The sequence below is a fragment of the Nonomuraea sp. CA-218870 genome, assembly GCF_050936535.1.
GTDB classification, from domain to species: Bacteria; Actinomycetota; Actinomycetes; order Streptosporangiales; family Streptosporangiaceae; genus Nonomuraea; species Nonomuraea corallina.
Map to the genome: position 1 here is coordinate 3,130,540 of NZ_JBNJMN010000001.1, position 896,715 is coordinate 4,027,254.

The 896,715-nt window shown below is 72.3% G+C and carries 854 protein-coding genes, 3 tRNA genes, 3 pseudogenes and 4 riboswitches (1 of these 864 only partly in view); of the genes and pseudogenes, 470 read left to right on the plus strand and 390 right to left on the minus strand.

The annotated features are described in order from the left end of the window. From ACQEUU_RS15175 to ACQEUU_RS15195, 5 genes are all read left to right on the plus strand, one after another. A protein-coding gene (locus ACQEUU_RS15175; protein WP_433065954.1) for an ABC transporter permease crosses the window boundary here: on the plus strand, nt 1-271 show its final stretch. It extends 809 nt beyond the left edge of the window; only the last 271 of its 1,080 coding nucleotides appear in the window; its start codon lies off the left edge, out of view; the stop codon is at nt 269-271. Further along, nucleotides 268-1,107: an alpha/beta fold hydrolase gene (locus ACQEUU_RS15180; RefSeq protein ID WP_433065963.1), complete on the plus strand. Its 840-nt coding sequence runs from the start codon at nt 268-270 to the stop codon at nt 1,105-1,107. The genes ACQEUU_RS15175 and ACQEUU_RS15180 overlap by 4 nt, the downstream gene beginning before the upstream one ends. 39 nt (nt 1,108-1,146) lie before the next feature. Continuing rightward, the gene (locus tag ACQEUU_RS15185; RefSeq protein ID WP_433065966.1) at nt 1,147-2,052 is read left to right on the plus strand and encodes an NAD(P)-dependent oxidoreductase; all 906 of its coding nucleotides are present in this window, start codon (nt 1,147-1,149) and stop codon (nt 2,050-2,052) included. Then, nucleotides 2,049-3,590 (plus strand): aldehyde dehydrogenase family protein, encoded by a 1,542-nt coding sequence (locus tag ACQEUU_RS15190; RefSeq protein ID WP_433065969.1) that lies wholly within the window; start codon nt 2,049-2,051, stop codon nt 3,588-3,590. The genes ACQEUU_RS15185 and ACQEUU_RS15190 overlap by 4 nt, the downstream gene beginning before the upstream one ends. 482 nt (nt 3,591-4,072) lie before the next feature. Further along, complete coding sequence (locus ACQEUU_RS15195) at nt 4,073-5,908, plus strand: fibronectin type III domain-containing protein (protein WP_433065972.1); 1,836 nt, start codon at nt 4,073-4,075, stop codon at nt 5,906-5,908. 168 nt (nt 5,909-6,076) lie between these two features. Here the strand turns inward: ACQEUU_RS15195 and ACQEUU_RS15200 are convergent, their stop codons facing one another. From ACQEUU_RS15200 to ACQEUU_RS15210, 3 genes are all read right to left on the minus strand, one after another. Then, complete coding sequence (locus ACQEUU_RS15200) at nt 6,077-6,562, minus strand: hypothetical protein (protein WP_433065974.1); 486 nt, start codon at nt 6,560-6,562, stop codon at nt 6,077-6,079. A 484-nt stretch (nt 6,563-7,046) separates the two neighbouring features. Continuing rightward, a complete protein-coding gene (locus ACQEUU_RS15205; RefSeq protein WP_433065977.1) occupies nt 7,047-7,619 on the minus strand; it encodes a dihydrofolate reductase family protein in 573 nt (190 codons plus the stop codon). Between the two features lie 359 nt (nt 7,620-7,978). Then, nucleotides 7,979-8,890, minus strand: coding sequence for a LysR family transcriptional regulator (locus ACQEUU_RS15210; RefSeq protein ID WP_433065980.1), 912 nt, complete (start codon nt 8,888-8,890; stop codon nt 7,979-7,981). 110 nt (nt 8,891-9,000) lie between these two features. On the opposite strand from ACQEUU_RS15210, the gene ACQEUU_RS15215 reads away from it, so the two are divergent. Further along, nucleotides 9,001-9,723, plus strand: a complete 723-nt coding sequence (locus ACQEUU_RS15215) for an aspartate/glutamate racemase family protein (RefSeq protein ID WP_433065983.1) — start codon at nt 9,001-9,003, stop codon at nt 9,721-9,723. A gap of 543 nt (nt 9,724-10,266) precedes the next feature. On the opposite strand, the gene ACQEUU_RS15220 is transcribed toward ACQEUU_RS15215, so the two are convergent. Beyond that, complete coding sequence (locus ACQEUU_RS15220) at nt 10,267-11,676, minus strand: alpha/beta hydrolase domain-containing protein (protein ID WP_433065986.1); 1,410 nt, start codon at nt 11,674-11,676, stop codon at nt 10,267-10,269. 92 nt (nt 11,677-11,768) lie between these two features. Between ACQEUU_RS15220 and ACQEUU_RS15225 the strand changes: the two are divergent. Then, nucleotides 11,769-11,882 (plus strand): annotated as a pseudogene (locus tag ACQEUU_RS15225) (IS3 family transposase); the annotation flags it as partial. Nucleotides 11,883-12,222: 340 nt separating this feature from the next. Here the strand turns inward: ACQEUU_RS15225 and ACQEUU_RS15230 are convergent. Beyond that, on the minus strand, nt 12,223-12,789 hold the full coding sequence (locus tag ACQEUU_RS15230) for an alpha/beta fold hydrolase (RefSeq protein WP_433065989.1): 567 nt from the start codon (nt 12,787-12,789) through the stop codon (nt 12,223-12,225). Between the two features lie 584 nt (nt 12,790-13,373). Between ACQEUU_RS15230 and ACQEUU_RS15235 the strand changes: the two genes are divergently transcribed. Then, nucleotides 13,374-14,483, plus strand: coding sequence for an IS630 family transposase (locus ACQEUU_RS15235; protein ID WP_433065992.1), 1,110 nt, complete (start codon nt 13,374-13,376; stop codon nt 14,481-14,483). Here the strand turns inward: ACQEUU_RS15235 and ACQEUU_RS15240 are convergent. The 4 genes from ACQEUU_RS15240 to ACQEUU_RS15255 all read right to left on the minus strand — a co-directional run bounded on the left by ACQEUU_RS15240 (nt 14,462) and on the right by ACQEUU_RS15255 (nt 24,351). Next, entirely contained in the window at nt 14,462-15,010 is a 549-nt protein-coding gene (locus tag ACQEUU_RS15240) for a hypothetical protein (protein WP_433065994.1), read from the minus strand. The genes ACQEUU_RS15235 and ACQEUU_RS15240 overlap by 22 nt on opposite strands. A 179-nt stretch (nt 15,011-15,189) precedes the next feature. Then, a complete protein-coding gene (locus tag ACQEUU_RS15245) occupies nt 15,190-16,635 on the minus strand; it encodes a hypothetical protein (protein WP_270155164.1) in 1,446 nt (481 codons plus the stop codon). 279 nt (nt 16,636-16,914) lie between these two features. After that, nucleotides 16,915-20,289: a helicase-related protein gene (locus ACQEUU_RS15250; protein ID WP_270156806.1), complete on the minus strand. Its 3,375-nt coding sequence runs from the start codon at nt 20,287-20,289 to the stop codon at nt 16,915-16,917. Between the two features lie 72 nt (nt 20,290-20,361). Next, on the minus strand, nt 20,362-24,351 hold the full coding sequence (locus ACQEUU_RS15255; RefSeq protein ID WP_433065999.1) for an Eco57I restriction-modification methylase domain-containing protein: 3,990 nt from the start codon (nt 24,349-24,351) through the stop codon (nt 20,362-20,364). 376 nt (nt 24,352-24,727) lie between these two features. On the opposite strand from ACQEUU_RS15255, the gene ACQEUU_RS15260 reads away from it, so the two are divergent. Further along, the gene (locus ACQEUU_RS15260) at nt 24,728-25,288 is read left to right on the plus strand and encodes an NUDIX hydrolase (protein WP_270156808.1); all 561 of its coding nucleotides are present in this window, start codon (nt 24,728-24,730) and stop codon (nt 25,286-25,288) included. Here the strand turns inward: ACQEUU_RS15260 and ACQEUU_RS15265 are convergent. After that, nucleotides 25,269-26,486 carry an XRE family transcriptional regulator gene (locus tag ACQEUU_RS15265; protein WP_270156809.1) on the minus strand — a complete coding sequence of 406 codons (1,218 nt, stop codon included), beginning with the start codon at nt 26,484-26,486 and terminating at the stop codon, nt 25,269-25,271. The two genes, ACQEUU_RS15260 and ACQEUU_RS15265, sit on opposite strands and share 20 nt — an antisense overlap. Before the next feature lie 121 nt (nt 26,487-26,607). Between ACQEUU_RS15265 and ACQEUU_RS15270 the strand changes: the two genes are divergently transcribed. The 12 genes from ACQEUU_RS15270 (at nt 26,608) to ACQEUU_RS15325 (ending at nt 35,454) form a co-directional block, all read left to right on the plus strand. Continuing rightward, nucleotides 26,608-27,018, plus strand: a complete 411-nt coding sequence (locus ACQEUU_RS15270) for a hypothetical protein (RefSeq protein WP_270156810.1) — start codon at nt 26,608-26,610, stop codon at nt 27,016-27,018. A gap of 56 nt (nt 27,019-27,074) precedes the next feature. Then, entirely contained in the window at nt 27,075-27,317 is a 243-nt protein-coding gene (locus ACQEUU_RS15275) for a hypothetical protein (RefSeq protein ID WP_270156811.1), read from the plus strand. A 91-nt stretch (nt 27,318-27,408) separates the two neighbouring features. After that, entirely contained in the window at nt 27,409-28,125 is a 717-nt protein-coding gene (locus tag ACQEUU_RS15280; protein WP_270156812.1) for a GntR family transcriptional regulator, read from the plus strand. Between the two features lie 123 nt (nt 28,126-28,248). Further along, on the plus strand, nt 28,249-28,674 hold the full coding sequence (locus ACQEUU_RS15285) for a plasmid replication, integration and excision activator (RefSeq protein ID WP_270156813.1): 426 nt from the start codon (nt 28,249-28,251) through the stop codon (nt 28,672-28,674). After that, nucleotides 28,674-29,003, plus strand: coding sequence for a hypothetical protein (locus ACQEUU_RS15290; protein ID WP_270156814.1), 330 nt, complete (start codon nt 28,674-28,676; stop codon nt 29,001-29,003). The genes ACQEUU_RS15285 and ACQEUU_RS15290 overlap by 1 nt, the downstream gene beginning before the upstream one ends. Nucleotides 29,004-29,090: 87 nt before the next feature. Further along, nucleotides 29,091-30,530, plus strand: coding sequence for an FtsK/SpoIIIE domain-containing protein (locus tag ACQEUU_RS15295; RefSeq protein WP_270156815.1), 1,440 nt, complete (start codon nt 29,091-29,093; stop codon nt 30,528-30,530). Next, complete coding sequence (locus tag ACQEUU_RS15300; protein ID WP_270156816.1) at nt 30,517-30,678, plus strand: hypothetical protein; 162 nt, start codon at nt 30,517-30,519, stop codon at nt 30,676-30,678. Before ACQEUU_RS15295 ends, ACQEUU_RS15300 begins: the two co-directional genes overlap by 14 nt. After that, complete coding sequence (locus ACQEUU_RS15305) at nt 30,675-32,291, plus strand: replication initiator (protein WP_433066006.1); 1,617 nt, start codon at nt 30,675-30,677, stop codon at nt 32,289-32,291. The genes ACQEUU_RS15300 and ACQEUU_RS15305 overlap by 4 nt, the downstream gene beginning before the upstream one ends. Further along, on the plus strand, nt 32,288-32,476 hold the full coding sequence (locus tag ACQEUU_RS15310; protein ID WP_270156818.1) for a helix-turn-helix transcriptional regulator: 189 nt from the start codon (nt 32,288-32,290) through the stop codon (nt 32,474-32,476). The genes ACQEUU_RS15305 and ACQEUU_RS15310 overlap by 4 nt, the downstream gene beginning before the upstream one ends. Beyond that, nucleotides 32,473-33,855: a tyrosine-type recombinase/integrase gene (locus ACQEUU_RS15315; RefSeq protein ID WP_270156819.1), complete on the plus strand. Its 1,383-nt coding sequence runs from the start codon at nt 32,473-32,475 to the stop codon at nt 33,853-33,855. The genes ACQEUU_RS15310 and ACQEUU_RS15315 overlap by 4 nt, the downstream gene beginning before the upstream one ends. Before the next feature lie 167 nt (nt 33,856-34,022). After that, on the plus strand, nt 34,023-34,907 hold the full coding sequence (locus ACQEUU_RS15320) for an SMODS domain-containing nucleotidyltransferase (RefSeq protein WP_270156820.1): 885 nt from the start codon (nt 34,023-34,025) through the stop codon (nt 34,905-34,907). Beyond that, on the plus strand, nt 34,891-35,454 hold the full coding sequence (locus tag ACQEUU_RS15325) for an SLATT domain-containing protein (RefSeq protein ID WP_270156821.1): 564 nt from the start codon (nt 34,891-34,893) through the stop codon (nt 35,452-35,454). Before ACQEUU_RS15320 ends, ACQEUU_RS15325 begins: the two co-directional genes overlap by 17 nt. A 320-nt stretch (nt 35,455-35,774) precedes the next feature. Here the strand turns inward: ACQEUU_RS15325 and ACQEUU_RS15330 are convergent. From ACQEUU_RS15330 to ACQEUU_RS15340, 3 genes are all read right to left on the minus strand, one after another. After that, nucleotides 35,775-35,851 (minus strand) — tRNA-Ile (locus ACQEUU_RS15330). 256 nt (nt 35,852-36,107) lie between these two features. After that, a complete protein-coding gene (locus ACQEUU_RS15335; RefSeq protein WP_433066010.1) occupies nt 36,108-37,592 on the minus strand; it encodes a S1 family peptidase in 1,485 nt (494 codons plus the stop codon). 89 nt (nt 37,593-37,681) lie between these two features. Beyond that, entirely contained in the window at nt 37,682-38,614 is a 933-nt protein-coding gene (locus ACQEUU_RS15340; RefSeq protein ID WP_433066013.1) for a LysR family transcriptional regulator, read from the minus strand. A gap of 97 nt (nt 38,615-38,711) precedes the next feature. Here ACQEUU_RS15340 and ACQEUU_RS15345 point away from each other — a divergent pair, with 97 nt between their 5' ends. The 3 genes from ACQEUU_RS15345 to ACQEUU_RS15355 are packed head-to-tail and all read left to right on the plus strand — an operon-like array spanning nt 38,712 to nt 39,996. Continuing rightward, nucleotides 38,712-38,936, plus strand: coding sequence for a DUF6158 family protein (locus ACQEUU_RS15345; RefSeq protein WP_433066016.1), 225 nt, complete (start codon nt 38,712-38,714; stop codon nt 38,934-38,936). Then, nucleotides 38,936-39,172: a hypothetical protein gene (locus ACQEUU_RS15350; protein WP_433066019.1), complete on the plus strand. Its 237-nt coding sequence runs from the start codon at nt 38,936-38,938 to the stop codon at nt 39,170-39,172. The genes ACQEUU_RS15345 and ACQEUU_RS15350 overlap by 1 nt, the downstream gene beginning before the upstream one ends. Nucleotides 39,173-39,216: 44 nt before the next feature. Continuing rightward, on the plus strand, nt 39,217-39,996 hold the full coding sequence (locus tag ACQEUU_RS15355; protein WP_433066022.1) for a putative hydro-lyase: 780 nt from the start codon (nt 39,217-39,219) through the stop codon (nt 39,994-39,996). On the opposite strand, the gene ACQEUU_RS15360 is transcribed toward ACQEUU_RS15355, so the two are convergent. Then, on the minus strand, nt 39,959-42,172 hold the full coding sequence (locus tag ACQEUU_RS15360) for an ATP-binding cassette domain-containing protein (RefSeq protein WP_433066024.1): 2,214 nt from the start codon (nt 42,170-42,172) through the stop codon (nt 39,959-39,961). The two genes, ACQEUU_RS15355 and ACQEUU_RS15360, sit on opposite strands and share 38 nt — an antisense overlap. 49 nt (nt 42,173-42,221) lie before the next feature. On the opposite strand from ACQEUU_RS15360, the gene ACQEUU_RS15365 reads away from it, so the two are divergent. After that, entirely contained in the window at nt 42,222-42,842 is a 621-nt protein-coding gene (locus ACQEUU_RS15365; protein ID WP_433066027.1) for a TetR/AcrR family transcriptional regulator, read from the plus strand. On the opposite strand, the gene ACQEUU_RS15370 is transcribed toward ACQEUU_RS15365, so the two are convergent. Both ACQEUU_RS15370 and ACQEUU_RS15375 read right to left on the minus strand, forming a co-directional pair. Beyond that, nucleotides 42,784-43,374 (minus strand): AAA family ATPase, encoded by a 591-nt coding sequence (locus ACQEUU_RS15370; RefSeq protein WP_433066030.1) that lies wholly within the window; start codon nt 43,372-43,374, stop codon nt 42,784-42,786. The two genes, ACQEUU_RS15365 and ACQEUU_RS15370, sit on opposite strands and share 59 nt — an antisense overlap. Before the next feature lie 26 nt (nt 43,375-43,400). Beyond that, nucleotides 43,401-44,324 (minus strand): aryldialkylphosphatase, encoded by a 924-nt coding sequence (locus ACQEUU_RS15375; protein ID WP_433066033.1) that lies wholly within the window; start codon nt 44,322-44,324, stop codon nt 43,401-43,403. Nucleotides 44,325-44,482: 158 nt separating this feature from the next. Between ACQEUU_RS15375 and ACQEUU_RS15380 the strand changes: the two genes are divergently transcribed. Further along, the gene (locus ACQEUU_RS15380; RefSeq protein WP_433066036.1) at nt 44,483-44,959 is read left to right on the plus strand and encodes a TIGR02611 family protein; all 477 of its coding nucleotides are present in this window, start codon (nt 44,483-44,485) and stop codon (nt 44,957-44,959) included. A gap of 24 nt (nt 44,960-44,983) precedes the next feature. Here ACQEUU_RS15380 and ACQEUU_RS15385 read toward each other — a convergent pair whose 3' ends face one another. Further along, entirely contained in the window at nt 44,984-45,304 is a 321-nt protein-coding gene (locus ACQEUU_RS15385) for a GroES family chaperonin (RefSeq protein WP_148032935.1), read from the minus strand. A gap of 79 nt (nt 45,305-45,383) precedes the next feature. Continuing rightward, the gene (locus ACQEUU_RS15390; protein ID WP_433066040.1) at nt 45,384-46,325 is read right to left on the minus strand and encodes an endonuclease/exonuclease/phosphatase family protein; all 942 of its coding nucleotides are present in this window, start codon (nt 46,323-46,325) and stop codon (nt 45,384-45,386) included. Between the two features lie 88 nt (nt 46,326-46,413). On the opposite strand from ACQEUU_RS15390, the gene ACQEUU_RS15395 reads away from it, so the two are divergent. Next, entirely contained in the window at nt 46,414-47,664 is a 1,251-nt protein-coding gene (locus ACQEUU_RS15395; RefSeq protein ID WP_433066043.1) for an ArgE/DapE family deacylase, read from the plus strand. 73 nt (nt 47,665-47,737) lie between these two features. On the opposite strand, the gene ACQEUU_RS15400 is transcribed toward ACQEUU_RS15395, so the two are convergent. Genes ACQEUU_RS15400 through ACQEUU_RS15410 form a run of 3 tightly spaced genes read right to left on the minus strand, consistent with a single transcriptional unit; the run spans nt 47,738 to nt 50,639 of the window. Beyond that, nucleotides 47,738-48,541, minus strand: coding sequence for an ABC transporter ATP-binding protein (locus tag ACQEUU_RS15400; protein ID WP_433066046.1), 804 nt, complete (start codon nt 48,539-48,541; stop codon nt 47,738-47,740). Then, on the minus strand, nt 48,541-49,548 hold the full coding sequence (locus ACQEUU_RS15405; protein ID WP_433066048.1) for a FecCD family ABC transporter permease: 1,008 nt from the start codon (nt 49,546-49,548) through the stop codon (nt 48,541-48,543). Before ACQEUU_RS15405 ends, ACQEUU_RS15400 begins: the two co-directional genes overlap by 1 nt. After that, complete coding sequence (locus tag ACQEUU_RS15410; RefSeq protein ID WP_433066051.1) at nt 49,545-50,639, minus strand: FecCD family ABC transporter permease; 1,095 nt, start codon at nt 50,637-50,639, stop codon at nt 49,545-49,547. The genes ACQEUU_RS15405 and ACQEUU_RS15410 overlap by 4 nt, the downstream gene beginning before the upstream one ends. Before the next feature lie 85 nt (nt 50,640-50,724). Between ACQEUU_RS15410 and ACQEUU_RS15415 the strand changes: the two genes are divergently transcribed. Beyond that, entirely contained in the window at nt 50,725-51,747 is a 1,023-nt protein-coding gene (locus tag ACQEUU_RS15415; protein ID WP_433066053.1) for an ABC transporter substrate-binding protein, read from the plus strand. On the opposite strand, the gene ACQEUU_RS15420 is transcribed toward ACQEUU_RS15415, so the two are convergent. Continuing rightward, nucleotides 51,731-54,136: a helicase-associated domain-containing protein gene (locus ACQEUU_RS15420; RefSeq protein ID WP_433066056.1), complete on the minus strand. Its 2,406-nt coding sequence runs from the start codon at nt 54,134-54,136 to the stop codon at nt 51,731-51,733. The genes ACQEUU_RS15415 and ACQEUU_RS15420 overlap by 17 nt on opposite strands. Before the next feature lie 78 nt (nt 54,137-54,214). After that, nucleotides 54,215-54,718 (minus strand): ATP-binding protein, encoded by a 504-nt coding sequence (locus ACQEUU_RS15425; RefSeq protein WP_433066059.1) that lies wholly within the window; start codon nt 54,716-54,718, stop codon nt 54,215-54,217. Between the two features lie 223 nt (nt 54,719-54,941). Here ACQEUU_RS15425 and ACQEUU_RS15430 point away from each other — a divergent pair, with 223 nt between their 5' ends. The 3 genes from ACQEUU_RS15430 (at nt 54,942) to ACQEUU_RS15440 (ending at nt 56,345) form a co-directional block, all read left to right on the plus strand. Then, nucleotides 54,942-55,763, plus strand: coding sequence for a helix-turn-helix domain-containing protein (locus ACQEUU_RS15430; RefSeq protein ID WP_433071845.1), 822 nt, complete (start codon nt 54,942-54,944; stop codon nt 55,761-55,763). After that, nucleotides 55,764-56,000 (plus strand): DUF397 domain-containing protein, encoded by a 237-nt coding sequence (locus ACQEUU_RS15435; RefSeq protein ID WP_270158331.1) that lies wholly within the window; start codon nt 55,764-55,766, stop codon nt 55,998-56,000. A gap of 87 nt (nt 56,001-56,087) precedes the next feature. Next, nucleotides 56,088-56,345, plus strand: coding sequence for a hypothetical protein (locus tag ACQEUU_RS15440; RefSeq protein WP_270158332.1), 258 nt, complete (start codon nt 56,088-56,090; stop codon nt 56,343-56,345). A 24-nt stretch (nt 56,346-56,369) separates the two neighbouring features. Here ACQEUU_RS15440 and ACQEUU_RS15445 read toward each other — a convergent pair whose 3' ends face one another. Beyond that, nucleotides 56,370-56,954, minus strand: a complete 585-nt coding sequence (locus ACQEUU_RS15445; RefSeq protein WP_433066062.1) for a histidine phosphatase family protein — start codon at nt 56,952-56,954, stop codon at nt 56,370-56,372. A gap of 114 nt (nt 56,955-57,068) precedes the next feature. Between ACQEUU_RS15445 and ACQEUU_RS15450 the strand changes: the two genes are divergently transcribed. The 12 genes from ACQEUU_RS15450 to ACQEUU_RS15505 all read left to right on the plus strand — a co-directional run bounded on the left by ACQEUU_RS15450 (nt 57,069) and on the right by ACQEUU_RS15505 (nt 70,284). Next, the gene (locus ACQEUU_RS15450; RefSeq protein ID WP_433066064.1) at nt 57,069-57,926 is read left to right on the plus strand and encodes a Gfo/Idh/MocA family protein; all 858 of its coding nucleotides are present in this window, start codon (nt 57,069-57,071) and stop codon (nt 57,924-57,926) included. A gap of 197 nt (nt 57,927-58,123) precedes the next feature. Then, on the plus strand, nt 58,124-59,086 hold the full coding sequence (locus ACQEUU_RS15455; RefSeq protein WP_433066067.1) for an ABC transporter substrate-binding protein: 963 nt from the start codon (nt 58,124-58,126) through the stop codon (nt 59,084-59,086). Between the two features lie 77 nt (nt 59,087-59,163). Beyond that, nucleotides 59,164-60,162, plus strand: coding sequence for a FecCD family ABC transporter permease (locus tag ACQEUU_RS15460; protein WP_433071847.1), 999 nt, complete (start codon nt 59,164-59,166; stop codon nt 60,160-60,162). After that, the gene (locus tag ACQEUU_RS15465) at nt 60,159-60,932 is read left to right on the plus strand and encodes an ABC transporter ATP-binding protein (protein ID WP_433066070.1); all 774 of its coding nucleotides are present in this window, start codon (nt 60,159-60,161) and stop codon (nt 60,930-60,932) included. Before ACQEUU_RS15460 ends, ACQEUU_RS15465 begins: the two co-directional genes overlap by 4 nt. After that, on the plus strand, nt 60,929-61,582 hold the full coding sequence (locus ACQEUU_RS15470; protein WP_433066072.1) for an adenosylcobinamide amidohydrolase: 654 nt from the start codon (nt 60,929-60,931) through the stop codon (nt 61,580-61,582). The genes ACQEUU_RS15465 and ACQEUU_RS15470 overlap by 4 nt, the downstream gene beginning before the upstream one ends. A 265-nt stretch (nt 61,583-61,847) precedes the next feature. Next, nucleotides 61,848-62,204, plus strand: coding sequence for a Uma2 family endonuclease (locus tag ACQEUU_RS15475; RefSeq protein WP_433071849.1), 357 nt, complete (start codon nt 61,848-61,850; stop codon nt 62,202-62,204). A 157-nt stretch (nt 62,205-62,361) separates the two neighbouring features. After that, nucleotides 62,362-63,840: a tetratricopeptide repeat protein gene (locus ACQEUU_RS15480; protein WP_433066075.1), complete on the plus strand. Its 1,479-nt coding sequence runs from the start codon at nt 62,362-62,364 to the stop codon at nt 63,838-63,840. Further along, nucleotides 63,840-65,714 (plus strand): serine/threonine-protein kinase, encoded by a 1,875-nt coding sequence (locus ACQEUU_RS15485; RefSeq protein ID WP_433066078.1) that lies wholly within the window; start codon nt 63,840-63,842, stop codon nt 65,712-65,714. The genes ACQEUU_RS15480 and ACQEUU_RS15485 overlap by 1 nt, the downstream gene beginning before the upstream one ends. Nucleotides 65,715-65,824: 110 nt before the next feature. After that, nucleotides 65,825-66,463, plus strand: a complete 639-nt coding sequence (locus tag ACQEUU_RS15490) for a response regulator (RefSeq protein WP_433066080.1) — start codon at nt 65,825-65,827, stop codon at nt 66,461-66,463. Nucleotides 66,464-66,548: 85 nt separating this feature from the next. After that, nucleotides 66,549-68,609, plus strand: coding sequence for a DUF6421 family protein (locus ACQEUU_RS15495; protein WP_433066083.1), 2,061 nt, complete (start codon nt 66,549-66,551; stop codon nt 68,607-68,609). Next, nucleotides 68,606-69,235: an SDR family NAD(P)-dependent oxidoreductase gene (locus ACQEUU_RS15500; protein ID WP_433066085.1), complete on the plus strand. Its 630-nt coding sequence runs from the start codon at nt 68,606-68,608 to the stop codon at nt 69,233-69,235. Before ACQEUU_RS15495 ends, ACQEUU_RS15500 begins: the two co-directional genes overlap by 4 nt. After that, nucleotides 69,232-70,284 carry a threonine aldolase family protein gene (locus ACQEUU_RS15505; protein WP_433066087.1) on the plus strand — a complete coding sequence of 351 codons (1,053 nt, stop codon included), beginning with the start codon at nt 69,232-69,234 and terminating at the stop codon, nt 70,282-70,284. The genes ACQEUU_RS15500 and ACQEUU_RS15505 overlap by 4 nt, the downstream gene beginning before the upstream one ends. A 38-nt stretch (nt 70,285-70,322) precedes the next feature. On the opposite strand, the gene ACQEUU_RS15510 is transcribed toward ACQEUU_RS15505, so the two are convergent. Both ACQEUU_RS15510 and ACQEUU_RS15515 read right to left on the minus strand, forming a co-directional pair. Further along, on the minus strand, nt 70,323-71,729 hold the full coding sequence (locus ACQEUU_RS15510) for a phytoene desaturase family protein (protein WP_433066090.1): 1,407 nt from the start codon (nt 71,727-71,729) through the stop codon (nt 70,323-70,325). Nucleotides 71,730-71,842: 113 nt separating this feature from the next. Continuing rightward, nucleotides 71,843-72,484: a DUF305 domain-containing protein gene (locus tag ACQEUU_RS15515; protein ID WP_433066093.1), complete on the minus strand. Its 642-nt coding sequence runs from the start codon at nt 72,482-72,484 to the stop codon at nt 71,843-71,845. Nucleotides 72,485-72,594: 110 nt separating this feature from the next. On the opposite strand from ACQEUU_RS15515, the gene ACQEUU_RS15520 reads away from it, so the two are divergent. Beyond that, nucleotides 72,595-73,302: a DUF3105 domain-containing protein gene (locus ACQEUU_RS15520; protein ID WP_433066095.1), complete on the plus strand. Its 708-nt coding sequence runs from the start codon at nt 72,595-72,597 to the stop codon at nt 73,300-73,302. Nucleotides 73,303-73,554: 252 nt separating this feature from the next. Here the strand turns inward: ACQEUU_RS15520 and ald are convergent, their stop codons facing one another. After that, the gene (gene ald / locus ACQEUU_RS15525; protein ID WP_433066097.1) at nt 73,555-74,670 is read right to left on the minus strand and encodes an alanine dehydrogenase; all 1,116 of its coding nucleotides are present in this window, start codon (nt 74,668-74,670) and stop codon (nt 73,555-73,557) included. Between the two features lie 156 nt (nt 74,671-74,826). Here ald and ACQEUU_RS15530 point away from each other — a divergent pair, with 156 nt between their 5' ends. After that, a complete protein-coding gene (locus tag ACQEUU_RS15530) occupies nt 74,827-75,669 on the plus strand; it encodes an excalibur calcium-binding domain-containing protein (protein WP_433066100.1) in 843 nt (280 codons plus the stop codon). Here the strand turns inward: ACQEUU_RS15530 and ACQEUU_RS15535 are convergent. From ACQEUU_RS15535 to ACQEUU_RS15545, 3 genes are read right to left on the minus strand one after another with little or no spacing between them, the layout of a single operon-like run. After that, nucleotides 75,666-77,051, minus strand: coding sequence for an NCS2 family permease (locus tag ACQEUU_RS15535; protein ID WP_433066103.1), 1,386 nt, complete (start codon nt 77,049-77,051; stop codon nt 75,666-75,668). The genes ACQEUU_RS15530 and ACQEUU_RS15535 overlap by 4 nt on opposite strands. Before the next feature lie 53 nt (nt 77,052-77,104). After that, nucleotides 77,105-77,338, minus strand: coding sequence for an EF-hand domain-containing protein (locus ACQEUU_RS15540; RefSeq protein WP_433066106.1), 234 nt, complete (start codon nt 77,336-77,338; stop codon nt 77,105-77,107). A 21-nt stretch (nt 77,339-77,359) separates the two neighbouring features. Beyond that, complete coding sequence (locus ACQEUU_RS15545; protein ID WP_433066109.1) at nt 77,360-79,546, minus strand: xanthine dehydrogenase family protein molybdopterin-binding subunit; 2,187 nt, start codon at nt 79,544-79,546, stop codon at nt 77,360-77,362. A 94-nt stretch (nt 79,547-79,640) separates the two neighbouring features. Here ACQEUU_RS15545 and ACQEUU_RS15550 point away from each other — a divergent pair, with 94 nt between their 5' ends. From ACQEUU_RS15550 to ACQEUU_RS15570, 5 genes are all read left to right on the plus strand, one after another. Beyond that, a complete protein-coding gene (locus tag ACQEUU_RS15550) occupies nt 79,641-81,122 on the plus strand; it encodes a PucR family transcriptional regulator (RefSeq protein WP_433066111.1) in 1,482 nt (493 codons plus the stop codon). 332 nt (nt 81,123-81,454) lie between these two features. Then, nucleotides 81,455-82,798 (plus strand): helix-turn-helix domain-containing protein, encoded by a 1,344-nt coding sequence (locus ACQEUU_RS15555; protein ID WP_433071851.1) that lies wholly within the window; start codon nt 81,455-81,457, stop codon nt 82,796-82,798. Nucleotides 82,799-82,842: 44 nt separating this feature from the next. Next, complete coding sequence (locus ACQEUU_RS15560; protein WP_433066114.1) at nt 82,843-83,448, plus strand: copper resistance CopC family protein; 606 nt, start codon at nt 82,843-82,845, stop codon at nt 83,446-83,448. Continuing rightward, a complete protein-coding gene (locus ACQEUU_RS15565; RefSeq protein WP_433066117.1) occupies nt 83,445-85,415 on the plus strand; it encodes a cytochrome c oxidase assembly protein in 1,971 nt (656 codons plus the stop codon). Before ACQEUU_RS15560 ends, ACQEUU_RS15565 begins: the two co-directional genes overlap by 4 nt. A 178-nt stretch (nt 85,416-85,593) precedes the next feature. Continuing rightward, a complete protein-coding gene (locus ACQEUU_RS15570; RefSeq protein ID WP_433066120.1) occupies nt 85,594-85,983 on the plus strand; it encodes a sensor histidine kinase in 390 nt (129 codons plus the stop codon). Here the strand turns inward: ACQEUU_RS15570 and map are convergent. After that, entirely contained in the window at nt 85,970-86,818 is an 849-nt protein-coding gene (gene map, locus ACQEUU_RS15575) for a type I methionyl aminopeptidase (protein ID WP_433066123.1), read from the minus strand. The two genes, ACQEUU_RS15570 and map, sit on opposite strands and share 14 nt — an antisense overlap. A 32-nt stretch (nt 86,819-86,850) precedes the next feature. Between map and ACQEUU_RS15580 the strand changes: the two genes are divergently transcribed. Beyond that, nucleotides 86,851-87,027 carry a hypothetical protein gene (locus ACQEUU_RS15580; protein ID WP_433066125.1) on the plus strand — a complete coding sequence of 59 codons (177 nt, stop codon included), beginning with the start codon at nt 86,851-86,853 and terminating at the stop codon, nt 87,025-87,027. A 53-nt stretch (nt 87,028-87,080) separates the two neighbouring features. Here ACQEUU_RS15580 and ACQEUU_RS15585 read toward each other — a convergent pair whose 3' ends face one another. Beyond that, nucleotides 87,081-87,350: a CBU_0592 family membrane protein gene (locus ACQEUU_RS15585; protein ID WP_433066127.1), complete on the minus strand. Its 270-nt coding sequence runs from the start codon at nt 87,348-87,350 to the stop codon at nt 87,081-87,083. Between the two features lie 72 nt (nt 87,351-87,422). Between ACQEUU_RS15585 and ACQEUU_RS15590 the strand changes: the two genes are divergently transcribed. Next, nucleotides 87,423-88,394: a LysR family transcriptional regulator gene (locus ACQEUU_RS15590; RefSeq protein ID WP_433066130.1), complete on the plus strand. Its 972-nt coding sequence runs from the start codon at nt 87,423-87,425 to the stop codon at nt 88,392-88,394. A gap of 17 nt (nt 88,395-88,411) precedes the next feature. On the opposite strand, the gene ACQEUU_RS15595 is transcribed toward ACQEUU_RS15590, so the two are convergent. After that, complete coding sequence (locus tag ACQEUU_RS15595; RefSeq protein ID WP_433066133.1) at nt 88,412-88,990, minus strand: hypothetical protein; 579 nt, start codon at nt 88,988-88,990, stop codon at nt 88,412-88,414. A gap of 165 nt (nt 88,991-89,155) precedes the next feature. Between ACQEUU_RS15595 and npdG the strand changes: the two genes are divergently transcribed. Both npdG and ACQEUU_RS15605 read left to right on the plus strand, forming a co-directional pair. Further along, nucleotides 89,156-89,809: an NADPH-dependent F420 reductase gene (npdG, locus tag ACQEUU_RS15600; protein WP_433066136.1), complete on the plus strand. Its 654-nt coding sequence runs from the start codon at nt 89,156-89,158 to the stop codon at nt 89,807-89,809. Nucleotides 89,810-89,853: 44 nt separating this feature from the next. Continuing rightward, complete coding sequence (locus tag ACQEUU_RS15605; protein ID WP_433066138.1) at nt 89,854-90,561, plus strand: MerR family transcriptional regulator; 708 nt, start codon at nt 89,854-89,856, stop codon at nt 90,559-90,561. 187 nt (nt 90,562-90,748) lie between these two features. Here the strand turns inward: ACQEUU_RS15605 and ACQEUU_RS15610 are convergent, their stop codons facing one another. Together ACQEUU_RS15610 and ACQEUU_RS15615 are read right to left on the minus strand one after the other, a co-directional pair. Continuing rightward, nucleotides 90,749-91,435 (minus strand): alpha/beta hydrolase, encoded by a 687-nt coding sequence (locus ACQEUU_RS15610; RefSeq protein ID WP_433066141.1) that lies wholly within the window; start codon nt 91,433-91,435, stop codon nt 90,749-90,751. Between the two features lie 141 nt (nt 91,436-91,576). Then, on the minus strand, nt 91,577-93,172 hold the full coding sequence (locus ACQEUU_RS15615) for a PLP-dependent aminotransferase family protein (protein ID WP_433066144.1): 1,596 nt from the start codon (nt 93,170-93,172) through the stop codon (nt 91,577-91,579). 59 nt (nt 93,173-93,231) lie between these two features. On the opposite strand from ACQEUU_RS15615, the gene ACQEUU_RS15620 reads away from it, so the two are divergent. From ACQEUU_RS15620 to ACQEUU_RS15630, 3 genes are read left to right on the plus strand one after another with little or no spacing between them, the layout of a single operon-like run. Continuing rightward, entirely contained in the window at nt 93,232-94,410 is a 1,179-nt protein-coding gene (locus ACQEUU_RS15620; RefSeq protein ID WP_433066147.1) for a trans-sulfuration enzyme family protein, read from the plus strand. Next, the gene (locus tag ACQEUU_RS15625) at nt 94,407-94,553 is read left to right on the plus strand and encodes an ArsR/SmtB family transcription factor (RefSeq protein WP_433066150.1); all 147 of its coding nucleotides are present in this window, start codon (nt 94,407-94,409) and stop codon (nt 94,551-94,553) included. Before ACQEUU_RS15620 ends, ACQEUU_RS15625 begins: the two co-directional genes overlap by 4 nt. Then, a complete protein-coding gene (locus ACQEUU_RS15630) occupies nt 94,550-95,599 on the plus strand; it encodes a pyridoxal-phosphate dependent enzyme (RefSeq protein WP_433066153.1) in 1,050 nt (349 codons plus the stop codon). The genes ACQEUU_RS15625 and ACQEUU_RS15630 overlap by 4 nt, the downstream gene beginning before the upstream one ends. 50 nt (nt 95,600-95,649) lie before the next feature. Here ACQEUU_RS15630 and panB read toward each other — a convergent pair whose 3' ends face one another. Beyond that, a complete protein-coding gene (gene panB, locus ACQEUU_RS15635; RefSeq protein WP_433066156.1) occupies nt 95,650-96,477 on the minus strand; it encodes a 3-methyl-2-oxobutanoate hydroxymethyltransferase in 828 nt (275 codons plus the stop codon). Between the two features lie 190 nt (nt 96,478-96,667). On the opposite strand from panB, the gene ACQEUU_RS15640 reads away from it, so the two are divergent. The 7 genes from ACQEUU_RS15640 (at nt 96,668) to ACQEUU_RS15670 (ending at nt 104,195) form a co-directional block, all read left to right on the plus strand. Further along, nucleotides 96,668-97,846, plus strand: a complete 1,179-nt coding sequence (locus ACQEUU_RS15640; protein WP_433066159.1) for an MFS transporter — start codon at nt 96,668-96,670, stop codon at nt 97,844-97,846. A gap of 84 nt (nt 97,847-97,930) precedes the next feature. Further along, on the plus strand, nt 97,931-99,493 hold the full coding sequence (locus tag ACQEUU_RS15645) for an MFS transporter (RefSeq protein WP_433066161.1): 1,563 nt from the start codon (nt 97,931-97,933) through the stop codon (nt 99,491-99,493). Beyond that, a complete protein-coding gene (locus ACQEUU_RS15650; protein ID WP_433066164.1) occupies nt 99,490-100,089 on the plus strand; it encodes a TetR/AcrR family transcriptional regulator in 600 nt (199 codons plus the stop codon). The genes ACQEUU_RS15645 and ACQEUU_RS15650 overlap by 4 nt, the downstream gene beginning before the upstream one ends. A gap of 71 nt (nt 100,090-100,160) precedes the next feature. Continuing rightward, nucleotides 100,161-102,257 carry a right-handed parallel beta-helix repeat-containing protein gene (locus tag ACQEUU_RS15655; protein ID WP_433066166.1) on the plus strand — a complete coding sequence of 699 codons (2,097 nt, stop codon included), beginning with the start codon at nt 100,161-100,163 and terminating at the stop codon, nt 102,255-102,257. Next, nucleotides 102,254-102,706: a hypothetical protein gene (locus tag ACQEUU_RS15660; protein WP_433066168.1), complete on the plus strand. Its 453-nt coding sequence runs from the start codon at nt 102,254-102,256 to the stop codon at nt 102,704-102,706. The genes ACQEUU_RS15655 and ACQEUU_RS15660 overlap by 4 nt, the downstream gene beginning before the upstream one ends. A gap of 2 nt (nt 102,707-102,708) precedes the next feature. After that, entirely contained in the window at nt 102,709-103,992 is a 1,284-nt protein-coding gene (locus ACQEUU_RS15665) for a hypothetical protein (RefSeq protein ID WP_433071853.1), read from the plus strand. A gap of 20 nt (nt 103,993-104,012) precedes the next feature. After that, nucleotides 104,013-104,195: a hypothetical protein gene (locus tag ACQEUU_RS15670; RefSeq protein ID WP_433066171.1), complete on the plus strand. Its 183-nt coding sequence runs from the start codon at nt 104,013-104,015 to the stop codon at nt 104,193-104,195. Nucleotides 104,196-104,231: 36 nt separating this feature from the next. Here ACQEUU_RS15670 and ACQEUU_RS15675 read toward each other — a convergent pair whose 3' ends face one another. The 4 genes from ACQEUU_RS15675 to ACQEUU_RS15690 all read right to left on the minus strand — a co-directional run bounded on the left by ACQEUU_RS15675 (nt 104,232) and on the right by ACQEUU_RS15690 (nt 110,754). After that, nucleotides 104,232-106,001: an NAD+ synthase gene (locus ACQEUU_RS15675; protein ID WP_433066174.1), complete on the minus strand. Its 1,770-nt coding sequence runs from the start codon at nt 105,999-106,001 to the stop codon at nt 104,232-104,234. 53 nt (nt 106,002-106,054) lie between these two features. Next, nucleotides 106,055-107,563: a BTAD domain-containing putative transcriptional regulator gene (locus ACQEUU_RS15680; protein WP_433066177.1), complete on the minus strand. Its 1,509-nt coding sequence runs from the start codon at nt 107,561-107,563 to the stop codon at nt 106,055-106,057. Nucleotides 107,564-107,610: 47 nt separating this feature from the next. Beyond that, a complete protein-coding gene (locus ACQEUU_RS15685) occupies nt 107,611-109,485 on the minus strand; it encodes a histidine kinase (protein WP_433066180.1) in 1,875 nt (624 codons plus the stop codon). Between the two features lie 72 nt (nt 109,486-109,557). Next, entirely contained in the window at nt 109,558-110,754 is a 1,197-nt protein-coding gene (locus ACQEUU_RS15690) for an MDR family MFS transporter (protein WP_433066183.1), read from the minus strand. Between the two features lie 59 nt (nt 110,755-110,813). Here ACQEUU_RS15690 and ACQEUU_RS15695 point away from each other — a divergent pair, with 59 nt between their 5' ends. Beyond that, nucleotides 110,814-111,785, plus strand: a complete 972-nt coding sequence (locus ACQEUU_RS15695; RefSeq protein WP_433066185.1) for a DUF5937 family protein — start codon at nt 110,814-110,816, stop codon at nt 111,783-111,785. On the opposite strand, the gene ACQEUU_RS15700 is transcribed toward ACQEUU_RS15695, so the two are convergent. Both ACQEUU_RS15700 and ACQEUU_RS15705 read right to left on the minus strand, forming a co-directional pair. Then, nucleotides 111,776-112,756: a terpene synthase family protein gene (locus tag ACQEUU_RS15700; RefSeq protein ID WP_433066188.1), complete on the minus strand. Its 981-nt coding sequence runs from the start codon at nt 112,754-112,756 to the stop codon at nt 111,776-111,778. The genes ACQEUU_RS15695 and ACQEUU_RS15700 overlap by 10 nt on opposite strands. Before the next feature lie 8 nt (nt 112,757-112,764). Further along, a complete protein-coding gene (locus tag ACQEUU_RS15705; RefSeq protein WP_433066191.1) occupies nt 112,765-113,310 on the minus strand; it encodes an EF-hand domain-containing protein in 546 nt (181 codons plus the stop codon). Nucleotides 113,311-113,461: 151 nt separating this feature from the next. Between ACQEUU_RS15705 and ACQEUU_RS15710 the strand changes: the two genes are divergently transcribed. Together ACQEUU_RS15710 and ACQEUU_RS15715 are read left to right on the plus strand one after the other, a co-directional pair. Further along, nucleotides 113,462-114,823: a glutamine synthetase family protein gene (locus ACQEUU_RS15710; protein WP_433066194.1), complete on the plus strand. Its 1,362-nt coding sequence runs from the start codon at nt 113,462-113,464 to the stop codon at nt 114,821-114,823. A 300-nt stretch (nt 114,824-115,123) separates the two neighbouring features. Further along, entirely contained in the window at nt 115,124-115,840 is a 717-nt protein-coding gene (locus ACQEUU_RS15715) for a PaaI family thioesterase (RefSeq protein ID WP_433066196.1), read from the plus strand. Between the two features lie 130 nt (nt 115,841-115,970). Here the strand turns inward: ACQEUU_RS15715 and ACQEUU_RS15720 are convergent, their stop codons facing one another. Further along, entirely contained in the window at nt 115,971-116,822 is an 852-nt protein-coding gene (locus tag ACQEUU_RS15720; protein WP_433066199.1) for an alpha/beta hydrolase, read from the minus strand. 41 nt (nt 116,823-116,863) lie between these two features. Here ACQEUU_RS15720 and ACQEUU_RS15725 point away from each other — a divergent pair, with 41 nt between their 5' ends. The 7 genes from ACQEUU_RS15725 to ACQEUU_RS15755 all read left to right on the plus strand — a co-directional run bounded on the left by ACQEUU_RS15725 (nt 116,864) and on the right by ACQEUU_RS15755 (nt 124,703). Next, on the plus strand, nt 116,864-117,553 hold the full coding sequence (locus ACQEUU_RS15725) for a type 1 glutamine amidotransferase (protein ID WP_433066202.1): 690 nt from the start codon (nt 116,864-116,866) through the stop codon (nt 117,551-117,553). Between the two features lie 69 nt (nt 117,554-117,622). Beyond that, nucleotides 117,623-120,562: a bifunctional [glutamine synthetase] adenylyltransferase/[glutamine synthetase]-adenylyl-L-tyrosine phosphorylase gene (locus tag ACQEUU_RS15730; RefSeq protein ID WP_433066205.1), complete on the plus strand. Its 2,940-nt coding sequence runs from the start codon at nt 117,623-117,625 to the stop codon at nt 120,560-120,562. A gap of 48 nt (nt 120,563-120,610) precedes the next feature. Continuing rightward, on the plus strand, nt 120,611-121,660 hold the full coding sequence (locus ACQEUU_RS15735) for a hypothetical protein (protein WP_433066208.1): 1,050 nt from the start codon (nt 120,611-120,613) through the stop codon (nt 121,658-121,660). A gap of 10 nt (nt 121,661-121,670) precedes the next feature. After that, nucleotides 121,671-122,228: a GNAT family N-acetyltransferase gene (locus tag ACQEUU_RS15740; protein WP_433066211.1), complete on the plus strand. Its 558-nt coding sequence runs from the start codon at nt 121,671-121,673 to the stop codon at nt 122,226-122,228. A gap of 312 nt (nt 122,229-122,540) precedes the next feature. Then, nucleotides 122,541-123,329: an SDR family NAD(P)-dependent oxidoreductase gene (locus tag ACQEUU_RS15745; RefSeq protein WP_433066214.1), complete on the plus strand. Its 789-nt coding sequence runs from the start codon at nt 122,541-122,543 to the stop codon at nt 123,327-123,329. 153 nt (nt 123,330-123,482) lie between these two features. Next, nucleotides 123,483-124,277: an SDR family NAD(P)-dependent oxidoreductase gene (locus ACQEUU_RS15750; protein ID WP_433066216.1), complete on the plus strand. Its 795-nt coding sequence runs from the start codon at nt 123,483-123,485 to the stop codon at nt 124,275-124,277. 138 nt (nt 124,278-124,415) lie between these two features. Beyond that, complete coding sequence (locus ACQEUU_RS15755; RefSeq protein WP_433066219.1) at nt 124,416-124,703, plus strand: hypothetical protein; 288 nt, start codon at nt 124,416-124,418, stop codon at nt 124,701-124,703. 120 nt (nt 124,704-124,823) lie between these two features. Here ACQEUU_RS15755 and ACQEUU_RS15760 read toward each other — a convergent pair whose 3' ends face one another. From ACQEUU_RS15760 to ACQEUU_RS15770, 3 genes are all read right to left on the minus strand, one after another. Next, nucleotides 124,824-125,216 carry a hypothetical protein gene (locus tag ACQEUU_RS15760; RefSeq protein ID WP_433066221.1) on the minus strand — a complete coding sequence of 131 codons (393 nt, stop codon included), beginning with the start codon at nt 125,214-125,216 and terminating at the stop codon, nt 124,824-124,826. A 233-nt stretch (nt 125,217-125,449) separates the two neighbouring features. After that, entirely contained in the window at nt 125,450-126,874 is a 1,425-nt protein-coding gene (gene glnA / locus ACQEUU_RS15765; RefSeq protein ID WP_270153860.1) for a type I glutamate--ammonia ligase, read from the minus strand. 85 nt (nt 126,875-126,959) lie between these two features. Next, nucleotides 126,960-127,259: a hypothetical protein gene (locus tag ACQEUU_RS15770; RefSeq protein ID WP_433066223.1), complete on the minus strand. Its 300-nt coding sequence runs from the start codon at nt 127,257-127,259 to the stop codon at nt 126,960-126,962. A gap of 89 nt (nt 127,260-127,348) precedes the next feature. Here ACQEUU_RS15770 and ACQEUU_RS15775 point away from each other — a divergent pair, with 89 nt between their 5' ends. The 3 genes from ACQEUU_RS15775 to ACQEUU_RS15785 are packed head-to-tail and all read left to right on the plus strand — an operon-like array spanning nt 127,349 to nt 129,402. After that, complete coding sequence (locus ACQEUU_RS15775; protein WP_433066225.1) at nt 127,349-127,810, plus strand: RDD family protein; 462 nt, start codon at nt 127,349-127,351, stop codon at nt 127,808-127,810. Between the two features lie 48 nt (nt 127,811-127,858). Beyond that, nucleotides 127,859-128,464: a TetR/AcrR family transcriptional regulator gene (locus ACQEUU_RS15780; protein WP_433066228.1), complete on the plus strand. Its 606-nt coding sequence runs from the start codon at nt 127,859-127,861 to the stop codon at nt 128,462-128,464. Then, nucleotides 128,461-129,402, plus strand: a complete 942-nt coding sequence (locus ACQEUU_RS15785; protein ID WP_433066230.1) for a hypothetical protein — start codon at nt 128,461-128,463, stop codon at nt 129,400-129,402. The genes ACQEUU_RS15780 and ACQEUU_RS15785 overlap by 4 nt, the downstream gene beginning before the upstream one ends. Here the strand turns inward: ACQEUU_RS15785 and ACQEUU_RS15790 are convergent. From ACQEUU_RS15790 to ACQEUU_RS15840, 11 genes are all read right to left on the minus strand, one after another. After that, a complete protein-coding gene (locus ACQEUU_RS15790; RefSeq protein WP_433066233.1) occupies nt 129,383-130,147 on the minus strand; it encodes a class I SAM-dependent methyltransferase in 765 nt (254 codons plus the stop codon). The two genes, ACQEUU_RS15785 and ACQEUU_RS15790, sit on opposite strands and share 20 nt — an antisense overlap. Then, on the minus strand, nt 130,147-130,827 hold the full coding sequence (locus tag ACQEUU_RS15795; RefSeq protein ID WP_433066236.1) for a DUF4191 domain-containing protein: 681 nt from the start codon (nt 130,825-130,827) through the stop codon (nt 130,147-130,149). Before ACQEUU_RS15795 ends, ACQEUU_RS15790 begins: the two co-directional genes overlap by 1 nt. Before the next feature lie 93 nt (nt 130,828-130,920). Further along, nucleotides 130,921-133,293 carry a beta-glucosidase H gene (locus ACQEUU_RS15800; protein ID WP_433066239.1) on the minus strand — a complete coding sequence of 791 codons (2,373 nt, stop codon included), beginning with the start codon at nt 133,291-133,293 and terminating at the stop codon, nt 130,921-130,923. A gap of 136 nt (nt 133,294-133,429) precedes the next feature. Then, on the minus strand, nt 133,430-134,359 hold the full coding sequence (gene lipA, locus ACQEUU_RS15805) for a lipoyl synthase (RefSeq protein ID WP_433066242.1): 930 nt from the start codon (nt 134,357-134,359) through the stop codon (nt 133,430-133,432). A gap of 48 nt (nt 134,360-134,407) precedes the next feature. Further along, on the minus strand, nt 134,408-135,367 hold the full coding sequence (locus ACQEUU_RS15810) for a hypothetical protein (RefSeq protein WP_433066245.1): 960 nt from the start codon (nt 135,365-135,367) through the stop codon (nt 134,408-134,410). Nucleotides 135,368-135,425: 58 nt separating this feature from the next. Next, entirely contained in the window at nt 135,426-136,118 is a 693-nt protein-coding gene (gene lipB / locus ACQEUU_RS15815) for a lipoyl(octanoyl) transferase LipB (protein WP_433066248.1), read from the minus strand. Nucleotides 136,119-136,156: 38 nt separating this feature from the next. Then, nucleotides 136,157-136,894, minus strand: coding sequence for a Type 1 glutamine amidotransferase-like domain-containing protein (locus ACQEUU_RS15820; RefSeq protein WP_433066251.1), 738 nt, complete (start codon nt 136,892-136,894; stop codon nt 136,157-136,159). 31 nt (nt 136,895-136,925) lie between these two features. Continuing rightward, the gene (locus ACQEUU_RS15825; RefSeq protein WP_433066254.1) at nt 136,926-137,819 is read right to left on the minus strand and encodes a TIGR01777 family oxidoreductase; all 894 of its coding nucleotides are present in this window, start codon (nt 137,817-137,819) and stop codon (nt 136,926-136,928) included. Between the two features lie 278 nt (nt 137,820-138,097). Then, on the minus strand, nt 138,098-139,609 hold the full coding sequence (sucB, locus tag ACQEUU_RS15830) for a 2-oxoglutarate dehydrogenase, E2 component, dihydrolipoamide succinyltransferase (RefSeq protein ID WP_433066257.1): 1,512 nt from the start codon (nt 139,607-139,609) through the stop codon (nt 138,098-138,100). 37 nt (nt 139,610-139,646) lie between these two features. Then, nucleotides 139,647-141,011, minus strand: a complete 1,365-nt coding sequence (gene lpdA / locus ACQEUU_RS15835; RefSeq protein WP_433066260.1) for a dihydrolipoyl dehydrogenase — start codon at nt 141,009-141,011, stop codon at nt 139,647-139,649. 42 nt (nt 141,012-141,053) lie between these two features. After that, nucleotides 141,054-142,532: a leucyl aminopeptidase gene (locus ACQEUU_RS15840; RefSeq protein ID WP_433066263.1), complete on the minus strand. Its 1,479-nt coding sequence runs from the start codon at nt 142,530-142,532 to the stop codon at nt 141,054-141,056. 104 nt (nt 142,533-142,636) lie between these two features. Between ACQEUU_RS15840 and ACQEUU_RS15845 the strand changes: the two genes are divergently transcribed. From ACQEUU_RS15845 to ACQEUU_RS15855, 3 genes are read left to right on the plus strand one after another with little or no spacing between them, the layout of a single operon-like run. Then, nucleotides 142,637-142,984, plus strand: a complete 348-nt coding sequence (locus ACQEUU_RS15845) for a GntR family transcriptional regulator (RefSeq protein WP_433066266.1) — start codon at nt 142,637-142,639, stop codon at nt 142,982-142,984. Beyond that, entirely contained in the window at nt 142,981-143,943 is a 963-nt protein-coding gene (locus ACQEUU_RS15850) for a hypothetical protein (protein ID WP_433066269.1), read from the plus strand. Before ACQEUU_RS15845 ends, ACQEUU_RS15850 begins: the two co-directional genes overlap by 4 nt. Continuing rightward, a complete protein-coding gene (locus ACQEUU_RS15855) occupies nt 143,940-144,848 on the plus strand; it encodes a lysostaphin resistance A-like protein (RefSeq protein WP_433066271.1) in 909 nt (302 codons plus the stop codon). Before ACQEUU_RS15850 ends, ACQEUU_RS15855 begins: the two co-directional genes overlap by 4 nt. Here the strand turns inward: ACQEUU_RS15855 and ACQEUU_RS15860 are convergent. Both ACQEUU_RS15860 and ACQEUU_RS15865 read right to left on the minus strand, forming a co-directional pair. Further along, complete coding sequence (locus ACQEUU_RS15860; protein WP_433066274.1) at nt 144,830-145,576, minus strand: adenosylcobinamide-GDP ribazoletransferase; 747 nt, start codon at nt 145,574-145,576, stop codon at nt 144,830-144,832. The genes ACQEUU_RS15855 and ACQEUU_RS15860 overlap by 19 nt on opposite strands. Continuing rightward, a complete protein-coding gene (locus tag ACQEUU_RS15865) occupies nt 145,573-146,298 on the minus strand; it encodes an aminoglycoside 3'-phosphotransferase (RefSeq protein WP_433066276.1) in 726 nt (241 codons plus the stop codon). Before ACQEUU_RS15865 ends, ACQEUU_RS15860 begins: the two co-directional genes overlap by 4 nt. Before the next feature lie 94 nt (nt 146,299-146,392). Here ACQEUU_RS15865 and ACQEUU_RS15870 point away from each other — a divergent pair, with 94 nt between their 5' ends. Then, complete coding sequence (locus tag ACQEUU_RS15870) at nt 146,393-147,190, plus strand: ABC transporter ATP-binding protein (RefSeq protein WP_433066278.1); 798 nt, start codon at nt 146,393-146,395, stop codon at nt 147,188-147,190. Nucleotides 147,191-147,303: 113 nt separating this feature from the next. On the opposite strand, the gene ACQEUU_RS15875 is transcribed toward ACQEUU_RS15870, so the two are convergent. After that, a complete protein-coding gene (locus tag ACQEUU_RS15875) occupies nt 147,304-148,365 on the minus strand; it encodes a bifunctional adenosylcobinamide kinase/adenosylcobinamide-phosphate guanylyltransferase (protein WP_433066280.1) in 1,062 nt (353 codons plus the stop codon). 145 nt (nt 148,366-148,510) lie between these two features. Here ACQEUU_RS15875 and ACQEUU_RS15880 point away from each other — a divergent pair, with 145 nt between their 5' ends. Further along, entirely contained in the window at nt 148,511-148,717 is a 207-nt protein-coding gene (locus ACQEUU_RS15880; protein WP_433066283.1) for a hypothetical protein, read from the plus strand. A gap of 54 nt (nt 148,718-148,771) precedes the next feature. Here the strand turns inward: ACQEUU_RS15880 and ACQEUU_RS15885 are convergent, their stop codons facing one another. After that, nucleotides 148,772-149,773 (minus strand): aldo/keto reductase family protein, encoded by a 1,002-nt coding sequence (locus ACQEUU_RS15885; protein ID WP_433066286.1) that lies wholly within the window; start codon nt 149,771-149,773, stop codon nt 148,772-148,774. Nucleotides 149,774-149,844: 71 nt separating this feature from the next. On the opposite strand from ACQEUU_RS15885, the gene ACQEUU_RS15890 reads away from it, so the two are divergent. Then, nucleotides 149,845-150,774, plus strand: a complete 930-nt coding sequence (locus ACQEUU_RS15890; RefSeq protein ID WP_433066288.1) for an SMI1/KNR4 family protein — start codon at nt 149,845-149,847, stop codon at nt 150,772-150,774. Between the two features lie 3 nt (nt 150,775-150,777). Here ACQEUU_RS15890 and ACQEUU_RS15895 read toward each other — a convergent pair whose 3' ends face one another. Further along, nucleotides 150,778-151,389 (minus strand): DUF3043 domain-containing protein, encoded by a 612-nt coding sequence (locus ACQEUU_RS15895; RefSeq protein ID WP_433066291.1) that lies wholly within the window; start codon nt 151,387-151,389, stop codon nt 150,778-150,780. A gap of 125 nt (nt 151,390-151,514) precedes the next feature. On the opposite strand from ACQEUU_RS15895, the gene ACQEUU_RS15900 reads away from it, so the two are divergent. The 7 genes from ACQEUU_RS15900 to ACQEUU_RS15930 all read left to right on the plus strand — a co-directional run bounded on the left by ACQEUU_RS15900 (nt 151,515) and on the right by ACQEUU_RS15930 (nt 158,548). Then, entirely contained in the window at nt 151,515-152,342 is an 828-nt protein-coding gene (locus ACQEUU_RS15900; RefSeq protein ID WP_433066294.1) for a PspA/IM30 family protein, read from the plus strand. After that, a complete protein-coding gene (gene pspAA, locus ACQEUU_RS15905; RefSeq protein WP_393405303.1) occupies nt 152,339-152,617 on the plus strand; it encodes a PspA-associated protein PspAA in 279 nt (92 codons plus the stop codon). The genes ACQEUU_RS15900 and pspAA overlap by 4 nt, the downstream gene beginning before the upstream one ends. Nucleotides 152,618-152,620: 3 nt before the next feature. After that, nucleotides 152,621-153,520, plus strand: a complete 900-nt coding sequence (gene htpX, locus ACQEUU_RS15910; protein ID WP_433066297.1) for a zinc metalloprotease HtpX — start codon at nt 152,621-152,623, stop codon at nt 153,518-153,520. 5 nt (nt 153,521-153,525) lie between these two features. Continuing rightward, on the plus strand, nt 153,526-154,083 hold the full coding sequence (pspAB, locus tag ACQEUU_RS15915; protein ID WP_433071855.1) for a PspA-associated protein PspAB: 558 nt from the start codon (nt 153,526-153,528) through the stop codon (nt 154,081-154,083). A 42-nt stretch (nt 154,084-154,125) separates the two neighbouring features. Beyond that, entirely contained in the window at nt 154,126-155,502 is a 1,377-nt protein-coding gene (locus tag ACQEUU_RS15920; RefSeq protein WP_433066300.1) for a DUF998 domain-containing protein, read from the plus strand. 81 nt (nt 155,503-155,583) lie between these two features. Beyond that, on the plus strand, nt 155,584-157,932 hold the full coding sequence (locus tag ACQEUU_RS15925) for a protein kinase domain-containing protein (RefSeq protein ID WP_433066303.1): 2,349 nt from the start codon (nt 155,584-155,586) through the stop codon (nt 157,930-157,932). Nucleotides 157,933-157,948: 16 nt separating this feature from the next. Beyond that, nucleotides 157,949-158,548, plus strand: a complete 600-nt coding sequence (locus ACQEUU_RS15930; protein ID WP_433066306.1) for an SIMPL domain-containing protein — start codon at nt 157,949-157,951, stop codon at nt 158,546-158,548. 33 nt (nt 158,549-158,581) lie between these two features. On the opposite strand, the gene nadA is transcribed toward ACQEUU_RS15930, so the two are convergent. Continuing rightward, nucleotides 158,582-159,733, minus strand: a complete 1,152-nt coding sequence (gene nadA / locus ACQEUU_RS15935; RefSeq protein ID WP_433066309.1) for a quinolinate synthase NadA — start codon at nt 159,731-159,733, stop codon at nt 158,582-158,584. Nucleotides 159,734-159,890: 157 nt separating this feature from the next. Between nadA and erpA the strand changes: the two genes are divergently transcribed. Together erpA and ACQEUU_RS15945 are read left to right on the plus strand one after the other, a co-directional pair. Continuing rightward, on the plus strand, nt 159,891-160,244 hold the full coding sequence (gene erpA, locus ACQEUU_RS15940) for an iron-sulfur cluster insertion protein ErpA (protein ID WP_270156251.1): 354 nt from the start codon (nt 159,891-159,893) through the stop codon (nt 160,242-160,244). Between the two features lie 114 nt (nt 160,245-160,358). After that, entirely contained in the window at nt 160,359-161,345 is a 987-nt protein-coding gene (locus ACQEUU_RS15945) for a carbohydrate kinase family protein (protein WP_433066313.1), read from the plus strand. 79 nt (nt 161,346-161,424) lie between these two features. Here ACQEUU_RS15945 and ACQEUU_RS15950 read toward each other — a convergent pair whose 3' ends face one another. Genes ACQEUU_RS15950 through ACQEUU_RS15960 form a run of 3 tightly spaced genes read right to left on the minus strand, consistent with a single transcriptional unit; the run spans nt 161,425 to nt 163,281 of the window. Then, nucleotides 161,425-161,847 (minus strand): CBS domain-containing protein, encoded by a 423-nt coding sequence (locus ACQEUU_RS15950; RefSeq protein WP_270156253.1) that lies wholly within the window; start codon nt 161,845-161,847, stop codon nt 161,425-161,427. A 58-nt stretch (nt 161,848-161,905) separates the two neighbouring features. Beyond that, nucleotides 161,906-162,151, minus strand: a complete 246-nt coding sequence (locus tag ACQEUU_RS15955; RefSeq protein ID WP_270156254.1) for a sulfurtransferase TusA family protein — start codon at nt 162,149-162,151, stop codon at nt 161,906-161,908. Beyond that, nucleotides 162,148-163,281, minus strand: a complete 1,134-nt coding sequence (locus ACQEUU_RS15960) for a cysteine desulfurase family protein (protein ID WP_270156255.1) — start codon at nt 163,279-163,281, stop codon at nt 162,148-162,150. The genes ACQEUU_RS15955 and ACQEUU_RS15960 overlap by 4 nt, the downstream gene beginning before the upstream one ends. 198 nt (nt 163,282-163,479) lie before the next feature. On the opposite strand from ACQEUU_RS15960, the gene ctaC reads away from it, so the two are divergent. From ctaC to ACQEUU_RS15985, 5 genes are all read left to right on the plus strand, one after another. Next, a complete protein-coding gene (gene ctaC / locus ACQEUU_RS15965) occupies nt 163,480-164,262 on the plus strand; it encodes an aa3-type cytochrome oxidase subunit II (protein ID WP_433071857.1) in 783 nt (260 codons plus the stop codon). Beyond that, nucleotides 164,259-165,935 carry an aa3-type cytochrome oxidase subunit I gene (gene ctaD / locus ACQEUU_RS15970; protein ID WP_433066318.1) on the plus strand — a complete coding sequence of 559 codons (1,677 nt, stop codon included), beginning with the start codon at nt 164,259-164,261 and terminating at the stop codon, nt 165,933-165,935. The genes ctaC and ctaD overlap by 4 nt, the downstream gene beginning before the upstream one ends. After that, nucleotides 165,932-166,345 (plus strand): cytochrome c oxidase subunit 4, encoded by a 414-nt coding sequence (locus ACQEUU_RS15975; protein WP_270156258.1) that lies wholly within the window; start codon nt 165,932-165,934, stop codon nt 166,343-166,345. Before ctaD ends, ACQEUU_RS15975 begins: the two co-directional genes overlap by 4 nt. Nucleotides 166,346-166,596: 251 nt before the next feature. Continuing rightward, nucleotides 166,597-167,787 (plus strand): L,D-transpeptidase, encoded by a 1,191-nt coding sequence (locus tag ACQEUU_RS15980; RefSeq protein ID WP_433066321.1) that lies wholly within the window; start codon nt 166,597-166,599, stop codon nt 167,785-167,787. Next, on the plus strand, nt 167,745-168,143 hold the full coding sequence (locus ACQEUU_RS15985; protein WP_433066324.1) for a hypothetical protein: 399 nt from the start codon (nt 167,745-167,747) through the stop codon (nt 168,141-168,143). The genes ACQEUU_RS15980 and ACQEUU_RS15985 overlap by 43 nt, the downstream gene beginning before the upstream one ends. Here the strand turns inward: ACQEUU_RS15985 and trpD are convergent. Then, a complete protein-coding gene (trpD, locus tag ACQEUU_RS15990; protein ID WP_433071858.1) occupies nt 168,053-169,096 on the minus strand; it encodes an anthranilate phosphoribosyltransferase in 1,044 nt (347 codons plus the stop codon). The two genes, ACQEUU_RS15985 and trpD, sit on opposite strands and share 91 nt — an antisense overlap. A gap of 9 nt (nt 169,097-169,105) precedes the next feature. Then, nucleotides 169,106-169,504 (minus strand): hypothetical protein, encoded by a 399-nt coding sequence (locus tag ACQEUU_RS15995; RefSeq protein WP_270156279.1) that lies wholly within the window; start codon nt 169,502-169,504, stop codon nt 169,106-169,108. A 204-nt stretch (nt 169,505-169,708) separates the two neighbouring features. Here ACQEUU_RS15995 and ctaE point away from each other — a divergent pair, with 204 nt between their 5' ends. The 4 genes from ctaE to qcrB are packed head-to-tail and all read left to right on the plus strand — an operon-like array spanning nt 169,709 to nt 173,941. Then, complete coding sequence (gene ctaE, locus ACQEUU_RS16000) at nt 169,709-170,353, plus strand: aa3-type cytochrome oxidase subunit III (protein ID WP_433066327.1); 645 nt, start codon at nt 169,709-169,711, stop codon at nt 170,351-170,353. Between the two features lie 14 nt (nt 170,354-170,367). Further along, nucleotides 170,368-171,177: a cytochrome bc1 complex diheme cytochrome c subunit gene (gene qcrC, locus ACQEUU_RS16005; RefSeq protein WP_270156262.1), complete on the plus strand. Its 810-nt coding sequence runs from the start codon at nt 170,368-170,370 to the stop codon at nt 171,175-171,177. Beyond that, nucleotides 171,174-172,295 (plus strand): cytochrome bc1 complex Rieske iron-sulfur subunit, encoded by a 1,122-nt coding sequence (qcrA, locus tag ACQEUU_RS16010; protein WP_433066331.1) that lies wholly within the window; start codon nt 171,174-171,176, stop codon nt 172,293-172,295. The genes qcrC and qcrA overlap by 4 nt, the downstream gene beginning before the upstream one ends. Then, nucleotides 172,292-173,941 carry a cytochrome bc1 complex cytochrome b subunit gene (qcrB, locus tag ACQEUU_RS16015; protein WP_433066333.1) on the plus strand — a complete coding sequence of 550 codons (1,650 nt, stop codon included), beginning with the start codon at nt 172,292-172,294 and terminating at the stop codon, nt 173,939-173,941. The genes qcrA and qcrB overlap by 4 nt, the downstream gene beginning before the upstream one ends. A 183-nt stretch (nt 173,942-174,124) precedes the next feature. On the opposite strand, the gene ACQEUU_RS16020 is transcribed toward qcrB, so the two are convergent. Continuing rightward, entirely contained in the window at nt 174,125-174,412 is a 288-nt protein-coding gene (locus ACQEUU_RS16020) for an Lrp/AsnC family transcriptional regulator (RefSeq protein WP_270156265.1), read from the minus strand. A gap of 18 nt (nt 174,413-174,430) precedes the next feature. After that, complete coding sequence (locus ACQEUU_RS16025; protein ID WP_433066335.1) at nt 174,431-176,155, minus strand: DEDD exonuclease domain-containing protein; 1,725 nt, start codon at nt 176,153-176,155, stop codon at nt 174,431-174,433. Between the two features lie 84 nt (nt 176,156-176,239). Between ACQEUU_RS16025 and ACQEUU_RS16030 the strand changes: the two genes are divergently transcribed. From ACQEUU_RS16030 to ACQEUU_RS16040, 3 genes are all read left to right on the plus strand, one after another. Continuing rightward, nucleotides 176,240-177,766: a serine/threonine-protein kinase gene (locus ACQEUU_RS16030; protein ID WP_433066338.1), complete on the plus strand. Its 1,527-nt coding sequence runs from the start codon at nt 176,240-176,242 to the stop codon at nt 177,764-177,766. Further along, on the plus strand, nt 177,756-179,195 hold the full coding sequence (locus ACQEUU_RS16035; RefSeq protein ID WP_433066341.1) for a serine/threonine-protein kinase: 1,440 nt from the start codon (nt 177,756-177,758) through the stop codon (nt 179,193-179,195). Before ACQEUU_RS16030 ends, ACQEUU_RS16035 begins: the two co-directional genes overlap by 11 nt. Before the next feature lie 344 nt (nt 179,196-179,539). Further along, nucleotides 179,540-181,024, plus strand: coding sequence for a hypothetical protein (locus ACQEUU_RS16040; protein ID WP_433066343.1), 1,485 nt, complete (start codon nt 179,540-179,542; stop codon nt 181,022-181,024). On the opposite strand, the gene ACQEUU_RS16045 is transcribed toward ACQEUU_RS16040, so the two are convergent. Genes ACQEUU_RS16045 through ACQEUU_RS16055 form a run of 3 tightly spaced genes read right to left on the minus strand, consistent with a single transcriptional unit; the run spans nt 181,021 to nt 185,515 of the window. Continuing rightward, nucleotides 181,021-184,011, minus strand: a complete 2,991-nt coding sequence (locus tag ACQEUU_RS16045; RefSeq protein WP_433066346.1) for an FtsX-like permease family protein — start codon at nt 184,009-184,011, stop codon at nt 181,021-181,023. The two genes, ACQEUU_RS16040 and ACQEUU_RS16045, sit on opposite strands and share 4 nt — an antisense overlap. After that, nucleotides 184,008-184,874 carry an ABC transporter ATP-binding protein gene (locus ACQEUU_RS16050; protein ID WP_433066349.1) on the minus strand — a complete coding sequence of 289 codons (867 nt, stop codon included), beginning with the start codon at nt 184,872-184,874 and terminating at the stop codon, nt 184,008-184,010. The genes ACQEUU_RS16045 and ACQEUU_RS16050 overlap by 4 nt, the downstream gene beginning before the upstream one ends. Continuing rightward, nucleotides 184,871-185,515, minus strand: coding sequence for an ATP-binding cassette domain-containing protein (locus ACQEUU_RS16055; RefSeq protein ID WP_433066352.1), 645 nt, complete (start codon nt 185,513-185,515; stop codon nt 184,871-184,873). Before ACQEUU_RS16055 ends, ACQEUU_RS16050 begins: the two co-directional genes overlap by 4 nt. A gap of 268 nt (nt 185,516-185,783) precedes the next feature. Here ACQEUU_RS16055 and ACQEUU_RS16060 point away from each other — a divergent pair, with 268 nt between their 5' ends. From ACQEUU_RS16060 to ACQEUU_RS16095, 8 genes are all read left to right on the plus strand, one after another. After that, a complete protein-coding gene (locus ACQEUU_RS16060; RefSeq protein ID WP_433066355.1) occupies nt 185,784-186,992 on the plus strand; it encodes a sensor histidine kinase in 1,209 nt (402 codons plus the stop codon). Between the two features lie 70 nt (nt 186,993-187,062). Beyond that, a complete protein-coding gene (locus ACQEUU_RS16065) occupies nt 187,063-187,731 on the plus strand; it encodes a response regulator (RefSeq protein ID WP_433066358.1) in 669 nt (222 codons plus the stop codon). Between the two features lie 342 nt (nt 187,732-188,073). After that, a complete protein-coding gene (locus ACQEUU_RS16070; RefSeq protein WP_433066361.1) occupies nt 188,074-189,396 on the plus strand; it encodes an NYN domain-containing protein in 1,323 nt (440 codons plus the stop codon). Nucleotides 189,397-189,500: 104 nt separating this feature from the next. After that, entirely contained in the window at nt 189,501-190,454 is a 954-nt protein-coding gene (locus ACQEUU_RS16075; RefSeq protein ID WP_433066364.1) for an NlpC/P60 family protein, read from the plus strand. A 312-nt stretch (nt 190,455-190,766) separates the two neighbouring features. Beyond that, nucleotides 190,767-190,931, plus strand: a riboswitch (cyclic di-AMP (ydaO/yuaA leader). 73 nt (nt 190,932-191,004) lie between these two features. Beyond that, nucleotides 191,005-191,565, plus strand: coding sequence for a C40 family peptidase (locus ACQEUU_RS16080; RefSeq protein WP_433066367.1), 561 nt, complete (start codon nt 191,005-191,007; stop codon nt 191,563-191,565). 87 nt (nt 191,566-191,652) lie between these two features. Further along, nucleotides 191,653-192,462 carry a hypothetical protein gene (locus ACQEUU_RS16085; protein WP_433066370.1) on the plus strand — a complete coding sequence of 270 codons (810 nt, stop codon included), beginning with the start codon at nt 191,653-191,655 and terminating at the stop codon, nt 192,460-192,462. A gap of 11 nt (nt 192,463-192,473) precedes the next feature. Next, the gene (locus ACQEUU_RS16090; RefSeq protein ID WP_433066372.1) at nt 192,474-193,838 is read left to right on the plus strand and encodes a M48 family metallopeptidase; all 1,365 of its coding nucleotides are present in this window, start codon (nt 192,474-192,476) and stop codon (nt 193,836-193,838) included. Beyond that, the gene (locus ACQEUU_RS16095; RefSeq protein WP_433066375.1) at nt 193,835-194,920 is read left to right on the plus strand and encodes a glycosyltransferase family 4 protein; all 1,086 of its coding nucleotides are present in this window, start codon (nt 193,835-193,837) and stop codon (nt 194,918-194,920) included. The genes ACQEUU_RS16090 and ACQEUU_RS16095 overlap by 4 nt, the downstream gene beginning before the upstream one ends. A gap of 12 nt (nt 194,921-194,932) precedes the next feature. Here the strand turns inward: ACQEUU_RS16095 and ACQEUU_RS16100 are convergent, their stop codons facing one another. From ACQEUU_RS16100 to ACQEUU_RS16120, 5 genes are all read right to left on the minus strand, one after another. Continuing rightward, nucleotides 194,933-195,850: a carbohydrate ABC transporter permease gene (locus ACQEUU_RS16100; RefSeq protein ID WP_433066377.1), complete on the minus strand. Its 918-nt coding sequence runs from the start codon at nt 195,848-195,850 to the stop codon at nt 194,933-194,935. After that, the gene (locus tag ACQEUU_RS16105) at nt 195,847-196,719 is read right to left on the minus strand and encodes a carbohydrate ABC transporter permease (RefSeq protein ID WP_433066379.1); all 873 of its coding nucleotides are present in this window, start codon (nt 196,717-196,719) and stop codon (nt 195,847-195,849) included. The genes ACQEUU_RS16100 and ACQEUU_RS16105 overlap by 4 nt, the downstream gene beginning before the upstream one ends. Beyond that, a complete protein-coding gene (locus ACQEUU_RS16110) occupies nt 196,719-198,005 on the minus strand; it encodes an ABC transporter substrate-binding protein (RefSeq protein WP_433066382.1) in 1,287 nt (428 codons plus the stop codon). The genes ACQEUU_RS16105 and ACQEUU_RS16110 overlap by 1 nt, the downstream gene beginning before the upstream one ends. Nucleotides 198,006-198,141: 136 nt before the next feature. After that, nucleotides 198,142-198,495 carry a hypothetical protein gene (locus ACQEUU_RS16115; protein ID WP_433066384.1) on the minus strand — a complete coding sequence of 118 codons (354 nt, stop codon included), beginning with the start codon at nt 198,493-198,495 and terminating at the stop codon, nt 198,142-198,144. A gap of 130 nt (nt 198,496-198,625) precedes the next feature. Beyond that, entirely contained in the window at nt 198,626-200,392 is a 1,767-nt protein-coding gene (locus ACQEUU_RS16120; RefSeq protein WP_433066386.1) for an AMP-dependent synthetase/ligase, read from the minus strand. A 137-nt stretch (nt 200,393-200,529) separates the two neighbouring features. Here ACQEUU_RS16120 and ACQEUU_RS16125 point away from each other — a divergent pair, with 137 nt between their 5' ends. The 7 genes from ACQEUU_RS16125 to ACQEUU_RS16155 are packed head-to-tail and all read left to right on the plus strand — an operon-like array spanning nt 200,530 to nt 206,223. Then, nucleotides 200,530-201,297: a metallophosphoesterase gene (locus tag ACQEUU_RS16125; RefSeq protein ID WP_433066389.1), complete on the plus strand. Its 768-nt coding sequence runs from the start codon at nt 200,530-200,532 to the stop codon at nt 201,295-201,297. Between the two features lie 48 nt (nt 201,298-201,345). Continuing rightward, complete coding sequence (locus ACQEUU_RS16130; RefSeq protein ID WP_433066392.1) at nt 201,346-201,783, plus strand: SRPBCC family protein; 438 nt, start codon at nt 201,346-201,348, stop codon at nt 201,781-201,783. A 1-nt stretch (nt 201,784) separates the two neighbouring features. Further along, nucleotides 201,785-202,966 carry an ArsA family ATPase gene (locus ACQEUU_RS16135; protein WP_433066394.1) on the plus strand — a complete coding sequence of 394 codons (1,182 nt, stop codon included), beginning with the start codon at nt 201,785-201,787 and terminating at the stop codon, nt 202,964-202,966. A gap of 38 nt (nt 202,967-203,004) precedes the next feature. Further along, nucleotides 203,005-203,427 (plus strand): DUF5304 family protein, encoded by a 423-nt coding sequence (locus ACQEUU_RS16140; RefSeq protein WP_433066397.1) that lies wholly within the window; start codon nt 203,005-203,007, stop codon nt 203,425-203,427. Nucleotides 203,428-203,442: 15 nt separating this feature from the next. Beyond that, nucleotides 203,443-204,375, plus strand: coding sequence for an ROK family glucokinase (locus tag ACQEUU_RS16145; RefSeq protein WP_433066400.1), 933 nt, complete (start codon nt 203,443-203,445; stop codon nt 204,373-204,375). A 4-nt stretch (nt 204,376-204,379) separates the two neighbouring features. Beyond that, nucleotides 204,380-205,078, plus strand: coding sequence for an endonuclease/exonuclease/phosphatase family protein (locus ACQEUU_RS16150; protein WP_433066403.1), 699 nt, complete (start codon nt 204,380-204,382; stop codon nt 205,076-205,078). 38 nt (nt 205,079-205,116) lie between these two features. Beyond that, nucleotides 205,117-206,223 (plus strand): hypothetical protein, encoded by a 1,107-nt coding sequence (locus ACQEUU_RS16155; RefSeq protein WP_433066406.1) that lies wholly within the window; start codon nt 205,117-205,119, stop codon nt 206,221-206,223. Nucleotides 206,224-206,270: 47 nt separating this feature from the next. Here the strand turns inward: ACQEUU_RS16155 and ACQEUU_RS16160 are convergent, their stop codons facing one another. Further along, entirely contained in the window at nt 206,271-206,819 is a 549-nt protein-coding gene (locus tag ACQEUU_RS16160; RefSeq protein WP_433066408.1) for a hypothetical protein, read from the minus strand. A 46-nt stretch (nt 206,820-206,865) separates the two neighbouring features. Continuing rightward, a complete protein-coding gene (locus tag ACQEUU_RS16165) occupies nt 206,866-207,624 on the minus strand; it encodes an alpha/beta hydrolase (protein ID WP_433066411.1) in 759 nt (252 codons plus the stop codon). A gap of 148 nt (nt 207,625-207,772) precedes the next feature. Between ACQEUU_RS16165 and ACQEUU_RS16170 the strand changes: the two genes are divergently transcribed. After that, nucleotides 207,773-208,480, plus strand: coding sequence for a lysophospholipid acyltransferase family protein (locus ACQEUU_RS16170; protein WP_433066414.1), 708 nt, complete (start codon nt 207,773-207,775; stop codon nt 208,478-208,480). Between the two features lie 33 nt (nt 208,481-208,513). On the opposite strand, the gene mmuM is transcribed toward ACQEUU_RS16170, so the two are convergent. Together mmuM and ACQEUU_RS16180 are read right to left on the minus strand one after the other, a co-directional pair. Then, nucleotides 208,514-209,371, minus strand: a complete 858-nt coding sequence (gene mmuM, locus ACQEUU_RS16175; protein WP_433071860.1) for a homocysteine S-methyltransferase — start codon at nt 209,369-209,371, stop codon at nt 208,514-208,516. A gap of 91 nt (nt 209,372-209,462) precedes the next feature. Next, nucleotides 209,463-210,113 (minus strand): Crp/Fnr family transcriptional regulator, encoded by a 651-nt coding sequence (locus ACQEUU_RS16180; protein WP_433066417.1) that lies wholly within the window; start codon nt 210,111-210,113, stop codon nt 209,463-209,465. Nucleotides 210,114-210,186: 73 nt separating this feature from the next. Here ACQEUU_RS16180 and ACQEUU_RS16185 point away from each other — a divergent pair, with 73 nt between their 5' ends. Beyond that, nucleotides 210,187-210,462: a YciI family protein gene (locus ACQEUU_RS16185; protein ID WP_433066419.1), complete on the plus strand. Its 276-nt coding sequence runs from the start codon at nt 210,187-210,189 to the stop codon at nt 210,460-210,462. Between the two features lie 3 nt (nt 210,463-210,465). Here the strand turns inward: ACQEUU_RS16185 and ACQEUU_RS16190 are convergent, their stop codons facing one another. Together ACQEUU_RS16190 and ACQEUU_RS16195 are read right to left on the minus strand one after the other, a co-directional pair. Further along, complete coding sequence (locus ACQEUU_RS16190; RefSeq protein ID WP_433066422.1) at nt 210,466-212,781, minus strand: VIT domain-containing protein; 2,316 nt, start codon at nt 212,779-212,781, stop codon at nt 210,466-210,468. Continuing rightward, nucleotides 212,778-213,701 (minus strand): MerR family transcriptional regulator, encoded by a 924-nt coding sequence (locus ACQEUU_RS16195; protein ID WP_433066424.1) that lies wholly within the window; start codon nt 213,699-213,701, stop codon nt 212,778-212,780. The genes ACQEUU_RS16190 and ACQEUU_RS16195 overlap by 4 nt, the downstream gene beginning before the upstream one ends. 88 nt (nt 213,702-213,789) lie before the next feature. Between ACQEUU_RS16195 and ACQEUU_RS16200 the strand changes: the two genes are divergently transcribed. Then, nucleotides 213,790-214,257 (plus strand): Dps family protein, encoded by a 468-nt coding sequence (locus ACQEUU_RS16200; RefSeq protein WP_433066427.1) that lies wholly within the window; start codon nt 213,790-213,792, stop codon nt 214,255-214,257. Nucleotides 214,258-214,408: 151 nt separating this feature from the next. After that, nucleotides 214,409-215,437 (plus strand): alkaline phosphatase PhoX, encoded by a 1,029-nt coding sequence (locus ACQEUU_RS16205; RefSeq protein WP_433066429.1) that lies wholly within the window; start codon nt 214,409-214,411, stop codon nt 215,435-215,437. Nucleotides 215,438-215,481: 44 nt separating this feature from the next. On the opposite strand, the gene ACQEUU_RS16210 is transcribed toward ACQEUU_RS16205, so the two are convergent. Beyond that, a complete protein-coding gene (locus ACQEUU_RS16210; protein WP_433066431.1) occupies nt 215,482-216,360 on the minus strand; it encodes a bifunctional helix-turn-helix transcriptional regulator/GNAT family N-acetyltransferase in 879 nt (292 codons plus the stop codon). A gap of 64 nt (nt 216,361-216,424) precedes the next feature. Between ACQEUU_RS16210 and ACQEUU_RS16215 the strand changes: the two genes are divergently transcribed. Then, entirely contained in the window at nt 216,425-217,336 is a 912-nt protein-coding gene (locus tag ACQEUU_RS16215) for a lactonase family protein (protein WP_433066434.1), read from the plus strand. 55 nt (nt 217,337-217,391) lie between these two features. On the opposite strand, the gene ACQEUU_RS16220 is transcribed toward ACQEUU_RS16215, so the two are convergent. After that, nucleotides 217,392-218,861: an FGGY family carbohydrate kinase gene (locus ACQEUU_RS16220; protein ID WP_433066437.1), complete on the minus strand. Its 1,470-nt coding sequence runs from the start codon at nt 218,859-218,861 to the stop codon at nt 217,392-217,394. A gap of 115 nt (nt 218,862-218,976) precedes the next feature. Here ACQEUU_RS16220 and ACQEUU_RS16225 point away from each other — a divergent pair, with 115 nt between their 5' ends. Together ACQEUU_RS16225 and thiI are read left to right on the plus strand one after the other, a co-directional pair. Further along, nucleotides 218,977-220,002, plus strand: a complete 1,026-nt coding sequence (locus tag ACQEUU_RS16225) for a 6-phosphofructokinase (protein WP_433066440.1) — start codon at nt 218,977-218,979, stop codon at nt 220,000-220,002. Between the two features lie 337 nt (nt 220,003-220,339). Further along, the gene (thiI, locus tag ACQEUU_RS16230) at nt 220,340-221,536 is read left to right on the plus strand and encodes a tRNA uracil 4-sulfurtransferase ThiI (protein WP_433066442.1); all 1,197 of its coding nucleotides are present in this window, start codon (nt 220,340-220,342) and stop codon (nt 221,534-221,536) included. A gap of 34 nt (nt 221,537-221,570) precedes the next feature. Here the strand turns inward: thiI and aroF are convergent, their stop codons facing one another. After that, the gene (aroF, locus tag ACQEUU_RS16235) at nt 221,571-222,602 is read right to left on the minus strand and encodes a 3-deoxy-7-phosphoheptulonate synthase (RefSeq protein ID WP_433066445.1); all 1,032 of its coding nucleotides are present in this window, start codon (nt 222,600-222,602) and stop codon (nt 221,571-221,573) included. Nucleotides 222,603-222,846: 244 nt separating this feature from the next. On the opposite strand from aroF, the gene ACQEUU_RS16240 reads away from it, so the two are divergent. The 3 genes from ACQEUU_RS16240 (at nt 222,847) to ACQEUU_RS16250 (ending at nt 225,441) form a co-directional block, all read left to right on the plus strand. Continuing rightward, nucleotides 222,847-223,443, plus strand: coding sequence for a molybdopterin-dependent oxidoreductase (locus ACQEUU_RS16240; protein WP_433066448.1), 597 nt, complete (start codon nt 222,847-222,849; stop codon nt 223,441-223,443). Nucleotides 223,444-223,498: 55 nt separating this feature from the next. After that, a complete protein-coding gene (locus ACQEUU_RS16245) occupies nt 223,499-224,623 on the plus strand; it encodes a sensor histidine kinase (RefSeq protein ID WP_433066451.1) in 1,125 nt (374 codons plus the stop codon). 77 nt (nt 224,624-224,700) lie between these two features. After that, nucleotides 224,701-225,441 (plus strand): LytR/AlgR family response regulator transcription factor, encoded by a 741-nt coding sequence (locus tag ACQEUU_RS16250; protein WP_433066454.1) that lies wholly within the window; start codon nt 224,701-224,703, stop codon nt 225,439-225,441. Nucleotides 225,442-225,994: 553 nt separating this feature from the next. Here the strand turns inward: ACQEUU_RS16250 and ACQEUU_RS16255 are convergent. Beyond that, nucleotides 225,995-226,837, minus strand: coding sequence for a deoxyribonuclease IV (locus ACQEUU_RS16255; RefSeq protein WP_433066458.1), 843 nt, complete (start codon nt 226,835-226,837; stop codon nt 225,995-225,997). Between the two features lie 170 nt (nt 226,838-227,007). On the opposite strand from ACQEUU_RS16255, the gene uraD reads away from it, so the two are divergent. The 9 genes from uraD to alc all read left to right on the plus strand — a co-directional run bounded on the left by uraD (nt 227,008) and on the right by alc (nt 234,921). Continuing rightward, nucleotides 227,008-227,517, plus strand: coding sequence for a 2-oxo-4-hydroxy-4-carboxy-5-ureidoimidazoline decarboxylase (gene uraD, locus ACQEUU_RS16260; protein WP_433066461.1), 510 nt, complete (start codon nt 227,008-227,010; stop codon nt 227,515-227,517). Next, nucleotides 227,514-227,813 (plus strand): hydroxyisourate hydrolase, encoded by a 300-nt coding sequence (gene uraH, locus ACQEUU_RS16265; RefSeq protein WP_433066464.1) that lies wholly within the window; start codon nt 227,514-227,516, stop codon nt 227,811-227,813. Before uraD ends, uraH begins: the two co-directional genes overlap by 4 nt. After that, nucleotides 227,814-228,677: a factor-independent urate hydroxylase gene (gene pucL / locus ACQEUU_RS16270; protein WP_433066466.1), complete on the plus strand. Its 864-nt coding sequence runs from the start codon at nt 227,814-227,816 to the stop codon at nt 228,675-228,677. It begins immediately after the preceding gene. Nucleotides 228,678-228,680: 3 nt separating this feature from the next. Then, nucleotides 228,681-229,541 carry an FAD binding domain-containing protein gene (locus tag ACQEUU_RS16275; RefSeq protein ID WP_433066469.1) on the plus strand — a complete coding sequence of 287 codons (861 nt, stop codon included), beginning with the start codon at nt 228,681-228,683 and terminating at the stop codon, nt 229,539-229,541. Beyond that, on the plus strand, nt 229,541-230,011 hold the full coding sequence (locus ACQEUU_RS16280; RefSeq protein WP_433066471.1) for a (2Fe-2S)-binding protein: 471 nt from the start codon (nt 229,541-229,543) through the stop codon (nt 230,009-230,011). Before ACQEUU_RS16275 ends, ACQEUU_RS16280 begins: the two co-directional genes overlap by 1 nt. Continuing rightward, on the plus strand, nt 230,008-231,387 hold the full coding sequence (locus tag ACQEUU_RS16285; protein ID WP_433066474.1) for an 8-oxoguanine deaminase: 1,380 nt from the start codon (nt 230,008-230,010) through the stop codon (nt 231,385-231,387). Before ACQEUU_RS16280 ends, ACQEUU_RS16285 begins: the two co-directional genes overlap by 4 nt. A 62-nt stretch (nt 231,388-231,449) precedes the next feature. Next, the gene (locus ACQEUU_RS16290; RefSeq protein WP_433066477.1) at nt 231,450-232,592 is read left to right on the plus strand and encodes a glycerate kinase; all 1,143 of its coding nucleotides are present in this window, start codon (nt 231,450-231,452) and stop codon (nt 232,590-232,592) included. Between the two features lie 82 nt (nt 232,593-232,674). Continuing rightward, the gene (allB, locus tag ACQEUU_RS16295) at nt 232,675-233,976 is read left to right on the plus strand and encodes an allantoinase AllB (RefSeq protein WP_433066480.1); all 1,302 of its coding nucleotides are present in this window, start codon (nt 232,675-232,677) and stop codon (nt 233,974-233,976) included. Next, complete coding sequence (gene alc / locus ACQEUU_RS16300) at nt 233,977-234,921, plus strand: allantoicase (protein ID WP_433066483.1); 945 nt, start codon at nt 233,977-233,979, stop codon at nt 234,919-234,921. It begins immediately after the preceding gene. A 36-nt stretch (nt 234,922-234,957) separates the two neighbouring features. Here alc and pknB read toward each other — a convergent pair whose 3' ends face one another. From pknB to ACQEUU_RS16320, 4 genes are all read right to left on the minus strand, one after another. After that, a complete protein-coding gene (gene pknB / locus ACQEUU_RS16305; RefSeq protein ID WP_433066486.1) occupies nt 234,958-236,847 on the minus strand; it encodes a Stk1 family PASTA domain-containing Ser/Thr kinase in 1,890 nt (629 codons plus the stop codon). Nucleotides 236,848-237,128: 281 nt separating this feature from the next. Further along, nucleotides 237,129-237,884, minus strand: a complete 756-nt coding sequence (locus ACQEUU_RS16310; protein ID WP_433066489.1) for a thiazole synthase — start codon at nt 237,882-237,884, stop codon at nt 237,129-237,131. After that, nucleotides 237,877-238,077 carry a sulfur carrier protein ThiS gene (gene thiS, locus ACQEUU_RS16315; RefSeq protein WP_270158674.1) on the minus strand — a complete coding sequence of 67 codons (201 nt, stop codon included), beginning with the start codon at nt 238,075-238,077 and terminating at the stop codon, nt 237,877-237,879. Before thiS ends, ACQEUU_RS16310 begins: the two co-directional genes overlap by 8 nt. Further along, entirely contained in the window at nt 238,074-239,282 is a 1,209-nt protein-coding gene (locus tag ACQEUU_RS16320) for an FAD-dependent oxidoreductase (protein ID WP_433066492.1), read from the minus strand. Before ACQEUU_RS16320 ends, thiS begins: the two co-directional genes overlap by 4 nt. Next, nucleotides 239,272-239,388: riboswitch (TPP riboswitch) on the minus strand. Its footprint overlaps the gene before it by 11 nt. 190 nt (nt 239,389-239,578) lie before the next feature. On the opposite strand from ACQEUU_RS16320, the gene ACQEUU_RS16325 reads away from it, so the two are divergent. The 3 genes from ACQEUU_RS16325 to thiE are packed head-to-tail and all read left to right on the plus strand — an operon-like array spanning nt 239,579 to nt 241,769. After that, nucleotides 239,579-240,742, plus strand: a complete 1,164-nt coding sequence (locus ACQEUU_RS16325) for an NAD(P)/FAD-dependent oxidoreductase (protein WP_433066495.1) — start codon at nt 239,579-239,581, stop codon at nt 240,740-240,742. Nucleotides 240,743-240,772: 30 nt separating this feature from the next. Continuing rightward, nucleotides 240,773-241,147, plus strand: coding sequence for an Rv2175c family DNA-binding protein (locus tag ACQEUU_RS16330; protein WP_270158671.1), 375 nt, complete (start codon nt 240,773-240,775; stop codon nt 241,145-241,147). Next, entirely contained in the window at nt 241,125-241,769 is a 645-nt protein-coding gene (gene thiE / locus ACQEUU_RS16335) for a thiamine phosphate synthase (RefSeq protein WP_433066497.1), read from the plus strand. Before ACQEUU_RS16330 ends, thiE begins: the two co-directional genes overlap by 23 nt. A gap of 76 nt (nt 241,770-241,845) precedes the next feature. Here the strand turns inward: thiE and ACQEUU_RS16340 are convergent, their stop codons facing one another. After that, nucleotides 241,846-242,913 carry a polyprenyl synthetase family protein gene (locus tag ACQEUU_RS16340; RefSeq protein ID WP_433066500.1) on the minus strand — a complete coding sequence of 356 codons (1,068 nt, stop codon included), beginning with the start codon at nt 242,911-242,913 and terminating at the stop codon, nt 241,846-241,848. An 87-nt stretch (nt 242,914-243,000) separates the two neighbouring features. Between ACQEUU_RS16340 and metF the strand changes: the two genes are divergently transcribed. Next, on the plus strand, nt 243,001-243,924 hold the full coding sequence (metF, locus tag ACQEUU_RS16345) for a methylenetetrahydrofolate reductase [NAD(P)H] (RefSeq protein WP_433066502.1): 924 nt from the start codon (nt 243,001-243,003) through the stop codon (nt 243,922-243,924). Between the two features lie 47 nt (nt 243,925-243,971). Further along, the gene (locus ACQEUU_RS16350; RefSeq protein ID WP_433066504.1) at nt 243,972-244,574 is read left to right on the plus strand and encodes a mycothiol-dependent nitroreductase Rv2466c family protein; all 603 of its coding nucleotides are present in this window, start codon (nt 243,972-243,974) and stop codon (nt 244,572-244,574) included. A gap of 137 nt (nt 244,575-244,711) precedes the next feature. Here ACQEUU_RS16350 and ACQEUU_RS16355 read toward each other — a convergent pair whose 3' ends face one another. Next, nucleotides 244,712-245,275, minus strand: a complete 564-nt coding sequence (locus ACQEUU_RS16355; protein WP_433066507.1) for a GNAT family N-acetyltransferase — start codon at nt 245,273-245,275, stop codon at nt 244,712-244,714. 19 nt (nt 245,276-245,294) lie between these two features. Further along, nucleotides 245,295-245,771, minus strand: coding sequence for a YbaK/EbsC family protein (locus tag ACQEUU_RS16360; RefSeq protein WP_433066510.1), 477 nt, complete (start codon nt 245,769-245,771; stop codon nt 245,295-245,297). A 96-nt stretch (nt 245,772-245,867) separates the two neighbouring features. On the opposite strand from ACQEUU_RS16360, the gene ACQEUU_RS16365 reads away from it, so the two are divergent. Then, entirely contained in the window at nt 245,868-246,668 is an 801-nt protein-coding gene (locus tag ACQEUU_RS16365; RefSeq protein ID WP_433066512.1) for a L,D-transpeptidase family protein, read from the plus strand. 99 nt (nt 246,669-246,767) lie between these two features. Then, nucleotides 246,768-248,435 carry a hypothetical protein gene (locus tag ACQEUU_RS16370; RefSeq protein WP_433066515.1) on the plus strand — a complete coding sequence of 556 codons (1,668 nt, stop codon included), beginning with the start codon at nt 246,768-246,770 and terminating at the stop codon, nt 248,433-248,435. Nucleotides 248,436-248,476: 41 nt separating this feature from the next. On the opposite strand, the gene ACQEUU_RS16375 is transcribed toward ACQEUU_RS16370, so the two are convergent. Beyond that, the gene (locus tag ACQEUU_RS16375) at nt 248,477-249,112 is read right to left on the minus strand and encodes a TetR/AcrR family transcriptional regulator (RefSeq protein ID WP_433066518.1); all 636 of its coding nucleotides are present in this window, start codon (nt 249,110-249,112) and stop codon (nt 248,477-248,479) included. Nucleotides 249,113-249,198: 86 nt separating this feature from the next. On the opposite strand from ACQEUU_RS16375, the gene ACQEUU_RS16380 reads away from it, so the two are divergent. Both ACQEUU_RS16380 and ACQEUU_RS16385 read left to right on the plus strand, forming a co-directional pair. Continuing rightward, nucleotides 249,199-250,398 carry a cytochrome P450 gene (locus ACQEUU_RS16380; protein ID WP_433066521.1) on the plus strand — a complete coding sequence of 400 codons (1,200 nt, stop codon included), beginning with the start codon at nt 249,199-249,201 and terminating at the stop codon, nt 250,396-250,398. Nucleotides 250,399-250,408: 10 nt separating this feature from the next. Further along, nucleotides 250,409-250,600: a ferredoxin gene (locus ACQEUU_RS16385; RefSeq protein ID WP_270154909.1), complete on the plus strand. Its 192-nt coding sequence runs from the start codon at nt 250,409-250,411 to the stop codon at nt 250,598-250,600. Here the strand turns inward: ACQEUU_RS16385 and ACQEUU_RS16390 are convergent. Together ACQEUU_RS16390 and ACQEUU_RS16395 are read right to left on the minus strand one after the other, a co-directional pair. Next, complete coding sequence (locus tag ACQEUU_RS16390) at nt 250,593-251,309, minus strand: class I SAM-dependent methyltransferase (protein ID WP_433066524.1); 717 nt, start codon at nt 251,307-251,309, stop codon at nt 250,593-250,595. The two genes, ACQEUU_RS16385 and ACQEUU_RS16390, sit on opposite strands and share 8 nt — an antisense overlap. A gap of 170 nt (nt 251,310-251,479) precedes the next feature. Next, a complete protein-coding gene (locus tag ACQEUU_RS16395; RefSeq protein WP_433066527.1) occupies nt 251,480-251,908 on the minus strand; it encodes an SdpI family protein in 429 nt (142 codons plus the stop codon). Nucleotides 251,909-252,339: 431 nt separating this feature from the next. Between ACQEUU_RS16395 and ACQEUU_RS16400 the strand changes: the two genes are divergently transcribed. Beyond that, on the plus strand, nt 252,340-252,786 hold the full coding sequence (locus ACQEUU_RS16400; RefSeq protein WP_433066530.1) for an SAV_6107 family HEPN domain-containing protein: 447 nt from the start codon (nt 252,340-252,342) through the stop codon (nt 252,784-252,786). Nucleotides 252,787-253,245: 459 nt separating this feature from the next. Here the strand turns inward: ACQEUU_RS16400 and bldD are convergent, their stop codons facing one another. The 4 genes from bldD to ACQEUU_RS16420 all read right to left on the minus strand — a co-directional run bounded on the left by bldD (nt 253,246) and on the right by ACQEUU_RS16420 (nt 257,292). After that, nucleotides 253,246-253,740 carry a transcriptional regulator BldD gene (gene bldD, locus ACQEUU_RS16405; RefSeq protein WP_270154914.1) on the minus strand — a complete coding sequence of 165 codons (495 nt, stop codon included), beginning with the start codon at nt 253,738-253,740 and terminating at the stop codon, nt 253,246-253,248. 317 nt (nt 253,741-254,057) lie between these two features. Further along, on the minus strand, nt 254,058-254,924 hold the full coding sequence (locus tag ACQEUU_RS16410; protein WP_433066534.1) for a universal stress protein: 867 nt from the start codon (nt 254,922-254,924) through the stop codon (nt 254,058-254,060). Next, entirely contained in the window at nt 254,925-256,346 is a 1,422-nt protein-coding gene (locus ACQEUU_RS16415) for an amino acid permease (RefSeq protein ID WP_433066536.1), read from the minus strand. 10 nt (nt 256,347-256,356) lie between these two features. Further along, nucleotides 256,357-257,292, minus strand: coding sequence for a carbamate kinase (locus ACQEUU_RS16420; protein ID WP_433066539.1), 936 nt, complete (start codon nt 257,290-257,292; stop codon nt 256,357-256,359). Between the two features lie 278 nt (nt 257,293-257,570). Between ACQEUU_RS16420 and pyrR the strand changes: the two genes are divergently transcribed. The 21 genes from pyrR (at nt 257,571) to rpe (ending at nt 281,562) form a co-directional block, all read left to right on the plus strand. Continuing rightward, entirely contained in the window at nt 257,571-258,116 is a 546-nt protein-coding gene (gene pyrR, locus ACQEUU_RS16425) for a bifunctional pyr operon transcriptional regulator/uracil phosphoribosyltransferase PyrR (RefSeq protein ID WP_433066541.1), read from the plus strand. Beyond that, nucleotides 258,113-259,030, plus strand: a complete 918-nt coding sequence (locus ACQEUU_RS16430) for an aspartate carbamoyltransferase catalytic subunit (RefSeq protein WP_433066544.1) — start codon at nt 258,113-258,115, stop codon at nt 259,028-259,030. Before pyrR ends, ACQEUU_RS16430 begins: the two co-directional genes overlap by 4 nt. A 67-nt stretch (nt 259,031-259,097) precedes the next feature. Next, nucleotides 259,098-260,387 carry a dihydroorotase gene (locus ACQEUU_RS16435; RefSeq protein WP_433066546.1) on the plus strand — a complete coding sequence of 430 codons (1,290 nt, stop codon included), beginning with the start codon at nt 259,098-259,100 and terminating at the stop codon, nt 260,385-260,387. 92 nt (nt 260,388-260,479) lie between these two features. Further along, the gene (gene carA / locus ACQEUU_RS16440) at nt 260,480-261,574 is read left to right on the plus strand and encodes a glutamine-hydrolyzing carbamoyl-phosphate synthase small subunit (RefSeq protein ID WP_433066549.1); all 1,095 of its coding nucleotides are present in this window, start codon (nt 260,480-260,482) and stop codon (nt 261,572-261,574) included. Continuing rightward, a complete protein-coding gene (carB, locus tag ACQEUU_RS16445; RefSeq protein ID WP_433066551.1) occupies nt 261,561-264,848 on the plus strand; it encodes a carbamoyl-phosphate synthase large subunit in 3,288 nt (1,095 codons plus the stop codon). The genes carA and carB overlap by 14 nt, the downstream gene beginning before the upstream one ends. Nucleotides 264,849-264,870: 22 nt before the next feature. Beyond that, nucleotides 264,871-265,737 (plus strand): dihydroorotate dehydrogenase electron transfer subunit, encoded by an 867-nt coding sequence (locus ACQEUU_RS16450; protein WP_433071862.1) that lies wholly within the window; start codon nt 264,871-264,873, stop codon nt 265,735-265,737. A gap of 12 nt (nt 265,738-265,749) precedes the next feature. Next, complete coding sequence (locus tag ACQEUU_RS16455) at nt 265,750-266,727, plus strand: dihydroorotate dehydrogenase (RefSeq protein ID WP_433066553.1); 978 nt, start codon at nt 265,750-265,752, stop codon at nt 266,725-266,727. Beyond that, nucleotides 266,724-267,422 (plus strand): orotidine-5'-phosphate decarboxylase, encoded by a 699-nt coding sequence (gene pyrF / locus ACQEUU_RS16460; protein WP_433066556.1) that lies wholly within the window; start codon nt 266,724-266,726, stop codon nt 267,420-267,422. The genes ACQEUU_RS16455 and pyrF overlap by 4 nt, the downstream gene beginning before the upstream one ends. Before the next feature lie 478 nt (nt 267,423-267,900). Then, the gene (mihF, locus tag ACQEUU_RS16465) at nt 267,901-268,224 is read left to right on the plus strand and encodes an integration host factor, actinobacterial type (RefSeq protein ID WP_270154926.1); all 324 of its coding nucleotides are present in this window, start codon (nt 267,901-267,903) and stop codon (nt 268,222-268,224) included. A gap of 137 nt (nt 268,225-268,361) precedes the next feature. Next, nucleotides 268,362-268,934 (plus strand): guanylate kinase, encoded by a 573-nt coding sequence (gmk, locus tag ACQEUU_RS16470; RefSeq protein WP_433071864.1) that lies wholly within the window; start codon nt 268,362-268,364, stop codon nt 268,932-268,934. Nucleotides 268,935-268,939: 5 nt separating this feature from the next. After that, entirely contained in the window at nt 268,940-269,209 is a 270-nt protein-coding gene (rpoZ, locus tag ACQEUU_RS16475) for a DNA-directed RNA polymerase subunit omega (RefSeq protein WP_433066559.1), read from the plus strand. 7 nt (nt 269,210-269,216) lie between these two features. Beyond that, nucleotides 269,217-270,413 (plus strand): bifunctional phosphopantothenoylcysteine decarboxylase/phosphopantothenate--cysteine ligase CoaBC, encoded by a 1,197-nt coding sequence (gene coaBC, locus ACQEUU_RS16480; RefSeq protein WP_433066561.1) that lies wholly within the window; start codon nt 269,217-269,219, stop codon nt 270,411-270,413. Between the two features lie 250 nt (nt 270,414-270,663). Next, entirely contained in the window at nt 270,664-270,951 is a 288-nt protein-coding gene (locus tag ACQEUU_RS16485) for a hypothetical protein (RefSeq protein ID WP_433066563.1), read from the plus strand. Nucleotides 270,952-271,164: 213 nt separating this feature from the next. Beyond that, nucleotides 271,165-272,352: a methionine adenosyltransferase gene (gene metK / locus ACQEUU_RS16490; protein ID WP_270154930.1), complete on the plus strand. Its 1,188-nt coding sequence runs from the start codon at nt 271,165-271,167 to the stop codon at nt 272,350-272,352. Between the two features lie 335 nt (nt 272,353-272,687). After that, nucleotides 272,688-274,925 (plus strand): primosomal protein N', encoded by a 2,238-nt coding sequence (locus ACQEUU_RS16495; RefSeq protein WP_433066566.1) that lies wholly within the window; start codon nt 272,688-272,690, stop codon nt 274,923-274,925. A 49-nt stretch (nt 274,926-274,974) separates the two neighbouring features. Next, on the plus strand, nt 274,975-276,480 hold the full coding sequence (locus tag ACQEUU_RS16500) for a hypothetical protein (protein WP_433066569.1): 1,506 nt from the start codon (nt 274,975-274,977) through the stop codon (nt 276,478-276,480). A gap of 37 nt (nt 276,481-276,517) precedes the next feature. After that, the gene (locus ACQEUU_RS16505) at nt 276,518-277,840 is read left to right on the plus strand and encodes a hypothetical protein (protein ID WP_433066571.1); all 1,323 of its coding nucleotides are present in this window, start codon (nt 276,518-276,520) and stop codon (nt 277,838-277,840) included. A gap of 34 nt (nt 277,841-277,874) precedes the next feature. After that, a complete protein-coding gene (gene def / locus ACQEUU_RS16510) occupies nt 277,875-278,423 on the plus strand; it encodes a peptide deformylase (protein ID WP_433066574.1) in 549 nt (182 codons plus the stop codon). Between the two features lie 2 nt (nt 278,424-278,425). Further along, entirely contained in the window at nt 278,426-279,355 is a 930-nt protein-coding gene (fmt, locus tag ACQEUU_RS16515) for a methionyl-tRNA formyltransferase (RefSeq protein ID WP_433066577.1), read from the plus strand. Continuing rightward, entirely contained in the window at nt 279,310-280,809 is a 1,500-nt protein-coding gene (locus ACQEUU_RS16520) for an RsmB/NOP family class I SAM-dependent RNA methyltransferase (RefSeq protein ID WP_433066579.1), read from the plus strand. Before fmt ends, ACQEUU_RS16520 begins: the two co-directional genes overlap by 46 nt. A gap of 93 nt (nt 280,810-280,902) precedes the next feature. After that, on the plus strand, nt 280,903-281,562 hold the full coding sequence (gene rpe / locus ACQEUU_RS16525) for a ribulose-phosphate 3-epimerase (RefSeq protein WP_433066582.1): 660 nt from the start codon (nt 280,903-280,905) through the stop codon (nt 281,560-281,562). An 84-nt stretch (nt 281,563-281,646) separates the two neighbouring features. Here rpe and ACQEUU_RS16530 read toward each other — a convergent pair whose 3' ends face one another. From ACQEUU_RS16530 to ACQEUU_RS16550, 5 genes are read right to left on the minus strand one after another with little or no spacing between them, the layout of a single operon-like run. After that, nucleotides 281,647-282,681: an ABC transporter ATP-binding protein gene (locus ACQEUU_RS16530; protein ID WP_433066584.1), complete on the minus strand. Its 1,035-nt coding sequence runs from the start codon at nt 282,679-282,681 to the stop codon at nt 281,647-281,649. After that, nucleotides 282,678-283,694, minus strand: a complete 1,017-nt coding sequence (locus ACQEUU_RS16535; protein WP_433066587.1) for an ABC transporter ATP-binding protein — start codon at nt 283,692-283,694, stop codon at nt 282,678-282,680. Before ACQEUU_RS16535 ends, ACQEUU_RS16530 begins: the two co-directional genes overlap by 4 nt. Then, on the minus strand, nt 283,694-284,674 hold the full coding sequence (locus ACQEUU_RS16540; protein WP_433066590.1) for an ABC transporter permease: 981 nt from the start codon (nt 284,672-284,674) through the stop codon (nt 283,694-283,696). The genes ACQEUU_RS16535 and ACQEUU_RS16540 overlap by 1 nt, the downstream gene beginning before the upstream one ends. 55 nt (nt 284,675-284,729) lie before the next feature. Continuing rightward, complete coding sequence (locus ACQEUU_RS16545; RefSeq protein ID WP_433066593.1) at nt 284,730-286,511, minus strand: ABC transporter substrate-binding protein; 1,782 nt, start codon at nt 286,509-286,511, stop codon at nt 284,730-284,732. A 9-nt stretch (nt 286,512-286,520) separates the two neighbouring features. Next, nucleotides 286,521-287,519 carry an ABC transporter permease gene (locus ACQEUU_RS16550; RefSeq protein ID WP_433066596.1) on the minus strand — a complete coding sequence of 333 codons (999 nt, stop codon included), beginning with the start codon at nt 287,517-287,519 and terminating at the stop codon, nt 286,521-286,523. 271 nt (nt 287,520-287,790) lie between these two features. On the opposite strand from ACQEUU_RS16550, the gene ACQEUU_RS16555 reads away from it, so the two are divergent. The 11 genes from ACQEUU_RS16555 to ACQEUU_RS16605 all read left to right on the plus strand — a co-directional run bounded on the left by ACQEUU_RS16555 (nt 287,791) and on the right by ACQEUU_RS16605 (nt 297,159). Next, nucleotides 287,791-288,600: an oxygenase MpaB family protein gene (locus ACQEUU_RS16555; protein WP_433066599.1), complete on the plus strand. Its 810-nt coding sequence runs from the start codon at nt 287,791-287,793 to the stop codon at nt 288,598-288,600. 66 nt (nt 288,601-288,666) lie between these two features. After that, a riboswitch (FMN riboswitch) is annotated at nt 288,667-288,797 on the plus strand. Nucleotides 288,798-288,899: 102 nt separating this feature from the next. After that, nucleotides 288,900-289,994: a bifunctional diaminohydroxyphosphoribosylaminopyrimidine deaminase/5-amino-6-(5-phosphoribosylamino)uracil reductase RibD gene (gene ribD, locus ACQEUU_RS16560; RefSeq protein ID WP_433066602.1), complete on the plus strand. Its 1,095-nt coding sequence runs from the start codon at nt 288,900-288,902 to the stop codon at nt 289,992-289,994. Continuing rightward, nucleotides 289,995-290,585: a riboflavin synthase gene (locus tag ACQEUU_RS16565; RefSeq protein WP_433066604.1), complete on the plus strand. Its 591-nt coding sequence runs from the start codon at nt 289,995-289,997 to the stop codon at nt 290,583-290,585. After that, nucleotides 290,582-291,226, plus strand: a complete 645-nt coding sequence (gene pnuC, locus ACQEUU_RS16570; protein WP_433066607.1) for a nicotinamide riboside transporter PnuC — start codon at nt 290,582-290,584, stop codon at nt 291,224-291,226. Before ACQEUU_RS16565 ends, pnuC begins: the two co-directional genes overlap by 4 nt. Beyond that, nucleotides 291,223-292,461 carry a bifunctional 3,4-dihydroxy-2-butanone-4-phosphate synthase/GTP cyclohydrolase II gene (locus ACQEUU_RS16575; protein ID WP_433066610.1) on the plus strand — a complete coding sequence of 413 codons (1,239 nt, stop codon included), beginning with the start codon at nt 291,223-291,225 and terminating at the stop codon, nt 292,459-292,461. The genes pnuC and ACQEUU_RS16575 overlap by 4 nt, the downstream gene beginning before the upstream one ends. Further along, nucleotides 292,458-292,928, plus strand: a complete 471-nt coding sequence (ribH, locus tag ACQEUU_RS16580) for a 6,7-dimethyl-8-ribityllumazine synthase (RefSeq protein ID WP_433066613.1) — start codon at nt 292,458-292,460, stop codon at nt 292,926-292,928. The genes ACQEUU_RS16575 and ribH overlap by 4 nt, the downstream gene beginning before the upstream one ends. A gap of 19 nt (nt 292,929-292,947) precedes the next feature. After that, nucleotides 292,948-293,400, plus strand: coding sequence for a PH domain-containing protein (locus ACQEUU_RS16585; protein ID WP_433066616.1), 453 nt, complete (start codon nt 292,948-292,950; stop codon nt 293,398-293,400). 60 nt (nt 293,401-293,460) lie between these two features. After that, on the plus strand, nt 293,461-294,327 hold the full coding sequence (locus ACQEUU_RS16590; protein ID WP_433066619.1) for an AAA family ATPase: 867 nt from the start codon (nt 293,461-293,463) through the stop codon (nt 294,325-294,327). Then, the gene (locus ACQEUU_RS16595; protein WP_433066621.1) at nt 294,320-295,423 is read left to right on the plus strand and encodes a vWA domain-containing protein; all 1,104 of its coding nucleotides are present in this window, start codon (nt 294,320-294,322) and stop codon (nt 295,421-295,423) included. Before ACQEUU_RS16590 ends, ACQEUU_RS16595 begins: the two co-directional genes overlap by 8 nt. Next, nucleotides 295,416-296,513, plus strand: a complete 1,098-nt coding sequence (locus ACQEUU_RS16600; protein WP_433066624.1) for an XdhC family protein — start codon at nt 295,416-295,418, stop codon at nt 296,511-296,513. Before ACQEUU_RS16595 ends, ACQEUU_RS16600 begins: the two co-directional genes overlap by 8 nt. A 37-nt stretch (nt 296,514-296,550) precedes the next feature. Beyond that, entirely contained in the window at nt 296,551-297,159 is a 609-nt protein-coding gene (locus tag ACQEUU_RS16605) for a nucleotidyltransferase family protein (RefSeq protein ID WP_433066627.1), read from the plus strand. A 19-nt stretch (nt 297,160-297,178) separates the two neighbouring features. Here the strand turns inward: ACQEUU_RS16605 and ACQEUU_RS16610 are convergent, their stop codons facing one another. Next, entirely contained in the window at nt 297,179-298,066 is an 888-nt protein-coding gene (locus tag ACQEUU_RS16610; protein WP_433066630.1) for an endonuclease/exonuclease/phosphatase family protein, read from the minus strand. A gap of 89 nt (nt 298,067-298,155) precedes the next feature. Between ACQEUU_RS16610 and ACQEUU_RS16615 the strand changes: the two genes are divergently transcribed. The 10 genes from ACQEUU_RS16615 (at nt 298,156) to ACQEUU_RS16660 (ending at nt 307,318) form a co-directional block, all read left to right on the plus strand. After that, complete coding sequence (locus tag ACQEUU_RS16615; RefSeq protein WP_433066633.1) at nt 298,156-299,196, plus strand: LLM class F420-dependent oxidoreductase; 1,041 nt, start codon at nt 298,156-298,158, stop codon at nt 299,194-299,196. A gap of 204 nt (nt 299,197-299,400) precedes the next feature. Next, nucleotides 299,401-300,801, plus strand: coding sequence for a serine/threonine-protein kinase (locus ACQEUU_RS16620; protein ID WP_433066636.1), 1,401 nt, complete (start codon nt 299,401-299,403; stop codon nt 300,799-300,801). Between the two features lie 40 nt (nt 300,802-300,841). Continuing rightward, nucleotides 300,842-301,879 carry a M24 family metallopeptidase gene (locus ACQEUU_RS16625; RefSeq protein ID WP_433066639.1) on the plus strand — a complete coding sequence of 346 codons (1,038 nt, stop codon included), beginning with the start codon at nt 300,842-300,844 and terminating at the stop codon, nt 301,877-301,879. Nucleotides 301,880-301,904: 25 nt separating this feature from the next. Next, nucleotides 301,905-302,465, plus strand: a complete 561-nt coding sequence (gene efp / locus ACQEUU_RS16630) for an elongation factor P (RefSeq protein ID WP_433066642.1) — start codon at nt 301,905-301,907, stop codon at nt 302,463-302,465. Between the two features lies 1 nt (nt 302,466). Continuing rightward, a complete protein-coding gene (gene nusB / locus ACQEUU_RS16635; protein WP_433066645.1) occupies nt 302,467-302,877 on the plus strand; it encodes a transcription antitermination factor NusB in 411 nt (136 codons plus the stop codon). 133 nt (nt 302,878-303,010) lie between these two features. Then, a complete protein-coding gene (locus ACQEUU_RS16640; RefSeq protein WP_433066647.1) occupies nt 303,011-304,207 on the plus strand; it encodes an MFS transporter in 1,197 nt (398 codons plus the stop codon). Between the two features lie 40 nt (nt 304,208-304,247). Then, nucleotides 304,248-304,586, plus strand: a complete 339-nt coding sequence (locus tag ACQEUU_RS16645; RefSeq protein WP_433066650.1) for an MmcQ/YjbR family DNA-binding protein — start codon at nt 304,248-304,250, stop codon at nt 304,584-304,586. Nucleotides 304,587-304,725: 139 nt separating this feature from the next. After that, nucleotides 304,726-305,451 carry a methyltransferase domain-containing protein gene (locus tag ACQEUU_RS16650; RefSeq protein ID WP_433066653.1) on the plus strand — a complete coding sequence of 242 codons (726 nt, stop codon included), beginning with the start codon at nt 304,726-304,728 and terminating at the stop codon, nt 305,449-305,451. A 27-nt stretch (nt 305,452-305,478) separates the two neighbouring features. Further along, a complete protein-coding gene (gene dinB, locus ACQEUU_RS16655) occupies nt 305,479-306,720 on the plus strand; it encodes a DNA polymerase IV (protein WP_433066656.1) in 1,242 nt (413 codons plus the stop codon). A 202-nt stretch (nt 306,721-306,922) separates the two neighbouring features. After that, nucleotides 306,923-307,318, plus strand: coding sequence for a DUF3040 domain-containing protein (locus tag ACQEUU_RS16660; protein ID WP_148032686.1), 396 nt, complete (start codon nt 306,923-306,925; stop codon nt 307,316-307,318). 90 nt (nt 307,319-307,408) lie between these two features. Here the strand turns inward: ACQEUU_RS16660 and ACQEUU_RS16665 are convergent, their stop codons facing one another. The 3 genes from ACQEUU_RS16665 to ACQEUU_RS16675 are packed head-to-tail and all read right to left on the minus strand — an operon-like array spanning nt 307,409 to nt 312,110. Next, nucleotides 307,409-309,832, minus strand: a complete 2,424-nt coding sequence (locus ACQEUU_RS16665; protein ID WP_433066660.1) for a transglutaminase TgpA family protein — start codon at nt 309,830-309,832, stop codon at nt 307,409-307,411. Then, nucleotides 309,832-311,088 (minus strand): DUF58 domain-containing protein, encoded by a 1,257-nt coding sequence (locus ACQEUU_RS16670; protein ID WP_433066663.1) that lies wholly within the window; start codon nt 311,086-311,088, stop codon nt 309,832-309,834. The genes ACQEUU_RS16665 and ACQEUU_RS16670 overlap by 1 nt, the downstream gene beginning before the upstream one ends. Further along, nucleotides 311,085-312,110 (minus strand): AAA family ATPase, encoded by a 1,026-nt coding sequence (locus ACQEUU_RS16675; protein ID WP_433066666.1) that lies wholly within the window; start codon nt 312,108-312,110, stop codon nt 311,085-311,087. The genes ACQEUU_RS16670 and ACQEUU_RS16675 overlap by 4 nt, the downstream gene beginning before the upstream one ends. A gap of 424 nt (nt 312,111-312,534) precedes the next feature. Between ACQEUU_RS16675 and mraZ the strand changes: the two genes are divergently transcribed. From mraZ to ACQEUU_RS16770, 19 genes are all read left to right on the plus strand, one after another. Next, nucleotides 312,535-312,966, plus strand: a complete 432-nt coding sequence (gene mraZ, locus ACQEUU_RS16680; protein ID WP_270159046.1) for a division/cell wall cluster transcriptional repressor MraZ — start codon at nt 312,535-312,537, stop codon at nt 312,964-312,966. 218 nt (nt 312,967-313,184) lie between these two features. Beyond that, the gene (rsmH, locus tag ACQEUU_RS16685; protein ID WP_433066669.1) at nt 313,185-314,168 is read left to right on the plus strand and encodes a 16S rRNA (cytosine(1402)-N(4))-methyltransferase RsmH; all 984 of its coding nucleotides are present in this window, start codon (nt 313,185-313,187) and stop codon (nt 314,166-314,168) included. Continuing rightward, nucleotides 314,152-314,886 (plus strand): hypothetical protein, encoded by a 735-nt coding sequence (locus ACQEUU_RS16690; protein WP_433066672.1) that lies wholly within the window; start codon nt 314,152-314,154, stop codon nt 314,884-314,886. Before rsmH ends, ACQEUU_RS16690 begins: the two co-directional genes overlap by 17 nt. Then, a complete protein-coding gene (locus ACQEUU_RS16695) occupies nt 314,883-317,354 on the plus strand; it encodes a penicillin-binding transpeptidase domain-containing protein (protein WP_433066675.1) in 2,472 nt (823 codons plus the stop codon). The genes ACQEUU_RS16690 and ACQEUU_RS16695 overlap by 4 nt, the downstream gene beginning before the upstream one ends. 40 nt (nt 317,355-317,394) lie before the next feature. Further along, entirely contained in the window at nt 317,395-318,927 is a 1,533-nt protein-coding gene (locus tag ACQEUU_RS16700) for a UDP-N-acetylmuramoyl-L-alanyl-D-glutamate--2,6-diaminopimelate ligase (protein WP_433066678.1), read from the plus strand. After that, nucleotides 318,924-320,342, plus strand: coding sequence for a UDP-N-acetylmuramoyl-tripeptide--D-alanyl-D-alanine ligase (locus tag ACQEUU_RS16705; protein WP_433066681.1), 1,419 nt, complete (start codon nt 318,924-318,926; stop codon nt 320,340-320,342). The genes ACQEUU_RS16700 and ACQEUU_RS16705 overlap by 4 nt, the downstream gene beginning before the upstream one ends. After that, nucleotides 320,339-321,394 (plus strand): phospho-N-acetylmuramoyl-pentapeptide-transferase, encoded by a 1,056-nt coding sequence (gene mraY / locus ACQEUU_RS16710; RefSeq protein ID WP_433066683.1) that lies wholly within the window; start codon nt 320,339-320,341, stop codon nt 321,392-321,394. Before ACQEUU_RS16705 ends, mraY begins: the two co-directional genes overlap by 4 nt. Beyond that, nucleotides 321,391-322,758, plus strand: coding sequence for a UDP-N-acetylmuramoyl-L-alanine--D-glutamate ligase (gene murD, locus ACQEUU_RS16715; protein ID WP_433066686.1), 1,368 nt, complete (start codon nt 321,391-321,393; stop codon nt 322,756-322,758). The genes mraY and murD overlap by 4 nt, the downstream gene beginning before the upstream one ends. Beyond that, nucleotides 322,755-324,047 (plus strand): putative lipid II flippase FtsW, encoded by a 1,293-nt coding sequence (gene ftsW, locus ACQEUU_RS16720; protein ID WP_433066688.1) that lies wholly within the window; start codon nt 322,755-322,757, stop codon nt 324,045-324,047. Before murD ends, ftsW begins: the two co-directional genes overlap by 4 nt. A gap of 12 nt (nt 324,048-324,059) precedes the next feature. Next, a complete protein-coding gene (gene murG / locus ACQEUU_RS16725) occupies nt 324,060-325,136 on the plus strand; it encodes an undecaprenyldiphospho-muramoylpentapeptide beta-N-acetylglucosaminyltransferase (protein WP_433066691.1) in 1,077 nt (358 codons plus the stop codon). Further along, nucleotides 325,133-326,542, plus strand: coding sequence for a UDP-N-acetylmuramate--L-alanine ligase (murC, locus tag ACQEUU_RS16730; RefSeq protein WP_433066694.1), 1,410 nt, complete (start codon nt 325,133-325,135; stop codon nt 326,540-326,542). The genes murG and murC overlap by 4 nt, the downstream gene beginning before the upstream one ends. A gap of 12 nt (nt 326,543-326,554) precedes the next feature. After that, complete coding sequence (locus tag ACQEUU_RS16735; RefSeq protein ID WP_433066697.1) at nt 326,555-327,217, plus strand: cell division protein FtsQ/DivIB; 663 nt, start codon at nt 326,555-326,557, stop codon at nt 327,215-327,217. A 367-nt stretch (nt 327,218-327,584) separates the two neighbouring features. After that, nucleotides 327,585-329,054 carry a cell division protein FtsZ gene (gene ftsZ, locus ACQEUU_RS16740; protein ID WP_433066700.1) on the plus strand — a complete coding sequence of 490 codons (1,470 nt, stop codon included), beginning with the start codon at nt 327,585-327,587 and terminating at the stop codon, nt 329,052-329,054. Between the two features lie 379 nt (nt 329,055-329,433). Continuing rightward, the gene (locus tag ACQEUU_RS16745; RefSeq protein WP_433066703.1) at nt 329,434-330,126 is read left to right on the plus strand and encodes a YggS family pyridoxal phosphate-dependent enzyme; all 693 of its coding nucleotides are present in this window, start codon (nt 329,434-329,436) and stop codon (nt 330,124-330,126) included. Between the two features lie 137 nt (nt 330,127-330,263). Next, the gene (locus ACQEUU_RS16750) at nt 330,264-330,764 is read left to right on the plus strand and encodes a cell division protein SepF (RefSeq protein ID WP_433066706.1); all 501 of its coding nucleotides are present in this window, start codon (nt 330,264-330,266) and stop codon (nt 330,762-330,764) included. A gap of 80 nt (nt 330,765-330,844) precedes the next feature. Then, a complete protein-coding gene (locus ACQEUU_RS16755; protein WP_270156017.1) occupies nt 330,845-331,135 on the plus strand; it encodes a YggT family protein in 291 nt (96 codons plus the stop codon). A 103-nt stretch (nt 331,136-331,238) separates the two neighbouring features. Next, complete coding sequence (locus ACQEUU_RS16760; protein ID WP_433066710.1) at nt 331,239-332,102, plus strand: DivIVA domain-containing protein; 864 nt, start codon at nt 331,239-331,241, stop codon at nt 332,100-332,102. Between the two features lie 60 nt (nt 332,103-332,162). Beyond that, nucleotides 332,163-334,139, plus strand: coding sequence for a hypothetical protein (locus ACQEUU_RS16765; protein WP_433066713.1), 1,977 nt, complete (start codon nt 332,163-332,165; stop codon nt 334,137-334,139). A gap of 99 nt (nt 334,140-334,238) precedes the next feature. Then, nucleotides 334,239-334,739 (plus strand): MBL fold metallo-hydrolase, encoded by a 501-nt coding sequence (locus tag ACQEUU_RS16770; RefSeq protein WP_433066716.1) that lies wholly within the window; start codon nt 334,239-334,241, stop codon nt 334,737-334,739. Between the two features lie 265 nt (nt 334,740-335,004). On the opposite strand, the gene ileS is transcribed toward ACQEUU_RS16770, so the two are convergent. Next, a complete protein-coding gene (ileS, locus tag ACQEUU_RS16775; protein WP_433066718.1) occupies nt 335,005-338,154 on the minus strand; it encodes an isoleucine--tRNA ligase in 3,150 nt (1,049 codons plus the stop codon). A gap of 483 nt (nt 338,155-338,637) precedes the next feature. Between ileS and ACQEUU_RS16780 the strand changes: the two genes are divergently transcribed. Genes ACQEUU_RS16780 through ACQEUU_RS16790 form a run of 3 tightly spaced genes read left to right on the plus strand, consistent with a single transcriptional unit; the run spans nt 338,638 to nt 340,497 of the window. Then, on the plus strand, nt 338,638-339,027 hold the full coding sequence (locus tag ACQEUU_RS16780; protein ID WP_433066721.1) for a TraR/DksA family transcriptional regulator: 390 nt from the start codon (nt 338,638-338,640) through the stop codon (nt 339,025-339,027). Next, entirely contained in the window at nt 339,000-339,584 is a 585-nt protein-coding gene (locus ACQEUU_RS16785) for a signal peptidase II (protein ID WP_433066724.1), read from the plus strand. The genes ACQEUU_RS16780 and ACQEUU_RS16785 overlap by 28 nt, the downstream gene beginning before the upstream one ends. Further along, entirely contained in the window at nt 339,568-340,497 is a 930-nt protein-coding gene (locus ACQEUU_RS16790) for an RluA family pseudouridine synthase (protein ID WP_433066727.1), read from the plus strand. The genes ACQEUU_RS16785 and ACQEUU_RS16790 overlap by 17 nt, the downstream gene beginning before the upstream one ends. 45 nt (nt 340,498-340,542) lie before the next feature. Here the strand turns inward: ACQEUU_RS16790 and ACQEUU_RS16795 are convergent, their stop codons facing one another. Genes ACQEUU_RS16795 through ACQEUU_RS16820 form a run of 6 tightly spaced genes read right to left on the minus strand, consistent with a single transcriptional unit; the run spans nt 340,543 to nt 347,635 of the window. Next, nucleotides 340,543-341,952 (minus strand): protein kinase domain-containing protein, encoded by a 1,410-nt coding sequence (locus ACQEUU_RS16795; RefSeq protein ID WP_433066730.1) that lies wholly within the window; start codon nt 341,950-341,952, stop codon nt 340,543-340,545. 10 nt (nt 341,953-341,962) lie between these two features. After that, the gene (locus ACQEUU_RS16800; RefSeq protein ID WP_433066733.1) at nt 341,963-342,277 is read right to left on the minus strand and encodes an AzlD domain-containing protein; all 315 of its coding nucleotides are present in this window, start codon (nt 342,275-342,277) and stop codon (nt 341,963-341,965) included. After that, complete coding sequence (locus ACQEUU_RS16805; protein ID WP_433066736.1) at nt 342,274-342,936, minus strand: AzlC family ABC transporter permease; 663 nt, start codon at nt 342,934-342,936, stop codon at nt 342,274-342,276. Before ACQEUU_RS16805 ends, ACQEUU_RS16800 begins: the two co-directional genes overlap by 4 nt. Before the next feature lie 22 nt (nt 342,937-342,958). After that, on the minus strand, nt 342,959-343,801 hold the full coding sequence (locus ACQEUU_RS16810) for an AraC family ligand binding domain-containing protein (protein ID WP_433066738.1): 843 nt from the start codon (nt 343,799-343,801) through the stop codon (nt 342,959-342,961). After that, entirely contained in the window at nt 343,798-345,750 is a 1,953-nt protein-coding gene (locus ACQEUU_RS16815; protein ID WP_433066740.1) for a protein kinase domain-containing protein, read from the minus strand. The genes ACQEUU_RS16810 and ACQEUU_RS16815 overlap by 4 nt, the downstream gene beginning before the upstream one ends. A 10-nt stretch (nt 345,751-345,760) precedes the next feature. Then, nucleotides 345,761-347,635 (minus strand): protein kinase domain-containing protein, encoded by a 1,875-nt coding sequence (locus ACQEUU_RS16820; protein ID WP_433066742.1) that lies wholly within the window; start codon nt 347,633-347,635, stop codon nt 345,761-345,763. Between the two features lie 290 nt (nt 347,636-347,925). Between ACQEUU_RS16820 and ACQEUU_RS16825 the strand changes: the two genes are divergently transcribed. Further along, on the plus strand, nt 347,926-348,744 hold the full coding sequence (locus tag ACQEUU_RS16825) for a chorismate mutase (RefSeq protein ID WP_433066745.1): 819 nt from the start codon (nt 347,926-347,928) through the stop codon (nt 348,742-348,744). A 55-nt stretch (nt 348,745-348,799) separates the two neighbouring features. Here the strand turns inward: ACQEUU_RS16825 and ACQEUU_RS16830 are convergent, their stop codons facing one another. Further along, nucleotides 348,800-349,015 carry a hypothetical protein gene (locus ACQEUU_RS16830; protein ID WP_433066748.1) on the minus strand — a complete coding sequence of 72 codons (216 nt, stop codon included), beginning with the start codon at nt 349,013-349,015 and terminating at the stop codon, nt 348,800-348,802. Between the two features lie 56 nt (nt 349,016-349,071). Here ACQEUU_RS16830 and ACQEUU_RS16835 point away from each other — a divergent pair, with 56 nt between their 5' ends. Continuing rightward, the gene (locus ACQEUU_RS16835; protein ID WP_433066751.1) at nt 349,072-349,974 is read left to right on the plus strand and encodes an oxidoreductase; all 903 of its coding nucleotides are present in this window, start codon (nt 349,072-349,074) and stop codon (nt 349,972-349,974) included. Here ACQEUU_RS16835 and ACQEUU_RS16840 read toward each other — a convergent pair. After that, complete coding sequence (locus ACQEUU_RS16840; protein ID WP_433071866.1) at nt 349,958-351,343, minus strand: amino acid permease; 1,386 nt, start codon at nt 351,341-351,343, stop codon at nt 349,958-349,960. The genes ACQEUU_RS16835 and ACQEUU_RS16840 overlap by 17 nt on opposite strands. Before the next feature lie 163 nt (nt 351,344-351,506). Here ACQEUU_RS16840 and dnaE point away from each other — a divergent pair, with 163 nt between their 5' ends. Together dnaE and ACQEUU_RS16850 are read left to right on the plus strand one after the other, a co-directional pair. Then, the gene (gene dnaE / locus ACQEUU_RS16845) at nt 351,507-355,034 is read left to right on the plus strand and encodes a DNA polymerase III subunit alpha (RefSeq protein WP_433066753.1); all 3,528 of its coding nucleotides are present in this window, start codon (nt 351,507-351,509) and stop codon (nt 355,032-355,034) included. Nucleotides 355,035-355,128: 94 nt separating this feature from the next. Beyond that, nucleotides 355,129-356,499 (plus strand): amidase, encoded by a 1,371-nt coding sequence (locus tag ACQEUU_RS16850; protein ID WP_433071868.1) that lies wholly within the window; start codon nt 355,129-355,131, stop codon nt 356,497-356,499. A 24-nt stretch (nt 356,500-356,523) separates the two neighbouring features. On the opposite strand, the gene ACQEUU_RS16855 is transcribed toward ACQEUU_RS16850, so the two are convergent. Then, complete coding sequence (locus ACQEUU_RS16855) at nt 356,524-357,072, minus strand: hypothetical protein (RefSeq protein WP_433066755.1); 549 nt, start codon at nt 357,070-357,072, stop codon at nt 356,524-356,526. Between the two features lie 62 nt (nt 357,073-357,134). Here ACQEUU_RS16855 and murA point away from each other — a divergent pair, with 62 nt between their 5' ends. Both murA and ACQEUU_RS16865 read left to right on the plus strand, forming a co-directional pair. After that, a complete protein-coding gene (gene murA / locus ACQEUU_RS16860) occupies nt 357,135-358,445 on the plus strand; it encodes a UDP-N-acetylglucosamine 1-carboxyvinyltransferase (RefSeq protein WP_433066758.1) in 1,311 nt (436 codons plus the stop codon). A 52-nt stretch (nt 358,446-358,497) separates the two neighbouring features. Continuing rightward, complete coding sequence (locus ACQEUU_RS16865; protein ID WP_433066761.1) at nt 358,498-360,708, plus strand: transglycosylase domain-containing protein; 2,211 nt, start codon at nt 358,498-358,500, stop codon at nt 360,706-360,708. Nucleotides 360,709-360,712: 4 nt separating this feature from the next. On the opposite strand, the gene ybaK is transcribed toward ACQEUU_RS16865, so the two are convergent. From ybaK to ACQEUU_RS16880, 3 genes are all read right to left on the minus strand, one after another. Further along, on the minus strand, nt 360,713-361,207 hold the full coding sequence (gene ybaK, locus ACQEUU_RS16870) for a Cys-tRNA(Pro) deacylase (protein WP_433066764.1): 495 nt from the start codon (nt 361,205-361,207) through the stop codon (nt 360,713-360,715). A 46-nt stretch (nt 361,208-361,253) separates the two neighbouring features. After that, on the minus strand, nt 361,254-362,258 hold the full coding sequence (gene ligD, locus ACQEUU_RS16875; protein ID WP_433066766.1) for a non-homologous end-joining DNA ligase: 1,005 nt from the start codon (nt 362,256-362,258) through the stop codon (nt 361,254-361,256). A 62-nt stretch (nt 362,259-362,320) separates the two neighbouring features. Beyond that, nucleotides 362,321-362,512, minus strand: coding sequence for a hypothetical protein (locus tag ACQEUU_RS16880; RefSeq protein ID WP_270156038.1), 192 nt, complete (start codon nt 362,510-362,512; stop codon nt 362,321-362,323). A gap of 337 nt (nt 362,513-362,849) precedes the next feature. On the opposite strand from ACQEUU_RS16880, the gene hisD reads away from it, so the two are divergent. The 9 genes from hisD to hisF are packed head-to-tail and all read left to right on the plus strand — an operon-like array spanning nt 362,850 to nt 368,842. Continuing rightward, nucleotides 362,850-364,157: a histidinol dehydrogenase gene (gene hisD, locus ACQEUU_RS16885; RefSeq protein WP_433066768.1), complete on the plus strand. Its 1,308-nt coding sequence runs from the start codon at nt 362,850-362,852 to the stop codon at nt 364,155-364,157. Next, nucleotides 364,154-365,239, plus strand: a complete 1,086-nt coding sequence (locus ACQEUU_RS16890) for a histidinol-phosphate transaminase (protein ID WP_433066771.1) — start codon at nt 364,154-364,156, stop codon at nt 365,237-365,239. Before hisD ends, ACQEUU_RS16890 begins: the two co-directional genes overlap by 4 nt. Then, nucleotides 365,236-365,829: an imidazoleglycerol-phosphate dehydratase HisB gene (gene hisB, locus ACQEUU_RS16895; protein ID WP_433066773.1), complete on the plus strand. Its 594-nt coding sequence runs from the start codon at nt 365,236-365,238 to the stop codon at nt 365,827-365,829. The genes ACQEUU_RS16890 and hisB overlap by 4 nt, the downstream gene beginning before the upstream one ends. Continuing rightward, nucleotides 365,826-365,981, plus strand: a complete 156-nt coding sequence (locus tag ACQEUU_RS16900; protein WP_270156042.1) for a hypothetical protein — start codon at nt 365,826-365,828, stop codon at nt 365,979-365,981. The genes hisB and ACQEUU_RS16900 overlap by 4 nt, the downstream gene beginning before the upstream one ends. Next, complete coding sequence (gene hisH, locus ACQEUU_RS16905; protein ID WP_433066776.1) at nt 365,978-366,613, plus strand: imidazole glycerol phosphate synthase subunit HisH; 636 nt, start codon at nt 365,978-365,980, stop codon at nt 366,611-366,613. The genes ACQEUU_RS16900 and hisH overlap by 4 nt, the downstream gene beginning before the upstream one ends. Further along, nucleotides 366,606-366,935, plus strand: a complete 330-nt coding sequence (locus tag ACQEUU_RS16910) for a hypothetical protein (protein ID WP_433066779.1) — start codon at nt 366,606-366,608, stop codon at nt 366,933-366,935. The genes hisH and ACQEUU_RS16910 overlap by 8 nt, the downstream gene beginning before the upstream one ends. Further along, nucleotides 366,935-367,657, plus strand: a complete 723-nt coding sequence (gene priA / locus ACQEUU_RS16915) for a bifunctional 1-(5-phosphoribosyl)-5-((5-phosphoribosylamino)methylideneamino)imidazole-4-carboxamide isomerase/phosphoribosylanthranilate isomerase PriA (protein WP_433066781.1) — start codon at nt 366,935-366,937, stop codon at nt 367,655-367,657. Before ACQEUU_RS16910 ends, priA begins: the two co-directional genes overlap by 1 nt. Nucleotides 367,658-367,688: 31 nt before the next feature. Further along, on the plus strand, nt 367,689-368,084 hold the full coding sequence (locus ACQEUU_RS16920) for a Rid family hydrolase (protein WP_433066784.1): 396 nt from the start codon (nt 367,689-367,691) through the stop codon (nt 368,082-368,084). After that, on the plus strand, nt 368,081-368,842 hold the full coding sequence (gene hisF, locus ACQEUU_RS16925; protein WP_433066786.1) for an imidazole glycerol phosphate synthase subunit HisF: 762 nt from the start codon (nt 368,081-368,083) through the stop codon (nt 368,840-368,842). Before ACQEUU_RS16920 ends, hisF begins: the two co-directional genes overlap by 4 nt. On the opposite strand, the gene ACQEUU_RS16930 is transcribed toward hisF, so the two are convergent. From ACQEUU_RS16930 to ACQEUU_RS16940, 3 genes are all read right to left on the minus strand, one after another. Next, nucleotides 368,839-370,197 carry a glutamine synthetase family protein gene (locus ACQEUU_RS16930; RefSeq protein ID WP_433066789.1) on the minus strand — a complete coding sequence of 453 codons (1,359 nt, stop codon included), beginning with the start codon at nt 370,195-370,197 and terminating at the stop codon, nt 368,839-368,841. The genes hisF and ACQEUU_RS16930 overlap by 4 nt on opposite strands. Nucleotides 370,198-370,257: 60 nt before the next feature. Beyond that, on the minus strand, nt 370,258-370,419 hold the full coding sequence (locus ACQEUU_RS16935; RefSeq protein WP_270157156.1) for a hypothetical protein: 162 nt from the start codon (nt 370,417-370,419) through the stop codon (nt 370,258-370,260). Between the two features lie 215 nt (nt 370,420-370,634). Beyond that, a complete protein-coding gene (locus tag ACQEUU_RS16940) occupies nt 370,635-371,270 on the minus strand; it encodes a TIGR03085 family metal-binding protein (protein ID WP_433066792.1) in 636 nt (211 codons plus the stop codon). A 116-nt stretch (nt 371,271-371,386) separates the two neighbouring features. On the opposite strand from ACQEUU_RS16940, the gene ACQEUU_RS16945 reads away from it, so the two are divergent. Continuing rightward, nucleotides 371,387-373,213 (plus strand): ABC transporter ATP-binding protein, encoded by a 1,827-nt coding sequence (locus ACQEUU_RS16945; protein WP_433071870.1) that lies wholly within the window; start codon nt 371,387-371,389, stop codon nt 373,211-373,213. Then, the gene (locus ACQEUU_RS16950; RefSeq protein WP_433066795.1) at nt 373,210-374,997 is read left to right on the plus strand and encodes an ABC transporter ATP-binding protein; all 1,788 of its coding nucleotides are present in this window, start codon (nt 373,210-373,212) and stop codon (nt 374,995-374,997) included. The genes ACQEUU_RS16945 and ACQEUU_RS16950 overlap by 4 nt, the downstream gene beginning before the upstream one ends. Before the next feature lie 100 nt (nt 374,998-375,097). On the opposite strand, the gene ACQEUU_RS16955 is transcribed toward ACQEUU_RS16950, so the two are convergent. Further along, complete coding sequence (locus ACQEUU_RS16955; RefSeq protein WP_433066798.1) at nt 375,098-375,493, minus strand: ATP-binding protein; 396 nt, start codon at nt 375,491-375,493, stop codon at nt 375,098-375,100. 448 nt (nt 375,494-375,941) lie between these two features. Here ACQEUU_RS16955 and ACQEUU_RS16960 point away from each other — a divergent pair, with 448 nt between their 5' ends. The 19 genes from ACQEUU_RS16960 to pyk all read left to right on the plus strand — a co-directional run bounded on the left by ACQEUU_RS16960 (nt 375,942) and on the right by pyk (nt 396,586). Beyond that, complete coding sequence (locus ACQEUU_RS16960; protein ID WP_433066801.1) at nt 375,942-376,283, plus strand: STAS domain-containing protein; 342 nt, start codon at nt 375,942-375,944, stop codon at nt 376,281-376,283. Between the two features lie 106 nt (nt 376,284-376,389). After that, complete coding sequence (gene hisI, locus ACQEUU_RS16965) at nt 376,390-376,761, plus strand: phosphoribosyl-AMP cyclohydrolase (protein WP_433066804.1); 372 nt, start codon at nt 376,390-376,392, stop codon at nt 376,759-376,761. Then, nucleotides 376,762-377,340 (plus strand): Trp biosynthesis-associated membrane protein, encoded by a 579-nt coding sequence (locus tag ACQEUU_RS16970; RefSeq protein WP_433066806.1) that lies wholly within the window; start codon nt 376,762-376,764, stop codon nt 377,338-377,340. A 153-nt stretch (nt 377,341-377,493) separates the two neighbouring features. Beyond that, entirely contained in the window at nt 377,494-378,141 is a 648-nt protein-coding gene (locus ACQEUU_RS16975; protein WP_433066809.1) for a DUF4190 domain-containing protein, read from the plus strand. 120 nt (nt 378,142-378,261) lie between these two features. Continuing rightward, entirely contained in the window at nt 378,262-378,771 is a 510-nt protein-coding gene (locus ACQEUU_RS16980) for a CD225/dispanin family protein (RefSeq protein WP_433066811.1), read from the plus strand. Nucleotides 378,772-378,780: 9 nt separating this feature from the next. Then, nucleotides 378,781-379,212: a DUF2752 domain-containing protein gene (locus tag ACQEUU_RS16985; RefSeq protein WP_433066814.1), complete on the plus strand. Its 432-nt coding sequence runs from the start codon at nt 378,781-378,783 to the stop codon at nt 379,210-379,212. A gap of 124 nt (nt 379,213-379,336) precedes the next feature. Then, nucleotides 379,337-380,176: an indole-3-glycerol phosphate synthase TrpC gene (trpC, locus tag ACQEUU_RS16990; protein ID WP_433066817.1), complete on the plus strand. Its 840-nt coding sequence runs from the start codon at nt 379,337-379,339 to the stop codon at nt 380,174-380,176. A gap of 23 nt (nt 380,177-380,199) precedes the next feature. Continuing rightward, nucleotides 380,200-381,420, plus strand: a complete 1,221-nt coding sequence (trpB, locus tag ACQEUU_RS16995) for a tryptophan synthase subunit beta (protein WP_433071871.1) — start codon at nt 380,200-380,202, stop codon at nt 381,418-381,420. A 15-nt stretch (nt 381,421-381,435) separates the two neighbouring features. After that, the gene (trpA, locus tag ACQEUU_RS17000; protein WP_433066819.1) at nt 381,436-382,236 is read left to right on the plus strand and encodes a tryptophan synthase subunit alpha; all 801 of its coding nucleotides are present in this window, start codon (nt 381,436-381,438) and stop codon (nt 382,234-382,236) included. 155 nt (nt 382,237-382,391) lie between these two features. Next, nucleotides 382,392-382,952, plus strand: a complete 561-nt coding sequence (locus ACQEUU_RS17005) for a DoxX family protein (protein ID WP_433066822.1) — start codon at nt 382,392-382,394, stop codon at nt 382,950-382,952. Continuing rightward, complete coding sequence (locus ACQEUU_RS17010; RefSeq protein WP_433066825.1) at nt 382,918-383,670, plus strand: thioredoxin domain-containing protein; 753 nt, start codon at nt 382,918-382,920, stop codon at nt 383,668-383,670. The genes ACQEUU_RS17005 and ACQEUU_RS17010 overlap by 35 nt, the downstream gene beginning before the upstream one ends. Nucleotides 383,671-383,695: 25 nt before the next feature. After that, on the plus strand, nt 383,696-384,823 hold the full coding sequence (gene lgt, locus ACQEUU_RS17015; protein WP_433066828.1) for a prolipoprotein diacylglyceryl transferase: 1,128 nt from the start codon (nt 383,696-383,698) through the stop codon (nt 384,821-384,823). After that, nucleotides 384,820-385,524: a VIT1/CCC1 transporter family protein gene (locus ACQEUU_RS17020; protein ID WP_433066831.1), complete on the plus strand. Its 705-nt coding sequence runs from the start codon at nt 384,820-384,822 to the stop codon at nt 385,522-385,524. The genes lgt and ACQEUU_RS17020 overlap by 4 nt, the downstream gene beginning before the upstream one ends. Then, nucleotides 385,521-386,336 carry a hypothetical protein gene (locus tag ACQEUU_RS17025; RefSeq protein WP_433066834.1) on the plus strand — a complete coding sequence of 272 codons (816 nt, stop codon included), beginning with the start codon at nt 385,521-385,523 and terminating at the stop codon, nt 386,334-386,336. Before ACQEUU_RS17020 ends, ACQEUU_RS17025 begins: the two co-directional genes overlap by 4 nt. Before the next feature lie 32 nt (nt 386,337-386,368). After that, nucleotides 386,369-386,998 carry a hypothetical protein gene (locus ACQEUU_RS17030; RefSeq protein ID WP_433066837.1) on the plus strand — a complete coding sequence of 210 codons (630 nt, stop codon included), beginning with the start codon at nt 386,369-386,371 and terminating at the stop codon, nt 386,996-386,998. Nucleotides 386,999-387,280: 282 nt separating this feature from the next. Next, on the plus strand, nt 387,281-391,786 hold the full coding sequence (gene gltB / locus ACQEUU_RS17035; RefSeq protein WP_433066840.1) for a glutamate synthase large subunit: 4,506 nt from the start codon (nt 387,281-387,283) through the stop codon (nt 391,784-391,786). A 13-nt stretch (nt 391,787-391,799) separates the two neighbouring features. Next, nucleotides 391,800-393,278, plus strand: coding sequence for a glutamate synthase subunit beta (locus ACQEUU_RS17040; RefSeq protein WP_433066842.1), 1,479 nt, complete (start codon nt 391,800-391,802; stop codon nt 393,276-393,278). Nucleotides 393,279-393,418: 140 nt separating this feature from the next. After that, the gene (locus tag ACQEUU_RS17045) at nt 393,419-395,086 is read left to right on the plus strand and encodes a S8 family peptidase (RefSeq protein ID WP_433066845.1); all 1,668 of its coding nucleotides are present in this window, start codon (nt 393,419-393,421) and stop codon (nt 395,084-395,086) included. 69 nt (nt 395,087-395,155) lie between these two features. Continuing rightward, on the plus strand, nt 395,156-396,586 hold the full coding sequence (gene pyk, locus ACQEUU_RS17050; RefSeq protein WP_433066848.1) for a pyruvate kinase: 1,431 nt from the start codon (nt 395,156-395,158) through the stop codon (nt 396,584-396,586). A gap of 46 nt (nt 396,587-396,632) precedes the next feature. On the opposite strand, the gene dapD is transcribed toward pyk, so the two are convergent. The 3 genes from dapD to ACQEUU_RS17065 form a co-directional block, all read right to left on the minus strand. After that, a complete protein-coding gene (dapD, locus tag ACQEUU_RS17055) occupies nt 396,633-397,595 on the minus strand; it encodes a 2,3,4,5-tetrahydropyridine-2,6-dicarboxylate N-succinyltransferase (protein WP_433066851.1) in 963 nt (320 codons plus the stop codon). A gap of 28 nt (nt 397,596-397,623) precedes the next feature. Beyond that, entirely contained in the window at nt 397,624-398,043 is a 420-nt protein-coding gene (locus ACQEUU_RS17060; RefSeq protein ID WP_433066854.1) for a pyridoxamine 5'-phosphate oxidase family protein, read from the minus strand. Between the two features lie 151 nt (nt 398,044-398,194). Then, nucleotides 398,195-398,268 (minus strand) — tRNA-Leu (locus ACQEUU_RS17065). A 95-nt stretch (nt 398,269-398,363) separates the two neighbouring features. Here ACQEUU_RS17065 and ACQEUU_RS17070 point away from each other — a divergent pair. Beyond that, nucleotides 398,364-398,948, plus strand: coding sequence for an ANTAR domain-containing response regulator (locus tag ACQEUU_RS17070; RefSeq protein ID WP_433066857.1), 585 nt, complete (start codon nt 398,364-398,366; stop codon nt 398,946-398,948). A gap of 22 nt (nt 398,949-398,970) precedes the next feature. Here the strand turns inward: ACQEUU_RS17070 and ACQEUU_RS17075 are convergent, their stop codons facing one another. Then, entirely contained in the window at nt 398,971-399,582 is a 612-nt protein-coding gene (locus ACQEUU_RS17075; protein ID WP_433066860.1) for a hypothetical protein, read from the minus strand. Nucleotides 399,583-400,007: 425 nt separating this feature from the next. On the opposite strand from ACQEUU_RS17075, the gene ACQEUU_RS17080 reads away from it, so the two are divergent. Beyond that, a complete protein-coding gene (locus ACQEUU_RS17080) occupies nt 400,008-401,303 on the plus strand; it encodes an ABC transporter substrate-binding protein (RefSeq protein WP_433066862.1) in 1,296 nt (431 codons plus the stop codon). A gap of 68 nt (nt 401,304-401,371) precedes the next feature. On the opposite strand, the gene ACQEUU_RS17085 is transcribed toward ACQEUU_RS17080, so the two are convergent. The 6 genes from ACQEUU_RS17085 to ACQEUU_RS17110 all read right to left on the minus strand — a co-directional run bounded on the left by ACQEUU_RS17085 (nt 401,372) and on the right by ACQEUU_RS17110 (nt 406,567). Continuing rightward, a complete protein-coding gene (locus ACQEUU_RS17085; protein WP_433066865.1) occupies nt 401,372-401,773 on the minus strand; it encodes a hypothetical protein in 402 nt (133 codons plus the stop codon). Between the two features lie 62 nt (nt 401,774-401,835). Then, nucleotides 401,836-402,621, minus strand: a complete 786-nt coding sequence (locus ACQEUU_RS17090; protein ID WP_433066868.1) for an ABC transporter ATP-binding protein — start codon at nt 402,619-402,621, stop codon at nt 401,836-401,838. Next, nucleotides 402,618-403,493 (minus strand): ABC transporter ATP-binding protein, encoded by an 876-nt coding sequence (locus tag ACQEUU_RS17095; protein WP_433071873.1) that lies wholly within the window; start codon nt 403,491-403,493, stop codon nt 402,618-402,620. The genes ACQEUU_RS17090 and ACQEUU_RS17095 overlap by 4 nt, the downstream gene beginning before the upstream one ends. 46 nt (nt 403,494-403,539) lie before the next feature. Further along, nucleotides 403,540-404,526 carry a branched-chain amino acid ABC transporter permease gene (locus ACQEUU_RS17100; RefSeq protein ID WP_433066871.1) on the minus strand — a complete coding sequence of 329 codons (987 nt, stop codon included), beginning with the start codon at nt 404,524-404,526 and terminating at the stop codon, nt 403,540-403,542. Nucleotides 404,527-404,537: 11 nt separating this feature from the next. Continuing rightward, entirely contained in the window at nt 404,538-405,827 is a 1,290-nt protein-coding gene (locus ACQEUU_RS17105; RefSeq protein ID WP_433066874.1) for a branched-chain amino acid ABC transporter permease, read from the minus strand. Nucleotides 405,828-406,222: 395 nt separating this feature from the next. Continuing rightward, nucleotides 406,223-406,567: a PaaI family thioesterase gene (locus tag ACQEUU_RS17110; protein ID WP_433071875.1), complete on the minus strand. Its 345-nt coding sequence runs from the start codon at nt 406,565-406,567 to the stop codon at nt 406,223-406,225. Between the two features lie 155 nt (nt 406,568-406,722). Here ACQEUU_RS17110 and polA point away from each other — a divergent pair, with 155 nt between their 5' ends. From polA to coaE, 5 genes are all read left to right on the plus strand, one after another. Beyond that, nucleotides 406,723-409,413 carry a DNA polymerase I gene (gene polA / locus ACQEUU_RS17115; RefSeq protein WP_433066877.1) on the plus strand — a complete coding sequence of 897 codons (2,691 nt, stop codon included), beginning with the start codon at nt 406,723-406,725 and terminating at the stop codon, nt 409,411-409,413. Nucleotides 409,414-409,536: 123 nt separating this feature from the next. Beyond that, nucleotides 409,537-410,625, plus strand: a complete 1,089-nt coding sequence (locus ACQEUU_RS17120) for a polysaccharide deacetylase family protein (RefSeq protein WP_433066880.1) — start codon at nt 409,537-409,539, stop codon at nt 410,623-410,625. A 213-nt stretch (nt 410,626-410,838) separates the two neighbouring features. Further along, nucleotides 410,839-412,326, plus strand: coding sequence for a 30S ribosomal protein S1 (rpsA, locus tag ACQEUU_RS17125; RefSeq protein ID WP_433066883.1), 1,488 nt, complete (start codon nt 410,839-410,841; stop codon nt 412,324-412,326). A 225-nt stretch (nt 412,327-412,551) separates the two neighbouring features. Continuing rightward, nucleotides 412,552-412,998 carry a GNAT family N-acetyltransferase gene (locus tag ACQEUU_RS17130; protein ID WP_433066886.1) on the plus strand — a complete coding sequence of 149 codons (447 nt, stop codon included), beginning with the start codon at nt 412,552-412,554 and terminating at the stop codon, nt 412,996-412,998. Between the two features lie 20 nt (nt 412,999-413,018). Further along, nucleotides 413,019-413,621, plus strand: coding sequence for a dephospho-CoA kinase (gene coaE / locus ACQEUU_RS17135; protein WP_433066889.1), 603 nt, complete (start codon nt 413,019-413,021; stop codon nt 413,619-413,621). On the opposite strand, the gene ACQEUU_RS17140 is transcribed toward coaE, so the two are convergent. Next, entirely contained in the window at nt 413,618-419,209 is a 5,592-nt protein-coding gene (locus ACQEUU_RS17140; protein ID WP_433066892.1) for a TIR domain-containing protein, read from the minus strand. The genes coaE and ACQEUU_RS17140 overlap by 4 nt on opposite strands. 58 nt (nt 419,210-419,267) lie before the next feature. On the opposite strand from ACQEUU_RS17140, the gene ACQEUU_RS17145 reads away from it, so the two are divergent. Together ACQEUU_RS17145 and ACQEUU_RS17150 are read left to right on the plus strand one after the other, a co-directional pair. Then, the gene (locus ACQEUU_RS17145; protein ID WP_433066895.1) at nt 419,268-420,440 is read left to right on the plus strand and encodes an SLC13 family permease; all 1,173 of its coding nucleotides are present in this window, start codon (nt 419,268-419,270) and stop codon (nt 420,438-420,440) included. Between the two features lie 39 nt (nt 420,441-420,479). Next, entirely contained in the window at nt 420,480-420,917 is a 438-nt protein-coding gene (locus ACQEUU_RS17150) for a hypothetical protein (RefSeq protein WP_433066898.1), read from the plus strand. 3 nt (nt 420,918-420,920) lie between these two features. Here the strand turns inward: ACQEUU_RS17150 and ACQEUU_RS17155 are convergent, their stop codons facing one another. The 8 genes from ACQEUU_RS17155 to ACQEUU_RS17190 form a co-directional block, all read right to left on the minus strand. Next, entirely contained in the window at nt 420,921-421,070 is a 150-nt protein-coding gene (locus ACQEUU_RS17155; protein WP_433066901.1) for a hypothetical protein, read from the minus strand. After that, a complete protein-coding gene (locus ACQEUU_RS17160) occupies nt 421,067-421,189 on the minus strand; it encodes a hypothetical protein (protein WP_433066904.1) in 123 nt (40 codons plus the stop codon). The genes ACQEUU_RS17155 and ACQEUU_RS17160 overlap by 4 nt, the downstream gene beginning before the upstream one ends. Nucleotides 421,190-421,302: 113 nt before the next feature. Next, nucleotides 421,303-422,103, minus strand: coding sequence for an inositol monophosphatase family protein (locus ACQEUU_RS17165; protein ID WP_433066907.1), 801 nt, complete (start codon nt 422,101-422,103; stop codon nt 421,303-421,305). A gap of 11 nt (nt 422,104-422,114) precedes the next feature. Further along, on the minus strand, nt 422,115-422,732 hold the full coding sequence (locus tag ACQEUU_RS17170; RefSeq protein WP_433066910.1) for a hypothetical protein: 618 nt from the start codon (nt 422,730-422,732) through the stop codon (nt 422,115-422,117). Continuing rightward, complete coding sequence (locus tag ACQEUU_RS17175) at nt 422,729-423,790, minus strand: hypothetical protein (RefSeq protein WP_433066913.1); 1,062 nt, start codon at nt 423,788-423,790, stop codon at nt 422,729-422,731. The genes ACQEUU_RS17170 and ACQEUU_RS17175 overlap by 4 nt, the downstream gene beginning before the upstream one ends. 127 nt (nt 423,791-423,917) lie before the next feature. Next, a complete protein-coding gene (locus ACQEUU_RS17180) occupies nt 423,918-424,691 on the minus strand; it encodes a sporulation protein (protein ID WP_433066916.1) in 774 nt (257 codons plus the stop codon). A 12-nt stretch (nt 424,692-424,703) separates the two neighbouring features. After that, entirely contained in the window at nt 424,704-425,942 is a 1,239-nt protein-coding gene (locus ACQEUU_RS17185; RefSeq protein WP_433066919.1) for an SPFH domain-containing protein, read from the minus strand. Beyond that, nucleotides 425,939-427,513, minus strand: coding sequence for an SPFH domain-containing protein (locus ACQEUU_RS17190; RefSeq protein ID WP_433066921.1), 1,575 nt, complete (start codon nt 427,511-427,513; stop codon nt 425,939-425,941). The genes ACQEUU_RS17185 and ACQEUU_RS17190 overlap by 4 nt, the downstream gene beginning before the upstream one ends. Before the next feature lie 302 nt (nt 427,514-427,815). Between ACQEUU_RS17190 and ACQEUU_RS17195 the strand changes: the two genes are divergently transcribed. The 3 genes from ACQEUU_RS17195 (at nt 427,816) to ACQEUU_RS17205 (ending at nt 431,221) form a co-directional block, all read left to right on the plus strand. Continuing rightward, nucleotides 427,816-428,049: a helix-turn-helix transcriptional regulator gene (locus ACQEUU_RS17195; protein WP_270158732.1), complete on the plus strand. Its 234-nt coding sequence runs from the start codon at nt 427,816-427,818 to the stop codon at nt 428,047-428,049. A 35-nt stretch (nt 428,050-428,084) separates the two neighbouring features. Next, entirely contained in the window at nt 428,085-430,193 is a 2,109-nt protein-coding gene (gene uvrB / locus ACQEUU_RS17200) for an excinuclease ABC subunit UvrB (protein ID WP_433066924.1), read from the plus strand. 719 nt (nt 430,194-430,912) lie between these two features. Beyond that, nucleotides 430,913-431,221, plus strand: a complete 309-nt coding sequence (locus ACQEUU_RS17205) for a hypothetical protein (protein ID WP_433066926.1) — start codon at nt 430,913-430,915, stop codon at nt 431,219-431,221. Here the strand turns inward: ACQEUU_RS17205 and ACQEUU_RS17210 are convergent. The 4 genes from ACQEUU_RS17210 to ACQEUU_RS17225 all read right to left on the minus strand — a co-directional run bounded on the left by ACQEUU_RS17210 (nt 431,218) and on the right by ACQEUU_RS17225 (nt 434,200). Further along, nucleotides 431,218-431,802: a Uma2 family endonuclease gene (locus tag ACQEUU_RS17210; protein ID WP_433066929.1), complete on the minus strand. Its 585-nt coding sequence runs from the start codon at nt 431,800-431,802 to the stop codon at nt 431,218-431,220. The genes ACQEUU_RS17205 and ACQEUU_RS17210 overlap by 4 nt on opposite strands. A gap of 57 nt (nt 431,803-431,859) precedes the next feature. Beyond that, nucleotides 431,860-432,468 carry a hypothetical protein gene (locus ACQEUU_RS17215; RefSeq protein ID WP_433066932.1) on the minus strand — a complete coding sequence of 203 codons (609 nt, stop codon included), beginning with the start codon at nt 432,466-432,468 and terminating at the stop codon, nt 431,860-431,862. A 228-nt stretch (nt 432,469-432,696) separates the two neighbouring features. Beyond that, complete coding sequence (locus ACQEUU_RS17220; protein WP_433066934.1) at nt 432,697-433,293, minus strand: DUF4126 domain-containing protein; 597 nt, start codon at nt 433,291-433,293, stop codon at nt 432,697-432,699. A gap of 4 nt (nt 433,294-433,297) precedes the next feature. Further along, nucleotides 433,298-434,200 carry a phosphotransferase gene (locus tag ACQEUU_RS17225; RefSeq protein WP_433066936.1) on the minus strand — a complete coding sequence of 301 codons (903 nt, stop codon included), beginning with the start codon at nt 434,198-434,200 and terminating at the stop codon, nt 433,298-433,300. Between the two features lie 69 nt (nt 434,201-434,269). Here ACQEUU_RS17225 and ACQEUU_RS17230 point away from each other — a divergent pair, with 69 nt between their 5' ends. After that, nucleotides 434,270-436,648 carry a GcvT family protein gene (locus ACQEUU_RS17230; protein ID WP_433066939.1) on the plus strand — a complete coding sequence of 793 codons (2,379 nt, stop codon included), beginning with the start codon at nt 434,270-434,272 and terminating at the stop codon, nt 436,646-436,648. On the opposite strand, the gene ACQEUU_RS17235 is transcribed toward ACQEUU_RS17230, so the two are convergent. Genes ACQEUU_RS17235 through ACQEUU_RS17245 form a run of 3 tightly spaced genes read right to left on the minus strand, consistent with a single transcriptional unit; the run spans nt 436,605 to nt 439,212 of the window. Continuing rightward, complete coding sequence (locus ACQEUU_RS17235; RefSeq protein WP_433066942.1) at nt 436,605-437,384, minus strand: GntR family transcriptional regulator; 780 nt, start codon at nt 437,382-437,384, stop codon at nt 436,605-436,607. The two genes, ACQEUU_RS17230 and ACQEUU_RS17235, sit on opposite strands and share 44 nt — an antisense overlap. A gap of 14 nt (nt 437,385-437,398) precedes the next feature. Further along, entirely contained in the window at nt 437,399-438,523 is a 1,125-nt protein-coding gene (locus ACQEUU_RS17240; protein ID WP_433066945.1) for a nitronate monooxygenase, read from the minus strand. Nucleotides 438,524-438,564: 41 nt separating this feature from the next. Further along, entirely contained in the window at nt 438,565-439,212 is a 648-nt protein-coding gene (locus tag ACQEUU_RS17245; protein WP_433066948.1) for an acyltransferase, read from the minus strand. A gap of 121 nt (nt 439,213-439,333) precedes the next feature. Here ACQEUU_RS17245 and ACQEUU_RS17250 point away from each other — a divergent pair, with 121 nt between their 5' ends. From ACQEUU_RS17250 to ACQEUU_RS17290, 9 genes are all read left to right on the plus strand, one after another. Beyond that, nucleotides 439,334-440,995, plus strand: a complete 1,662-nt coding sequence (locus ACQEUU_RS17250) for a CTP synthase (protein WP_433066950.1) — start codon at nt 439,334-439,336, stop codon at nt 440,993-440,995. Then, nucleotides 440,992-441,636, plus strand: a complete 645-nt coding sequence (locus ACQEUU_RS17255) for an NUDIX domain-containing protein (RefSeq protein ID WP_433066953.1) — start codon at nt 440,992-440,994, stop codon at nt 441,634-441,636. The genes ACQEUU_RS17250 and ACQEUU_RS17255 overlap by 4 nt, the downstream gene beginning before the upstream one ends. Nucleotides 441,637-441,653: 17 nt before the next feature. Continuing rightward, nucleotides 441,654-442,559, plus strand: a complete 906-nt coding sequence (locus tag ACQEUU_RS17260) for a site-specific tyrosine recombinase XerD (protein ID WP_433066956.1) — start codon at nt 441,654-441,656, stop codon at nt 442,557-442,559. A 116-nt stretch (nt 442,560-442,675) separates the two neighbouring features. Then, complete coding sequence (locus ACQEUU_RS17265; RefSeq protein WP_270159108.1) at nt 442,676-443,617, plus strand: ParA family protein; 942 nt, start codon at nt 442,676-442,678, stop codon at nt 443,615-443,617. Continuing rightward, nucleotides 443,614-444,432: a segregation and condensation protein A gene (locus ACQEUU_RS17270; protein ID WP_433066960.1), complete on the plus strand. Its 819-nt coding sequence runs from the start codon at nt 443,614-443,616 to the stop codon at nt 444,430-444,432. The genes ACQEUU_RS17265 and ACQEUU_RS17270 overlap by 4 nt, the downstream gene beginning before the upstream one ends. A 415-nt stretch (nt 444,433-444,847) precedes the next feature. Further along, complete coding sequence (scpB, locus tag ACQEUU_RS17275) at nt 444,848-445,540, plus strand: SMC-Scp complex subunit ScpB (RefSeq protein WP_433071877.1); 693 nt, start codon at nt 444,848-444,850, stop codon at nt 445,538-445,540. Then, entirely contained in the window at nt 445,537-447,495 is a 1,959-nt protein-coding gene (locus ACQEUU_RS17280; RefSeq protein WP_433066963.1) for a pseudouridine synthase, read from the plus strand. Before scpB ends, ACQEUU_RS17280 begins: the two co-directional genes overlap by 4 nt. Nucleotides 447,496-447,564: 69 nt before the next feature. Further along, complete coding sequence (gene aroH / locus ACQEUU_RS17285) at nt 447,565-447,924, plus strand: chorismate mutase (protein ID WP_270159111.1); 360 nt, start codon at nt 447,565-447,567, stop codon at nt 447,922-447,924. Nucleotides 447,925-447,969: 45 nt separating this feature from the next. Further along, nucleotides 447,970-449,052 carry a prephenate dehydrogenase gene (locus ACQEUU_RS17290; RefSeq protein ID WP_433066966.1) on the plus strand — a complete coding sequence of 361 codons (1,083 nt, stop codon included), beginning with the start codon at nt 447,970-447,972 and terminating at the stop codon, nt 449,050-449,052. Between the two features lie 85 nt (nt 449,053-449,137). Here the strand turns inward: ACQEUU_RS17290 and ACQEUU_RS17295 are convergent, their stop codons facing one another. Next, a complete protein-coding gene (locus ACQEUU_RS17295) occupies nt 449,138-449,332 on the minus strand; it encodes a DUF2795 domain-containing protein (RefSeq protein ID WP_433066968.1) in 195 nt (64 codons plus the stop codon). Between the two features lie 20 nt (nt 449,333-449,352). Then, nucleotides 449,353-450,201 (minus strand): glycosyltransferase family 2 protein, encoded by an 849-nt coding sequence (locus ACQEUU_RS17300; protein ID WP_433066970.1) that lies wholly within the window; start codon nt 450,199-450,201, stop codon nt 449,353-449,355. Nucleotides 450,202-450,309: 108 nt separating this feature from the next. On the opposite strand from ACQEUU_RS17300, the gene ACQEUU_RS17305 reads away from it, so the two are divergent. From ACQEUU_RS17305 to aspS, 5 genes are all read left to right on the plus strand, one after another. Then, nucleotides 450,310-450,933 carry a TetR/AcrR family transcriptional regulator gene (locus tag ACQEUU_RS17305; RefSeq protein ID WP_433066973.1) on the plus strand — a complete coding sequence of 208 codons (624 nt, stop codon included), beginning with the start codon at nt 450,310-450,312 and terminating at the stop codon, nt 450,931-450,933. Further along, on the plus strand, nt 450,933-452,291 hold the full coding sequence (locus ACQEUU_RS17310) for a carotenoid oxygenase family protein (protein WP_433066976.1): 1,359 nt from the start codon (nt 450,933-450,935) through the stop codon (nt 452,289-452,291). The genes ACQEUU_RS17305 and ACQEUU_RS17310 overlap by 1 nt, the downstream gene beginning before the upstream one ends. A 93-nt stretch (nt 452,292-452,384) precedes the next feature. Continuing rightward, entirely contained in the window at nt 452,385-453,041 is a 657-nt protein-coding gene (cmk, locus tag ACQEUU_RS17315) for a (d)CMP kinase (RefSeq protein WP_433066978.1), read from the plus strand. Between the two features lie 30 nt (nt 453,042-453,071). Next, nucleotides 453,072-454,466 carry a ribosome biogenesis GTPase Der gene (gene der, locus ACQEUU_RS17320; protein WP_433066980.1) on the plus strand — a complete coding sequence of 465 codons (1,395 nt, stop codon included), beginning with the start codon at nt 453,072-453,074 and terminating at the stop codon, nt 454,464-454,466. 262 nt (nt 454,467-454,728) lie between these two features. Then, nucleotides 454,729-455,991 (plus strand): aspartate--tRNA(Asn) ligase, encoded by a 1,263-nt coding sequence (gene aspS, locus ACQEUU_RS17325; protein WP_433066983.1) that lies wholly within the window; start codon nt 454,729-454,731, stop codon nt 455,989-455,991. 40 nt (nt 455,992-456,031) lie between these two features. Here the strand turns inward: aspS and ACQEUU_RS17330 are convergent, their stop codons facing one another. The 7 genes from ACQEUU_RS17330 to ACQEUU_RS17360 all read right to left on the minus strand — a co-directional run bounded on the left by ACQEUU_RS17330 (nt 456,032) and on the right by ACQEUU_RS17360 (nt 463,250). Continuing rightward, complete coding sequence (locus tag ACQEUU_RS17330) at nt 456,032-457,357, minus strand: lipopolysaccharide biosynthesis protein (RefSeq protein WP_433066986.1); 1,326 nt, start codon at nt 457,355-457,357, stop codon at nt 456,032-456,034. After that, nucleotides 457,347-458,510, minus strand: coding sequence for a DegT/DnrJ/EryC1/StrS family aminotransferase (locus ACQEUU_RS17335; RefSeq protein WP_433066989.1), 1,164 nt, complete (start codon nt 458,508-458,510; stop codon nt 457,347-457,349). The genes ACQEUU_RS17330 and ACQEUU_RS17335 overlap by 11 nt, the downstream gene beginning before the upstream one ends. Beyond that, nucleotides 458,510-459,589: a GNAT family N-acetyltransferase gene (locus ACQEUU_RS17340; RefSeq protein ID WP_433066991.1), complete on the minus strand. Its 1,080-nt coding sequence runs from the start codon at nt 459,587-459,589 to the stop codon at nt 458,510-458,512. The genes ACQEUU_RS17335 and ACQEUU_RS17340 overlap by 1 nt, the downstream gene beginning before the upstream one ends. A gap of 67 nt (nt 459,590-459,656) precedes the next feature. Next, nucleotides 459,657-461,432 carry an MFS transporter gene (locus tag ACQEUU_RS17345; RefSeq protein ID WP_433066994.1) on the minus strand — a complete coding sequence of 592 codons (1,776 nt, stop codon included), beginning with the start codon at nt 461,430-461,432 and terminating at the stop codon, nt 459,657-459,659. Continuing rightward, nucleotides 461,429-462,079 carry an LppX_LprAFG lipoprotein gene (locus ACQEUU_RS17350; protein WP_433066997.1) on the minus strand — a complete coding sequence of 217 codons (651 nt, stop codon included), beginning with the start codon at nt 462,077-462,079 and terminating at the stop codon, nt 461,429-461,431. Before ACQEUU_RS17350 ends, ACQEUU_RS17345 begins: the two co-directional genes overlap by 4 nt. Nucleotides 462,080-462,139: 60 nt before the next feature. Next, nucleotides 462,140-462,598: a MarR family winged helix-turn-helix transcriptional regulator gene (locus ACQEUU_RS17355; RefSeq protein WP_270157884.1), complete on the minus strand. Its 459-nt coding sequence runs from the start codon at nt 462,596-462,598 to the stop codon at nt 462,140-462,142. A gap of 52 nt (nt 462,599-462,650) precedes the next feature. After that, a complete protein-coding gene (locus ACQEUU_RS17360; protein WP_433067000.1) occupies nt 462,651-463,250 on the minus strand; it encodes a 4'-phosphopantetheinyl transferase family protein in 600 nt (199 codons plus the stop codon). Nucleotides 463,251-463,361: 111 nt separating this feature from the next. Here ACQEUU_RS17360 and ACQEUU_RS17365 point away from each other — a divergent pair, with 111 nt between their 5' ends. Next, nucleotides 463,362-464,762, plus strand: coding sequence for an FAD-binding oxidoreductase (locus ACQEUU_RS17365; RefSeq protein ID WP_433067002.1), 1,401 nt, complete (start codon nt 463,362-463,364; stop codon nt 464,760-464,762). Nucleotides 464,763-464,766: 4 nt separating this feature from the next. Here the strand turns inward: ACQEUU_RS17365 and ACQEUU_RS17370 are convergent, their stop codons facing one another. Both ACQEUU_RS17370 and ACQEUU_RS17375 read right to left on the minus strand, forming a co-directional pair. After that, a complete protein-coding gene (locus ACQEUU_RS17370; protein WP_433067005.1) occupies nt 464,767-466,317 on the minus strand; it encodes an alpha/beta hydrolase in 1,551 nt (516 codons plus the stop codon). 92 nt (nt 466,318-466,409) lie between these two features. Then, nucleotides 466,410-467,804: an aminopeptidase P family protein gene (locus tag ACQEUU_RS17375; RefSeq protein WP_433067008.1), complete on the minus strand. Its 1,395-nt coding sequence runs from the start codon at nt 467,802-467,804 to the stop codon at nt 466,410-466,412. 123 nt (nt 467,805-467,927) lie between these two features. Here ACQEUU_RS17375 and ACQEUU_RS17380 point away from each other — a divergent pair, with 123 nt between their 5' ends. From ACQEUU_RS17380 to ACQEUU_RS17395, 4 genes are all read left to right on the plus strand, one after another. Then, entirely contained in the window at nt 467,928-468,356 is a 429-nt protein-coding gene (locus ACQEUU_RS17380) for a CBS domain-containing protein (protein WP_433067011.1), read from the plus strand. 21 nt (nt 468,357-468,377) lie between these two features. Next, nucleotides 468,378-468,971, plus strand: coding sequence for a hypothetical protein (locus ACQEUU_RS17385; RefSeq protein WP_433067013.1), 594 nt, complete (start codon nt 468,378-468,380; stop codon nt 468,969-468,971). 83 nt (nt 468,972-469,054) lie between these two features. Next, complete coding sequence (locus ACQEUU_RS17390; protein WP_433067015.1) at nt 469,055-469,828, plus strand: cyclase family protein; 774 nt, start codon at nt 469,055-469,057, stop codon at nt 469,826-469,828. After that, nucleotides 469,825-471,576, plus strand: a complete 1,752-nt coding sequence (locus tag ACQEUU_RS17395; RefSeq protein WP_433067017.1) for a thiamine pyrophosphate-binding protein — start codon at nt 469,825-469,827, stop codon at nt 471,574-471,576. The genes ACQEUU_RS17390 and ACQEUU_RS17395 overlap by 4 nt, the downstream gene beginning before the upstream one ends. Here ACQEUU_RS17395 and ACQEUU_RS17400 read toward each other — a convergent pair whose 3' ends face one another. From ACQEUU_RS17400 to dhaK, 3 genes are read right to left on the minus strand one after another with little or no spacing between them, the layout of a single operon-like run. After that, entirely contained in the window at nt 471,577-471,951 is a 375-nt protein-coding gene (locus tag ACQEUU_RS17400; protein ID WP_433067019.1) for a PTS-dependent dihydroxyacetone kinase phosphotransferase subunit DhaM, read from the minus strand. Further along, the gene (gene dhaL / locus ACQEUU_RS17405) at nt 471,951-472,580 is read right to left on the minus strand and encodes a dihydroxyacetone kinase subunit DhaL (protein WP_433067022.1); all 630 of its coding nucleotides are present in this window, start codon (nt 472,578-472,580) and stop codon (nt 471,951-471,953) included. The genes ACQEUU_RS17400 and dhaL overlap by 1 nt, the downstream gene beginning before the upstream one ends. Continuing rightward, nucleotides 472,580-473,560: a dihydroxyacetone kinase subunit DhaK gene (gene dhaK / locus ACQEUU_RS17410; protein WP_433067024.1), complete on the minus strand. Its 981-nt coding sequence runs from the start codon at nt 473,558-473,560 to the stop codon at nt 472,580-472,582. Before dhaK ends, dhaL begins: the two co-directional genes overlap by 1 nt. 87 nt (nt 473,561-473,647) lie before the next feature. Between dhaK and ACQEUU_RS17415 the strand changes: the two genes are divergently transcribed. Further along, complete coding sequence (locus tag ACQEUU_RS17415) at nt 473,648-474,427, plus strand: lysophospholipid acyltransferase family protein (protein WP_433067027.1); 780 nt, start codon at nt 473,648-473,650, stop codon at nt 474,425-474,427. 16 nt (nt 474,428-474,443) lie between these two features. Here the strand turns inward: ACQEUU_RS17415 and ACQEUU_RS17420 are convergent, their stop codons facing one another. Then, the gene (locus tag ACQEUU_RS17420) at nt 474,444-475,253 is read right to left on the minus strand and encodes a serine/threonine-protein kinase (protein WP_270158470.1); all 810 of its coding nucleotides are present in this window, start codon (nt 475,251-475,253) and stop codon (nt 474,444-474,446) included. Nucleotides 475,254-475,309: 56 nt separating this feature from the next. Continuing rightward, nucleotides 475,310-476,554: an MFS transporter gene (locus ACQEUU_RS17425; protein ID WP_433067031.1), complete on the minus strand. Its 1,245-nt coding sequence runs from the start codon at nt 476,552-476,554 to the stop codon at nt 475,310-475,312. A gap of 67 nt (nt 476,555-476,621) precedes the next feature. Here ACQEUU_RS17425 and ACQEUU_RS17430 point away from each other — a divergent pair, with 67 nt between their 5' ends. From ACQEUU_RS17430 to ACQEUU_RS17440, 3 genes are all read left to right on the plus strand, one after another. After that, the gene (locus ACQEUU_RS17430; RefSeq protein WP_433067034.1) at nt 476,622-477,239 is read left to right on the plus strand and encodes a helix-turn-helix domain-containing protein; all 618 of its coding nucleotides are present in this window, start codon (nt 476,622-476,624) and stop codon (nt 477,237-477,239) included. Nucleotides 477,240-477,343: 104 nt separating this feature from the next. Continuing rightward, nucleotides 477,344-478,045, plus strand: coding sequence for a DUF4142 domain-containing protein (locus tag ACQEUU_RS17435; protein ID WP_433067036.1), 702 nt, complete (start codon nt 477,344-477,346; stop codon nt 478,043-478,045). A gap of 77 nt (nt 478,046-478,122) precedes the next feature. Beyond that, nucleotides 478,123-479,013 carry a siderophore-interacting protein gene (locus tag ACQEUU_RS17440; RefSeq protein WP_433067039.1) on the plus strand — a complete coding sequence of 297 codons (891 nt, stop codon included), beginning with the start codon at nt 478,123-478,125 and terminating at the stop codon, nt 479,011-479,013. 39 nt (nt 479,014-479,052) lie between these two features. Here ACQEUU_RS17440 and ACQEUU_RS17445 read toward each other — a convergent pair whose 3' ends face one another. Continuing rightward, the gene (locus tag ACQEUU_RS17445) at nt 479,053-480,534 is read right to left on the minus strand and encodes a hypothetical protein (protein ID WP_433067041.1); all 1,482 of its coding nucleotides are present in this window, start codon (nt 480,532-480,534) and stop codon (nt 479,053-479,055) included. A 109-nt stretch (nt 480,535-480,643) separates the two neighbouring features. On the opposite strand from ACQEUU_RS17445, the gene ACQEUU_RS17450 reads away from it, so the two are divergent. Together ACQEUU_RS17450 and ACQEUU_RS17455 are read left to right on the plus strand one after the other, a co-directional pair. Continuing rightward, nucleotides 480,644-483,067 (plus strand): glycoside hydrolase family 65 protein, encoded by a 2,424-nt coding sequence (locus tag ACQEUU_RS17450; RefSeq protein WP_433067044.1) that lies wholly within the window; start codon nt 480,644-480,646, stop codon nt 483,065-483,067. Between the two features lie 30 nt (nt 483,068-483,097). Further along, a complete protein-coding gene (locus ACQEUU_RS17455; protein ID WP_433067047.1) occupies nt 483,098-483,883 on the plus strand; it encodes an HAD family hydrolase in 786 nt (261 codons plus the stop codon). 72 nt (nt 483,884-483,955) lie between these two features. Here the strand turns inward: ACQEUU_RS17455 and pruA are convergent, their stop codons facing one another. Both pruA and ACQEUU_RS17465 read right to left on the minus strand, forming a co-directional pair. Continuing rightward, complete coding sequence (gene pruA / locus ACQEUU_RS17460; RefSeq protein WP_433067049.1) at nt 483,956-485,581, minus strand: L-glutamate gamma-semialdehyde dehydrogenase; 1,626 nt, start codon at nt 485,579-485,581, stop codon at nt 483,956-483,958. A 2-nt stretch (nt 485,582-485,583) separates the two neighbouring features. Next, nucleotides 485,584-486,501, minus strand: a complete 918-nt coding sequence (locus ACQEUU_RS17465) for a proline dehydrogenase family protein (protein WP_433067052.1) — start codon at nt 486,499-486,501, stop codon at nt 485,584-485,586. Between the two features lie 76 nt (nt 486,502-486,577). Here ACQEUU_RS17465 and ACQEUU_RS17470 point away from each other — a divergent pair, with 76 nt between their 5' ends. Next, nucleotides 486,578-487,630, plus strand: a complete 1,053-nt coding sequence (locus ACQEUU_RS17470; protein WP_433067055.1) for a PucR family transcriptional regulator — start codon at nt 486,578-486,580, stop codon at nt 487,628-487,630. Between the two features lie 94 nt (nt 487,631-487,724). Here the strand turns inward: ACQEUU_RS17470 and ACQEUU_RS17475 are convergent, their stop codons facing one another. Next, the gene (locus ACQEUU_RS17475) at nt 487,725-488,828 is read right to left on the minus strand and encodes a glycosyltransferase (protein ID WP_433067057.1); all 1,104 of its coding nucleotides are present in this window, start codon (nt 488,826-488,828) and stop codon (nt 487,725-487,727) included. A 108-nt stretch (nt 488,829-488,936) separates the two neighbouring features. Continuing rightward, nucleotides 488,937-490,763, minus strand: coding sequence for a SpoIIE family protein phosphatase (locus tag ACQEUU_RS17480; protein WP_433071879.1), 1,827 nt, complete (start codon nt 490,761-490,763; stop codon nt 488,937-488,939). Nucleotides 490,764-490,827: 64 nt separating this feature from the next. On the opposite strand from ACQEUU_RS17480, the gene ACQEUU_RS17485 reads away from it, so the two are divergent. After that, a complete protein-coding gene (locus tag ACQEUU_RS17485) occupies nt 490,828-491,547 on the plus strand; it encodes an ANTAR domain-containing protein (protein WP_433067059.1) in 720 nt (239 codons plus the stop codon). Here ACQEUU_RS17485 and ACQEUU_RS17490 read toward each other — a convergent pair. Further along, on the minus strand, nt 491,544-491,906 hold the full coding sequence (locus tag ACQEUU_RS17490; RefSeq protein ID WP_433067061.1) for an STAS domain-containing protein: 363 nt from the start codon (nt 491,904-491,906) through the stop codon (nt 491,544-491,546). The genes ACQEUU_RS17485 and ACQEUU_RS17490 overlap by 4 nt on opposite strands. A gap of 170 nt (nt 491,907-492,076) precedes the next feature. Here ACQEUU_RS17490 and ACQEUU_RS17495 point away from each other — a divergent pair, with 170 nt between their 5' ends. From ACQEUU_RS17495 to ACQEUU_RS17505, 3 genes are all read left to right on the plus strand, one after another. Further along, entirely contained in the window at nt 492,077-492,850 is a 774-nt protein-coding gene (locus tag ACQEUU_RS17495) for a SigB/SigF/SigG family RNA polymerase sigma factor (protein ID WP_270157241.1), read from the plus strand. Nucleotides 492,851-492,923: 73 nt separating this feature from the next. Continuing rightward, nucleotides 492,924-493,286, plus strand: a complete 363-nt coding sequence (locus ACQEUU_RS17500) for an ATP-binding protein (RefSeq protein WP_433067064.1) — start codon at nt 492,924-492,926, stop codon at nt 493,284-493,286. Further along, the gene (locus ACQEUU_RS17505; RefSeq protein ID WP_433067067.1) at nt 493,283-494,587 is read left to right on the plus strand and encodes an NAD(P)/FAD-dependent oxidoreductase; all 1,305 of its coding nucleotides are present in this window, start codon (nt 493,283-493,285) and stop codon (nt 494,585-494,587) included. Before ACQEUU_RS17500 ends, ACQEUU_RS17505 begins: the two co-directional genes overlap by 4 nt. A gap of 4 nt (nt 494,588-494,591) precedes the next feature. Here ACQEUU_RS17505 and ACQEUU_RS17510 read toward each other — a convergent pair whose 3' ends face one another. The 5 genes from ACQEUU_RS17510 to ACQEUU_RS17530 all read right to left on the minus strand — a co-directional run bounded on the left by ACQEUU_RS17510 (nt 494,592) and on the right by ACQEUU_RS17530 (nt 497,035). After that, nucleotides 494,592-494,792 carry a hypothetical protein gene (locus ACQEUU_RS17510; RefSeq protein ID WP_433067069.1) on the minus strand — a complete coding sequence of 67 codons (201 nt, stop codon included), beginning with the start codon at nt 494,790-494,792 and terminating at the stop codon, nt 494,592-494,594. Nucleotides 494,793-494,801: 9 nt separating this feature from the next. Further along, the gene (locus ACQEUU_RS17515; protein WP_433067072.1) at nt 494,802-495,860 is read right to left on the minus strand and encodes a hypothetical protein; all 1,059 of its coding nucleotides are present in this window, start codon (nt 495,858-495,860) and stop codon (nt 494,802-494,804) included. 4 nt (nt 495,861-495,864) lie between these two features. Beyond that, a complete protein-coding gene (locus ACQEUU_RS17520; protein WP_433067074.1) occupies nt 495,865-496,410 on the minus strand; it encodes a hypothetical protein in 546 nt (181 codons plus the stop codon). Nucleotides 496,411-496,478: 68 nt separating this feature from the next. Beyond that, nucleotides 496,479-496,904, minus strand: a complete 426-nt coding sequence (locus ACQEUU_RS17525; RefSeq protein WP_433067077.1) for a hypothetical protein — start codon at nt 496,902-496,904, stop codon at nt 496,479-496,481. Nucleotides 496,905-496,961: 57 nt separating this feature from the next. Further along, nucleotides 496,962-497,035: transfer RNA gene (locus ACQEUU_RS17530), tRNA-Pro, on the minus strand. 147 nt (nt 497,036-497,182) lie between these two features. Between ACQEUU_RS17530 and ACQEUU_RS17535 the strand changes: the two genes are divergently transcribed. Further along, a complete protein-coding gene (locus ACQEUU_RS17535; RefSeq protein ID WP_433067079.1) occupies nt 497,183-498,043 on the plus strand; it encodes an NAD(+)/NADH kinase in 861 nt (286 codons plus the stop codon). A 156-nt stretch (nt 498,044-498,199) separates the two neighbouring features. Here ACQEUU_RS17535 and ACQEUU_RS17540 read toward each other — a convergent pair whose 3' ends face one another. After that, a complete protein-coding gene (locus ACQEUU_RS17540) occupies nt 498,200-499,570 on the minus strand; it encodes a YibE/F family protein (protein WP_433067082.1) in 1,371 nt (456 codons plus the stop codon). 194 nt (nt 499,571-499,764) lie between these two features. Here ACQEUU_RS17540 and ACQEUU_RS17545 point away from each other — a divergent pair, with 194 nt between their 5' ends. Together ACQEUU_RS17545 and ACQEUU_RS17550 are read left to right on the plus strand one after the other, a co-directional pair. After that, complete coding sequence (locus ACQEUU_RS17545) at nt 499,765-500,478, plus strand: DUF72 domain-containing protein (protein WP_433067084.1); 714 nt, start codon at nt 499,765-499,767, stop codon at nt 500,476-500,478. Then, nucleotides 500,479-501,447: a magnesium transporter CorA family protein gene (locus ACQEUU_RS17550; protein ID WP_433067087.1), complete on the plus strand. Its 969-nt coding sequence runs from the start codon at nt 500,479-500,481 to the stop codon at nt 501,445-501,447. Between the two features lie 460 nt (nt 501,448-501,907). On the opposite strand, the gene ACQEUU_RS17555 is transcribed toward ACQEUU_RS17550, so the two are convergent. The 3 genes from ACQEUU_RS17555 to thrS form a co-directional block, all read right to left on the minus strand. Continuing rightward, nucleotides 501,908-502,852 (minus strand): TAXI family TRAP transporter solute-binding subunit, encoded by a 945-nt coding sequence (locus ACQEUU_RS17555; RefSeq protein ID WP_433067090.1) that lies wholly within the window; start codon nt 502,850-502,852, stop codon nt 501,908-501,910. Continuing rightward, nucleotides 502,849-505,185: a TRAP transporter permease gene (locus tag ACQEUU_RS17560; RefSeq protein ID WP_433067092.1), complete on the minus strand. Its 2,337-nt coding sequence runs from the start codon at nt 505,183-505,185 to the stop codon at nt 502,849-502,851. The genes ACQEUU_RS17555 and ACQEUU_RS17560 overlap by 4 nt, the downstream gene beginning before the upstream one ends. Before the next feature lie 119 nt (nt 505,186-505,304). Next, on the minus strand, nt 505,305-506,774 hold the full coding sequence (gene thrS / locus ACQEUU_RS17565; protein WP_433067095.1) for a threonine--tRNA ligase: 1,470 nt from the start codon (nt 506,772-506,774) through the stop codon (nt 505,305-505,307). On the opposite strand from thrS, the gene ACQEUU_RS17570 reads away from it, so the two are divergent. After that, complete coding sequence (locus ACQEUU_RS17570; protein ID WP_433067097.1) at nt 506,664-507,662, plus strand: response regulator transcription factor; 999 nt, start codon at nt 506,664-506,666, stop codon at nt 507,660-507,662. The two genes, thrS and ACQEUU_RS17570, sit on opposite strands and share 111 nt — an antisense overlap. 106 nt (nt 507,663-507,768) lie before the next feature. Here the strand turns inward: ACQEUU_RS17570 and ACQEUU_RS17575 are convergent, their stop codons facing one another. Together ACQEUU_RS17575 and ACQEUU_RS17580 are read right to left on the minus strand one after the other, a co-directional pair. Beyond that, the gene (locus ACQEUU_RS17575; RefSeq protein WP_433067100.1) at nt 507,769-508,353 is read right to left on the minus strand and encodes a hypothetical protein; all 585 of its coding nucleotides are present in this window, start codon (nt 508,351-508,353) and stop codon (nt 507,769-507,771) included. Then, entirely contained in the window at nt 508,328-508,897 is a 570-nt protein-coding gene (locus ACQEUU_RS17580; protein WP_433067103.1) for an ATP-binding protein, read from the minus strand. The genes ACQEUU_RS17575 and ACQEUU_RS17580 overlap by 26 nt, the downstream gene beginning before the upstream one ends. Nucleotides 508,898-509,054: 157 nt before the next feature. On the opposite strand from ACQEUU_RS17580, the gene ACQEUU_RS17585 reads away from it, so the two are divergent. The 6 genes from ACQEUU_RS17585 to ACQEUU_RS17610 are packed head-to-tail and all read left to right on the plus strand — an operon-like array spanning nt 509,055 to nt 513,166. Next, nucleotides 509,055-509,522 (plus strand): adenylyltransferase/cytidyltransferase family protein, encoded by a 468-nt coding sequence (locus ACQEUU_RS17585; RefSeq protein WP_270157257.1) that lies wholly within the window; start codon nt 509,055-509,057, stop codon nt 509,520-509,522. 41 nt (nt 509,523-509,563) lie between these two features. Continuing rightward, complete coding sequence (locus ACQEUU_RS17590; RefSeq protein WP_433067106.1) at nt 509,564-510,151, plus strand: hypothetical protein; 588 nt, start codon at nt 509,564-509,566, stop codon at nt 510,149-510,151. A gap of 39 nt (nt 510,152-510,190) precedes the next feature. After that, nucleotides 510,191-510,931 carry a DUF427 domain-containing protein gene (locus ACQEUU_RS17595; RefSeq protein ID WP_433067109.1) on the plus strand — a complete coding sequence of 247 codons (741 nt, stop codon included), beginning with the start codon at nt 510,191-510,193 and terminating at the stop codon, nt 510,929-510,931. Between the two features lie 53 nt (nt 510,932-510,984). Further along, entirely contained in the window at nt 510,985-511,377 is a 393-nt protein-coding gene (locus tag ACQEUU_RS17600; RefSeq protein ID WP_433067112.1) for a GntR family transcriptional regulator, read from the plus strand. Continuing rightward, nucleotides 511,374-512,219, plus strand: a complete 846-nt coding sequence (locus ACQEUU_RS17605; RefSeq protein WP_433067114.1) for an ATP-binding cassette domain-containing protein — start codon at nt 511,374-511,376, stop codon at nt 512,217-512,219. The genes ACQEUU_RS17600 and ACQEUU_RS17605 overlap by 4 nt, the downstream gene beginning before the upstream one ends. Continuing rightward, nucleotides 512,216-513,166 (plus strand): hypothetical protein, encoded by a 951-nt coding sequence (locus tag ACQEUU_RS17610; RefSeq protein ID WP_433067117.1) that lies wholly within the window; start codon nt 512,216-512,218, stop codon nt 513,164-513,166. The genes ACQEUU_RS17605 and ACQEUU_RS17610 overlap by 4 nt, the downstream gene beginning before the upstream one ends. Nucleotides 513,167-513,172: 6 nt before the next feature. Here the strand turns inward: ACQEUU_RS17610 and ACQEUU_RS17615 are convergent, their stop codons facing one another. The 3 genes from ACQEUU_RS17615 to ACQEUU_RS17625 are packed head-to-tail and all read right to left on the minus strand — an operon-like array spanning nt 513,173 to nt 517,332. Continuing rightward, a complete protein-coding gene (locus tag ACQEUU_RS17615; protein WP_433067119.1) occupies nt 513,173-514,435 on the minus strand; it encodes a M20/M25/M40 family metallo-hydrolase in 1,263 nt (420 codons plus the stop codon). Further along, a complete protein-coding gene (locus tag ACQEUU_RS17620) occupies nt 514,432-516,285 on the minus strand; it encodes a S9 family peptidase (RefSeq protein ID WP_433067122.1) in 1,854 nt (617 codons plus the stop codon). Before ACQEUU_RS17620 ends, ACQEUU_RS17615 begins: the two co-directional genes overlap by 4 nt. A gap of 3 nt (nt 516,286-516,288) precedes the next feature. Then, nucleotides 516,289-517,332, minus strand: a complete 1,044-nt coding sequence (locus ACQEUU_RS17625) for a peptidase C39 family protein (protein ID WP_433071881.1) — start codon at nt 517,330-517,332, stop codon at nt 516,289-516,291. Between the two features lie 80 nt (nt 517,333-517,412). On the opposite strand from ACQEUU_RS17625, the gene ACQEUU_RS17630 reads away from it, so the two are divergent. Continuing rightward, complete coding sequence (locus ACQEUU_RS17630; protein WP_433067125.1) at nt 517,413-518,741, plus strand: SWIM zinc finger family protein; 1,329 nt, start codon at nt 517,413-517,415, stop codon at nt 518,739-518,741. A gap of 3 nt (nt 518,742-518,744) precedes the next feature. On the opposite strand, the gene ACQEUU_RS17635 is transcribed toward ACQEUU_RS17630, so the two are convergent. Continuing rightward, nucleotides 518,745-519,857 (minus strand): DUF5925 domain-containing protein, encoded by a 1,113-nt coding sequence (locus tag ACQEUU_RS17635; RefSeq protein WP_433067128.1) that lies wholly within the window; start codon nt 519,855-519,857, stop codon nt 518,745-518,747. A 58-nt stretch (nt 519,858-519,915) separates the two neighbouring features. Then, nucleotides 519,916-520,809, minus strand: a complete 894-nt coding sequence (locus ACQEUU_RS17640) for a glycoside hydrolase family 16 protein (RefSeq protein WP_433067130.1) — start codon at nt 520,807-520,809, stop codon at nt 519,916-519,918. Nucleotides 520,810-520,880: 71 nt separating this feature from the next. Between ACQEUU_RS17640 and mtnA the strand changes: the two genes are divergently transcribed. The 5 genes from mtnA to meaB all read left to right on the plus strand — a co-directional run bounded on the left by mtnA (nt 520,881) and on the right by meaB (nt 527,692). Further along, entirely contained in the window at nt 520,881-521,819 is a 939-nt protein-coding gene (gene mtnA / locus ACQEUU_RS17645; RefSeq protein ID WP_433067133.1) for an S-methyl-5-thioribose-1-phosphate isomerase, read from the plus strand. A gap of 84 nt (nt 521,820-521,903) precedes the next feature. Then, nucleotides 521,904-522,683 (plus strand): peptidoglycan recognition protein family protein, encoded by a 780-nt coding sequence (locus ACQEUU_RS17650; protein WP_433067136.1) that lies wholly within the window; start codon nt 521,904-521,906, stop codon nt 522,681-522,683. Between the two features lie 53 nt (nt 522,684-522,736). Continuing rightward, entirely contained in the window at nt 522,737-524,470 is a 1,734-nt protein-coding gene (locus tag ACQEUU_RS17655; protein ID WP_433067138.1) for a methylmalonyl-CoA mutase family protein, read from the plus strand. Next, nucleotides 524,467-526,611, plus strand: a complete 2,145-nt coding sequence (gene scpA / locus ACQEUU_RS17660) for a methylmalonyl-CoA mutase (protein ID WP_433067141.1) — start codon at nt 524,467-524,469, stop codon at nt 526,609-526,611. Before ACQEUU_RS17655 ends, scpA begins: the two co-directional genes overlap by 4 nt. A gap of 121 nt (nt 526,612-526,732) precedes the next feature. Next, the gene (gene meaB / locus ACQEUU_RS17665) at nt 526,733-527,692 is read left to right on the plus strand and encodes a methylmalonyl Co-A mutase-associated GTPase MeaB (RefSeq protein WP_433067143.1); all 960 of its coding nucleotides are present in this window, start codon (nt 526,733-526,735) and stop codon (nt 527,690-527,692) included. Nucleotides 527,693-527,724: 32 nt separating this feature from the next. On the opposite strand, the gene ACQEUU_RS17670 is transcribed toward meaB, so the two are convergent. Both ACQEUU_RS17670 and ACQEUU_RS17675 read right to left on the minus strand, forming a co-directional pair. Beyond that, the gene (locus tag ACQEUU_RS17670; protein WP_433067146.1) at nt 527,725-529,491 is read right to left on the minus strand and encodes an AMP-dependent synthetase/ligase; all 1,767 of its coding nucleotides are present in this window, start codon (nt 529,489-529,491) and stop codon (nt 527,725-527,727) included. A 32-nt stretch (nt 529,492-529,523) separates the two neighbouring features. Further along, entirely contained in the window at nt 529,524-529,709 is a 186-nt protein-coding gene (locus ACQEUU_RS17675; RefSeq protein WP_433067149.1) for a hypothetical protein, read from the minus strand. A 25-nt stretch (nt 529,710-529,734) separates the two neighbouring features. Between ACQEUU_RS17675 and ACQEUU_RS17680 the strand changes: the two genes are divergently transcribed. Both ACQEUU_RS17680 and ACQEUU_RS17685 read left to right on the plus strand, forming a co-directional pair. After that, nucleotides 529,735-530,265, plus strand: coding sequence for a CGNR zinc finger domain-containing protein (locus ACQEUU_RS17680; protein WP_433067151.1), 531 nt, complete (start codon nt 529,735-529,737; stop codon nt 530,263-530,265). 38 nt (nt 530,266-530,303) lie between these two features. Then, nucleotides 530,304-531,281, plus strand: coding sequence for a hypothetical protein (locus tag ACQEUU_RS17685; protein ID WP_433067154.1), 978 nt, complete (start codon nt 530,304-530,306; stop codon nt 531,279-531,281). Between the two features lie 37 nt (nt 531,282-531,318). Here the strand turns inward: ACQEUU_RS17685 and ACQEUU_RS17690 are convergent, their stop codons facing one another. Next, nucleotides 531,319-531,576: a zf-TFIIB domain-containing protein gene (locus ACQEUU_RS17690; protein WP_433067157.1), complete on the minus strand. Its 258-nt coding sequence runs from the start codon at nt 531,574-531,576 to the stop codon at nt 531,319-531,321. Nucleotides 531,577-531,632: 56 nt separating this feature from the next. Next, complete coding sequence (locus tag ACQEUU_RS17695; RefSeq protein ID WP_433067160.1) at nt 531,633-532,484, minus strand: phosphotransferase family protein; 852 nt, start codon at nt 532,482-532,484, stop codon at nt 531,633-531,635. Between the two features lie 168 nt (nt 532,485-532,652). Here ACQEUU_RS17695 and ACQEUU_RS17700 point away from each other — a divergent pair, with 168 nt between their 5' ends. Next, entirely contained in the window at nt 532,653-533,531 is an 879-nt protein-coding gene (locus tag ACQEUU_RS17700; RefSeq protein WP_433067162.1) for a TIGR03619 family F420-dependent LLM class oxidoreductase, read from the plus strand. A 39-nt stretch (nt 533,532-533,570) separates the two neighbouring features. On the opposite strand, the gene ACQEUU_RS17705 is transcribed toward ACQEUU_RS17700, so the two are convergent. Together ACQEUU_RS17705 and murQ are read right to left on the minus strand one after the other, a co-directional pair. Further along, nucleotides 533,571-534,695, minus strand: a complete 1,125-nt coding sequence (locus tag ACQEUU_RS17705; RefSeq protein ID WP_433067165.1) for a serine hydrolase domain-containing protein — start codon at nt 534,693-534,695, stop codon at nt 533,571-533,573. Between the two features lie 142 nt (nt 534,696-534,837). Continuing rightward, nucleotides 534,838-535,737 (minus strand): N-acetylmuramic acid 6-phosphate etherase, encoded by a 900-nt coding sequence (murQ, locus tag ACQEUU_RS17710; RefSeq protein WP_433067168.1) that lies wholly within the window; start codon nt 535,735-535,737, stop codon nt 534,838-534,840. A 58-nt stretch (nt 535,738-535,795) separates the two neighbouring features. Between murQ and ACQEUU_RS17715 the strand changes: the two genes are divergently transcribed. Continuing rightward, nucleotides 535,796-536,908: an exo-beta-N-acetylmuramidase NamZ family protein gene (locus ACQEUU_RS17715; protein WP_433067170.1), complete on the plus strand. Its 1,113-nt coding sequence runs from the start codon at nt 535,796-535,798 to the stop codon at nt 536,906-536,908. Between the two features lie 2 nt (nt 536,909-536,910). Here the strand turns inward: ACQEUU_RS17715 and ACQEUU_RS17720 are convergent, their stop codons facing one another. The 8 genes from ACQEUU_RS17720 to ACQEUU_RS17755 all read right to left on the minus strand — a co-directional run bounded on the left by ACQEUU_RS17720 (nt 536,911) and on the right by ACQEUU_RS17755 (nt 545,928). Then, entirely contained in the window at nt 536,911-537,870 is a 960-nt protein-coding gene (locus tag ACQEUU_RS17720) for a GNAT family N-acetyltransferase (protein ID WP_433067172.1), read from the minus strand. Between the two features lies 1 nt (nt 537,871). Further along, nucleotides 537,872-538,879, minus strand: coding sequence for an ABC transporter ATP-binding protein (locus tag ACQEUU_RS17725; protein ID WP_433067174.1), 1,008 nt, complete (start codon nt 538,877-538,879; stop codon nt 537,872-537,874). Continuing rightward, on the minus strand, nt 538,876-539,862 hold the full coding sequence (locus tag ACQEUU_RS17730) for an ABC transporter ATP-binding protein (RefSeq protein ID WP_433067175.1): 987 nt from the start codon (nt 539,860-539,862) through the stop codon (nt 538,876-538,878). Before ACQEUU_RS17730 ends, ACQEUU_RS17725 begins: the two co-directional genes overlap by 4 nt. Before the next feature lie 2 nt (nt 539,863-539,864). Continuing rightward, on the minus strand, nt 539,865-540,767 hold the full coding sequence (locus ACQEUU_RS17735; RefSeq protein WP_433067177.1) for an ABC transporter permease: 903 nt from the start codon (nt 540,765-540,767) through the stop codon (nt 539,865-539,867). Next, on the minus strand, nt 540,764-541,774 hold the full coding sequence (locus ACQEUU_RS17740; RefSeq protein ID WP_433067179.1) for an ABC transporter permease: 1,011 nt from the start codon (nt 541,772-541,774) through the stop codon (nt 540,764-540,766). The genes ACQEUU_RS17735 and ACQEUU_RS17740 overlap by 4 nt, the downstream gene beginning before the upstream one ends. Before the next feature lie 2 nt (nt 541,775-541,776). Continuing rightward, nucleotides 541,777-543,597, minus strand: coding sequence for an ABC transporter substrate-binding protein (locus ACQEUU_RS17745; protein ID WP_433067181.1), 1,821 nt, complete (start codon nt 543,595-543,597; stop codon nt 541,777-541,779). Nucleotides 543,598-543,758: 161 nt separating this feature from the next. Then, nucleotides 543,759-544,703 carry a zinc-dependent alcohol dehydrogenase family protein gene (locus tag ACQEUU_RS17750; RefSeq protein ID WP_433067183.1) on the minus strand — a complete coding sequence of 315 codons (945 nt, stop codon included), beginning with the start codon at nt 544,701-544,703 and terminating at the stop codon, nt 543,759-543,761. Nucleotides 544,704-544,716: 13 nt separating this feature from the next. Then, nucleotides 544,717-545,928: a M20 metallopeptidase family protein gene (locus ACQEUU_RS17755; RefSeq protein WP_433067185.1), complete on the minus strand. Its 1,212-nt coding sequence runs from the start codon at nt 545,926-545,928 to the stop codon at nt 544,717-544,719. Nucleotides 545,929-545,989: 61 nt separating this feature from the next. Here ACQEUU_RS17755 and ACQEUU_RS17760 point away from each other — a divergent pair, with 61 nt between their 5' ends. Together ACQEUU_RS17760 and ACQEUU_RS17765 are read left to right on the plus strand one after the other, a co-directional pair. Next, nucleotides 545,990-546,784, plus strand: a complete 795-nt coding sequence (locus ACQEUU_RS17760; RefSeq protein WP_433067187.1) for an HAD-IIA family hydrolase — start codon at nt 545,990-545,992, stop codon at nt 546,782-546,784. Between the two features lie 26 nt (nt 546,785-546,810). Further along, on the plus strand, nt 546,811-547,434 hold the full coding sequence (locus tag ACQEUU_RS17765; protein WP_433067189.1) for a hypothetical protein: 624 nt from the start codon (nt 546,811-546,813) through the stop codon (nt 547,432-547,434). Here ACQEUU_RS17765 and ACQEUU_RS17770 read toward each other — a convergent pair. Next, nucleotides 547,397-547,864 carry an NUDIX domain-containing protein gene (locus ACQEUU_RS17770; RefSeq protein WP_433067190.1) on the minus strand — a complete coding sequence of 156 codons (468 nt, stop codon included), beginning with the start codon at nt 547,862-547,864 and terminating at the stop codon, nt 547,397-547,399. The genes ACQEUU_RS17765 and ACQEUU_RS17770 overlap by 38 nt on opposite strands. A gap of 79 nt (nt 547,865-547,943) precedes the next feature. On the opposite strand from ACQEUU_RS17770, the gene ACQEUU_RS17775 reads away from it, so the two are divergent. From ACQEUU_RS17775 to ACQEUU_RS17785, 3 genes are all read left to right on the plus strand, one after another. Then, on the plus strand, nt 547,944-548,867 hold the full coding sequence (locus ACQEUU_RS17775; protein WP_433067191.1) for an acyl-ACP desaturase: 924 nt from the start codon (nt 547,944-547,946) through the stop codon (nt 548,865-548,867). Between the two features lie 96 nt (nt 548,868-548,963). Continuing rightward, the gene (locus ACQEUU_RS17780; protein WP_433067193.1) at nt 548,964-550,943 is read left to right on the plus strand and encodes an ABC1 kinase family protein; all 1,980 of its coding nucleotides are present in this window, start codon (nt 548,964-548,966) and stop codon (nt 550,941-550,943) included. 83 nt (nt 550,944-551,026) lie between these two features. Next, nucleotides 551,027-551,560 carry an NADPH-dependent FMN reductase gene (locus tag ACQEUU_RS17785; RefSeq protein WP_433067195.1) on the plus strand — a complete coding sequence of 178 codons (534 nt, stop codon included), beginning with the start codon at nt 551,027-551,029 and terminating at the stop codon, nt 551,558-551,560. Nucleotides 551,561-551,584: 24 nt separating this feature from the next. Here ACQEUU_RS17785 and arfB read toward each other — a convergent pair whose 3' ends face one another. After that, nucleotides 551,585-551,992 (minus strand): alternative ribosome rescue aminoacyl-tRNA hydrolase ArfB, encoded by a 408-nt coding sequence (gene arfB / locus ACQEUU_RS17790; protein WP_433067196.1) that lies wholly within the window; start codon nt 551,990-551,992, stop codon nt 551,585-551,587. Between the two features lie 178 nt (nt 551,993-552,170). Between arfB and ACQEUU_RS17795 the strand changes: the two genes are divergently transcribed. The 3 genes from ACQEUU_RS17795 (at nt 552,171) to ACQEUU_RS17805 (ending at nt 554,911) form a co-directional block, all read left to right on the plus strand. Next, nucleotides 552,171-552,983 (plus strand): hypothetical protein, encoded by an 813-nt coding sequence (locus ACQEUU_RS17795; protein WP_433067198.1) that lies wholly within the window; start codon nt 552,171-552,173, stop codon nt 552,981-552,983. After that, nucleotides 552,980-553,570: an HAD family hydrolase gene (locus tag ACQEUU_RS17800; protein ID WP_433067199.1), complete on the plus strand. Its 591-nt coding sequence runs from the start codon at nt 552,980-552,982 to the stop codon at nt 553,568-553,570. Before ACQEUU_RS17795 ends, ACQEUU_RS17800 begins: the two co-directional genes overlap by 4 nt. Before the next feature lie 111 nt (nt 553,571-553,681). Further along, entirely contained in the window at nt 553,682-554,911 is a 1,230-nt protein-coding gene (locus ACQEUU_RS17805) for a cytochrome P450 (RefSeq protein ID WP_433067200.1), read from the plus strand. Here the strand turns inward: ACQEUU_RS17805 and ACQEUU_RS17810 are convergent. Next, nucleotides 554,893-556,290 carry an MFS transporter gene (locus tag ACQEUU_RS17810; protein ID WP_433067202.1) on the minus strand — a complete coding sequence of 466 codons (1,398 nt, stop codon included), beginning with the start codon at nt 556,288-556,290 and terminating at the stop codon, nt 554,893-554,895. The two genes, ACQEUU_RS17805 and ACQEUU_RS17810, sit on opposite strands and share 19 nt — an antisense overlap. Nucleotides 556,291-556,379: 89 nt before the next feature. Next, on the minus strand, nt 556,380-557,072 hold the full coding sequence (locus ACQEUU_RS17815) for an MBL fold metallo-hydrolase (RefSeq protein WP_433067204.1): 693 nt from the start codon (nt 557,070-557,072) through the stop codon (nt 556,380-556,382). Between the two features lie 99 nt (nt 557,073-557,171). Between ACQEUU_RS17815 and ACQEUU_RS17820 the strand changes: the two genes are divergently transcribed. The 4 genes from ACQEUU_RS17820 to ACQEUU_RS17835 all read left to right on the plus strand — a co-directional run bounded on the left by ACQEUU_RS17820 (nt 557,172) and on the right by ACQEUU_RS17835 (nt 558,794). Beyond that, nucleotides 557,172-557,573: a helix-turn-helix domain-containing protein gene (locus tag ACQEUU_RS17820; RefSeq protein WP_433067205.1), complete on the plus strand. Its 402-nt coding sequence runs from the start codon at nt 557,172-557,174 to the stop codon at nt 557,571-557,573. 102 nt (nt 557,574-557,675) lie between these two features. Next, a complete protein-coding gene (locus ACQEUU_RS17825) occupies nt 557,676-558,092 on the plus strand; it encodes a DUF4180 domain-containing protein (RefSeq protein ID WP_433067207.1) in 417 nt (138 codons plus the stop codon). Between the two features lie 166 nt (nt 558,093-558,258). Next, nucleotides 558,259-558,474 (plus strand): SDR family NAD(P)-dependent oxidoreductase, encoded by a 216-nt coding sequence (locus tag ACQEUU_RS17830; RefSeq protein WP_433067209.1) that lies wholly within the window; start codon nt 558,259-558,261, stop codon nt 558,472-558,474. Next, on the plus strand, nt 558,471-558,794 hold the full coding sequence (locus ACQEUU_RS17835; RefSeq protein ID WP_433067211.1) for an SDR family NAD(P)-dependent oxidoreductase: 324 nt from the start codon (nt 558,471-558,473) through the stop codon (nt 558,792-558,794). The genes ACQEUU_RS17830 and ACQEUU_RS17835 overlap by 4 nt, the downstream gene beginning before the upstream one ends. Nucleotides 558,795-559,036: 242 nt before the next feature. Here ACQEUU_RS17835 and ACQEUU_RS17840 read toward each other — a convergent pair whose 3' ends face one another. From ACQEUU_RS17840 to ACQEUU_RS17885, 10 genes and pseudogenes are all read right to left on the minus strand, one after another. Then, nucleotides 559,037-559,621 (minus strand): hypothetical protein, encoded by a 585-nt coding sequence (locus ACQEUU_RS17840; protein WP_433067213.1) that lies wholly within the window; start codon nt 559,619-559,621, stop codon nt 559,037-559,039. Then, nucleotides 559,618-560,541 carry an ATP-grasp domain-containing protein gene (locus tag ACQEUU_RS17845; protein WP_433067214.1) on the minus strand — a complete coding sequence of 308 codons (924 nt, stop codon included), beginning with the start codon at nt 560,539-560,541 and terminating at the stop codon, nt 559,618-559,620. Before ACQEUU_RS17845 ends, ACQEUU_RS17840 begins: the two co-directional genes overlap by 4 nt. Before the next feature lie 17 nt (nt 560,542-560,558). Beyond that, the gene (locus ACQEUU_RS17850; RefSeq protein WP_433067215.1) at nt 560,559-560,750 is read right to left on the minus strand and encodes a hypothetical protein; all 192 of its coding nucleotides are present in this window, start codon (nt 560,748-560,750) and stop codon (nt 560,559-560,561) included. Between the two features lie 24 nt (nt 560,751-560,774). Further along, on the minus strand, nt 560,775-560,954 hold the full coding sequence (locus ACQEUU_RS17855; RefSeq protein WP_433067217.1) for a hypothetical protein: 180 nt from the start codon (nt 560,952-560,954) through the stop codon (nt 560,775-560,777). 141 nt (nt 560,955-561,095) lie between these two features. Beyond that, nucleotides 561,096-561,248 (minus strand): annotated as a pseudogene (locus ACQEUU_RS17860) (transposase); the annotation flags it as partial. A 653-nt stretch (nt 561,249-561,901) separates the two neighbouring features. Further along, on the minus strand, nt 561,902-562,915 hold the full coding sequence (locus ACQEUU_RS17865; RefSeq protein ID WP_433067219.1) for a hypothetical protein: 1,014 nt from the start codon (nt 562,913-562,915) through the stop codon (nt 561,902-561,904). A gap of 1,039 nt (nt 562,916-563,954) precedes the next feature. Beyond that, entirely contained in the window at nt 563,955-564,707 is a 753-nt protein-coding gene (locus tag ACQEUU_RS17870; RefSeq protein ID WP_433067220.1) for an alpha/beta hydrolase, read from the minus strand. A gap of 288 nt (nt 564,708-564,995) precedes the next feature. After that, nucleotides 564,996-566,354: a phenylacetate--CoA ligase family protein gene (locus tag ACQEUU_RS17875; RefSeq protein WP_433067222.1), complete on the minus strand. Its 1,359-nt coding sequence runs from the start codon at nt 566,352-566,354 to the stop codon at nt 564,996-564,998. Nucleotides 566,355-566,396: 42 nt separating this feature from the next. Beyond that, entirely contained in the window at nt 566,397-567,053 is a 657-nt protein-coding gene (locus ACQEUU_RS17880) for a response regulator (RefSeq protein WP_433067224.1), read from the minus strand. Next, on the minus strand, nt 567,050-568,300 hold the full coding sequence (locus tag ACQEUU_RS17885) for a sensor histidine kinase (RefSeq protein ID WP_433067226.1): 1,251 nt from the start codon (nt 568,298-568,300) through the stop codon (nt 567,050-567,052). Before ACQEUU_RS17885 ends, ACQEUU_RS17880 begins: the two co-directional genes overlap by 4 nt. 174 nt (nt 568,301-568,474) lie before the next feature. Here ACQEUU_RS17885 and lon point away from each other — a divergent pair, with 174 nt between their 5' ends. After that, a complete protein-coding gene (gene lon, locus ACQEUU_RS17890; RefSeq protein WP_433067228.1) occupies nt 568,475-570,835 on the plus strand; it encodes an endopeptidase La in 2,361 nt (786 codons plus the stop codon). 101 nt (nt 570,836-570,936) lie between these two features. On the opposite strand, the gene ACQEUU_RS17895 is transcribed toward lon, so the two are convergent. Further along, nucleotides 570,937-571,818 (minus strand): alpha/beta fold hydrolase, encoded by an 882-nt coding sequence (locus ACQEUU_RS17895; RefSeq protein WP_433067230.1) that lies wholly within the window; start codon nt 571,816-571,818, stop codon nt 570,937-570,939. 53 nt (nt 571,819-571,871) lie between these two features. On the opposite strand from ACQEUU_RS17895, the gene ACQEUU_RS17900 reads away from it, so the two are divergent. The 8 genes from ACQEUU_RS17900 (at nt 571,872) to ACQEUU_RS17935 (ending at nt 579,807) form a co-directional block, all read left to right on the plus strand. Further along, nucleotides 571,872-572,462 carry a TetR/AcrR family transcriptional regulator gene (locus ACQEUU_RS17900; protein ID WP_433067232.1) on the plus strand — a complete coding sequence of 197 codons (591 nt, stop codon included), beginning with the start codon at nt 571,872-571,874 and terminating at the stop codon, nt 572,460-572,462. A gap of 358 nt (nt 572,463-572,820) precedes the next feature. After that, nucleotides 572,821-573,426, plus strand: a complete 606-nt coding sequence (locus ACQEUU_RS17905) for a Fic family protein (RefSeq protein WP_433067234.1) — start codon at nt 572,821-572,823, stop codon at nt 573,424-573,426. 289 nt (nt 573,427-573,715) lie between these two features. Further along, entirely contained in the window at nt 573,716-574,666 is a 951-nt protein-coding gene (locus ACQEUU_RS17910) for a methionine ABC transporter ATP-binding protein (protein WP_433067236.1), read from the plus strand. Then, on the plus strand, nt 574,663-575,319 hold the full coding sequence (locus ACQEUU_RS17915) for a methionine ABC transporter permease (RefSeq protein ID WP_433067239.1): 657 nt from the start codon (nt 574,663-574,665) through the stop codon (nt 575,317-575,319). Before ACQEUU_RS17910 ends, ACQEUU_RS17915 begins: the two co-directional genes overlap by 4 nt. A 9-nt stretch (nt 575,320-575,328) precedes the next feature. Beyond that, on the plus strand, nt 575,329-576,141 hold the full coding sequence (locus tag ACQEUU_RS17920; protein WP_433067242.1) for a MetQ/NlpA family ABC transporter substrate-binding protein: 813 nt from the start codon (nt 575,329-575,331) through the stop codon (nt 576,139-576,141). Nucleotides 576,142-576,244: 103 nt separating this feature from the next. After that, a complete protein-coding gene (locus ACQEUU_RS17925; RefSeq protein WP_433067245.1) occupies nt 576,245-576,823 on the plus strand; it encodes a hypothetical protein in 579 nt (192 codons plus the stop codon). Nucleotides 576,824-576,916: 93 nt separating this feature from the next. After that, nucleotides 576,917-578,443, plus strand: coding sequence for an AMP-binding protein (locus ACQEUU_RS17930; protein WP_433067247.1), 1,527 nt, complete (start codon nt 576,917-576,919; stop codon nt 578,441-578,443). Nucleotides 578,444-578,583: 140 nt separating this feature from the next. Then, nucleotides 578,584-579,807 carry a S1C family serine protease gene (locus ACQEUU_RS17935; RefSeq protein ID WP_433067250.1) on the plus strand — a complete coding sequence of 408 codons (1,224 nt, stop codon included), beginning with the start codon at nt 578,584-578,586 and terminating at the stop codon, nt 579,805-579,807. A gap of 77 nt (nt 579,808-579,884) precedes the next feature. On the opposite strand, the gene ACQEUU_RS17940 is transcribed toward ACQEUU_RS17935, so the two are convergent. The 8 genes from ACQEUU_RS17940 to ACQEUU_RS17975 all read right to left on the minus strand — a co-directional run bounded on the left by ACQEUU_RS17940 (nt 579,885) and on the right by ACQEUU_RS17975 (nt 587,886). Next, nucleotides 579,885-580,625 (minus strand): ABC transporter permease, encoded by a 741-nt coding sequence (locus ACQEUU_RS17940; RefSeq protein ID WP_433067253.1) that lies wholly within the window; start codon nt 580,623-580,625, stop codon nt 579,885-579,887. Beyond that, the gene (locus tag ACQEUU_RS17945; RefSeq protein WP_433067256.1) at nt 580,618-581,502 is read right to left on the minus strand and encodes an ABC transporter ATP-binding protein; all 885 of its coding nucleotides are present in this window, start codon (nt 581,500-581,502) and stop codon (nt 580,618-580,620) included. Before ACQEUU_RS17945 ends, ACQEUU_RS17940 begins: the two co-directional genes overlap by 8 nt. Further along, on the minus strand, nt 581,499-581,822 hold the full coding sequence (locus ACQEUU_RS17950) for a transcriptional regulator (protein WP_433067259.1): 324 nt from the start codon (nt 581,820-581,822) through the stop codon (nt 581,499-581,501). Before ACQEUU_RS17950 ends, ACQEUU_RS17945 begins: the two co-directional genes overlap by 4 nt. Then, entirely contained in the window at nt 581,819-582,442 is a 624-nt protein-coding gene (locus tag ACQEUU_RS17955; protein ID WP_433067262.1) for a hypothetical protein, read from the minus strand. The genes ACQEUU_RS17950 and ACQEUU_RS17955 overlap by 4 nt, the downstream gene beginning before the upstream one ends. An 85-nt stretch (nt 582,443-582,527) precedes the next feature. Continuing rightward, on the minus strand, nt 582,528-584,195 hold the full coding sequence (gene cydC / locus ACQEUU_RS17960; protein ID WP_433067265.1) for a thiol reductant ABC exporter subunit CydC: 1,668 nt from the start codon (nt 584,193-584,195) through the stop codon (nt 582,528-582,530). An 8-nt stretch (nt 584,196-584,203) separates the two neighbouring features. After that, entirely contained in the window at nt 584,204-585,937 is a 1,734-nt protein-coding gene (cydD, locus tag ACQEUU_RS17965; RefSeq protein WP_433067268.1) for a thiol reductant ABC exporter subunit CydD, read from the minus strand. A 7-nt stretch (nt 585,938-585,944) separates the two neighbouring features. Further along, entirely contained in the window at nt 585,945-586,709 is a 765-nt protein-coding gene (locus ACQEUU_RS17970; protein ID WP_433067271.1) for a cytochrome d ubiquinol oxidase subunit II, read from the minus strand. 10 nt (nt 586,710-586,719) lie between these two features. Beyond that, nucleotides 586,720-587,886 (minus strand): cytochrome ubiquinol oxidase subunit I, encoded by a 1,167-nt coding sequence (locus ACQEUU_RS17975; RefSeq protein WP_433067273.1) that lies wholly within the window; start codon nt 587,884-587,886, stop codon nt 586,720-586,722. 91 nt (nt 587,887-587,977) lie between these two features. Between ACQEUU_RS17975 and ACQEUU_RS17980 the strand changes: the two genes are divergently transcribed. Continuing rightward, nucleotides 587,978-588,319 carry a PadR family transcriptional regulator gene (locus ACQEUU_RS17980; protein WP_433067277.1) on the plus strand — a complete coding sequence of 114 codons (342 nt, stop codon included), beginning with the start codon at nt 587,978-587,980 and terminating at the stop codon, nt 588,317-588,319. Here ACQEUU_RS17980 and ACQEUU_RS17985 read toward each other — a convergent pair. Next, nucleotides 588,270-588,956, minus strand: a complete 687-nt coding sequence (locus tag ACQEUU_RS17985; protein ID WP_433067279.1) for a permease prefix domain 1-containing protein — start codon at nt 588,954-588,956, stop codon at nt 588,270-588,272. The two genes, ACQEUU_RS17980 and ACQEUU_RS17985, sit on opposite strands and share 50 nt — an antisense overlap. A 99-nt stretch (nt 588,957-589,055) precedes the next feature. On the opposite strand from ACQEUU_RS17985, the gene ACQEUU_RS17990 reads away from it, so the two are divergent. The 3 genes from ACQEUU_RS17990 to ACQEUU_RS18000 are packed head-to-tail and all read left to right on the plus strand — an operon-like array spanning nt 589,056 to nt 590,153. After that, nucleotides 589,056-589,409: a VOC family protein gene (locus ACQEUU_RS17990; RefSeq protein WP_433067282.1), complete on the plus strand. Its 354-nt coding sequence runs from the start codon at nt 589,056-589,058 to the stop codon at nt 589,407-589,409. Continuing rightward, nucleotides 589,406-589,732, plus strand: a complete 327-nt coding sequence (locus ACQEUU_RS17995; RefSeq protein WP_433067284.1) for an ArsR/SmtB family transcription factor — start codon at nt 589,406-589,408, stop codon at nt 589,730-589,732. The genes ACQEUU_RS17990 and ACQEUU_RS17995 overlap by 4 nt, the downstream gene beginning before the upstream one ends. Next, nucleotides 589,725-590,153 (plus strand): SRPBCC family protein, encoded by a 429-nt coding sequence (locus tag ACQEUU_RS18000; RefSeq protein ID WP_433067287.1) that lies wholly within the window; start codon nt 589,725-589,727, stop codon nt 590,151-590,153. Before ACQEUU_RS17995 ends, ACQEUU_RS18000 begins: the two co-directional genes overlap by 8 nt. On the opposite strand, the gene ACQEUU_RS18005 is transcribed toward ACQEUU_RS18000, so the two are convergent. Further along, a complete protein-coding gene (locus ACQEUU_RS18005) occupies nt 590,150-591,244 on the minus strand; it encodes a pentapeptide repeat-containing protein (protein ID WP_433067290.1) in 1,095 nt (364 codons plus the stop codon). The two genes, ACQEUU_RS18000 and ACQEUU_RS18005, sit on opposite strands and share 4 nt — an antisense overlap. A 211-nt stretch (nt 591,245-591,455) precedes the next feature. Here ACQEUU_RS18005 and ACQEUU_RS18010 point away from each other — a divergent pair, with 211 nt between their 5' ends. Then, a complete protein-coding gene (locus ACQEUU_RS18010) occupies nt 591,456-593,066 on the plus strand; it encodes an ExeM/NucH family extracellular endonuclease (protein WP_433067293.1) in 1,611 nt (536 codons plus the stop codon). Between the two features lie 121 nt (nt 593,067-593,187). Then, a complete protein-coding gene (gene trxA / locus ACQEUU_RS18015; protein WP_433067295.1) occupies nt 593,188-593,562 on the plus strand; it encodes a thioredoxin in 375 nt (124 codons plus the stop codon). Between the two features lie 60 nt (nt 593,563-593,622). On the opposite strand, the gene ACQEUU_RS18020 is transcribed toward trxA, so the two are convergent. Together ACQEUU_RS18020 and ACQEUU_RS18025 are read right to left on the minus strand one after the other, a co-directional pair. After that, nucleotides 593,623-594,393, minus strand: a complete 771-nt coding sequence (locus tag ACQEUU_RS18020) for an SAM-dependent methyltransferase (protein WP_433067298.1) — start codon at nt 594,391-594,393, stop codon at nt 593,623-593,625. A gap of 91 nt (nt 594,394-594,484) precedes the next feature. Continuing rightward, nucleotides 594,485-595,828, minus strand: a complete 1,344-nt coding sequence (locus ACQEUU_RS18025; RefSeq protein ID WP_433067301.1) for a class II 3-deoxy-7-phosphoheptulonate synthase — start codon at nt 595,826-595,828, stop codon at nt 594,485-594,487. A 183-nt stretch (nt 595,829-596,011) separates the two neighbouring features. Between ACQEUU_RS18025 and ACQEUU_RS18030 the strand changes: the two genes are divergently transcribed. Beyond that, on the plus strand, nt 596,012-598,261 hold the full coding sequence (locus tag ACQEUU_RS18030) for a M64 family metallopeptidase (protein WP_433067303.1): 2,250 nt from the start codon (nt 596,012-596,014) through the stop codon (nt 598,259-598,261). On the opposite strand, the gene ACQEUU_RS18035 is transcribed toward ACQEUU_RS18030, so the two are convergent. The 12 genes from ACQEUU_RS18035 to ACQEUU_RS18090 all read right to left on the minus strand — a co-directional run bounded on the left by ACQEUU_RS18035 (nt 598,205) and on the right by ACQEUU_RS18090 (nt 611,287). After that, nucleotides 598,205-599,278 (minus strand): phosphotransferase family protein, encoded by a 1,074-nt coding sequence (locus ACQEUU_RS18035; RefSeq protein ID WP_433067305.1) that lies wholly within the window; start codon nt 599,276-599,278, stop codon nt 598,205-598,207. The two genes, ACQEUU_RS18030 and ACQEUU_RS18035, sit on opposite strands and share 57 nt — an antisense overlap. Nucleotides 599,279-599,318: 40 nt before the next feature. Continuing rightward, on the minus strand, nt 599,319-600,317 hold the full coding sequence (locus tag ACQEUU_RS18040) for a LacI family DNA-binding transcriptional regulator (RefSeq protein WP_433067308.1): 999 nt from the start codon (nt 600,315-600,317) through the stop codon (nt 599,319-599,321). Continuing rightward, nucleotides 600,298-601,707 (minus strand): GH1 family beta-glucosidase, encoded by a 1,410-nt coding sequence (locus tag ACQEUU_RS18045; protein WP_433067311.1) that lies wholly within the window; start codon nt 601,705-601,707, stop codon nt 600,298-600,300. Before ACQEUU_RS18045 ends, ACQEUU_RS18040 begins: the two co-directional genes overlap by 20 nt. Next, entirely contained in the window at nt 601,704-602,552 is an 849-nt protein-coding gene (locus ACQEUU_RS18050) for a carbohydrate ABC transporter permease (RefSeq protein ID WP_433067313.1), read from the minus strand. The genes ACQEUU_RS18045 and ACQEUU_RS18050 overlap by 4 nt, the downstream gene beginning before the upstream one ends. Further along, on the minus strand, nt 602,549-603,505 hold the full coding sequence (locus ACQEUU_RS18055) for a carbohydrate ABC transporter permease (protein ID WP_433067316.1): 957 nt from the start codon (nt 603,503-603,505) through the stop codon (nt 602,549-602,551). The genes ACQEUU_RS18050 and ACQEUU_RS18055 overlap by 4 nt, the downstream gene beginning before the upstream one ends. 69 nt (nt 603,506-603,574) lie before the next feature. Next, entirely contained in the window at nt 603,575-604,903 is a 1,329-nt protein-coding gene (locus tag ACQEUU_RS18060) for an ABC transporter substrate-binding protein (RefSeq protein ID WP_433067319.1), read from the minus strand. A gap of 283 nt (nt 604,904-605,186) precedes the next feature. Continuing rightward, the gene (locus ACQEUU_RS18065; RefSeq protein WP_433067322.1) at nt 605,187-606,425 is read right to left on the minus strand and encodes an RNA polymerase sigma factor; all 1,239 of its coding nucleotides are present in this window, start codon (nt 606,423-606,425) and stop codon (nt 605,187-605,189) included. Nucleotides 606,426-606,498: 73 nt separating this feature from the next. Then, complete coding sequence (locus ACQEUU_RS18070) at nt 606,499-606,939, minus strand: YciI family protein (RefSeq protein WP_433067325.1); 441 nt, start codon at nt 606,937-606,939, stop codon at nt 606,499-606,501. A 90-nt stretch (nt 606,940-607,029) separates the two neighbouring features. After that, the gene (locus ACQEUU_RS18075; protein ID WP_433067328.1) at nt 607,030-607,758 is read right to left on the minus strand and encodes a CHAP domain-containing protein; all 729 of its coding nucleotides are present in this window, start codon (nt 607,756-607,758) and stop codon (nt 607,030-607,032) included. A gap of 14 nt (nt 607,759-607,772) precedes the next feature. Continuing rightward, nucleotides 607,773-607,910, minus strand: a riboswitch (cyclic di-AMP (ydaO/yuaA leader). A 116-nt stretch (nt 607,911-608,026) separates the two neighbouring features. Next, nucleotides 608,027-608,983 carry a Gfo/Idh/MocA family protein gene (locus ACQEUU_RS18080; RefSeq protein ID WP_433067331.1) on the minus strand — a complete coding sequence of 319 codons (957 nt, stop codon included), beginning with the start codon at nt 608,981-608,983 and terminating at the stop codon, nt 608,027-608,029. Between the two features lie 46 nt (nt 608,984-609,029). Beyond that, a complete protein-coding gene (locus tag ACQEUU_RS18085) occupies nt 609,030-609,845 on the minus strand; it encodes an aldo/keto reductase (RefSeq protein WP_433067334.1) in 816 nt (271 codons plus the stop codon). 95 nt (nt 609,846-609,940) lie between these two features. Beyond that, a complete protein-coding gene (locus ACQEUU_RS18090; RefSeq protein WP_433067337.1) occupies nt 609,941-611,287 on the minus strand; it encodes a HAMP domain-containing sensor histidine kinase in 1,347 nt (448 codons plus the stop codon). 326 nt (nt 611,288-611,613) lie between these two features. On the opposite strand from ACQEUU_RS18090, the gene ACQEUU_RS18095 reads away from it, so the two are divergent. Genes ACQEUU_RS18095 through ACQEUU_RS18115 form a run of 5 tightly spaced genes read left to right on the plus strand, consistent with a single transcriptional unit; the run spans nt 611,614 to nt 618,381 of the window. Beyond that, nucleotides 611,614-612,873 carry a sugar ABC transporter substrate-binding protein gene (locus ACQEUU_RS18095; RefSeq protein ID WP_433067339.1) on the plus strand — a complete coding sequence of 420 codons (1,260 nt, stop codon included), beginning with the start codon at nt 611,614-611,616 and terminating at the stop codon, nt 612,871-612,873. Nucleotides 612,874-612,876: 3 nt separating this feature from the next. Then, on the plus strand, nt 612,877-614,445 hold the full coding sequence (locus ACQEUU_RS18100) for an ABC transporter permease subunit (protein WP_433067342.1): 1,569 nt from the start codon (nt 612,877-612,879) through the stop codon (nt 614,443-614,445). Continuing rightward, nucleotides 614,442-615,281, plus strand: coding sequence for a sugar ABC transporter permease (locus tag ACQEUU_RS18105; protein WP_433067345.1), 840 nt, complete (start codon nt 614,442-614,444; stop codon nt 615,279-615,281). Before ACQEUU_RS18100 ends, ACQEUU_RS18105 begins: the two co-directional genes overlap by 4 nt. A 4-nt stretch (nt 615,282-615,285) precedes the next feature. Beyond that, entirely contained in the window at nt 615,286-617,067 is a 1,782-nt protein-coding gene (locus tag ACQEUU_RS18110) for a glycoside hydrolase family 13 protein (RefSeq protein ID WP_433067348.1), read from the plus strand. Nucleotides 617,068-617,124: 57 nt separating this feature from the next. After that, nucleotides 617,125-618,381 carry a right-handed parallel beta-helix repeat-containing protein gene (locus ACQEUU_RS18115; protein ID WP_433067351.1) on the plus strand — a complete coding sequence of 419 codons (1,257 nt, stop codon included), beginning with the start codon at nt 617,125-617,127 and terminating at the stop codon, nt 618,379-618,381. Nucleotides 618,382-618,384: 3 nt separating this feature from the next. Here ACQEUU_RS18115 and ACQEUU_RS18120 read toward each other — a convergent pair whose 3' ends face one another. Next, nucleotides 618,385-618,942: a hypothetical protein gene (locus ACQEUU_RS18120; protein WP_433067354.1), complete on the minus strand. Its 558-nt coding sequence runs from the start codon at nt 618,940-618,942 to the stop codon at nt 618,385-618,387. Between the two features lie 392 nt (nt 618,943-619,334). On the opposite strand from ACQEUU_RS18120, the gene ACQEUU_RS18125 reads away from it, so the two are divergent. Both ACQEUU_RS18125 and ACQEUU_RS18130 read left to right on the plus strand, forming a co-directional pair. Further along, the gene (locus ACQEUU_RS18125; RefSeq protein WP_433067356.1) at nt 619,335-619,937 is read left to right on the plus strand and encodes an ACT domain-containing protein; all 603 of its coding nucleotides are present in this window, start codon (nt 619,335-619,337) and stop codon (nt 619,935-619,937) included. Nucleotides 619,938-620,046: 109 nt separating this feature from the next. Further along, entirely contained in the window at nt 620,047-621,267 is a 1,221-nt protein-coding gene (locus ACQEUU_RS18130) for an acyltransferase family protein (RefSeq protein WP_433067359.1), read from the plus strand. On the opposite strand, the gene ACQEUU_RS18135 is transcribed toward ACQEUU_RS18130, so the two are convergent. Next, nucleotides 621,170-621,649, minus strand: coding sequence for a hypothetical protein (locus ACQEUU_RS18135; RefSeq protein ID WP_433067361.1), 480 nt, complete (start codon nt 621,647-621,649; stop codon nt 621,170-621,172). The genes ACQEUU_RS18130 and ACQEUU_RS18135 overlap by 98 nt on opposite strands. A 105-nt stretch (nt 621,650-621,754) precedes the next feature. Here ACQEUU_RS18135 and ACQEUU_RS18140 point away from each other — a divergent pair, with 105 nt between their 5' ends. Next, nucleotides 621,755-622,960, plus strand: a complete 1,206-nt coding sequence (locus ACQEUU_RS18140) for a hypothetical protein (protein ID WP_433067364.1) — start codon at nt 621,755-621,757, stop codon at nt 622,958-622,960. Nucleotides 622,961-623,029: 69 nt separating this feature from the next. Here ACQEUU_RS18140 and ACQEUU_RS18145 read toward each other — a convergent pair whose 3' ends face one another. Next, nucleotides 623,030-624,310 (minus strand): ABC transporter ATP-binding protein, encoded by a 1,281-nt coding sequence (locus ACQEUU_RS18145; RefSeq protein ID WP_433067367.1) that lies wholly within the window; start codon nt 624,308-624,310, stop codon nt 623,030-623,032. Between the two features lie 231 nt (nt 624,311-624,541). On the opposite strand from ACQEUU_RS18145, the gene ACQEUU_RS18150 reads away from it, so the two are divergent. Beyond that, nucleotides 624,542-626,008 carry a glycoside hydrolase family 13 protein gene (locus ACQEUU_RS18150; RefSeq protein ID WP_433067370.1) on the plus strand — a complete coding sequence of 489 codons (1,467 nt, stop codon included), beginning with the start codon at nt 624,542-624,544 and terminating at the stop codon, nt 626,006-626,008. Further along, the gene (locus ACQEUU_RS18155; protein WP_433067373.1) at nt 626,005-627,030 is read left to right on the plus strand and encodes a LacI family DNA-binding transcriptional regulator; all 1,026 of its coding nucleotides are present in this window, start codon (nt 626,005-626,007) and stop codon (nt 627,028-627,030) included. The genes ACQEUU_RS18150 and ACQEUU_RS18155 overlap by 4 nt, the downstream gene beginning before the upstream one ends. Nucleotides 627,031-627,144: 114 nt before the next feature. Here the strand turns inward: ACQEUU_RS18155 and ACQEUU_RS18160 are convergent, their stop codons facing one another. From ACQEUU_RS18160 to ACQEUU_RS18180, 5 genes are all read right to left on the minus strand, one after another. Beyond that, nucleotides 627,145-628,968 carry a protein kinase domain-containing protein gene (locus ACQEUU_RS18160; protein ID WP_433067375.1) on the minus strand — a complete coding sequence of 608 codons (1,824 nt, stop codon included), beginning with the start codon at nt 628,966-628,968 and terminating at the stop codon, nt 627,145-627,147. Between the two features lie 181 nt (nt 628,969-629,149). Then, entirely contained in the window at nt 629,150-629,926 is a 777-nt protein-coding gene (locus ACQEUU_RS18165; protein WP_433067378.1) for an XdhC family protein, read from the minus strand. Beyond that, entirely contained in the window at nt 629,923-632,271 is a 2,349-nt protein-coding gene (locus ACQEUU_RS18170) for an aerobic carbon-monoxide dehydrogenase large subunit (protein ID WP_433067381.1), read from the minus strand. Before ACQEUU_RS18170 ends, ACQEUU_RS18165 begins: the two co-directional genes overlap by 4 nt. After that, the gene (locus tag ACQEUU_RS18175) at nt 632,268-632,735 is read right to left on the minus strand and encodes a (2Fe-2S)-binding protein (protein ID WP_433067384.1); all 468 of its coding nucleotides are present in this window, start codon (nt 632,733-632,735) and stop codon (nt 632,268-632,270) included. The genes ACQEUU_RS18170 and ACQEUU_RS18175 overlap by 4 nt, the downstream gene beginning before the upstream one ends. 1 nt (nt 632,736) lies before the next feature. Further along, nucleotides 632,737-633,597: an FAD binding domain-containing protein gene (locus ACQEUU_RS18180; RefSeq protein WP_433067387.1), complete on the minus strand. Its 861-nt coding sequence runs from the start codon at nt 633,595-633,597 to the stop codon at nt 632,737-632,739. 85 nt (nt 633,598-633,682) lie between these two features. Between ACQEUU_RS18180 and ACQEUU_RS18185 the strand changes: the two genes are divergently transcribed. The 3 genes from ACQEUU_RS18185 to ACQEUU_RS18195 all read left to right on the plus strand — a co-directional run bounded on the left by ACQEUU_RS18185 (nt 633,683) and on the right by ACQEUU_RS18195 (nt 636,272). Beyond that, the gene (locus tag ACQEUU_RS18185; RefSeq protein WP_433067390.1) at nt 633,683-634,591 is read left to right on the plus strand and encodes a LysR family transcriptional regulator; all 909 of its coding nucleotides are present in this window, start codon (nt 633,683-633,685) and stop codon (nt 634,589-634,591) included. A gap of 77 nt (nt 634,592-634,668) precedes the next feature. Then, the gene (locus tag ACQEUU_RS18190; RefSeq protein ID WP_433067393.1) at nt 634,669-635,202 is read left to right on the plus strand and encodes a SigE family RNA polymerase sigma factor; all 534 of its coding nucleotides are present in this window, start codon (nt 634,669-634,671) and stop codon (nt 635,200-635,202) included. Next, nucleotides 635,199-636,272 (plus strand): ABC transporter substrate-binding protein, encoded by a 1,074-nt coding sequence (locus ACQEUU_RS18195; protein ID WP_433067396.1) that lies wholly within the window; start codon nt 635,199-635,201, stop codon nt 636,270-636,272. The genes ACQEUU_RS18190 and ACQEUU_RS18195 overlap by 4 nt, the downstream gene beginning before the upstream one ends. Here the strand turns inward: ACQEUU_RS18195 and ACQEUU_RS18200 are convergent. From ACQEUU_RS18200 to ACQEUU_RS18225, 6 genes are all read right to left on the minus strand, one after another. After that, complete coding sequence (locus ACQEUU_RS18200; RefSeq protein ID WP_433067398.1) at nt 636,164-636,727, minus strand: RidA family protein; 564 nt, start codon at nt 636,725-636,727, stop codon at nt 636,164-636,166. The two genes, ACQEUU_RS18195 and ACQEUU_RS18200, sit on opposite strands and share 109 nt — an antisense overlap. A gap of 63 nt (nt 636,728-636,790) precedes the next feature. Next, entirely contained in the window at nt 636,791-637,717 is a 927-nt protein-coding gene (locus ACQEUU_RS18205; RefSeq protein ID WP_433067401.1) for a LysR family transcriptional regulator, read from the minus strand. Nucleotides 637,718-637,728: 11 nt separating this feature from the next. After that, on the minus strand, nt 637,729-638,865 hold the full coding sequence (locus tag ACQEUU_RS18210; RefSeq protein ID WP_433067405.1) for an NAD(P)/FAD-dependent oxidoreductase: 1,137 nt from the start codon (nt 638,863-638,865) through the stop codon (nt 637,729-637,731). Continuing rightward, nucleotides 638,862-639,050: a ferredoxin gene (locus ACQEUU_RS18215; RefSeq protein WP_433067408.1), complete on the minus strand. Its 189-nt coding sequence runs from the start codon at nt 639,048-639,050 to the stop codon at nt 638,862-638,864. The genes ACQEUU_RS18210 and ACQEUU_RS18215 overlap by 4 nt, the downstream gene beginning before the upstream one ends. Next, entirely contained in the window at nt 639,047-640,225 is a 1,179-nt protein-coding gene (locus ACQEUU_RS18220) for a cytochrome P450 (protein ID WP_433067410.1), read from the minus strand. The genes ACQEUU_RS18215 and ACQEUU_RS18220 overlap by 4 nt, the downstream gene beginning before the upstream one ends. 53 nt (nt 640,226-640,278) lie before the next feature. Beyond that, a complete protein-coding gene (locus ACQEUU_RS18225; protein WP_433067413.1) occupies nt 640,279-640,671 on the minus strand; it encodes a hypothetical protein in 393 nt (130 codons plus the stop codon). Nucleotides 640,672-640,769: 98 nt separating this feature from the next. Between ACQEUU_RS18225 and ACQEUU_RS18230 the strand changes: the two genes are divergently transcribed. Beyond that, complete coding sequence (locus ACQEUU_RS18230) at nt 640,770-641,402, plus strand: hypothetical protein (protein WP_433067416.1); 633 nt, start codon at nt 640,770-640,772, stop codon at nt 641,400-641,402. A gap of 23 nt (nt 641,403-641,425) precedes the next feature. Here the strand turns inward: ACQEUU_RS18230 and ACQEUU_RS18235 are convergent, their stop codons facing one another. Next, a complete protein-coding gene (locus tag ACQEUU_RS18235) occupies nt 641,426-641,644 on the minus strand; it encodes a hypothetical protein (RefSeq protein ID WP_433067418.1) in 219 nt (72 codons plus the stop codon). Between the two features lie 221 nt (nt 641,645-641,865). On the opposite strand from ACQEUU_RS18235, the gene ACQEUU_RS18240 reads away from it, so the two are divergent. Then, complete coding sequence (locus ACQEUU_RS18240) at nt 641,866-642,081, plus strand: DUF5708 family protein (protein WP_433067421.1); 216 nt, start codon at nt 641,866-641,868, stop codon at nt 642,079-642,081. Between the two features lie 11 nt (nt 642,082-642,092). On the opposite strand, the gene ACQEUU_RS18245 is transcribed toward ACQEUU_RS18240, so the two are convergent. From ACQEUU_RS18245 to zwf, 5 genes are all read right to left on the minus strand, one after another. Next, entirely contained in the window at nt 642,093-643,088 is a 996-nt protein-coding gene (locus ACQEUU_RS18245; RefSeq protein ID WP_433067424.1) for an alpha/beta hydrolase, read from the minus strand. Nucleotides 643,089-643,173: 85 nt separating this feature from the next. Beyond that, complete coding sequence (gene eda / locus ACQEUU_RS18250) at nt 643,174-643,785, minus strand: bifunctional 4-hydroxy-2-oxoglutarate aldolase/2-dehydro-3-deoxy-phosphogluconate aldolase (protein WP_433067426.1); 612 nt, start codon at nt 643,783-643,785, stop codon at nt 643,174-643,176. Between the two features lie 91 nt (nt 643,786-643,876). Then, nucleotides 643,877-644,854, minus strand: a complete 978-nt coding sequence (gene glk, locus ACQEUU_RS18255; RefSeq protein WP_433071883.1) for a glucokinase — start codon at nt 644,852-644,854, stop codon at nt 643,877-643,879. Nucleotides 644,855-644,904: 50 nt separating this feature from the next. Continuing rightward, nucleotides 644,905-646,845, minus strand: coding sequence for a phosphogluconate dehydratase (gene edd / locus ACQEUU_RS18260; protein WP_433071885.1), 1,941 nt, complete (start codon nt 646,843-646,845; stop codon nt 644,905-644,907). 2 nt (nt 646,846-646,847) lie between these two features. Further along, complete coding sequence (zwf, locus tag ACQEUU_RS18265; RefSeq protein ID WP_433071887.1) at nt 646,848-648,242, minus strand: glucose-6-phosphate dehydrogenase; 1,395 nt, start codon at nt 648,240-648,242, stop codon at nt 646,848-646,850. A gap of 217 nt (nt 648,243-648,459) precedes the next feature. Between zwf and ACQEUU_RS18270 the strand changes: the two genes are divergently transcribed. Continuing rightward, nucleotides 648,460-649,644: an ROK family protein gene (locus ACQEUU_RS18270; RefSeq protein ID WP_433067429.1), complete on the plus strand. Its 1,185-nt coding sequence runs from the start codon at nt 648,460-648,462 to the stop codon at nt 649,642-649,644. 92 nt (nt 649,645-649,736) lie between these two features. Here the strand turns inward: ACQEUU_RS18270 and ACQEUU_RS18275 are convergent, their stop codons facing one another. Further along, nucleotides 649,737-650,402 carry a hypothetical protein gene (locus ACQEUU_RS18275; protein WP_433067432.1) on the minus strand — a complete coding sequence of 222 codons (666 nt, stop codon included), beginning with the start codon at nt 650,400-650,402 and terminating at the stop codon, nt 649,737-649,739. 72 nt (nt 650,403-650,474) lie between these two features. Continuing rightward, a complete protein-coding gene (locus ACQEUU_RS18280) occupies nt 650,475-651,203 on the minus strand; it encodes a DUF2470 domain-containing protein (protein WP_433067435.1) in 729 nt (242 codons plus the stop codon). A gap of 67 nt (nt 651,204-651,270) precedes the next feature. Between ACQEUU_RS18280 and rpsD the strand changes: the two genes are divergently transcribed. After that, complete coding sequence (gene rpsD, locus ACQEUU_RS18285) at nt 651,271-651,885, plus strand: 30S ribosomal protein S4 (RefSeq protein ID WP_433071889.1); 615 nt, start codon at nt 651,271-651,273, stop codon at nt 651,883-651,885. Between the two features lie 82 nt (nt 651,886-651,967). Here rpsD and ACQEUU_RS18290 read toward each other — a convergent pair whose 3' ends face one another. Together ACQEUU_RS18290 and ACQEUU_RS18295 are read right to left on the minus strand one after the other, a co-directional pair. Continuing rightward, nucleotides 651,968-652,786 carry an ion transporter gene (locus ACQEUU_RS18290; protein ID WP_433067437.1) on the minus strand — a complete coding sequence of 273 codons (819 nt, stop codon included), beginning with the start codon at nt 652,784-652,786 and terminating at the stop codon, nt 651,968-651,970. Between the two features lie 57 nt (nt 652,787-652,843). Continuing rightward, nucleotides 652,844-653,302, minus strand: a complete 459-nt coding sequence (locus ACQEUU_RS18295) for a nitroreductase family deazaflavin-dependent oxidoreductase (protein WP_433067440.1) — start codon at nt 653,300-653,302, stop codon at nt 652,844-652,846. A gap of 87 nt (nt 653,303-653,389) precedes the next feature. On the opposite strand from ACQEUU_RS18295, the gene ACQEUU_RS18300 reads away from it, so the two are divergent. Then, complete coding sequence (locus ACQEUU_RS18300) at nt 653,390-653,698, plus strand: DUF4190 domain-containing protein (protein ID WP_433067443.1); 309 nt, start codon at nt 653,390-653,392, stop codon at nt 653,696-653,698. A gap of 48 nt (nt 653,699-653,746) precedes the next feature. On the opposite strand, the gene ACQEUU_RS18305 is transcribed toward ACQEUU_RS18300, so the two are convergent. Further along, nucleotides 653,747-655,102, minus strand: a complete 1,356-nt coding sequence (locus ACQEUU_RS18305) for a S8 family peptidase (RefSeq protein WP_433067446.1) — start codon at nt 655,100-655,102, stop codon at nt 653,747-653,749. A gap of 184 nt (nt 655,103-655,286) precedes the next feature. Between ACQEUU_RS18305 and ACQEUU_RS18310 the strand changes: the two genes are divergently transcribed. Both ACQEUU_RS18310 and ACQEUU_RS18315 read left to right on the plus strand, forming a co-directional pair. Then, nucleotides 655,287-657,323 carry a spermidine synthase gene (locus ACQEUU_RS18310; protein ID WP_433067448.1) on the plus strand — a complete coding sequence of 679 codons (2,037 nt, stop codon included), beginning with the start codon at nt 655,287-655,289 and terminating at the stop codon, nt 657,321-657,323. 212 nt (nt 657,324-657,535) lie between these two features. Beyond that, nucleotides 657,536-658,216, plus strand: coding sequence for a glycoside hydrolase family 25 protein (locus ACQEUU_RS18315; RefSeq protein WP_433067451.1), 681 nt, complete (start codon nt 657,536-657,538; stop codon nt 658,214-658,216). Nucleotides 658,217-658,273: 57 nt separating this feature from the next. Here ACQEUU_RS18315 and ACQEUU_RS18320 read toward each other — a convergent pair whose 3' ends face one another. Continuing rightward, on the minus strand, nt 658,274-660,214 hold the full coding sequence (locus ACQEUU_RS18320) for an LCP family protein (protein ID WP_433067453.1): 1,941 nt from the start codon (nt 660,212-660,214) through the stop codon (nt 658,274-658,276). 135 nt (nt 660,215-660,349) lie between these two features. Continuing rightward, on the minus strand, nt 660,350-661,357 hold the full coding sequence (locus ACQEUU_RS18325; protein ID WP_433067456.1) for a neutral zinc metallopeptidase: 1,008 nt from the start codon (nt 661,355-661,357) through the stop codon (nt 660,350-660,352). 783 nt (nt 661,358-662,140) lie between these two features. Here ACQEUU_RS18325 and ACQEUU_RS18330 point away from each other — a divergent pair. Then, nucleotides 662,141-663,010 (plus strand): LysR family transcriptional regulator, encoded by an 870-nt coding sequence (locus tag ACQEUU_RS18330; protein ID WP_433067458.1) that lies wholly within the window; start codon nt 662,141-662,143, stop codon nt 663,008-663,010. Nucleotides 663,011-663,174: 164 nt separating this feature from the next. Here ACQEUU_RS18330 and ACQEUU_RS18335 read toward each other — a convergent pair whose 3' ends face one another. Both ACQEUU_RS18335 and ACQEUU_RS18340 read right to left on the minus strand, forming a co-directional pair. Beyond that, the gene (locus ACQEUU_RS18335; RefSeq protein ID WP_433067460.1) at nt 663,175-664,533 is read right to left on the minus strand and encodes a sensor histidine kinase; all 1,359 of its coding nucleotides are present in this window, start codon (nt 664,531-664,533) and stop codon (nt 663,175-663,177) included. Continuing rightward, nucleotides 664,526-665,200: a response regulator transcription factor gene (locus ACQEUU_RS18340; RefSeq protein WP_433067463.1), complete on the minus strand. Its 675-nt coding sequence runs from the start codon at nt 665,198-665,200 to the stop codon at nt 664,526-664,528. The genes ACQEUU_RS18335 and ACQEUU_RS18340 overlap by 8 nt, the downstream gene beginning before the upstream one ends. Before the next feature lie 127 nt (nt 665,201-665,327). On the opposite strand from ACQEUU_RS18340, the gene ACQEUU_RS18345 reads away from it, so the two are divergent. From ACQEUU_RS18345 to ACQEUU_RS18355, 3 genes are read left to right on the plus strand one after another with little or no spacing between them, the layout of a single operon-like run. Beyond that, nucleotides 665,328-666,473, plus strand: coding sequence for a LolA family protein (locus ACQEUU_RS18345; RefSeq protein WP_433067466.1), 1,146 nt, complete (start codon nt 665,328-665,330; stop codon nt 666,471-666,473). After that, a complete protein-coding gene (locus tag ACQEUU_RS18350; RefSeq protein WP_433067469.1) occupies nt 666,470-667,459 on the plus strand; it encodes an ATP-binding cassette domain-containing protein in 990 nt (329 codons plus the stop codon). Before ACQEUU_RS18345 ends, ACQEUU_RS18350 begins: the two co-directional genes overlap by 4 nt. Continuing rightward, nucleotides 667,446-668,399, plus strand: a complete 954-nt coding sequence (locus tag ACQEUU_RS18355) for an ABC transporter permease (RefSeq protein WP_433067471.1) — start codon at nt 667,446-667,448, stop codon at nt 668,397-668,399. Before ACQEUU_RS18350 ends, ACQEUU_RS18355 begins: the two co-directional genes overlap by 14 nt. Before the next feature lie 79 nt (nt 668,400-668,478). Here ACQEUU_RS18355 and ACQEUU_RS18360 read toward each other — a convergent pair whose 3' ends face one another. Continuing rightward, nucleotides 668,479-669,177 (minus strand): YcnI family copper-binding membrane protein, encoded by a 699-nt coding sequence (locus ACQEUU_RS18360; protein WP_433067474.1) that lies wholly within the window; start codon nt 669,175-669,177, stop codon nt 668,479-668,481. A gap of 45 nt (nt 669,178-669,222) precedes the next feature. Next, entirely contained in the window at nt 669,223-669,759 is a 537-nt protein-coding gene (locus ACQEUU_RS18365) for an MFS transporter (RefSeq protein ID WP_433067477.1), read from the minus strand. Between the two features lie 129 nt (nt 669,760-669,888). Between ACQEUU_RS18365 and ACQEUU_RS18370 the strand changes: the two genes are divergently transcribed. From ACQEUU_RS18370 to ACQEUU_RS18380, 3 genes are all read left to right on the plus strand, one after another. Further along, the gene (locus ACQEUU_RS18370; protein ID WP_433067479.1) at nt 669,889-670,365 is read left to right on the plus strand and encodes a hypothetical protein; all 477 of its coding nucleotides are present in this window, start codon (nt 669,889-669,891) and stop codon (nt 670,363-670,365) included. A gap of 217 nt (nt 670,366-670,582) precedes the next feature. Beyond that, the gene (locus ACQEUU_RS18375) at nt 670,583-671,566 is read left to right on the plus strand and encodes an alpha/beta hydrolase (RefSeq protein WP_433067482.1); all 984 of its coding nucleotides are present in this window, start codon (nt 670,583-670,585) and stop codon (nt 671,564-671,566) included. A gap of 127 nt (nt 671,567-671,693) precedes the next feature. Then, on the plus strand, nt 671,694-672,527 hold the full coding sequence (locus ACQEUU_RS18380; protein ID WP_433067485.1) for a siderophore-interacting protein: 834 nt from the start codon (nt 671,694-671,696) through the stop codon (nt 672,525-672,527). Nucleotides 672,528-672,801: 274 nt separating this feature from the next. Here ACQEUU_RS18380 and ACQEUU_RS18385 read toward each other — a convergent pair whose 3' ends face one another. Both ACQEUU_RS18385 and aceA read right to left on the minus strand, forming a co-directional pair. Beyond that, nucleotides 672,802-672,978 (minus strand): hypothetical protein, encoded by a 177-nt coding sequence (locus tag ACQEUU_RS18385; protein WP_433067488.1) that lies wholly within the window; start codon nt 672,976-672,978, stop codon nt 672,802-672,804. 104 nt (nt 672,979-673,082) lie between these two features. Next, complete coding sequence (gene aceA, locus ACQEUU_RS18390; protein WP_433067491.1) at nt 673,083-674,369, minus strand: isocitrate lyase; 1,287 nt, start codon at nt 674,367-674,369, stop codon at nt 673,083-673,085. 260 nt (nt 674,370-674,629) lie between these two features. Between aceA and ACQEUU_RS18395 the strand changes: the two genes are divergently transcribed. Next, a complete protein-coding gene (locus tag ACQEUU_RS18395) occupies nt 674,630-676,102 on the plus strand; it encodes a helix-turn-helix domain-containing protein (protein WP_433067493.1) in 1,473 nt (490 codons plus the stop codon). 42 nt (nt 676,103-676,144) lie between these two features. Continuing rightward, nucleotides 676,145-677,095 (plus strand): glucosyl-3-phosphoglycerate synthase, encoded by a 951-nt coding sequence (locus tag ACQEUU_RS18400; RefSeq protein WP_433067496.1) that lies wholly within the window; start codon nt 676,145-676,147, stop codon nt 677,093-677,095. On the opposite strand, the gene ACQEUU_RS18405 is transcribed toward ACQEUU_RS18400, so the two are convergent. Beyond that, on the minus strand, nt 677,077-677,724 hold the full coding sequence (locus tag ACQEUU_RS18405) for a M15 family metallopeptidase (protein WP_433067499.1): 648 nt from the start codon (nt 677,722-677,724) through the stop codon (nt 677,077-677,079). The two genes, ACQEUU_RS18400 and ACQEUU_RS18405, sit on opposite strands and share 19 nt — an antisense overlap. Nucleotides 677,725-677,937: 213 nt before the next feature. Between ACQEUU_RS18405 and ACQEUU_RS18410 the strand changes: the two genes are divergently transcribed. After that, nucleotides 677,938-678,306 carry a VOC family protein gene (locus tag ACQEUU_RS18410; RefSeq protein WP_433067502.1) on the plus strand — a complete coding sequence of 123 codons (369 nt, stop codon included), beginning with the start codon at nt 677,938-677,940 and terminating at the stop codon, nt 678,304-678,306. Nucleotides 678,307-678,402: 96 nt separating this feature from the next. Further along, entirely contained in the window at nt 678,403-679,611 is a 1,209-nt protein-coding gene (locus tag ACQEUU_RS18415; RefSeq protein ID WP_433067505.1) for an acyl-CoA dehydrogenase family protein, read from the plus strand. A 210-nt stretch (nt 679,612-679,821) separates the two neighbouring features. Here ACQEUU_RS18415 and ACQEUU_RS18420 read toward each other — a convergent pair whose 3' ends face one another. Together ACQEUU_RS18420 and ACQEUU_RS18425 are read right to left on the minus strand one after the other, a co-directional pair. Next, entirely contained in the window at nt 679,822-682,236 is a 2,415-nt protein-coding gene (locus ACQEUU_RS18420; RefSeq protein WP_433067507.1) for an ABC transporter permease, read from the minus strand. Beyond that, nucleotides 682,236-682,967, minus strand: coding sequence for an ABC transporter ATP-binding protein (locus ACQEUU_RS18425; protein WP_433067510.1), 732 nt, complete (start codon nt 682,965-682,967; stop codon nt 682,236-682,238). Before ACQEUU_RS18425 ends, ACQEUU_RS18420 begins: the two co-directional genes overlap by 1 nt. A gap of 116 nt (nt 682,968-683,083) precedes the next feature. On the opposite strand from ACQEUU_RS18425, the gene ACQEUU_RS18430 reads away from it, so the two are divergent. Further along, nucleotides 683,084-683,758 (plus strand): response regulator transcription factor, encoded by a 675-nt coding sequence (locus tag ACQEUU_RS18430; RefSeq protein ID WP_433067513.1) that lies wholly within the window; start codon nt 683,084-683,086, stop codon nt 683,756-683,758. A 10-nt stretch (nt 683,759-683,768) separates the two neighbouring features. Then, nucleotides 683,769-684,824, plus strand: coding sequence for a sensor histidine kinase (locus tag ACQEUU_RS18435; protein ID WP_433067516.1), 1,056 nt, complete (start codon nt 683,769-683,771; stop codon nt 684,822-684,824). A gap of 24 nt (nt 684,825-684,848) precedes the next feature. Here ACQEUU_RS18435 and ACQEUU_RS18440 read toward each other — a convergent pair whose 3' ends face one another. Beyond that, entirely contained in the window at nt 684,849-685,649 is an 801-nt protein-coding gene (locus ACQEUU_RS18440) for a thioesterase family protein (RefSeq protein ID WP_433067518.1), read from the minus strand. Nucleotides 685,650-685,796: 147 nt separating this feature from the next. Here ACQEUU_RS18440 and ACQEUU_RS18445 point away from each other — a divergent pair, with 147 nt between their 5' ends. The 8 genes from ACQEUU_RS18445 (at nt 685,797) to ACQEUU_RS18480 (ending at nt 693,375) form a co-directional block, all read left to right on the plus strand. Continuing rightward, nucleotides 685,797-686,309 carry a PadR family transcriptional regulator gene (locus ACQEUU_RS18445; protein WP_433067520.1) on the plus strand — a complete coding sequence of 171 codons (513 nt, stop codon included), beginning with the start codon at nt 685,797-685,799 and terminating at the stop codon, nt 686,307-686,309. After that, nucleotides 686,306-687,124 (plus strand): alpha/beta fold hydrolase, encoded by an 819-nt coding sequence (locus tag ACQEUU_RS18450; RefSeq protein WP_433067522.1) that lies wholly within the window; start codon nt 686,306-686,308, stop codon nt 687,122-687,124. Before ACQEUU_RS18445 ends, ACQEUU_RS18450 begins: the two co-directional genes overlap by 4 nt. A 324-nt stretch (nt 687,125-687,448) precedes the next feature. After that, nucleotides 687,449-688,123: a hypothetical protein gene (locus tag ACQEUU_RS18455; protein WP_433067525.1), complete on the plus strand. Its 675-nt coding sequence runs from the start codon at nt 687,449-687,451 to the stop codon at nt 688,121-688,123. A gap of 13 nt (nt 688,124-688,136) precedes the next feature. Next, the gene (locus ACQEUU_RS18460; protein ID WP_433067527.1) at nt 688,137-689,306 is read left to right on the plus strand and encodes a TOMM precursor leader peptide-binding protein; all 1,170 of its coding nucleotides are present in this window, start codon (nt 688,137-688,139) and stop codon (nt 689,304-689,306) included. After that, entirely contained in the window at nt 689,303-690,604 is a 1,302-nt protein-coding gene (locus ACQEUU_RS18465) for a YcaO-like family protein (RefSeq protein ID WP_433067529.1), read from the plus strand. The genes ACQEUU_RS18460 and ACQEUU_RS18465 overlap by 4 nt, the downstream gene beginning before the upstream one ends. A gap of 7 nt (nt 690,605-690,611) precedes the next feature. Next, nucleotides 690,612-691,520 (plus strand): SagB/ThcOx family dehydrogenase, encoded by a 909-nt coding sequence (locus ACQEUU_RS18470; RefSeq protein ID WP_433067532.1) that lies wholly within the window; start codon nt 690,612-690,614, stop codon nt 691,518-691,520. Nucleotides 691,521-691,574: 54 nt separating this feature from the next. Further along, entirely contained in the window at nt 691,575-692,939 is a 1,365-nt protein-coding gene (locus ACQEUU_RS18475) for a N,N-dimethylformamidase beta subunit family domain-containing protein (RefSeq protein ID WP_433067534.1), read from the plus strand. A 40-nt stretch (nt 692,940-692,979) separates the two neighbouring features. Then, nucleotides 692,980-693,375, plus strand: coding sequence for an SgcJ/EcaC family oxidoreductase (locus ACQEUU_RS18480; protein WP_433067537.1), 396 nt, complete (start codon nt 692,980-692,982; stop codon nt 693,373-693,375). A 99-nt stretch (nt 693,376-693,474) separates the two neighbouring features. On the opposite strand, the gene ACQEUU_RS18485 is transcribed toward ACQEUU_RS18480, so the two are convergent. Beyond that, the gene (locus ACQEUU_RS18485; protein ID WP_433067540.1) at nt 693,475-693,789 is read right to left on the minus strand and encodes a hypothetical protein; all 315 of its coding nucleotides are present in this window, start codon (nt 693,787-693,789) and stop codon (nt 693,475-693,477) included. 439 nt (nt 693,790-694,228) lie between these two features. Here ACQEUU_RS18485 and ACQEUU_RS18490 point away from each other — a divergent pair, with 439 nt between their 5' ends. Continuing rightward, nucleotides 694,229-695,020 (plus strand): hypothetical protein, encoded by a 792-nt coding sequence (locus ACQEUU_RS18490; RefSeq protein WP_433067543.1) that lies wholly within the window; start codon nt 694,229-694,231, stop codon nt 695,018-695,020. Nucleotides 695,021-695,049: 29 nt separating this feature from the next. On the opposite strand, the gene ACQEUU_RS18495 is transcribed toward ACQEUU_RS18490, so the two are convergent. The 3 genes from ACQEUU_RS18495 to ACQEUU_RS18505 all read right to left on the minus strand — a co-directional run bounded on the left by ACQEUU_RS18495 (nt 695,050) and on the right by ACQEUU_RS18505 (nt 700,792). Beyond that, nucleotides 695,050-695,241, minus strand: coding sequence for a hypothetical protein (locus tag ACQEUU_RS18495; protein WP_433067546.1), 192 nt, complete (start codon nt 695,239-695,241; stop codon nt 695,050-695,052). A gap of 212 nt (nt 695,242-695,453) precedes the next feature. Then, nucleotides 695,454-697,976, minus strand: a complete 2,523-nt coding sequence (locus tag ACQEUU_RS18500; RefSeq protein ID WP_433067549.1) for a cation-translocating P-type ATPase — start codon at nt 697,974-697,976, stop codon at nt 695,454-695,456. A 113-nt stretch (nt 697,977-698,089) separates the two neighbouring features. Further along, nucleotides 698,090-700,792 carry a cation-translocating P-type ATPase gene (locus ACQEUU_RS18505; RefSeq protein ID WP_433067552.1) on the minus strand — a complete coding sequence of 901 codons (2,703 nt, stop codon included), beginning with the start codon at nt 700,790-700,792 and terminating at the stop codon, nt 698,090-698,092. A gap of 303 nt (nt 700,793-701,095) precedes the next feature. Here ACQEUU_RS18505 and ACQEUU_RS18510 point away from each other — a divergent pair, with 303 nt between their 5' ends. Both ACQEUU_RS18510 and ACQEUU_RS18515 read left to right on the plus strand, forming a co-directional pair. Beyond that, entirely contained in the window at nt 701,096-702,583 is a 1,488-nt protein-coding gene (locus ACQEUU_RS18510; RefSeq protein WP_433067554.1) for an AAA family ATPase, read from the plus strand. A 132-nt stretch (nt 702,584-702,715) separates the two neighbouring features. Then, complete coding sequence (locus ACQEUU_RS18515) at nt 702,716-703,564, plus strand: universal stress protein (RefSeq protein WP_433067557.1); 849 nt, start codon at nt 702,716-702,718, stop codon at nt 703,562-703,564. 19 nt (nt 703,565-703,583) lie between these two features. On the opposite strand, the gene ACQEUU_RS18520 is transcribed toward ACQEUU_RS18515, so the two are convergent. Further along, nucleotides 703,584-703,799, minus strand: coding sequence for a DUF1918 domain-containing protein (locus ACQEUU_RS18520; RefSeq protein WP_433067560.1), 216 nt, complete (start codon nt 703,797-703,799; stop codon nt 703,584-703,586). Nucleotides 703,800-704,070: 271 nt separating this feature from the next. Between ACQEUU_RS18520 and ACQEUU_RS18525 the strand changes: the two genes are divergently transcribed. The 5 genes from ACQEUU_RS18525 (at nt 704,071) to ACQEUU_RS18545 (ending at nt 708,277) form a co-directional block, all read left to right on the plus strand. Continuing rightward, on the plus strand, nt 704,071-704,340 hold the full coding sequence (locus ACQEUU_RS18525; RefSeq protein WP_270152847.1) for a metal-sensitive transcriptional regulator: 270 nt from the start codon (nt 704,071-704,073) through the stop codon (nt 704,338-704,340). Nucleotides 704,341-704,416: 76 nt separating this feature from the next. After that, the gene (locus ACQEUU_RS18530; protein WP_433067564.1) at nt 704,417-705,751 is read left to right on the plus strand and encodes an MBL fold metallo-hydrolase; all 1,335 of its coding nucleotides are present in this window, start codon (nt 704,417-704,419) and stop codon (nt 705,749-705,751) included. 75 nt (nt 705,752-705,826) lie between these two features. Continuing rightward, on the plus strand, nt 705,827-706,405 hold the full coding sequence (locus ACQEUU_RS18535; RefSeq protein ID WP_433067567.1) for a rhodanese-like domain-containing protein: 579 nt from the start codon (nt 705,827-705,829) through the stop codon (nt 706,403-706,405). Nucleotides 706,406-706,448: 43 nt separating this feature from the next. Then, a complete protein-coding gene (locus ACQEUU_RS18540) occupies nt 706,449-707,294 on the plus strand; it encodes a sulfite exporter TauE/SafE family protein (RefSeq protein ID WP_433067570.1) in 846 nt (281 codons plus the stop codon). 107 nt (nt 707,295-707,401) lie between these two features. Further along, nucleotides 707,402-708,277 (plus strand): universal stress protein, encoded by an 876-nt coding sequence (locus ACQEUU_RS18545; protein WP_433067573.1) that lies wholly within the window; start codon nt 707,402-707,404, stop codon nt 708,275-708,277. 39 nt (nt 708,278-708,316) lie between these two features. Here the strand turns inward: ACQEUU_RS18545 and ACQEUU_RS18550 are convergent, their stop codons facing one another. After that, a complete protein-coding gene (locus tag ACQEUU_RS18550; RefSeq protein ID WP_433067575.1) occupies nt 708,317-708,481 on the minus strand; it encodes a hypothetical protein in 165 nt (54 codons plus the stop codon). A gap of 198 nt (nt 708,482-708,679) precedes the next feature. Between ACQEUU_RS18550 and gap the strand changes: the two genes are divergently transcribed. Together gap and ACQEUU_RS18560 are read left to right on the plus strand one after the other, a co-directional pair. Continuing rightward, nucleotides 708,680-709,663, plus strand: a complete 984-nt coding sequence (gene gap / locus ACQEUU_RS18555) for a type I glyceraldehyde-3-phosphate dehydrogenase (RefSeq protein WP_433067577.1) — start codon at nt 708,680-708,682, stop codon at nt 709,661-709,663. 5 nt (nt 709,664-709,668) lie between these two features. Then, on the plus strand, nt 709,669-710,211 hold the full coding sequence (locus ACQEUU_RS18560) for an ATP-binding protein (protein ID WP_433067578.1): 543 nt from the start codon (nt 709,669-709,671) through the stop codon (nt 710,209-710,211). Here the strand turns inward: ACQEUU_RS18560 and ACQEUU_RS18565 are convergent. Then, nucleotides 710,110-710,718 carry a pyridoxamine 5'-phosphate oxidase family protein gene (locus ACQEUU_RS18565; protein ID WP_433067579.1) on the minus strand — a complete coding sequence of 203 codons (609 nt, stop codon included), beginning with the start codon at nt 710,716-710,718 and terminating at the stop codon, nt 710,110-710,112. The two genes, ACQEUU_RS18560 and ACQEUU_RS18565, sit on opposite strands and share 102 nt — an antisense overlap. A gap of 253 nt (nt 710,719-710,971) precedes the next feature. On the opposite strand from ACQEUU_RS18565, the gene ACQEUU_RS18570 reads away from it, so the two are divergent. Both ACQEUU_RS18570 and ACQEUU_RS18575 read left to right on the plus strand, forming a co-directional pair. Next, nucleotides 710,972-711,994, plus strand: a complete 1,023-nt coding sequence (locus tag ACQEUU_RS18570) for a TerC/Alx family metal homeostasis membrane protein (RefSeq protein ID WP_433067581.1) — start codon at nt 710,972-710,974, stop codon at nt 711,992-711,994. 63 nt (nt 711,995-712,057) lie between these two features. Then, nucleotides 712,058-713,113 carry a glycosyltransferase family 9 protein gene (locus tag ACQEUU_RS18575; RefSeq protein ID WP_433067583.1) on the plus strand — a complete coding sequence of 352 codons (1,056 nt, stop codon included), beginning with the start codon at nt 712,058-712,060 and terminating at the stop codon, nt 713,111-713,113. 9 nt (nt 713,114-713,122) lie between these two features. Here the strand turns inward: ACQEUU_RS18575 and ACQEUU_RS18580 are convergent, their stop codons facing one another. Genes ACQEUU_RS18580 through ACQEUU_RS18590 form a run of 3 tightly spaced genes read right to left on the minus strand, consistent with a single transcriptional unit; the run spans nt 713,123 to nt 715,585 of the window. After that, complete coding sequence (locus ACQEUU_RS18580; RefSeq protein WP_433067585.1) at nt 713,123-713,920, minus strand: cytochrome c oxidase assembly protein; 798 nt, start codon at nt 713,918-713,920, stop codon at nt 713,123-713,125. 34 nt (nt 713,921-713,954) lie between these two features. After that, entirely contained in the window at nt 713,955-714,437 is a 483-nt protein-coding gene (locus ACQEUU_RS18585) for a DUF2243 domain-containing protein (protein WP_433067586.1), read from the minus strand. Between the two features lie 5 nt (nt 714,438-714,442). Then, nucleotides 714,443-715,585, minus strand: coding sequence for a carboxylate-amine ligase (locus ACQEUU_RS18590; RefSeq protein ID WP_433067588.1), 1,143 nt, complete (start codon nt 715,583-715,585; stop codon nt 714,443-714,445). Between the two features lie 292 nt (nt 715,586-715,877). Here ACQEUU_RS18590 and ACQEUU_RS18595 point away from each other — a divergent pair, with 292 nt between their 5' ends. The 5 genes from ACQEUU_RS18595 to ACQEUU_RS18615 all read left to right on the plus strand — a co-directional run bounded on the left by ACQEUU_RS18595 (nt 715,878) and on the right by ACQEUU_RS18615 (nt 722,979). Further along, complete coding sequence (locus ACQEUU_RS18595; RefSeq protein ID WP_433067589.1) at nt 715,878-716,222, plus strand: hypothetical protein; 345 nt, start codon at nt 715,878-715,880, stop codon at nt 716,220-716,222. After that, nucleotides 716,219-717,412 carry a zinc-dependent alcohol dehydrogenase gene (locus ACQEUU_RS18600; protein ID WP_433067591.1) on the plus strand — a complete coding sequence of 398 codons (1,194 nt, stop codon included), beginning with the start codon at nt 716,219-716,221 and terminating at the stop codon, nt 717,410-717,412. Before ACQEUU_RS18595 ends, ACQEUU_RS18600 begins: the two co-directional genes overlap by 4 nt. A gap of 82 nt (nt 717,413-717,494) precedes the next feature. Further along, on the plus strand, nt 717,495-719,930 hold the full coding sequence (locus tag ACQEUU_RS18605) for a PEP/pyruvate-binding domain-containing protein (RefSeq protein WP_433067593.1): 2,436 nt from the start codon (nt 717,495-717,497) through the stop codon (nt 719,928-719,930). Between the two features lie 87 nt (nt 719,931-720,017). Then, a complete protein-coding gene (locus tag ACQEUU_RS18610; RefSeq protein WP_433067595.1) occupies nt 720,018-722,237 on the plus strand; it encodes a hypothetical protein in 2,220 nt (739 codons plus the stop codon). A gap of 181 nt (nt 722,238-722,418) precedes the next feature. After that, a complete protein-coding gene (locus ACQEUU_RS18615) occupies nt 722,419-722,979 on the plus strand; it encodes a fasciclin domain-containing protein (protein ID WP_433067597.1) in 561 nt (186 codons plus the stop codon). A 48-nt stretch (nt 722,980-723,027) separates the two neighbouring features. On the opposite strand, the gene ACQEUU_RS18620 is transcribed toward ACQEUU_RS18615, so the two are convergent. Beyond that, nucleotides 723,028-724,365, minus strand: coding sequence for a PLP-dependent aminotransferase family protein (locus ACQEUU_RS18620; RefSeq protein ID WP_433067599.1), 1,338 nt, complete (start codon nt 724,363-724,365; stop codon nt 723,028-723,030). 123 nt (nt 724,366-724,488) lie between these two features. Here ACQEUU_RS18620 and ACQEUU_RS18625 point away from each other — a divergent pair, with 123 nt between their 5' ends. Then, nucleotides 724,489-725,133: a LysE family translocator gene (locus tag ACQEUU_RS18625; RefSeq protein WP_433067601.1), complete on the plus strand. Its 645-nt coding sequence runs from the start codon at nt 724,489-724,491 to the stop codon at nt 725,131-725,133. 7 nt (nt 725,134-725,140) lie between these two features. On the opposite strand, the gene ACQEUU_RS18630 is transcribed toward ACQEUU_RS18625, so the two are convergent. The 6 genes from ACQEUU_RS18630 to ACQEUU_RS18655 all read right to left on the minus strand — a co-directional run bounded on the left by ACQEUU_RS18630 (nt 725,141) and on the right by ACQEUU_RS18655 (nt 731,948). Beyond that, on the minus strand, nt 725,141-726,223 hold the full coding sequence (locus ACQEUU_RS18630; RefSeq protein ID WP_433067603.1) for an ABC transporter substrate-binding protein: 1,083 nt from the start codon (nt 726,221-726,223) through the stop codon (nt 725,141-725,143). A 136-nt stretch (nt 726,224-726,359) separates the two neighbouring features. After that, the gene (locus tag ACQEUU_RS18635) at nt 726,360-726,662 is read right to left on the minus strand and encodes a hypothetical protein (RefSeq protein WP_433067604.1); all 303 of its coding nucleotides are present in this window, start codon (nt 726,660-726,662) and stop codon (nt 726,360-726,362) included. A 51-nt stretch (nt 726,663-726,713) separates the two neighbouring features. After that, on the minus strand, nt 726,714-728,516 hold the full coding sequence (locus tag ACQEUU_RS18640; RefSeq protein ID WP_433067606.1) for an IucA/IucC family protein: 1,803 nt from the start codon (nt 728,514-728,516) through the stop codon (nt 726,714-726,716). Then, nucleotides 728,513-729,094 (minus strand): GNAT family N-acetyltransferase, encoded by a 582-nt coding sequence (locus ACQEUU_RS18645; RefSeq protein ID WP_433067608.1) that lies wholly within the window; start codon nt 729,092-729,094, stop codon nt 728,513-728,515. The genes ACQEUU_RS18640 and ACQEUU_RS18645 overlap by 4 nt, the downstream gene beginning before the upstream one ends. Next, entirely contained in the window at nt 729,091-730,389 is a 1,299-nt protein-coding gene (locus ACQEUU_RS18650) for a lysine N(6)-hydroxylase/L-ornithine N(5)-oxygenase family protein (protein WP_433067610.1), read from the minus strand. The genes ACQEUU_RS18645 and ACQEUU_RS18650 overlap by 4 nt, the downstream gene beginning before the upstream one ends. Before the next feature lie 20 nt (nt 730,390-730,409). Further along, complete coding sequence (locus ACQEUU_RS18655) at nt 730,410-731,948, minus strand: pyridoxal phosphate-dependent decarboxylase family protein (protein WP_433067611.1); 1,539 nt, start codon at nt 731,946-731,948, stop codon at nt 730,410-730,412. 208 nt (nt 731,949-732,156) lie between these two features. Here ACQEUU_RS18655 and ACQEUU_RS18660 point away from each other — a divergent pair, with 208 nt between their 5' ends. The 5 genes from ACQEUU_RS18660 (at nt 732,157) to ACQEUU_RS18680 (ending at nt 738,564) form a co-directional block, all read left to right on the plus strand. Continuing rightward, a complete protein-coding gene (locus ACQEUU_RS18660) occupies nt 732,157-734,247 on the plus strand; it encodes a penicillin acylase family protein (RefSeq protein WP_433067613.1) in 2,091 nt (696 codons plus the stop codon). Further along, the gene (locus tag ACQEUU_RS18665) at nt 734,237-734,830 is read left to right on the plus strand and encodes a GNAT family N-acetyltransferase (protein ID WP_433067615.1); all 594 of its coding nucleotides are present in this window, start codon (nt 734,237-734,239) and stop codon (nt 734,828-734,830) included. The genes ACQEUU_RS18660 and ACQEUU_RS18665 overlap by 11 nt, the downstream gene beginning before the upstream one ends. Nucleotides 734,831-734,981: 151 nt before the next feature. Further along, complete coding sequence (locus tag ACQEUU_RS18670; RefSeq protein ID WP_433071891.1) at nt 734,982-736,676, plus strand: SpoIIE family protein phosphatase; 1,695 nt, start codon at nt 734,982-734,984, stop codon at nt 736,674-736,676. Between the two features lie 206 nt (nt 736,677-736,882). Then, nucleotides 736,883-738,145 carry a P1 family peptidase gene (locus tag ACQEUU_RS18675; RefSeq protein WP_433067617.1) on the plus strand — a complete coding sequence of 421 codons (1,263 nt, stop codon included), beginning with the start codon at nt 736,883-736,885 and terminating at the stop codon, nt 738,143-738,145. Nucleotides 738,146-738,291: 146 nt separating this feature from the next. Continuing rightward, nucleotides 738,292-738,564: a hypothetical protein gene (locus tag ACQEUU_RS18680; RefSeq protein ID WP_433067619.1), complete on the plus strand. Its 273-nt coding sequence runs from the start codon at nt 738,292-738,294 to the stop codon at nt 738,562-738,564. Between the two features lie 54 nt (nt 738,565-738,618). Here the strand turns inward: ACQEUU_RS18680 and ACQEUU_RS18685 are convergent, their stop codons facing one another. The 3 genes from ACQEUU_RS18685 to ACQEUU_RS18695 all read right to left on the minus strand — a co-directional run bounded on the left by ACQEUU_RS18685 (nt 738,619) and on the right by ACQEUU_RS18695 (nt 741,317). Next, on the minus strand, nt 738,619-739,371 hold the full coding sequence (locus ACQEUU_RS18685) for an NUDIX hydrolase (protein WP_433067621.1): 753 nt from the start codon (nt 739,369-739,371) through the stop codon (nt 738,619-738,621). A gap of 142 nt (nt 739,372-739,513) precedes the next feature. Further along, nucleotides 739,514-740,257: an SDR family NAD(P)-dependent oxidoreductase gene (locus ACQEUU_RS18690; protein WP_433067623.1), complete on the minus strand. Its 744-nt coding sequence runs from the start codon at nt 740,255-740,257 to the stop codon at nt 739,514-739,516. 82 nt (nt 740,258-740,339) lie between these two features. Further along, a complete protein-coding gene (locus ACQEUU_RS18695) occupies nt 740,340-741,317 on the minus strand; it encodes an aldo/keto reductase (protein WP_433067624.1) in 978 nt (325 codons plus the stop codon). A 96-nt stretch (nt 741,318-741,413) separates the two neighbouring features. Between ACQEUU_RS18695 and ACQEUU_RS18700 the strand changes: the two genes are divergently transcribed. Beyond that, nucleotides 741,414-743,945 (plus strand): DUF6493 family protein, encoded by a 2,532-nt coding sequence (locus tag ACQEUU_RS18700; protein WP_433067626.1) that lies wholly within the window; start codon nt 741,414-741,416, stop codon nt 743,943-743,945. Here ACQEUU_RS18700 and ACQEUU_RS18705 read toward each other — a convergent pair. The 4 genes from ACQEUU_RS18705 to ACQEUU_RS18720 are packed head-to-tail and all read right to left on the minus strand — an operon-like array spanning nt 743,937 to nt 747,980. Then, complete coding sequence (locus ACQEUU_RS18705) at nt 743,937-744,932, minus strand: LacI family DNA-binding transcriptional regulator (RefSeq protein ID WP_433067628.1); 996 nt, start codon at nt 744,930-744,932, stop codon at nt 743,937-743,939. The genes ACQEUU_RS18700 and ACQEUU_RS18705 overlap by 9 nt on opposite strands. Beyond that, entirely contained in the window at nt 744,929-745,774 is an 846-nt protein-coding gene (locus tag ACQEUU_RS18710; protein ID WP_433067630.1) for a carbohydrate ABC transporter permease, read from the minus strand. The genes ACQEUU_RS18705 and ACQEUU_RS18710 overlap by 4 nt, the downstream gene beginning before the upstream one ends. Beyond that, nucleotides 745,774-746,670 (minus strand): carbohydrate ABC transporter permease, encoded by an 897-nt coding sequence (locus ACQEUU_RS18715; protein ID WP_433067631.1) that lies wholly within the window; start codon nt 746,668-746,670, stop codon nt 745,774-745,776. The genes ACQEUU_RS18710 and ACQEUU_RS18715 overlap by 1 nt, the downstream gene beginning before the upstream one ends. Further along, a complete protein-coding gene (locus tag ACQEUU_RS18720; protein ID WP_433067633.1) occupies nt 746,667-747,980 on the minus strand; it encodes an ABC transporter substrate-binding protein in 1,314 nt (437 codons plus the stop codon). Before ACQEUU_RS18720 ends, ACQEUU_RS18715 begins: the two co-directional genes overlap by 4 nt. A gap of 159 nt (nt 747,981-748,139) precedes the next feature. On the opposite strand from ACQEUU_RS18720, the gene ACQEUU_RS18725 reads away from it, so the two are divergent. Together ACQEUU_RS18725 and ACQEUU_RS18730 are read left to right on the plus strand one after the other, a co-directional pair. Beyond that, the gene (locus tag ACQEUU_RS18725) at nt 748,140-750,143 is read left to right on the plus strand and encodes a beta-galactosidase (protein WP_433067635.1); all 2,004 of its coding nucleotides are present in this window, start codon (nt 748,140-748,142) and stop codon (nt 750,141-750,143) included. Next, nucleotides 750,140-751,240 carry a glycoside hydrolase family 53 protein gene (locus tag ACQEUU_RS18730; protein WP_433067637.1) on the plus strand — a complete coding sequence of 367 codons (1,101 nt, stop codon included), beginning with the start codon at nt 750,140-750,142 and terminating at the stop codon, nt 751,238-751,240. Before ACQEUU_RS18725 ends, ACQEUU_RS18730 begins: the two co-directional genes overlap by 4 nt. Here ACQEUU_RS18730 and ACQEUU_RS18735 read toward each other — a convergent pair. Further along, nucleotides 751,237-752,370, minus strand: a complete 1,134-nt coding sequence (locus ACQEUU_RS18735; RefSeq protein ID WP_433067639.1) for an acetate kinase — start codon at nt 752,368-752,370, stop codon at nt 751,237-751,239. The two genes, ACQEUU_RS18730 and ACQEUU_RS18735, sit on opposite strands and share 4 nt — an antisense overlap. A gap of 72 nt (nt 752,371-752,442) precedes the next feature. Between ACQEUU_RS18735 and ACQEUU_RS18740 the strand changes: the two genes are divergently transcribed. Further along, on the plus strand, nt 752,443-753,255 hold the full coding sequence (locus ACQEUU_RS18740) for an alpha/beta fold hydrolase (protein WP_433067640.1): 813 nt from the start codon (nt 752,443-752,445) through the stop codon (nt 753,253-753,255). Between the two features lie 49 nt (nt 753,256-753,304). Beyond that, on the plus strand, nt 753,305-753,841 hold the full coding sequence (locus ACQEUU_RS18745; RefSeq protein WP_433067642.1) for a DUF6328 family protein: 537 nt from the start codon (nt 753,305-753,307) through the stop codon (nt 753,839-753,841). On the opposite strand, the gene ACQEUU_RS18750 is transcribed toward ACQEUU_RS18745, so the two are convergent. From ACQEUU_RS18750 to ACQEUU_RS18780, 7 genes are read right to left on the minus strand one after another with little or no spacing between them, the layout of a single operon-like run. After that, nucleotides 753,815-754,117, minus strand: coding sequence for a monovalent cation/H(+) antiporter subunit G (locus ACQEUU_RS18750; protein ID WP_433067644.1), 303 nt, complete (start codon nt 754,115-754,117; stop codon nt 753,815-753,817). The genes ACQEUU_RS18745 and ACQEUU_RS18750 overlap by 27 nt on opposite strands. Continuing rightward, the gene (locus ACQEUU_RS18755) at nt 754,114-754,374 is read right to left on the minus strand and encodes a monovalent cation/H+ antiporter complex subunit F (RefSeq protein WP_433067646.1); all 261 of its coding nucleotides are present in this window, start codon (nt 754,372-754,374) and stop codon (nt 754,114-754,116) included. The genes ACQEUU_RS18750 and ACQEUU_RS18755 overlap by 4 nt, the downstream gene beginning before the upstream one ends. After that, complete coding sequence (locus ACQEUU_RS18760) at nt 754,371-754,949, minus strand: Na+/H+ antiporter subunit E (RefSeq protein WP_433067648.1); 579 nt, start codon at nt 754,947-754,949, stop codon at nt 754,371-754,373. Before ACQEUU_RS18760 ends, ACQEUU_RS18755 begins: the two co-directional genes overlap by 4 nt. After that, on the minus strand, nt 754,946-756,478 hold the full coding sequence (locus tag ACQEUU_RS18765; RefSeq protein ID WP_433067649.1) for a Na+/H+ antiporter subunit D: 1,533 nt from the start codon (nt 756,476-756,478) through the stop codon (nt 754,946-754,948). Before ACQEUU_RS18765 ends, ACQEUU_RS18760 begins: the two co-directional genes overlap by 4 nt. Further along, nucleotides 756,478-757,077, minus strand: coding sequence for a Na(+)/H(+) antiporter subunit C (locus ACQEUU_RS18770; protein ID WP_433067651.1), 600 nt, complete (start codon nt 757,075-757,077; stop codon nt 756,478-756,480). Before ACQEUU_RS18770 ends, ACQEUU_RS18765 begins: the two co-directional genes overlap by 1 nt. Continuing rightward, the gene (locus tag ACQEUU_RS18775; protein ID WP_433067653.1) at nt 757,074-759,809 is read right to left on the minus strand and encodes a Na+/H+ antiporter subunit A; all 2,736 of its coding nucleotides are present in this window, start codon (nt 759,807-759,809) and stop codon (nt 757,074-757,076) included. Before ACQEUU_RS18775 ends, ACQEUU_RS18770 begins: the two co-directional genes overlap by 4 nt. Nucleotides 759,810-759,812: 3 nt before the next feature. Then, entirely contained in the window at nt 759,813-760,241 is a 429-nt protein-coding gene (locus tag ACQEUU_RS18780; protein WP_433067655.1) for an SRPBCC family protein, read from the minus strand. Between the two features lie 107 nt (nt 760,242-760,348). On the opposite strand from ACQEUU_RS18780, the gene ACQEUU_RS18785 reads away from it, so the two are divergent. Further along, the gene (locus tag ACQEUU_RS18785) at nt 760,349-760,915 is read left to right on the plus strand and encodes an NADAR family protein (protein WP_433067657.1); all 567 of its coding nucleotides are present in this window, start codon (nt 760,349-760,351) and stop codon (nt 760,913-760,915) included. Nucleotides 760,916-761,017: 102 nt separating this feature from the next. Here ACQEUU_RS18785 and ACQEUU_RS18790 read toward each other — a convergent pair whose 3' ends face one another. Both ACQEUU_RS18790 and ACQEUU_RS18795 read right to left on the minus strand, forming a co-directional pair. Beyond that, nucleotides 761,018-761,935: a carbohydrate kinase family protein gene (locus ACQEUU_RS18790; RefSeq protein ID WP_433067658.1), complete on the minus strand. Its 918-nt coding sequence runs from the start codon at nt 761,933-761,935 to the stop codon at nt 761,018-761,020. A gap of 279 nt (nt 761,936-762,214) precedes the next feature. Continuing rightward, entirely contained in the window at nt 762,215-763,111 is an 897-nt protein-coding gene (locus tag ACQEUU_RS18795) for an EamA family transporter (protein ID WP_433067659.1), read from the minus strand. 88 nt (nt 763,112-763,199) lie between these two features. Here ACQEUU_RS18795 and ACQEUU_RS18800 point away from each other — a divergent pair, with 88 nt between their 5' ends. The 3 genes and pseudogenes from ACQEUU_RS18800 to ACQEUU_RS18810 all read left to right on the plus strand — a co-directional run bounded on the left by ACQEUU_RS18800 (nt 763,200) and on the right by ACQEUU_RS18810 (nt 765,167). After that, entirely contained in the window at nt 763,200-763,628 is a 429-nt protein-coding gene (locus ACQEUU_RS18800; RefSeq protein ID WP_433071893.1) for an Lrp/AsnC family transcriptional regulator, read from the plus strand. A 66-nt stretch (nt 763,629-763,694) separates the two neighbouring features. After that, nucleotides 763,695-763,853 (plus strand): annotated as a pseudogene (locus ACQEUU_RS18805) (transposase); the annotation flags it as partial. A 786-nt stretch (nt 763,854-764,639) separates the two neighbouring features. Continuing rightward, nucleotides 764,640-765,167 carry an HARBI1 family protein gene (locus ACQEUU_RS18810; RefSeq protein WP_433067661.1) on the plus strand — a complete coding sequence of 176 codons (528 nt, stop codon included), beginning with the start codon at nt 764,640-764,642 and terminating at the stop codon, nt 765,165-765,167. Nucleotides 765,168-765,763: 596 nt separating this feature from the next. On the opposite strand, the gene ACQEUU_RS18815 is transcribed toward ACQEUU_RS18810, so the two are convergent. The 4 genes from ACQEUU_RS18815 to ACQEUU_RS18830 all read right to left on the minus strand — a co-directional run bounded on the left by ACQEUU_RS18815 (nt 765,764) and on the right by ACQEUU_RS18830 (nt 769,687). After that, on the minus strand, nt 765,764-767,767 hold the full coding sequence (locus tag ACQEUU_RS18815) for a hypothetical protein (protein WP_433067662.1): 2,004 nt from the start codon (nt 767,765-767,767) through the stop codon (nt 765,764-765,766). A gap of 38 nt (nt 767,768-767,805) precedes the next feature. Continuing rightward, nucleotides 767,806-768,096: a hypothetical protein gene (locus ACQEUU_RS18820; protein WP_433067664.1), complete on the minus strand. Its 291-nt coding sequence runs from the start codon at nt 768,094-768,096 to the stop codon at nt 767,806-767,808. A gap of 253 nt (nt 768,097-768,349) precedes the next feature. Beyond that, the gene (locus tag ACQEUU_RS18825; RefSeq protein WP_433067665.1) at nt 768,350-768,766 is read right to left on the minus strand and encodes a CBS domain-containing protein; all 417 of its coding nucleotides are present in this window, start codon (nt 768,764-768,766) and stop codon (nt 768,350-768,352) included. A gap of 120 nt (nt 768,767-768,886) precedes the next feature. Then, the gene (locus ACQEUU_RS18830; protein WP_433067667.1) at nt 768,887-769,687 is read right to left on the minus strand and encodes a class I SAM-dependent methyltransferase; all 801 of its coding nucleotides are present in this window, start codon (nt 769,685-769,687) and stop codon (nt 768,887-768,889) included. Between the two features lie 50 nt (nt 769,688-769,737). Here ACQEUU_RS18830 and ACQEUU_RS18835 point away from each other — a divergent pair, with 50 nt between their 5' ends. After that, nucleotides 769,738-770,400, plus strand: a complete 663-nt coding sequence (locus ACQEUU_RS18835) for a TetR/AcrR family transcriptional regulator (RefSeq protein ID WP_433067668.1) — start codon at nt 769,738-769,740, stop codon at nt 770,398-770,400. A gap of 18 nt (nt 770,401-770,418) precedes the next feature. Here ACQEUU_RS18835 and ACQEUU_RS18840 read toward each other — a convergent pair whose 3' ends face one another. Genes ACQEUU_RS18840 through ACQEUU_RS18850 form a run of 3 tightly spaced genes read right to left on the minus strand, consistent with a single transcriptional unit; the run spans nt 770,419 to nt 773,803 of the window. Further along, nucleotides 770,419-771,237 (minus strand): PIG-L family deacetylase, encoded by an 819-nt coding sequence (locus ACQEUU_RS18840; RefSeq protein ID WP_433067669.1) that lies wholly within the window; start codon nt 771,235-771,237, stop codon nt 770,419-770,421. Nucleotides 771,238-771,247: 10 nt separating this feature from the next. Continuing rightward, nucleotides 771,248-772,672, minus strand: coding sequence for a tetratricopeptide repeat protein (locus tag ACQEUU_RS18845; protein WP_433067671.1), 1,425 nt, complete (start codon nt 772,670-772,672; stop codon nt 771,248-771,250). A 30-nt stretch (nt 772,673-772,702) separates the two neighbouring features. After that, complete coding sequence (locus ACQEUU_RS18850; protein WP_433067672.1) at nt 772,703-773,803, minus strand: glycerophosphodiester phosphodiesterase family protein; 1,101 nt, start codon at nt 773,801-773,803, stop codon at nt 772,703-772,705. An 83-nt stretch (nt 773,804-773,886) separates the two neighbouring features. Between ACQEUU_RS18850 and ACQEUU_RS18855 the strand changes: the two genes are divergently transcribed. The 3 genes from ACQEUU_RS18855 to ACQEUU_RS18865 all read left to right on the plus strand — a co-directional run bounded on the left by ACQEUU_RS18855 (nt 773,887) and on the right by ACQEUU_RS18865 (nt 775,846). Next, nucleotides 773,887-774,489 carry a TetR/AcrR family transcriptional regulator gene (locus tag ACQEUU_RS18855; RefSeq protein WP_433067673.1) on the plus strand — a complete coding sequence of 201 codons (603 nt, stop codon included), beginning with the start codon at nt 773,887-773,889 and terminating at the stop codon, nt 774,487-774,489. After that, complete coding sequence (locus ACQEUU_RS18860) at nt 774,486-775,142, plus strand: VC0807 family protein (protein ID WP_433067675.1); 657 nt, start codon at nt 774,486-774,488, stop codon at nt 775,140-775,142. Before ACQEUU_RS18855 ends, ACQEUU_RS18860 begins: the two co-directional genes overlap by 4 nt. 221 nt (nt 775,143-775,363) lie before the next feature. Then, a complete protein-coding gene (locus ACQEUU_RS18865; protein WP_433067676.1) occupies nt 775,364-775,846 on the plus strand; it encodes a hypothetical protein in 483 nt (160 codons plus the stop codon). Nucleotides 775,847-776,048: 202 nt separating this feature from the next. Here ACQEUU_RS18865 and ACQEUU_RS18870 read toward each other — a convergent pair whose 3' ends face one another. From ACQEUU_RS18870 to ACQEUU_RS18880, 3 genes are all read right to left on the minus strand, one after another. After that, complete coding sequence (locus ACQEUU_RS18870; RefSeq protein ID WP_433067678.1) at nt 776,049-776,543, minus strand: GNAT family N-acetyltransferase; 495 nt, start codon at nt 776,541-776,543, stop codon at nt 776,049-776,051. 82 nt (nt 776,544-776,625) lie between these two features. After that, complete coding sequence (locus ACQEUU_RS18875; protein WP_433067679.1) at nt 776,626-777,795, minus strand: hypothetical protein; 1,170 nt, start codon at nt 777,793-777,795, stop codon at nt 776,626-776,628. 83 nt (nt 777,796-777,878) lie between these two features. After that, nucleotides 777,879-778,910, minus strand: coding sequence for a hypothetical protein (locus ACQEUU_RS18880; RefSeq protein WP_433067680.1), 1,032 nt, complete (start codon nt 778,908-778,910; stop codon nt 777,879-777,881). A 347-nt stretch (nt 778,911-779,257) separates the two neighbouring features. Here ACQEUU_RS18880 and ACQEUU_RS18885 point away from each other — a divergent pair, with 347 nt between their 5' ends. Continuing rightward, complete coding sequence (locus tag ACQEUU_RS18885; RefSeq protein ID WP_433067682.1) at nt 779,258-779,491, plus strand: hypothetical protein; 234 nt, start codon at nt 779,258-779,260, stop codon at nt 779,489-779,491. A gap of 39 nt (nt 779,492-779,530) precedes the next feature. On the opposite strand, the gene ACQEUU_RS18890 is transcribed toward ACQEUU_RS18885, so the two are convergent. The 4 genes from ACQEUU_RS18890 to ACQEUU_RS18905 form a co-directional block, all read right to left on the minus strand. Then, nucleotides 779,531-780,502, minus strand: coding sequence for an MsnO8 family LLM class oxidoreductase (locus tag ACQEUU_RS18890; protein ID WP_433067683.1), 972 nt, complete (start codon nt 780,500-780,502; stop codon nt 779,531-779,533). Nucleotides 780,503-780,536: 34 nt separating this feature from the next. Then, entirely contained in the window at nt 780,537-781,031 is a 495-nt protein-coding gene (locus ACQEUU_RS18895) for a hypothetical protein (RefSeq protein WP_433067685.1), read from the minus strand. 254 nt (nt 781,032-781,285) lie between these two features. Beyond that, a complete protein-coding gene (locus ACQEUU_RS18900) occupies nt 781,286-782,236 on the minus strand; it encodes an adenylate/guanylate cyclase domain-containing protein (RefSeq protein ID WP_433067687.1) in 951 nt (316 codons plus the stop codon). Between the two features lie 61 nt (nt 782,237-782,297). Continuing rightward, a complete protein-coding gene (locus tag ACQEUU_RS18905; protein WP_433067689.1) occupies nt 782,298-783,053 on the minus strand; it encodes a FadR/GntR family transcriptional regulator in 756 nt (251 codons plus the stop codon). A gap of 87 nt (nt 783,054-783,140) precedes the next feature. Here ACQEUU_RS18905 and ACQEUU_RS18910 point away from each other — a divergent pair, with 87 nt between their 5' ends. The 8 genes from ACQEUU_RS18910 to ACQEUU_RS18945 are packed head-to-tail and all read left to right on the plus strand — an operon-like array spanning nt 783,141 to nt 791,815. Further along, nucleotides 783,141-784,646, plus strand: coding sequence for an ABC transporter substrate-binding protein (locus tag ACQEUU_RS18910; RefSeq protein WP_433067690.1), 1,506 nt, complete (start codon nt 783,141-783,143; stop codon nt 784,644-784,646). Continuing rightward, entirely contained in the window at nt 784,643-785,590 is a 948-nt protein-coding gene (locus tag ACQEUU_RS18915) for an ABC transporter permease (RefSeq protein ID WP_433067691.1), read from the plus strand. The genes ACQEUU_RS18910 and ACQEUU_RS18915 overlap by 4 nt, the downstream gene beginning before the upstream one ends. Next, nucleotides 785,587-786,420 (plus strand): ABC transporter permease, encoded by an 834-nt coding sequence (locus tag ACQEUU_RS18920; protein WP_433067692.1) that lies wholly within the window; start codon nt 785,587-785,589, stop codon nt 786,418-786,420. The genes ACQEUU_RS18915 and ACQEUU_RS18920 overlap by 4 nt, the downstream gene beginning before the upstream one ends. After that, nucleotides 786,407-787,327, plus strand: coding sequence for an ABC transporter ATP-binding protein (locus ACQEUU_RS18925; RefSeq protein WP_433067693.1), 921 nt, complete (start codon nt 786,407-786,409; stop codon nt 787,325-787,327). Before ACQEUU_RS18920 ends, ACQEUU_RS18925 begins: the two co-directional genes overlap by 14 nt. Then, nucleotides 787,290-788,090 (plus strand): ATP-binding cassette domain-containing protein, encoded by an 801-nt coding sequence (locus tag ACQEUU_RS18930; protein ID WP_433067695.1) that lies wholly within the window; start codon nt 787,290-787,292, stop codon nt 788,088-788,090. The genes ACQEUU_RS18925 and ACQEUU_RS18930 overlap by 38 nt, the downstream gene beginning before the upstream one ends. Further along, nucleotides 788,087-789,268 (plus strand): M20 family metallopeptidase, encoded by a 1,182-nt coding sequence (locus tag ACQEUU_RS18935; RefSeq protein WP_433067697.1) that lies wholly within the window; start codon nt 788,087-788,089, stop codon nt 789,266-789,268. Before ACQEUU_RS18930 ends, ACQEUU_RS18935 begins: the two co-directional genes overlap by 4 nt. Next, on the plus strand, nt 789,265-790,368 hold the full coding sequence (locus ACQEUU_RS18940; protein WP_433067699.1) for a P1 family peptidase: 1,104 nt from the start codon (nt 789,265-789,267) through the stop codon (nt 790,366-790,368). The genes ACQEUU_RS18935 and ACQEUU_RS18940 overlap by 4 nt, the downstream gene beginning before the upstream one ends. A 19-nt stretch (nt 790,369-790,387) precedes the next feature. Further along, nucleotides 790,388-791,815, plus strand: coding sequence for an aldehyde dehydrogenase family protein (locus tag ACQEUU_RS18945; protein WP_433067701.1), 1,428 nt, complete (start codon nt 790,388-790,390; stop codon nt 791,813-791,815). Nucleotides 791,816-791,949: 134 nt separating this feature from the next. On the opposite strand, the gene ACQEUU_RS18950 is transcribed toward ACQEUU_RS18945, so the two are convergent. From ACQEUU_RS18950 to ACQEUU_RS18960, 3 genes are all read right to left on the minus strand, one after another. After that, a complete protein-coding gene (locus ACQEUU_RS18950) occupies nt 791,950-792,714 on the minus strand; it encodes an SDR family NAD(P)-dependent oxidoreductase (protein ID WP_433067702.1) in 765 nt (254 codons plus the stop codon). 20 nt (nt 792,715-792,734) lie between these two features. Then, entirely contained in the window at nt 792,735-793,286 is a 552-nt protein-coding gene (locus tag ACQEUU_RS18955; RefSeq protein WP_433067703.1) for a GNAT family N-acetyltransferase, read from the minus strand. Nucleotides 793,287-793,351: 65 nt separating this feature from the next. Next, nucleotides 793,352-794,053, minus strand: coding sequence for a L,D-transpeptidase family protein (locus ACQEUU_RS18960; RefSeq protein ID WP_433067705.1), 702 nt, complete (start codon nt 794,051-794,053; stop codon nt 793,352-793,354). 251 nt (nt 794,054-794,304) lie between these two features. On the opposite strand from ACQEUU_RS18960, the gene ACQEUU_RS18965 reads away from it, so the two are divergent. Continuing rightward, nucleotides 794,305-794,871, plus strand: coding sequence for a hypothetical protein (locus tag ACQEUU_RS18965; protein WP_433067706.1), 567 nt, complete (start codon nt 794,305-794,307; stop codon nt 794,869-794,871). Nucleotides 794,872-795,021: 150 nt separating this feature from the next. On the opposite strand, the gene ACQEUU_RS18970 is transcribed toward ACQEUU_RS18965, so the two are convergent. After that, on the minus strand, nt 795,022-795,294 hold the full coding sequence (locus ACQEUU_RS18970; RefSeq protein WP_433067708.1) for a hypothetical protein: 273 nt from the start codon (nt 795,292-795,294) through the stop codon (nt 795,022-795,024). 100 nt (nt 795,295-795,394) lie between these two features. Here ACQEUU_RS18970 and ACQEUU_RS18975 point away from each other — a divergent pair, with 100 nt between their 5' ends. After that, nucleotides 795,395-796,369, plus strand: coding sequence for an acetylxylan esterase (locus ACQEUU_RS18975; protein ID WP_433067710.1), 975 nt, complete (start codon nt 795,395-795,397; stop codon nt 796,367-796,369). Nucleotides 796,370-796,445: 76 nt separating this feature from the next. Here ACQEUU_RS18975 and ACQEUU_RS18980 read toward each other — a convergent pair whose 3' ends face one another. Then, nucleotides 796,446-796,733 (minus strand): Fe-S cluster assembly protein HesB, encoded by a 288-nt coding sequence (locus tag ACQEUU_RS18980; protein WP_433067712.1) that lies wholly within the window; start codon nt 796,731-796,733, stop codon nt 796,446-796,448. A 180-nt stretch (nt 796,734-796,913) separates the two neighbouring features. Here ACQEUU_RS18980 and ACQEUU_RS18985 point away from each other — a divergent pair, with 180 nt between their 5' ends. The 6 genes from ACQEUU_RS18985 (at nt 796,914) to ACQEUU_RS19010 (ending at nt 803,887) form a co-directional block, all read left to right on the plus strand. Then, the gene (locus ACQEUU_RS18985) at nt 796,914-797,540 is read left to right on the plus strand and encodes a DUF4142 domain-containing protein (protein ID WP_433067714.1); all 627 of its coding nucleotides are present in this window, start codon (nt 796,914-796,916) and stop codon (nt 797,538-797,540) included. Nucleotides 797,541-797,679: 139 nt separating this feature from the next. Further along, nucleotides 797,680-798,771 (plus strand): DUF2382 domain-containing protein, encoded by a 1,092-nt coding sequence (locus ACQEUU_RS18990; protein ID WP_433067715.1) that lies wholly within the window; start codon nt 797,680-797,682, stop codon nt 798,769-798,771. A 552-nt stretch (nt 798,772-799,323) separates the two neighbouring features. Then, nucleotides 799,324-799,533, plus strand: coding sequence for a hypothetical protein (locus tag ACQEUU_RS18995; RefSeq protein WP_433067717.1), 210 nt, complete (start codon nt 799,324-799,326; stop codon nt 799,531-799,533). Nucleotides 799,534-799,670: 137 nt separating this feature from the next. Next, nucleotides 799,671-801,011 (plus strand): FAD-binding oxidoreductase, encoded by a 1,341-nt coding sequence (locus ACQEUU_RS19000; protein ID WP_433067718.1) that lies wholly within the window; start codon nt 799,671-799,673, stop codon nt 801,009-801,011. A 90-nt stretch (nt 801,012-801,101) separates the two neighbouring features. Then, nucleotides 801,102-802,766 (plus strand): MFS transporter, encoded by a 1,665-nt coding sequence (locus tag ACQEUU_RS19005; RefSeq protein ID WP_433067719.1) that lies wholly within the window; start codon nt 801,102-801,104, stop codon nt 802,764-802,766. Next, on the plus strand, nt 802,757-803,887 hold the full coding sequence (locus tag ACQEUU_RS19010) for an FAD-dependent monooxygenase (RefSeq protein WP_433067721.1): 1,131 nt from the start codon (nt 802,757-802,759) through the stop codon (nt 803,885-803,887). The genes ACQEUU_RS19005 and ACQEUU_RS19010 overlap by 10 nt, the downstream gene beginning before the upstream one ends. Here ACQEUU_RS19010 and ACQEUU_RS19015 read toward each other — a convergent pair. After that, nucleotides 803,871-804,971, minus strand: coding sequence for a serine hydrolase domain-containing protein (locus tag ACQEUU_RS19015; protein WP_433067722.1), 1,101 nt, complete (start codon nt 804,969-804,971; stop codon nt 803,871-803,873). The genes ACQEUU_RS19010 and ACQEUU_RS19015 overlap by 17 nt on opposite strands. A gap of 352 nt (nt 804,972-805,323) precedes the next feature. Then, nucleotides 805,324-805,662, minus strand: a complete 339-nt coding sequence (locus ACQEUU_RS19020; protein WP_433067724.1) for a hypothetical protein — start codon at nt 805,660-805,662, stop codon at nt 805,324-805,326. Between the two features lie 70 nt (nt 805,663-805,732). Between ACQEUU_RS19020 and ACQEUU_RS19025 the strand changes: the two genes are divergently transcribed. Together ACQEUU_RS19025 and ACQEUU_RS19030 are read left to right on the plus strand one after the other, a co-directional pair. Then, the gene (locus ACQEUU_RS19025; RefSeq protein WP_433067725.1) at nt 805,733-806,206 is read left to right on the plus strand and encodes a hypothetical protein; all 474 of its coding nucleotides are present in this window, start codon (nt 805,733-805,735) and stop codon (nt 806,204-806,206) included. Beyond that, the gene (locus ACQEUU_RS19030; protein ID WP_433067727.1) at nt 806,203-806,628 is read left to right on the plus strand and encodes a hypothetical protein; all 426 of its coding nucleotides are present in this window, start codon (nt 806,203-806,205) and stop codon (nt 806,626-806,628) included. The genes ACQEUU_RS19025 and ACQEUU_RS19030 overlap by 4 nt, the downstream gene beginning before the upstream one ends. Nucleotides 806,629-806,712: 84 nt before the next feature. Here ACQEUU_RS19030 and ACQEUU_RS19035 read toward each other — a convergent pair whose 3' ends face one another. Beyond that, entirely contained in the window at nt 806,713-807,570 is an 858-nt protein-coding gene (locus tag ACQEUU_RS19035; protein ID WP_433067728.1) for a helix-turn-helix domain-containing protein, read from the minus strand. A gap of 133 nt (nt 807,571-807,703) precedes the next feature. Between ACQEUU_RS19035 and ACQEUU_RS19040 the strand changes: the two genes are divergently transcribed. Next, the gene (locus ACQEUU_RS19040) at nt 807,704-808,696 is read left to right on the plus strand and encodes an aldo/keto reductase (protein ID WP_433067730.1); all 993 of its coding nucleotides are present in this window, start codon (nt 807,704-807,706) and stop codon (nt 808,694-808,696) included. 16 nt (nt 808,697-808,712) lie between these two features. Here the strand turns inward: ACQEUU_RS19040 and ACQEUU_RS19045 are convergent, their stop codons facing one another. From ACQEUU_RS19045 to ACQEUU_RS19055, 3 genes are all read right to left on the minus strand, one after another. After that, complete coding sequence (locus tag ACQEUU_RS19045; RefSeq protein WP_433067732.1) at nt 808,713-809,312, minus strand: pentapeptide repeat-containing protein; 600 nt, start codon at nt 809,310-809,312, stop codon at nt 808,713-808,715. 160 nt (nt 809,313-809,472) lie between these two features. Next, complete coding sequence (locus ACQEUU_RS19050) at nt 809,473-810,576, minus strand: cation:proton antiporter (RefSeq protein WP_433067734.1); 1,104 nt, start codon at nt 810,574-810,576, stop codon at nt 809,473-809,475. Nucleotides 810,577-810,638: 62 nt separating this feature from the next. Next, a complete protein-coding gene (locus tag ACQEUU_RS19055; RefSeq protein WP_433067736.1) occupies nt 810,639-811,049 on the minus strand; it encodes a cation:proton antiporter regulatory subunit in 411 nt (136 codons plus the stop codon). A gap of 210 nt (nt 811,050-811,259) precedes the next feature. Between ACQEUU_RS19055 and ACQEUU_RS19060 the strand changes: the two genes are divergently transcribed. The 4 genes from ACQEUU_RS19060 (at nt 811,260) to ACQEUU_RS19075 (ending at nt 813,900) form a co-directional block, all read left to right on the plus strand. After that, nucleotides 811,260-811,922: a response regulator transcription factor gene (locus ACQEUU_RS19060; protein WP_433067738.1), complete on the plus strand. Its 663-nt coding sequence runs from the start codon at nt 811,260-811,262 to the stop codon at nt 811,920-811,922. Nucleotides 811,923-812,016: 94 nt separating this feature from the next. Beyond that, nucleotides 812,017-812,424 (plus strand): ATP-binding protein, encoded by a 408-nt coding sequence (locus ACQEUU_RS19065; RefSeq protein ID WP_433067740.1) that lies wholly within the window; start codon nt 812,017-812,019, stop codon nt 812,422-812,424. 46 nt (nt 812,425-812,470) lie between these two features. Then, the gene (locus ACQEUU_RS19070) at nt 812,471-813,517 is read left to right on the plus strand and encodes a PAS domain-containing sensor histidine kinase (protein ID WP_433067741.1); all 1,047 of its coding nucleotides are present in this window, start codon (nt 812,471-812,473) and stop codon (nt 813,515-813,517) included. After that, nucleotides 813,514-813,900, plus strand: a complete 387-nt coding sequence (locus tag ACQEUU_RS19075; RefSeq protein ID WP_433067743.1) for a response regulator — start codon at nt 813,514-813,516, stop codon at nt 813,898-813,900. The genes ACQEUU_RS19070 and ACQEUU_RS19075 overlap by 4 nt, the downstream gene beginning before the upstream one ends. 4 nt (nt 813,901-813,904) lie before the next feature. On the opposite strand, the gene ACQEUU_RS19080 is transcribed toward ACQEUU_RS19075, so the two are convergent. Continuing rightward, complete coding sequence (locus ACQEUU_RS19080) at nt 813,905-815,086, minus strand: acetate/propionate family kinase (protein WP_433067745.1); 1,182 nt, start codon at nt 815,084-815,086, stop codon at nt 813,905-813,907. Further along, nucleotides 815,062-817,365: a phosphoketolase family protein gene (locus tag ACQEUU_RS19085; RefSeq protein ID WP_433067747.1), complete on the minus strand. Its 2,304-nt coding sequence runs from the start codon at nt 817,363-817,365 to the stop codon at nt 815,062-815,064. The genes ACQEUU_RS19080 and ACQEUU_RS19085 overlap by 25 nt, the downstream gene beginning before the upstream one ends. Nucleotides 817,366-817,462: 97 nt before the next feature. Between ACQEUU_RS19085 and ACQEUU_RS19090 the strand changes: the two genes are divergently transcribed. The 4 genes from ACQEUU_RS19090 (at nt 817,463) to ACQEUU_RS19105 (ending at nt 822,012) form a co-directional block, all read left to right on the plus strand. Next, on the plus strand, nt 817,463-819,169 hold the full coding sequence (locus ACQEUU_RS19090) for an IlvD/Edd family dehydratase (protein ID WP_433067749.1): 1,707 nt from the start codon (nt 817,463-817,465) through the stop codon (nt 819,167-819,169). Between the two features lie 151 nt (nt 819,170-819,320). Further along, nucleotides 819,321-820,952, plus strand: a complete 1,632-nt coding sequence (pgi, locus tag ACQEUU_RS19095) for a glucose-6-phosphate isomerase (protein ID WP_433067750.1) — start codon at nt 819,321-819,323, stop codon at nt 820,950-820,952. A gap of 14 nt (nt 820,953-820,966) precedes the next feature. After that, nucleotides 820,967-821,368 carry a spore germination protein GerW family protein gene (locus ACQEUU_RS19100; RefSeq protein ID WP_433067752.1) on the plus strand — a complete coding sequence of 134 codons (402 nt, stop codon included), beginning with the start codon at nt 820,967-820,969 and terminating at the stop codon, nt 821,366-821,368. A 17-nt stretch (nt 821,369-821,385) separates the two neighbouring features. Further along, on the plus strand, nt 821,386-822,012 hold the full coding sequence (locus ACQEUU_RS19105) for a LysE family translocator (RefSeq protein WP_433067754.1): 627 nt from the start codon (nt 821,386-821,388) through the stop codon (nt 822,010-822,012). A 54-nt stretch (nt 822,013-822,066) separates the two neighbouring features. On the opposite strand, the gene ACQEUU_RS19110 is transcribed toward ACQEUU_RS19105, so the two are convergent. Together ACQEUU_RS19110 and ACQEUU_RS19115 are read right to left on the minus strand one after the other, a co-directional pair. Then, nucleotides 822,067-822,789 carry a VIT1/CCC1 transporter family protein gene (locus ACQEUU_RS19110; protein WP_433067756.1) on the minus strand — a complete coding sequence of 241 codons (723 nt, stop codon included), beginning with the start codon at nt 822,787-822,789 and terminating at the stop codon, nt 822,067-822,069. 165 nt (nt 822,790-822,954) lie between these two features. After that, on the minus strand, nt 822,955-823,551 hold the full coding sequence (locus ACQEUU_RS19115) for a hypothetical protein (protein WP_433067758.1): 597 nt from the start codon (nt 823,549-823,551) through the stop codon (nt 822,955-822,957). 219 nt (nt 823,552-823,770) lie between these two features. On the opposite strand from ACQEUU_RS19115, the gene ACQEUU_RS19120 reads away from it, so the two are divergent. The 7 genes from ACQEUU_RS19120 to ACQEUU_RS19150 all read left to right on the plus strand — a co-directional run bounded on the left by ACQEUU_RS19120 (nt 823,771) and on the right by ACQEUU_RS19150 (nt 836,550). Then, nucleotides 823,771-824,700, plus strand: a complete 930-nt coding sequence (locus tag ACQEUU_RS19120; RefSeq protein WP_433067760.1) for a Clp protease N-terminal domain-containing protein — start codon at nt 823,771-823,773, stop codon at nt 824,698-824,700. A gap of 269 nt (nt 824,701-824,969) precedes the next feature. Then, nucleotides 824,970-827,048 carry a hypothetical protein gene (locus tag ACQEUU_RS19125; protein WP_433067762.1) on the plus strand — a complete coding sequence of 693 codons (2,079 nt, stop codon included), beginning with the start codon at nt 824,970-824,972 and terminating at the stop codon, nt 827,046-827,048. 62 nt (nt 827,049-827,110) lie between these two features. Beyond that, nucleotides 827,111-830,497 carry a phosphodiester glycosidase family protein gene (locus tag ACQEUU_RS19130; RefSeq protein WP_433067763.1) on the plus strand — a complete coding sequence of 1,129 codons (3,387 nt, stop codon included), beginning with the start codon at nt 827,111-827,113 and terminating at the stop codon, nt 830,495-830,497. A gap of 155 nt (nt 830,498-830,652) precedes the next feature. Then, entirely contained in the window at nt 830,653-831,798 is a 1,146-nt protein-coding gene (locus ACQEUU_RS19135; RefSeq protein WP_433067765.1) for an amidohydrolase family protein, read from the plus strand. Beyond that, nucleotides 831,795-833,132: a M20 metallopeptidase family protein gene (locus ACQEUU_RS19140; RefSeq protein ID WP_433067767.1), complete on the plus strand. Its 1,338-nt coding sequence runs from the start codon at nt 831,795-831,797 to the stop codon at nt 833,130-833,132. Before ACQEUU_RS19135 ends, ACQEUU_RS19140 begins: the two co-directional genes overlap by 4 nt. Before the next feature lie 218 nt (nt 833,133-833,350). Next, on the plus strand, nt 833,351-836,191 hold the full coding sequence (locus tag ACQEUU_RS19145; protein WP_433067769.1) for a glycoside hydrolase family 2 TIM barrel-domain containing protein: 2,841 nt from the start codon (nt 833,351-833,353) through the stop codon (nt 836,189-836,191). After that, nucleotides 836,188-836,550: a hypothetical protein gene (locus ACQEUU_RS19150; protein WP_433067770.1), complete on the plus strand. Its 363-nt coding sequence runs from the start codon at nt 836,188-836,190 to the stop codon at nt 836,548-836,550. The genes ACQEUU_RS19145 and ACQEUU_RS19150 overlap by 4 nt, the downstream gene beginning before the upstream one ends. 90 nt (nt 836,551-836,640) lie before the next feature. Here the strand turns inward: ACQEUU_RS19150 and ACQEUU_RS19155 are convergent, their stop codons facing one another. Beyond that, complete coding sequence (locus ACQEUU_RS19155; protein WP_433067772.1) at nt 836,641-837,093, minus strand: hypothetical protein; 453 nt, start codon at nt 837,091-837,093, stop codon at nt 836,641-836,643. Between the two features lie 189 nt (nt 837,094-837,282). Here ACQEUU_RS19155 and ACQEUU_RS19160 point away from each other — a divergent pair, with 189 nt between their 5' ends. Further along, complete coding sequence (locus ACQEUU_RS19160) at nt 837,283-838,284, plus strand: helix-turn-helix domain-containing protein (protein WP_433071895.1); 1,002 nt, start codon at nt 837,283-837,285, stop codon at nt 838,282-838,284. A gap of 52 nt (nt 838,285-838,336) precedes the next feature. Here ACQEUU_RS19160 and tuf read toward each other — a convergent pair whose 3' ends face one another. Next, nucleotides 838,337-839,503 carry an elongation factor Tu gene (gene tuf, locus ACQEUU_RS19165; protein WP_433067774.1) on the minus strand — a complete coding sequence of 389 codons (1,167 nt, stop codon included), beginning with the start codon at nt 839,501-839,503 and terminating at the stop codon, nt 838,337-838,339. Nucleotides 839,504-839,827: 324 nt separating this feature from the next. Here tuf and ACQEUU_RS19170 point away from each other — a divergent pair, with 324 nt between their 5' ends. Continuing rightward, the gene (locus tag ACQEUU_RS19170) at nt 839,828-841,141 is read left to right on the plus strand and encodes a serine hydrolase domain-containing protein (protein WP_433067776.1); all 1,314 of its coding nucleotides are present in this window, start codon (nt 839,828-839,830) and stop codon (nt 841,139-841,141) included. A 10-nt stretch (nt 841,142-841,151) separates the two neighbouring features. Here ACQEUU_RS19170 and menC read toward each other — a convergent pair whose 3' ends face one another. Together menC and ACQEUU_RS19180 are read right to left on the minus strand one after the other, a co-directional pair. After that, nucleotides 841,152-842,252, minus strand: a complete 1,101-nt coding sequence (gene menC / locus ACQEUU_RS19175) for an o-succinylbenzoate synthase (protein WP_433067778.1) — start codon at nt 842,250-842,252, stop codon at nt 841,152-841,154. Nucleotides 842,253-842,318: 66 nt separating this feature from the next. Further along, on the minus strand, nt 842,319-842,765 hold the full coding sequence (locus ACQEUU_RS19180) for a MarR family winged helix-turn-helix transcriptional regulator (protein WP_433067780.1): 447 nt from the start codon (nt 842,763-842,765) through the stop codon (nt 842,319-842,321). 244 nt (nt 842,766-843,009) lie between these two features. Between ACQEUU_RS19180 and ACQEUU_RS19185 the strand changes: the two genes are divergently transcribed. Further along, nucleotides 843,010-844,863: an extracellular catalytic domain type 1 short-chain-length polyhydroxyalkanoate depolymerase gene (locus ACQEUU_RS19185; protein ID WP_433067781.1), complete on the plus strand. Its 1,854-nt coding sequence runs from the start codon at nt 843,010-843,012 to the stop codon at nt 844,861-844,863. Between the two features lie 72 nt (nt 844,864-844,935). Here the strand turns inward: ACQEUU_RS19185 and ACQEUU_RS19190 are convergent, their stop codons facing one another. From ACQEUU_RS19190 to ACQEUU_RS19215, 6 genes are read right to left on the minus strand one after another with little or no spacing between them, the layout of a single operon-like run. Further along, entirely contained in the window at nt 844,936-845,958 is a 1,023-nt protein-coding gene (locus tag ACQEUU_RS19190; protein WP_433067783.1) for a M24 family metallopeptidase, read from the minus strand. Beyond that, a complete protein-coding gene (locus ACQEUU_RS19195) occupies nt 845,955-846,866 on the minus strand; it encodes an ABC transporter ATP-binding protein (RefSeq protein WP_433067785.1) in 912 nt (303 codons plus the stop codon). Before ACQEUU_RS19195 ends, ACQEUU_RS19190 begins: the two co-directional genes overlap by 4 nt. After that, nucleotides 846,863-847,636, minus strand: a complete 774-nt coding sequence (locus ACQEUU_RS19200; protein ID WP_433067786.1) for an ABC transporter ATP-binding protein — start codon at nt 847,634-847,636, stop codon at nt 846,863-846,865. The genes ACQEUU_RS19195 and ACQEUU_RS19200 overlap by 4 nt, the downstream gene beginning before the upstream one ends. Further along, nucleotides 847,633-848,508 carry an ABC transporter permease gene (locus ACQEUU_RS19205; protein ID WP_433067788.1) on the minus strand — a complete coding sequence of 292 codons (876 nt, stop codon included), beginning with the start codon at nt 848,506-848,508 and terminating at the stop codon, nt 847,633-847,635. Before ACQEUU_RS19205 ends, ACQEUU_RS19200 begins: the two co-directional genes overlap by 4 nt. Beyond that, nucleotides 848,505-849,590: an ABC transporter permease gene (locus tag ACQEUU_RS19210; protein ID WP_433067790.1), complete on the minus strand. Its 1,086-nt coding sequence runs from the start codon at nt 849,588-849,590 to the stop codon at nt 848,505-848,507. Before ACQEUU_RS19210 ends, ACQEUU_RS19205 begins: the two co-directional genes overlap by 4 nt. A gap of 2 nt (nt 849,591-849,592) precedes the next feature. Then, a complete protein-coding gene (locus ACQEUU_RS19215; RefSeq protein WP_433067791.1) occupies nt 849,593-851,167 on the minus strand; it encodes an ABC transporter substrate-binding protein in 1,575 nt (524 codons plus the stop codon). 109 nt (nt 851,168-851,276) lie between these two features. Between ACQEUU_RS19215 and ACQEUU_RS19220 the strand changes: the two genes are divergently transcribed. Continuing rightward, nucleotides 851,277-851,912, plus strand: a complete 636-nt coding sequence (locus ACQEUU_RS19220; RefSeq protein ID WP_433067793.1) for an Lrp/AsnC family transcriptional regulator — start codon at nt 851,277-851,279, stop codon at nt 851,910-851,912. A gap of 4 nt (nt 851,913-851,916) precedes the next feature. Here the strand turns inward: ACQEUU_RS19220 and ACQEUU_RS19225 are convergent, their stop codons facing one another. Next, nucleotides 851,917-852,255 (minus strand): hypothetical protein, encoded by a 339-nt coding sequence (locus tag ACQEUU_RS19225; RefSeq protein WP_433067795.1) that lies wholly within the window; start codon nt 852,253-852,255, stop codon nt 851,917-851,919. 172 nt (nt 852,256-852,427) lie between these two features. Between ACQEUU_RS19225 and ACQEUU_RS19230 the strand changes: the two genes are divergently transcribed. Then, nucleotides 852,428-853,195 (plus strand): hypothetical protein, encoded by a 768-nt coding sequence (locus ACQEUU_RS19230; RefSeq protein ID WP_433067796.1) that lies wholly within the window; start codon nt 852,428-852,430, stop codon nt 853,193-853,195. 1 nt (nt 853,196) lies between these two features. Further along, the gene (locus tag ACQEUU_RS19235; RefSeq protein ID WP_433067798.1) at nt 853,197-854,093 is read left to right on the plus strand and encodes a hypothetical protein; all 897 of its coding nucleotides are present in this window, start codon (nt 853,197-853,199) and stop codon (nt 854,091-854,093) included. A 24-nt stretch (nt 854,094-854,117) separates the two neighbouring features. On the opposite strand, the gene ACQEUU_RS19240 is transcribed toward ACQEUU_RS19235, so the two are convergent. The 4 genes from ACQEUU_RS19240 to ACQEUU_RS19255 all read right to left on the minus strand — a co-directional run bounded on the left by ACQEUU_RS19240 (nt 854,118) and on the right by ACQEUU_RS19255 (nt 856,826). Further along, nucleotides 854,118-854,936: an MBL fold metallo-hydrolase gene (locus ACQEUU_RS19240; protein ID WP_433067800.1), complete on the minus strand. Its 819-nt coding sequence runs from the start codon at nt 854,934-854,936 to the stop codon at nt 854,118-854,120. A gap of 32 nt (nt 854,937-854,968) precedes the next feature. Beyond that, nucleotides 854,969-855,157 carry a hypothetical protein gene (locus ACQEUU_RS19245; protein ID WP_270155330.1) on the minus strand — a complete coding sequence of 63 codons (189 nt, stop codon included), beginning with the start codon at nt 855,155-855,157 and terminating at the stop codon, nt 854,969-854,971. A gap of 71 nt (nt 855,158-855,228) precedes the next feature. Continuing rightward, nucleotides 855,229-856,008, minus strand: coding sequence for a TetR/AcrR family transcriptional regulator (locus tag ACQEUU_RS19250; protein WP_433067802.1), 780 nt, complete (start codon nt 856,006-856,008; stop codon nt 855,229-855,231). Continuing rightward, nucleotides 856,005-856,826, minus strand: a complete 822-nt coding sequence (locus tag ACQEUU_RS19255) for a class I SAM-dependent methyltransferase (protein ID WP_433067803.1) — start codon at nt 856,824-856,826, stop codon at nt 856,005-856,007. Before ACQEUU_RS19255 ends, ACQEUU_RS19250 begins: the two co-directional genes overlap by 4 nt. A 235-nt stretch (nt 856,827-857,061) precedes the next feature. On the opposite strand from ACQEUU_RS19255, the gene ACQEUU_RS19260 reads away from it, so the two are divergent. Beyond that, nucleotides 857,062-858,072, plus strand: a complete 1,011-nt coding sequence (locus tag ACQEUU_RS19260; RefSeq protein ID WP_433067805.1) for a coiled-coil domain-containing protein — start codon at nt 857,062-857,064, stop codon at nt 858,070-858,072. Between the two features lie 120 nt (nt 858,073-858,192). Here the strand turns inward: ACQEUU_RS19260 and ACQEUU_RS19265 are convergent, their stop codons facing one another. From ACQEUU_RS19265 to ACQEUU_RS19285, 5 genes are all read right to left on the minus strand, one after another. Beyond that, nucleotides 858,193-859,146 carry a pirin family protein gene (locus ACQEUU_RS19265; protein ID WP_433067807.1) on the minus strand — a complete coding sequence of 318 codons (954 nt, stop codon included), beginning with the start codon at nt 859,144-859,146 and terminating at the stop codon, nt 858,193-858,195. Continuing rightward, entirely contained in the window at nt 859,143-860,285 is a 1,143-nt protein-coding gene (locus tag ACQEUU_RS19270) for an MBL fold metallo-hydrolase (protein ID WP_433067808.1), read from the minus strand. Before ACQEUU_RS19270 ends, ACQEUU_RS19265 begins: the two co-directional genes overlap by 4 nt. An 83-nt stretch (nt 860,286-860,368) precedes the next feature. Beyond that, nucleotides 860,369-861,802, minus strand: a complete 1,434-nt coding sequence (locus ACQEUU_RS19275; protein ID WP_433067810.1) for a carboxylesterase/lipase family protein — start codon at nt 861,800-861,802, stop codon at nt 860,369-860,371. A gap of 10 nt (nt 861,803-861,812) precedes the next feature. Then, nucleotides 861,813-862,568: a DUF3152 domain-containing protein gene (locus ACQEUU_RS19280; RefSeq protein ID WP_433067812.1), complete on the minus strand. Its 756-nt coding sequence runs from the start codon at nt 862,566-862,568 to the stop codon at nt 861,813-861,815. A gap of 94 nt (nt 862,569-862,662) precedes the next feature. Next, the gene (locus ACQEUU_RS19285; protein WP_433067813.1) at nt 862,663-863,937 is read right to left on the minus strand and encodes an NAD(P)/FAD-dependent oxidoreductase; all 1,275 of its coding nucleotides are present in this window, start codon (nt 863,935-863,937) and stop codon (nt 862,663-862,665) included. A gap of 36 nt (nt 863,938-863,973) precedes the next feature. Here ACQEUU_RS19285 and ACQEUU_RS19290 point away from each other — a divergent pair, with 36 nt between their 5' ends. From ACQEUU_RS19290 to ACQEUU_RS19300, 3 genes are read left to right on the plus strand one after another with little or no spacing between them, the layout of a single operon-like run. Further along, nucleotides 863,974-865,182, plus strand: coding sequence for a Tm-1-like ATP-binding domain-containing protein (locus ACQEUU_RS19290; protein ID WP_433067814.1), 1,209 nt, complete (start codon nt 863,974-863,976; stop codon nt 865,180-865,182). Continuing rightward, on the plus strand, nt 865,179-866,000 hold the full coding sequence (locus ACQEUU_RS19295) for a phosphoenolpyruvate hydrolase family protein (RefSeq protein WP_433067816.1): 822 nt from the start codon (nt 865,179-865,181) through the stop codon (nt 865,998-866,000). Before ACQEUU_RS19290 ends, ACQEUU_RS19295 begins: the two co-directional genes overlap by 4 nt. After that, on the plus strand, nt 866,000-866,407 hold the full coding sequence (locus tag ACQEUU_RS19300) for a cupin domain-containing protein (RefSeq protein ID WP_433067818.1): 408 nt from the start codon (nt 866,000-866,002) through the stop codon (nt 866,405-866,407). Before ACQEUU_RS19295 ends, ACQEUU_RS19300 begins: the two co-directional genes overlap by 1 nt. A 6-nt stretch (nt 866,408-866,413) precedes the next feature. On the opposite strand, the gene ACQEUU_RS19305 is transcribed toward ACQEUU_RS19300, so the two are convergent. Further along, nucleotides 866,414-866,842, minus strand: coding sequence for a type II toxin-antitoxin system PemK/MazF family toxin (locus tag ACQEUU_RS19305; RefSeq protein WP_433067820.1), 429 nt, complete (start codon nt 866,840-866,842; stop codon nt 866,414-866,416). Between the two features lie 93 nt (nt 866,843-866,935). Here ACQEUU_RS19305 and ACQEUU_RS19310 point away from each other — a divergent pair, with 93 nt between their 5' ends. Then, on the plus strand, nt 866,936-867,688 hold the full coding sequence (locus tag ACQEUU_RS19310) for a thioesterase family protein (RefSeq protein WP_433067822.1): 753 nt from the start codon (nt 866,936-866,938) through the stop codon (nt 867,686-867,688). Here ACQEUU_RS19310 and gndA read toward each other — a convergent pair whose 3' ends face one another. Then, a complete protein-coding gene (gndA, locus tag ACQEUU_RS19315) occupies nt 867,689-869,113 on the minus strand; it encodes an NADP-dependent phosphogluconate dehydrogenase (protein ID WP_433067824.1) in 1,425 nt (474 codons plus the stop codon). A 62-nt stretch (nt 869,114-869,175) separates the two neighbouring features. Then, complete coding sequence (locus tag ACQEUU_RS19320) at nt 869,176-869,868, minus strand: HAD family hydrolase (RefSeq protein WP_433067825.1); 693 nt, start codon at nt 869,866-869,868, stop codon at nt 869,176-869,178. Nucleotides 869,869-869,892: 24 nt separating this feature from the next. Here ACQEUU_RS19320 and ACQEUU_RS19325 point away from each other — a divergent pair, with 24 nt between their 5' ends. Further along, a complete protein-coding gene (locus ACQEUU_RS19325; protein ID WP_433067827.1) occupies nt 869,893-870,534 on the plus strand; it encodes an SDR family oxidoreductase in 642 nt (213 codons plus the stop codon). 33 nt (nt 870,535-870,567) lie between these two features. Here the strand turns inward: ACQEUU_RS19325 and ptsP are convergent, their stop codons facing one another. From ptsP to ACQEUU_RS19365, 8 genes are read right to left on the minus strand one after another with little or no spacing between them, the layout of a single operon-like run. Further along, nucleotides 870,568-872,184 carry a phosphoenolpyruvate--protein phosphotransferase gene (gene ptsP, locus ACQEUU_RS19330; RefSeq protein ID WP_433067828.1) on the minus strand — a complete coding sequence of 539 codons (1,617 nt, stop codon included), beginning with the start codon at nt 872,182-872,184 and terminating at the stop codon, nt 870,568-870,570. Beyond that, the gene (locus tag ACQEUU_RS19335) at nt 872,177-872,458 is read right to left on the minus strand and encodes an HPr family phosphocarrier protein (RefSeq protein ID WP_433067830.1); all 282 of its coding nucleotides are present in this window, start codon (nt 872,456-872,458) and stop codon (nt 872,177-872,179) included. Before ACQEUU_RS19335 ends, ptsP begins: the two co-directional genes overlap by 8 nt. Nucleotides 872,459-872,468: 10 nt before the next feature. Then, complete coding sequence (locus ACQEUU_RS19340) at nt 872,469-873,473, minus strand: zinc-binding dehydrogenase (RefSeq protein ID WP_433067831.1); 1,005 nt, start codon at nt 873,471-873,473, stop codon at nt 872,469-872,471. Continuing rightward, nucleotides 873,470-873,898, minus strand: a complete 429-nt coding sequence (locus tag ACQEUU_RS19345) for a PTS sugar transporter subunit IIA (RefSeq protein ID WP_433067833.1) — start codon at nt 873,896-873,898, stop codon at nt 873,470-873,472. Before ACQEUU_RS19345 ends, ACQEUU_RS19340 begins: the two co-directional genes overlap by 4 nt. Continuing rightward, the gene (locus ACQEUU_RS19350; RefSeq protein WP_433067835.1) at nt 873,891-874,199 is read right to left on the minus strand and encodes a PTS lactose transporter subunit IIB; all 309 of its coding nucleotides are present in this window, start codon (nt 874,197-874,199) and stop codon (nt 873,891-873,893) included. Before ACQEUU_RS19350 ends, ACQEUU_RS19345 begins: the two co-directional genes overlap by 8 nt. A 3-nt stretch (nt 874,200-874,202) precedes the next feature. Next, the gene (gene mtlA, locus ACQEUU_RS19355; RefSeq protein WP_433067837.1) at nt 874,203-875,393 is read right to left on the minus strand and encodes a mannitol-specific PTS transporter subunit IIC; all 1,191 of its coding nucleotides are present in this window, start codon (nt 875,391-875,393) and stop codon (nt 874,203-874,205) included. A 52-nt stretch (nt 875,394-875,445) separates the two neighbouring features. Continuing rightward, nucleotides 875,446-876,549, minus strand: a complete 1,104-nt coding sequence (pfkB, locus tag ACQEUU_RS19360) for a 1-phosphofructokinase (RefSeq protein ID WP_433067839.1) — start codon at nt 876,547-876,549, stop codon at nt 875,446-875,448. Beyond that, a complete protein-coding gene (locus ACQEUU_RS19365; protein WP_433067840.1) occupies nt 876,546-877,307 on the minus strand; it encodes a DeoR/GlpR family DNA-binding transcription regulator in 762 nt (253 codons plus the stop codon). The genes pfkB and ACQEUU_RS19365 overlap by 4 nt, the downstream gene beginning before the upstream one ends. A gap of 87 nt (nt 877,308-877,394) precedes the next feature. On the opposite strand from ACQEUU_RS19365, the gene ACQEUU_RS19370 reads away from it, so the two are divergent. After that, complete coding sequence (locus ACQEUU_RS19370; protein ID WP_433067842.1) at nt 877,395-878,342, plus strand: hypothetical protein; 948 nt, start codon at nt 877,395-877,397, stop codon at nt 878,340-878,342. Between the two features lie 67 nt (nt 878,343-878,409). Here the strand turns inward: ACQEUU_RS19370 and ACQEUU_RS19375 are convergent, their stop codons facing one another. From ACQEUU_RS19375 to def (ACQEUU_RS19385), 3 genes are all read right to left on the minus strand, one after another. Further along, entirely contained in the window at nt 878,410-878,748 is a 339-nt protein-coding gene (locus tag ACQEUU_RS19375) for an MmcQ/YjbR family DNA-binding protein (RefSeq protein WP_433067843.1), read from the minus strand. Between the two features lie 10 nt (nt 878,749-878,758). Beyond that, nucleotides 878,759-879,175: a CBS domain-containing protein gene (locus tag ACQEUU_RS19380; RefSeq protein WP_433067845.1), complete on the minus strand. Its 417-nt coding sequence runs from the start codon at nt 879,173-879,175 to the stop codon at nt 878,759-878,761. 91 nt (nt 879,176-879,266) lie between these two features. Then, a complete protein-coding gene (gene def, locus ACQEUU_RS19385; protein ID WP_433067846.1) occupies nt 879,267-879,788 on the minus strand; it encodes a peptide deformylase in 522 nt (173 codons plus the stop codon). Between the two features lie 133 nt (nt 879,789-879,921). On the opposite strand from def (ACQEUU_RS19385), the gene ACQEUU_RS19390 reads away from it, so the two are divergent. Beyond that, on the plus strand, nt 879,922-880,716 hold the full coding sequence (locus ACQEUU_RS19390) for a class I SAM-dependent methyltransferase (RefSeq protein ID WP_433067848.1): 795 nt from the start codon (nt 879,922-879,924) through the stop codon (nt 880,714-880,716). A 22-nt stretch (nt 880,717-880,738) separates the two neighbouring features. Here ACQEUU_RS19390 and ACQEUU_RS19395 read toward each other — a convergent pair whose 3' ends face one another. Both ACQEUU_RS19395 and ACQEUU_RS19400 read right to left on the minus strand, forming a co-directional pair. After that, a complete protein-coding gene (locus tag ACQEUU_RS19395; protein WP_433067850.1) occupies nt 880,739-881,260 on the minus strand; it encodes a hypothetical protein in 522 nt (173 codons plus the stop codon). A 25-nt stretch (nt 881,261-881,285) separates the two neighbouring features. Beyond that, nucleotides 881,286-882,200, minus strand: a complete 915-nt coding sequence (locus ACQEUU_RS19400; RefSeq protein ID WP_433067851.1) for a hypothetical protein — start codon at nt 882,198-882,200, stop codon at nt 881,286-881,288. Nucleotides 882,201-882,337: 137 nt separating this feature from the next. Here ACQEUU_RS19400 and ACQEUU_RS19405 point away from each other — a divergent pair, with 137 nt between their 5' ends. Together ACQEUU_RS19405 and ACQEUU_RS19410 are read left to right on the plus strand one after the other, a co-directional pair. Further along, a complete protein-coding gene (locus tag ACQEUU_RS19405; protein ID WP_433067853.1) occupies nt 882,338-883,270 on the plus strand; it encodes a GNAT family N-acetyltransferase in 933 nt (310 codons plus the stop codon). A 151-nt stretch (nt 883,271-883,421) separates the two neighbouring features. After that, nucleotides 883,422-883,637 carry an arylamine N-acetyltransferase gene (locus ACQEUU_RS19410; RefSeq protein ID WP_433067854.1) on the plus strand — a complete coding sequence of 72 codons (216 nt, stop codon included), beginning with the start codon at nt 883,422-883,424 and terminating at the stop codon, nt 883,635-883,637. Between the two features lie 52 nt (nt 883,638-883,689). Here the strand turns inward: ACQEUU_RS19410 and ACQEUU_RS19415 are convergent, their stop codons facing one another. Further along, on the minus strand, nt 883,690-884,421 hold the full coding sequence (locus tag ACQEUU_RS19415) for a nucleotidyltransferase domain-containing protein (RefSeq protein WP_433067855.1): 732 nt from the start codon (nt 884,419-884,421) through the stop codon (nt 883,690-883,692). Continuing rightward, on the minus strand, nt 884,418-885,056 hold the full coding sequence (locus ACQEUU_RS19420) for a nucleotidyltransferase domain-containing protein (protein WP_433067857.1): 639 nt from the start codon (nt 885,054-885,056) through the stop codon (nt 884,418-884,420). Before ACQEUU_RS19420 ends, ACQEUU_RS19415 begins: the two co-directional genes overlap by 4 nt. Before the next feature lie 64 nt (nt 885,057-885,120). Here ACQEUU_RS19420 and ACQEUU_RS19425 point away from each other — a divergent pair, with 64 nt between their 5' ends. After that, nucleotides 885,121-885,513, plus strand: coding sequence for a hypothetical protein (locus ACQEUU_RS19425; RefSeq protein ID WP_433067859.1), 393 nt, complete (start codon nt 885,121-885,123; stop codon nt 885,511-885,513). Nucleotides 885,514-885,654: 141 nt separating this feature from the next. On the opposite strand, the gene ACQEUU_RS19430 is transcribed toward ACQEUU_RS19425, so the two are convergent. The 5 genes from ACQEUU_RS19430 to ACQEUU_RS19450 form a co-directional block, all read right to left on the minus strand. Further along, a complete protein-coding gene (locus ACQEUU_RS19430) occupies nt 885,655-885,831 on the minus strand; it encodes a hypothetical protein (RefSeq protein ID WP_433067860.1) in 177 nt (58 codons plus the stop codon). 26 nt (nt 885,832-885,857) lie between these two features. Beyond that, nucleotides 885,858-886,607, minus strand: a complete 750-nt coding sequence (locus ACQEUU_RS19435; RefSeq protein WP_433067861.1) for a hypothetical protein — start codon at nt 886,605-886,607, stop codon at nt 885,858-885,860. After that, nucleotides 886,604-887,941 carry a vWA domain-containing protein gene (locus tag ACQEUU_RS19440; protein WP_433067863.1) on the minus strand — a complete coding sequence of 446 codons (1,338 nt, stop codon included), beginning with the start codon at nt 887,939-887,941 and terminating at the stop codon, nt 886,604-886,606. The genes ACQEUU_RS19435 and ACQEUU_RS19440 overlap by 4 nt, the downstream gene beginning before the upstream one ends. Next, a complete protein-coding gene (locus tag ACQEUU_RS19445) occupies nt 887,938-889,029 on the minus strand; it encodes an AAA family ATPase (RefSeq protein WP_433067864.1) in 1,092 nt (363 codons plus the stop codon). The genes ACQEUU_RS19440 and ACQEUU_RS19445 overlap by 4 nt, the downstream gene beginning before the upstream one ends. Before the next feature lie 92 nt (nt 889,030-889,121). Next, complete coding sequence (locus ACQEUU_RS19450; RefSeq protein ID WP_433067865.1) at nt 889,122-889,358, minus strand: hypothetical protein; 237 nt, start codon at nt 889,356-889,358, stop codon at nt 889,122-889,124. Between the two features lie 371 nt (nt 889,359-889,729). On the opposite strand from ACQEUU_RS19450, the gene ACQEUU_RS19455 reads away from it, so the two are divergent. Together ACQEUU_RS19455 and ACQEUU_RS19460 are read left to right on the plus strand one after the other, a co-directional pair. Continuing rightward, nucleotides 889,730-891,592 carry a propionyl-CoA synthetase gene (locus tag ACQEUU_RS19455; RefSeq protein ID WP_433067867.1) on the plus strand — a complete coding sequence of 621 codons (1,863 nt, stop codon included), beginning with the start codon at nt 889,730-889,732 and terminating at the stop codon, nt 891,590-891,592. 76 nt (nt 891,593-891,668) lie between these two features. Then, nucleotides 891,669-894,905, plus strand: coding sequence for an AAA family ATPase (locus ACQEUU_RS19460; protein WP_433067868.1), 3,237 nt, complete (start codon nt 891,669-891,671; stop codon nt 894,903-894,905). Here ACQEUU_RS19460 and ACQEUU_RS19465 read toward each other — a convergent pair. Together ACQEUU_RS19465 and ACQEUU_RS19470 are read right to left on the minus strand one after the other, a co-directional pair. Next, a complete protein-coding gene (locus ACQEUU_RS19465; protein WP_433067870.1) occupies nt 894,902-896,053 on the minus strand; it encodes a sensor histidine kinase in 1,152 nt (383 codons plus the stop codon). The two genes, ACQEUU_RS19460 and ACQEUU_RS19465, sit on opposite strands and share 4 nt — an antisense overlap. Further along, nucleotides 896,050-896,706: a response regulator transcription factor gene (locus ACQEUU_RS19470; RefSeq protein WP_433067872.1), complete on the minus strand. Its 657-nt coding sequence runs from the start codon at nt 896,704-896,706 to the stop codon at nt 896,050-896,052. The genes ACQEUU_RS19465 and ACQEUU_RS19470 overlap by 4 nt, the downstream gene beginning before the upstream one ends. Nucleotides 896,707-896,715: the final 9 nt, after the last annotated feature.

Sequence of the window (896,715 nt, forward strand, 5' to 3'; positions counted from 1 at the left end):
GGTGCTGCTGGGCGGGGTCGCCTTCACCGGCGGAAGGGGACGGCTGTTCGGGGTGCTGCTGGCCGTACTGTTCCTCAACATCCTTCAGGCCGGCCTCACGATGATGAACGTCGCGAACGCCTGGCAGCAGATCTCGCAGGGCGTCGCGCTGATCGCGTCCGTCGGGCTCGACCTGCTCAACCATCGCCGCGGCCGCCGCGCGCTGCTGCCATGGGCCCGGCTACGCCTGGCAAGAAACACCACGTCCGGTGATCAGGAGGTATCACGATGAGCACCACCATTCCGACCTCGGTCGGTGAGACGTACGTGGCCGAGACCGGATCCGGCCGGCCGATCCTCGTGCTGCACGGCGGCCTGGGACTCGACCACGGCTACCTGCGTCCGGCCTTCGACACGCTGGCCGACCGCCACCGGGTGGTCTACCTCGACTTCGTCGGCAACGGCCGGTCCGACCGCACACTGGACTACGCGGCCATCCACGACAACACCATCTGGGTCCGGCAGGTGGACGAGGTCATCGAGGCGCTGGGCCTCGACGACCCGGTCATCGTCGGCCACTCCTACGGCGGTTACGTGGCGCTGGAGTACGCGCTGACCCCGTCGGGCGCCGGCCGGCCGATGATCCTCGTCTCGACCGCGCCCAAGCTCGACCACAGCGACGTGATCGACGAGAACGCGGCGCGGCGCGGCACCCCGGAGCAGGTGGACGCGGTGCGGGTGCGGCTGGCCCGGCCGCAGGCCGACGACGAGGAGTGGGCCGACCTGTGGCGCACCCTGCTGCCGCTGTACTTCCACGCGCCCACCCCCGAACTGGTCGCCCGCGCGTCGGAGGGCACCCACTTCAGCGCGCAGGCGTTCAACACGGCACACCTGCGGGCGCTGAGCGCCTACGACGTCAGCGGACGGCTCGGCGAGATCACCGGCGACACGCTCGTCGTCTCCGGCGACGACGACTGGATCCTGCCGCTGGAACTCTGCTCGCAGCGGCTCGCCGCCGGCATCCCGGGCGCAGCGCTCGCGGTCCTGCCCGAGTGCGGCCACTTCCCCTTCATCGAGCGCTCCGAACCGTTTCTCGCCGTCGTACGCGACTGGCTCGAACGGCACTGAGCCGGTCCGTAACGAACCGATTCCCCGGAAAGGACAGGAATGAGCGAGACCACACCAGAGTCGGTGGCCGTGATCGGCCTGGGCGCGATGGGAGGTGCGATGGCGGCGATGCTCGTCCGGCGCGGCTGGTCGGTGCTGGGCCACGACCCGTCGGAGGAGTCTCTGGCCCGGGCGCGCGACGCCGGCGTCACCACGGTCACCGCCATCGCGGACCTGGCCGGAACGGAACAGGTCCTGCTCTCCCTCCCCGGCGCCGAGCAGGTGAGCGCCGTCGTCCCCGAACTCATGGAACTGGACTCGGTACGACTGATCGTCGACACGTCCACCTCCGACCCGCGGACCAGCGTCGGCCTGGCGGCGGACGCCGCGGCACACGACGTCGTGTTCGTGGACGCGCCGGTGTCCGGAGGTCCGTCTGGCGCCGCCGCGGGAACCCTCGCCGCGTTCGTCGGTGCCGCGCCGCAGACCGTCTCCACGGCGGCTCCACTGCTGGACGCGATCACCGCCGGCGGATGGCGGCACATGGGAGGCCCCGGCTCGGGCAACGTCACCAAACTGCTCAACAACGCGTTGTGCGCCGGGGCCATCGCGCTGTGCGCGGAGGCCGTCGACATCGCCGCCGCCTACGACATGGACGCCGACAAGGTCGTCGCCGCGCTGAACAGCGGCTCGGGACGCAACGCGGCGACCGACGTCAACTTCCCGCGCTGGGTGCTGCCGGGCACCTACGACTCCGGCTTCCCGGTCCGCCTCATGGCCAGGGACGTCAACCTGGCGGTCGACCTGGCCGCGAGCACCGGCACCGCCATGACCGTCATCGACGCCACCCGCCGCGCCTGGCAGGAGGCCGCGCGGCAGTTGTCGCCGGACGCCGACTTCAACCGCGTGGCCCAGGTGATCGCCGCCTCGTCCGGAGTGCTGACTCAGACCGGGAGGAACCAGTGACCGGCTCGCCACCGCCCGGACTCAGCGCGACCGCCGCCACCGCCGCCTCCGTCCTGAGCGAAGCCCTGCCCGAGGGACTGGGCGGGTACGCCGCCGGTCAGCACCTCGCCGGGCGCGGCGCGGCCGTCGAAGCACGCTACCCGGCCACCGGGGAACTGCTGACCACCTGGCGGGACATCGGCGCCGAGGGCACGGCCGCCGCGGTCGATGCCGCCGCCGCGGCGCTGCGGCCCTGGCAGGTAGCAGGCCCGTTCGGCCGCGCGGAGGCGCTGCGCCGTCTGGCCGCGCTGATCCGGGAGTCGGCCGGCCAACTGGCGAGGCTGGAATCGGCGACGGCGGGCAAGCCGTTGCGCGACAGCCGCGTGGAGGCCCTGCGGGCCGCCGACTTCTTCGACTACTACGCCGGATGGGCCGACAAGATCACCGGCCAGACGCTGCCCGTCCCCGGACCGTGGCTGACCTACACCCGCCGCGTCCCGTACGGCGTGGTCGGGCTGCTGACCCCGTGGAACGCCCCGCTGTTCACCGCGGCGTGGAACTCCGCGGCGGCCCTGGCCTGCGGCAACACCGTGGTGCTGAAGCCGAGCGAGTTCACCCCGGCCACCACGATCGTGCTGGCCAGGCTGGCTGAGCAGGCCGGCCTGCCGCCGGGGGCGCTGAGCGTCGCGAGCGGGCTGGGGGAGACGGTCGGGCAGGCGCTGGTAGCCGATCCCCGGGTGCGCAAGGTGGCGTTCATCGGCTCGGTGGCCACCGGCCGTACGGTCGCCACGACAGCCGCCTCCAGAGGCGTCCCGGCGCTGCTGGAACTGGGCGGCAAGAGCGCGAACATCGTCTTCGCCGACGCCGACGTCGACGCCGCGTCCGACGGCGTGCTCGCGGCCATCTTCGCCGGCGCCGGCCAGTCCTGCGTGGCGGGCTCCCGGCTGCTGGTGCACGCCGGCCTGCACGAGGAACTCGTCGCCGAAGTCGTTCGCAAGGCCGCCCTGCTGAAGGTCGGCGACCCCCTGGACCCCGATGTCGAGATCGGCCCCGTCGGGAACGCCCGGCAGTACGAGCGCGTGTGCGGACTGGTCGAGCAGGCAGTGGGAGAGGGCGCCACGCGGGTCAGCAGGCACGGCGAACGGTACGGGCTGAGTGACGGAGGCTACTGGGTCGAGCCGACCGTGCTCGACCACGTGACCACCGAGCACACCGTGGCCCGGACCGAGGTCTTCGGCCCGGTGCTGACGGTGAGTACGTTCGCTGATGAGGCCGACGCGGTCGGGCAGGCCAACGACACCGCGTTCGGATTGGCGGGAGCGGTCTGGACGCGGTCGGTCGAGAGGGCACACCGCATCGCCGACGAGGTCCGGGCCGGCACGTTCTGGATCAACTCCTACAAGACGATCCACGTGGCGGCGCCGTTCGGTGGGTTCGGGGATTCGGGCTGGGGGCGGTCGTCCGGCCCTGATGTGCTGGGCGAGTACACCCAGGCGAAGGCGGTCTGGGTGCCGACCGCTCCGTACCCCGCACCTTTTCCGTCCTTGCGGGATTCCTGACGGCTACCGGACCGCCGGTTGACGGCTGCTGCCACGGCGAAGCGTCTGTTCACCGGCGCTGTCGGGGCACGCAGCCGTCACGCGTCGCCGAAGGCCGACGAGCCGAGCCCGCATTCAAGGCTACGGAAGGGTGGAATTCGGCCTCGTGGTTTCCTGGAAGCCTTGCCGTGAAATTTTCAATATGTTTCCGGACTGAACGACGCGATACGTGCCAGCAAAACGGCATGAGAGCGCGCCCGTCACCTCAAAGGAGCGAATCGCGCCTTGACGGGACCCGCGTGCCTCGTATTTGCTCCGTCGCACCACCACCCATCGGCAGGAACGGGCGCGGCAAAGCGATGTGAACGATGACACCGTTCTTCCGCCATGCCCTTCAATCACGCCAGTTCCGCACGGATGAGAGGACTGATTCCACTCATGTTAACGCTAACTGACGCCCTGGCACCGGCCCTCGCGGCGGTGCCACAGGCAGGTGAGTGATGATGCGGCGTAAATCCGTCCTCGTCGCTGTCATCGCGGCGGTGCTTCTCGCGGTGGCCACCGGTGGTACGGCGCTGGGCAGCAGCGAAACCACGTCCCGCGCGGCGAGCGCCGCCGCCCCGACGGCAGGATGCGGCAAGACCCCGACACTCAGAAGTGGCACGCATTCGATCCAGAGCAGCGGCCGGACTCGCTCCTTCATCCTGAGAATTCCCGACAACTACAACAACACCAACCCCTACCGGTTGATCTTCGGGTTCCACTGGCTCAACGGCACCGCCAACGACGTCGACTCGGGCGGGAGCAGCGGATTCACCTGGTCCTACTACGGGCTCAGGCAACTGGCGAACAACACTGCGATCTTCGTCGCCCCCCAGGGGCTGAACAACGGCTGGGCGAATTCCGGCGGGCAGGACCTGACCTTCGTCGACGACATGATCAGGCTGATCGAAGCGGACCTGTGCGTCGACACCACGCAGCGGTTCGCCGGAGGCTTCAGCTACGGCGGCGGCATGAGTTACGCCCTGGCCTGCGCCCGGGCGACGGTCTTCCGCGCGGTCGCGGTCTACGCCGGCGCACAGCTCAGCGGATGCAGCGGAGGCACCCAGCCCATCGCCTACATCGGGCTCCACGGCCTCAGGGACAACGTACTCAACATCTCGCAGGGCCGGTCGCTGCGCGACACGTTCGTCAGGAACAACGGGTGCACTGCCCAGAATCCGCCCGAACCGGCACAGGGCAGCCTGACGTACGTCGTCACCGCCTACTCGGGATGCCGATCCGGATACCCGGTCGTGTGGGCGGCGTTCGACGGGGGGCACACCCCTGCTCCAGTGGACGGGTCCACCGCCGACGACGGCGCACGTACGTGGACCAAGGCGGTGGTGTGGAACTTCTTCAACCAGTTCCAGAGCACGAACGACACCACTCCGCCGACCTCTCCGGGCACTCCCGCCGTCTCCAACGTGACCGCCACCAGCGCCACCCTGACCTGGACGGCATCCACCGACTCCGGCGGCTCCGGCCTGGCCGGCTACAACGTCTACCGGGAGCAGGGCGCCACGGACCCGCAGCTCGGCCAGTCCACCACCAACTCCATCACCCTGACCGGGCTGACCGCCGGCACCCAGTACCAGGTGTACGTACGAGCACGCGACGGCGCCGGCAACCTGTCGGCCGACTCCGCGTCGGCCACGTTCACCACGACCTCCACCGGCGGCGACACCACGCCACCCACCGCCCCGGGCGAGCTGGCGGCCTCCGGCACCACCGCTAACGGCACCAATCTGTCCTGGGCCGCGTCCACCGACGACGTGGGGGTCGCCGGCTATGACATCCTGCGCGCACCCGGGGCCACCGGCGGCGCCTTCGCCCAGGTCGGCACCTCGGCCACGACCTCGTACAGCGACACGGGCCTGAGCCCGAACACCACCTACCGTTACCAGGTCCGCGCGCGGGACGCCGCCGGCAACCTCTCGCCGGTGTCCGGCACCGTCCAGGTCACCACCAGCGGCACCACCACCGGAACCTGCTCGGCGACGCCGACCGTGCAGTCCCAGTGGGGCGGCGGATACGTGATCCAGCCGCTGACCATCACCAACACCAGCACCTCGACGATCACCAATTGGACGGTCACGTTCACGCTCCCGGCCGGCCACACGCTGACCGGCTCGTGGAACGCCACCGTCACCACCAGCGGGCAGACCGTCACGGCCAGGAGCGTCAGCCACAACGGCACGCTCGCCCCGGGAGCCGGCACCACCAGCTTCGGCTTCCAGGCCAGCCGCCCCAACAGCGACACGGCCCTGCCATCCGGATACACCTGCACCGGCGCGTGACCTCGCGACCGGATATCGGCCCAGCCCTCGGCGAACGCCTCTCTTGAGGGCTGGGCCGCACCCGTCGCGACGTTCAGCGAACAGCGCGCCGACCTCGGCGCGGTATCCGCGCCGCACGCCAGAAGGCCGCCCGCGGTGAAAGCGGACGGCCTTCTGGAGGCAGGAGCCTCAGCTGTAGGAGTAGGACTGCGCGCTGCAGCCGGTGATGTAGGGCCCGGGGTAGACCTGCTGGGTGGAGCAGCCCCAGGTGGCGGTCAGGGTCGTGGCCGAGGAGGGAATGCTGATCGCCGGTCCGTTGGTCCAGCCGACCTGGTCATATTGGTGACCGCCACTGCAGATGGCCGACACGCTCACCGAGGTGCTGCCGCCGGGCAGACTGATCGTGAACGACCACGTGTGGTTCACCGGGTTCGCGACCATCGAGCTGAGGGGCATCGCCACGCCGTACGAAGGAGGCGCGGAGCCGACCGAGACGTACGAGGCGTACCAGTCGCGGGTGTCGCCGGAGTAGTTGACGTTGAGGCAGTCCACCGTGGCGTTGAGCGTCAGAGTTGAGGCGGCGGCGGGCTGCTGCATGGTCACGACCGTCGCGGCGGTGGTGGCCAGCATCGCGCCGACCGCCAGTGCCCGGCGGATCAGGTTGCCAGCGATCATGGGGTCCCTTTCATCGCGCCATTGACTGTGGAGATTTCGCCGGCCTCGCACCCTGATCGGGGTGAGGCTGACGCGCACGTCGGTGAGGCCGGCCGGGTGTCGGGGGCAGGTACGGGTGGGCCGCCGGTCGCAATCAAAAGCGCGCGGGCCGCGCGCCCGAGACACCGCGGGATATGCCTTCTCGAGGGGAGGATCACACAATGGGCACCGACTGGACAGCCCCACACAAAGGACCGCTCGCCGAAACAAGCGGTGAATCGCGGTTTCCGTACGGCCCGTAAAGGGCGACGATCTCGCCCCACGGATCAACAGGCTGGTCGCAGACCATGTGACGCCCTGCGATGTGGCGGTCGTACCCGCGTCATCACAGTCACCCGCGCGGCGGTGTTCGTGAAACTTTCCACACGGGGACGCCTGGCGGCGAGCTGCCGAAGCTCGACCCGCCTGGCCCGCCCTGGATTATGAATTGGCTGCGGAACGCGGGTCAGAGGCGGACGCGGTAGCGCAGGTGTGTGACGCCACCCTCGCCTTCGAGAACTCTGATCCGCTCCAGCTCGCGCTGTTCTGCGCCGAGGTGCTCGAACAACCGCCGGCCCTCGCCGAGTATGACCGGGATGAGGTGGATCTCGAGCTCGTCGAGGAGCCCGGCGGTGAGCGCGCGCTGCGCGGTGCTCGCTCCATGGACCAGCACGTTCTTGTCCCCGGCCGCGCGCTTGGCATTTCGCATAGCACCCTCAAGGTCATTGCCGTAGTGCACGGCCGGCCAATTCGCTGTCCAGGTGGGTGCCGGGTGGCGGCTGAGGATGTAGATGGGTACGCCGTCATGGTGGTCGCCGCCCCAACCGCCTGCGGGTTCAAAGCTCCCGCTTCCGGCGACAATTGCCCCGGTGGACATGAACTCGTCGTAGACCTGGCGGTTCATGCCGCCTTCGGTACCTGGAAAGGGCCACTCGTGCAGCCGCTCCCCTCCGTCGCCGAGCGGGTTGTCCGGCGTTTCGTTGGGCCCGGCGATGAACCCGTCGAGGGACATGGACATGTACAGCACGGTCGAAGACATGACAGGTGTTCTCCTTGTTCGCTTTGTTGATGTGGGCCGGCTGGAGCGCTGTGGCCCTTGCCTGCGTTCCGCCTCGCGTGTCCAGTAGCACGAGTCTGATATCGCTTCACCGCCGGGCCCGGGCCCGGCCCTTCGGAAAAGCCACACGCGCCGAGATCATTCCAGTTGAGGCGAGGCCACGTGGTCAATTCACAACGAGTGGATCATGACGGAACTCCCAGGCCATTGACACGGGACGACGCAGGATCGCAACACCAGCCCGCCAGGACGACGGTCGTCTCGCCGTCCCACGGCCGCGCCGCTCAGGCCCCAGGTCGCGTTCGGACAGGCGCTCGCTTCCGGCGTTGAGAGACCCCGCGTCAGCGCAGCGGGTCCTTGGTGGCACGGTGCCGGACGCTGACGGCGTTCAGCGCGGTCATGAAACGTGTGAGCAGCGGGCTCGTGTCGCCGGCCCGCCAGACCAGGTGCAAGGTGGTGGCGGTCCCGGCGAGCCGCCGGGGTGTCACCCCCTCCCGGTGCAGCACCCGATAGGAGTCGGCCATCACGGCCGCCCCGAAACCGGCGGCGACCAGCGCGAGGATCGTCTGGACGGTACGGCCGCGCGCACCGATGCGCGGCACGATCCCAGCGTGGTGGCACAGCGAGGTGATCTCGTCGTGCGCGTGGGACGCGGCTTCGCGTGGCCACAGCACCAGGGGGATCTCGCCGAGTACGGAGACAGGCGCAGGCTCATGGGTCGCGGCGAGCGGGTGCCCGGCCGGCAGGAAGAGGGTCAGCGGTTCGCGCGCCCAGACGCGTGTGGCGAGACGGGCGTCGCGTACCGGGAGCCGCTGCACCGCCACGTCGAGGATCCCCTCCAGGATGCCGGCCGACATCTCGGCGTCGTCGAACAGCTCCACCAGGGACAGGTCGACGTCGGGGAGCTCGGCGCGCACCCGCGCCAGGGCCTCTCCCAGCGCGCCGTTGATGCCCGATCCGGCGAACCCGACCGTCACCCGGCCGGTCTTGTCCTCGGCAGCCAGCCGTACGTCGTTCAGAGCGGCCTCGGCATCGGCCAGCATCTGCACGGCCCGCCGGAGCAGCGCCTCGCCGGCCGCGGTCGGAAGCAGGCCGCGGCCGGCACGGGTGAACAATTCGACCCCCAGGCGTCGTTCCAGTTCACGCAGCTGCCGGCTCAGGGTCGGCTGGGTCAGCTGCAGGCGACGGGCGGCTCCGCTGATGGACCCCTCTTCGGCGATCGCGACCATGTAACTGAGGAACCGCAGATCCATCCATGCCTCCACGGCATGGATGCTATATCGATCGATGCCTGGAAGTATGTGGTCGGAGTCCTCCGGTGAAGAATGGAGTCGTCCCGATTTCCTGGCATGCCGGAGCCGTCGTGAAACACCTTGGAGTTCTCGCTCACAGCACAGGGGGAGCCGCCCTTTGCTTCCTCACCTTCTGCGAGGAGGGATTCCACCGGACCGGTCGCAACGAGCATCCCGACGTCACCCTGGACTACATCGCCTTCGGCCGCAGCATGCCCGCCTGGGACAGCGGAGATCACGCGACCGTCCGTGCCACCCTCGCCATCAGCGCGGAGCGGCTGGCCCGGGCCGGAGCCGACTTCTTCGCCTGCCCGGACAACACCGCCCACATGGCCCTGGAGGCTCCAGGACCGGACCTCCCGCTGCCGGGACTCCACATCGCCGAGGTCGTCGCCGACCAGGCCGCGGCCGAGGGGCGCACCCGCGTCGGCGTACTGGGCACCAAATACACGATGGATGGCCCGCTGTACCCACGGGCGCTGGCCGCCCGCGGGATCGCCGCCGAGCTGCCGGACGCCGCCGACCGCGACCTCGTCAACGAGATCATCTTCAAGGAACTGGTGAACGGCGTCATCAGCGAGACCTCGCGCCAGGAGTATCTCCGCGTCATCGAACGGCTGGCCGACCGCGGCTGTGACGCGGTCGCGCTCGTGTGCACGGAGATCCCGCTGCTGATCACGCCCGAGATCTCCTGCCTGCCGACGCTGGACTCCACCCGCCTGCTGGCCCGCGCGGCCTATGACGTCGCCGTGGGCGAGCGTGCCATGCCCGAGTGGCGCGGCGGCCCCCGATGAGCCCGGAACGCCGGGGAACGACACATCCTGAGCGGCGCCTCCGGAAGCTCGCTTGCAGAGCAGATCCGTTCCGATGTTGCCTGAACCGACGATCGCCGCCGGGCTCGCAGAGCAGACGCCGATCGGAACTCATCGAGCCGCGTTTCTAGATCGGAGTCGACCCCGGCAGCGAGGGCCTGCGGCGGGCCAAGGACCTCGGCCTCGACGATCACCTGCGGGCGCCGAACCTCAACATGGTCAGCTGCGCCGGACGTCGTACCCGTCGTGTTCGGATCCGGCAAGCGCTACATCGGGTGCGCCGTTGACCGATCCGAGCGGGTACGCGAAGAAGTCCGCCGCGCCGTCACCGTCGCCATCGACAGAGCCGGGGTGCTCCGGTCGCCACGCGAACCCCGCCCTCTGAAAACAGATCGAGCGGCACGATGTTGCACTACATCCACTGCCGCGGCCGCTACGTCAAGCGGCTGCGGCAGGCGTCCTGATCCGGCCGACGACGGCCAGGGAGGCGACGGCCACGGGCCTGCGCGGGCCGGATCAGAGCTGTCAGGGGATCGGGGTGGCGCTGGCCCGCGCGACGGCCTCGGCGTGGTCGGCGGGCAGGAGGTGGCCGGCGGCGAGGGCCCGGTCGGCGGCCCGGGTGAAGGCGGTCACGTAGTCCTGCCGCGTGGGATAGAGCTGGAGCAACCGGGCGCTGCTCAACGGGGCGGTGGAGCCGAGCAGCAGGCACGCGCCCGTGATCTCGCCGCCGCTGTTGGTCGGCCCGTAGGCGGCCAGCGGCGCGTCCAGGTCCGGCAGTCGCACGCCGCCGAGCGCGTTGCCGTCGCCGTCGCGCCGGATGGTGCCGAGCAGCAGGTTGATCTGCGGCCCCGCGGGTGGCGCGCCCAGCCCGCGCACCCACCGGTCGAGGTGGTGGTAGGCGGCGTTGGACGCGTACCGCCAGGTCATGGCGTTGACCGGCCGGTCACAGGAGATGGGGCGCCCGTCGTTGATGGCGCGGTCGCGCGCGTTCTGGGCGTTGTACTGGGCCAGTCCGTACGCGTCGGCGTGCGCGGTGCCGGCGACCTCCCATGTCCGGACGAGGGCGCCGTCGGGCTGCCGGGCGTCGGCGAACGTCCTGACGTCGGTCTCGGACTCGACCTGGAAGACGGGGACGGCGGTGTCGGCGCGGATCCGGGCGGTGAGGGGCAGGGCGATGACCCCGTCCCCGATGGGCGCGGCGCCGGCTCCCCGTCCATGGATGAGGAACCCGTCATAGGCGGGGGTGATCGGCTGGATCGCGTTGGCGAAGGTGGCCAGGCGTCCGGCGGACTGCGAGTGGCCCGCGGCCAGGACCTTCGCGGGCGCGCCCGTCCCCAGCAGCGCCGGCGCGTGCGCCCGCACCGCCTCGGCGGCCTGCGCGAAGATCGAGTACGACAACGCGTCCGAGGCCAGCGAAACCTGCGCGTAGCGGGCGGGGTCGAGGCTCCTGAGCTTGTCGGCGCCGACCTTCTGAGTGGTGACGCCGACGTAGGCGTAACCGGCGCGGGTGTACAGCTCGTGCGACTGCGACCACTCCACGCCGATGTCCACCCCGAAGCTGACGTTCAGCCACTCCACGACGACGGTGCCGTTGAACCTGGCCGGATCGGCGGGCCGCTCGACGAGCAGCCGGGTGGTGTACGCCTGGACGGTGCCGCTGCGGCGGGCACCCCATTGGCCGTTGGCGTACCAGATGCCGGTCTTCTGGAAGGTGTCGGCGTTTCCGCTCATCAGGAACTCGCGCTCCTCGTACCCGCGGGCGGCGAGGTCGGTCACGGTGGCCCCGACGATTCTGCCCTGGCCCGCGCCGGCCGGGATCTCAGCGACGCTGACCGCCGCCGCGTCCGCCCGTGTGGGGGCGGCGGGCAGCAGGAGGACCGCCGCCCCCACGATGGCCACGGCCCGCGAGAGGCCGTGGCGAAGTCGCTCGAACATGCTGGATCTCCTCCTTGGAGGGGAGCGGCGGGGAACAGACGCCAGTCTCCACCGGGGGCCGCCCCCAGGCATCGGGGAAATCACCAGTGCCGGTGTACGGGGTGCGCAAGATGTGGAAGGCGCTCAACCGCCAGGGCGTGGCCGTGGCGCGCTGCACGGTTGCCCGGCTGATGCGCCGGCTCGGGCTGTCCGGCGCGGTCCGCGGCGATCATCCGGTGGGCCGCCATCGCCGGTATGGCCCGCCGTCTCACTCGCAGCGGGCCCGCTCGGCGACAGGCCAGAATCGTCTGCGGCTGACCAAGATCACCGATCTCGCAGCAGGGCGAAGGCCTGCTCGGCGACCCAGCGTTGTTTGCCCAGGCCGGAGCCGTGTTCAGTGCCGCGGAGCCGGGTGACATCGTTGCGGTTGGCTCCGGTCAGGATGACCGCGAGCGGGGGTGTTCACGAGTGGGTGTGACCTGCGGTCGAGACAGAGCTTCAAGATCGCTTCCCGGGATGGCTGTGATCGTTTCCCAGCCGAGCCCTCGAGGGTTCAGCATGCGTTGATCAGCTGTCCGTCAGGAAGGCCAAGGCGTCCGGAGCGAACCGTTTGTCGGTGAACGTGCCGCTGTGGCTTCGGCCCGGGTAGACGACGAGCTGGGCGTCCGGGATGCCTTCCACCGTCTGCCGGGCCAGTGCCAGCGGACAGACCAGGTCCCGGTCACCCTGGATCAGCAGCGTGACCGCCTTGATGTCGTGCACCGGTTCGATGTAGGCACGCTGGGCTCGCCTGCCGGTGGGGCCGAGGGTGCAGGCCGTACCGGCCAGGACGAGGCGGTCGACCAGGCCGGGATGGTCGGCGGCGAGTTGGAGAGCGATGGATCCGCCGGTGGAGATGGCCAGCATGTTCACCGGGCCCTCAGAGATTCCTCTGATCGCCTGCGCGTAGACGGCGGCGAGGTCGGCCATCGTCGTGCCCGATGGCAGCCCGGGCCGGTGATTGACGACGTGGACGGTGAAATGTGCGTCGCGGCCACCGTCGGCCAAGCAGTGAAAGAGGGGCTCGCCTGGTCTCCCCTCGGTCTCCCGAGCGGCTCCTGCCCGCCCCGAGGCTTCGCGCGAATTACGCGCCACTATGGATGAGCTGGGATTTCAGGAGTAGGGCGGGTGGGACTTGAACCCACGACCCACGGATTATGAGTGGACTTGATCTTAACAGGGGAGCGATGTTCTGAGCTGCGCCTCGGCAGGATTTCGATCATGCTGCCTCGACGGCGTTCCGCGTATGTGCCGGATCTTGAGATGCGCGCCCGCGCACGACTCGCCCGGCTGAGCGCCCCGTATGCCTCGACCCACCGCGAAGCGGCAGCGGGCCGGCGACGGAGGGGCAAGCCCGTCTTCGTGTGTACCCTAGCCGGTCGCCGTTCCTCGGTCATCGGATGCCAACGGTCACAGACGGGCTTGAGCCGTAGGAGATGGTCTGCTGGGCTCTGCCTGGGTCGTGGCAGGCGGGACGATCAGGCTTCCACCTCAGCCAACTACGGGACTGCGGTTCACGCTTGGGAGACACCCCGGAGCCGAGGCCCCGCCGGAGGCCTGACAGTACAAGTTGAGTCCATCGCCGTGCCACTTGCGAAAGAGCTAGTGGCCCGTCACCGATCGTTGGACGGGTAATTGATCTCGGGCGGTGAATCCGTCAGGCTGGCTGCTTTCACAACATGGAGGTGGTCGTGGCGCGCCGACCGGAAGTGTTCGTCCGGCCGCTGACGATGGAGGAAGGCCGCAAGCTGAAGCGGATCACGCGTAATGCGAAGGATCCGATCAAGCTGCGGCGGGCGATCGTGGTGATGATGTCCGGCCAAGGCCAAAGCGTTCCGGACATCACCTCGTTGATGCAGGTCAGCGACGACTACGTGCGTGATGTCATCCACGCCTTCAACGAGCGGGGGTTCGACGCGCTGGACCCAAAATGGAGCGGGGGTCGTCCACCGGCGATCAGTGAGCGGGTGCGTGAGCACATCTGCCTGATCGCCACGACGGCCCCCACCGAGTGGGGCATCGAAGGGATGTCGACCTGGAGCCTGCGCACCCTGGCCGAGCACCTCATCGCGCGGGGTGTCGTGGCGGCGATCAGCCGTGAGCATCTGCGGCGGATCCTGCGCAAGGGCGGGGTGAGCTGGCAGACCACCACGACGTGGAAGTCCTCCACCGACCCGCACTTCATCGCCAAGATGCAGCGCGTGCTGGAGTTATACGATCACCCGCCGGCCGACGGGCGGGTGATCTGCGTCGATGAGTTCGGCCCGTTGAACCTGATGCCACGCAAGGGCAAGCGCTGGCGGCCGGCCCGCTCGCCGGCCCGGCTGCGGGCCACCTACCACCGCTACCACGGCGTGATGCAGATGATCGCCGCACTCGACCTGGCCACCGGCAAGCTCTACTACCGCATCCGCACCCGCAAGCGCTGGCGGGAGTACTTGTCCTTCCTCAAGACGCTCCGCGCCCGATGGCCCGGCGAGAAGCTGTATGTGATCGCCGACAACTACTCCCCGCACAAGCATCCTCAGGTCCGCTCCTGGGCCGGGGCCAACGATGTCGAGCTGGTGTTCCTGCCGACCTATGGCTCGTGGCTGAACTGGATCGAGTCCGAGTTCGCCGCGCTGCGCTACTACGCCCTCAACGGCACCGATCACCGCAGCCACGACGAGCAGAACGCGGCGATCGGCGCGTACGTGCGCTGGCGCAACGCCCGAGCCCAGCCCAAGACGAACTTCGCCGCCAGCTCACCCATCAGAAGCTGGACCAGTTACCCGTCCAAGGTTGCGTGAGTGGCCTGGAAATACTGAGTGCGCTGCTGCAGCAACCAACGCTCGACATCCTCATCCGTGGCATCGACATACGGCTCTTCGGCCAGACGCTCTAGGAGTTCGTCCCGCTCCGGATGATCACTTGTCGCTACCATCGACCGCACCGCGACCACACCGCCAGCGAGAACAGCCCACAGATCCAGACCCATCTCCGTGTCGAAGTTAGCGATCTTCGCGCTCCACTGCAGCCAGGCATCATCCACGCAGCGATGCTCGGCCAGCAACAACATGCCGAGTCTCAGCCCGTCGGACACACCCCAGAACTCTTCAGCTTCCCGAATATCCTGCTGCAGCAGGAACTTCAGCAAAGCCCGATCAGCGGGCTGCGGATCGAACAGAATCGCAGCCAACACCGCCGCACGACGTTCGGCGTTGGCGTCCCAGGTGTCGTCATCCTCGGCGGGGGCGAAGCCCAGACCGGACCAAGACTCCGGGTCAGCCCGCAGGACCTCCAGCAACTGCCGACTCTCCGCATCAGGCTCATTCATCGCGCGTCATCCTAGGCCCCGGAAGCCAACGGGCAAGGATGCCAGCCCGCTCTGAGATCTAAGAGTCTGTCCAGCTTACGCTTACGGCTGCGCCTCCCCAGAAGGGCTAAGCCCTGGGAGCCGACCGACGGGTCCACCACCCGAGATCGATTACCCGACCAACGTTCGGTGACGAGCCACTAGCGCCAGTAATAAGGATCATTCTCATCTATCGGCCATTCGATTCCAGATTCTCGCTTCCATAGCTCCACGACAACTCGTTGCGATTCAATCTCCATAGAAGCGAGGAGGTTCTGCAGCTGACGGCGCGCCTCATCCGTTGAGATCTTATTTATGATATCCTTAATTTCTGTTCTGGCTGACTCGCTAGTCCGGCCCTCGACTATAGAGACTCTCCGGCGCGTGAGGAACTTCCTAGCCTCCGCCGATATAGACCCAAGACTGAACACTACGCCTGCGCCGGGGCCATATCGCTCGACTCGATTCACAAAACGGTCGGCATCTCCTAGACCGAAATCTCGATCTTTCAACTCGAAAAAGGCTCTATAGCCTTGAAAGTCGACGATGAGGTCTATTTCGTCTTCGTCGAAAGTCGTATTCCAGACGATGTTATTTAAGGCCACTTTGCTGTCGACTAGCAAACTGGTTGCCCATATGGTCATCCAATGGCTCTTTTCCATCAGTTGTCGTGCTAGGGGTGTTGCGGCAATAATGTTCCGAATGTTTTCATCCGCGAAGGTGCGGTTGCATGTGCTACATCTATAATTCTCTCCGAGGTTGCCCTCTAGCTCTTCGCGAGTGGCTACCGTGCATATGGGACGAGAAGTTTGTCGGCACACAACTAAGTATTCCTCGCGCACAAGCTGCCGATCTAGTAACTCCCGGACGGCAGGCTGTTCGCTTGCAGGCCCCGCATCGTCGCGTGCTGGCTTCCCTTGGATCACTCGCTTGAGAGCCTCTCTGTAATCCGGTGTTGCTAGAGTAATCGCAGCCTCCAGGTCTTGTTGGCTATACGACGCGGGCTGACTGTTGATGTGATTTGTCTTAACTTTATAATTGACAGACGAGAGGCTATATAGCAGGCGCATCTTGGGTGTAGGGAGCCAGGTGAAGGGGTTCCCTAGCATGTCTTTCGCTGATGCGGCATCCGCTGCATGCCAAAATGTAGAGGATATCTCCTCTACATGTGAAGTGGCGGTATGGTCGCGCGCCTCAACGATAATCACTACCTCTCTTGAATACCTGATGATGATAAGCGAGCCGTCGCGGATCATTATTTCGAGGAGTTCCCTGGTCTGGTATTCTTCTCCAGGTGGAGGGCTCCATCGATTCCTATTGAAGCTGGCGCTGACTGTGTCTATTGTCTGCCAATAGAGGGTTCGATGCCTGGCGATACTCCGCGTGCCCGTAGCAGTTAGAATCGCCTTGGCGGCAGCACGAATAAGGGGCTTGTATCCTTTAGATTGCAGGTCTGATAGGAAACGTTCAAAGGCCTTTCTGCTGAATGTGGCCGGGGATGACTCTTTTCCTTCTATTATGAACATCAGGTTTTCCTTGTGAAGATCAGCAGGGTCGGCCTGTACCTGACATAGATACGTAAGAATGAGGAACAGGGGAGTGCCCATGCGCCAGCCATGACGCACCGCGTATGGCGACGATGCGCCGTTCTGTCCCGCTCAGGTGTTAGCGATTCTCTTCCTCTCTCCGATCATCGGCGGGGGAAGCTCTACAGCCGTCTTCAATCGCGCGGCCCGAGCCGCCGCCGGCCGGGACCGGCCCCCAGGCCGCACGCCCGGACGGCGGGCGGCGGTAGGCCGCTGTGGCGGCGGGCAGCGCCGCCGCCTTGATTGCTACGAGCGTAATTCGGCAGATCAGGCTGTAGGACCGTTGTCCATTTCACCGGTTCAGGCGATGGCGATCCAGCAGACCAGGTGGACGTCGTCTTCGGTTATCGGTGGCAGGGGATCGGGGGCAGGTTGGCGGACCAGGCCAAGCCGGTCGGCGAGGTCTGCCACATGATCCACCCGTTGCCTGGGTGTGCCGGGATGCGCCAAACCTTCTCGTACGTCGCGCAGAATTCGGGGGCTGTAGGGTGCCTGGAGACGGTCGACCAGTTCGTCTTGGCGTTCTCCAAGATGGGCGCCGTGCTGACGCACCAGATCGGCGGCATCGCGCATCACCTTTGGGATAGACGGCTGCAGGTGGGCCGGATCCGTGTTGTAGGTCCAGGCCTCGTGGATGTGCCGCTTTGCGTGCGCCCAGGCCATAAACGCCGCCTGATACAGAGCATCTCTAAGGTCTGCGGGTGTGGCGGGATCGCCTGGGTCGGCTGCGGCTAGGCAAGCGAGCGTGTCGTCGACGACGACGGTACGGCCCTGCTCGTCGTGAGTGACGTTCAAGTCCTCCGTTAGTGGGACGTAGCGGAACCAAGGCCGGGGGTGGTCGCCGATGCGGGCGCAGAAGACCAGCCCGGGTTGAGCCCGTCCGACCCGTGTGAATCCCGTGCCGCTTCCCCAGGGCAGGCGCAGTATGGCATTGCGCACCTGTGGGTTGTTGAGTTGGGCCTGTAGTCGGCGCCGGTACTCCTCACCTGACAGGGCCGAGGCACCACCGGTCTCGAAGAGGGTTGCCTCCTCGCGGCGGAGCCGTTCGATCTCCTCGCGGGCTTCCGTGAGGTTGACGTCTCGGCCGGCGAACCCGGGCAGGACCTCCCCCACACCGGTAGCGGCGGAAGCCTGCTTGAGCTTGCGCTGTAGGCGCTCTTCCAAGCGTAGGAACCGTTCAAGCTGCTGGTCAGGGAAGAAGCAGCGCAGGAACACTTCTCGGTGGTCGGAGCCGATACGGTCGATGCGACCATGCCGTTGAACCAGCCGCATCGGGTTCCACGGCAGGTCGTAGTTGACGATGTGGCGGGCCTGCTGCAGGTTGACACCCTCGGCCAGCACGTCGGTTGCGATGATCAGGTCGTACAGATCCTCCTCACCTCCGCCGCCTGCCGTACGAGGAGCGAACCCGGCGATGACCTGCGAGCGGTCGTTGCGGTCAGGACCGGCGGCGGTGGCCACTCGGCCTCGGTAGACGGTTAGGCGGTGGTCGGATTCGATCGCAGTGAGCAGCCGGGCGTGCAGGTGCTCGACGGTGTCGGCGTAGTAGGAGAAGACAAGTACCTTGCGCTTGTCGCGCGTCTGCTGGTCGGTGATGCCTTCGGCGGCCGCTTCGGCGGCGATCTGGGCAAGCTCCTCGACGAGAGCGTCAACCTTGGGGTCTGGCCCGGCCTGCTGGTCCTCGACCTCCTTGTGGAAGGACTGCAGCAGCGCCAGGTCTGCCTCGACGGCGTCGCGCAACGCGGCTACGTCGAATTCGGCGGCGTTCTTCACCGATTCCGCATTACCGCCGGCTGCGTGTTGGTCGTAAGAGGCGACGAAGTTGTCGATATCGTCGCTGTCGGAAGCCGCCCACTCGCGCAGCGCATCCCCGGTTAGCACCACTCCTTGATCGAGGGCGGACAGGAATGCCTCATGACCGGCGACCATCTTCTGCAGAGTGCGCTGGAAGGCATAGGCGGACGACTCGAACCGCTTGAGCAGCGCCGAGCGCAGCAGGCCGGCGTTCTGCTGCTCGTACTGCTCCTCGCGACCGCCGCGCCGAAACCGGGACGGCACATAGCGCGCCAAGGTGAGCACCTCGCCGGGGGCGTCGAGGATGACCGCATCCGCCGAGTCGTCGAGGTGGTCGACATGGGCGCCGAGCGCGGTGGCCAACCGATCGAACAGCCCCGGCAGGGCCTCGTCCAGGTTGTAGTCCACCCGCCGGACCCGCGGTGTTGGGAAGGTGATCTCCCGCTCCACACCGTTTATAACCACACGGTCGCCAACATAGTGATTGCGAACGAACCGGCGGGTGCGGCGCACCGCCACCTTGTCTAGCACGTCGAACAGGTGCTCCGGCGACAGGTCGTCAGGGTTCATCGCCATCGCCCGGTCGAAGTACTTCTTCAGCGAGGGCACCCCTGATCCGGCGAAGGCCGCATCATTGGTGACAAAGTAGGAGATCAGGTTGTACAGGTCGTAAAGGCTGTTGTTGACCGGGGTCGCGGTCAGCAGCACCAGCCGTTTGGGGGTGCTGCCGGTCAGAAGCGTGCGCAACGCATCAGCCCGTTTGGTGGAGGCGTTGCGCAGTGCGTGCGCCTCGTCCACCACAACTAAGGCGTACTCGTCAGGGTTTTGCAGGGCCGCGCCTAGTTGCCCGGCATTGGGCAAGCCGTTAGCGAGCTCCTCGTAGGAGACCCGGTCGGCATGCAAGTTTTTTTCACGTAGGAACGGCGTCCAAGTGGAGTCGCGCAACGTCGCAGGTGCGACGATGAGCGCCTTCTGCCGGTTTGTGATGACTGCCTCGTAAAGAATCTCTCCCGCGATGAACGTTTTGCCCAGGCCGACCTCGTCGGCAATGATAACGCCGTTGAGTCGGTCAATGATCCGCTGTGCCCTCCACACGCCGTCGGACTGGAACGCCGTTAGGTTCAGACGGGAACGGCCCCGGGCCGCCTGCTCCTGTTCAACTTCGGAGCCGTACAGCTCGTGCAGCATCCGCAGAAAGATCTCCCATGGCAGGTGCGGTTGCCAGCGCGATTCATAGAGCGTGGCCAGGTCGAACGGTTTGGCGGCCTGCCACATCTCCTCGAACCAACTGCGTACAGCGCCCACCGTCTCCGGCTGGTACTGGCCGAGATTGAGCTCCTTGTTCCGGGCCAGCCCCGCATAAGTGAAGTTGCTAGACCCGGCGATCACACCAGGGATCCCGCCGTCTACGATGAACGCCTTGCCGTGGAGGAACCCGGCCTCATAGCGCCGCACCTCGACCTGGCCCGAACGCAGCCAGCCGACCAGACGGCGGGCTGCGGCGTCGGCCTCGAACGTGAACCCCAGCAGGTCGCGGTCTTCCTCCAGACGGCGCAGGTGACCCTCCAGCGCCCGCCGGACCTGCTCACGCTCACCGCGTCGGCCTAGCCCGGTGTCCAGCGGTCGAACTCTGGGCCGGTTCTCGTCCGGATTGGCGCCCAGCAGCAGCCGCACTGGCCCGGTTTTCTCCAGCTCATCAGCCAACAGCACGAACCCGCCGGGGTTGAAGTAAGCGGAGGCAATCGCGACTGACGGTGCCTCCGACAGTTTGGTCCGCATCCCTTCCAACAGCATGTTGATCTCATTGGCGACCGTCCGCCCATGTTCGGCATGGTTGGTGGCGAACGTGGGCCGGAAGTCACCGGAGGGAGTGACGGACACCGAACCTTCTCCTGTCTTGGCCATTACGCGGACGCGGCCACCTGTTCGCGGAATGGGGAATGGGACTACCGATCAGCGCTTGGTTTTGGCTGGCACATGAGCGACATCCAGCTCTCTCCGAAGGTCCATGGGGAGTCCGGTCTCGTTAAAGTCCGCTGCGATCAGCTCAAGGTCTTGCTGATCGAGTCCGTAACCGTCTAGCGCTAGATGTTCTAACCGTGCGCGGAGCTTGATTTCCGGATCGGTTTTGGTGTTGCCGACGGTAATGCCGCCAGCTAAACGGGTATATCCATGACGAGCGAGTAGGCAACTCGTGATCTCGGCAGCCTCGGCGATTTGTTCCTGAGACCAGTCTGGAAGAGGAATTTGGTTGATCACTGGAGCTGTTACATGCCGGTCGACGAAACGGCGCGCCCACCAGTCAACACATAAAGTGTTTAACAGGCCGAGGAGGGCGAGCCTTTGAGTGCTGTTTGATTCCGCATCATGCATGGCGGCGGATATGTAGCCTTTATTGTGTAGTAGCCCTGCCTCGGGAAGGGCTGTCGCGATCATGGTGCGAGAATTGTCTACGGTGCTCGGGCGGCGAAATATGATCATTGGATGCCGCTCCGTTAGAACCGTTTCCCCTTTTTTCCTACCGATGCCGCGATTCTTGAGGCAAAGGGCGTCCAGATCTCTGACGAACTGCTTGAATTTTACGCTGATGTCAAAGTGAAACTGATCGACATGTGCTGTCATCAGTATCTTCCAAGAATGTGCTTCTTTCTCGCGCACTGCGAGAGAACGGTCGGGGCCACTGCCCGTGAAGTCCCATCGAGCATCATGTGAAGCCATGATCCAACCTTCTCCTGAAGCCAATCGAGGCTTGTGTCGCATAGTCTCAAAGAGTTGTCGGTCGTTAGGAGTGGCGAACCATGGGATGACGTGGCTGTCGGAGAATGACGCTACCTCCCCCTGTGTTAGGACGATAGCGTTCTCATCTGTAGCGGCAGTGACGTCGCTTGGACTGTTGGCAATCCAAATACGTGTTACGGGTGCTTGGGTTGGCGAAGCGCTTAGGAATACCACTGCGATGCGAGACTCGACGTCCTCGAAGATCCACTCAGAGTGATTCCTGCCTTGTATGATACGGAGATCATATTTTGCAGTGAGTTCCCTGCGTAGTCTTTTCCATCCGGCCAGAACCATACTTTGTCGGGGTAGAACTAACCCTAGGTAGCCGGATATTCTTTTCAGCTTCAGTGCGCGTTCTAGCATCAGCTGTGCGAACTCTAGATGCGTATCACCCCGGAGCGCGTATGATGCTTTGAAAAGCTGCTGGAGAACTTCCCGATGGGCCATCTCCTCCTGCTCTCGAATGGCCTCCATCGGATGCATCTTACGGAGTTCTGTGATCTTCGCTTTCCGCGCTTCGTCTTTCAGCGCGACTACTCCAGGGAAAATCCCAGCCCAGAATGGAGCCGCTTCCCACCGCACCTTGTCCCACGGTGGATTGCCTAGAATTACATCAAACCCGGGGGTGGATCGTACGAAGACCTCGGGGAACCGGTAGGGGAGGTGGGTCACTCCGAACCTTTCCAGCTCCTGGCGGATCGTTTTGGCTCGATCGTCGTCACCTGCAACCGAAGTGATGGCGTCATCGGCGTCGACGGGAAGCGGCAGGAGTCCCAGCCGCACAGCCACGGCCGCGTCGAGAATATGTTTCGCATCGGCAGCGTCGACTAGCGCTAGGCGGTAGGCGTCTGCGGCGTCCTGCACCTCCGCCTTCTTGGCCTCGTCCGTTCGTGCCACTCGTTTGAGTCGTTCACTGGCGACCTGAAGCGCCTCCTCAATCTTGTCGGCGTACAGTGACATCTGCCCAATCGACGACTTCGGCTCTAAGACTTCAAGAGCTTCTGAGAGAGTGCCGATGCCCGTGAGGCTGTTGCCGACGATCAGCCCGTGATCGAGGGAGGACATCGGTAGGCCTGGCACAAAAGTGTGGATCCAGATGGCCAGGCGGGCCAGCTCAACCGCCATGAGGTTGAGGTCCAGGCCATAAATGCAGCGACGTGCGATCTGGCGGCGCAGCAGTGAGGAGGTCTCGATTTCCACCTCGGTGGCCCGTGGGCCGAGGGCCTCTTGGGCGGCCTGTGACAGTCGGATGAGCTCGTCACCGACAGCAGCGATAGGGTGTTCACCGAGAAACGCGGTGAACCGGGCCTCGATTCGGTCGATCGCTGCGACCAGGAAATGAGCCGAGCCCATCGCCAGGTCCGCGACGCGGAAATCGAAAAACAGTTCGGCTGCCGCGGCTTCGTCCCCAGCCTCCAGCAGAGCCCGGACCCGGTCCAGGTGCTCGTCGAGCGCCGGCTCCAGCGCAGTGGTCAACAGGTGCTCGACCGCGAAGGACTTGGTGAAGTACGACCCGGTGGACTTGCGCTTGCCGGACCGGTTGTGGAAGTAGATCGCCCCGGCCGGTACCTCGATCAGGTCGCTGTCCTTGGCCGGGACGAAATTCCCGTCCTTGTCCACGGTGAGCGGGGTAGGCGCGATCGACAGCGACGATTCCAGCAGACCTTCATACAGGGTGCCGAACTCGCGGACGCTCAGCGACCGGAAGTCCACCGGACCCTGCGTGCCGTCGGGGCCGGTGTCGACCAGGAGGGCGTGCAGCGCGGGCCCGAACTCCGCGTCGGTCAGCCGCATGCCCGCCAACGCGGCACCTGACGGGCTGGTCTGCGGATCATGAGAGAACAGGCCGCCGTTGTAAGGCGGAATGTCCCAGCCGGCATTGCCGCCGTCGATGGCATTCCATACCGCCTGCATGCCGTCCCATAGGGAGGTGGCGAAATCGTCGAACGCTTGGCCCGGGTCGTCGGCGAAGTCCTTGGCCAGCGTCTTGATCGCGTGCCGGTCGTAGCGCGGGTTGCGTCCGTACGGCAACAGCGCTCGGTCCTCGGCGTAGGCCACGAACAGCAGCCGGAACAGGATGATGAGCGTGCGGTGGTAGGCCTCCTGGAGGTTGGCCTCGGTGGTGGCCCTCATCTGCCGGGCCACCGCCACGGCCAGATTGGGGACCACGTCGCGGTAGACCCGCTCGCGGAGTCGGCCGCCCAGCTCGGCGGCGAAGCGCGTCGAGTCGATAAGGATCCGGCTGACGGTGCCTTCGGGAGCGAGCGCCTGGGGTGAGAACAGCAGGTGTAGGTAGGCGGCGTTGTCGTCCGAGAGCAGCGCCAGGTCCAGCTCGGTGAACGTCTCCCCCTGGCTCTTACGCCCGACGCCGATTGTGGGCTGGACTGGGTGCAAGCGGATCTGGCTGCCACGCAGCACGATCACCCATGGCAGGTTCTCCCGAGCGGCCACAGAGATTGCGTGCGAGACCGGGGAGACCGCGCCGAACCGGGAGGACGGCCTGTCGAAGGCCTCCCCGTCCTCCAGCAGCACCGCGATGGATCGGGAGGTCCCCTGGTGAGTGAGGAGCATCGCCACCGAACCGCGAGAGGCCGTGCCGTACCCGAGCGCCTGGATCAGTGCGAGCCCGCGCAGCCTGAGCAGTGGTCTGGCAGCCGCGCCCGCCGCGGCCCAGTCGGGTCGGAGTGGGACGCCGTTGCGGAGTTCGTGGGTTGCGAACAACCCCTTGTTCAGCAGGCCGGGGGCGGATTCCTCCTTACGCAGGGCGGTGAGCAGACGCGCGAGGGTGCGCTGAGCCACGTGCTGGTTCGGCTCAGCCAGAGCGGAGATGCAGATCCGGCCGACCTGGTCGGTGTCCAGGTCCACGATCGGGTCGTCGAGGATCCCGCAGGTCGCTGCCTTCACCGCTCCGGTCGTGCTGTACAAGACGACGAGCAGGACCGGGGAGGGGCGGTTGTTGTGCCGCAGCTTCCACAGACGGCGCAGTTCATCGGTCTTGGGAGCACCGGACTCGCTGTAGGCGATAGCCACCTCTACGGGCGCGTCGCCGTTGCCGAGTAGAACCCGATCAGTGATCAGTGCGGCCGGAGCATCGGCTGGAGCGGTCCACGGCAGGTCCCGGGCCTCGACGTCCTCCAGAAACCGCTCCGCCACATCTGCGATCACGTCCGCGACCCTTCGCCCAAGGATTTGCCGTCGGCTTATTCCTGCTAGGGGCGCATTTTACGGACAGTCGCTCCTTTCCTTGCAAGTGTTACATGTCGGTACGTGCATGATTGTTTCGCTCATTTCCTATTAGAAGGAAATAATGAAGACAAACATCTATATTTGGGATTAATCGGACGACGTTCCAATGATGTGGAGGGACTTTTCTAGGTGGGATGCTCCCGAAGTGCGCATACATGTGTACTTCGGGACCAGATGTGTCAGCGCTTCCGTGATGCTGTGGGGAGCAACGCCCGTAAGCGTGAGCCGGTCAGGTTGTTGCGATGGCGTCTAAGTTCCCGTGTACCTCGGCGATGTCGGGCGGTAGCTTCGCTGTGTGGCTACCAATGAAGAGCGGTCGCGGTGGGTCGTGCATGGTGAGCGGCTGATTTATGACAATCGGTGGATCCGCCTCGGCCTGGTGGACGTCGAGATCCCGGATGGGGAGCGCTTCGAGCATCACGCGGTGCATCTGGACCGGGCCGCTATCGCCGTGGTGGTCGACGAGCAACAGCGGGTGCTGATGATGTGGCGGCATCGCTTCCTGTTCGACCGGTGGGGCTGGGAGCTGCCGGGCGGCCTGGTCGACGCTGGCGAGGACCCGATGGAGACGGCGGCCCGGGAGGTGGAGGAGGAGACCGGGTACCGGGTCAAGGAGATCGAGCACCTGGTGACCTATCAGCCGATGGCCGGCATGGTCGACTCCGAGCACAACCTGTACCTCGCCCGCGGTGCCGAGCTGGTGAAGGAACCCAGCGGGGAGATCGAGGCGGACCTGATCGAGTGGGTCCCGATGAAGGAGATCCCGGACATGATCGCCCGGGGGGACATCTGGACCTCGGGAACGCTGGTGGGTCTGTATGCGGCTCGGGATCGGCTCAACGGAGAGCGCGGGTAAGGCGCCGGCTGAGTTCGTCGATGCGCTTGCGCTGCCGGCGTGAGCCGGTCATGGTCGCCAGGTGCTTCGCGCGCTGGATGTGGGGTTGGGCGGCCTCCGGGTCGCCCAAGGCGAGCAGCGCATGTCCCAGGTCGCAGCGAAGGGCGGCCTCGGCGCGGTTGTAGGTGCCGTCCATGCCGGCCAGCGCTGACCGTAGGTCCTCGATGGTGCCGGGGTCGCCGAAGCGGACGAGGCAGTTGCCGCGCCACCGGGCGAGGTGGTGAATGTCGAGCGACAGGTAGGGCGTGTCCGGGTCGCTGTGTCCGCTCGGGAGGAGAGCGGCGGCCTGGTCGAGCGCGGCCCGGCAGGTCGCCTCGTCGCCCAGGATCGCGGCGGCTTCGGCCTCGGCCGCCGCCAGCCACGAACGCAGCCGAGCGGGGATGCGGTCGCGATAGACGGCCTGCACGTACTGGAGGACCTCGGTTGCCTGGGCGGGCTGTCCCAGGTCCATGAGGACGTATGCCTGTTCGGCGGAGACGTGGGCAATGACGGCCGGGTCATCGGCTTCGCGGGCGGCGGCTTTGGCGTTCTCGTAGTGGTTCCAGGCGTCGTTGAGGGCGCCGGTGTTGATGGCCTGCCATCCGGCGAGTGATTCGGTCTGGGCGAGGACGTGGGCGAGTTGTGCGCGTATGCCGGGCCGTACGGCATGACGCTGTGCGCGTTCTATTTGGGTGATTTGCGCGCGCATTTTGTCGGCGATGGCGGCGCTGCCGAGTCGGCGGTCCAGTAGGCGCAGATTGTTGGTGTCGGTGTTGAGGATCATCACCATCGTGGGGTCGATGGCGGCGGCGGCCTCGATGCGGGTGGCGAGTTCCTCGGTTTGCTCCTGGTGCTCGTCGCCGTGGTCGCCAGTGGGCGAGGCGATGTCGAGCGGGGCCAGGCCGAGCAGCATGCGGGCGTGGTCGGGCAGCGCTAGGCCGGCGGCGATGCGCTCGTAGACTTCAAGGTCGCTGACCTGGCGCTGGCCGCGCATGTGCTGGCTGATGCGGCCCTGGGCGATGCCGGTGGCGGCGCTGAGGCGGACCTGGCTAGCCCCGGCGTACTTGACAGCGAGGTTGAACAACCCCGCCATGTCGCGCTTCTTCAGGATTTCGCGGCTTTCATCGCGCTCCCACACCCATGCGGGCATCTGGATCGGCTCGAAAGCGTTCCCGTGCATTCCGGCCTCCGGTCGTTTCCCCAGGCTGGTGGTGCATGGCTCCTGCTGAGAACTCTATATCTCACAGTGATATATCCAGAGGGAATAGGACTGATTTTCTCTGCGGTCCATTCTTTCCGGCATGACCACACCAGTTAAGTGCACCGCGTGCGACGGGCGCGGCTGGAAGATCGTCACTCGACGCGGGCAGGTTGCCGCCGTGGCGCTCGGCATGGAGACCTCGTCGCGGGAGGACTGCCTGTACTGCGACGGCGGCCAGGTGCTCGTGGAGATGTTCGAGTGGGAAGTCTTCGTCACCGCTGACGGGACCGACGAACTCGGGCCGTGCGGCACCAGCGCCGGACAGGCCACCTCCATGGACGAACTGCGGAAGGCGCTGCGCCGGATGGACCCGGCCCGGCGGCCGTGGGGGAGGATCACGCACCGGGTCTACGACTTCGGCACCGTGCCGGACGACTGGTCCCGCCGGATCATCTTCCGCGCGACGCTCGATGCGGCCGGGCAGGTCCGCTTCGAACGGACCGACCGGTGAGCAACAGGACCCCGGCATGGGGTGGGCCGTGCCCATCTCCGCATCTCCCGCCCCTGATGGAGGGCGCCAAGCCGCTCGACTGGCACGAGCCGGGGCGGTTCGCCTGGTCGCGGGTGCTGGCCTGGACCTGCCACGAGCACCGCAACACCTGGTACGAGCTGTGCGCGGCGGGCGGGCTGGCCTACATCCGCCGGTTCAAGGGGGACGAGGTGAAGCCGAAGGTCGCGCACACCCATGCCTGGCGGGAGGCCGAGGCGCGGGCGGTGTGGCTGGCGCTGCTGTCCGGGCGGGCTCAATAGCCTTCCCGCTGGTGGCTGAGGTCCTGACAGGCATTCGCTTAGCCGCTACTGTGCTTATGCAGACAAGTGGAAAAGTGATTGGGCGCTTAACATGAGCATGGACTTCGCCCCGCCGAAGTACGCCCAGGTGATGACGGCGATTCAGCAGCGTATCCGGGACGGGGAGTACGCGCCCGGCGACATGCTGCCCTCGGAGACGCAACTCGTCCGGGAGTTCGGCGTCGGCCGCACCACGGTTGTGCGGGCGCTTCAGACCCTTGCCATGCAAGGCTGGATCGAACGGGAGCACGGCCGGGGCTCGTTCGTGAAGGGCCGCCCGGAAAGCCCGACCGAGCGGGTACGGCCCGGCCTGTCGACGGCCGAGCATCCCGAGAGGGCCGAGAACATCGTCAGCGTGAGCAGGGTGCCGGCCCCCCGGCACGTCGCCAAGCTGATGGGCGTCGACGAGCGAACCCCCGTGATCGCCCGTCAGCGCGTCATGCGGCAGGGCGACCGGGTGTCGGCGGCGGAAACGCTGTGGTTCCCCTTGGAGATCGCTCTCGGCACCGACCTGGACAAGCCCGATCCGCTGCGGCATGGGGTCCGTCAACATCTTCAAGCGGTCAAGCATCTGCGGATCGACCACGTCACTGAACGCCTGACCGCACGGAAGCCGACCAAGGAGGAAGCCGAACTCCTCGGCTCCTCGTCGCCGGTGCTGGGCGTGCTGGCGACCGTGCATGACCCGGCGGGGAGCGTGCTCCTGGTGCTGAGTGTGGCCCTGCCTGGTGACCTGCATGAGCTTGAGGATGTCTATCAGGTGAGCTAAGTCTTACCCCGCTCGTCTGGCTCGGTTACTTGTGCGGACGAGTGGGCAAGACTTACAGTAGAACTCAATCGGACAAGTGGACGAGCGCATGAGCTGCTCGTCCTGAGCGAAGGAATCACGCACATGGCCATCCAAGGACCCATCCCGATCGCCTTCGAGCACGTCTTCCCGCACGGCTGCTACCTCGTGGGGGAGGTGGAACAGGTCAAGGACTTCACCGCCTCGACCGGCGGACGCACCGTGTTCGCCAAGGACAAGACCACCGGGGAACTGGTCTGGCAGGTCGCCGTCATGGACGCTGACCCGGCTGCCAAGCTCGCCCAGAAGACGGTCGCGGTGAAGATCATCGCTCCGGTGCAGCCGGTCCCGCCGACGCCTGCGCCCGGCCTGCCCATCACGCCGGTCGAGTTCGAGCAGATGACGGTCACGCCGTACGTTCACCAGACCACCGGACGCCTGGCCTACTCCCTGCGAGCGAGGGCGATGCGGGCTCCCCGCTCCGTCGCCCAGGGCAAGCAGACGGGTGCTGGTAAGGAGGTGGCGGCCTGATGCTCCGCGACCCCTACACCTACGTCACGCTCTCGCTCAGCCCCGGCAACCCGGCCAACGTCGGCATCTCGTTCTACTCGCCCGAGCTGCGGGCCGGGGCCTCGGTGCTGGACTCCGGGCGGCCCTACTTCGCCATCACCAGCCCGAGCGTGGACGTGACCGTCTCGACCACCGCGGCCGGGCCGGTCACCCCCAGGGATGTCGAGATCGCCCGACAGATCGTCCAGGCCGCCTCGCGCTACCTCGCCGACTGCGAGCGCTTGGTCGACCAGCAGCCGGCCGACTCCGATCAGCTCGCCCTACCGAGGGTCGACGGCTCGGCGGCCTGACATGCAAGCGGGGCCGCTGGAAGCGGGAACTTCCGGCGGCCCCTCGGATCTCCCACGCACGCCAATGCTTGAGAGGACTCCAGCCTAATGCTGAGAAGACTGCCCGGAGACGAGGCACGTAACCTCGTCTCCACCACTCCGGACACGGCCGTCGTCTTCCGCCCGGCCGTCATGCAAACCCCCGCCATCGTCACCATCGTGATCTGGCTGGCCCGCCTGCTGCGCGGGCTGATCCGGATGCTCTGGCGGCACCCGATCGCCTGCACCGCCGCCGTGGCCCCCGCCGTCGTCACGCTGACCTACGGCTGGCGCGTCGCCCTGGTCATGACCGGCTTCCTTCCCTCGGTGGGCCTGTCGTGGGTGCTGCTGGAGCGGGACTCGTTCCTGCGCGTGGTCGGCTGGCCGCTGCTGGCCTGGTGGCGCCTGGTCTGGGTCTACCGGCGGCACTGGCAACCCGTGATGATCGTCTCCGGTCTCGGCCGTCACCTGCGCGGCCGGGACTACCTGCCCCGCCTGGTCAAGGTGCGGTGTACCTCGTGGGCCGACCTGGTGACCGTGAAGATGCTGGGCGGGCAGGCGGTCAAGGACTGGACCGACCGGGCCGACCACCTCGCCCACGGCTTCGGCGCTCGAAGTTGCCGGGTGGCGATCGCGCGAGCTGGTCTGCTCGTGCTGACCCTGCCCCGGCATGACCCCCTCGCCGAGTCGTTGCCGGCCGTCCCCATCCCCGAGGAGCCTTCGGTGGGGCCGGTCGAGATCGGCCGGTGCGAGGACGGCACGCCGTACCGGCTCAAGGTCCACGGCACGCATGTGCTGATCGCGGGCGCCACCGGGGCCGGTAAAGGCTCCTACCTGTGGAGCGCCATCCGCGGCCTGCTTCCCGCGATGCGGGCGGGCCTGGTGCAGGTGTGGGCGCTCGACCCCAAGCGGATGGAGCTGTCCTTCGGCCGGGCACTGTTCGGCCTCCGCTACGCCGCCACCCCCGCCGAATGCGCCGACCTGCTGGAGGCCGCCGTCTCGGTCATGCAGGAGCGGGCCGACCGATTCGGCGGCAACCAGCGCTCCCACACCCCCACCATGGCGGACCCCTTCGTCCTGGTCGTCGTCGACGAGGTCGCCTTCCTGACCGCCTACCAGTCCGACAAGCACCTACGCGAGCGGACCAAAGCGGCCCTCGCCACGCTCACCACCCAGGGCCGCGCGGTCGGGGTCGGCGTCATGGCCGCACTGCAGGACCCCCGCAAGGAGGTTATGAACATCCGCAACCTGTTCCCCGACAAGATCGCGCTCCGGCTCGACGAGAGCGAACAGGTGGACATGGTCCTCGGCGACGGCGCACGCGACCGTGGAGCCCTCGCCGACCACATCTCACCGGTTCCCGAACTCGGCGCGGGCATCGGCTACGTCCGGCTCGAAACCTCACCCGACCCGATCCGCGTGCGCGCGGCCTACGTCTCCGACGAGGACATCCGCGCCATGGTCGCCACCTTCTCGACCAGTAGGGCGGGGGCGCATGCCCGTGGTTGAAATCTCCCACCTTCTCGACGAGCTCACCTGCGCGGCCTGCGGCACCCGCAACGCGCTGTGGCTCTACCCCATCCGGGGCGTCATCGAGTGCCGCGAGTGCGGCGAGAAGGCAACCGTGATCGCCGAGCCCTCCGGCGGTGACCAATGACAGCCACCAACGACAGGGCCACACCTCGCGCCGTGCGGATGGCGATGCCACTCGCCCGGGACGTCGTCGAGGAGATCGCCAAGCAGTACGGCGTGTGCATCCGGCCGGTGCCGCTGCGGCGGCAGGACATCCTCACCGGCCAAACCGACGTGATCGATGTGCCGTGCGGGGCGACCCTGGAGAGCAAGTGCCCGCCGTGCGCCAAGCGCAACCGGCAGCTCCGGCGGGCGCAGTGCCGGGAAGGCTGGCACCTCGACCACGAGCCGGTCAACCTGCCCGACAACGCCGACGACTACCAGCGCCACCTCGTCGAGCTGCGGGCCGACGCCCAAGCCTGGCGGGACGAGGTGGAAAAGGCCGGCGGCGACACCACCGACCTGGACGCCGCGATCGTGGAGCTGGACGAGGAGATCAACGCTGCGGGCATGCGCGGCAACGTCCTCGGCCGCACCTCCGGCAAGCGCACGAGGTCAACGAAGCGGCGGCAGGACGCCCCGGACCTGCCCAAGCGGCAGATGACCAAGACCACGCTCGGGCGGACCTTCACCGGCTCGGACGGCAAGACCTACCGGCCCTCGATGTTCGTCACGCTCACCCTGCCCTCCTACGGGCGGGTGTTCGAGGGTGCGCCCCTCGACCCGGACCGGTACGACTACACGCGGGCGGCCCGCGACGCCCTGCACTTCTCCAAGCTCGTGGACCGCTTCGTGCAGAACCTCCGTCGTGTGGCGGGCTATGACGTGCAGTACTTCGCCACCGTCGAGCCTCAGAAGCGGCTCGCTCCGCATCTGCACATGGCGATCCGCGGCACCCTGCCCCGTGCTGAGCTGCGGCAGATCATCGCGGCCACGTATCACCAGGTGTGGTGGCCATCGTCGGATGTCGTGCGTTTCGAGGGTGAGCACCTGCCGGTCTGGGAGGACGGGGCCGGCTACCTCGACCCGACCACGGGGGAAGTGCTGCCGACCTGGGAGCAGGCTCTAGACCGGCTCGATGCCGACGAGGACGCCGAACCCCTGCACGTGCTCCGGTTCGGCGATCAGCTCGACATTCAGAGCGTGCTCGCCGGGACCCCGGACGCCGACCAGCTCATCCAGTACCTGTCGAAGTACCTGACCAAGTCCCTCGGGGACGCCCTCGGCACCGACGACCCTCGTCGGAAGGCTCATGCCGAACGGCTGCTGGAGGCGTTGCGGTTTGAGCCGTGCTCGCCGGCCTGCCCGAACTGGCTGCGGTACGGCATCCAGCCGAAGGGCGCCAAGCCCGGCATGGCCCCGGGCCGGTGCAGAGGCAAGGCGCACAAGCCCGATCACCTCGGCTACGCGGGGCGGCGCGTCCTGGTTTCAAGGAAGTGGTCTAACAAGACCCTGACCGAGCACAAGCAGGACCGCCGCACCTGGGTCCTGGAAGCCCTCGGCCTGCCAGACGAGCCGGTCGACCCCCACCGCTACATCTGGCGGCCGGTCAAACCCGGTGATCCCGACCTGGCCCCGATCGGTGTGCGGCTCCTGCGCTCGGTGCACGAGCGCCAGCGCTGGCGCAACCACCTCGACCGGCTCCAAGCCGAGGCAGACGGCCAAGATTCTTCGGCAACTGAAGGGAGGGCGGCGTGAAGAAGGACGACAAGCTGATGACGGTCCCCGAGATCCTCGACGAACTCGGCGTGTCCGCCCGGACCTTCTATCGCTGGCGGGAGGTCGGTAAGGCCCCCGAGGGCTTCAAGCTCCCGAACGGTGAGATCCGCATCTACCGGAGCGAGTTCGCCACCTGGCTTGAGTCGCTGCGGGAGGTGGCGTGACCTCCTCGTACAAGGTCAAGTTCTGGGAGATTCGCACCAACACCCGCGCCCAGGGGGAGGGCAAGAAGCGCCGCATTGTCTCCCACACTGTGCGTTGGACCGTCGGCCCGAGCGAGAAGTCTGTGACTTTCAAGACCAAGGGCCTCGCCGAGAGCTTCCTCTCGGACCTACGGCAGGCGGCTAAGAAGGGGGAGTCCTTCGACCTGGAGAGCGGCCTCCCGGCCTCGATGATGAAGGCGAAGGATGTGCGCACCTGGTACGCCTTCGCGGTCGACTACGTCCACGCCTGGTGGCCGCACGCGGCGGCCAAATCCCGCGAGGGCATGACGGACGCGCTGACGAGCGTCACGCTCGTGCTCACCAAGGAGCATCCCGGCCGTCCTGACGACGAGGTCCTTCGCCGAGCCCTGCGGCACTTCGCGTTCCTGCCGGTGGAGCGTCGCCCGGCTCCCACGCAGGAGGTCACGGCGGCCATGCGTTGGTTGGAAGCGGCCTCGCTTCCCCTGACCGCCTTAGAGGACGCGAAGCACGCACGAGCGGCCCTGGAAGCCCTGGCGCTGCTCCTCGACGGTAAGGCGGCGGCCACCTCGACGTACCGGCGCAAGCGGGCCGTGTTCCATCACGCCTTGGAGTACGCGGTTGAGCGGGAAGAGCTTTCGGCAAATCCGCTCCATCGGGTGAAGCTGCGCAGGGCCAAGCCGGGCGGGGAGGTCGATCGGCGCTCGGTCGTCAACCCTCGTCAGGCGCGGCAACTGCTGACGGCCGTTACCTACGTCGGCCGGACGCGCGGGCCGATGATGATGGCGATGTTCGCGGCCATGTACTTCGGCGGCCTGCGTCCAGGTGAGGCCGCCGGCCTCCGGGAGAAGGACTGCCACCTGCCCGAAAAGGGCTGGGGACTGCTCACCCTGGCCAAGACCCGGCCGGAGAGCAGCAAGCGCTACACTGACTCGGGGGAGACCCACGACGAGCGCGGCCTGAAGCATCGGGAGAAGAAAGAGACGCGGCCGGTTCCCATCCCGCCGGAGCTGGTGGCGATCCTGCGCGATCACATCAAGACGCACGGCGTCGCCGAGGACGGGCGCCTGTTTCGGACCGCGAGCGGCAAGGCGTTCTCCGGCTCGACAGTCTCGAAGGTCTGGAAGGAGGCGAGGGGCTACGCGTTCCCTCCGGAGGTGGTCGCCTCGCCCCTGGCGGCTCGGCCGTACGACCTGCGGCATGCGGCCGTGTCGTTGTGGCTCAACGCGGGGGTCCACGCACCGGAAGCCGCGGAGCGGGCCGGGCACGGCGTCGACGTGATGCTCAGGGTCTACGCCAAGTGCATCGAGGGGCAACGCGAGATGGCCAACCGCAGGATCTTGGAAGCGCTCGCCGTGTGAGGTGCCCAAAGCAAATGGCAGGACCCCGGGAGATGCCTCGGGGTCCTTCTAGCGTGCGGGCACGGTACCGCTCAGCTGAGCATGTCCTCCGCAAGCTGGGCCAAGTTGTCCAGGCTGAGTTTGTCGGAGCCACCAAGTACTCTCGACTTCAACCAAGGGGAGGGGCTATGAGTACGGCGAGTAGGTTCGACAAATTCCTGCAGAACATCAAGGCGACACCACTCCAGCAGACCGCCGCGATAACGAGCGCGAATGCCATCGCCAGGAAGCTGCAGGGGTACTACTTCGGCACCCCGTACTCCGATGCCTCAAGAATGATCATAGGCTCGTACGGCAAGGGGACCGCCGTGCGCCCGCCCCGGGACATTGACGTGCTCTTCTTCATGCCGCCTGCTGTCTACCACCGCTTCAACGCTTACAGTTTCAACGGACAGTCGGCCCTCTTGCAGGAGGTCAAGGGTCTGTTCCGGCAGCGCTTCCCCAACACCAGGGAAATTGGGGGCGACGGGCAGGTGGTCGTCATTGATTTCTCTACAGGTCACAAGGTCGAGGTCCTGCCTGCCTGGCGGGCGGAGGGCGGAGGACTTCTGGTACCCGACACCCACGATGGCGGTACTTGGCGGCAGGTGGACCATGACGCGGAGATCAAGTTCGTGGAGGATTCTGACGCTCGGAGTCGGGGCAACACACGTAACCTCATCATGATGATGAAGGTTTGGCAGACGCAGTGCTCGGTACCCATCAAGTCCTTGGTTCTAGAGTTCCGAAGCGTGAATTTCCTGTCCAGGTGGAAGTACGCCAAGGAGTCCAGCCACTACTACGACTGGATGGTCCGGGACTTCTTCGGCGAGTTGATCGGCAAGGCGAACGCCTGGCACACCATCCCTGGGACCAACGAGAAGAAGCACTACGGTGACGCCTGGTTGAGCAAGGCTCAGAGCGCCTATGCAAGGGCCGCCAAGGCGTGTGAGTACGAGCGGGATGGCAAAGATGCTGATGCCGCCGTCGAATGGCGCAAGATCTTCGGGAACCAGTATGAGTTCCAGCACTGAATTCTCCCAGGCGGCGAACATCCAGGCGATCCGGGAGAGCTTTGGCCGGGTCGTCTACTCCCATAAGACTCATGAGAAGGCCCGCGAGATCGAGTCCGCCAGAGCTGAGCGGGCGAAATGGATCAATATCGTCCTGGTCACGTTGACGTCGGGAACACTGTTGACGTCGGTAATCACGGATCAGCGAACCCTCCTTTACGTCAGCAGTGTCGTTTCCGCGGCGGCGTTCGCTTTTACGATCTTTCAGCTGAGCTTCAACCCTGAGAAGACCGCCGAACAGCATCGTGCTGTGGCCAAGGAGCTTTGGTACGTCCGTGAGAAGTACATCCACCTGCTTACGGATATACAGACCGACCCGCGGTCGGTAGATATCCCGCGCCGCAGGGACGAATTGCTTGAGGAGCTTAAGTACATCTACCGCCTCGCTCCCGACACCTCCAGTAAGGCGTACCGGGCTGCTCAGAGGGCCCTGCAGATCAATGAGGACATGACCTTCAGCAATGAGGAGCTCAACCGGTTCCTTCCTGATGCGCTACGGCTTGATTGAGCCTGCATGAGGATCGGTGTCGATGGGATCGACGAGCGGCTTATCGTCCTGAGGCTGGGCCGGGGATCCTGATGATCGCGTCGTCGCGGAGCGCCTGGGAGCCGAGCTGGCTGGCGGCATGCCGGCCTCGGACGGAGTCAGGGTTGCGGTAGCGCGCTCCGAAACCGCTGGCCCCACCTGGGGAAACGAGGCCGTGAGCATTCCGCGTATGTTCCGCGAGCAGTGGCATATGGCTGCTTCCGGCGGCTGTCGGCTGCATGTCCGGACAAGCGTGATCGACCATGAAACCGCAGGTGAGACCGCGGATGGCTGGTCGTACGTGGTAGGGCGGGTGGGACTTGAACCCACGACCCACGGATTATGAGTCCGATGCTCTGACCGGCTGAGCTACCGCCCCTGGGATTCAGTTGTGCGTATCGACAAGGCTAAGGCATGGTGAGCGCCCCCGCCCCAGTCTGATGCCTCGCACATCATTCCACGTCGGGACCCGTTCGTGGAGATGGGGACGATCATTCTTCCCAGAGCGGACGTGGATCGGGCATGCCGGTCCTGCCTGATCCACGAGGCGACGGTCGACGACCGCCGGAGAGGCCGGCGGGACGCCGCTGGTGGAGCTGCTCAGAGCCCCGTTCCAGCGACGTCCCGGGTGTGACTCAGGGCCGGTTGAAGCCCAGCGTGTACGAGCCGGAACCGCTGTAGGCGTGCACGCGGTAGCGGTAGTAGCCGGCGCTGCCGTTGTAGCTGAGGGTCTCGTCGGGGCCGGGCGTGATGCCCTGGGCGACGGTGCTCCAGGAGAGGCCGTTCCACCGCTGGAGGTAGAGGTCGAAGTCGGTGCCGTCAGGCGCGTCCAGGCAGGCGGCGTGGGTGCCCGAGGTCGTGGTCTGGTAGTAGGAGCCGTTCGGCTGGTAGGCGCTCTGGCCGGAGGACAGCGAGCCGGTGTGGGTGGACTGGTAGTTCTGGCAGCCGGTGGGCGGGTCGGGGTCGCCGCCGCCGTCGCTGGTCACCAGGGTCAGGCCGCCCACGGAGATGATCTCGCCGATGGGCTGGAAGTACGTGGTGCCGCCGATGCTGCAGTTGCCGGAGCCGCCGGAGGTCATGCCCTGGGCCTGGTCGCCGGAGATGAAGGAGCCGCCGGAGTCGCCGGGCTCGGCGCAGGCCGAGGTGCGGGTGAGGCCGGAGACGGTGCCCTCCGGGTAGTTCACGGTGCTGTTGAGCGCCTGGACGGTGCCGCAGCGCCACTGGGTGGTGGAGCCGGAGCGGCACACGGCGCCGCCGGGCTGGGTGACGGTCGCGCCGCGCACCGGGAGGATGCCGGCCGAGTAGCCGTTGACGACGCCGGCGGCGGTCCAGTCGGCGTTCGTGGCGACCCAGGCGTAGTCGTTGCCCGGGAACGAGGAGATCTGGAAGGTGCCCTGCGCCGCGCGGTTGTAGCCGGTGGTGGAGGCGCCGGTTGAGCCGCAGTGGCCGGCGGTGGTGAAGCCGAGCTGGGTGCCGCGCCGCGCGGCGAACCCGACGGAGCATCGCGAGGACGAGATGTAGTAGGCGTCGCCGCCGCGGATCTCGTAGAAGGGCTTCGGCCGGTCGGCCGAGGCGGCGACCTTGACGGCTCCGGTGTCCACGCCGGCGCTCTTCGCCCAGGACAGGGCGGCGTCCTGGTCGGCGGCCTGGACGACGACCGCGTTGTCGGCGGGGGAGACCGACCAGCTGTGCACGGTGTCCGGCGGCGCCGTCTTGTCCAGGCCCTCCTTCACGGCGGTGAGCTGGGCGAGGGTACGGGACACGATGCGGGGTTCTGCGCCCGCCTTCTTGATCGCGGCGGTGTCGGCCTGGTTCACGCTGGCGGCGACCAGCTTGCTCTCCGCGCCTTCGAACCAGGTTCCGGCGTAGCGGTCGCCGAGCTGCTTGGCCAGGCCGGGCGCGGCCTGGTTGCCGCGGGCCTCGTTGGCCATCCGGTTGACGGCCTGCTTCTCGCTGATGCCGAGGTCGCGTTCGAGGGCGTCGATCACGCCCTTCGGGGGTTCCGCCGTGGCTGCCTGGATGGCTTCGGCGGTCGGGGTGGTGGCGGTGGCGACGGCCGGGGTGGCCGTCATGACTAACGCGCCGATCGCGATGGCGATCGTGGCCGGAGTCCGGAGCATGGGTTGTCTCCTCGCTGTGGCTGGGGGGTGCCGTCACCGTATGTGGATGGCCCGAAGCCGAGGAGTACCGGTTCGGCCCTACCACGGTGTTATGGCGCGGTGCCGAACCCGGGGTTGCGTGCCAGCCAGTCGTGGTAGATGGGGCTGCGCCGTACCGCCTCCCGGTGCGCCTGTTTGGCCTGGAGCAGCACCCACGCGGCGTCGGGCGCGGCGGTGTGGCGGCCGAGGAGCTGGCGCCAGCGCAGCGGCGCGTTCTTCAGCGGCACCACCACCATGCCGGCCGCGGGCTGGTGGGTGGCCTGGCAGAGCACCACCGCGCGGCCCACGGCGGCCAGGTGCACGCAGGTGGCCACGTCGGTCTCGTAGATGGTGCCGGGCGTGAAGCCGGCCCGCGCGCACGCCATGGCGAAGCAGTCGGTGAAGCAGCCGTCGCCTGGGGTGACCGCCCACTGCGCGGCGGCCAGGTCGGCCAGCTCCACCTCCTTCTCCACGGCGAGCGGGTGGTGCTCGGAGAGCAGGGTGAAGACCGGGTCGACGCTGATCGTCTCCCAGGTCAGCGTGCCGGCGGGGGTGCCGTTGTCGCCGCAGGCGCCGGTCAGTACGTAGTCGAGACGGCCCAGTTCGACCATGGTGGTCAGCTCGTGCGCCGACCAGCTGGTGTAGGTGGTGACCTGGCGTTCGGCGGCCAGGCGGTGCACGAGGCCGCCGAGTATCGGGCCGTTGGTGGCGCCGATGCGGTAACCGGGGGAGGGGGCGTGCGCGAACCGTACCGCCTCCTCCTGCAGTTCCTTGGCGGCGGGCAGGAGCACCCGGGCGCGGGCGAGCACCAGCTCGCCCAGCCGGGTGGGACGGGCTCCGTGCCGGTCGCGCTCGAAGAGCGCGCCGCCGAGCATCCGCTCGATGCGCTTGAGCTGGGCGGTGAGGGCGGGCTGGGCCAACCCGAGCATGGAAGCGGCCTTGCTGACACTTCCGGCGTCCGCGACAGCGCGGACGATCTTGAGGTGCCTGAGCTCGAGGTCCATAACGGGACGGTAAGGCGGTCTAATCTCCCAAACAATGCCTATGTGTCAGGAATTATGACAGATATTGTTGAGCGCCTTCTGGGGTAGGGGCAAGCCCATGACGACGATGGGAATCGATCCGGCCCAGCTGAGCGACGAAGACCTGCTGCGTGAGCTGCGGCAACTGCACACCACCCGAACCGACGCCTTCCTGCACGGCTCCGACGACGCGCTGGCCCGCCACACCTCGCGGACCAACGAGCTGGAGTCCGAATACCTGCGCCGCTATCCGCAGCGCGAGGTGGATCCGAACCGGCTGCGCGAGGGGGCGAGGGCACGCTGATGGAACCGGAACACGACGTGCAGGCACTGTCCGACGTCGACGTCCACGTGTACGAGGCCGTCGCCGGCGGGGCCGGCGAGCACGGCTCGATCGGCCTGGACGCCCTGGTGCACAGCACCGGGCTGCCCGCCGAGGAGGTGAGGGAGAGCCTCGAACGCCTGGTCGGCCAGAGGTACGTGCGGCCGGCCGGTCAGGGGTACGGGCTCGGTCAGCACACCTTCGGCGTCTGGCGCTGATCCTCCGGCGGGACGGTCCGGCTCCGGACGCGTACTGTCGAGGGGTGGACGTCGCAGACCTGACCCCCGCGCAGGCGCGTGCGCGCTTTCGCGGCGGGGAGCGCGTGCCGACGGCGGGCTGGTGCGGGGGCTGGACGCAGGCGAACCTGATCGCCGTCCCCGAGGAGCTCGCCTACGACCTGCTGCTGTTCGCGCACCGCAACGCGCGGGCGTGCCCGCTGCTCGACGTGGGTGAGCCGGGTGCGGTGAGCACCCGGCTCTTCCCCGGTGACCTGCGCACCGACCTGCCCGGCTACCGGATCTACCGGGACGGCCTGGCCGTCGCCGACGCCGGCGACGTGGTGGCCGAGTGGCGGGCGGACCTGGTGCCGTTCCTGCTCGGCTGCAGCTTCACCTTCGAGCGGGCGCTGCTGGCGGCGGGCGTGCCGATCCGGCACCTGGAGCAGGGCGTGAACGTGCCGATGTACCGGACGGACGTGCCGTGCGAGCCGTCGGGGCCGCTGTCGGGGCCGCTCGTGGTGTCGATGCGGCCGGTGCCGGAGGCGCTGGTGGCGACCGCGGTCGAGGTGAGCGGGCGCTATCCGATGGTGCACGGCGCGCCCGTGCACGCCGGAGACCCGGCCGGGCTCGGCATCGCCGACCTGGGCCGGCCCGACTTCGGCGACCCGGTGGAGGTGCGGGCGGGGGAGGTGCCGCTGTTCTGGGCGTGCGGGGTGACGCCGCAGGCGGCGGTGATGGCGAGCGGGGTGGAGTTCGCGATCGGGCACCTGCCGGGGCACATGGCGATCATCGACGCGCGGGACGAGGACTATCGAGCGACTTAGCGAGATATTTCGCGGTATGGGTGGAGGCTTCGGCCAGTGCCGCCGGGGTGCCCTCGAACACCACCCGCCCTCCGTGCCGCCCCGCCTCGGGGCCGAGGTCGATCACCCAGTCGGCGTGCTTGACCACGTCGAGGTCGTGCTCGGCCACGATCACCGTGTTGCCCCCGTCGACGAGCCGGTCGAGCAGCGCCAGCAGCCGGTCGACGTCGGCGGGGTGCAGGCCCGTGGTCGGCTCGTCGAACACGTACACGTGACCGGTCTCGTGCAGCCGGTGCGCCAGCTTGAGCCGCTGCCGCTCGCCGCCCGACAGCGTGGTGAGCGAACGCCCCAGCGTCAGGTGGCCCAGCCCCAGCTCGTCCAGCCGGTCGAGGCCGGGCAGGTCGTAGTCGCGCGCGGCCTCGACCGCGGTCAGGGCCAGCACGTCGGCGATGGTCCGCCCGGCCAGGCGGTACGAGAGCGCCTCGGGGTTGTAGCGGGCGCCGCCGCAGGCGTCGCAGGTCCGGGTCACCGGGTCCATGAACGCCAGGTCGGTCTTGATCTCGCCGCGCCCCCGGCACCGCGGGCAGGCGCCCGCCGAGTTGGCGCTGAACAGCTTGACCGGCACCCCGCGCGCGGCCGCGAACAGCCTGCGCAGGCGGTCCATCGCCCCGAGGTAGGTGGCGAGCGTCGAGCGGGGCGAGGCGTGCAGGGCCGACTGGTCGATCAGCACCACGCCCGGGTGGCGGGCGGGCAGCTCGCGGGTCGTCAGCGTGCTCTTGCCCGAGCCGGCCACCCCGGTCACCGCCGTCAGCACGCCCAGCGGCACCCGGACCGTCACCTCCCGCAGGTTGTGGGCGCGGGCGCCGTCGACCGTCAGCCATCCGGCGGGTGCGCGCACCCGCTCCTTGACCCCGCGCGCCCGCCGCAGCGCGCGGCCGGTCACCGTGTCGCCGAGCCCGGCCACCGGGCCCTGGTAGACCACCCGCCCGCCGTCGGCGCCCGCACCGGGACCGAGGTCCACCACCTGGTCGGCGAGCGCGATCACGTCGCGGTCGTGCTCCACCACGATCACCGTGTTGCCCTTGTCGCGCAGCTCCAGCAGCAGGTCGCCGAGCAGGTGCACGTCGCGCGGGTGCAGGCCGACGCTGGGCTCGTCGAAGATGTACGTCAGACCGGTGAGGCTGCTGCCCAGGTGGCGCACGGTCTTCAGACGCTGGGCCTCGCCGCCGGACAGCGTCGGCGTCTCCCGGTCCAGGCTGAGGTAGCCGAGCCCGATCGCCTCGATGCGGCGCAGCGCCTCCACCGCCGCGTCCGCGACCGGGTCGGACAGCTCCACCAGCACCCCGATCAGGTCGGCGATCTCCATCGCGCACAGGTCGGCCAGGTTGCGTCCGCGGATGCGCGAGGCCAGCGCCGCCGCGTTGAGCCGCCGGCCGCCGCACGCCGGGCAGGCGCGCTCGCGCACCACCTCCCGGGCGGCCGGGTCGAGCGACTCGACGTCGCGGTGGAGGTGGACGCGGCCGAACCGGGTGATCACGCCCTCGTAGTCGTGGGTGCGGCCGTCGCGCCTGACCTTGCGTCCGGTCCCGTACAGCAGCAGGTCGAGCTCCCGCCCGGTGTAGTCGCGCAGCGGCTTGTCCGGGTCGAACAGCCCCGAGCCGGCGTAGAGCCCCCACACGTAGCCGCCGACCGCGTACGGTCGCAGCGCGCCCTCCGCCAGCGACAGGTCGGGGTCGATCAGCCGGTCGACGTCGACCTCCACCTTCCGCCCCAGGCCGTCGCACTCCGGGCACATGCCCGCCGGGTCGTTGAACGAGTAGGCCGTCGCCGGGCCCGCCGAGGGCTCGCCGCGCCGTGAGAACAGCACCCGCAGCATCGGGTGGATCTCGGTCATCGTGCCGACCGTGGAGCGCGCGTTGCCGCCCACCGGACGCTGGTCGACGACCACCGCCGGGGTCAGCCCGGCCAGGCGCTCGGCGCGCGGGCGCTCGTGCTTGGGCAGCCGGTTCCTGATGAACGCGCTGTAGGTCTCGTTGAGCTGTCGCTGGGACTCGGCGGCGATGGTCTCGAACACCACCGACGACTTGCCGGAGCCGGACACCCCGGTGAACACGATCAGCCTGCCCTTGGGCAGCCGAAGGGAGACGTCGCGCAGGTTGTTCTGCCGGAGGCCGGTGAGCACGATCTCGTCAGACATGGCACTCCTCCATAGCTTTGGCTACTACCTATAGCCTAAGCTACACATCATGGCTGACAGTTCCGATCGAAGGGCCCGGCGGCGGGCGCAGACGCTGGAGGAGATCCTGGACATCGCCCTCGATCTGATGGCCGAGGAGGGCGTGGCCGGGCTGAGCCTGTCGGCCGTGGCCAGGCGGCTCGGCATCCGGCCGCCGTCGCTCTACAAGTACTTCCCGTCCCGGCACGCCGTCTACGACGCGCTGTTCGAGCGCGGCCAGCGGGCCTACCTGGAGGCGGTGCGGCGCGGCGCGGCGGGCCGGGAGCCCGGCCTGGCCGCGATGGCCGCGTCTCTGGAGGCCGGCGCGCGGTGGGTGATGGCCAACCAGGCGCTGGCCCAGTTGATGTTCTGGCGGCCGGTGCCCGGCTTCGAGCCCTCCGCGCGGGCGTACGCGCCGGCCCTGGCGGTCCACGACCACTTCACCGCGCTGACTGCGGCCGCGATCGAGCGCGGCCAGCTGCACCCGGACGCCGCGAGCGAGGAGGGCCAGGCCCTGGGCTCCAGCCTGATCGCCGGTCTGCTGTCGCAGCAGCTCTCCAACGAGCCGGACGCCGCGTTCGAGGAAGGGCGGTTCACCCGCTGGGTGGCCCGCCTGCCCGGGGTGCTCGCGGCGCTATACCCGCCGCGGTGAGCTGCGCCCCCAGCGGGGGCGCCCCGCGCCGGTTGTCGATCTCCAGGTGCGGGACCGCGGGCGGTTCGTCCACCTTGATCCGGTCCAGGTACGCCTCGAACGCCGCCAGCTTGCCCGCGTCCCTGGGCAGCCCCCTGGCCGTCAGCCGCTCGCGCAGCGTCGCGGCGTCGGAGCGCACCCACACCAGCCGCACCGGCGGCCCGCCCAGCTCCGCCACCCAGCGCTCCCAGCGCGCCGCGTCGTGCACCTGGCCGGTGAACGGGCCGTCGAGCATGACGGGACAGCCGTGCTCGCGGATCTGACGGGCCGTCGCGGTCATGCCGGCGTACTCATGGCGTTTGACGTGCTCGTCGTACCACGCGCCCTCGCGCTCGCCGTGCTCCCTGCCGTGGCCGGCCAGCACCTCGGCGACCAGCCCGCCGTACAGCGTGTCCTTGTCGAGCAGGGCGGGCACCGGCGACAGGCGGGCGAGCAGCGCGGCGGCGACCGTGGACTTGCCCGCGCCCGGCGGGCCGCTGACGACCCAGATCATGGGCACCAGTCTGTCAGGGCGGGGGGTCAGCCCATGCCGTCGGTCAGCCAGCGCAGCGGGTTGTCGTGGGTGATCGCGCGGATCGTCTCGGCGGCGACCCCGGCCGCGCGCAGCCTGGGCAGGACCTCGGCCGGCAGGTGCCCGTACCCCGCGCCGCCGTACGCGCGCAGCTGCGCGACCCGGCTGACGCCGCTGCTGAGCAGCAGGCGCGCCGCGTGGCCCTCGCCGATGAGGTCCAGCGCGACGCCCGCCGCCCGCTCGGCGCCCATGCCGGTCGTGCCCAGGCTCACGTACGCGCCGGACTCGGCGATCTTGCGGGCCACGGCCGGGTCGGCGCCGGCGTAGCCGACGGAGACGCGGGAGGGCGGCAGGCCCTCGATCATCAGCAGTTCCAGCATGGCCAGGGCGTCCTGGCCGCAGGTGGCCACCGACAGGCGGGAGCTCAGCGCGGCGCGGGCGGCGGCCATCAGGGCGCGCTCCTCGGCCGGGGTGGGACGCGGGCCCCAGCAGCCGACCTCGCCGATCACGCCGGGGAACACGCCGGTGTCGTCCATGCCGTTGAGGATGTCGGCCATGAGCAGGCCGGTGAGGGTGTCGACGTCGGCGTCGCGGACGTCGGGGAGGTGCCCGGAGAACGGCTCGGCGGACAGGCCCGTGGCGGCGATCACCGGGACGCGGCTGCCGGCGGCGATCCTGGCCAGCGCGCCGGCGTCGCGGCCTGCCCCCAGCGAGGTCAGCTCCACCACCAGGCCGAGCGGGTCGTCGCCGTCGCGGAGCTCGCGGAGCTCCGCGATGACGGACCGCTCCTCGTCCAGCCAGCGGTACGGGTCGGAATCGACGCCCACCGCCCAGCGCGTGTCGGTGCGGAGGTGTTCGTGGGGGAGTACGGCACCGGTGATCGCGGCCACGCGAACGGGGCCGGAGATGGTGCGAAGCATGACCTCGGGCATGCTCTACAGTATTCGAAAATAGCCCGAAATTTCCTGCTTTGTCATAGATTTTTACGTTTGTCGGGTTTGGTGATCTTCCGAGCGTAGTCCACATTTGACCGCTCACGTCGGTGGGTCGACCCGTATCCTGGTGACCATACCGACTGTCCGGGGGGACCGTGCCGACGCAGAGATCCGAGCCGGGGGACGCCGACCTCATGAAGGAAGAGGCCGCGCGCCACTCCAGCATCCCGCGCCGTCGTGGCCTCAAGGGCCGGCTCGACGGCATCCGCGCGACGCGCACCGGCGCGCTCACGCTCAAGATCGTGATCGGCGTGATCGGCGGCCTGTTGGTGGTCGGCGGCCTGATCATGGTGCCGTTTCCCGGCCCCGGCTGGCTCGTCGTGTTCGGCGGGCTGGCGGTGCTGGCCACCGAGTTCCACTGGGCGCACAAGCTGCTGCAGTTCGGCCGGCGCACCCTGCACGCCTGGACCGAGTGGTACAAGCGGCAGGGCTGGACGGTGCGGATCATCGTCCTGATCGTGACCCTGTGCGCCATGGGCGCGATCATCTACGTCGGCCTGCGCACCGTCGGGGTGGACGTCATCGGACTGGCCGAGCAGTTCCTCCTCTACTGGAACGCGGCCGGCTCCTGAGGCGGGCCCCGGAGACACCCGGCCTCAGAGATAGAGGCCGGTGCCGTGGTCGGTCTCCTGTGTGGCCACCGCGTGCAGGTCGCGCTCGCGCATCACGAGGTAGGTCTGCGCGTGCAGCTCCACCTCGAACTGGTCCTCGGGGTTGAGCAGCACCTTGTCGCCGACCCGGACCGAGCGGACGTTCGCGCCGACACCGCAGACCTCGCCCCAGGCGAGGCGGTTGGCCATCTTCACCGTCGCCGGGATGACGATGCCCGAGCCGCTGCGGCGCTCCTCGGTGTCGCGCTCCAGCCGGATCATCACCCGATCGTGCAGCATCTGAATCTCGAACTTCGGCTCTTCCACGCGCCAAGTTTACGTTCTGCCGGGTAAGGATCACTCCCACGCCGGGAACGGGCGGGCGGCGCGCCGGCCAAGAGGAGGGTCAGGGGAGGGTCAGGACGGCGGAAACCGGGTGGTGGTCGGTGCCCTTGAGGCCGTGCACGGCGAAGGAGCGGACGCCGAGGCGGCTGTCCGCCAGTACGTGGTCGATGGCGACGCCGGGGACCGGTCCCCAGCCGCCCTGAGGCCAGGTGGTGCGCAGGCCCTGGCCGGTGACCTCGGCGGCGTCCCGGTAGCCGCTGTCCAGCAGCTCGCGCATGAGCAGGTGGTCGAGCGTGGCGTTGAAGTCGCCGGCCAGGACCCGCGGCGGCCCGCCGGCCCGCGGCAGCGCCTCCAGGCCGCTCCGCCAGCAGGGCTGCGGCCCGTACCGCTTGGGCGGGCACGGGTGCACGGACACCACTTCCACCCGCGCCCCGCCCGGATGCGCCAGGCCCGCGCGGACCTGTCCGAACCGCCCGTGCTCGATCGCCTCGCCGGGGGTCAGAGGGTGCCGCGCGTACAGCGCCGAGCCGCCGGCTCCCGGCCTGGGCCGGGTGACGGCGTGCGGCAGCGTCTCCCGCAGCCCCGCACTCTCCAGCCGCTCCACGGCGGCGGGGGTCACCTCCTGCAGCGCCAGCACGTCGGGCCGGACCCGCGACACCAGGGCCATCAGTTCGCCGGTGTCGGCCAGTCCGACCATCAGGTTGGCCGCCAGCACCCGCAGTGGCGTCCCGCCCGCCCCCGGCCCGCCGTCGGCCAGCGCCCTCGGCGCCACGGCGCAGCTCAGGCCGACGGTGGCGGCCAGCGCCAGCGCGCCCGCGGCCCGGTTCCTCAGCACCGCCGCGAGCACCAGCCCGGCCGCCGCCACGGCCGTCGCGTGCGGCGTCATCGCCACCGCCGGCACCCACGGCCACTCCGGCTCCCATCCCGACAGCCGAAGCGCCGCCCACACCGCCGACAGCCCCGCCACGCCCCACGCCATCACGTTCGCCATCACGTTCGTCACCGCTCTCACACCCTGTATCGGCCGGAGCCGTGGAAAGAGTTCACGGCTGGGCGGGTCGCGACATTTCCGGACATGAGAAAGTGTGCGCATGCGCGACGTGGAAACCAGGGTTCTGGACGCCATCGACGAGTCCGACGCCGTGAACCTGCTGGCCGAGACCGTACGGGTGCCCAGCATCACCGGCACCGACGCCGAGTCGGAGCTGCAGCACCATTTCGCCGGCCTGCTCACCGAGGCCGGCATGGACGTGGACGTGTGGAAGCTCGACCTCGACGACCTGCGCGGGCGCGACGGGTTCCCGGGCACGGAGGCGCCGAGGGCCGAGGGGTACGGGGTCGTCGGGGTGACCGGCGGCGACGGCGTCCCGGCCCTGGCCCTGCAGGGCCACGTGGACGTGGTGCCGGTCGGCGACCTGGCCAAGTGGGAGGGGAGCGACCCGTTCGCCGCCCGCATCAGCGGCGACGTCCTGCACGGCAGGGGCGCCTGCGACATGAAGGCGGGCCTGGTCGCCAACGTGGCCGTGGCGAGGGCCGTCCGGCGGGCCGGGATCAGGCTCACCCGGCCGCTGGCCGTGCACTGCGTGGTCAGCGAGGAGGACGGCGGGCTCGGCGCGTTCGGCACCCTGGCCAGAGGGCACACCGCCGAGGCGGCCGTGATCACCGAGCCGACCGGCGGCAAGGTGATCACCGCCAACGCGGGCGCGCTCACCTTCCGGCTGGAGGTCGCCGGCCGGGCCGCGCACGGCGGCGCCCGCCTGGAGGGGGTCAACGCCATCGAGGTGTTCTGGCCGGTGTTCGAGGCGATCAGGCGGCTGGAGGCCGAGCGGAACCGGGACGTCCCGGCCGTGTTCGCCGGCAACCCGCTGCCGTACCCGATCGAGGTCGGCACCGTCCGGGCCGGGGACTGGGCGAGCACGGTGCCGGACCTGCTGGTCGCCGAGGGCCGGCTGGGCGTCCTGCTGGACGAGGACCCGGCGGCGGCGCGGGCGGCGTTCGAGGAGGCGGTGCGCTCGGCCGCGCACCCGTGGCTGCGGGAGAACCCGCCGGTGGTCACCTGGCCCGGCGGCCAGTTCGCCAGCGGCAGGCTGCCCGCCGGCCACCCGCTGCTCGCCGAGGTCAGGCGGGCGGTCGCCGACACCGGCGGGGCCGCGCTCCAGGAGGCCGCGGCCCCGTACGGGAGCGACCTGCGGCTGTACGCGGGCGGCGGGATCCCGACGCTGCACTACGGCCCCGGCGACGTGCGCTTCGCGCACGCGCCCCGCGAGCAGGTGGCGCTGAAGGAGTTCCTGGACACGATCCGCGCCCTGGCCGTGCTGACCGTGCGCCGCTGCGCGCCCTGAAAGGCCCCGCGGGTCACACGGGGCCGGTCAGGGCGCGGCGGCAGGTCCGGTGACGCGGCCCGCCGGGGCGCGGTCACGCGGGAGAGGCGACCCGGCGGCCCCGGCACTCGGGGACGATCAGCGGGGTGCCCGAGAGCGGGTCCTGGATGATCTCGCAGCGCAGCTCGAAGACCCGCTCGACCAGTTCGGCGGTGACGATCTCGGCCGGCCTGCCCTCGGCCAGGACGCTGCCGTCGCGCATGACGATCAGGTGGGTGGCGTAGCGGCAGGCCTGGTTCAGGTCGTGCAGCACGGCCACCATCGTCCGGCCCGCCTCGTGCAGGTCGGCGCAGAGGTCCAGCACCTCGATCTGGTGGGAGATGTCGAGGAACGTGGTCGGCTCGTCCAGCAGCAGGATGGGGGTCTCCTGGGCCAGCGCCATGGCCAGCCACACCCGTTGCCGCTGGCCGCCCGACAGCTCGTCCACGATCCGGTCGGCCAGGTCGGTCACGTCCGTGGCGCGCATCGCCTCGGTGACGGCCGCCTCGTCGGCCTTCGACCACTGCCGCATCAGCCGCTGGTGCGGGTAGCGGCCGCGCGCCACCAGGTCGGTCACCGTGATGCCGTCGGGCACGATCGAGCTCTGCGGCAGCAGGCCGAGCCGCCGCGCCACCTCCTTCGACGGCAGCGCGGTGATGACGCCGCCGTCGAGGTGCACCGCGCCCTTCTTCGGCTTGAGCATCCTGGCCAGGGCCCGCAGCAGGGTGGACTTGCCGCACGCGTTCGGGCCGATGATCACGGTGAAGGACCGGTCGGGGATGGACACGGACAGCTCACTGGCCACGATCCGCTGGTCGTAGGCGAGGGTGAGGTCGGTTCCTGACAGGCGGGCGGTCATCAGTAGCGGTCCTTTCGCAGCAGGAAGGCCAGGTACGCGCCGCCGACGGCGGCCGTGACCACGCCCACGGGCAGCTGGACGGGCGCCAGCAGGCGCTGGGCGACGAGGTCGGAGGCGGTCAGCAGCACGGCGCCCATGAGCGCCGAGGAGGCGAGGGTGACGCCGGGGGAGCGGGTCAGCCGGCGGGCGAGCTGGGGCGAGGCCAGCGCGACGAACACGACCGGCCCGGCGGCGGCGGTCGCCACCCCGCACAGCAGCACGCCCGCCACGATCGCGGCGGCGCGCACCGCCTCGACCCTGATGCCCATGGACTTGGCGGCGTCGTCGCCCATCTCGATCATGCGCAGCGGCCTTGCCACGGCCGCGCACAGCGGCAGCAGCAGCGCCAGCGCCAGGGCGACCGGGACGGCGTGGTCCCAGCCGCGCCCGCTCAGGCTGCCGGTCAGCCAGGCGGCGGCGGTGGCCGCGTCGTAGATGTTGGCCCGGGTCAGCAGATAGCCGATGGCGGACAGCAGCAGGGCGTTGGCCCCGATGCCGACCAGGACGAGCCGGTAGCCCTGCACCCCCCGCCGGAACGACAGCGCGTAGACCAGCACGGCGGTGATCACGCACCCGGCCAGCGCGCCTCCGGCGATGGCCGCGGCCGAGCCGCCGGCGATCACGGTCAGGATGCCGCCGGTCGAGGCGCCGGCGGTGAAGCCGATGAAGTCAGGGCTGCCGAGCGGGTTCCTGGTGAGGCTCTGGAAGATCGCGCCGCTGAGCCCGAACGCCGCTCCCACCAGGAGGCCGGTGACGACCCGGGGGGCGCGCAGCTCGTTCACGATCAGCTCGGCGACGGGTGTGCCGTCGCCGGTCAGCGCGGCCAGGATGTCCGGCACCGGCACGGTGAACTCGCCTGTCGAGATCGCCGCCACGGCCACCGCGCACGCGATCAGCAGCAGCAGGAGGGTGACGGCGAGCGAGCGCGGCGCCAGCCGGATCGACCAGGGGCCCAGGCGGACGTTCACAGGGCGGCCAGCCTTCTGCGCCTGGCCATCAGGATGAAGATCGGCGCGCCGATGGCCGCGCACATGATGCCGACCTGGACCTCACCCGGCCGGGCGATGAGGCGGCCCACGATGTCCGCGCCGAGCAGCAGCACCGGCGCCACCAGCGCCGAGTACGGCAGCACCCAGCGCATGTCGTGGCCCACGACCGCGCGCACCGCGTGCGGCACCGCCAGCCCGATGAACCACAGCGGCCCGGCCGCCGCCGTCGCCGCCCCGCACAGCAGCGTCACCGCCACCGCCGTCTGCGCCCGGGTCCGGCCGACGGCCACGCCCAGCGCGCGCCCGGCGTCGTCGCCCAGCGAGAGCATGTTGAGCGGTCTGCCCAGGAACAGGCCGAGCACCAGCCCGGCCACCAGGAACGGGGCCAGCCGCAGCACGGTGTCGGCCGTCGGCCCGGCCAGGGAGCCGGTCAGCCAGAACCGCATCCGGTCATAGACCTGGGAGTCGATGCGCAGGATGGCCGACGAGACGGCGGTGAACACCATGCCCACCGCGATGCCTGCCAGCGCGAGCCGTACCGGGCCTCCTCCCGTGCGTCCCGACGCGCCGAGCGCGTACACCACCACCGAGGCCCCCGCCGCGCCGGCGAACGCGAACCACACGTAGACGGCCGGGTCGGTGAGCCCGAACAGCCCGAGTGCGAGGGTGACGCCCAGCGCGGCGCCCTCGTTGATGCCGAGGATGCCGGGGTCGGCCAGCGGGTTGCGGGTCAGGCTCTGCATGAGCGCGCCGGCCAGGCCGAGCGCCGCGCCGACGCCGATGCCGAGCAGGGTGCGCGGCACCCGGAGCTCTCTGATCACGGTGTGGTCGCTGGAGCCGTCGGGGGCGAGGAACGCGTCCAGGGCCGCCGTCAGCGGCATCGCCCGTGCGCCGAGCGCCACGCTGGCCAGCCCCACGAGCAGCAGCAGCCCGAGCGCGACCAGCAGGCCCGCGGCGAGCGCGGCCTGCCTGCCGCGCCGGTGCGGTCCGCTCGTCCCGCGTGCGGGCGCCGTGTGCGGGTCCCCGGCGGCCGGCCCGGCAGCGGGCCCCGTGTGCTCAGCCGGGCGCACCCGACCCCCTCTCCTTACAGTTTGGCTTAGGCAAGGCTAATCTAAAGCCTTGCTACATAGGCAAGCCTAACCTTAGGGAGTGATCATGTCGGGACCGGTCATGCTTCGGCGGGGGTTCCTCGCCGCGACGGCGGGCCTGGCCGCCGCCGTCACGCTCGCCGCCTGCGGCGGCGGGGGCGGCGAGGGCGGCACGGCCTCCTCCGCCGAACCCGCCGGATCGCCGGCGACGGCCGCCCAGACCTGGTCGTTCACCGACGACCGCGGCAAGAAGATCGAGCTCGACAAGACCCCCACCAGGATCGTCGCCCAGGTCGGCGCCGCCGCCGCGCTGTGGGACTTCGGCGTGCGCCCGATCGGCGTCTTCGGCCCGCACAAGCTCAAGGACGGCAGCAAGGACCCGCAGGTCGGCAACGTCGACATCACCAAGGTCACCGGCCTGGGCAACGTGTGGGACGAGTTCAACGTCGAGCAGTACATCAGCCTGCAGCCCGAGCTGCTCGTCAGCAGCATGTACGAGAACGGCACCCTCTGGTACGTGCCGGAGAAGTCCAAGGACACCATCGAGCAGGTCGCCCCCACGGCCGGCGTCATGCTCACCGGCAAGACCGCCACGGAGGTGATCGGCAAGTACGAGGAGCTGGCCACCTCGCTCGGCGCCGACCTGGCGGGCGTGCCCGAGGCCAAGGCCCGCATGGAGGCCGCCACCAAGGAGCTGGCCGCGTTCAAGGACCTCAAGATCCTCATGATGTCCGGCGGCGCCGACCAGATGTGGGTGGTCAACCCGCCCGAGTACGCCGACCTGCGCCACCTCGTCGACAACGGCCTCGACATCGTCGTGCCGGAGAAGGTGGACGAGGGCGGCTTCTTCCAGACCCTCAGCTGGGAGAACGCCGACACCTACGACGCCGACGTGATCCTGTACGACACCCGCACGCAGGCGCTCAAGCCCGAGGAGATGATGAAGAAGCCGACCTTCGCCGAACTCCCCGCGGTCAAGGCCGGCCAGCTCTACCCGTGGCGGGCCGAGGCGCCCTTCAGCTACCAGGGCTACGCCGACTTCCTGGAGGAGCTCGTGGCCAACCTGAAGAAGGCTAGTAAGCTCCCCTGACCTCGACGATCTCGGCGAGGGGGAACTCCAGGTAGTCGCCCGCCTCCTCGCACCACGCGTCGAGCGCGCCGCCGCGCAGCTCGCCGTGGCTGATGGTGGCGGTCAGGCCGCCCGTCAGCGTGATGCCCGCGCGTACGCCCCGGTCGACCACGAAGCCCAGCAGCGACTGCTGGGCGGTCGGCAGGCGGGTGGCCATCCGGCCGATCACCGCCCAGGTGCGGCCGTTGCGCTCGCCCGCCTGGCGGCTCTCGGCGATCAGGCGCCGCGCGTGCTCGTGCGGGTCGGGCGCCGGCTCGGCGATCAGCGGCCCTTCGGGCGGCTGGACGTCGGACAGCTCGGCCACCTGCCCGCCCGGCAGCAGGATCAGCCTGCCGTGGCGGGGCTCCTCGGCGCGGGTGCGGCGGATGGCGATCTCGCCGGTGTCGGCGACCGGCACGGGCGCGTACCCCGCCTCGCGCAGCACGGCGAGCGTGCGCTCGGCGTCGGCGGAGGCGATCAGCACGGTCGGCGCGAGCAGCCGCAGCCCGAGCCGCGACAGCCGCCGGTGGGCGGCGATCTCGGCCAGCAGCGCGGGGTCGGAGGCCTGCACGACGCAGCCGACCGTGGTCACCGTCACCTCGCCGTGCCGGCGGGCCACGTCGCGCACGAGGTACTCCAGCGGCTGCGGCACCGCGCCCACCCCGGCCAGCTCCTCCAGCAGCTCGTCGGCGTCGTAGCCGCGGTCGAGCGCGCGGCGCACGCTCTCGGTGGTGAACCGCCACACCGAGGCCGCGCCCCGCGACTCGCGCTCGGCTACCCGGTCGAGCAGCTCGGCCAGCTCCGCCGAGGGCGGCCCGGTCACCACCGCGGTCAGGTCGGGCCCGAACAGTGCGCTCCTGCGCACGCTGGCGAGCGCCCGGATGGACGCCTCCACCAACGCGGGATCGCGCTCGACCAGCGGGGCCGCGTCGTCGCTCTCGCCGCCCGCCTTGGCCGCCAGCGCGGCCAGCGCCCGGCCCAGGTCGGTGAGCGCGTCGTTGACCACCAGGCCGAGCAGCCGCGACTCGTCGATCACCGCGGACGCGCACCGGTCGAGCAGGTCGCGGTCGAGCAGCGGCGCGTGCCAGTGGACGTTGTCCACCAGGCTGTCGAGGCCGGCGAAGGCCGTGGCGGACGGCAGCCGCAGCAGCGCGGGCAGCACCGCGTGGCGGATGCGGGCCATCGCCGCGCCGCTCTGGTCGTCGCCCAGGACCGTGCCGTAGCGTCCGTCGATCTTGCGCAGGGACGAGCGCTCCATGCGCCACCACGCCGACAGCAGCACCCGCAGCCGCGCGGCGCCCTCGTCCAGCCGCCAGCGGTCGAACCGCTCGGTGGGCACCAGGCCGCCGGACTCCTCGTCCCAGGCCAGCAGCCGCGCCACCGCGCAGATCTCCAGCAGCAGCCGGGTCTCGTCCTCGTCGCAGCCGGTCTCCTTGGCGATCCTGCGCACCTCGCGCACGCCCACGCCGCCGGTCTTGAGCAGCGGCAGCGGCGTTTTGGACGTGTTGTCGAGCAGGGCCGCGCAGCGCTCCACCACGTGCGGCGCGGCCAGCGTCATCAGGTGGTCGACCTCTTCGGGGTCGACCGGGATCGTGGCGACCTCGGGGGCGCGCGGCGTGAACGGCGGGTGGTAGCCGGGGCCGCGCCGGGACAGCGCCACCTCGCGCGGCATCTCGGCGACGTTCCAGCTGGGCCGGTAGAGCAGGCCGTGGTCGGCCGCCCACCGCTCGGGCGTGCCGGGGGTGACGAACCGGCCGCCGTCGACCTCGCGTACGGGGCCGTCCCAGGCGAACGCGTCGAGCAGCTCGGTGGTGCCGTCCGGGGCGTGGCGCAGCAGCGCCGCCAGGTGGTCGCCGTCGGACAGCGCCTCGCCGACCCGCAGGATCATGCGGCGCTTGCTGGCGTGGGGCGGCAGGCCCAGGCTGCGGGCCAGGGCGCGCAGCGTGTCGCCGCTGGTCGTCCAGGAGTTGAGGTAGTGGTCGAGCGGCTCGCCCAGGCCGAGTGGCGCGCTCCAGTAGCGGGCCACGGCCTCGGCCAGGTGGATCTCACCGTCGGCCGTGGGGCAGGCCAGCGCGTGGTCGTAGAGGTGGTCGAGCCACCGGTCGACCTCGGCGCGCGGCGCGGCGAGGAAGCCGGTCAGCCGCCCGGCGGTCGGCCGGTTCAGGACGAGGCAGGCTTCGGCGAGCTGCAGACAGGGGAGCGGGAGGGCGCGCAGCGCCGCCATCACCGCGAAGCCGTTGCTCAGCCGCTGGGCCAGCGTGTCGAGCCGCCGCGGCCAGGGGGCGGCGAGGGCGTCAGGCCGGTGCGTCAGGACGCGGGCGAGCCTGTCTTCGTCGAGGGTCCGTAGCCAGCCGAGCAGGTGATCGTCCATCGGTCAGCACTCTCATGGGGTCGTGCGTGGAACTCACCGTGAGCCATGACCATCCACGGTAGTGCAGATCACTCTCGGTCAGGAGAGGACCGCCCACACGATCTTCCCGTGGGGCGAGAGCGCGGACCAGCCCCAGCGAAGGCTCAGTGAGTCGACGATGTGGAGACCCAGGCCGCCGGTATCCAGAGGGCCAGAGTATCTCAGGGCGGGCACCGAGGCCCCGGGATCGGCGAACGCGCTGGTGACGAGGTTGCCGCGGCGGACGAGTGACATGTGCACGGGACCGCCCCGGCACGGGTCGTCGGCGCGCACGCCGTGCCGCAGGGCGTTGGTGGCCAGCTCGGAGACCACCAGTTCCATGTTCTCCGCCAGCTCGGCCAGGCCCCACGCGGCCAGCACGCCGGTGGCGTAGCTGCGCGCGCAGTGGATGGACGAGGCGGTGGCGGGGAGCACGAACGTGGCGCTCGCGGAGGGGCCGGGCTCGAGGAGATCGCGCGCCGCCTCCGGCCACCAGCCGACGGGGGGCCACCAGTCGAACGTGGTCCACTGGCCGACTGCGGTGGGGGATTGCACGGTGATCATTGTGCGGCAAACTCTCGTGCACTTGCAAGAGCGAATGCACGTGCAGACACCTTGTGCAAGCGCTACGGTTTGCCTTCAAAGGGTCAATCAGTCGGAAAGGGGATCTTGTCCGCGGCCCATGATCTTTCGGCCGTGAAGTGACAGACTGTGTGACAAGGAAACGACCAAGGAGCACCACGTGTCCATTGATCCGCCCGGTTCAGCTTCGACCGTTCGGCGCATCATGCTCGGTGCGAGCCTGCGGCGCCTGCGCGAGAAGTGCGGGCTCACGCGCGACCAGGCCGGATTCCACATCCGGGCCTCCGAGTCCAAGATCAGCAGAATGGAACTCGGGCGCGTCGGCTTCAAGACACGTGATGTGGAGGACCTGCTCACGCTGTACGGCGTCGTCGACAACGCCGAACGCCGTGCCCTTCTGGAGATGGTCCGAGAGGCCAACACCCCCGGCTGGTGGCAGAACTACTCGCAGGAGCTGCCGGGCTGGTTCACCACCTATGTGGGGCTGGAGGAGGCCGCGAGCATGATCCGCACCTATGAGGTGCAGTTCGTGCCGGGCCTGCTGCAGACGGCCGCATACGCGCGATCGGTGATCCAGCTCGGCAACCCCGACATGTCCGCCGGACGGATAGAACGCCGCGTGCATCTGCGCATGCAGCGTCAGGAGCGCTTCACCAAGAACGACGGCCCGCGGCTGTGGGCGGTCATCGACGAGGCGACGCTCAAGCGGACCATCGGCGGGCGCAAGGTCATGGCCGAGCAGCTCCGGCATCTGCTGGAAGTCGCCGCCCTGCCGAACATCACCCTTCAGGTGATGCCCTTCAGATACGGCATGCACGCTGCCGAAGGGGGCGCGTTCAGCATCCTGCGGTTTCCCGAGTCCGACCTGTCGGACGTCGTCTACGTCGAACAGCTCTGGGGTGCCCTGTACCTGGACAAACGCGAGGACATCGACCCGTACCTCACGGCCATGGAGCAGCTGTGCGTGGAGAGCACCACGCCGGGGGGCACCGTCGAGCTCATCGGCGGCCTTCTCAGAAAGATGTAGATGAATCAGACCTATAACGGCATGCCTGCCGGCGACCTGTCCGGTGTGGCGTGGCGCAAGAGCCGCTACAGCAACTCGCAGGGCAACTGCGTGGAACTCGCGAAGCTCCCCGACGGCGGGGTGGCGGTGCGCAATTCCCGCTTCCCCGACGGCCCCGCGCTGATCTACACCCGTGACGAGATCCGGGCGCTGGTGCTCGGGGTGAAGGACGGGGAATTCGACGGCCTGCTCGTGTAACACGCTGTTAACCTCCGGCGGCCCCGCTTAACCGGGGCGCGCCGGAGGCGTAACGGGCGAGCCGACTCCCCGGGGGACGATCGGATCATGCTCGACCAGATGACGCTGTACCCGATCGCCGATGACGTGCTGTTCGCACCCGGCGGCAAGGTCGTGGTCCGCACCTACGGTGTGGCGCCCGCGACCTCCACAGGCTCGGTGTCGTACCGGACCTGGGTGACGGGACTGAGGGACCAGCCGCGCTACTGGCACTGGGGGCACTTCGAGGACGCCGCCCAGGGCCACCGCAGCGTGCTGGAGTGGCTGACCGGCCGCGGGCCGCAGCCCGCGCAGGCTCTCTCCTGAGCGGGCCGCCGAGGTGTCACCCTCTCAGGAGCCGGTGACGGGGGCGTTCCACGTCCTGATCACCGGTTCGCCGTGCTCGAACGCCAGTCGCGAGTAGGTGCCCGTGTCGAGCCCGAACAGCCGCCCGTCCGCCGGCGGCAGGCGCAGCCAGCGGGCGGTGAGCACGCGCAGCAGGTGACCGTGCGCGACCAGCGCCACCCGTCCTTCCGCCCGCACGCACCGCTCGATCACCCGATCGGCGCGGGCGCCCACCTCCGCCGCGCTCTCCCCGGGCGTGCCGCCCGGGATCACGCCGTCGCGCCACAGGTACCAGCCCGGCCGGTCCTTCCTGATGTCGGGAGTGGTCACGCCCTCATAGCCGCCGTAGTCCCACTCCCACAGATCGGGGTCCACCTCGTACGAGGCCAGCCCGGCCAGGTCGGCGGTGCGGGTGGCGCGCAGCGCCGGCGAGACCAGGACGAGGGCGAACGGGCTCCGCCCGAGCACCGGGGCGAGGGCCCTGGCCTGCTCCTCGCCGCGCGGGGTCAGCCGCAGGTCGGTCCGGCCGGTGTGCCTGCCCGTCCGGCTCCACTCTGTCTCACCGTGGCGGAGCAACACCATCTCGTCCATGCGTCCATCATCCGGCACGCCCCGGCGGCTCAGCCACGGGGCCGCGGATGATCGCGCCCGGTCCCCGTTTGAGTAGGGTCTCGAACCGAAAGGACCGGGCGGAAGGGGATCGCGATGGAGCCGGTGGCCGTCGGGCTGGTCGGGGCGGGGCCGTGGGCGGAGATGGCGCACGCGCCGATGCTGGCCGCGGGCCCGCACACCAGGCTCGCGGGCGTCTGGGCGCGCCGGCCCGAGGCCGCCGCCCGGCTCGGCGCGCCCGTGTACGAGCGGCTGGAGGAGCTGTTCGACGCCTGCGAGGCGGTCGCGTTCTGCGTGCCGCCCGCGGTCCAGGCCGAGCTGGCCGTGCGGGCCGCGCGGGCGGGCAAGGCGCTGCTGCTGGAGAAGCCGCTCGGCGACTCCCTGGACAGCGCGCGCCGGCTAGCGGACGCGGTCGCCGATTCGGGCGTGCCCAGCCAGCTGGTGCTCACCCTGCGGTACGCGCCCGGCACCCGGGCCTTCCTGGAGCGGTGCCGCGAGATCGAGCCGTTCGGCGGGCACGCCGCCAACATCTCCGGCGCCCTCCTCGGCGACCACCCGTTCGCCACCCCCTGGCGGCTGGAGCGCGGCGCGCTGCTCGACGCCGGGCCGCACATGGTGGACCTGATGGACGCCGCGCTCGGCCGGATCACCGGCGTGCGGGCGCACGGCGACCCGCTGCGCTGGGCCGGGCTGCTGCTGGAGCACGAGGGCGGCGCGGTCAGCGAGGTGTCGCTGAGCCAGGCCGCCGCCGGCGACCCGCCGCCCGCGAGCGCGGCCGTGTACGGCAGGAAGGGCTCCGCGGTGCTGGACCCGGGCGGCGACGCGCTGCCCCGGGTGGCCGAGGAGTTCGCCCGCACGGTGCGGCGAGGCGGCGGCCATCCGCTCGACGCGGCGCACGGCCTGCGCCTCCAGCGGGTGATCGAGGAGGCCGAGTCACAGCTGCGCACCCCTTGACGCGGACGCCTCCAGGAGGATTGATAGCGTTTGTCCGACGCGCAGTGCGCAGCGAAGTCCGGTGAGAGTCCGGCGCTGTCCCGCAACTGTCATAGCCAGGTCGCCTGCCTCTGCGTGACGTCATCAACCCTCGTGGAAAAGGGTGATCCGTCGCTCATCGCGGGTCTCTCGGTTCCGACAGTGTGAAAGGACTACCTGTGAGGCCCGTACGCACGGCACTCGCGGGCGCGCTGCTAGGAACGCTCGTCCTGGCCGCCTGCGGCCAGACCGGCACGACAGCCACCCCCGCCCCCACCAGTCAGAGCACCGGCCAGAGCACCTCAACCCAGGCCGGCGCCGCCTTCCCCGTGACGGTGCAGGCCGCCAACGGCGCGGTCACCATCGACCGGAAGCCCGAACGCGTCGTCTCCCTGTCGGCGGTCCACACCGAAACGCTGTTCGCCATCGGCGCCGGCCCTCAGGTCATCGCGGTCGACGACCAGTCGAACCACCCGCCCGAGGCGCCCAGGACCGATCTGTCCGGCTACAAGCCGAACGTCGAGGCCATCGTCGCCCGCAAGCCCGACCTGGTCGTGGTCTCCGACGACATGGACCAGATCGTCGCCGAACTGACCAAGCTGAACGTCCCCGTCCTCTTCGAGCCCTCCGCCAAGACCTTCGACGAGGCGTACGACGAGATCACCGACCTCGGCGCGGCCACCGGCAACCTGGAGAAGGCGCGGGAGGTGGTCTCCACCATGCGGGCCACCCTGGACAAGCTGGCCGCCGAGGCCCCTAAGGACAAGAAGCTGACGTACTACCACGAACTCGACCAGACCCCGTACGCGGCCACGTCCACCACCTTCATCGGCCAGGTCTACAACCTCTTCGGCCTGACCAACATCGCCGACCAGGCGCCGGACGCGGCGGGCGGCTACCCCAAGCTGTCCACCGAGTTCGTCGCCCAGGCGGACCCCGACCTGATCTTCCTCGCGGACGTGAAGTGCTGCGGGCAGAACAAGGACGCACTCGCCCGGCGCCCCGGCTGGAAGAACCTGTCCGCCATCAAGAACGACCAGGTGATCGAGCTCGACGACGACATCGCCTCCCGCTGGGGGCCGCGCGTCGTCGACCTGGCGCGGACGGTCGGGGACGCGGTGACGAAGGCGGCTTCCCGATAGTGCTCGCCGAGCAGGCCGCCGGGGCGCACGCGGAGCCCGTCCCGGCGGCGCAGGTCAGGCCCGCCCGCGCCCGGCCGCTGTGGCTGGCGGGGGCGCTGCTGCTGCTGGCCGCCGTCGTGATCGCCGGCCTGCTGGGCGGCGCCGCCGACATCTCGCCCTGGCAGGTCGTCCTCCAGGTGGCCGACTGGCTGCCGTTCGTGTCGGTCGACGCCGGGCTGGCGCCGGTGGAGCAGGGGCTGCTGTACGAGCTGCGGCTGCCCCGGGTGCTGCTGGCGGCCGTGGTCGGCGGGCTGCTGGCCATGGCCGGGGCCGGCTACCAGGGGGTCTTCCGCAACCCGCTGGCCGACCCGTACCTGCTGGGCGCCGCCGCCGGGGCCGGGCTGATGACGACCGTGGCGGTCGTGCTGCTGCCCGGCTCCGCGCTCAGCACCCCGGTCGCGGCGTTCGCCGGCGCGGTCGGCGGCGTGTTCCTCGCCTACGCGCTGGGCAACGCCGCCGGACGGACCGGCGGCACCGCCACGCTGGTGCTCGCCGGGGTGGCCGTCACCTCGTTCCTCACCGCGATCCAGACGTTCGTGCAGCAGCTCGGGGTGGAGGAGCTGCGGCGCGTCTACTCCTGGATCCTGGGCGACGTCGGCGGCGGCTGGGACCAGCTCCTGCTGGTGCTGCCGTACGCGGCCGTCTCCGTGGTGGTGCTGATGGCGCACGGGCGGATGCTGGACGTGCTGGCGGTCGGCGACGAGGAGGCCGGCTCGCTCGGCGTGCGGGCGGCCCGGGTGCGGCTCGTGGTGCTGCTGGCCGCCTCCCTGGCCACGGCGTCGGCGGTGGCGGTGAGCGGGCTCATCGGGTTCGTCGGCATCGTCGTGCCGCACGTGGTCCGGCTGCTGGCGGGCGGCTCGTACCGCAGCGTGCTGCCGCTGTCGCTGATCGGCGGCGCCGCCTTCCTGGTGCTCGCCGACCTGCTCGCGCGGACCGTCATCGCCCCCGCAGAACTGCCGATCGGGGTCGTCACCATGTTCGTGGGAGCGCCGTTCTTCGTCGCCGTGCTGCGCATGAAGCGAGGGGTCGCGACATGATCCGCGTCAAGGACCTGTCGGTACGGCTCGGCGGGCGTGACGTGCTCGACCGGGTGGACCTCGACGTGCCGCGCGGCGAGTGGCTCGCGGTCATCGGGCCCAACGGCGCGGGCAAGTCCACCCTGCTCAAGGCCGTCATGGGCGTGCTCGACCACCGGGGCCAGGTGGTCGTCGACGACCGGCCGGGCGGCGCGCTCAAGCCGCGGGAGCGGGCCAGGCTGGTGGCCTACGCGCCGCAGACGCCCGCGCTGCCGCCCGACATGACGGTCTTCGACTACGCGCTGCTCGGCCGTACCCCCTACATCCCGTACCTCGGGCGGGAGAGCCGCCGCGACCGGGAGATCACCGCGGGCGTGCTGGCGCGGCTGGGACTGACCGCGTTCGCCGCCCGCAGGGTCGGCGAGCTGTCCGGCGGCGAACGGCAGCGGGTGGTGCTCGCCCGCGCCCTCGCCCAGCAGGCCCCGGTGCTGCTGCTCGACGAGCCCACCACCGCGCTCGACCTCGGGCACCAGCAGCAGGTGCTGGAGCTGGTGGACCGGCTGAGGACCGCCGACGGCCTGACCGTGATCACCACGCTGCACGACCTGACGCTCGCCGGCCAGTACGCCGACACGCTCCTGCTGCTGGCCGGCGGCCGGTCCGTCGCCCGGGGCGCGCCCGCCGAGGTGCTCACCGGCGCCCTCGTCGGCGAGCACTTCGAGGCGCGTGTCATGATCGAGCCCGGACCCGGCGGCCGGCCCGTGGTCCACCTGGTCAGGGGGCGGACGTGAAGCTCGGTTACCGCGTCGAGGACGGCGACCGGCTCGGGTCGCTGCTGTGGGAGTTCGGGCCCGGGTGGCGGATGATCTCATCGGCGATGCTCGGCGGCGGCATCGGACCACGCGCGTGGGTGCTGAACGCGCAGGTCGTCGCCGGGTACGCGCGCATGGACCCGGTGGCGCACCTGACCGCGCTGGGGCCGGGAGGCGACGGCGTCGGCATGATGACGGCCGCCTCCGTCGACCGCTACGCCCGCGCCGAGGACGGCGGGGCCGAGGCCGTGGCCACGGTCGGGTTACGCGTCCCGACCTGGGCGGCGGCGCCCGAGGGCGCGGCCGACCCGGAGCTGGCCCCGATGGCCGGCACCGTCAACATCGTCGCCACGCTGCCGGTCGCGATGACGGACGCCGCCCTGGTCAACGCCGTCATGACGATGACCGAGGCGAAGACGCAGGCGCTGCTGGAGGCGGGCTACCCGTGCACCGGCACCGCCTCCGACGCGGTCTGCCTGGCCGTCAGGGACGCAGGTCCCGAGGAGGTGTTCTGCGGGCCGCGCTCGGAGTGGGGCGCCCGGCTGGCCCGCGCCGTCCACGCCGCCGTCAGGCAGGGCGCCGAAGCGTGGCGGCCCGGTTACCGAAAGTCAGGAACTCTGGGTAAGTAGCATGTGGGCGAGGGCCGGATTCCTGATACTCGGCGGGTGACCATCATGGCGCGACCGAACCGACGACCGAACCGACGACCGCCCGCACGGTTCTTCCGGGCAGGCCGCCGTTCACCGTCGACGACCTGCTCAAGTTCCCCGACGACGGGAACCGCTATGAGCTCTTCGACGGGAGCCTACTGGTGAGCCCCGCCCTCACCCCCCTGCACCAGCGTGTCATCTTCCGCCTGCAGCGGACGACGCGTCCCCTCCGGAGATCGAGCCGCTGTCGACGGGCAACCTCCGCGTCGGCGACAAGGGGTTCTACATCCCGGATCTGGTCGTGGTGCCGATGGAGTCCACCGAGCGGACGGAGTTGATGTTCTCGCCGCAGGACGTGCTGCTCGCGGTGGAGATCGTCAGTCCGACCACGAAGATGCGCGACAGGGCCTTCAAGACGGAGGCGTACGCCGCGGTCGGCATCCCGTCCTACTGGCGGGTGGAGCTCGACGAGGGGCCCGTCCTCTACGTGTACGACCTGGACGGCGACGTCTACGGGCCGCCCGCCGTCCACAAGGCCGGGACGGTCGCCGACCTCGCCGAGCCGTTCCCCGTCAGCTTCGACCCGGCCGAGCTGAGCTGAGGCGTCGCGGGATGTAACGCCCGCCGGCTTCCGGACGATAGGGCGTCAAGGGGCTTCACGTCGGGGGAAGTACTGCAACCGCTTCGTCATACGCGGATCTATTGACTTACGCCGGGTGATTGGGACCCTTGTTCTGACCCTTCGTGCGGGAGCGGTGATGGCACGTACCACAGTGCTGACAGGCGGAGTCGCGGCGGCGATCGTCCTGCTCGCCCTGCCCGCGGTCGCTCACGAGCACCCCAGCGGCATCACCGACCTGGTGACCCCGGCCGTGGTGCGCGTGGAGGCCGTCTCCCACGTCGAGATCACACTCCTCGACCACGTCAGCCAGCTGCGGCACGTGGAGCGCTCCTACGACTTCCCCATCGGCCAGGGCACCGGCATCGTCGTCAACCCCGACGGCGCGATCGTCACCCTCACCCGCGTGGTCAAGACCGACGACGAGGACGTCGCCGTCAGGGCGGCCAACAAGGTGTTCGCCGAGCACCACGACGTGAAGGTGCCGCAGGACGCCGAGCGCCACTCGGTGAAGGACGCGATCCTGAACCGCCACCTCAAGGACTGCTACCCGCCGAAGAGGTCCACCGCGACCTGCATCATCGACGTCACCACCGACATCACCGTCTTCCCGAACGTCTCGCCCGCCGACACCGACGGCTTCAAGGCCGAGCTGGTGCGCGCCGGCTCCGGCCCCGACAGCCCCGCCGTGCTCATGCCCGTCGCCCGCGCGGTCGGCAGCGTCGGCATGCCCACCGCCCCGCTCGCCGACAAGGTGCCCGACCAGCCGGGCGCCCCCACCAGCGTGGCCGGCTTACTCGGCCGTCCCGGCCCGAGCGTGCGCACCACCGTGGAGATCGCCCACCTCGGCAAGGGCGGCTCCGGCGAGAACGGCAGGCCGTTCGCCGACCCGGAGAAGAAGGTCGACGAGCCCGTCAAGCTGGGCGGCCTGGCCGACCGCGGCCTGGCCGGCGCCCCCGTCATCGGCGACAAGGACGGCCACGTCGTCGGGATGCTCGTCGGCGGCGGCAAGGAAGCCAGGATGATCGGGGTACGGGAGATCACCTCGACCCTGTCGAAGGCCGGCGTCGCGCCGCGCCGGGGGGCGATCGACTCCGCCTTCGAGGCGGCGCTGACCCGCTACCACACCAAGTACTACACCGAGGCCGCGCCCGGCTTCCAGCGCGTGCTGGAGCTCTATCCCGGCAACGTGGTGGCCGCCGACCTGCTCAAGGTCGCGCTCGCCAAGCGGGGCGGCCCCGAGGACGCGGGCACCAAACGAGCTGCCGCCCCGGCTTCCTCCGGCCTGCCGCTGTGGCCGTTCATCGTCGCGGCGGGCGTGCTGTTCGTGGCCGCGGCAGTGGGCGCGTTCCTGCTGTGGCGCCGGCGCGGGGCCGGCGACGGGCCGGACGACGACCCGCCGCCGCCGCCGCTCGTCCCGCAGCAGCCGGCGTACGACGAGGGCGCCGACCAGACGATCATGGTGCGCCGGTCGCAGCAGTTCCCGGTGGTCCCGCAGCAGGGGCAGGTGCTGACCACGCAGCAGCCCGCCATCACGTTCTGCACGGCCTGCGGCATGCGGCTCGGCCAGGCGCACCGGTTCTGCGGCTATTGCGGCCAGCCCATCGAGACGTCGTGATGCACGTGAACGACAGGGCGCTCATCGGGCAGGAGGTGGCGGGCTACTACATCGAGAACATCATCGGCAAGGGCGGCATGGCCGTCGTCTACCTGGCGCTGGACCCGAGGCTGAGCCGGCGCGTCGCCCTGAAGATCCTCAACCCGGTCCTGAGTGTCGACGACCGCTTCCGCCAGCGGTTCATCCTGGAGTCCCGCACGGTCGCCAGCATCGAGCACCCCAACATCATCCCGATCTACGAGGCCAACGCCGACGCCGACGGGGTGCTCTACATCGCCATGCGCTACGTCGACGGGCTCGACCTGCGCCGGTTCATCTACGACCGCGGTCCGCTGCCGTTCGACCAGGGCCTGCGGATCTTCGCCCAGGTGGCGGCCGCGCTCGACGCCGCGCACGCGCACGACCTGATCCACCGCGACGTGAAGCCGGCCAACATCCTGCTGGCGGGCGACCACGTCTACCTGACCGACTTCGGCATCACCAAGCACCGCACGTCGATCTCCGGGCTGACCCAGACCGACCAGTTCATCGGCACGCCCCGCTACATGTCGCCCGAGCAGATCAACAAGGAGCACATCGACGGCCGGGCCGACCAGTACGCCCTGGGCTGTGTGGTGTACGAAGGGCTGTCCGGGCGGCTGCCGTTCCAGCGCGACAACGACATCGCCCTGCTCTGGGCCCACCTGGCCGAGCAGCCGGCACCGCTGTCGCAGCTGCGGCCGGAGCTGCCGCCGGAGGTCGACGAGGTGGTGATGCGCGCCCTGGCCAAGACGCCCGAGCAGCGCTTCCCGTCGTGCGCGGCGTTCGTCGAGGCGCTGCGCGAGGCGATCACCGGTTCGCCGGCGTCCGACACGGGCGCGCGCACCGGCCCCCGCACCGGCACCGGCACCGGCAGCGGCCCGCGCACCGGCACCGGCAGCGGTTCTGGGCCCGGTCCCGGGCCGGGTTCCGGCCCGCACTACGGCCCTGATCCAGGGTCAGGTCCGCACTACGGCACGGGTCCGGGGTCAGGCCCTCAGCACGGTCCTGGCCCGGGTTCCGGCCCGCACTACGGTCCCGGTCCGGGGTCACGGCCTCATCCCGGGCCTGGCCCGGGTTCCGGTCCGCGCTACGGCACCGGCCCCGGTTCCGGGCCGCACTCCGGTCCCGGCACGGGCCCCGGCTCCGGGCCGCACTCCGGTCCGCGTCTCGGCTCCCCGTACGGCGGCGGTCCCGTCACCGGCCCCGGCAGCGGGCCGCCGACCGGTCCGTCGGCGCGCCCCGTACGCCGGCCCGGCAGGCTGCCCATCGTGGCGGCCACCATCACCGCGGCCGTCGCCGCACTCGCCCTGGTCGTGATGATCGTCGTCATGCAGCGCGGCGAGTCGTGGGTCCGATTCGAGAACACCGCCGCCGCCCCGGTCACGTTCGAGCACCCTTCGGGATGGACCGCCCGCACGCACGCCGACCTGTTCGCGCTGGCCTCGCCACGGGCCGCCGAGTTCGAGAAGATGTTCGTCTCCGGCGCCAGCGCCGACTGGTCGCAGGTCAACCCGGTCATCAGCGGCGACCCGGAGAACGCGGTGGGCGTGTACGTCCAGGTGTCCGACACGCTCGACCCGGGGGCCTCCCGCGAGGAGATGAAGGCCAAGATGGAGGGCCTGCTGCCGGGCGAGGTGGAGGTGACGGCGCCGGTGCCCGACAGGGCCGGCAACAGCGACGCGACCCGCTACGACGGCACTCTCCGCGACCGCAACAGCGGCAATCAGCTGGGCTTCGTCGGCTACGTCATCGCCCACAGGCCCAAGCCGATCCTGGTCATGTACTTCTGCGCGCAGCACCGCTGCGACGGCGAGACCCTGGTGCGGGTCCGCCAGAGCGTCCAGGTCATCTGATCATCGGCTTGCACCTGACTTGCGTACGGCTTGCCCGGCCCCTTCCGCGCCTGTTCAGGGGCTCCTCGGCCCTTTACCCTTCGGAAGCTGTGGGCATAAAAATCGTGATCGTGGACGACCAGGCGATGGTCAGGGCCGGGCTGCGCATGGTCGTCGAGAGCGACCCCGGCATGGAGGTGGTCGGCGAGGCCGCCGACGGCCGCGACGCCATCGCCGTGGCCCGGCGGGTCAGGCCGGACATCGTGCTGATGGACATCTCGATGCCGCGCCTCGACGGGCTGAGCGCGACCAGGGAACTGCTCGGCGCGCCGTCGCCGCCGAAGGTCATCACGCTGACGACGTTCGACACCGACGAGAACCTGTGGGCGGCGCTGCGCGCGGGCACCAGCGGGTTCCTGCTCAAGGTGTCGCCGCCGGAGCAGCTGATCGAGGCCATCCGGATCGTGCACGCCGGCGACGCGCTGCTCGACCCGGCGGTGACCAGCCGGGTGATCGCCTCGTTCGCGGGCCGGTCGGAGCCGACGCCGTCGCCCAGGCTGCGGGATCTGACGCCGCGCGAGCTGGAGGTGCTGCGCCTGCTCGCCCGCGGGCTCACCAACGCGGAGATCGCGGACGAGCTGTACGTGGGCGAGGCGACGGTGAAGACGCACGTGGCGCGGGTGCTGATGAAGCTGGGCCTGCGCGACCGCGCGCAGGCCGTCGTCTTCGCATACGAGTCGGGAGTGGTACGACCGGGCACCCGAGCCTGATCTCACCATACGGAAGGCTTTGGGGGGCATTGCGTCGGTATGTGTATATTTTCCGTCATAAGGCGGTAGTGACAGGAGATATTGCATGCACGCGTTCCCCAGAGTGCTGTTCGACGAGGCCCACAGCGAGTCGTGGACCATCCGGCGCGAGGTCGCCGAGGCCGTGAACCCCGGCCACCCCGACGACTCCAGCTACGCCCGCGCCGCCGGGGTGCTGCGTCACCTCGGCCACACGGTGACGGCCCACGTCGAGGGCCCGCTCGACCCGGGAACGCTCCAGGACCACGACGTGCTGGTCATCGCCCACCCGGCGGGCGAGCGCTGGGAGCGCACCATCGGCGAGGGCGGCCCCGTCCTGTCCGCCGAGGAGCTGGACGCCGTGCGCGACTTCGTCGCCCAGGGCGGCGGGCTGGTCGTGCTGGCCGAGGAGGAGCAGGACAAGTACGGCAACAACCTGGCCGAGCTCCTGGCCCGGTTCGGCGTGACCATCGAGCACACCACCGTGCGCGACCCGCGCCACGCCCACCGCGGCGTCGCCACGTGGGTCGTCGCCCCGCCCGCCACCGGCGACGGGCTGCTCGCCGGCGTCAAGGCCGCCTGCTTCTACCGCTCCGGCGCGCTGGCGGCGGAGAACGCCACCGTCCTGTTCGCCACCTCCCCGGAGGCGACCCCGGCGGGCGCGCCGCTGGCCGTCGCGCTGCCGTACGGGCGGGGCAGGGTCGTGGTGTTCGCCGACTCCGACCTGTTCGGCGACGACTCCATCGACGACTACGACCACGCCAGGCTGTGGGGCAACGTCGTCACCTGGGCCGCGCGGGTGCCGGCCGACGCGCCCGCCGCCGTCGCCGGGTCCGGCCCCAAGGCCGCGCTGTTCGGCGAGCTGAAGGCGCTGGTGGAGGAGCTGCGGCCGCTCCAGGTCAAGGACGGCTCGGTGCCGGAGGAGAAGGGCCGGGGCAAGGAGCTGGTCGCCGCCGTCGCCGCCAAGGTGGGCGAGCTGGCGCCGCACTTCCCGCACGACGCCGCGTACCTGGCGGCCGTCCGGGACGACCTCGCCCGCTGGGCCGATCAGGACCTCGGCGTGCCCGACTTCCTGGACTCGCTCGACCTCTTCCACCCCGACACCCAGCGCGTCGACGGCCTCGAACACCTCGTCGTGTTCCCCATGTACACCCAGAACGGCAACCCGGACCGCAACCTGGAGGCGGTCTGGATCCGCACCATCTGGCCCGGCTGGCTGGCCGAGCTGGAGGCCGGCGGCTACGACAACCCGATGTTCGTGCCGATCGCGTTCGAGGACTTCACCTCCGGCTACGACACCCACTCGGCCGTGCTCTTCCCCGAGACGGTCGCGGTCCGGCAGACGCCCGCCCGCTTCACCTGGGGCGGCATCTTCGCCGACCGCGAGTCGGCGCGCTTCCGCAAGGTGGCCGGCGCCGCCGTCGAGACGCTCAAGCTCGACCTGCCGCCGGACGCCGCCCGCCTGCTCGCCTCGCAGCGGCTCGCCCAGGACACGTTCGTGCTGTGGGACCTCGTGCACGACCGCACCCACAGCCACGGCGACCTGCCGTTCGACCCGTTCATGATCAAGCAGCGGATGCCGTACTGGCTGTACGCGCTGGAGGAGCTGCGCTGCGACCTGACCGCGTTCGGCGAGGCCGTCAAGCTGGAGCGGCAGGGCGTGCCGCACGCGCGGTACGTCCAGTACGCGGTGCTGTTCGACCGGCTGTTCCGGTTCCCGATCACCGGCCCCCGGGTGCGCAACTACGACGGGCTCGGCGGCCAGCTGCTCTTCGCCTACCTGCACCGCAACGACATCGTCCGGTGGACCGACAACCGCCTGTCCGTCGACTGGGACCGGGTCGCCGGCGGCGTCGCCGACCTGCGCGCCGAGGTGGACAAGCTCTACCGCGACAGCATCGACCGCTCCAAGGTGGCCCACTGGCTGGCCGCGCACCAGCTGGTCGCCGCCTACGTCGCCCCCGACCCGGCCTCCGTCTGGGCCAGGGGGATCGACGCGCTGCCCGCGGAGCAGAAGGCCAAGGTGGACGCGGTGCTCCCCGACGAGTTCCCCCTGAGCATGTTCTACGAGGCGCTGCGCCGTAAGCTGGCCGACGTGGTGGAGTCGACGAAGGGGATCCGGGCATGATCATTCTGGTGACGGGCGCCGCGGGGCCCACCGGCGCCGCGGTGTCCGAGCTCTTCGCCAAGCAGGGCCACACCGTGATCGGCGTCGACAAGGACGAGGTCGACCTGCTCGACCGCGCCGCCGTCGAGGCCCTCGCCGGCCGGATCGAGGCCGAGCACGGCCACGTCGACGGCGTCGTCCACCTCGTCGGCGGCTGGCGCGGCGCGCCCGGCTTCGCCGAGACCGACCTCGCCGACTGGGACGCGCTGCACGACCTGCTCATCCGCACCCTGCAGCACGTCTCACTGGCCTTCGAGCCGCTGCTGCGCAGGAGCGAGAACGGCCGCTTCGTGATCGTCTCCGCCAAGGCGGCCCAGCGCCCCACCGCGGGCGGCGCCGCCTACGCCGCGGCCAAGGCCGCCGCCGAGGCGTGGACCCTCTCGCTGGCCGACGCGCTGCGCGACACCTCGTCCGCGGCCGTCATCCTCGTCGTCAAGGCCCTGGTCAACGACGCGATGCGGGCCGCCAAGCCGCAGGCGGCGTTCACCGGCTTCACCGACGTGCGCGACCTCGCCGAGGCGATCGGCCGCCTCTACGAGCAGCCCGCCGCCCAGCTCAACGGCACCAGATTGGATCTCACCACGTGACCGTCCGGCACGACCCCCTGCTCAAGGGCTTCGCCAGCGACAACTACGCCGGGGTGCACCCGGAGGTCCTCCAGGCCATCGCCGACGCCAACGGCGGCCACCAGATCGCCTACGGCGACGACGTCTACACCGAGGCGCTGCAGGAGACGTTCCGGCGCCACTTCGGCGAGCGGGCGCGGGCCTGGCCGGTCTTCAACGGCACCGCCGCCAATGTCGTCTCGCTGCGCGCCATGACCGCTCACTGGGAGGCGGTGATCTGCGCCGAGACCGCCCACATCAACACCGACGAGGGCGGCGCGCCCGAGGTCGCCGGCGGCATCAAGCTGCTCACCGTGCCCACGCCCGACGGCAAGCTCACCCCCGAGCTGATCGACCGTCAGGCGTGGGGGTTCGGCGACGTGCACCGCGCCCAGCCCAAGGTGGTGTCCATCTCCAACACCACCGAGCTCGGCACCGTCTACACCCCGGACGAGATCGCCGCGATCTGCGCCCACGCGCACGACCTCGGCCTGCTCGTCCACCTCGACGGCTCTCGCCTCACCAACGCCGCCGCCGCCCTGGACGTGCCCCTGCGGGCGCTCACCGCCGACGCCGGCGTGGACGTGCTCTCGTTCGGCGGCACGAAGATCGGACTGCTGTACGGGGAAGCGGTCGTGGTCCTCAACCCCGAGGCGGCCACAGGCGTCGACTACATCCGCAAGACCTTCATGCAGCTGTCGTCCAAGATGCGGTTCGTGTCGGCGCAGTTCGAGGCGCTGCTCGCGGGCGACCTGTGGCTGCGCAACGCGCGCCGGGCCAACGCCATGGGCCGGCGGCTCGCCGAGGCGGTCAGGGAGCTGCCCGGCGTGGAGGTGCCGCGCCCGGTCGAGGCCAACGCCGTCTTCGCGATCCTGCCCAAGGACGTCACCGCCCGGCTGCAGAAGCGCTTCCGCTTCTACACCTGGAACGAGGCCACCGGCGAGGTGCGCTGGATGTGCGCCTGGGACACCACCGAGGACGACGTCGACGCCTTCGCCGCCGCTCTCGCCGAGGAGCTCGCCGCCCTCTGAGCCCCGGCCCGCCGGGGGTCACGCGTTTTCCGGGGGTGTCAGCGCCGCAGGGCCAGGCGTGCGGCCTGCCACCCGCCGACGCCGTGCACCCCCGGCCCCGGCGGCGTCGAGGCCGAGCAGAGGAACACTCCCGGCAGCGGCGTGCGCCACGGCGCCGGCGACCACACCGGCCGCTTCAGGAACTGGCCGAGGCTCGCCAGCCCGCCGCCGACGTCGCCGCCGACGAGGTTCGGGTTGAGCGCCTCCAGCTCGGCCGGGCCCATCGTGTGCCGGGCCAGCACCCGCTCGCGGAAACCCGGCGCGTACCGTTCGATCTGCGCCTCGATCGCGCCGGTCATGTCGGCGGACGAGCCGTTGGGCACGTGGCAGTAGGCCCACAGCGGGTACCCGCCGCGCGTCGGGTCGGCCGCGTACGGCTGCACCAGCAGCACGTACGGCCTGGGGGAGTGGCGGCCGGCGGTCGTCTCCGCCTCGCTCAGCGCGATCTCCTCCAGCGTGCCGCCCAGGTGGACGGTGCCGGCCCCGGCCACCGCCGGGTCCCGCCACGGCACCGGCCCGTCCAGCGCCCAGTCCACCTTGAACACGCCGGGCCCGTGCCGGAACCGGGCCAGCCGGTCGCGGTAGGCCGGCGGCAGCTCGGCCATCCGCAGGAACTGGCCGGGCGTCACGTCGAGCACCACCGTCTCGGCGTCCAGCTCGGCCAGCCGCCGCACCCGGTGGCCGGTCACCGCCTCCCCGCCCAGCTCCCGCAGCCGCGCGACCAGGGCGTCGGCCAGCCGCTGGGACCCGCCCCGCACCACCGGCCAGCCCACCAGGTGCGCCAGGGTCGCGAGCGTGAGCCCGTACCCGCTGGTGAGCGGCGCCCGCAGGTCCAGCAGGGAGTGCGCGGCCATGCCCGCCAGCAGCGCCCGGCCCGCGACGGTGCGGAACGCCAGCCGCCCCAGCGCCGTCGCCGGCATCGCCGACGCCGCCCCGAACCCGGCCGCCGCCGCCAGCGCGCCCCACCGCGCCTTCGGCGGCGACCACGGGCCCAAGGGCTTCAGCAGCAGGTCCACCAGGGGGAACCCGGCTCGCGCCGCCGCTCCGGCCGTCGCCCGCCACACCGTCGCGTCCCGTCCCAGCCCTTCAGCGGTACGGTCCGCGTCACGGTGGACCAGCACGGCGGGGCGGTCGTCCAGGGGGTGGGCGGCGGGCAGCGGCGGGTGGGCGTACTCGACGCCCTTCAGGTCCAGGTCGCGCAGGGCGGGCGAGGCCAGCGCCATCGCCATCACGGTCGCGCCGAGGTCGTGGACCACGCCCGGCAGCGTCAGCTCCGCCGACCGCAGCCCGCCGCCGAACGACTCCGCGGCCTCCAGCAGCGCCACCCGCCGCCCGGCCTCGGCCAGCGTGACGGCCGCGACCAGGCCGTTCGGCCCCGACCCCACCACGATCGCGTCAACGCTCACCCGGCGACCCTCCGTTCCCCGCGTCCATGACGGACCTCTGCCCACGCACAGGCTTCCGGAGCGGAGGCGAAGGGGCAAGATCCGTCACGCCGCGCCTCATGCGCGGGAGCGGGTCACTGGAGGATCGACGGGAGCGGCTTGGCGTCGCGGTGACCCAGCATGTCGGTCATCAGCTTGATCTCGCCCTGCTGCCCACTGACGATCTTGCGAGCCATGCGGGTCACCTCCTCGCGGTCGGACAGCCGCAGCGCGCCCTCGGCCATCTCCACCCCGCCCTCGTGATGGCGGATCATCAGCTGCAGGAACAGCACCTCGGCCTCGGTGCCCTGCGCCGCGCGGAGCCTGGTCAGCTCCTCGGTGGAGGCCAGGCCGGGCATCCGGCCATCGGACGAGGCGGCGCCGGCGTGGCCGTGGCCGCTCATCCACGCCATCGGCCGCATGTCGGTCGCCTGCGTCAGGCCCCACTGCTCCAGCCAGCCCAGGAACATGCCGCGCTGGTTGGCCTGGGTGTTGATGATGTCGAACGCCAGGTTCCTGATCTCCGGCGACTCGGTCTTGTCCCTGATGGTGAAGGACATGTCGACGGCCTGCGCGTGATGCGTGGCCATGTCGCGGGCGAACCCGGCCTCGGGGGAGGCGTCGCCGGGCGCGCCCCGGCCGCCGAGGACGAACAGGAGCGCCGCCGCGGCGAGCGCGATCACGGCGACGACGGCGAACAGTGGCGTACGAGCGGGTTTCTCCATGACGCTGTCCACATTACCCACCTCTGCCGGCGGGTCGTGATCGTACGCTTATACCGCGCTTATTCTCCGCATACGCCCGGAACCAATAAGGTGACCTCTGTTGGTTCGCCGATGGAGGAACGATGACGAAGGAGAAAGCGCAGGCCCGGCGCGAGCATCTGCAGAAGATGCGAGCCGAGCAGAAGCGCAAGGAACGCCGCACCGCGCTGCTGATGTGGGGCACGGGCGGTCTGGTCATCGTCCTGCTCGTCGGCCTGGTGGGCTTCTATCTGGTCAGGCAGGCTCGTGAGACGTCGCTCGACGCCGTGGTGAGCGTCAAGTACGACGGCGGCGATCACGTCTGGGACAAGGTCGCGTACAAGGAGACCCCGCCCGTCGGCGGGCAGCACAGCAACTACTGGCAGCAGTGCGACATCTACGACAAGCCCATCCACAGCGAGCACGCCGTCCACTCGCTGGAGCACGGCGCGGTGTGGATCACCTACCGCCCCGACCTGCCCGCCGACCAGATCACCAAGCTGAAGGAAGTCGCCTCCAGCACCGGCCAGCAGGAGTACATGCTGGTCAGCCCGTTCGAAGGGCTGCCGGCGCCGATCGTGGTCAGCAGCTGGAACCACCAGCTCAAGCTGGACAACCCGGCGGACCCGAAGCTGGGCGCGTTCATCAAGCGCTACCAGAACGGCGGCGACACCCCTGAGCCGGGCGCCAGCTGCGGCGGCCCGGACGCCATCACCACCACCGCCGACCAGGCCCCGCTCCCGCCGGACCCGTCGGCCCAGACCCAGACGCCGATGGACACCGCGAGCCCGCAGCCTTCGCAGTCGCAGTAGCCACCGGCTCTCCGAAAGGCCCGGCCCGCAACGGCCGGGCCTTTCCGCGTCATCGGGGGAGAATGGGCGGATGGTGCGGTTCGAGGTGGTGACCCTGATCCGGGTGGCCCCCCGCAAGGTGTTCGACGAGTCGTTGTCGGTGGAGGCTCACCTGGCCTCCATGGCGGGCTCGGGAGGGTGGCTGAGGAGGCCGCTACCTGACGGCCCTGATCACCCGGCGCAACCTGCACCTGAAGGCGGCGCTGGAGGCGGCTAGGGGAGGAGCTCCTGCGCGGGCGTCCACTCCAGGTCGTGCGCCTGGGCGACCGGGCGGCTGGTCAGGTGGCCCTCGTGGGTGTTCAGGCCGAGCGCCAGCGCCGGGTCCTCGCGCAGCGCGCGGGCCCAGCCCAGGTTGGCGATGGCGAGCGCGTACGGGAGTGTCACGTTCGTCAGCGCGAACGTCGAGGTGTGCGGGACCGCGCCCGGCATGTTGGCCACGCAGTAGAAGATCGAGTCGTGCACCCGGTAGGTCGGCTCGGCGTGGGTGGTGGGGCGTGAGCTCTCGAAGCAGCCGCCCTGGTCGATGGAGATGTCCACCAGCACCGAGCCGGGCTTCATGCGCGCGACCAGCGTGTCCGGCACCAGCTTGGGCGCCTTGGCCCCGGGCACCAGCACGGCGCCGATGACCAGGTCGGCCTCCAGCACCGCGCGTTCGAGCTCCAGCGTGTTGGACGCCAGCGTCTGGCAGTGGCCCTGGTAGATGAGGTCGGCCTGGCGCAGCTTGTCGATGTTCCTGTCCAGCAGCAGCACCTCGGCCTGCATGCCGAGCGCGATGGCGGCCGCGTTCATGCCGGACACCCCGGCGCCGATGACGACCACGTTGGCGGCCCGCACCCCGGACACGCCGCCCATCAGCACGCCCCTGCCGCCCTGCGAGCGCATCAGGTGGTACGCGCCGACCTGCGGGGCGAGCCTGCCCGCGACCTCCGACATGGGGGCCAGCAGCGGCAGCCGGCCGTCGGGCGTCTGCACGGTCTCGTACGCGACGCCGGTGACGCCCGCGTCGAGCATCGCCCTGGTGCACGCGTGCGAGGCCGCGAGGTGCAGGTACGTGAAGAGCACCTGGCCCTTGCGCATCCGGTGGTATTCCTCCGCGACCGGCTCCTTGACCTTGAGGATCAGGTCGCAGCCCGCCCACACCTCGTCGGCGTCCGGCAGGATGGCCGCGCCGGCCGCCTCGAAGTCCTCGTCGGGGAGCGACGAGCCGGCGCCCGCGCCCTGTTCGACGAAAACCTGGTGGCCGTGGCGTACGAGCTCGTGCGCGCCGGCCGGCGTGAGGGCCACGCGGTACTCGCTGTTCTTGATCTCGCGGGGGACACCGATCCTCATGGCCACTCCGTCCTGGGCAAGCATGACGTTGCCGGAATTCCTTCTCTATTGTCTGCTTCTGCACGTAAAAAAGAGAAATATGCGGCTGATTACCCGGCATCCACCGGTCCTCGATAAGCTCACCCGCAGCCCGTAGTCAGGATGGGGACATCGACGATGGACAAGCCGCAAGAGCCGCAGGCGGCAGCGGATCCGGGACCGCCGAAAGCCAGCAGGGTCACCACCGTCATCCTGATCGTCTCGCTCGTCCTGATCGTGCTCATCGCGGGCGTGCTCGGCACCGTCGCCGTCCTGATGACCAAGGCCCCCGACGCCCCGCTCATCGGCGGCGCCCCGCCGCAGCGGCTGTCCACGCCGATCCACTTCGCCCCCGTGCGTGAGACCAAGGCCGCGCCCTGCCCCGGCGAGCAGGCGGCGCTCGACGAGGCCCAGACCACCTGCTACCTGCTGGAGGACGGCGTCACGGTCAACGCCGTGCAGACCGTGGAGGCGGTCCGCGAGCGCGACGGCACCTACTCGGTGCGCGTCGCGGTCGCCCCCGCGTACAAGCAGAAGCTCGTCGACCTGCTCGACGAACAGGTCACCGACCAGCGGCAGATCGCCGTCGTGCTGGTGCCGCGCACGGTCGTGGCCGCGCCCATCGTGACGCAGAGCATGGACGGCGACAGCCTGCGCATCGCCGGGATGACCCAGCAGGAGGCCGAGACGCTGGCCACCCGCCTGCTCGGCGACGCGGCCCCGCCTCCCTCGACGCCCGCCACCGGCGACCCCGCACCCACCCCTCCCGCGACGGACCTCACGGTCGGGACCGGCGACCCCACCGGGACGGCCGGTCCGACCGGGACCGGGGGCCGGACCCCGGACCAGCGGTTCGCGAGCTGCCAGGAGGCCACGGCCGCCGGCTTCGGCCCCTACACCCGCGGCACCCACGAGGAGTACGCGTGGTACGTCGACGTCGACGGCAACGGCGTCGCCTGCAACTCCGGAGACCTGCGCTAACCGAAGAACCCGCCCACCCAGTCGATCGCGAAGTAGGCCAGGAACACCGCCGACACCACCCACAGCAGCCACGGGATCTCGCTGAACTTGCCGCGCGCCGCCTTGATCAGCGTGTAGACGATCACCCCGGCGCCAACCCCGTTGGTGATCGAGTACGTGAACGGCATCAGCGCGATGGTCAGGAACGCGGGTATCGCCAGCTCCGCGTCGTCCCACGGCACGTTCTTGCTCTGCATCATCATCAGCGCGCCGACCAGCACCAGCGCGGGCGCCGCCGCGGCCGCGGGCACCACCGCCGCCAGCGGCGTGAACAGCAGCGCCAGCCCCATCAGCGCCCCGGTCACCAGGCTCGCCAGGCCGGTCCGCGCGCCCTCGCCGACGCCCGCGGCCGACTCCACGAACACCGTGTTCGCCGAGGCGCTGGCCACTCCGCCCACCATGCCGGCCACGCCGTCCACGGTGAGGATGCGGCCCAGCCGCGGCACCCGCCCCCGCTCGTCCACGAGCCCGGCCTCGTCGCTGACGCCGATGATCGTGCCCATCGCGTCGAAGAACCCCGACAGCACCAGGGTGAAGAGCACCACGGTCGCGGTCAGCACGCCCGCCGTGACGAAGCCGCCGAACACGTCGACCTGCCCGACGAGCCCGAAGTCCGGCGCCGACACCAGCGACTCGGGCACCTGCGGCGCCACCACTCCCCAGTCGGCCTGGTCGATCGTGGCCACCGAGTTCACCACGATCGCCACGATCGCCGTCACCACGATGCTGAGGAGGATGGCCGCCGGCGTGCGCCGCGCGTACAGGGCGATCATCAGCAGCAGCCCCAGGCAGAACACCGCCACCGGCCAGCCCGTCAGATGGCCGGTCGCGCCGAGCTGCACAGGCGTGCCCTGACCTCGCGTGACGAACCCGGAGTCGACCAGCCCGATCAGCGCGATGAACAGCCCGATCCCGACGCTGATGGCGTGCTTGAGCGCCAGCGGGATCGCGTTCATGATCAGCGTGCGCAGGCCGGAGACGGCCAGCACGATGATGACCGCGCCCTCCAGCACGACCAGTCCCATGGCCTGCGCCCAGGTCATGTGCGGAGCGGCCTGGTAGGCGACCACGGCGTTGAGCCCCAGCCCCGCCGCCAGCGCGAGCGGCGCGTTGCCGACCAGCCCCATGAGCAGCGTGGAGATCGCCGCCGCCAGCGCGGTCGACGTGGTGAGCTGCCCGATCGTCAGCTTCGCGCCGGTGACGTCCTGGGCGCCGGCGAGGATGATCGGGTTGAGCAGGATGATGTACGCCATCGCCATGAACGTGGTGAGACCACCACGCACCTCACGGCCGACGGTCGTGCCCCGCCCGGACAGCTCGAAGAACCTGTCGAGCACCGGCATCCCCCTTCAGCGATACGGGGGATGCCGGATGCCCTACCCGGCGGGGAAGCCGATCACGCCTTCTCGTGCCTGCCGCCGCCGACCAGCGCGGCGAACTCCTCCAGCCCGATGCGGCCGTCGCCGTCGCGGTCGGCGGACGCGATGAACGCCTCGACCTCCGCCTGCGAGGCGCCGTGGCCGCCGAGGGCGTCGTTGGCCCTCCTGATCTCGTCGGCCGTCAGCAGGCCGTCGCCGTCGGCGTCGAACCGCTCGAACTCCGCCTTGGCGGCCTCGCGTGCGTCAGCCATAGGGTCCTCCCCGTTCGTCGCTCAGTCCACGGTGTGGGCCAAGGCGATATCTTCCGGTCTTATCGGAACGCGCGTCAAACGCAGGCCGGTCGCCGCGCGCACCGCCGCCGCGATCGCGGGGGTGGAGGAGAGAGTCGGGGGCTCACCGGCGCCGCGCAACCCATACGGAGCGTACGGGTCCGGATTTTCCAGGATCTTCAGCTTCATGGGCGGCATGTCGAGGATGGTGGGGATCAAGTAGTCGGTGAAGGACGGGTTCAGCACCTTGCCGTCCCTGACCTGGATCTCCTCCATCAAGGCCAGCCCCAGCCCCTGCGCCGACCCGCCGTGGATCTGGCCCTCCAGCGCCTGCGGGTTCAGGATCCGGCCCACGTCCTGCACCGCCACCAGCTCCACCACCTTGACCAGGCCCAGCTCCACGTCCACGTCCACCACCGCCCGGTGCACGCAGAGGGCGAGCTGCGTGTGGGAGTCGCCCTGCCCGGTGACCGGGTCGAGCGGGAACGTGGGCCGGTGCCGGAACTCGCGGGTCTCCTCGATCGGTCCTGTCCTCGCCAGCGCCTCCCGCGCCGGCAGCCCGCCGAACCGCTCGCGCACCGCCTCACAGGCCGCCTTGACCGCGCCGCCCGTCACGTACGACTGGCGCGAGGCCGACGACGACCCGGCCGACCCGACCGAGGTGTCGGCCGTCGCCACCGTCACCTGGTCCACGCCCAGCTCGGTGCGGGCGATCTGGGCCTGGACCGTGACCACCCCCTGGCCCACCTCGGCGGCCGCGGTGTGCACGGTGACGTGCGGCTCGCCGTTGACCAGCTCGGCACGCACCCGGGCCGTGGAGTAGTCGTCGAAGCCCTCGGAGAAACAGATGTTCTTGATCCCGACGCCGTACCCGACGCCCCGCCGCACCGACTCGCCGTGCGTGGTCTGCGAGACGCCGCCCGGCAGCGCGCGCAGGTCGTCGCCGGAGGGCGGCGGCAGCGGGAACGACTCCAGCTCGCGCAGCATGTCCGCGAGCGGCGCGGGCGAGTCGATCACCTGGCCGGTGATCAGGGCCGAGCCCTGCGAGACGGCGTTGCGCACCCGTACCTCCACCGGGGACAGCCCGCACGCCTCGGCCAGGCGGTCCATCTGCGACTCGTACGCGTAGCACGCCTGCACCGCGCCGAACCCGCGCATCGCCCCGCACGGCGGGTTGTTGGTGTAGACACCGGTGGCCTCCACCAGCACGTTCGGCACCTCGTACGGGCCGACGCCGAGCGAGGCGGCGTTGCCCACGACGGCGGGGGAGGAGGAGCAGTAGGCGCCGCCGTCCAGCAGGATGTCCGCCTTGACGTAGACGAGCCGGCCGTCGCGGGTGGCGCCGTGCTCGTACCGCAGCCGCGCCGGATGGCGGTGCACGTGGCCGAAGAACGACTCCTCACGCCCGTACACGATCTTGACGGGACGGTTCAGCCGCAGCGCCAGCATGCACGCGTGCACCTGCATCGACAGGTCCTCGCGCGCGCCGAACGCGCCCCCGACCCCGGACAGCGTCAGCCGCACCTTCTCCGGCGGCAGCCCCAGGCAGGGGGCGAGCTGGTCCCGGTCGACGTGCAGCCACTGCGTGGCGATGTAGAGGTCGACGCCGCCGTCCTCGGCGGGCACCGCCAGCCCCGACTCCGGGCCGAGGAACGCCTGGTCCTGCATGCCGACCTCGTACTCGCCGGTCACCACCACCTCGGCCTCGAAGACCTCGCCGGTGCGCACCGGCTGGTGGCGCACCACCTCGGTGGCCAGCCGGGGGTCCGTCACGGCCTCGCGCACCTCGTAGCCGACCACGATCGCGTCGGCCGCGCGCCGCGCCGTCTCCGGATGGTCGGCGGCCACCAGCGCCACCGGCTCGCCCTGATAGCGGACCTGGTCGACGGCGAGCACCGGCTGGTCCTTGTGCTCCAGGCCGTAGAACTTCTCGCCCGGCACGTCCTCGTGCGTCAGGACCGCGCGCACGCCGGGCATCGCCAGTGCCGGCCCCACGTCGATCGACCGGATCCACGCTGACGGGTGCGGGCTGCGCAGCGTCGCCCCCCACACCATGCCCTCCAGCCACAGGTCGGAGGCGTAGGCGAACTCGCCCGTCACCTTCAGCACCGCGTCCGGGCGCCGCGCGCTCCGGCCGATGCCCTGCTCCAGCGAACTCGCCGTCTCCGTCCATCCTTCGAGCTCGGTCATCCTCCGAGTAGAGCACCGCCCGCGCGGCCCCGGTATGCGCGGCAGGTGAAATCGGGGTAAGCCACGCGGCCGGCCGGCTTGTATATTCCTCCAAGTGCGGATACGTGACCTGCTGGAGATCGGTGAGCCGCGCCTCCGGCTGCTCGCCGGCGACCCGGACCGCGAGTTCACCACGGTCCACATCACCGACCTGCCGGAGCCCGGACGCTACCTGTCAGGCGGCGAGCTGGTGCTGACCGGCCTGATGTGGCGAACCGGGCCGGAGGACTCGGCCCGGTTCGTGACGGCCCTGGTCGAGGCCGGGGTGGCGGGGCTCGGCGCCGGGCAGGCCTGGCTCGGCCACGTCCCCGCCGACCTGGTGACGGCGTGCGAGCGGGCCGGGCTGCCGCTCCTGGAGGTCCCCACCGAGGTGTCCTTCCGCACCCTCGCCGAGCAGGTCGCGCCCCGCCTGACCGGCGACGTCCGCGCGGCGCTCGGCCGCCACCGCAGGCTCGTCGCCGCCGTCGCCGAGGGCGCCGGCCTGCCCGAGCTGTTCGCGCTGACCGCCGGCGAGCTCGGCGTCACCGGCGCTGTCGTCTCCGCCGCCGGCGAGGTGATCGTCGGCGCGCCCGGCGACCCGGCGGGGCTGGCACGCGCCTACCTGGCCGCGCCCCGGCTGCCGTGCCCGGCCGGCGGCCACACCCTGTTCGCCGTCGGGCGGGGCCACCGGGCCGCCGGCTGGCTCCTGGCCTGCGACGGCGACCTGCTCGACCGGGCCGACCTGGGGTACGAGCTGGCGGCCTGCGTCGCGCTGGAACGCAGCAGGATGGAGGAGGGGCGGCGGGTGGAGCGCCGGCTGGCCGGCGAACTGCTGTCCGCCGCGCTCGCCGGGGCCGACGCGGCGGAGCTGAACGCCCGCTTCCGCACCTGCGGCCTGGACGTCGCCGAGCCGTACGCGGTCGTGAGCGCGTCGGTCCCCCGGCCCGGTGCGACCCGCGGCCCCGACCCGGCCACGCTCGGCGGGCAGGTGCTGGAGGAGCTTCTCGGCCGCGAGATCGTCGCCCCGCCCGGCGCCGACGGGGCGCTGGCCGTGGTGCCGCTGCGCGGCCACGACGTCGCCGCGCTGGCCGCCCGGCTCCGCGCCGGGGCCGAGATCCTGTCCGCGCTGCCGGAGGTCCGCGTCCGCCTCGGCCTGAGCGCCGCGCTGACCGGCGCGTCCGCCCTGCGCGGCGGCATCGAGGAGGCCGGTCACGCCCGGCGGCTCGCCCACGCCCGCGGCGGCGGGGTGGTCACCTCCGACGAGATCTACACGCACGCGCTGCTGCTGGCCACCGTCCCCGGCGACGTGCGCCGCTCGTTCGCCCGCCGGCTGCTCGCCCCGCTGCTCGACTACGACGCCGGGCACCAGTCGGAGCTGGTGCGCACACTGGACACGTTCCTCGACTGCGCGGGCTCCTGGAACGCCTGCGCGGAACGGATGCACGTGCACGTCAACACCGTGCGCTACCGGATCAAGCGGGTGGAGGAGCTGACCGGCAGGAATCTGTCCACGATGGCCGACAGGGTCGACCTCTTCCTGGCCCTGCGGGCCGGATGACGGACGTGCGGGCCGGGCGACCGGCCCGCACGCCGAGGCCGTCTAGGGCGGGGTCACCGTGAGGGCCCGCGGGCTGACGTCGGGGGGCGTGGTCCGGACAGGCCGGGTCTTCTCTCGCGAACGCATGACGGGCCCGACGGCGTCGTCCTCGTGCGGGAGGCGACGCCGGTCGGTCACCGCGTCCGATCGGTGATCATCATCAGCAGCAGGACGGGACCTCGAGTTGCATAAGCAGGGCAGACGTTTCGGCCGTCGCGGCCGTAGCATGGGTGCCAACGGCCACAAAGGCCGCGATCAAGGCTACGACTGCGGTCTTGGCGATGCGGGTGCGCATGGGGGTTCTCCTCGCCGATTCGTATTGCGGGACGCGATTATTTCAGGGAGCGGCGGCGGTGACCACATCTGACCTGGTCGGACTCCGTATCAAGACCATGAGGCGACAGCGTGGCCTGTCTCAGGCCCAGCTCGCGCACCCAGAGTTGTCGGACAGCTACGTCTCTCTGATCGAGAGTGGGAAGCGTACCCCCACGCCTGCGGTCCTGGAGCTGCTGGCACAGAAACTGGACTGTTCGCTCTCGTACCTCCTCAATGGCGTCACCGCCGAGCAAATGGAAGATATCGAACTCGCCCTCGGCTACGCGAGACTGGCTCTGGAGAACGGTGAAGTCCACGAGGCCCGCACCCGTTACGCCGAACTACTCGCTGACAGCAACCTGACAGGGCTGGCGGCGATCCGTCAAGACACCGAGTTCGGGCTCGCGCTCGCCGCGGAGGCGTGCGGTGACCTGGACGAAGCCGCCGGCATACTCAAGCGCCTCCAGGGCGAGGAGCTGGCACCCGACCGTCAGGTCGACGTCGCCGTCGCGCTGTGCCGCGTCTACCGCCACAGCGACATGCTCAGCGAGGCCATCGCGATCGGCGAGGAGTTCCTCGCCAGGTCCGACCGGCCGGCCTGGTCCGACGGGCTCGTCGAGCTCGGCGCCACCCTGCTGCAGGCCTACCTCTACAGCGGCGACCTGATGCGCGCGCGCCAGTTCTCGGCCGAGGTGCTCAACGCGGCCGACATGCTCGGCACGCTGCGCGCCACCGTGGCCGCCAACTGGAACGCCGCCGTGGTCGCCGAGAGCACGGGGCACGGCGAGGAGTCCCTGAGCTTCGCCGAGCGCGCGCTGGCCATCCAGTCGGAGAACGGCCCGTCGCGCAACAGCGCCAGGATCCGGGTCGCGGTGGCCGCCATGATGCTGCGCGTGCGGCCCGGCGCGGTCGAGGAGGCCCGCCAGATGCTGGTCCGCGCCCGCCAGGAGCTGGCGCAGACGTCCGCGGGCGCTCTGGACCGCGCCAACACCGAGGTGGAGCTGGCCCGCGCGGAGATCATCTCCGGCAACTACCACGAGGCGATCCGCCACGGGGAGGCCGGACAGGCGCTGATGCCGTCCAACGCGCGATCCCTCGAGGCCGAGGCGCATCTGCTGGTCAGCAGGGCCCACGGCGCGCTGGGGGACACCGAGCGCGCCGAGGGTTCGCTGCGCGCCGTGCGCGACTGGCTCGACCCGCTGCCCGACTCCCGCCGGGTGGCCAGCACGTGGTACGCCGCCGCCGAGACCGCCGAGTTCCTCGGCGACACGGAGGGCAGCGTCGACGCCTACCAGCGCGCGCTGGCCTGCGCGGGTCTCTGATCGGGGTACGGACCGGGCAGGGCGCTCGGTAGCCTTGAGGTGCCATGAAGAGTTCCCCGCTCGCGGCCGTCACCGCGATCCTCGCCGCGCTGCTGGTCGTCGTCACCGCCGGGCCCGCCCTGGCGCACGACGCGCTCAAGAGCAGCAACCCCGCCAAGGACGCCACGGTCAAGTCCGTGGACGAGGTCAAGCTGGAGTTCACCGGCAAGATCCGCATGCCCTTCGTGAGCGTGCGCGGTCCGGGTGACACCCAGCACCAGACCGGCGACCCGGAGGTCGACGGCGTGGTGGTCACGCAGCGGCTGAAGGGCGAGCTGCCCGACGGCGACTACACCATCGCCTTCAGGGTCGTCTCCTCCGACGGCCACCCGATCGAGGGCGAGGTGCCGTTCACCGTCAAGGGCGCGAGCCCGTCACCGAGCCCGTCACCGAGCGCGACGCCGACGCAGAGCGCGGCCCCGGCCGGGAGCGCGACGGCCCAGCCGACCGACCAGCCGGCCGCTCCCGAGCCGGCAGGGTCGCAGCCCGCGCAGGAGGTGTCGGCGGAGAGCGACTCCGCCGCCTTCCCCGTCTGGCTGCTGATCGTGGTCGGCGCGCTCGTCGGCATCGGCATCGGGTTCCTGCTGAGCGCCCGGAAGAAGAAGCCGTGACCAGGGCCGCGCGTCTCGCGCTCGCGGCGGTGGGGGCGGCGGTCGCCGCCCTCGTGATCGCCATGATCGTCGGCGGCGCGGCGTTCCCCAGGATCATCCTCGGCGTGCCGTCGTCCGGAGTCGTGACCCGATGGGGGTTGCCGATCTCCAAGCTGGCCATGGACGTCGCCGGCGTCGCCACGGTCGGCCTGCTGCTGGCCGCCGCCCTGCTGCTGCCCAGCGACAAGGGCGTGCTCGGCAGGACCGCGCAGGGCTACGTGCGCGCCGCCTCATGGGCGGGGCTCGCCTGGGCCGCGGCGGCCTTCCTCACCATGGTCTTCAGCGTCTCCGACGTGTGGGCGCGGCCGGTGCCGCAGATCCTCAACCGCAGCTTCCTGGTCGGCTACGCCACGCAGGAGAGCCCCGGCATCGCGCTCACGCTCGTGGTGCTGTTCGGGCTGTCGATCGCGCTGTTCTCGCGCGGCGTGATCACCGTCGGGGCGACGGCGGGGCTGCTGCTGCTCGCGCTGGTCACGCTGACGCCGCCGGCGCTCACCGGCCACTCCGCCTCCTCGCCCAACCACGGCCTGGCCGTCACCTCGGTCACGCTCCACCTGCTGACGCTGGCCCTGTGGGTGGGCGGGCTGGCGGTGCTCGCCCTGCACGCCGCGCTCAAGCAGCCGCAGCTCGACGTGGCCGCCGGCCGCTTCTCCCGGATGGCGGTGTGGATCTACGCCGGGGTGGGGCTGTCCGGAGTGTTCAGCGTGCTGGCGCGGCTGACGGCGCTGTCCGACCTGTGGACCTCCAGCTACGGCGTCCTCGTCGTGGCCAAGATCGTGGCGTTCGTGCTGCTCGGCTACATCGGCTGGTGGCACCGCCAGCGCACGCTCGCCGACCTCGACGCGGGCCGCCCGCGCGCGTTCACCCGGCTCGCGGGCGGCGAGCTGCTGCTCATGCTGGCGACGATCGGGCTGGCGGTGGCGCTGGCGCGCACCCCGCCCCCGCCGGTCAGCCTGCCCGCCGACCGGGCCTTCGACCTGCTCGGCTACCCGGTCCCGCCGCCGATCTCGCTGTCGAACATCCTCACGCTGTGGTGGTTCGACCTGTTCTTCGCGCTCCTGGCCGCCGTCCTGGCCGGGCTGTACGGCGCGGGCGTCGTACGCCTGCTGCGGCGGGGCGACACCTGGCCGTGGGGCCGCACCGCGTCGTGGTACGCCGGCGTGGCCATCCTGACCTTCGCCACCCAGAGCGGCGTGGCCCGCTACGCCAAGGTCATGTTCGACGTCCACATGATCGAGCACATGACGCTGGCCATGATCGTGCCGATCTTCCTGGTGCTCGGCGCCCCCATCACGCTCGCGCTGCGCGCGCTCAAGCCCGCCGCCCGGCGCGGCGACCGCGGGCCGCGCGAGTGGCTGACCGCGATCCTCCACAGCGGGTACGTGCGCGTCATCTCGCATCCGGGCATCGCCACCGCGATCTTCATCGCGTCCACCTACGCGCTCTACTTCACGCCGCTGTTCGAGGCCGCCATGGAGGAGCACCTCGGCCACCTCTTCATGATCGTCCACTTCCTCGTGAGCGGCTGCCTGTTCTTCTGGGTGGTCATCGGGGTCGACCCCGGCCCGCACCGGCTCCCGTACGTGGGCAGGCTGCTGCTGCTCTTCGTCACCATGCCGTTCCACGCGTTCTTCGGCATCGCGCTGATGATGACCGGCACGCTCATCGCGCCGGGCTGGTACGAGCAGCTCGGCCGGTCGTGGGGCGGGCCGCTGCTGCAGGAGCAGCAGAACGGCGGCGCCATCGCGTGGGGGTTCGGCGAGATCCCGACCCTCATCGTGCTGCTGGCCATCGCGGTGCAGTGGTACCGCAGCGAGGACCGCAAGGCCCGGCGCGACGACCGCTCCGCCGCCCGCTCCGGCGACCCTGAGCTCAGCTCGTACAACGACTATCTCGCCAGGCTCAACCAGCTCGACAAGCGCGAGTAGCCGATCCGGTAGGCCCTGCTATCCGCCACCGGCGCGTCGTGCGAACGCCGGGTAGCCTTTCCCGACAGGGGGGCGGCGCGAGCCTGCCGTGGGGCAGCGTTCCGCGTCTTCGACGCCGGCGGTCAGGCCGGCGTGCTCGGCCTCAGGAAGGCGTGGACCGGTGACGGAAGAGACGCGTATGCGCGGGGAGGAAAGCCTGGCCGAAGCGCTCGAAGGCCACCTGGCCGAATGGTCGCGGCGCACGGGGATCACGGTCGAGGTCTGGGCGCTGCCGGACGCCGACGTGCGGCCACCCGTCGCGAAGGGGGTGCTGGCGGTGCTCGCCGACGCGCTCGACAACGTCGAACGGCACAGCGAGGCCACGACAGTGTCCGTCGCCGTCACGGCGGGGCCCAGCGGTCTGCGGATGACGGTGAGCGACCACGGCAAGGGGGCCCGGCCGCCGCTCACCGGCCGCGGCATCGCCCGCATGCGGGCGGCGTTCGCCGGCCTCGGCGGCTCCCTGTCGGTCAGCAGCGTGCCCGGCGAGGGCACCACCGTGTCGGGGGTCGTGCCTAGGGCGAGGTGAGGATCTCGCTGCCGGTGTCGGTGACCAGGATGGTGTGCTCGAACTGCGCGGTGCGCTTGCGGTCCTTGGTCACCGCGGTCCACTTGTCGGGCCAGATCTCGTAGTCGATCGTGCCCAGCGTCAGCATCGGCTCGATCGTGAACGTCATGCCCGCCACCAGCTCCACCCGGAGCGACGGGTCGTCGTAGTGGGGCACCATCAGGCCGGAGTGGAAGGTGGTGCCGATGCCGTGACCGGTGAAGTCGCGCACCACGCCGTAGCCGAACCGCTTGGCGTACGCCTCGATCACCCGGCCGACCACGTTGAGCTGGCGGCCCGGCGCGACGGCCCTGATGGCCCGCATCATCGCCTCGCGGGTGCGCTCGACCAGCAGCCGCGACTCCTCGTCGACCTCGCCGACCAGGAAGGTGGCGTCGGTGTCGCCGTGGACGCCGCCGATGTAGGCGGTGATGTCGACGTTGACGATGTCGCCGTCGCGCAGCACGGTGTCGTCGGGGATGCCGTGGCAGATCACCTCGTTGATCGAGGTGCACAACGACTTGGGGTAGCCCTTGTAGCCGAGCGTGCTCGGGTAGGCGCCGTGGTCGAGGAGGAACTCGTGGCCGATCCGGTCGAGCTCGTCGGTGGTGACGCCGGGCCGCACGTGCCGGCCGACCTCTTCGAGCGCCTGGGCGGCCAGGCGGCCGGCGACCCGCATGCGCTCGATGATCTCCGGAGTCTTCACGTCGGGCTCGCCGGTCTTGGGGCGCTTCTTGCCGACGTACTCCGGCCGCTCGATGTGGGCGGGAACCTTTCGCATGGGCGAAATTCGGCCGGGCTGGAGCAGTGTCGTCATGAAACACGAGTCTACGGGGCAGAATCGACCTCATGACCGATGGCCAGTGGTGGTTCTGCCTCAAGCACATGCGGGTCGAGCCCGACGCGGGCTGCCCCAACAAGGACCGGATGGGCCCGTACGCGACAGAGCAGGAGGCCGCGGGCGCGCTGCAGCGCGCGGCCGATCGCAACAAGGCGTGGGACGAGGCCGACGAGCGGGACGACTAGCGGCGTGACCGCGCCGGTGCCCGCTCCGAGGCGGGCGGTCACCGGCGCGGCGCTCAGGTCGGCGACCATCGCCGGCGGGTGCGCGCGAGGCGGGCGAGCTTGACCAGGGCGACCACCCCGATGGCGGCCCAGACCAGGTTGAGGCCGGCGGACGGCCAGGCGTCGTTGTACGCGCTGTTGATCATGAGAGAGATCGAGCCGACCAGGTTGATGAGCTGATACCGGAGCCCGTCGCCGTTCAGCCGGGCAGAGGAGACCAGGGCGTAGCCGGCCAGGAGCAGGGCGGCGCCGAGCCAGCCGACGGCCTCAAGAAGCAGATCCATGCCGTCATTGTCCGGATCCGCTGGACCGGACGGTAATCGGGGCCTCCTGGGTGCCCGCGTAAGCTCGGCTCTGTGGACATCGACCCCCGGCGGTTACGCGTGCTGCGCGAGGTCCATCTGCGCGGCGGCGTCATGCGAGCGGCCGAGGCGCTGCACCTGACCCCTTCGGCGGTCTCCCAGCAGCTCGCGCACCTGGAGCGGGAGGTCGGGCTGCCGCTCCTCGACCGCTCGCAGCGCCGCATCTCGCTCACCCCCGCGGGCCGGGTGCTCGCCGGCTACGCCGAGCGCGTCGAGGAGGAGCTGGCCGAGGCCAGGCGGGAGCTGACCCGCTTCACCGAACGGCTGGCCGGGCCGGTCCGCATCGCCGCGTTCCCGACGGTGATCCAGCACGTCCTGGTGCCGGCCCTGCGCGATCTCGCCGTCCGGCACCCCAAGCTGGAGCCCGCCATCCATGAGGTGTTCGGGCCTCCGGCGCTGCAGGAGCTCCGGCTGGGGGCCGTGGACGTGCTCATCACCGAGCAGGACATGAGCCGGCCCGTGCTCGCCCAGCCGTCCCTGGTCACGCGGCCGCTGTTCGTGGACGAGTATCGCGTCGTGGTGCCGCCTGACTGGCCCGAGCCGCCCCGGCACGTCTCCGAGCTGGCGGACGTGCCCTGGGTGGCGAGCGAGCCGCACCTGGCGTGCGGGCAGGCGCTGGACCGGCTGGCCGGGCTGCACGGGTTCGAGCCGCGCAAGCTGCACGTCATCACCGACTTCGCGCCGACGCTGGCGCTGGTCGCCGCCGGGGTGGGGGTGGCGGTCGTGCCCACGCTGGCCCTGCTGGACGTACGGGAGGGCGAGGTGCTGGTCAGCGACATCCGCGACGTGGGCGCCCGCCGGATCGACGCCGTCACCCGGGTGAGCCGGACCCGGTCGGGTGAGCCGGACCCGGTGCAGGCGGTGGTCATCGCCGCCATCGAGCACGCCACGGCCGAGCTGGAGTCCTCGCTCAGCGCCCGCCTCGGCCCGCCACGGGACAAGGTCGCAGGACCCGCGCCCAGGTGACGGCGACGGCCGTCGCGCTAGTCGGTCAGGCGCGGGCCGCTCACCTTGTCGAGCAGGCGGGCCAGCCGCTCGCGCAGCCCCGGCTGCTGCGCGATCTCGCCGGCCGCGGCGCTCACCAGGTGCTGGGCGCCGTCGAAGCTGATCGGCGCGTGCTCGGGGACGGCGATCGCGTCGTGCGCCAGCCCGGCCAGCTCCGGGTCACCGCTCTCCAGGGCCAGGACGGTGGCGCCGGTGCGGCGGGCGTCGTCGACCCGCTCCAGCAGCGGGACCGGGGCCTGCTGCCCGGCCACCACGAACAGCGTCTCGCCGCGCGCCGCCCGCTCGATCCGCTCCAGCCCCACCCTCAGGTGAGCGGGGGCGCCCGGGGGCGGCGACCAGCGGACCAGGGTGGGCGCGAGCTGCGGCAGCCCCGACAGGCGGGCCTCGTCGGCGAGATGCGCGGTGAGGTGCCAGGGCTCGTCGTCGGGCGTGCCCACGAGCAACAGGCCGCCGGGAGAACGGGTGGTGCGCAGCGCCCGGCCCAGCTCGCGGGTGCGCTCCACCCACCCGGTCGCGGCGAGGACCTCACGAAGGTGCGCGACCGACCCTGCATCCATGACTCCCATCGTGCCGGACGGTCGCGTCCGCGGTGGGGGTTTCCGCCCTGGCCTGACGGTGCGGGTGTGGTGACCCTCCCGGCCGGCGCGCCTGAACGCGGTGTCCCGCCCGGTCCGGCCGGGGGCGTGTCGGGGAGCCGTACGCCTGCTGGCATGATGCGTCGTATGACTGACGTGAGCGGGCTGAGCATCGGCATTCTGGGCGGTACGGGAGACCAAGGCAAAGGGCTGGCACGGCGGTTCGCGCTGGCCGGGCTCAAGGTGCTGATCGGTTCGCGCAGCGCCGGGCGGGCGCAGGAGGCCGCCGACTCCCTCGGGGCGGGGGTCGCCGGAGCGGAGAACGCCGTGGTGGCCGCCGAGGCCGACCTGGTGATCGTGGCGGTGCCCTACGACGGGCACAAGGCGCTGCTGGAGTCGCTCGCCCCGCAGCTCGCCGGGAAGATCGTCGTCGACTGCGTCAACCCGCTCGGCTTCGACAAGAAGGGCGCCTACGCGCTGGCCGTCGAGGAGGGCAGTGCCGCCCAGCAGGCGGCGGCGGTGCTCCCCGAGAGCCGGGTGGTGGCGGCGTTCCACCACGTGTCGGCCGTCGTGCTGCTCGACCCCGCCGTGGAGAAGGTGGACCTCGACGTGCTGGTGCTGGGCGAGGACCGGGAGGCGACCGACACCGTGCAGGCGCTGGCCGGCCTGATCCCCGGGGTGCGGGGCGTCTACGGGGGCCGGTTGCGCAACGCCTTCCAGGTGGAGGCGCTGACCGCGAACATCATCTCGGTCAACCGCCGCTACAAGGCCCACGCCGGCATCCGCATCACCGACGTCTAACGGCTGCTCCCGCCGGTGCGCGGACTTTCGGAGCGGAGGCGGAGTTGACGCGCGCCGACCGGCTCCGGCCCGGCGACCTCGCCCGCGAACACGGCCTGTCCGCGCAGGCCGTGCGCAACTACGAGGACGACGGGATCCTGCCCCCGGCACCCCGCGGCGACCACGGCTATCGCCACTACACGCCGGTCCACGCCCAGGCCCTGCGCGCCTTCCTCACCCTCCGGCCGGGGTTCGGCCACCAGGGCGCCGCCGCGATCCTGCGCGCCGCCAACGCCGGAGACGAGGAGGCCGTCCTCCGCCTCGTCGAGCGGGGCCACGCCGAGATGCTCCGGGATCGGGGCACGCTGGACGAGGCGGCCGCCGCCCTGGCCGCGCTCGCCCCGCAGGACGACCGGCCGACGCGCGGGGCGCCGTCCGTCGGCGCCCTCGCTCACCAGCTCGGCATCCACCCGGCGACGCTGCGCAAGTGGGAGCGGGCCGGGATCCTGCACGCCGAACGCGACTCGGTGACCGGCTACCGCCGTTACCCGCCCGCCGCGGTCCGCGACGCGCACCTGGCCCGCCAGCTCCGTCGCGGCGGCTACCCACTGAGCCAGATCGCCGCGGCGGTCGCCAGGGTGCGGGAGGCCGGCGGGGTGGGCCCGCTGGAGGAAGCGCTGGGCGCCTGGCGGTCGAGGCTCCGCCTGCGCGGCCGGGCCATGCTCGACGGCACGGCCGAACTGTCCGCCTACCTCCGCCTGCGCGGCCTGTGACCCCGGCCGTCCCGGGGTCGCGTTGTCAGAGCCGGCCGGCGTCCTGCGTGATAAGGACGGCGTCGAGCTTGTCGCGGGCGCCCGTTCCGGCGATCACGCCGCTCAGGTGGTCGCGCACGGCCGTGGCGTTCGCGCAACCGGTGCCCCCGGCTCTTCCTGGCGCGGGCACGCGGCGGCGGTGAAGGATTCACGATCTGCGGGAGAGTTTCAGGATCGCGTCGGTGACCGCCTCGGGGTCGGTGAGGTGGTGCAGGTGGCGGCCGGGGACGCGAAGCACCGGCCAGCCGCGCTGCCGCGCCTGCTCCGCCACCGTGTCGTACGGCGGGCCGAACCACAGGCACGAGCAGCGCACCGCGTCCCACCCGGCGGGCACCGGCACCGGGTCGGTGTAGAAGCCGAGCGGCAGCCGCGGCTGCTCCGCCACCACCCGGTCACGGAGGGCCGGGTCGGGCGGGAGCATGGGCGCCACGTCCTCCTCGCTCCACCAGTCGGTCCAGCGGGGCAGCACGCCGCTCTCCCCGGCCAGCTCGCGCAGGAACGGCAGGAAGCCGTCCTGTCCGGGCTTGACCAGCCCGCGCTCCGGCGGCAGGTGGGCGTCGGCGAACACGCACGCGACCACCCGGTCGCCCAGCCCTTCCTTGACCACCGGCACGAACAGCCCGGCGTTGCTGTGGGCGGCCAGCACGATCGGCCCCTGCGCGGGCGTCGCGGCCCGCACCGCCTCCACGACGCGCGGCCAGTGGGGCGGGCCGCCCTCGGCGACTCCGGTCAGGTCGGGCACCACCGCCGGATGGCCCCGGCGCTCCAGCGCCGCGGCCACCGGCGCCCACGTGGACGGCCCCAGGCTGGGGCTGTGTACGAGCACGAACGTCATGCTCCACACCTTGCCGTACGCGGACGCCCGCCCGCCGTGATGTCAGCTCCTGGCGGATCCGCCGGGACGACGGCGGGAAGCGCTCGTCGACATCGTCAGAACCGTCACCGTCAGAAACCGTCACCCTCAGAACCGTCACCGTCAGACGACGAGGGTCGGGCGTGAGGGCGGTCGCTCGACGCCGTCGTAGGCCCGCCAGGCCGCCGCCAGCGCCCGCACCGCCGCCGACAGCTCAGTCCGGGGGAACAGGAAGTGCAGCCGCATCCGGTCCGCCAGCCCGCCGAGCGGGTCGAACGACCGGCCGGGCGGCACCGCCACGCCGTGCCGGAGCGCGACCTGGGCGTAGGAGTCGGCGTCGCCGCGCGGCAGCCGGACCCAGATCGTCTGACCGCCCCTGGCCGGCTCGAACGACCAGGACGGCAGCCGGGCGCGCAGTTCGGCGCACAGGTGGTCGTGGCGGGCGCGCAGGACCCGCAGCCGGGCGTGCTTGATCTCGTCGAGGCGGCGCAGCAGCGCGGTGGCGGCGAGCTGGCTGACCACGTCGCCGCCTAAGTCGTGCACGGCGCGGAGCCGGGCGAGCCGGGCGACCAGCGGGGCCGGCGCCCTGATCCAGCCGATGCGCAGGCCGCCCCAGACCACCTTGCTGAGCGACGCGACGGTGATCACCTGCTTGCCGGGGGTGTAGGCGGCGAGCGGGGCCGGGGTGTCGCCGTCGAAGCAGAGCTCCGCGCACACCTCGTCGTCGATCACCGGCAGGTCGTGCTCGGCGGTCAGCGCGGCCACCCTGCGGCGGGTGCGGACGTCCATGATCGTCCCAGTGGGGTTGCTCGCGGTCGGCACGGTGTAGAGCAGCGCGGCGCGTTCCCTCGCGGCCTGTACGAGATCGATCGCGGCGAGGCGGCGGCCTGAGGCGACGGGGGCGGGCGCCGCGGGCAAGAGGCTCCCGGCGTCGAAGGGCTCGCCGAGGGAGGGCTCGCCGAGGGAGGATTCGCCGAGGGAGGATTCGCCAGGGTAGGACTCGTCGGGAGATTCCTCGGGGCGGGCCAGGGGGTCCAGCACGACCGGGCGGACCGAGGCCGCGGCCTGCCGGAAGACCTCCAGCGCGCCCGGGTACGTGGGTGACTCGGTCAGCACCCGGTCGCCGGGCGACACCAGCAGCGCGGCCAGCAGGGTGAGGGCCTGCTGCGCCCCGGTCGTCACGATGATCTCCTGCGCGGTGGTCGGCAGGCCGCGCCTGCGGTAGTAGGCCGCCACCGCCTCGCACAGGTCCGGCTGGCCGGCGGGCTGGTAGCCCAGGTCGCGCATGCCTGCCAGGCGCCCGGCCGCCTCCTCGTACGCCTCCGCCAGCTCCGGCGGTGGCTCGTCGGGGGCGGCGCAGGTCAGCAGCATGGCCCCGTCGGGCGGGTGCAGGATGTGCAGCAGCAACGGGTTCGTCGTCATGCCGTCGGCGGTGCGGGGGCCGGGCAGGTCCAGCTCGGCGACCCGGGTGCCGCTGCCCTGCCGCCGCAGCACCCGCCCTTCCCGCTGGAGCAGCTCGTACGCGGCCACCACGGTCCCGCGGCCGACCGCCAGCCGTCCGGCCAGCACCCGGTCCGGTGGCAGCGGTTCGCCGGGATGCAGCACGCCGTCGTCGATGAGCGCCCGCAGCCGGGCCGCGAGCAGCAGGTAGAGCGGCCCGCGACCGGACGCCCAGCGGCCGAGCAGGTCGACGAGGTGGTCGGTATTGGCCCCATTCATGGACCAATATTGTGGGATTGGCCCTGATCTCGCACCACTTTCCCGGAGATTCTGCATACATGACCGACTATCGCCCTGAAACCCGCACGGTTCACGTTCCCCACCCCGTGATCGAAGGCAGCCGCCCGATCACCGTGCCCATCTACCAGACCTCAGGGTTCTCCTTCGACGACCCCGAGACCATGGCCGACGGCATGAGCAGGCCCGACGGCCCGTTCTCCTACGGCCGCTACGGCAACCCCACGGTCCGCTCCCTGGAGCAGGCCGTCTCCGGCCTGGAGGGCGGCGTCGCGGGCGTCGCCACCGGCTCCGGCATGGGCGCCATCAACACCGTGCTGCTCGCCCTGCTCAAGCCGGGTGACCACCTGATCGCCCAGCGGGCGCTGTACGGCGGCACCGCCGGCATGATCAACAAGCTGGTCTCCCGGTACGGAGTGGAGGTCAGCTACGTCCCCGAGCACGACCCCGCGGCGCTGCGGGCCGCCGTCCGGCCCGAGACGAAGCTCGTCTACCTGGAGACCATCGCCAATCCGATGGGCCAGGTCGCCGACCTGCCCGCGATGTGCGGGGTGGCCCGCGAACTCGGCGTGATCAGCGTGGTCGACAACACCTTCGCCACGCCCCTGCTGTGCCGCCCGATCGAGCACGGCGCGGACATCGTGGTCCACTCCACCACGAAGTACCTGTCCGGGCACACGGACGTGGTCGGCGGCATGGCGGTCTTCGCCGACGACGCGCTCCACCGCGAGGTCTGGCGCTTCTCGAACGAGCTGGGGCCCACCCCCGACCCGTTCGCCGCCTGGCTCAGCCTGCGCGGGATGCAGACGCTGGCGCTGCGCATGGAACGCCACTGCGCCAACACCCGGCTGCTCGCCACCCGCCTGGCGGAGCATCCGTCGGTGACCGCCGTGCACTGGCCGGGGCTGCCCTCGCACCCGTCGTACGAGGTGGCGGGCAAGCTGCTGCCCGACTTCGGCGGCGTCTTCGCCTTCGACCTGGCGGGCGGGCGCGCGGCGGGGGAGAGCTTCATGCGGTCGGTACGGCTCGCGCTGGTCGCGCCCTCGCTGGGCGGCGTCGAGACGCTCATCCTGCACCCGGCCACCACCTCGCACCGCTCGCTCGGCGCCGACGAGCTGGCCAGGCACGGCATCGGCGAGGGTACGGTACGGGTGGCCGTGGGCATCGAGCACGCCGAGGATCTCTGGGCGGACTTCGAGCAGGCGTTGAGTCAGGGGTGACGCAGCCCAGCGCCACCAGCCATCTCAAGATCCTGGAGCGCGCCGGCCTGATCCGGAGCAAGCGGATCAGGCAGTGGGTGTTCTACCGGCGCGACGAGGATCGGATAGCACGGCTCAAACGGATGATCGAGGGGGAGCTGTGACGGTGACGTACGCGGACGTGGTGGCGGCGGCCGGCCGGATCGGGGCGTACGTGCTGCGCACCCCGGTCCTGGAGGTCGCGCCGGGGCTCGTGCTCAAGCTGGAGCTGCTGCAGCACTCCGGGTCGTTCAAGGTGCGCGGGGCGTTCAACCGGATGCTGGCGGCGGACGCGATCCCGGCCCCCGGGGTGATCGCGGCCAGTGGCGGCAACCACGGGCTGGCGGTCGCGTACGCGGCGCGGGCACTGGGGGCGCGGGCGGAGATCTTCGTGCCCGAGGTGACCAGCCCGGTCAAGGTGGCCGGGCTACGGGCGCTCGGCGCCCGGATCAACCAGGGGGGCGCCATCTACGCCGAGGCGGCGGAGGCGGCGGCCAAGCGCGCCGCCGAGACGGGCGCCCTGACGGTGCACGCCTACGACCAGGCCGAGGTGGTGGCCGGGCAGGGCACCACCGGGCTGGAGCTGATGGCGCAGACGGGCGGGGTCGACACGATCCTGGTCGCCGTCGGCGGCGGCGGCTTCGCCGCGGGCGTAGCCCTCGGCGCCGGCTCCGTCCCGCCGCCGTCCGGTTCCGGTGCTGAGGCTGCCCGGCGAGCCGAGTCTTCGTCCGGTTCCGGTGCCGAGGCTGCCGGGGGAGCCGCGTCGCGTTCCGGGGCCGGTGCGGTGTCCGAGCGCGGGGGCGGGGGGCCGCGGATCGTCGCCGTGGAGCCGGAGCGGATCCCGACCTTCCATGAGGCGCGCAAGGCGGGCGGGCCGGTGGCCGTGGAGGTGGGCGGGGTGGCGGCCGACTCCCTGGGCGCCACCGCCCTCGGCGAGCTCGCCTACGGGATCCTCTCGGCGGCCGGTGCGGACAGCGTGCTGGTCACCGAGGAGGCGATCGTGGCCGCCAGGCGGACCCTCTGGGACAGGCACCGCCTGGTCGCGGAGCACGGCGGCGCGACCGCGTACGCCGCGCTGCTGTCGGGCGCCTACACCCCCGCGCCCGGCGAGCGGGTCGCGGTGCTGGTGTGCGGCTCCAACACCGACCCGGCCACCCTCGCCCCCGAATGACCGCCCGGAGAACCGTCCGGATGGCTGAATGGGCGGGGGCGGGGGTCCGGTCAGGTGTAGGCGTGCTCGGGGCCGGGGAAGGAGCCGCTGACCACGTCGTCGGCGAAGGCGCGCGCGGCCCGGTCGAGGTCGGCGCCCAGGTCCGCGTAGCGCTTGACGAAGCGGGCCGGGCGGGGCGTCAGCCCCATCATGTCCTGCCAGACGAGGACCTGGGCGTCGGTGGCCGGGCCCGCGCCGATGCCGATGGTGGGGATGTCCAGCGAGGCCGTGACCCGTTCGGCCAGGTCGGCGGGGACGCATTCGAGCACGACCGAGAACGCGCCGGCCCGCTGCAGGTCCTTGGCGTCGGCCATCAGCTCGTCGCCCGCCGCCCCGCGCCCCTGGACGCGGTAGCCGCCGAACACGTTGACCGACTGCGGGGTCAGTCCGAGGTGCGCCATGACCGGCACGCCCGCCGAGACGAGCGCCTCGACCTGGGGCGCGATCCGGCGCCCGCCCTCCAGCTTGACCGCGTGCGCGCCGGCCTCCTTCATGAACCGGGCGGCCGACTCCAGCGCCTGCCCGGGTGAGGTCTGGTACGAGCCGAACGGCAGGTCGGCGACCACGAGCGCGCGCGACGAGCCGCGCACCACGGCCGCGGTCAGCGGCAGCAGGTCGTCGACGGTGACCGGCAGCGTGGAGTCGTAGCCGTACACGACCATGGCGGCGGAGTCGCCCACCAGCAGGACGGGGATGCCCGCCGCGTCGAACACCCGGGCCGTCATCGCGTCGTAGGCGGTGACCATGGGCCACCGCTCCCCGCGCTGTTTGGCCGCGGCGAGGTCGCGCACGGTGACGCGGCGGCCGGACGCGCCGCCGTACAGGGTGGTTGAAGACATGAGGTCGACCTCCGAAAGCGTCTCGAGGCGCCCCGGTGGCGTCCCCGGACTCACTCCCGATGATGCCAGGCGGTGGCCGTGCGGCGAAAACCTGTCGCGGAACTGTCGGTGCGGGCTGGAACAATGGTCCAGGAGGTCAGCAATAAAGATGGTTATCGATCCTTACCGGCGTCTGTTCCGGTTGCCTGGCGTGGGTGTGCTCCTGACCGTGGGCCTGGCCGCGCGGGTGCCCATGACGGCCATGGGCATGTCCCTCACGTTGCACGTCGTGGAGACACTCGAGCTGGGCTATACCGCGGCCGGGGCGGTGACGGCGGCGAGCACCATCGGCATGGCGGCGGGCTCTCCGCTGGCCGGCCGGTTCGTCGACCGTTACGGTCTGCGCCCGGTCCTGTTGGTCACGACGGTCGCGCAGGCGGCGTTCTGGTCGTGCGCCTGGGCGCTGCCCTATCCGGTGCTGATCGTCGCGGCGGCGGTGGCCGGGCTGCTCGCGCTGCCCGTGTTCGGGGTGATCCGCCAGTGCCTGGCCGCCATGGTGCCGCTGGAGCAGCGCCGCACGGCGTTCTCGTTCGACTCGATGTTCGTCGAGGTGTCCTACATGACCGGGCCCGCCCTGGCGGTCTTCGGCATCACCGCGTTCGGCAGCGGGGCGACGATGGCCGCCATCGCGATCGGCACCACCGGCGCCGGGGTCGGGCTCCTGCTGCTCAACCCGCCGACCCGGTCGGCGGCCGAGCTGGAGGAGCGGGAGGTCAAGGTCCCCAGGCGGGTCTGGGTCACGCCCCGGCTGGTGGCGCTGCTCGGCACCGCCGCGGCCGCCACGTTCGTGCTCACCGCGACCGAGCTGGCCGTGGTCGGCACGATGGACGACAGCGGCCACACCGGGTGGATCGGCCTGGCCGTCGGCATCTGGTGCCTCTACTCGCTGATGGGCGGGTTCCTCTACGGGATGCTCTCGCGCGGGTTCTCGCCGCTCGTGCTCATCGGCCTCATGGGGCTGCTCACCGTGCCGGTGGCGCTGGTCTCCGGCGGCTGGTGGTGGCTGGTGCTGGCGCTGCTGCCCGCCGGGCTGCTCTGCGCGCCCGCGCTGACGTCCACCGTCGAGACGCTCACCCGCTGGGTGCCCGCGGGCGCGCGGGGCGAGGCGATGGGCCTGCACGGCACCGCGCTGATGATCGGCGGCGCGGCGTCGGCGCCCGTCGCGGGCAAGGTCATCGACCTCTACGGCGCGCCGTGGGCGTTCGCGGTCGCCGGGCTGATGGGTGTGGCGATGGTGCTGGTGGCGCTGCCGTTCTGGCGCCGCGGCACGAAGCCCGCGCCCGGCGTCGCCGACGTCGTGAAGGTTCCGGAGGAGTCCGCCGCCATCTGATACGAAACGATACCGTTGCGTATCGGAATCTTGTGGGGTACCGTCGCGATGCGCAACGTAGCCGTGTCGAAATCAGGTGTGCTCATGGACGAGAACGCAGGGCATCCACGCCGGTGGGCGATCCTCGGCGTGCTGGTGTTCAGCCTGCTGGCGGTCGTGCTCGACAACACGATCCTGAACGTGGCGATGAAGACCATCGCCGACCCGGTGGCCGGGCTCGGCGCCACCCAGAGCGAGCTGGAATGGGCGATCAACTCCTACACGCTCGTCTTCGCCGGCCTGCTGTTCACCTTCGGCGTGATCGGCGACCGCACCGGCCGCAAGCGCATGCTGTTCGTCGGCATGGTGCTGTTCGGCCTGTCGTCGCTGGTCAGCGCCTATGCCCAGGACCCGACGCAGCTGATCCTGGCGCGGGCGGCGATGGGCATCGGCGGTGCGGCGATCATGCCGGCCACACTGGCGATCATCTCCAACGTCTTCCCGCCACGGGAGCGCGGGAAGGCGATCGGTGTGTGGGCGGCCGGGGTCGGGCTGGCCGTCGCCATCGGGCCCATCACCGGCGGGCTGCTCCTGGAGCGCTTCTGGTGGGGCTCGGTCTTCCTGATCAACGTGCCGATCGTGCTCATCAGCATGGCGCTGATCGGCCCGATCGTGCCCGAGTCGCGTGACCCCAAGCCGTCGCGGCTCGACCCGGTGGGCGTGCTGCTCTCGATCGTCGGCCTGGTCGCCGTCGTCTACGGCATCATCCGCGGCGGCGAGCTGGCCACCGTGGCCACGGCCGAGGTGCTCGTGCCGGTGCTGGCCGGCGTCGCGGTGCTGGGGGCGTTCGTCTGGTGGGAGCGGCGCATCGACCACCCGGCCTTCGACGTCCGCCACTTCCGCGACGTCCGGTTCAGCTCGGCCATCGCCACGATCGGCATCGTCTTCTTCGCGATGATGGGCGGGATGTTCTTCCTCACCTTCTACCTGCAGGTGGCGCTGGGGTTCAGCCCGGTGCAGGCGGGGGCGCTCATGCTGCCGTTCGCGGTGGCTCAGCTCATCTTCGCGCCGCTCAGCCAGCGGGTGAACGAGAAGGTCGGGGCCAAGGTGTCGGCCACCGTGAGCCTTCTGGTGCTGACGGCGATCCTGATCTGCTACACGTTCTTCGACCTGCACACCCCGGTCCCGGTGCTGCTGGCCGTGTTCTTCGTGCAGGGCGTCGCGATGGCCAACATCATGCCGCCCGCCACGACGGCCATCATGGAGGCGCTGCCGCGCGAGAAGGCCGGGGTCGGCTCGGCCATGAGCAACACCGTCCGCCAGGTCGCCGGCGCGCTCGGCGTGGCCGTGCTGGGCTCGGTGCTGTCGTCCAGCTACCGAGGCGAGATCGCGCCCGCCCTGGAGGGCCTGCCCGCGGACGTGCGGCACGCGGGCGGCGAGTCCATCATGGCGACGGCCGAGGTGGCGAGCCGGCTCGGCGAGCGCGGCGCGTCCCTGATGGCCCAGGCCGGCGAGGCGTTCGTGCACGGCATGCACGTCACCTCCCTGGCCTCGGCGGTGATCGCCCTGATCGGGGCCGCGGTGGTGGCCCGCTGGATGCCGGGCAAGCCGCGCCCCGTCCGGCAGGCCGATCAGCACGAACCGGCCGGTAGCCTTGGGCCGACATGACGACCGAGCACCAGTCCCGGGCGGGCCGCCCGCGCAGCGAGAGAGCCGAGAAGGCGATCATCACGGCCACCCTCGACCTGATCGCCGACGGCATGGGGGTCGCCGAGCTGTCCATGGAGGCGATCGCGGCCCGCGCGGGCGTGGGCAAGACCACGATCTACCGGCGCTGGGCCAACAAGGAGGACCTGGTCGTCGACGCGCTGGCGACCATCCGCCATCCGCTCCCGGCGCTGGCGGGCGAGTCGGTGCGCGACGACCTGGTCGCCCTGCTCGACCTCGCGCGCCGGGAGGCCGGTCACCGCCGGGCCCGCTGCGTGATGAACGTGGCGCTGAGCGAGACCGACCGCTCCAAGCGCGTCAGCGAGCGCTTCTACAAGCTGGCGCTGGAGCCGCGGCGGGTGGCCATGAGGGAGGTGCTCAGCCGCGGCGTCGCCAACGGCGAGCTCCGCCCCGATCTGGACATCGAACTGGGCATGGCGCTGCTGACGGGCGCCATGATCTTCTTCAGCAAGTGGGGCCCGGAGGGCGACCTCCCGGAAGACCTGGCCGAACGCGTCGTCGACCACGCCCTGGCGGGTTTCACCCCGCGCGCCTGAGCCCGCCCGCGACCGCCGCGGCTCTAGGGCAGCCCTAGGCAGAAGGTGAGCGTTGCTCTAGTCTCGCGATCATGCGTCCCTTACGCCGGATCGCCGTGCTCGTGCTGCTCGCCCTGGCCCTGCTGGCGCCCGCCGGCGCGGCGCTGGCACACGAGGAACGGCCGGTCACGTTCCCCGACGGATCCGGCAGCGTCCCCACGCTGCGCACCGACGAGCCCGACCTGCTGGTGTGCAAGACCGACAGGGCCGACTTCGAACGGCGCGTCTCCGGCTTCCCCGCCGAGCTGAGGGAACGCAACCTTCGCCTCTTCGCCGCCTGCCAGAAGGACGGGTTCAGGCACCTCCAGGAGGCGGTCGACCGGGTCGACAAGCCCGGCATGACGATCGCGATGCTGCCCGGCCTCTACCGCGAGGAACCGAGCCTGGCCCCGCCCACCGCCGCCTGCGACCGGCTCCCCGCCCGCTGGTCCGACTGGGGCTACCAGATCCTCAGCTTCGAGCAGCAGGTCCAGTGCCCGCACAACCAGAACCTCGTCGCCATCCTCGGCAAGAAGGACCTGCAGATCGAGGGCACCGGCGCCGGACCGCTCGACGTGATCGTCGACGCCGAGTACCGCAAGCTGAACGCCATCAGGGCCGACCGCGCCGACGGCGTCTACTTCGTCAACCTCACCGCCCAGCGCACCACCTTCAACTCCCTGTACGTGCTCGAGACCGACGGATTCGTCATCGACCGCGTACTCACCCGCTGGAACGACGAGTACGGCTTCCTCACCTTCGCCAGCGACCACGGCCTCTACACCGACTGCGAGTCGTACGGCAACGGCGACGGCGGCCTCTACCCCGGCAGCGCCTCCGACATCAACACCGGCCGCGGCCACGACGTGCCCCGCTACTCCATCGAGATCCGCCGCTGCAAGAGCCACGACAACGCTCTGGGCTACTCCGGCACCGCGGGCGACTCCGTGTGGGCGCACGACAACGAGTTCTACGACAACATGGTCGGCGCCACGATGGACAGCCTCTGGCCCGACCACCCCGGCCTGCCGCAGAACCACGCCCTGTTCGAGAACAACAAGATCTACGACAACAACCGCGACTACTACCGGTACACCCGCGACGGCACCTGCTCCCGGCCGCCCGCGGAACGCGGCTACGAGCAGGGCGTCGTCTGCCCCCAGGTCGGCGTCCCGCCCGGCACCGGCGTCATCGTGGCCGGCGGCAACCACAACGTGTTCAGGGACAACCACCTGTGGAACCACCGCCACGCCGCCTTCCAGCTCTTCGGCGTGCCCGCCTTCATCCGGGGCGAAGGCGAGCTGGCCAAGCAGGCCGACACCTCCAACGACAACCGCTTCGAGGGCAACGTGCTCGGCGTCAGCCCCACCGGCGAGCACCGGCCCAACGGCATGGACGTCTGGTGGGACGGGCAGGGCGCCGGCAACTGCTGGCAGAGCGACGTCGCCGCGACCTCGCCCGCGGCGCTGCCCCGCTGCGGCGCCCGCGCGCCTGAGCTGTCGGGCGGCTCCAGCCGCCTGCTGGCCGAACCCGTCAAGGTCGCCAAGCTGTTCCTGTGCTCCGACTTCAACGCCGCCCAGGCCCGCCTGCCGGCGGGCTGCGACTGGTTCGGCGCCTCCGGCATCGGCCGGGTGGAGGCCCAGCTCGCCCTGGGCGGCTCGCTCGTCCTGGGGCTGGTCGCGGTCCTGTTCTGGGTACGGGCCCAGCGCTCGGCCCGGCGACGGCGCGGCGGCCCGGCGGGGAACGGGGTGCCCCAGGCCGCGCGCGAGCCGGGGGAGCGGCGGCTGCGCCTGATCGCCGCCGGGTCGGTCGTGGGGCTGGCCGGGCTGGCGCTGGACGTGGCGGCGGCCGCCATGGACGAGCCGTACCTGACCGGGGTGGCGCTGCTGCTCATGGCCGGCTGGTGGCTCTGCCTGGGCGCGGCGCTGCGGCCGGGGGCGTTCGCCTGGTTCACGATCGTGCTCGGCGCGCTGGCCGTGGCGGACGCCTACGACCGCATGATCGGGCTCATCCCGCTCATCCCGCTCGGTCCCGGCTGGATACGAGGGCTGCTGACGGGCGTGTGGGTGCTCTGGGCCGTGGTCCGCCTCGCCCCGCGCCGCACCCGTACGCCGGAGAAGGCCGCCGACGAGGCGGAGGTCCCCGCGTGACCGGACGCGGCGGCACGGTGCCGGCCGCGGTGCCGGCCGCGGTGCCGGCCGCGGTGCCGGCCGCGGTGCCGGCTCTCGTGCCGGCTCTTCTGGCGGCTCTTGTGGTGACGGGGTGCGGCACGTTGTCGGACACCCACCACCGGCCGGGCAACAGCCACCAGGTCGCCACGGCGGCCCCCGTGCCGGGGGAGGCCCACGCGGACATCGCCATCGAGGCGGGCCGGGTCCGGCCGCCGTCCGGGTGGCTGGAGGTCGCCCGCGGCCGGACCGTCAGCATCACCGTAACCAGCGACGTCGCCGACGAACTGCACGTCCACGGCTACGACGTCACGGCGGCCCTGCGGCCCGGCGAACCGGCCACGGTGCGGTTCGTGGCGGACACGACCGGGGTGTTCGAGGTGGAGACGCACGAGAGCGGCCTGGTCCTCGTCCAGGTGGCGGTCCGGTGACCATGCTCCGCCCCGCACACGTGACGGCGGCGTCCGACGCGACCGCGCCCTGGACGGCGGTGCGGGAGGTCGGGGCGCTGTTCGCGCACGGCATCGGCGACCGGGCCGACCTGCCGATCCCGCTCTTCTACGCCTACGCCGGGGCGCTCGCCGCCCTCGTCGTCTCCTTCCTGGCGCTCGGCCTGCTCTGGGCCGACTCCCGATTCCGCGGCGACCACGCCGGCCTGCCCCTGTCCCTGCGCCTGCCCGCCCGCCCGCTGCGCGTGCTGACGCTGCTCGCCGCCGCCTACACCGTCGGCTGGCTGCTGTTCGGCCCCGAATCCCCGAACGCCGGCGCGTACCTGATCTACGTGCTCTTCTGGGTCGGCCTGATCCCCGCGTCGCTGCTGTTCGGCCCGGTGTGGCGGCTGCTGAACCCGTTCCGCCTGCTGCCCGACCGGCCCCGCCGCCCGCTGCCGCCGCGCCTGGGCTACTGGCCCGCAGCGTTCGGGCTGCTCGCCTTCACCTGGATGGAGCTCGTCGCCCCCGAGCCCGCCGCGCCGGCCACCCTCCTCTCCTTCCTCGCCCTGTACGCGGCCGCGCAGACGGCGGGAACCCTGACGTACGGTCACGCCTGGCTGGAACGCGGCGACCCGTTCGAGGTGTACTCGACCCTGGCCGGCCAGCTCGCCCCTCTCGGCCGCCGCGCCGACGGCACCCTCGTGCTCCGCGGCCCGTTCGACGGCCTGGACGCCATCCGGCCGGCCCCTGGCCTGGTCGCCACCGTGTGCGTGCTGCTCGGCAGCACCGGCTACGACGGCTTCTCCACCAGCCCCGCCTGGGTGGACGCCCTCCAGTCGGGCCCGCTCGGCCGCACCGGCCTCGGCACCGCCGGCCTGCTCGCCGCCGTCGCCGCCGTCGCCCTCCTGTACGGGAGCTGCCTGTGGCTGGCCGGCCGGATCGGCGGCGCCCGCGGCCTGGCCCCGCGCTTCGCCCACTCCCTGGTGCCGATCGCCATCGGCTACCTGATCGCGCACTACTTCTCGCTGCTGGTCATCGAGGGCCAGCGCGCGATCATCCTCTCTCTCGGGCTCGACGCGGAGGTCGACAGGGAACTGGTGTCGGCCCCGGTGATCGCGACCGTGCAGGTGCTGGCGATCGTCGCCGGTCACGTGGCGGGCGTGGTGGCGGCGCACGACCGCTCGGTCCGGCTGCTCCCGCCGGCCAGGGCGGTCGCGGGCCAGATCCCGCTGTTCGTCCTCATGCTCTGCTACACCCTCGGCGGCCTCACCCTCCTGCTGGCCTGACGGCGTGCACGGTGACGCGGATGCGCAAGGGCCAGGTGCTCTACTTCCACTGCTGGAGGAAGAACTCCTACGGCAACCTCTGGGTCTACGGGCGGGTCAAGGGGACCAGGATCCACGGATGGATGTCCGTCGCCAACTTCCGCTCCGTCCACGGCTCCCTCTACCCGGTCTGCGACCGGAACAAGGACAAGGAACGCGCGTAGCCCGGCGACGGCCGCGACCGCCGCCGGGCGAGGGGCCTACGTGGTCTCGCGCCAGCGGTTGGTGATGGGCAGGCGGCGGTCGCGGCCGAAGTTCTTCGGGGTGATCTTGGGCCCCGGCGGATACTGGCGGCGCTTGTACTCGGCCACGTCCACCAGCCGGATGACCCGGGCGACCAGCGCGGGGTCGTGGCCGGCGGCGATGAGCTCCGCCGAGCCCATGTCCTTCTCCACGTAGTCGTCCAGCAGCCGGTCCAGGATCTCGTACGGCGGCAGGGAGTCGGTGTCGCGCTGGTCGGGGCGGAGCTCGGCGCTGGGCTCCTTGGTGATGGAGTTCGGCGGGATCGGCTCTTCGGCGTGGAGCCGGAACGACGGGTCGGTGTGGGCGTTGCGCCACTTGGACAGCTCCCACACCATGAGCTTCGGCACGTCCTTGATCGGCGCGAAGCCGCCCGCCGAGTCGCCGTAGAGGGTGGAGTAGCCCGTGGCCAGCTCGCTCTTGTTGCCGGTGGTGAGCACCAGGTGGCCGTGCTCGTTGGACAGGCCCATGAGGATCATGCCGCGGACCCGGGCCTGGAGGTTCTCGGCGGCCAGGCCGGACAGCTCGACCTCCTTCTCGAAGGCGTTCACGATCTCGGCGATGGGCACCACCCGCGCCCGCAGGCCCTGCCGCCGGACCAGTTCCTGGGCGTCGGCCAGGGAGTGCTCGGAGGAATAGCGGGAGGGCATGAGCGCCACGTGCACCCGTGACGGACCGATGGCGTCGGCGGCGATGGTGGCGGTGAGCGCCGAGTCGATGCCGCCCGACAGCCCCAGGATCACGGACTCGAACCCGTTCTTGGCCACGTAGTCGCGCACCGACAGCACCAGCGCCGCGTACACCTGGGCGAGCGTGTCCAGCGGCTCGGCGACGCCCGGGGTTTCCGGCTCGTACGGGGCGACCGGCTCGTCGGACAGCACCAGCCGGTCCACGGTGATGGTGGTGCCGTCGCCGGCGTCGTACGGGAAGGAGCCCGGCTCGGCGGACGAGACCGGCAGGTCGAGGTCGCAGACCAGCAGCTCCTCACGGAACTGGGCGGCCCGCGCCACCAGCTCGCCGTCCGCGCCCACGACCAGCGAGTCGCCGTCGAAGACCAGCTCGTCCTGACCGCCGACCTGGTTGGCGTAGGCGAGCACGCACCCGGCCTCGCGCGCCCGGCGCGCGCACAGCTCCAGGCGGACGTCGTCCTTCTCCTTCTCGTACGGGGACGCGTTCGGCACCACGAGCAGGCCCGCGCCGGCCCGGCCGACGACGGCCACCGGGCCGCCCTCCTGCCAGAGGTCCTCGCAGACCGCGACGGCCACGTCGACCCCGTGCAGCCGGAAGATCGGCAGCCGGTCGCCGCGGACGAAGTAGCGGTACTCGTCGAACACCCCGTAGTTCGGCAGGTGGTGCTTGGCGGTGCGGGCCACCACGCGCCCCCGGTGGAGCAGGGCGGCGGCGTCGAGCGGGGCGCCCTTGGGCTGGCCGACCCGGGGCGCCAGGCCGGCCCGGTCGACGTAGCCGACCACCACCGGCAGGTCGCCGAGTCCTTCCCGGTCGAGGCGGAGCGCCGCCTCCTCGGTCGCGGCGATGGCGGCGTCCACGAAGGAGGTCCGCAGCACGAGGTCCTCGACGGGGTAGCCGGTGAGGAACATCTCGGTGAACACGGCCAGGTGGGCGCCGCGGTCGGCGGCCTGCCGGGCCCACGCCACGAGCTTGTCGGCGTTGCCGGCCAGGTCGCCTACGGTCGGGTTCGTCTGGGCCAGGGCGATGCGCAGTTGTGCCACGGCCCCAGCCTAGTACGGGGTGATTTTTTGGATCGAAGGGATGATATGTCCGGCTATTTTGCCGGGGTGCCGCCCGGCGTCACCAGGCCGGACTCGTAGGCGGCCACCACGAGCTGCGCCCGGTCGAACAGCCCCAGATGGTCCAGCAGCCCCCGTACCGTCGCCTGCACCTCCGGCTCCGGCATGGCCAGGGTCTGGCCGATCTGCCGGTTCGTGAGCCCGCGCGCCACGAGCTTGACGACGTCGAGCTGGGCGTCGGCGAGCCCGGCCAGCCCCGGCGGCGAGTCCGGGTCGACGCGGCCGGCGAAGGCGGAGATGATCCGGGTGGTGACCGCCGGGTCGATGAGCGCGTCGCCGGCGGCGGCGGCCCGGATGGCGGCCACGAGCTGCTCGGGCGGCGAGGTCTTGAGCATGAACCCGCTGACGCCCGCGCGCAGCGCCGCGTAGAGGTTCTCGTCGCTGCCGAAGGTGGTCATCATGATCACTTTGGGCGGGTTCTCCGCCGCCAGGATGCGGCGGGCGGCGGCCAGGCCGTCCAGGTTCGGCATCTGGATGTCGAGCAGCACGACGTCGGGGCGCAGGACCCGGGCGGCGGTGATGGCCTCCTCGCCGTCGGTGGCCTCCCCGGCCGCCTCCAGCCCGTCCTCCGCCGCCAGCACGACCTGGAGCCCGGCGCGTACCAGGGCCTGGTCGTCGGCGACGAGCACCCGCAGCGGCGGGCGGCCCGCCGCGGACGAGGGCTCCGCGGCGCCGGCGTCCGGCGAGGGGGGCGGTGCGGGCTGGTGCCGGTCCTCCGGGAGGGCTGGCAGGCCGGGCAGGTCGGGCACGCTCTGCGCGAGCATGTCGCCCTCCAGGCGCTGCAGCCCGGCCGTCAGGTCCAGCCCCAGCTCGTCGCGCCAGACCGCGCGGGCTCGGCGCAGCGCGGCGAGCGCGTCGCCCTGACGGCCGGTGTGGTAGAGCGCCAGGGCCAGCAGCCGCCAGGCCTCCTCGCGCAGGGGATGGGCGGCGGCGTGCGCCTCCAGGTCCGCCACCAGCGCCGTCGCCCGGCCGAGCGTCAGGCCGGCCGCGCCCCGCCGTTCGACGGCGACCAGCCGCAGCTCCTCCAGCCTGGCCGCCTCGGTGGCGGCCCACGTCAGGTCCGCGAACTCCGCCAGCGCGGGCCCGCGCCACAGCGCCAGCGCCTCGTCCATGGCCGCCCAGATGTCCGCGGGGGAGCCGTCGGACTTGGCCAGGCTCTCGAACCGCCACGCGTCCACCTGGTCGGGCCTGGCCCGCAGCGCGTAGCCCGGCGGGGCGGACACCAGGACCGAGGCCTCCTCGCGGGGGGCCCGGCGGGGTTCGAGGACGCGGCGCAGCCGGGAGACGTATCCCTGGATGGTCGACAGGGCCTGCGCGGGCGGCTCGCCCGGCCAGAGCTCGTCGATGAGGGTGTTCACGGGCACGGCCCGGCCGCCGGCCACGATCAGGCGGGCGAGCACCGCCCGCTGGCGCTGGCCGCCGAGGTCGAGGGGGGTGCCGTCCGCCCAGGCCTGGAACGGTCCGAGCGCGGTGAAAGTCAACATTGTGGGCATAAGACTAGGGCCATCCAGACGTGCAGGTAAATGGGAGCTTATTGCGCCGGAAGGACCGCGCCGACCACGGTCCCGCCGCCTTCACGGGCCCGGACCGTGCACGTCCCTCCCAGCTCGGCTGCGCGCTCGCGCATGGACCCCAGCCCGACGCCCGCGCGGACGCCCGGCGGGAGGCCGGTCCCGTCGTCGGTCACGGTGACCCGCAGCGTCCTGTCGTCACGTACCAGCCGGACCGTCACGGCGGACGCGGCGGCGTGCTTGCGCGCGTTCGTCAGCGCCTCCTGGACGATCCGGTACGCGGCCACCTCGACCGCCGCGGGCAGGCCGGTCAGGTCGCCGGCGGTCTCCACCGCGGTCGCCGGCTCCTCGGGCGTGCGGGCCAGCTCCTCGATCGCGCCGGTCAGGCCCAGCTCGTCGATCGCCGGCGGGCGCAGCCCGTACACGAGCTGCCTGATGTCGGCGCTGATCGCGTCCATGCCGGTGCGCAGGTCGCTCAGCAGCCGCTCGGCCTGCTCGGGGGAGCGGCGCAGGGACAGCCGGGCCGCGTTGATCATCATCGCCATCCCGGTGAGCGACTGGCCCAGCCCGTCGTGCAGGTCCCGGCGCAGGCGGCGGCGCTCCTCCTCACGCGCCGCCAGGATCCGCTGCCGCGACCGCTGCACGGCCGCGGTCATGCGCACCGCGTGCGCGGCGTCGGCGATGTACGGGGAGAGCGTCGCGAGCACCCGCTCGTCGTGCGCGGCCGGGAAGCGGCGCCGGGCCGTCCCGCCGACGAGCAGCAGCCCGACCGGCTCGCCGTGCCAGACCAGCGGGACTCTCCTGGCCACCGGCTCGGGCGAGCCCGTCACCATGGTCGCGCCGTCAACCTCCACCGCCACCCCCGTCACCGACAGCCCTTCACGCAGCACCTCCAGCGTCGCCAGCAGCCCGTGCCCAGGATCGACCCGCTGCAGGCGGTGCTTGAGCCGCTCGGCCAGCTCGGCGGGCACCCCGGTGCCGCCGTAGAGCAGGCGGTCCACGCCGTGCTGCAGCGCCTGCCGCATCGGATGGAAGAACACCCCGGCGAACAGCGCCGCCGCCAGCCCCGCGATCGAGTGCACCTCGGCCAGGAACAGGCTGGAGGCGGCGCCCACCGCCAGGTAGACGGCGGTGACGACCAGGGCGAGCCCGGTGCCGACCACGGCCCTGCTGATCAGGGTGTCGATGCCGAACAGCCGGTAGCGCAGCACCGCCACCGCGATCCCCGCCGGGATCAGCGGGATGCCGAACGAGGCCGCCCACCAGGCCGCCCCGCCGAGCATCCACGGGATCAGCAGCCCCGGCAGGGTGACCAGCAGCCACAGGATCTGCCGCCGCTCGATCGCGTCGCCCCGGGCGAACCGCACGGCCAGCGAGGTGAACGCCAGCGCCATGCCGGCGGTGACCAGGACATGGGAGGCGTCCCTGAGCTCCCGGTCCACGGTCACGAGCGCGACCCAGTCGAGCAGGTGACCCGTCACCGCCGGCACGACCGCCCACCGCCAGCGCCGCGACGGCATCCGGCCCGCCGGGTAGAGCAGGGGCAGCAGCACGCCGAGCGAGAGCTGGCACGCCTGCCAGGTGGACTCGACCACGATCCAGGCCCACCCCGGGTCCCCGTACAGGGCGATGAGGTTGGCGGACAGGATGTTCGCGGCGGCGCTCACGCCGCCCGCGCAGAGCAGCCACCCGATGACCAGCCGCGGCCTGCGGTGGACCAGGATCGCGCCGAACACCGGGAACGTGGTGCCGGCCACGTCCTCCGGCGCGAACGGGAGCGGCGTGTACGGCGCGGACGGCAACCGGGCGGTCACCCAGACGTTGGCGAGCTCCAACGCGATGGCGAGGGTGGCGAGCCCGATCGCCACACCGCGCGCCGCCCGTGCGTGGCGCATGAAATCCGTCCTCCCAGCCTGCAGGCTGGGAGGAAATTATCGGGGCCGGACCAACGAAGAATCAAAATCTGTTCAACGGCGCCGGATCGCGGGGCCGATCGCGAGCATCCCCGCCGCGGCGGCCAGGCCGATCCCGCCCACCGTGAACCAGAGCGCCGGCTGCCCGCCGGCCGCCAGCAGGACGCTGCCCAGCAGCGGGGCCAGCAACCCGGCCGCCGACCAGGCGAACCCGAACAACCCCGCGTACCGGCCGCGCAGATGGGCCGGGGCCAGCCTGGTCAGGATCGTCCCGGCGATGCCCGCGGTGATGATCTCACCCGTCGTCCACACGGCGATGGTCACCGCCAGCATGGCCGTGCTGGTGACGAAGGACGTCAGCGCGAAGCCCACGCCCATGACGGCCATCCCCGCCGCCAGCGTCCTGGGGGCGTCCCTGCGGCCCAGCCAGCCGGACACGAGCGGCTGCACCACCACGATGAGCACTCCGTTCAGCGCCATCGCGGTGCCGAACTGCCCGGTCGTCAGCCCGGCCAGCTCGACCATCGCCACCGGCAGCATGGTGAACGTCTGCGAGTACACCAGCGCGTCCCCCAGGATCACCAGCGTGAACGCCAGCATCAGCCGGTCGCGCAGCACCACGCCGAACCCGCCCGCCTCCGTACCGCCCTGAGGCCGGGTCTCCGGCACCGCCCGCCACACCAGCGCCGCGAAGACCAGACAGCTCACCGCGTCGATCCAGAACAGCAGGAGGAAGCCCTGCTGCGCCAGCCATCCGCCGGCCGTCATGCCGATCGAGTAACCCAGGTTGACCGCCCAGAAGAGCAGCCCGAACGCCCGAGGCCGGGACTGCGGCGGGACCAGGTCGGCGACCAGCGCGTTCGAGGCCGGCCGGTAGGCGTCCACCACCAGGCCGAGCACCAGCATCGAGGCCAGGATCGCGGGCAGCGTCGTGCTGTACCCGAGGGCGAGCAGCGCCGCCGCGGTGGCCACCATGCCCCCGGCCAGCGTGGCCCGGCGGCCGATCCGGTCGGCCAGCACCCCGGCCAGCAGCTGCGACAGCAGCGACCCGGCGCCGTAGACGGCCATCACCACGCCGGCGGCGGCCACGGACAGGCCGCGGGCCTGGGTGAGGAACACGCCGGTGAACGGCAGCGCCATGGTGCCCAGCCGGTTGACCAGCGTGCCGCCCCACAGGGCCCAGAAGGGCCGGGGCAGCCCGCCGAACGCGGCGCGCAGGAAGGACGGCTTCACGGGGGCGGTGGTGGTCACCCGGACAGGTTCCGGCTCCCGGCACGCCCGGTCGAACGATTTAGGGAATACTAAAAAGCATGGCGGTGACCTGGGTGCTCAAGCCGGAGGACGTGGCCCGGATCCGGTTCGCGTTCTCGCCGCTGTGGGAGCTGGTGGCGAGCCTGCGCACGCTGCAGGACCCGGCCAGGCAGGCCCTGCACCTGCCCTGGCTCACCTGCGTGCGGCCCCGGCTGGCCGGGCTCGACCTGGACGAGCTGCTCGCGCTGGTGCCCCCGACCGGCTATCTCGCCGACTTCCTCACGCCGCCGCCGGACACGCCCATGCCGGACTTCGCCGCCGAGCTCGAACGCGTCCGGCGCACCCCGGCGGAGCGGGCGCTGCACGAGGCAGGGCGAGTGCGGCCCGCCGATCCGGCCGCGCTCCGCCGGTTCACCGCCGATCCCGCGGCCGGGGTCCAGCGGGTGGCCGCCGCGCTGGAGGCGTACTGGGAGACCTGCTTCGCCGAGTTCTGGCCGCGCGTCCACGCGCTGCTCGAACGCGACGTGCTGCGCCGTTCGCGGGAGCTCGCCGGCGGCGGCGCCCGCGAGCTGTTCGCCTCGCTCGACCCGGCGGTGACCTGGTCCGCGGGCAAGCTCGTCGTCGACCTGCCGTGGTGCAACGACGACGACTCGCTCCACGGCGACGGCCTGGTGCTGGTGCCGAGCGCGTTCTTCTGGCCGTCGGTGGCCGTCATGTCCGCCCCCTACCAGTCGATGCTCGTCTATCCGGTGCTCGGCGTCGGCACGCTGTGGGAGCAGGGCCCGCCGCCCGCGCCCGGCGCGCTCGCCGCGCTCATCGGCCGCAGCCGCGCCCGGATCCTGCTCGCGCTGGCCGAGCCGAGCACCACCACGGCGCTGGCCGGGCGCATGGCGCTGACGCCCGGCGCGGTCAGCCAGCACCTGACCGTGCTCAGCGGCAGCGGCCTGGCCGTCGGCATGCGGGTCGGCAAGCAGGTCGTCTACCGGCGCACCGCCACAGGTGATGCCCTCGCCCTCGCGCCTCAGGCGTAGCGGGACGACTCCAGCAACCAGTCGAGGTGGGCCCGCGGCGCCGCGAGATAGGCACAGGCCACCTTGCTGACGTCCCTGGCCGTGCCCGGCGCCAGGTCGTCCAGCGGCAGCCGCCGCGCCGCCCGGCTCATGTCGCGGCACCGTTCGGCGATCCGGTCGAGCACCCAGCCGACCGCGTCGCGCTCACCCAGGCCCAGCTCGCGCATCGCGATCACGACGAGGTTGTGGCCGTCGCCGCGCTCCTTCGGCCGGGAGGCCACGTCGTTGCACCAGGCGGTGATGTCGCTGCACGAGTTCACCAGCTCCTGCCACGGCTCCGAGCGGTGCACCCAGGCCGGCACCTCCACCCGCAGGCACGGCTCCACCAGGTCGTACAGGTAGGGGCCGACCGTGCCCCTGCGCAGCATCGGGTAGTCGGCCAGCGTCGGCGCCCTGCCCGCCGCCCGGTTGTCGGCCTCGGTGCGGCAGGCGTAGTGCTGGCGCTGCAGGTTGACCGCGAACCGGCGGCGCCACTGGTCGCTCATCCGCGCGCTCGTCACCCGCCACAGGTCGGCGAAGGCCGCCTCCAGAGGATGCCCGGCCGAACCCTCCAGCATCCCCTGGAACACCTCCAGCGGGCACGGGCCCTCGTCCAGCTCGTCGTCCAGGTGGAACAGCCACGTCAGCCACTGCGCGAACAGCGCCGCCGCGGCCGCGTCGAACTCGGCGAACGCCCGCCCCGCCATCCGGTGGAAGCCGACCTCCGGATCTGCGCGCAGCCCCGTCCGGCGCGCCCAGTCGATCACCGCCGCCTCGATCGCGTACACGGCCGGGTGCATCCGGCACGGCGCCGCCATCGCCGGCACCCGCTCGACCAGCGGCAGCAGCGCGGCGGCGGCCCTGCTGCCCCGGCGGGGCAGCGGCAGCAGCGGCTTCCAGTGCAGGACGGATCGGAGCGCGGACCGTACGGAAGCCATCACGGTCGTGCTCACCGCGGTGTTCACAGGGGCCCGAAGAGCCAGTTGCCGGGCGCTCCGGGCTCCTCGCCCGCGTAGAAGTCGCGGGCCGCCGCCACCAGCTCGTCCACCGTCAGCACGCCCCTGCCCGTCGTGTCGAGTTTGTCGAAGGCGTCGTCGGCGTCGTCGTGGCCGGTGCCGAACGCGGCCAGCAGCGTACGGAACTCCTGCGGCCCCACGTAGCCGTCCCCGCCGCGGTCGCACAGGGCGGCCGTCGCCACCACCGCCGGGTGGAAGACCGGTTCGTACCGGTCGCCCTTGACGAACGCGGCCGTCATGCCGAGCCGGAAGTCCTCACGGGACAGGTCGGCGTCCTCGTCGCGGCCGAGCGCGGCCGTCAGCTCCGCCCAGATGCGGTCGAAGCCCTCGACGAGGGCGCTGCCGGTCACCGAGGTGGGGGACTCCCCGAACCCGACCAGGATCCGGGCGCCCAGCCCCAGCAGGTCCTCGCGGTCCACGACGCCCCGGCCGGCCGCGTCGATGTGCTCGAAGGCCCGATCGAGCTTGTGATTGAGCAGGTCGATAGCCACCAATGCCTCCCCCGAGACTGACTGCGTGATCACATTAAGTCCGGCCGCGCCCTTTGTCAGTGAGGCTCGCACCGGCACCCCTCGTAACGTGTGCGAAACACGGACACGGCATCCTGATAGGAGACCTGTACTGTCTTCATGAGGGGACGCCGTGGACCGCCAGCAGGAGTTCGTGCTCCGCACGCTCGAGGAACGCGACATCCGGTTCATCCGGCTCTGGTTCACCGACGTGCTCGGCTTCCTCAAGTCCGTCGCCATCGCGCCGGCCGAGCTGGAAGGCGCGTTCGCCGAAGGCATCGGCTTCGACGGCTCCGCGATCGAGGGGTTCGCCCGGGTCTACGAGTCCGACATGCTCGCCAAGCCCGACCCGTCGACGTTCCAGATCCTGCCGTGGCGCAGCGAGACGCCCGGCGCCGGGCGCATCTTCTGCGACATTCTCATGCCCGACGGCTCCCCGTCGCACGCCGACCCGCGCTGGGTGCTCAAGCGCACGCTCGCCAGGTGCGCCGACATGGGCTTCACCTTCTACACCCACCCGGAGATCGAGTTCTTCCTGCTGAAGCACCGGCCCGAGGAGGGCCGGCGGCCCGAGCCGATCGACTCGGGCAGCTACTTCGACCACACTCCGCACAGCTCCGGCCACGACTTCCGGCGCCAGGCGATCATGATGCTGGAGTCGATGGGCATCTCGGTGGAGTTCAGCCACCACGAGGGCGCCCCCGGCCAGCAGGAGATCGACCTGCGTTACGCCGACGCGCTCACCACCGCCGACAACATCATGACCTTCCGCCTGGTCATGAAGGAGGTCGCGCTGGAGCAGGGCATCTGGGCCTCGTTCATGCCCAAGCCGTTCACCGAGCACCCCGGCTCCGGCATGCACACCCACATGTCGCTGTTCGAGGGCGACCGCAACGCCTTCCACGAGCCCGGCGCCGACTACCAGCTGTCCAAGGTGGGCCGCTCGTTCATCGCCGGCCTGCTCAGGCACGCCGCCGAGATCACCGCCATCACCAACCAGTGGGTCAACTCCTACAAGCGGCTGTGGGGCGGCGCCGAGGCCATCGCCGGGCAGGGCGGCGAGGCCCCCTCCTACGTCTGCTGGGGCCACAACAACCGCTCGGCCCTGGTCCGGGTGCCCATGTACAAGCCGCACAAGGGCGGCTCGACCCGCATCGAGTTCCGGTCGCTCGACTCGGCCTGCAACCCGTACCTCGCCTTCGCCCTGATCCTGGCCGCCGGCCTCAAGGGCATCGAGGAGAGCTACGAGCTGCCGCCGGCCGCCGAGGACAACGTGTGGACCCTCACCAGCGCCGAGCGGCGCGCCCTCGGCATCCAGCCGCTGCCGCAGTCGCTCGACGAGGCGATCAGCGTCATGGAGCGGAGCGAGCTGGCCGCCGAGACGCTCGGCGAGCACGTGTTCGACTTCTTCCTGCGCAACAAGCGCGCGGAGTGGCGCGACTACCGCCGCACGGTCACCGAGTTCGAGCTGGGCCGTTACCTGCCGGTCCTCTAGCATCCCGCGCCGCCGCGCCGCCGCCGATCGGGCGGCGGCGTGAGCAACATCACTCGCACACGGAAGTCACCTGGACGCAACGTCCGGACCGTATCTTTTACTGATCCCGGGGGTTTGCCTCCGGGGTGTGCGGGCACCCGTACGGCTTCGTCACGGATGGGAAGTTTTGGTGGGTTTCGTGGCGTTATGCCTGGGCGTGGGACCCGGGGCCTGACTGATCAGCAGGTCCAGTACTATCGGCCCATCCCGAACGATGTTTTAGGACTGCGCCCGATTTTGGGTGATATAGGAGGGTGTTGCATGACGACGGCTGCCCTGCAGACCGTACTGACCGTTCCCGAACGCTTCCGGGGGCCCGCCCATTGCGCCAACGGCGGCTGGCTGGCCGGCACCCTGACAGACACGCTGAACGGCGGACGATCGGCGGTCGAGGTCACGCTGCGCGCCCCGACACCCCTCGGCACCGAGCTGAAGCTGGAACACCTGGCCAACTCCGTCTCCCTCTACGACGGCGACAAGCCGCTCGTCGAGGCCATCCCGGTGGCCGAGGACGTCAAGGCGCCGCCGTTCGTGCGCTTCACCGAGGCCGCCCGGGCCGAAGCCGGGTTCCCCGGCCGCCGCGCCCACGCCTTCCCCGAGTGCTTCGCGTGCGGGTTCCGCGAGCCGGGCGACGGGCTGCGCATCTTCCCGGGACCGGTCCAGGGCGCCGAGGGCCTCGTCGCGGCCGGATGGCGGGTGCCCTTCACGGTGGCCGACGAGGACGGCGTGCCCCCCTCGGTCGTCGGCGCGGCGCTCGACTGCGTCACCGGCTGGGCCCACCTCCAGCCGGGCGAGTCGGCGCTGCTGGGACGGCTGGCGGTGCAGTTCCACCGCAAGGTGATCCCGGGCGGCGTCTACTCCGTGGTTGCCCGCACGACCGGCCGCGAGGGCCGCAAGCGGTTCGGCGAGAGCGCCGTCTACGAGGTGGACGGCACCCTGGTGGCCGCCGCCAACGCCACCTGGATCGCCCCTCGATGACCCCCGACCCGAACGGCCCCCCACCGCGGGGGCCGTTCGGCGTTCAATCACCGGCCTTTCCTGCGGGAAGCGCTGGCCACGGTGCCCGGTCTGCTTTCCTCCTGAGCCGATCGGCTCACCGTCGGCCCTTTCAGAGCCCCGAGACGAGGCGGTCGGCGATGGTCGTCACGCAGCGCTCGTCGAACAGGATCGTGTAGTGGTTGCAGTCCGGCACCACCTCGTCCTCCAGCTCAGGCAGCCGGGCCAGCCAGGGGGCGGTGAGGTCGTCGGGGAGCATGCCGGTGTCCTGGTTCAGCAGGCCGCGCGGCGCTCGCAACAGGCGCAGCGGCGCCCGCACGGCGTGCAGCGCCTCACCGATCCTGGCCGCTTCCAGCAGCAGCCACCGGCCGTCCTCCGTCACCGCCTCCGGCACCACCCGTGAGCGCAGCGCGCCCTGCGGCCCGGTCAGGTCGTAGCACACGTACCGCGCCACGTCGTCGCTCCAGAACCCGGCGAAGGCCGGGTGGGCGCGGAAGAAGTCCAGGTACGCCTCCTCCGAGGGGAACGTGAGGCGCAGCCGGGCCAGCGCCGGGCCGAGCGTCGCGGCCATGGCCTGGTCCGGGTCCATGCCCGCAGGCAGCGGCAGCGGCAGGCCGCCGTCGATCAGCACCACCCGGGCGAACCGCCGCCGCGCTCCCGCCAGCGCGGCCACGTACCCGCCCATCGAATGGCCGGTCAGCACCGCGTCGGGGCCGGCGCCCACGTGCTCGGCCACCCGGAGCACGTCCTCGGCGTGCCGGTCCAGTCCGTACGGGCCGGGCAGGTCCGCGCTGTGACCGCGGCCGCGCAGGTCCATGGCCACCAGCGACCACTCCCGCGGCAGTCGCCGGCCGACCGCCTGCCAGGCCATCAGCGAGGCGGTGATCCCGTGCACCGCCACGATCAGCCGGGGCCCGGCGCCGAACGTGGCGATCCGCAGGCCGTCGACATCCTCGATCCTCATGCCGGGATTGTAGGGATATTGGGGGCCTTACATTGGGTGCCATGCGCATCACGGTGATCGAGCACGAGGCCGCCGCCCCGCTCGGCTACCTGGCCGGCTGGCTGGGGCTGCCCTGCGACGTCGTCCGGCCGTACCTGGGGGAGGAGATCCCCGGCCGGGCGGCGGACGGGCTGATCGTTCTCGGCGGCGAGGCCGCCGCGTGGGAGGACGAGCGCTTCCCCTGGCTGCCCGCCACCAGGGACCTGCTGCGGCGGGCCGTCGAGGACGGCACCCCGACGCTGGCCGTCTGCCTCGGCGCCCAGCTCCTGACCATGGCCTGCGGCGGCGTCGTGGAGCGGGGCGCCGACGGGCTGGAGGTCGGGGCGTGCGAGGTCGTCGCGCTGCCCGCGGCGTCGGCCGACCCGCTGCTGGCGGGCGTCGGGCGGGCGACCGCCGTCCAGTACCACCGGGACGCGATGACCCGCCTGCCCGAGGGCGCGGTGCCGCTGATGACCGGTGACCGGTACCCGAACCAGGCCTACCGGCTGGGCGAGGCCGCCTGGGCGGTCCAGTTCCATCCCGAGGCCACGCCCGGCATCTTCGCCTCCTGGACCTCGGGGACCGGCCTGGAGCACCTCGACGAGCAGGTGCGGGCCGCGGCGCCCGCCCTGGAGTCCACCTGGCGCCCGGTCGCGCGCGCCTTCGCGTCCGTCGTCCGCGCCACCGCCCTCACCTCCGCCCCCGGAACCTGAGCCGCTCTCCGGCGCCCCCGCCCGCGATGTGAGAGGGCCGGTGTCGCCCATGGCTGTCAAACTGGAGGGGTGCCAAGGATCGAGTCCACCGCAGCCCGTCTCGCCAAACTCGGATTCGCCGACGCCGCCACCGCCGCCCGCCTGGTAGAGACGGCCGGGGTGGAGCTGGGCGATCTGCTCGAAGCCCTCGTCGGCGTCGCCGACCCCGATCTGGCGCTGGCCTCCCTGACCAGGCTCGCCGAGCGCGAGCCCGCCGCCCTCGACCGGCTGCGCGCCGACGCCACGCTCAGGGAACGGACGCTCGCCCTGTTCGGTGTGAGCGCCGCCCTGGGCGACCACCTGGTACGCCACCCCGCCCAGCTGGACCGGCTGGCCCTGCCCGGCCTCGGCGAGGCGAGGGCGGAGCTGCTGCGCGCCGTCGGCGCCGACCCGGAGGACGCCGAGCCGCGCGCCACCGGCTCCGCCGCGCTCGCCGGCCTGCGGGTCGCCTACCGGGGCCGGCTCGCCCACGTGGCCGCCCGCGACCTCACCGGCCTGGCCACGCTCCAGGAGGTCACCGCCGAGCTGTCCGACCTGGCCGGCGCCGCCCTGGAGGCCGCCCTGGCGATCGCCCGTACCGAGGTCGACGCCGACGACGCCCGGCTGGCCGTGATCGGCATGGGCAAGTGCGGCGCCAGGGAGCTCAACTACATCAGCGACGTCGACGTCATCTTCGTCGCCGAGCCGCGCGAGGGCGCCGACGAGACCAAGGCGCTGCGCACCGCGACCCGGCTGGCCCAGGCGATGATGCGCGCCTGCTCGGCCGCCACCGCCGAGGGGTCGCTGTGGGAGGTGGACGCCGGGCTGCGCCCCGAGGGCCGCTCCGGGCCGCTGGTCCGCACCCTGGCCAGCCACCTGGCCTACTACCGGCGCTGGGCCAAGACGTGGGAGTTCCAGGCGCTGCTCAAGGCCCGCCCGGTCGCCGGCGACCAGGAGCTGGGCGAGGAGTACGTCGGCGCGGTCAACGAACTGGTCTGGTCCGCCGCCACCCGCGACAACTTCGTCGAGGACGTGCAGGCCATGCGCCGCCGCGTGGAGGCGCACGTGCGGGCGGAGGGGGAGCGGGAGATCAAGCTGGGCCCAGGCGGGCTGCGCGACATCGAGTTCGCGGTGCAGCTGCTGCAGCTCGTGCACGGCCGGCTCGACCCGCTGCTGCGCCGCCGCGCCACGCTGTCCGCGCTGGCCGCCCTGTCACGCGGCGGGTACGTCGGGCGCGACGACTCGCGCGGCCTGGCCGAGGCCTACACGTTCCTGCGCCGGGTGGAGCACCTGCTCCAGCTGCACCGGCTGCGCCGCACCCACGTGCTGCCGGAGGACCCGGCCGACCTGCGCAGGCTCGGCCGCGCGCTGGGCATGCAGATCGACCCGGTCGGCGAGTTCACCACCCGGTGGAAGCGGCACGCCGGCCAGGCGCGGCGGCTGCACGAGAAGCTGTTCTACCGGCCGCTGCTGCAGGCCGTGGCCCGCCTGCCGGAGACCGAGACGCGGCTGTCGGCCTCCGCCGCCGAGGCCCGCCTGGGCGCGCTCGGCTACGTCGACCCGCAGGGCGCGCTGCGCCACATCGCCGCGCTCGCCAGCGGCGTGTCCCGGCGCGCGGCCATCCAGCGGACGCTGCTGCCGGTCATGCTCGGCTGGTTCGCCGACACGCCCGACCCGGACGCCGCGCTGCTCGGCTTCCGCCAGGTGAGCGAGAAACTCGGCGCCACCCCCTGGTACCTGCGGCTGCTGCGCGACGAGACCGCCGTGGCCCAGCGCATGGCCCACGTCCTGGGCACCAGCCGGTACGCCACCCAGCTGCTCATGCACGCCCCCGAGGCCGTGGCGATGCTCGGCGACGACGACGACCTGGCCGTCCGCCCGGCGGAGGCGCTGCTCGGCGAGGCGTCGGCCGCCGTGTCGCGCTACACCGACGAGGCCGAGACGGCGGTGGCCGCCGTCCGCGCGCTGCGCCGCCGCGAGCTGTTCCGCACCGCCGTGGCCGACCTCTCCGGCCTGATCGACATCGAACGGGTCGGGGTGGCGCTGTCCACCCTGAACGACGTCACCCTCCAGGCCGCGCTCGACGCCGCCGTCGCCAAGGTGTCGGCCGAGCGGCGCGGCGAGCTGCCCACCCGGTTCGCGATCATCGCCATGGGCCGGCTCGGCGGCATGGAGTCCTCCTACGCCAGCGACGCCGACGTGATGTTCGTGCACGACCCGCTGGAAGGCGCCGCCGAGCGGGACGCCACCGACGCCGCCTTCGCCGTGGCCAACGAGGTGCGCCGGCTGCTCGCCCTGCCCGCGCCGGACCCGCCGCTGCTCATCGACCCCGACCTGCGGCCCGAGGGCAGGCAGGGGCCGCTGGTCCGCACCCTCGCCTCCTACCGCGCCTACTACGCCAGGTGGTCGGCGCCGTGGGAGGCGCAGGCGCTGCTGCGGGCCAGGTTCTCCGCCGGTGACGCCGGGCTGGGCGCCGCGTTCGCCGCCATGGTGGACGAGCTGCGCTACCCGGCGGGCGGCATCTCCGACGACGCCGTACGGCAGATCAGGCGGCTCAAGGCCCGCATGGAGGCCGAGCGGCTGCCGCGCGGCGCCGACCCCGCCCTGCACACCAAGCTGGGCCGCGGCGGCCTGTCGGACGTGGAGTGGGTGGCGCAGCTGCTGCAGCTGCGCCACGCCGGCGAGCGGCCCGCCCTGCGCACCACCCGCACCCTGGAGGCGCTGCGCGCCGCCGTCGCGGAAGGGCTGCTCGACCCCGCCGACGAGGCCGTGCTGGCCGAGGCGTGGCGGTGCGCCTCCGGCGTCAGGGACGCGATCATGCTGGTCAAGGGGCGGCCCGGCGACAGCGTCCCCACCGGCGCCCGCGAGCGCCGCCATCTCGCCCTCGCCCTCGGCTACCCGCCCGACGGCTCGGAGGACTTCCTCGACGACTACCGCCGTGTCACCCGCCGCGCCCGCCGCGTCGTCGACCGCGTCTTCTACGACGACTGAGCCGATCCCGTTGCGGGCGGCGCGGCGCAGGGTGTATCAAAGCGCGGGGTGATCGGCTTGTTATCCGCTTACATCGACCTGGCGCTCGGCCTCGTGCTGGCCTTCCTGCTGCTGTCGCTGCTCGTCAGCGGGCTGAACGAGGCCGTCGTGCGGCTGCTGGCCATCCGCAGCAAGTTCCTGTGGGCCTACCTGCGCGACACGCTCGACGGCGACGCGCCGAAGGGCGGCTCGTGGCTCCCCTCGGGCATCCGCGACGTGTTCGCCGCGCTGCCGTTCGCCCGCGACCCGCGCCCCGCGCACGAGAACCGGCCCGCCCCCGCGGTCCCCGCCCCGCTGCCCGCCTCATCCGACGAGACGCCCGCCGAGGCGGCTACGGACGGTCTCACGCACCTGCTGTACGAGCGCGTACGGGAGATCGACCACCCCACCCGGGGCCGCACCAGCATCGCCAACCTGCCGCCGGGACGGTTCGCGGTGGCGCTGATGGAGCTGGCCGCGACCGAGCCCGGCGGCGTCGAAGGGCTGCTGGAGAAGCTCAAGGCCACCGGCAGCCCGCTCCACGGCCACCTGAAGGGCGTGTGGGAGTCCGCCCAGCGCGACCTCGACCGGTTCCGGCAGGGCGTGGAGCAGTGGTTCGACAGCGAGATGCAGCGGCTGTCGATGCTCTACAAGCGGTACGTGAAGTGGGTGCTGGCCCTGCTCGCGCTGATGGTGACGCTGCTGTTCACCGTCGACGGCCTGGAGTACGGCAAGACGCTGCTGCGCGACAACGCCTACCGCGCCGCCGTCGCGGCCGTCACCGACGGGGGCGTCGATGCGGTCAGGGAGGTGGCGGAGCAGTGCGATCCGGTGTCATGCATCACCGACGTGCTCAGCCAGCCGGCGCTGGTCAAGGTCCTGGACAACGCGGTCGTCAGCATGGCCGTCCCGGCCGAGGGCGAGCCGTCCTTCCACTGGAACGGCGCCGCCTGGTGGGAGCGTCTCACCACGCCCAGCCACTGGCCCGGTTTCCTGCTGACGTACGTGGCGCTGATGTTCGGGGCGCCGTTCTGGTGGGACGTGCTGCGCCGGATCACCGGCATGCGCTCCCGTGGCTAGGGTGCGGGGCATGGAGACCGAGCGACTGATCATGCGCCGGTGGCGGGAGAGCGACCGGGAGCCGTTCGCCGCGCTCAACGCCGACCCCCGGGTGATGGAGCACTTCCCCGCCCCGCTGACCCGGGCCGAGAGCGACGCCTTCGTCGACCGGATCGAGCAGCGGTTCGACGAGCTCGGATACGGCCTGTGGGCGCTGGAGGTACGGGAGACGGGGCGGTTCATCGGGTTCGCCGGGCTGGCCCTGCAGACGTTCGAGGCGCCGTTCACGCCCGCCGTCGAGGTCGGCTGGCGGCTGGCCCGCGAGGCCTGGGGACACGGCTACGCCACCGAGGCCGGCCGCCGGGCCCTCGCGTACGGCTTCGGCGAGGCCGGCCTGGAGGAGATCGTGTCGATGACGGCCGTGCTGAACGTGCGCTCCCAGGCGGTGATGCGGCGCCTCGGCATGACCCGCGACCCGGCCGACGACTTCCTCCACAGCATGCTCCCGGCGGGTCACCCGCTCCGCCCGCACGTCCTCTACCGGATCACCGCGGACCAGCTGTCACGAGGGTCGCGGGAGCGCTCCTGACGCCGGTTCGCGCCCCGGGGCAAGACGGCCTCCGCTGAGGGCGGGCGCCCTCTCGCTCAGGGGCGGCACCCGTCGAAGATGATCCGCAGGGTGCGACGGCTCCGCCAGCCGCTGGAGCGGTCGGCCGGTCCGGGTGTCCACGCCGCCGTCCGCCAGCAGCTCAGCCACCGTACCGTGACGGCGGCCTTCCCCGGATCCTGTCCCTGGCGGCCGGCGACGGCTGACCACGGGGGCGCCCGTCCGATCGGGCTATCCGGGGGCGGGGGCGGGGCGTAAGATCAGCGGCGGTTCCCCGCCCTCCAGGGAGTGGCCATGCGCAAGGCGGTCGTCACCGGCAGCACCAAAGGACTCGGCTTCGCCCTCGCGCGCGAGCTGCTCAGGCGCGGGCACTCCGTCGTCGTGTCGGCCCGCGGCCAGGCGGCGGTGGACGAGGCCGTGGAGCGCCTGCGCCCCGAGGGCCCGGAGGTGTACGGCCGCGCCGTGGACGTGAGCGACGCCGAGCAGGTCCAGCAGCTGTGGGACTTCGCGGTGGACGCGCTCGGCGGGGTCGACCTGTGGATCAACAACGCCGGCGTCGCCAACACCACCCGCCCCATCACCGAGACCACGGCCGACGACGTCCGCGTCATGGTCACGACCAACATGCTGGGCACCGTCTACGGCTCCCAGGTCGCCGTGCGCGGCATGCTCGCCGGGAGCGGCGGGCAGGTGTTCAACATCCTCGGCGGCGGCAGCGACGGCCGGATCCGGCCCGGCATGGGCGTCTACTCGGCGACCAAGCGGGGCCTCGACTCCTTCACCCGGGCGCTGGCCAGGGAGGTCGCCGGCACCGGCGTGCGGGTCGGGCAGGTCAGCCCCGGCATGCTCATCACCGAGGGCTGGCTGCGGGAGGCCGCCGTTGCCCCCGAGCAGGTGGCCAGGCAGCGCAAGATCCTCAACATCCTGTGCGACCACGTCGAGGAGGTCGCGCCGTACCTGGTCGCCAGGATGCTGGCCAGCACCGGGAACGGCGAGGTCATCGCCTGGCTCACCACCGGCCGGATGGTCCGCAAGTTCCTCACCGGCCGGGGCCGGGACGTGCTCGGCCGCTACGACCTCTGAGCCGCGCCCGTCGGGGGCCCGTCACCGGGTCCCCACGTCGTCACGCGAGGTCCGAAGCCCGCCGGAAACACCGGTCCGAACGCCGCGAGCCCGTGCCGGGCGCCCGCGCCTAGCGTGTTCCGCGACGTCATCCCCTACGGCGAAGGAACACGAATGGATCTGCGGCTTTCCGGTCGCGTCGCGATCGTCACCGGCGCGTCCAAGGGCATCGGCCTGGCCGTGACCCGCACCCTGCTCGACGAGGGGGCCAAGGTCGTGGCCGTCTCCCGCAAGCCGGGGCCCGGCCTGGACGGCGACCTGCTCCACGTGCCGGCCGACCTGATGGACCCCGAAGCGCCCGGCCGGGTGGTGGCGCGGGCCGTGGAGGAGTTCGGCGGGCTCGACATCCTGGTCAACAACGCCGGCGGCCGGCCGCCCGGGGTGGCGCTGCCGCGCTTCTCGTTCATGGCCCCGGCCGACGAGGACTGGCGGGTCATGTTCGAGTTCAACCTGTTCGCGGTGGTGCGTTTCGTCCGGGCGGCCATCCCGCCGATGATGGCACGCGGCGGCGGCTCCATCGTCAACGTCTCGTCGGGCTCCGCCAGGCTCCCCGCCCCGATGAACGTGGACTACAGCGCCGCCAAGGCGGCGCTGAACAACCTGACCATGGCGCTGTCGCAGGAGTACGCCCCGCAGGGCATCCGCGTCAACACGGTCTCCCCGGGGCCGGTGCGTACGGCGTGGTGGACCGAGGAGGGCGGCGCGGCCGACATCCTCTCCGCGCAGACGGGCGCCGACCGCGACACCGTGCTGGAGCGGGTGGCGCCGGAGCTGATGAACCTGTCGATCCCGCGACTGGTCGACCCGCAGGAGGTCGCCGACGCGATCGCCCTGCTGGCCTCGCCCCGCTCGGCCGCCACGACCGGCGCCGACCTCGCCGTGGACGCGGGCTTCCTCAAGGAGGTCTGACCGTCACCAAGGCGCGGGCCCCGGCGTCGTTCATCGACCCATGCTCAATCACACAGGACAGGTTTCCCCGGCGTGAGAACACGGGATGTATTCGGATGCACACGATCAGTAGCCATCAACTGTCTGACAGGAGATACCGTGCGCATCAAAACTGCGAGTCTTGCAGGCGGTCTGCTCGCCACCGCTGCGCTGCTCTTCACCCTCGCGCCCGCCGCATCGGCGACGACGACGACCCACGACCCGCGCGACGACCGTAACTGGGGCCACTCCTGGCACCACAACGTCCACCCCTCCTGGAACAACTACGGCTTCAGGAACCACCGTCACGGCTACCGGCACAGGCACCATGACTTCTGGCGCAACCGCCACGGCTACCGCTACCACGACCGTTACCGTCACCCCTGGAACCACCATCGGGGTTGGTAAGACACTCTGAGCGCTGTCGGCGGCCTGGCGGGGAGCACCACCCCCCAGGCCGCCGACGCGTGTCACAGCCCGCCGTCCGCGTAGGCAGAGATCGGAACTGAGGGCATGCCGACGCGCCGATCAATCCCCGTAGCAGTGCAACATCAGATCGGGCTCTGACCGCCAGCACATAAGCAGCTTCCGCATGGCCGCCACCAACTCGCGCTGTGCGTCATTGTCGACAGCAGCGTCCAGACGATCGACATCGGCTTCAAGCTGGAGCAGGTCGCGGCGATCGAGAACCGAGTCCGACCATGGGTCGAGCTGCCCGAGAAGGGGCAGCCTGCTGCCCCCGGCACTGTTCACGAGCGGCAACAGTTCTTCCACCTCCACGTCCAGCACCCAGCCTCGTTGCCGCGCCGTCATCCACTCCTCGGCGTTGGCGCGGTGGTGCTCACGCCGCTGCGCGCGGGTAGCGCGACGAAGGCTCTTCGGACGAGGCTGCGGCGGACGCAGTACCAACAGCAGGCCCATGCCAGGGACGGTACCGGAGCTGGGCGACGACCATGCCCGTCCATCCCGTTCGCCGTCAACCCGCCGCGGAGCGGCAGCGGGCCGGCCCGTGGAAGCTTGAGCGTGCCATGCGGAAAGCCCGTAGCAAGGTGCAGGACCTCCCCACGGGCTTCCGATTCCACGACCTGCGTCAACTACCTCGCGTCACTCCTCATCGCCTCAGGAGCCGACGTCAAGGTGGTCCAGGCCCGCGGTCACACGTCGTAGTAGAGCTCGAACTCGTGCGGGTGCGGGCGCAGCCGGATCGGGTCGACCTCGTTCTCGCGCTTGTAGGAGATCCACGTCTCGATCAGGTCGGGCGTGAAGACGCCGCCTTCGAGCAGGTAGTCGTGGTCCGCCTCCAGGGCGTTGAGCACCTCGGGGAGCGAGCCCGGCACCTGCGGGACCTGGCGGGCCTCCTCCGGCGGCAGCTCGTACAGGTCCTTGTCGACGGGCTCCGGCGGCTCGATCTTGTTGCGGATGCCGTCGATGCCGGCCATCAGCATGGCCGAGAAGGCGAAGTACGGGTTGCAGGACGGGTCGGGGACCCGGAACTCGATGCGCTTGGCCTTCGGGTTGGAGCCCGTGATCGGGATGCGGACGCAGGCCGATCGGTTGCGCTGCGAGTAGACCAGGTTGACCGGGGCTTCGTAGCCCGGGACCAGGCGGTGGTAGGAGTTGACCGTCGGGTTGGTGAAGGCCAGCAGCGACGGGGCGTGCTTGAGCAGGCCGCCGATGTAGTAGCGGGCGGTGTCGGACAGGCCCGCGTAGCCGACCTCGTCGTAGAAGAGCGGCGAGCCGTCCTTCCACAGCGACTGGTGGCAGTGCATGCCGGAGCCGTTGTCCCCGAAGATCGGCTTGGGCATGAAGGTGACGGTGTGGCCGTACTCCATGGCCGTGCTCTTGATGATGTACTTGTAGAGCATCAGCTGGTCGGCCGTCTTGAGCAGCGTGCCGAACTTGAAGTCGATCTCGGCCTGGCCGGCCGTGCCCACCTCGTGGTGCTGCATCTCGACCTCGATGCCGCACTCGATGAGGTTGCGGACCATCTCCGAACGCAGGTCGGTGAAATGGTCCATCGGCGGCACCGGGAAGTAGCCGCCCTTGTAGCGCGGCTTGTAGCCGAGGTTGCCGCCCTCGGTGGCCTTGCCGGTGTTCCAGGCGCCCTCGATGGAGTCGATGTAGTAGTAGCCGGCGTTCTGCTTCGTCTCGAAACGGACGTCGTCGAAGATGTAGAACTCGGCCTCGGGCCCGAAGTAGACCGTGTCGGCGATGCCGGTGCCCTTGAGGTACTCCTCGGCCTTGCGGGCGACGTTGCGCGGGTCGCGGCTGTAGGCCTCGCCGGTCAGCGGGTCGTGCACGAAGAAGTTGATGTTGAGCGTCTTGTGCTGGCGGAACGGGTCGACCACGGCGGACGACGGGTCCGGCAGGAGCAGCATGTCGGATTCGTGGATCGCCTGGAAACCGCGAATCGACGAGCCGTCGAACATGAGGCCGTCAGAGAAGACGCTCGCGCCGAAGTTCTCCACAGGGAAGGTGAAGTGGTGCGTCGTCCCCGGCAGGTCGGTGAACCTGACATCGACGAACTGCACCCCTTCGTCCCTGATGAACTTCAGGACGTCGTCGGCGGAGTTGAACACTCTCGAACCTCCCTGGGGACGGGCTATCACCCGTGAACGTACGGCGCGGCCGTTTCCGTACGGTGTCTCGATTGTTTCGCACGTGTTACGCAGTGTTCGCGTCTCCGGACGCGCCGGAGGCGAGGGCGCGCAGGACCGGGGAGGAAGGCTCGGCGGGCGGTTCGTGGGCGGGGGAGACCATGCCGGGGCGGAAGACGACGATCAGCAGGGCGGCCACGACCACCGCCAGCACGGCGGCGACCGCGTAGCGGACCCGCCAGGCGCGCCGCCGCCGCCGCGGGCGCGCGCCCTTGCTCGCCGCGGCGCTCAGCCTGCGCCGCTCCTCCTCGCTGAACTGCGCCACCAGTTCTTGGAAGCGCGCGTCCAAGTCGTCCCCGTACGGCATGACCTCCATCATGGATCGCCGCACCCGCGTCGCGGAAGCGCGGCCGGGTCACGATCCCGACCGCCCGTACCGGCGGATACCTTTGAGGCATGAGCAGGAACGAGCCGCGGTGGACGCAGACCTGGCTGGGCGGGCTCCGGTCCGCCGGGGTCGATCTCGGTTACCCGGGGGAGCGCCTCGGGCTGCCCGAGGAGGGCAGCGGAGCCGTCTCCGGCTGGGGGCGCAGGATCGCCGCCCTGGTCATCGACTGGCTGATCTGCACGTGGGCCATCACGCAGCTGCTGCTCAGGATGAACCCGGCGGAGCAGCCGTGGGTGCCCGCGCTGGTGTTCGCGGTGCAGTACGTGGTGCTGGTCGGCGTCATGGGGCAGACGTTCGGCCATCGGCTGGCCGGCATCCGGGTGGCGGCGATGGACGGCGGCGACCCGCGCTGGTTCCCCGTGCTGGTCCGCACGGTCCTGCTCGTGCTGGCGCTGCCGGCGCTCCTCTTCGACCGCGACAACCGGGGGCTGCACGACCGGGTGTCGAACACCGTGGTCGTCCGCATGTGAAAACCATACCGGGTTTATTTTTGTACTGAGTACGGTTAAACTGCCGTCATGATGATGGCGGGTTTGCGCGAGCGCAAGAAAGAGGAGACCCGGCGGCGCATCGCCGGCGTGGCGCTGGAGCTGTTCGCGCGGCGCGGGTACGACGCGGTGACGGTCGGCGAGATCGCCGAGGCGGCCGGGGTCGCCAAGGTCACCCTGTTCAACTACTTCCCCACGAAGGACTGCCTGGTCCTCGACGGGATCCATGACGACATCGCGTCGATCGTGACCCGGCGGCGGCCCCGCCAGACGCCGCTGGACGCCCTGCGCGAGCACTACCTCGCGACGGCCGCGCACGGCCCCGGCGACGTCGGCCGGATGCTGGCCCAGGTCCGGATCATCGCGGCCACGCCGGTGCTCATGGCCGGGCTGCACCAGTCGAGCATGGGGCAGCGCCACGAACTGGCCGCCGCGCTGCGGGACCCGGCGGGCGGCGAGACGGCGGCGCGGCTCATGGCCGCCCAGATCACCGCCGCCATCACCACGATCCAGGAGGCGTTCTTCCAGCGGCTGGCGTCCGGGACCCCGCTGGAGGAGGCGAGCCGGCTGTTCGCCGGCGACGTGGAGCTCGCCTTCGACCAACTACGCGACGGCATTGGCGGTAATGAATCATGAAAAAAGGCATCAACTACGACACCGGCTTCCTGCCTGGATCCCAGCTCACCCGCCCGGCCTTCGACCGCGACACCGCGCGCCGCGAGCTCCGGGTGATCGCCGGTGAGTTGCACTGCCAGGCCGTGCGCGTCTCCGGCGGTGACCCCGCCCGGCTCGCCGTCGCCGCCGAGGAGGCCGCCGCGGCCGGCCTGGAGGTCTGGTACGCGCCGTTCCCCGTCGACGTCACGCCCGAGGAGACCCTGCCGATGCTGGCCGAGTGCGCCCGGCACGCCGACGGCCTGCGCGCGGGCGGCGCCGAGGTGGTGTTAGTGGCGGGCTGCGAGGCCAGCGCCTTCCTGCCCGGCTTCATGCCGGGAGGGACGTACGGCGAGCGCCTGGGCGTCCTGACCACCGCCCCGCCGGAGTGGTGGCGGTCCGAGATCCCGCCGATCATGAAGAGGCTGGACGCCTATCTGACCGAGGTGGCCGAGACGGTCCGGCCGCTGTTCAGCGGCAGGCTCACCTACGCCGCCGCGCCCTGGGAGTTCATCGACTGGACGCCGTTCGACCTCGTCGGCGTGGACGCCTACCGCGCCGCCTACAACGCCGAGACCTTCCGCGACGAGCTGCGCGCCCACTTCCGGCACGGCAAGCCGGTGGCCGTCACCGAGTTCGGCACCTGCGCCTACCGGGGCGCCGGCGAGCAGGGCGGCTCGGCCTACCTGGTGCCCGACGGCGCGGTCCCCGACGAGGACGAGCAGGTCCGCTACCTGAACGAGCTGCTCGACGTCTTCGAGGAGGAGGGCGTCGAGACCGCGCTGTGGTTCACCTTCGCCGGTTACACCCGGACAGGCGCGGCGGACCTGGGCTCGTACGGGGTGGTCCGGATGCTCGACGGCACCCGCTGGGAGCCGAAGGCGGCCTTCCACGCCATGGCGGCTAGATACGCGAGCAGGTGAAGATGGCGGTGCCGGGCAGCTGACGGCCCCGCAGCGGGCTCCAGCCGCCCCACACCCGCTCGTGCTCCTGCGGCCACTCCGGCTCCACCAGCCCGGTGACGGCGAGGCCGGAGGCGGCCAGCAGGCTCACCCAGTCGCCCATGGTGCGGTGGTGCTCGACGTAGGAGAGCTCGCCGTGCTCGTCGCGCTCCTCGTACGGCGTGCGGTCGAAGTAGGAGCGGTCGGAGGTCAGCCCGCGCGGGCCCGGGTCGTCGGGGAACGCCCACCGGATCGGATGGCTGACCGAGAACACGAACCGGCCGCCCGGCCGCAGCACCCGGCGCACCTCGCGGAAGACCGCCGCCGCGTCGGCCACGAACGGCAGCGCCCCGAAGGCCGAGCAGGCCACGTCGAAGCTCTCCGACGCGAACGGCAGCGCCTCGGCGTCGGCCTGGACCACCGGCACCCGCACGCCGGTCTCCTCGTTGATGCGGCGCGCGTGCAGCAACTGGCCGCGCGACAGGTCGAACGCGGCCACCCGGGCGCCCTCGGTCACCAGCCAGCGGGCGCACTGCGCCGCCCCGCAGCCGATCTCCAGCACGTCGCGCCCGCGCACCTCGCCGAGCAGCCGGGCCTCGGCCTCGTCGAGGCCCTCGGGGCACCAGACGAAGCCGGTGTCGCGCAGGAACGGGCCGTGCTCGGCCTGGTAGTCGTCGGCGTTGCCGTCCCACCAGCCGCGGTTGGCCCGCGACGACCGCGACGGCACTAGCGCATCTTGGGGCCGCGCGGCATGCGGGCGCCCTTGGGCATCGGGCCCTTGGGCAGCGGCATGTTCTTCGGCAGGGAGCGCAGGCGGTCCTTGACCTCGTTGACCGCGGGCTTCTTCAGGTTGCGCGGCAGCTTCATGATGTGGCGCTGCAGCTTGGCCAGCGGCACCTGGCCCTCGCCGTCACCGCACTGCACGTCGTAGATCTCCACGCCCAGCACCGCGCGGGCCAGGCGCTTCTTCTCGGCCGCGAGCATGCGGGCCGTGCGGTTGCCTGGCCCCTCGGAGACCAGGATCACGCCGGGGTAGCCGACGACCATGTGGACCAGGTCCTGGTCGCGGTTGACCGCGATGGCCGGGGTGACCTGCCAGTTGCCGCGCATGCCCTGCAGCACGGCGGCGGCGGCGCCGACCTGGCCGTGCAGCAGGGAGTATTGAGCCCTCTGGGCGAGCTGCCCGAACACCACCAGGCCGACGGTGAACGCCAGCAGGATGCCCAGGAAGACCGAATACCACAGATAGTCGGTGACGAGCCCGATCACGACCACGACAGCCAGCGTGCCGACCGCCGAGAGGAAGACGATCGGCATCCCCTTGGGGTTGGACTGCTTGATGATCTGCGCGATCATGCGGAGCTGCTTGATGCGCCCCGGCTTCTCTTGACCCTCGGACTTCGCCATGGAAGGAAGGATACAAACGAACCGGACAGGAACGAGAACGCGGCGGCCCCGGATGCCCGCCGCGTCCGCGTTCGCCCCGCCGAATGGCGGTTCTCAGCGCTCGACCGTCACCGACAGCCTCCGGTCGCCGTAGTGGCGGGCGGCCTCCAGCAGATACTCCCCGGGCGCGACCCGCCACCCGTCGCCGTCCCAGATCTCGTACGCGCGAGCGGGCACGCCGACCTCGGCGTCCACGCTCTGACCGGGATCGGCCTCCACCACCGCGAACCCGGCCAGCCACCGGGCCGGACGCTCCGGGTCGGGCGTGACCGGGGCGGCGTAGACCTGCACGACCTCCCGGCCGCGCCGCCCGCCGGTGTTGGTGACGCGCACGGTCACCGACCCGTCCCCCACGCTGATCGCGTCGTAGGACCAGGTCGTGTAGCCGAGCCCGTACCCGAACCAGAAGGCCGGCGCGCGCCCGCTCCGCTCCCACGCCCGGTAGCCGATGAACGGCCCTTCGTCGTAGACCAGCACGCCGCCGGCCGGGGTCACGTCCACCACGGGCGCGTCGGCCAGCCGGGCCGGCCACGTCGTCGGCAGCCGCCCGCCGGGCTCCTCGTCGCCGAACAGCACCGCGGCCAGCGCCGAGCCCGCCTCCTGGCCGGGGAACCAGGTGAGCAGGACCGCCGCCACCGCGTCCAGCCACGGCATCTCCACCGGCGAACCGGCGTTCACCACCACCACCGTGCGCGGGTTGGCGGCGGCCACCGCGGCGATCAGCTCGTCCTGCCGTCCCGGCAGCCTGAGGTCCTTCCGGTCGAAGCCCTCGCTCTCCACCTCCGGCGTGGTCGCGGCCACCACCACGGCCACGTCGCTGTCCGCCGCCACACGCACCGCCTCGGCGAACAGCTCGTCCTCACCGGGCGACGGCTCGGCGTGGCCGAGCGCGCACACGATGAACGCCATCCCCTGGAACCCGCTCGTCGGGTGCCGGACCTCCAGCTCGTACGTGACGCCCGCCGCCAGGTCGACGGCCACCCGCCGCTCCGGCGGCGACAGCAGCGCGGCCGGGTCGCCGCCGTCCGGCGCGAGCGTCGCGTCGAGGACGACCCGGCCGTCCACCGACAGCGTGTACGCGCCGCCGCCCGCCACCGACAGCTCGTGCCGCCCGCCGGTCCGAGGCGTGTACGCGGCCCGCAGCAGGAACGCCGCCAGCCGGTCGGGGTCCACGCCGGGCGGCGTCTCGCCGATCCAGCGACCCTCGGCCGCGGGCAGCGGCTGCTCGGCCAGGACCTCGCCCCCGGCGTCCAGGAAGACGGCCGTGGCCGGCACCGCCAGCGGCGCCAGGCGGACGCGCGGGTCGGTGCCGAGCGCGTACCGGACCTCGACGCCGGCGCGCCCGCGCAGGCCGTCCAGCGGGGAGACGACGTGGCCGGGGAACACCTGGGCGCTGCCGCCGCCCATCACCCTGGCCTCCCTGGCCGCCGCCCCGACCAGCGCGACGGACCGGACGCCGGACAGCGGAAGCAGCGGCCCGTCGTTCTTCAGCAGCGTGAAGCCCCGTACGGCCACCTCGCGCGCCAGCGCCACCCCGTCCACCTCGGCGTGCCCGCCGGACGCGGAGGAGGCCGTCGGATGCAACGCGCCGGTCCGTTCCGCCAGGCGCAGGATGCGGCGCACCCGGTCGTCGATCAGCGACTCCGGCACCCGCCCCGCGCGCACCGCCGCCTCCAGCTTGTCGCCCCAGGGCCCGTGCGGGCCCGGCATGGCCACGTCGGTGCCGCCCAGCGCGGCGGCCTCCGCGGAGCGCACCGCCGTCCAGTCGGACACCACCAGCCCGTCGAACCCCCACTCGCCTTTGAGCACCCCGTGCACCAGCTCCGCGTGCTCGCTCATGGTGGCGCCGCCGACGGCGTTGTAGGCCGTCATGACGCCCCACGCGCCCGCCTGGACGACCCGCTCGAACGGCCGCAGGTACAGCTCGCGCAGCGTCCGCCCGGCCACCTCCACGCTGACCGTGAACCGGTCGGTCTCGGAGTCGTTGGCCACGAAGTGCTTGGGCGTGGTCGCCACCCCGCCCTCCTGCACGCCCACCACGTAGGCGGCCGCCACCTCGCCCGTCAGGTGCGGATCCTCCGAGAAGCACTCGAAGTGCCGCCCGCCCAGCGGCGAGCGGTGCAGGTTGACCGTCGGCGCGAGCAGCACGTGCACGCCCTTGCGCCGGGCCTCCTGGGCGAGCAGCCCGCCCACCCGGCGCACCAGCTCCACGTCCCAGGTGGCGGCCATCGCGGTGGGGCTGGGCAGCGCGATCGACGGGCTGACGGCGCTCCACCGCTCGCCGCGCACGCCGATCGGCCCGTCGCTCATCACCAGCCGGTCCAGGCCGATCTCCGGAACCGGGTGCAGCGCCCACATGGAGGCGCCGGTCACCATCCTGACTTTCGTCCGCAGGTCGAGCCCGCTGATCACGTCGTCGTAGTTCACGATCACAGTGTCGGGGACCCTCGTCCCCGTGGTCACCCCGCCGTGAAGAACTCCGGCACGGCGCCCGCGCGGTCAGCGCGGCGGCGGGGGAACGCGTGAGCCCCGAGGCGATGCCCCGGGGCTCACGGCGAGGACGTCAGGCCGTCTGGCGGGCGGCGATCGCCTGCTGGTAGAGCTTGCCCGCCCGGTAGGACGAGCGGACCAGCGGGCCGGACAGCACGCCGGCGAAGCCGATCGCCTCGGCCTCCGCCTGCAGCTCCACGAACTCCTCCGGCTTGACCCAGCGCTCGACCGGGTGGTGGCGGGGCGTCGGCCGCAGGTACTGGGTGATGGTGAGCAGGTCGGTGCCGGCGGAGTGGAGGTCGCGCATCGCCTCCAGCACCTCCTCGCGGGTCTCGCCCAGCCCGAGGATGAGGTTGGACTTGGTCACCAGCCCCGCCTCGCGCGCCGTCGTGATCACCTTCAGCGAGCGCTCGTAGCGGAACGCGGGCCGGATCCGCTTGAAGATGCGCGGCACGGTCTCGACGTTGTGGGCGAACACCTCGGGCTTGCTGGAGAAGACCTCCTCCAGCTGGCCGCGGTCACCGTTGAAGTCGGGCACGAGCAGCTCGACGCCGCAGCCGGGCACCATCGCGTGGATCTGCCGGGCGGTCTCGGCGTAGAGCCAGGCGCCGCCGTCGGGCAGGTCGTCGCGGGCCACGCCGGTCACGGTCGCGTAGCGCAGGCCCATCTGCTGGACGGACTCGGCCACCCGGCGCGGCTCGTCGCGGTCGTACTCCTTGGGCTTGCCGGTGTCGATCTGGCAGAAGTCGCAGCGGCGGGTGCACTGGTCGCCGCCGATGAGGAACGTCGCCTCACGGTCCTCCCAGCACTCGTAGATGTTGGGGCAGCCCGCCTCTTCACAGACCGTGTGCAGGCCCTCGCGGCGCACGAGCGATTTCAGCTCGGTGTATTCGGGGCCCGTCTTCAGCTTGGTCTTGATCCACGGGGGCTTGCGCTCGATAGGGGTCTCGGCGTTGCGCACCTCCAGGCGGAGGAGCTTTCGGCCTTCAGGAGCAACGGTCACCCTGCCAGCTTACGTCTCCCGGCCCGGTGGCCCTCGCCAGGGGACGGATCAGGAGATCAGCCCGAATCCCCGCACCGCGCGGGTGTAGTGGCCGAGCAGCTCGTCGTCGATGCGCCCGGACTCCGCCTCACCCAGCAGCGGGGTCGCCGACCCCGGCCGGGTGGCGCGGGACAGCGCCCCGCGCCTGATGACGGGCACGCTCTCGCCGCGCAGCGCGGCCGCCTGCATCGGCGCCAGGTAGCGGCCTCCGGAGAGCAGTTCCTCCAGCTCCGCCACCTCCCCGGGGGCGACCGCCTTCGCCGCCGCCGCCAGCCTGCGCTCGCGCGCCCGCTCGTCGCCCGAACGGGCCAGCCGGGTCAGCGCGAAATCCACCAGCAGCACCGGCGCCCCCAGCACGCGGCCGATCAACCGGCCGACCGTCCCCGCCAGCTCGTAGGTGGTGTCGGGGGTGTCGAACGCGCCCAGCGTGCCGGTGATCTTGGTACGGGCCTCGTCGCGCGCCCGCAGCGGCGCCGAGCCCAGCAGCGCCTGCCGCCACTCGCCCAGCGTCGACAGCGCGCCCTCCACGAGCAGGTCGTGACCGGTCGCCTCGCTCGCGTACGTCGCCGCCAGCAGGGTCACGCGCTGCCTCGGCGTCAGCGCCAGCCACGCCGGCAGACCCAGCACCAGCACCCTTGTGCGCCTGAAACCGACCTTCTGGTACGTGGACCGGGTCGCCAGATCCCTGATCGCCACCAGCTCCGGCGGCCTGATCCCCATCCGGACCGCGACCCGCTCGGCCGTCCCGTACAGCTCGGCGGCCTCGGCGCGGTCGAGCACCTCGGCGTCGGCGGGCAGGCGCTCCGGCCGCGGCCGCAGCAGCCACCCGATGCCGATCAGCACGCCGCCGATCAGCCAGCCGAAGACGAACTCGGCGTTGACCACGATCGTCCACGCGCCCAGCACGATGAAGCCGAGCGTCAGGGCGTGGACCACAAGGGCGAGGAGCAGGGCCGCCGCGCGCTTCATGATCCGGAGCATAGACGCGTCCGCCCCGCGCGGGCAGTGGCCCCGGGGCCAGAGCCGGTCAGCGGCGCAGCAGATCCTCCTCGTGGAGGTCGAACGGCTCACGGCCGAGCGCCTCCGCCAGGCGCTTCTCCGCGATCGGCATGACCTCCTCGGCCACGATGCGCCGGCCCGTCTCCGCCGACAGCGTCGAGACCCCCACGTCCGGCAGCCCGCACGGCACGATCCGGTTGAACCACCGGGGGTCGTTCGCGCAGTTGAGGGCGAACCCGTGCATCGACACCCCGCGCGAGACCCGGATGCCCACCGCGCCGAGCTGCCGGTCCGGCAGGCCCAGGCTGGCGTCACCGGCGGCCCACACCCCGGCCCGCCCACGGACCCGCCTCGCGGTGACGCCGAAGTCGGCGCACACCTGGATCATCGTCTCCTCGAGCCGGCACACGTAGTCGACGACGTCGCCGACCGCGACGATCGGGTAGGCGACGAGCTGGCCGGGACCGTGCCAGGTGACCCGCCCGCCCCGGTCGACGTCGATGACCGGGGTGCCGTCGGCCGGGCGCTCGTGGGCGGCCGCCCGCTTGCCGGCCGTGTAGACCGGCGCGTGCTCCAGGATCAGCAGCGTGTCGCCGATCTCGCCGGCGGCCCGCTTGCCGTGCACCCAGCGCTGGAGTGACCACGCCTGCTCATAGGGAACGTCGACGCCCAGGCGGACGACGGCAAGAGTGTGGGGATCGACCCCGCTGATGGGGCGCATGGGTCTATTGTGCCGTTCCCTCACCCTTGTAGGGTAATTCAGGAAGCCAGCAATCGAGGTTCGATCCTGAACTCCTTGACGCCCTTGTCGCCGTCGTGGTCCAGACGGTAGGCGTAGCCCTCGGGCCGGCAGCTGACCGCCTGGATGAACTCGGTGCCGACGTAGTGGAGCGCCACGCCCTCGTCGGCCGCGTAGCCGCCGGGCAACTCGCCGCTCGCCACCGACGCGTGCAGCAGCGGCCGCCGCTGCGGCTCGGCGTCGTAGTGCACGCCGCACGAGTAGGGCAGCAGGCCCAGCCCGTCGGCCCACACCCGCAGCTCGGGGCCGAAGGAGTCGGTGTTGCCGCCGACGTGCCAGCACAGCGCGCCCGCGCTCTGGCCCGACAGCACCACCCCGGCCCGCCACGCCTGCGCGAACGCCTCGTCGAGGCCGTGCAGCCGCCACAGCGCCATCAGGTTGGCCACGCTGCCGCCGCTGACGTAGATCATGTCCTGGTCGAGCATCCAGGCCAGGGGATCCTCGACGTTCGGCATCGGGAACACCGTCAGGTGGCTGACCTCGACGTCCCAGCCGGTGAACGCGCCGTACATCTTCAGCAGCCAGTCGGCGCTGTCGCCGGTCGCGGTGGCGAGCAGGCCCAGCTTCGGACGGTCCTGACCGGTCAGGTCCAGGCCGTAGCGCAGCAGCGGGCTCGCCTCGACGAAGCCATAGCGGCCGCTGGGACGGAAGGAGCCGCCCCCGATCGCGAGGATGTGGGACTGGCCCGACCTGGTCATGCGATCTCCCGAGCGAAGTAAGAACGGCTCACTACAGTACGGCGCGGAGCGCGCCCGCGAGGTCGCCATGGGCGAACTCGTAGCCGGTGCCCAGCAGCGTCCCCGGCCGCAGGCGGTGGCTGGGCAGCAGCCCGGCGCCGGCGAGCTCGCCGAGCCCGAGCGACAGCGCGAGCCGCGGCACCGGCATCGGCACCGTCGGCCGGCCCAGGACCTGGCCGAGCGTCCGGGTGAAGACGGCGTTGGTGACCGGCTCGGGTGAGGCCATGTTGACCGGCCCCGCCACCCCGGGCGTGCCCAGGATGTGCCGCACGGCGCCCACCCAGTCGGGCTCGCTGATCCACGACCAGTACTGCCTGCCCGAGCCGAGCGGCGCGCCGAGGCCGGCCTTGAAGATCGGGAGCATCCGCCCGAGCGCGCCGCCGCGCCCGCTCAGCGCCATCGAGGTGCGCAGCAGCGCCACCCGCGCCCCGAACTCCTCGGCGGCCGCCGCCTCCGCCTCCCACCGCACGCACAGCTCCGCCAGGAACCCGCGGCCCGCGCCCGCGCTCTCGTCGACGACCCGGTCGCCGGTGTCGCCGTAGAAGTCCATCCCCGAGGCCGACACCAGCACGCCCGGCGGCGTCCTCGCCTCCCGCATCGCCCGCACCAGCAGTCTCGTGCTGTCGACGCGGCTGCGGACCAGCTCCTGCTTGTACGCGGCGGTCCAGCGCCGGCCGGCGACCGGCGCCCCGGCCAGGTGCACCACCGCGCTCGCGCCGTCCAGCACGGCCGGGTCCAGCACCCCCTCGGCGGGCCGCCAGAGGGCCTCGTCGCCGCCGCGGGGCTCGCGCCGTACCAGAGTGACCACCTGCTCACCCGCACCCCGCAGCGCGGCGACCAGCGCCCCGCCGAGCAGACCGGACGCCCCGGTCACGATGATCGCCATACGGCCACCCTACGCCGCCACCCCGCCCCCGCCCGCAACCCACCCCTCTGCCCACCCCTCTGCCCACCACCGCCGTGCGGTTCCGTGGTCCGCCGCCCGGAGACGCCGGCGGATCCGCCCACGGGCGGCGCCCGCTCTCCGCGATCCGGGCGGTCCCGCCGCCGGTCCGGTCAAGGACCACGTGGTGGAGATCCCCGGTCGCGGAGTGGATCCGTACGGGAACGTGAGAGGGGCCGGGCGCGGCCATGCGCGCCCGGCCCCTCTCAGGGTGATGCTCGTTACGCGAGGCCGAGCTGGGCCTCGAAGCGGCCCTCCTCCAGGCGACGCTTGATCGTCGTCAGGAAGCGGGCGGCGTCGGCGCCGTCGACCAGGCGGTGGTCGTAGGTCAGCGCCAGGTAGACCATCGACCGGACCGCGATGACCTCGCCCTCGGGCGTGTCGACCACGACGGGCCGCTTGACCACGGCGCCGGTGCCGAGCATGCCGACCTGCGGCTGGTTCAGGATCGGCGTGTCGAACAGGGCGCCGCGGCTGCCGGTGTTGGTCAGCGTGAACGTGCCGCCGGTGATCTCGTCAGGGGTCACCTTGTTGGCGCGGGTCCGCTCGGCCAGGTCGGCCGTCTTGCGGGCCAGCCCGGCGAGGTTGAGGTCGCCGGCGTTCTTGATGACCGCCGCGATCAGGCCGCGCTCGGTGTCGACCGCGATGGCCAGGTGCTCGACGTCGAAGTACGTGACCTCCATGGTCTCGTTGTTGATCGTCGCGTTGAGCTTCGGGTGCTGCTTGAGCGCCTCGATCGCGGCCATCTCGAAGAACGGCATGAAGGACAGCTTGACGCCCTCGCGGCGGAAGAACTCGTCCTTGGCCCGCGCCCGCAGCCGCGCCACCTTGGTCACGTCGACCTCGACGACGGTGGTGAGCTGGGCCGCGGTCTGCAGCGACTCGACCAGGCGCTTGGACATCGTCTGGCGCAGCCGCGTCATCTTCTCCGTGCGGCCGCGCAGCGTGGTGTCGACCTCGACCTGGTCAGGCGCGCCGGAGGGGGCGGCGGCCTGGGGGGCCGGGGCGGCCGGGGCCGCGGCCTGCGGGGCGGGAGCCGGGGCGGCGGCCTGCGGGGCCGCCGCGGGAGCCTGCTCGCGCTGCTGCTTGGCGGCCTCCAGCACGTCCTGCTTGCGGATCCGGCCGCCGACCCCGGTGCCGGTGATGGCGTCGAGGTCCACACCGTGCTCGTTGGCCAGCTTGCGCACCAGCGGCGTCACGTACGGGCTCTCACCCGAGGTGGGCAGCGGCGCCTGCGCCTGCGCAGCGGGCTGCTGCGGGGCCTGCTGCTGGGGCGCGGGCTGCTGGGGCGCGGGCTGCTGGGGCGCGGGCTGCTGGGGCGCGGGCTGCTGGGCCGGCTCGGCGGGAGCGGGCTGCGGGATAGACGAGGCGGGGGCCTGCTGCGGCTCGGGCTGAGGCTCCGGCTCCGGCTCGGGCTCCGGCTGGGGCTCCGGCTCGGGCTCGGGCTGCGCGGCGGGCGCCTCCTCCTCGGCCGGGGCGGCGGCGCCGGCCTGGCCGCTCTCGTCGATGACGGCCAGCTCGGCGCCGACCTCGACCGTCTCGTCCTCCGCCACGACGATCTTCTGAATCACGCCGGCGGCGGGCGACGGGATCTCGGTGTCGACCTTGTCCGTCGACACTTCGAGGAGCGGCTCGTCGGCCTCGACGCGCTCGCCCTCCTTCTTGAGCCAACGGGTGACGGTGCCCTCGGTGACACTCTCGCCGAGCTGGGGCATCTGTACGGAGACCGGCATCGTTATCTTCTCTCGCGTTCTGATCTCGAGGGCTGGACTAGTTGTGGACGTGCAGCGGCTTGCCGGCCAGGGCCAGCATGGCCTCCCCGATCGCCTCGGACTGCGTCGGGTGTGCGTGGATGAGCTGGGCGACCTCCGCGGGCAGCGCCTCCCAGTTGTAGACGAGCTGGGCCTCGGTGACGAGCTCGCCGATGCGGCGGCCCACCATGTGGACGCCGACGACCGGCCCGTCCTTGCGGGCGAGGACCTTGACCGCGCCCGCCGTGCCGAGGATCTGGCTCTTGGGGTTGCCCGCCAGGTCGTAGACCTGCTCGACGATCTCCATGCCGCGCTCGGCGGCCTGCGCGGACGTGAGGCCGACCGAGGCGACCTCGGGGTCGGAGTAGGTGATCCGCGGCACGCCCGCGTAGTCGATGGGAGCGGGGGTGAGCCCGGCGATGTGCTCGGCGACCATGATGCCCTCGGCGAACCCGGCGTGGGCCAGCTGAGGGGTGGCGATCAGGTCGCCGACGGCGTAGACGCCGGGGGCGGAGGTGCGGCAGTGCTCGTCGACGGTGACGGTGCCGCGCTCGACCGCCACGCCCGCCTCCTCCAGGCCCAGGCCCGCGGTGACCGCGCCGCGGCCCACCGCCACGAGCAGGATCTCGGCGTCGAGGGTCTTGCCGTTGGCCAGCGTGACCAGCACGCCGGTCTCGGTGGTCTTGACGCCGTCGAAGCGCACCCCGAGCTCATACTTGATGCCGCGCCGCCGGAAGGCCCGCTCCAGCAGCTTGGAGCTGGACTCCTCCTCCGCCGGGAGCAGGTGGGGCAGGGCCTCGACGATGGTCACCTCGGCGCCGAACGAGCGGTAGACGCTGGCCAGCTCGACGCCGATGACGCCGCCGCCCAGCACGATCACCGAGGACGGCACCCGGTCCATCGTCAGGGCGTGGTCGCTGGTGATCACCCGCTCGCCGTCGATGTCGAGGCCGGGCAGTGACCTGGGCGCCGACCCGGTCGCCAGCACGAGGTGGCGGCCTTCGTACACCTCGGAGCCGACCTGGACGCGGCGCTCGCCCGCGAGCCGGCCCTCGCCCTCGACCAGGGTGACGCCGGCGGTCTTGAGCAGCCCCTGCACGCCCTTCCAGGCGCGAGTGACGATCCTGTCCTTGAACGCGTGGACGCCGGGGACGTCGATGCCGTCGAAGCGCGCGCGCACGCCGAACGACCCGCTCTCCCTGGTCTCGTCGGCCACCTCGGCGACGTGCAGGAGAGCCTTGGTGGGGATGCACCCCCGGTGGAGGCAGGTGCCGCCGATCTTGTCCTTCTCGATCAGGGCGACGGACATGCCCAGCTCGGCCGCCCGCAGCGCGCAGGCGTATCCGCCGCTACCGCCACCTAGGACGACGATGTCGTAGGCCACAGCGAGGCTCCTTGTCGGGGTCGTCTTGACGCCTTCATCTTTTCACTGGTTCGACGCGCTCGCGTGCCGCTCCGCCAGTCCGATGAGCGTGCGGGTGACCGCGCCGGTGCCGCCCTTGGGAACGTATCCGTACGGCTCGCCCTTGTTGAAGGCGGGACCGGCCATGTCGATGTGGGCCCAGCGCACGCCGTCGGGCACGAACTCCTTCAGGAAGATCCCGGCGGCGAGCATGCTGCCCCAGCGCTCCGGCTGGAGGTTGGCGATGTCGGCGATCGGGGAGTCGAGGCCCTTGCGCAGTTCCTCGGGCAGCGGCATGCCCCAGGCGCCCTCGCCCGCGGCGCCGGCCGCCTCGACGACCAGCTCGCGCAGCTCGTCGTCGTTGGCCATGACGCCGGCGGTGCGCCAGCCGAGCGCGACGATCTGGGCGCCGGTCAGGGTCGCCACGTCGATGATCGCGTGGGGGTGGTCCTCGGCGGCCCGGGCGATGCCGTCCATGAGGACCAGGCGGCCCTCGGCGTCGGTGTCGAGCACTTCGACGGTCTTGCCGCTGTAGCTGTGGATGACGTCGGAGGGGCGCTGCGCGGTGCCGCTGGGGAGGTTCTCCGCCAGGCAGAGGTAGCCGATGGCGTTGACCCGCAGGCCGAGCCTGGCGATGCCGACGAGCGCGCCGAACACCGCGCCCGCGCCTCCCATGTCGGACTTCATCCAGTCCATGGACGCGGACGGCTTGAGCGACAGGCCGCCGGAGTCGAACGTGATGCCCTTGCCGACGAACGCCAGGGTCTTGGCGGCCTCGGGGTGGGTGTAGGAGAGGCGGACCAGGCGCGGCGGGTTGGCCGAGCCCTGGCCGACGCCGATGAGGCCGCCGTAGCCGCCGTCCCTGAGCTGCTTGTCGTCCAGCACCTCGACGGACAGGCCGGCCTCGGCCCCGGTCCGCTCGGCGATCTCGGCGAACTTGGCCGGCCACAGGTCGGACGGCGGGGTGTTGACCAGGTCGCGCACCAGCGCCACCGACTCGGCCAGCACGGAGGCGCGCTCCGCCGTCTCGCCGGGCGCGCCGGACAGCACGGTCAGGTCGGCGACCGGCGCCTTCTGGTCGCCGCCGGTACGGTAGCGGGAGAACGCGTAGGCGCCCAGCAGCCCGCCCAGCGCCACGGCCTCGGCCTCCTCGGCCGACTCCGCGGGCAGGAGCAGCGCGGCGCGCGAGGTGCCGGCCAGCGAGCGCACGGCGGCGCCGGCGGCGCGGCGCAGGCCCTCCAGGTCGGCCGTCTCGCCGAGGCCGACCGCGACCAGCAGCGGCGCGCTGACGGAGCCGAACGTCGGCAGCTTGGCGATCTCGCCGGGCTTGCCGGCGAACCCCAGCGAGGACAGCGAGGCGGCCAGCTTGCCGCCGAAGGCCGCGTCGAGGGGCTCGGCGCCCGTGGCGGGGCGCGGACCTTCGGGGCCGGACCTGAATCCGACGATCAGCGCGTCGGTGTCGAACGAGACGGGATCTGCTGAGTTCAGCCGCACAGTGGTCACGTAAACCGACTCTATCGAGGGTTTCTGCGTACTAACAAACACGGGTTCATCCGATGAATCGCCGGTCGCGGCTTTGGTGACATGGTGCTATTCTCATTAGCACCATGTTGCTGACATTGGACCTCAACGACGCCCGCCCCCTGCACGAGCAGGTCGCCGCGGCCGTCCGGCGCGCCATCGGCGAGGGTCACTACGCGCCGGGTGACCGGCTGCCTCCGGCTCGTGACCTCGCGACGGCGCTGGGCATCAACCCCAACACCGTGCTGCGCGCCCTGCGCGAGTTGCGCGACGAGGGGCTGCTGGAGTTCAGGCGCGGGCGCGGCGTCAGCGTCGCCACCCGCGCCGACGCGCGCGCCCTGCTCCGCGAGCGGACGCGCGAACTGCTGGAAGAGGCCAGGAGACACGGATACCGCCGGGAGGACCTGATCGCCATTTTGGAGGAGCTCGCATGACCTCGCGCACCATCGCCCTGCTCGCGGGAACGGCCGTCGCCGCCGCCGTGTCGGCCGCGCCGCTCGCCCTGCGCGAGCGGCTGCCCGACCCGCTGGCCGTCCACTGGGGCCCGGGGATGATTCCTGACAACGCCGTGTCCTTCCCCGTCTACCTGGCCGTACAGGCGGCGCTGTGGGGGGTCGTCCTGCTGGGCCTGCTCGCCTCGGCGCGAAGGGCCGGAGGCGGAAGGTCCGCGCGGGTGTCGTGGTGGGCGCTGTTCTCCGGCGGCGTGCTGTTCGCGTCGCTGATCTCCGGCATGACCGTGGCGGCCAACCTCGACGCGGCCACCTGGACCGACGCCCGGCTCAGCCCGCTCGCCGTGGCGGTCGTGATCGCCGTGCCGCTCGCCGCCGCGGCGCTCTCCGGCTATCTGGGCCGGGGCGCGGCCGACCCGGCGCACGCGGACCAGGAGCCGCCCGTGCTGAACCTGCGCCGCGGCCAGCGGGCCGTCTGGGTGAGCCGGGTGAGCAACCCGTGGCCGCTGCTCATCACCGCCGCCGGCGCGGCCGCGCTGTTCGCCCTCGCGATGCTGGACCTGACCGGGGTCGTCCGTGTGGCGTCCTACGGGGCCGTGCTGCCGGCGCTGGTGGCCGTGCTGGCGGTCGGGCTATTCGCCTCCTCGCTCACCGCCAGGGTCACCGGCGACGGGGTGGTGCTCGCGTTCGGGCCGTTCGGCTGGCCGGTGCGGCGCATCCGCCTGGACAAGATCGACCATGCCTTCGCGGAGGAGCGCCACCCCAGCCAGGTCGGCGGCTGGGGGGTGCGCGGCCTGCCCGGCGGCGCCACCATCATGCTGCGCGGCGGCGAGTGCCTGGTCCTGCGCTACCGCTCCGGCGGCCAGCTGGGCATCAGCATCGACGACGCCGAGCGCGGCGCCTCCCTGATCAACGCCCTCATCGCCGAGAGGAGCGCCGTATGAGGCCGCTGACGGTCTTCCTGGCCGTCGCCTTCGTCCTGTCCTGGCTGGCCGCCCTGCCCCTGTGGCTGGGCGGCGGGCTGAGCACGCCGCTGATGCCGGTGCTGGGCTCGCTGATGATGCTGACGCCCACGCTGGGCGTGCTGGCGGCGTGGCGGGTGTCGCGGACGCCGTTTCGCGTGTGGGTGCGCGAGACCGGGCTCACGCTCGGCGAGCGCGGGGGCCGTACCCTGCTGCTCGTGCTCGCCGCGTGGCTCGGCGTGCCGGCGCTGGTGGCCGCCGCGGTGGCGATCAGCGCCGCTCTCGGGCTGCTCAGCGTCGACCTGGCCGGGCTGAGCCTCTACCGGGCGCAGCTGGAGGCCCTGGGCGCCCCCGCGCCCGACGCCCCGCAGACGGCGGTCGTCCTCCAGCTGCTCCTCGGCGTGCTGGCCGGGCCGCTGCTGAACGCCATCCCCTCGCTGGGCGAGGAGTGGGGCTGGCGCGGCTATCTGGTGCCCAGGCTCACCGGGACCCGCGGCGTCGTGGCGGGGCTCGTGCTCTCGGGCGTGATCTGGGGGGCGTGGCACGCGCCGCTGACCCTGCTCGGGTACAACTATCCCAACCTGGGGGCCGGGGCCGCCGTCTACTTCATCGGGTTCTGCGTGGTGGCCGGGGTGATCCTCGGCTGGCTGCGGCTGCGCTCGGGCAGCGTGTGGCCGGCCGTCGTGGCGCACGGCTCGCTCAACGCGACCGTCGGCGTCGTCCTGCTCATCGGCGACGCCGCCGCGCCGCCCAACCCGGCGATCGCCGGGCTGACCGGCATCGTGGGCTGGGTCCTGCTCGCCATCTGCGGCGCCGTCCTGCTCAGGTTCTTCCCGGTACGGGCTCCGGCCGCCGGCCCGGTCACAAATCAGCCGACCAGCGCGTAGACCACCAGGGCCGCCGCGGCGGCGGTCTCCACCAGGGCGCCCAGCACGTCCCCGGTGATGCCGCCGAGCCTGCGCCTGGCCCTGACGAGCAGGAACGAGGCCGCGGCCAGGCCGGCGAGCAGCGCCACCGGGGGCGCGACCAGTTCCCGGACCGGGACGCCGGGCCGCAGCGGCAGGGCCGCCGTGACGACCAGGGCGGCCACGGTCACCAGGAGGGCGGTGCGGGTCCGTACCGTGCCCGCGACCGTCGCGCCGAGCCCGTCGGGGCGGGCGGCGGGCACGGCGGGGCGGCAGGCCCAGGCGAGCGTCAGGCGGCCCGCCACGCACGCCGTCACCAGGCCGATCGCCCCCGTCTCGGTCAGGGCCGCCGCCTGGACGAGGACCGTGAAGAGGATGGCCGTCACCCCGAACGGCCCGATGTCCGACTTTTTCATGATGTCGAGCGCCTGGGCGGCCGGCTTCCCGCTGCCCAGGCCGTCCGCCAGGTCCGCGAGCCCGTCCAGGTGCAGGCCCCGCGTCAGCACCGCAAGCAGCCCGAGCGCCAGGGCGGCGCCCAGCAGCGGCGGACCGGGCAGCAGCAGCGGCAGCGCGGCCACCGCGCCGAGCGCCAGCCCCACCGCCGGGGCCAGCGCCATCGCCCGCCCCGCCACCACGCGGTCCACCCGCGTCACCCGTACCGGGAACACGCTGAGCGTGCCGAGCGCGAACCGCAGCCCGTCCAGGCTCACGACACCTCGGCCAGCAGCCGGTAGTAGGCCAGCTTGGCCGCGTCGGCCTCGGCGAGCCCGTACGCGGCCAGGAAGTCGGCCGCCGCTCGCCCCTCCAGCGCGCGCAGCGCGACGGCCAGGTCCACGTAGCGGTCGGCCACGCCCAGCGCGGGCACGTCGATCAGGACCGCCTCGCCGGAAGGGGAGGCGAGCACGTTGGCGGGGGTGAAGTCGCCGTGGGTGACCACCAGGTCCTCATCGGCCGGCCGCTCGGCCAGCAGCCTGGACAGGACCCGCCCGGGGGCGAGGCCGGCGTGCTCGTCGCCGAGGTCCGCCGGATCCACCAGCCCGGCCCGCACCCGCTCGGCGGCCCTGGCCAGCTTGACGTCGAGCCGCTCGTCGAACGGGCACTCCGCCACCGGGATCGCGTGCAGCGCGCGCAGCGTCTCGCCCATGATCGTGCCGGCGTCCGGCGGCCGCGACCTGCGCTCCAGGTCCCGCCAGCCCACCTCGGCCAGCACCAGCACGTCACCCTCGAACGCCACGACGTCCGGCACGCTCGCCCACCGCTTGAGCCACAGCAGCCGTTCGTGCTCGGCCGCGGCCGCCGGGCTCCGCTTGATGAAGAACTCACCCCGGGGACCCGTCACCCGAAGCGTCTCGCCGCTCAGGCCGGCGTGGTCGTCCGACCAGATCGCGTCCTCGCCGCCGACCAGATCGAAGACGTTCTCAGGAAACCGCATGACGACCGATCCTACGGGGGCGCCGGCGGGCCGGACGCAGGCGCGATGAGGACAGGACGCCGACCCGTCCGCCGGCGTCCCCTAGGCTTGCCGGATGCACGTGGTTGAACTCGAAGGCGTAGGCGTCCGGGTCGTCGGCAAGACCTTGCTGGACGCGGTCGACTGGCAGGTGGCCTACGGCGACCACTGGGTCGTGCTGGGTCCCAACGGCGCGGGCAAGACGACGCTGCTGTCGCTCGCCGCGGCCGTGCGCCACCCCACCGTGGGCGCCGTGACCGTGCTCGGCCACCGGCTCGGCCGCGTCGACCTGCGCGAGCTGCGCCGCCACATCGGCCTGGTCTCCTCCGACCAGGTCCTCGTCGACGAGGACCTGATGGAGGAGGAGGGCGCCACCGCCCACACCGTGGTGCTCACCGGCCACACCGGGACCAGCGCCCCGCTGTGGGACCGCTACGGCGAGGCCGAGCGCGAGCGCGCGCTGCGACTGCTCGCCGACCTCGGCTGCAAGGACCTCGCCGACCGGCGGTTCGCCGTGTGCTCGCAAGGGGAGCGGGCCAGGATCCGGGTGGCCAGGGCGCTCATGGGCGACCCCGCCGTGCTGCTCCTCGACGAGCCGTTCGCCGGGCTCGACCTGCCGGCCCGCGAGGACCTCGTCACCGCCGTCGAGAACCTCGCCGAGACCCGGCCGGTGCTGACCACGGTCACGGTCACGCACCACCTGGAGGAGGTGCCGTCGACGACCACGCACGCGCTGCTGCTGCGCGAGGGCCGGGTGCTGGCGGCGGGCCCCGTAACGGACGTGCTCATCCCCGCCCACCTGTCCGAGTGCTTCGGCCTCCCGCTCCACGTCGACCGCCTGCACGGCCGCTGGTACGCCCGCTCCGTCCGCTGACACCGGTCCCGGTCCTCTGACCGCGTACGCCCGCCGGACGCGCCCACAGGGCGTCCAGGGGCTCTGTCAGAGGGAAGGACGGGCGCGGCGGCCTCCAGGGTCGGCGAGGCCGGTCACAGGGAGAGCGGCCGGCCCGCCACGACCAGGGTGACCTCCTCCGACTCGGCCGCCAGCCGCTCGTTCAGCCGGCCGAGCGCGTCACGGAAGGCCCGGCCGCTCGCCGTCGCCGGGACGACCCCCATGCCGGCCTCGTCCGACACCGCCACGATGCGCCCGCGCGCCCGCCGCCAGGCGTCCACCAGCTCCTCGCACCGCTCCAGCACCGGCCCGTGGTCGCCGTCCCAGGCGGCGTGCTCGTCGAAGACGGCCGCCAGCCAGGTGCCCAGGCCGTCGATCAACAGCGGGGCGGCGGCCGCGCGGATCACCCCGGCCAGGTCGGTGGTCTCCACGGTGTCCCAGTGCGCGGGCCGCCGCACCCGGTGCGCGCGCACCCGGGCCGCCCACTCAGGGTCGCCGTCCCCGGCCGGGCCGGTGGCGACGTAGGTCACGTACGGTTCCGCGGCCAGCCGCAGCTCGGCCTCGGCCGACTTGCCCGACCGGGACCCGCCCAGGACGAGCGCCCGCCTCGGCTGCCCGGGGACGACGCCGTCCGGGCGGACGGGACTGTCCGCCCTCGCGGTCGGATCCGGGACTGGACCGTCTGACTCGGCGGGCGCGGTGTGCAGGACGGTTCCGTCGGGGACGGAGACGGCGCCCCACAGGCGCAGCCGTCTGTCGAGTTCGCGCGGGGAGCGGACGCGGTGGTCCAGGCCGACGGCGACGACCCGGGTCCCGGCGCTCACCGCGCCGGCCCGCCTCAGCGCGCCGAGCCGCTCCGGCCGGGCCGGCAGGTCGATCAGGACCACGTCGTACGGCGCGTTCGCGTCGAGCGGGACGTCCCGATCCGCGGGCGCGTACAGCAGCCGGCTCCCGTCCGGCCCGGCGAGCCCCAGCCCGCCCGCCAGAACCTCGTAGCCGGGAGGCGCCCCGGCCCACGGGTACGCCACCACGTCGTCGACCAGCACCCCGAACGGCCGGCGGGCGGGCAGGCCGGCCGTCCCGGCGCAGGACGCGCACGGACACCCCGGCTCGGGCCAGCCCGCGGCACCGGCGGTCCCGGTGAGAAGAAGCTTCATCGCGCCGAGCGTACAAACCCGGACCGGCCGGGGGCCGCGCCGGGCGGGGCGGCGGGCGGGATGGATCGATCAGCTGCCGGGGCCGGAGTAGGGTTCCAGTGCCGCCGGGGGGTGCGCCGGCGGGCCGGCGGAGAAGGAGTATGGCATGACATGGCGTTGGCGTTATGAGGACGCGCACGGCGGTGAGGTGACGGATCGCCCCTTGCCGCGCGAGGTGTTTCCCAGCCAGGCCGACGCCGAGTCGTGGCTCGGCGAGAACTGGCGTGAGCTGCTCGAGGCGGGCGTCGAACAGGTGTCGCTCCTGGAGGAGGACCGGGTCGAGTATCGGGGGCTGTCGCTGCGCCAGGAGTGACCACGGCGAACCCGAGAACCCCTTGAGCCCCGGGGCTCAAGGGGTTCTCGGCGGTCAGGGGCGCCTGGGCGGGCTCACCGTCTTGGCGGGGTCGCGCTCCGCCATCGAGCCGAGCACGTCGTCGATGCGCTTCAGCACCTCGGCCTCGAGCTTGACGCCCGCGGCCTTGACGTTGTCGTGCACCTGCTCGGGACGGGAGGCGCCGACGATGGCGCTGGAGACGTTCGGGTTCTGCAGCACCCACGCCACGGCCAGCTGCGCCATGGACAGCCCCAGGTCGGCCGCGATCGGCTTGAGCTCCTGGACCTTCGCCAGCACGTCGTCGTTCATGAAACGGGCGATCATGCCGGAGCCGCCGGCCTGGTCGGTCGCCCTGGAGCCCTCGGGCGGAGCCTGGCCGGGCAGGTACTTGCCGGTCAGCACGCCCTGCGCGATCGGCGACCAGACGATCTGGCCGACGCCCTCACGCTCGCACAGCGGCACGATCTCGCTCTCGATGACCCGCCACAGCATCGAGTACTGGGGCTGGTTGGACACGATCCGGTCGAAGCCCATCTGGTCGGCGACCTCCAGCGCCCGGGCGATCTGGGGCGCCGACCACTCGCTCACGCCCACGTACAGGACCTTGCCCTGCCGCACGAGGTCGTCGAAGGTCTTGAGCGTCTCCTCGATCGGGGTCTCGCTGTCGAAGCGGTGTGCCTGGTACAGGTCCACGTAGTCGGTCTGCAGTCGGCGCAGCGAGGCGTGGATGGACTCGGTGATGTGCTTGCGCGACAGGCCGCGGTCGTTGGGGCCCTTGCCGGTGGGCCAGTAGACCTTGGTGAAGATCTCCAGCGACTCCCTGCGGACGCCCTTCAGCGCCCTGCCGAGCACCTCTTCGGCCTTGGTGCCCGCATAGACGTCGGCGGTGTCGAAGGTGGTGATGCCCTCGTCGAGCGCCGCCTGTACGCAGAGTTTGGCGGTGTCCTCCTCGACCTGGGAGCCGTGGGTGAGCCAGTTGCCGTAGCTGATCTCGCTGACCATGAGACCGCTGCGGCCGAGGTGACGGAATTCCATGTGTCCGACTTTATGGCTTGTTCCGAGATGATCGTCATGGAGGGTCGATCACCGGGCGGTAGGGTCGGCGGGTGCTGAAGCTGCTCCGCGTGGCGCTGACCGCCGCCGTCCTGGCCGCGATCGTCGTACGGGTGCGCCGCCGGGCCGCCGCACCCGCGGTCCCCGAGCTCCCGCCCGCCGCGCCGCGCCGCGGCCTGGGGACGGCGGGCGTGCTCGTCGCCGTCCTGGCCGCGGTCCTGGGCGGGCTGGCCTTCCTCGGCGCGTACCAGCGGTCGGCGCCGGGCCCGGCAGAGCCGGGACTGCCGGCCGACCGGCAGTCGCCGGTGCCGGACACCCCCGGCGACGGGACGCTGATCGAGACGGGCGCCACCCCCGTGCCGCGCCCGTCCGGCGGGGCGGTCGACGCAACCGGTCCGGGGCAGGGCACGGCCGTCGCGAAGGCGCCCGGCTGCGACCCGGTGCCGCGCCCCGTCACGGTCCGCCCGCTCGACCCGGACGCCGGCCGGGCCGTGGACCGCCAGTGGCGGCGCGTCGAGCGCTGGCTCAGAACCAACGCCCCCAGGACGTACGAGAAGCTGAAGGGGCCGGGCCGGGCCCGTACGATCGCCGTCGCCGAGTCCCAGATGGGCCTGGACTTCCCCGACGACCTGCGGGCCTCCCTGCTGCGTCACGACGGCGCGCCCTGGCCCGGGCCGACGGGCGGGGTGAGCCTGAGCGTCCGCCAGATCAGGGACGCCTGGCGCCACCTCTGCGCGGACGAGGGCCACCCGTGGTGGACCGGCCGGATGATCCCGTTCAGCGTCCACCAGGGCCACGCGGGCATGGAGTACGCGGCGATCGACCCCGCGAGCGGCGCCGTCACCTTGGACGGCGCGCTCACGGCGCAGGACTACCGCGCCCGGCTGCGGGAGATCGCCGACGCCCTGGAACAGGGGCGTCAGATCGACGGCCGGGCGCCGGAGGTCAGGCGGGGCGTGCTGCGGTGGGTCCGGGCCGGGTGACGCCTACTTCTTGGGCGGCACCGGCTTGCCGCCCGGCAGCAGGGTGGGCGGCGGGAAGCGCAGCTTGCGGATCTGCAGGGCGCGCATCGCGGCGTAGAAGCCCACGCCGCGCACCGGCTCGTTCGGCAGCTTCGCCGCCACCTCGCGCTTGACCTTCCACGAGACGTAGACGGAGGTGAAGACCACGCCCACCATCATCACCGGCCAGCCCACCGCCATGACCGCGGTGAGCACCTGGGCGCGGATGGCGGGAGGCCACGGCACCCAGGTCGTCAGCAGGATCAGCAGCGAGAACGGCAGGAAGTACTGGCTCGGCAGGCGCCGCGAGTCGACCCAGTCGCGCGCGAACTTGCGCGCCGGGCCCTTGTCGCGCGCGGGCAGGTAGCGCTCGTCGCCGGCGAGCATGCCCCGGCGGGCACGATCACGCTCGGCGGCCTGCTTGGCCCGCATCTGCCGATAAGCCTCCTTGCGGTCCTTCGGCGCGCTGACCGGCTGGCGCCGCCTGCTCTCGGCGTCCCGGCGCTTGGGAGTGGGGCGACCCTTGCCCTGGGGCTTAGGATCGTCTACATGGACGGGGGTGTCGTCCACAGATGATGGGGAACGGCGTCGCAACACGTCCTCAACCCTACCTGGACTGCAACTTAGTGACGCCCTCGTGCGTTATGCGTAGGGTAATCCCAAGGCGGCTGCGCTGCACTGGGTGATCACAGCACGACCGAAGAAGGGGACGGCCGACGCGCATGAGCGTGATGAAGAGACTTTCGATGATCTTCAAGTCCAAGGCCAACAAGGCCTTGGACAAGATGGAAGATCCACGCGAGACCCTCGACTACTCCTATCAGCGGCAGCTGGAGTTGCTGCAGAAGGTGCGTCGCGGGGTGGCGGACGTCGCCACTTCTCGCAAGCGTGTGGAGCTGCAGATCAACGGCCTGGAGCAGCAGAGCAAGCGGCTTGAGGAGCAGGGCCGCAAGGCGCTGTCCGTCGGGCGTGAGGACCTGGCCAGGGAGGCGCTGCAGCGCCGCTCCAACCTGCAGGCCCAGATCGGCGACCTCCGGGTCCAGCACGACAACCTGCAGGCCGAGGAGGAGAAGCTGACGACGGCCTCGCAGCGGCTGCAGGCCAAGGTCGACTCCTTCCGCACCAAGAAGGAGACCATCAAGGCGACCTACACCGCCGCCGAGGCGCAGACGCGCATCAACGAGGCCTTCTCCGGCATCTCCGAGGAGATGGGCGACGTCGGCCTGGCGATCCAGCGCGCCGAGGACAAGACGGCCCAGATGCAGGCGCGGGCCGGCGCCATCGACGAGCTGCTCGCCAGCGGCGCGCTCGACGACTACAGCGGCAGCCGCGGCGACGACATCCAGGCCGAGCTCGACCGCATGGGCGGCGGCATGGACGTCGAGCTGGAGCTGGCCAGGATGAAGGCCGAGCTCGGCCAGGGCTCCGCGCCGCAGTCCGCCATCGAGCAGGGCCAGCAGCAGCCTCAGCAGCAACCTCAGCAGGCCCAGCAGCAGCAGCCTCCGCAGCAGCAGACGCAGCAGCTGCGTCAGCCGGGGGAGGGCGCATGATCGTCAGAATCATGGGCGAGGGTCAGATCGAGATCTCGCCGGAGGACATCGCGGTGCTCAACGAGCTCGACAGCGAGCTCGAGGCCGCCATCGACGCGGGCGACGAGAAGGCGTTCCGGGTCAAGCTGCACGCGCTGCTCGACAAGGTACGCCACGTCGGCAAGACCCTTCCGGACGACTCCCTGGAGCCTTCCGAGCTGATCCTTCCCCCCGCGGACGCCTCGATCGAGGAGGTCCGGGAGATGCTGGGAGACCAGGGACTGATCCCGGGCTGAGCCGTGAAGACCAGGTTCGCTCCCGACAGCGGTCTCACCCGCCGCATGGTGGCGACGATGTTCCTGCTCGGCCTGCTCTACGTGGTCTTCGTCGGGGTCCTGATCTCGCTCGGGGCGCAGGCGGTGACCGTGCTGGTGATCGCGGGGGCCCTGCTGTTCGCGCAGTACTTCCTGTCCGACCGCATCGCGCTGTTCGCGATGCACGGCCGGGAGGTGTCGCCGCAGGAGGCCCCCGAGCTCCACGGCATGATCGACCGGCTGTGCGCGATGGCCGACATGCCGAAGCCCAAGGTGGCGATCGCGCAGTCCGACGTCCCCAACGCGTTCGCCACCGGGCGCAACCGCAAGAAGGCCGTCGTCTGCGTGACGACCGGCATCCTGCGCCGGCTGGAGCCGCGCGAGCTCGAAGGGGTGCTGGCCCACGAGCTGTCGCACGTCGCGCACCGCGACGTGGCGGTGATGACGATCGCGTCCTTCCTGGGCATCGTGGCCGGGCTGATGACCCGGTTCGCCCTCTACACCGGGCTCGGCAACCGGCGCGGCAACGGCCAGGGGGGCCTGCCCATCGGGCTGATCATCATGCTCGTCTCGGTCGTGGTGTACGCGATCAGCTTCCTGCTGACCCGGGCCCTGTCGCGCTACCGCGAACTGTCGGCCGACCGGGCCGGCGCGCTTCTCACCCAGCAGCCCTCGGCCCTGTCGAGCGCGCTGGTCAAGATCTCCGGGGACATGGCCAGGATCCCCACCCGCGACCTGCGCGAGGCCGAACCGTTCAACGCGTTCTACTTCGCGCCCGCTCTGGCCAAGGGGGAGACGCTGGCCAACCTGTTCTCCACGCACCCGCCGCTGGAGCGACGGCTGGAACAGCTCGCGAAGATCTCCAACCAACTCGGAAGGGGCTGAGCGTGATGGGTTGGCTCGACGCCATCCTGGGCCGGTCGAAGCCGGTCGAACCCAATCTCGATGCGCTGTTCGCGCTGCCGTCGGCGGCCGTGACGCTGCAGGCGGCGACCGGGCTCACGCCGAACGGCACCGGCTCGGTGTCGTTCCGCGCGGCCGAGGGAGGCGCGTTCGCCACCCTGGAACGCGACGTCAAGGAGCTGCTCGGCGGCCGGGTCGAGGAGTTCACGGACAGCTACGGCTACACCTGGCTGCTGGTGCGCCGCACGCCGGACGAGGTCGGCGACCTGGTCACCGAACTGCACGCGGTCAACTCCTCGCTGGAGGGCGCCGGGTTCGGCCCGTCGCTGCTGTGCTCGCTGGTGTCGTTCTCCGACTCCGACGGCCGCCGGCTGGCCGTGGTCTACCTCTACAAGCGCGGTACGTTCTACCCCTTCGCCCCGCTGTCGGGCCAGCGCCGCGACAACGCTCTGGAGCTGCAGGCGCGCGGCGCGCTGGAGGGCGAGCTGCCGCTGGAGGCGGACCTCTCCCGCTGGTTCCCGGTCTGGGGGGCTCCCGGGCTCTGACCCGCTTTATGCCGGTTTCACCCACGGTGATGTAATAATCACGTGGAGCGAAGGTTGTGCGTGCTGGCCGCGTCCGCGTTCATCGGGGCCGCCGTGCTGTCCAGCGCGTGGGTCACCGGCCAGCTGGCCACGCCGAGAGTCGACAGGGCTCACGGCTACCTCGGTGAGCTGGCGGCCCGTGACCAGCCGTGGACCCGCCTGTTCCGGGCCGGCGACGTGCTGGCGGGGCTGGCCTGCCTGGCCGGGGTGGCCCTGGCCCCCCGGGTGCGCGAGGAGTGGCCGGGCTGGCTCGCTCTGGGCGCGGCCGGTCTGCTCACCGTGCTGGCCGGCCTGTTCCCGATGGACTGCGCCATGATCAGCGATCTGACCTGCGCTCCCGTCTCGCTCGCGCACCGGGCGCACGTCGCCGCCGCCGCGCTGGCCGCGCTCGCCGTGCCGGTCGCCATGGTGGTGCTGAGCGCCCGCTGGCGGGCTCCGATGGCCTGGCTGCTCACCGCGCTGACCGCCGTCGCCGGCGCGCTCACCGTGGCCGCGTCCGTCACGGGACGGTTCGCCGGGCTCACGCAGCGAGGGCTGGCCGCGCTGGTCGCGCTCTGGCTCGTGTACGTGGCCGTCCGGCTGCTCGTGTCGGAGGTGACCGTCCCGCTGCCCGGCCCCCTGCACGTCGTCCGTCAGGGCTCGGGCCCGGCCGTGCTGATCGCCTGCGGCCCCGGCGGCGCGTGGTGCCACTGGGACGCGGTCGCCACAGAGCTGGCGCGTGACCGCCTCGTCATCCGGTTCGACCGCCCGGGGCTCGGGCTGAGTCCCGCGTCCCCCGTACCGCCGACCCTGCGCGGCGAGGCGGCGCGGCTGGCCGCGCTCGCGCCCGCGCACCCCGAGCAGGTGACGGTGGTCGCGCACGCGGAGGCGGCCTGGCACGCCGAGGCGTTCGCCCGGTTGCACCCGCTGCGGGTGGCCGGGCTCGTGCTCGTGGATCCGCCCTGCCTGCCGCCGCCCGGACGCGGGGCCCCGGCGTTCGGACGGGTGCTGGGCGGGTGGCTGCCCGCTCTGGGCGGCACGTGGGGGGCGGCCGCGCTGGCCCGCCTGGCCGGGCCGCTCACGCACCGCCTTATCGCCGGCGGCGCCGACAGGCACCGGCTCTACCGGCGCGGCCGGGTGGTGGCGGCGATCACGGGGGAGTGGCTGGCCCGTCCCGCGATGGGGGCCGAGCTGCGCGAGATCAGGGCCGAGCACGCGATGCCCGTCGTGCCCGTCACGGTGGTGCGCACGCGCTGGATCCGCGCGCGGAGCGAGGCGGGCTGCCCGGAGCGGACGGCCTCCGAGCTGGACGCCCGCCTTGTCCACCTGCCCGCGCAAGGCTCCGGACCCGGGCCCCGGCTGCCGCCGCACGCGCTGCGCGTCATCGCCGACACGGTCTGAGGACGCGAAAGGGTGACGCGGACGCCCGTGAGCCACGAGAATGTCGAGAAGTCATGACGTAAGCCACAAGTGGGGAAAATCGTGCCCGACCTCGCGCCACTGCGCCCAGGTGACCCGGCCTCGGTGGGGGCGTACACGCTGGCCGGGCGGATCGGCGAAGGCGGGCAGGGCCTCGTCTACCTCGCCACCGCCCCCGACGGAGCCAGGGTGGCGGTCAAATTACTCCGCACCGACCTGGCCGGGGACGAGGAGGCGTCGGTACGGTTCGTCCGCGAGGTCGAGCTGGCCCGGCGGGTGGCGCCCTTCTGCACCGCCCAGATGATCGAGACGGGACTGGTCAACGGGCGGCCGTACATCGTCAGCGAGTACATCGACGGCCCCACGCTGTCCGACGTGGTGCGCGTCGAAGGGCCGCGGACCGGCACCACGCTGCACCGGCTGGCGATCGGCACCGTCACCGCGCTGGTCGCCATCCACCAGGCGGGCATCGTGCACCGGGACTTCAAGCCGTCCAACGTGCTGCTGGCCTCCGACGGACCACGGGTGATCGACTTCGGCATCGCCAAGGCGCTCGACCTCACCTCCACGCTCACGGCCAGCGCGATCGGGACGCCGTCGTTCATGGCCCCCGAGCAGCTCAGCGCCGGCAGTCCGGGCCCGGCGACGGACATGTTCGCCTGGGCGTGCACGCTGCTGTTCGCGGCGTCGGGGCAGGCGCCGTTCGGGCAGGACAGCGTTCCCGCCGTGGTCAACCGGATCATGAACACCGAGGCGGACGTCGGCGTCGTCGCCGATCCGGCGCTGCGCGCACTGGTCGCGGACTGCCTCGCCAAGGACCCGGCCCGCCGGCCCACCGCCCAGCAGGCGCTGATGCGCCTCCTGGGGCAGGCCCAGGGCCCCGCCCCGCACCCGATGGGTCCCTACGGCAACGGCGGCGGTCCGGGCGGTTCACCGGGCTTCCCTCCAGGTCAGGGCGTTCCCCCGGGTCCCGGCGCCCCGGGTTTCTCCGCTCCGGACCCGGGGCGCGGCGTCCCACCCCAGGGATTCCCTGGCCCGGGCGCCGGTGGCCCCGGGCCTGGCGCGCCGTCCCCGGGTGCCGGCGGTCCTGGGTCCGGCGCGCCGTCGCCGGGAGGTTCGGGGTTCCCCGGCCCGGGTGCCGGCGGTCCTGGGCCCGGCGTGCCGTCTCCGGGCGGTCCGGGGTTCTCCGGGCCCGGGGGGTTCTCCGGGCCCGCCGGGAGCGCCGCCGCGGGCGGGCCCGACGCGGCGCGGCTGCTGTGGCAGGGGAGCGCCGCCGCGGCCGGTCCCGGGTACGCGCCGTACCCGCCGCCTCCCACGCGGGCGAGCGGCGGGCGCGGGACCGGATGGATCGTGGCGGGAGCCGCCGTGGCCACGGTCGTGCTGCTCGCCGCCGGCGCCTTCGTGGTGAACCGGGTCGCCTCCCTGCCCGGCCCGAGCCCCACCGCCACCCAGGCCGTCACCTCCGGCACGCCGTCCCCGAGCCCGTCCCCGAGCCCGACGCCGACCCCGGTGGAAACTCTCACGGCCACGCCGCCGGCCACGACGGTCCGGCTCCCCGGGACCTCCGTCGAGATCGAGGAGCGGCCCACCGACCCCGTCAAGCTGGCCTCGTACACCGTCGAGAGCGGCAAGAGGCTCTACATCAGGCAGCCCGGCACCGCCCGCTTCGCCCGCGATTCGCGCTACTTCGAGTACGCGCTCGACCACGACGGCACCCGGGCGCTCGGCACCGACGTCGACTACAACGACGACCGCAAGGCGCTGCTGTCGGTCATCGACCACCGCACCGGGAACAGGCGCGCCATCGAGGTCAGCGCCGCCCCGATCTTCCCCACCACGCCCCGCTGGTCGCCCGACGGCAGGCTGGCCCTGGTCACCCTGTACCGGGCCACCGCCTCTGCCAGCGTCGAGTACGGGTACGGCATCGTCGACGTGGACGCCGGCACCGCGCGCACGTACCGGGTCAAGGAGAAGGGCGCGGGGGAGTGGCGGTTCTTCTGGAACTCCAGGGGCGACGAGGTCGGCACCTGGGTGAACGGCGTGATGACCTTCTACGACCTGGAGGGCGGGAAACTGCGCACCGTGCGGGGGGCCGGCGAGCCGGTCTGGGTGGAAGGCGATGACGTCTCACCCGGCGGTGACAGGTTCCTCGCCCACTGCGCGTCCTCGGCCTCGACCATCTGCGCGCATCCCACCGGCGGCGACGGCGAGGCCGAGCGGGTGCCGTTCACCAGCCAGAGGCTGATCGGCTGGTGGGACGACGAGCACCTGGCCGTCTGGCGGGCCAAGGGCGCCGGTTACGAAGCGGTGGTGATCGACCTGTCAGGGAAGGTGCACAGGGTGCTCGCGACCGCCCAGAAGCGGGCGGAGTTCGACAAGATGGCATTCCGATTCAGCAGGGGCACACCCTAGAGGCCGGAGGGTCCTCGTGGACATCACCGTGATCGGAGAGGGCTCGGCCGACGCCGCGCCGGACGTCATGCGCCTGCACGCGGGCGTCGAGGTGCGCGGGCGGTCGGCGGCCGAGGCGTTCGCGGGGGCGCGGGCCGCCGCGGCGCGGCTGGCCGAGGCGCTGCGCGGGGCGGGCGTCGCCGCGCACGACCTGCGCACCACCGAGCTGTCGCTCGGCCCCGAGTACCAGGCGTACCCGAAGGTGTCGGCCTACCGGGCGGCGCAGGGCGTGGAGGCGGTGGTCCGCGACCTGGCGCGGGCCGACCACGTGATCGACACCGTCGCCGGGGTGGGGGAGGAGGCCAGGCTGAACGGGATCGTGTTCGAGGTGTCCGACCCGGACGCCGTCCTGGCGACGGCGAGGCAGGAGGCGTTCCGGCAGGCCGCGGTCAAGGCCGCGCAGTACGCCGGGCTGGCCGGGCGGCCGCTCGGCCGGGTGGTGTCGATCACGGAGGAGCGGCACGGGCCGCCGGTCCCGATGGCGCGGACCATGGCGGCCGAGGCGCACGACACGGTGAGCCCCGGCCGGCAGGCGATCGGCGTCACCGTCCAGGTGGGTTACGCCTTCGGCGACTGAACGGCGCGGGCCGGGCGGCCCGCGCCGGCCGCGTCAGGCCAGGGCCAGCATCCGGTCCAGGGCGACCCGCGCCCAGTGGGCGGTGTCCGCGTCGACCGTGATCCGGTTGACCACCTCGCCGCTCGCGAGCGACTCCAGCGCCCACACCAGGTGCGGAAGGTCGATCCGGTTCATGGTCGAGCAGTAGCAGACCGTGCGGTCCAGGAACGACACGCTCTTGTCGGGGAACATCTGGGCCAGCCGCTTGACCAGGTTGAGCTCGGTGCCGACGGCCCAGGCGGACCCGGCGGGCGCCTCGCGCAGCGTCTTGATGATGTGCTCGGTGGAGCCCACGTGGTCGGCCTTCAGCACGACCTCGTGCCGGCACTCCGGGTGCACCAGCACGTTCACACCCGGGACGCGCCCGCGCACGTCGTCCACCGACTCGGCGGTGAAGCGGCCGTGCACCGAGCAGTGGCCGCGCCACAGGATCATGCGCGCCCGCTCCAGCTGCTCGGCGGTCAGCCCGCCGTTGGGGCGGTGCGGGTTCCAGACCACGCAGTCGTCGAGCGACATGCCCATCTCCAGCACGGCCGTGTTGCGGCCCAGGTGCTGGTCCGGCAGGAAGAGCACCTTCTCACCCTGCTCGAACGCCCAGTCCAGGGCGCGGCGCGCGTTGGACGAGGTGCACACCACGCCGCCGTTGCGCCCGCAGAAGGCCTTGATGTCCGCGCTGGAGTTCATGTACGTGACCGGGACGACGCGGTCGGCCAGCCCGGCGTCCTCCAGCGCCTCCCAGGCCTCCTCGACCTGGTCGAAGGTGGCCATGTCGGCCATCGAGCACCCGGCGGCGAGGTCCGGCAGGATGACCTGCTGCGCGTCGGTGGTCAGGATGTCGGCCGACTCGGCCATGAAGTGCACCCCGCAGAACACGATGTACTCGGCCTGCGGGCGGGCGGCGGCCTGCTGCGCCAGCTTGAACGAGTCGCCGGTCACGTCGGCGAACTGGATCACCTCGTCGCGCTGGTAGTGGTGGCCCAGCACGAACAGGCGGTCGCCGAGCGCCGCCTTCGCCCGGCGGGCGCGTTCGACCAGCCGGGGGTCGGAGGCCGGCGGCAGCTCGCCGGGGCAGTCCACCCCTGTCTCGCTGTGCGGATCGGAGCCCCGGCCGAGCACGAAGAGCGGAAGTCCCGTCTGGGTGGTCATCGCCCTACCCCCTTATCGTCGAACTGACGATTCATCATGACATACCCAGAAGACCGATTTGTCCCCCGGGGGGCGGGCGGGAATGTGTGGCATCCCCCCGATGTTGGTAGCGTCAATAGCAGGACGTCGGAAACAGACCCGGTTAGGGAGTCAGCAGATGACGGTTGAGAGCAGCGAGACCACGGCACAGGGCCTGAACCTGACCGACGCGGCCGCGGCCAAGGTCAAGGGCCTGCTCGAGCAGCAGGGCGAAGAAGGTCTGCAGTTGCGCGTGGCCGTGCAGCCGGGCGGTTGCTCGGGGCTGCGCTACCAGCTCTTCTTCGATGACCGCTCCATGGACGGCGACGTCGTGTCGGACTTCGGCGGCGTGAGCGTGGTGACCGACCGGATGAGCGCTCCCTACCTGATGGGCGCCACCATCGACTTCGTCGACACCATCGAGAAGCAGGGCTTCACCATCGACAACCCGAACGCCACCGGCAGCTGCGCCTGCGGCGACTCGTTCAACTAGTCGATCGCCCGCTGGTTCGGTGCCGCCGGCCCCGTTCCGCCTTTGTGCGGGCGGGGCCTTCGCGTATTCTCGTGGGGCTCAACTGGCTTGCTGACAACGAGGAAGAAGAATCCCGTGCGCATCGCCGTCACCGGCTCCATCGCGACTGACCACCTGATGACCTTTCCCGGCAGTTTCGGCGATCAGCTCATCGCCGAGCAACTCGACCGGGTGTCGCTGTCGTTCCTGGTCGACGACCTGCAGATCCGGCGGGGCGGCTGCGCGGCCAACATCGCCTTCGGCATGGCCTGCCTGGGTTTGAAGCCGCTCCTGGTCGGGGCGGTCGGCAACGACTTCGCCGACTACCGCTCCTGGCTGGAGCGCCACGGCGTCGACTGCGACTCGGTGCACATCTCCGAGACGCAGCACACCGCGCGGTTCCTGTGCACCACCGACGACAACCACAACCAGATCGCCTCCTTCTACACCGGCGCGATGGCCGAGGCCCGGCTGATCGAGCTGAAGCCCGTCGCCGACCGGGTGGGCGGCCTGGACCTGGTGCTCATCGGCCCCAACGACCCCGACGGCATGCTCCGCCACACCGACGAGTGCCGCCACCGCGGCATCCCGTTCGCCGCCGACATCTCCCAGCAGCTCGCCCGCATGGCCGACGAGCAGATCCGCCAGCTGGTCGACGGCGCCGCCTACCTCTTCTCCAACGACTACGAGAAGGGCCTGATCGAGCAGAAGACGGGCTGGTCCGACGAGGAGGTGCTGAGCCGCGTCGGCGTCCGCGTCACCACGCTCGGCCCCAAGGGCGCGGTCATCGACCGCCGGGGCGAGCCGTCGATCCACGTCGCCCCCGCCCCGGAGCGCGGCAAGGCCGACCCGACGGGCGTCGGCGACGCCTTCCGCGCCGGGTTCCTGGCCGGCCTCGCCTGGGGGCTGTCGCTGGAGCGCTGCGGCCAGGTCGGCAACCTCACCGCCACCCACGTGCTGGAGCGCGTCGGCGGCCAGGAGTACGAGCTGGGCCAGAAGGAGTTCCTGGAGCGGTTCACGGCGGCCTACGGCGCCGACGCCGCCGCGGAGATCACCCCGCACCTGCGCTGCTACCACCCGTGACATGACCGCTGACGCCGCGCCCCCGCCGGAGAGGCGGGGGCGCGGTGTCGTTCTCGGGTGTCGTTCTCGGGTGTCGTCCTCAGGGCCGGCTGCCGGCGTAGACCCGGTGCACGAACTCGGCCAGCTTGTCGTCGGGCAGGTGACGGGCCAGGTCGGCTTCGGTGATCATGCCGACCATGCGGTTGTCGCGCATCACCGGCAGCCGCTTGATCTGGTGTTCCTCCATCCGGGCCAGGGCCTCCTCGACCGTGGCGTCGGCCGGCACCCACACCAGCCCCGTCGCCAGGTCGCCGGCCCGCACGCGGGCCGGGTCGTGGCCCAGGGCCACGCACTCCACCACGATGTCGCGGTCGGTGATGATGCCGGTCACCCGGTCGTCCAGGCACACCGGCAGTGCGCCCACCCCGTGCTCCCGCATGAGCTGCGCGGCCCGGTCGAGCGTCTCGTGCGACTGGACGCACTCCACGCCCGGGCTCATCAGATCGCCGGCGGTGTTGGTCATCTCGTCCCCCCTCGAAGAACTGTCTCTTCTCCAGGGGGACTACCCCGTGACGTGCGGCTCAGTAGTTGCGCCGCACGTGGATCGCCCAGCCCCCCTCGGGCAGTTCGTACGAGCCGACGTGGCGGTGGGACTTGAGCCGGCACCAGGCGGGCACGTCGGTGTAGGCCGCGGGATCGTCGGCCAGCACGGCCACCACGGCGTTCAGCGGAACATTGTTGATCTTCTCGGCGAGCATGATGATCGGGATGGGGCACTTCTTCCCCAGCGCGTCGATCGTCAGCACCGGATGAGTGGTCTCGGTCATGCGACTCCTGCGTCCTGGCGGATCCGGGCCACGAGCTCGGGCAGCACGGCGAGAAACCTGTCGACCTCCGCCGCCGAGGCGCCCCTGGGCAGTGACACCCGGACATTCCCATGCGTGAGCACGCCCATCGCTTCCAGAACGTGCGATGGACGAAGCGTACTAGCCGTGCAGGAACTCCCCGACGAGACCGCGAATCCCGCCTTGTCGAGCTCGGTCAGCAGCGCCTCGCCGTCCACGTACAGACAGGAGAACGTGACGATGTGCGGCGCCCGGCCGTCGGGGTCGCCGATCACCTCCACGTCCGGCACCACCTTCGGCACCGTCTCCCTGATCCTGGCGACCAGCGCGGACAGCCTGGAGCGTTCCCGGACGGCGTCGGCCGTCATCGCGCGCAGCGCGGCCGCCGCCGCCACGATGGCCGGCACGTTCTCGAACCCCGGCACCCGCCTGTGCTCGCGCTCGTCCTCCGGCAGGAACGAGCGGAACCGGGTGCCCTTCCTGACCGCCAGCACGCCGACGCCGGGCGGGCCGCCCCACTTGTGCGCGCTGGCCGTCAGCACCGACCAGCCCTCGGGCACCGGCATCCGGCCGGCCGTCTGGGCCGCGTCGACCAGCAGCGGCACCCCGTGGCGGCGGCACGCGGCCGCGGCCTCGGCCACCGGCTGGAGTGTGCCGACCTCGTGGTTGGCCGTCTGCAGGCAGGCCAGGGCGGTGCCGGGACGGGACACCGCCTCGGAGAACGCCGCCAGATCGACCCGTCCCAGCCGGTCGACGCCGACGATCTCGGCGCTGCCGCCGTCGCGTTCGTGCAGGCGGGCGGTGTGCAGCACGCTGGAGTGCTCGACGGCCGAGGTCACCAGGTGACGTCCGGCCCGCCGTCTGCCCTGTAGGGTGCCGAGCAGACCGAGATGCACGGCCTGTGTGCCGGACGAGGTGAACGTCACCTCGTCGGGCCGCGCGCCCAGCGCCTCGGCCACTTCCGTACGGGCCTGCTCCAGCAGCAGGTGGGCACGGCGGGCCTGGTTGTAGAGCCTCGCGGGATCGGCCCAGCCGACGTCGATGGCCGCCAGCAGCGCTTCACGCGCCTGGGGGTGCAGCGGCTCGGTGGAGGCCGCGTCGAAGTACGCCACGGTTCTATGATCCCACTCGCGGCACGCCATGGAGGGGCCGCGCGGAAGGGCGGGGCACTTGCACGCTAATGTGTCTGCAATCAGCTGTGCATCAGGAAATACGAGCGCCCGGGAGAGACTCCCGGGCTTCATCTGTGGGGTAGGCGATCCGTGAGTCCGACCCGCCGTTCGACGCGGCGTCCGTTGGCCCGGCGTAGAGTGCCGCGCGCCGTCGCTTTGGCGTTGCTTGTGTCCTCCGCTGCGGCGTGTGCTGGAGACGTTCCCGAGGCAGAGTGGTCCAACGGGCTGCTGCCGGGCGCGATCACCGAGCAGGGTGAGACCGTCACCGCTCTGTGGAACGGAGCGTGGATCGCCGCGCTCGCCACCGGTGCGGTGGTCATCGGCCTGATCGTGTGGGCCTGCCTCTTCCACACCAGGCGCAGGGCCAAGGCCGAGCTGCCGCCGCAGGTTCGCTACAACCTGCCGATCGAGATGCTCTACACCCTGGTGCCTCTCGTCATGGTGTCGGTGTTCTTCTTCTTCACCGCGCGCGACTCCGAGGAGCTGACCTACGTCTCGGGCGACGCCCCGGTGAAGGTCAAGGTCGAGGCGTTCCAGTGGAGCTGGCGTTTCACCACGACGGTCAACGGCCAGACCACCGAGCCGGTGACCGGCATGCCGGTCAGCGACTACCAGCAGGGTCCGCAGCTCGTGCTGCCGGTCAAGCAGCGGGTGGAGTTCGACCTTGAGACCGACAACGTGATCCACTCCTTCTGGGTGCCCGAGTTCCTGTTCAAGCGGGACGTCATCCCCGGCATCCCCGAGGACAACCCGGGACGCAAGTTCGAGATCACCACCCTTGACGAGCCCGGCGTCTACGCCGGCCGCTGCGCCGAGCTGTGCGGCGTCGACCACAGCCGCATGCTCTTCTCGGTGAAGCTCGTGTCACAGCAGGAGTTCGACCAGTACGTCGCGTCCAACCAGGCGGGGAGTGCCCAGTGACCGCCATCCAAGAGCCCGTCTCCACACCGGTCCGGCCGGTGCGGCGGCCCACCTCCAAGGGCCGCATCATCGCCAAGTGGCTGTCCTCCACGGACCACAAGGTGATCGGCAACCTCTACCTGATCACCGCGTTCATCTTCTTCCTGGTCGGCGGGCTGATGGCCCTGGTCATGCGGGCCGAGCTGGCCCAGCCGGGGCTGCAGTTCACCAGCAACGAGCAGTTCAACCAGCTGTTCACCATGCACGGCACGATCATGCTGCTGATGTTCGCGACGCCGTTGTTCGCGGCCTTCGCGAACGCGATCATGCCGCTGCAGATCGGCGCCCCCGACGTGGCGTTCCCCCGCCTCAACATGGTGAGCTACTGGCTCTTCCTGTTCGGCAGCCTCATCGCGGTCTCGGGCTTCCTCACCCCTGAGGGCGCCGCGGCCTTCGGCTGGTTCGGCTACGCGCCGCTGTCCAACGCGGTCTACTCGCCCGGTATCGGCGGCGACCTGTGGATCATGGGTCTGGCGATGTCGGGTCTGGGCACGATCCTGGGCGCGGTCAACTTCATCACCACGATCATCTGCATGCGGGCGCCGGGCATGACCATGTTCCGGATGCCGATCTTCACCTGGAACATCCTGCTGACCAGCATGCTCGTGCTGATGGCCTTCCCGGTGCTGGCCGCCGCGCTGCTCGCGCTGGAGTCCGACCGCAAGTTCGGCACCCAGATCTTCGCCACCGAGGTCGGCGGGCCGATGCTGTGGCAGCACCTGTTCTGGTTCTTCGGCCATCCCGAGGTCTACATCATCGCGCTGCCGTTCTTCGGCATCATCACGGAGATCCTGCCGGTCTTCAGCCGTAAGCCGATCTTCGGTTACATCGGCCTGGTCGGCGCGACGATCTCCATCGCCGGCCTGTCGATGACCGTGTGGGCGCACCACATGTTCCCGACGGGGCAGGTCCTGCTGCCGTTCTTCTCGTTCATGACGTTCCTCATCGCGGTGCCGACGGGCGTGAAGTTCTTCAACTGGATCGGCACGATGTGGCGCGGCCACCTGTCGTTCGAGTCGCCGATGCTCTACTCGATCGGCTTCCTGGTGACGTTCCTGCTCGGCGGCCTGACCGGTGTCATCCTGGCCTCGCCGCCGCTCGACTTCCACATCAGCGACACCTACTTCGTCGTCGCCCACTTCCACTACGTGGTCTTCGGCACGGTCGTGTTCGCGATGTTCGCCGGGTTCTTCTTCTGGTGGCCCAAGCTCACCGGCAGGATGCTCGACGACCGGCTCGGCAAGCTGCAGTTCTGGCTGCTGTTCATCGGCTTCCACGCCACGTTCCTGGTGCAGCACTGGCTGGGCATGCTCGGCTTCCCGCGCCGCTACGCCGACTACGGGGCCGCTGACGGCTTCACCGACCTCAACATGATCTCGTCGGTGGGCGCGTTCGTGCTCGGGGCCTCGACGCTGCCGTTCTTCTACAACGTCTGGAAGACCTGGCGCACGGCGCCCAAGGTCACCGTCGACGACCCGTGGGGTTACGGCGGCTCGCTCGAGTGGGCGACCTCCTGCCCGCCGCCGCGCCACAACTTCACCAAGCTGCCTCCCATCCGGTCCGAGCGTCCCGCGTTCGACCTCAAGTACCCGCACCTGTCCGCCAAGCCCGCGCCGGAGGTGGAGGCCCGATGAAGGTCCAAGGTTGGCTGTTCCTGCTGTGCGGTCTGTTCTTCGCCGGCGTCACCGTCGCCTACTGGTTCTGGACCAAGGCGGCCACCGGCGTGGGCGAGCCGGTCGGCACCACCGCGATGGCGATCTCGGTCGGCTTCGCGTTCATGATCGGCTACTACCTGATGTTCACCGCGCGGCGCATCGGCGACCAGCCGGAGGACAACAAGCAGGCCGACATCAGCGACGGCGCCGGTGAGATCGGCTTCTTCAGCCCCAGCAGCTGGTGGCCGCTGTTCGTCTGCCTGGCGGCGGCCTTCACCTTCGCCGGGTTCGTCATCGGCCTGTGGATGTTCTTCATCGGGGTGTTCCTGGTGATCATGGCGCTGATCGGCTTCGTGTTCCAGTACTACCGGGGCCACTTCTCGCACTGAGCCTCGTCCAGGAGCGGGCGTCCTTCTTCGAGAGGGGACGCCCGCTTTTTGGTGTTCTTTACTGAAACGCGGATATGGCCAATCGATCACTCAGGGTAATAAGAGAGGTGAATCTGCTCGACTCGGACGGGGGAGTGCGTGTGGCGTATCGATCGTTGGGCCAGGCTCGACGCACGGCCTGGAGCGCGCGCCTGCGCGGGGGCCTGAGCGACGGTCTGAGCAGGGGCCTGAGCAGGGGCCTGAGCAGGGGCTTGCGCAGGGGACTCGGTCTGAGCCTGAGCCTGGGCCTGGCCGTGACGCCGGCGGCGTGCTCGGCTAGCAGCGCCGCGAACGAGGACCGGCAGGCGGCCCCCGACGCCACCGTCGCGATCCAGCCGGCCGACCGGGCGGCCAACGTGCCGACAGACCAGGGAGTCGTCGTGGCGGTCCTCGGCGGCACGCTCAGGAGCGTCACGGTGCGCAGCGAGGACGGGACCCTCGCGGGCGTGCTGAGCACCGACAAGACCCGCTGGCGCAGCACCGCCACCGCCCGCCCGGGAGCCAGGTACACGGTCAGCTCGATCGCCGTCAACGCCGACGGCAAGCAGACCGAGAAGACGAGCACGTTCTCCACCGTGAAGGCGGCCAAGGCCTTCGACGTCCAGAGCATCACGCCCAGCAAGGGCACCACCGGCCTGACGGTCGGCGTCGGCATGCCCATCATGATCGCCTTCGACCAGCCGATCACCGATCGCGTCTCGGTCGAGCGCAACCTGCTCGTCCGTACCTCCAGGCCCGTCGAGGGGGCCTGGCACTGGTTCGACGACCAGCACGTCGACTTCCGGCCGCGTCAGTACTGGCCCGCGCACACCGACGTGCGCGTGGAGGCCAACCTGGCGGGCGTGCATGGCGGCAAGGGCATGTACGGCAAGCGCGACCTGGCGCTGGACTTCCGGGTCGGCCGCTCCCAGATCACCAAGGGCAGCGTCAACGAGCACGTCCTGGTCGTGCGGCGCAACGGCAAGAAGATCCGTGAGATGCCGATGAGCGCCGGCCAGGGCGGCGTCATGAAATATCACACCACTTCGGGCATCCATCTGGCGATGTCCCGCGAGCCCGTCACCGTCATGACCTCGCCCGGAATCGGCCCCGGCCAGGCCGGCTACTACCAGATGACCGTCTACAACACGGTGCGGATCTCCAACAGCGGCGAGTACGTGCACAGCGCGCCCTGGTCGGTGGGCTCACAGGGCAACTCCAACGTCAGCCACGGCTGCGTGAACATCAGCCCCGCCAACGCGGCCTGGTTCATCGAGAACACGCTGATCGGCGACCCCATCGTCATCACGGGCTCACCGCGCCCGCTGGAGCCGACGAACGGCTGGGGTCACTGGCAGGAGAACTGGAAGCAGTGGCTCAAGTGGAGCTCCATCAAGGACGGGCCGACCCTGCCGTTCTCCTGACCCTCGGCCACGGCCGGGCCGCCGCCGCCGGACACCCGCAGACGCCGCCGTCGGGCGCCTTCCACGGGATGGTGGTGCGCGCCCTGCTCGGAGACGGGCCGACCGGCCTCACCCTGGAGCATCCGCTGACACCACATCAGGTGATCATCACGGGAGAGCGAGCGGGTGACGCGTCCGAGCACGAGTACCTCGCGCAGACCGGCCTGCGCAGGTACGGCGTCGACGACCTGGAGCGCGGTTCCGGGCCGGCGGCGTTGCCCGAGGGTCAGGAGGCGATGGAGCCGCTGGTCTTGATCCAGCCTTCGAGGGTGGCCGAGGCCCGGCCGGAGTCGACCGCCTGGGTGGCCCGCGCGTAGGCGTCGATCATGGCTGAGTCGAGGTCGTCGCCGGGGCCGTCGAGCGCGACCAGTGCCGCGGCCGCGTTGAGCAGCACGGCGTCGCGCACCGGCCCGGACTTGCCGCCGAGTGTGTCGTGCACCGCTCGGGCGTTGAAGGCCACGTCGCCGCCGCGCAGGGCGTCCGCCTCGGCCCGGGGGATGCCGAGCACCGCGGGGTCGAACGTGGTCCGGTCGGCGCCGCCGTCGTGGACCACCCACACCGTGGAGGTGGTGGCGATGGTCAGCTCGTCCAGCCCGTCGTCGCCGCGGAAGACCAGGGCGGACACGCCGCGCTCGGCGAAGACCCCGGCCAGCACCGGCAGCATGCGCGGGTCGTACACGCCGATGGCCTGAGCGGTCGGCCGGGCCGGGTTGGTGAGCGGGCCGAGGAAGTTGAAGACGGTGGGGACGCCGATCTCCTTGCGGGTCGGCCCGGCGAAGCGCAGCGCCGGGTGGTAGACCGGGGCGAAGCAGAAGGCGATGCCGGCCTCGGTGGCCACCCGGGCGGTCTGCTCCGGGGTCAGGTCGAGACGGATGCCGAGGTGCTCCAGCACGTCGGCGGCGCCGCACGAGGAGGAGGCGGCGCGGTTGCCGTGCTTGACGACGCGGGCGCCGGCGGCCGCGGTCACGATGGCGGCCATGGTGGAGACGTTCACGGTGTGGGCGCGGTCGCCGCCGGTGCCGACCACGTCGACGATCGGGCCCTCGACGTGCAGGGGAGTCGCGAGGTCGAGCATCGTGCGGGCCAGGCCGGTCACCTCGGCCACCGTCTCGCCCTTGGCGCGCAGGGCGACGACGAAGGCGGAGATCTGGGCGGGCGTGGCGGAGCCGGACATGATCTCCCGCATCGCCCAGGCCGTCTCGTCGGCCGTGAGGTGCTCCCCGGACAGGAGCGCGGAGAGGATCGCCGGCCAGGTCGTCCGCGAATCCACGTCAGGCACCTACTTAGCGTTGAGTCGGCTGGAGGAGCGGCGGCGCATCAGGTCGGCGACGGTCTCGGCCAGCACGAGGGGCTCCAGGGGCTGGGACACCACGGCGTCGGCCTTGGACCAGTCGGCCAGCCACCGGTCGTCGCGCCGGGCGATGATGAGGCAGATCGGCGGGCAGTCGTAGACCTCGTCCTTGGCCTGGCGGCTGATGCCCATGCCGCCGGCGGGCTGGGTCTCGCCGTCGAGCACGGCGACGTCGATCTCGCCGGAGCCGAGCCACTGGTGGACCTTGGGCTCGGTGGCGCACTCCACGATCTCGACGAAGGGCACGTCCGCGGCCGGTCGCCGGCCGATGGCCAGCTTCACCTCCTGCCGGGTGGCGGCGTCGTCGCTGTAGACGAGGACCTTCATCGTGTCGTCGGTGCTCACGGTCGCACTCACTATCGGTCGAAGCGGTAGGGTCACCTGGGATCGTACCGTTGGCGTGGCGTGCGAACCCAGGCCAGCACCCCTGGTGGGTGTTATGTCCTGATTATCTCAGGTGGGATGCCTGCTTGTACCCGCTAACGGGGGGTCGTGCGCCGGACCGACCACAGGAGCCGCAATAATGGCGCCGTGGCGACAGCATCCGCAATTACTTCGACGACGACAGGTCAGGCGTACCGCAGACCAAACCTGGTCAGTGTGGGTACGATCGTCTGGCTGTCCTCTGAGCTCATGTTCTTCGCGGCGCTGTTCGCGATGTACTTCACCATCCGGTCGGTGAGCGTGGGCCAAGGCATCGATTGGGGGCCCGCCTACACCCAGGCGGGCGCCTCGACCGAGGGTCTGGCTCACCTGAACATCCCGTTCGCGACGGTCAACACGATCATCCTGGTACTGTCCAGCGTGACGTGCCAGCTCGGCGTGTGGGCCGCGGAAAAGGGGCAAGTCAGCAAGCTCAGGTTCTGGTACTTCGTCAGCTTCCTCATGGGCTCGGTCTTCATCGCCGGCCAGCTGTACGAGTACATGGAGCTGGCAAACGAGGGCGCGACCTTGTCCGCCAACCCCTACACGTCGGTGTTCTACCTCACGACGGGCTTCCACGGCCTGCACGTGACCGGTGGACTGATCGCGTTCCTGTTCATGCTGGGACGTACGTACGCCGCGAAGCGCTTCACGCATGAGCAGGCCACCAGCGCCATCGTCGTGTCCTACTACTGGCACTTCGTCGACGTCGTCTGGATCGGTCTTTTCGCGACCATCTACATCATTCGGTAAGGAACGGGATCTCTGTGGTTAGGATCACCGCTTGGCGGCGGCATCCCCTCGCGAGATACGCCGTCCTGATTTTGGCGTTGGCGCTGGTCGGGACGGCATATGCCACCTTCGTGCAGGTGAGCAGGCCCGCTGACGCGGCGCTCGCGTCGGGTAAGGCTGACGACGTGGCCAGAGGCAAGAGCCTCTTCCAGGCCCACTGCGCCAGCTGCCACGGGCTCAACGCCCAGGGCACCTCTACGGGGCCCACGCTCATCGGCGTCGGCGCCGCGGCCGTCGACTTCCAGATGAGCACCGGCCGGATGCCCGCGGCCGATCCGGGAGCCCAGGTGCCGCGCAAGCCGCTGCCCTCGTGGGTCGACAGCAACAGCATCAGCGACATCGCGGCCTACGTGCAGTCGCTCGGCGGCGGTCCCACCGTGCCGTCCGGCGAGCAGGTCGACCCCGCGCTGGGCGACGCCGCCAAGGGCGGTGAGCTGTTCCGCGCCAACTGCATCCAGTGTCACAACTGGGCGGGCGCCGGCGGCGCTCTGACGCGCGGCAAGTACGCCCCCAACTTGAACGAGTCTTCTCCCACCCAGATCTACGAGGCGATGGTCACGGGCCCGCAGGCGATGCCCGTCTTCAACGACACGACGATCACGCCCGAAGAGAAGCGCAACATGATCGCCTACATCGTCCAGGTGCGCGAGCAGAGGGACCCCGGAGGCTTCGGCCTCGGGCGCATCGGCCCGGTCACCGAAGGACTCGTAGCATGGATCGTAGGCATCCTGGCCCTGGTCCTCGCCGCCATCTGGATCACCGCGAAGAAGCGACAGAAGTCATGACTGACAACGAGCACGAGATCGAGCAGCCGGACGATCGCGTCCCCAAGCGCGTGATCGGCACCCCCCCACCGGGCACCTCGATGCTCGGCGAGGCGGAGGCGCGCGACGCCGGCGTCACCGGGGGCGAGACCCCCGGCATCACGCTGCAGGACGAGCAGAAGGCGCGCCGGGCCGAGAAGCTCGTGGCCCTCTGCTTCCTGATCACGTTCCTGGCGGGGATCGCCTTCCTCGTCTCCTACGTGGTCTTCCAGGTGGGCGACCCCGACGCGACCGGCACGTCCAACCTGGCCCTCGGCAGCTCCCTCACCGTGGCGGTGCTGGCCATGGCCGTCGGCATCGTCGTCTGGGTCCGCCAGATCATGCCGAAGTACGCCCTGGTCCAGGAGCGCCACGAGATGGTCTCCGGCGGGGACGCCCGCGAGGTCGTGGCCGACACCTTCGTCGAGGGCGCCAACGAGAGCGGCTTCGTCAAGGGCAAGATGATGCGCCGCACGCTCCTGCTGGCGGCGGCGCCGCTCGGCCTGATCCCGCTGATCATGCTGCGCGACCTCGACAACACCAAGATGAAGGCCACCAACTTCAACAAGTTGCTGCGCCACACCGTCTGGGGCGAGAAGACCGAGGACGGCAGGCCGCTGCGCCTGGTCGTCGAGGGCACCGGCCAGCCGATCAGGGCGGCCGACTTCAACTCTCCCGGCGGCATCATGTCGATCGTGCCCGAAGGCTACGAGCACGACATGAACGTGCTCGCCAAGGCCACACTGATCCTGATCAAGTTCCGGCCCGAGGAGCTGAAGTCGGGCGTCAACAAGAACTGGACGCACGACGGCATCGTGGCCTACTCGAAGATCTGCACGCACGTCGGCTGCCCCGCGGCCCTGTACGAGCAGACGACCCACCACATCCTGTGCCCGTGCCACCAGTCGACGTTCGACGCCGCCGACGGCGCCAAGGTCATCTTCGGCCCGGCGGCCCGGCCGCTGCCGCAGCTGCCGATCACCGTCGACAACGAGGGCTACCTCGTCGCGGCCGGCGACTTCCCGGTCCCGGTCGGTCCCAGCTACTGGGAGCGCGGTGACGCCGAGGCCGAGGCCAGGGCCAAGGGAGGCCAGGCATGAGCGAGCTGACAACCGTTCCCAAGGCGATCGGCGGGCCGTCCAACTGGCTCGACGAGCGGCTGGGCGGGGCCAACTTCCTCAAGCGCAACTTGCGCAAGATCTTCCCCGACCACTGGTCGTTCCTGCTCGGGGAGATCGCCCTCTACTCGTTCATCATCCTGCTGCTGACCGGCACGTTCCTGACGTTCTGGTTCCAGCCCAGCATGGAGCACGTGATCTACAACGGCTCCTACGCGCCGCTGCAGGGCGTGGGGATGTCCGCGGCCTACGCGTCGTCGCTGGAGATCAGCTTCGACGTCCGCGGAGGTCTGCTCATCCGGCAGATGCACCACTGGGCGGCCCTGCTGTTCGTCGCGGGCATGATGGCCCACATGCTGCGGGTGTTCTTCACCGGCGCCTACCGCAAGCCGCGTGAGATCAACTGGATCATCGGCATCCTGCTGCTGACCCTGGCCCTGGCCGAGGGCCTCACCGGTTACTCGCTGCCGGACGACCTGCTCTCCGGCGCGGGTCTGCGGATCACCGAGGGCGTGGCCATCTCGCTGCCGCTGGTGGGCACGTACATCACGTTCTTCCTGTTCGGCGGGGAGTACCCGGGCACGGACATCATCGCCCGGTTCTACTCGCTGCACATCCTGCTCATCCCCGGCATCCTGCTGGCGCTGATCTCCGCCCACATGGTGCTCATGTGGGTGCAGAAGCACACCCAGATGGCGGGCAAGGGACGGACCAACCAGAACGTGGTGGGCGCGCCGTTCTACCCGGCGTTCATGGCCAAGGCGGGCGCCTACTTCCTGTTCACGCTCGGCGTGATCGCCGGTCTGGCGACGTTCGCCCAGATCAACCCGATCTGGATCTACGGTCCCTACACCCCGGCCGACATCTCCGCGGGATCACAGCCCGACTGGTACATGGGCTTCCTGGAAGGCTCGCTGCGCATCATGCCGGCCTGGGAGATCAACATGTTCGGCACGGCCCACGCGGGCACGCTGCCGCTCAGTGTGATCATTCCGGCGCTGGTGCCGCTGGGCATCGTCATGACCGGGCTGGCGCTCTATCCGTTCCTGGAACGCTGGATCACCGGCGACAACCGCGAGCACCACATCGCGGAGCGCCCGCGCAACAACCCGCACCGCACCTCGATCGGCATGGCGGGCATCTCGTTCTACGGCGTGCTCTGGCTGCTGGGGGCGAACGACGAGATCTCGGCGTTCTTCCACATCAACCTCAACTGGACCACGTACGCCGGTCGCGTGCTGGTGTTCGCCGCCCCGGTGCTGGCGTACATCATCACCTACCGGATCTGCCTGGGCCTGCAGCGCTCGGACGCCGAGGTGCTCAGCCACGGCGTGGAGTCGGGTGTCATCAAGCGGCTGCCGCACGGTGAGTTCATCGAGGTCCACACGCCTCCGGCGGACGACATCGAGGCCCACGTGCGGGGCAAGCAGGCGGTGCCGATGCTGCCGGTGGCCGAGGACCCGTCCGGCATCCCGCCGAAGGGCATGCGCGGCCCGATCGGCAAGCTGCGCGCCCGCATGTCCAAGGCGTACGGCGGCGAGAAGATCCCCCTCGAGTCCGGCCACGGCCACGAGGAGGACGAGCACGCCGCGATCGGTCCCGGCGAGGACCACACGGTGTCGCGCTAGCAAGCGGTTTCGAAGGGCCCGGACGCCTCGTCCGGGCCCTTCGGCCTTTCCGGCCGTGCGTCGGATGAGAGGACCGCCGTGGCAAAGGGCGGATGCCGGGTGCCCGGCGCGGCAGCAGGACGCGCCGCCGGTCAGCCGGGTGCGGTGCCTCGGGCGAACGCCGGTGAGGCGCTCATCCCTCCGTCAGTCGGCGTACGGGAAGCCGATGGAGAAGGCCGCGTCCAGGTCGTGCTTGGAGTAGGCGCGGAAGGCGATGTGGGTCTCGGTGTTGAGCACGCCGGGCACCTTGTTGATGCGTCCGGGGATGACCTCGGCGATCTGCTCGTACTCGGCCACGCGCACCATGGCCAGCAGGTCGTAGTCGCCGGTGATGGAGTAGACCTCGCTGACGCCGTCGATCTCGGCGATCGTCTCGGCGACCTCCGGGATGCGGTCGACCTCGGCGTTGATGTGAACGATAGCCGTGACCATGACGCCCACTGTAGCGAATCAGCGCAGAGGCCGCCCTTCGCGGTGGCGGACGCGGTCGAATCCCTGGTAGGCCAGGTCGATGCGGGCCTTGTGGCGGGCGGCGCCGTGGGCGGGCAGGCTCCACTCGCCGTCGACCTCGACCAGCCGCACCCCGGGAGACTCCAGCCAGCGCAGGATGCACTCGGTCTCCTCGGCGCTGGCGGCGTGGACCGGGCCGGGGCCGGGGATGACGGCCTCGGCCGCGGTGGACAGCGATTCGACGAACGGGGTGGGGTGGGCGCCGCGCGGCATGACCCCGGCCGCGGCGAGACGGCCGTAGCGGATCACGTGGATGTCCCAGCCGCCGTCGAAGGCGGGGCTGGCCGCCACCAGGTGGGGGATGCGGGTGACGGAGGACAGCCGCTGCATGCGGGCGGCGGTGCGGACGAACGCCGCCAGCCGGTCGCGGTCGACGGACGCCTCCTCGTAGCGCTGCTCGACCGACAGCCGCTCCATCCGGGCCGAGACCGCGGAGAAGACGGGGGAGGCGTCGAGCGTCATCGCCCGCCGCGCCGCCTCGGCATGGGTGAGGTAGTCGGCCTGGCTCTGCTTGCCCTCGCAGGGGGCGCCGCAGCGGCCCATCTCGTGCAGGACGCACGCGGCGCGGCGGGTGCGCAGGCTGATCGGCTGGGTGCACTGGCGCAGCGGCACCGCCTCGTGCAGGGCGTTGCGGGCGTCGTCGGCCAGGCGGGTGCTGGAGAAGGGGCCGAGGTAGGCGGCGCCGTCGTCCTTCACCTCGCGCACGATCGACAGGCGCGGGAACGGCTCCTGGGTCAGCTTGAGCCAGACGACCTTCTCGGGGAACCGGGACCTGCGGTTGTAGCGGGGCTTGGCGCCGCCGATCAGGCGCAGCTCGCGCACCTCCGCCTCCAGGGCGGTCGCGCACACGATGTGGCGGACCCGCTCGGCGATGCCGATCATCTCGCGGATGCGCGGCCGGGTCTCGCCGGCGGTGAAGTAGGAGCGTACGCGGTTGCGCAGGTTGGTGCTCTTGCCGATGTAGAGGATCTCGCCGCGCTCGTCCTCGAAGAAGTAGACGCCCGGGGCGTGCGGCACCGACTCGGCGAGGTGGCGCTTGCGCTGCTGCTCGGGCGTGGGGGCGCGGACGAACGACTTGAGCTCCTCCAGCGTGTGGACCTGGAAGGAACCGGCCCGCTCGATGAGCCCGTGGAGCACGTCGACGGTGGCCCTGGCGTCCTGGAGCGCGCGGTGGCACGGCTCGGTGGCGGCGCGGAAGAACCGGGCCAGCGTGGACAGCTTGCTGTTGGGCGTCTCGTCGCGGGTGAGCACCCGCCGGGCCAGGTCGACGGTGTCGACCACCGGGTTGGCCGGCGGGGGATAGCCGTGGGAGGCGCAGGCGGCCTTGAGGAAGCGCGTGTCGAAGCCCGCGTTGTGGGCGACGAGCGTGGCCCCCCTGATGAACTCCAGGAAGCTCGGCAGCACGGCCTCGACGCGCGGGGCCGCCATGACCATCGCGTCGGTGATGCCCGTCAGCACCGAGATGAACGGCGGGATCGGCCCACCGGGGTCGACCAGGGTGGAGAACTCGCCCAGCACCTCGCCCGCCCGCACCTTCACCGCGCCGATCTCGGTGATCTTGTCGTCGGCCGGTGATCCGCCGGTGGTCTCGAGGTCGAACACCACGAACGTGACCTCGCTCAGCGGGGTGCCGAGCTCGTCGAGAGTGCCTTGTACGGGATCCACGATCCAAGACCATAGAGAGGGCGACCGACAGTTGCGTCACCGACCGAATAACTATTCGGCTTGATCCTTCGTTACCCTTCCTTTGTGTCCGGGGAACGACTGGCCAACCGCTACCTTCTGCTGCGACCGCTCGGCAGCGGCGGCATGGGGCGGGTCTGGCTGGCCAGGGACGAGATGCTCGACCGCGAGGTGGCGGTCAAGGAGCTGACGCTGCCCGAAGGGCTGCCGCCCCACGACCGCGCCGAGCTCATCGCCAGGGCCGCGCGCGAGGCGCAGGCGACCGCCCAGCTCCGCCACCCGGGCATCGTGGCCCTGCACGACGTGGTCGTCGAGCACGACCGGCCGTGGCTGGTGATGGAGCTGCTGCGCGGCCGTACCCTCGGCGACGCGGTCCGCGAGCACGGGCCGATGCCGCAGGAGTACGCGGCCAGGATCGGCGCGGAGATGCTCGACGCGCTGGCCGCGGCGCACGCCCGAGGCCTGCAGCACCGCGACGTCAAGCCGGGCAACGTCTTCCTGACCGACAGCGGCAGGGCGGTGCTCACCGACTTCGGCATCGCCCGCCAGGAGGGCCAGTCGACGCTGACCGAGCAGGGCTTGATGATCGGCTCGCCCGGCTTCATCGCGCCCGAGCGGCTGGAGGGCGGCCCCGGCGGTCCGGCCAGCGACGTGTGGTCGCTCGGCGCGACCCTGTTCGTCGCGGTGACCGGCGGTCCCGCCTACGACGGCACGGCGGCCCAGCGCATCCGCGCGACGCTCACGCAGCCGGTGCCGCACGCGCCGGGCCCGCTCGGCCCGGTGATCGCCGCGATGATGGCGCCCGACCCCGCCGCCCGGCCGCCCGCGCCGCACCTGGCCCAGGCGCTGCGCCAGGCCGCGTCCGGGCAGCAGCCGCACCTGGTCACCCACCACGACGTGACGGCCACCGGCCAGGCCGGCCAGACAGGCCAGGCGGGCAAGCGCGGCAGGCCGCTGGTGCTGGTGGCCGTGGCCGCGGTCGCCGCCCTGGTGGTCGCAGCCGCCACGACGGCCGTCCTGATGATGCGCGATCGCGTCGCGGGCGGCGTCCCGGAGGCGTTCACGGCGCCGATGGACGTCTGCTCGCTGCTGGACGACGAGGAGGTCGGCCTCTACCTGCGCACGCAGCGGCTGCCCAAGCCGGCTCCCGGCTCCGACGAGGTCGGCCCGCGCTGCCAGTGGCCGATCCAGAGCACGGGGGTCGAGGTCCAGCTGCAGAAGGACTCCGACACCCGCGACCCGTGGACGATGACCCCCGAGGCGGCCCGTGCGCTGTTCGCCAACCAGCAGCGCTGGTGGAGCCGGCACGACAAGCTCGACTGGACGTGGCCGGAGATCGGCGCCGACGGCAGCCTCCCGGTGACCCGCACCGCCGTACGGAAGATCGACGGCGTCGGCGAGGAGGCGTTCGCGTTCGAGCTGAAGGGCAGGACCGGCCGACTCCACACCGCCCTGGTCTACTACCGGCTGTCCAACCTGGTGGTCTTCGTCGGCTACACGGCGCTGTCGGAGCGGCTCGGCGACGAGGACATCAAGCAGACGGCGCTGAAGGCCGCCAAGGCCACCGAGCAGGCGTTGCGCCGTGCGGGGTGACGCCTACCTGCTGGCCCGCCGCTACCACCTGCTGGAGCGGCTCGGCGAGGGCGGCGCCGGCACGGTGTGGCGGGCCCGCGACACGGTGCTCAACCGCGAGGTCGCGGTCAAGCAGGTGCGGGTGCCGCCCCAGCTCACGCCGGGCCAGCGGGCCCGGTTCGCCGACCGGGCGATCCACGAGGCGCGGACCGCCGGCCGGCTGCGCGACCCGGCCATCGTCATGATCCACGACGTGGTGCTCGAAGGCGACCAGCCGTGGATCATCATGGACCTGGTCACCGGCCGCTCCCTGGAGCAGGCGATCAGGGAGTACGGCCCGCTGCCGCCCGAGAGCGTGGCCCGCATCGGCCTGAGCGTGCTGTCCGCCCTGCGGGTGGCCCACTCGCACGGCATGGTCCACCAGGACGTCAAACCGGGCAACATCCTCCTCGACGCCGACGGCTCGGCCATGCTCACCGACTTCGGCATCGCGGTCACCATGGGGGTGAGGGGCGACCACTACGGCAGCGCCGGCTCGCCCGGCTACATGGCGCCGGAGCGGCTCAACGACGAGCCGTCCGGACCGGCCTCCGACCTGTGGTCGCTCGGCGCCAGCCTCTACACGGCGGTGGAGGGCAGGCCGCCCTTCGAACGTCCCAACCCGGCCGCGCTGGCCGCCGCCGTGCTGCTGCACGACCCCACGCCCCCCGCCAGGGCGGGGCGCGAGCTCGGCGGGCTGCTGACGGCCATGCTCGCCAAGGACCCTGCCGCGCGTCCCACCGCCGGTCAGGTCCACCAGGCGCTGGAACGCGTCGCCTCGGGTCACGTCAGGGCGGCGTCAGGGCGACGCGCGTGGTGGCCGGCGCTGCTGGTCGCCGCGGCCGTGCTGCTGGGCGCGGGCGGCTGGTACGGGTGGACGGCGCTCAACCGGGGCGAGCCGGGCCGCTACGCGACAGCCCCCGACCCGTGCCGCCTGCTCACCGACGCCCAGGCGGAAGAAGTGCTGGGAGGGGCCACCAGGCCGGAGCGCAGCCGCGAGGGGGAGTGCCAGTGGCTCCTGCGGCTGGGCTCGCAGATGAGAAGCAAGCTCACCGTACGCGTCTGGACCGAACGGCCCGACGGCTCGCGCGGGGGCCCGGAAGTGGCGGCCCGCCGGTTCGACCTGGAGCGCACCGGCCGGCAGGCCGCCGCGGGCTCGGTCTTCCGCGAGCAGGTCGGCGAGGTGCGCGACGTCCCGGGCGTGGGGGAGGCCGCGTTCGTGCAGACCCGCTTCGAGTACTACATCACCTCGCGCTCGTCCGGCCGCGCGGACACCAGGGTGCTGCTGCGTGACAGCAACCTGATAGCTGAGGTGGTCTGGCACCGGGCGGACGTCACCGCCGCCCTGGCCGCCGACGAGAAGAACGCCGTCACCGCCACCGCGATGGTCTCGGGAGCGTTGCGAGGGTGAGGCATTCAAGCGGCCTGCAACCGGGATAACTACCATGTTTTCCCGCAAGTCACGGCCAATCCCAGGAGTCATCGGTGCATTTCGGTAGCGAGAACGAGCCGCCGGCGTTCCCTCCCTCCGCACCCGGTGGACCCCACCCGCCTCAGCCCTCCCCGACGCGACGGATGCAACCGCCGTTCCCTGCACACCCGGGCCCGGGCGGCCCGGCAGGCCCGCATGGTCCGGCAGGGCCATATGGTCCGGTGAGTTCGCACGGTCCGGGGGGTCCCGGTCATTACGGCGGTCCCGGTGGTCCCGGTGGTCCCGGTCCTGGTGGTTCCGGTCCCCTGGGGCCGGGTGGTCCGATGGGGCCGCAGGGGCAGAGTGGTGCGAACGGGCCGTCCGGCGGTCCTCCAGGACCGTCGCGTCCGCCCAGGCGGCGCGGGTGGCTGCTGCCGGCGCTCGCCGCCGGCGCCGTCGTGCTGGTGGGCGGCGGCGCGGGCGGCTATCTGGTGTACGGGCAGCTCGCGGGCGACCCCGGCCCCGCGGTCCCGGCGCAGCGGCAGACCGGCCCCGCCGCCTCCGACGCCGGGGCCGATCCGGCGCCCGGCCCTGACGCCTGCGCGATGCTGCCTCCCGAGGAGGCCGACAGGCTGGTGCCCGGGGCGACCGTGGTCAAGGGCTCGCAGGAGCGCGAGACGGCCGTCATGTTCACGTGCAACCTGGTGAACCAGCGCATCTCGTACGGGGAGTTCTGGCGCAACCGCGAGATCGACATCAAGATCAACCAGCACTTGGGCGACGGCGCGAAGACCGGCAGGACCATGGCCCAGACCTCCTACGAGTTCGAGTACGGCAGCGCCAAGTACCGCGAGACCGCCAAGCCCACCCCCCGCAAGGGCGAGAAGGAGTACGTCTCCCCGGTCAAGGACGTCCCCGGCGTCGGTGACGGGGCCTACGCCCAGTACACCTGGCGCCGGTCCGGCGAGATGCTGTGGTACTCGTACGGCCAGGCCTTCGCCCGCGTCCACGACATGACGATCGAGGTCAAGTACCAGGCCGGCCAGCAGCGCAAGGACGCCGAGGTCCTGAGCAGCAAGACCACCCAGTCGATCACCGAGGAGAACGCGATCCGCGAGGTGACCGGCCTGGTCGAGCACGTCGCCAAGGGCGTGGCCGACTGGAAGGCCAGGCATCCGAACGTGGTCGCCCAGCCGTACCCGACGACCACGAGCGCCCCTGAAGCCACCCCGACCCCGTCGCCCACGCAGCTGCGGATCTTCCCCGCGGCGTGCGAGTCGATCACCCCGGACGCCACCGAGCTGGTGCCGCGGCCGGTGACCCGGGCCCGTGGCGTCGAGGTGGGCAACGACACCCAGACGGAGTGCCGCTGGCTCAACCTGGACGTGCCGGGCGTAGCGGGCAAGACCCGGGTCCGCAGCGTCCTCATCACCGTGCACGGCTTCACCAACCGGGCGGGCGTGGCCGACAAGACCGCGGCCGGCTCCTTCTACGCGACCCGGCGCGGCCAGAGCAACGGCACCGAGCACTCGACGATCGGCGGGATCGTGTTCGGCGCCGTCCGCGACATCAAGGGGCTCGGCGAGGCCGCCTACGGCAGCTACGTCCAGACGCGGCAGGGGGACGTGCACGCCGGCAGCGCCAGCGTGATGGTGCGGCAGGGTTCGCTGGTGGTGGTCGTCGACTACGCGGGCGCCGAGCGGCCCAAGGGCAAGCCCGCCGACGCGCCGGAGGTGGAGATGCTCCCCGAGAAGGAGGCCCGCGAGGGCGCGCTGAAGATGGCCAGGGCGTTCCTGGCCGCGCTGGCGGAGAAGCCGATCGGCAGCTAGGCCGGGGTGTCGCGCAGGCGCTCCACCCGGATGCCGCGCAGCAGCAGCTCGGAGACGAGCAGCGCGCACAGCAGCGTGGCCGCCAGCGCGCCGCCGGTGACGAGCGCCACAGGCAGCGCCGCGACCTCGTGCGGCAGCGGCGGCGTGACCACCGGCTCGGCGAACTGCGGGATGCGGCCCAGCGCCGCCTCGGCGGCCAGCAGCCCGGCAAGCAGCCCGGCGAGCGTGCCGGCCAGCACCGTGATCGCCTGCTCCAGCAGCAGCGCCACCCGCAGCGCCGGCACCTTCGCGCCCGCGGCCTCCAGCGCGGCCAGCTCGTAGCCGCGCCGCCGCGCCGCCGTGTGCAGGGCCAGCACGGTCCTGCCGAGCGCGAGCACGGCCGCGGCCAGTGCCGACACCAGCAGCAGCATGAGCGCGAGCCCCGGCCCCTCGGCGGCGTACCCGGCCGCGAGGTCCTCCTGGCGCACCGTGGACACCACTCTCAGCCCTTCCCTGGTCAGCGCCGCCTCCAGCGCCGCGGTGCCGGCCTGCCGGGTCCACACCTGGAACTCGGCCTTCTCGTGCACGCCGTACGCGATGCTGTCGGCCTGTTCGAGGTCCATCAGGACGCCCGTGCCGGTGATGCCCGGCGCGGCGGCCGCGACGACCGCCGGCCGGACACGGTGGGTGAAGGCGCTGTCCAGCCCCGGCATCGCCCGGGCACCCACCTCGCCGACCACGATCGCCGCGGGCTCCTGATCGTAGGTGGCCGGGCGCAGCGCGTGGACGCCCGTGTCGGACACGCCGAAGCTGCCGTCCGTGCGGCGCGGGTCCTGGTCCACCCGCCAGGCGGGCATCGGCACCTGCCGCCAGGCGCCGTCCCTCAGCACCTCCATGCCCTCCACCCGCGCCTCGACGAAGGCGCCACCCTCCACGCTGCCCAGGGCGGTCAGTTCGGCGTGGATCCTGCGCAGCTCGCAGGGCACCTGGCGGCAGGGCAGGGGCAGGTTCCACTCGTACGCGCCGCCGGTGCCGTGCAGCTTGCCCATGGTGATCGGGATCGGGCCCACCCTGCCGGTGACCCGGAAGGCGACCTTGATCTGCGCCTCCCAGCCTTCGGCCGGCTGGCTGTGAGTCAGCCGCAGCCGGAGCCGTTCGCCGCGCAGCCACACCCGGGCGGCGTCGGGGCCCGGCAGCGCGGCCATCGCCTCGGCCAGGTCCTTGCCGCCCGCCAGCGCCGGATCCCAGTGCGCCACCCGCGCCAGCCGTTCGGGGTCGGAGACCACGAGCTGCGGCGTGCCGGACACCTTGATCACCGGTGCGGCGAGGCCGCCGCCGGGGTCGGCTGCCCGGACCGCGGCGGTCAGCTTGTCCGGTTCGACCGGCTCGACGGTGATGGCGGCGGGGGCGCCGTTGTGGAAGGCCGCCACCCGCGCGTAGTCGTCGCTCGTCGCCGTCCACGCCGCCACGGCGAACGTGGCCAGCCCGAAGGCGGTGCCCAGGACGATCACGCTGCCCGCCGTCACGGGACCCCTGGCCACCTGGCGCAGCGCCAGGAAAGGCCCCAGCCCGCCGCGCCGCCGGGTGAGGCCGAACAGCCATCCGCTCACCACCGGCAGGGCACGGCTGGCCAGCAGCGCCACGCCGAGCGCCATCAGCCCGGGCACGGCCAGCGCGCTGACGCTCTCGCCGGAGGCGTCGGCGATGACCCCGGCCGCCAGCAGCTCCGTCAGGCCCAGCGCCGTCACGGCCAGCACCACCGCGTCCAGCACCCAGCCGCGTGCGCTCCTGCGCGGCGTGCGGCGCCACTCCTCGGTGATCGGCCGGGTGGCGATGCGCCAGGCCGACGCCGTCGCGGCCAGCACGCCGCCGAGCGTGGCGGCCAGCCCGGCCGCCACCGCCATCGGCGGGAACGTCGTGGGGATGCCCGCGGGCAGCAGCGCGCCGATCATCAGGCTCGCCGCGCCGAACCCCGCCGCCAGGCCGAGCGGGACGGCGAGCAGGAGCAGCAGCATCGGCTCCGCCAGCGCGAACCGCCACACCCGCACCCTGCCGTGGCCGCGCAGCCGGGCCAGCGCGATCTCCGGGCCGCGCGCCCGCACCAGGTCGCCGACCGTCTGGAACAGCAGCAGCCAGCCCAGCCCGACGAGCTGCGCGGCCACCAGCAGCGCGGGCACGCTCAGCGTCTCGGCGTTGGCGTTGATCGTCCCCAGCGTCTCGGCCACCCGGGAGAACACGATCGCGTCGGTGTCGCGGCCCACGGCCACGGCCAGCGCCTGCATCTCCGCCAGCAGCGGCAGGTCCGTCCCGGCCAACCGGTCAGGGACGAGATGGAGGATCGCGTAGTCGGTCCAGGAACCCTCCGTGGGACTCGCGCTGATGTAGTAGGTGGCCGTACGGGTCTCGCGGGCCGTGAACAGCGCGTCCACCTTGTTCTGGCTGGGCTGCCCGTGCGGGTCGAACAGCGTCCTGCCGAACCAGAACGGGTCCCCGGGCGGGCCGGGCCGGTAGACGCCGACCACCTGGAGCTCCGCCGGGTCCAGGGCGGTCGCGCCGGGCCGCGCGGCCCTCAGGGACCTCAGCCGGACGACGTCGCCGATCTTCAGCTCGGACGCCTCGCTGGCCATCACCTCCAGGGCGGCGGACGGGCAGCGCCCCCGCACGACCTCCAGGTGCTCGCACTGGCCGTCCTGCCACACCAGCGAGTACGCGCGAGGGTCGCCCTGGTCGGCGGCGCCGCTGGACACCTCCATGCCGAACACCGGTGGCTCGACGAAGCCGGCCCCCGCGGTGAACGCGGCCACCTTCGGCTCGATGCCGCCGTCGGTCGTGGTGTAGCGCCAGCCGCGCCCGTCCACCGGCGCCTCGCGCACCGCGTCGCGGACGATCGTGGTCAGCGCGGCCGCGGTGTAGATCGGGGCCACGGCGGCCGAGGCGATCGGCACCACCGCGATCAGCAGCACCACCAGGGCGAGGGTGCGGCGCTCCCACAGGCCGCGCAGGATCACGACTCGGCCCTCCGCAGCACGACCCCGTCCTCCAGCGGCTCGATCCTCGCCATGGAGCCGGGAGGCAGCAGATGATGGTACTCAGGCGGCACCTGCACCGCGCCCTCCCTGCCGACCACCACGAAGTCCTCGCCGCGCCGGCCCTCGGAGCCGACCCGGCCGTCCCGGATCGTCACCGTGCGGCCCAGCGCCTCGCTGACCGCCACGTCGTGCGTCACCACCACCGCCGTGGTGCCCTCGGCCTCGGCCGACTCCTTGATCAGGTCGATCACCCGCCGCCCGGACCCGGGGTCGAGCTGGCTGGTGGGCTCGTCGGCCAGCAGCAGCCGGGGGGAGTTCGCCAGCGCCACGGCCAGGGCCAGCCGCTGCTGCTCGCCCCCCGACATGCGGCCCGCGGGCCGGTCGCCGGCGTCGTCCAGCCCGACCCGGCTCAGCAGGTCGCGGACCCGCCGCCGGTCCCGTTTCACCGCCCGCTGGGCGAAGGCGACGTTCTGGGCGGCCGGCAGGTAGCCGATCAGGTTGCGCGACGGGTTCTGCAGCACGACGCCGATCTTCGACGCCCGCAGCCGGTCGAGCGCGCGCTGGTCGAGCCGGCCCACCTCGACCCCGTCCAGCCACAGCCGGCCCGCGCTCGGCCTCGACAACCCCGCCAGCAGCCACAGCAGCGTCGACTTGCCCGCTCCGGACGGGCCCAGCAGCGCCACCGTCTCGCCCGGGTCGATCACCAGGTCCACGTCGCGCAGCGCCACCACCTCGACGTCCTGCGCCCGGTAGATCTGCACGACCCCGTCGCAGCGCACCATGCTCACCGGGCTCACCGGGCTCACCGGGCTCACCGGGCTCACCGGGGTCACCGGGGTCACCGGCGCACCGCCGTACGCACCTCGACGATCCGGTCGCAGCGCTCCGCGACCTCCGGGTCGTGGGTCGCGATCACCAGCGTGGTGCCCTCGGCGCCGGACGCGAGCAGCTCGTCCAGCACCACCGCGCGGTGGACCGCGTCCTGCTCCGCCGTCGGCTCGTCGGCCAGCAGCACCCGGGGCCGCAGCGCCAGCGCCCTGGCCACGGCCACCCGCTGCTGCTGGCCGCCGGACAGCTCCTCCACCAGGTGGCCGGCGAACCTGGCCACCCGCAGCCGCTCCAGTGCCGCCGCCGCCAGGCCCATCGCCTCGCGCGGCGGGCGGCCCGCCGCACGCAGCGCCACCTCGACGTTCTCCGCCGCCGTCAGCAGGCTCAGCAGGCCGTACGACTGGAAGACGAGCGCGAGCCCGGCCCTCAGCTCCGGCCGCTCGTCCAGCGGCACGCCTCCCACCAGGACGCGGCCCTCGGCGGGAGGCGCCAGGCCGGCCAGCGTCGTCAGCAGCGTCGTCTTGCCCGACCCGGACGGGCCCATGAGCGCGACCCGTTCGCCTTCGCCCACGTCGAGGGTGAGGTCGTCGATGAGTTTCCGGCCCGCGACCACGCAGGACAGGGAACGGCAGGAGATCGCGGGGGCGGTTGACACTCGTGGAGCATCCACTGCGGGGCTGCTTTACGTCAACGGTTAACGACCTTGCAAGTCGGCTGCAAGCCCGGCCCCTACGGTGGAGTCCGCAGGCGACGTGGGAGCCGCGTGAGCGGGGCCCCGCCCAGCACAGGGGCCTGGGCGGGCGCGAGTGGGGAGCCGCGCGGCTCCGGCGTCCGCCGTCGCCACCGGACGTGCCTCCCGGTTGCTGCGGAATCGACTTTGGTCGCTGTTCCGGCGTCACCGTCAGGGCATAGGTTCGGGAGACGTGACCCGAGTGAACGAGCCGCGCCAGGAGTACCTCTGGCTGCTGCCGTCCGTGCTGCTCGGCGACGGGCGCTCGGCCGGGCCGGTGCGGCGCTCCACCCGCGACTGGTTCGTCGACATCGTGATGTTCCTGCTGGCCTGCGCGCTGACCCTGCTGACCGCGCTGGAGCTGGACGGGCCGCCCCCGTTGGTGGCCGCCGAGCAGGTGATCGGAGTGATCTTCTGCCTGTCGGTGTGGCTGCGCCGCCGCTGGCCGGTCGGCCTCGCGGTGGTGACCTCCGTGCTCTCGGCGTACTTCGAGATGGCGGGCGGGGCCTGCGTGGTGGCGCTGTTCACGGTGGCGGTGCACCGGCCGTTCAAGGTGTCAGGGACGATCGCGGGGTTCGGGCTGCTCATGATCGTGCCGTTCGTCCTCCTCCGGCCGGAGGTGGAGCCGGAGGGGGCGGTGTACGTGATCGGCTCCGCCGCGATCGCGCTGACCATCTTCGCCTGGGGCATCGTCGTCCGGGCCCGGCGGCAGCTCATCTGGTCGCTGCGGCAGCGCGCCGACACCGCCGCCGAGGAGGCCAAGCGGCTGGAGCGGGAGCGGATCGCCAGGGAGATGCACGACGTGCTGGCGCACCGGCTGTCCATGCTCAGCCTGCACGCCGGGGCGCTGGAGTTCCGGCCCGACGCGCCCGCCGGGGAGATCGCCCGAGCCGCCGGGGCGATCAGGAGCGGCGCCCACCTCGCGCTGCAGGACCTGCGGGAGGTGATCGGCGTGCTGCGCCACCACGCCGTTACCGCCGAGGTGCCCGACCGGCCCCAGCCCACGCTCGCCGACCTGCCGCCCCTGGTGGCCGAGTGCGAGCAGGCGGGCATGGCCGTACGCCTGACCATGGAGACCGGCGACGTGCCGGAGAAGCCGGGCCGCGACCTCTACCGCATCGTCCAGGAGGCGCTCACCAACGCGCGCAAGCACGCGGCGGGCGCCCCCGTCACCGTCACCGTGACCGGCGCGCCGGGCGAAGGGCTGGCGGCCGAGGTGCGCAACCGGCTGCCCGCGCGCCACGGTCCCCGCATCCCCGGCGTGCGGATCCCCGGCGCCGGAGCCGGGCTCATCGGCCTGACGGAGCGCGCCGAGCTGGCAGGCGGGCGGCTGGAGCACGGCCCGGCCCCCGAGGGCGAGTACGTGGTCCGCGCCTGGCTACCGTGGCCGGGGCGGACATGACGGCGCCCCGGCCGGCCGCCGGAGGGGCGAAGGGCGGACAGGCGCGGGTGAAGGGCTGGTGCGAAGCGGGATGACGACGCCGGAGGCGCGGCCGATCCGGGTGCTGATCGTCGATGACGACGCGCTCGTCCGGGCCGGGCTGTCGATGATCCTGGGCGGCGCCGGCGACGTCGAGATCGTGGGGGAGGCGGCCGACGGGGCCGAGGTGCCGCCGATCGTCGCCGAGCGCCGGCCCGACGTGGTGCTGATGGACATCCGGATGCCCGGCGTCGACGGGCTGACCGCGACCGAGAGGCTGCGGGCCGCCGGCGCGCCGCCCGAGGTCGTCGTGCTGACCACCTTCCACGCCGACGCGCAGGTGCTGCGGGCGCTGCGCGCGGGCGCGGCCGGGTTCCTGCTCAAGGACACCCCGCCCGCCGAGCTGGTCGCCGCCATCAGGAAGGTGGCTGCGGGGGAGCCGATCCTGTCGCCCGCCGTGACCCGCCAGCTGATCTCCCATCTCTCCGCCGCCGGCGCCGACGGCCGCGCCGACCGGGCCCGCGCCCTGCTCGGCCGGCTCAGCGAACGCGAGCGGGAGGTGGCGCTGGCCGTCGGGCGGGGCAGGTCCAACGCGGAGATCGGGCGGGAGCTGTTCATGAGCGTGCCGACCGTCAAGGCGCACGTCTCGCGCATCCTGACGAAGCTGCAGCTGAACAACCGGGTCCAGGTGGCCCTGCTCGTCTACGACGCCAGCCTCTGAGGGTGTGCCCCCGTGCGGGGTGGGCAGAAGGGGGCGTGGCGGCACCGGGCTGGGGATTCCAGGTTTTCGCCGACGTCGCCGGATGGCCGCCCGTGCCGTACGGGGAGACGACTCCGCGCAGGTACGGGCCACGTACGCACCGTTGGGGCGCCGTCGCCCCGTCCGGGAGGCGCGCGGGACCCGGCGGGGTCGTGGGAGAGGGCTTCGCGCAGGTCGGTCCGGGGATCCGCGGCTGCGGAGGCGGTCCGGACAAGCGCTTGCCCGGATAAGGGTGCCCGTTACGGACAGGTACCCGGCAGCCGTACCCTTGTCTGAAAGAGCATGTCATGAAGGGACAGTGGGATGAGCGCAGCGGGTGAAGGCCTGTCTCGCCCGCTTCCCGAGCAGGTGCGGCTCAACGTCGTCGACCTGGCGGCCCAGGTCCTCGGCTCGATGCCCGCCGCCGCCGTCCCGCCGCCGCTGCGCGGCATCGCCAGGTTCGACCCGCGCAAACGCGCCCGCCTGGGCGGCGCCCCCATCGCGGCCCAGCTGGAGAACGACAAGGACTTCCGCGAGGCCGTCGCCGAGCACGTCGCCGCGGGCTGGCCGGAGCTGGTCTCCGCCCTGGCCGAGGGCCACCTGCCGCCCGCCGCCGATCCCGTGCTCGTCGCCGCCGCCGCCTACCTGACCCGCCCTCCGGGGTGGGAGGAGATGATCGAGACCGCGCGGGCGGACCTGGAGCAGAGCGCCGCCGCGGCCGAGGGCTCGGAGCGCGAGGAGGTCGTGTCCCGGCTGCGCGAGCAGCTCGCCGCGCAGAAGTCGGCGGCCAAGGAGGAGACCGACCGGCTGCGCGAGCAGCTCAAGACCGCCCGCAGCGAGAACAGCGACCTGCGCCGCAAGCTCCACGACGCCCGCGAGCGGGCCAAGGCCGCCGTGCGCCGGGCCGAGGAGATGGAGCACGCCGCCCAGGATGCCAGGGCCGCGGCGGTCGCGGCCGGGAGCGCGGGCGAGACCGAGCTGCGCCGGCTGCGCGAGCGCCTGGCCGACACGGAGAAGCAGCTCGAAGCCTCGCGCCGGGCCGCACGCGAGGGCCGCAGCATCGAGGACGCCCGCATCAGGGTGCTGCTCGACGCGCTGCAGGACGCCTCCGCCGGGCTGCGCAGGGAGCTGGCGCTGCCCACCACCATCTCCCGCCCGGCCGACTCGGTGGCCGCCGTCTCCGGGGAGACGCCCGGGGTGCGGGGGGTGCCCGCCCGCGCGCTCGCCGACGACGACCCGCAGCTGCTCGACCAGCTCCTCGCCCTGCCGCAGATCCACCTGATCATCGACGGCTACAACGTGACCAAGACCGGCTACGGCACCCTCACCCTGGCCGACCAGCGCAACCGGCTGATGACCGGGCTCGGCGGGCTGGTGGCGCAGACCAGGGTCGAGGTGACCGTGGTCTTCGACGGCGCCGAGCTGAACGCGCCGGTGCAGGTCGTCGCGCCGCGCGGGGTGCGGGTGCTGTTCAGCGCACCCGGAGAGATCGCCGACGACCTGATCCGTCAGCTGGTCCGGGCGGAGCCGCCGGGCCGGGCCATGGCCGTGGTCTCCTCCGACCGGGAGGTCGCCGAGTCCGTGCGCCGGATGGGCGCCAGACCCGTTCCGTCTGCTTTGCTGCTGCGCAGGCTCGGCCGCGCTTAGATGACAAATGAGTGTTTAGGTGAGACCCCACCTTGCGCTTCTGTACTATTTCGCCCCAGATCTATTCCCCCTGGAGGCGAGCTGTGAGGGTGGGCCGGGCGCCGTTGGCCGCAGGTCTTGTGATCGGGCTGATCATCGTTCCGGCGGGAGGGGTCCTCGCTGATCCACAACCGACGATCAGTCAGGCCAAGGCCAAGCTTGAGAAGCTCAACGACAAGGCCGACAAGGTCGTCGACCGCTACAACACGGCCACCGAGAGCTACAAGGACGCCAAGAAGCGTTACGACAAGCTCGACGACGGCTACAAGCGCAAGCTGTCCACGGTCACCGAGCTGCGTCAGCAGGTGGTCGCGATGGCCGTCAACGGCTACCAGGTCGGCCGCGACCTGACCGCGCTGCCGAGCCTGGTGACCAGCGACCGGCCCGACGACCTCCTCTACCAGATGGCGCTGACCGGCCGGCTGTCCCAGGAGCGCGCCGGCATGCTGGCCGCCTTCGACCGGGAGAACCGCGGGCTCAAGGCCGAGCGGGACAAGGCCCAGGCCGCCCTCGGCGAGGCCGACGAGAAGCGCGACGAGATCAGGCGGGAGCGCGCTGAGGTCGAGAAGCTGATCGCCCAGCAGAAGAAGCTGCTCAACCGCCTGGGCGCCTATCGGGCCGGCGATCCGAACAGCACCGGCATCAAGTACACCGGCCCCGCCTCCGGCAGCGCCGTGGCCGTGCTGAACTTCGCCTATGCGCAGGTCGGCAAGCCCTACCAGTTCGGCGGCACCGGCCCCGGCGGCTGGGACTGCTCCGGCCTGACCCAGGCCTCCTGGCGCGCCGCCGGGGTGTCGCTGCCGCGGACGACCTGGCAGCAGTGGGCGTGGGGCGCCAACCGGCGGGTCTCGCTCGACGCGCTGCAGCCGGGCGACCTGATCTTCAGCGAGGGCCTCGGACACGTGAGCATCTACGCCGGGAACGGCAAGATCGTGCACGCTCCGCAGACCGGCGACGTGGTGAAGGTCGTCCCACTTTCCTCGTACGGACGACGCCTCGTCGGCGCGGTGCGCCCGTGAGCCTCTGAGGCTTTTGTGACTGTTGTGACACATGTGACTTGACTTGCCGTCAGAGTCCGAAGTGTGAGTATGGTCACATTCGCATAACGAGGCTCCAGGTCCAGCAGGGATCCCTGTTCTTACAGCGGGCTTGTCCGGCCTTTACTCGTTGACCGGGCCTTTGCCAGAACGTGACGTTCCGGCGTAGGTTCTGGCGTCGCGGCGGTCACGCCATGCCCGCCGCCGGCCGTCATCTCGGGTGCCGCAGGCGCCGCGATGCGGTCGCACATCCGCCGGCCACCGCCGCATCCCCGCGCACCTCTCTGGGCGCGGGGCGGTGGCCTGCCGAATCCGTGCAGCCAGGAGCACGGAGCCGGGGAACCACAGATTCCGTCATTTCAGAGCGGGATCAGGGGTGAATCGGCGCGTCACGCGCCGTAGGGCGACTTCCAGGCCCGAATCCGACAGCTAACCCGGTAGGCGTTCGTGGAAGACTCAAGGAGCAATCCTGTCTACCTCTTCGCATAACCCCCGTCTGTCCCGTCTTGCCCTGCGTGGCGTAGCGCTCACGATGACCGTGACGGCCGGAGGCGTCGGTCTCCACGCCTCCGCGGCGCAGGCGGAGCCGGTGGCCCCCGCGGGGGCCACCGTCACCAAGGCGGCGGAGTCCGCAGGGACGGCCACGGCTGTCAAGGCAGCCAAGGCCGGCAAGACCGCCAGTACAGCCAAGACCGGCAAGACCGCCAAGCGGAGCAAGTCGGCCCGGCAGCAGGTGAAGGCCCACAAGGCCGTCGCGGTGGCCAAGAAGCAGATCGGTGACCCGTACCGTTACGGGGCCACCGGGCCGCACGCGTTCGACTGCTCGGGGCTCGTCCAGTTCGCCTGGAAGAAGGCCGGAGTGTCCATCCCGCGCGTGACGAACAGCCAGTTCGCGCGCATCAAGAAGAAGGTCTCCTACAAGAACCTGCGACCGGGTGACCTGATGTTCTTCCGCGGGCTCGGCCACGTGGGCATGTACGTCGGCAAGGGAAAGATGGTCCATTCACCGAGCACGGGCAAGACCGTGCGTATCGAGAAGCTGAGCGGATGGCGCAAGTCGTCGTTCGCCGGTGCGGTGCGCCCCGGTCTGTGACCGACGGCGAAGGCCCCGTCCCCGCAGGTGGGGGGCGGGGCCTTCGGCGTCCCCGAACGGCTAGCATCGGGCAGCGTGTCCGGGAACGTGAGCCGTCGAGCGGCGCTGACGGGGCTGGCGGGGCTGGTCCTCGCCGTCGCCTCGGCCGACGGGGCGGGACCGGTGGCCGCCGTCGCGGACGAACTGGCCGAGGTGCGCGCGCTCTGGCGGGGGCAGCTGAGCGTCGCCCGCCACGGGCGGGCGCTGGTCGCGGGCCGTCGCGCGGGCCCCGTGCCGCTGGCCGAGCTGGCGCGGCGGGCCGACGCGGCGGGGCGGCGGGTGTCGGCGGTGCTGGGCGGCGCGGTGCGCCCGCTGGTGCTGGCGCCCGCCTCCGGAGCCGAGGCCGCGCGGCTGGCCCGCACCGGGTCACTCGACGGGCTGGCGGCCGTGGCGGACGGCAGTCGGGTGATCGTGGTGCCCGAGGGGTTCGCCCGGCTCAACCCGACCGGCAGGGACGTGGTGCTCGCCCACGAGCTCACGCACGTGGCCGCGGGCACCGACGGCCTCCCGATCTGGCTGTACGAGGGGTTCGCCGACTACGTGGCCTACCGGGACGCCGGGCTGCCGGTCACCGTGGCCGCGGCCGAGCTGGCGGCCGAGGTGCGGGCGGGACGGACTCCCGGCGGGCTGCCCGGTCCCGCCGGCTTCCGCGCCCCGGGCGACGGGCAGGCGCGGGCGTACCAGGAGGCGTGGCTGGCGTGTCGGTTCCTGGCGGCGACCCTGGGTGAGGGGACCCTGGTGAGGCTCTACCGTGAAGCGCGGAGTGTCGGCGCCGACCGGGCGCTCGCCGCGCACGGGCTCACGCCCGGCGACCTGGCCCGGGGGTGGCGCGACTACGTGCGGGACCAGCTGGGGTGAGAGGACGGGACGTGGACGACGGCCACGACAGGAACGGCACCATGGGCGAGCCTCCGGCCGGGGCGTCCGCGTACCCGGAGGAATCCCTCGGACGCCCGGAACGGCGGGAGCGGCCGGGCGCGGAGCCTGATCGCGGGAGGTGGCGGCAGGCCGGGGTGGCCGGGATGGCGCTGGGGGCGGCGATCCTCGCGGTGATAGGGCTGACGACGCCCTGGCAGGCGCTGCAGGGGGCCTCGGAGGTGCCCGCCGATCCCGCCGCGGACTTCACCGCCGGGGAACTCGCCCGCGCGCGGGCGTTCGACGCCGCCACCGCGGTGCCGGGCTACCTGTCGCTCGGGCTGACGCTCGTCTTCGCCGGCCTGCTGGTGGCCACCCCGCTGGGCGCGAAGGTCCTCGGGGCCATGCGGGGGCCGTGGTGGGTGCGGGTCCTGCTGGGGGTGTTCGCGCTCACCGTCGTGGAGGAGGCGCTGCGCTGGCCGCTCGGCGTCTGGTTCGAGACCGTGCTGCGCGACTACGGCCTGTCCACGCAGGACTGGGTGTCGTGGACGGGCGACCGGCTCAAGAGCATCGCCATCAACACCGCGCTGCTGGCCGTGATGATCCTGGCGGTGGTGGCGCTGGCCCGCCGGTTCAGGCGCTGGTGGATCCCGGCGGCGGCCGGGGCGTTCACGCTCACCGTGGCCGCCTCCTTCGTCTACCCGGTGGTGTTCGAGCCGGTGTTCAACGACTTCCACTCGATGCCCGGCGGCCGGCTGCGGACGAACCTGCTGGCCATGGCCGAGCGCGACGGGGTGCCGGTGGAGGACGTGCTGGTGGCCGACGCCTCGCGCCGCACCACCGCGCTGAACGCCTACGTCTCCGGGTTCGGCGCCACCCGGCGCATCGTGGTCTACGACACCCTGCTCAAGGCCCCGGAGCGGGAGGTGGAGCTGGTGGTGGCGCACGAGCTGGGGCACGCCAAGGAGAACGACGTGCTGCACGGCACGCTCGTGGGCGCGCTGGGCGCCGCGTTCGGCGCGATCCTGCTCTACCTGGTCTTCGGCCGGGTGCGCGGGCGGGCCGGGGTGGCGTCGATCGCCGACTGGCGCGCGGCGGGCGCGATCATGGGGTTGATGACGCTGGCGACGTTCCTGTCCGGGCCCGCGCAGAACCTCGTCAGCCGTCAGATCGAGGCCAGGGCCGACGCCCACGCCCTGGACCTGACCCGGGACCCGGTCACGTTCGCGGCCATGCAGAAACGCCTGGCAACAGCCAACATTTCTGATTTGTCGCCAGATGCGGTCGAATATGTGCTCTATGCCTCCCACCCGACGGCGCCGCAGCGGATCGCGACGGCCCGCTCCTGGGCGAAGCTGAACGGCGTCCCCGGCCCGTGACCCGCGTCGTCTTCGTCACCAACGACTTCCCGCCCCGCCCCGGCGGCATCCAGTCGTTCGTGCACGGCCTGGCCCAGCGCACCCCAGGTGCCGCCGTCTACGCCCCCGCCTGGCCCGGGTGCGCCGAGTTCGACCGCCGCCAGCCGTACCCGGTCGTGCGGCATCCCGGACGCCTCATGCTGCCCGTGCCGTCCGTGGCCCGTAGGGCCGCCGCGCTGGTGGCCGAGCACGGCGCGGACACCGTCGTCTTCGGCGCGGCGGCCCCGCTCGGGCTGCTCGCGCCGCGGCTGCGCGCCGCCGGCGCGCGGCGGGTGGTGATGCTCACCCACGGCCACGAGGCGTCCTGGGCGAGCGCGCCCGGCTTCCGCGCGGTGCTGCGCCGCATCGGCGCGCACGCCGACGCGGTGACCTACCTGGGCGAGTACACGCGCGCCCGGCTCGCCACGGCCATTCCGGACGGCAAGCTGGTACGGCTCGCGCCCGGCGTCGACACCGGCCTGTACCATCCGCGCACGGCCAAGGCCGAGCTGGGGCTGGCGGGCCGGCCGGTGGTGGCGTGCGTGTCCAGGCTGGTGCCGCGCAAGGGCCAGGACCAGCTCATCAGGGCCTGGCCCGAGGTGCTCGGCGCGGTCCCCGACGCCGTGCTGCTCCTGGTCGGCGGCGGGCCGCACCGGCGCGCGCTGGAAAGGCTGGCGGGCGGCCACCCGTCGATCGTCCTCACCGGCACCGTCCCGGCCGCCGACCTGCCCGGCTACTACGCCGCGGCCGACGTCTTCGCCATGCCGTGCCGTACCCGATGGCGGGGGATCGACGTGGAAGGGCTCGGGATCGTGTTCCTGGAGGCGGCCGCGACCGGACTGCCGGTCGTGGCGGGCCGCTCGGGCGGGGCGCCCGAGGCCGTGCGGGACGGCGAGACCGGCCTGGTCGTCGACGGCCGCGACCCGGCGCCGGTGGCCGAGGCCCTGATCGAGCTGCTCACCCACCCCGAGCAGGCGCGGAAGATGGGCGAGACGGGCCGCGACTGGGTCGTGCGCGAATGGTCCTGGGACCGGGTCGCCGACCGCTTCCTCGCCCTGCTCTGAGCCTCCTCGACGTCACCCCTTCGTCGAGCCGAGCGTCAGCCCGGCCACGAACTGCTTGTGCAGCAACTGGAAGACGATCAGCGTCGGCAGCGCCACCAGCACCGAACCGGCCGCCAGCAGGTTGTAGTCGGTGAAGAACTGGCCGCGCAGGTTGTTCAGCGCCGAGGTGACCGGCAGCTTGTCGCCCGACACCATGAGCACCAGCGCCCACAGGAAGTCGTTGTACATCCAGGTGAACTGCAGCGTGGCCAGCGCCGCCAGCACCGGCCGGCACAGCGGCAGCGTCAGCGTCCAGTAGCGCCGCCACAGGCTCGCCCCGTCGACCAGCGCCGCCTCGGTGATCTCCTCGGGGATCGTCCGCATGAAGTTCGCCATGACGAACACGCAGAACCCGAACTGGAACGCCACGTGGATGAGGATCAGCCCCAGGTACGAGTCGTACAGCGACTGCGAGTCCGACAGCCAGGCCGGCAGCGGGATCAGCGTGTAGAGCGAGTACAGCGGCGTGATGAGGACCTGCGGCGGCAGCAGGTTGCCCGCGGTGAACACGATGAGCAGCGTCCTGCGCCCGGGGATGCGCGCCCGCGCGATGGCGAACGCCGCGAACGAGGCCAGGAACAGCGTCAGCGCCAGCGCCGGGATCACGATGATCAGCGTGTTGAGGTAGTAGCGGGGCAGCTCCGCCTGGCTCCACGCCTGCCCGTAGTAGTCCAGCGTGAGCTGCTCGGGCAGCGAGAAGTAGCCCAGCCGGGCGGTCTCCTCGTACGGGCGCAGCGACGCGTACAGGGCCAGCAGGAGGGGCAGCAGCCAGCCCAGCGCCACCAGCGCCAGGAAGGCGTGCAGCAGCCAGCGCAGCGGACGCGGCCCGCGCCGGGGCGGCGTCGCGGCCCGGGGGGCCGGGCTCGTCCCGACGGGCGCGGTGAGCGTCATCGTTCCTCCCGGAACAGCTGCGACAGGTAGGTGACGATGAACCCGAGCGAGATCACCAGCAGGATCACCGCGATGGCCGAGCCGAACCCGATCCGGCTGGCCTCGCCCACGATGTTCTCGGTGACCAGCACCGACAGCAGTTCGAGCCCGTTCCTGCCCTTGTTGATGGCGTAGACGATGTCGAACGCGCGCAGCGCCTCGATCACCGTGATCACCAGCACGATCACGTTGACCGGCCGCAGCGTCGGGAACACCACCCGGAAGAACGCCTGCCTCTCGTTGGCCCCGTCGATGGCGGCGGCCTCCTTGAGCGCCGGGTCGACCGCCTTCAGCCCCGCGAGATAAATGATCATGACGTAGCCGACGTGCCGCCACGCGGCCGCCACCATCACCACCCAGATGTTGACCGACCGGTCGCCGAGCCAGTCGACCGACAGCCCGGTGACGGCGTTCAGCACGCCGTAGTCGTGCGAGTAGACCAGCTGGGCGATGAACCCGACCACGGCCAGCGACAGCACCACCGGCATGTACAGGGCGCTCTGGTAGACCCGGGAGCCGCGCAGCCGCCGGTCCAGCAGCACCGCGCAGAACAGCCCGAACGGGGTCGCGACCAGCCCCAGGAAGACCAGCCAGAGGACGTTGTTGCGGACGGCCGACCAGAACGGCGGATACTCGCCGGCCAGGTCGGCGTAGTTGCGCCCGCCGATCCACTCGAACGGTCCGAAGCCGTTCCAGTCGGTGGCGGACAGGGCGACGGAGGCCAGCGTGGGCCCCCAGATGAGGCCCACGTTGACGATGACGGCCACCCCCAGCCCGATGACCAGCACGGTCACGTCCCGGGCGGAGTAGCGACGGGTCCTGACGGCCATCAGCGGAAGATGTTGGCCTTCTGCTGCTCGATGCTCGCCAGTAAGGAGTCGACCTCACCGGGCTTGTCGATGAACGACTGCAGTGACGGGATCATCACCGTGGACGCGAAGTCGGGCCGGGTGTCCCGGTCGAGGAACTGGGCGATGTGCGAGGCCTGCGAGACCAGCTCCGCGCCGCGCTTCTGCAGCGCGCTGTAGCCGCTGGTGTCGGCCTTCGAGCTGGCCGCGAGCGTGCCGGGGTCCAGCTCGGTGGCGACGTTCTGCGACGACGCCTGGGCCAGGTGCTTGACCAGGGCCTTGGCCCCGTCGACGTTCTTGGCCTTGGCGGAGACCATGTAGCCGTCGATGGGGGCGTCGATCGAGTCGGTGCCGTGGGCGGGATCGATCTCGGGGAAGGTGAAGAAGTCCAGGTCGGCCAGGTCCTCCTCGGGGAACTGCTGGGCCACGAACATGCCGAGCAGGTACATGCCGCTCTTCTTCTGCGCCAGCGACTGCGCCGCCTCCTGCCAGGTGCGGCCCAGCGACGCCGGCTGGTGGTACTCCAGCAGCCCGCGCCAGGTGTCGAACACCTGCTTGACCCGCGGGTCGGTCCACGACTCCTTGCCCGCCATGAGGGAGATGTGGAAGTCGTAGCCGTTCGTCCGCATGTTGATGATGTCGAACGTGCCCATCGCGGGCCAGCCGTCCTTGTCCGCGAACGCGATCGGCACCAGGTCGTCGCCCCGCATCTTCTTGGCCAGCGCGGTCAGCTCGTCGAGCGTCCTGGGAGGCTCGTACCCCTTCTCCTCCCAGACGCTCTTGCGGTAGAAGACCGCCCACGGGTAGTACGTGAACGGGATGAAGTACTGCTTGCCGTCGATGCCGGTGGAGGCGTCCTTGAACGCCTGCGTGTAGTCGCCGCCGATCTCCTGCCACACGTCGGAGATGTCCGTGGCCAGGCCCTGCTCGGCGAAGAACTGCATCCGGTAGCCGGCGAACCAGGTGAACACGTCGTCGGGCGTGCCCCGCAGGTAGCGGTTGATGTTCTCCTGGAACGTGTTGTGGTCGACGGTGTTGATCCGCACGCCGGCCTGGGTGAAGTCGCCGACCACGGTGGCCAGTGACTTCTTCGGCACCTCGTCGGAGGCGTTGGAGCCCAGGGTGACGGTGCCCAGGTCGCCGGTGGCGGCGCCCCCGGGGCTCGGCTGCTCGGAGCCGCCGCAGCCGGCGAGCGCGGCGGGCACGCCGAAGGCCGCGGCCGTGCCGAGGAGCAGATTGCGGCGGGAGATCGGCGGACGTTGGTCCATGGGTGGTTCCTCCTTGCCGGACCCTCATATTCCCCCGAGTTCAATCACCTCTCATCGAAAAGCCAACTTTTCAAACTGTCAACGGACCAACGCCAAGAGGCCGCCGGGGAGTCGCCGGCGGCCTCGTGGACGATCGTCAGTTGCAGGACGGACAGTTGCTGATCTTGCGCTGGATGTCGATGAGGATCCTCATCATCTCGGTCTGCGTCGCCTGCATGGCGTCGAACTTGCGGTCCATCGCGTCGAACCGCTGGTCGACGGCTTCGAACCGCTTGTCCACGGACTCGGCCAGGTCGCCGACCTTCGTGTCGAGCTTGTCGACCTTCTCGTCCAGGGCGCCGACCCTCTTGTCGAGGGTCTTGACCCGGTCGGCCACGCCGTTGACGCGCTCGGTGAGCTGCTGGCCCAGCTCGATGTGGTCGGCCTTGATCTGGATCAGCTCGTTCTGGATGGCGGCGCCGAATCGAACGGCTGTGTCATTGAGGCTCACGGGTGGTCTCCCCTACCGTCGGAGGCAGGGACCGGGGATGTTAGGGATCTCCGGTCCCGGCTGTCCTCCGAAGGCTACCGTCCGTGACCGCTTGGCTCCACACCGCCTCTTTAACCGGCCGGGACTCCGGTCAGCCCTCGGCCCCGTAGAGAGCCGCGATCTCGTCCGCGAAGTCGCGGGCCACGATCTGCCGCTTCACCTTGAGCGTCGGGGTCAGATGGCCGCTCTCCTCGGTGAGGTCCGAGGCCAGCACGGTGAACTTCTTGATCTGCTCCGCCTTGGAGACCGTGCTGTTGGCCCGGTCGACCGCGCCCTGCACCTCGTCCAGGACGCGCGGGTCGGTGCGCAGCTCGGCGGCCGTGGCCGGGGCGTACGGCTCCAGCGCCTCCGGGTCCAGGGTGATCAGCGCGCCGACGAACGGCCGCCCGTCGCCGACGACCATCGCCTGGGAGACGAGCGGGTGCGCGCGCAGCGCGTCCTCCAGCGGGCCGGGGGCGACGTTCTTGCCCGCGGCCGTCACCAGGATCTCCTTCTTGCGCCCGGTGATGCTCAGGTAGCCGTCGTCGTCCAGGTCGCCCACGTCGCCGGTGTGGAACCAGCCGTCGGCGTCGACGACCTCGCCGGTGGCCTGCTCGTCGTTCCAGTAGCCGACGAACACGTTGCGGCCCTTGGCCAGGATCTCGCCGTCGTCGGCGATGCGGATCGTGACGCCGGGCAGCGGCCGGCCCACGGTGCCGATCTTGTTGGCGCCCGGCAGGTTGACCGAGCAGGGGGCGGACGTCTCGGTCAGCCCGTAGCCCTCGAACACCTCGATGCCGACGCCGCGGAAGAAGTGGCCCAGCCGGTCGCCCAGCGCGGACCCGCCCGACACCGCGGCCGACAGCCGCCCGCCCGTGGCCTCGCGGAGCTTGGCGTACACGAGCTTGTCGAACAGCGCGTGGCGCAGCCGCAGCCCGAGCCCGGCCCCGCCGGTGGTCCGCGCCCTGCTCCAGGCCACCGCCACGTCGGCGGCGCTCGCGAAGATCCTGCCCTTGCCGCCCGCGATGGCCTTCTGCTCGGCGGCGTTGTAGACCTTCTCGAAGACGCGGGGCACGCCCAGCAGGAACGTCGGCTTGAAGTCCTGCAGGTCGGGCGCGACGTTCTTCATGTTGGGGGTGTGCGCCATGACCGCGCCCGCCTCCACGAGCACGACCTGGATCATGCGCGCGAAGATGTGCGCCAGCGGCAGGAACAGCAGCGCCCGGGGGTCGCCGGTGAACAGCGGCCGCAGCGGCCCGTGCAGCACGTTGAGCGCGGTGAACAGCAGGTTGTCGTGGGTGATGAGACAGCCCTTGGGGCGGCCGGTGGTGCCGGAGGTGTAGACGATGGTCGCCAGGTCGGACCCGCTCACCCGGGACCGGAGCTCCTGCAGGGCGGCGTCGTCCACGCCGCCGGAGTCGAGCGAGCCGTCGAGCGCGGCCTCGACCCGCCAGACGTCCTTGAGTCCGGGGGCCGCGTCGCGGACCGTCCGCTCGTGCGCGTCCAGTTCGACGAAGGCGGCCTTGGCGCCGCTGTCGGCGAGGATCCAGCCGACCTGGTCGGCCGAGGACGTCTCGTAGATCGGCACGGTGACCGCGCCGATCGCCCAGACCGCGTAGTCGATGAGCGTCCACTCGTAACGCGTGCGCGACATCAGCGCCACCCGGTCGCCGTGTCCGACGCCGGCCGCCATCAGCCCTTTGGCCACCCCGGCCACCTGGTCGCGGAACTCGCCCGCGGTGACCGCGGGCCAGCCGTCGCCGGCCTTGCGGCGCAGGATCACCCGGCCGGGTTCCCGCTCACCCCGCTGGAACACGGTGTCGGCCAGCGAGGCCGAGCCGGGGACATCCACCACGACGGGGACGCTGTATTCGCGCACGGGTTCACTCCTCCGGGTGCACGTTTGGGATCGACCCGGACGTTACCGCGTTAAGTTACCAATAGGTAGCTTTCGTCATCCAGGTGTTATGAGCAGCCGTTCCTCACGCTAGCAGGCGTTACTCGTAGGATTCCCGCATGAGGGTCCATGTGATCAGCGACGTGCACGGCAGGGCCGACGCGCTCGCCCGGGCGGGCGACGGCGCCGACGCGCTGATCTGTCTCGGCGATCTCATCCTGTTCATCGACTACGACGACCACGCCCAGGGCATCTTCGCCGACCTGTTCGGCGCCGGCCGGGCCGCGGAGTTCATCGCGCTGCGCACCGCCAAACGCTTCGACGAGGCCAGGGCCATGTCGGCGGAGCTGTGGGGCAGCCTCGGCGGCGACCCGCGCGAGCACATCGAGCGGCATGTGCGCGCCCAGTACGCCGAGCTGTTCGCCGCCATGCCCGCCCCGGCCTACCTGACCTACGGCAACGTCGACGTGCCCCGCCTGTGGAGCGACTACCTCGGCCCCGGGCACCGGGTGCTCGACGGCGAGACGGTGGAGATCGGCGGGCTGCGCTTCGGGTTCGTCGGCGGCGGGCTCAAGACCCCCTACCGGACCCCCAACGAGATCGGCGAGGCGGAGTTCGCCGCCAAGGTCGAGGCCATCGGCGAGGTGGACGTGCTGTGCTGCCACATCCCGCCCGCCGTGCCCGAGCTGCTCTACGACGTGGTGGCCCGGCGCTTCGAGCGGGGGAGCGAGGCCACGCTGGAGCTGATCCGGCGCACCCAGCCGCGCTACGCCCTGTTCGGCCACGTCCACCAGCCGCTTCGCCGGCGCACCCGCATCGGCCGCACCGAGTGCGTGAACGTCGGCCACTTCCGCGGCCGGGGCGTCCCGTACGTCCTGGAGTGGTGACCAGGCCCGCTCCGCCGCCGGGAGCCGTTTCTGCACTACTTTGGTGCCATGGCTGATCGCACCAGTTCGAGTATCACCGTCGACGCCGACCGCGCCCGCGTGATGGCGGTCATCGCGGACCTCCCCTCCTATCCGGAGTGGGCCGGCCAGGTCAAGAGCGCCGAGGTGCTCACCAGCACCCCCGACGGCAGGCCCGCGACCGTGCGGTTCGTGCTCGACGCCGGTGTGATCAGCGACACCTACACCCTCGCCTACACCTGGCACGACGACCAGAGCGTCACCTGGCGGGTGATCGAGCCCGGCAAGATGGTCGCCGAGCTCGACGGGAGTTACCTGCTGGCGGAGACGGGCAGGGGAGTCGAGGTGACGTACGAGCTCGCGGTGGACCTCGCCGTCCCCATGATCGGCATGATCAAGCGGAAGGCGGAGAAAGTGATCGTCGACACGGCGCTCAAGGGACTCAAGAAGCGCGTGGAAGGCCGCTGAAGTGCACCCTCGCGTCCTGCTCTTCACCGGCAAGGGCGGCGTCGGCAAGACGACCGCCGCGGCGGCCACCGCCACCCTGGCCGCGCGGCGCGGCCTCAAGACGCTCATCGTCTCCACCGACACGGCCCACTCCCTGGCCGACGCGCTGGGCGCCGAGCCCGGTGAGATCGCCCCCGGCCTCCACCTGCACCAGGTCGACACCCAGCGCACGCTCGAACGCCACTGGGGCGAGCTGCGCGAGTACGCCCGAGGCGTGTTCGTCGAGCTGGGCCTGGACGAGATCACCTCCGAGGAGATCACCGTCCTGCCCGGCGCCGAAGAGGTCATCGCCCTGCTGGAGCTGCGCGAGCACGCCCGTTCCGGCCGCTGGGACGTCATCGTCGTCGACTGCGCGCCCACCGCCGAGACGCTGCGCCTGCTGGCGCTGCCCGAGGCGCTCGACTGGCACGTCAACCGGCTCATGCCGGTCGGCCGCAGGCTCATGCGGCTGGCCGCGCCGCTGGTGCGCGGCGTGGCCAGGGTCAGCGCGCCGGGCGAGGACGTGATGAACGCCGGCGAGCGCTTCCACCGCGGGCTGCTGGAGGTGCGCGAGCTGCTCACCGGAGACCACGCCTCGGTGCGCCTCGTGCTCACGCCGGAGGCGGTGGTGCTCGCCGAGGCCAGGCGCACGCTCACCTCGCTCAACCTGTACGGGTACCGCGTCGACGCGGTCATCGCCAACCGGGTCTTCCCCGGCGAGGACGCCGACGAGTGGCGCGCCCGCTGGGTCGAGGCCCAGTCCAGGCTGCTGACCGAGGCCGAGGAGTCGTTCGCGCCGCTGCCCGTGCACACCGTGCCCTACCTGCCCGCCGAGCCCGTCGGCAGGCAGGCGCTGGCCGACGTCGGCGCGGCCCTCTACGGCGAGAGCGACCCGTTCGCGCCGCCCGCGGTGGAGCCGCCGCTGCTGCTGTCCGCCGACGAGCTCACCCTGGCCCTGCCCGGCGCGGAGCGGGGCGAGGTGGACCTGGCGCGCAAGGGCGACGAACTGATCATCACCGCGGGGCCGTACCGCCGGATCCTGGCCCTGCCCGTGGCGCTGGCGCGCAGGAAGATCAGCGGCGCGGTGCTCCGCGACGGCCGGCTCCGGGTACGGTTCACCTCGGAGGCGGAAACCGACGAAGCGAGCGGCCGGGACGGCGCGTGAGCGAAGAGGGCGGACGCCGTACCGACCGGGAGGGCCAGATGACCGAGAATGACCGCACCACAGCCAACGACAGAGACCCCATCGGCACCGTCGCCGAGGAGGCGCGCAAGCTCTTCGACAGCCTGCAGGGCCGCGCCACCCGGCACGTCGGCAAGTCCGTGTTCAGCTCGTTCACCGGCGGCGGACGGTCCGAGAGGGATGTGTGGAGCGAGGCCGTCGCCGAGCCGCACGACGAGTACGTCTGCCGCGCCTGCCCGCTCTGCCGGGCCATCGCGGCGCAGCGCGAGTCGGGCGGCGACCGCACCGCCGACGTGGCCACCCACCTCGTGGCGGCCGGAGGCGAGCTGTTCGCCGCCTTCCGCGACGCGCTCGACGTGCTCAGCAGCCGCCCCGCGACACGCGAGCGGGATGATCGAGGGCGTGACGACCGCGACAATGTCGAACACATAGACCTGGACTAGCAGAGGGATTGGGTCATGCTCACGATCGGTGTGGACATCGGCGGCACCAAAGTCGCCGCGGGCGTGGTGGACGAGGACGGCACGATCCTGGAGCAGACCCTCAGACCGACCGACGCAGAGCACCCCGACCTGGTCGCCGAGACCGTCGCCGCCTGCGTCCGCGAGCTCGCCGAGGGCCGGGAGATCGAGGCGGTCGGCATCGGCGCGGCGGGGTTCGTCGACGAGTCCCGCTCGGTGGTGCGGTTCGCGCCCAACCTGGCCTGGCGTGAGGAGCCGCTGCAGAAGCGGATCAACGGACTGGTCGGGCTGCCCGTCGTGGTGGAGAACGACGCCAACGCCATGGCCTGGGGGGAGTTCAGGTTCGGCGCCGGGCGCGGCCAGTCCCACATCGTCTGCCTGACCATCGGCACCGGCATCGGCGGCGGCATCGTGCTCGACGGCGCACTCTACCGAGGCCGCTGGGGGATGGGCGCCGAGCTGGGCCACATGGAGATGGTGCCCGAGGGCAGGCTGTGCGGCTGCGGCCTGCACGGCTGCTGGGAGCAGTACGCGAGCGGCAACGCGCTGGTCATCGAGGCCAGGGAGCTCGCCGCCGCGCACCCCGAACGGGCCGCGATCCTGACCGGGCTGGCCGGCGGCAGGATCGAGGGCGAGGAGGTGACCGAGGCGGCGCACAAGGGCGACGAGGCCTCACTGGCCGCCTTCGACAGCCTCGCCGACTGGCTCGGCCAGGGCATGGCCGACCTGGCCGCCGTGCTCGACCCCGGCTGTTTCATCCTCGGCGGCGGCGTGTCCAGGGCGGCCGACCTGTTCCTCGACCGGGCCAGGAGGACCTTCGAGGAGCGGCTGACCGGCAGGGGCCACCGCCCGGTGGCGGAGGTGCGGCTGGCCGAGCTCGGCGCCTCGGCCGGGCTGGTGGGCGCGGCCGACCTTGCCAGGCGGCGCTGACCGGGTGACCGAGCTCAGGGTCGGCACGTACAACCTGCGAGGTCTCAGGGACGACGTGCCCGCGCTCGTGCGGGTGCTGACCGCGATGCGCGCCGACCTGATCTGCCTGCAGGAGGCCCCCCGGCTGGTCGGCTGGCGGGCCCGCTGCGAACGGCTGGCGGCCCGCTGCGGGCTGCGCCTCGTGGCGGGCCAGGGCCTGGCCGGGGTGGCGGTGCTGGCCGCGCCCCGGGTGCGGCCGCTGCACGCCGAGAGCGGCCTGCTGCGGGTCTTCCTCGGCCTGGAGCCGCGAGGGCTCGCCGTGGCCGTCGTGGAGGTGGACGGGGCGCCGCTGGCCGTCGCCTCGGTCCACCTCGACCTCGACGGCCGGGCCAGGCTGCACCACGCCGCCGAGGCGATGGCGCGGGTGCGCCGGGCCGCGGCCCCGTACGGCGCGCCCGTCGTGCTGGGCGGCGACCTGAACGAGAACCCGCACCAGCCGGCCTGGCGCTATCTCGCCGGGCAGCTCACCGACTGCTACGCCGCCGCCCCCCGCGGCGACGGGTTCACCTTCACCGCCAGACGGCCTGGACACCGTATCGACGGGGTGTTCGCCGCGCCCGGGATCCAGGTCCTGTCCTGCGGCGGAGTGGACGCCCCCGGGGCCGATCTGGCCGCCGCGACCGACCATCTGCCGGTCGTCGCCCACCTGAGACTCGGCGGGTGAAGCATGATCGGTCCCCGGGAACCCGTAGCATCTCCTTCATGACCCGTCGCACTCCGCGGCGTGCGCTCACCATGATCCTGGCGGCCGGCCTGGCCGTTCCCGGCCTCCCGACCGTCGCGCATGCCGACCCGCGCCCCGCCGCCATCGACGCCTGGCAGCGGAGCACCAGCGTGCGGCTGCCCGTCGACGGCTCGCTCTCCGACGTGCTCGCCCTGCCGTCCGGCACCGTGTGGGCCGTGGGCCAGCAGCAGATCTGGGACGTGTGGAAGAACCGCGGCACCATCCGCCACTGGAACGGCGAGCGGTGGAGCGAGGTCGGCATCCGCGACACCACCGGCGCCGGCAACCTGCGGTCGGTCTCGGCCGCGGGGGAGGGCGACGTGTGGACGGTCGGCGACGGCCTCGACGGCCTGCCCTACCTCGCCCACGGCGACGTCGCCGGCTTCGACCGGGTCCGGCCGCAGGGGCTGCGCAGCGGCGACTGGCTGGGCGGGGTCGAGGCGGGCGGGGAGCGCGTCGTCGGCGTCGGCAGCCGCGGCAAGCACGCCCTCATCGTCACCCGCGAGGACGGCGACTGGCTGGTCCGGGAGACCGGCGAGAAGGGCGCCCTGTACGCCGTCGACGGCGACCTCGCCGTCGGCGACACCGGCACCGGGCCGCTGATCATGAAGCGTTCCGGCGGCTCCTGGAAACGGGTCAAGACGCCGGCCATCGCCGGCGGCTACCTGCGCGACGTGCACGCCGACAGCGCCAAACGGGCGGTGGCGGTGGGCGGCGTCTACCGCGGCCCCGGCGCGGTCGAGCCGCTCGCGCTGGCGTGGAACGGCAAGCAGTGGCAGCGCCTGCCCGTCCCGGCCGGCGGGGCCCGCCTCTACGGGGTGACCGGCGACGGCAACGGCCACTACTGGATCTCCGGCCACGACCCCGCCCGCGCCGCCGAGGCCTACCTGCTGCGCTGCGACAAGCGTTCCTGCGACGTGATGCGGGGCGTGGCCGCCGACGGCAGGACCAGCGTCCGCCTGCAGGCCGTCACCTACCTGGAGGGCAGGCAGGCGGTGTGGGCGGTCGGCCACGCGGTCGACGGCCGGGAGCGCTACACCGACGTGGTGGAGTCCTTCGGGCCGCGCGAGCCCGAGAAGTCCTAGAGCCTGAGAAGCCCTGGAGCCCGAGAAGCGCCAGGGCCTGCGAAGTCCTAGAGACGGGCGCCGTCGTCCCAGCCCGAGTCGCCGGGCGGGCCGTCGCCCATGCGCACCACCAGGGCCACGAACCCGCCGATGAACGCCGCCACCGCGCCGAACAGAGCCCAGCCCTCCATGTGCCAGCCGGCCATCGCGGCGATCAGGAGATAGCCGGGGCCGCCGAACAGCGCCACCCAGGCGAGCTTGGCCGGCAGGTCGAGCTTCGGCAGCGGCGGTGGAGGCGGCGGCTCGTAGTGCCCCTCGTCGTCGCTCTCCCGCCGGCCGGAGCCGTCCTCAGCGCCCTCGCCGTCCTTGCCGCGCGCGTCGGCCGGGTCGTCGGGGTCGTCGGGGTCGTCGAGGTCGCCCGGGTCGTCCAGGTCGTCCGCGCCGGCCCGGCGGTCGGCGGCGAACTCCTCCGGCGGTCTGACCACCCGCCGCGTCGGCTCGACAGGGAGGTTCTCGCTGTCCGGCCAGGGCTGATCGGCCGAGTCTCGCTCGGCGGTCTCGTTGAAGGACGCGACGATCTGACGCCAGACCTCGTCCTCGTCACTCTGGGGCGTCACTCAGATGGGCCTCTCCACAGCGATCGCGACTTCCCCCTGGGTGCGATCAGTCCCTCTGCAAGGGTACCGAGGCATGGGTCCGGATGAAGTCGAGGCTCCCGGCAAAGATCCTGTCGGCATCGTTGTCCAGCGTCGCAACATGGTAGCTATCGGTAAGTTCCTCGATCGTGGCCTGCGGGACCCTCTCACGGATGAGGGCCACGCTGGCGGGTTTCACCACGTGGTCGTCGGTGCTGTGGTAGACCAGCAGCGGCTGCCTCACCTTGCTCAGGTCGGCCTGCACCAGCGACCACAGCTCGGGCAGCGACGCGGCCGCCTTCACCGGGGTGCGGCTGTAGGCCAGCTCGGTGACCCCGGCCTTCTTCACGTCGTTGCCCACCCCCGGAATCGAGGGGATGAACCACTTCAGCAGCGGCGCCAGCTTCAGCAGCCACACGTCGTTGGTGATGGACGGGTTGACCACCACCACGCCGCGCACCCCCTCGCCGTGCATCTCGGCCAGCCGCAGCGCCAGGCACCCGCCGAGCGACAGCCCCGCGGTGAACACCTCGGCACAGCGGCCCTGGAGGTCCGCGAACGCCTTCTCCACCTCGGCGTACCAGTCCTCCCAGCGGGTACGGTTCATCTCCTGCCAGGTGGTGCCGTGCCCCGGCTGGCGCGGCAGCGACACCGTCAGCCCGTGCGAGGCCAGATACTCGGCCCAGGGCCGCAGCGACTGCGGAGTGCCGGTGAAGCCGTGGCACAGCAGCACGCCGACCGGTCCTGCGCGGTGGTGGTAGGGCTCGGCGCCTGGCATGAGCGGCATAACAGCTCCTCCATGCTTTTTCATCCCGGAACTGCCCGATCGTCGCACGATCCAGGGCGATTGTGCGAGAGGTGGTGTAGGAGCATCCACCGTGGGATGGGAAGATGACTACCTGTTGGCGACCGTCGCGTGAGGAAGAGGTGGCCGGGTGTTCTACTGGGTGGTCAAGGCCATCTTGGGGCCGATCCTCCACATCGTCTTCCGGCCGGTCACCGAAGGCGTCGAGAACGTGCCCAAGGAGGGGCCGGCCATCCTCGCCGGCAACCACCTGTCCTTCGCCGACCACTTCTTCGGCCCGCTCCACCTCCGGCGCAAGGTCATCAGCCTGGGCAAGTCGGACTACTTCACCGGGCGCGGCGTCAAGGGCTTCTTCACCCGCATGTTCTTCAGCGGCGTCGGCACCGTCCCGATCGACCGCTCCGGCGGCAAGGCCAGTGAGGCCGCGCTCCGCACCGGCCTGCGGGTGCTGCGCGAGGGCCACCTGCTCGGCATCTACCCCGAGGGCACCCGCTCGCCCGACGGCCGCCTCTACAAGGGCAAGACCGGCGTGGCCAGGCTCGCGCTGGAGTCGCGGGCCCCGGTCATCCCGTGGGCCATGGTCAACACCTTCGAGATGATGCCGCCGGGCAGGCCGCTGCCCAAGCTCGGCATCCGTCCCGAGGTGCGGTTCGGCAAGCCGCTCGACTTCTCCCGCTACTACGGCATGGAGGACGACCGGCTGGTGCTGCGCGCGGTGACCGACGAGATCATGTACGCCCTGATGGAGCTGTCGGAGCAGGAGTACGTCGACAAGTACGCCGCCAGCGCCAAGGTGGAGATGGAACGGGCGGCCAGGGCCGCGAACAAGGGCGAGTGACACCCCGACCGGCCTTCAAGGCCGGGCGGGCGTTCAGGCCAGGTGGGCGCGGAGCTCCCGGATGTGGTCGGGCGTGGTGCGGCAGCAGCCGCCGATCAGCGCGGCCCCCGCGGCCTGCCACTCCTTGGCCGCCTGACCGTACCCGATCGGGTCGGCCGTGCCGCGCCAGCGGCGCTCGGCGGCGTCCCAGGTCTCGCCCGAGTTCGGGTAGACCACGACGGGCAGGCCGCCGCGCAGGGCGGCGATGAGCCCGGGGATGTGCCGCGGGGCGGTGCAGTTGGCGCCGACGGCCACCACCTGCGGGTTGCCGGTGAACAGCGCGGCCGCCTCGGCGATCGGGGTGCCGTCGCTGATGTGGGCCGCGTCGCGGCAGGAGAAGCTCACCCAGACCTTGACCGACGGCGTCTCGGCCAGCAGCCTGGCCAGCGCCCGCGCCTCGGCGAACGACGGGATGGTCTCGCAGGCCAGCAGGTCGGCCTCGGAGGAGGCGAGGATCTCCCAGCGGGGGCGGTGCCAGGCCAGCAGCGCGTCCTCGTCGACGCCGTAGTCGCCGGTGTATTCGGCCCCGTTGGCCAGGCAGGCGCCGTAGGGGCCGACCGAGGCCGCCACGAGCCCGCGGCCGGCCTCGTCGCGGGCCTGCGCGGCCACCTCCACCGACAGGCGGATCAGGCGCTCGGCCTGCTCCCGGTCGATCCCCCTGCGCAGGAAGCCGGGGATGGACGCCTGGTAGCTGGCGGTCGTGGCCACGTCGGCGCCGGCCGCGAAGTACGCGGCGTGCGCCTGCCGGATCAGGCCGGCGTCGTCGAGCAGCAGCCGAGCCGACCAGAGCGCGTCGCCGAGGTCGGCGCCGAGCCGTTCGAGCTGGGTGGCGAGCCCGCCGTCGAGCACCATCGTGGTCACCCGTCCAGGATACGGCCGCCCGAGGTGCCGGGGTTTCCGGTGATTCCTCCGGCCCGGAGGACGGGGACGGTCGAGGCCGGGATCAGGGCGTGCCGCCGATGCGGGCGAGCGCGTCCCGGTCGAGCACGGTCACCTCCGACCTGCCGAGCCGGACCAGGCCGCGCCGCTCGAAGGCCCGCAGGGCCCGGTTCACGCTCACCCGGGTGGCGCCGATCTCCGCCGCCAGCCCGGCCTGGCCGCCGTCCAGCCGCACCGGGCCGCGCCGCCGTACCAGCCACTTGGCCAACCGGGCGGGCACGTCGAGCAGCACCGCGTCGGCGAGCCGCTCGTCGAGGGCGCGCACGGTCTCGGCGAGCGTCAGCAGCACGCGCGCCGCCACCGCCGGCTCGGTCGCGACGAGCTCGCGCACCGCGCGCCCCGGCAGGTACGCGACCCGCACCGCCGTGACGGCGGTCAGCGTGGCCCGGTGCGGGCCGCCCGCCAGGAGCGCGGTCTTGTCGAACGCGACCGGGGCGGACGGCGCCGCCAGCACCGCCTCCCGGCCGTCCGTGCCCGCCCGGCTCGCCCGGACCCGGCCCTCCAGCAGCACGATCAGCTCACCCGCGGGATCGCCCTCGGTGCACAGCACCTGCCCGGCCGGGTAGCGGCGGTGCCGGGCCAGCCCTTCCAGCTCCCGGACCCGCGCGGCGTCCAGCCCGCTCAGCATCGGCAGATCGGCCAGCGCGTACGTCATGTATCCGGTGATACACCACCGGCGTGTCCCTGGGCGCGGCGCCGGCGGCCCCCGCGGCCCTAGCGTGCCGGGCATGACGAGATTCGTGGTCCAACTGGCCTTCGACGGCGACCAGGAACGGCAGCGGGAGCGGCTGCGGGTGCGGCCCGCTCATCGCGAGCACCTGCGCGCGCTGAAGGACAGGGGCCTGCTGGTGACGGCCGGCCCCTGGGCGGACGACAGCGGAGCCCTGCACGTGTACGAGGTCGCCGGCGAGGCGGAGCTGCGCGCCATCCTGCGCGACGACCCGTACACCGTGGCGGACGCCTGTGAGCTGGTGCTGCTCAAGGAGTGGACGCCGCTGCCATGACCGTCAGGCCCGCTTCCAGAACGGGCGCTCCCCGTCACCGCCACCGCGCCCGTCACGAGGACCGGAGCCGCCGGTCAGTGCGGTGAGCACCTCGATGGCGTGCCGCCGGAGCGCCTCCGGGTCGGTCCCCGGCCGCTCGGCAGCCTCCAGCTCGCGGGCCAGCGCGGCCAGCTCGGCGTGCCCGCCCAGGTACGCCGACAGCGCGGCCAGCCGGGAGCCGAGATCGGCCAGGTAGAGGGCGCCAGGGGCGTGCAGCGCCTTCAGCCGGTCCAGCTCGGCCGCCAGCTGGGGGCGCACGGTGTCCAGGCTCCGCGTCGCGCGCGGCGCCGGCCGCGCGGACATCGGCCCGCGCGCCATCCGGGGCGCGGGCCCCGCCCCCGGCCTGAACGCGTCGTCGCCGCCCAGCATGGCCGCGAAGCCGCCCGCGGGCGCGATCCCGGGCCCGGCGGACGCGGGGGGCGGCGCGGGCGCGGGCCCCGCCATCGCGGTGAGGCCGAACGCCATCGGCGACACCGGCGACACCGGCGACTCCCAGCCGCTCGGCAGCTCCACCGGCTGGATCACCTGGTGCTCCGGCCCGCCCTCGGCCACCTGCCGGGTGTCGGCCGCGACGTAGGCGGTGAACCTGCACAGCACGCCGTGCTCCAGCGACACCCGGACGATCTCCCGTTCCAGCTCCCGCTCGCCCATGGCGTACCGGTCCTCCAGCTCGCGCAGGTGGGCGCGCGCCCAGACGGCGCTCAGGGCCGGGCTGTCGACGACCGTGCCCGGCACGCGCTCCTCCCACGGCGCGCCCGACGCCAGCCCGCGCACCGTCACGGCCGAGCCGCCCCGGCATCGCCCGTACACGCGCAGCGGCACGCCGGGGAAGAGGGAACCCAGGCGCGTGACCGTGCCCGGCTCCACGTCCAGGTCCTTCAGTGACAGGTCCGTCACCAGCGGCGCGCCGATCCGGCGGTGGATCTGCTCCATCGCCGCGTCCAGCCGGTCCTCCGACTCCACCAGCTCGCTCCGGCCCGCGCCCAGGCCGGCCAGCCGGCCCAGGAAGCCGGCGTTCACCGCGCGGTCGATGCCGACCGTGTGCACCCGCATGGCCGACAGCGCGCCGCCGGTCAGCTCGAGGATCTGGTCCTCGTTGCCGACCTGGCCGTCGGTGACCAGGACCAGGACGCGTTCCCTGCCCTGCTCGCCGCCGAGCAGGGCGATGGCCCGGCGCAGCGGCTCCAGCAGCTCGGTGCCGCCGCGCGCGTCCACCCTGGCCAGGTGCTCGACGGCGCGGTAGCGGTTGCGGTCGGACCCCTCGGCCAGGCCCTCGAACGCCTCCTCCACCACCGAGTCGAACGCCAGGACCGCGAACCGGTCGCCCGGCGTGAGCGTGTCGACGATCCGGGCCGCGGCCCGGCGCGCCGCGACCATCTTCCAGCCCGCCATGCTGCCCGACCGGTCCAGCAGCAGCACGAGGTCGCGCGGCCGCCGGTCCGTCTCCAGCTCGGGCGGGACCACGAACAGCGCGAACGTGCCCGCGCCGTCGAACTGCAGGGACGTGGACGCGGCGAACGACAGCCGCAGGATGAAGTCACGGTCCAGCCGCTCACCCGGGCGCAGCCGTACGGTGTCGCCCTCCTCCTCGACCACGTGCAGGCTGGAGGCCAGCTCGCGCAGGTCCAGCCCGGCCGCGTCGACGGTGGCCGACAGGGACAGGCGGACCGGGTCCGGGAAGCCCGGCAGCAGCACCGGGGGAGTGACCCGGGAGGCGTCGGGGACCGCGTCGGTGTCCGGCGCCGTGCCCGACCCGGCCGGCGGGCCGTCGAGCGCCGCGCCCGGGATGTAGCGGGGCGCCACCACCAGCGGGAAGCGGAACGTCGCCGCGCCGTCCTCGTACGGCAGCGGCTGGCTCAGCGTCAGCCGGACCGTCACCCGCTCACCGGGCAGGATGTTGCCCACCCGGATGGTGAACACGTCAGGCCGGTCCTCCTCGGCGATCGCCGCCCGCCTGCCCTCGCGCAGCGCCCTGTCGTAGTCGGCGCGCGCCTGGCCGCGCTCCTTGAGCACGCCCTCGACGACCCGGTCGTCCGCCTCCATCCGGAACGCGGTGACGGCGGCCCTGTCGGGCAGCGGGAAGACGTACGTGGCCTCCAGCGTCACGTCGAACGGGTTGCGGAATCCCTGGGCCACCTCCACCCCGGCGACCAGGCCCGCGATCGCGGCGTGCACGTCGACGCTCTCCAGCGGCAGGTTGCCGCGCTCGGTCCGCAGCGCGCCGATCCCGGCGTCGGGCTCCGGCACGCATCGGGCGGGCTCAAGCGAAGTGATCTTCATAGGAGTCCTCTCTCTTCGAGCACCGCCAGCAGCGGCCCCGCCGCCGCGAGCAGCGCCCGCACGTCGTCGTCCCCGGGCGCCCGCCGCGCCTCGTCGAGCACCAGCGTCACCCCTCCCGCCAGCCGCACCCCGTGCACGGCCCCCGGCGCCCCGCCGCGCCGCTCCGGCCGTCCGTCGTCCGATGCGCCGGGGTGCCCCTCATGGAACCCTCGGCGCGGCTTTCGCACGCCCCGGTCCGGTCCCTGCACGCTCCGGTCCGGTTCCTGTGCGGGCCGGTCCGCCCAGAACCTGGACCGGGCCGGCGGTCTCCCGTCCTCCAGGTGCGCGCCCGCCTCCGGGCCCGGCGGCCCCTGGCCGTCCGGCGAGCCGGGCGGCGGGACCACTCCGGGCGAGGGCACGCCCCGCCGCGCGTCCGCCCCCGCATCCTGGGGAGCGCGGAGATCCCCGGCCTGCTCGGACATCCCGGCTCGTTCGGGATCCTTGACCCGCGCGGGCTCTCCGATCCGTCCGGGCCTGCCGAATCCCGAAGCGCCGGGGTCGGTGACGCGCGGGGTGGCCGTTCCCGTGATCCTGGCCGTGTCGGGCGCCGGGTGATCCGGGTACGGGGAACCAGGAAGGCGGGCCGTGGCTTCGAGCGTGGCGTCCGGGGCGCCCGCGAGCGCCGCCTGGATGTCGGCGATCGACATGCCCTCCGCCTGCAGTCGTTTGACCGCGACCAGCTGCAGCAGGTGACGCCGCCCGTAGCGGGCGATCCGGCCGCGCCGGGTCAGCGGCGGGTCGACCAGCCCGATCGTGGTGTACCACCTGATGAGCCGCTCGCCCGGCACCTCGCGGACCCGGCCGTTGAACGGCTGCGCGTGGGCGCGCAGCGCGCCGGCCGCGCGCTCCGCCAGCTCGCCGATGGTCCAGGTGTCGCTCATACCCTCACAGTGACACTGTCACTATTACAGTGTCAAGGAAATCAGAAATCCGGGCATAAAAGGCATATCCTCGGGGAGGGGGTACGACATGGCTACGATTAACAGCCCGCTTTCGGGCGACGCCAAGACCACGACCGGCACGTGCCTGCAGGGCGCCCTCGTCGACCTGATCGACCTCTCCCTGGTCGCCAAGCAGATGCACTGGAATGTCATCGGCCCCAACTTCCGTTCGGTCCACCTGCAGCTCGACGAGGTCGTCACGCTGGCCCGCCGGCACACCGACATCCTCGCCGAGCGCATGTCCGCCCTGGGCATGAACGCCGACGGCAGGTCCGCCACGGTGTCCAAGTCCAGCCAGCTGGCCCAGCCGGAGTCCGGATGGCTCGAGTCCGGCAAGGTGGTGTCGGCGATGACGGACGTCCTCGGCGGCATCGGCCGGCGGATGCGCGAGCGCATCGACCTGACCGAGGAGTCGGACCCGTCGACCCAGGACCTTCTCATCGCCGTCAACCAGGACATCGAGAAGCAGCACTGGATGTTCCAGGCCATGAGCTGATGGGTGCGGGACACGAGCCCGGGAGCCGGCCGGCCCCGGGCTTCCGCATGCCGGGAGGCCCTTTCTCGTTCGCGTGCCGTTCGATCGCGGTGTCCTCCCCCTTCACGTCCGTGCGGTCGACTAGCGTGGCATCCAGAGGGAGGCCCAACCGATGTCCCACAAGACTCTTCTCCGTACGGGCCCGCTCTCCCAGGGCGGTGTGAGCCCGTACGGACCGGTCCAGGAGCCCGGCGCCGAAGGGCTGCTGTCCCTGCCCGCGGGGTTCGGCGGCAGGGTGGTGGCCCGTACCGGGAGCAAGGTGGCCGGGCTGACCTGGCACGCCGCGCCCGACGACGGAGCGTGCTTCCCCGACGGCGACGGCTGGATCTACGTGTCCAACTCCGAGCTGTCCCTGCTCGGCGGCGCGGCGGCGATCCGCTTCCGGCCCGACGGCTCCGTCGGCGACGCCTACCGCATCCTGTCCGGCACCGAGCTCAACCGCGCGGGCGGCGCCACCCCCTGGAACACGTGGCTGTCCGGCGAGCTCGGCCACCGGGGCCGCGTGTTCGAGTGCGACCCGTACGGTGTCCGCGCGGCGCGCCCCCGGCTGGCGATGGGCCGGTTCCGGCACGAGGCGGCCGCCTGCGACCCCGACCGGCAGGTCGTCTACCTGACCGAGGGCGAGCGCGACGGCTGCTTCTACCGGTTCCGCCCGTACGACTGGGGCGACCTGACCGAGGGCGCGCTGGAGGTGCTGTGCGGTTCCGGCCGGTGGGAGCCGGTACCGTGGCCGGCCGCGCCGCTCAAGGGCACCCGCCACCAGGTGCGCGAGGCGCGCAGGTTCGACGGCGGCGACGCCTGTCACTACGCCGGTGGCGTGTGCTTCTTCACCACCAGGGGCGATGGCACGCTGTGGGCGTACGACGCGCAGACCTCGGCGGTGGGGCGGGTGTGCGACGGCGTGCGCGCCGTCACCGCGGCCCCCTCGGGCGACCTGTACGTGTCCAGGGACGCCGCCAGGATCGACGTGATCACGCCGGACCGGGAGATCGCCCCGTTCCTGCGGTTCGCCGGCCCTCCGGGTGCCGAGCTGACCGGGCTGGCGTTCGCGCCGGGCGGTGACCGGCTCTACTTCTCGGCCAGGCGGGAGGCCGCCTCGGGTCACACGTTCGAGGTCACGGGCCCGTTCCGCGCCCCGTGACCCGCCGCTGCGGGCCGGGCGGGCGGATCAGCCGCGCCCGGCCCTCACAGGTCGACGGACCACATCTGCTCGGTGACCTCGATCCCGTTCTCCGTGCCCTTCTCCTGGGAGTCGAGCCGGAACCCGGCGGCCTCGTAGACGCGCCGCGCGCTGGTCAGGCAGTCGCGCGTCCACAGCACGACCCGCTCGCGCCCGTCGGCCCTGGCGTGCCGCAGGCACTCCTCGACCAGCCGCCGTCCCAGGCCGAGCCCGCGCGCTGACGGCTCCACCAGCAGCAGCCTGAGCTGCCCCGTCGTGCCTTCTTTGCGCACGTAGAAGACGCAGCCTGCGGGCCGGCCGTCGACCTCGGCGATCCAGAGCGCGTCGCACGCCGGGTCGAAGTCGGCGACGACGCGTGCCACCAGCTGCTCGAAATCCCTGCCCCAGCCGTACTCCCTGGCGTAGAGGACGCCGTGCCGGTGGACCACCCAGCTCAGGTCGCCGTCGCGCGGCGGCCTGATCAGGGTGGCCCGCGGCCCGGCGGGCGGGTCGAGCACGTCCCTGATCGTGCGCATGGCGTCGAGCAGCCGCTCCCTGCCGTCCTCCGGCAGTCCGGCGAGGAGCCGCGTGATGTCCTCGGTCGAGGCCCGGTCGAGCGCCTCGAACGCCTCGCGGCCGGCCGGGGTGAGCCGTACCAGGTGCTTGCGCGCGTCGGCGGCCGAGCGCTCCCTGACGATCAGCCCGTCGCCGTCGAACCGGGTCAGGATCCGGCTCAGGTAGCCCGCGTCCAGGTCGAGCCGCGACCGCAGCTCGCCGGTCTCCAGCGAGCCCGCGTGCGCGACCTCGTACAGCACTCTGCCCTCGGTCAGCGAGTAGGGCAGGTCGTGCATGCCGGCCTGCAGCACTCCGATGACCCTGGTGTAGAAGCGGTTGAAGGCTCGCATCTCGGAGACTCTTGACTCAGTCAACGAATTCATTGCTTCAGTCAACCATGAGAGGATGGGGAATGTGAAGAGGCACCCCTACATAGGCGGCTACGGGCCCGGCATCGTCACCCCCGGCGGCGAGCTGGCCCGGCTCGCGGCCCCGTCCTTCCTGGCGCGCCATCCGTCGCTCCCCGTGATCTACGCGGTGGGAGAGCTGGCCCAGGGCTGGATCACCGCCTTCAGCGCCCGCGAGGGACGGCTGTCGCCCTGGGACGAGCGCTCCAGCGGGGGCGACAGCCCCTGCCACGTCGCCGTCCACCCGTCCGGAGGGCTGCTCGCGATCGCCAACTACGGCGACGGCACGGCCGGCCTCCACCGGCTCGACGCGCGCGGGGTCTTCGACGGCGACCCGATCGTGCTGCGCGGCCACGGCTCAGGACCCGACCCCGAGCGCCAGCAGGGCCCCCACGCCCATCAGGCGGTCTTCCACGAGGACCTGCTGTACGTCTCCGACCTCGGCGCCGACGTGATCCGCCGCTACACGCTGGACGGCGAGGCGCTGGAGCCCCTCACGCTGCCGCCGGGCACCGGCCCGCGCCACTTCGCCTTCACCGGTCCGACCCTCTACGTGACGGGCGAGCTCGACGGCACGGTCACCCGGCTCGCCCCCGGTGACGACGGCCTGCGCGTGCGCGCCTCCACCGCCGTGACGGAGAACCTCCCCTCCCACCTGGAGCTCGCGGGCGACCTCGTCTACGTCGCCAACCGCGGCCCCGACACGATCTCCGTGCTGCGGGCCGACGACCTGTCCCAGGTGGCGGAGGTGCCGTCAGGCGGCGCCTGGCCGCGCCACTTCGCGATCGACGGCGACCGCATGTACGTGGCCAACCAGCGTTCGGGCACCGTGGCGGAGTTCGCGCTCGTCGACGGCATCCCCGAGCCGACTGGCGAGGTGACGGAGGTCGAGAGCCCTTCCTGCGTGCTGCCGGCCTAGCCGCCCTCCGCCCGGATCTCCGCGAGCACCCGCTCCTCGGCCGGGCCGGGCACCGTCACGCCCGGCCCGACGAGGTCATCGCCAGCGCCACCGCCTCGCGCCAGCGGGTGTAGGCGGCGTCGTCGCGCTCACCCGGCTCGAAGCGCCGATCGAGCTGCCAGGTCTTGCGCAGTTCCTCCGCCGAGCCCCACACGCCCGCGCCCAGCCCGGCCAGGAACGCCGCGCCGAGCGCCGTCGTCTCCTGGATCACCGGCCGTTCCACGGGCGTGCCCAGCTGGTCGGCCTGGAACTGCATGAGCAGGTCGTTGCCGCTGGCCCCGCCGTCGGCCTTCAGCGCCGGCGGCCGGCCCTCGGCCGACGCCTCCACCACGTCGCGCACCTCGAACGCGATCGCCTCCAGCGTGGCCCGCACCAGATGCGCGCGGGTGGTGCCGCGGGTGATGCCGGTGATCAGGCCCCGTGCCTCCGGGTCCCAGTGCGGGGCGCCCAGACCGGTCAGCGCGGGCACGAACACCACGCCGCCGCTGTCGGGCACCGTGCGTGCGAGCGCCTCGGACTCCGCCGCGGTCCCGATCAGCCCCAGCCCGTCGCGCAGCCACTGCACCGCCGCGCCGGTCACGAACACCGACCCCTCCAGCGCGTACGTGCGCTCACCCGACGGGGACTGCCAGGCCACCGTGGTCAGCAGCCCCGACTCCGAGCGGACGATCTCCGTCCCGGTGTTGGTCAGGATGAACGAGCCCGTCCCGTAAGTGCACTTGACCTCGCCCACCCCGTAACAGGTCTGGCCGAACAGCGCCGCCTGCTGGTCGCCCGCCACCCCGCTGATCGGCAGCTCCAGCCCGAGGAACGCGCCCGGATCCGTACGTCCCAGCTCGCCGTAGTTGGGCACCACCTCCGGCAGCGCGGACTCGGGCACCCCGAACAGCTCGCACAGCTCCGGCTCCCACGCGCCGGACTCCAGCCCGTACAGCAGCGTGCGGGAGGCGTTGGACGGGTCGGTCACGTGCCGCGCGCCCGCCGTGAGCCGGGCGATCAGGTAGGCGTCCACGGTGCCCACCACGACCCGGCCCGAGGTGACGCCCTCCCAGGCGGCCGGGTCGTGCTCGGCCAGCCAGGTGAGCTTGGAACCGGTGAAGTACGGGTCGAGGCGCAGGCCCGTCAGCTCGGTCACCCGGGGCTCGTGCCCGGCCGAGCGCAGCCGCTCGCAGATGCCGGCCGTGCGGCGGTCCTGCCACACGACGGCCCGGCGCGGCGCGGCCAGCGACCGCCGGTCCCACAGCACGGCGGTCTCCCGCTGGTTGGTGAGTCCGACGCAGACCGGCGTCCTGGAGGCCCCGCCCAGGGCGGTGGCGCAGGCGCTCAGCGTGGCCTGCCAGATGTCCTCGGGGTTGTGCTCGACCCAGCCCGGCCGCGGGAAGTGCTGGGCGAACTCCTCGTACCCCCTCGACTCGATCCGGCCGTCCTCGGTCACGACGAGCGCCGTGACACCCGTCGTGCCCGCGTCGATGGCCAACACACTCACGAAATCGCCTCCTGAACCGGTTTCGGCCGCTACGCTCGCGTTTGGTCTAGACCAATGCCCGTGAGGACGGGCACAATGCGATTCTGGTCGTGAAACACATCGGGAGGAACCCGCCATGCGTATAGGAGTGCTCACCGGAGGCGGCGATTGCCCCGGTCTGAACGCCGTGATCAGAGGTGTCGTCCGTAAGGGGGTGAGCGTCTACGGACACGAGTTCGTCGGTTTCCGTGACGGCTGGCGCGGCCCCTTGGAGGGCGAGACGATGCCGCTGGACATCCAGGCCGTCCGGGGCATCCTGCCGCGCGGCGGCACGATCCTCGGCTCCTCCAGGACGAACCCGCTCAAGATCGACGGCGGGGTCGACCGGATCAAGGAGAACCTCGCGGCCACCGGCGTCGACGCGCTCATCGCGATCGGCGGTGAGGACACACTCGGCGTCGCCAAGCAGCTGTTCGACCGCGACGTCAAGGTCGTCGGCGTGCCCAAGACGATCGACAACGACCTGTCCGGCACCGACTACACCTTCGGCTTCGACACCGCGGTCAACATCGCCACCGAGGCCATCGACCGGCTCCACACCACCGCCGAGTCCCACCACCGGGCGCTCATCTGCGAGGTCATGGGGCGCCACGCCGGATGGATCGCGCTGCACGCCGGCATGGCCGGCGGCGCCAACGTGATCCTCATCCCGGAGAAGCCGTTCGACATCGACCGCGTCTGCGAGTACGTCGAGTCCCGCTTCCGCACCCGCTACTCGCCGATCGTCGTGGTCGCCGAGGGCGCCCACCCCATCGAGGGGCAGATGCAGCTGCAGGCCGGCGAGCTCGACGCGTTCGGCCACGTCCGGCTGGGCGGCATCGGCGAGACCCTGGCCAAGGAGATCGAGAAGCGGACCGGCAAGGAGGCCCGCACGACCGTGCTCGGCCACATCCAGCGCGGCGGCACGCCCACCGCGTTCGACCGGGTGCTGGCCACCCGGTTCGGCCTGCAGGCGATCGACGCGGCCCACGACGGCGACTTCGGCAAGATGGTGGCGCTGCGCGGCACCGACATCGTCCGCGTCGGGCTCGACGAGGCCACGGCCGAGCTGAAGACGGTGCCGGTCGAGCGTTACGCCGAGGCCGAGGTCTTCTTCGGCTGAGGCTGAGTGTTTCCGGGCTGCAAGCGGCTTGCAAGCGGCGGGCCGTACCTTCTGGAGCAGCGGGGTTACCGCTACAACCCCCTCGAGGGTACGGTTCGCGCCGCGGCGAGTAGGCGGCCCACCACGCGTCGCGAGCCGTACCCATGAAATAGCTCAACCGCAAGGGCGTGCCGAGGGGATCCCCGACCGGCGCGCCCTCGTCGTCCTCCCGGGAAGCCCGCCCGGCACGTCTGCCGGGCAGGGCGGAGGCGTCCGGGAGCTCCGGGGCCCGGACTAAACTCGATGACGCGCAGCGTTGTCCCTGGCGCTGATCCCCTGTCTCCCCGGAGGTTCCACCATGACGATGTCGGCCCTGGGCGAGCCGTGCGTTCTGCTCAAGCTGGGCGAGATCGTCCTCAAGGGCAAGAACCGCGAGCTGTTCGAACGCCGCCTGATCGGCAACATCCGGCAGGCGCTCAAGGAGTTCGACCTCAAGGTCGACGTGCGCCGCCGCCACGGCGTCATCGCGATCTTCCTGCCCGACGGCACCGCCCCCGAGCAGGCCCAGGCCGTGGCCGAGCGGGTCGCCGACGTGCCCGGCCTGGTGTGGATCCACCCCGCCTGGCGGGTCGCCAAGGACCCCGAGGCCGTGCTCAAGGCCGGGCTGGCGCTGTTCGCCGAGCGCGAGGAGGTCCGGCGCAAGGCCAGCTTCGCGGTCCGCTCGCGCCGCCGCGACAAGCGCTTCCCGCTGCGCTCCAACGAGCTCGACCGGCTCGTCGGCGGCGCCATCAACGACGAGTACGGCCTGCCCGTCGACCTGAGGAACCCCGAGCTGACCCTCTTCATCGAGGTCGACAGGGACGAGGTGTTCGTCTTCACCGGCGGGCTGCCCGGCCAGGGCGGGCTCCCGGTCGGCAGCAGCGGCCGGGCGCTGGTGCTCATGTCGGGCGGCATCGACTCGCCCGTGGCCGCCTACCGCATGATGCGGCGCGGGCTGCACGTCGACTTCCTCCACTTCTCCGGCATCCCGTTCACCACCTCTGAGTCGATCTACAAGGCCTACGCGCTGGTCAGGAAGCTCGACCGGTTCCAGGGCGGGTCGCGGCTGTGGGTGGTGCCGTTCGGCAAGGCCCAGCAGTCGATCCGCAACTCCGGCCAGGACCGGCTCGCCGTGATCGCCCAGCGGCGGCTCATGCTCAAGACGGCCGAGGAGGTCGCCCACCGCATCCGCGCCGGCGCGCTGATCACCGGCGACGCGCTCGGCCAGGTGTCCTCCCAGACGCTGGCCAACATCACCGCCCAGGACCACGCGGTCGACCTGCCGATCCTGCGCCCCCTGGTCGGCTGGGACAAGACCGAGATCATGGCCGAGGCCCGGCGCATCGGCACCCTGGAGATCTCCGAGCTGCCCGACGAGGACTGCTGCTCGCTCCTGGCCCCGCGCCGCGCCGAGACCCGCGCCAAGATCGAGGACCTCAAGCAGATCGAGAAGCGCCTCGACGCCGAGGAGCTGGCGGTCCAGCTCGCCGACTCCATCCAGGAGTACACGCTCTGACGGGGCGGGGGCCCGGCCCCCGCCCCGCCAGGGCTCAGACGGCCAGCGCCGCCGCGGCCGTCTTGCCCAGCAGCGGCGGGAAGTCGCGCATGACCTGGGCCAGCTCGCTCAGGTCGGTGTCGACCAGCGCCTGCGGCCCGTCGCAGAGCGCCTGCTCCGGCCGCGGGTGCACGTCGATGATGATCCCGTCGGCGCCGGCCGCGATGGCCGCCCGGCTCAGCGGCAGCACCAGGTCACGACGGCCGCCCGAGTGCGACGGGTCCACGATCACGGGCAGGTGCGACAGCCGCTGCGCCACCGGCACCGCCGACACGTCCAGGGTGTTGCGGGTGGCGGTCTCGAACGTCCTGATGCCCCGCTCGCACAGCACCACGTCCAGGTTGCCGCGCTGCGCGATGTACTCGGCCGCCATCAGCCACTCCTCCATGGTCGCGCTCATGCCGCGCTTGAGCAGCACCGGCTTCCCGGCCGCGCCCACCGCCTGCAGCAGCCCGAAGTTCTGCGCGTTGCGGGTGCCGACCTGCAGCATGTCCGCGTACGAGGCCACCAGCGGCACGTCGTGCGCCTCCACCACCTCGGTCACGATCGGCAGCCCGGTCTCCTCACGCACGTCGGCCAGGATGCGCAGCCCCTGCTCGCCCAGCCCTTGGAACGCGTAGGGCGAGGTGCGCGGCTTGTAGGCGCCGCCGCGCAGCAGCGTCGCCCCGGCCGCCTGCGCCATCCTGGCCGCCTCCAGCGTCTGCTCCCGCGTCTCCACCGCGCACGGCCCCGCGATGAGCGTCACCGTGCCGGGCCCGATGGGCACCCCGCCCACGTGCACCGTCGAGCGCTCGGGATGGTTCTCCCGGCTGACCAGCTTGTACGGACTGGAGATCCGCATCACGTCCCGTACCCCCGCCATGCCGCGCAGGCCGGCGGCGTCGAGCTGGGTCACGTCGCCCACCAGGCCGACGATCGTGCGCTGCACCCCCTTGCTCACGAACGCGTCGACCCCCGCCGACCGCACGACGCCGACGATGGACGCCACGTCCTCGGAGGTGGCCTCCGGCCCCATCACGATGACCATGTGTACTCCCTCGGAAACGCAGAAGGCCCCGGGTCCTTTCGGACCCGGGGCCTTCTTGCTCGCCTATGTCTGCTAGCGCAGCGCTAGGTGGCGAACGGTCCGACTGGGTCCGTCGCCATACCAAAACAGGAACGCGGTGCGCATAGTGCGGCAATAGTACCCCACCGCGCCCCGCTGCCCCGCCGCCCGCCCACCGGTGGCAGGATGGCTCAAGACCGAGCGACCGGCGAGGGGAGCAGTAATCGTGGAGGAGACGCGCCTGCCGCCAGGCCAGTACGTCCCCCGCGGCCTACCCGTGATCCACTACGGCCGGGTGCCTCCGTTCAGGCCCGAGTCGTGGGACCTGAAGGTGTTCGGCGCCACCGCCTCGGGTGAGGAGCACGCCTTCGGCTGGGAGGAGTTCACCGGCCTGCCCACGACGGTCCGGGTGGCCGACTTCCACTGCGTCACCAAGTTCTCCGTGCCCGGCCTGGAGTGGGCCGGCGTGCCGCCGTCCGCCCTGGTCGCCGCCGCCCCGCCCGACCCGGGCGTGCGCCACGTGATGATCTGGGCCGAGTACGGCTACAGCGCCAACCTGCGCTGGTCCGACTTCACCGCCCCCACCACCCTGTTCGCCACCGAGCTGGGGGACAAGCCGCTCACCGCCGAGCACGGCGCCCCCGTCCGCCTGGTCGTGCCCCACCTGTACGGGTGGAAGAGCGTCAAATGGGTGCGCGCCATCGAGTACCTCCTGGAGGACCGGCGGGGCTTCTGGGAGGACCGCGGCTACCACAACCTCGCCGACCCGTGGCGCGAGCAGCGCTACTCCTATCAGGAGGAGCCGGGCGACGGCCCGCCATGACATGACCTGCGGGTTTCCGCCCCCACCTGGGCGGTTGTTGGCTACGGTTGCCCGCATGCTGACCACCGCGTGCGTGGTGCTCCCCTGTCTGACCTTCGTCCTCGGCTACACCCTTGCCCGGCGCCGTGCCGCGCGGGAGCGCCAGGACCGCGAGGCCACCTTCACCACGCTGCACCTCGCCGCCATGGCGGCCCCCGCCCTGCGCGCCGGGCTCAACCGCGACTCCGCCCGCAAGGCCGTGCGCCACCTGCACGCCCTGCTCGGCACGTACGCGGTCGCCATCACCTCCACCGAGGCCGCGCTGGCCTGGGACGGCCCCTGCTCCGACGAGGTCCTCACCTACGCCAGGTCCGCGTTCGCCTCCGGCCGGGCCCAGCTGTTCGCAGGCGAGCCGTACGGCGCGGTCGTCGTGCCGCTCACCGTGGACGGCCGGATCGTCGGGGCGCTGGCCGCCTTCGACGACGAGCTCAGCGCCGGCCTGGTGCGTTCCGTCACCGAGGTCGGCCGGTGGATGTCCGGCCAGCTGGAGCTGGCCGAGCTGGACTCCTCGCGGCGGCGCGCGCTGGAGGCCGACATGCGGGCGCTGCGCGCGCAGATCTCGCCGCACTTCGTGCACAACGCGCTCACCACCATCGCCTCGTTCGTCCGCACCGACCCCGGGCGCGCCCGGGAGCTGCTGCTCGACTTCGCGGACTTCGCCAGGTACGCGCTGCGCCGGGCGCACGACTTCACCACCCTCGCCGACGAGCTCACCTGCGTCGACCGCTACCTGCTGCTGGAACGTGCCAGGTTCGGCGACAAGCTGCGGTTCAGCCTCCAGGTGGCGCCCGAGGTGCTGCCCGTGCCCGTCCCGTTCCTGTGCCTGCAGCCGCTGGTCGAGAACGCCATCAAGCACGGCATGCGCGGCCGCGCCGGCGAGGTGCGGATCGTGGCCCGCGACGCCGGCCCCGAGGCGCACATCACCGTCGAGGACGACGGCGTGGGCATGGACCCCGAGCGCGCCCGCAGCGTGCTGGACGAGGACCCGGCCCGCGAGGGCGCCGGGATCGGCCTGGCCAACGTCGACCTGCGGCTGCGCCAGATCTACGGCGACGGGTACGGGCTGAAGGTCGAGACGGCGCTGGGCGCCGGCACGAAGGTGCGGCTGCGGGTGCCCAAGGCGCAGTTGACCTCTCTGTGATTCCGTCTGTGATCCGGGTGTGACGCAACGTGCTGCCGGGCCTTGTGAGCTCGGCGTTTCTGGTGCAGCGTAGTGACATGCTTCGTGTGCTGGTGGTCGACGACGAGGTGCCCGCGCTGGAGGAGCTGGCCTTCCTGCTGCGCAGGGACAGCCGCGTCGAGCACGTGCTGACCGCCTCCGACGGGGTGGCCGCGCTGCAGGACCTGGTCCAGATGGTCGCCGGCGGCGAGCGGCTGGACGCGGTCTTCCTCGACATCCGCATGCCGGGCCTCGACGGGCTCGACCTGGCCCGGCTGGTCGGCGGCTTCCCCAGCCCGCCGAAGGTGGTCTTCGTCACCGCCCACGACGAGTGCGCCGTCCAGGCGTTCGAGATGGAGGCCGTCGACTATCTCCTCAAGCCGGTCAGGGCGGAGCGGCTGGCCGAGGCGGTGCGCCGGCTGGAGGTCTCCTCCTCGCCGCCCGCCGACCCCGGCCAGGACGACGTGATCCCGGTCGAGCTCGGCGGCCGCACCCGGTTCGTGCCGCAGCAGGCGGTCCGCTTCGCCGAGGCCCAAGGCGACTACGTGCGGCTGCACACGGTGGACGGCAGCTACCTCGTGCGCATGTCGCTGGCGGCGCTGGAGCGCCGCTGGGCCGACGCCGGGTTCATCCGGGTCCACCGCAGCACGCTGGTCTCCGCCCGGCACGTGAGCGAGCTGCGGTTCGAGGGCGGCCGGGTCACCCTCACCGTCGGCACCGAGACCCTCCAGGTCAGCCGCAGGCACAGCAGGCAGGTACGCGAACTCCTGGTCCGCCAGCACCGGGGCGTCATGTCCTGACCCTCGGCCGCCGGACGGGTGTGAACCGTGAGGCGGGCCGCACGCCCGCCCGCCGGGAGTCCCTGTCCGGTGCCGGTCGCGATTGCGCAGGTCACACGGCCTCACCCGAGCCGGGCTCGGCCGGGCCGGAATCCCGGGGGAGACCCGCGAGGCCGGCGGATCGACCGCTCGTCGCTCCCAGGTGACCGCTCGTCGCCGGAACACATTCCGCACATCGCTGGCTACACGCCGTTCGACGAGCCCTCTGCCAATCGGGTGACCCGGGGTAGATCACGACCGTAGTGTTTCGGCATCGGAGCCACCCGGCGCATCGGGGGGACGAACCAGAAGGTTCGCCGTATGCGCCGGATCCGGGTGACCTCACAGGTCACCGCGGCTGTCGGGCCCTTGACCGGGGGGTGGGGCCCGCCGGCCGGACACGTGCAGAGGCGCCCGCGGGGGTCGCGGACAGACCGCGATCCGGCCACACGGGGGCGGCCGGATCCCACCGGCGGGCGCCTCGGGCACGTCCTCACCGGCCCCCGTCAGCTCGGAGAGGGCCGGGGCACGTGGGTCACCCCTCGTCGCGCAGGCGCTTCAGGGTCTCGATGTCCTCGCGGTGCTTGTCGGCCTTGCCGGGCGTCTCGATGCAGAGAGGCACGCCCGCCGCCGCCGGGTGACGCATCAGCTCGGCGAAGGGGCGGGTGCCGATGTGGCCCGCGCCGATGTTCTCGTGACGGTCCTTCTTGGCGCCGCACACGTCCTTGGAGTCGTTGGCGTGGATCAGCTTGAGGCGGCCCGGCGCGATCTTGTGCAGCAGGTCGAGCATCTCGTCCGTACCGCCCTCGGCGGCCAGGTCGTGACCGGCGGCGAAGGCGTGGCAGGTGTCGAGGCAGACGCCGGCCCTGGGGTGCCAGTCGAGCGCCGCCAGGTAGGGCTCCAGGTCGCCGACCGTGGCGCAGAGCATCGCCCCCTGCCCCGCCATCGGCTCGAGCAGCAGGTCGGGCCCGCCGTCGGGGATCTCGTCGAGCAGCGGCAGCAGGTGCTCGCGCAGCTGGCGCATCGCGTCGTCGCGCGGCTGCGACACCGCCGACCCGGTGTGGACCACGACCCCCCTGGCCCCGATCTCGGCGCCGCGCCGCAGCGTGTGGCGGACGACCGCCTCCGAGTTGGCGAGCGTGTCGGCGCTGGGCGAGCCGAAGTTGACCAGGTAGGGCACGTGGACGAAGGTCTCGACGCCGGACTCCGCGAGCAGCGCGTCCTGGTCGGGTCTGCCGGGGTTGAGCGCCCAGCCGCGCGGGTTGGTGACGAACACCTGGATCATCTCGGCGCCGATCTCGGCCATGTAGGCGAGACCGCCCTTGGCCAGGCCGCCGGTGACGGTCACGTGGCCGCCGATGAGGGAGCGTGGGGTCATGATGACCCCCAGTCTACGGCCCCGCGGCGAACCCGCTGGTCACGCGGCCGGGCGAGGCACGCCCGCCGCGCGGGGTTGGAGCATGACACGAAAAGTCTTGGCCAACCCGGGGGCCGGTTCGGAGTTCTGGCGGGTGGACCGGGCACGACCGGCCTGTGTGTACTCGTCTCATGCCGAACCCGCCCGCCGGCCTGGCCGCGCTCAACGCCCTCGACCCGGAGGACGCGGAGAAGGAGCTGCTCGCCTGCTGCGCCTCCCGCGCCTTCGCCCGGGAGGTCGCCGCGCGCCGCCCGTACCCGGACCGCGACCGGCTGGCCGACGCGGCCGGGCGCGCGGTGCTGACGCTCGACTGGCCCGACGTGCTGGAGGCGCTCGGCGCGCACCCCCGCATCGGCGAGCGCCCGGCCGGCGACTCGCGCGAGGCCGCCTGGTCCCGCCGCGAGCAGGCCGGGGTCGAGGACGGTCTGCGCGCCGCGCTCGCCGAGGGCAACCGCGCCTACGAGGAACGCTTCGGGCACGTCTACCTCGTCTGCGCCACCGGCCTGACCGGCGCCGAGATGCTCCGGCTGCTGCGTGAGCGGCTCGGCCACGACGAGGAGACCGAGCGCCGCACCGTACGGGAGGAACTCGCCAAGATCACCCGGTTGCGGGCCGGAAAGCTGGCGGAGGGGGACCGGTGAGCTTCTCGACGCACGTGCTGGACGCGACCACCGGCAGGCCCGCCGCCGGGATGCGGGTGCGGCTGGAACGCGAGGGCGCCGTCGTGGCCGAGGGCGTCACCGACGCCGACGGCCGGATCAGGGGCTGGGAGCCGGGCGCGGGCGCGCACCGGGTGGTGTTCGACACGGGCGCCCACCTGGCCGAGACCTTCTACCCGGAGGTCGTCATCACGTTCACCGTGACCGACCCCGCCGACCACTACCACGTGCCGCTGCTGCTCAGCCCGTACGCGTACTCGACCTACCGAGGGAGCTAGATGGCGATCGTTCTCGGACCCAACCGCTACGGCAAGGCGGAGACCAGGCTGGTACGGGTCGTCAGGGACGGCGGCGTCCACCACGTCAAGGACGTCAACGTCAGCACCTCGCTGTCCGGGGCGATGCGGGAGGCGCACCTCACCGGCGACAACGCGGCGGTGCTGCCGACGGACACGCAGAAGAACACCGCGTACGCGTTCGCCCGCGAGCACGGCGTCGGCCAGATCGAGGACTTCGCCCTCCTGCTGGCCCGCCACTTCACCCGCCACGACACCATCCACCACGCCAGGGTCGCCATCGAGGAGTACGGCTGGAACCGGATCGGCGACACCGGCCACTCCTTCGCCCGCGACGGCGGTGAGACGCGCACCTGCGTGGCCCACCACGACCGGGACGGCCGCGCGAGCATGATCTCCGGGCTGACGGGCCTGGTGCTGATGAACACGACCGGCTCGGAGTTCCACGGCTTCCTCACCGACCCGTACACGACGCTGCGGCCTGCCACCGACCGCATCCTCGCCACCGCCGTGGACGCCCGCTGGCGGCACACGGGCGTCGAGGCCGACTTCGCCGCCTCGTACGCGCTCGTGCGCCGCTGCCTGCTGGAGGCGTTCGCCGGCACGCACAGCCTGTCGTTGCAGCAGACCCTGTACGCGATGGGGGAGCGGGTGCTGGCCACCTGCCCGGAGATCTGCGAGGTCAGGCTCGCCCTGCCGAACAAGCACCACTTCACGGTCGACCTCACCCCGTTCGGGCTGGACAACGAGAACGAGGTGTTCCACGCGGCCGACCGGCCCTACGGCCTGATCGAGGGCACGGTGCTGCGCGACGACGCGCCCGACGCCGGATTCGCCTGGGAGTGATCGATGGAGTTCCTGCGCCCCACCACGTGGGCCGAGGCGCTGGCGGCCAAGGCCGACCAGCCGGACGCGGTGCCCCTCCAGGGCGGCACCGACGTCATGGTGGAGATCAACTTCTCCGTGCGCCGGCCACCGGCGCTGCTCGACCTGACCGCCGTGCCCGAGCTGGCCACCTGGTCCGGGGACGGCGACCGGTATCGGATCGGCGCAGCGGTCCCGTACAGCACGATCATCGCCGAGCTCGGCGGCGCGCTGCCGGGGCTGGCCCAGGCGGCGCGGACGGTCGGCTCGCCGCAGATCCGCAACCGCGGATCGGTCGGCGGGAACCTCGGCGCGGCCTCGCCCGCCGGCGACAGCCACCCGCCACTGCTGGCCGCCGGCGCCGCCGTCGAGGTGGAGTCGCGCGAGCGCGGCGTCAGGACGATCCCCGCCGAGGAGTTCTACCTGGGCGTCAAACGCTCCGCGCTGCTCCCGGACGAGCTGATCAAGGCCGTGCACGTGCAGCCCGCGGCCGGGCCGCAGTACTTCGCCAAGGTCGGCACCCGCAACGCCATGGTGATCGCCGTCTGCTCGTTCGCGGTCGCGCTGCACCCCGCCGAGCGGCGCGTCGGCACCGGGCTGGGCTCGGCCGCGCCCACGCCGCGCCGGGCGCTGGAGGCGGAGGAGTTCCTGGCCGCCGAGCTCGACTGGTCGGCGCCGCTGGAACCGGCGTTGCTGGCGCGGTTCGCCGAGCTGTGCGCGTCGGCCGCCGCGCCGATCGACGACGTGCGCGGCACCGCGGACTACCGCCGGCACGCCATCGCGGTGCTGGCCCGCCGCACGCTCACCTGGGCGTGGCAGGACCACCTGGAGAGGAGAGCGGCCTGATGAGGGTGACGTTCACGGTCAACGGCCGCGAGGAGACGGCCGAGGACGTGTGGGAGGGCGAGAGCCTGCTGTACGTGCTGCGCGAGCGGCTCGGCCTGCCCGGGTCCAAGAACGCCTGCGAGCAGGGCGAGTGCGGCTCCTGCACCGTCTACCTCGACGACGCGCCGGTGTGCGCCTGCCTGGTCGCCGCCGGGCAGGCGCAGGGCCGCCGGGTGCGCACCGTCGAAGGGCTCGCCGAGCAGGGGCTGGACCCGGTGCAGGAGGCGTTCGTGGAGTCCGGCGCGGTGCAGTGCGGCTTCTGCACGCCCGGCCTCGTCGTGCAGGCCCACGACCTGCTCGAACGCGTCGAGCGGCCCTCGGACGCGGAGATCCGCGAGGCGCTGGCCGGGAACCTGTGCCGGTGCACCGGGTACGAGAAGATCCTCGACGCCGTCCGGCTGGCGGCCGAGCGCAAGGCGGCGGCCCGGTGAGCGTCCTCATCGAGAACGCGTACGTCGCCCCCGTCGCCGGCCCCGAGATCGAGCGCGGCTGGATCCTCGTCGACGGCGACCGGATCACCGCGCTCGGCCCCATGGACCGGGTCCCCGACGCCGGCGACGCCACCCGGATCGACGCCACCGGCTGCCTGGCCACCCCCGGCCTGGTCAACACCCACCACCACCTCTACCAGTGGGCCACCCAGGGGCTCGCCCAGGACGCGACCCTGTTCGAGTGGCTGGTGGCGCTCTACCAGGTGTGGGCCGCCATGGACGCCGAGGTCGTCAGGGGAGCCGCCACGGCCGGGCTCGGCTATCTCGCGCTGTCCGGCTGCACCACCTCCAGCGACCACCACTACATCTTCCCCAAGGGCCGCGGCGACCTGCTCGCCGCCGAGATCGAGGCCGCCCGCGAGCTGGGCCTGCGCTTCCACCCGGCACGGGGCTCGATGGACCGCGGCCGGTCCGCGGGCGGGCTGCCGCCGGACGTGGTGGTGGAGGAACTGGACGAGATCCTGGCCGCCACCGCCGACGCCGTGGACGCCTACCACGACCCGTCGCCGTCCTCCATGCTGCGGATCGCGGTCGCGCCCTGCTCGCCGTTCTCCGTCAGCGCCGAGCTGATGACCGAGGCCGCCCGGCTCGCCCGCGACAAGGGCGTGCGGCTGCACACCCACCTGGCCGAGACGCTCGACGAGGAGGAGCACTGCCAGGCCCAGTTCGGCCTGCGCCCGGTCGACTACATGGACAAGCTCGGCTGGCTCGGCCCCGACGTGTGGGTCGCGCACGCCGTGCACCTCAGCGACGCCGACATCGGCAAGCTCGCCGTCACCGGCACCGGCTCCGCCCACTGCCCGTCGTCCAACGGCCGCCTCGGCGCCGGCATCGCCCGCGTGTCGGAGATGCTGCGGCGCGGCGCCAACGTCGGGCTGGGCGTCGACGGCAGCGCCTCCTCCGAGCTGACCGGGCTGGCCGGGGAGATGCGGCAGGCGCTGCTGTTCCAGCGCGCCCGTCACGGCCCCGCCGCGCTCACCGCCCGGCAGGCGCTGGAGATCGCCACCCTCGGCGGCGCCCGCAACCTCGGCCGCCAGGACGAGCTCGGCACCCTGGAGCCGGGCAAGCTCGCCGACCTGGCGCTGTGGCGGGTCGACGGGCCGTTCACCGCCGCCGTGGCCGACCCGGTCTGCGCGCTGGTGTTCGGCCCCCAGCCGCCGCTGGCCCGGCTGCTGGTCGGCGGGCGCACCGTGGTCGAGGACGGCGAGGTGCGCACCGTGCCGCACGACGCCGCGGGGAGGGCCGGCGCCGACGCCCGCCGCCGCCTGACGCGGATGGCGCGGGAGCAGGGGTTCACCGCCTCCGGTGAACTCTGAGAGGCGCGGATGTGATGATGGTGGATCTCGCGCCATGCCGTCCATGACCCAGGAGTCCCGCAGTGGTCCAGCACGTCCTCGTCGCCCCTGACAAGTTCAAGGGATCGCTGACCGCGGCCGAGGTGGCCGCGACCGTCGCCGCCGCCCTCGGCGCCCCCGCGGTCGAGCTGCCCGTCGCCGACGGCGGCGACGGCACCGTCGAGGCCGCCGTGGCCGCCGGGTTCGAACGCGTCACCGTACGGGTGACCGGGCCCACCGGTGAGCCCGTCGACGCCTCGTACGCCAGGCGCGGCGGCGCCGCCGTCATCGAGCTCGCCGAGGCGTCCGGCCTGCGCCGCCTGCCCGCGGGGCCGGAGCCGCTCACCGCCACCAGCCACGGCACCGGCGAGCTGATCGCCGACGCCGTCAAGCAGGGCGCCACCCGGGTGGTGCTCGGCCTCGGCGGCAGCGCCTGCACCGACGGCGGAGCGGGCCTGGTCCAGGCGCTCGGCGCCCGCCTCCTCGACGCCGAGGGCCGGGACCTGCCGCGCGGCGGCGCCGCCCTGCGCGACCTCGACCGCATCGACCTGTCCGGCTTCCCCGACGTCTCCGGCGTCACGTTCGTGGTGGCAAGCGACGTCGACAACCCGCTGCTCGGCCCGCACGGCGCCGCCGCCGTCTACGGGCCGCAGAAGGGCGCCACCCCCGAGCAGGTCGCGCTGCTCGACGCCGCGCTCGGCCGGCTCGCCGCCGTCGCCACCCGCACCCACGGCCTGGCGGGGGCCGTCGAGCACGACGGCACGCCGCGCGCCATGGGGGTCGCGGGAGCGCCGGGCGCGGGCGCGGCCGGCGGCGTCGGCTTCGCCGCGCTCGCCTTCCTGCACGCCGACCTGCGGCCCGGCATCGACTACCTGCTCGACCTGCTCGGCTTCCCCGAGCACGTGCGGGGCGCCCGGCTGGTGATCACCGGGGAGGGGTCGCTCGACGAGCAGACGCTGCGCGGCAAGGCCCCCGCCGGCGTCGCCCGCGCCGCCCGCGCGGCCGGCGTCCCCGTCGTGGCCGTCTGCGGCCGCCGCACCCTCACCGACGAGCAGCTGCGCGAGGCGGGCTTCGAGGCCGCGTACGCGCTCGCCGACCTGGAGCCCGACCCCGTCCGCAGCATGGCCGACGCCCGCCCGATCCTCGCCCGCCTCACGGCCCGCCTGGCCGCCGAACGGCTCACCTGAGCCGAGCCCGGAAGCCCGCGGCGTACGGAGGAGCACGAGAGAGCTTGGGAAGGCACCGAACGAGCGCTGAAGGAGCACGCCCTTGTACGACCTCGTGATCCGATCACGCAGGACCGTCACGCCCGGCGGCGAGCGGCCGGCCGCCGTCGCCGTGCGCGACGGGCGGATCGCGTCGCTGCACGAGCACGCCGCCCCGCTGGAGTCGGCCGAGGACGTCGACCTGCGTGACCTCGTCCTGCTGCCCGGCCTGGTCGACTCCCACGTGCACGTCAACGAGCCCGGCCGCACCCACTGGGAGGGGTTCGCCACCGCCACCAGGGCCGCCGCGGCCGGCGGCGTCACCACCATCGTCGACATGCCGCTCAACGCGCTGCCGCCCACCGTCAGCGTGGCCGCCCTGGAGGAGAAGCTGCGCGCCGCCGCAGGGCAGTGTCACGTCGACGTCGCCTTCTGGGGCGGCGCCGTCCCCGGCAACCTCGCCGACCTCAGGCCGCTGCACGACCGGGGCGTGCGCGGGTTCAAGTGCTTCATGTCGCCGTCAGGGGTGGACGAGTTCCCGCAGCTGACCCCGGGGGAGATCCGCGAGGCCATGGCGGCGCTGGCCGGGTTCGGCGGGCTGCTGGTCGTGCACGCGGAGGACCCCGCCCTGCTGGCCGAGTGCGCCGGCCCCGGCTACGCCGCGTTCCTCGAGTCCCGCCCCGCCGCGGCCGAACGCAGCGCCGTCGAGCAGGTCGTCCGGCTCGCCCGCGAGACCGGCGCCCGCGCGCACGTCCTGCACGTCTCCAGCGCCGACTGCCTCGGCGTGCTGGAGGCCGCCCAGGCCGACGGCCTACCCGTCACCGCCGAGACCTGCCCCCACTACCTGACGCTGACCGACGGCGACGTGCCGGACGGCGACACCGCCTACAAGTGCTGCCCGCCCATCCGCTCCGCCGCCAACCGCGACCGGCTCTGGGACGGGCTCGCCCGCGGCGTGCTCAGCTGCGTCGTCACCGACCACTCACCGTCCACCGCCGACCTCAAGGTGCCGGACTTCGCCGCCGCCTGGGGCGGCGTCTCCTCGCTCCAGCTGGGGCTGCGCGCCGTCTGGACGGAGGCGTCCCGGCGCGGGCACGGGCTCGCCGACGTCGCGCGCTGGATGTCGGCCGCCCCGGCCCGGCTGGCCGGCCTGCGCCGCAAGGGGAGCATCGAGCCGGGCAAGGACGCCGACCTGGTCGCCTTCGACCCGGACGCCGCCGAACCCGTCGAGGCCCGGCGGCTGCACCACAAGAACCCCGTCACCCCGTATCAGGGCCGCCGGCTCAAGGGGGCCGTGCTCACCACCTGGCTGCGGGGCCGGCCCGTCGACGGCGTCCCGTACGGGACCTTCCTGCTGGAGGCGTAGATGTGTGACTTCACCCGCCTGCCCGACCTCGCGCTGCGCCGCCACGGCGGATCGGTCGTCGCCGCGAGCGACGAGTCCTTCGCCGGCAAGGAGAACCTCATCCGGCCCGGCAAGCCCGGCTTCCAGGCCGCGACCTTCGACGGCAGGGGCCAGGTCTACGACGGCTGGGAGACCCGCCGCCGCCGCGAACCGGGGCACGACTGGGCGATCGTCCGCCTCGGCCTGCCCGGCGTGATCCGCGGTGTGGTCGTCGACACCGCCTGGTTCACCGGCAACTACCCGCCGCACGCCGCCGTCGAGGCGGCCGACGTCGCCGGCCATCCGACGGCGGCCGAGCTGGAACGCGCCCCGTGGGTCACGATCGTGCCCAGGAGTCCGCTCAAGGGGGACAGCGAGCACCTGTTCGAGGTGTCGGGCGAGCGCCGCCACACGCATGTGCGGCTGACCATGTATCCGGACGGCGGCATCGCGCGGCTACGCGTGCACGGCGAGCCCCGCCCCGACCTGTCGGTGTGGGACGGGCTCGGCCTCGACCTCGCCGCCCTGGAGAACGGCGGGCTGGTCACCGCCTGCTCCGACGCGTTCTACTCCTCGCCCCACAACGTCATCGCCCCTGGCCTGGCGCGCAACCAGGCGGAGGGCTGGGAGACCGCGCGCCGCCGCGACGGCGGGAACGACTGGCTCGTCGTCCGTCTGGCCGGGCGCGGGCGCGTCAGCCTGGCCGAGATCGACACCACCAACCTGATCTTCAACGCGCCCGCCGCCGTGACCCTCACCGGCCTCGACGGCGACCGCGAGGTCCCGCTGCTGCCCAGGACCCCGCTCCGGCCCGACACGCCGCACCGCTTCCGGCTCGGCCCGCACGACCCCGTCGATCACGTACGCGTGGACATCCACCCCGACGGCGGCCTGGCGCGCGTGCGCCTGTGGGGGCACCTGGGCTGATCCGCCCCGCCGCTCCGGGCGGCGGGGGCGGTCACCCTAGTGCCAGAGGTGGACCTCCGAGCCCGGCGGGCGCTCGGAGTTGGGCGTCGGGCGCTGGAAGCGCACCACGCCGCTGTTGGACAGGTTGTGCACCCGCACCCGGAAGCCCTGCGCCTGCAGCTCGTTCTTCGCGTCGTTGATGCCCTTGCCCATCACGGCCGGCATGATCCGGAACTCCTGGTCGTCGCGGGCCTCCTGGTCGCCCCGGAACCAGTGCCAGAAGTCGGTCTGGCAGCGCGCGACCGTGATCATCGCCCCGGCGCCGCGGTCGACCTCGGACTTCGCCTTCGGCGACTGGGCGATCACGGTGCAGGGCTCGGCGTCGTCGTCGACCTCGTTGACCTGCACCTGGAAGCCCTGCTCCGTCAGGAACGCCGCCGCCTGGTCCTTCGGCATGCCCCCGACGTCCGGCATGACCAGGCCCGCGCTGACGTAGATGTCGACCTTGGCGCCTTCCTTGACCTTGTCGCCCACCTGCGGCGAGGTGCGGATCACGTGGTTGCGCTCCACCTCGAGGTTCTTGACGCGGCGCATCCTGCCCACGGTCAGCCCCGCCTCGGCGATCGCCGCCCTGGCGTCGTCCTGCGTCATGCCGGCGGTCTTCGGCACCAGCACCCGCTTCGGGCCCAGCGACGGCACCAGTGTGATCGTCGCGCCGGCCTCCACCTGGGTGCCGTGGGCCGGATCCATGGCCAGGACCGAACCCTCGGTGACCTTCTCGTCGTGGCGCCCCTCGACCTTGACGATCTTGAAGCCCTGCGCCTTCGCGCTCTGCTCGGCCACCGCGAGGTTCTTGCCCACGAGGTTGGGCACGATCTTGTAGCTCTTCTGCGAGAAGTAGAGCCCGGTCGCCGCGACCGCGACCACCATGACCGCGGCCAGCACCACCAGGAACCAGCCCGGCTTGAACCGGCCGCCCTTCGACCGCGGCGGAGCCGGCGGCGGCACCTCCTCGCGCGGCTGGATCAGCGTGTGGAGCGGAGCCGCGGGCGGAGCGGTGAACGCGCCGGACGGCCGGGCGTGCTGCGCGCCCGACAGCCTCGGCAGCGCCCGGTGCGCCTCCACCGCCTGCACCAGCATCGCCGTGGCGTCCGCCGGGCGGTCCTGCGGCTCGCGCGCCGTCGCCCTGGCCACCAGCGTGTCGATCAGCGCGGGCACCTCGCCCACCAGCGACGACGGCGGCGGCACCGTGTCGTGCACGTGGCGGTAGGCGACCGACATCGGCGTCTCGCCGTCGTACGGCTGCCGGCCCGTCACCAGCTCGAACAGCATGATGCCGCACGCGTACACGTCACTGCGCACGTCGGCGCCGCCGGTCATCACCTGCTCCGGCGACATGTAGCCGATCGTGCCGATCATCACGCCGGTGCGCGTCTGGTTGGTCGCCTCGATGGCGCGGGCCAGGCCGAAGTCGACCACCTTGATCCGGCCGTCGTCGGCCAGCAGCACGTTCTCCGGCTTGACGTCCCGGTGGACCATGCCCGCCTGGTGGGCCGCGCCGAGCGCCGCGAGCACCGGGATCATGATCTCCAGCGCCTCACGGGCGGGCAGCCTGCCGCGCTCGCGCAGCACGTCACGCAGGGTCTTGCCGGGCACGTACTCCATCGACAGGTAGACGACGTCGCCGTCGGTGCCCTGGTCGAAGACGTGCACCACGTTGGGGTGCGAGAGACTGGCCACCGACTTCGCCTCGCCGATGAACCTGCGCACGAACGCCGGGTCGTCGGCGAGCGAGCGGTGCATCACCTTCAGCGCGACGGTCCGGTCCAGCCGGATGTCCAGCGCCAGGTAGACAGTCGCCATGCCGCCCCGGGCGATCCGGGACTCGACGCGGTAACGCCCGTCGAGCAGCCGACCGACCAGAGGGTCCGCAGTCGTCGTGTCCACCCGGCTGAGTTTACGGGCGTTTCGCCCCCGGGAAGGCCTGACCACCCGAAACCGATGCCGAGCCGTGCCGTTCCGTGACGCGAGCCTACTCCTGAGCCGTGACGAGACCGGCATCCCGTGGCTCGTCACGGTGCCGAAGGCCGCGAAACGGGTCCCGGAGGGTCGCCGCACCGGGAGAACATACTCCCGAAGAAAGTTCTCCTTTTCCGGGCGACCCCTATCCGCGGCGTGGCGTTTCCGAAAAGCCGGGAACCGCCGGATCGGTCACGGCCCGCCCGGCGTCAGGGGGACATCGGGGAGGACGCCTCGGCGTACCGGCGGCGGGGGATCCGGCCCGCCAGCCGGGCGGCCCGGCCGGCCTGGACGGCCGAACGCATCGCCGAGGCCATCAACTCGGGCCGCTGCGCCCGGGTGACCGCCGTCGCCAGCAGCACCGCGTCGCACCCCAGCTCCATCGCCAGCGCCGCGTCGCTGGCGGTGCCGACGCCCGCGTCCAGGATCACCGGCACCCCGGCCGCCTCCACGATCAGCTCGATGCTGTGCGGGTTCCTGATCCCCAGGCCGGAGCCGATCGGCGCGCCCAGCGGCATGACCGCCGCGCACCCCGCCAGCTCCAGCCGCCGGGCCAGCGCCGGGTCGTCGCCGATGTACGGCAGCACCACGAACCCGTCGGCCACCAGCCGCTCCGCCGCGTCGAACGTCTCGATCGGGTCGGGCAGCAGCGTCCGCTCGTCGGCGATGACCTCAAGCTTGACCCAGTTCGTCCCCAGCGCCTCGCGCGCCAGCCGCGCCGTCAGCACCGCGTCGCCCGCGGTGAAGCAGCCCGCCGTGTTGGGCAGCACCTTGATGCCGCGCCGGCGCAGCACGTCCAGCACCGACCCGCGGGCCCGCGGGTCCAGCCGCCGCATCGCCACCGTGGTCAGCTCGGTCCCGGACGCCTCCAGCGCCTGGTCCAGCACCTCCAGCGAGGGCGCGCCGCCGGTGCCCATGATGAGCCGGGAGGAGAACTTCTCGCCGGCGATGATCAGATCATCCACCTTGCACCGCCGTCAGCACCTCCACGCGGTCGCTGTCGCGCAGCGCCGTCGTCTCCCACGCGCCGCGCGTGACCACCTCGTCGTTCACGGCCACCGCCACGCCGGTGGCGGAGGCGGTCAGGGTCCGCACGGCCTGCCCCACGGTCATGTCCTCGGCCACCTCGTGGGCGACCCCGTTGATCATCACCTTCATGACACATCCCGAAATCTCGCCGGTGAGCACAGTGTCGCGAGGCCGGTCTCCTCGCCTTCCAAGATCGCAGTGGTGAGCGGCGCGAGCAGCACCCCGCCGCGATGGTGGCCGGTCGCCAGCACCAGGCCAGGGGTGCCGCCCGGCCCGATGACCGGCAGGTTGTCCGGCGTGCCCGGACGCAGCCCCGCCACCACGTCGGCCACCTCCAGCTCCGTCACGCCGGGCACCAGCTCCCTGGCGTCGCGGAGCAGCTCGTACACCCCGCCCGCGGTCACCCGGGTGTCGAACCCCAGCTCCTCCTGCGTGGCGCCGACCACCAGCTCCCCGTCGCCGCGGGGCACCAGGTAGACCGGGTTGCCGTGCACGCTCCCGCGCACGCACCGGCCCAGCAGCGGCCGCGGCGACCGCAGGCGCAGGATCTGGCCCTTCACCGGCCGTACCGGCACCTCGGCCAGCTCCCCGCTCCACGCCCCCGCCGCCACCACCACCCGCTCGGCGGCCAGCGTCCCGCTCCCCGCCGCCGGCGGGGCCAGCCGTACGCCCACCACCCGGTCACCGTCGCGCGCCAGCTCCGTCACCCGGGCGCGCACCACCGGGACGCCGAGCCGGTCCAGTGCGGCCAGCAGCGCCGCGGTCACGCGGCGCGGGTCCACCCAGGCGTCGGTACGGGCCAGCAGCCCGCCGCGGACGGACGGCGCCAGCATGGGCTCCAGCCGCCGGCACTCGCGCCCCGTCAGCCGCTCGACCGGCAGCCCCAGCTTCTCCATGAACCGGGCCTGCTCGTCGAGCATCGCCAGGTCGTCGGGCCCGAACGCGACGTCCAGCGTCCCGTCGTCCCGCAGGTCCAGCCCGGCCCGCGCGGCCGCCAGCCACTGGGCCGCCTCTCCCGAGCCCTCAAGCCCCGCGAACGCCGCCCCGGCCCGCTCGTCCGCGCGGGGCACGGTCGCTGGGGCGGACGGGGTGAGCCCCGCGTCGGCGGCGAGGGCGGCGGCGAAGGCGGGCCAGCGGCGCAGGGACGCGGCGCCCAGGCGGAGCAGGGGTTCCTCGGTGTAGGTGACCTCGCTGATCGGGGCCAGCATGCCCGCCGCCGCGTAGGAGGCGCCGGTGGCGGGGGACGGGTCCACCACCACGACCTCGCGCCCCCGCCTGGCCAGCCGCCAGGCGATGGACAGGCCGACGATGCCGCCTCCGACGATCACATCCATGTCCGCTCCCTTCGCCGGCATGATCCGGATCAGGTGTCTTGCGGTCGAAGGCCCGGTCAAGCCTTCCTCTCAGCCCGGTGACGGCCGGACTCCCGCGCGTCGTGCACCACCACCCTACGACCTCCGGCAGCGGGACGACACGCCGGAGTCCCCCGTACGCCCGCGCACCGTTCCGGGGACCGCGCGAAGGCGAACAGCCGCCGCACCGCGACCAGGCGGCGAGGTGGAGCGCCAGGTGGGGGTGGAACCGGGGCTCGGCGCGACGGCGCCGGGCGGCCCCCGTTATGGTCGCTTACGTGAATCATGTCGTGGTGGTGGGAGCCGGACTGGCCGGCGTGCGGAGCGTCGAGGCGCTGCGCGCACGCGGGTTCGGCGGCAGGGTCACGCTGATCGGCCAGGAGCGGCACCGGCCCTACGACCGGCCGCCCCTGTCGAAGGCCGTGCTGGCGGGCGACGCCGACTCCAGCTTCGTCGACTCCGACCTGGCGGCGCTCGAAGCCGACTTCTGGCCGGGCGTCACCGCCAAGAGGCTGCGCGAGGGCGTCGTGGAGACGACCGAGGGCGAGCTGGGTTACGACGGGCTGGTCATCGCCACCGGCGCCGAGCCCGTCAGGCTGCCCGGCGACGGACCCCAGCACGTGCTGCGCACCCTCGACGACGCGCTGGAACTGCGGGCCCTGCTGGTGCCCGGCGCCCGGGTGGCGGTCATCGGCGCGGGCTGGATCGGCGCCGAGGTGGCCACCGCCGCCCGCCGGGCCGGCTGCGCGGTCACCGTGATCGAGGCGGGCCCGGCGCCGCTCACGCACGCCGTCGGCGCCGAGGTCGGCGCCCGCACCCGATCCTGGTACGACGGCATCGACCTGCGCCTGGACACGATGGTCGCCTCCGTCGAGGAGGGCGGCGTGGCGCTGGTCGACGGCGGGTTCGTGGAGGCGCACGTGGTGGTGACCGGCATCGGCGTCCGCCCGGCCGTCGAGTGGCTCGCCGACGCCGACCTCGACCTGCACAACGGCGTCGTCACCGACGAGCACCTGCGCACGTCGCTGCCGAACGTGGTCGCCGTCGGCGACTGCGCCGCCTGGTGGTCGCGCCGGTTCGGCAGGCGGCTGCGGGTCGAGCACTGGGACACCGCGCTGGGCGCGCCCGAGGTGGCCGCCGCGACCCTGCTGGGCGAGGAGGCGGTGTACGACCCGGTCCCGTACTTCTGGTCGGAGCAGTTCGGCCACATGGTGCAGTACGCGGGCCACCACCCCGCCGGAGAGCGGCTGGTCCACCGGGGAGAGGTGACGGGCAAGTGGTCGGCCTGCTGGCTCACCGCCGACGACACCCTCGCGGCGGTGCTGGCCGCCGACCGGCCGCGCGATCTGGTCCAGGGCCGCCGGATCATCGAAGCGGGTCACCGTCTGGACACGGAACGCCTGGTAGATCCGGACGTGCCCCTACGGGATTGTGTTGTTTGAGCAAGCACGGCGTGTGGTAATTGTGGTTTCGTGACGCTTTCTGTTGCACAGATCGACCGGGAGACCGACGCCCTCGTCGACGAGTGGCTCACTCTCCCCGAAGTGGCCGACCGCATGGGTCTCACCCTGGGCCGGGCCAAGCAGCTCCTCAAGGATCACAAGCTCCTCGGCGTGCGCCGGGGCAGCGGCGGGCCACAGGTGCCCGCGGTGTTCCTCGACGGGCGTGAGGTGATGAAGGGATTGCCGGGCACACTCACCGTCCTCCAGGACGCGGGCTACGACGACGTCGAAGCGCTGCGCTGGCTGTTCACCCCGGACGACTCGCTGCCGGGCTCGCCCGTCCAGGCGATCAGGGCCGGCCGTCACACCGAGGTCAAGCGGCGTGCCCAGGCCCTCGCTTTCTGACGCCCGCCTCTACCTCTGCACCGACGGCCGGCGCGACCGCGGCGACCTCGCCGAGTTCCTCGACGCGGTGCTCGCCGGCGGCGTGGACATCGTCCAGCTCCGCGAGAAGGGGCTGGAGGCCCGCGAGGAGCTGGAGCTCCTCGAGGTGTTCCGCGACGCCTGCGATCGCCACGGCCGGCTGCTGGCGGTCAACGACCGGGCCGACATCGCCTACGCCGCCCGGCCCGACGTGCTCCACCTGGGGCAGGACGACCTTCCCGTGACGGTCGCGCGAGAGATCCTCGGCGACGACATCGTCATCGGCAGGTCCACCCACTCCCTCGCCGAGGCGTCCGCCGCGGCGGTGGAGGAGGGCGTCGACTACTTCTGCTGCGGCCCCGTCTGGCCCACGCCGACCAAGCCCGGCCGGCCCGCGCCCGGCCCGCCGCTGCTCCGGCACGCGGCGTCGCTCGGCACCGACCGGCCGTGGTTCGGCATCGGCGGCATCGACCTGGCCAACCTGGACGAGGTCATGGCGTACGGGGTCAGCCGGGTCGTCGTGGTCCGGGCGATCACCGACGCCGACGACCCGGGCGCGGCGGCGGCGGAGTTCGCCAAGCGCCTGGCCGCCGGCCACGGCTGACCCGGGGACGCCCCGCCCCCGGCCTCGCGGCCGGGGCGAGGGCGTGTCACAGCGGGTCCGCCGGCTGCCGCGCGGGTCAGCTCGCGCGGGAGGTCGCGGCGACGGCCAGTTCGGCCAGCGCCGCGCGGGCCTCGGTCGTGATCGGCGCCTGCTCCAGCGAGGCCAGGGCCTCGCCGAGATAGTCGGCGATCATGTCTTCGCACGCCCGCAGCGCCCCCGTACCCTCGATGATCTCCCGCAGGGCGGTGACGCCGGCCCCGTCGAGCCCGGGGTCGCCGAGCAGGCGGCGCACGGTCGCCGCGTCGGCAGGGGACGCGGCGGCGAGCGTGCGCGCCACGAGCATCGTCCGCTTGCCCTCGCGCAGGTCGTCGCCGGCGGGCTTGCCGGTGGCCGCCGGGTCGCCGAACACGCCCAGGATGTCGTCGCGCAGCTGGAACGCGATGCCCACCCGGGTGCCGTAGGCGGTGCACAGCTCGTCCACCCACGGTTCGCGCCCGCCCGCCGCCAGCACCAGGCCGAGCCTGAGCGGCTGCTCGACGGAGTACTTGCCGCTCTTGTAGAGCGCGACCCGCAGCGCCGAGTCGAAGGTGTTCTCGCCGTTGGCCTGCTCCAGCAGGTCGAGGTACTGGCCGCACATCAGCTCGGTGCGCATGTGGTCGTGCACCGGCTGGGCCGCCGCCAGCGCCGGCGCGGGCAGCCCGCTGGTGCGCCACATCTCGCCCGACCAGATCAGCAGCAGGTTGCCCAGCAGGATCGCCGCGCCCTCGCCGAACTGCTCGGCCGACCCGTGCCAGGCCGCCTTCTCGTGCAGCGCCTCGAAGCGGCGGTGGGCGGCCGGCATGCCGCGCCGCAGGTCGCTCTTGTCCATCACGTCGTCGTGGACCAGGGCGCTGGCCTGCAAAAGCTCCAGCGAGGCCGCGGCGGTGAACACGCCGGGGTCGTCGCCGCCGCCCGCGGCCCGCCAGCCCCAGTAGCAGAAGGCCGGGCGCAGCCGCTTGCCCCCGGTCAGCAGGTCCTCCGCCGCCGCCCGGAGCGGCAGGAAGTCGGGCTCGCCGTCGGCCGGGAGGCGCCGTTCGACGAACTCCCTGAGGCGGCGATCCACCTGGGTGCGCAGGTCGTCCATCATCGCGGCGTCAGTGGTCATGCCTTGAGACTAGTGGCCCGGCCTGGAAAGGCCGTCGAGCAGGTCGTGGTGCCGTCGCCGGGACAGGGCTGCGGGTACGCTTGGGCCATGACGCTTGGTCAGCCCTCCATCCTGCCCGGCCGTGTCCCCACCGTCCGCGAGCTGCTCGCCTCCGGTGGCCGGTCGTTCTCCTTCGAGTTCCTCCCGCCGAAGACCGACGAGGGCGAGCGGCAGCTGTGGAAGGCGATCAGGGAGCTGGAGTCGCTGCGGCCGACGTTCGTCTCGGTGACCTACGGCGCCGGCGGCTCCAGCCGCGACCGCACGATCGACATCGTCGAGCGGCTGGCGCACGGCACGACGCTGACTCCGGTCGCGCACTTCACCGCGGTCAACCACTCGACGCGCGAGCTGCGCCACCTGATCGGCCGCTTCGCCGACGCGGGGGTGCGCAACATTCTCGCCGTGCGCGGCGACCCGCCCGGCGACCCCACCGGCGAGTGGATCCCCCACCCCGAGGGCGTCCTGTACGCGGAGGACCTGGTCAGGCTGATCCGCCAGTCGGGCGACTTCTGCGTGGGCGTGGCCGCCTTCCCCTACAAGCACCCGCGCTCCCCGTCGATCGAGTCCGACACCGAGTACTTCGTGCGCAAGTGCCGGGCCGGGGCCGACTACGCGATCACGCAGATGTTCTTCCGCGCCGACGACTACCTGCGGCTGCGCGACCGGGTCGCGGCCCAGGGCTGCGACACCCCGATCATCCCGTGCGTCATGCCCGTCACGCAGATGAGCACGATCGCGCGGTCGGAGCAGCTGTCGGGGGCGCCGTTCCCGCCGGAGGTGGCCGCCCGGTTCGAGAAGGTCGCCGGCGACCCGGCGGCGGTGCGCGAGCTGGGCATCGAGCACGGCGCCGAGCTGTGCCGGCGGCTGCTCGACGAGGGGGCGCCGGGCATCCACTTCATCACCTTCAACCGGTCGAGCGCCTCGCGTGAGGTGTTCCAGCGGCTGCAGCCGGTGCCCGCCGCCTCCGGCTGAGAGGCGGTTCCCGGCGCGGAGGGCGTGCGGGGTGTTGACTATGAGGCATGATCGCTGACTTCTGGTTCGATCCGTCCTGCCCGTACACCTGGCTCACCTCGCGCTGGCTGGTGGAGGTCACCAGGGTCCGCCCGGTCGAGGCGCGCTGGCACGTGTTCAGCCTCGCGGTGCTCAACGAGGACCGCGACGACGACCCCGAGGGCGACCCGGAGGGCTACCTGTGGGTGCCGGCGCGGGTCGCCGCCGTGGTGGCCGACCGCTACGGCCAGGAGACGCTCGGCCGCTTCTACACCGCGCTGTGGACCACCGGCGGCGAGGACCAGGACTGGATCGGCGACCTGCGCGCCGCGCTGACCGCCACGGGCCTGCCCACCGACCTGGCCGAGGCCGGGCTCACCGACGAGCACGACCACCTGGTGCGGGCCTCCCACGCCGAGGGCATGGCGCTCATCGGCGGCGACGTCGGCACCCCGGTGGTCGCGGTCAGCGGCGCCGGCGCCGGCCGGGTGGTGTTCTTCGGCCCGGTCCTGTCGCGGGTGCCGGAGGGGGAGCAGGCCGGCCGGCTGTGGGACGGCACGCTCCTGGTCGCCGGCACCCCGCACTTCCACGAGCTGAAGGGCATGCCCCGCGAGGAACCCCGCCTGCCGTGACCGCCGTCCGCCAGAGGGGTGCCACCCGCTCGCAGGGGGACCGAGCGGGTGGCAGGGGGACGGGGTGTGCGGAAAGTAACGATCCGATCACCAGGTGCGAAGATGATGCCCGCCGTAATGACCGGCAAAACCTCAGGTCATGGAGCGGTCAGGGGGAGTCTTCTGCCGACGATCGCGTACTCCTCGTACCCGCCGGGGAAGACGAACCGGGTCAGCAGGTCCATGAACCCCATGGCGGCGTACAGGTGGCGGGCGGTGGTCGGCTGGTCGTGCGTGGAGAGCACGGCCGTGCGCTCCCGCCGCCCCGCGCACAGGGTCGTGATCATGGCGCGGCCGATCCCCTTGTGCTGGTAGCCGGGGTGCACGTGGATCTCGGCCAGCTCGAACGCGTGGCCCAGCCACGCGTCGGCGGCGTCGAGACCGGCCCGTTCGGCCAGCGACCGGTGGACGACGTCGTGCCACCACTGGCCCGGCGCGCCGCGGAAGCCGTACGCGAAGCCGACGACCTTCACTCCCTCCGGAGCGTCCCGCCGTTCGGCGAAATAGCACTGGAAGAACGGATAGGTGGCGTGGTTGCGCATGATGGCGCGCCGGCCCGCGACCAGGTCCGCGGGCGGGCGCATGGCCGCCGTGTACACGTCCATCACCGTGTCCAGCCGTTCGGTGAACTCCTCGGGCCCGGCGCCGCGAAACTCGATCACCGTCGCACCCTAGTGCATGTCATTCCACGTCCGCGGGCGTGCCGCCGGTGATGCGGACGAGCTCCTCGAACGTGGTCGGGAACACCGTGAGCGGATGGCCGCCGGCGGCCCACACCACCTCGTGCTTCTCCAGCCAGGTGTCCACCAGCGTGCGGATCGGGGCCGGATGCCCCACCGGGGCGACGCCGCCGATCGGCTGACCGGTCGCCTCCCTGACGAACTCCGGCGTGGCCCGCCGCACCTTCGACACCCCCGCGGTGCGGGCGACGAGCTCCACGTCCACCCGGTGCGCGCCGCTGGTCAGCACCAGCAGCGGCGCCCCGTCGGCGTCGAAGATCAGGCTGTTGGCGATGGCGCCGACCTCGCAACCGAGCTGCGCGGCCGCGGTCGCCGCTGTGGGCGCCTTCTCCGGCAACACCACGATCTCACCGGTCGCGTCCAGGCTCCTGAGCGCGTTCTCCACTCGTACCGCGTTGGCGGGCAACTTCTCGGGCATGCGGACACTCTAAACAGATTGACTCCTGCATTACCTGATCGGACCGTGGTGTAGGGTCCTTTGATTCGCTTTTTACCTGCTTGCGAGGTGGTACCGGTGAAGGCTCGACGGCTTCCGGGAGTGCTCGCTCTCCTGACCGCCGGGGCGGTCGCGCTGACCGGTTGCGGAGCGGCACCCGCCGGGGCGGCGTACCAGGCCATCCCCGCCGCGGCGGGCGCGCTCGCCGAGCCGCCGCCCGCGGCCGTGACCGTGACCGCGCCGGGCAAGAAGCTGAAGCTGGGCGCCAAGGGCAAGGCGGTCGTCTGGATGCAGAAACGGCTGCGCGAGCTCGGCTACCGGCCGGGCAGGATCGACGGGCGCTACGGCGGCACCACGCTCGCCGCCGTGTGGGCGTTCCAGAAGGTCAACGGCATCACGCCCACCAGCACCATCGGCGCCGTCACCTGGCGTGCGCTGGAGCGGCCCCGGCTGCCCAAGGTGCTGGCCGCGAACGGCAGGAAGACCCGCGCCGAGGTCAACCTGACCAGCCAGATCATGACCCTGTACGTGGACGGCGAGCTGAAGCTGATCAGCCACATGTCGTCCGGCAGCGGCGTCCCCTACTGCGAGACCACCGTCTGGCAGGGCAAGGAGCAGCGCTTCTGCGGCTCGGCCACGACGCCGACGGGCACGTTCAAGACCACCTGGCGGCGCGACGGCTGGCACAAGTCCTACCTCGGCGAGCTCTACAACCCGATCTTCTTCAACGGCGGCATCGCCTTCCACGGCGCGCTCTCGGTGCCGCTCCACCCGGCCTCGCACGGCTGCGTGCGGCTGCCGATGAACGTCGCGGAGGAGCTGCCGGGCCTGCTCGGCACCGGGGTCCCGGTCCACGTGCGCGGCAAGTTCCGGCGATAACGCCCGCATAACCGATCTTGGTGACAGGGGCGTTAGCGGCGACCTGGTGAACTCCCCCCACCGCTTCCGGGACGGTCCCGGAGCGGCCGGGGGAGTTTCATGCTGTACACACCCGCCGCGCTCACCGGCGCGCCCGAGTCCCGCCCGCCGGGGAACCGCGTCCGTCTGCTGCTGGCCGCCGGGTTCGCGATCCAGGTGGCGCTGAGGTCATGGCTGTTCCGCCACCACACCAGGCCGGTGGCGAACCCGGACGAGACCGGCTACCTGATCGCGGCCCGGTGGCTGACCGGCGGGCCTGGGATCGACCTCAGCGGCTCCACCTTCTACCAGGGCGGGTACGCGCTGCTGCTGACGCCCGTTCACGGGCTGACCGACGACCCGGCGACCGTGTACCGGCTGGTGGTCGTGGTGGGGTCTCTGGCCGCCGCCGGGGTGTTCCCGCTGGCGTACCTGCTGCTGCGGCGGCTGGCCGTCGGCGGGCGGGCGGCGCTGCCGCTGGCGTTCGCGGCGGGGGCGGCGCCGTCGCTGCTGCTGTTCTCGGGGCTGGCCCTGGCCGACGCGGTGCTGCCCACGCTGCTGCTCGGCTGGCTGCTCGCGGTGCACGAACTGGCCCGGCGCGGCTCGGTGCGTGCCGGGCTGGCCGCGGGGGTTCTGGGCGCGTACGCGGCGGCGGTGCACATGCGCGGCATCGTGGTGCTGGCCGTGACGGTGACCGTGGTGGTGGGGATGCTGGCCGGGCGGCGGCTGCCGCGCCGGGCCGGGACGGCGGCGCTCGCCGCCGCCAGCGCCGTGCTGGCCGCAGGGCAGGCGCTCAACGGGGCGCTGGCCGCCGCGCTCTACCCGCGCGGGCACCGTGACCTCAGCGGGCTGGCCGTCGAGCGGTTCACCACCCTGGACGGGCAGGCGTGGGCGCTGGCGGGCGCGGCCGGGCAGCTCTGGTACCTGATCGTCGGCACGTGGGGGCTGGCCGGCATCGGCCTGGCCGCCGCCGCGGTGGTCGCCGCGCGCCGGGGCGGGCCGTTCGCGCTGCGGGTGACGGCGGCCACGCTGCTGGCCACCACGCTCGGCATCGCGTACGCGTCCTCGGCGGCGCTGCCGGACGAGCACCGGGTCGGCAACCACGCCTACGGGCGCTACCTGGCGTGCGTGGCCGTCGTGTGGCTGCTGGCGGGGCTGGTCGCGCTGGTGCGCGCCCGCCGCGCCGCCGTCCTGCGGTACGCGGCCGCGTCGGCGGGGCTGGCCGCGGTGACGGGCGGTGCCGCCGCCTGGTACGCGGGGGACCGGCTGCGCAGCGACGTCTTCATCGCCTTCGACTTCCCGGAGACGTCGTTCCTCAGCGGGGTACGCGACGCCCTCGACATGCCGGGGGCCTCGGCCGTCGCCGCGGCGTTCCTGGCCTGTCTGACCGCCGCCGCCTGCCTGCCGCGCGGCAGGGCCGCGGGGGTGGCGGCCGTGCTGGCGGCGATCCACCTGGCCTTCGTCGCCTACCTGGCGCCGGCGACCCCCTCGGGAGGTGACGGGCTGCCCGCGCCGCAGGCCGGCGGGCGGGTGGCCGTGGACCTGCGGGTCGCGTGGCCCATCGCGCTGCCGGTCGCCCACAAGGTCTGGTGGACCGAGCTGGAGCGCTACGACGGCGCCCTCCAGGGGCCGCCGCCCGGCGCCTGCACGGCGGTCGTGCCCGACACCGCGGGTATGCCTCCGGCCGGCTGGTCCGTCACCGGCGAGGGCCGCGGCTGGACCACCTGGCGCGCCGCCTCCTGCGGGTGAGGGTCACGGCTCCCGCCCGCGCCGGCCCCCGGCGGTGAGGGTCACGGCTCCGCCGGTGCCCGGTCCGCTCCGGTGAACCGGGCGGGCAGCCCGTGCAGCGCGATCTCGGCCGCCGTCCTGACGGCCTCCCGCATCCGCTCCCGCGGGTCGCCCCGGGTGAGGCTGACCATGGCGGCGAGCTTGATCGCGCCGATCAGCGACCCCACCACCGCGGCCGCCTCCACCGTGTCGAGCTCGCCCGGGTAGGCCCGCTCCAGCGCCTCGGCGAGCTGGAGCTGCTGTTCGAACAGCAGGTGCAGGCCCCGGGCCTGCAGGGCGGGCACGGTCAGCATCAGCTCCAGGCGGGCCGTGGCCTCCTCCAGGTCGAACTCCTCGGGGCCGGCGGCCGCCTCCAGGCTCGCCCGCGTCACCCGCAGCAGCAGGTCGGCCACCGGCTCGCCGGGCCGCCGCCCGGCGACCAGCTCGCGGGCCCGCCGCATGCGCTCCGGCCCGTCGTGGAAGATCACGTCCTCCTTGCTGGCGAAGTAGCTGAAGAAGGTGCGCGCCGAGACGTCGGCCTCGGCGGCGATCTCCGCGATCGTCGTCTCCTCGTACCCCTTCTCCTTGAACGACCGGAGCGCGGCGTTCACCAGCGCCCGGCGCGTGCGCTGCTTCTTGCGCTCCCGTAGCCCGGTCATAGGCGAAGAGTACTCGGGGATTCACTCATTGCAAAATTGCATAGGATGAGGTTTTGTGGGGCACCGCCACGGAGAGGGAGACGAGCATGACCGGTCTGACGATGAGCACCGAGCGGGAACGCCCGTTCGACCCGCCCGACACCTACGCGCGGCTCCGGGAGCGCGGCACCGTGCACCGCATGCGGTTCGCCGACGGCCACGAGGGCTGGCTCGTCACCGGCCACGCGGCCGCCCGCGCGGTACTGGCCGACCCGCGTTTCAGCAACCGTCCCGAGCTGGCCCACCCGCCCCTCGCGGCCCGCGCCGGCCTCACCGAGGAGATCCGCAGCCAGGAGTTCAAGCTGCCGCCGGGCTTCTTCCTGCGCACCGACGCGCCCGAGCACACCCGCTACCGCAGGCTGCTCACCGGGCAGTTCACCGTGCGCCGGATGAAAGGGCTGGAGGCCAGGATCCTGGAGATCACCGAGGCCCGGCTGGACGCGATGGAGGCCGCGGAGCGGCCGGTCGACCTGGTCGACGCCTTCGCGCTGCCCATCCCGTCACTGGTCATCTGCGAGCTGCTCGGCGTCCCGTACGAGGAGAGGGCGGCCTTCCAGGACGACACCAAGGTGATGCTGTCCCTGGAGGCGAAGGCCGACGAGGCGCTCGCGGCGATCGGCCACGTCTTCGCCTACCTGAACGGGCTCATCCCGCGCAAGCGCGAGCACCCGGGTGACGACCTGCTCAGCGGCCTCATCGAGGGCGGCGAGCTGTCCGACGACGAGCTGGCCGGCGTCGCGTTCCTGCTGCTGGTCGCCGGGCACGAGACCACCGCCAACATGCTCGGCCTCGGCACCTACGCGCTGCTCGCCGACCCCGTCCAGCTCGCCGCGCTGCGCGACGACCCGTCGCTGATCGACAACGCCGTCGAGGAGCTGCTCCGCTACCTGTCCATCGTGCACGTCGGCCCGGTCAGGGCGGCCCTGGAGGACGTCGAGGTCGACGGTCACCTGATCAGGAAGGGCGAGTCCGTCGCCCTGCACCTGCCGGTGATCAACCGCGACCCGGCGAAGTTCCCCGGCGGCGACGCGCTCGACCTCACCCGGTCCGCGACCGGCCACCTCGCCTTCGGCCACGGCATCCACCAGTGCCTGGGCCAGCAGCTCGCCCGCTCGGAGATGCGGATCGCGTTCGCCGCGCTGCTGCGCCGCTTCCCCGGCCTGCGGCTGGCGGTGCCGGCCGACGAGGTGCCGCTGCGGACCGACATGGGCGTCTACGGCGTGCACCGGCTGCCGGTCACCTGGTAAGCAGGGTGCCATGAGGATCGAGGCCGACACGACGGTGTGCATCGGCGCGGGGATGTGCGCCCTGACCCTGCCCGAGGTGTTCGATCAGAGCGAGGACGACGGCACCGTCCTGCTCCTGATGCCCGTCCCGCCCGCCGGACTGGAGGAGAAGGCCCGCCGGGCCGTCACGCTGTGCCCCTCGGGCGCGCTCACGGTCACGTGAGGACGTAGACGCGGGTCGTGCCGAACACGTCGTCACCCGACCGGCGCCGCACCGTGCGCACGTGACGGAAACGCCCGGTGCCGAGCAGGTACGCCTCCTCGACAGGATTGAAGTAGACCACGGTGACCGGGCGCGGGCTGCGGTCGGCCGAGGCGATCAGCCGGTCCACGGCGGCGGCGAAGACGCTCCCGCGGAACGGGTTGTTGAGGAACACCACGCTGACGTCGTCCGGGATCTCGTAGTCCAGCACGTCCGAGCAGACGAACTCGACGCCGCCGGCGCGCAGCCGCAGCCGGGTGGCGGCCAGGTTGGCGCGCGCGATCTCCGTCAGCTCGGGCGACAGCTCCACGCCGATCACCCGCCCGAACGGGTAGCGGGCGGCCGCCTCCAGCGCCATCCGGCCCTTGCCCGCGCCCAGATCGACGAACACGTCGTGCGCGCCCACCTCGCTCACGGGCAGCGCGCGGCGCAGCGTGCCCCAGTGGGCGGGGGAGTAGTAGACCCGTTCCGGGTGGTCGAGGCCGAAGTCGCTCAGGTCGGCGAAATCCGCCGTGTCGACCCCGTACCGGCGGTCGTAGACCAGTCGCGCCAGGCGCCGGCGCAGCCCCCGCAGGGTGAGCGGCCCGCCCACGTGCAGGAGGTCCTCACCGAGCGGCAGCGCCGCCTCCCAGGTGAGCCCGACGGCGGCCGCCCCGACGAGCAACGGCACCGGCCTGGCCAGCCACCCGAACGACCCGTGCCTCCTCCGTGCCGGTGAGCCTCCCCGGAACCGTCCCGGGCCGCCGGCGCCCCAGGCGGCCGGCGCCCGTCTCCAGGGGAGCGACGGACGCGTCGGATCCCGCCCGCGTAAGGGCGCCGGGGCCGCGTCCGCCCGGCCGTTCATCCGGGCCGGCCGGAGAGTTCGCGCTCGACCCGGGCGGCCACCCGGTCGGCCCGCCGCCCGATCAGCGTCAGCCCGCCCATGAGAAGCCCGCCCACGAGAAGCCCGCCCACGAGAAGCCCGCCCACGAGAAGCCCGGCCTGCGCCGCGACCACCGCCGGTTGGGCGCCTTCCGGCAGCCCCAGGGCGAGCGCCGCGCCCGCGCAGACCACGAGCACCCCGCCGATGGCGCCGGCCGGTCTCCGCATCGGCGCCCTGGCCCAGGCGTGCGCCGCGTCCCAGGCCTCGCGCGAGGCGAGCGTCTCGCGTGTGCGCGTCCCGGCCAGGCCGTTGCGGCCGTCGACGGCGCCGGACTCGTCGTGGAAGGGGATGAGGAGGAGCGGCAGCACCGGGGCGGTGAGGATCGCGCTCATCAGGATCGGCCCCATGCCCGCCATCGTAGCCACGGCCGCCGATCATGGGAACGCCGCGCGACACGCCGGTGCGGGACCCGCCGGAGCCGCGAAGGCCCAGCCTGGCGCGTCCGCGTCATGGTCATCGAACCTGTGTTCGTGGAACAGGTTGACACCGAACGTGATCGAAATTATGTTCGACCATGTGACGTGAGGCTCGCGGCTCACGTCGAAGGACCTGGTCGCGGGCCACGCGCTTCCCCCAAGCGCCGACCCGCGGTCAGGCTCCGAGGGCGAAGGACGCGTCCTCGTCGTCGGCGGAGACGAGCGGGCGCGTCCTGGCCGGACGGGGAGAGGGGAAGCTCCTCGTCCGGCCTGCCCGGCGGAAATGTCGGTGGGGTCTGCGATCGTTGGCCCTACTGGTGGAAACGCCGGGAGTCGCCCACGACTCTCAGGAGGTGAGCAAGATGGCACCACGGCCCAGAGAAACGCCCGGGCCCCGGCTGTCGCCTGCGGCTCGGGCACACCTGACGGATTCACGTTCCTGCCTGGCGGAGGCCGCGACGGCTCGCAGTCCGGCGTCGCGCTACGTGTCGGCCCACCTGGCCGCCCTGCGCGCCGCGGCGGCGATCCTGGCCGTCCGTCCGCAGCCCACGCAGGGTCGCAGGCGCCGCCTGCGCAGCGCATGGGAGCTGCTGCCCGAGGCCGAGCCCTCACTCGCCGAGTGGGCGGCCTACTTCGCGGCCAGTGCGGCCAAGCGCGCCGCCGCCGAGGCCGGTATGGTCCGCGGCGTCACCGCCGCGGACGCCGACGAGCTCATGGCGGAGGCCGAGACCTTCGTCTGCACGATCGAGAGCATGCTGGGCGTCCCTTCCCAGCCCCAGCTGCCCGTGGACGTGCCCCTGGCGGGATGACATCCCATCCATCCCCCACGAGCGCCCCGGTCTCCCCCGCGCCCCCGATCTCACAGGAGGAGACGTAAGGGGCCAGGCGCCGGCCGCCGCGGCGGTCACCGCGCCGATGGGATGCCCGCCGCTCTTCACGTCAGGCGGATGAGCCTCTCTCACCGCCGATCGCCGGTCCCGCACGGCCTCACACCGGTCCGGCCGCACCCGATCCGACGCCGATCGCCTGTCTCGCCGGTCCTCGCAGCGCGAGCCTTCCTTGGGTTGACGGTGTCGCTCGCGAGTCAGGGGTGAGTGAGGGGTTGCTTGAATTATCAAAGACCGGTTTTCCGGTATAAGTCCCCGCGCGGCTTTTGGGCCCTCAGGTGAAATGTCTGATGTGGGGGAGTTTCGGGGTTCTGTCAGAAGCAAGCGAGGGGCGCGCCCCCATGGGCGCGCCCCTCGTCGGTGCGGTGCGGGGAACCGAGGTCAGAAGGTCTCGACGGCCCGGCGGGCCTCGGCGTCGAGGACGCCCCAGCTGATCAGCTCCTCGGTGAGCTCACTCGGCGACTTGTCGTAGATCACGGCCAGGGAGCGGAGGTCCTCCTGGCGGATCGACAGCACCTTGCCGTTGTAGTCGCCCCGCTGGCTCTGGATCGTGGCGGCGTAACGGGCCAGCGCACCCGCCTTCTCCTTCGGCAGCGCGGCCAGCCGCTCCAGGTCGATCACAAGCTTGGGCGTCGGCCCGAGCGGGCTCGGCGCGGCGCCGCCGGGCAGCAGCTCGGAGACGGGCACCCCGTAGAAGTCGGCAAGTTCGGCAAGCTTCTGCACCGTGACCGCACGGTCGCCACGCTCGTACGAGCCCACGACCACGGCCTTCCACCTGCCGCGCGACTTCTCCTCGACTCCATGCAGGGACAGGCCCTGCTGGGTGCGGATCGCGCGGAGTCGTGCACCCAGCGACTTTGCGTACTCAGACGGCATCGTGTGGCCCCCCGGCTCCTCGTATCTATAGCTCTCAGTAGATTGTGCTCCCTTGCGGCGAATGCCCGCGCCACCGGGGGTCCGATGCCGGTGAGGCACCAATCGGTGGCGATGGCCCTGGGATTACCCAGAACGCCGCGCGGTGCTGGTTACGCACAGTGACGGTAAAGGGGTCGAAGGCTAAGGTCAAGCTGATTGGAAAAAAGATGCCGAATCCGGTCCGGTATGGAACGCCTCAAAAGCCCCTCTTGTCCCTGTAGTAACTGTACTTCGTCAGAGATCGCCGAGTAACCATCGTGGTTTCGCCAGCGGTGACGTCATGGTTCGCGCGTCAGGATCATCACCGGGCAGGTCGCCGCTCGTACGATCTTGATGCTCGTGTCGCCGAGGAACACCCGCCGCAGCGGCGCGGTGTTGCTGGAGGCGCAGATGATCAGATCGCCCGGCTCCCAGGAGCCCGCCGCCATGGCCGTGGCGACGTTCCTGCCCTCGATCACCTCCACGTCCACCTGGAGGCGGCGCCGGTGCCCCCGGGCGGCGGCGGCCAGGTCGGCCATGGCCTGCCGGCGCATCCCCGCCACCATCTCCTGGCCCAGCGGGTGGCGGCGGTGGCTCGCCACCACCAGGGTGACCAGCCGCAGCGGCAGGTCCAGCGCCGCCGCGATCCTGGCGGCCCCCGTGACCGCCGCGTCGGCGCCGCGACCGCGGCGGTAGGCGACGGTCAGGCGGGTCAGCGCGGCGGGCGCGTCCTCGGCGTACCCGCGCGGGGCCAGCAGCACGGGCACCGGGGAGGAGTGCAGGAGCTGGTCGGCGGTGCTGCCCACCGAGATGCGCCCGCGCCGGCCGCGCGGCGCCGAGCCGATCACGACCACGTCCGCGCCGCGCTTGCGCGCCAGCTCCACCAGCCCGCGCCCGCTGCCCCGGTGGGAGTAGCTCAGCACCTCGGCGTCATCGCCTGCCTGCTCGCGCGCCTGCGCGAGCGTGGACCCGGCCTGCTCCTCCAGATAGGCCGCCCACGCGCCCGCCTCCGCCCGGGCGGGCCCCGGGGTGTCCCACGCGGGCGGCTTCACGAACGCCACCTCCAGCCGGGCGCCGGTCTGCCGGGCCAGCAGCACGGCCAGCGTCAGCCCGTCGCGGCCGCGCGGCTCCGGGACGAACCCGCTCAGCACAGACTCGATCTTCATCTAGGGCACCTCGGCGTTCAGCCGCGAGTGGCGGTAGCCGTACAGGAAATAGAAGAGCAGCCCGGCCAGCATCCACAGCCCGAACGCCGCCCACGTGACGCCCGCCAGCCCGGCCATCACCAGGAAGCAGAACACCACGCCCAGCACCGGCGTGGCAGGGAAGAAGGGGGTGCGGAAGCTGCGCGGCAGGTCGGGCCGCCGGTAGCGGAGCACCAGCACGCCCGCGTTCACGATCGCGAACGCGAACAGCGTGCCGATGCTGGTCGCCTCCGCGAGGTGGCCGAGCGGGACGAGCCCCGCGAGCACGCAGACGAACGCGGTGACGATGAGCGTGTTGGCCGCGGGCACCTGCCGTCGGGGACTCACCCGTTCGAAGACGCGCGGCACGAGCCCGTCGCGGGACATGGCGAACAGGATGCGCGTCTGCCCGTACATGACGGTGAGCACCACGCTCGCGATGGCGATGACCGCGCCGAACGAGATGATCAGCCCGGCCCAGGTGGAGCCGGTGGCCAGGTCGGCGATGAGCGACAGGCTCGCCTCGGTGCCCTCGGGGTCGAAGTCGGTCCACGGCATCGCGCCGATCGCGGCCACGGCCACCAGCACGTAGATGGTCGTCACGATGACGAGCGACAGCACGATCGCCCACGGCAGGTCGCGCCGGGGGTTCTTGGCCTCCTCGCCGGCCGTGGAGGCCGCGTCGAAGCCGATGTAGGAGAAGAACACCTGCGAGGCCGCCGCGGTGATGCCCGCCACGCCCATCGGCGCGAACGGCGAGAAGTTGCCGGCGGTGAAGCCGGTGAACGCCACCGCGCAGAAGAACAGCAGCACCGCCACCTTGATGACCACGAACACCACGTTGGCCGAGGCGCTCTCGGAGGCCCCGCGCAGCAGCACCCAGGTGGCCAGCAGCACGATGAGGATGGCGGTGAGGTTGACCACGCCGCCGTCCTGGCCGGGCGAGCGGGTGATCGCGTCCGGCAGCCCCCAGCCGGCCAGGCTCTCCAGGAACGCGTTGACGTACTCGCCCCAGCCGACCGCCACGGCCGCCACCGAGACGGCGTACTCCAGCATCAGGCACCACCCGCACACCCAGGCGACCAGCTCGCCCAGGGTCGCGTACGCGTAGGAGTAGGACGACCCGGCCACCGGGATGGTCCCGGCGAGCTCCGCGTACGAGAGCGCGGAGAACAGCGCCGTGATCGCGGCCAGCACGAACGCCAGCACCACCGCCGGGCCCGCCTTGGGCACCGCCTGGCCCGGGATGACGAAGATGCCCGTGCCGAGGGTGGCGCCGACGCTGAAGAGCGTCAGCTGCCACAGCCCCATCGTGCGGCGCAGCTCGCCGCCCTCGCCGTGACCGCCCTCGGCGACGATCCGCTCGGTGGGCTTGGTCCTGAACAGACGTGGTGCGCCGGCCATGACAGATCTCCTAGAGCGTGCTGGTCAGCGGCCAGCGCGCGCTGGGCGTCACGATGGTGCCGGCCTCGCCGGCGAGGATCCGCTCGGCCTGGTCGAGCCGGCCGATCGCGGCCATGTCGCCGGTGTGCTCGACGAACCGGCAGGCCGCCTCCACCTTGGGCCCCATCGACCCGGCGGGCAGGTCCAGGGTGCGCAGCTCGTACGGGGTGGTGTGCGCGATCTCGGACTCGCGCGGCGTGCCGCGCTCGCGCAGCACGCGGGGCACGTCGGTGAGGCTCAGGAACGCGTCGCACTCCAGCGCCTCGGCCAGGACCGACGCGGTCAGGTCCTTGTCGACGACCGCCTCGACACCGGTGAGCCGGCCGTTCTGGTCGCGGATGACGGGGACGCCGCCGCCGCCCGCGCAGATCACCACCATGCCCTCGCGGACCATCTTGTGGATCAGCCGGGTCTCCACGACCCGCTGCGGGACGGGGGAGGGGACGACCCGCCGCCACCGCTCGCCGTCGGGCTTGACCGTCCAGCCGTGCTCGGCGGCCAGCTTCTCCGCCTCCGCCTGCTCGTACACCTGCCCGACGAACTTCGTCGGGTCCTCGAAGGCCGGGTCGACGGCCGACACCAGGGTCTGCGTGACCATGGCCATGACCTGACGGCCGGGCAGCGCGTTCTGCAGCGCCTGCAGGAGCCAGTAGCCGATCATGCCCTGGGTCTGCGCGACGAGGGTGTCGAACGGGTAGGGCCCGCTCAGGCCGGAGTCCGCGGCGCTCTGCAGGGCCAGCATGCCGACCTGCGGGCCGTTCCCGTGGGTGATGATCAGTTCGTGCTCGGCCGCCAGCCCGGCCAGCGTCCTGATCGAGGCGTTCACGTTGGCGATCTGCGCGGCCGCGTCGGGCCGCTGCCCCCGCCGCAGGACCGCGTTGCCGCCCAGCGCGACGATGACCCGCATCAGATCCCCTCTCGTTCGGGCGTGCGACTCACGCGGCGCGCGCCGGGCCGGCGCACCGGCACCCGCCGGAGCACGCCTACGCCGGGGTCCGCACGGAGTGTCACCATGTCTCTATCCCCCGGTCCGCCCCCCGGATCACCCCGATCGCCCCGGATCACCTGGGATCACCCCGGGCCGGGGTGCGTCCTGTTCTGGCTGGTAGCGCCTGGTACTGTGTGTCCCGACCAACACCCTTTAAGACCCGTCCCGTGAGGCGGGAAAGGTGGTGAGACTCCGGCATGTCCGCATCCAGGGCCGTCCTCGAAGGCCCGGACATCCATCGGGCGCTGACCCGCATCGCCCATGAGATCCTCGAGCGCACCAAAGGCGCCGACGAAGTCGTCCTCATCGGCGTCCCCACCCGCGGCGTGACCCTCGCGCACCGGCTCGGTGAGCGCATCGAGCAGTTCGAAGGGGTCAAGATCCCCGTGGGGTCGATCGACATCACGATGTACCGCGACGACCTGCGCCGCGGTCCCGCCCGGCCGCTCGGCCGCACCGAACTCCCCGCCGACGGCGTCGACGGCAAGATCGTGGTGCTGGTCGACGACGTCCTCTACTCCGGCCGCACCGTACGCGCCGCGCTCGACGCGCTGAGCGAGTTCGGCCGCCCGGCCGCCGTCCAGCTCGCCATCCTGGTCGACCGCGGCCACCGCGAGCTGCCCATCCGCGCCGACTACGTCGGAAAGAACCTCCCCACCGCCAAGAGCGAGAAGGTGAAGGTGTTCCTGCGCGAGACGGACGGGCGCGACGCCGTCACCCTCATGAAGGAGGGCGCCCGGTGAAGCGCCACCTCATCTCCGCCGCCGACCTCTCCAGGGAGGAGGCGCTGCTCATCCTCGACACCGCCGAGGAGCTGGCGAGAGTCTCGGAACGTTCCATCAAGAAGCTGCCCACGCTGCGCGGCCGCACGGTCGTCAACCTGTTCTTCGAGGACTCGACCCGCACCCGCATCTCCTTCGAGGCGGCCGCCAAGCGGCTGTCGGCCGACGTGATCAACTTCTCGGCCAAGGGGTCCAGCGTCTCCAAGGGCGAGTCGCTCAAGGACACCGCGCTCACCCTGGAGGCGATGGGCGCCGACGCCGTCGTCATCCGCCACAGCGCCTCCGGCGCCCCGCACCGGCTGGCCACCTGGGTCCACGGCAGCGTGGTCAACGCCGGCGACGGCACCCACGAGCACCCCACCCAGGCGCTGCTCGACGCCTTCTCGATGCGCCGCCGCCTCGGAGCACTCGACGGGCGGAAGATCACCATCGTCGGCGACGTGCTCCACAGCAGGGTCGCCCGCTCCAACGTGCTGCTGCTGCACACCCTCGGCGCCGAGGTCACGCTGGTGGCCCCGCCGACCCTGCTTCCCGTCTCGGTCGACACCTGGCCGTGCGCGGTCTCGTACGACCTCGACGCGGTGCTGCCGAAGTCCGACGCGGTCATGATGCTGCGGGTGCAGAAGGAGCGGATGAACGCCGCCTACTTCCCGAGCGAGCGCGAATACTCCCGCCGCTACGGGCTCGACCGCGACCGGTTCGCCAAAATGCCGGACGACGCCATCGTGATGCACCCCGGTCCGATGAACCGGGGCATGGAGATCGCCGCCGAGGTGGCCGACTCCCCGCGCTCGACCATCGTCGAGCAGGTCGCCAACGGGGTGACCATCCGCATGGCCGTCCTCTATCTGCTGCTCGGGGGAGACACGGCGTGACTCAGCGAAGCGAACGAATCTGCGGGCACGGCATCGCCATGACCATCGTGCCGGCGAAGGGGGAACGATGATCATCCGTGACGTACGGGTCCTCGGCGGGGAGCCGGTCGACCTCCGCATCCACGACGGCGTCATCGCCGAGGCCGGACCCGGGCTGAAGGCCGCCGGCGAGGAGATCGACGGCGGCGGCGCGATCGCCCTGCCCGGCCTCGTCGACCTGCACACCCACCTGCGCGAGCCCGGCCGCGAGGACGCCGAGACCGTCGAGACCGGCACCCAGTCGGCCGCCCGCGGCGGCTACACCGCCGTGCACGCCATGGCCAACACCTCCCCGGTCGCCGACACCGCCGGCGTCGTCGAGCAGGTCTGGCGGCTCGGCCGCGAGTTCGGTCACTGCGACGTGCAGCCCGTCGGCGCCGTCACCGTCGGCCTGGAGGGCCGCCAGCTCGCCGAGCTGGGCGCCATGGCCGACTCCGCCGCCCGCGTCCGGGTCTTCTCCGACGACGGCAAGTGCGTCTCCGACGCGGTGCTCATGCGCCGCGCCCTGGAGTACGTCAAGGCGTTCGACGGCGTCGTCGCCCAGCACGCCCAGGAGCCCAGGCTCACCGAGGGCGCGCAGATGAACGAGGGCGTCGTCTCCGGCAGGCTCGGCCTCACCGGCTGGCCCGCGGTCGCCGAGGAGGCGATCATCGCCCGCGACTGCCTGCTCGCCGCCCACGTCGGCTCCCGGCTGCACGTCTGCCACGTCTCCACCGCCGGGTCGGTCGAGATCCTGCGCTGGGCCAAGTCCAAGGGCTGGAACGTCACCGCCGAGGTGACCCCCCACCACCTGCTGCTCACCGACGACCTGGTCGAGGAGTCCCCGGTCGGCGCCTACAACCCCATCTACAAGGTCAACCCGCCGCTGCGCACCCGCGCAGACGTCGAGGCGCTGCGCGCCGCACTCGCCGACGGCACCATCGACGTCGTCGCCACCGACCACGCCCCCCACCCGGTGGAGGACAAGGAGAGCGAGTGGTCGGCCGCCGCCATGGGCATGATCGGCCTGGAGACGGCGCTCGGCGTCGTGCAGGAGGCCATGGTCGACACCGGCCTGCTCGACTGGGCCGGCGTCGCCGAGCGCATGTCGTACGCTCCCGCCCGCATCGGCCGCCTGGCCGGCCACGGCAACCCGATCGAGGCCGGCGCCCCCGCCAACCTCACCCTCTACGATCCCTCCCACCGCGCCCCGGTGGACCCGTCCTCCTTCGCCTCCAGGAGCCGCAACACCCCCTACCGGGGGATGACCCTGCCCGGACGGGTAGTGGCCACGTTCCTGCGCGGCAAGCCCACCGTCCTCGAAGGGAAGCTGGTGTGAACGACAGCTCCGCCGGCATCGCCGGAACCACGCCACAAAGCCCCCCCTCGCCTTTCGGGGGGTCCTCGGGGGGCGAAGCCCCCCGGAGAGCGATGCTCGTCCTCGAAGACGGCCGGGTCTTCCACGGAACCCCGTACGGCGCCGAAGGCGAGACGTTCGGCGAGATGGTGTTCAACACCGGGATGACCGGCTATCAGGAGACGCTCACCGACCCGTCCTACCACCGCCAGATCGTCGCCATGACCGCCCCGCACATCGGCAACACCGGTGTCAACGACGAGGACCCGGAGTCGGGCCGCGTCTGGGTCGCCGGCTACGTCGTGCGCGAGCCGTCCCGGGTGGTGTCCAACTGGCGCGCCACCCGCTCGCTCGACGACTATCTCAAGGAGCAGGGCGTCGTCGGCATCGCCATCCCCGGCACCCGCGCGCTCACCCGTCACCTGCGGGAGCGCGGCGCCATGCGGGCCGGCATCTTCTCCGGCCCGGCGGAGCCGGTCGAGGAGCTGGTCGAGCGGGTGCGGCTGACGCCCGCCATGGCCGGCGCCGACCTGGCCGCCGAGGTGGCGACCGCCGAGCCGTACGTGGTGCCGGCGGTCGGCGCCAAGCGCTTCACCGTGGCGGCGGTCGACCTGGGCATCAAGGGCATGACCCCGCGCCGGCTGGCCGAGCGCGGCTGTGAGGTGCACGTGCTGCCCGCCACGGCGACGTTCGACGACATCAAGGCCGTCGGCCCGGACGGGGTGTTCTTCTCCAACGGCCCCGGCGACCCGTCCACGGCCGATGTCACCACGCTGCGGCGGGTGCTGGAGGAGAGGATCCCGTTCTTCGGCATCTGCTTCGGCAACCAGCTCTTCGGCCGCGCGCTCGGCCTGTCCACCTACAAGCTGCGCTACGGCCACCGCGGGGTCAATCAGCCGGTCCAGGACGTCCGCACCGGCAAGGTGGAGATCTCCGCGCACAACCACGGGTTCGCGGTCGAGGCGCCGCTCGACGGCCCGTTCGAGACCCCGTACGGGCTCGCCGAGGTCAGCCACGTGAACCTCAACGACCGCTGCGTGGAGGGCCTGCGCCTGCTCGACGGGCGCGCCTTCAGCGTCCAGTACCATCCCGAGGCCGCAGCCGGGCCCCACGACGCCGCTTACCTGTTCGACGAGTTCTGCGAGGTTATGAGCCGTGCCGAAGCGTGAGGACATCACGTCCGTGCTGGTGATCGGCTCGGGGCCGATCGTGATCGGGCAGGCGTGCGAGTTCGACTACTCCGGCACCCAGGCCTGCCGGGTGCTGCGGGCCGAGGGCTTCCGGGTGATCCTGGTCAACAGCAACCCGGCCACCATCATGACGGACCCCGAGTTCGCCGACGCCACCTACGTCGAGCCGATCACCCCCGAGTTCGTCGAGAAGATCATCGCCAAGGAGCGGCCCGACGCGCTGCTGCCCACCCTCGGCGGCCAGACCGCGCTCAACACCGCGGTCGCGCTGCACGAGGCGGGGGTGCTGGAGACGTACGGGGTCGAGCTGATCGGCGCCGACTTCGACGCCATCCAGGCGGGCGAGAACCGCGAGCGGTTCAAGGAGATCGTCGCCAAGGTCGCCGCCGAGCACGGGCTCAACGCCGAGTCGGCCCGTTCGGTCATCTGCCACACCATGGACGACGTGCTGGCCGGGGCCGCCGAGCTGGGTTACCCGCTGGTCGTGCGGCCCTCGTTCACCATGGGCGGGGCCGGCTCCGGGTTCGCCTACGACGAGAGCGGCCTGCGGCGCATCGCCGGGGCCGGGCTCGACGCCTCCCCGACCACCGAGGTGCTCCTGGAGGAGTCCATCCTCGGCTGGAAGGAGTACGAGCTGGAGGTGATGCGCGACAAGAACGACAACGTCGTCATCGTGTGCTCCATCGAGAACATCGACCCGATGGGCGTCCACACCGGCGACAGCATCACCGTCGCGCCCGCGCTCACCCTCACCGACCGCGAGTACCAGAACATGCGCGACGTGGCCATCGCGGTGATCCGCGAGGTCGGCGTCGACACCGGCGGCTGCAACATCCAGTTCGCGGTGGACCCGCGCACCGGCCGGATGATCGTGATCGAGATGAACCCGCGGGTGTCGCGCTCCTCCGCGCTGGCCTCCAAGGCCACCGGCTTCCCGATCGCGAAGATCGCCGCGAAGCTGGCCATCGGCTACACGCTCGACGAGATCCCCAACGACATCACCAAGGAGACCCCGGCCTCCTTCGAGCCCACTCTCGACTACATCGTGGTCAAGGTGCCGCGGTTCGCGTTCGAGAAGTTCCGCGGCGCCGACCGCACCCTCACCACCCACATGAAGTCGGTGGGCGAGGCCATGGCGATCGGCCGGTCGTTCCCCGAGGCGCTGCAGAAGGCGCTGCGGTCGCTGGAGAAGAAGGGGTCGTCGTTCTCCTGGGCGGGGGAGGTGCGGCCCAAGGACGAACTGCTGGAGGCGTGCCGCACCCCGCACGACGGCCGGCTGCGCGCCATGCAGCAGGCCATCCGGGCGGGCGCCACCGCCGAGGAGCTGTACGCGGCCACCAGCGTCGACCCGTGGTTCCTCGACCAGCTCTTCCTCCTCGACGAGGAGGCGCGCGAGCTGGCCGCGGCCGAGGAGCTGACCGCCGGCGTGCTGGCCAGGGCCAAGCGCCACGGTTTCAGCGACGTCCAGATCGGCGAGATCCGCGGCATCGACGAGGCCCGGGTCCGCGACCTGCGGCACGCCCTCGGCCTGCGTCCCGTCTACAACACCGTCGACACCTGCGCCGCCGAGTTCGCCGCGAAGACGCCCTACCTCTACTCCACCTACGACGAGGAGACCGAGGTCCCGACCGGCACCCGGCAGAAGGTGATCATCCTCGGTTCCGGGCCGAACCGCATCGGCCAGGGCATCGAGTTCGACTACGCGTGCGTGCACGCCTCCTTCGAACTGGCCAGGGCCGGCTTCGAGACCGTCATGGTCAACTGCAACCCCGAGACCGTCTCCACCGACTACGACACCTCCGACCGGCTCTACTTCGAGCCGCTCACCCTGGAGGACGTCCTGGAGGTGGTGCACGCCGAGCAGCAGACCGGCCCCGTCGCGGGGGTCATCGTGCAGCTCGGCGGGCAGACGCCGCTCGGCCTGGCGCAGGCGCTCAAGGACGCCGGTGTGCCCGTCGTCGGAACCTCGCCCGAGTCCATCCACCTGGCGGAGGAACGCGGCGCGTTCGGGCGGGTGCTGGCCGAGGCCGGGCTGCCCGCGCCCCGGCACGGCACCGCGACCACCGTCGCCGAGGCCCTCGACGTCGCGGGCGAGATCGGCTACCCGGTGCTCGTGCGCCCCTCGTACGTGCTCGGCGGCGCCGGCATGGCCATCGTGTACGACGACGACACGCTCACCCGCTACATGTCCGCCCAGGAGGGCGGGCACCCGGTGCTCGTCGACAAGTTCCTGGACGAGGCCGTCGAGATCGACGTCGACGCCCTCTACGACGGCGAGGAGCTCTACCTGGGCGGCGTCATGGAGCACATCGAGGAGGCCGGCATCCACTCCGGCGACTCGGCGTGCGCCCTGCCGCCCATCACCCTCGGCGGCGCCGACATCAAGCGCATCCGCGCGGCGACCGAGGCCATCGCCCGCGGCGTCGGCGTGCGGGGCCTGCTCAACGTCCAGTACGCGATCTCCGCCGGGGTGCTGTACGTGCTGGAGGCCAACCCGCGCGCCAGCCGCACCGTCCCGTTCGTGTCGAAGGCGACGGCGGTGCCGCTGGCCAAGGCCGCCGCCCGCGTCATGCTCGGCGCCACGCTGCGCGAACTGCGCGCCGAGGGCATGCTCCCGGCCGACGGCGACGGCGGCACCCTCCCGCTGGACGCCTCGATCGCGGTCAAGGAGGCGGTGCTGCCGTTCAACCGGTTCCGCGGCGTCGACATCGTGCTCGGGCCCGAGATGCGCTCCACCGGCGAGGTCATGGGCATCGACGCGTTCTTCGGCATCGCCTTCGCCAAGTCCCAGGCCGCCGCCTACGGCGAACTTCCCACCAAGGGACGCGCGTTCGTATCCGTGGCCAACAGGGACAAGCGTGCCATGATCTTCCCTGTGAAGGCGCTGGCCGACCTGGGCTTCGAGATCCTCGCCACCGAGGGCACCGCCGAGGTGCTGCGGCGCAACGGCGTCCATGCCAAGATCGTGCGCAAGCACAGCGAGGGGAGCGGTCCAGGAGGTGAGCCCACCAGCGTGCAGGCCATCCTCGACGGGGAGATCGACCTGATCGTCAACACCCCGTTCGACAGCCCCGGCCAGGCGGGGTCGCGCCTCGACGGCTACGAGATCCGCACCGCCGCCGTGCTGCGCGGCATCCCGTGCATCACCACGGTCGCCGGGCTCGCCGCCGCCGCGGCCGGCATCCAGGCCATCGTGCGCGGCGATGTGGGCGTACGGTCCCTCCAGGAGCACGCTCAGGCACTACGGGGCTGACCCCTCGGGGAGGTGAAGGAGACTGGCCGGCACTCCGGTGCAGGTGACGGGCACGGTGCTGACGACGCGCCGGGTCGACGCCTACCATGCGCTGACCGTGGTGGCGCCCGGCATCGCCGAGCGCCACCGTCCCGGCCACTTCGTCTCCGTAGCGGTCGGAGGCGCGCACACGTCCATGGTGACGCGGCGCGCCCTGACCGTCCACGACGTCAAGGCCGACTACGGCGGCACGGTCGAGCTGGTCTTCACCGTGCGCGGCTCCGGCACCGCCTGGCTGGCCGAGCGCCGCGCCCGCGACACGCTGGACCTGGTCGGGCCGCTCGGGCGGCCCTTCCCGCTGCCGCGCGACCCGGTCCACTGCGTGCTGGTCGGCTCCGAGTACGGCTCCGCCGTGCTGTTCCCGCTGGCCGACATGCTGCTCGAACGCGGCTGCCGGGTCGACTTCGTGCTCGGCGCGGCCAGCGCCGACCGGGTGTTCGGCGCCATGCGGGCCCGGCGCATGGCCGAGACCACCACGCTCACCACCGAGGACGGCTCGCTGGGGCTGCGCGGCCGGGTCACCGACGCGCTCCCGTCGGTGATCGCCGACACCCGCGCCGACGCCGTCTACGCCTGCGGGCCGATGGAGTCGCTGCGCGCCGTCACCGCCGTGGCGATGGAGTTCGACATCCCCGTCCAGGTGGCGGTCGAGGAGTCGATGGCGTGCGGCATCGGCGTCTGCATGACGTGCGTGCTGCCGGTGATCGGCGACGACGGCGCCACCAGGATGGTCCGCGCCTGCGCCGAGGGGCCGGTGTTCCGCGGCGAGCGGGTGCGCTTCGAGGACGTCGGAACGATCCCGTTCGACGCGCTCGGCGCCCCGGGAGGCGGTGCCCGCCATGCCGGATAGCGGGTGAGCGCGATGCCCGTCGACATGCGCACCTTCCTCGCCCACGTGGAGCTGGCCAACCCGGTCTGCACGGCGGCCGGCTGCGCCTCCTCGGGGCGCGAGCTGGCCCAGTTCTTCGACCTGCACCGGCTGGGCGCCCTCACCACGCGCTCGGTCACCATGGCGCCGCGCGCCGGCCGGCCCACGCCCCGCATGGCCGAGACGCCCTCCGGCATGCTCAACGCAGTCGGCCTGCAAGGGCCGGGCATCGACGCCTTCCTGGAGCGTGAGCTGCCCTGGCTGGCCCAGCGCGGCATCAAGACCATCGTGTCCATCGGCGGCGGCTCCGTCGCCGAATACTCCGAGCTGGCCCGCAGGCTCGCCGACGCGCCCGGGGTGACGGCGCTGGAGGTCAACCTGTCCTGCCCGAACATGGAGGACCGCGGCCGCCTCTTCGCCCGCGAGGGCGGCAGCGCCGCCGAGGTGATCGCCTCGGTCCGGTCCATCATGCGCTACGACGTCCCCGTCGTCGCCAAGCTGGCCCCGGACGTGGCCGACATCGTGGCCGTCGCCCGCGCCTGCGTCGACGCGGGCGCCGACGCCCTGAGCATGATCAACAACCCGCTCGGGATGGCCATCGACACCGAGACGCTCCGGCCGTCGCTGGCCGCCGTCACCGGCGGGCTGTCCGGCCCCGCCATCCTGCCGCTCGCCGTCCGCTGCGTCTGGCAGGTCCACGCCGCGCTGCCCGGGGTGCCGCTCGTCGGCGTCGGCGGCGTCATGACCGGCAGGGACGCCTTCCAGCTCATCCTGGCCGGCGCCTGCGCGGTCGGGGTCGGCACGGCGCTGTTCCACGACCCGTACGCGTGCCTGCGCATCGAGCGCGAACTCGAAGAACTGCTGCAGGCGCGCGGTTTCCAACGGCTGGCCGACGCGGTCGGCCTGGCCCACCGCCCGCCGGGCAGCGCCGCCCGGCACCTGCTCGTCGACACCGAGGAGAGCACGTCTTGACTCCCGCACCGATCGCCGTCGCCCTGGACGCCCCCGACCTGGACACCGCCGCCCGGTGGGCCGGCCTGGTGACCCCGCACGTCAGCACGGTGAAGGTGGGCCTGGAGCTCTACCTGCGCTACGGGCCCGACGTGATCGCCTCCGTGCGCGGGGCCAGCGGCGTCAAGGTCTTCCTCGACCTCAAGCTGCACGACATCCCCAACACCGTCTTCGGCGCCGCCAAGGCCGTCGCCCGGCTGCGGCCGTCCATCCTGACCGTGCACGCCGCGGGCGGCCCCGCCATGATCAGGGCGGCGGTGGAGGCGGCCCCGCACACCCAGATCGCCGCCGTCACCGTGCTCACCTCGCTCGCCGAGGACGACCTGGGCCGGATCGGCCTGATCGGGCCCGCGCCGGACGCGGTCCGGCGGCTGGCCGCGCTCTCCGTGGCGGCGGGCGCCACCGCGCTGGTGTGCTCGCCGCACGAGGTGGGCACGGTCCGCGCCGAGGTGGGGGACGGCATCACGCTCATCACGCCCGGCGTCCGCCCCGCCGGCGCCGCCCTCCAGGACCAGGCCCGGGTGGCCACCCCCGAGCAGGCTCTCGCCGACGGGGCCGACCTGCTGGTGATCGGCCGGCCCATCACCGGTTCACCGGACCCGGGCGCCACCGCCGCCGCCATCGCCGCCTCCCTCCGCCGCACCAGCCACGCCTGACCCGGACCCGGCCCCGGGGCGCGCGTACTCCGGGAGGTTCGCGGCGGGTGGCGGCGGGGTGGTGCGGTGTCTTGACACGCGACTCCACAGCAGGGCGCCGCGACGGCGGGTGAGGGGCGTGGGAGGGCGTGGCGTGGCGGCGCCGCGCCCCTTGATCGTCCACGCCGTGGAGAGCCGCGCCCGTCGCCGTCCGGGCACGGCGCCGCCCGGGTTTCGGACACAGGTCAGCCCCCGCTTTCGGACACGCCCCGCATGCCCGTACGTGATCATCGTAGCGCCCTTCGCCGCCGCCGCGGGCGCGGTTGGAAACAGGGAAGTGAGGGCGATTTGATCAGCCCTGGGTAATTTTACCATCACCCAAAGTGATGAAGTGGATTTTGTGGCGAGAGAAACCGCTCTTTGCGTTGCTTAGGGGGCGATGACCAGCTAGTTTCCTCTCCCGTCCGAGTACATCGACAGAAATTCGAGGTGACCCGGCGTGGCTCTTCCTCCCCTGACCCCCGAGCAGCGCGCCGCAGCCCTGGAGAAGGCTGCAAAGGCCCGTAAAGAGCGTGCCGAGGTCAAGAACCGGCTCAAGCGTGGCGCGGTTTCTCTGGCTGAGGTGCTCAAGGATGGGCAGACCGACGACGTCATCGGCAAGATGAAGGTGTCGGCATTGTTGGAATCGCTTCCCGGCGTGGGCAAGGTCCGCGCCAAGCAGCTGATGGAGCGGCTCGCCATCGCCGAGTCCCGCCGCGTGCGGGGCCTCGGCGCGAACCAGAGGGCCTCCCTCGAGCGCGAGTTCGGTGGCAACGAGAGCTAATCTCGTTCCATACGACGCGCAGGTTCGACGGGGGGTAGGAAGTGACCGACAGGTCCTGGTCCGGCGGTGTGACGGCTCACGAGAAGGCCGGCACGGGCGGCGGAGTCGGCGACTTCCTCCCCTCGAACGAGAGGCGCCTGACGGTCCTGTCCGGGCCGTCGGGCGTCGGCAAGTCGACGGTCGTCGCCGAGCTCCGGCGGGCACACCCCGAGGTGTGGCTGTCGGTCTCGGTGACCACCAGGCGGCCCCGGCCCGGCGAGGCGCACGGGGTCCACTACTACTTCGTCGACGGCGAGGAGTTCGACCGGCTCGTGGAGCGGGGCGAGCTGCTGGAGTGGGCGGAGTTCGCGGGCAACCGCTACGGCACGCCGCGGCGGGCCGTGCTCGACAAGCTGGCGGCCGGCGTGCCGACCCTGCTGGAGATCGACCTCGAAGGCGCCAGGCAGGTGCGGCGCAGCATGCCGGAGGCGCTGCTGGTCTTCCTGGCCCCGCCCAGCTGGGCGGAGCTGGAGAAGCGGTTGCGCGGCCGGGGCACTGAACCCGAGGACGTGATCACCCGCCGGCTGGAGGCGGGCCGGATCGAGATGGCGGCCGAGAAGGAGTTCGACCTCACCCTGGTGAACACGGATGTCAAACACGTGTGCCACCGGCTGATAGCCTTGATGACTGACCCTCAGGGGGTCACCGCAACCACCAACCGAGAGGTCTGACAATCGTGGCAGGAATTGCCCCGGTCGCTGAGGGCATCACCAACCCGCCGATCGACGCGCTGCTCGACATCGTCGACAGCAAGTACTCCCTGGTGATCATGGGCGCCAAGCGGGCCCGTCAGATCAACGCCTACTACTCGCAGCTCGGCGAGGGCCTGCTCGAATACGTCGGGCCGCTGGTCGAGACCCACGCGCAGGAGAAGCCGCTGTCCATCGCGCTGCGTGAGGTCTCCGAGGGCCTGCTCAGCTCCGAGCCCATCGAAGGCGTGGCCTGACCCTTCGATGAAGGTCGTCCTGGGCGTCAGCGGCGGCATCGCCGCCTACAAGGCATGCGAGCTGCTGCGCCTGTTCACCGAGTCCGGCCACGAGGTGCGGGTCGTCCCCACCCGTGACGCGCTGCGCTTCGTCGGCGAGCCCACCTGGGCCGCGCTGTCGGGCAACCCGGTGACCACCGACGTGTGGGAGTCGGTCCACGAGGTGCCCCACGTGCGCATCGGTCAGGCGGCCGACCTCGTCGTGGTCGCCCCGGCCACCGCCGACGTGCTGGCCAAGGCGGCTCACGGGCTGGCCGGAGACCTGCTCACCAACACCCTGCTGACCGCGCGCTGCCCGGTGGTGTTCGCGCCCGCGATGCACACCGAGATGTGGCAGCACCCGGCCACCCGCGCCAACGTCGCCACCCTGCGCGAGCGCGGTTCCGTCGTGATCGACCCCGCCGTGGGCCGGCTCACCGGCGCCGACACCGGCCCCGGCCGCCTGCCCGACCCGGCCGAGATCTTCCAGGTGTGCCTGCGCGTGCTGCGCGGCCGCCCGCGCGACCTGGCCGGCCGCCGCGTCGTCGTGTCCGCGGGCGGCACCCGCGAGGCCATCGACCCGGTCCGTTACATCGGCAACCGCTCCTCCGGCCTGCAGGGTTACGCGCTCGCGCGCACCGCTGCCGCTCGGGGCGCCGAGGTGACGCTGGTGGCCGCCAACGTAGCGCTGCCCGACCCGGCGGGCGCCGCGCTCGTGCGCGTCGAGTCCGCCGCCGAGCTCCGGGAGGCGATGTTCGCGGCGGAGGGCGGCGCGGACGCGGTGGTGATGGCCGCCGCGGTCGCCGACTTCCGGCCCGCCGAGCGCCACGAAGCCAAGATCAAGAAGACTGACGGCGAGCCCGCGGCCATCCACCTGGCCAAGAACCCGGACATCCTGGCCGAGCTCGGCGTGCGCCGCAAGGAGCGGGGCGACGGCACGCCCGGGATGCTCGTCGGGTTCGCCGCCGAGACCCACGACGTGCTGGCCAACGGCCAGGCCAAGCTCGCCCGCAAGGGGTGCGACCTGCTCGTCGTCAACCAGGTGGGCGAGAACCTCGCCTTCGGCACCGCCGACAACGCGGCCACCATCCTGGTCGCCGGCGGTGATCCGATCGAGGTCCCGCGCGGCCCCAAGGACGACGTCGCCGACGCGGTCTGGGACGCCGTCGCTCCCCGCCTGCTCTGAGGGGTTCATCCGGTTTTTCGCCATTCGGCGCTTTTCGTGGCCTATGTCCCTATAGGAGATGCTCGTTCGCGTTTTCGGGGCGTACGAGAAGAAAAGGCTAGATTGATTACCGGATGACCTGTTGCAGCTTTCCGGAATGCCTGCTGATACTGGGGCGAAGGGGGGCGGCATGCCGGTGAATTCTGCTGTCAGAGACCGCTGCAGGACGGTTCTGGGACACAAGGGCGCGATCCGCTATGTGTTTCCCGCCTTGTCCGTCGGGCCGGGCGGCTCGGCCAACTTCCTGATCGTGGTGACCGACCTGGCCGTGGCGGTGCTGTCCACGCGGATGTTCCGCGGCGACCGTCCGATCTCGGTGTACGCGATGTTCCCGCGCGACACGCGGCTCGGACCGATCACGCTGGCCCCCGGTCCGGTCATCGAACTGGGGGACCTGACTTTCGAGTTCGACGACGAGTACGCCGCCGTGGTCGCCGCCGCCGACGCCGAGGTGTTCGCGCCCGAGACGCTCCCGCCGGATCCACTGCCTCACCTGTGAGTCCTCGCCACGGCGCGGTGACCGCCGGATCGGGCCGGTCCGCGCGATCGGCGCCCGGCGGGCGATTCCGGGAGCGACACGACGACGCGTACGGATCGTGGACGGGTTTCGCGGCTGGGCGCCGGGTAGGGCTAGACTTCGGCGAGGCTCTGGCGTGCCAACTCGCCGGGAGCCCTACATCCGTCAGCAGCCGCTGCATGAGGAGCCACTGAGTTGTCACGTCGCCTGTTCACCTCCGAGTCGGTCACCGAGGGCCATCCGGACAAGATCGCCGACCAGATCAGTGACGCGATCCTGGACGCCATGCTCAAGGACGACCCCAAGAGCCGGGTCGCCGTCGAGACGATGATCACCACCGGCCAGGTCCACGTCGCGGGCGAGGTGACGACCGAGACCTACGTCGACATCCCGGGCGTCATCCGGGAGAAGATCCTGGAGATCGGTTACGACGCCTCCTACAAGGGCTTCGACGGCGCCTCCTGCGGCGTGTCGGTGTCCATCGGGGCGCAGTCGCCCGACATCGCCCAGGGCGTCGACGACGCCTACGAGCACCGCGTCGAGGGCGACGTCGACGAGCTCGACCGCCAGGGCGCGGGCGACCAGGGCCTGATGTTCGGCTACGCCTGCCGGGAGACCCCCGAGCTGATGCCGCTGCCCATCACACTCGCCCACCGTCTGGCCCAGCGGCTGTCCGAGGTCCGCAAGTCCGGCGTCGTGCCCTACCTCCGCCCCGACGGCAAGACCCAGGTCACGATCGAGTACGACGGCGACCGGCCCGTCCGGCTCGACACCGTGGTGGTCTCCACGCAGCACGCCGCCGAGATCGACCTCAAGGAGATGCTGACCCCCGACATCAAGGAGCACGTCGTCGACGTCGTGCTCAAGGGGGTCGAGATCGACACCGACGGCTACCGCCTGCTGGTCAACCCGACCGGCCGCTTCGAGATCGGCGGCCCGATGGGCGACGCCGGCCTCACCGGCCGCAAAATCATCATCGACACCTACGGCGGCATGGCCCGCCACGGCGGCGGCGCGTTCTCCGGCAAGGACCCGTCCAAGGTCGACCGCTCGGCCGCCTACGCCATGCGCTGGGTCGCCAAGAACGTCGTGGCCGCCGGGCTCGCCGACCGCTGCGAGGTCCAGGTCGCGTACGCGATCGGCAAGGCCCAGCCGGTCGGCCTGTTCGTCGAGTGCTTCGGCACCGAGAAGCTGCCGGTGGAGAAGATCCAGGCGGCCGTGCTCAACGAGTTCGACCTGCGTCCGGCGGCGATCATCCGCGATCTCGACCTGCTGCGGCCGATCTACTCCGAGACCGCCGCCTACGGTCACTTCGGCCGCGAGGGCTTCTCCTGGGAGTCCACCGACCGCGCCGAGTCCCTCCGCACGGCCGCGGGCCTCTGACCCCGGGACGGCCCCGCGAAGAGCCGCGATCTTCGCGGGGCCGTTCCGCACGCGTCGCGTCCTGAAGGGCCGTGGATCGGGCTGCTCCCGGAGTGCCCGCCGTCTGCCCGAGCGGGCCTGGCCCGGCTCTCGGCGCGAGTGGGCGTCGTGAGTGTGCGCCTCCGGGTGTGACGGATCGGCGTCGCGTGCCCATGTGACGACCGGTCCCTCTCTCGTACCCCGAGGCCGGGCGTACGAGGCGGACGGCGGCCGCGGTGATCGGCGGGCGCTCTGTGACCTGGGGCCGGCTTGCCGGTGCAGGCGTCGCCGGCCGGTGCGTCTGGTAGACGTAGTGCGTGACCGACTCCGACGACGCGCTCCTGCCGCTCGACGCCGTGCGGCCCGCCGCGTCGTCGAAGGACACCACGGGAGCCGTCGTCCCCGCGGCCGAGCTGCCCGTCGCGCGGGTGGCCGTGGACAACCCGCTGCCTCACCTCGACCGGCCGTTCGACTATCTGGTGCCCGCGGCGCTGCACGAGACGGCCCGGCCGGGAGTGCGGGTTCGGGTGCGGTTCGCCGGCAAACTGGTGGACGGGTTCCTGCTGGAGCGGGCCGGTGAGAGCGACCACACGGGCAAGCTGACCCCGCTGGAGCGCGTCGTCTCGCCCGAGCAGGTGCTGACGCCCGAGATCGCGGGGCTGGCCAGGGCGGTGGCCGACCGCTACGCGGGGACGCTGGCCGACGTCCTGCGCCTGGCAGTCCCGCCCCGGCACGCGAGGACCGAGGCCGCCCGCCCGCCCGGCGACGGGGAGCGCCCGCCCTCGGAGCCTGACGAGCGGGGGCCGGAGGACGTCGACGCGTCGGTGACGTGGGCGGACTATCCGATGGGACCGTCGTTCATCGACGCGCTGCGCCACGGGAGGACGCCGCGCGCGGTGTGGACCGCGCTGCCGGGCGCCGGCGGATGGGCGACGGGGGTCGCCGAGGCCGTACGGGCGACGCTGGAGGGCGGCAGGGGCGCGCTGGCGGTGGTGCCCGACGGCAAGGACGTGGCGCTGCTCGACGCGGAGCTGAGCAGGCTGCTCGGGCCCGGGCGGCACGTGGCGCTCACCTCGGACCTGGGCCCCGCCGAACGCTACCGGCGATGGCTGGGCGTGCTGCGCGGGCAGGTGCGCGCGGTGGTGGGCACGCGGGCGGCGATGTTCGCGCCCGTCCACGGGCTAGGGCTGGTGGCCATCTGGGACGACGGCGACGACCTGCACGCCGAGCGGCTGGCCCCGTACCCGCACGCCCGCGAGGTCCTCGGGCTGCGCGCCCACCGCACCGGCGCGGCCATGCTGATCGGCGGGTACGCGCGCACGGCCGAGGCGACGCAGCTCGTCGCCACCCGCTGGGCGCGCCCGATCGTGGCCGCCCGGCAGGAGATCAGGCGCAGGGCGCCGCGCGTGCGGGCCGCCGGCGAGGACGCCGAGCTCGCCAGGGACCAGGCGGCGCGGGCGGCCAGGCTGCCCAGCGTGGCGTGGCGGGTGCTGCGCCAAGGGCTGGCGGACGGGCCTGTCCTGGTGCAGGTGCCCAGGCGGGGGTACCTGCCCGCGCTGGCGTGCGCGCAGTGCCGCGCTCCCGCCAGGTGCGCCCACCCGCCGACCCGGACGAGCGTCCAGGAGTGGGCGCGGAGCGACGGGCCGTCCGGTGAGGGGCGGCTCCCGTACGAGGAACCCGGCGAGGACGCGCTCGGCGGCGCGGACCCGGGAGGGCGGCACGCGCCGGGCGGCGTGGGACGGGAGAGCGGCTCTGGGGAGGCGGAGCGGGGTCCGCGGTCGGAGGAGTTCTGTCACGGGCCGCTGGCCCTGCGCACCGGGCACGCGGCGCCCTACTGCCGCTGGTGCGGCCGGGTGGACGCCGCCTGGAAGTGCCCCGGCTGCGGCGGTCACCGGCTGCGTGCCGTCGTCGTCGGAGCCAGGCGCACGGCCGAGGAGCTGGGCCGGGCGTTCCCGTCCGTGCCGGTGCGGACGTCCGGGCGTGACGGCGTGCTGGCCCGGCTGCCCGCCGGCCCCGCGCTGGTCGTGGCGACGCCGGGGGCGGAGCCGGTCGCGGAGGGCGGGTACGCGGCCGCCGTGCTGCTCGACGGATGGGCGCTGCTCGGCCGGGCCGACCTGCGGGCGGGGGAGGAGGCGGTGCGCCGGTGGCTGAACGCCGCCGCGCTGCTCCGCCCCGGCGCCGGGCTCGTGGTGCTGGCCGACGCCGCGCTGCCCGCCGTGCAGGCGCTGGTGCGCTGGGACCCGGTCACCCACGCCGAGCGGGAGCTGGCCGACCGGGCCGAGCTGGGGTTCCCGCCCGCGGTGCGGATGGCCACGCTCACCGGCGCCGCCGCGGCCGTGCGGCAGATGCTGGAGGAGTCGCGCCTGCCCCACGGCGCCCAGGTCCTCGGTCCGGTGCCGGTGGACGACGCGGGCCGGGAACGCGCCATGGTACGGGTCCCGCGCACCGGCGGGGCGGCCCTGGCCACCGCGCTCAAAGGGGCCGGCGGGGTGCGCGCCGCCAGAAAGGCACCAGACGTGGTGAAGGTGTGTGTGGACCCCCTCGACCTGATTTAGGCCGTTTCCCCGATTCGCTCATCCGTAAGTGAGCCGTTAGCGTGCCTGTGTGTCGATCGAATGGGTGAACTCGGCCGTCGACGACCTGCGCGCCTGGGGGCGTGCCCGGGACGTCGAGGTGGACGCGGACGAGGTCCGCTTGCTCTGCGACTACGCCAGCGACTACCTGAACGTCAACAAGCTCGCCGACTTCACGCCCGAAACCTTCGACGAGCTGCTGCTGTCCATCTATCCGCGCAAGGTCATCGCGCCGCCGGAGAGCGCCGGGGAGACCGTCGCCGCGGCGCGCACCTTCGTCCGCTACCTGCAGGAGTCGGGCGAGGTCGAGGGCGGGGCCGCCGGCGCCATGCGCGAGCGGCTCGACGACATCGAGACCCTCATGCCCGACGCCCTGGCCGACCCGGCCAACTTCGGCATGGCCAAGAGCCTGTTCAGCTCCATCGGGCCCGAGGCGCTGGAGCAGTCGGTCGCCATCCCGTCCGGAGAGGTGCCCGACCTGGGGGAGGCGCCCTGCGAATGCCCCGGCTGCGCGCCGCGGCCCGCCGTCCGGCTGGCGGCGCCGGAGGCGCTGGAGGCCGAGCTGCGCGACATCCCGCTCCTGGCCGAGCTCGACCGGGGCGCGGTCGCGTACCTGGAAGGGCTGAGCGTCCCCGCCGACCCGCGAGGCCGGTGGGCGGCCGTCGTGGCCCACCTGGTCGAGGGTGACACCGGCGGCGGGGTCACCGGCTCGGCGGGTGTGGACGAGGAGCTGTACGACCTGTTCGACATGCTCTACCGGGTGCAGGCGCCGGTGCCCGCCGAGGTGATCGGCGAATACCTGGAGGAGCTCGTCGACGACGAGGTGGACGTGCCCGCGGTGCTCGGCCGCCTGGCCTGGTGCGGTCTCGTGCGCGTCACGGGCGACGGCTCGCGCGCGGCGGCGGGGCTCACCCCTGCGGCCGTGTGGGCGCTGCGCGAGCACTACCTCGCGCTCGGCCTCGACGCGCCGCAGGCGCCCGACCTGGCCGAGGCCGACGCGCGCGGGCTCATCGAGGGGCTGCTCGACGGCGTGCCGACCGAGCTGGCCGAGTCCGACATCGATCGGTGGCTGGCCGCCAGGAGCCCCGGCGAGGCCGCCGCCCAGCTGCTCGCCGCCGCCTCGGGGGCGCCCGCCGTGGCCCGCGGGATCGCCGTCACCATCGTCGACCGGCTCGGCGCCGAGGCCGAGGACGCGGTCCGCGCCGGACTCGACGAGGCGGAGCTGCGGCCGCACGCCATCCACTGGCTCACCGCCCGCGGCCTGCCCGCGCCGCAGCTCACCCATGACGAGCTGCTGTGGGTCAGCGTCGACATGCTGGCGCTCGCGATGCCCGCCGCCGAGGAGGCCCCGGAGATCTTCGGCGAGAACATGGCCGCCTCCGGCCCGCCCGCCCATCTGATCGAGGAGATGTGGCGCGTCGACCATCCCGACGTGGCCGAGGTCCTGGAGCTGCTCGGGCGCTCGCTGCCCGACACCACCACGGCCAAGGCGGCGCGCAAGGCCGCGTTCAAGGCACGCTCGCGGCGCATCAGATGAGTACGCTTGTGTGACGGGCGTGCAGTAAGTTTCGTGGGTGGCAAACAACGTCTTCGACCTCGCCGAGCTGCGCAAGCTGATCGATGAGCAGGCCGCCGTGCCGCCACGGCCGCCGGAGGAGACGCCCGTGGACCGGGAGGCGCTCACCTTCCCGCCCGTGACCCTCGCAGGCGACGCGGAGCTGGCCCGGGCGGTCCCCCAGGTGCCGCTCGTCGCCGACGCGATCCGCCTGGCCGGCTGGACCGGCACCCGCCCGGTCACCGCCGAGGGGACGCTCACCCCGGCCGACGCCGGAGCCGCGGCCGCCGAGCTCGGCCTCGACCCGGCCCGCCTGCGTCTCGTCTGGATCGTCGCCGTCAACACCGGCCTGCTCCAGATCCTCGGCGGCCGGGCCTCCCGCGGGCCGCTGCCGCAGCGGCTCACCGTGGAGGCGACCCTCGAGTTCTGGGACGGCGTGGTCATGGACGTGCTCGACCGCGCCGACGAGGGCCTGACCGGCTCCGCCGTGATCGACGATCACCTGGCCGAGATGCTCGCCACGATCTACTCCGTACGGTCCGGGGTGGCGATCGCCAACCTGGCCCGCGGCATCCTGCAGTCCCACGAGGTCGCCTGCGGCCCCGGCCGGCCCGGCACCCGCCGCCTGGCCGCGGACCTGCCCGGCGAGCTGCTGGAGGCGCTGTCGCTGCTCGCCTACTGCGGCGTGGTCGAGCAGACCGCCGCCGGCCGGGCCGCGCTCACCCCGCTCGGCGTCTGGGCCATCAGGCGCGATCTGCTGCGCGAGGGCCACGACGCGCCCACCACCGCCGAGGTGGAGGTGTTCGCCGACCTGACCGCCGCAGAGCTGGTCGACGCCCTGGTCAGCGGGTCGGCCACGCAGAGCGCCGTGGCCGGCTGGCTGGAGCGGCGCCCGCCGGAGGAGGCCGCCCGCGAGCTGATCGCCATCGCCGCCGAGAGCGGCGCCGGCCGCCGCGGCGCCGTCGGAGCCGTCCTGGAGGAGCTCGGCCCCGAGGCCGAGGCGGCCCTGCGCGAGGCGCTCGACCTGCCGCTCATGCGCCGCTACGCCGCCTCCTGGCTGCACATCCGCGACCTCGACGCGCCCCCGCTCAGCCCCGAGGACCACACCTGGATCGCCGTCGACTCGCTCGCCGCTCTCATGCGCCTGTCCGGTCACGCGGCCGAGCGGCTCGACACGCCCGAACCCGCCGAGGACCTCGTCCGCCTGATCGCCGAGATGCCGTCCGTAGGCCACCCCGACACCGTCGCCGTGCTCGACATGCTCGCCCGGGCCCACGCCGACGGGACCGTCGTCAAGGCCGCGCGCAAAGCGGCGATGAAGGCTCGCTCGTTCGCCCACTAAACTGAGCAGATCCCTCGAAGGAACGGAGTGACCCTTGGCGATCCAGGCGATCCGGCTGTTCGGCGATCCGGTGCTGCGCAGCCCGGCGGCTCCGGTGGTCGACTTCGACAAGGAGCTCCGCAAGCTCGTCAAAGACCTCACCGACACGATGATGGACGCGCCGGGCGCCGGGCTGGCCGCCCCCCAGATCGGCGTCGGGCTGCGCGTGTTCACCTACTACGTCGACGACCAGCTCGGCCACCTCGTCAACCCCGACCTCGACCTGTCCAGCGAGATCGACGAGGAGGGCGAGGAGGGCTGCCTGTCCTTCCCCGGCCTGTCCTTCCCGACGCCGCGCGCGGTCCGGGCGGTCGCCAAGGGCTTCACCATGCACGGCGAGCCGATCGTGCTGGAGGGCACCGACCTGATGGCGCGCTGCTTCCAGCACGAGACCGACCACCTCGACGGCATCCTGTTCATCGACCGGATGGACCCCAAGCAGCGCAAGCTGGCCATGAAGGCCGTGCGCGAGGCCGAGTGGAGCGGGCTGCAGGCGCCCCAGGTCAAGTTCTCGCCCCACCCGACCGGCGGAAAGGCCCTCTGACGATGCGCCTGGTCTTCGCCGGCACCCCGGACACGGCGCTGCCGTCGCTGCGGGTCCTGATCGACTCGCCGCGCCACGAGGTCGTCGCGGTCGTCACCCGGCCCGACGCCCAGTCCGGACGCGGGCGCAAGGTCCACCCCTCCCCGGTGGCCGAGCTGGCGGAGGAGTCCGGCATCGAGGTGCTGCGCCCGGCCAAGGCCGGAGACCCGGACTTCCTCGACCGGCTGCGCGTCCTGGAGCCCGACTGCTGCCCCGTCGTCGCGTACGGCGCGCTGCTGCCGCAGGCGGCGCTCGACGTCCCCCGCCACGGCTGGGTCAACCTCCACTTCTCGATCCTGCCCGCCTGGCGCGGCGCCGCCCCCGTGCAGCACGCCGTGCTCCACGGCGACGAGATCACCGGCGCGACCACGTTCCGCATCGTCAAGGAGCTCGACGCGGGCCCCGTCTTCGGGGTGGTGACCGAGGAGGTCAAGCCCGGCGACACCAGCGGCGTCCTGCTGGAGCGGCTGTCGGTCTCCGGCGCCGGCCTGCTCGCCGCCACCCTCGACGGCATCGAGGACGGCACGCTCGAGGCCCGCCCGCAGCCGTCCGACGGGGTGAGCCTCGCCCCCAAGATCACCGTCGCCGACGCCCGCGTCGACTGGGCCGCGCCCGCCATGCGCGTCGACCGGCTCATCCGCGCCTGCATCCCCAGCCCGGGGCCGTGGGCCGAGTTCCGCGGTCAGCGGATCAAGCTCGGCCCGGTGCGGGCCGCCGCCGGCGAGGAGCGCCTGGCCCCCGGCGAGCTGTCCGTCGGCAAGCATCGCGTGCTGGCCGGCACCGCTACCGACCCCGTCGAGCTGAGCGACGTCCAGCCCCAGGGCAAGCGCCTGATGAGCGCGGTCGAATGGGCCCGCGGCGTGCGCCCGGAGCACGGGGAGAGGCTCTCGTGAGGCCACGGGGGGCCGCGGGCGGGGGCGGCGCGAGGAGGCCGCGCAGGCCGGTGCGCGACCAGGCGCGCAACGCCGCCTTCGACGTCATGCGCGCCGTGGAGGAGCGCGACGCGTACGCCAACCTGCTGCTTCCGCGGCTCCTGCGCGAGCGCGGCATCCAGGGACGCGACGCGGCGCTCGCCACCGAGCTGACCTACGGCACGCTGCGCGGGCTCGGCACCTACGACGCGATCATCGAGGCGTGCAGCGACCGCGCGCCCGACCCGGCGGTGCGCGACGCGCTGCGGCTGGGCGCCCACCAGCTGCTGCAGATGCGCATCCCGCCGCACGCCGCCGTCGGCACCAGCGTCGACCTGGTACGGCTGCGCATCGGGCAGGGCGCGGCCAAGTTCGTCAACGCGGTGCTGCGCAAGATCGCCGGCCGGTCGCTGGAGGAGTGGGTGCCGATCGTCGCGCCCGACCCGGACCGCGACCCGGCGGGTCACCTGGCCGTGGCCCACAGCCATCCGCGCTGGGTGGTGACCGCCTTCCGCGACGCGCTGGGCAAGGACGCGGGGGAGACCGCCGACGTGCTGGCGGCCGACAACGACCGGCCCCAGGTGACGCTGGTGGCCCGGCCCGGCCGCTCCTCGGTGAAGGAGCTGCGCGACGCGGGCGCGGAGCCCGCCCGCTACTCCCCGTACGGGGCCTGCCTGCCGGAAGGCGACCCGGGCCGGATCGCGGCCGTGGCCGAGACCCGGGCCGCCGTGCAGGACGAGGCCAGCCAGCTCGTGGCGCTGGCGCTCACCCGCGTCCCGCTCGACGGCCGTGACGAGCGCTGGCTCGACCTGTGCGCGGGCCCCGGCGGCAAGGCCGGGCTCCTGGACGCCATCGCGGCCCACGGCGACCTGGAAGGGGCGACCCCGTCCGTCCGGGAGGCCGGCGCCGGGCCGGGGGGCGGGGCCGTACGGGTGTTCGGCGGCGGGGCGCGGCTGGTGGCCGCCGACGTGCAGCACCATCGGGCGCGGCTGGTGCGGCAGACCACCTCCGAGGCCGCGGTGATCACCGCTGACGGGACCGAGCCGGCGTGGCGGCCGGAGGCGTTCGACCGGGTCATGCTCGACGCGCCCTGCACCGGGCTGGGGGCGCTGCGGCGCCGGCCGGAGGCGCGCTGGCGGCGCGACCCTTCGAGCATCGCCGAGCTGAGCGGGCTGCAGCGGCGGTTGCTCGCCACCGCCCTGGACGCGGTCCGGCCCGGCGGGGTCGTCGCGTACGTCACCTGCTCGCCGCACCTGGCCGAGACCCGGGTGGTCGTGGGCGACGTGCTGGCCCGCAGGGACGACGTGGAGCAGCTCGACGCCCGCGACTACCTGCCGGAGGTCGACGGGCTGGGCGAGGGGCCGCACGCCCAGTTCTGGCCGCACCGGCACGGCACCGACGCGATGTTCCTGGCCCTGCTCCGCAAGCGCCCCTGACCGGCGCTCCCCGGGCGGGGCGTGGGCCGGACCAGGAGCCGGGGACGCCCGCGCGCGGGGCGGGGGAGGGCCACCCCATAGACTCGGGGCATCATGGCCGTACAGATCTCTCCCAGCATCCTCTCCGCCGACTTCGCGCGCCTCGCCGACGAGGCCGCCGCGGTGCCCAACGCCGACTGGCTGCACGTGGATGTCATGGACTACCACTTCGTGCCCAACCTGACCCTGGGCCTGCCCGTGGTCGAGGCGCTGCGCAAGGCGACCTCGCTGCCGCTCGACTGCCACCTCATGATCGCCGACCCGGACCGGTGGGCGCCGTCGTACGCGGAGGCGGGGGCGGGGAGCGTGACCATCCACGCCGAGGCGTCCTCGGCGCCCGTGCGCACCCTGCGGGAGATCCGGTCCCAGGGGGCCAGGGCCGGGCTCGCGCTCAACCCGGCGACGGCCGTGGAGCCGTACGAGGACCTCATCGGCGAGCTGGACATGCTGCTGCTGATGACGGTGGAGCCGGGGTTCGGCGGGCAGCCGTTCCTGGACGTGGTGCTGCCGAAGATCCGGCGGGCCCGGGCGCTCATCGAGCGGCACGGCGGCCAGGTGTGGCTCCAGGTCGACGGCGGCGTCTCGGCCGACACCATCGAGCGGTGCGCGCAGGCCGGGGCGGACGTGTTCGTGGCGGGCAGCGCCGTCTACGGCGCCGACGACCGGGTGGCGGCCGTCGACTCCCTGCGGGCGCTCGCCGAAGGGGTCTCCTGACGCACTCCCGGGCTCGGCCCGGTCGAGGGGTTCCGGCGGGCGCGGCGGCCCCGGCGGGCTCGTGGCCTGCCGGAGCGGCCCCGCTCAGTCCTGGAGCGCGGGGTCCAGGACGACGTCCTCGCCCTGGGTCGTCGGCTCCTCGGGGAAGTGGCAGGCGGTGAGGTGACCTTCGCGGTTGCCGTCCAGGCGCAGCAGCGGCGGTTCCTCGGCGGCGCACTTGTCCTGCGCCTTCCAGCAGCGGGTGCGGAAGCGGCAGCCCGACGGCGGGTCGATCGGCGAGGGCACGTCGCCCGCCAGGCGGATGCGCTCCCGGGTGCCGCCGTCCACGTCGGCGTCGGGAACGGCCGACAGCAGGGCGTGCGTGTACGGGTGACGGGGTCGTTCGTAGAGCGACTCCCTGTCGCCGATCTCGACCACCTTGCCGAGGTACATCACCGCGACCCGCTGCGAGAAGTGCCGCACGATGGCCAGGTCGTGCGCGATGAACAGGAACGCGATGCCCAGCTCCCGCTGCAGCCGCTGCAGCAGGTTGATCACCTGGGCCTGGATCGACACGTCCAGGGCCGACACCGGCTCGTCGGCGATGATCAGTTTGGGGTTCACCGAGAGCGCCCTGGCCACGCCGATGCGCTGGCGCTGGCCGCCGGAGAACTCGTGCGGGAAGCGGTTGTAGTGCTCCGGGTTGAGCCCGACGATCTCCAGCAGCTCCCGGACCCTGGCCTCCCGGCCGCCGGGCGGGTCGATGTCGTTGATCTCCATCGGCGCCCTGACGATCGAGCCGACCGTCTGCCGGGGGTTGAGCGACGAGTACGGGTCCTGGAAGATCATCTGGATCTCGGAGCGGATCGGCTTCAGCTCCCGGCGGGAGGCGTGGCTGATGTCGCGGCCCCGGTAGCTGATCGTGCCCCCGGTCGGCTCCAGCAGCCGGGCGGCCAGCCGGCCGGTGGTGGACTTGCCGCATCCGGACTCGCCGACCAGGCCGAGCGTCTCGCCCTCGTGCACGACCAGGTCGATGCCGTCCACCGCGTGGACCGCGCCGATCTGGCGCTTGATGAACGCGCCGCCTCTGACGGGGAAGTGTTTCTCCAGGCCGGACAGCTCCAGCAGCTTCTCCGTCACGTCGTCTCCTTGCCCGCGGCTCGTTCGCGGATCTCCGTCTTCTGCTTCAGCGACAGGTAGCAGGCGTCGCCGTGGCCGCGGTGCGGTGACAGCTCCGGCCGGTCCCCGGTGCACACCTCGGCCCCCAGCAGGTCCATGTAGTCGCAGCGGGGGTGGAACGGGCAGCCCGGCGGGACGTTGATCAGGCTGGGCGGGGTGCCCCGCACCGGACGCAGCGGCACGTCCACCGGGTGACGCAGGCTCGGCATCGACCCGAGCAGCCCCCACGTGTACGGATGGCGGGGCTCGCGCAGCACCTCGCGCGTCGTGCCGCGTTCCACGGCCCGTCCGGCGTACATGACCAGCACGTCGTGCGCGGTGCTGGCGACCACGCCCAGGTCGTGCGTGACCAGGATGATCGCGGTCCCGGACTGCTCCTGGAGCTCGCGCAGCAGGTCGAGGATCTGGGCCTGGACGGTGACGTCCAGCGCGGTCGTCGGCTCGTCGGCGATGAGCAGGCCGGGGTCGCAGACCAGGGCCATCGCGATCATGACGCGCTGCCGCATGCCGCCGGAGAACTGGTGCGGGTAGTGGTCGACGCGGACCTTGGGCTGTGGGATGCCGACCCGGTCGAGCATCTCGATCGCCCGGTCGCGGGCCGCGGACCTGGACCCGCCCTTGTGCTTGCGGTACACCTCGGCGATCTGGGCGCCGACGGTGTGGAACGGGGACAGCGAGGTCAGCGGATCCTGGAAGATCATCGCGATCTTGTTGCCCCGGAGCCGTTCCATCGTGGACCGCGACGCCTCCAGCAGCTGCTGCCCGTCGAGCATGATGCTGCCGGAGATCTTCGCGGTCTCCGGGTTGTGCAGGCCGAGCACGGCCAGGTTGGTCACCGACTTGCCGGAGCCGGACTCGCCGACGATGCCCAGCGTGGTGCCCTGTTCGACCTCGAAGGAGAGCCCGTCCACGGCGTGCACCACGCCGTCCTCGGTGTGGAAGTCGACGGTGAGGTCGTTGACTTCGAGATACATCAGCTCAGCCTCACGCGGGGGTCGATGACGGCGTACAGGGAGTCGACGATCACGTTCATCACCACGATCGCGCCGGCCGCGAGCACCACCGTGGCCATCAGCGTCGGCAGGTCGGAGTAGTCGACCGCGCGCACCGCCAGCCGGCCGATGCCCTGCAGGCCGAACGTGGTCTCGGTGATGATCGCGCCGCCGATCAGCGTGCCCAGGTCGACACCGAAGATCGTGATGATCGGGGTCAGCGTCCCGCGCAGCGCGAACCGCAGCACCACGCTCCGCCCCGACATGCCCTTGGCCCTGGCCGTCCGGACGTAGTCCTCGTTGAGGTTCTCCACCATGGTGGAGCGGGTGATGCGGGTGTAGTTGGCGGTGAAGATGAGCGCCAGCACCAGCCAGGGCAGCAGCAGCCCGTTGAACCAGCCGAGCGGATCCTCGGTGATCGGCACGTACTTGGGCTGGGAGAAGACCTGTGTCTGGTAGACGAAGAAGTACATGGCCAGGGTGCCGACGAAGTAGATCTGCACCGACGCGCCGATCAGCGACGCCACGCTGGCGATCTTGTCGAGCGGCTTGCCCTGGCGCAGCGCGGCGACGATGCCGGTGGCCACGCCGAAGATCAGGAAGATCACCGCGGCGCCGAGGGTGAGCGCGATCGTGACCGGCATCCGGTCCACGATCGTCTCGAACACCGGGGCGCGGTTGACGAACGAGAAGCCGAGACAGGGCGCCGGGCATTCGCCGAGCCCTTCATAGTCACGGCCGACGAAGATCCCGGCCAGCCATGACACGAACTGCACCATGAGCGGCTGGTCGATGCCCAGGTTCCGGCGGGCCTGCTCGAGCGTCTCGGGCGGGCACACCTTGCCGCAGGCCAGCCGGGCCGGGTCCGCGGGGATCGCGTAGAACAGGAAGAAGGTCACCGCCGAGATGACCAGCAGGATGACCAGGGCTCCCAGCGTGCGGCGGATGAGGAATCGAAGCACGGAATCTCCAAAGGGGCGCCCCGGACGCCCGGGCGGGCGTCCGGGGCAGGGTGCGCTACTGCTTCACGAAGATGGTGTTCGGGGAGACGACCCACATCTGCGGGTCGATCTCCGCACCGCCCACCTTGGAGCCGTGCAGCGTGGTGGCGATCCGGTTCTCACCCACGACCAGCGGGGTGTACTTCTCCTGGATCTCCTTGTCCAGCTCCATCCAGGCGGCGTTGGCCGCGTCGATGTCCGGGTTCTCGGAGATCTCCTTCATCTTCGCGTCGAGCTCGGCCTCGCGCAGGTGCGACATGTTCTGGCCGCCGTCGCTGACCGGGCCGAAGATGATCGGCATCACCGTCGAGCCGGACGGCCAGTCGGAGCCCCAGCCGCCCCAGTACAGGTCGAACTCGTTCTTGGTCTGGCTGATCGAGTCGTAGTACGTCTTGCGGTCCAGCGGCTTGGTCACGACCTTGATGCCGGCCTTCTCCAGGGCGTTCTTGATCACGACGGTGACCTGCTCCTGGGTGGGCGTCTGGTTGTAGGCGTAGACGATGGTCGGGTTGGGGTCGGACGACTCGGCCAGCAGCTGCTTGGCCTTCTCGATGTCGCCCTCGGGCTTGGCCGTCTTGCCGAACAGGTCGTACGGCTTGTAGCCGACCGTGGTGTTCTCGTTCAGGATCGTCGTCGGCAGCGCCGCGGCCTGCGGGCCGCCCAGCGTCTGCTGGATCTGCTTCGACGGCCACGCGTGGTTGATCGCCTGGCGGACCTTGATGTCCTTCACCCGGTCGAGGTTGAAGTAGTAGTAGTTGCCGTACGGGGACGGGCTGACCATGCGCCGGTCGGCCAGGCTCTGGTCGTTGAGCACCTGCTGCAGCCGCTCCGGCGGGACCGACGCGTAGAAGGTGAACGCCTGCTGGTCAGGGCCGTTGTCCGCGACGAGGCGGTCGGTGATCTGCAGGTTCTCCTGGCCGAACTCCAGCTTCCACACGTCCGGGTAGGCGCCGCGGATCGGGTCGGTGGCGGCGTCCCAGTGCGGGTTGCGCTCCAGCTCCATCGACTTGTCGACGGTGTGCGACTTGATCACGTACGGGCCGGAGGAGAAGGGCTCCTTGTCGTACTTCTCCTTGGTGTCCTTGGCCTTGGGCACGACCGCGTAGCCGCCCATGGCGAAGGCGTAGTTGGCGTCGGCGTGCGGCTCGTTGAACTTGAAGACGATCGTCTTGTCGTCCGGCGTCTCGATGTTGTCGAGCCGCTTGCCGTCGTACGGGCCCTGGTACGCCTTCTTGTAGTCCGTCTCGGTCAGCCACTGCTGGATGTAGGAGGGGCCGAAGGTGATGTGCGGGGCGAACAGCCGCTCGATCGTCCACTTCACGTCCTCGGACGTGATCGGCGAGCCGTCCTGCCACTTCACCCCGTCCTTGAGGGTGAAGGTCCAGGTCTTGCCGCCGTCGGACACCTGGCCGGCGTCCGTGGCGAGGTCGCCGACGAGCTTGAACTCGCCCTTGGCGACCCGCTTGTAGCCGGTCAGGCCGCGGTGGATGAGCAGCCCGAAGTTGGACTCGGTGTTGACGTAGATCTGCCCGGGGTCCAGGTGGGAGAAGTCGTCACGGTCCAGCATGGTGACGGTGCCGCCCTTCACCGCGCCCTCCGGCGCGATGGCGGGACCCTTGGAGTCCTCGGCGGTGCCGAGGGTGATCACCGCGGGCTTGTACTCCGTCTGGGCCGGCGCCGACGCGCCGGAGCTGGGGGCGGCCGACGGCGCGCCCTGGTTTCCCGGCGCGCACGCGCCGACCAGGGTCAGCGACGCCGCGGCCAGCACCGCGAACACCGACCTCGTACGGTGGTTCATCTTTCTCCTCTAGCGTTTGATCTTGGGGTCGAAGGCGTCGCGAACCGAGTCGCCCAGCAGGTTGAAGGCGATCACGAAGATCAGCAGGGCGACGCCGGGGAAGATGAGGTAGGTGATGTCGTTCTGGTAGACCTGTGTCGCCCGCAGGAACATGCGCCCCCAGTCGGGGACCAGCTCGCCCATCCCGACGCCGAGGAAGGACAGTCCCGCCTCGGCCGTCACCATGGCCGGCAGCAGCAGCGTCGACTGGATGAGGATGGGCGTCCACAGGTTGGGCAGCAGCTCCTTGAACACGATCCGGGCCGGGGACGCGCCGGTGACCCGGGCGGCCTCCACGAACTCGCGCTCACGCATCGACAGGACGTAACCGCGCAGCAGCCGGGCCAGTCCCGCCCAGCCGAAGGCGCTGAGCATGATCGTGAGGGATACGGCGCGCAGCCAGACAGGGGTCTCCTCGTCCGGAGGCACCAGCAGGCTCTCCACCACCGGGGTGAACGCGATGATGAAGAGCGTCGAGGGGAAGGACAGCGTCAGGTCGATGACCCGGCCGATGAGGTAGTCGGTCCTGCCGCCGGCGTAGCCGGCCACGATGCCGACGACGATGCCGAGCGTGGTGATGATCAGGGTCGCGGCCACGGCGATGCCGAGCGACGTCCTTATGCCGTACACCAGCTGCATGAACACGTCCCGGCCCAGGCTCGGCTCCAGGCCGAACCAGTACTCGGAGCTGATGCCGCCGTTGGGCGCGATCGGGTAGCCGTAGTCGTTGAGCAGCCCTGGGATGTCCTGGCCGTACAGCGTGTACGGGTCCTTCCCGTAGAGCCACGAGATCACGGGCGCCAGGATCGCCACCAGGAAGAAGAAGATGACGATCACGGCGGAGGCGACGCCGACGCGGTCGCGGCGGAAGCGCAGCCACATCAGTTGGCCGGGTGAGCGGCCGGCCGTTTCCTGGGTATCGGTCACGGACGTCGCGTCGGTGATCGCGGTGGACGTCGGTGTCGTCATGTGGTGGGGGTCCCTCGGGCACGTACGAGATCCGGAAATTCCGGACCATAGGGGACATTCTCAGGCCAGATTGTGCGATGACAATGGCTTCAGCTCATTTCGTAAGTTTGTTGTAAAAAGTAGACTCCCTCGTGCCCGCACAGGCATTGACGCGCTTTGAGCGCCGCCGCCAGAATAAGGAGTGCCCGGACCTTTGGCGATCACGGAATCGCGGCACAACCACGACAGTCCTGTGACATGGGCACATGCTCCAGCGGGTAGGTCCTTCCCCATGGAAGACCACGGGCTGTTCGGGCCGGAGTCCGTGACGTGGCGGGTGATGGGGGAGCCGATCCTGCTGGTCGGCGGATTCCGCGCGCTTCTCATGCAGAGCCTCCACCCCCGCGCGATGCGCGGCGTCATGCAGAACTCCGCCCTCATGGATCCCGACGAGGCCTGGTCGCGTTTCGTGCGCACCACCGAGTTCGTCCGCGTGCGCACGTACGGAACGCGCGCCGAGGTCGAGCGGGCCGGTCGCCGCGTCCGCAGGATCCACGCCACCCTGACCGCGTGCGACCCCGACACCGGCGAGACCTACCACCTCGACGAGCCCGAGTCGCTGCGCTGGGTGCACGTCGGCGAGGTCGACTCCTACCTGACCGTGGCCCGCCGGGCGGGCGTGCGGCTGAGCGACGCCGACGCCGACGCGTTCGTGGCCGAGTGGCGGCGCGCCGCCGAGGTCGTCGGCCTCGACCCGGGCGGCGTGCCGGGCTCGGTCGCCGAGCTGCGCGCCTACATCGAGCAGGCCCGCCCGGGGCTGCGCCTGGTCCCCGAGGCGGCCCACCCCCTCCGCGCGTCCCTGCGCACTCCGCTGCCGGGCCTGTTCGACACGCTGCGGCCGGTGGTGCCCGCCCTGACCGTGCTCGCCTTCGCCACGCTGCCGCGCTGGGCCAGGCGGCTGTACGGCCTGCCCGCCACGCCGGTCGGCGACCTGTGGGCCACCGCCACGCTGCGCGCTCTGCAGACCGGCATCGGCCTGGTGCCGGCGAACGTCCGCTACAGCCCCGACGCGCGCCGCGCCCGCAAGCTCATGGCCGCGTGACCGCCCGTCACGGCAGCCCCGGTCGCGTGCACGATTTCGGACATGGCACACTGAGATGAACAGAGCTAGCGTGCTCCGGGGTCGGTGAAAGTCCGAACCGGCGGTGACAGTCCGCGACCCGGCCGATGCCATCGGCCGGTTGACCCGGTGAAATTCCGGGACCGACGGTTAAAGTCCGGATGGGAGGAAGCACGCGGGTGTCCGGCGTTCCAGCCGGACGCCACCACGGCGCGTTCGCGCACCGTGTTCCCCCCGGGGCCCGCCATGGCTTGGAGCTACTGGCGAGTAGGAGGCCCCCGGTGGCGGGTTCCCCGCAGGACGTCGTCCACATGACGCGCGCCGTCGAGCTGGCCGCGCGCGGTCACGGTCATACCAGCCCCAACCCCGTCGTCGGCTGCGTGCTGCTCGACGCCGCGGGCGCCGTGGCGGGGGAGGGGTTCCACCCGTACGCGGGAGGCCCGCACGCCGAGGCGGCGGCGCTGCGCGAGGCGGGCGAGCGGGCCCGCGGCGGCACCGCCTACGTCACCCTCGAACCCTGCGACCACACCGGCAGGACCGGGCCGTGCAGCCGCGCCCTGCTGCGGGCGGGCGTGGCCCGCGTCGTCTACGCGGTGGCCGACCCCAACCCGAAGGCCTCAGGAGGCGCCGGGCGGCTGCGCGCGGCCGGCGTCGAGGTGACGGGGGGCGTGCTGGCCGAGGAGGCGGAGCGGGTCAACGCCGAGTGGCTGACCTGCGCCAGGCTCGGCCGCCCGCACGTGACCTGGAAGCTCGCCGCCACCCTCGACGGCCGCTCGGCCGCCGCCGACGGCACCAGCCAGTGGATCACCTCGCCAGAGGCCAGGGCCGACGTCCACCGGCTGCGCGCCCGCAGCGACGCGATCGTGGCCGGCATCGGCACCGTGCTGGCCGACGACCCCAGGCTCACCGCCAGGCCCGCCCTGACCGAGGGCCGCCCGCTGCGCGTGGTGGTCGACCCGGACGCCAGGACCCCGGCCACCGCGCGGGTGCTCGACGGCGCCGCCCCCACGCTCGTCGCCGTCGCCGACGGCACCGTCACGTCCCTGCGCGCCGACCTGCTGCGGGTGCCCCGCGCGCGACGCGGCCTGGACCTGCGCGCCCTGCTCAAGGAGCTCGCCGCCCGCGAGGTGGTCAGCGTGTTCCTGGAGGGCGGTCCCACGCTGGCCGGGGCGTTCCTGGCCGAAGGGCTGGTCGACCGGGTCGTCGCCTACGTGGCGCCCGCCTTCCTCGGCGCCGGCCCCGCCGCGCTGGGCGAGGCGGGGGTGCGCACCATCAGCGAGGCGCACCGCCTGATCTTCGACGAGGTTTCCCCCATCGGGCCGGACGTGCGGCTCGTCGCACGCCCCGCGCCCCCGCAACCCTCCAGGGAGAGATGAATGTTCACCGGAATCATCGAGGAGAAGGGCGAGGTCGTCGCGGTCGAGCCGGCCGGCGGCGGGGCCACGCTGTCGGTGCGCGGCCCGGTGGTCACCTCCGACGCCCGGCACGGCGACTCGATCGCGGTCAACGGCGTCTGCCTGACCGTCGTCGACGTGCTCGGCGACGTCTTCACCGTGGACGTCATGAAGGAGTCGCTCGACCGCAGCTCGCTGGGCGCCCTGTCGCGGGGCGCGGAGGTCAACCTCGAACGCGCGGTCCGGGCCGACCAGCGGCTCGGCGGCCACATCGTGCAGGGCCACGTCGACGGCACCGCCGAGCTGCTGTCCAGGCGGCCCGGCGACACGTGGGACGACCTGCGCTTCACCCTGCCGGCGTCGCTGAGCAGGTACGTCGCCGAGAAGGGTTCGATCGCCGTCGACGGAATCAGCCTGACCGTGACGACTGTTGACCAAGGAAGCTTCGGCGTGAGCCTCATCCCGACCACGCTCAAGCTCACCACCCTGGGCGACCGCAGGGTGGGCGACCTGGTGAACCTCGAGGTGGACGTGATCGCGAAGTACGTGGAGAGGCTGGTGGGCGCCCGATGAGCTGGGCGGACGCATCGATCGAGATCTTCGGCCTGCCGGTGAGGTGGACCGACCTGATCGGCAACATCTGCGCGCTGGCGACCGTGGTGCTCGCCATGCGCAAGTCCATCTGGACGTGGCCGGTGCAGTTCACCGGCGCCGTCCTGCTCTTCGCCGCCTCGATCAGCGCGCACGTCACCGGCAACGCGCTCAAGCAGGCCCTGTTCGGCCTCCTGGCGATCTACGGCTGGTGGAAGTGGCGCCAGGGCACCCAGCGGCACGAGCTGGTCGTCCGGCCCGCGACCGGGCGCGAGCGGCTGACCCTGATCGCCGCGGCGGTGGTCGGCACGATCGTGGTGACGGCCCTGTTCAAGACGTTCGACCTGTCGTGGTACCCGGACGCGCCGCTGGCCGTGGTGGCCGCCGACGCCTACATCTTCGTCGGCGGCGCGGTCGCCACCTGGGCGCAGGGGCGGGCGCTCGTCGACTTCTGGATCGTCTGGGTGGCCGTCGACCTGGTGGGCGTTCCGGTCGCCTTCAGCTCAGGGCTGTACGTCTCCGGCGCGGTGTACGCGATCTTCTTCGTGATGGTGCTGGTCGGGTTCGTCAAGTGGCTGCGCGAGTACCGCGCCGCCACCGCAAGTCTGGCGGTGGCGTCATGACCGGGGGCATCTTCGACCCGGTCGAGCGGGCCGTCGAGGACATCGCCGCCGGCCGGCCCGTCGTGGTCGTCGACGACGAGAACCGCGAGAACGAGGGCGACATCATCTTCGCCGCCGCCCGGGCCACGCCCGAGCTGCTCACGTTCACCATCCGGCACACCAGCGGCGTGATCTGCGTGCCGATGGAGGGCCGCGAGCTCGACCGGCTCGGCCTGCCGCTCATGGTCCACCACAACAGGGAACGGCTGCGCACCGCGTACACGATCAGCGTGGACGCCCGCGACGGCGTCACCACCGGCATCTCGGCGGCCGACCGGGCCAGAACCATCCGGGCGCTCGCCGACTCCGCGACCGAGCCGTACGAGCTGGTGCGGCCCGGCCACGTCTTCCCGCTGCGCTACCACGAGGGCGGCGTGCTGGCCCGGCGCGGCCACACCGAGGCCGCCGTCGACCTGGCCAGGCTCGCCGGGCTCAGCCCCGCCGGGGTGCTGGCCGAGGTGGTCAACGACGACGGCACCATGGCCCGGCTGCCCGAGCTGCGCGCCTTCGCCGACGAGCACGGCCTGGCGCTCATCTCCATCGAGCAGCTCGCCGACTACCGGCGGCGCACCGAGAGCATGGTCACCCGGGTCGCCGAGACCAACCTGCCCAACGTTCACGGAAAGTGGCGGGCGTACGGCTACTCCAGCGCGCTCGACGGCGGCGAGCACGTCGCGCTCGTGCTCGGCGACCTCGCCGACGGCGAGAACGTGCTGGTCCGCGCCCACTCCGAGTGCCTGACCGGCGACGTGTTCGGCTCGCTGCGCTGCGACTGCGGGGTGCAGCTCGACCACGCCATGGCGGCCGTCGCCGCCGAGGGCCGCGGCGTGATCGTCTACCTGCGCGGTCACGAGGGGCGCGGCATCGGGCTGCTGGCCAAGCTGCGCGCCTACAGCCTCCAGGACGCCGGCGTCGACACCGTCGACGCCAACCTGGAGCTGGGGCTGCCGGTCGACGCCCGCGAGTTCTCCAACGCCGCCCAGATCCTCGCCGACCTGGGCGTCAAGAGCGTGCGGCTGCTCACCAACAACCCGGTCAAGCTCACCGGCATGGACGGCTACGGCATCAAGGTGCTCGGCCGCGAGCCGATGCCGGTCGCGGTGAACCCGTACAACGCCCGCTACCTCCAGGCCAAGCGCGACCGGCTGGGCCATGAGATCGAGGGCGCCATCGGCGACATCCAGGAGGCGTCATGAGCGGCGACGGACGTCCCGCGATCACCGCGGTGCCCGACGCGTCCGGGCTGACCGTCGGCGTGGTGGCCGCGAGCTGGCACGCCGACATCACCGACCGGCTGGTGGACCGCGCGGTGCGCGCCTGCGAGGACGCGGGCGCCACCGCCACCGTGGTCCGGGTGCCCGGCTCGCTGGAGCTCCCGGTGGTCGCCCAGGCGCTGGCCCGCCGCTGCGACGCGGTGGTGGCGCTGGGCGCGGTCATCCGCGGTGAGACGGCCCACTTCGACTACGTGTGCGACTCGGTCACCGCCGGGCTGACCCGGGTCTCGCTCGACGAGCGCACCCCCGTCGGCAACGGCGTGCTCACCTGCGAGACCCTCGACCAGGCGCTGGACCGCTCGGGCCGGCCGGACAGCAAGGAGGACAAGGGGTACGAGTCCGCGATGGCCGCGCTGGAGACCGCACTCCTGCTGCGGACCCTCGCCTGACCTGCGATAGATTCGCCTCGTGCCCGAGCCCGTGACTCCTCCCCCGTTGCCCGTGACCTGGCGTCCGCGCCGGGGGAGGATCGTCGCCTACACCTTCGCCGCACTGATCGTGATCGGCGCCGTGGTGATGGCGATCCTCATCGCCCCGCCGTTCCAGCTGCCCGACCGCATCGCGATCGTGGCCTTCGGCGGCGCGGTGGCGTACGTGCTCCACCTGCTCGGCCGGGTCAGGGTGGAGGCCGACGAGGAGGGCGTCACCCTGGTCAACGCCGCCCGCACCCACCGCTACACCTGGCCCGAGGTCATCGACGTCACCTTCACGCAGGGCGACCCGTGGCCCCGGATCGACTTCTCCGACGGGCGGACCATCGGCGCCATGGGCATCCAGGGCTCCGAGAAGCCCGCCGCGCGCCGCGCCATCGCCGAGCTCACCGCCCTCATCCACGAGCGCGGCGAGGCCCGCGAAGACTGAATATCAGGAAAGCGCGCTGACCCGTAGCCGGAAAGCCCGACACGGCGGACAATGAGGGCGATGGACATCGAGTCGCCGGAAAAGCTCATCGAGCTCCTCGACCGGCATGCGTATCTGGCCGACGACGGACTGGCCACGGCCGTGTTCCTGGCGCTGCGGATGCGGCGCCCGCTCTTCCTGGAAGGCGAGGCAGGCGTCGGGAAGACCGAGCTGGCCAAGACCCTGGCCGGGCTGCTCGGGGCGCCCCTGATCCGGCTGCAGTGCTACGAGGGGCTCGACGCCGCGCAGGCCCTGTACGACTGGGACTTCGCCCGGCAGCTCCTCCACCTCAAGGCGGCAGAGGCCGCGGGGGTGACCGACCCCCGGCGGCTCGAAGGGGAGATCTACGAGCGGCGCTTCCTCCTCGCCCGCCCGCTGCTGAAGGCGCTGGAGACGCAGCCCAGCGTGCTGCTGGTGGACGAGATCGACCGGGCCGACGACGAGTTCGAGGCGTTCCTGCTGGAGGTGCTCTCCGACTTCACCATCTCCATCCCGGAGCTCGGCACGATCAGGGCCGAGACGCCGCCGGTCGTCGTGGTCACCTCCAACCGGACCCGCGAGGTGCACGACGCGCTCAAGCGGCGCTGCCTCTACCACTGGCTGGAGCACCCGAGCTTCGACCGGGAGGTGGCCATCCTGCTGCGCCGCCAGCCCGCCTGCACCGAGACGCTGGCGCGGCAGGTCGCCGAGGCCGCCGACCGGCTGCGCCGGGCCGACCTGGTCAAGCCGCCGGGCATCGCCGAGACGCTCGACTGGACCGAGGCGCTGCTCACGCTCGGCGCCCAGGAGCTCGACCCGGACCGGGCGGCCGCCACGCTCGGCGCCGCCCTGAAGTACCGCGAGGACGTCGAACACGTCCTGGGCAACGGACTGCTCCGCCGTGACTGAGCCCGCTCCGGACAAGCCCGGCGTGTCCCCGCCGGTCGCCACCATGACCGGGTTCGTCCGTACCCTGCGGGCGGCCGGGGTCGCGGCCGACCACGAGCGCGCGCAGGGCTTCCTGCGCGCGCTCGAACACCTCGACGCCGGCGTCCCCGGCGACGTCTACTGGGCGGGCCGCCTCACCCTCTGCGCCGGCCCCGACGACCTGCCCCGCTACGACCGCTGCTTCCACGCCTACTTCGGCGGGGCCAAGGCCGTCGCCGGCCCGGCCGCCACCGCCTCCGTCCACCGCTACACCGCCACGGTCGCCGACAGCGCCGAGGGCGAGCGCGACGGCGAGGCGGCGCCCGCCACCGCCAGCCGCACCGAGGTCCTGCGCCACCGCGACGTCGCCCGGCTCACCGAGGCCGAGCGCGCCGAGGTGCACCGGATGCTCGCCATGCTGCGGGCCGGGCGGGCGCGACGCCGCTCCCGCCGGTACGAGAGCGCCCACCGCGGCGCGCTCGACCGGCGCCGCACCGTCCGTGACGCGCTCAAGAAGGGCGAGGTGGCCATGCTGCGGCGCCGGCGGCACACCACCAGGCCACGCCGCGTCGTGCTCTTCGTCGACGTCAGCGGCTCCATGTCGCCCTACGCCGAGACCCTGCTGCGCTTCGCCCACGCCCTGGTGCGCAGCGAGCCGCGCGCCACCCGGGTCTTCTCGGTCGGCACCCGGCTCACCGCCCTGACCGCCGGGCTGCGCCACCGCGACCCCGGCACCGCGCTGGACGAGGTGTCGCGCGCCATCCCCGACTGGAGCGGCGGCACCCGGCTGGGGGAGGAGCTGAAGGAGTTCCTGTCCCGCCACAGCGCGCGCGGCGCGATCGCGGTCATCGCCTCCGACGGCTGGGAACGCGGCGACCCGGAGCTGCTGCGCGCCCAGATGGCCCGGCTGGCCCGGCAGGCGCACCGGGTGCTCTGGGTCAACCCGCACAAGGGCTACGAGGACTACCAGCCGCTCACCGGCGGCATGCGGGCCGCGCTGCCGTACCTCGACGCCCTGGTGGCCGGGCACAGCCTGGCCGCCTACGAGGAACTCACCGAAAGGCTCGCCCATGCGTGACGTGCTCCCCGAGATCATGCGCTGGTGGACGTCGGGCGCCCGGTTCGGGCTCGCGACAGTGGTCGGCACCTTCAGCAGCGCCCCCCGGCCGCCCGGCGCCGCCATGGCCGTGCGCGGCGAGGAGGTGGTGGGCAGCGTGTCGGGCGGGTGCGTCGAGGGCGCGGTGTTCGAGCTCGCCACCGAGGCCGCCGGGACCGGCCGTGCCGTCCTGCAGCGGTACGGGGTCAGCGACGACGACGCGTTCGCCGTCGGGCTCACGTGCGGCGGCATCATCGACGTCTTCGTCGAGCCGGTCTCCCGGGAGACGTTCCCTGAACTGGGAGACGTGGCCGCCTCGATCGAGGCGCGTGAGCCGGTGGCCGTGGCCACGATCGTCTCCGGCCCCGGCCGGCTGGGCGCGCGCCGGATCGTCTGGCCAGACCGCTCCACCGGCTCGCTCGGCCCGCGCCGCCTCGACGACGCCGTCGACGACGACGCGCGCGGCATGCTCGCCCAAGGGCTGACGGGCATCCGCCACTACGGCGGCGAGGGCGAGCGGCGGCTGGACGACCTGGGGGTGTTCGTCCACTCGTTCGCGCCGCCGCCGCGCATGCTGGTGTTCGGCGCGATCGACTTCGCCGCGGCCGTCGCCCGGGTGGGCAAGTTCCTCGGCTACCACGTCACCGTGTGCGACGCCCGGCCGGTCTTCGCCACCGCCAAGCGCTTCCCGGACGCCGACGAGGTCGTGGTCAAGTGGCCGCACGACTATCTGGCGTCCGTCCCGGTGGACGAGCGCACGGTGATCTGCGTGCTCACCCACGATCCCAAGTTCGACGTGCCGCTGCTGGAGGTGGCGCTGCGCACGTCCGCCGGCTACGTGGGGGCCATGGGCTCGCGCCGCACCCACGAGGACCGGCTGGACCGGCTGCGCGAGGCCGGGCTGACCGACGCGGAGCTGGCCCGGCTGCGCTCGCCCATCGGGCTGGACCTGGGGGCGCGCACCCCGGAGGAGACGGCCGTGTCCATCGCCGCCGAGCTGATCCAGCTCCGCTGGGGCGGGTCCGGCCGGCCGCTGTCGACCACCCGGGGCCGCATCCACCACGACGGATAGGCAACACGACGGAGAGAAGACGGGTAGGAGACCGGTCATGAAGGGGAGCGGGGTGGCCGGGCTGCTGCTCGCCGCGGGCGAGGGCGCCCGGCTGGGCAGGCCCAAGGCGCTGCTGGAGCTGGCGGGGGAGCGGCTGGTCGACCGGGGGGTGCGGCTGCTGGAGGAGGGCGGCTGCCACCCGGTCGTGGTGGTGCTGGGTGCCGCGACCGTCCAGGTGCGTCGGGCGGTGACCGTGCGCAACCCCGACTGGCGCTCCGGCATGGGGTCCTCGCTGCGGGTGGGGCTGGAGGCGCTGCCCGCCGGGACGCGGGCCGTGGTGATCGCGCTCGTGGACCAGCCACTGGTGCGGCCCGAGGCGGTGCGCGCCCTGATCGATTCCGGCGCCTCCGTGGCGGTCGCCACCTACGACGGCCGGCGCAGGAACCCGGTGCTGATCGGCCGCCGCCACTTCGCCGAGGTCGCCGCCCTGGCCCGCGGCGACGTCGGGGCCCGGCCGTTCCTGGCCGCCCACCCCGAACTGGTGACCGAGGTGCCGTGCGCCGGCGACCCCGCCGACATCGACACCCCCGCCGACCTGGCCCGCATGGAGGCCCGCATGGAGGCCCGCATGGAGGCCCTGCTGGAGGCCCGCTCGGACGCCGAGTGAGGCGGCGGAGGAGGACCGGTCAGAGACGGAACGCGGCGGTGGCGGCCCGGTGGTCGCTGCCGGTCGCCGGGGCCACCCCGGCCCGGGTGGCCAGCATCCCGCGGAACAGGATGTGGTCCGGCCGCGTCACCGGGAAGCCGGCCGGCCAGGTGAACCCGAACCCGCTGCCCGCCACGGCCTGCGCGTCGGCCAGCGGCGGCGTCAGCCCGCGCATGCCCCGGTCGGTCGTGGCGGTGTTGAGGTCGCCCAGCAGCAGGATCCGCTTGCTGTCGTCGCGGTCGATCAGCTTGCGCGCCTGCGCCAGCGAGGCGTCCCTGGAGGTGGTCTCGCCGGGCCGCGCCGAGGCCAGGTGCATCACGTACACGGTGACGTCCCCCTTCGGGGTGGACACCTCCGCGCGCAGCGCCCGCACCCAGCCCATGCCGACGTCCAGCGGGCGCCTCTTGGTGATCGGGTAGCGGCTCCACAGGCCGACGGTGCTCACCGCGTAACGGTGCTCGAACATCCGGTTGAGCTGCCGGGCCGCCGGGCCGCCGGGGGTCAGCTCCTGCGCCGCCAGCAGGTCGAGGTCCTCGGCCACGGCGCGCACGGCCTCGCCGGAGGCGTCGTTGCGCACGCCCACGTTGACCGTGCCGACCGCGAGGTCGCTCGGCCCGCCGGGCGCCGGGCGCAGCAGCGCCGGCCCGAACATGACCCCCCACACCAGGGCGGGCGCCAGCACGGCCCCGGCGGCGGTGGGGGAGCGGGCCAGCACCGCGCACACCAGCAGGACCGGCACGGCCAGGCCCAGCCACGGCAGCAGGCTCTCCACGACCGTCGTGAACCCGCCCAGGGCGGGCACGTACCGGTGTCCGGCCAGCACCACGGCGACGACGGCGGACAAGGCGACGACGACGCGCTTCAGCACTCTGGACAAGGTAGCCCCTCGCTGCCCCTGAGGAGGACGCGCTAACCTGGGGCATCGGAACGGAACATCATTCTGTGGTGGGAGTGGGCATGCGTATCGGAATGACACTGGGCTACTCCGGAGGCTTCAAGGAAACGGTGACCGAGCTGGCCGACTACGAGAAGGCCGGGCTCGACATCGTCTTCATCGCCGAGGCCTACAGCTTCGACGCGGTCAGCCAGATGGGCTACATCGCGGCCGTCACCGAGCGGCTGCAGATCGCCTCCGGGATCCTGCCGATCTACTCGCGCACGCCCGCGCTGCTGGCCATGACGGCCGCCGGCCTGGACTACGTCTCCGACGGCCGCTTCACCCTGGGCCTGGGCAGCTCCGGCCCGCAGGTCATCGAGGGCTTCCACGGGGTGCCCTACACCGCGCCGATCGGCCGTACCCGGGAGGTCATCGAGATCTGCCGCCAGGTGTGGCGGCGCGAGCGCCTGCAGTACGACGGCCGCTACTACACGCTGCCGCTCCCGCCCGACCAGGGCACCGGCCTGGGCAAGCCGCTCAAGATCATCAACCACCCGGTACGGTCCCGCATCCCGATCGTGCTGGCCGCCATCGGCCCCAAGAACGTCGAGCTGGCCGCCGAGATCGCCGAGGGCTGGGAGCCGATCTTCTACGTGCCGGAGAAGGCCGCCGACGTGTGGGGCGCCGCGCTGGCCGCGGGCAAGGCCAGGCGCGACCCCGAGCTGGGCGAGCTGGACGTGGTCGCGCAGGCGTCGCTGTACATCGGCGACGACGCCGAGGGCCTGCTGGACCTCGGCCGGCCGATGGCCGCCCTCTACATCGGCGGCATGGGCGCCAAGGGCAAGAACTTCTACAACAACCTGGCGCGGCGCTACGGCTACGAGAAGGAGGCCGAGCAGATCCAGGAGCTCTACCTCGACGGCAAGAAGGACGAGGCGGCCGCGCTGGTGCCGCGCGAGCTGCTGGAGCTGATGTCGCTGGTCGGCGACGAGGGCTTCGTGCGCGACCGGATGCAGGCCATGAAGGAGTCCGGCGTCACCACGCTGAACGTCACCCCGCTCGGCCGCACCCACGAGGAGCGGGTCCGCCTGATTGAGACCATCAAGGAGATCGCCTCCTGACGCCCTTCCGCTGACGGCCGCTCACGGCCCGGTCAACGCCCCCGGGCCCGGTCCGGCGTGCCCGCCGCCGTGGCGGGACACCGTACGGCCGGAGCCGCGTGCCTGTCGCCGGGACGCCCGCCTTCCCACGCCGGAGGAGGCGGGCGTTTCCACGGGGGCCTATGGTTGATCGGGAACTGAGGCTTGCTGAGTATTGGCGGAGATATGTCCGACGCGACGCCGTCCCTGGTCGCCGGGCGGTACCGGCTTGATGAACGCATCGGCGGCGGTCCTGCGGATGAGGTGTGGCGGGGGTACGACACCCGCGCCGACTGGACCGTGGCCGTGAAGACGCTGGGCGCCGAGGCGGTGGGGGCCGACGCCAGGGAGGCGCTGCGCCGCCACGCGCAGGCCGTGGCCCGGGTGATCCATCCCAACGTGGCCATGGTGCTGGACGTCGGCGAGCACGAAGGCGCGCCGTTCCTGGTGACGGAGTTCCTCACCGGGCCCAGCCTCGGCGAGGAACTGGCCGCGCACGGGCCGCTCACCGTGGTCGAGGTGTGCGACCTCATCGGTCAGGCCGCGGCCGGCCTGGACGCCGCCCACCGCGCCGGACTCGTCCACGGCAGGGTCGAGCCCGACAGCTTCCGCATGGCCGGCAGCGGCGTGCTCAAGGTCGTCGGCTTCGGCCTGCCGGGCCAGGCGGCCGCCGACCCCCGCTACCAGGCGCCCGAGCGGCTCGCCGGCGGCGACGGGCAGCCGCCTGCCGACCTGTACGGGCTCGGCGCCGTCTGCTACGAGCTGCTCACCGGCCGGACGCCCGACAGGGACGGGCCGATCGCGCCGCCCGGAGCCCTGCGCCAGGGCGTCCCGGCCGAGCTCGACCGGTTGGTGCTCGCCATGCTCGACCCCGCGCCGGCCGCCCGCCCCGCCGGCGGCGAGGCGGTGCGCCGCGCCCTGGCCGCCATCGCCAGGCCCCGCGCCGCCGTGACCCCGGCGCCGCCCGCGCCCGGAGCGCCGCCGGCCAGGGCCGGCGACACCGCGATCTACGAGGCGGCCGAGCTCGCCCCGCCCCCGCCAGGCCGGGAGAACCGGCGCCTGCTCATCCAGGCCGGCGCGGCGCTCGCGGCCATCGTCGCGGTCACCGTCGGCATGATCGTGTGGGCGGGCGGCGACGCCCGGGAGCCCGCCGCCGCCCCGACCACGCGGATCACCGGCCAGACGCCGCCCTCGCCCGCCCCGACCCCGACGCCCACCCCGACGCCCACCCTCACGTCCGAACCCGAGCCGGAAGAGGAACCCACCGAGCTCCGCCCGACCGCGGACGTGCCCATCCCCAAGGGCACCGTCGGCCGGTCCGTCCCGCCCGGCGGCTGGGAGACGTGGGTGCGCCGGTTCGACGAGGCGATCGGCAGCCAGATGGCCATGGGCGGCATGGACCCGCGCGTGGGCGGAAAGGCCCAGGACAAGCTCAGGAAGGCCGCGCGCAAGCTCGCCGAGGGCAAGGAGCGGCCCGGCCTGTCCCAGGTCGCCGACGTCGTCCGCGACCTGCGCAGGGCGCGGGCCGAGGGCGGCATCGCCTCGACGGGCCCGCTGCCCGACTGGCTCGACGACTGGCAGATCTAGCCGATGGAGGATCAACCGGAGATCCACGTACATTAAGCGCGTGACCATCTCCTACGCACACCGGCGGGCCCGGCTCGCGGCCCTGCTGCCCGCCCACGAGGTCGACGCCCTGCTGGTCACCTCGACCGTCAACGTCCGCTACCTCACTGGGCTCACCAGCTCCAACGCGGCCGTCCTGGTCAGGGCCGACGGCTCGGCCCGGCTGGTGACGGACAACCGCTACATCGAGAAGACGCGCGGCCTCGACGTCGAGGCCGCCGAGGCCTCCGACGTGGCCGCCGCGCTCGCCGCCCCCGGCGTCGGCATCGAGGCGGCGCACATGAGCGTGGCCACCTACCAGCGCCTCGGGTCCGGGCTCGTCCCGCTCGGGCCGCTCGTCGAAGGGCTGCGCGCGGTCAAGGACGACGACGAGCTGGAGCTCCTCCGTACCGCCTGCGCCATCACCGACCAGGCCTTCGCGGACGTGCTGCACACCATCAGGCCGGGCGTCACCGAGCGGGACGTGGCCCGCCTCCTGGAAGCCCGCATGATCGAGCTCGGCGCCGCCAAGCCCGCCTTCGACACCATCGTCGCCGCCGGCGAGAACGGCGCGATCCCGCACCACGCGCCCACCGACCGCGAGCTGCGCTCCGGCGAGCTGGTCACCATCGACTTCGGCGCCGCCTACCAGGGCTACCACGCCGACATGACCCGCACCGTCTGCCTCGGCCCGCCCGCCGGCTGGCAGCGCGACCTCTACGACCTCGTCGCCGCCGCCCAGCGGGCCGGCCGGCACGCCGTCACCGCCGGCGCCACGGCCCAGGAGGTGGACGCCGCCGCCCGCTCCCTCATCGCCGAGGCCGGCCACGCCGACCACTTCCGTCACGGCCTCGGCCACGGCGTCGGGCTCCAGATCCACGAGGAGCCGTTCCTGGGCCCCGCACGGACCGGTAGACTTGAGGATCGAGTTCCGATCACCGTGGAGCCGGGGATCTACCTCCCGGGCCGGGGCGGTGTTCGCATCGAGGACACCCTCGTGACCCGGCAGGGCGAGCCGGAACTTTTCACCAAGACGACCAAGGAGCTGCTCGTCCTTTAGAGCGGCCGCACGCGGGAGAGAACGAGTGGCGACGACCAACGACCTCAAGAACGGCATGGTGCTGAAGCTCGACGGTGGGGAGCTGTGGGCCGTTGTCGAGTTCCAGCACGTCAAGCCGGGCAAGGGCGGCGCGTTCGTGCGCACCAAGCTCAAGAACGTGCTCTCCGGCAAGGTGGTCGACAAGACCTTCAACGCCGGCGTCAAGGTCGAGGTGGCCAACGTCGACAAGCGCGAGATGCAGTACTCCTACCGCGACGGCGACGACTTCGTGTTCATGGACACCGAGACCTACGACATGGTCAACGTGCCCGCCAAGACCGTCGGCGACGCCGCCAACTACATGCTGGAGAACACCCTGGCCACCGTGGCCTTCCACGAGGGCTCCGCGCTCTACGTCGACCTGCCCGCCGCGGCCGAGCTCACCATCGCCAGCACCGAGCCCGGCCTGCAGGGCGACCGCTCCACCGGCGGCACCAAGCCCGCCACCCTGGAGACCGGCGCCGAGATCAAGGTGCCGCTCTTCATCACCACCGGCGAGCGGGTCAAGGTCGACACCCGCAGCGGCGAGTACCTCGGCCGGGCCTGAGGTGTCGGCACGAGGCAAGGCACGCAGACGCGCGCTCGACATCCTCTTCGAAGCCGAACTCCGCGGTGAGGACCCGCTGAAGATCCTGGCCGAGCGGGTGGAGCGGCAGGACCCCCCGGTGAACGAGTACACCTCGGCCATCGTCGAAGGCGTCACCCGCCACCTTCCCCGCATCGACGAGCTGATCACCACCTACTCCGAGGGCTGGACCCTGGAGCGCATGCCCGCCGTCGACCGCAACCTCCTGCGCGGCGGCACCTACGAGCTGCTGTGGATGCCCGACGTCCCCGAAGGCGTGGTCATCAGCGAGTGGGTCCACCTGGCCGGAGAGCTGTCCACCGACGAGTCCCCCCAGTTCGTCAACGGGCTGCTGGCCCGCTTCAAGCAGCTCAAGCCCAGCCTGACGCTCTAGCCCCCGTACGGGCCGGTCACGGCGTCCCGCTGACCGGCTCCTCCGCACGGCGAGTCCGCCGCCTCGTCCACGTTTCACACTGGGCGTAACACGCCCCCCGGTGTCCACGCCGTGCGAGAGCCAGGCTGATCGGGTGTCCCGCCTCGCCGCGTTCGGCAACCCCCGGTTCCGCCTGCTGCTGCCCGCCCAGGTGGCCGCGGTCGCGGGCGAGCAGATGTTCGCCGTCGCGATCACCGTCTCCGTCCTCCAGGCGGGTGGAGACGCGGTCGCGCTCGGCCTGGTCCTCGCCGCGCGCGGGGTCACGCTCGTGCTGTTCCTGCCGGTGGGCGGCGTGTGGGCCGACCGGTTGCCGCGGCAGCGGGTCCTGATGGCCGCCTACGGACTTCAGGCTCTCCTGGCGGCGGCTCTCGCCGTGACCGGCACGTTCCCGATCTGGGCGGCGGCCGGGGCCGTGCTGCTGTCAGGGCTGGCCGAGGCGTTCGTACGGCCCGCCTTCAACGCTCTGCTGCAGGGCGTGCTCGGCGACCACGAGCGCCTCTCCGGCAGGTCGCTGGTCAGCGTCGCGATCCGTACCGGCGTCATGGCCGGGCCCGCCGCGGGCGCCGGGCTGATCACCCTGTCCGGCACCGGTGCCGCGTACGGGATCACCGCGATGATCTTCGCCGTCGCGGTCCTGACCCTCTGGCGGGCCGGGGAACCCCTGCGGGCGCCCGCCCGCAGCGCCTCGTTCGTCCAGGACGTCCGCGCCGGCGTCGCCGAGGCGCGGCGGCTCCCGTGGGTGCGCGCCATCCTCGTCTTCTCCGCGGTCAACCTCATGTTCGTCATCGCGCCGACGCAGGTCCTGCTGCCGGTCGTGACCACCGCCGCGTTCGGCTCGCCCGCCGTGTACGGGCTGGCGCTCACCTGCTACGGAGCCGGCGGCCTGGCAGGCGGTCTGATCACGATGGCGTGGCGGCCGCGCGCCCCCGGGGTCGCGGCGCTGACCGCGATCGTCCTCTACGCCGCGGCGCCCCTCTCGCTGGTCCTCTCTCCCTCGCCAGCAACGATCTTCCTGGCGTTCGCGATCGCCGGGGCGGGGGTGGAGACGTACGCGATCCACTGGGAGGTCGCCTTACAGCGCGAGATCCCCGAGCAGCTGATCGGGCGGATCAGCTCGTTCGCCTGGCTGTGCGGCTTCGGGCTGATGCCGTTCGGGCAGGCGCTGACCGGGCCGCTGGCCGCCCTCGCCGGACCGGCGGCGGTGCTCGCGTCGGCGGCGGCCGTCATCCTCCTCGTGCCGCCGGCGCTGCTCCTGGTCAGGGGCATGCCGCGATTCCGGGACCCGCCGTGACCGGTTGCCCCGGCGGGGCGGGAGGGGTGAGGATCGGGACATGGCCACCGAAGACGACGTCCGCAGGCTGGCGCTCACGCTGCCCGAGACCGGCGAGAAGAGCATGTACGGCACGCCCGCGTTCTACGTCCGCGGCAAGTGGTTCGCCAGGATGCGGGAGGAACGGGGCGTGCTCGCGGTGCCGGTGCCCAGCGAGGAGGAGAAGCTGGAGCTCGTCGCCGCGCGGCCCGGGGCGTTCTTCACCACGCCGCACTTCGACGGCTACGCCGTCGTGCTGGTCCGGTTGCCCGAGGTGGACGAGGAGGAGCTGGGCGAGCTGCTCACCGACGCGTGGCGGCTGCGCGCCCCCAAGCGGCTGGTGGCCGCCTTCGACGCCTGACGATCCCGTATGGCCCGTACGGAAGGCGCTGGTCGCCGGGGAGCGGGCGATCGCGCGTACGGCGTAGGCTGGAGCGCAGCCACGAGGAGAGGGAGGCGAGCCCACGTTGCGAGCTGAAGGCGTCACGAGGACCCCGGCGGTGCGCACCGCCGTCGTCTGGGACGCGCTGCGCGCGGTGCTGGCGGAGCTGGCCGGCGCGACCGGGCGCGAGGCGCTCGACATCGTCGACGCCGGCGGCGGCACGGGAGGGTTCGCGGTGCCGCTGGCCGCGCTGGGCCACACCGTGACCGTGGTCGACCCGAGCCCCGACTCGCTGGCCGCGCTGGAGCGCCGGGCCAAGGAGCGCGGCGTGGTGGTGCGCGGCCTGCAGGGCGACGCCGTCGACCTGGGTGAGCTGCTCAGCCCCGGCCACGCCGACCTGGTGCTCTGTCACAGTGTGCTGGAGTACGTGGAGGATCCCGTCGGCGCCCTGGCCGCGATGGCCGGGCTGCTGCGTCCCGGCGGGGCGGTGAGCGTGCTCGCCGCCAACCCGGTGGCGGCCGCCATCCACCGCGCGCTGGCCGGGCAGTTCGACGAGGCCAGGGCCGCGCTGTCCGACCCGCTCGGCAGCTGGGGCGACCGCGACCCGACGCCGCGACGCTTCACCGGCGAGACCCTCACCGGCCTGCTGGGCGCGGCGGGGCTGGTGGCCGGGCCGGTGCACGGCGTGCGGGTCTTCGCCGACCTGGTGCCCAGCCGGCTCGTCGACGGCGAGCCGGGCGCGGCGGAGGCGCTGGTGGCGCTGGAGGAGGCCGCCTCGGCCCATCCGGTGCTGCGCGACATCGCCACCCAGCTGCACGTCGTCGGCCGCAGGCCATCGGCTTAGAACGCCTGTTCGGATAGAATCGGCGGCGTGGCACGCAAGCAGATCACGGGCATCGGCCCCGCTCCGCGGACCGGGGCCGACGACAGCGACTGCCCGATCCTCCATGTCGACATGGACGCCTTCTTCGCCAGCGTCGAGCTGCTCGACCGGCCGGAGCTGCGCGGCCGTCCGGTGATCGTGGGCTCGCCCGCGGGGCGCGGGGTGGTGCTCAGCGCCACCTACGAGGCCAGGGCGTTCGGCGTCCACTCGGCCATGCCGATGAGCCGGGCCCGCCGGCTCTGCCCTCGGGCGACGATCATCTCGCCCAGCCACGGAAAGTACTCCGAGGTCTCCAAGGGCGTCATGGAGATCTTCCACTCGATCACCCCGTTGGTCGAGCCCATCGCCTCCGACGAGGCGTTCCTCGACGTCGGCGGCGCCCGGCGCCGGCTGGGCCCGCCCGCCGCGATCGCCGCCCGGATCCGGGCCGAGGTGCTCGACCGCTACGGCATCACGTGCTCGGTGGGCGTGGCCGGCAGCAAGTTCATCGCCAAGCTGGCCTCCAAGCAGTGCAAGCCCGACGGTCTGCTGGTGGTGCCGCCCGGCGAGGTGGTGGCGTTCCTCCACCCGCTGCCCGTCTCCGCCCTGTGGGGCGTGGGCGAGCGCACCGAGCAGGCCCTTGTGCGCCTCGGCATCCGCACCGTCGGCGACCTCGCCCGGGTGCCCGTCGCCACCCTCCAGCGCGAGCTCGGCCCGGCCGCCGGCGGCCACCTGGCGGCGCTGGCGTGGGGCCGCGACGAGCGGCAGGTGAGCCCGCACGTCCCCGACAAGAGCATCGGCAACGAGGAGACCTTCGCCGCCGACATCGACGATCCCGAGATCATCAGACGCGAGCTGCTCCGCCTGTCCGAGCGAGTGGCCGCGAGGATGCGTAAGGGCGGCCATGTGGGCAGGACTGTGAGTGTGAAGCTGCGCCGCGCGGATTTCTCCACGATCAGCCGGTCCCGGACACTTCCCGAACCCACCGATGTCGCCCAGGAGATTTACGCCACAGCCTGTGACCTCTACCATGCCGCAGGGCTGGAGCGGGTGCGGCTGCGCCTGGTGGGCGTCAGGATGGAGGGCCTCATGCCGGCGGAGACGGCCTCCCGTCAGCTCACTCTCGGTGAGCGCGAGAGTGGCTGGCGTGAGGCCGAGCAGGCGATGGATCAGGCGATCCGGAGATTCGGTCCCGATGCCGTGCTTCCGGCGTCGCTAGTTCGGGGCAAACTTGATGAAATGGAGGCGTGAGGCGATGTCACGACTTCGGGGGAGGAGTGCAAGATGGCCCAGAATGAACCCATGACGTCACCTCCGGTTTGGTCTGCCTTGGACGTTTGCTTTCGCCTACGTCTACAGCCTCGTATTCTGGGGATAACCGACCGCGAGGTTCGGACACCCCGTGTCGTCCGTTGCCGTCTTCCCCGTCCTGGGGCCGTCCTTGGGAGGCGCCGTGCCGCTCTCTGAGCACGAGCAGCGCTTGCTCGACCAGATCGAGCAGGCCCTCTACGCCGAGGACCCGAAGTGGGCCAACACCGTAAGGATCAGTGACCCGCGCAGCCATTACAAGCGACGCCTGGTCAAAGCCACCATCGGCTTTGTCCTCGGCGTCGTCCTGCTGATGGTCGGCGTAGTGATCAACCTGATCCCGCTCGGCGTCGGCGGTTTCGTGGTCATGCTCGCCGCGTGTCTGTGGGGCCTGTCCAGTTGGAAACGTATGAATGGGTTCGGTGGTGACTCCTCGGCGCAGGGGGCCCCACCACAGGGCAAGCAGGTTCGCCGGGGCAACCGGGGCACCTTCATGGAGCGGATGGAGGAGCGCTGGCGCCGTCGTCACGACGAGCGCTGATCCTCCCCCGGACGACGTCCCTCGAAACGGAGGTGCGGCCGTCTCCTCACCCGGAGACGACCGCACCCTTCGTTTGACCCTCAGGTCGCTTCACGCGCCCTTCTGCGCTGCCGTCCTCCGCAGCCTGATGTTCTCCAGACGGTCGAAACCGTCCAGCACCCCTTCGCCCAGCCGTCGCAGCCGCCGCATCGTCGACGGCGGCAGCAGCACCGCCCGCACCCGCCGGGCCCGTGACACGGTCGCCGCCAGCGCCCTGCGCACCGTGCGCAGCTCTCCGCCCATCGGCGGGATCTCGCCGGGCTCCCTGGCGTAGAGCACCCGCTCCACCGCCGAGGCGATCGTGGTGACGGCAACCGCCGCCTCCGCCGGGAACTCGTACTGCTCGGTCAGCCGCCGCGCCAGCCGGCGCGGCGTCTCGCTGGGCTCGCGCGCCATCCCGTAGTCGTGCAGCGCGTCGTCCAGCTCCGCCCAGGCCGCGGCCACCGCCGTGTGGCGGCCCGCCACGACCTTGGCCGTCACCTCGTCCGCCGGACGCGACACCTTCCAGCCCAGCGTACGGATCCGCCGGCTCCTGGTGACCAGCCGGATCGCCGCCGGGATCAGCAGCACCAGCAGCACCGCCGCGGCGCCGATGCCGATCTGGGCGGCCAGCGGCGTCGACTCCTCCGGCGGCAGCCCGCCGTCGGCCAGCAGCGCCTCCCGGTCCAGCTCGCGCAGGTTCTGCCGGTTCTGCGGGCCCGCCTCCTCCTCCGAGTCGCCGCCGGTCGTCTCGTCCGGCGTCGGCGAGCTCGGGTCGGCCGTGGCCTCGGGCTGCGGCTGGGTGTACTCGGGCACCCGGGCGCTGCCCTGGCCGAGCGTGCCCGCCGGCGTCGGCTCGAACGGCAGCCAGCCCACGCCCTCGAAGTACAGCTCCGGCCAGGCGTGGGAGTCGTTCGTGCCGACCGTCCACCGGCCGCCGATCTGCGTGCCGCCGGTGTAGCCGATCGCCACCCGAGACGGGATGCCGACGGCCCGGGCCAGGACCGCCATCGAGGCGGCGAACTGCTCGCAGTAGCCGGCCCGGCTGCGCACCAGGAAGTCCACCAGCGCCGAGCTGCTGTGACCCTGGGTGCGCAGGCTGTAGGCGAAGCCGCCGGTGTCGGTGAAGAACCGCTGCAGCCGCACCGCCGCCTGGTAGGGCGTCCGGGCGCCGCGCGTCTCGTCCAGCGCCAGATCCGTGATCTCCTGCGGCAGGTCGTCCGGCAGCGCCAGATAGCGCTCGTCGATGCCCTGCCGGGTGGTCGGCGACGAGTCGAGCACCCGCGCCGTGGGCGCCGGCTCACTCGTCGCCACCTCGTACTCCAGGCCGGCGGCCTCGTCGCGGGTGGAGAAGACCATCAGCGTGCTGACGTCGGCCCGCCAGTCCCCGTCGACGCGGATCTGCCGCGGCGGGTACGGCAGCGGCAGGAACGACAGCTTGGTGATCTGGTCACTGATGGTGATCGACGTCCGGACGTTGTTCAGCTGCACCCCGCCGCCCAGGCCGGGCGGTGGCGGCAGCGGGCCGTTGTCGGTCCTGTTCTCCGGGGCGCCCTCCGGCTGCGTCATGCCGAACTGGTCGCCGTCGAACGTGTCGAGCGAGTAGATGCGCAGGTAACGAGGCGTGTTGTCGCTGTTGGCGTACGTCAGGACCACCCGCGGCTCGGGCAGCTCCAGCCGGCCCTTCAGGTTGGCGATCGGGTCCGGGATGCTGATCGAGTTGCCCCGGCCGGCGCCGCTGCCCCCCACGCCGAAGGTGAAGAACGAGACCGGCTCCATGGCGGGCATCAGCGCCGGCACCGTCACCGCCACCGCGATCGCGGCGAACCCGATGCGCTTGCCCGACAGGCGCAGCCCCCTGGTGTCGGCGGTCGCGCCCGGCCGCAGGTCCGCCGAGGTGGTCCGGGTGCGGCGCACCAGCACCGCCCGGCCCCACTGGCCGACCCGCTCGCGGCCGTCCGCGAGGAGCAGGCCGGTGAACCCGAGGGCCGCGATGACGAACGCCGGCCAGCTGAGCGGCTCGGTCAGGATCGTGGCCGGCACCGTGACCAGCGCCAGCAGCGGCAGCCCGGCCAGCGCCGCCTGGCGCAGCCGGGTCGCGAACAGGTCCACGACGATCGCGATCAGGCCCACGCCGCCCGTGGTCAGCAGCGTGATGGCCTCGTTCGCGGGGACCGGCGCCGCGTACCGCTGGATGTCGGCCCAGCCGGTGGCCAGCAGCCGCGCCACCTCCAGCACCGAGTCCGTGGTCGGCACGAACAGCGCCCAGGCCTCCTCGGCCGCGAACGACACGTTCAGGTAGAGCCCCAGCGCCAGCGCGCTCACCGGCAGCGCGGCCCACGACGGCAGCGACAGCCGGCCGCTGACCAGGCTCGCCAGCAGGACCGCCACGACGGCGCCGAGCGAGCCCCAGAACCAGCCCCCGCCCTCGAACAGCGGGTGGAGCAGGATCGCCGAGGAGAAGGTCGCCACCGCGGCGGCGATCGAGAGCCTCATCAAGTCGAACCTCCACTCAGCGCGTACCGCCCGCTGCCGGCCGCGTCCTGCCACACGGACGCGATCGACACTCCGGCGGGCAGCCGGACGATCCGCCACCCGTACCCGGCCAGCACGGTCTGCACCGCCCGGTAGTCGTCGCCGGACTCGGGGTCGCGCCCGCTCCACGTGTCCACGTCCAGCAGCACCGCCACGCCGGTGATGCCGCTGTGCCTCAGCCTGGCCAGGTCCCTGGCCTCGTCGGCGTCGAGCGCGCCGAGCACGGCGACGATGAGGCCGTCGCCGCCGCCCGCCCGCAGCGCGGACACGCCCATCTCCAGCGAGCGGGCCGACGAGCCGCGCACCGTCGCGAGCCGGTCCAGCAGCGACCAGCTCAGCCCGGTGTCGGTCAGGTGCTCGGGGCCCTGGTCGGTCACCAGCCGCAGGCCCAGGCCCTCCCTGGCGAGGTGCACGCCGATCGAGGCCGCGGCCGAGACGGCCACCTCGAACGACGAGCGCGGGCCCTCGCCGCGATGGGCGTACTTGCGGGTGTCGAGCAGCAGCGCGCCGCGGCTCTGCCACTGCTGCTCCTCGCGCCGCACCATCAGCTCGCCGTGCCGAGCCGTGGAGCGCCAGTGCACCCGGCGCAGGTCGTCGCCCTGCCGGTACTCGCGGGGCGCCACGTCGTCGTCGCCGGCCGCCGCCACGCTCCGGGTGCGGCTGTCGCCGCCGCCCGTCCACTCGCCCGACAACCGCACGTGCGGCAGCGCCACCACCTGCGGCGTCACCACGAGCGTGTCGGTGATCGTGAACGCGCGGGTCAGCTCCACCAGCCCGAACGGGTCCGCGATGCGCACCGACAGCGGCCCGATGGGGTAACGGCCGCGCAGGTCGGAGCGCACCCTGTAGTCGATCTCCCTGACCCCGCGCGCCTCCACCCGGTCCAGCACGAACCTCGGCCGCACGCCCAGCGTGTACGGGACCGTGTCCCCGATCAGCAGCAGGCCGGTGGGCAGCCTGGTCACGTTCTCCAGGCGCAGCGTCACCGTCGCCTCGCCGCCGGCCTCGGCCCTCGCCGGGTCCAGCCGTCTGGCGCAGCTCAGCCGGTAGCGCGTGCGCGCCACCACCATCGCTGCCAGCAGCGGCAGCGCCGCCACCAGCAGGCCGATCCTGAACAGGTCGTTCTCGCCGAGCAGGAACGCCATCACCAGCGCCGCGACGCCCGCGGCCAGGAACGACCGTCCCCTGGAGGTGAGCGCTCGCAGACCCGCCCTCACGACGCCCGGGTCTCCGGCACCGGGACGCGCCTGAGGAGCTCGGCCACCACCTGCTCGGGCAGCCGCCGCTGGCCCTGGGCCTCCACGCTGGGCAGCAGCCGGTGCGCGAGCACCGGGACGGCCAGCTCCTGAAGGTCGTCCGGGATGACGTAGTCGCGGCCCGACAGCGCCGCGTGCGCCCGCGCCGCCCGCACCAGCTGCAGCGTGGACCGGGGCGAGGCGCCCAGACGCAGGTCGGGGGAGTGCCGGGTGGCCACCACCAGGTCGATGGCGTACTTCTTGACCGGCTGGGACACGTACACCCCGCGCACCGCCTCGATGAGCGCGCGCACCTCCGACGTGGTGGCCACCGGCTTCAGCCTGTCCAGCGGCGAGGTGCCGCCGTGCACGTCGAGCATCTCCAGCTCGGCCGTCGGCTCCGGGTAGCCCATCGCGACCCGGGCGGTGAACCGGTCGCGCTGCGCCTCGGGCAGCGGGTAGGTGCCTTCCATCTCGATCGGGTTCTGGGTCGCGATCACCATGAACGGGGCGTCCAGCTGATAGGTGCGCCCGTCGACGGTGACCTGACGTTCTTCCATGCACTCCAGCAACGCCGACTGCGTCTTGGGCGAGGCACGGTTGATCTCGTCGCCCACCACGATGTTGGCGAACACCGGCCCCGGCTTGAACTCGAACTCGCGCGTCTGCTGGTTGTACGCGCTCACGCCGGTGATGTCGCTGGGCAACAGGTCGGGGGTGAACTGCACGCGCCGCACCGGGCAGTCGATCGACCGCGCCAGCGCCTTGGCCAGCATCGTCTTGCCCACACCCGGGACGTCCTCGATCAGCAAGTGGCCTTCGGCGAGCAGGACGGTCAGCGTGAGACGGACGGCGTCACCCTTTCCCTCGATCACCGATTCGATGGCCTCGCGGATGCGGTGAGCGGTGGTGACCAGCTCCCCGAGCTGGTCAGGGACGTCATGGGTTACTGCCACCGGGCCTCCATGCGACGTGTGGCCGGCCACCTCGCGCGGGGGTGCCATTGCGGGAGGCATGCCATTGTTTTCCATTATCTGTACGACCCTACGACTCTGTGGGTTCCTGGGCGACTTTTGCGGATATTCCAGGGAAACCTGGTGGTGTTCGTGTTCTTGTCGCATAGAGGTGCGAATGCCGTAACACATCGGACGGGGTGGCGCACCACTTTCCCCCACCTCCGGCCCGCCCGCCGCGGCTTCCCTTGCCCTGCCGGGGCTTCCTCGCTCCGACACGCCCAGGGGCGCGCCGGGGGCCGTTCCGCGCCCCCACTCCCGCTCCACCGTGCTGACCTGCGGTAACGCGCCAGACTCGAGCGGTCCAGAAGGTTCGAATCAGTTGACGGTGGGGAGAAGTGGAGTATGGTGGTGCGCAGTGGAGGGCACGGTGCACCAGCGCCGGGCGCTTCACGAGGCACGGGAGGTGGCGCCGATGTTCCTCGGCACCCATCACCCGCGTCTGGACGACAAGGGACGGCTGTTCCTGCCGGCTAAGTACCGTGAGGAGCTGGCGGAGGGTCTTGTGATCACCAAAGGCCAGGAGCGATGCCTCTACGTCTTTCCCGTGGAGGAGTTCCAGCGCATTACCGAGGCTCTCAGCACCGCCCCGGTCACCGCCAAGGCGGTACGCGACTACAGCCGCGTCTTCTTCGCCAGCGCGTCCGACGAGAAGCCAGACAAACAGGGCCGCGTCACCATTCCGCAGGGCCTGCGGCAGTACGCCGGCCTGGAGCGTGACTGCGTCGTCATCGGGGCCAACACCCGGCTGGAGATCTGGGACGCGCAGGCCTGGGACACCTACCTCGACGCGCAGGAACAGGCGTTCGCCGACCTCTCCGAGGAGGTGTTGCCAGGGATCTTGTGAACTAACGGTCGAGCCGTCGGAGATGTCGTTCGGCGAGGTCTCCACCCGCAACCACTGCCGGCCAGCTGATGCACCTTCCCCGGTGTCAGATGGCGGGCTTCCACGAAGAGGGTGCGGATGGGGACCTGGCCGGGCGGCGCCGGGGTGGGGACCCACGGACAACCGACACATCGACCGGCCGCGTCACCCGCGAGCCAGGACGCGAAAGGGGGGTGGAGATGCACGACGACGCCGATACGAGCGGTCACGTTCCGGTCATGCTCGGACGCGTTCTGGAGCTGCTGGAGCCGGCGATCGCCGCGTCCGCGTCGGGCCCCGCTCCCGTCGTCGTCGACGCCAACCTGGGGCTCGGCGGCCACACCGAGGCGCTGCTCGCCGCACACCCCTCGCTGCACGTGATCGGCATCGACCGCGACCCTTTCGCGATCGAGTACGCCACGCGCAGGCTCGCGCCGTACGCCGGGCGCACCACGCTGGTGCACGCCTCGTCCGACGAGCTGAGCGCCGTGCTGGCCGCGGCCGGTCGCCCCACCGTCGACGGGGCGCTGTTCGACCTGGGCGTCTCCTCGCCGCAGCTGGACGAGGCGGCGCGCGGGTTCGCCTACTCCTATGACGCGCCGCTCGACATGCGGATGGACACCGAGCAGGAGCTCACCGCCGAGGCGGTGGTCAACACCTACTCCGCGGGTGAGCTGGCCCGGATCCTGCGCGACTACGGCGAGGAGCGGTTCGCGGGGCGGGTCGCCAACCTCATCGTCAAGGAGCGGGCCAAGGAGCCCATCACGTCGACGAAGCGGCTGGCGGACCTGGTCAGGGACGCGATCCCGGCCGCGACCCGGCGCACCGGCGGAAACCCCGCCAAGAGGACTTTCCAGGCACTGCGCATCGAGGTGAACGCGGAGCTCGCCGCCCTGGAGGTGGCGCTGCCCGCCGCGCTCGACGCGCTGGCGCTGGGCGGGAGAGTCGTCGTGCTCTCCTACCACTCGCTGGAGGACCGGCTCACCAAGCAGGTCCTCACCGCGCGGACCAGGGACACCAGCCCGCCCGGGCTGCCCGTCCCGTTGCCGGCCCACCAGCCGAGGTTCCGCACCCTGACGAGGGGAGCCGAGCTCCCGAGCGAAGAAGAGCTGGCCCGCAACCCGCGGGCGGCTTCGGCCCGGCTCAGGGCCGCAGAGAGGATCCGTGTTGACGACCAGGACTGAGCAGGAGACCAGGCGGGGCGCGCCCGTCCGCGGCGCTGTGCCCACGACTGGGGCCAAGACCGGCCAGCGCAGGCCCGAGCCGCCGCATCCGGCCAAGCCCGTCCCGCAGCCGCGCCCCGACGCGGCCCGGCGCCGTCCCCGCGCCGACGCCGAGCAGCCGCCCCGCGCGGCCCGCCCGGCGTCCGCGCGGCCGCAGACGGGCGCGCGCGGCGAGAGCGGCGTGCCCGGCGGCCGCGGCGCGGCCGGCGTCCGTGACCGCGCCGCGCGCCCGGAGACCGGCGCCCGCACGGCCGAGACCGGCGTGCGCGGGTCGCGGACCGTCACCGAGCCGCGGCGGACCAGGCCCGGCGTGCGCGTGCCTCGGCCCGGGACCGCACGGCCGGAGCAGGCGCGCCCGAGGCGGGCCGCCACCGGCCGGCCCACGCGGCGCCAGCGCACCCCGTTCGTGCTGCTCGTCGTCGGGCTGCTCTGCGGCGGCCTGGTCACCCTGCTGCTCCTCAACACGGTGCTCGCGCAGGACTCGATGACCGCCTCCACCCTGGTCGACGAGATCTCCGACGCCCGGCAGCAGAACGAGGACCTCCAAAGGCTGATCGAGGAGGAGAAGCTGCCCAGCAGGGTCGCCGAGCGGGCCGAGGACCTCGGCATGCGCCCCGACTGGGACCGGATCGACACCTACGACGGCGCCGCCTCGAGTCAGGTGGGCTCAGCACGGTGAGGGACTCCGGCGGCAGGGGACAGGGCCCCGGTCGCGGCGGAAGCGGCGCCGGCTCTCAAGGAGGGCCCGGCGCCGCTCGTCGTACGCCCGGCGGCCCCGGACGGACGGGGCGGACGGGCGGTCCGGCCCGCTCCGACGGCACGGGCCGTCCCGCGTCCCCCGACGACCCCTTCCACCTGCCCTTCGGCGACACTCCCCGCACGCGCGGCGGCTCCTCCGCCGACGACGACGCCCACGGGAAAGGACGCCGCGACGACTCCGGCGACCGTCCCTCCCAGCGCGGGAGGTCCCGCGGGGACGACGACCCCCCCGCACGCGGACGGGCCCAGCGGGACCCCGGCGAGCGGCAGGACGACACGTTCCGCCGCCGCCCCGCCGACGCCGCGCGGCCACCCTTGCGCGACCGGCCACGGGGCGACCGGCCACACGGCGACCGGCCACACGGCGACACGGACGCGCGCGGGCGCGACGACCGGGCGGCCCGGCGTACCCAGGCCGGCGACCCTCCCGGCCGGCGCGCCCGCGACGACGAGGGATCACGGGGCGACGCCCGCGCGGGCGGGCGGGCCGGAGCCGACGCGGGCGGCCGTGGGGGCGCCCGCGTCCGTGACGGCGCGCCCGGCCGCCCGGGAGAGGGCGCCCGGCGCGGGCCGCAGGAACGGCCGCGCGCCGGCGGCGGTGGCCGCAAGCCACCGCCGCCGCCGAAACCGCCGCTCGTGCTCCGCCTCGGCAACCCCCGCAGGCGCATCAGCATCGGCCTCATCGGCATGACCTTCGTCCTGTCGATCTTCGCCGGCCGGCTGATCCAGATGCAGGGCCTCGACTCCAAGGTGTACGAGGCCGCGGCCACCAAGCAGCGCCTGCACGTCGAGGAGATCCCCGCCAAGCGCGGCTCCATCACCGACGTCAACGGGCACGAACTGGCCCACACCGTCGAGGCGCGCGACATCTCCGTCGACCCCACCAAGATCAAGCCGGCGGACAGGCAGGCCGTCGCCGCGCTGGTCGCCCACCACCTCGGCAGGCCCGTGGAGGACATCGCCGCGAAGCTCGCCAGGACCGACACCCGCTACCAGCTGCTGGCCAGGGGCATCGCCCCGGCCGTGGCCGACCGGCTGCTCAAGGAGCCGGTGCCGTCTCTCAAGAAGCCGGTGCCCTCGCTCAACGCGACCAGCACCTTCCGCCGCGTCTACCCCGGCGGCGACCTGGCGGGCAGCCTGATCGGCTTCATCGGCGACGACAAGGACGGCCTGACCGGCATCGAGCAGGTGAAGAACGCCGTGCTGGCCGGCCGCGACGGCAAGCTGCAGATCGAGACGGGCCGCGACCGGCAGCGCATCCCCATGACCGGCAGCCAGCGCACGCCCCCGGTCGACGGCAGCGACGTGCGCCTGACGATCGACCGCGACATCCAGTGGGCGGCCCAGCGGGCGATCGCCGACCAGGTCCGGTCCGTCAGCGCCGACAGCGGCACCGTCATCGTCATGGACGTGCGCACCGCCGACGTCATCGCCATGGCCAACGCCCCCGAGCTCGACCTGACCAAATGGCGCGAGGCCCCGGCGGCCCACTACCTGAACCGGGCCGCGGCCGACGTGTTCGAACCCGGCAGCACCAACAAGGTCATCACCGCGGCGGCGGCGATCGAGGGCGGCGTGGTCGAGCCCGAGACGGTCTTCCACGTCAAGGACCACGTCCAGTGCTACGACCGGGTGCTGCGCGACGCCCACGCCCACCCGCCGCAGGACATGACCTTCGCCGAGGCCATGGCCCAGTCCAGCAACGTCGCCACGGTCATGGCGGCGCGCAAGGTCGGCAGCAAGGGCCTGTACGACATGCTCAAGGCGTTCGGGTTCGGCTCCAAACCGGGCAGGGACATGCCGGGCGCCGAGGCGGGCCTGCTGCCGGAGCACACCAAGTGGTCGGGCAGCCAGAGCTGCACGATCGCGTACGGGCAGGGCGTGTCGGTGACGGCGCTCCAGATGGCCAGCGTCTATCAGACGATCGCCAACGGCGGCGTCAAGATCGAGCCGAGGATCGTGGCGGGCAGCACCGCCCCCGACGGCACGTTCACGCCCGCCGGCCCCGCCAAGAAGACCAGGGTCATCAGCACGGCCACCGCCAAGGAGATCAGCGCCATGCTGGAGGACGCGGTCGGCGAGCAGGGCACCGGCGAGCTGGCGGCCATCCCGGGCTACCGGGTGGCGGGCAAGACCGGCACCGCGAACCGCTACGATGCCGAACTCGGCCGCTACGACGGCTACACGGCCTCGTTCGTGGGGTTCACCCCCGCCGACGCGCCCCGCCTGGTGGTTCTGTCGGTGCTGCAGAACCCGAAGAAGGGCCACTACGGCGGGCAGCTCGCGGCCCCGGTGTTCAAGGATGTGATGACGTTCGCTCTCAAGAGCAGGAAGATTCCGCCTACAGGCTCTGCCGCGTCCCCCGCGCGGACGCGCGCGGAGCAGTGAGCGGGAACGGTACGCTGCCGCAGTGCGTCCCCCGTCGTCCATGCGTCCGACGAACAGTCCGCCGCGCCCGCTGACCGCGCTGGCGACCATGCTCGATGCCGAGCCTGGCACCGCGCGGTCGCCGCATGCCGCGCTGACCGGCGTCACCCACGACTCCCGCCAGGTGCGGCGCGGAGATCTCTACGTCGCGCTCCGCGGTGAGCGGGCGCACGGCGCCGACTTTTCCGCCCAGGCCATGGCGGCCGGCGCCGTGGCGATCCTGACCGACGCGGCCGGCCGCGAGGCCGCCGTCGCCACCGGCCTGCCGGTGCTCGTCGTGCCCGACCCGCGCGCGCTGCTCGGCCAGGTCGCCGCCTGGGTCTACGGCCGCCCGGCCCAGGACATCACCGTGCTCGGCGTCACCGGCACCAGCGGCAAGTCCACGACCACGTTCCTGCTGGAGGCCGGGCTGCGCGCGGCCGGTCACACCACCGGCCTGGTGGGCGGCGTCGAGATCCACGCCGGCGACCTGAGCTTCGAGGCCAGGCTGACCACCCCGGAGGCGTCGGAGCTGCACGGCCTGTTCGCGCTCATGCGCGAGCGGGGCGTCACCGCCGCGGCGATGGAGGTCTCCAGCCACGCCCTCGCGCTCAACCGCGTCGACGGGATCTTCTACGACGTGGCGCTGTTCACCAACCTGTCGCAGGACCACCTCGACTTCCACCGCGGCCTCGACGACTACTTCGCCACCAAGGCCAGGCTCTTCCAGCCGGAGCTGAGCCGGGTCGGCGTGACCAACGTCGACGACCCGCACGGGCGCGAGCTGCTGCGCCTGGCCAAGGTGCCGATGACCACGTTCTCCGCCCAGGGCGACCCGGACGCCGAGTGGCGGGCGCTGGACGCGCGGCTGGGCGCCGACGGCAGCGCCTTCCGGATCGTCGGCCCCGGCGGCGTCGAGGCCGACGCGCAGATCGCGCTGCCCGGCCCGTTCAACGTCGCCAACGCGCTCGGCGCCGTCGTCACCCTGGTCGAGGCGGGGGTGCCGCTGCAGGCCGCGGTCCACGGCATCGGCACCTGCGTGGGCGTGCCCGGCCGGATGGAGCGCGTGACCGGCGCCGGCGACGACTTCCAGGCCATCGTCGACTACTCGCACAAACCCGGCGCGGTGGAGTCGGTGCTGCTGTCTCTGCGCGAGGTGACCGCGGGCCGGCTCACCGTCGTGCTCGGCTGCGGCGGCGACCGCGACACGGGCAAACGGCCGCTCATGGGCGAGGCCGCCGCGCGGCTGGCCGATGTGGCGGTTCTCACCAGCGACAACCCCCGCTCGGAGGACCCGCTGGCCATCCTGGCCGCGATGATGGAGGGAGCGCTGCGCGTGCCGCGCGAGGAGCGCGCTCATGTGATCATTGAGCCCGACCGCGCGTCCGCCATCGGCCTCGCGGTGAACCGCGCCTCGCGCGGTGACGTCATAGTCGTGGCAGGCAAGGGCCACGAGCAGGGCCAGTACGTTTCAGGCGAGGTGATCCCCTTCGACGACAGGGAGGTGGTCGCCGCAGCGATCGACGCACGTAAGGAAAGCAGGAAGCACGAATGATCCCGTTGCCTCTGGCCAGGATCGCCGAGATAACCTCGGGCGCGCTGTCGGGCACGGCCGACCCCCGGGCCGTGGTGCGCGGTCCCGTCGTGATCGACTCGCGGGCCGTGGAGCCCGGATCCCTCTTCGTCGCCTTCCGCGGCGCCCGCGTCGACGGCCATGACTACGCGGCCCAGGCCGTGCGGGCCGGCGCCGTCGCGGTGCTGGCCGGCCGCCCCGTGGACGCGCCCTCCGTCGTCGTGACCGACCCCGTGGTCGCCCTGGCCGAGCTGGCGACCGCGCAGGCCGCCGCGCTGCCGGGGGCGACGGTGATCGGCGTCACCGGTTCCGCGGGCAAGACCACCACCAAGGACCTCCTCGCGCGGCTGACCGCCAGGATCGGCCCGACGATCGCCCCGGCCGGCAACCACAACAACGAGATCGGCCACCCGCTCACCGTGCTCAAGGCCGACCTCGACACCCGCTACCTGGTGCTGGAGCTGAGCGCCCGCCACATCGGCAACATCGCCGACCTGGCGCGCATCGCCCCGCCGACGATCGGCGTGGTGCTCAACGTCGGGACCGCCCACATCGGCGAGTTCGGCGGCAAGGAGGCCATCGCGAAGGCCAAGGGCGAGCTGGTCGAGGCGCTGCCGGCCACCGGGGTCGCGGTGCTCAACGCCGACGACCCGCTGGTCCTGGCCATGGCGGCGCGCACCGACGCGCGCGTCACCACGTTCGGGCGCGGCGAGCAGGCGGCCATCCGCGCCGAGGACGTCACCGCCGACGAGCGCGGGCGGGCCTCGTTCACGCTCCGCACCCCCTCCGGCGCGGCCCCCGTCACGCTGAGGCTGTACGGGGACCACGCGGTCGACAACGCCCTGGCCGCCGCCGCGGCGGGCTACGAGCTGGGCCTGCCCGTCGCCGCCATCGCCGAGGAGCTGTCGGCGGCCGAGCCGCGCAGCCGGTGGCGGATGGAGGTAACCGACCGCCCCGACGGCGTGACGATCGTCAACGACGCCTACAACGCCAACCCCGACTCGATGCGCGCCGCGCTGCGGACCCTCGGCGTGCTGGGCCGGGGCCGGCGGCGCTTCGCGGTCATCGCCGCCCTGCGCGAGCTGGGCGAGGACAGCGAGGCGATGAACACCGAGGTCGGCCGGCTGGCGGGCGCGGGCGGCCTGGCCGGGCTCGTCGTGGCCGGGCCGGACGCCGGTCCGATGCTCGAAGGCGCCCACGCCGGCGCCCAGGAGGCCCAGCGGGGCGGACCCCCCGGCGCGCCGCTGCCGCGCATCGTGCACGTGCCCGACGCCGAGGCGGCCGCCGCCGAGCTCGGCCCGTGGCTGCGGCCCGGCGACGTGGTGCTCGTCAAGGGCCCGCGCGCCATGGGGCTGGAGCGCACCGCCGAGCTGCTGCTGGGAGGCACGAGCCGGTGACCAACATCATCATCGCCGGCGCCATCGGGCTCGTCCTGTCGATGCTCGGCACCCCCCTGGCCATCCGGCTGTTCTCCAGGCGCGGCTACGGTCAGGAGATCCGCGAGGAGGGCCCGTCCGGCCACCACGGCAAGCGCGGCACCCCCACCATGGGCGGCACCGTCATCGTGCTCGCCTCGCTGCTCGCCTACGGCGCCTCCCACCTGGCCATGCTGGAGCCGGTCACCGCCTCCGGCCTGCTCGTGCTGTTCCTGATGACCGGCCTGGGCGCGGTCGGCTTCCTCGACGACTTCATCAAGATCTACAAGCAGCGCAGCCTGGGCCTGCGCAGCGGCGCCAAGGCGCTCGGCCAGCTCATCGTGGGCGCGATCTTCGCCGTGCTGGTCACCCAGCAGCCGAACATCTACCAGATCACCCCGGCCGACACCCGGCTGTCCTTCCTGCGCGACTTCGGCCCGTCGATCGGCATCGTGGGGTTCACCGTCTGGGTCCTCATCATGATCGTCGGCTTCTCCAACGCGGTGAACCTCACCGACGGCCTCGACGGCCTGGCCAGCGGCGCGACCGGCGTGGTGCTCGCCGCCTACGTGCTCATCGGCAACTGGCAGCTCCGCAACAACTGCATCGACCAGCTCGGTCCCAACTGCTACTGGGTGCGCGACCCGCTCGACCTGGCCGTGGTGGCCGCCGCCGTGCTCGGCGCGCTCGTCGGCTTCCTGTGGTGGAACGCCCCGCCCGCCAAGATCTTCATGGGCGACACCGGCTCGCTGGCCCTCGGCGGCGTGCTGGCCGGTCTGGCCATCGCCACCCGGACCCAGCTCCTGCTCATCCTCCTGGCCGGGCTGTGCGTGGTCATCACGCTGTCGGTGATCATCCAGGTGGGCTTCTTCAAGATGACCGGCAAACGCGTGTTCAGGATGGCGCCGCTGCAGCACCACTTCGAGCTCAAGGGCTGGGCCGAGACCACGATCGTGGTCCGCTTCTGGCTGATCGCCGCCCTGTGCGCGGCGCTCGGCCTCGGCCTGTTCTACGTCGAGTGGATGCCCAAGTGACGAGCCTGACCTGCGTGGCCGGACTCGGGGTGTCCGGCACCGCCGTGGCCAGGGCGCTGGCCGCGCGGGGCGAGCGCGTCGTGGTCGTGGAGTCCGGCGAGGGCGAACGCCGGCTGGCCGCGGCCGCGGAGCTGTCCGGCCGCGGCGTGGAGGTCCGGCTCGGCCCCCTGTCGCTGCCGCAGGGCACCACCCGGCTGGTCACCACCGGCTGGGCGCCGCACCATCCGCTGATCGCCGCCGCGCTCGCGGCCGGTGTCGAGGTGGTCGGCGAGGTGGAGCTCGCCTGGCGGCTGCGGCCCGCCGAGCCCGCCCCGTGGCTGGCGCTCACCGGCACCAACGGCAAGACCACGGCGGTGCGCATGCTCACCTCGATGCTGACCGCCGCCGGCCACAAGGCCGCCGCCGTCGGCAACGTGGGCGTGCCCGTCGTCGAGGCCGTGCGCGAGCCGTACGACGTGCTCGCGGTCGAGCTGTCCAGCTTCCAGCTGCACTGGTCGGCCACGCTCGCCCCGCACGCCGCCGCCGTGCTCAACGTCGCGCCCGACCATCTCGACTGGCACGGCTCGATGGAGGCGTACGCCCAGGCCAAGGGGCGCGTCTTCGAGCGGGCCGGCACCGTCGTGCACAACGCCGACGACCCCGAGTCCACCCGGCTGGCCCGGCCCTATCCGGGCGCGGTGGGCTTCACCCTGCGCGCCCCCGGGCCCGGCCAGGTCGGCCTGGTCGAGGACCTGCTCGTCGACCGGGCCTTCGTCCCCGACCCCGTGACGGCGGCCGAGGAGCTCGCCACGCTCGCCGACGTGCGCCCGCTCGCGCCGCACAACGTCGCCAACGCGCTGGCCGCCGCCGCGCTGGCCCGCGCGTTCGGCGTGCCGCCCGAGGCGGTACGGCAGGGGTTGCGCGACTTCACCCCCGACCCGCACCGGCTGGCGCACGTCGCCGAGGTCGCCGGGGTCGCCTACGTGGACGACTCCAAGGCCACCAACCCGCACGCCGCCGCGGCGGCGCTGGCGTCCTACCCGTCGATCGTGTGGGTGGCCGGCGGCCAGCTCAAGGGCGCCGACGTCACCGAACTGGTGGAACGGGCCGCGCCGCGGCTGCGCGGGGCGGTGCTGCTGGGCGCCGACCGGGCCAGGATCGCCGAAGCTCTCGCGCGACACGCGCCGAATGTCCCCGTCGTGGACATCGAAGGTCAGGACACTGGTGTGATGGACCGTGTCGTCACCGAAGCCTCCCGGCTCGCCTCTCCCGGGGACACCGTGCTGCTCTCCCCGGCGGGCGCGTCGCTGGACATGTTCCCCAACTACCCGGCCCGAGGGGAGGCCTTCGCGCGAGCCGTACGCGCCCTGGAGGCGGACACGTGAGCACCGCCACCGACGAGCGCGGCGAGCACGCCGGGCCGGTCGCGACGCAGCACCCTTCCGGCTGGGCCCGCGAGCGGTTCACGGCGCTCAAGGAGCTCCTGGACAAGCCGCTGGCCACCTACTACCTGATCCTCGGGTGCAGTCTGCTGCTGCTCGCGCTCGGGCTGATGATGGTGCTGTCCGCCTCCAGCATCGAGGCGATGCAGGTGACCGGCAGCCCGTTCTCGTGGTTCATCAAGCAGTCGTTCTCGGCGGCGCTCGGGCTGCCGATCATGTGGATCTTCACCCAGCTGCCGTACCGGTTCTTCCGCTGGATGGGCTATCCGCTGATGGCGTTGTCGATCATCGCGCTGGTCCTGGTGCTGTTCATCGGCTCGTCCGAGCTGGGCGCGCAGCGGTGGATCTACTTCGGCCCGTTCACCGTCCAGCCGTCCGAGCCCGCCAAACTCGGGCTCGCGGTGTGGGGGGCCGACCTGCTGGCGCGGCGGGCGCGCAAGGGCCGCATCGAGTGGCGGCAGCTGCTGATCCCGCTGCTGCCGGGCGTCGCGATCCTGGCCATCCTGGTCATGCTCGGCAGCGACCTGGGCACCACGCTCGTGCTGTTCCTGATCTTCCTGGCGCTGCTGTGGGTGGTGGGGGCGCCGATCAAGCTGTTCGGCGGCATCCTGTCGCTCGCCGTGCTGGCCGCCGTCATCATGATCACTGTCGAGCCCTACCGGATGGCCCGCGTCGGCGCCTTCCTCGATCCGTGGGCCGACGCGCAGGGTGACGGCTACCAGGCCGTGCAGGGGCAGATCGCGATGGGCTCCGGCGGCTGGTTCGGGATCGGGCTCGGCAACAGCAGGCAGAAGTGGGACTGGCTGCCGCACGGCGAGAGCGACTTCATCTTCGCGATCCTCGGCGAGGAGCTGGGGCTGATGGGCACGCTGCTGGTGGTCGCGCTGTTCGGCCTGCTCGGCTACGCGGGGCTGCGGGTGGCGTCCCGGGTCGACGACGCGTTCGTCCGGCTGGTCTCCGCCGCGGTCGTCGCCTGGATCGTCGGCCAGGCCATCGTCAACATGGGCGCCGTGCTCGGCGTCCTGCCGATCACCGGCATCCCGCTGCCGCTGGTCTCCTACGGCGGCTCCGCGCTGCTGCCCACGCTCGCCGCGCTGGGCATGCTGCTGTCGTTCGCCAAGCGGGAACCCGGGGCGCGGGAGGCTCTGGCCGCGCGTGGCCCCGGACCGGCCGCCCGGGCCCTAAGCTGGCTTGGCCTGGGGGGTATGACCAAAGGCCGAGGAAGACGTTAGGGAGTGACCGACATGAGGGTGGTCCTCGCCGGTGGTGGCACGGCCGGACACATCGAGCCGGCGCTCGCCCTTGCCGACGCGCTGCGCCGCCTCGACGCCGGCGTCGGCGTCACCTTCGTGGGCACCGAACGCGGGCTGGAGACCCGGCTGGTCCCGGCCCGGGGCTACGAGCTGGACCTGGTGCCCGCCGTGCCGCTGCCCAGGGCCCTGACCCCGCAGCTGCTGACCGTCCCCGGCCGCCTCGCCGGAGCGGTCAACGCGGTCGCCGCCGTACTCGACCGGGTGCGGGCCGACGTCCTGGTCGGCTTCGGCGGCTACGTCGCCACCCCCGCCTACCTCGCCGCCAAGCGGCGCGGCGTGCCCATCGTGGTGCACGAGGCCAACCCCAGGCCGGGCCTGGCCAACCGGCTCGGCGCCAAGCTCACCGACCACGTCTTCACCGGCTTCCCCGACGCCGCGATCCCCAGGGCCGAGTTCATCGGCACCCCGCTGCGCCGCGAGATCGTCGAGCTGGACCGGCTCTCCATGGGCGACAAGGCCCGCTCCTGGTTCGGGCTGCAGACCGACCGGCCGACGCTGCTGGTGTTCGGCGGTTCCCAGGGCGCCCGGTCGATCAACGAGGCCGCGCTGGCCGCCGCGCCCGCCCTGCGCGCCGTGGGGGTGCAGGTGCTGCACGTGGTCGGCGCCAAGAACACCGTCGAGCACGAGCCGCCCCCCGGCGACCCGCAGTACGTCCTGCTGCCGTACCTCGACCGGATGGACGTCGCCTACGCCGCCGCCGACGTGGCGCTGTGCCGCGGCGGCGCGCTCACCTGCGCCGAGCTGACCGCCGTCGGCCTGCCCGCCGCGTATGTGCCGCTCCCGCACGGGAACGGCGAGCAGCGCATGAACGCCGAGCGCGTCACGGCCGGCGGGGGCGGCATTCTGGTGGACGACGCCGAGCTGTCATCTGATTGGATCATTGATCACGTTCTGCCCCTCCTCCACGACCCCGAACGGGTGGCCGTCATGTCTGAGGCCGCCTCGGCGCTGGGGACGAAGGACGCGGACATCACGCTAGCCAGGAAAGTGTTGGAGATAGTCCGATGAGTCTCGTCAAGCTGGTCGATCCCGTCGCCGCCGAACATCTGGGCAGGGTCCACTTCATCGGCATCGGCGGGTCGGGCATGTCCGGCATCGCGCGCATCCTTCTCAAGCGCGGGGTGAGGGTGTCCGGGAGCGACGCCCGCAGCAGCGACCTGGTCACCGAACTGCGCGAGCTGGGCGCCACCGTCCACATCGGCCATGCCGCCTCCCACATCAAGGAGGTCGACACCGTGGTCGTCTCCACCGCCATCCGCGACTCCAACCCGGAGCTGGGCGAGGCGCTCAAGCAGCGGCTGCGGGTCATCCCGCGGGCCGCGGCGCTCGCGTCCGTGATGTCCGGCCGCACCGGCGTGGCCATCGCGGGCACCCACGGCAAGACCACCACGACCTCGATGCTCACCGTCGCCCTGCAGAAGTGCGGCGCCGACCCTTCCTACTGCGTGGGCGGCCAGCTCGTCACCACCGGGCTGGGCGCCGACGAGGGCTCCGGGCGGGTGTTCGTGGCCGAGGCCGACGAGAGCGACGGCTCCTTCCTCATGCTGGCCCCGGAGATCGCCGTGGTCACCAACGTGGAGGCCGACCACCTCGACAACTACGGCGACCCGCGGGCCGTGCACGACAGCTTCGCCCGGTTCGTCGACCGGGTCGGCGAGCTTCTCATCACCTGCGCCGACGACCCGGGCGCGGCCGAGGTGGCCGAGGTGGCGCGCGCCCGCGGCAGGCGGGTGGTCACGTACGGCGCCGAGGGCGACTACCGGGTCACCGGGGTCAGGCCCGACGGGTTCGGCACCGTCTTCACGGTCGAAGGGCCCGGCGCGAGCAAGGGAGAGGTCCGGCTGGCCGTTCCCGGGGCCCACAACGCGCTCAACGCCACCGCGGTGATCGCCGTGGCCGACGAGCTGGGGCTGCCGTTCGAGGACATCAGGGACGGGCTGGCGGCCTTCACCGGGGCCAAGCGGCGCTTCGAGGCCAAGGGGGAGGCCGGCGGGGTCGTGGTGTTCGACAGCTACGCCCACCATCCGACCGAGCTGGCCGCCGACCTGCGCGCGGCGCGCGACGTGGTCGCCTCCTACTCCGGCGACGGCCGGGTCATCGCGATCTTCCAGCCGCACCTCTACTCGCGCACCCGGTTCTTCGCCGACGAGTTCGGCGCGGCGCTCGGGCTGGCCGACGAGGCGATCGTGCTGGACGTGTACGGGGCCCGCGAGGACCCCGAGCCCGGCGTGTCCGGGGCCATGGTGGCGGGCCGGGTGCCGCTGCCCGCCGAGCGCGTGGCGTACGTCCCCGACCGCGCGACGGTGCCCGATCTCGTCGCGGGCCGGGCCAGACCGGGCGACCTGGTGCTCACCATGGGCGCGGGCGACGTGACCGATCTGGGGCCGCGGATCGTCGCCGCGCTGTCACGCTGAGCCGGGGGTGCGGTGACCGCTCGCAAGATCTTCCTGGTGCTGCTCACCGCCGGCGTCGTGGGCACGGCGGCATGGCTGGTGTTCTCGTCGCCGGTACTCGGTGTCCGAAATGTGGAGATCGTGGGAAATGTCACACTGACCCCCGACGCGATCAGGAAGGTCGCGGCCGTGCCGGAGCTGCACCCCCTGGCCACCGTCGACCTGGCCCAGGTCGAGGGCCGGGTGCGCGGCATCCGCCAGGTCGCCTCCGCCAAGGTCGACCGCGTCTGGCCCGCCACGCTCCGGATCGAGGTCGTCGAGCGGGAGCCGGTCGCGCAGATCCAGGCCGGCGGCAAGGTCGCCGTGATCGACGGCACCGGGGCGGTCATCGAGGTGCGCGACGTGGCGCCGCCCATGCTGCCGGTGCTGCAGGTGGCCAGACCGGCCGCCGGCGACCCGGCCACCATGGCGGCGCTCGGCGTGGTCCGCGACCTGCCCTCCAGCCTGGCCGGCCGGGTCCGCAGAGTCAGCGCCACGACGGGGGAGGACGTCACGCTGGGCCTGTCCGACGGCCGCACGGTCATCTGGGGGGGCCTCGACCGTCCCGAGGCCAAGGCGCGCATCCTGCAGAGCCTCCTGAAGCGCGAGGCCGAGGTGTACGACGTGAGCTCTCCGGACGTGGTGACCCTCAAGTGATCCATTTCCGGATAAGACCCCGCGAAGTATCGCGCGTACCCGGGAAAGAGGGCGACTTCCCGTCCGGCGCGTCGCCGAGCCTGTGCCGGGCAGGCCGCCCGACGTGAGAGCCTGTAGATCGGATAGTGCGGCAAGGAGCGCTCCACCAGGCAAGACGGCGGAGCGAATCGGACAGCCCGCGACACGCCGGACGCGCTTGCGGCGCGGTTAGTTGACCCGCCCGGAGCGTAACTCCTACTGTCCGTATCAATCCTCAGGTTGACATAAATCTAAATCTCAACTTGAGGTTGAGAGTTACCCGAACTGACAAGACGCGGAGACAATCCGCACCGAAATGGCAAGTCAACGAGCGGAAAGGCCCCTCGTCGTGGCAGCACCGCAGAACTACCTCGCGGTCATCAAGGTCGTCGGCATCGGCGGCGGCGGAGTCAACGCCGTCAACCGGATGATCGAGGAGGGACTCAAGGGCGTCGAGTTCATCGCGATAAACACCGACGCCCAGGCGCTGCTGATGAGTGACGCCGACGTCAAACTGGACGTGGGCCGCGAGCTCACGCGCGGACTCGGCGCGGGGGCCAACCCCGACGTCGGCCGCAAGGCCGCCGAAGACCACCGTGAGGAGATCGAGGAGGTCCTCAAGGGGGCCGACATGGTCTTCGTCACGGCCGGGGAAGGCGGCGGCACCGGCACGGGCGGCGCGCCCGTCGTGGCCAACATCGCCCGCTCCCTGGGCGCCCTGACCATAGGCGTGGTCACCCGGCCTTTCAGCTTCGAGGGCCGCCGCCGGGCCATGCAGGCCGAGGCCGGCATCGAGACGCTGCGCGACGAGGTCGACACCCTCATCGTGATCCCCAACGACCGGCTGCTGTCGATCTCCGACCGGCAGGTCAGCGTGCTCGACGCCTTCAAGGCCGCCGACCAGGTGCTGCTCTCCGGTGTGCAGGGCATCACCGACCTGATCACCACGCCCGGTCTGATCAACCTCGACTTCGCCGACGTGAAGTCCGTCATGTCCGGCGCCGGCTCGGCGCTCATGGGCATCGGCCACGCGCGCGGCGACGACCGCTCGGTGGCGGCCGCCGAGATGGCGGTTTCCAGCCCGCTGCTGGAGGCCAGCATCGACGGCGCCCACGGCGTGCTGCTGTCGATCGCGGGCGGCTCCGACCTCGGCCTGTTCGAGATCAACGAGGCGGCGCAGCTCGTGTCCATGGCGGCCGCGCCCGACGCCAACATCATCTTCGGTACGGTCATCGACGACGCGCTGGGCGACGAGGTGCGGGTCACCGTGATCGCCGCCGGCTTCGACGACGTGCCGCAGAACGACAAGCAGCCGCCGCGCCCGCAGGCGCGGCCCGCCGCCTCCAGCGTGCCGCCGTCGGGACTGCGCTCCAGCGCGCCGACTCCGCCCAGGCCGGAGCCCGCGCGCCCGGAGCCGCGCGCCGACTTCCGCCAGGAGGCCCGTACGGACTTCCGCCAGGAGCCGCGCGCCGACTTCCGCCAGGAGGCCCGTCCCGAGCCGCGCACCGACTTCCGGCCCGAGCCCCGTACGGAGCCGCGCCCGGAGGCGTCGCGCCCCGAGCCGAACCCGGAGCCCCGGCCCGAGCCGGTCCGCCCCGCGGAGCCCGCCCAGGAGCCCGCGCCGGCCGCCACCGTCTCCTCCGCCGACGGGACGCCCGCCGACGGGCCCACCGGCCCGGTGTCCATCCCGCGCCCCACTCCGGAGCCCGCTAACCCGCCCACGCCCATCACCTCCCGCATGTCGGAGCCCGGCAAACGTCGTCCGGTGGTCTTCGAGGAGCAGGAGGAGGAACTGGACGTCCCGGACTTCCTCAAGTAGGTCCCACCCGGCCGGCAGGTCCCCCCGGTAGGCAGGTCCCCCCGGCAAGCAGGCCACACCCGACCGCCGCTCCCTCCGTCCACGCGCCTCCGGCGCGGTGCGGGGAGCGGCGCCGCCATGCCGGGCCCTGTCCGGAGCCTGCTTCCAGGCCCTCCGGCAACGTGCGCGGCCGTTCCACACCAGCACGCCCACTCCGGGAGCGGCACGTACGGGGTGAGGCGGCCGGTCCGTGGACCGGCCCTACGCGCCGGAAGATCGACAGGGGCGCGTCGTGGTGCCCTGCCGTGGAGGAAGGGCGTGTCCCACGATGAAGGAAAGGGCGCGTCCACGGCTCCGGCGCCGGGCGCGGGAGGAGAATGAGTTGACGGGAGGGAGAGGCGTGCGGAAGGACGAGATCGCCTCGCGCCTGGCCGAGGTCGACGCGCGGATCGCCGAGGCGTGCCGGGCGGCGGGGCGCGGCCGGGACGAGGTGAGCCTGATCGCGGTGACCAAGACGTACCCGGCCGACGACGTGCGGATCCTGGCCGGACTAGGCGTGCGCGACGTGGGGGAGAACCGCGACCAGGAGGCCGCGCCGAAGGCCCGCGAGTGCGCCGGCCTGCCACTGACCTGGCACTTCGTCGGCCAGTTGCAGACCAACAAGGTCCGCTCGGTCACAGGGTACGCCGACGTGATCCACTCGGTGGACCGGTCCCGGCTGGCCGAGGCCGTCAGCAAGGAGGCCGTCAAGCAGGGCAGGGAGATCGTCTGCCTGGTGCAGGTGGCGCTGGACGACGACCCGGGGCGGGGCGGCGCCGTCCTGGCCGACGTGCCGGCGCTCGCCGACCTGATCGCCGGGGCCCCCGGCCTGCGGCTCGGCGGGGTCATGGCGGTCGCGCCGCTCGGCGAGGACCCGGCCAAGGCGTTCGCGAGGCTGCGGGATGTCGCGGTGGCCGTACAGGAGAGGCACCCGCGTGCCACGATGATTTCGGCGGGGATGAGCGACGATCTGGCCGAGGCCATCGCGCACGGCGCGACACACGTGCGGGTCGGTACGGCGTTGCTCGGTCGTCGGAAGCTCTTCGTCAGGTAATGTCCCCTCAAGTGGGTCTTCAGGACCATGACTGGTAGAGGTCGATCAGCGGTGAGTTCCAGGGGGGTGCGGCTACCGCCTCGGACCCGGCGACAGGCCCGAGCGAGTGCGACCATGAGCGGGAGGACGACGTAGCGATGGCCGGCGCGATGCGCAAGATGGCGGTCTACCTCGGTCTCGTGGAGGACGACCGCTACGAGAGGTACGAGACCTACCCTGACGACTACCCGTACGAGGACGAGGTGCAGCGCGCCGGCGACGACCGGCCCGTACCTGTCCAGGACCGGGACGAGGACGCCGATCCGTCCGTCCCCGCGCCGCGGCCCGCCACCACCGTCTTGGAACGTCGCACCACCGACCTGGCCCGGATCACGACTCTGCACCCCCGCACGTACAATGAGGCCCGAACCATCGGCGAGCACTTCCGTGACGGCACCCCCGTCATCATGAATCTGACCGAGATGGTCGACAGCGACGCAAAACGGCTCGTCGATTTCGCGGCAGGTCTGGTCTTTGGCCTACATGGCAGCATTGAACGTGTTACCAACAAGGTGTTCCTGTTGTCCCCTGCCAATGTCGAGGTGACCGCCGAGGACAAGGCTCGAATCGCGGAACGCGGGTTCTTCAACCAGAGTTAGAGTCTCTGTATGTCAGTCGGACTCAACCAGGTCTCACCGAGACCCGGGGAGCACAGCAGGAGTGGAGGCGCGGCCGGACCGTGGGGATAGTCAGCCAGATCTTGGTCGTAGTCCTGTCTCTCTACATGTTGCTTCTCATCCTCAGGATGATCTTCGAGATGGTTCAGGCGTTCGCCCGCTCGTGGCGGCCCGCGGGGGTCGTGCTCGTGCTGGCGGAGGCCACGTACACCGCCACAGACCCGCCTCTGAAGTTCCTCCGCCGTTTCATTCCCCCGCTCCGGTTGGGTACGGTGGCCTTTGACCTGAGCTTCACAGTCCTCTTCATCATCGTGGTGATCTTGCTCAACATCGCGAGATCGCTCGGTCCGTGACGAGGTCTGCGGGGCACCGGTCATGATCCAACTCGTGTCCGCGCTGAAGTGATTCGGGTCACTGTCCCTCCGGCCAGACGCCAAGCGCGCCAAGGAGACCAAAATGCCGCTTACGCCCGCTGATGTGCGGAACAAGCAGTTCAGTACCACCCGGCTCCGACCGGGCTACGACGAGGAAGAGGTCGACGCCTTCCTTGACGAGGTCGAGGCTGAGCTTGACCGCTTGATCCAAGAGAACGAAGAGCTGCGTGCCAAGCTTTCCGAGTGCATGCGTGGCAAGGTGCCCGGTGGCATGAACATGCCCATGGCCTCCGCGCCCGTGCAGGAGCAGCCGAAGCCCGAGATGATGGCGCCGCAGCCGGAGCCCATGCGGGCGCCCGAGCCGCCGCAGCACCCGCAGCCCGTCCCCGTGGGCATGAACATGCCGCCCGCCGAAGACAACATGGACACCGCGGCCCGCGTGCTCGCCCTGGCCCAGCAGACGGCCGACCAGGCCATCGCGGACGCCCGCCGGGAGGCGGACGAGACCGTGACCCGGGCCCGCCGCGAGGCCGACGAGATCCTGACCAAGGCTCGCCGCCAGGCCGAGCAGGTCATCGGCGACGCCCGCGCCCGCGCCGAGACGCTCGAGCGCGACGCCCAGGAGCGGCACCGCCAGGCGATGGGCTCCCTCGTCCAGACCCGTGACGAGCTCGAGCGCAAGGTCGAGGAGCTGCGCAGCTTCGAGCGCGAGTACCGCAGCCGGCTCAAGCTCTACCTGGAGAACCAGCTCGCCGAGCTCAACGTCTCGGCGGAGGGCAGCGGCGGGTTCCCGGTCATGTCGGGCGGCCCCGGCGGCGCGCCGGCCATGCACGGCGTGCCCCAGGGTGGTCAGCAGCCTCTGCCCGGCGGCCCCAACCCGTTCGGCGGCGAGGCTCCGCAGGGCGTCTTCCCCGGCGGTGACGGACCCCACAACGAGCGCCGGTAAGGTAACGGGCCAAGGACCCGTCACTCGAAAGAGCCCCTAGTGATCCTTATCAGTGCTGGTTTGGTGCTCGCGGCAGTGATCCTGCTGATCGCGGGCTTCGTACTGGCGAAGCCGTTCCTGATCATGTGGTCCATCGTGGTCAGCGTGCTGTCCGCGCTGTTCCTCGTGATCGGAGCGCTGCTGCGGCGTCACGAGCTGTTCCCCGGCGGCGGGCAGGCCGCCGTGCCGGTGACCCCTCCTCCGGCAGGGCTCGTGCCTCCCGGCGTGCCGCCGTACCCCCGGACCGGTCCCATGGGGGCGCAGCCGTCGCCCCGTCCGCATCCCTACCAGCGGACGGCGACCATGCCGTCGCCCGCGCCCGGCGTCCGCATGCCGCACCGGCCCGCCGCCGGAGGTGTCTCCCCCGACGCGATCGTGCTGGTGATCCCCGGGCGCAAGCGGTACCACGTCCAGGGCTGCCGCCAACTGGCCGGGCGGGATCACGAGGAACTCACCCACGAAGAGGCACGCGAGGAAGGCTTCACGGCCTGCACCGCCTGCCTGCCCGACGCCGCGCTCGGCGGGCGGCAACTGCCTCCCGTCGACGACGCAGAGCCCGCCGTCCCCGCCGAGAACCTGGCTGAGCCCTCCGAGCCGACCCGTGACCTCCGGCCGCCGGTCGTCCAGCCGAAGCCCGCCGCCGGGGCTTCCACCCCCGGTCCGGAGCCTGCCGCCTCGCCCGCCGCCTCGCCTGCCGAAGCAGGCTGGTTCGGCCGCACCGCCGAGTCGGCGCCCGGCCGGGGCGAAGGCGCTTCGCCGCCCTCGGCCCAGGGCGAGCCGCCCACGCCGGATCAGGACGCGCCCGACCCCAGGACTTCCCGCCCCGCCCAGGACCGAGGCCGCCCGTCCGGGACCCGTCCGTCTGAGAGCCGCTTGTCTGAAGGGCGTCCGTCCGAGGGGCGTCCGTCCGAAGGCCGCTCGCCCGAGGGGCGCTCCCAGGAGCAGGGCAGGCGCCCGTACGCCTCGTCGACGGACGAGCCGGACCTCGACTCCGGCCCCGACACCCGCCCGCAGCCGCGCGTGACCGCCGACGGCACGCCGGTGCCGCAGCGCCCCGCCTCGCCGGAGCGCGACGGCGATCCTGGGGCGAGCGACCGCCCGGCTCCCCGGGCAGGCTCCGCCGCTGGTGAGCGAGCCGCTGAGGGAGAACGTCCCGGTACGGAGTCCTCCGGCGCGGGCGGTGCCTCACCCGCGAAGGGCGGCCGGACCACGCCCCGTGGAGACGATCCCGCGCCCGGAGCGCCCCCTGCGGCGGGCTCTTCGAGCGGAGACCAGGCAACAGCCCATGACCGCAAGGCCGGCGGTGCTTCCCCCGCGGCGGACACCGGGGAAGACCGGAGCGCGTCGCGCGAAGGCAAGCCAGGAGGCGGTTCCACACCCGCGTCGGCCCCCGGCACAGGCGGCACGTCGCGTGACGTCAAGTCCGGTGGCGGTTCCCCGTCCACGACGGCCTCTGGCCAAGGTGACGCCAAGACGGAGGATGACCCGTCCTCTGCGCCGGCTTCCGGCAAGGGTGACGCCCAGGCCGGCGGCGGGTCTTCACCAACGGCGGCTTCCTCTTCGGAGGAGCCTGAGGCGGAGACGACCGTCAGGACGCGTTCCCTCTTCGAGCCCGCCTCACCCGCCGGGGCGCGGCGGCCACCGTCGTCCGCCGAGGCGCGAGGACCGCTGCCGCAGGGCGCCGCTCCGCGAGACCCCCGTCCTTCCGGGAGCGGCAAGACCGGTCGTACGAGCGAGGCTGGTGACGGCTCGGACACCGACGCGGGAGACCGCGAGCCCGGCGAGACACCTGCCCGGACGAACGGCGGCACCACGGAGGCGCGACGGTCGGCCACGGTCAAGGTCATCGTCGGCACCCGCCGCTACCACAGCACCGCCTGCCCCCTGATCAAGGGCGCTGGAGACGCGGGTGTGGAGACCATGACCCGCCACCAGGCGGAGGCCGCGGGCCTGACCGCCTGCTCCGTCTGCCAGCACGACCGCGAGACCGTCAGCTGATCACCCGCAGGATCGCCCATGCCGGGTCTCCGGGTGTGAGTGCTTCGCCCTGCGCGATCGGGCTGTGGGCCGGTGGGGCGGAGGCGGCAGGATGGGGCGATGAGGATCACCAAGTACGGTCACTTCGACGCCGACCGGCTGCGGGGACGTCCGGACCTGCCTGTCTACACCTGCCCGGGGGTGGCGCGGCGGCTAGAGGACCTGGGGGACCGGGTGCGGGTGGTCGAGAACGGGGACGTGCTGGACGTGGCCGGGTTCCGGGTGACGGTCGTGGGGGAGAAGCACCATGTCAGTCACCCCGACGTGCCGCCGGTCGACAACGTGGGTTTCCTGGTCGACGGTGAGGTGTTCCATCCGGGCGACGCGCTGACGGTGGTGGAGGTGGCGACGCTGCTGGCGCCGGGGCAGGCGCCGTGGATGACGGTGCCCGATCTGATCCGCTACCTGCGGGCGGTGCGGCCGCGCCGCGCGTACGCGATCCATGACGGGCTGCTCAACCAGTGGGGGCTCAAGGTCCTCGACGGCGTGCTGGACAGCGAGGGGGAGCGGCTCGGCGCCGAGTTCCGGCGCCTGCCGGTGGGCGGCTCGGCCGAGGTGTGACCGGCTCGGCGGCAGGCCGGCGCCGTCCGGGAAAGTCCCAGCAGAACGTCCATACCGCCCGCCTGGGAAAGGTCCCCAGCGGGACGTCCAGGTCGCCCGCCCGGAAAGCCCAGCGGACGTCCAGGTCGCCCGCCCGGAAAGCCGGCGGACGTCCAGGGCGCGCGTTCGGGGGGATTCCAGCCGGCTGTCCGGAGCTGATCCGGGACGGGGCACGACCGGGTGCCCCGTCCCGGGTGATCCGGAACGGGGCACGACCGGGGCGGGGTCAGGCGCGGCGGAGCTGGAAGGTGAGGCCGAGGTCGGCGTCGGCGTGCTCGGGCAGGCCGGGCTCCTCGCCTTCCGTGACCGACGTCGCCAGCACCTCGTCGGCGACCGTCCGGCCGCCCGCGCGCAGCGCCTCGGCCAGGTCGGCGTTGGACGAGCGCCACCACAGGCCGATCCGGTCGGTGATCGACAGGCCGGTGGCCTTGCGGGCCTCCTGCACCAGGCGGATCACCTCGCGCAGCAGCCCGGCGCGGCGCAGCTCGTCGTCGAGCTCCAGGTCGAGCGCCACCGTCTCGCCGGTGCCGGTGTCGAAGGCGCCGGTCTCCACCGCCCAGCCGGAGCGCGGCTGCTCGGTGACGATGACCTCGTCCGGGCCGAGCGACACCTCGCCCAGCTCGCCCGCGGGCAGGGTCACGGCCGCGCCCGACCGGAGCGTGCGCGCCACCGACGCGGGGTCGGCCGCGCCGACCGCCGCCGCCACGAGCTTCGTCTGGGAGCCGAACCGCTTGCCCAGCGCCCGGAAGTTCGGCTTGACCGTGTACGAGACGAGATCGGCGCTGAAGCCCGACATGTCCTCCAGGGTCTGGACGTTCAGCTCGTCCGCGATCAGGTCGCGCAGCTCGCCCGGCAGCGCCGGCCACCCGTGCGCCCCCACCAGCGCGCGGCGCAGCGGCTGACGGGTCTTCACGCCGGAGGAGGCGCGGGCCGAGCGGCCCAGCTCCACCAGCCGCCGCACCAGCGCCATCCGCTCCGACAGCGCCGGGTCGAGCAGGTCCTCGCGCACCTGCGGCCAGGCGGTCAGGTGGACCGAGGACGGCTGCCCGTCGGCGCGCAGGACGTCCCACAGGTAGTCGGTGACGAACGGGGTGATCGGCGACATCAGCCGGGTCACCGTCTCCAGGCACTCGTACAGGGTGGCGAACGCCTCCCGCGACCCCTGCCAGAACCGGCGGCGCGAGCGGCGCACGTACCAGTTGGACAGGTCGTCGAGGAAGTCGGCCAGCCTGCGCCCGGCCCGCTGCGTGTCGTAGACGTCCAGCGCGGCCGTCACCTCGGCGACCGTGCGGTGCAGCTCGGCCAGCGCCCACCGGTCCAGCAGCGGCCGCTCGGCCGCGGGCGGCGCCGACGCGAGATCGGCCGCCGACCACCCCTCGGCGTTGGCGTACAGGGTGAAGAAGGAAGCGGTGTTCCAGTAGGTCAGCAGGACCTTGCGGACGATCTCCTCCAGCGCGCCGTGGCCCACCCGGCGGGCCGACCAGGGCGAGCCCGCGCAGGCCATGAACCAGCGCAGCGCGTCGGCGCCGTGCTGGTCCATCAGCGGCATCGGCTCCAGCACGTTGCCCAGGTGCTTGCTCATCTTGCGGCCGTCCTCGGCCAGGATCAGCCCGAGGCAGAGCACGTTCTCGTACGAGGACTGCCCGAACACGAGCGTGCCCACGGCCATCAGCGAGTAGAACCAGCCGCGCGTCTGGTCGGTCGCCTCACAGATGAACTGCGCCGGGTAGACGCCCTCGGGCTTGCCCGCCTCGCCCCACTGGGCGAACGGCATCGAGCCCGAGTCGTACCAGGCGTCGATCACGTCGGGCACCCGGCGCGCCTCGGCCGAGCACGTCGGGCACGGGAAGGCCACGTCGTCGACGAACGGCCGGTGCGGGTCGAGCGAGGACAGCTCCTGACCGGCCAGCCGGCCGAGCTCCGCCAGCGAGCCCACGCAGGTCACGTGGGACTCGTCGGCCGAGCAGACCCAGAGCGGCAGCGGCGTCCCCCAGTAGCGGGAGCGCGACAGCGACCAGTCGACGTTGTTGCGCAGCCACTCGCCGTAGCGGCCCCACTTGATCGTGTCGGGGAACCAGTTGGTCCTGGCGTTCTCCTCCAGCATCTGGTCCTTGACCGCGGTGGTGCGGATGTACCACGACGGCAGCGCGTAGTAGAGCAGCGGCGTGTGGCAGCGCCAGCAGTGGGGGTAGCTGTGGTCGAAGTGGCCGCCGCGGAACAGCAGCCCGCGCTCGCGCAGGTCGTCGGTGAGCCGCTCGTCGGCGTCCTTGAAGAACACCCCGCCCACCATCGGCACGTCGTCCAGGAAGCGCCCGTCGGGGCCGATCGGGTTGACCACCGGCATCGCGTACTTCTTGATCACGGCCATGTCGTCGGCGCCGAACGCGGGCGCCTGGTGGACCAGGCCGGTGCCGTCCTCGACGGTCACGTAGTCGCCGAGCACCACGTAGTGGGCGCCGGGGATGTCGACCAGCTCGAACGGGCGCTCGTAGGCGGTGTGCTCCAGCTCGCGGCCGGTCAGGCGGGCGACCTCGGTGACGTCGTCGCCGAGCACGGTGGTCAGCAGCGGCTCGGCCACCACCAGCACCTCGCCGCCCGCGGTGCGCGCGGCGACGTACGTCACGTCCGGGTGGACCGCCACGGCGGTGTTGGACACCAGCGTCCACGGCGTGGTCGTCCAGATGAGCAGCTTGGCGCCGAGCTCGGCCAGCGGCCCGGAGGTCACCGGCATGCGGACGAACACCGACGGGCTGGACACGGTCTCGTAGCCGCCCGGCTGGCCCAGCTCGTGGTCGGACAGGCCGGTGCCGCAGCGCGGGCAGTAGGGGGTGATCCGGAAGTCGCGGAACAGCAGCCCCTTGTCGAAGATGACCTTCAGCGACCACCAGACGGCCTCGATGTAGGCCGGGTCCATCGTCCGGTAGGCGGTCGACAGGTCGATCCAGTAGCCCATCCGCTCGGTGAGCTGCTCGAACGCGTCGACGTGCCGCAGCACGGACTCACGGCAGCGGGCGTTGAACTCGGCGATGCCGTAGGACTCGATGTCGCGCTTGCCGGAAAGACCCAGCTCCTTCTCCACGCCGACCTCGACGGGCAGGCCGTGGCAGTCCCAGCCGGCCTTGCGCGGCACGCTGTAGCCGCGCATCGACTTGTAGCGGGGGAAGATGTCCTTGAAGACGCGGGCCTCGACGTGATGGACCCCGGGCAGGCCGTTGGCGGTGGGCGGACCCTCGTAGAACACCCACGGCGGGTTGCCCTCGTTCTGCTGGACGGAACGCTCGAAGATCTTCCCGTCGCGCCAGCGGTCCAGGACCTCACGCTCAAGCGCGGGCAGGTCGACCTGCGCGGGAAGGGAGCGGAACGATGGCGAAGACATGTCGGGCGGGACCTCCACGCGTCCATTGAGACAGACAGGTTGCGTGAAGGGACGAAGCCGAGACCGGCCCCGCGGTACCACCCTTCTTGGCCTCGCGGCTGGCGAGACCCTCTTCGTTTCGATCTGCTGCCGGGTCTAGTGAGCTCGGTCGAGCCGTTCTTCCGGCGGCTCCGGGGTGATGCCCCTCACCAGGAGGGCCCCATCTACGCCTTGCAGGTTCACACCATAACGCAGAGCGGGCACTGAAGCTTCCATGTTTTACGGCGCCTGCCTCGGCAAGGGGGAGAAGCTCTGCAAGCGTCAAATTTGTGGGAATGGAGTCGCCTGCGCAGGAGTTGGAAGCGCGTGGCGGGATAGTACGGGAGGGGTAATCCATCCGGCGGGTCGTTCGCCGTTCCGTCATCCGGAACCTAAGCTGCCCGCACCATCCCACGGCCCTGATCAGCCCGAGATCGGCCTTGCCCAAGGAGCATGGAGGCAGCCATGGCGGCAGTCACGCAGACCGCGACCCCGTCGATGTGGTCGGAAGAAGAGCTGGCCGAGGTACGCGGCAATCTGAAGACCGAGATCGACGAGCTCAACGCCGACATCCTGCGCCACGAGAGCGAGATCGCCTCGGGTGACGTCACCCAGGGCGCCGGCGACGATACCGCGGACGCGGGCGCCAAGACGTATGAGCGGGAACGCGAGATCGCCCTTACCCTGAATGCACGCGACCTGGTCGCGCAGAACGAACGAGCGATCGCCAGGATCGACGCAGGGACCTATGGAGTGTGCGAATCGTGCCACAAGCCGATCGGCAAGGAACGCCTTCAGGCGTTCCCTCGGGCGACGCTGTGCGTGACGTGCAAGCAGAGGGAGGAGCGCCGGTAGCGGCGGGAGGGCGGCGGGGCCGCGTCCTCGCCGTCCTCGCCTCCCTCGCGGCCTTCATCTACGTGGCCGACCTCGTCACCAAGACCGTGGCGCTGGAGGCGCTGGAGGGTGAGCCGCCGCTGGTGGTGATCCCCGGCGTCCTCCAGTTCAGGTTGATCTTCAATTCCGGCGCCGCCTTCAGCATCGGCACCGGGATGACGTTCATCTTCACCCTGATCGCCGCCGGCGTGGTGGCCGCCATCATCAGGACGGCCCGCAACCTGGCCAGCATGCCGTGGGCGATCACACTGGGGCTGCTGCTGGGCGGCGCGCTGGGCAACCTCACCGACCGGCTGCTGCGCTACCCGTCCGGATTCGGCCGGCCGACCCAGCTGCAGGGGCACGTGGTCGACTTCGTCGAGGTGCTGCCGGGCAACTTCCCGGTCATCGACTATTTCCCGGTGTTCAACGTGGCCGACTCGGCCATCGTATGCGGCGGGGTGCTGGCGGTGATCCTGGCCTGGCGCGGTTACCAGATCGACGGAACGAGGGAGGGCAAGAGTGGCCGAGCAGCGTAGCCTGCCCGTGCCCGACGGGCTGGAGGGCGAGCGGCTGGACGCCGCGCTCTCCCGGCTGTTCGGATTCTCGCGCACCCGCGCGGCCGAGCTGATCGCCGCCGGCGAGGTGCTGCTCGACGGCGGCCGGCCGGCCAAGTCCGACCGGGTGCGGGCCGGGGCGTGGCTGGACGTGACGCTCCCGCCGCCGGTCACCACGCCGATGCCGGTCGCCGAGCCGGTGCCCGGCATGCGGGTGATCTACGAGGACGACGACATCCTCGTGGTCGACAAGCCGATCGGGGTGGCCGCCCACCCGACCGTCGGCTGGACCGGCCCCACCGTGATCGGCGGGCTGCTCGGCGCCGGCCACACGGTCGCCACCAGCGGCGCCGCCGAACGGCAGGGCATCGTGCACCGCCTCGACGCCAACACCACGGGCGCGATGGTCGTCGCCAAGAGCGAGCACGCCTACTCCCACCTCAAGCGCGCCTTCAAGGAACGCACCGTGGACAAGCGCTACCACGCGCTCGTGCAGGGCCATCCCGACCCGTTCAGGGGTACGGTCGACGCCCCCATCGACCGCCACCCGGCGGGCGACGGCAAGTTCGCGGTGGTCGCGGGCGGCAAGCCGTCCATCACCCACTACGACACGATCGAGGCGTTCCGGGCGGCGTCGCTGCTCGACATCAAGCTGGAGACCGGCCGCACCCACCAGATCCGGGTCCACATGTCCGCGCTGCGCCATCCGTGCGTGGGAGACCTGCTGTACGGCGCCGACCCGACGCTCGCCGCCCGGCTGGGCGTCACCCGGCAGTGGCTGCACGCCGTCTCGCTCGGCTTCGAGCACCCGGCGACGGGGGAGTGGGTGTCGTTCAGCACCGACTATCCCGAGGACCTGCAGAAGGCGCTCGACCTCGTACGCGCCGAGTCCTGACCGGGCCGTACCCGAGGCCTCGCGGCGGCCCTGAGGCGGCCGCCGTCACCTCCGGGCGGGCCCGCGCCGGTGGGCCTGGGCTCCGCCACCGCCGCCGTTGTTCGACGGCTCCACCTGGCCGGGCGCGTCCCGACTCGGCCGCCCGGTCGGCTTCCTGCCGGCCGGGCGCGTGGGTTCGGCCGAGGGGGTGTCCTTCTTCCTGGGCGTGCCGCGGTCGTCCCGTTCGGCGGGACGGCGGCCCTGAGGCGTCTCCCGGCCTCGCTGGACGGACTTGTACGTGGCGGGCGGCGTGCTGTCGCGGCGGACGCCGGACCGGGCGGGCGGATCGGCGGGATCGCCGCCCCGGCGCTCGGACCCCTTCTTGGCAGGCGGGTCCGACACCTTCGCGGTCTTCTCCGGGGTGTGCACCACGGCCGGAGGGCGGGCCGGCGGGCTCGTCGACTCGACGGGCCGGTGCGACCACCAGGCCGCGCCACCCGTCACCACGGCCGTGACCAGCGCGCCGACGCCCAGGGCGAGCAGCGGCTGCCTGCGCCTGGCGGAGGCGACCCGCACCGCCGCCGGGGCGACCACCGCCTCCGTCCCGCCGGAGCCGGTCACCTCCGGGAGCGGCACCGGCCCGGTCGGCTCAGGCCCGATGCCCCTGATGATCGCGGCCAGGCGCTGACCGGTCTCCTCCGCCGTCATCCGCTGGGCCGGGTTCTTCCTCAGCAGCCCCAGCAGCACCGGCGCCAGCACCCCCGCCCGGCTGAGCGGGGCGGGCTCGGCGTGCATGACCGCGCCGAGAGTGGCCAGCGCGTTCGCCCGGTGGAAGGGCGAATGCCCCTCGACCGCCACGTACAGGGTCACGCCCAGCGACCACAGGTCCGAGGCGGCCTCGGCGGCGCCGCCCGCCGCCCGTTCCGGCGCCATGAAGGCCGGGGTGCCGATCAGTATCCCGGTCCTGGTGACCGGGGCCTCGTCCTCGGTGGTGGCGATCCCGAAGTCGGTCAGCACCGCCCTGCCGTCCTCTGTCAGCAGCACGTTGTCCGGCTTGACGTCCCGGTGCAGCACCCCGGCCGCGTGCGCCGCGCGCAGCGCCTCCAGCAGCTGCAGCCCTATCCTCGCGGCCTCGACCGGCCGCATCGGCCCGTCGTCGCGGACCAGCTCGCCCAGCGTCCGTGACCGGACGAGCTGCATCACGATCCACGGGTGCCCGTGCTCCTCCACCACGTCGTACACGGTGGCCACGCCCGGGTGCGCGACCCGGCCGGCCGCGCGCGCCTCGCGGAAGGTCCGCACGGTGAACACGTCGCGTTCAGGTCCGGAGAGATCCGAGGGCGGCAGGACCTCCTTGACGGCCACGTCCCTGCCCAGGACCTCGTCATGCGCCTGCCAGACCGTGCCCATGCCGCCACGGCCGATCGTCCGCACCAGCCGGTAACGGCCCCCAACAATCCCCGCAGAATCGGACATGTGGGGCCGCCTACCCCAGAAAGGCGCGAGCAACCGCTGTCACGGCGGCGGCTGCCGCCAGGACGACCAGAAACGGGGCACGCAGCAGCAACGCGACGACGGCGGCGCCCAGACCGGCGGCGCGGGCCAGGTCGAACGCGAGCGCGCCGTCGTGCGTGAACATCTGCACCCCGATGAGCGCGGCCAGCAGAGCCACCGGCACGAGCTCGGCGAAACGGCTCACCACCGGGTGGTCGAGCACCCGGCGCGGCGCGGCCAGCCCGGACAGCTTGAGCGCGTAGCAGCCCAGGCACACCGCGGCGATCGCCCACCACAGCCCGGTCACCGCAGCATCACCACCAGCACCGCCACGGCCGCCAGCAGCACCGGCACGCCCGGCGGGAAGAACGGGGTGGCCGCCAGGGCGATCGCCATGCCGCCCGCCGCGAGCCAGCGCAGCTCGGCGCTGGCCTTCAGCCGCGGCCACAGGATCGCCAGGAACGTGGCCGGCCCCACCACGTCCAGGCCCAGCATCCCCGGGTCGCCCAGCGCGCTCGTGCCGATCGCCCCCAGCAGCGTGGTCAGGTTCCAGCCCACGTAGACCGCGGCGAACGTGGTGTAGAAGCCCGCCCTGGCCGCCGCGGGGTTCGGCTGGGCCAGGGCGACGGCGGTCGTCTCGTCGATCACCCCTTGGGCCGTGGCCAGCTTGCGCACGCCGCGCACCTGGAGCACGTCGGCCATGCGCAGCCCGTACAGCGTGTTCCTGGCGCCGAGCAGCAGCGCGCCCGAGGCGGCCGCGAGCAGGTCGCCGCCCGCGCCGACCGTGCCGGCGAACGCGAACTGCGAGGCCCCCGTGAACGCCAGCAGGCTCAGCACGCACGCCTGCGGCACGGTGAGCCCGGCCGTGACCGCCGCGGCGCCGAAGGCGACCCCGGACAGCCCGACGGCCAGACCCACACCCAGACCGTCCCGGATGGCGGCGGAACGGAGTGTCGTCTGTTCCATGAGATATGAGGATATGTGCAGGTCAGGGGAGTTTCTTGTACGTTCCTGCGGCCCGTCGGTAGGCGGCGGGCGGAACCCCGACCACCCTTTTGAAGTGCCGGTTCAGATGAGCCTGGTCGGTGAAGCCCACCTGGGCGGCCACGTCCGCGGGCCGCACGCCCGCGCGCAGCAGCCGCCGCGCCTGCCGCACCCGCACCGAGTTCAGGTAGGCGTGCGGCGGCAGCCCCGTCGCCGCCTTGAACGCCCGCAGCAGCGGGAACGGCCGGGCGTCCACCAGCCGCGCCAGGTCGTCCAGCGACGGCGGGTCCGTGAGCCGCTCGTGCAGCACCTCCATCGCCCGCCGCACCGCCCGCCGCCCCTCGGACGACAGCGCCGCCGCCGGGCGCGGCGCCGCGTACCGGGTCAGCAGCCGCGCGAACAGCGTGCGCATCAGCGTCGAGGCCGCCAGGTCGTCGCCGCGCTCCGTCGCCCGGTGCGCGCGCACCACCAGCGCCTCCACCTCCGGCTCCCGCACCACCGGCTCAGGAAAGTGCGGAGTGCCGTACGCCAGGCCCAGCTCGGCCGCCACCTCCCCGACCGCCGCCACCGACGGGTACAGCATCCGGTACGCCCACCCGTCCGCCAGGCCGGCCTGACCCGTGTGCACCGAGTCCGGGTTGACCAGCACCACCTCGCCGGCGCCCGCCCGGCGCAGCTCGCCGCGGTACTCGAACTCCTCGACGCCGTCCAGGACGACCCCGATCGCGTACCCCTCGTGCACGTGGCGGGAGAAGCGGTGGGTGACGTAGCGGGCCTTGAGCAGATCGACATCCGGCACGGCCGGATGCCGCCAGAAGCGGGCCCGCTCCTGCGGCCGACCGCTCACCGCGTCACCCGGAACGTCCGCGCGAACGTCTCGAAGAAGCGCCTGTCACGCTCCCAGCGGGCGCCCCTCGTCTCCCAGTACAGCGCGAACGGGCGGCCCCCGGCGGCGGTGAACCCGCGGTTGATCACATGGATCCGCCCGCCGTCGCGGGTGCGGGTGAACTCCCAGTCGGCTGCCGGGCGGCCCTGGTAGACGAGCGAGCGGATGGCGATCCGCTCGTAGCCGGGGAACTCGCCCCTGGCCAGGATCTCCCGCTCAAGCGCGCGCCAGTGGGCGGCCGGGGTCGGGTGGTCGCCCTCGGGGACGGTCCATTCGATGATCATCATGCCGGGGGTGCCGGGGCCGCTGAAGGTGACGCTGTCGCGCCGCGGGCTCTTCACGGCGCGCCAGCCGCGCGGCATGGCGACGGAGAACCGGCCGGCCGCGTTCCGGTGAACCCGCCAGCCGGCCGGCGTCACGGCCCGGTCCCCCTGTCCTGGGGTGGCGTCCCCGGAGCTTTCCGGCCCTGGGGTCCCATTCCCGGAGGTGCTTTCCGGGGTCACGTCCCCGGGTGTGCCTTCCGGCCTTGGGGTCCCGTCCCCCACGGTGCCTTCGGGGCCGGAGGACGGGTCTCCGGACGTGCCTCCCGGGTCCGGGGACCGGCTGCCCGGCGGCTCGCCGGTCGCGTTCCCGTCCGGCCCTTCGGCGGTCGCCGCGGGGCTCTCCGCCTGAGGCGTCCGCACTCCGGCCCCGAGGGCCGGCCCGTCACCCAGCCGGGGGACGATCAGAACGCCCCCGGCGCCGAGCAGCGCCACCGCGGCCACGGCCGCCACCACGACCCACCGCTTTCCCGCGGGCCGCCCGCCGGGAACCGTCCCGTACCGCCCGGACGCCTCGCCGCCGACCGCCCCTGGAGGGCCGTACGACGGAGAACCCCCACGCGGACCGGCATGGGATCCCGAACCTGCGTACGGACCGGATACAGCCGCGTGCGGTGCCGGGCCGGATGGTACGGCTGTGTGGGGTGCCGGGCCCGCGTGCGGGCTGGACGGTACCGCTCCGTGGGGTGCCGGGCCCGCGTGCGGACCGGATACGGCTGTGTGGGGTGCCGGGCCGGCGGGGCCGTACGGGGGGATCTCCCGGGAGCCTGGGTCGTGCGGGGTGGGGCCGGAGGCGGCGATGTGGAGGAGGCGGGCGGCCTGGCCGGCGGCAAGACGGTCCCCGGGGTCGCGCTGGAGCCAGCCCATGATGACCGGCGTCAGCGCCCCGGCCCGGCGGGGCGGCTCGACCGCGTCGCGGAGCACCGCCGCCACGGTCGCCGCCCACGAGTCGCGCCGGAACGGCGGCGAGCCTTCCACCGCCGCGTACAGGGTCGCCCCCAGCGACCACAGGTCGGACTCGGGCCTGGCCGGCTCGCCGTTCAGCCGTTCGGGCGGCATGTACGCGGGCGTGCCGACGAGGCTCCCCGTCGCCGTCAGCCCCGCCTCGGACTCCATCGTCGCGATGCCGAAGTCCGTCAGCACCACCCGCCCGTCGTCGGCGAGCAGCACGTTCTCCGGTTTGACGTCCCGGTGCAGCACCCCGGTGGCGTGCGCGGCGCGGAGCGCGTCGAGCATCCGCGCGCCGATCTCCGCCGCCCGCCGCACCGGGAGCGGCCCGTCCGCGCGGATGACCTCGGCCAGCGAACGCGAGCGGACGAGCTGCATGACGATCCACGGCCGCCCGTCCTCCTCGACCACGTCGTGGATGACCACCACCGACGGGTGGTCCAGGCGGCCGGCGGCCCTGGCCTCACGGATGGTCCGGCGGTTCAGCTCGGCCCGCTGCCGCTCGCCGACCCCGCTGTAGCGGACCTCCTTGATCGCGACCGTACGGTCGAGCAGCTCGTCGTAGGCGCGCCACACCACGCCCATGCCGCCCTCACCGAGCGGTTCGACGAGGCGGTAGCGGTCGCCGACCTGCCTGTCCACGCGGCGCCGCCTACTGGTCGGGTTCGAAGGTCGCGCAGAACGTCTCGAAGAAGTGGTAGTCCTTCTTCCAGCGGCTCGCCAGGTTGTGCCAGTAGATGGCGTAGCCGCGGCCGTTCTCGGTGATGAATCCCCGGTTGCGCACCCTGGTCTTTCCGGTGTTGGTGTTCCAGGTGAAGTCCCAGTCGGCGGCGGACTTCTGGTAGTCGACCGCCTTGATGTCGATCAGCTGGTAGCCGCCGAAGTTGTACCTGGCCGACTTCTCCTGCTGCTCCCAGTCCTTGACCGGGTCGTCGCCCGGCTTCCTGGCCCGGTCGACCGAGACGAACGCGTTGGAGCCCGCGCCGGGGCCGCGGAAGAAGACCTGTGAGCCCTCGCGCTTGTAGACGTCCCAGCCCTTGGGGAGCCCCATGGTGAAGTCGAGCTCCTTGTCCTTGTACAGCTTCCAGCCCTTGGGCAGGGCGTCGGACTCCTTCGTGGGCGTGGGGGAGGGCGAATCGGACGGGGACTCGCTGGCCGAGGGCGACGGGCTCGGCGACGTCTCGGCGCCGCCGGAGGTCGGCTCGGCCGTCGGCTCCGTGCTCTGCTCGGCGCTCGGCTGGGTGGTCGGCTCGCTCGTGGCGGTGCTGGCCGCGGTGCGGTCGTCGGTGGGCGAGCCGTCGGGCAGGGAGCGCAGCCCGAGGTAGCCGCCCACGCCGGCGACGAGGAGCACGGCGGTCACGGCCGCGATCACGGGCAGCGCCTGGCGCTTGTCGTCGGAGCTCGCATCCCTGGTGGACTCGCCGTCGGGCGATTCCGTAGGGGGGCGGGCGGTCGCGGGGGTGAACAGCGCGCCCGTCTCCGGCGGCGTGGACCTCCCGGACGGACCGGACGGACCGGACGACCCGAAAGACCCGGACGACCCCGACGGGGCGGGCGGCGTCTCGGGACGCGGCGCGGGCTCGGGCGCGGGCCGCGGGGCCTGACGCGGCGGGGGCACCTGCCTCAGGTCGGGGTCGGTGGGCATGTCGTCCTCGACCGGCGCGACCCGGGGCATCTTCGCGGTGCGCACGGCCGGCGTCTCGCTCGCCTCGGCGATCACCTGCCGCAGCAGCCGCTCCGCCTCCTCGTACGTCAGCCGCTGCACCGGCTCCTTCGCCAGCAGCCCGTCGATCACCGGCGCCAGCGGCCCGGCGTGCGCGGCGGGGTCGGGTTCGTCGGTGAGGACGGCGTGCATGGTGGCCAGCGCGTTGCCGCGGTCGTGCGGAGAGCGGCCCTCCACGGCCGTGTAGAGGGTCGCGCCTAGCGACCACAGATCGGACTCGCGCCGCGCGGGCAGCCCCTTGAGCCGCTCGGGCGCGATGAACGCGGGCGTGCCGGCCAGGCCGGTCACCGTCAGCTGCGTCTCGGTCTCCAGCGTGGCGATCCCGAAGTCGGTCAGCACCACACGGCCGTCGTCGGCCAGCAGCACGTTCTCCGGTTTGACGTCGCGGTGCAGCACGCCCGACTCGTGGGCGCGGTACAGCGCGTCGAGCACCGCCAGGCCGATCTCCGCCACCCGCTTCGGCGGCAGCGGCCCGTCCTTCTTGATCACTGCACCCAGGGAGCGTGAGGGGACGAGTTGCATGACGATCCAGGGCCGGCCGTCCTCTTCGATCACGTCGTGCACGACGATCACGTTCGGATGCTCGAACCTGGCCGCAGCCCTCGCCTCACGCATCGTCCGCCGGTTCAGCAACTGCACCTCGTCGCCCAGAGCGGCCGCGTATCTGACTTCCTTGACCGCGACGGTGCGGTCGAGGAGTTCGTCATGGGCTCGCCAGACGATGCCCATGCCACCCTTGCCGATGGGCTCCTGCAGCTGGTACCGACCGGCGATGCGGCGTCCGTCCCGCTTGCGATCCGACATCAACGGCCTCAAACCCTCCCTCTAGGCCAAGAAATACTCCCATAGCGACGGATCAACGGCGACTCGCCGCAAGGACAGTCCGCTATTCGAGAAGCTCGTCCCACTGGTTGGAGTGAAACGATGTAAAGTGTGAGCATGACGTGTCGCTACGCGTTTATCCAGCCGGCTCCGGGCGAGCCGGTCGTCAGCTAGCGACCACCTGGAGCCGGCCACCAAGGCAGAGACGCCTCGTCTCTGCCTTTCGTGTTTTCCTGCCGGCTCCCGGTGAGCCGGCCGAGTGGGGAGCCGAGATGTCATCGACCTTGGAACGCCATGTGGTCCCGCTGGGCGGTCACCTCCTGGGCGAAGGGCCCGCCGTGGTGATCAGTGACCGGGTCAGCCTGCGCGAGCCCGGCGCGGTCCTGCCCGCCGCCGTCACGCTCGCCGAGCCCGCGAGCGCCGACGACCTGCCCGCCATCGCCGCCCGTGCCCGGGGGGTGATCGTCGGCGGCGCGTGGACCAGGGACATCCCGCTGGTGCGCGCGGTGGCGGGGCTGGGACTGCCGGTGGTGGTGGAGCGCCGCCGCTCGGCCACCCTGGAGGAGTGGCTGGGCGTGGCCGACTACTGCGCGGCCGAGTCGGGCGCCCCGGTGATCCTCTGTGAGCACGCCGACCTGGGGCTGCTGCGGGAGGCGCGGGCGGTGTCCGGCCGCCCGGCGCTGGCCGACGTGAGCGCCGATCCCGGCCTGTCCGCGGCCGCCGTCGCCGCCGGCGCGGACGGCCTGATCGTGGCTCCGGCCGGCCGCGACCAGGCGGAGGAGGCCGTCACCCTCGTCGGCGCGCTGCTGCGCCCCGAGGCCCCGGCCACGCTGGCCGAGTGCCGCGAGGCCATCGACCGCGTGGACGCCGCCCTGGCCACCCTCCTGGAGCGCCGCGCGGCCCTGGCGGGCCGGGTCCAGCGGCTCAAGCCGGTCGGCGGCTTCGCGGGCCGCGACCCGGCCCGCGAGCGCGCCCTGGTGGCCCGCATGGCCGAACGCGCCCCCGTCCTGGGCGAGGCCGGGCTGGCGCCGGTGATGAACGCGGTCATCGAGGCGGGCCTGCGGCTGGCCGAGGAGAACGCCACGGGCTGAGCCCGGCCGGAGCGTCGCGTCCCAGGAGCGCACGGGTGCGGCCGGGCGTCGAGGATCAGCCCGCCACCAGCGGCACGTACGAGCCGCCGAGCGTGATCTCGGCGGCCTTCCCCGCCTCGATCAGCGCGATCCCTTCCCCGAGACTCCGCCGCCTTCGAGGGTGGATCACCGCCCGGCGGGCCGCCGCGACGGGGAACCGGCGAGCGTGATCGGCGATCGCCGGGGTTGATAGGATGCCGGGGAACGCCTGGCCTTCCCGGCGCGGAGTCATGTCCGCCGGGGAGGCTTTTTCATGCCCGGGAAACCTTTGAGAACGTGAGGCCCGCCATGACCACGCAGACGCACGCCGGCACCTGGCGGCTCGGCGACCTGACCGTCAACCGCATCGGACTCGGCGCGATGCGCCTGACCGGCAGCGCCCCCTTCGGCCGCGGCACGCCCGCCGACCGGGACCGGTCGATCGCCGTGCTGCGCCGCGCGGCCGACCTCGGCGTCAACCACATCGACACCGCCGCGTTCTACTTCTCGCCGACCCTGTCGGCCAACGAGCTGATCAACCGCGCCCTGTCCCCCTACCCGGACGACCTGGTCATCGCCACCAAGGTCTGGGCGGGCAGGGACCCGTCGGGCGAGTGGACGTGGGCCACGCCCCCGCAGCTGCGCGGCCAGGTCGAGGAGAACCTGCGCCAGCTGGGCCGCGACCACCTGGACGTGGTGAACCTGCGCATCCCCCGGAGCGCCGGGACGGCTTCCATCGCCGAGCACTTCGGGGCGCTGGCCGATCTGCGCGAGGCCGGGCTGGTCCGTCACCTGGGGCTGTCCAACGCCACGCCGGCGCACCTGGCCGAGGCGCGGGCCATCGCGCCGGTGGTCTGCGTGCAGAACCCCTACTCCGTCGGGGCGTCCTCCGGCGAGCAGGAGTTCCTGCGGGCCTGCGGCGAGCAGGGCATCGCGTACGTGCCGTTCTTCGCGATCGCCGGCGCCGGGCGCGAACGCGGCGCGGTCGCCGCCGAGGAGGAGTCCGTGCTGGCCGTGGCGCGCGCCCACGGCGCCACGCCCGCGCAGGTCCGGCTGGCCTGGACGCTCCGGCAGGGGCCGCACGTGCTGGCCATCCCCGGCACCGGCGACCCGGACCACCTGGCCGAGAACGTGGCCGCGGGGCGGCTGAGGCTCTCCGAGGCGGACCTGGCCCGGCTGGGCGGCGGCGCGGACGTCACTCCGCGGGATTGACCGCCGGGGAGCCCGCCTGGTCGGCCAGGGCCGCCAGGCGCCTCCTGCGCACGCCGAGCAGGAACCAGCCCGCGGCGATGGCGGCGACGACGATCGGCAGCAGGTAGAAGGCGACCCGCTGGTCCTCGTCGGCGAACGGCATCAGGCCCACCACCAGGGCGAGGAAGGCCAGGGTGAGCCAGTTGGTGTAGGGCGTGCCGGGCATCGGGAAGGCGGAGCGGTGCCCGGTGCGGCGCAGGCGGAGCTGGCAGTAGACCAGCGTGCCCCAGGTGGTGACCACGCCCAGGGAGGCGCACGCGGTGGCGATGTTGAACGCGCGTTCGGGGAGGAAGTAGAACAGGGCGACGCCGGCCAGGAACATCGACGCCGTGAAGAGGACGCCGCCGACCGGGATGCGGCGGCGGCTGAGCGCGGCGGTGAAGCCGGGGGCCTCGCCCTTGAGTCCCATCGACCGGACGATGCGGCCGGTGGCGTACAGGCCGGAGTTGCACGACGAGAGCGCCGCGGTGATCACGATGAGGTTCATGGCGTCGGCCGCCCACGGCACGCCCAGACCGGCGAACACGGTGACGAACGGGGACGTGCCGGCCTCGTACGAGGTCCACGGCAGAACCATCGCCAGCAGCAGCACCGAGCCCACGTAGAAGAGCGCGATCCGCCACACCACGCCGTTGACCGCCTTCGGCATCACCTTGTCCGGCCGGGCCGTCTCGCCCGCGGCGATGCCGACCAGCTCGATGGAGGCGTACGCGAACACCACCGACTGCAGGCTCATCAGCACCATCGGGAACCCGGTCGGGAAGAACCCGCCGTGGGAGACGAGGTTCGCCGGCGCGGCCTGCCCGACGGAGAACACCACCAGCGCCAGTCCGACCACCAGGAACGTGACGATGGCCAGCACCTTCAGCAGCGCGAACCAGAACTCCAGCTCGCCGAAGAGCTTCACCGACAGCATGTTCACCACCAGCACGAAGACCAGCGCGAGCAGCGCCGTCGCCCACTGCGGGAACCCCGGGGCCCAGTAGTGGACGTAGGCGGCGATCGCCGTCAGCTCGGCGATGCCGGTGAACGCCCAGTTGAGCCAGTACATCCAGCCGCTGGCGAAGGCGGCCCACGGCCCGATGAACTCGCCCGCGTACACCACGAAGGAGCCCGACGCCGGCCGGTAGAGCGCCAGCTCGCCCAGCGCCCGCATGACGAAGAACGCCGCCACGCCCGCCGCCGCGAACGACAGCACCAGCGCGGGACCCGCGGCGGCCAGCCGCCCACCGGCGCCGAGGAACAGGCCCACGCCGATCGCGCCGCCGATGGCGATCATCTGCACCTGGCGGTTCCCCAGCGCGGGCCGGTACCCCTCGTCCGACTCCATGTGCACGGTGTGTCTCCTTCGTGACGTTCCGTCACTGAGAAGATAACCGCGCCGGGCGCCGAAGAGACTCCGGCACGCCGCTGCCGTGCGACGCCCGGAGTGTCGGCGCGGACCACTAGAGTCGAACCGCACACCACACGTTCAGACCGGGAGGCGCCGCTCCATGTCGTCCAGCGACTCGTTCGTCCATCTGCACGTGCACACCGAATACTCCATGCTCGACGGCGCCGCGCGGCTGAAGCAGATGTTCAAGCAGGTCGGCGAGCTGGGCATGCCGGCGATCGCGATCACCGACCACGGCAACATGCACGGCGCCTACGACTTCTACCGGCAGGCGACCGGAGCGGGCGTCAAGCCGATCATCGGCATCGAGGCGTACGTCGCGCCCGCCTCCCGCTTCAACAAGAAGCCCGTGCTGTGGGGGGAGCCCCACCAGAAGAAGGACGACGTCTCCGCGGGCGGCTACTACACCCACATGACGATCTGGGCGCGCAACAAGACCGGCCTGCACAACCTGATGCGGCTGTCCTCGCGCGCCTACACCGAGGGTTTCGTGCGCAAGTGGGCGCGGATGGACGCCGACATCCTCGCCGAGCACTCCGACGGGCTGATGGCCACCACCGGCTGCCCCTCCGGCGAGGTGCAGACCAGGCTCAGGCTCGGCCAGTACGACGAGGCGCTCAAGGCCGCGGCCCGCTACCAGGAGATCTTCGGCAAGGACCACTTCTTCCTGGAGATCATGGACCACGGCCTCGACATCGAGCGCCGCGTCCGTGACGGGCTGACCCGCATCAGCAAGGAGCTGGGCATCCCGCCGCTGGTCACCAACGACTCCCACTACACCTACGAGTCCGACGCCGCCTCCCACGACGCCCTGCTGTGCATCCAGACCGGCAAGCAGCTGTCCGACCCCGACCGGTTCCGGTTCGACGGCAGCGGCTACTACATCAAGACCGCCGACGAGATGCGCGCCGTCGACTCCTCCGACCTGTGGGCCGAGGGCTGCCGCAACACGCTGCTGGTGGCCGAGAAGGTCGACCCGGCCGGGTTCTTCGAGCACAAGAACCTCATGCCGACCTTCCCCGTCCCCGACGGCCTGACCGAGGAGGAGTTCTTCCGCCAGGAGGTCTGGAAGGGCCTCGAGCGCCGCTTCCCCGAGGGCGTCGACGAGGAGCACCGCGCCTGGGCGGAGAACGAGCTGCGGGTCATCATCCAGATGGGCTTCCCGAGCTACTTCCTCGTGGTCGCCGACTTCATCATGTGGGCGAAGAACAACGGCATCCGCGTCGGCCCCGGCCGAGGCTCGGCGGCCGGCTCGCTGGTGGCGTACGCGCTGGGCATCACCGACCTCGACCCGATCCCGCACGGCCTGATCTTCGAGCGGTTCCTCAATCCCGAGCGCGTGTCCATGCCCGACGTCGACATCGACTTCGACGAGCGCAGGCGCGGCGACGTGATCCGCTACGTCACCGAGAAGTGGGGCGCCGACAAGGTCGCGATGATCGCCACGTTCGGCACCATCAAGGCCAAGGCCGCCATCAAGGACGCCGGCCGCGTCCTGGGCTACCCGTACGCGCTCGGCGACAAGGTCTCCAAGGCGTTCCCGCCCGCCGTGATGGGCAAGGACATCCCGCTGGCGGGCATCTTCGACGCCGACCACCCCCGCTACGCCGAGGCGGGCGAGCTGCGCCGGCTCTACGAGGAGGACGTCGACGTCAAGGCGACGATCGACCTCGGCAAGGGCCTGGAGGGCCTGATCCGGCAGACGGGTGTGCACGCCGCCGGTGTGATCATGTCCGCCGAGGTGCTGACCGACCACATCCCGATCATGCGCCGCGACTCCGACGGCGCGATCATCACGCAGTTCGACTACCCGACCTGCGAGACGCTCGGCCTGCTGAAGATGGACTTCCTGGGCCTGCGCAACCTCACGATCATCGACGACTGCCTGAAGATGATCGAGGCGACCACCGGCGAGCAGATCGACCTGCTGGAGCTGCCGCTCGACAACCGCAGAGCCTACGACCTGCTGGCCCGCGGCGACACGCTGGGCATCTTCCAGCTCGACGGCGGCGGTATGCGTTCGCTGCTGCGGCTCATGCGCCCCGACAACTTCGAGGACATCTCCGCCGCCCTCGCCCTCTACCGCCCCGGCCCGATGGGCGCCAACTCCCACACCAACTACGCGCTGCGCAAGAACGGCCAGCAGGAGATCACCCCGATCCATCCGGAGCTGGAGGAGCCGCTCAAGGAGATCCTGTCCACGACCCACGGCCTGATCGTCTATCAGGAGCAGGTCATGGCCATCGCCCAGAAGGTCGCCAACTACTCGCTGGGCGGCGCCGACCTGCTGCGGCGGGCGATGGGCAAGAAGAAGAAGTCCGAGCTCGACAAGCAGTTCGTGACGTTCGAGCAGGGCATGAAGGACAACGGGTTCTCCGCCGCGGCCATCAAGGCGCTGTGGGACATCCTGCTGCCGTTCTCCGACTACGCCTTCAACAAGGCCCACACGGCCGGCTACGGCCTGGTGTCCTACTGGACGGCCTACCTCAAGGCCAACTATCCGGCCGCCTACATGGCCGCGCTGCTGTCCTCGGTCAAGGACGACAAGGACAAGTCGGCCCTCTACCTCAACGAGTGCCGCCGGATGGGCATCAAGGTGTTCCCCCCGGACGTCAACGACTCCGACTTCGACTTCACCCCGCGCGGCACCGACATCCGCTTCGGCCTGTCGGCCATCCGCAACGTGGGCGCCAACGTCGTCGACGGCATCATCAACGCGCGCAAGGAGAAGGGCCGCTTCGCCGACTTCAAGGACTTCCTGCGCAAGGTGCCCGCGCTCGTCTGCAACAAGCGCGTCATCGAGTCGCTGATCAAGGCGGGCGCGTTCGACTCGCTCGGCCACGTCCGCAAGGGCCTGGTCATGGTGCACGAGCAGGCCGTCGACGCGATCATCGACATCAAGAAGAACGAGGCCATCGGCCAGGACTCGCTGTTCGGCGCGATCGAGGGCGGCGAGGACCAGACCTTCGACGTGCAGATCCCGGTGGGCGAGTGGGACAAGACCACCCTGCTGCAGTTCGAGCGGGAGATGCTCGGTCTGTACGTGTCCGACCATCCGCTGTTCGGCGTCGAGCACATCCTCGCCGCCGGGGCCGACTGCTCGATCGCGGCGCTGCAGGACGACAGCCGCCCCGACGGCCAGGTGGTCACCGTCGGCGGCATCCTGTCGGGCGTCCAGCGCAAGGTCACCAAGAAGGGCGACACCTGGGTGCTCACCCAGCTGGAGGACCTGGAGGGCGCCATCGAGGTGATGATCTTCCCGTCGGCCTACCAGCTCTGCTCGACCATCCTGGCCGAGGACGCGATCGTGTTCGTCAAGGGCCGCATCGACAAGCGCGAGGACGTCGGCAAGATCATCGCGATGGAGGTGACGGCGCCCGACCTGACCCAGGAGGCGGGCGGGCCGCTGCTGGTGAGCCTGCCGCTCAACCGCTGCACCGCCCCCGTGGTGAGCAGGCTCAAGGAGATCCTGACCACCCATCCCGGCACCTCCGAGGTCCACCTCCAGGTCCACAACGGCCCCAAGACGACCGTCCTGCGGGTCGACGACCGGCTGCGGGTGTCGCCGTCGCCGGCGCTCATGGGCGACCTGAAGCAGCTGCTCGGCCCGGCCTGCCTGGGCGCCTGACCCGTCCCCGGTGGCGGAGTTCGACCAGGCCGGGGCCGCTGCCTGGGCAGACCTCGCCATCGTGGGCCGCACCCGGGTGGGGGAGGATCACGGGGTGAGCGAACTGCACTACCTGAGCGCCACCGAGCTCAGCCGTCTGATCCGCACCCGCCAGGTGAGCGCGGTCGAGGTGCTCCAAGCCCACCTCGACCGCATCGAGCAGGTCAACCCCCGGGTGAACGCCGTCGTCACCCTCGTCGCCGAACAGGCCATGGACGCCGCCAAGGCCGCCGACGCCGTCGAGCCGGTCGGCCCGCTGCACGGCGTCCCGGTCGCGCACAAGGACCTCACCGACACCGCCGGGATCCGGACCACGTACGGGTCGCCGCTGTTCGCCGGCCACGTGCCGGAGCGGGACGACCTGGTCGTGCGGCGGCTGAAGGCGGCGGGCGCGATCACCGTCGGCAAGACGAACACGCCCGAGTTCGGCACCGGTTCCCACACCGTCAACGAGGTCTTCGGCGTCACCCGCAACCCCTACGACCTGACCAGGTCCGCCGGGGGCAGCAGCGGCGGCGCGGCGGCCGCGCTGGCCACCGGGATGGTGCCGCTGGCCGACGGCTCCGACATGGGCGGATCGCTGCGCAACCCGGCGTCGTTCTGCAACGTGGCCGGGCTGCGGCCGACGCCGGGCCGGGTGCCGGGCGTCTCGGAGACCGCGGCCTGGTACACGCTGTCCGTGCAGGGCCCGATGGCCAGGACCGTGGACGACCTGAGCCTGATGCTCTCGGTCATCTCCGGGTTCGACCCGCGCTCACCGTACGCGATCACGGAGGAGTACGCGCCGGAGCCGGAGGAGGGGGTGGCGGGGCTGCGCGTGGCGTGGAGCCCCGACCTCGGCGGCCTGCCGGTCGACGCCGAGACGGCGGCGGTCACCGCGACGGCGCCCGCGGTGTTCGAGCGGCTCGGCGCCCGGGTGGAGCAGGTGGAGCTGGACCTTTCTGACGCCGAGCCGGCCTTCCGCACCTACCGGGCGTGGTACTACGCGCTGGCCTACGGCGACCTGCACGGCCTCGGGGCCAACACGGCCTGGAACGTCGAGCAGGGACGCCGGGTCACCGGCGCCGACCTGGCCCGCGCCGAGCGCGCCCGCAGCGGCCTCTACCAGCGGATGGCCGCCTTCTTCGACACCTACGACGTGCTCATCGCGCCGGTCAGCCAGGTGCCGCCGTTCCCTGCGCACGAGCCGTACGTGCGCGCGATCAACGGGGTCGAGCTGCCCGACTACCTGGCGTGGATGCGGTCCGCGTACTGGATCAGCGTCCTGCACGCTCCCGCCGCGTCGGTGCCGGCCGGGTTCACGCCGTCGGGGCTGCCGGTGGGGGTGCAGATCGTCGGCAGGCCCTTCGCCGACGCCCGCGTCCTGCGGGTGGCCCGCGCGTTCGAGCAGGCCACCGGGCACGCCGCCCGCCGTCCCCCGCTCTGACGGCCGCGGGGTGAGCGAGGCGCCTCAGCCGGGAGGCGTCGGGCCGGGCGGGGGAGCGGTGGTCCCGGCGGGCGGGTGGGGCTTGCGCAGCGGGGACTCGCGGTAGCCGTGCATGCCCTCCAGGAAACCGAACACCCCGGTGGCGAGGAGGGGCCACGACACCAGGACGCCCTTGGCCGTCAGGGACAGCGGCCCGGGCAGGAAGGCGACGCCCGGGGCGGCCGCGGCCTCGACGGCGACCACGCCCACGGTGAAGGTCGTCCCGGCCCAGAAGGCGGCGAAGGCGCCCGCGGTCCCGCCCAGGGCGAGGCCGAGCAGGACCGGGATCTGGACGCGGCGGCTGAGGAACCAGGCCGCCGTCCCGCAGGCGAGCCCCAGCGCGCCCGTGATCGTGGCGAACCAGCCGTCCGCCGCGATGAGCGCCTGCGTCGACGGGTCGGCCAGCGTCGGCGTCCGCTCGATGACCTGGTACGGCGGCCGGGGCGACAGAGCGGACCACAGGAGACCGGCGGGAAGTCCGAGGACCGCGAGTGCGAGGACAGTGATCGCGAACGCGCGTACTTCCCTCGCCACGCCACGCCCCTTCAATCGCCGGCAGGACCAGATCGATGGTATCTCCCGGTTAGGCTCGCTTCGTGAATGAAGAGAAGGTCTGGTCGATTGAACCCTCTGGCCCGCTTCGTGGTGATGTGGTGGTCCGCGGTTCCAAGAACGGGGTCTCCAAGCACATGGTCGCCGCCATGCTCGGCAGCGGCGAGAGCACCATCCACAACGCCCCCGAGGTGGGCGAGGTCGGCATCACCGCGGACATGCTGGAGGCGCTCGGCATCCATGTCGGGATCAGCGGGACGGAGATCCGCATCGAGCGGGGTTCGGAGATCAGGCCGCGGGTGCCCGACGCGTTCACCGGGCTGAACCGGATCCCGATCCTCATGCTGGGCCCGCTGCTGCACCTGGCGGGGGAGGCGTTCGTCCCGCTGGTGGGCGGCGACCCGATCGGGCGGCGGCCGATCAACTTCCACGTGGAGGCGCTGCGCGCGATGGGCGCCGAGGTGGAGGTCGGCGACGGCGGCGTCCACGCCAAGGCCAAACGGCTCAACGGCACCCGCCTGGAGCTGCCGTACCCGAGCGTCGGCGCCACCGAGACCATCCTCATGTCCGCGGTCCTGGCCGAGGGCAAGACCGTGCTGAAGAACGCGGCCACCGAGCCCGAGGTGGTCGAGCTGGCGCTGTTCCTGCAGCGGATGGGCGCCAGGATCGAGCTGTCGCCGGACCGCCGGATCGTCATCGAGGGCGTGGAGCGGCTGCGCGGCGCCTCGACCTGGCTGGCCGGCGACCGCATCGAGGCGTTCTCGTACCTCGCGGCGGGCCTGATCACCGACGGCGAGGTGCGCGTGCACGGCTGCCCGCAGGACCGCCTGGTCACCGCGATCACCACGCTGGCCAGGATGGGCGCCAGGTTCGACATCAACGACGAGTACCTGTGCGCCACCGCGCCGCCGGAGGGGCTGCGGGCGGCGGCCGTGCAGACCGACACCCACCCCGGGTTCATGACGGACTGGCAGACGCCGCTCATGGTGCTGTTCACGCAGAGCCAGGGCATGTCGGTGCTGCACGAGACGGTCTTCGAGAACCGCCTGGTGTACGTGCCGGCGCTGACGAGCATGGGCTGCGAGATCGAGGTGTTCGACCAGTGCCTCGGCGGCCCGGCCTGCCGCTACCACGACACCAACGCCCGCCACTCGGCCGTGGTGCGCGGGGTGTCCCGGCTCAGGGGCGCCGACGTGACGCTGCCCGACATCCGGGCCGGGTTCTCCGCGGTGCTGGCCGCCGCCGTGGCCGACGGGCGCTCGACGCTGCGCGGCGTGCACCACATCGAGCGCGGCTACCACCGGCCGTTCGAGCAGTTCCAGTCACTCGGTCTGAACATCAGCAGAGGATCGTAAAGAGTCAGGAACCGGGCGTTTGCCGGGGATCGGACGGTCGTACATCAACGACGTGACTGACCGCACATCGATCGCCACGCTGGGTCTGGTGGGCGCTCTCGGCGGGGTGCTGGTGGCGGCGTTGGCCGCGCCCGTGGTCGCCGGGGCGGGCCTGGCCGCCAAGGGCGCCGCCGACACCTTCACCCATCTGCCGCCGCCCCCGCGCGAGGAGCCGCTGAGCGAGGTGACGCGGCTGGTGGACACGAGCGGGCGCACCTTCGCCCAGTTCTACCAGGCCAACCGGACCGCGGTGCGGCTGTCGCAGGTGGCGCCGGTGATGCGGCGCGCGATCGTGGCCATCGAGGACGCCCGCTTCTACGAGCACGGCGGCATGGACGTCATCGGCACGCTGCGCGCGCTCATCGCCAACACCCGGGCCGGCGCGATCCGCCAGGGCGGCTCCTCGCTCACCCAGCAGCTGGTGAAGAACATCCTGGTGGAGAACGCCGAGACCGACCGGGAACGGGACCGGGCCCGCGCCCCCAGCATCTCCCGCAAGGTGCACGAGCTGCGGCTGGCGCTGGCGCTGGAACGCAAGTACCGCAAGGACGAGATCCTGGAGAAGTACCTGAACATCGCCTACTTCGGCGCCGGCGCGCACGGCGTCGAGGCCGCGGCCAGGCGGTTCTTCTCCACCACGGCCGCCGAGCTGACCCTGAGCGAGGCGGCCACGCTGGCCGGCGCCGTGCGCACCCCGTACTCGACCGACCCGTCGATCGGCCGCTCGCACCGCGCGCGGCTCAAGGAGCGCCGCGACCTGGTGCTCGACCGGATGGCGGGACTGAAGCTGATCTCCAAGGAGCGGGCGTCGGCCGCCAAGGCCGGCCCGCTCGGGCTGCGGCTGCGGCCCGAGCCCGGCGGCTGCTCGCAGAGCGCCCATCCGTACTTCTGCCTGTACGTGCAGCGCGAGCTGCTGACGAACGAGGCCTTCGGCAGCACGGCGGCGGTGCGCCGGGCCCGCATGGAGCGGGGCGGCCTGGTGATCAGGACCAGCCTCAGCCCGAGGGCGCAGAAAGCCGCCGAGCGGGCCATCCGCGAACGCGTGGACCCGGCCGACACCGAGGTGACCGCCGAGGCGATGGTGGAGCCGGGCAGCGGCTGGATCCGGGCCATGGCCGCCAGCAAGAAGGTCGGCCCGGGCAAGAAGGGCGGCCCGCGCACCACCTACAATCTCGTCGCCGACGCCCGTCACGGCGGCGGGCAGGGGCTGCAGGCCGGTTCCACGTTCAAGGTGTTCACCCTGGCCACCGCGCTCAAGGAGGGCTGGCGGTTCGGCGACGGGTTCGACACGCCGGGAAGGCTGGTGCCGTCGTCGGGCTACCGGGACTGCGCGGGCCGGCCGGTCAACGACCCGTCGACGGAGGTGTACAACGCCAGCGGCGAGGGCAGCGACGGCGGCCCGCACAGCCTGGAGACCGGCACCTGGAAGTCGGTCAACATCTTCTACATGATGCTGGAGCGCAAGGTCGGCCTCTGCGACGTGGTCAAGACCGCCAGGAGGCTCGGCGTCGCCAGGGCCGACGGCCGGCCGCTGCGCGAGGTGCCGACGTTCACGCTGGGCGTCAACGAGATGGACCCGCTCACCGTCGCCGCCTCGTTCGCCGCGCTCGCGGCCCGCGGCCGGTACTGCCGCCCGCTGGCCATCGTGGAGATCGTCGACAGGAACGACCACCGCACCCGGGTGCGGCCGAACTGCCGCCGGGCGATGGCGCCGGAGGTCGCCGACGCGGTCAGCCACGTGCTGACCGGCGTGTTCGACAAGGGGACGATGCGCGGCCAGGACCCCGGCCGGCCCGCCGCCGGCAAGACCGGCACCAACAACGGCTACACCTCGGCCTGGTTCGCCGGCTACACGCCGCAGCTCGCGGCCGCGGTCAGCGTCGGCGACATCCGTGGCTCGTACCGTTACCCGCTCAGGGGCGTGCGGATCGGCGACCAGTACTACGGCTCCGTGCAGGGCGCCTCGCTGCCGGGGCCGATCTGGGTGGAGTCGATGCGGCAGGCGCTGCGGGACGAGGAGCCCCGGCGCTTCCACCGTCCGGACATGTCGCGTTTCGGCGGCGGCCACACGCCGGGCCTGGAGGAGGAGCGGGAGGAGGAGAACGGGACGCGGGCCGGTGGGCGGCGCGACCGCCCCGGCAGGCACCACCCGATCTCCAGGCGTCACCGCCAGCTCATGGAGTGGCTGCTCGGCGAGCGCCGGCGGCCGCCGCGCGGCTGGTGAGGCGTCAGGCCGGTCTGCCGATGGGCGCGGTCACGGCCCCGGTCAGCTCGATCAGGGCGGCCGGGGCGGTCTCGATCTGCAGCCCGCGCCTGCCGGCCGAGAAGTAGACCGTCTCGAACTCCAGCGCCGAGGCGTCGACGACGGTCGGCAGCCGCTTGCGCTGCCCGAGCGGGCTGATGCCGCCCACCACGTAACCCGTCACCCGCTCGACCTTGGCGGCGTCGGCCATGGCCGCCCGCTTGCCGCCGAGCGCGGAGGCGAGCGCCTTCAGGTCGAGCTTGCCCGCCACCGGCACCACCGCCACGGCCAGGCCGCCCTCGGTCTCGGCCACGAGGGTCTTGAAGATCCGCTCGTACGGGACGCCGAGCGCGTCGGCGGCCTCCTCGCCGTAGGCCTGGGCGGCGGGGTCGTGGTCGTAGGGGTGGAGCGTGAACCGCGCTCCGGCCTTCTCCAGCGCGACGGTGGCGGGGGTGCCGCCCCTGGTCTTCGACTTGCCCACCTGTCGAGTGTAGCGAATCTACACTGTAAAGGCGCGGGGCGGGTGGTCAGCTGACGGCCGAGGCGCCGCCCGGCGAGCCCGGCCTGCCATGACGGACCTCGCCCGGGTCGCGGTCGGGGCGCAGGCCGCGCCAGGACGGATGGCGCAACCGGTGGTCGCCGGTCACCTCGGCGTACTGGACCTCGCCGACGATGACCGGCCGCACCCAGTGGGCGCCGCGGGCGTGCTCACGGGGCACCGGCTCGGCGAAGGGCGGGTCGGGCCGCTCCAGCGGGGCCAGGCGCTGGTGCAGGTCGCGCAGCATGGCCTCGGTGAAGCCGGTGCCGACGTGCCCGACGAACAGCAACCGGCCGGCGTCGTCGTACGAGCCGAGCAGCAGGGAGCCGATGCCGCCGGAGCGTCGTCCCGCGCCGGGCTTCCAGCCGCCGATGACGACCTCGACGGCGCTGACGTTCTTCACCTTGGTCCACTCGCCGGTGCGCCTGCCGGGGCGGTAGGGGGAGGTGAGCCGTTTGCAGACGACGCCTTCGAGGCCGAGCCGGCGGGAGGAGGCGAAGGCGTCCTCGGCGTGGTCGTGGAAGCGGACGGGCACCTGCCAGCGGTAGCCGGGGGTGAAGACGTCCTCCAGCAGCTCACGCCGTGCGGTGTAGGGCAGCTGGACGAGCGGGTCGTCGCCGAGGTGGAGGAGGTCGAAGGCCATGAACGTCACGGGCACGGCGCGGGCGAGTTCGGCGACGCTGACCGGGTTGCGCTGGTGCATGCGCGGCTGGAGCGCGCCGAAGCTGGGCCGGCCGGCCTCGTCGAAGGCGATGATCTCGCCGTCGACGACGGCCTGGCGGCGCCCGGCGGCGCCGGCCATGAGCCGGAGCTCGGGGTAGGCGGCGGTGATGTCCCTGGCGTTGCGCGACAGCAGCCGCACGGTGCCGTCGGCGATGTAGGCGATCGCGCGGACGCCGTCCCATTTCATCTCCACGGCCCATTCGTCCTGGTGTGTGGTGGGCAGGGAGCCGGGCTGGGCCAGCATCGGCGCGTAGGTGGGCAGCGGCGCCATGACGGATGGCATACCCCGGCCGGGTCGTGGAGGTAACCCGACCGGCGCCGCCGGTTTCGGGGTCAGGCCGTCCGGCGGTCGTCCTCGACGAGCTGGGCCAGGTCGACGCCGTGGGCGGCCAGCTCGCTCACGCCGGCGCAGTAGCCCTGGAGGTAGAGACGGCCGCCGATGTCCTGGGAGATGCGCAGGAGCGGCCGGTCGTCTAGCACGATGGCCTCCACCACGATGCCGTCGGGGGCACGCCAGATCGCCATGCCGCGATCGTACAAACACCGAGGTAAAGGGCACGTAATGACAAAGTACGCATAAAGCTCGGAGAGGCGAGGGAAAGCCCGTCCCAAGAGGCGGCGTTAGTTCCTCCCCGTCCGGGGAAGCATCAGCGCCGGAGCTCTCCTGAGCCGTGGCCTCCACCGCCGCGGCGCCTCGCCCTGGCGCTCGGCCCGGGCCAGGGCGAGCGGCCGTGAGGCTGGCTGTTCCCCCTGACAGCCTCACGGCCCCGCCGCGGGCTCCACGCCGCGCCGAGGCACGCCCGGAGGTGTCCGCATGGTGGACGGAAGCGGATTCAGGGGTCGGACTCCGTAGACTGGGAGGGTGATTTCCCGTATCGACATGCGCGGGTCCCTTCCGCCGGACCTGCGCGACGTGCTGCCCCGCGCCGAGCTCGACGTCGAGGCCGCCCTGGAGAAGGTGCGGCCCATCTGCGAGGACGTGCGCCATCGCGGGGCGGCAGCCGTACGGGAGCTGACCGCCAGGTTCGACGGTGTCGAGATCTCCACCACGAGGGTGCCCGCCGAGGCGATCGCCGCGGCCCTCGACCAGCTGGACCCGAAGGTCAGGGCCGCGCTGGAGGAGTCCATCCGCCGCGCCAGGCTGGTCCACCGCGACCAGCGCCGCGCCGACGTCACCACCCAGGTCGTGCCCGGCGGCACCGTCACCGAGCGGTGGGTGCCGGTCGACCGCGTGGGCCTCTACGTGCCCGGCGGCCGGGCCGTCTACCCGTCGTCGGTCGTGATGAACGTCGTCCCCGCCCAGGAGGCAGGGGTGCCGTCGCTGGCGGTCACCAGCCCCGCCCAGCGGGAGTTCGGCGGCCTGCCGCACCCGTCGATCCTGGCCGCGTGCGCGCTGCTCGGCGTCGAGGAGGTCTACTCCGTGGGCGGCGCCCAGGCCGTGGCCATGTTCGCCTACGGCACCGAGGAGTGCCCGCCCGCCACCATGGTCACCGGCCCCGGCAACATCTGGGTGGCCGCGGCCAAGCGGCTGCTCAAGGGCCGCATCGGCATCGACAGCGAGGCCGGCCCGACCGAGATCGCGATCCTGGCCGACGCCACCGCCGACCCCGTGCACGTCGCCGCCGACCTGATCAGCCAGGCCGAGCACGACGTCATCGCCGCCGCCGTCCTGGTCACCGACAGCGAGGAGCTGGCCGAGGGCGTCGAGAAGGAGCTGCCCGCCCAGGTGGCCGCCACCCGCCACAGCGAGCGCATCGCCGAGGCGCTGGCCGGCCGCCAGTCCGCGATCGTGCTGGTCGACGACCTGGAGGCCGGGCTGAAGGTGGTCGACGCCTACGCCGCCGAGCACCTGGAGATCCAGACCGCCGACGCCGCCGCGCTGGCCGCCCGGGTGCGCAACGCCGGCGCCGTCTTCGTCGGCCCGTACGCGCCGGTCTCGCTCGGCGACTATCTCGCCGGCTCCAACCACGTGCTGCCCACCGGCGGCTGCGCCTGCCACTCCGGCGGGCTGTCGGTGCAGACGTTCCTGCGCGGCGTCCACATCGTCGACTACAGCCGTGAGGCCCTGGCCGAGGCGGCCGCGCACGTGACGGTGCTGGCCGACGCCGAGGACCTGCCCGCCCACGGCGCCGCGATCCGCGCCCGATTCGACTGGCAGGTGCCGTCATGAACCCCGGCGAGGTCACGCTCGACGACCTGCCCATCCGCGACGACCTGCGCGGCAAGAGCCCTTACGGGGCCCCGCAGATCGACGTCCCGGTCCGGCTCAACACCAACGAGAACCCGCACCCGCCGTCCCCGGCGCTGGTCGCCGACCTGGCCGAGGCGGTCGGCAGGGTCGCCGGCGAGCTCAACCGCTACCCCGACAGGGACGCCGTCGAGCTGCGCGCCGCGCTGGCCGCCTACCTGGGCCACGGCCTGACGACCGAGCGGGTGTGGGCGGCCAACGGCTCCAACGAGATCATCCAGCAGATCCTCCAGGCGTTCGGCGGCCACGGCCGCAGCGCGCTCGGGTTCGAGCCCTCGTACTCGATGCATCCGATCATCACGACCGGCACCAGCACCGAGTGGATCCACGCCGCCCGCGAGGAGGACTTCTCGCTCGACCCCGGCAAGGTCGTGGCGGCGATCGAGGAACACCGGCCCGACCTGGTGTTCGTGGCCTCGCCCAACAACCCGACCGGCACCGCCCAGCCGCTGGGGACGATCGAGGAGATCCTGGCGGCGGCGCCCGGCATGGTGGTGGTCGACGAGGCCTACGCCGAGTTCGCCCGCGAGGGCACGCCGTCGGCGCTCACCCTGCTGCCGCGCCACCCGCGGCTGATCGTGACCCGCACCATGTCGAAGGCGTTCGCCATGGCCGGCACCCGGCTGGGCTACCTGGCCGCGCATCCGGCCGTGGTGGAGGCGCTGCTGCTGGTGCGGCTGCCGTACCATCTGTCGACGCTCACCCAGACGGCGGCGCTGGTGGCGCTGCGGCACCGCGCCGAGCTGCTGGGCACCGTCGACGAGCTCCGGCGCGAGCGTGACGCCACGGTCGGCTGGCTGCGGTCCAAGGGGCTGACGGTCGCCGACTCCGACGCCAACTTCGTGCTGTTCGGGCGCTTCCCCGACCGGCGCGCGGTGTGGGAGGGGCTGCTGGCGAGGGGCGTGCTCATCCGCGAGGTGGGCCCGCCGGAGTGGTTGCGGGTGTCGATCGGCACCGGCGAGGAGATGGCGGCGTTCCGCGCCGCGTTGGAGGGAGTTCTGTGAGTCGCGTAGGCCGCGTCGAGCGCACCACCAAGGAGACGTCCGTCCTGGTCGAGGTCGGCCTCGACGGCACGGGCGCGCTGGAGGTCTCCACCGGGGTCGGCTTCTTCGACCACATGCTGGCACAGCTCGGCAAGCACGGGCTGTTCGACCTGACCGTCAAGACCGAGGGCGACCTGCACATCGACTCCCACCACACGATCGAGGACACCGCGCTCGCGCTGGGCGCCGCGTTCCGCGAGGCGCTGGGCGACAAGTCGGGCATCCGGCGGTTCGGTAGCGCGTCGTGCCCGCTGGACGAGGCGCTCGCCGAGGTCACCGTCGACCTGTCCGGCCGGCCCTACCTGGTCCACTCGGAGCCGGAGGGCATGGCCCCCATGATCGGCCCCGACTACGACACCACGATGACGCGCCACATCCTGGAGTCGATCGTCGCCCAGGCGGCCATCTGCCTGCACGTCCGCGTCCCGTACGGCCGCAACGCCCACCACATCGTGGAGGCGCAGTTCAAGGCCCTGGCCAGGGCGCTGCGCGCGGCGTCGGAGCTCGACCCGCGGGCGAGCGGGGTGCCGAGCACCAAGGGCGTGCTATGACCGAGAACGTGATCGCCGTCGTCATGGTCTTCCTCGGCCTGTTCCTCATCGGCGGCGTGGTCTCGCTGATCAAGCAGGGCATGAGGATCGGCGCCGCCTTCTGCGGCCTGGGCGCGGCGATGGCGCTGTTCGCAGGGGTGATGTGGTGGTGAGCAGGAACGTCGTGGTGCTCGACTACGGTTCGGGCAACCTGCGCTCCGCCGAGCGGGCGCTGACGCGGGTGGGCGCCGACGTGACCGTCACCTCCGACTTCGAGGCCGCGCTGGAGTGCGACGGCCTGGTGGTGCCGGGAGTCGGCGCGTTCGCCGCGTGCATGGCCGGGCTCAAGGGCGTGCGCGGCGACCAGATCGTCGGCAGGCGGCTGGCCGGCGGCCGGCCGGTGCTGGGCATCTGCGTCGGCATGCAGATCCTCTTCGCCCGCGGCGTCGAGCACGGCGTGGAGACCGCCGGCTGCGGCGAGTGGCCCGGCACGGTCGAGCGGCTCGACGCGCCGGTGCTGCCGCACATGGGCTGGAACACCGTCAAGACCTCGGCGGACAGCGTCCTGTTCGCCGGGATGGACGCCGCCACCCGCTTCTACTTCGTCCACTCCTACGGGGTGCGCGAGTGGGAGCTGCGCACCGGCGACGGCTTCGCCGAGCCGGTGGTCACCTGGGCCGAGCACGGCGTGCCGTTCGTGGCCGCGGTCGAGAACGGCCCGCTCATGGCCACCCAGTTCCATCCGGAGAAGTCCGCCGACGCCGGCGCCGCGCTGCTGAGCAACTGGCTCGGCACCCTTGAGTAAGGAGCGGGCGCGCCGCCGCGCCGAGCGCGAGGCCGAGCGGGCGCGGGCCATCCGTCTCAACGAGGAGCGCCAGGCCCGCGGCGCCCGCCGCAGGGCGGCGCTGGCCCGCCTGGTGCCGCGCCCGGTCCGGGTCGCGCGGCAGGGCGGGCTGCTGGCCCGCCGCCACCGCGCCCAGAACGCCGTCGTCGCGCTCGGTTTCCTGCTCCTGCAGGCACTGGCCTGGCTACTGTGGGGCTCGCCGCTGATCAGCTTCGGCGTCCTGGTCTTCTCCCTGCTCCTGCTGCCCGTTCTCGTCACCCTCGCTTTCGACCGGAGGACCTGATGTCGCTCGTTTTGCTCCCCGCCGTGGACGTCGCGTACGGCCAGGCCGTACGGCTCGTCCAGGGCGAGGCCGGGACCGAGACCGGCTACGGCGAGCCGCTGGCCGCCGCGCTGGCCTGGCAGGAGGCGGGCGCGGAGTGGATCCATCTGGTCGACCTGGACGCGGCGTTCGGCCGCGGCTCCAACCGCGAGCTGATCACCGACCTGATCGGCCGGCTGGACGTGAACGTGGAGCTGTCCGGCGGCATCCGCGACGACGAGTCGCTGGCCGCGGCGCTGGCCACCGGCTGCCGCCGGGTCAACATCGGCACGGCAGCGCTGGAGAAGCCCGACTGGTGCCGCAAGATCATCGCCGAGCACGGTGACAAGATCGCGGTCGGCCTGGACGTGCGCGGCACCACCCTCGCCGCCCGCGGCTGGACCGAGGACGCCGGCGACCTGTGGGAGGTGCTCGACCGGCTGGAGGCCGACGGCTGCCCCCGCTACGTGGTCACCGACGTGACCAAGGACGGCACCCTCAAGGGCCCCAACCTCGACCTGCTGAAGCAGGTCTGCGCCCGCACCGACAGGCCCGTCGTCGCCAGCGGCGGCATCTCGTCGCTCGACGACCTGTCCGCCCTCGCCTCGCTCGTCCCGGACGGCGTGGAAGGGGCCATCGTGGGCAGAGCTCTGTACGCCCAGGCGTTCACTCTGGAGAGCGCGCTGGCCACCGTCCGCAGTTAGATCGCCATCGGGAGGGGGCGTGATGGGCGCCATGAGCATGGAAAGCACCGGCATGCGGGTGTATTCGGGTGGCATCTGGGAGGAGAAGTACGGATACGCTCGAGCAGTCATCGCCGGAGGCCGGGTCATCGTCTCGGGCTGCACCTCGACCGTCGACGGTGAGGTCCGCCACGTGGGCGACGCCCACCTGCAGGCGCTCACCGCGATGGAGATCGCCCTCGAAGCCGTGGTCAAGGGCGGGCTGTCGCGCGAGGACGTCGTGATGGTGCGCTACTACGTGGTGGAGCAGCGCCACTTCGACCCGGTCGGCGCCGCCATCGCGGAGGTGTTCGGCACGGTCCGTCCCGCCTGCACCGGCGTGCGGGTGGCCGGTCTGGTGGACCCGCGGATGCTGGTAGAGATCGAGATAGAGGCACACAGAGCATGACCGTAGCCGTCAGAGTGATCCCCTGCCTGGACGTCGACGCCGGGCGGGTGGTCAAGGGCGTCAACTTCGAGAACCTGCGTGACGCGGGCGACCCCGTGGAGCTGGCCAGGCGCTATGACGAGGAGGGCGCCGACGAGTTGACCTTCCTCGACATCACCGCCTCCTCAGGCGAGCGCGAGACCATGCTGGACGTGGTGCGCCGGACCGCGGAGCAGGTGTTCATCCCGCTGACCGTGGGCGGCGGCGTCCGGTCGGCCGACGACGTCGACCGGCTGCTGCGCGCCGGGGCCGACAAGGTGTCGCTCAACACCGCCGCGATCGCCCGGCCGGAGCTGCTCACCGAGGCGTCGCGCCGGTTCGGCGCGCAGTGCGTGGTGCTGTCGGTGGACGCCAGGCGGGCCCCGGGCACGCCGAGCGGCTTCGAGGTCACCACCCACGGCGGCCGGCGCGGCACCGGCATCGACGCGGTGGAGTGGGCGGCCCGGGGCGAGGAACTGGGCGCCGGTGAGATCCTGCTCAACTCGATGGACGGCGACGGCACCCTCGACGGCTACGACCTGGAGATGCTGCGGTCGGTCAGGGCCGTGGTGCGGGTGCCGGTGATCGCCAGCGGCGGCGCGGGCCGCCTGGAGGACTTCCCTCCGGCCGTGGCGGCGGGCGCGGACGCGGTGCTGGCCGCCAGCGTGTTCCACTTCGGCACGCTGAAGATCTCCGAGGTGAAGGAGACCCTGCGGCAGGCCGGGCACCCCGTCCGCTAGAACACCCGCAGGTGCTGGAAGCACTCGTAGGCGGCGTCCCGTCCGGCGAACGCGGCCGCCTCCGAGCGCTTGACCGCGAGGTAGGCGTCGCGCCGCAGCGGGCCCAGCGCCTCCATCAGCGTCTCGTCCGCCTCCAGCGCGTCCAGCGCCTCGTCCAGGGAGGTGGGCAGCCGGGGGTAGCGGCCGGGGACCGTGCCGGGGTCGACGCCCACCGGCTCGCCCGGGTCGAGCCGGCGGCGGATGCCGTCCAGCCCGGCGTGGATGACCGCGCCCAGCGACAGGTAGGGGTTGGCGGAGGAGTCGGACGGCTTCAGCTCCAGGTTGGGCTCGCCGAGCTCGCCCACCGGTGAGCAGACCCGGACCGCCGCCTCCCTGTTGTCGTGGCCGTGGACGGCGTACGCGCCCGCCCACACGCGGGGCGTCAGACGGCGGAAGCTGTTGACGCTGCCGCAGGTGAGCGCGGTCAGCGCGGGCAGGTGGGCGAGCAGCCCGCCGATGAACCAGCCCCGCACGCCGTCGTCGCCGAAGACGTTGACGCCGTCCCGCCACAGTGACAGGTGGAGGTGGGCGCCGTTGCCCGCCTGTTCGGGCAGCGGCTTGGGGGCGAGCGAGGCCCACATCGCCATCCGCATCGCGACCCCGCGCACGGTCTCGCGGTAGAGGACGTGGTTGTCGGCGGCGCGCAGCGCGGTCGCGTGGTGCACCGACAGCTCCTGCTGGCCGGGGCCGAGCTCGGGATGGCAGTGCTCGACCCGCAGGCCCTGGGTCTCCAGGGCGCGGATCAGCTTGATCGTGTAGTCGTGGGCGGTGTCGAAGCCGGTGCCGGCGTAACAGAGCGAGTCGTCGAGCGGCACCAGCCGGTCGGGCCCGCCGGTCGGGTCGGGGAGCCGGCGGCCGAGCGTGAACTCCGGCTCGAACGCCGCCCGCAGCAGGTAGCCCTCGGCCCCGAGCGCGGCCACCGCGTCCTTGAGGAAGGTACGCGGGCAGGCCGCCCACGGGGAGCCGTCGGGCAGGCGCAGATCGGACAGCATCGTCGCCGCGCCGGGGGCGTGGGGGAGAGCGACATAGGTGGAAGGGTCGGGAACGATGCGCACCTCGCCCACCGGACCCAGATGCTCGACGTCCTGCAACTGGTCGAGCATGTTCATCGCCATCATCGCCACCGTGTGCCCGATGCCGGAGGTGATCCGCTCCCCGAGGCGCGACCGTGAGGTGGCCTTGCCGCGGATGACGCCGCCGTGGTCGGCGTACAGAAAGCGGATCAGCTCCGCGCCTTCGAGCTCCGCTCGCTCAAGGACGCGCCTGACCCTGGGGTCGGGCTGATGGAGCGTGGTGGCGCCTGGACGATCTGTCATCCTGCCTGCGTAACACGACTTGACGGCGCGTGAAAGCATTCGCGCAGACAGGACCGACTATCAGGTCAAGACGTTGGTAAAGAAGACGGCCAGCTGATTGGCTCCGTTGATGATTCCGTCGAACACTCCGTTGACCGCGGCGGCGGCGTCGGCCGGCCGGGTGAACAGGTAGAAGACTACGAACGCCACCAACACGTACGTGAGCACCTTCTTGACCTGCATGGGGGGCCTCCTGCAGTCCGTTCCCAGCCGTATATACCCGGATCTGGGCGATCACCTTGCATCTTCTGTGAAGATGTTCATGATCCTAACCGGGGGGCTTGTTCGTAGCCCATGCTACGGCCTGCCGGCGTCGCGGGAGCGGCTTATGCGCAGGGGTTTTCGCGCAGCCCAGGTGAGCGTGCACCGTGACAATGGTCACCATGGCGCGGCGCCGGTCAGACGCCCAGCCGGGCGCTCCTGAGCCGCTCGACCGCCTCGGCGTCGCCGGTCATCTCGGCCCTGGAATGCGCCTGCCGGCCGAAGCAGAACAGCAGCAGCTCGCTCGCCGGGCCGCTCACCTCGACCTTGGGGCCCTGCTGGCCGCCGCCCAGGACGACGGACCTGGCGCCGCCGCCCCGGCGATGGAGCACCACGCCGACGGGGGAGCGGCGCAGCATCATCTTCGCCATCCCCGACAGCCGCTTCCAGATCAGGTCCTCGAGGTCGGCGGGCAGCTCGCGCGGCGCCCAGTCCGGCTGGGCGCGGCGCACGTCCTCGTGGTGGACGAAGTACTCGATCGTGTTGACGGCGGTGTCGAGGAACGGCAGCCGGTACACCCCGCCCGGCTTGCGGACCAGGCCGACCAGCTCGGGGAACGGGTGCTTGGCCTTCAGCGCGCGCTGCACGGAGGCGGTGCGGCCGGCCAGCGCGGGCAGCGCGATGCCCGGCATCGCGTCCGGGCGGCGCTCCCGCAGCACCAGGTGGGCGGCCAGGTCATAGGTGTCCCAGCCCGCGCAGAGCGTCGGCTCTCCCGGGCCGAGCCGGTCGAGCAGGTCGCAGAGGGCGGCGCGTTCGCTACGGGCGTGAGTCACATCGTCAACCTTACCTGTGGGAATAACGGGGCGATCAGACGTGATAGTGACTTACGTAGAAAAGTCAGGCGCTGAAAGGAATTTCCCGAGTGGCGAACAAGGTCACCTCGGCCGTCATGCGTCAAGGACTGCGCGTCCTTGGGGTGGCCATCCGCACCGAGAAGGTGGTGTTCACCTTCGCCGTGCTGGCGAGCGCCGTCTACGGAGGGATGACCGTCGCCTCCGCCTGGGCGCTCGGGTGGGCGACCGAGAACGTCGTGCTCCCCGCGTTCGACCGGGGACAGGTCGCGTCCGGGACGCTCTGGACCGGGGTGCTGCTCATCATGGGCACGGCCCTGCTCAAGGCGCTGGGGGTGGCCGGGCGGCGCATCCTGGCCGGCCTCATGCAGTACCGCATGCAGGCCCGCTCCCGCCGCGACGTCACCAAGCAGTACCTGCGGCTGCCGCTCGCCTGGCACCACCGCCACCCCACCGGCCAGCTGCTGTCGAACGCCAGCTCCGACGCCGAGGCCGCCTGGGGGCCGCTCGCCCCGCTGCCGATGGCCGTCGGCGTGGTCGTCATGCTGTTCACCGCGGCGATCGGCATCCTGCTCACCGACCTCATGCTCGCCCTGGTCGGCTTTCTGATCTTCCCGGCCATCGCGCTGCTGAACCTCGTCTACCAGCGCCGGCTCAGCCCCCTGGCGACCCGCGCCCAGCAGCTCAGGGCCGAGGTGAGCGAGATCGCCCACGAGAGCTTCGACGGCGCGCTCGTCGTCAAGACCCTCGGCAGGGAGGAACTGGAGACCGACCGGTTCCGCCGCCGCGCCCACGAGCTGCGCGACGCCAACATCGCCGTCGGCAGGGTGCGCGGCCTGTTCGACCCGATGCTGGAGGCGCTGCCGACGCTCGGCGTGCTCGCCGTCCTCGCCGTCGGCGCGCTGCGGATGTCCACCGGCTCGATCGACTCCGGGCAGCTCGTCCAGATCGCCTACCTGTTCACGCTGCTGTCGTTCCCGATCCGGGCCCTCGGCTGGGTGCTGGCCGAACTGCCGCGCAGCGTCGTCGGCTGGAGCCGGGTGCAGGCCGTGCTGGAGGCCGAGGGCTCCATGACCTACGGCGAGGCCGCGCCGCGGGCCGACGGCGCCGCCTCGCTGGAGGTCAAGGACGTCTCCTACGCCTACGGCGACGCCGAGGTGCTGCACGACGTCACCTTCGACGTGCCCGCCGGGCGCACCGTCGCCCTGGTCGGGCCGACCGGCTCCGGCAAGTCGACGCTCGTGCAGCTGCTGGCCCGCCTGGTCGACCCCGACTCCGGCCAGATCCGGCTCGACGGCGTGGACCTGCGCGACCTGCCCTACGGCGCGGTCGCCCGGTCCGTGGCGCTGGTGCCCCAGCAGACGTTCCTGTTCGACGACACCGTACGCGGCAACATCGCGCTGGACCTGCCCGTCACGGACGAGCGGGTGTGGGAGGCGCTGCGCGTGGCGCAGGCCGACGGCTTCGTCGCCTGGCTCGGCGACGGCCTCGGCACCCGCGTCGGCGAACGCGGCGCCACCCTGTCCGGCGGGCAGCGCCAGCGCCTGGCGCTGGCCCGCGCCGTCGTCCGCGAGCCCCGCCTGCTCCTGCTCGACGACGCCACCTCCAGCGTCGACCCCCAGGTCGAGGCCAGGATCCTGTACGGGCTGCGGGACCGGGCCGAGGCGTCGACCGTCGTGGTCGTCGCCTACCGGATGGCCACGATCGCGCTCGCCGACGAGGTCGTCTTCCTCGACCGCGGCCGGATCACCGACCGCGGCACCCACGAGGAACTGCTGGACCGCTGCCCCGGCTACCGCGACCTGGTCACCGCCTACGAGCGCGAGGAGCTGGAACGCTCCGCCCTCGACGCGGACGCCGGCCCGGACCCAGGCCCCGGCAAGGACAGGCCCGCCGGCCTCGAAGAGGAAGAAGTCAGCGCATGACCGTCGCGAGCGGGCGCATCGGCGCCGGGGCCGAGAGGTCCGCCTGGGCGGTGGTCCGGCACGGCCTGTCGCTGACCCCCGAGTTCCGCAAGGGCCTGGGCCTCACGCTCCTGCTGGCCACGATCGCCACCAGCGGCAAGATCATCGTGCCGCTGGCCGTGCAGCAGACCATCGACACCGGGATCACCGCAGGCGCCCCCGACCTGCCATACATCACCCGCATGGTCGCGGTGTGCGCCGCCGCGGTGCTGCTGACCGCGCTGGCCGCGTACCTGATGAACGTCCGGCTCTACAAGGCCACCGAGTCGTCGCTGGCCACGCTGCGGGTGCGCGGCTTCCGGCACGTGCACGACCTGTCGGTGCTCACCCAGAACACCGAGCGGCGCGGCGCCCTGGTCTCCCGGGTCACCAACGACATCGACCAGATCAGCACGTTCATGCAGTGGGGCGGACTGATGATCATCATGGCGTTCGGGCAGCTGCTCATCGCCACGGTGCTCATGTTCGTCTACTCCTGGCAGCTCACGCTCCTGGTCTGGGTCTGCTTCGTGCCGCTGTTGATCGCGCTGCCGCGCTTCCAGCGCTGGCTGTCGGCCGCCTACACCCGGGTACGCGAGCGCACCGGCGACATGCTCGCCGCCGTCAGCGAGTCCGTCGTCGGCGCCGCCGTCATCCGCGCCTACGCCACCGAGCGGCGCACCGCCGAGCGCATCGACAAGGCCGTGGACGCCAACAAGGCCGCCCAGGTCAGGGCGCAGACCATCGTCGGGTTCGTGTTCCCGCTGACCGAGATCGTGGCGGCCCTGGCCATAACCGGCGTCGTCGTGCTGGGCGTGCGGCTCGGCCTGGGGGGCGACATCACGGCCGGGAAGCTGGTCGCGTTCCTGTTCCTCATCACGCTGTTCGTGGCGCCCATGCAGACCGCCACCGAAGTGCTCAACGAGGCGCAGAACGCCATCGCCGGCTGGCGGCGCGTGCTCGGCGTCATCGACACCCCCGCCGACGTGGCCGACCCCGGCGACCACGGCGTCGAACTGCCGCGCGGCCCGATCTCCGTCTCCTTCGAGGGCGTCGGGTTCGCCTACCCCGGCGGCCCGCCCGTGCTGCGCGACGTCACCGTGGCCATCCCGCCGCGCTCCCGGGTCGCCGTCGTCGGCGAGACCGGCTCCGGCAAGACCACGTTCGCCAAGCTGCTCACCCGCCTCATGGACCCCGTCTCCGGCCAGGTCCTCGTCGACGGCCACGACCTGCGCGACATCCGCTTCTCCTCGCTGCGCGAGCGCATCGTCATGGTTCCGCAGGACGGCTTCCTGTTCGACGGCACGCTGGAGGAGAACATCCGGTACGGCAGGCCGCCGGCCACCCGCGACCAGATCACCCTCGCCCTCACCGAACTCGGCCTCGCCGACTGGCTCGACGGGCTGCCCGCCGGCCTCGACACCCCGGTGGGCCAGCGCGGCGAGTCGCTGTCGGCGGGCGAGCGGCAACTGGTCGCGCTGGCCCGCGCCTACCTGGCCGACCCAGACCTGCTGCTGCTCGACGAGGCCACCTCGGCCGTGGACCCGGCCACCGAGGTGCGCCTGGCCCGCGCCCTCGAGGGCGTCACCCGCGGCCGCACCGCCGTCACCATCGCGCACCGCCTGTCGACGGCGGAGAACGCCGACGAGATCCTCGTGTTCGACGGCGGCCGGCTCGTCCAGCGCGGCCCGCACGCCGAACTGGTGCGGGAGCCTGGCGTGTACGCGGAGCTGCACGCCTCCTGGATCTCCGCCGCCCGGGCCTGACCTCCGTACACCGGCTTGCGGCTCCAGAGACCTCGCGTCCGTACCCGTTTGTGCCCGTTTCCGGGTTGTGGCCGTTCGGGGCAGGCTCGGTGCGGTCTGGCTAAGGGCTGCCGGGCCGGGCCGTGAAGGTCACCGTCGTGCCCGCGGGGCCCGACACGATCATGAGCTGGTCGCACAACCGCCGCGCCAGCCACAGGCCGCGCCCGCCCGCCTCGAACCCCGCGGGCGGCGGCGTCGCGGTGGTCCAGCCGGGCGGCAGGCCCGGCCCGTCGTCGGCGACCTCGCACCACAGCCGCCCGTGCCGCCGCCACAGACGCAGCCGCCCACCGCCTCCACCGTGCCGGACGGCGTTGGTGGCGACCTCGTTGACCACCACCACGAAGTCCTCCAGGCCCCGCCCCGCCCACCCCTCCTCGGCGACACGGGCCATGACGGCCCTGCGCAGCAGCGTGATCCCACCGCTCGCGAACCTCGCCGAGAACACCTGCCTACGCATTCCCCACCGAGCACGCGCCCGCCCCCGGCGACTCCGCCGCCGACACCCCCGCGCCCACGTCCGCACCGGCGATCGCATCGACGACCGCAACCGAGTCGGGAGCCCGGCCCGCACCGAGACCGCCCACACCGCCTCCCAGAGCCTCGCCGTCACCGCCGCCGCAGCTCGCACCCGACGCGAACACCCACCCCCGGCCCACACCGACAGCCCAGCCCGTGCGGCGGTTCGTTGAGCTCACGTCGCGCTGCGAGGTCCGGTCGCGTCATTCGGGGCCCCTCTGGGCTGGGCCGGTGAGGGGGATCATGACGCACTCCTCCCGCGGAATGCCGTCGAAACTACCGCCCCAAGTGATCTCACGCACCGCGTTCTCCGTAAAACAGTCAGTGACGAACCGGGAGAAGGTGTAGCTTCGGTCGGGGGTCGCCTTGTCACACGAGGCGTGAGGAGCATGGCGTTGGAAGTGCTGCGGATGACGCGTTGCCGGCATGGGGAGCGGACCGTGGTCAGCCTGGCCGGAGAGGTCGACGCGGACAACGTGTCGGAGGTGCGGGCATGCCTCGCCGAGGCGGTGCGGACACACGGGCCGCGCCTGGTCGTCGACCTCAGCGGGCTTACCTTCATCGACACGACGGGCCTGGGCGTGCTGGTGCGCCAGCTGGCCGTCCTGCGCGAGCGCGACGGCACGATGGCGCTGGTGGCGCCCGACGGACAGGTCCTGCGCCGGCTCCGGCGCACCAACCTGGCCCCGCTCTTCCCGATCTACGACACCCTCGCCCAGGCCCTCGACTGACCCGCGCGGGCACACCGTCGCCGGTTCATGTCCGTACCGGGGGCGCGGTGGCACGCCCGGGTGGGGGAGTGCGAGGGGCATGCCGCGGGGCTGGTTGAATGGCGGCATGCCGCTTGATGCCGAGATCGCCGCGAGACTGAAGCGCGACGACGACGGGCTGGTGCCCGCGATCGTCCAGCAGCATGACACCGGAGAGGTGCTCATGCTCGCCTGGATGGACGACGAGGCGCTGCATCGCACGCTCACCACGGGCAGGGCTACGTACTGGTCCCGCAGCCGCCAGGAATATTGGGTCAAGGGCGACACGTCAGGACACGTCCAGTACGTCCGAGAGGTCGCTCTCGACTGCGACGGCGACACGCTGCTCGTCCGGGTCGAGCAGGTGGGCGCGGCCTGCCACACCGGTGACCGCACGTGCTTCGACGCCGACCGGCTCCGGGTCGTCCAGGGCGCCGCACCCGAGCCCGCGGAGCGGTAGGTGGGCCCCGGGAAGAGCTCCCCGGCGCGCGAGCCGTGGCTGTGGGCGGCGCTGACCGCCGCGGGCTGCCTGCTCGTGCTGCTCGCCGCCGGCCGCGACTGGATCGGCGCCGTACGGGGGAGCGGCGAGATGACGGTCCCCACCGGCGGCGACCTGAGCCCCGTGCTGACCCCGCTCGCGCTGGCCGGGCTGGCCGGAGTGGTGGCCGTGCTGGTCACCAAGGGGGCCGGGCGGCGGGTCGTCGGGTCACTGCTGGCGCTGTGCGGGCTCGGCGCCCTGGCCGCCGTGTGGGGGGCCACCGCCGAGCCGGGGATCGAGACCTGGCTGCGCCGGCACAACGTGCTCGGCGCGGCGGGCCCGCTGGAATGGGATCTCGCGGTCGGCTGGCCCGTGGCCGCAGGGCTCGGCGCGCTGCTGGTGTTCGCCGGCGGGGTCCTCGCCGTGGTGCGTGGCGGCAGGTGGGCGGGCATGTCCGACCGGTACGAGCGAGCCGCCGACCGGCCCCGGGCGCAGACCGACGGGGACAGGGCCCTGTGGGATGCGCTCGACAGGGGAGACGACCCCACCGAATCGCGCTAAGTTCGTCTGCGGACGGGGAATCCGCTCGGGGACCGCCCTCACCGGCATGGCCGGGGGCGAGGCTGTGGTTCTTCCGTACGCACAGTTGACTTTGCGGATGGGAACTCGTGCGGTCGCCGGCCGGCCGCCCGACGGTGACGAGGAGCCGAGCTCATGAGCTATGGAGACGACGGCGGGTACGGCGCTCAGCCGCCCGGAGGCGGCCATGGTCAGCAGCCGCCCAGCGGGGGCGGTTACGGCCAGCAGCCTCAGAGCGGCGGCGGCTATGGTGAGCAGCCCTCCAGCGGTGGCGGGTACGGCCAGCAGCCTCAGAGCGGCGGCGGCTATGGTGAGCAGCCCTCCAGCGGTGGCGGGTACGGCCAGCAGCCGCCCAGCGGCGGCGGCTATGGCCAGCAGCCGTTCAGCGGGGGCGGGTACGGCCAGCAGCCTTCCAGCGGGTCCTACGCCTACGGTCAGCAGCCGCCCAGCGGCGGGTACGGTCAGCAGCCCTACAGCCAGCCCTACAACGCCTACGGTCCGCCGGTCCAGCCCAGGACCACCAACGGGCTGGCCGTGACCTCGCTGGTGCTCGGCATCGTCGGTCTGGTCCTGTGCGGCCTCACCAGCATCCCCGGCGCCATCTGCGGCCATATCGCGATGGCCCGGATCAAGCGGACCGGTGAGGAGGGCCAGGGCATGGCCATGGCGGGGCTCGTCACCTCGTACATCACGATCGTGCTGTGGCTGCTGCTCTGGCTGCTCTTCGGAGGCGCCTGGCTGGCGTTGCTGGGTCTCGCGGGCGCGGCTTCCACTGGCTACTGAGGTTTTGCAGGCCGATTACAAGTTGTCCGCAAGGTGAAAGTTGTTACATGTCGCCCAATGTTTGTCGCTAGGCTGCGCGCGCACCTCGCTGCGAACTGACGACATGAGGAGTTAAGCGACATGAGTTACGGAAACCAGGGCGACGGCGGTTATGGCGCCCAGCCTCCCGGTGGCGGTTACGGCCAGCAGCCTCCCAGCGGTGGTGGTTACGGCCAGCAGCCTCCCAGCGGTGGCGGTTACGGCCAGCAGCCCCCGAGCGGTGGCGGTTATGGCGGCTACGGTGAGCAGCCCCCGAGTGGCGGCGGTCACGGCGGCTACGGGGGCCAGCCCCCCGGCTATGGCCAGCAGCCCGGCGGCTACGGCACCCCGCCGGACAACCACCTGGTCGCCGCCATCCTGACGACCCTGTTCTGCTGCCTTCCCGCGGGCATCGTCTCGATCGTCAAGTCGACACAGGTCAACCAGAAGTGGCAGATCGGTGACATGCAGGGCGCGATGGCCGCGTCGGAGGAGGCCAAGACCTGGTGGAAGCGCTCACTGATCGCGGGCATCGCACTGTGGATCCTCGTCATCGTGGGCTACATCGTCTTCGGGTTCATCCTCGCGGCCAGCTTCACCGTCTACGGCTGACATGCGCCCATGACCGACGCGAACCTCGATCGGCGCGGCGCTGACCGGCTCAAGGCAGTGCTCGCGCCGCTCGGCGTCGCCGCGGCGGCCGGCGCCGTCCTGGCGGTCGTCGGCACGATCGACCCCAACCAGCCGGGCAACTACCCGACCTGCCCCTTCCTGTGGGCGACCGGTCTCTACTGCCCGGGCTGCGGCACGCTGCGCACCATCCACGCCCTGGCCCATCTCGACCCGGTGGCGGCGCTCGGGCTGAACCCGCTCGCCCTGGCGATGGTCCCCTTCCTGCTGTTCTGGTGGGGCCGGTGGATGGTGAACGCGTGGCGGGGCAGGCCCCGGCGGACCACGCTCGCGCATCCCGCCTACCTCTGGGCCTTCCTGGCGATCGTGATGGTCTATTGGGTCGTCCGCAATCTCCCGTTCGGGGCGTTTCTCGCTCCCTAGTCGGCCCCCCTGTGGCGAGCCGACCTCACCGGGGCCGATACCATCGCAGAGACGGGGCCGGGAGCGGACGCCTTGCGAACTGCCGGTCTCCACCCCCACTGCCGACCGGAGGGACCCCAAGCGCGTGAGTGAGCGGACCGAAGGGCCCAGCGTCCTCGACGACATCCTCGACGGGGTGCGTGCCGACCTCGCCACACGTCAGCAGGCCGTGTCGCTTGACGAGCTCAAGCAGCGGGCCGGGCGGGCCCCCGCGCCGCGCGACGCGCTCGCCGCGCTCGGCGGCGACCGGGTCTCGGTGATCGCAGAGGTCAAGCGCTCCAGCCCGTCCAAGGGCGCGCTGGCCGCGATCGCCGACCCCGCGGCGCTGGCCGCCGACTACGAGGCGGGCGGCGCCCACGTGATCAGCGTGCTGACCGAGCGGCGCAAGTTCGGCGGCAGCCTCGACGACCTGGCCGCCGTGCGCGCCCGCGTCGACATCCCCATCCTGCGCAAGGACTTCATCCTCACCTCCTACCAGCTCTGGGAGGCCCGGGCCCACGGCGCCGACCTGGCGCTGCTCATGGTCGTCTGCCTGGAGCAGGAGGCCCTGGTGTCGCTGATCGAGCGCGCCGAGTCGATCGGGCTCACCCCGCTCGTCGAGGTCCACACCGAGGAGGAGCTCGACCGGGCCGTCGCGGCCGGCGCCCGCGTGATCGGGGTCAACGCCCGCAATCTCAAGACTCTCGAAGTCGATCGCGACGTCTTCAGCAAGCTGGCGCCGAAGGTGCCCGATAATGTCATCAAGATCGCGGAGTCGGGCGTGCGCGGGCCGCACGACCTGCTCGCCTACGCCAGGGCGGGCGCCGACGCGGTGCTGGTGGGGGAGAGCCTGGTCACCGGCAAGGACCCGCGCAAGGCCGTGGAGGCGCTGGTGACCGCCGGCGCCCACCCCGCGACACGCCCCGACCACGGAGCAGAGGGATAGCAGTGGCAAACGAAGGCACGATCCTGACCGCCGCCGACCTCGCCGGCAACGGCGTCCACGGCGACGACCCCGACGTGCGGGGCAAGTTCGGCATCTTCGGCGGCCGGTTCGTGCCCGAGGCGCTGATCCCGGCGCTCGACGAGGTCGCCCGCACCTACGCCGAGGCCCGTTCCGACGCGCGCTTCCTGGCCGAGTTCGACCATCTGCTGCGCACGTACGCGGGCAGGCCGACCACGCTCACCGACGTGCCGCGCTTCAGCGAGCAGGCCGGCGGCGCGCGCGTCATCCTCAAGCGCGAGGACCTCACCCACACCGGCGCCCACAAGATCAACAACGTGCTCGGCCAGGCCCTGCTGACCAAGCGGCTCGGCAAGAAGCGCGTCATCGCCGAGACCGGCGCGGGCCAGCACGGCGTGGCCACCGCCACCGCCGCCGCGCTGCTCGGCCTGGAGTGCGTGATCTACATGGGCGCGGTCGACTGCGAGCGCCAGGCGCTCAACGTCGCCAGGATGAAGCTGCTCGGCGCCACGGTCGTCCCGGTCCACAACGGCTCAAAGACGCTCAAGGACGCCATCAACGAGGCGTTCCGCGACTGGGTCACCAACGTCGACACCACCCACTACCTGTTCGGCACCGTCGCGGGCCCGCACCCGTTCCCGGAGATCGTGCGCGACTTCGCCCGCATCATCGGCGTCGAGGCCCGCCGCCAGATGCTGGAGCTGACCGGCGCGCTGCCCACCGCCGTGTGCGCCGCCGTCGGCGGCGGCAGCAACGCCATCGGCATCTTCCACGCCTTCATCGGCGACGAGGGCGTCCAGCTGCACGGCTACGAGGCAGGGGGACACGGCCTGGAGAGCGGCGAGCACGCCCTCACCCTCACCGCCGGGTCGGTCGGCGTGCTCCACGGCTCGCGCACGTACGTGCTGCAGGACGACGAGGGCCAGACCATCGAGTCCCACTCGATCTCGGCCGGTCTCGACTACCCCGGCGTCGGCCCCGAGCATGCCTGGCTCAAGGACAGCGGCCGCGCCGTCTACCACGGCGTCACCGACGACGCCGCCATGGCCGCGTTCTCGCTGCTGGCCAGGACCGAGGGCATCATCCCGGCCATCGAGTCCTCCCACGCGCTGGCCGGCGCGCTGGAGCTCGGCCGCGAGCTGGGTCCCGGGGCGACCATCCTGGTCAACCTCTCCGGCCGCGGCGACAAGGACATGGGCACGGCCATGAAGTACTTCAACCTCTGACGACCAGGACCACCAATGACGACTCTCCAGACGGTGTTCGCCAAGGCCAAGGCGGACAACCGGGCCGCCCTCGTCGGCTACCTGCCCGCGGGCTTCCCGACCAAGGACGGCGCCATCGCCGCGGCCGCGGCCCTGGTCGAGGCGGGCTGCGACGTCATCGAGATCGGCCTGCCCTACTCCGACCCGCTGATGGACGGCCCGACCATCCAGGACGCGGTGCACCGCTCCCTGGTCAACGGCACCCGCATCGCCGACGTCCTGCGCACCGTCGAGGGCGTGGCGGCCACCGGCGCGGCGACGCTGGTGATGACCTACTGGAACCCGATCGACCGCTACGGCGCCGACCGCTTCGCCCGTGACCTGGCGAGCGCCGGCGGCGTCGGCACCATCACGCCCGACCTGACCCCCGAGGAGTCGGGGCCGTGGTGCGAGGCGTCGGCCGGGGCCGGCATCGACACCGTGTTCCTGGTCGCGCCCAGCTCGACCGACGAGCGCATCCAGGCGGTCGTGGCCCGCTGCACCGGTTTCGTGTACGCGGCCTCGCTCATGGGCGTCACGGGCGCCAGGGAGTCGGTCAACGTCGCGGCCGAGGGCCTGGTCAAGCGCACCCGCGCGCACACCGACCTGCCCGTGTGCGTCGGTCTGGGCGTCGGCACCGGCGCGCAGGCGGCCGAGGTCGCCCGCTACGCCGACGGCGTCATCGTCGGCTCGGCCTTCATCCGCCGCATGCTGGACGCGCCCGACGAGGCCGCGGGCCGCGACGCGATCAAGGAGCTGGCCCGCGACATGGCGCAGGGGGTGCGCGCCCGCGGCTGACCCGGCGCCGACCGCTCCCCGGCGCACCCGGGGAGCTTCGCCATGCCCCCGGCCACCTGCGGCAATCGAGGCTTAGCCGAGACTTATCGGCAGCGTGATCAGATGGTTCCCGATACTGTGCGCTTTCCCGGTACACAGCGAAGAGGAGATAGCCCGTGAACGCCTCGGATGCGTCACGCAACGCCAGATCAGCGGTACCCTGGGTGACGACCGCCGCCCGGCTGGTCCTGGGCGGGGTGCTGATCGTGGCCGGTGGGCTCAAGATAGGCAACCCGTCCGAGTCCGTCGTGGCGGTCAGAGCGTACGAGCTGCTGCCCGACTCGGTGGCCACGACGGTGGGCTACGGCCTGCCGATCGCGGAGATCGTGATCGGCGTGCTGCTGGTCATCGGTCTCATGACCAGGGTCGCGGCGGTGGTCGCCGCGCTGCTCATGCTGGCATTCGTCTTCGGCATCGCCTGGGCGTGGGCCAACGGGCTGCGCATCGACTGCGGCTGCTTCGGCGGCGGCGGCGAGCTCGGCGCCGGGCAGGAGCCGACATACCTCGTCGACATCCTGCGTGACTTCGGTTTCGTGCTGCTGGGCGCCTGGATCGTGCGCTTCCCGCCCGGGCGCTTCGCGCTCGACCGGCCGCTGGGCCTGGCGGGGACGGACCACCTGACCACAGAAGAGGAGAACGGCGATGGGCAAGGGCGACCGGGCGAAGTCGGCGCGTGAGAAGATCGAGCAGCAGCGCGCCGCCGACCGCGTGCGGGAGCGGCGCAAGAAGCTCGTCACCTACGTGACGGCCGGCGTGGTCGCGCTCGCCGCCGTCGGCGCGGGCTGGTGGTACGCCGCGAGCAGGTCGCAGTCGGAGCAGGCCGGTGAGGCGCTGGCGCCGATCACCGTGCAGCCCGACGGCGCCGTGGTGATGGCCAAGGAGGGCGTCGAGCGGCCGGTGGTCGACGTCTACGAGGACTACCAGTGTCCCGCCTGCCGCGAGTTGGAGCGGGTCAGCGGCCCCACGTTGAAGAACCTCGCCGCCGAGGGCCTGGCCAAGGTCGTCTTCCACCCGATCACGATCTTCTCCCAGGAGCCGACCAAGTCCAACTCGGTGCGGGCCGGCGCGGCCGCGCGGTGCGTCACCGAGGGCGCCAAGTGGATGACCTACCACGACCTGCTCTTCGAGAACCAGCCCAGCGAGGCCGGCGAGGGCTTCAAGCCGGACGACCTGGTCGCCTGGGGCAAGGACGCGGGCATCACCGACCCCGCCTTCGCCGAGTGCGTCACCTCCCAGAAGTACGCCCAGGCCCAGCTCGCCTACAGCCAGAAGATCGGCGACGAGCAGAAGATCGAGGGCACGCCGACCATCAAGGTCAACGGCACCGCGATCGACAACGGTGTGGCGTTCACGCCGCAGGAGCTGCGCCGAACCGTCACTGAGGCGGCCAAGTAGCGCCGTGTCCGCTACCCTCACCGACATGCCCCTAGCCTCGATTCCCAGCCCTTCCGACGGGGTCTGGTATCTCGGATTCATCCCGATCAGGGCCTACGCGCTCTGCATCGTGCTCGGCGTGGTCGTCGCCGTCTGGTTGGGCGAGCGCCGCTGGCGCGCTCGCGGCGGCGAGAAGGGCACGATCATCGACATCGCCGTGCCGGCGGTGATCTTCGGTCTGATCGGCGGCCGCCTCTACCACGTCATCACCGACTGGCAGCTCTACTTCAGCGGCCAGGAGAAGAAGCCCATCCAGGCGCTGTTCATCTGGGAAGGTGGTCTGGGCATCTGGGGAGCGGTCGCCCTGGGCGGCGTGGGCGTCTGGTGGGCGTGCCGCCGGCGGGGGCTGTCGCTCGGCGCCGTCGCCGACACTGTCGCGCCCGGCATCGCCTTCGCCCAGGCGATCGGCCGCTGGGGCAACTGGTTCAACCAGGAGCTGTACGGCTCGCCCACCACGCTGCCGTGGGGCCTGGAGATCGACCTGGAGCACGGCGGCGAGCCCGGCGTGCTCTACCACCCGACGTTCCTGTACGAGTCGCTGTGGAACGTCGCGCTCGGCTTCGCCCTGATCTACGCCGGCAAGCGGTTCTCGCTGCACCACGGGCGGCTGTTCGCCCTCTACGTCGCCGGTTACACGCTGGGCCGATTCTGGATCGAGGGCCTGCGCATCGACCCGGTGGGCGGCATCGGCTACGCGGTGGAGTTCTTCGGCCTGCGTATCAACCAGTTCACCGCCATCGCGCTGTTCATCGGGGCCCTCGTCTACTTCTGGGTCACCAGGAACAAGACCTCCGAGGAGATCGTCAACGTCCTGGCCGACGAGGACGCCGACCCGGCGCACCGGCCCGAACAGGCCGACCCCGAGGCCGAGGCCGCGGGGACCGCCGCCGACCGGCCCGCCGCCGACCGGCCCGCCGGGGACCCGGCCGAAGACGCCTCAAAAGACACTCCTGAAGAGCCCGCCGCAGACACCTCCGAGGACACCTCCGAGGACACCTCCGAGGACACCTCCGAGGACACCTCCGGGGACACCGCCGGAGATCCGGCCGTGGCCCCGGCCCGGGCCGCCGGGCAGGAGGCCGAAGCCGTACCCGAGGAGAAGAACAGCCGATGAGTGAGCGCGCGGAGGCACACCACCAGCACCGCGACGTCACCGGCGGCTGGCTGCGGCCGTCCGTGTTCGGGGCGATGGACGGCCTGGTGTCCAACTTCGCGCTCATCGCCGGGGTCGCCGGAGGCACCGGCGAGGCCGGCGTCATCGCGCTCGCGGGCGTCGCCGGGCTGGCCGCCGGCGCGTTCTCCATGGCGGGCGGCGAGTACGTCTCCGTCGCCAGCCAGCGGGAGCTGGCGCTGCGGGAGATCGAGGTGGAGGCGCGCGAGCTGGCCAGCCACCCCGACGACGAGCTGGCCGAGCTGACCCGGTCCTTCACCGACCGGGGCGTCGAGCCGGCGCTCGCCGGCGAGGTGGCCAGGCAGCTCTCCCGTGACCCGGAGCAGGCGCTGGAGCTCCACACCCGCGGCGAGCTCGGCGTCACCCCTGACGACCTGCCCAAGCCGAAAGTGGCGGCCGTGTCGTCGTTCCTGTCGTTCGGCGTCGGCGCCCTGCTGCCGCTGCTCCCTTACCTGTTCGGCGCGGTGGAGCTGTGGGTGTCGGCCGTGGTGTCGTGCACGGCCCTGTTCGGCGCGGGCGCGCTGGCCTCGACGGTGACCGCCCGCAGCTGGTGGTATTCGGGGCTGCGGCAGCTGATCGTCGGCGTCGTGGCCGCCGGGCTCACGTTCGCGCTCGGCAACGCGATCGGGGGGGTGTCGCTGTGACGGGACCGCCCCGCACCCGCAGGCGCCGCCGGACGCCCCGCTCAGACTGGCAGCTCCCGCTCCTCACCGACCTGGGGGTCCGCCCCGACCGGCAGAAGCTCCTCGTCGTCATCGTCTCGGTCGTCGCCGCCCTGGCCGCCGGGGCGGGGCTCGTCGTCGTGGTGACCTCGCTCGGCTCCTACGCGCCCGACCGCCGGACGGGCGCGGCCCTGGCCCAGGCGGACGCCGCGCTGCCGCAGACCTTCCACGGCTGGTCCTCGCCCAAGCTGTTCGAGCCGGTTTCCGACCGGGAGAAGGACACCGCGCCGCTCACCGAGAAGGAGGTCTTCGCCCAGAAGACGCTCACCGGCGAGAAGAAGCTCAGGCTCAAGCTGGTCGCCGGCGCGATCGACGCCGACTGCTCCGCCGCGCTGTGGGGCGAGGAACTGGTCGGGCAGGCGGCCGAGGCCGGGTGCAGCCAGGCCGCGCGCGGGCTCTACCTCAGCGCCGACGGCCGTTACGTCGGCCAGTACACCCTGCTCAACCTGCGCGACGGGCAGGCCGCCACCGAGCTGGTCGAGTCGCTCAAGACCCTCTACCGGGGCGGCTGGACCCTGCCCCTGGAGAGCGAGAAGGCGGCCTTCCCCGCGGGCGGCTACACCGAGGCGGGCGGCTACGCTCTGGGCCACTACGTCGGGCTGGTGTGGATCGGCAGGGCCGACGGCGCGGAGCCGACGGCCAGGGACGACTACGTGTCGCTGGCCCTGACCCTGCGCGGCGCCGAGAAGCCCGTCTACCAGCGGGTCGTGGCGATCACCGGGCCGGGCTCGTGATGCGCGCCCGCTCCTGGGGGCCGGACGGGCCCGTGGGCGGCAGTCCGCCGGTGTCGCGGGAGGGCCGGGTGCCGGTCCGGCTCGTCGTCGCGCTGGTGGTGGCCGCGCTCGCCGTCCTGGCGGCGGGGGCGTGGCTGTGGTCCGGGCGGGAGGCGCCCCGGCCCGCGACGCTGCGCGCCCAGCCCACGTCGGCGCTGTACGCGCTCGTCGACTCCCGTGAGGCCGACCCCCGTCCGCTGACGGTGGCCGAGGTCTTCACCGACGCGACGCGGACCCTGGGGGAGCTGCGGCGCGAGGCGGTCGAGGAGTTCGCCGACTGCGCGGACGCGCTGTGGGGGGTCGAGGCCGGCGGGTGCACGCAGGCGCTGCGTGCGACGTACGTGGGGGAGGGGGCGGCGGGGCAGTTCGTCATCCTCAACCTCCCCGACGGGCGCGCCGCCGACGCCATGGTCGCGGCGCTCGGCTCGGAGGGGTTCGTCCGGCAGGCGGTGGCCTTCGACCCGGCCCGCAGCCGGGCGGAGGCCCGCGCCCTGGGCCACTACGTGACGGTCAGCTGGGCCGGGGTGTCGCCGAGTGCCGCGGCCGCCGACCTCGTGCGGCCTCTCATCGATCTCGAAGGACTGAGCGCCGTCGTCCAGTCCCGCGTTCTCGACGCGACCTGAGCGTCCGAAAACCCCGCCGCGCGTCCGAAAAGCCTCACCCGTACGCAGGGAGGCTCTGAGGAGGGGTTATACCCAGGTTTCCGGTCCCCGAATCCTGGGTGTTCGCCGGGTTTCACCAGGTCGCTGGCTGACCTGGTGAAACGTGCGAAATGTTCGTGATGTGGACGCGATGGGCACCATTCGGGCAGCGTGCGGTAACCTCTACACACGAAACGCAGCAGGGCCAACGTCGTCCCCGCCTGTAAGCAGTCCCAGACAGACGATGACGACGGGAGGGATGCAATGCCTGCTGCCCACCTCGGGTTCCCCGAGCCCCAGGGCCTCTACCACCCCGCCAACGAGCATGATGCCTGCGGTGTCGCCATGGTGGCCGACGTCGCGGGCCGCCGGGGGCACGGGATCGTGGTCAAGGCGCTGACGGCGCTGTGCAATCTTGATCATCGGGGGGCCAAGGGTAGCGAGCCGGACACCGGCGACGGAGCCGGGATCCTCACCCAGATCCCCGACGCCTTCTACCGCGCGATCACCGACTTCCCGCTGCCCGCCGCCGGGCAGTACGCCACCGGCCTCGCGTTCCTGCCGATCGACGAGCAGGCGCGGGCCATCGCCACCGGCATGATCGAGGAGATCGCCGCAGAGGAGGGCCTGACCGTCCTCGGCTGGCGCGACGTGCCGGTCGACCAGACGCTGCCGGGGCCGACCGCCCGCGCGGTCATGCCGTACTTCAAGCAGCTCTTCGTGTCCTCGCCCGGCGGCGAGAGCGGGGCCGACCTCGACAGGCTCGCGTTCTGCCTGCGCAAGCGGGCCGAGCACGAGGTGGACGTCTACTTCCCGTCCCTGTCGGCGCGCACGGTCGTCTACAAGGGCATGCTCACGCCCGACCAGGTCGAGCCGTTCTTCCCGGACCTGTCCGACGAGCGCTACGAGAGCGCGATCGCGCTGGTCCACTCGCGCTTCTCCACCAACACCTTCCCGAGCTGGCCGCTCGCCCACCCGTACCGCTACGTCGCGCACAACGGCGAGATCAACACCGTCAAGGGCAACCGCAACTGGATGCGCGCCCGCGAGGCCATGCTCGCGTCCGACCTGATCCCCGGCGACCTGGCGCGGCTCTTCCCGATCTGCGACCCCGACGCGAGCGACACCGCCTCCTTCGACGAGGTGCTGGAGCTGCTTCACCTCGGCGGCCGCAGCCTGCCGCACGCCGTGCTCATGATGATCCCGGAGGCGTGGGAGAACCACACCGAGATGGATCCCTCGCGCCGCGCCTTCTACGAGTTCCACTCCTCCCTGATGGAGGCCTGGGACGGCCCGGCGTCGATCACGTTCACCGACGGCACGCTCGCCGGCGCCGTGCTCGACCGCAACGGCCTGCGCCCCGGCCGCTTCTGGGTGACCGCCGACGGGCTCGTCGTGCTCGCCTCCGAGGCGGGGGTGCTGGACTTCAAGCCCGAGGACGTGGTCCGCAAGGGCCGCCTGCAGCCGGGCCGGATGTTCCTCATCGACACCGCCCGCGGCAAGATCATCGAGGATGGCGAGATCAAGGCCGAGCTGGCCGCCGCGCTGCCGTACCAGGAGTGGCTGCACGCGGGGCTGGTCAGGTTCGAGGAGCTGCCCGCGCGGCAGCGGGAGATCCCCAGCCACGAGGCGCTCGTCAAGCGGCAGCAGACCTTCGGCTACACCGAGGAGGAGCTGCGCGTCATCCTCAGCCCGATGGCCCGCACCGGCGTCGAGCCGATCGGCTCCATGGGCACCGACACCCCGGTCGCGGTGCTCAGCGAGAAGCCCAGGCTGCTGTTCGACTACTTCAGCCAGCTGTTCGCCCAGGTGACCAACCCGCCGCTGGACGCGCTCCGCGAGGAGCTGGTGACCAGCCTGGCCAGCACGCTCGGCCCCGAGGGCAACCTGCTCGACCCCGGCCCGACGTCCTGCCGCCAGCTCGTGCTGCCCTACCCGGTGATCGACAACGACGAGCTCGCCAAGATCATCCACATCAACGACGAGCACGACCTGCCGGGCCTCCATCCGCACGTCGTCTCCGGCCTGTACGAGGTCGCGGGCGGCGGCGAGGCGCTGCTGCACCGCCTCGACGAGATCCGGGCCGAGGTCTCGCAGGCCATCGCCGACGGCGCCCGGGTCATCGTGCTGTCCGACCGCGGCTCCGGCGAGGCGCTCGCGCCCATCCCGTCGCTGCTGCTCACCGGCGCGGTGCACCACCACCTCATCCAGGAGAAGACCCGGACCAAGATCGGCCTGGTGGTCGAGACCGGCGAGGCCCGCGAGTGCCACCACATGGCGCTGCTGATCGGCTACGGCGCCGGCGCGGTCAACCCGTACCTCGCCATCGAGACCGTCGAGGACCTGGTCGACGGCGGCGCGCTCCAGGTCGACAAGCGCAAGGCCGTGCGCAACCTGATCAAGGCGTACGGCAAGGGCGTCATCAAGATCATGTCCAAGATGGGCGTGTCGACCGTGGCCTCCTACACCGGCGCGCAGATCTTCGAGGCGCTCGGGCTCAGCCAGGAGGTCATCGACTCCTGCTTCACCGGCACCACCTCCCGGCTCGGCGGCGTCGGCTTCGACGTGCTCGCCAGAGAGGCCGCCGAGCGTCACCGGCACGCGTACCCGAGGGCCGAGAACGCCCACCGCCGGCTCCAGGTCGGCGGCGAGTACCAGTGGCGGCGCGAGGGCGAGCCTCACCTGTTCAACCCCGAGACCGTCTTCAAGCTGCAGCACGCCACCCGCACCCGCCGCTACGAGATCTTCAAGGAGTACACCAGCCTGGTCGACTCCCAGGCGGAGCGGCTGATGACCCTGCGCGGCCTGTTCAGGCTCCGTCCCGGCAAGGCGATCCCGATCGAGGAGGTCGAGCCCGTCTCGGAGATCGTCAAGCGGTTCTCCACGGGCGCGATGTCGTACGGCTCGATCTCGATGGAGGCGCACGAGACGCTCGCCATCGCGATGAACCGGCTGGGCGGCAAGTCCAACACCGGGGAGGGCGGCGAGGACCCCGAGCGGCTCTACGACCCGGCCCGCCGCTCGGCGATCAAGCAGGTGGCCTCCGGCCGGTTCGGCGTCACCTCCGAATACCTGGTGAACGCCGACGACCTGCAGATCAAGATGGCCCAGGGCGCCAAGCCCGGCGAGGGCGGCCAGCTGCCCGGCCACAAGGTCTACCCGTGGATCGCCAAGACCCGCCACTCCACGCCCGGCGTCGGCCTCATCTCGCCGCCGCCGCACCACGACATCTACTCCATCGAGGACCTGGCCCAGCTCATCCACGACCTGAAGAACGCCAACCCGCGGTCCAGGGTCCACGTGAAGCTGGTCGCCGAGGTGGGCGTCGGCACGGTCGCGGCCGGGGTGTCCAAGGCGCACGCCGACGTGGTGCTCATCTCCGGCCACGACGGCGGCACCGGCGCCTCCCCGCTGACCAGCCTCAAGCACGCGGGCGCGCCGTGGGAGCTCGGCCTGGCCGAGACCCAGCAGACGCTGCTGCTCAACAACCTGCGCGACCGCATCGTGGTGCAGGTCGACGGCCAGCTCAAGACCGGCAGGGACGTGGTCATCGCCGCCCTGCTGGGCGCCGAGGAGTACGGTTTCGCCACCGCGCCCCTCGTGGTCAGCGGCTGCGTGATGATGCGGGTCTGCCACCTCGACACCTGCCCGGTGGGCGTCGCCACGCAGAACCCGGAGCTGCGCAGGCGGTTCGGCGGCAAGCCCGAGTTCGTGGTCAACTTCTTCGAGTTCATCGCCGAGGAGATCCGCGAGTATCTCGCCGAGCTGGGCTTCCGCTCGCTCGACGAGGCCATCGGGCACGTCGAGATGCTGGACACCACGGCCGCCGAGGACCACTGGAAGGCGAGCGGGCTCGATCTGTCGCCGATCCTGCACCGTCCGGAGCTGCCCGCGAGCGCGGCGCTGCGCCGGGTCGGCGCCCAGGACCACGGCCTGGAGCACGCCCTGGACAACACCCTCATCCAGCTGGCCGAGGGCGCGCTCAACGACGGCACCCCGGTCACCCTGGACCTGCCGATCCGCAACGTGAACCGCACGGTCGGCACCATGCTGGGCTACCAGGTCACCAAGCGCCACGGCGGCAAGGGCCTGCCCGACAACACCATCGACATCTCCTTCACCGGCTCGGCGGGCAACTCGTTCGGCGCGTTCGTGCCCCGCGGCATCACGCTGCGGCTCACCGGCGACGCCAACGACTATGTCGGCAAGGGCCTGTCCGGCGGGCGCATCACGCTCCGGCCGTACGAGGAGGCGCCGCTCGACGGTCACATCATCGCCGGGAACGTCGGCCTGTACGGCGCCACGTCCGGAGAGGTGTTCATCCGCGGCGTCGCCGGGGAGCGGTTCTGCGTGCGCAACTCCGGCGCGACCGCCGTCGTCGAGGGCGTCGGCGACCACGGGTGCGAGTACATGACCGGCGGCAAGGTGGTCGTGCTCGGCCCCACCGGGCGCAACTTCGCGGCCGGCATGTCCGGCGGCGTCGCCTACCTGCTCGACCTCAAGGCCGAGCGGGTCAACCGGGAGATGGTCGCCATCGAGGCGCTCACCGGGGAGGACGCCGACTTCCTCAAGGAGGCCGTCGAGAAGCACTTCGCCGAGACCGGCTCCCCGGCCGCCAAGCAACTGCTGGCCGACTGGGACGCCGCGCTCGGCCGGTTCGGCAAGATCATGCCGACCGACTACAAGCGGGTCCTGGAGGCCGCGGAGGCCGCCCGGATCGAAGGCAGGGACATCGACGAGGCCGTCATGACGGCCGCGGTTCAGGGTTAAGGGAGGCGTACCGATGGCTGACCCCAAGGGGTTCCTCACGCACGAGCGGGAGCTGCCGGCGCGCCGCCCGGTCGACGTCCGCATCGGCGACTGGCGTGAGGTCTACCAGGATTTCACGCAGGACAAGCTGACCAAGCAGGCGGCCCGCTGCATGGACTGCGGCATCCCGTTCTGCCACAACGGCTGCCCGCTGGGCAACCTCATCCCCGAGTGGAACGACCTGGTCCACCGCACCGACTGGCGCGAGGCGATCGAGCGGCTGCACGCCACGAACAACTTCCCGGAGTTCACCGGCAGGCTCTGCCCGGCTCCGTGCGAGGCGGCGTGCGTGCTCGGCATCAACGCCGACCCGGTGGCGATCAAGCGGGTCGAGGTCGAGATCATCGACCGCGCGTTCGCCGAGGGCTGGGTCACCCCGCAGCCGCCGCAGCGCAAGACCGGCAAGCGGGTGGCCGTGGTCGGCTCCGGCCCGTCCGGGCTGGCCGCCGCCCAGCAGCTCACCCGCGCCGGTCACGACGTGGTGGTGTACGAACGCGCCGACCGCGTCGGCGGCCTGCTGCGCTACGGCATCCCCGAGTTCAAGATGGAGAAGCGGCACATCGACCGCCGTCTGGCGCAGATGCGGGCCGAGGGCACCGAGTTCCGCACCGGCGTCAACGTCGGCCTCGACGTCACCGCCGCCGAGCTGCGCGAGCAGTACGACGCGGTGGTGCTGTGCGGCGGCGCCACCCTGTGGCGCGACCTGCCGGTGCCGGGCCGCGACCTCAAGGGCGTCCACCAGGCGATGGAGTATCTGCCGCTGGCCAACAAGGTCCAGGAGGGCGACCTCCCGGTCTCCCCGATCTCCGCCGAGGGCAGGCACGTCGTGGTCATCGGCGGCGGCGACACCGGCGCCGACTGCATCGGCACCGCCATCCGGCAGGGCGCCGCGTCCGTCACCCAGCTGGAGATCATGCCGCGGCCGCCCGCCGCACGGCCGGCCGGGCAGCCGTGGCCGACGTTCCCGATCCTGTTCAAGACGGAGAGCGCCCACGAGGAGCTCGCCGTCCAGGGCGGGGAGCGGGTGTACGCGGTGTCCACCACCGAGTTCGCCGGTGACGCCGACGGCAACGTCAGGGCGCTGCGCCTGGTCGAGGTCGAGGGGCCGCGGGCCGGCTTCAAGCCGATCCCCGGCACCGAGCGGGAGATCCCTGCCGACCTGGTCACGCTCTCCATGGGTTTCGTCGGCCCGGAGCGGGGCCCGCTGCTCGGCGACCTGGCGGAGCTGGGCGGCGAGGGCTTCTTCGACGCCCGGGGCAACGTCGCGCGTGACAAGACCTACATGTCCAAGGTCGACGGCGTGTTCGTGGCCGGCGACATGGGCCGCGGTCAGTCGCTCATCGTCTGGGCGATCGCCGAGGGCCGCGCCGCCGCCAGCGGCGTCGACCGCTACCTGACCGGTGACACGGCGCTGCCGTACCCGATCCTGCCGACGGCCCGTCCGCTCGTCTGACGCGTCCGTGAACGCCCGTCCCGCTCGCCGGGACGGGCGTTCACGCTGTCCGGGGGAGGGGGCGTACCGGCGGGGGTTGCATCAGTTGCCGCAGGTCGGGAAGATGCACATTCTCGGAAAACACATAAGATAGGGGAGAAATGCGGCGAATTACTCCCATCCTTACAGCGCTGGCCACGATGGTCACGCTCACCGCCTGCACCCCCTCCGCCCCCGCGGCCACCGCCACGGCGGACACCGAGTACCTCGTCTTCTACGCCGACGGCCGGCGCTCCGACGCGCTCGCCGCCGTCCGGGAGGCGGGCGGCACCCCGACCGGCACCGAGAGCGGCACCGAGGCCGGCACTGGGACCGGCACCGAGACCGGCACTGAGGCCAAGCTCGGCTATGTCCTGGCCCGCGGCCACGACGACCGCTTCCCCGAGACCGTCGGCGCCGACCCCGCCGTGGTCGGCGTCTCCGCCGACCGCGCCATCGGGCGCACCACCGCCGTCCCCGCCACGGCGTTCCCCGACGCGTCCGCCTTCAGCGAGAAGGGCACGGGCGAGCCGCTCGCCGGCCGCCAGTGGGACATGCGGATGATCGGCGCCGACCGCGCCAACCAGAAGGCGCCCGGCAGCGAGAAGGTCCTCGTCGGCGTCATCGACACCGGGATCGACGGCACCCACCCCGACATCGCGCCCAACTTCAACCGCGAGCTCAGCCGTAACTTCGTCACCGACCGGCCCAAGGACGACAACGGGGAGAACCTCGACGGCCCCTGCGAGGCCGACGGCTGCAAGGACCCCGTCGACCGGGACGACGACGGCCACGGCACGCACGTCGCCAGCACCATCGCCTCGCCGCTCAACGGCGTGGGCATCGCCGGCGTGGCCCCCGGGGTCCAGCTCGTCAACATCCGGGCCGGCCAGGACTCCGGCTTCTTCTTCCTCAAGGCCAGCCTCGACGCGCTGACCTACGCCGGCGACATCGGCGTCGACGTGGTCAACATGAGCTACTACGTCGACCCGTGGCTGTTCAACTGCACGGCCAACCCGTCCGACAGCAAGACGGAACAGCTCGAACAGCGCGCCATCATCACCGGCATGCAGCGCGCCCTCGACTACGCCAGGAGCAAGGGCGTCACCCTCATCTCCGCGCTCGGCAACGGCGCCACCGACCTCGGGCGGCCGAAGACCGACGACGACAGCCCCGGCTACCCGCGCGGCGAGGAGAAGGTCCGCCGCGTCGACAACACCTGCCTCAACGTCCCCGCGGAGTCCAACGGCGTCATCTCCGTCGCCTCGGTCGGCCCCTCCGGCCGCAAGGCCGTCTACAGCGACTACGGCGTCGAACAGGCCGACCTCGCCGCGCCCGGCGGCGACTCGCTCGACGGCAAGGGCGCCTCCGCGAACCGCACCATCCTCGCCGCCGCCCCCGAGAAGGCGCTGCGCGCCAACGGCCGCATCGGGGCCGACGGCAAGCCCAAGGGCGCGGACGTCGTGCGCGACTGCACCGGCGGCACCTGCGCCTACTACCAGTACCTGGAAGGCACCTCGATGGCCGCGCCGCACGCCGCCGGGGTGGCCGCCATCCTCATCAGCCGCTTCGGCCGCCCGGGGCCCGGCGGCGTCGCCCTCGCCCCCGCCACCGTCGAGAAGTACCTGTACGAGACGGCCACGCCGACGGCGTGCCCGAGCCCGCGCGGGTTCGTCTACGACGTGTACGGGGAGAAGACGACCCATCTGTGCGAAGGCGGGCCGGACAAGAACGGCTTCTTCGGCCACGGTCTCGTCGACGCCCTCGAGGCGGCCACCTTCGAACCGTGACCCATATGCGGGGTACGTTCTCCGGCGACCTTGACTGCCAAGTGGTCTGTACCAATTAAGGTAGGACGCGTGACACGTCGCGCGAAAATCGTCTGCACCCTAGGCCCAGCCACGTCCTCCCCCGAACGTCTGCGCGAGCTCATCGCCGCGGGCATGGACGTCGCACGGTTCAACCTCAGCCATGGCGACCATGACATGCACAGAGAGGTCTTCGACCGGGTCAGGGAGGTCGCGGCCGATCTCGGCCGCGGTGTAGGCGTCCTCGCCGATCTGCAGGGTCCCAAGATCCGCGTCGGCCGCTTCGAGGAAGGCCCGGTCCGGCTCGGCTTCGGCGACGTCTTCACGGTCACCGCCGAAGACGTGCCCGGCGACCGCGAGCAGGTCTCCACCACCTACAAGGGCCTGTCCAACGACGTCCGCCCCGGCGACACCATCCTGGTCGACGACGGCAGGCTCGTGCTGGAGGTGACCCGCGTCGACGGCGAGCGGGTCGTCACCCGCGTCGTCATCGGCGGCATGATCTCCGACAACAAGGGCCTCAACCTCCCCGGCGTCAACGTCAGCGCCCCCGCGCTGACCGACAAGGACGAGACCGACCTGCGCTGGGCGCTGCGCACCGGCTTCGACATGATCGCGCTGTCGTTCGTCCGCCGTCCCTCCGACGCCGACGTCGTGCGCAACATCATGGAGCAGGAGGCCGTCCGCCTCCCCCTCCTCGCCAAGATCGAGAAGCCGCAGGCGGTCGAGCGCCTCCCCGAGATCGTCGAGGCCTTCGACGGCATCATGGTCGCCCGCGGCGACCTGGGCGTGGAGCTGCCGCTGGAGCAGGTGCCGATCGTCCAGCGGCGCATCATCGAGCTGTGCCGCGAGAAGGCCCGCCCGGTCATCGTCGCCACCCAGATGCTCGACTCGATGATGAACGCCCCCCGCCCCACCCGCGCCGAGGCCTCCGACGTCGCCTACGCCGTCATGGACGGCGCGGACGCGGTCATGCTGTCGGGCGAGACCTCCGTCGGCAACTACCCGGTCGAGGCCGTCTCGACGATGGACCGCATCGCCTGCGCCGCCGAGGCGTCGTCGCTGCACGCCACCCACACCCTGGAGCGCATGCCGGAGACCACCGGCGGCGCCATCGCCCGCGCCGCCGCCGAGGTCGGCGCCATCGTCGGGGCCAAGGCGCTGGTGGCCTTCACCATGTCCGGCGAGACGGCCCGCCGGCTGGCCCGCTACCGCTCGCCGATCCCGCTGCTCGCCTTCACCTCCTCCCCCCACGTGCGGGGCCAGCTCTCGCTCACCTGGGGGGTGGAGACGTTCCAGGTGCCGTTCGTGCACCACACCGACGACATGGTCCGGCAGGTGGAGGCGTCCCTGCTGTCGCTGAACCGCCTGGAGAAGGGCGACAAGGTGGTCATCGTCGCCGGCTCGCCCCCCGGCACCCACGGCTCCACCAACGCCCTGCGCGTCCACACGATCGGTTCCGCCGTCTCCCACGGCAACTAGGACCGGGGGGGCCGGGCGCTCGCGGCCCGGCCCTCCGCACCCTGCTTCAGTTGGCGTGGAGCGCCTCGTTCAGCTCCACGCCGGTGCCCTGGCGGGCCACCACCTCCACGGCGCCCGTCTCGGAGTTGCGGCGGAACAGCAGCCCGTCGCGTCCCGACAGCTCCCTGGCCTTCACCACGTCGCCGCCGGGCAGGCGCACCTTCGTCCCGGCCGTCACGTACAGGCCGGCCTCGACGACGCAGTCGTCGCCCAGTGAGATGCCGATGCCGGCGTTCGCGCCGATCAGGCAGCGCTCGCCGACCGAGACGACCTGCTTGCCGCCGCCGGAGAGGGTGCCCATGATCGAGGCGCCGCCGCCCAGGTCGGAGCCCTCACCGAGGACGACCCCGGCCGAGATCCTGCCTTCGACCATGGACGCGCCGAGCGTGCCGGCGTTGAAGTTGACGAACCCCTCGTGCATCACCGTCGTGCCGCTCGCCAGGTGGGCGCCCAGGCGCACCCGGTCGGCGTCGGCGACGCGCACCCCGGACGGCACGACGTAGTCGACCATCCGCGGGAACTTGTCGATCCCGTACACCGTGACCGGCCCCTTGGCGCGCAGCCGCGCCCGCGTCACCTCGAAGCCCGCCACGGCGCACGGCCCGTGGTTGGTCCACACGACGTTCGCCAGCTTGCCGAACAGGCCCTCGAGGTTCACCCCGTGCGGCCGCACCAGCCGCGCCGACAGCAGGTGGAGCCGCAGGTAGGCGTCGTGGGCGTCGGCCGGGGGGTCGGAGAGCTTGGCGATGCCGGTGCGCACCGCCACGACCTCGACGCCGCGCGCCGGGTCGGGCCCCACCAGGCCGGCGAGCTCGCCGGCCGCCTCGGGAGCGAGCCGCTCGGTGCCCGTCACGGGCGGGTCGCCCAGCTCGGGCGCGGGGAACCAGGTGTCGAGTACGGTGCCGTCGGCGGCTATGGTGGCGAGGCCGACGCCGCCGGCGCCGGTCACGGTGGGATCGATAGCAGTCACATGCCTCAAAATACCGCGACGGGCCTCGTCAGAGCGCGCCCAGGTCGGCCGACAGCCAGTGCTCCGGCCGCATCCTGAACGTCACCAGCGCGCTCAGGTCCGACCCCTCGACGTAGCCGGGCACCGCCTCGATCGGGAGGTAGCGGGCGGCGATCCTGGTGAGCTGCTCCAGCGTCGTCGGGCCCGACCACACGACCGGCCCCTCCACCGACACGTACCGGTAGGTCGGGCTGGTCCGCTGCACCAGCAGCGCGAACCGGCCCGCCTTCGCGACCAGCACGGCCTTGCGCGACTCGCGGCCGGTGAGGAACTCCACGTCCCCGCCCGGCTCGTAGTCGTACCAGACGGGCACGCTCAGCGGCGCCCGGTCCGCGCCCGCGTCGACCGCCACGCCGGCCACATGCGGCTCCGCCAGGAACGTGGCCCGCTCCTTCGCGCTCAACCCCACGGCACCCACCTCCAGAGGACCACCACACCCGTTTCATTACCGATCATCGGCTGACTATGCCTCTGACCAGGAGTGGACGGGGTCCACGCACGGCGTGGGATGTCGTCGGAAGGGAAGGCCGCGGCCGGCCCCGCAAGGGGAGCCCGGGAAGTGCCCCGAGTGGGATTCGAACCCACACTGAATGGATTTTGAGTCCATCGACTCTGCCGATTGGTCTATCGGGGCGGCAGCGCCGGCCGCCGCACGGGGCACGACTCCAGGGGGTCGCGGTGCTGGGCCGACGTGGATCTAATCTACCGGACATCGGTACTCTTCTGCTCGTGAGTACGCAGCGACGAGTGGTGATCGCGGAAGACGAGGCGCTGATCCGCCTCGATCTCAAGGAGATGCTCCAGGAGGACGGATACGTCGTCGTGGGGGAGGCCGGGGACGGGGAGCAGGCCATCCGGCTGGCCACCGAGCTGCGGCCCGATCTCGTCATCCTGGACGTCAAGATGCCGGTGCTCGACGGGATCTCCGCGGCGGAGCGGATCGTGGCCGAGCGCATCGCGCCGTGCCTGATCCTCACCGCCTTCTCCCAGCGTGACCTGGTCGAACGGGCCAGGGAGGCGGGGGCGATGGCCTATCTGGTCAAGCCGTTCACCAAGGCCGACCTGGTGCCGGCGATCGAGATGGCGGTGAGCCGCCACGAGGAGATGGTGGCGCTGGCCGCCGAGGTGTCGGGCCTCACCGAGCGGCTGGAGACGCGCAAGCTGGTCGAGCGGGCCAAGGGCCGGCTGATGACGCAGCACGGGTGGAGCGAGCCGCAGGCGTTCCGCTGGATCCAGAAGGCGTCGATGGACCGGCGGCTGAGCATGCGCGAGGTCGCGCAGATCGTCATCGACGACGCGGCCGACCGGGGCTGAGCGCCCCGGCCGGGCCCGCCGGTCACGAGGTGGGCAGCCCGCACACGTCGAGCGCGTACTCGATGAGCCGGTGCTGGACGTCCTCGGGCGGGACGACGATGACGACGCGCTCGGCGCCTCCGTCGACGCTGGCCCGTACGGGGAAGAGGAAGGCCTTCTTGGCCTCGGCGAAGGCGTGCGGGTCGCAGCGCCCCGGGGTGAGCTGGACGGCGGCCTGGGCGCTGCGGGCGGTGGCGTCCAGTTGGGCGATCGGCGTCCCCTCGTCGACGGGGCCGGCGATGTAGTGGGTGGTGCCGTCGATGCGGTGGACGGTCACGGCGCCCTTGCCGCGGCGGGTGAGGGTGAGGGTGGTGTGCATGGCGTCGCCCACGCGCTTCCACCCGGGGCCGAAGGAGATGTCGGCCGCCTGCTTGATGAGGTGCTCCGAGCACTCGTCGCGCAGCAGCCGCGCCAGCAGCGGGTCGGGATGGGGCACCGGGAAGACGACCTTGCGCGGGTTCTGTTCCGCGCCGACGCGGACGTGGGCGACGACGGTGGCCTGCTGCGCCTCGGGGAGGCGGTCGGGCAGGCAGCGGGCTCCGCCGTAGGGGATGGGCAGGTCCGTCCGCTCGGACTTCGTGACGATGATATTCACCTTCTCCGGGGCTAATGTGGCGAATGATGCGGTCACCAACTGAACGTCAGCGAAGTGCACCGGAGTCCCCGTGGTGTTCCGGACCGCCACCTGCATCCTGTGTACGGGCTCGTCGGAACGCCACTGGGCCAGGGACACCGACACACCGGGCGGCGGCTCGGTAACGGACGGGGCGGCGCCGCCGGAGCAGCCGGCGAGGAGGGCGGCCGAGAGCGAGAGGGCCATGATGAGCTTCACTCGCCGCAGACTAAGCACGCACCGATCGCGAGCGTAAGTTGAGGACTGATTACGACTCCGCATCCAAGTGCCGACAGTTGCGCTCCTGCCCTGGCATCACCATCAGGCATTTTGTACGTTTCCACCATTCGATCGGGAACGCTCGGCGGTGCTGACGGATCCCGGCCTGGAATGAAGGAGATTACTTCATGGTCCGCATTGCTCCCGTGGGACGGGTGCTGGCTGTCGTGGCTGCCACCAGCCTCGCTCTGACAGCTTGCGGTGGTGGCAGCGACACCGCCGCCCCATCCTCGCCCGCCTCGGCTGCGCCATCGTCCGCGGCCCCCGCGGCCCAGGGCGACGGCACGCTGACCCTTGGCACGCTGCTGCCGCAGACGGGGTCGCTGGCGTTCCTCGGCCCGCCCGAGTTCGCGGGCGTCGACCTGGCCGTCAAGGAGATCAACGAAGCCGGCGGCGTGCTCGGCAAGGACGTCGCCAAGATCCACACGGACTCCGGCGACACCACCACCAACATCGCCTCCCAGTCGGTCGACAACCTGCTGGCGCAGAAGGCCGACGCCATCATCGGCGCCGCCTCCTCGTCGGTGTCGGAGACGGTGATCGACAAGATCACCGGTGCGGGCGTCGTGCACTTCTCCCCGGCCAACACCTCGGACAAGTTCACCACCATCGCCGACCAGGGCCTCTACTTCCGCACCTCCCCGCCGGACAAGCTGCAGGGCCGCGTCCTCGGTGACCTGATCGTGGCCGACGGCAACGCCACGGTCGCCATCATGGCCATGCAGGACTCCTACGGCACCGGCCTGGCCGACCAGGTCGCCAAGACCGTCCAGGACGGCGGCGCCGAAGTGGTCGAGCGGGTCGACTACGACCCGAAGGCGGCCGACTTCGCGGCCGACATCGCCAAGGTCAAGGCGAAGAACCCCGCGGCCGTCGTCCTGATCGGCTTCGAGGAGACCGCCAAGGTCATCAACGAGCTGGTCAAGCAGGGCCTGCCGGCCGACAAGCACAAGTGGTACATGGTCGACGGCAACACCTCCAACACCAACTACGTCAAGATGCCCAAGGGCACGCTGAAGGGCGTCAAGGGCACCATCCCCGGCGCCGCGTCTCCGGAGGACTTCCAGAAGAAGCTCCTCGAGATCAACCCCGACCTCGAGGACTTCAGCTACGCGCCGGAGTCGTACGACGCCGCCAACCTGATCGCCCTGGCCGCCGAGGCCGCCAAGAGCGACGCGGGCACCGCCATCGCGGCCAAGCTGGCCGAGGTCAGCAAGGGCGGCGAGAAGTGCAAGGACTTCCCGTCCTGCGTCGAGCTGCTCAAGGCCGGCAAGGACATCGACTACGACGGCGTGAGCGGTCCGGTCGAGTTCAACGACGCCGGTGACCCGGCCGTCGCCACCATCGGCATCTACGAGTACGGCGACGACAACAAGTACCCGACCAAGGCGCTCGAGTACCGCACGGGCAACATCGAGGGCTGACAGCTTCTCGGCTGAGCCATCAGGGCCCCGGTCCCCTCCCCCCTGAGGACCGGGGCCCTTTCACGTGCTCAGCCGCAGGTCCGCTCGATCCGCTCGGCCGCGGTCCGGTACTCCTTGAGCAGGGCCACCTGCCGGGGGCGCGGCACGTCCGCCGTGGACAGGCTCTCGGTGGTGGCCTCGACCGTGCGGACCGCGTCGCCGAGCGAGGCGGGCAGCCGGGGGCCGAACTGGAGGGTGATGCCGCGTACCTCGGCGAGACGGCCGAGCACGGCGTCCTCGAAGTGCTGCGCGTCCTCCTGGCCGGCGGGCTTCAGCAGCAGGTCCGCGTACCCGATGGCGGAGACCACGCGCGCGCACGGGTCGTCGTCGGGATCGCCGCCCGTGCTGTACGAGCCGCCGGCGGCGGGAGCCTGCTGGCAGGCGGCGAGCACGGGGAGCAGGAGCGCGAGCGCGAGAACAATACGACTCACCCGGACATTGAAGAACGGAGAAGGGGCCCGGGTGAAGCCCCTTCTCCGTTCGGGTGACCGATCTACGCCTTGGCGAGGGTGCCGAGGTACAGCTCGATGACCTTGGGGTCGTTGGCGAGCTGGCGCCCGGTGCCGGTGTAGGCGTTGCGTCCCTGGTCGAGGACGTAACCCCGGTGGCAGATCTGCAGGCAGCGCCGGGCGTTCTGCTCCACCATGATGATGGTGACGCCGGCCTTGTTGATCTGCTGGGCCTGGATGAACACCAGGTCCTGCAGCTTGGGCGACAGGCCCGCGGAGGGCTCGTCCAGCAGCAGCACCGACGGCTCTGTCATCAGCGCCCTGGCCATGGCCACCATCTGCCGCTCACCGCCCGACAGGGAGCCGGCGCGCTGCTTGCGCCGCTCCCTGAGCGCGGGGAACAGCTCACAGACGAACTCGAAGCGTTCCTTGAACTTGTTGGGCGCCTGGTAGGCGCCCATCTCGAGGTTCTCCTCGATGGTCAGGCTCGGGAAGACGTTGTTGGTCTGCGGGACGTAGCCGACGCCGCGCGAGACCAGCTGGTGCGCCTTCATGTTGGTGATGTTCTCACCCTTCAGCGTCACCGTGCCGCTGCGGATGTTGACCAGCCCGAACATCGCCTTGAGCAGGGTCGACTTACCGGCTCCGTTGGGGCCGATGATGCCGATCAGCTCGCCGTCGCCGACGTACAGGTCGGAGCCGTTGAGGATGTTGACCCCCGGCAGGTAGCCGGCGATCAGCTCGTCGCAGCGGAGCACGGCGTTCTCGGCGCCGCTCAGGTGGTCGCCGCGGTCGGTGACGGCGGCCTTGGACTCGGGGACGGCGTTCACTTCTTGTCCTCCTCGATCTCGGCCTCGAGCGCCTCCTCGGCCTCCTGGAGCTGCTCCTCCAGCTCGCTCTCGGTGAGCGGCGCGTCGTGGTGGGCGCCCAGGTAGGCGTCGATGACCCGCTCGTCGGACATGATGGTGTCCGGCGGGCCCTCGGCGATGACGGCGCCCTGCGCCATGACGATCACCCAGTCGCTGATGTCGCGCACCATGTCCATGTCGTGCTCGACGAACAGCACGCTCATGCCCTGCTCGCGCAGGTCCTTGACGTGACCGAGGAGTGACTGGGTGAGCGCCGGGTTGACGCCGGCCATGGGCTCGTCGAGCATCACCAGCTCGGGCTTGACCATGAGGGCGCGGGCCATCTCCAGCAGCTTGCGCTGGCCGCCCGAGAGCGAGCCGGCGAAGTCGTCGCGCTTGGCGTCGAGCTTGAACCTGGCCAGCAGCTCCTCGGCCCGGGTGGTGATCTCGTCCTCCTGACCGCGCCAGATGAAGGGCAGCAGCGCCTGCCAGAAGCTCTCGCCCGACTGGCCCTGCGCGCCCAGCCGCATGTTCTCCAGCACCGTCAGCCGCGACAGCGCCTTGGTGAGCTGGAAGGTGCGGACCATGCCGGCGCGGGCGACCTTGTGGGCCGGCACACCGTTCATCCGCCGTCCGTTGAACGTCCACTCGCCCGAGTCGGCGGTGTCGAAGCCCGTGAGCTGGTTGAAGAACGTGGTCTTGCCCGCGCCGTTGGGGCCGATGAGCGCGGTGATGGAGCCCCGCTGGATCTCCACGTGCTTGACGTCGACGGCGGTCAGGCCGCCGAAGCGGCGCACGACGTTGTCGACCACGAGGATCGGGTCGGGCTTGGCCACGCCCGGCTCGCGTGGCATGTCCTTGAAGACCGCCTGCGCGGCGGCCTTGCGGTCGGTGGTGGTCTCAGCGTGCATTGATCGCCAGCTCCCTCTTGTCCCCGAAGATACCTTGCGGCCGGTAGACCAACAGGAGGATCAGCCCCAGCCCGACCAGCAGGAAGCGGAACGGGCCGACCTGCGTGATGTCCATGAAGGGGAGGAGACCGGACTGCACCGCGCCGGTGAGCAGGCCGTTGACGAGCACCAGCAGCACCCAGAAGATCGACGCGCCGACCACCGGGCCGAACACGCGGGCGGCGCCGCCCAGGATGACGATCGTGTACGCGAAGAACGTGGTCTCGGTGCCGAAGATGTCGGGCTGCACGGACCCGGTGGCGAGGCCGTAGATGAAGCCGCCCAGGCAGCCGAGCACGCCGCCGAGGATCAGCGACTGCATCTTGTAGGAGAACACGTTCTTGCCGAGGCTGCGCACGGCGTCCTCGTCCTCGCGGATGGCCTTGATCACGCGGCCCCACGGGCTCTTCATCAGCAGGTAGACGATGAGACAGGAGATCGCGATCAGGGCCCAGGCGACGCTGAGCACCCACATCTCGCGTTCGTTGAAGCTCAGCGGCCAGAACCCGTAGCTGCCCTGCGGGTAGGGGTTGATGTCGTAGAACCCCTGGGAGAAGCCGCGCCGCCCGTCGGAGCCGCCGAAGACGTCCTTGAACTCCACGGAGCGGAAGATGAGCCTGACGATCTCCGCCGCGGCGATGGTGACGATGGCCAGGTAGTCGGCCCTCAGCCGCAGCGTCGGGATGCCCAGCAGGAGGGCGAGCAGCACGGCGGCGGCCAGGCCGACCGCGATGCCGATCCAGAACGGCAGCCCGAGCGTGGTCACGGTCACGGCCAGGCCGTAGCCCGCGACGGCGAGGAACGCCGACTGGCCGAAGTTGAGCAGCCCGGTGTAGCCGAAGTGGATGTTGATGCCGATCGCGGCGAGCGCGTACCACACCGTCTCGACGCCGACGGCGGCCTTGACGGTGGTGGAGAGGATGATGTCCCAGTTCATGATTCCCCCGGTCAGCCGATCCGCTCTCGGCGGCCGAGGATGCCCTGCGGCCGGAAGAGGAGCACGAGGATGAGGACGGCCAGCGCGCCGACGTTCTTGAGCTCCGGTGGCACCCACAGCGTCGAGATCTGGATGAACAGGCCGACGATGATCGACCCCACCAGCGCGCCGAAGGCGGTGCCGAGGCCGCCGAGCGTGACTCCGGCGAAGATGAGCAGCAGCAGTTCCTGACCCATCGTGTACTTCAGGTTCTGCGACAGGCCGAGCATGATGCCCGCGAGCGCGGCGATGGCGCCGCCGCCGGTCCAGATGATGCGGATGATCCGGTCGACGTTGATGCCCGAGGACGAGGCCAGCGCCGGGTTGTCGGCGACGGCGCGGGCGGCCTTGCCGGTACGGGTGCGCAGCAGGGCGATGCCGACGATGATCAGCACGGCCAGCTCGATGCCCATCGAGATGAGGTTCTTCGGCGTGGCCGAGATGGGCCCGATCTCGAGGCCGGCCTGGGCGTTGTACTGGGCGTACGACTGGGTCTCGCCGCCGAAGAGGATGAGGAACAGGTACCTCATGAACAGCGCCACGCCGATCGAGACGATCATCGCGGCGATGATGCCGGTGCCGCGCCTGCGCAGGCTGCCCCAGAAGAACCGGTCCTGCGCGTAGCCCAGCCCGCCGGCCAGGATGACGGCGATGACGGCGGCCGGGATGATGTGCAGCCCGAACGGGACGTTGACGAGATAGGCGAGCAAGGCTCCCAGGGTGACGAGCTCGCCGTGGGCGAAGTTCGTCAGCCCGGTGGTGCCGTAGATGAGTGACAGGCCGAGCGCCGCCAGGGCGATGATCAGGCCCAGGTTGAACCCTTCGAAGGTGAGCTGGGCGGCGCGTTGCCAGAAGGCGCTGCTGCCGCCTCCTTCGTCGGGCGCCGCCGCGCCGTCCTCGCCCTTGGCGGTCAGCGCGAACAGGACGGTGGTCGGGTTGCCCTCGTACACGGTCGGGGCTCGCTGGTTGTTGCCCCCGCGGATCGCCATGTTCTGCGGGAGCGTGGCGGTGTCCAGCGTGACCTTGTACGAGCCGGGCTGGTCGATCGGCACTTCCCAAGTGCCCTTGGCGTCACTGGTGGCCTCTTGAACGGGTTGCCCGCTCTCGGTGGTCACCACGATCTTCACGCCGTTCACTGGCTGGCCTTGGAAGTTGAGTGTTCCCCTCAGGCTCTGTTCCGGTTCGGCCGCGTGGGCCGGAGCGGCGAGCAGCAGGATGAGTCCACCCAGGAAGGCCGTGAACGCGATCACGGCTCTGCGCAATGGTGCTCCCTCAGATAGGTCAAGGCGGGGTTTTGCCCCTCCATCTCGACACGCGGGCATCGCAGGCACGACTGGGATGCTGGCGGGAGCTTATTTCGCGTACGCCCGGTTCAGTATCCTTCGTCACCATTTAGTGACATGTGTGTGTCACTCATGTGAGGAAACAAAGGCGGCAGGTCAGGGGCGTAATCGAGGGATGCACCTGGCAGGCGATGATTACGGATGGACAACGGATCGGTGGAGGGATGAAAGAGCCCGAAGGGGGCCTTTGGGGCCATGCAAGGCTTCCCCGGCCTCACCTGTTATCTACTCGGCCTCCCCGCGGGCTCTAGGGCACACCACGGTAGCGACCCCTGGGGTGCATGCGCAAAGGTCGGGCAAAAGTTCGGCAAACGTCAGGCGTCACGCAGCATACAGATGAGACGGGAGGTGCAGATCCGCCGTCCGTCCTCGTCCGTGATCTCGATCGCGTAGGTCGCCAGCGTCCGCCCCGTATGCAGGGGAGTGGCCACCCCGGTGACGAAGCCCGACGTCGCCGAGCGGTGATGGGTGGCGTTGATCTCCACGCCGACCGCCACCTTGCCGGGTCCCGCGTGCAGCGCCGCCCCGGTCGAGCCCACCGTCTCCGCCAGCACCACCGAGGCCCCGCCGTGCAGCAGTCCGTACGGCTGCGTGTTGCCCTCCACCGGCATGCGGGCCACAACCCGCTCGGCCGAGGCCTCCAGGAACTCGATGCCCATGCGGTCGGCGAGCAGGCCGGTCTTGGAACGGGCGAACTTCAGGGCTACGGCGGGGTCGGTCCAGGGGGCGGTCGAGGGGTCGATCTGCGTCAAGGGGACGCCTCCACTCTTTCCAGCTCGGGTTTTCTGTCGCAGTCGCAGACTAGGCTGCCAATGTGCCGAAGAGTGAAGTGACCCCCAGCCGCCCGCGCCTGCTGTTGCTCGACGGGCATTCCCTGGCTTACCGCGCTTTCTACGCGCTCAAGGACGCCAACCTCATGACCACCGACGGTCAGCACACCGAGGCGGTCTACGGGTTCACGTCGATGCTGACCAACATCCTGCGCGACGAGCAGCCGACGCACATCGCGGTGGCGTTCGACCGCTCGGAGCCGACGTTCCGGCACGAGGAATACTCCGCTTACAAGGCCAACAGGGCCGAGACCCCCGAGGATTTCCGGGGCCAGATGCAGCTCATCTTCGAGCTGCTCGACATCCTGCGCATCCCGCGGCTGTCCAAGCCCGGCTTCGAGGCCGACGACCTCATCGCCACCCTGGCCACCCGCGCCTCCGCCGAGGGCATGGGCGTGCTCATCGTCACCGGTGACCGCGACGCGCTGCAGCTCGTCGACGACGACGTCACGGTGCTCATGACCCGCCGCGGCATCAGCGACATGACCCGCTTCACCCCCGAGGCGGTGCAGGAGAAGTACGGCCTCACCCCCCAGCAGTACCCCGACTTCGCCGCGCTCCGCGGCGACCCCAGCGACAACCTCGCCAGCATCCCCGGCGTCGGCGAGAAGACCGCCGCCAAGTGGGTGCGCGAGTACGGTTCGCTCACCGCCCTGGTCGACCGGGTCGACGAGGTCAAGGGCAAGGTCGGCGACAAGCTGCGCGAGCACGTCGCCCAGGTGCTGATGAACCGCCGGCTCACCGAGCTGCTGCGCGACGTGCCGGTCGAGGTCGAGCCCGCCGGCCTCCAGCAGGGCGCGTGGGACCGCGAGGAGCTCAACAAGCTGTTCGACACCCTGCAGATCCGCGGCGAGCTGCGCGAGCGCGTCTTCAAGACGCTCGGCACCGGCGAGCTGGAGCCCGACCAGGGCTTCGAGGTCGAGACCGTGATCCTCGGCCCCGACCGGGTGTCCGGCTGGCTGTCGGCCCTGCCGGCGGGCCGCGCGGGTCTGGCCTTCAAGGGCGCCTACGGCGGCGGCACCGGCCGCGTCGACGCCATCGCCGTCGCCTCGCCCGACGGCACCGCCGCCCACATCGACCCGGCCAAGCTCACCGAGGCCGACGAGGAGGCGCTGCGCGCCTGGCTGGCCGACGAGTCCAGGCCCAAGGCCGTCCACGACGCCAAGGGCCCGCTCCTGGCGCTGTGGGCGCAGGGCATGGACCTGCGCGGCCTCACCTGCGACACCGCCCTGGCGGCCTACCTGGCGATGCCCGGGCAGCGCACGTTCGCCCTGGAGGACCTCGCCAGGCGCTACCTCCACCGCGACCTGCGCGCCGAGGAGGAGTCCGACGGCCAGGCCGCGCTGTTCGGCGACGACGAGGACGCCCCGGCCAAGGACCTGGCGCTGCGCGCCCACGCGGTGCGCGAGCTGGCGGAGGCGCTGGAGGCCTTCCTGGCCGGCCGTGGCGGCACCCACCTGCTCACCGAGGTCGAGCTGCCCCTGCTGACCGTGCTGGCGGAGCTGGAGCGGGCCGGCATCGCCGTCGACCGCGACTACTTCACCGGCCTGGAGGCCGAGTTCGGCGCCGCGGTCAAGCACGCCGTCGAGGAGGCCCACCGGGTCGTCGGCGAGCAGTTCAACCTGGGCTCGCCCAAGCAGCTGCAGGAGATCCTGTTCGTCCGGCTCGGCCTGCCCAAGACCAAGAAGATCAAGACGGGCTACAGCACCGACGCCGACCAGCTCGCCTGGCTGGCCACCCAGACCGACCACGAGCTGCCGGTCATCATGCTGCGCCACCGCGACCAGACCAAGCTCCGCACGACCGTCGAGGGCCTGATCAAGGAGATCGCCGACGACGGCCGCATCCACACCACCTACAACCAGATCATCGCGGCGACCGGGCGGCTGTCGTCCGAGAAGCCCAACCTGCAGAACATCCCGATCCGCACCGCCGAGGGCCGCCGCATCCGGCAGGGGTTCGTCGTCGGCGAGGGCTACGAGACGCTGCTGACCGCCGACTACAGCCAGATCGAGCTGCGCATCATGGCCCACCTGTCGGGGGACGAGTCGCTGATCGCCGCCTTCGAGTCGGGCCACGACTTCCACCGGGCGACCGCCGCCCGGGTGTTCGACCTGCCGCCCGAGCAGATCGACGGCGAGCTGCGGGCCCGGATCAAGGCGATGAACTACGGCCTGGCCTACGGGCTGTCCGACTTCGGGCTCTCCGGGCAGCTCAACATCCCGGTCGCCGAGGCCAGGGCGCTCAAGGAGGAGTACTTCCAGGAGTTCGGCGGCGTGCGCGACTTCCTCCAGGAGATCGTCCGCCAGGCGCGCACCAACGGCTACACCGAGACCATGATGGGCCGCCGCCGCTACCTGCCCGACCTGACCAGCGACAACCGCCAGCGGCGGGAGATGGCCGAGCGGATGGCGCTCAACGCCCCCATCCAGGGCTCGGCCGCCGACATCATCAAGGTCGCCATGCTCCACGTGCGCCAGGCGCTCCGGGAGGAGGGGCTCTCCTCGCGGATGCTGCTTCAGGTCCACGACGAGCTGCTGTTCGAGGTCGCGCCCGGCGAGTTGGAGACGCTCCGGCAGCTCGTCACCGACCAGATGAACGCCGCCTACCACCTGCGGGTTCCGCTGGAGGTGTCGGTGGGGGTGGGACGCACCTGGGAGGACGCCGGTCACTAACTTTGCCCGGTTTTGTCCATTTTTGACGGGCGGCTCGCTTCCCCGAGCAGGGGAGTGATCTAGGGGCGCCATGGTCCTCCACTACCCTTGTGGGTTCATTCCCCCGAGTGGCACGGGAGTCCTGTGCGGTCCACATCGTTCCTCGAGCGGCTCGTCGCGTCGGCGAACGTCGCGGTCGTGGCGGTCGCGATCATCGGGCTCCTGGTGATCCCCGGCGAGCCCGACACGCGCGAGGTCGCCAAGTCACCGCAGCGCGCGTCCCCGGGGCCGACCGCCGCCGTCGAGGCGACGCCCCCGCCCGGGATCGTCGCCACGCCGGAGTCCGCCCGTGAGGTGAAGGCCAACGAGCTCGGCAAGGTGCCGGTGCTCATGTACCACCGCATCGTGGCCAAGCGGCGGGCCTCCATCGACCGCACCCCCGGCCAGCTGCGGCGGGAGCTGGACCAGCTCGCCCGGCAGGGTTACGTGCCGATCAGCGCCAGGGAGTTCGCCGCCGGCGACATCCGGGTGCCGGCCGGCAAGTTCCCCGTCGTGCTCACCTTCGACGACGGCCATTCCAGCCACTTCGGGCTCGACGCCGACGGCAACGTCAAGCGCGACACGGCGGTGGCGATCATCATGGAGACCGCCGCCAAGCACGACGGCTTCCGGCCCGTCGCCACCTTCTGGATCAACCACACGCCGTTCGGCCTGCGGACCGAGCGGGAGCAGGAGGCGGCCGTGCGGTGGCTGACCGGCAACGGGTTCGAGGTGGCCAGCCACACCTGGGGCCACCCCAACCTGCGGGCGCTGCCCACCGCGAAGGTCCGCAAGCAGCTGGCCAAGCTGGAACGCCTGCTCGTACGGCTGGGCGCCGGCCCGGCCAGGACCATGGCGCTGCCGTACGGGTCCATGCCGCGCGAGAAGAAGGCCGCGCGCTCCGGGGCGTGGCAGGGCACCCGGTACGACTTCGAGGGGGTCTTCCTCGCCGGGGCGGAGCCCTCGCTTTCGCCCTACGCGAAAAAATTCGATCGTGGCGCGATCCAGCGGATCCAGAGCAACGCCAAGAAGGGGGAGTGCCGCAAGTGGTGCTCACAGCACTGGCTGGAGTGGCTGAACAAGCACCCCGGTGAGCGTTACGTCTCCGACGGTGACCCCGGCCGGATCTCCATTCCGTCCCGGCTTAGGGGTAAGATCGGCGACAGGCGAGGTCTGCGGATCAACGCCTATTGACCGCCGGGGGCCGCAGCCGATGTGCTGCTTGGATTGACCCCGTCGCCTTGGTCTCATATGCTGATCGCTGCGCTGTGGGCTCGCGCGCGCCTCAGACGGAGCGGGCTCGCGCTCGGTCACGTCGACGTCGTAATTCCTCGGCTTGATGCGGAAGAGGGCCTGCCGCGCGTCCGCCACATCGACATCCTGTCCGCGTTCGGAGCAATTCCACACATGACGTCCAGCACTGAGGCCACCTCGAGCACCCCGCAGGTAGCGGTCAACGACATCGGGTCCGAGGAAGCCTTCCTCGCCGCGATCGACGAGACCATCAAGTACTTCAACGACGGCGACATCGTCGAGGGCACCGTCGTCAAGGTCGATCGAGACGAGGTCCTTCTCGATATCGGCTACAAGACCGAGGGAGTCATCCCCTCGCGTGAGCTTTCGATCAAGCACGATGTCGACCCAGCTGACGTCGTGGAGGTCGGCGAACACGTCGAGGCCCTGGTTCTCCAGAAGGAGGACAAGGAGGGCCGCCTGATCCTGTCCAAGAAGCGTGCTCAGTACGAGCGCGCCTGGGGCACGATCGAGAAGATCAAGGACGAGGACGGCATCGTCACCGGGACCGTCATCGAGGTCGTCAAGGGTGGGCTCATCCTCGACATCGGCCTGCGCGGCTTCCTCCCGGCGTCCCTCGTCGAGATGCGCCGTGTCCGCGACCTGCAGCCGTACGTCGGCCGCGAGCTCGAAGCCAAGATCATCGAGCTCGACAAGAACCGCAACAACGTGGTCCTGTCGCGCCGCGCCTGGCTGGAGCAGACCCAGTCCGAGGTTCGCCAGACGTTCCTCAACACCCTTCAGAAGGGTCAGGTCCGCAAGGGCGTCGTGTCCTCGATCGTCAACTTCGGCGCCTTCGTGGACCTCGGCGGCGTCGACGGTCTGGTCCACGTCTCCGAGCTGTCCTGGAAGCACATCGACCACCCCTCCGAGGTCGTCGAGGTCGGCCAGGAGGTCACGGTCGAGGTCCTGGACGTCGACATGGAGCGCGAGCGCGTCTCCCTGTCGCTCAAGGCGACCCAGGAAGACCCGTGGCAGCAGTTCGCCCGCACCCACCAGATCGGCCAGGTCGTGCCGGGCCGCGTCACCAAGCTGGTGCCGTTCGGCGCGTTCGTCCGGGTCGAGGAGGGCATCGAGGGCCTGGTCCACATCTCCGAGCTGGCCGAGCGCCACGTGGAGATCCCGGAGCAGGTCGTCCAGGTCGGCGACGAGATCTTCGTGAAGATCATCGACATCGACCTCGACCGTCGCCGCATCAGCCTGTCGCTCAAGCAGGCCAACGAGGGCGTCGGCGCCGAGGTCGAGTTCGACCCGACGCTCTACGGCATGGCGGCCACCTACGACGACCAGGGCAACTACATCTACCCCGAGGGTTTCGACCCGGAGACCGGGGAGTGGCTCGAGGGCTTCGACAAGCAGCGTGAGGAGTGGGAGCGGCAGTACGCCGAGGCCCAGACGCGCTACGAGGCCCACCGCAAGCAGATCGAGGAGGCTCGCAAGGCCGAGGCCGAGGCGGGCGAAGCGGCCCCGACGTCCTACGGTGAGCCGCAGGGCCAGCAGGGCGGCAGCGGCGGCGGCCAGTCGGCCCCGGCCGGCGGCGCCCTGGCCTCTGACGAGGCCCTGGCGGCCCTCCGCGAGAAGCTCGCGGGCGGCCAGAGCTGATCGCCTGTAGGTAAGCAGCACGTCGAAAGGCCCCGCACGACCCGTGCGGGGCCTTTCGCATGCCCACACCCCCCGGCCACCGAAGGCTCCGACGTGGCCCCCAGGCGGCCCCAGGCCGCCGAGCCGCACACGGGCAGCGGAACTCCCCCTTCCGGGCGTTATGGGGCATCTGAGGCGCCGACAGAGGGTGTCGGCCGGGACGGGGCCGCGTGTAGGGTGCTCGGCGTGGAGATCCAGCGGGCCGAGCCCGGCGACGCGGGCGAGATCCTGACCCTCCAGCGGGCGGCGTACGTGAGCGAGGCCCAGCTGTACGGCGACCCGTACATCCCGCCGCTGGTGGAGTCGCTCCAGCAGGTCCGCAAGGCCATCGAGACCGGCGTCACGCTCAAGGCGGTCGACGGCGGGCGGATCGTCGGCGCGGTGCGCGGCACCCTGGCGGGCACGACCTGTCTGGTGGGCCGCCTCGTCGTGGCCCCCGACCGGCAGGGGCGGGGCCTGGGCACGGCACTGCTGCGGGCGCTGCACGAGCGGGTGCCGGAGGCGGAGGCGTTCGACCTGTTCACCGGCCATCTGTCGGAGGGAAACCTGCGCCTCTACCGCCGCCTGGGCTACCGCGAGACCCGCCGCGAGCGCATGGACGACCACCTGACGCTCGTCCACCTGAGGCGTTGACCTCCCGGTAGGCTGCCGCTGTGCTGAAAATAGGGCTCACCGGCGGCATCGGTTCTGGCAAGAGCGAGGTCTCCAGAAGGCTGTCCGCCAAGGGCGCCGTGATCATCGACGCCGACAAGATCGCCCGCGAGGTGGTCGAGCCGGGCACCCCCGGCCTGGCCCGGGTGGTGGCGACCTTCGGCGACCAGGTGCTCCGGCCCGACGGCTCCCTCGACAGGGACAAGCTGGGCTCGATCGTCTTCGCCGACCAGGAGAAGCTCGCCGCGCTCAACGCGATCGTGCACCCCCTGGTGGGGCAGCGGGTCGCGGAGCTGCACAACCAGGCGCCCGACGACGCGATCGTGGTCTACGACGTGCCGCTGCTGGCCGAGAACGGCCTGGCCGGCATGTACGACGTGGTCATCGTGGTCGACGCGGACGACGAGGTGCGCCTCGCCCGGCTGGCCGAGCACCGCGGCATGAGCGAAGGGGACGCCAAGGCCCGCATCGCCGCCCAGGCGACCCGCGAGGACCGGCTGGCCGTCGCCGACCTCGTCATCCCCAACGAAGGGACGCTCGGCGACCTCGACGCCCGCGTCGACGAGATCTGGTCCGAGCTGCTGGAACGCGCCGCCCGCGGCTAGAACGGCGCGTCCAGCGGCACCTGACGCACCCCGGGCAGGTAGGCGTCCAGCTCGCCCAGCTCGAACCGTGACATGCCCACGACGTGCCAGAACTGCCCGGCCGTCTCGCCGTACACCTTGTAGCGGCCGTCGGGGGCGAGCGCCGCCCAGCCCTCCGGCAGCCCGAGCAGCGTGACCAGCCGCCGGTCCTCCTCCCACAGGATGACCACCCCGTCGTCGCCGGCCGTGGCCAGCAGGCCGGACTGAGGACTGTAGGCCACCGACCAGACCCGCCGCGTGTGGCCGGTCAGCCGGCGCAGCAGCCGCCCCGACTCCGCGTCCCACACCCGCACGGCCACGTCGTCGCCGCCGGTCGCCAGCCGGTCGCCGGCCGCGTTGAAGGCGACGCTCCACAGCCGGCCGGCGCCGCCGTCGAGGGTGTGCCTGAGCAGCGGGTGCCACGGCTGGCCCGGCCGCAGCTCCCACACCAGGGCCCGGCCGTCGTTGCCGGCGCTCGCCAGCAGGCGTCCCGACGGCGAGAACGCCACCGCGTACACCCGGTCGGTGTGCCCGTCGAGGGTGGCCACCCGGCCGCCGGACTCAACGTGCCAGATCCGTACCCGCCGGTCGTCGCAGCCGGTGGCCACGTAGCGGCCGTCAGGGCTGAAGGCGATCGAGCGGACCCGGCCGCGGTGGTCGGCCAGGTTGGTGACCAGCCGGCCCGTCGAACGCCACCAGACGCGCACGCTGTCGTCGTCGTTGGCGGTCGCCAGCATGGTGCCGTCGGGGCTGAACGCCTCGGCCCAGACGTGGTCGGTCTCGGTGTTGAGCTCGCGCTCGTACTCCTGGGTCGTCACGTTCCAGAAGTGCACGCCGCCGTCGTTGCTGGAGGCGGCGAGCAGCGGCCCGGCGGGGGAGAACAGCGCGGAGATGAGCCGGTCGGAGCTGCCGGTGAACTCGTGCAGCTTCCGTCCGGTGCGCGGCTCCCAGATGCGGGCGACGCCGTCGTTGCCGCTGGTGGCCAGCATCGTGCCGTCGGCGCTGAACCGCACGGAGGTGATGCGCCTGCCGTGGCCGCGCAGCACCCGCTGGCTCTGGCCGGAGTGCGGGTCCCACAGCCGGACGGTGCCGTCGTTGCTGCTGGTGGCGAGCTGCCCGCCGTCGGGCCGCCACACGAACGGCCAGACGGAGCTGCGGTGACCGGTCAGCTCGGTGCGCTGCGGGCCGCCCACGGTCTGCAGCCGCACCACGCCGCCTGAGTCGCCGGTGGCCAGCGTGCCGCCGTCGGGAGAGAACGCCACCTGGTAGACGGCCGCCGCGTGGGTGGTGTGCAGGCCGCGGAACTCGCCAGAGGTCTCCCACAGGCGCACGTCGCCGGAGGTGTCGCCGGTGGCGACCAGCGAGCCGTCGGGGGAGAACGCGACGGCGTAGATGCTGCCGCGGTGACCGGTCAGCGCGTGCCGCCGCTCCCACGTGCGGGTGTCCCACAGCCGCAGCGTGCCCGCCTCGTCGCCGGTGGCCAGCAGCGTGCCGCCGGGGGCGTGCACGGCCCGGTAGACGGCGCCGCGGTGCTCGTCCAGGGTCGTGACGATCTCCCCCTCGGTGAGGTCCCACACCCGGACCACGCCCGCCGAGTCGCCCGTCACCAGCGCCGAACCGCCGAACGACGCCGTGTAGATCGGCGACTGGTGTCCCGCCAGCAGGTGCACCGGCTCGCCGGTGGCGGTGTCCCACACCCGCACCACGCCGTCGCCGCCGCCCACCGCCAGCAGCTCGCCCGACTGGTTGAGCCGCACCGGCCAGACGCCGTCCGGGTGTCCGGTCAGCGTGCGCAGCCGCTCGCCGGTCAGCGCGTCCCACAGCACCACGGTGCCGTCGCTCGCGCCGCTCACCAGCAGGTCGCCGGAGAACGAGACCGCGTACACCCGCCCGGCGTGCCCCTGCAGCGTCCGCACCGGCAGCCCGCCGACGCAGAGCAGCACCCCGCCGTCGTCGTTGCCGATCGCGATCGTCACGCCGTCGGCGCTGTAGGCGATCGGCTCGGGCAGCCGGCTGGTCTGGAAGTGATAGCCGTACGAGACGCCGATCTCGGCCGGCGACAGCTGGGTCTCCACCGGCTGGCCGGGCACCACGGCCGCCCCCGGCAGGCGGGGCAGGGTGCCGCGCACGTCGATCAGCGCGGCGCGGTGCCAGCGGGCGCCGGACACGGCGGCGTCGCTCAGGTCGACCCTGGCCAGCCGCGCCCCCGACAGGTCGGCGCCGGTGAGGTCGGCCCCGGCGAGCACCGCGCCGTCGAGCCGCGCCCCGGTCAGCCGGGCGTCGCGCAGCACGGCCCGGGACAGGTTCGTGCCGGCCAGCGTCGCCTCGGTCAGGTCGGCGCCGGTCAGGTCGACCTCGCGCAGGTCCCTGGCCGACAGGTCCTCGCCCTTCAGGTTCGCGCCGCGCAGGTCGGCCCTGGCCGGGGTGCGCAGCCGGGCCGCGATCTTGACGGCGTTGGCCCTGGCCACGTCGTCGGCGGGCGGGTCGGCCACCCACGCGCGCAGCGCCCGCACCTCCGCCAGGTCGCACAGGAACTCGACGGTCAGCGCCGACAGCGGCCGCCGCGACAGCGCCGCCGGCGCGCCCTCCAACGTCGCCGCGACGTGCCGGGCGATCAGCCACTCCATCACCGAGGTGTGGATGAAGCCGAACATGCCCTCTTCGGTGCGGACCATCAGGCTGCCCGAGCCCATGGCGTGCGCGGTGTGCGCGGGGGTGAGCTGCCCGCCCGCCAGACCGGCGAGGGTCCCGGCGATCTCGGTCAGGTCGTCGATGCCGAGCAGCGACTCGCCGGACTCCCACAGCCGCAGCGCCAGCGCGGTCACCGCCTGCCACAGCTCGTCCTTGGTCAGCGTCGCCGCCGAGCCCGGCACCTTGGCCCGGTGCTCCTCGAAGGCCAGCCACGCCTCCAGGATCTGCTCGTACAGCAGGGCCGGGCTGATGGTGTGGCGGGCCTCGGCGACCGTGCGCAGCCGGTCGGCGTCCAGGTCGGCGATGAAGCTCAGCATGCGCGGGTTCCTGGCCAGCGCCAGCAGGTCCTCGATGCCCTCCATCTGCGACATGCGGGCGGCGGCCTCGTCCTCGGCGTCGAAGCGGTTGCGCAGGTAGGAGCGGATCTGGTCACGGGTGAAGTTCTCCAGGGCGAGCACCCGCCGCTGCGGCAGCACGCCGACCATCTCGCCGAGCGAGGTCAGCACCTGGCTGTGCGACTTGAAGTGCTGGGTACGGCTGGCGACCACGATCTTCGCCTTGTCCTCGGCCGCGGCCAGTAACGTCGCCAGGTGGTCGGCCGCCCGGTCGTAGGTCAGCCGGGTGACCAGCTCGTCGAACCCGTCGAAGAGCAGCACGATCCGCCCCTGCCGCAGCAGGTAGCGGAACGCCTTCAGGTCGATGACCTCCTCGCCGTGGTTGGCCAGGTGGGCCGCCACCAGCCCGTCCACCGAGTGGGCCTTGTCCAGCGCGCGCAGCTCGATGAAGATCGGCGTCAGGTGGGGCAGCTCGGCCGGGATGCGCCGGGCCAGCTCGCGCAGCGCGAACGTCTTGCCGTGACCGAAGTCGCCGAGCAGCAGCAGGAACCGGCCGTGGTCGGCGGAGAGCAGCCGCATCAGCTCGTCCGTCAGCCCCGCCCTGACCTGGCCGCCGGGCCGGTCGAGCTCGCGGTAGCGCTGCGGCACGTACAGCTCGGGCGGGTAGCGGCGGTCGGCGGACAGCCTGGCCGTCTGCTCGGCCACGTACCCGGACAGGTCGAGCAGCCCCTGGAACTCGGTGAAGCTGCGCAGCCGCACGCCGCGCCGCATCAGGTCCTCGCGGAGCGCGCGCGACGGCGGCGGCCCCTGGTGGACCAGCTCCGCCGCCAGCTCGGTGGCGTGCGCCTGCCGCACGAACGCGGTCGCGTCCTCCGCCGTCAGCTCGCCGACATGAGCGCCGATCATGGTCTGCCGGACGAACCCGTCCTCCGGATGGGTGACCACGAGGTGGTCGCGCAGCCGCCGGATCCTGGTCCGTTCGTGCCGGGCCTCGCACACCTCGGTGATCCGGTCGAGCAACAGGTCGACCGGACCGGCCGGGCGGACGTCCGGCCCGGCGCCGCCCGGCCCTCCCGGCGGGCCGGGCGGCGGCGCGGTCGCCGGACCGGTCGCGAACGTGGCGCGGGCGGCCCGCCAGGAACGCGCGGCCCGCTCAGGCCGCGCGCCGTCGGGCAGCCACGTCCTGATGCCGCGGGCGGTGATCTCCACGACGTGGTGGCGGCCGGAGCGGGGCGCGGCGATCGCCAGGTCGTCGCTCCGCCCGCCGGACTGGAACAGCACGTTGAGCCGGTGCGCCAGCAGCCGGTCGTAGGAGGGCTTGTCGTGCAGCGCGTCGGCCGGGTGACCCAGCACGCCCAGCCGCAGCCACGCCCGCTCCTCGTAGGGTCGCAGCCGCTCGGCGAACCAGGCGGCCTGCGCCTCACCCAGCATCGGGTACGCGTCGCGCTCCAGATGGCTCATGGCCACGGTCGAGTTGAGGCCGGCCACCACGACCTTGAGATCCGGCACCTCGAACAGCGTCCAGGGCTGCCCTGCGTCGAACACCCGGTCGTCGAGCCCCTGGTAGACCTCCTCGAACAGACCGGCGAAGTGGCGCCACTTCGGCCAGTAGGGCGGCTGCGGGCTCACGTCGTCGGCCTCGCACGTCAGGAAGTAGGCGCTGGCCGCGGCCTTCGTCACGTCACGCGGCCCCGGCACGATCAGCAGCCGGTGCGGCTCCAGCCCGATCAGCAGCCGCAGGTCGGTGACGAACCGGGTGGCCTGGCCGAACTGCCCGAGGCTGCCCGACTCGGTCAGGTCGCCGCTGACCACCATCAGGTCGGGCCGCGGCATCCCCCGGTCGTACATGCCGGTCAGGTCGGCCCAGATGCGCGCCTGCATGTCCTCGGGGGTGAACGGCTCGCCCGGGTCGGGCAGGGCACGGCCGAAGCGCGGGCCGCCGATGTGCAGCACGCTGATCGACTCGCGGGCAGGATGCGGGCCGGCGGCCGGCGGGAACCTCGGCGCCGACACCGGGGTGCGGCGCGCCCGCGACCGCTCGCCGGGCGGCGGCAGGGTCGGGGCGGGGCCGCCGGGCGCCGCGCCGGTGGGGAAGGCGGGGGCGGCCTCCGGCTTGGCCCGGCCCGCCAGCGCTTCGCGCACCCGGCTCAGCAGCAGCGCCCTGGCCTGCCCCGGGTCGGTGATGCCCAGCAGGTCCACCCAGGTGATCGTGGACAGCAGCCCTTCGAGCCGGACGTCCTCCAGCCGGATGGTGATCAGCTTGTTGGACGGGTTGTCGGGGTCGGCGCGCAGCGCCGCCTGCCACTCCATCCGCCCGTAGCGCGAGCCGAGGTAGTTGCGCGAGAGCACGGCCACGACCAGCTCGGCCTCGCTGACGCCGCGGTCCATGAAGTCGATGAAGTTGGTGCCGGGCACGAAGTCCCAGGCCTGGATCATCGTGCGGTAGCCTGCCGCCTCCAGCTCCCAGGCGATCCAGGTGGCCCACGCCGTGTCGGCGGGGGAGTAGCTGACGAAGATCTCGGTCGGCCTGCCGTCGCGCGCCATCCCACCAGTATCCCGCGCGGGATCGGCCTTTCGCAGCCCGTGTGCGATCATCGTCCTCGTGTTGCGTCGTCTGGGCGTGCTCGACTGGATCAGGATCGGGCTGCTGGCGCTCGGCCTGCTGTTCGTGGCGACCGGGCTGCTGCCGCTGTCCGCGGCGGCCGAGAGCCTGGCGGAGATCGGGCCGCTGCTGGTCTTCCTGGTGGGCATCATCGTGCTCGCCGAGCTGACCAAGGAGGCTCAGGTCTTCGACGCGATCGCGGCCAGGATGGCGGTGCTCGGCCGCGGCAACTATGTCGCGCTTTTCGTACTCTGTACGGCCTTCGCGTCTTTTATCACGATATTTCTGAACCTTGACACGACGGCCGTCCTGCTCACCCCCGTCATGCTCGCGCTCGCGCCCCGGGCCCGCATCGCCGCGCTGCCGCTGGCCATGACCACCATCTGGTTCGCCAACACAGCGAGCCTGCTGCTGCCGGTGTCCAACCTGACGAACCTGCTCGCCATGGACGAGATCGGGCTGTCGCCCGTCGAGTTCGCCGCCCGCATGTGGGCGCCGCAGCTCGTCGCGATCCTGGTGACGATGGCGTTCCTGTGGGCGTTCTTCTGGCGCAGGGGCGAGCGGCGCGACCTGCGCTACACGCCGCCGGTGCTGGAGCCGGTCGGCGACCGGGCGCTGTTCGGCGCCGCCTCGGCCGGCTGCCTGCTGTTCATCGCCGCCCTGCTGGCCCGCGTGGAGGTCGGCGTCGCCGCCGCGGCCGCGGCGCTGCTCGTGGTGATCGCCTTCGCGGTACGCGACCGCGCCCGGCTCACCTGGAACCTGGTGCCCTGGCAGCTGCTCATCTTCGTGACCGGGCTGTTCCTGGTGGTGCCCACGCTCAGCCGTTACGGGCTGGCCGACCTGATGAACGGGCTGCTCGGCGCCGACCGCGACCCGTACCGGACCGCGGCCGTCGGCGCCGGCCTGTCCAACGCCATCAACAACCTGCCCGCGTACAAGGTCGTCGAGGAGGTCATCCCGCCCGGCGACCGCGACCAGCTGCTCGCCCTGCTCGTCGGCACCAACGTGGGGCCGGTGATCACGCCGTGGGCGTCGCTGGCCACGCTGCTGTGGTTCGAGTCGTGCCGTCGCCACGGCGTGCGGGTGCCGATGCTCCGCTTCCTGCTCACCGGGGCCGGCCTGGCCGTCGTCGGGCTCGTCACCACCACATGGGCGCTGGTGACTTTCGGATAGCCGGGAACCCGCCCGCCCGGTTGCGCCACAATAGCCGCCATGTCCCGATCACTGATGACGATCATCGCTGGACTTGTCATGGTGGCGGCGCTGCAGGGCTGCGGCGGAGCCGCCGACACTGCGGCGCCCGCCTCCCCGGCCCAGGAGCCCGCCCCGACGGCCACGGGCGCGGAGGAGGTCTCCGCGATCGCCGTGCGCCAGGTCAAGCTGGAGGTGCTCGGCAAGGGGAAGTCCGCCCAGCCGATCGTCTACAACCTCGACACGAACGGCACCGAGAACGACGCCGACCTGCCCTGGTCCAAGACCGCCGAGATCGAGCTGACCGAGGCCGAGCAGAAGGTCGGCCGGCTGGTCTCTGTCGTGTCGGGCTCCGTACAGGACGCGAACGGCCAGTTGCGGCCCGCCGCCTGCCGCATCACCGTGGACGGCGAGAAGGTCGCCTCCGGCAAGGGCACCTGCGAGCATCTGCTCAAGTAGGCCTCACGTGGTACGGCGGATCTTCAGCACCCGGGGAGGGCGGCGGCGCCTGCGGCGCTCGTCCTCCTGCGGGACCTCCTCCTCCGACGGACGCGGCCCCACCACGATCGCGAACCACGGGTGCGCCCACTCCTTGCCGCGTTCGCCGGTCATGCCGTCACCAGCCGGTTCGCGGCGCGGACCAGGCCGGGATGCCGGGGGAGGGACGGCTGCCCGGCGGAAACGAAGAGCACCGCCTCGCTCACGGCCGAATCAGTCAGCACGGTCGTCATGGTGATCTCTCCTTTCCCGCGGCGCCGCTTCCAAGCACCCCCGCAGGCGGACGGCGGCGGCGGGCTGAAGCCCTCGACCTCCGCGGCCTGCGATCTCCAGATTGGCCGGCCGATCAGCCGAGCAGAGCCAGCAGCCCGGGCAGGGCCTTCGGGTGCGCGGCCACGAAGCTGCGGTCGTCGGCCGCGCCGTCGATGCGCTCGTCGAACGGGCCGCCGTCGAGCGCCCGGATCTCGATGCCCGCCTCCTGGGCGAGCAGCGCCCCGGCCGGCAGGTCGATCACCTCCGCGCGATAGCCGACGATCCCGTCGATGTCGCCGCGGGCCAGCATCGCCCACTGCAGCAGCGGCGCCCACAGCTGCAACAGCCGCCTGGCGCTCAGCTCCAGGGCCGACCTGAGCGTGCCCGCTCTGGCGTCTTTCCTGCTCACAGCATACCCCTGGGTCCAAGCCAGGAGCGGGCCGTGCGGCGAGGGCCGGTAGGGCGCCGTCAGCCGCGACCCCGACGGGGCCAGTGCGCCGCAGCCCCGGATCGCCGACCACGTCCGCGCCGTCACCGGGTCGTGCACCACGCCGAGCAGCGGGCGGCCGGCCCGGCACAGCGCCAGCCCGACGACGTAGGCGGGCAGGCCGATGGACACGTTGTTGGTGCCGTCGAGCGGGTCGACCAGCCACGTCCACTCGCCGCCCGAGGCGCCGAGCAGGCCCGACTCCTCGGCGATCACCGCGTGGGACGGGAACGCCGTCAGGATCCGGTCGACCAGCAACCGCTCCGACGCCAGGTCGAGATCGGTGACCACGTCACCGGTCCCGCCCTTCGGACGCACTCCGAGTGGGCCGCGGGTGCCGTCGAGGAGCAGCGCCCCCGCGGCCTCGGCGGCCTCGACGGCGACCGCGCGGGCATGCTCCAGATCCATCTCCGAACCCCTCAGCTCAGGTGGGCGGCCATCAGCCGGACGGCCAGCGCCGTCTCCTCGGTGTCGAGCGTCTGCCGTGGCACGTGGTGGCAGCCCGTGCCGAGCGGGCCGAGCGACAGGTCGCGGCTGCCCGGACGGCCCCGGCCGAGCGCGATCGTGGCGGCCTCGCCGCCCTCGGGGACGACGCTGCTGTGGAAGCTGCCGGACGGCAGCGTGTAGGTGTCGCCTGGACCGAACACCTCCACCAGCCCCGTCTCGTGGCGGACGGTGCGCGGCGTGGGGGAGATGCGGTCGCCGCCCGGCCCGCTGACGACCTCGAACACCCGGTGGGTGGCGTCGCGCCCGGCGTCGGTCACCACCGCGTGCACGTTGCGCACCTGACCGTAGAGGACGTGGCTGACCAGGTCCCAGCTGTGACAGTGGATCTGGGAGGTGGTGCTGCGCGCGGGCGCCAGCGAGTCGGACCACAGATGGATACATACCCCCTCGCCGCCGTCGCGCTCCAGCGGGAGGCAGACGAATCCGAGCGGGTGGCGCACGCCCCGCACGCCGCCGCCGGAGATCGCCGCCAGCGCCCAGGCCCTGGCCCGTCCCCGCGCCAGCTCGTCGTAGACGCCCTGATAGCTCATGGTTCCGCCCTCCCCGCGCCGGGGTCGCCGTAGGGGTCGGCCGCCCGCAGCGCCTTGCGGGCGATGTCGACCACGTCGCGGCCGTTGTAGGACTTGGGCAGCGGCATGTCGATCCGCTCGAAGAGCTCCTGCACCTCCTCGATCGTGGGCTCGTCGCCGAGGGGCACGCCGCGGTAGCGCTCCAGCGGGACGCGGCGCGCCTGCTCGAAGCTGAGCCGCAGCTCGGTGTCGCAGTTGGCGTAGTAGAACGTGCCGGCCAGCGCCGTCATCGCGCGGTTCGGGTCCTCCACGGTCATGATCAGGCGGCTGGTGGAGAGGTCCCAGCGGAACGTGGTCATCGTCGACGACAGGCCCACCTCGATGTCGAGCAGGCCGTACCGCTGCCGGTGCCAGAACGCGGCCAGGACGGTCGCGTACGACTCCTTCCTGACCCGGTCGGTGGTCCACCGCTCGCCCGTGCCGTCGGGCAGGTCCGACAGGGACCGCCGGTAGTGCGCGTACGTCTCGCACACCTCGACGTCGGCCGGGTCGATCACCTCGACCCGCACCGTCAGGTGGCGCTTGTCGCGGCGGGCGGCCGCCACGCACCGGGGCAGCGTGACCGCGCGCAGGTAGGTGCCGGTGCCGCCCTTGAAGCTCCACCGCGTGGTGTCCTTGCGCGCCTCGGCGTGCGCCTGCGCGATCTCCTGGGAACTGCCCAGCACCCGGACGAGCTGCAGCGCGTCCAGCGCCTTGCGGGTGCGGTCGACCATCGACTCGATCTGCTCCAGCCGGTCCAGCCTGGCGGGCAGCCGGCCGAGCACGTCGGAGGTGATGGCCTCCATCGGCGCCTGGCGGGCCCGGTCGCGCAGCAGCGCGGTCGCCATCAGCGCCAGGATCACCAGCGTCGCGGCGCTGACCAGCTGGGTCTGCACCGTGGCGCCCTCGTCGCCGAAGAGCTCGTCGGGCATGATGCCGAGCACGCCGATCACCACGGCCAGCAGCAACGCTATGGCGACGTCGGCGTTCTGGACCGCCCACGGCGCGGCCCGCCTCAACGCCCCCACGAACCGTGCCATCGCAGCCCCGTCCGACGAACAGTCAGTCCCCCCGTCATGGTAACGACGAGGCCAGGCCACGGGCTAGCACGCGGAAAGGGGCATCGGCCGTACCGCCCGGGATCGGACGGCACGGCCGAGGGCCCGGCTAGAACCAGCCGCGCCGGCGCGCCATCGACTCCAGGCCGCGCTGGAGCGCCTGGTCGACGCCCGCCGGGTTGTCGTCGTAGCGGACGGTGAAGCGGTTGAAGGTGTCCTGACCGGCCCGCAGGAAGCCGTCGCGCTGGTCGGCCTCCAGGATGACGTCCATCTGCCGGGGCCCGGCGATGAAGGTCAGCTCCAGCTCGTTGAAGTGGCGCCGCCAGGAGCCGGCCGCGTAGTACTCGATCTCCTGGAAGAACGGCATCGTGGACCCGTACAGCGTGCCCTTCTCCAGGTCGGCCTTCTTGAACTGGAAGCCCAGCCGGTCCAGCGCGGCGATCACGTACTCCTGGGCCGGCAGCGGGCTGACGAACAGCGGGTCCAGGTCGCCCTTGTCGAGCGCGCCGGCGAGCGCCAGCTCGGTGCGCACGCCGAGCCGCATGCCCCGCAGCGGATGGCCGCCGATCGCGCTGATCGGCGCCTCCCACGGCACCGGGATCTCGAACGGCTGCCGGTGCTCGGCCCCGGACGCCAGGTGCAGCGGGCCGGACACCTGCTGGCGCAGGAAACTGTAGGTCGTCTTGTACTCGCTGTCGCCGGACTCGACCTCCACCACGGCCGTCAGGTCGACGGTGACGGCCTCGACCTTGTAGTCGGAGCCTCCGCCCCGGAAGTGGACCACCCCGCGCAACAGCTCGCCGGGGCGCACGGTCGCGTTCGACAGGACCGTGTCCACTTCGACGCCCGCGCCGAACGCGGCCATCAGCTTGCGAAACACCATGGGGTTTTTCTCCTATGCGGTCGGGGGCGGGGCCACGGGACGCTTGCCGTTGGCCGAGATCTGGGGGAGCAGCTGCGCCAGCAGCAGCGTGGACAGGGCGGAGTCGCCGCCGCCCTGCTGGGTGCGGACCACCAGCGGCTGCGGGGCCTTCTCCGCGAGCGTGGCGCCCACGTCGAGGCGCCTGCGGGCCAGCTCGTACTGGAGCACGGCCCGGTTGTCGCGGTAGGACTCGGCCAGCCGGCGCAGCGCCTTGGCCTCGTTCTCGGCGGAGGTCAGCTCGGCGCGGCCACGGGCCTCGATCTCCCAGCGGACCCGCTGCGCCTCGGTCTCCTGCTCCTCCAGCATCCGGGCGACGTCCTTGCGCGCGGTGTTGTGCGCGGCCTTGACCTCGACCACGCGGGCGTCGCGGGTCTTCTTGGCGCGCTCGATCTCCATGAGCAGGGTGTCGATGCGGCGCTTGCGGGTCAGCTCCCACTCGCGCTCGTACGCCTGAAGCTCCTTGGCGACCTTCTCGCGGGTGGACAGGTGCTGCTGGTACTGGTCCGGCAGCTGCACGTCGGGGATGTTGGCGCCGGTGACGCGCACCCCGTAGCGGCCGAGCTGGCGGTTGAGCGCGTCCTGCATGTCGCCCACGTCCGAGCCGCGCAGGTCGTAGGCCCGCTCGGTCTGCACCTTGCGGCTGCGCTGCCGGATGGCGTCCTGCACGGCGCTGGACAGCACCAGGTCGAAGTTGCCCGCGCCGATCGTGCGGACGAACGCCACCGGGTCCACGATGCGGAACTTCAGGAAGAACTCGATCGACTTCAGCGGCACGTTCTCCGCCGTGGGGCAGGCCACGATCGGCGCCGAGTACGGGATCTCGGTCGAGGTGTCGACGACCGCGTCCACCCGGTCCCAGGGCAGCCACAGGTAGTGCCGGCCGGGCGGCAGCGTGGAGATGATGGCGCCCCAGCGGCTGCGCACCCCGGTGGTGCCCTCCTCGATCTCGATGATCGCCCGCCGCCACATCGTGAGCAGCGCGACGGCCAGGAAGAACAGCGCGGCCAGCGCGGCCGCGACGGTGAAGTCCGTCAGCACGGCCATGCCGGCGAAGTAGACGGCCAGGAAGATCAGGGTCATCCAGGTGAAGCCGCGCCGGTCCTTGGGGATGACGACGGGCACGAGCTGGCCCTGCTCGCCGCCGCGCAGCAGCTGGCGGATCTCCGACCAGGACGCCAGCGACTCCTTGATCTTCGAGAACTCGCGGCTCATCGGGTCTCGACCTCCCTGGTGATCTCCAGCTCAGGCGCTTCCTGGACCTCGTCGGCCACTCTCTTCAGCAGCGAGTTGATCTCCGCCTCGCGGCCCGACACGCGGGTGCCGATCTGCTGCAGCCGGGAGCGGATGGCGGCCATGTCCTCGGGCGTGAACAGCACCGCCTCCTTGCCGCCGACCAGGCTCCTGGCCAGCTCCAGGAAGTCGATGTCGCTCTGCTCGCCGACGTGCACCACCTGCGGCAGCCGGTTGGCGACCGACTCCAGCTTGTCCAGCAGGTCCTGCTGGAAGCGGTAGTCGAGGATCTCCGGCGCCTCGGCCGCGCTCAGCGCCCGGATGTCCAGCGCCTGCGCCTCCAGCAGCGCCGAGTTGGCCTTGGCCTCGGACTCGGCCTCGACCAGGCGCTGCCTGGCCTGCGCGGTGGCCTGGTGGGTGGCCCGCTCCAGCGCGGTGTCCATGCGCGCCTGGTAGCCGGCGATCTCGGCCTGGATGGCGCTCAGCGTCTCCTGCAGCCCGGCGAGCTCCTTGACCAGGTCGCCCTCGTTCTGCTCCTTGCGCAGGTTCAGCTCGTACTCGTAGGTGTAGGCCTCCTTGGCCACCCGGACCATCTCGGGGGCGGCCAGGTCCATGCGGTACTCCTGGCTGGAGGGCTCGGCGTGGGTGATGTTCACGTCGGTGAGCCGCACCGCGGGCAGGAACTGCTGGTTCAGGCTGTCGAGCATGCCGACGGTGCTCTCGCCGACCAGGTCGTAGATGTCCTCGGCGCGCTGGGCGTAGATGAGGGAACGGGTGACCTCGCTGATGGCGTTCTGCAGCTTGGACTGGAAGCCGCTCACCGAGCCGAGCACGAAGATGAACTCGGCCGGGTTCTCGATCCTGAACTGCAGGAACAGGTCGACGCTCGCCTTGACGCCCTGCTGGGTCGGGGCCTCGCTGATGGGCGCGTTGAAGGGGTACTCGCGGGTGGTGTTGACGATGTAGCTGACCCGCTTCCACGGGTTGAACAGCGTCACCCGGCCCGGCTCGGCGATGTGCACGAGCTTGCCGAACTGGGTGATCAGCGCCTTGCAGCCCTCGGGCACCATCACCACGCTGCGCCGCCACCACAGGAACGCCGCGGCCAGCACCAGGACCACCCAGTAGTGGGGCCCGAAGAACAGGTCGGTGTTGGGGATGACGTTGCCGAGCGCGCCGATCAGGCCGAGCACCACCAGTATGATCAGCGGCACGACGACCTTGGCGGTGCCTCCCTTGGGGATCACCACGGGCGAGATGACGTGCATGCCGTTCTCGGCGAAGCTGCGGTTGACGATCTCGCCGGCCTCGTTCAGCGACGCGGTGCGGGCCTCGATCAGCGTGCCGACGGAGGCGCCCCCGTCACGGGCCGCGGCGAAGTCGTGCGGGTTGAGCGTGAACCCCTGGACCTGCGCCTGGCCGGCGTACTGCCCGTACTGCTGCGCGGCCTGGCCCATCGCCTGTCCGGCAGCTTGACGGATGTTTCCTCCTTGGGCGACCGCTTGCGCTATGCCCTGGCCCGCCTGCCTGAGGGCCTCTCTGGGTCGTGACATCGCACCTTCCTTTGTCCGCTACCGGCGAATTCAGACCGTATCGGGTGCGACTTACTATCCGCTTGCATCGTCCTGTCATACATCTATGGTCATCAGTAGTAGGTACGCTGCCTAATGTAGTACGTCTACTACGATGGAAGATCGACGAGCGCCACCAGGGATCTGGACGGTGACCTCAATGTGATGAAGGCGTCCGCGCCATCGAGCTATCCGGCCTGCGGATGAGCCACGGGACCGATGGGGTGCTGCGCGGTGTGGGACCAACGGGCGTCGCAGCGGATCGGCTGAGAAGATGGGCGACGATGAGCGAGACCGTCTACAACCGCATCGCGCTCCTGCGCGCCGAGCGCGGCGTCACCCGCAGGCAGCTCGCCGACGCGCTGGGCGTCCACTACCAGACGATCGGCTACCTGGAGCGGGGTGAGTACAGCCCCAGCCTCTACCTGGCGCTGCGCATCGCCGACCACTTCGGCGTGCCCGTCGAGGTGGTCTTCTCCACCACGCCGTTCCCGCGGATCGGCGAGCGATCGGCCTGACGGTTCTGTCGGTGGCTGCGCCTACAGTGGGCAGTATGCGTCCGGTCACAGATTTGCAGCGGAAGGTGGCGCCGTTCGAGGTCGTCACCGAGATGACTCCCTCGGGCGACCAGCCGACGGCCATCGCCGAGCTGGAGCGCCGCGTCAAGGCCGGGGCGAAGGACAGCGTGCTGCTCGGCGCCACCGGCACCGGCAAGACCGCCACCATCGCGTGGCTGATCGAGCGCCTGCAGCGGCCCGCCCTGGTCATGCAGCCCAACAAGACGCTCGCCGCCCAGTTCGCCAACGAGCTGCGCGAGATGCTGCCCAACAACGCCGTCGAGTACTTCGTCTCCTACTACGACTACTACCAGCCCGAGGCGTACGTCCCGCAGAGCGACACCTACATCGAGAAGGACTCCTCGATCAACGACGAGGTCGAGCGGCTGCGCCACTCGGCGACCAACTCGCTGCTCACCCGCCGCGACACCGTCGTGGTCGCCTCGGTGTCGTGCATCTACGGCCTCGGCACGCCGCAGGAGTACGTCGACCGGATGGCCCGGCTCCGCGTCGGCATGGACATCGACCGCGACCGGCTGCTGCGCCGCCTCGTCGACATGCAGTACACCCGCAACGACCTGGCCTTCACCCGGGGCACCTTCCGCGTCCGCGGCGACACCATCGAGATCATCCCCAAGTACGAAGAGCTCGCCGTCCGCATCGAGATGTTCGGTGACGAGATCGAGAAGCTGTCCACCATGCACCCGCTCACCGGCGAGGTCATCACCGAGGACGAGGAGCTCTACATCTTCCCCGCCTCCCACTACGTGGCGGGCGAGGAGCGGATGTCCGCCGCCGTCGCCGGCATCGAGGCCGAGCTGGCCGACCGGCTCGCCGAGCTGGAGCGGCAGGGCAAGCTGCTGGAGGCGCAGCGGCTGCGCATGCGCACCACCTACGACATCGAGATGATGCGCCAGATCGGCACCTGCTCCGGCATCGAGAACTACTCGCGTCACATGGACGGCCGCGAGGCCGGCAGCGCGCCCAACACGCTGCTCGACTACTTCCCCGAGGACTTCCTGCTGGTGCTCGACGAGTCCCACCAGACCGTCCCGCAGATCGGCGCCATGTACGAAGGCGACGCCTCCCGCAAGCGCACCCTCGTCGACCACGGCTTCCGGCTGCCGTCGGCGCTCGACAACCGGCCGCTGAAGTGGGAGGAGTTCCTGGAGCGGATCGGGCAGACGGTCTACCTGTCCGCCACCCCCGGGCCGTACGAGCTGGGCCGGGTCAAGGGCGACGTCGTCGAGCAGGTCATCCGGCCCACCGGGCTGGTCGACCCCGAGGTCGTGGTCAAGCCGACCAAGGGGCAGATCGACGACCTCGTCCACGAGATCCGCGAGCGGGCCGAGCGTGACGAGCGCGTGCTGGTCACGACCCTGACCAAGAAGATGGCCGAGGACCTCACCGACTACCTGCTGGAGCTCGGCATCCGGGTCCGCTACCTGCACAGCGAGGTCGACACGCTGCGCCGCATCGAGCTGCTGCGGGAGCTGCGCACCGGCGAGTTCGACGTGCTCGTCGGCATCAACCTGCTGCGTGAGGGGCTCGACCTGCCCGAGGTGTCGCTGGTCGCCATCCTCGACGCCGACAAGGAGGGCTTCCTGCGGTCCGAGACGTCCCTCATCCAGACGATCGGGCGCGCGGCGCGTAACGTGTCCGGGCAGGTCCACATGTACGCCGACAAGGTCACGCCGTCGATGGAGCGGGCCATCGACGAGACCAACCGGCGGCGGGCCAAGCAGGTCGCCTACAACAAGGCCAACGGGATCGATCCGCAGCCGCTGCGTAAGAAGATCGCCGACATTCTCGACTCGCTGCAGCGGGAGGACGCCGACACCTGGCAGCTCATGGGCGGCGGCCGGTCCCAGTCCCGGGGCAAGGCGCCGGTGCCGGGGTTCACGGGGGCCAAGGCGGGGCAGCACGCCAAGGCGATCGCGGGGGAGATGCCTCGGGCGCAGATGGAGTCGTTGATCGACTCGTTGACCGAGCAGATGCATCAGGCGGCTGCCGACCTGCAGTTCGAGGTGGCGGCTCGGCTCCGCGACGAGATCAAGGAGCTCAAGCGGGAGCTTCGGGACATGCGGGAGGCCGGGGTTCGCTGATTCTGGGCCTCTGTGCCGCTTTCTGTGGGCGTTCCTTCGTGCCGCTGCGGGGGCGCTGTCTGTGTGCCGCTGCGGTGGGTGGGCGTCCCGGCCTCGCGCGATTGCCCGAGGGCTGGTGATCTTCGCCTTCGGCGTGGGCCGGGCGCGGGGGTACCTGGCACGGTCTTAACTCGGCCGGGACGCCCGCCCACGGTTCTGGGCTGTCATCTCCTGGGCGCGTCGGCGTTCTGGTTTCGACAGGTTCTCGGGGAGGAGCTTGCCTGCGTTGGCCGGGGAGACGAGTGCCGAGGCGCGGACGTCGGGCTCAGTGCGGCTGTGGACGCGGTCCGCCGTGCTTGCGACCATGCCGAGCGTCAGTGAGGATGACGTCGCGTTCCTCGGCCATTTCACCGGCATGGTGATGACGCGCGCCGCTTACTGGCGCCGTTCTACCTGCTCGGGCTCTATCTGGTGTACGACGCCGACCCGGCGCGGATCCTGCTGTGGCTCGAAGCCGACGCCTTCACGAGCTGGCACGGCGACGAAGAGGTGACCAATCCCGCGTGGAGTCCGCCGGCACTCGCCGTCGTTTCCGGCAGCGGCGGCGATCACGCAGGTGTGGGGACGTTGCGACTGGCCCGTGGTGTGGAGATGACGGCTTCGCCGAGGGCGGCCCGGTGGTTCTCGTTTCTGCGGCGGGGGGTTCGGGGCGCTCTCCGCCGAGGAGGAGCGGCGGCGGGGTGCTGAGCCGGGGGCCCGCCGGGTGCGCCACGTGTGATCGGGCGCACGGGTACCGGTATGCGGCGGTCGAGGTGGACCGGCCGGGGGTGGCCCCGGGGAACGAGCACGCGCTGCGGGTGAACGTGTCCGTGGTGCGGCGGCCGTACGGGATCTCGGAGATGGAGCTGCCGGCGCGGCGGCTGTCGTTGCCGATCCTGCTGAGAGGACGGCTGCCGACCATCGAGCAGGCGCAGGCGGCCCGTGCCATCCTCGCGAAGGGCGGATCGGCACAGGAGTACGCCGACCACATCTATCGGGACTGGCGTTAGCGGGTGAGCGCGGACAGGTCGAGGTCGATGTCGATCGGGAAGTCGATGTCGGTTTTCAACCGCCCTCGGTGGACGCCGGTGGGGAGGTAGGCCCTGACCGCCGGATCCAGCTCGAAGGTGTGGACCACGGGCTCGTTCTTCTCGCGCTCGACTCGCCAGAAGTGCGGGATGCCGGCGTCCGAGTACTTGATCGGCTTGGTGGTCCGGTCCCGCTCTCGGGACTCCTCGGACACGACCTCGACCGCCAGATGGACATCGTCCGGCTTGAAGGAGGTGATGTCGGGAGAAAAAGCCGATTCTTCAACCACGAGTACATTCGGCTCTGGGCGCTGGCGCATGCCGAGAGTCACCGTCATCTCGCGGACGACCAGAAAGCGCTCCGGTGGACGGATCCCCAGCGTCGGGTGCTTGAGCAGGTCGATCACGAGCATGTGAAAGCCCGTCTGAGGTGACATCAAGATGAGCCCGCCATCGATCAGTTCGACGTGCGGGGGCGCGTCGGGGGGGAGGTGATCGAGCATGTCGGCGGTCCAGCCGCCCGGAGGGCCGGGGTAGAACCAGTCCGGAAAGGCCGTGGTCATGACGACACCTCCTCGGAGATGTGACCCTTCGGAATCATGATGCCACAGTGGGTATCCTCAGGCGCGGTCTTCCCGGCGCTCCTGCATGGTCTTGCGGTAGAGGTCGTCGATCTCCTGGAGGGGGTCGGGGGCCGGGCGGCGGGCCTCGATCTCCAGGTCGGTGCGGGTGCTCAGGTCGTCGAGGCCGGTGGCCGAGTGCTGGACCTGGTCGCTGAGGAGGTCGGCGCGGATGCGGGCGCACATGGCCGTCAGCTTGGCCTGGTGCTCGCGCAGCCGGCCGAGGGTGACGTGGTCGACGTAGGGGGAGACGCGGGCCTGCTGGGCGTACATGCCGAGCTGGCCGTCGTGCACGTCGGCCTGGGCCGTCAGGTCGGCCAGGAGGCGGGGCAGGTCGCCGAGGCCCCAGCCCTGGCGCTGGGCCTGCTCGACCGCCTGGCGGGTCAGCGAGACCTCGCGGCGCAGGTCGAGGCGGAGGCGTTCGACCTCGGCGGCGTCGCCGGTGCCCATGGCGTTGACGTGCGTGGTCAGCCGGGTGGTGGCCTCTCTCGCCTTGACCGCGGCCTTCTTGCCGACCTTGACCAGCAGGTAGACGCCGACCCCGGCGATCAGCAGCAGGAATGCCAGGATGACCAGCACGATCATGAGGAACTCGCCGATCGGGGACACCTCCTGTGTGGGGCTCTTGTTTCGAGGATAGTGCCCCGGCGGCGGTGTGAGAGGCCCGGCAGCGGGGTGAGTGCTGCCGGGCCTTCGTCATGCGGGCGCGGGTCGGGGGCCTCAGTGCGCCCGCATGGGGGAGGGCCCGCCCTGAGGGCGGACGCCGGTCCGACGGTACGGAACGGAGGAAGGCGGACGCGTCCGCCTGGCGGGTGTTGACGGCCGGCCGCCGTCCCGCTACCGGTCAAGGCGGGCCCGGCGGCGGGCGCGACGTCGGCGGACCTTTCTGATCACCCACCAGGCGAGCACGGCCAGGAGGATCAGGGCGACGATCACCAGGAGCGGCGCGAAGATCGCCACCAGGCTCAGGCCCAGGGCGCCGCCGTCCTCGGCGACGCTGGCCACCGGGGCGCCGGCGCCGGCCGTGGTGGCGTTGACCACCGGCCGGGCGGTGGTCTTGAGCAGGTGGACGGCGAGTGCCATGACGACGCCGAGCACCCAGCCCAGCCATGGGTTCTCCGCCATCCAGGTCGAGCTGTCCAGCTCGGCCGCCGCGGCGGTGGCGCTGAACACCACGCCACCGGACGCCGGTCGGACCGCTGTCTGGATCAGGTCGTTCACCGTGTCCACGGCCGGGATCTTGTCGAGCACGAATTCCGCGGCCAGGAGCACCGCGATCACTCCGAGCACGCCCCAGTGGGACAGCCAGGCGTAGCCGTCGGGTAACTTCACCGCGTCGGTGAGGTTGGCGAGCACGCCCACGACCAGCAGCGGGATGTAGGCATTGAGCCCGGCGGCGGTGGACAGGCCGAGACCGGTCAGAGTCGCGAACATGGCTCTAGTCTGCCCGGGCGGCCTCGTCCATGAGGGACGAGAGCCCGGAGCCGGTGAACTCGGCCACGGCGCGCTCGTACTTCTCCATCCCCCAGGACCAGAAGTCGAAGTCGAGCGACTCGTTCGCGCCGTCCTGAATGGACGCCCACAGGGTCCAGCCGTACTTGGCCATCAGCCCCAGCAGCCGGGCGCGCGCGATCTTGTGGCGCAGGCGGCGGCCGTAGTAGGCGGTCACCAGCTCCTCCAGCTGGTCGGGTGAGAGGCCGGACTCGCTGCACAGGTTGCCGAGCTCGAAGCAGGGGTCGTTGTTGCCGGCGTACTCGTAGTCGATCAGCCAGAGCCGACGGCCGTCGTCGATGATGTTGGCGGCCAGCAGGTCGTTGTTGCACGGCACCGTCGCCTCCCGCCGCACTTCCAGACATTTCTGGATCTGGGCCACGAGCGGCATGAAGTCCAGGTAGCGGGCCGGCAGCCGGAACCCGCGCTCCCGCACCACCGCCAGATAGCGCCGCTGCACGTCGAACATGTCGAAGTCGCGCGGGAAGCGCGGGCCCGCGTGCAGCCGCCGGCAGGTCTCGGCCACGCGGGGCAGGTTCGCCGGGTCGCGGACGTCGGCCTCGGTGAAGGTGCGGCCGGGGATGAACCCCACGACCAGTCCTTCGCCCGGCAGGTAGGCGTGGACCGGCGCGCCGACCCCGGCCTCGGCGGCGGCCAGCGTCGCCAGGTGCTCGGCGTCCCTGTCGATGTGCAGCAGCGAGCCCTCGCCGCCGAACACCCGCACCACGTACGCGCCGCCGCCGGTGGTCACCTTGAAGTTGCGGTTGGTCATCCCGCCGGGCAGCTCCTCGACGGAGCGCGGCATGCCGGACAGGAGGGGGATGCGGTCGATGAGCTCGAGCACGGCCATGGTCGATGCTAAGCCGACGCGCGTTAAACGGTCTAGACCTTTTGGTTCGGCGAAGGTTAGCCTCGCCGCATGAGCGACTCCGCCCGCATCGTGATCATCGGAGGTGGCGTCGGCGGCGCCTCCGTCGCCTACCATCTGACCCTGCTCGGCGAGCGGGACGTGGTCCTGCTCGACCGCGACGAGCTCACCAGCGGCTCCACCTTCCACTCGGCCGGGCTGGTCGGCCAGCTCCGCGCCGACCCGACGCTGACCAGGATGAACCAGTACTCCGTCGAGCTCTACCGGACGCTCGACGCGGGCTGGACCGAGTGCGGCGGCATCAAGCTGGCCTCCACCCCCGAGCGCATGGCCGAGATCCGCCGTCAGATCGGCTGGGCGCGCACGTTCGGCCTGCCGCTGGAGGAGATCTCCGTCGCCGAGGCGGCCGGGCTGTTCCCGCTGATGAGCACCGAGGGCGTGGTCGGCGCCGCCTACCTGCCCACCGACGGCCAGATCGACCCTTCCCGGCTGTGCTACGCGCTGGCGGCCGGGGCCAGGGAGGGCGGGGCGCGCGTCCGTACCAGGACCAGGGTGATCGGCCTGGACGTCAGGGACGAGCGGGTGCGCGGGGTGCGCACCGACCAGGGCGACATCGCCTGCGAGATCGTCGTCAACTGCGGCGGCATGTTCGCGGCCGAGATCGGCCGGATGGCCGGCGTGCGGGTGCCGATCGTGCCGATGTCCCACCAGTACGTGGTCACCGACGGGTTCCACGAGCACCGGAACCTGCCGACGCTGCGCGACCCCGACCTGCTCGTCTACTACCGGCAGGAGGTCAGCGGGCTGGTCATGGGCGGGTACGAACGCGAATGCGCCCCCTGGACGGCCACGGCCGCCTCGTACGACGCGATCCCGGCGGGCTTCAACGGCAAGCTGCTGCCCGAGGACTGGCCGAGGCTGGAGGAGATCTTCGACAACTCCCGGGTCAGGGTGCCGGCCATGGCCGACGTGGGCGTCCGCAAGCTGATCAACGGGCCGGAGGCGTTCACTCCGGACAACGAGTTCTGCCTGGGCGAGACCGAGGTCGGCGGGTTCTACGTGGCGGCCGGGTTCTGCGCGCACGGCATCGCGGGCGCGGGCGGCATCGGCAAGGTGATGGCCGAGTGGATCGTCGAGGGTGAGCCGTCCATGGACCTGTGGCACATGGACGTCCGCCGGTTCGGCGCCCAGTACCGCTCGCCGTCCTACACGCTCGCCCGCGCGGTGGAGAACTACGAGACGTACTACGACATCCGTTACCCCGGCGACGAGCGGCGGGCGGGCCGGCCGCTGCGGCTCTCGCCCGCGTACTCCTGGCACCGCGAGCACGGCGCGGTGTTCGGCGAGAAGTCCGGCTGGGAGCGGGTCAACCACTACCGGGCCGATACGGACGGGCGGGACGAGCGGCCGCGCGGGTGGGCGGGGCGCAACTGGTCGCCCGCCGTCGGCGCCGAGCACCGGGCCACCCGCGAGAGCGCCGGGCTGTTCGACGAGAGCTCGTTCGCCAAGATCGAGGTGACCGGTCCGGACGCGGCCGGACTGCTGGAATGGGTCTGCGACAACCGGGTCGCCCGCGCGGTCGGCGCGGTCACCTACACCCAGGCGCTCAACCGGCGCGGCGGCATCGAGTGCGACTTCACCGTCACCCGGCGCGGCGAGCGGGAGTTCCTGATCGTCACCGGCACCGCGTTCGGCTCGCACGACCTCGGCTGGCTGCGCAAGCAGGCCCGGCTGCGCGGCGCCGACGTGCGGATCGCCGACGTGACCGGGCAGTACGCCTGCTTCGCGCTGTGGGGGCCGCGCGCCCGCGACATCCTCGGCCCGCTCACCCCCGACCCGCTGGACTTCCCGTTCATGACCTCCCGCGAGCTGACCGTGGGCGACGTGCCGGTGCTGGCGCTGCGGGTGACGTTCGTCGGCGAGCTGGGCTGGGAGCTCTACTGCTCCAGCGAGTACGGGCTCGCGCTGTGGGAGACGCTGTGGCGGGCGGGCGAGCCGCACGGCCTGCGGGCCGGCGGCTACAAGGCCATCGACAGCCTCCGCCTGGAGAAGGGCTACCGCGTGTGGGGCGCCGACATCGGCCCCGAGACGACGCCGTACGAGGCCGGGCTGGGGTTCTGCGTCAAGATGGACAAGGAGTTCCTCGGCAGGGAGGCCCTCGACCCGCGGCCGTCGCGCCGGCTGCGCTGCGTCACGCTCGGCGACCCGCGCGCCGTGGCGCTCGGCAACGAGCCGGTGCGGGTCGACGGCGAGGTGGCCGCCCGCGTCACCTCCGGCGGCTACGGCTACACCGTCGGGTCCTCCATCGCCTACGCCTACCTGGAGGCCGAGCCGGGCACCAAGGTCGAGATCGAGGTGGAGGGCACGTGGGTGCCCGGCACCGTGGTCAAGGAGCCGCTGTGGGATCCGGCGGGGGAGCGGGTGCGCTGACCCCGGACCGTACCGAGATCCGCACCCGGTCGGGCCGGAACAGGTCCTGGGCGTGCTCGACCGGGGTGCCGTCGCCGGCGTAGGCGGTGCGCTCGATCCGCATGAGCGGCGCCCCCGGCTCGATGCCGAGCTCCGCCGCCTCCTCCGGGGTCGCGATCACCGGGTCGAGGTGCTCCAGCGTGGTGCGCGGGGCCAGGTCGTAGCGCTCGGCCAGCAGCGCGTGCAGCGAACCCGACAGGTCCTCCTCCAGGAAACCGGGCAGCTCGGGGAAGAACGAGCGCTCCAGCGCGACCGGCGAGCGGCCCGCCGAGCGGACCCGCGCCACCTCGTGCACCGGCTCGCCCGGCGCCAGCCGCAGCGCGGCGGCGACCGGGCCTGGGGCGGGCGCCACCCTCGCCACCAGGATGCGGGCCTCGGCCCGCAGGTGGGCGCGGCGCATCTGCTCGGTGAACCCGGCCAGCCCCGTCAGGTCGCACTCGACGAGCGGCTCGGCCACGAACGCGCCGCCCGACCGGCCCGGCACCCGCACCAGCACCCCGTCGCGCTCCAGCGTCGCCAGCGCCTGGCGCAGCGTCATCCGGCTCACGCCCAGCCGGGCCGCCAGCTCCCGCTCGCCCGGCAGCCGGTCGCCCGGCGCCATGTCACCGCTGGAGATGGCCTCCAGCAACCAGCGCTCGATCTGCACGTGCGCCGGCACGCCGCCGCCGCGCTCCAGCTCGGGAGGGGTCCGGACCACACGGGGATGGTACGTCACCGGGCCAGGCGGCCCAGCCGCTCCACCGCGTCGGCGAACTCGTAGACCATCTCGTAGACCACCTCGCGGGCCGGCTTCACCTGGTCCAGCTGGCCCACCACCTGGCCGACGAAGTAGCCGGCCAGCTCCAGCGCGCCCGGCTCGCCGCGTTCGGCCGCCGCGATGACGCGGGCCATCGCGTGCTCGGCCACCAGCATCTGCAGTGGCATGCCGAGCGGGCCGGGGCTCTCCTGGCCGTGGTCCCACTCCTCGGTCCACGCCGTGGCGAGCTGGCGGGCCGGCTTGCCGGTACGCGAGCGCGACCGGACCGTGTCCAGCGACGAGGCGGCCAGGAACTTACGCTTGACCGGCTGCGGCGTCTCCGCCTCCTCCGTCGTCAGCCAGACCGAGCCGCACCAGACGCCCTGCGCGCCCAGCGCCATCGCCGCCGCCATCTGACGGCCGGAGGCGATGCCGCCCGCCGCGAGCACCGGGACCGGCGCCACCGCGTCCACCACCTGCGGCACCAGCACCATCGTGGAGATCTCGCCGGTGTGGCCGCCCGCCTCGGTGCCCTGCGCGACGATGACGTCCGCGCCCGCGGCCACCTGCCGGCGCGCGTGCTCCACGGTGCCCACCAGCGCCGCCACCGGCACCCCGGCGTCGCGGGCGCGCGCCACCATCTCCGGCGGCGGCGGGCCGAGCGCGGAGGCGATGAGCCCGATCGGGTGCTTGAGCGCCACGTCGATCAGCCCGGTCGCGCCCGCCGCCGACACCCGCCGGGCGAACTCGTCGGCCGCCGCGCCCACCGGCTGCTGCCCGTGCCCGCCCACGCCGTACTTGGTCAACAGGTGCGTGACGAAGTCGCGGTGCCGCTCGGGGATCAGGTCGGCGGCCCGCACGCCGCCGAGCGCGGCCGCGTCCACCTTGCCGGGGACGAGCACGTCCACGCCGTACGGCCTGCCGCCCACCTGCTCGTCGATCCAGGTGAGCTCCACGTCGAGCTGTTCGGGGGTGTACGCGATCGCGCCCAGCACCCCGAACCCGCCCGCGTTCGTCACGGCCGCCACCACGTCGCGGCAGTGACTGAAGGCGAACAAGGGGAACTCGATGCCTAGACGCTCGCTGATGGCGGTCCGCATGCATCGAAGCTAACCGCCAGAAGCATGTTCGGTCCAGACGGTCAGGAAGCCGCCAGCGGCGAGACGCCCGGCGGATGCCAGCCTAAGTCGGGGTCGTAGCTGCGGACCAGCTTGGCCGGCACTCCCGCCACCACGCTGTGGTCGGGGAACTCGCCGCGCACCACCGCGCCGCCCGCCACCACGCACTGGCGGCCCAGCCGGGTGCCCGGCAGCACGATCGCGCCCGCGCCCAGCCACGAGCCCGATCCGATCGAGACCGGGTTGTTGCGCGGCCACTGACGGCCGATCGGCACGTCGGGGTCGTCGTAGACGTGGTTCTGATCGGTGATGTAGACGTACGGGCCGGTGAAGACGTCGTCGCCGACGTCGATCGACTGGTGGGCGACGATGTGCGTGCCGCGGCCGATCGAGCAGCTCGCGCCGATCCGCAGGATGGAGTCGGGGCCCAGGTCGGCGCCGGGCCACATGCCGCACGACAGGGAGACCCGCTCGCCGATCAGCGTGTGCTCGCCGATCTCGATCCACTCCTCGCCGAAGATCGCTCCCGGCGGGAACGCGATCTTGGCTCCCTCACCCAGGTGGCGGAAGCCGTACCCGCCGGGAGTGCGAGGGGTGATCGCCCCGGCCTCCCGGATCACCCGGTAGGCACGGTGGATCAGCCAGCCGATCGCGCGCCGTACATGTGACATAAGGACCAAAGTTACCGCTTGGTCATACCGTTCGGGCATGTGAGGGGCGTTGTTTGATATCCTGAGAGCCCGTGGACACTCCGGCCACATTCGGGCCACACTTCGAGCCACGGGAGCCTCCTTGCGCAGCGCCACGCACACCAAGCATCTGTTCGTCACCGGGGGCGTCGCCTCCAGTCTCGGCAAGGGGCTGACCGCCTCCAGCCTGGGCCGTCTGCTCAAGGGCCGCGGCCTCCGGGTCACGATGCAGAAGCTCGACCCGTACCTCAACGTCGACCCCGGGACGATGAACCCGTTCCAGCACGGCGAGGTCTTCGTCACCGACGACGGCGCGGAGACCGACCTCGACGTCGGCCACTACGAGCGTTTCCTCGACACCGACCTGCACGGCTCGGCCAACGTGACCACCGGCCAGGTCTACTCCAACGTCATCGCCAAGGAGCGGCGCGGCGAGTACCTCGGCGACACCGTCCAGGTCATCCCGCACATCACGAACGAGATCAAGGACCGCATCCGGGGCATGGCCGGCCCTGACGTGGACGTGGTCATCACCGAGGTCGGCGGCACCGTCGGCGACATCGAGTCGCTGCCGTTCCTGGAGGCCGTGCGGCAGATCCGCCACGAGGTCGGCCGCGACAACGTGTTCTTCCTGCACGTCTCCCTGCTGCCCTACATCGGCCCCTCCGGAGAGCTCAAGACCAAGCCCACCCAGCACAGCGTGGCCGCGCTGCGCAGCATCGGCATCCAGCCCGACGCCATCGTGCTCCGCTCCGACCGGCCCGTGCAGGTCGCGATCAAGCGCAAGATCAGCCTCATGTGCGACGTCGACGAGGACGCCGTGGTCAGCGCCGTCGACGCCGCCTCCATCTACGACATCCCGCGCGTGCTGCACTCCGAAGGGCTCGACGCGTACGTGGTGCGCCGGCTCGGCCTGCCCTTCCGCGACGTCGACTGGAAGGAGTGGGACCAGCTGCTGCGCCGGGTCCACCGGCCGGCCAAGGAGGTCACGATCGCGCTGGTCGGCAAGTACATCGACCTGCCCGACGCCTACCTGTCGGTCACCGAGGCGCTGCGCGCGGGCGGGTTCGCCAACGACGCCCGGGTCAACATCCGCTGGGTCAAGAGCGACGACTGCGAGACCCCCGAAGGCGCCGAGCGCGAGCTCGACGGCGTCGACGGCGTGCTGATCCCCGGCGGCTTCGGCGTGCGCGGCATCGAAGGCAAGATCGGCGCGATCCGCCACGCCAGGGAGAACAAGATCCCGCTGCTCGGCATCTGCCTCGGCATGCAGGGCATGGTCATCGAGGCCGCCCGCAACATGGCCGGCCTGGAGGACGCCAACTCCGCCGAGTTCGACCCCGACACCAAGCACCCCGTCATCTCCACCATGGCCGACCAGGAGGACGTCGTCGCCGGCGAGCGTGACATGGGCGGCACCATGCGGCTCGGCGGCTACACCGCCAGGCTCGGCGAGGGCACCCTCGCCCGCCAGCTCTACGGCAAGGCCAAGGCCGCCGAGCGCCACCGCCACCGCTACGAGGTCAACAACGCCTACCGCGAGCGGCTGGAGAAGGTCGGCCTGGTGTTCTCCGGTGTGTCGCCCGACGGCCGCCTGGTCGAGTACACCGAGCTGCCCGCCGACGCGCACCCCTTCTTCATCGGCACCCAGGCCCACCCCGAGTTCCGCTCCCGGCCCACCCGCGCCAACCCCATGTTCAAGGGACTCATCGCCGCCGCCCTCGCCTACGCCGACAGCAGGGTGACCGCTAAGGTGACCAAGTGAAGATCAGCTCACACGACCAGCGGGAGGCGGCCGCGATCCGGGACACCCCCGAGTCCTGGGACGTCGTCGCGACCAGCACCCGGTTCGAGGGCTACGTGATCGACGTGGTCACCGACACCGTCCGCATGCCCCGCGACGAGACCGCCGATCGCGACTACATCCGCCATCCCGGCTCGGTCGGGGTGCTCGCGCTCGACCCCGCGGGGCGGGTGCTGCTCATCCGCCAGTACCGCCACCCGGCCCGGCGGCTGCTGTGGGAGCTGCCTGCCGGGATCCGCGACGTCGAGGGCGAGCCGCTCGTCGACGGCGCCGCCCGCGAGCTGGCCGAGGAGGCCGGCTACCGTGCGGCCACCTGGCACACCCTCGTCGACCTCCTCACCTCGCCCGGCTGCTCCGACGAGCGCATCCGCATCTTCCTGGCCCGCGACCTGGAGAAGATCCCGGACGAGGAGAACTCCTTCGAGCACCGCCACGAGGAGATCGACATGCTCGTCGAATGGGTGCCGCTCGACGACGCCGTGCGCGGGGTGTTGGGCGGGAAGATCCACAATTCCGCGGCCGTGGCCGGTATCCTCGCCGCGTACGCGGCCGCGGCCGACGGGTTCGCCGGCCTGCGCCCCGCGGACGCTCCGGAGGAGTGAAGGAAGGAGCCACGCCCGTGGAGGCGGTGCTGTCCAGTTACCTCGCCCACCTCGCGGTGGAGCGCGGCCTGGCCGCCAACACGCTCGCCTCCTACCGGCGCGACCTGCGCCGCTACACCGAGCACCTGCGCTCGCGCGGGCGGGCCGAGCTCGACCAGGTGGCCGAGTCCGACGTGCGCGCCTTCCTCGCCGCCCTGCGCGAAGGCGACGGCGAGCACCCCGCGCTCGTCGCCAGCTCGGCCGCCCGCGCCGTCTCCGCCGTGCGCGGCCTGCACCGCTTCGCGCTGCGCGAGGGCGTCACCGCCCACGACCCCGCCCACCAGGTGCGCCCCCCGCGCCAGCTCCGCAGGCTGCCCAAGGCCGTCGCCGTCGACGAGGTCGAGCGGCTCATCGCCGCCTCCGGCCCCGACGGAGCGCCGCTCACCCTGCGCAACCGCGCCCTGCTGGAGGTCCTCTACGGCACCGGCGCCCGCATCTCCGAGGCCGTCGGCCTGGCCGTCGACGACCTGGAGGACGACCAGGTCCGGCTGCGCGGCAAGGGCGGCCGCGCCCGCGTCGTCCCCCTCGGCCGCTACGCCCGCGCCGCGCTCGACGCCTACCTCGTCCGGGCCAGACCCGGCCTGCTGGCCCACGGCCGCGGCACCCCCGCCGTGTTCCTCAACGCCAGGGGCGGGCGGCTCACCCGCCAGGGCGCGTGGGAGGTCCTCCAGGCCGCCGCCGAACGGGCCGGACTCGCCGGGATATCTCCCCACGTTCTCCGGCATTCGTTCGCGACCCACCTTCTCGACGGCGGGGCCGACGTCAGGGTGGTGCAGGAGCTGCTCGGCCACGCCTCGGTGACGACCACTCAGGTCTACACGCTCGTGACGGTCGACAAGCTCAGAGAGGTGTACGCGGCGGCGCATCCCCGCGCCCGTCAGTGATCTATAGTCTTTTGGGTCGTGCGGCACTCCGGCGTGCCGCCTTGCCGCGTTAAGTGGCGACGCCATAGTGTCCGTCCGGACGGTCCGGTTCGGGATCGTCAGGGAGGTTCGAGCTGGTGACTGTGAAGACCAACGGTTCGACCCCGGGGAGCCCCGACAACCCCTGGGGTGACACCAAGACCAACGCGCCTTCCAACGGCGTCAACCTGGGCCCCACGCAGCGGCCCCGCCCGGTGTTCCCGGAGCCGGTGCCGCGCGACGTCCACGGCCCGGCCCGCGTGGTCGCCATGGTCAACCAGAAGGGCGGGGTCGGCAAGACCACCACCACCATCAACCTCGGCGCCGCCCTCGTCGAGTGCGGCCTCAAGGTGCTGCTCGTCGACTTCGACCCGCAGGGCGCGCTCTCCGTCGGCCTGGGCATCAACCCGCTCCAGCTCGACCTCACGGTCTACAACCTGCTGATGGAGCGCAGCGTCAGCGCCGAGGACGTGCTGCTGGAGACCGGCGTCGAGGGCCTCGACCTGCTGCCCAGCAACATCGACCTGTCCGCCGCCGAGGTCCAGCTCGTCACCGAGGTGGCCCGTGAGCAGGTGCTCGGCCGCGTCATCAAGCCGCTGCTGCCGCACTACGACGTCTGCCTCATCGACTGCCAGCCGTCGCTCGGCCTGCTCACCATCAACGCCCTCACCTGCGCCCACGGCGTCATGGTGCCGCTGGAGTGCGAGTTCTTCGCGCTGCGCGGCGTCGCCCTGCTCATGGACACCATCACCAAGGTGCAGGAGCGGCTCAACGAGGACCTCGAGATCGAGGGCCTGCTCGCCACCATGTACGACGCGCGCACCCTCCACGGCCGCGAGGTGCTCGCCCGCGTCGTCGAGGCGTTCGGCGACAAGGTGTTCCACACCGTGATCAACCGTACGGTGCGCTTCCCCGACGCCACCGTGGCCGGTGAGCCGATCACCACCTTCGACCCGTCCTCGCTCGGAGCCAACGCCTACCGCGAGCTGGCCCGCGAAGTGCTCGCGCGCTGGCCGCAGCCTGCCACAATGGCCAGGTGACGGAGCAGCAGGTCGAGCCCCAGGGCTTCCAGGTCCACCTGGACGTCTTCGAAGGGCCCTTCGACCTGCTCCTCGGGCTGATCTCCAAGCACAAGCTCGACATCACCGAGGTCTCGCTCTCGCAGGTGACCGACGAGTTCATCGCCTACATCCGCTCCCGCGGCCCCGAGTGGGACCTCGACCAGACCAGCCACTTCCTGCTGGTCGCGGCCACCCTGCTCGACCTCAAGGCGGCCCGGCTGCTGCCGTCCGGCGAGGTCGAGGACGAGGAGGACCTGGCCCTGCTGGAGGCCCGCGACCTGCTGTTCGCCCGGCTGCTGCAGTACAAGGCGTACAAGGAGGTCGCCAAGATCTTCGCCGGCCGGATGGCCGACGAGGCGCTCCGCTTCCCGCGCACCGTCCCCTTGGAGCCGCAGTTCGCCAACCTCCTGCCGTACCTGGTGCTCGGCATCGGCCCCGAGGAACTGGCCCGGATCGCCGCCCGCGCCTTCACCCCCAAGCTGCCGCCCACCGTCAGCGTCGGCCACATCTACCAACCACTCGCCAGCGTGCGCGAACAGGCCGCTATCCTGGTTCAGCGCCTGCGCCGCATGCGCAGCGCCACCTTCAGGGCCCTGGTCGCCGACTGCGAGGGCACCTACGAGGTCATCGCCCGCTTCCTGGCCGTCCTGGAGCTGTTCCGCGAGTCCGCGGTCAGCTTCGAGCAGGTCGAGCCGCTCGGCGACCTGCACGTCACCTGGACCGGCACCGACGACGGCGAGATCTCGGTGGGGGACGACTACGAGGAGAGCCCGGAGAAACCCGCAGATGGCTGACGACTCCCACCCGCGCAAGGACCTTCCCGCCTGGATGGCCCTCCCCGGCTCCCTGGCGGCCCCTTCGCCGTCCCCGCCCGGTCCGGACGGTTCCGGTTCGGGTGATCTCCGTACGGGCGACTCGCGTACGGAGGATTCCGGTTCAGACGATTCGGGTTCCGAGGATTCCGGCTCGGGCCAGTTCGGTCCGGACGATCCGCGTACCGAGGATTCCCGTTCGGGCGAGTCGGGTCCGGAGGAATCCCGCGAAAGACCTCGTGGCGACCGGGGAGACCTGGTGCCCGGCGTGCCCCCTCCCGCCAGTGCCCCCGCCGGTGACGTCACCCTTTCGGATGACTCCGCCGATCCGGAGCCGGGCGTACGGCCGTCGGTTGCCGTCTTGGCGGAGGATGGTGGGATTTCGGCCGGGGCGGACATGTCCTCCGGCGCGGAGGCCACACCACTCGTCGGCCGAGGGAAGTCCACGGCCGACGGCCATGGCTCCGTCGCCGACCAGGACTCGTTCACCGGCGAGGTCCCGGGGCTCGGCCGGGTTCCAGAGGTCGAGGTTCCGGCCGTCGCTGAGGGCCGTTGGCTCAAGGCGGCGCTCGAAGCCATCCTTATCGTCGTCGACGAGCCCGTGAAGGAGATGACCCTGGCCCAGGTGCTGGAGCGCCCCACGCATGAGGTGGTGGCGGCGCTGCGCGAGCTGGCCGAGGAATACGAAGCCTCCGCGCGGGGTTTCGACTTGAGGCAGGTCGCGGGCGGATGGCGTTTTTACACGCGCCCCGCGTACGCGCCGTTCGTGGAACGGTTCGTCCGTGACGGCCAGCAGACGCGGCTCACCCAGGCCGCGCTGGAAACACTCGCGGTCGTGGCCTACCGGCAGCCGGTGAGCCGGGCGCGGGTGGCCGCGGTGCGCGGCGTGAACAGCGACGGCGTCATGCGGACGCTGGTCGCGAGGGGGCTGGTCGAGGAGGCCGGCACCGACCCGGAGAGCCAAGCCGTGCTCTACCGGACAAGCTCATACTTCCTTGAGCGTCTGGGACTGAACGATGTGAGCGAGCTCCCCGAGCTCGCGCCATTCCTCCCTGACGACGTGGAGAACATCGAGGAGACGACGAAGTGATCAACAGGCGAAGCACCCCGTCCGGTGATGGACGCGGTCGAGGACGCGCCGGCGGCTCCGGCCGCGGCGGGCGTCCCGCCTTCCGCTCGGACGACTCGCGCGGCCGTACGCGCCGCGACGACTTCCGTGACGGTTCCCGCCGCGACGACCGCGGCGGTTCACAACGAGACGATTTCCGCCGTGACGACCGCCGGGCCTCCGGCGGGGACGGCTTCCGCGCGGACCGCCGGGGTTCGCGCGACGACCGGGGCGGGTTCCGGCGCGACTCCGGGCGTGGGCCATCGGGTGAGCGCGGGTCCTTCCGTGACTCCGGGCGTGGGCCTTCCGGTGAGCGCGGCTCCTACCGGGGCGATGACGCGCGTGGCGGAGCGCGCCGTGACGACCGCGGGGGTTTCCGCCGCGACGAGCGCGGCGGTCCGCGTCGTGACGACCGCTGGGGTTCCCGTGACGGCGGATCCCGGCGCGAGGACGCGCGCGGTGGTTCCCGGCGTGACGACCGGTACGGCCGTGAGGAGCGCGGCGGTGACCGGCGCGACAGCCGGGACTCGGTGCGCGCCGACAGGGGCGGCAGCCGGGCCCCGTACGGGCGCGACGGTGGTTTCCAGCGGCGTGACGGCGGTTTCGACCGGGGTCCGCGTGACGGCGGTCGCTTCGAGCGCGCCGGTTCTGATCGGGCGCCCCGCGAGGACCGGCGCTTCTCCGGGGGCGACGAGTACGAGTACGAGTCGTTCGGCGGCGGGCCCAGGGAGGAACGCGGCGGCTTCCGGGCGAACAGGAACGGGCGCAGGGAGGGCTCCGAGGGGCCGGTTCGGGCCCGTTACGGCAGGCGCGAAGACGGCCCCGCCGGACAGTACGGGGACCGCTCGGGCGGCTCACGCGACGAAGGCCGCTCGTACCGCGGCGACGACCACCGCGGCGGGGATCGCCCGGTCCGCCGGGACGACTACCGCGGCGGGGACCGTCCGGCTCGCGGGGGCGACTTCCGCGGCGGGGATCGTCCGTCCCGTGGCGACTTCCGCGGTGAGGGCCGGGGTGCGGCCCGGCGTGACGAGGGCGCGCGTGGTGGACGGGTGTCCAGGCGTGACGGCGTGCGTACCATCGGCGACTCCCGGCGCGACGCCGGCGACCGGGCCAAGCCCAAGGACCGGTTCAAGACGGCACGCCAGCCCGTCCGCGACCGTGACTTCTTCCCCGAGGGCTACACCGACGAGCGCGACACCACCGAGGTGCCCGGCGGGGTGCGGCTGCAGAAGGTGCTGGCCCAGGCCGGGGTCGCCAGCCGCAGGGCCTGCGAGGAGATGATCGGCGACGGTCGTGTCACCGTGGACGGCCAGGTGGTGCGCAGGTTCGGCGCCAAGGTCGACCCGGCCAAGCAGGTCATCCACGTCGACGGCAAGCGCATCCCGACCGCGCCCGACCTCGTCTACTACGCGCTCAACAAGCCCATCGGCGTGGTCTCCACCATGGAGGACCCGCAGGGCCGGCCGTGCCTGGCCGACTACGTGGAGGAGCTGGCGCCGCGGCTGTTCCACGTGGGCCGGCTCGACACCGAGACCGAGGGCCTGCTGCTGCTGACCAACGACGGGGAGCTGGCCAACCGGCTCACCCATCCCAGCTACGGGGTGCCGAAGAAGTACTGGGCCAAGGTGCCCGGCCCGATCCCGCGCGACCTGGGCCGCAGGCTCAAGCAGGGCATCGAGCTGGAGGACGGCATCGCCAAGGCCGACGACTTCCAGGTGGTGCAGGAGCACGCCCAGCAGGCGCTGGTCGAGGTGGTGCTGCACGAGGGCCGCAAGCACGTCGTACGCCGCATGCTGGAGGAGTCCGGTCACCGCGTGATCGACCTGGCCCGCATCGAGTTCGGCCCGGTGAAGCTGGGCCGCACCAAGCCCGGCACGCTCAGGGCGCTGACGCTGCGTGAGATCGGCGAGTTGTACGCGGCCGTGAAGCTGTAACCTGGCCACGAAGCTGGAGCCCGTGCGAACCTCCGCACGGGCTCTGCCGCTATAGAAGGAGCGAAGCGCATGGTGCGGGCGATCCGCGGGGCGATCCAGGTGGACGCCGACGACCGGGACTCGATCATCGAGGGGACGACCGAGCTGGTGGCCCAGGTCATGGAGCGCAACGAGCTCACCACGGACGACGTGATCAGCGTGCTGTTCACCGCGACGCCCGACCTGACCGCCGAGTTCCCGGCGCTGGCGGCGCGCAAGCTGGGGTTCCACGAGGTGCCGCTGATCTGCTGCACCGAGATCGACGTGCCGGGCGCGCTGCCCCGGGTGGTGCGGCTGATGGCGCACGTGGAGATCGACCGGCCCCGCTCGGCGATCCAGCACGTGTATCTGCGCGGCGCCGTCGCACTTCGTCAGGACATCGCCCAATAATCTGCCGTACGAGCACGACTCCTACGACCGACTCAGGACAACGACATGGCCTCCGAACTCCGCACCGTGCTGGTGGTGGGCACCGGTCTCATCGGCACCTCGCTGGCGCTCTCCCTGCGCAAGCACGACGTGCGCGTGCTGCTCGCCGACCGCGACCAGGGGGCCGTGCGGCTCGCCCGCGAGCTCGGCGCGGGTGAGGAGTGGCGGGCCGGGGAGAGCGCCGACCTGGCGGTGATCGCGGTGCCGCCCGGCCACGTCGCCACGGAGCTGCGGCGGTTGCAGGAGGAGGGCGCGGCCCGGTTCTACACCGACGTGGCCAGCGTCAAGGCGGAGCCGATCGACCGGGCGCGTGAGCTGGGCTGCGATCTGTCCACGTACGTGGCCTCGCACCCGCTGGCCGGCCGGGAGCGGTCCGGGCCGGGAGCGGCCAGGGCGGACCTGTTCCTGGGGCGGCCGTGGGCGTTGTGCCCCACCCCCGAGGCGTCCCCCGAGGCGAGGGCGGCGGTGCTGCGGCTGATCGACCTGTGCGGCGCCAACGCGGTCGAGGTCGGCGCGCCCGAGCACGACCGGGCGGTCGCCGTGGTCTCCCACGCCCCGCACGTCGCCGCCTCGGCGGTGGCGGCGCGGCTGGCCGACGCCTCCGACGTGGCGCTCGGCCTGGCCGGTCAGGGGGTGCGCGACGTGACCAGGATCGCCGGCGGGGACCCCGGCCTGTGGCTGGGCATCCTGTCCGGCAACTCGGTCCCGGTGGCCGAGGTGCTGGAGGCCGTCTCGCGTGACCTGGCCGAGGCGGCGGCGGCGCTGCGCGCGCTGTCGGAGGGCGACGGCACCGCGTCCGGCGAGCTGACCCAGCTGCTGAAGCGCGGCGTCGCGGGTCATGGGCGGATCCCGGGCAAGCACGGCGGTCCCGCTCACGCGTACGCGGTCGTCCAGATCGTCATCGGCGACAGTCCCGGCCAGCTGGCGCGGCTGTTCCAGGTGTGTGACGAGGTCGGGGTCAACGTGGAGGACGTCCGGCTGGAGCACGCGCCCGGCCTGCCGCTGGGTGTGGCCGAGCTGTCGGTGCAGCCCGACGCGGCGGAGAGGTTGACGCGGGGGCTGGTGGAGCGCGGCTGGCAGGTGCCGTAGCGGAGCGTCGCCGCGCGCCTGGCGCCATGGGCGGACCGGGGGAATGACGGCGGGCCCCGGCGAGGTGCCGGGGCCCGCGATCGGTTCAGCGCCGGGTGATCGCCTGGCTGACGGCGTTGGGGCCGTCGTACTCGCGATCCGGCATGGACTCCAGGGCCCTGATGGTCTCCTGGTCGGCGCCCTGTTGGCGGGCCGCGTCCAGCAGCTCGGACTTGGTGGCCGGGTAGTCGATACCCTTGAGGTGCTTCTGCAGCTGGATCGGGTTCGGTGCTGTAGTCATAACAGATAGCTACCCTGTTGTCACGATATGTAACCGTCGAGCAGGCGCCGGGCGTGTTCGACCTCCGCGGGCAGTTCCTCCCGCCGGGCCAGGGCGCGGCGGAGCCGGGGAATCGCGTCGCGCAGGCCGCGACGGCCGGCTCTGCCCTGCCGCAGCGCCTCCAGCGACCGCCTGGCCACCACGGGCCACGGGCGGCGCAGCACGGCCGTCAGGAGCGCGTTGCGCACTGCCAGGGCCTGTCTGGCCGCCGGGTCGCGGGGCGGCGACGGATGGTGGTGCGCCACCACGTCGTCGGCGTAGGCGAGGCCCCAGCCGCGCGCGGCCAGATCCATCGCCAGCCGTTCCTCCTCGCCGAAGAAGAACACCACGTCGTCGAAGCCGCCCGCCTCCAGGAAGGCGTCCCTGCGCACGACCGCGCCGCAGGCCAGGAAGCCGAGCACGCTCGGTCCCGGCAGGTCGTCGGCGACGCCGAGGGGGGAGCGGCGCATCGCCTCGCTGACCGGGTCGAGCCGCTGCTCGGGCCCGACGAGCACGCGCGCGCCGAGCAGGGCCAGGCGCGGGTGGGCGTCGAAGAGGCCGGCGGCCCGCTCCAGCGCCCCCCGCGCCCACCACGAGTCGTCGTCGGCGAAGGCGACGTAGGGCGTCCGAGCCAGCCGCACGCCCACGTTGCGGGCGGTCGCCCCCAGGTTGGCGTCGTTCTCCACCAGCCGGACGTGCGGGTGGTGGCGGCGTACGAAACCGGCGGTGCCGTCGGTGGAGCCGTTGTCGAGCAGGATCACCGGGCCGCGGTGGTGGGGGAGCGAGCGCTGCAGGGTGCGCAGGCGGTCGCGGGTCACCACCACCACCGTCACCCTGCTGTCACGTGTCACTTGCGCCCTCTTTCCCCGCGGCGGGCGGATATGCGCCCCTTGACGAGGCCGGGGAGGGGGCGTACAAAGGGGTAACAGTGTTACCGGGAAGAAACGACGTTACCGATCATGAGTGTGACCGCGTACCAGCAGGCCCAGCAAGAGGGGCAGAGCGTCGTGCGGGCCGTCATCCTCGACGCCGCCAAGCGGCTGCTGATCGGTGAGGGGCCCGCGGCGCTGACGGTGCGGCGGATCTCCGGCGAGGTCGGCTGCTCGACCAAGGTGATCTACACGCTGTTCGGCGGCAAGGACGGGCTCGGTCAGGCGCTCTGGCTGGAAGGGTTCGCCCGGTTCGAGCGCCGGCTGCGGGAGGTCACGCCCACCGGCGACGCCCTCGCCCACCTGGCCGCCGGCGTCGACGCGTACCGGGAGTACGCGCTGGAGGAGCCGGAGTACTACCGGGTGATGTTTCAGGGTGCTTTGTCCGGTTATGTCCCGGATGAAACCGCCAGGGACACCGCGCGGCGCAGTTTCCGGATGCTCGTGAGCGGCGTGCAGCGGTGCCTGGACGAGGGGCGGCTGCGCGGAGGCGCCGCCGCCGAGATCGCCGACATGCTCTGGATGGCCATGCACGGGGCCGTGAGCCTGGAGATCTCCGGCTTCTTCGATCAGGCCGAGGCCGGGCGTCGCTACCGGTCGCTGTGGACCTCGGTGCTCCACCCCTTCCTTCCTCCCGACGAGAGGACCCCATGATGTCCCACCCGTACCGCGGCGGCTTCGCCCCCGTCACCGAGGAGATCACCGCCTTCGACCTGGAGGTGACCGGCAGGCTCCCGGCCGAGCTGAACGGCCGCTACCTGCGCAACGGCCCCAACCCGCTGAGTCTCGACGACCCGTCCTCCTCCCACCTGTTCCTCGGGGAGGGCATGGTCCACGGCGTGCGGCTGCGCGACGGCCGCGCCGAGTGGTACCGCAACCGCTGGGTGCGCAACGCCGCCGTGTCACGGCGGCTCGGCGAGGAGCCGCGCTCCACGCTCACCCACGGCGGCATGGACTTCGCCGCCAACACCCACGTGATCGGCGTCGCCGGGCGCACGCTCGCCACCGTCGAGGCCGGGGCGCTGCCGTACGAGCTGGGCTACGAGCTCGACACCATCGGCCCGTGCGACTTCGACGGCGGCCTGCCCGGCGGCTTCGCCGCGCACACCCACCTGGACCCGGCCACCGGCGAACTGCACGCGATGGCGTACTACTACGGCTGGGAGCACCACCAGCACATCGTGCTCGACGACAAGGGCACGGTGATCCGGACCAGGGACGTCCCGATCGCCGACGCGCCCATGCTGCACGACTTCGCCCTCACCGAGAAGTACGTGGTCATCTACGACCTGCCGGTCACCTTCAGCATGGACCAGGCCCAGCGGGGCGCCCCGATCCCCTACGCCTGGAACCCCGCCCACGGCTCCCGGGTCGGCCTGCTGTCGCGGGCGACCGGCGAGGTGCGCTGGGTGGAGGTGGCGCCGTGCTGGGTCTTCCACACGCTCAACGCCTACGACGACGGCGACCAGGTGGTGGTCGACCTGGTGCGCTACCCCGAGCGGTTCGTGGACGCCCGGCTCGACCTGGGCGGCCTGCCGACGCTGGACCGCTGGCGGATCGACCCGGTCGCGGGCACCGTCACCGAGACGCGGCTGGACGACCGGGCGCAGGAGTTCCCGCGCATGGACGAGCGGCTGACGGGCAGGCCCTACCGCTACGGCTACACCGCGGCCGCCCGGTCACTGAACGACGTGCTCGGCCCCGCCGACACCGAGCTGGAGGACCTGCCCGACGAGGCGTTCGACAACACGCTGATCAAGCAGGACCTGGCGGCCGGCACCCAGCAGTACCGTCAGTTCGGGCGCGACGCGTACGTGGGCGAGCCGGTCTTCGTGCCGTCCGGCGACGCCGAGGACGACGGGTACGTGCTCAGCTTCGTCAACGACCCGGACCGGGGGGCGGCCGACCTGGTGGTCCTGTCGGCGCAGGACTTCACCGGCGCCCCGGTCGCCACCGTCCACCTGCCGGCCCGGGTGCCGCTCGGCTTCCACGGGAGCTGGATCGCCGACTGACGGCCGGCCCGGCGCCCGGCGGTCACCGGCGTCCGGTGGTGGCGCGAGGCGGTAACCTCGTCAGGTTGGGTCAGCACGGGCAGAAGGAGAGCCGTGGCCGGTCTGGTCGTCGCCATGGACGGCCCTTCGGGGTCGGGCAAGTCGAGCGCGTCGCGCGGGGTGGCCCGCGCGCTGGGTCTGCGCTACCTGGACACCGGAGCGCAGTACCGGGCGATGACCTGGTGGATCCTGCGCCAGGGTGTCGACCTCGGCGACCCCGCCGCGATCGCGGCCCGCTGCGGCGAGCCCGAGATCGTCTCCGGCACCGACCCCGGCGGCCCCGCCATCCACGTCGGCGGCGTCGACGTGGCCGGGCCGATCCGGGAGGACGAGGTGACCTCCGCGGTCTCCGCCGTCGCGGCGGTGCCCGAGGTGCGGGCCCGGCTCGTCGCCCTGCAGCGCCGGATCATCGGCGCGGGCGACATCGTGGTCGAGGGCCGTGACATCGGCACCGTCGTCGCCCCCGACGCCCCCGTCAAGATCTACCTGACGGCCAGCCCCGAGGCCCGCGCCCTGCGCCGGTCCGCGGAGCTGGCCGGCACCACGGCGGAGGCGCAGCGGGCGGCCCTGGCCAGGCGCGACACGCTCGACTCGACACGCAAGACGGATCCACTCTCGATGGCGGATGGCGCCGTCGAGCTCGACACCACCGCGCTCAACCTCGACGAGGTGATCGCGGAAGTGTTGAGACTGGTCAAGGAGCGCACCTGAGCGGTGCGGGACTCATGAGGATGACACATCATGTCTACGGGGGATTGGGTCGAGGCTGAGCTCGACGATCTCGAAGTTTCCGGCGACCGCGGCGAAAGCGGGCCGTTGCCGGTGGTGGCCATCGTCGGACGGCCGAATGTCGGCAAGTCCACGCTGGTCAACCGCATCATCGGCCGCCGCGAGGCGGTCGTGGAGGACGTCCCGGGGGTGACCCGTGACCGGGTGACCTACGAGGCCAACTGGCGCGGCCGCCGCTTCACCGTGGTCGACACCGGCGGATGGGACCCCGAGGCCACCGGGATGGGGCTGCGCATCGCCGAGCAGGCGCAGGTCGCGGCCGACCTGGCCGACGTGATCCTGTTCGTGGTCGACGCCACCGTGGGCGCCACCGACGCCGACGAGATCGTCGGCTCCGTGCTGCGCCAGTCGGGCAAGCCCGTCATCCTGGCCGCCAACAAGGTCGACAACCAGCAGGTCGAGCTGGAGGCCGCCGCGCTGTGGTCGCTCGGCCTGGGCGAGCCCCACCCCGTCTCCGCGCTGCACGGCCGCTCCAGCGGCGACCTGCTCGACGTGGTGCTCGACGCGCTGCCCGAGACCCCGCGCGAGAGCTTCTCCGAGGAGCGCGGCCCCTACCGGGTGGCGCTGCTCGGCAAGCCCAACGTCGGCAAGTCCTCGCTGCTCAACAAGCTGGCGGGGGAGGAGCGGGTGCTGGTCGACCCGATGGCCGGCACCACCCGCGACCCCGTCGACGAGCTCATCGAGCTGGGCGGCAGGACGTGGCGCTTCGTCGACACGGCCGGCATCCGCCGGCGCGACCGCGAGCTGCAGGGCGCCGACTTCTACGCCGCCATGCGGACCCGCTCCGCGCTGGAGCGCTCGGAGGTGGCGATCGTGCTCATCGACGCCGGCGAGCCGCTCACCGAGCAGGACCTGCGCATCATCGGCCTGGTGATCGAGTCCGGCCGGGCCATGGTGGTCGCGTTCAACAAGTGGGACCTCGTCGACGAGGACCGCCGCTACTATCTGGAGAAGGAGATCGACCGGCAGCTCGTCCGCACCCCGTGGGCGCTGCGGGTCAACATCTCGGCCAAGACCGGCCGCCACGTCGACCGGCTGGTGCCCGCCCTGGAGCGGGCGCTGGAGTCCTGGGCGACCCGGGTGCCGACGTCCCGGCTCAACGCCTTCCTGACCGAGCTGGTGCAGCAGACGCCGCCCCCGGTGCGCGGCGGCAAGCAGCCGAAGATCCTGTTCGCCACCCAGGCGTCGATCGAGCCGCCCAAGTTCGTGCTGTTCACCTCCGGCTGGCTGGAGGACACCTACCGGCGCTTCATCGAGCGGCGCATCCGCGAGGAGTTCGGCTTCGCCGGCTCGCCGATCGAGGTCACGATGAAGATCAGGGAGAAGCGCCAGAAAAAGGAACGCTGATACCATCGTCGGCAACGCGTCGACGGAGACGAGTAACCGGGGACCACGCGGGCCGAGAGAGCCGCCGATGCTGTGAAGGCGGCCCCGCGCCCCCGGTGAAGACACTCCCGAGTGCGGGGAGGAAATGCCCCGCCGGCCTGACCCCCCGTCACAGGGTCCGAGAGGCCGCCCGGTCCCGGGCGGCGAAAGTGCGGTGGCACCGGGAGCTCCCTTCTCCCCCGCACTCCCAAGGGGTCATACACCTTCCCTTCGAGGAGCTGTCATGATCTCTCGTGTTCTGTCCGCCGAGCTCGCCGAGCACGCCGGGCAACGAGTGACGATCGCCGGCTGGGTCCATCGCCGCCGGCTGCTGAAAACCGTGTCCTTCCTGGTCGTCAGGGACCGTTCGGGGGTGGCCCAGGCGGTCACCGCCGGCGACCTGCCCGCCGAGGAGAGCGTGGTCCGGGTCACCGGCACGGTGACCGCCAACCCGCAGGCGCCCGGCGGCGTCGAACTGGCCGAGCCGGAGATCGAGCTGCTGTCGCGGCCGGTAGAGCCGCCGCCGTTCGACCTGTTCAGGCCCGTGGTGCCGGCGACGCTGCCGACGGTGCTCGACCACGCGCCCGCCGCGCTGCGCCATCCGGTGCTGCGGGCTCCGCTGGAGATCTCGGCCGCGAGCGTGGCCGGGTTCCGGGCCGCGCTGGACCGGCTCGGGTTCACCGAGGTCCACACCCCGAAGATCGTCGCGTCGGCGACCGAGTCCGGCGCGAACGTGTTCGGCATCGACTACTTCGGCCGGCCCGCCTACCTCGCCCAGTCGCCGCAGTTCTACAAGCAGGCGATGGTCGGCGTGTTCGAGCGGGTGTACGAGGCCGGGCCGGTCTTCCGCGCCGAGCCGCACGACACCGTACGCCACCTGGCCCAGTACACCAGCCTCGACGCCGAGCTGGGGTTCGTCCGCGACCACCGGGACGTCATGGCCGTGCTGCGCGAGGCCGTGGCGGGCATGGTCGAGTCGGTGCGCGAGCGCGCCGCCCCGGCCGTGGCCCGGCTCGGCGCGGAGCTGCCCGCCGTCCCCGCCGAGATCCCGGCCGTCCACTTCACCGAGGCGCAGCGGATGACCGGCGAGGACGAGCCCGACCTCTCGCCGGCCCAGGAGCGGTGGCTGTCGGAGTGGGCGTGGAAGGAGCACGGCTCGGAGTTCCTGTTCGTCACCGGCTACCCGATGGCCAAACGGCCCTTCTACACCCATCCCGACCCGGGCAGGCCCGGCTACTCCAACGGCTTCGACCTGCTCTTCCGCGGGCTGGAGCTGGTCACCGGCGGGCAGCGGCTGCACCGGCACGAGGACTACCTGGACGCCCTGGCCGCCCGTGGTGAGAGCGCGGAGCCGTACGAGGCATATCTGCGGACGTTCGCGTACGGGATGCCGCCGCACGGCGGGTTCGCCATCGGCCTGGAGCGGTGGACGGCGCGCCTGACGGGCGCGGCCAACATCCGCCAGGTCACCGCGTTCCCGCGCGACCTGCACCGGCTCACGCCGTAGCCGGCCCTCCCCGCCGTCCGGGCTCGCGGGCGGCGGGGGGTCAGCCGGTACGGGGGAGCGCCAGCACCCGGCGCAGGCCGGGCAGCACGCACAGTCCCGTCACCGTCTGGCTGATCAGCAGCGCGTAACCGACGCCGGTGACGCCCGCGACCGGGAACAGCGCGACCACGGTGGCGAAGACCAGCAGCGTCATGCCGATCTGGACGGTGGCCAGCTTCCCGGCCTCGCTGCGGGCCCGGAGCGTGCCGAGCCGGATCTCCACCAGCGCCATCGGCAGCACCCCGAGAGCCATCAGCCGCAGCAGGGGGGTGCCGGCCTCGGACAGTCCGGGCCCGAACACGCCCAGGATCAGCGGCGCCCCGGCCACCACGACGGCCACCACCGGCCCGACGATCAGGAAGGTGCGGCGCAACGCGTCGCGGGTGGTCCGCGCCAGCCGGCGGGCGTCGAGCGAGCCCTCGACGGTCAGCGACACCGCCATGTTGGCCGCCAGCAGCCCCATCATGCAGCCGAGCGTGTGGGTGACCGAGAAGTAGCCGAACAGCGCGGGGTCGTTGAGCCAGGCGCCGACCATGACCGGCACCAGGTAGAGCACGAGCAGCGTGGACAGGGTGCCGGAGAAGTCGCCGGCCACGAACCGGCCGATCTCGCGCAGCCCCGGCGGGGAGGCGGTCGCGCCGGTGCGGGCGACGTGGCGGGGGATCGCCTCCTTGAAGATCAGCCAGGTGACCGGGACGAGCGCGAGCGCCGTGGGGACCATCCAGGAGACGAAGATGCCGCCGAACAGCCCGCCCACCGGCAGCACGCCGGCCAGCACGACCAGCAGGACCATCTTGCCCAGCCCGAACACCGTGCTGTTGACCGGCACCCACACGGCCTGCCGCAGCCCGGCGAGCACCACGTCCTGCAACGTGAAGATCGTCCACACCAGCACCGCGGCCAGGAACACCACCGCGGGCACGAACCCGGCCAGCTCCCCGTAAGCGGGTCCCCACAGCGGCAGCATCAGCAGGAACCCCAGCGCCGCCAGCACCGCCGTGAGCCCGGCGACCCCGTAGCCGCGCAGCACCAGCCCGCCCGTGCCGTGCCCCGACACCGGGATGAACCTGGCCATCACCCCCACGAAGGCCAGCCCGACGAGCGAGGAGAACAGCCGCATCGCCGTGATCATGAGCTGCCCCTGGCCGAACGCGGCCGGATCGTACAGCCGCACGGCCAGGAACCAGTAGCCCAGCCCGAGCAGCGCCGTGATCGCGGTGTTGGCCATGAGGGCGTAGCCCTGCAGGAAGAGCGGGTCGCGCAGGTCCGCGCGGAGCCGGGCGAGCAGCCCGGACCGGCCGGCGACCTCCCGGGCGTCACTGGTCATCGGGAGGCGGTCCTTCCATCGGCGGGCGGACGCCCAGCCGCTCCAGCAGCGGGATCAGGCGGCGGGCGTCGAGCGGGTCGGCGGGCAGCACGTGGCCCGTCCACCACCGGGCCGCGCCGGGGGTGGGACCGGGAGGGATCATGGTCAGGTAGTCGTCGAGCGGCGGATCGTAGACGAACCCCGGCACGACGCCGCGCGCCTCCAGCTCGGCCACCACCCGGTCGCGCTCCTCCACCAGCAGCGGCACCCGCAGCAGGGGCCGCGCCGGCGCGTCCGTCACCCCCGGGGCGGCCCACGGGGTGGCGCGCAGCGCCTCGACCCCGGCCATCCTGCGCTCCCGCTCCCTGGCGACCGCGCGGATCCGGGAACGGTGCAGGCGCAGCAGGGCCGGCCCCGGCCGCATCCGCCAGTCGTCCAGGTCGATGCGGAGCAGCGGGCCCATCGCGTCCAGATCGCCCGCCGCCTTGGCGACCTCGGCCGCGGTGGTCGGGTAGCGGTGGCCGGTCCACGTCATGAGGCCGAGCCGTTTGAGGGTGTGCCACACGGGCCGCACCAGGCCGGTGCGCTGGACCGCCTCGCGCAGCAGCGGCCGCAGCACGGCCGACAGCCGCGCCCCGGCCGTGCCGGGCAGCAGCAGCGCGTCGCGGGCCGCGGCCAGCTCCGGGAGCGCGGCCTCGTCGGCGGTCGTCAGGAAGCCGCCGGACATGGCCCGCCCGTGCTTGGCCAGGCTGAACACCCCGGCCTCGCCCCACAGTCCGGCCCGGCGGCCGTCCGCCTCCGTCTGGAAGGCGTGCGCGGCGTCGTCCACCAGCACCAGCCCGTGCCGGTCGCAGGCGGCGCGCAGCTCGGCCACCCGGTCGGGCACCCCGTACAGATGCGTGGTCAGCACGCCCGCCAGCCCGGACCAGCCGACCCGGTCCACGTCGATGTTGCCGTCGCGGGCCGACACCGGGGCCATCACCGGCGTCAGCCCGGCCGCCAGCGCGACGAACAGCACGGTCTCGCAGTTCGTCGGCGCGATCAGCACCCGGTCGCCGGGCCGGAACCAGTGGCGCAGCGCCAGCAGCAGCCCGAACCGGGCCGACGGCACGTGGAGGCAGCCCTGGCCGAGCCGCTCGGCCATCAGGGACTCCAGCTCCGCGACGGTGGTCATCACCGGCTCCTGCGGCGGCCGTAGGTCTTGAGCGCGCGGTCGGCCAGCCGGTGGATCGCCGGGGTGCCGAGGACGGCCCGGCGGGCCAGCCGGACCGGCTCGGTGCGCGCCCAGTGCAGACCCGCGCGGCCGGTGCGCCGCCGCACCACCCCCTCGGATATGGGAACGCTCCTGCTGGCGAGGGCCTCCTTGTACTCGTAGCCGGCGCCGACGCTCAGGTCGATCGTCTCCAGCCCGGCCTCCGCGGCCCCCTCGGCCATCCGCAGGTGCTGGATCAGGCCGGGGGAGTACTTGGCGAAGCGGGGATCGTAGGCCGGGAACCAGCCGATCAGGGTCGTGCGGCTGCGCAGCCCGAAATGGCCGGCGACCGGCGTGCCGCCGACGTACAGCATCGACAGCACGCCGCCGAAGTCCTTGCTGTCGACGGCGTGCAGCCGCTCCACCAGCTCCACCACCCACGGCCGGCCGAACCGGTCGGCCCGGCCGTTGCGCCGGTACTGCTCCGACTTCCACGCCCGCAGCAGCCGGAACTCCTCGGCGGAGTCCACCGCGAAGGCGGACGTCACCTCGCCGACGTCGCGGCCGAGCTTGCGCTCCTTGTACTGGGTGCTCTTGAGGAACTTCGGCGACCGCCCGCGCAACTCCCGCAGGTAGGCCGGCCAGCCGTCGGCCAGGTCGAGCACGGCCGCGTCCTGCGTCAGCGTGACGTACGGGTCGAACCACGGCTGCCGCGCCACCAGGCAGCCGAACTCCCACACGTGCAGCCCGCAGGCCCGCAGCAGCGCGGCGGCGTCGAACGAGGCGCCCGGCCGGTGCACCACTCCCTGGCACAGCGACACCCACGCGCCGACGGCCGCTCCGACGCCGGAACGCTCCTCGTACGGGAAGAACCCGGCAATGCCGTCATCGTCGCGGGCCACCGCCACCCGGACCCTGCGGTCGACCTCGCCCATGGCGAGCGTGAAGTCAGGACTGAGGAACGGATTGCCGAGGTGGGACTGCCCCCGTTGCATGTCCCGCCAGGCGTCGATCTCGGACGTGCTCAGCTCACCTGGACGTAAGACACCGACCTCGTACACGAAAGCCCCCTGCTTCTCGATGTGAGGGGAACAGCGTAGCGCCGGCGGGACTGACGGTGAGCCGGGGTTACGCGGGAGGCGGATGCGCTCCGGCACCGCGCGGGAGAAACCACCCCAGAGCCGCCCCGCCCAGGCAGATGACCGCCGTCACCAGGAACATCTCGGTGTACTCGACGTGCAGCGCCGCCTGCACCCTGGCCGTGTACTCGGCGAGCAGCCGGGCGTACTCGGCCGGCTCGACGCCGAACGGCACGGGGGTGTCCAGGTGGGCGGTCAGCGACTGGAAACGGTGGAAGCCCCAGGCCGAGACGGCGGCGATGCCGATGAGCATGCCCATCATCCGGGCCACCACGACCGCCGCCGAGGCCACCCCGTGCTGGGCCGGCGGCGTCACCCGCAGCGCCGCCGCCGACACCGGCGCGATCACCAGGCCCACGCCCAGGCCGGCCACGACCAGCGTGGCGTCCATCGTCAGCCGGGCCTCCGCCAGCTCCAGCGGCCAGCGGCTCATCATCGCGTAACCGGCGGCGGCCACCAGCAGGCCCGCCACCGTGACCGCCCGGCCGCCCAACCGGCGCGTCAGCAGCCCGCCCAGCAGCGCCCCCACCGGCAGCGCGATCAGGAACCTGCCCAGGACCAGCGCCGCCTCCAGCGCCTCAAGGCCGAGCAGCGTCTGCGCGGTGAACTGCACGAACACCATCGTGACCAGCAGCGCGGCCCCGGTCAGGAAGCTCACGCCCAGCGTGGCCAGCAGCGGGCGCCTGGGCACGCCGGTGAGGTCGAGCAGCCGTACGGGCGAGCGCACCTCCCACCAGACGAACACCGCCGCCACCAGGACGCCGGCCCCGATGAGCGGCGGCCCCCACGCGGGCAGCACCGTCGTGGCGGGGTCCGGGTTGTAGAGGCCCACCACCAGCAGACCCAGCGCCAGCGCCAGCAACCCGCCGCCGACCCAGTCCACCCGCACCGCCCCGCCGGACGTCGCATGGCTGAAAGACATCCCGTGGCTGGGGGACGTCGTGACCTGTGTGGAGAGCGCGTCACCGGGCACCGCCGGCGCTTCGGCGACCGTCCCGCGTTCCTGGCCGTCTGCACGGGAATCGAGGGAACGGGCCTGAGCGCCCGCCCCGGTTCGGCCGTGACGGGCGGGATCACCGGAAAGGCCGGGCGTGCCCGCAGGGTGCGGGGCGTCGTCCGGCATGTCTGGGGCGCCCGTGGGGTGGTCCGGCACGCCTGGTGCCGCCGGGGGGCGGGCGGGGATCGCCCACTGGACGGCGAGGGCGGCGGCGAGCGCCAGGGGGACGTTGATCCAGAAGATGGCGTGCCAGCCACCCAGTTCGACTCCGAGCACCGCGAAGCCGGGGATCAGCGCCAGCACCCCGCCGTACACCGGCCCGAGCGCGCTGCCGAGCTCCTGGGCCGCGCCGACAGCCCCCAGCGCCACCGGCCGCTCCCGCTCGCCCCACAGGTCGCCGATGAGCGCCATCGTGATGGGCAGCAGCGCCCCGCCCGCCACTCCTTGGACGGCCCGGCCGGTCACCACCATGATCTCGGACGCCGCCAGCGCCGTCAGCACCGAGCCGAGCGCGAACGCCGCCAGGCAGGCGTGGATGAGCGGCCGTCTGCCGTACCGGTCGGACAGCTGCCCGAGCAGCGGCATGGCGGCCACGTAGCCGAGCAGGAAGCCGGTCACCACGGGCGTGGCCCGTTCCAGCCGGTTGAGCGGGATGCCGAGGTCGGTGGCGATGTCGATGAGGACGGTCACGACCACGTAGGCGTCGAGCGCCGCCAGCAGCACCACCGCGCCGCCGACGCCGAGCGCGACCCGGCGCGCGCGTCTCATCCGGCCGAGGGGGGCGGCGTGACCGTCACCGGGGCGTCGTAGTCGGTCAGCGTGACGCTCACGGTGCCCTGCTGCAGCGGCAGCTCGATCTTGGTCAGCCTGCTGGTGGCCTTGTCGATCCAGATGGTGCCGTTGACCGGCTCCGTGACCCCCGGCACGAGCGTGCCGAGCGTCTGCTCGGAGAACCCGGTGGCCACCCGGTAGCCGCCGCCCTCCTCGGCCTCGACCCGGGGGTCGCCCGCGGACTGGAGCAGCTGGGCGATGCCCTTGGTGGGGTCCAGGATCAGCGACGGGTCGTAGAGCTGCGCCAGCTCCTTGCGGGTGAGCTTCTGGAAACCGCCGGTCGGACCCTTGAAGTGGACGGTGTCACCGATCAGCGCGAACGTGATCTCCTGGAGGCTGCCGAAGACCTCCAGCGTGATCGTGCCGTCGGCGTCGCCCTGCGCCGTGAGCCGGCCGTCGGCCTTCTTGACCGGCACGTTGGGCTTGCCCTCCGTGGCGATCGAGAACGCGGCGGACTTCACCGACCGCATCGCCTCCGCCGCCTTCTTCATCAGGTCGGGGCCCGCGGGCAGCTCCTCGGGGCTCCCGGAGGAGCAGGCCGTCAGGCCGGCGACGAGGAGCACGAGGAGCAGCTTTCTCAGCATGAAGCGGATCGTAGCGAGCGAGGGCGCGCGCCGCGCGCCGCCACCGGTATCGGTTGGATGTCAGCGCAGCTTCTTCAGGTGCTCCACGATCGGGGCGAAGGCGCCTTCCAGCTCGTTGAGCTGGTCGTCGGTCAGCCGGTCGACGAAGTGCTCGCGCACGCCGGCCACGTGGACGGGCGCCACCCGCTGGATCGTGTCCCAGCCCTCGTCGGTCAGCACGGCGAAGGTGCCGCGCCGGTCGTCACGGCAGTCCTCGCGGACGACGAGCCCCTTGGCCTCCATCCGGGAGATCTGGTGGGACAGCCGGCTGCGCGACTGGATGGTGGCGTCGGCCAGGTCGCTCATGCGCATCCGCCGGCCGGCGCTCTCGGACAGGTTGACCAGGATCTCGTAGTCGTTGAGCGACAGAGAGTGCTCCTGCAGCTCCCGGTCGAGGCGGTGCATGAGGAGCTTGTGCAGGGCCAGGTGGGTTCGCCAGGCACGCTGCTCATTGGAGGAAAGCCAGCGAGGCGCGCTCATGATCTCCTATCCGAACACGTCGTGGGCCGAGACGATGGCCACATTCACCAGGTTAGCCGGGGATCGCCGCTCGCCTGGCAGGGGTGTCGGTGATGGCGGCGACCAGGATGTCCGGCTCGGCCCGCCACTCCAGCAGATGGCGGCCCGCCCAGTCGCCGTCGCGGGCGGACAGCTCGTCGAGGGTCAGCTCGCCGCGCTTGATCAGCGCCTCCTTGCGCGCCCACACCCGGATCACGTCCTCGTTGCCGCCGGCCTCCGCCCGCTCTCTGGGAGTGAGCGCCATTCCGGCGAGCAGGCGGTCGAGCGGGCCGGGCGGCACCCGCTCGGCGTCGACCCCGACGCGGCCGTGGCCGGCCGCCGCGCACACGTAGCCGCGGGTGTGGCTCAGGCTGACACCCAGGGTCGTGGCCTCCTCCAGGTACGGCCTGCCGTGGCCGGGGCCGTGCACCTCGCAGTGCTGGGCGAGCGTGAGCCGGTCCGGAGCGACGCCGAGGAACTCGGCCGCGCAGAGGCGGACGAGCAGGTGGGCGGCGACGAACGCGTGGCGGTCGGAGTCGTGCCGGAACCGCAGGGCCCGTTCCCGCTCGGCGGAGGTCAGCCATGTCACGGGAGCGTCGACTTCTTCGGGCCGCCCGCCCATCACCAGCGCCATGTCCGCAACGTACACCCTGACCCAGATTTGCCCATTCATGAACCTGTCGCAAATCCGGCGAATCCTACGATTAACTGACCACCCGCCTATAGCGCGCCCTGGGGGTGCGACATGGTTGAGCTCGTCAGAAGCGGACTCGAAGGGCTGCGCGAGAGCTGCGCGGGGCGCGTCGTCACGCCGCGCGACGCCGGCTACGAGGTCATGCGGAAGGTCTGGAACGGCGCCGTCGACCGCCGTCCCGGCGTGATCGTACGGTGCGCCGGCCCGGAGGACGCCGAGGCGGCGATCACCTTCGCCAGGCAGGAGGACCTGGAGATCTCCGTGCGCGGCGGCGGCCACGGCTTCGGCGGCACGGCCGTGACCGAAGGCGGGGTCATGCTCGACCTGGGCGCCCTGCGGATGATCGACGTCGACGCCGCGAGCCGGTGGGCGTCCTGCGGCGCCGGCGCGACCTGGGCCGACCTCGACGCGGCCACCCAGGTGTACGGGCTGGCGACGCCCGGCGGCACGATCAGTCACACCGGGATCGCCGGACTGACCCTCGGCGGCGGCTTCGGCTGGCTGAGCCGTGAGCACGGGCTGACCGCCGACAACCTGGAGTCGGCCGACGTCGTGCTCGCCGACGGCCGCCAGGTGCACGCCTCGGCGCGCGAGCACGACGACCTGTTCTGGGCGTTGCGGGGCGGCGGCGGCAACTTCGGCGTCGTCACCGCCTTCGCCTTCCGGCTGCACCCGGTCGGGCCGCGGGTGCGGGTGGCGCTGCTGTTCTGGGAGGCCGAGCGGGGCCACGAGGCCGTCGCGGCGATCGACCGGGCCGTGACGACCCTGCCCGGCCGCGTCAGCGCGCTGATCGCGTTCGGGATGAGCGCGCCGGCCGCGCCGTACGTGCCGGAGGAGCACCGCACGCGGCCGGGGCACCTGCTGATCCTGGCCGGGTTCGGGCCGCCCGAGGAGCACGCCTCGGTGGTGGCGGCCCTGGAGGACACGACGCCGCCGCTGTTCTCGCACACCGCGTCGATGCCGTATTCGCGGTTGCAGTCGCTGCTGGACGAGAGCACGCCGTGGGGGGTGGCCGCCTACGAGAAGGCGCTCGACCTGCCGTCGCTCGGGCCTGACGCGATCGCCACCCTGTGCGAGCAGGCGGCCCTGAAGGGGTCGCCGATGTCGTTCCTGCCGGCGTTCCGCCTCGACGGGGCCTTCAGCGCCGTCCCGGACGAGGCCACCGCCTTCGGCGGCAGCCGGGAGCCGCACTACACGATGTCGATCGTCGCGCTCGCCCCCACCGCGGAGGCCCTGGAGGCGGAGTGCGCCTGGGTCCGCGACGCCTGGTCGGCGATGCTCCCGCACGCCCGGGACACCGGCACGTACGTGAACTTCATCGCCGACCAGGACGAGGACCGCGTGCGCGCCTCCTACGGCGGGAAGTACGCCAGACTCGCCGCGATCAAGGCGGAGTACGACCCGGACAACGTCTTCCACCTCAACGCGAACATCGAGCCGGCCGCCGGGTGATCCGTCAGGCCGGCATCCGGGCCAGGACGTAGCCGGGAGTGCCGGGGATCGGGGTGGGCGGCGGCCCGGTGCGCAGCGTGGTGGCGCCCGGAGGCACCGCCGGGCAGCGGGCGCCCCTGGCCGGGACCTCCAGCTCGATCAGGTAGCGGTCGAAGGCCGCCGTCGGGCACTCGCCCATGCCGTAGACACCGTGCCCCCAGCCCTCGTAGGTCAGCAGCCTGGCCTCGTGCCCGATCTGCCGGGCGGCGGCGGTGGCCCACGCGTAGCCGGTGGCCGGGTCGTGCAGGGAGTTGGCGAGCAGCAGCGGCGGCGTGCCGTCGACCCGCAGCCGGTGCTGCGGGTTCGGGATCGGGGCCGGCGTGCCGGCGCAGGTGAGCAGCATGCCGAACGCGAGCGGGCTGAACAGCATGTCCGGCGCGATCTTCGCCGACCGGCGCAGGTGGGCGGCGTACTCACGGTGGTCGCGCACCGGCAGCAGGTAGTCGAGACAGAAGATCCGCGACGGGTCGGCGACCGTCTCCTCCCGAAGGTCGGCCCCGGCCAGGAGCCGGGTCGCGGGCTCGCCGCTCTCCAGCGCCGCCAGGAGCCCGGCCAGCTCGGCGAAGTGCGGGCCGTAGAACGCGGAGAACGCCTGCCGGACGAGGTCGAACACGCCGATCGGCTCGCCCGGCTCGCCGGGTGCGCCGGGCAGGGTCAGCTCGCCCCGTCCGGCCCGCTCCAGCAGCTCGGCCCAGACGGCCCGCACGTCGCGGCCGTGCAGCGCGCACGACTCCGTACGCTCGCACCAGGCGGCGAACTCGTCGAAGGAGTCCTGCGCCGCCCTCGACTCGGTGTCGAGGAAGCCCCGGGTGTCCAGGCTGTGGTCCATGGTGCTGTCGAGCGCCAGCGCCCGCACCCGCCGGGGGAAGCGCTCGGCGTACAGCTGGCCGATCAGGGTCCCGTACGACTTGCCGTAGAAGGTGAGCTGACGGTCGCCGAGCGCCTCGCGCAGGGCGTCGAGGTCACGCACGACGCTGCCGGTGTCGACGTGGTCGAAGAGCGGCCCGGTGCGGGCCCGGCAGTCCTGCCGGTAGCGCTCGTTGTGGGCCAGGAGCGCCGCGAAGTCCGCCTGGTCGCCGATCTCCAGCGGGCCGGGCGCCCGCCGGGCCAGCTCCCGCGAGCACAGGACGGGGTGGCTGCGCCTCACCCCGCGCGGGTCGAAACCGACCACGTCGAACCGGCCGGTCAGCTCCGGGGTGAAGCCGTACTCCTGGATCACGGAGTCCACCCCGGAGCCGCCCGGCCCGCCCGGGTTGATCACCAGCGAGCCGATGCGGGCGCCGGGGCCGGCGGCCTTGCGCCGGGCCACCGCCAGCTCGAACGACGGCCCGTTCGGACGGTCCCAGTCGACGGGCACCGTGAGAGTGCCGCACTCGACGGCCGGGTCCTCGGGGCAGGGGGTCCACGCGATCGGGGTCCCGCCCCCGGGTGCGGTGCCGGCCGCGGCCGGCAGGGCGGGCGCGAGCGGCAGGAGAGCGGTGAGGAGGAGGCTGAGGATCAGGACAGATCTTCGCATGTCGCGTCCCATCGTCGGAGGACCTGATCGTCGGTCAGCTCCTCCGACGGCACCATGGGACCTGGGTACGAACTTCCCCTCATCCTCGGGTATCAGCCGAGCAGGACCGACATCCAGCTCTCCACCTCGTCCGGGTGGCGGGGCAGGGCCGCCGACATCAGCCGCGCCCCGTGGGCCGTGATGACCAGGTCGTCCTCGATGCGGACGCCCAGCCCGCGGAGCTCCTCCGGCAGGGTGAGGTCGTCCGGCTGGAGGTAGAGGCCGGGCTCCACGGTCAGCACCTGCCCCTCCTCCAGCACGCCGTCCAGATACGTCTCGGCCCGCGCCCTGGCGCAGTCGTGCACGTCCAGGCCCAGCATGTGACCGCTGCTGCAGAGCGTGTAACGGCGGTAGAGCCCGCTCTCCATGAGGGCGTCGGGCGAGTCCTTCAGCAGGCCCCACGCGTGCAGGCCCTCGCAGATGACGCGCATGGCGGTCAGGTGGAACTCGCGGAAGCGGACGCCCGGCCGCAGCACCGAGATCGCGGCCGACTGTGCCTCGTAGACCAGCTCGTACACCTGCCGCTGCACCGGGGTGAACCGGCCGGAGAGCGGCAGCGTGCGGGTGACGTCGGCGGTGTAGAGCGTGCCGGTCTCCACTCCCGCGTCCAGCAGCAGCAGGTCGGCAGGGTCGAGCCGGCCGTCGTTGCGGATCCAGTGGAGCACGCACGCGTGCGCGCCGGAGGCCACGATGCTGTCGTAGCCGACCGCGTTGCCCTCCAGCCGGGAGCGCAGCCCGAACACGCCCTCCAGGTAGCGTTCGCCGCGCGGGTGGGCGAGCGCCTGCGGGATGGCGCGCACCACGTCCTCGAAGCCGCGCACGGTCGCGTCGACCGCGGCCTGCAGTTCGCCGACCTCCCACTCGTCCTTGACCAGCCGGGTCTCCGACAGGAAGGTCTCCAGCTCGGCGTCACCGCCGCCCGGCTCGACCGCGGCGTCCACCGCCGCGTCCACCCCGCGCAGCACCCGCGCCGGGCCCTTCAGCTCCAGCTCGCGCAGATGGGCGCAGTCGATCTGGTACAGCTCCGCCGCCTCGGCCAGGTCGGGCCTGCGGCCCACCCAGAACTCGCCGTAGCGGCGGTCGCGGTAGAACTCCTGGCCCTCCTCGCGCGGGGAGCGCGGCCGGGTGTAGAGCGTCGCCCCGCCGGACGGCTCGATCACGAGCACGTCACCCGGCTCGCCCGCTCCGGTCAGGTACGAGAAGGCGCTGTGCGGGCGGAACCGGTAGTCGCTGTCGTTGCTGCGGACCTTGAGCGTCCCCGACGGCACGACCAGCCGCTCGCCGGGGAATCTGCTCGCCAGCGCCGCCCGCCGCTTGGCCGCCCACGGGGCGATCGGCAGCGCCCGCACGCCCGACCGCCGGGTGTCCGCCCAGCCTGTCCGCATGAACGCGGCCAGCTCGTCGGTGATCGGCAGGTCGTGGCTCCCGGTGTTGAGAGGCTCGGTCACAACGGCTCCAGCTGTGGTATTTCACATGGCAAATACGGTCAGCTTACGGTAGTCCTTGACGGCCTCCCACCCCCTTGCTTGCCTGGGACCACGACGGGGTAACTCATAGCAGAGGTGGTGCACATGCTGATCGGGACGATCCTGCGCGGCAAGGGCGGCGAGGTGACGACCGTGGCGCCGGACGCCACCGTCCGTGACCTCCTGGCCAAGCTGGCGGAACACAACATCGGCGCCGTCGTCGTGTCCGCGGACGGCGCCACGATCGACGGGATCGTCTCCGAGCGCGACGTGGTGCGCCGGCTGCACGACCGCGGCGCCGGCATCCTCGGCGAGCCGGTCTCCGCGATCATGACGGCCGACGTGCGAACCGTCGCGCCCGGCGACCGGGTCGACGAACTGCGCAAGACCATGACCACCCACCGGGTCCGCCACATGCCGGTCGTCGACGACGGCCGCCTCGTCGGCATCGTGAGCATCGGCGACGTGGTCAAGAGCGCCATCGACGAGCTGGAGACGGAGAAGGCCTCACTGGTCGACTACCTCCACCGCTGACCGGGGTGGGACGCTGTCCAGGTGATGTACGATCCCCCGCCCGGCTACCCGCGCGCGTCGAACAGCCCGACGATCATCGTGCTCGTCGCCGGGCTGACCGGGGTGCTGGGGTTCCTCATCGGGTTCCTCACCGGGCTGGGGTCGGGCGAGCTGGCGGCCGAGCCGGCCCCCCGGGTCACGGTGACGGTCGAGGAGCGGCCGTCAGACGCCGAGCCGACCGGCGCCGTCCCGTCCGATCCCGCGGCCTCCGACCCCGCTGTGCCCGACCCTGCCGCCTCCGACCCCGCTGTGCCCGACCCCGCGGCCTCCGACCCCGCGTCCGATCCGTTCGCCTCGTCGCCCGCCGCCTCCGCCCCCGCCACGCCGGACCCCGGCGATCCGCTCGCCTCGATGCGCACGCTCGTCGTCGGCGTCGACATCCAGCCCGGCACCTACCGCACCACCGGCCCCGCCGGAGGCACCGGCCAGTGCTACTGGGCCCGGATGAACAGCGCCACCGGCGGCCTCGCCGACGTGATCGACGCCGGCATGCCGACCGGACCGGCCACCGTCACCGTCCTCGCCACCGACAAGAGCTTCCAGACGGCCGGCTGCGCCGAGTGGACCCGAGCCTGACCGGCGGCATCCGGGCCGGGGCCTGTTTGCACAGGTGACGCGCGCGTAGGAGGATGCGCACAGCCCCACGCGAGGAGGAAGACATGTCGGTGTTGCGGAGCTTCGCAGACAGCGTGCGCAGCGGCGCGATCGAGGTCATCGACCTCACCGCCCCCCTGTCGGAGGACACGCCGATCCTCCAGTTGCCCGAGCCGTTCGGCAACACGATCCGGTTCCGGCTGGAGGAGATCAGCCGCTACGACGACCGCGGCCCCGGGTGGTACTGGAACGACATCCACACCGGCGAGCACACCGGCACCCATTTCGACGCCCCCGTCCACTGGGCGACCGGCCGCGACGGCCAGGACGTCTCCCAGGTGCCGGTCACCAGCCTGATCGCGCCCGCCGTGGTGCTCGACTTCAGCGCCGAGGCCCGTAAAGACCCCGACTTCCTCCTGGGGATCGACCACGTCCAGGAGTGGGAACGCGCCAACGGCCCGCTGCCGGAGGGCGGCTGGCTGCTCTACCGCACCGGCTGGGACGCCCGCTCGGGCGACCAGGACACGTTCCTCAACGCCGACGAGACCGGCCCGCACACCCCCGGCATCTCCGTCGAGTGCGCCAGGTGGCTCGCCGAGGAGACCCCCATCCTCGGGGTCGGCGTCGAGACCGTCGGCACCGACGCGGGCGCCGCCCACTCCTTCGACCCGGCCTTCCCCTGCCACGCCTTCCTCCTCGGAGCCGGCAAGTACGGCCTCACCCAGCTGCGCAACCTCGACCGGCTCCCGGTCACCGGCGCGGTCGTGGTGGCCCCGCCGCTCCCCATCCTCGGCGGCTCCGGCAGCCCGGTGCGGGTGCTCGCGCTGGTCGAGCGGTGATCGTCGCCGAGGCCGTCGGCGCGGTCCTCGCCGCCGCGGGCGTACGGGCCGCGTTCGGGGTCGTCGGCAGCGGCAACTTCCACGTCACCAACGCCCTGGCCCGCCACGGCGTGCGCTTCGTCGCCGCCCGCCACGAAGGCGGCGCGGCCACCATGGCCGACGCCTACGCCCGGATGACCGGCGAGGTGGCGGTCGTCTCGGTGCACCAGGGGCCCGGCCTGACCAACGCCGTCACCGGCATCGCCGAGGCCGCCAAGAGCCGCACCCCGCTCGTGGTGCTGGCCGGTGAGGCGACCGACGCGCGCTCCAACTTCCACATCGACCAGGACGCCGCCGTGCGCGCGGTCGGCGCGGTGCCCATGCGGGTCACCGGCCCCGCGCGGGCGCGGCAGGAGACGCTGGAGGCGTTCCGCGTCGCCCGCGACGAGCGCCGCACGGTCGTGCTCAACCTCCCGCTCGACGTCCAGGCCGCCGAGGCGGCGACCCCGGACGAGGAGGGCCTCGACCTGGCCGCCGGGGCGGTGGCCACCCCGGACGGGAAAGGTCTCGACCTGGCCGCAGGGGCGGACGCGGGGCGGAAAGGGCTGGATTCGGCCGTTGAGGGGGAGCGGGGCCGGGAGGAGGGGGTTTCCGCCCCTTCCGCCCTGCCCGCTCCGGCCGTCGCGGAGGTCGAGGCGCTGCGACGGCTGCTCGGCGAGGCGGCGCGGCCGGTGTTCGTCGCCGGGCGCGGCGCCCGTCACGCCCGGCGTGAGCTGGAGGAGCTGGCCGAGCGGACCGGAGCCCTGCTGGCCACCTCGGCCGTGGCCAAGGGGCTGTTCCGCGGCAGCCCCTGGGATCTCGACGTGAGCGGCGGGTTCGCCACGCCGCTCGCCGCCGAGCTGATCCGCGGCGCCGACCTGGTGGTGGGCTGGGGCTGCGCGCTCAACATGTGGACCACCCGCCACGGCTCGCTGATCGGCCCCGGCGCCAAGGTCGCCCAGGTGGACCTGGACCGGGACGTCACCGGCCGGCACGTGTACGCCGACCTGGGCGTCGTCGGCGACGTGGCCGAGGTCGCCCGCGCGCTCACGGATCCGGGCGCCACGCGGTCCGGTTACCGCTCGCCGGAGCTGGCCGGGCGCATCCGGGCCGAGGGCCGCTGGCGCGCGGTCCCGTACCAGGACGAGAGCGGCGGCGGCCGCATCGACCCCCGCACCCTCACCGCCGGGCTCGACGACCTGCTGCCCGCCGAGCGGATCGTGGCGACCGACTCCGGCAACTTCATGGGCTACCCGGCGATGTTCCTGGACGTGCCCGACGAGCAGGGGTTCTGCTTCACCCAGGCGTTCCAGGCGATCGGGCTCGGGCTCGCGACCGCCATCGGCGCCGCCGTGGCCAGGCCCGACCGGCTGCCGGTCGCGGCCCTCGGCGACGGCGGCGCGTTCATGGGGATCGCCGAGCTGGAGACCGTCGTCAGGCTCGGGCTGCCCATGGTGGTCGTGGTCTACGACGACGAGGCCTACGGCGCGGAGGTGCACCACTTCGGCCCGCACGGCCATCCCCTGGAGACGGTCCGGTTCCCGCCCGCCGACCTGGCCGCCATCGCGCGCGGGTACGGGTTCGCGGCCGTGACCGTCACCCGGGCGGACGACCTGGCGGGCGTGGCCGACTGGATCGGGGGCCCGCGCGACCGGCCTCTGCTGGTGCACGCCAAGGTCACCGGCGAGCGCCCCGCCTGGTGGCTGGAGGAGGCGTTCAAGGGCCACTAGTCAGAGCTTGCGGTAGGTGCGGGCCTCCTCGGCGGCGGACAGCACCCCCGCCAGCGCGGCCCCGCCGCCGGCCGCGACGGCCGCCGCGATCGCGCCTTCGACGAACGGCACGTCCGCCAGCACGACCCGGCCCGGCTGCTCCATCAGGCGGGCGGTGAGCACCGCGCTGCCCAGGTCGGGGATGAGCAGCACGCCGTCGCCCTGGTCGACCTCGCGCACCGCCGCCTCGATGCGGTCCATGCTGACGCCGAGCCCGCCGTCGTCGTCGCCGCCGGCCGCCGCGACCGGGGTCTCGCGGCCGGCGATGCCGCGGGTCAGCTCCACCGCCGCCGCGGCCAGCCCCGCGCTGTGGGAGACGAGGACCACGCCCACCATTACGCCGCCGCCTCCGCCAGCGCCGCCACGATCAACGCCGAGGACGCCGCCCCGGGATCCTCGTGGCCGATGCTGCGCTCGCCCAGGTAGCTCGCGCGGCCCTTGCGGGCGCGCAGCGGGATCGTCGCCTTCGCGCCCTCCTCGGCCGCGCGCGCCGCTCGTTCGAACGCCTTGCGCTCGTCGGCGCCCTCCTGGACGGCCTGCGTCAGGGCGCGGGCGGCCGGAGCCAGGGCGTCGATCATGGTCTTGTCGCCCTGGGCGGCCTTGCCCAGCCGCTCCACCGCCAGCACCCCCGACTCGAACGCCGCCGCGAACCCGGCCGGCGTCGCCGGCGCGTCCAGGGACTTGCCCAGCTGCCGGAAGAACGACCCGTACAGGGGGCCGGAGGCGCCGCCCACCCGGCGGATCAGCGTCGTGCCCGCGGACACCAGCACCTGCGCGGGCGAGGTCGGCGGCCACTCCGTCAGCGCCTGGCCCACCTCGGTGAAGCCGCGGTCGAGGTTGGCGCCGTGGTCGGCGTCGCCGATCGCGGCGTCCAGGCCGGTGAGCCGGTCGCGGTGCAGCCGGACCGTCCCGGCCGCCAGCGTCATCCAGGCCAGGAAGAAGTCGGTGCCCAGCATCCCGGACATCAGCGCCCCCACCGCAGGCCGGGGGTCTCCACCGGGGCGTCCCACAGCCGGGTCAGCTCGTCGTCCAGGCGGCAGACCGTCACCGAGAAGCCCTGCATGTCGAGGCTCGTCACGTAGTCGCCGACCAGCGAGCGCGCCACCCGCGCGCCCTTGCCCCTGACGAACGCGTCGACCTCGGCGAACACCACGTACAGCTCGATCAGCGGGGTGCCGCCCATGCCGTTGACCAGGACCAGCAGGTCGCCCCGGAGCGGCAGGTCGCCGTGGATCGCCTCCATGGCGGTGGCGGCCAGCTCACGCGCGGTGGCCATCGGCGCGCGCGCCCTGCCGGGCTCGCCGTGGATGCCGATGCCGAGCTCCACCTGGTCGTCCGGCAGGTCGAAGGTGGGCTTGCCGGCTGCGGGCGTCACGCACGAGGTGAGGGCGACGCCGAAGGAGCGGCTGCGCTCGTCGACCTCACGGGCCGTGCGCGCCACCTCCTCCAGCGGGGCGCCCTGCTCGGCCAGCGCCCCGGCGATCTTCTCCACGAACAGGGTCGCCCCGGTGCCGCGCCGGCCGGCCGTGTAGAGGGAATCCCGCACCGCCACGTCGTCGTCGACCAGCACGCTCTCCACCCGGACGTCGTCGCACAGCTCGGCGGCCATCTCGAAGTTCAGCACGTCGCCGGTGTAGTTCTTGACGACGTGCAGCACGCCAGCGCCGCCGTCGACCCCCCTGGTCGCCTCGATGATCTGGTCGGGTACGGGGGAGGTGAAGATCTCACCGGGGCAGGCGGCGTCGAGCATGCCGTGGCCCACGAAGGCGGCGTGCAGCGGCTCGTGCCCCGATCCGCCGCCGGAGACCAGGCCCACCTTGCCGGGGCGGGGACCCTCCGCCCGGTAGACCACGCGGTCGCGGACCCGCAGCGAGGGATGCGCCGCGGCCAGCCCGTCGAGCGCGTCCTCGACCACGGACTCGGCCGTGTTGATGAGCTTCTTCATGGTCAGAACATCTGCCCGTTTTCGCCTGGAGGCAAGCACCGGTCGCCGAGGGGGCGAGCACCAGGCGGAGTAGGCTACCTTCTGCACATGGCCGAGATCGTGTATCCGCCGGTGGTCGCCGCCGCGCGGACCTTGTTCCGCGTGCTGGACTACCGCTTCCACCTGGAGGGCACCGAGCACGTGCCGAAGACCGGCGGCGCCGTCCTGGTGAGCAACCACATCAGCTACCTCGACTTCATCTTCGCCGGGTACGCGGCGCTGCCGGCCAAGCGGCTGGTGCGGTTCATGGCCAAGCAGGACGTGTTCGACCACCCCGTGTCCGGGCCGCTGATGCGCGGCATGAAGCACATCCCGGTCGACCGGGGCGCGGGCGCGGGCTCGTACGCGACCGCATTGCGGATGCTCAAGGCCGGCGAGGTGGTCGGGGTGTTCGCCGAGGCCACGATCAGCCGGTCGTTCACGGTCAAGGACATCAAGAACGGCGCGATCCGGATGGCGCAGGCGACCAACGTCCCGCTGATCCCGGTCGGGCTGTGGGGCACGCAGCGGCTGTGGACCAAGGGCAGGAAGCGGCAGATCCTCCAGCGCCACGTGCCGATCACGATCCTGGTGGGCGAGCCCATCCACCCCAAGCGCGGCGAGGACGTCACCGCCCACACCGAGGTCCTGCACGCGCGGCTCTCGGAGCTGGTCGACCGGGCGCAGCGCACCTACCCGGAGATCCCGCAGGGCGTGTGGTGGCAGCCCGCCCACCTCGGCGGCACCGCGCCCACCCCGGAGGAGGCGGCGGCGATGGACGCAGCCGAGGCCGAGGCCCGCGCGAAGAAGGCGGCCGGCGACTCCCGCGAGGAGGCGGCCGGCGCCTGACGGCGGCCCGCGCGAGCTAGATGGCCGCCTGGTAGGCGCCGGCGCGCATGCCCGCCAGCACCGTCTCCGTCTGCGTCAGCGAGTAGCGGCGGGCCGGGTCGTGGTGGAGCAGCCCTTCGATGAGGGGGCGCATGACCCCGGCCCGGCGCGGCGGCGGGAACGGCCCGCTGCGCGCCATGCCGAGCACGGTCGCGGCGTCCTGGCCCGGGTAGGGCGGCTGCCCCTCGATGGCGCTGTAGAGCGTGGCGCCGAACGACCACATGTCGGCCTCCTTGCTGGCCGGGCCGCCGTAGAGCCGCTCGGGGGCCATGAACGCGGGGGTGCCGCGCAGCCGCCTGGAGGTCGTGGTCTTGCGGATGTCGCCCTCGGCGGTGGCGATGCCGAAGTCGGTCAGCACCACCCGGTCGCCGGTCAGCATGACGTTGGCCGGTTTCACGTCACGGTGGAGCACCCCGGCCTGGTGGGCGGTGCGCAGCGCGGCCAGCAGGTGACGGCCGATCGCGGCCACCGACTGCGCGGGGAGCGTGCCCACCTGGGAGAGCAGCTGGTGCATGGAGAGCCCGTCGAGGTACTCCATCACGATCCAGAGCTTGCCGCCCTCCTCGATGAGGTCGTGGACCGTGACGATGTTCGGGTGGGTCAGCCGGGCGGCCATCCGCGCCTCGCGCAGCACGCGCCGGCGCACCATCTCGGCCTCGCCGGTGAGCGTCAGCTCCTTCAGCGCCACCTCTCGGTGGAGCAGCCGGTCGAACGCGCGCCAGACGACGCCCATGCCCCCACGACCGGCCTCCTCGTTCAGGAGGTACCGTCCGCCGATCTCCCGCATACCATCCCCTCATTGACAGGGGTAATCATGTCATCTCAGCGCGGTCTTGTGGGTCTCTAACGTGATCCGGATATGTCGGGAATGGTAACGCCGCTGGTCACCCGCCGGGAAATCGGCGAGAATACGACGCGCCCCATCCAGCAGACGGCGAGCACCTGGACCGCCGCCGACCCGAGGAACACCGCCGGCAGCCCGGCCGCCTCTCCGGCGAGTCCGCCCAGCGCCGCCCCCAGGGGCATGCCGCCCATCCCGATCAGCCGGTAGGCGGCGTTGACCCGGCCCAGCAGTTCGCCGGGGATGATCCGCTGCCGGGTGCTGATCACGAGCACGTTCGCCGCGGCCCCGGTCACCCCCCACACGAACGCCGTCGCGTACAGCAGCCAGGGGACCGGCATCAGGACCGGGACCAGGTGCAGCAGGGCGTTGAACGCCCAGAGCACGACGAAGGCGGGCGCGTCCCCGGCCAGGCGGCCGGCCCGCCCTGCCCCCGCCGCCCCGGCCAGGGCCCCGGCGGCGAACACGGTCAGCATGAGGCCGTAGCCGCTCGGTGCCAGCCCCATCGCCGAGCCGTCGCCCACCACCCAGAGCACCAGCACCCCGAAGTACGCGGCCCCGGCCGTGTTGAGCACCCCCGCCACCAGGGCCAGGGAGCGCAGGAACCGGTTCGACCACAGGTAGCGCAGCGATTCGGCGATCTCCCGTGCCACCGGCCGCGGCGCCGCCCGAGAGGGCCGGAACCGGCCGCGCATGCCCAGCAGGAGCAACCCGGCGGCCCCGTACAGGATCCCGGGCGCGCCCAGCACGGCGGCGGGCAGGGCCGTGACGAGCAGGCCGGCCAGCGGCGCCCCGGCGAAGTCGTTGCCGAGGATCTGGGCGCCTACGACGCGGCCGTTGGCCCGGGTGAGGCCGGCGTCGGGCACGGCCATCGGCAGCACGGCCTGGGCCGAGGTGTCGGCGAACACCTCGGACACGCACGCGAGGACCACGGCGGCCAGCAGCACCCACAGGTTCATCAGGCCGAGCGCGGCCAGCGCCGTCGCGACGGCGAGCACGGCGACGCGCGCGGCGTTCGCCACCATCATGATCCGCCGCCGGTCCAGCCGGTCGACGAGCGCGCCGGCGGGCAGGGCGAGCAGCAGCCACGGCAGCGTCGCCGCCGCCCCCGCGAGGGCCACCAGGGCGGGGGAGCGGGTGAACGAGACCGCCATCAGCGGCGCGCCGACCTTCAGCACGCCGTCGGCGAGGTTGGACAGCGCGGTGGACGACAACAGGAAGCCGAACGAGCGGCCGAGACGCGCCAAGGCGGGCTCCGTTAGTGTGTAAAGAGAACTGTGCATGGATTCCTTTGCAAAGATAGGTTTGCACGCTGTGGATCGCAAGAGCCATTCCGCCAGGACCCTCGACCCGGGCGCGCTCAAGTCCTTCGCCCACCCCCTCCGGCTGCGCCTGTACGAGCTGCTGGAGGAGCGCGGCCCCGCCACCGCCACCCAGCTCGCCGGCCTCGTCGGGGAGAACACCGGCGCCACCAGCTACCACCTGCGCGAGCTGGCCAGGCACCGGATGATCGAGATCGTGCCGGGGATGGGACGGGGCAAGGAGAAGTACTGGCGGGTGACCCTGGGCGGCTTCTCGTACGGGGACGCGCCCCCGGACCCGGAGGCGGCCCGGGCGCTGGAGTTCCTCCTGGACGACCTGGTCCGGCAGCGCGGCGCCGAACTGTCCCGCTGGCGCGAGGAGGAACGGGACGCGCCGCGGGAGTGGGTGCGGGCGAGCGGTCTCGGCCGTCGCGCGCTGCGCCTGACGCCGGAGGAGACGGCGGCGATGCGGGACGCGGTCTTCGCGGTGCTGGAGGACTATCGCGCCCTGTCGGACGCCCGGCTCCCCGCGTCGGCGGCGGACCCGGCGTTCGGTCACGTCGTCGTGCACTTCGACGTCTTCCCGGTGCGGGCGGACCGTGACCCGGAGCCCTCAGACCCGGATCTGTAAGACCCGGTGCGCCGCCGGGTGAACGCCTCGGGGGCGCACCGCGTACCTGAAGGTGACGAGTCTCAAGGTGGCCGGTTCGAGGATCCGGAAGGGGTTGACGGCACGTGCGATCTCGACAGGGACGGCGCCGTCTCGCTCTCGCCGCGGCCTGCCTCGCGACCGTCGCCGCCGGCACGGCCTGCACGGCTCCCGCCGCGCCGCAGCCGGCCGACACGGCGCGGGCGGCCGACGCGGTGCCGACGGACATCCCGGAAGAGCTGATGGCGCCGCCCGCGACGAGCCTGACCGGTCAGGAGGACGCGGAGCCGGGGGCGGGCGGCCCCCGGGCGACGAAGTGGGGGCCGCTGTCCGCGGCCGACCAGGATCTGATCAAGAAGGTCCGGCTCGCCACGCTGTGGGAGATGACGATCGCCCAGGAGGCGATCCAGCGCGGAAACAGCTCGCGCGTACGGGAGATCAGTCGTGAGATCTCCGCCCAGCACCACGAGCTCGACGAGAAGGCCCGCGACCTGGCCCGGAAGCTGGACGTGCGGCTGCCGGTGCGGCCCACCGAGGACCAGCAGCGGTGGATGGCCGACATCTCCGGCAGATCGGGCCGGGACTACGACGTGACGTACGTGAAGTGGCTGCGGCTGGCGCACGGGCAGATCTTCGGTCTCATCGGGCAGGTGCGCGGCAGCACGCAGAACACCCTGGTGCGCACGTTCGCGGAGACCTGCAACGCGGCCGTGCTGAACCATCAGCGGCTGCTGGAGAGCACCGGGCTGGCCGGGCCTGAGGCGTTCCCTGACCCGCCGGACGTGTGATCTGTACCCGGCTTTCCAAATCTGGATATGTCGGGTTAGGTTTGCCTAACCTGACCTACTTGAGGAGAGAGCCGCCCATGATCGAGCCCTTCCGCATGTTCGGCGTCCGCGTCGGCAGGCTGGACCGGCTGAGCCCGTCGTTCCTGCGCGTCACGTTCACCGGTGACGACCTGCGGCACTTCGCCGACAACGGCTTCGACCAGCGCGTCAAGCTCATCCTGCCGGTGCCGTCGCACGGCCTGAGCCGGCTGCCGCAGGGCTCCGACTGGTACGGGCAGTGGCGGGCCATGCCCGACCAGGACCGCAACCCGATGCGCACCTACACCGTCCGCCGCGCCCGCCCCGAGGCGCGCGAGCTGGAGGTGGACATCGTGCTGCACGGCGACGCCGGCCCGATGTCGCGGTGGGCCTGCGCGGCCGAGGTGGGGGACGAACTTGTGATCATCGGGCCGGACGGCCGCTACGAGGGCCCGCCGTCGGGCCTGGAGTTCCGTCCCCCGCAGGGCACCGGGGCGGTGCTGATCGCCGGTGACGAGACCGCCGCGCCCGCCATCTGCTCCATCCTGGAACGGCTGCCCGCCGGCACCACGGGTGAGGCGTTCGTCGAGGTCGCCACCCGGGGCGACTTCCTGCCGTCGGAGACCGGCAGCGCGGTCAAGGTCACCTGGCTGGCCAGGGACGGCGCGCCGCACGGCGCTCACCTCGTCCCGGCGGTGCGCGAGGCGGCCCTGCGGCTGCTGCCCCCGCTGCCCGCGCCGGAGGACTTCCAGGACGTGGACGTCGACGCCGCCGAGCTGTGGGAGGTGCCGGAGGCGCCGTCCGGTCCGCTGTACGCGTGGCTGGCGGGCGAGGCGGCGGTGATCAGGAAGCTCCGGCGGCACCTGGTGGCCGAGCGCGGCATGGACCGCCGCGCGGTGGCCTTCATGGGCTACTGGCGCCTGGGCCGCTCCGAGGACTGGGCCGCCTGATCCTCCGGGGTCATCGGCAGGTCCGACCTCCCGGTCCTGTCACCAGGCCAGGTCGCCCCCGGCGTTGTCGCCGCGCCAGACGACCGTGTGCGACCCCGTGTCGAGATCGGCGCGGATCAGCTCGTACATGGTCACGCCGCACGGCGCCCTGGCGGGGTCCGGGGTGGGTGTCTCGCCGGTCATGGGATGGGGCATGGTGCTCGCGTCGTACCCGCGTACCAGCACGTGCCGCCCGCCCGAGGCCAGGGCCATGCCGTCCACCTCGCCGCAGGCGAGCGTGAGGACGGTCCTGACCTGCGTGGCCCCGTCGAAGAGCGCGACCGAGCGGCCGGAGGCGCGCAGCGCGCGTCCGTCGGGGAGCCGGAGGACGTGGGCCTTCCATTCGTCCCCGGGGGCGGCGGCCCGGCCCAGGGCGCGCCGGTCTGCCGAGGGCAGGCGGGTGTCGAGGACGGTCTCGCCGTTCGCCTGAGGCTCGCTCGGCAGGGCGAGCCGGTGCTGATCCAGCCAGTGGAGGGAGTGGCCCTGGACCCGCCATTCCCGCCGGGGCCCGAGCACCCCGGTGAACCACGTGTCGTCTCCGGCGACGTGGGCGCTGCGGACGTAGGCGATCCGGCCGCCGGGTGACACGGCGAGGTCGTGGACGATCCCCTTCATCCTGCCGGACACGGGCTGGCCGAGCTCGGCCGCGCCGTCGGCGTCCACCCTCAGCCGGTACAGGCGGGAGGTCGAGCCGCGCGGCGAGTAGTGGGTCGCCCAGGCCTCGCCGTGGCTGACCACGCTCGCGTAGTAGTGCCCCGGCTCACCCGCCGGCACCAGCGCCCGGACGACCGCCACCCGCCGGCCGACGTAGAGCTGGGCGGGCTCCACCCGGCCCCGCTCCAGGTCGAGGACGTGGACGAGGCCACCCCCGGCGAGCGCGTACCGCGGCGCGCCGTCCGCGCTCAGCGCCGGCCCGGCCAACCGGTCCACCAGCGCCGGCACGAGGGGGAGCAGCGGCACCGCGACCAGCACCGCCGCCACGGCCGCCGCGAGCCGCCACAGCGACCCCCGGTCCGGCCGCACCCTCGCCCCCGCGATCCCGGCCAGGACGACCAGCGCCGCGGGCGAGGTGACCCAGTGGAGGGCGACCAGGGCAGGCCGGTACGGCGACGGCTCCGGCAGGCAGCCGGGCATCGGCTCGGCCGGCGGGCGCAGCAGCTCTTCGAGGAAGAACAGCGCCTCCGGTGCCAGCAGCACCCCCAGCGCCAGCCCCGCCGCCCGCGTGTGCGCGCCGTGCCGTACGGCCAGCACCATCAGCCCGGCCAGCAGGAACGGCCCCGCGTCGACCAGCAGCACCCCGGCGTGCTCCGCCACGTCGGCGGCCGTCCGGCGCGGTTCTGGCACGGGGACCGGCCCTTGGACCGGGCACAGGATCGTCCTCGGAGGAAACAGCAGCGGCCGGACGAACTCCCAGACGAACGCCCCGGCGGCCAGCGCCCACCAGAACACCGCGTACGGCCGCCGCCGCGACAGGTCAGACACCGGAGGCGGCCTTCCGACAGCGGGAACAAGATCACGGACTCTAGCAGCAGGATTGCCCGCGCGATAGGGGGGTAGCCGGGAGGGAAGCCGGGAGCGCGCGGGGGGCGCCATGGAAGGCTTCACACTCACGTACGACCACTTCGACCCCGAGGCCGAGCAGTTGCGCGAGGCGATCACCTCGACCGGGAACGGCTACTTCTGCACCCGGGGCACGGCCGAATGGGAGGACTTCGGGGAGATCCACTACCCGGGCACGTACACCCACGGCGGCTACAACCGGGAGACCACGATCTTCGACGGTCATCCGGTGCTCAACGAGGACCTGGTCAACCTGCCGAACTGGCTGCCGCTGAAGCTGCGCATCGAAGGGGAGCCGGCGGTCCGGTTCGGGAACGTGGAGGTGCTCGACTACCGGCACTCCTACGACGTCCGCCTCGCCCTGGTCGAGCGCTACCTGCGCTTCCGCGACGAGGCCGGGCGCGTGACGAGCCTGCGCAGCCGCCGGTTCGTCAGCATGGCGCACAGCCACCAGGCCGCGATCGAATGGACGCTCACGCCGGAGAACTGGTCGGGCCGGGTCGAGGTGGTCACCGCCCTGGACGGCCGGATGACCAACCAGATCGTGGCCCGCTACCGCGAGCTGGAGGGACGCCACCTGGACCCGGTGTCGCCGCGCACGTTCGGCCCCGAGGTCATCGCGCTCAAGGTGAAGACCCGCCAGTCCGACATCTACATCGCCCAGGCCGCCCGCACCCGCGCCTTCCACGGCGACCGCCCGGCCGAGACCGAGCGGCGGCTGCACCAGATGCAGGACTACATCCAGCAGGTGCTCACCTTCGACGTCGAGGAAGGCCGGCCCAGCCGGGTCGAGAAACTCGTCTCCGTGTTCACCTCGCACGACAACGCCATCACCGAGCCGCTGGCCGCCGCCGGCCGGCACGTGCTGCGCTACCCCGGCTTCGCCGGGGCGCTGGACGAGCACGACTCGGCCTGGACGGAGCTGTGGGACAGCTGCGACGTGCGGCTGCCCCGCGAGCCGCGCGCCCAGCTGCTGCTGCGCCTGCACATCTCGCACGTGCTGCAGGTCTGCTCCCGCCACACCGCCCGGCACGACGCCGGGGTCCCCGCCCGGGGGCTCAACGGCGAGGCGTACCGGGGGCACGTCTTCTGGGACGAGATGTACGTCTACCCGTTCCTCAACCTGCGCCTTCCCGAGATCACCCGGTCCCTGCTGCTGTACCGGCACCGGCGCCTGACCGAGGCCCGCGCCGCCGCGGCCGAGGCCGGTCACCGGGGCGCCATGTTCCCCTGGCAGAGCGGCAGCGACGGCACCGAGGAGACCCAGCGGGTGCATCTCAACCCGCTGTCCGGCCAGTGGGACCCGGATCTCAGCCACCGGCAGCGGCACGTCAACGCGGCGATCTTCTACAACGTGTGGCGGTACTTCCAGGCCACCGACGATCTGGAGTTCCTGCGCGACTACGGCGCCGAGCTGATGCTGGAGATCGCCCGCTTCTGGGCGTCGATCGCGCACCTCAACTCGGAGACCGGACGGTACGAGATCCACGGCGTGATGGGCCCCGACGAGTTCCACGAGCGCTACCCGGACTCCGAGGAGCCCGGCCTGCGCAACAACGCCTACACCAACGTCATGGCGGCCTGGATCGCCCACACCGCGCCCAAGGTGCTCGACCTGCTGCCCAGCAGCCGCGCCGCGATGATCCGCCGCCATCTCCAGGTGACCGACGAGGAGCTGGAGACCTGGCGGGACATGAGCCGCCGCATGTGCGTCCCGTTCCACGACGGAGTGATCAGCCAGTTCGAGGGCTACGCGGACCTGGAGGAGCTCGACTGGGCCGGATACCGGGACCGCTACCGCAACGTCCAGCGGATGGACCGGATCCTCAGGGCCGAGGGCAGGGACCCCAACCGCTACAAGATGTCCAAGCAGGCCGACGCGGTCATGCTGTTCTTCCTCTTCGACGAGGAGGAGCTGGGCGAGCTGTTCGGCCGGCTCGGCTACGACTACGACCGCGAACTGGCCAGGCGGACGATCGAGTACTACGACGAGCGCACCACCCACGGCTCGACGCTCAGCTTCGTCACCTACGCGGGGGTGCTGGCCGGCGTCGACCCGGAGAGCTCGTGGGAACGCTACCTGGTGGCGCTGGAGAGCGACGTCAACGACGTGCAGGGCGGCACCACCAAGGAGGGCATCCACATGGGCGTCATGTCCGGGACCCTCGACCTGCTGCAGCGCAGCTATGTCGGCACCAGCATCACCGGCGACGTGCTCAGGGTGGCGCCCCGCCTGGTCGACCGGCTCGACGGCGTCACGTTCTGCATGCGCTTCCGCGGCACCACGCTCCGGCTGGCCATCGAGGGGGACAAGCTCATCTTGTCGGCCCAGGCGGAGGGGTTCCGCGGCCCGCTGCACGTGGGCGTCGGTGACGACGTCCGCGAGCTGACCCCCGGAGCCACCTGCGTCTTCGCGATCCCCGGGGGCGTCCCCGGGGCCGCCTCCGGACGGTGACAGACCGAGAGAGAGGGGCGCGCCATGCCCATGACGGGATTCAAAGGGGCGATCTTCGACGTCGACGGCGTGCTCGTCGACTCGCCGCACCAGCGCGCCTGGAAGGAGGCGCTGCGCGAGCTGATGGAGGGGGAGTGGGCCGGCATCCGCGAGCGCACCGACTGGTCGGACGACCGGTTCACACCGGAGGTCTACCAGCGGGTCATCTCCGGCAAGCCGCGGATGAGCGGTGCGCTGGCCGCCCTGCGGTACTTCAACGTCCCGGACGCCGAGGACCGGGTCGAGGCGTACGCCGAGCACAAGCAGCGGCTGGTGATCCGGCTGATCGAAGCGGGGGAGTTCACCGCCTACCCCGACGCGCTCAGGTTCGCGCTGGCCGTCCACGGGGCCGGCATCCCGGCGGCGGTGGCGTCCTCGTCCAAGAACGCCGGCCTGTTCCTGGGGAAGATCCGGCTCGACACGTTCGCGGCCGAGCAGGGCCTGGCCTACGACTTCATCCAGCCGGGTCAGACGCTCGCCGGCTTCTTCGACGCCGACCTGTCCGGCCGCGACTTCGCGCACGGCAAGCCCGACCCGGAGATCTTCGTCACCGCGGCGGCCGAGCTGCACGTCCCGACGGAGGACTGTTTCGTGGTCGAGGACGCGGTCAGCGGCGTCCAGGCCGCCAAGGCCGGCGGGATGGCGGGGCTCGGGGTGGCCCGCGCGGACGACCAGCGGATGCTCGCCGACGCCCACGCCGACCTCGTCGTCACCAGCCTCGACGAGGTGGATCTGGACGCCCTGGCCGAGCACCGGCTGGACCGCCGCACCGCCTGACGCCGGGCGCCGGTTGAGGCGCCCGCGCCCCCGGCTCGCGTGGAGACCGAGGGCGCGGGACGGATCGGACCGTCAGCCCATGTGCGGGTAACGGTGGTCGGTCGGCGGGGCGAACGTCTCCTTGATCGCGCGGGCGCTGACCCACCTGACCAGGTTGTACAGCGAGCCCGCCTTGTCGTTGGTGCCCGAGGCGCGGCCGCCGCCGAACGGCTGCTGGCCCACGACCGCCCCGGTCGGCTTGTCGTTGACGTAGAAGTTGCCCGCCGCGAAGCGGAGCCTCTCCGACGCCGCCCTGATCGCGTAACGGTCCTGGGCGATGAACGCGCCGGTCAGCGCGTACGGGCTCACGCCCTCCATCTGGTCGAGCACGGTGTCGAAGTCGGCGTCGTCGTAGACGTGCACGCCCAGGATCGGCCCGAAGTACTCCTTGACGAAGATCTCGTCGGTCGGGTCGGCGCACTCCAGGATGGTCGGCTTCACGAAATATCCGGTGGAGTCGTCGTACGAGCCCGTCAGCACGTCGATCCCCGAGGAGGCACGCGCCCGGTCGATGGCCGCCTTGTGCTTGGCGAAGGCCCGCTCGTCGATCACCGCGCCCATGAACGTCGACAGGTCCGACGCCACGTCGCCCACGGTCAGCGACTCGGCCACGGCCACGAAGTCGTCGCGCATCCGGCTCCACAGCGAGCGCGGCACGTACGCCCGCGACGCCGCCGAGCACTTCTGGCCCTGGTACTCGAAGGCGCCCCTGATCAGCGCCGTCGACAGCACCGCGGGGTCGGCCGACGGGTGGGCCAGCACGAAGTCCTTGCCGCCGGTCTCGCCGACCAGGCGCGGGTAGCCCCGGTAGGAGGCGATGTTCTCGCCGACGGTGCGCCACAGGTGCTGGAACGTCGCCGTCGAGCCGGTGAAGTGGATGCCGGCCAGGTCGGGGTGGGTGAGCGCCACCTCGGAGACGGCCTCGCCGTAACCGGTCACCAGGTTGATGACGCCCGGCGGCAGCCCGGCCTCCTCCAGCAGCCGCATCGTGAAGTGGGCGGCGAACTGCTGCGTCGGCGACGGCTTCCACACCACCACGTTGCCCATCAGCGCGGCCGAGGTCGGCAGGTTGCCGGCGATCGCGGTGAAGTTGAACGGCGTGATCGCCAGCACGAAGCCCTCGAGCGGGCGGTACTCCATCCGGTTCCACACGCCGGGCGACGAGATCGGCTGGTCGGCGTAGATCTGCCGGGCGTAGGCCACGTTGAACCGCAGGAAGTCGATCAGCTCGCAGGCCGCGTCGATCTCCGCCTGCTGGGCCGACTTGGACTGGCCGAGCACGGTGGCCGCGTTCAGCGTCGCCCGCCAGGGCCCCGCCAGCAGGTCAGCGGCCTTGAGGAAGATCGCCGCCCGCTCGTCGAACGGCAGCGCGCGCCAGGCCGGCGCGGCGGCCAGCGCCGCGTCGATCGCCGCGCGCACGTCCTGCGCGCCCGCCTCCCGGGTACGGCCCAGCACGGCGCTCTTGTTGTGCGGCTGGACCACGTCGATCGGGGCGCCGCCGCCGGGCCGCTGGTCACCGCCGATCGTCATGGTCAGGTCGAGCGAGGCGCCGGCCAGCTCCTTGATCCGGGCCTCCAGGGCGGTCCGCTCCGCGCTGCCGGGGGCGTACCCGAGGACCGTCTCGTTGGCCGGGGCCGGGACGTTGCTGATGGCATCCATGATCACTTGCCTCCAAGGGCACGAAGGAAGAAGGCGACGTTGGCCGGGCGCTCCGCCAGGCGGCGCATGAAGTAGCCGTACCAGTCGTCGCCGTAGGGGACGTAGACGCGGACCGTGTGACCGGCCCCGGCCAGGGCCTCCTGCCGGTCCGTGCGGATCCCGTACAGCATCTGGTACTCGTAGTCGCCCCGGGAGCGGCCGTGGCGGTCGGCGAGCAGCTCCGTGATGGAGATCAGCCGGTCGTCGTGGGTCGCCACCATGGGATACCCCTGCCCCGCCATGAGGAGGCGCAGGCATCGCACGTACGCCTTGTCCACGGCGGCCTTGCCCTGGTGGGCGACCGAGGCGGGCTCCCGGTAGGCGCCCTTGACCAGCCGCACCCGCGACCCCTCGTGCGCGAGCGCGCGGCAGTCGTCCTCGCTGCGGTACAGGTAGGCCTGGATGGCCACGCCCGTCGACGGATGGTCGCGGCGCAGCTCGCGCAGGATCCGCAGGGTGGAGTCGACCGTGGTGTGGTCCTCCATGTCGAGCGTGACGGTGGCGCCGGCCGCCGCGGCGCCGGCGCAGATGGCCCGCGCGTTCTCCAGCGCCAGGTCCTCGTCGAGCGCCTGCCCGACCGCCGACAGCTTCACCGACACCTCGGCGGCGCCCCCCAGCTCCAGCGGCCCCAGCTCCTCCAGCAGCGTGAGGTACGCCTTCGCGATGGCCGCGGCGTCGCCCGCGTCGCGGGTCTCCTCGCCGAGATGGTCGACCGTGACGGACAGTCCGGCTTCGCGCAGCCGGAGGATCGCGTCGCGCGCCTCCGGCACGCTCTCGCCGGCGACGAACCGGTCGACGACCCTGCGGGTGAGCGGGAAGCCCGACACGGACCGGCGCACCAGCCGGCTCCCCGATGCGGCGAGCAGTACGTGTCCCAACATGCTTTCCAGCCTAAAACCGCAGGTCAGCCGGTGCTATGGACGCGAGTAACGCCAGATGTGGCAGGCTGTCATACACATGCACAACACCGCTGATCTGCAGGACATCGTCGACGAGATCGCGGGCCTGCTCGGCGCCTCGGCGACGCTGGAGGACCGCTCCTTCCGCCTGCTCGCGTACGGGGCGCAGCACGGCGACATCGACACCGTGCGCCAGGAGTCCATCCTGCGCCGGCGCGCCTCCCAGGAGGTGCGCGACTACTTCGAACGCTACGGCATCGCGCGGGCGCACGGCCCGGTCCGCATCCCCGCCGACGAGGGGCTCAAGGTGCTGGCCAGGATCTGCTGGCCGCTGCGCCACGGCGAGGTCACCTACGGCTACCTGTGGCTCCTCGACTCCGGCAGCCTCACCGACGCCACGCTGGGCCGCGTGGCCCCGCTCGTGACCCGGGCCGCCGCCGCGCTCGCCCGGGAGGCCAGGAGCAGGCAGGACCTCGGCCGGAGCCTCGACGCGCTGCTGTCGCCCGACCCGGAGGAGCGGGCCGCCGCCGCGCTGGAGGTGCCGGGCCCGGTGGCGGCGGTCGCGGTGCGCGAGTCGGAGGAGCGCGCCGCCGCCCTGTGGACGCTGCCGCGCGGGGTGCTCGCCCGCGCCGGTTCGCCGGTGGCCCTGCTCGCCCCCGCCCACCTGGCCGCCGAGGTCGCCCGGACCGTCCAGGCCGCGTACGGGACCGCGGCGGGCATCGGCGACCCCCGGGAGGACCCGGCGGACGCCTGGCTGAGCTGGCGGGAGGCGCGCCAGGCGCTGCGCGTGGCCGAGAGCTTCCCCCGCCACGCGCCGATCGCCCGCTGGGCGGAGCTGGGCGCGCACCGGCTGCTGGCCCGGCTCGGCGGCGACGACCTGCGCGAGCTGGCCGCGACGGTGGCGGCGCTCGACCCGGAGCTGGCCCGCACCGTGGAGGTCTACCTCGATCTCGGCGGCCACGCCCAGAAGGCCGCCGCCGAGCTGGGCATCCACCGGCAGACGCTCTACTACCGGCTGGGCAAGGCCGAACGGCTCACCGGCCGCGACCTGTCCGACGGGGACGACCGGCTCACCGTCCACCTCGGCCTGAAGGCGGCCCGGCTGCGCTGACCGTCCCCGGCACACGTGCGGAGGCCCGCCACCGGCCGGAGGACCTTGACGGTTCTCCTCGGTGGCGGGCCCTGACGAGGTCGGCCGGGGAAGCCTAGGCGCAGGCGGCCTCGTACACGCGGACCAGCTCCTGGCTGACGCGCTCCCAGGAGTAGCGGGAGCGGGCGCGGTCGGCGCCGGCGTAGCCGAGGGCGGTGCGCAGGGTGGGGTCGGTCAGCAGCTCGCGGGCCAGCCTGGCGGTGCGCGAGGGACGGTCCGGCGGCACCAGCAGGCCGGTGACGCCGTCGATGACGGAGTCGAGGTGGGCGCCGACGGAGGAGGCGATCACCGGGACGCCGCAGGCCATGGCCTCCAGCGCCACGATGCCGGTGGGGGCCTCGCGCGGGACGGTCACGACCGCGTCGGCGCTGCGCATGAGCTTGGGCACCGCGGCCCGCTTGACCTGGCCGAGGAGCGTCACCCGGGAGGCCACGCCGAGCTGCTCGGCCAGGGCGCGCAGGCGCCGCGCGTCCAGGTCGCCGTCGAGCTGCTCGGGGTCGGGGCCGCCGGCCAGCACCAGCTCCACGTCGGGCAGGCCCTGCAGGGCGCGCACGATCGTCTGGGCGCCGCGCTCCGGGGTGAGTGGGCCGACGTGCACCAGCCGCTTGGTGGTGCCGCGCGAGGCGGTCACCCCCTGGCGGTGGAAGCGCTCGGTGTCCACCCCGTACGGCACCACGGCGATGTGGTTGCGCGGGACGCCGATCCGGATCAGCGCCGACTCCTCGTCACCCGAGCCGGCGATGACGGCCCTGGCCCGGCGGCCGAGAGCCCGCTCCAGGGTCACGCGCGCGGGATCCACGGTGTGGAAGGAGTGCGCCACCGGAACGTCCAGGTCCTTCGCCCCCGCGACGGCGGCCAGGCCACCGGTCCACGAGTGGGCGTGGATGACATCAGGGCGGTCCTGCCGCCACCGCTTCATCAGGTACTCGCCGACGTCGTTCAGGTACGGCGCCACTTCGTTCGGGCTCAGGTCACGAGCCGGGCCCACGTCGATGTGCTCCACCGTGACACCCGGGGCCACCCGCGTCTTGGGCTTGCCCTCGGAGCTGTTACGGCGTGAGTAGATCGTGACGTGGTGGTCACGCCCGAGCTCACGGGCCACAGAGAGAATGTGGTGGCGCTTGCTGCCGGACCCAGAGGCGACGATCGCGATATTCATGGCACACCTCAGCGTGAAAAAAAGCCTTCAAGGTGTGCCTGCGTCTTAGGCACGACTGTGTCTACGCCGACAATACCCGTATTCCCGGAGTTCGCAAACCCATGCCTGTCAGATTCCGCGGAGCGCCAGCACCACGATCTCGTCCCACACCTGCCCGCCGGAGAAGGCGTTGCGGTCGGCCTCGATGGCCTTGACCACGGCGGACGGCGCCTGACCAGCGCATCTGCTCAGCACGTCGGCCAGCCGCTCCTCCCCGTACGGCTCGCCCCGCTCGTTCCTGGACGAGATGAGCCCGTCGGAGTAGAGCACCAGCGTCTCGCCCATGCCGAGCGTGATCTCCTCGGTGCTGGTCTCGGCGTCGGCCGCGATGCCCAGCGGCACCCCGCCGCCCGCCGTGAAGCGCACGTAGCCGTCGGGCTGCACCAGCGCCGCCGGGTGGTGGCCGGCCGACGACATGCGGATCCTGCGACCGGAGACGAACCCGGCCACGGCCATGACGAACAGGCCGGTGCCCTGCTTGACCAGCGCCTCGTTCACCTTGCGCACCACCGGGTCCGGCTCGCGTTCCCAGACGCTCAGCACCCGCAGCCCGCCCCGCACCATGGCGCTGACCGAGGCGGCCTCCTCGCCCTTGCCGGCCGCGCCGCCGAGCGCGAACCCCCAGCCGCCGGGCAGCGGGAACACGTCGTAGAACTCCGCGCCGACCGACGCGCCCGGATGGTAGACGGCCGCGGCCTCGTAGCCGGGCACGTCGGGCAGGCTGCGCGGGACCACGCTGGCCGTCAGCGCGTCAGCCGCGCGCGAGCGGCTGCGGAAGCTGTGCTGCGCCCGTACGGCCATGCCGAGCTGCAGCCCCACCTCCTGCATGACGCTCAGGTCGGCCAGCGTGAACGGCGGGCGGTCGTGCGTGCGCACCAGCGTCAGCACCCCGTCGCCGCGGCCGATCGGCACGCACAGCAGCGAGCCCGCGCCCATGGCCGTCAGCACCGGCCCGTCGGCGCAGAACCCGAGCAGCGACTCGTCGTCGACCATCTCGTGCACCACGCCGGAGCCGCGCTCCAGCACCTGGGCGACCACCTGGGCGCCGGCCGGGTCGCTCGACTCCACCTGCCGGACCACCTCGCTCACCGGCTGGTTCTTGGGGCCCATCACGATCGAGCGCCGCGGCAGCCCGTCGCGCACGAGGTCGGCCACCACCCAGTCGGACCACTCGGCCGCCAGCAGGCGGGTGGCGCGCGGCAGCGCCACCGGCTGGCGCAGCGCCTCCTCGTCCAGCAGCAGGGCGGCCATCCTGGCCAGCAGGTCCTGACGCCTGGCGGCCTCCAGCAGCGCCGTGCCGTCGGTCTCCTCGGGGCGCCGCTCGCCCGGCTCCGGCAGCTGCACCTCGATCGGCAGCGCCACCAGCGCCACCATCTGCTGCGGCTCGCCCGGCATCGTCAGCCGCGCCATGGCGAGCTGGACGACGTGCGCCCGCCCCTGGTGGGCCAGCCTGGTCTCGAACGCCGCCGGCTGGCCGGTGCTCAGCACCGCGGTCAGGTGGGACCGGAACGCGGCCCGCCGCGAGACGTCCACCAGCAGCGGGAAGGACCGGCCCACCAGATAGCCGTCGGGGCTGCCCAGCAGCCGGGAGGTCTCGGGGTTGATCCGCCTGACCATGCCGCCGCCGTCGAGGACGATCACCGGCACCGGGAAGGCCCGGAACACCTGCCGCAGCAGCTTCAGCTCGCGCTGGGAGCCGTCCTTCTTGCCGGACTGCCGTCTGGGCCCCTTGCTGAGCTGCTCACGCGCCTCGGCCAGCAGTTCGACGGCGGTGTCGAGCTCCGCCAGCGCGGCGTCGAGCGTGGGCGCGAGGTCCGAGGGATAAGCTGCCCTGGCCTCACGCAACGATGAGACGCGCCCTGTCAGCGCGTCCAGGGCGTGTTCGAGGTCCGGCATGGTCACCCTCCGACGCTACGCCACCCGGGATAATGGTGGCCATAAGGGGTAGATGCTTGCTGTTATGGAATCCACCGCGATGATCACTCCCGGGCTCGCCCGCGACCTCGCGTCGCTGGGCAGGCTGGGAGAGGCCACCTCCACCGAGACCGTACTCCGGGGCCTGACCACCGCGCTCGCGGCCGGCGTTCCCGGTTGCTCCGGTGGTTCGGCCGAACACTGGCGCGACCGGCGCGTCCTCACCTCCGGCTCCCACAGCGAGCTGATCACCCTGGTCGAGGGGGAGCGTGAGATCGGTGAGGGTCCTTCCGCCGAGGCCAGGAAGACGGAAGCCCGGGTGGCCGTCGCCGACGTGCTCACCGACGCCCGCTGGCCCCGCTACGCCGCCCTGGCCACCCGCTGCGGCGTGCGCTCGGTGCTCACCGTGCCCATCAAGGTGCCCCCCGCGCTGCTGATCGTCGGCCTCTACTCGGTGCGCCCCGAGGCGTTCTCCCCGCAAGGGGCGCAGTCGCTGGCGGAGATGCTGACCGAGCAGGTGGGCGTCGCCATGGCCAACATGTGGGACTTCGACGAGGTCCGCACCGACGCCGCCCAGCTCCAGGAGGCGCTGGCCGGCCGCGCCCTCATCGACCAGGCCAAGGGCATCATCATGCAGACCAGCGGCTGCACGGCCGAGGCCGCCTTCGAGGAGCTGCGCAGGATCTCCCAGCACCATCAGGTCAAGGTCGCCGATCTGGCCCGGCTCCTGGTCGAGGAGCATCAACGCAAGAACCGCCGCCGCTAGCCGATGGCCGCCAGCGCGTCGTCGAGCGTGTCGTAGATCGGCAGCCGCTGCGCCAGCCCGGTGATCCACATCACCTTGGACTTGGCGTACTCGACGCCGATGAGCGCGAACTTCGTCCCGGAGCTCAGGCTGGTCTGCCAGTGATGGACGATCAGCCCCAGCGCGCGCGAGTCCATGAACGTCACCCCGGCCAGGTCGAGGATCAGATTCGGACCGGCCAGGGAGAGGTAGTCCGCGAATTGCTCACGCGTGGTGGCGTCGAGCACACCGTCGACCTTGATCACGGCAATCTCGTCAACGGTAGACGACGTCAAGCTCAGGGCCGCCGCGGACCCTTCGCCGTTCTCGGGCACAGTCACGGGGCAACCTTACTGTTACTCAAGAAGAGAGGAATACTTCTTCGGATGTGGGGGATACTGGTGTCCGAAGTCCAGCAGAGGGCTTTCGTCTCGAACGTAGAGCGAGGCGTGCCTCTGCATGGGCTTTTTCTCCTGTAGAGGCCGCCTGCTACCCCATATGAGGAGCAGCGATGGCTGTGCAGGAACTCGTCCTCGAAGAGATGACCGCCGAAGAGCTCCTGGCCGAGATGGTCAGGGAGGGCACCCCCGACAGTCTCAGGGAACGGCTCCGCGAGCGCATCGTGGAGATGCACCGGCCGCTGGCCATGGAGATCGCCCGCCGCTACCGCTACCGCGGTGAGCCGCTGGAGGACCTGCTCCAGGCGGCGTACGTCGGGCTCATGAAGGCGATCAACGGCTTCGACCCCACGCTCGGCCACGCCTTCCGCGGCTACGCCGTCGTCACCATGACGGGCGAGGTCAAGCGCCACTTCCGCGACCGCACCTGGGCCATCCGGGTGCCCCGCCTCTACCAGGAACGCCGCTCGGAGCTGAACCGGCTCGTCGCCGACCTCAGCCAGGACCTCGGCCGCTCGCCGACCGTCGCCGAGCTGGCCGCGAAGATGAACATCTCAGAGGAGGACGTCCTGCTCACGCTCGACGCCTCCGCCGCCTACAGCACGCTGTCGCTGGACGCGCCGCTCGGCACCGACGACGACGCCGCCTCTCTCGGCGACGTCATCCCGGAGGACGACGACACGCTCAGCACCATGGTCGACCGTGAGGCCGTCAAGCCGCTCATCGACGCGCTGCCCTCGCGGGAGAAGCACATCCTGCTGCTGCGGTTCTTCGGCAACATGACGCAGGCCGAGATCGCCGCGGAGTTCGGCATCTCGCAGATGCACGTGTCCCGGATCCTCCGCAAGGTGCTCGACCAGCTGCGCGCAGAGCTCATGGTCGGTTGAGGGGGATCGCCGGGTGATGACAGAGGAGATCGATCCTCGGGCGGGCTCGGGGGGCCCGCCACCCGGCGTGCGCGTGCGGAGGCTTCATTTCCGGCTCCCGGACCTGCCTCGGGTCCGGGAGTTCGCGGCGTGCGGGGCGCTGGAGCTCGGCATGCGCAAGGAGGCGGTCGACGACTTCGTCATCGCCGTCAACGAAGTGGCCACCAACGCGGTCACCCACGGTGACGACGCCGCGCACGTGCGCCTGTGGTCCGAAGCGGGGGAGATCGTGATCGAGGTGCACGACGACGGCACCTGGAAGCCGGGCCCGCAGCCCGGATCGGTGGGCGGCATGGGACTGTGGGTGGCCCGACTCCTGGCGTCCGACCTCACGCTTCGCGTCGGAAGCGGCGGAAGCACCGTGATCATGAGATTCCCGGGCAAAGCTGATGTATGACGAAACGCATACTCATCGTCGGCGGCGGCTACGTCGGCATGTACACAGCCCTGCGCCTGCAACGCGCGCTCGGCCGTGACGAAGCTCGCATCACGGTCATCGACGCCGACTCGTACATGACCTATCAGCCGTTCCTCCCCGAGGCCGCCGCCGGCAACCTCGAACCCCGCCACGTGATCGTCCCCCTGCGCCGGGTGCTGCGGCGCTGCCGCGTCATCAACGGCTGGGTCACCAGGATCGACACCGCCTCCCGCACGGTGGACTTCGAGCCCCGCCCGGGGGAGGCGCGCCGGATCGGGTACGACCTGCTCGTGGTGGCGGTCGGCTCCATCTCCCGCACCCTGCCCATCCCCGGCCTGGCCGAGTGCGGCATCGGGTTCAAGACCGTCGAGGAGGCCATCCACCTGCGCAACCAGGTGCTGGCCCAGCTCGACCTGGCCGCATCCACCGATGACCAGGCGGCCCGCCGCCGGGCGCTGACCTTCGCCTTCGTCGGCGCGGGCTACGCCGGCGTCGAGGCGATCGCCGAACTGGAGGACATGGCCAGGGACGCCTGCCGCTACTTCCCGGCCATCGAGCGCTCCGACATGTCGTGGTACCTCATCGAGGCCACCGGCCGGATCCTGCCGGAGGTCGGCCCCGAGATGGGCCGCTGGACCCTGGAGCAGCTACGCGCCCGCGGCATCGACGTCCGCCTCGGCACCCGGCTGAACTCCGCCGAGAACGGCCACGTCGAACTCGACGACGGCACCTCCTTCGACACCGCCACCCTCGTCTGGACGGCCGGAGTGAAACCGCACCCCGTCGTCGGCTCCGGCGACCTGCCCCTCGACGAGAAGGGCCGCGTCAGGGCCACCGCCGAACTCACCGTCGAAGGCCACGAGAACGTTTTCTGCGCCGGGGACAGCGCCGCCGTGCCGGACCTCACCCGCCCCGGCGAGTTCTGCGCGCCCAACGCCCAGCACGCCGTCCGCCAGGCCAAGGTCCTCGCAGGCAACGTCGTCGCCACACTCCGCGGCCGCCCCCTCGTCCCGTACCGGCACGCCTACGCCGGCTCGGTCGCGAGCCTCGGCCTGCACAAGGGCGTCGCCCAGATCTACGGCCGCAAGCTGCGCGGGCCGCTCGCCTGGTTCGTGCACCGCACCTACCACCTGTCCCGGATCCCGACCTTCAACAGGAAGGTGCGGGTGCTCGTCGACTGGACGCTGGCGCTGTTCTTCCCACGTGAAATAGCCGCGCTCGGCGCACTCAGCGATCCCCGCAGGGAGTTCGAGTACGCCGCGCGCGGCCGCTCTTCCTGAACCGTCACCGCCGGCTGCGGCCGCGCCAGCCGCCGCCGCCGTAGCTCTTGACGCTGGCGGTGCCGATGCCGGCCTGGTGGAGGGCCAGGAGCGTCAGCCCCAGCAGCATGAAGGTGGTGCCTGAGATGTTCCCGGCGATGCGCGCGTCCAGCAGGTCCAGCAGGAAACCCAGCCCGAAGACGATCGCCGACACTATCGCGAGCATGTCATTCTCCTACTTCGTCTCGTGCTGAACGGACGCCGCGTTCTGGTAGGGCGCCTGGTGGGTGCCGGCCGTGCCGCCCAGGCCGGACGCGGGGCTCAGGCCCGACGCGCCTCCGGTGCCCGAGAGGGTGAGCAGTCCCTCCAGCACGCTCCGGTACTCGCGCAGCGCCTGACGGAGCCGCTCGGTGTCGTCGCCGCCGTCGCCCTTCCAGCCCTCACGCAGCTCACTGGTACGGGAGTTCAGCGCGTTCGTCAGGGAGTCGACGATCTCGCCCACGAGACCGTCGGCGCGCTGGACCGCTTCGGCCGGGTCGTCCACGAACGAGGCCTGCACGTCGCGCCAGCGCGACTGCACCTCGGCCGGGTCCTGGTCGAACAGGGTGAAAGCCGGGGGAGCGGCGTGCACCGGGGTCTCCCCGGCGGGCAGGCCGGTCCCGGAGGCGGCGCCGGTCACCGGCTCGACCTCCGTCACCACGCCCGGCCGCAGGTCGTCCGCGTCGTTGTCCGCGTCGTCGTCCGGGTCGTCGTCCGGGTCGTGGCGCAGGTCGTTCGCGGTGGCGCCCGTACCGAGGTCCCCGGCACGCCGGTCGTCCGCGTCGTCGCGCACGTCGTTGTTCACGTCGTTGTTCACGTCGTTGTTCAGGTCGTTGTGCGCGTCGTTGTCCAGGTCGTGCAGGTCGTCCGTGCGGGTCTGCGCGCCGTCCGGGTCGTGGCGCAGGTCCGCGTCCGTCCGCATGTCACCGGAGTCGTTCAGGTCGTCGCGGGGGTCGCCAGTGTGGTGGGGGTCGCCCGTGTCGTGGAGGTCACGTGTGTGGTCGGGGTCGTGACGGGTTCCGTCGCGCAGGTCGTGACGGTCGTCGTCGTAGGGGTCGGCGGGCGCCGGATGGGGACCGGTGTCGCCGGGGGAGGGGGTCGTGGACGCCACCAGCACGTCCTCGTCGTTCCTGCCGTACGGGTCCCGGTGGCTGCCGTGGCCCGTGTCCTGGTGGTCCGCGTGCTCGCTGTCGTTGTCGTCCCTGATTTGCTGGTCGGTACGCTGCGGCGGCACGTTGAACTCGTCTCGGGTCATGCCGTCACCTTCCTCGGGTCTTCTCGTGCAGCAGGTCCTCGAACAGCTCGCGGTAGTGCACCATGGCCTGGCGCAGCTCCTCGGTCGTGGCCTCGTCGCGGGCCGCGCGCCCGCTGATGTCGTGCGCCTTCCGGTAGTGGGTCAGCGTCTCGGCGTGGCCCACCGACAGGTCGGCGATCCGCTGGCGGAAGTCGTCCGTCGGGTAGCCGCGCTCGGCCATGACCTCGGTCACCAGCTGGTCCGCCTCCGTCACGGCGGACCCGGGCGCGTCCACGAAGCGCTCCTGCACGATGGCCCACCGGTTGGCGTAGGCGTCGCGGGACTCTTCGGAAAGGGGCTTGATGTCCAGTTCGGCATGGCGCTGTTCGCGGGCGATCAGCTCCTGCTCCGCCTCGCGCTTGCTCTCGTGCTCGGCCACCGTCCGCTCGTACTCGGGGCCGAAACGGCTGCGCAGCCGGCTGCGGCGCTGCTGCTGCACGACCACGTAAGCCACCGCGGCGACCGCCACGATCGCGACCACGACGACGGCCACCCAGATCAAGGTGTCCATATTGTTCGCCTCCGGTCTCTCTTCTTGAGACCGCGCACTTCCCCGTGAAACACCCATGAAACGCTGCGTCAGTGCTCTTCGAGCGCCTTTCTCGCGGCGTCGAGGACTGTTGCGACGTGGGAGCCGCCAGGGGCGGCAGGGATCTCCACGAAGCCGGTCGCCGGGTCGTAGGCGACGTCGAGCCCGGCGTCGGTCAGCCGCGCCGCCCACCGCAGCGCGGTGTTGAGCCGCTCGGGCGCGGGCGGCCTGCCCTGCGCCGCCGCGGACAGGTTGCGCAGGTTGGTGGCCGGCCCAGACTGGGCGTGGGCGCGCGCCAGCTTCCACGGCAGCGCCCGGCTGTGGTCGAGCATCGGCTTGGCCAGCCCGGCGGCCCGCTTGGCCTGCAGCACCCCGGACTCGCTGACCCCGAAATGGACGGCCAGCTCCTGAACGGTCAGCCCTCGGGCGACCAGCTCGGCCAGCTCGGCCCGGTCGATGGTCGGCCTGCGCCCCATGTGGCCACCTCCGACAGAAACCCGACCACCGTGACGGTGATCGGGCGAAATATCGTGTCGGGACGACAGGATTTGAACCTGCGACCCCCTGACCCCCAGTCAGGTGCGCTACCAAGCTGCGCTACGTCCCGTTGCTCCCCGAGCTTGTCCGCTCGGCTCCGCGGGGAAAACATTACCATGCGCCACGGACCCCTCCGCGCCACCTTTTCGCCGCCGGACCGGGCCCCGGCCGGGAACCGCGAACAGGCGCCCCGCTCAGGGGACCTTAGAGTGTCCGCATGGGCATGGTGGGGACGGTCGGGCTGGTGCTACACCCGCAGCGCGACTCCAAGGAGGCGATCGACACCATCCTCGGGTGGGCGGCCGCCCACGACGTCATGGTGCTCGGGCTGCCCGACGAGGTGGGACGGATCGACTGCAGCGCGGTCGCGGTGGACGCCGAGAGCCTGGTGGAGCGGGCCGATCTGCTGGTGAGCCTGGGCGGTGACGGCACCATGCTGCGCACGATGCGGCTGAACGCCGGTCGGGAGACGCCGGTGCTCGGCGTGAACCTGGGGCGGCTCGGGTTCCTCGCCGAGATCGACGTGGCCGAGCTCGCGGGGGCGCTGTCGGCCATCGACCGGCACCGCCACACCGTGGAGCCGCGGATGGCCGTGCGAACCTGCCTCCGTGGCCGCGAGGAACTGACGGCGTTCAACGACATCGCGCTGGTGCGCACCCCCGGCGAGGGGCTGGCGGCGGTGACCGTCACGCCGGCCGGTCACCCGTTCGTCAACTACGCGGCCGACGCGGTGATCGTGGCCACCTCCACCGGGTCCACCGCCTACAGCTTCTCCGCCGGCGGTCCCGTGGTCTCGCCGCGCGTGGAGGCGGTGCTGGTGGTGCCGGCGGCGGCTCATTCGGCGTTCAACCGGGCGCTGGTGCTGCCCGCCGACGAGGAGGTCACGCTGGAGCTGCTGCCGGCCAGCGGGCGGCTGGCCGTCGAGCTGGACGGCGCGGTGGTGGGGCACGTCCGCCCCGGCGACCGCGTCACGGTGACGGCCTGTCCGGGCGCGGCCAAGGTGGTCCGGCTCGGCACCACGTTCTACGAGCGCGCCCGCCGCAAGCTCCGCGTCGACGGCAGCGCCGAGATCGCCTGAGGCCGACCGCCGGTCGGCCACGGAAGTACGCGGGGGCTCGGCAGTACGCGGGGGCTCGGCCGGGCTGCGGGTCACGGTCGGCGCTTGGGGCTCGGCCGTGGTCGCGGGGAGCGCTCGGGGAGGCGCGTGCCGGGGTCAGAGGTCCGGTCCCGGGGTTTACGGAGGGGTGCCCGCGTCGCGGCGGCGATGGCGGGCGCGTGGGGGGACCGGCCGGTCGGTGTACGGGCCGTCCGGGGAGGACCGCCGATCGGTGTATGGGCCGTCCGGGAAGGGTGCGGTGCTGGCGTCCGCGAAGAAGGAGTCGCCGGAGGTCCGCGGTGCGGGCTCGCCGGAGGTCCGCGGCGCGGGGTCGCCGGAATCCCGTGGTGCGGGCTCGCCGGGGGCGGGGGCCGGGAAGGCGGCGGGCGGGGGCGCGTGGCGGGAGGTGACGAGCGCGGCCAGGGCCGTGGTGATCGGCACGGCGGAGATGAGACCCAGCGTGCCCACCACGCTGCGGGCCACCTCCTGGGCGATGACCGGCGTGGTCAGCACCTCGCCCAGCGGCTGCTCGCCGATGCTGAACAGCAGCAGCAACGGCAGCGACGCCCCCGCGTAGGCCAGGATGATCGTGTTGATGACCGAGGCGATGTGCGCCCGCCCGATCCGGCTGCCCGCCCTGTAGAGGCGGCGGAACCCGTAGGAGGGATTGGCCGCCGCCAGCTCGGACACGGTCACCGACTGGGTGACCGTCACGTCGTCGAGCACCCCCAGAGCGCCGATCATGATGCTGGCCAGCAGCAGCCCCTGGGTGTCGATGGACAGGCTCATGTCGAGGGTGAACGAGCTGTCGTCGGTGATCCCGCTCAGCTTGGCGACCCCGATGACCGCGTACGAGAGCGCGCCGGTCACGGCGAGGCTGGCCAGCGTGCCGAGCACCGCCATCGAGGTCGCCAGCGTGAACCCGTGGGTCAGGAACAGCACCGACAGCATGATGGCCGAGGCGCCCACGATCGCGACCAGCATCGGCGGCTCGCCGGCCAGGATGCCGGGGATGACGAACGTCAGCAGCAGCACGAACGTGATCGCCAGCCCCACGAGCGCGGTGACGCCCCGCCAGCGCCCGAAGGCGATCACCGCCAGCGCGAAGGCGGCCCCGAGCAGCAGCAGCGGCGCCGACCGGTCATGGTCGGACAGCTGGTAGGCGGGCATGCCCTCCTCGGCCTCCGGGTTGTGCAGCAGCACCACGTCGTCGCCCGCGGCGAAGCGCTGGGAGCCCGGCCCGCTCGGCAGCGGGACGGTGACCTGGCCGCCCTCGTCGCGGCCCTCGGCGACGGTGACGGTGGCCTGGCCACAGGTCGCCGGGTGCGGCTTGGGCGCGCCGGGCTCGGTCTCCCCGCAGGGCTCCAGCGCGATCGCGGTGATCGTGCCGCCCAGCCGCTGGAACCCGGCCTGCTGCTGGGCCGGCTCCAGCCGTCCCTCCGGCCACAGCCACACCAGCGCCGCCAGCGTGGCGACCGCCAGCGGCAGCAGAACGGTCAGCGTCGCCACGACGGCCCGCCGCGACGCGGGCGCGGCGGCGTCGTGCCCGCGCCCTCCATCATGCGCGTGACCATGCGCGTGACCATGCGCGTGACCATGCGCGTGACCATGCGCGTGATTGGCGCCCATCCCCGATCAGGCCTCCTCCTCCGGTCGGCGAGTGCGACAGTACTGCACCCCCGTGGGGCGGGTAGGCCATCGGCATGGCGACGCTGGTGGGGACCTCGGGATGGCAGTACGCGGACTGGCGCGGCGTGCTCTATCCCGAGGGGGTGCCGCAGCGGCTCTGGCTGGAGACGTACGCCGGGACGTTCGCCACGGTCGAGAGCAACAACGCGTTCTACAGGCTGCCGAAGCGTGAGACGTTCGCCGGCTGGAGCGAGCGGACCCCTGACGGGTTCGTGATGGCGGTCAAGGCCAGCCGTTACCTCACCCACATCAAGCGACTGGACGAGCCGGAGGAGCCCGTGGCCAGGCTGATGGCGGCGGCGGCGGGACTGGGCGGCTCGCTCGGCCCGATCCTGCTGCAGCTCCCGCCCACGCTCAAGGCCGACCACGGCAGGCTGGAGCGCTGCCTGAGCTGCTTCCCCGCCGGGGTCCGGCTGGCCGTGGAGTTCCGGCACGACTCCTGGTGGAGCGCCGAGACCAGGGAGATCCTGGAGGCCCGCCAGGCCGCGCTGTGCTGGGCCGACCGCCGCAACCGGCCGCAGAACCCGCTCTGGCGGACCGCGCCCTGGGGATACGTGCGACTGCACGAGGGCCGCGCCACTCCCGGCCCTTCGTACGGGGACGCGGCGCTGAGGACCTGGGCCGGGCGGGTGCGCGAGGCGGGCTGGCGCGACGCGTACGTGTACTTCAACAACGATCCCGGCGGCGCGGCGGTGCGGAACGCCGAGCGGTTCGCCACACTGATCTAGATGCGTACACGTCTGTACCGGGACGGCCGGATGGAGAAGGAGAACTTCCCTCCGGCCGAGATCTCCGGTCACCTGTCCGACCAGCGCAACGCGGTCTGGATCGACCTGTGCCGCCCGGCGCCCGGCGAGCTGGCGGCGCTCGGCGACGAGCTGGGCCTGCACGAGCTGGCCGTCGAGGACGTGCTCGGCGACCACCAGCGCCCCAAGATCGACGTCTACGACAACCATCTGTTCATCACCGTCTACGCGGTGCGCTTCGACGGCGGCCGGTTCGTCCCCGCCGAGATCGACCTCTTCGTCACCGAGACCGCTCTGATCACCGTCCGTTCCGACCCGGCGCTGGACCTGGACGAGGTGGTCCGGCGCTGGGACGGCGCGCCGCACCTGGCCTCGAACGGGGTGCTGTTCCTGCTGCACGGCCTGCTCGACTGGGTGGTCGACGGGCAGCTCGACCTCGTGCTGGACCTGGACGCGCGGGCCGAGGACCTGGAGGAGACGCTGTTCGAGGAGCGGCCCTCGGACGCCAAGCTGGTGCAGCGCAGGATGTACGAGCTGCGCAAGGTCGCCACCCGCTTCCGCAGGATCGCGATGCCGATGCGCGAGCTGGTCGGCACCCTGCTCCACCGCGACCGGGGCATCCTGCGCGACTCCGGCATGGCGCCCTACTACCAGGACGTGTACGACCACGTGCTGCGCACCGCCGAGCTGCTGGAGTCGCTGCGCGACCTGCTGGCCAACCTGCGCGAGACGCGCCTGGCCCAGCAGGGGTTCCGGCTCAACCAGATCATGAAGCGGCTCACCGGCTGGGCGGCCATCATCGCGGTGCCCACCGCCATCACCGGCTTCTACGGCCAGAACGTGCCCTTCCCCGGCTCCGGCGAGGCGTGGGGGTTCTGGGCGTCGCTGGTGCTGGTGGCCGTCACCTCGGTGACGCTGTACGCGGTGTTCAGGAAGAACGACTGGTTGTAGGGCGGCGGGCAGGGCTCGCCGCGGTCCTCCAGCGTCAGGCCGGCCCGCACCGTGACCTCGCGGGCCGTCTCAGGCCCGCCGTCGCGCGGGTACAGCGGCAGGCACCGCCCGCCGGCGATGAGCGTCCTGCGCCCGATCGGGGTGGCGATCAGCGGGAGTTCCCCGTACGAGGCGGGAGTGTCCAGGCGCAGCAGCCATGCCCCCTCAGGGGTGCGGGACCGCGTCCCCTCCAGCGCGTAATAGTCGAGCACGCCGCCGCCGGTCGAGACGACGGCCCGCATGGTGAGCCGGCCACCCTCGGCGGTGAACAGCTCCGCCGAGGGCGCCCGGTAGATCGAGTGGACGTACGCGAGCGCGAACGCGCCGGAAGGGGGCAGCACCAGCCCGTTGACGGCCGGGCGCCCGGCTCCGCAGCCGGAACCGAGCGCCAGCACCGCGACGAGGGAGAGGGCCAGCCTGATCAGCTCTTCTCCTGGAAGTAGCGGGCCGCGCCCGCGTGCAGGGTGACCGGCTGGACCTGCTGGGCGAGCTCCGGGTCCAGGTTCTCCGCCTCCGGATGCACCGCGATCAGCTCCTGCTTCTTCTCGAACAGCGTCCGGGTGATGTCGTAGGCGAGCTGCTCGTCCATGGAGTCGGGCACCAGCAGCACGTTGGCGATGCCGACCGTCCGCACCTTGCCGTCGAGCTTGTAGGCGTCCATGGCGATGTCGAGCCCGACGTACTGCTCGCCGTACTCGCGCTGCATCTCCGCCAGCACGTCGGAGGTGTCGAGGATCTTCATGTCGGGCTTGCTCGTGGCCAGGTCCACCACGCCCGCGGTGGGCAGGCCGCCGACCCAGAAGAAGGCGTCGACGGTGCCGTCCTTGACCGCCTGCACCGACTCGTTGATCGACAGCTGCTGCTTGCTGATGTCGGTGTCGGGGTTGAGCCCGGCCGCCTCCAGCATGCGCCTGGCCACCACCTGCGTGCCGGAGTTCGGCGGCCCGAGCGAGACCGTCTTGCCCTTCAGGTCGGCCACCTTGTCGGCCTTGACGCCGGGTGCGACCACCACGTGCGAGTAGTTGTCGTAGATCCTGGCCAGCGCCTTGACCGGTTGCTTCTCGGTGAAGGAGCCGGTGCCGTTCACCGCGTCGGCCGCCGTGTCGGTCTGGGAGAAGCCGATGTCGGCCTTGCCGGTGGCCAGCAGCTTGATGTTCTCGATCGAGGCCGAGGTGACCGAGGCGGTGGCCTGGGTGTTGGCGATGTTGGCCGACAGCTGCTTGGCCAGGCCGCCGCCGTAGACGTAGTAGACGCCGGTGGTGCCGCCGGTGGCGATCGACAGCCGGTTGCCCGAGCCGCCGCCCGAGCCGCCGCCGCAGCCCGCGATCAGGCCGGCCACGGCGAGCACCGCAAGTATCCGCTTCACGCTGGGACGCTCCTTCTTCGGATGAGGTGGACCGCCGCCGCGACGGCCAGCACCGACAGGCCCGCGACGATCGGGACGGGTTCGAGGAACAGCAGCAGCACCGCGGCCACCGCGGCCAGCAGCCGCTCGGGAGTGCCGGCCAGGCCGCCGGTGGCGACGGCCAGCGCGGCCACCGCGACGGCGGAGACCGCCGTCATCAGCAGCACCAGGCCGAACGGGCCCTGCCCGAGCAGCGCCTGGCCGTTCGGGGTGAGCACGAACGCGAACGGCACGAGGAAGGCCGGCAGCGTGTAGCGCCAGGTCATCATCATCGTCCTGTACGTGTTGCCGCCGGTGATGGCGGCGGCCGCGACCGCGGACAGCGCCGTCGGCGGGCTCACCTCGGACAGCACCGCGTAGTAGAAGATGAACATGTACGCCTCGGCCTGCGCTACTCCGAGGGACATCAGGGCCGGGGCGATGATCACCGCCGCGATGATGAAGCTGGCGGTCACCGGCACGGCCAGGCCGAGCAGCATGACGGCCAGGGCCGCCAGGACGGTGGTGAGGATCAGGTTGCCCGCGGCCAGGTCCACGATGATCGAGCTCAGGTTGAGGCCGAGCCCGGTCTGCGTGATGACGCCGACGATGATGCCCGCCGCCGCGCACACCGCGGTCACCGGGAGCACCTCCAGCGTGCCCTTGGCCAGGGCCTGGCCGACCCGTTTCGGGCCCATCCGGTGGGCCGGGTCCAGGAACGACAGGGCGAACGCGATCACGGTCGCGATCACCACCGCCTGGAACGCCGAGCGGTCCAGCGCCATCAGCACCACGATGAGCACGAGCGAGCTGAAGTGGTAGCCGAAGCGCAGCAGGAGCCTGCCGATCCCGGGCGCGTCCACCCGCACCGCCTGGGTCCTGAACCGGCGCGAGTCGATCTCGATGGCCAGGAAGATGCCCAGGTAGTAGAGGATCGTGGGGACGGTCGCGTAGATCAGCACCTGCAGGTAGCTGACGCGCATCACCTCGGCGATGATGAAGGCCGCCGCGCCGAGCGTGGGCGGCGACAGGATGGCGCCGATGCCGCCGGCGGCCAGGATGCCGCCGGCGGGTTCCCGCGGGTAGCCCGCGCGGCGCAGCACCGGCCAGGCCACGCTGCCCAGGCTCACGGTGGTCGCCACGCCCGAGCCGGACACGGTGCCCAGCAGGAAGCCCGCGGTGGTGACGGTGCGGCCGGGGGCGGAGCGGGACTTGCGGAAGGCGGCGAAGCTCAGGTCGATGAAGAACTTGCTGGCGCCGGAGAAATCGAGCACGGCGCCGTAAATGGTGAACAGGATGATGTAGGTCGCGGCCACCTGGAGGGGCACGCCGAAAAAGCCTTCGGTGCCCGTATAGAGCTGGGACACGATCTGGTCGAGATCGAAACCTCGGTGGCCGATCGTCCAGTCGATTGGCAAATATGACCCGAAATAGGCATATGCCAGAAAAATGGCGCAAATGATGGAGAGGACCGAGCCGACCGTGCGGCGCACCGCCTCAAGCAGGAGCAGCGTCAGCCCGAGGCCGGCGATCACGTCCAGCTCCGACAGCGCGGCCCCCGACCCGCGGTCGCGGAACGCCTCGATGTCCGCCAGCGGATACAGCAGCACCGCCAGCGACGCCAGCGCCAGCAGCCAGTCGACGACCGTCGGCCACTCGCCCTTCGCCCGGTCGGCCTCCTCCACCCCGACCGGCCTGCCCCCTTCGGCCGACGCTCCGCCCGCGTCCCCGAGTCCGCCCTGGGCCGACGCTCCGCCCGCCTCCCCGGTGACCTGCACCCCGGCGGCCCGCGCTTCGAGGACCGTCTCCACCGTCGGGGCGTCCGTCAGGGCCGGCCCACGCTCCGCGGTGAGCGTCCCGGTGTCCGGCGGGTCGCCGATGACCACCGTGTCCGCTGTGTCCGCGTTCCTGTGCGCCGGGAACTCGCGCAGCGTGGGCGCGTCCGGCAGCCCCGCCGGAGCGGAGACCTCCGGGAGGGTCGGGGCGTCGCCGAGGGCGAGTGCCCGGGCGTCCGGATGCGCCTGCGCCCCGGCGGGCGGGCCGTCAGGACGGGTGAGGCGCGAGAGGAGCCTGCGCAGCGGCGGCCCCAGCCTCGACCGGTAGCAGAGGAAGACCAGCGGCAGCGCCACCGCGAGGAAGGTCATCCGGTGCTGCAGCGCCTCCACCGGCCAGAACACGACGGCGATCGAGTAGGCCGACAGCAGCCCGCCGAGAACCCACACACCGGCCCGCAACGGGCCGGCGAGCCGCCGGGCGGGGCGTTCTTGTTCGCCGGCCGCGACCAGCGCGGCCTCGCGGTCGCTCAGTTCCGTCAAAACGGCTCCTCCCACGGGGGCGTTCGTGGGCAATTTACGAGCCGTTTATCGCGGAGGGAAGACTCCTTAACACTCCTTTGATGTACGGCGGCTCAAGAGGACCTTTGATGTACGGCGGCTCATGAGAATCGCGGGCGGCAACCGGCCGCCAATTCCGCCACCGGCACCGGCCCGGCCTGGCTCCCGTCCCGCAGCCGTACCGCCGCCCCGCCGTCGGCCGCCTCGCGCGGCCCGACCACGAGCTGGTACGGAACGAGCCGGTTGGCCCTGATGCGGGCGCCGAGGGTGCCCCTGGAGGGTTCGACCAGTTCGGCCCGCATCCCTTCCGCCACGCAGCGCCGTACCACGTCCCGGGCGGCGGGCAGCTCGGCGTCCGACAGCGGCAGCACCACCGCCTGCACCGGCGCCATCCAGGCCGGGAACGCGCCGCCGTGCACCTCGATCAGGTGCGCGACCAGCCGCTCCAGGCCGCCCACCACGCTGCGGTGCACCATCACCGGCCGGCCGCCGCCGTCGTCGCGCAGGTCGAAGCGCTCCGGCTGGAAGTAGTCCACCTGCACGGTCGACAGGGTCGACTCACGCCCCGCCGGGTCAGCGATCTGGATGTCGATCTTGGGGCCGTAGAAGGCGCCCTCGCCGCGCTCCTCGTCGAAGGCGCGCCCGCGCCGCACGAGCACCTCGCGCAGGATCGCCTCCGAGCGGTCCCACATCCGCGCGTCGTCGACGAACTTGGCGCCCTCGCCGCGCAGGGACAGCCGGTAGCGGGCCGCGCCGACGCCCAGCTGGGCGTGCGCCGCCTCGATCAGGTCGAGCGCGGCCGACACCTCGCCGGCCGCCTGCTCGGGCCGGCAGAACACGTGCCCGTCGTTGAGCTGGATGGCCCGTACCCGGCTCAGCCCGCCGAGCACGCCCGACAGCTCCGAGCGGTACATGCCGCCCAGCTCCGCCAGCCGCAGCGGCAGGTCACGGGCCCCGCGCTGACGGGAGCGGTAGACGAGCGCGTGGTGCGGGCACAGGCTCGGCCGCAGCACGAACTCCTCCCCGCCCACCCGCATCGGCGGGAACATGTCCTCGGCGTAGTGCGCCCAGTGCCCGGACCGCTCGTACAGCTCGCGCTTGCCGAGCACGGGCGAGTTGACGTGCTGATAGCCGGCGCGGCGCTCCAGCTCGTACACGTAGTCCTCGACGGCCTTGCGGACGGCGGCGCCCGCCGGCAGCCAGAAGGGCAGACCGGAGCCGATCAGCGGGTCGGTGTCGAAGACGCCCAGCTCACGGCCGAGCCTGCGGTGGTCGTTCATGATCGTCCTTTGCGTGGAAAGGGCGAACGACCGATCTCCCCGGGCATTCGCCCGGGAGCAGGAATCAGCGCGCCGGGACGAGGTCCGGCGTCGTCGTGACGAAAGCGCGCTGCATGGGTCCGACGATACAGCCTGACTTCGGAAACCGCCCGCGGAAAGATCTCGGTGGTATAAAGAACCGTGGCCGAGATCACCCTGAACGTCCGCCAGCTGACGGCGTTCGCCGAGGTCGGCTACCAGGTGGCCGCCGGAGCCGGTGGCCACGGCCCGCGCGGGGCCCACAGCGCCCACGGCGCGATGGCCGCGCTGCGCGAGCTGGTGCCGGTCGACGCCTACGAGTTCGTCGCCTACGACCCCGCCACCGGCCGCCACCGCAGCGTCGCCTCCGACGGCCATGGGCGTCTCGACGGCGACGCCGCCGAGGAGTACACCGCGCTGGAGGCCTACCGCAGGGCGGTCGCCACCCGACGGCCGGTGGCGATGCCGGAGCCGGGCACCGAGCGCTACTTCCGCCGCCACCTGGAGCCCTACGGGTGGCGGGCCGGGCTGACGGCGCCGCTGTTCCTGGCCGAGGGCCGCTACACGGGCCTGCTCCACCTGGCCACCCGGGGCGAGTTCCCCGCACAGACCGCTCCGCTGGTGACGGCCGTCAGCCCGATGCTGGCGCACGTCACCGACCTCACCCGGTGCGTGATCGACCCGGTGGGGCTGCCGCCCGGGTTCAGCGCGGTCGCCTTCGACCGGGCCGGCACCCTGCGCGAGGTGCCCGGACGGCCGGTCTCCGAAGCGCTGCGCGAGGAACGGGCGATGGCCGCGTACGCGCGCGCCTTCATCGACTCGCGCGAGCTCGGCCGCCACGGCCTCTGGCTCGACCGGCGCGGGCAGTGGCGCGAGACCCGGCTGCTGCGCGCCGGCGTCGGCTACCAGGGCTCGGTGCAGGGCGCGGTGGTGGCCGAGCGGCCCTGCTCGCTCCCGTACGAGCTGACCGGGCGCGAGATCGACGTGCTCACCCGGGTGGCGGCGGGCGACTCCAACCCGCAGATCGCCGCCGCGCTCGTGCTCAGCGTCCGCACCGTCACCACGCACCTGGAGCACATCTTCGCCAAGCTGGCCTGCGACAGCCGCACCCGGCTGACCACCAAGGCGCTGGCGGAGGGCCTGTGCCGGCTCGACGTCTGACCGGTCCCGCCCTCCACGCGCACGGGCGCCGCGACGCCGGCCGCCGGACCTCGGCCGATCCGTCACCTCGGTGATCAGGATCTCCGGGCTCGACCCCTCGGCCGGGTCATCGCAGACCCGACGCCACCTCGAGATGCCGTACGACCCGGAGGAGGCCGGTCGGGTGCGGGTGTCGCTCGATCTCGTTCACCCGGGCGCGGAGGCGGTCGCGCCGCGCGTCCGTGAGAACGCCCCCGAGGTCCAGGCACTCACTGACGCACTCGCTGATCTCCAGGAGCACCGGGTCCGCGGCGGGCGCCGGCCCCGGTGAGTGCCGGCGGCGCCACAGCCGCAACGCGTGCAGCGCGGCTTCGCGGGGGGCGCCGTACCAGTACCAGCGGACCTGAATGTTCGGATTCGCCTCCTCCGCACGCGGTGACCGCCGGCCTCGCTCCTTGGCCTCCCGCCGCCTCGTCGCGTACGCCTGGAGCTCGGCGTGCCAGGCGGCGCGGCTCGCCTCGACGAGATCCAGGGCGCGGAGCAGTGCGGCCTCGTCGCGCTGGAACCTCCCCGCCCGGGACTCGACGAAGCTCAGCGTCGCCTGGAAGCCGAGCGGCCGATACAGCTGCACGCAGGAGCGGAACGCCGACACCCGCCGTCGGAAGGGCAGGGCGGGGTCACGCGCCTTACGGGCGTAGGTGCCGAAGCTCATGGTGGAAGGCTAGGCGGCCGCACTCCGCCGGGCGTCGGCCTGCCGCGTCGAGGGTGCGCTGGTCTCGCCGGGACGCTTCCCGGCCCGCCTGGACCCGTTCGGCGGCCCAGCCGGCGGGGACCGTCACGAGCAGCAGCTCGAACCAGACCGTCGTCGTCCCGTCGCCCCGGGTGTAGCCCCAGCGGTGGCTGAGCGCCTCCAGCATCGGCAGCCCGCGCCCGCCCGTGGAGCGCGGGTCGGCGCCGCACGCGCACGGCGGGCCGTCCGAGCCCGCGTCCTCCACCGACACCAGCACCGTCGCCCCCTGGCCGGCGTCGCCGCTCGCGCGCAGCCGGACCGTGAACGTGCCGCCCGCGCCCGAGCGGGTGTGCAGGACCGCGTTGGTGGCCAGTTCGCTGGTCAGCAGCGCGCAGTCGTCGTGCAGCGGGTGGTCGCGGCCCAGCGTGTCCGTCACCAGGCTCCTCGCCCGCGCGACCGCCGCCGGGTCTCCGGGGAAGCGGACCTCGAGGTCCTGCTCGGGCTGCTGAACGTCCGGTCCTGCCACGCTGACCCCCAGTTTCGGCGACGTTGTTCGACGCGCGAACCCGCGCTCACGGGTTATCGCGAAAAGGTAGGAATCGCCTTTCCGCGCCTCGCCTGTCGGGAAGCCGCTCCGGACCTTGTACGCTGCGATCGACGAGTCGACTAGGAGGAGTGCCTGCGTGAGCAGCCTGGAGGCCGTCTGGGTGCAGCGGTACGACCACCCGGGGGCATCGGTCGTGACCGGCGTTTTCGACATCCTGCACGTGGGCCACGTGCGCTATCTCGGCGCGGTGGCGGCCCGCGGGCTGCCGCTGGTCGTCGGCGTCGAGGACGACCCGCGCGTACGGGCGTGGAAGGGCCCGTCGCGGCCGTTCAACCCGGCGGCGGAGCGGGCCGAGGTGCTGGCCGCGCTGCGCGCGGTGACCGGCGTGTTCATCGTCACCGGCCCGCCCGAGGCGCACGGGCCCGAGGACTACATCGACCTGCTGGCGCCGATGCGGCCGGGCGCGCTCGCCCACACCGCGGGCGACCCCCACGCGGGCGGCCGTCGCGCCGCCGCGGCGCTGCTGGGGGCCGACTGCTGGGAGATGGAGGCCATCCCCGACCGCTCCACCACCCGCATCGTCAACGCCGCCGGCAAGGGGTAGTGCGCCGTGCGGCGGGGCATGATCGCGTGACCTTCGTGGACATGACGGCCGATCGGCTCGCGCGCGGGGTCACCGACCTGCTGGCCCCGCAGGTGCTGGTGATCGCCATGCCGCCGGCCGTCGGCCTGCTCGCCCAGGGCTGGGCGGGGGCCGCGTGGGGGCTGGTGGCCTCGGCGCTGTGCGGCGGCGTGCCCGCGGCGGTGATCGCCGCCGGGGTGCGCTCAGGCCGCCTCGACTCCCACCACATCGTGGACCGCTCGCGCCGGCCGGGGCCGCTGCTCGCCGCCGTGGCCGGCGTGCTGGGCGCGCTGGTGCTGCTGGCCTGGCTGGGCGCGCCCCTGCTGCTGCTGGCCGTCGTGACCGCGATGCTCGCCGCGCTGGCGGTGGCCGTCCCGGTGACCCTCCGCTGGAAGATCTCCTTCCACGCCGCCGTGTGCGCCGGCACGGTCGTGGTGCTGGCGTACGTGCTGCCCGCCGCGCCGGTCCTGACGGCCGGGGCGGCGCTGGTGGCGCTGGTCTGCTGGGCCAGGGTCCGGCTGACGCATCACACCCCGGCCCAGGTGGCCGTGGGCGCGGCCGTGGGGGCGCTCGTCACGTGGGCGACGCTGACGGCCTTCGGCGTGGACTGACAGCGGAATAAGCTCCGCGCACGCCGGGGTTGCCGGGGTATGGACGCCGTGAGCCGTGGCCGGGTCCGCGTCGAGGGCTCGGCCAAGCGTGTCAGGACCTATCTGGGCGGGCATCCCGCCGCCGACACCACCCGCGCCCTGCTGGTGTGGGAGATCCCGTACTACCCGACGTACTACCTCCCGCTGGAGGACGTCATGGCCGAGCTCAGGCCTACGGGCGCGGTCGAGCGCTCGCCGAGCCGGGGCGACGGCCTGGTGCACACCGTGGCGGCGGGCGGCAAGGAGGCGGCCGGCGCCGCCCTCACCTTCCCGGACTCGCCGCTGGAGGCGATCAGGGGGCATGTCCGCTTCGCCTGGGACGCCATGGACGCCTGGTTCGAGGAGGACGAGCAGGTGTACGTGCACGCGCGCAGCCCGTACACCCGCGTCGACATCCTGCCCAGCTCCCGCCACGTCCGGGTCGAGGTGGGCAGCGTGACGGTGGCGGACTCGCGGCACGCCCGCATCCTGTTCGAGACCGGCCTGCCGCCCCGCTACTACCTGCCCAAGACGGACGTCCGGCTGGACCTGCTGGAGCACACCGGCACCGTGACCCGCTGCCCGTACAAGGGCACCGCCGAGTACTGGTCGGTCGACGGCGAGCCGGACCTGGCCTGGTCGTACCCCACTCCGCTGCCGGAGAGCGGGCGCGTCGCCGGCCTGATCGCCTTCTACGACGAGAAGGTCGACACCTACGTCGACGGGGTGCTCCAGGAGCGTCCGAAGACGCCGTTCGGTTGACAGGGCGCCGCCTTTCCACCACCCTTTCACTACTTAATTAGTGAAAGGGTGTTATGGTGGAGTTCCAGTTGGACCGCGGGTCCGGAGTGGCGACGTACCTCCAGCTCGTGCACCAGGTCAAGCAGGCGTTGCGGCTGGGCACGCTGCGTCCCGGCGACCAGCTGCCCACCGCGCGCGAGGTCGTCGAGAAGCTGGCGATCAACCCCAACACCGTGCTCAAGGCCTACCGCGAGCTGGAGCGCGAGGGGCTGGTGACGGGCCGGCCAGGCCTGGGCACGTTCGTGGAGCGCGGCGTGGGCGGGGCCGGCCTGGCCGAGCACGCGCGGCTGCGGCGCGGGCTGGCGGCCTGGGTGCGCGAGGCCAGGGACGCCGGGCTGGACCAGGAGGACCTGCGGGCGCTGTTCGCCGCCGTGCTGTCCGACGCCGATCGGGAGGGCGCCGCGTGAGCGCGCCGATCCTCGAGGTGACGGGGCTGGGCGTGCGGCGGCGGCGCCGCTGGGCGCTGCGCGACTGCTCGCTCGCCGTGCCCGCCGGCCGGGTCGCCGCGCTGGTCGGCCCCAACGGGGCCGGCAAGTCCACGCTCATGCTCGCCGCCGTCGGCCTGCTCGCCCCGGAGCAGGGGAGCGTCACGGTACGGGGAAGCGTCGCCTTCGTGGCCCAGGACAAGCCGCTGTACGAGTCGTTCACCGTCGCCGAGACGCTGGAGTTCGGGCGGCGGACGAACCCCCGGTGGGACGGCGAGGGCGCGCGGGACCGGCTGGACGCGCTGGGCGTCCCCCTGGGCGCCAGGGCGGGCCGGCTGTCCGGCGGGCAGCAGGCGCAGCTCGCCCTCACCCTGGCGCTGGCCAGGATGCCCGACCTGCTGGTGCTGGACGAGCCGCTGGCCAATCTCGACCCGCTGGCCCGGCATGACGTGATGCGCACGCTCATGGGCGAGGTGGCCGCGCGCGGGCTGACCGTGCTGCTGTCGTCGCACGTGGTCGCCGATCTGGAGGAGACCTGCGACTGGCTGGTCCTGCTCAACGGCGGCAGGCTGCAGGTCAGCGGCGGCATCGACGACCTGCTCGCCGGGCATCTCGTGCTTTCCGGCCCGGCCGGGGACGCTGATGGCCTGGACGCGGTCTCCGCCTCCGTGACCGGCAGGCACGCCACGCTGCTCGTCCGCGGCGAGCGCGCGCCGGACCTGCGCTGGAGCGCCCGCCGGCCGACCCTGGACGAGCTGGTCATGGGCTACCTGCGCAGCCCGGGGAGCTCGGCGCTGCCCGCTCCCGCGGCGGTGAAGCGATGATCTGGGTCACCTGGCGCCAGCACCGGGCGCAGCTCCTTGTCACCGCCGGCTTCCTCGTCGTGCTCGGAATGCTGCTGCTCAGCTCCGCGACCGAGGCCCGGAGCTTCGTGTCCCGCTACTCCCGTGACGGCTGCCCGCCGGGCTCCGACTTCTGCGGGTCGGTGGAGGTGGCGGTCGGGCTGGGGGAACGCTACGACGCCGTCTACACGCTGTTCGGCTGGATGCCGCTGGTGCTGCCCGCGCTGATCGGCGCGTTCTGGGGGGCGCCGCTGCTCGGCAGGGAGTACGAGCGCGGCACCCACCGGCTCGCCTGGACGCAGGGGATCCCGGTCGGGCGGTGGCTCGCGGTCAAGCTCGGCCTGCTGGGCGGCGCGGTGGTGGCCGGCGGGCTGCTGCTGTCGCTCATGGTCGGCCTGTGGCGGCCGGTGTTCCGTGAGGGGATCGACTCCGGGTTCGGCAACATCGGGATGTTCAACATGACCGGGGTGGCGCCCGCCGCGTGGTGGCTGTACGCGTTCGCGCTCGGCGCCTGCGCCGGGGCGCTGCTGCGGCGCACGCTCCCGGCGATGGCGCTGGTCGTCGCCGGGGTGGCGGCCACCATGGTCGCGCTGTTCGGGCTCAGCGACCACTACGCCGTGCCGGAGCGGGCCGTGCTCACGGACGCGGTCGTGCTCGACGACCCCGACGCCCGCCTCGTGGACGCCGGCTGGGTCGACCCGTCGGGGCGGGCCGTCGACGCCCCCACGGGATGCGAGCGCCCCTTCGACGGCAGGAGGACCGAGACGTGGCACGCCTGCCTGTTCGCCCAGGGCTACACCTACGCCGTCAGCTACCACCCGCCGGAGCGGTTCTGGCGCTTCCAGTGGACCGAGGCGGCCATCCTGACGGCCGCCTCCGCCCTGCTGATGGCCGGCACCGCGCGCCGCGTGCTGCGGCGCACGGCGTGAGGCCCGTCAGGTGAGCAGCCTCGTCAGGACCCGGGTGCCGAACTCCAGGCCCGCCACCGGCACCCGCTCGTCCTTGCCGTGGAACATGCCGAAGTAGTCCAGGTCCGGCCGCAGCATGAGCGGCGCGAACCCGTACCCCTCGATGCCGATCCTGGCGAACGACTTGGCGTCGGTGCCGCCGCTCATCACGTACGGCACCGGCCTGGCCAGCGGGTCCTCGGCGACCAGGGAGCCGGCCAGCTCGTCGAAGAACGACGACGGGTACGGGGCCGCCGGGGCGTCCTCCAGGTTGACGAACTCCCGGGTGATCTTGGGGCCGAGCAGCTCGTCGAGCGTCTCCAGGAACTCCTCCCGCTGCCCCGGCAGGTAGCGGCCGTCGACGTGGGCCTCGGCGGAGGAGGGGATCACGTTCACCTTGTAGCCCGCGTTCAGCATCGTCGGGTTGGCCGAGTTGCGGATCTGACCCTGGAACAGCTGTCCCAGCGGGCCGAGCCGGGCCGCCTCGGCGTCCAGCCGGTCCAGGTCCACCGGCTGCCCGGTGATCTCCCCCAGCCGCTGGATCAGCGCCGCGACGGACGGCGTGAGCCGGACCGGCCACTGGTGCGCGGCCACCCGCGACAGCGCGTGCGCCAGTGTGGCCACCGGGTTGTCGGCCGCGGGCTTGGAGCCGTGACCGGCCACGCCGTGCGCGGTCAGCTTCATCCAGGCGGTGCCGCGCTCGCCGACCGCCACCGGATAGACCCGGTGGCCGCCGGCGTCGACGCTGAAGCCGCCCGACTCGCTGATCGCCTGCGTCACCCCGTCGAACAGCTCCCGGTGCTCGGACACCGCGTGCCGCGAGCCGTAGTCGCCGGTCGCCTCCTCGTCGGCCAGGAACGCCAGCACCACGTCGCGCTTCGGCCGCTGCCCGCGCGCCCGCATGCCGAGCACGGTGGCCAGCGTCATCGCGCACGAGCCCTTCATGTCGACCGCGCCCCTGCCGTGGACGCAGCCGTCGGCGATCTCGCCGGAGAACGGGGGCAGCCGCCACTCGGCCGGGTCGGCGGGCACCACGTCCAGGTGGCCGTGGATGAGGAGCGCGTCAGGGGAGTCGCCGGCCATCCTCGCCACGACGGTCGTGCGCCGGGGCGCCGACTCGAACACCACCGGCTCCAATCCGGCGTCGGCCAGCAGCGTGGCGACGTACTCGGCGGCCGGGCGCTCACCCGGGCCCGGGTTGGTGGTGTCGAACCTGATCAGGTCCGAGCAGATCTCGGCGACGTCCTTCACTTTCCACCCTCCAGCTTCAGCGGCGCGACCTCGGGCGTCTCGAACCCGAACAGCTGCCCGTAGAAGGCCAGCTCGGCCTCCAGCGCCGCGACGATCGTCTCCTCCCTGCGCCAGCCGTGCTGCTCGCCGGGGAAGGTGAGCAGCGCCCACCGCTTGCCGTGCCGGTCCAGCTCGGCGACGAACCGCTCGGCCTGGCTCACGTCCACGATCGCGTCCTCCAGCCCGTGCAGCATCAGGCACGGGCCGGACGCCCGGTGCGCGTGCAGCAGCGGCGAGCGGTCGGTGTAGCGCTCACGGGTCTCGGGCAGCGGCCCGATCAGCCCGTCGAGGTAGCGCGACTCGAAGTCGTGCGTCTCGGCCGCCCAGCTCTCCGGGTCGGTGATCGCGTACTGCGCGACGCCGCCCGCGAACACGTCGCTGTGCACCAGCGCCGCCACCGTCGTCCAGCCGCCGGCGCTGCCGCCACGGATCGCGATCCTGGCCGCGTCGGCGCGGCCCAGCTCCACCAGCCCGCGCGCCACCTTCGCGCAGTCCTCCACGTCGACCACGCCCCACTGGTGGCGCAGCCGCTCCCGGTAGGCCCGCCCGTACCCGGCCGAGCCGCCGTAGTTGACCTCGGCCACGCCCAGCCCCCGGCTGGTGAAGTAGGCGATCTCCAGATCCAGCATGAGCGGGCTGCTCCCGGTCGGCCCGCCGTGCACGAAGATCACGTACGGGGCGGGGCCGCGCACCCCGAGCGGCGGGTACACGTGCGCGTGCACCCCCTCGACCGTCATCGCCTCCGGCTCGGGCAGCAGCGCCCGGTCCGGCAGCGGCCTGGGCGCCGAGACGGTCTCGCGCTCGCCGCTGCCCAGGTCGATCAACGCCACCTCCAGGGGCGTGTGCGGGGTCGCCCGCACCGCCGCGGCCTTGCCGCCGGCCGCAGACACGGTCGAGCCCCAGTGGGTGGCCTCGCCGCCGATCTCGCGCAGCTCGCCGGTGGCGGGGTCGAGCAGGCCCAGCCGCCGCCGGTCGGCCGTCCCGTACACCAGCACCAGGCGGTCGCCGGCGAGCGCCATCCAGGTCAGGCCCGGCTTCCACGGCGCGTTGCCGAACTCCAGCTCCATCGGCGTGAGGTTGCGGCCCCGGACGCCGTCGCGGCCGATCTCGTGCACGTTCCACCAGCCGGTCGGGTCGGTGACCGCGTAGAGCGTGTCGTCGTCGCGCCACTCGGCCTGCACGACCGACTCGCGCGGGCCGCCCGCCACCACCGTGTACGGACCGGCGACGCCGTCCGCGCCGAGCGGGGCGACGCAGAGCTCGGTGCCGTCCCACGGCATGTTCGGATGGTCCCAGCCGATCCAGGAGACGTGCCCGCCGCCGGGGGACAGGCGCGGGTTCATCAGGAAGCGCTGCGCCTTGGCGATCACCCGGACGCCGTCGCCGGACAGCGGGACGGCCACCAGGTCGCGCACGTCCTCGATCTCCCGCACCGCCCACACCTCGTCCCTGCCCGGCGGCAGGAACAGGTCGGCGTAGCGGGCCGGCCCCGGCGGCGTCAGCGGCACCGGGCCGGCGCCGCCGACCCGGTAGACGCGCTGGTCGGCCCAGTTCGTGAACACCAGGCCGCCGCCGGGCAGCGGCCGCCACGACCGGCCCCCGTACTCGACCACCCGGTTGCGCGCGTTCCAGCCCTCGGGCAGCGCGTCCTCGCGCTCACCGCCGGGCAGCCGCCGCACCACGCACCGCCGGCCGCCCTCGTGCGGGCGCGGCTCGTCCCACCACACCTCGACGCCCGCGGGCGTGGACACGGCCTCGACCCACTGCGGGCCGCCGTCGGCGCGGGCCACCTCAATCGCTCGGATACTCATCTCTCACCAATTGCCATCAGACTCGGGCAGGGACATCTCAGGGGGATGCAGGACGTACGCGATGCCGCCGCTCCCGGAGCTCCGCAGCCACACGTGCTCGAACGCCCCGCGCGGATACACCCGGCGCACCCGGCCGTCGGGCACGGCGGGGTCGTTGACCCGCACGTCGCCCCCGGCGGTGAAGCCGGTCACCACGATGAGGTTCCCGCTCGTGGAGTAGCCGGCTCCGGGCAGCTCCCGCTCCTTGAACGACAGCGACACCACGACCGGGATCCCGGCACGGGCGAACCGCTCCAGCTCCGCCGCCGACCTCAACCGGGTCACGAACCCGCGCAGCCCGTACGAGCCCGCGTAGGCGACGTTGAACGGCCAGTTGCCGGTGCCCAGGTAGCCGCTGTCGTAGGTGCCGCGCGCGGCGTGGTCGACGGCCGGCTGCGGGCAGCCCGCTCCCGCCCGGTCCAGGTCGTCCGGCCCGCGGCCCCAGTAGGCCAGCACCATGGCCGTCGCCGCGGGGCCGCACCAGTTGGCGCCGCCGCCGTCGTACTCGGGATGGTGGCCGGCGTGCGCGTGCTGCCAGTGTTCCGGCACCTCCAGCCGCACCGGCCCGGCGCCGGACGGCCGCGAGCCCCCGGGCGGGCGCGCGGGCAGCGCCGACGCCATCACCGCGAGCCCTTCGACGCGGGCGCCCGCCCCGCACGCCCGCACCCGCACCCGGTAGGCCGACAGGGGCCGCCGGGCCACGAACGTGTCGACCGCCACGTCGCCGTCCTCGTCACCCTGACCGGCGACCGACGTGCGCGGCCCGCCCCGCTCCGACCAGCGGCCCATCACGTACCACCGGGTGCGGCGGCCCTCGGCGGTGACCGCCTGCAGCTCGACCTCGATCCAGGAGCCCGGCGGAGTGCGCGCGGTCCACGACGGCACGAGCTGCGTCGCGGGGAAGCCGATCAGGTGCTCGTCACTGATCCAGCCGTCACCGGCGATCGGGGGCACGGTGAAGCGGGTGAGGGCGACGCGGGCCCGGTCGACGGTGAGCACCGGCCCCATTCTGGAGCCGCGCCGCAGGTCACGCATCGGAGGTTTTACGTACTGCCCGTTTGTCGGTGACGATCTCTATCGTCCGGGCCATGACTCAAGCAGTGCAGGCGTACGCCTACGCCGGGCCCTCCGCCCTCGCCGACGGCCGGCTCGGCCTGTCCACCTCCGGCGGCACGGCGCTGTCCGGGCCCCACACGCACCCCAGGTTCTTCAGCGGCCTGCTCACCCAGGCCGCCCCGGCCGCGGCGGGCCTGCTGGCGGTCGCCGACGTGGCGATGGCCCGCTACCACCAGCCGCGCCCCGGCTGGACCCGCGACCCGGTGGTGACCTGCGACGGCGACCGGCTCAGGTTCGAGTCGTTCTCCGCCTGCGGCGGCGTCTACGCCCGGCTCGACGTGACCGCGCTCGACGGCGAGGTGCTCGACCGCGGCACCACCAACGTCGACGTCAACGGCCCCCTGCGCGAGTCGCTGCGCCGGGTCGGCGGCCGTGACCCGCTCCACCTGGGCGTCGGCCCCGACGAGCTGACCGTCACCACGCTCGACGGGGCCGTGGTGGAGAAGAAGGTGCCGCTGCCCACCCGCTGGCTGCGCGGCTTCGCCGAGGTGCAGGTGATCGCCGCCGGGTTCGACCTGCGGGCCGAGCTGAACGGGCCGCAGGCGGTGCGCTTCCTGCGCTCGCTGCCCCGCGGCGCCCGCGGCACCGTCTGGGCCGTGCCCGCCGGCCGGGAGCTGCGCCTGGCCGCCGGTCCCGGCCGCGGCGCCGTCTGCCTGTCCGGGCCGGGGCGGATCGCCACGCTCATGCCGCTGCTCAGGTTCGCCAGGGCGCTGCGCGTGTACGGCCCGGCGGGCGACGCCGGCCAGGCCGCCGCGTGGGAGCTGGAGCTGCCCGGGATGCGCTACACGCTGGCGGTCTCGCCGGAGCCGTGGCGCGGCTTCTCCGGCGAGGGCCAGGTGCTGGAGGACCTCGCCACCGAGGAGGCCGCCGCCGACGCCGACCTGATCGGCGTGCTGCTGAACTTCGAGCCCGCCGTGGAGGTCGGGCTGCTCGCCGACCGCTCCGGCCTGACGCCCGCCCGGGTGCGCGCCGCGCTCACCCAGCTCGGCACCGCCGGCCGGGTCGGGTACGACCTGCACGAGGCGTCCCACTTCCACCGCGAGCTCCCGTACGACCGCGACCAGGTGGCGCAGCTCAACCCGCGCCTGACGGCGGCCCGCGCCCTGGTGGAGTCGGGGGCCGTCCGCCTGGACGGCGACCTGGCGGAGGTCACCACGACGGGCGGCCTGCGCCAGGTGCGGATCGAGGCGGGGTCGTGCACCTGCCCGTGGTGGTTCGACCACCGCGGCTCCCGGGGCCCGTGCAAACACGTGCTGGCCGCCAGGATCGCGGCCCGCGCCCTCGTGGAGACCCCGGTGTGAGGGTCAGAGATACAGGCCCGTGCTCTCGTCGGAGGGGGCGGCGGTGAAGACGCGGCCCGAGCGCAGCGCGTACAGCTGGGCGAGGGTCGCGCCGGACGGGCCGACGCCTTCGGAGGAGCCCAGCCACGCGACCGCCTCCTGCCGCGACAGCGGGCCGACCTCCAGCTGCGCCAGGCAGCGGCCGGGACGCACCACGGCGGGATGCAGCCGGGTCAGGTCCTCGTTGGTGGTGATCGCCACCAGCACGTCACGGCCCTGGCCGAGCAGGCCGTCGGTCAGGTTGAGCAGCCGCGACAAGCCCTGCCCCGCCTGCGACTTGGCCGCCGCGCCGATCAGCTCGTCGCAGTCCTCCAGGACGAGCAGCCGCCAGCGCTGCTTGTCGTCCTCGTCGTTGTCGTAGCCGACGGCCACCTCCATCAGGTAGCCGGGCTCGTCGAACAGCCGCTCGGGGTCGAGCACGCAGTCGACCTGACACCAGTCCTGCCACTGCTTGGCCAGCGTGCGCAGCAGCGTCGTCTTGCCGGTGCCCGGAGGGCCGTGCAGCAGCAGGAGACGGCCGCTGACGTCGCCGGGCCTGACCCGCATCAGGTCGCCGAGCGGGCCGCGCACCCGCTCGGCGTAGTTGCCGCTGATCTGGTCCCACGGCTGCGCGGTGATCGGCTTCTCCGACCGGTTGCCGCCGTGGGTGCCACGCCACCAGAACCCCATCTCCACGTGGTCGGTCTCGGGCGCGGGCTCCTCCGCGCCGGCCACGCTCTCCTTGAGCACCGAGCGCGCCAGCTCCTCGCTGGTCGCGCTCACGCTCAGCGTGGCCGAGCGGTTGCGGTGCTTGACCACCCGCAACGTCCAGCCGTCGCCGCAGATCAGGCGGGACTCCATGCCGTCCTCGACCACGGCGGTGCGCACCACGCGGCCCTCGGCGGGCCGCAGTGGCGCGTCGGGGCGGACCCGCTCCAGGTTGGCCACCCGCGACCACGGCTGGTGCCCCGTCGCGAAGGGCGACAGGGCCAGCGCGTCGATCACGTCGACGGCGGAGTCGGAGTCGTCGAGCCAGACGTTCATGGGGAGCTCGGCGTCTTCCTGACTGGGGAACGGCACCTCCCTGATGACAGACATGAGGTCTATGATCACATCCCCGGAGGTGCGTGTCGAAGACTTTAGCCGGGCCGCCCGGTCAGCGCTGCCAGACCCGCACGTGGTCGACGACGAAGTCGGCCGGCAGGGTGGTCGTGGCGTCGGGATCGCCCAGCCAGCCGCCGATCTGGAAGTTCAGCCGCAGGTGGAACTTGCGCTTGTAGGTGGCGTCCGCGCCGAAGGTCTCCTCCAGCCACGACGTGGTGTCACCGTCGCGGCGCCAGATCTCCCGGCCGTCGACGTACCAGCGGATCACGCCCGGCTCCCACTCGGTGGTGTAGGTGTGGAAGCCGTCGCCGGGGTGACCGGAGAGGAAGGTGTAGCGGAAGTCGTTCTTGGTCGGCTTGTAGTCGCGGAAGATGGCCGCCGTCGCCGCCTTGTAGTAGGCGGAGCCTCCGGGGAGCTCGGTGACGTCGATCTCGCCGTTGCCGCCGTCGTCGGGCCGCATCCAGAAGGCGGGCCACAGGCCCCGCGAGTTCGCGGGCCCGTTGGGCGACTTGATCCGGGCCTCGAAGCGGCCGTAGGTGAACGACGCCTTGGTCCTGGTGTCGAGGTAGCCGGTGGTGTAGGACCGGGTGCCGCCGCCGCAGGTGTAGTTCTCCTTGTGCGCCCGGATGGTCAGCGCGCCGTCCTTGACGAAGACGTTCTTCGCGCGGCTGGTGATGCAGGCGCGGTCGTAGTCCACGCAGGAGTCGCGGGCGTTCCACTTGGCCGTGTTCAGCGCGGTGCCGTCGAACTCGTCGGACCACACGAGCCGCCAGCCGGGGGACGGGCTGGGGGAAGGGCTGGGCGAGGGGCTGGGGGACGGGCTCGCCGTGGGCGCGGTGTAGGAGATCACCAGCCGCGGCCGCGCGGTGGCGGTGGAGTTCTCGCCGGAGGCCCAGTAGGTCCTCGTGTTGCGGGTCGACTGGCGGACGGCGAACGTCGCCCACAAGCCGAATGCCGAGACCGAGTGGATCTTCGCCGGATCCGGTCCCGCGCCGGGGCTGCGCTAGCGTTCGACGCGTGAGGACCATCGACTGGGTCGACGGCGCCATCGAGCTCATCGACCAGACCCGGCTGCCCGACGCCTGCGTGACCCTGCGCGTCCACACCGTGGACGAGCTGATCGGCGCGATCCGCAGGCTCGCGGTGCGGGGCGCCCCCGCGCTCGGCGTGGCCGGGGCGCTCGGCGTGGTGCTGGCCCGCGGCGACAGGGAGGCCGTCGCGCGGTTGCGCGCCGCCAGGCCCACCGCCGTCAACCTGGCCTGGGGCGTCGACCGGGCCGCCGCCCGCATCGAGGAGGGCCCCGAGGCGGTGCTGGAGACGGCGCTGCGGATCAGGGACGACGACATCGCGGCCTGTCACGCCATGGGCGAGCGCGGGGCCGACCTGCTCCAGGGCGACCGGCTGCGCATCATGACCGTGTGCAACACCGGCGGCCTGGCCTGCGTCGAGCGGGGCACCGCGCTCGGCGTCGCGCAGACCCTGCACGAGCGCGGCCGGCTCGCCGAGGTGCTCGCCCTGGAGACCCGTCCGCTGCTGCAGGGCGCCCGGCTCACGGCCTGGGAGCTGGGCAGGATGGGCGCGCCGCACCGCCTGGTCACCGACGGCGCCGGGCCCTACCTGCTGGCCAGGGGAGGCGTCGACGCGGTGCTCATCGGCGCCGACCGGATCGCCGCCAACGGCGACACCGCCAACAAGATCGGCTCGTACGCGCTCGCCCTCGGCGCGGCGCGGGCCGGGGTGCCGTTCATCGTCGTCGCCCCCGAGAGCACGATCGACCCGGCCACCCCGTCGGGCGAGCACATCGAGATCGAGGACCGGGGCGCCGACGAGATCGTGGCGTTCCGCGGCGCCCGGGTGGCCCCCGAAGGCACGGACGCGATCAATCCCGCCTTCGACGTGACCCCACATGACCTGATCACGGCGATAGTGACAGAAGCGCGAGTGATCCACCCATAGGTAAATTCAGGCGAAAGATCTCACCTGTGCGGAGGTCACGCCCTACGCTCGGTGCTCAAGCTGATGCAACCCGGGAGTGCAGGCATGGCCATCGAACTGATCAGCAGGAAGGCGTGGGGCGCCCGATCGCCGCGGGGGAGCTACACGCGGCTCGACTCCACCAGGGGCGTGAAGGTCCACTACACGGGCGGCCGGGTCGATCCCCGGATCGTGGACGAGCATGACCGCTGCGCCGCGCTGGTCCGGTCGATCCAGAACTCCCACATGGACGGGAACGGGTGGATGGACATCGGCTACTCGTTCGTCGCCTGTCCGCACCAGCGGGTGTTCGAAGGCCGGGGGCTGAACCGCCTGCCCGCCGCCAACGGCGCGGGGCTGAACCAGGGCCACTACGCGGTGCTCGGCCTGGTGGGCAACTCGGGGCTGGTGCAGCCGCCCGACGGGATGCTGCACGCGATCCTGGACGCCGTCGACCACGTCCGGCAGAACGGCCGGGCGGGCAAGGAGATCAAGGGGCACCGCGACGGCTACGCCACCGACTGCCCCGGCGAGCCGCTCTACGGGTGGGTGCGCAGGGGCGCGCCCCGGCCGGGGCAGGGCGACGGCCCCGGCGAGCCCGAGCCGCCCGGCGCGCCGCCGTTCCCCGGCCGCCTGCTCAGCTATCCGCCGGTGACGCGCGGTGACGACGTGCGCACCTGGCAGGCCGGGATGGCCGAACGGGGCTGGGAGATCGACGTCGACGGCGCGTACGGGCCGGACTCACGCGAGGTGTGCCGGGCCTTCCAGCGCCAGCAGGGGGTAGACGACGACGGCGTCGTCGGTCCCGTCACCTGGCGGCTCACCTGGGAAGCTCTTGTGACGTAAAACTCCGCCCACCCGTGTTACCTCGCAAATCGGCGTATGCGTACTATCCGACCATGGAACTGGCTGCGGGGTTTCCTTCCACCTCGCGCGACGACTGGCGGGCGTTGGCCATAGCGGTGCTGCGCAAGTCCGGCGTCGACGCGCAGACGCCCGAAGAGGCGCTGTCCCATTCGACCTATGACGGGCTGGCCGTCGCACCGCTCTACGACGCCGCCGACCTGCCCGCCTCGGCCCCGTTCGACCGGGGCGCGCGGCCCGGCGGAGGCTGGGACGTCAGGCAGCGGCACGCGCTGCCCGACCCCGAGGCGGTGATGGCCGACCTGGAGAACGGGGTCAGCTCCCTCTGGCTCGTCGTCGGCGACGGCGCGATCCCGGTGTCCGAGCTGCCCCGGGTGCTGAAGGGCGTCCTCCTCGACCTGGCGCCGGTCGTCCTGGAAGCGGGCGAGCGGACCGGCGAGGCCGCCGAGGCCCTGCTCGCGCTGGCCGGTGACACCCCGCTGCGGGGCAACCTGGGCGCCTCGCCGCTCAGCCCGGACGCTCCCGCGCTGGCGGCCGCGTGCGCCGCCGGGCGCCCCGGGCTGCGGGCCGTGATGGTGGACGCGACCCCGTACCACGACGCGGGCGGCGGCGACGCCGAGGAGCTCGGCTGCTCGCTCGCCCTCGCGGTGGCCGGGCTGCGCGCGCTCACCGCCGCCGGCCTCACCGTCCAGCAGGCGTGCGACCAGATCGAGTTCCGCTACGCCGCCACCGACGACCAGTTCGCCACCATCGCCAAGCTGCGGGCGGCCAGGCGGCTGTGGGACCGGGTGACGGAGGTGACCGGCGCCTCCGGGCCGCAGCGCCAGCACGCGGTGACCAGCTCGGCCATGATGACCGCCCGCGACCCGTGGGTGAACATGCTCCGCACCACCGTCGCCTGCTTCGCCGCCGGCGTCGGCGGCGCCGACGCGGTGACGGTGCAGCCGTTCGACGCGGTGGTCCGGCGGCCGGACGCGTTCTCCCGGCGCATCGCCCGCAACACGCAGTCGCTGTTGCTGGAGGAGGCCGGCGTCGGACGGGTGATCGACCCGTCGGGCGGATCCTGGTACGTCGAGCGCCGCACCGAGGAGCTGGCCGAGCGGGCCTGGGCCTGGTTCCAGGAGATCGAGGCGGCCGGCGGCGTCGAGGCCGCCGCCGGGCTGGTGGCCGGCCGCGTCGCCGCCACCCGGGAGCGCCGCGCCGCCGACCTCGCGCACCGCCGCCTCCCGATCACCGGCGTCAGCGAGTTTCCCGATCCGGACGAGAAGCCGCTCAACGGAGCCGGCGGCGGTGGACCGTTCCTGGCCTCCCACTCGCCCGCCGCCCTCGCCGCCGGGCTGCCGAAGTTCCGGTACGCGCAGGAGTTCGAGGAACTGCGTGACCTGGCCGACGCGCAGCCCGAGCGGCCCAAGGTGTTCCTGGCCACGATCGGGCCGGTCGCCGTGCACACCCCGCGGGCCGCGTTCGCCGCCAACCTCTTCCGCGCCGGCGGCCTGGCCACCGAGACCGCGGGCCCCGGCGCCGACCCCGAGCAGATCGCCACCGCCTTCGCCGTCAGCGGCGCCACCGTCGCCTGCCTGTGTTCCAGCGACAAGCTCTACGGTCAGCACGCCGAGGCGGTCGCCGCGGCGCTCAGGCGGGCCGGCGCGCGCACGGTCTGGCTGGCGGGCAAGGGCGACTACGCCGGCGTCGACGGCCGCGTCCACGCCGGGTGCGACGCGCTGGGCGTCCTGCGCACGACCTTCCGCGACCTGGAGGTGACCCGATGATCCCCGACTTCTCGACCGTCCCGCTCACGGCCCGCTCGTCCGGGAGCGACGGCCCGGGGCCGGACGCGCCCGCCTGGGAGACGCCGGAAGGGATCGCGGTCAAGCCGCTCTACACGGGCCGCGACCTGGAAGGGCTCGACTTCCTGGGCACCTATCCGGGCGCCGCGCCCTACCTGCGCGGGCCGTACCCGACCATGTACGTCAACCAGCCGTGGACCATCCGTCAGTACGCGGGCTTCTCCACGGCCGAGGACTCCAACGCCTTCTACCGCCGCAACCTGGCCGCCGGGCAGAAGGGCCTGTCGGTGGCCTTCGACCTGGCCACCCACCGGGGCTACGACTCCGACCACCCGCGCGTGGCCGGCGACGTCGGCATGGCCGGGGTGGCGATCGACTCCATCTACGACATGCGCCAGCTCTTCGACGGCATCCCGCTGGACCGCATGTCGGTGTCCATGACCATGAACGGCGCCGTGCTGCCGATCCTGGCGCTCTACATCGTGGCGGCCGAGGAGCAGGGGGTGGAGCCTGAGCAGCTGGCCGGCACCATCCAGAACGACATCCTCAAGGAGTTCATGGTACGGAACACCTATATCTATCCGCCGGCGCCGTCCATGCGGATCATCTCCGACATCTTCGCGTACACCAGCGAGAAGATGCCGAAGTTCAACTCCATCAGCATCTCCGGCTACCACATCCAGGAGGCCGGGGCCACCTGCGACCTGGAGCTCGCCTACACCCTGGCCGACGGGGTCGAGTACCTCCGGGCCGGGGTCGCCGCCGGGATGGACGTGGACCGGTTCGCGCCTCGGCTGTCGTTCTTCTGGTGCATCGGCATGAACTTCTTCATGGAGGTCGCCAAGCTGCGGGCCGCCCGGCTGCTGTGGGCCAAGCTGGTCGACGGGTTCGGGGCGAAGAACCCGAAGTCGCTCAGCCTGCGCACGCACTCGCAGACCTCCGGCTGGTCGCTGACCGCGCAGGACGTGTTCAACAACGTCGCGCGCACCTGCGTCGAGGCCATGGCCGCCACCCAGGGACACACCCAGTCGCTGCACACCAACGCCCTGGACGAGGCGCTCGCGCTGCCCACCGACTTCTCCGCCAGGATCGCCCGCAACACCCAGATCCTGCTCCAGCAGGAGTCGGGCACCACGCAGGTGATCGACCCGTGGGGCGGCTCCTACTACGTCGAGCGGCTCACCCACGACCTGGCCGAGCGCGCCTGGGAGCACATCCAGGAGGTGGAGGCCGCCGGCGGCATGGCCAAGGCCATCGAGGCGGGGCTGCCCAAGCTCCGCATCGAGGAGGCCGCGGCCCGCACCCAGGCCCGCATCGACTCCGGCCGTCAGCCGGTGATCGGCGTCAACACGTACCGGCCCGAGGCGGACGAGCCGATCGAGGTGCTGAAGGTCGACAACAGCTCGGTCCGCGCGCAGCAGCTGGAGAAGCTGCGCAGGCTGCGCGCCGAGCGGGACGAGGACGCGGTCCGGCGGGCGCTCGACGCGCTCACCCACGCCGCCGCCAACCCGGCTCCTGGGCTCGACGCCAACCTGCTCAAGCTCTCCGTGGACGCCGCCCGCGCGAAGGCCACCGTGGGCGAGATCTCCGCGGCCCTGGAGCAGGTGTTCGGCCGGCACGCCGAGCAGGTCCGTACCATTTCCGGTGTGTACCGTGACGAGGCCGGCCCGGCCGCCGACATCGAGCGCGCCCGCGAGGCGTGCGCCGCGTTCGAGCGCGCCGAGGGCCGCCGGCCGCGCATCCTGGTCGCCAAGATGGGCCAGGACGGGCATGACCGCGGCCAGAAGGTGATCGCCACCGCCTTCGCCGACCTGGGCTTCGACGTCGACGTCGGCCCGCTGTTCCAGACGCCGGAGGAGGTGGCCAGGCAGGCGGTCGAGGCCGACGTGCACATCGTCGGCGTCTCCACGCTCGCCGCCGGTCACCTCACCCTGGTGCCCGCGCTGAAGAAGGCGCTGGCCGACCTCGGCGCCGAGGACGTCATGATCGTGGCGGGCGGCGTCATCCCGCCGGACGACTTCGCCGAGCTGCGCGCCGCCGGCGCCGCCGCGATCTTCCCGCCCGGCACGGTGATCGCCACCGCCGCCCTGGAGCTGCTGGAGGACCTGCGCGGGCGGTCGTAGGACTCCCGCACGGGTGAGCCGCCCCGGCGCCGGGGCGGCCCCCCTCCTGCTCGCGCCGGGGGAGGGGGTACGGGATCGCCGTGAAGAGGCGCGGCCGGACGCGCGAAGGAAGGGATGGGGCGTGCGCTCGCTGGAGGACTACGTACGAGGCGTCAAGGCGGGGGCCCGGGCCTGGGTCGCCCGCGCCATCACGCTCGTGGAGTCCACCAGGCAGGACCACATGGCGATGGCGCAGGAGCTCCTCGTCGAGCTGACCCCGCTGACCGGGAACGCGCGGCGGGTGGGGATCTCCGGAGTGCCCGGGGTGGGCAAGTCGACGTTCATCGACGGGCTCGGCACGATGCTGACCGGGCAGGGCCACCAGGTGGCGGTGCTGGCCGTGGACCCGTCCTCCACCAGGACCGGCGGCAGCATCCTGGGTGACAAGACCCGGATGTCGCGGCTGTCCGTCGACCCGGCCGCGTTCATCAGGCCCTCGCCCACGTCCGGCACGCTCGGCGGCGTCGCCAAGGCCACCAGGGAGGCGATGGTCGTGGTGGAGGCGGCCGGGTTCGACGTGGTGCTGGTGGAGACCGTCGGCGTCGGGCAGTCGGAGACCGCGGTCGCCGACATGGTCGACACGTTCCTGCTGCTCACGCTCGCCCGTACCGGGGACCAGCTGCAGGGCATCAAGAAGGGCGTGCTGGAGCTGGCGGACGTCATCGCGGTGAACAAGGCCGACGGCGAGCACGCCCTGGCGGCGCGCAAGGCGGCGCGGGAGCTGGCCGGGGCGCTGCGCATGCTCCGCTCCGACACCACGCCGCCGCCCGTGCTGACCTGCAGCGGGCTCACCGGCGACGGGCTGGAGGAGCTGTGGCGGCAGGTCCTGGCCCACCAGGAAGGGCTGGACCTGGCGGCCAAGCGCCGCCGCCAGCAGGTGGGCTGGACCTGGTCGATGGTGCGCGACCGGCTGCTGGCCGAGCTGCGCGACGACCCGCGGGTGTCGGAGATCCGCGACGGCGTCGAGCGCGAGGTGCTCGCCGGGACGCTCACCCCGGCGCTCGCCGCCGACCGCCTGCTGGCCGCCTTCGAACGCCCCTGACGGGGGATTCGCGAAGGCGGCCGCGGCGGGTCCTACGCGTCGTAGAAGGAGTCGAGGGTCTCGCCGTAGCGCTCCTCGACGGCCTTGCGCTTGACCTTCAGGCTGGGCGTCAGCTCGCCGGTCTCGACCGTGAAGTCCTGCGACAGGATCGCGAACTTCTTGATCGTGGCGTAGCTGGCCTGGTCGGCGTTCACCTGGTCGATCGCCTTCTGGACCTCCTCGCGCATCCGCGGGTGCCCGCGCAGCTCCTCCGGGTCCACCGGCAGGCCCTCGGCCTCGGCCCAGGGCCTGGCCACGTCCATGTCGAGCGTCACCAGCGCCGAGCAGTAGTTGCGGCGGTCGCCGTGCACGAACACGTGGGACAGGAACGGGCAGGCGGCCTTGATCCGGCCTTCGAGGTGGGTCGGGGCGACGTACTTGCCGCCGGAGGTCTTGATCAGTTCCTTCTTGCGGTCGGTGATGACCAGGCGGCCCTCGTCGTCGAGCTCGCCGATGTCGCCGGTGTGCAGCCAGCCGTCCCGCAGCGCCTCGGCCGTCTCCTCCGGCAGGCCGTGGTAGCCGCGCATGATGCCGCGCCCGCCGATGAGGATCTCGCCGTCCTCGGCGATCCGCACCTGCGTGCCGGGCAGCGGCCGGCCCACCGAGCCGAACCGCACGCTGTCCGGGCGGTTGAGGAAGCTGCCCGCCGAGGACTCGGTGAGCCCGTAGCCCTCCAGGATCGTCAGCCCGGCCGCGTCGAAGAACTCGGCGATGTCCTGCGACAGCGGCGCGGCCCCGGAGATGAAGTAGCGGATCCGGCCGCCGAAGCGGGCGCGGAGCTTGCTGAACACCAGCCGGTCGGCGATCGCGTACTCGATCTTGGTCGTCACCGGGATGGAGGCGCCGCGCTGGCGCGCCCGGACCACCCGCACGCCGGTCTTGCGCGCCCAGTTGAAGATCTTCAGCTTGGCGCCGCCCTCGCGCTGCTGGGTGGCCGCCACCGTGTTGTGGATCTTCTCGAAGATGCGCGGGGCCGCGGCCATGAACGTCGGCCGCAGCTCGCCGAGGTTGTCGGCGATGCGGTCGAGCCGCCCGTCGATGGCGGTCGGCACGCCGATGTCGATCATCACGACCTCCAGCAGCTTGCCGAACGAGTGCGACAGCGGCAGCCAGAGGAAGTGGAGGTCGGTGGAGGTGATCAGGTTGATCTCGCGGACCGCGCTCGCCGCGTACAGCCAGTTGTCGTGCGTGAGCTCGACGCCCTTCGGCCGGCCCGTGGTGCCGGAGGTGTAGATGAGCGTCGCCAGGTCGTCCTGGCCGATGGCGTCGACCAGCGCGTCGTAGTCGGCGTCGGCGGCGGCCTTGCCCGGCACGTCGTCGAGCCGGATCACCCAGCCGTCGTCGCTCGCCGTGCCGTCGATCACGATCACGTGCGTGACGTCCGGCAGCTCCTTCTGCACCGAGCGCAGCTTGGCCACCTGGTCGTCGTTCTCCGCGATGACGATCGTGGTGCCGGAGTCGTTGATGACGAACGCGCACTCGGCCGCGGTGTTGGACGGGTAGATCGTGGTCGTGGCGGCCCCGGTGGACAGCACCGCCAGGTCGCACAGGACCCACTCCAGGCGGGTCGAGCACAGGATCGAGACCCGGCGATCCGGGCCCGCACCGAGCGCGGCCAGGCCCAGTGCCAGCTCGCGCACCCGCTCACCGGTGGCGCGCCAGGACAACGACGTCCAGCCGTCACCTGATGGCGTCCGGTACGCCTCGGCGTCGGGGGTGGCCGCGATCCGGTCGCGGAGCAGGGCGGGGATGCTGGACATTGCCTGACCTCCTAGGGGGTTTGGAGGAGACTCTAGGCGGAGTGCGCTCCCGGAGTCGACGGGTGCGGCCCGCGGCTCCTCGCCGTGCCCACCAGGGCGGAGCCGCGCACCTCCCAGGCGCCGCAGGCGCACCGGAGGTAGGACACCACGCCGTCGGAGGTGGCGTGCGTGGACACGACGGTCATCGCGAACGGGTCGTGGAGATGTCCGGAACTCATGCGTCCACCCTGGTGTAATGGCCTTATGCATTTCAACACTTACGGAGGCAACGGCGCGGCGCTCGCGGCGGCCCTGGTCAACGCCACCGACTTCCGTCCGGGGCCGCTCGCCGCGCTGCTGGCCGGGCACGAGATGCTGCGCACCGCGACGACCCCGGACCAGGCGGCGGAGCTGCGGGAGTGGGCCCGCCGGCTCGACCCGGTCTTCGGCGAGCCCTCGGTCGCCAAGCAGATCGCCCTGGTCAACGACCTGCTGGAGATCACCGCGGTCAAGCCGTTCGTGAGCGCGCACGACGGCAAGGAGCCGCATCTGCACTTCTCCTCCCTCGAAGGAGACATCGCGGCCAGGACCAAGGAGACCACCGCGGGCGGCCTGGCCATGGCCATCTGCTTCTCCGACGGGAGCAGGCTCGGCCGCTGCGACCGGGAGGGCTGCCGGACCGTCTACGTGGACACCTCGCGCAACGGGCGCAGGCGGTTCTGCTCCCTCGCCTGCGCCAACCGGGTCAACGTGGCGGCGCACCGGAGCCGGCGGCGAGGGCTGGCCGGGACGTAGATTGACGTGGGTGGATAAAGCGGGCGATAGTGTGGCAGGTGTCTGCCCCTCGGATCTTCCCCTGTCTGCTCGCCCTGGCGGCGCTCACGGTCGGAACCGCCTGCAGCTCGGCTCCCCCCATCACCGGTGGAGAGCCCCGCGCGAGCGGGGTCGCGGGCGACGGCGCGGCATCCAGCGCGGACCCGGCGACTCCGGCGACGCCCGAGCCCACGGCCCTGACCGCCGAGGCATACAAGAGCGAGCTCGGCGGCCGTCACGACGACATGAGCAAGGCCATCAAGTCCCTGGCGGGCGCGCGTTCGCTCAAGGTGCTCGACCAGCGCGTGGTGAAGGCCCAGGAGACCCTGCAGGGCACCGCCGACGAGCTGGCCGCGCTCAGCCCGCCCGCCGAGATCCAGCCCCAGCACCAGGCGTACGTCGAGAGCCTGCGCGAGGTGGCGCTCCGGCTCGGCACGTCGGCGACCAGGGTGGGCACCGGGAACCTGTGCACTCCCGGCGCCGTCTTCACCGATCTGGACGACTCCCTCGCCGCGCTCGACCGGGCCGGCGAGGCGCTGGAGGACGCCGGCGACTACAAGGCCGACATCGTGTCGGTGAAGGCGGCGAACAAGCAGAACCGGCGGCTGCGCAACGGCCAGTGGCTGCGCCAGGGCGCGGGCGGCGGCCGCAGCTCGCTGCAGATCCACAACGGCGGCACCCGCGACGCGGTCGTCAGCCTGGTGCGCGGCAAGTCCAAGGTCTACAGCGTGTACGTGCGCAAGAAGGGCAAGTTCAAGATCAGCGGCGTGAGCGACGGCAACTACCGCATCTACTTCACGCACGGCGTGGACTGGGACGGCAAGAGCGGCGCGTTCACCCGGGAGTGCAGCTTCGAGCGCTTCCAGAAGCCGGTGAAGTTCAAGACCACCTACACCGCCACCCAGATCCTCTGGCACGACTGGCGGATCACGCTGCACGCGATCACCGGCGGCAACGCCCCCACCTCGAAGGTCGACCCGGACGACTTCCCGGCCTGAGGAGACGGCAGGGGGCCGGTCGACCCCCTGCCACTGGTCAGCTGGAGAAGAGCATGCCCACCCAGCCGCGCTGGTGGCGCTTGTGCCCGTAGTGGCCGCCGGGGTGGTGAGGAGCGCCCCAGGCCGGCCCGGCCGCCGGCGGCGGGGGAGCGGCGTGGTAGGCCGCCTCCATGCGGCTCAGGGTCTCGAGCTCGCCGTAGTCGAGGAAGATCCCCCGGCACTGGTCGCACTGCTCGATGTGAACACCGTTACGCTCGTACGTCCGCATGTTGCCGCGGCACTTAGGGCATTGCATCTACACGCACTCCTTGGCCTCGTGGTCCTGGCTGAAACCTATCGTGCGCGGCACCGTCACGCTCGGACGATCCTGCCGCACGCCTCGATCAACGAATGCTCGGCCTCGTCCAGTTCCCGGCACTCCCGGCGGGCATGGCCCAGCGCGACGGCGGCGAGCTGGGCGGTGACCGCCCTGGCGGGCAGGTCGAGGCGGCGCCACGGGTCGCCGTCGCCCAGCGCGGGACCGCCCGCCGCCAGATAGGCGCCCAGGAAGCGGTCCCAGACCTCCGGATCCAGCAGGCCCGCCGCGTACCAGGCCGCCGGCCTGGCCAGGTCCCACGCCGGGTCGCCCACCCCGAGGTCGTCGGGGTCGATGAGCAGCCACCGGTCGCGGAGCACGAGCTGGCCCAGATGCCAGTCGCCGTGGGTGAGCAGCGCGGGCCCCGCCTCCGGCTCGGGCAACTCCTCGAACGTGCGCCGGATCAGCCGCTCCACCGGCCCGTCGCCCTCCAGCCGGCGCACCGCCCCGGCCGCCCTGCCGGGACCGCCGGCCTCGGGCAGCGCCGGCAGCGGTGTGAGAGGCGCCGCGTGCAGCCGGGCCAGCAGCCGCGCGCCCTCCTCCCAGGGAGCCGTCTCCGTCTCGTCCCGTCCGATCGGGCGGCCCGCGGGCCAGACCGTCACGGCCCGGCCCGCCACCATCAGCACCTCCGGCACCAGCGGCGCCAGCATCACCCCGGCCAGCTCCGCGGACGCGCAGGCGCGTAAGCGCGCGCGCAGGCCGGGCACGTCGTCGCGCACGGAGTGCGCCTTCACCACGACCTCGCCTCGGCGCACCACGACCGAGTCGGAACGCGTCTGGTGGCGCACCGGATCGCCGCTGCCCCCGTACGTGCCGGCGACGCCGGCCAGCTCCGCCTCAAGACCCACGCGTACAGCCTAGAACGATCAGGTCCGGCGAGGGGGAAGGCCCGGCCCCCCTGATAGATTCGCAGCGATCACCTGTGAGCGCGGGGCCCGTCGCGCCGCCCGGCCCGGCCGGGGCGAGGCCGGCGGCTCCCGATAGGGAGCGGAGGAGCCACGAGAATCGGATTCGCCGTGCCCCAGGCCGGGGCATGGGCCACACCCGAGGCCATGCGCGCGGTCGCCACCAGGGCGGAGCGGCTCGGCTACCACGAACTGTGGACCTTCCAGCGGATGCTCTACCCCGTCGGGCACCCCATGGGGCCGACCTATCGCAGCGTGCACGACCCGCTGATCACGCTGTCCTACCTGGCCGGGACCACCGAGCGGATCCGGCTCGGGGTGGCCGTGGTCAACGCGTTCCTGCAGCCGGTGCCGCTGGCCAAGCAGCTCGCCACCCTGCAGACCGTCTCGGGCGGCAGGCTGACGGCCGGGCTGGGGCTCGGCTGGGTGCCGGAGGAGTTCGAGGCGGCCGGGGTGGACCCGGCGCGGCGCGGGCGCCGGGGCGAGGAGTTCGTCGAGGTGCTGCGCAGGATGTGGGGCGATGAGGTGGTGGAGCACCGGGGCGAGTTCTACCGGATCTCGCCGTCGTACGCCGACCCGAAGCCGTCGCCGACGCCGCCGCCGATCCTGCTGGGCGGCACGGCCGAGGTGGCGCTGCGCCGGGCCGGGCGGCTGGCCGACGGGTGGGTGAGCTCCAGCCGCGAGGACCTGTCGGGCATCGCGGCGCGCATCGCCCTGGTCAGGTCGGCGGCGGAGGAGGCCGGGCGCGACCCCGCAGCGCTGCGGTTCGTCTGCCGGGGCGTCACCCGGACGCGGCCGGGGCCGGGTGAGCGGCGGCGGCTGACGGGCACCCTGGACGAGATCAGGGACGACGTCGCGTGGCTCGCCGAGCAGGGCGTGACCGACCTGTTCCACGACCTCAACTTCGACCCGCACGTTGTCACCGCCGACCCGGCGGAGGCGCTGCGCCACGCGGAGGAGCTCCTGGAGGCCCTGGCCCCCTCCGCCTGACGCCATGACGCCACGGAACGGCTGCGGCCTCGGCGTTCGTCAGGAGGACAGGCGCAGGGCCTCCGCCGCGACCGCGGTGCGCAGCTCGCGGATGCCGGGGCGGCCACGCACCGGGTGCACGGCGTTCGTCAGGAGGACCGCCGTCACCCGGCGGGACGGGGAGACGACCAGCGACGTGCCGGTGAAGCCGGAATGGCCGAACGCGTCGTGCAGCGGGCCGACGATGCCCGGGTCGCCGATCCGGACCCCGAGTCCGTGCCGGAACGGCGCGCCGGTCACGCCCTGGTCGCGCAGCATCTCGGTCACGGTGTCCGGGCGCAGCGCCGCGCCGCCGCCCAGCCGGAGCGCCTCGCCGAGCGCCAGCACGTCGTCCGCGGTGCCGAAGACCCCGGCGTGTCCCGCCACCCCGCCGAGCGCGTACGAGGTCTCGTCGTGCACCTCACCCCGCACGCAGCCCGGCCCCGGCCGTTCGGGCTTCCACTCGGTGGCGGCGATCCGCGAAAGGTCAGCGGCCCCCTGAGGCAGCCCGCCCGCGGGCGCGGGCGGGGTGGGGGAGCCGATCTCGTACAGGGCGGGAGGGCCGGGGACCGGGCGGTAACCCGTGTCCGTCAGGCTCAGGGGGCCGCTGACGCGGGCGCGGACGAGCTGGTCGAGGGGGGTGCCGGAGGCGACTTCCGCCACCCGGCCCGCCATCACGAGGCCCACGTCCGAGTACAGGTACGGCCCGCCCACCGGAGAGGTCACCGGCGTCGAGACCATGGCCGCCATGCGCGCGGCCGGAGAGGCGTCCGGGAACTCCAGGTCGATGCGGCGGGTGGGCTGGAAACCCGCCCTGTGCGTCAGCAGGCGGCGCAGCGTGATCCGCTGGTCGGGGCCGGGCAGCCAGGCCGCTACCGGCTCGTCCAGGCTCAGCGTGCCTTCCTCCGTCAGCGACAGGATGGCGGCCGTGGTGAACAGCTTGCTGATCGAGGCCAGGTCGAAGACGGACCCGCGGGTGGCGGGCGGCCTGTCCCCGGCGAGCGTGAAGCCGGCGTCCTGGTAGCGCACCAGCTCGCCGGCGGCCGAGGCCGCCACGACGGCGCCGTCCACCGCGATGACCGCGACGGCCGCCGGGCACACCTTCGGCACGGCCTCCGCGAGAACCGCGTCCAGCCGGTCGGACATCCGTAGCCTCCCCGTACGTCGTAACAACCCTCACGTCGACAACCCCCCGAGTCGGGCACCCCCGCGCCGACGACCGTCGCGTCCGTGACCCTTACGTCGAGAACCCCGCGTCGAGAACCCCCGGTGGCGAGAAGAACCCCCGTCAGCCGCTCAGCGCGTCGCTGAGCCGCTCCCCGTGGGAACTCAGCAGCGCGCGGGCCCTCTCCGCGTCCAGCCGGTGCCTGATCATCAGCACCGCCACCTTGGCCTGGCCGTCCGCCTCGGCCAGCGCGCGGCCGGCCTCCTCGGGGCCGGCGCCGGTGATGTCGCTGACCATGCGCACCGCGCGCGAGGCCAGCTTGCTGTTCATCGCCGACATCTCGATCATCTCGTTGCCGTAGGTGCGGCCGAGCCGGACCATCGAGATCGTCGAGATCATGTTGAGCACCAGCTTCTGGGCGGTCCCCGCCTTGAGCCGGGTCGAGCCCGCGACCACCTCGGGGCCGACCACCACCTCGATGGGGTGCTCGGCGGCGGCCGACAGCGGCGAGTCCTCGTTGCACGACAGGCCGACGGTCAGCGCCTGCCGGCGGGCCGCCTCCGCCAGCGCCCCCAGCACGAAAGGGGCGCGCCCGCTGGCCGAGACGCCCACCACCGAGTCCAGCGGGCCCACCTCCAGCGCCACCAGCGCGGCGGCGCCCGCCTCCGCGTCGTCCTCGGCGCCCTCGACCGAGCGGGTGAGCGCCTCCTGGCCGCCCGCGATGACGCCCTGCACCAGCTCCGGGTCGGTGCCGAAGGTCGGCGGGCACTCGGACGCGTCCAGCACGGCGAGCCGGCCCGACGTGCCCGCGCCGACGTACAGCAGCCTGCCTCCCTTGCCCATCCGCTCGGCGATCGCGTCGATCGCGTCGGAGATGGCCGGGATGGCGATGGCCACGGCCGCCGGCACCGCGGCGTCCGCCTGGTTCATCAACCGGGCGATCTGCCGCGTGGGCAGCCGGTCGATCTGGCTGTAGCGGGGGTCGCTCTGCTCGGTGGACAGCTCGGGTAGCGGATCAATCATGACGCTAATTTCCACCCTCTACTTCTCTCTTGTAAATATCTTTCAGACAATGGGGTGCATGTCCTACGTACGCACCGGAGCCGAACGGCTGGCCGCGGACCCGTCGCTGGCGGGCGGCAAGCGCCTCGGCCTGATCACCAATCCCACCGGAGTCCTTCCCGATCTGACCCCCACCGCAGACACGCTGCTGGCATCCGGCGTGCCGCTGACGGCGCTGTTCGGTCCCGAGCACGGCCTCCGCGGCACCGCGCAGGCGGGCTTCGGCGAGACGGACGCCGTCGACGCCAGGACGGGGCTGCCGGTCCATGACACCCACCAGATCGAGGGTGAGGCGCTGGACGCGCTGCTGGACCGCTCCGGAGTGGACACGCTGGTCTTCGACATCGCGGACGTGGGCGCCCGCTTCTACACCTACGTGTGGACCATGTACGACCTGCTGGCCTCGGCCGCCCGGCTGGGGCTGCGGTTCGTGGTGCTGGACCGGCCGAACCCCCTCGGCGGTGCCGTCACCGAGGGCCCGCCGCTCGACCCGGCGTTCGCCAGTTTCGTCGGCCGCTTCCCGCTGCCGCTGCGCCACGGCAGGACCGTGGGCGAACTGGCGACGCTGTTCGGCTTCGACGCCGACCTGCGCGTGATCACCATGGAGGGCTGGCGGCGGGACATGACGTCCGGCGACACCGGCCTGCCCTGGGTGATGCCGTCGGTCAACATGCCGACCCCCGACACCGCGCTCGTCTACCCGGGGACCGGGCTGTTCGAAGGCACGAACTTCTCCGAGGGCCGCGGCACCACCCGGCCCTTCGAACTGGTCGGCGCCCCGTACGCGGACGAGCGGTTCGCGCCCGCGCTGGCCGCGCTCGGCCTGCCCGGCGTGCGGTTCAGGGAGACGTGGTTCACGCCCACCTTCCACAAGCACGCCGGTGTCCCGGTACGGGGAGTGCAGCTGCACGTGCACGACCCGGTGGCGTTCCGGCCGGTGCTGACCGGGGTCAGCATGCTGCACGTGGCGCGCGCCCTCTACCCCGGGCACCTGAGGTGGGACGAGCACGAGCTGTTCCTGAACCGCCTGTGGGGGTCCGACAGCCTGACCCGGTGCCTGGACGCCGGGGAGGACCCGCGCCGCCTGTGCGCCGACCCCGCTCCCCCCGATGGACCGCTCCTCTACGGCTGACATCACGCCAGTTCGCGTCCGTACAGCCAGAAGACGCGTTCGGCGCGGGCGCCGACGGCGCGCGCGTAGAACCGCAGCGGGCCGACCCAGCCGATCTGGGCGGTCCGCTGCCCGGCCGCGCGCATGTCGGCCAGGCAGCGCCGCAGCAGCACCCGGCCCAGACCGGTGCCGCGGGCCTCGGGCGCGGTGCCCATCGGCCCGAACCAGGACGGGCGGGTGCCCCAGGCGGCGAAGGCCAGCACGCGGCCCTCGCGCTCGGCGTAGTGCACCCCGGCGGCATGGGCCGCCTCCCAGGCCCAGGCCGCGTTCCAGTGCTCGCGGGCGAACTCCGCCACCCGGCCCCGGTCGTCGCCGGCGGCGCGCACCTCGATGCCGAGCCCGGCCAGCCGCGCCACGTCGGCGCTCACGTCCAGGTCGGTGTCCAGGTCGGTGTGCAGGTCGGTGTGCAGGTCGGCGGTCATGTTCCAGGCGGTGCGGTAGCGCTCGTAGCCGAGGCTCTCGGCCAGGCAGGCGGCGGGCGTGTAGCGCACGTCGACGCCGGGCCAGGCGTAGCAGGGCGGGTTGCCGGCCAGGCGGACCTCGCGGGCGCCCTCCCGGCGCAGCCATCCCTCGGCGGCGCGCAGCAGCGCCCGGCCGTGGCCCCGGCCCTGGTGGCCGGGATGGACGGCGAGCAGGTCGACGTGGCCGACGGCCGGGTCGGCGGTGGACATCGACGCCATGGCGAACCCGCCGCCGTCCACCAGCGCGGCCCAGCGGCGGTCGGCCGGCGGCGCGGCCAGCCGCTCCACCAGCGCCCCGGCCTCGTCGGCGTCATGGGTCAGCGCCGCCCGCGCCACCTCGCGGGCCCGCGCCAGATCGGCCCCGCGCAGTTTGCGCAGCACCCGGACCGCCTCCACACCGGCCACAGGGGAAGACGCGGGCCCCGGGCGGCCGGACTCGTGGCCGGACTCGTGGGAGGTCACGTCACACCTCGCTCATGGGCCGCGCCACGACGCTGCGCCGTTCGGGGTAGAAGCACGCGTGCTCCTGCGGGATGCCCTCCGTCACCTGCAGCAGGGGCCGCTCGCCGCAGCGCTCGCCGCGGAACGGGCAGCGCGGCGCGAACAGGCAGCCGGACTCGTCCTGGCCGTCCTCCATCGACTCCACCGGGACCACCGGCTGCTCGCCCGGCCGCTCCAGGCCGTGCAGCACCGGGATCGCCGACAGCAGCGACTGCGTGTACGGGTGCACCGGGTCGGCGATCACCGTGTCCACCGGGCCGCGCTCCACGACCTGACCCCGGTAGATCACGTACAGCTCGCCGTCGTCGCCGATGTAGCGGGAGGTGGCCACGTCGTGGGTGATGAACAGCACCGCCACCCCGAGCCGCTCGCGCAGGTCCTTGAGCAGCGCCAGGATGCCCAGCCGGAGCGAGACGTCGATCATGGACACGGCCTCGTCGGCGACGAGCATCTCCGGGTCCACGGTGAGCGCCCGCGCGATGACGACGCGCTGGCGCATGCCGCCCGACAGCTGGTGCGGGTAGCGGGCCAGCACGCTGCCCGGGTCCAGCCCGACCAGTGACAGCACCTCGGCGGCCCGCTCCTCGATCCACGCCTTGGACCGGCCGGTCTGCTTGGCGCGCAGGGTCAGCGGGGCGTTGAGCGTCTGGTGGATGGTGCGGGTCGGGTTCAGCGCCGAGTACGGGTCCTGGTGGATCAGCTGGATCTTGCGGAAGTGCGGCTGGCGCCGCTTGGGCTTCAGCGACGACATGGCCAGGCCGTCCAGCGTCAGCTCGCCCGCGTCGTACGTCTCCAGGCCGGCGATGATCCGCCCGAGCGTCGTCTTGCCGCAGCCGGACTCGCCGATGAACGAGGCCGCGCCGCCCTTGGGGATGGCGAAGTCCACCCCGCGCAGCGCCCGCACCTCGCGTGCGCCGAGCACGTCGCCCCGCTGCTTGAAGGTCTTGACGATGCCTTCTCCGGTGATCACGCGTGTTCCCTCACCTTCACCGCGTGGCAGGCCACGATCCGGTCCCCGTGCGGGACGGCCGCGGGGTCGTCGGTCTCGCAGACGTCCATCCGCAGCTCGCACCGGTCTCTGAACACGCAGCCCCGCTCGGGCACGGTCGCCAGGGTGGGCGGCCGGCCGGGCAGCGCCCGCGCCTCGGCGATGTCGCCGGTCAGCCTCGGGATGGCCCTGATCAGGCCCTTCGTGTAGGGGTGGCGGGGGTCGCCGAGCACCTGGCTGGTCGGCCCCTGCTCGACCAGCCTGCCGCCGTACATGACCGCGAGCCGGTCGGCGACCTCGGCCACCACCCCGATGTCGTGCGTGATCACCAGCGTGGTCAGGCCGCGCTCGGCGTGCACCTCACGGACGATCTTCAGGATGTTCGCCTGGGTGATCATGTCGAGCGCGGTGGTCGGCTCGTCCAGCACCACCAGGTGGGCGTTGAGCACCAGCGCCAGCATGATGCCGACGCGCTGGCGCATGCCGCCCGACAGCTCGTGCTGGTGCGAGTCGAGCACCCTGGCCCCGTCCAGGCCCATCCGTCCGAGCAGCTCCTTGGCGTCGCGGACCAGCCCGCGCAGGTCCTCCACGCCGTGCGAGCGGCCCAGGTCGAGCACCTGCTTGCCGACCGTCTTGAGCGGGTTGAGGGAGTTCTGGGCGGCCTGGAACACGTACCCGACGTGCCGGCCGCGCGCCTTGCGCAGCTCCTCGCCGCGCAGCCCGACCACGTCGCCCAGCCCGTCGATGTCCACGCTGCCCGCGGCGATGCGGCCGGGCGGCTGCACCGCGTTGAGCAGCGACAGCGCGAGCGTCGACTTGCCGGAGCCGGACTCGCCGACGATGCCGGTGATCGAGCCGGGCTCCAGCTTCAGCGCGACGTCGCGCACGGCGGGCAGCTCGCCCGCCGGCGTCCTGTAGACGACGGTCAGACCGTCGATGCGCACTCCCGGCGCTTGTCCTGGCACTCCTACTCCTCACGCAGCCGGGGGTTGAAGATCTCGTCCATGGCGTCCACCACGAGCACGATGCCGAGCGTCAGCAGCAGGATCGCCAGCAGCGGCGCCAGCATGTACGGCAGCGCCGCGGTCGTGGTCAAGGCTCCGCCGCCGAACACGGACAGGTTGAGCATGACGCCCCAGTTGTCCGCCTCGTACGGGAGCACGCCCAGGAAGAACAGGCCCACCTGCGCGTACACGGCGCCGGTGACCGCGATGAGCATGTTCATCGCGATGTACGGGGCCATGCTGGGCAGCAGCTCCTTGCCCACGATGTGGGTGGTGGACAGGCCGAGCCCGCGCGCCGCCTCGATGAAGCCGCGCTCGCGCAGCGACAGCGTCTGCGAGCGCACCGCCCGCGCCACGCCGCCCCAGCCGAGCAGCCCCAGCAGCAGCCCCATCTCGATCGCGCTGCCGAACGACCACACGGTGGACAGCACGAGCAGCAGCGGCAGCCCGGGGATGGTCAGCTTCATGTCGGTGAGCCGCATCAGCACGGTGTCCCAGCGGCCCCGCTTGAAGCCGGAGAACAGCCCGATCGCGGTGCCGAGCACCACCGTGATCACGGCGGTGACCAGGGCGCTCAGCAGGACGTACCGGGAGCCGGTGATGACCTGGGCGAGCACGTCGCGGCCCTGCCCGTCGGTGCCGAACCAGTGCTCGGCGCTCATCGGCGCGTACAGCCGGCTCGTGTCGCGCGGCAGCACGTCGGGGTAGAACATCGGCCCGAACACGCCCATGAACACGAAGCCGAGCACGATGACGGCGCCGACCAGGCGGCTGGGCTTGCGCTTCATCACGCGCCACACGCCGCGCCAGAAGTTGCGGCGCATGGTCGCCGCCGTGCTGGTGGTCTCCAGGATCGCGCTGCTCACGCCGACGCCTCCTCACCGGAGCGGACCCGCGGGTCGATGACCGTGTAGAACAGGTCGGCCAGGATGTTGGCCACGATGATCGCCGCCGTGATGAGCAGGAACGCGCCGCCCATCAGCGCGTAGTCGCGGTTGACGACGCTGTCGATGAGCAGGAATCCGAGCCCGGGATAGTTGAAGATCTTCTCGATGAAGATCGCGCCGCCGAACAGCAGGCCCAGCGAGAGCGCCAGGATCGTGAACAGCGGCAGGATCGCGTTGCGCGCGACGTACCTGAAGATGATCGCCCGCCGCATCCCGCGCAGCTCGGCCGCCAGGATGAAGTCGTCGCCGAGCACGGTGACGACGCTCGACTTCATGGCCAGGATCCAGCCGCCGTAGCTGGCCAGCGCGTACGTGACGACCGGCAGCGTGGCGTGCTCGATCAGCGAGCCGATGTAGCCGGCGTTGAACCCGGGCTCGAACAGGATGTCGGCGGTGCCGCCCTGCGGCAGGATCGGGATGAGCGTGGTGAAGATCGCGCCCATCAGCAGCGCCAGCACGTACTGCGGCACGCCGTGCAGCAGCGAGCCGGAGATGGCCAGGAAGTCGCCGAGCCTGCCGGAGCGCTTGATGGCCGCGTACACACCCATGATCACGCCCACCAGGAAGCTCAGCAGCGTCCCGGCCAGCACCGGTAGAACGGTCCACTTGGCCGCCTCGCCCAGCACCGACGTCACGGGGGAGCCGGGGTGGGTGACGGAGACGCCGAGGTCGAACCGGAACAGGCCCGTCATGTAGTCGGCGTACTGCTCCCACAGCGTGCCCTTGGGCAGGAACCCGTACATCACGGCCGTGGCCCGCTCGGCCGCCTCGGGCGACATGCCCTGCTCCAGCAGCTTCTGGTACCGCGCCGCGACGGGATCGCCGGGGATGTTGCGGACGATGAAGAAGCTGATCGTGGCGACGACGAGAACCATGACGATCCCGCGGGCCAGGTGGCCCGCGAGACGCCGTGCGATGACCGTCATGCCTACGGGGTCTTCTTGACCATGCCGAGCTGGATCCAGACTCCCGCGGTCAGGCGCAGCAGGTCGGAGTCCTGCTCGGGGAAGCCGGTGAACCGGCTGGTGTTGGTGAACTGGGTGTTCACGTAGTCCCAGAGCTGGATGACCGGCAGGTCCTGGTTGGCGGCCTTGGCCAGCTGGAGCATGATCGGCTTGGCCTCCTCGGCGCTGACCGCGTTCAGCTTGCCGGTGAGCTCACCCGGGTTGATCTCGGTGCCGTCGACCTCGACCTTCTCGGCGCCGCCCATCCAGTTGCCGCTCTTGCCGGGCGCGGCGTGCTTGATCTTGCCGGCCACGTTGGTCCAGCCGTTGGAGGCGCCGTAGAGCCGCTGGTAGATGTCGTACGGGGCCGGGCCGAGGGCGATCAGCCAGAAGCCGACGTCGTACTTGCCGGCCGCGATCTCCTCCAGGTAGAGCGGATAGTCGGCGACCGTGACGACCTCGGCGTCCACGCCGGCCTCGACGAGCTGGCCCTTGATGTTCTCCTGGGCGGAGATCCAGTCGGAGAAGCCGGACGGGGCGGTCATGGTGACCTTCCACGGGCTGCCGTCGGCCAGCGCCCACTTGCCGTCCTTCTTCTGCAGCCCGGCGGCCTTGAACTCCTCCTCGGCCTTGGCCGGGTCGGCGTTGTACGGCTCCAGGTTGTTCAGCTCGGCGCCGAGCCACTCCTGGGCCGCCTTCTGGTGGATGCCGGAGGTGGTCACCGCGGGGGTGCCGCCCTCGGGGGAGGCGACCTTGGTGACCTCGGCGCGGTCGATCAGGTAGGCCAGGCCGCGGCGCACGTGCACGTTGTCGTACGGCTTCTTGGTCTGGTTGAACGCCATGCCGACGGCCACCGGCGAGAAGCCCTTGATGATGTTGGTGCCGGGCGCCTGCTTGATCCGGTTCATCACGTCGGCCGGGGCGGCGGTGAAGCCCGCGTGGTCCAGCTTGCCGGAGATCAGGTAGTTCCAGATCTGCTCGTTGCCGGTGTAGTTGAGGAACTTCACCTGGTCCGGGGCGACACTGGCGGCGTTGTAGAAGTTCTTGTTCTTGACCAGCAGCGCCTCGCCGGGGTTGGCCCGCTCCAGGATGAAGGGGCCGGCGGAGACGTCCTTCTCGGGGGCGAAGGTGATGATCTTCTCGCCGAGGCCGGTGATCTCCTCGCGGGCCTTCTCGGCGTCCGCGCCCTCACCGCGTGAGGTCTTCAGCTTGTCCCAGAAGTCGGCCGGCAGCACGCTGCCCCAGACGTGCGCGGGCGCCACGAAGGTGTCGAGCACGCCACGGGCGAACTTGCTGCTGGGGTTGGTCATGTCCTGCGTGACCTTGACCGTCTTGTCGTCGACGACCTCGACGTCGGCCGCCGCGCCCGCCGCGCCGGGGGTGAGCGCGAAGGCGGTGCTGCCCTGCGTGTAGGCGATGCCGATGGACAGCCGGACGTCCTCGGCCGTCACCGGCTTGCCGTCGGACCACTTGTTGTTCGGCTGCAGCTTGATGGTGATCGCGGAGTTGTCCGGGGCGATCTCCCAGCTCTCGGCGATGCCCGGGTAGAACTGGTTCGGGTCGGTCACGTGGTTCTTGACCCACGCGAGCTTCATCGCGTTGTACCCGAGGAAAGAGTTGCCCTTCGGGTTGTACGGGTTCGCGGGGGCGCTCGCGTCGATGCCCGGCCTGTTCACGTCGATCGTGGTGAAGAGCCCGCCGCCGCCACCGCCGCCCGAAGAGGACTGATTGGTGGTGCCGCCGCCACTGCACGCTGTGACGGCGGTCAGGCCCAGCAACGTCACTACCGCTGCTAGTCGCTTCATGTACCGCTCCGGGGAAAGTTCGGACCTGATGAGGATCTGTGGGATTGACCGGACCCTACGGTCACCCGGGAGGCGCGTCAATAATCTCCAGTGACTGTGAGGCTAATGTAACTTTCCTTCATCCCTGGTCGCCGTGACGCTCCCCTTCACCTGGCCGGGTCTCAGCCTACGAGAATGACGGCGGCGCCCTTGACCTGGTCGCTTTCGATGTCGGCCAGCGCCCTGTCCGCGTCCTCGAACGCGTACGCGACGCTGCTGACCCTCGGTGGGTGCTCGCGCGCCAGCTCCAGGTACGCCCGGCCGTCGGCCCGCGTGTTGGCCGTGACGCTGCGCAGCGTCCGCTCCTGGAACAGGTGGCGGTCGTAGTTCAGCGACGGGATGTCGCTCAGGTGGATCCCGGCGACGGCGAGCGTGCCGCCCCGGTCCAGCGCCTCCAGGGCGGGCGGCACCAGGTCGCCGACCGGCGCGAACAGGATGGCCGCGTCGAGCGGCTCGGGCGGCAGGTCGCCCGCCGAGGCCGCGCCCAGCTCCAGCGCCAGCTCCCGGTGCCGGGCCGCGCGGGTCACCACGTGCACGGTCGCCCCCATGGCGATGGCCGCCTGCGCGGTCAGGTGGGCCGAGGCGCCGAAGCCGTAGATGCCCAGCCGCCCGCCCTCGGGCAGGTCGCACCGGCGCAGCGCGCGGTAGCCGATGATGCCCGCGCACAGCAGCGGCGCCAGCCGCTCGGCCGGCACGCCCTCGGGCAGCGGGTAGACGTAGTCGTGCGGAGCCGTCAGGTGGTCGGCGAACCCGCCGTTCGCGTCCCAGCCGGTGTACGTGGACCGGGGGCACAGGTTCTCCATGCCGCGCCGGCAGTAGCGGCAGTGCCCGCAGGTCGAGCGCAGCCAGGCCACCCCGACCCGCTCGCCGTCGCCCCCGTCGGGCAGCACCACCCGGCCGACCACCTGGTGGCCGGGCGTGGTCAGCGGGGCGTGCGGCGGCAGGTCGCCCTCGGCCAGGTGGAGGTCGGTGCGGCAGGCGCCGCACGCCTCCACCCGCACCAGCACCTCGCCGGGGCCGGGCTCGGGCACCGGCCGCTCCACCATGACCAGGGGCCGGGACGCCATCGGCCCCGGCCGGTCAACCGCCCAGGCCCGCATCCGCCGCGGCCAGCCGCTCGTGCGCCAGCGACGCGTACAGCGCGGCCCCGTCGGGCAGCACCGAGTCGTCGAAGACCGCCTCGGGGGAGTGGTTGTAGGGCGCGGTCTCCGGGTCGCGGTCGGCCGGGCACGCGCCCAGGAACACGAACGCCCCCGGCACCCGCTCCAGCACGTACGAGAAGTCCTCCGACCCCATGACCGGCCGCGGCGAGACGATGAAACGGCCGGGGCCGAACAGGCCGTCGGCCGTGGCGCCCGCGAACGCCGCCTCGGCGGGGTCGTTGACCGTCACCGGATAGCCCATGCCGAACGACGCCTCCACCTTCAGGTCGTGCGCCGCCGCGATGGCCTCCACCACCTCGACCAGGCGCCGCTTCACCAGGGTCCGGTTGGCCACGCTGAACGTCCGGACCGTCGCCTCGAATTGTGCCTCGCCGGGGATGACGTTGTCCGTCGACCCGCCGTGGAAGCTGCCGACGGTCACCACCACCGGGTCGAACACGTCGAACGTGCGGGTGACCATGGTCTGCATCGCGGTCACCATCTCGCACCCGGCCTGGATCGGATCGCGGGACAGGTGCGGGGTGGAGCCGTGCCCGCCGCGCCCCTTCACCTTCACCGAGAACACGTCCGCCGCCGCCATGATCGGCCCCGGCCGCGAGGCGAACAGGCCCGGCGGCAGGACCGACGACACGACGTGCATCCCGTACGCCGCCACCGGCGGGTCGCCGGCCGCGTCCAGCACGCCCTCGTCGATCATGTACCGCGCGCCCTCGCAGCCCTCCTCGCCCGGCTGGAACATGAAGATCACGTCACCGGCCAGCTCCTCACGCCGGGCGCTCAGCAGGTGCGCCGCGCCCGCCAGCATGGCCGTGTGCAGGTCGTGCCCGCACGCGTGCATCCGGCCCTCGATGTGCGAGGCGTACGGCAGATCGGTGCGCTCGGCGACGGGCAGCGCGTCCATGTCGCCGCGCAGCAGCACGGCGGGGCCGGGGCGGCCGCCCCGCAGCACCGCGGTCACCGAGCTGAGCGCCGTGCCCAGGGTGACCTCCAGCGGCAGCCCGTCGAGGGCCGCCAGCACCTTCTCCTGGGTCCGCGGCAGACTCAGCCCGATCTCCGGCGTGGTGTGCAGCGAATGACGCAGCCGGACGAGCTCGTCCCGCATGTCCTGAGCGGCTTCGGTGAACGACATGAACGACATTCTTCATGTCCCGGTCGAGAAGTCGATATGACGGGCTCGCTAGGATGATCCGGTGACCGAGCGTAAGCGGATCGACTTCTGGCTGTCCGACATGGACGGGGTCCTCGTCCACGAGGGGCGGCCGGTGCCCGGCGCCGACGCCTTCGTCAAGCGGCTCGGCGAGTCCGGCAAGCCGTTCCGGGTGCTGACCAACAACTCCATCTACACCCAGCGCGACCTGTCGGTCCGGCTGGCCGGGGCCGGCCTCGACGTGCCCGCCGAGTCGATCTACACCTCCGCCCTGGCCACCGCCCAGTTCCTCGAGGACCAGCGGCCCGGCGGCTCGGCGTACGTCATCGGCGAGGCGGGGCTGACCACCGCGCTGCACGCCGCCGGTTACGTGCTCACCGACCTCGCCCCCGACTACGTCGTGCTGGGCGAGACCCGCACCTACAGCTTCACCCAGATCACCCGGGCCATCCGGCTCATCGAGGGCGGCGCCCGGTTCATCGCCACCAACCCCGACCCGGTCGGCCCGTCGACCGAGGGCTCGCTGCCCGCCTGCGGCGCGGTCGCCGCGATGATCACCCGTGCCACCGGGGTCCACCCCTACTTCGTGGGCAAGCCCAACCCGCGCATGATGCGCAGCGCGCTCAACGAGATCGGCGGCCACAGCGAGACCACCGCCATGATCGGCGACCGGATGGACACCGACATCGTGTGCGGCATGGAGGCCGGCCTGTTCACCATCCTCGTGCTGACCGGCGTCACCCCGCGTCACGAGGTGGACCGCTTCCCCTACCGCCCGTCGCTCATCGTCGACTCCGTGGCCGACCTCGCCGACCTGATCGAACCTGCCGGAGACTGACAGGTATGGGTGGCAGGCTTGCCGCCATGACCCGCATCTACCTGGAGCGAGGCCCGAAGAGAGTCTTCGCCTGCTCGCTCGACTGGCCCGGCTGGTGTCGCGTCGCCAAGGGCGAGGAGGCCGCGATCGATCTGCTGGTGCGGTACGCCCCGCGCTACCGGGTGATCGCCGAGCGGGCCGGGCTCGCGTTCGACCCCGGCGACCCCGAGGTGGTCGCCCTGGTGCCCGGCGGCGCGACGACCGACTTCGGCGCCCCCGGGGCCATCCCCGAACAGGACCTGGAGCCGGTCGGCGAGGACGTCGCGCGGCGCGAGGTGGCCCTCATCAGGGCCGCCTGGCAGCTCTTCGACGAGGTCGCGGGCGAGTCGCCGGAGGAGCTGCGCAAGGGGCCCCGCGGCGGTGGGCGCGACCTGACCAAGATGGTGAACCACGTCCAGGACTCCGAGCGCGGCTACGCCCGGCAGGCCGGGGTACGGCACAAGCCCTACAGGTCACGCGCCGACGTGGACGCGATGCGCGCCGAACTGGCCGAGGTACTCGCCCGGCCGTGGCGGCCGCCGCCGGAGACCGCCTGGCCGCCCGCCTACGCCCGCCGCCGCGTCGCCTGGCACGTCATCGACCACCTGTGGGAGATCGAGGACCGGCGATGAGCCTCGGCAGCGCGGTGATGTGGCCGGACAGGTAGTCCGCCACCGCCTCCGGCACCACATGGCGCGAGGTGATCTGCTCCCTCTCCAGCGGCACCCGTTCGACCTCGTAGATCCCTCGCGCCGGGTCGTCCAGCTCCGGCCCGTGCCGCAGCGCCGGGTCCAGCGTCACCAGGCGGCACCCGTACACGTGCTGGGTCTTGACCCCGCCCTCCCACGGATAGCTGACCGTGGTCAGCGGGGTCACGGCCGAGACCGTCGCGCCCAGCTCCTCCAGCAGCTCACGGCGGAGGGTGTGGCCGAGCGTGGCGTCGCCGGGCTCGACGTGCCCGCCGGGCACCGACCAGTAGACGGCGCGGCCGGGGACCGTACGGCGGAAGATCAGCAGGCGCTCGTCGTCGTCGAGGACGAGACCCCGGACGCTGGGTCGCATCGGCCCAGCCTACGTTGATCCGGGCGCCTCTGGGGTACCCTAACCTACGGTGCCGTAACTTTCAGGAGAGGATCTCTATATGGCGATGACCCAGACGCAGCTGCTCCATGAGCTGGAGCCGGTCGTGGCCGGTGAGCTCGACCGCCACGAGAAGACGGCGAAGGAGTGGTTCCCCCACGAGTACGTCCCGTGGAGCGAGGGGCGCGACTTCGACGGCCCCTACGGCGGGGAGGCCTGGCAGGAGAGCGACTCCAAGCTGCCCGAGCCGGCGCGCGTGTCGCTCATCGTCAACCTGCTGACCGAGGACAACCTGCCGAGTTACCACCACGAGATCGCCACCACCTTCGGCCGCGACGGCGCCTGGGGCACGTGGGTGCACCGCTGGACGGCCGAGGAGGATCGCCACGGCACCGCGATCCGCGACTACCTGACCGTGACCCGCGCGGTCGACCCGGTCAAGCTGGAGCGCGCCCGCATGGCCCACATGCAGAGCGGCTTCATCACCGACTACGGCACGATGCTGCAGCAGCTCGCCTACGTCTCCTTCCAGGAGCTGGCGACCCGCATCGCGCACCGCAACACCGGCACGGCCTCCGGCGACGAGGGCTGCGAGCGGCTGCTCGCCCGCATCGCCGCCGACGAGAACCTGCACATGCTCTTCTACCGCAACCTGCTCAAGGCGGCCTTCGAGCTGGACCCCGACCAGACCATGCGGGCCGTCACCGACGTGGTGACCACCTTCCAGATGCCGGGCTCCAACATCGCCGGCTTCACCCGCATGGCGATGACCATCGCCCACGAGGGCATCTACGACCTGCGCCTGCACCTCGACGACGTGCTCCTGCCGGTGCTGCGGCAGTGGGCCGTGTTCGACAAGACGGGCCTCGGGCCCGAGGGCGAGCAGGCCCGCGAGGAGCTGGCCGAGTTCCTGAAGAGAACCGAGGAGACCGCCGCCCGGTTCGTCGCCCGCAGGGAGGAGCGCAGGGCGCGCGCCAGGGGATGACCGTCGCGGGATGAGCCGTCATCCGGTGACCGTCATCCGGTGACTGTCATGGGATGAACGATCACGGGATGACCCGTTGTGGGAGGATTCGTCCTCATGGATCTTCCTGTCACGCTGGTCGTCGCCGTCGTCACCATCGGCATGGTGGTCGCGCTGGCCGCGGCGGCCCAGCGGCTGCTCGGAGTCCGGTTCGGCGCGGTGCGCACCTTCCTGGCCGCGCTGCTGGCGTTCTCGCTGGCCGGGCCGCTCACCGCGCCGATCGTGAGCGCCTTCCACCGGGCCGGCGGCGCCCGCGAGGTGGGCGTCGGCCCGCTGTGGGTGCTGATCCTGGTCGTGATGTGCGTCGTGCTCATCCCGATGGTCATCCTGGTGGTCGCCGAGGCTCTGGTGCCGACGGGGTCGATCCCCGGGCCGCTGGAGCTGGTCCGGTCGCTGCGCGGCCGGATGTCGCGGGCCAGGCGCTACTCCGAGATCACCAGGATCGCCGTCAGGCACGGGCTCGGCCCGTACCTGCGCGGGCGCGGGGACCCGCCGGAGGGCCGCACCGGCGCGGTGCGGCTGGCCCGGTCGCTCCGGCTCGCGCTCGACGACGGCGGCGTCACCTTCGTCAAGCTCGGCCAGGTGCTGTCCACGCGGCGTGACCTGCTGCCGCCCGAGTTCATCGAGGAACTGGGCCGGCTGCAGGACCAGGTGGCGGCCGAGCCGTGGGAGCTGGTCGAACCGGTGCTCCGCGCCGAGATGGGCGGGCCGGTAGACGAGGTGTTCGCCGCCTTCGACCGCACCCCGCTGGCCGCCGCCTCGATCGCGCAGGCCTACACCGCGCGGTTGCACACCGGCGAGGACGTCGTGGTCAAGGTGCGGCGGCCGGGCATCGGCCGCACCGTGGCCAGGGACCTCGACATCGTCCGCCGCCTGGCCGCCACCCTGGAGTCGCGCACCCGCTGGGGCGCCGCGCTCGGCGTGCGCGACCTGGCCGAGGGCTTCGCGGTGGCGATCAGGGAGGAGCTGGACTTCCGCGTCGAGGCGGCCAACATGGCCGCCGTCGCCGCCTCCCCCGGGGGCGGCGTCTCCTACCCCGCCCCCGTCGGCCCGCTCTGCACCGAGCGGGTCCTGGTCATGCAGCGACTGTCCGGCGGGCCGGTCACCGCCGCCACCCCCGAGCAGGGGCCGCGCCTGGCCCGCGACCTGCTCGACTGCCTGCTGCGGCAGATCCTGGTCGAGGGCGTCTTCCACGCCGACCCCCATCCGGGCAACCTCATGCTGCTCGACGACGGCACGCTGGGCCTGCTCGACTTCGGCTCCGTCGGCCGCCTCGACGCCTCCGTCCGCTCGGCGCTGCAGCGCTTCCTGCTCGCCATGAACCGGCAGGACCCGCTCGGGGTGACCGACGCCCTGCTGGAGGTGGTGCCCAGGCCGGAGGAGATCGACGAACCGGGGCTGGAGCGGGCGCTCGGCCAGTTCATGGCCAAGCACCTGGGGCCCGGCCTCGACAGCGTCCAGCTGTTCACCGACCTGTTCAAGATCGTCTCCGCGTACGGGCTCTCGATCCCGCCCGAGGTGGCCGCCGTCTTCCGTGCGCTGGCGACCCTGGAGGGCACGCTGGTGCGGCTCTCGCCCGGCTTCAACCTGATCGGCGAGGCCCGCGCCTTCGCCGACCGCCACCTGGCCGAGCGGCTCGACGGCGGCAGCCTGAAGGAGGCGGCCACGCAGGAGCTGGTCGCCCTGCTGCCGATGTTGCGCCGGCTGCCGCGGCGCGTCGAGCGCATAGCCAGCGCGGCCGAGCACGGCCGGCTCGCGCTCAACGTCCGGCTGCTGGCCGACGAGCGCGACCGCGTCTTCGTGACCGGCCTGCTGCACCAGGTGCTGCTCACCGTGCTCGGCGCGACCGCCGGGCTGATGGCCGTCATCCTGCTCGGCGTCGACGGCGGGCCGGTGGCGAGCGCGGAGCTCGACATGTCGCTCTTCCAGCTCATCGGCTACAACCTGCTGGTGATCAGCGCCGTGCTGGTGCTCCGGGTACTGGTCCTGATCTTCCGCAGGCCGCGGGACGCCACGCCGAAAAGTGCGCCTTCTTGACTGAAGGATGGTCTTGGACATCCACGGCATCGGGCAGATTTTCTGAGCAGGAGCCGTAGACGAGACCTCTCGGGGAGTAGCGGGTGAAAATCATCGGGATCGCCGCCAGTCTCCACGGAGGTTCGTACATCAACCGGCTCCTGGACGCCATCCGGGGCGAACTGCCGCCGGGCGCCGCCTTCGAGACCTGGTCCCGCCTGGGCGAGATCCCGCCGTACGCGCCGGGACCCGTCCCGAAGGTGGTCCGCGAGCTGCTCGCGCTGGTGGACAAGGCCGACGCGCTCGTGCTCACCGCGCCTGAGCACAGCCTGCTGCCGGCCGAGCTGGAGTACGCGCTGGACTGGATGGGGCGGGCCGGCACGCTCGACGGCAAGCACGTGGCGGTCATGTGCGCCAGCGCCCGCGCGTGCGGCGCCATGTGGGCGCAGGCCGAGCTGTACAAGGAGCTGATGGGGGCGGGGGCGGTGGCCGTCGGTTCTGAGCTGGTGATCTCGCCGGTCTGCCCCCACTTCGACGACAACGGCCGGCTCTGGGCCCGCGACCTGCGCGGCCAGGTCCGCGAGATGGTCGGGCAGCTGTGCCGGGCCCATCTGCGCGAGCCGATGCTGTCGGCCTGAGACTCCCGCTCAGAGCTCCCGGCCTCAGAGCTCCCGGCGCAGCCGCTTCACCTCGGAACGCTGCTTCTTGCCCGCCAGCCGCCGCTCCACCGAGCCGCGGCTCGGCTTGGTCGGCCGCCTGCGCTTGGGCGGCGGCGCGATCGCCTCGCGGATCCGCTGGGCCAGCCGCCGCTGCGCGGCCTCCCGGTTGCGGAGCTGGGAGCGGTGCTCGGAGGCGGCGATGGTGATCGTCGCCGAGCCGAGCCGTGCCAGGGCGCGGGCCTTCAGCGCGGGGGAGAGCGCCGTCGAGGCCGCCACGTCGAAGATCAGCTCCACCCGGCTGTCGGTGGTGTTGACCCCCTGCCCGCCCGGGCCGGAGGACCGGGAGAAACGCCAGACGAGCTCGGCGTCGGGGATGACGACCGAGTCGCTGACGACCAGGGCGGCGGGCATGACGGTCCTTCCTCTCGCTAGGGCACGGTCAACGTACAGATCGGCGGGCACGCCGGGCAACGACATTTCCCGCCACACCCCTAACACTCCCCGATACGGCCGCGATTCCACCTGTGGCCGTTGACGGCGGCCCGCAAGCGGCGTATGCCACTATCGCGTATCCACGGATGGGGGAGTCATGACCGCGGGCATCGTCGGCGTGCACGGCATCGGCAAGTACGACTACTACGTCAAGGCAGGCGGCTCGGCGGCCGGGGCCGCCACCGCCATGCGCCTGAAATGGGACCGCTACCTCAACGCCTCGCTCGGCGGTCCCGCCAGAGCGTACGTCAGCGAGGTCGCGTACTTCTCCCACCTGTTGCGCGACCCCGATCCGGCGGCGCGGACGGCCGCCCTGGAGGCCGCCCGCCACGACGTGCTGGCCGGCTGGGCCAGGAACCTCGGCTTCGGCGAGCACCTCACCGGCGCGCTCAGGTCGTTCACCGCCTGGGTGCTGTCGCGGCTCGACAGCCGGTCGGCCGCCTTCGCCGAGCTGTTCGCCCCCGAGGTCGCCGCCTACCTGACCGACCCCGGCAGGCGCGAGCGCGTGCGGGGGGTGGTCGCCGACACCATCCGCCGCAACCGCCCCAAGGTGGTCATCGCCCACTCTCTCGGCAGCGTCGTCACGTACGAGACCTTCTGGGCGCATCCCGACCTGGAGGCCGACCTGCTCATCACGCTGGGCAGCCCGCTCGGCATGCGCGGCGTGGTCTTCGAACGCCTGCTGCCCGCCCCGATCAACGGCCGCGGCGAGCGGCCCAAGGGCGTGCGGCGCTGGGTGAACATCGCCGACGCGCACGACATCGCCGCCATCCCGCCCGCGCTGGCCGGCTGCTTCACCGGCGTCGACGCCGAAGAGCTGGTCAACCTCGACTGGATCGACTTCCACACCGCCGAGAAGTATCTCGGCTGCCCGGCGCTGGGCTCGCATCTGCGACCATTTGTCCGGTGAGGTGGATTCTCTTCGACTACGGCAACGTCCTGTCTCTCGCCCAGCCGGCCGCCGAGGCCGAGGCCATGGCCCGCGCCGTCGGCGCCGACCCGGCCGCCTTCCTGCGCGGTTACTGGGAGCACCGGCTGGAGTTCGACCGGGGCTCGCTCACCCCGGCCGAATACTGGGCCGAGGCCGCCGGACGGCCGCTGTCCGTCGCCGACCTCGACCGGCTGATCGCCATGGACGTGGCGAGCTGGTCGCACCCCGACGAAGGCTCCCTGGCGATCCTGCGCGAGCTGCTGGAGCAGGGCCGTGACGTCGCCCTGCTGTCGAACGCGCCCGCCTGCGTCGCCGACGGCCTGGACGAGCTGCCCTGGGTCGCCGCCATCCCGCGGCGCTACTACAGCGCCCGGCTCGGGCTGGTCAAACCGGATCCGCGGATCTACGCGCACGTCGCCGCGGAACTGGCCGCCGACCCCGCCGACGTGCTCTTCGTCGACGACCGCGCGGACAACGTGGCGGGCGCCCGCTCCGCCGGCATGCGGGCGGTCCAGTACACCGACGCCGCGGCCCTGCGCGCCTTCCTGGAGTCCGGCAGCGGCTGAGCAAGGGGTCCGCGGCGCGCCGGAGAGCCGGGGCGGAACCTTCACCCATCGGTGATGTCCCCGCGATCCGAACCGGGATGCGACGCCGCGGGAACGTGCCAGGATGGGCGGGTGGACATCGACCTCGCTGATCTTGATTTCTGGCGCAAGCCGCTCAAGGAGCGGCACGAGGCGTTCGCCCGGCTCCGGCAACAGGAGCAGCCGGTGTTCTTCCCCGAGAAGAAGGTGCCGTTCCTGCGCTCCGGCGCCGGCTTCTACGCGCTGGTACGCCACGCCGACGTGGTCGAGGCCAGCCGCAACGCCAAGGTCTTCTCCAGCGAGCCGGCCGTCACCAACCCCGAGCCGCCCGGCTGGGTCAAGCAGGTGTTCGGCGAGTCGATGGTCAACATGGACGACCCGCGGCACGCCCGGCTGCGCCGCATCGTGACCCGCTCGTTCAGTCCCAGGATGCTCACCGGGCTGCAGTCCGACATCGAGTCGGCCTGCGCGCGCATCGTCGACGACCTCGTCGCCGCAGGACCGCACGACTTCGTCGGCCAGGTCGCCGCCCGGCTGCCCATCCACGTCATCTGCGACATGCTCGACATCCCGCAGGAGTGGCGCGAACGAGTGCACAAGCACGTCGACATCTCCACCGCCTACACCGGCGTCCGGCCCAGCCTGGCCCGCACCGTCCAGCTCGCCGGGCAGAACATGCTGGCCCTGCTCGCCCTCCAGCGCATGGTGATCAAGCTCGGCCACGAACGCGCCGCCGACCCCAAGGGCGACCTGGTCTCGCTCCTGGTCACCGCCAACCCCGACGGCGAGAAGCTCACCTACCGCGAGCTCGGCTCGTTCTTCGCGCTGCTGCTGGTCGCCGGCAACGAGACCGCGCGCAACACCATGGCCCACGGGCTCAAGATGCTCACCGACAACCCCGCCCAGCGCGAGCTGCTCATGAGCGACTTCGACGCCCACATCGGCAACGCCATCGAGGAGATGGTCCGCCTCGCCTCGCCGATCATGCAGTTCCGGCGCACCGTCACTCAGGACTACTCACTGCGCGGGCTGGAGCTGAAGAAGGGCGACAAGGTCGTGCTCTTCTACGGCTCCGCCAACCGCGACGAGTCCGTCTTCCCCGACCCCGACCGGTTCGACATCACCCGCGACACCAAGCCGCACGTCGGCTTCGGCGGCCCCGGCCCGCACTTCTGCCTCGGCGCCAACCTGGCCAGGCAGGAGCTGCGCGCCATGTACCGGGAGCTGCTGACGCGGCTGCCCGGCATCCGCACCATCGGCGAGCCCGAGCTGCTGGTGTCCAACTTCGACAACAGCGTGCGGCGTCAGGCCTTCACCTTCTGAGGGCCGAGCACGTTCCCCCGGATGGTGGCGGCCGTGACCAGCGCCGACACGGCCATCATCGCCGCGCTCGCCAGCATCGCCACCCTGAACCCCGCGTCGAACACCAAAGGATCCCTGAACGCGTCGCCGACCAGCCCCACCAGCGGCGGCACCGCGGCCACAGCGAGCAGCCCGCCCGTGCGCGCCACCGCGTTGTTCACCCCGCTCGCCGTGCCCGCGTAGCGGTCGTCGACGGTCGCCAGCACCGTCGCGGTCAGCGGCGCCACGGCCGCCGACAGTCCCAGCCCGAACACGGTGACCGCCGGCAGCACCTGCAGCCCGTACGAGGCGCCGGGGCCGATCGAGCTCATGAGCACGAAACCCGCGCCCGCCAGCGCGATCCCGCCCGTCATCGGCCAGCGCGGCCCGTGACGCCTGGCCAGCTCGCCGGCGAGCGGCGACAGCAGCAGCATCAGCGCCGTCACCGGCAGCATCGCCGACGCCGCCGCCACCGGCGAGAACCCCGACACCACCTGCAACTGCACCGCCAGCAGGAAGAACACCACGCCCATCGCCCCGTACATCACGAGCGTCACCACGTTCACCGACGTGAACACCCGGTCGGCGAACAGCCCGACCGGCACCAGCGCCCCCGGCGACCGGCGCCGCTCCAGCACCACGAACGCCGCACCCAGCAGCACGCCCACCACCAGCGGCACCGGAGCGTCCAGCTCGATCAGCCCGTACGTGATCCCGGCCAGCGACAGCGCGGCCAGCACCGACCCCAGCACGTCGAAGCGGCCCGCCGCCTGCTCGTCCCGGCTCTCCGGCACGTGCCGGGCCGCCACCAGCAGCACCAGCGCCGCGAACGGCAGGTTGATCAGGAACGCCCACCGCCAGCCGATCGTCTGCACCATCACCCCGCCCAGCAGCGGCCCCACGGCGCTCGCCACCCCGCCCAGCCCCGACCAGGCACCGATGGCGCGCGGCCGGTCGGCCTTGGCGAACGACGCCTGGATGATCGCCAGCGAGCCCGGCGTGAGCAGCGCCCCGCCCACCCCCTGCAGCGCGCGGGCCACGATGAGGAACTCGATCGTCGCCGCCGCCGCGCACAGCACCGACGCCAGCGCGAACCACACCGTGCCGATCAGGAACACCCGGCGCCTGCCGAACCGGTCGCCCAGCGATCCGCCCAGCAGGATCAGACCCGCGAGGGTGAGCGTGTAGGCGTTCACCGTCCACTGCAGGCCCGACATGCCGGCGTCCAGCTCGGTGCCGAGAAAGGGCAGCGCCACGTTCACGACCGTGCTGTCGAGCAGCGCGAGCCCCGACCCCAGCACGGTCGCCGCCAGCACCCACCGGCCGCGCGCCGATCGGAGCTCGATGTGCCCGTCGTCCATGCCAACCTCCCCACGCAGCAGCACAGCCGGCGGCCTCTGGCATTCCCCGCAGCTCAGCCCGGATCACAGCTCACGCCCGCCCCCTCGGATCAGAGCTGGGCCGCCACCTCGCGCAGGCGTGCGGTGGCGTCGCCCGTGACCGGGTCACCGTGGCCGACGCAGACCAGGCCCAGGTCCAGGTCGGCCAGCCTGCGGAAGGACGCGGCGGCCCCGGCCCGGTCGGCGTTGAACACGCCCAGGATGACCTGCCCGTTCAGGGTCGCGACGGTGTCGCCGGCGAACAGCAGCCGATGCGCGGGCAGATACAGCGCGACGCTCCCGTCAGTGTGTCCCGGGATGGGGATCACCTCGGCGCCGCCTCCGAAGTCGATCACCTCGCCGCCCTCCAGCTCCCGGTCCACCCGGGCCGAGGGGACGGGAGGGATCGGCGGCAGGCTGTCGTAGATCTCCCGTTCCCACTCGGGCATGTCCGCCCGATCCGGTATCTGCTGCGCGGTCTCCCCGCGCACCACCGGCGCGTCGGCCCGGTGGACCATGACGGTGGCCTCCGTCGTGATCTCCGCCAGTGCACCGTGATGGTCGTCATGGCCGTGCGTCACGATCACGTGCCGCAGATCGGCGAGGGTGAAGCCTAGGGAGCGGACGGCTCCCTCGACGTCCTTCCCGGACCCGGCCACCCCGGTGTCGATCAGGGTCAGCGCGTCACGTTCGTGCCACAGGTAGGCGTTGCCGACGGGGAAGCGGAGCAGGTGCAGGTGGGGTGTCAGTTCGATCAGATCCATGCGGGCACCGTACGTCCGGGCCCGGAGCCCTTGAGCGGTCTTCGCTTACGGCGATACCTTCCCTGAAACTCCCTTAAGTAGGGTAGTTTAGGGAACGAAATGGAACAATACACTGTCGAGCAGGCGGCGAACCTGCTCGGCCTGCACGTCAAGACCGTCCGCGCCTACGTGCGCGACGGCCGGTTGAAGGCCGCCAAGATCGGCAAGCAGTATCGGATAGCCCGAGCGGACCTGGAGGCGTTCACCGGCCTGTCGCTCACGCCGTCCACGGCGCGTCGCCAGGCCGAGGCGTCGGCCGTCGTCCACGTCGACGGCATCGACCGGGGCACGATGGACCGGGTCAGCATCATGGTCCTGTCATCGCTGGGCGGCCGGCCCACCGGGGCTCACGCGCAGTTCGTCTACGACGAGGAACACGGCCGGCTGAAGGTCGTGATCCTGGGCGACCTGGAAACCACCGCCCAGGTGCTCCGGCTCATCGACGCCCTCATCGGCCAGTGACGCGCACAACCCCGCCGATACCCGACCCGCCCTGTCCCGCGGGCCGGTCCACGCCCGGCCTGCGAGCGCCCGGGTCGCCCCTTCTCACCCTGGAGACTTCACATGCCTGAGCACCACCCGCCTGGCGAGTCCGCGCCTGACACCCCCGCCCCGATGCCCGGCGTCCTGCTGTGCGAGGCGGACGGGCCGCCGGTGCGAACCGAGCGCGACGCCCTGGACCTGATCGGCGACGCCTGGTATCACCGCGCCCAGCTCGTGGTCATCCCCGCCGATCGGCTGCACGAGGACTTCTGGCGCCTCAGCACCCGCGTCGCCGGCGAGATCATCCAGAAGTTCGCCAACTACCGCATCAAGGTCGCCGTCATCGGTGACATCTCCCGGCACGTCTCCTCCAGCACGGCGTTGCGGGACTGGGTGCGCGAAGCCAACCGCGGCGACGAGCTCTGGTTTCTCCCCAGCCTGGAAGCCCTCCGCGAACGACTTCCGGACCAGCGTGGCGCTGCGGCCCCACCCGCCTGACCGACGCGCGGAGGAGCAGGATGGCGCCTGGCGGACCAGCCATGGGCACGAGAGCAGACCGGCCACTAGCGTGCCGGGGTCTTCAGCGGATACGCCAAATCAGGTATCGACGTCACCGCCTCCGCCGGGTGATGATCAGGCACCCGGCGGAGAAAGGTGAGACCTTGTGAAGCATGTGCTGGTGACCGGAGCCACCGGCGGGATCGGCACGGCGGTGGTCGGCGCCCTGATGGCGGCCGGGCATCGGGTGACCGCCGTGGGGCGTGACGTCGGGCGGCTGGACGTGCGCGGGATCGAGGTGGATCTGGCCGAACCTGGCACGCTGGCCGCGCTGCGGGGGTCGAGAGGTCATGTGATCTTCGTCAACGCCTCTCCGGCTTGACCGGTGTCGCCCGCTGGTCGGCGTTCGTCGGGAGCAAGGCGGCGCTCCGGGAACTGGCAGACTCACTGCGCGAGGAGGAGGCGGCCCACGGGATTCGCGTCACCACGGTCTATCCCGGGCCACGGCGACGGACCTCCTGGGAGAGGTCACGCATGCCTTCGGCCGCCCGTATGATCCCGAGGCGCGTGATCCTCGGTGACATCCGCCGCAGGCGTAAAGGGCCCGAAGTGTGCAGGCTACCGCTCGGGGAAGTGCTCTTGCCAGGCCGTGTGGACGGCCGACGACAACGCCGCAGGATGTCGTTCGATCCGAGTTCGTGAGCGCGCGGCGTCTGACCGCGGAGCAGCCAAGCCCGGGTGACGCGGATCGCACTACAGATAGGTATGCCGCAACGCCGCGTCCCTTGGGGATGTTCGCGAGATAGTCTACGTCGCCAGGCATCCCCCATGGCGAGTTCTCGCAGGTCAACAGCGGCGATCCGACGCTACAGGCCACTCTCTCCTACTGCGATTACTTTGATTCGATTCCTGTCGAGAGAACCAGCAGCGCCTGCCGCCGATGCTCAAAGCACCGTGAAGAGCCAGGCGGCAGCATGGGCCACCGCCCCGACTATGACCAGAAGGACAGCGTCACGGAGCACCGTGACGTGGGTTGCCACGGTGTTCTCACCGATTCTGACCGTCCGCGCGTAGGCTGCGGCAAGCACCTGATGGATAGGGGGTTGCTGGCGTGAGAGCCGAGTGCTGTCTATCATGCCAACCTCTTTGCGAGCGACGGTGACCGCAGCAGCGCCGAGCAGGCCAAGGGTAGTGCTGAATACACCGAGAAACCACGCAATAAAGGCCCATATCGACAATGCTGCAATTATGCTGGCCGCACTGGCAAAGATAACCACTAAGAGCCCCAGGGCCGTCGTGAACAGGAATTGAGCACGCCCACGGATATATTCGAGGTCACTTTGCTGCCGGTCTAGCTGGCGCCGTCCCTCCTCCACAAGGACGATCAAATCCACCTCTGGCCAGTTGCTCGTATCGCCCGGTTCTACCGAGTGGACGCCGAAGACGGGCACCCGCCGACCCGGCCACAGCCCCAGCACATACTGTAGGAAGACTGCGGCCTCGGAAGGCAACCGTTCTTGCTGTGTCACCGTGGACCGCTACTCAGCCAAGCCGCCAGGGCAGCCGTGACGGGGACTGTGACCTGCTGAGGCAGAAAGAGCCATTGCCCAGCAGGGTTGACATCCAGGAGAAAGGCGCCCTCGTCCGCCAGCGCCCAGTCCTGGCTGCTATAGCCCAGACCCAGGGCGTCTGCCACAGCCAGAGCCCCGTGAGCGACCTCCGCCGGGAGGACGGCAGCAGTGAATGAGCGATGGGCAATTGGCGCGGCACGCCAGTCGAGTGGCTGATTCGCCGCATCCAGCGCGGCACCCCATACCTGCTCGCCGACCGTAACTACACGTAGGTGCAAACGCGCGCAGATCCTCGTTTGCACGAGAAATGGTGTCTCAGCCAGCGCGGCAAGGCGGACATCGTCGTTGCGCATCAACGTGGTGAAGATCGTGTAAGGCTGGTCCTGGTCAAAGAAATGGCCGGGACCCAACGGTTTGAGCACGATATCGGGTCCGATGGCCTCCCGCACGGCAGAGGGGTCGTTGGTGACCAAGGTGGCGGGAGTGGGAACACCAAGACGCACCGCTGTGGCATGCTGCACCAGCTTGTTTTCCGCGGCGACGAGCGCGTCGATGCCTGTTAGCCATTCCACTCCGCAGGTGCGCAGCACGGCCGTCAGCAAAGACAGCCAAGCTGTCTTCTCAGCCGCCTCCAGGGACTCAACGACCATCCCTCGCTGCCATGCAGCGGGTGCTAAACGTCGAATCCAACCACGCGTGCCCGTCTGGGGCGAGACCATCACGTGCTCCTGAGGACAGCGCACGCTCAAGCAGGCGTCCTGCAGGACATAAGGGTTCTCGGCTAACGTAGCCGCGTTGACCACCCAGCTCTGGCTGACCGGAGCAAGGCGGGCTAGCACCGCCGCCACATGCGGATCACCTTGGTCACCGACAATCACGCAAGCCACTCCGGCACTCACGGCAGGGCGATCCCGGCACCGACCCACGCAATGATCGCTCGGTCGTTGTCAACCGTTTCAATTTGCCTGGTGAGGGTTGTGTCAGGCGGCGGCTCGTCAGTATCGGCGGGCACGGCCTGCGCCAGTAGCCGATACAAACCTCGGCGCTGGCCGGCAGAGGAGAGGACACCATCGTCGTCGAAGGCCACCACCCCACTCTACGGAATCTCCCGTCAGTTAAGCGGCAACCCCGGAACGCGCAGCAAAGCAAATGCGGCGTCCTCGTCGATCGTTTCGACCGCTTTGGTGTTGAGGGTGTCCGGCGGGTCCTCCGATGCTCTGGAGGGGGACAGGGCGCACAGCAGACGGTACAGAGACACAGGGTCTGAGCCAGTACTGGTCGGCATCGTCACGCTGCACACTATAGCTGCTACCACGGAATATTCGAACTGACGTCGGCTTGCCTATCGAGCCGGGATGGTCAAACTCAAAGGTGTCAGGCGCGTGGGTTGGCTGAAGGAGTAAGGAGGGCTAAGCATGGCGGCTCTTCGAAGTTAAGCGGGGTTGAGGCATCCGCGGCTGCGTCGGGTGGTGGCGCATCGGGTGCGTAGCCGTTGATTTTCGGGGTTGCGGAAGCCGTAGGCGTCGCGGGCAACGGTTTTGATGACGCGGTTGCTGCCTTCGGAGCCTGCGTTGGTGATGCCGGTGTGGGGATGTCGTGCTCGCCGCGGAACCAGCGCCGCACCATGATCGCCTGCCGGAACGGGCTCAGGGCTCGGCTGTCTTTCGGGGTGCCACGCAGTCGGCGTTCGTCGTGCAGGAGTCGCGCGAGGTACTGAACGAGTGCGCGGGAGACGTCGAGCGTGGCACGATGTGCAATCACGTGGAGCCTTTCGGCCGGCTGAGATTCTTGTGGTGAGACCTCTTCTACCGGGGGCTCCACGTCTGTTTCTGGCCTTCGGCGACTCCTCCCGAAAGGCCCGGAACACCAGGAACGGCGTCCCAAAAATCCCGATCGCCCGAACTATTTCGCTGAGATCACCTCACTGTGAAGCGCGACGGCTCTTACGTCCGTCCACAGTTGCCTATTGAGCGGGTTGCAGTAGAGCGCGAGGCAGAGGTCACGGCTCGCATGCCGTCGCCCGACGAGCGCAAGGAGCTCCACATCCCGAAGGCGTGCCCGTACTGGTGGTCAAGCAGTCAGGCAAACGCAAGCGGGTCCAGCCGATCGGACATACTCATCTGGACGATAGAAAAGAGCTGCAGTTAGCCGACCGAAGCAAGTGGAGTGTTTGCACGTCCCAAACTGCCGACACACCTCGAGACGTGAACAGTATACCGCAGAACGATATCCGATGACTCAGGACCCACCAGCATCGAAATCTGCAGGATCGCTCATGGCCGTCGAGAAAAATATCTGGTACGGCAGCAGGGTAAATACGAAGAAGATAATTACCGTTGCTACTACAGCCCAAATAAGATGAATCGGGCGCGGCAGCCCGGCTCGCTCAAGACGCCTGATCCCGAAGGCGAACCACACAGGAATGATAAGCCCTACCAGAGTTGCGATACGTAGGGCCACACTATGTGCCGACACCATCTGAAACATCACGCCCAAATACGCAGGCCAGCCATACAGAATCAGCGGCCCAATACCCATCCCAACTATGCCTCCCCATCGCAGCCTGCGATTATCCACGTAGGCAACTATGCTTTGCGGCAAGCTGAGGTCTGGCCTACCCACCATATCAGCTACCAGGGCGTACACTCGCTGCGCCTCTACGAGCGCGCTCTCAAGCACCTGGCATCTCTGTCCTGCTACTTCCTTGGCCGCTTCTGCTTCTTCTAGATTGACCTTCAGACGATCAATTTCCTCTCTAATGTCCTCCTCGGCTCGAACGAGGGCTTTCCTGTCAACTTCGAAACGAACCAGTTCAGCCCGAGGAGCGGCCTCTATAGCTTTCTTCGTCCACGAACTCTCCAGCGCACGGGCTTCCCCTTTCACAAGTCCCATTTCGCCAACGAGGGCTTCTATCAAATCGACCATGTTCTGAATGCGTTCGTCGACTTCTACCCTCTGGGCTTCAGCAATTTCCGCTTGTGTCTCAATTTCCTCTACTTGCAAACGAGCGCGCTCCACCGCCCGGAATGCCTCAACCCTTGCGTTTTGAACCGCCTTTAATTCTTCTAGCTCTAGAGCTCTTCCTTGTTTCTCTGCCGCATGTGTAAGCAACTTCGTTACGAAACGCGAAGGGGGGATCCTCTCGCCATGCAAGTAGCGGCGAATCATCGTGGCATCTGTGCCAGATAGTCCAGCATAATTACGTATGGACTCTTCCGTCTGCGCGAAACGTTCCCTAAGATAGATCGCCAATCTTCGCACTTCTTCCGGAAGATCATCAGAAAGTGGCTTCAGTCGCGCAGGAGGCATACTTCACTCTGGCATGTGCTCACATGCACTGCTAGAGGCCATCTCACTTTTCATCCCAACTGCCCCGATAGGAACGGACTTAACGCGCATTTCACTCACAATGACACATATGTTCCTGGAGCCACACACCAGTCTTCCTCAAGACGCAAGCTTGCTTACTGTCTCGATCTTTCGGACGATGTATGCGTGGTCGCGACTCCCGCTCCTCAACCGACCGTCACAGTTACAGAGACTGCGGCAGTGACACCGCCAGCACCCGTAGTCCATGTCCAAGTTCCGGCTGAGCCATTCGACCTATGGAAGGACATCATTTTCAATGACTTCGGGGGAGCCTTTCTTGGTGTTCTCGGCGCAGCGACTGTTGCTTGGTGGCTAACACGCCGTGAACGGGAAGCCCGGCTAGATGAGAGAAGGCGAGATCAGGCAGCTCAACTCTCTACCGGTCTACGCAACCTCTGCCATGCGACAAGTGAGGCCAACCCCGAAGTCGTAGTGCCAGCGTTAGAGGTCGTAGCAGGCGCTGCGGCTCCCCTTCTTGCCCGTGTCAAGAAGACTCCACATGCCGATTTCCAGCACTGGCTCGCCGCCCAGCTAGCTCTGCTGCCAACGACATGGTTCGAGCAACTCCAGGCAACCAAGCGGCTAGAGACTCGGGTAAGAGCCAACAAGCGTAGAGAACTAGCAAGGCAGATCATCCGGCTGCAGGTTACCGTCGACCGATGGGGCGTCGATCCTAGGAACTGGCGCTCTACGACGACAGATGATGACCTTCCTCGCCTTGTGGGAGGCGGCCCTAGAAAGAGTCGTCGTCGTTGATCGTCCACACCCTTCAGATGGTGCTATCACGGACCACCCATCTGCGTGCTTGATCGTTCCCAATACCTTCCCGCAAGCCCCGGCTCGTTGCTCGGGGTGACGCCTACGCTCCTGGTCAGGGACATGAGGAGCGCTTCTCGCTTATCTGACTCCTAAGGCGGCAGCGTCAGGCCGTCCGCCGCGGAGCAAGAGGGGTGACCTGGTCAGGGCGGCCTAAGGCGATCCGCGTGAGGTTGCGCAGGGACGTGGAGCCGGGCCTGAAGTAGTCGCTGTGGCCGCCCTCGCCGGCCTCGAACAGGCGGGCGCCGAAGCCGGGGGCCATCGGGTCCCGGCCGAAGCCGAGGGGGCCCAGCCTGGTCTTGGGGACGAACCTCATCCAGTCGTTGGAGCCCAGCCCGGCCCACACCCGGGCGGTGGTGAACGTGGCGGAGCGGAACTCCAGGCCGGGGCTGGCGACGAGGGCGAGGTCGGAGACCGGCAGGCCGCCGGCGGCGGCCTTGGCGCAGACCACCGAGCCGTAGCTGTGGCACAGGAGCGCGATGGGGGCCGCGGTCCGGCGGCGGAGGTCGGTGACCGTGCGGCGGAGGGCTCGCGCTCCTTCGTCGGCCGCGGAGTCGGTCATCACGTCCAGGCTCCAGGTGGGCGGCGACTCGTAGCCCAGCCAGGCGACGACCGCCAGGCGGGTGCCGGGGGACTGGCCGGCCGCCTCGGTCAGGAGGGCGCGGGCCGAGCCGCCTGGGCGGTGGCTGCCGGTGTCGAAGGTGTCCACGGTGATGTCGGCGCCCGGCACGATGACCGCCACCCGGTCGGCCGTGGTCACGTCACCGTGGACCCGGACGAGCCGGCCGCTCGACTGGGCGGGTGGGACGAGCAGCGCCCCGAGGGCGAGCATGCCGAGGACTCCGTGCCTGAATCGCATGGTGTCGAAGCTACGGATCCGGCCCCGGTTTCCGCGTCACCGCACGGGCTGATCTTCCAGGTAGTACCGCAGGGGGATCACGACCACGACAGGATGACCGGCCGGCCCCCGGAACCCCTGGAGGGCAGGCACCCCCAGGACCTCCGCGGCCCCCCGTCCCAGCCTTCGCGATCGGCCCCGAAGTGATGCGAGGGAGAGACCGGGGCTGGAGGAGGGCGAGCGCACACTCGCCGACTCCCGCTGACCACCCGGCCGGCGTCGCTCCCGCCTCTGGGAGGAGGGCGCGGCTCAGCGGGTGTAGCGGTGTTTGGCTCCCGGCGGGAAGTACTCCGGGTCGCCTGTCTCGCGGAGCCGGATCACCGGCGCCTGGCGCGTCTGCGGCACGTAGTGCGCGAACTCGCTGTTGAGCCGCCGCAACTGGGCCAGGATCGACGCGCCGACCGCCTCCGCCGTGCCGTCCGACGGTTTCTCGCCGGGCGCCAGCTCCACCGTCACCGTCAGGTGCCGGTCGCGCCGCTCGTCCTCCGCCGCCTCCATCACGAACTTGCCGGTCACCAGCCCCGCCACCTCGGGCTGCTCCAGCCCCACGGAGATGTTCTCCGGGTACACGTTCGCCCCGTAGTAGGACACGGTGAACCGGCTCCGCCCGAAGACGTACGCGAAGGGCCGGGCGGGGCCGGGCGCCGACGGCTCCAGGCCGTGGTCGCGGGCGAAGGCCAGCATGCGCTCGTACGGGATCAGCCCGCCGTCGTCGGCGATGTGGTAGCGGATCAGCGGGATGCCGTTGTCGCCGGAGAACAGCAGGGTCCCGTCGTGCTCCTCGAAGAAGCGCACCTCGGGGTCGTACTGGACCAGCGTGGGCAGCCGCGACTCGCCGAACAGCTCCCGCGCGGCCGGCGGGCGTTCGGCCAGGAAGCGGCGGATCTCCACCGACAGCGGCGTCTCGTTGCCCAGCACCCCGGCGTCCGCGGTCCCGTACAGGGAGGCGATGCCGCGTACCGGATCGGTGATGCCCGCGCGGGACGCCACGAGCGTGCGCCACTCCTCGCTGAAGACCTCGCCGGCGGTGACCAGCTTGACGTTCCAGCGGGACCAGGGCAGTCCGGCGTCGATCACGTCCTTGAGGAAGGGCGGGTAGCCGAGCAGCACCACCTGGTCGAAGTGCGGCGCCAGCTCCGGCACCACCCGCAGGATCTCCCGCTTGTCGCTGCCGGGCGCCACGACCGTCACCGGGTAGCCGAGCTCGGCCAGCCGGCGGCAGCAGGCCAGCGTGAACAGCCCGCCCACCCAGGTGCCGAGCGCGAAGCAGACCACGGCGAGCGTGCGCCGCTCGCGGGCGGCGAAGGAGTCGCGGAACACCTCCTCGAAGCGGGCCGCGATGACGTGCTCGTCGGCGGCGGTCCGCGGCCAGAACGCGGGCTCCCCGGTCGACCCGGACGACACGGCGACGAGGTCGCCGATCACCCCGTGACGGCACAGGTCGGGCAGGGGGTGGCGTCGGGTGTACGTGTCCTTGCTCGTCATCGGCAAGCCCACGAAATCCTGAAATGTCTGGATCTGGGCGGGGTCGATGGCGTGCTCCGCCAGGAACGCCCGGTACGCGGGCACCGTCTTCACCACGTCGTGGAACAGCTTGACCAGGTCCATCAGTCGACTGTACGGCCGGGGCCGCCCCCCGTCACCCGCCCGTCACTCGCCCGGCCGCACCAGCCCGGTCTCGTAGGCGTACACGATCGCCTGGGCCCGGTCGCGCAGCCCCAGCTTCATCAGCATCCGCCCCACGTGGGTCTTGACCGTCTGCTCGGCCAGCACGAGCTTGCGCGCGATCTCCTGGTTGGACAGGGCCTGGGCGACGAGCGCGAGCACCTCGCTCTCGCGCTCGGTCAGCTCGCTCAGCCGGGCGGCCGCGGGAGCCGGGCGCGGCCCCAGCCGGGCGAACTCACGGATGAGCCGCCTGGTGACGCCGGGGGAGATCAGCGCGTCGCCGGCCGCGACCACCCGGACGGCCTCGGCGAGCTGGGCGGCCGAGGCGTCCTTGAGCAGGAACCCGCTGGCGCCGGCCCGCAGCGCCTCGTAGACGTAGTCGTCGAGGTCGAACGTGGTCAGGATGAGCACCTTGGACTCCGAGCCGGACGACAGCAGCCGCCGGGTGGCGTCCAGCCCGTCCATCACCGGCATCCGCACGTCCATCAGCACCACGTCGGGCGTCAGCTCGGCGGCCCGCTGGAGCGCTTCGCGCCCGTCGGCCGCCTCGCCCACGACCACGATGTCGGGCTGGGCGCTCAGGAACACGGTGAACCCCGTGCGCACCATGCCCTGGTCGTCGGCTATGAGAACCCGGATCACGAGGGACCCCGTCCGGTCGGCAGCACCGCGGTCACCTGAAAACCTCCTACGGGGACCGGCCCCGCCTCCAGCGTGCCGCCCAGCAGCGCCGCCCGCTCGCGCATGCCGACCAGCCCGTGGCCGGCGCCGGGCGAGCGGGCGGAGGAGGTGCCGGGGCCGTTGGTCACGTGGAGCCGCACGCCCTGCTCGTCGCGGCGGACGTCGATCATGACGGTCGCGCCCGGGGCGTGGCGCATGGCGTTGCTCAGCGACTCCTGCACGATGCGGTAGGCGGACATCCCCACCGTCTGGGGCACCCCCTCCACCGACTCGGGCAGCTTGACCAGCACGGACAGCCCGGCCGCCCGCGCGTTGGCGACGAGGTCGTCGACCTGGGCCAGGCCGGGCTGCGGGGCGGTGTCGGTGCGGCCGTCCTCGTCGCGCAGCACGCCGAGCACCTGCCGGAGCTGGGCGATCGCCTCCAGCGACAGGGCGCGGATGCCGGCGAGCCCCGCCTCCAGCTGGGCCGGGTCGCCCGCCGCCTTGAGCGGCACCGCCTCCGCCTGGATCGCGATCACCGACATGTGGTGGGCCACCACGTCGTGCAGCTCGCGGGCGATGCGCGCGCGCTCCTCCAGCACGGCCTGCGCCCCCATCGCCTCCTGGCTGCGCCGCTCCTCCAGGGCGAGCCGTTCGGTGGCGCCGCGGCGCAGCCGCACGTTGTGGCCGAGGAGCATGACGGCGCCCACCATGACCGACCCGAGCGGCACGCTGTTGGGGAAGGCGATCCACATCACCACCACGCTGATCACCCAGGCCGCGCCGGTGATCCGCCGGTCGCAGCGCACCGCCACGGAGTAGGCGACGAGCAGGTAAGAGATCACTATCTCCGCGGTGTAGGGGTTGTCCTCGTAGGCGACGCCCAGCGCGAACGAGACCCAGAGCCCGGCCGGGAGCAGCGCCAGCGAGGCGCGCCAGGCCGCCAGCGGCCTCCGGTCGCGCAGCACCAGCGGGATCGCGACGCCCAGCGCGGCCACGTAGGCGAGGGCCGGCCGCCCGTCGCGCTGGATGACCCGGTCGTAGGTGGTCAGGAACAGGATGAGGGCCAGCAGGACGTCGACCACCTGGACGAGGTCGAGTCTGCGGAACGGCAGCAGCCCCAGCCAGCGCGGCATGGGCAGGGCCCGCCGGCCCGACGGGGGCGCGGGCTGGTCGGCCGCACCCTGGTAGAGCGCCAGGAGGATGGGGCGCAGCACTGCCGAGAACACCCCCAAAGCCTACGAGCACGCCGCTCGCCACGCGTCGGACCAAGGGCTGATCCGGTCTCACTCCCAGGTATGACTTACATGATTACGCTCGCTCTGAGCGAACATCGGAAAGCTTGGGAACATTAAGCCGCTCCGATGAATTGAGTCGATATAACTCAACCCTATGGAGTTCGCATGAGTGAGAGCTTGATCCTGCCGGTGCTGCCGCTGGACGACGCCGTCGTACTGCCCGGCATGGTGGTTCCGCTGGACCTGTCCGACTCCGAGGTGCGCGCCGCCATCGACGCTGCCCGGGCATCCGGTGGCAACAAGCCGCAGGTGCTTCTCGTTCCCCGCGTCGACGGCCGCTACGGCGCCGTGGGCGTGCGGGCCGTCGTCGAGCAGGTCGGGCGGCTGCCAGGCGGCGAGCCCGCCGCCGTGGTCCGCGGCGTCGACCGGGTGCGCGTGGGCGCGGGCACCACCGGCCCCGGCGCCGCGCTGTGGGTGGAGGCCGTGACCGTCGACGCGGTCGCCGCCCACGAGCGCGCCCACGAGCTGGCCAAGGAGTACAAGGCCCTGGCCACCACGATCCTGCAGAAGCGCGGCGCCTGGCAGGTGGTCGACCAGGTCAACCAGATCGACGACCCCGCCGTGCTGGCCGACAGCTCCGGCTACACGCCGTGGCTGTCCACCTCCCAGAAGGTCGAGCTGCTGGAGTCCCCCGACCCCGCCGACCGGTTGGGCAAGCTGATCGAGTGGTCCCGCGAGCACCTGGCCGAGCTGGACGTCGCCGAGACGATCCGCAAGGACGTCCAGGAGGGCATGGAGAAGCAGCAGCGCGAGTTCCTGCTGCGCCAGCAGCTCGCCGCCATCCGCAAGGAGCTGAAGGAGCTCGACGGCGGCTCGGCCGAGACCGAGGAGGAGGACTACCGCGCCCGCGTCGAGGCGGCCGACCTGCCCGAGAAGGTGCGCGAGGCCGCGCTCAAGGAGGTCGACAAGCTGGAGCGGACCTCCGAGCAGTCCCCCGAGGGCGGCTGGATCCGCACGTGGCTCGACACGGTCCTCGACATGCCGTGGAACGTGCGTACCGACGACAACTACGACATCGCCGGTGCCCGCGAGGTGCTGGACGCCGACCACACGGGCCTGTCCGACGTGAAGGACCGCATCATCGAGCACCTGGCCGTACGCAAGCGCCGGCAGGAGAAGGGGCTCGGCGTGGTGGGCGGCCGCCGCGGCGGCGCCGTGCTCGCCCTGGCCGGCCCTCCCGGTGTCGGCAAGACCTCGCTCGGCGAGTCCGTCGCCCGTGCCATGGGCCGCGAGTTCGTCCGCGTCGCCCTCGGCGGCGTACGCGACGAGGCGGAGATCCGCGGCCACCGGCGCACCTACGTGGGCGCGCTGCCCGGCCGGATCGTCCGCGCTATCCGCGAGGCCGGTTCGATGAACCCGGTCGTGCTGCTCGACGAGGTCGACAAGGTCGGCGCCGACTACCGCGGCGACCCGACGGCCGCGCTGCTGGAGGTGCTCGACCCGGCGCAGAACCACACCTTCCGCGACCACTACCTGGAGGTCGAGCTCGACCTGAGCGACGTGCTCTTCCTGGCCACGGCCAACGTCCTGGAGGCCATCCCCGGCCCGCTGCTGGACCGGATGGAGGTCGTCACGCTCGACGGCTACACCGAGGACGAGAAGGTCGCCATCGCCCGCGACCACCTGCTGCCCCGGCAGCTCGGGCTGGCCGGCCTGACGGCCGAGGAGGTCGCCGTCGAGGACGCGGCGCTGCGCCGGCTGGCCACCGAGTACACCCGCGAGGCCGGCGTCCGCTCGCTGGAGCGGTCGGTCGCCCGCGTCCTGCGCAAGATCGCGGCCGGTGACGAGCTCCCGGTCACGGTCGGCGCCGACGACCTGACGGCCTACCTGGGCAGGCCCAGGTTCGTGCCGGAGTCGTCGCTGCCGGAGAACGCCCAGCGCACCTCGGTGCCCGGCGTGGCCACCGGCCTGGCGGTCACCGGGGCCGGCGGCGACGTGCTGTACGTGGAGGCGTCGCTGGCCGACCCGGAGACCGGTGAGACCGGCCTGACCCTGACCGGCCAGCTCGGCGACGTGATGAAGGAGTCGGCCAGGATCGCCCTGTCCTACCTCCGCTCCCACGGCGCGGAGCTGGAGCTGCCGGTCACCGCGCTGAAGGACCGCTCGGTGCACGTCCACTTCCCGGCGGGCGCCGTGCCCAAGGACGGCCCCTCGGCGGGCGTGACGCTGACGACCGCGCTGGCCTCGCTGCTGTCGGGCCGCCAGGTCCGCGGCGACGTGGCGATGACCGGCGAGATCTCGCTCACCGGCCGGGTGCTGCCGATCGGCGGCGTCAAGCAGAAGCTGCTGGCGGCGCACCGGGCGGGCATCTCCACGGTGCTCATCCCGGCCCGCAACGAGCCGGACCTGGACGACGTGCCCCAGGAGGTCCGCGACGAGCTGACCATCCACTCGGTCAGCGACGTGCGCGAGGTCCTGGACCTCGCGCTCACCCCGGCCCAGGTGGCGGACGGCGTCGCCGCCTGATCCGCCCCGAGACGCCCTGCCGCCCCAAGACGCCCCGCCGCACCGGGAAGCCCCGCTGCGGCGGGGCGTCCCGCGTGTACGGCGGTGTTCCGTACGGGCGACTACGGCAGTGAGGCGGCGAACTTCAGCACCCGCTCGTTCACCTCGGCGGCGAACTGACCGGCGATCGAGTGGGTCGCCTCCGGCCACAGTTCGGCCCGCACCCCGGGGATGAGCCGCTCCGCCCGCCGCACCGCCTCGCCGGGGTCGTGGATGACGCTGCGCCCGGCGACGACGACCAGGGCCGGGACCGTGATCGAGCGCAGCTGCTCGTCGGTGAAGCGGGTGGGTGGCGGGAGCGCGGGCCGGTAGTCGCGCATCGTCGCGGAGATGAGCCGGGCCACCGGGTCGTCCGCGGAGATGTCGGCGCCGGTGCCGTCGATCCACGCCATGAAGCGCGGCCTCGCCCAGCGCGAGACGAACGGCAGCATGACCGGGATCGTCCGCAGGATCAGGCCGAGAGGCATCGGCGCGAGCGCCCCCGCCGGGTCGAGCAGGGTGATCGAGGCCACGTGGCGTGGATCCCGTACGGCCTGGTTGCACGCCAGCCAGCCGCCCATCGACATGCCCACCAGGTGCGCCGTGCCGAGGCCGAGCCCGGCGAGTGCCGCCGACAGCCAGGCGGCCTGGTCGGCGGCGTCCCTGATCGGCGCGGTCTGCTCGCTCCGCCCGCCCTCGCCGAGAAGGTCGAGCGCGTACACGGGGCGCGCGGCGGCCAGGCCGGGAAGGTTGGGCAGCCACATGACGCTCGTCGCCGACTTGCCGTGCAGCAGCACCAGCGGCGTGCCGCCGGACGGGCCGAACCGGTAGGCGCGCACCCGCCCGAACGGCGTCGGCACGTCACGCGTCTCGGCCGGCGACGGCAGCGCCGCCATCGCCTCGTCGTAGGTCCGCTCGTACTCCGCTCGCGCCTCCGGCGTGACGAAGCGACCGATCTTCGGCATCGCACCCCTCCTTTGCCATACGATCATATGGCGAAAACTTGGAGGGCGGGCACATGCCGAAGAAGGTCGACCACGAACAGCGGCGGACGCGGATCGCCGAGGCGCTGTGGGGCATCGCGGCCTCGCGCGGCCTGGAGGCGGTCAGCATGCGGGAGGTCGCGACGGCGGCGGGCATGTCCATCGGGCTCGTCCAGCACTACTTCGCGAGCAAGGACGAGATGCTCCTGTACGCGACGGTCCTGCTGCGTGACCGGCTGTCGGAGCGCCTGCGGCGCGGCCTGGCCGGGATGGGGTCCGCCGCGCCCCGCGAGGTGCTGCGAGCCCTGCTCGTGACGCTGCTGCCGCTGGACGCCGAGGCCCGGACGGAGACGCTGGTGGGCGTCGCGGTCTTCATCCGCGCGCTCAACGACGAGACCCTCGCCGCGCGCTACCGGGAGGGCCAGGCCCAGCTCGCCGCCGTCGTGGCGGGGTGCCTGGAAGGACTCGCCGCCGACCCGGGCGCGGCGGCGGACGCCCTGCTGGCGTTGGTCGACGGGCTGGCCTCAGGCCTGCTCCTCGGTCATCACGCCCCGGAACGGGCCATAAGCATCCTTGATCAGCAGATATCCAGAATGACCGAATCATCCGTACGTTTGACCGAATGATTCGGGCATGCTTCCATGACTCCCTGCTGTACGGGACCCCTGAGCTGGAGCCGGACGACAAGGCCGTGCTGGCGGAGATCGAAGACATGCGCCGCGACCTCAAATACCGGCTGGCCGAGACCCACCGCTGGGACGGCCAGCTGCGCAGGCAGCTTCAGGCACGGGCCATCCAGGGCTCCAACTCGATCGAGGGCTATCACGCCGGCGTCGAGGACATCGAGTCCATCATGTCCGGTGAGGAGCCGCTGGAGACACCAGGCCAGGTGGCGCGGGAGATCGCGGGTTATCAGCAGGCGCTCACCCACATCACCTGGCTCAACGCTGGGACCTCGACGGGCCCAGCTACGTCCGGGCCGCCATGGCGCACTTCAACCTCGTGGCCATCCACCCCTGGCGTGACGGCAACGGCAGGATGTCACGAGCCCTGCGGACCCTGGTGCTCGGTCGCGACCAGATCCTCACCCCCGAGTTCTCCTCCATCGCGGAGTGGCTCGGCACAGGTGAGAACACCACCGATTACCACCGCGCGCTCCGGGGAGTGCAGCACGGATCGTGGAAGCCGCACGGCGACACCGTTTCCTGGGTCCGGTTCTGTCTGCGCGCACACCACCTGCAGGCCCAGCGGGTGCGGCAGCGGCTGGCCCAGGCCGGGGAGGTCTGGACGCTGCTCGAAGAGCGGGTCGACGCCGACGGGCTCAACACCCGGTCCGTGTCCGCCCTCTACGAGGTGTTCGTCAACCGCAGGCTGCGCCGCAGCCGCTACCAGGCCGACGAAGGGCTCAGCCAGGGCCAGGCGGCCCGCGACCTGCGAGAGCTGGCCGCCAAGGGCTGGCTCCAGCCGTACGGGGAGACCAAGGGGCGCTTCTACGCGCCGGGGCCGCTCATGCGGCAGATCAAGGCGGACTTCGCGGGGCGGGCCGAGCCGTTGCGCGACCCGTACAGGGTGAGCGAGGTCACCGTCTGAGCCGGGAATAGCCGCCGCGACGCGCGTCGTTGGCATGAGCATGACCGAGGGACCCGCGCACCACCGATCCGGCAGGTGTTGTCGTCCGAGCACGGGGCGGACGACCGCCCGCCAGGCCCGCTGACCGCCGTCTCCCTCGAAGGTCCCCCTATGATCACGCCCCATTTCGTGCTGCGCAGGCTGAGTCACCTGCCGTTCCACCCCGGCTCCCGATAGGACGACCGGCTCCCGTACCTGATCGTTCCAAGCCCGGCGGCGGCGTGCCGCCTCTCAGCCATGGGGAAGAGTCGTGATCGAGGTTTCCGGCCTGCGCAAGGCGTACGGCCGCACCGTCGCTCTGGACGGCGTCGACCTGAGCGTGCGCGAAGGCGAGGTCTACGGGGTGGTCGGGCGCAGCGGCGCCGGCAAGAGCACGCTGCTGCGCTGCGTCAACCTGCTGGAGCGGCCCGACTCGGGCACGGTGCGGGTGGCCGGCCAGGAGCTGACGGGGCTGCGCGGCCGTGACCTCAACCTCGCCCGGCGCCGCATCGGCATGATCCACCAGCATTTCGCGCTGCTCTCCTCGCGCACCGTCGCGGGCAACGTGGCCTTCCCGCTGGAGGTCATGGGCGTGCCCAGGGCGGAGCGCAGGCGCCGCGTCGGCGAACTGCTGGAGCTGGTGGGGCTGGCCGGGCGCGAACGCGACCACCCGCACCAGCTCTCCGGCGGGCAGAAGCAGCGCGTCGGCATCGCCAGGGCGCTCGCCGGCAGCCCGGCCGTCCTGCTGTCGGACGAGGCCACCTCGGCGCTCGACCCCGCCACCACCCAGTCGATCCTGGACCTGCTCAGGCGGCTCAACGCCGAGCTGGGCCTGACGATCCTGCTCATCACGCACGAGATGGACGTGATCAAGAACGTCTGCGACTCGGCCGCCATCATGTCCGGTGGGCGGGTCGAGGAGGCGGGGCCCATCGCCGAGCTGATCAGGACCCCCGGCTCGCGCCTCACCCGGGAGATCTTCCCGCTGCCCGGCGACCCGCCGGCCGGCTCGGTGACGCTCACCTTCACCGGCGACCCGCAGCGGCCGCTGGTGTCGGAGGTGGTGCGCAAGTTCGACGTGGACGTGAGCATCCTGGGCGGCGCGATCGAGGAGATCGCCGGCGGCGCGGCCGGCCGGCTGCGGATCGCGCTCACCGGGGACGAGGCCCCGGCCGCGCTGGACTACCTGCGCGCCCGCGGGCTGCTGGTGGAGGTGTCATGACCTGGGAGGAGATGGCGCCGCTGCTGGCGGAGGCCACGGTGGAGACCGGCATCATGGTCGGCTGGTCGGCGCTGCTGACCGTGCTGCTCGGGCTGCCGCTGGGCGTGGCGCTGGTGGTGTTCGACCGGGGCGGGCTGCGTCCGCTGCCCGCGGTCAAGTCCGTGCTCGGGCTGGTCGTCAACGTCGGCCGGTCGCTGCCGTTCATCGTGCTGATGATCGCGATCATCCCGTTCACCCGGCTGGTCGTCGGCACCACGATCGGGACCGCCGCCGTGGTGGTGCCCCTGACCGTCGGCGCCGTGCCGTTCTTCGCCCGGCTGGTGGAGACGGCGCTGCGCGAGGTGGACCGCGACGTGATCCAGGCCGCGCGGGCGATGGGGGCGGGCCGCGCCACCGTCGTGGTCAAGGTGCTGCTGCCCGAGGCGCTGCCGGGGATCGTCGCCGGGGTGACCGTGACGGTGGTCGCGCTCATCGGCTACACGGCCATGGCCGGGACCATCGGCGGGGGCGGGCTCGGGGACCTGGCCATCCGGTACGGCTACCAGCGGTTCGAGACCGGCGTGATGGTGGCGACCGTCGTGCTGCTGATCGTGATCGTGCAAGTCATGCAGAGCCTGGGCGACTACGCCGCCCGGCGTCTATCACACAAATAAAGGAAGATCATGAAATTTCGTCGCATAGTGGGTGTTGCCGCGCTGGCCCTGTCGCTCGCCGCATGCGGTACGTCGCAGTCCGCTACCAGCGAGCCCGACGGCGCTCTCAAGATCGGCGTCAGCCCGGTGCCGCACGGGGAGATCGTCAAGTACGTCAACGAGAACCTCGCCGAGGCCGCCGGCCTGGACCTGGAGATCGTCGAGTTCACCGACTACGTGCAGCCCAACGTCCAGCTGAGCGAGGGCAAGCTGGACGCCAACTTCTTCCAGCACCGCCCGTACCTGGACGACTTCAACTCCTCCAAGGGCACCGACCTGGCCTTCGTCGCCCCGGTCCACCTGGAGCCGCTCGGCCTGTACTCCAAGAAGGCGACCGAGCTCGGCGGGCTGCCCGACGGCGGCACCGTGGCCGTGCCTAACGACGCCACCAACCTGGGCCGCGCGCTCAAGCTGCTCGCCGACAACGGCGTGATCACCCTCAAGGAGGGCGCCGGCACCGCCGCCACCGAGCGCGACGTCACCGGCAACCCGAAGAACCTGCGGTTCGAGTCGCTGGAGGCCGCCCAGCTGCCGCGCTCGCTGGACGACGTGGACGCGGCCGTGATCAACGGCAACTACGCGATCGAGGCCGGGCTCAAGCCCGCGTCCGAGGCGCTGGTGCTGGAGAAGACCGAGGCGAATCCGTACGTGAACGGCCTGGTCGTGGCCGCCGGCAAGGAGCAGGACCCGGACGTCGTCACCCTGGCCAAGCTGCTGCGGGACCAGAAGGTGAAGGACTTCATCGCGCAGAAGTACGCGGGCTCGGTGATCGCCGCCGGATAAGTCTGGATAAGGCAGGGTTAAAGCGGGTTGCAAGCAACGGGCAATCGGTTCCGCTTATCAATAGTCCGACAGCAGAACCAACCTCTTCCCGAGGAGCCCTCAAGTGCGATTCGCAACCCGACTCCTGATCGGCGTGGCCGCCGCCGCCGCAGTCACCGTCGCCGCCCCCGTGGCCGCGGGCGCGACGACGACCGGCGCCGCGACCTCGTCCGGCACCTACTCCGACAGCTGGGGCCCGTACCACTCCAGCGACCACAAGGCCAAGGCCAAGGGCCACGTGGAGGTCGAGAAGAAGACCTACAAGCACTGGCACTGGAAGACCGTCATCGTCCCGAAGAAGGTCTGCAAGTGGCACGACGGCGAGAAGAAGTGCTGGTGGGTGAAGAAGGAAGTCAAGAAGCGCGTCTGGGAGTGGAAGCACGTCTTCCGGTTCGACGTGCACGGCAAGCTCTACAACGACAAGTGGTGGGGCAAGAACAAGTGCGCGTGGACGACCTTCAAGGTCGTCACCACCGACGGCGACACCTCCTACGAGCGCTTCAAGAACTGCTGGAAGCACCCCAAGCACTTCTCGTTCTCCGGTGAGAACGCCGCTCACATCTACGTGAACGTGAGCCGCGGCAACCACTGGAACCCGAACGGCTGGCACTCCGGCTGGCAGGACGTCTACCACGCCGTCTGATCCCCATGACGAAGCCGCGGTCTCACGACGAGGCCGCGGCTTCGCCGTGTCGGGGTCTGGCTTTTCCCGCCAGGAACAGAATACTGTTCGGTCATGTACCCGGGAGCCATCGCAGCAGTCACCCCCGACAAGCCCGCTGTGATCATGGCGGGCTCCGGTCAGGTCGTCACCTATCGCCGGCTCGACGAGGAGTCGAACCGGCTGGCCCACCTCTTCCGCGCCGCGGGCCTGCGGCCGGGCGACCACGTCGCCTTCATGTTGCCCAACCATCCGCTCTTCCTGGCCGTCGCCTGGGCGGCGCACCGGTCCGGTCTCTACTACACGGCGATCAGCTCACGCCTGCAACGCGACGAGCTGGCCTACATCGTCGACAACTGCGGCGCCCGGGTGTTCGTCTCCAGCGCCGCCCTCGCCGACGTCGCCACCTCCATCACCGCCGACACGCCGCGCGTGGAGCTGCGGCTGATGCTCGACGGCACCGCCGAGGGCTTCGAGTCGTACGAGGAAGCCGTCGCGGCGCACCCGGTCACCCCGATCGAGGACGAGGTGCAGGGCGCCGACATGCTCTACTCGTCCGGCACCACCGGCAGGCCCAAGGGCGTCAAGCCGACCCTGGCGCTGGAGCCGCTGACCGAGCCGGGCCCGCTGTTCAAGCTCATCCAGTTCCTGTTCGCGCCGTCGGCCGACAGCGTCTACCTGTCGCCCGCCCCGCTCTACCACGCGGCGCCGCTGCGCTACTGCATGACGTTCCAGCGCCTCGGCGCCACCCTCGTGATCATGGAGCGCTTCGACCCCGAGGAGTACCTGCGGCTGGTCGAGAAGTACCAGGTGACGCACTCGCAACTGGTGCCGACCATGTTCATCAAGATGCTCAAGCTGCCCGAGGAGACCCGGACCAGGTACGACCTGTCATCGCTGCGGGCCGCCATCCACGCGGCCGCGCCCTGCCCGATCCCGGTCAAGGAGCAGATGATCGAGTGGTGGGGCCCCATCATCCACGAGTACTACGCCGGCACCGAGGGCAACGGCTTCCTGTACGTCAGTTCCGCCGACTGGCTGGAGCACAAGGGCACGGTGGGCCGGTCGCTGCTGGGCCCCGTGCACGTGTGCGACGAGGAGGGCAACGAGCTGCCGCCGGGCGAGCACGGCACGATCTACTTCGAGAGCGCCGCCGTCTTCGAGTACCACGGCGACCCCGGCAAGACCCGTTCGGTGCAGGATCCGCAGGGCCGCGGCTGGACCACCCTCGGCGACATCGGCTACCTGGACGCCGACGGCTTCCTCTACCTCACCGACCGCCGCTCGTACATGATCATCTCTGGCGGGGTGAACATCTACCCGCAGGAGGCCGAGAACGTCCTGTGCGTGCACCCCAAGGTCGCCGACGTGGCCGTGCTGGGCGTCCCGGACGAGGAGATGGGCGAGCAGGTCAAGGCGGTGGTGCAGCCGGTGTCGATGGACGAGGCCGGGCCGGCGCTGGAGAAGGAGCTGATCGAGTATTGCCGCTCCCAGCTTGCCCACTACAAGTGCCCCAAGTCGGTGGACTTCCGGGCCGAGCTGCCCCGGCACCCCACGGGCAAGCTCTACAAGCGGCTGCTCAAGGACGAATACTGGAAGTGATCACCCGCTTTCCGAAGCGGTCCGCGAGCAGGGCTGATAAAGCCGTCGTTTAAGCTTTCGGCCGCCGCCGATCACCGGCTTAACCAGCTCTTACGCGGGCTTTGGCACCCTGGAGCCAGAGGAACTCTAGGGAGATGACGATGAACGCGAACGAGCCTCGCGAGCAGGGCGTCGGCGGCTGGAGCCAGTTCGGTGACACGCCGCCCACCGCCGGGGGGTTCCCCAGGCGGGACACCATGGTCATGGGTCAGCCGGTGCCTCCGCCTCCGCCCCCGCCCAGGAAGCCGGGCCTCGGGCGGAAGGCGGTCGCCGGGCTGGCTCTTGCCGCCATGGCCGTGGGCGGCGGCGTGGTGGGCGCCACCGTCGCCACCGCGTTCCAGGATCCCGTCGTGACGACCGTCAGCGCGCCGAACCCGACGTTCAGCCAGGCGTCGACCGCGCTCACCGTGGCGCAGGTCGCGGAGAAGGTGCAGCCCTCCGTGGTGATGATCCAGGGGGCGACGGGTGAGGGCTCCGGCGTCGTCCTCACCGACGACGGGCTGATCCTCACCAACAACCACGTGGCGGTGGGCGCCGGTCAGGGCGGCAGGATGAGCGTGAAGTTCAGCGACGGCAAGACCGCCACCGCCTCCGTGGTCGGCACCGACCCCGCCACCGACCTGGCCGTCATCAGGGCCGAGGGCGTGTCCGGGCTGACCCCCGCCGCGCTCGGCGACAGCGACCAGCTCAAGGTGGGCGATTCGGTGCTGGCCCTCGGCAGCCCGCTCGGCCTCGACGGGTCGGTCACCCTGGGCATCGTCAGCGCGCTCGACCGCACGCTCAACGTGGGCGGCGAGCAGCAGCAGGCCCCGCCCGGCTGGCCGCAGCAGGGCGCCGGCGGCGACGTGACCACGATCGGCGGCGCCATCCAGACCGACGCCGCGATCAACCCGGGCAACTCGGGCGGCGCGCTGGTCAACGCCGCCGGGCAGGTCGTGGGCATCAACACCGCGATCGCGACAGCGGGCAGCAACGGCAGCATCGGCCTCGGCTTCGCCATCCCGATCAACACCGCCAAGCACGTGTCCGAGCAGCTCATCAGCACCGGCAAGGTGACCCACGCCTTCCTCGGCGTGAGCGTCACCGACGCCACCGGCGACGTGCCCGGCGCGCTGGTCCGCCAGATCACGGCGGGCAGCCCCGCCGAGAAGGCCGGGCTGCAGTCGGCCGACCTCATCACCAAGATCGACGGGAAGGTCGTCGACAGCGGAGATGACGTCGTCGGGCAGATCAGAGGTTTCAAACCGGGCCAACAGGTTCAGATCACATATATGAGGGACGGCAAGGAGAACACCGTCACCGCCACCCTCGCTGAGATGCAATAACCCAGGACCCCCACACGGACGGGTGTGCCGTTGAGATCGCTGCGGACTCGGCGGCACACCCCCCCTTCACCGGGACGTCAGGAGAACCGGCGTCCCTCGTCGCGCCGGTAGGCCCAGGCGGCGGCCGCCCCGGCGGCCACCGTCCAGCAGGCCAGCACCACCAGCGGCAGCGTGCCGGGCGTGGCCCCGCCGGCCGCCCACCACACCAGCTCGCCGCCGCCCCGGCTCGGCACGTACGAGGAGATCACGTTCAGGAACCCGGGCATCACCTGCGGCGGCAGCATCAGCCCGCCCACGATCGCGAACGGGAAGAACAGGATCTGCGACACCGCGATCGCCGCCTTCGAGGGCAGCGTCAGCCCGAGGAAGAGCCCGATCAGCATGAACGGCACCGAGCCCGCCAGCACCGCGCCGATCATCCCGGCCAGCCGCGCAGGCGACAGGTCGGCCTCCGTGAAGATCGCCGCCACCAGCGTCACCGGGATCGTCGAGACCACCATGAGCGCCATCGCGGTGAGCAGCCGCCCGGCGAAGTGGGGGAGCGGCCCGGCCGGGAGCGTGCGCAGGTAGGGGTTCCAGGGCTGCTCGCGGTCCTGCGCCACCGAGATCGACAGCGCGATGAGCGCCGCCGACATGCCGCCGATCAGCATCATCGAGCCCATAGACAGCGTCGAGGCGGCCGGGTCGTCACCGACGAACGGCGCCGCGAACGCCAGCATCGAGATGGCCGGGAACAGCCCGCTGGCCAGCAGCCCGATCGGCACCCGGATCTGTTCGAGCGCCTGGTAGCGGGCGTGCGCCAGGATGAGGCTAGACATGGGCGTGCTCCTTCGCGGCGGTGATGGTCAGGAAGGCCTCCTCCAGGGAGGTGGGCCTGATCTCCAGACCCGAGAACGGGGCGCCGCTGCGCACCAGCTCGACCACGAGCCGGTCGGGGTCGGCGGTCATCAGGTGGACCCGGCCGCCCTCGCGCTCCACGGCCGCCACGCCGGGCAGCTCGGGCAGCTCGCCGGCGTCGAGCGAGACCCGCCGCACGCCGACCACGTCACGCACCGCCCGCATGGTGTCGTCGGCCAGCACCCGGCCGTGGCCGACGACCACCACCCGCTCCGCCAGCGCCTCGATCTCCTCCAGGTAGTGGCTGGTCAGCAGGACGGTGCCGCCGTCCTCGTGGAAGGCCTTGACGCCGTCCCACAGCGCCCGCCTGGCCTCGACGTCGAGCCCGGTGGTCGGTTCGTCCAGGAACACCAGCCGGGGACGGCCGGCGAAGGCGAGCGCCACGGCCAGCCGGCGCTTCTGCCCGCCCGACAGGCCGCCGATCTGCCGCTTGACCAGGTCGCCGAGGCCGAACCGGTCCAGCAGCTCGGCCTTGGCCGCCCGGCGGGGGAAGTGGGAGGAGACGAAGTCCACGATCTCGCCCACCCGCAGCACCTCGGGCAGCCCGGTCTCCTGCGGCGTGACGCCGATGCCGCGCCGCACCGCCGGGTCGGACGGTGAGCCGCCGAGCAGCTCGACCATGCCGGAGCTGGGCCGGCGCAGCCCCACGAACAGGTTGATCAGCGTGGACTTGCCCGCGCCGTTGGGGCCCAGCAGGCCCACCAGCTCACCGGCGCGGATGTCGATGGACACCCGGTCGAGCGCGATCACGTCGCCGTAGCGGCGGGTGGCCTCGACCGTTCTGGCGAGGACTGTCATGGAGCGCCTCCTGCGGAGTCCAGTAGGGAACGGATGGCCTTGGTGTAGTCCTCGAGCGCGAGCCGCCCCCGCGTGGTCATCGACACGTACGTGACGGGGGTGCGGCCCCTGTGGGTCTTGGTGATCCGCACGTAGCCGGCCTCTTCGAGCTTGGTCAGGTGGACGGACAGGTTGCCCGCGGTCATGCCGAGCAGGTCCTTGAGCGAGGGGAAGGCGATCTCGTCGCCCTCGCAGAGCGTGCTGAGCGTGACCATCACGCGCAGCCTGGCCTGCGCGTGGATGACCGGGTCGAGCTCGGGCGCGGCCTCCCCGGAGGTCATGCGCGCCGCCGCAGCAGGATGCCGGCGGCGATCTGGCCGCCGCCCAGGAGCACCGCCGACAGCAGCGCGTGCCAGCCGGCGCCCAGGATGACGCCCAGGCCGTTGACGGCGGCGACCCACACCCCCATGAAGAACATCGGCCACTGCCCGAAAAGCGCACCGCCGGCCATGTAGAGGACCGCCACCACGAGCAGCGACACCCCCGCCCACAGCAGGCCCGCCCCGAGCGGGTCGAGCGCGGGGCTGAACCTCGCGCAGATCACCGACATCAGCACCATGCCGACGAACCAGGCGTAGCCGTACATCATGCCCTTGGCGGAGCTCTCACCCCGGACCTGGGAGCTCATCCGGACGATCCCGGTCGCCGCGAACGCACCCGCGACCACCTGCAGCGAGAGATGGATGCCCAGGGCGGCTGGGTGGCTGATCGGCGCGTAGGGGACGCCGTCGAGCCCGTAGCGCAGGAAGAGCACGCCGAAGCCGAGCAGCCAGGCGACGCCCCACGGCGTGTAGAGGAGCAGCGGGTCGCCGTGCAGCGCTCTGACCGCGGTGGCGCGCTGCGCCTCGATGAGCCGGAGCGTCTCCTCGGGGGAGGCCACCCGCTCGCCGTCGTCTGCCATCTCAACTCCTCTTGGCACCAAACTGGTTTGTACTGTAAACTAGATTGCCGTGCCAACACAACGGGCGGCGGGCCCGTGAAGTTCCTCAGCGGCGGGTGAGCGCCTCCGACTCCCAGAGATCCCGGTAGTAGCCGGGCCGGGAGACCAGCTCGTCGTGGGTGCCGCGCTGCGTGGCGCGGCCGTCCTCCAGCACCACGATCTCGTCCACCCGCTCCAGCCCCTTGAGGCGGTGGGTGACGAGCAGCGTGGTCCGGTCGTGCGTGACGTCCAGCAGATCGGCCATCAGCTCGTCGGCCGTCTCCTCGTCCAGCGCCTCGGCCGGCTCGTCCAGCAGCAGCACCGGCGGGTCGAACAGCAGCGCCCTGGCCAGCGCGAGCCGCTGCAGCTGTCCGCCGGACACGGTGCTGCCGTCCTCGCCCAGCTCGGCGTCCCAGCCGGTGCGCTCCACCCAGCGTTCCAGCCGCGCGTCCCGCACGGCCCTGGCCAGCCGCTCGTCGTCGGCCTCCGGGCCCGCCAGGCGCAGGTTGTCGCGGAGCGTGGTCCGGAAGACGTACGGGTCCTGCGTGAGCCCGGTCATCATGGCCCGCACGTCGTCGGAGGCCAGATCACCGATGTCCACGCCATTGATCCTGATATTTCCGGACTCGGGGTCGACGAGGCGCATGAGCGCCGCCAGGATCGTGCTCTTGCCCGCGCCGCTCGGCCCCACCAGCGCCACCCGCCTGCCCGGGGTCAGCGTGAGCGACACCCCGTCCACGGCCGGCCGGCCGCCGGGCACGTGCCGTACCACGAGGTCCTCGACCTCGACCGTCAGCGGGCCCGGCGGGGGAGCGGCCGGCGTGCCCGGCTCCGTGACCGCAGGGGGAACCGCACGGACCTCGCGCAGGCGGCGCAGCGCCGCCGCGATGCCGGCGTACCGCTCGCCGGCGGCGGCCAGCGGCAGCACCGGCTCGAACGCCACCAGGGCCGTCAGCGCGAGCACGGCCGTGCCGACGGTCCCCACTGCGCTCGCCTGCGCGATCAGCACGATCGCGACCACGGTCAGCACCTGCACCAGCGTGCCGCCGGCCAGCGCGGTGGCGTGCACCCGGGCCTGACGGCGTTCCAGCCGGCCCAGCGCGTCGCCCGCCTCCCGCGCGTCCTTCAGCGCCCTGTCCCCGGCTCCGTACGCGGACAGGTCGGCCGCGCCGTGCACCAGGTCGGCCACCCGGCCGGCCAGCTCGGCCCGCGCCGGAGCCATCCGCGCCGACCACCGGCGTGCCGCCGCGGCGGTGCCCGCCGGCAGCAGCACCCCGGCCAGCAGCAGCCCGGCGAGCAGGACCAGCGCCGTGGCGGGCAGGATCGTCAGCCCGATGACCACCGCGGTGAGGCCCGCGACGGCGGCCGCGGCGGCGGGCAGCAGGCAGCGCACGAGCAGGTCCTGCACCGCGTCGGTGTCGTCGACCATGCGGCTCAGCAGATCGGCGCCGCCGACCCTGGGCCGCTGCGGCGGGATCAGCGACTCGTAGAGCCGCTCCCGCGTGCTCGCCTGGGCCCGCAGCGCCACGTCGTGGCCGGTCAGCCGCTCGGCGTAGCGGAACACGCCGCGGCCGGTGGCGAAGGCCCGGGTGGCCACGATCGCCACGCTCAGCGCGGCCAGCGGCGGCTGCTCGGCCGCCCGCGTGATCAGCCAGGCGGCGGCGGCGATCAGCCCGAGCCCGGCGAGGTCGGCCGCGGCCCCGGCCAGCACCGCGTAGACCAGCCGCGTCGTCATCCGGTTCCTCATCGTTCGGCCCGCCCGCTCGTCGTGATCTCCTCGCCGGTCCTCTCCTCGCGCGGGTCCGCGTCCCGGGGCGGAGACGTCGTGTCCGAGACGACGCGGCCCTCGTGGACGCGGATGACGCGGTCCGCCAGCTCGATCATGGCCGGCCGGTGGGCCACGACGACGGCGGTGCGGCCCTCGCTCAGCTCGGCGGTCGCCGCCACCACGGCGGCCTCGCTCCGGCCGTCCAGCCTGGCCGTCGGCTCGTCCAGCAGCAGGACCGAGGTCGCGGGGCGGCAGAAGGCGCGGGCCAGGGCGATCCGCTGGCGCTGCCCGGCGGACAGGTTGGCGCCCCGCTCGCCGACCCTGGTCCCGTAGCCGTCGGGCAGGTCGTCGACGAACTCGTCGGCGTAGGCGGCGCGGGCGGCCCGCCGCACCTCGTCCATGGAGGCCGACGGCCTGCCGAGCCGGATGTTGTCCGCCACCGACGTGGTGAACAGGTGCGCCCGCTGCGGCACGAACGCCAGCCGGGCCCGCCACGCCTCCAGGTCCAGCGTGCGCAGGTCGGCCCCGTCGACCAGCACCCGGCCCTCCGAGGGCGGCACGAAGCCGAGGAGCAGGTTGAGCAGCGTGCTCTTGCCGCTGCCGCTCTCGCCGACCAGCGCCACCCGCTCGCCCGGCTCGATGGTGAGGCTGACCCCGGACAGCGCCGGGTCCTCGCGTCCGGGGTAGCGCACGGTGACGTTCTCCAGCTCGATGCGCGGCTGTTCGGACGCGGGTGCGGCAGCGGCACGCCCGGCCTCCTCCGGCGCGGGCTCGTCGTCCGAGCGGTCCAGTACGGCGAAGGCCGCGTCGGCGGCGGCCACGCCCTCCATCGAGGCGTGGAAGCGGGTGCCCATCGCGCGCAGCGGCAGATAGGCCTCCGGGGCCAGCAGCAGCACCAGCAGCGCCGTGTGCAGGTCCAGCGTGCCGCCGAGCAGCCGCAACCCGATGGGCACCGCCACCAGGGCCAGCGACAGCGACGCGCACAGCTCCAGCACCAGCGACGACAGGAAGGCCACCCGGAGCGTGCGCATGGTGGCCGAGCGGTGCGTGTCGGCCACCTGGCGGATCACCGTCGCCTGGTAGCGGGCCCGGCCGAAGGCGCGCAGCGTGGGCAGGCCGCGCACCACGTCCAGGAAGTGGCCGCCGAGCCGGGTCAGCGCGCGGTACTGCCGCTCGGTGACGGCCTTGGTGGTCATGCCCACCAGCGCGCCGAAGATGGGGATCAAAGGCAGCGTGACCAGCACGATGATCGCGCTGGCCAGGTCGGCGACCAGCAGCCGGATCAGCACCGCCAGCGGCACCACCGCGGCCACCGCGATCGACGGCAGGTAGCCGGTCAGGTAGTTGTCCAGGCCGTCCAGCCCGCGCCCGGTCAGCGTCACCAGCTCGCCGGAGCGGTGGCCGGCCAGCCGGACCGGGCCGAGCTCCCTGAGCCGGGTCAGCAGGCGGTGCCGCAGCGCCGACTTCACCCCGGTGGCGGTGTGCCCGGCGAACACGCCCTGCGTCCACGCCAGCAGCGCCCGCAGCGCCACCACGCCGGCCACGACCGCGAGCGCGACCGCGGTGAACCTGCCGGACAGCACCCCGGCCAGCACCTCCGCCTGTACGAGCACCAGCAGCCCCGCCAGCATGGCCGCCGCGAACGTGACGGTCAGGTGCCGCAGGACCGGCTGCTCTCCCCGGATCAGGCGGAGTAGATCCTTGTGCACGAGCGCCTCAGAAGAACGAAGGGTTTCGGTCGGCGTCCTTACCGGGACGGAAAGTACGCCATATCCATACTTGCGCCCCGACCATGAGGGGCGCGAACGGAAGGACCATGAGACTGAGCACATTCAGCGTAGCGGCCGGCGCGCTGTGCTCGATCAGGTAGGACATCGCGCCGCCCGCCAGGGCCAGCGCCGGCAGCGCGGCCACCGCCGCCGACGCCGCCAGCGCCCGGCCGGTGCGCGCGGGCCCCGCGAAGCCCGGCAGCCGCCAGCCCAGGAAGACGCGGCCGTGCCAGGCGAACAGCAGCGTCACCGCCGCGCCCATCAGCAGCCCCACCGGGTGCATGAGCGGCCCGGCGAACCCGGTGGCCGCGGCGTGGATCACCAGCCCCCAGCCGAACGACAGCCAGAGCGAGCCCAGCGCGATCGTCCCGTCCCAGAACGCCCGCCACCGGGAGCCGCCGATCCTGCGCCGGAACCACAGCCCGGCATCCCGCAGGATCCAGGCCAGCAGCATGGCCACCACCAGCGGGTAGATCGCCGGGAGCAGCTCGCCCTCCAGCAGCGGGTAGACGCCGAACAGCGTCCCGGCGAGCGCGACCAGCCACACCTCGTTGGCGAGCACGTACGGCCCGATCGCGGCGACCATGCGGTCCCGGTCGTCCCTGCTCCTGCCGAGGACCGGAAGCAGCAGGCCGACCCCCAGGTCGAAGCCCTCCAACGCGAAGTAGCCGGCCAGCAGGGCGGCGAAGACGGCGAACCAGATCAGCTCCATCGGGACGCTCCTAGAGGCTCAGCGCGGGCGAGCGCTGCTCGGAGGCGGAGGCGCCGAGGGCCAGGTCGCGCGGGCCGCGCCTGACCATCCTGGCGATGAGCACGTAGTCGACGACGGCCAGCAGCCCCAGCACGACGGCGAACCCGGTGAAGGAGGCGGTGACCATGCCGGGCGTGAGGCCCGGCGTCATGGCGTCGGCCACGGTGAGCTTCTCCCAGATCATCCACGGCTGCCGGCCCAGCTCCCTGGCCAGCCAGCCGAGGATGGACAGCACGAAGGGCAGCGGCGTCAGCGCCATCAGCAGGGGGTGCGCCCACCGCCAGCGCGGCAGCTTGGCGATCAGCGGCAGCATGAACAGCAGCACGACCAGGGACAGCAGGTTGCCGCCTTCCATCATCAGCGCCAGCGGCACCGAGGCCGCCGGGTCGTCGTCGAACTTGCCCTCCTGGACGTGGCCGAACTGGGAGTAGCCGAACGCGACGGTCAGCGCGATGCCGATGGCCGCCGCCACGATCCCGGTCCGCAGGGAACTGGTGAAGAACTCCCGCTCCTCGGTGCGCCGCCGCAGCTGGTAGGCGCTGGCGCCGACGAGCACCATCGCCCCGGTGAACAGCCCGGCGCCCAGGACGTGCGGCAGCGCGAACACCAGCGTGTCGTTGGTGAACAGCGCCCCGGCGTCCACCAGCGCCAGCCGGTCGCCGGAGACGACCGCCCCGGCCGGGTTCTGCAGGAACGAGTTGGCCACCATGATGAAGAACGCGCTGGCGTACGCGGTCGCGGCGACCATCCAGATGCAGGCGAGGTGCGCCCACGTCGGCAGCCGTCCCCAGCCGAAGATCCACAGCCCCAGGAACGTCGACTCCAGGAAGAACGCCACCAGCGTCTCCATGGCGAGCGGCGCGCCGAACACGTCGCCCGCGTAGTGGGACAGCCCGCTCCACGACAGCCCGAACTGGAACTCCATCACCAGGCCGGTGACGATGCCGAGGGCGTAGTTGACGACGTAGATCTGCCCCCAGAAGCGGGTCATCCGCTCGTGCAGCGGCCTGCCGGTGCGCGCGAACCGCGTGTTCATGATCGCCACCAGGGGCGCCAGTCCCAGGGTGAGCACGACGAACAGGAAGTGCAGGCTTCCGGTCACGGCGAACTGTAAGCGGGCCAGGTCGAGTGCTTCCATCTCTCCACTCCGTCATAGTGTAGACAGTCTACGTATAGACAGACTACATGTAGGCTATCTACATGACAGACGGATGCTTAGGATCGTGGCCATGAATCCCGACGCGCTCCGCGGCCACATGGACGCCCTGCTGCTCTCGGTGCTCGAACGGGAGCCGCTGCACGGCTACGCCATCATCGAGGCCCTGCAGGAGCGCAGCGGAGGCGCGCTCAACGTGCCGACCGGCACCGTCTATCCGGCGCTGCGCAGGCTGGAGCGGACCGGCTGTCTGGAGAGCGCGTGGGACACGGTCGGCGGACGCAAACGGCGCACCTACCGCCTCACCGACGCGGGCAGGCGGCAGCTGGAGGGGGAGCGGTCGGCCTGGCAGGCCTTCACCAGCGCTATCGGGAGCGTGCTGCGGCCGGAGGCCAAGCCTTCCGGCTCAGCATGACGCACCGGGTCGCGCAGTAGAGCTGCGTTCCGGCGAAGGCGTAGGTCAGCACGTTGGCCAGGATGACGGGGGCGGAGGTCAGCGTGCTCGCGGGCAGCTGCGCGGCCTGGGAGACCAGCAGGCCGAGCAGGGTGTTCAGCGGCAGCAGCAGCCAGACCGAGAGGCCCAGCGAGCGTGTCACCAGGCGCGGCCTCGGGATCCAGCGGGCCCGCCGGCTCAGGGCCAGCAGCGCCAGCCCGCCGTAGAGGCCGACGGCCAGTTGCAGGACGTCGAGCAGCCGGGACGCTGTCGGGAACCACTCCGGCCGGCCGGACGGCACCCACGTCCCGGCGGGCTGGAAGGACCAGATCAGGCTCCAGGCCAGCACGGTCGCCGGCACGCTGACGAACAGCAGCAGCCCCAGCCTGCGCCCCGCCGCGGCGGTCAGCTCCTCCTGGTAGCCGGGCGCCACGTCGCCGACCGGGCCGAACTCCTCGACCGCCCGCCGTTCCGCCTCCGTCCGGGGCAGGCCCCGGGCCTGGTAGGCCTCGGCGCAGTCGAGCAGGCTGTGCCGGGCCTCGACGACCAGGTCGCGCTTCGGACCGTACGGCCCGGACAGGGCGCGTCTCAGCTCGGCCGCGTAGTCGTCGATGAGCATGGGCCTCAGTCTAAGGAGCGGGAGGGCCCGTCCCCATAGGGGATCTCCCTGATATCAGAGGCTTGATAGGTAGGAAAAATCCTACATATAGTGGGCGGCATGCTCATCTCACATGTCGTCACCGTGACCGTGCCAGTCTCCGACCAGGACCGCGCGCTCGCCTTCTACACCGGCGCCCTCGGCTTCGAGGTCCGCTCCGACAACCCGTTCCCGATGGGCCGCTGGCTCACCGTCGCGCCCAAGGGCGCGGAGAGCTCGCTGCTGCTCGCCTCCTGGTTCCCCGGCATGGCGCCGATCGGCGGGCTGGTGGTCGCTGCCCCCGACGTCGACGCCCTGGCCGACCGGCTGCGCGAGCACGGCGTGCAGGTCCAGGGGCCCAGCGACGAGCCGTGGGGCCGCCAGCTGCTGTTCCAGGACCCGTTCGGCAACGGCTTCGTGGCGACCGGCGGATGACCGCCGACCCCGTCTTCGCCGCGCTGGCCAGCCCCGCCCGGCGCGAGCTGCTCCGGCTGCTGCTGGAGGAGGGAGCGCAGCCCGCGGGCCGGCTGGCCGACCGGTTCGACATGAGCCGGCCGAGCGTGTCGGAGCACCTCAAGGTGCTCAAGGACGCCGGACTGGTGGCCGAGACCCGCAAGGGACGCGAGCGGCACTACCGGCTGGAGGCCGAGCCGCTGATCCACGTGCGCGACTGGCTCGTCCCGTACGAGCGCTTCTGGCGTGAGAAGCTGGCCGGTCTGCGCGGGCTCCTGGACGAGATGGAGGACGACCATGGCTGACGACCCGACCGCCATCCGGCTGGACGAGTTCCTCGCGCACCCGCCGGCCAAGGTCTGGCGCGCGCTGACCGAGCCCGAGCTGGTGGCCCGCTGGCTCATGCCCGGCGACATCAGGCCCGAGGCGGGACACCGCTTCACCTTCACCACGGCGCCCAACGAGCGGGCCGGCTTCGCCGGGGTCGTGCACTGCCAGGTGCTGGAGGCGGAGCCGGAGAAGCTGCTCAAGCTGAGTTGGAGCGACGGCCGGGTCGACTGGACGGTCACCTGGCGGCTGGAGCCGGAGGGCCGCGGCACGCGCCTGTTCCTCGACCACGAGGGCTTCGATCCCGACGACCCGATCCAGCGGATGTCGCGCCGGATCATGGGCGGCGGCTGGCGGACCGTGCCCAGGAAGATCGCCGAGGTGGCGGCGACGCTCTAGACGTGGCGGGCGTGGGGGCTCTGGCGGGAGGAGCGACCGCGAGAGGAGCGACCGAGGGAGGAGCGGCTGCGGGAGAGCCAGCGCAGCATCGGCAGGCTGATGCTCACCCGCATGCCGTGACCGGTGAGCGCGAACGTGCACTCCTGCAGCCGCACGCCCGCCGGGTGCGCCAGCCCGGCGAACCGGCAGGCCGACAGGTCGAGCCCGTGCAGGGCCAGGCTGGCCGCGTCCACCTCGTTCAGCGACGTCAGCGTGGACGAGCCGCGCCCGGTCACCGTCGCCGGGCCGCGCAGGACCGCGCCCTCCAGGTCGGCCTGGGAGTCGGTGAGCCGCACCGTCGTGGTCCCCGCCACCACGAGCCGGCGCAGATCCACCCCGCAGCCGCGCACGGCCAGGTCCAGGGCGCCGTCGGCGCGCGCCCGCGCGGCCGAGAACCGGCCGGTGGCCGACAGGTAGGCGTCGGCGGCGAAGCGCGCCGCGTCGAACCCCGCGCTGCCGCTCACCTTGCGGAAGGAGAGCGTGCGGCCGAACCGGGCGCCCCGGAAGCTCGCCGCCTCGCCCAGGCTGGCCCCGTCGAAGGTCGCGTACCCCTCGAACCGGGCGGACTCGCAGGACAGGCCGTGCCCGAACACGGCCTGGCTGAACAGCGCGTCCCTGGTCATCACCGCCCCGTCGAGCGAGACGTGCCCGCGCACCGGCACGCCGTGGAACGACAGCTCCCTGGCGAAGCGGACGCTCGCCAGGGACAGGTTGCCCTCGAAGCGGGCGCCGAAGAACGACGCCAGCCGCTCGAACCTGGCGCCGTCGAGCGACACGTCGCCCGCGAACGTCACCCCCGCCAGGCGCACGTCCCCGGTGAAGCGGGCCCGGTCCAGCCGGGCCCGGCCGGGCCTGCTCCGGGTGGCCGCCACGACGCGGCGCAGCAGGTCGCCGCTGAGCGTGGTGCCGCGCAGGTCCAGCAGCCGTCCGGGCTCCATCCCCGCCAGCACGACGGCGACCTCGTCGTGGGGGAGGTGGGCGAGACAGCGGTCGTAGGGGCGGCGGGCGATCCCGGTGCAGGCCGCCGATTGCGCGCAGGTGACCCAGTCCATGCACTGGTCATACCCGGGAGGCGGCCCTGTCAAGGTTCGGCCATGGAAGCTTGTGGTCACATCTCTGTAGACACCTGTCACGGGCCCTGGGCCTAGAGTGCCGCTTATGCATGCTTTATACCGGGCCACCTGTGCCGCGCTCACCGCGGCCGCGCTCGTCGCCGGCCTCCTGCCGGCATCCGCATCCGCGTCCGCGTCCGCATCCGCATCCGTGACGCCCACCGGCCCCTGCGACACCCCGCCCGACCGGGAGATCGCCGAGGTCCAGGGCAGCGGCGCCGCCACCCCGCTCGCGGGGCGGACCGTCCGGGTGGAGGGCGTGGTCACCGCCGACTTCCAGCGCGCCGACCAGCTCAGCGGGTTCTTCCTGCAGGACCCCACGCCGGACGCCGACCCGGCGACCTCCGACGCGCTGTTCGCCTTCGCCCGCGACTCCTTCCAGGACGTGAAGGTCGGCGACCGCGTGCTCGTCACCGGCAGGGCCGTCGAGTTCAACGGGTGGACCGAGCTGTCGCCCGTCACCGCCGTGGACGTCTGCGGGACCGGCTCGGTCGCGCCGCTGCGCCACCGGCTGCCCGCCACCGACCTGGAGCCGGTGGAGAACGTGCTGCTCACCTTCCCCCAGCGGCTCACCGTCAACGACACCTACAACCTGGGCCGCTTCGGCGAGGTGACGCTCTCCTCCGGCGGCAGGCTCTTCCAGCCGACCGACCGGCCGGGCGTGGACGCCGCCGAGAACGCCCGCCGCTCCCTGCTCGTGGACGACGGCTCCAACCAGCAGAACCCGGCCACGCTGCCGCCCATCGTGCGCGCCGGCGACAGCGCCACCGGCGTCACCGGAGTCCTGGGCTACGGCTTCGGCGTCTACCGGCTGCAGCCCACGGAGCCGATCCGCTACCAGGCCACCAACCCGCGCCTGCCCCGGCCCTTCCCGGTGCTCGGCAACGTCAAGGTGGCCTCGTTCAACACGCTCAACTGGTTCACCACGATCGGCTCGCGCGGCGCGAACACCGCCGAGGAGCAGCAGCGTCAGCTCGCCAAGCTCGTCGCCGCGATCAAGGGCATCGACGCCGACGCCATCGGCCTCATGGAGGTCGAGAACAACGGACAGGTCGCCCTGGACGCGCTGGTCGACGCGGTCAACGCCGAGATGGGCGCGGGTACGTACGCGGCGCTCACCCACCCCTTCCCGGGCACCGACGCGATCCAGGTCGGCCTCATCTACAAGCCGGGCAGGCTGACCCCGGTGGGCGCGGCCCGCTCCTCGCAGGACCCGGTGTTCAGCCGGCCGCCGCTCATCCAGAGCTTCCGCCGCAAGCACGGCGGCCAGCCGTTCACCATGGTCGTCAACCACCTCAAGTCCAAGGGCTCCTGCCCCGACGGCGGGCCCGACGCCGACCAGGGCGACGGCCAGGGCTGCTGGAACCCCACCCGGGTGCGGCAGGCGCAGGCGCTGCTCGGCCTCATCGGGGACCTGCCGGCCCCGCTCGTGCTCGGCGACCTCAACGCCTACGGCGAGGAGGACCCGATCGGCACGCTCGAAGCCGGCGGCCTCACCAGCCTCACCAAGCGGTACGTGCCCGCCCCGCTGCGCTACAGCTACCTGTTCGACGGGCTGGCCGGCGAGCTCGACCACATGATGGCGAGCAGGCAGCTGCTCAAGCGCGTCACCAGCGTCGCCATCTGGCACGCCAACGCCGACGAGCCTCGCGTCCGCGACTACAACACCGAGTTCAACCCGCCCGGCCTGTACCGGCCGGACGCCTTCCGCTCCTCCGACCACGACCCCCTGGTCGTCGGCCTCACCCTGCCGGGACGCTGACCCCCGCTCGATCCACGGGCCGGGCCGCCCGGCCCGGCCCGTGGCATGGAATGCTGGTGAGGGGTACGTGGTTGTCACGGAGGCAATCACCGGAAGCGGACCGACGTCAGAGGAGCCACTTGTGGCGACCATCGAAGTAACCGAGACGAACTTCAACGACATCGCCGACAAGGGGATCGTCCTGCTCGACTTCTGGGCGGAGTGGTGCGGTCCTTGCAAGATGTTCGGCCCGATCTTCGAGAAGGCCTCGGAGCAGCACCAGGACATCACGTTCGGCAAGATCGACACTGACCAGGAGCAGGCGCTCGCCCAGGGCTTCGACATCAGGTCCATCCCGACCCTGATGGCCATCCGCGACGGCATCGTGGTCTTCGCCCAGCCGGGCGCCATCCCGGCCCCGGCCCTCGACGACCTCATCCGTCAGGTGCGCGCGCTCGACATGGAGGAGATCAGGGCGGAGCTCGACAAGGAGCTCAAGAACGCCCAGCAGAACTGACCCGCACCGGCACGGCCCCGCCCTCGGGCGGGGCCGCCGTGCCGTCCGGGGTCGCGCGGGTCACTGCTTGCGGCCGACCCCCGCGTAGCCCGGGCTGCGCCTGGAGCCCGCCACCCGCTCCTCCTCCTCAGGTCGCCAGTCGCCCGGGTCCACCAGGCCCGGCTCCAGCAGCTCGTAGCCGTCGAAGAAGCGCAGGATCTCCTCGTGCGTACGCAGGTGGAGCGCCGCCGTCGACTGCTTGTAGACCTCCAGCGCCTGCGGGGTGAGGTCGGGCTTGGCGTCGATGGCGTGGCTGAGCACCAGATAGCTGCCGGGCGCGCTCACCTCACGCAGCCGCGCGATCAGCCCGTACGCCTCCTCGTCCGACAGGAAGTGGAGGATCGCCAGCATCATGAACGTGACCGGCCGGTCGAAGTCGATCAGGGGCCGGAGCTGTTCGAGCAGCTCATCCGGCTTGCGCGCGTCACCGTGCAGGAAGTCGACCCCGGTGCCGCGCGCCAGCAGCGCCCGGCCGTGCGTGCACACCACCGGGTCGTTGTCGACGTAGACCACCTGCGAGCCCACCGCGATCTCGTGGGTGTTGCCCTGCGTGGGCAGCCCGGCCCCCAGGTCCACGATCTGGTCCACGCCCTTGTCGGTCACCAGCCGGACGGCCCGGCGCAGGAAGCCGCGGTTCTCCTGGGCGTGCTGCTTGGTGTCCGGGAACAGCTGCAGGATGCGTTCGGCCGCCTCCCGGTCCGCCGCGAAGTTGTCCTTGCCGTCGAGGTAGTAGTCGTACATCCTCGCGACATTGGGCACGTTCGGATCGACGCCGTCCGGAGCTCTGTCCACCACATCTCCCATGATTACCGGGCTTGTGCCGCTGATCATAAGTGATGTTCCGGGCCACCGTGCGACGATGGCCCGGAAACGCGAGGATCGCTCAGCCGCGGTAGAGCTCGGCCACCCGGAAGGCCAGATCGAGCGACTGGCCCCGGTTGAGCCGCGGGTCGCAGGCCGTCTCGTAGCGGGTCGCCAGGTCGCCCTCGGCGATCTCGTGGCCGCCGCCGACGCACTCGGTCACGTCGTCGCCGGTGAACTCGATGTGGATGCCGCCCGGGTGGGTGCCGAGCGCGCGGTGGACCTCGAAGAACCCGGCCACCTCGTCGAGCACGTTGTCGAAGCGCCGGGTCTTGTGGCCGCTCGGCGCCTCGAACGTGTTGCCGTGCATCGGGTCGCACACCCAGGCCACCTGCGCGCCCGCGGCCGTGACCTCCTTGACCAGCGGAGGCAGGTGCTCGCGGATCTTCGAGGCGCCCATCCGGGTGACGAACGTGAGCCGGCCCGGCACGTTGTCCGGGTTGAGCTTCTCGACCAGCGCCAGCGCCTCCTCGGGGGAGGTGGTCGGGCCCAGCTTGACGCCGATCGGGTTGCGGATCCGGGAGAAGAACTCCACGTGCGCGCCGTCGAGCTGACGGGTGCGCTCGCCGATCCAGACCATGTGCGCCGACACGTCGTACGGCAGCCCCGTGCGCGAGTCGATGCGGGTGAGCGCCTGGTCGTAGTCGAGGATCAGCGCCTCGTGCGAGGAGTAGAACTCCACCGAGTGGAACTCCTCCGGCTCGGCCCCGCAGGCCCGCATGAAGGCCAGCGCCTGGTCGATCTCGCGGGCCAGCCGCTCGTAGCGCCGGCCGGCGGGCGACTCGGCCACGAAGTCCTGGTTCCACGCGTGCACCTGGCGCAGGTCGGCGTAGCCGCCCTTGGTGAAGGCGCGGGCGAGGTTGAGCGTGACCGCCGAGGAGTGGTAGGCCTTGAGCAGCCGCCACGGGTCGGGCCTGCGCGTCTCCGGGGTGAAGTCGAACCCGTTGACCATGTCGCCCCGGTAGGCGGGCAGCTCCACGCCGTCGCGCACCTCCGTGCCCTTGGACCGCGGCTTGGCGAACTGGCCGGCCAGGCGGCCGATCTTGACCACCGGCACCTTGCCGGCGTAGGTGAGCACGATCGCCATCTGCAGGAGGGTCTTGAGCTTGTTGCGCACGTTGTCGGCGGTCGCGCCGGCGAACGTCTCCGCGCAGTCGCCGCCCTGCAGGACGAACGCCTCGCCCCTGGTGACGGCCGCCAGGTCCTCCTTGAGCTGGTCACACTCTCCCGCGAACACCAGCGGGGGCAGGCCGCCGAGCTCGGCGACGACCTTGTCGAGCTCGGCGCGGTCAGGCCAGTCGGGCTGCTGGGCCGCGGGCAGGGCTCGCCAGGAATCGAGATTCAGCGAATTGCTCAATGCGCTCACGACATACGAGGGTATTCCACCGGGTCCACCAGGCCGACCGCGATGTCCACGTAGTGAGAAGGCCGTTCCATATTCGGCGGCGTCCGCGCTCCCGGCCGGACCGCCGCCCGGGACACCTGGATAGTCCGAATTGTGACCTCAAGGGAGAAGACGGGCCGCTGCTGGTGACGGATAGTGCTGGGCATGCGAAGATCAGCGGTGCTGGTGATGATGCTCGCCGCCGTCATGGCCGCGCCCCAGACGGGGGCTGCCGCCGGGACGGCGGCCGAGCCCGGGACGGCGACCGTGACGCCCGTCCAGGTGACGGGCGCGCCGGAGAAGCGGTTCAACCTGGTCGTGATGGGCGACGGATACACCGAGGCCGAACAGGACAAGTACCGCCAGGACGTCGACCGCCACCTCAACGTGATGTGGTCGATCGAGCCGTTCAAGTCCTACCGCAACTACCTGAACGTCTATCGGATCGACATCGTCTCCGGCGAGTCCGGCGTCAGCTGCGACCCCGACCTGACCTCGCCCCGCAGGAGCACGCCGCTCGGCATGGGCTTCTGGGGCCGCTGCAACCCGGGCAGCGTGCAGCGCCTCATCACCATGGACAACGCGGCCGCCACCCGGTACGCGAACCTGGTCACCGGCACCTCCTCCGCCAACCGCCAGATCCTCGCCCTGGCCAACAGCGGCACGTACGGGGGAGCGGGCGGCGCGTACGCGACCGCCTCCGGCAGCAACGCCATGTCCGCCCTGATCAGCCCGCACGAGCTGGGCCACTCGCTGGGCGGCCTGCAGGACGAGTACGACTACTACCAGCGGGGCGTCCCCGGCGGCCCGTACACCGGACCGGAGCCGGGCTCGGCCCACCACACGCTGCTCACCGAGCGGGAGATGCGCGACCAGCGCAGGAAGTGGTGGCGCTGGCTGGGCGAGCCCAGCGAGTCGGGCGGCCCGATCGCCCGCTACGAGGGCGGCCTCTACGCGGGCACGGGCGTCTGGCGGCCCAGCGCCCACTCGATCATGAAGAGCCTCGGCTACTACTTCGACCAGGTCGGCCGCGAGGTCATGACCGAGCGGATCACCGCCAAGACCATGGTCATCCAGGACTCCACCCCGACCGTCGCCCCCGTCGGCGCCGACCGGGTGCTCTGGGTCGAGCCGATGCGCCCCGTCAGCCACGGGCTGGTCACCACCTGGACCGTCGACGGCGAGAAGCTGGACGGCGACCGCGACGCCCTCGACCTGCGCACCCTGGACCTGGCCCCCGGCACGCACACGGTCACCGCCACGGTCACCGACCCGACGGACTTCGTCCGCGACCCCGCCGTCCGCGACGCCATGACGCGCACCCGCGCCTGGACCGTGGACACCACGCTCACCACCCCGCCGGACGGCGTGGAGCCGGGCCTCGTCTCCTCCACGCCGGTGAGCCGGCCGGTCGGCCGGGACGAGGTGGTGTACGTGGAGACCACGCACCCCGCCACCGCCGTGCCGGAGGTCGTCTGGCGGCTCGACGGCGAGCGCGTCGGCGGCACCGCCGCCGAACTCGACCTGGGCGCGCTCGATCTGACCGGCGCCCACGAGCTGACCGCCTCGCTCGGCGGCGACACCCGCGCCTGGACGGTCGACGCCACCCCGCCCGCCACCGGCTACGAGCTGTCGGAGCCGCTGGCCCGGGCCGGCGACACCTACGTCTACAACGGCCCGTTCACCATGCGGCTCACCGGCTCCGACGACCGCGACGGCCACCTGGTGCAGGAGTCGCGGGTGGACGGCGACGGCTGGTTCAACTACTTCGGCTGGCCCACCTCCTCCGAGCTGCCGTGGACGTTCAGCGAGGAGGGCACCGTCATCGACCACCTCCTGTTCGGCAAGCTGCCGCGCGGCCGGCACACGGTCGAGTACCGCACGATCGACGCCGCGGGCAACTACGGCGAACCGGGAGAGTTCACCGTCACCACGATCGCCCCGCCGCCCGCCTGTACCCGCACGATCACCGGCGAGCACCGCGGGCCGCTGACCGTCACCGGCGGCGTCACCTGCCTCGACGACGCCCGCGTGAGCGGCCCCGTCGTCGCCGGGCCCGGCGCCTCCCTCGTGGTCACCGGCGGCCGGATCACCGGCCCGCTCACCGCCTCGGGCGCCGCCGCCGTGCACCTGCTCGGCGCGCGGCTGGACGGCGCGCTGAGCGCCGACCGGACCGGCTCGCTGCAGATCGTCTCCGCCGACCTGCGCGGCGCAGTCCTGCTCACCGGCAACGACGCGCCGATCCTGTCGGGCAGCACGGTCAGGGGCGCGCTCTCCTGCACCGGCAACACGCCCGCCCCCGCCGACCTGGGCGTGCCCAGCACGTTGCGCGGCGCCGGGGCCGGGCAGTGCCGTGAGCTAGGCGACGGTCCCCGTGGAGAGAGGTACGAGGCGGTCCAGCACCTCGGCGAGTGAGGCCGTGGACAGATCGCGCAACCGGGCGTACTCGGCCTCCGGATACTGCCGGGGGCCGTTCTCCACCAGCAGGATCAGGTAGAGGTACGCGCGGTACAGATCGAGCCGTACGTGCGCGGCGGGGGTCAGCTCGAACGGGGTGACCTCGCGGTAGCCCACCACGAGCGGATCGTCCTCGCGAAGGTCGGCGAAGATCGTCGGGGTGATGAACTCGGCCAGCGGGTCGCCCCAGAACGCGCGCTCGTGGTCGATGATCGCCTGGATGCGGGGACGAGGCCCCGACAGGTCGAGGAACACGTTGCCCGGCCAGATGTCGAAGTGGACCAGCTGGGGCGTGGTCACCTCGTCGAGCGCGGGCGCGGCGGCCGCCAGCAGCTCGCGGATGCGCGGCACCGGCGCGGGCAGCGGCGTCGGGTAGCGCACCGTGTCGCCGAGCAGCGCGTCCACCATGGCGAGGTACGCCTCGCGCCACGTCGAGCCGGTGATCCCGGCGTGCGGGTAGCCGAACACCGGGCCCGTCACGGCGTTCAGCCGCGCCAGGTGCCCGCCCAGCTCCCTGCGGAGCCGCGCCTCGCACCCGGGCGTGATCCCACGCCGGGCCACGCCCCCACGACCGTCCTCTTCACGGGTGGCGCCGTCCTCGGGGCCGTCGTCACGGGGGACGTGGTTCCACGAGACGCCGTCGAGGGCGGCCAGCATCAGGTAGTCGCCGCCCAGCACCGGATCGTCGAACCCGGCGCGCAGCAGCGTCGCCACCGGGACCCCCGCCGCCGCGGCCAGCTCGTAGGCCGACGCCTCCATCCGCAGCAGGTGGCGTTCGTAGCTCAGCTGGTCGAGGCCGGGCGGCGGGGACAGCTTGCAGACCACGTCGCGGCCGTCGTCCAGGCGCAGCCGCCACACCGCGTTCGCGAAGCCGTCGGTCAGCTCGGCGTGCTCGGCCACGCCGGCGCCGAGCGCCCGCCGGGCCAGCGCGTCGAGCTCCTGCCCGGATAACCGGCGCTTGGTCCTGCTGTCCACCCGCACCCTCCTCAGGCCGTGGCCCCCGCGGGCCGGACCGCTAAGCCGACGCCCGCCGCACCAGGTGGGTGTCGAGGATCACCACCGGCTGGCGCAGCTCCTCGCCGTGGATGCGGGCCACCAGCAGCAGCGCCATCTGGCGGCCCATCGCCTCCGTCGGCTGATGGACGGTCGTCAGCGGCGGGTCGGCGTGCAGGGCCGCCTTCGAGTCGTCGAACCCGATCACCGCCACGTCGTGCGGAACGGCCCGGCCGGCCGACTTCAGCACCCGCAGCGCGCCGAGCGCCATCGGGTCGGAGGCGGCGAACACGGCGTCGAGACCGGGATGGGCGGCCAGCAGCTCGGCCATCGCCACCTCCCCGCTCTCCTCGGAGAAGTCACCGTAGGCGACCAGCTCCGGCAGGCCGGAGGGCAGCAGCGCGTCGCGGTAGCCCGCGAGCCGGTCGACGCCCACGCCCATGTCCTGCGAACCGGCGATGGCGGCGATGCGGGTGCGGCCGAGGCTCAGCAGATGCTTGACCGCCTGCCTGGCTCCGGCCCGGTTGTCCATGTCGACGTAGCTGTAGGGCGCCAGGCCGACGGGGCGGCCGCCCAGCACGGTCGGCACGCCCATCGCCTCCAGCCTGGCCGGCAGCGGATCGTCGCCGTGCAGCGACAGGAGCAGCACGCCGTCGACGTGCTGTCCTGTCAAATAGTGCTGCAATCTGGCGTGCTCCTCGGGGGTGCGCGCCATGGCCAGCAGAAGTTGCAGGCCGGTCTCCGACAAGGCCGAGCCGATGCCGCGGATCGTGCCCGCGAAGTAGGGCTCGTCGAAGAGCCGGCCCTCCGACTCGGACACGACCAGCGCGACCGTGTCGGTGCGGCGGGTCACCAGGGTCCGGGCCGCCCTGTTGGGGACGTAACCCAGCTCCTGGATCGCCGCCTGCACCGCGTCCCGCGCCCGCTGGCTCACATTGGGGGAGCCGTTGATGACTCTCGACACCGTGCCTCGGCCGACCCCGGCCCTGGCGGCGACTGCCTCAAGAGTCGGTCGGTTCATGGTTCCTATTCTGCCGGATGATCTCGGCATACCACGTCGCGCTGTCCTTCGGCAGTCGCTCCAGCGTCTCGTAGTCGACCCGTACGATGCCGAAGCGCTTTCCGTAGCCCCAGGCCCACTCGAAGTTGTCCATGAGCGACCAGGCGAAATAGCCCTCCAGCGGCACCCCGGCGTCGATCGCCTCGCGGCAGGCGCGCAGGTGGGCCTCGACGTAGGCCCGCCTGTCGTCGTCGCGCACCCGGCCGTCCTCCAGGATGTCCTCGAACGCGGCGCCGTTCTCCGAGACGACCAGCGGGGTGCGCGGGTAGTCGCGCGCCACCCGGGTGAGCACCTCGACCAGGCCGTCCTCGTCGATCTCCCAGCCCATCGCGGTGACGGGGCGGCCGCCGTTCACGAACGAGACGTGCTCGCTGCCCACCCAGGGCGAGGCCGTGTCGGTGGGCGCCGCGGCCGCCGAGGCCCGGCCGCCCGGCGCCCCGGACACCGTGAACCGGCTGTAGTAGTTGACCAGCAGCACATCGATCGGCGCGTTGATGGTCTTGAGGTCGCCGTCCTCGATGAAGGACAGGTCCATGCCCAGGTCGTCGAGGACGTCCTGGGGATAGCGGCCGGTCAGCAGCGCGTCGAGGAAGAACCGGTTCTGCAGCCCGTCGATGCGGCGTGCGGCGTCCAGGTCGGCCTCCGAGGCCGTGGCGGGGGTGATCGCGTACAGGTTGACGCAGCCCCCCACCCGGCGCGCGCCCATGGACTGGACGGACAGCCCGTGGGCGAGGTTCAAGTGGTGCGCGGCCCGGATGGCGTTCTCGGGCTCGCGGCGTCCCGGAGCATGCTCGCCCGAGGCGTATCCGAGGAAGGCCGCGCACCACGGCTCATTGACGGTGCTCCACGTGTGCACCCTGTCGCGCAGCGCTTCGTGCACGACCGCCGCGTAGTCGGCGAAGCGCAGCGCCGTGTCCCTGACCGGCCAGCCGCCTCTGTCCTCCAGGGCCTGCGGCAGGTCCCAGTGGTAGAGCGTCAGCCACGGGTCGATCCCGCGCGACAGCAGCTCGTCGAGCAGGCGCTTGTAGAAGTCGAGACCCTTGTGGTTGACGGCGCCGGATCCGGTGGGCTGCACCCGGGGCCAGGAGACCGAGAAGCGGTACGCGCTCAGCCCCAGATCGGCCATGATCCGTACGTCGTCGCGGTAGCGGTTGTAATGGTCGATGGCGACGTCCGCGTGCTCGCCGCCCACCACCCGGCCCGGCGTCTTGGTGAAGGTGTCCCAGATCGAGGTGCCGCGGCCGTCGGCCGTCACCGCACCCTCGATCTGGTAGGCCGAGGTGGCCGCACCCCACGCGAATCCTGTAGGGAATCGCAGCTCGGAGCGGGTCTGTTCCTCCTGAGTCGTCACGCCTTGACCGCACCTTCCATCAGGCCGCCGACGATCTGACGGCCGAACAGCACGAAAACAATGAAGAGAGGGAGCACTGACGCCGCGGTGCCGGTGAACAGCATCACGTAGTCGGTGCCGTGGGCCTGGTTCAGCGCCGCGATCGAGGTCTGCACCACCGGGTTCTCCGGCAGCAACACGATGAGCGGCCACATGAACTCGTTCCACGTCTGCATGAACACCAGCAGGGCGAGCACCGCCATGCCCGGCCGGAGCGCGGGCAGGATGACTCTGCGGTAGATGCCCAGCGTGGAGGCTCCGTCGACCCTGGCGGCCTCGACCAGCTCGTCCGGCACCGCCTGCGAGGCGTACTGGGTCATCATGAAAACGCCGAACCCGTTGACCAGGAACGGCAGGATCACCGCCTGGAGCTGGCCGGTCCAGCCGAGCGTCACCATGAGCTCGTACAGCGGCACGATGCCCATCTGCTGCAGCGGCACCATCATGGTGACGAGGATCAGCCCGAGCAGGATCTTCGAGCCGCGGAAGCGCAGCTTGGAGAAGGCGAAGCCGGCCAGGGTGGAGATGAACACCACCGACACCGTCACGGTCGTGGCCACGATCGCCGAGTTGATCAGGCCCGTCATGAAGTAGGCGTCCTCGGTGGTCAGCAGCCGCTCGACGTTCTCGCCCAGGTGGCCGCCCGGCAGGAAGGGCGGCGGGTTGTCGAGCGCGTCGTCGTTCGTCCGCGTCGCCATGATGAACATGTAGTAGATGGGATAGGCCGACAGCAGCAGCGCGAGGGCGAGCACGACCTTGGTGAGAGGCCCCGCGTCCCACAGCCGGTTGACCGATTGCCTGGTCATCGTGCACCCCCGATGCGGCGCGTGAACCAATAGTTGATCATGGTGCCGACGAGGATCAGCACGAACAGCAGCCAGGCCGCGGCCGAGGCGTAGCCGATCTCGAAGCCGCCGCGGAAGGCCTGCTCGACGATGAACATGGCCACCGTCTGATACTGGCCGGTGGTGCCGCCGGTCATCATCTGCTCGCCCTCGAACATCACCGGCTCGGTGAACAGCGTCAGGCCGCCGATGGTGGAGATGAAGACGACGAAGACGATGGTCGGCCGGAGCATCGGCAGCGTGATCTGCCAGAACTGCCGGCGCGCGGAGGCGCCGTCGATGGCCGCTGCCTCGTACAGGTCCTTGGGGATCGTCTGCATGGCGGCCAGCAGGATGATCGCGTTGTAGCCGGTCCAGCGCCAGTCGACCATCGTGGCGATGGCGATCCAGGCGGACCACTTCTCGTTCTGCCAGGCGATCGGCTCGATCCCGGCGAGTCCGAGTATCCAGTTGAACAGGCCGTAGTCGCGGCTGTAGAGCTGGCTGAAGACGACCGCCACCGCGACCACCGAGGTGATCATCGGCAGCAGCACGCCCAGGCGCAGCAGCAGCCGGCCGCGCAGGCGCTTGTTGAGCGCGTTGGCGAGCAGCAGCGCCAGGATCAGCTGCGGCACGGTGGCCAGCACGAACATGCCGACCGTGTTGAAGACCGCGTTCCAGAACTCGGCGTCGGCGATCAGCTCGGCGTAGTTCGCCAGGCCCGCGAACTCCCGTTCGCCGGCCAGCTCCGCGTCGTGCAGCGAGAGCCAGAAGGTGTAGAGCAGAGGGAAGACGCCGAAGACGGCGAAGAGCAGGAAGTAGGGCGAGACCAGGAGATAGGGCATCCCCTTGAGGTCGAAACGCCCGATCCGCCTGCTCGGCCTGGCCCGCCGGGGCGACGCGTGCCGGGGCGGCGGCGCGAGTTGGAGTGTCATGGAAGCCTTTCGAGCCAGATCGGGAGTGGCGCCCGCCCGGAGCGGGCGCCACCCGGTCCAGTGGGAGCGTCAGCCCGCTGCCTTGACGCCCGCCTCGACGAACTTCGTCCAGGCCTCGTCGTAGCCCACCGCGCCCTGGTCCATGCCCTCCAGCACCTTCTCGACCGAGGTCTTCACCTGGGCGTGCTTCTCACCCAGGAAGACCGGCTGCAGGTCCTTGACCGAGGCCGAGAAGATCTCGCCCGTCGGCACGTCGTTGAAGTACTCGTTCTTGAGCCCGGCGACCTCAGGGTCCTGCTGGGCGGAGAGGGAGCTCGGGAAGGCGCCGGCCTCCTTGAAGGCCGCGATGTGGCCCTCCTTGCCCGTCAGGTAGTTGAGCACCTGGGCGGCTTCCTTCGGGTGCTTGGTCTGCTTGGGGATGGCCAGCCAGGAGCCGCCCCAGTTGCCCGTGCCGCCCGGCACCGCCGCTACGTCCCAGTTGCCCTTGTTCCCCTCGCCTGCCGCGCCGGAGATCACGCCGAGCATCCACGACGGGCAGCCCATGGTGGCGAAGTCGCCGCCCTTGATGGCCTTGTTCCACGGCGGGGTGAACGCCTGCAGCTTGGCCGTCAGGCCCTGCTGGCTGAACTTCTGCACCCAGTCGAAGGCGGTCTTGACGGCCGGGTTCGACTCGACCACGAGCGTGTTGTTCTTGTCGAAGTAGGAGATGTTGCCGTTCTTCGGCGCCTCCTGCGACAGGATCACGTTGTAGATGGTGTTCGGGCCGTCCATCCACTTCGCGCCGGTGTCGGCGGCGGTGAACTTCTTGCCCGCCTCAAGGTAGGCGTCCCAGGTCGGCCAGAGCTTGCCGACCTCCTCGCGGTCGGTGGGCAGGCCCGCCTTCTCGAACAGGTCCTTGCGGTAGCACATGGTCATGCCGCCGATGTCGGTGCCCAGGGCGAACAGCTTGCCGTCGGCGTTGATGCCGGTCTCCCACTTCGCCGCGGGGAAGTCGGCCTTGCGGTCCTGCAGGCCGTGCTCGCCGAGGTCGGTGAAGAACTGCGGGCGGGCGGCCATCAGGCCCATCGCGCCCTCGTCGATGCCGACGATGTCGCCCGCGCCGCTGCCGGCCTGGAGGCGCTGGAGCAGCTGCGGCAGATAGACGTCTTCGAACCGGTCAGTCAGGTTCGAGTACTTGACCTGGATGTTCGGGTTCTCGGCGTTCCACTTCTTCACGGCTTCGTCGTAGCCGAAGTTCTCGCCGCCGCCGAAGGTGTGCACGTTGATGGTGACGGGCTCGGCCGGCGCGCTCGCACCGGCCGAGGGGGCCGACGTCTCTCCGCCACCACAGGCGGCGGTCACCGCGGCGAGCGCGGTGACCAGGACACCGGTTACTGCAAAGCGCTTGTGGTTCGTCATACCGTACCCCTCTTGGGTGTGGATCTTGGGAGGTGCATCGCGACAATCCCGCGATAGGAAGTCCTTGGGAGCGCTCCCACAAAGAGTGCCCGGAGTGCGTCCAGGCGTCAACGTCCTGAAACTCAACCGTTACCTCTGGGGCATTTCGTGACCGTTGAAGTGTCTGTAAGAGGATGTATCGCCCAAAGAACCACTTGGGAGCGCTCCCATCTCACGTGCACCGATTCTCCCGCACACCGGCACAAACGCGCTCAGCCAGGCAGGGAAACCGGCTGGTCCCGGCTCATCCGCAGGAGGCCGCGCGCCGCTCCATGACGGCGCGTTCGCGGCCGTTGCGGGTCATCGCGGCCGCGCGCTCGAACTCGGCGCGGGCCTCGCCGCGCCGGCCCAGCTTGAACAGCAGGTCGCCGCGGACGCCCGGCAGCAGGTGATAGCCCCGCAGGGCCGGCTCGCCGGCGATCTGGTCGACCAGCTCCAGGCCGACCTCCGGGCCGTACGCCATGGACAGGGCCACCGCGCGGTTGAGCTCGACCACCGGCGAGCCCGACAGGGCCGCGAGCCGCGCGTACAGGCCGGCGATGCGCACCCAGTCGGTCTCCTCCGCGGTGAGCGCGCGGGCGTGGCAGGCCGCGATCGCGGCCTGCAGCGTGTACGGGCCCGAGCCGTCACCCAGCTCCTCGGCCCGCTCCAGCGCGGCCAGGCCGCGGTGGATGAGCAGCCGGTCCCACCGGGCGCGGTTCTGCTCCAGCAGCAGGATCGGCTCCCCGGACGGGTCCACCCGGGCCGCGGCGCGGGACGCCTGGATCTCCATGAGCGCCACCAGGCCGGACACCTCGGGCTCCTTCGGCATCAGCCCGGCCAGCACCCGCCCCAGACGCAGCGCGTCCTCGCAGAGCGCCGGGCGCATCCAGTCGTCGCCGGCGGTGGCCGAGTAGCCCTCGTTGAAGATCAGATAGATGACCTCCAGCACGGGCGGGAGCCGTTCGGCCAGCTCGTCGCCGGCGGGGACCTCGAACGGCACCCGCCGCGCGGCCAGGGTCCGCTTGGCGCGGACGATCCGCTGCGCCACCGTCGGCTCGGGCGCCAGGAACGCCCGCGCGATCTCGTCGGTGGACAGCCCGCCCAGCACCCGCAGGGTCAGCGCGACCCGCGCCTCGGTGGACAGCACCGGATGGCAGGCGGTGAACACCAGCCGCAGCAGGTCGTCCTCGATCTCCTCGACGCCGGGCGGATCCTCCTCGTCCTCCAGGCTCCGGCCGATCTCGGCGAGCTTGCGCGCGTAGCGCTCCTGGCGGCGGATCAGGTCGACGGCCCGGCGCTTGGCCACGGTCATCAGCCAGGCGCCCGGGTTGCGCGGCACGCCCTCGCGCGGCCACTGCTCGAGCGCCGCGACCAGGGCGTCCTGCGCCAGCTCCTCCGCCAGGCCGAGGTCGCGCACCAGCCCGGCCAGCCCGGCGATCAGCCGTGCCGCCTCGATGCGCCAGACGGCCTCGACGGCCCGGTTCGTCTCCGCAGCGGTCACGGGCCCATGCAAACAGTCCCCCCGGAAGGCCGCAACTCGGGCGCCGAGCCGCGCCGGGGGGCTTGCGGGGCGGTCAGGCGTCCTGGCCCGGGTTCTCCAGGGACTCGCGCACCGCCGACTCGCGCCGGGCGGTCTCCGGGCTGAGGGAGGTCTCCGGCATGTCGGCTATGTCGAAGACCTCCCAGAGCTCCAGGCCCACGCCCTCCCCGCCCTCGGGGACGGGGACGCGCAGGGCCCACTCCACGGCCTCCTCGCGGGACTTGACCTGGATCAGCCAGAAGCCCGCGATGATCTCCTTGGTCTCGGCGAAGGGTCCGTCGACGACCTTGGGCTTGCCGGGGCCGTAGACGATGCGGGCCGCGCGGGAGCTGGGGTGCAGCCCTTCGGCGGCCAGCAGGACACCGGCCCTGACCAGCGACTCGTTGTAGGCCGTCATGTCGTCGACGAGCTGCCGGCTCGGCAGGGCACCCGCCTCGGTCTCGGCGCTGCCCTTACCGATGATCATGAATTTCATGACGTGTGCTCCTTCAGTGTCCCGGGTCTCGTCAACGCGTCGGACGAGCGGCGCCCGCCTCGACAACCCCAGGGGATTCTTCCGGAGAACTCAGGTGGCGTACTCGGGGTAACCGTAGCCGACCACCTGGGACTTGGGCCGGACCCGCTCCTCGACCACCCCGTTGCCGGTGTTGCCCTCGATCGTGGAGATCGTCCCGTTGCCGTTGTCCTTCACCACGAAGCCGACGTGCTGGATGGACCCGATGCTCTTGCTGCCGTTCCAGGCGAAGAAGACCACGGCGCCCGGCCTGGCCTCGGTGCCCCAGCGGTCGTTGGCCGCGAACCACTTCGCGTGGGTCACCGTGTAGGCGTCCCAGCCGATCTGGGGACGGGCGCCGATCTGCTCGCCGACCCAGGAGACGAACATGGCGCACCAGGGGGCGTTCAGGTAGCCGGCGGGGTGGCCGCCGTCGCGGGCGATGGTCTCCAGGGCGCGCTGCGAACCGGCGTACCACTCCTGGAACTTGGTGCCGCCGCCCCGGGAGTTCTCCCGGACCCCGATCTGCGACCTGGCCAGGGCGAGCACCTGCGCGGCGGTGACGTTGATCTGGTCGGTCTTCGCGGGCCTCGCCTGAGAAGAGGCGGCCTGTCCGGCACTGGTCTGTCCGGCACTGGTCGGCACGGTGCTGGTCTGAGCCGTGAGCCGGACGTTCTGGTCGGATCCCGGGTCGGCGTGGGCGGGGAGGGGGGAGCCGACGGCGCAGGCGACCAGGGCGGTCGCCGCGACGGTGAGGATGTGCTTCGACTTGGGGACACGGGGGAGACGATGTCTGACCATCGAAGAGATGCAACTCCTTGCTTCCATGCCGCTTACCGGGTTAGCTGACGGGTTCGGGCGTGGAAGCTGCCCTACGGCGCGGGAGGCGCCGATTCACCCCGAGGGACGTGGGTCCCCGGTTCCGCGCAGGGCGGATTCAGCGGTCGCAGGGCTGTCCTGCGATACGAGGGCGTTCAAGGCAATGAATCGGACAAACAGGACGTATACCTTGAACGGGGCAACAAGGTAATACATCCGGCAAGAGATTGACAAGGGTGCAAAGCCCAAGTCAGGGAATCTGGCTCCGCGCGTCGGCCAGCATCCGCATCATGGCGAGGCTGTCGTCCAGGGGCATGATCGCGCTCTCGGTACGGCCCTGGGCCAGGCAGTCCCGCACCTCGCGCAGCTCGCCCGCGTACCCGTTGTCCGCCGGATCGTCGAGCACGTGCTCCTCCGGCTCCATCCCTGGCCCGCTGAGCACGACCCGGCGCGGAGCCCAGAAGGGGGCGTCGAGGTCGGCCCGCATCCCGGTGCCGACGACGGAGGCGTCGTTGGCGTAGGCGGCGACCAGCGAGCACTCCACCAGGGCCCGCCTGCCGCCCGGATAGCGCATCAGCCCGCCCGCCTCGGCGTCGACGCCGCCGGCCGCCGGCGAGCCGGTGATGTGCGTGCTCTCGGGCTGCCCGAGGAACAGCTGGGCCAGCCCCATCGGGTAGATGCCCAGGTCGAGCAGGGCGCCGCCGCCCAGCTCCGGCGCCCACAGCCGGTGCGCGGGATCGTACGGGAGCGCGAAGCCGAACGAGGCCCGCACCGAGCGGATCTCGCCGAAGCGCTCGTCGCGGGCGAGCATCCGGATCAACGGGTTGAACCGCATCCACATGGCTTCCATCAGGAAGACCCCGGCCTCGCGGGCCAGCCGGACCATCCGCTCGGCGTCGGCCACGGTGGCGGCGAGCGGCTTCTCGCACAGCACGGCCTTGCCCGCCGCGATGGCGGCCTCGGCCACCTCCAGGTGGCGGGCGTGCGGGGTGGCGACGTAGACGGCGTCCACGGCCGGATCGGCGCACAGCTCGGCGTAGGAGCCGTGGGCCGTCTCGGCGCCCAGCTTGGCCGCCAGCGCCTCGGCCCTGCCGAGGTCGCGGGAGCCGACCGCGGCCACGCGCATCCCCGGCTCCGCGGCGATGACGGCGCCCACGGTCCTGGCGATGCCGCCGGTGGCGGCGATTCCCCACGCTAAGTCACGCACCCGGAAGATCGTACAGATTCATCCCAGGAAGCGATATGTGTGCGGATCAGTCCATCGTGGCGGGATCCCAGCCGAGGCGGCGGTGGGCGTTCATCGCCCCGATCGCGGCCATGTCCTCCTGGTCCAGGATGAAGTCGAACACGTCGATGTTCTCCCTGATCCGCGACGGGGTCGCCGACTTCGGGATCACCACGTTGCCGAGCTGGACGTGCCAGCGCAGCACGATCTGCGCGGGCGTGCGGGCGTGCTTGTCCGCCAGCACCGCCAGCGCCGGCTCGTCCAGCAGCCCCCGGCCGGCGCCGAGCGGGCTCCACGCCTCGGTGATGATGCCGTTCCGGTCGTGGAACTCGCGCATCTCCCGCTGCTGGAGGTACGGGTGCAGCTCGATCTGGTTGACGCAGGGCACGATGTCGGTGTCGTCCATGAGCCGGGTGAGCAGGCCGGCCGTGAAGTTGGACACGCCGATGGACCTGGCCCGGCCGTCCCGGTAGAGCTTCTCCAGGCCGCGCCAGGCCAGGACGGACCGGTCGTGACCCGGCGCGGGCCAGTGGATCAGGTAGAGGTCCACGTAATCGAGGCCCAGCCTGGCCAGGCTCTCGTCGAAGGCCTGCTCCACCCGGTCGTGGTCGCCGCCCATCAGCTTGGTGGCGACGAAGAGCCTCTCCCGGGGGACGCCGGAGGCGCGCACGGCCCGGCCGACGCCCTCCTCGTTGCGGTAGAGCGTGGCCGTGTCGATGTGGCGGTAGCCGGCCTCGATCGCGGTCAGCACGACCCGTTCCGCCTGGTCGTCCGGCACCTGCCAGACGCCCAGGCCGAGCTGCGGGATCTCGACGCCGTCTCGATAAAGCCGTAGCGAGTTCATGCCTCTGATTGTTCACGTCTCCTTCCGCCCGGTTCCGTCGCCCGCGCCGCCTTGAACCGGTCGTGAACGGGCCATCACCTGGCCGGGAGACGAGGTCACTCGTGCGGCGCCTCCGGCAGGCGCAGCACGAAGCGGGCGCCGTTCGGGCAGTCCTCGACGCGGATCCGGCCGCCGTGCGCCTCCGCGACGTCGCGGGCGATCGCCAGGCCGAGCCCGGTGCCGCCCGCGTCCCGGCTGCGGGCCGCGTCCAGCCGGGTGAACCGCTCGAAGATGCGCTTGCGGTCGGCCACGGCGATCTGCGCGCCGTCGTTCTCCACCGCCAGCACGGCCTGGCCGTCCTCGCGCGACACCTCGACCGTCACCTGGCTCTCGGCGTGCCGCTGGGCGTTGTCCAGCAGGTTGGCCAGCAGCCTGGCCAGCTGGAGCTGCACCCCGTTGACGACCACGCCCTCGGCGAGCTCGGTCCGCACCGGGATGCGGTCCTTGCGGCCGGCGAGCTCCTGGCGGACCAGGCCGGCCAGGTCCACGAGCTCCCTGGCCGCGTCCACGTCGGAGCCGATCCTGGCCAGCAGCAGCAGGTCGGTGATGATGGCCTCCAGCCGGTCGGTGTCACGCAGGGCCGACTCCACCAGCGCCGGCACCTCGGTCTCGTCCGGGTAGAGCCGGGCGCTCTCCAGCTGGGTGCGCAGCCCGGCGATCGGCGTGCGCAGCTCGTGTGAGGCATCGGCGGCGAACTGGCGCTGCTGCGCCCCCGAGCGCTCCAGGCGGGCCAGGGTGCCGTTGACGGAGCGGGCGAGCTGGGCCACCTCGTCGTCGCCCGGCGGCTGCGTCACCCGTTTGCTCACGTCACGGGCGGTGATGTCGTCCAGCTCCCGCCGCATCCGGGCCACCGGGCGCAGGGCCGAGCCGGTGACCGCCCAGGTCGCCCAGGCGGTGAGCGCGAGGATCGCGGCGAGCTGCGCGGCGGCGTTGACCTCCATGCTCCGGTCGGCGAGCAGCGCGGGGGTGGGCTGCCCCGCGTAGACGATCGGCGCCCCGGCTCCCGGACCGGCCCGCGTCGCGCTGAGGTACAGGCACATGGCGGGCAGGCAGTCGGTGACGTCGACGGGCTCCCCGCCCGCCGGCGGCCGCACGTCGCTGAGCCGCGGCAGGCTCCTGGCCGCGTCGCTCGTGGCCAGGATCCGCCCGTCGTCGGAGACCAGCTGGATCAGGTCCACGTCGGGGTCGAGCACGGGCAGCGTGCTGCCGGGCCCCAGCTCGCCGGAGCGTACCTGGGCGGAGATGCGGTCGGCGGTCTCCCCGGTGGCCTCCCACGTCGACTCCGCGACGATGTGGCGGCTGACGAGCACGACCGCGATGGCCACGGGGGTGAGCACGAGAGCGGCGACGACCGTGGCGATGATGGTGACGCGTCCTCGCAGGGAGCGGACCCACAGGCGCACTCATCGACGCTACCCACCGCATCGTCGCCGGACCGCCGCGCGCGGGGAAAGAAAGGCCCATGCTCCCGCCAGGCGGACGCGCGTGACGGGAGCCGCGTTCAGGGGAGAAGATCGGGCGAGCATCCCCGGCGGTCGCCGCCGGGGCCCGCAAACTTGCCGCAAGTTTCACACCGCGATCGTGCTGCGCCGAGACCGCTCCCGGACGGCCGATCCATGAGGATCGGATAACGCTCCCTTGCAAGATCTTCCAAATCTTGCAGAGAACGGCTAACGTCCCGGAAACAAAGCCGTAAAAGCGGTCTAATAACGATCTTTCGGGAGGTCTCGTGAGCAAGCGAGTCCTGGGTGTGGCTGCTCTGGCGACACTGGCATTAACGGCCTGCGGCGGCTCCGACCCCGCGACCCCCTCCGCGGCCCCCAGCGGGTCCGCCTCCGCCGCCCCCGCGTCCGGCAAGCTCGTCATCTGGGCCGACCCCAACCGGGTCAAGGCCCTCAAGCCCTTCGCCGACCAGTTCGGCACCGAGAACGGCGTGACCGTCGAGGTGAAGGAGATCAGCAAGGACAACCAGCAGACCTTCCTGACCGCCTCCCAGCAGGGCAGCGGCCCCGACGTCATGGTGGGCGCGCACGACTGGATCGGCAACCTGGTGCAGAACGGCGCCATCGAGCCGGTCAACCTGACCGAGGCCCAGAAGGCGGCGTTCTCCGACATCGCGATCAAGGCCGTCACCTTCGACGGCCAGATCTACGGCGCCCCGTACGCCGTCGAGAACATCGCGCTCATCCGCAACACCGACCTGGCCCCCGACGCGCCCGCCACCGTCGAGGACCTGGTGGCGACCGGCGAGAAGCTCAAGGACGACGGCAAGGTCCAGGAGGTCCTCTGCCTGCCCGTCGGCCAGAAGGGCGACGCCTTCCACGTCTACCCGCTCTTCGCCGCCGGCGGCGGCAAGCTGTTCGGCGCCACCCCGACCGGCGACCCCGACCCCAAGCAGGTGCTGGTCGGCTCCGAAGGCTCGGTCAAGGCCTTCGGCAAGCTGCGCGACCTGGGGGAGAAGGGCGACGGCGCGCTCAAGACGTCGATCACCACGGAGAACTACATCCCCAGCTTCGTCGGCAAGAAGTGCGCCTACCTCATCTCCGGGCCGTGGGCGATGGCCGATGTCAAGAAGGGCGGCTTCGGCTACGACATCACGCCCGTCCCGACGTTCGAGGGCGGCGATCCGGCCACCCCGTTCGTCGGCGTCCAGTCGTTCTTCGTCGCCGCCAAAGGCCAGAACAAGACCCTCGCCCAGGAGTTCGTCACCAACTACGTGACCAGCAAGGACGTCGCCAAGGCGCTGTACGAGGCCGACCCCAGGCCGCCGGCGCTGACCGCCGCGCTCGACGAGGTGAAGGCGGGCGACGCCGACGCGGGCAAGTTCATGGACGCCGGCAAGGAGGGCATGCCGATGCCCGCCATCCCCGAGATGCAGGCCGTGTGGGAGCCGTTCGGCATCGCCGAGGCCGCCGCGGTCAAGGGCGGCGACCCGGCCAAGGCGGCCGCCGCCGCGCAGAAGACCATCGACGGCTCGCTCAAGAACTGACCCATGGCGCTCGACGTGCGCGAGACCGGGGAGACGTCGCGGGCTCCGCGGCCCCGCCGCAACATCACCACGGCGTTCGTGGTGAGCAGGATCGCGGTGCTCGCCGTCACCGCCGCGATCCTGCTCTACGCCGCGCCGCCGCTGATCGCCACCCGGTCCTGGCTCGGGCTCGGCGTGCTGCTCGGCGCCACCGCCGCCATCGCCTGCCTCTACCTGACCCGGCGGTTCGTCCCGGCCAAGTACCTCGTCCCCGGCACCGTCTTCCTCCTGGCCTTCCAGGTGTTCCCGGTGCTCTACACGGTGACCACCGCCTTCACCAACTTCGGCGACGGCCACCGCGGCGACAAGGCGGCGGCGGTCGCCGCCATCGAGCGCGGCTCCGTACGGCAGGCTCCCGGCTCGCCCGAGTACCAGCTGACCGCCGCGCTGCGCGGCGCCGAGCTGGTCTTCCTGCTGGTCGACCCGGCCACCAAGCAGGTCCGACTGGGCGACGCCGGCGGGCTGTCGCCACTGCCCGGCGCCGAGGTCGGCGTCAGCGGCCGGGTGCTGCGCGCGCCCGGCGTCACCGTGCTCACCGCGCCGCAGGCCGCCGCCCGCGGCGCGGAGATCGCCGCGCTGACCGTGCCGACCGCCGGCGGGGCGATCAAGGCCAACGGGCTCAGCCGCGCCGTCGAGGGCAAGGCCGCGCTCGTCCACGACGCCGCCTGCGACTGCGTGCGGGGCGAGGGCGGGCCGTACCGCGCCGACGAGTCGCAGGGCTACTTCGTCAACGCCGCCGGTGAACGCCTGGCCCAGGGCTGGCAGGTCAACGTCGGCCTGGACAACTTCGCCAGGGTGCTGACCAACCCCACCATCTCCGGATACTTCCTCGGCGTGTTCGGCTGGAACGCGGTCTTCGCGCTCGCCTCCGTCGCGGGCACGTTCGCGCTCGGCATGGCCGTCGCGCTGGCCCTGCACCATCCGCGCATGCGCGGCACCAAGGTCTACCGGATCGCGCTCATCCTGCCGTACGCGATGCCGTCGTTCGCGATGCTGCTGGTCTGGCGTGACCTGTTCAACCGCGACTTCGGGCTGGTCAACCAGCTGCTCGGGCTGAACGTGGACTGGCTCGGCGAACCGGTCACCGCCCGGTTCGCCGTCATCCTGGTCAACCTGTGGCTCGGCTTCCCGTACATGTTCCTGGTGACGACCGGGGCGCTGCAGGCCATCCCGCGCGAGCTGACCGAGGCCGCCGCCATCGACGGGGCCACCGCGTGGAAGGCGTTCCGGCGGGTGACGCTGCCGCTGCTGCTGGTGGCGCTGACGCCGCTGCTCATCTCGTCGTTCGCGTTCAACTTCAACAACTTCAACGCCATCCAGCTCACCACCGAAGGCGGGCCGTTCCCGGCGGAGAACCCGCAGGTGGGGGCCACCGACCTGCTCATCACCTACACGTTCAGGCTGGCCTTCGGCACCGGCGGGGCCCAGTTCGGGTTCGCCGCCGCCATCTCGGTGTTCATCTTCGCCATCGTGGCGATCGTCTCGGCCGTGGCGTTCCGACGTACCCGCAAGCAGGAGGAGGTGTACGCGTGAGGCTCGCGCTGAGACACGCGTTCGTGCTCGCCGTGTGCGCGTTCGCGATCTTCCCGATCCTGTTCGTCGTCTCCGCGGCGCTCAACCCGCTGGGCACCCTCGCCTCCACCGACCTGCTGCCGACCGGCGCCAGCCCGGCCAACTTCGGCGAGCTGCTGACCTCGGACGTCTACCCGTTCGGCCGGTGGTTCTTCAACTCGGTGTTCATCGCGCTGCTGTCGTCGTTCGCCAGCCTGCTGCTGTCGATGTTCGCCGCCTACGCCTTCAGCCGGATGCGCTTCGCCGGGCGCAGGGTGGGGCTGCTGGCGCTGCTGATGGTCCAGATGTTCCCGCAGTTCCTGGCCATCGTGACGATCTTCATCATCTTCACCAGGGTGACCCAGCTGTACCCGGCGTTCGGCTTCGACACCGTGTGGGGGCTCATGCTGCTCTACCTGGGCGGCGCGCTCGGCGTGAACACCTGGCTGATGAAGGGCTTCCTGGACACCGTGCCGAAGGAGCTGGACGAGGCCGCCACCGTGGACGGCGCCACCCACGCGCAGATCTTCTGGAAGATCATCATGCCGCTGGTGACGCCGATCCTCGCGGTGACCGCGCTGCTGATGTTCATCACCACGATGAGCGAGTTCCTCATGGCGAACGTGTTCCTGCGCGACCCGGAGAGCAAGACGCTCGCCGTGGGCATGTACGGGATGATCGCCGGTGACCGGCGCAACGACAACTTCGGCATGTTCGCCGCCGCCACGCTGCTCACCGCTATCCCGACCGTCAGCGTGTTCCTCTGGCTGCAGAAGTACATCGTCTCCGGCCTCACCTCCGGAGCCGTCAAGGGGTGAGACCATGCGCCTGCTGGACCAGCCGCACCACGACGGCTCCGCCCTGTACGTCTCCACGCGCACACCCGAGCCCGGCAGGCCGGTGACGCTCTGGCTGCGCGCCCCGCGCGCCGCCGGCGTCACCGGCGTGCACGTGCGCGCCGTCCACGACGGGGAGCCGCGCTACGCCCGCGCCGGGCCCGACCCGGAGCGGACCGGCCGGCCCGTCGGCGGGTACGGAGGATCCGACACCTGGTGGCGGGCCGAGGTCACGCCCGTCAACCTCGTCACCCGCTACCGCTTCCTTCTGGAGACCGCCGGCGGCCAGGCGTGGCTCACCGCCGCCGGCCTGTTCGCGCACGACCTGCCGGACTCCGGGGACTTCCGCCTGGTCTGCCACGACCCGCCGCCGGACTGGATGGCGGACTCGATCGTCTACCAGATCTTCCCCGACCGGTTCGCCCGATCAGGCCCCATGCCGGACCTCCCGCCCTGGGCGCTGCCCCGCGACTGGGACCGCGACCCGGTCATCCCCAGCGGGCCCGGCGCCGCCCGCCAGTTCTACGGCGGCGACCTGGACGGCGTCGTGCGCCACCTCGACCACGTCGAGAGCCTCGGCGCCGACACCGTCTACCTCACACCGGTCTTCCCTGCCCGCTCCAACCACCGCTACGACGCCGCCTCCTTCGAGCACGCCGACCCGCTGCTCGGTGGCGACGCCGCCCTGCGCCGGCTGGCCGACGCCCTGCACGCGCGCCGCATGCGGCTGATCGGCGACCTCACCGCCAACCACACCGGCGACGCCCACACGTGGTTCACCGCCGCAGTCTCCGACGTCGGCGCCCCCGAGCGGGACATGTACCTCTTCGACCCCGTCACCGGCGACTACGCCGCCTGGTGGGGCGTCAAGACGCTGCCCAAGCTCAACTGGGGCAGCCCGCTCGTCCGCGCCCGCCTGCCCGAGGTGATCACCCGCTGGACCGGGACGTTCGACGGCTGGCGGGTGGATGTGGCCAACATGACCGGCCGCTCCGGCCTCGACGACCACAACCACGAGGCCGCCGCCCTGCTGCGCCGCGCCCTGCCGCCCGGCGCGGCGTTCGTCGCCGAGCACAACCACGACGCCTCGGGCGACCTGGACCGCGACGGCTGGCACGGCACCATGAACTACGCCGGCTTCACCCGTCCCGTCTGGGCCTGGCTGCGCGGGGACGACCTCGGCCTGGACCACTTCCTCGGCGTGCCCGGCGCCGTGCCGCGCCGCGACGGCCTCGCCACCCTCGCCACGCTGCGCTCCTTCGCCTCCCACCTGTCGTGGCGTTCGCTCGTGCACTCCTGGCAGCCGCTCGACTCCCACGACACCCCGAGGATCCGCACCGTCACCGGCTCGCGCGACCGCCACCTGGTCGCGCTCGGCCTGCAGGCCACCCTGCCCGGCACGCCGATGGTGTTCGCCGGCAGCGAGTTCGGGCTCACCGGCGTCAACGGCGAGCACTCCCGCACCCCCATGCCGTGGAACCGCCCCGCCGACCAGGACCCGGCCACCCTCGCCGCCCACCGTGAGCTGCTCGGCCTGCGCCGCCGCGAGCCCGCCCTGCGCCGTGGCGGGCTGCGCTGGCTGCACGCCGACGCCGACTGCCTGGTCTTCGCGCGGGAGACGTACGAGGAGACCCTGCTGGTGTGCGCGCGGCGCGCCCCGGGCGTCACACCGGCGCCGCCCGCCGGAGCAGAGCCCGTCCACGGCGATCCTCCGAATCAGCTGAAAGGTGATGGATCGTCGCTGAGCGTGTGGCGGCTCGTCCGCTGACCACGCTACGGTTGGTGCTCCTCCGTCATAAGTTGACACAGTTAGTGGTGCGCCCCGATGAGGTTACTCTCCGTGGCCGTTCTGGCCTCGCTCCTGCCCGCCCTGCCCCTGCCCGCCCAGGCGTCCACAGCAGCCGGCACCACCTACTACGTGGACTCCAAGGCGGGGGACGACGCGGCCGACGGCACCAGCGCCGACCGGGCGTGGCGGTCGCTCGACGCGGTCAACGCCGCCGAGCTCAGACCGGGGGACACCGTCGCCGTCAAACGCGGCAGCGGCTTCACCGGCTCCCTGACGCTGAGCGCCAGCGGCACCGCCGGCTCGCCCATCACCGTCAAGACCTACGGCAAGGGCGCCCAGCCCAGGATCAGCGGCCGCGACGCCAACTGCGTCGTCGTCAGCGGCAGCCACTGGCGCATCACCGGGCTGCGCGCCTCCAACTGCCAGTGGGCCGGGTTCGAGATCAAGGGCGACTCCAACGTGCTGTCCGGGGTGCGGGCCGACCGCAACGTGGCCGGCGTCAGCGTCACCCCCACCGGCGCCCGCAACACGATCAAGGACAGCACGTTCGACGACAACGACCGGATGAGCATCAACGACAAGGGCGGCGACAACGACTCCGGCGCCTTCGGCATCCTGCTCAACGGCGACGACAACCTCGTCACCGGCAACACCATCACCGGCAGCCACGCCAAGAGCCACGACTACGGCGTCGACGGCGCCGCCATCGAGGTGTTCGGCGGCAACCGCAACCGGATCACCCACAACCGCAGCCACGACAACAACACCTTCAGCGAGCTCGGCGCCAAGAAGGGCGACACCGCCACCGGCAACCTGTACGCCTTCAACGTCGTCACCTCCTCACTCAGGACCGGCTCGTTCCTGGTCACCCGCGGCCCCCGGCACATCGTCGGCCCGGTCAAGGGCACCACCGCCGTGCACAACTCCGTCTACATGCCGGCCCGCCACACCATCGGCTGGTCCTGCCACGACGGCTGCTCCCCGGCCATCCTCAAGCTGCGCAACAACGTGATCGTGGTGGGCGGCACGGCCGGCTACGCGGACGCCAAGGGCGCCGACGAGGCGGCCAGCGTCTACAAGGCGCGCAAGGCCGAGTTCAGGCTGGGCTCCGGGTCCGTCATGAGCGACCCGCGCTTCGTCTCGCGCTCCAACCTGCGCCTGGCGCCCTCGTCGCCGGCCCGCGGCCGCGCGGTCCGCCTGGGCGTCTCCTGGTTCGGCGGCGCCGCGCTGGCCAAGGACTTCACCGGCAAGCCGCTGCCGTCCTCCACCCGCCACGCGGGCGCCTACCAGTAGCGCTCAGCCGATGCCGTACCGGCCGGACATCCAGCCGTAGACCTGGCGGGCGGCGGGCTCGTCGCCGCCCAGCAGGGTGATGAGCCTGCCGGTGCGGCGGGTCAGCACGCAGGCGAAGCTCTCGGCGAACAGCTCCGAGGCGTCCTGCCGGTACGGGGACTCCAGCCGCGGCCGGCGCAGCCCGTGCAGGAACGTCCACCAGCGGTCGGCCGACGGCCGGCCGTCGGAGTGGTCGATGGCGTGGCCCAGCTCGTGGCCGCACACGTTCACCGACGGCGACGGCACGCTGCCGACCGCGATGCGGCGCAGCACCGGGTCGTAGACGCCCGCGCTACGCTCCCACGTGCCCTCCTGCTGCGGCAGCGGGATGGCGCGCAGCTTCTCGAAGGCCGGCAGGTCGGGAACGGAGCCGGGACCCACCACCAGGCCGCCGTCGAGATGGTCGGCCAGGCGGGCGCCCAGCGCCCGGGGCACCGCCGCGAGGGTCATGACGGCCACGAGGGACTCCGGCGGAGGCAGCGTCCCCGGCTCCCACATCCGCGTCAGCCTGTGCTCCAGCACGCCGACATGCAGCCACCCAGGCCATCCTCTGCTGCCCCTCACCGCACCGCGCTCTCTGCGACGTTCTCCGGCCACACTCGTGGCTCGACGAGATCAATGATTACCTATTCCAGACCGCGCGGTGGTGACGATCCGGGCGCATTCCGGCCGACGCCCCGGCGAAACCGCAGCCAGAGGACCTCCCGCGGACGGGAAGCCGGTGCGCCGCTGCTGCGGGACACGCCTGGTGAGCCCGGGTTGGCGGAAACCGCAGGGAGCTTTGCCGCTCTATTGGCGGTATGGGCGGATTGGAACCTGCATGCTGGGATTAAGCGCAGCATGCGTGACATATCCGTGGAACCTGCCAGAAACCTTCCCACGGCACTGTGAAGGCCTCAGGAAAGGGAGGGGCAATGCTGCTGCGACTGAGGGTGTCGCTGGCTGACCGGCCGGGAGGGCTCGGCCAGGTCGCCAAGGTGCTGGGCATGCTGGGCGCCGACATCCTCCAGGTCACGGTGCTCGAACGGGAGATGGGCCGGGCCGTGGACGACTTCACCGTCTCCTGGCCAGGGGCCGCGGACCTGGACGAGGTGCGCGACCGGTTCTCCGCCCTGCCGGGTGTGCGCGTGGAGGGCGTCTGGCCGACCCGCGAGGTCCCCGGCTCCGCCCCCGACTACGACCTGCTCATGCACGTGGCCAGCGAGCCGTCGCGCGGCCTGGTCACGCTGGTGGACGCCCTTCCGGGGCTGTGCGGCGCGGAATGGTCGGTGGCCTACGCCGACGGCGCCGTGCTGCACAGCTCCATCGCCGCCCCCGAACTGGTCGAGCTCCCCGAGCCGCCGCTGCGCGCCGCCACGCTGGACGGCGAGAAGATCCGGCTCATGCTGCTGCCGATGACGGCGCACAAACTGCACCTGCTCGTCGCCCGGGCCGAAGGGCCCTGCTTCCACCGCGCCGAGCTGGAGCGCGCCGTGCGGATCGTGGACGTCGTCTCCGCCCTGGCCGCGCGCGTCTGACCCGGGCCGCCCGCCCTTCCGTGAGGCCGGCGCGGTGTGCCGGCGACGCTCGCGGGCTCGTTTTCGATCACCGAGTATTACTCCGTCCGATCAGGGTAGGTTTGGGCGGGTGTCTGCTCCGACCTCTCCGGCTCCCACCCAGCCACGCCTGGCGTGGCTTGACGCGCTACGGGGCATCGGGGCGTCAGCCGTCGTGGCCGAGCACATGATCCCCTGGTTCATCCCCTCCGCCCGCCCCACCTGGTTCAGTCTCGGGGTGTACGGGATCTTCGTCTTCTTCCTGGTCAGCGGCTACATCATCCCGGCCTCGCTGGAGCGGCACGGCGACGTGCGCGTGTTCTGGCTCAGCCGCCTGTTCCGCCTCTACCCGCTCTTCCTCGTCGTCGGCCTGGTCGTGCTGGCGCTGCACTGGTGGGTGCCGGTCCGCCCGGCCGTCGCGCGCGACTGGGCCGCCGTCGCCGGGCACGCCACCATGCTGCTCGACGTCGTGGACGTGGCCGGGATCGTCGACACCATGTGGACGCTCTCGTACGAGATGGTGTTCTACCTGCTGGTCACCGCGCTGTTCCTGGCGCGGCTGCACGAGCGCAGCGGGCTGCTGGCGATGCTGTTCGCGTCCGGGTCGGTGGTGACCGGGGTGCTGATGACCCGGGTGGTCATCAGCGGCCCGTGGGTCGCCTACGTGTCGTGCGCGCTGTTCGCCGCCGGGCTCGTCTGCCTGATCACCGGCCGGTTCCGCAGGACGGCGGCGGTCGTGCTCGGCGTGATGGCGCTGGCGCTGCTGGTGCTGGGCAGCCGGGTGCCGTGGGTGGGCGTGGCGGTGGTCGCGCTGATGTTCGCCGGCACCGCGATCTACCGCTGGGAGCGCGGCACGGGCCGGGCCTGGCCGGTGCTGGTCACGGTGGCGATAGTCGCCTGCGTGCCGTTCTGGGCGATCACGGCGGGCTGGTGGTGGGTGCAGCCGAGCGTGTGGATCGCCACGATCGCGCTCACGGGGGCCACGTTCGCGGCGGGCATGGCGCTGCGCGACCGGCGGGTGCCCCGGGTGCTCGCCTGGCTGGGGCTGGTCAGCTACTCGCTCTACCTGGTGCACCACCCGGTGCTCAAGTACTTCACCCGGATCTCCGGCGACCTGCGCGCCGAGCCGCTGCCCTACCAGCTCGCCATGACGGCGCTGGTGCTGGTGGTCGTGGTGGGGCTGAGCGCGGTCACGTACCGTTTCGTGGAGCGGCCTATGCAGGAGCTGGGGCGCCGGATCGCCCGCTCGCGACCCAGTTCTCCAGCGCCGGGGCCAGCGCGGGGTGCCGAAGCAGCGTCCGCCGGACGATAGGGTCCTCCGCCAGGAGGAACGCCAGGTGGCGCACCGCGTGCGCGGCGACGTGATCCACCTCCACCCGCTCGGGCGCGGGCCGCGCCGGAGCGGCGCCCCGGGCGGGCTCGAGCCGGGGCAGCGTGACGGCGGGCAGCCATGGCTCCGGGTCGGGGCACACGGCGTAGGTGAGCACGATCCCGGCGTCCGGCAGATGGCGCCAGCTCGTGGAGTGGACGACGGTGAGCGGGTCGCCGGCGGAGATCCCGCAGGAGCGGCGCGCGGCCTCGTCCGGGCTCTCGCCGGGCTCCGGGCGCACCTCGGCACGCCGGTAGGCCCACGATCCGTCGGCGCCCGCCCGTAGCATGAGCGTCTCGACCCGGACCACGTGTCTTCCTGTCACCACAGAAAGCTTACTGCCAATCGTGCGCAACAGCGCGCATGCTGCATAAGTGTCGCGAACGGCGGGGCCGCGTGGCCGAGGGCGGAAGGAAGAAGGGGAGGGCCCATGTCCGAGACACCCGGACTGCTCGTCCTGATGGGGTCGGGGGAGACCAGCCCGACCATGGTGGAGGTGCACCGCGCGGCCGCCCGCCGGCTGCCGCCGGGCGCCCGGTGCGTCCTGCTCGACACGCCGTACGCGTTCCAGGAGAACGCGGCCGACATCTCCGCGCGCGCCCGCCGCTACTTCGCCCGCAGCGTCGGCCTGGACGTCGAGGTGGCGCCGGACGCCGAGGCCCGCGTCGCGGGCGCCGACTGGGTGTTCTCCGGGCCCGGCAGCCCCACCTACGCGCTCGACCGCTGGGCCCGCTCCGGCGTGGCCGGCGACCTGCGCGCCCGGGTGCGGGCCCGCACCGGCGTGACCGTGCTCGCCTCCGCCGCCGCCTGCACCGCGGGGACGGCGACGGTGCCGGTGTACGAGATCTACAAGGTGGGCGCCGACCCCCACTGGCGCGAGGGCGTCGACCTGCTGGAGCCGCTCGGGCTGCGCGCTGTGGTGATCCCCCACTTCGACAACGCCGAGGGCGGCACCCACGACACCCGCTACTGCTACCTGGGGGAGCGGCGGCTGTCGCGGATGGAGCGCGAGCTGCCGCCGGGCACCGCCGTGCTGGGCCTCGACGAGCACACCGCGCTCGTCGTCGACCTGCGGACGGAGAGCGTCGAGGTGGCGGGGCGCGGCGGCGTGACGGTCCGCCTGCCCGGCTCGGCCTCGGTCCTGCCCGCGGGCACCCGCACCGGCCTGGCCGAGCTGCGCCGCCTGGCCGAGGGCGGTGCCGCGGGCGCGCCGCCCCCGCCTCCGCCCCCGCGGGCCGCGCCGGTCCAGGTGACGCTGGAGGAGACCATCCACGCCGGCGAGCGCGCCTTCGCCGAGGCGGTGGCCGTGCCCGACCTGGCGGCGGCCGCCCGCGCGGTGCTGGAGCTGGAGGCCGAGATCGTGTCCTGGGCGGCCGACACCGAGGAGGACTCGGGCGGTGTCGAGCAGGCCAGGGAGCTGATGCGGCTGCTGATCGCCCGGCTCGGCGAGCAGGCGGCCACGGCGGGCGTCCACGCCGTCATCGAGCCGCTGCTCGCGCTCCGCGCCGAGCTGCGCGCCCAGGGCCGCTACGAGGTGGCCGACGCGCTGCGCCGGGCGCTGCTGCAGGGCGGCGTGCAGGTGGAGGACACCCCCGACGGCGCTCGCTGGTCGATCGCACCTCCGTCAGGCCGGTGACCGCGCCGGTGACCGCGCCCGTGCCCTTCCGCTGGGGGAGTCCCGGCGGGAGGGGGCGGGCAGAAGGGCCTAACGGCGGGGCTTGTCGATGCGGGCGCCGTCCGGGGTGAAGATCATCAGCCTGCTCATGTCGATGCCGACCTTGGCCGCGTCGCCCGCGCGCCACACCGGCCGGTTGCCCAGCCGGACCGTCAGGTCGGCGCGGCGGTGCAGGCCGTTGCTGGAGCTCTGTTCGGACTGCTCCAGGTCCTGCGGCTCCTGCCGCTGCGGGAACATGCGGCGCACCAGCGCGCCGATCCCGCCCGCCGAGGCGCCCTGGCCCCTGCGGGCCTCGCGCGGGTCCGGCGGCTCGGGCACCGGCACGGCCGGCACCCCGCACTCGATGTAGGCCATCCACTCGTGGCCGTGGTACTCCAGCGTGCGCACCCGCCCGAAGAAGGCCGGGCCGTCGTACGACTCCGGCACCGGGGCCAGGCCGTCCGGGCGCATGCCGATCAGCACCTGCCCGCCGGTGTGCTGCGAGATCGCGTACGCCCGCGGATCGCTCCACGGGATGGACAGCCGGTGCGGGCCGAAGTCCAGCATCACGTACTGGTTCTGCGGCGTGTGCACGTCGGCCGCGAGCAGGTTGAGCTGCTGCGAGTTGAGGAACGCCGCCACGAACGCGGTCGCTGGATCGTTGTAAATCTGAGCCGGAGTGCCGAAGTCCTGAAGGACGCCGCGGTTGAGGATGGCGATCCGGTCGGCCAGCGTGAGCGCCTCCACCTGGTCGTGCGTCACGTAGATCGTGGTGATGCCGAGCGACCTGACCAGAGCGGAGATCTCCATGCGCAGTTCGGTGCGCATGCCGGCGTCCAGGTTGGACAGCGGCTCGTCCATGAGGAAGAGCTTCGGCTGGCGGACGATGGCGCGGCCCATGGCCACCCGCTGCCGCTGGCCGCCGGAGAGCGTACCGGGCCGGCGGTCCAGGGTCTCGTCGATGTGCAGGGCCTTGGACAGCTCCCTGACCCGCTCACGCACCAGCTGCGGGTCCGCCTTGGCGATCTCCAGCGGGAAGGCGATGTTCCCGCGTACGGTCCGGTGCGGGTAGAGGGCGCCGTTCTGGAACACCATCGCCACGTCGCGGTCGCGTGGAGGCACCAGGTTGGCGAGCTCGCCGTCGAGCCAGAGCTCGCCTTCGGTGATATCCTCCAGCCCGGCGATCATGCGGAGCAGAGTGGACTTCCCGCAGCCGGAAGGGCCGAGGAGGACGAGGAACTCGCCGTCCTCAGCCCTAAGACTCAGCTTGTCGACCGCCAGGTAGTCACCTGGATACACCTTGGTCACTTTGTCGAGAACGACTGAGCTCATGGGCCCACACCTTGCGCGCGTGTCACCTGTGACGGGGACGGATTGATGAGGTAGTACATCGCGCCTTAACACCACATGTCCACCCTTGACATAAAAGTTCCAGCAGGCAGCGGTTTCGGACGGGGTTTTTGGTGGGCTGTGCGGGCTTATTTCCGGAATGTGACGCATGGAAGGACTTGCGCAAGCTTGCGGCAAAGCCTTTCAATGGTCGAGACTTTCCGGGGGTGACCTATGACGTGGTGGAGAGACGCCGCGATCTACCAGGTGTACGTGCGCAGCTTCGCCGACGGCGACGGCGACGGGATCGGCGACCTGATCGGCGTCCGTGATCGGCTGCCCTACCTCGCCGGGCTCGGCGTGGACGCGATCTGGCTGACGCCGTTCTACCCGTCGCCGATGGCCGACTTCGGGTACGACGTCGCCGACTACCGCGACGTCGACCCGCTCTTCGGCACGCTCGGCGACGCCAAGGCGCTGATCGACGAGGCGCACGGGCTCGGCCTGCGCGTGATCCTGGACATCGTGCCCAACCACACCTCCGACCAGCACCCCTGGTTCCAGGAGGCGCTGCGCGGCGTGAACCGCGACCGCTACATCTTCCGCGACCGGCCCAACGACTGGGAGTCGATCTTCGGTGGACCGGCCTGGACCAGGACCGCCGACGGGCAGTGGTACCTCCACCTGTTCGACCCCGGCCAGCCCGACCTCAACTGGGAGCACCCCGAGGTGCGGGCCGAGTTCGAGTCGATCCTGCGCTTCTGGCTCGACCTGGGCGTCGACGGCTTCCGGATCGACGTGGCGCACGGCATGGTCAAGCCGGCCGGCCTGCCCGACATCGGCCACTCGGGGCAGACCCGGCTCATCGGCAACGACGTGGTGCCGTACTTCGACAACGACGGCGTGCACGAGATCCACCGGGCGTGGCGGCGCGTCCTCGACTCGTACCCGGGGGAGCGGATCGGCGTGGCCGAGGCCTGGGCGCCCACCCCCGAGCGGCTGGCCCTCTACGTCCGGCCCGACGAGCTCCATCAGGCGTTCAACTTCGCCTACCTGTTCGCCCCGTGGCAGGCGGAGGCGCTGCGCGAGGTGATCGACAGCTCGCTGGCCACCGCGGGCTCGGTCGGCGCGCCCACCACGTGGGTGCTGTCGAACCACGACGTCAAGCGGCACGTCACCCGCTACGGCAGCCTGGCCAGGGCCCGCGCCGCCGCCCTGCTCACCCTCGCGCTGCCCGGCTCCGCCTACATCTACCAGGGCGACGAGCTGGGCCTGCCCGAGGTGCTCGACCTGCCGGAAGAGGTGCTGCGCGACCCGCAGCGGCTGCGCGACCCCGACAGCGGCCGCGACGGCTGCCGGGTGCCGCTGCCCTGGACCCGCGACCTCGGCTGGACCGACCCGTGGCTGCCCATCCCCGCCGCGTGGTCGCGGCTCAGCGTGCAGGCCCAGGAGGGCGTGCCCGGCTCCACCCTGGAGCTCTACCGCGAGGCGCTCCGGCTGCGCCGCTCCTTCACCGGAGACCTGGTCTGGCACGACTCCCCGGACGGGACGCTCGTCCTGTCGCGGGGTGACCTGCTGTGCACGGTCAACCTGACCGGGGCGCCGGTCGGCTTCGACGTCGACGGCGACCTGCTGCTGGCCTCGGACGCGCCCGGCTCGCCCGATTCGGCCGCCTGGTGGAAAGTAAAGTATCCGGCATGAACGGCTCCGCCCGCCTTGCCGACATCGCCGCCCAGGCAGGGGTGAGCGAGGCCACGGTCAGCCGCGTGCTCAACGGCAAGCCGGGCGTCTCCTCGACCACCCGCCAGGCGGTGATGGCCGCCCTCGACCTCATGGGGTACGAGCGGCCGTCGCGGCTGCGCCAGCGCAGCAACGGCCTCATCGGGCTGGTCACCCCCGAGCTGGACAACCCGATCTTCCCCGCGTTCGCGCAGGCCATCGAGAAGGCGCTGACCCAGCACGGCTACACGCCCGTGCTCTGCACCCAGATGCCCGGCGGCGCCCCCGAGGACGAGTTCACCGAGCAGCTGGTCGACCGGGGGGTCAACGGCATCGTGTTCGTGTCCGGCCTGCACGCCGACACCACCGCCCGGATGGACCGCTACACCCGGCTCATCGACCGGGGCCTGCCCATCGTGCTGGTCGACGGCTACAGCGAGCACATCGACGCCCCGTTCATCTCCGCCGACGACCGCATGGCCGCCCGCCTGGGCGTGCAGCACCTGGCCGACCTCGGCCACCAGCGCATCGGGCTGGCGCTCGGGCCGCGCCGGTTCGTGCCCGTCATCCGCAAGATCGAGGGCTACCGGCAGGCCATGAGCAGCCTGCTCGGCGCCGGCGACGTGGACGACCTCATCACCCACTCGCTGTTCTCCGTCGAGGGCGGCCAGGCCGCGGCCTCGCAGCTGCTCGACCGCGGCTGCACCGGCATCGTCTGCGCCAGCGACCTGATGGCCCTGGGCGCGATCCGCGCCTGCCGCCAGCGCGGGCTCGCCGTGCCCGGCGAGGTGTCGGTGGTCGGGTTCGACGACTCGCCGCTCATCGCCTTCACCGACCCGCCGCTGACGACCGTGCGCAAGCCGATCGGGCCGATGGCCACCGCCGCCGTGCAGACGCTCCTGGAGGAGATCGGCGGCACGCCCGCCAGACACGTCGAGCTCATCTTCCAGCCCGAGCTGGTGGTCCGCGGCTCCACCGGCTCAGGGCCGCTGGTCAGCAGGTAAGGCGGCGTGCCGGGCGCCTGCGCGTCGCCCGTCGCCGGAGAGGCTCCTCCCGCGCCCGGCCACCTCGGCACGGTCCGGCTCCATCCTCATCTGAGAAGTCCCGGCCGACGGGGCTCAGGCCGGACGCGTCCCGGGTGCTCCGGCCCGCTCGGCGCTGACCGTGAGGGTCAGCTTGCCCTGCACCGGGCCCGCCTCACCGTCCGGCGACCGGTTGATCCGCCACAGCAGTCCGGCGACCAGCAGCGCGAGCAGCATCAGCAGGACCACCCCGGCGACCAGGCAGCCGGTGAACACGCCCCGGCCCCGCTTGGCGGCCCGCGTGCGCGGCGGCAGCGGGCCCTGCCCGGTCAGGTGCGGCGGCCGGACGGCCGCGCGCGGCCGCGCGAAGCGGCCGGACGTCTCGGCGGGCGGCATGGGCCCGGACGCCCGGGGCCGCCGCACACCCCCGGAGGTCTCGGCGGGCGGCGCGTGGTGGGGTCCGGGAGGTCTGGGCGCGCTCCCAGAGGGTTCCGCGCCCTGGTGCGGCCCGCGAGGACCTGGCCGGGGCGCGTTGCCGGAGGGCTCCGCGGGCGGCGCGTGGTGCGGTCCGTGGGGTCCGGGCCGCCGTACGCCGCCGGAGGTCTCGGCGGGTGGTGCGTGGTGGGGCCTGGGCACGCCGCCGGAGGTCTCGGCGGGCGGGGTCTGGTGGGGCCGCGCGAAGGTGCCCGACGTCTCCGGCGCCTGCTGCCGGCCGGGGTAGTCGGCGGGAGGCGGACCGCCCGGCCCCTGCCCGGCCTGAGGCGGCGGGGCCTGCCGCGCGCCGGGCATGGGGAAGCGGCCGGAGGTGTCGGCGGGTGGGGGAGCGCCCTGGCCGCCCGGAGCTCCGTGGGGGACGGCGGGCAGCGGTCCGTGATCCACTGGAGGCCCCTGGGGGGCGGCGGGTAGCGGTCCGTGACCCCCAGGAGGCATCTGGCCCGCGACTCCCTGCGGGACGGGGGCCGGGCCGGGCGGTGCCTGCCGGGACGAGCCGGGCACGGCCCGGGGACGCGCCGCCCCGGGACCGCCCGAGGCCGGCGGGGCCTGGTGCGGATGCGGGCCGGGCCGGTGGGCCAGCGGGGGGAACTCGGCGGGGTTCCACGAGTCCGTGAGATGACGGGAGGCCGCGAGCTGGGCGGCGGGCTCGTCGGTGGCGCTCACCAGCTCCAGCAGCAGCTGCTTGGCCGTCGGCCGCCGCGCCGGATCGGGGTGGATGGCCGCGGCCACCAGCCGGTCGAGCGGCGCGGGCAGCCCGCGCAGGTCGGGCGGGGCGGTGCGGGCCCTGGCCGCCATCACGTAGGCGTCGCCCTCGCCGAACGGATGCCCGCCGAGCCCCGCGTACGCGATCAGCGACCCCCAGGCGAACACGTCGCCCGCCGGGCTGGTGCGGCCCTGGAAGACCTGCTCGGGAGCGATCCATCCCGGCGTGCCCATGACCATGCCGGCGTTCGTGTGGCGCGAGTCGTCATGCGTCGACCTGGCCAGCCCGAAGTCGATCACCCGGGGCCCGGCCAGGGTCAGCATCACGTTGGCCGGTTTGAGGTCGCGGTGGACCAGCCCGGCCGCGTGGATGGCGGTCAGCGCGGCGGCCACCCCGACGGCGGCCGAGTGGAGCATCGACGGCGACAGCCGGCCGTGCTCGATGAGGTGGTTCTCCAGCGAGACGCCGTCGATGTACTCGGTGACGAGGTAGAGGATCCCGTCGTGCTCACCGTGGTCGAGCACCCGGGCCGTGCAGAAGGAGGCGACCTTGCGGGCGTTGGACACCTCCTCGTGGAAGCGCGCCCGGTAGACGGGGTCGGCGGTGAAGTCCCGGCGGATCGCCTTGAGCGCCACCGTCGCGCCGTCCGGCCCCTTGGCCAGGTAGACGGTGCCCATGCCGCCGGAGCCGAGCCTGCTGAGCAGCTCGTACGGCCCGATCACGGGCGGATCCTCCGGCGTCAGCGAAGTGCCGGCGGAGCGACCTTGCTGGCCCAACGTCGCTGTCCTCTCGCCGTCGTCATCCCGTCGACGCAAACCGACCGTTTCCTCCGCCCGGCGTGCCGTTCTGCATCCCAGACTCTAACGGAGGAAGGGCCTGCCCGCTGGCCAGGCGGCGGCCTCGCTAGGGCCGGAGACCGAGTTGGATGATCTCCGCGTGGACCGACACGGCCACCTCTCCCGGCGTCCGCGCGCCGATGTCCAGCCCGGCCGGCACCCGCACCCGTTCGCCGCCGTCCACCGCGGCCAGCACGCCGGCCCCCCTCCGCCGGGAGGAGATGAGCCCGACGTACGGGACGCCCGCGGCCAGTGCCGCCCGCAGCACCGGCTCCTCGGACACCCCGTGCGAGGCGACCAGCACCGCGGCGGTGTCCGCGGCGATCGGGGCCCACGGGTCGGCCGACGCCTCCACCTGGTAGCCGAGCGCCCGCCCCACCTCGGCGAACGCCCGCGCGATCGGGCCGTCGCCGTACACGTGCACCAGCACCGGCGGCAGCACCGCCTCCAGGAAGATCTCCAGCGTGCCGCCGGACAGGCACGGCTGGCCGACGGCGACCAGCCCTTCCTCCTCGCGCGGCTCGCCCTCCTCGGGCGTGATGCGCAGCAGCGTCGACTGTCCGGCGCGCCGCGGCTCCAGCAGCTTCAGCCCGTGCGTCCGTACCGTGTCGAGGGCGCAGTGCCCGCCGACGAACCCCTCCACGGTCCCGTCGGCCAGCACCAGCGCCCGGTCGCCGGCCTTCGCGCTGGTCGGCCGCTGCGCGCGCACGACCGTGGCCAGCACGTACGGCTCCCGTCCCGACCGCAGCTCGGCGGCCCGCTCGCGCACGTCACGCGGCGGGACCGGCGCCCCGCCCGCCCGAGCACGGGGGCGGGGCGCCGGCATGCCGATGAACTCGCTCACGGGATCGCCAGGTCCGTCCGGAACGGCCGCCCTTCGATGGTCCGCCACACGTTCGCCGGGGTCAGCGGCATGTCCGCGTGCCGGATCCCGTACGGCGCGAGCGCGTCCACCACGGCGTTGACCACGGCGGCGGGGGAGCCGACGGTGGCCGACTCGCCGACGCCCTTGGCCCCGATGGGGTGGAACGGCGACGGGCTGACCGTCTCGCCCAGCTCCCACGACGGGCACTCCATCGAGGTGGGCAGCAGGTAGTCCATGAAGGACGCGCCCAGATGGTTGCCGTCCTCGTCGAAGGCCATCACCTGCATGAGCGCCATGCCTACCCCGTCGGCCAGGCCGCCGTGCACCTGCCCTTCGACGATCATCGGGTTGATGCGGACCCCGCAGTCGTCCACGGCCACGAACCGGCGCACCTTGACCTGCCCGGTGCCGGGGTCCACGTCGACCACGCAGATGTAGGCGCCGAACGGGTAGGTGAGGTTCGGCGGGTTGTAGACGGTCACCGCGTCCAGGTGCCCCTCGACGCCCTCGGGGAGCTCCAGGTTGGAGTGCGCGGCCAGCGCGATCTCCGCCAGTGACTTGCCGGTCGACGGGTCGCCGACCACCGACCACCTGCCCTCCTGCCACTCCAGGTCGTCCGGGCTGGCCTCCAGCATGGCCGCGGCGACCAGCTTGGCCCGGTCGCGCACCTTCCTGGCCACGACGGCGGTCGCCGCGCCCGACACCGGCGTCGAGCGCGACCCGTACGTGCCGAGCCCGAACGGCGTCTGGTCGGTGTCGCCGTGCACCACCTCCACGTCGTCGGCGGGGATGCCCAGCTCCTGCCCGACGATCTGGGCGAACGTGGTCTCGTGCCCCTGGCCCTGCGACTGGCACGACACCCGCAGCACCGCCTTGCCGGTCGGGTGCACGCGCAGCTCGGCCCCGTCGGCCATGCCGAGGCCGAGGATGTCCATGTGCTTGCGCGGCCCCGCGCCGACGGCCTCGGTGAAGAAGCTGATCCCGATGCCCATCAGCTCGCCCCTGGCCCGCTTGGCGGCCTGCTCGGCGCGCAGCTCGTCGTAGCCGGCCATGTCCAGCGCCAGCCGCAGCGCCTTGGGGTAGTCGCCCGAGTCGTACTCCCAGCCGGTGGGTGAGGTGTAGGGGAACTGGTCGGGTTCGAGCAGGTTGCGCATGCGCAGCTCGGCCGGGTCCACGCCCAGCTCGGCCGCGAGCACGTCCATCAGGCGTTCCACCAGGTAGACGGCCTCCGTGATGCGGAACGAGCACGCGTAGGCGACGCCTCCGGGTGCCTTGTTCGTGTAGACGCCGGTGACCTCGCAGTGCGCGGCTTCGAGGTCGTACGAGCCGGTGAAGACGTGGAAGAACCCGGCGGGGAACTTGGTCGGCTGGGCGGTGCCGTTGAACGCGCCGTGGTCGGCCAGCACCTTCACCCGGATCGCCTTGATCCGGCCGTCCCGGTCGGCGGCGATCTCGCCGCGCATGTGGTAGTCGCGGGCGAAGGAGGTGCTCATCAGGTTCTCCGAGCGGTCCTCCATCCACTTGACCGGGCGGCCGGTGACGATCGAGCCGACGATCGCGCACACGTACCCGGGGTAGATGCCGACCTTGCCGCCGAACCCGCCGCCGATGTCCGGGGAGATCACCCTGATCTTGTGCTCCGGCAGGCCCGCCACCATCGCGTACAGCGTCCGGTGCGCGTGCGGCGCCTGTGTCCCGCACCACACGGTCAGCTTGCCGGTCACCTTGTCGAAGTCGGCGACCGCGCCGCACGTCTCCAGCGGCGCCGGGTGCACGCGCGGGTAGAGCATGTCCTGCGCGACCGTCACCTCGGCCCGCTCGAACAGCTCGTCCGTCCTGGCCCTGTCGCCCGCCTGCCAGTCGAAGATGTGGTTGTCGGCCTTGCCCTCCAGGTCGTCCCTGATGACCGGGGCGCCCTCGTCGAGCGCGGTCCTGGCGTCGATGACCGCGTCCAGCGGCTCGTACTCGACCTCGATCAGCTCCAGCGCGTCGCGCGCCGCGTAGCGGTCCTCGGCCACCACGAACGCGACCTCCTGACCCTGGAAGCGCACCTTGTCCGTGGCGAGCACCGCCTGCACGTCGTTGGACAGGGTGGGCATCCAGGCCAGGTTCAGCCCGCCGAGCGTGGCGCCGGTGACGACGGCCCTGACCTTCGGGTGCGCCTCGGCGGCCGAGGTGTCGACGGAGACGATCCGCGCGTGCGCGTACGGGCTGCGCAGGATCGCGCCGTGCAGCATGCCGGGCAGCTTGACGTCGTCGACATAGGTGCCGCGGCCCCGGATGAACCGGGCGTCCTCCTTGCGGTGCATGCGTCCGAAGCTCATGACGTCGCCTCCGCCTCGGCCGCCCAGCGGATGGACCGGACGATGTTCTCGTAGCCTGTGCACCGGCAGAGCTGGCCGGAGATCGCCTCGCGGATCTCGCCCTCGTCCGGGTCGGGCTTGTGGTCCAGCAGCCACCGCGCCGTCAGCAGCATGCCCGGCGTGCAGAACCCGCACTGCAGGCCATGGCACTCCACGAAGCCCTTCTGCACCGCGTCCAGCTCGCCGTCCTTCTCCAGCCCCTCGACGGTCGTCACCTCGTGCCCGTCGGCCATCACCGCCAGCACCGTGCACGACTTGACCGGCACCCCGTCGAGCTGGACCGTGCACACGCCGCAGTTGGAGGTGTCGCAGCCCCAGTGGGTGCCCGTCAGGCCCAGCTCGTCGCGCAGGAAGTGGGTCAGCAGCAGGCGCGGCTCCACCTCGCGCTCGTACGGCTGCCCGTTCACCGTCACCGTGATCCGCATGTCAGATCCTCTCCGTGGCCCTGGTCAGCGCCCGCCGGGTCAGCTCGGCGGCCAGGTGACGCTTGTAGTCGGCGGGTCCCCGCTGGTCGGAGTGCGGGTCGCAGTGCTCGGCGGCGATCCGGCCGGCCTCGGCGAACACCTCCGCCCCCGGCGGCTTCCCGATCAGGTGCGCCTCCGCCTCGGGGGCGCAGAAGTGCTCGGCGCCCACCGCGGTCAGCCCGATCCCGGCCTCCGCGATCACCCCGCCGTCCACCTGGAGCACCGCCCCGGCCGCCGCCACCGGCCAGTCGCCGACGCGCCGCTCCACCTTCTCGTACGCGCTCCCCGCCCCGTCCAGGACCGGCACCCGGAGCGCGATCAGCAGCTCGCCGTCACCGACCGCGGTCTCGTACGGCCCTTCGTGGAACTCCCTGACCGGGACCTTCCTGACGCCCGCCCGGCCCTGGACGACGGCCGTGGCGCGCAGCGCCGCGAACACCGCCGCGAGGTCCTCCGACGGGTCGCCCTGGCAGAGCGAGCCGCCCACCGTGCCCCGGTTGCGCACGATCGGGTCGGCGATCACCCGCTCGGCGTCCGCGAAGATGGGGAACAGGCCGGTGGCGGTGGCGCTGGCCAGCAGCTCGGCGTGGCGCACCATCGAGCCGATGACCAGTTCGCCGTCCTCCATCGTGAGCCGCGCCAGCTCGGTCAGGCCGTTGATGTCGATCAGCGCCTCGGGCTGCGCCAGGCGCAGCTTCATCATCGGGATCAGGCTGTGGCCGCCGGCCACGACCCGGGCGTCCGGGCCGTACCTGTCCAGCAGCTCTAACGCGTGCGGGACGCTGCCCGCCTTCTCGTACGCGAACGTCGCGGGAACCTGCATGCCAGCACAGTGCTGTCAGCGATTGGTCCGGACAATCCAGAAATAAGGGATTCCTTAATGCGGGCCGGGAATCTATGAAGAAAGGGTGACCCTGAGCCAGCTCGGCGCCTTCGTCTTCGTGGCCCGCCTCGGTTCCGTCAAAGCCGCGGCCCGCGCCCTCGGCGTCAGCGAGCCGGCCGTCTCGCAGTCGCTGGCCCAGCTCCGCCGCCACCTCGGCGACCCCCTCCTGACCCGCTCCGCCGACGGCATGGTCCTCACCGAAGGCGGCCGCCGCCTGCTCGGCATCGCCTCCCAGATGGTCGCCCTCGGCGCCGAGGCCGTCGCCGCCGTCCAGCCCGGCGCCCCCGCCCGGCTGCACGTCGTCCTGGACGGCGTCCTGGCCGAGCACGTCGCCGGGCCGCTGGTGTGCCTGTTCAACCAGCGCAAGTCCATGGACGCCAGCACCGGCGTCGCCGCCACCGCCGAGATGCCGCTGCTGCTCACCAGCCGCCTCGCCGACGTCGCCGTCGGACCGCAGCTGACCGGCCCCGGCCTGGTCAGCCGGCCGGTCCTGCGCTGCCGCCTCGTCGCCGTCGCCGCCCCGCACGGACCCCGCGACCACTGGCTCGTCGGACCCTCCGGCACCGACCCGGCCGGCGACAGCGGCCGGCTGCTGCGGCTGCTGCGCGTACCGGAGTCGCACGTACGCGTCTTCGCCAACCAGACGGCGGCCTGGAAGGCGGCGGCGGAGGGCGCCGGGGTCGCCCCCGCCGTCGCCCACCTCGTGGCCTCCCAGCTCCGGCGCGGGGAACTGGTGGCCGTGGAGACGGCGGCCACCCCCATGCCGGTCTCCTGGTACGCGACCGTTCTGGAACCCGGCACCCGATCGGCCTCGGCGGACGCCTTCCTGGACTTCCTCACGACCCCGGCGGCCACCCAGGTGATGCGCTCCCCGGACGAGGGCATCCCGCGCGCCCGCTTCCGCCCCCCGGTCCACGTGTCGATCTGGAGCTGACCGTCACTCCCTCCCCAGGAGTGCCAACCTTCCACGGCGGCCACGGCGTCTGGAGGATATCGACCTGAGGAGAGACGTTGGATCGCGATGCCGGTTTCCGGGCGTTCGTGGATGCTCACCAACGCCCGTTGATGCGCCTGGCCTACCTGCTCACCGGAGAGGTCCACCTCGCGGAGGACCTCTGGCAGAGCGTGCTGGTCCGCATGATCGGGCGGTGGCCGAAGTTACGCCACATCGACAACCTCGACGCCTACGCGCGCAGGACCATGGTGAACCAGTACATCTCGTGGCGGCGGCGGCGCGGTTCCGGCGAGGTGCCGAGCGCCGAGCCGCCCGAGCGCGCCTACTCCTCGGAGGACTCAGCCGTCCTGCGGATCGTCCTGCGCCAGGCGCTCATGCGGCTGACGCCCAAGCAGCGCGCGGTGCTCGTCCTGCGCTTCTACGAGGACCGTACGGAACGTGACGTCGCCGACCTGCTGGGATGCTCCGTCGGCACCGTGAAGAGCCAGGCGCATCACGCCCTGGCCCGCCTGCGTGCGCTGGCGCCCGACCTGGCGCCCGGACTGCCCGTTCTGGACGACCCGGACCGAAGTGAGGGGGCACGCAGATGACCTGGCTCGGAGAACAGCTCGGCCGCATCGCGGACGACATGCCGGTGCGCGACCTGGCCGCCAGGGCGATCGCCGTCCATCAGCGCAGGCGGCGCAACTTCATGGCGCTCGCCGCCGCCGCGGTGGTCGTCATCACCATGATCGCGGTCACCGTCGCGGTGCGGGCGCTGCCCGGTGAGCCGCGCGCCGCCGCCCGCCCGTCCGCCCCGCCGGAGCTGCCGGTCATCAAGGTCGGGATGCTGCCGACCGTGGAGTCGGCGCCCGTGTACGTGGCCCAGTCCGAGGGTTACTTCCAGGAGGAGGGCCTCACGGTGGAGCCGGTGGCCGTCACCGGCGCGGCGGCCGCGACGCCGCAGGTCGCAGCCGGCATGCTGGATCTGGCGTACACCGACTACGCCACCCTCTTCCGGGCGAACGAGAAGGGCAAGGACTTCACGATCGTCGCCGGCCTGTACCGGTCCGCGCCGGAAGATCTCGCGATCGTCGTGAGCGCCAAGTCGAAGATCAGGACAGTGCGCGAACTGAAGCGCAAGAAGATCGCGATTCCGAACCTCGGTGGCCTCGGGCAGCTGACGGTGACAGCCGCGCTGAAGCGGGCCGGCCTGAAGCCGCGGGACGTCGTGATGGCGGAGAAGCCCTATCCCGAGATGCTCCGCGCGCTGAGCACCGGGCAGTTCGACGCCGCCCTGCTGGCAGAGCCGTTCGTCACCGTGGGGCGCGAGGGCGGGCGCTTGCGGATCGTGGCGGACGCGATCCCTCCGGAGTTCACGGATCTGCACACCGCGGGCATGGCGGCCACCGCCCAGTGGGTCCGGAAGCACCCGCGCACGCTGGCGGCCTTCCAGCGCGCGCTGGCCAAGGCGCAGCACCTGATCGCGAGCGATCCCCGGCGGGTGCGTGAGGTGATGCCGACCTACACGAAAACCTCCCCCAAGGAGGCGGCCGTCATGACGTTCGGCTCCTATCCGGCCGAACTCGACATGGCGGAACTCAAGCGGGTCGCCGACCTGGCCCACGCCCACGGGTTCACGGAACGCCCGGCGGACCTCGGCAGTGCGGTCGGCGGGTGATCCGGCACGCCCGAGACCCGGGCCGTGCCGCGTCGTACAGGAGGGTGGGTGGTCGCCCGGATGCGAACAGAACCCGTCGACAGGCGCTGGGTGCGGCTAGCCTCGGGCGCATACCGCGCCCGGTGTTCTCCGACTCGGATCTCGGACGTGTCCGGTTCGCCGTCCTGCCCTTCCAGGAGACGCTCAAGGCGGCGCGCGGCCTCGGACTGCCGCAGCCGCTGGTGGCCGAGGACCTCCTGGTGGACGCGGCTGTCGGCCTCGCGATACCGGCGGTCGGAGAGGTGGGTCGTGACCTTGGCGAGGTTGCGCACCCCCATGCCCGCCTCGGCCGGCACGGCGAGCACGTTACGCCACGTCAGCCGGCACTGGGAGTCGAAGTCCTCCGGCAGCGGGCCCTGCCCGCCCCAGGGGACCTGGCCGCTGACGAACACGGTGCGCCGGGCACCGGTCACCACGGTGCCGTGCGTGTAGTCGCCCGTCGCCTTCGGGAGTCGCCGATCCGTCTGATCGAGACCCGTTCACGGCCGGGCCGCGTCGAACAGGAGCTGACGCAGCCAGGCCATGAAGGGGTGGTCACCCAGATGCGGGTTCCAGACCATGTCGATGCCCAGCCCCGGCAGCGGGAACGGGAACTCCTCGATCCGCAGGCCGACGAGCGTCCGCATCTCGGCGGCGACCCGGTGGCGCAGCAGGGCGACCCCGCCGGCCCGTCCGACCAGGTACGGGACGAGCAGGAAGTCCGAGACCCGCAGGCCGACCCGGTACGGGACGCCCCGCTCGTCGAGCACCGGATACGGGAAGACCCGCCGTTCGGCGTCCACGACGACGTGCGGCTGCGTGGTCAGCAGGTCGAGCGCGCTCGCCTGCGGCGGCGTGTCCGCCGAGGCCACCACCACCAGGCGGTCGTCGTACAGGCGTTCGCGCGGGAACGGCGACGCGAACGCCTCGGAGATCAGCACGACGTGCACGCCGTGCTCGGTGAAGGTGGACTCGGTCGGCACGGTGATCGTGCGCAGGCGCAGCGTCGCGTGCGGCGCCCGCTCCGCCACGAGCCGCCCGAGCCGCGCGCCGAGGACGAGGGCCGTGCTGGTGGTCATCGCGACGGTGATGACCCGGCGGTCCGTCGCCGGGTCGAACGCGGGCAGGCTGACCAGGTCCGCGGCCTGCTGGAGGGCAGCGCGCAACGGGGCGATCAGCTGCACGGCGCGCGGCGTCAGCGCCACGGCGTTGCCCTGCCGGACGAGGAGGTCGTCGCCGAGCAGGCGTCGCAGGCGGCCCAGGGCGTGGCTCATCGCCGACTGGGACAGGCCGACCCGCTCGGCGGCCCTGGTCACCGAGCGCTCCTCCAGCATCGCCAGGAGGGGCACCAGCAGGTTGAGGTTGACCGACGCCAGCCGGTCCAGCCCGGAACCCGCGGCGCCCCCGCCGGTGTCCTCGTCGCTCATCGCGACGAACTCTACGCGGCGGCCCGGCTCACCCGCCGCAACCGGGGGATCGGGATGCGATGGTTGAGCGCCACGGCCGTGCCCGAGCCGTCCTCGTGGGACCAGCGCATCAGGCCGGGCCCGCCCGGTTCTCCCTCGACGTACTCGGGCTCCCCGCGCACCGGCAGGTAGCCCGCGGCCTTGAGGCTCAGCCCGAACTGCTCGGTCCAGAAGTACGGCTGGAACCGGAGCGGCGGCGCCTCGTCCCCGCGCACGAGAGCGGCCGCGGCCGCCTTCGCCTGCTCGATCGCGCTGTTCCACAGCGGGACGCGGCGCGGACCGTACGGCGTCGGGAAGACCGCCAGGTCGCCCACCGCCGCGACGCCGGGACGGGCCAGCCCGCGTTCGCAGACCCGGACGACCCCGCCCGCGGCGAGGCCGGTGCCCGCGAGCCACTCCGTGTTGGGGACGTCGCCGGCGGCCGACACCAGCAGCTCGGCCTCGACGACCGCGCCGTCCTCCAGGACGACCCGGACGCCTCCCGCGTCCCGCTCGATCCGCCCGGCGCCGGTCTCCGCGATGGTGAGCCCGCGGTCCAGCGCGGCCTTGACGAAGACCTCGGCCAGGTACGGTCCCAGGTGCCCGGCCAGCGGCACCCCCTGGGAGACGAGCGTGACCGCGCACCCCGCCGCCAGGCACGCCGAGGCGATCTCCATGCCGAGCGGCCCGCCGCCGGCCACGACCACCGACGGACGCCCGGCCAGCCGCGCGCGCAGGGCCAGCGCGTCGTCCAGGCCCCGCAGCGTGTGCTCCTCGGGCAGCGCGGACAGCCGCCGCGCCCTGGCCCCGGTGGCGATCACGAGCCGGTCGTACGGCAGCACGACGCCGTCGTCGAGCGTGACGAGGCGACGCTCCGCGTCGAGCCCGCGGGCCCGGACCCCGAGCAGTTCGACGGCGCCGTGCGTGGCCGGCGCGAGCTCGTGCGCCGACCTGTCCACGCCGTCGAGCAGCAGCGCCTTCGACAGCGCCGGACGGCTGTAGGCCGGATGCGGCTCGTCGCCCACGACGGTCAGCTCCCCGTCGAACCCGCACTCGCGCAGCTCGTGCGCCGCGGTGAGGCCGGCGATGCCGTTGCCGACGACGACCACCCGGCTGATCGGCGCGCTCACGCGAGACGCAGGGCCGCGACCGGGCACACCCGGACGGCCGCGTTGGCCGCCGAGAGGTCGGCGTCACCGATCTCCTCGCGGTCGAGGACGAGCTCGCCCTCGTCGTCGAGGTGCATCAGCTCCGGAGCGGCCTCCTCGCAGAGGCCGTGCCCCTCACAGCGGGGACGGTCAAGAACGATCTTCATGCGGGGATCACCTCCAGGACGGGGAGCTCTTCGATGCTCCGGGTGGTGTTGCTCGGCACCCGGACCTCCGCGCCCACGACGAGCCGCTCGACGCGGCGCGCCAGGGCCTTGATGACCGCGTGCCCCTCCAGGCGGGCCAGACCCTGCCCGGCGCAGCCGTGCGGGCCGTAGCCGAACGACAGGTGGTCGACCGGGTTCCGCTCGACCAGGAACGCGTCCGGGTCGTCGTAGTGGCGCTCGTCCCGGTTGCCGGCGCCGAACAGGATCGCGACCCTGGCGCCTTCCGGGATGACCACGCCGTCCAGCTCGACGTCCCGGGTCGCGCGGCGGCCCCAGGCGTGCAGCGGGGCCCAGTAGCGCAGCACCTCGTTGAACGCGGCCGGCACCAGCGCCGGGTCCTCGCGCACCAGCGCGAGCTGGCCGGGGTGCGCGGCGAAGAGGGCGACGAGGTTGCCGATCGAGGCGATCGTCGTGTCGACGCCGGCGCCCAGATACTGGTGGATGATGTGGCCGGCCGTGTTCGGCGGGATGTCGCCGCGGGCCTCGGCCTCGAAGATCCCGCGTCCGACCGAGCCGGGCGCCAGGTCGTCGGCGGTGACTTCGGAGCACCAGGCGTACAACTCGCCCGCGATCGGGAAGCTCTCCGCCGTGCGCCGGTTCATCGGCCCGATGACCTGCATGGCCGCCTGGCCCCAGCGCAGCATGTTGTCGCGGGCGTGGCCGGTGAAGCCGATGAGGTCCGCGACGACCTCCAGCGGGAGCGCGCGGCCCAGCGCGTCGATGGCCTCGAACGAGCCCTCGGCGACCAGCTTCCCGACGAGCGCGTCCGCCTTGACGTCGATGGCGTCCTTGAGCCCGCGCAGCGCCCTCGGCGACAGGTTGGCGGTCAACGTCGCCCGCAGCCGGGTGTGCACCGGCGGGTCCGAGGAGAGGGACGTGCCGGTCAGCGCCTCGTTGACCATCGGGTTGAAGCCGATGGCCCCGGCGGAGGAGAAGCTCTCCCAGTCGCCCAGGGCGCGGCGGATCACGTCGTACCTCGTGAGCGCGTACACGTCGTTCGCCGGGAGGCGCACGACGCCTCCGAGCGCGCGCAGCGCCGTGTAGGACGGGTACGGATCGACGAGGACCGCGTCGTCGAACAGGTCGATATCGGAGACGGGAGTCGAGTCGGTCATGGGTTCACCTCGGGTTAGGCCACTGGCACCCCAGTGAAGCGATCCCGCTCACATCAGGCAAACGCATGTTTTCCATGGGCCGTCATGAATCCGATGCATGGGTCCTGCTGGAGCTGTCGCGGCGCACCGACGCGACCGGGGTGCTGTCGGTGCACGTGAACGCCTGCCCGGCCGGAGACCGGGGCGCCGCGGCGATCGATCTGAAGAAGCAGCGACGCGGCGAGATCGGGATGGCCGGCCCACAGGTCGTCGAAGAACCACTGCTTACGTATCTCGTCCGGCGCGATCAGCGACCGTGACATGCTCAGTTCCGGCGGCCATTCGGCGGTGGTGCCCAGCGAGCGCAGCACGGCGTAGGACCAGAGGCCGGGGTCGGCCGTCACGGCGGAGTCGTCGACGAGGTAGTACGCCACCTCATGCCAGAGGGAGTCGGCGAGCACGCACACGAGTCGCTTCCTGGAGCGCCGGAGTCTCCTCGCGGACGTATCAAGATCGGCAGGAGGCGTTTCTGGACCCGGCCCGGCGGCTCGGCCAGGATGAGGCCATGGCGGAGAAGCGGTCAGCGCGGCCGAAGGCGGGCGTGGACTGGACGGCGGTGAGCGCTCTGGCGACCGCGGCGGCGGCCGTGGTCGCGGTGGTCGCCTACGTGATGCCGCAGGACCCGCGGCCCGGCCCGGAACCCACCCCCTCGGTCATGCGGTCGTCACCGGACTCGGAGCCCACCTGGCCCGTCCCGCCGCCCTCCAGCGGGCCGCCCGAGTCCGACGTCCCCGAGTCCGACGCCCCCGAGTCCGACGCCCCCGAGTCCCGCACCGCCGAGTCACGCGGCGAGCCGCCGGTCCCGAGTTCCACCCCGGTGGCCGAGGCCTCCCTCCCGACGCTGGCACCGGTCCGCCCGGCCGGCTGCGACGAGACGGGGACGGCGCTGGCCACCTACAACCGGAACGCCGGGACCACCCGCGGCGGCCAGGCGGCCGCGGCCCGCCAGGCGTACCAGGACCTGATGGGCGCGGGCCTCGGCGCCCAAGGAGCGGTGGCGTCGACCATCCGCAGGCTGGCAGCCGAGTTCCAGGAGCTGAACTTCCGCCTGACCGGGATGACGGGCGGGGATCCCCAGCAGGTGATCGCGGACATCAACGCGGACCTCGCCCACCTCAGGAGCCTGTGCGGAACCTGACGGCACGGTCGCGTCCTGACCCTTCACCGTCTGCTGCGCCGCTTGGCGAGGTACGGCAGGGCGAACAGGTACAGGCCGCTGGGCAGGAGCAGGGCGAGGGGGAGGAGCGGCAGGTAGTAGATCCACTCGGCCGGCCCCGCCTGCCCCGCGACGGCGATGGCGACGACGGTGATGACGACGGTCACCGTGAAGGTCATGGACAGCCAGCGGTGGGCCTGCCGGACCCAGGTGTTCCCGTTCATGGTTCTCCTTGTGAGACGAGTGACTCCCGCTCCGGCGAGCGGGAACGTCATGACGACCACGCTAGGCACGGCGAGGTCGCCGGCGCTTCTTCGTTCCTGACCGTCCGCGGGCGTGTCAGCCGAAGGATGTACGCCGATTCCCCAGTTCGGAGGAGGAAGTCCCGTATGTCCCCCGGCTAGCGTTGCCGACGCAGGCGCGACGCGTACGGAAAGAGGTCCCCATGCACCCCGGCCACAAGACGATCATCACCGGCCTGGCCGTCCTGGCCGGTGGCACGGCGCTGTGGCTGTTCGGGGCGGACGTCGAGATCGTCGTCTTCACGCCGTCGAAGGTCGGCGTGGTGCTCATGGCGCTCGGCGCGGTCGAGGCGCTGTACGGGGTGTACCGGGTCGTGACCGACGACGGGGCCGGACCGAGCGAGGCCCGCCGGGAGTGAGCGCGGGCGGCTCAGGGGTTGAGGACGCGGCGCAGCCAGCGCGTCCGGGCCTCCACGGCGGCCTGGGAGACCGCGGCGTGCGGCACGATGCCTTCGAAGCCGTGGAAACCGCCCGGCCACACGTGCAGCTCGGCCTGGCCTCCGGCCTGCCAGATGCGGGTGGCGTAGGCGACGTCCTCGTCGCGGAAGGTCTCGGCCGAGCCGACGTCGATGAACGCCGGGGGCAGCCCGGACAGGTCGGTGGCGCGGGCCGGCGCGGCGTAGGGGGAGACGTCGGGGCCGCCGCGCCGGTCGCCGAGCAGCGCGGTCCAGCCGACCTCGTTGGCGGTGCGGTCCCAGATGCCGAGGCCGGCCATCTGCACGGCCGAGGGGGTGTCGTTGCGGTCGTCCAGCATCGGGCACGTCAGCAGCTGCCCCGCCAGGGCCGGGCCGTTGCGGTCGCGGGCCATCAGCGCCACGGCCGCCGCGAGCCCGCCGCCCGCGCTGGCCCCGGCCACCAGGATCCGGTCCGGGTCGATGCCCAGTTCGCCGGCGTGCCCGGCGGTCCACACCAGGCCCGCGTAGCAGTCCTCCGCCGGGGCCGGGTGCGGGTGCTCGGGCGCGAGCCGGTACTCGACCGACACGAGCGCCAGCCGCAGCTCCTGCGCCACGTCCAGCAGCCAGTCCAGCCCGGCGAGCCGGTTCCCGGCGATCATGCCGCCGCCGTGGATGGTGTAGAGGGCCGCCGGCGGGGTGGTGACGCCGGTGGGGCGGCAGATGAGCAGGGTGACGTCCGGCGCTCCGGCCGGACCGGGCACCTCGCGCTCCGCCACGTCGAACGCCCCGTCCCGGCTGAGCTGTCCGGGAGTGGGCACCGGCATCAGGCTCAGGTTCGCCCGCAGCGCCGGGAGCTGGTCCAGTGACGTGAGCGGGGGCAGGTACTGCTGGATCACGGTCAGGGCCGCGCCGAGTTCGGGGTCGAACGGCACCGGCACGGCCGGCCGGGCAGGTGACTTGTCGATGCTCATGGGGCCTTCCGGTCGGGGGCGTCGCGGCTGATCGCCGCCCGGAACCACGGCATGCCCGGCCCATCGCCCGCCATGCGGCGGACCGTCACCTCAGGGCGGCGGCCTCCCGGGCGAGCTTCTCGACGCGCGCCCAGTCGCCGGCGGCCAGGGCGTCGGCCGGGGTGAGCCAGGTGCCGCCGACGCAGCCGACGTTCGGCAGGGCGAGATAGTCGGGGGCGGTGCCGAGGCGGATGCCGCCCGTCGGGCAGAAGCGGACGTCCGGCAGCGGCCCCTGCAGGGACTTCAGGTACGCGACGCCGCCCGCGGCCTCGGCCGGGAAGAACTTCAGCTCCTTGACGCCCCGTTCGGCCAGCGCCATCGCCTCGGAGGCGGTGGCGGCGCCCGGCAGGTAGGGCAGGCCGCTGGCGTCCATCGCCTCCACCAGGGACAGCGTGGTGCCGGGGGACACCAGGAACGACGCGCCGGCGTCTAGGGCGGCCGCGATGTCCTCCGAGCGCCGCACCGTGCCCGCGCCCACCGTCGCTCCGGGGACCTCGTCGGCGATCCGGGCGATGGCCCGCAGGGCGGGTGCCGTACGGAGCGTCACCTCGATCACCGGCAGGCCGCCGGCCACCAGCGCCCGCGCCATCGGCACGGCGGTCTCCACGTCGTCGATCACCACGACGGGGATCACGGGCGCGAGGTCGAGCAGGCTCATCGGAACTCCTCAGGTATGCGAAGCACGGGCCGCGAGCGTGGGCTCCCACGCCGGGCGGCCGGGCGGGCCGGCGGTGGGCCGGCCGGGGCGGTCATCGGGGTGTCCCCGGTGTCAGGTGCTGGGTCAGCCAGGCGGCGGCGCCGGTGAGGGCGGGCTGGGGCGCGACGATGAGCGCGGTGCCGATCCCCGCGAGATAGTCGGACATATCGGGATTGGTGGCGAACCGGGCACGGAAGTTGCTGGCGCACACGCGCTCCACGATACGGGGCAGCACCCCTCCGCCCAGGTAGACACCGCCCCGCGCGCCGAGAGTCAGCGCGACGTTCCCGGCGAAGCTCCCCAGCATCCCGCAGAACACCTCCACCGTCTCCCCGCAGAGCGGATCGTCCAGCCGGGCCACGATCTCCGACGTCGCCAGGGGCGCCGCCGCGACGCCGTTCACCCGGGCCAGCGCCCGGTACAACCGGGCCAGGCCGGGACCCGACAGCACGTGCTCGGCCACCACCGGACCCAGGCCCTCCTCCCGGAGCGCGCGCACGACCTCCAGCTCCCTGTCGTCCGCCGTGGGCACGATGACGTGCCCGCCCTCGCCGGGAAGCGGCACCCAGCCGTGATCGGTCGGCACCAGCCCGCCGACGCCGAGCCCGGTGCCGGGGCCGAGCACCGCCTTCACCCCGTACGAGGGCTCAGGCCCGCCCAGCGGCACCAGCTCGTCCGCGCCCAGGTGCGGCAGCGACAGGGCCAGCGCCTCGAAGTCGTTGAGCAGCTTCGCGTACGGCACGTCCAGGTCACGGATCGACCCGGCCCACGGCGCGTTCGTCAGCCGGTAGCGGTCCCCGTCGATGGGCCCGGCCACGGCCAGGCACGCCGCGCCGGGCCGCGCTCCGCCCGCGTGCTCGGCGAGATAGGCGCTGACGGCGTCCCCGAGTGTGGCGTACCCGGCCCCCGGCAGCACCGCCACGTGCGACGGCGCGGCCCCGGAGGCGGTGACGAGACCGAAGCGGGCGTTCGTGCCGCCGATGTCGGCGACCAGCCAAGGCAGCTCCGGGTCCGGACCGCCGGTGAAGATGCCCTCCGAAAGCGCAAGGGCGGGCGTGCCCTCGGAGGGAGTGCGGGTGGTCAACGCGGGGCCCCGGTGGGTGACGGCAGGGGGCGGCCCGTCTCCAGGTGGGAGGAGCCCGACTCGGCGGGGAAGGCCAGGCCGGGGCCGTGGTGCGGCGACTCGGCGCCGCTGACGCCGAAGATCCCGGCGCCCTGCTCGGCGTGCCCCGCCATCCGGCGGAAGACGGCGAACAGCTCGCGGCCGGTGCCGACCCACTCGGCGTCGCTGAGCGGCCGCCCCTCGGGGGAGCGGCGGGCCAGCTCCTCGGCCGGAACCAGCAGCTCAAGGGTGCCCGCGACCGAGTCCAGGCGGATCACGTCACCCTCGCGGACCAGCGCGATCGGGCCGCCGTCCGCCGCCTCGGGCGACAGGTGGATGGCGGCGGGGACCTTGCCGGACGCCCCGGACATGCGGCCGTCGGTGACGATCGCCACCCGCTGCCCCCGGTCCAGCAGCACCGCCAGCGGCGGCGTGAGCTTGTGCAGCTCCGGCATGCCGTTGGCGCTCGGCCCCTGGTAGCGGATGACCGCGACGAAGTCCCGGCCGTCCAGCTCGCCCGCCTCGAAGGCGCGCAGCAGGCCGAGCTGGTCGTCGAACACCTTCGCCGGCGCCTCGATCACCAGGTGCTCGGGCTTGACCGCCGACACCTTGCTCACCGCCGTGCCCAGGTTGCCGCCGAGCACGTGGATGCCGCCGTCGGCCGCGAACGGGTCCGACACCGGGCGCAGCACGTCCAGGTCGGCGCTGCCGCCGGCGACCTGCTCCCACACCAGCTCGCCGTCGCGCAGCTCCGGCGCCGACCGGTAGCGGTCCAGCCCGGGGCCGGCCACGGTCATCACGTCGGCGTGCAGCAGGCCCGCGTCCAGCAGCTCGCCGATCAGCACCTGCATGCCGCCGGCCTCGCGGAAGTGGTTCACGTCCGCCTGGCCGTTCGGGTAGATCCTGGTCAGCGACGGCACCGCCTTGGACAGGTGCGACAGGTCATCCCAGGTCAGCACGATCCCGGCGGCGGCCGCCATGGCCACCAGGTGCAGCGTGTGGTTGGTGGAGCCGCCGGTGGCCAGCAGCGCCACACAGGCGTTCACGATCGCCTTCTCGTCGACCAGCTCGCCGATCGGCGTGTACTCGGCGCCGTGCGCGGTGATCTCGACCGACCGGCGGCCCGCCGCCGCGGTCAGCGCGTGCCGCAGCTCGGTGTGCGGGTTGACGAACGTCGAGCCCGGCAGGTGCAGGCCCATGACCTCCATCAGCGCCTGGTTGGAGTTGGCGGTGCCGTAGAAGGTGCAGGTGCCGGGGGAGTGGTAGGACTTCGCCTCGGCGTCCAGCAGCTCGTCCCTGCCGACCTTGCCCTCGGCGAAGAGCTGGCGGGTGCGGGCCTTGACCTTGTTCGGCAGCCCCGACGTCATCGGCCCGGCCGGGACGAAGATCGCGGGCAGGTGGCCGAAGTGCAGCGCGCCGATCAGCAGGCCCGGCACGATCTTGTCGCAGACGCCCAGCAGCAGGCTCGCGTCGAACATGTCGTGCGACAGCGCCACGGCCGTGGACATCGCGATCACGTCGCGGCTGTAGAGCGACAGCTCCATGCCCGCCCGGCCCTGCGTGATGCCGTCGCACATGGCGGGCACGCCGCCCGCCACCTGCGCCACCCCGCCCGCCGCGCGCACCGCCGCCTTCAGCTCCGGCGGGTACGTCTCGTACGGCTGGTGGGCGGAGAGCATGTCGTTGTAGCTGGTGACGATGGCCACGCCCGGCTTCGCCGTGCCGCGCAGGGCGGGCTTGTCGGAGTCCGGCGCGGCGGCGAAGCCGTGCGCCAGGTTCGCGCACCCCAGGTGGGCGCGGGCGGGGCCCTTCGCGCGGGCGTCGGCGCCGTCCCGGCGGATCCTGGCCAGGTACGCGGCGCGGCTCGCCGCGCTCCGCCCGGCGATGCGGTCGGTGACCTGCTGGATGACGGGGTTCATGGTCACGCTTCCTCCTCGTGCCAGGCGCGGCCGCTGCGGGCCAGGAGCTCGTGCGCGCCTGCGGGGCCGGTCGTCCCGGCGGGGTACGGTTCGGGCAGCGCGGGAGAGGAGCGCCAGGCGTCCAGGATCGGGTCGATCCACCGCCAGGCGGCCTCCACCTCGTCACGCCGCATGAAGAGCGTCGGGTTGCCGGCCAGCACGTCGCTCAGCAGCCGCTCGTACGCCTCGGGAACGCGGGCGGGGAACGTCTTGCCGAAGTTCAGGCTGAGCGGGACCGGCTTGAGCGACACCTCGCCGGCCCCCGGCTCCTTGGCCATGATGTGCAGCTCGATGCCCTCCTCCGGCTGCAGCCGCAGCACCAGGCGGTTCGGCGAGCCGCCGGGGAAGATGGAGTGCGGCACGTCCTTGAACTGCACCACGATCTCCGAGCGCCGGTCCGGCAGCCGCTTGCCGGTGCGCAGGTAGAACGGCACCCCGGCCCAGCGCCAGTTGCGGATCTCGGCCCGGATGGCGGTGAACGTCTCCACCCGCTCGGACGACTCGGTCGGCGGCGTCGAGCCCGGCTCGTCCAGGTATCCGGGCATGCCGTCGGCGGCGGTGTACTGGCCGCGCACGGTGAAGCGGGTGACCTCGCCGCCGGTGATCGGGCGCAGCGCCTGCAGCACCTTCACCTTCTCGTCGCGGATCGCCTCGCGGTCGTTGCGCGCGGGCGGTTCCATCGCGGTCAGCGTGAGCAGTTGCAGCAGGTGGTTCTGCACCATGTCGCGCAGCGCGCCGGCGTGGTCGTAGTAGTCGCGCCGCCCGGGCGTGCCGACGGTCTCGGCGGCGGTGATCTGCACGTGGTCGATCCAGAGCGAGTTCCAGACCGGCTCCAGGAACGCGTTGGCGAAGCGGAGCACGAGCAGGTTCTGCACGGTCTCCTTGCCCAGGTAGTGGTCGATGCGGAAGATCTGGTGCTCGGCGAAGATGGCGCCGACCTCGTCGTTGATCCGCTGCGCGCTCGGCAGGTCGTGGCCGAGCGGCTTCTCCAGCACCACCCGCGACCTCGGCGTCACCAGGCCCGCCCGGTCCACCTCGCGGCAGAACGGGCCGAACGTCCTGGGCGGGCTGGCCAGGTAGAACACGCGGTCGCGGTCCCCGGCCAGCATCGCGCGCAGCCGGTCCCAGCCGGTGCGGTCCTCGCCGCCCACGTCGACGGTCAGGTGGTGCAGCCGGCCCAGGAAGCGCTGCCACCTGGCGTGGTCGTCGACCGGCACCCGGTCGCGTACCTGCGCGTCCACCTTGCCCCGGAAGTCGGCGTCCGTCAGCCCGCTCCTGGACAGGGCGATGATGCGCGTCCGGGGAGAGAGCCGGCCGTCCCGGTCGCTGTGGAACAGCGCGGGCAGCAGCTTGCGCATGGACAGGTCGCCGGTGCCGCCGAAGACCACCAGGTCGGCGGTGTGGGCGGTGGGGGCGGACGAGAGGGGGGACACGAACGAGACTCCGATGATCTACCACACTAAGGACAGAACGGACACTAGTCAGAGTTACGGTCGTGTACAAGCGCAGTTTTGCTATTTGAGATGAAAAAGTCGTGACTTTTCATGACACAAGCGGGTGTGGTTCACTTAGCCGATGTCCCGACGTACCGCAGCGACCCTCGCCACCAGTGGTGACGTCCTCCGGCTCATCCGCACCGGTGAGGCCGTGACGCGCGCCGACATCGGCCGGGTCACGGGCCTGTCCCGGCCCGCGGTGCAGCTCCGGGTCGACGAGCTGCTGGAGCGCGGCCTGGTCGTGGAGCGGGCGGACGCGCCGTCGACCGGCGGCCGGCCGCCGGTGCGGCTGGAGTTCGACGCGGCCGGCGGCGTCGTGCTGGTGGCCGCGCTGGGCGCGAGCCGCACCCGGGTGTCCATCTGCGACCTGGCCGCCCGCGAGCTGGCCGGGCAGGACTTCGCGATCGACGTCGAACAGGGCCCCGACGTGGTGCTCCCCCTGGTCATGGACACCTGGGACGAGCTGCTCGGCGACCGGCCGCGCTCGACGGTCCGGGGCGTCGGGATGGGCATGCCGGCGACGGTCGAGTTCGCCGAGGGTCGCACCGAGAGCGCCCGGGTGATGGCCTCCTGGACGGGCGTGGTGATCCCGCCCCTGGTCCGGGCCCGTTTCCCGGTGCCCGTGCTGGTCGACAACGACGTCAACGTGCTGGCCATCGGCGAGCACCGGGGCGCCTACCCCGACCTGGACGACCTGCTGTTCATCAAGGTCTCCACCCGCATCGGCGCCGGGATCATCGCCGGCGGCGGGATCCTGCGCGGCGCGCTCGGCGCGTCCGGCGAGATCGGCCACATCCCGGTACGCGACGGCGGGGGAGTGCTGTGCCGGTGCGGGAACGTCGACTGCGTCGACTCCGTCGCCAGCGGCACCGCGCTCCTGCGTGACCTGCGCGCGGCCGGCAAGGACGTCAAGAGCATCTCCGACGTGACGCGCCTGGTACGGGCCGGCGACGCCGAGACGATGGCGACCGTGCGCGAGGCCGGCCGCAGGATCGGCGAGGTGGTGGCCGGGGCGGTCAACATCCTCAACCCGTCGGTCGTGGTGCTCGGCGGCGACATGGCCGAGGCGTTCGGGCCGCTGGTGTCGAGCATCCGCGAGGTCGTCTACCGGCGCTCCACCGCGCTGGCCACCCGGCGGCTGCGCATCGAGCCGAGCCGCCTGGGTCCCGGCGCCGGCATCAGCGGCTGCGCGGTCATGGTCCTCGACCACGTCCTGTCGCCAGAGGCCGTGGACGAGGCCCTCGCGGCCCGCCCCGCCCGCTGACGCTTCCAGCAGGCGGTCGGCTCACGGGTGGCGACGGACGAGGCCCTCGCGACCTGTCCTCGTTCGCTGACGCCTCTGGGCGGGCGCGCGGCTCAGGGGTGGCCGGGGACGGCGTGCGGGCGGGAGCTGCGCTGCGCCGCCGGGGTCCTGCCGGTCGTGGCGGCCGCCACGTCGTCCAGTTCGGCGCCGGTCCCGGCGGGGGCCGTTCCGGTGGGTACGAGCGCGCCCGCCCGGCCCGCCTCGCTCGTACCGGCGGAGCCCACGGGGCTCCTGCCGGAGAAGGGCGGCACGGAGGAAAGCGACCCGGAGGACGGCGACCCGGTCGGCGGTGCGCTGGGCGGCGCGGCCGAGGGCGCGGTCGAGGGCGCGGTCGACGGGGCTGCCGATGAGGAGGTGGAGGGCTCGATGGGGGCCTCGGTGGAGGGCTGGGTGGTCGGCTGGGTGGTCGGCGCTCTCGACGGGGTGGAGGACGGCGAGTCCGCGGCGGGCCGGCTCGGCGCGTTGGTGTGACCCGTACGCGGGCCCTGTCGGGGGATCCGTACCCGAGGCTCGGCGGCGCGGAGGCGGGCGGGCGCCGACTCGACCGCCCCACGGCCCTCGGCGTGGTCCCGCGCGCCCGGCTGGGGCATGCTCGCGAGGGACAGCGACGCGCCGGGCAGCCCGGCGCCGGCGAGGACGCCCGCGAGGACGAGCATGAGGGTGCCGGTCAGCGCGCCGGCGATCTGCAGGATCCGCTCGCGCCGTTCGGTCTCTCTCACAGAGGCAGATGATAGTCAGCCCCGGCCGGGCCCGACCGGTGAAGCGGAGAATCGTGATCAAGAAGGTTGCGCTCAGACGGCCGGGTGGTGGCCGCAGGTGCACAGCAGCCCGTTCAGCGCGGCCTCCAGGTCGCTGCCGTCGCTCGTCGGGGCGGGCCACAGGAAGCGGACGAGCGAGCCGTCCGCCCGCACCGTGACCCCCTGGCTGTCCAGCTCCCACAGCCACACCTCGCCGGCGGGCCGGCCCAGATGGCGGGAGACGCCCTTGGCGAGCTGCTCGCGGTGCGCGGCGTTGACGTGCGCCAGCACCCGCTCGGCCGGCCCGGCGAGCGGGTCGGGCTCGGCCTCCAGGTAGTCCTCGGCGTCCAGCACCCCGGACTCCTGCCCGGTCAGGTACACCACCTGGGCCACGTCCACCCGCAGCAGCCGGGGCGCGTCCGGCCGCCCGTAGCGCTCCAGCGCGTCGAACAGCGCCTCGTCCGGGTCGTTGGCCGCCACCGTGACCGCCGCCGCCCGCGCCTCGCCCGCCGGCACCGGCTGCGCCCAGCCCTGCACCTCCATCAGCCCGCGCGGGTGCTCGTCGTCGCCGAGCCTGCGCACGGCCGTCAGGTTGACGGCCACCACGGCGTCCTCGTGCAGCCGGTGCAGTCCGTGCAGCGGTTCGCCGGGCAGCACCAGCAGCACCGGCCGGCCGCGCTCGTCGACGCCGCCCCGGGCGCGGGACGGCATGCCGTCGACGGTCAGCCGCGCGACCGAGGCCGTCGCGGCGAGAGTGCGGATCCGCTGCGGGATCGGCAGCATGGCCCCTCCTGATGAATGTAGGTTAGGCTTGCCTAAGTAAGCATTACCTAAGCACAATGAGGTGAACGTGCGCTACACCGGTCCCAAGGTGCGCCTGTCGCGCCGCGCGGGAGTGCCGCTGACCAGGAAAGCCATCCGCTACTTCGAGCAGCGCCCGTACCCGCCGGGCGAGCACGGGCGCAAGACCAACCGCCGCACCACCGGCGACTACGGGCTGCGCCTGATGGAGAAGCAGAAGCTGCGCTGGTACTACGACGTGTCCGAACGGCAGCTGCGCCGCTACTGGGACCTGGCCGTGCGCAGACCGGGGGCGTCCGGCGCCGAGCTGGTCTCCATCCTGGAGTCGCGGCTGGCCTCGCTGGTGATGCGTTCCGGCCTGGCCCCGTCTATCTACGCGGCCCGCCAGTACGTGACCCACGGGCACATCGCCGTGGACGGCCGCAAGGTCGACATCCCCAGCTACCTGGTCAGGCCCGGCCAGGTGGTCTCGGTGCGGGAACGGTCGCGCCGGATGCAGCCGTTCGTGGCCGCCGCCGAGGGGATCCACGCGGACGAACGCGTCGCCCCCTACCTGAGCGTGGACCTGCCGGGCCTCACCTTCACCCTGCTGGCGGCCCCGCTGCGTGAGCAGGTCCCGGTGCCGGTGGACGAGCTGCTCGTGGTCGAGTTCTACTCCCGCTGACGCGGGGCCACGGGGCCGCGGGGCCGTACGGCGGTGAGATCGCGGGGCGTGCTGTCTCGCGCCGCCCCGCGCCCCGGGGGCGTCAGGCGTTGGCGCGCTTCTTCGTCCGCCGGTCGGGGGTGGCACGGCGCAGCGCCGTCACCTCCTTGCGCAGCTCCGCCAGCTCCTTCAGGATGCGCTGCGTCGAGGCCGCCGACATGTCCTCCAGGTCGGCCCGCTCCTTGGCCGCCTCCTCGTCCATGGCGCTCACCACCACCGCCATGAACAGGTTGAGCACCACGAACGTGCACAGCAGGATGAAGATCGTGAAGAAGATCCAGGCCGACGGGTGGACCTCCATCACCTCACGCGCGATGTTGCCCCAGTCGTCGCCCGTCATGGTCTGGAACAGGGTGAACAGCGACGTCGGCAGGCTGCCGAAACGCTCCGGCGCCGTCTGCCCGTACAGCTTGGTGGCCAGCACCGCGGCCACGTAGAGCACCAGCGACAGCAGCACCACGATGGAGCTCATCCCCGGCATCGCGCGCAGCAGGGCCGAGACGACCTTGCGCAGGCTCGGCACCACCGACAGCAGTCGCAGCACGCGCAGGATGCGCAGCGAGCGCAGCACCGACAGGCCGCCGGCCGCGGCGGGCGCCAGGGCGACCACGACGATCACGGTGTCGAAGACGTTCCACGGGTCGCGCGGGAACCGGGCCCGCTCCACGTACACCTTCGCCGTCAGCTCCACCACGAAGATGGCCAGCGCCAGCCGGTCCAGCGCGGACAGCAGGGCGCCGTGGCGCGCGGCGATCGCGGGGAACGTCTCCAGTCCGAGGACCGCGGCGTTGACCAGGATGACGCCGACGATGAACCGCTGGAAGTTCCGGTGTGCCAGGACGGCACGGGTGCGTTCACGCACGGGGGAGGGCTCCTCCTCGGAAGGGGTGGACGGCCCGATCATTTTGGCGTAAAACGATCACTGCTCCGGCGTCAACCTGAAGACCCGCAGTTCGCGCCCGGAGCGGGCGGTGTAGCGCTCGTACATCGGCGAGCCCGCCACCAGCGCGGGCCAGACCGCGGCGCGTTCGCCGCCGGCCAGCAGCCGCGCGCGCACCGGGAACTCGCGTCCGGCGTGGGCGACGGCCGCGTCCGGGTGCGCCAGCAGGTTGGCCGTCCACGCGGGGTGGCGCTCGGCGCCGAAGTTGCTCCCCACGACCAGCAGCGACCCTCCGGGCTCGCGGACGCACGCCAGGCGGGTGCGGCGCGGCTGCCCCGTGCGGGCCCCGGTGGTCATGAGGACGAGGGAGCGCTCACCGCCGACCGGTCTGCCCCGCGACAGCCGGTCGGCCAGCCGCTCCAGCTTCGGCATGATCCGCGGGCCCGCCCGCATGAACCACTCGGTGCCCGCCAGCCACTGGAACCCGGCCTTGATCATGCAGGCATCGTACAAGCGACCGGCAAGCGCGTTGCTGTGGTATAAAACCCACCTGTTCGACCGACAACCCGGGGGGTCACGTCACCCATGTCCTATCCGAACTACGGCCCCGGCTACTACGGTCCGCCACCGCTGACGCATCCCAACGGGACGACCATCCTGGTGCTGGGCATCCTCAGCCTGGTCATCTGCCAGATCCTCGGGCCCTTCGCCTGGAACATGGGAACCAAGGCGCTGCGGGAGATCGACGCCAGCGGCTACGTGTACGAGAACCGCGGCATGGTGCAGGCCGGCCGGATCTGCGGCATCGTCAGCACCTGCATCATGGGCGCGGTCATCGTCATCTACGGCGTCATCATCCTGTTCGCCGTCGTCATGGGCGTGACCTCCTCCTAGGCCCGCGCGCGGGTCCGACCGCGGCCGGGATGATCAGGGGCCGGTCCTTCAGGCGGCGCTCTGGGCGCGCCGGCGCAGCGCGCTCAGGATCCCGGCGGGGTCGATGACGCCGTACCCGTAGTCGTAGTCGAAGCCCACCGTGCTGCGGTCCTCGGCGGTGCGGCGCAGCAGGGCGCGCAGTTGCGCCGGCGACAGCCGCGAGGCCGGCCACAGGGTCCGCACGGCCGCCACCAGCCCGGCCGCGACCGGCGCCGCCGCCGAGGTGCCGGAGTCGGGCTCGTCCCCGTACGCGCCCGAGCCGGCGAAGTGTGTGTACGCGCACACGTCCGGCTTGCGCTCGGCCAGCCGGCCCGGCCCCTGCGAGGAGTAGCCGACCCGTTCGCCGCGCACGTTCACGCCGCCGATCGACAGCACCCGAGGGTGGGAGTTGGCGCCGGTGATCGGCCGCTCAGGGAAGGCGCAGCGGCCGTCGGGGCAGTCGCGCCCGCAGTTGCCCGCCGCGAACAGGATGTCGGCGCCCGCCTGGTCCAGGCTCGCCACCATCAGGTTGAACGGGTGGGCCCCGTTGTCGGAGTAGTTGCCCGGATGCCCCACGGGGAAGTCCCACTCGGGGGAGAACGACCCCCAGGAGTTGTTCACCACCAGCGCCCGCGAGGACTCGGGCTGGGCGGCGAGCACGTCACGCAGGTGCGCGAACGCGGCCACCGCGTCGGACAGCAGCCCGTCCATCACCGAGCCGCCGGGCCGGGTGGAGCGCAGCAGCGGCAGGTCGAGCAGGGTCGCCTCCGGGGCGCCGAGCAGCGCGTCGAACGCGCACATCGTGCCGTGGTCGACGGGGAAAGCGCCCGGCCTGCCCGGCATGGTGGCGGGCAGCCAGCTGCGTCCGGCGTCGAACCGCACGTCGTGCCGCAGCCTGACGGCCAGGTGGTCGAGGTTGACGCCGGTGTCGACCACCGCCACGGCCACGCCGGAACCGTCGAGGCCCTCGGCGCGCAGCCGCGGCACGTCGAGCAGCCGCTCCACGTCCCGCCAGTCGCCGACCGGAGGGTCGCCGCCGCACGTCGGCGAGGTCTCGATCACCGGGTCGGAGAACACGCCCACCACGTCGGGACGCAGGCCCGGCAGCATGGAGACCCTGGTGGCCAACTCGTCGTCCGAGATCGTGCCGCGGACCAGCACCGAGGCGTCCTCGGCGGCCAGCGAGAACCGCAGCGGCTGGTTGAGCGAGAGCGGGTCGCCGCCCGTGGCGGGCACCGGGCGCGGCAGCGCCACGGGCGTGAAGCCGGCGTCGAGCTCGACGCCGGGCAGGCCGTCGGCGACGTCGGCCGTCGTCACGGCGCGGCCGGGGTCGGCCACGGCCGAGACGAGGTCAGGGGAGGGGCGGAGCTGAATGAGGACCCGCATGTTTCACCGCCGAGCGTGTGGGAGTGGAGCGACCTCCTTACCGTGCGTCATCGCGACGCCGCCGTCCAGCGCTTTACCAAGCCTGTGACCTGGCATAACGCCGTAAATGGCGCCGAACGGGACGACATCCTGGCTTCGCCGGGAGGCTTCCATGATCTCGGTCGGTTCACTAGGTTGGGGCAGCATGACGCTCGAGGCGCAGAAGCCGGTCGAAAGCGGTGGCACCAGCGGACACTGGCTGGCCGTGCGGCCCCGGCTGATCCTCGCCAGCGCGTTCATGCTCTTCCTGGAGCTGGCGCTGATCCGGTGGACCGGCTCCAACATCGTGCACCTGAGCTACTTCACCAACTTCGTGCTGCTCGGCTCGTTCCTCGGCATCGGGCTCGGGTTCCTGCGGGTCGGCCGGACCACCGCCCAGCCGTACTACTCGCCGGTCGTGCTGTTCGGCCTGGTCATGGTGGTGCTGGTGTTCCCGGTGACGGTCGACCGCGACACCGAGGGCGTCCTGTACTGGACGAGCCTGTCCACCGTCGGGCCGCCCGCCTGGATCAGCCTGCCCGTCGTCTTCTGCGCCGCGGCGCTCGTCCTCATGGGCCCCGCCGAGCTGGTCGGACGCTGCTTCCCCGAGCTGCCCCGGCTGGAGGCCTACCGCTACGACCTGATCGGCAGCCTCACCGGCATCGCGGTGTTCACCGCCCTGTCGTTCCTCAGCGCGCCGCCGGTCGTCTGGGGCGTCCTCGCCGCCGTCGCCTACGGCGTGCTGCTCGTGCCCCGCCCCCGCGCCGCCTACCTGGGGCTGGTGACCGTCCCCTCGCTGGCCGTGGTGGGCCTGCTGCTCGCCGAGACGCTGACGGCCGGGGCGCTGTGGTCGCCGTACTACAAGGTCACCCACCGCCAGTTCGAACAGCTCGGCGTGCCGGTGACCGACATCGCCGTCAACGGCGTCCCGCACCAGCAGGCCGTGCCCGCCGCCGCCCGGCTGCAGTGGGAGGCCCAGTACGGGCTGCCCTACCAGCGGGCCGCCGCCCGGCCCGACGACGTCCTCATCGTCGGCGCGGGCAGCGGCACCGACGTCGCCATCGCGCTGTCCAAGGGCGCCCGCCGCGTCGACGCCGTCGAGATCGACCCCAAACTGCGCGAGCTGGGCGGATCCACCCACCCCGACAGGCCGTACGACGACCCCAGGGTGACCACGCACGTCACCGACGGCCGCGCCTTCCTGGAACAGACCGATCGCACGTACGACCTGATCCTGTTCGCGCTGCCCGACTCGCTCACGCTCGTGTCGGGGGCCAGCTCGCTGCGGCTGGAGAGCTACCTGTTCACCGAGGAGGCCATGCGGGCCGCCCGCGAGCGGCTCAAGCCCGGCGGCGCGTTCTCCATGTACAACTACTACCGCGAGAGCTGGCTGGTGGACCGGCTCGCGGCCACCGCCCAGCGCGCCTTCGGCCACGCCCCCTGCGTGGACGTGGTGAGCACCACCGGCCACCAGGCCGTCATCACCGCCGCCACCACCCCCGACGCGCAGCGCTGCGCCGCCCCCTGGGCGGGCGCGGCGGCCGGCACCCCGCCGCCCGCCGACGACGACCGGCCGTTCCTCTACCTCAAGGACCGGACCATCCCGTCGCTCTACCTCATCACGCTCGGCCTGATCCTCGCGGTCAGCCTGCTCGCCGTCCGCGTCGTGGCCGGCCCGTACCGCAGGATGCGCCCGTACGCCGACCTGTTCCTGCTCGGGGTGGCGTTCCTGCTGCTGGAGACCAAGAGCGTGACCGGGTTCGCGCTGCTGTTCGGCACCACCTGGGTGGTCAACGCGATCGTGTTCGCCGGGGTGCTCGTCGCCGTGCTCGCCGCCGTGGAGGTGACCCGCCGCTTCCGCACCCCGCCGCTGAGCGTCATGTACGGGGTGCTCTTCGCCGGGCTGCTGCTGGCCTGGCTGGTGCCGGACGCGTGGCTGCTGTCGCTGCCCGTGCCGGTGCGCGCGGTGGCCGCCGTCGTCGTCGCCTTCCTGCCGATCTTCGCCGCGAACGTGGTGTTCTCCAAGCGGTTCGCCGACACCGCCGACGCCACCACCGCCTTCGGCGCCAACCTGCTGGGCGCCATGGTCGGCGGGTGCCTGGAGTACCTGGCGCTGGTCATCGGCTACCAGGCGCTGCTCCTCGTGGCGGGCGTCCTTTACCTCGGCGCGCTGTTGCTGGCACCCCGCAAGGCGCTCGCATAGACCCTGGTTTGCCCGACCATGTGAGGCTTTACCTGGGGTTTTGGAATGTACGGGAAAGTCGTGCCGTTGTAATCAACAGGTGAGCGCCCAGGTCTTGAGGCCGCTCCCTTTCCCGCGCACCCCGCTCCGCAGCGTGTCCTTCGGCGGTGCCGCGACGTAGCTCTACGCGTACAAATGATCACTTACTGTGCGCGGAATCTGGAGGAACATCCATGACCATGTCCCGCAACCTGCGCAAGTTCGGCGCGGCCGCGGCGCTGGCCGTGGCCACCACGGTGGCGGCCCCCGCGTTCGCCGCGCCCGCCCAGGCCGCCGAGCTCCCGTACGGCCAGGACGTGTCCAACTACCAGCCCACGCACGACTGGGCCGCCAGCGGCGCCGACTTCGGCATCGTCAAGGCCACCGAGGGCCTCGACTTCAAGGACAAGACCTTCGCGCGCCACTGGAAGGAACTCGACAAGCACGACGTCGTGCGCGGCGCCTACCACTTCGGGCACCCCGCCAACGACCCGGTCGCCGAGGCCGACTTCTTCCTGTCGGTGGTCGGCGGACAGCCCGCCAAGAAGGGCGACCTGCTCGCCCTCGACCTGGAGACCAGCGACGGCAAGCCGGTCGCGCACGTGAACCGGTGGGCCAAGACGTTCATGGAACGGGTCAAGGACCGGACCGGTGTCACCCCGCTCTTCTACAGCGGCTACGCCTTCGCCGACCAGTACGGCAAGGGCCTGAGCGAGTACCCGCTCTGGGTCGCCCACTACGGCAAGGCCAAGGGCACGGTCGGCACCCCGGCCGACTGGAAGACCTGGACCATCCACCAGTACTCCGACTCGCCGGTGGACCAGAACGTCTCCTCGCTGAGCGTCGACCAGCTGCGTGCCCTCGGCCGTCCCTGACGCCTTCCGTCACGCCTTCCGTGCACGCCTTCCGTCACGCCTTCCGTCACGCCGGGGTCAGCCGCACAGCTCCTCGAGCGACTCCGCGCCGTCGGTCGCCTGCGAGTTGCGCGTCGGCGTCTCGGTCGGCTTGGCCGCCCGCACCCGGGTCGGCGACGCGGACACCGTCGCGTCGCCGGACGGGGTCGGCGCGGCCTGGGTGGCCGCCGTGGCCCGGCGCGGCCTGAGCGAGTCCTGGATCGCCTTGGCCGACGCCCGCTGGATCTTCGCCCAGTCGGGGTTGCCCGGCCAGAACCTCGGCGGCACGAACTGCAGGCTGCTCATCCTGGCGTCCTTGACCTTGAGCGCCAGCTCCACCAGCGGCTCCACCAGCTCCTGCGGGATGTTCGTGTGCGCCAGCCGCTTGGTCGCGGAGGTGATGCTGTTGAAGTTGGCCAGGATCTTCTGCGGCGTCGCCTGCTGCGCGAACGCCCCGATGACGCAGCGCTGGCGGCCCATCCGGGAGAAGTCGTCGGCGCCCACCCGGGAGCGGCCGTACCAGAGGGCCTCCTCGCCGGTCAGCCTCCTGGTGCCCGCCTTGATCGTGCCCGCGGTCCCGTACAGGCCGCCCCACTTGACGTCCTGCTCCACGTGGATGGTCAGCCCGCCGATGGCGTCCACCAGGTCGGAGAAGCCGTACATGTTCATCAGCACGTAGTAGTCGATGTCGAGCTTGAGCGTGTAGCTGATCGCGTCCATCAGCGCGCGCGGGCCCTTGTTCCTGCCGCCCGCCTGCTCCGGGTGGTCGTTGGCGTACTGCCAGACCTCGTTCAGCAGGCCACCGTTGGGCAGCTCCGCCATGAAGCCGTTCGGGAAGTGCTTACGCAGCGGCGACGACGGGGGGAAACGCACGTGCTGGAGGTTGCGCGGCAGGCTGAACAGCACCGTGGACCCCGTCGGGATGTGCACGCTGGCCACGTTCATGCTGTCGGTGCGCACCCCGGTGCGGTTGCCCGCGGCGTCACCGCCGATCAGCAGGAAGTTGACCCGGTCCTTGCCGTTCCACGGGTCCTCCTCCTTGATCGGCGCGACGTCCGGGTCGTCCGCCGCGCTCTTGAAGACATGCTTCTTCGCGTCCCACACCGCGTAGACCGACGTGGCCGACAGCGCGAACGGCGCCATCACCACCACGCACAACAGCCCCACCACGACGCCCGAGATGACCTGACCCCGCTGGTCGAGCCGCTTGGGGCCGAGCGTGACGTACGAGGAGACCGCGAGCGCGAACCAGCTCAGCGCGCCCAGCGAGGCCAGGACCACGGTGCTGATCATCACGCTGTCACGCGTGAAGATCCCCAGGTTGTCCAGGTTGGCCAGGCCGAACGCCAGCAGGGCGAGCAGCGTCGCGGCGAAGAGGCCGACCAGGATCAGGCCGGTGCGGCGGCGCCCGGCCCGCAGGTGAGCCGCCCCCGGCACGAAGACCGACAGCACGGTCCAGCCGAGGAGGGACGCGAGCGTGAGAGGCCGGGCGAACCGGGGGGCGGAGTTCCCGCCGCCGAGCCCGGCGAGCCGCGCGGCGAGCCCACCGCGCTGCCAGGACCGCTGCCAGGACCGCTGCCCGGTGCCTTGCCTGGTGCCTTGCCCGGTGCCTTGCGTGGTGCGCTGTCCGGGGGGCTGCCCGCCGCGTCCGGACGGGCGGGTGTTCGTCCCGTCACCGCCGGGCGAGGTCTGGTCGCCGGCCTTGGGCGCCGCTCCGGAGGCCGCGCGCTGGGGCCGCGCGCCGGACCGGGCCCCGGGCTCCCCGCTTCCGGAACGCCCGGCTCTGCGCGCCCGTCCAGCGCGCGGATCGCCGCCTCTGGGATCGCCGCCTCTGGGGTCGCCGGGCGGGCCGGGTTCGGGATGCGGGGCGGGTTCGGGTGCGGGCTCGGACGGGGTTCCGGACGCGGCCGGCCGAGGACGGCGAGAGGGGCGCCGTTTCCTGCCTCCGGGCGCGGCGTCCACCCCATCGCGTTTGCTCACACCGGCTCCTTCACACGCCTACCAGGCATAACCCGATGGGTTTGCCCCCCGATGGCACAAGATTGTCAGGATTCTAGTCCTCATATATGGACATCAAAGACATGTGCCCAACATGAGATGAACGCCATGTGATCGCTAAGAGGTGGCCGAGGCGGGCACCGCCCAGGTGTTGCACTGGTAGGCGTGGTTCTTCTCCCAGCCCTGCCGGAACCACCGGTGGTTGTTCGCCGGGGACCCGTGGTCGCGCGGATATCCCGGATGGTCGCCCACCTGACCGTAGAACCAGAACAGCCGCTGCCGGTTGCCCGTGCTCACCGGGTACGAGGTCGCGACCGACCGCATCCACATCCCGGCGAAACAGGTCGCCTGCAGCTCCAGTCGCCGGCTCAGCGCCAGCTTGCCGTTCCGGTTGGGCGTCTCCAGCGTCTGGGCCCACCAGGAGTCCAGCAGCCCCGTCAGGTTCTGCACGTGGTGCCCGTACTCGTGGGCCATCATGCTGATGATGCCGCCGTGCCAGCTGACGATCTGGCCGTAGCCGCGGGAGTTCCCGTTGCCCCTGGCCATGGCCGAGGTGGAGGCGTAGATCGTGCTGTTGCGCGGGCAGTAGTAGGGCACGATGCTCCCCGGCTGGGGATAGTCGCCGCAGGCGCCCCTGCCGCTCCTGGCCGCGATGGCGTAGTTCGGCGGGCTGAACGGGATGCCCTGCTTGCGCAGGATCGGGCCCCAGGCGCGGTCCATGCACTGGCTGGTCTTCAGGATCAGCGCCTTGAGCTGGCTGTGGCTGAAGACGCTGGCGTTGCCCGCCCGGCAGTTGAGCCTCGGCAGGGCGCCGGCGCGGTAGACGGTGTTGTTCTTCAGGCTGCGGTTGAGCGTCACCTGCGGGGGCGGGTCGTCGTCCGGCTCGTCGGCGGGCTCGTCGCCCTGGGTGGGCCGCTCGGTGGGCTCGTCGCTCGGGGTGGGCCGCTCTGTCGGGTCGTCCCAGGACCGGGTCGGCCCGTCGTCGGGGGAGGACGTCGGCTGCGCCAGCGGCGTCGAGGTCTCCCTCTCCGAGGACCCGTCCAGGAAGGCCGCCCCGACGACCACCAGCACGAACAGCGCCGCCATCGACCCGAACACGAGCCCGAGCACGCCGGCCACGCCCATCCCGGACTTGCGGCGCGGCCGGTGGTGCCACTGCCCGTGCGGCGGGAAGGGCTGCCGGGGCGGCCACGGGCCCTGCGGCGGCGGGGGACCGCCGGGCGGCCCCGGCGGCGGATACGGCCCCTGCGGGAACCCGCCCCCGCCCGGCTGCGCCCCCTGCCCCGGGTACGCCCCCTGCCCCGGGTACGGCCCCTGCCCGGGGTGCTGTCCCTGCCCGGGGTGCGGTCCCTGCCCAGGGTGCGGTCCTTGCCCGGGGTACGGTCCCTGGCCGGGATGGGGTCCTTGCCCCGGGCGCGGTCCTTGTCCGGGGTACGGTGCCTGGCCCGGATACGGCCCTTGCCCCGGCGGAGGCACACCCTGCCCGGGGTACGGCGGCTGCCCGGGGTACGGCTGCCCCGGGTACGGCCCCTGCCCGCCGGGCGGCGGAGCCCCCTGGCCCGGGTACGCCGCGCCGGGGCCGCCCTGACTGGGGTAGGGCTGGTGCTCCGGCCGGTGGTGGTGCTGCGGAGGCCAGGGCAGCGAGGGTGGCCTCTGGGGCTGTCCTGGCCCCTGAGGCGGGGGAGGATATTGCCCGTTGCCTGTCACCGTGTCGCCCCTTTACTCGGAAGTCCGAGATGCGTGACCTCTCCTGTCACACACCACGCCTTTGCCAAATATGGGGCAGAAGCATACTGATTTCCCACCCGTCACGGATGTAGCCGTACTCGGTTACGGTCCGAAATCATTCGAGGTGATCTCAGTCATGTTGCCGACCGCGAACGTGCCGTTGTCCTAGCGTTCTTTGCCATGAACCTCCAGCAGCTCCGCTATGTGGTCGCGACTGCGGAGCACCGCACCATGACTGACGCGGCAAGATCGCTTTACATCGCACAGCCTGCGCTTTCGCGTGCGATCCGCGATCTGGAACGAGAGCTCGGAATGACGCTCTTCGCGCGTTCGGGGCGGGGGGTAGTGGTGACCTCGCAGGGTCGCCGCGTGGTGAAGCTGGCTCGTGAGGCGCTCGACGCCGTCCGCGAGATCGAAGGCCTCGCCAGCCACGGCGGCGCCGGCGAGGCGGAACTCCGCATCGCCTCCACCCCCAGCCTGGAGCCCGGTCTGGCGGGGCGGCTGTTGCCCGCCTACGCCTCCGAGCACCCGGGCGTCCGCGTGCACATCGTCCGCTGCGAAGGCCGCGAGGCCGTCGTCAACGCCATCCGGGACCAGCGGGCAGACCTCGGCCTGACCGACCTGCCCGTCCCCGGCGACCTGATCACCCATCCGCTCGAACGGCAGGAGATCGTGCTGATCTCCCCGCCCGGGCTCGAACTCCCCAACCCCGTTCCCATGGCCAGGCTCCACGGCATGCGCCTGGCCCTCCCCGCGCGCGGCAGCGTCCGCCGCAGGGAGCTCGACGCGATGTTCGGCAAGTTCGCGGTCAGCCCCGTCGTCGTCCTCGAAACCGACGAGCGCAACGGCTGGCTGAACGCGGTCCGCACCGGGCAGGCGTCGCTGCTGTGGTACCGCGGGATGGCCGAACAGGCCGCCAGGGCGGGCCTCGTGGTCCGTTCGCTGGAGCCCGCCGTCAGGCGCGTGATCGCAGTCGTGCACACGCGCCGCCGCCTCCCGCTGATCGCCCAGGACTTCCTGGCGACCGCCGAGAGGGGCACCACCGCCTAGCGCGGTCTCTCACCACCTCGCCGGCGCCGGCCCGCGTGCCCACCCTGGACACGTGGCGGGCTCCGTGAGGCTCCACCGTCACGCCGGTCGGCGTGTTCAGCACGTCCCGGATCCGTCGTACGACGGGGCCCGGACGGCGACCGCCGTGGTGGCGGCCGTCCCGTTCATCTGGACGGGGGGAGGGACACCACGGCGCGCAGGCCGGGGGAGGCGTCTTCCAGGTGGACTGTGCCGCCATGGGCGCGGACCGTCTCCCGGACGATGGCCAGCCCCAGCCCGGCCCCGCCCTCGTCCCGGCTGCGGCCGGTGTCGAGCCGGGTGAACCGGTCGAACACCCGCTCCCTGTCGGCCTCCGGGATGCCCGGACCGTCGTCGGTGACCGTGAGGACCCCGTCGGCGGTCAGCGCGACCTCGACCTTCGACGCGGTGTGCCGCACCGCGTTGTCGATCAGGTTGGTCAGCACCCGGCCGAGGTCCATGGCGTCGCCGCGCACCTCCACCGGGTCGCAGACCGTCAGCCGCACCTCGGCGTACCGGTCGGCCGTCCGCCGTACGACCTCGTCCAGGTCGACGGGCTCGCGCCGGGCCGGCACGCCGCCGCGCTCGTCCAGCCGGGCCAGCGCGAGCAGGTCCTCGGCCAGCCGGGACAGCCGCAGGGTGTCCTCCAGCACGCCCTCGGCCGTCTCCGGCCAGTCCTGCCCGTCCGGGTGCCCGAGCGCCACCTCCAGCTGGAGCCGGATGCTGGCGAGCGGGCTGCGCAGCTCGTGCGCCGCGTCGGAGACCAGCGCCCGCTGCCGTTTCTCGGCCTCCTCCAGCCGGGCCAGCATGTCGTTGAGCGTGGTGGCCAGCGAGTGCACCTCGTCACGCGACTCCGGCACCGGCAGCCGGCGCGACCGCGCGGTGTGCGTGATCTCGGCCGCGCCCCGGCGCAGCGCCGTGATGGGCCGGAGCGTACGCCCGATGATCATCCAGCTGGCGCCGGCGAGCAGCACCACCAGCAGTGGCGTGCCCACCCACAGCACCCCGCCGGCCGTGTGGACGCTCGTCTGGATCTCCGACACCGACCGGGCCGCGAGCACCGTCTGCCCGCGGTCGGCGCTCAGCGCCACCACCCGCAGCCGCGCCGGGATCGCGTACGGGCGGCCGTCGACGAACGTGGCCCGCCCCTCCCGCAGCGTCCGCGCCCGGCCCGGGGCGTCGAGCAGCGGCACCAGCCGGTCGGCGCCGTAGGTGACGTGCGTGATCCGCCCGTCCGCGTCGAGCACCTGCACGATCGTGCCGTCGTGGGTAGTGATCGGGGTCGTCAGCGTGCCGGCGTCGGCCTGCACCCGCACCGTGTGCGCCTGCCGGGTGACCGACTCGTCCACGGTGTCCATGAGCGTCCGGTCCAGCACCGAGAGCAGCACGGACGCCGACAGCGCCAGCGCCACCGCGAGCACGGCCACGGCGACCACGGTCAGCCGGAACCGCAGCCCCTGCCGCCGCCACCAGGACGACCGGCGCCCGGACGGGAGCTCAGCCACCGTCGCCGGCCAGCCGGTAACCCGCCCCGCGCACGGTCTGCAGCGCGTTCCTGCCGAACGGCGCGTCGATCTTGCGCCGCAGGTAGCCCACGTACACCTCGACCACGTTCGGGTCGGTGTCGAAGGTGTCCCAGACGTGCTCCAGGATCTCCGACTTGGACACCACCTCGTCGCGCCGGCGCAGCAGATACTCCAGCAGCGCGAACTCGCGCGGCGTCAGCTCGACCTCCCGCTCGCCGCGCCGCACCCGCCGCCGCGCCGGGTCGAGCGACAGGTCGCCCGCCACCAGCACCGCCGGCCGCCGCCCGCCGCCGCGCCGCAGCAGCGCCCGCAGCCTGGCCACCAGCACCACGTACGAGAACGGCTTGGTCAGGTAGTCGTCGGCGCCCAGATCCAGGCCGTCGGCCATGTCGTACTCGCCGTCCTTGGCCGACAGCATGAGGATGGGCACCCAGTTCTCCTCCGCGCGCAGCTGCTTGCACACGTTGTAGCCGGACAGCCTGGGCAGCATGATGTCGAGCACGACCACGTCGTAGTCGCCGTGCCGGGCCTCGTGCAGCCCCTGCTCGCCGTCGTGGGCGAGGTCGACGGCGAATCCCTCCGCCTGCAGCCCGCGCTGGAGCGCGGCCGCCATCCGGCGCTCGTCCTCGACCACCAGTACGCGCATGTGCCGATTCTCCCGTGCCCGCGCTGAGAGCCCGCTGAGAACGCTGAGAGGGCTCTCAGCCCGTCTCAGGTTCGCCTAAGGATGCATCACGCAGGCTGCGTGTATCGACATACCGTTAAGGAGTGAGATGCGCAGAGGCACGTTCGTGAGATGGGGAGTGCCGATCGCGGCGGCGGCCGTGATCGGCGCGGCGCTCGGCGCCGGCCCGGTCATCGCAGCGGTGAGCGGCGACCCGGTGCTGCCTGAGAAGTCCGCCCAGCAGTTGCTGGCCGACGCCGTGGCGGCGACGGAGAAGCACGAAGGCATGCCGCCCATGTCCGGCACGGTCCAGCAGACGGCCTCGCTCGGACTGCCGGCGCTGCCCGGCGTCGGCGACGGCTCGCCGCTGGCGCTGCTGTCCGGTTCCCATGAGGTGAAGCTCTGGTACGGCGACGAGGACAAGTTGCGGCTGGCCCTGCCCACCCAGTTCAACGAGACGAACATCATCGTCAACGGTGACCAGGTGTGGTACTGGAACAGCGACAGCAACACCGCCACCAGGATCAAACAGCAGGGTCAGCCCCACCGGGAGGGGCGGCCCACGCCCCACCCGTCCGTCATGACCCCCGACCAGGCGGCGCAGCGGGTGCTGGAACACGCGGGCGACTCCACCGCGATCTCGGTGAGCAACACCGCCGAGGTCGCGGGCCGCCCGGCCTACCAGCTCGTGCTGGCCCCGAAGGACCCGGCCTCCCTGGTCCAGGAGGTCCGCCTGGCCATCGACGGCGAGCACCACGTGCCGCTGCGGGTCCAGGTGTTCGCCAAGGGCTCGGCTGAGCCGGCCCTGCAGGTCGGGTTCACCCAGCTGACCTTCACCCCGCCGGCCGAGGAGAACTTCGCCTTCACCCCGCCCCCCGGCGCCAAGGTGGAGGAGAAGACGTTCGGGGCGGCCGACCTGAAGCACGAGAACCACCAGAACCACGAGCACGCCGACGAGGCCAGGCGGGCCGCCGGGGACGTCCGAACGCGTGGCGAGGGCTGGACCGCGGTCGCGGTGCTCCCGGCGGACGTCCTGTCCCGCCCGGGCGAGGAGGAGACCGGCCCCGGCACGGACGCCGGCACGCGGGAGCTCCTGGACAGCGTGCTGAGGTCCGCCACGCCGGTGAGCGGCCCCTGGGGCTCCGGCAAGCTGATCAAGACGAAGCTCGTCACGGTGCTGCTGACCGACGACGACCGCCTGCTGATCGGCGCGGTCACCCCGGAGGAGATCGTCAAGGCGGCGGGCGTCAGGTGACGACCGCCACGCGGGACGCGGGGACGCCCATCGGGGCGTCCCCGCCCTCCTTCCCCGCCGACGCCGCCCTCGTGACGTCCGGGCTGACCAAGCGCTTCCGCGGCGGCCAGGTGGCCGTCGACGCGCTCGACCTGTCCGTGCCGCGCGGGTCCGTCTACGGCTTCCTGGGCCCGAACGGCTCCGGCAAGACCACCACGATCCGGATGCTGCTCGGCCTGATCACGCCCACCGGCGGCACCTGCTCCCTGCTCGGCCTGCCGCTCGCGCAGGCCCTGCCCCGGGTGGGGGCGCTGGTCGAGGGCCCGGCCTTCTACCCGTACCTGACGGGGGAGGCCAACCTGCGCCGGTTCGACGCCGCAGACCCCACCGCCTCGGGGGCGAGCGCCGGGCGGCGGATCGGCGAGGCGCTGGAACGCGTCGGCCTCACCGCGGCCGCGGGCAAGCGCTACCGCGTCTACTCGCTCGGCATGCGCCAGCGGCTGGCCATCGCGGCCGCCCTGCTGAGGCCGCGCGAGCTGCTCATCCTCGACGAGCCCACCAACGGGCTCGACCCGCAGGGCACCCGCGAGGTGCGGGCGCTGGTCAAGGAGATCGCCGCCGGCGGCACGACCGTGTTCGTCTCCTCGCACCTGCTGGCCGAGGTCGAGCAGATGTGCACGCACGCCGCCATCATGCGCGCCGGCCGCCTGGTCGCGGACGGCACGATCGCCTCGCTGAGCGGCGGCCGGGCCGCCCGCATCAGCGTGGAGACGCCCGACGCCGCCGGCGCGGCGCGCGTGCTGGCCGCGCTGGGCCTGGCCGACGTGCGCCGCCAGGGCGCGACGGCCGGCGACGTGACCGCCGAGCTGGGCGGGCACGCCCCCGAGCAGGTCAACGCCGCCCTCGTCGGTGAGGGCGTGCCCGTCCGGGGGCTCGCCGTGGTGCGGCCGAGCCTGGAGGACGTGTTCGTCGGACTGACAGGAGAGGGATTCGATGTCGACGGCTGACACGGGCACCCGCCCCCGTCGCACGCCCGGATTGGTGCCGGTGACCGAGACCATGAGCACGACCCCGCGCCTGCCGGACGAGCCGCCCGCCCCGCCCGTCCCGGCCGCGCCGCCGTCCGGCCGCAGGGCCGGCGCGTTCTGGCGGCTGCTCGGCTCCGAGCTGGGCCTGACCTTCCGCCGGCCGCGCAACCTCGCCGTCCTGGCCGTGCTCGCCGTGGTGCCCGTCATCATCGGCGTGTCCCTGCGTCTGGTCGCGGGGGAGGAGGGGGTCGGCGGCATGATCGCGGACGTGGCCGGCAACAGCCTCATGCTGACGTTCGCCGCGTTCTCAGTGCTGGTGCTGCTGCTGATGCCGATCACGGTCAGCGTGGTGGCCGGCGACGCGCTCGCCGGGGAGGCGAACGGCGGCACGCTGCGCTATCTGCTCGCCGCCCCCGCCGGGCGCACCCGGCTGCTGGCCGTCAAGTACCTGAACGCGGTCGTCCACGCCTACGCGGTCACCGTCGTCGTCGCGCTGTCGGCGCTGGCCACCGGGCTGGCGCTGTTCCCCGCCGGGGACGTGACGCTGCTGTCCGGAACCACCATCAGCATGACCGAGGGCCTGCTGCGCGTCGCGCTCGCCGTCGGCTACGTCGGCGCGGGCATGGCAGCGCTGGCGGCGGTGGCGCTGGCGATCTCGGCGTTCACCGAGGTGTCCATCGGCGCGATCGCGGGCACGGTGGTGCTGGTCATCGCCTGCCACGTGCTGCAGGCGGTCCCCGCGCTGGAGCCGATCCAGCCCTACCTGCTGCCGACCTGGTTCACCGGTTTCGACGCGGTCCTGCGCGACCCGGTCGACACGGGGGCTCTGGGGGAGGGCCTGCTGACGTTCGCGGCGTACATCGTCATGTCCCTCTCGATCGCCTGGGCCCGCTTCAGCGGCAAGGACATCACGTCCTGACGCCCCGGCCGCGCCGGCCCGCCGCGCCGGGGTGCCTCGCCCCGTACGAGGATCTCTCGTACGGGGCGAAGCCGGGCCGTCAGGAGGGGCGGCGGCGGCGCAGGGCGAGCAGGGCGGTCGCCACGCCGACGGCGCCGACGGCGAGGCCGGCCGCGCCGAGGAGGCGGGCGGTGCCGTCAGCCGGGGCGGGGGCCGCGCCGGACGGAGCGGCGGTCACCGCGACCGGCGAGGGGGAGGCGGTGGCGCCGGCCGCCGGGGCCAGCTTGAGCACGGGGGCCGGGTGCTCGGGCTCGGCGCCGCCGGCCGCGGGGGCGTCGGACCACGAGACGACCTCGCCGCCGGAGTAGGTCTGCTTGGTCGGGAACACCAGCTGGTCGACGCCCTCGGGCAGCCGTCCCATCGACACCTCGAACTCCTGGAACTCGCCCTGGCCGATCTCGCCGCCGGACCAGACGACGGTGGTGACGGCCTCGGTGAGCTCACCGAACTCGGTGGTGACGGGCTTGGGCAGCTTGCCCTCGGTGACCTTGACGGTCCAGCCGGGCACCGGCTTGACCGAGACGAACGCCAGCGGGTGGTCGGTCGGGAAGGACACCTCGACCTTGGTGGTCTTGGCGTCGTCGCGCTCGTTGGGCACCCGGAAGGCGACCTTGGTGAACCCGCCCGCCTCGGCGGTGCCGGGATTGATCGTGACATGGGCCAGCGCGGGCAGGGCCGGCGCGGCGACGACGACGGTGGTGGCGGCGAGCACGGTCGCCGCACGCCTGAAGAAGGACATGGCGGAACTCCACTTGACGGAAAGGGAAAAACGGATGTCAGCAGGTCAGGCGGGAAGCGGAGGACCGCGCCTGGCCAGGCTGTGGCGGAAGGCCGGGTCCGGCGGCACGGCGCGGGCCCGTACGACGGGGACGAGCGGCCGGGCGGCGGCGGGCGCCGGGGCGGGCCGGGGGAGCAGGAGGCGGCGGGCCAGGCGGCGCAGCAGCGCCCAGAGCGCGGCCTCGCCGCGTGCCAGCCACCAGCCGGTGAGGAGCGTGGCCGTCAGGTGGGCCGTCAGCATGCCCAGCGCCTCGCCGAGCCCCTGCCCGTGCAGGTGCGCCGCGACGTAGCCGGTGCCGTCACCGCCGAACAGCTCGTGCAGCCCGAGCTGGGCCGCGACCAGCAGGCAGGCGACCTGGGCCGGTGAGCGCTCCCGGCCGCCCAGGGCCGCGGCGGCCGCGAAGACCGCGAGGAGGCCGGCGGCCAGGGCCCACGGCTCGGGGCGGGCGCCGTCGCTCAGCCAGTGGGCGAGGGCCGCGAGGAGCACGCAGACGGCGGCGAAGGCCGTCGTCCTGATGAGCCGGAGAGGCAGGTGTGCTCGCATGCGTGAGCCCATGCTGCCACGGGCGGGACCGGCCCGGGAGGGGTCATGCGGGAAGCCGGGCAATGACGGGGTGATTAACGGTATTTGTCGCTAAGGTCGTGCCAGCCACGTCGACATGAGGTGAGAGCGTTGCGGCACTTGGGTGGGTTGCTCGTCGGGCTTGTGGTGACGGCGGTCGTGCTGGGAGGTGGGGGCTGGGCCGTGCAGCACGCGGTGGTGAGCGGCCAGACCGCCCCGCAGGGCGGCCCGTCACTGTGGATCGCGCTGGGCTCCATGGCCGCCGTCGGACTCGTCGTCGGCCTCGTGGTGGCGGGGGGCATCTCGCCGCTGGCGACCTTCGTCCCGTCCATGGTGCTGCTGGCCTGGACCGTCGTGTACGCGCTGGACAAGAACCGGGCGCTGACCCTGCTGCCCGACGGCCCCTCGGTGAACCAGATCGTCAGGGACACCGTCACCGGCGCCAAGACCCTGCTCGGCAGCGGCGTGTTCGCCCTCCTCGGCGTCGCGCTGTTCGTCCCGGTGCTCATGCCCTCGCGCTGGGCGCGCCGCTACGACGATGACGACGAGGACTACGAGCAGCAGACCCAGGAGGGTGGCTACTACTGACCTCCCGATCTACTTTGTAAAGGCGTGGGCGCCGTGGAAGGCATGGAGTCAGTCAACTGACGGTCAGCCCTTAGCAACGGGACAAATGGCCCCCGGGGAGCAGCGGGCATATCCCATGGTGAGTGGAAGCGCCGATGATGTCCGGAAAGGCGATGAGATCCTTACTCACGGGTAGAGCGATGTTCTGGCAGGGAATCAACGTGCCGGAGGACCCGATATGCAACTGGACAGGGATGTCGCTCCCCAATACCCGCTGAGCTGGCAGGCCCGCGCCCTGACCGGCCTGATGCGGCACACGCTCAAGCCGGCCTCCCACCTGTTCCTGCGCCACGCCCTCGCCCTGACGGCCGCGTCCCAGCTCGGCGAACTGGTCAGGCTGCTCCCAGTCGGCCAGACCCCCGAACACGTCAGCGTGGTCCCCGCCGCGTTCTCGGCCTGCGAGGGCGAGTGGGTGCGCGGCGGCGCGGACCTGGACGAACGCAAGGTCCTCCTCTACCTGCACGGCGGCGGCTACTTCTCGGGCTCGCCGCGCACCCACCGGCCCATCACCTGGCGCCTGTCGGCGGTGGCGGGCCGTCCGGTGCTGGCCCTGGACTACCGCCAGGGCCCGGTGCACAAGCTGGCCGACTCGCTGAGCGACTCCCTGGACGCCTACGACTGCCTGCTGCAGCGGGGGTACGAGCCGGAGGACGTGCTCATCGGGGGCGACTCGGCGGGCGGTCACCTGACCCTGGCGACACTGCTGGCCCTGCGGGACCGCGGCCTGCCGCTGCCGTCGGCGGCCGTGTGCCTGTCGCCGTGGGCCGACCTGACCGACTTCCCCCGCACCGCGAACCGCTGGCAGGACCCGATGCTGCCGGCCGGCCGGGTGCGCTGGCTGGCCCGCCGCTGGACCGACGGGCTGGACCCGTGCGACCCCCTGGTCTCGCCGGTGCTGGGCGACTTCACCGGCCTGCCGCCGCTGATGATCGTCACCGGGTCGACCGAGGTGCTCAGGGACGAGGCCCGCCGCGTCGCGGAGCAGGCCAGGCAGGGCGGGGTGCCGGTGACGTACGAGGAGTGGCCGCGGATGCCGCACGTGTTCCCGTTGCTGGCGGACGTGCTGCCGGAGGCGCGGCTGGCGTTCCGGCACATGGGCGTGTTCCTGTCGGCCGTGGCGGGGCTGGAGGAGGCGGCGGCGGAGGACGAGGCCGCCGCCTGATCGGTGATACGGGACGAATCGACCGCCGGGGCGGGGGCAGGGGGCGAACGTGCTGTTTTCACGTCGCGCTGACGCTGCATGGAAGGCAGAGTGTAGGTTAGCCATACCTAAGCAAGGAGCTGTCCGCATGACCGGTAAGCCGACGGATCATCACCGAGGCGTCGTGCTGCGTACCGAGCGCATCGCGCCGCACATGATCCGGGTCATCGTCGGTGGCGACGGGCTCCGCGACTTCGCCACCTCCGGCCACACCGACCACTACGTGAAGATCGTGTTCCCGCACGAAGGCGTCGAATACCCTCAGCCGTTCAGCGTCAAGCAGGTGCGCGAGACCATGCCGCGCGAGTTCTGGCCGCGGCTGCGCACCTACACCGTGCGAGCCTGGGACCCCGACACCCGCGAGCTGACGCTCGACTTCGTCTATCACGGAGACCAGGGCCTGGCCGGCCCGTGGGCGGCCGCCGCCCGGCCGGGCGACGAGGTGCTGATGCTCGGCCCCGGCGGCGGGTACGCGCCGAGCCCTGAGGCCGACTGGCACCTGTTCGCCGGCGACGAGAGCGCGCTGCCCGCCATCGCCGCGTCCCTGGAGGCGCTGCCCGATGGGGCGCGGGCGTTCGCGTTCATCGAGGTGGCGGGGCCCGAAGAGGAGATCAAGCTGAGCAGCCCCGGCGACGTCGAGGTGGCCTGGCTGTACCGGCGCGACCGCCCCGTGGGGGAGGCGCTGGTGGAGGCGGTGCGCGCCTTCGACGTCCCGCCCGGCCAGGTGCACGCGTTCGTGCACGGCGAGGCGGGGTTCGTCAAGCAGCTCCGCCGCCACCTGCGGGTCGGCCTGGGCATCCCGATGGAACACCTGTCGATCTCCGGCTACTGGCGGGCCGGGGCGGACGACGAGTCGTGGCGCGCGGTCAAGAAGGACTGGAACAAGCAGGTCGAGGCCGAGGAGGCCGCCGCACTCACCTGATCCTCGTCGCGTCGACCACGCGCAGCGTGTCCCTCGAACAGCACGATCCCGGCGGAGCGCTCGCCGTAGCGGACACTGGTGACGTGGAAGCGATCCAGGGCGGGCGGCGTATGCGCCAAGCCGCCCGGCAGCTCCTTCTGCTGGGAGCCGTCGCGCAGCCGGCGGAAGGCGGTGCTCCCGGACCTGCCGGCGCAGAGGGTCAGGCCGCAGCGGGCCGGCTCCTCTCCCTCCCGTGTCACGGCGCGGTCGGTCGCGCCGGTCTCCACGTTGCGGATCAGGCCGAAGGGGGCCCCTCCACCTGGCCGTACGGGCCGGGCGTGCCGATCCATGGCCACGCCAGCAGGTGCAAGCCGGTCCCGTGCTCGGCCGCCGAGAAGCCGGGCCTTCCCGCCGTCGAGGGGGCGGCCCAGATCTGGGCGGTGCCGTCCTTGAGCTGCGTCCACCAGTGCACGGCCCGGACATGGGTCGGCCGCGCCGGACCGGGGACAGGTCTGGCGCGGCCGTTCGCCGGGGGGAACCACCCATGCCCTGGAGGTGTCCGGCGAGTTCGTGGGGTCAGTGGGCGAACTGCTCCTCCTCGGTGGAGCCCTTGAGCGCCGTGGTCGAGGAGTCGGGCGAGATGGCCGTGCTGACCAGGTCGAAGTAGCCGGTGCCGACCTCGCGCTGGTGGCGGGTGGCGGTGTAGCCGCGCGCCTCGGCGGCGAACTCCGCCTCCTGCAGGTCGACGTACGCGGTCATGCCGTCGGTCGCGTACCCCTGGGCGAGGTTGAACATCGAGTAGTTCAGCGAGTGGAACCCGGCGAGGGTGATGAACTGGAACTTGTACCCCATGTGCCCGAGCTCGCGCTGGAACTTGGCGATGGTCGAGTCGTCGAGGTGCGCCTTCCAGTTGAAGGAGGGCGAGCAGTTGTAGGCGAGCATCTGGTCCGGGTACTCGGCCTTGATCGCCTCGGCGAACTCGCGGGCCACGTCCAGGTCGGGCGTGCCGGTCTCCATCCAGAGCAGGTCGGAGTGCGGGGCGTAGGCCAGGCCGCGGGCGATGCACGCCTCGATGCCGTTGCGCACCCGGTAGAAGCCCTCGGCGGTGCGCTCGCCGGTGCAGAACGCCTGGTCGCGCGGGTCCACGTCGCTGGTCAGGAGCGTCGCGGCCTGGGCGTCGGTCCGCGCGATGACGAGGCTGGGGACTCCGGCGACGTCCGCGGCGAGGCGGGCGGCGTTGAGGGTCTTGATGTGCTGGCCGGTCGGGATGAGCACCTTCCCGCCGAGGTGGCCGCACTTCTTCTCGGAGGCGAGCTGGTCCTCCCAGTGCACGCCGGCGGCGCCGGCGGCGATCATGCCCTTCATGAGTTCGAAGGCGTTGAGCACGCCGCCGAACCCGGCCTCGGCGTCGGCCACGATGGGCGCCAGCCAGTGCGGGGCGTCCTGCCGGCCCTCGGACCAGGTGATCTGGTCGGCGCGCAGCAGCGCGTTGTTGATGCGGCGCACCACGGCCGGCACGGAGTTGGCCGGGTACAGGCTCTGGTCGGGGTAGGTCTGCGCGCCCAGGTTGGCGTCGGCCGCGACCTGCCAGCCGGACAGGTAGATGGCCTTCAGCCCGGCCTTGACCTGCTGGACCGCCTGGTTGCCGGTCAGCGCGCCGAGGGAGTTGACGTAGTCCTCGGTGTGCAGCAGGTTCCACAGCCGCTCGGCGCCGAGCCGGGCGAGCGTGTGCTCCTCCTGGACGCTCCCGCGCAACCGGACCACGTCCTCGGCGCTGTAGGTGCGCTCGATGCCGGCCCAGCGCGGGTTGTTCTCCCACTCGTCCCGCAGCTGCTCAGCGGCTCCCTTGAGGCGATCGTTCATTGGTTCACTCCTTTGTCGTCCCCTGGGGCTTATGTCGAGTTTGTGCCCTGGCGAGCGGGAGCGACAACCGATCCGTCAGAGAAGATTGGTGATTCTTCTCTCTTCAGGAACTACTGGCCGGTATTCGTGCGAGAAGAAATAGCGAGTTTTCCCGTTGGACTAGACCACTGGTCAGAGGGGTCGTCCGTCGGGGCCCACAGTGGCGTGGAGCGCTCTCCGGCGTCTAGAAGATGAGCGGATTTTCCGACTAAGATGCGGGCATGGCGTCCTTGCTGGGTGAAGAACCGCTGACTTTGACGCATGAGCTCGATCTCCTCGCGTTCGGGCAGCGCCTGCGTCACCTGCGCAAACAGCGCGGCCTCACCCTGTCCGACCTGGGCGAGCGCGTCAGCAGGGCGCCCAGCCAGCTCTCCCTGCTGGAGAACGGCAAGCGCGAGCCCAAGCTCTCCCTGCTCAAGTCGCTCGCCTCGGCGCTCAACGTCCCCGTCGAGGAGCTGCTGCGCCGCCAGCCGCCCAACCGCCGCGCCCAGCTGGAGATCGCCCTCGAAGAGGCCCAGCGCGACCCCCTCTACGCCGGCCTCGGCCTGCCCCGGCTCAAGGTCTCCGCCCGCGTGCCCAACGATGTGCTGGAGCACATCCTCGGCCTCTACGGCGAGCTGCGCGCCCGCGAGGCGCGCGGCACCGCCACCCCCGAGGAGGCCAGGGCCGCCAACGCCGAGCTCCGCCGCCGCCAGCGCGAGCTGGGCAACTACTTCCCCGAGATCGAGCAGGCCGCCGCCGAGGCGCTCGCCGCCGTCGGCTACCGCGCCGGCGCGCTGTCGCAGAGCATGATCCAGAGCCTGGTGACGCACTTCGGCTACACCGTGCACACCGCCCAGGACCTGCCGCGATCGGTGCGTTCCATCACCGACATGCGCAACCGCCGCATCTACGTCAAACACGAGCAGCTCGGCATGCACACCCCGCGCACCATCCTGCTCCAGACGCTCGGCCACCTCGCGCTCGGCCACGCCAAGCCCCGCGACTTCGCCGACTTCCTGCGCCAGCGCACCGAGGCCAACTACTTCGCCGCCGCCGTGCTCGTACCGGAGAAGGCCGCCGCCGTCTTCCTGCGCGAGGCCAAGGCCGACCGGGCGCTGTCGGTGGAGGACCTGCGCGACGTGTTCGCCGTCTCCTACGAGATGGCCGCCCACCGCTTCACCAACCTCGCCACCCACCACCTCGGCCTCGTCTGCCACTTCGTCCGCAATGACGCCGGCGGCATCATCTACAAGGCGTACGAGAACGACGGCATCGTCTTCCCCGCCGACGAGCAGGGCGCCATCGAGGGCCAGCGGATGTGCCTGCAGTGGTCGGGCCGTCAGGTGTTCGCCTCACCCGACCGGTTCTCCGTCTACTACCAGTACTCCGACTCGCCGACCGGCACCTACTTCTGCGTCGCGCACGTCGACCCGTCGCGGGAGCGCGACTTCGCCATCACGCTCGGCGTGCCGTTCAAGGAGTCGCGCTGGTTCCGCGGCCGCGAGACCACCAGCCGCACCAAGTCCACCTGCCCCAGCGGCGACTGCTGCCGCCGCCCGCCCACCCAGCTGGCCGAGCGCTGGGAGGGCTACGCCTGGCCGTCGGCCCGCGCCAACTCGCACGTGCTCGCCGCCCTGCCGCCCGGCTCCTTCCCGGGTGTGGACGAGGCGGATGTTTACACATTCTTGGAACGCCACGCCGTCACAGGCTGACCCGCCCAGGGCAGGAACCAGTGGATGAACGGGGGTGGTGGCATGCTGCCTGAAGTTCAGAGCTGGTTCCGCCGCCGCACGTCGAGCGCGGCGGACTGGCCGGTGGGCGAACTCGCCGAGGCGAAAGGGCAGACCTCCGTCAGTGTGGTCCTACCCGCCCGTGACGAGCGTGACACCGTCGGTCACATCGTCGGCGTCATCCTGCGCGAACTCGCCGACGTGGTGGACGAGGTCGTCGTCATCGACTCCTGCTCCACCGACGACACCGCGGCCGTCGCCGCCAGGGCCGGCGCCGAGGTGCACGCCCAGGACTCGATCCTGCCCCAGCTGCGCCCCCTCGACGGCAAGGGCGAGGCGCTGTGGAAGTCGCTCGCCGTCACCAGCGGCGACATCGTGGCGTTCGTCGACGCCGACATCCGCGGCTTCCGCTCCTCGCTGGTGAGCGGCCTGCTCGGCCCGCTCCTCACCGACGGCACCGTCGCCTACGCCAAGGGCTGCTACGACCGGCCGCTCGACGGCGTCTCCAACGGAGGCGGCCGCGTCACCGAACTGGTCGCCCGCCCGCTCATCAACCTGCACTGGCCCGAGCTGGCCGGCTTCGTCCAGCCGCTCGCCGGCGAGTACGCCGGCCGCCGCACCGCGCTGGAGCGGGTGCCGTTCCTCACCCGGTACGGGGTCGAGTTCGGGCTCCTCGTGGACCTGCTGGACCTGGCCGGCCTGGACGCGTTCGCCCAGGTGGACCTCGGCTCCCGCGAGCACGCCCCGCAGACGACCGAGGCCCTGGGCGGCATGGCGGCCCAGATCATGCTGGCCGCCCACTCCCGGCTGCTGCGCCAGGGCAAGCTCGGCCGCTGCCACGGCCTGTCGTGCCGCCTGGACCAGTTCCGCCGCGACGGCGACGGCCACCGGGTCGTCAGCAGCGACGTCTCCATCGGCGAACGCCCGCCCATGTTCACCACGCTGCGCTGCGGCGGTCAGGAGGCGGGGCCGTAGCGGGCGGAGCGGGAGCCCGTGCTGAACGCCCAGTAGCGGTCGCCGTAGGACCAGTGCCACCACTCCGTGGGGTAGTTGACGAACCCCGCGGACGTCATCGCCTCGCCCAGGACGTCGCGGTTGCGGCGGGCCTCGGGGGAGATGCCGGGAAAGCCGGTGTAGCACGCCTCGTCGCTCTCCGGCGGCGTGGCGTTGACCTGTGTGCCCATCGGCACCTCCACGCCGGAGGCGGTGCACAGGGTCAGGTCGACCGCCCCTCCGCTGACGTGCGGGGCCACCTCGGGCGGCGAGACGTACCTGCTGGCCTCCACGTGCGCCCGCCGTTCGTCCCAGCCGGGATGGCCGGCCAGGTGCGCGGCCACGGACTCGGCGAAGTAGCGCCGCTGCAGCGGCGCCGGCCGGAACCCTTCCACGATCAGCAGGCGCAGCGTGCGCGGCAGCCGGGTCTGGGCGGCGATCAGGCGGTCGGCCACGCTCAGCCGGACGTGCGCGAACGCGCCCTCCGGGTCGGCGAGGCGCCCGTCGACCCGGACGGCCTCCAGCGTGCGCAGGTCCACCAGGGGTTCACCGCACTCATCCACCGGCACCTCGGAGATCCGCGGGTCGGACAGCAGCACGATTTCGGGCATGGAAGCCTCCGAGGTTCCAGGGACGCTCCACCTGAGACGCCTGGCCCATGATGCGGCAGGGCGCTTCAAGAACGCTGTAATCGCAGCTCGTCGCACGTCCGAGCCTCGTGCAACGGTCCAGACAGCTCGTCGTGGGCGGCTCAGGCACCTGGCGGTGAGGCCGGACGCCGGGAGGGGCGTGTGGGGCGGCTGCGCCGGGGTAAACGGCAGGACATGGCTTGCCGGATCAGTGAATTGGTGCTCGACTGCCGCGACCCCGAGCGGCTGGCGGCGTTCTGGTGCGAGATCCTCGGCTTCAAGGTGCTCGGCCGGGAGGACGGCGCGGTGGAGATCGGGCCGGAGGAGGGGTTCGGCGGGTTGCAGCCCACGCTGGTGTTCAGTCCGTCGGACGAGCCCAAGCGGGAGAAGCTGCGCCTGCACATCGACGTCAACCCCACCGACCGCGACCAGGAGGCCGAGCTGGAGCGGCTGCTGGCGGCGGGCGCCGTCCCCGCCGACGTCGGGCAGAAGGGCGACGAGCAGTGGCACGTCCTGGCCGACCCTGAGGGCAACGAGTTCTGTCTGCTGCGGCGCCGCCTCTGACGCGGCGATGCTTCCGGACTGAGCCTACTGGCCGGTAGCATGCTGGCGGCGCGAGCCGGTTCAGCGGGCTCGCCAGGGACACATCAGGGGGAGCACATGAGCGGCTTCAGTCTGGACCTCAGCCAGGACGTGATCGAGGTGCGGGACTGGGTCCACGACTTCGCGCGTGAAGTGATCCGCCCCGCAGGCGCCGAATGGGACGAACGCGAGGAAACCCCCTGGCCGGTCATCCAGGAAGCCGCCAAGATCGGCCTGTACTCGCTGGACTTCTTCGCCACCCAGTGGCTGGAGGACAGCGGGCTCGGGCTGCCTGTCGTGTTCGAGGAGCTGTTCTGGGGCGACGCCGGCATCGGCCTGTCGATCGTCGGCACCTGCCTGGCCGCCGCCGCGCTCTCCGGCAACGGCACGCCCGAGCAGGCGGGCCAGTGGCTGCCGGAGATGTTCGGCACCGAGAACGACGTCAAGCTCGGCGCCTTCTGCGCCTCCGAGCCCGACGCCGGCTCCGATGTCGGCGCCATCCGTACCAGGGCCGTGTACGACCAGGGCGACTGGGTCATCAACGGCGTCAAGACCTGGGCCACCAACGGCGGCATCGCCGACGTGCACATCGTCGTCGCCTCCGTCGACCCCGCCCTCGGCACCCGCGGCCAGGCGTCGTTCATCATCCCGCCCGGCACCCCCGGCCTGTCGATGGGGCAGAAGTTCAAGAAGCACGGCATCCGCGCCTCCCACACGGCCGAGGTCGTCCTGGAGGACGTGCGCGTACCCGGATCGTGCCTGCTGGGCGGCAAGGAGAAGCTGGACGCCCGCCTGGCCCGCGTCCGCAACGGCGAGCGGGCCGGCGAGCAGGCGGCCATGCGCACCTTCGAGACCACCCGCCCCACGGTCGCCGCCATGGCCGTCGGCATCGCCAGGGCCGCCTTCGAGTACGCCCGCGACTACGCCCGCGAGCGCGAGCAGTTCGGCCGCAAGATCGGCGAGAACCAGGCCATCGCCTTCCTGCTGGCGGACATGGCGACCCGGGTGGACGTCGCCCGCCTGATGACCTGGCGCGCGGCCTGGATGGCCCGCCAGGGCAAGCGCTTCGAGCAGGCCGAGGGGTCGATGTCGAAGCTGGTCGCGGGGGAGACGGCGGTGTGGGTGACCGAACAGGCCATCCAGATCCTGGGCGGCGCCGGCTACACGCGCGAGCACCCGGTGGAGCGCTTCCACCGCGACGCCAAGATCTACACCATCTTCGAGGGGACGTCGGAGATCCAGCGCCTCATCATCGGCCGCGCGGTCACCGGCCTGCAGGTTCGCTGAGAACGGCCGCCCCGAAAAGACGGCCCTGAGGACTGCCGGGACGCTCTGTTCCGTCAGCGTTCCGCGCCGGCCCGCCAGGCGGTCGCCAACGCGCTCGCGCACCTGCACGCCCACGTCGGCAGCCTGGACCACGTGCGGATGCTCCGCATGACCGTGTACGTGGCGGCCCCCCGGGGCTTCGCCGACTACAGCAGCGTGGCCGACGCGCCGTCAGTCGAGTGACAGTCCTGCGACCGGGCTCACCCGGGCGGCCCGTCGTGCGGGGAGAACGGCGGAGAGGAGTCCGGCCAGGGCGGCGACGAGGACGACGACGCCGAGCGACAGCCACGGGACGTGCATGGCGGCGTCGCGGAGGGCCGGTTTCACGATCGTCTCGCAGGCGGCCCAGGCGAACCCGACGCCGAGCACGGTGCCGAGCACGGTGGCCACCAGCGACAGCAGGAGGGCCTCGGCCGCCAGCATCCGCCTGAGCCGCCCGCGGGTGAGCCCGAGCGCGCGCAGCATCGCGTGTTCTCGGGCCCGTTCGAGTACGGAGAGCCCGAGGGTGTTCGCGATCCCGATCAGCGCGATCACGATGGCGATGCCGAGCAGGCCGAGCGCCGCCCAGGTGTAGATCCGCAGCTGCTGGTCCAGCGACTCCCACGTGCGCAGGCCGTTCTCGATCGTCGCGCCGACGGGATCGGCCAGCTCGTCCAGGCCGGCGCCGAGCCGGGTCGGGTCGGCGCCGGTGGTGGCGCGGATCCAGACGGCACGCGGCTCGGGGGCGCCGGTCAGCGTGGCCAGCGTCTCGGGCGCGACCACGCCCGCCGGGCCCCAGCCGGTGCCGGCGGCCACCTGCAGCCGGGCCCGCCGGTCGCCGGCGCGCACCGTGACCCGGTCGCCCGGCCGCAGGGTCAGGCCCTTGCCGAAGGCGTCGGAGTCGATCATGATCTTCCCCGGCTCGACCCGTGCGAACACTCCGCCGTCGCGGGCCACCTGCCCGGCGGCGGGCGCGGTGACGACCGGGATCGGGTCGCGCAGCCCGGACACCTGGGCCACGACGCCGTACACGGGAATCGCCCGCTCCACACCGGGAGTGCGGCGTATCCGGGTGAGGAGGTCACGGGTGAGCGGACCCTCGGGCGAGGTGAACGTGATGTCGACGGGGTGGTCTCTGCCGATCTGCTCATGCAGGGAGGTACGCCAGGTGTCCGTCCCGGTGAGCACGGCGACCGTCAGGGTGACGCCGACCAGCAGGGAGGCGGTGGTGGTGGCGGTCCGGCGCGGATGGTGCGCGGCGTTCCGGGCCGCGAGCCGTCCGGTGGGGCCGAGCGGCGCGCCCGCGATCCGGACCAGGCGGGGGACGAGCACCGGGCCGAGGAGCAGCACCCCGGCGAACACCGATCCTCCGCCTGCCAGCATGAGCGCCGTGCCGCTCCCCGCCATCGCCACCCCCAGCAGGACCGGCCCGGTGACCAGCAGGAACGCGGCGAGCGCGGCTCGCGCCAGGCCGCCGCGGGTGCGCGCTTCCAGCCCCGCGTCCGGGCGCAGCGCCGCCAGCGGGCTCACCCGGACCACGCGCCGGGTCGGCGACCAGGACGCGACCATGGTGACCGCCAGGCCGACGGCGAACCCTCCCAGCAGCCACGGCACGGGCAGTTCGGCGGCGCCCATCGGCACGGCGGAGGCGAGGGCGTCGATCAGGGCGATCAGCCCGTAGCCGAGACCGGCGCCGACCAGTGTCCCGGTCAGCGACGCGAGCACGCCGACGACGGCCGCCTCGCGGCGTACCGCGCGCACCACCTGCCGCCGGGTCGCGCCGACGCAGCGCAGCAGCGCGAAGTCGCGCAGTCGCCGCGCGAACAGGATGGAGAAGGTGTTGGCGATGACGAGGATCGAGACGAAGAGCGCGATGCCGGCGAACGACAGCGACATCACCGACAGGCTGTCGACCCTGTTCTGCACGTGGGTCAGCCGCTCAGCCGTGAACGCCTCCGGCGACAGCGACCGCGCGCCTTCGGGGAGCGGTCCCACCTCGCCGCGCACCGCCACCGAGCCCAGATGGAGGTGCTCGCGCCACCGCAGCAACTGGGGCCAGGTGACGTACATCGAGGCCTGGGCCGGGGGAGAGGGCGACTCCACGAGACCGACCACCTGGACGTCGGCCGCGGCGGCTCCCGCCCCGATCGTGATCCGGTCGCCGACCGCGAGGTCCTCGGCCAAGGCGGCGTACACGTCCACGGCGGCCTCGCCCGTACGTGAGGGGAAACGGCCCGAGCTGAGCTCCTGCCAGCGCCACACCCGCGAGGTGGAGATCGGCCCCACGGTCGTCGTGTCCGAGAGCTGCCGGGTCCCGGCGCGCGCCGGGAGCGTCGCCCGGCCGATCGCGGACGCGTTCCCGCCGTGCCGCTCGGTGAAGGCGATCACGGCCTCCGGGTCCAGCTCGGACGACGGCCACCGCTCGGGGGAGACCACGTGCTCGGCGTTGCGGTACGGCGCCCCCAGTCCGTCCATGAGCCCGCTTCGCGCGCCGGAGGCGAGCATGCCGACCACCACGACGAAGGCGACGGCGACGGTGACCGCGACCGCCGCCGCGACGTACCTGCGGATGTACGTGCGCAGCGACGCGAGGAGGACGGTGCGCATCAGGCGATCCGCCCGTCCCGCATGGTGACCACGTGGTCGGCGTACGCCGCCGCGTCCCGCTCGTGGGTGACCATCACGACGGTCTGGCCGAGTTCGCGTGCCGAGCGGCGCAGGTGGTCCAGCACCTCCGCCGACGTGGCGCTGTCCAGGTTTCCCGTGGGCTCGTCGGCGAACAGCAGGTCCGGCTGCGTGATCAGGGCGCGCGCGATCGCGACCCGCTGCTGCTGGCCGCCGGACAGCTCGGCGGGCCGGTGAGCGAGCCTGCCGGCCACGCCGAGGACGTCGGCGAGGAGGTACACGCGCTCGCGTGCCGCGTCGTCGACCCGGCGGCCGCCCAGTTCGAGCGGGAGCACGATGTTCTCGGCCGCGGTGAGCATCGGCAGCAGGTTGAACGACTGGAACACGAAGCCGGCGTGCTCGCGACGGAAGATCGTGAGCCCGTCGTCGTCGAGCGATCCGAGGTCGGTGCCCGCCACCGTGACGGTGCCGCCGCTGGGCTGGTCGAGTCCGGCCAGGCAGTGCATCAGCGTGGACTTGCCGGATCCGCTCGCGCCCATGATCGCGGTGAACCCGCCGCGCGGGACGTCGAGGTCGATGCCGCGCAGTGCGTGGATCCGGGTTTCGCCCCGGCCGTAGGTCTTGGTCAGGTTCCGCGCGCGGGCGGCCACCGCGTCGGGGCTCGCGGCCTTCCGGGGAAGCCGCGGGGCCGGGTCATGCCGTGAGCCGGTCACCGCCGGGGCCTCGCTTCGCTGTAAGCCATGCCCGCAGTCAAAGCGGCGCGGTGTTGTCAGCACGTATGCGGTTTCCGATACGCCGGCGATACGCCCGGGCTCCTACCATCAGGTGCATGCGCGTGCTGATCGTCGAGGACGAGCCCTACCTGGCGGAGGTCATCCGCGACGGGCTGCGCCTGGCGGCGATCGCCGCCGACATCGCCGGTGACGGCGACACCGCGACGGAAATGCTGAGCGTGAACGCCTACGACATCGCCGTCCTCGACCGCGACATCCCCGGCCCTTCGGGCGACGAGATCGCCAGGCGCATCGTGGCCTCGGGCAGCGGCCTGCCCATCCTCATGCTCACCGCCGCCGACCGGCTCGACGACAAGGCCCGCGGGTTCGGGCTCGGGGCCGACGACTACCTCACCAAGCCCTTCGAACTCCAGGAGCTCGTGCTCCGCCTCCGGGCGCTCGACCGCAGGCGCGCGCACAACAGGCCGCCCGTACACGAGATCGCCGGCCTGCGCGTGGACCCGTTCCGCCGCGAGGTCCACCGCGACGGCAGCTACGTCGCGCTCACCCGTAAACAGTTCGCCGTGCTCGAAGTCCTCGTCGCCGCCGAAGGCGGTGTCGTCAGCGCGGAAGAACTCCTCCAGCGGGCGTGGGACGAGAACGCCGACCCCTTCACCAACGCCGTCCGCATCACGGTCTCGGCGCTGCGCAAACGGCTCGGCGAGCCGTGGCTCATCGCCACCGTGCCCGGCGTCGGCTACCGCATCGACGCGGGAGGCGAGGGTGGATAGGGCGCGCGGGATGAGCGTCAGGCTCAAGCTCACTCTCAGCTACGCCGGGTTCCTCATGCTCGCGGGCGCGTTGCTGCTCGCCGCCGTGTGGGTGTTCCTCCTCCGGTACGTGCCCGACGGCTGGCCCGCCCTGCTCCACGTGGCGCCCAACCGCACCCTCCTCCTGGGGGCCTTCGCCCCCGCGGCGGCCGCCGTGATGGCGTCACTGCTGGTGTTCGGCCTGCTGGGAGGATGGATTCTCGCCGGGCGCATGCTCGCACCTCTGACCCGCATCACCGACGCCACGCGCCTGGCCGCGAACGGGTCGCTCTCCCACCGGATCCGGCTGCCCGGCCGCGCGGACGAGTTCCGCGAACTCGCCGACGCCTTCGACGCCATGCTCGTACGGCTCGAAGCGCACGTCGCCGAGCAGCGGCGATTCGCGGCCAACGCCTCGCACGAACTCCGCACCCCGCTGGCGATCTCAAGGACGCTTCTCGACGTGGCCCGCCGCGATCCCGGCCGTGACACCGGCGAACTCGTCGAACGCCTTCACGTCGTCAACACCCGGGCGATCGACCTCACCGAGGCGCTCCTCATGCTCAGCCGCGCCGACCAGAGATCCTTCGCACGGGAACGCGTCGACCTGTCCCTGGTCGTGGAAGAGGCCGTCGAGACACTGCTCCCGCTCGCGGAGAAACGCGGGGTCACGATCGAGACCTCAGGCGAGATCACCCCGGTCGAGGGGTCGCAGGCGCTCCTGCTGCAGCTGGCGACGAACCTGCTGCACAACGCGATCGTCCACAACCTGCCCGTGCGGGGAACCGTGTGGATCAGGACCGGCATCGGCCCCGAGGCGCTCACCGTCGAGAACACCGGTGAGCACCTGCCTCCCGAGGTGGTCCCGGCGCTCACGGAACCGTTCCAGCGCGGCACGGGACGAGTACGCGGCGACCACGCGGGCGTCGGACTCGGCCTGGCCATCGTCAAGAGCATCACCCGCGCGCACGACGGGACACTCACCATCACCTTGCGCCCCGCGGGCGGGCTCAGCATCGCCGTTCACCTACCCGCGTGCAAGCGATGAGCCTCGGCCGGTACGGGAAGCCGATCACGGGAGCATGGCGAGCTGCCGCCCCTGGGCGACGAGGATGCCCTTGGCATCCCAGATCTCGAAATCCTCTTCGTGGTATCCGTTGATCAGGTGACGTGTGGTGGCGCGACAGGCGAGCCAGCCAGGAGCGGGCCTGGCCCGCAGATGCGCGGTCAGTTCGAGCGTCGCGGACGCGAACTCGCCGACGGCCAGCACGGCCGGAGGCGCGGCATCCAGCAGCAGGGGCAACGCGTCCAGCTCGGCGTGGCTTCCGTCCCGGAAACGCATCCAGAACTCCATGACGGCCTCCTCGGTGGGCTTCCCCTGCCACCAGCCGGGCATCTCGGCGAACCGGAACTCCACCCGTTCGGTGATGCTGACACCGTCCAGCGCCTGGCCGCCGAGCGGGTCTACGCAGTCAGCCGGGTCCGGGAGGACCGGCGGCTCCCCGGTGACGAGCGTACGCCCGTCGGCCATGTCGAGGGTGCCGAAGGTGGCCGTCGCCCGCAGCCGCTCCTTGCCCTCCTGCGACAGCACGACCTGGCCCGTGGCGACCCGCCGCCCGGTCCGGATGATCTCGGTGCGCAACTCCGCCGGTCCGGCGACCGCGGGGCGCAGGAAGAAGGCTGAGCTGACGAGCACGTCGGGGAACGGCATCTCCCGCTTCAGCGCACGCAGGCACATCGCCATCAGGTAGCCACCGTTCGGACCACCGCCGAGCGCATGCCAGCGATCGGTGACGAGGCCCGCATAGAGGCCGGCGGCCACGAGATCGGTGCGGGAGTCGGCGTCGAACTCGGACATGGATGGCGCGGTCATCGTCCCCTCCGGGTCATCGCGAACAGTAGTGATCGTTCCGTCATGTCCGGCCATTTTCCCGCGCACTCCCCGCGAGGTCGATGACCTGCCAGGTAGAGCGCCCCGCTGAGCCCCCGCAGAAGATAGGTGTGATGTAGACTATGTGATATGTCCCTCAAGCATGCCATCCTCGGCCTCATCGACCTGCGGCCGATGAGCGGATACGACCTCAAGAAGACCTTCGACGCCACCGCCCAGCACTTCTGGGCGGCCGACCGGTCGCAGATCTACCGCACCCTCGGCGTCCTGCACGCCGAAGGACTGGTGCACGAGGACGTCATCTCCCAGCGGTCCCGCCCGGACCGGCACGTGTACCGGCTGACCGAGGCCGGCTCCGCCGAGCTGGACTCCTGGTTGCGCTCCCCGCCTCCCATCGAGTCGCCGCGTGAGGCGTTCCTGGTCAGGATCTTCTTCGCGGGCCGGGCCGGGGACACCGAGCTCGTACGGACGCTCGCGCGCGAGCGCCGGGCCCTGATCAGGCAGCGGCTCGACGCGTTCCGGGCGATCGAGGCGCCCGCGACGACTCTCGCCGAGCGGCTGCGCGCGATGACGGTACGCAACGGCATCGTCCATCACGAGGCCGAGCTCCGCTGGCTCGACGAACTCGAGGAGGCGCTGTGACCGCCGTGCGCGAGGACCGGCCCGACGCCGGCGAGAGCGTCCTGTTCCTGCACGGCGGCAATGTCGCCGGCTGGTCGTGGCACGAGCAGGCCGCGTCGCTGCCCGATCACCACGTCCTGATCCCCGACCTTCCCGGGTTCGGCGCGTCGAACGGCGTGCCCTGGACCACCGTCGCCGGCGTGGCGGACGCGATGGCGGACCTCATCAGGGAACGCGCCCATGGCGGACGCGCGCACCTGGTCGGGCTCTCCCTGGGCGCCGTGGTCGGCACCGTCCTCGTGGCCCGCCATCCCGGCCTCGTCAGCAGCGCGCTGCTCTCCGGCGCTCCGCTGCGCGGGCTGGGCGCGGTGGCCAGGACGCTGGGGCTCGCCCAGGTCCGGTGGTGGGGTTCGCGCTCGTACTGGCGGGTCATGGCGCGCGCGTTCCGGCTGCCTGAGGACTCGGTCGGCGTCTTCGTCGAGACCGGCGTGGGGATCGACCGCGCCTCGGCGCGGCGGGTGCTGCAGCAGATCTACGCGGGGGTGCCGGCCGCGGACCTGGAGGGACTGCGGCGTACGCGGGCGCCGATCCTGATGCTGGCGGGGGAGCGGGAGCCCGGGGCGCTGCACCGGGCGCTGAGCGAGGTGACCTCCCGGGCGCCGGAGTCGCTCGCGCGGACCGTGCCCGGGGTGGGGCACCAGTGGAGCGCCGAGGACCCGGAGCTGTTCCGCCGCGTGCTGCGGCACTGGCTGACCACGCGCGAGCCGGACCCCGGCCTCCTGCCGCCGCGCAGTGGTCCGCGACCACGCTCCCGCAGATCACGGCCGGGAGGGTAAGCCGGGGATGTGGCCGCGGCAACGCGCCGGCCGCGGACGGCCGGATGAGGACGCGCGGGACGCCCCGGCGACCTCGCGGGGCCTGAGGCCGCCCCGCCGGTACGCCGCCCCGACGCCAGGATCTACGCCGGGTTTGCCCGGCACGGCGTGAGCGGCCCGGCGCGGGCGCCGCACCCGCGCGGCAGCAGGCCCCGGCCGTCCGGCCGATGATGACTCACCGGCGAAGTCCTTACCAACAGCGGCGGTACGACCAGGGAAGGCCGGGAAACGAACCATCCGAGCCTCCATAGGCGAGGACACCGACGACCGGGGATCGGAGGCGAGATGGCCGGCACGATCACCGAGCTCGACATCGAACTCGGCATGCCCTTCATCGAAAGCGCCCTGCGCGACTCCACCACCGCGGGCATCCTGCGCGACGAGCTGGAACGCCTCGGCATGCGGGCGATGCCCGAGCGGGCGCGGGTGGTGAACATCTACAGCGAGGAGAACCAGGCGGGCTTCGCCGTCGGGATCCTCCCGTTCGTCTCGGACGACCTCTCGCAGCACGCCGGCCTCAGCGTCTCCCAGGGCGGGTTCGCCGTGGCCGTCCGCGTCCTCATGGAGGACCGTACGTCCATCCGCGCCTTCTCCACGCTGTTCGTCGTCGACGAACAGGTGGTCTCCACCGAGTACGGGGCCGCCGAGCTGCTGAATCAGGGAGCCGAGGCGCTGGTCGGCTCGGCGCCCGACGTCGGCACGCAGGCGTCGCTGGCCGAGGTGTCCATCCGGCAGGTGCTCTCGATCTCCGACTTCGCGCACGCGTCGCTCCTGCACGACGAGTCGTCGATGAACATCTACGACTCCGAGGAGATGGCGACGCTGCGCGGTCACGGACGGCTCGCCGCCGAGATCGCGAGCTTCGCGCGGCTGCAGGCCCGGGCCTCGCACGGCGGCGGCAGCTGCAGTTGCAGCACCTCCTGCCACGGCTGCTCCAGCACCAGCACCAGCGCGATCTGACGGAGTGGAAGCCTTGCCCAGGAACGACACGCTGCCGGCGCGGCCGTGGGTGCCCGGCTGGTACCGGGTGTCCACCACGCCGTCGGGCACGGTCCGGCTCGACTCGCTGACGCGGTCGTTCGCCCTCGACCACGTGGCGCCAGGACTGCTCCAGCGGCTGCTGCCGCTCCTGGACGGCACGCGGAGGATCGAGGACATCCGCGCCCAGCTCGACGGCCACGACGCGCGTCCGGCGCTGGTCGACGACCTGCTGGGCGCCCTGCACACGCAGGGGGTGCTGCGGGACGGGCCTCCGGAGTGCACCGCGCTGACCGCCGGGGAACAGCGGTGGTGGCGGCAGCAGGCCGACTTCTTCGGCCACTTCTCCGCGGCCTCCGACTCGACTCTGCCGTCCCGGCCGGACGTGCCCGCGTCGGGCTCGCACTACCAGGCGCGCCTGCGGGAGGCCGTCGTGGCCGTCCTGGGGTGCGGCCGGCTCGGCTCCCAGGTCGCCAGGGACCTGGCGGCGTCCGGGGTCGGCGAGCTGGTGTGCGTGGACGACGGGCCGGTGGCCGAGGAGGCGGCCCGCGCCGACGCCTGGTACGACCTGCGCCACCGGGGACGGCCCAGCGCCGAGGTGGTCTGCGAGCTGGTCGGGCAGACCAGTCCGCACTGCCGCGCCGTTCCCGCCGGCTCGGGAACGTGGCAGGACCTGCTGGAACGGTGTGACGCGGTGGTCCTGGCCGGCGACGTGTTCCGGCCGGCCGAGTACGAATCCGTCAACAGGGCGGTGATGTCGTCAGGGACGCCGTGGACCAGTTGCCGCACGGTCGGCCTGGAGGTGCTGATCGGGCCGACGGTATTGCCGGGACGCAGCGCCTGCTGGACCTGCTTCGACGATCGGCGCCGCAGTCACCTCACGCGATACGAGGAGGCGGCGCTGGTCGAGCACATCTGGGGTGAGGGCGCGGCGCCGCCCTTCCTCGCCGTGGTCCCCGGGCTGTCGCTGGTGGCTCTCGAAGTGGTCAAGCTCATCACCGGGTTCGCGCCCGCCACGACCGTAGACGGGCTCCTCGCGATTGACGTGCTGTCCAGCACCACGACGCTGCATCCGGTCCTGCGCGTGCCGCGCTGCCGGTCCTGCGGCCTGCCGTCCAGGGACCGCCCGGCCCTCCAGGTGTGGGACGTGGAAGGCGTCCAGTGAAGGCGCCACCGGCGGCCACGCCCGGCCCGGTCGACAGCCGCACCGGCATCATCGCCCACGTCCTCGACCTTCCCCTCGGCGCCGGCGAACCGCGGATCTTCAACAGCTCGGTGCGGATGGCCGACAGCGCCGCGCTGGGCGCGGGCTCCTGCTACGACCAGAACGGCGGAGCCGGGCTGACCAGGGAAGCGGCGCGGGCCGCCGCCATCGGGGAAGGGCTGGAACGCTACTGCGCCGCGTTCTCCCAGCCGGACCAGGTCACCGTGGCGACCTGGCGCGGGCTCGCGGCCGGCGGCCACCCGCCGCCGGGGCCCGCGGAGTACGCCCTGTTCCACCGGGACCAGGCCGAGCACGCGCCGCACTTCGACGACGACACCCCCATCGCCTGGCTGCGGGCGTACTCCCTGAGCCGAGCCGCCTGGTCCCACGTCCCGGCCTGCCTGGTCCATCTGCCGTACCTCCCGCAGGGCCAGGACGTGGAGGAGCACATCATCGGTCCCGCCATCTCGACGGGGCTCGCCTGCGCCGCCTCGCGGGCCGAGGCGGTGCTCAGCGGCCTGTACGAGGCGATCGAACGGGACGCCTTCATGATCAGTTGGCTGCGCGAACTGCCGCTCGGCCGCGTCGACCTCCTGTCGCATCCCGCGATCGCCGAGGTGTACACGGCCCGGCTACGCCGGCCGGGGCTGGACTACCACGTCCTGGACATGACGACCGACCTCGGCGTGCCGGCGTTCATGTGCCTGCTCCTGGACCACCGGCAGGACCCGCCCATCGCGTGCGCGGGCGGGGCGGCGCACCACGATCCGGCGAAGGCCGTGCTGAAGGCGCTCGTCGAGGCGGCCCAGACCCGGGAATGGGCGAAATACCTGTGCAGGACCCGGGCCGGCTCCCCGGCGCCGCCCGCGGACGAGCTCACCACCTTCGAGGACCACGTCTTCCACTACGCGTCAGGAGGGTCCGCGCGGGCCCTGGAGCCGTTCCTGGACCGCCCGGTGGTCCCGCTCCCGGCCGGCGGGGAACCTCCCGCCGACCACCGGACCGCGATCGACGCCGTGCTCGGGCGGCTGGGGGCGGCCGGCCTCGAGGCCCTCACCGTGGACCTCACCACGCCCGACGTCGCCGGGTGCGGCTATCACGTGGTGAAGGTCCTGGTCCCCGGGCTGCAACCGCTGTACGCGGACGAGAGCCGGCCGCTGCTCGGCGGCCACCGGCTCTACGCCGGACACCCCGACGCGCCCTGCCCGCGCCCGTCCGGTCCCGGGGACCTCAACCGCGCACCGCACCCGTACCCGTAAGGTGATCATGGACTCGCTGACGATCGGTTCGAGCCTGGCGGAGCTCTACCACGAGAACAGCAAACAACGCCGCCACGACCGGAGCTTCGGCTGGCGGGTGGCGACGGTCGGCAACAGCCCCTCCTTCCGGCGGCTGACCAGACGTCCCGGCAAACGGTACGGCGGCGCGCAGGTGATCGCGCTGCCCCGGCCGGAACCGCTGGACATGCCGCTGCACCAGGCCATAGCCGCCCGCCGGTCGGTGCGCCGGTTCTCCGCGCGGCCCCTCACCGTGCCGGACCTCGCGGCCCTGCTCATGCTGTCGGCGGGGCTGCCCGACGGCGCCGGTGACGCGGAGCGGACGACCCTGCGCGCCGCGCCCTCGGCGGGCGGCCTGCACCCCACCGAGATCTACGTGATCGCACGCGCGGTGGACGGCCTGGAACCCGGCGTCTACCACTACCGCGCCAACGACCACGTACTGGAAGCGCTCGACCTGGACGCCACGGCTCCCGGACGGCTGGCGGAGGCCTCGTCCTACCCGGAGATCCTCAAGACGGCCGCCGCGACGCTGGTGCTCACCGCCGTCTTCGGGCGGACCACGCTGAAGTACGGCGAACGCGCCTACCGGTTCGTGGTGCTGGAGATCGGCCATGTGGCGCAGAACGTGCTCCTCGTCGCGTCCGCGCTCGGCTGCGGCGCGGTCCCGATCGGCGGGTTCGTCGACGACGAGGTCCACGCGATCCTGGACGTCGACGGCGTGGACGAGGCGTCGCTCTACCTGCTGCCGGTCGGGCACCTCCCCCCGGCCCCGGACCCGCCCGAGTGGGCGGGCGGGCAGGAGGCCGTCGCCGCCGTCATGGAGCGCCTGTGGTCGAGCGGGACGGCGGCCGCGGCGCCCGGCCGGCTGGACCGGGGTTCGGTCCGCGACGGGTAAGCACTTCGCCAAGGTCCGGCGCCCGGCCGCGATCGGGCGGAAGCATGGGCGACCGTGCGTCACGTCCTCGCCGTCCTGGTCCTGCTCGCCGCCGGCTGCGCCGCCCCGGCCCCCGCGCCCGTCGCCTCCGGGCCCGCCCCGGCGACCGCCTCCGCCCCCGGACGGGCCACGCCCGCCCAGGCGCCGCCCGGCGAGCCCGCGCGGTGGCGCATCACCGCACGCGGCGACGAGCACGAGATCGAGGGCTACGCCGACCGCGTCAGCGTGCTGCCGGGGGAGCGGTTCCGGCTGCTCGTCTCCACCACCGCGCCGCTTTTCACCGCGACGGCGTTCCGGATGGGCGCTCGACCGGTACGGGTCTGGCGCTCCCCGAGGACCGGCGGCAGACGGCAGCCCCCGCCGCGGACCGTCGAGGGCATGGTGACCGCCGCCCACTGGAAGCCCTCGCTCACCGTCGACACCACCGGCTGGGCCGAGGGCGCCTACCTGGTGCGGCTGGACGCCTCCACGGGCGGCCAGCGGTACGTCCCGATCACCGTGCGCTCGGCCTCGGCCGAGGGCCGGGTGGTGCTCGTCAACGCGGTCACCACCTGGCAGGCCTACAACCGCTGGGGCGGCCGCAGCCTCTACACCGGCCCCGGCGGATTCGAGAACCGGTCACGCAAGGTCACCTTCGACCGCCCCTACGACGGCTCCGGCGCCCGGCTCTTCCTCGACTTCGAACGGGACGCGATCCGGCTGGCCGAGCAGAGCGGGGTGCCGCTGGCCTACCTGACCAGCCTCGACCTGCGGCCCGGCGCGCTGCGCGGCGCCCGCGCCGTGGTGTCGCTGGGGCACGACGAGTACTGGTCGCCGCAGATGCGGGAGGCCGTCACCCGGGCCCGTGACGCGGGCGCGAACCTCGCCTTCCTCGGGGCCAACGCCGTCTACTGGCGGATCGGGCTGCACGGCAGGATGATCATGTGCGACAAGGAGACCCAGTGCCCGCTCTGGCGGCGCTCGGAGCCGGAGAGCGCGCTGATCGGGCAGATGTACGACTGCTTCCCGGCCGAGGCGGCCTACCGGGTGAGCAGGCCGGGCCACTGGATCTTCGAGGGGACCCGGGGCACGACCTTCCCCGGCCTGGTCGGCGTGGAGACCGACAAGGTGTCGCCCGGCTCACCGGACGACATCGAGGTGCTGGCCGAATCTCCGGTCGACTGCGCCGGCCGGGCCACCGTGAGCCACAGCACCTACTACGTCGCCCCCAGCGGTGCCGGGGTGTTCGCCTCCGGCACGATGCGCTGGGTGTGCGGCCTGAAGGGCGAGGCGTGCGGCCACGGCGTGACGCGGGCGGCCTCCGCGTTCACCCGTCGCGCCACGCTCAACCTGCTGACCAGGTTCGCCAAGGGCCCGGCAGAGGCCCCGGCCCGGGGATGAGCTTGACCTCGACCATGCTTGAGGAAGCACGGTGGTGTCCATGAGCACGCGATCCACGGCGTACGCCGCAGACCTCGAAGCCATCCACCAGGTCGTCGCCACCGTTGAGCACTCCCAGCGGCACAAGGACCCCGACGAGTTCCTCTCCCTCTTCCACCCCGACGCGATCTGGACGACCAGCGGCGGCAGAGTTCTCCTGGGCCTCGACGCGATCTCCGAGTTCACCCGCGCGGTTCTCCCCGCCGCCGACTGGGACGGCAAGGTCACCTACGAGGTGGTCCACGTGTCCTTCATCCGCCCGGACGTGGCGGCGGTGAAGGTACGGCAGGTCTACACGACGTCGGGCGAGGAGGGCGCTCCGCTGTACGTGATGTCCAAACAGGACGGCCGCTGGCTGCTGACCGCCTGCCAGAACACGGGCGTGGTCACCGGCTGAGCCTCACCAGCGGAACGTCCCCTGAGACGTCAAGGAGCCCCCGGCGCCGGCTTACGCCGGTCCGAGGGCTTTCCAGCGGCCTGTCTCTACGGTCGGAAACTAAAGAGGCTTGGTTTCGTACCCGACGCTCATCACGTAGGGATAGCTGCTGGTGCACCGCGCAGAACTGACAGTGCTGGGAGGCACGTTCGGCACTGGCACCCATTTTCCGTAGATGGTGGTCCGCTTGGTGTAGTCGTTGGCGCACGTAAGCTTGACCCGGACGAAGCCGTTACCGGAGGCGCAATAGGCATAACGGCTGTTCTCATAACCCAAGCCGGTCCCGCAGTTGCCCGGCGGGGGCGGGTCCGCGAGCGCGACACCGGTGAGAGCGATGGTCAGTGCGGCCGAGGCCGCGGCGGTCACGCTGAGCATGCGAAGGACGCGCATTGTATACCTCTTTCATGGGGAGGCCGGGGGATCTGCCTCCTCGAGGCAAGATCTTGGCAGTTTGTCCGAGTACTGGCAAGTCTTGCCGAAGAGTCACTCTCTGTAGCGTCGGGCCGAGTCATCGCAATTTCGACACTACGGATATGACGCGCAATCCACTATTTGTCGGGTCATTTTTTCATCGCATCAGAATCACTGTCACAAGCCACCTCCGATGATGGCCTCAAACCCTTGGTCGGCCATTCTTTTAACCGCCGGAAAAAGCGCGTCGGCGTGCCGTCGGGCAACAGCTTGCGCCAAATGCAAGCATCGTACGGTACCGGCCGAAAGGAACCGCGCCATCATGTTCACATCCGAAAAAGGAAGAGCAGCATCGGTCGTACCCTCCCGGCTGAGAAGGCTCCGCCCGCCGCGGAGGTCGGTGATGCTCGTCGCGGGCTCGCTCTCCACGGCCCTCGCCGCGGTCCTGTCCCCGGCGGCCGGCGCGGACCCCGCCGTGAGCCAGGCCACCCGCCCGGTCCCGCGTCCGGCCCCCGAGCCGACTCCCGAGCCGGCCACGGACCTGAACAGGGACCCGGCCCTGAACCCGGCTGCCCGTTCGACCATGAGGCCGCGCCCGTGGCCGGCGTCACGGCCGACCCCGAGCCCGAGCCCGACCCCGACCCCTACGACGACCTCCTCGCCCACGCCGACCGTGACCGTGACCCCGTCCGTGCACGTGAAGCTGGATCTCAAGGACGGCCACGGGCGGTGCCACCCCCGGGTGTTCTACAAGGTCCACGGCCTCTCGCCGACGAACTTCTTCATCCCGCGCACCCGCTTCATCGACGGGCCGGGCGGGACGATGACGGTGCAGGTGACGCGGGAGCACGAGGTGCTCGCCTTCCTGGAGACCGAGTCGGAGCGTCAGCTCTCCGTCACCACCGGGGACGTGGTGCGCAACCTGCGCCTGCTGGGGATCCCGCACCTGGAGGAGCGGCACATGGTCTTCGCCGGCCACGAGTACACGCGGGAGATCACCAAGGGCATGTACGGCAACATGCGGTACCGCGTCTTCGGCTACCGCGTCGGCTGGTCCGCCTGGTCGGTGCTCGGCACCTGCCGTCACCGCCTGATCGAGCGCGGCATAGCGAACGTGCCCGCCCAGGTGGAGGGCTGGCGCTACTGGGAGACCAAGCGCCCGAAGTTCAGGGGCCGCGTCCTTTCCCCCAAGTAGGGGCTCCCGGCCCGGAACGGAGTGCGCGCTCAGCCCGCCAGGTGCACGGCGGTGACCTTGTACTCCGGGCATGAGGTCACGGTGTCGGCCCGGTCGGAGGCAGGGGCGTTGACCCCATCGGCCGAGACGTACTCCGACAGGAACAGCTCGCCGCAGACTACGAGCGGGCAGGCGTCGATCGTCTGGGCGACGAGCGTGCTGTTCGAATCGGTGGCGCACACGTCCCGCTCCGGTGATCCACAGCGCCTGGAGCGCTCCCGAGCGCGCGCGGCGGCGAACATCTCCGGGACGCGCAGTCCGGGCCGCCGGGGTATCGGCGTGCCCCACACCCGCTCCGTCCGCAGCGCGAAAGGCGTCGAACCGGTCTCCAGGCCCCATGTGGCCTCACACGAAAGCGCCGGTCACCATCGGGCAAAGGGCGCGTCCGAGCTGATCAGTGCCGATCCCTCGGCGAGCGGGGCGGGTGCACGATCCGGTCGAGGCGTACGGCGGCGTAGCCGAGGGCGGCCAGCGCGGTGACGATCAACAGGTCGCCCGCGCTCAACGGCTCGGTGCCGAGGAGCTCACGCAGCAGCGGCACGTACAGTCCGGCGAGCTGCAGCACGAACGCGCCGGCGACCGCCAGCAGCAGCATGGGGTTGGCCAGCGTGCCGGGCCTGGTGCGGGAGCCGAGCGCGACGCCGAGCTGGGCGGCGCCGAGGGCGAAGAAGGCCATGCTCTGCCACGGGCGTCCCGTCGCGTGCGCCCAGACGGCGACGCCCAGGGTGACGGCGGTCAGCACGGACGCGATCCTGATCAGGCGCTGCCACAGGCCGGCTCCCAGGATGCTCTGGCCGGCGGGCCGGGGCGGGACGTCCATGGTCCCGGGCACGGCAGGCTCGCCGCCGAGGGCCACGCCCGGCAGCCCGTGGGTCAGCAGGTTGATCCACAGGATCTGGGCGGGCAGCAGGGGGAGCGCCAGCCCGACGAACGGCCCCAGCAGCATCACCGCCAGCTCCGCGGCCCCGCCCGACAGGCCGTAGACCAGGAAGCGGCGGATGTTGGTGTAGACGCGGCGTCCCTCTTCGACGGCCGCGACGACGGTGTCGAGGTCGTCGTCGGCGAGGACGAGATCGGCCGCCTGGCGGGCGACCTCGGTGCCGCGCCTGCCCATGGCCACGCCGATGTCGGCGCGGCGCAGCGCCGGCCCGTCGTTGACGCCGTCGCCGGTCATGGCCAGGGTCTCGCCGCGCTCCTGCAGATCCTGGATGATCTCGAGTTTCTGTTCAGGGGTGGCGCGGGCGTACACCCGGGCTCCGGCCTGATCGCGGAGGCCGGGATCGCGGCAGTCCACGACCGGGTCGCCGGCGGCGATGATGCCCAGGTCGGTGGCGACGGCGCGGGCGGTCCCTGGATGGTCGCCGGTGATGAGGAGCGGCTTGATGCCGGCCCGCTTGCAGCCGGTGATCGCGGCGGAGGCGGCGGGACGTGGCGGATCCTGGAGCGCGACCAGCCCGAGCAGCGACAGCCCGCTCTCGCGCGCCGTGCCGGGCACCTCGTCCAGGTCGGCGGCGGCCACCGCCAGGACGCGGTAGCCGGCGCGCGCGAGCTCCTCGGCCCGGTCGGCGGCGCGGGCCCGCAGCGCCGGATCGTCGGTCAGGACCGAGGCGTCGAGCATCGCCTCGGGCGCTCCCTTGCAGATCGCCCGGCCGCGCCCGCCGGGCAGGTGGTGCACGGTGCTCATCCGCTTGCGTCCGCTGTCGAAGGGCTGCTCGGCGACGCGCGGGAAGCGCTCCTGCAGTTCGACAGGGTCCAGGCCCGCCTTGGCGGCGGCGGCGAGCAGGGCCGCCTCGGTCGGATCGCCGAGCGCCGTCCACTCACCGCCGGGCTCGTCCGGCGGGGACAACCGGGCGTCGTTGCATAGGACGGCCGCGGTCAGCAGGGCGGCGAGGCTCGCCTCGTCGAGGGACTCGTCCCGGACGACCTCGCCGTCGGGCGCGTACCCGGAGCCCGTGAACAGCGCCTCGCCCGTGGGGGTCCACGCGCGCCGGGTGACCATCCGGCCCTCGGTGAGGGTGCCGGTCTTGTCCGTGGCGATCACGGTCACCGAGCCCAGCGTCTCCACGGCGGGCAGCTTGCGGACGAGCGCGTTGCGCCCGGCCATCCGGCGGGCGCCCAGGGCCAGGCTCAGGGTCACGACGGCGGGCAACGACTCCGGAACCGCCGCCACGACCAGGCTGATCGCGGTCACCACCATCAGCTCGACCGGCTGCCCCCGGGCCAGCCCCAGGGCGAGCACCACCGCGGACAGCGCCACCGCGACGCCGGCCAGCAGCCGGCCCACCCCCACCAGGCGGCGCTGCAGCGGCGTCAGGCGCGCTCCCCGGACCATCATGGACGCGATGCGGCCGCTCGCGCTGTCCGCCCCGGTCGCGGTGACCACGGCACGGCCCCGCCCTCTCACCACGACGGTGCCGGAGGAGAGCGGGTCGTCGCCGGCCTTGTCCACCGGGACCGACTCGCCGGTCAGCGACGACTCGTCGACGAGCAGGGCCGCCGCCTCCGTCACCGTGGCGTCGGCCACGACGATGTCGCCTTCGGCCAGCGCCAGCAGGTCTCCCCGGACGACCTCGGCTGCTGGGATCTGCCGCTGGGAACCGTCGCGGATCACCCGGGCCTCCGGGGCCGTCAACTGGGACAGCGCCGTGATGGCCCGGTCGGCCCTGATCTCCTGCGCGACCCCGACGGAGGTGTTCACGACGATCACGAGCAGGATGACGACGGTGTCGGTCCAGTCACCCGCGACGACGGTGAGCACCACCGCGACGAGCAGGACGACGATCAGCGGGTCCCGGAGCTGGGTGGCCACGCGCCGCCACAGCGGAACGGGCGGCTTCTGCGGCAGCACGTTGGCTCCGTCCCGTTCCAGCCGCGCGGCCGCATCGGCGGATGACAGTCCAGAGGATGCGGAACTCACCGGGTCCTCCCCTTCGGGCTGCTGATCGTTCGGGGCCTTCGCACCATCCCTCCCTACCTGGTACGGGGCCGCGGGCCACCCGAACCGGAGGCGAAAGTTCCCTCAGGACGGGGTCAAGGGGCGGCCTTGCGGCGGCGCAGCAGCCAGCGGCGGATCTCGTCGGCGCCCCAGACGAGGAACGGGAACGGGACGACGAAGGCCAGCATGTCCGGGGTCAGGGCGGCGGTGCCCAGCAGTGCCTGGAACGGCGGGGCGTAGATGAGCACGGCGGCCAGGGCCAGTTCGAAGGCGATGCCCCACAGCAGCAGCGGGTTGGAGGTGACGCCGACAGAGCGCAGGGAGGCGTGTTCGGTCCTGGCGGCGAACGCGGTGCCGACCTGGCCGGCGATCAGGCCGAGGAAGGTCATGGTGGTCGCCTGCCGGTAGGCGTGGTGCAGCGGGCTGCCGGGCCCGGTCGGATCGCCCGGGTGCCAGCCGGCTCTGAGCAGCACGTAGAAGAACCCGGCCATGGACAGGACGGCGCAGATCACGCCGAGGAACAGCCAGGCGCGCACCAGCATGGCGGGGCGGATCACGCTTTCGGACCGTTCGCGGGGCGGGCGTCGCATGAGGCCCGGTTCGGCGGGTTCGCGGCCCAGCGCCAGCGCGGGCAGGGTCTCGGTGCCGACGTCGAAGGCCAGCAGCTGCAGCACCGTGAGCGGGAGCGGGATGGCGCCGCCCGCGAGGGCGAACACGAGGAACGGGACGATCTCGGGGGTGGTGTGGGCGAAGATGTAGCAGATGAACTTGCGGATGTTGTCGTAGACCTGCCGGCCTGACCTGATGGCGGCGACGACGGTGGCGAAGTCGTCGTCGGTGAGCACCACTGTGGAGGCTTCCCTGGCCACGTCCGTGCCGGAGCGCCCCATGGCCACGCCGATGTCGGCGCGGCGCAGGGCGGGCGCGTCGTTGACCCCGTCGCCGGTCATCGCCACCACGTGCCCCTCGGCGCGCAGCGCGTCGGCGATCCGCAGTTTGGCCTCGGGCGAGCTGCGGGCGAAGATCAGCTGACGGTGTTCGCGCAGCAGCGCGTCCAGGTCGTGCTCGCTCATGCGGTCGAGCTGCTCGCCGGTGACGACGGCGGGCCGCTCGCCGACGATGCCCACCTGCCGGGCCACCGCCGCCGCGGTCAGCGCGTGGTCGCCGGTGACCACGATGATGCGGATCCCGGCGGCATGGCAGTGCGCGACCGCCTCGGCGACCTCGGGGCGCGGCGGATCCTGCATCGCGACCAGGCCCAGCAGGGTCAGGTCGCGTTCGGCGTCCTCGCGCCGCCGGGGCACGGGCTGACCGGGGTCCAGGCGGCGTACGGCCAGGGCCAGCACGCGCAGGCCCTGGCGGGCGTGGTCGTCCACGACCTGTTCGACGTCGCGGCGCCGGTCGGCGGTGAGAGGCCGGGCCGCGCCCCCCTCCATGATCGCGGCGCACTGAGGGAGGACCGTCTCGGGCGCTCCTTTGGTGTCCACCCAGGTGCCGCCGTCGCGTTCGTCGACGGTCGACATCCGCTTCAGCGCCGGGTCGAAGTGGAACAGGCACAGCCGTCCGGCGGCGCCGGGCTCCCCGAGCCGGTCGGCGGCCCCGAGCATCGCCACCTCGGTGGGGTCGCCGGTCAGGGTTCCCGCGAGGTCCCGGCGGGCGTTGTTGCACGCCGTCATGACGGAGGCCAGCCCCGCGAGCGCCGGGTCGGCGCGCCGCGCGTCCCCGGACACCGGGGCGTCCCCGAGCTCGTAGGTCCCGGCGGCGGTCCAGACGTGGGTGACCCGCATGCGGTTCTCCGTGAGCGTGCCGGTCTTGTCGGTGCAGATGACCCCCGTCGACCCCAGCGTCTCCACCGCGCTCAGCCGTTTGACCACCGCCCCTCGCCGCGCCAGGTCGCGCACGCCCAGCGCCAGCGCCAGGGTGATCACCGGCAGCAGCCCTTCGGGCACGTTGCCCACGAGCAGCCCCACGGCGAACACCACCGCCTCGGACACCGGCAGGTGTGCGCCGAAGGTCGCGATCGGGACGAAGGCCGCCCCGGTGATGAGCGCGATCAGCGCGATCAGTCGCGACACCTTGCGGATCTGCCGGTCGAGCGGGTTCTCCTCCGGCTGGACGCGTTCCGACAGCGCCGCGATCCGCCCCAGCTCGGTGCGCATCCCGGTGGCGAACACGACCGCCCGAGCCTGCCCCTCGGTGCACATCGTCCCGGAGAACGCCAGGTCACGAGCCTGTAGCAGGCTCACGCCGGTGTCCGCCAGGTCAGCGGAGCGAAAGACCGGCATCGACTCGCCGGTCAGCGTCGACAGGTCGACCTCGATGCCGCCCGAGATCAGCCGGGCGTCCGCCGAGATCCGGTCACCCTCCTCGATCATCAGCACGTCGCCCGGCACCAGCTCGGCGGCGGGCACCGCCTGCGGCCGTCCGTCGCGCAGCACCTTCGCCTGGACCGGCAGGAACGCGGCCAGCGCCTCGACGGCCTTCTCGGCCTGCACCTCCTGGGCGAAGGCGAACACCGCGTTGAGGATGATCACCACCATGACCGCCACCGCGATCGGGACGATCCCCGCCACGAAGGCCAGAGCCGCCGCCGCCCACAGCAGCAGCGCCAGCGGATGGGTGAACTGCCGCCCCAGTGCGCGGGGCCAGTGCCGGCCGCCGCGTCGGCGAAGCTCGTTGGGACCGTAGTGGACCAGCCGCCGCGCCGCCTCTCGCGAGGTCAGGCCGGTGCGCGAGCTGCCCAGGTCGCGCAGCAGCGGCTCCAGCCGCTCGGTCGGGTCGGGCTCCGGCCGGCTCATCGAGCGCGTCCCGGCCGGCCCCAGGGCTCGTGACGACCCCTGAGCACCGGTCTCACCAACGGCGACGCAGTCACCAGGCCCCCTCGCGGATTCGCCGGATCGGGACCCACGGCACGATCACCTGGGTCCGGCGCGGACGCGGTCAGCGCCCTCCTGGCGTACCCGGCCGGAGGTCCTCACCCAACCTCCGGCCCGGCCCTGATTACCGGATCTGGCCGCTCAACCTGGGGAAATGCGGGTAGGGGCAGCCGTGAGACGGGCCCGGATCGGGACGGCCGGGCGGGGGAGTGCGGGGGCGTTGTGATGGGACCGTGGGCTCAGATCAAGGAGACGCATTCGGCCGTGGTGATCCTGCTCGGCGACCGGGCGATCAAGGTGCGCAAGCCGGTGGATCTGGGCTTCCTCGACTTCACCACGCGTGAGGCCCGGCAGGCCATCTCCCACGAGGAGGTGAGGCTCAACCGGAGGCTCGCGCCCGACGTCTACGAGGGCGTCGCCGACGTGCTCGGCCCCGACGGGCGGCCCTGCGAGCACCTCGTGGTGATGCGGCGGATGCCGGACGGACGCCGGCTCGCGACGATGATCCGCGCGGGCGAACCGGTGGAGGCGGAGCTGCGCCAGGTCGCCCGGATGGTCGCGAGCCTGCACGGCCGCTCGCGCCGCGGCCCGGAGATCGACCGGCAGGGAGAGGCGCGGGCGCTGCGGGAACGCTGGACGGCGAGCTTCGCCCAGGTCCGTGAGACCTCCGGCGCCGTGTTCGGCCCCGGGGTGATCGAGGAGATCGAACGGCTCGTCGGCCGTTTCCTCGACGGCCGTGAGCGCCTGTTCGCCGCGCGGATCGCCGAGGGCCGCATCGTGGACGGCCACGGGGACCTGCTGGCCGACGACATCTTCTGCCTGGACGACGGGCCGCGGATCATGGACTGCCTGGAGTTCGACGAACGGCTGCGCTTCGTCGACGGCCTGGACGACGCCGCGTTCCTGGCCATGGACCTGGAGCGGCTGGGGGCGCCTCGGCCGGCCGAGCTGTTCCTGCGCTGGTACACCCAGTTCTCCGGTGACCCCGCTCCGGCCTCGCTGTGGCACCACTACGTCGCCTACCGGGCCTTCGTCCGCGCCAAGGTCGCCGGCGTGCGGTATCGGCAGGGAGACCTCGGTACGGTGCGCGACGCCCGCGAGCTGGCCGAGCTGACGCTGCGTCATCTACGGGCCGGTGCGGTGACGCTGGTGCTGGTCGGCGGCACTCCGGGGACCGGCAAGACCACCGTCGCCGCCGCGGTCGCCGACCGGCTGGGCTACACGCTGCTGAGCAGCGACCGCGTACGCAAGGAGCTCGCCGGGATCGGGGCCGAGGTGCCCGCGCCGGCGCCCTTCGGCGAGGGGATCTACAGCCGTGAGTGGACCGAGCGGACCTACCGCGAACTGCTGTCCCGGGCGCGGAGCCTGCTGCTGCGCGGTGAGCCCGTGATCCTCGACGCTTCCTGGAGCGACGCCGGGCACCGGAAGGCGGCCGAAGACCTGGCGGAGCGCACCTCAAGCGACCTGGTGGCGCTGCGCTGTACCGCCCTGCCGCAGCTGGTCGAGGAGCGGCTGGCCGGCCGCCGGGGCGGGATCTCCGACGCCGGTCCGGCGGTCGCCGCCGCCCTCGCGGCGACGGCGGCGCCCTGGCCCGACGCCATCGAGATCGACACCGGCGCGTCCCCGGCGCAGTCGCTCGAACGGGCGCTGCGGGCGATCCACGGGCCGGAGGCGCCGTGGCGCTTCCAGCGTCCCCGCATCGAACCCGGGTGACCGGCGGGCGGAGGCCGTGAGGTGGGTACCTGAAGAGTGCCGGCCGTCACGTTCCGCACACGGGGCGAACACGTCCGGTAAGAGGGCTCCGAGCGGCGTGCTCGGGAACCGGGGGCTGGTGAAGGGGGAGCGATGGCGGAACAGATCCTGGTGGGAGTGGACGGGTCCGTACCGGCCGCCGCGGCGGTCGAGTGGGCGGCCGGGGACGCGCGCCGCCGCGGACGCTCGCTGCACCTCGTGTACGTGGCCGAGCTCTGGCCGCTAAGCCTGGGCGAGGCCGACGTGGAGTACGGCGGCGAAGCGCTGCGGGCCGCCGCGGAGCGGGCGCGGGAGGTGGCGCCGGACGTGGAGGTGACCACCGAGGCCCGGAGAGGCAACGCCATCGAGCAACTGACCATCGGCTCGGCCGCGGCCGACAGCGTGGTGCTGGGCAGCAGAGGACGGGGCGGCTTCACCGGGATGCTGCTCGGCTCGGTCAGCACCGCCGTGGCGGCGCACGCCGCGGGGCCGGTCGTCGTCGTCCGCGGCCCCGCCGAGACCCGGCACGGCCGGGTCGTGGTGGGCTACGACGGGTCGGAGTGGTCGCGGACGGCGATGGAGTACGCCGTCGACCAGGCGCGCGCCCGTCAGGCCGGCGTCCTCGCGGTGTCCGCCTGGCAGGCGCCGATCTCGGAGCCGTACGCCGCCGCCTACAGCGGGGTGCTCGACAGCGCCTTCGACCAGCAGCGGCGCAGGGCCCACGAGGCGGTGGCGCCGTGGCGGGAGGCGAACCCGGACGTCGAGATCACGGACGAGCAGGTGTGTGCGCATCCCGTGGCCGCGCTCAGGGACGCCTCGGCGTCGGCCGATCTGGTCGTGGTGGGCTCGCGCGGGATGGGCGGCTTCTCCGCGGCCGTGCTCGGCTCGGTCAGCCGGGGCGTGCTGCACCATGTCGGCTGCCCTGTCGCCGTGGTCCGGCCCCGGGGGGAGCGGACGCCATGAGGGCGGCCGGCGCGGGCGCTCACCGGGGCGGAAGCGACGCTTCCCGCTCCTGCTTGGTCACCACGTGGGCGTCCGGCCCCGGGAACACCAGGGTCTCGTGTTCGGAGTCCGTCCAGCGCACCACGTAGGGCGGTGACCCGTCCTCGTGGCGCACCTCGGTGATGACGCCGACCCGCCGCGACTCGTGATCGCGGGCGCTCTCGACGACCAGCCGGTCTCCTACCGCTGCCTTCATCGGGTGTTCTCCTCTCGACGGTGCCCGCCGGGCCGGCGGGCGGGTGACGGTTCGCCCGTACTCCCTTCATCGGCTCTGGCGGCCCTCCGGAAACCCCGGGGCGACGGGACGACCCGCCCGCTCGGCGGCCGTCGTGCGGGGCCGGACGCCGCACCCGTCGGCTACCCCCGTACACCGGCCCGTATCGTCCCCGGGCCGCCCACTGCGCGACGAAGGTCCTGGTGGAGCCTGATTTGCGCTGGTGGGTACCCCTGGGGGTATAGTCCGGGGCATGGAGCTGAACGAGAGCATGGTGGGCGACGCGCTGACCCGGCTGAAGCGGGCCCATGGCCAGCTCGCGGGCGTGATCGCGATGATCGAGGCCGGCGAGGACTGCACGAAGGTGCTCACCCAGCTCGCGGCCGTCTCCAAGGCGCTCGACCGGGCCGGATTCAAGATCGTCGCCACCGGGCTGCGCCACTGCCAGGACGCCCGTGACCGCGGCGACGAGCCGCCCATGAGCGTGGCGGAGCTGGAGAAGCTCTTCCTGGCACTCGCCTGACCCCCTGCGGCCACGGGTGCGTGGCCGCCCTTTTTTGACCCGATGATACCCCCCCGGGTATCCAGAGGAGTGGATCATGGACGTCGTCCCCTTCCGCACGCCCGGCCTGGGCGACCAGACCTACCTGCTGACCCACGAGGGCAAGGGCGTCCTCGTCGACCCCCAGCGCGACATCGACCGGTTCCTCGCCGCCGCCGCCGAGCGGGACGTGGAGCTCCGGTTCGTGCTGGAGACCCACCTGCACAACGACTACGTCTCCGGCGCCGAGCAGGCCGCGCTGCGCACCGGCGCCGAGCTGGTGCTGCCCGCCGCCGCCGCGCCCGCCTACCGGCACGTGCCCGCCTACCACCTGGAGGACCTCGACGGCGGCGACGGCCTGACCCTCCGCCCGATCCACACGCCCGGCCACACCCCCGAGCACACCAGCTACCTGGTGCTCCTCGACGGCGAGCCGGCGGCGCTCTTCTCCGGCGGCAGCCTGCTGGTCGCCTCCGCCGGCCGGCCCGACCTGCTCGGCCCCGAGCGGGCCCGGTCCCTGGCCCGCCTCCAGCACGGCTCGCTGCGCCGCCTGGCCGCGCTGCCCCCGGGCGTCGGCCTCTACCCCACGCACGGCGAGGGCTCGTTCTGCACCGCCACCGGCGCCGGCCGGCTGACCTCCTCCATCGGGGCCGAGCGCGCCGGCAACCCGATGCTGGCCATCGACGACCCTGACGAGCTCGCCGACGCGCTGCTGGCCGCCCCCATGCCCATCCCCGCCTTCTACCGGCACATGGGCAGGGCCAACACGCTCGGCGTGCCGCCCATGCCGCCGGTCCGCGTCCCCGAACTCGACGCCGCGCCACAGGACACCCAGGTCGTCGACATCCGCCCGCGCCGCTCCCAGGCCCGCGGCATGCTGCCCGGCTCCATCGGCATCGAGCTGGACGACGACTTCGGCAGCTGGACCGGCTGGCTGCTGCCCTACCAGGAGCCGATCACGCTCGTCGCCGAGCCGGACCAGGACGTCGCCGAGGCCGTCACGCAACTCGCCCAGATCGGTGTCGACACCGTGCGAGGTGTCGTCCGCGACCTCGGCGAGGCCGCCACGCAGACCTACGAACTGCTGACCCTCGACGCCTTCGTCCGGCGGCTCGCCCAGCCGGACGCCCAGGTGCTCGACGTCCGGATGCCCGGTGAGCGGCAGGAGGTCCGGCTGGAGGGCGCGGTCGAGCGCTTCCTGCCCGACCTGGTCACCCAGGGCGTCCCCGCCGAGCTCACCCCCGAGCGGCCCGTGCTCGTCGCGTGCGCCTCCGGCCGCCGCGCGAGCATCGCCGCCGGTCTGCTGGCCCGCGCGGGCCACCGGCCGGTCGTGCTCGCCGACGCGGGAGTCGCCGAAGCCGCCGCCGCGCTCGGCCGGCCGCACGCCGCCTGACCTGCACGTACAGCCAAGCAAGCACCCAAGCAAGCACCCAAGCGAACACCCGAGCAAGACCCAGGAGAAACCCGCATGTCCCGCATCGACGCCGCCTCCGCCCGCTCGCTGATCGCGGCCAACCCCGACGTGCTCGTCGTGGACGTCCGCACCCCGGCCGAGTTCGAGTCCGCGCACATCGACGGCGCCGTCAACCTGCCTCTCGACCAGGTCGACGCCCATCTGCGCCGCATCGTCGCCGACGCCGGCGGGCGCATGCTGCTCATCTGCCAGTCCGGCGCCCGCGCCGAACGCGCGCGGACGGCGCTGGACGCCGCCGGAGTGTCCGACCTCGCGGTCCTGGACGGCGGGATGAACGCCTGGATCGCCTCCGGCGCACCCGTCACCCGCGGCCGGCCGCGCTGGACGCTGGAGCGGCAGGTCCGGCTGGTCGCCGGGAGCGTCGTGCTCGCCTCGGTCGTGCTGAGCCTGTGGATCCCGGCCGCCGTGCTCGTCGCGGCCTTCATCGGCGCCGGCCTGACGTTCGCCGCCCTGACCGACACCTGCGCCATGGGCATGCTCCTGGCCAAGCTGCCCTACAACCGCGCCGGCGGCGCGGACGTCGAGGCGGCCATCGCCCGGATGGCCCGGCGCCCCTCACGGGACGCCGCGTGAGAGGGCCTCTCCTCGTGTCACCCGCATACCCCAGGGGGTGTACATGCTCGCCCTGACCATCGCCGCCGCCGTGGTGATCGGCCTGACCCTCGGCCTGTTCGGGGGCGGCGGGTCCATCCTCACCGTCCCGGTGCTGACCTACCTCGCCGGCGTCCCGGCCAAGCAGGCCATCGCCATCTCCCTGTTCGTCGTGGCCGTCACGAGCGCCGTCAGCGCCGTCGGCCACGCCAGGGCGGGGCGCATCCGCTGGCGCACCGGTCTCGTCTTCGGCGCCGCGGGCATGGCGGGGGCGTACGGGGGCGGGCTGATCGGCCCGCACCTGCCCGAGGCGCTGCTCATGGGTGGCTTCGCGGCCATGATGCTCGCCACCGCCGTCGCCATGATCGGCGACCGCCGCGCCTCCCGCCCCACCTCGGAACCGGGGGAGTCGCGCGTCCCGCGGGTGATCGCCGAAGGCGTCGTCGTCGGCCTGGTGACCGGGCTCGTCGGCGCGGGCGGCGGCTTCCTGGTGGTGCCCGCCCTGGTCCTGCTCGGCGGCCTGCCCATGGGCGCGGCGGTGGCCACCTCGCTGGTCGTCATCGCCATGAAGTCCCTGGCCGGCCTGGCCGGATACCTGCAGAGCACCGCGATCGACTGGTCCCTGGCCCTGCCCGTGACCGCAGCGGCCGTGGTCGGCGGGCTCGCCGGAGGCGCCCTGGCGGGCCGGATCGACGCCGACCGGCTGCGCAAGGCGTTCGGCTGGTTCGTGCTGGCGATGGGCGGCTTCGTCCTCGTCCAGCAGCTGCCGCCGGGGCTGCCCGGCGGCTGGAGCGCGCTGCCCGCCTGCGCCGCCCTGGCGGTCGCCGCGCTCGGGCTCGCGCTGTGGCGCAGGCACCGGGCCGCGTCCTGACCGAGCCCCGTCAACGGGAAAAGCCCGAAAGTTGTACCGCCTGTGGGCCGCAGCTCAACGGCCGGGGGAACTTCCTGCGGCAGGGCCGGAGAACCCGGGAGGCGACAGTGAGCGACGGACATGCTGGTCGGCCGATAGTGGTCGGCTACGACGACTCGCCGGAGAGCGGGCAGGCGCTGGGCTGGGCACTCGACGAGGCGCGGCTGCGAGGGCTGCCCGTGCTCGTCTGCCACGCCCTGCACTGGCCCTACGCCCTCAGAGCCGTCCCGGAGGAGACCGTCGCGCAGATCGAGCGGGTCGCCCTCGGCGTCGTGGAGGACGGGGTCGGCCGGGCCCGGGAGCTGGCTCCCGAGGTCGACGTCCGGCCGCTGCTGGGCAGGGGCACCCCCGCGGCGGTGATCCTGGAGGTCGCGCGCGACGCGGAGCTGGTCGTGCTGGGATTCCGCGGGCAGGGCGGGTTCGAGGGCCTGCGGGTGGGGTCGGCCGCCGTCCAGGTGCCCGCGCACAGTGTCAGACCGGTCGTCGTGGTACGGCCCCTCCTGCCGCCGGACGGCAGGGACGTCCGGATCGTGGCCGGGCTCGACGGCTCACCCGCGAGCCTGGCGGCCTTCGACTTCGCCTTGGAGGAGGCCGCGCTGCGCGGCGGCACCCTGACGGCCCTGTGCTGCTGGGGGGAGCACGGATCCGTCCCGTGGGAGGACCCGCTCCCCTTCGTGAGCTCACGGGCGCTGCGCACCGGGGCGGAGGCCCGCTTCCGCGAGGTCGTCACCCAGCTGGCCGGCAGGCGCCCCGGAGTGCCGGTGGTCACCGAGTTCGTGACCGAACGGGCCCAGCGCGCGCTGATCGACTCCTCCAAGGAGGCGACGCTCCTCGTGCTCGGCAACCGGGGCAACGAGGCACCCGCCTGTCTCCTGCTGGGCCGGGTCCTCCAGACCGCGCTGCTCGAAGCCTGGTGCCCGGTCGCGGTGACCCCGGCCATCTGATGCCCGCCGACGCCGGCCCGGCGCCGCCGGGGGAGTGGGTCAGGCTCCGGATGCCGGCCGCAGGTTCTCGATGCTCCGTACGAGGGCGAGGTTCGCCGCGGTCAGCACGCGCACCTGCTCCTCGAGGATGTCGATCCGCTTCCTCAGCGTCATCAGCTCGACGTCGGCGAGCGGCGCTTCCATGATCATGCGTCCACCGATCATGATCGTTCACCTCCCTGGTGGCTCCATGGTGACTCCGCCGCCGGCGCTCCGGACAGCGGCGAACGGCCTCACCGCGAGGGACCAACGGCCCTGGCCCGCCCCATGACGCCGGATGCCGTCGAAGTACGGGCCGAAGGTCCGCCCCGGCCGGGACCGTGGCCTCTGACCCGCGAGCCGCGCCCGCCGGACGATGAGGACATGAGAATCGGAATCAACGGATTCGGCAGGATCGGCAGAGCCTTCCTGCGCCGTGCGCTCCGCACCGACCTGGAGGTCGTCGCCGTCAACGACCTCGCCGACGCGGCCGCGCTGGCCCACCTGCTCAAGCACGACTCCACGTACGGGCCGCTCGACGTGCCCGTCACCGCCTCACCCGGCCTGATCGAGGTCGACGGGCGCGAGATCTCCGTGACCTCCTGCGCCGACCCGGAGCGGATCGACTGGCGCGCGCACGACGTCGGGCTGGTCATCGACGCCACCGGCCGCTTCCGCACCCGGGACGCGCTGGCGGGCCACCTGAAGGCCGGCGCCCGCAGGGTTCTGCTGTCGGCCCCCGGCAAGGGCCTGGACGCCACCATCGTCCCGGGCGTCAACGACGCCGCCCACGACCCGGCCCGCCACGAGATCGTGTCCCTGGCCTCCTGCACCACCAACTGCGTGGCCCCGATGGTCAAGGTGCTGCACGAGCGCTTCGGCCTGGTCCGGGGCTTCATGACCACCATCCACGCCTACACCGGCGACCAGCGGCTGCTCGACGCCCCGCACAAGGATCCGCGCCGGGCCCGCTCCGCGGCCGTCAACATCGTGCCGACCACCACCGGCGCCGCCCGCATGGTGGGCCAGGTCCTGCCGGAGCTCGCCGGCCGCCTGGACGGCATCGCCATCCGCGTACCGGTCGAGGACGGCTCCATCACCGACCTGTCCGCCCAGCTCGGCCGTCCGGTCACCGCGCAGGAGGTCAACGACGCCTTCGCCGAGGCCGCCGCCGGCGAACTGCGCGGGATCCTGCGGTACAGCACCGACCCGCTCGTCTCCCGCGACATCGTCGGCGACGCCGCCTCGTGCGTGTTCGACTCCGGCCTCACCCAGGCGGGCGGGGACCTGGTCAAGGTCTTCGGCTGGTACGACAACGAATGGGGTTACGCCAACCGGCTGGTCGAGCTGGCCGAACGGATGGGCTGAGCGACATGAGGATCATCCTGCGCTTCGACGAGCGGTCCCTGGCCCGCACGCGCCACGTGCTGCTGAGCGCGGCCCGCGCGCACGGCCTGGACGGGACCCGGCTCGACGACTTCCTGCTGGCGGCCGACGAGTGCGTGGTCAACGCCGTGCGGCACGGGGGCGGAGAAGGCCGGGTGGTCCTGTGGTGCGCGGACGGCGTCCTGATCTGCGAGGTCAGCGACCGGGGGCCGGGCATCCCCGAGCGGGTTCTGGCCGGCACGTCCCTGCCGCCCTCCGTCGAGCCCGGCGGACGGGGGATCTGGTTGATGCGCCGCCTGGCCGACGAGGTCGCGTTCACCACCGGCCCCGGCGGCACCGTCGTGCGGCTGGGCATGCGGGTGTCCCCGCCCGCACGTGAGCTCGCGGCACTCGACGCCCAGCCGGGCGTGACGGCACGTCCGGCCGGTTCAGTACTGGTTGGTCGCGGAGTCCTGGGCGAGCCCCTCGTCGAGCTGCTCCACGGAGACGTTCCTGAGGTTCAAGTGGTCCTTGGCGATCCGGCCGAGTGAGGGCAGCGAGCCGCGGTCGGGCCAGGTGTCCGGCTGCCACAGCGACGAGCGCAGGAACGCCTTCGCGCAGTGGACGTAGAGCTCCTCGACGTCGACGAGGACCGCCAGCCGCGGCCGCCTGCCCCGGACCGTCAGATCGTCGAAGAACGGCGCGTCCGACACGAGCGTGGCCCGGCCGTTGACCCGCAGCGTCTCGTTCATCCCCGGCACCAGGAACAGCAGCCCGACATGGGGGTTGCGCAGCAGGTTGCGGAAGCTGTCGACCCGGTGGTTGCCGGGCCGGTCGGCGAACGCCAGCCGGTGGTCGTCGAGGACCAGCACCGACCCGGCGGGGTCGCCGCGCGGGGAGACGTCGCAGGTGCCGTCGAGGTCGGAGGTGGCCAGCAGCACGAGCGGGGAGTGCGCGATGATCGTGCGCGCGTGCTCGTCGATCCGGGCGATGTCCTTGTCCCAGCTGCCGCGCGCCGGTTCTTTGACGATCTCCCTCAGCTCGGCCTCGGTGGTCACCGTACGTATCTCAGAAGGGGGCACCACCCGACTATAGGGGCCCCCGGCGGCCGCGTCGCGTCCGGATCGAGCCGTCTCCACCTGAGAACGCCCCCCGAGGTGGAGCCCGTGGTGAAGATGACCTACGGTGGAGGGACGAGGGGAGTACTTCCCAAGCGTCGATCCCGGTCAGTACGGACCTGTGGCAGGGTCCCCGGGCGGCCGCCCCATGGGCGAAGGAGACCTCGAACGACTCAACGTTCGAGGAGGACGCATGCCTGCCACGACCGTCCAGCGTGCTGTCGCGCTGGAATCGATCGCCTCGCCCCAGCTGTGGGCGGTCACCATAGCGGGGCTGGTCGTCCTGCTGGTGCTGGACTTCATCGTGACGCGCCGCCCGCACGAGGTGCGCATGCGCGAGGCCGTGGGCTGGTCCGTCTTCTATCTCGCCCTTCCGCTGGTGTTCGGGGCCGGCCTCTGGGCGTGGGCGGGGTCCACGGTGGCGGTGGAGTTCTTCACGGGCTACGTCGTGGAGAAGTCGCTGTCGGTGGACAACCTGTTCGTGTTCATGCTGCTGCTGGCCGCCTTCGCGGTCCCGGCGGTGCTGGCGCAGCGCGTCCTGCTCTACGGGATCATCGGGGCGCTCGTGCTGCGGGCCGTCTTCATCGCGCTCGGCGCCGCCGCCCTGCAGAGCGGGACGTGGGCGTTCCTGCTGTTCGGCGCCATCCTCATCGTGACCGCCGTGAAGGTCTTCAGGGACGCGGCGAGCGGCCAGCAGCACGACGTGGACGTCTCCTCCCTCCGCTCCGTCCGGCTGGTGCGCCGGTTCATGCCGGTGACCGACGGCTACCGGGGCTCGCGGCTCATGGTCAAGGAAGCGGGCCGGTACGCGCTGACGCCGCTGGCGCTGGCCATGGTGGCCGTCTTCGCCACCGACATCGTGTTCGCCGTCGACTCGGTGCCGGCCGTCTACGGCGTCACGGAGGACCCGTTCCTCGTCTTCGCCACCAACGCCTTCGCCCTGCTCGGCCTGCGCGCGCTGTACTTCGTGCTGCAGGGCGCCCTGTCCAAGCTCCGCTACCTCAACCACGGGCTTTCGCTCATCCTGGCGTTCATCGGCGTCAAGCTCGTCCTGCACTGGGCGCACGGCATCTGGCCCCAGGTCCCGGAGATCCCGACGCTGCTCTCGCTGGGCGTCATCGTCACGGTCCTGGTCACCGTCACGCTCACCAGCGTCCACGCCAACCACCGCGACCAGCGCAAGGAGCGCGTGGAGGCGCGGCCCGGCGACCGGTGAGCGGGCACCCGCCGGGGCGAACGTCCGGTTTGTCCCCCCAGCGCCGGGGGTAGCCGGGCAACCGTGCCCGTCCCGAGTAAGGACCGTGCGTCGGCGGTGGTCGCCGGGGTGCGGCGGATCGCGGTGCTGCGCGCCAACGCGCTGGGCGACTTCCTGCAGGCGCTGCCCGGCATCGAGGCGATCAGGGACGCCTACCCCGGCGCCACGCTCACGCTGCTCGCCCGCCGCTGGCACGCGGACTTCCTGGCCGGGCGGCCGGGCCCGGTGGACGAGGTGATCGCGCTGCCGCCGATCACCGGCGTGTCCACCTCGGAGGACGGCTGGCACGCGCCGGACGCCCTGCTGGCGCGGCTGCGGGACCCGCGGTTCGACCTGGCGGTGCAGATGCACGGCGGCGGACGCTACTCCAACCCGTTCGTGCTGGCCCTGGGCGCCGGGGTGACGGCCGGCCTGCGGGCATCGGACGCCCCGCCGCTGGACCGGTGGGTCCACTACGGCTTCCACCAGCACGAGACCATCCGCTATCTGGAGGTCGCGGCACTGGTGGGCGGGCACACCGGCCGGATCGAGCCGGCCGTGACAGTGACGGTCCGCGACCGGGCGGAGCTGGGCGAACTGCCGCAAGGACTGGTCGCGATCCACCCGGGGGCCAACGACCCGCGCCGTCAGTGGCCGCCGGAGAGTTTCGCGGCGGTGGCCGACCGGCTGGGCCGCCCCGTGGTGATCACCGGCGGCGAGGCGGAACGCGACCTGGTGGCCCGGGTGGCCGGGGCGATGCGGCGGCCCGCGATCACGGCCGCCGGACGGCTGAGCGTGGGCGGGCTGGCCGCCCTGTACGAGCGGTGCGACCTGGTGGTGGCCAACGACACCGGGCCGCGCCACCTGGCGGCGGCGGTGGGGACGGCGACGGTCGGCGTCTACTGGTGCGGCAACCTGATCAACGCGGGGCCGCTCACCCGGCACCGGCACCGGCCGCTGGTGTCGTGGACGCCCGCCTGCCCCGTCTGCGGCGAGAGCGGGCTCGGCCCGCACCCCGGGCGGTGCCCGCACGAGGTGTCGTGGGTGGCCGACGTCCCGGTGGACGCGGTGCTGGAGGAGGCCGAGGACCTGCTGCGGTGAACGCCGGCGTCAGTGCGCGGCGGCGGCGACCCTGCGGCGGTGCGCGCGGCCGGTGGCGGTGTACCACTGGGCGGCGACGATCATGGCCAGGAGGAGTTCGGCCGCGTCCCCGCCGTAGTACATCAACTGGGAGCCGGCCTGGAGGTCGGCCGGGGCGAAGGAGGTGCCGGGCGGCGGCGTGCCGTACAGCGACTTGGCCAGCACGGCGTGCGCGGCCCCGCCCGCCAGCAGCGCGCCCGCGCGCCAGGGCAGGCTCCACCGGCGGCGCACGGGGTCGAGCTGGCAGACGGCGAAGGCGTACAGCGTGCCGGCGGCCACCACGTGCAGATGGACGGCCGCGTGCAGCCACGCGTGATGGTCGGTGGCCGCCAGCAGCGGCGTGCGGTACAGCAGCCACAGCCCGCCCATGTCCAGCACCACCGCCACCGCCGGAACGACCAGCCAGCCGGCCGGACGGGAGTGCGCCACGGCCAGCACGGCGCGCCGCGCCCGGCCGGGGCGCAGCGCGCGCAGCGTCAGCGTCAGCGGGCGGCCGGCCACGAGCAGCACGGGGGCGAGCATCCCGGCCAGCAGGTGCTGCGCCATGTGCGCGGTGAACGGCTGCGCCGGCATCCGCACGGAGAAGGCGGCGGCCAGCAGCGCGGCGCCCGCGACGAAGCTCGCCTGCCAGGCCCACGGCCAGGCGTCGCCCCGGCGGCGCAGCCGGTGCGCGGCCACCACGTAACCGGCCGCCAGCAGCACGGCCAGGCACAGCGCTGCCGGCGCCATGGCCAGGCCGCCGGCGTGGTGGTCGTGCCCCGGTGTCATCGGCGGGTCTCCGTGCCCGCCAGGCCGCCCGCTTTCATCGGCCGGCCTCCGTACCGGTCCGGCCGCCCGGCCGTCGGCGGGCCCGGACGGCGAGCACCGCCCCCGCCGCGAGCAGCGCCAGCGCGGCGCCGTTCCAGGCCAGGTCGTACAGCAGCAGGTCCGGCACGTAGCGGATCTGGTGCAGCCGGAGCACCTTGTGGTTGACCAGGCCGTCGAACAGCTGGAACCCGCCCGCGCCGAGCAGCAGCCCGGCCCAGGCGTGCGCCGCCGACAGCGTCCCGCGGCGGCGCAGATCGGCCCACAGCACGAACCCCGCGACCAGCCCGAGCAGCTCGGCGGTGTGCAGCAGCCCGTCCGACAGCAGGCCGACGGCCGGGGTGGAACGGTCGAAGAAGTGATGCCAGCCCAGCAGCTGGTGGAAGACGATCTCGTCGACCGCCGCCATCAGCGCCACCCCGATCAGCGCCGCGGCCGCCATCGACCGGCCGCGCTCGATCGGTGATCCTGAAGTGCTCATCATCCTCACGACGCCGCGGAGCGGTACGGCGGGGAGTTGCCCGCCGGCCGGTCCCACTCGCAGGCCCGGGTCTCGGCCAGGAGCAGGTCCACGACGTCGGACAGCTGTTCCCGCCGGGCGAACGCGCGGCGCTGGCGCTCGGCCGAGCTGCCCCTGGCCAGCGCCTCCTCGGCCAACTCGGAGACCAGCTCCCAGTCCGACGTCTCCTCCAGCTGCGGCCGCAGGCCCTGGATCAGGCGCCTGATCACGACGGGCGCGGGGCGCGGCACGCCGCCCACCGGGTCGATCAGCTCGCCCTCCAGGCCGGACCGCGCCGCCTGCCAGGTCGCGGCCCGCACCGCCTCCAGCTGCACCGTGCGCTCGACCCCCTGGCGCAGCGCCTCCAGCTCCCTGGCCACCAGCGCCCGGAACAGCCCCGCGATCAGCACGATGTCGGCCAGCCGCGGGCAGGAGTCGCAGATGCGCAGCTCCACCGTGGGCAGGTGCTGCGACGGCCGGATGTCGAAATAGATCATCCCGGGATCGCTGATCACCTCCGACCGGATCAGCTCCTGGATCATCTGCTCGTACTCGGCGGCGGAGTCGAACTTCGAGATCGGGCCCGCGGTGGGCCAGCGCTGCCAGACCAGCGTGCGGTAGCTGGCGTACCCGGTGTCGGCGCCGTCCCAGAACGGGGAGCTGGCCGACAGCGCCAGCAGGGGAGGCAGCCACGGCGTCAGCCGGTGCGCGACGGCGACGGCCTCGTCCGGGTCGTCGACCTGGGCGTGCACGTGGGTGCCGCAGATCAGCTGCTCGCGGGTGAGCTGCTGGTAGTCGTTGAGCATCTGTTCGTAGCGGGGGTCGGGGGAGACCTTCAGCTCGTCCATGTCGACCAGGAGCGGGCTGCCCGCGGCGCTGATGCCCAGGCCGAGCTCGTCGGCCCGCGTGATCAGCCGCGTGCGCAGCTCCGCCAGGTCGCGCGCGAGGTCCTCCAGTCGCAGGAAGGGCGCGCTGTTGGACTCGACCATGGAACGCTGCAGCTCGTGGGTGAAGCGATCGGGCGGCAGTCCTTCCAGCAACAGCTCGGCGCGCCCGGCCAGGCGGTGGGTGGAGAGGGAGACCACGTGGAACTCCTCCTCGACCCCCACGCGGATCGCTTCACCGTCCATATTCACCAGTACCACCTCCGGCCCGTGGGTTCTTGCGCCCCACCTCTCCCCAGAAATGGGCTCTTCTCACGTGGAACAGGTCACCGGGCCCGCCCGAACCCGGAGGTCAGGGTGCGGGGGGCGCGGAGGGTTTGCCGGTGCGGGGGACGGGCAGCCGCGAGGGATGAAAGCGACATTTAGTAAAAGTCGTACAGGGCCGTTCTCTCGGCGCCCGAGACGACGGGCCAAGGGCCGCACGAGACGCACACCCCTGCTCCTCGCGGGGCTGGCCGCCGCCGGAGGCGCCGCGCTGGTGGCGCGGCTGGCCCGCGAGGCGAAGCCGCAGGAGAGCACCTGGTACGCCGTCACGGTCCGGACCGACACCGCCGAGCTGACCGGCCCGGACCGGCCCGCCGCACTGGCGCTGCTGGCCGAGCGGCACGAGCTCCGCATCACCTCCGCGCCGGGCGGGCGAGGCACCGAGATCGCCGTCCGCGACGCCGACGGCGACACCAGAGAAGAGGTACGCGCGATCAAGCAGGTGCTGGAGACCGGCGAGGCGCTCGTCGTGGAGGGTCAGCCGGAAGGACACCGGACGCTCCTCGGCCGGGCCGGCGGGCCGGCGTTCCGGCAGCTGACGAGAAGGGGGCCGCGGTGAAGGCGCTGTGCTGGACGGGCGTGAACGAGGTCTCGGTCGAGGAGGTCCCCGACCCGGCGATCCTCAACCGGCAGGACGCCGTCATCAAGGTCATCGCCAGCTCGGTGTGCGGCTCCGACCTGCACCTGCTTGACGGCTACGTGCCGACGATGGCCGCCGGGGACGTGCTCGGGCACGAGTTCGTCGGCGAGGTCGTCGAGGTCGGTCCCGACGTGCGCGAGCGCAGGGTGGGCGAGCGGGTCGTGGTCTGCTCCATCATCGGCTGCGGCGGCTGCCACTACTGCCGCCAGGGCCTGTGGTCGCTGTGCGACAACACCAATCCCAACCCGGGGTTCCTGGAGAAGCTCAACGGGCACGCCACCGCCGGGATCTTCGGCTACTCGCACGCGATGGGCGGCTTCGCCGGCAGCCACGCCGAGTACATCCGCGTCCCGTACGCCGACGTCAACGCGTTCCCGGTGCCCGACGGCGTGCCGGACGCCGGCGCCGTGTTCGCCTCGGACGCCGTGCCGACCGGCTGGATGGGAGCCGACCTGGGCGAGGTCGGCCCGGGTGACGTGGTGGCCGTCTGGGGCTGCGGCGGCGTCGGCCAGATGGCGGCCCTGGCGTCGCTGCGCATGGGCGCCGACCGGGTGATCGCCATCGACCGGTTCCCCGAACGCCTGGCCATGGCCGCCGCCGTCGGCGCCGAGACGCTCGACTACGAGCGGGTGGACGTGCTGGACGCGCTCAAGGAGCTGACCGGCGGGCGCGGGCCCGACGTCTGCATCGAGGCGGTCGGCATGGAGAGCCACGGGACCGGCGCCCAGTACGCCTACGACCGCGCCAAGCAGGCCCTGCGCCTGGAGACCGACCGGGGGCTGTCGCTGCGCCAGGCGATCCACGCCTGCCGCAAGGGCGGCACCGTCTCGGTGCTGGGCGTCTTCCTCGGCCTGGTGGACAAGTTCCCGATGGGCGCGGTCATGAACAAGGGGCTGACGCTGCGCGGCGCGCAGCAGCACGGCCACCGCTACATCCCGATGATCCTCGACCTGATGAGCCGGGGCGAGATCGACGCCTCCCCGCTGCTCACCCATCCGCTGAGCCTGGAGGACGGCCCCCGGGGTTACGAGCTGTTCAAGCGGAAGGAGGACGGCTGCGTCCGGGCGGTGTTCCACCCCGGCGGCCGCCCCCGGACCGAAGCGCCCTGAGGGGGCCGGCGGGCCGCGTCCCCTCCTTCGGCCGACGTCCGAGGCGTAGGCTCGGAGCCGTCGGGCGCCGGAAGGATGCGGGATGGCCATCGTCGACCTCTCCGATGTGGACGCGGGCATGATCGAGCTGGTCGGCGGCAAGGCCGCCGGGCTCGGCGAGCTGATCCGGGCGGGCGAGCGCGTGCCCGGCGGCTTCTGCCTGACCGTCGACGCCTACGTCTCGCGCGACCTCCCGGCGGACGAGCTGGCCGCGGCCTACGCCCGGCTCGGCGGCGGGCGCGTGGCCGTCCGGTCGAGCGCCACCGCCGAGGACCTGCCCGACGCCAGCTTCGCCGGCCAGCAGGACACCTATCTCGGTGTCGAGGGCACAGGACCGCTGATGGACGCGGTCCGCGCGTGCTGGGACTCGCTGCACACCGACCGCGCCGTCGCCTACCGCGCCGCGGTGGGCGTCGCCGACGCCGCCATGGCCGTGGTGGTCCAGCGCATGATCGACCCCGTGGTCGCCGGCGTCCTGTTCACCGCCAACCCGGTCACCGGCTGCCGCGCCGAGATGGTCGTCGACGCCGCGCCCGGCCTGGGCACCGCCGTGGTCGAGGGCACCGTCGTCCCCGACCACTACGTCCTCACCCATGACGGGCCCGTACGTCCCGGCGGCGGCTGCCTCAGCCGGGAGCGGCTCACCGAGCTGCGCGAGACGGGGCGGCGGCTGCAGGAGCACTTCGGCGCGCCCCAGGACCTCGAGTGGGCGTTCGACGCCGGCGGCACGCTCTGGCTGCTGCAGTCCCGTCCGGTCACCACCCTGTTCCCGGCCCCGCCCGACACCGGCGACACGCGGCTCTACCTGGAGTTCGGCCACATCCAGGGCATGCTGAGGCCGATGACGCCGATGGGCGTGTCGCTGCTCAAGATGGCCGGCGGCCTGTGGCTCCGGTCCGTCGGCGCGAAGGTGGACCCGCGCGACCCGATGCCCCGGCTGGTCGCCATCGGCGGGCGGCTCTACTTCGACCTGACCGACTTCCTGCGCAGCAGGAGCCTGCGCACGCGGCTGGGGCCCTCGCTGGAGGTGTACGGGCCGCGCGTGCAGGGCGCGGTGGAGCGGATGCTGGACGATCCGAGGTTCGCGCCGCGGCCCGGCCTGCCGTTCCGCCTCGGCAGCGCCGTCGCGATGACGCTGCGCCTGGCCCCGGCCGCGGTCGCGGGCATCATCGGCAGCCTGGCCAGGCCGGCGGCGGCCCGGGCCAGGGCCTGCCGCGCCCTCGACGAGCTCAGCCGCAGGGCCGTGCCGCCGGCCGGGCCGGCCACGTCAGCCCAGCGGCTGCGCTGGGTGATCCAGGACTCCCACCGGGCGGTCATGAGCCCGGACATGCTGGGCCTGGTGTGGCCGCTGATCACCGGGATGATCGTCGGCTCGGCGCCGGCCGGGCTGCTCGCCGGCGTGGCCACGCGGGAGGAGCTGGACGTCGTACTCGGCGGGATGCCGTACAACGTCACCACCGAGATGGACCTGGCGCTCTGGAGGGTCGCCGACCGCGCGCGGGCGCACCGGGAGCTGTTCCTGCGCACCCCGCCGGAGCGGCTCGCCGCGCGGTACCGCGAGGGCGGCCTCCCGGACGTCGGGATGGCGGGCTTCCTCGACAGGTACGGCATGCGCGCGGCCGGGGAGATCGACGTCGGCGTGCCGCGCTGGGAGGAGGACCCTGCCCCGCTGTTCGCCACGATCGCGAACTACCTCCGCCTCGACGACCCCGGGCAGGCGCCCGACCGGCGCTTCCGGCAGGCCGCGGAGAGGGCGGAGCGGATGATCGGCACGCTGGCGCGGCGGGCTCGGCGGGAGAGGCCGGTCCTCGGCCGGCTCGCGGTGTTCCTCATGCGCCGTTCCCGCGAGCTGACCGGGCTGCGCGAGCTCGGGAAGTTCGCCTGGCTGCCGGCGCTGCGGGCGGCCCGGCGGGAGCTGCTGCTGATCGGGGCCGACCTGGCGGCGCGCGGCCTGCTGGAGCGTCCCGGCGACATCATGTTCCTCGACCTGCGCGAGGCCCTGTCGGCGGTGCTCGACGGCGCGGACCACCGCGACCTGGCCGCGGCGCGCCGCGCCGGGCACGAACGCGAGCTGCGCCGGCACACCGTCCCCGGCGCCCTGCTGTCCGACGGGACCGACGTGGAGGCGCTGGCCCCGCGCGAGCCCGCGGGGCCCGGGGTGCTGACCGGCATGGCGGGGGCGGCCGGCCGGGCCACCGGCAGGGCGCGGGTGATCCGCGACCCGGCCGGCGCGCGCGTCGAGCCGGGTGAGATCCTCGTCGCCCCCACCACGGACCCCGGCTGGACCCCGCTGTTCCTGACCACGGCGGGCCTGGTGACCGAGACCGGGTCGCCCGTGGCCCACGGCCCCACTGTCGCCAGGGAGTACGGCATCCCCGCCGTGATCTGCGTCCGCGACGCCACCCGCGAGATCAGGACCGGCCAGCTGATCACCATCGACGGCGCCGCGGGCACCGTGCGGATCGAGCCCGAGAGCTGACGCGTCCCCCGTCTCCCCGCCGGTCGTCGGCCGGGAGCCGCTCGGCTAAGTTGATCTCATGTCCATGCCGGCGATCCCGTCCCCGTCGTGACGGCCCTCGACGAGGCGGCCCTGCTGCGGGCCTGCCGCGCGGGCCAGGCCGTCCGGGCGCCGGGCGGGGAGGAACTCATCGTCGAGGCCGCCCTCGTACGCGAGCTGTGCCGGCGCGACCCGGCGGAGATCGACCCCCGCGGCCTGGTGATCGAGAGGGCCAGGATCACCGGGGCGCTCGACCTGACGGGCATGGCCGTCACCTTCCCGCTGCGGTTCGTGGGGTGCGCGTTCGACGAGCCGCTCGACCTGGACGGCGCCGACCTCCACCTGCTGGCGCTCGACGGCTGCACGATTCCCGGCCTCCTGGCCAACGGCCTGCGGGTGCGCCGCGACCTGGACCTGTCCAGGTCGCGGATCACCGGTGATCTGCGGACCCCCGCCAGCACCTCGTCCACCGCGGCCGTCTGGCTCTGCGAGTCCGAGATCGGCGGGCGGCTGCTCTGCCTGGACACGCTGATCGAGTCGGACGGCCGGGCGATCCAGGCCGACCGCATCGTCGTGGGCGGCACGATCCGGCTGCTGCACCGCTTCGAGGCCCGGGGGGCGTTACGGCTGATCGGCGCGCGGATCGCGGGGTCGCTGGACCTCACCGGGGCCAGCCTCACCCGCCCGCAGCAGGACCTGGCGCTGGACCTGGGGGACGCCGAGATCGGCGGAAGCGTGTTCCTCATCGACGACCAGGCCGGCAGACGGCCGCTGGTCCGCGGCCGCATCGACCTCGGCAACACCCGCATCTCGGGACATGTCCTGATCCGTAATGCCACGATCGACCCCACCGGCCCGGTCACCGGCGTCGCCTACAGCAGCGGCCGGAGCACCGGCACCGCCATCAGCGCCCCCGGCCTCACCGTCGGCGGACCTCTCGGGATCGAGGGCGAGTGCCGGATCAGCGGCGGCGTGGACCTGAGCATGGGATCGTTCAGCACCATCCAGATCAGCCGCGAGAGCACCTTCACCGTCCCCGGCGGACGCGCGCTCGACCTGAGCAACGCCGAGCTGCGGTCGGGGCTGCTCGTCGAGGCGGGCGCGACCGTCGAGGGCACGCTGCGCCTGGCCGGCGCCCACATCCGGGGCGACCTCACGCTGAGAGGCACCCGCTGGAGCCACCCGGAGGGCAGCTCCGCCGTCTCCGCCCAGGGCGCCGTGATCGACGGCATGGTGAACCTGCGCGGGGTGAGGACCACGGGAGGCAGGCTCGGCTTCCGCGCCGCGACGATCGGCGGCGTGGTCAACGCGCGCGACGCCCGGTTACGCAACCCCCGAGGCGAGGCGCTCTCCCTCGAACAGGCGCTCATCCGGGGGCCCATCCTGCTCGGCGCGGGTTTCGTCGCGGACGGCGAGGTCGTGCTCAACCGGTGCGCCGCGGAGGGCCGGCTCGACTGCGACGGCGGCACCTTCACCGCCGGGATCAAGGCCGTGTCGGCCACCACCCGCGAAGGCATGCGCCTGCGCTGGGCCGACGTGCCGCCGCGGGTCGACCTGACCGGCGCGTCCACCACGGTCCTCGCCGACGACGTGACCCGCTGGCCTTCGGACACGGCGATCTCCGGCTTCGTCTACGACCGCTTCGACGACGCCTGGGACTGGCGGCAGCGCCGCGACTGGCTCCGGTCCATGGACTCCTACGACGCGAGCCCGTACGAGCAGGCGGCCCGCGCGTTCCGCCAGCACGGCCGCCCGGTCGAGGCCGAGCACCTGCTCATGGAGCTGCGCCGGCGGGCTCCCCGGCGGGGCTGGATCAAGATCCGCGACGCGGTCTACGGCGTCACCGTCGGCTACGGCTACCGTCCCAGCCGGGTGCTGTGGATGCTCGGCGCCCTGCTCCTGCTCGTCCACGGCATGCTGCTCACCCCGTCGGTCCAGCAGACGATGCGCGCCACCGACCCGCGCGGCAACGTGTACGCGGCGGACGGCCGGCTGGTCACGGTCGAGGCCGCCACCCCGTCACCGGACGGCACCGTCACCGTGTCCGGAAGGGACCCCCGGCCGGGTCCGTGCGGCGACGGCCAGGTGCGCTGCTTCGACCCGCTCTTCTACACCGTCGACACCGTGGTCCCGCTCCTGTCCCTGGGGCAGCGGGCGACGTGGTACCCCGAGGCCCGCACCGGCGGCGGGTCGCTGGTGTCGACGCTGCTCAACGTGGCCGGCCTGCTGGGATGGCTGCTGTCCTCGGTGGTCGTGCTCTCTTTCGCCCGCCTCGCGAGGCCGGCGTGATCAGAACAGCTGTTCGTCCGCTATGGGTCATTTGCGGGCTTTTGGGAGAAGTCCGACTCGGAGATGAGAAGTGGCCACGGACACTGGTCCTGAAGGGAACCCAGGGCCCGGAACCTCGGGCCGCTCCGCGCCGTGACGCGGCTCGTCCGCGGACGGCTTCCAGCACTGCAGGGGGACCATCGTGAAAAGAACGCTTCTCGCGGCGGGCTTGGCACTGACCGCGACCGTGGCGGGCACCACCGGCGCCTTCGCCGTCTCGCCCGCGCCCTCACCCTCGCCCACCCAGAGCCTGGTCGGGCCGGGGTGCTCCGCGATCGAGAACAGCATCTCCGGTCTCGCCGACCAGCCGGTGGGGACGGCACTCGGCCAGGTGCCGGAACTCTCCACGCTGGCGGAGGCGGTGAAGCAGGCCGGCCTGGCGGAGCAGCTCAACTCCGCCGAGGACATCACCGTCTTCGCGCCCACCAACGAGGCGTTCGAAGCGATCCCGCAGGAGACGCGGGACCAGCTCATGAGCGACAAGGAGCAGCTCACCAAGATCCTCCAGTATCACGTGGTCGAGGGGAAGAAGGCTCCCGACCAGCTGACGGAGGGCCCGCTCACCACGCTGCAGGGCGGCGAGCTGACCGTGGAGAAGTCGGGAGAGACCTTCACCGTCAACGGCGCGACCGTGGCCTGCGGCAACGTGCCGACGCGCAACGCCACCGTGTACGTCATCGACCAGGTCCTGACACCCGAGTGACCTGCGGACCCAGGGGGCGCGACCGTCCGGATCGCGCCCCCGTACGGGTCATTCGGCGATCTGGTCGTCCGGCGTGGAGCGGGCGAGGTCGGCGAGTGTGGCCAGCGCCCGCGCCAGGACGTCCGCCGGCGGCGAGGCCAGGCCGAGGCGGACGGCGTTCGGGGCGCGCCGGCGACCCACGGCGAACGCCGCCGCCGGAGTGACCGCGATGCCGTGACGCGCGGCGGCGGCCACGAAGGTGTCGGCCCGCCACGGCGGCGGCAGCTCCCACCAGCAGGAGAAGGAGTGGGGATCGCTGTCCAGGGCGAACTCCCCGAGATGCCGGGCGACGAGCGCCTGCCGCGCGGCGGCCTCCCGCCGTTTGGCGCCGGCCACGGCGCCGACGACGCCCTCGCTCAGCCACCGGGTGGCGGCGTCCAGCGCGAAGCGCATCGGCGTCCAGCCGCCGGAGCGCAGCGCGGTCGAGACGCCCGCGCCGAGCGACGCCGGCACCACGGCGAACCCGAGCGTCAGGCCGGGGGCCAGCCGCTTGGAGAGGCTGTCGACCAGGACCGTCCGCCCCGGGGCCAGAGCGGCGAGGGGCGGCAGGTCGGGGCGGAGGAACGACCAGATCGCGTCCTCGACCGCGTACAGGTCCAGCCGGGTCAGCAGGTCCGCGAGCTCGGCCCGGCGGGTCACCGGCATGGTCCGCGACAGCGGGTTGTGCAGCGTCGGCTGGAGGTAGAGGGCGTCGAGCGGGGTCTTGCGCACGGCGGCCTCCACGGCCTCCGGGACCAGCCCGGCCGCGTCCACGGCCAGAGGCACGAGCGTGACCCCGAGCCGGCCCGCGATCGCCCTGACGACGGGATAGGTGAGCTCCTCCACGCCGACCCTCGCACCGGGCGCGGCCAGCGCGGCCATCGCCGCCGCGATCGCCTGCCGGCCGTTGCCCGCGAACAGCACCCGCTCCGGGTCCGGCCGCCAGTCGCCGTGGGCGAGCAGCTCGGCGACGCGACCGCGAGCCGGGGCCGTCCCGGCCGCGCCCACCGGCCCCAGGGACGACGCGAGCACGTCGGGACGCAGCAGCGGGGCGAGGCTCTCCGCCAGCAGACCCGTCTGCTCGGGCACGGAGGCGAAGTTGAGCTCCAGGTCGACCCGGCTGCCGGCCGGTTCGGCGAGCGCGGGGTCGAGGGAGGGAGCGGCGGCCCTGACGAACGTGCCGCGCCCCACCTCGCCGACCGTCAGCCCGCGACGGACCAGCTCCTTGTAGACGCGGGCGGCGGTGGAGGCGGCGATGGCGCGCCGGCGCGCGAAGTCCCGCTGCGTCGGCAGGCGGTCACCCGGCCGCAGCCTCCCGGCCGCGATCTCCGCCGCCACCTCGTCGGCCACCCGCCGGTAGTCGTCCATGCCGCGCCTCCCTCGTACTCGACGAAGTCAAACACAGGATTGCTCCGAGTGCAATTGAAGATATTGCACCGAGCTGACTAGCACGAATACCGTCACTTCATCGAAGGAGCGACGGGGGTTTCGATGATCGAAGAGAGTGCGGTCCTGGGCGTGGCCGCGATCGCGCTGGGCATGGTCCTGTCACCGGGCCCGAACATGATGTACCTGGTGTCGCGGAGCATCAGCCAGGGCCGCCGGGCCGGGATCATCTCCCTGGCCGGAGTCGCGGCCGGCTTCCTCGTCTACCTGGTGGGCGCCAACCTGGGCCTGGCCGTGCTGTTCGCGGCCGTGCCCGAACTTCTCACCGCGATCCGGATCGCCGGCGCGCTCTACCTGCTCTGGCTCGCCTGGAAGACCGTCAAACCCGGCGGCGCGTCGGTCTTCGCCGTCCAGGACGTGCCCGCCGACCCCCCGCGCCGCCTGTTCGCCATGGGGCTGATGACCAACCTGCTCAACCCCAAGATCGCCATCCTGTACGTCTCGGTCATCCCGCAGTTCGTCGACCTCGGCCGCGGCGACGTGCTGCTCCAGGGGATCCTCCTCGGCGGCTGCCAGATCGCGGTGGCGGTCTCGGTCAACCTGGCGATCGTGCTGGCCGCCGGGGCCGTCGCGGGCTTCCTCGCCCGCCGCCCGGCCTGGCTGCGGACCCAGCGGATCACCATGGGCGGCCTGCTCGGAGCGCTGGCCGTCATGCTCGCCCTCGGCTCGACCGGGAGCGCCGTCGTCTGACTCCGGCTCAGCCGGCGCGCAGGATCCGCAGCCGCCCGGGATCCGCCGGGTCCCGGTCGACCACCTGGACGGGAGCCCAGGCCCACTGCCACACGCCGATGCCCGGCTCGCGGGAGAACCGGATCGGCCCGCGCGTGCCCTCGACCTCGACGCGCCGCCAGCCCTCCGCGATGCCCACCCGGTCCACGCCGTGGGAACGCAGCATCTCGGCGAGAACGGCGACCGTGTCGTACCCCTCGAAGGCGACGAAGGACGGCGCCGCGCTCAGCCGCTCACGCAGGGCCGTCTCGACCCGCGCCCCGAGCGGCCCGGGACGGCCGGGCAGGTAGCGCAGGAACGGGATCGCGGCGCCGTCCCCGCCCAGCGAGGTCGCCCACGAGGGGAACTCCGGCTGCCCGGCCGGCGCGCCGATCATGATCCCGGAGAGGCGCGCGTCGCGGCGGACGGCCCTGACGAGCGGCACCGCCGGTTCCGGATGGCCGGCCAGCAGAAGGAGAGCCGTCGCGTGGCCGCCGGCCAGTTGGTCGCACACGGCCGCGGGGCTGAGCGCGCGCAGGTCCAGCTCGGTGACGGAGCCGCCGCGGGGAACGAGGTGGTCCCGCAGGACGCGGGTGCCGGACGACCAGTAGACGCTCGGCTCGGCCGCCACGGCGATCCGGCCGTGGCCCGCGCCGAGGAGGAAGTCCGCGTAGATCCGCCAGCCGTGGGACTGCGCCGGCGCGATCCGCGCCACCCACCGCGTCGGCTGGTCCGTGAGCGTGTCGAGCACCGCCGACGAGCAGAGGAACGGCAGGCCGAGCGCGTCGGCCCTGGCGGCGACCGCGCGGGCCACGACACTGTGGTACTCCCCGGCCAGGGCCGCCACGCCCAGGCCCGCCAGTTCGTCGACGGCCGCCGCGGCCTTCACCGGATCGGCGGCGGTGTCCCTGACGACGAGGTCGAGCGGTCTTCCGCCGATCCCGCCGGCGTCGTTGACCTCGCGGGCGGCCAGGTCGAGCCCGGCGAGCAGGTGCCGGCCCGCCTCGGTCCAGCCTGGCCGGGTGAGCGGCACGAGGACGCCGATCCGGACGGCTCCTGACGGCGTGTGCATGCCCTGGCGTCTCCCGTACGATCCGATGGCGAATGGCCCGGATCGCACAGTATCGCCCGTGACCGGGCACGGCGGCCACGGCGGCGTGGCCGGGTCGCCGGAGGGTCCGGCGACCCGGCGTCACGCGGCAGGGTCGTCAGCAGAGGTCCGCGCCGTCGAAGGTGCGCGGTCCCCGCCCCACCTTCGAGGAGATGGTCCTGCCCCGGTCGACGGTGCGGCAGGAGCCGTCGGTGCCGCGCGCCCACTTGATCTTCAGCCGGAGCCTGCGGCCGCAGTCGTTGCGGGCGTAGCCGGTCTTGGTGACGGTGCCCTTGGTCTGCCAGACGGCCACGCACGAGGGCGCGTTGCCCGCCGGAACGGCGGCCACGGCGGGGCCGGCGGCGGTGAGGATGCCGCCGGCGGCGGCGCAGGCGAGAAGAGTGCTCGTGAGACGGCGCACAGGGTCCCTTTCGGCCGGAGGACTGGAACCCTTCGATTTGTAGCCGAACCGTTACGGAGAGTCAACGAGCCGAGCGCCGGTGATCGGGTTCGCCAGGTCGCCGACCAGCTGGAGCGCGGCCGACGGGTCGGCCAGGTCGACCATCTGCCGGTTGTTCCGCAGCTGCAGCCGGTTGAGGCAGGACAGCGGGAACGTCTCGGCGAACAGGTCGTAGCGCTCGAACCTGCCGGCCAGGTGCGGGACGGACGCCTGGTAGTCGGCGGCGCACTCGGCCACCGTCCGCCAGAAGGTCTCCTCGTCGAGCACGCCGTCGGCCGCCAGGACGTCGCACAGGAAGCGGAAGAAGCAGTCGAAGACGTCGGTGAAGATCGACAGCAGCTTCATGTGCTCCGGGATCTCCGCGCGGACGCGGTCCACGCCCGGCGGGAGCGGCGCGTCGGGGTCCATCACCACGATCTCCTCGGCGATGTCCTTGAAGATCACCCGTTCCACCGTGCCGCCGTCGAGGACCAGGATGACGTTCTCGCCGTGCGGCATGAACGCCAGGTCGTAGGCGTAGAAGCTGTGCAGCAGCGGGGTGAGGTAGGCGTCGAGGTAGCGCCGCAGCCACACCTCGGGCGCCAGGCCCGACCGCTCGGCCAGCGCGCCCGCGAAGGACCGGCCCTCGTCGTCGACGTGCAGGAGCGAGGCCATGGTGGCCGTCCGCCGCCCCGGCTCCAGGCCGGGCACCGGGCTCTCCCGCCACAGCGCCGCGAGCATCTTGCGGTACGGCGAGTACCTGTCGGTGGCGGCCTCGTACTGCCGGTGCCGGTAGCCGACGGCGGCCCGCTCGCGCAGGATCGTCAGGCGGGTCGCGCGCAGGACCTCGTCCCCGGCGACGAGGCCGGCGAGCCAGTCGTTGATCGCCGGCGTGGCCTCCATGTACGCGGCCGACAGGCCCCGCATGAAGCCCATGTTCAGCACGGACAGCGCGGTCTTCACGTAGTGCCTGGAGGGGACGGTGGTATTGAAGAAGGTGCGGATCGACTGCTGGGCGAGGTACTCGTCGTCGCCGGGGCCGAGGCAGACCAGGCGCCGCTCGGCGAGCTCGGCGGCGAAGGTGACCGACAGCTTGTTCCACCACTGCCAGGGGTGGACCGGGATGAGCAGATGGTCGGCCAGGTCCAGCCCCAGCTCGGCCAGCGTGCCGGCGAAGCGGCCGAGCAGCTCCTCGCCCAGCTCGCCGCGCATGAGGCTGTCGTGGTCGAGGTCGGCCGAGCAGGTGAAGGTGGCGTGGTCGCGGTGCGCGGCCAGCCAGATGAGCCGCACCGGGCGCGCGGCCTCGGGCGCGTACGCGTGATAGTCGTGCACCCCGTAGCCGATCCGGCCATTGCCGGCCACGAAGCACGGGTGGCCCTCGGTCATGCCGGTCTCGATCTCCTGGAAGGACGCCTTGGCCAGCTCGGCGGCGCCGATCCGCGGCTTGGTGAGCTTGTAGGCGGCGCTGGACAGGGTGGAGCCGATCTCCTCCAGGTAGACGGGGAGGACCTGGTCGCTCAGGCCGAGCGTGCGGCGCAGCTCGACGCAGAACGCGATCGCGTCCAGCGGCAGCTCGGTTTCCCCGTCGGGGGACACCCGGTGCCGGGTGATGCTGCCGGCCTCTATGCGCCAGTGGTCGAGCGGCAGGAGGGTGGCGGTGAAGCGGTACTCGACCGTGCCGTCGTCGCCGCGGACGGCGTACCGGCCGTCCCCGAGCGGCTCCGGCGTGAGCAGCCGCTCGTGGGCGAACTCGGACAGCGCCTTGCGGACCAGATGGCGGTTGGCGCGGGCCCAGTTCTCGGGCGTCAGGTGGGCGACTGCCTCACGGGGGTTCACGCGGTCACTCCTCGGGCTGCTCGGGTCGCGGAACGGAACCGGTCACGGGTGCAGACGCTGAGCAGCGCCTCCTTCTCCGGCTTGGTGACGGGGCCGACGACCTCGAAGCCGACGGCCGCGTTGAGCGCGTGCACCGCCCTGTTGCGGACGTCGGGCTCGACCACGACGCGCCGCGTGGCCGGGTCGCTGAAGAGCAGCTCCATGACGGTGGTGATCACGGCCAGGGTGAAGCCGTGGACCGGGGTGTCCGTGGGCGCGCACAGGAAGTGCATGCCGACGTCGCCCTCCTCGGCGTCGTACAGGCCGGCCAGCTCGACGTGGGCGGGGTCGTACCGTTCGGCCAGGAAGGCGGGCCGGCCGTCGGCCAGCCCGAGGAAGGCGTCGTGGTGCGGGTCCGCCTCGATCCGGCGGTACTCGGCGACGACCCGCGCCAGGTCGGCGTCCTGCATCATCCAGAACGCCGCCTTCGGGTGCGTCACCCAGCCGTGCAGCAGCTCGGCGTCGGTGCCGAGGTCGAGCGGGCGCACCGCCAGCTCCCCGATCCGCTCGTCCGTGCGGGTGAAGACGATCTCACTCATGCGATGACGCCTTCCGGCGCGCCGAACTCCTGGAAGGCGACGGCCTTCTCGATCGGGTAGTACTCGCGGCCGAGCAGCTCGCGGATGATCCACGAGTTGCGGTACGGGCCCATGCCGAGGTCGGGCGAGGTGACGCTGTGGGCGTGGGTGGCGCCGTTCTGCAGGAAGACGCCGCGGCCGGTGACGTCGATGCTGTAGTTCCTGGCCACGTCGAAGCGGCCGTGGGCGTCCCAGCGGATGCGGTCGCGTACGGGCTCCAGGAAGGCGGGCGCCCGGTACCTGTAGCCGGTGGCCAGGATCAGGCCGTGGGTGCGCAGCGCGAAGTCGCGCCCCTGCTCGGCGTGCCGCAGCCCGAGCGTGTACTCGCCCCGGCCCTCGTCGTAGGAGGCGCTGGTCAGTGTGGTGTTCGTGAGCAGCCGGGTGGGGATCGGGCCGGCGACGGTCTTCTGGTAGAGCAGGTCGAAGATGGCGTTGATCAGCTCGGCGTCGATGCCCTTGAACAGCCCCTTCTGCTCCTCCTCCAGCCGGTAGCGGGTGTCCTCGGGCAGCGCGTGGAAGTAGTCCACGTACTCGGGAGAGGTCATCTCCAGCGTCAGCTTGGTGTACTCCAGCGGGAAGAACCTCGGCGACCTGGTCACCCAGGTGAGCCGGTAGCCCCGGGCGTCGATGTCGCCCAGCAGGTCGTGGTAGATCTCGGCCGCGCTCTGGCCGCTGCCCACGAGGGTGATGCTCTCCTTGTCCTGCAGCGCGGCCCTGGCCCCGAGATAGTCCGCGTTGTGGATGAAGTCGCCGCCGAGACCCCGGCAGGCGTCCGGGACGTACGGCGGGGTGCCGGTGCCGAGGACGAGGTGGCGGGCCCGGTGCTCGGCCGTCTCCCCGGTGCCCGTCCTGACCGCGCGGACCGTGTAGAGCCCGTCGGCCTCGTCGTACTCGACGGAGGTCACCTCGTGGCCGAAGCGGACCCCGGGCAGCCGGGCGGCGGCCCAGCGGCAGTACGCGTCGTACTCGCTGCGCAGCTGGTAGAAGATCTCGCGGATGTAGAACGGGTAGAGCCGCCCCGACTCCTTCAGGTAGTTGAGGAAGGACCAGCGCGAGGTGGGGTCGGCCAGCGTGACGAGGTCGGCGATGAACGGCGTCTGCAAGGTGGCGGAGCCGAGCAGCATCCCCGGATGCCAGTCGAAGTCCGGCTTGCGCTCCAGGAACAGGCCGTCGAGCTCCTCGATCGGCTCGGTCAGGCAGGCCAGACCCAGGTTGTACGGTCCGAGCCCGATCGCGATGAAGTCGTGCGTGGACATACGGTTCCTCCGGTGAAGAGTCAGGCCTGGCCGCAGGTCTCGAGTGAGGCGTGGCCGGTCACGTACCGGCTCGCGTGCCCGGCGATGAGCTCGACGACGTGCGCGATGTCGTCCAGCGTCGTCTCCGGGTTGAGCAGGGTGAACTTCAGGTAGTGCCGGCCGTCGACCTTGGTGCCGGCGACGACGGCCGCGCCCGAGGCGGCCAGCGCCTCGCGGGCGTACAGGTTGGCCTCGTCGGCCAGCTCGCGGCCGGGCCCCCGCGGAGGCAGGTAGCGGAAGACGACGGTGCTGAGCTGCGACTTGGCGACGACCTCGAAGCGCGCGTCGGCGGCCAGCAGGTCCCAGGCGCGGGAGGTGCGGTCCACCACCTCGTCGAACAGCTCGCCGATCGCGTCCGGGCCCATGACGCGCAGCGTCAGCCACAGCTTGAGCGCGTCGAAGCGGCGGGTGGTCTGGATGCTCTTGTCGACCTGGTTGGGGAGGCGCCGCCCGGCCGTGCCGGCGGGGTTGAGGTAGTCGGCGTGGTAAGTCGCGTGCCGCAGCACGGCGCCGTCGCGCACCAGCAGGGCGCTCGAACTGACGGGCTGGAAGAAGGACTTGTGGAAGTCCACGGTCACCGAGTCGGCGCGCTCGATGCCGTCGAGCAGGTGCCGCCGGGTGCGCGAGACCAGCAGGCCGCAGCCGTAGGCGGCGTCCACGTGCAGCCACGTCCCGGCCCGCGCGCACAGGTCGGCGATCTCGGGCAGCGGGTCGATGGTGCCGAAGTCGGTGGTGCCGGCCGTGGCGACGACGGCCATCACGACCAGGCCCTCCCGGTGGCAGCGGGCCAGCTCGCGGGCCAGGGCCGCGGGCCGCATGCGGCGGTCGGCGCCGGTCTCCGCGGTGATGACGGCGTCGGGGCCGAGGCCGAGGAGCTTGGCCGCTTTCTGGACGCTGAAGTGGCCGGCCTCGGAGGCGATGACGCGCAGCCGGGGCAGCAGGTCGTGCCTGGTCCGAGAGGAGCACCCGAAGGCCTCCTCGCGGGCGAGCAGCAGGGCCTGGAGGTTGGACTGGGTGCCGCCGCTGGTGAAGACGCCGTCCGCCTGGGGGCCGAACCCTGCCCGTCCGGCCGTCCAGTCGATGAGGCGGCGTTCGATCAGCGTGCCGCCGGCGCTCTGGTCCCAGGTGTCGAGCGAGGAGTTGACGGCCGTGAGGACGGCCTCGCCGAGCAGGGCCGGGATGACGACGGGGCAGTTGAGGTGGGCCAGGTAGCGGGGGTGGTGGAAGTAGACCGCGTCGCGCAGGTAGACGTCCTCCAGCTCGTCGAGGGCGTCGGCGGGGTCGTGCAGGGGGTGTTCCAGGTCGATCGCGGAGATCTCCGGGGCGAGCAGCGAGGGCGAGATCCCGCTGAAGGGCCGGTCGGCGCGGGCGATCCGGGCGGCGACCCGGTCGATCCCGGCGGCCAGCGCCTGCCGGTAGCGGTCCATGGTCGCGTTGTTGAACAGGTGGCGCCTGGCGTCCGCCGGTCCGGCCGCGACGGCGGCCGGCGGGACATCGATGGCGTGTCCCCGAAAAGTCATGGTCAGTCCTCAACGGTCGTTGGAGTTAGGTTAGGCTAACCTAACTTAGAGCTGATCATGGCTCCCCAGTGGCCCTCGCCTCAAGGCTCGGGAGGGGGTTTTGCATACAAGGGGAACTTCTGCACCGCAGGCACTTAGGTTAACCTCACCTAAGTGGCGGGGGTGGATCGTTATTTAGGTTAGCTTTACCTTACTTAGCGAGGTATCCGTGGGCATCCAGATCTTCCGGGACTCCTGGGGCATCCCGCACCTGCGCGCGGGCGACGCCCTGGAGCTCGCCCACGCCCAGGGCCGCACCACCGCCCTCGACCGGGCCTGGCAGATCGAGGTCGAACGGCACCGCTCGACCGGCGCCACCGCCGCCTTCCTCGGCCCCGCCGCTGTCGGCTGGGACCGCTTCGCCCGGCAGGTCCGCCTCGACGACACCGCCCGCCGCTGCTACCACGCCCTCGACGACGACACCGCCGCCTGGGTGCGGAACTACGCCGACGGGGTCAACGCCGGGCTCGGCGCAGGGGCGCGCCGGGCGCCGGAGTTCGCCGCCACCGGACTGGCTCCCGGCCGATGGGAGCCGTGGACCCCGCTGGCCGTGTGGCTGTCGCACCACATCCTGTTCGCCGGGTTCCCCGCCAAACTGTGGCGTGAGGCCGTCGCCCGGCGGCTCGGCGCCGGCGCGATCGGGCTCTTCGCGGCCGACGGCCTCGGCGCCGGCGGCAGCAACGGCTGGCTCGTGCCCGGCGACCGCACCGCCACCGGGGCCGCCCTGCTCGCCGGCGACCCGCACCGGTTCATCGAGGAACCGGGCGTCTACCAGCAGATCCACCTGTCCTGCCCGGAGTACGACGTCGTAGGACTGGCCGTGCCCGGCGTCCCCGGCATCGCCCACTTCGGGCACACCGGCGCCGTCGCCTGGGCGATCACCAACGCCATGGCCGACTACCAGGACCTCTACGGCGAACGGCTCCGCCGCCGGGGTGAGACGGTCGAGGCGTACGGGCCGGACGGCTGGGAACCGGCCTCGGCCCACCTGGAGAGCGTCCAGGTGGCGGGCGCGGACCCGGTCGAGGTCGAGGTGATCGAGACCGCCCGCGGGCCCGTCATCCTCACCGGCGACTCCGCCTGGGCCGCCCCCTCCGGCGGTTTCGCGCCGGGGGAGCCGGCGGTCAGCCTGCGGTACCCGCCCCGCGTACGGGCCGGGCTGGGGTTCGAGGCGCTGCCCGCGCTGCTGCGGGCCAGGACCGTGGACGACGTGGACCGGGCGTTCGACCGCTGGGCCGAGCCCGTCAACGTCGTGCTGGCCGCCGACACGGCCGGCGGGCTGCTGCACCGCGTGGCGGGAGCGGTCCCGATCCGTCACCCGGCGAACGGCACGCGCGTCGTCCCGGCCTGGGAGCGGGAGCACGAGTGGCGGGGATGGCACGACCCGATGCCCCGCGCGCCGGTCCGCGGCCTCGCCGTGACGGCGAACGAGCGGGGCCTGTCGGAGCCCCTGGGCGTCGAGTTCGCCCCGCCGCACCGGGCCGACCGGATCCGCGAGCTGCTGGAGACCGCCCCCGCGTCCCGGGCCTGTTCGGCCGGGGACCTGGCGGCCGTCCACACCGACACCTTCCTGGCCTCCGCCGCACCCCTGCTGACGCTGCTGGCCAAGCTCGACGGCCTCACCCCCGAGGCCGCGCGCCTGCGCGACCGGCTGCTCGGCTGGGACCGGCGCATGGACGACACCAGCACCGGCGCCGCGGCCTACGCGGCGGTGCGTGCGGCCGTGGCCCGCCGGCTGGCGGCCCACCCGGCGCTGGCGGTGCTGGCCGAGCCCGCGCCGTGCCCAGAGCTCTTCAGGCCGTGGCTCGCCCTGCTGCCGAGAGTGGCGTACGCGATGGAGACCCTGCTGACCACCGACCGGCTGCCCGGCCTGGACCAGGCCGAGCTGGTACGGCAGGCCGTCGAGGAGGTGGCGGCGGCCGGAGGGACGCCGGTGGCGTGGGGCGAGACGCACCGGCTCGCGGCCTGGCGGGCGCTGCCGGTGGACGGCGAGGGGCCGGGGGCGGGCGGCGACCACGACTGCGTGCTGGCCACCTCCAGCGTCCCTGGCGTCACCGACCACTTCGCGCGCGGGCCGGCCGCACGCTACGTGTGGGACCTGGCCAGGCGCGACGACAGCCTGTGGGTGGTCCCGTTCGGCGCCTGCGGCGTGCCCGGCGACGCCCACAGCCGCGACCAGCTGCCGCTGTGGCTGCGCGGAGAGCTCGTGCCCGTGATCACCGACTGGAACCGACTCACCGAGGAGCGGCATGTCCACTGAGATCCCCACGCCCCCCGCGCGCCGTGAAGCGGTGCACGAGCAGGTCATCGACGGCTTCGGCGCCGTCCGGGTCGTCCCGCTGGACCCGGCGGCCGACCTCGACGTGATCTACCCCTGGGTCACCCAGGAGCGGGCCAGGTTCTGGGGCATGCTCGGCGCCACCCGCGAGCGGGTGCTGGAGCTGTACGCGTTCGTTGACACCCTCGACAGCCACCACGCCTTCCTGCTGTACCGGCAGGACCGGCCGGTGGCGCTCTTCCAGAGCTACGACCCGGAATCCGACCCGGTCGGCGAGTGCTACCAGGTGCGGCCCGGCGACCACGGCCTCCACCTCCTGATCGGCCCGGTCGCCGGTGAGCCGGAGCCCGGCTTCACCGGCGCCCTGCTGACCGTGTTCCTCACGTACCTGCTCGCCGACCCGAGCCGTAAGCGGATCGTGGCCGAACCCGACGCGCGCAACGACAAGGCGATCGCCCGCCTGGTGCGCGCCGGCTTCGAGCCCGGCCCCGAGATCGACCTGCCCGGGAAGCGGGCCCGCCTGGTCTTCCTCAGCAGAGAGACGTTCGAACAACGCCTTCGGTGACCCGGCCGGCGTGATCACCGCCGTCGCGCACTCCCGACCGGGTACGGACCCGGCCGAACCGGTACGTTACCTCTTCAGGGTGGAGACGATCGATGATCGGTCGTGGACGCCCTGGTGAGGGTAGGAGCTGCGGCAAGGAGGGAGTGCCGTGATGCGGGTGCCGGAGGACGCCATGGAGTCGTCGCCGGGCGCGGGGGAGCGCTGGTGGGACCGGTGCGACGCGGGCGTGTACCTCGTGGACGCCCAGGGGCGCATCGTCGTGGTCAACGCCCAGGCCGAGCGGATGCTCCGCCGGTCGGCCGGCAGCCTGCTGGGCCGGGACGCCCATGACCTGCTGCACCGGGGCGACAGCGGCGAGCGCCTGCCGCGGAGCCGGTGCGTGATGCGCCAGCCCCTCCTCACCGGCGGCACCGCGCAGGGCGAGCGCGAGTGGCTGGAGCGCGGCGACGGTTCGCTGCTGCGGGTGTCCTGGCTGGTGACCACCTGCCGGGTCGGCGGGGACCCGGACGGCGCGCTGATCCTCTTCCACGAGGTCGGCTCCCCGGTGCGTGAGGAGGAAGGCGTGCGGATCGCGACGGGCTCGCTGTCGGAGCTCGACAGGCTGGCCCTGCTCGCGGAGACGACCACGACGCTCACCTCCAGCCTGGACGCCGGCGAGACGCTCCGTCAGCTCGTGCGCCTGGTGGTGCCCCTGCTGGGGGACTGGGCGGTGATCGACCTGCTCACCGAGGAGGGCGGGGTGTCGCGCGCCGCGGTGGTGTGCTACGAGAACGGCGACTGGACGCACCGGGAGGACCTGGAGGGCCCGATGCCGCCGGTGCCGCGTGGGTCCTCGATGCCGCTGTCGCGGGCGCTGCGCGGTGTCACGGCCGCGCTCGCCGGCCCCGAGAACTACCAGGGTCCTCCGGACGCGGACATCGCGCTGATCCAGCGGGAGCTGTTCCGGGTGACGGGCATGCACTCGGCGTGCATCGCGCCGATCCGCGGGGTGCGTGAGGCGGTCGGGGCCATGACCCTGGGCCGCTCGGCGCGGCCGGAGCCGTTCACCACCGCTGACCTGCTGCTGGTCGAGGACATCGCCCGCCGGGCCGGGCTGGCGCTGGACAACGCCCGTCTGTACGAGCGGCAGCGGCGGGTGGCGGAGACCATGCAGCGCCATCTGCTGCCGCAGCTGCCCCGCGTGCCGGGGGTGGAGATGGGCGCGTGCTACCTGCCCGCGCCGCGCGCCTCCCAGGTCGGCGGAGACTGGTACGACGCCTTCGTGCTGCCCGGCGACGTGATCGGCCTGGTCATCGGCGACGTGGTCGGCCACGACCTCGACGCGGCGTCGGGGATGGCGCAGGTCTGCAACATGCTGCGCGCGTACGCGGGGGAGGGCGAGGAGTCGCCCAGCGTGATCGTGGACCGGCTCGACCGGGCGGTGACGCGCATCGCCGAGGACACGATGGCCACCGTCGTCTACGCCCGGCTGGAACGTCCGGAGAGCGGGAAGTTCCGGCTGCGCTGGACGAACGCCGGCCATCCGCCGCCGCTGCTCGTGCAGGACGACGGGCGGACCCGGTTCCTGGAGCAGGGCGGCGGGCCCCTGCTCGGCACCGGCCTGCGCCCCCGCCGGGCCGACGCCTGCGTCGACCTGCCGCCCGGGTCCACCGTCGTGATGTACACCGACGGGCTGATCGAGTCCCCCCGCCATTCCCTGGACGAGGGGATGGCGCGGCTGAGCCGGCAGGCCCTGGCGCTGGCGCACCGGCCGTTCGGCTCCCTCTGCGACGCGCTGCTCGCGGCGGTCCGCCCCGAGGACAACGACGACGACGTGGCCATGCTCGTGGTGCGCGTCCCCGGCTGACAACGCAGAGCTTTTCGCACATTCGACCGTGAACTCCCCAAAGGGATCTTTACCTCCTCTGGTCCGACCAGTAGCCTCAGTGCACTCAGTAGCGCTCTCACTCCCTAGCCGAACCAGCCCCACGACCCCCGGCACCCCGTCCCCACGGGGTGAGCTTCGGGCACGGGCCGCGTCCCTGCCCTGCACCACACTGGAATGAGGGATCCATGAAGCCACGCCTCGTCGCACTGCTGGCCGGAGCACTGGTGCTCACCGTCCCCCACCTCGGCGCCGCCGCACAGGCCACCACGCAGGCCACCACGCAGACCACCGCGCAGACCACCGCGCAGGCCGCCAAGGCGGACACCCCCGGGCTTCCCGGCCGCAACAACGCGATCACCGACGTACCGGGCATCAAGGTGGGTCAGGTCCAGTCGGCCAAGGCCCCCTACCTCACCGGCACCACCGTGATCTACCCCGCGCAGATGGCGGTCACCGGCGTCGACCAGCGCGGCGGCGCGCCGGCCACCAAGGAGACCGACCTGCTCGACCCGCTCAACTCCAACCCCGGCGTGAACGCGGTGATGCTCGGCGGCAGCAGCATGTACGGCCTGGCCGCCACCGACGGCGTCATCCGCTGGCTGGAGGAGCGCGGCGAGGGCGTCAGGGTCGGCTCGGGAGTCGCGCCGATCGTCCCCGCCGCCGACATCTTCGACCTCGGCAGAGGCGGCGACTTCAAGGCCCGCACCACCCCCGAGTGGGGCTACCTGGCCGCCCAGGCTCTCAAGGACGGACCGGTACGGCAGGGCGTCGTCGGCGGAGGCACCGGAGCCCGCGCCGGCGGGCTGAAGGGCGGCGTCGGCACGGCCAGCGTCATCCTCAGCGACGGCACCGTGGTCGGCGCCATCGTCGTGGTGAACTCGGTCGGCTCGGCGGTGGACCCGCGCGACTGCTCGCTGTTCGCCGCCCGCTTCGAGCTGGCCGGCGAGTACCGCGGGCTGCAGACGCCCAAGGCGAAGGAGTGCCCGCGCCCGGCCACGGCGAACGGCCCGTCGATGAACACCACTATCGCGGTGGTGGCCACGAACGCGCCGCTGGAGAAGGCCGCCGCCGCCCGGATGGCCGGCAACGCCCAGGACGGCCTGTCGCGCGCGATCAACCCGATGCACACGCTCGGCGACGGCGACACGATCTTCGCCATGTCGACCGGCGGCGGCACCCCGCTGCGCGTCAACAACCCGGCCGACACGCGCCGGCTCAACGAGATCTTCAACGCCGGCGCCGACACCCTCACCAGGGCCGTCGGGCACGCGATGCTGAACGCCACGACCGTCGGCACCGCCAGCGGCTACTGCGACCGCTACCCGTCGGCGTGCAAGAAGGTGTCCCCGCTGCCGGCCGACAAGCGGGGTGAGGCGCCGGACGTGACCCGGGCCTCGCTGGCGGCCGTGGCGGAGAAGTTCCGCGACGCGCCCGCCCTGGCCGAGTAGCAGGCCCGCGGGACAGGCCGGTCCGGCCTGTCCCGCGAGGCGCGATCATGACAGCCCGCGGCGAGCCTGCCAGGCGCTGTAGACCGGATGGGCCGCCAGCGCCTCCCGGTGGGCCTCGGTCGCGAGGCGACCAGTTCGTCCGCCCGGTGGGCGAGGGCGCCGTCGAGGCGCCAGGCGACCAGGTGCCGCATCCACAGGGGCGCCCCGGCCAGGGGGCGGACCGCGACGTCGTCGCCGGCCAGCAGCGCCAGGGGCACCTCTTCGAGGGACGCGTGGGGATGGCCGGCGTGATGGGCGTGCCCGGCACCCCGAGAAGCCTGCGCGGCAGGCCACCCGCGTACCGGGAGAACGCCCTGACCTCCACGATCACCTGGACCATCGGCCACGACAAGCCCGGCCACCGGCACCCGAAGAAGTAAGGTCACCGACCCGGCCGGCGGCGCACTCGCCGGCCGGGTCGAGTATCCGCCCGGCTAGAACCCGTACAGGCCGAACGCCTCCCCGCCCCGGATGCCGCGCAGCGCCTCGGCCGGGTAGCCGACCATGTCCTCCGGCAGCCGGTCCAGCGGGAACCAGCCGATCTCGGAGCACTTGTCCGGCTCGGCGTTGTACGGCTCGCCCGCCCACGTCCCGGCCACGAAGAACAGCCCCACCCGCTCCGGCGCCCGGTGCATCACGTGCGCGAAGGCCAGGTCGGCGGGGTCGACGCGGACGCCCACCTCCTCGCGGGCCTCCCGCGCCGCCGCCGCCGTGACCGACTCGCCCGCCTCCAGGTGACCGCTCGGCAGATGCCACAGCCCGTCGGCGTACCCGGTGCCGGAGCGCCGCGCCAGCAGCACCTCGCCGTCACGGACCAGGAGCACGTGCACGTCCACGACCGCGCGGAACCGGTCGCGTCCCGCCCGCCGGTCCAGGTCCTGGAGCCACTTGACCGCCACCGCCGCCACCTGCGTCAGCTCCGCCCGCAGCCGGTCGGGGTCCTCCTCGGCGAACGCCTCCAGCACCTCCTCCTCCAAGATGTGCCGCCAGGTCAGCCGGCCCTCCCGCGACGCCCGCTCCGTCTCCCGCCTCGCCCGCGCCGCCGCATCGCCGCCTCGCGGGCCGGTCCCGTCGGCGAGCCCCTCCTGGACGCCCCACTGCCGGTCCTGCGCCACCCGCTCGTCCGCCACCGCCCGCAGCACCCTGCCCAGCGAACCGGGCACGCCGTAGTCACCGTCGATCACCATGAGCCGCCAGCATAGGACCGGCTCGCCGGGAGCCGGCCCATAGGCCGGGGTGTCATTCCGGCGACATCGTCCGGGCGGGCCCGGACTGCCGTCGATCACGCGAGTCGATCAACGTGATGGATGGGCCCGTCGAGAGGCGGCGCTAGCGCAGGTACGAGGCGCCGTTGAGGTCGATGATGGTGCCGCTGGCCCACTCCGCCTCGGGCGAGGCCAGGTAGAGGACGGCGGCGGCGATCTCGGCCGGGCGGGCCACCCGGCCGAACGGGCTCTGGGCGCGGATCTCGTCGCCCCTGGGCGGTCTCAGGTGCTCGGTCGTCATGTCGGTCTCGACGAAGCCGGGCGCGACCGCCGTCACCGCGATGCCCCGCGGCGCCAGGGCCGCGGCGAGCGACTGGGTGAGCGCGTTCAGGCCCGCCTTGCTCGCGCCGTACGCGGGACTGTCCGGCTCGCCGCGGAAGGCGCCGCGCGAGGAGACGTTGACGACGCGCCCGCCCTCGCGCATGTGGGGCAGCGCGCACCAGATCGTGTTCGCCGCCCCCACCAGGTTGAGGTCCAGCGTCGTGCGCCAGGCCGCCTGCCACTCCTCGTAGGTGACGTCGGTGACCGGGTGGTGGAGGAACACGCCCGCGTTGTTCACCAGCACGTCGATGCCGCCCAGCGCGCCGGCCGCCTCGTCCACGGCGCGGCGCACGGCCTCGGGGTCGGCCAGGTCGGCCTGGACGGCGGCGTGTCCCTCACCCGGCAGCTCGTCCAGCAGACCGGAGGCGAGGGCCGGCGAGCCGCGGTGATGGATCGCCACCCGGTCGCCCCGCTCCGCGAACGCCGCCGCCACGGCCCGCCCGATGCCCCGTGACGCGCCGGTGACGAGGACGCCGCGCCCGCTCACCGGCCGGCTCCTGGGACCCGCGCCCCGTCATCGGCAGGGGAAACCCCACGCCCGCTCCCGCGACGCCCCGGCACGGTCGCCCCTACCAGCGGTCGTGGATCTGCGGGCGGATGAGCTCGTCGTACACGTCCCGCACGGCCCGCAGCGTCTCCTCCGGAAGGGGCGCGAGCGCGGCCGCGGCGGCGTTGGCGGCGGCCTGCGCGGGGTTGCGCGCACCCGGGATGACGACGGACACGCCGGGCTGGTCGAGGATCCAGCGCAGCGCGAACTGCGCCATCGTCGCCCCCTCGGGCACCAGCGGGACCAGCCGCCGCACCGCCTCTAGGCCGGTGCGGAAGTCCACGCCGGAGAACGTCTCGCCCACGTCGAACGACTCGCCGTGGCGGTTGAACGTGCGGTGGTCGTCGGGCGCGAACGTGGTGTTCTCGTCGTAGCGGCCCGACAGCAGGCCGCTGGCCAGCGGCACCCGGGCGATGATGCCGACGCCGGCCTCACGGGCGGCGGGCAGCACCCGCTCCAGCGGCTTGAGCCGGAACGCGTTCAGGATGATCTGCACCGTGGCCACGCCGGGCCGGGCGATCGCGGTCAGCGCCTCCTCGCACGTCTCCACGCTCACCCCGTACGCGGCGATCCGCTGCTCGGAGACCAGCGTGTCGAGCGCGTCGAACACCGCGTCGGACGAGTAGACCGGCGTGGGCGGGCAGTGCAGCTGCACCAGGTCGATGGTGTCGACGCCGAGGTTGCGGCGTGAGCGGTCGTTCCAGGCGCGGAAGTTGTCCATCACGTAGTTGCCGGGCACCTGGTCCATCCGGCGGCCCATCTTGGTGGCCACCGTGAGGTCAGGGTGGGCCTTGGCGAACCGGCCGACGATCTGCTCGCTGCGGCCGTCGCCGTAGACGTCGGCGGTGTCGATGAACGTCACCCCTTCGTCCGCCGCCGCCGAGAGCGTCGCGAACGCGTCGTCCTCGCTCACCTGCCCCCAGTCGGCCCCGAGCTGCCAGGCCCCGAGGCCCACCACGCCGACGTGCCGTCCGGTACGTCCCAACACCCGCTGTTCCATGGACAGCAACTCTCGCACATCGACGCGGGCGCGAGCGCACCGGCGCCGCCGAGGGATGATCAGGAATTGTCGGACGGGACCATTACTGTCCGCGCCATGTCCGAACACTGGGAAGCGCTGCGCAAGCTCATCAGGGCGGGCGACACGCCCGGCACCGTCCGATCGGTCGCCGGTTACGGCGACGCCGAGCGCCGGGCCGTGGCCGCGGAGCTGCCGTCCTACCTCGCCGCGCGGGCCGAGGCCGCCGACGGCAGGTGGTGGGAGTGGCGGCGGGAGTTCCGGCCGCTGCTCATGGCGGGCGTCGGCTGCCTCGGCGGAGCGGCGGCGGTGGCCTCGTGGATCTACCGGCGGGAGTTCCGGTGGCGGGGGCCGAAGGACGGCGAGTCACGGATGATCGTCGACCTGGTGCGGCGGCGGCCCGCGGCCTGGCAGCGGGACCTCGCCCGCCGGGTGACGCTCCGGCTGAGGGTCACGCACGAGAACGAATGGTTCATCGCCGCCGGCCTGCTCAAGGAGACCGGCGTCGAACCGCCGGACAACGAGGCGTTCCTGATGGGCTGGGTGCGCCGGCTGGGCTCCGGCAGGCCCGAGGACGACCCGCTGCTCTCCCATCTGGCGCCGAGGATCTTCGAGATGTCCGGGCTGCGGCAGGCGTTCGCCGCGCCGCAGGCCGACGCCGTGCTGCGCCTGGTCCAGAGCGGCCACCTGGACCGTGCCGAGGTGCTCGGCCAGGTCGTCAGGCGACTGCTGCGCGACGGCGCCGACGGGCCGCCGGTGCTCGCCGAGCTGCACGACCGGCTCGGGCCGGAGCCCGACGAGGTGACCGGGCGGGTGGGCGACTACGCGGCCATGCTGCCGGTCGCGCCGGTCGCGGTGTCCGTCATGGCGCTCACCAGGCTGCGCTGGGCCGACGAGGCCGGGCGGCTGGACGAGGAGCTGTTCGCCGAGGCCGTCGAGGCGCTCGCCTTCCGCCCGGAGCGCAAACTGGTGCAGGCCGCCGTGGCCTGGGCGCAGGACGCCGCCGAACGGGTGCCCGCCCGGTCGGACGTCGCCCTGCGGGTGATCGCGGAGGTGTTCCGTCAGGACTCGCTCGTGTCACAGGAACGCGCCGTGCGGGCGGCGGTGCGGCTCGCCGGGCGCGCGGGGGAGGAGGCCCGGCGGGTCGTCCTGGAGGCCGCGGGCGCGCTGCCGGCCGGGCCGCGGGAGAAGATCGCCACCGCGTACGGGGAGACCGTCGAGGCCGAGACCGTCGAGGCGCCCGCGCTGGTCGCGCCCCCGGCGCCGGCTCTGCCGCCGCCCGTGTCGTCGCCCGCGGAGCTCGCCGAGGCCGTCGCCGCCGTCGAGCACGGCGTCGGCGCCGGCGCCTTCGAGCGGATCCTGGCCGGGCTCGCCCAGTGGGCGCACCGAGAGCCTGACGCCCTGCGCGAGGCGCTGCGGCCCTGGTGGCAGCCGCTCCAGCCGCAGGCGTTCGGCCACTACGCTCACTACGACAGTGACGAGCGGCTCCACCTGCTGCTCATGCGGGCGGTGCTGGCGTTCGCCTCGCCGAAGGACAGCCGGCGGCTCACCAAGCGGATCCGCCGCAACGCGCACGACCCCGAGGAGACGGGCGGCCTGGACCGGCTCTACGAGACCCGGGCCCGCGAACTGATCGCCGCCTACGAGACGGCGTCCGCACCGCCCCTCCTGCTCGCCACGCCTACCTCCGGCACCGGCCACCTCGCCCCCGAGGCGCTGCTCGACCGGCTGGAACGGCTGGCGGCGGCCGGGGCCGAGCCGCTGCCGGGCGACCTGGCGCACGCCCTGCTGCGGCTGCCCCGCACGGTCGACGAGGCCGCGGCCGAGCGGGCAGGAAAGATCGGCACCAAGGCGGGCGACGAGTGCGCGGCCTGGCTGCGCGGCGGCGGCCTGCCGGATCCGGAGGTCCGGTGCTCGGTGCAGCGCGGCGCGTACGGGTGGGGGGTCCGGGCCGACGAGCTCCGGGTCGAGCTGGAGCTGCCGGAACGGCTGCCCGGCCTGGCACGGCCGGGGTCAAACTGGACCGACTCGGCGCGCTGGTGGCCGATGGCGGCGCCGTCGCACCGCGAGCTGGTGGCCGCGCACCTGCTGAGCGCCCGCCACAGCTCCGATGACGGGCACCTCGCGGTCGCCGCTCTGGCGCACGGCGACGGGCCCGCGGGGACCGCGGTCGCGTACCTGCTCGCCACCGGGATGAGCGAGGAGGATCCGCCGAAGCGGGCGGCCGCCGTCGACGGGCTGCTCGTCCTCGCCGCCCGCGGGGAGGTGCCGGTGCCGGAGCTGGTGGAGGCGCTCGTCACGTTGCTCCCGGCCGGGCTGGTCACGCTCTCGCGGGTGGTGTCCGCGCTCGGCGAGGCGGCACACGCCGGCGGGCACGAGGCGGTGTGGGCCGTGGTGGCCGGGCTGCTGCCGCGGCTGCTGCCCGAGGCGGGCGAACGGCCGCGCGCCGGGCTGGCGGACCTGCTGGCGGTGGGGGCCACGGCCGCGACGTTCGCCGGCGTCCACGGGGAGGTGCCGCGGCTCGCCGAGACGGCTGCCCGCAAGGGCTCCAGCAGGCTGACGCGGGAGGCGCGGCGCCTGCACGGGCTGCTCACCGCGCGGTCAGGCTGACTCCCGGATGACCAGCTCCGTCGGCAGCACGACCGGGGCGGGCTTGTCGGCGCCGTCGAGCAGGGCCAGCAGCAGGTCGATGGTCGCTTCGGCCATCTCCGCCAGCGGCTGCCTGATCGTCGTCAGCGGCGGGAGGGTGGAGGTGGCCACCGAGGAGTCGTCGAAGCCGCCCACCGCCACGTCGTCAGGCACCCGGCGGCCCGCCGCGCGCAGGGCCGTCAGGGCGCCCGCCGCCATCAGGTCGGAGGCGACGAACACCGCGTCCAGGTCGGGGGCGCGCTCCAGCAGCTCGGCCATCGACCGCTCGCCGCTGGCCTGGGTCCAGTCGCCGTGCGCGATGAGCTTCCTGGACGCCTTGCGGCCCAGCACGTCGGCGAAGCCCTCCAGGCGCTGGATGCCGCCCGGCGTGTCCATCGGGCCGGTGATCATGGCGATCCGCTTGCGGCCCCGGCTCACCAGGTATTCGGTCATCTGCCGGGCGCCCAGGCGATCGTCCGCGGCCGCGTACGGGATGACGTTCTCGCGCCCGATGACCGCCCCGCACGAGACGGCGGGGGCGGCGGCGGCGACGGCGTCGGCCAGCGGGTCGCCGGCGTGGGTGGTCACCAGGAGCACGCCGTCGGCGTGGCCGCCGCGCAGGTAACGGATCACCCGGTCGCGGTCGCCCTCGTTGCCGGCCAGCATCATCACCAGCGAGATGTCGCGCTCGGCCAGGCGGCGGATCGCCACCCGGATGAGCGTGCTGTAGTTGGGGTCCTCGAAGAGCATCTGGTCGGGCTCCGACAGCACCATCGCCACCGAGCCGGTGCGCTGGGTGACCAGGCTGCGGGCCGCGCGGTTGACGACGTAGCCGGTCTCGGCGATGGCCCGCTCGATCGCCGCCCGCGCGGCCGGGCTGACGTAGCGGTCGCCGTTGAGCAGCCGGGACACCGTGCCGCGGGACACGCCCGCGGCGGCGGCGACGTCGTGGATGGTAGGGCGTTTCATTTCACCGCTCCGGAGGACAGGTCTGTCCTCCAGTATCGCTGCATGGTGAGGAAGAGCGCGATGAGGGGGATGATCGACAGCAGCGCCCCGGTCAGGATCAGGTTGTACAGCGACGGCTGGTTGGACCCGGCCATCAGCAGCGTGTAGAGCCCGACCGTGAGCGGGAACTTGCCGTCGTCGCCCAGCATGATGAACGGCAGCAGGAAGTTGTTCCAGATGGCGACGAACTGGAACAGGAAGATGGTGACCAGGCCGGGCGCCATCAGCGGCACCGCCACCCGCGACATCAGCCGCCACTCGCTCGCCCCGTCGATCCGGCCGGCCTCCAGCAGCGAGTCCGGGATGGCGGCGCCGGCGTAGACGCGGGCGAGGTAGATGCCGTACGGGTGCAGGATCTGCGGCAGCAGCACCGCCCAGTACGTGTCCGCCAGCCCGATCTTCGAGAACAGCAGGTACTGGGGGATGGCCAGCACCACGGCCGGCACCAGGACGCCGCCGATCAGCACATTGAAGATCACCGTCCGGCCCGGGAAGCGGAACTTGGCCAGGGCGTACCCCGACACGGCCGACACGGCGGTCGACAGCAGGGCGCCGCCTCCGGCGTACAGCAGGGTGTTGAGCAGCCACAGCCAGAACACGCCGTCGCGGTAGGCGAACAGCTCGGCCACGTTGCCGAGGAAGCCGGTGCCCGGCGCCAGGGTCGGCGTGGTGAACAGCTCACCGGGCGACTTGGTGGCCGCGATCACCACCCAGCTCACAGGGAACAGGCAGTACACCGCGCCGAGCAGCAGCAGCGCGGTCGGCGCCAGGCCCGCGGACCGGCGGGTCGCGGTCGCCGTCATCAGTCCTCCCCGAAGGCGCGGTCGCGGACCACGCGCAGGAACCCGAACGACAGGACGAGTGAGATCGCCGCGATGACGATCGAGGTGGCCGCCGCCGAGTACAGGTCACCGGTGACGAACGCGTCCCGGTAGACCTTCATCAGCGGGCTCCACGTGGAGCTGATCGTGTTGGTGAACGGCCGCAACGTGGTCGGCTCGGTGAACACCTGGATCGTCGCGATGATCGAGAACACGGTGGTCAGGATGAGCGCCGGCAGCAGCAGCGGGATCTTGATCAGCAGCGCGATCCGCGTCTCAGAGGCGCCGTCGAGCCGCGCCGCCTCGTAGTAGTCGCGCGGCACCGCCCGCAGCGCCGTGTAGAGCACCAGCATGTTGAAGCCGGTCCCGCCCCACACCGCCACGTTCGCCATCGAGTACGTGATCGTGGTCGCGCCGAGCAGGTCCACGTCCAGCACCGCCCGGATGGGGCTGAGCGACGGCAGGTAGAGGAACCCCCACAGCAGGGAGGCGGCCACGCCCGGCACCGCGTACGGCAGGAAGATCGCGATCCGGGTGAAGCGGGCCAGCCGCACCCGGGCCGAGTCCAGGGCCAGCGCGAACAGCAGCGCCAGCCCCAGCATCACGACCAGCACGAGCGCCCCGTACCCGAGCACCCGCAGCCACCCGGCCCACAGCTCGCCGTCGGTGACGGCGGCGGCGAGGTTGCCGAACCCGGCGGACACCTCGCGCCGCGACCCGCTGCCGAGCCCCAGCCCGGACACCTGGGTCCGGCGCGTGGCCAGGTAGCCGGTGTAGCCGATCGGCACGGCCAGGAACAGCGTGAACAGCACGACGGCCGGGGTGAGGAACAGGTACGGGGCGAGCGAGGGGCGCCGCCTCTTCACGGGGCGCGTCATGACGCGAGCGAGAACCCGGACTTGCGCATGTCGGCGACCGTGGCCTCGTGCATGCCCCGGACGGCGTCGGCGAACGGGCTGCCGTCCTGCAGCGCCTTGTCGAAGCCGTCCCTGAAGGCGTTGTACGTGACGCCGACGTTCGGCCCGAAGGTGAAGCCGCGCGCTCCGGCGGCGTACTGCGCGGCCTGCCGCCAGAAGTCCGGCTGGTTGCCGAAGTAGGCGGGCGCCTCGCCCAGCGCCGACTGGGCCTTGGTGGCCGCCGGGTAGATCGCGGCCTGCTTCACCAGCGCGTCGAGCGCCTCGGGGTCGGTGTTGAGCCAGGTGGCGAACCGGGCGGCGGCGGCCCGGTGCGGCGACTTGGCGGCGACGGCCACGGACGACCCGCCCCAGAACCCGGTGGCGTTCTCGCCGGCGGTCCACTGGGGCAGCGGGGCGATCGCCCACTTGCCCTTCGCCTTGGGCGCGTTGCTCTCCAGCGTGCCCGGCGCCCACACCGCCGACGGCCAGGTGAGCAGCTTGCCGTCGTTGAGCGCCTTGTTCCACTCGGGGGTGAAGTACGGCATGTCGTCGATGGCGCCCTCCTTGACCAGGCCGCCCCAGTAGTCGGCGACCTTGACCGTGGGGGCGTCGGCGACGTCCACCTTCCAGGCGTCGCCGCTGATCGACCACCACCGGGCGCCCGCCTGCTGGGCCAGGCCGGCGAACGCGCCCGGGTCCTTGCTGGAGAACGTGCCCAGGTGGACGCCGGAGTCCTGCTCGCGCACCGTGCGGGCCGCCTCGGCGTACTCGTCCCAGGTCTTCGGCACCTCGATGCCGTACTTGTCGAACAGGTCCTGCCGGTAGAAGAGCATCATCGGGCCGCTGTCCTGCGGGACCGCGTACACGCCCTCGGTGCCGAGTGTGACCAGGCCCCACACGCCGTCGCCGAACTCGCCCTTGACGGCCCCCGTCTCGGCCTTGAGGTCGGCCACCGCGTCGGCCGCCACGAACGACGGCAGGTGCTGGTACTCGGCCTGCACCAGGTCCGGTGGGTTGCCGGCCTTGGCCGCGGTGAGGAACTTGGCGGCCGCGTCGTCGCCGCCCGCCTGCTTGCTGACCGTCACCTGGATATCGGGGTGGGCCTTGTTCCAGATGTCGACGATCTTGTCCATGTTGGGGGCCCATGTCCAGTACGTGAGCTTGACCGGGCCCTGGGATCGCGACTCCGCCGCCTCCGGAGGGCCGGCGGGCTCGCCGCCGCCGCATCCTGCGAGGGTCAGGGTGGTCGCGAGCGCTGCGGCCAGGGCGGCTCCGAGGCGGGTGGCACGCATGCATACCTCCAGATTTCTCTGTGAACGTGCACAGACTGGATCAGGGGAGAGTGCTGGGTCAAGAGCCTGTTACGGTCTCGTTAATCTCCTGCTCGTCTTCCTAGAGCGGAGCGGGCACGCTACTGTGCACGTTCACAGAAGTACGCACAAGGGGGATGGATGTATCCGGAGCGTCCTGCCGGCATCGCCTACGGCGGGGACTACAACCCCGAACAGTGGCCGCGCGAGGTGCACGAGGAGGACGTGGCCCTGATGCGCGAGGCCGGGGTCACGCTGGTGAGCCTCGGCATGTTCTCGTGGGCGCTGATGGAGCCGGACGAGGGCCGGTACGAGTTCGGCTGGCTGGACGAGATCATCGACCGCCTGCACGCCGCCGGCATCGCGGTCGACCTGGCCACCCCCACCGCCGCGCCGCCCGCCTGGTTCACCGCCCGCCACCCGGACACGCTGCCCGTCGGCCGCGACGGCGTGCGCATCGGCTTCGGCGGCAGGCAGAGCGCCTGCTCCAGCGCGCCCCCCTTCCGCGAGGCCACCGCCCGCCTGGTGCGCGCGCTCGCCACCCACTACCGCGGCCACCCCGCCGTGGTCATGTGGCACGTGCACAACGAGTACGGGGCGCCGCTGGGGGAGTGCTACTGCGAGCACAGCGTGGCCGCCTGGCGCGACTGGCTCCGCCACCACTACCGCGACCTGGCCGCGCTCAACGACGCCTGGGGCACCACCTTCTGGGGCCAGCGCTACACCGACTGGTCCCAGATCGACGCCCCCCGCCACAACCACACCGCCGTCAACCCGGCGCAGCGGCTCGACTTCGCCCGCTTCAGCGACGCCCAGCACCGCGAGCACTACGCGCTGCAGCGCGACCTGCTGCGCGAGATCACCCCCGGCGTGCCCGTGACGACGAACTTCGCCGGCACCGTGAACTGCAAGTCCACCGACCTGTGGCGGTGGGCGCGCGAGCTGGACGTCGTCGCCAACGACCACTACCTGAAGGCCGAGCGGCCCGACAACCACATCGACCTGGCCATGTCCGCAGACCTGGCGCGCTCGGTGGCCGGGGGAGAGCCGTGGATGCTCATGGAACACTCGGCCGGCGCGGTCAATTGGCAACCCAGGAACCTCGCCAAACGGCCCGGCGAGATGCGCCGCAACAGCCTCGCGCACGTCGCCCGCGGCTCCGACAGCGTGCTGTTCTTCCAGTTCCGCGCCTCCCGGTTCGGCGCGGAGAAGTTCCACTCGGCGATGGTGCCGCACGCCGGCCCCGGGTCCGCGCAGTGGCGCGAGATCGTCCAACTCGGCGCCGACCTGCGCGCGCTCGCCGGCGTGCGGGGCAGCCGGGTGCGCGCCGACGTGGCCGTGGTGTGGGACTGGGAGTCGTACTGGGCGCTGGAGCTGGACTGGCGGCCGTCGGTGGATCTGCGGTTCCGGGAGCGGATCGACGCCTTCTACGAGGCGCTGTGGCGCGAGCACGTCACCGTCGACTTCGTCCACCCGTCCGCCGACCTGACCCGTTACCGCCTGGTGGTCGCGCCGAGCGCCTACCTGCTGACCGAGGCGTCGGCCAAGAACCTGCACCGGTACGTGGAGGCGGGCGGCCACCTGCTCGTCTCGTACTTCTCCGGCATCGTGGACGAGCACGACACCATCCACCCCGGCCCCCACCCGGGCGCGCTGCGCGAGGTCCTCGGCCTGTCCATCGAGGAGTTCCACCCGCTGCGCGAGCACGAGACCGTCGCCGTCACCGGCGGCTTCGACGGCCGGATCTGGTCCGAGCGGATCAGGCCCGCCACGGCCGTCGCCGAGCGGGACTTCGCCTCGGGGCCGGACGCCGGGCATCCCGCGTTCACCCGCCACGACCTCGGCGCCGGCGCCGCCTGGTACCTGGCCACCGCCCCCGTCACCGGTCTGCGCGAGCTGCTGGCCGAGCTGCTCGACCGGGCCGCAGTGACCCGGCCCCGCGGCCTGCCTGACACGCTGGAGCTGGTGCGGCGCGGCCGCCACCTGTTCCTCATCAACCACGGCGACGAGCCGGTGACGGTCGAGGGGGTGACCGGCACGGACGTGTTCGACGGGGCGCGTCACGACGGGCCGGTGACCGTCGCGGCCGGCGCCGTCACGGTCGTCGAGGAGCGACCCCCCATCCCCAAGGAGAGCACCCCATGAGACGGTTACTGATCGCTCTGCTCTGCCTCGTCACCCTGGCCGCCGCGGCTCCGGCCGCGCAGGCCGGGCGGCGGCTGCCCATCCGCGGCGCCGACGTCTCCAGCCTCGCCAAGTCCGAGGCGCTCGGCGGCGTCTACCGCCACGCCGACGGCCGCCGCGGCGACCCGCTGGACATCCTGGCCGGGGCGGGCCTCACCCACATCAGGCTCAAGGTCTGGGTGGACCCGGCCGACGGCTACAACACCAAGGCCCAGGTCCTGGCCGTCGCCGGGCGGGCCAAGAAGGCCGGGCTCAAGCTGCTCGTCGACTTCCACTACTCCGACACCTGGGCCGACCCGGGCAAGCAGTTCAAGCCCGCCGCCTGGGCCGCCCTGCCGTTCGACGAGCTGGTGCGGGCCGTGTACGGGCACACCTTCGACGTGCTCGACGCGCTGCGCCGCCAGGGCACCCCGGCCGACCTGGTCCAGATCGGCAACGAGATCAACGGCGGCCTGCTCTGGCCCGACGGGAGCAACCAGAACTGGGCGAACACCGCCCGGCTGCTCAACGCGGGCCACGACGCGGCCAAGGCCGTCTCCCGCCACACCCGGGTGGTGCTCCACCTGGCCAACGGGGGCGACAACAGCCTGTACCGGTGGTGGTTCGACAACGCCGCCGCGCACGGCATCCGCCACGACGTGATCGGCCTGTCGTACTACCCGTACTGGCACGGCACCCTGGAGGCGTTCCAGGCCAACCTCCACGACGTCGCCACCCGCTACCGCAAGCCCGTGGCCGTCGTGGAGACCGGCTACCCGTTCACCACGGCCGACGACGACGGCTGGGAGAACCTCATCCTGTCGCCCGAGCCGTACCCCGGCTACCCGGCCACCCCCTCGGGACAGGCCGCCCTGCTGACCAAGGTCGCCGACATCGTACGGAACGTCCCCGACCGGCTGGGCCTGGGCGTCTTCGCCTGGGAGGCCACCTGGACCGGCGTGCCCGGCAACGGCTGGGACCCGGCCGACCCGGCCACCGGCAACGCCTGGGAGAACCAGGCCCTGTTCGACTTCGGCGACCGCGCCCTGCCCGCCATGCGGGCGCTCGGCCGAGGCTAGACCTCGGCCTCGGGGCCGTACAGCTCGCGCAGGCACTCGCGGGCCAGCTGGAGCTCCTCGTGCGGCTCGACGAGGAGCACCGGCACCGCGGTGCCCGCCGGGCTGATCACGCCGTCGTCGTGGCGGTTGCCGCCGACCGGCGGCTCGACGCCGAGCAGGCGCAGGCGGCGGCAGATCGCCTCCCGCACCTCCGGCTGGTCCCAGCCGATCTCGCCGGTGAACACCACCGCGTCGACCCGGCCCAGCGACGTCGCCGCGGCCACCATCTCCCGGCTCACCCGGTGGCAGAACACCCGCAGGGCCAGCGCCGCGTCCTCGTCGCCGTCGCGTTCGGCGGCGACCAGGACGCGGGTGTCGCCGGACAGGCCGCCGGACAGGCCGAGCAGCCCTGACTCCCGCTCCAGCCCCTCGCGCACCTCGTCCACGGTCAGCCGGCCGTCCAGCAGCCACAGCAGCAGCCCCGGGTCGAGGCTGCCGGAGCGCTTGCTCATCGGCACCCCGTCGAGGGGGGTGAACCCCATCGAGGTGTCCAGGCTGCGCCCGCCCGACACGGCGCACACCGACGCGCCGCCGCCCAGGTGGGCGAGCACCAGGTCCAGCTCCGCGACGGGACGGCCGAGCAGCTCCGCCGCCCGGTCCACCGCCCACGCGTACGACAGGCCGTGGAACCCGTAGCGGCGCAGCCCGTACCTCTCCCGCCACGGCCCGGGCAGGGGGAGGACCGCGGCCGACTCGGGCAGCCCGGCGTGGAAGGCGGTGTCGGGGCAGAGCACGTGCGGCACGGCGGGCAGCAGCTCGCGGGCCGCGTCCAGCAGGGCCAGCGCCGGCGGCAGGTGGAGCGGGGCCAGGCCGGTGATCCCGCGCAGCGCCGCCACCAGCTCGTCGTCGGCCACCACGGGGGCGGTCACCAGGTCGCCGCCGTGCACCAGCCGGTGCGCGACCGCGCCCACGTCCCGGTCCAGGTGGCGGCCCAGGAACTCCGAGATCTCGGCCCGCGCCGACTCCGGGTCCGCCGCCCGCCCGCCGTGCGCGCCGTCGACCACCGCCCCCGCGTCGACGAGGTCCAGGCGCAGGCTCGACGAGCCGGCGTTGACCGTCAGCACCGCGAGCTCCTGGCCTTGATCCAGCATGATTGACGCCCTACCCGGGGCCGGTTCGGCGACACTCTTTACATCCGCCGCCACGGGCGGACCATGGTGCGCATGATCGGATTCGGCTACGTCCGCACCCCCCTGGGTCAGATCCACTACGCCGAGTGCGGCACCGGTGAGCCGGTGCTGCTGCTCCACCAGACCCCCCGCTCCTGGGACGAGTACCGCGAGGTGCTCCCGCTGCTCGGCGGTACGGGCCACCGGGCGATCGCGATGGACACGCTCGGTTTCGGCGCCTCCGCGCCCCCGCCCGAGCACACCATCGAGGCGTACGCGGACGGGGCGCTCGCCCTCATGGACGCCCTCGGACTCGACACGGCCGCCGTCGCCGGCCACCACACGGGCGGCGTGATCGGCGTGGAGCTCGCGGCCCGGGCCCCCGGCCGGGTGAGCCGGCTGGTGCTGTCGTCCACGCCGCTGATCGACGCGGAGGCCCGGCGGCGGCGGGCCGGCCGTCAGACGGTGGACCACGTGACGGAGCGGGAGGACGGCTCCCACCTGGTGGAGCTGTGGCAGGGCCGGGCCGGCTTCTACCCGAAGGGCCGCCCCGACCTGCTGGTCCGCTTCGTCCGCGACGCGCTCGCGGCCTGGCCCGACCTGGCCGGCGGACACCGGGCGGTCGGCGCCTACCGGATGGAGGACCGCCTCGGGCTGATCCGCTGCCCCGTGCTGTGCGTGGGCGCCGCCGGGGACCCATTCGCCTTCCCCGAGCTGCGCCCCTTGGCCGGACGGCTGCCGGGGGCGTCGGTCACGGTCATCGAGCACGGCATGGTGCCGCTGGAGTTCCAGGCCGCCGCGTTCGCGCGCGTGGTCGCCGCATTCCTGGCGGGGGAGGAGTTTGCCGCCGCTTTACCTTGGCAGTAACACCTTCTAATTTCACGACATATCGAGACACGTCCGGGAGGCGGTACGCGTGGAACAGGTACCTGAGCAGGAGAAGGAGACCCGTAAGGAACGGGCCGACCGCAACTTCGTCGAGCTGCTGCAGGGCGCCCGGGTGGCGGTGACGGGCGTCCAGGTGCTGTTCGCCTTCCTGCTCACCGTGCCCTTCTCGGAGGGCTTCGCCCGGCTGGGCGCGTTCGACCGGTGGCTCTTCTACGTGGCGCTGGTCTCGGCGGCGGTCGCGTCCATCTGCTACATCGCCCCGGCCAACCAGCACCGGGTGCTGTTCCGTCAGGGTCTGAAGGAGAGGCTGGTCCACCGCTCGAACCTCTACGGCATCGCCGGCGCGGTGGCGCTGGTGCTGTCGATGTCGTCCGCGACCATGCTGGTGGTCGACTTCCTGTTCGACTCCACCCTGGCCTGGATCACCGGAGGCGTGGTGGCCGCGCTGGCCGCCTGGTCGTGGTTCGTCCAGCCGGCGCTCGACCGCGCGAGCGACCGCGGCGCCGACACGCCCGAGGAGGAGAGTGAGGGCCGCCGCTCAGGAGGAGCCGGAACCGCTGTCTGACCGGCGGTGGGCGGCCCGCGCCACCACGTAGGCCGCCACCGACACGGTGATGATCTGGGCCACGGCCACGATGATGAGAGGTCCGGCCATGGCCCAGGTCGGCTCCCGCAGCCACATCGCCAGCAGCACCAGCAGCACGCTGAGCACCTGCGGCTTGGTGGCCACGTGCATCAGGTTCAGGGTGGCGCGGAAGCGGACCATCCCGAGCCCCGCCGACAGCGCGAGCAGCGCCCCCATCAGCAGGCAGACCGCCGCCGCCACGTCCAGCGCGTTCACTGCCCGCCCTCCGGGAAGTACCGGGCCAGCGACACGGTCCCGACGAACCCGAGCAGCGACAGCACCAGCAGGACGGGCACGTCGGAGTAGTCGCCGTAGACGGCCGCGTAGGCGCCCGCCCCGCACATCGCCAGCGACGTGATCACATCCAGCGACACCGCCCGGTCCAGCGTGGTCGGCCCTCGCCCCAGCCTGTAGAGCGCCGCCGCCGCGCCGAGGCCGAGCAGCGCCAGCGTCACCGCGTACACCGTGGTCATTCCAGCTCCTTCCGATCGTCGCGGGTGCCGAACGCCGTCACGATCCGCCTCTCCAGCGCGGCCACCTCCAACTGGGTCACCTCGGCCACCTCCGCTTCGGTGCCGCTGCGGCCGAGCACGTGGATGGTGAGGTGCCTCCGCTCCCGGTCCGCCGCCAGGACGACGCTGCCCGGCACCGTCGTCACCGCCACCATGATCATCACGGTCATCGCCTCGGACGAGGTGCGCAGCGGCGTCGACACGATCGCCGTCGGCGGCGACCCGGACCGCAGCACCCAGATCACCACCCGCGCCGTCGACATCACCAGGTCCAGCAGGAACCAGGCCAGGAACCGCAGGAACGGCAGCGGCCGGAACCGGATGCCGGGGTCGAGGGCCGGCAGCGGCAGCAGCCACGTGACCACCGCCCCCGTGGCCAGCCCGCCCAGCACGGTGCCGAACGACAGCTCGCCCCAGAGCATCACCCAGATCAGCGCCAGCCAGCCGACCAGAGCCAGCGGCACCGGCCGGCCGAACGGCCGCGGCACCAGCCAGTCGCGCTGTGCCCCCCGCTCCGCCTCCCGCTCCTCCGTCATCGCGTCCCCAGCACGGCCGTGATGTACGGCTGGCGCGCCAGCAGCTCGCCCGCCGCCCGCTCGGTCAGCGACGACAGCGGCCCGGCCAGCACCGTGTAGGCCAGCCCCAGCACCACCAGCGCCGCCGCCGGCCCGTACAGCCCCGGGATCGTCACCGCGCTGCGCTCCACCGGCTCCTCCCCGGCGTCCTGCCGGCCCTCGCCCTCGGCCCGCGTCTCCCGCCAGAACGCCTTCCCCCACACCTTCGCCACCGCGTACAGCGTGAGCAGGCTCGTCACCAGCGCGGCCGTGACCAGCGCGACCGGGAGCACGCCGCCCACCTCCAGCCCCGCCTGGACCAGCGCCAGCTTGCCCAGGAACCCCGACATCGGCGGGATGCCCGACAGGTTCATCGCGGGCACGAAGAACAGCAGCGACAGCAGCGGCGCGCTGCGCATCATCCCGCCCAGTCGGTTAATCGACGTGGTGCCCGTGCGCCGCTCGATCAGCCCGGCCACCAGGAACAGGCTGGTCTGCACGGTCATGTGGTGCACCGCGTAGAAGACGGCGCCGGCCAGCCCCGCCACGGTCGCCAGCCCGACCCCCATCACCATGTAGCCGACATGGCTGACCAGCGTGAACGACAGCATCCGCTTGATGTCGGCCTGCGCCACCGCGCCCAGCACGCCCAGCACCAGCGTGGCCAGCGCCGCCCACAGCAGCAGCGTCCCCACCGGCCCGCCGGGGAACAGCAGCGCCTCCAGCCGGAAGATCGCGTACACGCCGACCTTCGTGAGCAGCCCGGCGAACACCGCCGTCGCCGGCGCGGGCGCCGTCGGGTACGAGTCCGGCAGCCAGCCCGACACCGGGAAGATCGCCGCCTTGATCGCGAACGCGAGCAGCAGCAACAGCTCCACCAGCAGCTTCACCTGCGGCGTCAGGTCCGCGAACCGTTCGGCGAGCTGGGCCATCGAGAGCGTCCCCGTGGCCGCGTACACGACCGCCAGCGCGATCAGGAACAGCATCGAGGACATCAGCGCCATGACCGTGTACGTCGCCCCGGCCCGGATCCTGGACTGGGTGCCGCCGAACGTGAGCAGCACGTACGAGCCGCTCAGCAGCATCTCGAACGCCACGAACAGGTTGAATAGGTCACCGGTCAGGAACGCGTTGGCCACCCCGGCCAGCATCACCAGGAACGCCGGGTGGAAGATCGCCATAGGGGCGACGTCCTCCTGCCGGTCGTAGGCGCTGACCACCGAGTACACCATCACGCACAGCGTCACCGCCGACGAGGTCACCAGCATGAGCGCGGACAGCCGGTCGGCGACCAGCGTGATCCCGATCGGCGCCTCCCAGCCGCCGATCCGCGCGACCATCGGGCCGTGCGTGTCGACCTGGACGAGCAGCACCGCCGACACCGCCAGGTTCACGGCCAGCGCGGTGATGCTGATCGCCCCCTGCACCCGCCGCAGCCGCGCGCCGATGGCCAGCTTGATCCCCGCGGCCAGCAGCGGGAGCAGCACCGGGATCGGGATCAACGCCTCCACTACTCGTCGCCCTCCAGGTCGGGGTCGAGCGCGAGAGCCTGACGCTCCCGCTCGGCCCTGATGGCCCGGCGCATCTGCCTGCGCGCCTCACGCTGGCGGTGCTTGAGCTTCCTGCGATCGGTCCGCCGATGGGCCATCCGCTCGCCCCTGGTCGGCTCCCCGCGCAGCTCGGCCCGCTGCTCGGCGACCAGCCGGTCGTACTCCGCCTGCCGCACCCGCACCCGCTCGCCCAGCTGGCCGCGCCGGGCGCGCAGCCGCACCCAGCGGTCCTCGGTGTCGTCGCTCACCTCGTCCGAGCCGCGCAGCTGCCAGGCCCGGTGCACCATGGCCAGCAGGAACGCCGTGACGGCCAGCGTGATGACGATCGCGGTCAGCACCATGGCCTGGGGGAGCGGGTCGGCCATCCGGTCGGGGTCGGACCGGCCGAGCAGCGGCGGGGCGCCGGCGTCGCCGCCGACGGTGACGATCAGCAGGTTGACCCCGTTGCCGAGCAGGATCACGCCCGCCAGGACCCGGAGCAGGCTCCGTTCCAGCAGCAGCGTCACCCCGGCGGCGACGAGCATCCCGCACACGAGCAGCGGCACCAGCGAGATCGTCATGACGCCTCGATCTGCTCGTCCAACTCGGCCCCCAGCGCCCGCAACACGTCCTGCACCATTCCCACCACCGTCAGATAGATCCCCAGATCGAACAGGAGCACCGTGGACAGGTGCAGGGTCCCGACCAGCGGCACCGTCACGTCGGCGGCCAGCATGGTCAGCGCCTCCCCGCCGAACGCCAGCCCGACCAGCGCCGTCCCGACCGACAGCGTGAGCCCCACCCCGAGCAGCACGCCGGGGTGCATCGGCACCGCCCGGGCCAGCTCGTCCCGCCCGCCCGCCAGGTAACGGACCGTGATGGCCAGCCCCGCCACGATCCCGCCCGAGAACCCGCCGCCGACCTGGCTGTGCCCGACGAACAGCAGGAACACCGAGAGCACCAGGACCGTGTGGAAGGTCAGCCGGGCGGCCACCTCGAAGGCCAGCGCCCGATCCCGCTCCGGCAGCGCCGACGCCAGCCACGGCCGGCCCGGACGCGGCCGCGAGGGCCTCCTGTCGATCGCGTACGAGGTGCGGCGCAAGTAGATCAGACTGGTGACGCCCAGCGTGAGCACCACGATCACGGTGCTCTCACCCATCGTGTCCCAGGCCCGGATGTCCAGCAGCAGGGCGCTGACGATGTTGCCCGCCCCGGCCCGCTCCGCCGCCCCCGCCATGAGGTCCCCGACCGGCTGCGCCTGCCGGGAGTCCATCGCCAGGACGCCCGCGACGACCACCACCGCTCCGATGGCGAGGCCGATGCCGAGCCGGAGCGCCAGCGGCAGCCGGGCCGCGACCGGCGGGTTCGACACCCGCCGCAGCACCAGCACGAACATGACCAGGCTGAGCGTCTCGGCGAGGAACTGGGTCAGCGCCAGGTCGGGGGAGCCGTGGGCGAGGAACAGCAGCGCGACCCCGTACCCGGTCATGCCGACGGACAGGGCCAGCAGCAGGTAGGTGCGGGCGCGCAGGGCCAGCACGACCGCAGCCGCGATCAGGACGGCGAGCAGCGGCTGCTCGCCCCGCTGCCACCATGTCACCGGCGCGTCCAGCGAGAGCGGCGGCCCGTACGACAGCGCGAGCGTCCCGACGCCGGCCAGCGACAGGAGCGTGAGCAGCACGTAGTCGGGCACCGAGCCGCGCTGGATGACCCCGGTGACCTGCAGCGCGCCCAGGTCCGTGCGGCGCAGCGCGTGCCAGAAGGCCACGCCCGTGTCGGTGACGTGCAGCGCCGCCCCCAGCCGCGCCACCGGCTCGCGCGCCAGGAACAGCAGCCCGCCGACGGCCAGCGACAGCAGCGACAGCAGCAGCGGCGGCCCGACCCCGCTCCAGATCGCCAGGTGGGTGGCGTGCCCCGGATCGGGGAAGGCGTCCGAATAGCCCGCCATCGCCGTCTCGTACCAGCCGGCCAGCGGCGCCACCACCAGCCCCAGCCCGGCCAGCAGCGCGGTGGGCGCCACCATGAGCGCCGCCGGCCGCTTCACCCGCGTCGCCCTGCGGCCCGGCTTCGCGGCGAACGCCCCCCACAGGAACCGCAGCGTGTACGCGACGGTCAGCGCCGACCCGGCCACCACCACCCCCAGCACCAGCGGGTCGTCCAGCAACGCCCCCAGCGCCGCCTCCTTGGCCACGAACCCCGCCAGCGGCGGCAGCCCCGCCATCGACGCCCCCGCCAGCACCGCCGCCCCGCACGTCCACCGCATCGAACGGCCCAGCCCGCTCAGCCCGCGCAGGTCCCGCCTGCCCGCCGCCCGGTCCACCACCCCCACGACCAGGAACAGCGACGCCTTGAACAGCGCGTGCGCGAGCAGCATCGCCACCCCGGCGAGCGCGGTCGCGCCGGTGCCCGCGCCGAACAGCAGGATCAGGAAACCGAGCTGGCCGACCGTGCCGTACGCCAGCAGCTTCTTCAGATCCGTCTCCCGCAGCGCCCGCCAGCCGCCCAGCAGCATCGTCAGCGCGCCCAGCGGCACCGCGACCACCCGCCACGCCGTCGTGTCCCCGAACGCGGGCCCGAGCAGGGCCAGCAGGTAGACGCCCGCCTTCACCATCGCGGCCGCGTGCAGGTACGCCGACACCGGCGTGGGCGCGGCCATCGCCGCCGGCAGCCACGCGCTGAAAGGGAAGATCGCCGACTTGGCCAGCGCCCCCACCAGCACCAGGACCAGCGCCACCGGCGCGACCTGGGGCGGGTCGGAGAGGATGGCCGAGATGCGGTAAGTGCCCGCCGCCAGCCCGATCATCACGAACCCGGCCAGCATCGCCAGCCCGCCCAGCGTGGTGACGACCAGCGCCTGCATGCCGGCCCGCCTGCTCGCCCGGCTCTCCGGGTGATGGCCGATCAGCAGGTACGAGAAGACCGTCGTCAGCTCCCAGAACACGTACAGCAGCAGCAGATCGTCGGCCGTGACCAGGCCCAGCATAGCCCCGGCGAACGCCATCATGATCGCGCCGTACCGGCCCAGCCCGGGCTCTCCGGAGCTGAAGTAGCGCGCGCTGTAGACCATCACCAGGGCGCCGATGCCGGTCACCAGCGCCATCATCAGCAGACTGACCTCGTCGGCGCGGAACGCCAGCGTCAGCCCGAGCGCGGGCGCCCAAGGACGGGCCGACGGCTCAGGGCCCACCAGGGCGTAGCAGAACCCGGCCGCGGGAGCCGCCGCGAGCAGCAGCATCGCACCCCGCCCGTACCGGCGGACCAGCCAGGGAGCGAAGATCGCGGCCGCCGCGTGCAGGATGAGCAGCGGCTCCATCCATCAGCCCGAGTTCGTCAGGCGGTCGCCCACCTCGTCCCGCAGCCGCGACAGCGACTCGTCGAGCATGCCGCGCACCTGGGCGGCGCGCTCGGGCGACGACCCCTCCTCGGGCTCGTCCAGGAGAGAGATGTGCACCGTCACCTCGCTCGTGCCGCTGGCGGAGTCGGTCACCTGCAGCCAGCCCGCATAGTCAGGATGGTCGCGACCGCCCCACTCCACTCTCAGCTGGTCGTCCTGCACCCGGAACAGGCCCTCGTGCGCGCCGTCCCCCGGCACCACCTCGCCGCCGGCCTCCACCTGGTCCGGCCCGCTTTCGCGCACCCACAGGCCATGCGGCAACCACCTGTTCATCAGCGTCAGATCGGACGCGACCCCGAACACCACCACACTGTCGGCAGGCATGCCGCACGTCGCCTCGTACTCGGCCATCGCAACCCCCACCCTTCGCTTTGACCACCGAATGCCCGGCCGGCCCTCCCGCAAACCGGCCCTCAGCGTCCGGGCGTTCACAACGGCCGATGTGACACAGTGAGGTCATGTCCGAGACGCTTCCCCGGTCGGTTCCCGAAGCCGTCGCCGCCGAACTGGCCGGGCGGCCGCTGCGCTACCTCTTCTTCTGGGGTCACCGGCCCGCCCGCGACGGCAGCCCGGGCCAGGGCTGTCTCAGCCAGTGGTGGCCCGCCGAGTTCACCGAGGACGGGCGTCACTACCGCTCGGCCGAGCACTACATGATGGCGCACAAGGCGCTGCTGTTCGGCGACGAGGCCGCGGCCGAGAAGATCCTGGCCGCGGCCCACCCGGGCGAGGCGAAGAAGCTCGGCCGCTCCGTCGGCGGCTTCGACGAGGAGACCTGGGCCGCCCACCGCTACGACATCGTGGTCCGGGGCAACCTCGCCAAGTTCGGGCAGCACGCGGACCTGAAGGAGTTCCTGCTGGGCACCGGCGGACGGGTGCTGGTCGAGGCCAGCCCGCTGGACCCGGTATGGGGCATCGGACTGGCCGCCGACGACCCCGACGCGGCCTCACCCGCCACCTGGCGCGGCCTCAACCTGCTCGGCTTCGCCCTCATGGACGTCCGAGACACCCTGACCCGCTCCCGCTGACGCGCTCTTGGGCGCGGCTCGTTCTCTCCGGCGCGGCGGATCGCGTCCCGTGCGGCTCGTTCTCTCCGGCGCGGCGGATCGCGTCCCGTGAGGCGAGAGGTCTCACCCGTCCGGCGGCAGGTTCAGCCCGGCGGGCAGGTCGGCGCCCCGCACCGTGCAGGCCAGCGCCGCCACCCGCGCCGCGAACGCCGCGGCCTGCCGCGCCGCCGCGAGATCCAGCCCCTCCAACCGGCCGCCGAGCAGCCCTCGCCCGTCCAGCCAGTGCAGCAGCCCGGCGGTGAACGCGTCGCCCGCGCCCACCGTGTCGACCACGTCCACGACGGGCGCGGGCACCTCGGCGCGCTCTCCGCCCAGCGACACCAGCGCCCCGGAACGCCCCCTCGTCACCACCACCAGCCGGACGCCCGCGGCGTGCCACTCGTCGCAGACCCGCTCCACCGGCTCGCCGGGCCGCAGGAAGCCCAGGTCCTCGTCACTGAGCCGCAGCACGTCGGCGAAGGCGCACCACCGCTCGACGGCGTACGCCTCCCGCGCCGCCAGGCTCGGCCGCACGTTGGGATCGACCGAGACCGTCACCCGCCGCGCGGCCGCAGCCGCGAACGCCTCCACCACGTCCCGTCCCGGCGGCCTGACCAGCGCCAGCGACCCGGTGTGCAGGCACCGCACCCCGTCGAGCGCCTGCCCGGGCAGCTCCTCCGCGGTCCACTGCCAGTCGGCGGCGCCCTCGGCGTGGAAGCCGTAGCTCGCGTCGCCGCCGCCGTCCAGGTCGGCCACCGCGAGCGTGCTCGGCTCGCGAGCCTCGACCGCGTACGCCAGATCCACCCCGGCCAGCCGCTCCCGGAACAGCTGCCCGAACACGTCACCCGAGACCCGCCCCAGGAACCTCGCCCGCGTGCCGAGCCTGGCCAGCGCCGCCGCCGTGTTCGCCGGCCCGCCGCCCGGCAGCACGCGCAGCGTCAGCTCAGCCGCCCGCCGATCCGCGAACGCGTCGGCCACGCACTCACCCAGCACCGCGATCACCCGCCCACCTTCTCACGCCCCGAACGAGTCCCGTACGGGAGAAGCGGCAGTCCGAGCGTCGACGATTCTGGTGCCGCACGTGCCGCTGTCCGACCCGGCCAAGCGCCGTTATGGCCTGGAACTGTGCGAGAAGACCCGGCAGCATCGCTCCGCCGCATCCTCACGCAGCAGCCATTCCCACGACACTGGATCGCCGTACGTCATCATGCCGAGGCAGATCCGGGAGACCCCGCAGCACCTACGAACCCAGCTTCACATATCGCACTTTGTTCTACCTCCCTATGAGGATGTGGCCTTCTTGGCCGCAGAAGTCTGGAGTTCGTGGTGGAGGGCTACCGCGAGGACCACGAGCCCCACTCCGGCGAGTTCGAGGAGCGAGGGCAGTTGCCGGAGCACCGCGATGCCGATCACCGTCGCTGTGGCCGGAAGCAGCGCCACGAGCAGCGCGTACGTGGAGCGGGCCATGCGTGCCATGGCCAGTTGATCGCACACGTACGGAATCACCGACGAGCAGATACCCACCCCGATCCCGGCTGCGAGCGTGACCGGTTCGATCATCGCGGGAGCGGCGTGCCAGATGCCCACGGGCGCGACGAACAGCCCGGCGACGAGCATGGCGGCGGCCAGCCCGTCGATGCCTCCGATGCCGTGCATGTCGCGAGCCGCCCGATGGGCCAGCACGATGTAGCCGGCGAACAGCGCCGCGTTGGCAAAGGCGAACACCAGACCCAGCGGCTCGCCCGCCAGTTGGACGCCGGTCAGCACGTAGACACCGCTGACGGCGGCCACGAGAGCCACGAGATTACGTGCGGTCCGGGCACCGAGCGCGGCCAGCACGATGACCGGCAGAAACTCGATCGCGGCGACGGTCGCCAGGGGCACGCGAGCGATCGCCAGATAGAAGCAGACGTTCATCGCCGCGAGCACCGCACCCCAGGCGATGATCGTACGACGCTCGCCGGCGTTGAGCCGGACCAGTGTCCGCCAAGGGCGACGCCAGAGTGCGAAAACGAGTGCCGCGCTCCAGATCCTCAGCGCCGCGACCCCGAGCGGGTCGAGCCTCGCGAACAAGAGCACGGCGAAGGCCGGACCGAGGTAGTGGAAGACGGCGCTGCCGATGAAGTAGGTCCATGGAGGCGCCTTGAGCAGGACGGCGCGAGGGCCGATAGGCGGCATGGCCCCATTTTCGGCGAGCTCCTATTTTAGGAGAATGGCGAATCGAAAGATCAGACCCGATCGGGCACACGAATCGAAGGACTTGGACGTGCTCGACTTTCGAATCCTCGCGGAGCTGCAAGTCGACGCCAGGGTGAGCTTCGCCGAGCTGGGCCGCCGGGTCGGCCTGTCGCCCCCCGCCGTGAGCGATCGGGTGCAGCGGCTGGAGGAAGCAGGAGTGATCACCGGCTATCGCGCCGAGGTCAACCCGCGGGCCCTGGGCTTTCCGGTCACCGTGATGGTGCGAATCCGTCCGGCGTTCCGGGAACTGCACCGCATCTCCAAGATCGCCGAAGACGTTCCCCAGATCGTCGAGTGCTACAGGATGACCGGTGACGACTGCTTCTGCTTCACGATGCATCTGCGGTCGGTCGACGAACTCGAACCGATCCTCGATCTGTTCACGCCGTACGGACACACGACGACCTCCCTCATCCACACAGCACCCGTGCCACGCCGCCCCCTCCCCTTGGAGTGAGAGAGCCAGGCTGCCCTCCGGGGTTCGTCGTCCGGGCCAGACGCTGTGCCGTCATAGCCGCCGGGCGGCGTCGCCGCGATCCCCGCCTCCAGCGGCAAGATCACCCGGCATCGGCTCTCACGCGGAGGAGACCGCCAGGCGAACCGCGCCCTCTACCTCATCGTGCTCGCCCGCATGGCCCGGTGCCCCCGTACCCGCGCCTACGTCACCCGTCGCACGGCCGAGTGAGCTGCTGCCGTAGCCCTGGGCGGGGTGTGGATCGTCGACCAAGCCTGGGCCACCTGCGATGTGGGCATCGCAGGAGAGCGCCTCTCCTCGCCACGTCGGCGCCATTGGCGTGCCGGCCCGAGCCCGCTCTCTGGTTTGTGGCCGATGGGGGCGAGGTGCGTTGAGGGCTGATGCCGGCACCGTGCCCGATAGCTCCGGCTGAACGAACAGGGAAGACGTCCGATGCCGCGAGCGGTGCCGCGCCCGTAGCGTTTTGACCTGTAAGAACGACGGAAGCAGGGAGAAACCCGTGAAGAGAATCGTTGTCCTCGGCGGCGGTTACACCGGGGTGATGTGCGCGGTCCGGCTGGCGCTGCGCACCCGGAGGCTGGACGTGTCGATCACTCTGGTCAATCCGTCGGAGCGGTTCACCGAGCGGTTACGTATGCATCAGGTCGCGGCCGGCCATGAGCTGGCCGACTTCCGGATTCCCGAGCTCCTCGGCGAGCGGGTGACCTTCGCGGGGCTGGACCACCGCCGTCGACACCGCACGGCGCGAGGTCACCGTCAGCGACGGCGACGGTCCCCGGACGCTGCCCTACGACAAGCTGGCCGGCGGCCGCCTGATCCCGGCGCACGTGAGCCTCTGGACGGCCGGGGTCAAGGCTCACGCGCTCGCCGGACCACCGCATCTCCCGGGCCACCGCCTACCGCTACATCCACGAAGGCATCGCAGTTCTCGCAGCTCAAGCACCCGATCTGCACGAAGCCCTCGACCGTGCCCACGCCGAAGGGCTGGCCTATGTGATCCTGGACGGCACCCTGATCCCCGTCGATCGCTGCGCCGAGCAGACCGTCAGCGTCAAGGGCGAGGCCATCGACGCCTGGTACTCCGGCAAGGCCCGCCAGCACACCGGCAACCTCCAGGCACTGTCGGCACCCGGCGGGCTGCCATTGCAGATCGCCGAGGTCGAGCCCGGCTCCGTCCACGACCTCACCGCCGCTGGCACGCAGGTGCTCGGCGCGCTGTACGCCGCAGCCGCCCGGGGCCTGCCCACCCTGGCCGACAGCGGCTACGACGGCGCCGGAATCGGCATTCATACGCCGATCAAGCAGCCCGAAGGAGACCAGATCCTCAGCCCGGACAACCGCACCTACAACCGGCTCCTACGCGCCCTGCGCTGTCTCGGCGAACGCGGCTTCGCCCTGCTCAAGGGCCGCTGGCGCACCCTCCAGCACATCACCATCAGCCCCAGCAGAATCGGCGACATCGCCCGGGCAGCGCTTGTCCTCACCCATTTCGAGCACAACTACCTGCCGGCAATTCGCTGAGATCACTTCAGTGCCTGCGGCTTCTTTTCGGCGCCAGTCCCAGCGTCACGGTGTAGAACCGAGGAGTATAGGTCGAAGGTGCCGCGTGAATTCGATGACGTCTGCTTGGTGATCCCGTCCCGGCGCGCCTCGAGCGATCTGGATGGACAGTAGCTTGGCGCCGTCGGATGTCCACGCTTGTGCTTTGGCTCCGATCGTGTTTCCGTCGGCATCCTTTATCGGAGCGCTATAGCCGGGTTGGATGCCGCTGGGCAGGTCGGACCCATGGTCCCTGGATTTCGTATATTCCAAACTTTCAAGAGTGGAAGCGGATGGGTCGTAAAGTTCGATCGACATTCGCGCCTTGTGTTCGGTCTCCGAGGACCGGCTGATGATGCAGTGTGAGAAGTCGGCCGGCGAGTCGGATCCGCTCGCACGGAAGTTGCTCAGCCCCAGGGCGCGAGCAATAGTTTGATTCGAGACGAGCCCGCATGCGAGGGGTGCGGCGGTCACGTTGCCCAGAGGCCGCCGATCCACGGGTGGAGCCGGCGATGATGATGAACACCCAGCCACAGCGGCCAGGGTGATCGCTATGGGGATTAGTGTGCGAAAAGCGCTCATTCCTCCGCCTCCGGGTACGAAGGAACCGGTCGTTGGAATCCGTCTTGGACTGCCTGGGAAGTACTGTTGAAGATTCCCGATGCAGATGAGTGGAGAAGCCACTGATCGTAGGCCAGCGCCTCTGTCGTGTCCATCTCGCTACGTGGCTTGATGTGGCTGCCCTGGAGGAAGTCTCCTTTTGAATCCTTCGCCGCGTTCTCGAAAGCATGAGGATGGGCGCTGCCAGGAGTGGACTCCTCTCCGAAGAGCCCGTGCCGCATCATCGTATTGGCCGCCAAGTCTTTGAACAGGTTCTGGCTCTGGACCAGTTTGTCTTCAGCCTTGCTTCGAGCCGTCTCTCCCTCGTTGAACTCTATGTTGTCGCCGACGACGCTCTCTACGAACTCATAGACTGCTCCGGGTATGTCTCCGGCAGGGGCGAGAGCCAGCTTGGTGGTTCTTGATATAGCGTCCGTGAATCCCTGGTTTATCTGGTCCCTCCGGTCGGCCTCGTTGATGCTTGCCATGTTCCCTGCGTCGGTTGCGAAGTGCAGTGATTTGCTGAGGGCATATACTTGCGCGTCGAAGAAATCTCCCGGGCTGCCGGCCATGGCATCCTTCAACAGCTTCTGGCGGTACGCGCTTTGTTCCCTTTCGGTAGCGTCCGGATGGTTCTTGTGCCACGCGGCGAAATCGGCCTTGAGCCCGCCGGCGACCTCCGCTCCTCGCGCATCCAAGACCTTGAGGCTGTACTCGCCATGAGCTCCGATAATCGTCTTGAACGTCTGGGTGTCTTTTGACGCCCAGATCATTGACGCCTTGAGTTCGTTGCGGTCAAACATTGCTCCGTAAGGCTCGTCACTGGGAAAATTCGGGTCACTGTCCGGCAAGTCCAGAACACCCGGCTTCTCCAAGACGGTGCCATTGGCGACTCGGTGAACGTCACTCATGTAGGCGGCGAAGACGCGGCCGGCGCTCTGCCGCGTGCCGGGCAGGTTGGCCTGAGCTCGCGGGTCTGACCAGAAGTGGACGGTCCAGGATGCTATGAGGGCCGATTTGTGCCCGCGCGAACTGCCGGGTGGTTGGCCGTGGTCGCGGAACGTGGTGGTGGCCGCCTCGATGGCCCGGCCGAGTTCACCGTTACCGCTGCCCCAGTAGTTGTCCCGCATCAGGAAAGACAGGGGCTTGCGCACGGGATCGGTGAAGAAGTCTTGTGCGACTCTGGCGTTGTTCGCGAGAGCGGCTGCGAGGCCGGGACCGAAACTGATGATGTCCTGCTGCTGGGACTGGGGCTTCGTGGCATTGTCGAAGACCTTGTTGGCGACCTCGCGGAGGAACGCGTCGTCGAAGGTGCCGTGGCGAAGCAGTTCGTCGACCATGCGACCGCTCATGGGATTGTCGTCGGTGGCGATCAGGTCGTCGACGTAGCTCTTGGAAAGCTTCATCCCGCCGACTCCGCGCGAGGCCGTTCCCAGTGTCACGCTGAGGGTCCGTGCCAGACGGTCCATCACAGAGGACGACGACGGCTTCGTCCAGTCATTCCCCAGGGATCCGCGGTGCGACAGGTAGAGACGTTCCAATAGCGCCTTCAATTCCTTCGGAGGTATCTCCTTGGCGAAGGCGACAGCGAAGTAGGGGTCGTGCTGATGCTTCTCCAACAGCTCCAAGGTTTCCTTGGAGAGTGTTGTCCCCTGGCCGCTGGATGCGTCCTTGACCGCCTTACGAAGCCGGTCGGCAACGGACTTGGCCGCTGCGGCTCCTCCTGCGGGTGAGTTCGACACCCATAGCGTCTCATCCGCCCAGATGACACCTTTGTCGAGCCCGATCTTCTGGGTGGAGACGATGAGGTCCAGGCGGCGCTGGAGGTCGGGGATGCGCTCGGCGATCTGGTAGGCGACATCCCGGAGGGCGCCAGGTCCGGTCATCCCGGTGCCGATCGAGTTCAGCGCTTTGGCGACCTGCGCATCCGCGTCTGGCCAAGACTGCTTGAGACGTTTTATTTCGGCGATGAGTTGAGTCATGAGCGTGGGGTCGATACCGATCCTGTCCGGGGGAGGGCTCATCCGCCGGCTTTCCCCGGCAGATTCAGCGATGGCCGCCACAGTCCCAACGGGTCTGCCGGGTTGTCGGGCTCGGCGCGGACGGAGTCGACCAGCGCCAAGGCCCGATTGAAAACGCCTCGATAGGCTGCTTCCCACGCTTGGCAGTCCTTGAGGAGTTCGTCAGCGGCCTTGCCCTTCATCGCGCCGTCTTCGAGCAGGCCGATGAGCTTACGCACGTCGCCGGCGTGCTGGTCGCGTAACTGCTCGATCGTGCGCCGGGCGGCAGCGATCTGTTCCTGTGTCGCCATCAACCTGGATCCTTTGGATCTTGAGGACGACTATCTATGGATCAATGCGACGATAAAGGGTCGTAGTAGTACCGTCGAGTCGAACTGCTCATATGGCATAAGCTCAATATTTATCCCGGCTGATGTGTATCACACGTGATGGCAATGGCTTCGCAGAACATTGTCCCACTGCTGCATACGGCGGGGTCCCGGGCTCTGGCATGCGGAAGGCCGGTGACCGAGACTCGGTCACCGGCCTTCCCCGCGCGCCCGGTCAGTCGGTCGTGAGGGCGTCGAGCAGGTCGCCCACGGTCGCGTCGGGCACCGATCTGGCGACCTCGGCGAGTGCGACGATCCCGACGAGCTTGTGCCCGTCGATCACGGGCAGTCTGCGCACCTTGTGCGAGGCCATGGTGCGCAGGATCTCCCGCGCGTCGTCGTCGGCGCCGATGGTGACGGCTTCGCCCTGGGCGAGCTCACCGGCCAGGCAACTGCCCGGGTCCTTGCCCTTGGCGAGTACCTTGACCACGATGTCGCGGTCCGTGAGCATCCCCTTGAGCCGGTCGTCGGTTCCGCAGATGGGCAGTGAACCGACGTCCAGGCGTGCCATCTTCTCGGCCGCGTTCATCACGGATTCGTCGGCGTTGACGCACTCGGCTCCGGGCGTCATGATCTCTCTTGCGGTCGGCATGGGGCCTACCTCCGTCGTTCTGGGGACCTTCGTCGCCTGCCCGCCGTCGAGGAAGCGAAACCGTCGTCGCGGAGGCGACGCCGTCGTCAGGGCCGCGCCCGCGAGGGCGCGAGACCGTCGTCACGCCCGCGTGGCGGTGACCGCGACGGTGGTGTACGCCATGGTGAAGCCGCCTCCGGCGGCGTCGATCGCGGCTCCGACGCCCGCCAGGAGCGCGTCCAGTTCGGCCGGCCGGAATCGGCTGTGGCCGCCGATCGTGGGCACCTGGTCCAGCCACTCGTCGCGGGTGTACGCCTGCTCCCAGGTGAAGCGCCACTGTTCGGGCTCGGTGAGGGCGCCCGTGGCGCGTATCCCGTCGGTCGCCTTGGCGAACAGCGGCGCGTAGGCGTCCAGGGCGGACATCGCCGCGCCGAGGGCCGGCAGGTGCGGCAGCACCCGGGCGTAGACCTCGCCGAAGGCGTCGCTCAGGGCGGGCGGAGGCTGGGCCACGTTCCAGAACACCGCCAGCAGGCCGCCGGGCCGCAGCGCTCCGGCGGCCTTGGCGGCGCCGGCGGCGGGGTCGATCCAGTGCCAGGTCTGCGCGGAGACGACCGCGTCGAAGGTCCGGCCGGCGGGGTCCCAGGTCTCGAATGCGGACACCTCGACGTCGAATCCGCCGCGCCGGGCGAACGCGGCCATGCGGGGGTCGACCTCGACGCCGAGCACCCGGCATCCGGCCGCCCTGAGCTGGCGGGCGGCGATGCCGGTGCCGATGCCGACGTCCAGCACGTCCGGCCCGGGGCCGGCGGTGACGATCCGGTCCACCAGCGGGGCGGGGTAGCGGGGACGGGTCCGGTCGTAGCGCTCGGGGTCCGCGCCGAAGGACTCGGCGGCCTGCCGCTCCCGGTGCGGCTCCGAACCTGGCGCGGGTAAAGTGGGCATGCGCCCACCATAGTGGGCAAGCGCCCACTCGTCCAGCGAAGGGAGCACACATGCCGACAGGGGTGGCGCTGCGCGATCCGCGCGAGCAGTTGTTCGAGGCCGCCGAGCGCGTCCTGCTCAGGGACGGGCCGCACGCGCTGACCAGCCGGGCGGTCACGACGGAGGCCGGCTGCGCCAAAGGCGTGCTGCACCGGCACTTCACCGACTTCGACGCCTTCCTCGCCGAGCTGGTGCGCGACCGCGTCGGCCGGGTGCGGGCCCAGGCCGACACCCTGCTCGCCGCCGCCGGCAGCGGCACCGTGATCGGCAACCTCACGGGCGTGCTGACGGAGTTGTTCGGGTCGGTCGCGGGGGCGATCGTCGGCCTGCTCATCTTCCGCGACGACCTGCGCGCCCGGCTGCGCGAGACCACGCCGGTCGGCATCCCGATCCTGAGCGAGGCCGCGGCCATGCTCACCGCCTACCTGGCCCGCGAGCGCGAGCTGGGCCGCCTCGACGCCGCCGCCGACGTGGACGTGCTGGCGCCCACGCTGATCGGCTCCGCGCACCTGATCCACGCCGACCGCACCGGCGCCCCGCCGGAAGCCGCCGCGGTCCGCAAGGCCGTCACCGCGATCGTCGGCGGCGTCGTACGGGAGACCGGCGTCGTACGGGAGACCGGCGTCGTACGGGAGACCGGCGTCGTACGGGAGACCGAGGGCGAGGCCGGCTGACGAGGCCGGCGGAGGGCGTCAGCGGAGGCCGGAGAAGAGGTCGTCCTCGTGGGCCGGGGTCCTGACGCGGCTCCGGACCCGGATGAACGCCTCGTGGGAGAACACCTGCTGCTGGGCCTGCGGGGGCATGCGCAGGGGGAAGATGTTCTCGCCCTGGCTGGCGTGCGCCTGCAGGGCCTTGAGCTTGCGGTCGACGTGGGCCGAGACGTCGACGACGGTGGTGACCAGCTCGTCGGGGGTGCCGAAGTCGTCACCCGGCTCGAAGTCCATCTCGATGCCCGACTCGCGCAGGGTGGCGGCCATGTTCTTGATCGCGGAGCGGGGGATGGCGGTGTAGTAGAGCTTGTCGGGGATGTCGCTGAGGTCGGTGGCGGCCAGGGCGACGCGGTGGGCCTGGACGTGGTCGGGATGGCCGTAGCCGCTGCCGCCAGTCTCGTCGTAGGTCACCACGACCTGGGGACGGTAGCGGGCCATCAGCTCCGACAGCCGGGCGGCGGCCGACTCCAGCGGCACGTTGGCGAAGGCGTCGGGATGGTCGTTGGTCGACCAGCCCGCCATGCCGGAGTCGCGGTAGCCGAGCAGCTCGACGTGCTCGATGCCCAGATGGTCGGCCGAGGCGCGCAGCTCCGCCAGCCGCAGCCGGGCCACCTCGGCGGCGTCGTGGCCGGGCTCGCCCGGCTTGACCCCGCCGGGGCCGTCGCCCTGCTCGCCGTTGGTGCAGGTGACCAGCACGGTGCGGACGCCCTCGGCGGCATAGCGGGCGAGCACCCCGCCCGTGCTCAGGCATTCGTCGTCGGGGTGGGCGTGCACGGCCATCAAGGTCAGTCTGCGGTCCATGGCCGAAACCCTACTGGCCGCCGACGACAGTTCCACCCGTCAGCCGGGCCGCCTCGCCGCGCGCGGCGGCCGCGGCGGCGCGGTCACCGAGCGCCTCGGCCAAAGTCGCCTGCTTCAGCCAGTTGAACGGGCTGCACGGCCGCACGTGCACGCGCTCGCTCACCAGCACCCGCGCGAGCTCGTACCGCCCGCCCCGCAGCGCCGACTCCAGCAGCGTCTTCTGCACCGCGTCACGCTGCGCGTGGCTGCCGCCGAACTCGTTCACCCGGTGCCGGATCGGCTGGAGCAGGTCGACCACCAGGTCGTGGTCGCCCCGTCCGTAGGCCACCAGCGCCCGGCACACCGGGAGCCCCACCCGGGCGGTCATCTCCTGGTTGGTGACCCCGGGGCGCGGCTCGCGCAGGTAGTCCTCCCGCGCCGCGATCAGCCGCTCCGCCCGCCCGAGGCGGCCGGCTCCCACGTACGCCATGACGGCGTGCATGTCGTTGAACGCGTAGCACGCCTCGCCCATCTTGGCCTCCCACGCGTCGGCGAGCGCCTGCCAGCGGTCGTGCCGCACGTCGCCCTCCAGGTAGAGGCGCCACAGCAGGGCGGAGGCGTCCAGAAGCTGCATCGCGGTCTCGCCGCCGGCCATCACCGCGTCGTGGACGCCGATCGCCCGGCCGGTGTCGCCGCGTTCCAGCGCGAACAGGGCGTAGTGCCACCAGGTGTGCACGTTGAGGAACGTCCCGGTGGACCAGTCGCCGATCCGGTCGTCGAGGAAGCGGATGCCGTCGCCGAAGCGTCCCTGCATCTCGTACGTGTGCGCGACCGCGTGGACGCCCCAGACGTCGCGCGGGTTCAGCTCGACGGCCCGCAGGCCGACCTCCTCGGAGCGGTCGTAGTGGCCGGCCTCCTCCAGCCCGAACGCGTACATCCCGAGCAGGTGGCCGTAGTGCGGGTCGTCGGCGTGCCAGGCGCTGAGCGCGCCGCCGATCCGGTCGCGAAGTGAGCGGGCGTCGCCGGTGAAGAAGTCGATCTGGTGCCCGGCGGCCAGGGCGAGCAGGTCGCGCGGGTACCGCTCGGAGATGCGCGCGAGCAGCGCGCCGCAGCGCCTGAAGTCGCCGCCGAGCAGGGCGCCGACCGCCTCGGCGTGCGCCCGCTCGCGCGCGGACCACGCCGCGGTGTCCGCGCGGCCGAGGAAGGCGGCGAAGCGTTCCCTGGCCGTACGGGCGTGCGCCGGCTCGGTGGTGAGCAGCCCGAGGTAGGCCCTCAGCACGTTGGCCATGGGGAAGTCCGGCGCCTCCTCCAGCGCGGCGGAGGTCTCGGCGTCGACCTCGGCGCGGAAGTGCAGCAGCGCGTCAACGGCGCGGTCGTAGCGGCGGGCGGCGGCCCGTCCCGCGCCGCTCATGGCGAGCCCGTGCTGATCAGGGGTCGTCCGGGCGTCAGTCGTCATGCGGGCACTATAGGCAGGCCGCCGCGGGGGTCAGCGGGCGCGCCTGGCGACGACGGCCCGGCCCATCGCCGGGTCGTCGCAGAACGCGCCGTCGACGCCCAGCTCCAGCAGCCGGTCCAGGAAGCCCGCCACGTCGCCGGTCGCGCGCGGGTAGGCGGGGCTGGCCGGGTCGCCCAGCCGGTGGTCGGCGGGGAGCTGGGAGTTCTCGTTGCGCACCGTCCACACGTGCACGTCCAGCCGCGCCCGGTGCGCGTCGCGGACCAGGCTCGTCGGCTCACCGGTCCGCCCGTCGGCGCCGACGGGCAGCACGCGCCGGGTGTCGACGCCGATCCCGTCGGCATACCTGGCCACCTCGCGCAGGCCCGCCGGGGTGACCAGGTCGTCGTAGGTGCGGCCGTCGCCCGCGGCGACCAGGTCGTACGGGGCGCCGCTCGCGCTGATGAGCTGGATGAGCGGCAGTTTGGTCCTGCGGGCCAGCTCGCGCAGGTTGGCGGTCTCGAAGGACTGGATGTACGCCTCGCGCACGCGGTTGCGTTCCAGTGTCTCCAACAGCGGCTCCTCCAGTGACAGGCCGATGGAGTCGAAGTACGTCGGATGCTTGGTCTCCGGGTAGACGCCCACCCCGTGCCGCAGCGCCAGCTCGACGACTTCCTGGAAGGTGGGGATCCCGGCCAGCCCGTCGAAGGCCGTGTTGTCCGGGCGCAGGTCGGGCACCCGCTCCCTGGCCCGCAGCGTCTTCAGCTCGGCGAGGGTGAAGTCCTCGGTGAACCAGCCGGTCACCTCGCGGCCGTCGATCGTCTTGGTGGCGCGCCTGCCGGCGAACTCCGCCCGCTCGGCCACGTCGGTGGTCTGCGAGATCTCGTTCTCGTGCCGCGCGACGAGCACGCCGTCGCGGGTGGGGACGAGGTCGGGCTCGATGTAGTCGGCGCCCATCGCGATCGCGGCCTCGTACGAGAGCAGCGTGTGCTCGGGGCGGTGGGCACTGGCGCCGCGATGGCCGATGACCAGGGGCGGCCGGGCGCGGCCGCGGTCGGCGGCGGTCGCGGCGGGAGTCGATGGAGTCACCACGAAGGCGACGGTACCGGCCGACAGCACGGCCAGCACACTCGCGATCAGGCTGCGGATCGTCATGCGCGAACGGTAGACCGGCCGGGCGGCCCGCGTCCCTCGCGTCGCCGATTCCGGTCATTACTTGGGTGAGTTAGGATTTACTCATGCAAGTAAGAAAGCGGACGTTCACCGGGGAGGCCAGGCGCGCGCAGATCATCGCCGCGACCGTCGAGACCCTCGGCCGGCTCGGCTACGGGGGCACCTCGTTCGCCAGGATCGCCGAGCGGGCCGGGCTGAGCAGCACCCGGCTGATCTCGTACCACTTCGCCGGCAAGGACGAGCTCATGGGCGCCGTGGTCGCGCACGTGCTCGGCGAGCTCGGGCGCTTCATGCACGAGCGGGTGAGCGCGCTGCCGGACGCCCGGAGCCGGCTGCGCGCCTACATCGGCGGGCTGGTCGCGTTCAACGCCGCACACCGCGACGAGATGCGGGCCCTGATGACGATCTTCCTCGCCCATCCGGGCGAGACGGGCTCCTACGGTCCCGCCGAGGAGATCCGCACGCTCGGCCACCTGGAGGCCATCCTGCGCGATGGCCAGGAACGGGGGGAGTTCCGCCCGTTCGACCCGTTCGTCATGGCCGCCACGATTCAGCGCTCGCTCGACGGCCTGCCGTTCCTGCTGCGCGCCAAGCCGGACCTCGATCTGGAGCTGACGGCGCGCGAGCTGGAGACGATGTTCGACCTGGCCACGCGGGCGGGACCATGACGGGGCGGTGGCTGACCGTCGCCGTCAACCTCGGCGTCCCCCTGGTGATCTACTACGGGCTGCGCGCCGCCGGCGTCGGCGTCTACCTCGCGCTGCTGGCCGACACGCTGGTGTCGGCCGCGTTCACCGGCTACAAGCTGCTGCGCGAGCGCACGCTCGACGGGCTGAGCGCGTTCTTCACCGCCATGCTCGCCGTCGCCGTGGTGGTCGCGCTCGTCAGCGGCGACGAACGGCTGCTGCTGGCCAAGGAGGGCTGGGTCACCGCCGCCGCCGGCCTGTGGTTCCTGGCCTCCGTCAGGATGTCCCGGCCGCTCGCCTACCTGTTCACCCGCCCCCTGCTGGAGCGGCGCTTCCCCATCGGCCCGGCGCGCGAGCCGTGGGAGGTCTACTGGGAGCGGCTGGCCCGCTTCCGCCGCCTCTGGCGGGTGTCGTCCGTCATCTGGGGCGTCGCGCTGCTGCTCGACGCGGCCGCGCGGGTCGCCCTCGCGTACGCGCTCCCCGTCGACGCGGTACGCGTCGCCGGCACCCTGCTGTACGCGGCCGCCACCGTCGTCACGATGCTCGTCACCAACGTCCACTACGCGCTGAGCGGCCTGTTCAACGGCTGGAGCAGCCTGTACGAGCCGCTCAGGCGGGAGAGGGCCGGCACCTGAGCGACCGCCCCGCCGCCGGAGGCGCGCGGCACGGAACCCGCCCCCGGCGCCAGGGCGAACGACGCGCGGGTTCCGTGCAGTTCTGCGCGGTCACGGGGACGGGAGCGGGGCTACGTTTCGCTGGTGCGCATCCCCGGCAGGCAACCGCCTCGGCCGCCGGAGGGCGCCGAACCCCGCGGCGACCGTCCGCGGGGCCGTCCCTTTCCAGAAGGAGACCCTTCATGTCCATGCCTTCGACCGCGCCGCGCCGTCTGCGCATCGCCTCCACCCTGGTGGTGGCCGCGGCGGCGGGCGCGCTGCTGGCAGGGAACGCCGTGACCGCCGAGGCGGCGGCGCCCGAAGTGATCAGCCGCTGGAACAACGAGCTGATCCACGTCAACTCGATCAGCCCGTCGTTCAACCAGGCCATCTTCAGCGGGCCGTACACCGTCACCACCAAGCTGACGGCCGAGAACACGGGCAGCACGGCGATCCTCTACACCTGCCTCGTCAGCGCCGAGGGAGGAGCCGACACCGACCACGCCTTCGTCACGCTGCCGCCGAACTCGCAGCAGACCGTGGCGCTCAACGTGGTGCACAACTTCACCGGCAACGGGGTGTTCACGTTCGCCTGCACCAAGCCGGCGGGCACCCCGACGGTGCGGATGAAGCAGATCAAGATCACCGGTCTCAAGGTCAACTCGGTGCACAACGCGCCGTTCTGACCAGTGGAATGACCAGGGCCGGGGGCGCCGACGCCCCCGGCCCTGCCTGTCCCGGGCCTGATCCCGGCGGATGACTACCCTCGCTCGACGTCGTGCGGAGCGTCCCGGCCGGCGAGCGCCTCGTGCTGCTCGTCCGCGTAGCGGTGCACCAGATGTCCCTCCGGCATACCCGGGACCTACCCGGTGCGGCGGCCGGCGATCCCTAGCCTTCGCGGGCCCCGGGTTCACGCAGGTCCTTCACCAGCACCCGGCACACGTCGGGCACCTGCTCGACCCTGCCGCCCGGCAGGTAGATCCGGCGCGTCGTCGGTACGGGAGGATACGGCCACTCCTCGTACCCGAGCCGCCGGTACAGCGACCGGACCCGGTGGTTCCCCGGATCCACGCCCAGCGCCACCCGGTCATGGCCGAGCTCGCGTAAACGCCGCTCGGCGGCGTCCATCAGCCGGGTGCCGATCCGCCGGTTGCGGTGCTCGCGCGCCACCTCCAGGTGGGTCAGCAGCGGCACCCCGGGCAGCCGTTCGCGTATCTCCGGCTCCTCGGCCTGGTCGAGCCAGAGATAGACGTCCCCGATCGGGACGAAACCGTGCCAGGCCACCAGCAGCACCCCGTGCTTCTCACGCTGACGGGCCAGCTGGGCCCGGAAGTACGGCTCCTGTCCCAGGGCGTTCACCAGGGCCGCGAGATCCCCGTCCACGGCCGCTCGAATCCGGACATGAAGCATGACGTCTACAATCAAGCGGCGAAAGGGCTGACGGCAAGCATAGTCCGATGTTCTCTCATGTAAGGGTGGGACCGGGTCTCCGGAGGCCCCCCCGACCCTGCCCCGCGTCGGCGAGGTAACGCAGCGCGTCGCCGAAGGAAACGCCGCTGGGCAGCAGTTCCACGAAGTCCCGCCACACCTTGCCGTCGGCCCGCCACGTGTCGAGGTAGGCGAGACACAGCTCCGGCCGGATGAGGGCGAGGCGGCCGCGGGCGGCCTTGAGCGACTCCTCCATGCGGCGCCGCTCGTCCGGGCGCACCGGCACGTGCGGCAGGTGATCGAGGATGGCCTCGATGAACCGCCGCCGTCTGGCCAGGAACGCCGTCCAGTGCCGCAGGTCGGCGTCCCGCACCGATCCACCCTCGTCCAGCAGCCAGAACACGCCCTCGGCCAGCACGTCCCCCATCTCCTCGGACCGGGCCCGCTCCGTCGTGCGGAACGGGTCGTAGGGCGCCTGCCTGACCTGGCCGGTGACGGCGAGCGGGCGGAGCCCGTCCTCCTTCAGCAGGTAGAACCAGTCCTCGTTGTAGATGTTGGGGAAGAAGGCGACGTTCCGTACGGTCTCCACGACCAGGGCGCCGCCGCCCACGAAGGAGTCCTGGTCGCCGCCGACGGCGCGGTAGGCGTGGCACACCACGGAGTTGTCCGGGAACCCGCCGATCGACAGCCCGGCGGCGTCGAAGCGGTCGAGCAGCCCGGCCGCCCTGCGCAGGTCGTCCGGAGCCCGCACCTCGATGTCGTCGTCGAGGAACGCGATCCGCCGCCAGCCGACCATCCGGGCCAGGGCCAGCGCGAAGTTGCGCTTGGCCGCCGTGTCGGCGTTCCGCCGCAGCCTCGGCGGCAGCACGGTGGACGTCTCCAGCGCGGGCAGCCGCGCGGCGGACGCTCCGGTGAAGTCGATGGCGAGGACGTCGGCGCCGGGAGCCGCCCCGGCGCGCACCCGCGCGGCGCTGGTCCACCTGCCGCTGCACAGCACCACCAGGGGGCACCGCAGCGTCTGGGCCAGGTGGGAGGCGTGCCGCAGGTACTGGCTCGGGCGCGCGGTGGGCACCACGATCGCGTCGATCCCGGCCAGGTCGCCCGGGGCGCCGGGATCGCGCAGCAGCCGCCGGTGGGACGCGTGGTGGTGCGCCGCCGGTGACGGCGGTGGAGCCGGCGTGCTCTTCGGCTCCCGTGCAGAGTTCATGGTGCGGTTCCTGGCTCGGGTCTTCGTGCCGGGATGTCGGTCCCGTGATCGGACGGCGTGGCCGGAGGGCGTTGAGGGAGCGGTCAGTCAGGCCATTCGACCAGCCTCAGTCCGTCCAGTGTCCAGTCCGGGGTGACGACCTGGCCTCTGACCACGCGGACCCTGCTGAGCAGGGCGTAGGCCTCGCCGGCGCCGAAGCGCTCATGGAGCCAGGCGGTGTTGCGGTCGCGGAAGTTGGTGTCGGTCAGCGCCCGGACCACGCCGAGCGTGCCGCGGCCGTACATGCCGTTGCAGATCGTCAGGGTGCGCCGGGCGTTGTAGGGGTTCGGCCCGCGGTAGAACAGCGCCACGTCCTCGCGGAGCCGGCCGTCGGCCAGCGTGGGGGAGAACTGCCGGTCTCCGTGGGAGAAGTAGGGCCCCTCGTCGCTTCCCCAGTCGTTGACCTGCCGCACCGGCAGGTCGAGGACCTGGAAGACGTCGGAGGTGAGGTCGTTCCAGTCGACGCCGCCGAGGAGGACCAGATGGGAGGTCAGGTCGTCCGGCTGCAGTTCCTTCGCGGTGTGGCGGCGGACCTCGCTGCCGGGGTTGAAGGCGCGGATGTGCCCGTGCAGCTCGAACAGCGAGTCCAGGTCGGCGTAGGTGTAGAGCTCGATGTAGTCGGGGTCCTCGGGCCGGACGTAGGGCATCCGCGCCAGGAGCTCCTCAGGGAGCCGGGCGCAGACGATGACGATCCTGTTGCCGTCGTCGAACTGCCACGGGTTGGCCGGCGCGATCCCTGGCGCGGGCGTCTGGCTCAGGGCGGCCGTGCGCAGGTCGAGCAGCTCGTGCAGGAGCTTGTCGCGCAGCCGCGACTCCTCCGTCGTCAGCTCGGTCTCGTCGAGGGGGACGAGCTGGTCGCCGTCGATCGAACGGCGGGTGCAGAAGATCAGCGCGTACGCCTGCAGACGGGAGACCGGGGGCACCTTGGGGGTGCTCTCGTTCTCCCAGGACGAGATGAGGGGCACGCTGACGTTGAGCGCGCGGGCCAGCTGCGGCTGCCTGACCGTCGTGTCGGGCCACTGCTGCTGACGCAGTTGCCGGAGCCGGCGCGCCAGGGCCTGGCCGGAATCCGCCATGAGGACACCCCCATCCGAGGTCTACTCCTTAAGTAAACCTCTACCGACTGCCCCAGACGAGCCTATCCGCGCAGGCCAGCACCGAAACACCGCAGAGGCGGCCATTCTAGTGGAGCTGGACTTTCCTGACAGAGGGATTAATGCTTCTGAAAATGGGCAAGTCTTCAGCTAGATAAATGAAGATTAACTGAAGTTCACTCTACGGGGATGCGCATGCGCAGCAGAGATCCGCCCAGGACCCCGAGGCCAAGCGGGCGAGCACCCCTGCGAACCGGCGGCACTCCCGCGACGACCGGGAACGCCGCACCTACCCCAGCCCCTTGACGCCGAACCATCAGGACCCCGACATGTACGTCACCGTTGCCCTTCTCGCCAGCCCCGAAGGCGTCGCGATGGCGCGTGGCTTTCTCTACCTCGTGGCCGTCCTCGCCGTCTGGACCGTCGTCGCCGCGGTCCGCCACTTCAGCAAAGCCGTCACCGCGCTGTTCCGGGCGACCCTTCTGGTCGTCACCCTCACCGGCGTGGGTGCCGTCGCCGTCGCGGTCATCGCGCAACTGGCACTCATCCTGCAGCTCACCTGACGGCCCCACGGGACGGGCGCGACGCGGCGCCCGTCCGGCTCACCACGCCAGGGCGGCCAGCCGCCGGTAGGAGTCCAGGCGGTCGTCCAGGTCGTAGGTGTTCATCGTCACCAGCACCTCGTCGGCGCCGGTCGTCGTCACCAGATCGCGCAGCCGCGCCGCGACCTCGTCGCCGGTCCCGCTGATCTGGCCCTTGCGGGCCTCCTCCAGCAGCGCGCGCTCCCGCTCCGGCAGCTCCATCCGCAGGATCTCGCCCGGCGGGCGCAGCGGCGGGAACGCGCCGCGCACCCGCGAGCGCGCCGTCGCCCACGCCTCGGGCAGTTGCAGCAGCGCCGCACGCTCCGCCGTCTCGCCGACGGTGACGTTCGCCGCCACCATCACGTACGGCGTCGCGGCCCAGTCCGACGGCCGGAAGGCGGCGCGGTAGCGGGCGGCGGCCTCCGCCGGGGCCGCGCCGCCGATCACGAGGGGCAGCCCGAGGGCGGCGGCGAGGTCCGCGCCCGACCTCATGGCCAGCACGAACACCTGCGGGCGCAGGCCCTCGGCCGGGAGCGCGTGCACGCCCGGGTACGCGTCCTGGTCGCCGGTGAAGAACCCGAGCAGCTCCGCCACCTGCGCGGGGAAGCCGTCGGCCGCCTCCCTGCCGTGGCCGAGCGCCTTGCGGATGCCGCCGGTGAACGCCACCGACCGGCCCAGTCCCATGTCCACCCGCCCCGGATACAGCGACTCCAGGACACCGAACTGCTCGGCCACCACCATCGGCCGGTGGTTGGGCAGCATCACCCCGCCGGTGCCGACCCGGATCCGGGAGGTGGCGGCGGCCACGGCCGCCGCCAGCACGGTCGGCGCCGACCCGGCGACGCCGGGGACGCTGTGATGCTCCGACACCCAGAAGCGGTGGTAGCCGAGCTCCTCGGCCCGGCGGGCGAAGCGCACGGTGTCGCGCAGCGCCGCCGCCGGGGACTGCCCCTGCCGGACCAGCGAACGGTCGAGGATCGAGAGCGGTCTCATATCCCTGTGCAACAAGGGCGGGAGGGAAATGTTCCTACTCGCCGTAGAGCCCGACCGACCAGCGGACCGGGCGGCCGGGGTGGCCGCCGTCCACGGTGATCTTCGCGGTCACCTTGACCCGCTCGCCCGGCCGCGTGTCGTGCACGCCCATCGCCATCGGGAACGCGCCGGACCGCCACACGGCGCAACTGGCGCCGTGGGACTTCCCCTTGCCGAGGGTGTACGAGAACCGGAGCCGCTCGGCCAGATCCCCGGCGCAGAGCTGCTCGAGACCGAAGGGCCGCCCGGTGGCGTCGAACGTGAACCGCACGGTGTCGTCGGCCGGCCACACCCCGGACCGCGTGTCGATGAGCGGCCGGCCGTCGAGCCGTTTCGGCAGGTCCTTGATCGGCTCCGGCTGCGTGGACCGCTCCGGCGGCGTCCAGGCGTAGACGCCGAGCGTCCAGGCGCCCTCGATCCGCGGCCGGCACGTCCTGCCCTTCGCGCTGACGCAGTCCTTGCCGGAGTTCGTGTCGGCGGTGACGTCCACCTCCTGGGCGCCCTCGGGTCTGGCTCTTGACCGTGCCGGCGGCACAGCCGAGCAGCGCGGCCACCTCGGCCCGCCGCTTGCGCCGCCACCACGAGGTGTAGGTGGTGACCAGGACGCGGCGGACGTACGACTCCGGCTCCTCCACCCGCGACCAGGCGAACCACGCCTTGGCCAGCGTCTCCTGCCAGAGCGTTGCTGACGATACAGACGCGGTGGGACGCCGACCCCGTTGCCCGGCATGACTCAGTGGGGGCTCAGGCGCGGGTCACGGTGAACGGGACCAGCTCGCCGAGGCCGCGCACCGACAGCCGGTCCACCGCCCGCAGCCGGAACGCCCGGTCGTTCTCCAGGTCCTCGGCCGCGCGCGGATCGGCCAGGATCGTCCCCGGCAGGGCCAGCGCGGTCAGCCGGCTGGCCAGGTTCACGGTGGTGCCGAAGACGTCGCCCATGCGCCACACCACCGGCCCTGCCGCCAGGCCCACCCGCAGCTCGGGCATGCCGCGGGTCTTGGCGTGCGTCTCCACCAGCCGCAGGCCGATGTCGGCGGCCACGTGCGACTTGTCGGCCACGAACAGCACCGAGTCGCCCAGCGTCTTGACCACCCGGCCGCCGTGGGAGGTGACGATGTCGGCCGAGCGGCCCTCGAACCTGTCGACCAGCGCCGCCAGCTCCGTCTCGGTGATCTGCCTGCTCAGCCGGGTGAACGCGACCAGGTCGGCGAACCCGACCGTGACCCGTACCGCGTGCAGGTCCTGCACGGCCAGCCGGCCCGCGGCGGCGGCGAGCTGGCGCTGCCAGGCGTAGACGAGCAGCTTGGCGAGGTCGGGCACCACCCGTTCGGCCCGCCGTCGCCACGCCCTGGGCCGCTCGGCCAGCGGCACCCCCGCCTGGTCGAGCGCCTCGGCGCCCAGCTCGGCCTGCGACTCGGCCAGCCGGGCGGTCGCGCGGCCGAGCGAGCGGGCGATGAGCAGGACGTGGTCCTCGTCGTAGACGCCGTCGCTCACCATGCCGAGCAGGGTCCTGAGCGCTTCGACGTCGGAGTCGGTGAACTCCACCGCGTCGTCGGCGACGTTGGCGAAGCCGAGTGCCCGCCAGAACCGCCGGGCGCGGTAGACCGGCACCCCTGCCATCTCGGCCACCTGGTGGCTGGTGTAGCGGCGGGGCTCGCGCAGGAATGCCTCGGCCACCGACTCCTCCCCAGCCACGGGTGCAACATAACACCCTTTACCCGGATTGCACCGTAGGCATCGCCGCCTGGGGGAACGGTCAGTCCTCCAGCAGCGCGCGGAGCGCCGGGCGCTCGTGGGCGGGGACGTAGTCGAGGTAGTAGTCGTACATCGTCTCCCGCGACAGCCTGGCCGCGAGCGCGCCGTCGCCGGCCCGCACCGCGTCCAGCACCTCCTCGTGGTGGCGGATGCTGCGCCGCATGAGCGCCACCCGGTCGTCCGACGAGGCGATCTTGCCGGCGATGAGGTTGACCACGATCGACCGGACCACTTCCGTGCTGATCTGGATGAGCTTGTTGCGCGAGGCCCGCGCCACCGCGTCGTGGAAGGCCACGTCGGCCGCGCTGAACTCGTCGTAGCTGACCTCGGCGGCCTTGCGCATCCGCTCGATGGCCGCGTCCATCTCGGCGAGCTGCTCGTCGGTGCGCAGCCGCGCCGCGAGCAGGTTGGCCGAGGCGTCCAGCACCATCCTGAACTGCACCAACTCGCCCAGCGACAGCTCGTCCACCCGGGCCAGCGTGGTCATCGACTTGTGCAGCGCGGCGGGGGAGAACGGCAGCACCTCGGCCCCGTTCGGGTCCCCCGGGCGGGACTGGACGAGCCCGCGCGCCTGCAGGACGCGCAGCGCCTCGCGTACCGTGGAGCGGCTCACCGAGAACTGCGCCATGAGGTCGCGCTCGCTCGGCAGCCGCTGCCCCGGCGTGAGCGTCCCCGACTCGATGGCCCCCTCGACCTGCTCCACGATCCGTTCGTACGCGCGTACGGTCCGCACCGGCTCGAACCGTGGACCACCCATTGAAGCCCCCTTGACCCGACCCGTAGCGGACTGGCAATGTGCAGCCTACTGGTCAGACCAGTGCACTAGCCAGGAGGCGCAAGGACAATGAGGCGAATCGGGACCTGGATCGCCGCGGGCGGTCTCCTGCTGAGCATCGCCGCCTGCGGCGGGGGCAGCGGCTCCTCCGGGAGCGCGGGCAACGAGCAGCGGGCCCCTCAGGAGCAGAAACTGTCAGTCGGGTTCGTGGCCGAGCCGGCCAACCTCGACTTCACCTCGACCGAGGGCGCCGCCATCCCGCAGGCGCTGCTGGTGAACGTCTACGAGGGGCTCGTCAAGCTCGACCAGGACGGCAGGCTCGCGCCCCTGCTCGCCGAGAAGTGGGAGGTCTCCGACGACCGGAAGACCTACACCTTCACCCTGCGCCAGGGCGTCACGTTCACCAACGGCGCCCCCTTCACCGCCGACGACGTGGTGTTCTCCTTCGACCGGCTGAAGACCGACTGGAAGCTCAAGATCACCTCGCAGCTCGACGTGGTCGAGAAGGTGGAGAAGAAGGACGACGCCACCGCCGTCGTCACGCTCTCCAAGCCCAGCAACAGCTTCATGTACACGATCGCCACCCGGCTCGGCGCGATGTTCAGCCGCACCGGCGTCTCCGACCTGGCCAACACCCCCGTCGGCACCGGCCCGTACAAGCTGGGCGAGTGGCGGCGCGGCGACCACATCCGGCTGGACGCCAACGACGGCTACTGGGGCACCAAGCCGCAGGTCTCCTCCGTGACGCTGAAGTACTTCAAGGACGCCACGGCGATGAACAACGCGCTGCTGACCGGCGGCATCGACGTCATCTCCGCGGTGCAGGCGCCCGAGTCGCTGCAGCAGTTCGCCGACCCCAACCGGTTCGAGACCGTCGCGGGCAGCACGAACGGCGAGGTGGTCCTGTCGATGAACAACGGCCGGCCGCCGTTCGACGACAAGAAGGTCCGCCAGGCCGTCCGTCACGCCATCGACCACCGCGCGCTGCTCGACACCGCCTGGGCCGGCCGCGGCGAGCTGATCGGCTCGATGGTGCCGCCCACCGACCCGTGGTACGAGGACCGCACCGGCGACTACCCCTACGACGTCGCCAAGGCCAAGGAACTGCTGGGCGGCAAGACGTACGACGTGAAGATGCGCATCCCCAACCTGCCGTACGCGGTCGCCGCCGGTCAGGTCGTCAAGTCCCAGCTGGCCCAGGTCGGCATCAACGCCGAGATCGAGCCGCTGGAGTTCCCGGCCCGCTGGCTGGACCTGGTGTTCACCAAGGCCGACTACGACCTGTCGATCATCAACCACGTCGAGCCCCGCGACATCGGCATCTTCGCCAACAAGGACTACTACTTCCGCTACGACAACCCCGAGTTCGGCAAGCTGCTCGCGGCCGCCGACGAGGGCACCGAGCAGGAGCAGATCGACAACTACAAGGCGGCCGCCAAGCTGCTGTCCGAGGACGCCGCCGCCGACTTCCTGTTCGGCTTCCCGAACCTGATCGTGGCCAAGAAGGGCGTGACCGGCCTGCCGAAGAACGCCATCTCGGAGTCGTTCGACTTCACCGGGCTCGCCAAGCAGTGATCCTGTACCTGCTCAAAAGGGCCGCGGTGTTCCTCGTGAGCACCGCGGTCGCCGGCGTGCTGGTGTTCGCGTTCATGGCCATGCTGCCGGGCGACCCCGCCGAGGTGGCGCTGGGCGTGAACGCGACCCCGGAGGCGGTGGCCCAGCTGCGCGAGGAGTTCGGCACCCACCGGCCGCCGGTCACCCAGTTCCTCGACTGGTTCGGCGGGCTGGTCACCGGCGACTTCGGCACCTCCTACGTGACCAGCTCGCCGATCGGGCCGCAGATCGGCGAACGGCTGGGTGTCACCGCCGTGCTGGTGGGCGGCGGCATGCTCGTGGCCCTGCTGATCGCGGTCCCGGCCGGCACGTTCGCCGCCGTACACCACCGCAACCCGCTCGGCGTCGCCATCAGCGCGCTGAGCCAGCTGGGCATCGCGATCCCGGCGTTCCTCGCGGGCATCCTGCTGGTGTTCGTGTTCGCGGTGAAGGCGCAGGTGCTGCCGTCCGGCGGCTACGTGCCGGCGGCCGAGGACCCGGTGGAGTGGTTCCGCGGCCTGCTGCTGCCGTGGCTGTCGCTCGGCCTCGTCCAGGGCGCGGTCCTCACCCGCTACGTCCGCTCGGCCGTGCTCGACGTGATGCGCGAGGACTTCCTGCGCACCGCCCGCGCCAAGGGCCGCGGCCGGATGGGCGCGCTGTGGCGCCACGGGCTGCGCAACGCCTCCGTCCCGGTGGTGACCGTGCTGGGCCTGCAACTGGCCACGCTGCTCATCGGCGCGGTCGTGGTGGAGCGGGTGTTCGTCATCCCCGGCCTGGGCGACCTGCTGCTGAACGGCGTCGCGGGCCGTGACCTGCTGCTCGTCCAGGGCGTCGTCATGGTGCTGGTGGTGGCCGTCCTGCTGATCAACTTCGTGGTCGACGTGGCGTACGCGGCGCTCGACCCGCGACTGCGGGGGGCGCGATGAGGGGCCGGCTGAACGCGAGCCTGATCGCCGGCGCCGCCCTGGTCGGGCTGGTCGTGGCGCTGGCGCTGCTGTCGTTCGTGTGGACGCCGCACGACCCGGTGCTCGTCGACGCGGCCAACAAGCTGCGCGACCCCGGCGGCGGCTACCTCCTGGGCGCCGACAAGTTCGGCCGCGACACCTTCAGCCAGCTCATGGTCGGCGCGCGCACCACCCTGTACGTCGGCATCGTGGCCGTCGGCATCGCCGCCCTGATCGGCACCCCGCTCGGCATGATCGCCGGCATGACCCGCTGGCGCTGGCTGTCGGAGCTGGTCATGCGGGTCAACGACCTGGTGTTCGCGTTCCCCGCGCTGCTGCTGGCCGTCATGCTCGGCGCGGTGTACGGGGCCGGCACGCTCACCGCCATGATCGCCATCGGCGTGGCGACGGTGCCCGCCTTCGCCCGCGTCGCCAGGGCGGCGACCATGCAGGTCATGGTGACCGACTACATCCTCGCCGCCCGCGCGGCCGGCCGCCGCCGCCTGCAGGTGGCGTTCCGGCACGTGCTGCCGAACATCGGCTCGATGCTGATCGTGCAGGCGTCCGTGTCGTTCGCCATCGCCATCCTGGCCGAGGCCGCGCTGTCGTTCCTCGGCTTCGGCACCCGCCCGCCGACCCCGTCGTGGGGGCGCATGCTGCAGGAGTCGCAGGAACTGCTGTTCTCCACGCCGCGCCTGGCCCTGTGGCCGGGCCTGGCGATCGCGCTGGCCGTGCTCGGCTTCAACCTGCTCGGCGACGGCCTGCGCGACTACCTCGACCCCAAGCTCAGGAGGATCCGTGCTGAGCGTTGAGGGGCTGACCGTGCGGGCGCACACGGTCGAGCTCGTGCACGACGTGTCGTTCCGGATCGGGCCGGGCGAGCGGGTCGGACTCATCGGCGAGTCCGGCTCCGGCAAGTCGCTGACCGCGCTGGCGCTCATGGGCCTGCTGCCCGAGGGCGTCACCGCGGCGGGACGGGCCCGCCTGCACGACCGCGACCTGATCGGCGTGCCCGAGTCGCGGCTGAAGGACCTGCGCGGCCGTGCCGTGTCCATGGTGTTCCAGGAGCCGATGACCGCGCTCAACCCGCTCATGCGGGTCGGCGCCCAGGTGACCGAGGTCATGACCCTGCACGGCAAGCCGCGCGAGCAGGCCCGCGCCCGCGCCGTCGACCTGCTCGGCCGGGTCCGCCTGCCCGACCCCCAGCAGGTCGCGCGCGCGTACCCGCACCAGCTCTCCGGCGGCCAACGCCAGCGCGTCATGCTCGCCATAGCCCTGGCCAACGAGCCCGAGCTGCTCATCTGCGACGAGCCGACCACGGCGCTCGACGTCACCGTGCAGAAGCAGATGCTCGACCTCATCGCCGAGGTGGCGCCCGCGCTGCTGTTCATCACCCACGACCTGGCCGTGGTCGCCTCCGTCTGCGAGCGCGTCCTGGTCATGTACGGGGGACGCGTCGTGGAGAGCGGCCCGATCCGCGAGGTGTTCACCAGGCCCCGCCACCGCTACACCGAAGGCCTGCTGGCCGCCTCCAAACTGACGCCGCGCGGCACCCGCCTGCCCACGATCCAGGGCAACGTCCCGCCGGCCGGCCGGTTCCCCGGCGGGTGCGTCTTCCGCAACCGCTGCCCGCACGCCGATCCCACGTGCGAGAAGATCCCTGCGCTGACAGGAGAGGGCCATGCCCACGCATGCTGGCACCCCGCTGATCGAGGCTAGCCGCCTCACCCGCGTCTACCACCGGCCCCGCACCTCGCTCACCAAGCCCGCCGGGGTCGTGCACGCGCTGCGCGGGGTGTCCCTGACCGTGCACAGGGGCGAGCGGTTCGGCATCGTCGGCGAGTCCGGCTCCGGCAAGTCGACGCTGCTGCGGCTGCTGTGCGGGCTCGACAAGCCCACCGCCGGCTCCATCCGGTTCGACGGGCGGGAGATCACCGGCCTGCCGGAGCGGCGGCTGCGCTTCCTGCGCCACAGCCTGCAGATCGTCTTCCAGGACCCGATGAGCTCGCTCAACCCGCGCATGCGGGTCCGCGACCTCGTCGCCGAGCCGCTCGTCGCCCTCGGCGAGTCCGTCGGGGGCCGGGTGGCCGAGCTGCTGGACGCGGTCGGGCTGCCGGCCGCCGCCGCCGACCGCTACCCGCACCAGTTCTCCGGCGGGCAGCGCCAGCGCATCGCCATCGCCCGCGCGCTCGCCCCCCGGCCCAAGGTGCTCGTCGCCGACGAGCCGGTCAGCGCGCTGGACGTGTCCGTACGCGGGCAGATACTCAACCTGATGGCCGACCTCGTCGACGAGCTCGGCCTCACCCTCGTCTTCGTCTCCCATGACCTGTCCGTCGTCCGCCACGTGTGCGAGACGGTCGCGGTCATGAACGCCGGCGAGATCGTGGAGACCGGCGCGGTCGACGACATCTGGATCGAGCCGAGCCACCCCTACACGCGGGCGCTGCTGCAGGCCGTACCGACTCTGGAAGGATTGCTGTGATCGAAGTGGACGCGCGGGGCGTCGTCGAGTTCACCCAGGCGCTGGTCCGCATCCCCAGCACCAACGACCCGGCGCGCGGCCGCGGCGAGCGGCCCGCTGCGGACCTGGTCGCCGCCAAGATGCGTGAGTGGGGCTGGGAGCCGGTCGTGTCCGAGGCGGCGCCCGGCAGGCCGAACGTGGTCGCCGTGGTCGAGGGCGGCGGCGGTGACGGGCCCACCCTGATGTTCGAGGGCCACACCGACGTCGTCACCGAGGGCGACCTGTCGGAGTGGACCGTGGACCCGTTCGGCGGCGAGATCCGCGACGGCAGACTGTGGGGGCGCGGCAGCGCCGACATGAAGTCCGGCCTGGCCGCCACCCTCTACGCCACCCGCGCGCTGCAGCTCGCTGGACCGTTCCCGGGACGGATCAAGGTGTGCGCGCTGGCCGACGAGGAAGGGCTCATGCTCGGCGCCCACCACTTCGTCGACCAGGGGATGGCCGCCGACGTGGACGGCGCGATCGTGGCCGAGCCGGAGGCCGGCGAGATCTGCGCGGTCGCCAAGGGCGCGCTGCGGCTGCGCGTCGACCTCACCGGCAAGATGGCGCACGGCGCGATGCCGCAGCACGGCCGCAACCCCGTGGAGGCCGTCGGCGCGCTGCTCACCGGGCTGCGCGGGCTCCAGGCCGAACTGCAGGAGCGCTTCCCCGCGCACGAGCACCTCGGCGAGGTGTACGTGACCCCGACCGTGGTCCGGGCCGGCAGCGAGGAGCAGGTGAACGTCATCCCGGCCACCGCCTCCGTCTTCGTCGACGTGCGCACCGTCCCCGGCGTCGAGCACAAGGAGGTCGCCGACCGGGTGGCCGCCCTCGCCGCCTGGGACGGGATCGCCGCCGAGGTGTCCATCCTGGTCGACCGGCCGCCGGTGGACGTGCCCGTCGGCGACCCGGTCGTGGCCGCGCTGGCCGCCGCGCACCGCGACGTCACCGGCGAGGAGCCCGTCTACGGCGGCGTGCCAGGCTCCACCGACGGCACCGTGCTCACCCACTGGGGCGGCGTCCCGTCCGTCGTGTACGGGCCGGGCGGCAAGTGGATCGCCCACCAGGCCGACGAGTACGTCGAGGTGGCCGAGATCGTCACGTGCACCCGCGTGTTCGCCGAGGCGGCCCGGCGCTTCCTCACCCGGAACCTCCCGTGAAGCCGGGAGCCACCAACTCCCTGCTGGACGTGGCCGGCCTGCGCGTCGGCCACCACCACAGGGTCGGCGGCGGCCACCGCACCGGCACCACCGTCGTGCTCGCCCCGGAAGGGGGCATGGTGGCCGGGGTGGACGTCCGCGGCGCCGCCCCCGGCACCCGCGAGACCGAGCTCCTCGACCCGCGCAACCTCGTGGAACGCGTGCACGCCGTCGTCCTGACGGGCGGCAGCGCGTTCGGGCTCAGCGCGGCCTGCGGCGTCATGTCCCGCCTCGCCGACGCCGGCGTCGGGTTCCCCGTCGAGGGCGGCGTCGTCCCCATCGTCCCCGCGGCGGTGATCTACGACCTCGGCCGCGGAGGCGCCTTCCGCGCCACCCCCGACGCCTCCTTCGGCGAGGCCGCCTACGACGCGGCCGGAGCGGACGTCACGGACCCGCCCGGACAGGCCGCCCTTGAGCGGACCGCTCCCGGGCATGTCAGCGGGTCGGTCGGCGCCGGAGCGGGCGCCGTGGCCGGAGGGCTGGCAGGCGGGGCGGGGACCGCGAGCGTGGTGCTGCCCCGCGGGGCCACCGTCGCGGCCCTGGCCGTGGTGAACGCCGCCGGCTCGGTGCTCGACCCGAACGGCGGCCGGCTGGCCGGGGCGAGGTACGGGCTGCCGGGAGAGTTCGACCACCTGGGGGAGCCCAGCGCGGAGGAGGTCGAAGCCTGGCGACCGGCCGGGGTCACCTCGCTGAACACCACGATCGGCGTCGTGGCCACCGACCTGACCCTCACCAAGGCCCAGTGCGGCAAGCTGGCCGCCGTCGCCCACGACGGCCTGGCCCGCGCCATCCGCCCGGCGCACACCATGGTCGACGGCGACACCGTCTTCGCCGTCGCCACCTGCGCCCGGCCCGCGCCGCGGGGCGGGGGCCGGGTGTACGGGCAGCGGAACGCCGACGACGAACCGCCGGGGGCCGAACTGCACGAACTGCACGACCTGCTCGCCGCCGGGGCGGACGTGTTCAGCCGGGCCGTGGCGCACGCCGTGCTGGCCGCCACCGGCAGGGAGGGCGCGCCGGCCTATCTCGACGTGTTCCCGAGCGCGTCGCGTACGTCATGAACCGAGGGGGACCGCAAGCGTGAACTATCAGGATGCCTGGCCGTCAGGGCTGCCGATCGGCGACGGCTGGGTCCGGCCGGCCGCCGAGGCCGACGTGATCTTCCCGTACGACGGCTCGGCGGTGATGCCCGCCCCCGTCGGGGACGCGGCCCTGGCCGCGCGGGCGATCGAGGAGGCGCTGGCCGTCGCGCCCGCGATGGCCGCGCTGCCGTCGCACGCCCGCCGCCGCGCGCTCATGGCCGCCCACGACGCGCTGGCCGCGCGGCGCGAGGAGGTCGAGCGCCTGCTCGTGCTGGAGACCGGCAAGCCGCTCGTCGACTGCCGGGTCGAGGTGGCGCGCACGCTCGTCACGCTGGTCACGGCCGCAGAGGAGGTGGCGCGGCTGCACGGCGAGACCGTGCCGCTGGACCTGCTGCCCGCGGGGGAGGGCCTGGTCGGGTTCTGGACGCGGCGGCCGGTCGGCGTGGTGGTCGGCATCACCGGGTTCAACTACCCGCTGCTGCTCGCCGCCCACAAGATCGCGCCCGCGGTGGCCGCCGGCTGCCCGGTGATCGTCAAGCCGGCCCCGGCGACGCCGCTGGCCACGCTCTGGCTGGTGCACCTGCTGCGCGAGTCCGGCGCGCTGCCGCCGACGGCGGTGCAGCTCGTCACCGGCGGCGTCGAGGTGGGCCGGACGCTGGTGGAGGACCGGCGGATCGGGGCCGTCTCGTTCACCGGGTCGGCCGCCGCCGGGCACGCCATCGCCCGCAACGCCGCCCCCACGAAAGTGCTGCTGGAACTCGGCTCGAACGCCGCCCTGGTGGTGGCCGCCGACGCCGACCTGGAGGCGGCCGCGGACGCGGTGGTGCGCGGCGGCTACTACGCCTCCGGCCAGGCGTGCATCTCGGTGCAGCGGGTGCTCGTCGAGGAGCCGGTCGCGGCGGAGTTCCAGGCCCTGCTCGCCGCCCGGATGAAGGACGTGGTGGTGGGCGACCCGCGGCTGCCCGAGACCCGGGTGGCGCCGCTCATCGACCCGGCCGCCTCCGACCGGGTGCTCGACTGGATCGCCTCCTCCGGGGCCGAGGTGCTCACGGGCGGGGTGCGCGACGGCCGCGCCATCGCGCCGACGCTGCTGGCCGGCGTGCCCGACGGGGCCGCCGCCTGGGACGAGGAGATCTTCGGTCCCGTCGTGTGCGTGCGCCCGGTGCCCGACCTGGAGGCCGCGTTCGCCGCGGTCAACGCCTCCCGGTACGGGCTGCACGCCTCGGTGTTCACCCGCTCGCTGGCCACCGCGTTCGCCGCGATCGAGCGGATCGAGGCCGGGGGAGTGGTGGTCAACGAGGTGCCGGGGTTCCGGGCCGACAACATGCCGTACGGGGGCGTCAAGGACTCCGGCATCGGCCGGGAGGGCCCGCGGTTCGCGATCGAGGAGCTCACCGTGACCCGCATGGCCATCATCCGTCCCTGACCGGGCATCCGCCTCCCGGTCCCGGCGGGCTTCCGGCGGCGCGCGGGTTCCGCGCGCCGCCGCGGCGGATCAGATGTGGACCAGGTGGCCGGGGTCAGCCCGCCGGTTCAGGTTGGGCGGGTCAGTTGGGCGGGTCAGTTGGGCGGGTCGAAGCGGCCGTCGACCGCCGTCCAGCCGCCGTCGACGTGCAGCACGGCGCCCGTGACGAAGCTGGCGGCGTCGCCGGCCAGGTAGACGACCGCGCCCGCCATCTCCTCCGCGGTGGCCCAGCGGCCCAGCGCGCTCTTGGCCGCGTACGCGTCGTACCAGCCCGGATTGTCCTTGATCTGCTGGGTGAGCGGAGTCTCCACCACTCCCGGCGCGATCGCGTTCACCCGCACCCCGTGCGGCCCGAACTCGGCCGCCGCGGTGCGCAGCAACTGCACCAGTCCGGCCTTGGTGGCCGAGTAGACGCCCTGACCGGGCTCGGTGACCGAGGCCCGGATGGAGGCGAAGCCGATGATGGACCCGCGTCCGCGCGCCACCATGCCCGCGCCGAACGCCCGCACCACCTCGAACGACGCCTTCAGGTTCAGGTCCACCACCCGCTGGAACTCCTCGGGCGTGTAGTCCAGCAACCGTTTGCGCACATTGGTCGCCGCGGTGAACACCAGGACGTCCGCCTCCAGCTCGGCCGCCGCGGCGTGCACGGCGGCGCCGTCCAGCACGTCGAGCGGCCGGGCCGTGCCGCCGCAGCGGGACGCCGTCTCCTCGGCCGCGGGCAGGTCGCGGTCGGCGCACACCACCGACGCCCCGTGCGCGACCAGCGCGAGCGCCGCCTCCTTGCCGATGCCACTGCCGGACCCGATGACCACCGCACGCCGCCCGTCCAGGCGAAACAACCGCTCGTATGCCGTCATGGCAGCACCTTAGTCACTGGTCAGACCAGTACACCAGGTGGGCCCGCAGAGCGGGACGCCTCCCACTCCTCCCGGAGCAGCTCGTACTCGACCTCGCCCTGCTCGGAGCCGTCGATCGGGTCGTCCCAGTCCTCCCAGAAGGTGCGGACGTACCGCAGCCCGCACTTCTCCATGACCCGGCGCGAACCCCGGTTCACCGTCATCGTCTGCGCGTACACACGGCGCGCGCCCAGCTCCGCGAAGGCCCGCTCGATCAGCAGCAGCGACCCCTCGGTCGCGTACCCGTGCCCCCAGAACGCCCGGTGCAGCCGGTAGCCCAGCTCCAGCTCGTCCCCGTTCTCGGCCGAAGGGCGCAGGAGGAACCAGCCGACGAAGGCGCCGGTGCTCCGCTCCAGGGCGGCGAAGAAGCCCGTCGTCGTCATCCGGGGCAGCGTCTCGCGCACGATCGTCTCGCGCGGCGTCGGCTTGCCGCCGTTGAGGAAGCGCATGACGTCCGGGTCGTTGTGCAGGCGGACGATCTCGTCGGCGTCGTCCGGGGTGAGGGGGCGCAAAGCCAGGCGTTCCGTATTCACGCGGGACACGTTAACCGCGGGCATCCGCCCCCTTCGACGGGTTTTCGCGCCGTGGCTCAGGCCGCCTACCGCCGGCTGCGCCTGACGTGCACCGGCTCACCGATGCCCACCATCCGGAACAGGCGCTCGGAGACCGCCATGGGCAGGCGCACGCAGCCGTGGGAACCGGGCCACGACGGCACCCCGCGGGAGCCGTGCATCGCGACCCCGCCCACGAAGTAGAGCGAGTTGTACATGGAGCCCAGCGGGCCCTTCGTCCAGCCGGGAGCGCGCCTGAAGACCCGGAAGTCGCCGATGGGGGTGGTGGCGATGCGGCACCGGCCGCCCTGGCAGAACCGCACGCCGGCGCCCGTCGAGGCGTGCGAGATCAGCACCGGTCTGCGGGCCCGGTAGACGACCAGGAGCTGGCGGCGCAGGTCGATCTCGACCCGGTTGGGCGCGCCGTTCCTCACCAGCGGGCGCACCGGCCGGTACCGGTCCAGCCGCCTCCACACGGGCGTGTCGACGACGTTCCCGACCCGCAGGCCCCTGCTCTTCCTGAACGCCCACACCGCGTAGCGGGTCTCCTGGTCGAAGACGCCGTTCGCCTTGCGCGGCAGGTAACCGCGCTGCCGCAGCAGCCGCTGGAGGTGCCGGACCTCCTCGCCCCGGTCGCCCGGCCGCAGGACGAACTCCTCGTCGTACGGCGCCGCCGCCGCGGCGAGAGGAAGGGCCGGCGGGATCGCGAGGCACAGGACGAGCAGGACGATGCGGCAGGCGTTGATCATAGCGGGAAGGTATCCGTTATTAGGAAATGACGACCCCGGGTAACGGTCTCCTTCCGTAAAGAGCATATCGCAGCGAAAAGGGACAATATGGGTGACCCGCTCTTTGGTTCCCCATAATGGAGATTCTTTAACCGACATTGCTGAGTGGCGACATAGTCCGGCTTGGCGGCGAGGGTAAGTTCGCGGCTGTCGCGCGGCTTTCTGAAGAGCCCGCTTCCAGATCGATGAACCATGAACGGAAACCATCGCCCATGAACATTGACAGCCGAATCCGCTCTGCCAAGAAGGTCGCCGGACTGGCTTTGGCGGCCGCAGCCGCGGGAGCTCTGCTCCTCCCCGCGGCGGCGGCGAGCGCGAGCACCGGCCAGGTCGCCGGCACCGCCGTCGTCGCGCACGAGAAGCCGGTCCTCTGCAAACACCGCCACAAGTGCCGGCACCACCGCCCCTGCCACAGGTGCGGGCACCGCCACCACGGCTGCCACGGGTGCGGTCACGGCCACCACCACGACTCCTGGCACAAGCACAAGGACCACGACTGGGACAAGCACGAGGACCACGACTGGGACAAGCACAAGGACCACGACGGGGACGACGGCGACCACGACTGGGACCGCGACCGCGACTGGGACCGTGACCACGACGGGGGCGGCTACAAGGACCACGACTGGGACAAGCACAAGGGCAGCCACAGCGGATACGGAAAGAAGTGGGGTCACCACGACCACGGGGGCTGCCCCGAGAAATGGTGGCTCTGGCCGGACGGCGGCCAGGGAAACAAGTACTGGGGCTTTGACGAGAACGAGGACGACGGCAACTAGGTCTCGCCACTCGCCATTCTCGCGCGTGAAATGCCGCACCCGTTTTCACGGGTGCGGCATTTCACGCTTCCGGTCGTCCGGCGGCCGGACCGGGTCGACGCGGAAAGGGCCGACCGGCCGCGGGTCAGGGCGTGCCGTCCCCGACGACGGTCATTCCAGCGGTTCTCCGAGACGGAGAATGCGCCGGTCGGCGCGTACGGTCACCTCGCTCACCATCCACGTGCACTCGTCGACGACGGTGCCGTCCATGGTCATGTAGCCGCCCACGATCAGCAGAGGCCGCTCGCCGGCGTGGACCAGTTCGGCCCGCGCCTCGGTCTCGTCGCCGAACTGCAGGAGGAAGTCGTCGTACTCCAGCGGCGCGTCGAGGATCATGCCGGACGCCAGGTGAGGGCTGGAGGTCTGGAACAGGTGCACGGTCACGGCGGCCTCACTACCCGGATTTCCGGCGATCGTGCGCGCTGTGGCACTGATGTGCGGAGATGCGATGAAATTATCTCCACCCCGAAAGGTTGGAGTATCCGTGCCACTGTTCGACCTGCCGCTTGAGCGACTCCGCGACTACCGCCCCGACCGGGACGAGCCCGCCGACTTCGACGCGTTCTGGTCCCGTACGCTCGCGGAGACCCGCGAGTCGGCGCTGGACGCCGAGTTCACCCCGTACGCGCCCCCGTTCGCGCACGTCGAGGTGTACGACGTCTCGTTCGCGGGCTGGGGAGGCCACCGGATCAACGGCTGGTTCCTGCTCCCGCGCGGCGCGCAGGCCCCGCTGCCGTGCGTCGTGCACTACATCGGCTACGGCGGCGGGCGCGGCTTCCCGCACCAGCACCTGTTGTGGCCGGCCGCCGGATACGCGGTGTTCGTGATGGAGACGCGCGGTCACGGCGGCGCCAGCGTGCAGTCCCCCGGCGTCACCGGCGACCCGCACGGCGCGGACGGCCCGCAGGCTCCCGGCATGATGACGCGCGGCATCATGGACCCGGACGACTACTACTACCGCCGGGTGTTCGCCGACGCCGTCCGGGCCGTCGACGCGGCCGCCGCCCACCCGTCCGTGGACGCGGGCCGGATCGTCGTCTCCGGCGGCAGCCAGGGCGGCGCCATCGCGCAGGCGACCGCCGCACTGCACCCGTCGGTGGCGGCGGCCTGCGTGGACGTGCCGTTCCTGACGCATTTCCGCCGGGCCGTCGAGATCACCGACCGCGATCCGTACCAGGAGCTGGTCCGGTTCCTCGCCACCCGGCGTGACAGCGCGGAGCAGGTGTTCCGCACGCTGGCGTACTTCGACGGGGTCAACTTCGCGGCCAGGGGGAGGGTGCCGGCGCTGTACTCGGTGGCGCTGATGGACTTCGTCTGCCCGCCGTCGACGGTCTTCGCCGCCTACAACCACTGGCAGGGGCCGAAGGAGATCACGGTCTGGCCGTGGAACGGTCACGAGGGCGGAAGCGGTTACCAGCAGGAGGAACAGCGCCGCTTCCTGGCCGAGCTGCTGGTCTGAGGCGCGCTTGGGAGGTGGCACGCCGTCGGCCGGCGCGTGGCGCGCGCCGGCCGGGCGGCGGGTCGAGCCGCGGGCGTCAGCCGGCCCGCTCGGTCACCAGGAAGGACACCGCCCCCTGGTCGTCGGAGCCGGCGTCGAGTGACTTGTCGTCCAGCACCGTCGCGGCCACCGGGTCGAGGTAGACGCGGGCGCCCTCCGACTCCACGACCGCGTCCGCCGGCTCGGGGGCCGTGGCCAGAGAGAGGGTCAGCGAGCCGGCGTCGTCACTGCCGGCCGCGATGCGGATACCGCTCTGCGCCGGCTCCGGCGCGCCCTCGGTGAGACTACGGATCGCCTGGGCTGCGTTGGCTGTCAGGGTGAGCACTATGGCTCCTCCTCGGTTCGACGTACAGGAGTGGCCTGCCATGCCCGTATCCCTCCGGTCCTAACCGTTGTGGCCGGATCTTTTACCGGTGAACCGGCGTGGCGTGGCGAGGGTGGGCCGCCGGGCGCGCTTGGATGACTGTCCGTCAGTGTCACATCACGCACCGTCGGGGGATCTGTCATGTCCGTTGCGCGCCGCCCGTACCTCGCCCTGATCTTCGTCGCCGCGATCGCCGTCACCGGCTGTAACAGCGGGGGCGGCAGCACGTCCGCGGGCCTCGCCTCGCCGGCCCCGCCCACCGCCGCGTCGCCGGGGACGGGCACGGCCGCTCCCGTCCAGCCGTCCGAGCAGGACCGGATGTGGCTGCGCGAGATCCACCAGGGCAACCTGGCGGAGACCCAGGCCGGTCAGCTGGCCGAGAGCAAGGGCAGCGCGGAGGAGGTCAAGGCGCTCGGCACGATGCTGGTCAAGGACCACACCCAGCTCGACGAGGAGGTCGTCAGGACCGCCGAGCAGCTCGGGGTCGAGCTGCCCACCAGCACCTCGGGCGAGCAGAAGGAGGTCATGACCGCGCTGCGTGACGCCTCGCGCGCCGAGTTCGACGAGGAGTTCGTCACCGCCATGCGGGTGGCGCACGTCCAGGCCATCGCCGCCACCAAGAAGGAGATCCAGAACGGCACGTCGCCGCAGGTGAAGCAGCTGGCGCAGAAGGCGCTCCCGGCGCTTGAGCAGCACCTCGCCGAGATCGAGAAGATCCCCGGCGCGGGCACCCCGGCGCCCGACAGCGGCGCTCCCGAGACCTCGTGAGGCGCCGATCCCGCATTACGCAAAACCTTGCTGGATCGCGTGCGTTTGTCCGCATTTGGGGTATTTGCCCGTCTTGAGCCACCTGTCGGTCCGGTGAGGCGGCCGGCGGCACGAGCAATTCGGGGGAATCGTCGTGGCTATGCAGACAGAGATCCGGAGTTTGTTCGAGTGCGACGTCATCGGCTCCGATGGCCAGCGCGTCGGCAAGGTCGGCCAGGTCTACCTCAGTGACCGTACGGGAAAGCCGGAATGGGTGACGGTGCGTACCGGAATGTTCGGTATGAAGCAGAGTTTCGTGCCGCTGGTCGGTGCGCGCCGGACCGGTGACGAGCTGCGCGTCGCGTTCGACAAGGAGACCATCAAGGGTGCGCCCAACATCGACGCGGACGATCGCCTGACCCTTGAGGAGGAGGCGGGGCTCTACCGCTACTACGGCATGCAGCCGTCCGACATCCCCGCGCAGCGCAGGCCGGAGAGCGGGACCGACACCACGACCGGAAGCGACACGACCGGAAGCGACACGACCGGAAGCGCCACGACCGGGAGCGCCACGACCGGTGCGGCGGCCGGGAGCGCGGCGGGGGCGGCGGCCGGCAGCGAGCAGCTGAGCCGCGAGCAGGACCGCGAGTCGCAGAGTCACGAGCCGCGGGGATTCGCGCCCGGGAGCCAGGGAGCGCAGGGCCGCGAGCCGCAGGGCCGCGAGCCGCAGAGCCGCGAGTCGCTGAGCCGCGAACCGCTGACCCCTCAGGCGCAGGGCCGCGAGCCGCTGAGCCGCGAGGCGCGGGACCTGCGCGGGGAGGGCGTCAGCGACATCGACATGACGCGTTCCGAGGAGCGGATGCACGTCGGCAAGGAGAGGAGAGAGGCGGGTCACGTCCGGCTGCGCAAGTACGTGGAGACCGAGGACGTCCAGGAGAGCGTCCCGCTGGAGCACGACGAGGTCGTGATCGAGCGCGAGCCGATCACCGGCGGCGTGCCCCAGGAGGGTCGCGAGCTGGCCGAGGACGAGGAGTCCATCACCCTGTACGAGGAGCGCCCGGTCATCGCCAAGGAGACCACGCCCGTCGAGCGCGTGCGCATGCACAAGGAGCACGTGCGCAGCGAGGAGACGGTGAAGGGGACCGTCCGCAAGGAGCGGTTCGAGGTCGACCGCGACGGCACCACCCTCGAGGAGCGCTCGGAGGACCGGCCCGAGGGACCGGAGGGATCTCAGGGACCTGGCCGTAGCTGACGGCGGAAGCGCCGGGGACCCTTCCGGATCAGGCGAGAGCGCACGGCCGCCGCGCTCTCGCCTCGGCGTGGGTGGAAGCAGCCCGGCGGAGAAAGATCCGGTCGTTAATCCCCGAAAACGGTCAGGGCTGATCGTGTTCGCGGCCTGTCACGACCCGTAACTCCGTGGCCTCTCTCTTACCCTCCCGCAAGGTAGCCGCGCCTGACCTTCGGGTTACATGCCGACGGGCCGTCCCGCGCCCCCTCCGGAGGCGGCATCCCCTTTCCGAGCACCAGTGGAACGGTTGTGCGCGGTGGTGGACGGGCGTGCCTGGAGGGTCCTGGGGCCCGGTGTGAGGTCGACGAGAGCATTCCAACGCGTTCGTTAAGTGGTAGTTGACAGTTGGGCGGCAAAGGGCAGGATAAGGGCGGAACAATTAGTTCAGGGTTTACAGAGCACTTCTGCGATCTCGTGAAGTGGGAGGAGGCCGGCCACATGAGGGCAACCCCCGGCGGCGCCGCACCGACGTCACGGCCGACCGCGACCCAGAACCCGTTCGGTAGGAGCCCCGCCATGCACGTCCACCCCGATTACCGCCATCCCTATGACGGCGACCGGCAGCCGCCCAGGCCGCGTCTGGCCGTCTACGACCACCTGGACGACACCGCCGCAACGGAGCCGACCGAGGCCGACACGCAGGTCACCGAACGGCTCTGGCAGATCCGGGAGATATCCAACAGGGCCATCGGGTCGATCGACGACCTGCTCAAGCACACCGCCTGATCGCGAACCACGAGGGGGGAGACCCGGCGAAGCGGCCGGTGACCCGCGGGGAATGTCTCGGCTCACCAAGGAGTGTCATGCAAGGTCACACGCGACTGGCGTCAGCAGTACGCGATGTCGGAGCACACCGCGCGCGAATGATCGCGGGTGTCGCGCGGCCCCAGAACGTCGACGAGGTCCGCGCCGTCGTGCGGCGGGCCGCCGTCGAAGGGCGCCGGTTATACCCCTTGAGCACCGGGCGCAACTGGGGCATGGGCTCCGGCGTTCCGTCCAAGGATGACAACGTGGTCATCGACCTCAGCGCCATGAACCGCATCCGCAGCCTCGACCTGGAGAACGGCTTCGCCGTCATCGAGCCCGGCGTGACCCAGCGCCAGCTCGCCGAGGAACTGCGCGACACCGACTGGCTGCTCAACGTCACCTCCTCGTGCGCCGACAGCTCCGTGGTGGGCAACGCGCTGGAGCGCGGCGACGGCTCGATCCGCTCCCGCGTGCACGACCTCGCGGGGGTGGAGGCCGTACTCGCCGACGGCAGCCTCGTCAGCACCGGCGGGCTGGACCAGTGGGGCCGCTACCGCGGCCACATCGCCGGACCCGACCTGACCGGCGCGTTCGTCCAGCACAACCTCGGCATCGTCACCGCCGGCGTCATCGCGCTGGTGCCCCGCCCGCAGGCGATCGGGCTGGTGCACGCCCGCATCCCGCGCGACCAGGCCGGCCGGGCCGTGGCCGCCGTGCGATCGTTCCTGCGCCGCGGCAACCCGGCGGAAGGACTGCTGCGGGTGCGTGAGCTGGCGCTGACGCCCAGCCGCGGCGGCTGGATGCTCCCCGACGGGATGGACCCGGAACTGCTCACCATCGTCGGCCCGCTGCTCGGCAGCGGCGAGACCGTCCGCCTGGCCGAGGAACTGCTCCGCAAGCACCTGCTGGAGGTCGAAGGCGCCGAAGGGCTGCGCGTCCTCGACGCCGCCGCCGTGAGCCCCGACGACCCCCTCTACCCGCGGGCCCTCATGGCTCAGGGCATCCCGACCTGCATGAGCGTGCACAACGCGCTCGGCGTCAGCTCCTGCGACGACGTCGACTCCGGGCCGATCGGGTTCCTGGCCCTGCTGCCCAAGCTGCCGATGGACGAGACCTCCACGGAGAACATCCTGACCGTGCTGCGCGCCGCCGCCGAGTGCAACGCCACCGCGGCCGCGATGGAGTGGAACATGGTCAGCAGGAACCTCGCCAACGGCGTCATCCAGATCTTCTTCGACCGCAACGTGCCGGACGCGCCGGCCCGCGCCCACCGGTTCCGCCAGGACGCCAACGGCCTGCTGCGCGGCTACGGGTGCCCGATCTACCGCTCCGACATCGACAACTCCGCCGCCGACGTCTACGCGCAGTCCTCCACCGCGACCCTGGCCATGCTCTACCGGCTCAAGGGCGCGCTGGACCCGTACGGGCTGCTGTCGCCGGGACGCTACAGCGCCTGACGGCACGGGCGGCGGGACACGAAGCACCACCGCCGCCCGGTGCGCCGGGCGGCGGGAACCGACATCCGGGCTCTCATGGAGGTGGCCACGTTGCGTCAGTCGCCAGTCGTCGAGGTGGGGGCATACCCGGTGGCGCGGAAGCCCGCACGCGGACGCGGCACGCTGCTGCGGCTGGTGGGCGCCGGCGTCATGTTCACCGTCATGGCCGACACCACGGCCACCACCCTGGCCGTGGGCCTCATGCAGCACGGCGACGCCGGCAACACCCTGCCGCTGAGCGACCTGCTCTGGCTGACCAGCGCCGCGTTCGTGCCGATCGCCGCCCTGCTCGCCACGGCCGGACGCTGGGCGGACCTGTTCGGCCGCCGCCGCGTCCTGGTCATCGGGCTCGTCATCTTCGTCCTCGGCGGGCTCGCCACACTCACCGTGCCCGACTGGCCGATGGTGCTCGCGGCCAGGGCGGCGCAGGGAGTCGGCGCCGCCGCGATGATCCCCGCCAGTCTCGCCGTGCTCCTCGGCGAGCTGCCCGAACACCAGCGGCGCGGCGCCATCGCGCTGTGGAGCTCCGCCTCCGGCCTCGGCTGCCTGCTCATGCAGGCGGGCGGCGGCTGGCTGGCCACCGGGTTCGGCTGGCGGGCGCTGTTCGCGCCGGTCGTCGTCACCGGCATGCTCCTGCTGCTCGCCGCCACCTGGCTGCCCCCCGGCCTGCCCGCCCGCCGCGACGGCGCGCCCAGGACCCGGCCCGACATGCTCGGGGCGGTCCTGCTGACCCTCTCGATCGGGGCCATGGTGCTGGCCATCTCCAAGGCGACCACGTGGGGCATGACCTGCGCCTACCTGGCCGGCGGCGCCGTCGTCACGCTCGCCCTGGCGCTCCTGCGGTCCGGGCGGCACCGGGTGCCCGCCCTCGACCTGACGCTGTGGCGCCGGCCCGGCTTCGCCTGGGGCTGGCTGGCGACCTGGGGGTTCGGCGTCCTGTCGTACGGGCTGCTCGCGCTCCAGCCGCTCTACCTCCTGCACCTCGGCTTCCCCATGCTGGAGGTCGCGCTCTGGCTCACGCCCACCTCCGTGGCCGTGGCGGTGACCGCGTGGCTGGGCGGCAAGGTCGTACGCAAGCTGGGCCCGTACGGGCTCATCTACGTCGGCGCCACCGTGTGCGGCGGCTCCTGCGTCGTGGCGCTGGCGCAGAGCGGTCCGACGCTGTGGGGGCTCGCGGCGAGTGTCGGCGTGGGCGTCGGGGTGGGGGCGCTGGCGCCGGGCACCTCCATGGCCACCACCCTGGCCGCCCAGCCGCACCAGTACGCCTCCGCGGTGGGCGCGGCCGTCATGTCCCGCATGGTCGGCGGCGCCTTGGGCGTCGCCACCGTGTCGGTCGTCATCGGCCACCCCTTCATGGCGGGGCCCATGGGCGGGCTGTCCAGCGCGCTGGCGGTGTGCGTGGCCGTCTCCGTGCTGGTCGGCACGATCGCGCTGATCAAGATGCTGCGGATGCCGCACGCGACCGGCGAGGTCATGGTGCTGGTGCCGCGCCGGATGCTGCTGGAGCTGCGCACGCAGCTCGCCACGGTGGCGGCCGAGGCCGACGCGCTGCTGCCGGTCCAGCCCGCCGCCGGCCACCCCGCGGTCCCCCCGCAGGCCGTTCCATCCCAGGTGGCACGGGGCCAGGCCCACGCCATGAGGCCAGGCTCGCAACCCCGCGTGCACGGGGGCACGCGTCTCGCAAGAACATCAGAAGGGCTCTCAACATGGCAATGACGACAACCTGCGACGTGGCGATCGTCGGCGCCGGGCTCGGCGGCTGCTTCCTGGCCCTGCTCCTGGGCCGCAACGGCCACAACGTCGTCGTCGTGGAACAGGGACCGGCCATCCCGGCCGCCGGCGCCGACTTCGTCAAGCGCCCCGGCATGGGGGTCCTGGCCCGGCACGGGCTCGGGAGCCTGGTGGAACGGCACGCGCTCAAACGCGACATCGTCCGCTACTACCACGACGGCGAGGCGATCCAGGAATGCCGTTACCCCGACGGCTTCCTCATCCGCCCCTACCGCGAGCTGGTCGAGGTCATCTACTCGTGCTGCTCGATGCAGGGCGTGGAGTTCTGGTTCGACTCGCAGATCGAGCGCCTGGAGCACGACGGCGAGCGGGTGGCGCGGCTGGTGCTGGCCGACGGCCGGGAGCTGCGGCCCGGCGTCGTCATCGCCGCCGACGGCTCCCGCTCGATGGTGCGCCAGGCGCTCGGCATCACCCAGGAGACCTCCGCCTACCCCCACATCATGCGGGTGGCGACCGTGCCGCTGACCGCCAGCGTCGCCCGGCTCAACCGGCTCTACTTCAACTCCGACGGCTGGTTCAGCTACCTGTACCCGATCAACGAGGAACAGGCCCGCGTGTTCATCGGCCTGCCACTCGAGGACGAGCGCGAGGTGTTCGCCGACGGCCTGGCCGTGGACGCGATCAAGGACCTCGTCACCGACAACGACGACGCCTACGACGTGCTCGGCCCCGCCCACTGGCAGCGCATCCCGGTGTCGGCCATGCGCGTGCCGGCCTACCACAGGGGCAACGCCGCCCTGCTCGGGTCGGCCGCGTTCGCCTGCCATCCGATGACCGGCATGGGCATGAGCTACACCATGCACGACGCGGAGATCCTCGCCGGGGTCATCGGCGCGGCGGAGGGCGACCCGGTGCTGCTGGAGAAAGGGCTGGAGACCGCGTACGAGCCGCGCAGGCACGCGCACGCCGAGCTGATCGGGTACGGCGACGCGCTGGCGGGCACCTTCCACGACAAGGCGGCCTACCTCGGCGTGTTCCGCGAGGACCTGCACGTGTTCGGCGACACCGAGCCGACCGGCGGCGGGTACGTCACCGTGCTGCGCTGAGCACCGCCGCGCCGATCCGGTCCACGGTGGCGAAGTCACCGGGGGTGATGCGGTTCTTCATGATCCCGACGGCCAGCCCGGTCCCGGTGTCGGCGAAGGCCGCGGTGCCGCCGCTGCCCGGCATGCCGAACACCGTGGGCGCCGACAGCGCGGGGCTGAGCCCGATCGCGTAGCCCAGCCCCCAGCCGGCCGGCGCCCCGGTGACCTCGTCCGTGCCGCTCACCGCGGGAGCCGACAGCTCACGCAGCCGCGCCGGCGACACCAGCTCGCCAGACAGCAGCGCGTCGTACACGCGCGCGACCGCGCGGGCCGTCATCGTGCCGCCGGCCGGGATCTCCGCGGTGAGCACGTCGCGCCGGTTGCTGAACGCGGCGTCCGGCATCGCCGCCGCCGGCGCCGCCGTGTAACCGCCCACCACCCGGAAGAACGGGATCATGTCCCGCATCGCGTCCGGCAGCGGCGGCGGCGGGGCCACCTCCTCGATCCGCGCCAGCCTGCCCAGCTCCGCCTCCGGCACGGCGCAGAACAGCTCACCCGAGACGCCGAGCGGCCCGGCCACCTCCTCCTCCAGCACCTGCGAGAACCGCTTGCCGGTGGCCCGGCGCACCACCTCGCCCAGGAGATAGCCGAAGGTCTGCGGGTGGTAGCCGCACCGGGTGCCCGGCTCCCACCACGGCTCGGCGCCGGCGATCGCCGCGCACATCCCGTCCCAGTCGGCCAGGTCCTCCGGCGTCGTCGCCACGGGCACGCCCGGCACCCCGGCCTGGTGGGAGAGCGCGTGACGGATCGTCGCCCGCTCCTTGCCGTGCGCGCCGAACTCCGGCCACAGCTCGGCGATCGGCGTGTCGTAGTCCAGCGCGCCCCGCTCGGCCAGCACGTGCACCACGGCCGCGGTGACGCCCTTGCCGGTCGAGGTCGCGTACACGGGGGTGTCGGACGTGAACGGCCGCCCCGTCTCCGCGTCCGCCACCCCGGCCACCACGTCCGCCAGCAGCTCGCCCCGCCGGAAGACGGCGATCTGCAGCCCGCGCTCCGCGCCCGACGCCACCAGCTCGTCGGCGATCTCCTGCACGATCTTCCGCATCAGGTCTCCCTCTCGTGAGTCGGCCCCTATAAGACCGCCCCGGCCCCGGAAAGTCACCGCCCTCTTCTGACCGGGCCCTCACCATCCACCCGCCGGCCCGACCCTCACCGGGCCTCCACCATGCGTACGCCGGATTGGGTCGTACCGTATCGGGTCCCCGCCATGCGCACGTCGGACCAAACTCCACCGTCATCCTTCCGGCTGACGGAAACGGAGCCGGGGCACCGAGCATCCCCGCGCGGCGCCCCGCATCGGGTAGTCCACCGCCCGGCGGATTGTCCGCCGTCTCACCGCGCCACGCGTTCCCCCCGCGCAGGGGTTTCCCGAGCCCGGTTTTCACGGGTGGGGTGGGTCAGCGGGTGGTGGGGTCGGGCTCGGTGACGGTCGTGGGGCGAGGGCGGGCCGCCGCGGTGACCACGAGTTCGGCCTGTCCGGGGAGTTCCGTCACGTCGAACCCCGCCGCGCAGAGGATCGTCCGTAAGGCGAGCCGTACGGCCGTCCAGATCGTGTCGTGACGGGCAGGCTCACGGGAGGGGTCACGGGAGGGGACGCTCCAGCGCACCACCACCCCGCGCTCGGGATCGGGCCACACGCTGAGGCCGCCGTCGGCCGGCCTGCGCGACGGCTCCACCGCGAACCCGGCATCCTTGAGCTCCCGGCACACCAGGTTCTCCAGCTCCGCCACGTCCATGGCACATGGCTGCCCGGCACCGCCCGCCGCGAACCTAACCTCAGGTGCGACCGCCCTACCCGTCCGTACGATGATGATCCTGCTGATCCGGGAAGCGGTGGAGACCGCCCGCCGATGGGTGCGCGACGAGGGCGCCCGCCTGCCCGGCTTCGGCGGCGCGTTCCTGACCGGGTCGGCCCTGTGGGCGCCGCCCGGCGCCGGGTTGCCGCCGGACTCCGACGTGGACGTCATGGTCGTGCTCGACACGCCCGCCGGCCACGGGCGCAAGTTCCGGTACGGGGGAGCGCTCCTGGAGGTGTCGTTCCTGCCCGCCGATCAGGTGGCGTCGGCCGATGACGTGCTGCGCCACTACCACCTGGCCGGAGCCTTCCACCGGCCGGGCGTGCCGGCCGACCCCACCGGGCGGCTGTCGGCGCTCCAGCGGGAGGTGGCCCGCCGGTTCGCCGAGCGGCGCTGGGTGCCGGCCCGCTGCGAACACGCCCTGGAGACGATCCGCGCCCGGCTGGCCGCCGTCGGACACCCGGCCCGCCGGTCCGGCAGGTGAACGCGTGGCTGTTCGGCACCGGGGTGACGGCGCACGCCCTGCTGGTCGCCGGGCTGCGCAACCCGACCGTCCGCCGCAGGTACGTGGCCGCCGGGGAACTGCTCGCCGCCCGCGGCCTCGCCGACCGGCACGAGCACCTCCTCGGCCTGCTCGGCTGCGCGGCCATGACCCGGCAGCGGGTTCTGCGGCATCTGCGCGGGCTGGAGGCGCTCTTCGACACGGCCGCGCGGGTGGACGCTCCCGGGTACGCCTTCGACTCCGACATCACCGTCACCGCCCGGCCGGTCGCCATCGACGGCACCCGGGCTCTCATCGACGCCGGCCTGCACCGGGAGGCGGTGTTCTGGCTGGTGGCCACGTACGCGCGCTGTCTGCTCCCGGACCTCCGGCGAACCGCCGGCCACCTGGCCCCGCCCACCTGACCACCCGGCCAGAGCGGTGCTGGGCGGAGTGAACGGCGGGGGCGGACCGGGGTGCCGGAGTGAGGGAAGGGTGTGGGGCGGTCGTCAGGCGGTGATGGCGTGGAGGGCGCCGGGGTGGCGGCCGGTCAGGTGGTCCAGGGCCGTGGCGGTCGCCTCGTCGGCGGGAAGGTGGACGACCAGCCGCTGGTCGGCGTCCGCCAGGTCGAGGGACTCCGTCACCAGCCGGAGCTCGCCCGCGACCGGATGAACCAGCAGCTCCCGCTGCGGCGACGCGACCGGCGCCGACGGGGTGGACAGCAGCCCGGTGAACGCCGCCCCGGCCGTGATCGTCAACTCCTCCACGAGGTCGTCGGCGTGCGCGTCGCCCATGGCGGTCGCCAGCCGCAGCGCGGTGGCCTGCCCGGCGGCCACCGTGTCCCACTCGGGGAAGGCGGCCCGCGCCCGGGGGTCGGTGAACACGTAGCGGGCCAGGTTGGGCCGGTCACCGTCGAGGACGCCCAGCGCCTCCACCGTCCGGGCGTATCCGGCGGTGTGGGCCAGCACGTCCGACAGCCGGTTGAGCAGGACGGCCGGGGCCGGCTCCAGCCGGTCGAGCAGCGCGCGGAGCGTGGGCCGCACCGCCCGCGCGGGGGAGGGCAGGACGGAGGGGCAGAGCAGGGCGTCGCCGCTGACCAGCTTGGCGAGCTGGCGCAGGTGCAGCCGTTGCTCGAAGCCCAGCCCGAACGCGTCGGCGAGCGCGCCCAGCACCTGGGCGGACGGGTTGCGGTCGCGTCCCTGCTCCAGCCGGGTGAGGTACTCGACGCTGATGCCCGCCAGCGTCGCCACCTCGGCCCGGCGCAGCCCCGGTGTCCGGCGCCGTGACGTCTCCGGCAGGCCGACGTCGCCCGGCCTGACCGCTTCCCGGAGACCGCGCAGATAGGCGGCCAGCTCGTTCGCGCTCACGCGAGGCAGTCTAGGCGCGACGGCTCGCCCTTAGCGTGGCCCTGCCAGGGCCAGTCTCCGCCCGGTCTCCCCGCCGGGCCGCCGCTGCGCGAGCGTGGATCCCGTACGGAAGCAGCGATGAGGAGAGATGGCCATGCGTTACAGGTTGCTCGGGCGTACGGGGTTGCGGGTGTCGGAATTGTTCCTCGGCGCCATGACGTGGCGGGCGGTGACGCCCGAGGTGCGCCGGATGCTGGACCTGTACGACGAGGCGGGGGGCAACGTCGTCGACACGGCGTCCGCCTACGGCGAGTCGGAGAGCGTGGTCGGCGAGCTGCTGGAGGGGAGGCGGGACCGGTTCGTGGTCGCCACCAAGTACACGCTGACCCGCGACGACCGGGACCTCAACGCGGCGGGGAACCACCGCAAGAACCTCGTGCTGTCCCTGGAGCGGAGCCTGCGGCGGCTGCGCACCGACTACGTGGACCTGCTGTGGGCGCACGTCTGGGACCGGCACACGCCGATCGAGGAGACGATGCGGGCCCTCGACGACCTGGTGCGGGCGGGCAAGGTGCTGTACGTCGGCATGTCGGACGCGCCGGCGTGGGTGGTGAGCAGGGCCAACACGCTGGCGGAGTGGCGCGGGTGGACGCCGTTCGCCGGGCTGCAGGTGCCGTACAGCCTGCTCTGGAGGGACGTCGAGCGTGAGCTGCTGCCGATGGCGGAGGAGTCGGGCCTGACCGTGGCCGCCTGGCGGACGCTCGAACGCGGTGTGCTGTCGGGCAGGTACACCGCCGGACCGGTGTCCGGGGCGTCCACCCGGGTAACGCCAGGCGCGGTGACGGAACGCGAGCACAGGGCGGCCAGGGCCGTCCTGGACGCGGCGGCGGAGCTGGGCGTCACGCCGGCGCAGGTGGCGATCGCCTGGACCCGGGCCCGCTCGCGCGTGGTGCACCCCATCGTCGGCGCCAGCTCCCCGGACCAGCTCGCCGACGATCTCGCCGCCGTGGACGTCACGCTCCCGGAGGAGGTCGTGAACCGCCTGTCCGACGCCGCTCCCTTCACCCGCGGCTTCCCCGCCGACTTCATCGCCGAGTGCGCCCCGGTCTTCGGCGCCGCCTACGACCGCCTCGACGGCCGCCCCTGACCCCGGTGACGGCTCGTCACGGCAGGACCCGCAACCCCATGGCGGTGACGATCACCGCGGCCTGGTCGGGGTCGACGGTGGCCTTGTCGAGCGTGACCGTCTGGGGGTCGAGGGTGCTCAGATCGCTGCCGCGCAGGTCGCAGGAGGTGAGGTCGGCCCCGCGGAGCGCCGCGCCGGTGAGGTCGCAGCCGCGCAGGGCTGCGCCTTCCAGCTTGGCCCCCGACAGGTCGGCCTCGCGCAGGCGGACCCCGTCGAACGTGCTGCCCCGCAGGTCGGCGCGGGTCAGCGAGGTGAAGGACCAGTCGCCGCCGTCGACCTTGAGCAGCCCGAAGGTGCACCCCGCGAACGAGCTGCCCGTCAGCTTGCAGCCGGTGAACGAGGCGTCGAAGAACGAGCAGCCGCGGAACGCGCACGTGAGGAAGGCGGCGTTCTCGTGCGCCGACACGTTGAACCGCACGTCGCTGAACGTGCACTCCTCGAAGACGGCGCCCTCGTCGGCCAGCTCCATCAGGTCGAGGTCGACGAACCGGACCCGCTGGAAGGTCTCGCCGCGCAGGTCGCGGTCGTCCCAGTCGCCGGGGCCGATCGTGACGTCGGCCGTCACCCTGGACGTCATGGCGCTCGACCCCCCGCCGATCCGATCACGACCGCGGGCGCCCCGCGCCCGGTCCGCTCGTCCACCGTCCCGCCTCCTTCGCATGGCCGGAGGCCAGACTCGCACGCCTCACCGACAGTTCCGGGCGGCGGCGGCCTCCGGCGCGAAGCCCTCGCGGGGGTCAGGCGCGTCTGGCGATGGCCTCGAAGAGGGGCTGGACGAGCTTGGCCGCCAGAGGGCCGAAGGCGGCGAGGATGAGCACGTACGCGGCCGCGAGAGGACCCAGGTCCGGATGGGCGCCGGCGGCCACCGCCAGGCCGGCGATGACGATGTTGAACTCGCCGCGCGGCACCAGCGCGATGCCGGCCCTGGCCTGACCGGCCTTGGAGATGCCGGCCCGTCTGGCCGCGTAGATGCCCGTCGCCAGCTTCGTCAGCATGCTGACCAGGGCCAGGGCGGCGGCGATGCCCGCCACCGGGAGGATCTTCGTCGGGTCGGTCTGGAGGCCGAAGAAGACGAAGAACACCGCCGCGAACAGGTCGCGCAGCGGCGCCAGCAGCGCCTGCGCGTCGTGCGCGAGCTGCCCCGACAGGGCGATCCCGACGAGGAACGCGCCGACCGCCGCCGACACCTGCAGCTGCTGCGCGATCCCGGCCACCAGCAGCGCCAGGCCCACGATCTTCAGCAGCAGCACCTCGTTGTTGGGGCTGGCGACGAACGCCTCGATCCACTTGCCGAACCGCAGCGCGACGAGCAGCACCACCGTCACCGTGGCCAGCGCGATGCCGACGGTGATGGCCCCGCTGACCAGGCTGAGCCCGGCCAGGGTGGCGGTCAGGATGGGCAGGTAGAGCGCCATCGTGAGGTCTTCGAACACGAGCAGCGACAGCACGGTCGGCGTCTCGCGGTTGCCGATCCAGCCGAGGTCGCTCAGCACCTTGGCGGTGATGCCCGACGAGGTGGCGTACGTGACGCCGGCCATAGCCAGGGCGGCCACCGGCCCCCAGCCGAGCATCAGCGCCAGGATCGCGCCGGGCGCGGCGTTGAGCACCAGGTCGACGATGCCGGCCCGGGCGTTGCCCTTGAGGCTGGAGACCAGCTCGTCGGCGTTGTACTCCAGGCCCAGCGTCAGCAGCAGCAGGACGACGCCGATCTCCGCGCCGATGGAGATGAACTCCTCGCTGGTGGCCAGGGGCAGCACGCCGCCGGTGCCGAACGCGAGACCGGCGATCAGATAGAGAGGGATGGGGGAGATGCCCGCGCGCAGCGCCAGCGCGCCCAGCACGCCCAAACCGAGGAGAACGGCCCCGAACTCGAGGAAGATTATCGCGGTGTGATGCACCCGGCCTAGCCCTCTGCCAGGAGATCGCCGACTTCGGAGGTGCTGTCGGCACTGCCCACCACGACCACGATGTCACCGGCGGCGAGCACGAAGTCGGGGCCGGGGCTGGCGTAGACCTGCCCGCTGCGCACGATCGCGACGATCGACGCGTTCGTGCGGGTCCGCACCCGCGCGTCGCCCATCGGCCTGTTCACGTACGGCGAGCCGGCCGGCAGCGGAAGCTGGAGGCTGACGAGCCCCTCGACCTCCTGGTGCGCCTGGTTCAGCCGGGCCACGATGCGGGGCGCGCCGAGCAGCTCGACCAGGGCGTCGGCCTCCTCGTCGTTGAGCTTGACGACCTCGCAGGCGCGGTCGGGGTCGTCCTTGCTGTAGATGACGAGATCTCGCCGCCCCGTGCGGTGGGAGACCACTCCCACTCTGCGCCCGCTCTGTGTCGTGAACTCATGGCGCAGACCTATTCCCGGTAGCGCCGTCTGCTCGACCTCCACAGCTGTATCCCACCCATCCAGATGACTGAATAACGCGGGCAACCCTACCAATTCCCGACCATACGGTTCGTACCGATGCCCTGGGATACCTGGTGAACGGTAGTCTGCGAGACGGGATCCGACCTAGGGAGAGCATCCGTGTCACCCTCGCAGGAGCCGCTCGCGCCGGTCCGCGTACGGCTGATCCTCGTGGAGGACCACGACATGGTGGCGGAGGCGATCGCGCTGGCGCTCGGCGACGCCCCGGGCCTGGAGGTGGTGGCCCGGTGCGGCTCGGTGGCCGACGCCGTGGCCGCCGCCCGCGCCCACCGGCCCGGCGTGGTCGTGCTCGACCGGCGGCTGCCCGACGGCGACGGCATCGCGGCCATCGGCCGCATCACGCGGGAGGCCCCCGGCGTCCGCGTGCTCGTGCTGACCGGCGAGGCGTCGCCGCGGATCGCCGTGCGCGTGGTGGAGGCCGGCGGCGCGGGCCTGATGGAGAAGTCGTCCGGCCTGCGGGAGCTGGAGTGGGCGGTGCGCGAGGTGGCGGCGGGCGGCGTGGCCTTCGCCCCCGATCTGCTGCCCGCGGTACTCGACCAGCTCGCCGGCCGGGGGCGGGCCGGCGGGGACGGGCTGACCGGCCGGGAGCGGGAGACCCTCCACCTGCTCGCCGAGGGGGTGAGCACCGACCAGGTGAGCGAGCGGCTCGGCATCGCCCGCAACACCGCCCGCAACCACATCCAGCGGGTGCTGGAGAAGCTCGGGGCCCGGTCGAAGCTGGAGGCCGTGGCCATCGCCCGGCGCCGAGGGCTGCTCGACTGATGTGTTCGCACCAGCCCGGCATCCCGCAATCGCACCAAGAGGTCCGGCACGGTTGCGTCTCGCGGTCAAGCTTCGGGCGGCCGAAAGTAGAACCATGGCCACACGACTGGGCTCGGGCACGGTGGAACGCCACCTCGCCGAGGAGATGGGCAGCATCTCCGTCGCGCGGGAGGCCGCCCGCGACGCCCTGGCCGGGTGGGGCTACCGGGGCCGTGCGGAGGACGTCCTGCTCGTCGTGTCCGAGCTGGTCACCAACGCGCTCGTGCACGGCGCCGGAGGACCGACGCTGCGCATGACCGGCGGTCCCCGCCACGTCCGCGTCGAGGTCGGCGACCGCAGCGAGCAGGCCCCCGAGCCCAGGGCTCCCGGCCCGGCCGACGGCTGGGGCCTGCACGTCATCGAGGCACTGTGCACGTCCTGGGGGACGGACCGCCACGAGGGCGGGAAGGTGGTGTGGTGTGAGCTGGGGGCGCCGCTCTCCCTCGCCGCCGCCGCCCCCTGAGCGGATCGCGTTCCCGGCAGGGGCCGTCACCGTGCGAAGCTGCACTATGCGCGAGCACGAGAACGTCGACCTCGAACTCCTCCTGCAGAGCCTCGTAGACTATGCGATCTTCATGCTGGACTCCAGCGGCCACGTCCTGAGCTGGAACTCCGGCGCCCAGCGCATCAAGGGCTACACCGCCGGCCAGATCATCGGGCGGCACTTCTCCGTCTTCTACCCGCCGGACGACGTCGCCTCCGGCAAGCCCGGCCGCGGGCTGGAGATCGCCGTCGCCGAAGGCAGGTTCGAGGACGAGGGCTGGCGGGTGCGCGAGGACGGCACCCGGTTCTGGGCGAACGTCGTGATCACCGCGCTGCGCGACGACGACGGGCGGCTGCGCGGGTTCGGCAAGGTGACCCGCGACCTGAGCGAGCGGCGCAACGTCGAGCGGGCGCTGGACGAGCGCGGCCGGCTCCTGGCCCACCTGGTGCGGGCCCAGGAGGCCGAACGGCGGCGCATCGCCTGGGACGTGCACGACGACACCATCCAGTCGATGGTGGCGGTGGGCATGCGCCTGCAACTGCTCGCCTCCACGCTGCCCGCCGAGCACGCCGACGCCGTCATGCGGCTCAACGACACGGTCAACGCCGCCGTCGGCCGCCTGCGCAACCTCGCCTTCTACCTGCATCCGCCCGGCCTCGACAGCGGGGGCCTGGTCGAGACCCTGTCCGGATATGTGGAACAGGTCGCCTCCGGCGCCGGACTGGCCTACGAGCTCGTGCCCGACCTGGACGAGGAGCCGCCGCCCGAGGCCGCGATCACCGTGTTCCGCATCTGCCAGGAGGCTCTCACGAACGTCCGCAAGCACGCCCGCGCCTCCTCCGTACGGGTCCGGCTCGCCTCGGCGGACCACGGCGTGCACGTCAAGGTCGCCGACGACGGCGTCGGCTTCGCCGACCCGGGCGACCCCTCCGCCCGGCGCGGACACTTCGGCCTGATCGAGATGCGCGAGCGGGCCGAGATCTCCGGCGGCTGGTGGCAGCTCCACAGCCGGCCGGGGGCGGGGTCCACGGTGGAGTTCTGGGTGCCGGCCGTGCGCCCGGGGGTGCGATGAGCGGCGCCCCGGACCGGCTGACGATCCTCATCGGCGACGACCAGCCGCTGATCCGCGAGGCGCTCAAGGAGGTGCTGGCGGCCGAGCCCGACCTGGAGGTGGTCGCGGTCGCGGCCGACGCCCGCGAGGCGGTGCGGCTGGCGGCCGACCACGAGCCCGCGGTCGCCATCCTCGACGTGCGGATGCCGGGCGGAGGGGCGTGGGCGGCGGGGGAGATCCGCCGGCTGTCGCCCGCCACCCGGGTGGTGGCCTTCTCCGCCTACGGCGACTCCCACTCGGTCGACGAGATGCGCCGCGTCGGCGTGTGCGAGTACCTCCTCAAGGGGCTGCCCAACAGCGACATCGTGGCGGCCGTACGCAGGACGGCCGCCCGCTCCCGCTGACCCGTCAGATCACCTCCAGCGCCTCGCGGGCGATCTCCCACTCCTCGTCGGTGGGGATGACGAGCACCGTGACCTCCGCCCCCGGCGGCGAGATCACCCGCTCCCCGCCGTCCGGCGCCTCGTTGCGTCCCCGGTCCACCGTGACGCCGAGCCGCTCCAGCCCGGCCAGCGACGCGGCCCGCGTGGCGGCGTCGTGCTCGCCGACGCCACCGGTGAACACGATCGCGTCCACCCGGCCCAGCACCGCGTAGTAGGCGCCCACGTACTTGAGGACGCGCCGGCAGTAGACGTCCAGCGCCAGCCGCGCATCGGCGTCGCCGTCCCGGGCGCGCTGCCGCACCTCGCGCATGTCGCCGGTGCCGGCGAGCGCGAGCAGGCCGCCGTGGCGGCCCAGCGCCTCCTCCACGTCCTGCGTGTCGAAGCCGGCCATCCTGCCCAGGTACGCGCAGAGCGCCGGGTCGACGTCACCCGAGCGGGTGCCCATCACCAGGCCCTCCAGCGGGGTCAGCCCCATGGAGGTGTCGACGCTGCGCCCGGCCTCGATCGCGGTGGCGCTGGCGCCGTTGCCCAGGTGCAGCACGATCAGGTTCAGCCCGGCGAGGTCCCGGTCCAGGAAGGCGGCGGCCCGGCGCGACACGTACGCGCACGAGGTGCCGTGGAAGCCGAACCGGCGCACCCCCAGCTCCTCGCGCCACTCGCGCGGCACCGCGTACGTGTACGCCTCGGGCGGCAGCGACCGGTGGAAGGCCGTGTCGAACACCGCCACCTGCGGCACCCCGGGGAAGGCCGCCTGCGCCACCCGGATGCCGGCCACGTTCACCCGGTTGTGCAGCGGGGCCAGCGGCGCCAGCGCCTCGATGGCGGCGATCACCTCCTCGTCCACCAGCACCGCCGTGCCGAACCGCTCGCCGCCGTGCACCACCCGGTGGCCGACCGCCACCGGGTCGAGCTCCGGTCCCGCCACCCGGAACGCCTCCAGCACCGCCTCCAGGCCCTGCGCGTGGTCCGCGTAGACGCCCTTGCGCTCGTACGGGGGAGCGTCGCCGGCGTGGTGGGTCAGCAGGCCCTCGCCCTCGTGGATCCGCTCGATCACGCCGCGGGCCGGCCGGGTGCCCGACTCGGCGTCGATCAGCTCGTACTTGATCGAGGAGGAGCCCGTGTTCAGGACGAGGATGCGTGCGGCCATGTCCACGACCTGATCTCGGGGGCGTCCTCGCCGTACATCCGGGTGTAGGCGCGCGCCTGCAGACGGGCGTCGGACATGCGCTGGCGCAGGTGGGCCGCCTTCGAGCCGAGGCCGGGCACCCGGTCGATCACGTCCATCACCAGGTGGTAGCGGTCGATGTCGTTGAGCATGCACATGTCGAACGGCGTGGTCGTGGTGCCCTCCTCCTTGTAGCCGCGCACGTGCAGGTTGGCGTGCCCGGTGCGGCGGTAGGTGAGCTGGTGGATCAGCATCGGATAGCCGTGGAAGTTGAAGATGATCGGCCGGTCGGTGGTGAACAGCGTGTCGAACTCGGAGTCCGGCAGGCCGTGCGGATGCTCCGACGACGGCTGCAGCCGCATCAGGTCGACCACGTTGACCACCCGGACCTTCAGGTCGGGAAGCTCCTCGCGCAGGATCGAGGCGGCGGCCAGCGTCTCCAGCGTCGGCACGTCGCCCGCGCAGGCCAGCACCACGTCAGGCTCGGTGTGGGCGTCCGTGGACGCCCACGGCAGGATGCCCAGGCCCCGCGTGCAGTGCGCGATGGCGTCCGGCATGGAGAACAGGTCCAGCACCGGCTGCTTGCCCGCCACGATCACGTTCACGTAGTCGCGCGAGCGCAGGCAGTGGTCCGTGACCGACAGCAGCGTGTTCGCGTCCGGCGGCAGGTACACCCGCACCACCGACGCCTTCTTGTTGACCACCACGTCCAGGAACCCCGGGTCCTGATGGCTGAAACCGTTGTGGTCCTGCCGCCACACGTGCGACGACAGCAGGTACGTCAGCGACGCCACCGGCCGCCGCCACGGGATCTTGTGGCATGCCTCCAGCCACTTGGCGTGCTGGTTGAACATCGCGTCCACGATGTGGATGAACGCCTCGTAGCAGTTGAACAGGCCGTGCCGCCCTGTCAGCAGGTAGCCCTCCAGCCAGCCCTGGCACATGTGCTCGCTGAGCACCTCCATGACCCGTCCGGCGGGCGCCAGGTGCTCGTCGGTGGGCAGCCGCTCGGCCGACCAGGTGCGGTCGGTGACCTCGAAGACCGCGCTGAGCCGGTTGGAGGCGGTCTCGTCCGGCCCCATCAGCCGGAACGTGCGCGGGTTGCGTTCGATCACGTCGCGCAGCAGGCTGCCCATCACCCGGGTCGGCTCCGTCGACTGCGTGGCCGGCAGCTTCACCTCCACGGCGTAGTCGCGGAAGTCGGGAAGCCGGAGCGGCGCCAGCAGCTCGCCGCCGTTGGCGTGCGGGTTGGCGCTCATTCTCCGCTCGCCGCGCGGCACCGTCTCGCGGATGGCGAGCATCGGCCGGCCGGTCGCGTCGAACAGCTCCTCCGGCCGGTAGGAGCGCATCCACGCGTCCAGCATCGCCAGCTGCTCGGGGTTGTCGCGCACCGCGGTCAGCGGGACCTGATGGGAGCGCCAGGTGCCCTCCACCGGCAGCCCGTTCACCTCCTTCGGGCCCGTCCAGCCCTTGGGCGTACGCAGGATGATCATGGGCAGGCGCCTCTCGGAGCCTTCCCGGTACGCGGCGATCTGGTCGAACGCCTCGTCCAGGGCGCTCGCCATCTCCTCGTGGCTCGGGCCGACGAGGTGCGGGCGGTAGCCGTACCCCTCGATGAGCTTGAACAGCTCGTCGTCGGGGATGCGGGCCAGCACCGTCGGGTTGGCGATCTTGTAGCCGTTCAGCGCCAGGATCGGCAGCACCACGCCGTCGCGCTCACGGTCGAGGAACTTGTTGGAGTGCCAACTCGCCGCCAGCGGGCCCGTCTCGGCCTCGCCGTCGCCGATGACGCAGGCCACCACCAGGTCCGGGTTGTCGAACGCGGCCCCGTACGCGTGCGACAGCGCGTACCCCAGCTCGCCGCCCTCGTGGATGGAGCCTGGCGTCTCCGGCGCGACGTGGCTGGGGATGCCGCCGGGGAAGGAGAACTGCCGGAACAGGGCCCGCATGCCGGGCTCGTCCTGCGTGATGTCGGGATAGCGCTCGGTGTAGGAGCCCTCCAGCCAGGAGTGCGCGACGGCCGCGGGGCCTCCGTGCCCGGGGCCGACGATGTAGATCATGTCCTGGTCGCGTTCGCGGATGACGCGGTTCAGGTGCGCGAAGCAGAAGTTCAGGCCGGGCGTGGTGCCCCAGTGGCCGAGCAGCCTCGGTTTGATGTGCTCGGGTCGCAACGGCTCACGCAGCAACGGGTTGTCCAGCAGGTAGATCTGCCCCACGGACAGGTAGTTGGCGGCGCGCCAGTAGGCATCGATGGTCTCCATGCCCTCAAAACTGCCCGCGTTGTGGCTTCTGTGAACAAGGCAGGCGGCACGAGTGATCCCTATCCTTGGCCGTGATCCGCTGGTTAGGGTGCCGGTTATGGCTTTGCGCAGCTCCCACTGGTACGCGGGCGACGACCGGAACTCCTACATCCACCGGGCCTGGATGCGCCGCGGGCTGCCGCGGGACGCCTTCACGGGAGAGCGGCCGCACATCGCGATCGCCAACACCGCCTCCGACCTGACCCCTTGCAACTCCCACCTCGACGAGGTCGCCGACAGCGTCAAACAGGGCATCTGGGCGGCCGGCGGGGTGCCGCTCAACCTCCCCGCGCTCTCCATCGGCGAGACCAACGTCCGGCCCACCGCCATGCTCTGGCGCAACCTCGCCGCCATGGCCACCGAGGAGATGCTGCGCGCCAACCCGATCGACGGCGTGGTGCTGCTCGGCGGCTGCGACAAGACCATCCCGTCGCTGCTGATGGCCGCCGCCTCCGTCGACCTGCCCGCCGTCGTGATGCCCGGCGGCCCCATGCTCACCGGCCGCTTCCGCGGCGTCCCGCTCGGCTGTGGCACCGACGTGTGGCGGCTCAGCGAGGAGGTGCGCGCGGGCACGCTCTCCCGCGAGGCGTTCCTGGAGTCCGAGTCCTCCATGATCCGCAGCCGCGGCCACTGCAACACGATGGGCACCGCCTCCACCATGGCGTGCATGGCCGAGGCGCTCGGCATGACCATCCCCGGCACCTCCGGCACCCCCGCCCCCGACAGCAGGCTGCTGGAACGCTCGCACGACACCGGCCGCCTGGCCGTCGAGCTCGTCCGCGAGGGGCGCCGCCCCAGCCAGGTGATGACCCGCGCCTCCTTCCTCAACGCGATCGTCACCCTGGCCGCCATCGGCGGCTCCACCAACGCCGTCGTCCACCTGCTCGCCATCGCCGGCCGGCTCGGCGTCGAGCTGAGTCTCGACGACTTCGACCGCACCGGCTCCGGCGTGCCGCTCCTCGTCGACCTGCAGCCCGCCGGCCGGCACCTCATGGAGGACCTGTTCCGGGCGGGCGGCCTGCGCGCGGTGCTGAACGAGGTCGCCGACCTGCTCGACCCGTCCGCCGTCACCGTCACCGGCAGGCCGCTCACCGACTACCTGGCCGGGGCCGAGATCTGGGACGACACCGTGATCAGGCGGCGCGCCGACCCGCTGCTGCCCGACGCCGGCATCGCCGTGCTGCGCGGCAACCTCGCCCCGGACGGCGCCGTCGTCAAGCCCGCCGCCGCCTCGCCCGAGCTGCTGCGCCACCGCGGCCGGGCCGTCGTGTTCGACAGCGTCGAGGACGTCTACGCCCGGCTCGACTCGCCCGACCTGGACGTCGACGAGACCTCGGTGCTCGTGCTGCGCGGCTGCGGGCCCCGTGGCTACCCCGGCATGCCCGAGGTGGGCAACCTGCCGCTGCCCGCCAAGCTCCTGGCCAAGGGGGTGCGCGACATGGTCCGCATCAGCGACGCCCGGATGAGCGGCACCGCCTACGGCACGGTCGTGCTGCACGTCGCGCCCGAGGCCGCGGCCGGCGGGCCGCTCGCCCGCGTGCGCACCGGCGACCCGATCGTGCTCGACGTCGCCGCCCGGCGGCTCGACGTGGACGTGCCCGAGGCCGAGCTGGCCGCCAGGGAGCCGGTCATGACCGGCCACGCCCGGCCCGTACGCGGTTGGGAACGCCTGTACGTGGACCACGTGCTGCAGGCCGACCGGGGCGTCGACCTGGACTTCCTCACCGGATCCAGCGGCGACGCGGTGGGCCGGGAGTCCCACTGAGCCCGCGCCGGGTCCGCGCCGCGGCCCGGCGCGGACCCGGTTCCCGCGAAAAGCTCCGCTCCGCCACGCGCGGAATCGGTCACCGCGGGTAGGCGGGTACGGGACCATAGGACCGGACGTTGATCGTTTGACGGCGGCGAGGAGGGGCTGAGTGAACGGCGACATCACCAGGAGCCAGGAGTGGGCGGCGCTGGAGAAGCACCACGGCGAGGTGGCGGGCAGGCACCTGCGCGAGCTGTTCGCCGACGACCCGGGCCGGGCCGGGCGCATGACGCTGACCGCCGGCGACCTCTACCTCGACTACGCCAAGCAGCGCGTCACCGGTGAGACCGTCGAGCTGCTGGTCCGGCTGGCCGAGCGGGCCGGGCTGCGCGAGCGGATCGAGGCCATGTTCACCGGCGCCCACATCAACGTGAGCGAGGACCGCGCCGTGCTCCACACGGCGCTGCGCGCCCCCGCCGACGCCGCTCTGGAGGTCGACGGCCAGGACGTCACCGGTGACGTGCACGCCGTGCTCGACAAGATGTCCGCGTTCGCCGACCGGGTGCGCGCCCAGGAGTGGCGGGGCGCCACCGGCCGGCCCATCGCCACCGTGGTCAACATCGGCATCGGCGGCTCCGACCTCGGCCCCGCCATGGCCTACGAGGCGCTGCGCGACTACGCCGACGCCGGCGTCCAGGCCAGGTTCGTCTCCAACATCGACCCGGCCGACATCACCGGCAACCTGCGCGACCTCGACCCGGCGACCACGCTCTTCGTGGTCAGCTCCAAGACCTTCACCACGCTCGAGACCCTCACCAACGCCAAGGTGGCCCGGCAGTGGCTGGTCGCCGCCCTCGGCGAGGACGCCGTCGCCCGGCACTTCGTGGCCGTCTCGACCAACGCCGCCAAGGTCGCCGAGTTCGGCATCGACACCGACAACATGTTCGGGTTCTGGGACTGGGTCGGCGGCCGCTACTCCTTCGACGGGGCCATCGGCCTGTCCCTGATGATCGCGGTGGGCCCGGCCGGGTTCCGCGAGATGCTGGCCGGCTTCCACGCCATCGACCAGCACTTCCGCACCGCGCCGTTCGAGGCCAACATGCCGGTGCTGATGGGCCTGCTCGGGGTGTGGTACGCCGACTTCTTCGGCGCCCAGACCCGCGCCGTGCTGCCCTACAGCCAGCGCCTGCACCGCTTCCCCGCCTACCTGCAGCAGCTCACCATGGAGTCCAACGGCAAGTCGGTGCGCGCCGACGGCACCCCCGTCACCTGCGACACCGGCGCCATCTTCTGGGGCGAGCCGGGCACCAACGGCCAGCACGCCTTCTACCAGCTGCTCCACCAGGGCACCCATCTGGTGCCGGCCGACTTCATCGGCTTCGCCGAGCCTCACGACGACCGTGAGGGCATGCACGACCTGCTCACCGCCAACCTGTTCGCGCAGACCTCGGCCCTGGCGTTCGGCAAGACGGCCGAGGAGATCGCCGCCGAGGGCGCCGCCGCCGACGTCGTGCCGCACAAGGTCATGCCGGGCAACCGCCCCACCTCGACGATCCTGGCTCCCAAGCTCACGCCGTCCACCCTCGGCCAGCTCGTCGCCCTGTACGAGCACGTCGTGTTCGTCGAGGGCACCATCTGGGGCATCGACTCCTTCGACCAGTGGGGCGTCGAGCTGGGCAAGAAGATGGCGCTCGACCTGGCGCCCGCGCTCACCGCCGACGAGCCGCAGGACGCCTTCCCCGACCCCTCGACCGAGCGCCTCGTCCGCGTCTACCGTGAGCTGCGCGGGAGGGCCACGTGAGTCATCATGAGGTCATGGACATCATGGAGATAGCGGAGAAATCCAAAGACTCCGCACAGGTCAAACGCGTGTTCGGCGACCCCGTCCAGCACGGCGACGTGGTCGTCATCCCCGTCGCCAGGATCGCCTACGGAGGCGGCGGAGGGATGGGGCAGGGCGAGAAAGAGCAGGGCGAGAAAGAGCAGGGCGAGAAAGAGCAGGGCGACAAGAAGCGGGGCGAGTCGGGCAGCGGCGGCGGCCTCGGTTACGGTGTGAGCGCGACTCCTGCCGGAGTGTTCGTGATCAAGGATGGCGACGTCCGCTGGCAGCCGGCCGTCGACGTCAACCGCATCGTGGCCGGCGGTCAGGTCGTCGTCGTGGTGCTGCTGCTGACGCTGCGCGCCATCATGAAGCGCCGCCGGCGCCGCCGCCGCTGACCCAGGGAGCGCAGATCGTGTCCTCATTGACGGTGTCCCTCGCCTTCGGCGGGGTCGTGCTGCTCGGCGCGATGTCGCCCGGCCCCGACTTCGCCGTCGTCGTACGCCGTTCCGCCGTGTCGGGCCGTGGTCCCGGCATGGCGGCCGCCCTGGGCGTCGCCGTCGGCGTGTTCGCCTGGGTCGTGGCCGCGGCGACCGGCGTGGCAGCGCTCCTGGCCGCCTCCGCCACGGCGTTCACCGTGGTTAAGGTGGCGGGGGCCGCCTACCTCGGCTACCTCGGCGTCCGCGCGATCCTGGCCGCCGTGCGCGGCGGCGGCGCACCGCAACCGCCCCCGCCGGGCTCGCCGCGGCAGGGCGCCCGGGCGGCCTTCGGGGAGGGCCTGCTCACCAACGTGCTCAACCCCAAGGCCGCCCTGTTCTTCGTGGCCCTGGTCCCGCAGTTCCTCGCCCATGGCGCGGACGCGCTCTCCCTGTCGCTGATCGCCCTCGGCGGGACCGTCGTCTGGTTCCTGCTGGTCGCCAACGTGGTGAGCGCCCTGCGCGCGTTCTTCGCCCGGCCCGCGGTCCGGCGCGCCCTAGACGCCCTCACGGGCACCGCCCTCATCGCCCTGGGCGTCAACCTCGCCACGGCCACCCGTCCCTGACAGCGGTGGCGCTGTCAGGGTGAGGACGTCCGCCCGGGGCGTCAGTGGTGATGGTCAGGACACCGCGACGCCGAGCACATGGCCGATGCCGAAGGTCACCGCGGCGGCGCCGACGCCCAGCGCGAGCTGGCGTAGGCCGCCGAGCCACCAGGGCCGCGCCGTCAGGCGCGCCACGATCGCGCCGAACCCGAACAGGCCGAGCACGCTCAGCACCACCGCCAGCGTCAGCCCCGCCGCGCCGAACAGGAACGGCACCAGCGGCACCAGCGCCCCCGCCGCGAACGCGCAGAACGACGACAGGGCCGCCAGCTTCGGCGACGGCAGGTCGTCCGGGTCCACCCCGAGCTCTTCGCGTACGTGCACCCGCAGAGCCTGCTCGGGGTCGGCGGACAGCCCGGCCGCGACCCTTTCGGCCAGTTCGGGCTCCAGTCCCCGGGCGCGGTAGAGCGCGGCAAGTTCGGCGCGCTCGCCCTCGGGGTTGCGGGCCAGTTCGCGCCGCTCCACGGCGATCTCGGCGCGCATCAGCTCCGTCTGCGACTTGACCGACGTGTACTCGCCGGCCGCCATCGAGCACGCACCCGCGACCAGCCCGGCGAATCCGGCCACCACGGCGCCGCGCCCGGCGCCCGTGGCCCCCACCATTCCGGCGATCAACGCGAAGTTGGAGACGAGCCCGTCCATCGCCCCGAACACCGCCGGCCGCAGCCATCCGCCGTTGACGTCGCGGTGGCTGTGGTGGATCTCGGATGAGTACGGCCGCTCCAGCTCGATGGTCATAAACCCCTCCCTCAGGCTGCTTTCATCCAGACATTAGGCATATGTCGGAAAGATCCGCAACGAAGGGGAGGCTTGCCTGACCTGCACTTCTGCGAGCCATACGAACAGGTGGGCGAGTTTTTTAGGATCTCCTGACCCCGGACCCGGGAGTGACGAAGAACACGGTCAGGAGGCGGGCGCGGCGGCGGGCGACGGCGTCACCGGGGTCGCGTCCGCGCCGCGGATCAGGCGGGTGCAGTCGTCGATCGTCGCCTCCAGCAGGTCGCGCAGCATCGTGTCCGGGTCCTTGACGCAGGCCTGCACGATCCCGACGACGGCCAGCTGCACCGCGTTGGGGGCGGCGTACCTGCGGAAGCCCTTCTCGGTGATCTTGGCTGCCCGGCTGAACCTGCGGGCCTGCGCCGCCGCCTGCGGGACCTGGTCCAGCGCCTCCTGGCTGCGCGGGCTGAGCCGCCCGGACGGGACGCCGTCCAGCCTGGCGAGCATCTCCTCGGCCGCGAGCACGGAGACCGCGAGGGCGAGCTGGCGCTCGGCGGCGGCCACGGGCAGCGCGGTGGTCGCGCAGCGGAGCGCGATGTGGGCGTCGACCCGAAGGTCCGTGCTGGTCAGGCCGATGATGGACGGGACCAGGTGGACGAGGCGGTTGCGGCTCTGGTCGTCGGTGTTGTCGTTGACGAGACGGGCGAGCGCCGCCAGCAGCGGGTGGGTGCAGGCCGGGTGGTCGCTCCACCGTTCTCCGGCCAGATAGGACGCGAACTCCATGAAGCAAGCACCACGTTTCGGGTTGCGATGCCTGCCGCGGGACAGAACCGGCATGTGATCAAGGTGATGGTCCACGGGTGCTCCACGTTGTGGGTATCGCCGTCTTTCCAGTCTGCGCCGACAACTGCCCTGACGCCAGGGGATAAGCTCACCCGGCCCTCTGGAAGTTGGGGTTATGGAAGGGTTATGGTGGGGGTACTTGGAAGGAGTCGACCCTCGATGCCGAAGATCAACGTGTACCTGCCGGACGACCTGGCCGAGGCGGTCAAGCAGGCCGGGGTGCCGGTCTCGGCCGTCTGCCAGCGCGCTCTGGAGCAGGCGGTCCGCCGGGTGACGGCGATCCGCGAGACGGCCCTGTCGGATCTCGACCTCGACCGGCCGGCCGGCGCCCTGACCCTGCTCACCCCGCGCACCCGCACCGCGCTCAAGCTCGCCTCCGCCCGGGCCGGGGCCGGCCCCCTGGAGACCGCGCACCTGTTGGCCGGGATGCTGGAGGAAGGCACCAACCTCGCCCTGCACGTGATGCGCGCCATGGACATCGACCCGGCGCGGGTGGGCCGCGAACTCGCCGTCCGCCTGTCCCAGCAGACCCCCGGGTCCCAGGACAACGGTGTCCCCTCAGGAGACCACGACGCCCCGGACGGCGGGGACCTGTCCGGACGCGGGCCGGAGGACGGCCCGGCAGGGGAGGCCGGGGGCGGGTCCGTGGCGGCGGGGGCGCGGCGGTTCGGCGTGGGGGCGGCGAACGCGCTGGAGTTCGCGGTCAACGAGGCGACCTCGCTCGGGCACAACTACGTCGGGTGCGAGCATCTCCTGCTCGGGCTGGTCGCCGAGCCCGAGGGGATCGCCGGGCAGGTCCTGCGCGGGCTGGGCGCCGAGCCCCGGCCGACCCGCCGTGCCGTCGTGGCGGCCCTCGCCGGATACGTCCACCTGCGCGCCGAGTCCGGCCATCACACCCCCGCCCAGTCCGCAGGCCAGGGTACGGACGGAACCTCCGCCCAGCCTGCCGGGGAGGGCGCGGGCCGACTCGCCGGGCCGGGTGCGGATCCGGTGGCCGTCCTGACCGCCGTTCTCCGTGAACAGCTCCAGCCCGTCGTCCAGCGGGTCGCCCGGCTGGAGGAGCACCTCGGCCTGGGCTCCGGCGACTGACGATGCGGATCGCCCGAGCCTTACGCACCCGAGCGTTCCGCCACGTCGTGGTGGCCGTCATCATGGTGGGCATCCTCATCGCCGCCACCTGGTGAGAAGGGACCGTCCGGCCCTCTCACTGCGCGGGGCGGCGGCTGTGAGGGGGCGCGACCCCCTTCCGACGCGGAGAGAGCCTAACCGGGGGAAGGCGTGCTACGTTGCCTGCTGATCTCGGCTCGAGTGCCGGCGGCGTCGCCGTCGCGGACTCGTTCTCCGCAGAGGGGGCAACGGTGAGGTGGGCGTATTTCCTGCTGGTCGCGTCGGCGCTGTGGTGGGCGGCGCCGCCCGCGCACGCCGCTGAGGAGGAGTCCCCGGTGGCCCTCGTCGGCGTGCCCGGCCTGCTCTGGGAGGACGTCGACCCGCGGACGACCCCTCACCTGTGGCGGCTGGCCGGGGAGAGTGACCTGGGGTCGGTGTCGGTGAAGACCGTGGGCACGCTCGCCTGCCCGTTCGACGGCTGGCTGTCGGTGTCGGCTGGCGTCCGCTCCGCCGTCGGGTACCGGTGCGGGCTGCCGCCCGAGCCGCAGCAGGCCGGTGAGGGCGCCCGGGTGCCCGGCTTCGAGGCGCTGCGCACGACGCGCGACGGCACGTACGCGGGCACGCTCGGCGCCGCCGTGCACGCCGCCGGCCACTGCACGACCGCGGTCGGCGCGGGCGCCGCGCTGGCGCTGGCCGACACCGCCGGCAGGGTGGACGTGTACGCGCCGGAGCCGGCCGCGCTGGCCGACTGGTCGCGCTGCCGGGTGCTGGCCGTGGACGTGGACGAGCTGATCCGCCCCTACCTGGCGGAGGGCAGGCTGCCGGCCGTGCCCGAGGCGCTCGCTCCCGAGCAGCGGCGCGAGGCGGTGCGGGCCGCCGACGCGGAGGTGGGGGCCGTGCTGGCGAAGCTGCCCGCCGGGACCCAGGTGGTGCTGAGCGGCATCGGCGACCACGGGTCGGTGCCGCACCTGCGGGTGGCCATGTGGAAGCGGGCCGAGGCGTCCGGCGCGCTGCTGGGCACGGCCTCGACCCGGCGCGACGACATCGTCATCGTCACCGACACCACGCCGACCGTGCTCACCGCCGCCGGCATCCCGGTCCCGCCGACCGTGATCGGGCTGCCCTGGGAGGCGGGGGAGCGGCTGCCGCTGGAGGCGGCCGTCGCCGACATGCGCAGGGCCGACACGATGGCCACCGGCATCCGCAACACCACGGGCCTGTTCTTCACCGGCTTCGCCGTCATCACGGTGACCTTCTACGCGATCGCCTACTACGTGCTGTCGCGCCGCAAGAAGGCCGGGGCCCTCGGCGTGATCGCGCTCGGGCTGGCCGCCGTGCCCGTCTCGACGTACCTGGTGAACGTGCTCCCCTGGGGGCACGGCCCGTACCCGATCGCGCTGGTGATCATGGGCGTGGTGGTGATCGCCTCGGCCATCACGGCGGTCGCCCTGCTGGGGCCGTGGCGGCGCAGCCCGGTGGGCCCGCCGGCGGCGGTGGGCGCGATCATCGGCCTGGTCATGGTGGCCGACCTGCTGACCGGCACCAACCTGCAGTTCAACAGCCTCATGGGCTACACGGCCGTGGTGGGCGGGCGCTACTACGGGCTGGCCAACATCCCGTTCGCGCTGCTGGCCACCTCCGTGCTGATGACGACGGCGCTGGTCGCCGACCACCTGGTGCGCGCCGGGCGGCGGCGGGCCGCGGTGCTGCTGGTGTCCGTGACGGGCGTGACCGCGATGCTGCTGGCGGGCTGGCCGGGCATCGGCAGCGACTTCGGCGGCGTGATCGCGTTCGTGCCGGGGATCGCCGTCACGGCGCTGCTGGTGGCGGGCAAGCGGGTGTCGGTGCTGAGGTTCGCCGGGTTCTGCGTGCTCGGCGGGGTGACCGTGTCGGCGCTCGCGGTGCTCGACTTCCTGCGGCCGGCGGCGTCGCAGACCCATCTGGGGCGGTTCGTCGGCATGGTGCTGGAGGGCACGTTCATGCCGATGATCCTGCGCAAGCTGGGGGCCATGCTCAACACCATGCTCTCGCCCAACCTCATGCCGATCGTGATCACCGGTCTGGCGTTCCTCATCTTCGCGATCATGCGACCCGGCCGGATCAGCGCCGGGGTGGTGCCGCTGGCGTTCGAGCGCGTCCCCATGCTGAAGGCCGGGCTGATCGGCACGCTGGTCAGCGGCGTGGTCGGCATGCTGGTCAACGACTCGGGCACCGCCGTGCTCTCCATGGTGGTGGCGGTGGCCGTGCCGCTGGTCCTGTACGCGGGCATCAACAGCGCGACGCTGGAGGAGGGCGCGCCGGACGAGAGTCCCGTACCCGCCAAGATCTGAAATTTTCTTTTAGTTCATCCCAAGGTCTTGAAAGTTATATGCACGAGCGATTGCATTCGGTCGTGCAGACCCTCCGTTCACTCGCCGTCGTGGCGCTCGTGCTCACGTCGGCCGCGCCCGCACAGGCCGATCCCGCACCCCCTGTAGAGGACGCGCCCGCGGCGTCGTCCTACCCGCCCCCCTCGACGCTGGTCGCCGCCTCGGCGACCGGCGGCCGGCTCGACACCGCGAAGAAGACCAGGCCGGTCGCCCCGGGCGTCACCCTCACCTCCTTCGACCGGCTGGACCCGCTGGGCTGGCTGCGCGCCGACGCGCTCACCGCCGAGCTGGGCGGCGGGACCAGCGCCGACTACGTCTACTCCGGCGAGGTGTCCAGGACCGAGCCGCTGTCGGGGCCCGCCCGGCGGTCCCGGGCCGTCGCCGCGGTCAACGGCGACTTCTTCGACATCAACAACTCCGGCGCCGCCCAGGGCATCGGCGTCCAGGCCGGCGAACTCGTCCAGTCGCCGATGGCCGGTCACGACAACGCCGTGGCGATCAGCGGCGACGGCGTCGGCCGGGTGCTCACGATGCACTTCGAGGGCACCGCCACCCCCGAGGGCGGCTCCCCGGTCACGCTCACCCAGTTCAACCAGCGCGTCCAGAGGGACGGCGTCGGCCTGTTCACCCCGCTCTGGGGGTCCTACACCCGGGCCCGCGCCGTCGAGGGCGCCTCCGCCGTCACCGAGGTCGAGCTGAAGGACGGCGTGGTCGCCGCGGTCCGCCAGGCGGCCGGCGACGGCCCGATCCCCGCCGGCACCTCGATCCTGCTCGGCCGCGACGCGGGCGCCGCCGCGCTGGCCGGGCTCACCACAGGGGACAAGCTGGAGATCGCGTACCGGCCGAAGGCCTCCGACGGCAAGGACGTCAAGGCCGCGGTCGGCGGGAACTGGGTGCTGGTCAAGGACGGCCGGGCGCAGCACTCCACCGACCGGTCCGCCCACCCGCGCACCGCCGTCGGCTTCTCCGCCGACGGCCGGAAGATGATCCTGCTCACCGTCGACGGCCGCCAGGCCGACAGCCGCGGCGTCACGCTCGACGAGCTGGCCGCGATGATGGTCGAGCTGGGCGCGGCCGACGCGCTCAACCTCGACGGCGGCGGCTCCTCGACCATGCTGGCCCGCGAGCCGGGCCAGGCCGAGCCGCAGATCGAGAACAGCCCGTCCGACGGCGGCGAGCGGCACGTCCCCAACGGCCTGGCCCTGTACGCCGCCGAGGGCAGCGGCGAGCTCAAGGGCTTCTGGGTGGAGACGGCCATCGATCCCGCCCGCGCTCCCGGCGCGGCCCCCGTCGGCGGCGGGCGCCCCGAGCGCGTCTTCCCCGGGCTCACCCGCCGGCTGACCGCCGCAGGGTACGACGAGACGTACGGGCCCGCGGCCGGGACGCCGGTGTGGCGGAGCACGCCGGCCGGGCACGGCCTCGTCCGGGGCGGGACCTTCCACGCCCTGGTGCCCGGTACCACCACCGTCACCGCCTCACGCGGCAGGGCCCAGGGGAGCCTGGAGCTGACCGTGCTCCAGCCGCTCGAGCGGCTCGGCGTCACCAGCGACCGGGTGGGCCTGTCCGGCGCGGACGACACCGCGACGTTCGGCGTCGTCGGCTACGACCGCAACGGCAACACCGCCCCCATCGAGCCGTCCGACCTGACCCTCGACTACGACCGCGCCCTGCTCGACGTCACCGCGAACGAGCACGGCTCCTTCACCGTCAAGGCCAGGAAGACCACCGGCTCCGGCCTCGTCACCGCCACGGTCGGCAAGATCGTCACCGCCCTGCCGGTGACCGTCGGCTTCGAGGACCGGCCGGTCGCCGAGTTCGAGGACGCGGCCTCGTGGACGTTCGCCGCCGCACGGGCCACCGGCTCGCTGTCGGCCGCGCCCGGCCGGAGCGGCGGCGGGCTCAAGCTCTCGTACGACTTCACCCAGTCGACGGCGACCCGCGCCGCCTACGCCAACCCGCCCGGGCAGCTCGTGGTCGGCGGGCAGCCGCAGGCGTTCGGCATGTGGATCCACTCCACCGGCAAGGGGGAGTGGCCCAGCCTGGAGTTCTACGACGCGCTCGGGCAGGCGCAGATCCTGCGCGGGCCGTACCTGACCTGGACCGGCTGGCGGTTCGTCGAGTTCACGGTGCCGCCGGGCGTCAGCTACCCGCTCCAGCTGCGGCGCTTCTACGTGGCCGAGACCAAGGCGGACGCCTCGTACACCAACGAGATCCTGGTCGACGGGCTGGTCGCCAAGGTGGCGCCACCGGTCGAGTCGCCGGAGCAGGAGAGGATCGCCGACCCGGTGGTCAGGCCCGACGTGGCGGGCCTGCCGTGGCGGTTCGCGGTCATGTCCGACGCGCAGTTCGTCGCCCGGGACCCCGACAGCGACCTGGTGCGGGGCGCGCGCCGCACGCTGCGCGAGATCAAGGCCGCGAACCCGGACTTCCTCGTCGTCAACGGCGACCTGGTGGACGAGGCGTCGCCGGAGGACTTCGCGCTGGCCAAACGGATTCTCGACGAAGAACTCGGCGATGACCTGAAATATCACTACATCCCGGGTAACCACGAGGTGATGGGCGGCAAGATCGACAACTTCAGTGCCGTCTTCGGCGACACGTACCGGACCTTCGACCACAAGGGCACCCGCTTCATCACGCTCGACACCTCCCGCCTCACCCTGCGCGGCGGCGGCTTCGAGCAGATCGAGCTGCTCCGTACCGAACTGGACCGGGCCGCCGGCGACCGCTCGATCGGCTCGGTCGCGGTGCTGTTCCACGTGCCGCCGCGCGACCCGACCCCCGGCAAGGGCAGCCAGCTCGGCGACCGCAAGGAAGCCGCGCTGGTCGAAGGCTGGCTGGCCGACTTCCAGCGGGAGACCGGCAAGGGCGCGGCGTTCATCGGCGCGCACGTCGGCACCTTCCACGCCTCCCGGGTGGACGCGGTCCCCTACGTCATCAACGGCAACTCCGCCAAGAACCCCGCCACCCCGGCCGGCGACGGCGGCTTCACCGGCTGGTCCCTGTGGGGCGTCGACCCCGTCACCGAGAAGGAGGCCGAGCACGTCAGGCGCAACTGGTTCGCCGACGCCCCGGAATGGATCGGCGCCCAGCTCCGCCCGCACGTCGACGAGCTGACGCTGACCGCCCCTGCCACGGTGGCGGCCGGCAGCCCGGCCACCGTCACCGCCACGGTCCGGCAGGGCGCCCGCGACGTGCCCGTCGCCTACCCGGTGTCGGCGCGCTGGTCCGGCTCGCCCAACCTGCACATCGGGTCGCGCGCCGGGGCCAAGCGCTACCACGTCGCCGTGCTCGACCCCCGGACCGGCACACTCACCGCGTTGCGCGAGGGCCGGGTGACGGTCGCGGTGACCGTCAACGGCGTCACCCGGCAGGCCGCCGTGGCGGTCGCCGCAAAGGTCGCCGCCTGATCCGGCGCCCTCCCGTGAGGGCGGGCACGCGGGTTGTGTCCGTCCTCACGTTCGCCGGGCCCGCTCGCGGGCACAGGGTCCCGATGGGGGCCGTCGTCCGCGAAGGAGTAACACGTACGTGATGGGCGTTGAGGTGACGCCGGGCTGGGGGGCCGATGCCCGCTGAAGCGGTGCTGCCCGGGTTCAACCGGATGATCGGGGAACTGCCGCTGGTCGACCAGCACGCGCACGGGGCGACCGGTCACGACCTGTCGCGCGCCGCGTTCGAGGAGCTGATCACCGAGGCGCACGGGCCGGCGCCCGACTGGATGACGCCGTTCGACTCCCAGCTCGGTCACGCCATCCTGCGCCACTGCGCGCCCGTGCTCGGCCTCGACCCGTTCGCCTCGCCCGCCGAATACCTCGCCCGGCGTGCCAGGTGGGGCGCCGAGGAGGTGAACCGGCTGCTGCTCGGGGCCGCGGGGGTGGCCCACTTCCTGCTCGACACCGGCTACCGCGCCGGCGAGGTCCTCGGCCCGTCCGGGATGGCCAGGCTCACCGGCGCCCCGGTCGACGAGGTGGTGCGCCTGGAGTCCGTGGCCGAGCAGGTCGCCGCCTCCGGCGTGTCCGCGGCCGGTTTCGCCGGCCGGTTCGCCGAGGCGCTGGCGGAGCGCGCCCGCACCGCCCGGGCGCTGAAGAGCGTCGCCGCCTACCGGCACGGGCTCGACCTCGACCCGGAGCCGCCCTCGGCCGCCGAGGTGACCGAGGCCGCCGGACGCTGGCTCGCCGCCGGGGGCGGCCTGACGGACCCCGTGCTGCTGCGGCACGTCATCTGGGCCGGGCTGGACCTGGGGCTGCCGCTGCAGTTCCACACCGGGTTCGGCGACCCCGACCTGGACCTGCGCCGCGCCGACCCGCTGCTGCTGCGCGGGCTGATCGAGCGGACAGCCCCGGCCGGGGTGCCGCTGGTGCTGCTGCACTGCTACCCGTACCACCGCAACGCCGGCTACCTGGCGCACGCATACCCGCACGTGTTCTTCGACGTGGGCCTGTCCGTCCACCACACCGGCGCCAGGAGCGTCGCCGTGGTGGCCGAGAGCCTGGAGCTCGCCCCGTTCACCAAGCTGATGTACTCCTCCGACGGGTGGGGCCCGGCCGAGCTGCACTTCCTCGGCGCCGAGCTGTGGCGACGGGCCATGGCGCGGGTGCTCGGCGCCTTCGTCACCGACGGCGACTGGTCGCCGGCCCAGGCCGTCCGCACGGCCACCCTGATCGGCCGGGACAACGCGCGCCGCGTCTACAGGCTCGGGGGGGCCGCGTGAAGACCTCGCACCACTTCTCGCACCACCAGGACCGCGGCCCGGACGAGCCGCGCGACCGCCATCCGGACCGCCATCCGGACCACCATCCGGACCACCATCCGGACCTGCACTCCGACCTGCGTTCCGGCCATCGGGACGTGCTGCTGCGGGAGGCGCTGCGGGCCGAGCTGCCCGCCGCGCGGCAGTTGCGGCGCGAACTGCACGCCGACCCCCGGGTCTCCGGCCAGGAGGGCCCCACGCTCGAACGGGTGTTGCGGGCGCTGCCGGACGGCCCGATCGAGCACGTGGCCGGCACCGGCGCGCTGGTCAGGATCGGCGGCCCCGGCCCCGCCGTCGGCGTGCGCGGCGAGCTGGACGCGCTGCCCCTGGTCGAGCGCACCGGCGTGCCGTGGGCGGCCGTCAACGGCGCCATGCACGCCTGCGGCCACGACGTCCACCTCGCCGCCGTCGTGGCGCTGGCCCGCGCGGTCTCCAGGGTCACGACCGTGCTCGCGGCGCACGACGCCGCCCCCGCGGCCGGGTACGAGTCCGTGGCCGGCCATGAGCAGCCGGGTCCGCTCATGGTCGTGCTGCAGCCGCGCGAGGAGAGTCACCCGTCGGGCGCCGCCGACGTCGTCCGGTCCGGCGCCCTGAGCCGCAACGACGTCCGCGCCATGATCGGCGCCCACGTGCAGCCCGTGCTGGACGCGGGGGTGATCGCGTGCACGCCCGGAGCGGTCAACGCCTCCGCCGACGAGTTCCGGGTGACGATCAAGGGCGTGGACGGGCACGCCGCCTACCCGCACCTGGCCCGCGACCCGGTCGTCGCCATGGCCCAGGTGATCGTGGCCGCCCAGCAGCTCGTCAGCCGGGTCGCCGACCCGATGGTGCCGACCGTGGTGACGTTCGGCAGCGTGCACGCGGGCACCGCGCCCAACGCCATCCCCGGCGAGGCCGTCGCCCGGGGCACGCTGCGCACGCTGTCGCCGTCGTGGCGCGAGACGCTGCACGCCCAGTTCGCCGGCCTGGTCGGCGACGTGGCGCGGGCCCACGGCTGCGAGGCCGAGGTCCAGGTGCTGCCGGGGGAGCCGGTGCTGGTCAACGACGCCGCGCTCGCGGTGCGTACCGGCGAGCTGCTGCGCGCGAACGGGCGCGCGGTCAGCGACGACCTGCGCTCGTGCGGCGGCGACGACTTCGCCCAGTACGGCGAGCTCATGCCGTCGCTGATGATGTTCGTCGGCGTCGACACGCGGGCCGGGCTGCACAGCCCCGAGTTCCTGCCCGACGACGAGGCCGTGGACGAGGTGGCCGAGAGCCTCCTGGCGGGCTATCTCGCCGCGTCGTGCGCCGGATGACTCCTCCGGGAAGGGCAGCCCGCCGATCAGCCCGCCGACCAGCCCGACGGCCAGCGCCTGGCGGCACGCGTCCGCGCCGCCGACCACCCGCACGTCCCGGTCCCCGGCCGCCCCACCGTCATGTTCAGCGCCACGTCGCTCATACCCCTTGCCGACCCGGCCGGAGCGCCAAAGTCATCGCTGACGAAACCAGGCAGAACCTCTAGGCTCGGCAGGCGATGGAATGCGAACGTCTCACCCCCGGTTCCGGCCGTCTCGAACCCCGCGCGGCCCTGAGCTCCGACGCCCCCTCCCTCGACCTCAACGGCGCCTGGCGGTTCCGCCTGTCGCCGGTGGCGACCGTCCCCGAGGACTTCGCCGACCCCGGCTACGACGACGCGGCCTGGGACGAGCTGCCGGTGCCCGCCCACTGGCCGCTGCACGGACACGGCGCCCCCGCCTACACCAACGTGTCCTATCCCTTCCCTGTCGACCCGCCGCACGTGCCCACCGAGAACCCGACGGGCGACTACCGCCGCGCCTTCGACCTGCCCGAGGGCTGGAGCGGCGGCAGGCTCCGCTTCGACGGCGTCGAGTCGTACGCCAAGGTCTGGCTGAACGGGCACGAGCTGGGCTTCACCACCGGCAGCCGGCTGCCCGCCGAGTTCGACGCCGGTCCATGGCTGCGGCCGGGGCGCAACGTGCTGGCCGTGCGCGTCCACCAGTGGTCGGCCGCCGCCTACCTGGAAGACCAGGACATGTGGTGGCTCCCGGGCATCTTCCGCGACGTGGCCCTCACCCGCTCGGCCGCCGACGTGTTCGTGCACGCCGCGTACGAGGACGGGCGCGGCACCCTGAGCTTCGACGGGACCGGCACCCTCGACCTGCCCGAACTGGGCGTCACCGGGCTCCGGCCCGGCGAGCGCGTCACCGTGGCCGCCGAACCGTGGAGCGCCGAGACGCCGCGGCTGTACGAGGCGGTGCTGCGCGCGCCGGGTGAGACCGTCCGGCTGCGCGTCGGCTTCCGCACCGTCGCCATTGAGGCCGGGGTGCTGCTCGCCAACGGGCGGCCGCTGCTGCTCAAAGGGGTCAACCGGCACGAGTTCCACCCGTCGTCCGGCCGGGCGGTGCCGCACGCGACCATGCGCGAGGACGTGCTGCTGATGAAGCGGCACAACGTCAACGCCGTCCGCACCAGCCACTACCCGGCGCACCCCGCCTTCCTCGACCTGTGCGACGAGCTGGGGCTCTGGGTGATCGACGAGTGCGACCTGGAGACGCACGGCTTCGGCCAGGTCGGCTGGCGCCGCAACCCCAGCGACGACCCGCGCTGGGAGGAGGCGTACCTCGACCGGATGCGCCGCATGGTGGAGCGCGACAAGAACCACCCGAGCGTCATCATGTGGTCGCTCGGCAACGAGGCCGGAGTCGGCCGCAACCTGGCCGCCATGGCGGAGTGGGCGCGTGAGCGCGACCCGTCCCGGCCACTCCACTACGAGGGCGACCGGTCGTGCGCGCACACCGACGTGTACTCCCGCATGTACGCCTCCCATGCCGAGGTGGAGGCGATCGGCCGGGGCGCCGAGGAGCCGCTCGACGATCCGGAGCTGGACGCCAGGCGGCGGGCCATGCCGTTCCTGCAGTGCGAGTACGCGCACGCGATGGGCAACGGGCCCGGCGGGCTGGCCGAGTACCAGGAGCTGTTCGAGCGCCATCCGAGGCTGGCCGGCGGGTTCGTCTGGGAGTGGATCGACCACGGCCTCGCGCACCCGTCCCTCGGCTACGCCTACGGCGGCGACTACGGCGAGCCGGTGCACGACGGCAACTTCGTCGTCGATGGTCTCGTCTTCCCCGACCGGACGCCGTCCCCGGGGCTGCTCGACCTGAAGAAGGCGTTCGAACCGGTCGGGTTCTCCTTCTCCGGGACCTCGGTGACGGTCCGGGTCAGGGACGCCTTCCGCGACCTGTCCCACCTGTCCTTCTCCGGGCAGGTCGAGGCCGAGGGCGAGCCGGTGGCGTCCTTCCCGCTGGACGTCCCCGCCGGCGGCGGCGAGGTCGAACTGCCCGCGTTCCCGCCGGGGGAGGGCGAGCGCTGGCTCACCGTCCGCGCCGTCCTGGCCCGCGACGCGCCCTGGGCGGACGCCGGGCACGAGGTGGCCTGGGCCCAGGTCCCGCTCGACGCCGACGGCGCCCCGTACCAGGGCCTCGAAGACCTCCGCGTCAGCCCCCGCCGCCCCTTCCCGCCCGCCGGGGAAAGGCCGGGCAGGGAAGCCCCCGTCTCGTTCGCCTCGGCCGTTCACGGAGGGGAGATCCAGGTCGGCGGGGCCGTGTTCGACCCGGTGACCGGCCGTCTCACCCGGCTGTTCGGCCTCGACGCCGACGGTCCCCTGCTGGAACTGTGGCGCGCACCGATCGACAACGACCGCTACAGCGGCGCCGAGTCCCGCTGGCGAGGACTCGGCCTGCACCGCCTCACCCACCGCGTCGACGCGGTCGAGCCCGGCGACGCGCTCACCGTCCGCACCCGGGTCGCGCCCGCCGCCACCGACCTCGGCATCCGCGCCACCTACACCTGGACCGCCTCGGGCGACGCCCTCGACCTCCGGGTCGACCTCGTCCCCGAAGGCGACTGGACCGAGCCCGTCCCGCGCCTCGGCCTCGCCCTGACCCTCTCCGCCGCACCCGGGCAGGTCACCTGGTACGGCCTCGGGCCGGGGGAGGCGTACCCGGACACCGGCCTGGCCGCCAGGGTCGGCCGGTGGACCGCCACGGTCGAGGAGATGCAGACCCCGTACGTATACCCCCAGGAGAACGGCCACCGCGCCGCCGTCCGCTGGGCCGAGGCCGGGATCCGGATCACCGGCGATCCCGTGTTCGGCCTGACGGCCCGCCCCTGGAGCACCGCCGCCCTGGACGCTGCCGCCCACCGCCCCGACCTGGTCCCGGACGGCCGCCTCCACCTCACCCTGGACCTGGCCCAGCACGGCATCGGCACGGCGGCCTGCGGCCCCGGCACCCTGCCGGCGTACGAGCTGCACGTCCGCCCGGTCAGCTTCCGCCTCCGCTTCGAGCCGTCGTGACTCCCCTGGAACGGGCCCTGGAGACGGTCATCGCCGACCTGCCGCCCGAGCTCAGAGCCCGCCACCGCTTCCACTTCACCGACCGACGCCGCAGCTGCAGTTGGCTCGCGCTGGAGGACGGCCGCTACTGGAGCGGGGGAGCGTACCTGCCCAGAGGGGCGGACGACGTGGCGACCGTCGCCGAGTGCATGCAGGATCTCCTGATGGAGGTGCTCTGGATCGTCTGGCCCGAGTGCCCCAAGCACGGCTTCGGTCTGCACGTCAAGGTCGATGCGCGGCAGCCCGTGTGGCTCTGCGAGGGCGCCGCACATGTGGTCGCCCCGATCGGAGCTCTGAGAGCTTCGGCTGACGGAGCCTGACGGCCGCCGGGACCCCCGAAGGAGTCCCGGCGGTCGAGTACGACGTCACCGACATGCGCTCACTGACCTGATCCGGCGGTCACCGGTCGCCTAGGTCCAGGCCCGGGGGCTGTCCAGGGTCCCGATCTTCGCATGGCTGCTGTTGTACACCGTGATCCTCGAGAGATACGTCCACGGCGTGTTCTGGTCCCGGTGGAGAACGATGTCAGAGTGCACCCTGTTACAGGGTTGATGCGACGACAGGTTCGCCACCCGGCCGCCGTTAATCGGAGCGAGCCGGTCCCACTCGATGAGATAGACGATGTAATAGGAGCAGCCGGCCGGTAATCCCGCGGTGTAGGAGTCGGCGCGGAAATAGCCGCCCGACACGGATATGCAGGGATAGGTGTTCTTGAAGCCGTTGGAGTCGTACGCCGCCCGGCAACCGCCGCCTTCCATTGCCTGCGCCGGTCCCGCTCCTTGGGTGGACCAGGCCAGGACGGGTGCGGGGAGAAGGAATATCAGGCTGAAGCAGGTGGCGAGGACAGCTGTTATCCGTCTCATGGATCCCCCTGTGAACTGAACGCTCCCGGCGAGCGCCGGAAACCGTTCCAGAAGTCTGACACCTCCGGGGTGAGCGGGTTTGCCGCTGCGCGTCAACTCGCTTGACCTCCGGCGCCGTGCATTCGAGGATGAAAACGGCCTGGGGGCTGGTCCAGTGGATGTCAGCGGGGGCGACAGGTGGCTGTGACGGTGGTTCGACTCGACGACGTCCCGGTCAGGGACAGGTTCGCTTTCTGGTGGCAGGCCGTCGCCGAGTCGGTGGTGTCGGTGGACGCGTCCAGCGAACATGTCGACGACTTCTGGGCGGAGATGAGCACCGTCGATCTGGGCGCGTTGCGGCTGTCGAGAGTCAGGTGCTCCGGGTTCGAGGCGCGCAGGAACGCTCACAGGATCCGACGCGCCAACGCCGATGCCTACCAAGTGGCACTCTCCCTGCGCGGCCGATCCGGAATCGTCCAGGAAGACCAGGAGACGGCGCTGGCCCCGGCAGACCTGACGCTCTACGACGCGTCCCGTCCTTTCCTGGCATGGAGCTTTCCCGGTGAGCGCCGCGCGCCGAGCCGCACCTGCGGTGAGATGTCCGACGGGCTGATCCTGCACGTGCCCCACGACGCCCTGGCCCTGCCCGGTCCCACCGTGCGGCGGTTGCTCGCCAGGCGAATCTCAGGGTGTGGGAGCGTCGCCGCCCTGTTCAGCGGGCTGCTTCAGCAGATCCTGGCCGGGGCCGCGCGGATGACCCGGGCCGACACCGAGCGGCTGTCGGGTGTCGTCGTCGATCTCCTCACGTCCGTGCTCGCCCACGAGATGGAGACCGACCCCTCGTCTTTCGTGATGGATCCCGGCGCGGTGCTCGTTCTTCGTGTCCAGGCGTTCGTCGAGCGACGTCTGGACGACTCGAAGCTCTCGGCGGCCGATGTCGCCGCCGCCCACCACGTTTCGTTACGCCACCTGCAGCGGCTCTTCCAGAGGGAGGGTCACACCATCACCGGCTGGATCCAGCAGCGGCGGCTCGAACGCTGTCACCGCACGCTGGCCGACCCCTTGATGGACGGTCGTCCTATCAGGGTCATCGCCGCCCGCTGGGGTTTCACCAACGAAGCGCACTTCAACCGGCTGTTCCGCAAGACCTACGGCACCCCTCCGGCGAGCTACCGGCGTCAGCTCCGACACGGCCAGTCCCGACAGGGGTGACGCCCATCGAGCGGCTGCCGGGATCCCGGGCAGGAATCCCGGCAGCCACGGATCAGTTCTCGACCGCGAGCACCGTTCCGGCGCCCACGGTGAGGCCGCCCTCGCGGATCGCGAAGCCGAGGCCCGGCTCCAGGGCGACCGGCTTGCCGAGGGTGATCGAGACCTCGATCGTGTCCCCTGGCCGGGCGGGCTCGGTCAGCAGCAGCTCACCGGGCACGTCCGTCGTGCGCAGGTAGAACTGCGGCCGGTAGCCCGAGGCGATCGGCCTGCGCCGGCCGCCCTCCTCCGCCGTCAGCAGGTACACCCGGGCGGTGAACGACCGGTGCGCCCGCTGGCTGCCCGGGGCCGCCAGCACCATGCCGCGCCTGACCTGGTGCCGCTGGACGCCGCGGAGCAGCAGGGCGGCGTTGTCGCCCGCCTCGCCGCGCTCCATCGTGCGGCCGAACGTCTCGACGCCGGTGACAACGGCGGACAGCTCGCCGCCCAGGCCGACGGCCGTGACGGTGTCGCCGACGCGGACCGCGCCGCGCTCGATGGCGCCGGTGACGACCGTGCCCCGGCCGGTGATGGACATGACGTTCTCCACGGGCATGAGGAACGGCACGTCCACGTACCGGATGGGGACCGGGATGTGGTCGTCGACCGCGCGGAGCAGCGCGTCGATCGACGCCGTCCAGGCCGGGTCGCCCTCCAGCGCCCGCAGCCCGGACACCCGCACCATCGGCGAGCCGGCGAAGCCGTGCTCGCCGAGCAGGTCCTGCAGCTCCAGCTCGACCAGGTCGGTGAGCTCCGGGTCGGCGCCGTCGGCCTTGTTGACCGCGACGACCAGGTGCTCGACGCCCACCCGGCGGGCGAGCAGCACGTGCTCCCTGGTCTGCGGCATGATGCCGTCGCGCGCCGACACCACCAGGATGGCGCCGTCGAGCTGCGCCGCCCCCGTGATCATGTTCTTCACGTAGTCGGCGTGGCCGGGCATGTCCACGTGGGCGTAGTGACGGGTGGCGGTCTCGTACTCGACGTGCGAGATGTTGATCGTGATCCCCCTGGAGTGCTCCTCCGGGGTGCGGTCGATCCGCTCGAACGGCGTGTACGTGGCCTGACCCCGCTCCGCGAGCACCTTGGTGATGGCGGCGGTCAGCGTGGTCTTGCCGTGGTCGACGTGGCCCATCGTGCCGATGTTGAGGTGCGGCTTGTTGCGCACATAGGCCTGCTTGGCCATGATCCCTTCCTTGCGAAACCTGGACTCGTGGTGACCCGTACAGGGCCGTCGACCTCTCCCCGCCGGGTCACACTCGGGACGAACGGGAAGAGGTCAGCGCTCCAGGCCGTCGCAGGCACGCCGGAACGCGCCCGCCGGTGCGGGCGTCGTCGGGAGCGCGTGCCGGATCATGGTGAACATCGTGCTGCGCTCAGCATCCGGGGGCAACGGATTATTCCCCCGTACGGGAGCGCCGGGCGGCCCGGACCGCCGAAGCCGGCGGGGGATCCGGCGTGAGGTAAGGTCCGCCTCTGGGTAGTCCGGCACACACGAGAGGATCACCGCGTGGCTGCACCGACCGGTCACCGGCTCGCCGAGCTGATCGCCGCCTACGAGGTGCCCGGCGCGGCCCTCGCCTACCTGCACCGGGGGCAGCTGCACGAGTTCGCCGCCGGGGTGCTCAACAGGGCCACCGGGGTGGAGGCCACCGCCGACTCGCTGTTCCAGATCGGGTCGATCACCAAGGTGTGGACCGCCACCCTGCTCATGCAGGACGTCGAACGGGGCCGGCTCACGCTCGACACGCCCGTGATCGAGGTGCTGCCCGAGTTCAGGGTCGCCGACCCGGAGGTGACCAAGTCCGTCACGATCCGCCACCTGCTCTGCCACACCAGCGGCATCGACGGCGACCTGTTCCTCGACACAGGCCGCGGCGACGACTGCGTGGAGAAGTACGTGGCCGCCTGCGCCGGCCTGGCCCGCAACCACCCGCTCGGCGTCACCCAGTCCTACTGCAACTCCGGCTTCGTCATCGCAGGCCGGGTCCTGGAGAAGCTGGCCGGCAAGCGCTGGGACGACGTGCTCCGCGAACGGATCGTCGAACCGCTCGGCCTCACCCACACCTGGACCCTGCCCGAGGACGTGCTCCGCTTCCGGGCCGCGATGGGCCACCTGCGCGACGGCGGCCCCGCCCCGGTCTGGGGGCTCATGCGCTCGATCGGGCCCGCCGGGCTCATCTGCTCCCGCCCGGCCGACGTGGTCGCCTTCGCCCGCGCCCACCTCGAAGGCGGCCTGCTGGAGGACCCGGCCGCGCTGTGGGAGCCGCAGGTCGAGATCCCCAACCCGCACACGCTCGGCGGCCACTGGGGCATCGGCTGGATCCTCGACGAGTGGGACGGCCACCGGGTCGTCTCCCACGGCGGCAACACCATCGGCCAGCACGCCATGCTCTGGATGCTGCCCGGCACCGGCACCGTCGCCTGCGTCACCGCCAACGGCGGCCACAGCGCCGCGTTCACCCACCGGGTGGCCACCGAGCTCTTCGCCGAGCTCGACGGCGTCGCCGTGCCCGCCAAGCCGGGCCCGCCCGCCGAGCCCGTCCAGGTCGACGCCACCCGTTACGCCGGCCTCTACGAGCGCGCCGGGGCCCGCATCGCGATCACCGCCCGCGAGGGCGGGCTGCGGCTGCGCCAGGAGGCCACCGGAGAGCTGGCCGCGATGAAAGAGCCAGTCGAGATGGACCTGCTGCCCGTCGACGAGGTCACGTTCGTCGGGCGCGCGCAGGGTGACCCCGACTGGTCCTCGGCCGTGTTCTACGACCTGCCCGACGGCTCACCGTACGTGCACCTGGGCGCCCGCGCGACACCCCGGACGGGCTGAGCCCGGTCGCTCAGAGCGGGATCCATTCCTTGGCCGTGGTGACCTCCTCCAGGATGTCCGGGATCGGGTCCACGCCGAGGCCGGGCCCGGTGGGCACCGCCAGGTGGCCGTCCGACAGCTCGAAGGGCTCGGTGAGGTCGGTGGCGAAGTAGCGGCGCGAGGCCGAGGTGTCGCCCGGCAGGGTGAAGCCGGGCAGGGCCGCCAGCGCCACGTTCGCCGCCCGGCCGAGGCCCGTCTCCAGCATGCCGCCGCACCACACGGCGATCCCGTTCGCCCGGCACAGGTCGTGCACGCGGCGCGCCTCCAGATAGCCGCCCAGGCGGCCGGGCTTGATGTTGACGATGGAGCAGGAACCGAGCGCGATGGCCGCGGCGGCGTGCTCGGCCGACTCGATGGACTCGTCCAGGCAGATCGGGGTGCTGAGCTGACGGGCGAGCCTGGCGTGCTGGACGAGGTCGTCGTCGGCCAGCGGCTGCTCGATCAGCAGCAGGCCGAAGGCGTCGAGGCGGGCCAGGTGGCGGGCGTCCGTCAGGGTGTAGGCGGCGTTGGCGTCCACCTGGAGCAGCACGTCGTCGCCGAAGCGCTCGCGCACCGCGCGCACCGGCTCGACGTCCCAGCCGGGCTCGATCTTCAGCTTGACGCGCACGTACCCCTCGGCCAGGTAGCCCTCGACCGCGTCGAGCAGCCGCGGGATCGAGTCCATGATGCCGACCGACACCCCGCACGGCACCCGGTCGCGGGCAGCCCCGAGGAACCGGCCGAACGACTCGCCCGACGCCCGCAGCTGGGCGTCCAGCACGGCCGTCTCCAGCGCGGCCTTGGCCATCCGGTGCCCCCTGACCGGCTCCATCGCCCGGCCCGCCGACTGGGCGTCCACGTTCGCGGGCAGCCGCGGCAGCAGGAAGCGGCGGATCACCTCGGCGGCGCCGTCCGCGTACTCGGAGGAGTAGAGCGGCTCCGACATGGCCACGCACTCGCCCCAGCCCTCCGCGTCGGGCGTCACCACCCGCACCAGCAGCACGTCGCGGGCCGTCTCGGTGCCGAACGAGGTGCGGAACGGGGACACCAGCGGCATCGCGACCCGGCGCAGCTCCACTCCGGTGATCTTCACATGCTCTCTCTTTCGTACGGAAGACAGGATGGCGAAGTCCGCCGGCCGGAATTCCAGTCGAATGGTTCAGACCCGCATGTCCGGACGGAGCGCACGGGCGCAGACCGTGAGCGTTTCCGCGAGGGTCTTGAGCGCGGGCTCGTCGATCTCGGCGAGCATGACGGCCTCGATGGCGTCGAGGGAGGAGTCGCATCGCCGGAGGGTGTCCAGGCCTTTGGCGGTGAGGCGGGTGCGCAGCGCGCGGCCGCCGTCAGGGTGCGGGTGGCGGCTGATCAGACCGCGCTGTTCGAGGTCGCGGATGACCAGGTTCATCGCCTGCGGGGTGACGAAGGCGATCCGGGCCAGGTCGGCCGAGGTCGGGGCGTCGCGCAGGCGCAGCTCGCCGAGCGCCATGTACTCGGTGGTCGTCATGCCGTGCCGGGCGAGCGCCTCGTCCAGGCAGGCGCGGATGCGGCGTTCCAGCCGGAACACCAGATAGCTCACGTGGGGTGGCGCGTCCAGCGCATCGGTCACCAGGCGACGATATCGCGCCTCGGTGGGAACGGCCGCCATGTAATTTTCTCGAACTGATATCAATGACCTTGATAGCAAGGTACTTGATAACCATGGGAAACGTCCTTCCCGCCATCCGAACCGACCGGCTCCCGTACCGCGGCGCATTGACGGTGCATCCTGACTCCTTTTATTTTCCAGCAACCGACGTCCATACGCGGCGCGCCGAACGGGAGGCACGCGGCGGATGTCGAGAGGAGGAGGCATGAGACGACTGACCACGGTGGTGGCCGGTGCATGTGCCGCGGCGCTCTTCGCCGTCATGGGCGTGGTACTCGGATCACCGGCTCTCGCCGCCGCCCTGGTGGAAGTGACCGGCTTCGGCAACAACCCGGGCAACATGCGGATGCACATCTACGTGCCGGACTCGCGCCCGGCCTCGCCGGCGATCGTGGTGGCGATGCACGGCTGCGGCGGTACCGGCCCCGGCTTCTACCAGGGCAGCGAGTTCGCCTCATTGGCGGATCGCCACGGCTTCATCGTCATCTACCCGACCGCCACCCAGTCGGCGGGATTCGGCAACTGCTTCGACACCTGGTCCGACGCGGCCAAGCGGCGCGGCGGCGGCAGCGATCCGGTGTCGATCATCTCGATGATCGACTACGCCGAGCGGACCTACAGCGGCGACCCGGACCGCGTCTACGCCACCGGAAGCTCGTCCGGCGGCATGATGACGCAGCACATGCTCGCCGTCTACCCGGACGTGTTCAAGGCGGGGGCCTCCTTCATGGGCGTGCCCTTCAACTGCTTCGCCGGCGCCTCCGACTACCCGCCAGGAAGCAGCAGGTGCACCGGAGGGAGCATGGACCGTACGCCCCAGCAGTGGGGCGACGCGGTCCGGCAGGCGTTCCCCGGATACACCGGACCCCGCCCGCGGATTCAGCTGTGGCACGGCACCGGTGACACCCTCGTGCCCTACTCGCTGCTGCGCGAGTCGGTCGAGCAGTGGACCAACGTGTTCGGGCTGAGCCAGACCCCGACCAGCACCGACACCCCGCAGGCCAACTGGAACCGCAGCCGCTACGCCGACTCGTCCGGCACCGTGCAGGTCGAGGCGTACAGCATCCAGGGCGCCGGGCACAATCTGCCGCAGAGCGGCATGGCCCTGTACGCCATCCAGTTCTTCGGCCTGACCACCAGCTCCGCCGACACCACGCCGCCGACCACTCCGGGCACCCCGGCCGCGTCCAACGTCACCGCCACCGGCGCCACGCTGACCTGGACGGCATCCACCGACTCCGGCGGCTCCGGCCTGGCCGGCTACAACGTCTACCGGGAGCAGGGCGCCACGGACCCGCAGCTCGGCCAGTCCACCACCAACTCCATCACCCTGACCGGGCTGACCGCCGGCACCCAGTACCAGGTGTACGTACGAGCACGCGACGGCGCCGGCAACCTGTCCGGCAACTCCGCCCCGGTCACCTTCACCACGACGACCACCGGAGGCGACACCACCCCGCCCACCGCCCCCGCCGGCCTCGCCGCCACCGGGACCACCGCGACCGGCACCAGCCTGTCCTGGACGGCCTCGACCGACGACACCGGGGTGAGCGGCTACGACATCCTGCGCGCACCCGGCGCGACTGGCGGCGCCTTCGCCCAGGTCGGCACCTCGGCCACGACCTCGTTCACCGACACCGGGCTGACCGCGAACACCACCTACCGCTATCAGGTCCGGGCACGCGACGCCGCCGGCAACCTCTCGGCGGTCTCCAACACCGTCCAGATCACCACCCAGGGCGGCACGACCGGAGCCTGCACCGCGACGCCGACCGTGCAGTCCCAGTGGGGCGGCGGATACGTGATCCAGCCGCTGACCATCACCAACACCAGCACCTCGACGATCACCAGCTGGACGGTCACGTTCACGCTCCCGGCCGGCCACACGCTGACCGGCTCGTGGAACGCCACCGTCACCACCAGCGGGCAGACCGTCACGGCCAGGAGCGTCAGCCACAACGGCACGCTCGCCCCGGGAGCCGGCACCACCAGCTTCGGCTTCCAGGCCTCCAGGCCCAGCGGCGACACCGCCGTGCCCTCCGGCTACACCTGCGCGTAAGTCCTGATCGCGGCCCCGCCCCGCGCGGGCGGGACGGGGCCGCGCCGCCGTCGGGCCGCGCGTGCGGAGCGGTCAGCCTTCGAGCACGGGGAGGACCGAGGGGGCGGCGGTCAGCGGGTGCGGGCCGGCGTCCGTGCAGGTCACCATGTCGCCCAGGCGCGCGCCGAACAGGTCGGGGACGTAGATCGCGGGCTCCAGGCAGAACACCGTGCCCGGCTCCAGCGGCGTGTCGTCGTCCGCGCGCAGCCGCGGCGCCTCGTCGGCGCCGAGCCCCACGCCGCGGCCCGCGGCCGGGGCCGCGTACCGGCCGTAGCCGCTGTCGTCGATGGCCTGCGCCACCGCCGCCGCGACCGCCGCGGCGGTGGCCGGGGGCCGTGCCGCCGCCATCCCGGCGTGGTGCGCCGCCACCAGGACCGAGTACACGGCGTCGAAGTCCTCCGGCGGCTCGGCCACGGCGTACACCCGGGCCACCTCGGCGCAGTAGCCGTCCCAGCGCCCGCTCAGCGACACCACCAGCGCGTCCCCCGGATTGATCACCCGGCCGGACGGCGCGCTCCCCGGCTCGGCGGTGCCGGGCCCGGCCGCCACCCGTGCCGACAGCACCTCCTCGCACCCCGACTCCAGCGCCAGCACCCGCAGCCGGATCGCCATGGCCCGCTCGGTGGCGCCGAACCAGGACAGCTCCCGGGCCTGGCCGAGCACCGACTCGGCGGCCAGCGCCGCCCGCTCGACCAGCGCGACCTCGTACGGCTCCTTGCGCAGCCGCAACGGCGCGAACACCGGCGCGGCCGGGACCAGTTCCGCCTGTACGGCCAGCCCGAACAGCTCCCGCACCCTCATCTCGGGGTCCACCCCCACCCGCCGCACCCCCGGCGGCAGGCACGGGCGCGGGTCGGCGGTCTCGACGGCCGCGTCGGCCGTCACCACGAGGAAGCCGTCGCCGCGCCCGCCGAGGAAGCGGAAGTCCGGCGAGGGCCGCAGCACGAGCGCGTCGATCCCCGCCGCCGCCATCCGCTCACGTACGGCGCCGAGCCTGTCCAGGGCGGCCACCTCCGGAGCGGACGCCCAGGGGGGAGGCGGGGACGGCGGCGTCATGACGGCTCGTGCAGCCAGCAGGCGACCGGCCCGAACTCCGGCTCCTTGACCCGGCACACGTCCATCACCAGCGGGCACCGCGGGTGGAACCGGCATCCCGGCGGCGGCTCGGCCGGGTCGGGCACGTCGCCCGGCAGCTCGGCCGGCAGCACCCCCATCCCGTCCGGCTTGGGGATCGCGCCGAGCAGCGCCCGCGTGTACGGGTGACGAGGGTCGGCCCACACCTCGGCGGTGTCGCCCACCTCGACGATCCGCCCCAGGTACATGACAGCGATCCGGTCGGCGATCAGCCGCACCACCGACAGGTCGTGGCTGATGAACAGCAGCCCGGCCCCCGAGCCGACCGCCAGGTCCCGCATGAGCGTGGCCACCTGGGACTGCGCGGAGGCGTCCAGCGCGGAGATCGGCTCGTCGCCGATGAGCAGCCGCGGCCGGGCCGCCAGCGCCCGCGCGATGGCGATCCGCTGCCGCTGCCCGCCGGAGAACTCGTGCGGGTGCCGGGAGGCGAAGTCACGCGGCAGGCCCACCCGTTCCAGCAGGTCGGCCGGGCTGCTCGCGGTGTCGCCCGCCACCCGCAGCCCGTCGGCGATCTGGTCGCCGACCCGGCGGCGCGGGTTCAGCGATGCGTACGGGTCCTGGAACACCATCTGGATCCCGGTCATCGTCCTGCGGCGCAGGCCGAGCGGCGTCACCGGCGTCCCCTCGAAGGTGATCGACCCCGAGGCGGCCCGGTTCAGCCCGCACGCGGCGCGGGCCAGCGTGGACTTGCCGCAGCCGGACTCGCCGACCAGGCCCACCACCTCGCCCGCGTTGACCTCCAGGCTGGCCCCGGCGACCGCCCTGACCACGGGCCGGCCGGGGGTGCGGTGCTCGACGACCAGGTCGTCGATCTTCAGCAGGCTCCTCATGAGACCTCCGCGTCGGGCAGGGACGCCAGCAGCGTGCGCGTGTACGGATGTTCCGGCTCGCGCAGCACCCGCCCGCGCGGCCCGCTCTCCACGACCAGGCCGTCCTTCATGACGCTCACCTCGTCCGCGACCGCCGACATCACGCCCAGGTCGTGGGTGATCAGCAGCACCGCCAGGCCCAGCTCGTCACAGAGCCCGCGCAGCAGCCGCAGCACCCCGGCCTGCACGGTCACGTCCAGCGCGGTCGTCGGCTCGTCCGCGATGAGCACCCTGGGCGAGCAGGCCAGCGCCACCGCGATCGCGATGCGCTGCCGCATGCCGCCGGAGAACTGGTGCGGGTAGCGCCGGTAGGCCTCCGCCGCGCCCGGGATGCGCACCTTGCGCAGCAGCTCGATGGCCCGGTCCCGGGACTCGGCCCTGCCGAGGCCGAGGTGGTGGCGCATGTGCTCGGTGAGCTGCCTGCCCACTGTCAGCATCGGGTGCAGGCTGGTGGCCGGGTCCTGGAAGACCATGGCGACCTCGCCGCCGCGCACCTTGTTCAGCTCCTTGGGCGGCAGGGTGAGCAGCTCGCGCCCCTCCAGCGTGATGCCGCCGGTGACGCGGGAGCCGTGCGGCAGCAGCCCGAGCACGGCCAGGCCGGTCATGGTCTTGCCCGAACCGCTCTCGCCGGCCAGCCCGTGCACCCGGCCGCGCTCCAGCGTCAGGTCCACGCCGCGCAGCACGTCCTTACCGCCGATCGTCACCTTCAGGTCCGTGATCGCCAGTGTCACAGCGCACGCTCCTTGATCGCACGGGCGGTACGGGGGTCAAGGGCGTCGCGGAGCGTGTCGCCGAGGAAGTTGAACGCCAGCACCACGGTCAGGATCGCCAGGCCGGGGAAGGTGGCGACCCACCAGCTGTCGAACACCTCCACGCCCGACGACACCATCGCGCCCCATTCGGGCGACGGCGGCTTGGCGCCCAGGCCCAGGAACGACAGGCCGGACAGCAGCAGCAGCGCGGTGCCGATGTCGAGCGTGGCCAGCACCAGGATCGGGCCGGTCACGTTCGGCAGCACGTCCACCCGGAGCGAGCGCCAGGCGGAGAAGCCCAGCAGCCGCCCGCTCAGCACGAACTCGCGCTCCCGCACGCCCAGCACCAGCCCGCGCGTGACCCGCGCGTACGCGGGCCAGGCCACCACCAGGACGGCCAGGACCGCGTTGGTGAGGCTGGCGCCCAGCGCCGCGGCGACCACCATGGCGAGGATCACCGTCGGGAACGCGAACACCAGGTCCGCCAGCCGCATGATCGTCTCATCCACCCATCGGCCGAAATATCCGGCGCAGGCACCGAGGAGGCCGCCGATCAGCAACGACAGCACCACCAGCGCCAGGGTCAGCGGGATCGACACCCGCGCCCCGTGCATGACCCTGGACAGCACGTCCCGCCCGAGCTGGTCCGTGCCGAACCAGTGATCGGGCCCCGGCGAGGCCAGCCGCGGCAGCTCCTGCGCGAGCGGGTCGTGCGGGGCCAGCCAGGGCGCCGCCACGGCGATCACCAGCCAGGCCACCGCGATCACCACGCCGGACACGGCGAGCGGCTGCCGCCAGGCCTGCGGCAGCCGGGCCGTCAGCCCTTTGCGGGCCATGGGGTCCCGCCTCATCGCAACCTCACTCGGGGGTCGATCACGCCGTACAGGACGTCCACGATCAGGTTGATGACCAGGTACACCACGCCCACCACCAGGCCGACGCCCATCACCGCGGGCAGGTCGAGCGTGGTCGCGCTCTTGTAGGCGTACTGGCCGATGCCCGGCCAGGCGAAGATGGACTCCACCAGCACCGTGCCGGACAGCAGGCTGCCGAACGCCAGGCCCGCCACCGTGATGACCGGCACCAGCGCCGAGCGCAGCACGTACCTGAACAGGACCACCCGTCCCGGCAGGCCCTTGGCGCGGGCCGCGCGCACGTAGTCCTGGCCCAGCACCTCCAGCACCGCCGACCGGGTGAACCGCGTCAGCAGCCCGATCGTGTAGAGCGCCAGCACCAGCGCGGGCGTGACCAGGTGGCCGACGGCGGAGCCGAACACGTCCCACTGGCCGGCCAGCAGCGCGTCCACCGTGTGCAGGCCGGTCACCGGGGGAGGCGCGCCGAGCGCCGGGTCCACCCGGCCGCTGCCCGGCGTGAGCTGCAGCCGGTAGAAGAACACGTAGAACGCCACCAGCGCCAGCCAGAACGTCGGCACCGAGATGCCGACCAGGCTCACCAGCCGCAGCAGGTGGTCGGAGAGGCGGTCGCGGCGCAGCGCGGCGATCACGCCGAACGCCACGCCGAGCACCAGCGAGACGAGGATCGCCGCGCCGGCCAGCTCCAGCGTGGCCGGCACCGCCTCGGCCAGGTCCTGGCTCACCGGCCGGTGGCTCTGCTGGCTGTCGCCCAGATCGCCCTGGACCAGCCCCTGCAGGTACATGCCGTACTGCTCCCACAGCGGCTTGTCCAGGCCGTGCTCGGCCCGCCACTGCGCCACGATCTCCGGGTCGCTCATCGCCCGCTGGCCCAGGTTCGCCGCCACGGGGTCACCCGGTACGAGGTTCGTCAGCACGAACGTGACGACCGTGACCCCCCAGGCGAGGAGGACGGCCACCAGCACCCGGCGGATCAGGAACCGGGCCAGCGGCGGCAGCGCCTGCCGCCGGGGGCGCGGCGGCGGGACGACCGCCACGCCCTTCACCGCGTCGCCGGACACCTCTACTCGGCGCCCAGGTCGGCGACGTCCACCTGCCACACCGGGTGGTACTCGACGCCGGTCACCGAGGCGGCCGCGACGATGTTCTGGCTCGGCTGGATGAGCGGGATGAACGGCCCGACCTTGTTCAGCTCGCGCTGGACCTCGTGGTAGGCCTGCGTGCGGGCGTCGTCGCCGATGGCGGTCGCCGCCTTCGCGCCGAGCTCCTCCAGCTCCTCGGCGGCGCCGGCCTTCCACCCGGCGCGCTCGCCGACGGTCTGGCCGGGCAGGAACGCCAGGTAGTCGTTCGGGTCCGGGTAGTCAGGGCCCCAGTACCACAGGCCCATCTCCTCCTTGCCGTTGCGGTAGTTGTCCAGCGCCGTCGTCACGGGGGCGGGCTGGAGGTCCACGGTGATGCCGACCTCCTTGAGGTTGGCCTGGACGCGCTCGGCCAGCGGCTGGAAGGACAGGCCGTTCACGGTCAGCTCGGTCGGGAACTCCAGCTTGACCGTCGGGTTGGACAGCCCGCTCTCGGCCAGCGCCGCCTTGGCGCCCTCGACGTCCCGCTCGACCGCGTCCGCGACCGGGAGCGCGCCGAGGATCTGGGACGGGATCACGCCCGGCGCCCTGGTCGAGCCCTCGCCGGCCAGCTCCAGCAGGCCCGCGTAGTCGACGCCCTTGCGCACCGCCTCGACGAACTTGGCGTTCGTCGTCACGTCGCTGATCTCAGGGTTCTGGTTGGCCAGCAGGAAGAAGACGTTCGCCGAGGCGGTCTTCTTCACCTGGAGGTTGTCCGGCATGTTCGTCACCTGGTCGCCGGACAGGTTCAGCGCCATCTGGCTGTCGCCGCGCTGCACGTTGAGCTTCTGCGTGGCCGACTCGACGTTGCGGATGACGACCTTGTCGTACGCGGGCTTGTCGCCGTGGTACTTCGCGTTCGCCTTCAGCACGACCTGGCTGCTGACGTTGAACGACTCGATCTGGTACGGGCCCGAGCCCGCCGAGTTGGCGTTCAGGTACTGCTCGGCCTTGTCCTGCGCGTCGGCGGTGCCGCCGTTCTCCTTGACCACGTCGCTGTTGAGGATGCCGAGCGCGGGGTTCGGCAGGATGTACGGCAGCGCCGCGTTGGCCTTCTCCGAGGTCATCGTGACCGTCGTGTCGTCGGTCTTGGCGATCTCCACGCCGTCCAGCAGGAACGACGGCGTGCCCTTCATGTCACGGACGCGGGTGAGCGAGAACACGACGTCGTCGGCGGTGATGGGGGAGCCGTCGGCGAAGGTGGCGCCCTGCTTGAGCTTGAGCGTCAGCACCTTGCCGTCCTCGGACAGCTCGTACGACTCGGCGAGGGCCGGGACCGGCTTGGTCACGTCGGAGCCCTCGAACGTGAGCAACGTCTCGTACGTGGCCTTGCCCACGATGAGACCGGTCGGCTCGTACGTACGTCCCGGGTCGGCCGTCTTCAGGTCGAAGGACGTGTCGATGACCAGGGTCTTGCCGCCGCTCTGGGGGGCGGGAGCCTGCTCTCCGCCGCTTCCGCAGGCGGCGAGGGCGAGCGCACCGGCGAGCAGTACTGCCGCCGTCTGCGAGCGGGTCGCCATGTGATGTCCTCCAAGTGGACGATTCGAACAGGAACGCCCAGGATTGTGCGGCAATCTGTCTTGCTTCCGTGCGGACAGTGAGACGGATCTACATAGATGAGAGGTAACAATGACTGAAATTTCCAGAAATGACGGCGTGGGTAGTGGCCAATCTGGACGGATCGGCATCGGTCTGGAACTGGACGCCACCCACATGAAGATCCTTGAGGTGCTGCGCGAGAACGGCAGGATCTCGGTCGCCGCACTGGCCGAACGGGTGGGCATCTCCCGGGCGAACGCCTACACGCGCTTCGAGGCGCTCCGCGCCGAGGGCGCCATCAGGCGCTTCACCGCCGAGGTGGACCCGGTCAAGACCGGGCTCGGCATCACCGCGCTCATCTTCGTGACGGTGCGGCAGCAGATGTGGAAGCAGTTCAGGGCCGAGCTGGCACGCATGCCGGAGGTCGAGTACTGCGCGATCACCACCGGGCAGCACGACGCGATGATCCTGGTCAGGATGGCCGACGTGGCCGAGGTGCACGCCATGGTGACCGGCCGGCTGGCCAACATCCCGGCGGTGAAGGCCACCGAGACCGTGTTCATCCTGGACGAGGTGCTCAAGCGGCCCTACGTGCTGCCGAGCGACCGGGAGAAGGCGCGCCCCGCCCGGCGGCCGGCCCCCGAGAAGCCGGGGGACGTGCCGCTGGGCAAGATGCGCTTCGTCCAGGCCGCCGAGGGCAGGGCGGCGCTGCGCGAGGACGGGTGAGGGCTCAGACGACCTCGGTGCACACGCTCACGTGCGGCGTGTCGTCGCCCGCGAACGTGAACTCCTCCACCAGGCGCAGCCTGCCGTCCGGCTCGTTCTCCATCCGGCTGTCGCTGCGCCCGGCCGCGACGCCGCCCGCCACCAGCGCGTGCACGTACGAGATCGAGATCCGGTCGTCCTCCCGGGTGCCGACGAAGCGGCCGACGGTCACGGTGTCGCCCGTGTAGCTGCCCCACACCACGCCGTCCTCCTCCCAGTACTCGAACTCCGTGGGCCCTTCGGGGTCCACCTTGCTCGCCGTCGAGCTCACCATCACGAATCTGCGGCCGTTGAGTAGGTTCACGCGCCCATCGTGAGGCCTGCCCGGCGACGGCCGTCATCCGGTTGGACGGATCGCGCGACGCCGGGCGGTCCGGGCGGCGATCCGTCCAGCCGGACCCGGTGATTCCTTGGCTATCGGCAGAACATCGCTTAGGGTGATGGTCAACTTACTGCCAGTAACGAGGAGATCGTCAATGGTGGCGTACGTGCTAGCGGTCCTGGCGGCGGTGGGCCTCGTCGGGGCCGCCGCCCTCATGTTCCGGCTGGCGGGCAGGGGCACGGACGACCGCGGCCCCGGCGGGCTGTCGGCCGGGCACGCGGGGGCCATGGTGTCGGCGCTGTTCCTGCTGGCCTTCGCGATCGCCGTCGTCGTCCCGTGGACCACCGCCGACGCGGCCAGACGCAACACCCAGGCCGAGAGCCGCGCCGTCGTCGACGCCTACTGGGCCGCCGCCGGCCTGCCGTCCGTCATGGTGGGCCCGGTCCGCACCGGTCTGCGCGAGTACGTGACGTTCGTCGTGGAGGACGAGTGGCCGCTGATGGCGCGCGGCCGCCTCGACCCGATGGGCGGCGTCCGGCTCGACGAGCTGCGCTCCCGGATCACCGAGCTGGCGTCCGAGGACGAGGAGCAACGGGAGGCCCGTGCCGCCCTGCTCGGCCACCTCGGCGCCATCGGCGCGGCCCGCGCCCAGCGGGCCGCCGACGCCGCCGCCGCCCCGCCGTCCGGGCTGCGGGCCCTCACCGTCCTGACCGGGATGGCGGTGATCCTCCTGCCGTTCCTCGCGGGGGCCCGGCCGCGCGGCATGACGCTGGTGCCGCTGGTGGCGATGGCCGCCCTGCTGGGTTTCTGCGTCTACCTGACCTGGGACGTCACCCGCGCCTTCGACGGTCCCCTGGCGGTGACCCCGGACGCCTACACCACGGCGTTGCACGAGTTCGCCCGCATCACCGGAGGCGTCTGACATGTCCCGCCTCCTGCCTCCGCTGCTCTTGGCGATCACCCTGCTGACCCTGCCGGCCTGCCGGCCCGCGCACCCGGCCGCCCGGGAGCCCGCCCCACCGGCCCCCGGCGTGGCCCTCACCCCGGTGCCATGGATCGGATCCGCCGGGCCGCCCGTCGTGGAGCGGGCGTCCGTGAGGCGGGTTCCGGACCTCAGGCCGGTGGCCGCGGTGCTGGCGCACAGGCGCGCCGAAGGTCCGGGCGGCCGGACCTCTCGCGCCGCCCCAGCAGCCGGCACACCGTTCCAGGCAGCGGGGCCCCGTCGAGCCTCCGGCACACCCCCCACCCGTTCCGGTCGACATGTCGATCTGCCGGGGGACGTCGAGCTGGGTACGTGGTTCGGACGGCGGTCCGGGGTGCCCGACGCGGGGCGGCTGGGGAAGCGGGCCGAGCGGATCGCCGGGAAGCCGGCCCGGCAGGCGCGGTCCCTGGTCGGCAAGGCGAGGGTGCGGCTGCCGGGGGTGTCCGTCGGGGCGGGCGGGGTGAAGGGGAAGAAGCGGCCCCGGCCCGTCGTCTCGGTCCCGGACGTGCGGGTGTACGACGACGCGGTGTGCGTCGATCCGCCCCGCGCCCACGTCCATGTCGGCCGGTGCCGCGTCCGCCGGGAGCCCGGCCCTGTGAGCACCCCCGCCCGCGAGAACCCCCGGCGCGCGCCGCTGGCCGCCACGCCCACCACGCCCGCCGCGACACCCGCGCCGACTTCGGCCGAGGCCGAGCCGAACCCTACCTCCCGGGTGATCGTCGCCGAGCGTCCCGTCACGCCGCCCCGGCCCAGCCCGCTCGGGACCATCCTGCTGATGGTGGTGCTGACGACGGTGATCGCCGGCGCGACGGCCGTCGCCTTCGGCGTCCTCAGATGACCGGCACCCCGGGGCGCGGCGGGGTCAGATGGGGGAGCGGCGTCCGGTCAGGTCGCAGCTCTGGCCGCGTTCCAGGTAGATCACGCGATCGGCCAGCCCCCAGCGCTCCATCTCGTCCTTGAAGTCGCTCAGCGGCGAGGCGAACGCCGCGTAGTCGTCGAAGTGGACCGGCAGCATGGAGGTGGCGTCGACCAGTTCGGCGTAGCGGGCGCCCTGCTCGCCGTCCAGCGTGACCGTCATGCCGAGCAGCTTGGTGCCGCCGAGGTGGATGACGGCGAGGTCGATGTCGGGGAAGCGGCGCGGGATCGCCTCCAGGCGCCGGTCCATGATGGTGTCGCCGCTGATGAGCAGCCTCAGGTCAGGCAGTCCGTCCGAACCGTAGAACTCCAGCATGCTGCCCATGACCGGCGGCAGCAGCGTCTCGACCGGGCCGGGAGCGTGACGGGCCGGCAGCGCGGTGATCGTCACCGAGCCGCCGGGGCCGCGGAGCTCGTGCTGCTGCCACGTGCTCACGCCCACCGACCGGCTGAACCCCTGCCGGCTGAGCCGCGACGCCGCGTGCCGGGTGGTCACGATCTGCGTGTCCCGGTCGAGGTGCCTGCGGGTCACCCGGTCCCAGTGGTCGCCGTGCAGGTGCGACAGCACCACCGCGTCGAGCGGCGGCAGTTCGTCGATGCTCAGCGCCGGCTCGGTGAGCCGCTTGGAGGTCAGCCCGTAGCCGAGGTAGGCGCGCTGGCCCCGGTGCAGGAAGTTCGGGTCGGTGAGCAGGTTGAACCCGTTGTAGCGGATCAGCGTGGTGGCGTTCCCGATGAACAGCAGGCTTCCCCGGCCGGTGGCGGGCATGGCGTCCTCTCTCGCACGGCGGATCGGTCAGGTCAGGAAGGGTGCGGGGGCTGCTGTCCCGGAGGGACGCCGCCGCCCTTTCCGCCGCCCTTGCGGCCCTTGTCCGTGCCGTGGGCGTGACCGCCAGAGCCGCGCCGCTTCTCGGGGATGGCCTGGGCCGAGTCGGTGTCGGTGGCCCCTTTGCCGGACCTGCGAAGCTCCGGTTGCTGTGGCTTCACCATGAGGTTTGTCCCCTTTCGCACGCTAAATCACCACCTGCCACCGATGGGAAGAGCCAAACACGCCCGGTGTGTCAGCGAGGAGTGAGCCCATGGAGACACGTGGTGACCACACGCCCGGCGAACTCGGGCGGGACCCGGATCTCGCCGGCCGCGGCGCCGGCGAGCAGACGGGGCAGGACCAGCTCATGACAGGCCCCGACCACCATGGTGGCCGCCGCCTCGGGATCGGCCTGCGCCGCGACCCTCCCGGCAGCCTGCTCGGCCCGCAGATAGCGCGCCAACTCCCCGTGCAACCCCCCCTCAAGCACCCCGCCGTCCCGCGCCTCGTCGCTCCCCGCGTCGTCGCTGCGCGCGTGGCCGTCCCGCAGGTCGCCGTCCCGCGCCTCGCCGGTCCGTGCCCGGCCGGTCTCAGGAGGAACGACGTCGTCCGGCCTGCCGGCGTGGGCGCCGGGGAGGGTGGGGCCGCCGCCGAGCGCGGCGAAGCGGGCCAGGATGTCCGGCCGGCCCAGGAGGCCGGCGAAGGCGGGCAGGATCGCCAGGTGCAGGGCCACCCCGTAGTCGACGTACGCCCGCAGGTTGGTCTCCAGGTCACCTTCGCCGGGGCCGCGAGGCAGCGGGGGCAGGCCGCGCTCGACCGTGCGGACGTGCGCCAGCAGCGCCCGCGCGATCAGCTCCTCCTTGTCGGCGAAGTGGTTGTAGAGCACCCCGTCGGCCACCCGCGCCTCCTTGGCGATGGCCCGCACGGTCAGCCCCGCGGCCCCGTCCCGGGCGATGAGCCGTTCGGCGGCCGCGATGAGGTGGCCGGGCAGCGTCTCGCTCCCGGGAACCGCGGCGGCCCTGCGCGGGCTCACGGCCGTACCGCGGTGATCAGGTTGGCCAGGCCGCGCAGCCGCACCGCGCCCGCTCGTTCGTACGGGCGCAGGGCGGGTTCGAGCGCGGCCGTGGCGCGCTCGACGGCGGCGGGGTCCGCGACGAGGGAGAGCCGGTAGCGGACCGGTCCCCAGGCGGCGAGGAACGCGGCGGCGTCGGCCGCGTCGCGCCCCCACACCTGGTCGGCCTCCACCGGCGTCACCGTCACCTCGCCGAACCCCGCGGCGGTGAACACCTCCTCGACGCGGGCCGGGTCGCCGAGGGAGCCGGGGGAGGTGCCGTCGGGGGACTCGGGCGGCGGCGGCAGGTGCTCCGCCATGGCGCCGAGCACCGTGTTCAGCTCGGGGATCGTGCGCAGGCTGAGGAGCGCCACCCGCCCGCCCGGTGTCAGCGCGTCGCCGACGTTGCGGAAGGCGGCCACCGGATCGGCGAAGAACATGACGCCGAACCTGCTGACGGCCAGCTCGTACGCGCCCGCGCCGAAGTCGTGCACCTGCGCGTCGCCCCTGGTGAAGGTCGCGTTGGCGACCCCTTCGGCGGCGGCCAGCTCGCGCGCCCTGGCGAGCATGGGCGCCGACAGGTCGATCCCGGTCGCCGCCCGGCCCCGCCGCGCGGCCAGCCGGGTGACCTGGCCGGTGCCGCAACCGATGTCGAGCACCCGGTCGTCCGGGCGCACGAACCGCAGCAGGTGCTCGTTGAAGGCGCCGTTCATGGCGTCGTAGCGGTCGTGGTGGCTCGCCCAGTGCTCGCCCTCGTAGCCGTTCCACGCCTCGGCCTGGTGGGTGTTGACGATCGTCATGACAGCTCCTCGATGAACGCGCGTTCATGAACGGACATTCACAGTATCACTCCATGTATCACTCCACGTATCACTCCGCCGCCAGACCCCCGGGGCACCCTCATGCGGATAAATCATGAATGGCTCCAGGTGGACCAAAGATCCCCTACTATCGTGGCTCGATAGTGGGCACGCCCCCGGTCGTGCGTTTCGGGACCGGTGACGCGCGTCCTGCACCAAGCGGCAAAGGAGAAGCGTGGCGGTTGCGTTCCCCGCCGGTAGGCGGCGCGCCCCCCTCCGAGCTCTCGGCACGACAGCGCTCACGGCGGTCCTCTGCGCCGCGCTGACCGCGGCCCTGGCGCCGCCCGCGCTCGCGGACCCGAAGCCCACGGTCAAGCGGCTGGAGAAGGAGCTGGCGGACCTGCGGAAGGAGTCCGACAAGCTCATCGAGGACTACTACCACGGCCGCCGCGAGCATCAGCGGGCGGAGAAGGCCGAGAAGGCCGCCCGCGAGAAGCTGGCCGAGTCCCAGGCGGTGTTCGACCGGCACGCCACCGAGCTGCGCGCCATGGCCGTCGGCCAGTACATGTACGGCGGTTCGGAGAGCATGTCGCTGTTCACCGGCGTCGAGGACCGCGACGCGCTGATCCGCCGGCTGGCGCTCACCCGGCACCTCGTCGACGAGCAGGAGGCCACGCTGTCGGGCTTCGCCCAGGTCAGGGACGGCCACCGGCAGGCCAAGGAGGAGGCCGAGGCCCGCGCGGACGAGCTGGCCGCCGGCGTGGCGGAGCTGCAGGACCGGCGCGAGAAGGCCGAGCAGACGATCGAGAAGATCAGGGACAAGATCGACCAGTTGCACCAGGCGCCCGGCCGCCGCGCCGACGGCACGTTCGTGCCGCAGCTCCCCGACGGGCCGGACAACATCACCCCGCGCATGCGCCTGGTCAGGGACCTCATCGAGAAGCGCTTCGGGAGGGGCCCGGGGATCGGCTGCTACCGGCCCATCCAGGACGGCGGGGAGCATCCGCTGGGCCGCGCCTGCGACTTCATGCTGAGCCGGGGCGGCGCCTTCCCGTCCCCGGCGGAGGTGCAGCGGGGCCACGAGATCGCCGCCTGGGTGATCAAGAACGGCCGGCGGCTCGGCATCATGTACGTCATCTACCGGCAGCGGATCTGGCACGTCAGGACGGGAGCCTGGCGCGTGATGAGCGATCGCGGCGGCACGACGGCCAACCACTACGACCACCCCCACGTCTCGGTCTACTGAGGACCGCATCCGCGTCAGCCGGATCGGCAAGTACAGCGGCACCGCCGTCAAGCGGGGCGCCTGGCACCGGATCGACGTCTGATGCCGGTCCCCGGGCCCATGTCCGGACGGCCGGGGCTCCTACCGGACCCGGCCGCGCGCCTTGAGCCGGGTGGCGGGCAGCGCCGGGGCGGGCAGCGGCGCGCCGTCGTAGCCGTGGACGACGCCGAACCCCTCGCCCTCCATCCACTCCTTGCGGAACCCGGTGATCTCGTCGTGGTCGCGGCCGACGAAGTTCCACCACATCACGATCTCCTCGGCGAACGGCTCGCCGCCGACGAGCAGCACCCGCCCGTTCCCGCGCACCCGCACGCCGTCACGGCCGGGCGGCAGGTAGCGCAGCGGGCCCGGCCGCAGCGGGGCGACGTCCCCGTCGAGCAGCAGCAGCCCGTGCTCGTAGGCGGGGTCGAGCGGCAGTTCGGCGTCCCCGTCGACCGCGATCTCCGCGCCCGCGAGCGGGCTGTAGGCGGTCGCGGGCGAGCGCACCCCGCCCAGCGCGCCCAGGAACACGGTGGCCGCGAAGCCGGGCCCGGACAGCACCGGCAGCGTCGCGTGATGCTCGAAGTCCGGGGCGACCCGCCGGTGCTCGCCGGGCAGCGCCACCCACAGCTGCACCCCGTGCAGCAGGCCCGGCCGGGACTCCTCGGAGTGGGAGATGCCACGCCCGGCCGTCATGAGGTTGAGGCTGCCGGGCCGGATCGCCTGCAGGCTGCCCAGGCTGTCGCGGTGCAGCACCTCGCCGGTCACCAGCCAGCTCACGGTCTGCAGGCCGGTGTGCGGGTGCGGCGCGACCCGCATCTCCGCCTGCTCGGGCCCGTAGGCGTCGACGAAGCACCAGGCGCCGATCATGCGCCGGCGCACGTGGGGGAGGGTGCGGGTGACGGTCATGGCCCGCGGGCCGCCCAGCGGCACCGCGCGTCCTTCCAGAACCTCGCCGTCCGTGCCGCCGTCCTCGCCGCCGTCCGTGCCGCCTTCCGTGCCGCCGTCTTCGCCGCCGCAGAGGATCGCGCGCGGGTCGGCTTCCAGGTTGCTCACGTTCCGACTGTACGAGGCGCGCCCAGCATTTCCCACCAGCCGTCGGGGGCGGGGACGGCGGCGGTGTCCACGGCCTGGCCGGGCCGGGGCACCACGATCGGCACGTCACGGGCCTTGGCCTCCCGCCACAGCCGGTCGACCGGCTCCGCCCACGGGTGCGTGGCCAGCGTGAACGTCGCCCAGTGGACCGGCAGCAGCAGCTTCCCGCCCAGGTCGAGGGTGGCGTTGACCGCCTCCTCCGGAGTCATGTGGACGTCCGGCCAGGACGGGCTGTACGCGCCGATGGGCATGATCGTCAGGTCGAACGGGCCGTGGGCCGCGCCGATGCCCTTGTAGCCCTCGAAGTAGCCGGAGTCGCCCGCGTAGAAGACCCGCTTGGCCGCGCCGGCCACCGCCCACGAGCCCCACAGCGTGTCGTTGCGGGTGAACGCCCGGCCGGAGAAGTGGCGGGCGGCCGTGGCCGTGAACCGCAGCCCGGCCACCTCCGCCTCCTCGTCCCAGTCGAGCTCGACGACGCGGTGAGCGGGCACGCCCCAGCGTTCCAGATGGGCGCCGATGCCCAGCGGCACCAGGAACGGCGCCTCCTGGGCGCGGGTGAGCGCGCGCACCGTGGCCAGGTCGAGATGGTCGTAGTGGTCGTGGGAGATCACCACGGCGTCGACCTCCGGCAGCCCGGCGAGCGGCACCGGGACCGGGTGGTGCCGCACCGGCCCGACGAGCTGCGAGGGTGACGGCCGCCGGCTCCACACCGGGTCGAACAGCACCCGCCTGCCCTCGATCTCCACCAGCGTGGACGCGTGCCCGTACCAGATCGCGCGCAGCCCGGAGGCGGGGGGCGGGTCCGACGGCGGCACCCGGACCGGGACCGGGCCGGGCGGGCGGCGCAGGTGCCTGTCCCTGAACAGCTCGGCCAGCACGCCGACGGGCGGCGCGGTCATGAGCGTGACCGGCTCCGGCATGGGGTTGAAGAAGACGCCGTCGCGAAAGCGCGGCGAGCGCCGCATCCGGTCCGCCCGGCCGGGCCCCGAGGTCAGGGGCCGCGCTCCCAGCTCGGCGGGGACCCCGCGCAGGGCCCAGGCCGCGGCCGAGAGGACGGCGCCTCCCGTCAGGACACGCCTCAACGTCCGGAATCCCGCCATGCTCACCCTCCCCTGGAAAGTCCTCCCCACCGTGAACCCGGCGGGAGGTCCCCGATGTTCCCGGCCGCGGACCCCGTTCCGGGTCAGTCGAGCAGCGCGCCGCCGCCCTGCCCGGCCCACAGCGCCCGGGAGACCGCCTGCGGATCGTCCACGTCGGCCGGTTCGACGTCGAACAAATGGGTCGTCGCCGACCCGGGCTCGTAACGGGGCCAGCCCGGATCGCCGGTCGCGGCGAAGCGCACCCACGCGGTGCGGAACTGCTCCGACATCCGCTCCCGGTGCGGCGCGTCGCCGATCAACATGGCGGCCAGCTCGCCGCCGGTCGTGCCGAACACCAGCGGCACGTCCAGCCCGTGGCAGGCGCCCAGGAACGGGGTGGGCGCCCAGGTCAGCTCGTAGAGCCAGGCCGGGCCCCGGTGCGCCTCGGCCAGCAGCGTGCTCGGCATCCGGAACAGCCAGTCGGACATGAGCAGGAGGTAGGCCTCCTCGTCGCCGCCCGGCGCCGCCTTCCGGTACGCCGCCTCGGCGCCCGGCGGGGCCAGCCGCTCCAGCGCCCCCGCCAGGTCGACCGGCCGTCCGCCGTTCATCGCGTGGAAGGTGCGGTACTCGTCGCGGTTGTAGCCGCTGATCAGCTCCACGTCGCGGGCCGCGCCGCCGCGCAGGGCCTGCCACGGCAGCTCGGGCAGCACCTCGCCGTCCACCACCGGCGCGAACGGGATCGCGGCGCTCCCCAGCAGCCCCCACCGGTCGTGGCCGCCGGTCAGCTCCTCCCGCGCGAACTCCGACGCCGCGCTCACCATCAGCTCCGGCGGCACGTCGTACGGGGAGCCGCCGCCGGCCCTGGCCATGATCGCATCGGTCACCCGGGCGGCCAGGGCGGGGGAGAGGAACACCCCGGGGACGCTCTGCGCGATGGCCCGGCGGAACAGGCCCGCGGCAGACGGCATCGCCAGGAGGCACGCCACCGACCCGGCCCCCGCCGACTCGCCGAAGACCGTCACGTTGCCCGGGTCGCCGCCGAACGCCGCGATGTTGTCGCGCACCCAGCGCAGCGCGGCCACCTGGTCGAGCAGCCCCCGGTTGGCCGGGGCTCCCGGCACCTGGCCGAAGCCCTCCATGCCCACCCGGTAGTTGAGCGTCACCACCACGACGCCGTCGCGGGCCAGCAGGGTGCCGTCGTACTCGGGCCAGTCGGCCGAGCCCATCCAGTAGGCGCCGCCGTACAGCCAGACCATGACCGGCAGGCCGGAACCGCCGGGGTCGGGCGTCCACACGTTCACCGTCAGGATGTCGAGCCCGGCGGCGGGATCCCACTCCGGCTGGCCGGGGAGCATCGCCGGCTGCGGCGGGCGCGGCCCGAACCTGGTCGCCTCGAACGTGCCGTCCCACCGGCCGGCCGGTTCGGGGGCGGCGAACCTGAGCGGGCCGAACGGGCTCTTCGCGTACGGGATGCCGGTGAAGACGGCGACGCCGTCGCGCTCGGACCCGCTGACCTGACCGGTGCTGATCGTCGGCATGTTCCTCAGCCTAACGCGCCTGGCGGCCCTCCTCCGGGTGCGGCCACGGGTTCGGGCGGCAGCCGCGCAGCGCCTTCGACTGCTGCATCATGACCGGCGCCGGGCGGCCCCGCCCCGGGCAGCCGACGTGCCGGTGGCCGAGCGCGTGGCCCACCTCGTGGCTGATCACGTAGGAGCGGTAGGCGGCCAGGTCACCGCCGTACTGGGGGACGCCCTCGGCCCAGCGGCGCGCGTTGACGACCGTCCGGGAGCCGTTCCAGCAGGACAGGTCGCCGCCGGTGCGCAGCGGCCGGCACACGCGGTCGGTGAGCAGCGGGCTGGACAGCGCGACCCGCAGCCGCACCGGCGGCCGGTCCACCCGGCGGAACCGGCCCCACCCGCGCCGGTCGTTGAGCGTCCGGTGCACCTCGGCCGCGAACGCCCGCGGCTCGAACGGCAGCCCCCGCTCGACCTCCACCAGGTAGCGGATCACCCGGCCGCGCCCCGGCCCCGGCGGCGCCCCGCCGGGCACGACCGCGTACCGTCCCGACGCCCGCTGCGGGACGCTCGGCGGCGCGCTCGGGACCGGCAGGCTCGTCTGAGGTCCGGGCGGCACGCCCGGGTCGGGCGGCAGGCCGGGGTCGGAGGGCAGGCCCGGATCAGGCGGCACGCCCGGGAGGGGGCGGCTCGTCGCGGGAGGAGCCGGCGGCGGGCCGGCCGGGACCGGCCCGGAGCACGCCGTCACCAGGACGAGCAGAACCGGCACCACCACCACCGACGCGCGCACCCACGCCTCCCCGCGAACTCATGGCGGGGAGGTCACGGATCGTACCCATTTCATCACCGCTGTACCGGGTCGCGGCCTCTGAGAGGCGAGACGGTCAGCGGGGCGGCGGCCGGTAGGCGCCGACGTCGATCGGCGGCTCCTCGCCCAGCGCCAGCCCGGCCGCCACCCGCCCGGCGAACGGCCCCGCCGTCAGGCCGTACGCGCCCAGCCCCGTCGCCACGACCACCCGCTCGGTCAGCGTCCCGATCAGCGGCGAGCCCTGCGCGTACACCGGCCGCAACCCCACCCTCGTCTCCGTCACCGTCGCCCCGAACAGGCCAGGCGCCACCCGCAGGCCCGCCTGCAGCACCTCGTCCAGCCCGCCCATGGTGACCCACGGCGCGAACCCCACGTCCTCGATCGTCGCCCCCACCACCACCCGCGAACCCGGGAACCCCAGCAGGTACGGCCCGACGTGCGGCAGCACCATCGGCCAGCGTGAGGTGTCCACGCCGTCCAGCGTGGCGTGCACGATCTGACCGCGCCGGGGGAACACCGGCAGCTCGACGCCGAGCCCCCGGCACACCTCCCCGGTCCACGCCCCCGCGGCCACGATCACCGCGTCCGCGTCGAGCGGCACCCCGTCGTCGGCCGCGACCGGCTGTTCCTGCCCGGCCTCGCCGCCGGCCACCGCCGCCTCCGCCACGTCCGCCGGCCCGGTCTCCGCCGCGACCTCGCCGCCGGCCCGGTACGCCGAACCGGCGGGCGTGCCCTGCCGCCAGGAGTTCCGGTCGTACGGGACCTCGGGCGCCGCCGGGGCACGTCCGCGCGCGTCCGACGCGCGGGCGGCGCGGACCAGCACGCCGCCGTCCCCGGTGAGCGTCGCCGTCCCCGTACGGAGCTCGGCGCCGTGCCGGACCGCCGCGCGCAGGAGCGCGGAGCGCACCGCCAGCCCGTCCACCCGCGCCGCGCCCGGCACCAGCAGCGCGCTCAGGTCCTCGGCCAGCGGCGGGAACAGCGTGGACGGCGCGGCCACGTCCACGACCTCCCCCATGTCCGGCGCCTCGGCGTACCGCCGCGCCAGCAGGGCGCGCACCGGCTCCAGGTCGGCGGGGTCCTCGGCCACGAGCAGCGCGCCCACCCGCGTGTACCCCATGCTCTCGCCCAGCGCCGACACCAGCTCCGGGTAGTAGCGGGTGCCCTCGCGGGTCAGCTGATACCAGGCGTCGTCGTCGGGATGGTCGACCCATGGGCACACGATCCCGGCGCCCGCCTGGGTCGCCTGACCCGCGTACTCCCCGTCCACCACCGTCACCGACACGCCGCGCCCACTCAGCCAGTGAGCCGCGGCGGCCCCGACGATGCCGCTCCCGATGACCGCAACACGCATGCCCCCCATGATCTCAGCCGCGTTACTGTCGGGGGCATGACAGTCGTACTCGTCGGCACGCTCGACACCAAGGGCGAGGAATACGGATGGCTGCGTGACCGGCTGATCGAGCTCGGCCAGGACGTCCTGGTGATCGACGCGGGCGTCGCCGTCCCGGGCGTGTCGTACCCCGTCGACCACCCCAACGACCGGGTCGCGGCCGCCGCGGGCGCGGACCTGGAGGCGCTGCGCGCGGCCGGGGACCGGGGCGCCGCCGTCACCGCGATGGGGGAGGGCGCGGCGGCCGTGCTGGCGGAGCTGCACGCGGCCGGGCGGGTGTCCGCCGTGCTCGCCGTGGGCGGCAGCGGCGGCTCCTCGATCGCCGCGAGGGCGGTCCGCGACCTGCCGATCGGCCTGCCGAAGCTCATCGTCTCCACGATGGCGTCCGGCGACGTGTCCCCGTACGTCGGGGCCAAGGACGTGACGCTCATGTACAGCGTCGTCGACGTCGCCGGCCTCAACCGGGTGTCCCGCGTCATCCTGGGCAACGCCGCCGCCGCGGCCGCGGGGATGGCCGCCGCCCACCGGGAGCCGCGGGCCGGGGAGGGGGACCGGCCGCTGATCGGGGCGAGCATGTTCGGGGTGACGACGCCCGCCGTGGACGCTGCCCGCGAGCGGCTGCGCGAGCTCGGCTACGAGGTGCTGGTGTTCCACGCCACCGGGGCCGGCGGCCGGGCCATGGAGGGGCTCGCCGGCAGTGGCCTGCTCGCCGGGGTGCTCGACCTGACGACCACCGAACTGGCCGACGACCTGGTGGGCGGCGTGCTGTCGGCGGGGCCCGGCCGGCTCACCGCCGCGGGGCGGCACGGGGTGCCGCAGGTGGTCGCGCCGGGAGCGCTCGACATGGTCAACTTCGGGCCGCGCGACACCGTCCCTGACCGGTTCGCCGGCCGGGAGCTGTACGTGCACAACCCGGCCGTCACCCTCATGCGCACCACACCCGAGGAGATGGCCGAGCTGGGCCGCAGGATCGCGGCCAAGCTGTCCGCCGCGACCGGCCCCGCCGAGCTGTTCGTCCCGCTCAAGGGGGTCTCCGCGCTGGACGCCGAGGGCATGCCCTTCCATGACCCCGAGGCGGACCGGGCCTGCTTCGCCGCCCTGGCCGCCTTCCCCTCGACCGTGCGGCTCGACCTGCACGTCAACGACCCGGAGTTCGGGCGGGCCATGGCCGACCGGCTCCACGAACTGATCGGAGAACCGCGATGAACCGGCTCACAGTGCTCGAACGGTTGCGCGCGACCGTCGCGGAGGGCAGGCCGGTGATCGGCGCGGGCGCGGGCACCGGGCTGTCCGCCAAGTGCGCGGAGGCCGGGGGCGTCGACCTGATCATCATCTACAACTCGGGCCGCTACCGGATGGCCGGGCGCGGCTCCCTGGCCGGGCTGCTCCCGTACGGCGACGCCAACCAGATCGTGGTCGAGATGGCCGCCGAGGTGCTGCCCGTGGTGCGCGACACGCCGGTGCTGGCCGGGGTCTGCGGCACCGACCCGTTCCGGGTCATGCCGCGCTTCCTCGACCAGCTCAAGGCCATGGGGTTCGCCGGGGTGCAGAACTTCCCGACCGTCGGCCTCTACGACGGCGTGTTCCGGCAGAACCTCGAGGAGACCGGCATGGGCTACGACCTCGAGATCGAGATGGTCAGGCTGGCGCGCGAGCGGGAGCTGGTGACCGCGCCCTACGTGTTCGACGAGGACCAGGCGCGGGCCATGGCCGAGGCCGGGGCCGACGTGCTCGTCCCGCACGTCGGACTGACCACCAAGGGCAGCATCGGCGCCGGCACCGCGCTCACCCTCGACGAGGCCGTCACCCGGGTGCAGGCGATGCGCGACGCGGCCGCGGCCGTCCGGCCCGACATCCTGGTGCTCTGCCACGGCGGGCCCATCGCCGAGCCGCAGGACGCCCAGCACGTGCTGGCGCGCACCGAGGGCGTGGCCGGCTTCTTCGGCGCGTCCTCCGTCGAGCGCCTGCCCACCGAACGGGCCATCACCGAGCAGGTGGCCGCCTTCAAGAGCCTGGAGATCTGATGCTGATCAATCCCGACGCGGTCCCCACGATGACGTTCGACTGGGGCTCGATCAAGTGGTTCGTCACCCCGGACGCGGTCGCCGGCGCCGGCGGCACGTTCGGCGAGGTCATCGTCAACCCGGGCATGGGCCACGCCCGCCACAACCACCCGGAATCCGAGGAGATTCTGTACGTGATCTCCGGCGAGGCCCGCCAGATGGTGGCCGACGGGGAGGAGTTCATCATCCGGGAGGGCGAGGCCGTGCACATCCCGGCGGGAGTCTTCCACTCGACCTACAACACCACGTGGCGCCCGCTGCGCCTGATCGTCACCTACACGCCCGGCGGCGCGGAGAAGGCACTGACCGAGGCTCCGGGCTTCCGCGTCCACCCGGCGGGGGACATCCCCACCTGGCGCCGGCCCTGACGGGTCTCACCGCCCGGCGTTCCACCCGTACATCTTCATCAGCACCGCCGCCAGCCGCGCGAACCGGTCGCCGTCGAGCACCGCGCCCTCGCGGCGGATGTCGTCCTCGTCCAGCACGAACACCCGGTCCAGCCGGACGTAGGACGTCTTGCCGTCGCGCCCCCACGCGCCCAGCTCGAACCAGCCGGGCCCGTCGTCGCCCCGGCTGGACAGCATCAGGCCCAGCAGCCCGCGCCCGCCGCGGCCCACGACGAGCAGCGGCCGGTCCTTGCCCCGCGACGGGTCCTCCTCGTACGGCACCCACGCCCACACGATCTCGCCGGGATCGGCGAGCCCGTCGAGATCGGGCGAGTAGGACAGCGTGGCGGCCTCGCGCGACCGCACCTCCCGCACGAAGCCCCTGGCGGGCCGCGGGTCCTCTCCGACATCACGCACCCGCCGGATCTTACGGACTCCGCGCGCCTCCCCGCCACCCGGCCCGGCGGCGCGGCGGCGGCGCGGCCGCCCACTCCTCTAGAATCTCATTCTGTGACGTCAGCGTTCTTCACCTCGCGCGGCGGCGAGTTCGTCCCCGCCGCCCACGCGCACAGCCCCTGGTCCCCCGGCATGCTCCACGGCCGCCTCCTCGGCGGGCTGGCCGCCCGCGCCGTCGAGGCCCGCTACGGCGACCCCGGACTGCACGTCGCCCGGCTCACCGTCGACCTGTTCCGCAACAGCCCCCTGCTGCCGGTCACGGTGGACACCGCGCTGGTCAGGGACGGACGGCGGATCCGGGTGGCCGACGCGACGATCCGCACCGAGCAGGGAGTGATCGGCCGCGCCGCCGCCGTCCTGCTGCGCACCGGCGAACAGCCGGACAACGAGCACCTGCTCACCGCCCCCTGGGACGAGACCCCGCCCGACGGCCCGCCGCCCGCCTCGCAGGGCTGGGACCCGCCGTTCGACATGTGGTGGGTGCCGGGCCGGCGGCGGATGTGGATGCGCGAGGACCGCCCGCTCGTCGACGACGAGCAGCTCACCCCCATCGTGCGCACGGCCCTGGCCGGCGACTTCGCCAGCCCGCTCACCGCGATGGCCGAGGGCGGCGTCGCCTTCATCAACGCCGACTACACCCTCACCCTCGCCCGGCTGCCCGAAGGCGAGCTGATCGGCATGGAGGCCACCGGCAGGATCGTCGCGGCCGGCGTCTCCACCGGCCAGGTCACCCTGCACGACACCGCCGGGCCGTTCGGCTTCTGCGTGGTCACCGCCCTGGCCAACCCGGTCCCGCTGCGCGGCTGATCAGGCCGGCCGCTCCGCGCGGTCGCCCGGCCAGTCGGTGTGGAAGGCGCCCTCCCGGTCCACACGCAGGTACGTGTGCGCGCCGAAGTAGTCGCGCAGCCCCTGCACCAGCGCGGCCGGGAGCCGGTCGCGGCGCAGCCCGTCGTAGTAGGCCAGCGCCGAGGAGAACCCGGGCGTCGGCACGCCGATCCGCACGGCCGTGGTGACCACCCGCCGCCACGACTCCTGCGCCACGCCCAGCGCCGCCGCGAACGTCGGGTCGACCAGCAGCGTCGGCAGGTTCGGGTCGGCGTCGTAGGCGGCGCGGATCCGGTCCAGGAACTTGGCCCGGATGATGCAGCCGCCGCGCCAGATCGTCGCCATCGCGCCCAGGTCGAGGTCCCAGCCGTACTCCCGGGACGCGGCCGCCATCTGGTCGAAGCCCTGCGCGTACGCGACGATCTTGGACGCGTACAGCGCCTGGCGCACGTCCTCCACCAGCTCCTCGGCGCCCACCCCGGACAGCGAGGGACCGGCCAGCGACCGGGCCGCCGCCCGCTGCTCCGGATGGCCCGACAGCGCCCGCGCGAACACCGCCTCGGCGATGCCCGTCACCGGCACCCCCAGCTCCAGCGCGCTCTGCACGGTCCACCGGCCGGTGCCCTTCTGCTCGGCCCGGTCCACCACCACGTCCACGAACGGCCTGCCGGTCGCCGCGTCCACCTGGTCGAGCACCTCGGCGGTGATCTCGATCAGGTACGAGTCCAGCTCGCCCCGGTTCCACCCGCGGAACACCTCCGCCAGCTCGGCCGGCGTCGCCCCGAGCGCCTGGCGCAGCAGGTCGTAGGACTCGGCGATCAGCTGCATGTCCGAGTACTCGATGCCGTTGTGCACCATCTTCACGAAGTGGCCGGCGCCGTCGGGGCCCACGTGCACCGCGCACGGCACCCCGTCGACCTTGGCCGCGATGTCCTGCAGGATCGGGCCGAGCGCCTCCCACGACTCCGCCGACCCGCCCGGCATGATGCTCGGGCCGAGCAGCGCGCCCTCCTCGCCTCCGGAGATGCCGGCGCCGACGAAGTGGATGCCCCTCTCGCGCAGCGCCGCCTCCCGACGCCGGGTGTCCTCGAAGTGCGCGTTGCCGCCGTCGACGATCATGTCGCCCGGCTCCATCAGCGCGGCGAGCTGGTCGATCACCGCGTCGGTGCCCGCGCCCGCCTTCACCATGATGATCGCCCGCCGCGGCCGCTTCAGCGACGCCACGAACTCCGCCGCCTGCTCCGACGGCACGAACGTCCCCTCACCGCCGAACTCCCGCACCAGCGCGTGCGTGCGCGAGGACGACCGGTTGTGCACCGCCACCGCGTAACCGTGCCGGGCCAGGTTGCGGGCGAGATTGCGGCCCATGGTGGCCAGTCCGGTGACGCCGATGTCTGCCAGGTCCATGTGAAAGCTCCTCTGTGGGTGATACGCGGTCTACAGCCCCGAGGTTCGGGCCGGAATTCCCGCTACTCGCCGCCGCGCACGCCCAGCTCGTCGAGCCGGTCGAGCATGTCGGCGGGATCGGCGTACACCCGGAACGCCCCCGTGCGCTCAAGCTCGTCCCTGCCGTACCCACCGGACAGCAACCCGATCCCGAGCGAGCCCGCGCGGCGCGCGGCCAGCAGATCCCAGATGCTGTCGCCCACCACCATGGCATGCGCCGGATCGACCCGCAGCAACGCGGCGCCGGCCAGGAACAGGTCGGGGTCGGGCTTGGCCCGGCGCACCAGGTCGCGCGTCACCATCGGCGCGTCGTCCGGCAGCCCCAGCATGCCCAGCGCCAGCCTGGCCGTGCGCGCGTAACCGCTGGTCGCGATCGCCCACGGCACGCCCCGCGACGACAGCTCGGCCAGCAGCTCCGCGGCGCCGGGCAGCGGCCGCACCGAGTCGACCTGCTGCTCGTACGCCTCCGCGTGGCTGATCTGCAGGGCGTCGATCTGCTCCTGGGTGAGCTTCAGCCCGGTCTCGCGCAGCAGCGCGCTGACGAACAGGCCGCCGCTCATGCCGATGCGCCGGTGGATGCGCCACACCGACAGGTCGATGCCGAGCCCCGAGAGTGCCTGCCGCCAGGCGATGACGTGCTGGTAGACGCTGTCGATGAGGGTGCCGTCGAGGTCGAAGAGAAAGGCCGGAGCGGGTGTCTCGGGGAAGTCGTCCATGCCTCCCATGACACCATGGGGGTCATGAGGATCGTCATCGCGGGAGGGCACGGCCGGATCGCGCTGCGGCTGGCCCGGCTGCTCGGCCCCGCCGCCGTCGGCCTGGTCCGCGACCCCGCGCACGTCCCCGACGTCGAGGCCACCGGCGCCGCCGCGGTCGTGTGCGACCTGGAGCGGGCGGGCGTCGACGAGGTCACCGAGATCGTGCGCGGCGCCGACGCCGTCGTGTTCGCCGCCGGCGCGGGTCCCGGCAGCGGCGCCGCCCGCAAGGACACCGTCGACCGGGGCGCGTCCGTCCTCATGGCCGACGCCGCCGAACGCGCCGGGGTGCGCACGTTCGTCCAGATCTCCTCCATGGGCGCCGGCCGGCCGCCCGCCCCGGGCACCGACGAGGTGTGGGCCGCCTACCTCAAGGCCAAGACCGAGGCCGAGGACGACCTGCGCCGCCGCGACCTCGACTGGACCATCGTGCGCCCCGGCAGGCTCACCGACGAACCGGGCACCGGCCTGGTCCTGCTCGCCCCGGAGGCGCCGCCCGGCTCGGTGCCACGCGACGACGTGGCCGCCGTCATCGCCGCCCTGCTCCGCTCCGCCGGCACCGGCCGCCGCACCCTCGAACTCGTCTCCGGCGACACCCCCATCGCCGCCCTGATCGCCACCCAGTGACCTGAGCCACGCGTACGCGGACTCGACGGTCCTCTAGGCGGAGAGGGCCGCATGAGCGCGTTCGCGGCATTCCTCCAGGGTGAGACGGGACAGGGCGTCGCGGACCGCGGGGACGCGGACGGGGGCCATCGACAGGCTCGTCACCCCCAGCCCGGCCAGGATCGGGGCGAGCGCGGCGTCGCCGGCGGCCTCACCGCAGACGCCCACAGGCTTGCCGGCCGCGCGGCCCGCCTCGGCGCAGATCCGCACCAGGCGCAGCAGCGCCGGCTGGGCCGGGTCGAGCAGGTCCGCCAGCGCGTGGTGCTGCCGGTCGGCGGCGTAGGTGTACTGGCTGAGGTCGTTCGTGCCGACGCTCAGGAAGTCCACCTCGCGCAGCAGGCGGTCCGCCAGCAGGGCCGCGGCCGGGACCTCCACCATCGCGCCCACCTTGGCGATGCCGCGGGCGCGGGCGCGCCGGGCGAACGCGGCGGCCTCGGCCGGGGTGCTGACCATCGGGGCCATCACCCAGGCGTCCGCGCCGGTGCGGCGGGCCGCCTCGGCGATCGCGTCCAGCTGGGTGTCCAGCACGTCCGGCAGCACCCGGTCCACCCTCAGCCCGCGGATGCCCAGCGCCGGGTTCGGCTCGGCGGCCAGGCCCAGGAACGGCAGCGGCTTGTCGGTCCCGGCGTCGAGGGTGCGCACCACGACGTACGGAACGGCGGCGAACACGTCGGCGTAGGCGGTGACCTGCTCCTCGTACGAGGGTGCCTGCTTGCGGTCCAGGAACAGGAACTCGGTGCGGAACAGGCCGACGCCCTCGCCGTCCGGGCGCAGGTCGGCGGCCGAGCCGATGTTGAGCAGCAGCTTGACCGGGTGGCCGTCGGCGGTTCTGCCGGGGCCGCTGGTCGCCGAGAGCCGGGCCCGTTCGGCGGCGTCTTGTTCGCGGACGCGGGCCGCTTCCTCCTCCGTGACGCCCACGACGATCTCGCCGGTGGCGCCGTCCACCGCGATGCGGGTGCCGTCCGCCAGGCCCGCGGCCTCCGCGCACGCCACCACGGCGGGCAGGCCGCGTCCTCGGGCCAGGATCGCGGTGTGGCTGGTCGGGCCGCCCTTCTCCGTCACCAGCGCCAGCACCTCCGCGCCCAGCCCGGCGGTGTCGGCGGGGGAGAGGTCCTCGGCGATCAGCACGAACGGGTGACCGGGCGACGGCACGCCGGGCATCGGCACGCCGAGGGCGGCGGCCACCGCCCGGTGCTTGAGATCGTCCAGGTCGCCGGCCCGCTCGGCGAGGTAGCCGCCCAGCGCGGCGAGCGCGTCCCGGTGACGGGCGAAGGCGGCGTCGAGGGCGTGCGGGGCGTCCAGGCCGTCGCGCACGCCCTGCTCGGCCTCCTCCTTGAGCATCGGGTCGTCGGCCATCATGGCGAGCGCGTCGAGGATCTCCCCGGCGCCGCGGTCGGCGCCCGCCGCGGCGGCGGAGCGGCGGCGCAGGTCCTCGGCGACCGCCGTCAACGCCTCGCCGACGATCGCGAGCTCGGCGTCCAGGTCGGCCACGGGACGCGGGCCGGGCAGCGCCGGCGGCCCGGCCATGCGCAGGCACGGCCCCGCCGTCCGCCCGGGGCTGACGCCCAGCCCGGCCAGCGAGGCCGGGCCGGAAGGTGACGGATCAGGCATCCAGCGCCTCTTCCGCGTCCAGGTCGCGGGACAGGAGCGCCGCCAGGGCGTCGAGGGCCTCGTCGGCGCCGGGGGCGTCCGACTCCAGCGTCACCTCGGTGCCGTGGACGGCGCCCAGCGAGAGCACGCCCAGCATGCTGTGGGCCGGGACCGACTTCTCTCCCACCCGGATCCGCACGGGCACGCCCAGCCGCGCCGCCTCCTGCACGAACAGCTTGGCGGGCCGGGCGTGCAGCCCGCTGGCCGACGCGACGGCCACGGTCCTCTCGGGCATGGCAACCTCCTCACGGTTCGATGGTGACCTTGATGGCCTCGCCCCGGCTGACCAGGTCGATCCCGTCCAGCACCCGCGACAGCGGGAGCCGGTGGGTGATCAGGTCGGCGACCGGGACGGCGCCCTCGGCGATCAGGCTGAGGGCCTCGGCGTTGTGGGCGGGGCTGGAGCCGTTCGCGCCGACGATCGTCAGCTCACGGTAATGGACCAGGTTCGAGTCCAGGCGGATGAACGGGTCGTCCTTCGGCAGGCCGCCGAAGAAGCTGATGCGCCCCTGCCGGGCGGTCATCAGCACCGCCTGCTCCTGCGCGGCGCCGGCCGCGGCGGCGGTGATGACCACGTCGGCGCCGCGGCCGCCGGTCAGCTTGAGCACCTGCTCCACCGGGTCGCCGTCGATCGCGGCGTCGGGACGTACCAGCTCGGCCGCCATCGCGAGGCGTTCGGTGTTCACGTCCACGAGGAACACCCGCGCCGCGCCGCGCGCCCGCGCCAGCCGCACGTGCAGGCACCCGATCGGCCCGGCCCCCATCACCACCACGTCGTCACCCGTACCCACCCGGGCCAGGCTCTGCCCGTTGAGTACGCACGCCAGCGGCTCGGCCACCGACGCCTCGGCGAACCCGATGCCGTCCGGGACGGTGTTCACCCCGTTCACGGCGAGCACCTTGGCCGGGACGATCATGTACTCGGCGAACCCGCCGTCGTAGTGGTAGCCCATGGACTCCTGGTTCGGGCAGACGGTCAGCCGCCCGTGCCGGCAGTCGGGGCAGGCGCCGCACGGGATGGCGGCGATCACCTGCACCCGTTCGCCGGTGCCGGCCACCTCGCCGGCGATCTCGTGTCCCATCACCCGGGGCGGCCGGATGTGGTGGTGGCCGAACTTGTAGATCTTCGCGTCGGTGCCGCACGTCGAGCAGTTGCGCACCCGGATCTTCAGCTCGCCGGGGCCGGCGACCGGCTCCGGCGCGTCCTCGATCCGGATGTCGCCCGGCGCGTGGAATCTGGCGACCCTCACGTTGTCAGCTCCTTCATCACCTGATGGACCTCTGTCGCCTCACGCAGCGTGCGCGCCCGCTCCGGGTCGAGGAGGATCTCGGCCAGCGCGGCCAGCAGCGGCATGTGGCCGTCGTTCCTGGCCGCGATCCCGACGCACAGCGTGACGAGCTCGCCGCCCCAGTCGACGCCGCCGGGGAAGCGCACCACGCAGATCGCGTCGCGCGCGATGTCCTCCTTGGCGGCCGCGGTGCCGTGCGGGATGGCCACGCCCTCGCCGACGTACGTGGAGATCGAGCGCTCGCGTTCCAGCATCGCCTCGACGTACGGCTCGGCGACCGCGCCGATGTCGACCAGGGCCTGCCCGCAGCGCCGGATGGCCTCGTCGCGGCCGGCGGCGCTCTCGTGCAGCAGCACCGCGCGCGGGTCGAGCAGGTCGTCACGCATCGACGGTGCCGCCGCTCTTGATGGCGGCGACGAGCTTGGTCACGGCCGGGTCGCCCAGGAAGATCTGGAACGGCACCAGCACCTTGTCCGGAGCCACCGCCCTTGCCCTGGCGGCCAGCCCGGCGTGGCAGAGCACCACGTCGGCGTCGGCGGGGATGTCGTTCACCGGCGTGTGCTCGACGGTGACGCCGGAGTCCTTGAGCTGCTTGCGGAGCTGGCCGGCGAGCATCACGCTGCTGCCCATCCCCGCGTCGCAGGCCACGATGATCTTACGGATGTCCTTGCTGTCAATACTGGGCATGGTTCACGCCTCCTTGCCGGCGGTACGGGTCGTGGTCTCTTCAGCGGGCACGGTGGGCCCGGTGGGCTCGGCGGGCTCGGCGGGCTCGGCGGGCACGGCGGGCTCGGCGGCCTCGGCCGACGGGCCGGCGACCGGCTCCTCGTCCTTCTCCCCGCGGCCGAAGCCCAGCAGCAGCGCCGCCAGGACGAACGACACGGCCGTGGCGACCACGATGCCGGCGATCGACCCGAACAGGCCGCCGCGCGGCGTGACCGCCAGGTAGGCGAAGATGCTGCCCGGCGACGGCGTGGCCACCAGCCCGGCACCGGTGATCATGAAGGTGAACACGCCGGCCATGCCGCCGCCGATGACGGCCAGGATGAGGCGGGGCTTCATCAGCACGTACGGGAAGTAGATCTCGTGGATGCCGCCGAAGAAGTGGATGATCATCGCGGGCGGCGTGCTGGGACGCATCGCGCGCGGGCCGAAGAACATGAAGGCGAGGAGCAGGCCGAGGCCGGGGCCGGGGTTCGACTCCAGCATGAACAGGATCGACTTGCCGGTCTCCGCCGCCTGGGTCACGCCGAGCGGGCCGAGGACGCCGTGGTTGATGGCGTTGTTGAGGAACAGCACCTTGGCCGGCTCGATCAGCACGGAAGCGAAGGGCAGCAGACCGGTGGTGACCAGCCACTCGACCGCGTTGCCCGCGTACTTGGTGACCTCCTGCACGACCGGGCCGATGGCCAGCACGCCGGCCACCGCCATCGCGCCGCCGATGATGCCCGCGGTGAAGTTGTCCACGAGCATCTCGAAGCCGGCCTTGGTCCGCGCTTCGGTGAACGCGTCCACCTTCTTCAGGATCCAGGCGGTGAGGGGGCCGACGATCATCGCGCCGAGGAACATCGGCACGTCCGTGCCCACCACGATGCCCATCGCGGCCACGGCGCCGACCACGGCCCCGCGCTGCCCGTGCACCATCCGGCCGCCGGTGTAGGCGATGAGGATGGGCAACAGGGTGGTGATGATCGGGCCGACCATCGCGGCGAGCGTCGCGTTGGGCAGCCAGCCGGTGGGGATGAACAGGGCGGTGATGAGACCCCAGGCGATGAACGCGCCGATGTTCGGCATGATCATGCCTGCCAGGTGGCCGCCGATCCGCTGGATCGTGGCCTTGACGCCGGTCCCGTAGACCGGGGGAGTGTAGGTGTCGGCCATTGGACTTCGCTCCTTAGGGGGGTGAGCAGGCTCGTGCGTGATGAGCCGGAGGTCAGCGGGAGGACGGCGGCGGATGCCGCTCCGCCCCGGCCGCCCCGCCGTCCCCGGCGGACCGCGACCGCTCCCCGGACATGACGGGCGTCGTGGTCGCGGAGGTCTCTCGCGGGGTGAGCCGTACGGGAGCGGGGTCCGCGGGCGCCTGCCCGGACGTACGGGGAAACGCCGAGGTGAGGAGGCGGGCCGGGTCGGGACGGGAGACGCGCACCTCGTCGCGGCGGATGTCCGAGGGCCCCGGCATGCGGCTGCCCGGGAGGCCGACCGCGGCGGCGCCCCAGGCCAGCGCCTCCACCAGCGCCCTCTCGCCACGGGCGCCGCCCGCCAGGAACCCGGCGAGCATGGCGTCGCCCGCGCCGACCGCGCTGCGGGGCTCGGCGACGGGCGCCTCCCCGTACCAGGCGCCGCCGTCCTCGACCAGGACGGCGCCGTCGGCGCCGAGGCTGGCCAGCACGGTACGGGCGCCCGCGGCCCGCAGCTTGGCCGCGGCCGCCACCACGTCGCCGACGCGGGCGATGGCCATGCCGGTGGCCCCGGCCAGTTCCTCCAGGTTGGGCTTGACCAGCGCGGGCCCGGAGCCGAGCGCGCAGGCGAGGGCGGGACCGCTGGTGTCGACCGCCACGTGGATGCCCGCCCCGGCGAAGCGGCGGCACAGCCGGGCGTAGACGTCCTCGGGCACCTCGGGCGGGAGGCTTCCCGAGGCGACCACCCAGTCGGCCTCGCGGGCCCCGGCCAGCACCGAGTCGGCGATCGTGTCGAGCTCGTCCTGGGACAGCGCCGTGCCGGGCTCGTTGATCTTCGTGACGGTCCCGTCGGGCTCGGCCAGCGTCACGTTCGACCGGGTCCGGCCGGCCACCGGCACGGTCACCATGTCGAGGCCCTCCTGCCGGAGCAGGCGCACGAGCTGCCGGCCCTCGTCGCCGCCGAACGGCACCACGGCGCGCGAGGCCACGGCGTTGGCCAGCAGGGCGCGCGAGACGTTCACGCCCTTGCCGCCGGGGTCGAGCCGGGCGGCGGCGGCGCGGATGACCGCCCCTCGGTCCAGGGCGGCGATCTCGATCGTGCGGTCCAGGCTCGGGTTGAGCGTCAGGGTGACGATCACGCGCGCACCACCTGGGGCCCGGCGGCCGACAGCTCGGCGGCGAGCGCGTCGTCCACGCCGGTGTCGGTGATCACGACGTCGATCTCGTTCAGCGCGGCGAACCGCGCGAGGTAGGTGGCGGTGAACTTGGTGTGGTCCGCCAGCAGCACGCTGCGCTCGGCGGCCCGCACCATCGCCCGCTTGATCGCCGCCTCGGCCGGGTCGGGCGTGGTCAGGCCCTTGTCGGCGGAGCAGCCGTTGGTGGCCATGAACGCCACGTCCACGTGCAGGTGGGCCAGCGGCTGCAGCGCCCAGTCGTCCACTGTGGCCAGGGTGCGGCCGCGTACCCGGCCGCCCAGCATGATCACGTTGAGGTTGCTGCGCGCGGCGAGCACGGTGGCCAGCGGCGGCGAGTTGACCACCACGGTGAGCTCGCGGTCGGCGGGCAGCACGCCCACCAGGCGGCCCGTGGTGGTGCCCGCGTCGATGATGACCGATCCGTCCTCGGGCAGCTCGGCCAGGGCGGCCTTGGCGATGCGCTCCTTCTCCGCGGTCATCACCTCGTCGCGGGTGGCGAGCGCGGGCTCGAAGCCGAGCCGTTCCACGGGGATCGCGCCGCCGTGCACGCGGCGCAGCACGCCGGCCCGCTCCAGCGCGGTCAGGTCGCGGCGGATGGTCTCGGTGGTGACGTCGAGCTCGGCCGCCAGCGAGACCACGTCGACGCGGCCGGCCGCGCGCGCCCTGCGCAGGATCTCCTGCTGCCGCTCCTCGGCGTACATGATGTTGATTCACCGCCGTTTCGAGTTGGTTTCCCCTGTGTTTATCGCCGTTTCTGTGGTTGGTCAAGACTCTGATAGGTATGACCGATGCGCATGAAGCCCTGGGCCGCGGTCGCCGCGGCCGTACCCCTCGCGGCCGGATGCGTCGCGGGCCCTTCGGCGGCCCCCGCCCGCGCGTCGAGCGGCGCCCCGCAGAGCTCGCCCGCCCAGAGCCCGTCAGGCCAGGTCACGGCGCCTTCGGCGGCGCGGCAGGCCCCGCCGCCCAAGGTGCCGCCGGGCACGACCGTGTCATGGCTGGTGTACGACCGGGTGAAGGGCAGGTTCGTGGCGACCCGGCACGCGCACCGGGCGTACCGCTCGGCCTCGGTGATCAAAATCCTGATCGCGATCGACTTCCTGGAGTCGAGCGGGACGGTGTCCGCGGCCGACGCCAGGCTGCTGAAGATCATGCTGAGGGAGAGCGACGACGACGCCGCCACGGCGTTCTGGAACCGCGGCGGCAAGGGCGCCATCGTCACCCGCGTGGCCCGCAAGCTCCGGCTGCAGGACACCGCGCCGCCTCCCGCGTCCAAGCCCGGCTTCTGGGGCTACGCCACGCTGAGCGCGCACGACGTCGTGCGCACCTACCGCTACCTGCTCGACACCGCCGCGCCGCGGGTGCGCGAGACGATCCTCGGCCACCTGCGCGAGGCCACGCCGTGCGGCAGCGACGGGTTCGACCAGACCTTCGGCATCCCGGACGGGGTGCCGGGGCGCAAGGCGGTCAAGCAGGGCTGGTCGGGTTTCGGGCTGACGCCGCCGGTCCGGTGCGACGCCAGGACCCAGAGCGCGTCCGTCTCCCTGGTCGCCGCCCGCGCCGCCGACTCGCGGGTGCCCGACTACGGCCGGCCGGTGCTCTACACGACCGGGCTCGTGGGCAAGAACGAGAGGTACGTGATGGCGGTGCTGACCGCGCACCCGGCGGGGACGACGTGGCGGAGTTCGGTGCAGCGCGTCACGAGAATCACCAGGGACCTTCATCGCCACGTCTCGTGAACGCCCTCGGGCGGTCGACCCGATGCGCCGGATGACGGCGGGCCGCGGATCCCGCGCCCGGGGACCGTCAGCCGATGTAGGCGGCGTACACCTTCTTGGGCACCGCCATCCGCCACGCCTCGATCACCAGCTCGCGCATCTCGCCGGGATCGAGGGCGGCCATGCGGGCCACCACCCAGTTGAACCGCAGATCGGACTCGCGGGGCAGGAGGAACTTCGCGGGCTCGGCGGCGACCAGCGCGGCCCGCTCCTCCTTGGGGAAGCCGAACCCCATCAGCGTCTCGTCGCGCGAGAACGCGACGTAGACGATGGAGCCCACGCGGAACTTGATCCGATCCCTGATCAGATGCTCCGACGACCGGGGGAGGGTCGTCGCGAGCCGTCGTACGTCCTCGACCGTGACCACCCGGTCAACGCTACCTGTTGCCCTCCGCCGAGGAGATGTCGGCGAGCGCCGAGTTCGGGTCGCGCTCCATCGCGAGGTCGCCGATGCTCAGGATGCCGACGGCGCGGCCGTCCTCCACGACCGGCAGGCGGCGTACGGCGTGCTGGCGCATGAGCTTGACCGCCTGGTCGATGCTGGTGTCGGGGCCGACGACCTCGACGCTGGGCGTGCACGCCTCGCGCACGGGCGTGTCGGGGCCCTTGTCGTCGGCGACGAGCCGGATGGTGATGTCGCGGTCGGTCACGATGCCGGTCATCCGGCCGTCGTCGTTGACGATGATCGCGCCGGTGTCGCGGTCGCGCATGAGCGCGGCGGCGACGCTCACCGGCTGCCCGGCGTCGACGCTGGCGGGGCTCTTGGTCATGACGTCTGCCACGGTTCTGGCCATGGTGGTCGCCTTTCGATGGTTCCCTGGCGGGGGGAACGGCACCTACCGGTATTCCCCGTGCTCACAGGCCTACTGGGGTATTTGTCGGGATTTAGCCTGCGTTATACGACTGCTCGTACGCGGCCAGCACCTGCTTGCGCCGCTTGGCCGGGAGGCGGTCGATGTAGAGGTGGCCGTCGAGGTGGTCGACCTCGTGCTGGAGGCAGCGCGCGAGCATGCCGGTGCCCTCGACCGTGACCGGCCGCCCCTCGGCGTCGAAGCCGTGCGCCGCCGCGCGGTCGGAGCGGGGGAGGGGCGCGTACTGGCCAGGGACCGACAGGCAGCCCTCCTCGCCGGGGTCGAGGCGCCGCGCGCCGAGGCCGGGCAGCTCCAGGGTGGGGTTGACGACGACGCCGCGGTGGCGGACGTCGTCGGCGTCGGGGCAGTCGTAGACGAACACCCGCAGGGCCACGCCGATCTGGTTGGCGGCCAGCCCGACGCCGTCGGCCGCGTACATGCTCGCGAACATGTCGTCGACCAGCGCCCGCAGCTCGTCGTCGAACCGGGTGACCGGCTCGCACGGCGTGTGCAGCACCGGATCGCCGACCCGCACGATCGGCCGGATCTCGCCCACGTGCCACCGCCCTTCCCCGTCGTCGGGGCCAGTGTAGGGGAAATCTTGATATGTCCGAATAGCGAGACATATCCTCTTGAATAATGAGATAGATGTTAACGTGCCGGGTATCCGCAGAGACGAGGGAGCCGCGATGAACGCCGTCTACACCCATGGTCACCATGAGTCCGTGCTGCGCTCCCACCGGTGGCGCACCGCCGCCAACTCGGCCGCCTACCTGCTGCCCGCCCTCGGCCCCGGGACGACCCTGCTCGACGTCGGCAGCGGCCCCGGCACGATCACCGCCGACCTGGCCGGGCGGGTGGCCAAGGTGACGGCGACCGAGGTGACCGAAGAGGCGCTGGAACTGGCCAGGGCGGAGGCGGCGGCCAGGGGCACGGCCAACGTCGACTTCGCCGTCGCCGACGTGCACGCCCTGCCCTTCCCCGACGGGTCGTTCGACGTCGTCCACGCCCACCAGGTGCTCCAGCATGTCGCCGACCCGGTGGCGGCGCTGCGCGAGATGCGGCGGGTGGCCCGGCCCGGCGGCGTCGTGGCCGCCCGCGACAGCGACTACGCGGCCTTCGCCTGGTACCCGCGCGTCCCCGCGCTCGACACCTGGCTGGCGCTCTACCAGAAGGTCGCCCGCGGCAACGGCGGCGAGCCGGACGCCGGCCGGCGGCTGCTGTCCTGGGCCCGCGCCGCCGGCTTCACCGACGTCACCGCCACCTCGTCCACCTGGTGCTTCGCCACCCCCGAAGACCGCGCCTGGTGGGGCGGCATGTGGGCCGACCGGATCCTGGACTCCGCCATGGCCGGGCAGGCGCTGTCCACCGGCGCCGCCACCCGGGAGGACCTGCGGCGGATCTCCGAGGGCTGGCGGGAGTGGGCGGCGGCCGGCGACGGCTGGCTGTCCATCCTGCACGGCGAGATCCTCTGCCGCGCCTGACGGCCGCGCGGCGGCGAGGGGATCAGATCCCGAGCGTGCGCGCCCGCTGCCACTGCGGATCGCGGAAGAGCACCACGTCGGTGCCGTCGATCAGCTCGTCCGGCGCCGACACCATGGTGATCTCGCCCGCCGACTGCAGCTCCAGCAGCAGGTCGCGCACCCGCGGCCCCACCGGCAGCCGGCCCGGCGGCAGACCGAACCCGTCGCGCACCGCGTCGGCGACCTCCGACAGGCGGAACGGCCCGGCGAAGGCGTCCACCACCCCGCGCACCACCGCAGGCGTGATCAGCCGCTCGGCCTCGGCGTGCGCGAGCTGCCAGGTGATCTGCTCGCGCCGCCGTCCGGTGCCGGCGCACGAGGTGCAGGGACGCGTCAGGCCTGGCGCCGGCTCCTCCTCGGCCGAGCCCAGGCAGACCGAGCACTGGTGGTGCTCGGCCGCGTGCACCTCGGCCGCCATCCGGCCGGCCAGGTGGGCGCCGCAGTCGCAGCCGTAGGTCTCGCCGAGGATCGTCCCGCTCTGACGGGTGATCGTATGCTTCGTCATCGCCGCCGACTCTACCGCCGGGCCGTCACCCGCGAGCCGAGGCGAGCCCGTGCAGGCGGCGCAGCGCCTTGCGGGCGGCGGCGGCCACACCCGGGTCCGGGTGGTGATCGATGAACACCCGCAGCACCGGCTCGGTGGCCGGGTGGTCGCAGAGCGCCAGCAGCGTGATCGTGCTCGCCTGCTCGTCCGGCTCCATCCCGGCGGCCACCGACTCGACCACCTCCGACGCCTCGCCGCCGAACTCCAGCAGCGCCGCCGCCATGTCCACCAGCACCCAGCCGATCTCCTCGGTGGCCGGCTGCCGGTCGTCGCGGCTCAGCCTGGCGGCGATCACCGCGCCGACCTTGGGCACGATCACCAGGTCGTCCAGCGCGCGGCGGCCCTCGTCGCCCAGCTGGAAGCCGAGCAGCTCGATGCCGACCGCCCGGCTGAGCGGGCTCACCTCCGTGAGCGCGGCGGCCATCTCCTTGGCGGCCCCGGCCGGGTCGCGGCGGGCCAGCCACCCGGCCAGCTCCTCGTCGCGCTCCGCCTCCGGGTACGAGCGCAGGCCGCGCAGCAGCCCGGCGGCGTCCCGTTCCGCCAGCGAGCCCATGATCGGCACCTCCTGACCGGTGAGCTCCTCGATGAGGCGCCGGGCCATCCACAGCCCGACCGGGGTCGCCTCGTACGGGTTCGCGCCCCGTACCAGGCCGAAGGCCACCAGCTCGGCGGGAGGATCGCCGGCGGCGGGCTCGCGCGCCACGAACAGGCGCACCACTTCCAGGAGCAGGGCCTCGTCGAGCCGGTCGCGGCACACCTCCCCCCACGCCTCCAGCTCGTCCTCCTGGCCGTCGAGGAACTCCGCCGCCAGCGGCGCCGACCGCACGGCGGCGACCAGCTCCTCCCGCGGCGGCAGGCGGACAGGTTGCTGGAGCGGGAACACGTCTTCGTAGGCGGGCATCTCCCTATCCTGTCGGACCTTCCTGGCAAGTGCGATAGTGTCCCCCCGTACCCCGATAGACCGGACGAAAGGAGGCGCTGAGATGTCCCGCTCTTCCCGGACGCTCACCGCGTCCGCTCCCGCTCTTCGGAGGAACCGTGCTTTTCCGTCCCACGGCCGCGTCTGATCTCGGCCGCCTGCTCGACTGCGCCGTCGACGAGCCCGTCAGCTGGGCCCACCCCGAACGGCTGCGCTCCTTCCTCGCCGACGGCCACTACCGCCACGACCGGATCTGGGTGGCGGAGCAGGACGGCGAGATCCTGGCCCGCGCCGTCTGGTGGGGCTTCCCCGGCTCCGGGCCGCTCGCGCTCGACTGCCTGTATACGCACCCGTCGGTCCCCGACCGCGTCGCGCTGGCGGCCGAACTTCTGCGCCACGCCCACGACGCGTTCGGCGACCGGCCCGCCTACCACGTGTTCGTGCCGGTCGGCTGGCGCGCCGACCCCGCCGTCACCGCCGCCGTCGGCTGGCGGTGGGAGGCGGGCCGCCGCGCGGGCCTGACCGAGGAACTGGAACGGCTCCGGTACGCCTGGACCCCGGACCGGCCGATGCCGGAGGCGTCCGGCAGGCTGACCTTCCACGAGGAACCCGACGACGAGGCGTTCGTCGCCGCCTTCGCGGCCGTGTCGGCCGGCAGCCTCGACCACCACACCCGGCAGGCCCTGCTCGTCAAGGACGCCGAGACCCAGGCCAGGGAGGACCTGGCCGACTACCTGGCGATGCCGGGAGACCGGTCGTGGTGGCGGCTGGCCCGCACCCGCTCCGGCGAACCGGCCGGGTTCGCGCTGCCGTCCGCCAACCAGTCCGGCCCGGTCGTCGGCTACCTGGGCGTGCTGCCCGAGCACCGCGGCCGCGGCTACGTCGACGACCTGCTCGCCGAGATCACCCGCAGTCACGCCGGGCGCGGCGCGGACCGGGTCGTCGCCGACACCGACACGGGCAACGCGCCGATGGCGCGGGCGTTCGAGCGGGCCGGGTACGAGCTGTTCGCCGTGAGGCTCGTGCTCTCGGCGAATCCCGTGAACGCGTGATGCGCGCGGGCCGCCCGCTCCGGCACGGTCGAGCCAGGTGGCACATCGATGACCTCGACCCGGACGCGTACCTCGACCGGATCGGCCACGGCGGCCCGCGCACCCCGTCCGCCGCGCGCACGTCACCGCCATCCCGTTCGAGAACCTGGACGTGGTGCTCGGCAGAGGCATCCCGCTCGGCCCGAAGTCCCCGCAGGACAAGATGGTGACCGGGGGCCGCGGCGGCTACTGCCACGAGCAGAACCTGCCGTTCGCGGCCGCCCTGGAACGCCTCGGCTTCCCGGTGACCCGGCTGCTGGCCCGCATCCGGCTCGGCGGCCGATCCCTGGGTCGGTCCCGACCGGCCGGTGTCCCACCAGCCCGTTGATCGCCGCGAGCGACTCCTGCCTGCCGGCGAACGTCATGGCACCGATTCTGCGCTAACCCAGGCGGACCCGGACCACGAGGTCGTGCAGGGCGGCGTGCGCGGCGGCCTGGCCGGGCAGCGCCGTGCCGTCCCCGGCCCGCTCCAGCTCCGCGGTCATCCTCGCCACGTCCGCGGCCGCCGAGGCTATCGCGGGCGCGGCGCCGTGCTCGGCCTCCCGCTTCGCGGCCACGAGCTCGGGCAGGTACGGGGGCCCGTACCCGTACAGCTCCGTCAGATCGGCCCGCAGCTCGCCCGTCCGCATCAGGTGGATCCCGGTGGCCAGCACCCGGAACGTGTACAGCAGCGGCTTCAGCTCGCCCGTCTTCCCGAACAGCCGCCACTGCGTCCGCGCGAACCCCAGGTAGTGGTGGGCGTGATGGCGGGTCAGGCACGCGGGCGCCAGCGCCACCAGCTCCTCGTGCACCGGCGACGACGCCACCACCAGCGGCGACAGGAGCTGCTCCAGCACGTAGCCGTTGCGGCTCAGCAGCAGCCGGCAGAACTTGGCCAGGTCGTGCGTCACCAGGTCCACCTCGACGCCGTCCCGCGTCCACGTCGCGTCGAGCGTCTCCGGCCCGGTGACCAGCCCGACGACCTCCCGGGCCGGCAGCACGTGCACGCCGCGCAGGTCCACGTCCGAGTCCGCCGACGGGAACCCGTACAGATGGGCCCCGCTCACGGTGGCGAACACCAGCGGGTACGGCTGCTCACCCGGGATCTCCGGCAACCAGGCGGGCAGGTTCACAGATTCTCCCTCCGCACGCCGATCAGGAACCCCTCGACCGCCTCCCGGTCCGGCCGCTCCGGCAGCACCGAATCGGCCGCCGCCAGCTCTGCGACCAGCCGCGCGCGCCAGGCGTCCACCTCCGCCCACGGCACCTCGCCCCGCTTGACGGCCAGCAGGCGCTCGCGGTCGTCGCCCACCCGGACGCGCGGCTCGCCGTGCCGGACCAGATGGAGGCCGCTCAGCAGCAGCCTGATCATGTGCATGGCCTGCTTCCACTTCGGTGCCGCCGGGTCCAGCCGGCGGAACTGGGCGTCCGCGTACCCGGCGAACGTCTCCTGGGCGCGGCCGGACAGGAACGCGCCCCGCAGATCGAGCAGCCGCCGCCCGGCAGGCGTGATCACCTCGGCCAGCGGCGACCACAGGCACTCCAGCACCGTCGGGTTCGCCTGCAGCGCCAGCGCGCAGAACCGTTCGACCTCCCACGAGAACTGCTCGGGCAGCGGCCCGTCGCGGTGCGTCGGCGGCTTGTCCAGCCGCCAGAACGCCTCGGTCGGCGCCACGAACACGCCACGCCGGTCGATGTCGGACGCCTCGGTCTCCAGCCCGTACGCGCGCGAACCGGTCACCACGGACAGGATCAGATCATCGTTCACGAGCAACGACCGGATCGACGCCGTACCTTGATCGTGTACCTCCAAGTGTCAGTGAGTTTCTGCCATGAGTACGTCAGTGACGCCGGTCACATCACGTCTCTGGGTCGAGCAGCAGGGTGTCATGGAGATCGATGGGGATGTTCAGGCTGAAGGCGACGTCGGGGGTGAGCGTGATCGCGGCGGGTTGGCCGTTGGCATCGATACGGCAGGTGATGTAGCCGGCGGTGATTGGCCAGTTCAGAATGTGAGCGATCTGGTCCAGTCGCAGCGGCTGGCCGAGAGCCAGGGCGATGCAGAAGCCAGGTTCCGAGCGGCTCGGGCTGGTTCACGTCCATACGAGGGTGCTCAGGTCCAGGGCGTGCGCGTCGCCGACGAGGTTGCGCAGAGCCAGGCGGCGTTGCCTCATCCAGAGAATTCGGCGGTGAGGTCTTGCAGGACGGTCGAGCATCTGGCGTAGCCGATCAGTTCTCCCACCCGCCGACCGTACCGTTCAGCCCCCCGTCACCGGACAGTTTCACGGACTACCTATCTGAGACGACGTCGCCGCAGGTCGCGTCGCCACCGACCGACGACGAGACGTGTCTTGTTGAGCGTTCCCCTAACGGGACACCTTCCTGGCCGACTTGCCTGTGGTCTGGGAACAGGTCAGGGCTTGAGGGGCGATGGTGAGGGTGTCGCGTAGAGAGGTGGTGGGGCCTCCGATCAGCTCGGATAGGACACCGGTGAGGTCGCCGTAGAGGCCTGCGGCGATCTGGGTGTCCGTGTCGAGGAGCATTTGGCCTGTGCTTCTCGCCCTTTCGGTCAGGGTCCGTCGCCCTCGGTCAATGCCCGCAGCACCTTGGCCTGCTCGACGTCGGTGCCGTCGGCCCGCATCCGGGCCGCCTCCTGGGCGGTGAAACCCGCCGCGCGCCAGTCCGCCACCTCGTTGATCGGCACTCCGGCGCGCCAGAACTCGGTCATCAGGGAGATGGCGTCCTGTCCCGAGGCGAGCACCCGTTCGGACTCGCGGGGGGACAGGCCGAGCGCTTCGAAGACCTGTGCCTGTCCCGCCTCGATGCCGCGTTTCGCCCACTCCACCGCGTCGGCGCTCGTCCAGCCTGCCTCCACGTAGGCGCGCGCCCGGCTCGCTGTGACGCCGGCTCGCAGCAGCTGGCGCATGCTGCCGGAGCGTTCCTCATCAGCGAACGCGCCGCCCGGCTTCTCGCCCCGGTGCAGCAGCCGCCACAGCCAGCCCCGCGGGTGCGGGCGTTCCCCGGCGAGGTGCCGGTCGGCCGCCTCCTGAGGGGAGTAGCCCAGTTCGCGCCACTGCACCGCGTCCCGTGGGGTCATACCGGCCCGTAGCCACAGGTCCACGGTGTACGGGGTGGCTCCGGCGGTGCGCCAGGGCCGCGCGTCGGCGGCGGTGTAGACCCCGGCCTTGCGCCACCGCTCCGCGTCGGTGATCGAGAAGCCGTCATCGATCCACTGCCGGGCCTCGGCGATGGTGAAACCGCGTTCCCGCCACTCGTGCAGCGGCTCGGGGCTCGGCTCGTCGGCGTAGCCCGTTGTCATGACTCTCCTTTCGCCGGCACCCGCCGCAGCGGGCCCGCCGGGACCCCGGCCACGGACGCCCACTCGGGCGCGTGCCCGCCGTCGCCGATCAGGCAGACCACCACATGCGCCGCGGGGCGCTGCTCCGGCCACGGCGTCTCGCCGTCGGTCAGCACGATGACCAGGTCGGGCCGGGGCCGCAGGGCCATCGCCGCGGCGATGCCGGCCCGCATGTCGGTGCCGCCGCCACCGACGAGCTCGATGTCGCCCGCCCGGCGCACCACCTGGACGGGGTGGGGGCGGACGTCGCAGCAGAACGCCCGCAGCCGCCGGTTCGGCCCGGCCACTCCCTCGATGATCCCGGTCACCTCGGCGAGCAGCCGGTTCAGCACGTCGTTGGTGACGCTGCCGGAGGTGTCGATCACCAGTACGGTGTCCGGGACCGCGCGCACCATCGACGGCGGCACGATGTCGGTGTAGGCGCCGACGCGGCGCGACGGGCGGCGATAGCTGAAGTCGACCTGCCCGGCCACCGTGCTCACCCCGCGCCGGATCATCGCGCCCAGGCGGGCCCGCCAGTTCACCGAGGGACGCAGGCACTCCTCGGCCCAGCGGCGCCACCCCGACGGCACCTCGCTGCGCGCGCTGATCCTGTCCTGGATGCCGGCCGCGATGGAGCGTTCGAGCAGTTCTCGGTCGAGCTGGGTGAGCCCGTCGCCGGAGCCGCTGTCCTCGTAGGTGCGCTCCTGCCCGTCCACGGCGCTGCCGCAGTCGATCGCCTCGGCCAGTGCCCGCCCGCCGCGGCCCATGGCCTGGGCCAGCACCTCGAGCATCGGCACGTACTCCTCGGCGGTGCGGTTGGCCGGAAGGCCCAGCTCGGCGGGCGACACCACGCCCGCCGGGCCGCGCAGGTCCTCGGACTCCAGGTCGTCGTTGATCTCGGCGTCGGCGGCCTGGTTCCAGCGGTGGGCCTCCTCGTCGCGGACCGCGCCCGCGGCGTGGCTCACCTCCTGGCCTGGCTCCGGCCGCACCGGCGAGCGGGCCGCGTGGCCACGTACCAGATGACCCACCTGGTGCAGCATCCACCAGCCGACCTCCTCGACCGGAGTGGCCAGCGCGGTGCCCGGTTCCACATACAGGTTCCACCGGCTGTCGGCGGGAAAGGCGCGGAACTCCTGGTCGGCGACGGGCTCGCCGGTATCCTCGTCCAGGGCCGGTTCCAGGATGACCGGTTTGAGGGCGAAGACGGCCGAGGCGAGGTACGGCGCCTGGTGCGCCGCCCACAGCCGCGCGGCGGCGATCCTGGCGCGCACCGCCTCTTCGAGAACGGGAGCGCGAGGGCGGCCGGCGGTCATCGCATGAGCCCCGCCGCGCGCAGCACCGGCGCGAGTTCGAGCATCGTCCTGGGCAGCATCGCGCCCTCGGGCCGGGAGCGGGCCAGCGACCGGGCCGCAGTCGCCGCCACATCCGGTGCCGTGCGAGCTACCCGGGCAACCACCGCCCACGCCCGCTCCCACGTGTCGGCCGTGGCGTCCGAGTGCACGTACGCCACCACCGCGCCGAGCAGGGCATGCAGCCGGTCGAGGCGTTCGGGCAGGCGGGCCTGGGGGTCGTTCAGCAGGGTCTTCGGGTCGGGCAGGTCAAGGTTGCGGCGCCAGGAAAGCAGCTCGAACCCGGCCGCCTCACCGACCGCGCCGAGCACCAACTCGGCCAGGACCGGCTCGCCGGAGCCCATGTGGTCGCATGCGGCGACCGCCCGTGCGGCCATCTCCCAGCTACGCGGGCTGGGCCAGCCGCGGCCCGCCCGGTCGGGACCGTCGGGCACCGCCAGCACGAGTTCCGGCCGCACCCGCAGGAACGCCCCGACCAGCGCCCGCGCGCCAGCCACCTCGGCGGGCCCGGCGGTGTCCTTCACGTCGAACTCCGGCACGGGGAACCCGCCGGCGAAACCCTCGGCGATGTCCTCGGCCGACACCGTCCAGTTCAGGTGGATGAGCCGGTTGGCCAGCGGCGCGGACAGGTCCCAGCCGTCGGCGGCCTGTTCAGGCGGGTTGGCCGCGGCCACGATCCGCACCTCGTCCGGCAGCACCAGGTCACCGACCATGCGCTCCAGCACCACCCGCAGCATGGCGGCCTGCACGGCCGGCGGCGCGGTGGTCAGCTCGTCGAGGAACAGCAGGCCGGCGCCCTCGGCGGAGAGCCGCTCGGCCCATCGCGGCGGCGCGAACCAGGTGCTGCCCTCACGCAGCACCGGCAGCCCGGAGAAGTCGCTGGGCTCGCGGATCGAGCCGACCACCACCTCGACCGGCAGGCCGACGGCCGCGCCCAGCGCGGTCACCGCGGACGTCTTACCGGTACCCGGCGCACCCCAAAGGATGACCGGCAGATTGGCTGTCACCGCGACCGCGAGAGCCTCTCTTGTCACTAATGGCGCCGCCATCATCGTCCTCCTCGCCGGCCGCGCGGACCGTTTCCGGGCAGCACGTATCGGAACGTCGAGCCGTGCTCGCTGACGCTCGGTGTGGTGTCTGTCTGCTATTCCTGGGCGCGGAACAGGCCCCGGCCGCCGTACTTCTTGTGCACCGCCTGCTTGCTGATGCCCAAAGCGGCGGCGATCTCTGTCCAGCTGTTGCCCTGAGTCCGCGCCCGGCGGACCGCCACCGCCTCCAAACGCGCCATCTCACGGCGGAGCTCGGCGATGACCGCGAGCAAGCTGATCGGGTCGTCGGTGTTCACCGCTTGGGCGAGCACTGCGATGCGGTCGGCCTCCATGCCGTCATCCTAGGTTGACGATTGGTGGTGCGTCAACCAAAGGTGACGACGCGCAGACGCCAGGTCCGGGCCCGGTCCGGCACCTGATCAACCTGGGGTGCCGACGCGTCCGCAACGACCAGTCCCAAGCGGGCGCGAGCCCCCACCAGGGGGGACACCAGGGCCACGGTGTACGCCGACCACTGGGGGCTCCCGTGTGCTGCTGACACTCTCGTGGCCGAGTCACTGGACCTTCGATGGCAGAACCCACTGGCACTCTCGTGGCACTTGGCACGGAGCCCGAATCCCCCAATTTAGGGCTTTGTTGCCCGACCCGGGTTGATGATCGTCGAATGCTGACACAGTCTTGAGTCGTGGAGAGTGCTCCGGGAATGCGTAGCTACGAGTCCGTCTACCGGCAGAGCATGGAGGCGCCGGAGGAGTTCTGGCGCGAGGCGGCGCGGGGGATCGACTGGGACGTCGCGCCCGAGCGGATCCGCGACGACGGGCGGTGGTTCCCCGGCGCGCGGCTCAACACCTGCCACAACGCCGTCGACCGGCACGTCGCGGCGGGCCGCGGCGACCAGGACGCGCTGATCTACGACAGCCCCGTCACGGGGACCGCCCGCCGCTACACCTACCGCGAGCTGCTCGACCAGGTCGCGCGCACCGCCGGGATGCTGCGCGGCCTCGGCGTCGGAGCCGGCGACACCGTGGTGATCTACATGCCGATGGTGCCCGAGGCCGTGGTCGCGATGCTCGCCTGCGCCCGGCTGGGGGCCGTGCACTCGGTGGTCTTCGGCGGGTTCGCGGCCGGCGAGCTGGCCGTCCGCATCGACCACGCCCGGCCCAAGGTGGTGCTGTCGGCGTCCTGCGGGATCGAGCCGGCCCGCCTGATCGCGTACAAGCCGCTGCTCGACGCCGCGCTGGAGCAGGCCTCGCACCGGCCCGCCCACTGCGTGGTCCTGCAGCGCGAGCAGTGCCGCGCCGACCTCACGGAGGGCCGCGACCTCGACTGGGCGGACGCCGTGCGCGACGCCGAGCCCGCCGGGTGCGTGAGCGTGGCGGCCACCGACCCGCTCTACGTCCTCTACACCTCCGGAACCACCGGCACCCCCAAGGGCGTGGTGCGCGACAACGGCGGCCACGCGGTCGCCCTGCACTGGAGCATGGCCGGCGTGTACGGGGCCGCGCCCGGCGAGGTCTTCTGGGCCGCCTCCGACGTCGGCTGGGTCGTCGGCCACTCCTACATCGTCTACGGCCCGCTGCTCGCCGGCTGCACGACCGTCCTGTACGAGGGCAAGCCCGTCGGCACTCCCGACCCGGGCGCGTTCTGGCGGGTGGTGTCGACGTACGGGGTGCGGACGCTGTTCACGGCGCCCACCGCGTTCCGTGCCATCAAAAAGGAGGACCCATCCGGCAGTTTCGTCAAAAAGCATGAGTTGTCGGGACTTCGCTACCTCTTCCTCGCCGGCGAGCGCCTCGACCCCGACACCTACCACTGGGCCTCCGACCTGCTCGGCATCCCGGTCATCGACCACTGGTGGCAGACCGAGACCGGCTGGCCGATCGCCGCGAACTGCGTCGGCATCGGGCGGCTGCCGCTCAAACCGGGCTCGCCCACCAAGCCCGTCCCCGGCTGGGACGTGCGCATCCTCGACGGAGAGGGGAACGAGTGCCCGCCCGGCGTCGAGGGCGCCGTCACGGTCCGGCTGCCGCTGCCCCCGGGCTCGCTGCCGACGCTCTACCGCGACGACGAGCGCTTCACCGAGTCCTACCTGTCGCGCTACCCCGGCCACTACCTGACCGGCGACGGCGGGTACGTGGACGACGACGGCTACCTGTTCGTCATGGGCCGCGTCGACGACGTGATCAACGTGGCCGGCCACCGGCTGTCGACCGGGGCCATCGAGGAGGTCGTCTCGGCCCACCCGGACGTGGCCGAGTGCGCGGTGATCGGCATGGCCGACGAGCTCAAGGGGCAGCTCCCCGTCGGGTTCGTGGTGCTCAAGGCGGGCTCGCGGCGCGACCCCGCCGACATCCAGCGCGAGCTGGTCGCCCTGGTCCGCGAACGGATCGGCCCCGTCGCGGCGTTCCGCAGGGCCGTCGTCGTGACCCGGCTGCCCAAGACCAGGTCCGGCAAGATCCTGCGCCGCACCATGCGCGACATCGCCGCGGGGTCCGCCTACGCCGTGCCGTCCACGATCGAGGATCCCGCCGCGCTCACGGAGATCGCCGAGGCGGTCGAGGACTGAGCCGCCACCCCGAGGACCGTCCCAAGGCGTCCGGACGGCGTCATGATGGGACTCCTCACGCTCTTCGGAGACGCCGATGACGGACATCCTGAGCTACGCGGGCGCGCTGGACATCCTCGGCTGCGAACGGATCGGGCTGGCCAGGGCCGTCGAGCAGGCCGCGGCCGTGTCGCCGATCGGCCGGGGCCGCGTTGTACCCGCCATGGGCCTGGCCGAGCTGCGGAGTGAGATCGTCCGCTACACCGCGGAGGCGGTGCGCGGAGGCGCCGCCGGGCGCGGCGGCGACACCCGCTTCCTGCGGACCCGCCGGCTGGCCGCCGCGCACGCCGTGATCGTCGTCTCGGCGTACTTCGAGGCCATGAGCGAGGCGGCCCGGCTGCCGGTCACCCTGGAACGGCTGGAGCACTCCCGGCACCCCGAAGCCGCCGAGCGGTACGCCGCCCTCGTCAGGGTCCTGCTCGCCACCCGGCTGCCGGCGCCCGAGCCGCATCGCCCGTACGAGGAGACCCGGGAGGCCGTGCGGCGGGCCCACCGGCGGATGTCCGAGGCGCTCGTCGCCTACGCGCGCGGCCTGCCGGTGTGGGGCGAACTGCAGGCGGGCGACCGCGCCCGGCTGCCGGCGCTGCTCGCCGACGGCCCCGAGGCGCACGCGCTGCGCGTCTACGACCAGGACTACCGGCTGCTCGCGCTGGACTGCCCCGAGTTCGCCAGGTGGAGCCTGGGCGCCGAACGGCAGCCGCCGGGCGCGGGGCTGTCGCGGGTGGCGCGGCTGCTGGCCGAGCTGGCCCCGCCGCGCACCGGCGACCGGCCCGTCACCCACCTGGTACGGCTCGCCGCCGGCGCGCTCGGCCAGCCGCTCATGGCCGGACAGGAGCCACCCGAGGGCGTGACGCTGCCGCTGCTCGGCGAGGGCTACATCACCCCGCGCTGCCGGGTCGCCGAGCCCACAGCCGGGCCCACAGCCGTGCCCACAGCCGTGCCCACCGCCGAATCCACCGCCGTGCCCAACGCCGTGCCCACAGCCGGGTCCGCTGCCCAGGCCGCCGCCGAGCCGGCCCGTCCCGCCGCCAAGAGCTGGTGGGCGGGGCAGCGGACGCTGCCCGACACCGAGGCGTTCCTGGTCGGCCACCTCACCTCGCTCGGCGCCACGCAGGCCCCGCTGGTCGTGCTGGGCGAGCCGGGGGCGGGCAAGTCCACGCTCGTGGAGGTCCTGGCCGCCCGGCTGGCCGGCTCGGAGTTCCTGCCGGTCCGGGTGGAGCTGGGCGACGTCGTGGCCGAGTCCACCGTCCTGTCCCAGATCGACCAGGGCCTGCGCACCGTCCTGGACGCGGACGTGCGCTTCGAGGACCTGGTGGAGGCCGGGCAGGGGGCGCTGCCGGTGGTGCTGTTCGACGGCTTCGACGAGCTGGTCCAGGGCGCGGACCGCCACGACTACCTGGAGCTGATCCAGGAGTTCCAGGCCAGGCAGTACCGCGTCGGCCGCCCCGTCGCCGTCGTCGTCACCGGGCGCACCGTCGTCGCCGACCAGGTGCGTTTCCCCGAAGGCGTGGTCGTGCTGCAGCTGTGCCCGTTCGAGGAGGACCAGGTGCGGCGCTGGCTCGGCGTCTGGGACCAGACGAACCGGGCGGTGCTCGCCCGCCGCGACCGCGCCCCGCTGTCCGCCGGCGACGCGCTGGCCCACCCCGAGCTCGCCACCCAGCCGCTGCTCCTGCTGCTGCTCGCCCTCCACCACGCGGGCGGCGGCGTGGTGCAGGGCGCCGGCCGCGCCCAGCTGTACGAGGCGCTCGTCCGCGACGTCGCCCGCCGTGAGATCGCCAGGGACGCCTCCGCCGTCGGGCTGCCGCCGCCCCGGCTGCGCGCCCTGGTGGACCGGGAGCTGGTGCGGCTGGGGGCGGTCGCGCTGTCGATGTTCGCCCGCGGCCGTCCCGCCGCCGCGACGGCCACGCTCGACGCCGACCTCGCGGCGCTGTGCGGGCCGGGCAGCCGGGCGGACCGGGTCACCAGACGGCTGTTCTTCGTCCACCGTACGATCGCGGACGGCTCAGGGGGTGCCTCTTCGGCGGACGGCGGCGAGCGGGTGCGCGGCCACGCGTTCGCGCACGCCACCTTCGGCGAGTTCCTCGTCGCGTGGCTGGCCGTGTTCGCGGTCCGTGAGCTGGTCAGGCGGCACGACCTGACCGGGGGCGAGCTGGCCGCCGCGCCCGCCCAGGACCTGGACGACGACCTGCTGTACGCGGTCGCCTCGTTCTCCTGCCTGGCCGAGCGCGGGCCGATCGTCGGCTTCGCCGTCGAGCTGCTCGCCGAGCTGCCCGCCCAGGAGCGCGAGCGGGCCGTCGAACTGCTCGGCGCGCTGCTGCGGGAGTCGCTGTACGAGCGGCGGCGGCGGTCCTTCACCGGGTTCGAGCCGGTGCGGCGGCCGGTGACGCGGCGGCTGGCCGCCTACTCCGCCAACCTCACCCTGCTGGCGGTGGCCGCCTCCGGCGCGCCCGTGCGGGTGTCGGAGCTGTTCGGCGACCCCGACCCGCTGGCGCGGTGGACCTCCCACGCCCACCTGTGGCGCAGCCAGCTCGGCGACGGCGGCTGGACCGGGCTGCTGGCCGCCCTGCCCGCCCGGCGGGTGACGGAGAACGGCGAGCGCGACATCCTGCTCGGCGGGCCCGCCGAACCGCCCGGCGGTGACGGGCTCGACTGGTGGTTCGGCCACCGGACCGGCCACTGGTTCGGCCACCGGTTCGACCACCGGCTGGATCCCGACCAGGGTTCCTCCCAGGGGCTCGACCAGCAGCACGGGCAGCGGCACGGGCAGCGGCACGGGCAGCGCGCCGCCGTGCTGCGCCACCGCGTCCGGGCCTTCGCCGAGCGGCCGTACCTGCTCAGCCCCGACACCGACCTGCTCGCCGACCTGTTGGGGGAGAGCCTCTCAGGGGAGAGCGCCGACATCGCGCTCGTGCTGCGGCCGGGCCGGGTGGCGAGCCTGCCCCGGCTGCTGGCCGAGCTGCTCGCCGGCGAGCCGCCGGACCCCGATGACCGGATCGTCCGCTACCTCGACGCGATCAGCGCCGTCACCGCCCCCGGCGCGCCGCGCGACACCCGCCCGCTGGCGCTCATCGCGCACGCGGTCACGGCCGACGGCGCCGCGCTGTCCTTCGCCGGCCGCGGCCGCATCCTCAGCGAGCTCCTGCACGCCGGCGCCGACCACGCGCTGCTGCGGGCGCTCGTCGAATCCATGATCACCGAACGGTTCGAGAGCTGGGAGAGCCTCGTCCAGGCGGGCATCCCCGAGGACGTGCTCCGCAAGATCCACAGCCCTTAGCCGGCGTCGTCGACCGGCAGCTCGACCGTGATGGTCAGGCCGCCCTCCTCTCGCGGCCGGGCGGTCACCACGCCGCCGTGCGCCTCGGCGATGACCCGGACGATCGACAGGCCCAGCCCGCTGCCGCGGTCGGAGCGCAGCCGGTCGCCGTGCAGCCGCCGGAACGGCTCGAAGATCGTTTCGATCTCGTACGGAGGGACCTGCAACCCGGTGTTGGCCACCACCAGCTCCACCCGGTCGGCCCGCTGCCGGGTCGTCACCCAGACCTCGCCCTTGGCGTGGTTGTGCCGGACGGCGTTCTCCACCAGGTTCTGCACCAGCCGCTCCACCAGCACCGCCTCGCCGGCCGTCGGCGCGGTGTCCAGCAGCCGGTGCAGGGTCACCTCGCGTTCGGCCGCCTCCTCCGCCGCCTGGTCCAGCACGTGCTCGGCCACGTCCGACAGGTCGAACGGGCGGCGGTCCAGCACGGCCTGCTCGCCCTCGGCCAGCGCCAGCAGGCCGTCGATGAGCCGCTCGTGCCGGGAGTTCACCAGCAGCAGCGACTCGCCGAGCCGCTTGACGTCGTCGGTCGCGTCGGGCCGCCGCACCGCCACGTCCACCAGCGTCCGGTTGATGGTCAGCGGCGTGCGCAGCTCGTGCGAGGCGTTGGCGACGAAGCGGCGCTGGCCGTCGAAGGACCGGGCGAGCCGGCCGAGCATGATGTCGAAGGTCTCGGTCAGCTCCTTCAGCTCGTCGCGCGGGCCCTCGTAGCCGATCCGCTCGGTGAGGTCGTGGCTCTGCGCCACCCGGCGCGCGGTCGCGGTCACGTCGGCCAACGGCCTCAGCGTCCAGCCGGCCGCCCGCCAGCCCGCCGCGAAGGCCAGCCCGGCGCCGGCCAGGACCGCGAGCGCGCCGATGTCGCGCACGTTGGCGAGCGTGTCACGCTGGTAGATCCGGCGCACCCGGGCCACCCGGTCCTGGGCGACGGCGTAGCCGCGGGTGTGCCGCGGATAGTAGCCCGACGGCAGATCCATGTACGCCGGCTTCAGCAGCCCGGCGCGCGGCTCCAGGCTCTGCCGGACGACCAGCAGCAGTCCTGCCAGCAGCAGCGCCCCGACCAGGGCGAACACCAGCGCGCAGGCCAGCGCGAACCGGAGCCGGATGCTCATGGGACGCGGTAGCCGGCACCGGGCACGGTCTCGATCACCTGCGGCGCGCCGAGCTTCTTGCGCAGCTTCGTCATCGTGGTCCGCACGGTGTTCGTGAACGGGTCGATGTGCTCGTCCCACACCTTCTCCAGCAGGTCCTCCGCCGACACGACCGCGCCCTGGGCGCGCAGCAGCTCCGCCAGCACCCCGAACTCCTTGCGGGCCAGCGGCACGTACCGTCCGTCCCTGAACACCTGCCGGTGCGCCCAGTCGAGCCGCACCCCGGCCCGCTCCAGCATCGGCGGATCGGCCTTCCTGGCGCGCCGGCCCAGCGCGTGCACCCGCGCCACCAGCTCCTCGAACGCGAACGGCTTGGGCAGGTAGTCGTCCGCGCCGAGTGACAGCCCCGCGACCCTGGCCCGTACGTCGCCCGCCGCGGTCAGCATGAGCACGCGCACCAGCCAGCCGCGCTCGACCACGGCCGCGCACACCTGGTCGCCGGGCGTGCCGGGCAGGTCCCTGTCGAGGATGAGCACGTCGTAGTCGTGCACACCCAGCCGTTCCAGCGCCCCGTCGCCGTCGTAGGCCACGTCCACGGCGAGCGCCTCGTCCCGCAGGCCCTCGGCGATCGAGTCGGCGAGCATACGCTCGTCCTCGGCGATCAACACCCGCACTCTTGCCCC

Excerpts from the sequence above, each read along its gene's own strand:
- ACQEUU_RS18300 (WP_433067443.1), top strand. The coding sequence starts at position 653,390 with ATGTCCTATCCGAACTACGGCCCCGGCTACTACGGTCCGCCACCGCTG.
- ACQEUU_RS17475 (WP_433067057.1), bottom strand. The coding sequence starts at position 488,828 with ATGAATATCGCGATCGTCGCCTCTGGGTCCGGCAGCAAGCGCCACCAC.
- ACQEUU_RS18880 (WP_433067680.1), bottom strand. The coding sequence starts at position 778,910 with ATGGCGGATTCCGGCCAGGCCCTGGCGCGCCGGCTCCGGCAACTGCGT.
- ACQEUU_RS15780 (WP_433066228.1), top strand. The coding sequence starts at position 127,859 with ATGATGATGGCGGGTTTGCGCGAGCGCAAGAAAGAGGAGACCCGGCGG.
- ACQEUU_RS18125 (WP_433067356.1), top strand. The coding sequence starts at position 619,335 with ATGCTGCTGCGACTGAGGGTGTCGCTGGCTGACCGGCCGGGAGGGCTC.
- ACQEUU_RS16410 (WP_433066534.1), bottom strand. The coding sequence starts at position 254,924 with ATGAAGATCGAGTCTGTGCTGAGCGGGTTCGTCCCGGAGCCGCGCGGC.
- ACQEUU_RS18195 (WP_433067396.1), top strand. The coding sequence starts at position 635,199 with ATGACCTGGCTCGGAGAACAGCTCGGCCGCATCGCGGACGACATGCCG.
- ACQEUU_RS18315 (WP_433067451.1), top strand. The coding sequence starts at position 657,536 with ATGACCATGTCCCGCAACCTGCGCAAGTTCGGCGCGGCCGCGGCGCTG.
- ACQEUU_RS17715 (WP_433067170.1), top strand. The coding sequence starts at position 535,796 with ATGTCCTACGTACGCACCGGAGCCGAACGGCTGGCCGCGGACCCGTCG.
- ACQEUU_RS18540 (WP_433067570.1), top strand. The coding sequence starts at position 706,449 with ATGCTCGCCCTGACCATCGCCGCCGCCGTGGTGATCGGCCTGACCCTC.
- ACQEUU_RS17895 (WP_433067230.1), bottom strand. The coding sequence starts at position 571,818 with ATGCCGAAGATCGGTCGCTTCGTCACGCCGGAGGCGCGAGCGGAGTAC.
- ACQEUU_RS15615 (WP_433066144.1), bottom strand. The coding sequence starts at position 93,172 with ATGAATGGGGCCAATACCGACCACCTCGTCGACCTGCTCGGCCGCTGG.
- ACQEUU_RS15370 (WP_433066030.1), bottom strand. The coding sequence starts at position 43,374 with ATGATCTGGGTCGTCAGCGGCCCGCCGGGCGCGGGCAAGTCCACGGTC.
- ACQEUU_RS18850 (WP_433067672.1), bottom strand. The coding sequence starts at position 773,803 with ATGACGATCCGCAGCCTGATCGCGAGTGTGCTGGCCGTGCTGTCGGCC.
- thiS (WP_270158674.1), bottom strand. The coding sequence starts at position 238,077 with ATGAAGGTGATGATCAACGGGGTCGCCCACGAGGTGGCCGAGGACATG.
- ACQEUU_RS15645 (WP_433066161.1), top strand. The coding sequence starts at position 97,931 with ATGGACGAGAACGCAGGGCATCCACGCCGGTGGGCGATCCTCGGCGTG.
- ACQEUU_RS19320 (WP_433067825.1), bottom strand. The coding sequence starts at position 869,868 with ATGGACGACTTCCCCGAGACACCCGCTCCGGCCTTTCTCTTCGACCTC.
- ACQEUU_RS16320 (WP_433066492.1), bottom strand. The coding sequence starts at position 239,282 with ATGGATGTGATCGTCGGAGGCGGCATCGTCGGCCTGTCCATCGCCTGG.
- ACQEUU_RS18330 (WP_433067458.1), top strand. The coding sequence starts at position 662,141 with ATGAACCTCCAGCAGCTCCGCTATGTGGTCGCGACTGCGGAGCACCGC.
- ACQEUU_RS18875 (WP_433067679.1), bottom strand. The coding sequence starts at position 777,795 with ATGAACTCTGCACGGGAGCCGAAGAGCACGCCGGCTCCACCGCCGTCA.
- ACQEUU_RS18890 (WP_433067683.1), bottom strand. The coding sequence starts at position 780,502 with ATGAGACCGCTCTCGATCCTCGACCGTTCGCTGGTCCGGCAGGGGCAG.
- ACQEUU_RS15650 (WP_433066164.1), top strand. The coding sequence starts at position 99,490 with ATGACGACCGAGCACCAGTCCCGGGCGGGCCGCCCGCGCAGCGAGAGA.
- bldD (WP_270154914.1), bottom strand. The coding sequence starts at position 253,740 with ATGCCGTCTGAGTACGCAAAGTCGCTGGGTGCACGACTCCGCGCGATC.
- ACQEUU_RS15545 (WP_433066109.1), bottom strand. The coding sequence starts at position 79,546 with ATGACCGAGCTCGAAGGATGGACGGAGACGGCGAGTTCGCTGGAGCAG.
- ACQEUU_RS19240 (WP_433067800.1), bottom strand. The coding sequence starts at position 854,936 with ATGCCCGCCACCGGCCGGGGAAGCCTGCTGTTCATCGGGAACGCCACC.
- ACQEUU_RS19450 (WP_433067865.1), bottom strand. The coding sequence starts at position 889,358 with ATGGAGGCCGACCGCATCGCAGTGCTCGCCCAAGCGGTGAACACCGAC.
- ACQEUU_RS17295 (WP_433066968.1), bottom strand. The coding sequence starts at position 449,332 with ATGACTACAGCACCGAACCCGATCCAGCTGCAGAAGCACCTCAAGGGT.
- ACQEUU_RS17100 (WP_433066871.1), bottom strand. The coding sequence starts at position 404,526 with ATGAACTGGGACATCATCCTCTCCACCACCGTCAAGGCCGCCGTCGGC.
- ACQEUU_RS18395 (WP_433067493.1), top strand. The coding sequence starts at position 674,630 with ATGGCGTCCTTGCTGGGTGAAGAACCGCTGACTTTGACGCATGAGCTC.
- ACQEUU_RS17990 (WP_433067282.1), top strand. The coding sequence starts at position 589,056 with ATGCTCATCTCACATGTCGTCACCGTGACCGTGCCAGTCTCCGACCAG.
- ACQEUU_RS16165 (WP_433066411.1), bottom strand. The coding sequence starts at position 207,624 with ATGCCGCTCATGCCAGGCGCCGAGCCCTACCACCACCGCGCAGGACCG.
- ACQEUU_RS15870 (WP_433066278.1), top strand. The coding sequence starts at position 146,393 with ATGCACGTGGTTGAACTCGAAGGCGTAGGCGTCCGGGTCGTCGGCAAG.
- ACQEUU_RS17150 (WP_433066898.1), top strand. The coding sequence starts at position 420,480 with ATGTCCCGATCACTGATGACGATCATCGCTGGACTTGTCATGGTGGCG.
- ACQEUU_RS15365 (WP_433066027.1), top strand. The coding sequence starts at position 42,222 with ATGGCTGACAGTTCCGATCGAAGGGCCCGGCGGCGGGCGCAGACGCTG.
- ACQEUU_RS17415 (WP_433067027.1), top strand. The coding sequence starts at position 473,648 with ATGGCCGAGATCGTGTATCCGCCGGTGGTCGCCGCCGCGCGGACCTTG.
- ACQEUU_RS18470 (WP_433067532.1), top strand. The coding sequence starts at position 690,612 with ATGGACTCGCTGACGATCGGTTCGAGCCTGGCGGAGCTCTACCACGAG.
- carA (WP_433066549.1), top strand. The coding sequence starts at position 260,480 with ATGCTCGTCCTCGAAGACGGCCGGGTCTTCCACGGAACCCCGTACGGC.
- ACQEUU_RS18115 (WP_433067351.1), top strand. The coding sequence starts at position 617,125 with ATGAGGTTACTCTCCGTGGCCGTTCTGGCCTCGCTCCTGCCCGCCCTG.
- aroH (WP_270159111.1), top strand. The coding sequence starts at position 447,565 with ATGGTGCGGGCGATCCGCGGGGCGATCCAGGTGGACGCCGACGACCGG.
- ACQEUU_RS17775 (WP_433067191.1), top strand. The coding sequence starts at position 547,944 with ATGGCGATGACCCAGACGCAGCTGCTCCATGAGCTGGAGCCGGTCGTG.
- ACQEUU_RS16960 (WP_433066801.1), top strand. The coding sequence starts at position 375,942 with ATGGCGTTGGAAGTGCTGCGGATGACGCGTTGCCGGCATGGGGAGCGG.
- ACQEUU_RS16395 (WP_433066527.1), bottom strand. The coding sequence starts at position 251,908 with ATGGGGCCGATCCTGATGAGCGCGATCCTCACCGCCCCGGTGCTGCCG.
- ACQEUU_RS18665 (WP_433067615.1), top strand. The coding sequence starts at position 734,237 with ATGTCCACTGAGATCCCCACGCCCCCCGCGCGCCGTGAAGCGGTGCAC.
- ACQEUU_RS19435 (WP_433067861.1), bottom strand. The coding sequence starts at position 886,607 with ATGACAACGGGCTACGCCGACGAGCCGAGCCCCGAGCCGCTGCACGAG.
- pnuC (WP_433066607.1), top strand. The coding sequence starts at position 290,582 with ATGAGCTGGGCGGACGCATCGATCGAGATCTTCGGCCTGCCGGTGAGG.
- ACQEUU_RS15695 (WP_433066185.1), top strand. The coding sequence starts at position 110,814 with ATGGCGGTGACCTGGGTGCTCAAGCCGGAGGACGTGGCCCGGATCCGG.
- ACQEUU_RS16340 (WP_433066500.1), bottom strand. The coding sequence starts at position 242,913 with ATGACCACTGACGCCGCGATGATGGACGACCTGCGCACCCAGGTGGAT.
- ACQEUU_RS17390 (WP_433067015.1), top strand. The coding sequence starts at position 469,055 with ATGTCGGTGTTGCGGAGCTTCGCAGACAGCGTGCGCAGCGGCGCGATC.
- aspS (WP_433066983.1), top strand. The coding sequence starts at position 454,729 with ATGATCTCTCGTGTTCTGTCCGCCGAGCTCGCCGAGCACGCCGGGCAA.
- ACQEUU_RS15745 (WP_433066214.1), top strand. The coding sequence starts at position 122,541 with ATGCGCAAGGCGGTCGTCACCGGCAGCACCAAAGGACTCGGCTTCGCC.
- ACQEUU_RS18110 (WP_433067348.1), top strand. The coding sequence starts at position 615,286 with ATGCGCCTGCTGGACCAGCCGCACCACGACGGCTCCGCCCTGTACGTC.
- ACQEUU_RS18245 (WP_433067424.1), bottom strand. The coding sequence starts at position 643,088 with ATGAGCATCGACAAGTCACCTGCCCGGCCGGCCGTGCCGGTGCCGTTC.
- ACQEUU_RS19190 (WP_433067783.1), bottom strand. The coding sequence starts at position 845,958 with ATGACGCCGCCGTCCCCGCCTCCCCCCTGGGCGTCCGCTCCGGAGGTG.
- ACQEUU_RS17900 (WP_433067232.1), top strand. The coding sequence starts at position 571,872 with ATGCCGAAGAAGGTCGACCACGAACAGCGGCGGACGCGGATCGCCGAG.
- ACQEUU_RS18995 (WP_433067717.1), top strand. The coding sequence starts at position 799,324 with ATGCACGTCCACCCCGATTACCGCCATCCCTATGACGGCGACCGGCAG.
- ACQEUU_RS17160 (WP_433066904.1), bottom strand. The coding sequence starts at position 421,189 with ATGACGACCGTGCTGACTGATTCGGCCGTGAGCGAGGCGGTGCTCTTC.
- rsmH (WP_433066669.1), top strand. The coding sequence starts at position 313,185 with ATGCACGACGACGCCGATACGAGCGGTCACGTTCCGGTCATGCTCGGA.
- ACQEUU_RS18510 (WP_433067554.1), top strand. The coding sequence starts at position 701,096 with ATGGGACCGTGGGCTCAGATCAAGGAGACGCATTCGGCCGTGGTGATC.
- ACQEUU_RS17350 (WP_433066997.1), bottom strand. The coding sequence starts at position 462,079 with ATGCTGAGAAAGCTGCTCCTCGTGCTCCTCGTCGCCGGCCTGACGGCC.
- mraZ (WP_270159046.1), top strand. The coding sequence starts at position 312,535 with ATGTTCCTCGGCACCCATCACCCGCGTCTGGACGACAAGGGACGGCTG.
- ACQEUU_RS18485 (WP_433067540.1), bottom strand. The coding sequence starts at position 693,789 with ATGCTCAGCGTGACCGCCGCGGCCTCGGCCGCACTGACCATCGCTCTC.
- ACQEUU_RS16930 (WP_433066789.1), bottom strand. The coding sequence starts at position 370,197 with ATGACAGATCGTCCAGGCGCCACCACGCTCCATCAGCCCGACCCCAGG.
- ACQEUU_RS19455 (WP_433067867.1), top strand. The coding sequence starts at position 889,730 with ATGCGTAGCTACGAGTCCGTCTACCGGCAGAGCATGGAGGCGCCGGAG.
- ACQEUU_RS15680 (WP_433066177.1), bottom strand. The coding sequence starts at position 107,563 with ATGTTGACTTTCACCGCGCTCGGACCGTTCCAGGCCTGGGCGGACGGC.
- priA (WP_433066781.1), top strand. The coding sequence starts at position 366,935 with ATGTCGCTCGTTTTGCTCCCCGCCGTGGACGTCGCGTACGGCCAGGCC.
- ACQEUU_RS15440 (WP_270158332.1), top strand. The coding sequence starts at position 56,088 with ATGCTCGACCAGATGACGCTGTACCCGATCGCCGATGACGTGCTGTTC.
- ACQEUU_RS17745 (WP_433067181.1), bottom strand. The coding sequence starts at position 543,597 with ATGAAGCGACTAGCAGCGGTAGTGACGTTGCTGGGCCTGACCGCCGTC.
- ACQEUU_RS18985 (WP_433067714.1), top strand. The coding sequence starts at position 796,914 with ATGTCCGTTGCGCGCCGCCCGTACCTCGCCCTGATCTTCGTCGCCGCG.
- trpA (WP_433066819.1), top strand. The coding sequence starts at position 381,436 with ATGACGACTCTCCAGACGGTGTTCGCCAAGGCCAAGGCGGACAACCGG.
- ACQEUU_RS19425 (WP_433067859.1), top strand. The coding sequence starts at position 885,121 with ATGAGTACGTCAGTGACGCCGGTCACATCACGTCTCTGGGTCGAGCAG.
- ACQEUU_RS17750 (WP_433067183.1), bottom strand. The coding sequence starts at position 544,703 with ATGGCGTCCCGGCCCCTGGTCATGGTGGAGCGGCCGGTGCCCGAGCCC.
- arfB (WP_433067196.1), bottom strand. The coding sequence starts at position 551,992 with ATGCCCGCCGCCCTGGTCGTCAGCGACTCGGTCGTCATCCCCGACGCC.
- hisI (WP_433066804.1), top strand. The coding sequence starts at position 376,390 with ATGCCGCTTGATGCCGAGATCGCCGCGAGACTGAAGCGCGACGACGAC.
- ACQEUU_RS17170 (WP_433066910.1), bottom strand. The coding sequence starts at position 422,732 with ATGAGCTATCAGGGCGTCTACGACGAGCTGGCGCGGGGACGGGCCAGG.
- ACQEUU_RS19255 (WP_433067803.1), bottom strand. The coding sequence starts at position 856,826 with ATGACGATCGTCAACACCCACCAGGCCGAGGCGTGGAACGGCTACGAG.
- ACQEUU_RS15360 (WP_433066024.1), bottom strand. The coding sequence starts at position 42,172 with ATGTCTGACGAGATCGTGCTCACCGGCCTCCGGCAGAACAACCTGCGC.
- ACQEUU_RS18270 (WP_433067429.1), top strand. The coding sequence starts at position 648,460 with ATGTCCCGACGTACCGCAGCGACCCTCGCCACCAGTGGTGACGTCCTC.
- ACQEUU_RS17400 (WP_433067019.1), bottom strand. The coding sequence starts at position 471,951 with ATGGTGGGCGTGGTCCTCGTCTCCCACAGCGCGGGGCTGGCCGCGGCG.
- ACQEUU_RS16975 (WP_433066809.1), top strand. The coding sequence starts at position 377,494 with ATGAGCTATGGAGACGACGGCGGGTACGGCGCTCAGCCGCCCGGAGGC.
- ACQEUU_RS17975 (WP_433067273.1), bottom strand. The coding sequence starts at position 587,886 with ATGGAAGCACTCGACCTGGCCCGCTTACAGTTCGCCGTGACCGGAAGC.
- ACQEUU_RS18770 (WP_433067651.1), bottom strand. The coding sequence starts at position 757,077 with ATGACGATCTCGCTGGTGCCGCTGCTCGTGTGCGGGATGCTCGTCGCC.
- ACQEUU_RS15325 (WP_270156821.1), top strand. The coding sequence starts at position 34,891 with ATGAGTTCCAGCACTGAATTCTCCCAGGCGGCGAACATCCAGGCGATC.
- ACQEUU_RS18075 (WP_433067328.1), bottom strand. The coding sequence starts at position 607,758 with ATGGTCAGACATCGTCTCCCCCGTGTCCCCAAGTCGAAGCACATCCTC.
- ACQEUU_RS18520 (WP_433067560.1), bottom strand. The coding sequence starts at position 703,799 with ATGAAGGCAGCGGTAGGAGACCGGCTGGTCGTCGAGAGCGCCCGCGAT.
- ACQEUU_RS18860 (WP_433067675.1), top strand. The coding sequence starts at position 774,486 with ATGACGGGGCGGTGGCTGACCGTCGCCGTCAACCTCGGCGTCCCCCTG.
- ACQEUU_RS17985 (WP_433067279.1), bottom strand. The coding sequence starts at position 588,956 with ATGCTCATCGACGACTACGCGGCCGAGCTGAGACGCGCCCTGTCCGGG.
- ACQEUU_RS18440 (WP_433067518.1), bottom strand. The coding sequence starts at position 685,649 with ATGACCGCGCCATCCATGTCCGAGTTCGACGCCGACTCCCGCACCGAT.
- ACQEUU_RS16040 (WP_433066343.1), top strand. The coding sequence starts at position 179,540 with ATGGGGCCGCAGGGGCAGAGTGGTGCGAACGGGCCGTCCGGCGGTCCT.
- ACQEUU_RS18725 (WP_433067635.1), top strand. The coding sequence starts at position 748,140 with ATGTATCCGGAGCGTCCTGCCGGCATCGCCTACGGCGGGGACTACAAC.
- ACQEUU_RS17165 (WP_433066907.1), bottom strand. The coding sequence starts at position 422,103 with ATGGATCTGGAGCATGCCCGCGCGGTCGCCGTCGAGGCCGCCGAGGCC.
- ACQEUU_RS17810 (WP_433067202.1), bottom strand. The coding sequence starts at position 556,290 with ATGGACGACGGGCACATCGAGCTCCGATCGGCGCGCGGCCGGTGGGTG.
- ACQEUU_RS18305 (WP_433067446.1), bottom strand. The coding sequence starts at position 655,102 with ATGCGGGTCCTCATTCAGCTCCGCCCCTCCCCTGACCTCGTCTCGGCC.
- ACQEUU_RS19335 (WP_433067830.1), bottom strand. The coding sequence starts at position 872,458 with ATGCCCGAGAGGACCGTGGCCGTCGCGTCGGCCAGCGGGCTGCACGCC.
- gltB (WP_433066840.1), top strand. The coding sequence starts at position 387,281 with ATGCCTGCTGCCCACCTCGGGTTCCCCGAGCCCCAGGGCCTCTACCAC.
- ACQEUU_RS16245 (WP_433066451.1), top strand. The coding sequence starts at position 223,499 with ATGCTGACCACCGCGTGCGTGGTGCTCCCCTGTCTGACCTTCGTCCTC.
- gndA (WP_433067824.1), bottom strand. The coding sequence starts at position 869,113 with ATGGACCTGGCAGACATCGGCGTCACCGGACTGGCCACCATGGGCCGC.
- ACQEUU_RS17600 (WP_433067112.1), top strand. The coding sequence starts at position 510,985 with ATGGTGGAGTTCCAGTTGGACCGCGGGTCCGGAGTGGCGACGTACCTC.
- ACQEUU_RS17520 (WP_433067074.1), bottom strand. The coding sequence starts at position 496,410 with ATGGACACCTTGATCTGGGTGGCCGTCGTCGTGGTCGCGATCGTGGCG.
- ACQEUU_RS18795 (WP_433067659.1), bottom strand. The coding sequence starts at position 763,111 with ATGCCGCCTATCGGCCCTCGCGCCGTCCTGCTCAAGGCGCCTCCATGG.
- nadA (WP_433066309.1), bottom strand. The coding sequence starts at position 159,733 with ATGACCACCCAGACGGGACTTCCGCTCTTCGTGCTCGGCCGGGGCTCC.
- ACQEUU_RS18445 (WP_433067520.1), top strand. The coding sequence starts at position 685,797 with ATGTCCCTCAAGCATGCCATCCTCGGCCTCATCGACCTGCGGCCGATG.
- ACQEUU_RS16565 (WP_433066604.1), top strand. The coding sequence starts at position 289,995 with ATGTTCACCGGAATCATCGAGGAGAAGGGCGAGGTCGTCGCGGTCGAG.
- ACQEUU_RS17575 (WP_433067100.1), bottom strand. The coding sequence starts at position 508,353 with ATGAGCTTCGGCACCTACGCCCGTAAGGCGCGTGACCCCGCCCTGCCC.
- ACQEUU_RS17795 (WP_433067198.1), top strand. The coding sequence starts at position 552,171 with ATGACCGCGGGCATCGTCGGCGTGCACGGCATCGGCAAGTACGACTAC.
- ACQEUU_RS17705 (WP_433067165.1), bottom strand. The coding sequence starts at position 534,695 with ATGTCCGACCGGCTGGACGCGGTTCTCGCGGAGGCCGTGCCGAAGGTG.
- ACQEUU_RS17825 (WP_433067207.1), top strand. The coding sequence starts at position 557,676 with ATGCCTGAGCACCACCCGCCTGGCGAGTCCGCGCCTGACACCCCCGCC.
- ACQEUU_RS16880 (WP_270156038.1), bottom strand. The coding sequence starts at position 362,512 with ATGGCGATCTGGCGTGCCCCCGACGGCATCGTGGTGGAGGCCATCGTG.
- ACQEUU_RS17815 (WP_433067204.1), bottom strand. The coding sequence starts at position 557,072 with ATGGATCTGATCGAACTGACACCCCACCTGCACCTGCTCCGCTTCCCC.
- ACQEUU_RS19135 (WP_433067765.1), top strand. The coding sequence starts at position 830,653 with ATGCCCGCTGAAGCGGTGCTGCCCGGGTTCAACCGGATGATCGGGGAA.
- ACQEUU_RS17980 (WP_433067277.1), top strand. The coding sequence starts at position 587,978 with ATGAATCCCGACGCGCTCCGCGGCCACATGGACGCCCTGCTGCTCTCG.
- ACQEUU_RS19365 (WP_433067840.1), bottom strand. The coding sequence starts at position 877,307 with ATGTACGCCGAGGAGCGGCAGCAGGAGATCCTGCGCAGGGCGCGCGCG.
- ACQEUU_RS17950 (WP_433067259.1), bottom strand. The coding sequence starts at position 581,822 with ATGACCTCCGGGGAGGCCGCGCCCGAGCTCGACCCGGTCATCCACGCG.
- pruA (WP_433067049.1), bottom strand. The coding sequence starts at position 485,581 with ATGGATGCCATCAGCAACGTCCCGGCCCCGGCCAACGAGACGGTCCTC.
- ACQEUU_RS18205 (WP_433067401.1), bottom strand. The coding sequence starts at position 637,717 with ATGAGCGACGAGGACACCGGCGGGGGCGCCGCGGGTTCCGGGCTGGAC.
- ACQEUU_RS18930 (WP_433067695.1), top strand. The coding sequence starts at position 787,290 with ATGCCCACGCATGCTGGCACCCCGCTGATCGAGGCTAGCCGCCTCACC.
- ACQEUU_RS18835 (WP_433067668.1), top strand. The coding sequence starts at position 769,738 with ATGCCGACAGGGGTGGCGCTGCGCGATCCGCGCGAGCAGTTGTTCGAG.
- alc (WP_433066483.1), top strand. The coding sequence starts at position 233,977 with ATGTGTGACTTCACCCGCCTGCCCGACCTCGCGCTGCGCCGCCACGGC.
- ACQEUU_RS18525 (WP_270152847.1), top strand. The coding sequence starts at position 704,071 with ATGGAGCTGAACGAGAGCATGGTGGGCGACGCGCTGACCCGGCTGAAG.
- ACQEUU_RS17185 (WP_433066919.1), bottom strand. The coding sequence starts at position 425,942 with ATGAGCCGCGAGTTCTCGAAGATCAAGGAGTCGCTGGCGTCCTGGTCG.
- ACQEUU_RS19285 (WP_433067813.1), bottom strand. The coding sequence starts at position 863,937 with ATGCGTGTTGCGGTCATCGGGAGCGGCATCGTCGGGGCCGCCGCGGCT.
- ACQEUU_RS18675 (WP_433067617.1), top strand. The coding sequence starts at position 736,883 with ATGAAGCCACGCCTCGTCGCACTGCTGGCCGGAGCACTGGTGCTCACC.
- ACQEUU_RS15875 (WP_433066280.1), bottom strand. The coding sequence starts at position 148,365 with ATGAAGCTTCTTCTCACCGGGACCGCCGGTGCCGCGGGCTGGCCCGAG.
- ACQEUU_RS16275 (WP_433066469.1), top strand. The coding sequence starts at position 228,681 with ATGGAGTTCCTGCGCCCCACCACGTGGGCCGAGGCGCTGGCGGCCAAG.
- ACQEUU_RS17875 (WP_433067222.1), bottom strand. The coding sequence starts at position 566,354 with ATGGACCTGGTCAAGCTGTTCCACGACGTGGTGAAGACGGTGCCCGCG.
- ACQEUU_RS17080 (WP_433066862.1), top strand. The coding sequence starts at position 400,008 with ATGGTCCGCATTGCTCCCGTGGGACGGGTGCTGGCTGTCGTGGCTGCC.
- ACQEUU_RS19245 (WP_270155330.1), bottom strand. The coding sequence starts at position 855,157 with ATGGTGAAGCCACAGCAACCGGAGCTTCGCAGGTCCGGCAAAGGGGCC.
- ACQEUU_RS17515 (WP_433067072.1), bottom strand. The coding sequence starts at position 495,860 with ATGACCCGAGACGAGTTCAACGTGCCGCCGCAGCGTACCGACCAGCAA.
- ACQEUU_RS16555 (WP_433066599.1), top strand. The coding sequence starts at position 287,791 with ATGGAAGACCACGGGCTGTTCGGGCCGGAGTCCGTGACGTGGCGGGTG.
- ACQEUU_RS15810 (WP_433066245.1), bottom strand. The coding sequence starts at position 135,367 with ATGAAGCGCGCGGCGGCCCTGCTCCTCGCCCTTGTGGTCCACGCCCTG.
- ACQEUU_RS18295 (WP_433067440.1), bottom strand. The coding sequence starts at position 653,302 with ATGATCAAGGCCGGGTTCCAGTGGCTGGCGGGCACCGAGTGGTTCATG.
- ACQEUU_RS17930 (WP_433067247.1), top strand. The coding sequence starts at position 576,917 with ATGTACCCGGGAGCCATCGCAGCAGTCACCCCCGACAAGCCCGCTGTG.
- ACQEUU_RS15195 (WP_433065972.1), top strand. The coding sequence starts at position 4,073 with ATGCGGCGTAAATCCGTCCTCGTCGCTGTCATCGCGGCGGTGCTTCTC.
- ACQEUU_RS18400 (WP_433067496.1), top strand. The coding sequence starts at position 676,145 with ATGCTGCCTGAAGTTCAGAGCTGGTTCCGCCGCCGCACGTCGAGCGCG.
- ACQEUU_RS16675 (WP_433066666.1), bottom strand. The coding sequence starts at position 312,110 with ATGGCACCCCCGCGCGAGGTGGCCGGCCACACGTCGCATGGAGGCCCG.
- ACQEUU_RS16100 (WP_433066377.1), bottom strand. The coding sequence starts at position 195,850 with ATGACGCTCACCGCGCCCGTCGGGACGAGCCCGGCCCCCCGGGCCGCG.
- ACQEUU_RS15275 (WP_270156811.1), top strand. The coding sequence starts at position 27,075 with ATGGAGGGCGCCAAGCCGCTCGACTGGCACGAGCCGGGGCGGTTCGCC.
- ACQEUU_RS15350 (WP_433066019.1), top strand. The coding sequence starts at position 38,936 with ATGGAACCGGAACACGACGTGCAGGCACTGTCCGACGTCGACGTCCAC.
- ACQEUU_RS15785 (WP_433066230.1), top strand. The coding sequence starts at position 128,461 with ATGAAAAAAGGCATCAACTACGACACCGGCTTCCTGCCTGGATCCCAG.
- ACQEUU_RS16380 (WP_433066521.1), top strand. The coding sequence starts at position 249,199 with ATGACCGGTCTGACGATGAGCACCGAGCGGGAACGCCCGTTCGACCCG.
- ACQEUU_RS16200 (WP_433066427.1), top strand. The coding sequence starts at position 213,790 with ATGGCTACGATTAACAGCCCGCTTTCGGGCGACGCCAAGACCACGACC.
- scpA (WP_433067141.1), top strand. The coding sequence starts at position 524,467 with ATGATCCCCGACTTCTCGACCGTCCCGCTCACGGCCCGCTCGTCCGGG.
- ACQEUU_RS18625 (WP_433067601.1), top strand. The coding sequence starts at position 724,489 with ATGATCGAAGAGAGTGCGGTCCTGGGCGTGGCCGCGATCGCGCTGGGC.
- murC (WP_433066694.1), top strand. The coding sequence starts at position 325,133 with ATGAGTCTCGTCAAGCTGGTCGATCCCGTCGCCGCCGAACATCTGGGC.
- ACQEUU_RS15595 (WP_433066133.1), bottom strand. The coding sequence starts at position 88,990 with ATGGATGCAGGGTCGGTCGCGCACCTTCGTGAGGTCCTCGCCGCGACC.
- ACQEUU_RS15850 (WP_433066269.1), top strand. The coding sequence starts at position 142,981 with ATGACCTCGCGCACCATCGCCCTGCTCGCGGGAACGGCCGTCGCCGCC.
- ACQEUU_RS18605 (WP_433067593.1), top strand. The coding sequence starts at position 717,495 with ATGGCCATCGTCGACCTCTCCGATGTGGACGCGGGCATGATCGAGCTG.
- ACQEUU_RS15950 (WP_270156253.1), bottom strand. The coding sequence starts at position 161,847 with ATGACCAACACCGCCGGCGATCTGATGAGCCCGGGCGTGGAGTGCGTC.
- ACQEUU_RS15480 (WP_433066075.1), top strand. The coding sequence starts at position 62,362 with ATGGCACGTACCACAGTGCTGACAGGCGGAGTCGCGGCGGCGATCGTC.
- ACQEUU_RS16520 (WP_433066579.1), top strand. The coding sequence starts at position 279,310 with ATGGGCCCGCGGCGTGCGCCCGGAGCACGGGGAGAGGCTCTCGTGAGG.
- ACQEUU_RS16900 (WP_270156042.1), top strand. The coding sequence starts at position 365,826 with ATGACCGAGAACGTGATCGCCGTCGTCATGGTCTTCCTCGGCCTGTTC.
- ACQEUU_RS15540 (WP_433066106.1), bottom strand. The coding sequence starts at position 77,338 with ATGGCTGACGCACGCGAGGCCGCCAAGGCGGAGTTCGAGCGGTTCGAC.
- ACQEUU_RS18585 (WP_433067586.1), bottom strand. The coding sequence starts at position 714,437 with ATGAGCACTTCAGGATCACCGATCGAGCGCGGCCGGTCGATGGCGGCC.
- ACQEUU_RS19215 (WP_433067791.1), bottom strand. The coding sequence starts at position 851,167 with ATGGCGACCCGCTCGCAGACGGCGGCAGTACTGCTCGCCGGTGCGCTC.
- ACQEUU_RS15425 (WP_433066059.1), bottom strand. The coding sequence starts at position 54,718 with ATGATCACCGTGCAATCCCCCACCGCAGTCGGCCAGTGGACCACGTTC.
- ACQEUU_RS18100 (WP_433067342.1), top strand. The coding sequence starts at position 612,877 with ATGGCGCTCGACGTGCGCGAGACCGGGGAGACGTCGCGGGCTCCGCGG.
- aceA (WP_433067491.1), bottom strand. The coding sequence starts at position 674,369 with ATGAACGATCGCCTCAAGGGAGCCGCTGAGCAGCTGCGGGACGAGTGG.
- edd (WP_433071885.1), bottom strand. The coding sequence starts at position 646,845 with ATGAACCCCGTCATCCAGCAGGTCACCGACCGCATCGCCGGGCGGAGC.
- ACQEUU_RS17010 (WP_433066825.1), top strand. The coding sequence starts at position 382,918 with ATGGGCAAGGGCGACCGGGCGAAGTCGGCGCGTGAGAAGATCGAGCAG.
- murQ (WP_433067168.1), bottom strand. The coding sequence starts at position 535,737 with ATGATTGATCCGCTACCCGAGCTGTCCACCGAGCAGAGCGACCCCCGC.
- ACQEUU_RS18620 (WP_433067599.1), bottom strand. The coding sequence starts at position 724,365 with ATGGACGACTACCGGCGGGTGGCCGACGAGGTGGCGGCGGAGATCGCG.
- ACQEUU_RS19460 (WP_433067868.1), top strand. The coding sequence starts at position 891,669 with ATGACGGACATCCTGAGCTACGCGGGCGCGCTGGACATCCTCGGCTGC.
- ACQEUU_RS15685 (WP_433066180.1), bottom strand. The coding sequence starts at position 109,485 with ATGCGCCACGCACGGGCGGCGCGCGGTGTGGCGATCGGGCTCGCCACC.
- ACQEUU_RS16110 (WP_433066382.1), bottom strand. The coding sequence starts at position 198,005 with ATGGACCAACGTCCGCCGATCTCCCGCCGCAATCTGCTCCTCGGCACG.
- ACQEUU_RS17935 (WP_433067250.1), top strand. The coding sequence starts at position 578,584 with ATGAACGCGAACGAGCCTCGCGAGCAGGGCGTCGGCGGCTGGAGCCAG.
- ACQEUU_RS15620 (WP_433066147.1), top strand. The coding sequence starts at position 93,232 with ATGACCGACTATCGCCCTGAAACCCGCACGGTTCACGTTCCCCACCCC.
- ACQEUU_RS19080 (WP_433067745.1), bottom strand. The coding sequence starts at position 815,086 with ATGGCCGCACGCATCCTCGTCCTGAACACGGGCTCCTCCTCGATCAAG.
- ACQEUU_RS16795 (WP_433066730.1), bottom strand. The coding sequence starts at position 341,952 with ATGTCCGATTCTGCGGGGATTGTTGGGGGCCGTTACCGGCTGGTGCGG.
- ACQEUU_RS18715 (WP_433067631.1), bottom strand. The coding sequence starts at position 746,670 with ATGACGCGCCCCGTGAAGAGGCGGCGCCCCTCGCTCGCCCCGTACCTG.
- ACQEUU_RS18430 (WP_433067513.1), top strand. The coding sequence starts at position 683,084 with ATGCGCGTGCTGATCGTCGAGGACGAGCCCTACCTGGCGGAGGTCATC.
- ACQEUU_RS19390 (WP_433067848.1), top strand. The coding sequence starts at position 879,922 with ATGAACGCCGTCTACACCCATGGTCACCATGAGTCCGTGCTGCGCTCC.
- ACQEUU_RS15795 (WP_433066236.1), bottom strand. The coding sequence starts at position 130,827 with ATGGCGAAGTCCGAGGGTCAAGAGAAGCCGGGGCGCATCAAGCAGCTC.
- ACQEUU_RS17480 (WP_433071879.1), bottom strand. The coding sequence starts at position 490,763 with ATGCCGGACCTCGAACACGCCCTGGACGCGCTGACAGGGCGCGTCTCA.
- ACQEUU_RS17510 (WP_433067069.1), bottom strand. The coding sequence starts at position 494,792 with ATGCTCGCGATAGTGTCGGCGATCGTCTTCGGGCTGGGTTTCCTGCTG.
- ACQEUU_RS19300 (WP_433067818.1), top strand. The coding sequence starts at position 866,000 with ATGCTGATCAATCCCGACGCGGTCCCCACGATGACGTTCGACTGGGGC.
- ACQEUU_RS16195 (WP_433066424.1), bottom strand. The coding sequence starts at position 213,701 with ATGAGCGACACCTGGACCATCGGCGAGCTGGCGGAGCGCGCGGCCGGC.
- ACQEUU_RS18760 (WP_433067648.1), bottom strand. The coding sequence starts at position 754,949 with ATGACGGAGGAGCGGGAGGCGGAGCGGGGGGCACAGCGCGACTGGCTG.
- ACQEUU_RS18170 (WP_433067381.1), bottom strand. The coding sequence starts at position 632,271 with ATGAGCTTCGGACGCATGCACCGCAAGGAGGACGCCCGGTTCATCCGG.
- ACQEUU_RS16605 (WP_433066627.1), top strand. The coding sequence starts at position 296,551 with ATGAAGGGGAGCGGGGTGGCCGGGCTGCTGCTCGCCGCGGGCGAGGGC.
- ACQEUU_RS17420 (WP_270158470.1), bottom strand. The coding sequence starts at position 475,253 with ATGCGGGAGATCGGCGGACGGTACCTCCTGAACGAGGAGGCCGGTCGT.
- ACQEUU_RS17450 (WP_433067044.1), top strand. The coding sequence starts at position 480,644 with ATGGAAGGCTTCACACTCACGTACGACCACTTCGACCCCGAGGCCGAG.
- ACQEUU_RS18530 (WP_433067564.1), top strand. The coding sequence starts at position 704,417 with ATGGACGTCGTCCCCTTCCGCACGCCCGGCCTGGGCGACCAGACCTAC.
- ACQEUU_RS17780 (WP_433067193.1), top strand. The coding sequence starts at position 548,964 with ATGGATCTTCCTGTCACGCTGGTCGTCGCCGTCGTCACCATCGGCATG.
- ACQEUU_RS17220 (WP_433066934.1), bottom strand. The coding sequence starts at position 433,293 with ATGTTCGCGACTCTGACCGGTCTCGGCCTGTCCACCGCCGCCGGGCTC.
- ACQEUU_RS18215 (WP_433067408.1), bottom strand. The coding sequence starts at position 639,050 with ATGAAGATCGTTCTTGACCGTCCCCGCTGTGAGGGGCACGGCCTCTGC.
- lipB (WP_433066248.1), bottom strand. The coding sequence starts at position 136,118 with ATGCGCCCCATCAGCGGGGTCGATCCCCACACTCTTGCCGTCGTCCGC.
- ACQEUU_RS15975 (WP_270156258.1), top strand. The coding sequence starts at position 165,932 with ATGAAGGTCCAAGGTTGGCTGTTCCTGCTGTGCGGTCTGTTCTTCGCC.
- ACQEUU_RS15285 (WP_270156813.1), top strand. The coding sequence starts at position 28,249 with ATGGCCATCCAAGGACCCATCCCGATCGCCTTCGAGCACGTCTTCCCG.
- ACQEUU_RS18815 (WP_433067662.1), bottom strand. The coding sequence starts at position 767,767 with ATGACTCAACTCATCGCCGAAATAAAACGTCTCAAGCAGTCTTGGCCA.
- lgt (WP_433066828.1), top strand. The coding sequence starts at position 383,696 with ATGCCCCTAGCCTCGATTCCCAGCCCTTCCGACGGGGTCTGGTATCTC.
- dhaL (WP_433067022.1), bottom strand. The coding sequence starts at position 472,580 with ATGTCCGGGATGCTGGGCACCGACTTCTTCCTGGCCTGGATGACGCTG.
- ACQEUU_RS18885 (WP_433067682.1), top strand. The coding sequence starts at position 779,258 with ATGTACGTCACCGTTGCCCTTCTCGCCAGCCCCGAAGGCGTCGCGATG.
- pspAB (WP_433071855.1), top strand. The coding sequence starts at position 153,526 with ATGGGTTGGCTCGACGCCATCCTGGGCCGGTCGAAGCCGGTCGAACCC.
- ACQEUU_RS15655 (WP_433066166.1), top strand. The coding sequence starts at position 100,161 with ATGCGTCCCTTACGCCGGATCGCCGTGCTCGTGCTGCTCGCCCTGGCC.
- ACQEUU_RS18410 (WP_433067502.1), top strand. The coding sequence starts at position 677,938 with ATGGCTTGCCGGATCAGTGAATTGGTGCTCGACTGCCGCGACCCCGAG.
- ACQEUU_RS16575 (WP_433066610.1), top strand. The coding sequence starts at position 291,223 with ATGACCGGGGGCATCTTCGACCCGGTCGAGCGGGCCGTCGAGGACATC.
- ACQEUU_RS19440 (WP_433067863.1), bottom strand. The coding sequence starts at position 887,941 with ATGACCGCCGGCCGCCCTCGCGCTCCCGTTCTCGAAGAGGCGGTGCGC.
- ACQEUU_RS18070 (WP_433067325.1), bottom strand. The coding sequence starts at position 606,939 with ATGAAATTCATGATCATCGGTAAGGGCAGCGCCGAGACCGAGGCGGGT.
- ACQEUU_RS17755 (WP_433067185.1), bottom strand. The coding sequence starts at position 545,928 with ATGTCGTTCACCGAAGCCGCTCAGGACATGCGGGACGAGCTCGTCCGG.
- zwf (WP_433071887.1), bottom strand. The coding sequence starts at position 648,242 with ATGCGCAAGCTGCTGCCCGCGCTGTTCCACAGCGACCGGGACGGCCGG.
- ACQEUU_RS17995 (WP_433067284.1), top strand. The coding sequence starts at position 589,406 with ATGACCGCCGACCCCGTCTTCGCCGCGCTGGCCAGCCCCGCCCGGCGC.
- ACQEUU_RS19370 (WP_433067842.1), top strand. The coding sequence starts at position 877,395 with ATGCGCATGAAGCCCTGGGCCGCGGTCGCCGCGGCCGTACCCCTCGCG.
- ACQEUU_RS15205 (WP_433065977.1), bottom strand. The coding sequence starts at position 7,619 with ATGTCTTCGACCGTGCTGTACATGTCCATGTCCCTCGACGGGTTCATC.
- ACQEUU_RS15415 (WP_433066053.1), top strand. The coding sequence starts at position 50,725 with ATGTCGGGACCGGTCATGCTTCGGCGGGGGTTCCTCGCCGCGACGGCG.
- ACQEUU_RS17465 (WP_433067052.1), bottom strand. The coding sequence starts at position 486,501 with ATGTTGGGACACGTACTGCTCGCCGCATCGGGGAGCCGGCTGGTGCGC.
- ACQEUU_RS17590 (WP_433067106.1), top strand. The coding sequence starts at position 509,564 with ATGACGGCCGATCGGCTCGCGCGCGGGGTCACCGACCTGCTGGCCCCG.
- ACQEUU_RS15345 (WP_433066016.1), top strand. The coding sequence starts at position 38,712 with ATGACGACGATGGGAATCGATCCGGCCCAGCTGAGCGACGAAGACCTG.
- ACQEUU_RS15880 (WP_433066283.1), top strand. The coding sequence starts at position 148,511 with ATGACATGGCGTTGGCGTTATGAGGACGCGCACGGCGGTGAGGTGACG.
- ACQEUU_RS18280 (WP_433067435.1), bottom strand. The coding sequence starts at position 651,203 with ATGCTGCCGATCCCGCAGCGGATCCGCACTCTCGCCGCGACGGCCTCG.
- ACQEUU_RS17680 (WP_433067151.1), top strand. The coding sequence starts at position 529,735 with ATGCATTTCAACACTTACGGAGGCAACGGCGCGGCGCTCGCGGCGGCC.
- ACQEUU_RS16180 (WP_433066417.1), bottom strand. The coding sequence starts at position 210,113 with ATGACGTACGCGCTGGCCGATCTGCCGATGCTGAGCGGGCTGGACGCC.
- ACQEUU_RS18515 (WP_433067557.1), top strand. The coding sequence starts at position 702,716 with ATGGCGGAACAGATCCTGGTGGGAGTGGACGGGTCCGTACCGGCCGCC.
- ACQEUU_RS18180 (WP_433067387.1), bottom strand. The coding sequence starts at position 633,597 with ATGCAGGTTCCCGCGACGTTCGCGTACGAGAAGGCGGGCAGCGTCCCG.
- ACQEUU_RS15485 (WP_433066078.1), top strand. The coding sequence starts at position 63,840 with ATGCACGTGAACGACAGGGCGCTCATCGGGCAGGAGGTGGCGGGCTAC.
- ACQEUU_RS17595 (WP_433067109.1), top strand. The coding sequence starts at position 510,191 with ATGGACGCCGTGAGCCGTGGCCGGGTCCGCGTCGAGGGCTCGGCCAAG.
- ACQEUU_RS18700 (WP_433067626.1), top strand. The coding sequence starts at position 741,414 with ATGTCCGAACACTGGGAAGCGCTGCGCAAGCTCATCAGGGCGGGCGAC.
- ACQEUU_RS18355 (WP_433067471.1), top strand. The coding sequence starts at position 667,446 with ATGTCGACGGCTGACACGGGCACCCGCCCCCGTCGCACGCCCGGATTG.
- pspAA (WP_393405303.1), top strand. The coding sequence starts at position 152,339 with ATGATCGTCAGAATCATGGGCGAGGGTCAGATCGAGATCTCGCCGGAG.
- ACQEUU_RS19115 (WP_433067758.1), bottom strand. The coding sequence starts at position 823,551 with ATGGAGTTCGCGTCCTATCTGGCCGGAGAACGGTGGAGCGACCACCCG.
- ACQEUU_RS19430 (WP_433067860.1), bottom strand. The coding sequence starts at position 885,831 with ATGCTCCTCGACACGGACACCCAGATCGCCGCAGGCCTCTACGGCGAC.
- ACQEUU_RS18695 (WP_433067624.1), bottom strand. The coding sequence starts at position 741,317 with ATGGAACAGCGGGTGTTGGGACGTACCGGACGGCACGTCGGCGTGGTG.
- npdG (WP_433066136.1), top strand. The coding sequence starts at position 89,156 with ATGACTGACGTGAGCGGGCTGAGCATCGGCATTCTGGGCGGTACGGGA.
- ACQEUU_RS19015 (WP_433067722.1), bottom strand. The coding sequence starts at position 804,971 with ATGCGGAAGATCGTGCAGGAGATCGCCGACGAGCTGGTGGCGTCGGGC.
- ACQEUU_RS18240 (WP_433067421.1), top strand. The coding sequence starts at position 641,866 with ATGCACCCCGGCCACAAGACGATCATCACCGGCCTGGCCGTCCTGGCC.
- ACQEUU_RS16020 (WP_270156265.1), bottom strand. The coding sequence starts at position 174,412 with ATGGTCACGGCTATCGTTCACATCAACGCCGAGGTCGACCGCATCCCG.
- ACQEUU_RS18455 (WP_433067525.1), top strand. The coding sequence starts at position 687,449 with ATGGCCGGCACGATCACCGAGCTCGACATCGAACTCGGCATGCCCTTC.
- ACQEUU_RS15820 (WP_433066251.1), bottom strand. The coding sequence starts at position 136,894 with ATGACCAGGTCGGGCCAGTCCCACATCCTCGCGATCGGGGGCGGCTCC.
- ACQEUU_RS15235 (WP_433065992.1), top strand. The coding sequence starts at position 13,374 with ATGGAGGTGGTCGTGGCGCGCCGACCGGAAGTGTTCGTCCGGCCGCTG.
- ACQEUU_RS18325 (WP_433067456.1), bottom strand. The coding sequence starts at position 661,357 with ATGGGCGTGGCCGGCGTGCTCGGGCTCGTGTTCGGGTCGATGGCGGCG.
- ACQEUU_RS16375 (WP_433066518.1), bottom strand. The coding sequence starts at position 249,112 with ATGACCGGGCTACGGGAGCGCAAGAAGCAGCGCACGCGCCGGGCGCTG.
- ACQEUU_RS16255 (WP_433066458.1), bottom strand. The coding sequence starts at position 226,837 with ATGACCCCACGCTCCCTCATCGGCGGCCACGTGACCGTCACCGGCGGC.
- ACQEUU_RS19400 (WP_433067851.1), bottom strand. The coding sequence starts at position 882,200 with ATGCCCGCCTACGAAGACGTGTTCCCGCTCCAGCAACCTGTCCGCCTG.
- ACQEUU_RS16370 (WP_433066515.1), top strand. The coding sequence starts at position 246,768 with ATGCTGTACACACCCGCCGCGCTCACCGGCGCGCCCGAGTCCCGCCCG.
- scpB (WP_433071877.1), top strand. The coding sequence starts at position 444,848 with ATGTCCTCCGGCGCGGAGGCCACACCACTCGTCGGCCGAGGGAAGTCC.
- ACQEUU_RS17225 (WP_433066936.1), bottom strand. The coding sequence starts at position 434,200 with ATGGCCGTGCTCGAGCTCATCGACCGCATCCCCCTCCTGTCCGGCATG.
- ACQEUU_RS19075 (WP_433067743.1), top strand. The coding sequence starts at position 813,514 with ATGAGCGGCGCCCCGGACCGGCTGACGATCCTCATCGGCGACGACCAG.
- ACQEUU_RS18380 (WP_433067485.1), top strand. The coding sequence starts at position 671,694 with ATGACCGGTAAGCCGACGGATCATCACCGAGGCGTCGTGCTGCGTACC.
- ACQEUU_RS15885 (WP_433066286.1), bottom strand. The coding sequence starts at position 149,773 with ATGGAATTCCGTCACCTCGGCCGCAGCGGTCTCATGGTCAGCGAGATC.
- ACQEUU_RS17940 (WP_433067253.1), bottom strand. The coding sequence starts at position 580,625 with ATGTCTAGCCTCATCCTGGCGCACGCCCGCTACCAGGCGCTCGAACAG.
- ACQEUU_RS17525 (WP_433067077.1), bottom strand. The coding sequence starts at position 496,904 with ATGGGGCGCAGGCCGACCATCGACCGGGCCGAGCTGGCCGAGCTGGTC.
- ACQEUU_RS18000 (WP_433067287.1), top strand. The coding sequence starts at position 589,725 with ATGGCTGACGACCCGACCGCCATCCGGCTGGACGAGTTCCTCGCGCAC.
- mtlA (WP_433067837.1), bottom strand. The coding sequence starts at position 875,393 with ATGGCCGACACCTACACTCCCCCGGTCTACGGGACCGGCGTCAAGGCC.
- ACQEUU_RS16080 (WP_433066367.1), top strand. The coding sequence starts at position 191,005 with ATGACCGTGACGGCCGGAGGCGTCGGTCTCCACGCCTCCGCGGCGCAG.
- ACQEUU_RS15750 (WP_433066216.1), top strand. The coding sequence starts at position 123,483 with ATGGATCTGCGGCTTTCCGGTCGCGTCGCGATCGTCACCGGCGCGTCC.
- ACQEUU_RS17620 (WP_433067122.1), bottom strand. The coding sequence starts at position 516,285 with ATGAGTATCCGAGCGATTGAGGTGGCCCGCGCCGACGGCGGCCCGCAG.
- ACQEUU_RS17230 (WP_433066939.1), top strand. The coding sequence starts at position 434,270 with ATGAGCGACTCCGCCCGCATCGTGATCATCGGAGGTGGCGTCGGCGGC.
- ACQEUU_RS15580 (WP_433066125.1), top strand. The coding sequence starts at position 86,851 with ATGACCGATGGCCAGTGGTGGTTCTGCCTCAAGCACATGCGGGTCGAG.
- ACQEUU_RS19100 (WP_433067752.1), top strand. The coding sequence starts at position 820,967 with ATGGACATCATGGAGATAGCGGAGAAATCCAAAGACTCCGCACAGGTC.
- rpe (WP_433066582.1), top strand. The coding sequence starts at position 280,903 with ATGGCCGTACAGATCTCTCCCAGCATCCTCTCCGCCGACTTCGCGCGC.
- ACQEUU_RS18150 (WP_433067370.1), top strand. The coding sequence starts at position 624,542 with ATGACGTGGTGGAGAGACGCCGCGATCTACCAGGTGTACGTGCGCAGC.
- ACQEUU_RS18145 (WP_433067367.1), bottom strand. The coding sequence starts at position 624,310 with ATGAGCTCAGTCGTTCTCGACAAAGTGACCAAGGTGTATCCAGGTGAC.
- ACQEUU_RS18005 (WP_433067290.1), bottom strand. The coding sequence starts at position 591,244 with ATGGACTGGGTCACCTGCGCGCAATCGGCGGCCTGCACCGGGATCGCC.
- ACQEUU_RS16985 (WP_433066814.1), top strand. The coding sequence starts at position 378,781 with ATGACCGACGCGAACCTCGATCGGCGCGGCGCTGACCGGCTCAAGGCA.
- ACQEUU_RS19195 (WP_433067785.1), bottom strand. The coding sequence starts at position 846,866 with ATGAGGAGCCTGCTGAAGATCGACGACCTGGTCGTCGAGCACCGCACC.
- ACQEUU_RS18645 (WP_433067608.1), bottom strand. The coding sequence starts at position 729,094 with ATGAGTGAGATCGTCTTCACCCGCACGGACGAGCGGATCGGGGAGCTG.
- ACQEUU_RS16360 (WP_433066510.1), bottom strand. The coding sequence starts at position 245,771 with ATGCCCGAGAAGTTGCCCGCCAACGCGGTACGAGTGGAGAACGCGCTC.
- qcrB (WP_433066333.1), top strand. The coding sequence starts at position 172,292 with ATGAGCGAGCTGACAACCGTTCCCAAGGCGATCGGCGGGCCGTCCAAC.
- ACQEUU_RS18730 (WP_433067637.1), top strand. The coding sequence starts at position 750,140 with ATGAGACGGTTACTGATCGCTCTGCTCTGCCTCGTCACCCTGGCCGCC.
- ACQEUU_RS17240 (WP_433066945.1), bottom strand. The coding sequence starts at position 438,523 with ATGCGGACCGCCATCAGCGAGCGTCTAGGCATCGAGTTCCCCTTGTTC.
- ACQEUU_RS15760 (WP_433066221.1), bottom strand. The coding sequence starts at position 125,216 with ATGGGCCTGCTGTTGGTACTGCGTCCGCCGCAGCCTCGTCCGAAGAGC.
- ACQEUU_RS16615 (WP_433066633.1), top strand. The coding sequence starts at position 298,156 with ATGCGTATCGGAATGACACTGGGCTACTCCGGAGGCTTCAAGGAAACG.
- ACQEUU_RS18685 (WP_433067621.1), bottom strand. The coding sequence starts at position 739,371 with ATGGTGATCGACGGTGACTACGGCGTGCCCGGTTCGCTGGGCAGGGTG.
- ACQEUU_RS15265 (WP_270156809.1), bottom strand. The coding sequence starts at position 26,486 with ATGCACGGGAACGCTTTCGAGCCGATCCAGATGCCCGCATGGGTGTGG.
- ACQEUU_RS18140 (WP_433067364.1), top strand. The coding sequence starts at position 621,755 with ATGTCCGAGACACCCGGACTGCTCGTCCTGATGGGGTCGGGGGAGACC.
- ACQEUU_RS18550 (WP_433067575.1), bottom strand. The coding sequence starts at position 708,481 with ATGATCGGTGGACGCATGATCATGGAAGCGCCGCTCGCCGACGTCGAG.
- ACQEUU_RS16935 (WP_270157156.1), bottom strand. The coding sequence starts at position 370,419 with ATGCAGGTCAAGAAGGTGCTCACGTACGTGTTGGTGGCGTTCGTAGTC.
- ACQEUU_RS17915 (WP_433067239.1), top strand. The coding sequence starts at position 574,663 with ATGACCTGGGAGGAGATGGCGCCGCTGCTGGCGGAGGCCACGGTGGAG.
- aroF (WP_433066445.1), bottom strand. The coding sequence starts at position 222,602 with ATGGTCATCGTGATGGGGCCGGAGGCCACCTCCGAGGACGTGGCGTCC.
- ACQEUU_RS15210 (WP_433065980.1), bottom strand. The coding sequence starts at position 8,890 with ATGGATCTGCGGTTCCTCAGTTACATGGTCGCGATCGCCGAAGAGGGG.
- ACQEUU_RS15295 (WP_270156815.1), top strand. The coding sequence starts at position 29,091 with ATGCTGAGAAGACTGCCCGGAGACGAGGCACGTAACCTCGTCTCCACC.
- ACQEUU_RS16750 (WP_433066706.1), top strand. The coding sequence starts at position 330,264 with ATGGCCGGCGCGATGCGCAAGATGGCGGTCTACCTCGGTCTCGTGGAG.
- ACQEUU_RS18740 (WP_433067640.1), top strand. The coding sequence starts at position 752,443 with ATGATCGGATTCGGCTACGTCCGCACCCCCCTGGGTCAGATCCACTAC.
- ACQEUU_RS16770 (WP_433066716.1), top strand. The coding sequence starts at position 334,239 with ATGAGGATCACCAAGTACGGTCACTTCGACGCCGACCGGCTGCGGGGA.
- ACQEUU_RS16760 (WP_433066710.1), top strand. The coding sequence starts at position 331,239 with ATGCCGCTTACGCCCGCTGATGTGCGGAACAAGCAGTTCAGTACCACC.
- ACQEUU_RS15220 (WP_433065986.1), bottom strand. The coding sequence starts at position 11,676 with ATGTTCGAGCGACTTCGCCACGGCCTCTCGCGGGCCGTGGCCATCGTG.
- ACQEUU_RS18345 (WP_433067466.1), top strand. The coding sequence starts at position 665,328 with ATGCGCAGAGGCACGTTCGTGAGATGGGGAGTGCCGATCGCGGCGGCG.
- ACQEUU_RS19090 (WP_433067749.1), top strand. The coding sequence starts at position 817,463 with ATGGCTTTGCGCAGCTCCCACTGGTACGCGGGCGACGACCGGAACTCC.
- hisF (WP_433066786.1), top strand. The coding sequence starts at position 368,081 with ATGACCGTAGCCGTCAGAGTGATCCCCTGCCTGGACGTCGACGCCGGG.
- ACQEUU_RS15865 (WP_433066276.1), bottom strand. The coding sequence starts at position 146,298 with ATGCGGTTTCCTGAGAACGTCTTCGATCTGGTCGGCGGCGAGGACGCG.
- ACQEUU_RS15445 (WP_433066062.1), bottom strand. The coding sequence starts at position 56,954 with ATGGACGAGATGGTGTTGCTCCGCCACGGTGAGACAGAGTGGAGCCGG.
- ACQEUU_RS16950 (WP_433066795.1), top strand. The coding sequence starts at position 373,210 with ATGACCGTCGCGAGCGGGCGCATCGGCGCCGGGGCCGAGAGGTCCGCC.
- ACQEUU_RS17140 (WP_433066892.1), bottom strand. The coding sequence starts at position 419,209 with ATGGCGCGCGACGGCAGGCCGACCGAGATCTTCGTCAGCTACTCCCCC.
- ACQEUU_RS19270 (WP_433067808.1), bottom strand. The coding sequence starts at position 860,285 with ATGGCGGGATTCCGGACGTTGAGGCGTGTCCTGACGGGAGGCGCCGTC.
- ACQEUU_RS16415 (WP_433066536.1), bottom strand. The coding sequence starts at position 256,346 with ATGGCCGGCGCACCACGTCTGTTCAGGACCAAGCCCACCGAGCGGATC.
- ACQEUU_RS19155 (WP_433067772.1), bottom strand. The coding sequence starts at position 837,093 with ATGAGACGGATAACAGCTGTCCTCGCCACCTGCTTCAGCCTGATATTC.
- ACQEUU_RS19145 (WP_433067769.1), top strand. The coding sequence starts at position 833,351 with ATGGAATGCGAACGTCTCACCCCCGGTTCCGGCCGTCTCGAACCCCGC.
- ACQEUU_RS18085 (WP_433067334.1), bottom strand. The coding sequence starts at position 609,845 with ATGAACTCGCTACGGCTTTATCGAGACGGCGTCGAGATCCCGCAGCTC.
- ACQEUU_RS19220 (WP_433067793.1), top strand. The coding sequence starts at position 851,277 with ATGACTGAAATTTCCAGAAATGACGGCGTGGGTAGTGGCCAATCTGGA.
- eda (WP_433067426.1), bottom strand. The coding sequence starts at position 643,785 with ATGAGCCTGCTCGACCTCGCGCCCGTGATCCCCGTCGTGGTGATCGAC.
- ligD (WP_433066766.1), bottom strand. The coding sequence starts at position 362,258 with ATGGCGCCGCTGCCCACCTACGCGCCGATGCTGGCCCAGCCCGGCTCC.
- ACQEUU_RS17380 (WP_433067011.1), top strand. The coding sequence starts at position 467,928 with ATGCTGATCGGGACGATCCTGCGCGGCAAGGGCGGCGAGGTGACGACC.
- pyrR (WP_433066541.1), top strand. The coding sequence starts at position 257,571 with ATGTCCGCATCCAGGGCCGTCCTCGAAGGCCCGGACATCCATCGGGCG.
- ACQEUU_RS18785 (WP_433067657.1), top strand. The coding sequence starts at position 760,349 with ATGTCCGAGACGCTTCCCCGGTCGGTTCCCGAAGCCGTCGCCGCCGAA.
- ACQEUU_RS16140 (WP_433066397.1), top strand. The coding sequence starts at position 203,005 with ATGACCGAGAATGACCGCACCACAGCCAACGACAGAGACCCCATCGGC.
- ACQEUU_RS15400 (WP_433066046.1), bottom strand. The coding sequence starts at position 48,541 with ATGACCGCCCGCCTGTCAGGAACCGACCTCACCCTCGCCTACGACCAG.
- ACQEUU_RS16420 (WP_433066539.1), bottom strand. The coding sequence starts at position 257,292 with ATGCGGGTCATCGTCGCGCTGGGCGGCAACGCGGTCCTGCGGCGGGGG.
- ACQEUU_RS18505 (WP_433067552.1), bottom strand. The coding sequence starts at position 700,792 with ATGAGCCGGCCGGAGCCCGACCCGACCGAGCGGCTGGAGCCGCTGCTG.
- ACQEUU_RS15280 (WP_270156812.1), top strand. The coding sequence starts at position 27,409 with ATGAGCATGGACTTCGCCCCGCCGAAGTACGCCCAGGTGATGACGGCG.
- ACQEUU_RS18230 (WP_433067416.1), top strand. The coding sequence starts at position 640,770 with ATGGCGGAGAAGCGGTCAGCGCGGCCGAAGGCGGGCGTGGACTGGACG.
- ACQEUU_RS15420 (WP_433066056.1), bottom strand. The coding sequence starts at position 54,136 with ATGGACGATCACCTGCTCGGCTGGCTACGGACCCTCGACGAAGACAGG.
- ACQEUU_RS18650 (WP_433067610.1), bottom strand. The coding sequence starts at position 730,389 with ATGTCCACGCACGACTTCATCGCGATCGGGCTCGGACCGTACAACCTG.
- ACQEUU_RS16835 (WP_433066751.1), top strand. The coding sequence starts at position 349,072 with ATGACCACGCAGACGCACGCCGGCACCTGGCGGCTCGGCGACCTGACC.
- gap (WP_433067577.1), top strand. The coding sequence starts at position 708,680 with ATGAGAATCGGAATCAACGGATTCGGCAGGATCGGCAGAGCCTTCCTG.
- ACQEUU_RS18590 (WP_433067588.1), bottom strand. The coding sequence starts at position 715,585 with ATGGACGGTGAAGCGATCCGCGTGGGGGTCGAGGAGGAGTTCCACGTG.
- ACQEUU_RS16840 (WP_433071866.1), bottom strand. The coding sequence starts at position 351,343 with ATGGAGTCGGACGAGGGGTACCGGCCCGCGCTGGGGAACCGCCAGGTG.
- ACQEUU_RS15465 (WP_433066070.1), top strand. The coding sequence starts at position 60,159 with ATGATCCGCGTCAAGGACCTGTCGGTACGGCTCGGCGGGCGTGACGTG.
- ACQEUU_RS15825 (WP_433066254.1), bottom strand. The coding sequence starts at position 137,819 with ATGGCGATCATCGTGACCGGGGCGTCCGGTCTGCTCGGCGGGGCGCTG.
- ACQEUU_RS16545 (WP_433066593.1), bottom strand. The coding sequence starts at position 286,511 with ATGAACCACCGTACGAGGTCGGTGTTCGCGGTGCTGGCCGCGGCGTCG.
- ACQEUU_RS17360 (WP_433067000.1), bottom strand. The coding sequence starts at position 463,250 with ATGGCGCTGGTGATGGGCGGGCGGCCCGAAGAAGTCGACGCTCCCGTG.
- ACQEUU_RS18960 (WP_433067705.1), bottom strand. The coding sequence starts at position 794,053 with ATGATCAACGCCTGCCGCATCGTCCTGCTCGTCCTGTGCCTCGCGATC.
- ACQEUU_RS19465 (WP_433067870.1), bottom strand. The coding sequence starts at position 896,053 with ATGAGCATCCGGCTCCGGTTCGCGCTGGCCTGCGCGCTGGTGTTCGCC.
- ACQEUU_RS15340 (WP_433066013.1), bottom strand. The coding sequence starts at position 38,614 with ATGGACCTCGAGCTCAGGCACCTCAAGATCGTCCGCGCTGTCGCGGAC.
- ACQEUU_RS17245 (WP_433066948.1), bottom strand. The coding sequence starts at position 439,212 with ATGTCACATGTACGGCGCGCGATCGGCTGGCTGATCCACCGTGCCTAC.
- ACQEUU_RS18775 (WP_433067653.1), bottom strand. The coding sequence starts at position 759,809 with ATGGAGCCGCTGCTCATCCTGCACGCGGCGGCCGCGATCTTCGCTCCC.
- ACQEUU_RS16065 (WP_433066358.1), top strand. The coding sequence starts at position 187,063 with ATGACGACGCCGGAGGCGCGGCCGATCCGGGTGCTGATCGTCGATGAC.
- ACQEUU_RS17470 (WP_433067055.1), top strand. The coding sequence starts at position 486,578 with ATGCACAACACCGCTGATCTGCAGGACATCGTCGACGAGATCGCGGGC.
- ACQEUU_RS18670 (WP_433071891.1), top strand. The coding sequence starts at position 734,982 with ATGCGGGTGCCGGAGGACGCCATGGAGTCGTCGCCGGGCGCGGGGGAG.
- ACQEUU_RS16145 (WP_433066400.1), top strand. The coding sequence starts at position 203,443 with ATGCTCACGATCGGTGTGGACATCGGCGGCACCAAAGTCGCCGCGGGC.
- lon (WP_433067228.1), top strand. The coding sequence starts at position 568,475 with ATGAGTGAGAGCTTGATCCTGCCGGTGCTGCCGCTGGACGACGCCGTC.
- ACQEUU_RS18865 (WP_433067676.1), top strand. The coding sequence starts at position 775,364 with ATGTCCATGCCTTCGACCGCGCCGCGCCGTCTGCGCATCGCCTCCACC.
- ptsP (WP_433067828.1), bottom strand. The coding sequence starts at position 872,184 with ATGCCTGATCCGTCACCTTCCGGCCCGGCCTCGCTGGCCGGGCTGGGC.
- ACQEUU_RS17355 (WP_270157884.1), bottom strand. The coding sequence starts at position 462,598 with ATGAGCGCGCCTCGCTGGCTTTCCTCCAATGAGCAGCGTGCCTGGCGA.
- coaBC (WP_433066561.1), top strand. The coding sequence starts at position 269,217 with ATGAAGGTCGTCCTGGGCGTCAGCGGCGGCATCGCCGCCTACAAGGCA.
- ACQEUU_RS15520 (WP_433066095.1), top strand. The coding sequence starts at position 72,595 with ATGACGAAGGAGAAAGCGCAGGCCCGGCGCGAGCATCTGCAGAAGATG.
- ACQEUU_RS15500 (WP_433066085.1), top strand. The coding sequence starts at position 68,606 with ATGATCATTCTGGTGACGGGCGCCGCGGGGCCCACCGGCGCCGCGGTG.
- ACQEUU_RS17905 (WP_433067234.1), top strand. The coding sequence starts at position 572,821 with ATGGCGCACTTCAACCTCGTGGCCATCCACCCCTGGCGTGACGGCAAC.
- ACQEUU_RS18435 (WP_433067516.1), top strand. The coding sequence starts at position 683,769 with ATGAGCGTCAGGCTCAAGCTCACTCTCAGCTACGCCGGGTTCCTCATG.
- ACQEUU_RS16945 (WP_433071870.1), top strand. The coding sequence starts at position 371,387 with ATGCGTCAAGGACTGCGCGTCCTTGGGGTGGCCATCCGCACCGAGAAG.
- ACQEUU_RS17305 (WP_433066973.1), top strand. The coding sequence starts at position 450,310 with ATGAGTGTGACCGCGTACCAGCAGGCCCAGCAAGAGGGGCAGAGCGTC.
- ACQEUU_RS17155 (WP_433066901.1), bottom strand. The coding sequence starts at position 421,070 with ATGACCGGCGAACGCGGCAAGGAGTGGGCGCACCCGTGGTTCGCGATC.
- ACQEUU_RS15535 (WP_433066103.1), bottom strand. The coding sequence starts at position 77,051 with ATGCCGGTGCTCGACAGGTTCTTCGAGCTGTCCGGGCGGGGCACGACC.
- ACQEUU_RS17740 (WP_433067179.1), bottom strand. The coding sequence starts at position 541,774 with ATGACGGTCATCGCACGGCGTCTCGCGGGCCACCTGGCCCGCGGGATC.
- ACQEUU_RS18755 (WP_433067646.1), bottom strand. The coding sequence starts at position 754,374 with ATGACCACGGTGTACGCGGTGACGCTGGCGCTGCTCGGCCTCGGCGCG.
- ACQEUU_RS17310 (WP_433066976.1), top strand. The coding sequence starts at position 450,933 with ATGTCCCACCCGTACCGCGGCGGCTTCGCCCCCGTCACCGAGGAGATC.
- ACQEUU_RS16210 (WP_433066431.1), bottom strand. The coding sequence starts at position 216,360 with ATGCGAGCCTTCAACCGCTTCTACACCAGGGTCATCGGAGTGCTGCAG.
- ACQEUU_RS17550 (WP_433067087.1), top strand. The coding sequence starts at position 500,479 with ATGCGTACACGTCTGTACCGGGACGGCCGGATGGAGAAGGAGAACTTC.
- ACQEUU_RS19065 (WP_433067740.1), top strand. The coding sequence starts at position 812,017 with ATGGCCACACGACTGGGCTCGGGCACGGTGGAACGCCACCTCGCCGAG.
- ACQEUU_RS18420 (WP_433067507.1), bottom strand. The coding sequence starts at position 682,236 with ATGCGCACCGTCCTCCTCGCGTCGCTGCGCACGTACATCCGCAGGTAC.
- ACQEUU_RS19070 (WP_433067741.1), top strand. The coding sequence starts at position 812,471 with ATGCGCGAGCACGAGAACGTCGACCTCGAACTCCTCCTGCAGAGCCTC.
- ACQEUU_RS18710 (WP_433067630.1), bottom strand. The coding sequence starts at position 745,774 with ATGACGGCGACCGCGACCCGCCGGTCCGCGGGCCTGGCGCCGACCGCG.
- ACQEUU_RS17370 (WP_433067005.1), bottom strand. The coding sequence starts at position 466,317 with ATGCGAAGATCTGTCCTGATCCTCAGCCTCCTCCTCACCGCTCTCCTG.
- ACQEUU_RS17190 (WP_433066921.1), bottom strand. The coding sequence starts at position 427,513 with ATGTCACGACCCAGAGAGGCCCTCAGGCAGGCGGGCCAGGGCATAGCG.
- ACQEUU_RS18580 (WP_433067585.1), bottom strand. The coding sequence starts at position 713,920 with ATGACACCGGGGCACGACCACCACGCCGGCGGCCTGGCCATGGCGCCG.
- ACQEUU_RS19020 (WP_433067724.1), bottom strand. The coding sequence starts at position 805,662 with ATGGACGTGGCGGAGCTGGAGAACCTGGTGTGCCGGGAGCTCAAGGAT.
- ACQEUU_RS16535 (WP_433066587.1), bottom strand. The coding sequence starts at position 283,694 with ATGTATCTCGAAGTCAACGACCTCACCGTCGACTTCCACACCGAGGAC.
- ACQEUU_RS18375 (WP_433067482.1), top strand. The coding sequence starts at position 670,583 with ATGCAACTGGACAGGGATGTCGCTCCCCAATACCCGCTGAGCTGGCAG.
- ACQEUU_RS15435 (WP_270158331.1), top strand. The coding sequence starts at position 55,764 with ATGAATCAGACCTATAACGGCATGCCTGCCGGCGACCTGTCCGGTGTG.
- ACQEUU_RS16645 (WP_433066650.1), top strand. The coding sequence starts at position 304,248 with ATGGCCACCGAAGACGACGTCCGCAGGCTGGCGCTCACGCTGCCCGAG.
- ACQEUU_RS19205 (WP_433067788.1), bottom strand. The coding sequence starts at position 848,508 with ATGAGGCGGGACCCCATGGCCCGCAAAGGGCTGACGGCCCGGCTGCCG.
- ACQEUU_RS18055 (WP_433067316.1), bottom strand. The coding sequence starts at position 603,505 with ATGACACTCCAACTCGCGCCGCCGCCCCGGCACGCGTCGCCCCGGCGG.
- ACQEUU_RS17945 (WP_433067256.1), bottom strand. The coding sequence starts at position 581,502 with ATGACAGTCCTCGCCAGAACGGTCGAGGCCACCCGCCGCTACGGCGAC.
- ACQEUU_RS19350 (WP_433067835.1), bottom strand. The coding sequence starts at position 874,199 with ATGCCCAGTATTGACAGCAAGGACATCCGTAAGATCATCGTGGCCTGC.
- ACQEUU_RS19325 (WP_433067827.1), top strand. The coding sequence starts at position 869,893 with ATGAGGATCGTCATCGCGGGAGGGCACGGCCGGATCGCGCTGCGGCTG.
- ACQEUU_RS18825 (WP_433067665.1), bottom strand. The coding sequence starts at position 768,766 with ATGCCGACCGCAAGAGAGATCATGACGCCCGGAGCCGAGTGCGTCAAC.
- ACQEUU_RS19045 (WP_433067732.1), bottom strand. The coding sequence starts at position 809,312 with ATGACGTCCAGGGTGACGGCCGACGTCACGATCGGCCCCGGCGACTGG.
- rpsA (WP_433066883.1), top strand. The coding sequence starts at position 410,839 with ATGACGTCCAGCACTGAGGCCACCTCGAGCACCCCGCAGGTAGCGGTC.
- ileS (WP_433066718.1), bottom strand. The coding sequence starts at position 338,154 with ATGTCTTCGCCATCGTTCCGCTCCCTTCCCGCGCAGGTCGACCTGCCC.
- ACQEUU_RS16350 (WP_433066504.1), top strand. The coding sequence starts at position 243,972 with ATGATCGCTGACTTCTGGTTCGATCCGTCCTGCCCGTACACCTGGCTC.
- ACQEUU_RS18220 (WP_433067410.1), bottom strand. The coding sequence starts at position 640,225 with ATGACCGACTCGACTCCCGTCTCCGATATCGACCTGTTCGACGACGCG.
- ACQEUU_RS18655 (WP_433067611.1), bottom strand. The coding sequence starts at position 731,948 with ATGACTTTTCGGGGACACGCCATCGATGTCCCGCCGGCCGCCGTCGCG.
- ACQEUU_RS18840 (WP_433067669.1), bottom strand. The coding sequence starts at position 771,237 with ATGGACCGCAGACTGACCTTGATGGCCGTGCACGCCCACCCCGACGAC.
- ACQEUU_RS17765 (WP_433067189.1), top strand. The coding sequence starts at position 546,811 with ATGACCCGCATCTACCTGGAGCGAGGCCCGAAGAGAGTCTTCGCCTGC.
- ACQEUU_RS17870 (WP_433067220.1), bottom strand. The coding sequence starts at position 564,707 with ATGCGATTCAGGCACGGAGTCCTCGGCATGCTCGCCCTCGGGGCGCTG.
- ACQEUU_RS16185 (WP_433066419.1), top strand. The coding sequence starts at position 210,187 with ATGACGAGATTCGTGGTCCAACTGGCCTTCGACGGCGACCAGGAACGG.
- ACQEUU_RS17020 (WP_433066831.1), top strand. The coding sequence starts at position 384,820 with ATGAGTGAGCGCGCGGAGGCACACCACCAGCACCGCGACGTCACCGGC.
- ACQEUU_RS19085 (WP_433067747.1), bottom strand. The coding sequence starts at position 817,365 with ATGGAGACCATCGATGCCTACTGGCGCGCCGCCAACTACCTGTCCGTG.
- cydC (WP_433067265.1), bottom strand. The coding sequence starts at position 584,195 with ATGACGACGCGGCTGGTCTACGCGGTGCTGGCCGGGGCCGCGGCCGAC.
- ACQEUU_RS17110 (WP_433071875.1), bottom strand. The coding sequence starts at position 406,567 with ATGGGCATCGAGTTCCTGGAGGCCTCGGCCGAGCGGGTTGTGGCCCGC.
- ACQEUU_RS19295 (WP_433067816.1), top strand. The coding sequence starts at position 865,179 with ATGAACCGGCTCACAGTGCTCGAACGGTTGCGCGCGACCGTCGCGGAG.
- ACQEUU_RS15560 (WP_433066114.1), top strand. The coding sequence starts at position 82,843 with ATGAAGAGTTCCCCGCTCGCGGCCGTCACCGCGATCCTCGCCGCGCTG.
- der (WP_433066980.1), top strand. The coding sequence starts at position 453,072 with ATGTCTACGGGGGATTGGGTCGAGGCTGAGCTCGACGATCTCGAAGTT.
- ACQEUU_RS18030 (WP_433067303.1), top strand. The coding sequence starts at position 596,012 with ATGCGAAGATCAGCGGTGCTGGTGATGATGCTCGCCGCCGTCATGGCC.
- ACQEUU_RS16105 (WP_433066379.1), bottom strand. The coding sequence starts at position 196,719 with ATGGCCGTCAGGACCCGTCGCTACTCCGCCCGGGACGTGACCGTGCTG.
- ACQEUU_RS18060 (WP_433067319.1), bottom strand. The coding sequence starts at position 604,903 with ATGACGAACCACAAGCGCTTTGCAGTAACCGGTGTCCTGGTCACCGCG.
- ACQEUU_RS15720 (WP_433066199.1), bottom strand. The coding sequence starts at position 116,822 with ATGAGGATCGAGGATGTCGACGGCCTGCGGATCGCCACGTTCGGCGCC.
- ACQEUU_RS19040 (WP_433067730.1), top strand. The coding sequence starts at position 807,704 with ATGCGTTACAGGTTGCTCGGGCGTACGGGGTTGCGGGTGTCGGAATTG.
- ACQEUU_RS15995 (WP_270156279.1), bottom strand. The coding sequence starts at position 169,504 with ATGAAGGTCCTCGTCTACAGCGACGACGCCGCCACCCGGCAGGAGGTG.
- ACQEUU_RS17820 (WP_433067205.1), top strand. The coding sequence starts at position 557,172 with ATGGAACAATACACTGTCGAGCAGGCGGCGAACCTGCTCGGCCTGCAC.
- ACQEUU_RS19345 (WP_433067833.1), bottom strand. The coding sequence starts at position 873,898 with ATGCGTGACGACCTGCTCGACCCGCGCGCGGTGCTGCTGCACGAGAGC.
- ACQEUU_RS16070 (WP_433066361.1), top strand. The coding sequence starts at position 188,074 with ATGAGCGCAGCGGGTGAAGGCCTGTCTCGCCCGCTTCCCGAGCAGGTG.
- sucB (WP_433066257.1), bottom strand. The coding sequence starts at position 139,609 with ATGCCGGTCTCCGTACAGATGCCCCAGCTCGGCGAGAGTGTCACCGAG.
- ACQEUU_RS16385 (WP_270154909.1), top strand. The coding sequence starts at position 250,409 with ATGAGGATCGAGGCCGACACGACGGTGTGCATCGGCGCGGGGATGTGC.
- ACQEUU_RS18630 (WP_433067603.1), bottom strand. The coding sequence starts at position 726,223 with ATGCACACGCCGTCAGGAGCCGTCCGGATCGGCGTCCTCGTGCCGCTC.
- ACQEUU_RS17040 (WP_433066842.1), top strand. The coding sequence starts at position 391,800 with ATGGCTGACCCCAAGGGGTTCCTCACGCACGAGCGGGAGCTGCCGGCG.
- ACQEUU_RS17335 (WP_433066989.1), bottom strand. The coding sequence starts at position 458,510 with ATGACCACCGTCGCGGAGCTGGAGTCCCTGATGGCCGAGCGGCTCGGC.
- ACQEUU_RS15665 (WP_433071853.1), top strand. The coding sequence starts at position 102,709 with ATGCTCCGCCCCGCACACGTGACGGCGGCGTCCGACGCGACCGCGCCC.
- ACQEUU_RS17655 (WP_433067138.1), top strand. The coding sequence starts at position 522,737 with ATGGAACTGGCTGCGGGGTTTCCTTCCACCTCGCGCGACGACTGGCGG.
- ACQEUU_RS17175 (WP_433066913.1), bottom strand. The coding sequence starts at position 423,790 with ATGGCACGGTTCGTGGGGGCGTTGAGGCGGGCCGCGCCGTGGGCGGTC.
- ACQEUU_RS17635 (WP_433067128.1), bottom strand. The coding sequence starts at position 519,857 with ATGTCTGTCATCAGGGAGGTGCCGTTCCCCAGTCAGGAAGACGCCGAG.
- ACQEUU_RS18905 (WP_433067689.1), bottom strand. The coding sequence starts at position 783,053 with ATGGGTGGTCCACGGTTCGAGCCGGTGCGGACCGTACGCGCGTACGAA.
- panB (WP_433066156.1), bottom strand. The coding sequence starts at position 96,477 with ATGTCTTCAACCACCCTGTACGGCGGCGCGTCCGGCCGCCGCGTCACC.
- ACQEUU_RS18570 (WP_433067581.1), top strand. The coding sequence starts at position 710,972 with ATGCCTGCCACGACCGTCCAGCGTGCTGTCGCGCTGGAATCGATCGCC.
- ACQEUU_RS16455 (WP_433066553.1), top strand. The coding sequence starts at position 265,750 with ATGCCCGTCGACATGCGCACCTTCCTCGCCCACGTGGAGCTGGCCAAC.
- ACQEUU_RS15200 (WP_433065974.1), bottom strand. The coding sequence starts at position 6,562 with ATGATCGCTGGCAACCTGATCCGCCGGGCACTGGCGGTCGGCGCGATG.
- ACQEUU_RS19235 (WP_433067798.1), top strand. The coding sequence starts at position 853,197 with ATGTCCCGCCTCCTGCCTCCGCTGCTCTTGGCGATCACCCTGCTGACC.
- ACQEUU_RS17330 (WP_433066986.1), bottom strand. The coding sequence starts at position 457,357 with ATGACCAGTGACGCCCGGGAGGTCGCCGGCCGGTCCGGGCTGCTCGCC.
- ACQEUU_RS16825 (WP_433066745.1), top strand. The coding sequence starts at position 347,926 with ATGTCATCGACCTTGGAACGCCATGTGGTCCCGCTGGGCGGTCACCTC.
- ACQEUU_RS19275 (WP_433067810.1), bottom strand. The coding sequence starts at position 861,802 with ATGCCGACGATCAGCACCGGTCAGGTCAGCGGGTCCGAGCGCGACGGC.
- ACQEUU_RS15495 (WP_433066083.1), top strand. The coding sequence starts at position 66,549 with ATGCACGCGTTCCCCAGAGTGCTGTTCGACGAGGCCCACAGCGAGTCG.
- ACQEUU_RS19445 (WP_433067864.1), bottom strand. The coding sequence starts at position 889,029 with ATGATGGCGGCGCCATTAGTGACAAGAGAGGCTCTCGCGGTCGCGGTG.
- ACQEUU_RS15770 (WP_433066223.1), bottom strand. The coding sequence starts at position 127,259 with ATGCCGTACGGGGACGACTTGGACGCGCGCTTCCAAGAACTGGTGGCG.
- pucL (WP_433066466.1), top strand. The coding sequence starts at position 227,814 with ATGGCGATCGTTCTCGGACCCAACCGCTACGGCAAGGCGGAGACCAGG.
- ACQEUU_RS16590 (WP_433066619.1), top strand. The coding sequence starts at position 293,461 with ATGGACATCGAGTCGCCGGAAAAGCTCATCGAGCTCCTCGACCGGCAT.
- qcrA (WP_433066331.1), top strand. The coding sequence starts at position 171,174 with ATGACTGACAACGAGCACGAGATCGAGCAGCCGGACGATCGCGTCCCC.
- ACQEUU_RS16125 (WP_433066389.1), top strand. The coding sequence starts at position 200,530 with ATGAGGGTCCATGTGATCAGCGACGTGCACGGCAGGGCCGACGCGCTC.
- ACQEUU_RS17630 (WP_433067125.1), top strand. The coding sequence starts at position 517,413 with ATGACTCAAGCAGTGCAGGCGTACGCCTACGCCGGGCCCTCCGCCCTC.
- ACQEUU_RS18310 (WP_433067448.1), top strand. The coding sequence starts at position 655,287 with ATGACGCTCGAGGCGCAGAAGCCGGTCGAAAGCGGTGGCACCAGCGGA.
- tuf (WP_433067774.1), bottom strand. The coding sequence starts at position 839,503 with ATGGCCAAGCAGGCCTATGTGCGCAACAAGCCGCACCTCAACATCGGC.
- ACQEUU_RS18175 (WP_433067384.1), bottom strand. The coding sequence starts at position 632,735 with ATGCGGATCACGGTGACGGTGAACGGGCAGCCGTACGAGCGCGAGGTG.
- ACQEUU_RS15855 (WP_433066271.1), top strand. The coding sequence starts at position 143,940 with ATGAGGCCGCTGACGGTCTTCCTGGCCGTCGCCTTCGTCCTGTCCTGG.
- ACQEUU_RS15740 (WP_433066211.1), top strand. The coding sequence starts at position 121,671 with ATGGAGACCGAGCGACTGATCATGCGCCGGTGGCGGGAGAGCGACCGG.
- ACQEUU_RS17440 (WP_433067039.1), top strand. The coding sequence starts at position 478,123 with ATGATCGAGCCCTTCCGCATGTTCGGCGTCCGCGTCGGCAGGCTGGAC.
- ACQEUU_RS17625 (WP_433071881.1), bottom strand. The coding sequence starts at position 517,332 with ATGGGGCCGGTGCTCACCGTCGACCGGGCCCGCGTCGCCCTCACCCGC.
- ACQEUU_RS18780 (WP_433067655.1), bottom strand. The coding sequence starts at position 760,241 with ATGGCCGAGTACGAGGCGACGTGCGGCATGCCTGCCGACAGTGTGGTG.
- ald (WP_433066097.1), bottom strand. The coding sequence starts at position 74,670 with ATGAGGATCGGTGTCCCCCGCGAGATCAAGAACAGCGAGTACCGCGTG.
- ACQEUU_RS18340 (WP_433067463.1), bottom strand. The coding sequence starts at position 665,200 with ATGCGCGTACTGGTGGTCGAGGACGAGCGCCGGATGGCGGCCGCGCTC.
- ACQEUU_RS17505 (WP_433067067.1), top strand. The coding sequence starts at position 493,283 with ATGACGAAACGCATACTCATCGTCGGCGGCGGCTACGTCGGCATGTAC.
- ACQEUU_RS17670 (WP_433067146.1), bottom strand. The coding sequence starts at position 529,491 with ATGTCCAGCATCCCCGCCCTGCTCCGCGACCGGATCGCGGCCACCCCC.
- ACQEUU_RS18990 (WP_433067715.1), top strand. The coding sequence starts at position 797,680 with ATGCAGACAGAGATCCGGAGTTTGTTCGAGTGCGACGTCATCGGCTCC.
- ACQEUU_RS19010 (WP_433067721.1), top strand. The coding sequence starts at position 802,757 with ATGGCAATGACGACAACCTGCGACGTGGCGATCGTCGGCGCCGGGCTC.
- ACQEUU_RS18845 (WP_433067671.1), bottom strand. The coding sequence starts at position 772,672 with ATGACGACTGACGCCCGGACGACCCCTGATCAGCACGGGCTCGCCATG.
- ACQEUU_RS16205 (WP_433066429.1), top strand. The coding sequence starts at position 214,409 with ATGTCCCACAAGACTCTTCTCCGTACGGGCCCGCTCTCCCAGGGCGGT.
- ACQEUU_RS17545 (WP_433067084.1), top strand. The coding sequence starts at position 499,765 with ATGGCGACGCTGGTGGGGACCTCGGGATGGCAGTACGCGGACTGGCGC.
- ACQEUU_RS18490 (WP_433067543.1), top strand. The coding sequence starts at position 694,229 with ATGCTCGTCGCGGGCTCGCTCTCCACGGCCCTCGCCGCGGTCCTGTCC.
- ACQEUU_RS16820 (WP_433066742.1), bottom strand. The coding sequence starts at position 347,635 with ATGTCGGATCGCAAGCGGGACGGACGCCGCATCGCCGGTCGGTACCAG.
- ACQEUU_RS15775 (WP_433066225.1), top strand. The coding sequence starts at position 127,349 with ATGAGCAGGAACGAGCCGCGGTGGACGCAGACCTGGCTGGGCGGGCTC.
- ACQEUU_RS16400 (WP_433066530.1), top strand. The coding sequence starts at position 252,340 with ATGGCACCACGGCCCAGAGAAACGCCCGGGCCCCGGCTGTCGCCTGCG.
- ACQEUU_RS15430 (WP_433071845.1), top strand. The coding sequence starts at position 54,942 with ATGCTCGGTGCGAGCCTGCGGCGCCTGCGCGAGAAGTGCGGGCTCACG.
- thiI (WP_433066442.1), top strand. The coding sequence starts at position 220,340 with ATGACGATGTCGGCCCTGGGCGAGCCGTGCGTTCTGCTCAAGCTGGGC.
- ACQEUU_RS17290 (WP_433066966.1), top strand. The coding sequence starts at position 447,970 with ATGGCCTCCGAACTCCGCACCGTGCTGGTGGTGGGCACCGGTCTCATC.
- ACQEUU_RS16155 (WP_433066406.1), top strand. The coding sequence starts at position 205,117 with ATGACCCGTCGCACTCCGCGGCGTGCGCTCACCATGATCCTGGCGGCC.
- ACQEUU_RS17970 (WP_433067271.1), bottom strand. The coding sequence starts at position 586,709 with ATGGAGCTGATCTGGTTCGCCGTCTTCGCCGCCCTGCTGGCCGGCTAC.
- ACQEUU_RS16980 (WP_433066811.1), top strand. The coding sequence starts at position 378,262 with ATGAGTTACGGAAACCAGGGCGACGGCGGTTATGGCGCCCAGCCTCCC.
- ACQEUU_RS17345 (WP_433066994.1), bottom strand. The coding sequence starts at position 461,432 with ATGAGACGCGCGCGCCGGGTCGCGCTCGGCGTCGGCGGCGCGGTGGTG.
- ACQEUU_RS15845 (WP_433066266.1), top strand. The coding sequence starts at position 142,637 with ATGTTGCTGACATTGGACCTCAACGACGCCCGCCCCCTGCACGAGCAG.
- ACQEUU_RS17770 (WP_433067190.1), bottom strand. The coding sequence starts at position 547,864 with ATGCGACCCAGCGTCCGGGGTCTCGTCCTCGACGACGACGAGCGCCTG.
- ACQEUU_RS17365 (WP_433067002.1), top strand. The coding sequence starts at position 463,362 with ATGGTTGAGCTCGTCAGAAGCGGACTCGAAGGGCTGCGCGAGAGCTGC.
- ACQEUU_RS18910 (WP_433067690.1), top strand. The coding sequence starts at position 783,141 with ATGAGGCGAATCGGGACCTGGATCGCCGCGGGCGGTCTCCTGCTGAGC.
- ACQEUU_RS17045 (WP_433066845.1), top strand. The coding sequence starts at position 393,419 with ATGCGGCGAATTACTCCCATCCTTACAGCGCTGGCCACGATGGTCACG.
- ACQEUU_RS15270 (WP_270156810.1), top strand. The coding sequence starts at position 26,608 with ATGACCACACCAGTTAAGTGCACCGCGTGCGACGGGCGCGGCTGGAAG.
- ACQEUU_RS18155 (WP_433067373.1), top strand. The coding sequence starts at position 626,005 with ATGAACGGCTCCGCCCGCCTTGCCGACATCGCCGCCCAGGCAGGGGTG.
- dnaE (WP_433066753.1), top strand. The coding sequence starts at position 351,507 with ATGTCGTCCAGCGACTCGTTCGTCCATCTGCACGTGCACACCGAATAC.
- ACQEUU_RS15335 (WP_433066010.1), bottom strand. The coding sequence starts at position 37,592 with ATGCTCCGGACTCCGGCCACGATCGCCATCGCGATCGGCGCGTTAGTC.
- ACQEUU_RS17920 (WP_433067242.1), top strand. The coding sequence starts at position 575,329 with ATGAAATTTCGTCGCATAGTGGGTGTTGCCGCGCTGGCCCTGTCGCTC.
- ACQEUU_RS18415 (WP_433067505.1), top strand. The coding sequence starts at position 678,403 with ATGAGCGGCTTCAGTCTGGACCTCAGCCAGGACGTGATCGAGGTGCGG.
- ACQEUU_RS16665 (WP_433066660.1), bottom strand. The coding sequence starts at position 309,832 with ATGAGGCTCTCGATCGCCGCCGCGGTGGCGACCTTCTCCTCGGCGATC.
- ACQEUU_RS16890 (WP_433066771.1), top strand. The coding sequence starts at position 364,154 with ATGAACCCCGGCGAGGTCACGCTCGACGACCTGCCCATCCGCGACGAC.
- ACQEUU_RS15450 (WP_433066064.1), top strand. The coding sequence starts at position 57,069 with ATGGAGCCGGTGGCCGTCGGGCTGGTCGGGGCGGGGCCGTGGGCGGAG.
- ACQEUU_RS17455 (WP_433067047.1), top strand. The coding sequence starts at position 483,098 with ATGACGGGATTCAAAGGGGCGATCTTCGACGTCGACGGCGTGCTCGTC.
- ACQEUU_RS17650 (WP_433067136.1), top strand. The coding sequence starts at position 521,904 with ATGGCCATCGAACTGATCAGCAGGAAGGCGTGGGGCGCCCGATCGCCG.
- ACQEUU_RS15900 (WP_433066294.1), top strand. The coding sequence starts at position 151,515 with ATGAGCGTGATGAAGAGACTTTCGATGATCTTCAAGTCCAAGGCCAAC.
- ACQEUU_RS16225 (WP_433066440.1), top strand. The coding sequence starts at position 218,977 with ATGCGTATAGGAGTGCTCACCGGAGGCGGCGATTGCCCCGGTCTGAAC.
- ACQEUU_RS18965 (WP_433067706.1), top strand. The coding sequence starts at position 794,305 with ATGAACATTGACAGCCGAATCCGCTCTGCCAAGAAGGTCGCCGGACTG.
- map (WP_433066123.1), bottom strand. The coding sequence starts at position 86,818 with ATGACGACACTGCTCCAGCCCGGCCGAATTTCGCCCATGCGAAAGGTT.
- ACQEUU_RS16280 (WP_433066471.1), top strand. The coding sequence starts at position 229,541 with ATGAGGGTGACGTTCACGGTCAACGGCCGCGAGGAGACGGCCGAGGAC.
- ACQEUU_RS18920 (WP_433067692.1), top strand. The coding sequence starts at position 785,587 with ATGAGGGGCCGGCTGAACGCGAGCCTGATCGCCGGCGCCGCCCTGGTC.
- murG (WP_433066691.1), top strand. The coding sequence starts at position 324,060 with ATGAGGGTGGTCCTCGCCGGTGGTGGCACGGCCGGACACATCGAGCCG.
- ribH (WP_433066613.1), top strand. The coding sequence starts at position 292,458 with ATGAGCGGCGACGGACGTCCCGCGATCACCGCGGTGCCCGACGCGTCC.
- dhaK (WP_433067024.1), bottom strand. The coding sequence starts at position 473,560 with ATGAAGAAGCTCATCAACACGGCCGAGTCCGTGGTCGAGGACGCGCTC.
- ACQEUU_RS15300 (WP_270156816.1), top strand. The coding sequence starts at position 30,517 with ATGCCCGTGGTTGAAATCTCCCACCTTCTCGACGAGCTCACCTGCGCG.
- ACQEUU_RS15670 (WP_433066171.1), top strand. The coding sequence starts at position 104,013 with ATGCGCAAGGGCCAGGTGCTCTACTTCCACTGCTGGAGGAAGAACTCC.
- ACQEUU_RS17195 (WP_270158732.1), top strand. The coding sequence starts at position 427,816 with ATGAGCGAGACCGTCTACAACCGCATCGCGCTCCTGCGCGCCGAGCGC.
- ACQEUU_RS16830 (WP_433066748.1), bottom strand. The coding sequence starts at position 349,015 with ATGACTCCGCGCCGGGAAGGCCAGGCGTTCCCCGGCATCCTATCAACC.
- ACQEUU_RS15320 (WP_270156820.1), top strand. The coding sequence starts at position 34,023 with ATGAGTACGGCGAGTAGGTTCGACAAATTCCTGCAGAACATCAAGGCG.
- ACQEUU_RS19000 (WP_433067718.1), top strand. The coding sequence starts at position 799,671 with ATGATCGCGGGTGTCGCGCGGCCCCAGAACGTCGACGAGGTCCGCGCC.
- ACQEUU_RS17095 (WP_433071873.1), bottom strand. The coding sequence starts at position 403,493 with ATGCCACGCGAGCCGGGCGTGGCCAAGCCCGACCCGATCCTCGTGGTC.
- ACQEUU_RS16550 (WP_433066596.1), bottom strand. The coding sequence starts at position 287,519 with ATGACGACACCGACGTCCACCGCGATCACCGACGCGACGTCCGTGACC.
- ACQEUU_RS17955 (WP_433067262.1), bottom strand. The coding sequence starts at position 582,442 with ATGGCAGACGACGGCGAGCGGGTGGCCTCCCCCGAGGAGACGCTCCGG.
- ACQEUU_RS19290 (WP_433067814.1), top strand. The coding sequence starts at position 863,974 with ATGACAGTCGTACTCGTCGGCACGCTCGACACCAAGGGCGAGGAATAC.
- ACQEUU_RS19230 (WP_433067796.1), top strand. The coding sequence starts at position 852,428 with ATGGTGGCGTACGTGCTAGCGGTCCTGGCGGCGGTGGGCCTCGTCGGG.
- ACQEUU_RS18360 (WP_433067474.1), bottom strand. The coding sequence starts at position 669,177 with ATGTCCTTCTTCAGGCGTGCGGCGACCGTGCTCGCCGCCACCACCGTC.
- ACQEUU_RS15395 (WP_433066043.1), top strand. The coding sequence starts at position 46,414 with ATGCGCGACGTGGAAACCAGGGTTCTGGACGCCATCGACGAGTCCGAC.
- ACQEUU_RS17675 (WP_433067149.1), bottom strand. The coding sequence starts at position 529,709 with ATGAGTTCCGGACATCTCCACGACCCGTTCGCGATGACCGTCGTGTCC.
- ACQEUU_RS18720 (WP_433067633.1), bottom strand. The coding sequence starts at position 747,980 with ATGCGTGCCACCCGCCTCGGAGCCGCCCTGGCCGCAGCGCTCGCGACC.
- ACQEUU_RS15185 (WP_433065966.1), top strand. The coding sequence starts at position 1,147 with ATGAGCGAGACCACACCAGAGTCGGTGGCCGTGATCGGCCTGGGCGCG.
- ACQEUU_RS16705 (WP_433066681.1), top strand. The coding sequence starts at position 318,924 with ATGATCCCGTTGCCTCTGGCCAGGATCGCCGAGATAACCTCGGGCGCG.
- ACQEUU_RS17495 (WP_270157241.1), top strand. The coding sequence starts at position 492,077 with ATGGCTGTGCAGGAACTCGTCCTCGAAGAGATGACCGCCGAAGAGCTC.
- uraD (WP_433066461.1), top strand. The coding sequence starts at position 227,008 with ATGCCGAACCCGCCCGCCGGCCTGGCCGCGCTCAACGCCCTCGACCCG.
- ACQEUU_RS15555 (WP_433071851.1), top strand. The coding sequence starts at position 81,455 with ATGGGGGTTCTCCTCGCCGATTCGTATTGCGGGACGCGATTATTTCAG.
- ACQEUU_RS15725 (WP_433066202.1), top strand. The coding sequence starts at position 116,864 with ATGCGCATCACGGTGATCGAGCACGAGGCCGCCGCCCCGCTCGGCTAC.
- ACQEUU_RS16600 (WP_433066624.1), top strand. The coding sequence starts at position 295,416 with ATGCGTGACGTGCTCCCCGAGATCATGCGCTGGTGGACGTCGGGCGCC.
- ACQEUU_RS19025 (WP_433067725.1), top strand. The coding sequence starts at position 805,733 with ATGATGATCCTGCTGATCCGGGAAGCGGTGGAGACCGCCCGCCGATGG.
- ACQEUU_RS15245 (WP_270155164.1), bottom strand. The coding sequence starts at position 16,635 with ATGGGCACTCCCCTGTTCCTCATTCTTACGTATCTATGTCAGGTACAG.
- ACQEUU_RS17690 (WP_433067157.1), bottom strand. The coding sequence starts at position 531,576 with ATGCAATGCCCTAAGTGCCGCGGCAACATGCGGACGTACGAGCGTAAC.
- ACQEUU_RS15305 (WP_433066006.1), top strand. The coding sequence starts at position 30,675 with ATGACAGCCACCAACGACAGGGCCACACCTCGCGCCGTGCGGATGGCG.
- ACQEUU_RS19380 (WP_433067845.1), bottom strand. The coding sequence starts at position 879,175 with ATGGCCAGAACCGTGGCAGACGTCATGACCAAGAGCCCCGCCAGCGTC.
- ACQEUU_RS17210 (WP_433066929.1), bottom strand. The coding sequence starts at position 431,802 with ATGACCACGGCCTTTCCGGACTGGTTCTACCCCGGCCCTCCGGGCGGC.
- ACQEUU_RS18050 (WP_433067313.1), bottom strand. The coding sequence starts at position 602,552 with ATGACCAGGCAATCGGTCAACCGGCTGTGGGACGCGGGGCCTCTCACC.
- ACQEUU_RS18820 (WP_433067664.1), bottom strand. The coding sequence starts at position 768,096 with ATGGCGACACAGGAACAGATCGCTGCCGCCCGGCGCACGATCGAGCAG.
- ACQEUU_RS19110 (WP_433067756.1), bottom strand. The coding sequence starts at position 822,789 with ATGACCATCGAGCTGGAGCGGCCGTACTCATCCGAGATCCACCACAGC.
- ACQEUU_RS16805 (WP_433066736.1), bottom strand. The coding sequence starts at position 342,936 with ATGGAACAGACGACACTCCGTTCCGCCGCCATCCGGGACGGTCTGGGT.
- ACQEUU_RS19395 (WP_433067850.1), bottom strand. The coding sequence starts at position 881,260 with ATGACGAAGCATACGATCACCCGTCAGAGCGGGACGATCCTCGGCGAG.
- ACQEUU_RS19185 (WP_433067781.1), top strand. The coding sequence starts at position 843,010 with ATGAGACGACTGACCACGGTGGTGGCCGGTGCATGTGCCGCGGCGCTC.
- ACQEUU_RS18480 (WP_433067537.1), top strand. The coding sequence starts at position 692,980 with ATGAGCACGCGATCCACGGCGTACGCCGCAGACCTCGAAGCCATCCAC.
- ACQEUU_RS16250 (WP_433066454.1), top strand. The coding sequence starts at position 224,701 with ATGCTTCGTGTGCTGGTGGTCGACGACGAGGTGCCCGCGCTGGAGGAG.
- ACQEUU_RS16700 (WP_433066678.1), top strand. The coding sequence starts at position 317,395 with ATGCGTCCGACGAACAGTCCGCCGCGCCCGCTGACCGCGCTGGCGACC.
- ACQEUU_RS16130 (WP_433066392.1), top strand. The coding sequence starts at position 201,346 with ATGGCTGATCGCACCAGTTCGAGTATCACCGTCGACGCCGACCGCGCC.
- ACQEUU_RS18560 (WP_433067578.1), top strand. The coding sequence starts at position 709,669 with ATGAGGATCATCCTGCGCTTCGACGAGCGGTCCCTGGCCCGCACGCGC.
- erpA (WP_270156251.1), top strand. The coding sequence starts at position 159,891 with ATGACGGTTGAGAGCAGCGAGACCACGGCACAGGGCCTGAACCTGACC.
- ACQEUU_RS15570 (WP_433066120.1), top strand. The coding sequence starts at position 85,594 with ATGCGCGGGGAGGAAAGCCTGGCCGAAGCGCTCGAAGGCCACCTGGCC.
- fmt (WP_433066577.1), top strand. The coding sequence starts at position 278,426 with ATGCGCCTGGTCTTCGCCGGCACCCCGGACACGGCGCTGCCGTCGCTG.
- ACQEUU_RS19120 (WP_433067760.1), top strand. The coding sequence starts at position 823,771 with ATGCCGAAGATCAACGTGTACCTGCCGGACGACCTGGCCGAGGCGGTC.
- ACQEUU_RS15290 (WP_270156814.1), top strand. The coding sequence starts at position 28,674 with ATGCTCCGCGACCCCTACACCTACGTCACGCTCTCGCTCAGCCCCGGC.
- ACQEUU_RS15955 (WP_270156254.1), bottom strand. The coding sequence starts at position 162,151 with ATGACCGAGACCACTCATCCGGTGCTGACGATCGACGCGCTGGGGAAG.
- ACQEUU_RS18830 (WP_433067667.1), bottom strand. The coding sequence starts at position 769,687 with ATGCCCACTTTACCCGCGCCAGGTTCGGAGCCGCACCGGGAGCGGCAG.
- ACQEUU_RS16190 (WP_433066422.1), bottom strand. The coding sequence starts at position 212,781 with ATGAAGATCACTTCGCTTGAGCCCGCCCGATGCGTGCCGGAGCCCGAC.
- ACQEUU_RS18365 (WP_433067477.1), bottom strand. The coding sequence starts at position 669,759 with ATGCGAGCACACCTGCCTCTCCGGCTCATCAGGACGACGGCCTTCGCC.
- metF (WP_433066502.1), top strand. The coding sequence starts at position 243,001 with ATGACGCTTGGTCAGCCCTCCATCCTGCCCGGCCGTGTCCCCACCGTC.
- ACQEUU_RS17180 (WP_433066916.1), bottom strand. The coding sequence starts at position 424,691 with ATGGTGTTTCGCAAGCTGATGGCCGCGTTCGGCGCGGGCGTCGAAGTG.
- ACQEUU_RS18040 (WP_433067308.1), bottom strand. The coding sequence starts at position 600,317 with ATGAACCGACCGACTCTTGAGGCAGTCGCCGCCAGGGCCGGGGTCGGC.
- ACQEUU_RS15530 (WP_433066100.1), top strand. The coding sequence starts at position 74,827 with ATGGACAAGCCGCAAGAGCCGCAGGCGGCAGCGGATCCGGGACCGCCG.
- ACQEUU_RS17535 (WP_433067079.1), top strand. The coding sequence starts at position 497,183 with ATGGGCATGGTGGGGACGGTCGGGCTGGTGCTACACCCGCAGCGCGAC.
- ACQEUU_RS16955 (WP_433066798.1), bottom strand. The coding sequence starts at position 375,493 with ATGCGTAGGCAGGTGTTCTCGGCGAGGTTCGCGAGCGGTGGGATCACG.
- ACQEUU_RS15715 (WP_433066196.1), top strand. The coding sequence starts at position 115,124 with ATGACGACGGCTGCCCTGCAGACCGTACTGACCGTTCCCGAACGCTTC.
- uvrB (WP_433066924.1), top strand. The coding sequence starts at position 428,085 with ATGCGTCCGGTCACAGATTTGCAGCGGAAGGTGGCGCCGTTCGAGGTC.
- ACQEUU_RS16620 (WP_433066636.1), top strand. The coding sequence starts at position 299,401 with ATGTCCGACGCGACGCCGTCCCTGGTCGCCGGGCGGTACCGGCTTGAT.
- ACQEUU_RS15610 (WP_433066141.1), bottom strand. The coding sequence starts at position 91,435 with ATGACGTTCGTGCTCGTACACAGCCCCAGCCTGGGGCCGTCCACGTGG.
- ACQEUU_RS18535 (WP_433067567.1), top strand. The coding sequence starts at position 705,827 with ATGTCCCGCATCGACGCCGCCTCCGCCCGCTCGCTGATCGCGGCCAAC.
- ACQEUU_RS17610 (WP_433067117.1), top strand. The coding sequence starts at position 512,216 with ATGATCTGGGTCACCTGGCGCCAGCACCGGGCGCAGCTCCTTGTCACC.
- mmuM (WP_433071860.1), bottom strand. The coding sequence starts at position 209,371 with ATGGTGCTCGACGGCGGGCTCGCCACCCAGCTCGAACGGCTCGGCGCC.
- ACQEUU_RS18235 (WP_433067418.1), bottom strand. The coding sequence starts at position 641,644 with ATGAACGGGAACACCTGGGTCCGGCAGGCCCACCGCTGGCTGTCCATG.
- ACQEUU_RS18405 (WP_433067499.1), bottom strand. The coding sequence starts at position 677,724 with ATGCCCGAAATCGTGCTGCTGTCCGACCCGCGGATCTCCGAGGTGCCG.
- ACQEUU_RS18950 (WP_433067702.1), bottom strand. The coding sequence starts at position 792,714 with ATGACGGCATACGAGCGGTTGTTTCGCCTGGACGGGCGGCGTGCGGTG.
- ACQEUU_RS16920 (WP_433066784.1), top strand. The coding sequence starts at position 367,689 with ATGAGCATGGAAAGCACCGGCATGCGGGTGTATTCGGGTGGCATCTGG.
- ACQEUU_RS18735 (WP_433067639.1), bottom strand. The coding sequence starts at position 752,370 with ATGCTGGATCAAGGCCAGGAGCTCGCGGTGCTGACGGTCAACGCCGGC.
- ACQEUU_RS17485 (WP_433067059.1), top strand. The coding sequence starts at position 490,828 with ATGGAATCCACCGCGATGATCACTCCCGGGCTCGCCCGCGACCTCGCG.
- ACQEUU_RS18855 (WP_433067673.1), top strand. The coding sequence starts at position 773,887 with ATGCAAGTAAGAAAGCGGACGTTCACCGGGGAGGCCAGGCGCGCGCAG.
- ACQEUU_RS15585 (WP_433066127.1), bottom strand. The coding sequence starts at position 87,350 with ATGGATCTGCTTCTTGAGGCCGTCGGCTGGCTCGGCGCCGCCCTGCTC.
- ACQEUU_RS15375 (WP_433066033.1), bottom strand. The coding sequence starts at position 44,324 with ATGCCCGAGGTCATGCTTCGCACCATCTCCGGCCCCGTTCGCGTGGCC.
- ACQEUU_RS16780 (WP_433066721.1), top strand. The coding sequence starts at position 338,638 with ATGGCGGCAGTCACGCAGACCGCGACCCCGTCGATGTGGTCGGAAGAA.
- ACQEUU_RS15180 (WP_433065963.1), top strand. The coding sequence starts at position 268 with ATGAGCACCACCATTCCGACCTCGGTCGGTGAGACGTACGTGGCCGAG.
- ACQEUU_RS18705 (WP_433067628.1), bottom strand. The coding sequence starts at position 744,932 with ATGAAACGCCCTACCATCCACGACGTCGCCGCCGCCGCGGGCGTGTCC.
- ACQEUU_RS15240 (WP_433065994.1), bottom strand. The coding sequence starts at position 15,010 with ATGAATGAGCCTGATGCGGAGAGTCGGCAGTTGCTGGAGGTCCTGCGG.
- ACQEUU_RS16435 (WP_433066546.1), top strand. The coding sequence starts at position 259,098 with ATGATCATCCGTGACGTACGGGTCCTCGGCGGGGAGCCGGTCGACCTC.